This window comes from Streptomyces sp. AM6-12, from assembly GCF_044327085.1.
Lineage (GTDB): Bacteria > Actinomycetota > Actinomycetes > Streptomycetales > Streptomycetaceae > Streptomyces.
Genome location: NZ_JBIQWN010000001.1, coordinates 4748570 through 5661931 on the forward strand (window position 1 = coordinate 4748570; position 913362 = coordinate 5661931).

The 913362-nt window shown below is 72.1% G+C and carries 819 protein-coding genes, 10 tRNA genes, 1 other RNA gene, 12 pseudogenes and 3 riboswitches (2 of these 845 only partly in view); of the genes and pseudogenes, 457 read left to right on the forward strand and 385 right to left on the reverse strand.

Features of this window, described 5'->3' with window-relative positions; translation table 11 throughout:
* From ACE4Q9_RS21550 to ACE4Q9_RS21560, 3 genes are all read right to left on the reverse strand, one after another.
* Window positions 1–175, reverse strand: the 5' end (the start) of a protein-coding gene (locus ACE4Q9_RS21550) for a LacI family DNA-binding transcriptional regulator (protein ID WP_397985856.1). It extends 884 nt beyond the left edge of the window; only the first 175 of its 1059 coding nucleotides appear in the window; the start codon lies at window positions 173–175; its stop codon lies beyond the left edge, outside the window.
* 282 nt (window positions 176–457) lie between these two features.
* Window positions 458–703: a hypothetical protein gene (locus ACE4Q9_RS21555; RefSeq protein WP_397985857.1), complete on the reverse strand. Its 246-nt coding sequence runs from the start codon at window positions 701–703 to the stop codon at window positions 458–460.
* Window positions 704–731: 28 nt separating this feature from the next.
* Window positions 732–1664: a hypothetical protein gene (locus tag ACE4Q9_RS21560; protein WP_397985858.1), complete on the reverse strand. Its 933-nt coding sequence runs from the start codon at window positions 1662–1664 to the stop codon at window positions 732–734.
* Window positions 1665–1734: 70 nt separating this feature from the next.
* On the opposite strand from ACE4Q9_RS21560, the gene ACE4Q9_RS21565 reads away from it, so the two are divergent.
* The 3 genes from ACE4Q9_RS21565 to ACE4Q9_RS21575 all read left to right on the forward strand — a co-directional run bounded on the left by ACE4Q9_RS21565 (window position 1735) and on the right by ACE4Q9_RS21575 (window position 6015).
* Window positions 1735–2214, forward strand: a complete 480-nt coding sequence (locus ACE4Q9_RS21565) for a hypothetical protein (protein WP_397985859.1) — start codon at window positions 1735–1737, stop codon at window positions 2212–2214.
* Window positions 2215–2273: 59 nt separating this feature from the next.
* Complete coding sequence (locus ACE4Q9_RS21570; protein WP_397985860.1) at window positions 2274–4547, forward strand: ATP-dependent RecD-like DNA helicase; 2274 nt, start codon at window positions 2274–2276, stop codon at window positions 4545–4547.
* Between the two features lie 178 nt (window positions 4548–4725).
* Window positions 4726–6015 (forward strand): citrate synthase, encoded by a 1290-nt coding sequence (locus ACE4Q9_RS21575; RefSeq protein ID WP_397985861.1) that lies wholly within the window; start codon window positions 4726–4728, stop codon window positions 6013–6015.
* A 497-nt stretch (window positions 6016–6512) separates the two neighbouring features.
* Here the strand turns inward: ACE4Q9_RS21575 and ACE4Q9_RS21580 are convergent, their stop codons facing one another.
* The 3 genes from ACE4Q9_RS21580 to ACE4Q9_RS21590 form a co-directional block, all read right to left on the reverse strand.
* Window positions 6513–8792: a heavy metal translocating P-type ATPase gene (locus tag ACE4Q9_RS21580; protein WP_397985862.1), complete on the reverse strand. Its 2280-nt coding sequence runs from the start codon at window positions 8790–8792 to the stop codon at window positions 6513–6515.
* Between the two features lie 86 nt (window positions 8793–8878).
* Entirely contained in the window at window positions 8879–9118 is a 240-nt protein-coding gene (locus tag ACE4Q9_RS21585; protein ID WP_397985863.1) for a heavy-metal-associated domain-containing protein, read from the reverse strand.
* A gap of 87 nt (window positions 9119–9205) precedes the next feature.
* Window positions 9206–10159, reverse strand: coding sequence for a PrsW family glutamic-type intramembrane protease (locus ACE4Q9_RS21590; RefSeq protein WP_397985864.1), 954 nt, complete (start codon window positions 10157–10159; stop codon window positions 9206–9208).
* A 188-nt stretch (window positions 10160–10347) separates the two neighbouring features.
* Here ACE4Q9_RS21590 and ACE4Q9_RS21595 point away from each other — a divergent pair, with 188 nt between their 5' ends.
* The gene (locus ACE4Q9_RS21595; protein ID WP_397985865.1) at window positions 10348–11391 is read left to right on the forward strand and encodes a zinc-dependent alcohol dehydrogenase family protein; all 1044 of its coding nucleotides are present in this window, start codon (window positions 10348–10350) and stop codon (window positions 11389–11391) included.
* 22 nt (window positions 11392–11413) lie between these two features.
* Here ACE4Q9_RS21595 and ACE4Q9_RS21600 read toward each other — a convergent pair whose 3' ends face one another.
* Window positions 11414–11614, reverse strand: a complete 201-nt coding sequence (locus tag ACE4Q9_RS21600) for a helix-turn-helix transcriptional regulator (RefSeq protein WP_397985866.1) — start codon at window positions 11612–11614, stop codon at window positions 11414–11416.
* A gap of 351 nt (window positions 11615–11965) precedes the next feature.
* On the opposite strand from ACE4Q9_RS21600, the gene iolC reads away from it, so the two are divergent.
* From iolC to ACE4Q9_RS21640, 8 genes are all read left to right on the forward strand, one after another.
* Window positions 11966–12916: a 5-dehydro-2-deoxygluconokinase gene (iolC, locus tag ACE4Q9_RS21605; protein ID WP_397985867.1), complete on the forward strand. Its 951-nt coding sequence runs from the start codon at window positions 11966–11968 to the stop codon at window positions 12914–12916.
* A gap of 149 nt (window positions 12917–13065) precedes the next feature.
* On the forward strand, window positions 13066–13962 hold the full coding sequence (locus ACE4Q9_RS21610) for a deoxyribose-phosphate aldolase (protein ID WP_397987292.1): 897 nt from the start codon (window positions 13066–13068) through the stop codon (window positions 13960–13962).
* On the forward strand, window positions 13959–14783 hold the full coding sequence (gene iolB / locus ACE4Q9_RS21615) for a 5-deoxy-glucuronate isomerase (RefSeq protein WP_397985868.1): 825 nt from the start codon (window positions 13959–13961) through the stop codon (window positions 14781–14783). Before ACE4Q9_RS21610 ends, iolB begins: the two co-directional genes overlap by 4 nt.
* A complete protein-coding gene (gene iolD / locus ACE4Q9_RS21620; protein ID WP_397985869.1) occupies window positions 14780–16651 on the forward strand; it encodes a 3D-(3,5/4)-trihydroxycyclohexane-1,2-dione acylhydrolase (decyclizing) in 1872 nt (623 codons plus the stop codon). Before iolB ends, iolD begins: the two co-directional genes overlap by 4 nt.
* Before the next feature lie 17 nt (window positions 16652–16668).
* Complete coding sequence (gene mmsA, locus ACE4Q9_RS21625; protein ID WP_397985870.1) at window positions 16669–18171, forward strand: CoA-acylating methylmalonate-semialdehyde dehydrogenase; 1503 nt, start codon at window positions 16669–16671, stop codon at window positions 18169–18171.
* 398 nt (window positions 18172–18569) lie between these two features.
* Window positions 18570–19973 carry an APC family permease gene (locus tag ACE4Q9_RS21630; protein WP_397985871.1) on the forward strand — a complete coding sequence of 468 codons (1404 nt, stop codon included), beginning with the start codon at window positions 18570–18572 and terminating at the stop codon, window positions 19971–19973.
* A 167-nt stretch (window positions 19974–20140) separates the two neighbouring features.
* The gene (locus tag ACE4Q9_RS21635) at window positions 20141–22789 is read left to right on the forward strand and encodes an alpha/beta fold hydrolase (protein WP_397985872.1); all 2649 of its coding nucleotides are present in this window, start codon (window positions 20141–20143) and stop codon (window positions 22787–22789) included.
* Entirely contained in the window at window positions 22786–23637 is an 852-nt protein-coding gene (locus ACE4Q9_RS21640; protein WP_397985873.1) for an ABC transporter permease, read from the forward strand. The genes ACE4Q9_RS21635 and ACE4Q9_RS21640 overlap by 4 nt, the downstream gene beginning before the upstream one ends.
* 77 nt (window positions 23638–23714) lie before the next feature.
* Here the strand turns inward: ACE4Q9_RS21640 and ACE4Q9_RS21645 are convergent, their stop codons facing one another.
* Window positions 23715–24122 carry a rodlin gene (locus ACE4Q9_RS21645; RefSeq protein ID WP_397985874.1) on the reverse strand — a complete coding sequence of 136 codons (408 nt, stop codon included), beginning with the start codon at window positions 24120–24122 and terminating at the stop codon, window positions 23715–23717.
* A 208-nt stretch (window positions 24123–24330) separates the two neighbouring features.
* Window positions 24331–24741, reverse strand: a complete 411-nt coding sequence (locus ACE4Q9_RS21650; protein ID WP_397985875.1) for a rodlin — start codon at window positions 24739–24741, stop codon at window positions 24331–24333.
* Window positions 24742–24989: 248 nt separating this feature from the next.
* On the opposite strand from ACE4Q9_RS21650, the gene ACE4Q9_RS21655 reads away from it, so the two are divergent.
* The 10 genes and pseudogenes from ACE4Q9_RS21655 to ACE4Q9_RS21700 all read left to right on the forward strand — a co-directional run bounded on the left by ACE4Q9_RS21655 (window position 24990) and on the right by ACE4Q9_RS21700 (window position 31600).
* Window positions 24990–25400, forward strand: coding sequence for a rodlin (locus ACE4Q9_RS21655; RefSeq protein ID WP_397985876.1), 411 nt, complete (start codon window positions 24990–24992; stop codon window positions 25398–25400).
* Between the two features lie 285 nt (window positions 25401–25685).
* Window positions 25686–25913 (forward strand): chaplin, encoded by a 228-nt coding sequence (locus tag ACE4Q9_RS21660; RefSeq protein WP_397985877.1) that lies wholly within the window; start codon window positions 25686–25688, stop codon window positions 25911–25913.
* A gap of 131 nt (window positions 25914–26044) precedes the next feature.
* Window positions 26045–26818, forward strand: coding sequence for a chaplin family protein (locus tag ACE4Q9_RS21665; RefSeq protein WP_397985878.1), 774 nt, complete (start codon window positions 26045–26047; stop codon window positions 26816–26818).
* Between the two features lie 214 nt (window positions 26819–27032).
* Window positions 27033–27272 carry a chaplin gene (locus ACE4Q9_RS21670; protein ID WP_397985879.1) on the forward strand — a complete coding sequence of 80 codons (240 nt, stop codon included), beginning with the start codon at window positions 27033–27035 and terminating at the stop codon, window positions 27270–27272.
* A gap of 216 nt (window positions 27273–27488) precedes the next feature.
* Window positions 27489–28259 carry a hypothetical protein gene (locus ACE4Q9_RS21675; RefSeq protein WP_397985880.1) on the forward strand — a complete coding sequence of 257 codons (771 nt, stop codon included), beginning with the start codon at window positions 27489–27491 and terminating at the stop codon, window positions 28257–28259.
* A 127-nt stretch (window positions 28260–28386) separates the two neighbouring features.
* Window positions 28387–28677: a hypothetical protein gene (locus ACE4Q9_RS21680; protein WP_397985881.1), complete on the forward strand. Its 291-nt coding sequence runs from the start codon at window positions 28387–28389 to the stop codon at window positions 28675–28677.
* A 153-nt stretch (window positions 28678–28830) separates the two neighbouring features.
* Complete coding sequence (locus ACE4Q9_RS21685; protein WP_397985882.1) at window positions 28831–29322, forward strand: DUF5949 family protein; 492 nt, start codon at window positions 28831–28833, stop codon at window positions 29320–29322.
* A gap of 222 nt (window positions 29323–29544) precedes the next feature.
* Window positions 29545–30075 (forward strand): hypothetical protein, encoded by a 531-nt coding sequence (locus tag ACE4Q9_RS21690; protein ID WP_397985883.1) that lies wholly within the window; start codon window positions 29545–29547, stop codon window positions 30073–30075.
* Between the two features lie 105 nt (window positions 30076–30180).
* Window positions 30181–30588, forward strand: a pseudogene (locus tag ACE4Q9_RS21695) (tyrosinase cofactor); the annotation flags it as partial.
* A gap of 145 nt (window positions 30589–30733) precedes the next feature.
* Complete coding sequence (locus ACE4Q9_RS21700) at window positions 30734–31600, forward strand: tyrosinase family protein (RefSeq protein ID WP_397985884.1); 867 nt, start codon at window positions 30734–30736, stop codon at window positions 31598–31600.
* Between the two features lie 97 nt (window positions 31601–31697).
* Here the strand turns inward: ACE4Q9_RS21700 and ACE4Q9_RS21705 are convergent, their stop codons facing one another.
* The 6 genes from ACE4Q9_RS21705 to ACE4Q9_RS21730 form a co-directional block, all read right to left on the reverse strand.
* Complete coding sequence (locus tag ACE4Q9_RS21705; protein ID WP_397985885.1) at window positions 31698–31976, reverse strand: chaplin; 279 nt, start codon at window positions 31974–31976, stop codon at window positions 31698–31700.
* A gap of 119 nt (window positions 31977–32095) precedes the next feature.
* The gene (locus ACE4Q9_RS21710) at window positions 32096–33055 is read right to left on the reverse strand and encodes a D-2-hydroxyacid dehydrogenase family protein (RefSeq protein ID WP_397987293.1); all 960 of its coding nucleotides are present in this window, start codon (window positions 33053–33055) and stop codon (window positions 32096–32098) included.
* 81 nt (window positions 33056–33136) lie between these two features.
* The gene (locus tag ACE4Q9_RS21715; protein WP_397985886.1) at window positions 33137–33640 is read right to left on the reverse strand and encodes a GNAT family N-acetyltransferase; all 504 of its coding nucleotides are present in this window, start codon (window positions 33638–33640) and stop codon (window positions 33137–33139) included.
* Between the two features lie 33 nt (window positions 33641–33673).
* A complete protein-coding gene (locus ACE4Q9_RS21720) occupies window positions 33674–35605 on the reverse strand; it encodes a trypsin-like serine peptidase (protein WP_397985887.1) in 1932 nt (643 codons plus the stop codon).
* A 47-nt stretch (window positions 35606–35652) separates the two neighbouring features.
* Entirely contained in the window at window positions 35653–36519 is an 867-nt protein-coding gene (locus ACE4Q9_RS21725; protein WP_397985888.1) for a hypothetical protein, read from the reverse strand.
* 345 nt (window positions 36520–36864) lie between these two features.
* Window positions 36865–36937, reverse strand: a tRNA-Arg gene (locus tag ACE4Q9_RS21730).
* 274 nt (window positions 36938–37211) lie between these two features.
* On the opposite strand from ACE4Q9_RS21730, the gene ACE4Q9_RS21735 reads away from it, so the two are divergent.
* The 4 genes from ACE4Q9_RS21735 to ACE4Q9_RS21750 all read left to right on the forward strand — a co-directional run bounded on the left by ACE4Q9_RS21735 (window position 37212) and on the right by ACE4Q9_RS21750 (window position 43686).
* Window positions 37212–38834, forward strand: a complete 1623-nt coding sequence (locus ACE4Q9_RS21735) for a dynamin family protein (protein ID WP_397985889.1) — start codon at window positions 37212–37214, stop codon at window positions 38832–38834.
* A 3-nt stretch (window positions 38835–38837) separates the two neighbouring features.
* Window positions 38838–41261 (forward strand): YfjP family GTPase, encoded by a 2424-nt coding sequence (locus ACE4Q9_RS21740; protein WP_397985890.1) that lies wholly within the window; start codon window positions 38838–38840, stop codon window positions 41259–41261.
* A 332-nt stretch (window positions 41262–41593) separates the two neighbouring features.
* Entirely contained in the window at window positions 41594–42070 is a 477-nt protein-coding gene (locus tag ACE4Q9_RS21745; RefSeq protein WP_397985891.1) for a single-stranded DNA-binding protein, read from the forward strand.
* 215 nt (window positions 42071–42285) lie between these two features.
* On the forward strand, window positions 42286–43686 hold the full coding sequence (locus ACE4Q9_RS21750) for a TQXA domain-containing protein (RefSeq protein WP_397985892.1): 1401 nt from the start codon (window positions 42286–42288) through the stop codon (window positions 43684–43686).
* Window positions 43687–43707: 21 nt separating this feature from the next.
* Here ACE4Q9_RS21750 and ACE4Q9_RS21755 read toward each other — a convergent pair whose 3' ends face one another.
* Complete coding sequence (locus ACE4Q9_RS21755; RefSeq protein ID WP_397985893.1) at window positions 43708–44115, reverse strand: hypothetical protein; 408 nt, start codon at window positions 44113–44115, stop codon at window positions 43708–43710.
* A 470-nt stretch (window positions 44116–44585) separates the two neighbouring features.
* Here ACE4Q9_RS21755 and ettA point away from each other — a divergent pair, with 470 nt between their 5' ends.
* Genes ettA through ACE4Q9_RS21770 form a run of 3 tightly spaced genes read left to right on the forward strand, consistent with a single transcriptional unit; the run spans window position 44586 to window position 47368 of the window.
* Window positions 44586–46250 (forward strand): energy-dependent translational throttle protein EttA, encoded by a 1665-nt coding sequence (ettA, locus tag ACE4Q9_RS21760; RefSeq protein ID WP_397985894.1) that lies wholly within the window; start codon window positions 44586–44588, stop codon window positions 46248–46250.
* Between the two features lie 6 nt (window positions 46251–46256).
* The gene (locus tag ACE4Q9_RS21765) at window positions 46257–46679 is read left to right on the forward strand and encodes an acyl-CoA thioesterase (protein WP_397985895.1); all 423 of its coding nucleotides are present in this window, start codon (window positions 46257–46259) and stop codon (window positions 46677–46679) included.
* Entirely contained in the window at window positions 46676–47368 is a 693-nt protein-coding gene (locus tag ACE4Q9_RS21770; protein ID WP_397985896.1) for a hypothetical protein, read from the forward strand. The genes ACE4Q9_RS21765 and ACE4Q9_RS21770 overlap by 4 nt, the downstream gene beginning before the upstream one ends.
* A 24-nt stretch (window positions 47369–47392) precedes the next feature.
* On the opposite strand, the gene ACE4Q9_RS21775 is transcribed toward ACE4Q9_RS21770, so the two are convergent.
* Window positions 47393–47797, reverse strand: a complete 405-nt coding sequence (locus tag ACE4Q9_RS21775) for a globin (protein ID WP_397985897.1) — start codon at window positions 47795–47797, stop codon at window positions 47393–47395.
* A gap of 75 nt (window positions 47798–47872) precedes the next feature.
* Between ACE4Q9_RS21775 and ACE4Q9_RS21780 the strand changes: the two genes are divergently transcribed.
* Window positions 47873–48847, forward strand: a complete 975-nt coding sequence (locus ACE4Q9_RS21780; protein WP_397985898.1) for a methyltransferase domain-containing protein — start codon at window positions 47873–47875, stop codon at window positions 48845–48847.
* A gap of 18 nt (window positions 48848–48865) precedes the next feature.
* Here the strand turns inward: ACE4Q9_RS21780 and ACE4Q9_RS21785 are convergent, their stop codons facing one another.
* The 14 genes from ACE4Q9_RS21785 to ACE4Q9_RS21850 all read right to left on the reverse strand — a co-directional run bounded on the left by ACE4Q9_RS21785 (window position 48866) and on the right by ACE4Q9_RS21850 (window position 68641).
* Complete coding sequence (locus ACE4Q9_RS21785) at window positions 48866–50659, reverse strand: FHA domain-containing protein (RefSeq protein ID WP_397985899.1); 1794 nt, start codon at window positions 50657–50659, stop codon at window positions 48866–48868.
* A 60-nt stretch (window positions 50660–50719) separates the two neighbouring features.
* Entirely contained in the window at window positions 50720–52057 is a 1338-nt protein-coding gene (locus tag ACE4Q9_RS21790) for a VWA domain-containing protein (protein ID WP_397985900.1), read from the reverse strand.
* A 97-nt stretch (window positions 52058–52154) separates the two neighbouring features.
* Complete coding sequence (locus tag ACE4Q9_RS21795) at window positions 52155–53678, reverse strand: PP2C family serine/threonine-protein phosphatase (RefSeq protein ID WP_397985901.1); 1524 nt, start codon at window positions 53676–53678, stop codon at window positions 52155–52157.
* 3 nt (window positions 53679–53681) lie between these two features.
* Window positions 53682–56222: a tetratricopeptide repeat protein gene (locus tag ACE4Q9_RS21800; protein ID WP_397985902.1), complete on the reverse strand. Its 2541-nt coding sequence runs from the start codon at window positions 56220–56222 to the stop codon at window positions 53682–53684.
* A complete protein-coding gene (locus ACE4Q9_RS21805; RefSeq protein WP_397985903.1) occupies window positions 56219–57493 on the reverse strand; it encodes a hypothetical protein in 1275 nt (424 codons plus the stop codon). Before ACE4Q9_RS21805 ends, ACE4Q9_RS21800 begins: the two co-directional genes overlap by 4 nt.
* Window positions 57494–57533: 40 nt before the next feature.
* On the reverse strand, window positions 57534–58559 hold the full coding sequence (locus tag ACE4Q9_RS21810) for a glutamate ABC transporter substrate-binding protein (RefSeq protein ID WP_397985904.1): 1026 nt from the start codon (window positions 58557–58559) through the stop codon (window positions 57534–57536).
* A gap of 14 nt (window positions 58560–58573) precedes the next feature.
* Window positions 58574–60025 (reverse strand): hypothetical protein, encoded by a 1452-nt coding sequence (locus tag ACE4Q9_RS21815; protein ID WP_397985905.1) that lies wholly within the window; start codon window positions 60023–60025, stop codon window positions 58574–58576.
* 198 nt (window positions 60026–60223) lie between these two features.
* Complete coding sequence (locus tag ACE4Q9_RS21820) at window positions 60224–61210, reverse strand: N-acetylglucosamine kinase (RefSeq protein ID WP_397985906.1); 987 nt, start codon at window positions 61208–61210, stop codon at window positions 60224–60226.
* Entirely contained in the window at window positions 61201–62466 is a 1266-nt protein-coding gene (locus ACE4Q9_RS21825; protein WP_397985907.1) for a 6-phospho-beta-glucosidase, read from the reverse strand. Before ACE4Q9_RS21825 ends, ACE4Q9_RS21820 begins: the two co-directional genes overlap by 10 nt.
* Before the next feature lie 7 nt (window positions 62467–62473).
* Window positions 62474–63367 (reverse strand): carbohydrate ABC transporter permease, encoded by an 894-nt coding sequence (locus ACE4Q9_RS21830; protein ID WP_397985908.1) that lies wholly within the window; start codon window positions 63365–63367, stop codon window positions 62474–62476.
* A 2-nt stretch (window positions 63368–63369) separates the two neighbouring features.
* On the reverse strand, window positions 63370–64311 hold the full coding sequence (locus ACE4Q9_RS21835) for a carbohydrate ABC transporter permease (RefSeq protein WP_397985909.1): 942 nt from the start codon (window positions 64309–64311) through the stop codon (window positions 63370–63372).
* Between the two features lie 3 nt (window positions 64312–64314).
* Window positions 64315–65667, reverse strand: coding sequence for an ABC transporter substrate-binding protein (locus ACE4Q9_RS21840; protein WP_397985910.1), 1353 nt, complete (start codon window positions 65665–65667; stop codon window positions 64315–64317).
* A 111-nt stretch (window positions 65668–65778) separates the two neighbouring features.
* A complete protein-coding gene (locus ACE4Q9_RS21845; protein ID WP_397985911.1) occupies window positions 65779–66993 on the reverse strand; it encodes an ROK family protein in 1215 nt (404 codons plus the stop codon).
* 532 nt (window positions 66994–67525) lie between these two features.
* Window positions 67526–68641 carry a mechanosensitive ion channel family protein gene (locus tag ACE4Q9_RS21850; protein ID WP_397985912.1) on the reverse strand — a complete coding sequence of 372 codons (1116 nt, stop codon included), beginning with the start codon at window positions 68639–68641 and terminating at the stop codon, window positions 67526–67528.
* Between the two features lie 326 nt (window positions 68642–68967).
* Between ACE4Q9_RS21850 and ACE4Q9_RS21855 the strand changes: the two genes are divergently transcribed.
* Both ACE4Q9_RS21855 and ACE4Q9_RS21860 read left to right on the forward strand, forming a co-directional pair.
* Entirely contained in the window at window positions 68968–69504 is a 537-nt protein-coding gene (locus ACE4Q9_RS21855; RefSeq protein WP_365578184.1) for an HNH endonuclease, read from the forward strand.
* A 237-nt stretch (window positions 69505–69741) separates the two neighbouring features.
* Window positions 69742–69858: pseudogene (locus tag ACE4Q9_RS21860) on the forward strand (DUF397 domain-containing protein); the annotation flags it as partial.
* A gap of 51 nt (window positions 69859–69909) precedes the next feature.
* On the opposite strand, the gene ACE4Q9_RS21865 reads toward ACE4Q9_RS21860, so the two are convergent.
* The 3 genes from ACE4Q9_RS21865 to ACE4Q9_RS21875 are packed head-to-tail and all read right to left on the reverse strand — an operon-like array spanning window position 69910 to window position 72475.
* Window positions 69910–71235, reverse strand: a complete 1326-nt coding sequence (locus tag ACE4Q9_RS21865; protein WP_397987294.1) for an FtsX-like permease family protein — start codon at window positions 71233–71235, stop codon at window positions 69910–69912.
* A 2-nt stretch (window positions 71236–71237) separates the two neighbouring features.
* On the reverse strand, window positions 71238–71945 hold the full coding sequence (locus ACE4Q9_RS21870) for an ABC transporter ATP-binding protein (protein ID WP_397985913.1): 708 nt from the start codon (window positions 71943–71945) through the stop codon (window positions 71238–71240).
* A complete protein-coding gene (locus ACE4Q9_RS21875; protein WP_397985914.1) occupies window positions 71942–72475 on the reverse strand; it encodes a helix-turn-helix transcriptional regulator in 534 nt (177 codons plus the stop codon). The genes ACE4Q9_RS21870 and ACE4Q9_RS21875 overlap by 4 nt, the downstream gene beginning before the upstream one ends.
* A 154-nt stretch (window positions 72476–72629) precedes the next feature.
* Here ACE4Q9_RS21875 and ACE4Q9_RS21880 point away from each other — a divergent pair, with 154 nt between their 5' ends.
* Genes ACE4Q9_RS21880 through ACE4Q9_RS21890 form a run of 3 tightly spaced genes read left to right on the forward strand, consistent with a single transcriptional unit; the run spans window position 72630 to window position 75456 of the window.
* The gene (locus ACE4Q9_RS21880) at window positions 72630–72917 is read left to right on the forward strand and encodes a hypothetical protein (protein WP_397985915.1); all 288 of its coding nucleotides are present in this window, start codon (window positions 72630–72632) and stop codon (window positions 72915–72917) included.
* Window positions 72918–75116 (forward strand): 4-alpha-glucanotransferase, encoded by a 2199-nt coding sequence (malQ, locus tag ACE4Q9_RS21885; RefSeq protein ID WP_397985916.1) that lies wholly within the window; start codon window positions 72918–72920, stop codon window positions 75114–75116. It begins immediately after the preceding gene.
* A 58-nt stretch (window positions 75117–75174) separates the two neighbouring features.
* A complete protein-coding gene (locus ACE4Q9_RS21890) occupies window positions 75175–75456 on the forward strand; it encodes a hypothetical protein (protein WP_397985917.1) in 282 nt (93 codons plus the stop codon).
* A 274-nt stretch (window positions 75457–75730) separates the two neighbouring features.
* Here ACE4Q9_RS21890 and ACE4Q9_RS21895 read toward each other — a convergent pair whose 3' ends face one another.
* On the reverse strand, window positions 75731–76273 hold the full coding sequence (locus ACE4Q9_RS21895; protein WP_397985918.1) for a UTRA domain-containing protein: 543 nt from the start codon (window positions 76271–76273) through the stop codon (window positions 75731–75733).
* Window positions 76274–76513: 240 nt separating this feature from the next.
* On the opposite strand from ACE4Q9_RS21895, the gene ACE4Q9_RS21900 reads away from it, so the two are divergent.
* Window positions 76514–77434 carry a putative RNA methyltransferase gene (locus ACE4Q9_RS21900; RefSeq protein WP_397985919.1) on the forward strand — a complete coding sequence of 307 codons (921 nt, stop codon included), beginning with the start codon at window positions 76514–76516 and terminating at the stop codon, window positions 77432–77434.
* Here the strand turns inward: ACE4Q9_RS21900 and ACE4Q9_RS21905 are convergent.
* Complete coding sequence (locus ACE4Q9_RS21905; RefSeq protein WP_397985920.1) at window positions 77355–77825, reverse strand: DUF1203 domain-containing protein; 471 nt, start codon at window positions 77823–77825, stop codon at window positions 77355–77357. The genes ACE4Q9_RS21900 and ACE4Q9_RS21905 overlap by 80 nt on opposite strands.
* Before the next feature lie 112 nt (window positions 77826–77937).
* Between ACE4Q9_RS21905 and pepN (ACE4Q9_RS21910) the strand changes: the two genes are divergently transcribed.
* Window positions 77938–80508 (forward strand): aminopeptidase N, encoded by a 2571-nt coding sequence (gene pepN, locus ACE4Q9_RS21910; protein WP_397985921.1) that lies wholly within the window; start codon window positions 77938–77940, stop codon window positions 80506–80508.
* Between the two features lie 61 nt (window positions 80509–80569).
* Here the strand turns inward: pepN (ACE4Q9_RS21910) and ACE4Q9_RS21915 are convergent, their stop codons facing one another.
* Window positions 80570–81586, reverse strand: a complete 1017-nt coding sequence (locus tag ACE4Q9_RS21915) for an aspartate-semialdehyde dehydrogenase (RefSeq protein ID WP_397985922.1) — start codon at window positions 81584–81586, stop codon at window positions 80570–80572.
* A 504-nt stretch (window positions 81587–82090) separates the two neighbouring features.
* On the opposite strand from ACE4Q9_RS21915, the gene ACE4Q9_RS21920 reads away from it, so the two are divergent.
* Window positions 82091–83842, forward strand: a complete 1752-nt coding sequence (locus tag ACE4Q9_RS21920; RefSeq protein ID WP_397985923.1) for a TIGR03767 family metallophosphoesterase — start codon at window positions 82091–82093, stop codon at window positions 83840–83842.
* 102 nt (window positions 83843–83944) lie between these two features.
* Window positions 83945–85084 (forward strand): serine hydrolase domain-containing protein, encoded by a 1140-nt coding sequence (locus tag ACE4Q9_RS21925; protein ID WP_397985924.1) that lies wholly within the window; start codon window positions 83945–83947, stop codon window positions 85082–85084.
* Window positions 85085–85140: 56 nt separating this feature from the next.
* Here the strand turns inward: ACE4Q9_RS21925 and ACE4Q9_RS21930 are convergent, their stop codons facing one another.
* Both ACE4Q9_RS21930 and pepN (ACE4Q9_RS21935) read right to left on the reverse strand, forming a co-directional pair.
* Window positions 85141–86202 carry a hypothetical protein gene (locus ACE4Q9_RS21930; protein WP_397985925.1) on the reverse strand — a complete coding sequence of 354 codons (1062 nt, stop codon included), beginning with the start codon at window positions 86200–86202 and terminating at the stop codon, window positions 85141–85143.
* Between the two features lie 244 nt (window positions 86203–86446).
* A complete protein-coding gene (gene pepN / locus ACE4Q9_RS21935; protein ID WP_397985926.1) occupies window positions 86447–89017 on the reverse strand; it encodes an aminopeptidase N in 2571 nt (856 codons plus the stop codon).
* A gap of 139 nt (window positions 89018–89156) precedes the next feature.
* Between pepN (ACE4Q9_RS21935) and ACE4Q9_RS21940 the strand changes: the two genes are divergently transcribed.
* Entirely contained in the window at window positions 89157–89813 is a 657-nt protein-coding gene (locus ACE4Q9_RS21940) for a DsbA family protein (RefSeq protein ID WP_397985927.1), read from the forward strand.
* A 156-nt stretch (window positions 89814–89969) separates the two neighbouring features.
* On the opposite strand, the gene ACE4Q9_RS21945 is transcribed toward ACE4Q9_RS21940, so the two are convergent.
* Both ACE4Q9_RS21945 and ACE4Q9_RS21950 read right to left on the reverse strand, forming a co-directional pair.
* Window positions 89970–90992, reverse strand: coding sequence for a 2-hydroxyacid dehydrogenase (locus ACE4Q9_RS21945; protein WP_397985928.1), 1023 nt, complete (start codon window positions 90990–90992; stop codon window positions 89970–89972).
* A gap of 215 nt (window positions 90993–91207) precedes the next feature.
* Complete coding sequence (locus ACE4Q9_RS21950) at window positions 91208–91855, reverse strand: superoxide dismutase (RefSeq protein WP_397985929.1); 648 nt, start codon at window positions 91853–91855, stop codon at window positions 91208–91210.
* A 104-nt stretch (window positions 91856–91959) separates the two neighbouring features.
* On the opposite strand from ACE4Q9_RS21950, the gene ACE4Q9_RS21955 reads away from it, so the two are divergent.
* On the forward strand, window positions 91960–92469 hold the full coding sequence (locus ACE4Q9_RS21955) for a hypothetical protein (protein ID WP_397985930.1): 510 nt from the start codon (window positions 91960–91962) through the stop codon (window positions 92467–92469).
* A 48-nt stretch (window positions 92470–92517) separates the two neighbouring features.
* Here the strand turns inward: ACE4Q9_RS21955 and ACE4Q9_RS21960 are convergent, their stop codons facing one another.
* From ACE4Q9_RS21960 to ACE4Q9_RS21990, 7 genes are all read right to left on the reverse strand, one after another.
* A complete protein-coding gene (locus tag ACE4Q9_RS21960) occupies window positions 92518–93903 on the reverse strand; it encodes an amino acid permease (RefSeq protein WP_397985931.1) in 1386 nt (461 codons plus the stop codon).
* Window positions 93904–94024: 121 nt separating this feature from the next.
* Window positions 94025–94939 (reverse strand): TauD/TfdA dioxygenase family protein, encoded by a 915-nt coding sequence (locus tag ACE4Q9_RS21965; RefSeq protein ID WP_397985932.1) that lies wholly within the window; start codon window positions 94937–94939, stop codon window positions 94025–94027.
* Window positions 94940–95002: 63 nt separating this feature from the next.
* Window positions 95003–96340 (reverse strand): LLM class flavin-dependent oxidoreductase, encoded by a 1338-nt coding sequence (locus ACE4Q9_RS21970; RefSeq protein WP_397985933.1) that lies wholly within the window; start codon window positions 96338–96340, stop codon window positions 95003–95005.
* A complete protein-coding gene (locus ACE4Q9_RS21975; protein ID WP_397985934.1) occupies window positions 96337–97077 on the reverse strand; it encodes an ABC transporter ATP-binding protein in 741 nt (246 codons plus the stop codon). Before ACE4Q9_RS21975 ends, ACE4Q9_RS21970 begins: the two co-directional genes overlap by 4 nt.
* Window positions 97053–97901 carry an ABC transporter permease gene (locus ACE4Q9_RS21980; RefSeq protein ID WP_397985935.1) on the reverse strand — a complete coding sequence of 283 codons (849 nt, stop codon included), beginning with the start codon at window positions 97899–97901 and terminating at the stop codon, window positions 97053–97055. Before ACE4Q9_RS21980 ends, ACE4Q9_RS21975 begins: the two co-directional genes overlap by 25 nt.
* A complete protein-coding gene (locus ACE4Q9_RS21985; protein WP_397985936.1) occupies window positions 97898–98944 on the reverse strand; it encodes an ABC transporter substrate-binding protein in 1047 nt (348 codons plus the stop codon). Before ACE4Q9_RS21985 ends, ACE4Q9_RS21980 begins: the two co-directional genes overlap by 4 nt.
* Before the next feature lie 242 nt (window positions 98945–99186).
* Window positions 99187–100386 (reverse strand): ROK family protein, encoded by a 1200-nt coding sequence (locus ACE4Q9_RS21990; RefSeq protein WP_397985937.1) that lies wholly within the window; start codon window positions 100384–100386, stop codon window positions 99187–99189.
* A gap of 472 nt (window positions 100387–100858) precedes the next feature.
* Here ACE4Q9_RS21990 and ACE4Q9_RS21995 point away from each other — a divergent pair, with 472 nt between their 5' ends.
* Window positions 100859–101440: a biotin transporter BioY gene (locus ACE4Q9_RS21995; RefSeq protein WP_397985938.1), complete on the forward strand. Its 582-nt coding sequence runs from the start codon at window positions 100859–100861 to the stop codon at window positions 101438–101440.
* Between the two features lie 83 nt (window positions 101441–101523).
* Here ACE4Q9_RS21995 and ACE4Q9_RS22000 read toward each other — a convergent pair whose 3' ends face one another.
* Entirely contained in the window at window positions 101524–102945 is a 1422-nt protein-coding gene (locus ACE4Q9_RS22000; RefSeq protein WP_397985939.1) for an amino acid permease, read from the reverse strand.
* A gap of 315 nt (window positions 102946–103260) precedes the next feature.
* Between ACE4Q9_RS22000 and ACE4Q9_RS22005 the strand changes: the two genes are divergently transcribed.
* The 15 genes from ACE4Q9_RS22005 to ACE4Q9_RS22075 all read left to right on the forward strand — a co-directional run bounded on the left by ACE4Q9_RS22005 (window position 103261) and on the right by ACE4Q9_RS22075 (window position 119823).
* Window positions 103261–103746: a ribose-5-phosphate isomerase gene (locus ACE4Q9_RS22005; RefSeq protein ID WP_397985940.1), complete on the forward strand. Its 486-nt coding sequence runs from the start codon at window positions 103261–103263 to the stop codon at window positions 103744–103746.
* 172 nt (window positions 103747–103918) lie between these two features.
* Window positions 103919–104728 (forward strand): Fpg/Nei family DNA glycosylase, encoded by an 810-nt coding sequence (locus tag ACE4Q9_RS22010; protein WP_397985941.1) that lies wholly within the window; start codon window positions 103919–103921, stop codon window positions 104726–104728.
* A gap of 125 nt (window positions 104729–104853) precedes the next feature.
* Window positions 104854–106032, forward strand: coding sequence for a PP2C family protein-serine/threonine phosphatase (locus tag ACE4Q9_RS22015; protein WP_397985942.1), 1179 nt, complete (start codon window positions 104854–104856; stop codon window positions 106030–106032).
* A gap of 137 nt (window positions 106033–106169) precedes the next feature.
* Window positions 106170–106502 (forward strand): hypothetical protein, encoded by a 333-nt coding sequence (locus ACE4Q9_RS22020; RefSeq protein ID WP_397985943.1) that lies wholly within the window; start codon window positions 106170–106172, stop codon window positions 106500–106502.
* Window positions 106503–106544: 42 nt separating this feature from the next.
* Window positions 106545–106859: a pore-forming ESAT-6 family protein gene (locus ACE4Q9_RS22025; RefSeq protein WP_397985944.1), complete on the forward strand. Its 315-nt coding sequence runs from the start codon at window positions 106545–106547 to the stop codon at window positions 106857–106859.
* Between the two features lie 28 nt (window positions 106860–106887).
* Window positions 106888–107271, forward strand: coding sequence for a DUF6507 family protein (locus tag ACE4Q9_RS22030; protein ID WP_397985945.1), 384 nt, complete (start codon window positions 106888–106890; stop codon window positions 107269–107271).
* Window positions 107268–109841: a YwqJ-related putative deaminase gene (locus tag ACE4Q9_RS22035; RefSeq protein ID WP_397985946.1), complete on the forward strand. Its 2574-nt coding sequence runs from the start codon at window positions 107268–107270 to the stop codon at window positions 109839–109841. Before ACE4Q9_RS22030 ends, ACE4Q9_RS22035 begins: the two co-directional genes overlap by 4 nt.
* 28 nt (window positions 109842–109869) lie before the next feature.
* Window positions 109870–110346 carry an SUKH-3 domain-containing protein gene (locus ACE4Q9_RS22040; protein WP_397985947.1) on the forward strand — a complete coding sequence of 159 codons (477 nt, stop codon included), beginning with the start codon at window positions 109870–109872 and terminating at the stop codon, window positions 110344–110346.
* Window positions 110347–110359: 13 nt separating this feature from the next.
* Window positions 110360–110725 carry a YwqJ-related putative deaminase gene (locus ACE4Q9_RS22045; RefSeq protein ID WP_397987295.1) on the forward strand — a complete coding sequence of 122 codons (366 nt, stop codon included), beginning with the start codon at window positions 110360–110362 and terminating at the stop codon, window positions 110723–110725.
* 220 nt (window positions 110726–110945) lie between these two features.
* The gene (locus ACE4Q9_RS22050) at window positions 110946–111467 is read left to right on the forward strand and encodes an HD domain-containing protein (RefSeq protein ID WP_397985948.1); all 522 of its coding nucleotides are present in this window, start codon (window positions 110946–110948) and stop codon (window positions 111465–111467) included.
* A gap of 44 nt (window positions 111468–111511) precedes the next feature.
* Complete coding sequence (locus tag ACE4Q9_RS22055) at window positions 111512–111808, forward strand: hypothetical protein (protein ID WP_397985949.1); 297 nt, start codon at window positions 111512–111514, stop codon at window positions 111806–111808.
* A 13-nt stretch (window positions 111809–111821) separates the two neighbouring features.
* A complete protein-coding gene (eccD, locus tag ACE4Q9_RS22060) occupies window positions 111822–113177 on the forward strand; it encodes a type VII secretion integral membrane protein EccD (RefSeq protein ID WP_397985950.1) in 1356 nt (451 codons plus the stop codon).
* A gap of 25 nt (window positions 113178–113202) precedes the next feature.
* Entirely contained in the window at window positions 113203–114345 is a 1143-nt protein-coding gene (locus tag ACE4Q9_RS22065; RefSeq protein WP_397985951.1) for a MinD/ParA family protein, read from the forward strand.
* 47 nt (window positions 114346–114392) lie between these two features.
* Entirely contained in the window at window positions 114393–118370 is a 3978-nt protein-coding gene (gene eccCa / locus ACE4Q9_RS22070) for a type VII secretion protein EccCa (protein WP_397985952.1), read from the forward strand.
* Window positions 118371–118392: 22 nt separating this feature from the next.
* Entirely contained in the window at window positions 118393–119823 is a 1431-nt protein-coding gene (locus ACE4Q9_RS22075) for a DUF6177 family protein (protein WP_397985953.1), read from the forward strand.
* A gap of 81 nt (window positions 119824–119904) precedes the next feature.
* On the opposite strand, the gene ACE4Q9_RS22080 is transcribed toward ACE4Q9_RS22075, so the two are convergent.
* Window positions 119905–121092 (reverse strand): acyltransferase family protein, encoded by a 1188-nt coding sequence (locus tag ACE4Q9_RS22080; RefSeq protein WP_397985954.1) that lies wholly within the window; start codon window positions 121090–121092, stop codon window positions 119905–119907.
* Between the two features lie 461 nt (window positions 121093–121553).
* Here ACE4Q9_RS22080 and ACE4Q9_RS22085 point away from each other — a divergent pair, with 461 nt between their 5' ends.
* Window positions 121554–121748, forward strand: a complete 195-nt coding sequence (locus ACE4Q9_RS22085; protein WP_397985955.1) for a hypothetical protein — start codon at window positions 121554–121556, stop codon at window positions 121746–121748.
* A gap of 56 nt (window positions 121749–121804) precedes the next feature.
* On the opposite strand, the gene ACE4Q9_RS22090 is transcribed toward ACE4Q9_RS22085, so the two are convergent.
* The 3 genes from ACE4Q9_RS22090 to ACE4Q9_RS22100 form a co-directional block, all read right to left on the reverse strand.
* The gene (locus ACE4Q9_RS22090; RefSeq protein WP_397985956.1) at window positions 121805–122443 is read right to left on the reverse strand and encodes a TetR/AcrR family transcriptional regulator C-terminal ligand-binding domain-containing protein; all 639 of its coding nucleotides are present in this window, start codon (window positions 122441–122443) and stop codon (window positions 121805–121807) included.
* Window positions 122440–122826 (reverse strand): VOC family protein, encoded by a 387-nt coding sequence (locus ACE4Q9_RS22095; RefSeq protein ID WP_397985957.1) that lies wholly within the window; start codon window positions 122824–122826, stop codon window positions 122440–122442. The genes ACE4Q9_RS22090 and ACE4Q9_RS22095 overlap by 4 nt, the downstream gene beginning before the upstream one ends.
* Before the next feature lie 198 nt (window positions 122827–123024).
* A tRNA-Gly gene (locus ACE4Q9_RS22100) sits at window positions 123025–123098 on the reverse strand.
* 161 nt (window positions 123099–123259) lie between these two features.
* Between ACE4Q9_RS22100 and ACE4Q9_RS22105 the strand changes: the two genes are divergently transcribed.
* From ACE4Q9_RS22105 to clpX, 5 genes are all read left to right on the forward strand, one after another.
* Window positions 123260–123336, forward strand: a tRNA-Pro gene (locus ACE4Q9_RS22105).
* A gap of 211 nt (window positions 123337–123547) precedes the next feature.
* Complete coding sequence (tig, locus tag ACE4Q9_RS22110; protein WP_397985958.1) at window positions 123548–124918, forward strand: trigger factor; 1371 nt, start codon at window positions 123548–123550, stop codon at window positions 124916–124918.
* Between the two features lie 375 nt (window positions 124919–125293).
* On the forward strand, window positions 125294–125899 hold the full coding sequence (locus tag ACE4Q9_RS22115) for an ATP-dependent Clp protease proteolytic subunit (protein ID WP_397987296.1): 606 nt from the start codon (window positions 125294–125296) through the stop codon (window positions 125897–125899).
* 70 nt (window positions 125900–125969) lie between these two features.
* Window positions 125970–126635: an ATP-dependent Clp protease proteolytic subunit gene (locus ACE4Q9_RS22120; RefSeq protein ID WP_397985959.1), complete on the forward strand. Its 666-nt coding sequence runs from the start codon at window positions 125970–125972 to the stop codon at window positions 126633–126635.
* 169 nt (window positions 126636–126804) lie between these two features.
* Entirely contained in the window at window positions 126805–128091 is a 1287-nt protein-coding gene (gene clpX, locus ACE4Q9_RS22125; protein WP_093477665.1) for an ATP-dependent Clp protease ATP-binding subunit ClpX, read from the forward strand.
* Between the two features lie 116 nt (window positions 128092–128207).
* Here clpX and ACE4Q9_RS22130 read toward each other — a convergent pair whose 3' ends face one another.
* A complete protein-coding gene (locus tag ACE4Q9_RS22130; RefSeq protein ID WP_397985960.1) occupies window positions 128208–129254 on the reverse strand; it encodes a hypothetical protein in 1047 nt (348 codons plus the stop codon).
* Between the two features lie 137 nt (window positions 129255–129391).
* On the opposite strand from ACE4Q9_RS22130, the gene ACE4Q9_RS22135 reads away from it, so the two are divergent.
* The 11 genes from ACE4Q9_RS22135 (at window position 129392) to ACE4Q9_RS22185 (ending at window position 144801) form a co-directional block, all read left to right on the forward strand.
* Window positions 129392–132016 carry a valine--tRNA ligase gene (locus tag ACE4Q9_RS22135; RefSeq protein WP_397985961.1) on the forward strand — a complete coding sequence of 875 codons (2625 nt, stop codon included), beginning with the start codon at window positions 129392–129394 and terminating at the stop codon, window positions 132014–132016.
* Window positions 132017–132074: 58 nt separating this feature from the next.
* Window positions 132075–133619 carry a bifunctional folylpolyglutamate synthase/dihydrofolate synthase gene (locus ACE4Q9_RS22140; protein WP_397985962.1) on the forward strand — a complete coding sequence of 515 codons (1545 nt, stop codon included), beginning with the start codon at window positions 132075–132077 and terminating at the stop codon, window positions 133617–133619.
* Window positions 133620–133629: 10 nt separating this feature from the next.
* Complete coding sequence (locus tag ACE4Q9_RS22145) at window positions 133630–133983, forward strand: DUF4233 domain-containing protein (RefSeq protein ID WP_397985963.1); 354 nt, start codon at window positions 133630–133632, stop codon at window positions 133981–133983.
* A 66-nt stretch (window positions 133984–134049) separates the two neighbouring features.
* Window positions 134050–134463, forward strand: coding sequence for a nucleoside-diphosphate kinase (gene ndk / locus ACE4Q9_RS22150; protein ID WP_397985964.1), 414 nt, complete (start codon window positions 134050–134052; stop codon window positions 134461–134463).
* A 208-nt stretch (window positions 134464–134671) separates the two neighbouring features.
* Window positions 134672–135691, forward strand: coding sequence for a rod shape-determining protein (locus tag ACE4Q9_RS22155; protein WP_046421714.1), 1020 nt, complete (start codon window positions 134672–134674; stop codon window positions 135689–135691).
* 180 nt (window positions 135692–135871) lie between these two features.
* Window positions 135872–136882, forward strand: a complete 1011-nt coding sequence (mreC, locus tag ACE4Q9_RS22160; protein WP_397985965.1) for a rod shape-determining protein MreC — start codon at window positions 135872–135874, stop codon at window positions 136880–136882.
* Window positions 136883–136895: 13 nt separating this feature from the next.
* Window positions 136896–137573: a rod shape-determining protein MreD gene (mreD, locus tag ACE4Q9_RS22165; RefSeq protein ID WP_397985966.1), complete on the forward strand. Its 678-nt coding sequence runs from the start codon at window positions 136896–136898 to the stop codon at window positions 137571–137573.
* Between the two features lie 167 nt (window positions 137574–137740).
* A complete protein-coding gene (gene mrdA, locus ACE4Q9_RS22170) occupies window positions 137741–139999 on the forward strand; it encodes a penicillin-binding protein 2 (RefSeq protein WP_397985967.1) in 2259 nt (752 codons plus the stop codon).
* Complete coding sequence (rodA, locus tag ACE4Q9_RS22175; protein WP_397985968.1) at window positions 139996–141192, forward strand: rod shape-determining protein RodA; 1197 nt, start codon at window positions 139996–139998, stop codon at window positions 141190–141192. Before mrdA ends, rodA begins: the two co-directional genes overlap by 4 nt.
* A gap of 77 nt (window positions 141193–141269) precedes the next feature.
* Window positions 141270–142769 (forward strand): CHAD domain-containing protein, encoded by a 1500-nt coding sequence (locus ACE4Q9_RS22180; protein WP_397985969.1) that lies wholly within the window; start codon window positions 141270–141272, stop codon window positions 142767–142769.
* Window positions 142770–142839: 70 nt separating this feature from the next.
* Window positions 142840–144801, forward strand: coding sequence for a TIGR03960 family B12-binding radical SAM protein (locus ACE4Q9_RS22185; protein ID WP_397985970.1), 1962 nt, complete (start codon window positions 142840–142842; stop codon window positions 144799–144801).
* Between the two features lie 45 nt (window positions 144802–144846).
* On the opposite strand, the gene ACE4Q9_RS22190 is transcribed toward ACE4Q9_RS22185, so the two are convergent.
* On the reverse strand, window positions 144847–145788 hold the full coding sequence (locus ACE4Q9_RS22190) for a YhjD/YihY/BrkB family envelope integrity protein (RefSeq protein ID WP_397985971.1): 942 nt from the start codon (window positions 145786–145788) through the stop codon (window positions 144847–144849).
* A 196-nt stretch (window positions 145789–145984) separates the two neighbouring features.
* On the opposite strand from ACE4Q9_RS22190, the gene ACE4Q9_RS22195 reads away from it, so the two are divergent.
* From ACE4Q9_RS22195 to obgE, 7 genes are all read left to right on the forward strand, one after another.
* Window positions 145985–146761: a TIGR03936 family radical SAM-associated protein gene (locus ACE4Q9_RS22195; RefSeq protein ID WP_397985972.1), complete on the forward strand. Its 777-nt coding sequence runs from the start codon at window positions 145985–145987 to the stop codon at window positions 146759–146761.
* A gap of 263 nt (window positions 146762–147024) precedes the next feature.
* The gene (locus ACE4Q9_RS22200; protein ID WP_397985973.1) at window positions 147025–151488 is read left to right on the forward strand and encodes an Rne/Rng family ribonuclease; all 4464 of its coding nucleotides are present in this window, start codon (window positions 147025–147027) and stop codon (window positions 151486–151488) included.
* A gap of 119 nt (window positions 151489–151607) precedes the next feature.
* Window positions 151608–152360, forward strand: a complete 753-nt coding sequence (locus ACE4Q9_RS22205; protein ID WP_397985974.1) for a sugar phosphate nucleotidyltransferase — start codon at window positions 151608–151610, stop codon at window positions 152358–152360.
* On the forward strand, window positions 152348–153415 hold the full coding sequence (locus ACE4Q9_RS22210; protein WP_397985975.1) for an iron-containing alcohol dehydrogenase family protein: 1068 nt from the start codon (window positions 152348–152350) through the stop codon (window positions 153413–153415). The genes ACE4Q9_RS22205 and ACE4Q9_RS22210 overlap by 13 nt, the downstream gene beginning before the upstream one ends.
* 170 nt (window positions 153416–153585) lie before the next feature.
* Window positions 153586–153906: a 50S ribosomal protein L21 gene (rplU, locus tag ACE4Q9_RS22215; protein ID WP_009188585.1), complete on the forward strand. Its 321-nt coding sequence runs from the start codon at window positions 153586–153588 to the stop codon at window positions 153904–153906.
* Window positions 153907–153920: 14 nt separating this feature from the next.
* Window positions 153921–154175, forward strand: coding sequence for a 50S ribosomal protein L27 (rpmA, locus tag ACE4Q9_RS22220; RefSeq protein WP_030779398.1), 255 nt, complete (start codon window positions 153921–153923; stop codon window positions 154173–154175).
* Window positions 154176–154295: 120 nt separating this feature from the next.
* Window positions 154296–155741, forward strand: coding sequence for a GTPase ObgE (gene obgE / locus ACE4Q9_RS22225; protein WP_397985976.1), 1446 nt, complete (start codon window positions 154296–154298; stop codon window positions 155739–155741).
* Between the two features lie 106 nt (window positions 155742–155847).
* Here the strand turns inward: obgE and galU are convergent, their stop codons facing one another.
* Window positions 155848–156756 carry a UTP--glucose-1-phosphate uridylyltransferase GalU gene (galU, locus tag ACE4Q9_RS22230; RefSeq protein ID WP_397985977.1) on the reverse strand — a complete coding sequence of 303 codons (909 nt, stop codon included), beginning with the start codon at window positions 156754–156756 and terminating at the stop codon, window positions 155848–155850.
* 65 nt (window positions 156757–156821) lie between these two features.
* Window positions 156822–159041 carry a CDP-glycerol glycerophosphotransferase family protein gene (locus ACE4Q9_RS22235; RefSeq protein ID WP_397985978.1) on the reverse strand — a complete coding sequence of 740 codons (2220 nt, stop codon included), beginning with the start codon at window positions 159039–159041 and terminating at the stop codon, window positions 156822–156824.
* An 865-nt stretch (window positions 159042–159906) separates the two neighbouring features.
* On the opposite strand from ACE4Q9_RS22235, the gene proB reads away from it, so the two are divergent.
* The 5 genes from proB (at window position 159907) to ACE4Q9_RS22260 (ending at window position 164724) form a co-directional block, all read left to right on the forward strand.
* Window positions 159907–161013, forward strand: coding sequence for a glutamate 5-kinase (gene proB / locus ACE4Q9_RS22240; RefSeq protein WP_397987297.1), 1107 nt, complete (start codon window positions 159907–159909; stop codon window positions 161011–161013).
* A gap of 132 nt (window positions 161014–161145) precedes the next feature.
* Window positions 161146–161571, forward strand: a complete 426-nt coding sequence (locus tag ACE4Q9_RS22245) for a hypothetical protein (protein WP_397985979.1) — start codon at window positions 161146–161148, stop codon at window positions 161569–161571.
* A 93-nt stretch (window positions 161572–161664) separates the two neighbouring features.
* Window positions 161665–162951 (forward strand): glutamate-5-semialdehyde dehydrogenase, encoded by a 1287-nt coding sequence (locus tag ACE4Q9_RS22250; protein ID WP_397985980.1) that lies wholly within the window; start codon window positions 161665–161667, stop codon window positions 162949–162951.
* A gap of 58 nt (window positions 162952–163009) precedes the next feature.
* Entirely contained in the window at window positions 163010–163579 is a 570-nt protein-coding gene (locus ACE4Q9_RS22255; RefSeq protein WP_397985981.1) for a hypothetical protein, read from the forward strand.
* An 80-nt stretch (window positions 163580–163659) separates the two neighbouring features.
* Complete coding sequence (locus ACE4Q9_RS22260) at window positions 163660–164724, forward strand: hypothetical protein (RefSeq protein ID WP_397985982.1); 1065 nt, start codon at window positions 163660–163662, stop codon at window positions 164722–164724.
* A 6-nt stretch (window positions 164725–164730) separates the two neighbouring features.
* Here ACE4Q9_RS22260 and ACE4Q9_RS22265 read toward each other — a convergent pair whose 3' ends face one another.
* Window positions 164731–165810, reverse strand: coding sequence for a M48 family metallopeptidase (locus ACE4Q9_RS22265; protein WP_397985983.1), 1080 nt, complete (start codon window positions 165808–165810; stop codon window positions 164731–164733).
* A gap of 99 nt (window positions 165811–165909) precedes the next feature.
* On the opposite strand from ACE4Q9_RS22265, the gene ACE4Q9_RS22270 reads away from it, so the two are divergent.
* The 14 genes from ACE4Q9_RS22270 (at window position 165910) to ACE4Q9_RS22335 (ending at window position 179658) form a co-directional block, all read left to right on the forward strand.
* Entirely contained in the window at window positions 165910–166074 is a 165-nt protein-coding gene (locus ACE4Q9_RS22270; protein WP_397985984.1) for a hypothetical protein, read from the forward strand.
* A 131-nt stretch (window positions 166075–166205) separates the two neighbouring features.
* A complete protein-coding gene (locus ACE4Q9_RS22275; protein ID WP_366669998.1) occupies window positions 166206–166361 on the forward strand; it encodes a hypothetical protein in 156 nt (51 codons plus the stop codon).
* Between the two features lie 56 nt (window positions 166362–166417).
* Window positions 166418–167119 carry a nicotinate-nucleotide adenylyltransferase gene (nadD, locus tag ACE4Q9_RS22280; protein ID WP_397985985.1) on the forward strand — a complete coding sequence of 234 codons (702 nt, stop codon included), beginning with the start codon at window positions 166418–166420 and terminating at the stop codon, window positions 167117–167119.
* A 16-nt stretch (window positions 167120–167135) separates the two neighbouring features.
* On the forward strand, window positions 167136–168896 hold the full coding sequence (locus tag ACE4Q9_RS22285) for a LytR C-terminal domain-containing protein (RefSeq protein WP_397985986.1): 1761 nt from the start codon (window positions 167136–167138) through the stop codon (window positions 168894–168896).
* Window positions 168897–169016: 120 nt separating this feature from the next.
* Window positions 169017–169460, forward strand: a complete 444-nt coding sequence (gene rsfS / locus ACE4Q9_RS22290) for a ribosome silencing factor (RefSeq protein WP_397985987.1) — start codon at window positions 169017–169019, stop codon at window positions 169458–169460.
* Window positions 169460–170128, forward strand: coding sequence for a histidine phosphatase family protein (locus tag ACE4Q9_RS22295; protein WP_397985988.1), 669 nt, complete (start codon window positions 169460–169462; stop codon window positions 170126–170128). Before rsfS ends, ACE4Q9_RS22295 begins: the two co-directional genes overlap by 1 nt.
* A gap of 97 nt (window positions 170129–170225) precedes the next feature.
* Window positions 170226–170298: transfer RNA gene (locus ACE4Q9_RS22300), tRNA-Ala, on the forward strand.
* Between the two features lie 133 nt (window positions 170299–170431).
* Complete coding sequence (locus ACE4Q9_RS22305; RefSeq protein ID WP_037655034.1) at window positions 170432–170665, forward strand: hypothetical protein; 234 nt, start codon at window positions 170432–170434, stop codon at window positions 170663–170665.
* Window positions 170666–170790: 125 nt separating this feature from the next.
* Window positions 170791–170863, forward strand: a tRNA-Ala gene (locus ACE4Q9_RS22310).
* Between the two features lie 249 nt (window positions 170864–171112).
* Entirely contained in the window at window positions 171113–173986 is a 2874-nt protein-coding gene (gene leuS / locus ACE4Q9_RS22315) for a leucine--tRNA ligase (protein WP_397985989.1), read from the forward strand.
* A 128-nt stretch (window positions 173987–174114) separates the two neighbouring features.
* A complete protein-coding gene (locus tag ACE4Q9_RS22320; RefSeq protein ID WP_397985990.1) occupies window positions 174115–174771 on the forward strand; it encodes a hypothetical protein in 657 nt (218 codons plus the stop codon).
* 103 nt (window positions 174772–174874) lie between these two features.
* Window positions 174875–175720, forward strand: a complete 846-nt coding sequence (locus tag ACE4Q9_RS22325; protein ID WP_397985991.1) for a DegV family protein — start codon at window positions 174875–174877, stop codon at window positions 175718–175720.
* A gap of 228 nt (window positions 175721–175948) precedes the next feature.
* Window positions 175949–176926 carry a helix-hairpin-helix domain-containing protein gene (locus ACE4Q9_RS22330; RefSeq protein WP_397985992.1) on the forward strand — a complete coding sequence of 326 codons (978 nt, stop codon included), beginning with the start codon at window positions 175949–175951 and terminating at the stop codon, window positions 176924–176926.
* On the forward strand, window positions 176923–179658 hold the full coding sequence (locus ACE4Q9_RS22335; RefSeq protein ID WP_397985993.1) for a ComEC/Rec2 family competence protein: 2736 nt from the start codon (window positions 176923–176925) through the stop codon (window positions 179656–179658). Before ACE4Q9_RS22330 ends, ACE4Q9_RS22335 begins: the two co-directional genes overlap by 4 nt.
* On the opposite strand, the gene ACE4Q9_RS22340 is transcribed toward ACE4Q9_RS22335, so the two are convergent.
* Window positions 179655–180200, reverse strand: a complete 546-nt coding sequence (locus ACE4Q9_RS22340) for a DUF3761 domain-containing protein (RefSeq protein WP_397985994.1) — start codon at window positions 180198–180200, stop codon at window positions 179655–179657. The genes ACE4Q9_RS22335 and ACE4Q9_RS22340 overlap by 4 nt on opposite strands.
* Before the next feature lie 254 nt (window positions 180201–180454).
* Between ACE4Q9_RS22340 and ACE4Q9_RS22345 the strand changes: the two genes are divergently transcribed.
* From ACE4Q9_RS22345 to holA, 3 genes are all read left to right on the forward strand, one after another.
* Window positions 180455–181345, forward strand: coding sequence for a YceI family protein (locus ACE4Q9_RS22345; RefSeq protein ID WP_397987298.1), 891 nt, complete (start codon window positions 180455–180457; stop codon window positions 181343–181345).
* 41 nt (window positions 181346–181386) lie between these two features.
* Complete coding sequence (locus ACE4Q9_RS22350; protein ID WP_397985995.1) at window positions 181387–181632, forward strand: hypothetical protein; 246 nt, start codon at window positions 181387–181389, stop codon at window positions 181630–181632.
* Between the two features lie 63 nt (window positions 181633–181695).
* The gene (holA, locus tag ACE4Q9_RS22355) at window positions 181696–182685 is read left to right on the forward strand and encodes a DNA polymerase III subunit delta (RefSeq protein WP_397985996.1); all 990 of its coding nucleotides are present in this window, start codon (window positions 181696–181698) and stop codon (window positions 182683–182685) included.
* A gap of 248 nt (window positions 182686–182933) precedes the next feature.
* Here the strand turns inward: holA and rpsT are convergent, their stop codons facing one another.
* The gene (rpsT, locus tag ACE4Q9_RS22360; protein ID WP_397985997.1) at window positions 182934–183200 is read right to left on the reverse strand and encodes a 30S ribosomal protein S20; all 267 of its coding nucleotides are present in this window, start codon (window positions 183198–183200) and stop codon (window positions 182934–182936) included.
* A gap of 226 nt (window positions 183201–183426) precedes the next feature.
* Here rpsT and lepA point away from each other — a divergent pair, with 226 nt between their 5' ends.
* The 5 genes from lepA to ACE4Q9_RS22385 all read left to right on the forward strand — a co-directional run bounded on the left by lepA (window position 183427) and on the right by ACE4Q9_RS22385 (window position 191392).
* Entirely contained in the window at window positions 183427–185301 is a 1875-nt protein-coding gene (gene lepA / locus ACE4Q9_RS22365; protein ID WP_397985998.1) for a translation elongation factor 4, read from the forward strand.
* A gap of 290 nt (window positions 185302–185591) precedes the next feature.
* The gene (locus ACE4Q9_RS22370) at window positions 185592–187469 is read left to right on the forward strand and encodes an AMP-dependent synthetase/ligase (protein ID WP_397985999.1); all 1878 of its coding nucleotides are present in this window, start codon (window positions 185592–185594) and stop codon (window positions 187467–187469) included.
* A 149-nt stretch (window positions 187470–187618) separates the two neighbouring features.
* A complete protein-coding gene (locus tag ACE4Q9_RS22375; protein WP_397987299.1) occupies window positions 187619–189409 on the forward strand; it encodes a SpoIIE family protein phosphatase in 1791 nt (596 codons plus the stop codon).
* A gap of 72 nt (window positions 189410–189481) precedes the next feature.
* Window positions 189482–190714: a radical SAM family heme chaperone HemW gene (gene hemW, locus ACE4Q9_RS22380; RefSeq protein ID WP_397986000.1), complete on the forward strand. Its 1233-nt coding sequence runs from the start codon at window positions 189482–189484 to the stop codon at window positions 190712–190714.
* Between the two features lie 99 nt (window positions 190715–190813).
* Window positions 190814–191392, forward strand: coding sequence for a Uma2 family endonuclease (locus ACE4Q9_RS22385; RefSeq protein WP_397986001.1), 579 nt, complete (start codon window positions 190814–190816; stop codon window positions 191390–191392).
* Here the strand turns inward: ACE4Q9_RS22385 and ACE4Q9_RS22390 are convergent.
* Window positions 191370–192239: a DUF3097 domain-containing protein gene (locus ACE4Q9_RS22390; RefSeq protein WP_397986002.1), complete on the reverse strand. Its 870-nt coding sequence runs from the start codon at window positions 192237–192239 to the stop codon at window positions 191370–191372. The two genes, ACE4Q9_RS22385 and ACE4Q9_RS22390, sit on opposite strands and share 23 nt — an antisense overlap.
* A gap of 68 nt (window positions 192240–192307) precedes the next feature.
* Window positions 192308–193030, reverse strand: a complete 723-nt coding sequence (locus ACE4Q9_RS22395; RefSeq protein WP_397986003.1) for an MBL fold metallo-hydrolase — start codon at window positions 193028–193030, stop codon at window positions 192308–192310.
* Window positions 193031–193203: 173 nt separating this feature from the next.
* Here ACE4Q9_RS22395 and hrcA point away from each other — a divergent pair, with 173 nt between their 5' ends.
* From hrcA to ACE4Q9_RS22470, 15 genes are all read left to right on the forward strand, one after another.
* Complete coding sequence (gene hrcA, locus ACE4Q9_RS22400; protein WP_111582045.1) at window positions 193204–194220, forward strand: heat-inducible transcriptional repressor HrcA; 1017 nt, start codon at window positions 193204–193206, stop codon at window positions 194218–194220.
* Window positions 194221–195357, forward strand: a complete 1137-nt coding sequence (gene dnaJ, locus ACE4Q9_RS22405) for a molecular chaperone DnaJ (RefSeq protein ID WP_397986004.1) — start codon at window positions 194221–194223, stop codon at window positions 195355–195357. It abuts the gene before it with no gap.
* A 433-nt stretch (window positions 195358–195790) separates the two neighbouring features.
* Window positions 195791–196864, forward strand: coding sequence for a nitronate monooxygenase (locus ACE4Q9_RS22410; RefSeq protein ID WP_397986005.1), 1074 nt, complete (start codon window positions 195791–195793; stop codon window positions 196862–196864).
* Window positions 196861–197607, forward strand: coding sequence for a 16S rRNA (uracil(1498)-N(3))-methyltransferase (locus ACE4Q9_RS22415; protein ID WP_397986006.1), 747 nt, complete (start codon window positions 196861–196863; stop codon window positions 197605–197607). The genes ACE4Q9_RS22410 and ACE4Q9_RS22415 overlap by 4 nt, the downstream gene beginning before the upstream one ends.
* An 18-nt stretch (window positions 197608–197625) precedes the next feature.
* Window positions 197626–198018, forward strand: a complete 393-nt coding sequence (locus tag ACE4Q9_RS22420; RefSeq protein WP_397986007.1) for a VOC family protein — start codon at window positions 197626–197628, stop codon at window positions 198016–198018.
* A 135-nt stretch (window positions 198019–198153) separates the two neighbouring features.
* Window positions 198154–198678 carry a hypothetical protein gene (locus tag ACE4Q9_RS22425; protein WP_397986008.1) on the forward strand — a complete coding sequence of 175 codons (525 nt, stop codon included), beginning with the start codon at window positions 198154–198156 and terminating at the stop codon, window positions 198676–198678.
* Window positions 198679–198774: 96 nt separating this feature from the next.
* Complete coding sequence (locus ACE4Q9_RS22430; RefSeq protein ID WP_397987300.1) at window positions 198775–201933, forward strand: S41 family peptidase; 3159 nt, start codon at window positions 198775–198777, stop codon at window positions 201931–201933.
* 131 nt (window positions 201934–202064) lie between these two features.
* A complete protein-coding gene (locus ACE4Q9_RS22435) occupies window positions 202065–202418 on the forward strand; it encodes a histidine triad nucleotide-binding protein (protein WP_397986009.1) in 354 nt (117 codons plus the stop codon).
* Window positions 202419–202424: 6 nt separating this feature from the next.
* Window positions 202425–203330: a ribonuclease Z gene (locus ACE4Q9_RS22440; protein ID WP_397986010.1), complete on the forward strand. Its 906-nt coding sequence runs from the start codon at window positions 202425–202427 to the stop codon at window positions 203328–203330.
* 20 nt (window positions 203331–203350) lie between these two features.
* Entirely contained in the window at window positions 203351–204340 is a 990-nt protein-coding gene (locus ACE4Q9_RS22445; protein ID WP_397986011.1) for an adenosine deaminase, read from the forward strand.
* Between the two features lie 277 nt (window positions 204341–204617).
* Window positions 204618–205760 (forward strand): carbohydrate kinase family protein, encoded by a 1143-nt coding sequence (locus ACE4Q9_RS22450; protein WP_397986012.1) that lies wholly within the window; start codon window positions 204618–204620, stop codon window positions 205758–205760.
* 157 nt (window positions 205761–205917) lie between these two features.
* Window positions 205918–206994: a PhoH family protein gene (locus ACE4Q9_RS22455; RefSeq protein ID WP_397986013.1), complete on the forward strand. Its 1077-nt coding sequence runs from the start codon at window positions 205918–205920 to the stop codon at window positions 206992–206994.
* 12 nt (window positions 206995–207006) lie between these two features.
* Window positions 207007–207504: an rRNA maturation RNase YbeY gene (gene ybeY / locus ACE4Q9_RS22460; RefSeq protein ID WP_397986014.1), complete on the forward strand. Its 498-nt coding sequence runs from the start codon at window positions 207007–207009 to the stop codon at window positions 207502–207504.
* Window positions 207505–207512: 8 nt separating this feature from the next.
* Window positions 207513–208799: a hemolysin family protein gene (locus tag ACE4Q9_RS22465; RefSeq protein WP_397986015.1), complete on the forward strand. Its 1287-nt coding sequence runs from the start codon at window positions 207513–207515 to the stop codon at window positions 208797–208799.
* Entirely contained in the window at window positions 208796–209155 is a 360-nt protein-coding gene (locus tag ACE4Q9_RS22470) for an MmcQ/YjbR family DNA-binding protein (protein WP_397986016.1), read from the forward strand. Before ACE4Q9_RS22465 ends, ACE4Q9_RS22470 begins: the two co-directional genes overlap by 4 nt.
* 157 nt (window positions 209156–209312) lie before the next feature.
* On the opposite strand, the gene ACE4Q9_RS22475 is transcribed toward ACE4Q9_RS22470, so the two are convergent.
* Window positions 209313–210731, reverse strand: coding sequence for an MFS transporter (locus ACE4Q9_RS22475; RefSeq protein WP_397986017.1), 1419 nt, complete (start codon window positions 210729–210731; stop codon window positions 209313–209315).
* A gap of 155 nt (window positions 210732–210886) precedes the next feature.
* Here ACE4Q9_RS22475 and ACE4Q9_RS22480 point away from each other — a divergent pair, with 155 nt between their 5' ends.
* The 3 genes from ACE4Q9_RS22480 to era all read left to right on the forward strand — a co-directional run bounded on the left by ACE4Q9_RS22480 (window position 210887) and on the right by era (window position 213156).
* Window positions 210887–211708, forward strand: a complete 822-nt coding sequence (locus ACE4Q9_RS22480) for a helix-turn-helix transcriptional regulator (RefSeq protein ID WP_397986018.1) — start codon at window positions 210887–210889, stop codon at window positions 211706–211708.
* A 28-nt stretch (window positions 211709–211736) separates the two neighbouring features.
* Entirely contained in the window at window positions 211737–212090 is a 354-nt protein-coding gene (locus ACE4Q9_RS22485) for a cytidine deaminase (protein WP_397986019.1), read from the forward strand.
* A gap of 112 nt (window positions 212091–212202) precedes the next feature.
* On the forward strand, window positions 212203–213156 hold the full coding sequence (gene era / locus ACE4Q9_RS22490; protein ID WP_397986020.1) for a GTPase Era: 954 nt from the start codon (window positions 212203–212205) through the stop codon (window positions 213154–213156).
* A 76-nt stretch (window positions 213157–213232) separates the two neighbouring features.
* Here the strand turns inward: era and ACE4Q9_RS22495 are convergent, their stop codons facing one another.
* Together ACE4Q9_RS22495 and ACE4Q9_RS22500 are read right to left on the reverse strand one after the other, a co-directional pair.
* Window positions 213233–214486: an MFS transporter gene (locus ACE4Q9_RS22495; protein WP_397986021.1), complete on the reverse strand. Its 1254-nt coding sequence runs from the start codon at window positions 214484–214486 to the stop codon at window positions 213233–213235.
* Window positions 214483–215799: a GH1 family beta-glucosidase gene (locus ACE4Q9_RS22500; protein WP_397986022.1), complete on the reverse strand. Its 1317-nt coding sequence runs from the start codon at window positions 215797–215799 to the stop codon at window positions 214483–214485. The genes ACE4Q9_RS22495 and ACE4Q9_RS22500 overlap by 4 nt, the downstream gene beginning before the upstream one ends.
* Before the next feature lie 175 nt (window positions 215800–215974).
* On the opposite strand from ACE4Q9_RS22500, the gene ACE4Q9_RS22505 reads away from it, so the two are divergent.
* The gene (locus tag ACE4Q9_RS22505) at window positions 215975–216991 is read left to right on the forward strand and encodes a hypothetical protein (protein WP_397986023.1); all 1017 of its coding nucleotides are present in this window, start codon (window positions 215975–215977) and stop codon (window positions 216989–216991) included.
* Window positions 216992–217004: 13 nt separating this feature from the next.
* On the opposite strand, the gene ACE4Q9_RS22510 is transcribed toward ACE4Q9_RS22505, so the two are convergent.
* Window positions 217005–217271 (reverse strand): protealysin inhibitor emfourin, encoded by a 267-nt coding sequence (locus tag ACE4Q9_RS22510; RefSeq protein ID WP_397986024.1) that lies wholly within the window; start codon window positions 217269–217271, stop codon window positions 217005–217007.
* 52 nt (window positions 217272–217323) lie between these two features.
* Window positions 217324–218394 carry a M4 family metallopeptidase gene (locus ACE4Q9_RS22515; RefSeq protein ID WP_397986025.1) on the reverse strand — a complete coding sequence of 357 codons (1071 nt, stop codon included), beginning with the start codon at window positions 218392–218394 and terminating at the stop codon, window positions 217324–217326.
* Between the two features lie 371 nt (window positions 218395–218765).
* On the opposite strand from ACE4Q9_RS22515, the gene leuA reads away from it, so the two are divergent.
* From leuA to ACE4Q9_RS22530, 3 genes are all read left to right on the forward strand, one after another.
* Entirely contained in the window at window positions 218766–220487 is a 1722-nt protein-coding gene (gene leuA, locus ACE4Q9_RS22520) for a 2-isopropylmalate synthase (RefSeq protein ID WP_397986026.1), read from the forward strand.
* Between the two features lie 183 nt (window positions 220488–220670).
* Window positions 220671–221366: a TerB family tellurite resistance protein gene (locus tag ACE4Q9_RS22525; RefSeq protein ID WP_397986027.1), complete on the forward strand. Its 696-nt coding sequence runs from the start codon at window positions 220671–220673 to the stop codon at window positions 221364–221366.
* 111 nt (window positions 221367–221477) lie between these two features.
* On the forward strand, window positions 221478–222701 hold the full coding sequence (locus tag ACE4Q9_RS22530) for an exo-alpha-sialidase (protein WP_397986028.1): 1224 nt from the start codon (window positions 221478–221480) through the stop codon (window positions 222699–222701).
* Here the strand turns inward: ACE4Q9_RS22530 and ACE4Q9_RS22535 are convergent.
* Complete coding sequence (locus tag ACE4Q9_RS22535) at window positions 222668–223288, reverse strand: ScbR family autoregulator-binding transcription factor (protein WP_397986029.1); 621 nt, start codon at window positions 223286–223288, stop codon at window positions 222668–222670. The genes ACE4Q9_RS22530 and ACE4Q9_RS22535 overlap by 34 nt on opposite strands.
* Window positions 223289–223622: 334 nt before the next feature.
* Between ACE4Q9_RS22535 and ACE4Q9_RS22540 the strand changes: the two genes are divergently transcribed.
* Entirely contained in the window at window positions 223623–224330 is a 708-nt protein-coding gene (locus ACE4Q9_RS22540) for an HAD family hydrolase (protein ID WP_397986030.1), read from the forward strand.
* Between the two features lie 21 nt (window positions 224331–224351).
* On the opposite strand, the gene ACE4Q9_RS22545 is transcribed toward ACE4Q9_RS22540, so the two are convergent.
* The 10 genes from ACE4Q9_RS22545 to ACE4Q9_RS22590 form a co-directional block, all read right to left on the reverse strand.
* Window positions 224352–225278 carry a dihydrodipicolinate synthase family protein gene (locus ACE4Q9_RS22545; protein ID WP_397986031.1) on the reverse strand — a complete coding sequence of 309 codons (927 nt, stop codon included), beginning with the start codon at window positions 225276–225278 and terminating at the stop codon, window positions 224352–224354.
* Window positions 225275–226297, reverse strand: a complete 1023-nt coding sequence (locus ACE4Q9_RS22550; protein ID WP_397986032.1) for an oligopeptide/dipeptide ABC transporter ATP-binding protein — start codon at window positions 226295–226297, stop codon at window positions 225275–225277. Before ACE4Q9_RS22550 ends, ACE4Q9_RS22545 begins: the two co-directional genes overlap by 4 nt.
* Before the next feature lie 187 nt (window positions 226298–226484).
* Entirely contained in the window at window positions 226485–228443 is a 1959-nt protein-coding gene (locus ACE4Q9_RS22555) for a dipeptide/oligopeptide/nickel ABC transporter permease/ATP-binding protein (RefSeq protein WP_397986033.1), read from the reverse strand.
* Complete coding sequence (locus ACE4Q9_RS22560; protein WP_397986034.1) at window positions 228443–229399, reverse strand: ABC transporter permease; 957 nt, start codon at window positions 229397–229399, stop codon at window positions 228443–228445. The genes ACE4Q9_RS22555 and ACE4Q9_RS22560 overlap by 1 nt, the downstream gene beginning before the upstream one ends.
* Before the next feature lie 4 nt (window positions 229400–229403).
* A complete protein-coding gene (locus ACE4Q9_RS22565) occupies window positions 229404–231038 on the reverse strand; it encodes an ABC transporter substrate-binding protein (protein ID WP_397986035.1) in 1635 nt (544 codons plus the stop codon).
* Window positions 231039–231130: 92 nt separating this feature from the next.
* On the reverse strand, window positions 231131–231685 hold the full coding sequence (locus ACE4Q9_RS22570; RefSeq protein ID WP_397986036.1) for a hypothetical protein: 555 nt from the start codon (window positions 231683–231685) through the stop codon (window positions 231131–231133).
* Between the two features lie 358 nt (window positions 231686–232043).
* Complete coding sequence (locus ACE4Q9_RS22575) at window positions 232044–232523, reverse strand: hypothetical protein (protein WP_397986037.1); 480 nt, start codon at window positions 232521–232523, stop codon at window positions 232044–232046.
* A gap of 113 nt (window positions 232524–232636) precedes the next feature.
* On the reverse strand, window positions 232637–234571 hold the full coding sequence (locus ACE4Q9_RS22580; RefSeq protein WP_397986038.1) for an alpha/beta hydrolase: 1935 nt from the start codon (window positions 234569–234571) through the stop codon (window positions 232637–232639).
* A gap of 579 nt (window positions 234572–235150) precedes the next feature.
* Entirely contained in the window at window positions 235151–236296 is a 1146-nt protein-coding gene (locus ACE4Q9_RS22585; RefSeq protein ID WP_397986039.1) for an FAD-dependent oxidoreductase, read from the reverse strand.
* Window positions 236297–236411: 115 nt separating this feature from the next.
* Window positions 236412–237107 carry a TetR/AcrR family transcriptional regulator gene (locus tag ACE4Q9_RS22590; protein ID WP_397986040.1) on the reverse strand — a complete coding sequence of 232 codons (696 nt, stop codon included), beginning with the start codon at window positions 237105–237107 and terminating at the stop codon, window positions 236412–236414.
* A gap of 81 nt (window positions 237108–237188) precedes the next feature.
* On the opposite strand from ACE4Q9_RS22590, the gene recO reads away from it, so the two are divergent.
* A complete protein-coding gene (gene recO / locus ACE4Q9_RS22595; protein WP_397986041.1) occupies window positions 237189–237938 on the forward strand; it encodes a DNA repair protein RecO in 750 nt (249 codons plus the stop codon).
* 45 nt (window positions 237939–237983) lie between these two features.
* Entirely contained in the window at window positions 237984–238814 is an 831-nt protein-coding gene (locus ACE4Q9_RS22600; RefSeq protein ID WP_397986042.1) for an isoprenyl transferase, read from the forward strand.
* 9 nt (window positions 238815–238823) lie between these two features.
* Here ACE4Q9_RS22600 and ACE4Q9_RS22605 read toward each other — a convergent pair whose 3' ends face one another.
* From ACE4Q9_RS22605 to ACE4Q9_RS22620, 4 genes are all read right to left on the reverse strand, one after another.
* Window positions 238824–239240: a Fur family transcriptional regulator gene (locus tag ACE4Q9_RS22605; protein ID WP_111582087.1), complete on the reverse strand. Its 417-nt coding sequence runs from the start codon at window positions 239238–239240 to the stop codon at window positions 238824–238826.
* Between the two features lie 61 nt (window positions 239241–239301).
* On the reverse strand, window positions 239302–240204 hold the full coding sequence (locus ACE4Q9_RS22610) for a metal ABC transporter permease (RefSeq protein WP_397986043.1): 903 nt from the start codon (window positions 240202–240204) through the stop codon (window positions 239302–239304).
* Window positions 240204–240977, reverse strand: a complete 774-nt coding sequence (locus ACE4Q9_RS22615; protein WP_397986044.1) for a metal ABC transporter ATP-binding protein — start codon at window positions 240975–240977, stop codon at window positions 240204–240206. Before ACE4Q9_RS22615 ends, ACE4Q9_RS22610 begins: the two co-directional genes overlap by 1 nt.
* Before the next feature lie 11 nt (window positions 240978–240988).
* On the reverse strand, window positions 240989–241948 hold the full coding sequence (locus ACE4Q9_RS22620) for a metal ABC transporter substrate-binding protein (RefSeq protein ID WP_397986045.1): 960 nt from the start codon (window positions 241946–241948) through the stop codon (window positions 240989–240991).
* 172 nt (window positions 241949–242120) lie between these two features.
* Between ACE4Q9_RS22620 and ACE4Q9_RS22625 the strand changes: the two genes are divergently transcribed.
* On the forward strand, window positions 242121–243503 hold the full coding sequence (locus tag ACE4Q9_RS22625; protein ID WP_397986046.1) for a glycine--tRNA ligase: 1383 nt from the start codon (window positions 242121–242123) through the stop codon (window positions 243501–243503).
* A 102-nt stretch (window positions 243504–243605) separates the two neighbouring features.
* On the opposite strand, the gene ACE4Q9_RS22630 is transcribed toward ACE4Q9_RS22625, so the two are convergent.
* Window positions 243606–244652 carry a chitinase gene (locus ACE4Q9_RS22630; RefSeq protein ID WP_397986047.1) on the reverse strand — a complete coding sequence of 349 codons (1047 nt, stop codon included), beginning with the start codon at window positions 244650–244652 and terminating at the stop codon, window positions 243606–243608.
* Between the two features lie 187 nt (window positions 244653–244839).
* On the opposite strand from ACE4Q9_RS22630, the gene ACE4Q9_RS22635 reads away from it, so the two are divergent.
* Together ACE4Q9_RS22635 and ACE4Q9_RS22640 are read left to right on the forward strand one after the other, a co-directional pair.
* Entirely contained in the window at window positions 244840–245856 is a 1017-nt protein-coding gene (locus tag ACE4Q9_RS22635; protein WP_397986048.1) for an aldo/keto reductase, read from the forward strand.
* 25 nt (window positions 245857–245881) lie between these two features.
* Window positions 245882–246469 (forward strand): TetR/AcrR family transcriptional regulator, encoded by a 588-nt coding sequence (locus ACE4Q9_RS22640; protein WP_397986049.1) that lies wholly within the window; start codon window positions 245882–245884, stop codon window positions 246467–246469.
* A 45-nt stretch (window positions 246470–246514) separates the two neighbouring features.
* Here ACE4Q9_RS22640 and ACE4Q9_RS22645 read toward each other — a convergent pair whose 3' ends face one another.
* Window positions 246515–247033: a hypothetical protein gene (locus ACE4Q9_RS22645; RefSeq protein WP_397986050.1), complete on the reverse strand. Its 519-nt coding sequence runs from the start codon at window positions 247031–247033 to the stop codon at window positions 246515–246517.
* Window positions 247034–247231: 198 nt separating this feature from the next.
* On the reverse strand, window positions 247232–248662 hold the full coding sequence (locus tag ACE4Q9_RS22650; RefSeq protein WP_397986051.1) for an MFS transporter: 1431 nt from the start codon (window positions 248660–248662) through the stop codon (window positions 247232–247234).
* Between the two features lie 102 nt (window positions 248663–248764).
* Between ACE4Q9_RS22650 and ACE4Q9_RS22655 the strand changes: the two genes are divergently transcribed.
* The gene (locus ACE4Q9_RS22655) at window positions 248765–249658 is read left to right on the forward strand and encodes a helix-turn-helix transcriptional regulator (protein ID WP_397986052.1); all 894 of its coding nucleotides are present in this window, start codon (window positions 248765–248767) and stop codon (window positions 249656–249658) included.
* Between the two features lie 135 nt (window positions 249659–249793).
* Window positions 249794–251164 (forward strand): S8 family serine peptidase, encoded by a 1371-nt coding sequence (locus tag ACE4Q9_RS22660; protein WP_397986053.1) that lies wholly within the window; start codon window positions 249794–249796, stop codon window positions 251162–251164.
* A gap of 74 nt (window positions 251165–251238) precedes the next feature.
* Here the strand turns inward: ACE4Q9_RS22660 and ACE4Q9_RS22665 are convergent, their stop codons facing one another.
* Window positions 251239–252690 (reverse strand): MFS transporter, encoded by a 1452-nt coding sequence (locus ACE4Q9_RS22665; RefSeq protein ID WP_397986054.1) that lies wholly within the window; start codon window positions 252688–252690, stop codon window positions 251239–251241.
* 168 nt (window positions 252691–252858) lie between these two features.
* Between ACE4Q9_RS22665 and dusB the strand changes: the two genes are divergently transcribed.
* Window positions 252859–253989: a tRNA dihydrouridine synthase DusB gene (gene dusB / locus ACE4Q9_RS22670; RefSeq protein ID WP_397986055.1), complete on the forward strand. Its 1131-nt coding sequence runs from the start codon at window positions 252859–252861 to the stop codon at window positions 253987–253989.
* Window positions 253990–254552: 563 nt separating this feature from the next.
* Here dusB and ACE4Q9_RS22675 read toward each other — a convergent pair.
* Window positions 254553–256493: a glycogen debranching N-terminal domain-containing protein gene (locus ACE4Q9_RS22675; RefSeq protein ID WP_397986056.1), complete on the reverse strand. Its 1941-nt coding sequence runs from the start codon at window positions 256491–256493 to the stop codon at window positions 254553–254555.
* Between the two features lie 125 nt (window positions 256494–256618).
* Window positions 256619–257974 carry an MGH1-like glycoside hydrolase domain-containing protein gene (locus tag ACE4Q9_RS22680; RefSeq protein WP_397986057.1) on the reverse strand — a complete coding sequence of 452 codons (1356 nt, stop codon included), beginning with the start codon at window positions 257972–257974 and terminating at the stop codon, window positions 256619–256621.
* Window positions 257975–258108: 134 nt separating this feature from the next.
* Here ACE4Q9_RS22680 and ACE4Q9_RS22685 point away from each other — a divergent pair, with 134 nt between their 5' ends.
* From ACE4Q9_RS22685 to ACE4Q9_RS22710, 6 genes are all read left to right on the forward strand, one after another.
* Complete coding sequence (locus ACE4Q9_RS22685) at window positions 258109–259338, forward strand: ROK family protein (RefSeq protein ID WP_397986058.1); 1230 nt, start codon at window positions 258109–258111, stop codon at window positions 259336–259338.
* A 397-nt stretch (window positions 259339–259735) separates the two neighbouring features.
* On the forward strand, window positions 259736–262456 hold the full coding sequence (gene ppdK, locus ACE4Q9_RS22690) for a pyruvate, phosphate dikinase (protein WP_397986059.1): 2721 nt from the start codon (window positions 259736–259738) through the stop codon (window positions 262454–262456).
* Window positions 262457–262645: 189 nt separating this feature from the next.
* Window positions 262646–263605, forward strand: coding sequence for a prolyl aminopeptidase (gene pip / locus ACE4Q9_RS22695; protein ID WP_397986060.1), 960 nt, complete (start codon window positions 262646–262648; stop codon window positions 263603–263605).
* A gap of 85 nt (window positions 263606–263690) precedes the next feature.
* Window positions 263691–264947 carry an ABC transporter substrate-binding protein gene (locus tag ACE4Q9_RS22700; protein ID WP_397986061.1) on the forward strand — a complete coding sequence of 419 codons (1257 nt, stop codon included), beginning with the start codon at window positions 263691–263693 and terminating at the stop codon, window positions 264945–264947.
* Window positions 264944–265843, forward strand: coding sequence for a carbohydrate ABC transporter permease (locus ACE4Q9_RS22705; protein ID WP_397986062.1), 900 nt, complete (start codon window positions 264944–264946; stop codon window positions 265841–265843). Before ACE4Q9_RS22700 ends, ACE4Q9_RS22705 begins: the two co-directional genes overlap by 4 nt.
* 15 nt (window positions 265844–265858) lie before the next feature.
* The gene (locus ACE4Q9_RS22710; protein WP_397986063.1) at window positions 265859–266692 is read left to right on the forward strand and encodes a carbohydrate ABC transporter permease; all 834 of its coding nucleotides are present in this window, start codon (window positions 265859–265861) and stop codon (window positions 266690–266692) included.
* 16 nt (window positions 266693–266708) lie between these two features.
* Here ACE4Q9_RS22710 and ACE4Q9_RS22715 read toward each other — a convergent pair whose 3' ends face one another.
* The 4 genes from ACE4Q9_RS22715 to ACE4Q9_RS22730 form a co-directional block, all read right to left on the reverse strand.
* A complete protein-coding gene (locus tag ACE4Q9_RS22715; RefSeq protein ID WP_397986064.1) occupies window positions 266709–267386 on the reverse strand; it encodes a class F sortase in 678 nt (225 codons plus the stop codon).
* A gap of 135 nt (window positions 267387–267521) precedes the next feature.
* Window positions 267522–268070, reverse strand: coding sequence for a hypothetical protein (locus ACE4Q9_RS22720; RefSeq protein ID WP_397986065.1), 549 nt, complete (start codon window positions 268068–268070; stop codon window positions 267522–267524).
* A 366-nt stretch (window positions 268071–268436) separates the two neighbouring features.
* Complete coding sequence (locus ACE4Q9_RS22725; protein WP_397986066.1) at window positions 268437–269909, reverse strand: membrane-associated oxidoreductase; 1473 nt, start codon at window positions 269907–269909, stop codon at window positions 268437–268439.
* A gap of 2 nt (window positions 269910–269911) precedes the next feature.
* Window positions 269912–270613, reverse strand: a complete 702-nt coding sequence (locus tag ACE4Q9_RS22730) for a vancomycin high temperature exclusion protein (RefSeq protein ID WP_397986067.1) — start codon at window positions 270611–270613, stop codon at window positions 269912–269914.
* Between the two features lie 285 nt (window positions 270614–270898).
* Here ACE4Q9_RS22730 and ACE4Q9_RS22735 point away from each other — a divergent pair, with 285 nt between their 5' ends.
* The 4 genes from ACE4Q9_RS22735 to ACE4Q9_RS22750 all read left to right on the forward strand — a co-directional run bounded on the left by ACE4Q9_RS22735 (window position 270899) and on the right by ACE4Q9_RS22750 (window position 276793).
* Window positions 270899–272188: a deoxyguanosinetriphosphate triphosphohydrolase gene (locus ACE4Q9_RS22735; protein WP_397986068.1), complete on the forward strand. Its 1290-nt coding sequence runs from the start codon at window positions 270899–270901 to the stop codon at window positions 272186–272188.
* Between the two features lie 104 nt (window positions 272189–272292).
* Window positions 272293–273558: an NAD(P)/FAD-dependent oxidoreductase gene (locus tag ACE4Q9_RS22740; RefSeq protein ID WP_397986069.1), complete on the forward strand. Its 1266-nt coding sequence runs from the start codon at window positions 272293–272295 to the stop codon at window positions 273556–273558.
* 145 nt (window positions 273559–273703) lie between these two features.
* Window positions 273704–275611, forward strand: coding sequence for a DNA primase (gene dnaG / locus ACE4Q9_RS22745; RefSeq protein WP_397986070.1), 1908 nt, complete (start codon window positions 273704–273706; stop codon window positions 275609–275611).
* Between the two features lie 81 nt (window positions 275612–275692).
* Window positions 275693–276793, forward strand: coding sequence for an RNA polymerase sigma factor (locus ACE4Q9_RS22750; protein WP_397986071.1), 1101 nt, complete (start codon window positions 275693–275695; stop codon window positions 276791–276793).
* 35 nt (window positions 276794–276828) lie between these two features.
* Here the strand turns inward: ACE4Q9_RS22750 and ACE4Q9_RS22755 are convergent, their stop codons facing one another.
* The 4 genes from ACE4Q9_RS22755 to ACE4Q9_RS22770 form a co-directional block, all read right to left on the reverse strand.
* Window positions 276829–278757 carry an ABC transporter ATP-binding protein gene (locus ACE4Q9_RS22755; RefSeq protein ID WP_397986072.1) on the reverse strand — a complete coding sequence of 643 codons (1929 nt, stop codon included), beginning with the start codon at window positions 278755–278757 and terminating at the stop codon, window positions 276829–276831.
* Window positions 278757–280490, reverse strand: a complete 1734-nt coding sequence (locus tag ACE4Q9_RS22760; RefSeq protein WP_397986073.1) for an ABC transporter ATP-binding protein — start codon at window positions 280488–280490, stop codon at window positions 278757–278759. Before ACE4Q9_RS22760 ends, ACE4Q9_RS22755 begins: the two co-directional genes overlap by 1 nt.
* Window positions 280491–280669: 179 nt before the next feature.
* Window positions 280670–282118, reverse strand: a complete 1449-nt coding sequence (locus ACE4Q9_RS22765) for an FGGY-family carbohydrate kinase (RefSeq protein WP_397986074.1) — start codon at window positions 282116–282118, stop codon at window positions 280670–280672.
* 29 nt (window positions 282119–282147) lie between these two features.
* Window positions 282148–282453 carry a YtxH domain-containing protein gene (locus tag ACE4Q9_RS22770; RefSeq protein WP_397986075.1) on the reverse strand — a complete coding sequence of 102 codons (306 nt, stop codon included), beginning with the start codon at window positions 282451–282453 and terminating at the stop codon, window positions 282148–282150.
* A gap of 158 nt (window positions 282454–282611) precedes the next feature.
* Between ACE4Q9_RS22770 and ACE4Q9_RS22775 the strand changes: the two genes are divergently transcribed.
* The 6 genes from ACE4Q9_RS22775 (at window position 282612) to ACE4Q9_RS22800 (ending at window position 285508) form a co-directional block, all read left to right on the forward strand.
* A tRNA-Asn gene (locus ACE4Q9_RS22775) sits at window positions 282612–282684 on the forward strand.
* A gap of 6 nt (window positions 282685–282690) precedes the next feature.
* Window positions 282691–282763: transfer RNA gene (locus ACE4Q9_RS22780), tRNA-Asn, on the forward strand.
* 176 nt (window positions 282764–282939) lie between these two features.
* A tRNA-Ile gene (locus tag ACE4Q9_RS22785) sits at window positions 282940–283016 on the forward strand.
* Window positions 283017–283522: 506 nt separating this feature from the next.
* Window positions 283523–283843 carry a hypothetical protein gene (locus tag ACE4Q9_RS22790; RefSeq protein ID WP_397986076.1) on the forward strand — a complete coding sequence of 107 codons (321 nt, stop codon included), beginning with the start codon at window positions 283523–283525 and terminating at the stop codon, window positions 283841–283843.
* Window positions 283844–284174: 331 nt separating this feature from the next.
* Window positions 284175–284414 carry a DUF397 domain-containing protein gene (locus ACE4Q9_RS22795; protein WP_397986077.1) on the forward strand — a complete coding sequence of 80 codons (240 nt, stop codon included), beginning with the start codon at window positions 284175–284177 and terminating at the stop codon, window positions 284412–284414.
* Between the two features lie 110 nt (window positions 284415–284524).
* Window positions 284525–285508, forward strand: a complete 984-nt coding sequence (locus tag ACE4Q9_RS22800; protein ID WP_397986078.1) for a Scr1 family TA system antitoxin-like transcriptional regulator — start codon at window positions 284525–284527, stop codon at window positions 285506–285508.
* A gap of 55 nt (window positions 285509–285563) precedes the next feature.
* On the opposite strand, the gene ACE4Q9_RS22805 is transcribed toward ACE4Q9_RS22800, so the two are convergent.
* The 3 genes from ACE4Q9_RS22805 to ACE4Q9_RS22815 form a co-directional block, all read right to left on the reverse strand.
* Window positions 285564–286388 carry an SAM-dependent methyltransferase gene (locus ACE4Q9_RS22805; RefSeq protein WP_397986079.1) on the reverse strand — a complete coding sequence of 275 codons (825 nt, stop codon included), beginning with the start codon at window positions 286386–286388 and terminating at the stop codon, window positions 285564–285566.
* Between the two features lie 207 nt (window positions 286389–286595).
* Window positions 286596–287030 carry a hypothetical protein gene (locus ACE4Q9_RS22810; RefSeq protein ID WP_397986080.1) on the reverse strand — a complete coding sequence of 145 codons (435 nt, stop codon included), beginning with the start codon at window positions 287028–287030 and terminating at the stop codon, window positions 286596–286598.
* Between the two features lie 932 nt (window positions 287031–287962).
* A complete protein-coding gene (locus ACE4Q9_RS22815) occupies window positions 287963–288646 on the reverse strand; it encodes an ANTAR domain-containing response regulator (protein ID WP_397986081.1) in 684 nt (227 codons plus the stop codon).
* A 177-nt stretch (window positions 288647–288823) separates the two neighbouring features.
* On the opposite strand from ACE4Q9_RS22815, the pseudogene ACE4Q9_RS22820 reads away from it, so the two are divergent.
* Window positions 288824–289754 (forward strand): annotated as a pseudogene (locus tag ACE4Q9_RS22820) (anti-sigma factor RsbA family regulatory protein).
* Window positions 289755–289792: 38 nt separating this feature from the next.
* Here ACE4Q9_RS22820 and ACE4Q9_RS22825 read toward each other — a convergent pair.
* The gene (locus ACE4Q9_RS22825; protein ID WP_397987301.1) at window positions 289793–290629 is read right to left on the reverse strand and encodes an EamA family transporter; all 837 of its coding nucleotides are present in this window, start codon (window positions 290627–290629) and stop codon (window positions 289793–289795) included.
* A 101-nt stretch (window positions 290630–290730) separates the two neighbouring features.
* Here ACE4Q9_RS22825 and ACE4Q9_RS22830 point away from each other — a divergent pair, with 101 nt between their 5' ends.
* Window positions 290731–291570, forward strand: a complete 840-nt coding sequence (locus ACE4Q9_RS22830; protein ID WP_397986082.1) for a MurR/RpiR family transcriptional regulator — start codon at window positions 290731–290733, stop codon at window positions 291568–291570.
* Window positions 291571–291593: 23 nt separating this feature from the next.
* Here ACE4Q9_RS22830 and ACE4Q9_RS22835 read toward each other — a convergent pair whose 3' ends face one another.
* The 5 genes from ACE4Q9_RS22835 to ACE4Q9_RS22855 all read right to left on the reverse strand — a co-directional run bounded on the left by ACE4Q9_RS22835 (window position 291594) and on the right by ACE4Q9_RS22855 (window position 299942).
* On the reverse strand, window positions 291594–292631 hold the full coding sequence (locus ACE4Q9_RS22835; RefSeq protein WP_397986083.1) for a rod shape-determining protein: 1038 nt from the start codon (window positions 292629–292631) through the stop codon (window positions 291594–291596).
* Between the two features lie 139 nt (window positions 292632–292770).
* Complete coding sequence (locus tag ACE4Q9_RS22840) at window positions 292771–296592, reverse strand: SAV_2336 N-terminal domain-related protein (RefSeq protein ID WP_397986084.1); 3822 nt, start codon at window positions 296590–296592, stop codon at window positions 292771–292773.
* Window positions 296582–297616 carry an AAA family ATPase gene (locus ACE4Q9_RS22845; RefSeq protein WP_397986085.1) on the reverse strand — a complete coding sequence of 345 codons (1035 nt, stop codon included), beginning with the start codon at window positions 297614–297616 and terminating at the stop codon, window positions 296582–296584. The genes ACE4Q9_RS22840 and ACE4Q9_RS22845 overlap by 11 nt, the downstream gene beginning before the upstream one ends.
* A 35-nt stretch (window positions 297617–297651) precedes the next feature.
* Window positions 297652–299553: a trypsin-like peptidase domain-containing protein gene (locus tag ACE4Q9_RS22850; protein ID WP_397986086.1), complete on the reverse strand. Its 1902-nt coding sequence runs from the start codon at window positions 299551–299553 to the stop codon at window positions 297652–297654.
* Entirely contained in the window at window positions 299550–299942 is a 393-nt protein-coding gene (locus ACE4Q9_RS22855) for a CU044_2847 family protein (RefSeq protein WP_397986087.1), read from the reverse strand. Before ACE4Q9_RS22855 ends, ACE4Q9_RS22850 begins: the two co-directional genes overlap by 4 nt.
* A gap of 273 nt (window positions 299943–300215) precedes the next feature.
* On the opposite strand from ACE4Q9_RS22855, the gene ACE4Q9_RS22860 reads away from it, so the two are divergent.
* Window positions 300216–303908, forward strand: a complete 3693-nt coding sequence (locus ACE4Q9_RS22860) for a S8 family serine peptidase (RefSeq protein WP_397986088.1) — start codon at window positions 300216–300218, stop codon at window positions 303906–303908.
* Between the two features lie 17 nt (window positions 303909–303925).
* Here ACE4Q9_RS22860 and ACE4Q9_RS22865 read toward each other — a convergent pair whose 3' ends face one another.
* From ACE4Q9_RS22865 to ACE4Q9_RS22875, 3 genes are all read right to left on the reverse strand, one after another.
* Entirely contained in the window at window positions 303926–305350 is a 1425-nt protein-coding gene (locus tag ACE4Q9_RS22865) for a carboxyl transferase domain-containing protein (protein ID WP_397986089.1), read from the reverse strand.
* Window positions 305343–306806, reverse strand: coding sequence for an acyl-CoA synthetase (locus tag ACE4Q9_RS22870; RefSeq protein ID WP_397986090.1), 1464 nt, complete (start codon window positions 306804–306806; stop codon window positions 305343–305345). Before ACE4Q9_RS22870 ends, ACE4Q9_RS22865 begins: the two co-directional genes overlap by 8 nt.
* 147 nt (window positions 306807–306953) lie before the next feature.
* The gene (locus tag ACE4Q9_RS22875; protein WP_397986091.1) at window positions 306954–307979 is read right to left on the reverse strand and encodes a MerR family transcriptional regulator; all 1026 of its coding nucleotides are present in this window, start codon (window positions 307977–307979) and stop codon (window positions 306954–306956) included.
* A gap of 134 nt (window positions 307980–308113) precedes the next feature.
* Here ACE4Q9_RS22875 and ACE4Q9_RS22880 point away from each other — a divergent pair, with 134 nt between their 5' ends.
* Window positions 308114–309028 (forward strand): RimK family alpha-L-glutamate ligase, encoded by a 915-nt coding sequence (locus ACE4Q9_RS22880; protein WP_397986092.1) that lies wholly within the window; start codon window positions 308114–308116, stop codon window positions 309026–309028.
* Here the strand turns inward: ACE4Q9_RS22880 and ACE4Q9_RS22885 are convergent.
* From ACE4Q9_RS22885 to ACE4Q9_RS22900, 4 genes are all read right to left on the reverse strand, one after another.
* A complete protein-coding gene (locus tag ACE4Q9_RS22885) occupies window positions 308973–309554 on the reverse strand; it encodes a hypothetical protein (protein ID WP_397986093.1) in 582 nt (193 codons plus the stop codon). The genes ACE4Q9_RS22880 and ACE4Q9_RS22885 overlap by 56 nt on opposite strands.
* Window positions 309555–309603: 49 nt before the next feature.
* Window positions 309604–310824, reverse strand: a complete 1221-nt coding sequence (locus ACE4Q9_RS22890) for an MAB_1171c family putative transporter (RefSeq protein WP_397986094.1) — start codon at window positions 310822–310824, stop codon at window positions 309604–309606.
* Window positions 310821–311426 (reverse strand): toxin-antitoxin system, toxin component family protein, encoded by a 606-nt coding sequence (locus ACE4Q9_RS22895; RefSeq protein ID WP_397986095.1) that lies wholly within the window; start codon window positions 311424–311426, stop codon window positions 310821–310823. The genes ACE4Q9_RS22890 and ACE4Q9_RS22895 overlap by 4 nt, the downstream gene beginning before the upstream one ends.
* 126 nt (window positions 311427–311552) lie before the next feature.
* Window positions 311553–314498 (reverse strand): beta-galactosidase, encoded by a 2946-nt coding sequence (locus tag ACE4Q9_RS22900; RefSeq protein WP_397986096.1) that lies wholly within the window; start codon window positions 314496–314498, stop codon window positions 311553–311555.
* 74 nt (window positions 314499–314572) lie between these two features.
* Between ACE4Q9_RS22900 and ACE4Q9_RS22905 the strand changes: the two genes are divergently transcribed.
* The gene (locus ACE4Q9_RS22905) at window positions 314573–315031 is read left to right on the forward strand and encodes an RrF2 family transcriptional regulator (protein ID WP_397986097.1); all 459 of its coding nucleotides are present in this window, start codon (window positions 314573–314575) and stop codon (window positions 315029–315031) included.
* Window positions 315032–315076: 45 nt separating this feature from the next.
* Here ACE4Q9_RS22905 and ACE4Q9_RS22910 read toward each other — a convergent pair whose 3' ends face one another.
* Window positions 315077–316105, reverse strand: coding sequence for an Lrp/AsnC family transcriptional regulator (locus tag ACE4Q9_RS22910; RefSeq protein ID WP_397986098.1), 1029 nt, complete (start codon window positions 316103–316105; stop codon window positions 315077–315079).
* Between the two features lie 125 nt (window positions 316106–316230).
* Here ACE4Q9_RS22910 and ACE4Q9_RS22915 point away from each other — a divergent pair, with 125 nt between their 5' ends.
* Window positions 316231–317751: a DHA2 family efflux MFS transporter permease subunit gene (locus ACE4Q9_RS22915; RefSeq protein ID WP_397986099.1), complete on the forward strand. Its 1521-nt coding sequence runs from the start codon at window positions 316231–316233 to the stop codon at window positions 317749–317751.
* Window positions 317752–317803: 52 nt separating this feature from the next.
* On the opposite strand, the gene ACE4Q9_RS22920 is transcribed toward ACE4Q9_RS22915, so the two are convergent.
* The 3 genes from ACE4Q9_RS22920 to ACE4Q9_RS22930 all read right to left on the reverse strand — a co-directional run bounded on the left by ACE4Q9_RS22920 (window position 317804) and on the right by ACE4Q9_RS22930 (window position 319349).
* Window positions 317804–318097, reverse strand: coding sequence for a DUF6087 family protein (locus ACE4Q9_RS22920; RefSeq protein WP_397986100.1), 294 nt, complete (start codon window positions 318095–318097; stop codon window positions 317804–317806).
* 194 nt (window positions 318098–318291) lie between these two features.
* Complete coding sequence (locus ACE4Q9_RS22925) at window positions 318292–318525, reverse strand: DUF397 domain-containing protein (RefSeq protein ID WP_397986101.1); 234 nt, start codon at window positions 318523–318525, stop codon at window positions 318292–318294.
* Window positions 318522–319349: a helix-turn-helix domain-containing protein gene (locus ACE4Q9_RS22930; RefSeq protein WP_397986102.1), complete on the reverse strand. Its 828-nt coding sequence runs from the start codon at window positions 319347–319349 to the stop codon at window positions 318522–318524. The genes ACE4Q9_RS22925 and ACE4Q9_RS22930 overlap by 4 nt, the downstream gene beginning before the upstream one ends.
* A gap of 116 nt (window positions 319350–319465) precedes the next feature.
* Between ACE4Q9_RS22930 and ACE4Q9_RS22935 the strand changes: the two genes are divergently transcribed.
* The 3 genes from ACE4Q9_RS22935 to ACE4Q9_RS22945 all read left to right on the forward strand — a co-directional run bounded on the left by ACE4Q9_RS22935 (window position 319466) and on the right by ACE4Q9_RS22945 (window position 321942).
* Complete coding sequence (locus tag ACE4Q9_RS22935) at window positions 319466–319948, forward strand: ATP-binding protein (protein ID WP_397986103.1); 483 nt, start codon at window positions 319466–319468, stop codon at window positions 319946–319948.
* 37 nt (window positions 319949–319985) lie between these two features.
* Entirely contained in the window at window positions 319986–320648 is a 663-nt protein-coding gene (locus tag ACE4Q9_RS22940) for a hypothetical protein (protein WP_397986104.1), read from the forward strand.
* A 133-nt stretch (window positions 320649–320781) separates the two neighbouring features.
* Window positions 320782–321942 carry a serine hydrolase domain-containing protein gene (locus ACE4Q9_RS22945; protein WP_397986105.1) on the forward strand — a complete coding sequence of 387 codons (1161 nt, stop codon included), beginning with the start codon at window positions 320782–320784 and terminating at the stop codon, window positions 321940–321942.
* A gap of 55 nt (window positions 321943–321997) precedes the next feature.
* Here ACE4Q9_RS22945 and ACE4Q9_RS22950 read toward each other — a convergent pair whose 3' ends face one another.
* Window positions 321998–323023 (reverse strand): NADP-dependent oxidoreductase, encoded by a 1026-nt coding sequence (locus ACE4Q9_RS22950; RefSeq protein ID WP_397986106.1) that lies wholly within the window; start codon window positions 323021–323023, stop codon window positions 321998–322000.
* A 72-nt stretch (window positions 323024–323095) separates the two neighbouring features.
* Between ACE4Q9_RS22950 and ACE4Q9_RS22955 the strand changes: the two genes are divergently transcribed.
* The gene (locus tag ACE4Q9_RS22955; RefSeq protein ID WP_397986107.1) at window positions 323096–323530 is read left to right on the forward strand and encodes a MarR family winged helix-turn-helix transcriptional regulator; all 435 of its coding nucleotides are present in this window, start codon (window positions 323096–323098) and stop codon (window positions 323528–323530) included.
* A 10-nt stretch (window positions 323531–323540) separates the two neighbouring features.
* The gene (locus ACE4Q9_RS22960) at window positions 323541–324338 is read left to right on the forward strand and encodes an EI24 domain-containing protein (protein ID WP_397986108.1); all 798 of its coding nucleotides are present in this window, start codon (window positions 323541–323543) and stop codon (window positions 324336–324338) included.
* A 13-nt stretch (window positions 324339–324351) separates the two neighbouring features.
* Here ACE4Q9_RS22960 and ACE4Q9_RS22965 read toward each other — a convergent pair whose 3' ends face one another.
* The gene (locus tag ACE4Q9_RS22965) at window positions 324352–325344 is read right to left on the reverse strand and encodes a GlxA family transcriptional regulator (RefSeq protein ID WP_397986109.1); all 993 of its coding nucleotides are present in this window, start codon (window positions 325342–325344) and stop codon (window positions 324352–324354) included.
* Between the two features lie 164 nt (window positions 325345–325508).
* Here ACE4Q9_RS22965 and ACE4Q9_RS22970 point away from each other — a divergent pair, with 164 nt between their 5' ends.
* Window positions 325509–326099: a cysteine hydrolase family protein gene (locus ACE4Q9_RS22970; RefSeq protein ID WP_397986110.1), complete on the forward strand. Its 591-nt coding sequence runs from the start codon at window positions 325509–325511 to the stop codon at window positions 326097–326099.
* 24 nt (window positions 326100–326123) lie between these two features.
* Here the strand turns inward: ACE4Q9_RS22970 and ACE4Q9_RS22975 are convergent, their stop codons facing one another.
* Window positions 326124–327101 carry an aldose epimerase family protein gene (locus ACE4Q9_RS22975; RefSeq protein WP_397986111.1) on the reverse strand — a complete coding sequence of 326 codons (978 nt, stop codon included), beginning with the start codon at window positions 327099–327101 and terminating at the stop codon, window positions 326124–326126.
* Between the two features lie 45 nt (window positions 327102–327146).
* Here ACE4Q9_RS22975 and ACE4Q9_RS22980 point away from each other — a divergent pair, with 45 nt between their 5' ends.
* The gene (locus ACE4Q9_RS22980) at window positions 327147–327629 is read left to right on the forward strand and encodes an SRPBCC family protein (protein ID WP_397986112.1); all 483 of its coding nucleotides are present in this window, start codon (window positions 327147–327149) and stop codon (window positions 327627–327629) included.
* Here ACE4Q9_RS22980 and ACE4Q9_RS22985 read toward each other — a convergent pair.
* Window positions 327604–328488 (reverse strand): SGNH/GDSL hydrolase family protein, encoded by an 885-nt coding sequence (locus ACE4Q9_RS22985; protein ID WP_397986113.1) that lies wholly within the window; start codon window positions 328486–328488, stop codon window positions 327604–327606. The genes ACE4Q9_RS22980 and ACE4Q9_RS22985 overlap by 26 nt on opposite strands.
* Window positions 328489–328743: 255 nt before the next feature.
* Between ACE4Q9_RS22985 and ACE4Q9_RS22990 the strand changes: the two genes are divergently transcribed.
* Complete coding sequence (locus ACE4Q9_RS22990; RefSeq protein WP_397986114.1) at window positions 328744–329238, forward strand: DUF3145 domain-containing protein; 495 nt, start codon at window positions 328744–328746, stop codon at window positions 329236–329238.
* A gap of 87 nt (window positions 329239–329325) precedes the next feature.
* Here ACE4Q9_RS22990 and fabF read toward each other — a convergent pair whose 3' ends face one another.
* The 5 genes from fabF to fasR all read right to left on the reverse strand — a co-directional run bounded on the left by fabF (window position 329326) and on the right by fasR (window position 334303).
* Window positions 329326–330588, reverse strand: a complete 1263-nt coding sequence (gene fabF, locus ACE4Q9_RS22995; protein ID WP_397986115.1) for a beta-ketoacyl-ACP synthase II — start codon at window positions 330586–330588, stop codon at window positions 329326–329328.
* 113 nt (window positions 330589–330701) lie between these two features.
* On the reverse strand, window positions 330702–330950 hold the full coding sequence (locus ACE4Q9_RS23000; protein WP_397986116.1) for an acyl carrier protein: 249 nt from the start codon (window positions 330948–330950) through the stop codon (window positions 330702–330704).
* Between the two features lie 82 nt (window positions 330951–331032).
* Complete coding sequence (locus tag ACE4Q9_RS23005) at window positions 331033–332064, reverse strand: ketoacyl-ACP synthase III (protein WP_397986117.1); 1032 nt, start codon at window positions 332062–332064, stop codon at window positions 331033–331035.
* A gap of 17 nt (window positions 332065–332081) precedes the next feature.
* Window positions 332082–333008, reverse strand: coding sequence for an ACP S-malonyltransferase (locus ACE4Q9_RS23010; protein ID WP_397986118.1), 927 nt, complete (start codon window positions 333006–333008; stop codon window positions 332082–332084).
* 89 nt (window positions 333009–333097) lie between these two features.
* Window positions 333098–334303: a fatty acid biosynthesis transcriptional regulator FasR gene (fasR, locus tag ACE4Q9_RS23015; RefSeq protein WP_397986119.1), complete on the reverse strand. Its 1206-nt coding sequence runs from the start codon at window positions 334301–334303 to the stop codon at window positions 333098–333100.
* Window positions 334304–334396: 93 nt separating this feature from the next.
* Between fasR and ACE4Q9_RS23020 the strand changes: the two genes are divergently transcribed.
* Window positions 334397–335053: a pirin family protein gene (locus ACE4Q9_RS23020; protein ID WP_397986120.1), complete on the forward strand. Its 657-nt coding sequence runs from the start codon at window positions 334397–334399 to the stop codon at window positions 335051–335053.
* Between the two features lie 4 nt (window positions 335054–335057).
* On the opposite strand, the gene ACE4Q9_RS23025 is transcribed toward ACE4Q9_RS23020, so the two are convergent.
* The 3 genes from ACE4Q9_RS23025 to ACE4Q9_RS23035 all read right to left on the reverse strand — a co-directional run bounded on the left by ACE4Q9_RS23025 (window position 335058) and on the right by ACE4Q9_RS23035 (window position 338233).
* Window positions 335058–336824 (reverse strand): serine/threonine-protein kinase, encoded by a 1767-nt coding sequence (locus tag ACE4Q9_RS23025; RefSeq protein ID WP_397986121.1) that lies wholly within the window; start codon window positions 336822–336824, stop codon window positions 335058–335060.
* Between the two features lie 76 nt (window positions 336825–336900).
* Entirely contained in the window at window positions 336901–337728 is an 828-nt protein-coding gene (locus tag ACE4Q9_RS23030) for a serine hydrolase domain-containing protein (RefSeq protein ID WP_397986122.1), read from the reverse strand.
* A gap of 19 nt (window positions 337729–337747) precedes the next feature.
* Window positions 337748–338233, reverse strand: a complete 486-nt coding sequence (locus ACE4Q9_RS23035; RefSeq protein WP_397986123.1) for a GNAT family N-acetyltransferase — start codon at window positions 338231–338233, stop codon at window positions 337748–337750.
* Between the two features lie 96 nt (window positions 338234–338329).
* On the opposite strand from ACE4Q9_RS23035, the gene ACE4Q9_RS23040 reads away from it, so the two are divergent.
* Both ACE4Q9_RS23040 and ACE4Q9_RS23045 read left to right on the forward strand, forming a co-directional pair.
* Complete coding sequence (locus tag ACE4Q9_RS23040; RefSeq protein ID WP_397986124.1) at window positions 338330–338794, forward strand: MerR family transcriptional regulator; 465 nt, start codon at window positions 338330–338332, stop codon at window positions 338792–338794.
* On the forward strand, window positions 338791–339810 hold the full coding sequence (locus ACE4Q9_RS23045; protein WP_397986125.1) for an aldo/keto reductase: 1020 nt from the start codon (window positions 338791–338793) through the stop codon (window positions 339808–339810). Before ACE4Q9_RS23040 ends, ACE4Q9_RS23045 begins: the two co-directional genes overlap by 4 nt.
* Before the next feature lie 98 nt (window positions 339811–339908).
* On the opposite strand, the gene ACE4Q9_RS23050 is transcribed toward ACE4Q9_RS23045, so the two are convergent.
* From ACE4Q9_RS23050 to ACE4Q9_RS23060, 3 genes are all read right to left on the reverse strand, one after another.
* Window positions 339909–340748, reverse strand: a complete 840-nt coding sequence (locus ACE4Q9_RS23050; RefSeq protein ID WP_397986126.1) for a DUF4429 domain-containing protein — start codon at window positions 340746–340748, stop codon at window positions 339909–339911.
* A gap of 66 nt (window positions 340749–340814) precedes the next feature.
* Window positions 340815–342035, reverse strand: a complete 1221-nt coding sequence (locus tag ACE4Q9_RS23055; protein ID WP_397986127.1) for an alpha/beta hydrolase — start codon at window positions 342033–342035, stop codon at window positions 340815–340817.
* Window positions 342036–342219: 184 nt separating this feature from the next.
* Window positions 342220–342846: a TetR family transcriptional regulator gene (locus ACE4Q9_RS23060; protein ID WP_397986128.1), complete on the reverse strand. Its 627-nt coding sequence runs from the start codon at window positions 342844–342846 to the stop codon at window positions 342220–342222.
* Window positions 342847–343065: 219 nt separating this feature from the next.
* Between ACE4Q9_RS23060 and ACE4Q9_RS23065 the strand changes: the two genes are divergently transcribed.
* The gene (locus tag ACE4Q9_RS23065) at window positions 343066–344601 is read left to right on the forward strand and encodes an MFS transporter (protein ID WP_397987302.1); all 1536 of its coding nucleotides are present in this window, start codon (window positions 343066–343068) and stop codon (window positions 344599–344601) included.
* 372 nt (window positions 344602–344973) lie between these two features.
* Here the strand turns inward: ACE4Q9_RS23065 and aceE (ACE4Q9_RS23070) are convergent, their stop codons facing one another.
* A complete protein-coding gene (aceE, locus tag ACE4Q9_RS23070; RefSeq protein WP_397986129.1) occupies window positions 344974–347721 on the reverse strand; it encodes a pyruvate dehydrogenase (acetyl-transferring), homodimeric type in 2748 nt (915 codons plus the stop codon).
* 461 nt (window positions 347722–348182) lie between these two features.
* Between aceE (ACE4Q9_RS23070) and ACE4Q9_RS23075 the strand changes: the two genes are divergently transcribed.
* The 6 genes from ACE4Q9_RS23075 (at window position 348183) to ACE4Q9_RS23100 (ending at window position 352606) form a co-directional block, all read left to right on the forward strand.
* Window positions 348183–348620: a DUF3052 domain-containing protein gene (locus ACE4Q9_RS23075; RefSeq protein WP_397986130.1), complete on the forward strand. Its 438-nt coding sequence runs from the start codon at window positions 348183–348185 to the stop codon at window positions 348618–348620.
* Between the two features lie 121 nt (window positions 348621–348741).
* Window positions 348742–349200, forward strand: a complete 459-nt coding sequence (locus ACE4Q9_RS23080) for a peroxiredoxin (RefSeq protein WP_397986131.1) — start codon at window positions 348742–348744, stop codon at window positions 349198–349200.
* Window positions 349201–349338: 138 nt separating this feature from the next.
* The gene (locus tag ACE4Q9_RS23085; RefSeq protein ID WP_397986132.1) at window positions 349339–349914 is read left to right on the forward strand and encodes a calcium homeostasis/redox stress adaptation protein; all 576 of its coding nucleotides are present in this window, start codon (window positions 349339–349341) and stop codon (window positions 349912–349914) included.
* Window positions 349915–350008: 94 nt separating this feature from the next.
* Entirely contained in the window at window positions 350009–350587 is a 579-nt protein-coding gene (locus tag ACE4Q9_RS23090) for a TerD family protein (RefSeq protein ID WP_397986133.1), read from the forward strand.
* 63 nt (window positions 350588–350650) lie between these two features.
* On the forward strand, window positions 350651–351790 hold the full coding sequence (locus tag ACE4Q9_RS23095; protein WP_397986134.1) for a DUF475 domain-containing protein: 1140 nt from the start codon (window positions 350651–350653) through the stop codon (window positions 351788–351790).
* Window positions 351791–351880: 90 nt separating this feature from the next.
* The gene (locus tag ACE4Q9_RS23100; RefSeq protein WP_397986135.1) at window positions 351881–352606 is read left to right on the forward strand and encodes a Tellurium resistance; all 726 of its coding nucleotides are present in this window, start codon (window positions 351881–351883) and stop codon (window positions 352604–352606) included.
* 29 nt (window positions 352607–352635) lie between these two features.
* On the opposite strand, the gene ACE4Q9_RS23105 is transcribed toward ACE4Q9_RS23100, so the two are convergent.
* Window positions 352636–353397, reverse strand: coding sequence for a TerD family protein (locus ACE4Q9_RS23105; RefSeq protein WP_397986136.1), 762 nt, complete (start codon window positions 353395–353397; stop codon window positions 352636–352638).
* A 181-nt stretch (window positions 353398–353578) separates the two neighbouring features.
* Between ACE4Q9_RS23105 and ACE4Q9_RS23110 the strand changes: the two genes are divergently transcribed.
* Genes ACE4Q9_RS23110 through ACE4Q9_RS23120 form a run of 3 tightly spaced genes read left to right on the forward strand, consistent with a single transcriptional unit; the run spans window position 353579 to window position 358075 of the window.
* Window positions 353579–354745 (forward strand): HpcH/HpaI aldolase/citrate lyase family protein, encoded by a 1167-nt coding sequence (locus tag ACE4Q9_RS23110; protein WP_397986137.1) that lies wholly within the window; start codon window positions 353579–353581, stop codon window positions 354743–354745.
* Window positions 354746–354779: 34 nt separating this feature from the next.
* A complete protein-coding gene (locus tag ACE4Q9_RS23115) occupies window positions 354780–357269 on the forward strand; it encodes a phosphoribosyltransferase (protein WP_397986138.1) in 2490 nt (829 codons plus the stop codon).
* Window positions 357269–358075 carry an HAD family hydrolase gene (locus tag ACE4Q9_RS23120; protein WP_397986139.1) on the forward strand — a complete coding sequence of 269 codons (807 nt, stop codon included), beginning with the start codon at window positions 357269–357271 and terminating at the stop codon, window positions 358073–358075. The genes ACE4Q9_RS23115 and ACE4Q9_RS23120 overlap by 1 nt, the downstream gene beginning before the upstream one ends.
* Window positions 358076–358086: 11 nt before the next feature.
* On the opposite strand, the gene ACE4Q9_RS23125 is transcribed toward ACE4Q9_RS23120, so the two are convergent.
* Entirely contained in the window at window positions 358087–358296 is a 210-nt protein-coding gene (locus tag ACE4Q9_RS23125) for a zinc ribbon domain-containing protein (protein WP_397986140.1), read from the reverse strand.
* A 173-nt stretch (window positions 358297–358469) separates the two neighbouring features.
* Here ACE4Q9_RS23125 and ACE4Q9_RS23130 point away from each other — a divergent pair, with 173 nt between their 5' ends.
* The 3 genes from ACE4Q9_RS23130 (at window position 358470) to ACE4Q9_RS23140 (ending at window position 363369) form a co-directional block, all read left to right on the forward strand.
* Window positions 358470–360716, forward strand: coding sequence for a transglycosylase domain-containing protein (locus tag ACE4Q9_RS23130; protein WP_397986141.1), 2247 nt, complete (start codon window positions 358470–358472; stop codon window positions 360714–360716).
* Between the two features lie 49 nt (window positions 360717–360765).
* Entirely contained in the window at window positions 360766–362067 is a 1302-nt protein-coding gene (locus tag ACE4Q9_RS23135; RefSeq protein ID WP_397986142.1) for a hypothetical protein, read from the forward strand.
* Between the two features lie 186 nt (window positions 362068–362253).
* Window positions 362254–363369 (forward strand): amidase domain-containing protein, encoded by a 1116-nt coding sequence (locus ACE4Q9_RS23140; protein ID WP_397987303.1) that lies wholly within the window; start codon window positions 362254–362256, stop codon window positions 363367–363369.
* Here ACE4Q9_RS23140 and ACE4Q9_RS23145 read toward each other — a convergent pair.
* Entirely contained in the window at window positions 363357–363953 is a 597-nt protein-coding gene (locus ACE4Q9_RS23145; RefSeq protein ID WP_397986143.1) for a DUF4383 domain-containing protein, read from the reverse strand. The two genes, ACE4Q9_RS23140 and ACE4Q9_RS23145, sit on opposite strands and share 13 nt — an antisense overlap.
* Window positions 363954–364063: 110 nt before the next feature.
* The gene (locus tag ACE4Q9_RS23150; RefSeq protein ID WP_397986144.1) at window positions 364064–365467 is read right to left on the reverse strand and encodes a hypothetical protein; all 1404 of its coding nucleotides are present in this window, start codon (window positions 365465–365467) and stop codon (window positions 364064–364066) included.
* A gap of 272 nt (window positions 365468–365739) precedes the next feature.
* Here ACE4Q9_RS23150 and ACE4Q9_RS23155 point away from each other — a divergent pair, with 272 nt between their 5' ends.
* Entirely contained in the window at window positions 365740–367458 is a 1719-nt protein-coding gene (locus ACE4Q9_RS23155) for an IS200/IS605 family accessory protein TnpB-related protein (protein ID WP_397986145.1), read from the forward strand.
* Window positions 367449–367520 (forward strand) — tRNA-Val (locus tag ACE4Q9_RS23160). The genes ACE4Q9_RS23155 and ACE4Q9_RS23160 overlap by 10 nt, the downstream gene beginning before the upstream one ends.
* A gap of 101 nt (window positions 367521–367621) precedes the next feature.
* On the opposite strand, the pseudogene ACE4Q9_RS23165 reads toward ACE4Q9_RS23160, so the two are convergent.
* Window positions 367622–367874, reverse strand: a pseudogene (locus ACE4Q9_RS23165) (oxidoreductase); the annotation flags it as partial.
* Between the two features lie 23 nt (window positions 367875–367897).
* Between ACE4Q9_RS23165 and ACE4Q9_RS23170 the strand changes: the two are divergent.
* Window positions 367898–368246, forward strand: a pseudogene (locus tag ACE4Q9_RS23170) (MerR family transcriptional regulator).
* Between the two features lie 68 nt (window positions 368247–368314).
* Here ACE4Q9_RS23170 and ACE4Q9_RS23175 read toward each other — a convergent pair.
* Both ACE4Q9_RS23175 and helR read right to left on the reverse strand, forming a co-directional pair.
* Window positions 368315–368668 carry a hypothetical protein gene (locus ACE4Q9_RS23175; RefSeq protein WP_397986146.1) on the reverse strand — a complete coding sequence of 118 codons (354 nt, stop codon included), beginning with the start codon at window positions 368666–368668 and terminating at the stop codon, window positions 368315–368317.
* Window positions 368669–368719: 51 nt separating this feature from the next.
* Window positions 368720–370912 (reverse strand): RNA polymerase recycling motor ATPase HelR, encoded by a 2193-nt coding sequence (gene helR / locus ACE4Q9_RS23180; RefSeq protein WP_397986147.1) that lies wholly within the window; start codon window positions 370910–370912, stop codon window positions 368720–368722.
* A gap of 274 nt (window positions 370913–371186) precedes the next feature.
* Here helR and ACE4Q9_RS23185 point away from each other — a divergent pair, with 274 nt between their 5' ends.
* The 3 genes from ACE4Q9_RS23185 (at window position 371187) to ACE4Q9_RS23195 (ending at window position 372925) form a co-directional block, all read left to right on the forward strand.
* Entirely contained in the window at window positions 371187–371435 is a 249-nt protein-coding gene (locus tag ACE4Q9_RS23185; RefSeq protein ID WP_397986148.1) for a DUF2277 domain-containing protein, read from the forward strand.
* A gap of 239 nt (window positions 371436–371674) precedes the next feature.
* Complete coding sequence (locus ACE4Q9_RS23190) at window positions 371675–372133, forward strand: DoxX family protein (protein ID WP_397986149.1); 459 nt, start codon at window positions 371675–371677, stop codon at window positions 372131–372133.
* A gap of 168 nt (window positions 372134–372301) precedes the next feature.
* Entirely contained in the window at window positions 372302–372925 is a 624-nt protein-coding gene (locus tag ACE4Q9_RS23195) for a DedA family protein (RefSeq protein ID WP_397986150.1), read from the forward strand.
* Window positions 372926–373100: 175 nt separating this feature from the next.
* Here ACE4Q9_RS23195 and ACE4Q9_RS23200 read toward each other — a convergent pair whose 3' ends face one another.
* The gene (locus ACE4Q9_RS23200; RefSeq protein ID WP_397986151.1) at window positions 373101–373745 is read right to left on the reverse strand and encodes an HNH endonuclease family protein; all 645 of its coding nucleotides are present in this window, start codon (window positions 373743–373745) and stop codon (window positions 373101–373103) included.
* Between the two features lie 378 nt (window positions 373746–374123).
* Here ACE4Q9_RS23200 and ACE4Q9_RS23205 point away from each other — a divergent pair, with 378 nt between their 5' ends.
* Both ACE4Q9_RS23205 and ACE4Q9_RS23210 read left to right on the forward strand, forming a co-directional pair.
* A complete protein-coding gene (locus tag ACE4Q9_RS23205) occupies window positions 374124–374705 on the forward strand; it encodes a TMEM165/GDT1 family protein (protein WP_397986152.1) in 582 nt (193 codons plus the stop codon).
* Window positions 374706–374892: 187 nt separating this feature from the next.
* A complete protein-coding gene (locus ACE4Q9_RS23210) occupies window positions 374893–375567 on the forward strand; it encodes an HAD-IA family hydrolase (protein WP_397986153.1) in 675 nt (224 codons plus the stop codon).
* A 26-nt stretch (window positions 375568–375593) separates the two neighbouring features.
* Here ACE4Q9_RS23210 and ACE4Q9_RS23215 read toward each other — a convergent pair whose 3' ends face one another.
* Entirely contained in the window at window positions 375594–376280 is a 687-nt protein-coding gene (locus tag ACE4Q9_RS23215) for a peptidoglycan-binding protein (RefSeq protein WP_397986154.1), read from the reverse strand.
* Window positions 376281–376933: 653 nt separating this feature from the next.
* Here ACE4Q9_RS23215 and ACE4Q9_RS23220 point away from each other — a divergent pair.
* Window positions 376934–378994 carry a DHA2 family efflux MFS transporter permease subunit gene (locus ACE4Q9_RS23220; RefSeq protein ID WP_397986155.1) on the forward strand — a complete coding sequence of 687 codons (2061 nt, stop codon included), beginning with the start codon at window positions 376934–376936 and terminating at the stop codon, window positions 378992–378994.
* On the opposite strand, the gene ACE4Q9_RS23225 is transcribed toward ACE4Q9_RS23220, so the two are convergent.
* Window positions 378987–379484 carry a GNAT family N-acetyltransferase gene (locus ACE4Q9_RS23225; RefSeq protein WP_397986156.1) on the reverse strand — a complete coding sequence of 166 codons (498 nt, stop codon included), beginning with the start codon at window positions 379482–379484 and terminating at the stop codon, window positions 378987–378989. The two genes, ACE4Q9_RS23220 and ACE4Q9_RS23225, sit on opposite strands and share 8 nt — an antisense overlap.
* A 156-nt stretch (window positions 379485–379640) precedes the next feature.
* Between ACE4Q9_RS23225 and ACE4Q9_RS23230 the strand changes: the two genes are divergently transcribed.
* A complete protein-coding gene (locus ACE4Q9_RS23230) occupies window positions 379641–380231 on the forward strand; it encodes a hypothetical protein (protein WP_397986157.1) in 591 nt (196 codons plus the stop codon).
* A gap of 36 nt (window positions 380232–380267) precedes the next feature.
* Complete coding sequence (locus ACE4Q9_RS23235; RefSeq protein ID WP_397986158.1) at window positions 380268–381134, forward strand: hypothetical protein; 867 nt, start codon at window positions 380268–380270, stop codon at window positions 381132–381134.
* Window positions 381135–381156: 22 nt separating this feature from the next.
* On the opposite strand, the gene ACE4Q9_RS23240 is transcribed toward ACE4Q9_RS23235, so the two are convergent.
* Window positions 381157–381567, reverse strand: a complete 411-nt coding sequence (locus ACE4Q9_RS23240; RefSeq protein ID WP_397986159.1) for a DUF1992 domain-containing protein — start codon at window positions 381565–381567, stop codon at window positions 381157–381159.
* Between the two features lie 103 nt (window positions 381568–381670).
* Between ACE4Q9_RS23240 and ACE4Q9_RS23245 the strand changes: the two genes are divergently transcribed.
* Window positions 381671–382063 (forward strand): hypothetical protein, encoded by a 393-nt coding sequence (locus tag ACE4Q9_RS23245; RefSeq protein WP_397986160.1) that lies wholly within the window; start codon window positions 381671–381673, stop codon window positions 382061–382063.
* Window positions 382064–382072: 9 nt separating this feature from the next.
* Here the strand turns inward: ACE4Q9_RS23245 and ACE4Q9_RS23250 are convergent, their stop codons facing one another.
* The 3 genes from ACE4Q9_RS23250 to proP all read right to left on the reverse strand — a co-directional run bounded on the left by ACE4Q9_RS23250 (window position 382073) and on the right by proP (window position 385402).
* A complete protein-coding gene (locus ACE4Q9_RS23250; protein ID WP_397986161.1) occupies window positions 382073–382744 on the reverse strand; it encodes an O-methyltransferase in 672 nt (223 codons plus the stop codon).
* 115 nt (window positions 382745–382859) lie between these two features.
* Complete coding sequence (locus tag ACE4Q9_RS23255; RefSeq protein WP_397987304.1) at window positions 382860–383966, reverse strand: DUF2330 domain-containing protein; 1107 nt, start codon at window positions 383964–383966, stop codon at window positions 382860–382862.
* 86 nt (window positions 383967–384052) lie between these two features.
* Window positions 384053–385402, reverse strand: coding sequence for a glycine betaine/L-proline transporter ProP (gene proP, locus ACE4Q9_RS23260; protein ID WP_397987305.1), 1350 nt, complete (start codon window positions 385400–385402; stop codon window positions 384053–384055).
* 439 nt (window positions 385403–385841) lie between these two features.
* Here proP and ACE4Q9_RS23265 point away from each other — a divergent pair, with 439 nt between their 5' ends.
* Window positions 385842–387869 (forward strand): bifunctional glycosyltransferase 87/phosphatase PAP2 family protein, encoded by a 2028-nt coding sequence (locus tag ACE4Q9_RS23265; RefSeq protein WP_397986162.1) that lies wholly within the window; start codon window positions 385842–385844, stop codon window positions 387867–387869.
* A gap of 22 nt (window positions 387870–387891) precedes the next feature.
* Here the strand turns inward: ACE4Q9_RS23265 and ACE4Q9_RS23270 are convergent, their stop codons facing one another.
* The 7 genes from ACE4Q9_RS23270 to ACE4Q9_RS23300 form a co-directional block, all read right to left on the reverse strand.
* On the reverse strand, window positions 387892–388614 hold the full coding sequence (locus ACE4Q9_RS23270) for a YoaK family protein (RefSeq protein WP_397986163.1): 723 nt from the start codon (window positions 388612–388614) through the stop codon (window positions 387892–387894).
* Between the two features lie 143 nt (window positions 388615–388757).
* The gene (locus ACE4Q9_RS23275; RefSeq protein WP_397986164.1) at window positions 388758–389174 is read right to left on the reverse strand and encodes a transglycosylase SLT domain-containing protein; all 417 of its coding nucleotides are present in this window, start codon (window positions 389172–389174) and stop codon (window positions 388758–388760) included.
* 293 nt (window positions 389175–389467) lie between these two features.
* Window positions 389468–390328, reverse strand: coding sequence for an ECF transporter S component (locus ACE4Q9_RS23280; RefSeq protein WP_397986165.1), 861 nt, complete (start codon window positions 390326–390328; stop codon window positions 389468–389470).
* The gene (locus tag ACE4Q9_RS23285) at window positions 390325–392040 is read right to left on the reverse strand and encodes an ABC transporter ATP-binding protein (protein WP_397986166.1); all 1716 of its coding nucleotides are present in this window, start codon (window positions 392038–392040) and stop codon (window positions 390325–390327) included. The genes ACE4Q9_RS23280 and ACE4Q9_RS23285 overlap by 4 nt, the downstream gene beginning before the upstream one ends.
* Entirely contained in the window at window positions 392037–393050 is a 1014-nt protein-coding gene (locus tag ACE4Q9_RS23290; protein WP_397987306.1) for a CbiQ family ECF transporter T component, read from the reverse strand. The genes ACE4Q9_RS23285 and ACE4Q9_RS23290 overlap by 4 nt, the downstream gene beginning before the upstream one ends.
* A 257-nt stretch (window positions 393051–393307) precedes the next feature.
* Window positions 393308–393949 carry an SCO2322 family protein gene (locus ACE4Q9_RS23295; RefSeq protein WP_397986167.1) on the reverse strand — a complete coding sequence of 214 codons (642 nt, stop codon included), beginning with the start codon at window positions 393947–393949 and terminating at the stop codon, window positions 393308–393310.
* Window positions 393946–395157, reverse strand: a complete 1212-nt coding sequence (locus ACE4Q9_RS23300; RefSeq protein ID WP_397986168.1) for a prenyltransferase/squalene oxidase repeat-containing protein — start codon at window positions 395155–395157, stop codon at window positions 393946–393948. The genes ACE4Q9_RS23295 and ACE4Q9_RS23300 overlap by 4 nt, the downstream gene beginning before the upstream one ends.
* A gap of 341 nt (window positions 395158–395498) precedes the next feature.
* Here ACE4Q9_RS23300 and ACE4Q9_RS23305 point away from each other — a divergent pair, with 341 nt between their 5' ends.
* The 5 genes from ACE4Q9_RS23305 (at window position 395499) to ACE4Q9_RS23325 (ending at window position 400764) form a co-directional block, all read left to right on the forward strand.
* Complete coding sequence (locus ACE4Q9_RS23305; RefSeq protein ID WP_397986169.1) at window positions 395499–396170, forward strand: phosphotransferase; 672 nt, start codon at window positions 395499–395501, stop codon at window positions 396168–396170.
* A gap of 204 nt (window positions 396171–396374) precedes the next feature.
* Window positions 396375–396923 (forward strand): toxin, encoded by a 549-nt coding sequence (locus ACE4Q9_RS23310; protein ID WP_397987307.1) that lies wholly within the window; start codon window positions 396375–396377, stop codon window positions 396921–396923.
* Window positions 396920–398056 (forward strand): DUF6545 domain-containing protein, encoded by a 1137-nt coding sequence (locus tag ACE4Q9_RS23315; protein WP_397986170.1) that lies wholly within the window; start codon window positions 396920–396922, stop codon window positions 398054–398056. Before ACE4Q9_RS23310 ends, ACE4Q9_RS23315 begins: the two co-directional genes overlap by 4 nt.
* A 15-nt stretch (window positions 398057–398071) precedes the next feature.
* Window positions 398072–399247 carry an MAB_1171c family putative transporter gene (locus tag ACE4Q9_RS23320; RefSeq protein ID WP_397986171.1) on the forward strand — a complete coding sequence of 392 codons (1176 nt, stop codon included), beginning with the start codon at window positions 398072–398074 and terminating at the stop codon, window positions 399245–399247.
* 110 nt (window positions 399248–399357) lie between these two features.
* Entirely contained in the window at window positions 399358–400764 is a 1407-nt protein-coding gene (locus ACE4Q9_RS23325; protein ID WP_397986172.1) for an NAD(P)/FAD-dependent oxidoreductase, read from the forward strand.
* On the opposite strand, the pseudogene ACE4Q9_RS23330 reads toward ACE4Q9_RS23325, so the two are convergent.
* Together ACE4Q9_RS23330 and ACE4Q9_RS23335 are read right to left on the reverse strand one after the other, a co-directional pair.
* A pseudogene (locus ACE4Q9_RS23330) lies at window positions 400748–401169 on the reverse strand (nuclear transport factor 2 family protein). The gene ACE4Q9_RS23325 and the pseudogene ACE4Q9_RS23330 sit on opposite strands and share 17 nt — an antisense overlap.
* Window positions 401138–401788, reverse strand: coding sequence for a TetR family transcriptional regulator (locus tag ACE4Q9_RS23335; RefSeq protein WP_397986173.1), 651 nt, complete (start codon window positions 401786–401788; stop codon window positions 401138–401140). Before ACE4Q9_RS23335 ends, ACE4Q9_RS23330 begins: the two are co-directional and overlap by 32 nt.
* A gap of 220 nt (window positions 401789–402008) precedes the next feature.
* Here ACE4Q9_RS23335 and ACE4Q9_RS23340 point away from each other — a divergent pair, with 220 nt between their 5' ends.
* From ACE4Q9_RS23340 to ACE4Q9_RS23355, 4 genes are all read left to right on the forward strand, one after another.
* Window positions 402009–403445 (forward strand): glycosyltransferase family 4 protein, encoded by a 1437-nt coding sequence (locus tag ACE4Q9_RS23340; protein ID WP_397986174.1) that lies wholly within the window; start codon window positions 402009–402011, stop codon window positions 403443–403445.
* Window positions 403439–404185: a class I SAM-dependent methyltransferase gene (locus ACE4Q9_RS23345; RefSeq protein ID WP_397986175.1), complete on the forward strand. Its 747-nt coding sequence runs from the start codon at window positions 403439–403441 to the stop codon at window positions 404183–404185. The genes ACE4Q9_RS23340 and ACE4Q9_RS23345 overlap by 7 nt, the downstream gene beginning before the upstream one ends.
* Window positions 404182–405249 (forward strand): prenyltransferase, encoded by a 1068-nt coding sequence (locus ACE4Q9_RS23350; RefSeq protein ID WP_397986176.1) that lies wholly within the window; start codon window positions 404182–404184, stop codon window positions 405247–405249. Before ACE4Q9_RS23345 ends, ACE4Q9_RS23350 begins: the two co-directional genes overlap by 4 nt.
* A gap of 110 nt (window positions 405250–405359) precedes the next feature.
* Entirely contained in the window at window positions 405360–405947 is a 588-nt protein-coding gene (locus tag ACE4Q9_RS23355) for a hypothetical protein (RefSeq protein WP_397986177.1), read from the forward strand.
* A 98-nt stretch (window positions 405948–406045) separates the two neighbouring features.
* Here ACE4Q9_RS23355 and ACE4Q9_RS23360 read toward each other — a convergent pair whose 3' ends face one another.
* The 4 genes from ACE4Q9_RS23360 to ACE4Q9_RS23375 all read right to left on the reverse strand — a co-directional run bounded on the left by ACE4Q9_RS23360 (window position 406046) and on the right by ACE4Q9_RS23375 (window position 410335).
* Window positions 406046–406837, reverse strand: a complete 792-nt coding sequence (locus ACE4Q9_RS23360) for a hypothetical protein (protein ID WP_397986178.1) — start codon at window positions 406835–406837, stop codon at window positions 406046–406048.
* Window positions 406838–406919: 82 nt separating this feature from the next.
* Window positions 406920–407825 carry an N-acetylmuramoyl-L-alanine amidase gene (locus ACE4Q9_RS23365; protein WP_397986179.1) on the reverse strand — a complete coding sequence of 302 codons (906 nt, stop codon included), beginning with the start codon at window positions 407823–407825 and terminating at the stop codon, window positions 406920–406922.
* 22 nt (window positions 407826–407847) lie between these two features.
* Window positions 407848–408501 (reverse strand): class I SAM-dependent methyltransferase, encoded by a 654-nt coding sequence (locus tag ACE4Q9_RS23370; RefSeq protein WP_397987308.1) that lies wholly within the window; start codon window positions 408499–408501, stop codon window positions 407848–407850.
* 88 nt (window positions 408502–408589) lie between these two features.
* Complete coding sequence (locus tag ACE4Q9_RS23375) at window positions 408590–410335, reverse strand: MFS transporter (RefSeq protein WP_397986180.1); 1746 nt, start codon at window positions 410333–410335, stop codon at window positions 408590–408592.
* A 222-nt stretch (window positions 410336–410557) separates the two neighbouring features.
* On the opposite strand from ACE4Q9_RS23375, the gene ACE4Q9_RS23380 reads away from it, so the two are divergent.
* Window positions 410558–411988, forward strand: coding sequence for an MFS transporter (locus ACE4Q9_RS23380; protein WP_397986181.1), 1431 nt, complete (start codon window positions 410558–410560; stop codon window positions 411986–411988).
* A 204-nt stretch (window positions 411989–412192) separates the two neighbouring features.
* Here the strand turns inward: ACE4Q9_RS23380 and ACE4Q9_RS23385 are convergent, their stop codons facing one another.
* Genes ACE4Q9_RS23385 through ACE4Q9_RS23400 form a run of 4 tightly spaced genes read right to left on the reverse strand, consistent with a single transcriptional unit; the run spans window position 412193 to window position 415895 of the window.
* On the reverse strand, window positions 412193–412819 hold the full coding sequence (locus ACE4Q9_RS23385; RefSeq protein ID WP_397986182.1) for a response regulator: 627 nt from the start codon (window positions 412817–412819) through the stop codon (window positions 412193–412195).
* A 24-nt stretch (window positions 412820–412843) separates the two neighbouring features.
* The gene (locus ACE4Q9_RS23390) at window positions 412844–414139 is read right to left on the reverse strand and encodes a sensor histidine kinase (RefSeq protein ID WP_397986183.1); all 1296 of its coding nucleotides are present in this window, start codon (window positions 414137–414139) and stop codon (window positions 412844–412846) included.
* Between the two features lie 17 nt (window positions 414140–414156).
* Window positions 414157–414873: an ABC transporter permease gene (locus tag ACE4Q9_RS23395; protein WP_397986184.1), complete on the reverse strand. Its 717-nt coding sequence runs from the start codon at window positions 414871–414873 to the stop codon at window positions 414157–414159.
* The gene (locus ACE4Q9_RS23400) at window positions 414873–415895 is read right to left on the reverse strand and encodes an ATP-binding cassette domain-containing protein (protein ID WP_397986185.1); all 1023 of its coding nucleotides are present in this window, start codon (window positions 415893–415895) and stop codon (window positions 414873–414875) included. Before ACE4Q9_RS23400 ends, ACE4Q9_RS23395 begins: the two co-directional genes overlap by 1 nt.
* Window positions 415896–416082: 187 nt before the next feature.
* Here ACE4Q9_RS23400 and ACE4Q9_RS23405 point away from each other — a divergent pair, with 187 nt between their 5' ends.
* On the forward strand, window positions 416083–416943 hold the full coding sequence (locus ACE4Q9_RS23405) for a MaoC/PaaZ C-terminal domain-containing protein (RefSeq protein WP_397986186.1): 861 nt from the start codon (window positions 416083–416085) through the stop codon (window positions 416941–416943).
* Window positions 416944–417016: 73 nt separating this feature from the next.
* Here the strand turns inward: ACE4Q9_RS23405 and ACE4Q9_RS23410 are convergent, their stop codons facing one another.
* Together ACE4Q9_RS23410 and ACE4Q9_RS23415 are read right to left on the reverse strand one after the other, a co-directional pair.
* Window positions 417017–417175, reverse strand: a complete 159-nt coding sequence (locus tag ACE4Q9_RS23410) for a hypothetical protein (protein WP_397986187.1) — start codon at window positions 417173–417175, stop codon at window positions 417017–417019.
* 96 nt (window positions 417176–417271) lie between these two features.
* Window positions 417272–418573, reverse strand: coding sequence for a hypothetical protein (locus tag ACE4Q9_RS23415; protein ID WP_397986188.1), 1302 nt, complete (start codon window positions 418571–418573; stop codon window positions 417272–417274).
* Window positions 418574–418759: 186 nt separating this feature from the next.
* On the opposite strand from ACE4Q9_RS23415, the gene ACE4Q9_RS23420 reads away from it, so the two are divergent.
* Genes ACE4Q9_RS23420 through ACE4Q9_RS23430 form a run of 3 tightly spaced genes read left to right on the forward strand, consistent with a single transcriptional unit; the run spans window position 418760 to window position 421574 of the window.
* Window positions 418760–419599, forward strand: a complete 840-nt coding sequence (locus ACE4Q9_RS23420; protein WP_397986189.1) for a Nif3-like dinuclear metal center hexameric protein — start codon at window positions 418760–418762, stop codon at window positions 419597–419599.
* A gap of 13 nt (window positions 419600–419612) precedes the next feature.
* Window positions 419613–420356, forward strand: coding sequence for a zinc ribbon domain-containing protein (locus ACE4Q9_RS23425; protein WP_397987309.1), 744 nt, complete (start codon window positions 419613–419615; stop codon window positions 420354–420356).
* 12 nt (window positions 420357–420368) lie between these two features.
* Complete coding sequence (locus ACE4Q9_RS23430) at window positions 420369–421574, forward strand: bifunctional RNase H/acid phosphatase (RefSeq protein ID WP_397986190.1); 1206 nt, start codon at window positions 420369–420371, stop codon at window positions 421572–421574.
* Here ACE4Q9_RS23430 and eda read toward each other — a convergent pair.
* The 4 genes from eda to ACE4Q9_RS23450 all read right to left on the reverse strand — a co-directional run bounded on the left by eda (window position 421560) and on the right by ACE4Q9_RS23450 (window position 425602).
* Window positions 421560–422252, reverse strand: a complete 693-nt coding sequence (eda, locus tag ACE4Q9_RS23435) for a bifunctional 4-hydroxy-2-oxoglutarate aldolase/2-dehydro-3-deoxy-phosphogluconate aldolase (protein WP_397986191.1) — start codon at window positions 422250–422252, stop codon at window positions 421560–421562. The two genes, ACE4Q9_RS23430 and eda, sit on opposite strands and share 15 nt — an antisense overlap.
* 71 nt (window positions 422253–422323) lie before the next feature.
* Window positions 422324–423106 carry a peroxide stress protein YaaA gene (yaaA, locus tag ACE4Q9_RS23440; protein WP_397986192.1) on the reverse strand — a complete coding sequence of 261 codons (783 nt, stop codon included), beginning with the start codon at window positions 423104–423106 and terminating at the stop codon, window positions 422324–422326.
* A gap of 86 nt (window positions 423107–423192) precedes the next feature.
* Window positions 423193–423759: a hypothetical protein gene (locus ACE4Q9_RS23445; RefSeq protein ID WP_397986193.1), complete on the reverse strand. Its 567-nt coding sequence runs from the start codon at window positions 423757–423759 to the stop codon at window positions 423193–423195.
* A 208-nt stretch (window positions 423760–423967) separates the two neighbouring features.
* The gene (locus ACE4Q9_RS23450) at window positions 423968–425602 is read right to left on the reverse strand and encodes an FAD-dependent monooxygenase (RefSeq protein WP_397986194.1); all 1635 of its coding nucleotides are present in this window, start codon (window positions 425600–425602) and stop codon (window positions 423968–423970) included.
* A 47-nt stretch (window positions 425603–425649) separates the two neighbouring features.
* On the opposite strand from ACE4Q9_RS23450, the gene ACE4Q9_RS23455 reads away from it, so the two are divergent.
* From ACE4Q9_RS23455 to rnpB, 4 genes and pseudogenes are all read left to right on the forward strand, one after another.
* Window positions 425650–426306: a TetR/AcrR family transcriptional regulator gene (locus ACE4Q9_RS23455; protein ID WP_397986195.1), complete on the forward strand. Its 657-nt coding sequence runs from the start codon at window positions 425650–425652 to the stop codon at window positions 426304–426306.
* Between the two features lie 113 nt (window positions 426307–426419).
* Window positions 426420–427265 (forward strand): helix-turn-helix domain-containing protein, encoded by an 846-nt coding sequence (locus ACE4Q9_RS23460; protein WP_397986196.1) that lies wholly within the window; start codon window positions 426420–426422, stop codon window positions 427263–427265.
* Window positions 427266–427320: 55 nt separating this feature from the next.
* Window positions 427321–428067 (forward strand): annotated as a pseudogene (locus ACE4Q9_RS23465) (DMT family transporter); the annotation flags it as partial.
* Between the two features lie 115 nt (window positions 428068–428182).
* An RNA gene (rnpB, locus tag ACE4Q9_RS23470) (RNase P RNA component class A) lies at window positions 428183–428587 on the forward strand.
* Between the two features lie 90 nt (window positions 428588–428677).
* On the opposite strand, the gene ACE4Q9_RS23475 is transcribed toward rnpB, so the two are convergent.
* The 4 genes from ACE4Q9_RS23475 to ACE4Q9_RS23490 form a co-directional block, all read right to left on the reverse strand.
* Window positions 428678–429187, reverse strand: coding sequence for a hypothetical protein (locus tag ACE4Q9_RS23475; RefSeq protein WP_397986197.1), 510 nt, complete (start codon window positions 429185–429187; stop codon window positions 428678–428680).
* Between the two features lie 62 nt (window positions 429188–429249).
* Window positions 429250–429747, reverse strand: coding sequence for a hypothetical protein (locus ACE4Q9_RS23480; protein ID WP_397986198.1), 498 nt, complete (start codon window positions 429745–429747; stop codon window positions 429250–429252).
* A 29-nt stretch (window positions 429748–429776) separates the two neighbouring features.
* On the reverse strand, window positions 429777–431102 hold the full coding sequence (locus ACE4Q9_RS23485) for a hypothetical protein (RefSeq protein ID WP_397986199.1): 1326 nt from the start codon (window positions 431100–431102) through the stop codon (window positions 429777–429779).
* Window positions 431103–431169: 67 nt separating this feature from the next.
* Complete coding sequence (locus ACE4Q9_RS23490; protein WP_397986200.1) at window positions 431170–431574, reverse strand: hypothetical protein; 405 nt, start codon at window positions 431572–431574, stop codon at window positions 431170–431172.
* Window positions 431575–431869: 295 nt separating this feature from the next.
* On the opposite strand from ACE4Q9_RS23490, the gene ACE4Q9_RS23495 reads away from it, so the two are divergent.
* The 7 genes from ACE4Q9_RS23495 to ACE4Q9_RS23525 all read left to right on the forward strand — a co-directional run bounded on the left by ACE4Q9_RS23495 (window position 431870) and on the right by ACE4Q9_RS23525 (window position 436263).
* Entirely contained in the window at window positions 431870–432580 is a 711-nt protein-coding gene (locus ACE4Q9_RS23495) for an RNase A-like domain-containing protein (RefSeq protein WP_397986201.1), read from the forward strand.
* A 29-nt stretch (window positions 432581–432609) separates the two neighbouring features.
* The gene (locus ACE4Q9_RS23500) at window positions 432610–433167 is read left to right on the forward strand and encodes a hypothetical protein (RefSeq protein WP_397986202.1); all 558 of its coding nucleotides are present in this window, start codon (window positions 432610–432612) and stop codon (window positions 433165–433167) included.
* A gap of 13 nt (window positions 433168–433180) precedes the next feature.
* Window positions 433181–433342: a hypothetical protein gene (locus tag ACE4Q9_RS23505; protein ID WP_397987356.1), complete on the forward strand. Its 162-nt coding sequence runs from the start codon at window positions 433181–433183 to the stop codon at window positions 433340–433342.
* Window positions 433339–433827, forward strand: a complete 489-nt coding sequence (locus tag ACE4Q9_RS23510) for a hypothetical protein (protein ID WP_397986203.1) — start codon at window positions 433339–433341, stop codon at window positions 433825–433827. Before ACE4Q9_RS23505 ends, ACE4Q9_RS23510 begins: the two co-directional genes overlap by 4 nt.
* Window positions 433828–433879: 52 nt before the next feature.
* Complete coding sequence (locus ACE4Q9_RS23515; protein WP_397986204.1) at window positions 433880–434179, forward strand: RNase A-like domain-containing protein; 300 nt, start codon at window positions 433880–433882, stop codon at window positions 434177–434179.
* 36 nt (window positions 434180–434215) lie between these two features.
* Window positions 434216–434884 (forward strand): contact-dependent growth inhibition system immunity protein, encoded by a 669-nt coding sequence (locus ACE4Q9_RS23520; RefSeq protein WP_397986205.1) that lies wholly within the window; start codon window positions 434216–434218, stop codon window positions 434882–434884.
* 164 nt (window positions 434885–435048) lie between these two features.
* Window positions 435049–436263, forward strand: coding sequence for a beta-ketoacyl-[acyl-carrier-protein] synthase family protein (locus tag ACE4Q9_RS23525; protein WP_397986206.1), 1215 nt, complete (start codon window positions 435049–435051; stop codon window positions 436261–436263).
* 154 nt (window positions 436264–436417) lie between these two features.
* On the opposite strand, the gene ACE4Q9_RS23530 is transcribed toward ACE4Q9_RS23525, so the two are convergent.
* Complete coding sequence (locus tag ACE4Q9_RS23530) at window positions 436418–436762, reverse strand: MazG-like family protein (protein ID WP_397986207.1); 345 nt, start codon at window positions 436760–436762, stop codon at window positions 436418–436420.
* Window positions 436763–436814: 52 nt separating this feature from the next.
* The gene (locus ACE4Q9_RS23535; protein ID WP_397986208.1) at window positions 436815–437372 is read right to left on the reverse strand and encodes a DoxX family protein; all 558 of its coding nucleotides are present in this window, start codon (window positions 437370–437372) and stop codon (window positions 436815–436817) included.
* A 157-nt stretch (window positions 437373–437529) separates the two neighbouring features.
* Between ACE4Q9_RS23535 and ACE4Q9_RS23540 the strand changes: the two genes are divergently transcribed.
* The gene (locus tag ACE4Q9_RS23540) at window positions 437530–437856 is read left to right on the forward strand and encodes a nuclear transport factor 2 family protein (protein WP_397986209.1); all 327 of its coding nucleotides are present in this window, start codon (window positions 437530–437532) and stop codon (window positions 437854–437856) included.
* 119 nt (window positions 437857–437975) lie between these two features.
* Window positions 437976–439256 carry a D-alanyl-D-alanine carboxypeptidase family protein gene (locus tag ACE4Q9_RS23545; RefSeq protein ID WP_397986210.1) on the forward strand — a complete coding sequence of 427 codons (1281 nt, stop codon included), beginning with the start codon at window positions 437976–437978 and terminating at the stop codon, window positions 439254–439256.
* 114 nt (window positions 439257–439370) lie between these two features.
* Here the strand turns inward: ACE4Q9_RS23545 and ACE4Q9_RS23550 are convergent, their stop codons facing one another.
* On the reverse strand, window positions 439371–440129 hold the full coding sequence (locus ACE4Q9_RS23550; protein ID WP_397986211.1) for an SDR family oxidoreductase: 759 nt from the start codon (window positions 440127–440129) through the stop codon (window positions 439371–439373).
* A 140-nt stretch (window positions 440130–440269) separates the two neighbouring features.
* Here ACE4Q9_RS23550 and ACE4Q9_RS23555 point away from each other — a divergent pair, with 140 nt between their 5' ends.
* The 4 genes from ACE4Q9_RS23555 to ACE4Q9_RS23570 all read left to right on the forward strand — a co-directional run bounded on the left by ACE4Q9_RS23555 (window position 440270) and on the right by ACE4Q9_RS23570 (window position 444842).
* The gene (locus ACE4Q9_RS23555; RefSeq protein WP_397986212.1) at window positions 440270–441571 is read left to right on the forward strand and encodes a multidrug effflux MFS transporter; all 1302 of its coding nucleotides are present in this window, start codon (window positions 440270–440272) and stop codon (window positions 441569–441571) included.
* Window positions 441511–442692 carry a serine hydrolase domain-containing protein gene (locus tag ACE4Q9_RS23560; protein ID WP_397986213.1) on the forward strand — a complete coding sequence of 394 codons (1182 nt, stop codon included), beginning with the start codon at window positions 441511–441513 and terminating at the stop codon, window positions 442690–442692. The genes ACE4Q9_RS23555 and ACE4Q9_RS23560 overlap by 61 nt, the downstream gene beginning before the upstream one ends.
* Before the next feature lie 307 nt (window positions 442693–442999).
* The gene (locus ACE4Q9_RS23565) at window positions 443000–443992 is read left to right on the forward strand and encodes a small ribosomal subunit Rsm22 family protein (RefSeq protein WP_397986214.1); all 993 of its coding nucleotides are present in this window, start codon (window positions 443000–443002) and stop codon (window positions 443990–443992) included.
* Window positions 443993–444098: 106 nt separating this feature from the next.
* Window positions 444099–444842 (forward strand): bifunctional DNA primase/polymerase, encoded by a 744-nt coding sequence (locus ACE4Q9_RS23570; RefSeq protein ID WP_397986215.1) that lies wholly within the window; start codon window positions 444099–444101, stop codon window positions 444840–444842.
* Between the two features lie 10 nt (window positions 444843–444852).
* Here the strand turns inward: ACE4Q9_RS23570 and ACE4Q9_RS23575 are convergent, their stop codons facing one another.
* From ACE4Q9_RS23575 to efeO, 4 genes are read right to left on the reverse strand one after another with little or no spacing between them, the layout of a single operon-like run.
* Window positions 444853–445845, reverse strand: coding sequence for a hypothetical protein (locus tag ACE4Q9_RS23575; protein ID WP_397986216.1), 993 nt, complete (start codon window positions 445843–445845; stop codon window positions 444853–444855).
* Window positions 445805–446677, reverse strand: a complete 873-nt coding sequence (gene efeU / locus ACE4Q9_RS23580; RefSeq protein WP_397986217.1) for an iron uptake transporter permease EfeU — start codon at window positions 446675–446677, stop codon at window positions 445805–445807. Before efeU ends, ACE4Q9_RS23575 begins: the two co-directional genes overlap by 41 nt.
* Window positions 446678–446680: 3 nt before the next feature.
* Window positions 446681–447922, reverse strand: coding sequence for an iron uptake transporter deferrochelatase/peroxidase subunit (gene efeB / locus ACE4Q9_RS23585; protein ID WP_397986218.1), 1242 nt, complete (start codon window positions 447920–447922; stop codon window positions 446681–446683).
* A gap of 11 nt (window positions 447923–447933) precedes the next feature.
* The gene (gene efeO / locus ACE4Q9_RS23590) at window positions 447934–449070 is read right to left on the reverse strand and encodes an iron uptake system protein EfeO (protein ID WP_397986219.1); all 1137 of its coding nucleotides are present in this window, start codon (window positions 449068–449070) and stop codon (window positions 447934–447936) included.
* 373 nt (window positions 449071–449443) lie between these two features.
* Between efeO and ACE4Q9_RS23595 the strand changes: the two genes are divergently transcribed.
* Window positions 449444–450088, forward strand: coding sequence for a PhzF family phenazine biosynthesis protein (locus tag ACE4Q9_RS23595; RefSeq protein ID WP_397986220.1), 645 nt, complete (start codon window positions 449444–449446; stop codon window positions 450086–450088).
* 20 nt (window positions 450089–450108) lie between these two features.
* Here ACE4Q9_RS23595 and ACE4Q9_RS23600 read toward each other — a convergent pair whose 3' ends face one another.
* Both ACE4Q9_RS23600 and map read right to left on the reverse strand, forming a co-directional pair.
* Window positions 450109–450756, reverse strand: coding sequence for a heme oxygenase (biliverdin-producing) (locus ACE4Q9_RS23600; RefSeq protein WP_397986221.1), 648 nt, complete (start codon window positions 450754–450756; stop codon window positions 450109–450111).
* 144 nt (window positions 450757–450900) lie between these two features.
* Window positions 450901–451758 (reverse strand): type I methionyl aminopeptidase, encoded by an 858-nt coding sequence (gene map, locus ACE4Q9_RS23605; RefSeq protein WP_397986222.1) that lies wholly within the window; start codon window positions 451756–451758, stop codon window positions 450901–450903.
* A 63-nt stretch (window positions 451759–451821) separates the two neighbouring features.
* Here map and ACE4Q9_RS23610 point away from each other — a divergent pair, with 63 nt between their 5' ends.
* Entirely contained in the window at window positions 451822–452079 is a 258-nt protein-coding gene (locus tag ACE4Q9_RS23610; RefSeq protein WP_397986223.1) for a hypothetical protein, read from the forward strand.
* Here ACE4Q9_RS23610 and ACE4Q9_RS23615 read toward each other — a convergent pair whose 3' ends face one another.
* Complete coding sequence (locus ACE4Q9_RS23615; RefSeq protein ID WP_397986224.1) at window positions 452080–453357, reverse strand: MFS transporter; 1278 nt, start codon at window positions 453355–453357, stop codon at window positions 452080–452082.
* 435 nt (window positions 453358–453792) lie between these two features.
* On the opposite strand from ACE4Q9_RS23615, the gene npdG reads away from it, so the two are divergent.
* Entirely contained in the window at window positions 453793–454497 is a 705-nt protein-coding gene (gene npdG / locus ACE4Q9_RS23620; protein ID WP_397986225.1) for an NADPH-dependent F420 reductase, read from the forward strand.
* A gap of 51 nt (window positions 454498–454548) precedes the next feature.
* On the forward strand, window positions 454549–454788 hold the full coding sequence (locus ACE4Q9_RS23625; RefSeq protein WP_397987310.1) for a hypothetical protein: 240 nt from the start codon (window positions 454549–454551) through the stop codon (window positions 454786–454788).
* Here ACE4Q9_RS23625 and ACE4Q9_RS23630 read toward each other — a convergent pair.
* On the reverse strand, window positions 454778–455581 hold the full coding sequence (locus ACE4Q9_RS23630; protein ID WP_397986226.1) for a site-2 protease family protein: 804 nt from the start codon (window positions 455579–455581) through the stop codon (window positions 454778–454780). The two genes, ACE4Q9_RS23625 and ACE4Q9_RS23630, sit on opposite strands and share 11 nt — an antisense overlap.
* Window positions 455582–455739: 158 nt before the next feature.
* Here ACE4Q9_RS23630 and ACE4Q9_RS23635 point away from each other — a divergent pair, with 158 nt between their 5' ends.
* Both ACE4Q9_RS23635 and ACE4Q9_RS23640 read left to right on the forward strand, forming a co-directional pair.
* A complete protein-coding gene (locus tag ACE4Q9_RS23635; RefSeq protein WP_397986227.1) occupies window positions 455740–456183 on the forward strand; it encodes a DUF6578 domain-containing protein in 444 nt (147 codons plus the stop codon).
* Between the two features lie 128 nt (window positions 456184–456311).
* On the forward strand, window positions 456312–459893 hold the full coding sequence (locus tag ACE4Q9_RS23640; protein WP_397986228.1) for an AfsR/SARP family transcriptional regulator: 3582 nt from the start codon (window positions 456312–456314) through the stop codon (window positions 459891–459893).
* Window positions 459894–459907: 14 nt separating this feature from the next.
* On the opposite strand, the gene ACE4Q9_RS23645 is transcribed toward ACE4Q9_RS23640, so the two are convergent.
* A complete protein-coding gene (locus ACE4Q9_RS23645) occupies window positions 459908–460723 on the reverse strand; it encodes an ABC transporter permease (protein ID WP_397986229.1) in 816 nt (271 codons plus the stop codon).
* Window positions 460720–461745 carry an ATP-binding cassette domain-containing protein gene (locus ACE4Q9_RS23650; protein ID WP_397986230.1) on the reverse strand — a complete coding sequence of 342 codons (1026 nt, stop codon included), beginning with the start codon at window positions 461743–461745 and terminating at the stop codon, window positions 460720–460722. Before ACE4Q9_RS23650 ends, ACE4Q9_RS23645 begins: the two co-directional genes overlap by 4 nt.
* Window positions 461746–461848: 103 nt before the next feature.
* Between ACE4Q9_RS23650 and ACE4Q9_RS23655 the strand changes: the two genes are divergently transcribed.
* Window positions 461849–462727, forward strand: a complete 879-nt coding sequence (locus tag ACE4Q9_RS23655) for a class I SAM-dependent methyltransferase (RefSeq protein ID WP_397986231.1) — start codon at window positions 461849–461851, stop codon at window positions 462725–462727.
* Between the two features lie 36 nt (window positions 462728–462763).
* Here the strand turns inward: ACE4Q9_RS23655 and ACE4Q9_RS23660 are convergent, their stop codons facing one another.
* Window positions 462764–464155, reverse strand: a complete 1392-nt coding sequence (locus ACE4Q9_RS23660) for a HEAT repeat domain-containing protein (protein WP_397986232.1) — start codon at window positions 464153–464155, stop codon at window positions 462764–462766.
* A gap of 162 nt (window positions 464156–464317) precedes the next feature.
* Window positions 464318–465184: a 3-methyl-2-oxobutanoate hydroxymethyltransferase gene (panB, locus tag ACE4Q9_RS23665; RefSeq protein WP_397986233.1), complete on the reverse strand. Its 867-nt coding sequence runs from the start codon at window positions 465182–465184 to the stop codon at window positions 464318–464320.
* Window positions 465185–465412: 228 nt separating this feature from the next.
* On the opposite strand from panB, the gene ACE4Q9_RS23670 reads away from it, so the two are divergent.
* The 5 genes from ACE4Q9_RS23670 (at window position 465413) to ACE4Q9_RS23690 (ending at window position 470621) form a co-directional block, all read left to right on the forward strand.
* Window positions 465413–466999, forward strand: a complete 1587-nt coding sequence (locus ACE4Q9_RS23670) for an MFS transporter (protein WP_397986234.1) — start codon at window positions 465413–465415, stop codon at window positions 466997–466999.
* A gap of 124 nt (window positions 467000–467123) precedes the next feature.
* A complete protein-coding gene (locus ACE4Q9_RS23675) occupies window positions 467124–467759 on the forward strand; it encodes a TetR/AcrR family transcriptional regulator (protein WP_397986235.1) in 636 nt (211 codons plus the stop codon).
* Between the two features lie 179 nt (window positions 467760–467938).
* Complete coding sequence (locus ACE4Q9_RS23680; protein WP_397986236.1) at window positions 467939–468988, forward strand: endonuclease/exonuclease/phosphatase family protein; 1050 nt, start codon at window positions 467939–467941, stop codon at window positions 468986–468988.
* 104 nt (window positions 468989–469092) lie between these two features.
* Window positions 469093–470310: an MFS transporter gene (locus tag ACE4Q9_RS23685; RefSeq protein WP_397986237.1), complete on the forward strand. Its 1218-nt coding sequence runs from the start codon at window positions 469093–469095 to the stop codon at window positions 470308–470310.
* 62 nt (window positions 470311–470372) lie between these two features.
* A complete protein-coding gene (locus ACE4Q9_RS23690; protein ID WP_397986238.1) occupies window positions 470373–470621 on the forward strand; it encodes a hypothetical protein in 249 nt (82 codons plus the stop codon).
* A 22-nt stretch (window positions 470622–470643) separates the two neighbouring features.
* Here the strand turns inward: ACE4Q9_RS23690 and ACE4Q9_RS23695 are convergent, their stop codons facing one another.
* Both ACE4Q9_RS23695 and ACE4Q9_RS23700 read right to left on the reverse strand, forming a co-directional pair.
* The gene (locus ACE4Q9_RS23695; RefSeq protein ID WP_397986239.1) at window positions 470644–471081 is read right to left on the reverse strand and encodes an ATP-binding protein; all 438 of its coding nucleotides are present in this window, start codon (window positions 471079–471081) and stop codon (window positions 470644–470646) included.
* Complete coding sequence (locus tag ACE4Q9_RS23700) at window positions 471078–471302, reverse strand: hypothetical protein (RefSeq protein WP_397986240.1); 225 nt, start codon at window positions 471300–471302, stop codon at window positions 471078–471080. Before ACE4Q9_RS23700 ends, ACE4Q9_RS23695 begins: the two co-directional genes overlap by 4 nt.
* A 161-nt stretch (window positions 471303–471463) precedes the next feature.
* On the opposite strand from ACE4Q9_RS23700, the gene ACE4Q9_RS23705 reads away from it, so the two are divergent.
* From ACE4Q9_RS23705 to ACE4Q9_RS23725, 5 genes are all read left to right on the forward strand, one after another.
* Complete coding sequence (locus tag ACE4Q9_RS23705; RefSeq protein ID WP_397987311.1) at window positions 471464–472297, forward strand: helix-turn-helix domain-containing protein; 834 nt, start codon at window positions 471464–471466, stop codon at window positions 472295–472297.
* Entirely contained in the window at window positions 472269–472472 is a 204-nt protein-coding gene (locus ACE4Q9_RS23710; protein WP_397986241.1) for a DUF397 domain-containing protein, read from the forward strand. Before ACE4Q9_RS23705 ends, ACE4Q9_RS23710 begins: the two co-directional genes overlap by 29 nt.
* Complete coding sequence (locus ACE4Q9_RS23715; protein WP_397986242.1) at window positions 472472–472855, forward strand: hypothetical protein; 384 nt, start codon at window positions 472472–472474, stop codon at window positions 472853–472855. The genes ACE4Q9_RS23710 and ACE4Q9_RS23715 overlap by 1 nt, the downstream gene beginning before the upstream one ends.
* A gap of 74 nt (window positions 472856–472929) precedes the next feature.
* The gene (locus ACE4Q9_RS23720) at window positions 472930–473475 is read left to right on the forward strand and encodes a VanZ family protein (RefSeq protein ID WP_397986243.1); all 546 of its coding nucleotides are present in this window, start codon (window positions 472930–472932) and stop codon (window positions 473473–473475) included.
* Between the two features lie 335 nt (window positions 473476–473810).
* Window positions 473811–474221: a hypothetical protein gene (locus ACE4Q9_RS23725; RefSeq protein ID WP_397986244.1), complete on the forward strand. Its 411-nt coding sequence runs from the start codon at window positions 473811–473813 to the stop codon at window positions 474219–474221.
* Window positions 474222–474312: 91 nt separating this feature from the next.
* Here the strand turns inward: ACE4Q9_RS23725 and cutA are convergent, their stop codons facing one another.
* Both cutA and ACE4Q9_RS23735 read right to left on the reverse strand, forming a co-directional pair.
* Window positions 474313–474645 (reverse strand): divalent-cation tolerance protein CutA, encoded by a 333-nt coding sequence (gene cutA, locus ACE4Q9_RS23730; protein ID WP_397986245.1) that lies wholly within the window; start codon window positions 474643–474645, stop codon window positions 474313–474315.
* 42 nt (window positions 474646–474687) lie between these two features.
* Window positions 474688–475899, reverse strand: coding sequence for an epoxide hydrolase family protein (locus tag ACE4Q9_RS23735; RefSeq protein ID WP_397986246.1), 1212 nt, complete (start codon window positions 475897–475899; stop codon window positions 474688–474690).
* Window positions 475900–475954: 55 nt separating this feature from the next.
* On the opposite strand from ACE4Q9_RS23735, the gene ACE4Q9_RS23740 reads away from it, so the two are divergent.
* Window positions 475955–476170: a hypothetical protein gene (locus ACE4Q9_RS23740; RefSeq protein WP_397986247.1), complete on the forward strand. Its 216-nt coding sequence runs from the start codon at window positions 475955–475957 to the stop codon at window positions 476168–476170.
* 104 nt (window positions 476171–476274) lie between these two features.
* Here ACE4Q9_RS23740 and ACE4Q9_RS23745 read toward each other — a convergent pair whose 3' ends face one another.
* From ACE4Q9_RS23745 to ACE4Q9_RS23755, 3 genes are all read right to left on the reverse strand, one after another.
* Window positions 476275–478230: a protease pro-enzyme activation domain-containing protein gene (locus tag ACE4Q9_RS23745; protein ID WP_397986248.1), complete on the reverse strand. Its 1956-nt coding sequence runs from the start codon at window positions 478228–478230 to the stop codon at window positions 476275–476277.
* A gap of 235 nt (window positions 478231–478465) precedes the next feature.
* The gene (locus ACE4Q9_RS23750; protein WP_397986249.1) at window positions 478466–479113 is read right to left on the reverse strand and encodes a DUF305 domain-containing protein; all 648 of its coding nucleotides are present in this window, start codon (window positions 479111–479113) and stop codon (window positions 478466–478468) included.
* Window positions 479110–479814 carry a DUF3105 domain-containing protein gene (locus ACE4Q9_RS23755; RefSeq protein ID WP_397986250.1) on the reverse strand — a complete coding sequence of 235 codons (705 nt, stop codon included), beginning with the start codon at window positions 479812–479814 and terminating at the stop codon, window positions 479110–479112. Before ACE4Q9_RS23755 ends, ACE4Q9_RS23750 begins: the two co-directional genes overlap by 4 nt.
* 142 nt (window positions 479815–479956) lie before the next feature.
* Here ACE4Q9_RS23755 and ACE4Q9_RS23760 point away from each other — a divergent pair, with 142 nt between their 5' ends.
* The gene (locus ACE4Q9_RS23760; RefSeq protein ID WP_397986251.1) at window positions 479957–480409 is read left to right on the forward strand and encodes an RrF2 family transcriptional regulator; all 453 of its coding nucleotides are present in this window, start codon (window positions 479957–479959) and stop codon (window positions 480407–480409) included.
* Between the two features lie 59 nt (window positions 480410–480468).
* Here ACE4Q9_RS23760 and ACE4Q9_RS23765 read toward each other — a convergent pair whose 3' ends face one another.
* The gene (locus tag ACE4Q9_RS23765; protein ID WP_397986252.1) at window positions 480469–481650 is read right to left on the reverse strand and encodes a globin domain-containing protein; all 1182 of its coding nucleotides are present in this window, start codon (window positions 481648–481650) and stop codon (window positions 480469–480471) included.
* A gap of 268 nt (window positions 481651–481918) precedes the next feature.
* Here ACE4Q9_RS23765 and ACE4Q9_RS23770 point away from each other — a divergent pair, with 268 nt between their 5' ends.
* Window positions 481919–483280 (forward strand): glutamine synthetase family protein, encoded by a 1362-nt coding sequence (locus tag ACE4Q9_RS23770; protein WP_397986253.1) that lies wholly within the window; start codon window positions 481919–481921, stop codon window positions 483278–483280.
* Between the two features lie 75 nt (window positions 483281–483355).
* Here ACE4Q9_RS23770 and ACE4Q9_RS23775 read toward each other — a convergent pair whose 3' ends face one another.
* From ACE4Q9_RS23775 to ACE4Q9_RS23835, 13 genes are all read right to left on the reverse strand, one after another.
* The gene (locus ACE4Q9_RS23775) at window positions 483356–484624 is read right to left on the reverse strand and encodes a tyrosine-type recombinase/integrase (RefSeq protein WP_397986254.1); all 1269 of its coding nucleotides are present in this window, start codon (window positions 484622–484624) and stop codon (window positions 483356–483358) included.
* A gap of 77 nt (window positions 484625–484701) precedes the next feature.
* Window positions 484702–484941 carry a helix-turn-helix transcriptional regulator gene (locus ACE4Q9_RS23780; RefSeq protein ID WP_397987312.1) on the reverse strand — a complete coding sequence of 80 codons (240 nt, stop codon included), beginning with the start codon at window positions 484939–484941 and terminating at the stop codon, window positions 484702–484704.
* 455 nt (window positions 484942–485396) lie between these two features.
* The gene (locus ACE4Q9_RS23785) at window positions 485397–486875 is read right to left on the reverse strand and encodes an ATP-binding protein (protein ID WP_397986255.1); all 1479 of its coding nucleotides are present in this window, start codon (window positions 486873–486875) and stop codon (window positions 485397–485399) included.
* A 3-nt stretch (window positions 486876–486878) separates the two neighbouring features.
* The gene (locus ACE4Q9_RS23790; protein ID WP_397986256.1) at window positions 486879–487727 is read right to left on the reverse strand and encodes a bifunctional DNA primase/polymerase; all 849 of its coding nucleotides are present in this window, start codon (window positions 487725–487727) and stop codon (window positions 486879–486881) included.
* Window positions 487728–487815: 88 nt separating this feature from the next.
* Window positions 487816–488283 carry a hypothetical protein gene (locus ACE4Q9_RS23795; protein ID WP_397986257.1) on the reverse strand — a complete coding sequence of 156 codons (468 nt, stop codon included), beginning with the start codon at window positions 488281–488283 and terminating at the stop codon, window positions 487816–487818.
* A gap of 15 nt (window positions 488284–488298) precedes the next feature.
* The gene (locus tag ACE4Q9_RS23800) at window positions 488299–488493 is read right to left on the reverse strand and encodes a hypothetical protein (RefSeq protein WP_397986258.1); all 195 of its coding nucleotides are present in this window, start codon (window positions 488491–488493) and stop codon (window positions 488299–488301) included.
* The gene (locus ACE4Q9_RS23805; RefSeq protein WP_397986259.1) at window positions 488490–488765 is read right to left on the reverse strand and encodes a hypothetical protein; all 276 of its coding nucleotides are present in this window, start codon (window positions 488763–488765) and stop codon (window positions 488490–488492) included. Before ACE4Q9_RS23805 ends, ACE4Q9_RS23800 begins: the two co-directional genes overlap by 4 nt.
* Window positions 488766–488906: 141 nt before the next feature.
* Complete coding sequence (locus ACE4Q9_RS23810) at window positions 488907–491126, reverse strand: cell division protein FtsK (RefSeq protein ID WP_397986260.1); 2220 nt, start codon at window positions 491124–491126, stop codon at window positions 488907–488909.
* An 81-nt stretch (window positions 491127–491207) separates the two neighbouring features.
* Window positions 491208–491591: an RRQRL motif-containing zinc-binding protein gene (locus tag ACE4Q9_RS23815; RefSeq protein WP_397986261.1), complete on the reverse strand. Its 384-nt coding sequence runs from the start codon at window positions 491589–491591 to the stop codon at window positions 491208–491210.
* Window positions 491591–492241, reverse strand: coding sequence for a GGDEF domain-containing protein (locus ACE4Q9_RS23820; protein WP_397986262.1), 651 nt, complete (start codon window positions 492239–492241; stop codon window positions 491591–491593). Before ACE4Q9_RS23820 ends, ACE4Q9_RS23815 begins: the two co-directional genes overlap by 1 nt.
* A complete protein-coding gene (locus ACE4Q9_RS23825) occupies window positions 492238–493227 on the reverse strand; it encodes a DUF2637 domain-containing protein (protein WP_397986263.1) in 990 nt (329 codons plus the stop codon). The genes ACE4Q9_RS23820 and ACE4Q9_RS23825 overlap by 4 nt, the downstream gene beginning before the upstream one ends.
* The gene (locus tag ACE4Q9_RS23830) at window positions 493224–493577 is read right to left on the reverse strand and encodes a hypothetical protein (RefSeq protein WP_397986264.1); all 354 of its coding nucleotides are present in this window, start codon (window positions 493575–493577) and stop codon (window positions 493224–493226) included. The genes ACE4Q9_RS23825 and ACE4Q9_RS23830 overlap by 4 nt, the downstream gene beginning before the upstream one ends.
* Entirely contained in the window at window positions 493574–493843 is a 270-nt protein-coding gene (locus ACE4Q9_RS23835) for a DUF6284 family protein (RefSeq protein ID WP_397986265.1), read from the reverse strand. Before ACE4Q9_RS23835 ends, ACE4Q9_RS23830 begins: the two co-directional genes overlap by 4 nt.
* A gap of 709 nt (window positions 493844–494552) precedes the next feature.
* Between ACE4Q9_RS23835 and ACE4Q9_RS23840 the strand changes: the two genes are divergently transcribed.
* Together ACE4Q9_RS23840 and ACE4Q9_RS23845 are read left to right on the forward strand one after the other, a co-directional pair.
* On the forward strand, window positions 494553–495299 hold the full coding sequence (locus ACE4Q9_RS23840) for a helix-turn-helix domain-containing protein (protein ID WP_397986266.1): 747 nt from the start codon (window positions 494553–494555) through the stop codon (window positions 495297–495299).
* Complete coding sequence (locus ACE4Q9_RS23845) at window positions 495296–495766, forward strand: NUDIX domain-containing protein (RefSeq protein WP_397986267.1); 471 nt, start codon at window positions 495296–495298, stop codon at window positions 495764–495766. Before ACE4Q9_RS23840 ends, ACE4Q9_RS23845 begins: the two co-directional genes overlap by 4 nt.
* Here the strand turns inward: ACE4Q9_RS23845 and ACE4Q9_RS23850 are convergent.
* From ACE4Q9_RS23850 to ACE4Q9_RS23865, 4 genes are all read right to left on the reverse strand, one after another.
* Window positions 495759–496319, reverse strand: a complete 561-nt coding sequence (locus ACE4Q9_RS23850; RefSeq protein WP_397987313.1) for an HD domain-containing protein — start codon at window positions 496317–496319, stop codon at window positions 495759–495761. The genes ACE4Q9_RS23845 and ACE4Q9_RS23850 overlap by 8 nt on opposite strands.
* 4 nt (window positions 496320–496323) lie before the next feature.
* On the reverse strand, window positions 496324–496773 hold the full coding sequence (locus ACE4Q9_RS23855; RefSeq protein WP_397986268.1) for a GntR family transcriptional regulator: 450 nt from the start codon (window positions 496771–496773) through the stop codon (window positions 496324–496326).
* 127 nt (window positions 496774–496900) lie between these two features.
* Window positions 496901–498493: an ATP-binding protein gene (locus ACE4Q9_RS23860; protein WP_397986269.1), complete on the reverse strand. Its 1593-nt coding sequence runs from the start codon at window positions 498491–498493 to the stop codon at window positions 496901–496903.
* 392 nt (window positions 498494–498885) lie between these two features.
* Window positions 498886–500562 (reverse strand): HNH endonuclease, encoded by a 1677-nt coding sequence (locus tag ACE4Q9_RS23865; protein WP_397986270.1) that lies wholly within the window; start codon window positions 500560–500562, stop codon window positions 498886–498888.
* A gap of 186 nt (window positions 500563–500748) precedes the next feature.
* Here ACE4Q9_RS23865 and ACE4Q9_RS23870 point away from each other — a divergent pair.
* Window positions 500749–500835 (forward strand): annotated as a pseudogene (locus ACE4Q9_RS23870) (glutamine synthetase); the annotation flags it as partial.
* Between the two features lie 94 nt (window positions 500836–500929).
* A complete protein-coding gene (locus tag ACE4Q9_RS23875; protein WP_397986271.1) occupies window positions 500930–501559 on the forward strand; it encodes a hypothetical protein in 630 nt (209 codons plus the stop codon).
* Between the two features lie 18 nt (window positions 501560–501577).
* Here ACE4Q9_RS23875 and ACE4Q9_RS23880 read toward each other — a convergent pair whose 3' ends face one another.
* Window positions 501578–502426, reverse strand: a complete 849-nt coding sequence (locus ACE4Q9_RS23880; RefSeq protein WP_397986272.1) for an alkaline phosphatase family protein — start codon at window positions 502424–502426, stop codon at window positions 501578–501580.
* Window positions 502427–502590: 164 nt separating this feature from the next.
* Between ACE4Q9_RS23880 and ACE4Q9_RS23885 the strand changes: the two genes are divergently transcribed.
* Entirely contained in the window at window positions 502591–503499 is a 909-nt protein-coding gene (locus ACE4Q9_RS23885; protein ID WP_397986273.1) for a DUF72 domain-containing protein, read from the forward strand.
* Window positions 503500–503757: 258 nt separating this feature from the next.
* Window positions 503758–506763, forward strand: a complete 3006-nt coding sequence (locus ACE4Q9_RS23890; protein ID WP_397986274.1) for a bifunctional [glutamine synthetase] adenylyltransferase/[glutamine synthetase]-adenylyl-L-tyrosine phosphorylase — start codon at window positions 503758–503760, stop codon at window positions 506761–506763.
* Here the strand turns inward: ACE4Q9_RS23890 and ACE4Q9_RS23895 are convergent.
* Window positions 506745–507617 (reverse strand): phosphatase PAP2 family protein, encoded by an 873-nt coding sequence (locus ACE4Q9_RS23895; protein WP_397986275.1) that lies wholly within the window; start codon window positions 507615–507617, stop codon window positions 506745–506747. The two genes, ACE4Q9_RS23890 and ACE4Q9_RS23895, sit on opposite strands and share 19 nt — an antisense overlap.
* A 69-nt stretch (window positions 507618–507686) precedes the next feature.
* Window positions 507687–508721, reverse strand: coding sequence for a LacI family DNA-binding transcriptional regulator (locus ACE4Q9_RS23900; RefSeq protein ID WP_397986276.1), 1035 nt, complete (start codon window positions 508719–508721; stop codon window positions 507687–507689).
* Between the two features lie 324 nt (window positions 508722–509045).
* Between ACE4Q9_RS23900 and ACE4Q9_RS23905 the strand changes: the two genes are divergently transcribed.
* The 7 genes from ACE4Q9_RS23905 (at window position 509046) to ACE4Q9_RS23935 (ending at window position 521795) form a co-directional block, all read left to right on the forward strand.
* Window positions 509046–510317 (forward strand): extracellular solute-binding protein, encoded by a 1272-nt coding sequence (locus tag ACE4Q9_RS23905; protein WP_397986277.1) that lies wholly within the window; start codon window positions 509046–509048, stop codon window positions 510315–510317.
* Between the two features lie 96 nt (window positions 510318–510413).
* Entirely contained in the window at window positions 510414–511418 is a 1005-nt protein-coding gene (locus ACE4Q9_RS23910) for a carbohydrate ABC transporter permease (RefSeq protein WP_397986278.1), read from the forward strand.
* A gap of 19 nt (window positions 511419–511437) precedes the next feature.
* On the forward strand, window positions 511438–512343 hold the full coding sequence (locus ACE4Q9_RS23915; protein ID WP_397986279.1) for a sugar ABC transporter permease: 906 nt from the start codon (window positions 511438–511440) through the stop codon (window positions 512341–512343).
* Window positions 512344–512540: 197 nt separating this feature from the next.
* Complete coding sequence (locus ACE4Q9_RS23920) at window positions 512541–514280, forward strand: glycoside hydrolase family 13 protein (protein ID WP_397986280.1); 1740 nt, start codon at window positions 512541–512543, stop codon at window positions 514278–514280.
* A 135-nt stretch (window positions 514281–514415) separates the two neighbouring features.
* Entirely contained in the window at window positions 514416–515789 is a 1374-nt protein-coding gene (locus ACE4Q9_RS23925; RefSeq protein ID WP_397986281.1) for an alpha-amylase family protein, read from the forward strand.
* 194 nt (window positions 515790–515983) lie between these two features.
* On the forward strand, window positions 515984–521401 hold the full coding sequence (gene pulA, locus ACE4Q9_RS23930) for a pullulanase-type alpha-1,6-glucosidase (RefSeq protein WP_397986282.1): 5418 nt from the start codon (window positions 515984–515986) through the stop codon (window positions 521399–521401).
* A 31-nt stretch (window positions 521402–521432) separates the two neighbouring features.
* Window positions 521433–521795 carry a 5-carboxymethyl-2-hydroxymuconate Delta-isomerase gene (locus tag ACE4Q9_RS23935; RefSeq protein WP_397986283.1) on the forward strand — a complete coding sequence of 121 codons (363 nt, stop codon included), beginning with the start codon at window positions 521433–521435 and terminating at the stop codon, window positions 521793–521795.
* Window positions 521796–521802: 7 nt separating this feature from the next.
* On the opposite strand, the gene ACE4Q9_RS23940 is transcribed toward ACE4Q9_RS23935, so the two are convergent.
* From ACE4Q9_RS23940 to glnII, 11 genes are all read right to left on the reverse strand, one after another.
* Window positions 521803–522519 (reverse strand): TetR/AcrR family transcriptional regulator, encoded by a 717-nt coding sequence (locus tag ACE4Q9_RS23940; protein ID WP_397986284.1) that lies wholly within the window; start codon window positions 522517–522519, stop codon window positions 521803–521805.
* An 84-nt stretch (window positions 522520–522603) separates the two neighbouring features.
* The gene (locus ACE4Q9_RS23945) at window positions 522604–523653 is read right to left on the reverse strand and encodes a PDR/VanB family oxidoreductase (protein WP_397986285.1); all 1050 of its coding nucleotides are present in this window, start codon (window positions 523651–523653) and stop codon (window positions 522604–522606) included.
* Window positions 523653–524567 carry a metal-dependent hydrolase gene (locus ACE4Q9_RS23950; RefSeq protein ID WP_397986286.1) on the reverse strand — a complete coding sequence of 305 codons (915 nt, stop codon included), beginning with the start codon at window positions 524565–524567 and terminating at the stop codon, window positions 523653–523655. Before ACE4Q9_RS23950 ends, ACE4Q9_RS23945 begins: the two co-directional genes overlap by 1 nt.
* A gap of 89 nt (window positions 524568–524656) precedes the next feature.
* A complete protein-coding gene (locus ACE4Q9_RS23955) occupies window positions 524657–526582 on the reverse strand; it encodes a hypothetical protein (protein ID WP_397986287.1) in 1926 nt (641 codons plus the stop codon).
* 408 nt (window positions 526583–526990) lie between these two features.
* Window positions 526991–527497, reverse strand: a complete 507-nt coding sequence (locus ACE4Q9_RS23960) for a tetratricopeptide repeat protein (RefSeq protein WP_397986288.1) — start codon at window positions 527495–527497, stop codon at window positions 526991–526993.
* Window positions 527498–527558: 61 nt separating this feature from the next.
* Window positions 527559–528218 (reverse strand): LuxR C-terminal-related transcriptional regulator, encoded by a 660-nt coding sequence (locus ACE4Q9_RS23965; protein WP_397986289.1) that lies wholly within the window; start codon window positions 528216–528218, stop codon window positions 527559–527561.
* A complete protein-coding gene (locus ACE4Q9_RS23970) occupies window positions 528203–529462 on the reverse strand; it encodes a sensor histidine kinase (RefSeq protein ID WP_397986290.1) in 1260 nt (419 codons plus the stop codon). The genes ACE4Q9_RS23965 and ACE4Q9_RS23970 overlap by 16 nt, the downstream gene beginning before the upstream one ends.
* 103 nt (window positions 529463–529565) lie before the next feature.
* Entirely contained in the window at window positions 529566–530609 is a 1044-nt protein-coding gene (locus ACE4Q9_RS23975; protein WP_397986291.1) for an NAD-dependent epimerase/dehydratase family protein, read from the reverse strand.
* Between the two features lie 65 nt (window positions 530610–530674).
* Window positions 530675–531337, reverse strand: a complete 663-nt coding sequence (locus ACE4Q9_RS23980; protein ID WP_397986292.1) for a winged helix-turn-helix domain-containing protein — start codon at window positions 531335–531337, stop codon at window positions 530675–530677.
* Window positions 531338–531454: 117 nt separating this feature from the next.
* A complete protein-coding gene (locus ACE4Q9_RS23985) occupies window positions 531455–531577 on the reverse strand; it encodes a hypothetical protein (protein WP_397986293.1) in 123 nt (40 codons plus the stop codon).
* Between the two features lie 265 nt (window positions 531578–531842).
* Complete coding sequence (gene glnII / locus ACE4Q9_RS23990) at window positions 531843–532874, reverse strand: glutamine synthetase (RefSeq protein ID WP_397986294.1); 1032 nt, start codon at window positions 532872–532874, stop codon at window positions 531843–531845.
* 216 nt (window positions 532875–533090) lie between these two features.
* Here glnII and ACE4Q9_RS23995 point away from each other — a divergent pair, with 216 nt between their 5' ends.
* On the forward strand, window positions 533091–533948 hold the full coding sequence (locus tag ACE4Q9_RS23995) for an alpha/beta fold hydrolase (protein ID WP_397986295.1): 858 nt from the start codon (window positions 533091–533093) through the stop codon (window positions 533946–533948).
* A gap of 308 nt (window positions 533949–534256) precedes the next feature.
* On the opposite strand, the gene ACE4Q9_RS24000 is transcribed toward ACE4Q9_RS23995, so the two are convergent.
* Complete coding sequence (locus tag ACE4Q9_RS24000) at window positions 534257–534631, reverse strand: arsenate reductase family protein (RefSeq protein ID WP_397986296.1); 375 nt, start codon at window positions 534629–534631, stop codon at window positions 534257–534259.
* 164 nt (window positions 534632–534795) lie between these two features.
* Here ACE4Q9_RS24000 and ACE4Q9_RS24005 point away from each other — a divergent pair, with 164 nt between their 5' ends.
* Complete coding sequence (locus ACE4Q9_RS24005) at window positions 534796–535110, forward strand: hypothetical protein (RefSeq protein ID WP_397986297.1); 315 nt, start codon at window positions 534796–534798, stop codon at window positions 535108–535110.
* Window positions 535111–535179: 69 nt separating this feature from the next.
* Here the strand turns inward: ACE4Q9_RS24005 and ACE4Q9_RS24010 are convergent, their stop codons facing one another.
* From ACE4Q9_RS24010 to ACE4Q9_RS24020, 3 genes are all read right to left on the reverse strand, one after another.
* Complete coding sequence (locus ACE4Q9_RS24010) at window positions 535180–535764, reverse strand: hypothetical protein (protein WP_397986298.1); 585 nt, start codon at window positions 535762–535764, stop codon at window positions 535180–535182.
* A 62-nt stretch (window positions 535765–535826) separates the two neighbouring features.
* Window positions 535827–536750: a zinc metalloprotease HtpX gene (gene htpX / locus ACE4Q9_RS24015; protein ID WP_397986299.1), complete on the reverse strand. Its 924-nt coding sequence runs from the start codon at window positions 536748–536750 to the stop codon at window positions 535827–535829.
* A 125-nt stretch (window positions 536751–536875) separates the two neighbouring features.
* A complete protein-coding gene (locus tag ACE4Q9_RS24020; protein WP_397986300.1) occupies window positions 536876–537133 on the reverse strand; it encodes a hypothetical protein in 258 nt (85 codons plus the stop codon).
* A 346-nt stretch (window positions 537134–537479) separates the two neighbouring features.
* Between ACE4Q9_RS24020 and ACE4Q9_RS24025 the strand changes: the two genes are divergently transcribed.
* On the forward strand, window positions 537480–537731 hold the full coding sequence (locus ACE4Q9_RS24025) for a hypothetical protein (RefSeq protein WP_397986301.1): 252 nt from the start codon (window positions 537480–537482) through the stop codon (window positions 537729–537731).
* Between the two features lie 110 nt (window positions 537732–537841).
* Here ACE4Q9_RS24025 and glnA read toward each other — a convergent pair whose 3' ends face one another.
* Window positions 537842–539251, reverse strand: coding sequence for a type I glutamate--ammonia ligase (glnA, locus tag ACE4Q9_RS24030; protein ID WP_397986302.1), 1410 nt, complete (start codon window positions 539249–539251; stop codon window positions 537842–537844).
* 210 nt (window positions 539252–539461) lie between these two features.
* Between glnA and ACE4Q9_RS24035 the strand changes: the two genes are divergently transcribed.
* Window positions 539462–539929, forward strand: a complete 468-nt coding sequence (locus ACE4Q9_RS24035; protein WP_397986303.1) for an RDD family protein — start codon at window positions 539462–539464, stop codon at window positions 539927–539929.
* A gap of 92 nt (window positions 539930–540021) precedes the next feature.
* Here ACE4Q9_RS24035 and ACE4Q9_RS24040 read toward each other — a convergent pair whose 3' ends face one another.
* The 4 genes from ACE4Q9_RS24040 to lipB form a co-directional block, all read right to left on the reverse strand.
* Window positions 540022–540723, reverse strand: coding sequence for a DUF4191 domain-containing protein (locus tag ACE4Q9_RS24040; protein ID WP_397986304.1), 702 nt, complete (start codon window positions 540721–540723; stop codon window positions 540022–540024).
* Window positions 540724–540785: 62 nt separating this feature from the next.
* Window positions 540786–540983, reverse strand: a complete 198-nt coding sequence (locus ACE4Q9_RS24045; protein ID WP_397987314.1) for a hypothetical protein — start codon at window positions 540981–540983, stop codon at window positions 540786–540788.
* A 243-nt stretch (window positions 540984–541226) separates the two neighbouring features.
* Window positions 541227–542192 (reverse strand): lipoyl synthase, encoded by a 966-nt coding sequence (lipA, locus tag ACE4Q9_RS24050; RefSeq protein ID WP_397986305.1) that lies wholly within the window; start codon window positions 542190–542192, stop codon window positions 541227–541229.
* A gap of 117 nt (window positions 542193–542309) precedes the next feature.
* Window positions 542310–543107 (reverse strand): lipoyl(octanoyl) transferase LipB, encoded by a 798-nt coding sequence (lipB, locus tag ACE4Q9_RS24055; RefSeq protein WP_397986306.1) that lies wholly within the window; start codon window positions 543105–543107, stop codon window positions 542310–542312.
* A 232-nt stretch (window positions 543108–543339) separates the two neighbouring features.
* On the opposite strand from lipB, the gene ACE4Q9_RS24060 reads away from it, so the two are divergent.
* Window positions 543340–544794 carry a regulator gene (locus tag ACE4Q9_RS24060; RefSeq protein WP_397986307.1) on the forward strand — a complete coding sequence of 485 codons (1455 nt, stop codon included), beginning with the start codon at window positions 543340–543342 and terminating at the stop codon, window positions 544792–544794.
* 112 nt (window positions 544795–544906) lie between these two features.
* Here the strand turns inward: ACE4Q9_RS24060 and ACE4Q9_RS24065 are convergent, their stop codons facing one another.
* On the reverse strand, window positions 544907–546268 hold the full coding sequence (locus tag ACE4Q9_RS24065; protein WP_397986308.1) for an NAD(P)/FAD-dependent oxidoreductase: 1362 nt from the start codon (window positions 546266–546268) through the stop codon (window positions 544907–544909).
* Between the two features lie 279 nt (window positions 546269–546547).
* Between ACE4Q9_RS24065 and ACE4Q9_RS24070 the strand changes: the two genes are divergently transcribed.
* The gene (locus tag ACE4Q9_RS24070) at window positions 546548–547036 is read left to right on the forward strand and encodes a GNAT family N-acetyltransferase (RefSeq protein ID WP_397986309.1); all 489 of its coding nucleotides are present in this window, start codon (window positions 546548–546550) and stop codon (window positions 547034–547036) included.
* A 15-nt stretch (window positions 547037–547051) separates the two neighbouring features.
* Here the strand turns inward: ACE4Q9_RS24070 and ACE4Q9_RS24075 are convergent, their stop codons facing one another.
* Window positions 547052–548233: a MarP family serine protease gene (locus ACE4Q9_RS24075; RefSeq protein ID WP_397986310.1), complete on the reverse strand. Its 1182-nt coding sequence runs from the start codon at window positions 548231–548233 to the stop codon at window positions 547052–547054.
* A 244-nt stretch (window positions 548234–548477) separates the two neighbouring features.
* On the opposite strand from ACE4Q9_RS24075, the pseudogene ACE4Q9_RS24080 reads away from it, so the two are divergent.
* Window positions 548478–549233, forward strand: a pseudogene (locus ACE4Q9_RS24080) (peptidoglycan recognition protein); the annotation flags it as partial.
* Between the two features lie 220 nt (window positions 549234–549453).
* Here the strand turns inward: ACE4Q9_RS24080 and ACE4Q9_RS24085 are convergent.
* The 8 genes from ACE4Q9_RS24085 to ACE4Q9_RS24120 form a co-directional block, all read right to left on the reverse strand.
* Window positions 549454–549972: a DUF4240 domain-containing protein gene (locus ACE4Q9_RS24085; RefSeq protein ID WP_397986311.1), complete on the reverse strand. Its 519-nt coding sequence runs from the start codon at window positions 549970–549972 to the stop codon at window positions 549454–549456.
* Window positions 549973–550030: 58 nt separating this feature from the next.
* Window positions 550031–551008 (reverse strand): helix-turn-helix transcriptional regulator, encoded by a 978-nt coding sequence (locus ACE4Q9_RS24090; RefSeq protein ID WP_397986312.1) that lies wholly within the window; start codon window positions 551006–551008, stop codon window positions 550031–550033.
* 80 nt (window positions 551009–551088) lie between these two features.
* Complete coding sequence (gene aceE / locus ACE4Q9_RS24095) at window positions 551089–553800, reverse strand: pyruvate dehydrogenase (acetyl-transferring), homodimeric type (RefSeq protein WP_397986313.1); 2712 nt, start codon at window positions 553798–553800, stop codon at window positions 551089–551091.
* 288 nt (window positions 553801–554088) lie between these two features.
* The gene (locus tag ACE4Q9_RS24100; RefSeq protein WP_046421248.1) at window positions 554089–554712 is read right to left on the reverse strand and encodes a GntR family transcriptional regulator; all 624 of its coding nucleotides are present in this window, start codon (window positions 554710–554712) and stop codon (window positions 554089–554091) included.
* Window positions 554713–554905: 193 nt separating this feature from the next.
* Entirely contained in the window at window positions 554906–556717 is a 1812-nt protein-coding gene (gene sucB, locus ACE4Q9_RS24105) for a 2-oxoglutarate dehydrogenase, E2 component, dihydrolipoamide succinyltransferase (RefSeq protein WP_397986314.1), read from the reverse strand.
* 60 nt (window positions 556718–556777) lie between these two features.
* Window positions 556778–558166 (reverse strand): dihydrolipoyl dehydrogenase, encoded by a 1389-nt coding sequence (gene lpdA, locus ACE4Q9_RS24110; RefSeq protein WP_397986315.1) that lies wholly within the window; start codon window positions 558164–558166, stop codon window positions 556778–556780.
* A gap of 279 nt (window positions 558167–558445) precedes the next feature.
* On the reverse strand, window positions 558446–559981 hold the full coding sequence (locus ACE4Q9_RS24115; RefSeq protein WP_397986316.1) for a leucyl aminopeptidase: 1536 nt from the start codon (window positions 559979–559981) through the stop codon (window positions 558446–558448).
* Between the two features lie 267 nt (window positions 559982–560248).
* Window positions 560249–561043 (reverse strand): adenosylcobinamide-GDP ribazoletransferase, encoded by a 795-nt coding sequence (locus ACE4Q9_RS24120; RefSeq protein WP_397986317.1) that lies wholly within the window; start codon window positions 561041–561043, stop codon window positions 560249–560251.
* A gap of 91 nt (window positions 561044–561134) precedes the next feature.
* Between ACE4Q9_RS24120 and ACE4Q9_RS24125 the strand changes: the two genes are divergently transcribed.
* Complete coding sequence (locus ACE4Q9_RS24125) at window positions 561135–561902, forward strand: hypothetical protein (protein WP_397986318.1); 768 nt, start codon at window positions 561135–561137, stop codon at window positions 561900–561902.
* Here the strand turns inward: ACE4Q9_RS24125 and ACE4Q9_RS24130 are convergent.
* From ACE4Q9_RS24130 to cobT, 3 genes are read right to left on the reverse strand one after another with little or no spacing between them, the layout of a single operon-like run.
* Window positions 561839–562576, reverse strand: a complete 738-nt coding sequence (locus tag ACE4Q9_RS24130; RefSeq protein WP_397986319.1) for a hypothetical protein — start codon at window positions 562574–562576, stop codon at window positions 561839–561841. The genes ACE4Q9_RS24125 and ACE4Q9_RS24130 overlap by 64 nt on opposite strands.
* Window positions 562577–562600: 24 nt before the next feature.
* A complete protein-coding gene (locus ACE4Q9_RS24135; protein ID WP_397986320.1) occupies window positions 562601–564397 on the reverse strand; it encodes a phosphatidylglycerol lysyltransferase domain-containing protein in 1797 nt (598 codons plus the stop codon).
* A 42-nt stretch (window positions 564398–564439) separates the two neighbouring features.
* Window positions 564440–565570, reverse strand: coding sequence for a nicotinate-nucleotide--dimethylbenzimidazole phosphoribosyltransferase (cobT, locus tag ACE4Q9_RS24140; protein WP_397986321.1), 1131 nt, complete (start codon window positions 565568–565570; stop codon window positions 564440–564442).
* Window positions 565571–565706: 136 nt separating this feature from the next.
* Here cobT and ACE4Q9_RS24145 point away from each other — a divergent pair, with 136 nt between their 5' ends.
* Window positions 565707–566231, forward strand: coding sequence for a methyltransferase domain-containing protein (locus ACE4Q9_RS24145; protein WP_397986322.1), 525 nt, complete (start codon window positions 565707–565709; stop codon window positions 566229–566231).
* Window positions 566232–566254: 23 nt separating this feature from the next.
* Here ACE4Q9_RS24145 and ACE4Q9_RS24150 read toward each other — a convergent pair whose 3' ends face one another.
* Window positions 566255–567457: a bifunctional adenosylcobinamide kinase/adenosylcobinamide-phosphate guanylyltransferase gene (locus ACE4Q9_RS24150; RefSeq protein ID WP_397986323.1), complete on the reverse strand. Its 1203-nt coding sequence runs from the start codon at window positions 567455–567457 to the stop codon at window positions 566255–566257.
* A gap of 80 nt (window positions 567458–567537) precedes the next feature.
* Between ACE4Q9_RS24150 and ACE4Q9_RS24155 the strand changes: the two genes are divergently transcribed.
* Entirely contained in the window at window positions 567538–567750 is a 213-nt protein-coding gene (locus ACE4Q9_RS24155; RefSeq protein WP_285554065.1) for a hypothetical protein, read from the forward strand.
* A gap of 96 nt (window positions 567751–567846) precedes the next feature.
* Here ACE4Q9_RS24155 and ACE4Q9_RS24160 read toward each other — a convergent pair whose 3' ends face one another.
* The 3 genes from ACE4Q9_RS24160 to ACE4Q9_RS24170 form a co-directional block, all read right to left on the reverse strand.
* Entirely contained in the window at window positions 567847–568929 is a 1083-nt protein-coding gene (locus ACE4Q9_RS24160) for a S1C family serine protease (protein ID WP_397986324.1), read from the reverse strand.
* 118 nt (window positions 568930–569047) lie between these two features.
* Complete coding sequence (locus ACE4Q9_RS24165; RefSeq protein ID WP_397987315.1) at window positions 569048–569749, reverse strand: class I SAM-dependent methyltransferase; 702 nt, start codon at window positions 569747–569749, stop codon at window positions 569048–569050.
* Window positions 569750–569832: 83 nt separating this feature from the next.
* Entirely contained in the window at window positions 569833–570456 is a 624-nt protein-coding gene (locus ACE4Q9_RS24170; RefSeq protein ID WP_397986325.1) for a DUF3043 domain-containing protein, read from the reverse strand.
* A 245-nt stretch (window positions 570457–570701) separates the two neighbouring features.
* Between ACE4Q9_RS24170 and ACE4Q9_RS24175 the strand changes: the two genes are divergently transcribed.
* Both ACE4Q9_RS24175 and ACE4Q9_RS24180 read left to right on the forward strand, forming a co-directional pair.
* Window positions 570702–571493, forward strand: a complete 792-nt coding sequence (locus tag ACE4Q9_RS24175) for a PspA/IM30 family protein (RefSeq protein ID WP_397986326.1) — start codon at window positions 570702–570704, stop codon at window positions 571491–571493.
* 46 nt (window positions 571494–571539) lie between these two features.
* Window positions 571540–571818 carry a hypothetical protein gene (locus ACE4Q9_RS24180; protein ID WP_397986327.1) on the forward strand — a complete coding sequence of 93 codons (279 nt, stop codon included), beginning with the start codon at window positions 571540–571542 and terminating at the stop codon, window positions 571816–571818.
* Window positions 571819–571840: 22 nt separating this feature from the next.
* On the opposite strand, the gene ACE4Q9_RS24185 is transcribed toward ACE4Q9_RS24180, so the two are convergent.
* From ACE4Q9_RS24185 to nadA, 5 genes are all read right to left on the reverse strand, one after another.
* Window positions 571841–572686, reverse strand: a complete 846-nt coding sequence (locus ACE4Q9_RS24185; protein WP_397986328.1) for an LLM class flavin-dependent oxidoreductase — start codon at window positions 572684–572686, stop codon at window positions 571841–571843.
* Window positions 572687–572944: 258 nt separating this feature from the next.
* Entirely contained in the window at window positions 572945–576046 is a 3102-nt protein-coding gene (locus ACE4Q9_RS24190) for an efflux RND transporter permease subunit (RefSeq protein ID WP_397986329.1), read from the reverse strand.
* A 227-nt stretch (window positions 576047–576273) separates the two neighbouring features.
* Window positions 576274–576948: a response regulator gene (locus tag ACE4Q9_RS24195; RefSeq protein ID WP_397986330.1), complete on the reverse strand. Its 675-nt coding sequence runs from the start codon at window positions 576946–576948 to the stop codon at window positions 576274–576276.
* On the reverse strand, window positions 576945–578201 hold the full coding sequence (locus ACE4Q9_RS24200) for a sensor histidine kinase (RefSeq protein ID WP_397986331.1): 1257 nt from the start codon (window positions 578199–578201) through the stop codon (window positions 576945–576947). Before ACE4Q9_RS24200 ends, ACE4Q9_RS24195 begins: the two co-directional genes overlap by 4 nt.
* A 93-nt stretch (window positions 578202–578294) precedes the next feature.
* Entirely contained in the window at window positions 578295–579479 is a 1185-nt protein-coding gene (gene nadA, locus ACE4Q9_RS24205; RefSeq protein WP_397986332.1) for a quinolinate synthase NadA, read from the reverse strand.
* Between the two features lie 281 nt (window positions 579480–579760).
* On the opposite strand from nadA, the gene ACE4Q9_RS24210 reads away from it, so the two are divergent.
* The gene (locus ACE4Q9_RS24210; RefSeq protein ID WP_046421274.1) at window positions 579761–580117 is read left to right on the forward strand and encodes an iron-sulfur cluster assembly accessory protein; all 357 of its coding nucleotides are present in this window, start codon (window positions 579761–579763) and stop codon (window positions 580115–580117) included.
* Between the two features lie 136 nt (window positions 580118–580253).
* Here ACE4Q9_RS24210 and ACE4Q9_RS24215 read toward each other — a convergent pair whose 3' ends face one another.
* Together ACE4Q9_RS24215 and ACE4Q9_RS24220 are read right to left on the reverse strand one after the other, a co-directional pair.
* Window positions 580254–581639, reverse strand: a complete 1386-nt coding sequence (locus ACE4Q9_RS24215) for a hypothetical protein (protein ID WP_397986333.1) — start codon at window positions 581637–581639, stop codon at window positions 580254–580256.
* A gap of 121 nt (window positions 581640–581760) precedes the next feature.
* A complete protein-coding gene (locus ACE4Q9_RS24220; RefSeq protein ID WP_397986334.1) occupies window positions 581761–581997 on the reverse strand; it encodes a hypothetical protein in 237 nt (78 codons plus the stop codon).
* A 183-nt stretch (window positions 581998–582180) separates the two neighbouring features.
* On the opposite strand from ACE4Q9_RS24220, the gene ACE4Q9_RS24225 reads away from it, so the two are divergent.
* Window positions 582181–583155 (forward strand): carbohydrate kinase family protein, encoded by a 975-nt coding sequence (locus tag ACE4Q9_RS24225; protein WP_397986335.1) that lies wholly within the window; start codon window positions 582181–582183, stop codon window positions 583153–583155.
* A 9-nt stretch (window positions 583156–583164) separates the two neighbouring features.
* On the opposite strand, the gene ACE4Q9_RS24230 is transcribed toward ACE4Q9_RS24225, so the two are convergent.
* On the reverse strand, window positions 583165–584541 hold the full coding sequence (locus ACE4Q9_RS24230) for a cysteine desulfurase/sulfurtransferase TusA family protein (protein WP_397986336.1): 1377 nt from the start codon (window positions 584539–584541) through the stop codon (window positions 583165–583167).
* Between the two features lie 313 nt (window positions 584542–584854).
* Between ACE4Q9_RS24230 and coxB the strand changes: the two genes are divergently transcribed.
* From coxB to ACE4Q9_RS24250, 4 genes are all read left to right on the forward strand, one after another.
* Window positions 584855–585814 (forward strand): cytochrome c oxidase subunit II, encoded by a 960-nt coding sequence (coxB, locus tag ACE4Q9_RS24235; protein WP_397986337.1) that lies wholly within the window; start codon window positions 584855–584857, stop codon window positions 585812–585814.
* Window positions 585811–587544, forward strand: coding sequence for a cytochrome c oxidase subunit I (gene ctaD, locus ACE4Q9_RS24240; protein WP_397986338.1), 1734 nt, complete (start codon window positions 585811–585813; stop codon window positions 587542–587544). Before coxB ends, ctaD begins: the two co-directional genes overlap by 4 nt.
* Entirely contained in the window at window positions 587541–587939 is a 399-nt protein-coding gene (locus ACE4Q9_RS24245) for a cytochrome c oxidase subunit 4 (protein WP_046421283.1), read from the forward strand. Before ctaD ends, ACE4Q9_RS24245 begins: the two co-directional genes overlap by 4 nt.
* A gap of 160 nt (window positions 587940–588099) precedes the next feature.
* Window positions 588100–589359: an Ig-like domain-containing protein gene (locus tag ACE4Q9_RS24250; protein ID WP_397986339.1), complete on the forward strand. Its 1260-nt coding sequence runs from the start codon at window positions 588100–588102 to the stop codon at window positions 589357–589359.
* A gap of 56 nt (window positions 589360–589415) precedes the next feature.
* Here ACE4Q9_RS24250 and ACE4Q9_RS24255 read toward each other — a convergent pair whose 3' ends face one another.
* Window positions 589416–589817 carry a hypothetical protein gene (locus ACE4Q9_RS24255; protein WP_397986340.1) on the reverse strand — a complete coding sequence of 134 codons (402 nt, stop codon included), beginning with the start codon at window positions 589815–589817 and terminating at the stop codon, window positions 589416–589418.
* Window positions 589818–589974: 157 nt separating this feature from the next.
* Here ACE4Q9_RS24255 and ACE4Q9_RS24260 point away from each other — a divergent pair, with 157 nt between their 5' ends.
* The 6 genes from ACE4Q9_RS24260 to ACE4Q9_RS24285 all read left to right on the forward strand — a co-directional run bounded on the left by ACE4Q9_RS24260 (window position 589975) and on the right by ACE4Q9_RS24285 (window position 597064).
* Window positions 589975–590595 (forward strand): heme-copper oxidase subunit III, encoded by a 621-nt coding sequence (locus ACE4Q9_RS24260; protein WP_111582346.1) that lies wholly within the window; start codon window positions 589975–589977, stop codon window positions 590593–590595.
* A 63-nt stretch (window positions 590596–590658) separates the two neighbouring features.
* Window positions 590659–591471 carry a c-type cytochrome gene (locus ACE4Q9_RS24265; RefSeq protein WP_397986341.1) on the forward strand — a complete coding sequence of 271 codons (813 nt, stop codon included), beginning with the start codon at window positions 590659–590661 and terminating at the stop codon, window positions 591469–591471.
* A complete protein-coding gene (locus ACE4Q9_RS24270) occupies window positions 591468–592526 on the forward strand; it encodes a Rieske 2Fe-2S domain-containing protein (protein ID WP_397986342.1) in 1059 nt (352 codons plus the stop codon). The genes ACE4Q9_RS24265 and ACE4Q9_RS24270 overlap by 4 nt, the downstream gene beginning before the upstream one ends.
* Window positions 592523–594160, forward strand: a complete 1638-nt coding sequence (locus ACE4Q9_RS24275) for a cytochrome bc complex cytochrome b subunit (protein ID WP_397986343.1) — start codon at window positions 592523–592525, stop codon at window positions 594158–594160. The genes ACE4Q9_RS24270 and ACE4Q9_RS24275 overlap by 4 nt, the downstream gene beginning before the upstream one ends.
* Before the next feature lie 138 nt (window positions 594161–594298).
* Complete coding sequence (gene trpD, locus ACE4Q9_RS24280; protein WP_397986344.1) at window positions 594299–595363, forward strand: anthranilate phosphoribosyltransferase; 1065 nt, start codon at window positions 594299–594301, stop codon at window positions 595361–595363.
* 81 nt (window positions 595364–595444) lie between these two features.
* Window positions 595445–595561: riboswitch (SAM riboswitch) on the forward strand.
* Between the two features lie 162 nt (window positions 595562–595723).
* A complete protein-coding gene (locus ACE4Q9_RS24285) occupies window positions 595724–597064 on the forward strand; it encodes an aminotransferase class V-fold PLP-dependent enzyme (RefSeq protein WP_397986345.1) in 1341 nt (446 codons plus the stop codon).
* A 39-nt stretch (window positions 597065–597103) separates the two neighbouring features.
* Here the strand turns inward: ACE4Q9_RS24285 and ACE4Q9_RS24290 are convergent, their stop codons facing one another.
* Window positions 597104–597385, reverse strand: coding sequence for an Lrp/AsnC family transcriptional regulator (locus ACE4Q9_RS24290; RefSeq protein ID WP_037652980.1), 282 nt, complete (start codon window positions 597383–597385; stop codon window positions 597104–597106).
* Complete coding sequence (locus tag ACE4Q9_RS24295; protein WP_397986346.1) at window positions 597382–598119, reverse strand: rhomboid family intramembrane serine protease; 738 nt, start codon at window positions 598117–598119, stop codon at window positions 597382–597384. Before ACE4Q9_RS24295 ends, ACE4Q9_RS24290 begins: the two co-directional genes overlap by 4 nt.
* 148 nt (window positions 598120–598267) lie before the next feature.
* On the opposite strand from ACE4Q9_RS24295, the gene ACE4Q9_RS24300 reads away from it, so the two are divergent.
* The 5 genes from ACE4Q9_RS24300 to ACE4Q9_RS24320 all read left to right on the forward strand — a co-directional run bounded on the left by ACE4Q9_RS24300 (window position 598268) and on the right by ACE4Q9_RS24320 (window position 603657).
* Window positions 598268–598507, forward strand: a complete 240-nt coding sequence (locus ACE4Q9_RS24300; protein ID WP_397986347.1) for a hypothetical protein — start codon at window positions 598268–598270, stop codon at window positions 598505–598507.
* 52 nt (window positions 598508–598559) lie between these two features.
* Window positions 598560–599903: an NYN domain-containing protein gene (locus tag ACE4Q9_RS24305; RefSeq protein WP_397987316.1), complete on the forward strand. Its 1344-nt coding sequence runs from the start codon at window positions 598560–598562 to the stop codon at window positions 599901–599903.
* A gap of 211 nt (window positions 599904–600114) precedes the next feature.
* Window positions 600115–601149 (forward strand): NlpC/P60 family protein, encoded by a 1035-nt coding sequence (locus ACE4Q9_RS24310; RefSeq protein ID WP_397986348.1) that lies wholly within the window; start codon window positions 600115–600117, stop codon window positions 601147–601149.
* Window positions 601150–601392: 243 nt separating this feature from the next.
* Entirely contained in the window at window positions 601393–602439 is a 1047-nt protein-coding gene (locus tag ACE4Q9_RS24315) for an NlpC/P60 family protein (RefSeq protein ID WP_397986349.1), read from the forward strand.
* A 30-nt stretch (window positions 602440–602469) separates the two neighbouring features.
* Entirely contained in the window at window positions 602470–603657 is a 1188-nt protein-coding gene (locus tag ACE4Q9_RS24320) for a hypothetical protein (RefSeq protein WP_397986350.1), read from the forward strand.
* On the opposite strand, the gene ACE4Q9_RS24325 is transcribed toward ACE4Q9_RS24320, so the two are convergent.
* Window positions 603638–604867 (reverse strand): glycosyltransferase 87 family protein, encoded by a 1230-nt coding sequence (locus ACE4Q9_RS24325; RefSeq protein ID WP_397986351.1) that lies wholly within the window; start codon window positions 604865–604867, stop codon window positions 603638–603640. The genes ACE4Q9_RS24320 and ACE4Q9_RS24325 overlap by 20 nt on opposite strands.
* 131 nt (window positions 604868–604998) lie before the next feature.
* Between ACE4Q9_RS24325 and ACE4Q9_RS24330 the strand changes: the two genes are divergently transcribed.
* Window positions 604999–606141: a glycosyltransferase family 4 protein gene (locus ACE4Q9_RS24330; protein ID WP_397986352.1), complete on the forward strand. Its 1143-nt coding sequence runs from the start codon at window positions 604999–605001 to the stop codon at window positions 606139–606141.
* Between the two features lie 46 nt (window positions 606142–606187).
* Here the strand turns inward: ACE4Q9_RS24330 and ACE4Q9_RS24335 are convergent, their stop codons facing one another.
* On the reverse strand, window positions 606188–607984 hold the full coding sequence (locus tag ACE4Q9_RS24335; protein ID WP_397986353.1) for an AMP-dependent synthetase/ligase: 1797 nt from the start codon (window positions 607982–607984) through the stop codon (window positions 606188–606190).
* 298 nt (window positions 607985–608282) lie between these two features.
* On the opposite strand from ACE4Q9_RS24335, the gene ACE4Q9_RS24340 reads away from it, so the two are divergent.
* The 6 genes from ACE4Q9_RS24340 (at window position 608283) to ACE4Q9_RS24365 (ending at window position 613471) form a co-directional block, all read left to right on the forward strand.
* A complete protein-coding gene (locus ACE4Q9_RS24340) occupies window positions 608283–609080 on the forward strand; it encodes a metallophosphoesterase (protein WP_397986354.1) in 798 nt (265 codons plus the stop codon).
* A 112-nt stretch (window positions 609081–609192) separates the two neighbouring features.
* On the forward strand, window positions 609193–609630 hold the full coding sequence (locus ACE4Q9_RS24345; RefSeq protein ID WP_397986355.1) for an SRPBCC family protein: 438 nt from the start codon (window positions 609193–609195) through the stop codon (window positions 609628–609630).
* Window positions 609631–609752: 122 nt separating this feature from the next.
* Window positions 609753–610931, forward strand: coding sequence for an ArsA family ATPase (locus tag ACE4Q9_RS24350; protein ID WP_397986356.1), 1179 nt, complete (start codon window positions 609753–609755; stop codon window positions 610929–610931).
* 63 nt (window positions 610932–610994) lie between these two features.
* Window positions 610995–611489: a DUF5304 domain-containing protein gene (locus ACE4Q9_RS24355; RefSeq protein WP_397986357.1), complete on the forward strand. Its 495-nt coding sequence runs from the start codon at window positions 610995–610997 to the stop codon at window positions 611487–611489.
* A 67-nt stretch (window positions 611490–611556) separates the two neighbouring features.
* The gene (locus tag ACE4Q9_RS24360; protein WP_397986358.1) at window positions 611557–612510 is read left to right on the forward strand and encodes an ROK family glucokinase; all 954 of its coding nucleotides are present in this window, start codon (window positions 611557–611559) and stop codon (window positions 612508–612510) included.
* A gap of 184 nt (window positions 612511–612694) precedes the next feature.
* Window positions 612695–613471, forward strand: a complete 777-nt coding sequence (locus ACE4Q9_RS24365) for an endonuclease/exonuclease/phosphatase family protein (protein ID WP_397986359.1) — start codon at window positions 612695–612697, stop codon at window positions 613469–613471.
* Between the two features lie 104 nt (window positions 613472–613575).
* Here ACE4Q9_RS24365 and ACE4Q9_RS24370 read toward each other — a convergent pair whose 3' ends face one another.
* Both ACE4Q9_RS24370 and ACE4Q9_RS24375 read right to left on the reverse strand, forming a co-directional pair.
* Window positions 613576–614181 (reverse strand): hypothetical protein, encoded by a 606-nt coding sequence (locus tag ACE4Q9_RS24370; RefSeq protein ID WP_397986360.1) that lies wholly within the window; start codon window positions 614179–614181, stop codon window positions 613576–613578.
* Complete coding sequence (locus ACE4Q9_RS24375; protein WP_397986361.1) at window positions 614174–614953, reverse strand: alpha/beta hydrolase; 780 nt, start codon at window positions 614951–614953, stop codon at window positions 614174–614176. The genes ACE4Q9_RS24370 and ACE4Q9_RS24375 overlap by 8 nt, the downstream gene beginning before the upstream one ends.
* A 173-nt stretch (window positions 614954–615126) precedes the next feature.
* On the opposite strand from ACE4Q9_RS24375, the gene ACE4Q9_RS24380 reads away from it, so the two are divergent.
* From ACE4Q9_RS24380 to ACE4Q9_RS24395, 4 genes are all read left to right on the forward strand, one after another.
* Window positions 615127–615879 carry a lysophospholipid acyltransferase family protein gene (locus tag ACE4Q9_RS24380; RefSeq protein WP_397986362.1) on the forward strand — a complete coding sequence of 251 codons (753 nt, stop codon included), beginning with the start codon at window positions 615127–615129 and terminating at the stop codon, window positions 615877–615879.
* Window positions 615880–615908: 29 nt separating this feature from the next.
* The gene (macS, locus tag ACE4Q9_RS24385) at window positions 615909–617174 is read left to right on the forward strand and encodes a MacS family sensor histidine kinase (RefSeq protein ID WP_397986363.1); all 1266 of its coding nucleotides are present in this window, start codon (window positions 615909–615911) and stop codon (window positions 617172–617174) included.
* Window positions 617171–617848, forward strand: coding sequence for a response regulator (locus tag ACE4Q9_RS24390; RefSeq protein ID WP_397986364.1), 678 nt, complete (start codon window positions 617171–617173; stop codon window positions 617846–617848). The genes macS and ACE4Q9_RS24390 overlap by 4 nt, the downstream gene beginning before the upstream one ends.
* A gap of 145 nt (window positions 617849–617993) precedes the next feature.
* On the forward strand, window positions 617994–619022 hold the full coding sequence (locus tag ACE4Q9_RS24395; protein ID WP_397986365.1) for a 6-phosphofructokinase: 1029 nt from the start codon (window positions 617994–617996) through the stop codon (window positions 619020–619022).
* A 77-nt stretch (window positions 619023–619099) separates the two neighbouring features.
* On the opposite strand, the gene ACE4Q9_RS24400 is transcribed toward ACE4Q9_RS24395, so the two are convergent.
* A complete protein-coding gene (locus ACE4Q9_RS24400) occupies window positions 619100–620959 on the reverse strand; it encodes an anthranilate synthase family protein (RefSeq protein ID WP_397986366.1) in 1860 nt (619 codons plus the stop codon).
* A gap of 112 nt (window positions 620960–621071) precedes the next feature.
* Complete coding sequence (locus tag ACE4Q9_RS24405; protein WP_351876482.1) at window positions 621072–621128, reverse strand: trp operon leader peptide; 57 nt, start codon at window positions 621126–621128, stop codon at window positions 621072–621074.
* A 104-nt stretch (window positions 621129–621232) separates the two neighbouring features.
* Here ACE4Q9_RS24405 and ACE4Q9_RS24410 point away from each other — a divergent pair, with 104 nt between their 5' ends.
* Window positions 621233–622585 carry a class II 3-deoxy-7-phosphoheptulonate synthase gene (locus ACE4Q9_RS24410; RefSeq protein WP_397986367.1) on the forward strand — a complete coding sequence of 451 codons (1353 nt, stop codon included), beginning with the start codon at window positions 621233–621235 and terminating at the stop codon, window positions 622583–622585.
* Window positions 622586–622741: 156 nt separating this feature from the next.
* Window positions 622742–622969 (forward strand): bacterioferritin-associated ferredoxin, encoded by a 228-nt coding sequence (locus ACE4Q9_RS24415; RefSeq protein WP_397986368.1) that lies wholly within the window; start codon window positions 622742–622744, stop codon window positions 622967–622969.
* An 8-nt stretch (window positions 622970–622977) separates the two neighbouring features.
* Here the strand turns inward: ACE4Q9_RS24415 and bfr are convergent, their stop codons facing one another.
* Entirely contained in the window at window positions 622978–623487 is a 510-nt protein-coding gene (gene bfr / locus ACE4Q9_RS24420) for a bacterioferritin (protein ID WP_397986369.1), read from the reverse strand.
* 190 nt (window positions 623488–623677) lie between these two features.
* On the opposite strand from bfr, the gene ACE4Q9_RS24425 reads away from it, so the two are divergent.
* Window positions 623678–624310, forward strand: a complete 633-nt coding sequence (locus tag ACE4Q9_RS24425) for a sulfite oxidase-like oxidoreductase (protein WP_397986370.1) — start codon at window positions 623678–623680, stop codon at window positions 624308–624310.
* A gap of 150 nt (window positions 624311–624460) precedes the next feature.
* Here ACE4Q9_RS24425 and ACE4Q9_RS24430 read toward each other — a convergent pair whose 3' ends face one another.
* The 5 genes from ACE4Q9_RS24430 to thiO all read right to left on the reverse strand — a co-directional run bounded on the left by ACE4Q9_RS24430 (window position 624461) and on the right by thiO (window position 629779).
* Entirely contained in the window at window positions 624461–625351 is an 891-nt protein-coding gene (locus ACE4Q9_RS24430) for a deoxyribonuclease IV (protein ID WP_397986371.1), read from the reverse strand.
* An 83-nt stretch (window positions 625352–625434) separates the two neighbouring features.
* On the reverse strand, window positions 625435–627348 hold the full coding sequence (gene pknB, locus ACE4Q9_RS24435) for a Stk1 family PASTA domain-containing Ser/Thr kinase (protein ID WP_397986372.1): 1914 nt from the start codon (window positions 627346–627348) through the stop codon (window positions 625435–625437).
* Window positions 627349–627575: 227 nt separating this feature from the next.
* A complete protein-coding gene (locus tag ACE4Q9_RS24440) occupies window positions 627576–628370 on the reverse strand; it encodes a thiazole synthase (RefSeq protein WP_397986373.1) in 795 nt (264 codons plus the stop codon).
* Between the two features lie 3 nt (window positions 628371–628373).
* A complete protein-coding gene (gene thiS / locus ACE4Q9_RS24445) occupies window positions 628374–628595 on the reverse strand; it encodes a sulfur carrier protein ThiS (RefSeq protein ID WP_397986374.1) in 222 nt (73 codons plus the stop codon).
* On the reverse strand, window positions 628592–629779 hold the full coding sequence (thiO, locus tag ACE4Q9_RS24450) for a glycine oxidase ThiO (RefSeq protein WP_397986375.1): 1188 nt from the start codon (window positions 629777–629779) through the stop codon (window positions 628592–628594). Before thiO ends, thiS begins: the two co-directional genes overlap by 4 nt.
* Window positions 629777–629888: riboswitch (TPP riboswitch) on the reverse strand. Its footprint overlaps the gene before it by 3 nt.
* A 53-nt stretch (window positions 629889–629941) precedes the next feature.
* Here thiO and ACE4Q9_RS24455 point away from each other — a divergent pair.
* The 6 genes from ACE4Q9_RS24455 (at window position 629942) to ACE4Q9_RS24480 (ending at window position 634812) form a co-directional block, all read left to right on the forward strand.
* Window positions 629942–630292, forward strand: a complete 351-nt coding sequence (locus tag ACE4Q9_RS24455) for a hypothetical protein (RefSeq protein WP_397986376.1) — start codon at window positions 629942–629944, stop codon at window positions 630290–630292.
* Between the two features lie 32 nt (window positions 630293–630324).
* The gene (locus ACE4Q9_RS24460) at window positions 630325–631554 is read left to right on the forward strand and encodes an NAD(P)/FAD-dependent oxidoreductase (RefSeq protein ID WP_397986377.1); all 1230 of its coding nucleotides are present in this window, start codon (window positions 630325–630327) and stop codon (window positions 631552–631554) included.
* A 59-nt stretch (window positions 631555–631613) separates the two neighbouring features.
* Window positions 631614–631979, forward strand: a complete 366-nt coding sequence (locus ACE4Q9_RS24465; protein ID WP_392211190.1) for an Rv2175c family DNA-binding protein — start codon at window positions 631614–631616, stop codon at window positions 631977–631979.
* A 190-nt stretch (window positions 631980–632169) separates the two neighbouring features.
* The gene (thiE, locus tag ACE4Q9_RS24470) at window positions 632170–632817 is read left to right on the forward strand and encodes a thiamine phosphate synthase (protein ID WP_397986378.1); all 648 of its coding nucleotides are present in this window, start codon (window positions 632170–632172) and stop codon (window positions 632815–632817) included.
* Between the two features lie 109 nt (window positions 632818–632926).
* Window positions 632927–633850: a methylenetetrahydrofolate reductase [NAD(P)H] gene (gene metF / locus ACE4Q9_RS24475; protein ID WP_397986379.1), complete on the forward strand. Its 924-nt coding sequence runs from the start codon at window positions 632927–632929 to the stop codon at window positions 633848–633850.
* Window positions 633851–633906: 56 nt separating this feature from the next.
* Entirely contained in the window at window positions 633907–634812 is a 906-nt protein-coding gene (locus ACE4Q9_RS24480; protein WP_397986380.1) for a hypothetical protein, read from the forward strand.
* Window positions 634813–634960: 148 nt separating this feature from the next.
* Here ACE4Q9_RS24480 and ACE4Q9_RS24485 read toward each other — a convergent pair whose 3' ends face one another.
* The 5 genes from ACE4Q9_RS24485 to ACE4Q9_RS24505 form a co-directional block, all read right to left on the reverse strand.
* Window positions 634961–636466, reverse strand: coding sequence for a phytoene desaturase family protein (locus ACE4Q9_RS24485; protein ID WP_397986381.1), 1506 nt, complete (start codon window positions 636464–636466; stop codon window positions 634961–634963).
* A 58-nt stretch (window positions 636467–636524) separates the two neighbouring features.
* Window positions 636525–637127 carry a DUF4126 domain-containing protein gene (locus tag ACE4Q9_RS24490; RefSeq protein ID WP_397986382.1) on the reverse strand — a complete coding sequence of 201 codons (603 nt, stop codon included), beginning with the start codon at window positions 637125–637127 and terminating at the stop codon, window positions 636525–636527.
* A gap of 316 nt (window positions 637128–637443) precedes the next feature.
* Window positions 637444–638073 carry a TetR/AcrR family transcriptional regulator gene (locus ACE4Q9_RS24495; RefSeq protein ID WP_397986383.1) on the reverse strand — a complete coding sequence of 210 codons (630 nt, stop codon included), beginning with the start codon at window positions 638071–638073 and terminating at the stop codon, window positions 637444–637446.
* Window positions 638074–638120: 47 nt separating this feature from the next.
* Window positions 638121–640205, reverse strand: a complete 2085-nt coding sequence (locus ACE4Q9_RS24500; protein WP_397986384.1) for a YhgE/Pip family protein — start codon at window positions 640203–640205, stop codon at window positions 638121–638123.
* Window positions 640192–640944, reverse strand: coding sequence for an ATP-binding cassette domain-containing protein (locus tag ACE4Q9_RS24505; protein WP_397986385.1), 753 nt, complete (start codon window positions 640942–640944; stop codon window positions 640192–640194). Before ACE4Q9_RS24505 ends, ACE4Q9_RS24500 begins: the two co-directional genes overlap by 14 nt.
* A 163-nt stretch (window positions 640945–641107) precedes the next feature.
* On the opposite strand from ACE4Q9_RS24505, the gene ACE4Q9_RS24510 reads away from it, so the two are divergent.
* The 3 genes from ACE4Q9_RS24510 (at window position 641108) to ACE4Q9_RS24520 (ending at window position 643316) form a co-directional block, all read left to right on the forward strand.
* The gene (locus tag ACE4Q9_RS24510; RefSeq protein WP_397986386.1) at window positions 641108–641692 is read left to right on the forward strand and encodes an SAV_6107 family HEPN domain-containing protein; all 585 of its coding nucleotides are present in this window, start codon (window positions 641108–641110) and stop codon (window positions 641690–641692) included.
* Between the two features lie 135 nt (window positions 641693–641827).
* Window positions 641828–642655 (forward strand): class I SAM-dependent methyltransferase, encoded by an 828-nt coding sequence (locus ACE4Q9_RS24515; protein WP_397986387.1) that lies wholly within the window; start codon window positions 641828–641830, stop codon window positions 642653–642655.
* Between the two features lie 277 nt (window positions 642656–642932).
* Entirely contained in the window at window positions 642933–643316 is a 384-nt protein-coding gene (locus ACE4Q9_RS24520; RefSeq protein WP_397986388.1) for a DUF3040 domain-containing protein, read from the forward strand.
* 122 nt (window positions 643317–643438) lie between these two features.
* Here the strand turns inward: ACE4Q9_RS24520 and ACE4Q9_RS24525 are convergent, their stop codons facing one another.
* The 4 genes from ACE4Q9_RS24525 to ACE4Q9_RS24540 form a co-directional block, all read right to left on the reverse strand.
* A complete protein-coding gene (locus ACE4Q9_RS24525; RefSeq protein ID WP_397986389.1) occupies window positions 643439–645805 on the reverse strand; it encodes a DUF3488 and DUF4129 domain-containing transglutaminase family protein in 2367 nt (788 codons plus the stop codon).
* Window positions 645802–647160: a DUF58 domain-containing protein gene (locus ACE4Q9_RS24530; RefSeq protein WP_397986390.1), complete on the reverse strand. Its 1359-nt coding sequence runs from the start codon at window positions 647158–647160 to the stop codon at window positions 645802–645804. The genes ACE4Q9_RS24525 and ACE4Q9_RS24530 overlap by 4 nt, the downstream gene beginning before the upstream one ends.
* Window positions 647160–648200 (reverse strand): AAA family ATPase, encoded by a 1041-nt coding sequence (locus tag ACE4Q9_RS24535; RefSeq protein WP_397986391.1) that lies wholly within the window; start codon window positions 648198–648200, stop codon window positions 647160–647162. Before ACE4Q9_RS24535 ends, ACE4Q9_RS24530 begins: the two co-directional genes overlap by 1 nt.
* Window positions 648201–648471: 271 nt before the next feature.
* Window positions 648472–649020, reverse strand: a complete 549-nt coding sequence (locus ACE4Q9_RS24540) for a beta-class carbonic anhydrase (protein WP_397986392.1) — start codon at window positions 649018–649020, stop codon at window positions 648472–648474.
* A gap of 417 nt (window positions 649021–649437) precedes the next feature.
* Between ACE4Q9_RS24540 and rsmH the strand changes: the two genes are divergently transcribed.
* The 16 genes from rsmH (at window position 649438) to ACE4Q9_RS24620 (ending at window position 667176) form a co-directional block, all read left to right on the forward strand.
* Window positions 649438–650394: a 16S rRNA (cytosine(1402)-N(4))-methyltransferase RsmH gene (gene rsmH, locus ACE4Q9_RS24545; protein WP_397986393.1), complete on the forward strand. Its 957-nt coding sequence runs from the start codon at window positions 649438–649440 to the stop codon at window positions 650392–650394.
* A gap of 57 nt (window positions 650395–650451) precedes the next feature.
* The gene (locus ACE4Q9_RS24550) at window positions 650452–651003 is read left to right on the forward strand and encodes a septum formation initiator family protein (RefSeq protein WP_397986394.1); all 552 of its coding nucleotides are present in this window, start codon (window positions 650452–650454) and stop codon (window positions 651001–651003) included.
* A gap of 5 nt (window positions 651004–651008) precedes the next feature.
* A complete protein-coding gene (locus ACE4Q9_RS24555) occupies window positions 651009–652961 on the forward strand; it encodes a peptidoglycan D,D-transpeptidase FtsI family protein (RefSeq protein ID WP_397986395.1) in 1953 nt (650 codons plus the stop codon).
* A gap of 163 nt (window positions 652962–653124) precedes the next feature.
* The gene (locus ACE4Q9_RS24560; RefSeq protein ID WP_397986396.1) at window positions 653125–654645 is read left to right on the forward strand and encodes a UDP-N-acetylmuramoyl-L-alanyl-D-glutamate--2,6-diaminopimelate ligase; all 1521 of its coding nucleotides are present in this window, start codon (window positions 653125–653127) and stop codon (window positions 654643–654645) included.
* Between the two features lie 4 nt (window positions 654646–654649).
* Window positions 654650–656056 (forward strand): UDP-N-acetylmuramoyl-tripeptide--D-alanyl-D-alanine ligase, encoded by a 1407-nt coding sequence (gene murF, locus ACE4Q9_RS24565; RefSeq protein ID WP_397986397.1) that lies wholly within the window; start codon window positions 654650–654652, stop codon window positions 656054–656056.
* Window positions 656053–657126 (forward strand): phospho-N-acetylmuramoyl-pentapeptide-transferase, encoded by a 1074-nt coding sequence (gene mraY, locus ACE4Q9_RS24570; protein ID WP_397986398.1) that lies wholly within the window; start codon window positions 656053–656055, stop codon window positions 657124–657126. The genes murF and mraY overlap by 4 nt, the downstream gene beginning before the upstream one ends.
* Window positions 657108–658544: a UDP-N-acetylmuramoyl-L-alanine--D-glutamate ligase gene (gene murD / locus ACE4Q9_RS24575; RefSeq protein WP_397986399.1), complete on the forward strand. Its 1437-nt coding sequence runs from the start codon at window positions 657108–657110 to the stop codon at window positions 658542–658544. The genes mraY and murD overlap by 19 nt, the downstream gene beginning before the upstream one ends.
* 69 nt (window positions 658545–658613) lie before the next feature.
* On the forward strand, window positions 658614–659975 hold the full coding sequence (gene ftsW, locus ACE4Q9_RS24580) for a putative lipid II flippase FtsW (protein ID WP_397986400.1): 1362 nt from the start codon (window positions 658614–658616) through the stop codon (window positions 659973–659975).
* A gap of 6 nt (window positions 659976–659981) precedes the next feature.
* Complete coding sequence (gene murG, locus ACE4Q9_RS24585) at window positions 659982–661070, forward strand: undecaprenyldiphospho-muramoylpentapeptide beta-N-acetylglucosaminyltransferase (RefSeq protein ID WP_397986401.1); 1089 nt, start codon at window positions 659982–659984, stop codon at window positions 661068–661070.
* Between the two features lie 26 nt (window positions 661071–661096).
* Window positions 661097–661891 (forward strand): cell division protein FtsQ/DivIB, encoded by a 795-nt coding sequence (locus tag ACE4Q9_RS24590; protein ID WP_397986402.1) that lies wholly within the window; start codon window positions 661097–661099, stop codon window positions 661889–661891.
* A 279-nt stretch (window positions 661892–662170) separates the two neighbouring features.
* Entirely contained in the window at window positions 662171–663379 is a 1209-nt protein-coding gene (ftsZ, locus tag ACE4Q9_RS24595; RefSeq protein ID WP_397986403.1) for a cell division protein FtsZ, read from the forward strand.
* Window positions 663376–664104 carry a peptidoglycan editing factor PgeF gene (gene pgeF / locus ACE4Q9_RS24600; RefSeq protein WP_397986404.1) on the forward strand — a complete coding sequence of 243 codons (729 nt, stop codon included), beginning with the start codon at window positions 663376–663378 and terminating at the stop codon, window positions 664102–664104. Before ftsZ ends, pgeF begins: the two co-directional genes overlap by 4 nt.
* Before the next feature lie 6 nt (window positions 664105–664110).
* The gene (locus tag ACE4Q9_RS24605) at window positions 664111–664830 is read left to right on the forward strand and encodes a YggS family pyridoxal phosphate-dependent enzyme (RefSeq protein ID WP_397986405.1); all 720 of its coding nucleotides are present in this window, start codon (window positions 664111–664113) and stop codon (window positions 664828–664830) included.
* 127 nt (window positions 664831–664957) lie between these two features.
* Window positions 664958–665599: a cell division protein SepF gene (sepF, locus tag ACE4Q9_RS24610; RefSeq protein ID WP_037653104.1), complete on the forward strand. Its 642-nt coding sequence runs from the start codon at window positions 664958–664960 to the stop codon at window positions 665597–665599.
* Window positions 665600–665658: 59 nt separating this feature from the next.
* A complete protein-coding gene (locus tag ACE4Q9_RS24615; RefSeq protein WP_037653106.1) occupies window positions 665659–665949 on the forward strand; it encodes a YggT family protein in 291 nt (96 codons plus the stop codon).
* A 54-nt stretch (window positions 665950–666003) separates the two neighbouring features.
* Window positions 666004–667176 (forward strand): DivIVA domain-containing protein, encoded by a 1173-nt coding sequence (locus tag ACE4Q9_RS24620; protein ID WP_397986406.1) that lies wholly within the window; start codon window positions 666004–666006, stop codon window positions 667174–667176.
* A gap of 254 nt (window positions 667177–667430) precedes the next feature.
* Here the strand turns inward: ACE4Q9_RS24620 and ileS are convergent, their stop codons facing one another.
* On the reverse strand, window positions 667431–670574 hold the full coding sequence (gene ileS, locus ACE4Q9_RS24625; protein WP_397986407.1) for an isoleucine--tRNA ligase: 3144 nt from the start codon (window positions 670572–670574) through the stop codon (window positions 667431–667433).
* A gap of 588 nt (window positions 670575–671162) precedes the next feature.
* Here ileS and ACE4Q9_RS24630 point away from each other — a divergent pair.
* From ACE4Q9_RS24630 to ACE4Q9_RS24655, 6 genes are all read left to right on the forward strand, one after another.
* Window positions 671163–672326, forward strand: a complete 1164-nt coding sequence (locus ACE4Q9_RS24630; protein ID WP_397986408.1) for a TraR/DksA family transcriptional regulator — start codon at window positions 671163–671165, stop codon at window positions 672324–672326.
* A gap of 67 nt (window positions 672327–672393) precedes the next feature.
* On the forward strand, window positions 672394–672993 hold the full coding sequence (gene lspA, locus ACE4Q9_RS24635) for a signal peptidase II (protein ID WP_397986409.1): 600 nt from the start codon (window positions 672394–672396) through the stop codon (window positions 672991–672993).
* Window positions 672994–673077: 84 nt separating this feature from the next.
* Complete coding sequence (locus tag ACE4Q9_RS24640) at window positions 673078–674022, forward strand: RluA family pseudouridine synthase (protein ID WP_397986410.1); 945 nt, start codon at window positions 673078–673080, stop codon at window positions 674020–674022.
* Entirely contained in the window at window positions 674019–674480 is a 462-nt protein-coding gene (locus ACE4Q9_RS24645) for a GNAT family N-acetyltransferase (RefSeq protein ID WP_397986411.1), read from the forward strand. The genes ACE4Q9_RS24640 and ACE4Q9_RS24645 overlap by 4 nt, the downstream gene beginning before the upstream one ends.
* Before the next feature lie 197 nt (window positions 674481–674677).
* Window positions 674678–676264, forward strand: a complete 1587-nt coding sequence (locus tag ACE4Q9_RS24650) for a Na+/H+ antiporter (RefSeq protein WP_397986412.1) — start codon at window positions 674678–674680, stop codon at window positions 676262–676264.
* 118 nt (window positions 676265–676382) lie between these two features.
* A complete protein-coding gene (locus ACE4Q9_RS24655) occupies window positions 676383–677123 on the forward strand; it encodes an SDR family NAD(P)-dependent oxidoreductase (RefSeq protein WP_397986413.1) in 741 nt (246 codons plus the stop codon).
* A gap of 33 nt (window positions 677124–677156) precedes the next feature.
* On the opposite strand, the gene ACE4Q9_RS24660 is transcribed toward ACE4Q9_RS24655, so the two are convergent.
* Window positions 677157–678263 (reverse strand): mechanosensitive ion channel family protein, encoded by a 1107-nt coding sequence (locus ACE4Q9_RS24660; protein ID WP_397986414.1) that lies wholly within the window; start codon window positions 678261–678263, stop codon window positions 677157–677159.
* Between the two features lie 88 nt (window positions 678264–678351).
* On the opposite strand from ACE4Q9_RS24660, the gene ACE4Q9_RS24665 reads away from it, so the two are divergent.
* On the forward strand, window positions 678352–678930 hold the full coding sequence (locus ACE4Q9_RS24665; RefSeq protein ID WP_397986415.1) for a dienelactone hydrolase family protein: 579 nt from the start codon (window positions 678352–678354) through the stop codon (window positions 678928–678930).
* A 33-nt stretch (window positions 678931–678963) separates the two neighbouring features.
* Here ACE4Q9_RS24665 and ACE4Q9_RS24670 read toward each other — a convergent pair whose 3' ends face one another.
* The 4 genes from ACE4Q9_RS24670 to ACE4Q9_RS24685 all read right to left on the reverse strand — a co-directional run bounded on the left by ACE4Q9_RS24670 (window position 678964) and on the right by ACE4Q9_RS24685 (window position 683741).
* On the reverse strand, window positions 678964–680634 hold the full coding sequence (locus tag ACE4Q9_RS24670) for an alkaline phosphatase D family protein (RefSeq protein WP_397986416.1): 1671 nt from the start codon (window positions 680632–680634) through the stop codon (window positions 678964–678966).
* 130 nt (window positions 680635–680764) lie between these two features.
* Window positions 680765–681574: a DsbA family protein gene (locus ACE4Q9_RS24675; protein ID WP_397986417.1), complete on the reverse strand. Its 810-nt coding sequence runs from the start codon at window positions 681572–681574 to the stop codon at window positions 680765–680767.
* Between the two features lie 68 nt (window positions 681575–681642).
* Window positions 681643–682326, reverse strand: a complete 684-nt coding sequence (locus ACE4Q9_RS24680; protein WP_397986418.1) for a hypothetical protein — start codon at window positions 682324–682326, stop codon at window positions 681643–681645.
* 68 nt (window positions 682327–682394) lie between these two features.
* Complete coding sequence (locus ACE4Q9_RS24685; protein ID WP_397986419.1) at window positions 682395–683741, reverse strand: DUF2252 domain-containing protein; 1347 nt, start codon at window positions 683739–683741, stop codon at window positions 682395–682397.
* A 224-nt stretch (window positions 683742–683965) separates the two neighbouring features.
* Here ACE4Q9_RS24685 and dnaE point away from each other — a divergent pair, with 224 nt between their 5' ends.
* The gene (dnaE, locus tag ACE4Q9_RS24690) at window positions 683966–687505 is read left to right on the forward strand and encodes a DNA polymerase III subunit alpha (protein ID WP_397986420.1); all 3540 of its coding nucleotides are present in this window, start codon (window positions 683966–683968) and stop codon (window positions 687503–687505) included.
* 96 nt (window positions 687506–687601) lie between these two features.
* Here dnaE and ACE4Q9_RS24695 read toward each other — a convergent pair whose 3' ends face one another.
* Window positions 687602–687784 carry a hypothetical protein gene (locus tag ACE4Q9_RS24695; protein WP_397986421.1) on the reverse strand — a complete coding sequence of 61 codons (183 nt, stop codon included), beginning with the start codon at window positions 687782–687784 and terminating at the stop codon, window positions 687602–687604.
* 225 nt (window positions 687785–688009) lie between these two features.
* On the opposite strand from ACE4Q9_RS24695, the gene ACE4Q9_RS24700 reads away from it, so the two are divergent.
* From ACE4Q9_RS24700 to ACE4Q9_RS24715, 4 genes are all read left to right on the forward strand, one after another.
* Window positions 688010–689230 (forward strand): NYN domain-containing protein, encoded by a 1221-nt coding sequence (locus ACE4Q9_RS24700; RefSeq protein WP_397986422.1) that lies wholly within the window; start codon window positions 688010–688012, stop codon window positions 689228–689230.
* Between the two features lie 307 nt (window positions 689231–689537).
* On the forward strand, window positions 689538–690551 hold the full coding sequence (locus ACE4Q9_RS24705) for an ABC transporter ATP-binding protein (RefSeq protein WP_397986423.1): 1014 nt from the start codon (window positions 689538–689540) through the stop codon (window positions 690549–690551).
* A gap of 61 nt (window positions 690552–690612) precedes the next feature.
* On the forward strand, window positions 690613–691437 hold the full coding sequence (locus ACE4Q9_RS24710; RefSeq protein ID WP_397986424.1) for an ABC transporter permease: 825 nt from the start codon (window positions 690613–690615) through the stop codon (window positions 691435–691437).
* A gap of 34 nt (window positions 691438–691471) precedes the next feature.
* The gene (locus ACE4Q9_RS24715; RefSeq protein WP_397986425.1) at window positions 691472–692128 is read left to right on the forward strand and encodes an AAA family ATPase; all 657 of its coding nucleotides are present in this window, start codon (window positions 691472–691474) and stop codon (window positions 692126–692128) included.
* 292 nt (window positions 692129–692420) lie between these two features.
* Here ACE4Q9_RS24715 and ybaK read toward each other — a convergent pair whose 3' ends face one another.
* From ybaK to ACE4Q9_RS24735, 4 genes are all read right to left on the reverse strand, one after another.
* Window positions 692421–692921 carry a Cys-tRNA(Pro) deacylase gene (gene ybaK / locus ACE4Q9_RS24720; protein ID WP_397987317.1) on the reverse strand — a complete coding sequence of 167 codons (501 nt, stop codon included), beginning with the start codon at window positions 692919–692921 and terminating at the stop codon, window positions 692421–692423.
* A 12-nt stretch (window positions 692922–692933) separates the two neighbouring features.
* The gene (locus tag ACE4Q9_RS24725; RefSeq protein ID WP_397986426.1) at window positions 692934–693674 is read right to left on the reverse strand and encodes an LON peptidase substrate-binding domain-containing protein; all 741 of its coding nucleotides are present in this window, start codon (window positions 693672–693674) and stop codon (window positions 692934–692936) included.
* 11 nt (window positions 693675–693685) lie between these two features.
* Window positions 693686–694771, reverse strand: coding sequence for a hypothetical protein (locus tag ACE4Q9_RS24730; RefSeq protein WP_397986427.1), 1086 nt, complete (start codon window positions 694769–694771; stop codon window positions 693686–693688).
* Between the two features lie 225 nt (window positions 694772–694996).
* On the reverse strand, window positions 694997–696574 hold the full coding sequence (locus ACE4Q9_RS24735; RefSeq protein ID WP_397986428.1) for an oxidoreductase: 1578 nt from the start codon (window positions 696572–696574) through the stop codon (window positions 694997–694999).
* A gap of 195 nt (window positions 696575–696769) precedes the next feature.
* Between ACE4Q9_RS24735 and hisD the strand changes: the two genes are divergently transcribed.
* From hisD to ACE4Q9_RS24785, 10 genes and pseudogenes are all read left to right on the forward strand, one after another.
* Window positions 696770–698113, forward strand: coding sequence for a histidinol dehydrogenase (gene hisD, locus ACE4Q9_RS24740; RefSeq protein WP_397986429.1), 1344 nt, complete (start codon window positions 696770–696772; stop codon window positions 698111–698113).
* Window positions 698110–699222 carry a histidinol-phosphate transaminase gene (locus tag ACE4Q9_RS24745; RefSeq protein ID WP_397986430.1) on the forward strand — a complete coding sequence of 371 codons (1113 nt, stop codon included), beginning with the start codon at window positions 698110–698112 and terminating at the stop codon, window positions 699220–699222. Before hisD ends, ACE4Q9_RS24745 begins: the two co-directional genes overlap by 4 nt.
* The gene (hisB, locus tag ACE4Q9_RS24750) at window positions 699219–699812 is read left to right on the forward strand and encodes an imidazoleglycerol-phosphate dehydratase HisB (protein WP_397986431.1); all 594 of its coding nucleotides are present in this window, start codon (window positions 699219–699221) and stop codon (window positions 699810–699812) included. Before ACE4Q9_RS24745 ends, hisB begins: the two co-directional genes overlap by 4 nt.
* Window positions 699813–699815: 3 nt before the next feature.
* Window positions 699816–699980 (forward strand): hypothetical protein, encoded by a 165-nt coding sequence (locus ACE4Q9_RS24755; RefSeq protein WP_397986432.1) that lies wholly within the window; start codon window positions 699816–699818, stop codon window positions 699978–699980.
* Entirely contained in the window at window positions 699977–700621 is a 645-nt protein-coding gene (hisH, locus tag ACE4Q9_RS24760) for an imidazole glycerol phosphate synthase subunit HisH (RefSeq protein WP_397986433.1), read from the forward strand. Before ACE4Q9_RS24755 ends, hisH begins: the two co-directional genes overlap by 4 nt.
* Before the next feature lie 3 nt (window positions 700622–700624).
* Window positions 700625–701350 carry a bifunctional 1-(5-phosphoribosyl)-5-((5-phosphoribosylamino)methylideneamino)imidazole-4-carboxamide isomerase/phosphoribosylanthranilate isomerase PriA gene (gene priA / locus ACE4Q9_RS24765; RefSeq protein ID WP_397986434.1) on the forward strand — a complete coding sequence of 242 codons (726 nt, stop codon included), beginning with the start codon at window positions 700625–700627 and terminating at the stop codon, window positions 701348–701350.
* Window positions 701347–701742: a RidA family protein gene (locus tag ACE4Q9_RS24770; RefSeq protein ID WP_397986435.1), complete on the forward strand. Its 396-nt coding sequence runs from the start codon at window positions 701347–701349 to the stop codon at window positions 701740–701742. The genes priA and ACE4Q9_RS24770 overlap by 4 nt, the downstream gene beginning before the upstream one ends.
* Window positions 701743–701748: 6 nt before the next feature.
* The gene (hisF, locus tag ACE4Q9_RS24775) at window positions 701749–702504 is read left to right on the forward strand and encodes an imidazole glycerol phosphate synthase subunit HisF (RefSeq protein WP_397986436.1); all 756 of its coding nucleotides are present in this window, start codon (window positions 701749–701751) and stop codon (window positions 702502–702504) included.
* A 50-nt stretch (window positions 702505–702554) separates the two neighbouring features.
* Window positions 702555–702698 (forward strand): annotated as a pseudogene (locus tag ACE4Q9_RS24780) (transcriptional regulator); the annotation flags it as partial.
* 46 nt (window positions 702699–702744) lie between these two features.
* The gene (locus ACE4Q9_RS24785; RefSeq protein ID WP_397986437.1) at window positions 702745–703983 is read left to right on the forward strand and encodes an MFS transporter; all 1239 of its coding nucleotides are present in this window, start codon (window positions 702745–702747) and stop codon (window positions 703981–703983) included.
* A 19-nt stretch (window positions 703984–704002) separates the two neighbouring features.
* Here ACE4Q9_RS24785 and ACE4Q9_RS24790 read toward each other — a convergent pair whose 3' ends face one another.
* Together ACE4Q9_RS24790 and ACE4Q9_RS24795 are read right to left on the reverse strand one after the other, a co-directional pair.
* Complete coding sequence (locus ACE4Q9_RS24790; RefSeq protein WP_397986438.1) at window positions 704003–704401, reverse strand: VOC family protein; 399 nt, start codon at window positions 704399–704401, stop codon at window positions 704003–704005.
* A 15-nt stretch (window positions 704402–704416) separates the two neighbouring features.
* Window positions 704417–705052: a TIGR03085 family metal-binding protein gene (locus ACE4Q9_RS24795; RefSeq protein ID WP_397986439.1), complete on the reverse strand. Its 636-nt coding sequence runs from the start codon at window positions 705050–705052 to the stop codon at window positions 704417–704419.
* Window positions 705053–705134: 82 nt separating this feature from the next.
* Here ACE4Q9_RS24795 and hisI point away from each other — a divergent pair, with 82 nt between their 5' ends.
* Both hisI and ACE4Q9_RS24805 read left to right on the forward strand, forming a co-directional pair.
* Window positions 705135–705533: a phosphoribosyl-AMP cyclohydrolase gene (hisI, locus tag ACE4Q9_RS24800; protein WP_085564265.1), complete on the forward strand. Its 399-nt coding sequence runs from the start codon at window positions 705135–705137 to the stop codon at window positions 705531–705533.
* Between the two features lie 11 nt (window positions 705534–705544).
* On the forward strand, window positions 705545–707023 hold the full coding sequence (locus tag ACE4Q9_RS24805; RefSeq protein ID WP_397986440.1) for an anthranilate synthase component I: 1479 nt from the start codon (window positions 705545–705547) through the stop codon (window positions 707021–707023).
* On the opposite strand, the gene ACE4Q9_RS24810 is transcribed toward ACE4Q9_RS24805, so the two are convergent.
* A complete protein-coding gene (locus tag ACE4Q9_RS24810) occupies window positions 707020–707973 on the reverse strand; it encodes an IS481 family transposase (protein ID WP_397986441.1) in 954 nt (317 codons plus the stop codon). The two genes, ACE4Q9_RS24805 and ACE4Q9_RS24810, sit on opposite strands and share 4 nt — an antisense overlap.
* Window positions 707974–708165: 192 nt before the next feature.
* On the opposite strand from ACE4Q9_RS24810, the gene ACE4Q9_RS24815 reads away from it, so the two are divergent.
* The 9 genes from ACE4Q9_RS24815 (at window position 708166) to lgt (ending at window position 715324) form a co-directional block, all read left to right on the forward strand.
* Window positions 708166–708804 (forward strand): TIGR02234 family membrane protein, encoded by a 639-nt coding sequence (locus ACE4Q9_RS24815; RefSeq protein WP_397986442.1) that lies wholly within the window; start codon window positions 708166–708168, stop codon window positions 708802–708804.
* Between the two features lie 169 nt (window positions 708805–708973).
* Window positions 708974–709237: an HGxxPAAW family protein gene (locus tag ACE4Q9_RS24820; protein WP_397986443.1), complete on the forward strand. Its 264-nt coding sequence runs from the start codon at window positions 708974–708976 to the stop codon at window positions 709235–709237.
* Between the two features lie 318 nt (window positions 709238–709555).
* Window positions 709556–709948, forward strand: coding sequence for a DUF2752 domain-containing protein (locus ACE4Q9_RS24825; RefSeq protein WP_397987318.1), 393 nt, complete (start codon window positions 709556–709558; stop codon window positions 709946–709948).
* 145 nt (window positions 709949–710093) lie between these two features.
* Window positions 710094–710903, forward strand: coding sequence for an indole-3-glycerol phosphate synthase TrpC (trpC, locus tag ACE4Q9_RS24830; RefSeq protein ID WP_397986444.1), 810 nt, complete (start codon window positions 710094–710096; stop codon window positions 710901–710903).
* Between the two features lie 21 nt (window positions 710904–710924).
* Window positions 710925–711134: a tryptophan biosynthesis modulator TrpM gene (gene trpM, locus ACE4Q9_RS24835; RefSeq protein ID WP_397986445.1), complete on the forward strand. Its 210-nt coding sequence runs from the start codon at window positions 710925–710927 to the stop codon at window positions 711132–711134.
* A gap of 64 nt (window positions 711135–711198) precedes the next feature.
* On the forward strand, window positions 711199–712482 hold the full coding sequence (trpB, locus tag ACE4Q9_RS24840) for a tryptophan synthase subunit beta (RefSeq protein ID WP_397986446.1): 1284 nt from the start codon (window positions 711199–711201) through the stop codon (window positions 712480–712482).
* On the forward strand, window positions 712479–713297 hold the full coding sequence (gene trpA / locus ACE4Q9_RS24845) for a tryptophan synthase subunit alpha (protein ID WP_397986447.1): 819 nt from the start codon (window positions 712479–712481) through the stop codon (window positions 713295–713297). The genes trpB and trpA overlap by 4 nt, the downstream gene beginning before the upstream one ends.
* A gap of 146 nt (window positions 713298–713443) precedes the next feature.
* Entirely contained in the window at window positions 713444–714220 is a 777-nt protein-coding gene (locus ACE4Q9_RS24850; protein WP_397986448.1) for a DsbA family protein, read from the forward strand.
* Window positions 714221–714316: 96 nt separating this feature from the next.
* Window positions 714317–715324: a prolipoprotein diacylglyceryl transferase gene (lgt, locus tag ACE4Q9_RS24855; RefSeq protein ID WP_397986449.1), complete on the forward strand. Its 1008-nt coding sequence runs from the start codon at window positions 714317–714319 to the stop codon at window positions 715322–715324.
* A 79-nt stretch (window positions 715325–715403) separates the two neighbouring features.
* Here lgt and ACE4Q9_RS24860 read toward each other — a convergent pair whose 3' ends face one another.
* Genes ACE4Q9_RS24860 through ACE4Q9_RS24875 form a run of 4 tightly spaced genes read right to left on the reverse strand, consistent with a single transcriptional unit; the run spans window position 715404 to window position 720191 of the window.
* Complete coding sequence (locus ACE4Q9_RS24860) at window positions 715404–716732, reverse strand: CaiB/BaiF CoA transferase family protein (protein WP_397986450.1); 1329 nt, start codon at window positions 716730–716732, stop codon at window positions 715404–715406.
* Window positions 716729–717625: a ribokinase gene (gene rbsK, locus ACE4Q9_RS24865; RefSeq protein ID WP_397986451.1), complete on the reverse strand. Its 897-nt coding sequence runs from the start codon at window positions 717623–717625 to the stop codon at window positions 716729–716731. The genes ACE4Q9_RS24860 and rbsK overlap by 4 nt, the downstream gene beginning before the upstream one ends.
* Window positions 717622–718983, reverse strand: coding sequence for an ADP-ribosylglycohydrolase family protein (locus ACE4Q9_RS24870; protein ID WP_397986452.1), 1362 nt, complete (start codon window positions 718981–718983; stop codon window positions 717622–717624). Before ACE4Q9_RS24870 ends, rbsK begins: the two co-directional genes overlap by 4 nt.
* Window positions 718971–720191, reverse strand: a complete 1221-nt coding sequence (locus tag ACE4Q9_RS24875) for an ADP-ribosylglycohydrolase family protein (RefSeq protein WP_397986453.1) — start codon at window positions 720189–720191, stop codon at window positions 718971–718973. Before ACE4Q9_RS24875 ends, ACE4Q9_RS24870 begins: the two co-directional genes overlap by 13 nt.
* 675 nt (window positions 720192–720866) lie before the next feature.
* Here ACE4Q9_RS24875 and ACE4Q9_RS24880 point away from each other — a divergent pair.
* The 3 genes from ACE4Q9_RS24880 (at window position 720867) to ACE4Q9_RS24890 (ending at window position 728131) form a co-directional block, all read left to right on the forward strand.
* Window positions 720867–721598, forward strand: coding sequence for a VIT1/CCC1 transporter family protein (locus tag ACE4Q9_RS24880; RefSeq protein ID WP_397986454.1), 732 nt, complete (start codon window positions 720867–720869; stop codon window positions 721596–721598).
* A 565-nt stretch (window positions 721599–722163) separates the two neighbouring features.
* Entirely contained in the window at window positions 722164–726675 is a 4512-nt protein-coding gene (gltB, locus tag ACE4Q9_RS24885) for a glutamate synthase large subunit (protein ID WP_397987319.1), read from the forward strand.
* A complete protein-coding gene (locus ACE4Q9_RS24890) occupies window positions 726668–728131 on the forward strand; it encodes a glutamate synthase subunit beta (RefSeq protein ID WP_397986455.1) in 1464 nt (487 codons plus the stop codon). Before gltB ends, ACE4Q9_RS24890 begins: the two co-directional genes overlap by 8 nt.
* 163 nt (window positions 728132–728294) lie before the next feature.
* Here the strand turns inward: ACE4Q9_RS24890 and ACE4Q9_RS24895 are convergent, their stop codons facing one another.
* Window positions 728295–729161, reverse strand: a complete 867-nt coding sequence (locus ACE4Q9_RS24895; RefSeq protein ID WP_397986456.1) for a rhomboid family intramembrane serine protease — start codon at window positions 729159–729161, stop codon at window positions 728295–728297.
* Window positions 729162–729326: 165 nt separating this feature from the next.
* Between ACE4Q9_RS24895 and ACE4Q9_RS24900 the strand changes: the two genes are divergently transcribed.
* Window positions 729327–730052 carry a vWA domain-containing protein gene (locus ACE4Q9_RS24900; protein WP_397986457.1) on the forward strand — a complete coding sequence of 242 codons (726 nt, stop codon included), beginning with the start codon at window positions 729327–729329 and terminating at the stop codon, window positions 730050–730052.
* A 45-nt stretch (window positions 730053–730097) separates the two neighbouring features.
* Here the strand turns inward: ACE4Q9_RS24900 and ACE4Q9_RS24905 are convergent, their stop codons facing one another.
* Both ACE4Q9_RS24905 and ACE4Q9_RS24910 read right to left on the reverse strand, forming a co-directional pair.
* Complete coding sequence (locus ACE4Q9_RS24905; RefSeq protein WP_397986458.1) at window positions 730098–730979, reverse strand: hypothetical protein; 882 nt, start codon at window positions 730977–730979, stop codon at window positions 730098–730100.
* A gap of 132 nt (window positions 730980–731111) precedes the next feature.
* Window positions 731112–732869, reverse strand: a complete 1758-nt coding sequence (locus tag ACE4Q9_RS24910) for a beta-galactosidase family protein (protein WP_397986459.1) — start codon at window positions 732867–732869, stop codon at window positions 731112–731114.
* Between the two features lie 98 nt (window positions 732870–732967).
* Here ACE4Q9_RS24910 and ACE4Q9_RS24915 point away from each other — a divergent pair, with 98 nt between their 5' ends.
* From ACE4Q9_RS24915 to ACE4Q9_RS24930, 4 genes are all read left to right on the forward strand, one after another.
* A complete protein-coding gene (locus ACE4Q9_RS24915; protein WP_397986460.1) occupies window positions 732968–733858 on the forward strand; it encodes an AraC family transcriptional regulator in 891 nt (296 codons plus the stop codon).
* Between the two features lie 34 nt (window positions 733859–733892).
* Window positions 733893–734225 carry a chorismate mutase gene (locus ACE4Q9_RS24920; protein WP_397986461.1) on the forward strand — a complete coding sequence of 111 codons (333 nt, stop codon included), beginning with the start codon at window positions 733893–733895 and terminating at the stop codon, window positions 734223–734225.
* 122 nt (window positions 734226–734347) lie between these two features.
* Window positions 734348–736840 carry an aminopeptidase N gene (gene pepN / locus ACE4Q9_RS24925; RefSeq protein WP_397986462.1) on the forward strand — a complete coding sequence of 831 codons (2493 nt, stop codon included), beginning with the start codon at window positions 734348–734350 and terminating at the stop codon, window positions 736838–736840.
* 157 nt (window positions 736841–736997) lie between these two features.
* On the forward strand, window positions 736998–737834 hold the full coding sequence (locus ACE4Q9_RS24930) for an NAD(P)H-binding protein (RefSeq protein ID WP_397986463.1): 837 nt from the start codon (window positions 736998–737000) through the stop codon (window positions 737832–737834).
* A 696-nt stretch (window positions 737835–738530) separates the two neighbouring features.
* Here the strand turns inward: ACE4Q9_RS24930 and ACE4Q9_RS24935 are convergent.
* Window positions 738531–739079 carry a GNAT family N-acetyltransferase gene (locus ACE4Q9_RS24935; protein ID WP_397986464.1) on the reverse strand — a complete coding sequence of 183 codons (549 nt, stop codon included), beginning with the start codon at window positions 739077–739079 and terminating at the stop codon, window positions 738531–738533.
* 158 nt (window positions 739080–739237) lie between these two features.
* Between ACE4Q9_RS24935 and ACE4Q9_RS24940 the strand changes: the two genes are divergently transcribed.
* The 3 genes from ACE4Q9_RS24940 to pyk all read left to right on the forward strand — a co-directional run bounded on the left by ACE4Q9_RS24940 (window position 739238) and on the right by pyk (window position 743607).
* Window positions 739238–740596 (forward strand): pyridoxal phosphate-dependent decarboxylase family protein, encoded by a 1359-nt coding sequence (locus ACE4Q9_RS24940; RefSeq protein ID WP_397986465.1) that lies wholly within the window; start codon window positions 739238–739240, stop codon window positions 740594–740596.
* Window positions 740593–742044, forward strand: a complete 1452-nt coding sequence (locus ACE4Q9_RS24945) for a lysine N(6)-hydroxylase/L-ornithine N(5)-oxygenase family protein (protein WP_397986466.1) — start codon at window positions 740593–740595, stop codon at window positions 742042–742044. The genes ACE4Q9_RS24940 and ACE4Q9_RS24945 overlap by 4 nt, the downstream gene beginning before the upstream one ends.
* 126 nt (window positions 742045–742170) lie before the next feature.
* Window positions 742171–743607, forward strand: a complete 1437-nt coding sequence (gene pyk / locus ACE4Q9_RS24950; protein WP_397986467.1) for a pyruvate kinase — start codon at window positions 742171–742173, stop codon at window positions 743605–743607.
* 93 nt (window positions 743608–743700) lie between these two features.
* On the opposite strand, the gene ACE4Q9_RS24955 is transcribed toward pyk, so the two are convergent.
* Window positions 743701–743775: transfer RNA gene (locus ACE4Q9_RS24955), tRNA-Leu, on the reverse strand.
* 100 nt (window positions 743776–743875) lie between these two features.
* Between ACE4Q9_RS24955 and ACE4Q9_RS24960 the strand changes: the two genes are divergently transcribed.
* Window positions 743876–744532: an ANTAR domain-containing response regulator gene (locus tag ACE4Q9_RS24960; RefSeq protein ID WP_397986468.1), complete on the forward strand. Its 657-nt coding sequence runs from the start codon at window positions 743876–743878 to the stop codon at window positions 744530–744532.
* A 70-nt stretch (window positions 744533–744602) separates the two neighbouring features.
* On the opposite strand, the gene ACE4Q9_RS24965 is transcribed toward ACE4Q9_RS24960, so the two are convergent.
* The 7 genes from ACE4Q9_RS24965 to ACE4Q9_RS24995 form a co-directional block, all read right to left on the reverse strand.
* A complete protein-coding gene (locus ACE4Q9_RS24965; RefSeq protein WP_397986469.1) occupies window positions 744603–745319 on the reverse strand; it encodes an ABC transporter ATP-binding protein in 717 nt (238 codons plus the stop codon).
* Window positions 745316–746488: an ABC transporter ATP-binding protein gene (locus ACE4Q9_RS24970; protein ID WP_397986470.1), complete on the reverse strand. Its 1173-nt coding sequence runs from the start codon at window positions 746486–746488 to the stop codon at window positions 745316–745318. The genes ACE4Q9_RS24965 and ACE4Q9_RS24970 overlap by 4 nt, the downstream gene beginning before the upstream one ends.
* A gap of 6 nt (window positions 746489–746494) precedes the next feature.
* Window positions 746495–748267, reverse strand: a complete 1773-nt coding sequence (locus tag ACE4Q9_RS24975) for a branched-chain amino acid ABC transporter permease (protein WP_397986471.1) — start codon at window positions 748265–748267, stop codon at window positions 746495–746497.
* A gap of 5 nt (window positions 748268–748272) precedes the next feature.
* On the reverse strand, window positions 748273–749202 hold the full coding sequence (locus ACE4Q9_RS24980) for a branched-chain amino acid ABC transporter permease (protein WP_397986472.1): 930 nt from the start codon (window positions 749200–749202) through the stop codon (window positions 748273–748275).
* A gap of 108 nt (window positions 749203–749310) precedes the next feature.
* Window positions 749311–750534 carry a branched-chain amino acid ABC transporter substrate-binding protein gene (locus tag ACE4Q9_RS24985; RefSeq protein ID WP_397986473.1) on the reverse strand — a complete coding sequence of 408 codons (1224 nt, stop codon included), beginning with the start codon at window positions 750532–750534 and terminating at the stop codon, window positions 749311–749313.
* Between the two features lie 595 nt (window positions 750535–751129).
* Window positions 751130–751618, reverse strand: a complete 489-nt coding sequence (locus ACE4Q9_RS24990; RefSeq protein WP_397986474.1) for a hotdog fold thioesterase — start codon at window positions 751616–751618, stop codon at window positions 751130–751132.
* Between the two features lie 46 nt (window positions 751619–751664).
* Window positions 751665–753968 (reverse strand): FdhF/YdeP family oxidoreductase, encoded by a 2304-nt coding sequence (locus ACE4Q9_RS24995; RefSeq protein ID WP_397986475.1) that lies wholly within the window; start codon window positions 753966–753968, stop codon window positions 751665–751667.
* A gap of 1213 nt (window positions 753969–755181) precedes the next feature.
* Here ACE4Q9_RS24995 and polA point away from each other — a divergent pair.
* From polA to ACE4Q9_RS25010, 3 genes are all read left to right on the forward strand, one after another.
* Window positions 755182–757908, forward strand: a complete 2727-nt coding sequence (gene polA, locus ACE4Q9_RS25000; RefSeq protein WP_397986476.1) for a DNA polymerase I — start codon at window positions 755182–755184, stop codon at window positions 757906–757908.
* 217 nt (window positions 757909–758125) lie between these two features.
* Window positions 758126–758530, forward strand: a complete 405-nt coding sequence (locus tag ACE4Q9_RS25005; RefSeq protein ID WP_397986477.1) for a hypothetical protein — start codon at window positions 758126–758128, stop codon at window positions 758528–758530.
* 301 nt (window positions 758531–758831) lie between these two features.
* Window positions 758832–760607, forward strand: coding sequence for a lytic murein transglycosylase (locus ACE4Q9_RS25010; protein ID WP_397986478.1), 1776 nt, complete (start codon window positions 758832–758834; stop codon window positions 760605–760607).
* Between the two features lie 173 nt (window positions 760608–760780).
* Here the strand turns inward: ACE4Q9_RS25010 and hrpB are convergent, their stop codons facing one another.
* Together hrpB and ACE4Q9_RS25020 are read right to left on the reverse strand one after the other, a co-directional pair.
* Entirely contained in the window at window positions 760781–763288 is a 2508-nt protein-coding gene (gene hrpB / locus ACE4Q9_RS25015; protein ID WP_397986479.1) for an ATP-dependent helicase HrpB, read from the reverse strand.
* Between the two features lie 113 nt (window positions 763289–763401).
* Window positions 763402–764307, reverse strand: a complete 906-nt coding sequence (locus ACE4Q9_RS25020) for a class I SAM-dependent methyltransferase (RefSeq protein WP_397986480.1) — start codon at window positions 764305–764307, stop codon at window positions 763402–763404.
* A gap of 304 nt (window positions 764308–764611) precedes the next feature.
* Here ACE4Q9_RS25020 and rpsA point away from each other — a divergent pair, with 304 nt between their 5' ends.
* Window positions 764612–766102, forward strand: coding sequence for a 30S ribosomal protein S1 (gene rpsA / locus ACE4Q9_RS25025; protein WP_397986481.1), 1491 nt, complete (start codon window positions 764612–764614; stop codon window positions 766100–766102).
* Between the two features lie 99 nt (window positions 766103–766201).
* On the opposite strand, the gene ACE4Q9_RS25030 is transcribed toward rpsA, so the two are convergent.
* The gene (locus ACE4Q9_RS25030; protein ID WP_397986482.1) at window positions 766202–767164 is read right to left on the reverse strand and encodes a right-handed parallel beta-helix repeat-containing protein; all 963 of its coding nucleotides are present in this window, start codon (window positions 767162–767164) and stop codon (window positions 766202–766204) included.
* Window positions 767165–767382: 218 nt separating this feature from the next.
* Between ACE4Q9_RS25030 and ACE4Q9_RS25035 the strand changes: the two genes are divergently transcribed.
* The 3 genes from ACE4Q9_RS25035 to ACE4Q9_RS25045 all read left to right on the forward strand — a co-directional run bounded on the left by ACE4Q9_RS25035 (window position 767383) and on the right by ACE4Q9_RS25045 (window position 769448).
* A complete protein-coding gene (locus ACE4Q9_RS25035) occupies window positions 767383–768321 on the forward strand; it encodes a PAC2 family protein (RefSeq protein ID WP_397986483.1) in 939 nt (312 codons plus the stop codon).
* A gap of 70 nt (window positions 768322–768391) precedes the next feature.
* Window positions 768392–769018 (forward strand): dephospho-CoA kinase, encoded by a 627-nt coding sequence (gene coaE / locus ACE4Q9_RS25040; protein ID WP_397986484.1) that lies wholly within the window; start codon window positions 768392–768394, stop codon window positions 769016–769018.
* Between the two features lie 49 nt (window positions 769019–769067).
* Window positions 769068–769448, forward strand: a complete 381-nt coding sequence (locus ACE4Q9_RS25045; RefSeq protein ID WP_037653237.1) for a tetratricopeptide repeat protein — start codon at window positions 769068–769070, stop codon at window positions 769446–769448.
* A 48-nt stretch (window positions 769449–769496) separates the two neighbouring features.
* Here ACE4Q9_RS25045 and ACE4Q9_RS25050 read toward each other — a convergent pair whose 3' ends face one another.
* Complete coding sequence (locus tag ACE4Q9_RS25050; protein WP_397986485.1) at window positions 769497–769826, reverse strand: DUF6343 family protein; 330 nt, start codon at window positions 769824–769826, stop codon at window positions 769497–769499.
* A gap of 181 nt (window positions 769827–770007) precedes the next feature.
* Between ACE4Q9_RS25050 and ACE4Q9_RS25055 the strand changes: the two genes are divergently transcribed.
* Window positions 770008–770703: a class I SAM-dependent methyltransferase gene (locus tag ACE4Q9_RS25055; RefSeq protein ID WP_397986486.1), complete on the forward strand. Its 696-nt coding sequence runs from the start codon at window positions 770008–770010 to the stop codon at window positions 770701–770703.
* 250 nt (window positions 770704–770953) lie between these two features.
* Here ACE4Q9_RS25055 and ACE4Q9_RS25060 read toward each other — a convergent pair whose 3' ends face one another.
* A complete protein-coding gene (locus ACE4Q9_RS25060) occupies window positions 770954–771622 on the reverse strand; it encodes a S4 domain-containing protein (RefSeq protein ID WP_397986487.1) in 669 nt (222 codons plus the stop codon).
* A 233-nt stretch (window positions 771623–771855) separates the two neighbouring features.
* Between ACE4Q9_RS25060 and ACE4Q9_RS25065 the strand changes: the two genes are divergently transcribed.
* Complete coding sequence (locus ACE4Q9_RS25065; RefSeq protein ID WP_397986488.1) at window positions 771856–772557, forward strand: uracil-DNA glycosylase; 702 nt, start codon at window positions 771856–771858, stop codon at window positions 772555–772557.
* Between the two features lie 6 nt (window positions 772558–772563).
* Here ACE4Q9_RS25065 and ACE4Q9_RS25070 read toward each other — a convergent pair whose 3' ends face one another.
* Together ACE4Q9_RS25070 and ACE4Q9_RS25075 are read right to left on the reverse strand one after the other, a co-directional pair.
* Entirely contained in the window at window positions 772564–773016 is a 453-nt protein-coding gene (locus ACE4Q9_RS25070) for a GNAT family N-acetyltransferase (protein WP_397986489.1), read from the reverse strand.
* Window positions 773013–773192: a hypothetical protein gene (locus ACE4Q9_RS25075; protein ID WP_397986490.1), complete on the reverse strand. Its 180-nt coding sequence runs from the start codon at window positions 773190–773192 to the stop codon at window positions 773013–773015. The genes ACE4Q9_RS25070 and ACE4Q9_RS25075 overlap by 4 nt, the downstream gene beginning before the upstream one ends.
* 143 nt (window positions 773193–773335) lie before the next feature.
* On the opposite strand from ACE4Q9_RS25075, the gene ACE4Q9_RS25080 reads away from it, so the two are divergent.
* The 3 genes from ACE4Q9_RS25080 to ACE4Q9_RS25090 all read left to right on the forward strand — a co-directional run bounded on the left by ACE4Q9_RS25080 (window position 773336) and on the right by ACE4Q9_RS25090 (window position 775255).
* Window positions 773336–774193: a nucleotidyltransferase family protein gene (locus ACE4Q9_RS25080; protein WP_397986491.1), complete on the forward strand. Its 858-nt coding sequence runs from the start codon at window positions 773336–773338 to the stop codon at window positions 774191–774193.
* Between the two features lie 88 nt (window positions 774194–774281).
* The gene (locus ACE4Q9_RS25085; RefSeq protein ID WP_397986492.1) at window positions 774282–774926 is read left to right on the forward strand and encodes a DUF899 domain-containing protein; all 645 of its coding nucleotides are present in this window, start codon (window positions 774282–774284) and stop codon (window positions 774924–774926) included.
* A gap of 152 nt (window positions 774927–775078) precedes the next feature.
* Window positions 775079–775255: a hypothetical protein gene (locus ACE4Q9_RS25090; RefSeq protein ID WP_397986493.1), complete on the forward strand. Its 177-nt coding sequence runs from the start codon at window positions 775079–775081 to the stop codon at window positions 775253–775255.
* A 25-nt stretch (window positions 775256–775280) separates the two neighbouring features.
* Here the strand turns inward: ACE4Q9_RS25090 and ACE4Q9_RS25095 are convergent, their stop codons facing one another.
* Both ACE4Q9_RS25095 and ACE4Q9_RS25100 read right to left on the reverse strand, forming a co-directional pair.
* The gene (locus ACE4Q9_RS25095; protein WP_397987320.1) at window positions 775281–775673 is read right to left on the reverse strand and encodes a hypothetical protein; all 393 of its coding nucleotides are present in this window, start codon (window positions 775671–775673) and stop codon (window positions 775281–775283) included.
* A gap of 95 nt (window positions 775674–775768) precedes the next feature.
* A complete protein-coding gene (locus tag ACE4Q9_RS25100) occupies window positions 775769–776614 on the reverse strand; it encodes an ATP-binding protein (protein WP_397986494.1) in 846 nt (281 codons plus the stop codon).
* 226 nt (window positions 776615–776840) lie between these two features.
* Between ACE4Q9_RS25100 and ACE4Q9_RS25105 the strand changes: the two genes are divergently transcribed.
* The 3 genes from ACE4Q9_RS25105 (at window position 776841) to ACE4Q9_RS25115 (ending at window position 778868) form a co-directional block, all read left to right on the forward strand.
* Window positions 776841–777701 carry a helix-turn-helix domain-containing protein gene (locus tag ACE4Q9_RS25105; RefSeq protein WP_397986495.1) on the forward strand — a complete coding sequence of 287 codons (861 nt, stop codon included), beginning with the start codon at window positions 776841–776843 and terminating at the stop codon, window positions 777699–777701.
* Window positions 777702–777956 carry a DUF397 domain-containing protein gene (locus ACE4Q9_RS25110; protein ID WP_397986496.1) on the forward strand — a complete coding sequence of 85 codons (255 nt, stop codon included), beginning with the start codon at window positions 777702–777704 and terminating at the stop codon, window positions 777954–777956.
* Between the two features lie 102 nt (window positions 777957–778058).
* A complete protein-coding gene (locus tag ACE4Q9_RS25115; protein WP_397986497.1) occupies window positions 778059–778868 on the forward strand; it encodes an SAM-dependent methyltransferase in 810 nt (269 codons plus the stop codon).
* Between the two features lie 94 nt (window positions 778869–778962).
* Here the strand turns inward: ACE4Q9_RS25115 and ACE4Q9_RS25120 are convergent, their stop codons facing one another.
* Together ACE4Q9_RS25120 and ACE4Q9_RS25125 are read right to left on the reverse strand one after the other, a co-directional pair.
* A complete protein-coding gene (locus ACE4Q9_RS25120; RefSeq protein WP_397986498.1) occupies window positions 778963–780450 on the reverse strand; it encodes a glutamate synthase subunit beta in 1488 nt (495 codons plus the stop codon).
* 206 nt (window positions 780451–780656) lie between these two features.
* Window positions 780657–781355 (reverse strand): DUF2293 domain-containing protein, encoded by a 699-nt coding sequence (locus tag ACE4Q9_RS25125; RefSeq protein WP_397986499.1) that lies wholly within the window; start codon window positions 781353–781355, stop codon window positions 780657–780659.
* A 142-nt stretch (window positions 781356–781497) separates the two neighbouring features.
* On the opposite strand from ACE4Q9_RS25125, the gene ACE4Q9_RS25130 reads away from it, so the two are divergent.
* Complete coding sequence (locus ACE4Q9_RS25130) at window positions 781498–782130, forward strand: uridine kinase (RefSeq protein WP_397986500.1); 633 nt, start codon at window positions 781498–781500, stop codon at window positions 782128–782130.
* 110 nt (window positions 782131–782240) lie between these two features.
* Here the strand turns inward: ACE4Q9_RS25130 and ACE4Q9_RS25135 are convergent, their stop codons facing one another.
* Window positions 782241–783368 carry a magnesium and cobalt transport protein CorA gene (locus tag ACE4Q9_RS25135; RefSeq protein WP_397986501.1) on the reverse strand — a complete coding sequence of 376 codons (1128 nt, stop codon included), beginning with the start codon at window positions 783366–783368 and terminating at the stop codon, window positions 782241–782243.
* Between the two features lie 237 nt (window positions 783369–783605).
* Between ACE4Q9_RS25135 and ACE4Q9_RS25140 the strand changes: the two genes are divergently transcribed.
* The gene (locus tag ACE4Q9_RS25140; RefSeq protein WP_397986502.1) at window positions 783606–784400 is read left to right on the forward strand and encodes a methyltransferase domain-containing protein; all 795 of its coding nucleotides are present in this window, start codon (window positions 783606–783608) and stop codon (window positions 784398–784400) included.
* 114 nt (window positions 784401–784514) lie between these two features.
* Here ACE4Q9_RS25140 and ACE4Q9_RS25145 read toward each other — a convergent pair whose 3' ends face one another.
* The 4 genes from ACE4Q9_RS25145 to ACE4Q9_RS25160 form a co-directional block, all read right to left on the reverse strand.
* Window positions 784515–785474: a carbohydrate kinase family protein gene (locus ACE4Q9_RS25145; protein WP_397986503.1), complete on the reverse strand. Its 960-nt coding sequence runs from the start codon at window positions 785472–785474 to the stop codon at window positions 784515–784517.
* Window positions 785459–786367 (reverse strand): pseudouridine-5'-phosphate glycosidase, encoded by a 909-nt coding sequence (locus ACE4Q9_RS25150; protein WP_397986504.1) that lies wholly within the window; start codon window positions 786365–786367, stop codon window positions 785459–785461. The genes ACE4Q9_RS25145 and ACE4Q9_RS25150 overlap by 16 nt, the downstream gene beginning before the upstream one ends.
* Window positions 786368–786513: 146 nt before the next feature.
* The gene (locus ACE4Q9_RS25155; RefSeq protein ID WP_397986505.1) at window positions 786514–787068 is read right to left on the reverse strand and encodes a methylated-DNA--[protein]-cysteine S-methyltransferase; all 555 of its coding nucleotides are present in this window, start codon (window positions 787066–787068) and stop codon (window positions 786514–786516) included.
* Between the two features lie 157 nt (window positions 787069–787225).
* A complete protein-coding gene (locus ACE4Q9_RS25160) occupies window positions 787226–788101 on the reverse strand; it encodes a glycerophosphodiester phosphodiesterase (protein ID WP_397986506.1) in 876 nt (291 codons plus the stop codon).
* Between the two features lie 318 nt (window positions 788102–788419).
* On the opposite strand from ACE4Q9_RS25160, the gene ACE4Q9_RS25165 reads away from it, so the two are divergent.
* From ACE4Q9_RS25165 to ACE4Q9_RS25190, 6 genes and pseudogenes are all read left to right on the forward strand, one after another.
* Window positions 788420–789298: an MHYT domain-containing protein gene (locus ACE4Q9_RS25165; protein ID WP_397986507.1), complete on the forward strand. Its 879-nt coding sequence runs from the start codon at window positions 788420–788422 to the stop codon at window positions 789296–789298.
* Window positions 789299–789338: 40 nt separating this feature from the next.
* Window positions 789339–791486: an excinuclease ABC subunit UvrB gene (uvrB, locus tag ACE4Q9_RS25170; protein ID WP_397986508.1), complete on the forward strand. Its 2148-nt coding sequence runs from the start codon at window positions 789339–789341 to the stop codon at window positions 791484–791486.
* Between the two features lie 171 nt (window positions 791487–791657).
* Window positions 791658–792236 carry a TerD family protein gene (locus ACE4Q9_RS25175; RefSeq protein ID WP_397986509.1) on the forward strand — a complete coding sequence of 193 codons (579 nt, stop codon included), beginning with the start codon at window positions 791658–791660 and terminating at the stop codon, window positions 792234–792236.
* A gap of 53 nt (window positions 792237–792289) precedes the next feature.
* A pseudogene (locus ACE4Q9_RS25180) lies at window positions 792290–794160 on the forward strand (TerD family protein).
* 225 nt (window positions 794161–794385) lie between these two features.
* Complete coding sequence (locus ACE4Q9_RS25185; RefSeq protein ID WP_397986510.1) at window positions 794386–795390, forward strand: TerC family protein; 1005 nt, start codon at window positions 794386–794388, stop codon at window positions 795388–795390.
* A gap of 201 nt (window positions 795391–795591) precedes the next feature.
* Complete coding sequence (locus ACE4Q9_RS25190) at window positions 795592–796692, forward strand: calcium:proton antiporter (protein ID WP_397986511.1); 1101 nt, start codon at window positions 795592–795594, stop codon at window positions 796690–796692.
* On the opposite strand, the gene ACE4Q9_RS25195 is transcribed toward ACE4Q9_RS25190, so the two are convergent.
* Entirely contained in the window at window positions 796682–797998 is a 1317-nt protein-coding gene (locus ACE4Q9_RS25195; protein ID WP_397986512.1) for an MFS transporter, read from the reverse strand. The genes ACE4Q9_RS25190 and ACE4Q9_RS25195 overlap by 11 nt on opposite strands.
* 175 nt (window positions 797999–798173) lie before the next feature.
* On the opposite strand from ACE4Q9_RS25195, the gene aroQ reads away from it, so the two are divergent.
* A complete protein-coding gene (gene aroQ / locus ACE4Q9_RS25200; RefSeq protein ID WP_397986513.1) occupies window positions 798174–798647 on the forward strand; it encodes a type II 3-dehydroquinate dehydratase in 474 nt (157 codons plus the stop codon).
* Window positions 798648–798678: 31 nt separating this feature from the next.
* Here the strand turns inward: aroQ and ACE4Q9_RS25205 are convergent, their stop codons facing one another.
* The 5 genes from ACE4Q9_RS25205 to ACE4Q9_RS25225 all read right to left on the reverse strand — a co-directional run bounded on the left by ACE4Q9_RS25205 (window position 798679) and on the right by ACE4Q9_RS25225 (window position 803012).
* Window positions 798679–799431, reverse strand: a complete 753-nt coding sequence (locus ACE4Q9_RS25205) for an amino acid ABC transporter ATP-binding protein (RefSeq protein ID WP_397986514.1) — start codon at window positions 799429–799431, stop codon at window positions 798679–798681.
* Entirely contained in the window at window positions 799428–800339 is a 912-nt protein-coding gene (locus ACE4Q9_RS25210; protein WP_397986515.1) for an amino acid ABC transporter permease, read from the reverse strand. The genes ACE4Q9_RS25205 and ACE4Q9_RS25210 overlap by 4 nt, the downstream gene beginning before the upstream one ends.
* Window positions 800336–801220, reverse strand: a complete 885-nt coding sequence (locus ACE4Q9_RS25215; RefSeq protein ID WP_397986516.1) for an ABC transporter substrate-binding protein — start codon at window positions 801218–801220, stop codon at window positions 800336–800338. The genes ACE4Q9_RS25210 and ACE4Q9_RS25215 overlap by 4 nt, the downstream gene beginning before the upstream one ends.
* Before the next feature lie 329 nt (window positions 801221–801549).
* Entirely contained in the window at window positions 801550–802206 is a 657-nt protein-coding gene (locus ACE4Q9_RS25220; protein ID WP_397986517.1) for an MBL fold metallo-hydrolase, read from the reverse strand.
* A 119-nt stretch (window positions 802207–802325) separates the two neighbouring features.
* The gene (locus ACE4Q9_RS25225) at window positions 802326–803012 is read right to left on the reverse strand and encodes a maleylpyruvate isomerase family mycothiol-dependent enzyme (protein ID WP_397986518.1); all 687 of its coding nucleotides are present in this window, start codon (window positions 803010–803012) and stop codon (window positions 802326–802328) included.
* Between the two features lie 224 nt (window positions 803013–803236).
* On the opposite strand from ACE4Q9_RS25225, the gene uvrA reads away from it, so the two are divergent.
* Window positions 803237–806320 carry an excinuclease ABC subunit UvrA gene (gene uvrA / locus ACE4Q9_RS25230; RefSeq protein WP_397986519.1) on the forward strand — a complete coding sequence of 1028 codons (3084 nt, stop codon included), beginning with the start codon at window positions 803237–803239 and terminating at the stop codon, window positions 806318–806320.
* Between the two features lie 116 nt (window positions 806321–806436).
* Here the strand turns inward: uvrA and ACE4Q9_RS25235 are convergent, their stop codons facing one another.
* Both ACE4Q9_RS25235 and ACE4Q9_RS25240 read right to left on the reverse strand, forming a co-directional pair.
* Window positions 806437–807348 carry a carbohydrate kinase gene (locus tag ACE4Q9_RS25235; protein ID WP_397986520.1) on the reverse strand — a complete coding sequence of 304 codons (912 nt, stop codon included), beginning with the start codon at window positions 807346–807348 and terminating at the stop codon, window positions 806437–806439.
* Window positions 807345–808481 carry a LacI family DNA-binding transcriptional regulator gene (locus ACE4Q9_RS25240; protein ID WP_397986521.1) on the reverse strand — a complete coding sequence of 379 codons (1137 nt, stop codon included), beginning with the start codon at window positions 808479–808481 and terminating at the stop codon, window positions 807345–807347. Before ACE4Q9_RS25240 ends, ACE4Q9_RS25235 begins: the two co-directional genes overlap by 4 nt.
* Before the next feature lie 231 nt (window positions 808482–808712).
* Here ACE4Q9_RS25240 and ACE4Q9_RS25245 point away from each other — a divergent pair, with 231 nt between their 5' ends.
* The gene (locus ACE4Q9_RS25245; RefSeq protein ID WP_397986522.1) at window positions 808713–809138 is read left to right on the forward strand and encodes a Rieske (2Fe-2S) protein; all 426 of its coding nucleotides are present in this window, start codon (window positions 808713–808715) and stop codon (window positions 809136–809138) included.
* A 60-nt stretch (window positions 809139–809198) separates the two neighbouring features.
* Here the strand turns inward: ACE4Q9_RS25245 and ACE4Q9_RS25250 are convergent, their stop codons facing one another.
* Window positions 809199–810149 carry a hypothetical protein gene (locus ACE4Q9_RS25250; protein ID WP_397986523.1) on the reverse strand — a complete coding sequence of 317 codons (951 nt, stop codon included), beginning with the start codon at window positions 810147–810149 and terminating at the stop codon, window positions 809199–809201.
* A gap of 345 nt (window positions 810150–810494) precedes the next feature.
* Here ACE4Q9_RS25250 and uvrC point away from each other — a divergent pair, with 345 nt between their 5' ends.
* The 12 genes from uvrC to ACE4Q9_RS25310 all read left to right on the forward strand — a co-directional run bounded on the left by uvrC (window position 810495) and on the right by ACE4Q9_RS25310 (window position 823654).
* The gene (gene uvrC, locus ACE4Q9_RS25255; RefSeq protein WP_397986524.1) at window positions 810495–812921 is read left to right on the forward strand and encodes an excinuclease ABC subunit UvrC; all 2427 of its coding nucleotides are present in this window, start codon (window positions 810495–810497) and stop codon (window positions 812919–812921) included.
* A complete protein-coding gene (gene rapZ / locus ACE4Q9_RS25260) occupies window positions 812918–813946 on the forward strand; it encodes an RNase adapter RapZ (RefSeq protein WP_397986525.1) in 1029 nt (342 codons plus the stop codon). Before uvrC ends, rapZ begins: the two co-directional genes overlap by 4 nt.
* A complete protein-coding gene (gene yvcK, locus ACE4Q9_RS25265; RefSeq protein WP_397986526.1) occupies window positions 813943–815034 on the forward strand; it encodes a uridine diphosphate-N-acetylglucosamine-binding protein YvcK in 1092 nt (363 codons plus the stop codon). The genes rapZ and yvcK overlap by 4 nt, the downstream gene beginning before the upstream one ends.
* Window positions 815025–816014 (forward strand): DNA-binding protein WhiA, encoded by a 990-nt coding sequence (gene whiA, locus ACE4Q9_RS25270; RefSeq protein ID WP_145491577.1) that lies wholly within the window; start codon window positions 815025–815027, stop codon window positions 816012–816014. Before yvcK ends, whiA begins: the two co-directional genes overlap by 10 nt.
* A 520-nt stretch (window positions 816015–816534) precedes the next feature.
* A complete protein-coding gene (gene gap, locus ACE4Q9_RS25275; RefSeq protein WP_145491580.1) occupies window positions 816535–817542 on the forward strand; it encodes a type I glyceraldehyde-3-phosphate dehydrogenase in 1008 nt (335 codons plus the stop codon).
* A 146-nt stretch (window positions 817543–817688) separates the two neighbouring features.
* The gene (locus tag ACE4Q9_RS25280; RefSeq protein WP_397986527.1) at window positions 817689–818900 is read left to right on the forward strand and encodes a phosphoglycerate kinase; all 1212 of its coding nucleotides are present in this window, start codon (window positions 817689–817691) and stop codon (window positions 818898–818900) included.
* 6 nt (window positions 818901–818906) lie between these two features.
* Entirely contained in the window at window positions 818907–819683 is a 777-nt protein-coding gene (gene tpiA, locus ACE4Q9_RS25285) for a triose-phosphate isomerase (RefSeq protein ID WP_397986528.1), read from the forward strand.
* 125 nt (window positions 819684–819808) lie between these two features.
* Entirely contained in the window at window positions 819809–820039 is a 231-nt protein-coding gene (secG, locus tag ACE4Q9_RS25290) for a preprotein translocase subunit SecG (RefSeq protein ID WP_397987321.1), read from the forward strand.
* 210 nt (window positions 820040–820249) lie between these two features.
* The gene (locus ACE4Q9_RS25295; RefSeq protein ID WP_003957010.1) at window positions 820250–820585 is read left to right on the forward strand and encodes an RNA polymerase-binding protein RbpA; all 336 of its coding nucleotides are present in this window, start codon (window positions 820250–820252) and stop codon (window positions 820583–820585) included.
* A 154-nt stretch (window positions 820586–820739) separates the two neighbouring features.
* Window positions 820740–821078, forward strand: a complete 339-nt coding sequence (locus ACE4Q9_RS25300) for a hypothetical protein (protein WP_397986529.1) — start codon at window positions 820740–820742, stop codon at window positions 821076–821078.
* 52 nt (window positions 821079–821130) lie between these two features.
* On the forward strand, window positions 821131–822783 hold the full coding sequence (gene pgi, locus ACE4Q9_RS25305) for a glucose-6-phosphate isomerase (protein ID WP_397986530.1): 1653 nt from the start codon (window positions 821131–821133) through the stop codon (window positions 822781–822783).
* Between the two features lie 169 nt (window positions 822784–822952).
* On the forward strand, window positions 822953–823654 hold the full coding sequence (locus tag ACE4Q9_RS25310; RefSeq protein ID WP_397986531.1) for a hypothetical protein: 702 nt from the start codon (window positions 822953–822955) through the stop codon (window positions 823652–823654).
* Between the two features lie 73 nt (window positions 823655–823727).
* Here ACE4Q9_RS25310 and pgl read toward each other — a convergent pair whose 3' ends face one another.
* The 5 genes from pgl to tkt are packed head-to-tail and all read right to left on the reverse strand — an operon-like array spanning window position 823728 to window position 830368.
* The gene (pgl, locus tag ACE4Q9_RS25315) at window positions 823728–824510 is read right to left on the reverse strand and encodes a 6-phosphogluconolactonase (protein WP_397986532.1); all 783 of its coding nucleotides are present in this window, start codon (window positions 824508–824510) and stop codon (window positions 823728–823730) included.
* Window positions 824507–825592 carry a glucose-6-phosphate dehydrogenase assembly protein OpcA gene (gene opcA, locus ACE4Q9_RS25320; RefSeq protein ID WP_397986533.1) on the reverse strand — a complete coding sequence of 362 codons (1086 nt, stop codon included), beginning with the start codon at window positions 825590–825592 and terminating at the stop codon, window positions 824507–824509. The genes pgl and opcA overlap by 4 nt, the downstream gene beginning before the upstream one ends.
* The gene (gene zwf / locus ACE4Q9_RS25325; protein WP_397986534.1) at window positions 825589–827127 is read right to left on the reverse strand and encodes a glucose-6-phosphate dehydrogenase; all 1539 of its coding nucleotides are present in this window, start codon (window positions 827125–827127) and stop codon (window positions 825589–825591) included. The genes opcA and zwf overlap by 4 nt, the downstream gene beginning before the upstream one ends.
* A 1-nt stretch (window position 827128) precedes the next feature.
* Entirely contained in the window at window positions 827129–828247 is a 1119-nt protein-coding gene (gene tal / locus ACE4Q9_RS25330; protein WP_397986535.1) for a transaldolase, read from the reverse strand.
* Between the two features lie 33 nt (window positions 828248–828280).
* A complete protein-coding gene (gene tkt / locus ACE4Q9_RS25335; RefSeq protein WP_397986536.1) occupies window positions 828281–830368 on the reverse strand; it encodes a transketolase in 2088 nt (695 codons plus the stop codon).
* Between the two features lie 436 nt (window positions 830369–830804).
* Between tkt and ACE4Q9_RS25340 the strand changes: the two genes are divergently transcribed.
* The 3 genes from ACE4Q9_RS25340 (at window position 830805) to ACE4Q9_RS25350 (ending at window position 833015) form a co-directional block, all read left to right on the forward strand.
* Entirely contained in the window at window positions 830805–831761 is a 957-nt protein-coding gene (locus ACE4Q9_RS25340) for a heme o synthase (protein WP_397987322.1), read from the forward strand.
* Window positions 831762–831851: 90 nt separating this feature from the next.
* Entirely contained in the window at window positions 831852–832172 is a 321-nt protein-coding gene (locus ACE4Q9_RS25345) for a hypothetical protein (protein ID WP_397986537.1), read from the forward strand.
* 102 nt (window positions 832173–832274) lie between these two features.
* Complete coding sequence (locus ACE4Q9_RS25350; protein WP_397986538.1) at window positions 832275–833015, forward strand: nucleotidyltransferase; 741 nt, start codon at window positions 832275–832277, stop codon at window positions 833013–833015.
* Window positions 833016–833037: 22 nt separating this feature from the next.
* Here the strand turns inward: ACE4Q9_RS25350 and ACE4Q9_RS25355 are convergent, their stop codons facing one another.
* From ACE4Q9_RS25355 to ACE4Q9_RS25370, 4 genes are read right to left on the reverse strand one after another with little or no spacing between them, the layout of a single operon-like run.
* A complete protein-coding gene (locus ACE4Q9_RS25355) occupies window positions 833038–834048 on the reverse strand; it encodes a heme A synthase (protein ID WP_397986539.1) in 1011 nt (336 codons plus the stop codon).
* 58 nt (window positions 834049–834106) lie between these two features.
* Window positions 834107–834880, reverse strand: a complete 774-nt coding sequence (locus ACE4Q9_RS25360; RefSeq protein ID WP_397986540.1) for an ABC transporter permease — start codon at window positions 834878–834880, stop codon at window positions 834107–834109.
* Window positions 834877–835800: an ABC transporter ATP-binding protein gene (locus tag ACE4Q9_RS25365; RefSeq protein ID WP_397986541.1), complete on the reverse strand. Its 924-nt coding sequence runs from the start codon at window positions 835798–835800 to the stop codon at window positions 834877–834879. Before ACE4Q9_RS25365 ends, ACE4Q9_RS25360 begins: the two co-directional genes overlap by 4 nt.
* 30 nt (window positions 835801–835830) lie before the next feature.
* The gene (locus ACE4Q9_RS25370; RefSeq protein WP_397986542.1) at window positions 835831–836646 is read right to left on the reverse strand and encodes an aminoglycoside N(3)-acetyltransferase; all 816 of its coding nucleotides are present in this window, start codon (window positions 836644–836646) and stop codon (window positions 835831–835833) included.
* A gap of 182 nt (window positions 836647–836828) precedes the next feature.
* On the opposite strand from ACE4Q9_RS25370, the gene ACE4Q9_RS25375 reads away from it, so the two are divergent.
* The 11 genes from ACE4Q9_RS25375 (at window position 836829) to dapD (ending at window position 845461) form a co-directional block, all read left to right on the forward strand.
* Entirely contained in the window at window positions 836829–837563 is a 735-nt protein-coding gene (locus ACE4Q9_RS25375) for a helix-turn-helix transcriptional regulator (RefSeq protein ID WP_397986543.1), read from the forward strand.
* A complete protein-coding gene (gene sufB, locus ACE4Q9_RS25380; protein ID WP_355323241.1) occupies window positions 837560–838981 on the forward strand; it encodes a Fe-S cluster assembly protein SufB in 1422 nt (473 codons plus the stop codon). The genes ACE4Q9_RS25375 and sufB overlap by 4 nt, the downstream gene beginning before the upstream one ends.
* 57 nt (window positions 838982–839038) lie before the next feature.
* Window positions 839039–840223 carry a Fe-S cluster assembly protein SufD gene (sufD, locus tag ACE4Q9_RS25385; protein WP_397986544.1) on the forward strand — a complete coding sequence of 395 codons (1185 nt, stop codon included), beginning with the start codon at window positions 839039–839041 and terminating at the stop codon, window positions 840221–840223.
* A complete protein-coding gene (locus ACE4Q9_RS25390) occupies window positions 840220–840537 on the forward strand; it encodes a bifunctional 3-phenylpropionate/cinnamic acid dioxygenase ferredoxin subunit (RefSeq protein WP_397986545.1) in 318 nt (105 codons plus the stop codon). The genes sufD and ACE4Q9_RS25390 overlap by 4 nt, the downstream gene beginning before the upstream one ends.
* A 7-nt stretch (window positions 840538–840544) precedes the next feature.
* Window positions 840545–841309, forward strand: coding sequence for a Fe-S cluster assembly ATPase SufC (sufC, locus tag ACE4Q9_RS25395; RefSeq protein ID WP_128789526.1), 765 nt, complete (start codon window positions 840545–840547; stop codon window positions 841307–841309).
* Complete coding sequence (locus ACE4Q9_RS25400) at window positions 841306–842562, forward strand: cysteine desulfurase (RefSeq protein ID WP_397986546.1); 1257 nt, start codon at window positions 841306–841308, stop codon at window positions 842560–842562. The genes sufC and ACE4Q9_RS25400 overlap by 4 nt, the downstream gene beginning before the upstream one ends.
* Window positions 842563–842579: 17 nt before the next feature.
* Window positions 842580–843047, forward strand: coding sequence for a Fe-S cluster assembly sulfur transfer protein SufU (gene sufU / locus ACE4Q9_RS25405; RefSeq protein ID WP_037656711.1), 468 nt, complete (start codon window positions 842580–842582; stop codon window positions 843045–843047).
* Window positions 843044–843376, forward strand: coding sequence for a metal-sulfur cluster assembly factor (locus tag ACE4Q9_RS25410; RefSeq protein ID WP_037656710.1), 333 nt, complete (start codon window positions 843044–843046; stop codon window positions 843374–843376). Before sufU ends, ACE4Q9_RS25410 begins: the two co-directional genes overlap by 4 nt.
* 163 nt (window positions 843377–843539) lie before the next feature.
* On the forward strand, window positions 843540–843863 hold the full coding sequence (locus tag ACE4Q9_RS25415; protein WP_397986547.1) for a DMT family transporter: 324 nt from the start codon (window positions 843540–843542) through the stop codon (window positions 843861–843863).
* Window positions 843863–844393 carry a TetR/AcrR family transcriptional regulator gene (locus ACE4Q9_RS25420; protein WP_397986548.1) on the forward strand — a complete coding sequence of 177 codons (531 nt, stop codon included), beginning with the start codon at window positions 843863–843865 and terminating at the stop codon, window positions 844391–844393. The genes ACE4Q9_RS25415 and ACE4Q9_RS25420 overlap by 1 nt, the downstream gene beginning before the upstream one ends.
* Before the next feature lie 81 nt (window positions 844394–844474).
* Entirely contained in the window at window positions 844475–845461 is a 987-nt protein-coding gene (gene dapD / locus ACE4Q9_RS25425; protein WP_397986549.1) for a 2,3,4,5-tetrahydropyridine-2,6-dicarboxylate N-succinyltransferase, read from the forward strand.
* A 51-nt stretch (window positions 845462–845512) separates the two neighbouring features.
* Here dapD and ACE4Q9_RS25430 read toward each other — a convergent pair whose 3' ends face one another.
* Together ACE4Q9_RS25430 and dapA are read right to left on the reverse strand one after the other, a co-directional pair.
* On the reverse strand, window positions 845513–846019 hold the full coding sequence (locus ACE4Q9_RS25430) for a hypothetical protein (RefSeq protein ID WP_397986550.1): 507 nt from the start codon (window positions 846017–846019) through the stop codon (window positions 845513–845515).
* A gap of 34 nt (window positions 846020–846053) precedes the next feature.
* Entirely contained in the window at window positions 846054–846953 is a 900-nt protein-coding gene (gene dapA, locus ACE4Q9_RS25435) for a 4-hydroxy-tetrahydrodipicolinate synthase (protein WP_397986551.1), read from the reverse strand.
* A 168-nt stretch (window positions 846954–847121) separates the two neighbouring features.
* On the opposite strand from dapA, the gene ACE4Q9_RS25440 reads away from it, so the two are divergent.
* The 6 genes from ACE4Q9_RS25440 (at window position 847122) to ACE4Q9_RS25465 (ending at window position 850453) form a co-directional block, all read left to right on the forward strand.
* Window positions 847122–847262: a hypothetical protein gene (locus ACE4Q9_RS25440; protein WP_397986552.1), complete on the forward strand. Its 141-nt coding sequence runs from the start codon at window positions 847122–847124 to the stop codon at window positions 847260–847262.
* On the forward strand, window positions 847259–847954 hold the full coding sequence (locus tag ACE4Q9_RS25445) for a hypothetical protein (protein ID WP_397986553.1): 696 nt from the start codon (window positions 847259–847261) through the stop codon (window positions 847952–847954). Before ACE4Q9_RS25440 ends, ACE4Q9_RS25445 begins: the two co-directional genes overlap by 4 nt.
* Before the next feature lie 60 nt (window positions 847955–848014).
* On the forward strand, window positions 848015–848440 hold the full coding sequence (locus ACE4Q9_RS25450) for a phage holin family protein (protein ID WP_397987323.1): 426 nt from the start codon (window positions 848015–848017) through the stop codon (window positions 848438–848440).
* Window positions 848437–848985 carry a DUF3618 domain-containing protein gene (locus ACE4Q9_RS25455; protein ID WP_397986554.1) on the forward strand — a complete coding sequence of 183 codons (549 nt, stop codon included), beginning with the start codon at window positions 848437–848439 and terminating at the stop codon, window positions 848983–848985. The genes ACE4Q9_RS25450 and ACE4Q9_RS25455 overlap by 4 nt, the downstream gene beginning before the upstream one ends.
* A gap of 99 nt (window positions 848986–849084) precedes the next feature.
* A complete protein-coding gene (locus ACE4Q9_RS25460; protein ID WP_397986555.1) occupies window positions 849085–849705 on the forward strand; it encodes an ArsR/SmtB family transcription factor in 621 nt (206 codons plus the stop codon).
* A gap of 10 nt (window positions 849706–849715) precedes the next feature.
* On the forward strand, window positions 849716–850453 hold the full coding sequence (locus ACE4Q9_RS25465) for an SRPBCC domain-containing protein (RefSeq protein WP_397986556.1): 738 nt from the start codon (window positions 849716–849718) through the stop codon (window positions 850451–850453).
* 10 nt (window positions 850454–850463) lie between these two features.
* On the opposite strand, the gene ACE4Q9_RS25470 is transcribed toward ACE4Q9_RS25465, so the two are convergent.
* The gene (locus ACE4Q9_RS25470) at window positions 850464–852287 is read right to left on the reverse strand and encodes an endonuclease/exonuclease/phosphatase family protein (RefSeq protein ID WP_397986557.1); all 1824 of its coding nucleotides are present in this window, start codon (window positions 852285–852287) and stop codon (window positions 850464–850466) included.
* 265 nt (window positions 852288–852552) lie between these two features.
* On the opposite strand from ACE4Q9_RS25470, the gene ACE4Q9_RS25475 reads away from it, so the two are divergent.
* From ACE4Q9_RS25475 to ACE4Q9_RS25485, 3 genes are all read left to right on the forward strand, one after another.
* Complete coding sequence (locus ACE4Q9_RS25475) at window positions 852553–853977, forward strand: hypothetical protein (RefSeq protein ID WP_397986558.1); 1425 nt, start codon at window positions 852553–852555, stop codon at window positions 853975–853977.
* A gap of 418 nt (window positions 853978–854395) precedes the next feature.
* Complete coding sequence (locus tag ACE4Q9_RS25480; protein WP_397986559.1) at window positions 854396–855847, forward strand: alkaline phosphatase PhoX; 1452 nt, start codon at window positions 854396–854398, stop codon at window positions 855845–855847.
* 253 nt (window positions 855848–856100) lie between these two features.
* A complete protein-coding gene (locus tag ACE4Q9_RS25485) occupies window positions 856101–857681 on the forward strand; it encodes a TROVE domain-containing protein (RefSeq protein WP_397986560.1) in 1581 nt (526 codons plus the stop codon).
* Window positions 857682–857738: 57 nt separating this feature from the next.
* Here ACE4Q9_RS25485 and ACE4Q9_RS25490 read toward each other — a convergent pair whose 3' ends face one another.
* From ACE4Q9_RS25490 to ACE4Q9_RS25515, 6 genes are all read right to left on the reverse strand, one after another.
* Window positions 857739–858938, reverse strand: coding sequence for a TerD family protein (locus ACE4Q9_RS25490; protein WP_397986561.1), 1200 nt, complete (start codon window positions 858936–858938; stop codon window positions 857739–857741).
* A gap of 94 nt (window positions 858939–859032) precedes the next feature.
* Window positions 859033–860022, reverse strand: coding sequence for a zinc-dependent alcohol dehydrogenase family protein (locus ACE4Q9_RS25495; RefSeq protein WP_397986562.1), 990 nt, complete (start codon window positions 860020–860022; stop codon window positions 859033–859035).
* Window positions 860019–860843 carry a carbohydrate ABC transporter permease gene (locus tag ACE4Q9_RS25500; protein WP_397986563.1) on the reverse strand — a complete coding sequence of 275 codons (825 nt, stop codon included), beginning with the start codon at window positions 860841–860843 and terminating at the stop codon, window positions 860019–860021. The genes ACE4Q9_RS25495 and ACE4Q9_RS25500 overlap by 4 nt, the downstream gene beginning before the upstream one ends.
* Entirely contained in the window at window positions 860840–861775 is a 936-nt protein-coding gene (locus ACE4Q9_RS25505) for a carbohydrate ABC transporter permease (protein ID WP_397986564.1), read from the reverse strand. Before ACE4Q9_RS25505 ends, ACE4Q9_RS25500 begins: the two co-directional genes overlap by 4 nt.
* Window positions 861772–863142 (reverse strand): ABC transporter substrate-binding protein, encoded by a 1371-nt coding sequence (locus ACE4Q9_RS25510; RefSeq protein ID WP_397986565.1) that lies wholly within the window; start codon window positions 863140–863142, stop codon window positions 861772–861774. Before ACE4Q9_RS25510 ends, ACE4Q9_RS25505 begins: the two co-directional genes overlap by 4 nt.
* 80 nt (window positions 863143–863222) lie before the next feature.
* A complete protein-coding gene (locus ACE4Q9_RS25515) occupies window positions 863223–863990 on the reverse strand; it encodes a DeoR/GlpR family DNA-binding transcription regulator (protein WP_397987324.1) in 768 nt (255 codons plus the stop codon).
* Between the two features lie 487 nt (window positions 863991–864477).
* Between ACE4Q9_RS25515 and ACE4Q9_RS25520 the strand changes: the two genes are divergently transcribed.
* Window positions 864478–865641: a hypothetical protein gene (locus tag ACE4Q9_RS25520; protein ID WP_397987325.1), complete on the forward strand. Its 1164-nt coding sequence runs from the start codon at window positions 864478–864480 to the stop codon at window positions 865639–865641.
* A gap of 233 nt (window positions 865642–865874) precedes the next feature.
* The gene (locus ACE4Q9_RS25525; RefSeq protein ID WP_397986566.1) at window positions 865875–866672 is read left to right on the forward strand and encodes an HAD family acid phosphatase; all 798 of its coding nucleotides are present in this window, start codon (window positions 865875–865877) and stop codon (window positions 866670–866672) included.
* Window positions 866673–866736: 64 nt separating this feature from the next.
* On the opposite strand, the gene ACE4Q9_RS25530 is transcribed toward ACE4Q9_RS25525, so the two are convergent.
* From ACE4Q9_RS25530 to ACE4Q9_RS25540, 3 genes are all read right to left on the reverse strand, one after another.
* Entirely contained in the window at window positions 866737–868194 is a 1458-nt protein-coding gene (locus tag ACE4Q9_RS25530; RefSeq protein WP_397986567.1) for a peptidoglycan D,D-transpeptidase FtsI family protein, read from the reverse strand.
* Window positions 868195–868298: 104 nt separating this feature from the next.
* Window positions 868299–868769, reverse strand: a complete 471-nt coding sequence (locus ACE4Q9_RS25535) for a GNAT family N-acetyltransferase (protein WP_397986568.1) — start codon at window positions 868767–868769, stop codon at window positions 868299–868301.
* Between the two features lie 78 nt (window positions 868770–868847).
* Window positions 868848–869618, reverse strand: coding sequence for an IclR family transcriptional regulator (locus ACE4Q9_RS25540; protein WP_397986569.1), 771 nt, complete (start codon window positions 869616–869618; stop codon window positions 868848–868850).
* A gap of 132 nt (window positions 869619–869750) precedes the next feature.
* On the opposite strand from ACE4Q9_RS25540, the gene ACE4Q9_RS25545 reads away from it, so the two are divergent.
* The 3 genes from ACE4Q9_RS25545 (at window position 869751) to ACE4Q9_RS25555 (ending at window position 872214) form a co-directional block, all read left to right on the forward strand.
* Window positions 869751–870254 carry a GNAT family N-acetyltransferase gene (locus ACE4Q9_RS25545; protein WP_397986570.1) on the forward strand — a complete coding sequence of 168 codons (504 nt, stop codon included), beginning with the start codon at window positions 869751–869753 and terminating at the stop codon, window positions 870252–870254.
* A 75-nt stretch (window positions 870255–870329) separates the two neighbouring features.
* Window positions 870330–871049 carry a DsbA family oxidoreductase gene (locus ACE4Q9_RS25550; RefSeq protein WP_397986571.1) on the forward strand — a complete coding sequence of 240 codons (720 nt, stop codon included), beginning with the start codon at window positions 870330–870332 and terminating at the stop codon, window positions 871047–871049.
* A 112-nt stretch (window positions 871050–871161) separates the two neighbouring features.
* Complete coding sequence (locus tag ACE4Q9_RS25555) at window positions 871162–872214, forward strand: aminotransferase class V-fold PLP-dependent enzyme (protein WP_397986572.1); 1053 nt, start codon at window positions 871162–871164, stop codon at window positions 872212–872214.
* Window positions 872215–872285: 71 nt separating this feature from the next.
* Here the strand turns inward: ACE4Q9_RS25555 and thpD are convergent, their stop codons facing one another.
* The 6 genes and pseudogenes from thpD to ACE4Q9_RS25585 all read right to left on the reverse strand — a co-directional run bounded on the left by thpD (window position 872286) and on the right by ACE4Q9_RS25585 (window position 877439).
* Window positions 872286–873179 carry an ectoine hydroxylase gene (gene thpD / locus ACE4Q9_RS25560; protein ID WP_397986573.1) on the reverse strand — a complete coding sequence of 298 codons (894 nt, stop codon included), beginning with the start codon at window positions 873177–873179 and terminating at the stop codon, window positions 872286–872288.
* 6 nt (window positions 873180–873185) lie between these two features.
* Window positions 873186–873596, reverse strand: a complete 411-nt coding sequence (locus tag ACE4Q9_RS25565) for an ectoine synthase (RefSeq protein ID WP_397986574.1) — start codon at window positions 873594–873596, stop codon at window positions 873186–873188.
* 54 nt (window positions 873597–873650) lie between these two features.
* The gene (gene ectB / locus ACE4Q9_RS25570; RefSeq protein WP_397986575.1) at window positions 873651–874922 is read right to left on the reverse strand and encodes a diaminobutyrate--2-oxoglutarate transaminase; all 1272 of its coding nucleotides are present in this window, start codon (window positions 874920–874922) and stop codon (window positions 873651–873653) included.
* A 13-nt stretch (window positions 874923–874935) separates the two neighbouring features.
* Entirely contained in the window at window positions 874936–875454 is a 519-nt protein-coding gene (gene ectA / locus ACE4Q9_RS25575; protein ID WP_397986576.1) for a diaminobutyrate acetyltransferase, read from the reverse strand.
* 255 nt (window positions 875455–875709) lie between these two features.
* Window positions 875710–876263: pseudogene (locus tag ACE4Q9_RS25580) on the reverse strand (DinB family protein).
* A 75-nt stretch (window positions 876264–876338) separates the two neighbouring features.
* The gene (locus tag ACE4Q9_RS25585; protein ID WP_397986577.1) at window positions 876339–877439 is read right to left on the reverse strand and encodes a pyridoxal-phosphate-dependent aminotransferase family protein; all 1101 of its coding nucleotides are present in this window, start codon (window positions 877437–877439) and stop codon (window positions 876339–876341) included.
* A gap of 159 nt (window positions 877440–877598) precedes the next feature.
* On the opposite strand from ACE4Q9_RS25585, the gene ACE4Q9_RS25590 reads away from it, so the two are divergent.
* The 5 genes from ACE4Q9_RS25590 to ACE4Q9_RS25610 all read left to right on the forward strand — a co-directional run bounded on the left by ACE4Q9_RS25590 (window position 877599) and on the right by ACE4Q9_RS25610 (window position 882277).
* Window positions 877599–878441: a basic amino acid ABC transporter substrate-binding protein gene (locus ACE4Q9_RS25590; protein WP_397986578.1), complete on the forward strand. Its 843-nt coding sequence runs from the start codon at window positions 877599–877601 to the stop codon at window positions 878439–878441.
* A 4-nt stretch (window positions 878442–878445) separates the two neighbouring features.
* On the forward strand, window positions 878446–879279 hold the full coding sequence (locus ACE4Q9_RS25595) for an amino acid ABC transporter permease (RefSeq protein WP_397986579.1): 834 nt from the start codon (window positions 878446–878448) through the stop codon (window positions 879277–879279).
* The gene (locus ACE4Q9_RS25600; protein ID WP_397986580.1) at window positions 879276–880070 is read left to right on the forward strand and encodes an amino acid ABC transporter ATP-binding protein; all 795 of its coding nucleotides are present in this window, start codon (window positions 879276–879278) and stop codon (window positions 880068–880070) included. Before ACE4Q9_RS25595 ends, ACE4Q9_RS25600 begins: the two co-directional genes overlap by 4 nt.
* 17 nt (window positions 880071–880087) lie before the next feature.
* A complete protein-coding gene (locus tag ACE4Q9_RS25605) occupies window positions 880088–881179 on the forward strand; it encodes an amidohydrolase family protein (RefSeq protein ID WP_397986581.1) in 1092 nt (363 codons plus the stop codon).
* A gap of 159 nt (window positions 881180–881338) precedes the next feature.
* Window positions 881339–882277 carry an SCO1860 family LAETG-anchored protein gene (locus ACE4Q9_RS25610; protein ID WP_397986582.1) on the forward strand — a complete coding sequence of 313 codons (939 nt, stop codon included), beginning with the start codon at window positions 881339–881341 and terminating at the stop codon, window positions 882275–882277.
* 530 nt (window positions 882278–882807) lie between these two features.
* Here the strand turns inward: ACE4Q9_RS25610 and cobC are convergent.
* The 6 genes from cobC to cobM are packed head-to-tail and all read right to left on the reverse strand — an operon-like array spanning window position 882808 to window position 889152.
* Complete coding sequence (cobC, locus tag ACE4Q9_RS25615; RefSeq protein ID WP_397986583.1) at window positions 882808–883866, reverse strand: Rv2231c family pyridoxal phosphate-dependent protein CobC; 1059 nt, start codon at window positions 883864–883866, stop codon at window positions 882808–882810.
* The gene (locus ACE4Q9_RS25620; RefSeq protein ID WP_397986584.1) at window positions 883856–884770 is read right to left on the reverse strand and encodes a sirohydrochlorin chelatase; all 915 of its coding nucleotides are present in this window, start codon (window positions 884768–884770) and stop codon (window positions 883856–883858) included. The genes cobC and ACE4Q9_RS25620 overlap by 11 nt, the downstream gene beginning before the upstream one ends.
* Window positions 884767–885354, reverse strand: a complete 588-nt coding sequence (locus ACE4Q9_RS25625; protein ID WP_397986585.1) for a precorrin-8X methylmutase — start codon at window positions 885352–885354, stop codon at window positions 884767–884769. Before ACE4Q9_RS25625 ends, ACE4Q9_RS25620 begins: the two co-directional genes overlap by 4 nt.
* Window positions 885351–887054 carry a precorrin-3B C(17)-methyltransferase gene (gene cobJ / locus ACE4Q9_RS25630; RefSeq protein WP_397986586.1) on the reverse strand — a complete coding sequence of 568 codons (1704 nt, stop codon included), beginning with the start codon at window positions 887052–887054 and terminating at the stop codon, window positions 885351–885353. The genes ACE4Q9_RS25625 and cobJ overlap by 4 nt, the downstream gene beginning before the upstream one ends.
* Complete coding sequence (gene cbiE, locus ACE4Q9_RS25635) at window positions 887051–888289, reverse strand: precorrin-6y C5,15-methyltransferase (decarboxylating) subunit CbiE (RefSeq protein ID WP_397986587.1); 1239 nt, start codon at window positions 888287–888289, stop codon at window positions 887051–887053. Before cbiE ends, cobJ begins: the two co-directional genes overlap by 4 nt.
* On the reverse strand, window positions 888286–889152 hold the full coding sequence (cobM, locus tag ACE4Q9_RS25640; RefSeq protein WP_397987326.1) for a precorrin-4 C(11)-methyltransferase: 867 nt from the start codon (window positions 889150–889152) through the stop codon (window positions 888286–888288). The genes cbiE and cobM overlap by 4 nt, the downstream gene beginning before the upstream one ends.
* Before the next feature lie 143 nt (window positions 889153–889295).
* Between cobM and ACE4Q9_RS25645 the strand changes: the two genes are divergently transcribed.
* On the forward strand, window positions 889296–890027 hold the full coding sequence (locus ACE4Q9_RS25645; protein WP_397986588.1) for a ZIP family metal transporter: 732 nt from the start codon (window positions 889296–889298) through the stop codon (window positions 890025–890027).
* Window positions 890028–890050: 23 nt separating this feature from the next.
* Here the strand turns inward: ACE4Q9_RS25645 and cobI are convergent, their stop codons facing one another.
* The 10 genes from cobI to ACE4Q9_RS25695 all read right to left on the reverse strand — a co-directional run bounded on the left by cobI (window position 890051) and on the right by ACE4Q9_RS25695 (window position 903741).
* Complete coding sequence (gene cobI / locus ACE4Q9_RS25650; protein ID WP_397986589.1) at window positions 890051–890782, reverse strand: precorrin-2 C(20)-methyltransferase; 732 nt, start codon at window positions 890780–890782, stop codon at window positions 890051–890053.
* On the reverse strand, window positions 890779–892158 hold the full coding sequence (locus tag ACE4Q9_RS25655; protein ID WP_397987327.1) for a cobyrinate a,c-diamide synthase: 1380 nt from the start codon (window positions 892156–892158) through the stop codon (window positions 890779–890781). The genes cobI and ACE4Q9_RS25655 overlap by 4 nt, the downstream gene beginning before the upstream one ends.
* The gene (gene cobO, locus ACE4Q9_RS25660) at window positions 892155–892754 is read right to left on the reverse strand and encodes a cob(I)yrinic acid a,c-diamide adenosyltransferase (protein ID WP_397986590.1); all 600 of its coding nucleotides are present in this window, start codon (window positions 892752–892754) and stop codon (window positions 892155–892157) included. Before cobO ends, ACE4Q9_RS25655 begins: the two co-directional genes overlap by 4 nt.
* Entirely contained in the window at window positions 892754–894754 is a 2001-nt protein-coding gene (locus ACE4Q9_RS25665) for a putative cobaltochelatase (protein ID WP_397986591.1), read from the reverse strand. The genes cobO and ACE4Q9_RS25665 overlap by 1 nt, the downstream gene beginning before the upstream one ends.
* Window positions 894751–898407, reverse strand: a complete 3657-nt coding sequence (gene cobN, locus ACE4Q9_RS25670; RefSeq protein WP_397986592.1) for a cobaltochelatase subunit CobN — start codon at window positions 898405–898407, stop codon at window positions 894751–894753. Before cobN ends, ACE4Q9_RS25665 begins: the two co-directional genes overlap by 4 nt.
* On the reverse strand, window positions 898404–899912 hold the full coding sequence (locus tag ACE4Q9_RS25675) for a cobyric acid synthase (RefSeq protein WP_397986593.1): 1509 nt from the start codon (window positions 899910–899912) through the stop codon (window positions 898404–898406). Before ACE4Q9_RS25675 ends, cobN begins: the two co-directional genes overlap by 4 nt.
* Window positions 899909–900862, reverse strand: a complete 954-nt coding sequence (locus ACE4Q9_RS25680; protein WP_397986594.1) for a cobalamin biosynthesis protein — start codon at window positions 900860–900862, stop codon at window positions 899909–899911. Before ACE4Q9_RS25680 ends, ACE4Q9_RS25675 begins: the two co-directional genes overlap by 4 nt.
* 98 nt (window positions 900863–900960) lie before the next feature.
* A riboswitch (cobalamin riboswitch) is annotated at window positions 900961–901104 on the reverse strand.
* 205 nt (window positions 901105–901309) lie between these two features.
* Window positions 901310–901537, reverse strand: coding sequence for a hypothetical protein (locus tag ACE4Q9_RS25685; protein ID WP_397986595.1), 228 nt, complete (start codon window positions 901535–901537; stop codon window positions 901310–901312).
* A 31-nt stretch (window positions 901538–901568) separates the two neighbouring features.
* On the reverse strand, window positions 901569–902831 hold the full coding sequence (locus ACE4Q9_RS25690; protein WP_397986596.1) for an anion permease: 1263 nt from the start codon (window positions 902829–902831) through the stop codon (window positions 901569–901571).
* Window positions 902832–902985: 154 nt separating this feature from the next.
* Window positions 902986–903741: a lysozyme gene (locus ACE4Q9_RS25695; RefSeq protein WP_397986597.1), complete on the reverse strand. Its 756-nt coding sequence runs from the start codon at window positions 903739–903741 to the stop codon at window positions 902986–902988.
* A 195-nt stretch (window positions 903742–903936) separates the two neighbouring features.
* On the opposite strand from ACE4Q9_RS25695, the gene ACE4Q9_RS25700 reads away from it, so the two are divergent.
* From ACE4Q9_RS25700 to ACE4Q9_RS25710, 3 genes are all read left to right on the forward strand, one after another.
* Window positions 903937–904617 (forward strand): class II aldolase/adducin family protein, encoded by a 681-nt coding sequence (locus ACE4Q9_RS25700; protein WP_397986598.1) that lies wholly within the window; start codon window positions 903937–903939, stop codon window positions 904615–904617.
* A 153-nt stretch (window positions 904618–904770) separates the two neighbouring features.
* Window positions 904771–905898 carry an alpha/beta hydrolase gene (locus ACE4Q9_RS25705; RefSeq protein WP_397986599.1) on the forward strand — a complete coding sequence of 376 codons (1128 nt, stop codon included), beginning with the start codon at window positions 904771–904773 and terminating at the stop codon, window positions 905896–905898.
* A 425-nt stretch (window positions 905899–906323) separates the two neighbouring features.
* On the forward strand, window positions 906324–907703 hold the full coding sequence (locus tag ACE4Q9_RS25710) for a hypothetical protein (protein ID WP_397987328.1): 1380 nt from the start codon (window positions 906324–906326) through the stop codon (window positions 907701–907703).
* Between the two features lie 21 nt (window positions 907704–907724).
* On the opposite strand, the gene ACE4Q9_RS25715 is transcribed toward ACE4Q9_RS25710, so the two are convergent.
* A complete protein-coding gene (locus ACE4Q9_RS25715; RefSeq protein WP_397986600.1) occupies window positions 907725–908138 on the reverse strand; it encodes a VOC family protein in 414 nt (137 codons plus the stop codon).
* 223 nt (window positions 908139–908361) lie between these two features.
* Between ACE4Q9_RS25715 and ACE4Q9_RS25720 the strand changes: the two genes are divergently transcribed.
* The 3 genes from ACE4Q9_RS25720 to ACE4Q9_RS25730 all read left to right on the forward strand — a co-directional run bounded on the left by ACE4Q9_RS25720 (window position 908362) and on the right by ACE4Q9_RS25730 (window position 911438).
* Complete coding sequence (locus ACE4Q9_RS25720) at window positions 908362–909960, forward strand: ABC-F family ATP-binding cassette domain-containing protein (RefSeq protein ID WP_397986601.1); 1599 nt, start codon at window positions 908362–908364, stop codon at window positions 909958–909960.
* Between the two features lie 335 nt (window positions 909961–910295).
* Window positions 910296–910517, forward strand: a complete 222-nt coding sequence (locus ACE4Q9_RS25725) for a helix-turn-helix domain-containing protein (protein ID WP_004002281.1) — start codon at window positions 910296–910298, stop codon at window positions 910515–910517.
* Between the two features lie 117 nt (window positions 910518–910634).
* Complete coding sequence (locus tag ACE4Q9_RS25730; RefSeq protein ID WP_397986602.1) at window positions 910635–911438, forward strand: enoyl-CoA hydratase/isomerase family protein; 804 nt, start codon at window positions 910635–910637, stop codon at window positions 911436–911438.
* Window positions 911439–911454: 16 nt separating this feature from the next.
* Here ACE4Q9_RS25730 and ACE4Q9_RS25735 read toward each other — a convergent pair whose 3' ends face one another.
* Entirely contained in the window at window positions 911455–912165 is a 711-nt protein-coding gene (locus ACE4Q9_RS25735; protein WP_397986603.1) for a nucleopolyhedrovirus P10 family protein, read from the reverse strand.
* A gap of 87 nt (window positions 912166–912252) precedes the next feature.
* Between ACE4Q9_RS25735 and ACE4Q9_RS25740 the strand changes: the two genes are divergently transcribed.
* The 4 genes from ACE4Q9_RS25740 to ACE4Q9_RS25755 all read left to right on the forward strand — a co-directional run.
* The gene (locus ACE4Q9_RS25740) at window positions 912253–912726 is read left to right on the forward strand and encodes an Asp23/Gls24 family envelope stress response protein (protein WP_397986604.1); all 474 of its coding nucleotides are present in this window, start codon (window positions 912253–912255) and stop codon (window positions 912724–912726) included.
* A 77-nt stretch (window positions 912727–912803) separates the two neighbouring features.
* Entirely contained in the window at window positions 912804–912983 is a 180-nt protein-coding gene (locus tag ACE4Q9_RS25745; RefSeq protein ID WP_397986605.1) for a hypothetical protein, read from the forward strand.
* Window positions 912980–913354, forward strand: coding sequence for a hypothetical protein (locus tag ACE4Q9_RS25750; protein ID WP_397986606.1), 375 nt, complete (start codon window positions 912980–912982; stop codon window positions 913352–913354). Before ACE4Q9_RS25745 ends, ACE4Q9_RS25750 begins: the two co-directional genes overlap by 4 nt.
* Window positions 913351–913362, forward strand: partial view of a DUF6286 domain-containing protein gene (locus tag ACE4Q9_RS25755; RefSeq protein ID WP_397986607.1) — the start only. It continues 594 nt past the right edge of the window; the window shows 12 of its 606 coding nt (coding positions 1–12); the start codon lies at window positions 913351–913353; its stop codon lies off the right edge, out of view. Before ACE4Q9_RS25750 ends, ACE4Q9_RS25755 begins: the two co-directional genes overlap by 4 nt.

Sequence of the window (913362 nt, forward strand, 5' to 3'; positions counted from 1 at the left end):
TCTGATCGGTCCGCAGCGAACGCGCCACGGCGTTCGGCCGGTACCCCAGCGACTCCACGGCGGCCAGCACCCGGCTGCGCGCGTCCGCGCTGACCGACGGATGCGCGTTCAGCACCCGCGAAACCGTCGCGACGGACACGCCCGCCACCGCGGCCACATCCTTGATACTCGCCACCTCCGGCCCACCTCCTTGTGAACTCGTGACGCTTGGAATCGATTACATCGAGACGCGGAAACGATTGGAATCGATTACATGGGGGGTGGCAAGGGGGTGGGAGGTGGCCGAAACTCAATCGTTACCGGGCGGGAAAGTGCCGGACTGGTGGGCGGGTGGCCCCTGGTTATCGGTGATCGGCGCGCGCCGATCACCAGGGACGCGTGCCCGACGGGGCGCAGGCGTCGGTCGAACGGGTTGGCCGGCCCAACCCTCTTGCGCGGCGCCGGTCAGGCCCCGGGCTCATTCCTCCGCGAACAACTCGCCGGCTTCCGCCACGTGTACGGCCCGCTCGGCCCATGCCTTCAGTTGATCGAGGTCGGTGCAGGCTTCGATGCGTGCGCGGGCGGTGTCGGGGACGGGGATGCGGCGCCATTCGAGGAAGCTAAGGAGCGTCTCCCGCCAGCCCTCGATGCGCCCCTCTTCTCTGCCTTCCGCGCGTACCTGTTCAGCCAGGGGGTGGCGCCAGAAGTAGTGGATCTGTCCCACTGTGCCACCCCCTATTTCCGGTGCCGATTCACTCGCCGGTGAACAAGTCGCCCGCGTCCGCCGCGTGTACGGCCCGCTCGGCCCATGTCTCCAGTTGGCTTACGTCGGTGCAGGCTTCGATGCGTGCACGGACGGTGTCGGGGACGGGGATGCGGCGCCATTCCAGAAGGCGAAGGACCATCGCCTGGGATGTCTGGATGCGCCCCTCTTCCCTGCCTTCTTCTCGACCTTCTTCCCTGCCTTCTTCTCGACCTTCTTCCCTGCCTTCCGCGCGTACCTGTTCAGCCAGCGGATGGCGCCAGAAGTACTGGACGGTTGTCATCAAGTCCCTCCACATCTGCTTCGCTTGGGCGTTGGTCAGGCAGGAGTCGACGAACTGCGCGTAGACCGAGGCGGTGTCCGCGTCGATGGTCTTCAGGATGGCCACCAGGGATTCCAGTATGGCCGGGGCCTGGGGCCCCTGTCCGTGTGTCATCGCCGAGAGCACCGCGAGGGACGGGTCACGCTCGCCCCAGCGCTCGTCGGTGATCATCGGCACGTTGTCCGGCCCCAGCACCAGCGGCCGCACCGTCATGGAGTGCCAGTCCCGGAAGCCGAACCGGATGGGCCGCGACGCCCACTTCGCGGTCGTACTGCTCTGCGTGATCACGATCAGCACCGGCTCGCAGCGGTACTTCTCGTACAAGTAGGCGAGGTAATAAGGCCAACTGCCCCGCTTCCGGTCGTCCACCTTCCCCTGCGACTCCACCACCAGCAGATACGTGCCCTCGTCCGTCTCCGCCCGCATCAGCGTGTCCACTCGCCGTTCGACCGGTTCGATCTCGGTGAGGTCCACATTCAGCGCGGCGATCTCCCGCGGCTCCGGAAACGGCACGTGCAGTACCCGCTGCAACGCCTTGGTCAGCACCGCGGGATCCTTCTGAAAGATCCGGTGCAGTGCCTCGTGCGACGAGCCGACCATCGACCCTCCCTCCTGTCGTACGACGTGCTCAACGAGCCGGATCCCAAGAGGTTGCATATGCCAGGGGAAAATGATGTTCGACTTCGGAATCACCGGATACCGCCCCGAGTGGCTGGTCGGCCGGCGGGACGTGCGGCGGGAGCACGGAGAGCGGCTCGAAGGTCTTGTGGGGCGGCCGCTCACGAGAGTCTCGATGGTCTGGGACGTGGAGGACGACGAGTGGTTCCCCGACTGCCCGGTGCTCTTCGACTTCGACGGTGAGCAGGTCGAGATCAACCACTGGAAACTCGACGAGCTCGCCCTCACCTGGAACACCATCGACCCGGCCGGTCCGGTCCGCTGGCCGGGGTTCGATCTTCAGTGGCGGACGGAGCCGCTCCCCGAGCTGCGCCGGCTGCGGGGAGCGGTCCTGAAAGGGGTCGAACTGCCCGTGTGGCCGGGGCAGGACGTCGCTCAGGGGAACGTCGACGTCGGCTTCGTCTTCGAGACGGTCCGGGTGACGGTCTTCAACGCCATGGACGAGAACGGGCTCGGGTTCGGCGTTCGCTGACGACCGCGGGCCTGGCACCGCCCCCACCCCCTGTCACCCCCCACCGCTACCGTCGTCCCATGGCGCAACAGGCGGGGAACCACACCGGTGAGCGGCGGACGGCCGTGGTCGAAGGGGTGCTGGAGAGGATCACGTACGCCAATGAGGAGAACGGGTACACCGTTGCCCGGGTGGACACCGGCAGGGGCGGCGGGGAGCTGCTCACCGTCGTCGGGGCGCTCCTCGGGGCGCAGGTCGGGGAGTCCCTGCGGATGGAGGGGCGGTGGGGGAGCCATCCGCAGCACGGCAGGCAGTTCCAGGTGGAGAACTACAGCACCGTGCTCCCGGCGACCGTCCAGGGCATGCGGCGCTACCTCGGCTCCGGGCTCGTCAAGGGGATCGGGCCCGTCTTCGCCGACCGGATCACCCGGCACTTCGGCGTCGACACCCTCCGCGTCATCGAGGAGGAACCCGGGCGGCTGATCGAGGTGCCGGGACTCGGGCCCAAGCGGACCAAGAAGATCGCCGCGGCCTGGGAGGAGCAGAAGGCGATCAAGGAGGTCATGCTCTTCCTCCAGACCGTCGAGGTCTCCACCTCCATCGCCGTGCGGATCTACAAGAAGTACGGCGACCAGTCGATCGACGTCGTCAAGAAGAACCCGTACCGGCTCGCCGCCGATGTCTGGGGCATCGGGTTCCTCACCGCCGACAAGATCGCCCAGTCCGTCGGCATCCCCCACGACAGCCCCGAGCGCGTCAAGGCCGGTCTCCAGTACGCCCTCTCCCAGTCCGCCGACCAGGGCAACTGCTACCTGCCGGAGGAACGCCTCATCGCCGACGCGGTGAAGCTGCTCCAGGTCGACACCGGTCTCGTCATCGAGTGCCTCGGCGAGCTGGCACGGGAACCGGAGGAGGGCGGCGACCCCGGTGTCGTACGGGAGAAGGTGCCGGGACCCGACGGGGGCGAGCCCGTCACCGCCGTCTACCTCGTCCCCTTCCACCGCGCCGAACTGTCCCTGGCCGCCCAGCTCCTGCGCCTCCTGCGCACCGGCGAGGACCGCATGCCCGGCTTCCAGGACGTGGACTGGGGCAAGGCCCTCGGCTGGCTCCACCAGCGCACCGGCGCCGACCTCGCGCCCGAGCAGGAGGCCGCCGTCCGGCTCGCGCTCACGGAGAAGGTCGCCGTGCTCACCGGCGGCCCCGGCTGCGGCAAGTCCTTCACGGTCCGCTCCGTCGTGGAGCTGGCCCGCGCCCGGCGGGCCAAGGTGGTGCTCGCCGCGCCGACCGGCCGCGCCGCCAAGCGGCTCGCCGAGCTGACCGGCGCCGACGCGTCCACCGTGCACCGGCTGCTGGAGCTGAGGCCCGGCGGGGACGCGGCCTACGACCGGGAACGGCCCCTGGACGCCGACCTGGTGGTCGTGGACGAGGCGTCCATGCTGGACCTCCTCCTCGCCAACAAGCTGGTGAAGGCCGTACCGCCCGGAGCGCACCTCCTCTTCGTCGGGGACGTCGACCAGTTGCCCAGCGTCGGCGCCGGTGAGGTGCTGCGTGACCTGCTCGCCCCCGGCAGCCCGGTGCCCGCCGTCCGCCTCACCCGCGTCTTCAGGCAGGCCCAGCAGTCCGGAGTGGTCACCAACGCGCACCGGATCAACGCGGGTCGGCACCCCCTCACCGACGGGCTCAAGGACTTCTTCCTCTTCGTGGAGGACGACACGGAGGAGGCCGGGCGGCTCACCGTGGACGTGGCGGCGCGCCGGATTCCCGCCCGGTTCGGGCTCGATCCCCGGCGCGATGTGCAGGTGCTCGCGCCGATGCACCGGGGGCCGGCCGGCGCGGGGGCGCTCAACGGGCTGCTCCAGCAGGCCATCACGCCGGCCCGGCCCGATGTGCCGGAGAAGCGGTTCGGCGGGCGGGTCTTCCGGGTCGGCGACAAGGTGACCCAGATTCGCAACAATTACGAGAAGGGGAAGAACGGGGTCTTCAACGGCACCGTGGGTGTCGTCACCGCGCTCGATCCGGTCGACCAGCGGCTGACCGTCCTCACGGACGAGGACGAGGAGGTTCCGTATGAATACGACGAACTGGACGAACTGGCCCACGCGTACGCCGTGACCATCCACCGCTCGCAGGGAAGTGAATATCCCGCCGTGGTGATTCCCGTCACCACGGGAGCATGGATGATGTTGCAGCGGAACCTGCTCTACACGGCCGTGACGCGGGCCAAGAAGCTGGTCGTCCTGGTCGGTTCGCGCCGCGCGATCGGCCAGGCGGTGCGCACGGTGTCGGCCGGACGGCGGTGCACGGCCCTGGACTTCCGGCTCGTCGGCAAAAATGATCGATCAAATGAGTCGTGAAGGTCACAGAGCACTTCCAGAAGGCCCTTCGAGGGGGCAGGATGGGCAGGCTGACGGCACTGAGTGCCGTCAATAGGCCCAATGGTCGACCCCGAGTGCACTCTCCTGAGCCAAATGGGGGATGGTAGAGACAGTCAGGGCACCTCGAAGATGAGGCACTACGTCGGTGAGGGAAGACGTGAGCGACAACTCTGTAGTACTGCGGTACGGCGACGGCGAGTACACCTACCCGGTGGTCGACAGCACCGTCGGCGACAAGGGCTTCGACATCGGGAAGCTGCGCGCCCAGACCGGGCTGGTGACCCTCGACAGCGGGTACGGCAACACGGCCGCCTATAAATCCGCGATCACCTACCTCGACGGCGAGGCGGGCATCCTCCGCTACCGCGGCTATCCCATCGAGCAGCTGGCCGAGCGCTCCACCTTCCTCGAGGTGGCGTACCTGCTGATCAACGGCGAGCTGCCCACCGTCGACGAGCTGACCGCGTTCAAGGGCGAGATCACGCGGCACACCCTGCTGCACGAGGACGTCAAGAACTTCTACAAGGGCTTCCCGCGTGACGCCCACCCGATGGCCATGTTGTCCTCGGTCGTCTCGGCGCTGTCCACCTTCTACCAGGACAGCCACAACCCGTTCGACGAGAAGCAGCGCAACCTGTCCACGATCCGGCTGCTCGCCAAGCTGCCGACGATCGCGGCGTACGCGTACAAGAAGTCGATCGGCCACCCGTTCGTCTACCCGCGCAACGACCTCGGCTACGTCGAGAACTTCCTGCGCATGACCTTCTCGGTCCCCGCCGACGAGTACGAGCTGGACCCGGTCGTCGTCTCCGCGCTGGACAAGCTGCTGATCCTGCACGCCGACCACGAGCAGAACTGTTCGACCTCCACGGTCCGCCTCGTCGGCTCCTCGCAGGCCAACATGTTCGCGTCGATCTCGGCCGGCATCAACGCGCTGTGGGGTCCGCTGCACGGCGGCGCCAACCAGTCCGTCCTGGAGATGCTGGAGGGCATCCGCGACTCGGGCTCCGACGTCGACACCTTCATCCGCAAGGTGAAGAACAAGGAGGACGGCGTCCGTCTGATGGGCTTCGGCCACCGGGTCTACAAGAACTTCGACCCGCGCGCCAAGATCATCAAGGCCGCCGCGCACGACGTCCTGTCGGCTCTCGGCAAGTCCGACGAGCTGCTGGACATCGCGCTCAAGCTGGAGGAGCACGCGCTCTCCGACGACTACTTCGTCTCGCGCAGCCTCTACCCGAACGTGGACTTCTACACCGGTCTGATCTACCGGGCCATGGGCTTCCCGGCCGAGATGTTCACCGTGCTGTTCTCCCTCGGCCGCCTGCCGGGCTGGATCGCCCAGTGGACCGAGATGATCAAGGAGCCGGGTTCCCGCATCGGCCGCCCGCGCCAGATCTACACGGGCGTGGTCGAGCGCGACTTCGTGCCGGTCGAGGCGCGCTGAGCCCGATACGGGCATAAGAAGAAGGCGCCCTGAGCCGCCGGTCCCCCCACGGGCCGACGACCAGGGCGCCTTCCCATGTCCCGGTGCGGATTCCCCCCACGGGATCCGGGCCGGGCGCTCGGAGAGGACAGCGCCTGAATCGCTGTCGATTTGCGGTCTGCCGGGACAAGCACGCCGGGAGGGCCGCTCAAAGCTTCCCGGTGTACGTGCCCCGGCAACGCATCTCCGGGGACGTCCCCCAAGACATCCCCAGACGCCGGAACAGCGCCCCCCAAGACGCCGATCCGACATCGCCAACTTAGACCTTCGAACCCCTTCGATGGTTACGTTCACGGCACTGTGATCTGCGTCTCTTGCATATGTCCCTTTGATGCGCAAGAGCCCCGATCCGTGGATCGGGACCCGAGCGTAAGGATGATGCGCGAGCCTTGTGAAGAGTTTATGGGAGGCTCGCGTCCGTCTCTAGAGGGACTCCGGTACCGGCTTCGAGTGCTTTGTCACCGGAACCGGCGCAGCCGCAGGCTGTTGGTGACCACGAACACCGAGGAGAACGCCATCGCGGCGCCCGCGATCATCGGGTTCAGCAGCCCCGCGGCGGCCAGCGGCAGCGCGGCCACGTTGTAGCCGAACGCCCAGACGAGGTTGCCCTTGATGGTGGCCAGCGTGCGCCGGGACAGCCGGATCGCGTCGGCCGCCGTCCGCAGATCGCCGCGGACCAGCGTCAGGTCGCCCGCCTCGATCGCCGCGTCGGTGCCGGTGCCCATCGCCAGGCCCAGGTCGGCGGTGGCGAGGGCGGCCGCGTCGTTGACCCCGTCGCCGACCATGGCCACCACGCGGCCCTCGGCCTTCAGACGCCGTACGACGTCCACCTTGTCCTCGGGCAGCACCTCCGCGTACACCTGCCCCGCGTCGATGCCGACGGCCCTGGCGACCGACGCGGCGACCGTCCGGTTGTCCCCGGTGAGCAGCACCGGCGTCAGCCCGAGGGCGCGCAGCTCGCGGATCGCCTCCGCGCTGGTCTCCTTGATCGCGTCGGCGACCGCGAGGACCCCGCGGGCCCGTCCGTCCCAGCCCACCAGGACGGCCGTACGGCCCTCCCGCTCGGCCTCGGCGGCCGCGCGGGCCAGCTCCTCGGGAACCTCGTCGTACAGGCGGCCCACGGCCACCTCACGGCCGTCCACGCGCCCGCGCACGCCCCGACCCGGAACGTTCTCGAAGCGCTCGACCGCCGGGAGGGCGCCGACGCTCTCCTCGGCGCCGGCCGCGATGGCACGGGCGACCGGGTGCTCGGAGGCGTGTTCCAGGGCGCCGGCGAGGCGCAGCAGCTCCTTCTCGTCCTCGCCGTCGGCGGCGTACACCGCATGGAGAGTCATCCGGCCGGTGGTGACGGTGCCGGTCTTGTCCAGGACGACGGTGTCGACGCGCCGGGTGGACTCCAGCACCTCGGGGCCCTTGATCAGGATGCCGAGCTGGGCGCCGCGCCCGGTGCCGACCATCAGCGCGGTCGGCGTGGCCAGGCCCAGCGCGCAGGGGCAGGCGATGATCAGCACGGCGACGGCGGCGGTGAACGCGGAGACCGCGTCCCCGGTGACGCCGAGCCAGACCCCGAAGGTGGCGAGCGCGATCAGGATGACCACGGGCACGAACACCGCGGAGACCCGGTCGGCGAGCCGCTGCACCTCGGCCTTGCCGTTCTGCGCGTCCTCCACCAGCCGGGCCATCCGGGCGAGCTGGGTGTCGGCGCCGACGCGGGTGGCCTCGATCACCAGCCGGCCGCCCGCGTTGACCGTGGCGCCGGTGACCCGGTCGCCGGGGCCGACGTCCACCGGCACTGACTCGCCGGTCAGCATGGACGCGTCGACCGCGGAGACGCCCTCGACCACGGTGCCGTCGGTGGCGACCTTCTCGCCGGGCCGTACGACGAACCGGTCGCCGACCGCGAGCGAGGAGACCGGCACCCGCACCTCACGCCCGTCCCGCAGCACCGCCACGTCCTTCGCGCCCAGCTCCAGCAGCGCCTTCAGGGCGGCACCGGCGCGGCGCTTGGAGCGGGCCTCCAGGTAGCGGCCGAGCAGGATCAGCGCGATGACACCGGACGCGACCTCCAGATAGATCGTGGCGGCGCCGTCCGACCGGGAGACGGTGAGGCGGAACTCGTCGTGCATGCCGGTCATCCCGGCGCGGCCGAGGAACAGCGCCCACAGCGACCAGCCGAACGCGGCCAGCGTGCCGACCGAGACCAGGGTGTCCATGGTGGCCGCGCCGTGCCGGGCGTTGGTCCAGGCGGCGCGGTGGAAGGGCGCGCCGCCCCAGACGACGACGGGCGCGGCGAGGGTGAGGGAGAGCCACTGCCAGTTGTCGAACTGGAGGGCCGGGATCATCGCGAGCAGGACGACGGGCAGCGCGAGCAGCGCGGAGACGAGCAGCCGGTGGCGCAACGCGCCGAGTTCGGGGTCCCGCTCGGCGGACTCCGGGGCCGCGGCCTCGGGTCCGGGCCGCGGCGGGGCGGGCTCCTCGGCGGTGTACCCGGTCCTGACGACGGTGGCGATCAGGTCGGCGACCTCGACGCCCGCGCCGTAGCTGACCTTCGCCTTCTCGGTGGCGAAGTTGACGGTGGCGCTGACGCCGTCCATCCGGTTGAGCTTCTTCTCCACGCGTGCCGCGCAGGAGGCGCAGGTCATCCCGCCGATGAGCAGTTCGACCTCGGACGCCGTACCGGAGGACGCCGCGCCGGGGGGTATGGCGGTGTCCGCTTGCTCTGCGATGGTGCTGGTCATGTCCGGACTCCAGACATCGGACCGGACCGCGCGGAGCCAGTATCAGCTGGTCGGTGCGGCCGGTCGGGACTGTGGAAGGGCGGTGCTCAGGCCTTGCCGGCCAGCTCGAAGCCGGCCTCGTCCACGGCGGCGCGGACGGCCTCGTCGTCCAGCGGGGCGGCGGAGACGACGGTCACCTCGCCGCTCGACGCGACGGCCTTCACCGAGGTGACGCCGGGGAGCTGGGAAATCTCACCGGAGACGGATCCCTCGCAGTGTCCGCAGCTCATGCCGGTCACCGTGTAGACGGTGGTGACGGAGGCCGGGGTGTCGGTGTGGGCGCTCATGTCGTTCTCCTCGTCGTGGCGCATGGGGCCGGTGGGGTTCGCCGGTGGTGTTCCCGATGGTTTCCCCACCGTCCTCAGAGTATACCCCTAGGGGGTATTTCTCCAAGGGGGGTACGAGGGATTCCGCCGGGCGAGTGACAGCGCCCAGGCGAGCGCGGCCAGCGCGACGAGGGCCGGGCCCAGAGCGGAGACGAGGGTGAGCAGGTGCTGCTGGGCGGCGCTCGGCTGCGGCGGGTACCCCGGCGCGAACAATCCGCCCTCCACGCCCCGGCCGGTGAGCCGTACGACCAGCCAGGGCGCGAGGCCGCGCGCCGTGTCCGCCAGGGCGTGCAGCAGGGCGGCGCCCATGCAGGCGGCGACCACCGGCGGGGCGTACCGGAAGCGGCCGCCGGGGCGGCGCAGCGCCAGCAGCACACCGCCCGCGGCCGCGGTCCAGGCCCCCTGCCCGAGGGGCGCGAGCAGCCCGCGCACCAGTTCCGTCTCCAGCTGCCCCCAGGGGTCCGGGGCCCACAGGGCGGCGTCGAGGGCGTGCCCGGCGCTCTCCAGTGCTGCGAAGCCGACGCCGACGGCGGCACCCAGGATCAGCCCGGCCCGCATGCCGCGGACGGCCGACTGCCGGCGCAGCGCGAACACCAGCGCCCCCAGCTTGGCCGCCTCCTCGGCCAGGGCGACGGTCAGGTACCGGTTCAGGGAGGGGTGCGGCGCGGACGAGGCGGTGAGCGAGGCGCCGAGCACGCCGAGCGCCCCGCCCGCCAGGAAGCAGCCGAGGACCGCGCTGACCCCGAGGTCGCGGGCGCCCCGCTCGTAGGCCCACAGCACGAGGACCACCGGCACCAGGAAGGTGCCCAGCAGAGCGGGCGTCACGAGCGCCGCCGTGCTCCGGGTCGCGAGGGCCAGGCCCGTGGCCGGCCCCCACACCGCGAGCCCGCCGACCAGACAGCGCCGCCACAGGCCCGCGCCGATGCGGGGGTACGGGGGCGGGGGCTGCTGCGGACGGGGGATGCGGGCCCTGGGCGTGCCGGGCGGCGGGGGGTGGCTCACGTGGGTCGTCCCCTCGGGCTGGGGCAGGGGCGGGTCGCCGGGGCGGTGCGTCCAGCGACGCACCGGGCAAGTTCACGGACGAATCCCTCGCACCTTAGGCAGATGTCCCGAACCGTCGCCGTTCGGCTGCGCCGTCCGCGTGATGGTCCGTGGGTGGCGGCGCGCGCCGGCGTGAAAGGGTGGGCCGTATGCGAGCGGTGGTGTTCGAGGAGTTCGGGAAGCCGGCCGAGGTGCGGGAGGTGCCCGACCCGGCGCCCGCGGAGCACGGGGTCGTGGTGCGGGTGGAGGCGACCGGGCTGTGCCGCAGCGACTGGCACGGCTGGATGGGACACGACCCGGACATCGTGCTGCCGCATGTGCCCGGACACGAACTCGCCGGAGTGGTCGAGGCGGTGGGCAGCCGGGTGACCGGCCGGCGGCCCGGCGACCGGGTCACCGTGCCGTTCGTCTGCGCCTGCGGCACCTGCCCGGCCTGCGCGGCGGGCGAGCAGCAGGTGTGCGAGCGGCAGACCCAGCCCGGCTTCACCCACTGGGGCTCCTTCGCCGAGTACGTCGCCCTCGACCACGCCGACGTCAACCTCGTGGCGATCCCGGAGGGCATGGCGCCCGGTACCGCCGCCGGCCTCGGCTGCCGCTTCGCCACCGCCTTCCGCGCCGTGGTGCAGCAGGGACGGGCCGCGCCCGGCCAGTGGGTCGCGGTGCACGGCTGCGGCGGGCTGGGCCTGTCCGCGGTGATGATCGCGGCCGCGGCCGGGGCGCGGGTGGTCGCCGTGGACATCGCGCCCCAAGCGCTGGAGCTGGCCCGGACGTTCGGCGCGGCGCACTGCCTGGACGCGAGTACGGTACCCGACCCGGCCGCGGCGGTGCGCGAGCTGACCGGCGGCGGCGCCCACCTCTCCCTGGACGCCCTCGGCTCGCCCGCCACCTGCGCCGCCTCCGTGGGCTCCCTGCGCCGCCGCGGCCGGCACGTCCAGGTGGGACTGCTGCCCTCGGCCGACGGCACCCCCCCGGTGCCGATGGCCCGCGTGATCGCGCTGGAGCTGGAACTGCTCGGCAGCCACGGCATGGCCGCCCACACCTACCCCGGCATGCTGGAGCTGGTCCGCTCCGGCGCGCTGCGCCCGGACCTCCTGGTGACCTCCGCCATCCCGCTCGACGCGGCCCCGGCGGCCCTCGCCCGGATGGGCCGGGCGCCGGGGGCCGGGGTGACGGTCATCGAGCCGTGGTCGTGACCCCCTGGCGGACAGGGGTCGTTCAGTCGGCCCGGCGGCCGCGGTTGCTCGGCCGGGAGGCGACCCAGGCGCGCACGGTGTCCGCGTACCAGTAGGGCTTGCCGCCCTCCACCTGGTCCGGCGGGGGCAGCAGCCCGTGTTTGCGGTACGACCGCACGGTGTCCGGCTGCACCTTGATGTGCGCCGCGATCTCCTTGTACGACCAGAGCCTGCGGTCGGTCATGAGCTGCACCTCCCCGCGCGCACCGCGGGGGCGGCCGGGGACGGCCGTCGGGGGAACCGGGTGCTGCGCTGGCGATCATCAAGCCTGCGCCCGGACAACGACGCACCGTCACCAACGGTCAGCCCCTGTCGACCGGGTGTGACGCAGCGCCCGCGTAGGCGCGACATGTGTGACGGAAGAGGGGTATTTGTGACACGGCTGACGCAAAGCGGGGCGCGGATGCGCGCGTAGCCGGCCCCGGATCGGGGAACGAACCCGGCACTCCCCGTCGTCCGAATGTCCGGACAAAGTATTGACAGCGCTCCGCGGGCAGGAATAGAAAGCCGGGGGAGCCGGGACGAAGGGGAGCCGATGGCGTACGACCTGATCACCATGGGCCGGATCGGGGTGGACCTGTATCCGCTCCAGGCCGGGGTCCCGCTCGCGCAGGTGACGTCCTTCGGCAAATTCCTCGGTGGCTCGGCGACCAACGTCGCGGTGGCGGCGGCGCGGCTGGGGCGGACCGCCGCCGTGATCACCCGTACCGGTGACGATCCCTTCGGCGCCTACCTGCACGACGCGCTGCGCGCCCTCGGCGTCGACGACCGCTGGGTCACCTCCGTGCCCGGCCTCCCCACCCCCGTCACCTTCTGCGAGATCTTCCCGCCGGACGACTTCCCGCTGTACTTCTACCGGCAGCCCAAGGCCCCCGACCTGGAGATCGAGGCCGGCGAACTGAACCTCGACGCCATCGCCGCCGCCCGGATCTTCTGGATGACCGGCACCGGTCTCAGCGAGGAACCGAGTCGTACGGCCACGCTCGCCGCCCTCGCCCACCGGGACCGGGCCGGTATCACCGTCTTCGACCTGGACTGGCGGCCGATGTTCTGGCGCGACCCCGAGGCGGCCCGCCCCCGCTACGCCGAGGCGCTGCGGCACGCCACCGTCGCGGTCGGCAACCTGGACGAGGTGGAGATCGCCACCGGCACCCGCGAACCCCACGCCGCCGCACGGGCGTTGCTGGACACGGGGGTCCGGCTCGCCGTGGTGAAACAGGGGCCCAAGGGGGTGCTGGCCGTCAGCGCGGACGGCGCGGCGGTCGAGGTGCCCCCGCTGCCCGTCACCGTCCTCAACGGGCTCGGCGCCGGAGACGCGTTCGGCGGCTGGCTGTGCCACGGACTGCTGGCCGGCTGGGACCTGGAGACCACCCTGCGCGGCGCCAACGCGGCCGGCGCCATCGTCGCCTCCCGCCTGGAGTGCTCCACCGCGATGCCCACCCCGGCCGAGGTGGCCGCCGCCCTCGCCGCAGGAGCCGTGCGGTGAACGCGGACGGGCCGGCGGGACACACCGACGAAACGGGCCGAACCGACGACACGGGCCGCACCGGCGCCGCAGACCCGGCCGACGGCGTAAACGGCACCCGCACCCCTCCCCGCATCCCCACCCCCACTCACGCCCGCCCCCGACCCGTCATCGATACCGCCGGCCTGGCCCGCATCCGCGCCCAAAACCCCGAGGCCATCGCCGAGGCCGCCGCCCGGCGCCGGCGCCGTCCCCTGCTGGACGACACCGGCCGGCTGCTGATCGTCGCCGCCGACCACCCCGCCCGCGGCGCCCTCCGCGTCGGCGGCCGGGAATTCGCCATGGCCGACCGCGCCGACCTGCTCGGCCGCCTCTGCCTCGCGCTGTCACGGCCCGGCGTCGACGGCGTCCTCGGCACCGCCGACATCCTGGACGACCTGCTGCTGCTCGGCGCCCTGGACGGCAAGGTCGTCATGGGCTCGATGAACCGCGGCGGGCTGCGCGGCGCGCGCTTCGAACTGGACGACCGGTTCACCGGATACCGCCCCGAGGACATCGACCGCCTCGGCTTCGACGCGGGCAAGCTGCTGCTGCGCCTCGACTACACCGACCCCGGCTCCCTGACCACCCTGGAGTCCGCCGCCCGCGCCGTCGACGCCATGGCCGCACGCCGGCTCCCGGTCTTCGTGGAACCCTTCATCAGCCGCCGCACCCCCGAAGGCGCCCTCGTCAACGACCTCTCCGCCGGGGCCGTCACCCGCTCCCTCGCCATCGCCTCGGGCCTGGGCGGCAGTTCGGCCTACACCTGGCTGAAGGTCCCGGTGACCGAGGACCCCCGGGACATGGCCCGCGTCATGGCCGCCTCCACCCTCCCCGCCGTCCTGCTCGGCGGCGACACGGGCGACGCGCCCGCCGACCGCCGCGCCGCCCACGACAAGTGGCGCGCCGCGCTCCACCTGCCCACCGTGCGCGGCCTGGTGGCCGGCCGTTCGCTGCTGTACCCGGCGGACGGCGATGTGGCCGCCGCCGTCGACACCGCCACCGCACTGCTGCGAGGGGCCGTATGACCAGCACCGACCTGTACCTGCCGCGGGGCGCCACCGCGAGCGCCGAGTACGCCCTCGACATCGGCCCCGAGCGCGCCGGATGGACGTACGGGGCTCTGCGTATCGTCGAGTTGTCCCCGGACGGTAGCCATACGTTCACCACCGGGAACAGTGAGTGGATCGTGCTTCCGCTGGAAGGCGGATGTACCGTTCGAATCGAGGAAAGCGAGTTCCAACTCCTGGGTCGGGACAGCGTGTTCGCGGGGGCCTCCGACTTCGCGTACGCGCCCCGAGCGGCCCGGGTCCAGATCGCCTCCGGCGCGGGAGGCCGCTTCGCCCTGGCAGGAGCGAAGTGCGAGCGACGACTCCCCGCCCGCTACGGCCCCGCGCCGGAGGTCCCCGTCGAGCGGCGGGGCAGCGGCGTCTGCGCCCGCCAGGTGCGCAACTTCGCCGCCGCCGACGCGTTCGAGTGCGACCGGCTGATCGCCGTCGAGGTCCTCACCCCCGGTGGCAACTGGTCCTCGTACCCGCCGCACAAGCACGACGAGCACCGGCCGGGCGAGGAGTGCGAGCTGGAGGAGATCTACTACTTCGAGATCGAGGGGCCCGGCGGTCTCGGCTACCAGCGGGTGTTCCCCTCCCGGCCGGGCGGCGCCGATGTGCTCGCCGAGGTCCGCTCCGGCGACGCCGTCCTCGTCCCCGACGGCTGGCACGGCCCCTCCATCGCCCAGCCGGGACACGCCATGTACTACCTGAACGTCATGGCCGGGCCCGGCGAGAGCAGGGAGTGGCGGATCCGCTTCCACCCCGACCACACCGAGACCACCGGGGGCTACCGATGACGATCCGGCTCACCGTCGCCCAGGCGCTCGTCCGCTTCCTCTCGGCCCAGCACACCGAACGCGACGGCGGGCGGCGCCGGTTGATCGCCGCCACCTGGGGCATCTTCGGCCACGGGAACGTGGCGGGCATCGGGCAGGCACTGGTCGAGTACGCGGACGTGATGCCGTACCACCAGGGCCGCAACGAGCAGGCCATGGTGCACGCGGCCGTCGGCTACGCCCGCCAGTCGGGCCGCCTCGCCACCCACGCGGTGACGACCTCGATCGGCCCCGGCGCCACCAACCTCGTCACCGGCGCCGCCCTCGCCACCGTCAACCACCTCCCCGTCCTGCTGCTGCCCGGCGACGTCTTCGCCACCCGCCCCGCCGATCCGGTCCTCCAGCAGCTGGAGGTGCCGTACGCGGGCGACGTCTCGGTCAACGACACGCTGCGCCCGGTCTCCCGCTACTTCGACCGGATCACCCGCCCCGAGCAGCTCGTCCCGAGCGCGCTCGCGGCCATGCGGGTGCTCACCGACCCGGTGGAGACCGGCGCGGTCACCCTCGCCCTGCCGCAGGACGTGCAGGCGGAGGCGTACGACTGGCCCGAGGAGTTCTTCGCCGAGCGGGTGTGGACCGTACGACGGCCGGGCCCCGACCCCACCGAACTGGCCCGCGCCGCACGGGCCGTGCGGGTCGCGCGCCGCCCCCTCCTCGTCGTGGGCGGCGGGGTGCGCCACAGCCGCGCCGAAGCGGCCCTCGCCGCGTTCGCCGAGGCGACCGGCATCCCCGTCGCGTCCACCCAGGCGGGCAAGGGCGCGCTGCGGTACGACCATCCGCAGGACGTCGGCGGGATCGGCCACACCGGCACCGCGACCGCCGACGACCTGGCGCGCACCGCGGACCTGGTGATCGGCGTCGGCACCCGCTTCACCGACTTCACCACCGCCTCCGGCACCCTCTTCCAGCACCCGGACGTCCGCTTCCTGCACCTGAACATCGCGCCCCACGACGCCCACAAACTGGCCGCGCTGCCCCTGGTCGCCGACGCCCGCACCGGCCTGGAGGAGCTGAGCGAGGCGCTGGTGTCCCACAAGGCGGACGGCGCGTACGTGGACGAGTACACGGCGGGCAAGGAGCGCTGGGAGCGGCGGGTCGACGCCTGTTTCGCGAGCCCCGACCCGGCCGCGCGGCCGACCCAGGCGCAGGTCCTCGGCGCGCTCGCCGCCCTGGTGGACGAGTCGGACATCGTGATCAACGCGGCCGGTTCGCTCCCCGGCGAGCTGCACAAGCTGTGGCGGGCGCGCTCCCGCGACCAGTACCACGTGGAGTACGGCTACTCCTGCATGGGCTACGAGATCCCGGCCGCGCTCGGCGTGAAGCTGGCGGCGCCTCGGCGCAACGTCTGGGCGCTGGTCGGGGACGGCACGTATCTGATGATGCCGACCGAGCTCGTGACCGCCGTCCAGGAGGGCATCGCGATCAAGGTGCTGCTGGTGCAGAACCACGGGTACGCGTCCATCGGAGGGCTCTCGGCGGCGGTGGGCGGTGAGGGGTTCGGCACCGGCTACCGGTTCAGAACGGAGGAAGGGGCGTATACGGGCGCCCCGCTGCCCGTCGATCTCGCGGCCAACGCGGCCAGCCTGGGGATGCGGGTGCTGCGGGCGGGCAGTGCCGGGGAGCTGCGCGCGGCGCTCGCAAAGGCGCGGACCGCCGACACTGCCACATGTGTCTACGTCGAGACCGAAACGTCCGACACTGTGTCGGGCGCGCCCGGGGCACAGGCCTGGTGGGATGTTCCCGTGGCCGCGACCGCGACCCGGACACCCGCGGTCACGGCACGCGAGCAGTACGAACGGCACGTCTCGACCCGACGCCGCCATCTGTGAGTAAGGAGTCTCTGGGCATGACGAAGATCGTCAACCACTGGATCGGCGGGAAGACCGCCGAAGGCGCGTCGGGCACGTACGGGCCGGTCACCGACCCGGCGACCGGCGCGGTCACCACCAAGGTCGCGTTCGCCTCCGTGGAGGAGGTGGACGCCGCGGTCGCCGCCGCCAAGGACGCCTTCGCGACCTGGGGCCAGTCCTCGCTCGCGCAGCGCACCACCATCCTCTTCAAGTTCCGGGCGCTGCTGGACGCGCACCGCGACGAGATCGCCGAGCTGATCACCGCCGAGCACGGCAAGGTGCACTCCGACGCGCTCGGCGAGGTCGCCCGCGGCCTGGAGATCGTGGACCTGGCCTGCGGCATCAACGTGCAGCTCAAGGGCGAGCTGTCCACCCAGGTCGCGAGCCGCGTGGACGTGGCCTCGATCCGCCAGCCGCTCGGTGTGGTCGCGGGCATCACGCCGTTCAACTTCCCGGCGATGGTCCCGATGTGGATGTTCCCGATCGCCATCGCGACCGGCAACACCTTCGTGCTCAAGCCGAGCGAGAAGGACCCCTCGGCCTCCGTCCGCATCGCGGAGCTGCTGGCCGAGGCCGGCCTCCCGGACGGCGTGTTCAACGTGGTGCACGGTGACAAGGTGGCCGTGGACCGGCTCCTGGAGCACCCGGACGTGCAGGCCGTCTCGTTCGTCGGCTCCACCCCGATCGCCCGCTACATCCACGCCACCGCCTCCGCCCACGGCAAGCGCGTGCAGGCCCTGGGCGGCGCCAAGAACCACATGCTGGTGCTGCCGGACGCCGACCTGGACGCGGCGGCCGACGCGGCCGTCTCCGCGGCCTACGGCTCGGCCGGCGAGCGCTGCATGGCGATCTCCGCGGTCGTCGCGGTCGGTTCCATCGGCGACGAGCTGGTGGCGAAGATCCGCGAGCGCGCCGAGAAGATCAAGATCGGTCCGGGCAACGACCCGGCCTCCGAGATGGGCCCGCTGATCACCGCCGCCCACCGCGACAAGGTGGCCTCCTACGTCGCCGGCGCGGCCGCCGAGGGCGCCGAGGTGGTCCTGGACGGCACCGGCTTCACGGTCGAGGGGTACGAGGACGGCCACTGGATCGGCATCTCGCTGCTGGACAAGGTGCCGACGACCGCCAAGGCGTACCAGGACGAGATCTTCGGCCCGGTGCTGTGCGTGCTGCGCGTGGACACCTACGACGAGGGCGTGGCCCTCATGAACGCGTCGCCGTTCGGCAACGGCACCGCGATCTTCACGCGGGACGGCGGCGCCGCCCGCCGCTTCCAGCTGGAGGTCGAGGCCGGCATGGTCGGCGTGAACGTGCCGATCCCGGTGCCGGTGGGCTACCACTCCTTCGGCGGCTGGAAGGACTCGCTGTTCGGCGACCACCACATCTACGGCAACGACGGCACGCACTTCTACACCCGCGGCAAGGTGATCACCACCCGCTGGCCGGACCCGGCGGACGCCCCCGCCGGCGTCGACCTCGGGTTCCCGCGCAACCACTGAGCGTGACGTAGCACCGCCGCTGCCCCCTCGTCAGGCCGTCCGGATACCGGACGGCCTGACATTTTTTTGAAACGTCGGCTGCGGTTCCCGTTCATGTGGAGGAAACGGGTGACGAAGGGGTGGCCGGGAGATGTCCTTAGAAAGCAAGGTCAGATCGCGTACAGGCTTGATGGATGCACCTATAGAGCCTTGTTGCCTGTGAATCTGATCCCCAGCGGCACGTGCCCTCGGTGCGGATTCCGAAGGTAAACACCCATTGACGTGGTGGTTTTCGTCGGGGTTCCCTATGGGCGCCGGGAGCGGACGAAGACGACCGTACGACGACGATCCGCCGGAGGCGATAGCGCTCCCGAACCCCCCACCCTCACGCACGACACGAGTCGATCGGATTCCGCCGCATGACCGACACGCTCCGCCCTGTCGAGACCGGTCTCCTCTCCGAGGCCACGGACAGCCCCCAGAAGCTCAAGCGTTCCATCGGCGTGGTCGGCGGCACCCTGCTCACCCTCTCGTGCGTCACACCAGCCTCCACCCTGTTCGTGATCGTGCCGGACCTCTTCTCCAGCCTGGGCACGGCGACCGCGCTCTGCCTCGCCATCGGCGCGCTGCTCTGCATCCCGGTCGCCTTCTGCTACTCGGAGCTGGGCACCCTGATCCCCAGCGCGGGTGGCGAGTACGCCATCGTCTCCACCCTCGCGGGACGGCTGTCCGGCTGGCTGGCCTTCGTGATGTCGCTGCTCGTCGTGATGATCGTCCCTCCGGTCATCGCGATGGGCACCGCCGACTACCTCGCCCCGATCGTCCACCTCGACCCGTCCTGGACGGGCGCCGGCGTGATGATGGCGGCCACCCTCGCGGGCCTGCTCGACCTGCGCGCCAACGCCTGGATCACCGGCATCTTCCTGGTCCTGGAGGTCATCGCGGCCGGTGTCGTCGCCGTGCTGGGCTTCGCCCACTCCCACCGCGGCCTGGGCTCCCTCACCTCCTTCCAGATCGCCGGTGAGCACGCCCGCGTCAACCCGGTGACGGCCATGATGGTCCTCTCGGGGCTCGCCATCGCCCTCTTCGCCACCCAGGGCTTCTCCACCGCCGTCTACCTCTCCGAGGAACTGGAGAACCCGCGCCGCAACGTCGCCCGCACCGTCCTCGCGACGCTGGCCATCTCCAGCGTGGTCATCCTGGTGCCGGTCACCGCGATCACCCTGGGCGCGGGCAACCTCACCGCCCTGACCGGCGGCAACATCTCCAGCATGGTCATCGCCTGGAGCAACTCGGCCGTCGGCACCTTCGTCAGCCTCTGCGTCGCCCTCGCCATCATCAACGCGGGCATCGTGATGGTCATCCAGAACTCCCGCGTCCTGTTCGCCTCCGCACGTGACAAGGCGTGGCCCTCGCCGGTCAACAACGCCCTGTCCAAGCTCGGCCGGTTCGGCTCCCCCTGGGTCGCCACCCTGGTCGTGGGCGTCCCCGGCGCGTTTCTCTGCTTCGTCAACCTGGACACCCTCTACGGCGTGACCGGCGTCGCCGTCACCGCCCTCTACCTCCTGGTCGCCGTCGCCGCCCTGCTCGGCCGCCGCGGCCACCACGGCACCCGCAAGGCCTGGCGGATGCCGCTGTGGCCCGCCATGCCGGTCCTGCTGATCGCCGTCCTGGTCTACATCCTGGTCGAGCAGGAGGTCTCGTACCTGATCTGGACCGGCGGCATCACCCTCGTCGCCACCCTCTACTGGGCCTTCTACCTCCGCCCGCGCCAGGAGACCCGCTGGCTGGTGTCCCTCCCCGAGGACACCCTGGAGAGCTGAGCCCCCCGGCGCGCGGCCCCCGGTACCCCCCTCACCTCCGGTACCGGGGGCCGCGCCGTGCTACCACGGATGAAGTAGGGGACCGCCCCCGCTACTCCCCTGGGAGGGCCCCTGGTTCAGCCCAGGGGGGTCCGGCGGATGTCAGTGGCGGCCCGTACCGTTGAGGCATGGATCTTCGTGTGGCCCGGCTGCGAGGGCTGCTCAGCGGACCGCGGCGGCTGATGGCCGCCGCGGCCGCCGTCGTGGTGCTCGCCGGCGCCGGCACCTGGACGGCCGCCGCCTCCGGCGGACCACCACCCGTGCACCGCGCCGAGCGGATGATGGCCATGCCGGGCGGGGTGCGCCTGGACACCTCGTACTTCACCGCGGGCCCCGCCGGCCGCCGCCCCGCAGTCCTGCTGGCACACGGCTTCGGCGGCAGCAAAGACGACATGCGGCAGCAGGCCGAGGACCTCGCCCGCGACGGATACGCGGTCCTGACCTGGTCCGCCCGCGGCTTCGGCAGATCCACCGGCAAGATCGGGCTGAACGACCCGAAGGCCGAGGTCGCCGACGTCTCCCGGCTCATCGACTGGCTCGCCGAGCAGCCCCAGGTGCGGCTCGACAAGCCCGGCGACCCCCGCGTGGGCGTGGCCGGCGGCTCCTACGGCGGCGCGATCTCCCTGCTCGCCGCTGGCTACGACCGCCGGGTGGACGCCATCGCCCCGGCCCTGACCTACTGGAACCTCGCGGACGCCCTGTTCCCGAACGGCGTCTACAAGAAGCTGTGGGCCGGGGTCTTCTTCGGCGAGGGCGGCGGCTGCGCCCGCTTCGAACCCGCCCTGTGCCGGATGTACGAACGGGTCGCCACCTCCGGCACCCCGGACGCGGCCGCCCGCGCCCTGCTCCAGGAGCGCTCCCCGGCCGCCGTCGGCTCCCGTATCAAGGTGCCCACCCTGCTGGTCCAGGGCCAGACCGACTCGCTCTTCCCGCTCGGCCAGGCCGACGCCGCCGAGCACGCCATCAAGGCCAACGGCGCCCCCGTCGACGTCGACTGGGTCGCGGGCGGACACGACGGCGGCGACCTGGAGACCGGCCGCGTCCAGAACCGGGTGCGCGCCTGGTTCGACCGGTACCTGAAGGGCGACCGGGCAGCCGACACCGGCCCCGCCTTCCGGATCACCCGCACCGGCGGCGTCGACTCCACGGACGGCACCGCCCAGCTGCGCGGCGCGAGCGCGAGTGGCTATCCGGGCCTGCGCGCCGACCGGCACAGCGTCCCCCTGTCCGGCGGCCGGCAGCACTTCGCCAACCCGGCCGGCGCGAGCCCGCCCGCAGTCTCCGCGCTGCCCGGCCTCGGCGCCGGCGGCCTCGGGCAGCTCTCCGCGCTCGGCCTCGGCACCTCCCTCGACTTCCCCGGCCAGTACGCCCGCTTCGACTCCGCCCCGCTCACCCGCGCCCTCCGGATCACCGGCACCCCCACCGCCCGCATCCACGTGACCTCGACCAGCGGCGACGCCGTGCTGTTCGGCAAGGTCTACGACGTCGGCCCGGACGGCAAACACCCGGTGCTGCCCTCCCAGCTCGTCACCCCCCTGCGGGTGACCGGCGCCAAGAGCGGCAAGGACGTCACCGTCACCCTCCCGGCGATCGACCACGAGGTGCAGAAGGGCCACCGGCTCCGCCTGGTCCTCGCCGCCACCGACCTGGGCTACGCCTCACCGGTGGCCCCCGCCGCGTACACCGTCAGCCTCGAGAGCGCCCTCAGCGTTCCGACGGCACCCGCCGTGCGCACCGCCGCGGCCCCGCTGCCCGCGTGGGTGTGGTGGCTGCCGCTCGCGGGCGCCGGAGTGGCCGCCGCCCTGCTGCTGACCGCCCGCCGCCGTACGGCCGCCCCGGCGCCCGACCCCGCGCTGGCCGAGGTCCCGCTGGTCATCGAGGGCCTCGCCAAGCGGTACGCCGGATCCGCCGACCGGTACGCGGTGCGCGAGTTGTCCTTCCGCGTCGAGCGGGGCCAGGTGCTCGGTCTGCTCGGGCCCAACGGCGCGGGCAAGACCACCACCCTGCGCATGCTGATGGGCCTGATCACCCCGGACGAGGGCGAGATCCGCGTCTTCGGGCACGCCGTCCGGCCCGGCGCCCCGGTGCTCAGCCGGGTCGGCGCCTTCGTGGAGGGCGCGGGCTTCCTGCCGCACCTGTCGGGACGGGAGAACCTGGAGCTGTACTGGCGGGCCACCGGCCGCCCCGCCGGGGACGCCCACCTGGACGAAGCCCTGGAGATCGCCGGGCTCGGCGACGCGCTGGCCCGCGCGGTGCGCACCTACTCCCAGGGCATGCGCCAGCGCCTGGCCATCGCCCAGGCCATGCTCGGCCTGCCCGACCTGCTCATTCTGGACGAACCCACCAACGGCCTCGACCCGCCCCAGATACGCGAGATGCGCGAGGTGATGATCCGCTATGCCGCCGCCGGACGCACCGTGATCGTCTCCAGCCATCTCCTGTCCGAGGTCGAGCAGTCCTGCACCCACCTCGTCGTGATGGACCGCGGCCGGCTGATCCAGGCCGGTCCCGTGCGGGACATCGTCGGCTCCGGCGACACCCTGCTCGTCGGCACCGTGGGCCCGGTGGAGGAGCCGGTGGTGGAGAAGGTGGCCGCGCTGCCCGGCGTCGCCTCCGCCGTGCGCACCGACGACGGGCTGCTGGTCCGCCTGGCGGCGGGCGGCACCGCCGAGCGGCTCGTCGTGGAGCTGGTGCGGCTCTCGGTGCCGGTCGCCTCGGTCGGCCCGCACCGGCGCCTGGAGGACGCGTTCCTCACTCTGATCGGAGGTTCCGCATGAGCACGCTCACCGAGGTGGCCTCCGGTTACCGCACACGGGGCACCCTGCCGCTGCGCGTCGAGCTGGTCCGCCAGCTCAAGCGGCGCCGCACCCTGGTGATGGGCGCGCTCCTCGCCGTCCTGCCGTTCGTGCTGGTGATCGCCTTCGCCGTCGGCCACCCCTCGTCCCGCGGCGGCGAGGTCACCCTGATGGACACGGCCACCGCGTCCGGGGCCAACTTCGCCGCGGTCAGCCTGTTCGTCTCGGCCGGCTTCCTGCTGGTCGTGCCGGTCGCCCTGTTCTGCGGGGACACGGTGGCCTCGGAGGCCAACTGGTCCTCGCTGCGCTATCTGCTGGCCGCGCCCGTGCCCAGGGCCCGGCTGCTGTGGTCCAAGCTGGTGGTGGCGCTCGGGCTGAGTCTCGCCGCGATGGTGCTGCTGCCGCTCGTCGCCCTCGCCGTCGGCACCGCCGCCTACGGCTGGGGGCCGCTCCAGATACCCGCCGGCGGCGAGCTGGACGCCGGCACGGCCGTGCAGCGGCTGGTGGTGGCGGTGGCGTACGTCTTCGTGTCCCAGCTGGTCACCGCGGGGCTCGCGTTCTGGCTGTCGACCAAGACGGACGCCCCGCTCGGCGCAGTCGGCGGCGCGGTCGGGCTGACCATCGTCGGCAATGTCCTGGACGCGGTCACCGCGCTGGGCCACTGGCGCGACTTCCTGCCCGCGCACTGGCAGTTCGCCTGGGCCGACGCCCTCCAGCCGCACGCCGAGTGGTCCGGGATGCTCCAAGGCGCCGCGCTCTCGGTCGCCTGCGCCCTCGTGCTCTTCGCGCTGGCCTTCCGGGGCTTCGCCCGCAAGGACGTCGTCTCCTAGCCGGCGCCCGGTCCCTGCACGACGAAGCGGCGGGCCACCGGGGGAACCGGTGACCCGCCGCCGCGGGAGTCGGCTGCTCAGCTGCCGACGGCGCCGTTGCCCGAGAGGGCGGAGATGTCGTCCAGGATGTGCGACAGGGCCTCGTCGCCCTTCGCCTGCGTGGAGTTCTCCGTGCACTGCTGGGTCTGCGGCGAGGACAGGATCGGGATGTCCTGGACTCCGACGTTGACCAGCGCGACCAGCGACTGGGCGTCGATCTTCGCCGGCAGGCCGATGCAGGGCTTGTTGAGCGAGCCCTCGACCAGCGAGAGCTGCGGGCTCATGCTGCCGGCGGTGGCCGAGTTGCCGAAGGACGACGTGGCGCCGTTGCCGCTGAGCGACGTGGTGCCGTGGTCGTTGCCGATGGCGAGGGCCTGGGGGGCCGCCGCACCGGCGAGACCGGCGACGGAGGCGGCAACGGCCGCGGTTGCCCACAGCTTCTTCATGTTCGTTCCCTTTCGAAAGGCGGACTCCGGGGAGGAGCTGCGTGACCGTCAACTGCCCCGGCGGGGCCGTGGTTGCGGCGTTTGCCCCGTTTGGAGCAGTGTGGTCGGATGAATGGATGAACGCCCTCCGGGCGAACCGGCGCCCGGACAGCGAAACGGCGGGCCACCGGGGGAAATCCGGTGACCCGCCGCCGCGCGGAGCGACCGCTCAGCTGCCGGCGGCGCCGTTGCCGGACAGGGCGGAGATGTCGTCCAGGATGTGCGACAGGGCCTCGTCGCCCTTCGCCTGCGTGGAGTTCTCCGTGCACTGCTGGGTCTGCGGCGAGGACAGGATCGGGATGTCCTGAACGCCGACGTTGACCAGGCCCACCAGCGACTGGAGGTCCGCCTTGGCCGGCAGGCCGATGCAGGGCTTGTTGAACGAGCCCTGGATGAGCGCCATCTGCGGGCTCATGTTGCCGTAGGTGGCCGAGTTGCCGTACGTCTGCGCGGCGCCGTTGCCGCTGTAGGTCGTCGTACCGGTGTCGTTGCCGATGGCCAGGGCCGGTGCCGCGGCGGCGGCGGAGACACCGACGACGGAGGCGGCGACCGAGGCGGTGGCCAGAACCTTCTTGATCACTTGCTGTTCCCTTCTGAAGACACCCCGTCCACCGGAGCGATCTGGTTCAACGGGGCCGGGCGCTCACGGGTTGCCCACGTTCACTCCAATGGCGCACATTTCGCGGGTGCCGGCGAATGGTGCGGTGAATGCCGGTGAATACGGCCGGACGATCCGATCGGGTGACCACCCGCAACCAAACGGCGCCGGCCCGGTTGATGCGAGGGCAGGAACATGCGTCTTGGCGAAAGCCAGGGAAGGAAAGCGAAATGCTGAAGAAGGCAATGGCCGCGGCGGCGGTCGCCGCGTCTTTCATCGGTGCCTCTGCGGCGGCGGCCCCTCAGGCGCTTGCCATCGGCAACGACACGGGCACCACGTCGGCCAGCGGCAACGCCGCCCATGAGTCGTTCGGGAACGCGGTGACCCGCGGCAACCTGAGCCCGCAGGCCACCCTGGTGGGCGGCTCGCTCAACGACCTGTGCGTCGGCCTGCCGGTCAAGGCGGACGTCCAGTCGGTGCTCGCCCTGGTCAACGTCGGTGTCCAGGACATCCCCGTGCTGTCCTCGCAGCAGATCCAGCAGTGCGCCGAGAACTCGACGCAGGCCAAGGACGACGAGCCGCTCTCGCACGTCGCGGACGACCTCTCCGTCCTGGCGGGCAACGGCGCCGTCGGCAGCTGAGCAAGCCCCACCCCGAGTGCCGTCCGGGCGCCGCACCGTGTCTTCGGTGCGGCGCCCGGACGTTTTTGTCCTTCTTCCCGAAGAAGCACCTATCCGTTAATCGTCCAAGGTGTCAATTCTATGGGGGCGTTCGAGTGAATTAGGGGGCCGGGTACGTTCCAGAGTTTCTCGGGTTGTCTATCCCTCGTTCTAGAACCTGCCGGTCATGGTGCGAGCCGTTCAAGGCCGTGCTCGCTCGGTTTCGACCGCTCATAGGGGCATGACCGTCAGAGAAGGGAAAACTTTATGAAGAAGAGCGCTGCAGTCATCGCCGGCGCCCTCCTGGCGCTGGGCGGGGCCGCCCCCGCCTTCGCCGACGCCGGGGCCGAGGCCGCCGCCGCGAACTCCCCGGGCGTGCTCTCCGGCAACGTGATCCAGATCCCGGTGCACGTCCCGATCAACCTGTGCGGCGACTCCGTGGACGTCATCGGTCTGCTGAACCCCGCGTTCGGCAACACCTGCGCCAACGGCTGACGTTCGGTACCCACCGCACGCCAGCCCGCCGGCTGCGTTCTGGCCGGCCTCGGACCGTCGATCCCTAGATCCCTTGGCCCGGGGCCGGCCTTCCCACATCTTCGAGCAGTTCGAGCAGGAAGACTACGAGATTGCGACAGACCCTCAGCAAGGGCGCGGTCGTGGCCGCAGCTGCCGCGACCGGCGTGCTTTCGTTGTACGGCACCGCCGCGCTCGCCGACTCCAACACGCAGGCCGTGGCGCAGGGTTCACCAGGCGTGCTGTCCGGCAACAGCGTCCAGGTCCCGGTGCACGTCCCGGTCAACGTCTGCGGCAACTCCGTGGACGTGGCCGCGCTGCTGAACCCCGCGTTCGGCAACTCCTGTGCCAACGTCGGCCATTCGGCCACCTCGCACCCGTCCGGTTACGGCAACGACTCGTACGGCGACGACTCGTACGGCAAGCCGGACCCGACCCCGCCGGTCTCCTACGGCAAGCCGGACCCGACCCCGAAACCGACGCACACGACCTACGGCAGCGACGAGCCCACGCCGCCGCCTTCCTCCTACGGCAGTCCCGAGCCGACGCCGACGCCCACCTCGTACGGCAGTGACGAGCCGACGCCGACACCGACCTCGTACGGCAGTGACGAGCCGACGCCGACGCCCACCTCGTACGGCAGTGACGAGCCGACGCCGACGCCCACCTCGTACGGCAGCGACGAGCCCACTCCGACGCCGACGCCCACCTCCTACGGCAGCGACGAGCCGACCCCGCCCGGAGGGTACGGCAGCGACGAGCCGCCGACCCTGCCGCACACCGGTGGCAACGCCAAGGCCATGATCGCGACGTCGGCCGCCAGCGCCGCGCTGATCATGGCGGGCGCGGTGCTGTACCGCCGCGGCCGGACGGCCACCCGCCGCTGACTCGCCGGGTCCCGGACCAGAGCGTCCGGCACCCGCCGGCCAGGACCCCCGCGCGCAGCCGTGCGGGGGTTTCCGGCATGGGCGGCCACGCCCCCGCGAGGCGCCGTCCGGCGCACATCACCCCTTTGGCGGCACAACCCGAGCAGGCGCGACGCGTTGACACAACGCCGGGCATCCGCCCGGATGTTGTGTCTATTCCAAGGAGCACCTCTCCATGTCGCGTATCGCGAAGGGTCTGGTCCTGACCTCCGCCGCCGTCGCGGCCGTCGCCGGCGCCGCCGGTGTCGCCGCCGCCGACGCCGGCGCGGACGCTGTCGCCGCCAACTCGCCGGGCGTCATCTCGGGCAACGTCATCCAGGTCCCGATCCACGTCCCGGTCAACGTCTGCGGTGACAGCATCGACGTCATCGGCCTGCTGAACCCGGCGTTCGGCAACACCTGCGTCAACGGCTGACGTCCGGGGCGCACCCACCCCTCCGACCGGCCGTCCGCCCCGCGCATCCGTCGTGGGGGCGGGCGGCCGGTTCCCATGTCCGCCCCGCGCCGGATCCCCCGGACGGGGCACGGGCGGGCCCGGACGGTGCAGTTGGCGCGGTGAGCGGTTGCGGGGCATGCGGGGCCAACTGACGGTGGGCTGTGAACCCCGATGCCCATCCGGAAGGAACCCCCCATGCGCCCTCTGCCCGCACGGCGATTCGCGTCCACCGTCCTCAGCGCCGCCGTCATCGCCGCGATCACCGGCCCGGTCGCCGTCGCCGTCGACATGGCGCGAGACCGTGCCGACGTCCCCGCCTCCCAGTCCGCCCTGCCCGGCGCCGCGAAACTCCTCGCCCAGGTCAGGGCGCTGGACAAGGCCGGCGCCCTGCCCAAGCCGGTCGTCCAGCTGCTCGACCGCTCGCTGACGAAGGGCCGGCTGTCCGCTGCGGAGGCCAAGCGGCTCGGCGACGCGGCGAAGCAGGCCCTCGTACGGGCGGCGGCGGAGGGGACGCTCGGCGGGGCGCAGGCGCCGGGGGCGACGACGCCCGCGGCCCCACCGGCCGCCGCGACGCCCACGCCCGCCGCCGCGACGGCCGCGACGAAGCCCCAGGCGCCCGCCGCCCCGGCCCAGGCGACCCCCGCCACCCCGGCCGCCCCCGCCGCTCCTTCGGCGCCCGCCCCGGTCCCCTCGGGGTCCGAGTCCCAGTCGGCGCTGCCCAAGCCGTCCGCGTCCCCCGCCGCGCCGGGTCCGGCCCCGCAGGGGATGGCCCGCAGCGCGCCCGCCGCCCGTGACCTCCTCAGCGATGTGCTGGCCGCGGTGGACGGCCTGGTGCAGGCGGCCGTCTCCGACGTCAACCAGGTGGTCGCCACCGCCACCGCCCTGCTCGACAAGATCCTCGCCGCCATCCCCGGCCTGCCGACCCCCACGGCCACCCCGACGACGCTCCCGACCACGGCCGGCTGACCTCCGACCGGGCCCCGGACATCCGGCACCTTTCCGGCCGAGGCATGTTCATATGTCTTCTCGGCCACGGGGTTTCCGCCCCGCCGCGACGCTCGTTAGACACGTCGTTGCCGAAGAAAGGAACACGATGAAGTCCCTGAAGGCTGCCGCCGTCCTCGCCGGATCCGTCGCCCTCGCCGGCGTCGCCGCGCCCGCGTTCGCCTACAACGCGTCCGACCTGACGCCCTCCAGCCTCAACGGCGCCGTCGACCAGCTCGCCAGGGGCGACTACACCCTGCGGGACCTGATGCCGCTCCAGCACCAGTCGAACGCCCTCGACACCGAGGACAAGGACTCCGTGCTGCACACGGTCAAAGGGGCCACCACCGCGCTGAACCAGCACAGTCCGCTCCTCGGCGGCCTGCCCCTCCAGAGCTGACGCCCCCGGCGACCGGGGCCGGTACCGCATCCGCGGTGCCGGCCCCGCGCCGTTCGAGGCCGCTTCCCTCGTTCGTGTGGAGCCCTCCGGTCCACTGCTCCGGACGGGTGAGAAGCCGCCGGGCCGCCCCGGACGCGTCGATATGGTCGCGCGGTGACCTCAACCCCCACGGAACTGCGCCCCGCCGACCTCGGCACGCTGGTCGTGCTGCCCTGGAGCGGCGCGGCCCCCGACGGCACCGACATGCCCTACCTGCTGGCCTACTCCCTGGGGGACGCCGCGGGCGGCCCCCAGGTCACCGCCGCCGCGGTCGAGCAGCTGCTGGAGAGCAACGGGCTGCCGGTCGGCGGCGACCTGGTCGACGGCACCCACCGGCCGAGCCTCCCCATCAGCCTGCTGGTGGAGGCCGGGCAGGCCGTCGTCCGGATGCCGCGGCTGATCGCCCAGGCCCCCGCGCCGCCGGAGTGGCTCACCGCCGTCCGCGCCCGCGGCTTCGCCTACCTGGTCTTCACCACCCGCGCCTGGCCCGAGGGCGCGCCCGGCAGCATCGTGGAGCCGGCCGCGCTCGCCGCGTTCGCCGGCGCCCCGGAGACCCTGCACGCCGCCGCGCACGTCGTCCTGCCGGCCACCAGCCTGCGCGGCTGACGGCATGGCCGACGACCGGGGCCCTGGCATACGGCGGCGGTGCGGGCACCAGGCCGTCCCTCAGGCCCTACGCCAGGCCGTACATCAGGTCGTACGAACATGACCAGCCGACTATTACGGCAGCCGGGGGAATTGCGCGCCGACCCCCGTTCTCCGTCCCGGCCACGCCAGTTACGCGGTACGGACGCCGAACCCCCGTACCCGGAAAGGGCCGAACCCGATATGAAGCCGACCACCCGAGGAACCGTCGCCGCCGTGCTCACCGGCGTCGCGGCCACCGTGAGCGCGACCGCCCCCGCCGCCGCGGCCGGTGCGGTCCCGGTGCCCGTGCCGCTCCAGGGCGTCTCCCAGTCCCTCGGTACGCGGACGCCCGAGGCCACTCTGGAGGTGCCGCTGCTGACGCCGGGTGTGCCCGAGGGGCCGCGCTATGTCACCGGCCGGCTGCTCCCCGAGCCGATCCTGCCGCGGCTGCCGATCAGCGGGACGCTGCCCGGCGTCGACCTGCGGGCGCCGCTGCCCGGCGTCGACCTGCGGGCGCCGCTGCCGCGTCCGCTCGGCGACCGGCTCGGCCTCGACGCCCCCGCCGCCGATCTGCACACCGACGGGCCCGGCCTGAACCTGGGCGCCCCGCTGGGCGCGCCGGACCCGGACCGGTTCGGCCTGCCGGAGCTGCGCCTGCCCGAGGCGGGCCTCCTCGCCCCGGCCCTGCGCACCGTCGCCGGCGGCGAACTGGGCGCGGGCCCGGCCCGGTAACCCCAAGGGCTCCCTCACCAGCGCCGTTCGGCCGTACGCCCGGTGACCGGCCCCTTCCTCGTCCGTTAGCGGGTACGACAGCTGTCCCCGGACGAGGAGAGTGCGATGGTCGACGGCGACGACGCAGCGGCGGCGGGCGCAACAGAGCAGGTCAGAGCGGATGCGGCGGCCGGTCCAGGGCGGCGGCGGGTGATGCGGGGACTGCTGTCCTGCGTCGCCGCCGCCGCCCTCGCGCCGGTCGTCGCCGCGTCCCGGCCGGTGCCCCCGGCCGCCGGCGGTGACTCCTTCGACGAGACGTACCGGGGCCGGCGCATCCAGGGGGTCCGACTGGCGGACGCCGGACGGAGCACGGCCGACGACGCCTGGCGGATCACCGTCGACGGGCGCCCGCTGCATCTGATGCGGCGCGCCGACGGCACCTGGCTGAGCATGGTCGACCACTACACGTCGTACCGCACGCCCCGCGAGGCGGCGCGGGCCGCGGTGGACGAACTCGGCCCCGGCCAGCGGCTGAGCGTGCCGGCACCGGGCCCGCTGGACGGCGCCCTGCCCGACGGCGTCAAGGACATGCTGGGCCGCATGGGCATCACCGTGGACATGGGCGGCATGGGCGGCATGGACATGAGTGGCGCGGGCGGCATGGGGACGGGGGGCCGGCATGGCGTACGTGCGTAAGAACGTCAGCGCGCTCACCGCGAGCGAGCGGAAACGGTTCGTGGACGCCCTGCTGGAGATCAAGCGGCGCGGCGAGTACGACGAGTTCGTGCGCACCCACATCGCGTACTTCGCCGCCGACGGCGAGACCCAGCTGCGCGCCGCGCACATGGCGCCGTCCTTCCTGCCCTGGCACCGCCGGTTCGTGCTGGACCTGGAGAACGCGCTGCGCCGCGTCGACTCCTCGGTGACGGTGCCGTACTGGGACTGGACGCGGGACCGCACGGCGACCTCCGTGCCCTGGACCAAGGACCTGCTCGGCGGCAACGGCCGGCGCTCCGACCAGCAGGTGACGACCGGTCCGTTCGCCTACGCGACGGGCAACTGGACCATCACGGTGGGCGTCACCGACGGCCACTACCTCACCCGCGACCTCGGCCGCGCCGCCGCACCCATCCAACTGCCCACGCGGGACGACGTGAACTGGGCGCTGAACGACCCGGTCTACGACGTACGGCCCTGGGACTCCACCGTCACCCAGGGCTTCCGGAACAAGCTGGAGGGCTGGGGCACCGGCAGCGGCAGCGCCTCCTGGCACAACCACAACCGGGTGCACCGCTGGGTCGGCGGGGCGATGCTCGGCGCCGCGTCCGTCAACGACCCGGTGTTCTGGCTGCACCACGCCTACCTCGACATGCAGTGGGAACGCTGGCAGCGCGCGCACAGCAGCCACCGCTATCTGCCGGCCGAGCCGCCCGGCGCGGGGGACGCGCAGCACGGCCGGGTCGTCGCCCGGCACGAGAAGCTGCCGCCGTGGAACGTGACGCCGGACCAGCTGGAGGACATGAGCGGGGTCTACCGCTACGCGTGAGCCGGTGCCGGTGAGTCGGCGGGTTTGGATCGTTGGTGGACGCGAAGGGCCCCGGCGCTCGGAGGTGCCGGGGCCCTTCGCGATGTGCGCCTGAGCCTCAGTCGCCGTAGCTGCCGTGGCCCTGCGCGAGGGTGCCGCCCTGGTTGACGCAGGTGTTGCCGAAGGCCGGGTTCAGCAGGCCGATGACGTCCACGGTGTCGCCGCACACGTTCACCGGGATGTTGACCGGGACCTGGATCGCGTTGCCGGACAGCACGCCGGGCGAGCCGACGGCCGCACCCTGGGCGCCCGCGTCGGCCAGAGCCAGCCCGGCCCCACCGATCACCACGGCACCGGTGCCGAGGGCCACGGCGGCCGCCTTCGCGATGCGAGACATCACGTTCCTCCTGTCGCTCGGGAAAGGCGACGGCCGGTCCTGCCGTCGCACTTCACGTTCAACGCGGCCGTCCGACAGGGGTCACGGTGGTCAGCGGCGGATCACCCTTTCAACAGGGCTCAGGGCAGTCGTCGTACCGGAGAGCCCGCCAGGTACGCCTGGATGTCCTCCACCGCCTGGGTGAAGTACGTGCGGTAGTTGGCCGCGGAGACGTAGCCGAGGTGCGGGGTGGCGAGCAGGCGCGGGGCGGTGCGCATCGGGTGGCCGGCGGGCAGCGGCTCGATGTCGAAGACGTCGACGCCGGCGCCCGCGATCCGGCCCTCGTGCAGCGCGGCGAGCAGGGCGTCCTGGTCCACCACCGAGGCGCGGGAGGTGTTGATCAGGTACGCGCTCGGCTTCAGGAGGGCGAGTTCGGCGGCGCCGATCAGCCCGCGCGTGCGGTCGCCGCCGGGCACATGCACGGAGACGAAGTCGCTGCCGGCCAGCAACTCCTCCTTCGACGCGGCACGTTCGACCCCGTTCTCGGCCGCGCGCTCCTTGGTCAGCCGCGGGCTCCACGCGGCGACGCGCATGCCGAAGGCGAGCCCGACCCGCGCGACCTGGGCGCCGATCCGGCCGAGCCCGAGCACACCGAGCCGGGCGCCGTGCAGATCGGCGCCGACCGTGGACTGCCAGGGCCCGCCGGTGCGCAGCGCCGTGTTCTCCTCGACGATCCCGCGGGCGAGCCCGAGCAGCAGCGCCCAGGTCAGCTCCACCGGGGGAGTCCCGGAGCTCTGCGTCCCGCACACGGTGACGCCCCGCGCCTCGGCCGCGGCGTAGTCGATCACGGTGTTGCGCATCCCGGTCGCCACGATCAGCCGCAGCCGGGGCAGCCGGGCGAGCAACGAGCCGGGGAACGGGACGCGTTCGCGCAGGGTGACGACGATGTCGTACTCGGCGAGCGCTGCGGCGAGCGCGTCCTCGTCGGCCAGGTGCGTACGCAGCGATACGACCTCCACCGCGTCCCCGAGCACCGACCAGTCGGCCGACTCGGTGGCCACGCCCTGGTAGTCGTCCAGCACCGCACAGCGCAGTCGCACGCCGTTCTCCCCTCTCGAACCGAGCGCTCCGGGCATGCCGAGCGCTCCGGGCATCCCGAAGTATGGTCGGACCGGCAACCGCTAAGCCCCGGCCGCGAGCCGCTTCACGTACCGGTGCACGGGCACCGGCACCTGTCCCTGGTCGTGCGGGGCGTAGTCCTCGATCGGCCCCTCGTCGGTCCAGCCGTTGCGGTCGTAGAACCGCCGCGCGCGGGCGTTGCCCGGTACGACCGCCAGCCATGCCCGGCGGTGACCGGCGGCCGCCACCAGGCACTCCGCCTCACCCAGCAGCCGGGCCGCCACCCCGCTGCCTCTGTGCCGTTCGGAGACGTAAACCTGCTCGACCTCGTCCCCGACCACCATGACGAACCCGGCGACCTCGCCGTCGGCGACCGCGACCGTCGTATCGCACAGGCGGTGTGCGGCGCGTTCCGTGAAGGACTCGCGTGTCCGCACCGCGACCAGCGCCTCGGGAACGTTCCCCAGGTGCCCGTCGCACCAACCGCGGTACCAGATCTCCGCCACCGCCTCCGCGTCCTCGGGGCGGGCCGTACGCAATGCGACGTGCTGGGCGTCAACGGACATGGGCGCAGCCTAACAACGGCCCTGTACCGAGCGTTATTTCGGGGCGACGAGCATGTGCTCTGGGCCGAACGCCGCGCCGGTGTGCGTATACATGGTGGTCTCCCCGTCGGACCAGCGCACGACGAGGTCGTCGGGCCGGCCGTCGGCGTCGTAACTGCCGGCGGTCATGGCCGAGTCGTGGGACCAGACGCCGCCCGCGGCGGCCATCTTGACCTCCTTGCCCAGGCCCGCAGGCCCGGTCTCCTGGTACTGGGAGACCCCTCCGTCCGACCAGCGTACGAGGGTGTCCCACCGGTTTCCCCCGGTGAAGCCGCCCGCGGTGACCAGGGTGGCGTGCTTCCACAGGTCGCTGGGCTTCTGGAGCTGGTGTTCGGTGCCGAAGCCCTTGTCGCCGACCGCGGTGTAGTCGGTGAGTTCGCCGTCGCTCCAGCGCACCACGAGGTCGGACACGTATCCGGCGGTCCCGAAGCTGCCCCCGGCGATCTGGTCGGCGTTGGTCCAGACGGAACCGGGGTCCGCCAGCTTGATGCCGGCCGCGAGGCCCTTGGTGCCGACGTCGGGCAGGAGCCGCACCTCGCCGGACTTCCACACGGCCAGCAGGTCGGAGCCGGTGCCGCCGGAGAAGTCCCCGCCGGTCAGCGACTTGACGTCCTTCCACGTGCTGTCGGGCGCCGCCAGCCGGCGCTCGCCGGTGAAGCCGCCGGCGCCGTCGCCGGTGTAGAGGGTGACCTCACCGTCGGTCCAGACGACGATCAGGTCGCCCTTCCCGTCCCCGGTGTAGTCGCCCGAGGCCAGGAGTCTGGCGTGGGCCCAAGTGGCGCCGCTGCCCAGGGAGTAGGGCAGGGGCGGCTGGGTGTAGGGCGTGGTGCGGGGCTGGTAGGCGTCGGCCTTCGCCTCGTCGTACAGGCGGAAGAACCAGTCGCCGTGCATGGGGCTGTAGGTGAGCCAGTCGACGTCGGCGTCGTTGCCGCCTCCGTTGTAGCCGCCGACATTGCCGATGATGACGCCGGTGCCCTTCGACCAGTCGACCTCGGAGAACCAGGGACCGCCGGAGACGCCGCCCCACATGCCCCCGCATCTGGCCTGGATCTGGTAGAAGCCGGGCAGTGCCTCCGTCTGGGCCGGGCAGCGCACCGGGTGGTCCTCGGGATCGTGGCTGGACGGGTAGCCGACCATCGTGACCTTGTTGAGGTAACCGGGCGTGCGGCGCAGCGTGTTCGCGCCGACCACGTCCTGGGCCTGCCCGCCGTCCTGGGCCGGGGCGAGCCGGCCGAAGGAGAAGTCCAGGTCGGAGACCGGCTTCTTGGTGTTGTGCGCGTACCGGTTGTCCGTGTACCACCCGGTGACCCGGTAGAAGCCGAACGGCTGCTCGTCCAGCGGGCGTTCGGCGGTGTACATGGGCACGAAGACGGCATTGCCGCCGTCGCAGTGTCCGGCGGTCAGGACCAGGTTGTGCCCCGGACTGTCGACCACGCTCGCGGTGCACTTGTGGGCGCGCATCGTGTCGTCGGTCGGGTCCTCGGCGTAGCTGAAGATCGTGCCGACGGACTTCAGACCGGGGAAGTGCTCGGCCTGCGGCATGGCGGCCGCCACGCCGTTCGGCACCGCGCGGCGGGTCCGGGGGCTGCCGGTGCCGGGGGCTGTCGCCGTCGCCGTCGTGGACGCCGACGCGGGCTGGGCCGGGTCGGTGGCGGAGGCCATGCGCTCGGGGGTCCAGAACCGGGTGGCGGCGTCGTCCGTCCAGGTGCCGTCGCCGGGCGGGGTGGCGGCGGGCTTCCTGGCCGGTGCCGCGGGGCGGGGGGTGACGGAAGGCGCCGGTGCGGTGGCCGCGTGGGCGGACGGGGGCCTGGCGTCCTGCTCCTTGCCGTCCTGGGCGTGGGCGAGGCCCGCCGCTGCCGCCAGGAGCAGGGCGGTTCCGGCCGCGGGCACGGCGAGGCGGGATATTCGTCTGCGGGTGGTGTGCAAGGAACTCTCTCTGACGTGTGGAAGGGCTGTCCCGGAACGGGAGAAGCTCAGCCGGACGTGCGGGACCGGCGCCGGCGTACGGCGATCACGCCGCCCGCGACGAGGACGGCGGCCCCCGCCGACACGGCGCCGATGGCAGCCGGGGAAGGGCCGTGGGCGACGGGCTCGCCGGCCACCGTGACGTGCCGGGTGGTGGTCTGCTTCCCGTGGTGGCTTTTCACGGTCATGGGGTAGCGGCCGGGGGCCACATCGGGACGGACGCGACCCCGGCCCGCGTAGACCGTGCCGGGGTCGTCGCACTTGCAGCCGGGGTCGTCCGGGCTGCCGGTCCTGATGGTGACGGGGCCGGTGAAGACGGGTGAGGTGACGGTGAGGGAGGTCTCCTCCGGGTCGCCGCGGAGGTCGTTGAGGAGCACCTGGATGTCGCTGCCGGGGCGTACCCGCGCGGGCGTGGTGCCGCCGGGGAGCGCGCCGGCGGGGCCGATGACGAACCGGAAGACCTCCGCCGCGTCCTCGCCGATCACCTTCACGCGTGTGGTGGCGACGGTGCGGCCGTGACTGGTCGCCGTCACCGGATAGCTGCCGGCCCGCAGACCCTCCCGGATGCGCGGGCCGCCGTCGTCGGCCGGTTCCGTCGACTCCCGCGCCCCCTTCTTCGCGGGGACGAGCAGGGCGGGCTTCTGCAAGGCGGGGGAGGTGATCTCCACCCGGTCCCAGCCCGGAGGCATGCCCTCGATGCCGAACCAGAGCGACTCGCCGGGTGCGAGGAGCCGCTGGCCGGGGACGTAGTACTCCAGCCGCACGCCCGCCGTGCCCGGCCCCACCTCATCGGCCACCGCTCCCGCGGCCGCTCCCAGCACGGGCGCCGTGGCAAGACCGGCGACACCCAGCACCCGGACTGCGTTGCGGAACAACGATCCCCCTCCGATCAGCAACGGCCGGGCCGCTTCGACCACATCGTTCCGTCGACCGGGAAGAGGGGGTACGGGTGCCACCGGGTTGCTTCCCCGCCCACTCGACCGGCGCGGTACAGGCCCGTCACGCGGCCGGGGAATGCGGGTCGCCCTTCACCGACGGCGGCGCGCAGCGGGCCTTTTGCCGGGGAGGCCGGCACTGTGACCGGGGCGTCCGAGATCTCGATGGCGGCCATCCGCTGCCCGACGGCCAACGCTCATCGCCGAGCCCCGTCGGCGAGATCGCCAAGGACCCATGCCCGGACCGGAACGAAAAGCCCTCCCCTGAGGGAGGGCAACGGACGGCGCCCCCGGCAGGACTCGAACCTGCGGCCAAGCGCTTAGAAGGCGCCTGCTCTATCCGCTGAGCTACGGGGGCCTGGTGGCGCGTTCAAGGATAAAGCTCCCTGCTCGCCGACCCTGTCGCTTCGCCTCCGTGGCTCGATGTGGAGGTTCGGTGAAGCGGTCCTGATAATCGCAGGCAGGTACGAATCGTGCAGCGCTTTTGGCGTCCGACGCCGCCGGGTGTTGTGCACTCGTTATGCCTGGCCCGCGCCCATGTCCCAGTCGCCCCATCCGCCCTTTCTGTTCCGTCGGCGCGCAGACATGTCCATATGCTTCAGAATTCCCCTAAAATTGGGCATTCTTCACATGTGGTGACCTTGGACGTACGGCCTCAGCTGCTCGACACACTCTCCGCTCTGCGCGACCGTGTCGCCGCCGCACGCTTTCCGCTGCCCCTCGCCGGTGCCCCACGCGCGCGTGCCAACCGCGACGAACTCCTCGCCCAGCTGGACGACTACCTCATGCCCAGGCTACGGGCCCCCGAGGCGCCGCTGCTGGCCGTCGTCGGCGGGTCCACCGGCGCGGGGAAGTCGACCCTCGTCAACTCCCTCGTCGGGCGCCGGGTGAGCGAGGCGGGCGTGCTCAGGCCGACGACCCGCACACCGGTGCTGGTCTGCCATCCGGCGGATCACCACTGGTTCAGCGGCATGCGCGTCCTGCCCGACCTGGCGCGCGTCTGGATGCCGCACCACGCCTCCCGCGACGACGACCTGCTGCTCCCCGGCGAGCAACCCGGCGACCAGCCCGTGCGCGCCCTGCGCATCGAGACCGCCGACACCCTCCCGCGCGGCCTCGCCCTCCTCGACGCGCCCGACGTCGACTCCCTGGTCGCCGAGAACCGCGTCCTCGCCGCCGAACTGCTCTGCGCCGCCGACATCTGGGTCATGGTCACCAGCGCGGCCCGCTACGCCGACGCCGTCCCCTGGCACCTGCTGCGCACCGCCAAGGAGTACGACGCCACGCTCGTCACCGTCCTCGACCGCGTGCCCCACCAGGTCGTCTCCGAGGTCTCCCGGCAGTACGCCGCCCTGCTCACCAAGGCCGGCCTCGGCGACGTACCCCGCTTCACCGTGCCCGAGCTGCCCGAATCCGTCTGGAGCGCGGGCCTGCTGCCCGCCACCGCCGTCGCGGCCCTGCGCACCTGGCTCATCCAGCACGCCCAGGACCCCGGTGCCCGGCAGTACGCCATGGCCCGTACCGCCCACGGCCTCCTCGACTCGCTGCGCACCCGTATGCCCGAGCTGGCCGCCGCGGCCGCCGCCCAGTATGCGGCGGCGCTCCGGCTCACCACCGCCGTGGACGGCGCGTACGACAGGGAGCACGCGCGGCTGCGCCACCGTCTCCAGTCCGGTGCCGTACTCGCCGGGGGCGCCCTCAAGCGCTGGCGCGCCTTCCCGCTGGACTGCACCGCCGGTGAACTGCTCGACGCGCTCGTGGAGAGCCTCGGCGCGCTGCTGCTGTGCGCCGTCACCGCCGCCGACGAGCGGGTGGCCGAGGCCTGGCGCCGCGAACCCGCCGCACAGGCTCCGGGCCTCGCCGGGTGCGATCCCTCGCCGGAGAGCACGGAGCACCGTATCGGCCTCGCGGTCCGGCGCTGGCGGCGCGAGCTGGAGGAGTACGCCGAGGACGAGGTGCGGGAGCTGGACCGCAGTGTCGCACCCGACTCCGAGGCCGTGGCCGCCCTCGTCGCCACCGCCCTGCTGGGCGGCCGCCGGGCGCGCCACGCCGGCGAACGGCTCGCCGACCGGGTCGGTGCCCATGGCGCGCTGCGCCTGCGCGACCGTGCCGAACGGCTGCTCACCGAGCACGTGGACCGCGTCGTCCACCGCGAGCGCGAGCGCCGGCTCGCCCCGCTCGACGCCCTCGACATCCATCCCGAGCCCCAGGCCGAGCTCATCGCCGCCCTGTCCGTACTGCAGAAGGAGAGGTGACCGGTGGCCGCCGTCACTGACCAGGAGCACATGGACCACACCGATCGCGTCGAGGCCACGCCCATGGATCACGTCGAGAGCATCGATCCCGTGGATCACGGCGACAACGGCGACAACGGCGACCACGGTGACCACGCCGGTCGCAGCGGACACAGCGGCCGCAGTAGCCATGGCGGTGACAGCGGCCGCACGCGGGCGGACGCGCAGACCATCGACATCGTCAAGCAGGGGGAGAGGTCCCAGGTGGCCCAAGGAGTGAGAGAAGCCCAGGGGGGCCAGGGGGCGGAGGACGACGGGGGGGACGGAGACGGTACGACGGTCACCCCGGCCCCCGCCGCGGGGGACCGGGGCGAGGAGGGCGCGCCGATGCCGGGTGCGGGCGGGGTCGTAGCGGAGGACGGGGTACGGGAAGGCGGTGGCGACGGGCGGAAGGCCGTTCTGGGTCCGGCGGGAGAGCGGAAGGCCGCTCCGGGTCCGGCGAGAGAAGAGGGAAGCGGGGACGGCGAGCCCGGCGGCCCGGCGCGCGTCCCCCGAGCCAACCGCGCCCCCCGCACCTCCCGCGCCGAGCGCCCCCCGGCCCCCGCGCCGGCGGCCCCCGCGCCCGCCACTCCCGCGGCCCCCGCATCCGCCACTCCCGCCGCCCCCTCCGCGGCCCCCGAGCCCTCCCGCTCGGCCCGCTCCTCCGAGTCCGCCGACTCCTCCGGCGCCTGGGACGACGGCCTCATCGCCCGCCGCATCGCCGACGCCGCCGCGCTCGCCGCCCCCCTGGAGCCGGTCCCGGCCCGCGGCGGGGCCCGTACGATCGTCCCGCTCGCCTACGAAGGCCCCCTGCGCGCCCGCCTGGACGCCCTGCGGGAACTCGTCGGGCTCTCCCGGACGCGGCTGGACGGCCAGACCCTCGCCGAGGCGAGCCGGGTCCTGGACGAGGCCGCGGACCGGCGCAAGCTGTCCGGACGGCACACCGTCGTCGCGATCGCGGGCGCCACCGGCAGCGGCAAGTCGCAGTTGTTCAATTCACTCGCCGGAGTGGCCATCTCGGAGACGGGGGTACGGCGCCCGACCACCTCCTCGCCGATCGCGTGCAGTTGGAGCGACGGCGCCGCGGGCCTCATCGACCGGCTCGGCATTCCGGGCCGGCTGCGCCGCCGTCCGCTGCACCACCCGGAGTCGGAGGAGCAGTTGCGCGGGCTGGTCCTGATCGACCTGCCCGACCACGACTCCGCCGCCGTGCAGCACCGTGAACAGGTCGACCGGATCCTGAAGCTGGTGGACGCGGTGATCTGGGTGGTCGACCCGGAGAAGTACGCCGACGCCGTGCTGCACGAGCGCTATCTGCGGCCCATGGCCGGGCACGCCGAGGTCATGTTCATCGTCCTGAACCAGGTCGACCGGCTGCCCGGCGAGGCCGCCGACCAGGTCCTGGACGATCTGCGGCGGCTGCTGGACGAGGACGGCGTGGCGCTCGGCGAGCACGGGGAGCCCGGCGCCACCGTGCTCGCGCTGTCCGCGCTCACCGGCGAGGGCATCGGCGATCTGCGCGAGGCGCTCGGCGAGTTCGTGGCCGAGCGGGGCGCGGCGGCCCGCCGGGTCGCCGCCGACGTGGACGCGGCCGCGGCCGGACTGCGGCCCGTCTACGCCGCCGGACGCCGGGTCGGGCTCAGCGAGGAGGCGCGCGAGGAGTTCGCCGCGCGGCTGGCGGACGCGGTGGGCGCCACCGCGGCGGGCGAGGCCGCCGAACGCGCCTGGCTGCGCAACGCCAACCGGGCCTGCGGCACCCCCTGGCTGCGGCTGTGGCGCTGGTACCAGAGGCGCGGTACGGCACCGACCGGCCGCCACCAGGTGAACGCCCAGCCGGACGAGGAGGCGACGGCGCGACAGCGCGTGGAACAGGCGGTCCGTACGGTGGCCGACCGGGCCTCGGCCGGGCTGCCGGTGCCGTGGGCGCAGGCGGTGCGCGAGGCCGCCGTACGCGGTGCGCAGGGGCTGCCGGAGGCGCTGGACGAGCTGGCTGAGCGGGCCGGCGGACCTTCCGGGCGCCCGCCGCGGCCGGGCTGGTGGCCGGTGGCGGTGCTCGTCCAGGCGGCGATGACGCTGCTCCAGATCGCGGGCGGGCTGTGGCTGGCCGGGCAGATCGCCGGGGTGATGGCGCCCGATCTGGGGGTTCCGGTGCTGCTGATGGTGTGCGGGATCGTCGGCGGGCCGCTGGTGGAGTGGGGCTGCCGGATGGCCGCGCGGGGACCGGCCAGGCGCTACGGCCAGGACGCGGAACGGCGCCTGCGCGAGTCCGCCGCGAGCTGCGGCAGGGCGCGGGTGCTGGACCCCGTGGCGTCGGAGTTGCTGCGGTACGGGGAGGTGCGGGAGCAGTACGGGAGAGTGGTGCGGCCGGAGGCCGGGATGGAGGAGTCGGGGGTGTACCGGGTGAGTTGACGGGGTGCCGGGTGGGGCGGGGGCCGTACGCCGTGGGCGGGCGCTGTACGCCCTGGCAGGTTCCGACGCCGGCCGGTGCCGAACGCCGTGGGCCAGTGCCGTAGGCCGGTGCCGGACGCCTTGGATCGGTGCCGTGGGCCGGAGTGGATCGCCGGTGGTGCTCACTCGTGTGGGTGGCGGAGTTTTCCACAGGCGCGGGGGCCGTCCACAGCGCTCAGCGGGACCCGGCCGGCGCAGGCACTCTGAGGCCGTGGCAGACGCCGCCGTACGGGACGGACCCGTACGTCCGCCCGCCCGGCCGAGCGCGCCGGGCTGGGGAGGGGAGCGAGACGATGAACGAGACCGTGGTGTGTGTGGTGGGCAACGTGGCGACCGCGCCGGTGTACCGGGAGCTGGCGGCGGGGCCGTCGCTGCGGTTCCGGCTCGCGGCCACCGCGCGCTACTGGGACCGGGAGAAGAGCGCCTGGACGGACGGGCACACCAACTTCTTCACGGTGTGGGCCAACCGCCAGCTCGCCGCCAACGCGATGGCGTCGGTGGAGGTGGGGCAGCCGCTGGTCGTGCAGGGCCGGCTGAAGGTGCGGACGGACGGGCGCGAGGGACAGCAGCAGTGGGCGTCCGCGGACATCGACGCCACGGCCATCGGCCATGACCTCTCCCGCGGTACGGCGGTCTTCCGCCGCGCGGCCAAACCCGAGCCCCCCGCCGCGGCGAACCGGGCCGAGCCCGACTGGGCCACCCCGCGTCCACCGGACACCGGTGAGAGCACCGACGACCAACAGGCCGCGGAACCAGTCACAGTGACGTGAAGTCAGCCGTTCCCACGGGTTGATTTATCGATAAGTGCTGCTCAAAGGCGGTCCGGCGATAACGATTCCGGATCGGAAACGCCATCGGATCATCCGACCGGCCAGGGAGGCAGGGCCCGAGTCCATAGGATGCCGGGCGTGCCCCTCGGGGCCGCCGATTCTGCTGGTGGGACCCGTCCCCCACATCCAACGGGTCCTGCTCGAAGGGGAATTCTGTGCTTGCTGCGCTCTCTGGGTTCTGCCGGTCCACCGCCGTGTCCCGCCTGGCCGCCACCGCCGCGGTGTCCGGGCTCGTCGCGGCCGGTGTGCTGTCCGGCGCGGGTACGGCCGCGGCCGATGTGGCGCCGCAGACCGAGGGCGGTGCGAGCGCCACCCTGGACGGCCTGAAGACCTTCGGCGAGGCCGTGGTCCATGGGACCGGCGGTGACCAGCGCGTGTCGGCAGGGCTGTTCGAGATGTCGGTGGACGGCGGCGGCACCCTCCAGACCTACGGCGTCGACCTGCACAGTCCGGTGCAGCGCGACGCCCGCTACCAGGAGACGTCCTGGAGCGGCACCTCGCTGGGCACCAACCGGGACGCGGGGAAGATCCACTGGATCGTCCAGCACTCCTACCCCCAGGTCAACGACCTCGCCGCGCTCGCCCACCAGGCCGGCGTGCGGACCCTCACCGAGCAGGACGCGGCGGCCGGCACCCAGGTGGCCATCTGGCGCTACTCCGAGCACGCCAGGATCGACGCCGTGGCGCCGGAGGCCGAGAAGCTCGCCGACTACCTCCAGCGCAGCGCCCGCGGCAGCGCCGAGCCGGGCGCCTCGCTGACCCTGGACCCGCCCGCGGTCTCCGGCCGCCCCGGCAGCGTGGTCGGCCCGGTGACCGTGCACACCAACGCGGGCCCGGTCGCGGTGATACCGCCCGCGGACGCGGCCACCAGCGGGGTGCGGATCACCGACAAGACCGGCAAGGCGCTCACCACGGCGACGGACGGCAGCCGGCTCTACTTCCGGATCCCGCGGGACGCGGCGGCCGGCTCCGCCCAGCTGAGCGTGCAGGCGTCGACGACCGTCCCGGTGGGCCGCGCCCTCTCCTCCGACAGCCGCGGCCAGACCCAGATCCTGGCCGGCTCCAGCGAGTCCGCGGTCTCCGCGAGCGCGACGGCCGACTGGGCCGTGCACGGCGCGATACCGGCGGTGTCGGCCCGCAAGGACTGCGCCAAGGGCACCGTGGACATCACGGCCTCCGACACGGGCGACCAGCCCTTCACCTTCAGCCTGATGGGCACCGGGCACACCGTCCCGGCCGGCGCCACGCGCACCATCCCCGTCCCCCTCCAGGAGGACCAGGGCTACGACTTCACGATCACCGGCCCGAACGGCTTCACCCGCCGCTTCACCGGCGTCCTGGACTGCAAGATCCAGGGCACGATCGCCGCCAAGACCGCCGTGCAGACCGTCGGCGAGCCGACCCCCCTCACCACGCCCACCCCCGACGGCACCGACCTCGCCGCCACCGGCGGCTCCGCCCTCACCCCCCTGATAGCCGGCGCCGCGATCGGCCTGGTCGTCATCGGTGGCGCGGTGCTGGTCGTGCTGCGCAAGCGGGAACAGCCCGGCGAGTGACCCCGGCGCGCGGCGGACGGGTCAGCGGTCCGCCCGCCGGGCGCCCGGTGCCACCCCTCTGACCAGTACGCAGACGAGGACGGTGGCGGCCAGGCTCCCGAGCGTGACCATGGCCACCCCGATCACGAAGAGACCGGTGGAGTCGTCGGACCAGTCCCACCAGGCGGCGCTGGCCAGCCCGGCCGTCGTCCCGGCCACCGGTCCCACGACCTGCCGCCGCGAGGCCGCCCAGCAGACCGCCACCAGCAGCGTCAGCACCAGCCCGGCCACCTGCCACACGGCGTACGGCCCGCTCTCCGTACCGTCGGCCCGCACGTCCTTGTGCTGATCCCACCCCAGCCACCCGGCCCACAGCCCCGCCGCGACGACGCCCATCCCGAGCACCCGTACCGACTGCCCGGCCGCCTTCTTCCACAGTCCTTGACGCATCCCCCGAGCGTGACCCGGCCCACCCGGCCTCACCCAGAGCACGCGTACTCACCCCGCCCCGTACTTCTACTCACCCGCCCCCTGAGGAGCCCCCGGTCGCAGCCCCCCGAGCGAATGGTCCGCGGCCGGTCGGACCGGTCAGAGGAGGACCACCCGCGTCGGCCGCGAGAACCGGGTAGATGGCCCGCAGATCATCAGCCGGTTTCGCCATGTCGCCACTCCTGCCCGCAGCCAGAGCGTGGGGTCGGTGCCCCGCCCCACCTCAGGCCGGCACCATCCACGCGGATCGGCTGCGCGAGGCCCCACCGGTCCGGCCGAGCGATCGCGGGCCGTCCGCCGACGGGCCGCACCGCCCGCGAACCCCCAGGTCACAGCCCCCCACCCCGATGGGTTTCCGCCCAGGGGTGGCCGTACGGCAAGATGGGGTGTATCTGCCCACTGCCAGATTTCAAGTTGCCGGACGGTTTCTCTTGGCTGAGTTCATTTACACCATGCGCAAGGCGCGCAAAGCGCACGGCGACAAGGTGATCCTCGACGACGTCACCCTGAACTTCCTGCCGGGTGCCAAGATCGGCGTCGTCGGTCCGAACGGTGCCGGTAAGTCGACCGTGCTGAAGATCATGGCTGGGCTGGAGCAGCCGTCCAACGGCGACGCGTTCCTGTCGCCCGGCTACACCGTCGGCATCCTCCTCCAGGAGCCCCCGCTCGACGAGGACAAGACGGTCCTGGAGAACGTCCAGGACGGCGTCGCCGAGGTCAAGGGCAAGCTCGACCGGTTCAACGAGATCGCCGAGCAGATGGCGACCGACTACTCGGACGCGCTGCTGGAGGAGATGGGCAAGCTCCAGGAGGAGCTGGACCACGCCAACGCCTGGGACCTCGACGCCCAGCTGGAGCAGGCCATGGACGCGCTCGGCTGCCCTCCGGGCGACTGGCCGGTCGTCAACCTCTCCGGTGGTGAGAAGCGCCGCGTCGCGCTCTGCAAGCTCCTCCTGGAACAGCCCGACCTGCTGCTCCTCGACGAGCCCACCAACCACCTCGACGCCGAGTCGGTGAACTGGCTGGAGCAGCACCTGGCCAAGTACCCCGGCACCGTCGTGGCCGTCACCCACGACCGGTACTTCCTGGACAACGTCGCCGGCTGGATCTGCGAGGTCGACCGCGGCCGCCTGCACGGCTACGAGGGCAACTACTCCAAGTACCTGGAGACCAAGGCCGCCCGCCTCAAGGTCGAGGGCCAGAAGGACGCCAAGCGGCAGAAGCGCCTCAAGGACGAGCTGGAGTGGGTCCGCTCCAACGCCAAGGGCCGCCAGGCCAAGTCCAAGGCGCGCCTCGCCCGGTACGAGGAGATGGCCGCCGAGGCCGACAAGATGCGGAAGCTGGACTTCGAGGAGATCCAGATCCCGCCGGGCCCGCGCCTGGGCAACGTCGTGGTCGAGGTCGACAAGCTCAACAAGGCCTTCGGCGACAAGGTCCTGGTGGAGGACCTGTCCTTCACGCTGCCGCGCAACGGCATCGTCGGCGTCATCGGCCCGAACGGCGCCGGCAAGACCACGCTGTTCAAGATGATCCAGGGTCTGGAGACCCCCGACTCCGGCACCATCAAGGTCGGCGAGACCGTCAAGGTCTCCTACGTCGACCAGGGCCGCGCCAACATCGACCCGAAGAAGACGCTGTGGGAGGTCGTCTCCGACGGGCTCGACTACATCAACGTCGGCCAGGTCGAGATGCCCAGCCGCGCCTACGTCTCCGCCTTCGGCTTCAAGGGCCCCGACCAGCAGAAGCCGGCCGGCGTCCTGTCCGGCGGTGAGCGCAACCGGCTCAACCTGGCGCTCACCCTGAAGCAGGGCGGCAACCTGCTGCTCCTCGACGAGCCCACCAACGACCTCGACGTCGAGACCCTCTCCAGCCTGGAGAACGCGCTCCTGGAGTTCCCCGGCTGCGCCGTCGTCGTCTCCCACGACCGCTGGTTCCTCGACCGGGTCGCCACCCACATCCTCGCCTACGAGGGCGACTCCAAGTGGTTCTGGTTCGAGGGCAACTTCGAGTCGTACGAGAAGAACAAGGTCGAGCGCCTCGGCGCGGACGCCGCCCGTCCGCACCGGGCGACCTACAAGAAGCTGACGCGGGGCTGATCTGTCTTGCGCCACATCTACGCGTGCCCGCTGCGCTGGTCCGACATGGACGCCTACGGCCATGTCAACAACGCGGTCTTCATCCGCTACCTGGAAGAGGCCCGGATCAACTTCCTGTTCCGACCGGACAAGGAGTTCCAGCAGGGCTCCGTGGTGGCGCGCCACGAGATCGACTACAAGCGCCAGCTCGTCCACCGGCACCACCCGGTGGACATCGAGCTGTGGGTCACCGAGATCCGGGCCGCGTCCTTCACCATCGCCTACGAGGTGAAGGACGCGGACGCGGTGTACGTGCGGGCCACGACCGTCGTCGTACCGTTCGACTTCGAGGCGCAGCGGCCGCGCCGGATCACCGCGCAGGAGCGGGAGTTCCTCGGGCAGTACCTGGAGCAGACCGGAGCCGAAGAGGGCGAGGCCGTCGCCGCATGACGGTGCTGCACCTCGTGGACGAGACGGAGGCGGCGGACCTCGCCGCCTTCCTCGCCCGGCTGCTCCACTACGACCGCGGTGCCGCGGTGCGCCTCCAGGCGGCCGGCACCGCGCTCGCCGTCTTCGGCCGGCCGCCGTCCTTCGAGGTGCTCGCGGTGCGCGCGGTACGGCTCGCCAAGCCGTACGAGAACGGCCTTGCCGTCACCCTCGACGCCACCGTCTCCGCGGGCGAGCTGCTGGAGTCGGTGGACGAGCGGGCCGCCACCGCGGCCGTGCCGGGCACGGTCACCGGGCCGCCCTGGGCCGGTGTGCTGCCGCCGCGCGGCGGCTGGCGCCCCGAGCCGGGGTTGCCGGCGCCGGACGCGCTGCGGGCGACCGTCGCCGCGGCGGTCGGCGAATTCCGGTCGCGTACCGAGGAGTTGCCGCCCGAGGGGCGTACCCGCGCGGAGCTGGACCGGATCGGGCGGGAGATCTGGTCCCGCGAGATCGGGCACACCCGCCTGCCCGTGCGGGCCGTGCACGCGGCGCAGTCCCTGGGCTTCCTGCGGCCGGGCACTCGGGCGGCCGACACCGGGCTGCTGTCCTCCGGCGCGTGGCTGCGGCTGCGCACGCCGTACGGCTCGATCGCGGTACGGCGGGCGGGGACGCCCGGCTCCCTCGGGGCGCTCGGCGTCAGCGTGGGCGGCTGAGCCGACGGCCGCCCGAGGGCGGGCTCAGTCCGGGGTGTTGACCATCGACGCGGCGGCGTACGTCAGGTAGTTCCACAGCGTCCGCTCGTGCTCCTCGGACAGGCCCAGGTCGTCCACGGCCGCCCGCATGTGCCGCAGCCAGGCGTCGTGCGCCGCCCGGTCCACCGCGAAGGGGGCGTGCCGCATCCGCAGTCGGGGGTGGCCGCGGCGCTCGCTGTAGGTGGTGGGGCCGCCCCAGTACTGCATCAGGAAAAGCGTCAGGCGCTCCTCCGCCGGGCCCAGGTCCTCCTCCGGGTACATCGCCCGCAGCTCGGGGTCCCCGGCTACCCCCTCGTAGAAGCGGTGGACGAGCCGGCGGAAGGTGTCCTCCCCGCCGACCTGCTCGTAGAAGGTCTGCTCCTGAAGCGTGCCGCGCCGAATCTCATTCACCCGTCCATGGTCTCAGACCGGGCGGCCCAGGTCTCCAGGCCTAGGACCGTCCCCGCCGGTGCTTACCGTGGAGGTATGGGCGGTGACGACGCACGGACCGGGGAACTGGCCGCCGCCGCGCGGGCCGGGATGGTGCGGGAGATCGCGGCGGAGGGTGCCTTCGCGGCGGACCCGCGGTGGCGCGAGCCGTTCGAACAGGTGCCCAGGCATCTGTTCGTGCCGTACTACTTCGTCGCCGGGCCTCGCGGCTACGAGCGGCGCTGGGGCGAGAGCCCCGACCCGCGGGAGCGCGAGCGCTGGGTGCGCGGCGCCTACGCGGACGAGCCGCTGGCCACCCGGCTGCGCGACGGCGAGCTGCTCTCCTCCAGCAGCCAGCCCTCCCTGATGGCCCGGATGCTGGCCGCGCTGGACGTCGCGGACGGCGACCGGGTCCTGGAGGTGGGCGCCGGCACCGGATACAACGCGGCCCTGCTGGCGCACCGGCTCGGCGACGACCTCGTCACCAGCGTCGAGCTGGAGCCGGAGATCACCGAGGCCGCGCGGGCGCATCTGGCCGCGGCCGGGTACCGGCCGGTGGTCGTCACCGGGGACGGGGCGCGGGGGGTGCCCGAACGCGCCCCCTTCGACCGGATCATCGCGACCTGCGCGCTGCCCACGGTGCCGCGCGCCTGGCTCGCCCAGTGCCGCCCCGGCGCCCGCGTCCTGCTCCCGCTGGCGACCGGACTGCTCGCGCTCACCGTGCGGGACGCGGAGCACGCCGAGGGCCGATTCCTCGCCACGGCCGCGTACTTCGTGCCGCTGCGCGGTCAGGGCCGGGCGGAGCCGGCGCAGACCGGCTTCGCGGGGCTGCCACGCCGGGCCCGCGAGCAGGACACCTTCCGCTTCCTGCGGGCGCTGAGCGGCGGCACGCCGGACCCGCAGGAGGCGTACGCGCTGTGGCAGCGCGAGGAGGAGCCGGAGCGCGACCGGTACGGCGTCACGCTCGCCGGCGGTCGCGGCTGGGCCTGGCTGGACGACCCGGAGGGGCCGTACGCCTGGCCCCTCCCGTGACCGCTTTACCGCCGGGACTCAGCTGCGGCGGACGGTGATCGTCGTCCAGGCGCCCACGTGCACCCGGTCGCCGTCGCGCAGCGGAACCGGCACGAACGGCTGGATCGGCTCCTCCGACATGTTGACCGTGGTGCCGTTGGTCGAGTTCTGGTCGACCACCGCCCAGCTGCCGTCCGGCTGCTGCACCAGCATCGCGTGCTGGTGCGAGACGCCCGGATCCTCCGGCGGCACGGCCAGGTCGATGTCCGGGGTGTCGCCGGTGGAGTGCCGGCGGCGGCCGATCGTCACCTGGTCGCCGGTGAGGGTGCGCTGCTGCTCGGGGGAGTACGCGGGCAGGTTCAGGCCCGTGGCCTCGGGGCCGGAGCGCTGCATCATCGCCATGAAGTACTCGCGGTCCGGGCCGATGGTGGCGGTCCAGGTGGACTGCCCCGGCGCGTCCGGGAAGCCGGGGCCCGCGGGGGCCTTCTCGAAGCCCGGTCCCGAAGGGGCGCGGGTGCCACCGGGCTGGTGGGGGTAGCCGTAGCCGCTGCCCTGGCCGGGGCCGGAGGGGTCGGCGGACGACGGCGGGGAGATCACCCAGTCGTCGTCACCGCCGCCGAAGGAGGGGCCGCCGGAGGAGGGGCCGCCGGCCGGGGGACGGCCGGTCTCCTGCGGGAACGCGGGGGGCGCGGGCGGGCCGCCGGTCGACGGGAACGCCTGCGGGGCGCCACCGGGACCACTGGGGCCACCGGGACCCTGGCCGGGGCCACCGGGGCCCGCGGGACGGGAGGGGTCGCCGCCGAAGGGGCCCTGGCCGGGACCGCCGCCGAAGGGACCGCCGGCCGGAGCGCCGGGGCCCCGGTCGCCGAAGCCGGGCGGCGGGGGCGGGGACTGCGGGTTGCCGGGCTGGGGGTTGCCGGGCTGGGGGTAGCCGTAGCCGCCGCTTTGGCCGCCGGGACCCTGGCCGGGACCCGAGGGTCCGCCGGCCGGACCACCGGCGCCGGGACCCTGGCCCTGGCCCGGAGGGTTGCCGAAGGGGGAGGGGCGGCCGGCCGGGGCGCGGTCGCCGCCGAAGCCGGGCGGCGGGGGCGGGGCCTGGGTGCCACCGGGCTGGGGGTAGCCGTAGCCGCCGTTCTGGCCCTGGCCGCCGGGACCCTGGCCGGGACCCGAGGGGCCGCCGGCCGGACCGCCGGGGCCCCGGTCGCCGAAGCCGGGCGGCGGGGGCGGGGACTGCGGGTTGCCGGACTGCGGGTTGCCGGGCTGGGGGTAGCCGTAGCCGCCGCCGGGACCCTGGCCGGGGCCGGACGGTGCGCCGGGTGCGCCCTGGCCCGGAACCCGGCCGAAGGCGGGCGGGGCCGGCGGGCCGGGGGAGGTCGGCGGGCTCGGCGGGGTGCGGTCGAACGGGGTCGGGCCCGACGGCTCGCTGCCGAACGGCGGGATCGGCTCGGCGGGACGGTTCACCTGCGAGGGCCGCGAGCCCTGGTACTCGTACCCGTCACGGCCGCCGAACGGCGTGCTCGGCGGCTGGAAGTGCGGGCCGCCCGAGGGCCGCGGGGCCGCCGGGGTGTACGAGGTCGCGGTGTTGGTCAGGAAGTTCCACCGGCACTCCTCGCAGAAGGGCGCGCCGCCCTCGCGGGGCGTACGGCACTGCGGGCACAGCTCGGCCTCCCCGGACGCGGCCGGCGGGCGCCCGCCCTGCCGGTCGCCGCTCGGGGGCGGAAAGCCGTAACCGCCGGGCGGCGGGGGCGGAGGTACGGCACCGGCCATGCGGTGACCGCAGACCTCGCACCAGTCGTCGGAACCCGACTGGTGTCCGTTCGGGCAGGTCGGCATGTCGGTGCTTCCCCTTCTTCCTTTACGGGTCCAACTGGATCGCCAGGGACGCTTCCAGGGTCACTTCTTTACACGAACAGTCTTTGTGGACCGGGTCTCCAGAGTCATCTCGTCCGCCTCCGCGACCCTCGTCTTCAACCGCACAGTACCTGTCGCGGCGTCGACCACGTCCACCACCTTCGAAAGCAGTTTCGCAGTATCCGCGTTCCCCGAGGCACTCGCCAGCTGAACCGCCCGCCCCAGTTTGGCCGTTGCTCCGTCGAAATCGCCCGCTTTGCGCAGATCGAGCCCTTGTTTAATGACATGTGCCAGTTCGGCCTGGCCCGTGTAATGGGCGACCTGAGGGCTGATCGCGGTGGAGGCCGCCATGTCGTCGGTCCACACGGCCCGTACGAGGCCCTGCGCGCCGAGGCTCTGTGCCGTCCCGTCCGCTTGCGGGACCACCAACGACACCCGCGCGGCCAGCATTTCGCGGCCCAGGCCGGCCGGGGGGACCTCCACGCACAGGTGGTAGTCGCGGGACTCGTCGCCCCAGGAACCGGTCGGGTAGTCCCCGGCGCGTGGTCCGGCCTCGGCGCGGCGGCCGGTCAAGTCCTCGACGGCCGGGGCGACTTGCTTGAGGAAGCGGATGGCGGTGCCGACCGGCGTCCACACCCGCAGGGCGACGTCGGCGACCTCCTTGCCCATCGCCGTCTCCATCATCCGCGTGAAGTCGTCGGCGAGGCCGGCCGGGTCGGCGACGATGTCGGCGGTGCCGAGGAGCGCGGAGGCGATCCCTGTGACTTCTTTCACTTCCCAGTCGGTGCCCACGCCCCGCGCGTCACAGGTGAACCGCCCGGCGCAGGCGTCCAGGGCGGCGCGCAGCTCCTCGGGCGACTCGTGCTCGTTGCGCCCGTCGGTGAGCAGGATGCCGTGTCGCAGGGTGGCGTCCGCCGAGGACAGCAGCCGGTCGGCGAGGCGCAGCCAGGTGCCGATGGCCGTACCGCCGCCCGAGGTGAGGCGGCTCAGTGCCTGCTTGGCCGCCGCACGGGTGGCGGGGTCCGCGATCGCGAGGCGGCCGCCGCCGGGATAGACCTCGGTGGCCACATGGGTGCCGGCGATCACCGCGAAGTGGGTGCCGTCGCGCAGGGTGTCCACCGCGGCGGCCGTGGCGTCCCGCGCGTTGCGCATCTTCGTCGGCGGGTAGTCCATGGAACCCGAGCAGTCGACCATGATCGCCACGGCGGCGCAGGGCCGCCCCGCGGCGGCGACCGGGCCCAGGCCCCCGCCCAGCGTGCCGCCCCCCGTCGCCGTCACCGTGACGATGGCGTTGACCTCGCGGCCGCCCTCGGGCAGGTACTCGTTCTGGTACACGTCCACCGAGAACCGTGGCACGCTCGGTTTCGCGAAATTGGCCATACGAACTCAAATCCCCCTCCACCGCCCCGCTTACGCGCGGCGGTGCCGTGTACGGGCCGGTCCCCTCCGGCCCGTGGCCCCCGTGGCCCCCGTGGCCTCAGGCCGATCCTGCCCCCCGCGGTGGTGCCGGGAACGGCAGCACGGCCACTGTTACGTTGTCGTGGCCCCCGCCGTCCAGGGCGTGACCGACCAGGACGCGGGCGCTGTGCAGCGGCCGGACGGCGGCGTCCGCCGGGATCGTCTCGGCCATCTCCTGCGCCGTCTCGGCGTAGTTCCACAGCCCGTCCGTGCACACCACCACCACACCGGGCCGGTCCGGTGTGAACGACGCGGTGTGCGGGTCCAGTTCATAGGCGTCCGCGCCGAGCCAGCCGGTGATGGCGTGGGCGCGCTCGTCGGCGTACGCCTGGGCCTCGCTCATCAGTCCGGCGGCGACCATCTGCGCGGCCCAGGAGTCGTCCTCGGTCAGCCGGGCGGGCGGCGCGCTGCGGTCGTCCGGCACCCAGTAGGCGCGGCTGTCGCCGACCCAGCCGACCACCAGGAGCCCGGCGGCGACCACGGCGGAGACGATGGTGCAGGCCGGGGCGTTGTGGTGCGGGTCGTGCTCGCGGGCCGTGTCCGGGTCCCCGGCCAGCGCGTTGACGGCCTGCGCGGCGGCGACGATCGCCTCGTGCATGGCCGCCTGCGGGTGTGTGCCGCGCGGCAGGGCGGCGAGCAGGGTGTCGCCGGCCGCGCGCGCGGCGGCGGCCGACGCCTCGTCCGGGCGGGTCGCGGAGGAGACGCCGTCACAGACGACGGCGTGCGTGGCGGGGCTGCCGTCGGGCAGCGTGGTGTGGCCGAGGGCGAAGAAGTCCTCGTTGCGGTGGTGGCGCAGCCCGCGGTCGCTGACGGCGGCGGCCGGGCCCGACTCCCGCTCCATGTGGTCGCGTTCGCGGGGCTGGGCGTGCCCGCAGTTCTCGCAGTAGCCGTCGCTGTCCACGCGGCCGGCGCGGCAGGCGACACAGGTCGTGGCGGGCGGCGCGGGCTGCGGCTCGGGCGCGAGGGTCTCGTCCGCAGCGCGGGGGTCGGGGGCCTGCAAGGGGTACTCCTCGGGTTCCGCCGGGCGGTCGAAACGGACGCCGGACGCGGGCTGACCCGCGGGCGCCTCGGGCGCGCCGGGGTGCAGCGGGTGGCCGCCCGAGTCGGTGCCGGGCAGGTCGGTCGGCAGATGCGTCGTGGGGGAGGCGGAGTCGGAGCGGTGGGGCTCGGGGGCGGGCCACTCCACGTCGTCCCCGGCGGCCGGAGAACCGGGGCCCGGCGAACCGGGGTCAGCCGGACCGGAGTTTGGGGTGCCTGAGTTCTGGGCGCCGGGGGCGGAGGGGCCGGGGCCCGGAGCGCCGGGGGTGGGGGAGTGGGGCATGACGGAGGCCGGCGCGGCGGGGCCGGGCGTGGCGGGGGTGCCGGGGGCCGGAGGGGTGGGCGTCGCCGGCCCGGTCATGGGCAGCGTGGGGTGGTCCCGCGGCGGCGCGGGCACCACCGAGAGGTCGTGACCGCACGCACCGCAGAAGAGGTCGTCCGGTTCGACGGGCTCCGCGCAGCTCGGGCACGTGGCCGGTGCGGCCTGCTGGGGCATCTGCGACATCAACTACACCCACGTCCGGGGGCGGTAACGGTTGGCCCGTTCCACCAGTTCGATCCTCTCCTGGCCGCCGGGGGCCAGCTGGGCCAGCGCGCGGTAGGCGCGCTCCAGGCCGAAGCGCAGGCCCCGCTCGTCCAGTCCGCTGCCCAGCAGCATCCGCCCGCCGGCGGCCGGCCGGGCGGTGTCCTGGCCCCCGGAGAGTATCCAGTCCAGCGCACAACCGAGTACTTCGGCCGACAGCACCTCGCGCCGCGCCGGGTCGAGCCCGTACGCCTGGAGCGCCTCGACCTGCGCGGCGGCGGCGGTCAGGTCCTCCAGGAACGGTACGTCACCCGCGCCCGCGACGCGTCCTCTGAGCCGGGCCCGGACGGCGGCGATCCGGGCGGCCGTGTAGTGGATGGACGACTCCGGCACCGACTCCAGCGCCCGCACCGCGCCCTGCCGGTCCCCGGCGGCGAGCCGCACCCGCGCGAGCCCGAACGCGGCGCTCACATAGCTGGGATCGGTCGTCCACACCAGGTGGTAGTAGTCGGCCGCGTTGTCCAACTGGCCCAGCACCTCGGCGCAGGCGCCGAGCGCCAGCTTGGGCGCGGCCTCGCCGGGGAAGGCGTCGTAGACCGCGTCGAAGGCGAGCGCGGCCCCCTCGAAGTCGCCGGTGGCCAGCGCGGCCAGGCCCCGGTACCAGACCACCCGCCAGTCCTCGGGCCGCTCCTCGTCCAGCGCGGCGAGCCCGGTCGCGGCGCCGTAGTGGTCCCCGGTCTCCAGCCGCGCCCGCACCTGCCGCAGCCGCGTCTCCACGCTCTGCGCGGGCACCGCCGTCAGCGCCCCGAGCAGTTCCGCGGGCGCGGACGCCACGAGGCCCGCGAGGAACCCGGCGTTGGGATCGGCCGGGTCGACCAGGGGCACGGGCAGCGCGAGGGCCGTGGCGGCGATGTCGAGCGGCTTGACCAGGGCGGCCGGTGCCGCGGCGGCCGGAGCCGGGGTGGTCAGCTCCAGGGTGGTCGGTGCCGGGGTGCTCGCGGTAGGGGGACGGCCGTACCGACCGCCTCTCCGTGCCGGGATCGTCCGGGCCCCGAGGCGGGACACCTCCCCGTACAGGCGGGGGAACAACTCCGTGTCCGTGACCCGCACTTCGGGCCCGAACAGGGTCGACAGGGCGGGCCGCGCCCGGCCGCTGCGCAGCGCCACGACCTCCCGCAGCACCCCCGTCAGCTGCTCCGCCATCTCCCGCGCGGAGCCGAAGCGGCGGGCCGGGTCGGGGTCGGTGGCGCGCACCAGGAGCCGGTAGAAGGACTCGTAGCTGCGGAAGACGTCGACGGTCTCGGGGTCCGGCAGCGAGTCGGCGTAGACGTTCGTGTAGCCCTGGAAGTCGAAGGTCAGCACCGCGAGGGTGCGGCCCACGGTGTACAGGTCGCTCGCCACCGACGGGCCGGTCTCGGCGACCTCGGGGGCCTGGTAGCCGACCGTGCCGTAGATCGCGGACTCGTCGTCGTCCATGCGGCGCACCGCGCCCATGTCGATCAGCTTGAGCTGGTCCTCGGTCTGGATGGCGTTGTCGACCTTGAAGTCGCAGTACAGCAGGTTGCGGCTGTGCAGGTGGCCGAGCGCCTCCAGTGCCTCGATGCCGTACGCGCACGCCTGCTCCACCGGCAGCGGATCGCGCCTGCCCTCCGGGGTGCGGCGGGCGTTGGCGATCTCCTTGAGGGACTTGCCGCCCACGTACTCCATGACGATGTAGCCGTCGAGGGAGCCGGTGCGCTGGTCCAGGTGCTCCACGAAATTGTAGATCCGCACGATGTTGGCGTGCTCGATCTCCGCGAGGAAGCGCCGCTCGGAGATCGCGGCGGCCATCGCGTCCTGGTCCCCGGTGTCCAGCAGGCCCTTGAGCACCACCCAGCGGTCCGAGACGGCCCGGTCCACCGCCAGGTAGACCCAGCCCAGGCCGCCGTGCGCGAGGCAGCCCGCCACCTCGTACTGACCGTGCACGATGTCCCCGGCCTTCAGTTTGGGCACGAAGGAGTACGGGTGGCCGCACTTGGTGCAGAATCCCTCGGTGCGGCCCGGCCGGTCGCCGCGGGCCCGGCCGACCGGCGCCCCGCAGTCCGAGCGGGAGCAGAACCGTTTGCGTTCGGGCACCTCGGGGTTGTCCAGGACCATCGTCTGCGGGTCGGGCCGCGGCACCTGCGGGACGTCCACCAGGCCCGCGCCGAGCCGCCCGCGCCCTGAGGACCCCGACGCGGAGCCGGAGCTGCGCACCGACACCGAGCGGGCGGTGGCGGCGCCCCCCGACAGGGACCGCGAGAGCCGCCCGGACACCGAGCGCCGGGACCTGGACGACTGCGAGGAGGTGCGGGCGCTGCGGGCGCTGCCGGAACCCCGGCTGTCGGCGGCACCGCGCGTCACACCGGTGGGCGGCGAGCCGACCATCCCGGTCGCCGACACCACGGGCGCCAGTCCGCAGGTGCCGCAGTACAGCTCGCCGCCGCCGACGTCCTCGTACGACCCCTCGCAGCCCGGCCGCTGGCAGGCCCGCCCGGCCCCGCTCATCCCTGCTCCCCCTTGTGCTCCTCGGGCGCGCCCTCCAGCAGTTCGGCCGCCGCCCGCTGGTAGCGCAGCACCGCGCTCTCGGCCACCCGCAGGTCGCAGGGCGCGCTCCACAGCATCCGCCGGGCGGCGTCGTACCGCTCCACCAGGAACGGGTCCTCGGCCAGTCCGTGCCGGGCGACCTTCGCCTTGTAGGCGTCGAGCCGGCCGCGCAGTTCGGCGCGGACCGCGAGCGGCGCGGTGACCGCGGTCAACTGCTCGCGGGCGCGCAGCAGTTCGTCCTCGGCGCGCTGCTCCAGGGACTCCAGCAGCGGGGACAGCCGGTGCCACTGGGCGCTGCGCCGGTACTCGGCCGCCGTCGCCAGCTGCTCCTGGAGCACGGTCGGCGGACCGCTGACCACCGGCACCTCGGTGGCGGCGATCTTCGCCAGCACCTCGCCGCGCGCGGTGCGGGCCTCGGCGAGGGTGCGGTCCGCGCGCGAGAGGACGTCCCGCAGCCGGATCAGCCGGGTTTCCGCGTCCTGGCGCACGGTCAGCACCGCGTCGATCTCCCGGCGCACGTCCTCCAGGGCGCGCGCCTCGCGGTCGTACACCGTGGTGTCCGGGCGGCCGCCGCCGGGCGCGGAACTGCCCTTGGCCGGCACCCAGAAGGCGAGCGGGTCGCGGATCACGTCCGCGCGCAGCCGGGTCAGGGTGCGGGTGATCCGCTCCAGGTCGTCACCGGCCGGGTGCTCGCCGGGGCGCACGCCGACGGAGTGTGCGAGCTGCCGGGTGCGCTGCAACTCGGCGGCGAGGAGGTCGATCCGCGCGGGCAGCGCCGACCAGACCGCGTCGGCGGCGACGACCAGGTCCAGGCTGGTCGCGTACATCTCGTTCATCCGGTCCACCAGCTCGGCCAGCGAGAAGCTCTCGCTGAGCCTGCCGTTGCCGGGGCCGGCGACCGTCACGGAGGTGCCGCGCAGCAGCCCGGTCAGCTCGGCCAGGTCCTCCCGGCTGGACCAGCGGCGCCGGGCGCGGATCTCGCGGGCGCCGCGCAGCGCGGCCGTATACGCGTCGAAGTACGACCACAGCAGGGTGATCCGTGCCTCGGTGGCCTGCCAGCGCTCCTGTGTGACGCCGGACAGTTCGGCGCCCTCCAGGAGCCGGCGGCCCGCGTGGTCCTGGAGGGCGAGCAGCGAGGTCTCGATCGCCTCGTGCTCCTGGCCGAGCCGCGCCAGCGCACGGTCCACCTCGTCCCGGTCCATCACCGGCCCGGCGGGGTCCGTGACGCCCATCGATCACCTCTCGCTTGCTGTGTGTTCCGTCGGCCGTGGTTCAACTGGTGCGCAGATACCGCGGTGCGGGCGGCCTGGACGCCGAGGAGTCCTTTCCCAGTGTGGCCGACAGCCATGTGTCGTACGACGCCTGCCAGCCGCTCGCGCGGTAGGCGACCAGGACCCGGTTGACCCGGCGCACCAGATCGGAGGCGTCCTTCTTCATCGCCACTCCGTAGTACTCGGTCGTGAACGGCGCGCCCTTGAGTTCCACGGTCGGGTCCTGCGCGGCCTGGCTCGCGGCGAGGGCCCCGTCGGTGACCACCGCGTCCGCCTCGCCGAGCTGGAGCCGCACCAGGCAGTCGAGCTGGTTGGGCACGGTGGTGGAGATGTCGGTGGAGGCGGGCAAAGTCCCGTCCTTCTGGTCCGCGGCCAGCTTCGCGTACCCCGTCGAACCGGAGGCCGTGCACACCTTCTTGTGTGCCAGCGTGCCGTTGTACCCGGTGATCGGCGACGACTTGGGTGCGAGGACCTGCTGCCCGGTCTTGAAGTACGGCGCCGAGAAGGCCACTTGGCCGAGCCGCTCGCAGGTGATCGTCATCGTACGGACCACCATGTCCACGCGGCCGTCCTGGATCGCCGAGATGCGCTGGCTGGTCGGTATCGCCTTGAACTGCACCGCGTCCGGGTCGCCGAGGATGTCCCGGGCGATGCGGTGCACCAGGTCGATGTCGAAGCCCTCCAGCTGGGCGCCCTCGGTGTTCGGGTTGCGGTAGCCCCAGCGGTAGCTGTTCTGGTCGACGCCCACGATCAGCTTGCGCCGGGCCCCCTGGCGGGCCTTGATCGCGTCGATGGTCGGGCCGTCGGCGCCGGACGGGGCGAGGGTCTGCTGCTGCGCCTCGGAGTCCTGGCAGGAGCCGGCGCGCACCTGGCTGCCCTCGGCGAGCTGCTGTCCGGCCCGGTCCGGGGCGCGGTGGTGGTGCGCGGCCTGGGTGCACGGCAGCAGCAGGACGAAGGCCAGCGCCAAGGCGCACAGGAGCGCCATCGTGCCGACCCCGCCCCAGCCGCGCAGCCGGCTCGCGTCCATCGCCCCGCCCCTTCTCACCGGTACTCCGAAAGCCTGCGGCCGATCCCCGCGAGCGCGCCCGCCGCGCCGAGCACCGCCAGGGCGGCGGCGCCGGCGGGCAGCCCGGTCATGGCGTCCCGCCCGCGCGCGGCGGCCCGCTGGAACTCCGCCTGCTCATGGCCTATCGCGCGGGCCAGGTCGCTGTCGACACCGTCGAAGCACTCGCCGGTGGTGCCCCTGGCGCCGATCACCTTGTCCAGCGCCTGCTGGTAGTCGCCGTTCTCGTCCTCGGTGCGGGCCGCGGTGTGCCGCTGCTTCCACAGCGCCGCGCCGGCCTCGGCGGCCTTGACGGGGGCGGTGCCGCCGGAGTCGTCGGCGAACCGCTCCGCCCGGCCCAGTCCCTTGCCGAGCACGGCCATGTCCTTGTCGAAGTCGTAGTAGTACGTGTCGTACTGCTTGCCGCCGACCGTGATGGTCTCGGCGCCGCGCGCGACCAGGCTCAGGTTCTCGTTGCCCCGCGCCTTCAGCGAGGCGATGCGGGCGTCGTGCAGGACGGTCAGGGAGCGGATGCCGTGGTCGTACGAGCCGGTCAGCTCGGAGCGGGCGACGGTGTGGCCGACGGTGAGCCACAGCAGGGCGACGACGGTGGCGGAACTTGCTGCGACCAGGCCGCGGTTGAGGACGCGGTTGGTGCGCCGGTAGTCGCGGCGCTGCGCCCAGCCGAGGCCGGCCAGGGTGAGCACGCCGAGCGCGATGGCCGCCCAGGGGTATGGCGTCGCGTCCCCGTAGTCGGCGTCCAGACGCGCGTTCTCCTTGGTGTACAGGTCCTCGGCGGCCGGGAGCATCTGCGTCTGCATCTTCTCGTTCGCGTACCGCAGATACGCGCCGCCGACCGGGTAGCCCTGCCGGTTGTAGGTGCGGGCCCGCTCGACGAGGCCCTTGTACTCGGGCAGCAGCCGGTTCAGCCGGGCGACGGTGGTCTCGGAGGCGCTGCCCGGCTCGGCGTTGGCGGCGGCCGTGACCAGGCCGGAGGCGGCGGCGCTGATGTCCTTCTCGTACCGGTCGCGGGTGGCCGCCGGTTCCTGGCCGCCCGCGAGGAAGCCGCTGGAGGCCGCGGTGTTGGCGTCGGCCAGCGAGCGGTAGATGTCGGCGGCGCCGGAGCTGAGGGGCTGGCTGCGGTGCAGCACGTCGTCCGCGGCGGCGGCGCGCTCGCTGCTCTGCCAGGCGGTGACCGCGCCGAACGCCACGACCAGCAGGGCGAGTACGGCCCCGATGACGCGCAGCCGGCCCGGCTCGGTGGTCGCGGCGGCCCGCAGCCTCCCGGCGCCCTCGGCGAAGGCGGTCCGCCGCGAGTGCGGCCCCTGGGGCGGCTGGGGTGCGTGGGACGGCGCCGGGGACGGCCGACCGGGCTGGGCGGGGATGCCGGGGGCGGCGGGCACGGCGGGACCCGCGACCGGCGGTGCTGCGCTCTGCGGCGGGTGTGTCACTCGACCTCCCCCATGGTCATCCGTACGCAGCCAAGTATCGCCGCACGGAGTGACATTCCGCACCGGCCTTCACTGGATCTTGTGGATACCAGTGTGCGCTGCCCCTATACACGCCCGGGTCAGGTGTTCGGTTCCTCGGGGCGGGGCATGCGCCGGACCGTGCCACCACCCGCGGAAACCGTTTCTCCACAGGGGAGTTCAGAGCGCCTCCCAGTACCTCCGCGCCCGCTCCTGCGCCTCCGCCGGCGCCCCGAGCCGGTCCAGCCCGAGCAGGGCGGCGCCGAGCACCGGACGCGCGGTGACGACGCGCACGGCGGCCTTGGGGGCGCGGGCCGCCAGCCGGGCCCGGATGCCGTCGTCGAGCTGGCCGTGCCCGGCGGTCAGCACGCTGCCGCCGAGCAGCACCGGCACCGGTTCGTCCAGCAGTTCCAGGCGGGTGAGCGCCACCGTGGCCAGCACCGTCACCTCGTCCGCGAGCCGGTCCACGAGCGCGCGGGCCACCGGGTCGCCGCCGGCCGCCGTGGCGAACAGCACCGGCGCCAGCTCGCCCCGCCGCTCGGGCGCCAGGTGCTCCAGGTGCAGGGCCTCGATCAGCGCGTACATGGAGGGCAGCCCGAAGTGGGCGGGCAGGTCGCGGGCCAGCGCCGTCGCCTCGCCCCGTCCGTCCTCCGCCCGCGCCGCGCACCACAGCGCCTCCTCCGCGAGGCCCCAGCCGCCGCCCCAGTCACCGGAGATGCGGCCGATGGCCGGGAAGCGGGCGGTACGGCCGTCGGGCCGCATCCCCACGCAGTTGATGCCCGCCCCGCAGACCACCGCCACGCCCCGCGGCTCGGCGACGCCCGCGCGCAGGATCGCGAAGGTGTCGTTGCGCACCTCCGCCGTGCCGCCCCAGCCGCGCGCGTGCAGCGCGGTCGCCAACCGCTCCTCCTCCACGGGCAGATCGGCGTTGGCCAGACAGGCGGACACATGGGTGACGCGGTCCAGACCCGCGTCCGCCAGCGCCCGCGCCACCGGCTCGGCGAGCGCGTCGAAGGCCGCCGCCACCCCCACCGCCGGGGGCCGGAACCCGCCGCCGCGTGCCGTGGCCAGCACCTCGCCCGCGGCGCCGACCACGGCCACGTCGGTCTTGCTGTTGCCCGCGTCGATGGCGAGCACGCTCGCGGTTCCGGTCGAGGTCAGGCCCACGCGAGATGCTCCCGGTTGTGTGCGATCAGTCTGTCGGTCAGGGTCTCGGCGTAGTCGTACTGTCCGATCAGCGGGTGCGCGAGCAGGGCGCGGAAGACCCGGTCCCGGCCGCCGCGCAGCGCCGCCTGAAGGGCCAGCTCCTCGTACGCCGTCACGTTGACGATCAGCCCCGCGTACAGCGGGTCCACCTCCGGCACCGGCAGCGGCGCGGGACCGGCCGGGCCGACCGCCGCCTGCACCTCGATCACCGCGTCGTCGGCGAGGAACGGCAGCGTGCCCCTGTTCAGCGTGTTCACCACCTGGTACGGGCTGCCGCCCCCGCTGAGCAGCGCCGCCGCCAGGTCCACCGCGGCCTCCGAGTAGTACGCCCCGCCCCGCTTGGCGAGCAGCGCCGGCTTCTCGTCCAGGGCCGGATCGCCGTACATCGTCAGCAGCTCCCGCTCCATCCGCGCCACTTCCTCGGCCCGTGAGGGCTTGGTGCGCAGCTCCCGTACGACCTCGTCGTGGGCGTAGAAGTAGCGCAGGTAGTACGAGGGGACGACGCCGAGGCGGTCGAGGAGGGCGCGCGGCAGGCGCAGGTCGTCGGCGATGGCGTCGCCGTGCTCGGCGAGCAGCTTGGGCAGCACGTTCTCGCCCTCGGGCCCGCCGAGCCGCACCGCGGTCTCCCAGGTGAGGTGGTTGAGCCCCACGTGCGCGAGGTGCACGTCCCGCGGGGTCACCCCGAGGCGGTCGGCGAACTTGCGCTGGAGCCCGATCGCCACGTTGCACAGGCCGACGGCGCGGTGCCCGGCGTGCAGCAGGGCGCGGGTGACGACGCCGACCGGGTTGGTGAAGTCGATGATCCAGGCGCGCGAATTGCCGCGCCGGACCCGCTCGGCGATGTCGAGTACGACGGGTACGGTGCGCAGCGCCTTGGCGAGGCCGCCCGCGCCGGTGGTCTCCTGGCCGACGCAGCCGCACTCCAGCGGCCACGTCTCGTCCTGCTGCCGGGCCGCCTGCCCGCCGACGCGGAGCTGGAGCAGCACGGCGTCGGCGCCCTCGACGCCCGCGTCCAGGTCGGCGGTGGTCACGATCTTCCCGCCGTGCCCCTGTCTGGCGAAGATCCGCCGGGCCAGCCCGCCCACCAGCTCCAGGCGTTCGGCGTCCGGGTCCACCAGGACCAGTTCCGCGACGGGCAGGGTGTCCCTGAGCCGGGCGAAGCCGTCGATCAGTTCGGGGGTGTAGGTCGAGCCGCCGCCGACCACGGTGAGTTTCATACAGAGATCAACCCTTCACTCCGGTGAGCGTGACGCCTTCGACGAATGCCTTCTGGGCGAAGAAGAACACGACGATCACGGGGGCCATGACCAGGACCGTCGCGGCCATGGTGAGGTTCCAGTCGGTGTGATGCGCGCCCTTGAAGGACTCCAGGCCGTAACTCAGCGTCCAGGCACCGGGGTTCTCGGAGGCGTAGATCTGGGGCCCGAAGTAGTCGTTCCAGGCGCTGAAGAACTGGAAGAGGGCCACGGCGGCGATGCCGGGCCTGGCCATCGGCAGCACCACCCGGACGAGGGTGCGCAGTTCGCCGCAGCCGTCCACCCTGGCGGCGTCGACGTACTCGTCCGGGATCGTCGTCAGGAACTGGCGCAGCAGGAAGACGGAGAACGCGTCGCCGAACGCCATCGGGATGATCAGCGGCCACAACGTCCCGGACAGCCCCAGCTGTTTCGCCCAGAAGAGGTACATCGGGATGACGACGACCTGCGGGGGCAGCATCATCATCGAGATCACCAGCATCAGGGCGAGATTGCGGCCACGGAAGCGGAACTTGGCGAGCGCGTAGGCCACGGGGATCGAGGACACCACGGTCAGTACGGTGCCGAGGCCGGCGTAGAGCAGCGTGTTGCGCCACCAGGTGAGGAAGCCGGGCGTGTCGAAGACCGTGCGGTAGTTGCCCCATTGCCAGGTGTCCGGGATCAGGTCGCGGCTCAGTGCCTGGCTGTCGCTCATCAGCGAGGTCAGCAGCACGAACACGAAGGGCAGGACGAAGAAGAGGGCGGCGGCGACGCCGAGGGAGTGCACCGCGATCCACTGGAGCAGTTCCTTGCGCCGGGCGGTCCGCCGGGCGGGCGCGGACGCCGGCGCCGACTCGGTCGGCTCGGCGAGCACTTGGGCCATGGTCAGTCACCTGCCTGGATCAGGCCGCCCCGGCGCCGCATCAGAAGCGCGGTGAACGCCATGGACAGGGCGAAGAGTACGAGGGCGACGACGCACGCGGAGCCGTAGTCGAAGCGCTGGAAGCCGAGGTTGTAGACGAGCTGGGGCAGGGTGAGCGTGGACTTGTCCGGGTAGCCGGGCTCGAACTGGGCGCCGGCGCCCTGGATCACCCCGGAGGCGACCTTCCCCGCGACCAGCGGCTCCGTGTAGTACTGCATGGCCTGGATCACGCCGGTGACGACGGCGAACATCACGATGGGGGAGATGTTCGGCAGCGTCACGTACCGGAACCGCTGCCAAGCGGAGGCGCCGTCCAGCTCGGCCGCCTCGTACTGCTCCTTCGGCACGTCGAGCAGCGCGGCCATGAAGATCACCATCAGATCGCCGATGCCCCACAGCGCGAGCAGGGTCAGCGCCGGCTTCGACCAGCCGGGGTCGTCGAACCAGCCCGGCGCCGGGATGCCCGCCTTCTCCAGGAGCGAATTCACGGGCCCGGTACCGGGGTTGAGGAGGAACGCGAAGGCCATGGTGGCGGCGACCGGCGGGGCGAGGTAGGGCAGGTAGAACAGGGTGCGGAAGACGCCCGTACCCGTCTTGATCTTCGTGATGAGCATCCCGATGCCGAGCCCGAAGGCCACGCGCAGGGTCACCATCACCACGACCAGCCACAGGGTGTTGCGCAGCGCGGGCCAGAACAGCGGGTAGTGCCCGAAGACGTAGGCCCAGTTCTTCCCGCCGCTCCAGGTGGGCGGCCGGAAGCCGTCGTAGTGCATGAGGGAGAAGTAGACGGTGGAGATCAGCGGGTAGGCGAAGAACACCGCGAAGCCGATCAGCCAGGGCGACAGGAAGGCGAGCGTCCGCAGGGCCGACCGGCGGCGCTTGGCGGCGAGAGTGACCGTGCTCATCGGCTACTGCGCCTGCGCGATGTCCGTGTCGATCTGCGCGGCGGCCTTCCTCAGACCGGCCGACAGGTCCGTGACCCGGCCGCTCTCGTAGTCGTAGCCCAGCTGCTGGAGCGTCACCAGGTACTGGCCGCCGTTGGGGGAGGCCGGCGTGGTGGTGGAGTCGGGGTCGGCGGCGATGTCCAGGAAGGTCTTGAAGCGCGGATCGTATTTCAGCTTCGGGGACTTGAGGGCGGCGAGGGTGGACGGCACGTTGTGGATGTCGTTGGCGAAGCCGACCACGGCGTCCGTGTCCGTGCTGATGTACTTGACGAACTCCCAGGCGGCGTTCTGCTTGTGGCTGGTGGCGGCGATGCCGGTGACGGTGCCGGTGAGGTAGCCCTTGCCGTACTGGTCCTTCTGATCGTCCGGTACGGGCAGCGGGGCGACGCCTATCGCGAACGTGGGCTTGGCCTGCTCGGCCATCCCGAGCCGCCACTCGCCGTCCAGCTGCATCGCCACCTGCCCGGTGTGGAAGGGGTGTTCGGCGCCCCACTCGTCGCCGAGGGTGGCGCGGAACCTCTCCAGCTTCCGGAACCCTCCGAGTTCGTCCACCAGCCGCTTCTGGAGTGTGTAACCCTCCTTGAAAGCGGGGTCCTTGGCGACGTTCGACTTCCCGTCCTTGGTGAAGTACGTCGGCGAGAACTGGCCGAAGTAGTGCTCGGTGGTGGTCTCCCAGCCGTGGTAGTCGGGCATGAAGCCGAGCTGTTCGTACGAGTCCCCGTCCGGGATGGTCAGCTTCTTGGCATCGGCCTCGAACTCGCTCCAGGTCTTCGGGGGTTGCCCGATCCCAGCCTTCGCGAACGCCGTCTTGTTGTAGTACAGCCCGTACGCGTCCCCGAGCAGCGGCACGGTGCAGCGGTCGCCGTCGAACTGGGTGTACTCGTTCATCGCCTTCGGGAAGGTCCGCGCCGGATCGATGCCCGCCTTCCTCAGGAAGGGGTTGAGGTCGATCAGCGCGCCCGAGGAGCAGAACTTGCCCACGTTGTTCGTGGTGAAGGAGGAGATCACGTCCGGGGCGTCGCCGCCGCCCGCGCGCAGCGCCTGGTTGATCTTGTCATCGGTCATGTTGCCGACGATGTGCACATGGATGTTGGGGTGCGCCTTCTCGAACCCGGCGACCAGCGACTTGACCGCCGCGACCTCGTTCGGCGCGCTCCATGCGTGCCAGAAGTTGATCGTCGTGTCCTTGGTGGGGTCGTCCGTGGCGCCCGCCCCGGACTGCCCGGTGCAGCCGGCGGCCAGCAGCACGGCACAGGCGGCGAGGGCGGAGGCGGCGGTGCGGGTGGCTCTGGTGACTCCGGGTGCTGCGGTGGGCATGGCGGGATCTCCCAGGACGGTCGGGTCGGAGTGGGGAGGGCGCGGTGCGGGCGGTACTCGGGGGTGCGGCGGTGTGTTCTCGGGGCCGGGAGCTCGGGGCCCGGGGGCCGGTCAGCGGGAGGTGTCGAAGACCTCGTCGCGGGTGGTGGCGAGCGCGGCCTCCAGCGCGCCGCGCAGGACGGGGTGTTCGCGGATGCCGCCGAGGACGAGCCGGGGCCGGGCCGCCGCCAGCTCCTCCAGCTCGGCCTGGATCAGGGCGCGCAGCACCTCGCCGCCGGCGGTGAGGGCGGAGCCGCTGAGGACGACGAGTTCCGGGTCGAGGACCGAGACGAGGGCGGCGAGACCGGTGGCGAGTCGGGTCGCGTACGCCTGGAGCAGCTCCCGGTGCGGGCCGCCGCCCGCGTGATCGGCGGCGCGCGCCAGCAGCTCGCGCGCCGCCTCGGTGTACGGCCCCGGCGGCACGTCCGGGACGCCGAGTTCGCGGGCCAGCTTCGGCAGCTCCTGGGCGCCGGCCAGCTCCTGGTAGCCGCCGCTGTTGGCGCGGGTCACCTGGCGCACCAGGGGCGTGCCCGGCACCGGCAGGAACCCGACCTCGCCGGCGCCGCCGGTCCAGCCGCGGTGCAGCCGCCCGCCGAGGACGAGGGCGGCGCCGATGCCCTCCTCGTTCCACAGCAGCACGAAGTCGCCGTGGCCGCGGGCGGCGCCGAGGCGCTGTTCGGCGAGGGCGACGAGGTTGACGTCGTTCTCGTACTCGACCGGCATCGGCAGCGCGGCGGCCAGCTCGTCGAGCAGCGCGGGGGAGTGCCAGCCGGGCAGGTGCGAGGCGTAGCGCAGCCGGCCGGTGTTCGGGTCGAAGGCGCCGGGGGTGCCGATGACGACGCGGTGCAGCTCGCCGCGCGCGAGCCCGGCGGCCTTCACCGCGCCGTCGAGGGCGTCGGTGACCTGCCGTACGACGGGCTGCGCGGGCCTTCTGCCGGGGGTGGGCAGCTCGTACTCGCCGATCGTGCGGCCGGTGATGTCGGCGACGGCGGCGCGGATGCGGTCGGGGGCGACGTCGAGGCCGGCGGCGTAGGCGGCACCGGGGTTGACCGCGTAGAGCTGGGCGCTGGGCCCCGGCCGGCCCTCGCTGGTCCCGGTGACGCGGACCAGTCCCGCGGCCTCCAGACGGGCCAGCAACTGGGAGGCGGTGGGCTTGGACAGCCCGGTCAGATTCCCGATCCGGGTACGGGACAGCGGGCCGTGCTGCAGCAGCAGATCGAGTGCGGCCCGGTCGTTCATCGCACGCAGCACGCGCGGCGTCCCCGGCGTACCGGCCGCTCCTGCCATGGTTCCCGCCACCTGCCTCACTGTTAGGAAACTTTCCTATTGCGCCCGAACGTAAGCCCGCCGGGGAGGAGGCGTCAATACGCGGGAGCTGGGAGGCAACAGAGTCGTTACCTCGGGACCTCAGGCTCGGCGGAAGGGGCGGGTGTCGAGGGCGGGGTACGGCGCGGGGTGGACCTTGGTGTCGTCTTGGCGTTGCGGGGATGCCGGCGGCGGCGTAGGCGCGGAGTTTGGGACCGCTGTCGGTTTCGTAGTCGGTGCAGGTGACCTCGCCGACCAGGTCGATCATGTCGCTGGGGTACCAGCCCGGGTATCTCGCGTAATGGACCTTGTCCGCGCCGGTCGCCTCGCGGTTCAGGACGTAGATGTCGGGGCGAGCAGCGCGGCCGTGGCGCCGGTCCGGTCGGTGCACCGGTATCCGTTGCCCAAGGCGCAGCACCGCTGATGTCCATGGACAGAACGATGGGGCACCCCGAGCGCCGCCGCGCCGGGATGCCCCGCCTCTTCACTCGAACGAGTGTGCTGGACCGTTTCGCTACTTCCGCGGCGGAGCCGTCCGCTGGGTCGTGAGCGGGGTCGTCGCCATCGACTGCGGGGAGTCGGCGTTGGCGAAGGCGGAGGGGGCGGCCACCGCGGCCGTCGGGTCGGGGGTGTCCTCCACGTCCTCGAGCGCCGTCGCGCCGCCCACGATCCGGATGTGCGCCGCGTCGAACGCGCGCTTGATGCGCCAGCGCAGCTCACGCTCGACGGCGACGGACTTGCCCGGCATGGTCTTGGCGGAGACCCGGACCACCATGGAGTCGATGAGCACGGAGTCCAGGCCGAGGACCTCGATCGGGCCCCACAGCAGCTCGTTCCAGGGCTCCTCCTTGCTCGTCTTCTCGGCGACCTCGTCCAGCGTCGCCTTGACCTTGTCCAGGTCCTCACTGGCCCGCACGGTCACATCGACCCCGGCCGTCGCCCAGCCCTGGGACAGGTTGCCGATCCGCTTGACCTCGCCGTTGCGGACGTACCAGATCTCGCCCTCGGCGCCGCGCAGCTTCGTCACCCGCAGACCGACCTCGATGACCTCGCCGGTGGCCACGCCCGCGTCGATCACGTCGCCGACGCCGTACTGGTCCTCCAGGATCATGAACACGCCGGACAGGAAGTCCGTGACCAGGTTCCGCGCGCCGAAACCGATCGCGACACCGGCGACACCGGCGGACGCCAGCAGCGGCGCCAGGTTGATCTTGAAGGTGGACAGCACCATCAGCGCCGCCGTACCGAGGATCAGGAAGCTCGCGACCGAGCGCAGCACGGACCCGATCGCCGCCGACCGCTGCCGCCGCCGCTCCGCGTTGACCAGCAGCCCGCCGAGCGCGGTGCCGTCCACGGCCTGCGCCGTGCGGGCCATCCGCTCTATCAGCTTGGTGATCGCCCGCCGCACGATCGAGCGCAGCGCGACCGCCACCACGATGATCAGCAGGATCTGGAGCCCCATGGCGAGCCACGTCGACCAGTTCTGCTCGACCCAGCTCGCCGCGTTCGTCGCGCTCTCCTGCGCGTCCTGGAGCGTCGGCACCGCGGGAGCCGTACCGGACGGCGACGGCGACGGGGACGGGGACGGTGACGCACCGGCGGCCAGCAGAACCACGGGCAAGGACGACACGGCAGGTACCTCCAGGTGCTGCACGGTCCGTACCGGTGGGGCGGGCAGGGTCTGCGAAGGTCACGAAAAGATCACCGGACGGCCAGCACCACCACACTAACGGGGCAGTGTGCGTGCCCTGTGCGGATCCGCCAAGGAGGGTCGCAGGAGAGACACGGCTCACCCTGGCTTGAACAGGGCGTGATCGCGGGGATGTATCACCTGTGGTCGAAAACACTCCCAGCCCGTTACCGGGACATGGTGGCGCCACCACCAGGCATGAGGGGAGACTGGCCGCAGATCGTCCCGGCGCGAGCCACGCGCCGCCGACGCCCAAGGAGGCACCCGTGCCGCATGTCCTGGTCCTCAACGCGTCGTACGAGCCGCTCGGCGTCGTACCGCTCCGCCGCGCGCTCATCCTCGTCCTGGAGAACAAGGCCGTCTCCCTGGAGGAATCCGGCGCCTTCATGCACAGCGCGACCGTCACAGTCCCCGCACCCAGCGTGGTCCGGCTCAAGCGATTCGTCCGGGTCCCCTACCGAGGACCCGTCCCGCTCACCCGCCGTGCGCTGTTCGCACGGGACGGGGGCCGGTGCATGTACTGCGGTGGCGTCGCAACCAGCGTCGACCACGTCATCCCGCGCAGCCGCGGGGGCAAGCACGTCTGGGACAACGTGGTGGCGTCCTGCCGCCGCTGCAACCACGTGAAGGCCGACCGCCACCTCGTCGAACTGGGCTGGCGCCTGCGCCACAAACCGGCCCCGCCCACCGGTCTGGCCTGGCGCATCATCGGCACCGGCCACAGGGACCCGCGCTGGCTGCCCTACCTGCAACCGTACGGCGCGGACGACGCCATGGCCCGGATCGACGGCATCTCCGCCTGACCATCCGGGCCTCCGCGTCCCGCCCCCGGCCCCGCCCCTCGGACCGCGGGGCGCTCCGGCCTGCGCACAAGTCCGACAGCACGGTGTACGGCGCCTTCTTCGAGCGCACGGCCCGGCTCAGCCGCGCCCAGCGCGACTCGGCCCTGCTGATCGACACCATTCGCCAGGAGATGTAAGACATGCGCGAGTGGAGGTGCTGCTGTAACTGGACTTGACGAAGTCGAGGGGCAGTGCGTCGAAGTCGCCCTCAACGTCCCCGACGCCGTAGCCGTCCGTGACTCCAGGACCCCCGACGGGCCGCTGCTCCGTCTCGACCCCCGTGCCTGGACGGAGTTCACCGCGTCGCTCGGCTGAGCCCCCCCGCCCGGTCCCGGAAGCCCCCCGCGCCTCCGGGACCGTGCGGTCTCACGCGTACCGCAGCTCTCCCGGACGCGCCGAGCGGTGCAGGAGGGGGAGGGCGGTGGCGGCCGAGGCCAGGCAGCAGGTGTAGATCAGGGCCGGGACCAGCAGGGCGGCGTACGGGACGGTGACCGCCCCGCCGGTCAGCGTGGCGTACCAGGTGCCGATCGCGAGGCCGCCGGCGCCCGCGAGGACGAGCGCGGGCAGCAGCGGCAGCGCGGTCTCCAGGAGCAGGGCCCGGCCCAGCACCGCCCGCGGCACCCCGGCGGCGACCTGCGCGGCCAGCCCCCGGCGGCGGCTCGCCAGGGACTCCGCGGTGGACACGGCCAGGCCGCACAGGGTGATCGCCAGGGCGACGAGGACCGCCGCACCCGTCAGGTCGATGCCCGTGGTGTAGAAGGACATCGGCATGCCCAGCTGATGGTCCTCGCGCATCCGGTGCAGAGCGGCGAGGAGCGCCTGCCGCACGCCCGCGAAACCGGTGCCGGCCACCGTCACCAGCAGCAGCGCCGCATGGGTGCGGGCCGCGGCCCACGGGTCGTCGCGCAGCCGTTCCGCCGCGATCAGCGCGGCGGCCGTACGCGCCCGGCGTGCCACCACCCGCCCGGCGAGCCGCGCCGTGGCCCCGGCCAGCCACAGTGCCCCCGCGCCGACCGCCGCGAGCAGCGCGAACGCGGTCAGCGGCAGCCACCCGCGGGCACCGCCGAAGGCGGCGAGCGCCGACAGCGGCAGCAGGGCGAGCAGCACCGCCCACCCCCGCCCGCCGCGCGGCCGCGACCGGCGCACCCAGCCGAGCGGCGAGGCCACGAGGCGGCGCAGCGCCAGCAGCGCCACCGCCGTGCCCAGTACCGGCACCGCGAGGGCGATCAGCGCGAGGCCCGCCCAGGCCGCCGGTGCCGGGTCGCTCCACAGCCGTAGTACGACCGTCACGGCCGCGGCGGTGGCGAGCAGCGAGCCCAGCAGGCAGGCCGGGCCGGTCTCCAGCGCGGCGATCCCGCGCACCTGGGCCGGGGTGGCACCGGCCAGCCGCAGCCCGGCCAGCCGCCGGTCGCGGTGCACGGCGCCGATCCGGGCGCACTGCCCGAGGAAGCCCAGCACCGGGACGAGCAGGAGGAGCAGGGCCGTGACGACTCCGGCGCGCTCACCGGGCCGGTCCAGCAGGCCGCCGCCGACGGGTATGCGGTACTGCCCGTGCAGCGCACCCAGCGCGACCGCGGCCTGCGCGAAGGCCGTCGCCAGCGCGGCCCCCGCCGCGGTCAGGGCGGCCCGCCACCACTCCCGCCGGTCCGCGCCCCGGCCCAGCCGCCAGGCCAGCAGCGTCTGCGACCACACGCTCACGCCGCCACCTCCGCCGGGAGCACCAGGCCGTCGCTCAGCCGCACCTCGCGGTCCGCGTACGCCGCGACCTGCGCGTCGTGCGTGATCAGCAGGACCGCCGTACCCGCCGCGCGGGCCGTGCGCACCAGCGCCGTCATCACCTGCTCGCTCGCCAGCGAGTCCAGGGCGCCCGTCGGCTCGTCCGTGAAGACCACCTTCGGGCCGGTCACCAGCGCCCGCGCCAGCGCCACCCGCTGCGCCTGTCCGCCGCTGAGGCCGCCGGGCCGCAGCTCCGCCTGCTCCCGCACCCCGAACCGCTCCAGCCACTCGCCCGCCCGCCGCCGGGCCTCGGCGCGGGACACCCCGGCCAGCAGCAGCGGCAGCCCCACGTTGTCCACGGCCGTCAGCTCCGGGACCAGCTGTCCGAACTGGAAGACCACCCCGAACTCGGTGCGGCGCAGCTCGGTCAGCCGCCGCTCCGGCAGCCGGTCGAGCCGCTGGCCGGCGTACGTCACCGCGCCCCCGTCCGGTCGTACGATCCCCGCCAGCATGTGCAGCAGCGTGGACTTCCCGCTGCCGCTGGCCCCCGTCACGGCCAGGATCTCGCCCGCGGCCAGCGCGATCGAGGCGCCGCGCAGTGCCGGTGTCCTGCCGTGCGTCTTGACGAGATCCAGGCCCGCCAGCAAGGGCGCCGTGCCGCTCATCGTGTCCCCCCTGTGGTTCATGTCGGTGCGACCTCCGAGGTCAAAGTGGTCAGCCGGGCCCCCGTGGTGGTCATCCAGCGCAGGTCGGCGTCGAGGTGGTTCAGGGCGTAGTCCGCCGAGAGCACGGTCGCCAGGTCGGCGGCCGGGTCGGTCTTCACCGCCGTCAGCTCCCGCATCCGCGCCTTGTGCGCGGCCTGCTGGGCGCGCAGGTAGGCGGCCGGATCGCCGCCGGCCAGGATGGAGACGACGACCTTGGCGAAGATCTCGTTCGCCACGAACGGCGCGGGCGGGGCGATCTCACCGGCCCAGCGGGCCAGTTCCCGCCCACCGGCGGCCGTCGAGCGGTACAGCGTGCGCTCGGGACCGCCGTCCGCGTCCGTCCCCTCGATCTCCGCCAGACCGTCCCTGACCAGGCGTTGCAGCGTCGTGTAGACCTGCCCGTAGGCCAGCGGGCGAGCCCCTGGGAAGCGTTCGTCGTGGCGGCGTTTGAGGTCGTAGCCATGGCTCGGCCCCGCCTCCAGCAGGCCCAGGAGGATGTGCCGGGTGCTCATGGTGATCAGTATGCATCAGATACATGTACTGAATGAATAGTGAGTGCGACGGCGTTCACGGGGTAGGGCTGCGATGACCCCCCGAAGACCCGGACAGACGACCCGGCAGACCCGGACAGACGACCCCCCGAAGACCCAGACAAGGGAGGCCCCCGTGGCCGCACCGGCCCGCAGCCCGATCCCGGCCCAGTGGAAACACGGCCGGACCGGCGCCCCGCGCACACCCCTGGCGGAGACGTCCGCCGAGACCATCGAGTCGATCGAGTCCACCGAGACCGGCGAGATCAGGCTGTACGCGTTCAACGCGGAGGCCGCCGCCACCACGGCACCGCTCACCAGCGAGCCCCCGCTGCCCGCCGCCGAGCCCCTGACCAGCGAGCCCCCGCTCGCCGACACCAGCACCCTGACCAGCGAGTCGGACGCCTACGCGGCGGGGTCGTAGATGACCGGGGCGCGCACGGACGAGCTCTCCCGGCTCGCCGAGCTGCACGGGGTCGCCGTCTCCTACAGCCCCGCCCCCGACCGTACGGTCACCGTCCCCGCCTCCGCCGTCACCGCCGCGCTGCACGCCCTCGGCGTCGACGCGGCCACCCCCGAAGCGGTCCGCGCCGCGCTCGCCGACCGGGAACGCGCCCTGCGCGAACGCCTGCTGCCGCCGACCGTCGTCCACTGGGCCGGCGACCCCCACGACCCCGCCGCCCTCACCGCCCTGCCGCCCGGCACCCGCGTGCGCGTCGAGACGGAGCAGGGGGAGGAGCGGGAGGCGGAGGTGCCGGGTCAGGGCGACGTGGACCTGCCGGGGCCGGGTGACGCGGACGCACCGGGGCCGGGGCCGGAGGCCGGCGCGGGGCGCGGGCAGGAGCCGTACCCCGCGCGCGCGACCCTCGTCGCCGGGCTCCCGCTCGGCGTCCACCGGATCACCGCCCACGCCCCCGACGGCCGCACCGGCCACGCCCACCTCGTCGTCGCCCCCGACCGGCTGCCCGCGCCGCCCGGACGCTCGTACGGACTCCTCGTCCAGCTGTACTCGCTGCTCTCCCGCCGCTCCTGGGGCATGGGCGACCTCGGCGACCTCGCCGAGCTGGCGGGCTGGGCCGGCCGGGTCGCCGGAGCCGGGTTCGTGCAGGTCAACCCGTTGCACTCGGCGGTGCCCGGCGCGCCCACCGACCCCTCGCCGTACCGGCCGTCCTCCCGGCGCTTCCCCGACCCCGTGCACCTGCGCGTCGAGGACGTCCCCGAGTACGCGTACGCCGAGGACCGCGAGCGGCTCGCCGGGCTCCTGGAACGCGCCGCCCGGCTGCGCGCCGCCGTACTCGACAAGGGCGCCCTCATCGACCGCGACGCGGTGTGGGAACTCAAGCGCGAGGCACTGGAGACGGTCCTCGCCGTCCCCCTCGGCCCCGGCCGGCAAGCCGCGTACGACGCCTTCCGCGCCGCCCACGGACAGGCCCTCGACGACCACGCCACCTACTGCGCCCTCGCCGAGTCGTACGGCCCCGACTGGACCACCTGGCCCGGCGGCCTGCGCGACCCCCGCTCCGGGGCGACCGCCCGCGCCCGCGCCGAACACGCCGACCGCGTCGCGTTCCACACCCGCCTCGCCTGGCTCACCGACGGACAGCTGCGGGCCGCGCAGCGCGCCGCGCGGGAGGCCGGGATGCCGGTCGGGATCGTGCACGACCTCGCCGTCGGCGTGCATCCCACCGGCGCCGACGCCTGGGCCCAGCAGGACGTCTTCGCCGCCGGCATGACCGTCGGCGCGCCCCCGGACGCCTTCAACGCGCGCGGCCAGGACTGGGGCCTGCCGCCCTGGCGCCCCGACCGCCTGGCCGCCTGCGGCTACGCCCCCTACCGCGACCTCCTGCGCGCCCTGTTCCGCTATGCGGGCGCCCTGCGCATCGACCACGTCATGGGTCTGTTCCGGCTCTGGTGGGTCCCCGAGGGCAGCCCGCCGACCGAGGGCACGTACGTCCATTACGACGCCGAGGCCATGCTCGCCGTCCTCGCGCTGGAGGCCGGGCGCGCCGGGGCCGTCGTCATCGGCGAGGACCTCGGCACCGTGGCACCCGGCGTCCGCGAGACCTTGCAGCGGCGCGGCGTCCTCGGCACCTCCGTGCTCTGGTTCGAACGCGACTGGACCGGCGACGGCCGCCCGCTGCCCCCCGAACGCTGGCGCGCCGACTGCCTGGCCACCGCCACCACCCACGACCTGCCGCCCACCGCCGCCCGCCTCACCGGCGACCACGTCGAGCTGCGCGACCGGCTCGGGCTGCTCACCCGGCCCGCCGCCGAGGAACGCGCCGAGGCCGTCGCCGACGCCGCCGAGTGGCTCGCCCTGCTGGGCAGCCTCGGGCTGGTGGACAGTACGGCGACCGGGCCGCCCGGCACCGACGAGGAGGCGGAGGTGCGCGCCGTCCACCGGTTCCTGCTGCGCACCCCGGCCCGGCTGATCGGGGTCTGGCTGCCGGACGGGGTGGGCGACCGCCGCCCGCAGAATCTGCCGGGCACCTGGGACGAATACCCCAACTGGCGGTTGCCGGTCGCGGACCGCTCGGGCAGGGCGGTGCCGCTGGAGGAATTGACGTCCGCTCCGCGCCTGCGCGCGCTCCTGGAGGTGTTCGCCCAGCTCAGGGGAGGCTGAGGAGCCGCTACGGTACCCCGCGCGCGCGTCCTTCCGGGTGATTCGCTAACTTGAGATCGTGGACAAGAAGAACGCCCTGCGCGCCGGCACCCTGGGCGCCGGTACGACGCTGATGATGCTGCTCATGTCGTCCCCTGCGCTCGCGCTGATCCGCGACGACGGCGACGACCCCGGTCCGGGCCTCAGCGTCGTCCAGACGCTGGGTCTGTACGTCCTGCTCCCGCTGGTCATCTTCGGGATCATCGCCGGTCTGGTGATGGTGCTGGACAAGTCCCGCGCCAAGGGCAAGACCACCTCGTCCAACATCAACGTCAAGCCCGACGCCCAGGCCAAGGCCTGATCGCCGGAACAACGGTTTCCACGCCGGGGGCGCCTGTCCTCCCGTCGCTACGTGCGCGCCACGTACACGGGCGAGGTCGGCGCCCCCGGCGTTTTCGCTGGTGGGGGGCGGCGTCTACCCGGCGGCGCGGCCCCGGCCCAGGCCACCCGGACCCGCTGATCTTCGGGCCTTCCCCGAGTTCACCGAGCGGGGTCAGTCTGCGGTGAACTCGTAGTGCAGCTCGTAGAGGTGACCGGCCTTGACCATGACGGTGGCTTCTCGGTGGTGGGCACGGTCATCCGATCCGCATCTCGTAGCGCAGTCGCTGCCGGTGAGCCGGCATGACCATCAGGTCGACCTGGATGGGCCGGTCGTCGCCGTCGAAGGTGACCCTGTTCAGTTCGAGGACCGGCTCGTCCGGTGGGAGGCACAGGGTGTCGCGCTCCTCCGGGGCGGGCAGCCGGGCGGTCACGTCCTCCCGGACGCGCGCGCCGACGTGACCGAGACCGGCGAGAAGGGTCACGGCCCCGCCGCGGATCTTCCCCGTCCCGGCGAGAGGAGTTCCCCGCGCGATGTCGGCGGGGTAGTACGTGTCCGTCAACTCGCACGGTTCGCCGTCCAGTTCGATGACCCGACGCCGTACGACGACGACCTCTCCGGCGGCCACCCCGAGCAGGGCGGCGACGTCCCGAGGAGCGGGCACCTCCCCGGCCCGCACGATCCGCTGACTTCCCTTGCCCCCGCGCGCCGCGGCCTCGGCCGCCCACGCATCGGTCTGCCCCCGCTCCCGTGGTGTCAGGTACGGCATCGAGCTACTGACCCACGCGCTGTCGCTCAAGGTGTCCTCCAAGGCGCCCTCCGCTCACTCCCATCGCCGCCACCGTAGACGCCCCGCCACGGGCGGTCCCCACGCCGAGCCGACGTGTCTAGACTCCCGGCATGGCGTTTCTGAGCACTCCGCACCACTGCTTCCTCTGACCGGAGGTCGGTGAGGGCGGTGCCGTAGGGCATCGCCCTCCTCGGTGTGCCCGGCGGGTGTGAACCGCGGGCACCTTCCCCTCCCCCCGGCCCGCCAGGAGTGCCCATGCCGTATCCGCCTGCCCTCACGCCCTTCCTCGACCTGCTGCGCTGCCCCGCCTGCCGCGCGCCCCGACTCCGCCCCGCCCCCGGCGCCCTGCGCTGCCCGGCCGGGCACACCTTCGACATCGCCCGGCCCGGCTACGTCGGTCTCCTCACCGGCGCCCGCGCCACCAGCGGCGACGACGCGCCCATGGTCCGCGCCAGGGAACGCTTCCTGGCCACCGGCGCGTACGCGCCCCTGCGGCGGGCCGTGGCCCGGCTGGCCGCCGACGGTCGGCCGGAGCGGGCCACGGTCGTGGACGCGGGCTGCGGCACCGGCTACTACCTCGCCGGTGTCCTCGACCGGCTGCCCGGTGCCCGCGGCCTCGGCCTGGACTCCTCCGCCCGCGCCCTGCGCGCGGCGGCGCGGGTCCACGACCGGGCCGCCGCCGTGAGCTGGGACGTCTTCCGGCCGTTCCCGCTGGCCGACGGCGCCGCCGATGTCGTCCTGGACGTGTTCGCCCCGCGCAATCCGGCCGAGTTCCACCGGGTGCTGCGCCCGCGCGGCCGGCTGGTCGTCGTCCGCCCCACCCCCGCGCACCTCGCCGAACTGCGCGACCGGCTGCCCGGGATGGTCGCCGTCGACCCGGACAAGGAGCGGCGGCTGCACCGCGCGCTGGACCCCTTCTTCGAGGCCGCCGGCACCGAAGAGGTCGAGTACCGGCTGACTCTGCGCGCGGCACAGGCCCTCGATCTGGTCGCGATGACCCCGAGCGCCCGCCATGTGGAGCCCGTGGGGGCGGCCGGGTGGGTCACCGTCTCCGCTCTGGCCGGCGTCTACCGGCGCCGGGACCGGCCGGTCATGCCCGGCGGACCTCGTACAGGAAGCACCCGTACTCCACCGCCCGTACCTGGACGAACGACACCTCCGGGTCGCTGAGGGCCCGCGTGAGGGCCGACGGGAAGCCCTCGCTCACCAGTTCCCCACCGAGGATGTGCCCCTGTGCCGAGTAGCGGCGCAGGACGCGGTGGGCGTTGGTGAAGGGCAGTTCAGGGCCGGCCGGCCCGGAGCAGCCGTTCGCGTGGACGAAGACCGGCCCCCGCTCGTCGTACGCGCCGGGGCGGGCGCCGGTCTCCGCCGCCCAGCGGCGCAGCGGGGCGTACGAAACAAGGGCAATTCGCTCCCCGGGTGCGCTGCGGCGCAGACAGCAGCGCAGCGGGGCGCCGCCCTCCGGGTCGGGGTAGGGGGCCGCCGGGTCGCCCGCGTCGTCCTCGGTGAGCAGCGCGGCGAGAGTGCCGGCGGGAATGGGGCACACGGTGTAGGTCGTCATGAGTCCACCTTCCGGCGGCGCGGCCCACCTCACCGGCGGGAAACGGACATCGCGTTTCCGCCGGACGGCATGGAAGGATGGCGCAACCACACATAAACGAGGAGATGACCGCGTGCCTGGCACAAACCTGACTCGCGAAGAGGCGCAGCAGCGGGCTGAGCTGCTCAACGTTGACTCGTACGAGATCGATCTCGACCTCTCCGGCGCGCAGGAGGGCGGTACCTACCGGTCCGTGACCACGGTGCGCTTCGACGTCGCCCGCGGCGGGGCAAAGTCCTTCATCGACCTGGTCGCCCCGGCCGTCCACGAGGTCGTGCTCAACGGCGACCGGCTGGAGCCGGCCGAGGTGTTCGCGGACTCGCGGATCACGCTGCCGGGTCTGCTGGAGGGCCGTAACGTCCTGCGGGTCGTGGCCGACTGCGCGTACACCAACACCGGTGAGGGCCTGCACCGGTTCGTCGACCCGGTCGACGAGCAGGCCTACCTGTACACCCAGTTCGAGGTTCCGGACGCCCGCCGCGTCTTCGCCTCCTTCGAGCAGCCGGACCTGAAGGCCACCTTCCAGTTCACCGTGAACGCTCCCGAGGGCTGGACGGTCGTGTCGAACTCGCCGACGCCCGAGCCGGTCGACAACGTCTGGACGTTCGCGCCGACCCCGCGCATCTCGTCGTACATCACCGCGCTGATCGCCGGCCCGTACCACTCGGTGCACAGCGTCTACGAGAAGGACGGCCAGAGCGTGCCGCTCGGCATCTACTGCCGGCCCTCGCTCGCCGAGTTCCTCGACTCGGACGCGATCTTCGAGGTCACCCGGCAGGGCTTCGACTGGTTCCAGGAGAAGTTCGACTACGCGTACCCCTTCGAGAAGTACGACCAGCTGTTCGTGCCCGAGTTCAACGCGGGCGCCATGGAGAACGCCGGCGCGGTCACCATCCGCGACCAGTACGTCTTCCGGTCCAAGGTGACCGACGCGGCGTACGAGGTGCGGGCCGAGACGATCCTGCACGAGCTGGCCCACATGTGGTTCGGCGACCTGGTCACCATGGAGTGGTGGAACGACCTGTGGCTGAACGAGTCGTTCGCCACCTACACCTCCATCGCCTGCCAGGCCGCCGCCCCCGGCTCGCGCTGGCCGCACTCGTGGACCACGTTCGCCAACTCCATGAAGACCTGGGCGTACCGGCAGGACCAGCTGCCCTCCACGCACCCGATCATGGCGGACATCCGTGACCTGGACGACGTCCTCGTCAACTTCGACGGCATCACCTACGCCAAGGGCGCCTCCGTCCTCAAGCAGCTGGTGGCCTACGTCGGCGAGGACGAGTTCTTCAAGGGCGTGCAGGCGTACTTCAAGCGGCACGCGTTCGGCAACACGCGCCTGTCCGACCTGCTGGGCGCCCTGGAGGAGACCTCCGGCCGCGACCTGAAGACCTGGTCGAAGAAGTGGCTGGAGACCGCCGGGATCAACGTCCTGCGGCCCGAGGTCGAGACGGACGGGGACGGGGTCATCACCTCCTTCGCCGTACGCCAGGAGGCCCCCGCGCTGCCCGCCGGCGCCCAGGGCGAGCCGACCCTGCGCCCGCACCGCATCGCGATCGGCCTGTACGACCTCGACGCGGCCGGCAAGCTGGTGCGCACCGACCGGATCGAGCTGGACGTGGACGGCGAGCTGACCGCCGTACCGCAGCTGGCCGGCAGGACCCGCCCGGCCGTGATCCTGCTCAACGACGACGACCTGTCGTACGCCAAGGTCCGCCTGGACGAGCACTCCCTCGCCTTCGTCACCGAGCACCTCGGCGACTTCGAGGCGTCCCTGCCGCGCGCCCTGTGCTGGGCCTCGGCCTGGGACATGACGCGGGACGCCGAGCTGGCCACCCGCGACTACCTCTCGCTGGTGCTCTCCGGCATCGGCAAGGAGTCGGACATCGGCGTCGTGCAGTCGCTGCACCGCCAGGTGAAGCTGGCCCTCGACCTGTACGCCGACCCGGCCGCCCGCGAGTCCCTGCTCACCCGCTGGACCGACGCCACGCTCGCGCACCTGCGCAGCTCCGAGGCGGGCAGCGACCACCAGCTGGCCTGGGCGCGGGCCTTCGCGGCGACCGCGCGCACGCCCGAGCAGCTGGACCTCCTGGAGGCCCTGCTGGACGGCACCCAGACCATCGAGGGCCTGACCGTGGACACCGAGCTGCGCTGGGCGTTCGTTGAGCGCCTCGCCGCGGTCGGCCGGTACGACGAGGCGGAGATCGCCGGCGAGTACGAGCGGGACAAGACCGCCGCCGGTGAGCGGCACGCGGCCACCGCCCGCGCGGCCCGGCCGACCGAGGAGGCGAAGGCGGAGGCCTGGTCCTCGGTGGTCGACTCCGACAAGCTGCCGAACGCCGTGCAGGAGGCCGTGATCGGCGGCTTCGTGCAGACGGACCAGCGCGAGCTGCTGGCGCCGTACGCGGAGCGGTACTTCGAGATCGTCAAGGACGCCTGGGACTCCCGGTCGCACGAGATCGCCCAGCAGATCGCCATCGGTCTGTACCCGTCCCTCCAGGTCACCCCCGAGACCCTGGAGCGGACGGACGCCTGGCTGGCCTCGGCCGAGCCCTCCGCGGCCCTGCGCCGCCTGGTCTCCGAGTCCCGCGCGGGCATCGAGCGGGCGCTGCGGGCCCAGGCCGCGGACGGCGCCGCCCAGTAGCACCGGACACGGGGAAGGGGCGCCCGGCGAGCCGCCGGGCGCCCCTTCCCATGCCCCTGGGTCAGGCGGACAGCTCCGCCGCCACCAGCTCCGCGAGCTGCACCGCGTTCAGCGCGGCGCCCTTGCGGAGGTTGTCGTTGGAGACGAACAGCGCGAGGCCGTTGTCCACCGTCTCGTCACCGCGGATCCGGCCGACGTACGACGGGTCCTGGCCGGCCGCCTGGAGCGGGGTCGGGATGTCGGAGAGGGCGACGCCCGGAGCCTTCGCGAGCAGCTCGGTGGCGCGCTCCGGGGAGATCGGGCGGGCGAACCGGGCGTTGATCTGGAGGGAGTGGCCGGAGAAGACCGGGACGCGCACGCAGGTGCCGGAGACCTTCAGACCGGGAATCTCCAGGATCTTGCGGGACTCGTTGCGCAGCTTCTGCTCCTCGTCGGTCTCGTGCAGACCGTCGTCCACGATCGAGCCGGCCAGCGGGAGCACGTTGAAGGCGATGGGGCGCTTGTAGACCGCGGGCTCGGGGAAGTCCACCGCCGCGCCGTCGTGGGTGAGCTTGTCGGCCTCGGCGGCGACCTTCTGCACCTGGCCGTGCAGCTCCGCCACGCCCGCGAGCCCGGACCCGGACACCGCCTGGTACGTCGCGACGACCAGCGCCTCGAGCCCCGCCTCCTCGTGCAGCGGCTTGAGGACCGGCATCGCGGCCATGGTGGTGCAGTTCGGGTTGGCGATGATGCCCTTGGGGCGGTCGGCGATCGCGTGCGGGTTCACCTCGGCGACGACCAGCGGCACCTCGGGGTCCCGGCGCCACGCCGAGGAGTTGTCGATCACCACGGCGCCCTGCGAGGCGACCTTTTCGGCCAGTGCCCTGGAGGTCGCGCCGCCCGCGGAGAAGAGGACGATGTCGAGGCCGGAGTAGTCGGCGGCCGCCGCGTCCTCCACGGTCACGCCGTCCAGCACCGTCCCGGCCGAGCGGGCCGAGGCGAACAGGCGCAGCTGCGTGACCGGGAAGTCGCGCTCCGCGAGGATCCTGCGCATGACCGTGCCGACCTGACCGGTGGCTCCGACGATTCCGACCCTCACGACGACTCCCTCTGTCCGATTTCTGCCGTGCCCCAGGGATGACCGGGGCGTTTCCATGATGCGGCCGACCCCGGTCCACCTGTCCAATTCTTTGCGACATGTGCCCGAGGAGTGGGACACCGTCGGCCGCGGGGACGGTTCCGGGATCCCCGGCGTCCCCTCGGCCGCCCCTGCCCATACGGGTCGCGCTCATACGACGATGTGACGTATGCCTCTGCCGGTCGCGTGACGTGCGCCTCTGCCGACCGCCGTACGGGCCGCCCATGGACCCGGCCCTCGTACCCCGGCAATTGAACGGCAGGCGACCGGTCCCGGGCGGCGCGCGGACGAGTCGGTGGCCGGGCCGGGCGCCGCAGATCCACGTACGGTGATCGGCGCCGCGTGTTGCCGTGCCGTTCGCATGGATGCCATCCCCGTTGCCAAAAGTCCTTAGCAAGCGGGGCGTTCGCGTCCGTGACGGCCCGCGGCCACTGCCGACGCGTTCGCACTCGGGGAGATCGCACCATGTCGCGCCTACGCTCTGCCGCCGCCTCCGCCGCGGGGATCGACCGTCGTACCCTCCTCACCGCCGCCGGAGCGGTCTCGCTCGCCGCGGGCGTCGGCTGCGCCCTGCGCCCCACCGACAGCGAGGCCGCCACCACCGCCACCGGGCAGGTCCCGGTCGCCCGGTCCCGGCCGGCCACCGCCGCCGCGCTCGCCCCCTACAGCAAGGGCACCACCCTCGCCACCGTCTCCACCCCGCACGGCTCCGGCTACCGGCGCCTCGCCGACGGCCCCGGCTGGCCGCGCGTCATCCGCACCGAGCTGGCCAGGCCCAAGGTGGGCCGGGACAAGCGCCGCCGGGCCCTGGCCGCGTTCGTGCAGTTCACCGATCTGCACTTGCAGGACGTGCAGCACCCGCTGCGCCTGGAGTACCTGCGCGCCGCCCACCAGGACGTCTGGCGCCCGCACGAGGCGCTCACCGTGCCCGGCGCCGTCTCGCTGGTAGAGCGGGTCAACGCGCTGCGCGGCGCCCCCGTCACCGGCACCCCGCTCCAGTTCGTGATGACCACCGGCGACAACACCGACAACAACGCCCGCTCCGAGCTGGAGTGGTTCATGAAGGTGATGAGCGGCGGCCGGATCACCCCCAACACCGGCGACCCGAGACACTACGAGGGCGTGCAGAACAGCGGGCTGCCCCTGTACTGGCAGCCCGAGTCGACCGCCGGGGACGGCGACAAGGCGCTCGGCTTCCCGCACCTGGAGGGCTTCCTCGCCGCCGCGATCCGCGAGGTGCGCAGCCCCGGCCTGAACCTGCCCTGGTACTCCACCGTCGGCAACCACGACGCCCTCCCGCTCGGCCTGTACGGCGCCCACGGCGACCCCTACCTCGCCGAGGCCGCGATCGGCGGCAAGAAGCTGTTCAGCGTGAGCGCCGCCGACGCCAAGAAGCTCCAGGACTCCATCTGGAGCGGCAAGGACCCCAAGGGCACCGCCTACCGCGACTTCCTGAAGTCCCGTGCGAGCGGCATGCGTTCGGTCACGCCGGACGAGTCGCGCGCCCTGTACACCCCCGACGAGTACCTCAAGGCACACCTCGACCCGGCCTACCAGGGCCACGGTCCGGTGGGTCACGGCTACTCCTCGGCGAACGTCGACGCGGGCACCCAGTACTACGCCTTCCGGATCGCCGAGGACGTCATCGGCATCAGCCTGGACACCACCGACGCCGGCGGCCACTACCAGGGTTCCGTCGGCACCGCCCAGCTGAAGTGGCTGAACAAGACGCTTCAGGACAACAAGGACTCCTACGCCGTCGTCTTCAGCCACCACACCAGCGACTCGATGGTCAACACCCGCCCCGACCCGGCCCGCCCCGACGAGAAGCGGCACACCGGCGCCGAGCTGGTCACGCTGCTGTCCCGGCACGCCAACGTGCTGGCCTGGGTCAACGGACACAAGCACGAGAACGAGATCACCCCGCACCGCAACGGCGCGGGCCGCTCCTTCTGGGAGATCTCCACCGCCTCGCACATCGACCACCCGCACCTCGCCCGCATCATCGAACTGGTCGACAACAAGGACGGCACGATCTCCCTGTTCACCACCCTGATCGAGTCCGCCGCCCCGGCCCGCACCGACTTCACCGACCTCTCCCAGACCGGACTCGCCTCGCTCTACCGGGAGTTGGCCTTCAACGCCCCCGGCGCGAAGACGAACCTGGCGGGCGCCCTCGCCGACCGCAACACGGAACTGGTGCTCCAGAAGGGCTGACATCCGCCGCTCCACAAGGGCCGGTATCCGCGCCGGGCCGACGTCCGGGACAGGCCGTACGGGTATCGTCCCCCGACCACACACCACCGGTTGGGGGAAGCCATGCCGCTCCGCACGGCCCTGACGGGCGCCGCCCTGCTGCTGACGGCGGCTCTCGCGACGGCCTTCACGACCCCGGCGGCCCCGCCCCACGCCCCGGCCCACGCCGCGACCCTCGCCGCCGTCGAGGCGGCGGTGCGCTCGGGCGTCCCCGGCGCGACCGTCACCGTCCAGGACGCCCGCGGCACCTGGTCCGCCGCCGCCGGGACCGGCGACCTGCGCACCGGCAGGCCCCGTTCACCGGACGACCGTTACCGCGTCGGCAGCCTCACCAAGACCTTCGTCGCCACCGTCATGCTCCAGCTCGCGGCGGAGGGCCGGCTGTCCCTGGACGACACCGTGGACAGCTGGCTGCCGGGTCTCGTCGCGGGCCACGGGAACGACGGGCGCCGGATCACCCTGCGCCAGCTCCTCGATCACACCAGCGGCATCCCCAGTTACACCGCCGACCCGGACTTCCGCGCCCGGTACCTCACCGAGGAGGGCTTCCGGAAGCACCGCTACGACACGCTCACCCCGCGCCGGCTGGTGGCCGTCGCCCTGCGCCACGCGCCCGACTTCGCGCCGGGTGCCTCCTGGGGGTACTCCAACACCAACTACGTGATCGCCGGGATGGTCATCGAGAAGGCGACGGGACGGTCGTACGCCACCGAGACCACCCGCCGCCTCATCGACCCACTGCGGCTGACCGCGACCTCCGTACCGACTACGGAGGTCGATGTCCCGCGGCCCGCCGGCCGGGCCTACTCGACGTTCGGCGACGCGACGGGGGAGCCGTACGACGTCACGGAGCTCAACCCCTCCCTCGCCGCCGCCTCCGGCGCGATGATCTCCGACTCGGCCGACCTGGACCGCTTCTACGCCGCCCTGCTCGGCGGCCGGCTGCTGCCCCCGCGCGAACTGGCCGAGATGAAGACCACCGTGGCGGTCGACACCGCCCCGGACGTCCGCTACGGCCTCGGGCTCATGGACCGGAGACTGTCCTGCGGCGTCCACGTCTGGACCCACACCGGCGACATCCAGGGCTCCACCTCGGTCGCCGCCTCGACCCCCGACGGCCGCCACACGCTGGCACTGAACTTCAACGGCGACTGGGCGGGACACACGGACGCGATCCTGGAGGCCGAGTACTGCGGGCGCTGACCCCGCGCGTCTCCTGCCACAGACCGGTGGCCATCGCCAACCGGACGAGGTCCGAACTACCGGGGCAGGACCACCACATAGGCGGCGGGCTCGCGGTCGTCCGCCGCCATCAGGGCCGTACGGACCACCGCCGCCTGCTGCTCCATCGCGTCCCTGAGCTTCCTCGGGGTCAGGTGCACGACCGTGATGCCCAGCCGCTCCAGGTGCTCCCGCTTGCGGGCGTGGTGCGACCACTGCGCGTCCTCGTCCGCCCCGTCCTCCGCGTGCCCGTGCCGCGTCCGGGTGTCCAGCTCGACCGCGACGGCCTGGTCCGGCCAGTACGCGTCCAGGGCGCCGAGGTGGGGGCCGCCGGGCAGCCGCAGATCGACGTTCCACAGCGGGTCCGGCAGCCCGTACGCGCGGACCATCCGGTACAGCCGGCTCTCCGCGATCGCGCGGCCCTCCGCCACCAGCGAGTCCACCGCGTCCACCACATGCGGCAGACTCAGCAGCTTGGCGCGTGTCAACTCCCGTACGATGGCGGCCGGTTCGCAGTGTCCGCCGCGCACCGCCTCGGTCAGCAGCCGCCGCACCTCCGCCCCGTCCCGCAGCCCGGCCACCGCGTCCGCCAGCGCCCGCGGCACCGGCGCCACCGGCAGCCCGGTCACCGTGACGGGGGCCGGCAGGTCGGTGGTGCGCAGGACGCGGACGTAGCCGGTGGAGCGCAGCCGGCGCTGCCGGGGCACCAGCACGTCGATGTGCTCCAGGTCCGGCAGCGGCGTCTGTGCGAACCCGTGCAGGGCGAGCGCCGCGAGGCCGGTGAGCACCGCGCCGGGGTAGGGCGGACGGTGCGCGTGCCGCCCGGTCGGCTGCGCCGGGACGCCCGGCGCGGGCTCGCGGGCCGCGTACCGCAGGGCGCCGTGCAGCCGCTCCTCGTCCGTCGGCGGTCCGGGGTGCAGCAAGTAGACGTGCGGCAGCAGTTGGGACCAGGGCCCGCCCGGACGGCAGCGCCCGGACAGTTCGGCCGCGGTCACCCCGTGGGCGCGCAGCTGGGCCGTGGTCCGGACCCGCTGCTGGGGCTCGGCGAGCGGGCCGAGGGGACCGAGGGAGCGGGGGGAGAGCGGTGCATTGTGCGTCATGCCCTTCCGATGCCCACCCCTGATCCCCCCGGTAACCGCTGTTACACGGTCGTCGAGGAATGCGGACAAGGTGGTACTAAAGGTCAGGTGTTCGGATGCCGAGAGGACAACGAAAACCCCTGGTCCGCTCGGGTGCGGACCAGGGGTTACGGCCTCGCGCGTACGGGTCCCGTAACGGTTACCGGCCGCCAAAGCTCAGGCCAAAGGTCAGGTCAAACTCAGGCCGAAGCTCGGGGGCCGGGGTTCACCCGGCCTGCGCGTCGCACTCCTGCGCCCGCAGGGCCCGCGCCAGGTCGTCCCGCGCCTCCAGCACCAGCCGCCGCAGCGCCGGCGCCGCGTCCTCGTGCCCCGCGAGCCACGCGTCCGTCGCCGCCAGCGTCTCAGGCCGGTCCTGGTACGCCGGGAACAGCCCGCTGACGATGTCCATGCCGATCTGGATCGAACGCTCCCGCCAGACCCGGTCGATGGCCGCGAAGTACTTCGGCGCGTACGGCGCGGTCAGCTCCCGCTGGGACGGCTGGTCGAAGCCCGCGATCGTGGCCTCCACCAGCGCGTTCGACAGCGTGTCGGACTCCACCACCTGCGCCCACGCCTGCGCCTTGACCGCCGCCGACGGACGGGCCGCCAGGCACCGCACCTGGTGGCGCTTGCCGGACGCGGTGTCGTCGCGGGCCAGCTCGGCGGCGATCACGGACTCGTCGGCGGCGCCATGGGCGGCCAGCGGCTCCAGGAACGCCCAGCGCAGCTCCTGGTCCACCTCCAGGCCCTCGATCGACGCCGCGCCGTCCAGCAGCTCCTTCAGCAGTGCGAGGTCCGCTTCGGCCGAGGCCGTCGAGGCGAAGAAGCGCGCCCAGGCCAGCTGGTGCTCGCTGCCCGCCCCGGCCGCCCGCAGCTCCCGCAGCGCGCCCTCGGCGAGCAGCTCCGCGCCCGTCTTGCGCCAGTCGGGGGCGGCATAGCGGTCCAGCGCGGTGTGGGTCCACGCGTGCAGCATCTGGAGCACACCGATGTCCGACTCGCGGCTCGCGAACCGCAGCACCAGGGCGATGAAGTCACGGGCCGGCAGCAGCGCGTCCCGCGTCATGTTCCACAGTGCCGACCAGCACAGGGCGCGCGCCAGCGGGTCGGTCAGATCGCCCAGGTGCTCCCGGAGCGTGTCCAGCGAGGCCGCGTCGAAGCGGATCTTGCAGTAGGTGAGGTCGTCGTCGTTGACCAGCACCAGGTCCGGGGCCCCGGCACCGGCGAGCTCCGCCACGACCGTGCGCGGGCCCTGCACGTCCGTCTCCACCCGCGCGTACCGCTCAAGGGCGCCGTCCCCGGTCAGCCGGTACAGGCCCACCGCGATCCGGTGCGGGCGCAGCTCCGGGTGCGACGCGGCGGCCTCCTGGAGCACCGCCAGCTCGGCGACGCGGGAGTCCTCGACGAGCACCTGCGGGGTCAGCGCGTTCACCCCGGCCGTCTGGAGCCAGGACCGCGACCAGGCCGTCATGTCCCGGCCGCTGGTCTCGCCGAGCACCGACAGCAGGTCGCCCAGGCGGGTGTTGCCGTACGCGTGCCGCTTGAAGTAGCGGCGGGCGCCCTCCAGGAACGCGTCCTGCCCGACGTACGCCACCAGCTGCTTGAGCACCGAGGCGCCCTTGGCGTAGGTGATGCCGTCGAAGTTCAGCTTGGCGTCCTGGAGATCGCGGATGTCCGCGGTGATCGGGTGCGTGGACGGCAGCTGGTCCGCGCGGTACGCCCACGCCTTGCGGCGGTTGGCGAAGGTGATCCACGCGTCCTTGAAGCGGGTCGCGCCCACGTTGGCGAACGTGCCCATGAAGTCCGCGAAGGACTCCTTCAGCCACAGGTCGTCCCACCAGGCCATGGTGACCAGGTCGCCGAACCACATGTGCGCCATCTCGTGCAGGATCACATTGGCACGGGCCTCGTACGACGCCTGCGTCACCTTCCCGCGGAAGATGTACTCCTCGCGGAAGGTCACCAGACCCGGATTCTCCATCGCGCCCAGGTTGTACTCCGGCACGAACGCCTGGTCGTACTTGCCGAACGGGTACGGGTAGTCGAAGTTCTCGTGGAAGAAGTCCAGGCCCTGCTTGGTGACCAGGAAGACGTCGTCGGCGTCGAAGTGCGGCGCGAGCCCCTTGCGGCACATCGCGCCCAGCGGGATCTCCAGCGTCGTACCGTCCGCGAACGTGCGCGAGTAGGTGTCCGTCACATAGTGGTAGGGCCCCGCCACCACGCAGGTGATGTACGTCGAGATCGGCTTCGTCTCCGCGAACTTCCATACGCCGTCGGTGAGTTCACCGGCGCCGTTGCTCCACGCCGTCCAGCCCTCGGGCGCGCGCACCTCGAAGCGGAAGGGCGCCTTGAGGTCGGGCTGCTCGAAGTTGGCGAACACCCGCCGGGAGTCGGCCGGTTCGTACTGCGTGTAGAGGTAGACCTCGCCGTCCTCGGGGTCCACGAAGCGGTGCAGGCCCTCGCCGGTGCGGGAGTAGGCGCACCGGGCGTCGACCACCAGCTCGTTCTCCGCGGCCAGGTCCTCCAGCGTGATCCGGGCGCCGTCGAAGACCTCGCTCGGGTCCAGGTCCTTGCCGTTGAGCGACACCGCGGTCACACTCGGCGCGATCAGGTCGGCGAAACTGGACGCGCCCGGCTCGTTGCAGCGGAAGCGGATCGTGGTGACCGAGCGGAAGGTGCGCGGCTCGCCGTCCGCGTCGCCGACGGCCGAGCGGAGGTCCAGGGACACGTCGTATCCGTCGACGGACAGCAGCGCGGCCCGCTCACGGGCCTCCTCGCGGGAAAGGTTCTCACCGGGCACGGCGGCACTCCCTTGTGATCGCGTGATGGGGGCTGAACAGGACCGATCCTGCCATGTGCTCCTGACGGGAAGCACCGGGGAATGCGCTCCGCGAGGGCGTCGTTGATCCCTGAAGAATCACGTTCCGCTGAGGAGAGCCATGTCCGAGACCGCGTCCCCGTCCGGCAAGACCCCCGTCGACTTCTGGTTCGACCCGCTGTGCCCGTGGGCCTGGATGACCTCCCGCTGGGTCCTGGAGGTGGAGAAGCTCCGCGACATCGAGGTCCGCTGGCACGTCATGAGCCTCGCCGTCCTCAACGAGGACAAGCTGGACACGCTGCCCGAGGAGTACCGGGAGATGCTCGCCGTGCGCGCCTGGCAGGGCGTCCGGGTCGTCACCGCCGCCTGGCAGAAGCACGGCCAGGAGGTCGTCGGCCCGCTGTACACCGCGCTCGGCACCCGCATCCACAACAACGGCGAGGGCGCGACCCTGGAGGCCATCGCCGGTGCCCTCGCCGACGTCGGGCTGCCCGCCGAGCTGATCGACTACGCCGAGCAGGAGGACTTCGAGTTCGACGCCGAGCTGCGCGCCTCCCACAAGGAGGGCATCGACAAGGTCGGCCAGGAGGTCGGCACCCCGGTCATCGCCGTCCCCGGCGACAACGGCGAGCAGATCGCCTTCTTCGGCCCTGTCGTCACCCCCGCCCCCAAGGGCGAACAGGCCGCCCGCCTCTGGGACGGCACCCTGGCGGTCGCCTCGGTACCGGGCTTCTACGAGATCAAGCGGACGCGGACGCAGGGGCCCATCTTCGACTGACCTCCGCGGACGCAAAGAGCACGACATCAACCGGACACGGACCCGGGGACAGGCCGGATCACCTCCGCATGTGCGGAGAGCGCTGTCATGATCAACGAGGCAGGGCTTCGCGAGTCACACGCGTGAGGCCCTGCCTGTCGTACGCGGTCCCCTCGCTCACGTCAGACAGTGCGCCAGCGCCTCCCCCCGCACCCACCGCCCCACCTCCGCCGCCGCGATCCGCGCCCCCTTCTCCGCCACCGCCCGGCTCGCCCCGCCGACGTGCGGCGTCAGCAGCACCCGCTCCGGCACCGTCCGCAACCGCGAGTTCGCCGGCAGCGGCTCGTCGGCGTACGTGTCCAGCGCCGCCACCGCCACCCGCCCGTCCTCCAGCGCGTCGCACAGCGCCCCCTCGTCCAGCAGCGCCCCCCGCGCCGCGTTCACCACCACCGCCCCCGGCGGCAGCAGCGCCAGCTCCCGCGCCCCGATCAGCCCCCGCGTCTCCCCGGTGAGCCGGGCATGCAGGCTGATCACCCGCGAGCGCCGCAGCAACTCGTCCAGCGACGCCATCCGCAGCCCGTGCATCTCACCCCGCGCGTACGGGTCGTACACCATCACCCGCGCCCCGAGCGCCCCCAGCACCCGCGCCACCCGGCTGCCGACCGCGCCGTACCCGATGAGGCCGACGGGCAGGTCCTCCACCTCCAGGCCGCTGTGCTCGTACGTGTAGTACCTCGAACCGGCCCAACACCCCTGCCCGGCGAGGCGGTCATGGGCCTGCGGGATCCGCCGCAGGGCGGCGAGCAGCAGGCCGACGGTGAACTCGGCCGCCGCCGCGGCCTTGCGGCCCGGCGCGCAGCACACCCGGACCCCATGGGCGCGGGCCGCCGCGAGGTTGACGTTCACCGGGCGGCCCCGGCAGACCGCGACCAGCCGTAACTCCGGGCGGGCGGCGAGGACCCGCTCGGTGACCGGTGCCATCTGGGTGACGAGGACGTCTGCGCCGGCGAGGGCCGCGATCAGCTCGTCCTCCGCGCCGCTGGCCTCCTCCACCTCGGCCACCGTGCCGAACGGTTTCTGCGGCCAGCCGAGCGTCAACTCCCGCACATCGCAGTGGGCTTGCCTGGCCAGCGCGGCCGTGATCAGCGAGGGGAGCACGAAGCGGTCGCCGGCGGCCAGTACCCGCACACTGGAGGTCATCACAGGGACACAGGTTGTAATGATCGCCTGAGGGCGTCAATCCCTTTTCGTGTGTGGGGAAAGCGGGGAAACTCCGGACGCGCCCCGCACACGACGGAAGGCCCTCCGTGAGTCACGTCCTCACGGAGGGCCTCCCCTCATCCGCCTGCCGCCGTGAAGGGTGAGAAGACGATCACGAGGCAGGACGCTTCAGCGGCGCGCGGGACGCGCCGGGCTCACGGGGCCAGCAGCAGCGCGTTCGTGCGGGACGCGGCGGCCTCGTAACGGCGGGCCACGTCCTGCCAGTTGACGACCTGCCACATGGCCTCGATGAAGTCGACCTTCTGGTTCTTGTACTGGAGGTAGAAGGCGTGCTCCCAGGCGTCGAAGACCAGGATCGGCGTGGCGCCCTGGCCGACGTTGCCCTGGTGGTCGTAGACCTGCTCCACGATCAGCCGCCCGCTCAGCGGCTCGTACGCGAGGACGCCCCAGCCGGAGCCCTGCGTGGTGGCCGCGGCCTTGGTCAGCTGGGCCTTGAACCCGGCGAAGGACCCGAAGGACTCCTTGATCGCGTCGGCGAGGGTGCCCACGCCGTCGGCGGCCAGCGGCTCGCCTCCGCCCTCCTTCGGGCCGGTCATGTTCTGCCAGTAGATGCTGTGCAGAATGTGCCCGGACAGGTGGAAGGCCAGGTTCTTCTCCAGGCCGTTGATCGAGCCCCAGGACTCCTTGTCCCGCGCCTCGGCCAGCTGCTCCAGCGTGTCGTTGGCGCCCTTCACATAGGCCGCGTGGTGCTTGTCGTGGTGCAGCTCGATGATCTCGGGGCTGATCACGGGGGCCAGCGCGGAGTAGTCGTAGGGCAGCTCGGGCAGCGTGTAGACGGGCATGGGTGATCCCCTCCGGAACCTTATTGCAAACTCCTTGCAACTACACGCTAGCAACAACAGCGGCGGGGCGACAGGAAGACCCCCCGTGTCGCTACGATCTCGCGGTGCTCACTCCCGGCGCCCGCACCACGGTCCTCGACCTGCTGCCGGTGCTCGGCGGGGCCTTTCCCGCCGCCGCGCTGATCGGCGGCAGGGTGCGGGCGCGGGCCGCGTTCGAGCCCGGCGACCTCGGCAAGCTGCTGATCGAGGCCGACCGGTTCCGCGCGGGCCACCCCGTCCTCGACCGCGTCGACCAGGGCCGCCTCGCCCGCCGGGTCGACCTCGCGGACCCTCCCGCGGTGGTGAGGTTCCTCGTGGTCGAGGCGACCGACAAGGCCGCCCTCGCCGGCTTCGCGCCCGGCACCACGAACAAGTGGGAGGCCCTGACCTCCCTGGGCATCGACCGCTACGACGCCTTCGGCAACGGCATCAACGACCTCGATCTGCTGCGCCACGCCCGCCACGCGGTCCGGGTCGGCGGCCATCCGGCCCTGGACGGCATCGCCCAGGTCACCGTCGCCCCCGACCCTCAGGCCGTCGCCGCCGAGATCACCCGGCCTGCCGCGCGGCCGTAGCGGGCGTGCGCGTGCCGGCCGGCCGCAACTGTGTCGTGCGCGTGCGGGTCAGCGCCTGGCGCGCACCCGCTGCCAGGCGTAGCCCGCCGCCGCGAGGACGACCGTCATCGCGCCCGAGGAGTACAGCTGGACCCGGGTGTCGGGCTGCCGCGCCATCAGGACGAACACCGCGGCCATGCCCGCCAGCGCCACCCAGGTGAGGTAGGGGAACGCCCACATCCGCACCACCAGCTTCTCCGGCGCCTCGCGCTCGATGCGGCGGCGCAGCAGCAGCTGGGAGACGGCGATGAAGATCCAGACGACCAGGATCACCGCGCCGATCATGTTCAGCAGCCACGGGAAGACGTCGTCGGGCCGCCAGTAGCTCAGCAGCACGCAGAAGAAGCCGACCGCGCAGGAGGTGAGCACGCCGATCCGGGGCACCCCGCCGGACACCCTGGCCAGCACCTTCGGGCCCTGACCGCGCTGGACCAGCGAGTAGGCGATGCGCGAGGAGCCGTAGATGTTGGCGTTCATCGCGGACAGCAGGGCCACGAACACCACGACGTTCATGAGCTGGCCCGCACCCGGAATCCCGAGGTGGTCCAGGGTCGCCACGTAGGGGCCGCGTGCCACGACCTCCGGGTCGTCCCAGGGCACCAGGGTGACGACGACGGCCATGGAGCCGATGTAGAAGACCGCGATCCGCCACATCGCCGTCTTCACCGCGCGCGCCACGCCCCGCACCGGGTCCTCGGACTCCGCCGCCGCGATGGTGACCGTCTCCAGGCCGCCGTAGGCGAAGACCGAGGCGAGCAGGCCGATGACCAGGCCCTGGCCGCCGTGCGGCAGGAAGCGGTCGAGGTGGGCGGTGCCGGGGGAGTCGGTGCCGGGCAGCACCCCGGTGATGGCGAGCACGCCGAGCACCAGGAACAGCGAGATCGCGCCGACCTTGAGCGCGGCGAACCAGAACTCGAACTCGCCGAAGTTCTTCACGGCGGCCAGGTTCGTGCCCAGGAAGACCAGCATGAACAGGGCGACCCACACCCACTGCGGGCTGCCCGGCACCCAGCCCTGCGCGATCTTCGCCGCGCCGATGCCCTCCAGGCCGACCGCGGTGCACAGCAGCACCCAGAACGCCCACCCGGCCGCGAACCCGGCCCAGGGCCCGATCGCCCGTTCGGCGTGGGCGGAGAAGGAGCCGGAGGACGGGTAGGCGGCCGACATCTCGCCGAGCATCCGCATGACCAGCATCACCAGCAGCCCGGACAGGGCGTAGGCGATCACGATGGACGGGCCGGCCGCCGCGATGCCCGCGCCGGACCCGACGAACAGGCCCGCGCCGATCACCCCGCCGAGGGCGATCATCGACAGATGGCGCTGCTTGAGGCCGTGGGAGAGGGTGGGATCGTCCGCGAGACGTGGCGTGTCCGGGCGGGTGGTGCTGGGCGGCATGGGCGCGGCTCTCCCGATGCAATAGGCGGGTAAAAACCAACCCAGTCTGGGCGACCTGTCCGTTCACACGGAGCGGCCGCCCAGTATCCGGACACCCGGCATTCGGAGAGTGAGACTCCGGTTACGCCAGCGCGGCCGTGTCCGCGGGCGTGGCCACGGGCGTGTAGTGCGAGGCGTCGCCCTCGATGGAGTAGCTCTCCTTGCCCTCGACGCCGACCGGCACGTCACCGGCGACGGTCACCCGGTGCAGCCGGCGCGGCAGGCCGTCGTAGTTGTCGACTGCGTAGTGCTGGGTGATCCGGTTGTCGAACAGGACCAGCTCCCGCTCCGCCCAGCGGTGGCGCAGGATGTTCTCGGGCCGGGTCACGTACGCCTGGAGCAGGTCCAGGATCTTGCGGGACTCGCCGGTGGACAGGCCCACGATCCGCTGGGCGAACCCGCCGACGAACAGCCCGCGCTCCCCGGTCAGCGGGTGCACCCGGACCACCGGGTGGGCGGTGCGGTACGTGATCGAGGTGAACTGGGCGCGGTGGGCGGCCTTCTCCGCGTCGATCTCCTCGTCCGGCACGGCGTAGTCGTAGTCGTTGGTGTGCTCGGCCCACAGCGTGTCGGCGAAGCGGCGCAGCGGCTCGGGCAGGTCCCGGTAGGCGGCGGCCGCGTTGGCGATCAGGGTCTCGCCGCCGTACGGCGGGATGGTGATCGAGCGCAGGGTGCTGGCCTGGGGCGGGTTGAGGACGAAGGTGACGTCGGTGTGCCAGTGGTTGGCGCGGCCCCGCTCGCTGTCCACGGGCAGCACGTTCGGGGCACCCTCGACGGCGCCGACCGTCGGATGGGCGGTGGTGAGGGCACCGAAGTGCCGGGCGAAGGCCTGCTGGCCCGCGTCGTCCAGGCCGTCGGCGGCGAAGACCAGCGCCTTGTGGACGTTCAGCGCCTCGCGGATGCCGGTCACCTCCTCCTCGGTGAGCGGCCGGGTGGGGTCGACGCCCGAGACGCGGGCGCCGATGCGCGCGGTGACCTTGGTGATCTCCAGGGACATGGGGTGGTCCTTTCCGAAGGGGTGGTGCCGGGTCCGCAGGGGGGCCAGGCGAAGGCGGGGGAGTCAGGCGAAGGCGGGGGAGAGGTACTGGTTGGCGGGGCGCGGCAGGCCGTAGCGCTCGCGCAGGGTGCGCCGGGGGCCGTACTCCGTGCGGAACAGGCCGCGGGCGCGCAGGACCGGTACGACGTGGTCCACGAAGGCGTCCAGGCCCGAGGGCAGCACAGGCGGCATGATGTTGAAGCCGTCGGCCGCGCCGCGCGTGAACCAGGTCTCGATGCGGTCGGCGACCTGTTCGGGCGTCCCGGCGAAGGTCTGGTGCCCGCGCCCGCCGCCGAGCCGGCCGATCAGCTGCCGCACGGTGAGCCGCTCGCGCCGGGCCAGCTCCACCACGAGCGCGTAGCGGCTCCTGGCGCCCTCCACGGCGGACTCGGGCGGCAGATCGGCGGGCAGCCGCTTGTCCAGCTCCAGGGAGCCGGGCGCGAGTTGCAGCAGCCCCTCCAGGCGCCGCAGCCCGTGCTCGTACACGATGTGGTCCTCCAGGACCCGCTCGTTCGCCCGCGCCTCGGCCTCCGTCGAGCCCAGTACGGGCACGATGCCGGGCAGCACCTTGAGGTGTCCGGGGTCCCTCCCGGCCCGCCCGGTGAGGTCTTTGATGTCGGCGTAGAAGGACTGCGCGTCGGCGAGGGTCTGCTGCGCGGTGAACACCGCCTCCGCGTACCGCGCCGCGAACGCCTTGCCGTCCGCCGAGGAGCCCGCCTGCACCAGCAGCGGGTAACCCTGCGGGGAGCGCGGCACGTTGAGGGCGCCCGCGACCCGGAAGTACGGCCCCTCGTGCCGGGGCGGGTGGATCTTGTCGTCGTCGCCCCAGACGCCGGCCGCCTTGTCGGCGACGATCGTGTCGTCCTCCCAGCTGTCCCACAGCTTCAGCGCCACATCGAGGAACTCGGCGGCGCGCGCGTACCGTTCGGCGTGCGCGGGCTCGTGGTCGAGCCCGAAGTTGCGGGCCGCCTCGGCGCCCGCGGTGGTGACGATGTTCCAGCCCGCCCGGCCACCACTGACGATGTCCAGCGAGGCGAATCTGCGGGCCAGGTTGTAGGGGGAGTTGTAGGAGGTGGAGGCGGTGGCGATCAGGCCGATGTGCTCGGTGGCCGTCGCCAGCGCGGTCAGCAGGGTCAGCGGCTCCAGGGCGCCGGCCGGGCGCTGTCCGAGGTTGTTCCACAACTGGGGGCTGTCGGCGAGGAACAGGCTGTCGAAGGTGCCCCGTTCGGCGGTCTGCGCGAGCCGTATGTAGTGCCGCAGGTCGACGTGTGCGTACGGATCGCTCTCCGGGAGCCGCCAGGACGCCTCGTGGTGGCCGGTGCTCATCAGGAACGCGTTCAGGTGGAGCCGGCGGGTGGTCATCGGTGGTCCTCCGTGACACCGAGGGCGGCGAGCAGCCGCTCCCGGTACTCGCCCAGGACCGGCTCCCGGTAGGAGCGCGGGTGGGGACGGTCGATGGTCAGATCGAGGCCGATACGGCCCCGCTCCAGGACGAGGACCCGGTCGGCGAGCACGATCGCCTCGTCCACGTCATGGGTGACGAGCAGCACGGAGGGCCGGTGGCGCTCCCACAGCTCGCGCAGCAGCCGGTGCATCCGGATCCGGGTCAGCGCGTCCAGCGCCCCGAACGGCTCGTCGGCCAGCAGCAGTCCGGGCTCGCGCACCAGGGCCCGGGCGAGCGCGGCGCGCTGTGCCTCGCCGCCGGACAGCTCGCCCGGCCAGGCCCGCTCCCGCCCTTCGAGACCGACCTCCGCGAGGGCGGCCCGGCCGCGCTGTGCCGCGTCCTGCCCGTCCAGGCCCAGCAGCACGTTGTCCAGCACCCGGCGCCAGGGCAGCAGCCGGGAGTCCTGGAACACCACCGAGACCTGCCGGGGGGCCGCGACCTGCCCGGACCCGGCCACCCCGTGATCGAGCCCGGCGACGGCCCGCAGCAGGGTGGACTTCCCGGATCCCGAGTGCCCGAGCAGCGCCGTGAACTGTCCGGCGGGCAGTTCGAGATCGATGCCGTCGAGGATCGTCCGGTCCCCGAACGAGCGGTGCAGGGAGCGCAGTCGGACGGCGGTGGCGGGCCGGGTCAGCTGCTCAGTGTGCGGCGCCATGACAGCACCCTCCGTTCGATCAGACGGACCGCGCTGTCGGAGACCAGGCCGAAGACGCCGTAGATCAGCAGGCCGACGAGGATGGTGTCGGTACGGCCGTAGTTCTGCGCCTGGAACATCAGGTAGCCCAGTCCGCTGGTGGCGTTGATCTGCTCCAGGACCACCAGGCCCAGCCAGGAACCGGTCACCCCGAGCCGCAGCCCGACGAAGAAGCCGGGCAGCGCCCCCGGAATCACCACCTGCCGGACGAAGCCGAGCCTCGACAGGCCCTGCGCCTCGGCGAGTTCGACATAGCGGCTGTCGATGCCGGCCAGCGCGGCGTGTGTGTTGAGGTAGACCGGGATGTAGACGACGATCGCGATGATGGCGATCTTGAAGGTCTCCCCGATGCCCAGCCACAGGATGAACAGCGGGATCAGGCCGAGGGTCGGGATCGCCCGGTTGAGCTGCACGGTCCCGTCGATCAGCGCCTCCCCGGTGCGGCTGAGCCCGGACACCAGCGCCAGCAGCACCCCGGCGGTCAGCCCGATCGCGAAGCCGTAGGCGGCCCGGCGCAGCGAGGTGAGCACATCGGTGGGCAGCGTGCCGTCGGTCCACAGGTGACCGAGGGTGCGCAGCACCGTCCAGGGTGCCGGGATCGCGGCCGGGTCGAGCTGCCCGGCCGCCGAGGCGATCGCCCAGCCGGCCAGCACCAGCAGGGGTCCGGCCAGCCGGGCGGCGGGCAGCCGGCGACCGGGGGAGAGGCGGCGCCGCCGGCGGACCGGGGGCAGCTCCGCGGACGCGGCGGTGGGCGCGGCGGCCGTCGTGGTCGTCACGGCGGTCACCTCCGGTACTCCTCGGGTACGGCCCGCGCGGCGATCGCCTCGAAGCGGTGGTCGAACAGGTCCGACACATCGGTCTTCTTCACGAAGCCGCCCTCGGCGAGCAGATCGGCGGTCTCCTGCTCCCATTTGATCGCCTCGTCCCAACTGGGCGGGAAAAATGGCTTGTTGGCGAGCGCGGTGATGGACTTGGCCTGCGCCAGGGTCAGGTTCTGCGTCTTGACGTAGAACTCCTCGTTCCACTGGTTGGGATGCTCGTACTGCCACACCTGGCCCCTGGCCCACTGCGGGATGTACGCGGCGATCGCGGCGGCCTTCGCGGGGTCGTTCAGCGTGGCCTGCGGCGCCCAGAGCAGATTGAGCAGGTCGACCACGTCGGTGGTGACGGTGCGGGCGCCCTTCGCCGCGTACTGCTCGAGGTAGGCGGGCGCCTGGCTGTTGGCGAGCGGGGCCACGTCCACCTGGCCGGACTGCAGGGCGGTCAGGAACTGGTTGCTGGTCAGCGGCACCAGCCTGGCGTCGTCGTACGCGAGGCCCGCCTTCTTCAGGGCCCGCAGCAGCACCACGCCCTGCGCCTGCCCCTGCGAGAAGGCGAGCCGCTTGCCCTTGAAGTCGGCCACGGTGTGGATGTCGCTGCCGGGCCGGGTCGCGAACAGGTAGTTCGGCTTGCGGGTCAGCTCGATCGCCACGATCTTCGCCGCGAGGCCCTGGAACTGCGCCTGGATCGGCGGGATGCCCGCGTTGTCGGCGACGTCCAGGGACCTGGCGCGGAAGGCGTTGATGACATCGGGCCCGGCGCCGAGGTTCACCCAGTCGGACACGGTGAACGGCAGTGGCGGGAACTTCCCCAGTCTGAACTGGAGTTGCTCCACGCCCTGGTACGAGGTGATCTTCAGGCTGGTCCCGGCGGGGACCCTGGCCGCGAGGGGCCGGGTGGCGGCGGCGCCGCCGGTATCGGCGGTGGCCACGCCCTTGGCGCAGCCGTCGAGTCCGGCGACGGCGGCGGACGCGCCCAGCAGGGAGGTGAGGAAGAGGCGACGGTGCATGGCAGGTCTCCCGGAGAGAGCCGGTCGGCGAAAAAAACCGGCCAACGGAAACACAAAGAAACACGGAGAAACGCGGGGGAAATACGGAGAAGCCCTGGGAAATTCACGGCAACATGCGCTTCACGCACGGCAAAACGTCAGCAACAGAAGGCGTGACGACCGGATCGACAGCTCGTGAAGGGGCTCATGACCAGCATGTTCCAGGCCATGAGCGGCCCATGTCAACATTCCGAGTTTCTGAATTAAATACCCTCAGGTGAGGCGCCCAGCGGATCCCGGAACAATGCGTCGAGCAGCACGGAACCGCCCGCGACCGCCAGCACGGAATCGGGGAAACTCGTCGGCAGCACCGCCGCGGACCGGGAATTCCCGGCCGACTCCCGCAGCGCGTCGAGGCATTCCTCGAAGTGGATGACCCCCACCTCGGTGACCACGACCGTCTCCGGGTTGAGCACATCGAGCAGCAGCGCAGCCGCCCGTCCCGTCGCCCGTGCCCGCTCCACCAGCAGCCGCCGGGCCACCGCGTCCCCGCCCGCCGCCGCGGCCACCACGTGCATCGGGTTGGCCGAGTCGGTGACCCCGGCCGCCCGCGCCCTGCGGCACAACGTCCTTTCGCCCAGCTCCACCTGGAGGCATCCGGTACGCCCGCACGGGCACGGCTCGGTGCCGCCCGGCACCGGCAGATGCGCGATGGCACCGGCCGCGGACCGGGGGCCGTGGTGCACCTCGTCATGGGTGGCGAACGCGGCGTCGACCACATTGCCCACGAATAGATGCAGCACGCTCCGGCTGCCGCGGGCCCGCCCGAACAGCCGCTCCCCGTTCACCAGCGCCCGTGCGTGCCCGTCCACTTCGACCGGCAGACCGGTACGGGCGGCGAGCAGGTCCCGTACCGGCACCTCCCGCCAGCCCAGCAGCTCGTGCTCCACCACGGTGCCCGTCGCCCGGTCCACCCAGCCGCCGACGGCGACCCCGACCCCCAGCGGGCGGCGCCCCGGCGCTTGCGCGAGCAGCGCGGCGATCCCCTCGGCGGCCCGCGCCAGCACCCGCGCGGGATCGGTCCCTTCGTGCTTCAGCTCGCGCCGGGCCAGCACCCGGCCGCGCAGGTCCAGCAGCGCCACCGTGGTGTACGGCACCGCCACGTGCACCCCGCCCACCACGAACCGGGCGTCGTCCAGCTCCACCGGCACATGCGGCCGGCCCACCCCGCGCGAGCGGCGCGGTACCGGCGCCTCCCGGATCAGCCCGAGCCCGGCGAGCCGCGCACAGTGCTCGGTCACCGACGCGGGCGACAGGCCGGTCAGCCGCGCCACCGTACTGCGCGCCACCGGCCCGTGCTCCAGCACGGAGCGCAGCACGACGCTGGCACTGGTGCGCCGCCGGTCGCGGTCGGCGGCGCGCGGTACGGGGGAGACAAGGGTGGAGGCCGCGCTGCGGGGCATGGAGAACCGTCCTCGGGAGCCGGTGCGTCGGAAGACCGGAAAGGACGGGGCGGCGCCAGGAAGAAGCCCGCCCCTATCCCGGGCGGCGACAGGTGGCCGTGCCCTGCCGTCGCAGGTCGACGTAGCGACGCGACGTGAAATACCGGGCCTGGGCAACCATGCCGCCGAAGCTAGCAAAGCCCCCACCCCCTGCCCACCCCGCGCCCACCGACCGAGACGACCGGGGCCGGCACACCAGGGGCCACACCCTCTTTGGTGGATCCCTACAGACCCGCCGCCGACTCCCGGAGTCTGCCGGAGCACCCCACCTCAGTGACCACCGTCACGCCGTACCCGGTGTGAACCGTACTTTTGTACAGAGCCCACCAAGCTGCCGATCAACCCTTTGTCGAGCGCTGACGGTGATCGCGTTCGGGGCGCCGGTATAGCGTCGCGATGTTCCCACCTGTCCCCTTCTCCCCGCGGAGTCCCCATGAGCACCGCCACCGTCAGCGCCCGTCCGGGTGCCGTCCTCGCCGACCTGCTGCCCGCCTCCCGCGCCCGCGACGCCGCCCTCGTGCTCGGCGGTGCCGCGCTCACCGGGCTCGCCGCCCAGCTCTCGGTGCCCGTGCCCGGCTCCCCGGTGCCGGTGACCGGCCAGACCTTCGCCGCGCTGCTGGTGGGCACCGCCCTCGGCGCCCGCCGCGGCTTCCTCTCCCTCGCCCTGTACACGCTGGCCGGCATGGTCGGCGTGCCGTGGTTCGCGGAGGGCGACTCCGGCACCGGCGCGGTCTCCTTCGGCTACGTCCTCGGCATGCTGCTGGCCTCCGCCGTCGTGGGCGCCCTCGCCCGCCGCGGTGCCGACCGCTCCCCGCTGCGCACGGCGGGCACGATGATCCTCGGCTCCGCCGTCATCTACGCCGTCGGCGTGCCCTACCTGGCCCTGGCCGCCCACCTCTCCCTCGGCCAGGCGGTCGCCGCCGGCCTCGTCCCGTTCCTGATCGGCGACGCCCTCAAGGCCGCCCTCGCGATGGGGCTGCTGCCCACCGCGTGGAAGTTCGCGGGCAAGCGCTAGTCACCGACCGGCACACCACGACGGCCGCGGGGCCTGACGGAATCCGTCAGGCCCCGCGGCCGTCGTACGTCCCGAGCGGTGGGTCAGCCGATGGAGACCTTGTCCACCGCGGCCTCGGCGGCCGGGGCCGGACGGTCGCCCGTGACCCTCTGCTTGATGAAGGAGATCGCCACCACGATCGCCGCGACGAGCAGCGACAGCAGCACGGTCTCGCGGCCGTCGTGCGCGGTGTCGAACAGCATGTACACCAGGACCGCCACGATCACCGCGGCCGCCGCCCAGGTCAGGTACGGGTACAGCCACATCCGCACGACGAGCTTCTCCGGCGCCTCGCGCTGGATGATCCGGCGCATCCGCAGCTGCGAGAAGCAGATGACCAGCCACACGAACAGCGCCACCGCGCCGCTGGAGTTGACCAGGAAGAGGAAGACGGTGTCCGGGAACTCGTAGTTGAAGAAGACCGCCACGAAGCCGAAGACGACCGACGCGAGGATCGCCCACATCGGCACACCGCGCGAGGTGGTACGGGCGAACGCCTTCGGCGCGTCACCGCGCTGGCCCAGCGAGAAGGCCATGCGGGAGGCCGTGTAGAGGCCGGAGTTGAGACAGGACAGCACCGCGGTCAGCACGATGACGTTCATGATCTGGCCGGCGTGCGCGATGCCGAGGGAGTTCAGCGCGGCGACGTACGAGCCCTGCTTCACCAGCGACGCGTCGTTCCACGGCAGCAGCGTGACCACGACGAGGATCGAGCCCAGGTAGAAGACGCCGATACGCCAGATGATGCTGTTGGTGGCCTTGGTGACCGCGCGCTGCGGGTCCTCCGACTCGCCGGCGGCCAGGGTGGCGATCTCGCTGCCCATGAAGGAGAAGACGACCAGCAGCACACCGGTGAGGATCGCGCCCGGACCGTGTGGCAGGAACCCGCCGTGACTGGTGAGGTTCGCGAAGGACGCCTTGTCGGTGTGCGCGCCCGGCAGCACACCGAAGATCGCGAGCAGGCCGACGACGATGAACGCGCCGATCGCCACGACCTTGATGCCGGCGAACCAGAACTCGAACTCGCCGTAGGAACCGACGGAGACGAGGTTCGACGCGGTCAGCACCAGCATCACGATGAGCGCCCAGCCCCACTGCGGCACCGCCGGTACCCAGCCGGCCAGGATCTTCGCGCCCGCCGTTCCCTCGACGGCGAGCACGACGACCCAGAAGAACCAGTACAGCCAGCCGATGGAGAAACCGGCCCAGCGGCCGAGCGCGCGGTCGGCGTGCTCCGAGAAGGAGCCGGAGGACGGGTTGGCGGCGGACATCTCGCCCAGCATGCGCATCACGAGGACGACGAGGGTGCCGACGAGGGCGTAGGACAGCAGAATGCCCGGTCCGGCCGCGGCGATGCCGGAGCTGGAGCCGACGAACAGCCCGGCGCCGATCACACCACCGATGGCGATCATCGTCAGGTGCCGGTTCTTGAGGCCTGCTTGAAGTCCGGAACCAGGAGGGGTCATGGACGGATTCCTTTGCGCCTGTTGAGCGGGGGTTCCCGTACGGAAAACGGGGTGCCGTGTGGGGTCCGGTACGGGATTCGTACGAGCGGTGTACGAGTCGGTCCAGTGAATCCGAGGCGAACGAATTCGGGAACCTCTGAATCCGGATTGTTACTTGAGGTTCCCTTGAGGTTCTATGGTCCTGCTCACATTTGACGACGAAATCCGTAGGTCTCCCGGTGTCGCATGACTCACCCCCGGACGCCTTGACGGACGCCCTCCGGATGCCGTGGACCCCCGGCTGCTGCCCCGATTCCGGCGTGTCACACTCGTGTCATGCGCGTGTACCTCGGCTCCGACCATGCGGGCTTCGAACTCAAGAACCACCTCGTCGAGTGGCTCAAGGCGGCGGGGCACGAGCCCGTCGACTGCGGGCCGCACATCTACGACGCCCAGGACGACTACCCGCCCTTCTGCCTGCGCGCCGCCGAGCGCACGGCCGCCGACCCCGACGCCCTCGGCATCGTGATCGGCGGCTCCGGCAACGGGGAGCAGATCGCCGCGAACAAGGTGAAGGGTGTGCGCGCCGCGCTGGCGTGGAGCGAGGAGACGGCGTCGCTGGGCCGCCAGCACAACAACGCCAACGTGGTGGCCGTCGGCGCGCGCATGCACAGCACCGAGGAGGCGACCAAGTTCGTCGAGACGTTCCTCGCCACGCCGTTCTCCGGTGACGAGCGCCACATCCGCCGCATCGACATGCTGACCGCGTACGAGACCACGGGCGACCTCCCCCCGGTCCCCGCCCACCACCCCCAGCAGTAACCCTCCCTTCTCTTCCCCGCGCCCACCCCTCGCCGACCCGCTCGGCGACGGGTGGGCGCCGCGCGTAGGGGCGGGCGAGGCGCGCCTAGGCTGAGGGGGTGAGGGGCGCCCTCCGGCCGGGCGAGACGGACGGGTGGGCGGCACGGAAAAGGACAGGAAAGGACGGCCCGCCTTGCCGGAAGGGCACACGATTCACCGGTTGGCGCAGGACTACGCCGCCCGCTTCCAGGGCACCGCCCCCCGCGTCACCAGCCCCCAGGGCAAGTTCTCCGACGCCGCCGCCCTGCTGGACCGCGCCGAGCTGACCGCCACCGAGGCCCACGGCAAACACCTCTTCCTGCGCTTCCGGGACACCGACTGGGTCCACATCCACCTCGGCCTGTTCGGCAAGGTCGGCTTCGGCGACGCCCCCGCACCCCCGCCCACCGACACCGTCCGGCTCCGGCTCGCGAACGACCTGTCGTACGTCGATCTGCGCGGCCCCACCACCTGCGCCCTGATCACCGGGGACGAGAAGCGCGCCGTCCACTCCCGCCTCGGCCCCGACCCGCTCCGCGAGGACGCCGACCCGGCGGCCGCGTACCGGAAGATCAGCCGCAGCCGTACGACGATCGCCGCCCTGCTCATGGACCAGAAGATCGTGGCCGGCGTCGGCAACGTCTACCGCGCCGAAGTCCTCTTCCGCCACGGCATCGACCCCTACCGCGCGGGCCGCGACCTCACCCCCGCCGAGTGGGACGCCCTCTGGAGCGACCTCGTCGCCCTGATGCGCGAGGGCGTCCGCCACAACCGGATCGACACGGTACGACCGGAACACACCCCCGAGGCCATGGGCCGCCCGCCCCGCGTGGACGACCACGGCGGCGAGGTCTACGTCTACCGCCGCGCCACCCAGCCCTGCCACATCTGCGGCGACCACATCCGCACCGCCGGTCTCGCCGCCCGCAACCTCTTCTGGTGCCCCACCTGCCAGCAGCACTGACACTCCTTCGGGTGGGTTTACGGAATTCAGGTGCCTGAGCGAACCTGTGAACCCGCGCCCCGCACGGGGGACAAGCAGGACCTCCCGTGCCAAGCGGCCGGTGCGATGGATAGGGTCCCGAACTAATGGCAGCAGGACGAGACAGGCGCGCGAAGGCCGACACGCTCACGGCCCGGTGGAAGATGCAGTGGCACCGGGCCCGCGTCGGGCTGCGCAGAAGCGCCGTCGACTACTTCCGCGGCGACGGCCCCGACTGGATCGCCTTCGCCGGCCTGCTGCTCACCGTCCCGCTTTTCGCGGCCATGACCCTGTTCGACTCCGTGTGGTGCTCCCCGGCCCTGCTGGTCCTGCCGATCGTGGCCGGCGGGCTGCTGCTGCGCCCGGCCAGCCTGCTCGGCCTGTACGCGGCCGCGGCCACCGCGCTGATCGTGGAGTCGGTACGCCTGGGCCCGTACACCGAAGGCCCCTCCCGCGTCACACCGGGCGTCGTCTTGGTGGTGGCCGCCTGCGGCTTCTTCGGCCTGCTCACCGCCCAGTTCCGCAGCCGCGTCGGCGTGCCCTGGCGGCGCGGCGGCACCATGCTGTTCGACCTGCGCGAGCGGATCCGGGTGCAGTCCACCCTGCCCAAGCTGCCCCAGGGCTGGCACCACGAGATGGCGCTGCGCCCCGCCGGCGGCCAGTCCTTCTCGGGCGACTTCGTGGTGGCCGCCCGCACCAACGGCGGCCGCACCCTGGAGGTCGTCCTCACCGACGTCTCCGGCAAGGGCATGGACGCCGGCTCCCGCGCCCTGCTGCTGTCCGGCGCGTTCGGCGGACTGCTCGGCTCCCTGCCCCCGCACGCCTTCCTGCCCGCCGCCAACGGCTATCTGCTGCGCCAGGACTGGGAGGAGGGCTTCGCCACCTCCATCCACCTCGTCCTGGACCTCGACTCCGGGGACTACGAGCTGTACTCCGCGGGTCATCCGCCGGGCCTCCAGCTCAGCGCGGGCAGCGGCCGCTGGGAGGAGAAGTCCGCCGAGGGGCCGCTCCTCGGGGTCTACGACGGCGCCCACTTCGACTCCGTCAAGGGCTCGCTGCGCCCCGGCGACGTCCTGATGCTGTTCACCGACGGGCTGGTGGAGACCTCCGACCGGGACATCGTGGAAGGCATCGACCGCCTCACCGGCGAGGCCGACCGCTATGTCGCCGGCGGCTTCCACGGCGCCGCCTGGCACCTCATCGAGGCCGTCGCCAAGGACGTCAACGACGACCGGGCGCTGCTGCTGATCTGCCGGCAGACGCCGACCGGGCAGACGTCCCCCTGAGCCTTTGTCACGGAAGTTCGCTGATCCTGTGACAGCCCGCCCCCTGGGCTCGCCCCCCTCGGGTCCGGGAGTTCATAATCGGATGCGGTATGTGACAGGGCGGCGGGTGCCGTGGGAGTGCGTCCGGGGGAGGCGACATGAAGTTCGACATGGGTGCGCAGACGTTGTCGACGCTGATGCGTGAGTCGCGGGGGTCGAGTCAGGATCTGGGCACGCTGATCCGGCTGTTGGTGCAGGCGGCGGAGCCGTTGGAGGGGAAGTTCAACGGCGCGGGGCGTACGGCGTTCGATCAGTTCAAGGCGCGTGCGGACGGGATCACGAAGGAGTTGAACGGTTCGTTGTCGGCGATCCTGGGCGGTCAGTCGGGAATGGAGGGCGCGTTCGGCTCGGGTGATCAGGAGCAGGGCGAGAACGCGAGGGCGCAGATGGGTGCGGCCAATTTCGACGCGGCGCGGTTCTCGGGCCGCTGAGTTCTTCGGGATGTCCGGTTCGTTCACGGGGAGTGGTGTGTGATGGCGGGTTCTGGTGCGGATCGTCGGTCGTACGACACGGGTGCGTCGGCGGATGTGCAGGGGAATCTGGCGGGGGTGATCGCTCAGTTGGAGTCGGTGATCGCGGCGCGGGACAAGCAGGTGAAGAAGGCGATGGCGGACTTCACGGCGGATGGTGTGGCGGATGAGTACCACGGCAAGGAGCAGCGCTGGAACAGTGCGTCGCAGGAAGTGCGGAACATCATCCATCTGCTGAAGACGACGATGGAGAAGAACGACTCGACGGCGCATGCGACGCTGGCGAGGGCGAAGTCGGCGGTGGACAACATCGGTTGACCGGATGGCTGGTTCACGGGGGGTTGCTATGACGGGCTGGGATCTGCGTCCGCAGGGCATCGGTCAGGTGCTGTCGGTGACGGGGAAGACGGCGTCGAGTCTGGAGACGCAGGCGAAGGATTTCGGGGCGCATCTTCAGTCGGCGGCGTCGAGCGCGGGCACGATCTCCGCCGACGGCTCGGGCGGTTCGGGTGGTGGGGCGCCGGGTGGTCTGGTGGCGCTGGCGTTGTCGCAGTATGCGGAGCATGCCACGAGGGATCTGCAGTTCATCGCGGCGCGGGCGGGTAAGTCGTTGCGGGGTGCGGTGGATGCGACGACGGCCTATCTGGACGGGGACGAGGTGATGGCGGCGCGTGCGCAGCGGGAGGCGTCGGCGCCGGGTGTGCGGATGCCGGGGGTGGGCGGGGCGTGATCAGGCCGGAGGAGATTCCGGAGTTCACCGGTGATCTGGAGCAGTTGGAGAAGGATTACGCGGCGCTGAAAAAGGACGCGGGGCAGGTCCGTTCCACGGGTGCGGATGTGCACGCGCAGTTCCAGGGGCTGTCGGCGTATTACCGGGCTCCGGAGGCGGAGCAGTTGTTCGCGTCGACGAAGCCGGTGGCGGATCGTGCGGACGCGTTCGGGTCGGATCTGGAGACGGTGGCGTCGGCGCTGTCGGGGTACGCGGCGGAGATCCGGCCGCTGGTGGAGAAGCTGAGGCAGCTCAAGCACGATGCGCAGGCGTTCGTCGACTCGGTCGGGGGTGACGACGACTGGCAGTACGACGAGGACAAGGTCAGGAAGAACAACCAGCTCCGTGATGACGTCACGGCGGCGGTGGCGGCGTTCTGGGCGGCGGAGCGGACCTGCCACAACAAGATCACGGCGTTGTGGCACGGCACGCAGATGATCGCCGGTGACGGCAGCGGCAAGAAGAACATGTACGGCTACAGCGCGGCCGATCTCGAGGGCGCGAAGGGGTTGCCGTGGGGTGATCCGGTGGAGCAGAAGCACCACTGGTACGACGTCGGGCACTGGGTGAAGTCGTTCGTGTGGGACGGCCTGGTGGTGGACGGCATCTGGGGCACCGTCAAGGGCTTGGGCACCCTGGTCGGGGTGGATGGCTGGGATGCGATGAAGACGGCCTGGAAGGGGCTGGCGCAGCTGGCCACGGGGCTGGCGTTCATGAGCAATCCGGTGCTGGCGGCGGCGTTCTGGGCGACGCCGGACAGGTACATGCCGTCGTGGCTGCGTGAGTCGCGCAACACGATGAAGCAGACCGGCAAGGCGCTGCTGGCGTGGGACGAGTGGGGCAAGAACCCGGCCCGTGCGGCCGGTGCGGTCACGTTCAACGTTGTGACCGCGGTGTTCACCGATGGTGCGGGGGCGGCGGCCGAGGGCGCGGGAAAGGCGGGCGCGGTCGCGAAGGCGATCTCGTTCGCGGGCAAGGCCGGCAAGGTCATCGACCCGATGACGTATGTCATGAAGGGCGCGGGCGCCGGTCTGTCGAAGATCGGCGATATCGGCAAGGCCCTCAAGGGCGCCGGGAAGATCGACATCCCCAAGCTCCCCGACGACGCGATCACCCTGCCCCGCGGAACCGTCCACCTCCCCGACGGCACGGTCCGCCTCCCCGAGGGCGCATCACTCCCGAAGGGCGCGGTCCACCTCCCCGACGGTAACGTCCGGTTGCCGCACGACGCACCTTTGCACCCGGCGGGCACGGACCCCCTGCACACCCCCGAAGGCACGCCCCCGCTGTTCGCCGACGAACACGGCAACATCGTGGACCACAAGGGCGACGTCCTGATGCACCACGACGGCGGCCCCCCGGACATCACCCACCGACCCACCACCGGCTCGGACCTTCCCCACACCCCGTCCCCGGCCAGACAACCAGCCCTGACCGGCGCGGGCACCCACGGCGCGGAACAGGCCGGCGAACACATCAAACTCGGCGACAGCACCGGCCACGACCTCGGCGATCGCGTCCCGGCGAGCCCGGCGGTTCATGCAGGCGGTGACAGCATCCCGGCGGTTCATGCGAGTGACGACTTGCCAGGTGGTCGAGTTGGCGACGCCCACGGGAGCAGCGCCGGGGAACATTCACCGGACGGAAGCGGGCGCCACGTACCAAGCGGCACAGCTCATGATCATGGTTCGGAAATTTCCGCCCATCATCAGTCTGTGTCCGGCCATGCGGACCACGGGGACGCAGGCGGACACGAACACGGGCAGCACGAGGGCCACGGGGGCCACCATGATGGCGTCGTCAGTCCCTCTCATGAGCACCATGTAACTGACGTGGGCCACCACGGTGAGGTCGGCGGAGGCGGCTCCAGCGACTCTGGTTTCCCCGGCGCCCACTCTTCGGAGGTGCACCCGCAAGGCACTCCCCTGGAACCGCAACCGGACTGGCACGGGCAGAGCGCGGACAACATGCGGCACTACCGCCGCCCGGCCCTGGATCTTTCCCACTTGCCGCGGAACGAGCAGCTCGTCGTGCTCAAGGAAGAGTCGGCCGCGCTGGCGGACGACGCTCGCAACGCGCCCGGTGGAGCGGCAGAGCCTGGCACGAACCACCTTGATTCTGGCTGTGCGGGTAGTTTGCTGCACGACAATGTAGTGACGGCGCATAGCAGTACAACGAAGATGCACGGGCAGAAGCTGCCACATACGCATAAGGTATTGGCAGGTATACTGGAAAAGATTCAGAGTGATGCGGTGGCTTCCGGACGGAAGGCCGGGCTGGGGCACGGAAAGTGCGCCGAAATTTCCCTCATCAGTGACCGCCTGCATCAGTTGGACCCGACTGGGGAAAACATCCAGACCGTCTCCGAAGCGAGAAAACTGCTTGAGGGGGGCGTGATGCACACCCGTCAAATCGGTGATCTTGTCGACCGCAAGACCGGTGAGCTGGTACGACAACATGGAGAATTTCTGGCGCCCTGTGAAACATGCAAACACGTGCTGCCTCAACTGGGTATACACGTAGCTCACTGAAACTTTGGCTTGGAGAATGGATCGGCACATGACTTTGGAGCAGCCGACACAAGAAGTAGGCGACTGGCTCGTCGCAAACGGCTGGTTCCCTGGCCGTGACATCGGGGCAGAGGCCGACGAGCTGGCCGGAGTGCGTGTGCGGGACTCCGAGCGGCAAGGTGTGCCGCTGACTCCGGTCCAACCAGCTCTCCAGGTCATCCACGCATACGGCAAGCTCAGGCTTCCCCAGCCGAATACGCCGGGTATGGCATGGGTGATGGACCCGACCGTGGGCTATGACGGGGACGCCGCCGCCATCATGGAAGTGGCCGGAGGGCTCGGCACAGCGCTGTTTCCTGTGGGATATGAGGCCTCGGAGTCCGGAATTCTGCTGGTGGATGAGAAGGGCCGCTTCTTTCACCTCCACCACACAGGGGGATATTATCTGGGGGAGAATGAATTCGACGCATTTTCGCGATTCTTGAAGGGATTGCCGGATCCCGACGTGGAGGACTATTTTGTCTGATCAGTTCCCCGCCGTGGCCTCTTCGCTCCTGGTCAATGGGACGGTCCTGAGTCACACGAGCGTCATCGGATCCGGGCAACTCAATCTGCACCCCGCTGTTCGTGGCTTCGTTGAGTCGCTGTCTCAGGACGAACGGAGATCCTATACAGGGCGTTGTGCCGAGATGGCGCTGGTGTCGGACCAGTTCTGGCAGTTGGACGCCGAGCGGACAGACGGCCGGACCACCACGATGCGTGAGGCTGCCGCGCACTTCGAGGGCGCCGCGTTGATATCGCGCATGATTCGTGAACCGGGAAACCCGGACCACGGGAGGCCGACGGAACCCTGCCCCGTCTGTTCCGCGCTCCTCTCGGCACTGGGCATCCAGGTCATAGGGTAGGTCGAGCCCCTGACGGCTATGGAGTCGGTGTGGCCGACGCCCGTACCTGGCCCACCCGTACCGGAGGGCCTCCCCCGTGGGATGCCGCATACGCCTCGGCGCCCCGGGTATGCCGGTTCCGTGGAGGCCTCCCGGTTGCGTCCGCGAAACCGGTCGACCCGGCTGTGCCACCCGCGCGTTCGTGTTCTATCTTGCACGGGCAAAGTGAGGGGGACCCTGTATGCCGGACGACGGGCTGTCCGAAGCGCCGGGCATGACGCTCGCCGAGGTCGAGGCCGTCGCGCGCGCCGCGCACGCCGGACAGCGGGACAAGGCCGGACGCCCCTACACCGAGCATCTGCGGGCCGTCGCCGAGGGCGTACGGGCCCGCGGTGGCGGTGCCGAGCTGATCGCCGCCGCCTGGCTGCACGACGCGGTCGAGGACGGAGTGCTCGGCGAGGAATGGCTGGCGGCGGCCCCGCTCGCCCAGCGCACGAAGGACGTCGTACGGGCCGTGACCAAGCGGCCGGGCGAGGAGCTGCGGGCGTACGCGGAGCGGATCCTGGCCACGCCGGGCGCGCGGCTGGTCAAGGCGGCCGACCTCGCGCACAACGCCGACCCGCGCCGGCTGGCCGCCCTGGACGAGCCCACCGCGCGGCGGCTGACCGCGAAGTACGCCGCCATGCGCGAGTACCTCGGGCTCACCACCGAGGCCACCGCCGACGGCGCCGCGTCCGCCCCCACCACCACCGCCGCCGACTGACCGACCACCGACCGCAGAGAACACAGGCACGGGGGACCAACTCAATGGCACGGGACTACGACAGCCAACTGCTGGAGTCGGTGGCGGTGCGCCGACGCCGGCTGCGCGACGCCCTGCTGTTCGGCGCGCAGCGCGCCCGGCGCTCCACCGACGAACGGCTCGGCAAGGTGTTCGCGGGCATCGCCCTCGCGGCCGTCCTGTGCGCCGGCTGCGTCGGTTGGTCCTTCCTCCAGGCCACCCTGGCGAAGCAGAAGCAGCAGCAACAACAGCAGCAGCAACAGCTGTACGGCACCCCCTCCGCACCGCCGTCCTCAACCCCCTCGGCCCCCATTTCGCGATGATAGGTTCCGGTGAGTGGTGAGCACAGCAACGACGTCCCGGACCCAACTGAGCCGGGTCACGCTGGTCGGTGAACGCCGGCGGGCCGACCTCGTCCTGCCGTCGGACACCCCGATCGGCCAACTGCTGCCCGACATACTCCAGTTGCTCGACGACCGGGCCGCCGCCCGGCCCATGACCCGGCAACTGGTCACCTCCGACGGCTCGGTGCTGCCGCACGAGGCCACGCTGGCCTCGGCCGACGTGCCCGACGGCGCCGTGCTCCAGCTGGTGCGCGCCCACGCCGCGCCGCCCGCCCCGGTCGTGCACGACGTCACCGACCAGGTCGCCGACGACCTCGACCTGCGCGCCTGGCGCTGGCGGCCCGCCGCCCGCCGGGTCAGTGCCGGGGTGGCCAGCGTCCTGTTCGCCGTCGCCGCGGCCCTGCTGGCGCGGCGCGAGTTCGCGCTCGACTCCGTCGCCCTCGCGCTCGCCGCCGTCACCGTCGTCTTCCTGGCGACCGGCGCGCTCGTCGCCCGGATCGGCGCCGGCAACCGGGGGCTCGCCACCGCGCTGCTGTTCGCCGCCGGGGGACTCGGGGTGCTCGCGGCCTGGACCGCCGCCGACGCCCACGGCTGGTCGGGCCCCGCCCGGCTGGCCGGGGTCGCCGCCGCGTTGGTGCTCACCCTCGTGCTGCTCGCCTACTCCTCCCCGTTCGGCCGCGGCGCGCTCATCGGCGCGGGCGCGGGCGCCGGTATCACCCTGGTGTGGGAGGCGGCCGCCGCCGTACAGGACCGGCCGGACCGGCTCGGCGCGGTGATGGCCGTGTTCTCCGTCGTCCTGCTCGGACTGCTGCCCCGGCTCGCGCTGATGGCCTCCGGGCTCACCGGACTCGACGACCGGCGCTCCGCGGGCGCGTCGGTCAGCCGCCACCAGGTCGCCAACGCGCTCGCCGCGACCCACCGCGGGCTCGCGCTGGCCACCGTCGCCACCGTCGCCTCGGCCGCCGCCGGGGGCTGGCTGCTGACCGCGGCCGGGCGGCCGACCGTGTGGACGGCGACCCTCACCTCGCTCACCGCCGTCGTCCTGCTCTGCCGGGCCCGTGCCTTCCCGCTGGTCGCCGAGGTGGTGGCGCTGTTCGGCGCGGCCGCGCTGCTCGTCGTACGGCTCGCGGCGCAATGGGCGGCCCACGCGGGCGGGGCCGGCCCGCTGGTGCTGCTGTGCGCCGCCGGGGCGCTCCCGCTGCTGGCCCTCGTGGCCCAGCCGGCGGAGCATGTGCGGGTGCGGCTGCGGCGGATCGGGGACCTGATCGAGTCCGCCGGCCTGATCGGGCTTTTCCCGCTCGCCGTCGGCGCGTTCGGCATCTACGGGCAACTGCTCGACAAATTCTGAGGCCAGGGCGGGAGTGAAGGGCGACATGCCGAACGGGGACAACTGGCAGGGCGACGTGCTGCGCGAGCTGAGAGGCGGCACCCCGCAGCAGCCCGCACCCGGGCAGCCGGGACCGGGCGCCACGGCCCCGGCGCACAGCCGGCCACAGCAGCCGTACCACCCCCCGCAGCCGCACCACCCTCAGCACCAGCACCAGCAGCAGCCGCGCCCCCCGGCCCCACCGGGCGCCCCCGCCGCGCCGCGCATCACCCCCGACTCCCGGCCCGTGCTCGACAAACAGCTCGCGGCCACCGCGCTCAAGCCGCGCCGGGGCGAACCCTTCGGCACCCGCGCCCTGCGCGCCGTACGCCGTACCGTCTCCTCCTCCGCGGCCCGCGAGGTCGCCGGTGCCGCCGCGACCGCCGAGGTGCTCCAGCAGGCCGTCACCACCGGCCGCCAGATCGCGGTGACGTCCATCCGCGGCGGCTGCGGCAAGACGACCGTCACCGCGCTCCTCGGCACCACCTACGCCCACTACCGCCAGGACCCGGTGCTCGTCGTCGAGGCCGACCCGGCGCTCGGCACGCTGCCGCTCCGGCTCGGCGCCCAGGCGCTGCGCTGGACCACCGGCGACCTCGCCGCCCTGGTGGAACCCCAGATGTCGCTGCTCGACGTCACCGGCTACCTGGTCCAGCTCCCCGGCAACGCCTGGCTGCTGCCCGGCAGCCAGGGCCAGGTCGGCGCCATGCTCGACACCAGGGCGTACGAACGGGTCATGGTCTCGCTGCGCCGCTACTTCGGGGTGACCGTCGTCGACTGCGAGACCCTGCCCGCCGAGGTCGCCCGCACCGCGCTGGCCGCGGCACAGGCCCGCGTGCTCACCGTGCCCGCGACCCTGGAGGGCATCGCCAGCACCCGCGCCGTCCTGGAGTGGATGCGCAACCTGCCCCGGCACGTGCTCGCCTCCACCGTCGTCGTCCTCACCGAGACCGCCCCGCACCCCGGCCTCGACCTGCGCAAGGCCACCGAAGAACTGACCGCGGCCGGAGTCACCGTGGCGGCCCTGCCCTACGACCGCCATCTCGCGGCCGGCGGCACCATCCACACCGGGCTCCTCGCCCGCGCCACCCGCGACGCCGTCACCCGGCTCGCCGCCGAGGTCTTCCGGCTCTCCCAGAAACAGCGCTGACCGCCCGACAGGAAGGGACCGAGGAACCCGAGGACGAGGCAACGAAGATGAGCACCCGACTGATCCACCGCCCGGCGCGCACCACCCGGCCGCCGGCCCCGCCCGAGCCGCGCACCATAGAGGCGCCGCCCAACCTGCCCGAGGGCAAGGCCGGTTCGGTGCTGCACTCGCTGCTGCCCATCGCCGGCGTCATGTCGTCCGTCGTGATGATGACCGTCGTACGCAACAGCCAGTTCGCCGGGCTCGGCGCGATCATCCTCGTCGTCACCCTGACCGGCTCCCTCGCCATGGCCTTCTCGCAGCGCGGCAAGGCCCAGCGCACCCGCCGCACCCAGCGCGAGGCATACCTCGCCTACCTGGAGGAACTGCGCGAACAGCTGGCCGGCGAGGAACGCGAGCGGCGCGAGAGCGCCCAGGTGCTCGACCCGCCGCCGGACGCCCTCTACGACATCGTGCGCGACCCCGCCCGGCTGTGGGAACGGCGCCGCACGGACGGGGACTTCCTGCGGGTGCGGGTCGGCACCGGACAGATGCCGGTGCGCGATCTGAAGATCGCCCAGCAGGGTTCCTCCGTGCTCACCCCGCCCGACCGGTTCATGCTCAACGAGGCCTCCGCGCTGACCGCCCGCTTCGGCACCGGCTCCGAGCTGCCGCTCACCGTCCCGCTCGACCGCGTCGGCAACGTCAGCGTCATCGGCCCGCGCGAGGACACCCTGCGCGTCGCCCGCGCGCTGTTCCTCCAGACCGCCGCCGCCCACGCCCCGGACGACGTGGCCCTCGCCGTCGCGGCCCCCGGCGACCGGCTGGCCGACTGGGAGTGGGCCAAGTGGCTGCCGCACCTGCTGGACACCGAGCAGTACGACGGCCCGGTCGCCGCCCGCCGGATCGCGCCCTCGCTGCCCCAGCTCGCCCGGCAGCTCGGCGCCGAGCTGCGCCGCCGCGCCTCCTACGCGGCCGAGGTGCGCCGCGGCCTGTCCGGCAAGGACGCCCTCGCCATGACCTCCCGGCTCCTCGTCGTCGCCGACGCGCACGGCGAGGACGCCGTGGAGCTGCCGCCCCCCGACGACGCGGTCGGGCTGCGGGAGATGGGGGTCACCGTGCTGCACCTGCTCGACGAACGGGTGCGGGAACCGGGCAGCGTCGGGGTGCGGATCACCGTCGACGGGGCCCGCATCCTCATCGAGGACCTGCGCGCGGACGAGCCGGTCAGCTCCAGCGGCACGGTGGACGAGGCCGGCACCGCGCTCGCCGAGGGGCTGGCCCGGATGCTCGCCCCGCTGCGGCTGTCCGCGGAGTCCCTGGTCGACGCCCCGCTGACCGGCCCGGTCGACTTCGCGGAGCTGCTCGGCATCGAGGACGTCGCCCGGCTCGACCTGGACCGGCTGTGGGCGCCGCGCGGCGAACGCGCCTTCCTGCGCGTCCCGATCGGCGTCGGCGACGGCCACGAGCCCGTGCTCCTCGACCTCAAGGAGTCCTCCGAGCTGGGCATGGGCCCGCACGGACTGTGCGTCGGCGCCACCGGCTCCGGCAAGTCCGAGCTGCTGCGCACCCTCGTCCTCGCACTGGTCGCCACCCACCCGCCGGAGGACCTCGCGCTGGTCCTCGTCGACTACAAGGGCGGCGCCACCTTCGCTCCCTTCGCGGACCTCCCGCACGTGGCCGGTGTGATCACCAACCTGGAGAACCAGGCCGGCCTGGTCGAACGCGTCCACGCCTCGCTGGCCGGCGAGGTCAAGCGGCGCCAGCAGGTCCTCAAGGAGGCGGGCAACGTCGCGGACATCGGCCACTACGCCGCCCTGCGCGCCGAGCGCCGCCCCGACCTCGACCCGCTTCCCCACCTGTTCGTGGTGATCGACGAGTTCGGTGAACTGCTCACCGCCAAGCCGGACTTCATCGACCTGTTCCTGTCCATCGGCCGCATCGGCCGCTCCATCGGTGTCCACCTGCTGCTGTCCAGCCAGCGCATCGAGGGCGGCAAGCTCAAGGGCCTGGACACGTATCTGTCGTACCGGCTCGGCCTGCGCACCTTCTCCGCCGACGAGTCCCGTACCGTCCTCGACACCACGGACGCCTTCCACCTGCCGCCGCTGCCCGGCTTCGGTTACCTCAAGGTCGACACCAGCCACTACGAGCGGTTCAAGGCGGGCTACGTCTCCGGCGGCTACCGCGGCCCCGTCCAGCGGGAGACCGGGGACACCGGGCCGCTCGCCCTGGAGTACCCGGCGTACAACATCCTGGGCCAGGAGGAGGACACCGGGCCCGAGGAACCGCAGATGCGGCGCCGGGAGACCGGGCCGACCGAGATGGGCGTCATGGTCCGGCAGATCGAGGACTCCGGCGCCCCTGCCGTGCGCCAGATCTGGCTGCCCCCGCTGCCCGAGGCCATCGCCCTCGACCAGGTGGCGGGACCCGTCGAGGTGGGCGCCCGCGGCATGCAGCTGTCCCGGCGCCGGGGCCCGCTCCAGGTGCCGCTGGGCATCCTGGACGACCCGACCCGCCAGTGGCAGGGCCAGTGGTACCTGGACCTCACGGTGGCAGGCGGCCACGCGGCGGTCATCGGCGGCCCCCAGTCCGGCAAGACCACTCTGCTGCGCACCCTCGCCCTGTCCCTGGCGCTCACCCACACCCCGCAGGAGGTCGGCGTCTACGGCCTCGACCTGGTCGGCGGCGGCCTCCAGGCGCTGTCCGTCCTGCCCCACGTGGGCGGGGTCGCGGGCCGGGCCGACCGGGAGCGCTGCGCCCGCACCATCGACTCCGTGCGCGGCATGCTGGACCAGCGCGAGGAACTGTTCCGGCTGCACCACGTGGACTCCCTGGAACAGCTGCGGACCCTGCGCGCGGCCGGGCGCGTGCCCGAACTGGCCTCCACCGAGATCGTGCTGCTCATCGACGGCTTCGGCGCCCTGCGCGACGACTTCGAGGAACTCGACGACGCGGTCGGCGACATCCTCAAGCGCGGCAGCGGCTACGGCATCCACGTGGTCGCCGGCATGCTCCGCTGGAACGACGTGCGCATCGCCGCCCAGTCCCAGTTCGGCACCCGCGTGGAGCTGCGGCTGAACGACCCGGGCGAGTCCAGCATCGAGCGCAGGCTCGCCCAGACCCTCGCGCCCGAGGAGAAGGGCCGCGTCCTCACCGACGGCAAGCTCTTCGCCCAGGTCGCCCTGCCCCGCACCGACGGCATCGCCGACATCGCCGACCTCGGCGCGGTCCTGGAGCGCACGGCCCGTACGATCCGCGCCACCTGGACCGGCGAGACCGCCCAGCCGGTCCGGGTGCTGCCGCACCTCCTGGAGCCCCATCTGCTGCCCGGCCCGGTGGCCGAACCGCACCGGGTCCCGATCGGCCTGGACCAGACCCGGCTGGCGCCGGTCCTGCTCGACCTGTTCCGGCACGACCAGCACCTGCTGATCATGGGCGACAGCGAGTGCGGCAAGACCAACCTGCTCAAGGCCGTCGCCGGGGGCCTGATCGAGCGCTACGGCGAGGAGGAACTGGTCTTCGGCGTGATGGACCCGCGGCGCGGGCTGCGCGGCGCCATCCCGGAGGAGTACCGGGGCGGCTACGCCTACAACGCCAAGCTGAGCGCGGCCCTGTCCGCGGGCATCGCCACCGAACTGGAGAAGCGGATGCCCGACGAGAGCGCGGACGGCGCGGACCTGGAACCGGGCAGCTGGGGCTCGGGCCCCCGGATCGTGATCCTGGTCGACGACTACGACGTGCTCACCACCGCGGGCCAGCAGCCGCTCGCGCCCTTCCTGCCGTACATCCCCTCGGCCCAGGACATCGGGCTGCACTTCGTCCTCACCCGCCGGGTGGCCGGCGCCTCCCGCGGCCTGTACGAGCCGTTGCTGCAAAGCCTGCGCGAGTCCGGCGCCTCGGCGCTGGTGATGGCGGGCGACCGCGGCGAGGGGCAGCTGTTCCCCGGTGTGTACGCCGGCCAGCAGCCGCCCGGCCGGGGCGTCCTGGTCCGCAGGGGCGAACCGAACCGGCTGATCCAGACCGTGTACGCGGGCGACAGGTAGAACAGGCAGGGACGGGAAGACCATGACGAAGGACGTCGTCGCTCTCACCAGGAAGATGCCCGACCCGCTCAGCGTGCTCGCGGCCCTGCTCGCCGGCGGCCCGGACGTACTGGCCGGCGCGGCGGGGGACGGCGCGGTGGTGCGGCTCTGCGACCCCCAGGGCCGCCCCCTGGTCTCCGTCGAGGCACCTCTGCTGGTGCAGGTCAGGGGAGAGGCACGGCGGCTGCTCGGGGCGAGCGAGCCGGAGCCGCCGTACTGGTGGACGGAGGCCCGCGCCACCACCGGGGTCAAGCAGGCCGAGGAACTCGCCGGGACCTTCGCGGCCCGGATCGCCACCCTGGTCGGCGGCACCGCCTGGCCGAGGGAGGCGGCGCGCTCGCTGGCCGTGGTGAGGACGGACGGGATCCGCGCGGTGCCGGCCCCGGCCGCGGCGCAGCCCGCCGTGGACGTGCTCACCGACAAAGTCGCCGTGGTGATCCAGGACCGCCCGGTGGTCGCGATGACCGCCTGGCTCTCGGACGCCTTCCGGGCCGTCGCCGACGCCGGACTCGGCCTCCAGATCGTCACCCCCGCCGGTACCCGGCTCTCCCCGGCGGTCCGCAACAGCCTGCCGGGCTGGCCCTCGCGCTGGGTCGTGCAGGACGAGCGGGACGGCTACTACGACGGCCTGTCCGGAGCCGTACTGCACTGGCACGACGGCATGTTCGCGCCGGTCCCGTCCCCGGACCCGGAGGCGACCCCGGAGGACCCCCGCACTCCGATGGCGAAGGCGTTCGCCCCCGCGTCCGCGGACGACGGCGAACGCCAGCTGGCCGTGTCCTTCCGGGCCGTGCACCCGGCGGACGAACGGCTCGTGCTCGGCGGCGCCCTGGCGGCCGTATGGCGTGAACTGACCGGCGAGCCGCCGGCCGGCTGGGGCACCGAGGAGCCCGTCAACCTGCCGTGGTCGCCGCGGGCGCTGACGGACGTGGCGTACGAGCGGGCGCCCCGGCCGACCTGGCTGGTGGCCGTCGGCAGCCCCGAGCGACCCGCACTCGCGACGGTCCGGATCAGCCGGACCGAGGGCGGGGTGGAGGAGGACGTCACGCTGGCGTTCGGCTACGGGCCGGACGAGGAACTTCCGGCGGAGACCGCCGTGGTCCGGGCGGCCGAGGTCCTCGCCACCCGGCACGACCTCCAGTCGATGCTGGTCCAGGTCCGCCGGGCCCGCCGTGATCTGTCCGTGCCGCCGCGCTTCGAGGGGCCCGGCGTCCCCTACGCCTTCGTGCTCGGCGCCGACGAGGTGCGGGAGATGCCCGGCGACCGGGCCCGGCGCACCCCGCTGCCCCGGCAGCCGCGCGAGCTGGGCCCGAAGCGCCGCCCGGCGTTGTACTACCCCTTGCCGGGCAACCCCTCGGACCTGTCGGGATGGGCGGACTTCGACCGGCTGATGAGGCACCTCAAGGGCAGCTGAGGGGCCTCGTCGGCGCCCGGCATCGGGCGCCCGGCTTCGGCCTCGGCGGGTGGCTTCGGCGGGTGGCTTCGGCTCCCGCCCTCAGACGCCCGCCTTCACCGGCTCCCGCTCCTTGCCCTGCCGTTCGCGGGCCAGCTGCGTCGCGTCCTGGACGAAGGCCCACGCCATCCTGGGTTCCATGGCGAAGCGGAACACCCGCTGCACCGGCTTGGTGCACAGCACCGTGACGGTGGCCACCGCGAGGACGGTGACGACGGCCGAGCCGTAGTCGCCGTAGCGCAGGGCGATGTCGAAGCCGCCCAGGAAAAGCACGCTCTTGATCACGAAGCCGTGCAGCAGATAGCCGTACAGCGTGCCCGCGCCGAGCGCGGTGAACCAGGTACGGCGGCCCGGCACCCAGGCCAGGAAGCAGGCGGTGAGCAGCACGGCGCAGCCGAACATGGCCAGCGTCATCAGCGGCCCGATCCACCAGGGGGCGCCCAGTTCCTGCGCGGAGTCCTGCCGGTAGAACCAGTTGTCGTTCATGTGCGGCGCGGTCCACCAGCCGATGGCCAGCGCCGCCGCGAACACCGGCAGCGACAGGATCCGCATCCGCCGGGTGCGCATCAGCGCGAAGTGCTCCGGCTTCAGCAGCAGTCCGAGGACGAAACACGGCAGGAACTGGAGGATGCGGCCGAAGTCCAGGCTGTCGTCGACCCCCGGCGTGACCGAGCCGAGCATGGCGAGCCCGAGCGCGACCGGCAGCGGCCAGCGCACCAGCTTCCACAGGGGACTGGTCATCCGCCACACGAACAGCGCGAGCAGGAACCACGTCAGGTAGTACGGCGAGAACAGGTTGATCGGACCGTCCATGTGGCCCGCGTACCGCTTGAACAGCGAGTAGGCGAGCTGGAACAGCACATACGGCACGGCGACGCCGGTGACCAGGCGCTTCAACCGGTCCGGGCGCATGTCGAAACTGCGCGAGAAATAGCCGGAGATGACGATGAACGCCGGCATGTGGAAGGTGTAGACGACGTTGTACAGGTCTTCGAGGGCCCGGTTGTCGGTCTTCAGGGGGGACCAGGAGTGCCCGATCGCGACCAGCGCGATGGCCAGGTACTTGGCGTTGTCGAAGAACGGATCGCGTTCTTTGCCGGGTCTGACCGCCTTCGCCGGCTCCTCCTGCGGGCGCTGTGGGGCGCGCGGTCCGGGCACTCCGTCCGCCGGCGACTGTGCCGGGGGGAGTGGCCGTGGGTTCTGGCCGGGGGAGGAGGCGGCGTCAAACATCTCAGGCACCCTAGCGTCGTCGGCGGGATTCCGTAAAACCCCCCACGTCATTCCTCGTTATCGCCTTCGTATGCCCCGGGACTTTCCGAACTCGCCTCCCTGGTGCACGTGATGATGCACACACAGAGGTCCGCCGTTGGCCCCCGATGTCCAGATTCATCCCCAATAATTGGGGCATACCGCACCTCGGCTCTCGCAGGTTGTCATACGGGTGACAACAATTCGAATTACCTGCACACGAGATGTGTGGACATGGAAACGAACCGGCCCGATTTCGGCCGGAGTACCGTGCGGGCGTCCTTCGAATTGCAGTGCGGTGCGTCGCCCGCGCCGGGACGGCCGGTACGACATCCCGTCAGCGGCCGCATGGAGCAGGCCCGTTGGTGGCACGATGGTTCTGGCGGGGGTGCGGGCCGTATCCCCGGGCCGGGAGCGGGACCGACCGAGGGTTGTGATCAGTTGTGGCCATTTCGCTGTCCGTAGTGGTGCTGTTGGCGGTCATCCTGGTGGTGCTCATCAGGGGGAAGAGTCTCAAGACCGGACCGGCCCTGGTGGCCGTCCTCTTCGGCTTCTTCCTGGCCTCCAGCGGGATGGCGCCGTCCATCCAGCGGTTCCTGAACTCGATAGCGGACTCGATCTCCTCGATCAAGTTCTGACCGGCCGCCGCTCGTGACCGAGGCCGGCCGCCGCTCGTGACCGAGGCCGGCCGCCGCTAGTGGAACCGGTGCCGCTGCTCGGCCGGCTGCCGGCTGATGAACACGAGGCGGTCGAAGTCCACGGCCACCCCGCGCAGCAGCAGGTCCACCAGCGCGCGCGCCGCCGGCGCGTCGACGGGTGCCTCGCCGAACAGCTCCCGCCGGTACACCACCGAGGCGAGCAGATCCACGAGCAGCTCGGGGTCCACGTCCGGCCGCAGATCGCCGCGGCCGAGGGCCCGCCGGATCGCGACCGCGGCGGCCGCCCGGCCGGGCCGTACGAGGCTGTGCAGCAGGTACTCGTGCAGCTCGGGTTCGCCGGAGCAGTCGGCGATCAGTGGCGCGAGCACCCCGGCCGGCAGCCGCTCGTGCAGCACTTCGGCGAGCAGCCGCACGCTCTGGTGCAGATCGCAGCGCGTGCAGCCGTTGTCCGGGGCGGGCGGTACGACGAGGACCGAGGCGAGCGCGTCGATCACCAGGCGCTGCCGCTGGGGCCAGCGGCGGCGGACGGCGGCCTTGCTGGTGCCCGCGACGGCCGCCACCTTCTCCAGCGCGAGCCCTCCGTATCCGTCCTCGCGCAGCAGCCGTACGGTCGCCGCCAGCACCGCCGCGTCGATCGCCGGGTCCCTGGGGCGCCCGCCGGCCGCGGGGCTCATCCGGCGGCGTCCTCGGGGTACCAGCGCAGCTCCACGGTGTTTCCCTCGGGATCGCGCACATAGATCGACTCGGCGGAACCCCGCGCGCCCCACCGCGGCACGGGCCCCTCGATCACGTCGAAGGTGCCGGAGTCGACGACCTCCTGCCAGTCCAGCGGGTCCACCACCAGGCAGATGTGGTCGACGTTGGACTCGCCGCGGGGCCGCTCGAACAGATCGATGACGGTGGTGGGGCTGACCCGCACCGACGGAAACGACACCTCTCCGGCCCGCCACTCCTCGACTCGCTCCCCGGCGAGCCCCAACACCCCGGTGTAGAACGCCAGCGCCCGCTCGACGTCCGAGACGTTGAGCACCAGATGATCGAAGTCCTTGACCCGCATGATCTCTCCCCCTGCGTATCCGAGTTACGTTCCGAACCGGTCCGGAACGTAACTCACCCCGGACGGCTCCCGTAACGTCGAAGGTCTCGGAGCGGTGCTTACTGTGAGCGGGGGAGGAGGGGGCCCGCGTCGGCCGGCTGACGGCAAAGGCCCAGGTGGAGGGGGTAAATTCACCCTCTGACCTGGGCCTTCGCCGGATGGAGCGGGCGACGGGAATCGAACCCGCGTAGCTAGTTTGGAAGACTAGGGCTCTACCATTGAGCTACGCCCGCAGCGTTGCGCCGCAGGTCCGGGGACCGCGGCACTCAGGCATCGTAGCGGGTCGTCCGCCGCTTGGGCCAACACGTTCCGTCCGCGGACACCACGCGCCCCGCCTCGGGGAATGCGGCCGACGCGGACCGCCCGGCCATGTACCCTACGTGTCGCACACGAACGGGGTGTGGCGCAGCTTGGTAGCGCGTCCGCTTTGGGAGCGGAAGGCCGTGGGTTCAAATCCCGCCACCCCGACCACCGATCGGCCCTGCGGCCGACTACTGGCCGCGTTCCGCCGGCGGCGCCACGGAGATCGCCTTTTGGGGCGCCGAACGCCTGCGGTTACTATGCAAGCTGCACGCCCGTGTGCCCCGGCCCTCACGGCCTACGTACTCCTCCGGGCGGCGAATCCGCCGGACCTGTCTGGCTCCGGCAGAACCCAAGCAGTCAGCCACAAGGAGACCGAACCGTGAAGAGCGCCGTGGAGACCCTGAACCCGACCCGGGTTCGGCTCACTGTCGAGGTGCCCTTCGAGGAGCTCAAGGACAGCCTCGACGCGGCGTACAGCAAGATCAACCAGCAGGTCACGGTGAAGGGCTTCCGCAAGGGCAAGATCCCTGCCCGCGTCATCGACCAGCGGTTCGGCCGCGGTGCGGTCCTGGAGGAGGCGGTCAACGACGCGCTTCCGAAGTTCTACACCGAGGCGGTCAACGAGGCCGAGCTGAGCCCGCTGGGCCAGCCCGAGGTCGACATCACCGAGCTGAAGGACGGCGAGACGCTGAACTTCACCGCCGAGGTCGACGTCCGCCCGGCCCTCGAGATCCCGGACTACTCCGGCATCGAGGTCGAGGTCGACGCCATCGAGGTCACCGACGAGGACGTCGAGAAGTCGGTCGAGCAGCTGCGCGAGCGCTTCGCCTCCACCTCCCCGGTGGAGCGCGCCGCCGAGGACGGCGACGTCGTCACCATCGACCTGGAGGCCAAGGTCGACGGCGAGGTGCTGGAGGACGGCGTCGCGAACGGCGTCTCGTACACCATCGGCTCCGGTGAGCTACTGGACGGCATCGACGACGCCGTCAAGGGCCTGTCCGCCGGCGAGGAGAGCACCTTCACCTCCGAGCTGAAGGGCGGCTCCGCCGCGGGCAAGGAGGCCGAGGTCACCGTCAAGGTCACTCAGGTCGCCAAGCGTGAACTGCCGGAGCTGGACGACGACTTCGCGCAGCTCGCCTCCGAGTTCGACACCCTGGACGAGCTCAAGGCGGACAGCCGCAAGCGCCTCGCGAACATGAAGGAGTTCGACCAGGCCACGCAGGCCCAGGAGCGCGTCCTGGAGAAGCTCCTGGAGCTGGTCGAGGTCCCGGTCCCCGAGAAGCTGCTCGAGGACGAGGTCAACACCCGCAAGCACAACCTCGAGCACCACCAGCTCGGCCAGATGGGCCTGACCCTCGACAAGTACCTGGAGATCCAGGGCAAGACCGCCGAGGAGTTCGAGACCGAGACCCGTGAGGCCGCGGTCAAGGGCATCAAGACCCAGTTCGTCCTGGACGAGCTGGTCAAGAAGGAGCAGCTGAACGTCAACCAGGAGGAGCTCACCGAGCACCTCATGCGGCGTGCGGCCTCCTCCGGCATGTCCCCCGACCAGTTCGCCCAGGCCGTCGTCGAGGGCGGCCAGGTGCCGCTCCTGGTCGGCGAGGTCGCCCGCGGCAAGGCCCTGGCCGTCGTGGTCGAGGCCGCCACGGTCAAGGACACCAACGGCGAGATCGTGGACCTCGGCGACGACGAGGACGAGGCGACCGAGGCTCCCGAGGCCGAGGCCACCGAGGAGCCCACCGAGGCCTGAACCGCCTCACAGCACCTCTGAACCCCGCACGACGGGCCCCCGGGACTTCCCGGGGGCCCGTCGTCGTACCCCCCGCGGCCAAGCCGCTACAAGGGCACCTCGTCACCCGCACCCCGACGACGACCCTCACCCGCCCCCGATCCGCACTCCCCCCGATCCGCACCCGGCACCTCCTGATCCGCACCGGCCCCACCCGCGGAGCGCTACGCCCCCGGCGAACAGCCGCTACTCCGGGATTCCCCGAAGGTGCCCGAGCGTTAGGGTCCATGAGTACGGGGGCAGGGGAGTCTCCTGAAACTCCCGAACCCCCGGCAGGACGACGTGAGACGGCCCGGCGCCGTCGTGAGACGAGCAGGTGGATACGTGACGAATCTGATGCCCTCCGCCGCCGGCGAGCCCTCCATCGGTGGCGGCCTCGGCGACCAGGTCTACAACCGGCTGCTCGGCGAGCGGATCATCTTCCTCGGCCAGCAGGTCGACGACGACATCGCCAACAAGATCACCGCTCAGCTGCTGCTCCTCGCCGCTGACCCGGACAAGGACATCTACCTCTACATCAACAGCCCCGGTGGCTCGGTGACGGCCGGCATGGCGATCTACGACACCATGCAGTACATCCCGAACGACGTGGTCACCATCGCGATGGGCATGGCGGCCTCCATGGGCCAGTTCCTGCTCACCGGCGGCGCCGCGGGCAAGCGCTTCGCGCTGCCGCACGCGGACATCATGATGCACCAGGGTTCCGCGGGCCTCGGCGGTTCGGTCACGGACATCAAGATCCAGGCCGAGTACCTGCTGCGCACCAAGCGCCGCATGGCCGAGCTGACCGCGCTGCACTCCGGCCAGACCTTCGAGACGATCACCCGCGACGCCGACCGCGACCGCTGGTTCACCCCGGAAGAGGCCAAGGAGTACGGTCTCATTGACGAGATCATCACGAACGCCTCGGGTGTTCCGGGAGGCGGCGGCACCGGTGCCTGACCGGCCCGGCCACGCCACGCACCGCCACCACTCACGCCCCCCAGAACGCCACCAGGACGGTGAACATCCCATGAGCAACTTCCCCGGCGCGGCCAGCGGCCTGTACGAAGGGCCCCGGCCCGACGCCCGCTACGTGATCCCGCGCTTCGTCGAGCGCACCTCCCAGGGCGTCCGCGAGTACGACCCGTACGCGAAGCTCTTCGAGGAGCGCGTGATCTTCCTGGGCGTCCAGATCGACGACGCCTCCGCCAACGACGTCATGGCGCAGCTGCTGTGCCTGGAGTCGATGGACCCGGACCGGGACATCTCGATCTACATCAACAGCCCCGGCGGCGACATGACCGCCCTGACGGCGATCTACGACACGATGCAGTTCGTGAAGCCCGACATCCAGACGGTGTGCATGGGCCAGGCGGCCTCCGCCGCGGCCGTGCTGCTCGCCGCCGGCACTCCGGGCAAGCGCATGGCGCTGCCGAACTCCCGCGTGCTGATCCACCAGCCGGCCGGCTCCACCGGCCGCGGCCAGCTCTCCGACCTGGAGATCATCGCCAAGGAGTTCACCCGGATGCGCGAGCAGCTGGAGAACATGCTGGCCAAGCACTCGAACCAGCCGCTGGAGAAGATCCGCGAGGACATCGAGCGCGACAAGATCCTCACGGCCGAGGAGGCGCTGGAGTACGGCCTCGTCGACCAGATCATCTCCACCCGCAAGCTGAACAACGCCGAGGTCCGCTGACGCGGAGCGGCGCGCTCTCAAGCCCCCCACGGCAGGGCTCACGGCAAGTGAACCCTGCCAAGGGGGGCCCGAACATCGGGCCCGGCAAGGTACCGTCGGACATAAGGCAGCACCAGGAGCCGCTGGAACGCAGTGTCCAGGCGGCTCCCAGGCGAAGGGGAAGCACACCGTGGCACGCATCGGTGACGGCGGCGATCTGCTCAAGTGCTCGTTCTGCGGCAAGAGCCAGAAGCAGGTCAAGAAGCTCATCGCAGGGCCCGGTGTGTACATCTGCGACGAGTGCATCGATCTCTGCAACGAGATCATCGAGGAGGAGCTCGCCGAGACCAGCGAGGTGCGCTGGGAGGAGCTGCCCAAGCCCCGCGAGATCTACGAGTTCCTGGAGGGCTACGTGGTCGGCCAGGAGGCCGCCAAGAAGGCCCTGTCCGTCGCGGTGTACAACCACTACAAGCGGGTCCAGGCGGGCGAGAACGGCGGCGGGAGCGGCCGTGACGACGCCATCGAGCTGGCGAAGTCCAACATCCTGCTGCTGGGCCCCACGGGCTCCGGCAAGACCCTCCTCGCCCAGACCCTGGCCCGCATGCTGAACGTGCCGTTCGCCATCGCCGACGCGACCGCGCTGACCGAGGCGGGCTATGTCGGCGAGGACGTGGAGAACATCCTCCTCAAGCTCATCCAGGCCGCCGACTACGACGTCAAGAAGGCCGAGACGGGCATCATCTACATCGACGAGATCGACAAGGTGGCCCGCAAGAGCGAGAATCCGTCGATCACCCGCGACGTCAGCGGCGAGGGCGTGCAGCAGGCCCTGCTGAAGATCCTGGAGGGCACCACCGCCTCGGTCCCGCCGCAGGGCGGCCGCAAGCACCCGCACCAGGAGTTCATCCAGATCGACACGACGAACGTGCTGTTCATCGTGGGCGGTGCCTTCGCCGGTCTGGAGAAGATCATCGAGGCGCGCGCGGGCGCCAAGGGCATCGGCTTCGGCGCCACCATCCTCTCCAAGCGCGAGCTGGAGGCCAAGGACGTCTTCGAGGACGTCATGCCGGAGGACCTGGTCAAGTTCGGCATGATCCCCGAGTTCATCGGCCGGCTGCCGGTGATCACCTCGGTGCACAACCTGGACCGCGAGGCCCTGCTGAAGATCCTCGTCGAGCCGCGCAACGCGCTGGTCAAGCAGTACCAGCGCCTCTTCGAACTCGACGGCGTGGAGCTGGACTTCGAGCGTGAGGCCCTGGAGGCCATCGCCGACCAGGCCATCCTCCGCCAGACCGGCGCCCGCGGCCTGCGCGCCATCATGGAGGAAGTCCTCCAGGGCGTGATGTACGAGGTCCCGTCCCGCAAGGACGTCGCCCGCGTCGTCATCACCGCCGACGTGGTCCTCTCGAACGTCAACCCGACCCTGATCCCGCGTGACGCCCGCGGCCGGGGCTCGGGCGAGCAGAAGACGGCGTAACCAGCCGCCCGTACGACGCTGAAGGGGCCCCGGTCACCGGACCGGGGCCCCTTTCGCGCGCCTTGGGGGTGTTCGGCAGGCCGACAAGAAGCCAACAGGCTTGTCTGCCAGAGCGGTTACGCCTTGACCCGCACGTCGTTGCGCAGCTTCGCCGTCAGGTCCGCCGTGTCGTCCAGGGAGCCGGCCTGGCCCGAGGCGAGGGAGGCCACGCTGTAGTTCGTCACGAGCGCGACGGTGCTGTGGTCGCCCCAGATGCACACCGGCATCTTGAAGCTCTTGGGCATGCCGGCGTCCGAGGACGAGGAGTCGGTGCTGTCGATCTGCGCCATCTGGCACTTCATGACGCCGTTGGAGAACCCGGCCGGATGGACGGTCTCCGGGCTGCCGATCAGCTTGCCCGTGACGCCGGAGTCGCTCTGGTCCTTCGACGCCTCCGACTTGGCCTTGGCGAACATGGCGTCCACCACGCTCTCGGGGTCGTCGATGGTGCCGTACACCCCGCTGAGGGACAGGCCCTTCTTCGTCAGCCCGGTCCCGGACTCGTAACCGGCGCTGACCTCGGTGGGGTTCTTCACGCCCCACTTCTGGAAGTCCGACTTGTCGGAGTCGTCGAACCCGCCCGAGGTCCCGTCCGAGCCGTCCTGCTTGGTGTACGTCCCGTTGATCACCGAGCTCGGGGTGATCAGCTTGTGCGGACCGTCGTCCGCGACGCTGCCGCCACCGTCGCTGCCGCCACCGAGCAGGACGGCCACGCCCACCACGATCGCCGCCACGACCACGACCGAGCCGATGATCAGAGCGGCCTTCTTCTTGCCGCCGCCCGGCTGGGGCGGCTGCGGCATGCCGCCGTACGGCTGCTGCTGACCGTAAGGAGCCTGGCCGTAGGGCTGCTGGCCGTACGGGTTCTGCTGCGGGGGCGTCCCCGGCTGCTGGGGGTAGCCGTAGCCCGGCTGCGGCGGGGCCTGCTGCGGGTAGCCGTAACCGGGCTGCGGCGGCGCCTGGGGCGGGGCCTGCGGCGGCTGTCCGTACGGGCCGGCCGGGGGCTGCTGGCCGTACGGACCGGGCTGCGGCGGCTGTCCGTACGGGCCGGGCTGCCCCGGCGGGCCGTAGGGGCCCGGCTGCTGGGGTGGCTGGCCGTACGGGCCCGGCTGGTTGGTGCTCATCTCTGGGATCCCCCTAGGACGCTTATATGTCCCTGACATCCTGAACCAGCCCGCGAGGGCGCAGGGCACCGGGGGCCGCACCGTTACAGAACAAACGCGTTTCGGGACCCGCCCGTGACCCCTCTAAACTGACCCCCGTGACCGAGAACGCTCAGCAGCAGCCACCCGCGCCCGACCCCGAACTGCCGACCCAGTACGCGCCGGCCGATGTAGAGGGGCCGCTGTACGAGCGCTGGGTAGAGCGGGGCTACTTCGAGGCGGACGCGACGAGCGACAAGCCGCCGTACACCGTCGTCATCCCGCCGCCCAACGTCACCGGCTCCCTCCACCTGGGCCACGCCTTCGAGCACACGCTCATCGACGCCCTGACCCGCCGCAAGCGCATGCAGGGCTACGAGACCCTGTGGCAGCCCGGCATGGACCACGCCGGCATCGCCACCCAGAACGTGGTCGAGCGCGAGCTCGCCAAGGAGGGCAAGTCCCGCCACGACCTGGGCCGCGAGGCGTTCGTCGAGCGCGTCTGGAAGTGGAAGGGCGAGTCCGGTGGTCAGATCTCCGGCCAGATGCGCCGACTCGGCGACGGCGTCGCCTGGTCCCGCGAGCGCTTCACCATGGACGAGGGCCTCTCCCAGGCCGTCCAGACCATCTTCAAGCGGCTGTACGACGACGAGCTGATCTACCGCGCCGAGCGCATCATCAACTGGTGCCCGCGCTGTCTGACGGCCATCTCGGACATCGAGGTGGAGTACCAGGACGACGACGGCGAGCTGGTCTCCATGCGGTACGGCGACGGGGACGACTCGATCGTCGTCGCCACCACGCGCGCCGAGACGATGCTCGGCGACACCGCCGTCGCCGTCCACCCCGAGGACGAGCGCTACCGGCACCTCGTCGGCAAGCTCATCAAGCTCCCGCTGACCGACCGCTCCATCCCGGTCGTCGCCGACGCCCACGTCGACCCCGAGTTCGGCACCGGCGCCGTCAAGGTGACCCCGGCGCACGACCCGAACGACTTCGAGATCGGCCAGCGCCACGACCTGCCGTCCATCACCGTGATGGACGAACACGCCGTGATCACCGTCCACGGCCCCTTCCAGGGCATGGACCGCCTGGAGGCCCGCTCCGCCATCGTCGCCGCGCTGCGCGCCGAGGGCCGGATCGTCGCCGAGAAGCGGCCGTACGTCCACTCGGTCGGCCACTGCTCGCGCTGCAAGACCACCATCGAGCCGCGCCTGTCCATGCAGTGGTGGGTCAAGGTCGGCCCGCTCGCCAAGGCCGCGGGTGACGCGGTCCGCGAGGGCAAGGTCAAGATCCACCCGCAGGAGATGGAGAAGCGGTACTTCGACTGGGTCGACAACCTCCACGACTGGTGCATCTCGCGGCAGTTGTGGTGGGGCCACCGGATCCCGGTGTGGTACGGCCCCGAGGGCGAGGTCGTCTGCGTCGGCCCCGGCGAGCAGCCGCCCGCCGGCGAGGGCTGGCACCAGGACACCGACGTCCTCGACACCTGGTTCTCCTCCGGCCTGTGGCCCTTCTCCACCCTGGGCTGGCCGGAGCGGACCGAGTCGCTCGCGAAGTTCTACCCGAACTCCGTCCTGGTCACCGGCTACGACATCCTCTTCTTCTGGGTCGCCCGGATGATGATGTTCGGCCTGTACGCGATGGACGGCACCCCGCCGTTCCACACCATCGCCCTGCACGGCATGGTCCGCGACCAGTTCGGCAAGAAGATGTCGAAGTCCTTCGGCAACGCGGTCAACCCGCTGGACTGGATGGACAAGTACGGCAGCGACGCCCTGCGCTTCACGCTGGCCCGCGGCGCCAACCCCGGCGTCGACGTGCCGATCGGCGAGGACTGGGTCCAGGGCTCGCGCAACTTCGCCAACAAGATCTGGAACGCGACGCGCTTCGCGCTGATGAACGGCGCGACGGTCGAGGGCCCGCTGCCGGACGCCTCGAAGCTGTCCGCGACGGACCGCTGGATCCTCTCCCGGCTCAACTCGGTCGTGGCCGAAGTAAACGCGCTGTACGAGGACTTCCAGTTCGCCAAGCTGTCGGACGCCCTGTTCCACTTCGCGTGGGACGAGGTCTTCGACTGGTACGTCGAGCTGTCCAAGACCGTCTTCCAGGCGGGCGGCGAGCCGGCCGAGGTCTCCAAGCGGGTCCTCGGCGAGGTCCTGGACGTCACCCTGAAGCTGCTGCACCCGGTGGTCCCGTTCGTCACGGAGACGTTGTGGACGACGCTGACCGGCGGCGAGTCCATCGTCATCGCCGAGTGGCCGGCCGACAGCGGGTTCCGCGACGCGGCCGCCGAACAGGAGATCTCCGCGCTCCAGTCGGTGATCACCGAGGTCCGCCGCTTCCGCGCCGACCAGGGCCTCCAGCCGGGCCAGCGGGTCCCGGCCCGGCTCACCCTGGACGGCACGTCGCTCGCCCCGCACGAGGCGGCCATCCGCCAGCTGCTGCGCCTCCAGCCGGAGGGCGACTCCTTCACGGCGACGGCCACCCTGCCGATCGCCGGCGCCGAGGTCGCCCTCGACCTCTCCGGCACCATCGACGTGGCCGCCGAGCGCAAGCGCCTGGCGAAGGACCTGGCCGCCGCGCAGAAGGAACGCCAGCAGGCCGAGGCCAAGCTGGGCAACGAGGCCTTCCTGGCCAAGGCCCCGGACCACGTCGTGGAAAAGATCCGCACGCGGCTCACGAAGGCCGACGAGGACATTTCGCGGATCGAGAGCCAGCTGGCGAAGCTGCCGCAGGCGTAACGGCCCGTACGGCCCGAAGGCCCCGGTACCGGCAAGGTGCCGGGGCCTTCGGGCACCCATGTCAGCGGGGCTCCGTAGACTGATACCCGTGAGCGACCTCCCGCACGAGAACGACCGGCCCGACCCCCTCGACTCCTTCGAGGAGATCATCGAGGCCGAGACCGACCGCGACCCCGACCTCGCCGTCATCGAGGCCGGCAGCCGTACCCTCCGTACCCAGGGCGGCGCGCCGCAGGCCGACGTGCCCGCGCGGCCCGAGGACCCGGAGGTCGACAAGGCGCTGCGCGAGGTCGAGGCGGAGCTGGCGACCCGCTGGGGCGAGACCAAGCTGGAGCCCTCGGTCAGCAGGATCTCCGCGCTGATGGACGTCCTGGGCGACCCCCAGCGCTCGTACCCCTCGATCCACATCACGGGCACCAACGGCAAGACCTCCACCGCCCGCATGATCGAGTGCCTGCTCGGCGCCTTCGAACTGCGCACCGGCCGCTACACCAGCCCCCACGTGCAGTCCGTCACCGAGCGGATCAGCCTGGACGGCGCCCCGGTCTCCGCCGAGCGCTTCATCGAGACCTACCAGGACATCAAGCCGTACATCGAGATGGTGGACGCCGCCCAGGAGTACCGGCTGTCCTTCTTCGAGGTCCTCACCGGCATGGCCTACGCCGCCTTCGCGGACGCGCCGGTCGACGTGGCCGTCGTGGAGGTCGGCATGGGCGGCTCCTGGGACGCCACCAACGTGATCGACGGCGACGTCGCCGTCGTCACCCCGATCGGCCTGGACCACACCGACCGCCTCGGCGGCACCACCGGGGAGATCGCCTGCGAGAAGGCCGGCATCATCAAGCAGGGCGCCACCGTCATCCTGGCCCAGCAGCCCGTGGACGCCGCCCAGGTGCTGCTGAAGAAGGCCGTGGAGGTCGACGCCACCGTGGCCCGCGAGGGCCTGGAGTTCGGCGTCATGGCCCGCCAGGTCGCCGTCGGCGGACAGATGCTCACCCTGCGCGGCCTCGGCGGCGAGTACCCCGAGGTCTACCTCCCGCTGCACGGCGCCCACCAGGCGCACAACGCGGCCGTGGCGCTCGCCGCCGTGGAGGCGTTCTTCGGCGTCGGAGCCCAGCGCGCCGAACCGCTGGACATCGACACCGTCCGCAAGGCGTTCGCCGCCGTCTCCTCGCCGGGCCGCCTGGAGGTCGTACGGCGGTCTCCCACCGTCGTCCTGGACGCCGCGCACAACCCGGCCGGCGCCGAGGCCACCGCGGAGGCGGTGCGCGAGGCGTTCGACTTCACGCGGCTGATCGGCGTGGTCGGTGCGAGCGGCGACAAGAACGTGCGCGGGCTGCTGGAGGCTTTCGAGCCGATCTTCGCCGAGGTCGTCGTCACCCAGAACTCCAGCCACCGCGCCATGGACGCGGACGAACTGGCCGCCATCGCCGTCGAGGTATTCGGCGACGAGCGGGTCCAGGTCGAACCGCGGCTGCCCGACGCCCTGGAGGCCGCGATCACGCTGGCCGAGGAAGAGGGCGAGTTCGCGGGCGGCGGGGTGCTGGTCACCGGTTCCGTCATCACGGTCGGCGAGGCCCGGCTGCTGCTGGGCAAGGGCTGAGGAGTCCGACGTGCGTACGCTCTGTTCATCCACGCTGATCGGCGAGTTCTTCGTCATCGGCTTCGCCGGTCTGGTCGCCATGAAGGACCCGAGCCTGTCGGTCTCCACCGTCTGGCTGGTCAGCGGCATCGCCATGGTCCTGTGCGTGCTGCTGTGCGGCATGGTGACCCGCCCCGGCGGCGTCGCCCTCGGCTGGGCCCTCCAGATCGCTCTGATCGCCTCCGGCGTCTTCGTACCGACCATGTACTTCATGGGCGCGGTGTTCGCGGCCCTGTGGTGGGCCTCGGTGCACTTCGGCCGGAAGGTGGACGAGGCGAAGGCCCGGTTCGCCGCCACCGCCGAGCCCCCGGCTGACGCTGCGTAACGGGCGCACGGACACGCCCTGTAACCTCGTCCCACCGCACACGTCCCACGCGTAAGGAGTCCCCCCGTGAGCCAGCGCACCCTCGTCCTGCTCAAGCCCGACGCCGTCCGTCGCGGCCTGACCGGCGAGATCATCAGCCGTATCGAGCGCAAGGCCGGCTGGCAGATCACCGCGCTGGAACTGCGCACCCTGGACCAGGACACGCTGGAGCAGCACTACGGCGAGCACAAGGGCAAGCCCTTCTACGAGCCGCTGGTCGCGTTCATGTCCTCCGGTCCCGTCGTCGCCCTGATCGTCGAGGGCGAGCGGGTCATCGAGGGCGTGCGGCAGCTGGCCGGCCCGACCGACCCGATCGCCGCCCAGCCCGGCTCCATCCGCGGCGACTTCGGCGTCATCGTCCGGGAGAACCTGATCCACGCCTCCGACTCCGAGGAGTCCGCCGAGCGCGAGGTGAAGATCTTCTTCCCGGCGCGCGCGTGATACCGGCGATAGAGGGAACGAGCGCCCCCGAACGCCCGTCTCCACAAGCGGGGCGGCCCGCCATCTGGTGACAATGGCCAGGACCCTCGCGCAGTGTTCGTGCAGGCGCGTTTACGATAGAGGCCTTCACGTCACAGCACCCGCCTCGCCTTGCCTGACATGCCCTCAAAAGCTCAGGAAGGCCAGATGAATCCGGATGGGGAACTCAATGTCGTTCATCGGCCGTGACATGGCTGTCGACCTCGGGACCGCCAACACGCTGGTGTACGTCAGGGGTCGCGGAATCGTACTGAACGAGCCGTCCGTCGTCGCGATCAACACCAACACCGGTGGCATCCTGGCGGTCGGCGCCGAAGCGAAGAAGATGATCGGCCGGACGCCGGGGAACATCGTGGCGGTCCGGCCGCTGAAGGACGGCGTCATCGCCGACTTCGAGATCACCGAGCGGATGCTGCGCTACTTCATCCTGAAGATCCACAAGCGTCGCTATCTGGCCCGCCCGCGTGTCGTCGTCTGTGTGCCCTCGGGCATCACGGGCGTCGAGCGCCGCGCGGTGATCGAGGCCTCCACCCAGGCGGGCGCCCGCCAGGTGCACATCATCGAGGAGCCCATGGCCGCGGCCATCGGCTCCGGCCTGCCGGTCCACGAGGCCACGGGCAACATGGTGGTGGACATCGGCGGCGGCACCACGGAGGTCGCGGTCATCTCCCTCGGCGGCATCGTCACGGCCCAGTCCATCCGGGTGGCGGGCGACGAGCTGGACAACGCGATCATCCAGTACATCAAGAAGGAGTACAGCCTTCTCCTGGGTGAGCGCACCGCCGAGCAGATCAAGATCACCATCGGTTCCGCGTACGAACTCGACTCCGACGAACACACCGAAGTGCGCGGCCGGGACCTGGTGTCCGGGCTGCCCAAGACCGTCGTCATCTCGGCCGCCGAGGTCCGCAAGGCGATCGAGGAACCGGTCAACGCGATCGTGGACGCGGTCAAGACGACCCTCGACAAGTGCCCGCCGGAGCTGTCCGGCGACATCATGGACCGGGGCATCGTGCTGACCGGCGGCGGCGCCCTGCTGCGCGGCCTGGACGAGCGGCTGCGCCGCGAGACCGGCATGCCGATCCACATCGCCGAGGACCCGCTGGACAGCGTGGCGCTCGGCTCCGGCAAGTGCGTCGAGGAGTTCGAGGCGCTCCAGCAGGTTCTGGACGCCCAGCCGCGTCGATGACACGGCGCACCGATTCCGCCGTACGAGACGTTCTCCTCTCGTACGGCGGATCGTTGATATAGAGGCATAAGCTCCCCCAAAGCTCCCCCCAATGGGCGGCTTGGATTTGCGCCGCATCTTTCGCGCTTTTTCCGGGGGGTCCCACGAATTCCTACTTGAGGAAGGGCACGGCCGCCGCACGTGAGGGACACCAAAGAGAGCCGGCTGCTCCTGGTCCTGCTGATCGCCATCGCGTTCGCGTTGATCACCGTGGATATCCGAGGAGGCCGGAACTCCCCGGTCGACGGTGCCCGGCAGGTCGCGGCCACCGTGTTCGGCCCGGTGGAGGACGGTCTGTCCTCGGCGGTCGACCCGGTCGGCAACGCCGTCTCCGCGATCCGCGACTCGGGCTCCCGGCACAGCAGACTCGCCACGCTGGAGAAGGAGAACGCGGCCCTCAAGGCGAAACTCGGCAGCGACGACCGCGACCGCAGCCGGCTCAAGCAGCTCGACGGCATGCTGAAGCTCGCGGGCGAGGGCCAGTACGGCATCAAGGGCGCCCAGGTCATCGCCATAGGGTCGGCGCAGGGCTTCTCCTGGACCATCACCATCGACGTCGGCGCGAGCGACGGCATCAAGCGGGACATGACGGTCCTCAACGCCGACGGCCTGGTCGGCCGGGTCACCACGGTCGGGCCCGACACCTCCACGGTGCTGCTCGCCAACGACCCGGACTTCACCGTCGGCACCCGGATGGAGGGCACCGACGAACTCGGCTTCGCCTCCGGGCAGGGCGACCGCCCGCTGCGCGTTCAGCTCCTCAACGGCAAGGCCGAGGTGAAGAAGGGCGACCGCCTGGTCACCTTCGGCTCGGAGTCCGACAAGCCATTCGTGCCCGGCGTGCCGGTCGGCGTGGTCTCGCGTGTCGACCCCTCCGGCGGCGGCCTGACCCGCACCCTGTACGTCACCCCGTACGTCAGCTTCACCAAGCTGGACGTCGTCGGCGTGGTCGTCCAGGCGCCGAAGAAGGACCCGCGCGACGAGGTCCTGCCGGCCAAGCCCAAGCCGGTCCCGACGCCCACCGTGACGGTCACGGTGACCCCGTCCGCGGGCACCGGCTCGGGCGGCGGGCAGAGCGACCGGTCGCCGGGCGACCAGTCGTCGGGCGGCCCGTCCCCGTCCGACGAACCGCAGACCGACGAGCAGCCGTAGGAGCCCCATCCCCATGCGTGTCAACCGGATCCTGCTCTCCGTGCCGCTGGTCGTGGTCGCCCTGGTGATCCAGGTGAGCGTCCTCGCCCGGCTCCATCTGCCGGGCGCCGTCCCCGATCTGCTGCTGCTGACCGTCCTCGGTCTGGCCATGGTGTACGGCCATGTCGGGGGCGCCCTCGTCGGGTTCGCCGCCGGTCTGCTGGCCGACCTGGCCCCGCCCGCGGACCACGCGGCCGGCCGCTACGCCCTGGTGCTCTGCGTGACCGGCTACTTCGCCGGGCTGGTCAAGCCGGACCACGGCCGGCTGCGGTCGGCGACCGGCCCGATGGCCGTGGTCGTCGTCGCCGCGATCGGCTCCACGCTGCTGTACGCCGGGGTCGGCGCCCTGGTCGGCGACACCGCCGCCCGCCATGTCGGCCTGCCCGGCCTGCTCATCTCGGCCGCCCTGTACGACCTGCTGCTGGCCCCCTTCGTGGTCCCGGCGGTGATGTGGCTGGCCCGCCGCGGCGAGCACGACCCGCTGGCCGAGACCGCCACCAGCGCCAAGGCGGCCGACATCTCCTCCGGCTGGCTGTCCTCCGGTACCGGGCTGCGCATCGGCAGCCAGCGCGGCGGACTCGGCGCGCTCAAGGCCAAGGCCCGCACCCGCTCCGCGCGGGTCGGCCGGATCAAGGGGGTCAAGCGGCTGTGAACGCGCGTCAGGCCCCCGGTGAACCGGGGCGATTCACTCGAACGGGTCGGCTTTCGCGGAACGCGGGCTCACAGACTGATCGTTCATCATTCGTACGCGCGCGGTCCGGTCGCACACACGTGCCGCGCGTCCGGACGTCCGTGCGCTGAGAGGGGGAGCAGCCCGCAGTGACCAACATCCCCGAGACCGGCCGGACCCCACGGGTCCAGATCCGGCTCGTCGTGATCCAGATCCTCGTCCTCTCCCTGCTCGGCACGCTCGGCGGCCGGCTGTGGTACCTCCAGATCCGGGAGGGCGCCCAGTACCAGAAGGAGGCGTCGGGCAACCACGTCCAGCAGGTCGTCCAGCCCGCCGTGCGCGGCGAGATCCTGGACGCCCGCGGTGTGCCCCTCGCGGACAACGAGACGCGGCTGGTGGTCTCCGCCTCCCGCACCGACCTGCTGAAGCAGAAGGACGACGGCAAGGCGGTCCTGACCAAGCTGGCCGGGGTCCTCGGCATGCCGACCGAGGACGTCATGCAGAAGGTCCGCCTCTGCGACGCCAAGACCCCCCAGCCGTGCTGGAACGGATCGCCGTACCAGCCCATCCCGATCACCGACAAGGCCACGCCCCGCCAGGCCCTCCAGATCCGCGAGCGCTCCGAGGACTTCCCCGGCATCACCGCCGAGCCGGAGGCCGTGCGCCGCTACCCGGGCCCCGGCAAGTCCAACACCGCGCAGGTCCTCGGCTATCTCTCCCCGGTCACCGACGACGAGATCCAGAAGGCCAAGGACACCAGCTCGCCCTATCTGCGCTCGGACATGGTCGGCCGCTCGGGCCTGGAGCGGGAGTACGACAAGGAGCTGCGCGGCAAGGCCGGCGTCACCCGCTACGAGGTGGACAACCTCGGCCGCGTCATCGGCAAGGCCAAGTCGGACGCCGCCCAGCCCGGTTCGAACCTGGTCACCAGCATCGACTCCCGCGTCCAGCGCGTCGCCGAGTACGAACTGGACAAGGCGATGAAGGCCGCCCGCACCCAGTACGACTCCATCACCGGCGAGAACTACAAGGCCGACTCCGGCGCCGTCGTGGTCATGGAGGCCAAGACCGGCCGCATCGTCGCCATGGCCTCCGCGCCCACGTACGACCCGAACGCCTGGGTGGGCGGCATCTCCGCCAAGGACTACAAGGCCCTCACCGGCAAGGACTCCGACTACCCGCTGCTCAACCGGGCCATACAGGGTCAGGCCGCGCCTGGCTCGACCTTCAAGGTGGTCTCCACGGCCGCCGCCGTCCAGGCGGGATACGCGTGGAACGGCGGCTACCCGTGCACCAGCGACTACCGGGTGGGCAACCAGGTCTTCAAGAACTTCGAGGGCGAGAACTTCGGCGACATCTCGCTGGGCCGCGCCCTGGAAGTTTCCTGCGACACCGTCTTCTACGGCATCGCCGACAAGGAGTGGAAGAAGGACGGCGGCATCAACCCCAAGAAGGGGCAACCGAAGGACTACTTCTTCAAGACCGCCCACCAGTTCGGCCTCGGCAAGCCGACCGGCATCGACCTGCCGAACGAGGTGGGCGGCCGCGTCCCGGACCGCCAGTGGAAGCTGGACTACTGGAAGGCCAACAAGGACTCCTGGTGCAGGACCGGCAAGAAGGACGGCACGTACGTCGAGAAGATCGCCTACGAGAACTGCCTCGAAGGCGACAAGATGCGCGAGGGTGACGAGATCAACTACTCCATCGGCCAGGGCGACACCCTCGTCACGCCGATACAGGAGGCGATGATCTACGGCGCCGTCGCCAACGGCGGCACCGAGTACGTCCCGACCATCGGCAAGGCGATCATCAGCCCCGACGGCAAGACCGTCCAGGAGATCAAGCCCAAGGTTGAGCGCAAGCTGCCGGTCACCCAGGCCACCCTGAAGGGCATGGACGACGCCTTCGCGGGCGTCATCACCCGCGGTACGGCCGCCTGGAAGTTCAGCGGCTGGCCGCAGGACAAGATCCCGCTGCACGGCAAGACCGGTACGGCGGAGGTCTACGGCAAGCAGACCACCTCCTGGATGGCCACCTACTCCAAGGACTACACGGTGATCATGACGATCGCCCAGGCCGGTACGGGTTCCGGAGCCTCCGGTGAGGCCGTGCGCAACATCTACAGCGCGCTCTACGGCGTCCAGGGCGACGGCTCCATCGACACCAGGAAGGCGCTGCTGCCCCAGCCGCAGCAGACCCTGCCCAAGGTCCGCACGGACGGCACCATCGCCGCCCCGGCCGTCCCCAAGGACCCGGCGAAGGACACCGAGGCCGCCCAGAAGAACAACCCGAGCAACGGCGGCGACCAGCAGCCCGCCGGCACCGCACCACCCACGAACACGAACGGCAACAGCAACACCCGAAGGCGCCCGCGCCGCAAGCGGGGAAGCCGGAGGATGCCCTCATGACCGGCGTGAACAGCTTCTCCGTCTCCGGGTACGGACCCGCGCGGGCCGGCTGGACCAAGATCTTCGCCCGCGACTCGCTGACGCGGCGCCTGGACTGGCCGATACTGCTGGCCGCGCTCGCCCTGTCGCTGATCGGCTCGCTGCTGGTCTTCTCGGCGACCCGCAACCGCACCGAGATCAACCAGGGAGACCCGTACTTCTTCCTGGAGCGGCACCTGATGAACCTGGGCATCGGGTTCGCCCTGATGGTCGCCACCCTCTGGCTGGGCCACCGCGCCCTGCGCAACGCGGTGCCGATCCTCTACGGCGCCTCGGTCCTGCTCGCCCTGGTGGTGCTCACCCCGCTCGGCGCGACCATCAACGGCCAGCGGAACTGGATCGTGATCGGCGGCTTCTCCGTCCAGCCCGCCGAGTTCCTCAAGATCGCCATCATCCTCGGCATGGCGATGCTGCTGTCCGCGCGGGTGGACGCGGGCGACAAGCCGTTCCCGGACCACCGCACGGTGGCGCAGTCGCTCGGCCTGGCCGCCGTGCCCTGCATGATCCTGCTGCTGATGCCGGACCTCGGTTCGGTGCTGGCGATGGTGGCCATCATCCTGGGCGTGCTGCTCGCCTCCGGCTCCTCCAACCGCTGGGTGTTCGGGCTGCTCGCCGCCGGGGTGGTGGGCTGTATCGCCATCTGGCAGCTGCACATCCTGGACCAGTACCAGATCAACCGCTTCGCGGCCTTCGCCAACCCGGACCTCGACCCGGCCGGCGTCGGCTACAACACCAACCAGGCCCGCATCGCCATCGGCTCCGGCGGGCTGACCGGCGCCGGGCTGTTCCACGGCTCGCAGACCACCGGCCAGTTCGTGCCCGAGCAGCAGACCGACTTCGTCTTCACGGTCGCGGGCGAGGAACTGGGCTTCCTGGGCGCCGGTTTCATCATCTTCCTGATCGGCGTCATCATGTGGCGCGCCTGCCGGATCGCGCGGGACTCGACCGAGCTGTACGGCACCATCGTGGCCGCGGGGATCGTGGCCTGGTTCGCCTTCCAGTCGTTCGAGAACATCGGCATGACCCTCGGCATCATGCCGGTCACCGGTCTGCCGCTGCCGTTCGTGTCGTACGGCGGGTCATCGATGTTCGCGGTGTGGGTGGCCGTAGGGCTCCTGCAATCGATCAAGGTGCAGCGGCCGATGTCGGCGTAAGACTCACGACCCGGCAGAGGGCGTCCCCGCGGGGACGCCCTCTGCCGTAGCCACCCGGCGCGCACTAGATTCGGTTCATGGCGGAGACGAAACGCGAGATCGAGCGCAAGTACGCATCCGATGACAGCGGGCTGCCCGACCTGACCGGCGTCGGCGGGGTGGCGGCCGTCCTCGACAAGGGCCTGGTCGAACTCGACGCCACCTACTACGACACCGCCGACCAGCGCCTCGCCGCCGCCTCGCTCACCCTGCGCCGCCGCACCGGCGGCTCGGACGCCGGCTGGCACCTCAAGCTGCCGGTCGCCCCCGGCGTCCGCGACGAGATCCGGGCCCCCCTCTCCGACACCCTGCCCCAAGAACTCGCCGCCCTGGTCCGCTCACGGGTCCGGGAGGCGGAGCTGGTCCCGCTGGTCCGGCTGCGCTCCGCCCGCGACGTACGCCATCTGGTGGACGCGGACGGCACCCTGCTGGCCGAAGCGAGCGTGGACGCCGTGACCGCCGAGCGGCTCACCGCCCCAGGCGGCACCTCACAGTGGACCGAGATCGAGATCGAGCTGGCCGACGGGGGAGACCCCGCCTTCCTCGACCAGGTGGAGAAACGGCTGGCCAGGGCGGGCGTACGGCCGTCCGCCTCGCCCTCCAAACTGGCCCGCGCCCTCGAACACACCGGGGGCCTGCGCCGCCCGCCCGGCACCTCCGCCGAGCCGGTCACCGCGGGCGACCACGTCCTCGCCTACCTCCGCGCCCAGCGGGACGCCCTGGTCGCCCTCGACCCCGCCGTCCGCCTCGGCACCCCCGACACCGTGCACCGGATGCGGGTCGCCACCCGCCGCGCCCGCGCCACCCTGCGCACCTTCCGCACCGTCCTCGACCGCGCCGCGACCGAACCCCTCGCCGCCGAGCTGAAGTGGCTCGCGGGGGAACTGGGCGTGGACCGCGACCAGGAGGTGCTGGCCGAGCGGCTGACCACGGCCCTCGACGCCCTCCCGCCCGGCCTGGCCACCGGCCCCGCCCGCGAGCGCCTCGCGTCCTGGGCGCGGGCCGGAGGCGCCGGCGCCCACGCCCACCTCGCCGGCGTCCTGGACTCTCCCCGCCACCTCGCCCTGCTGAACACCCTGGACGCCCTGCTCGCGGACCCGCCGCTGCGCAAGGCCGCCGCGCGGAAACCCAAGAAGGCGCTCGGCAAGGCCGTACACAAGGACCTCGCGAAGCTCACCACCCTCGTGGAGCGGGCGCTGGCCCTGCCGCCCGGCACGGAGCGCGACCTCGCCCTGCACGAGGCCCGCAAGAAGGCCAAGCGCACCCGGTACGCCGCGGAGGCCGCCACCCCCGCCCTCGGCGCCCGTGCCCGGGGTCTCACCGCCGCCATGAAGTCCCTCACCACCCTCCTCGGCGACCACCAGGACAGCGTCATGGCCCGCCGCACCCTGCGCGAGCTGGCCGCGGTCGCCCACGCGGCGGGGGAGAGCGCGTTCCCCTACGGGGTGCTGTACGGCAGGGAGGAGGCACGGGCGGCGGCAGCGGAGGCCGAACTGCCGAAGCGGTGGCGGAAGGCCGCGGACCGCTCCTCGGGCTGACCGTTCGGAAGAGGTCCTCGGGCGGGTTACGCTGGATGGTCCCCCCTGTCAGCTCATGAAGGTTCGCGAGATGCCTGTCGAGTCGGTTTTCCCGCAGCTCGAAGCTCTGCTCCCGCACGTGCAGAAGCCGATCCAGTACGTAGGCGGAGAACTCAACTCCACCGTGAAGGACTGGGACGAGTGCGACGTCCGCTGGGCACTCATGTACCCGGACGCGTACGAGGTCGGTCTGCCCAACCAGGGCGTCATGATCCTCTACGAGGTGCTGAACGAACAGGACGGCGTCCTCGCCGAGCGCACGTACAGCGTGTGGCCGGACCTGGAGGCGCTGATGCGCGAGCACCGCGTCCCGCAGTTCACGGTGGACAGCCACCGCCCGGTGAAGGCGTTCGACGTGTTCGGTCTCAGCTTCTCCACGGAGCTGGGCTACACGAACATGCTCACCGCGCTCGATCTGACCGGCATTCCGCTGGAGTCCAAGGACCGCACCGAGGACGACCCGATCGTCCTGGCCGGCGGCCACGCGGCGTTCAACCCGGAGCCGATCGCCGACTTCATCGACGCGGCGGTCATCGGCGACGGCGAGCAGGCCGTGCTGGACATGACCCGGATCATCCGCGAGTGGAAGGCCGAGGGCCGCCCCGGCGGCCGCGAGGAGGTCCTCTTCCGGCTGGCCAGGACGGGCGGGGTGTACATCCCGGCGTTCTACGACGTCGAGTACCTTTCGGACGGCCGGATCGCCCGTGTGGTGCCGAACCGGTCGGGCGTGCCGTGGCGGGTCTCCAAGCACACCGTCATGGACCTGGACGAGTGGCCCTACCCCAAGCAGCCCCTCGTGCCGCTCGCCGAGACCGTCCACGAGCGCATGTCGGTGGAGATCTTCCGCGGCTGCACCCGCGGCTGCCGCTTCTGCCAGGCGGGCATGATCACCCGCCCGGTGCGCGAGCGCTCGATCACGGGCATCGGCGACATGGTGGAGCGCGGCCTGAACGCGACGGGCTTCGAGGAGGTCGGCCTCCTCTCCCTGTCCTCCGCGGACCACTCGGAGATCGGTGACATCGCCAAGGGGCTGGCGGACCGCTACACGGACGACAAGATCGGCCTGTCGCTGCCCTCCACCCGCGTGGACGCCTTCAACGTCGACCTGGCCAACGAGCTGACCCGCAACGGCCGCCGCTCCGGACTGACCTTCGCCCCCGAGGGCGGCTCCGAACGCATGCGCAAGGTCATCAACAAGATGGTCTCCGAGGACGACCTGATCCGTACGGTCGCCACGGCCTACGGCAACGGCTGGCGGCAGGTGAAGCTGTACTTCATGTGCGGCCTGCCCACGGAGACCGACGAGGACGTGCTCCAGATCGCCGACATGGCGACCCACGTCATCCAGAAGGGCCGCGAGGTCTCCGGGTCCAACGACATCCGCTGCACCGTCTCGATCGGCGGCTTCGTCCCCAAGCCCCACACCCCCTTCCAGTGGGCCCCGCAGCTGTCGGCGGAGGAGACGGACGCGCGCCTGGAGAAGCTGCGCGACAAGATCCGCGGCGACAAGAAGTACGGCCGTTCCATCGGCTTCCGCTACCACGACGGCAAGCCCGGCATCGTGGAGGGCCTGCTGTCCCGCGGCGACCGCCGGGTCGGCGACGTCATCCGCGCGGTCTACGAGGACGGCGGCCGCTTCGACGGCTGGCGCGAGCACTTCTCCTACGACCGCTGGATGGCCTGCGCCGACAAGGCCCTCGCCGCCCACGGCGTGGACGTCGACTGGTACACCACCCGCGAGCGCACCTACGAGGAGGTCCTCCCCTGGGACCACCTCGACTCCGGCCTGGACAAGGACTGGCTCTGGGAGGACTGGCAGGACGCCCTCGACGAGACCGAGGTCGAGGACTGCCGCTGGACCCCGTGCTTCGACTGCGGCGTCTGCCCGCAGATGGACACCCACATCCAGATCGGCCCGACGGGCAAGAAGCTGCTGCCACTGACGGTCAAGAACGCTGGTCCGGCGCCGGCGGCGAGCGGGCACACGCACTGAGGTGAGCGAGTGACGCTTGAGCCCCTTCCCGGAGCGGAAAGGGGCTCATCGCCGTTTCGGCCCGGACCGTGGTCGGTCCGTCGCCCCGCCCCGCAGGGAGCGCCAGCGGGAGCGGGTTCGGGTGACGACGTCGTTCCACTGGCGGCGGACCTCGTCGTCGGGGGTGCGTTCGCCGTGGGAGATGCGGGTCAGTTCGTCGCGGATCTCGCGGCCCACCACGGAGGCACCGACGATGCAGAGCATCACCGCGAACAGGGCCGAGATCATCGCGAAGACGGCGCCGACGACGCCGTAGCGCTGGGCCGAGGCGTTGAAGAGGTGGGGGAGGTAGAGGGTGGCGCCCACGGAGTAGGCCGCGATGGCCACGGCGCCGGTGACGCCGAAGGGGATCAGGTCCCGCCAGGCGATCCGGTGGGCGGACAGCAGCACGCCGGTCCAGACGAGGAAGACCGCGGTCACCGGCAGCTCGACCGCCACGCTCAGCAGATGCGCCCGGCTCTCGCTCGGCAGCGCCTGGATCAGGCCGCTCACCGCCATGTAGCAGGCGCCGGAGAGCAGCCAGCCCAGACCGTTGCGGGTGTTGCGCACGCTGAGGGACCTCAGCTCCCACGTCTGCTCGAACAGGCGTTGCAGGGCTCGGGTGAAGCTCAGCGCCGAGACCGCGAGGAACAGCACGCCGAGGACACTGACGTCCGCCTTCTCCTGCTCGGGCGCGAAAAGCGCGTCGACCGCCGCGGCGCCCTCGCCCGTCAGGCCGTACCGCGTGATCAACTGCCGCGCCACGTCGTACGACCCGACGCTGGTCAGCACCGCCGCGCCCAGGATCACCAGCGGCACCAGCGCGGTCAGGGCGCTGGAGGCGAGGGCCATGGAGCGGTCGAAGCCCGCGACCCGCTGGAAACGGCCCAGCACCCGCAGTGCGAACGCGGGACGCAGCCAGAAGGTGAGGGTCCTGAGCAGGCGCCGGCCACGGTTGTCAGCCGTCATACCCTCCGGGGCAGCGTTCAGAAGGGGCCGAAGGAGCAAAAGGGAGAGTAGTCGTCCGCGGCCGTCCCGCTCCCGGTCGACACGGCGGGAACCTCGGGGCGCCGCGGCACGTACTCTTGAGAGAAGTACGACCGCTCTCACGAAGGACAGGACACTGGGCAAGCGACAGCCCGAAGGCCCGCCGCCCGCACCCGCGGTGCAGCGCATCCGACTGCGCTACACCAAGCGCGGCCGCCTGAGGTTCACCAGCCACCGAGACTTCCAGCGCGCCTTCGAGCGTGCGCTGCGCCGCGCCGACGTGCCCATGGCGTACTCGGCCGGATTCACACCGCACCCGAAGGTGTCGTATGCCAATGCCGCACCCACCGGCACCGGCAGTGAGGCGGAGTACCTGGAGATCGCGCTCACCGCGCCGCGCGACCCCGGGAAACTGCGCGTCCTCCTCGACGAGTCGCTGCCCGCCGGGCTCGACATCGTCGACGCGGTCGAGGCGCACACCTCGGGTCTCGCCGACCGGCTGACGGCCTCCGTCTGGGAGCTCAGGCTCACCGGAGTCGATCCGGCCGACGCCGAGCGCGCGGTCGGGGCCTTCAACGGAGCCGGGTCCGTGGAGGTGCAGCGCATGACCAAGAACGGCGTGCGCACCTTCGACGCCCGCCCGGCCGTGGCGAGCCTTCAGGCGTACGGCGCACCGGCTGATGGGCCGACCGACCAGCCCTGTGCGATACTGCGGCTGGTTGTTCGGCACGTGACGCCTGCCGTACGACCCGACGACGTCCTGTCCGGTCTCCGCGCCGTGGCCGACCTGGCGCCGCCGGTCCCCGCAGCGGTGACCAGGCTGGCGCAGGGGCTGTTCGATGAAGAGACCGGCACGGTGACCGACCCGCTCGCGCCCGACCGCGAGGCGGCCAAGGCCTCCAGGGCCGTACCGGCCGCCGCCGCGACGGCGCGGGTGCCGGAAGGTCCCGCGTAGGGACGGACGCCGTAGCGCCGCCCTCGTACTCGGGAGCCACCTGGGTCGGGCAGCGCACCGACCAGAAGACTTTCGCCAGGCCGTACCGACAAGGCGTACGGAACCGGCGAGACAGGACACAGAGTGCTCCCGTGCGGCGCCCGCGCCCCGGACGGCGGCCATCGCGCATCGCGCGGGCCGCGGACGTCACCGGTGGACGGCCCCTTCGGGCCGGTGCCGGAACCAGGCGCGGCGCCCGGGAGCCTGACGGGAGACAAGCCCGCATGCTCGAGCCGACCGAACCCACCGAGGGTTCCGAACTGAACACACCGAGCGACACCCTGCCGCCGCGCAGGCGTCGCCGTGCCGCCTCCCGGCCCGCGGGTCCGCCCGTCGCCGCGGAGGCGCCCGCCGAGGTGACCGTCCCGGCCATACCGGCCGCGGAGGACGCCGAGGAGGCGGCGGAGACCGCCGCCGCTGCCCAGGCTCCCCAGACCGCCGCCCCGCAGGCGACCGAGGCGGCCGGGGAGGCCGCACCCGCGCGTCCGCGCCGCCGTGCCGCGCGCCGCGCCTCGGCGCCCGCCGGCGCACCCGCCGCCGCCGAGACCGTCGAGTCCGCGGAGACCGTCGCGCCGGCCGCAGCCGCCGAGGTCGCCGAGGGCGGCGAGGTCGTCGTCGGCGAGGAGGCCGCCCCGCGGCGCACCCGCCGCCGGGCCACCCGCAGCGTCACGACGCCGGGCGCGGAGGCCGAGGCCGCCGCGCAGACCCCGGCCGAGACCGAGGCGCCGGCCGTGACCGAGACCCCCGCAGAGACCGAGGCGCCCGCCGCGCGGCCGCGCCGCCGTACCAGCCGTCGTGCCGCCGCGCCCGCCGCCGAGACCGCCGTACCGGCCGCCGAGGAAGACCAGGCCCCGGCCGCCGACGCGGGGACGGCCGAGGAAGAGGCGCCTGCCGCGCGGCCGCGCCGCCGTGCCGCGCGCCGTGCGTCGGCGCCCGCAGGTGCGCCCGCCGCCGCCGAGGTCGCCGAGGCCGTCGAGCAGGCGGAGACCGTAGCACCGGCCGTCGCCGAGGTCGCCCGGCAGACGGAAGCCGTCGCTCAGGAGGCCGCCGAGGAGGCCGCGCCCGCCGGCCGTACCCGTCGCCGGGCCACCCGCCGCGCCACCGCGCCCGCCGGTGCGCCCGAAGCCGCCGAGGCCGTCGTCCGGGTCACCGCCGAGGACGCTCCCGAGGCCCCGCCGGCCGAGGAGGAGCCCCCGGCCGAGGCCGCCCCCGCCCGCCCCCGCCGTCGCGCCACCCGCCGCGCCACGGCACCCACCGGCGCGCCGAAGGCCGCCGAAGAGGCCCCGGCGACCGAGCAGGCCGAGCCCGCCGCCGAGGCGCCGGCCCCCGTTCCCGAGGCACCGGCCGCCGCCGAGGACACCGAGGACGCCGCCCCGCGGCGTACCCGCCGCCGCGCCACCCGCCGGGTCACCGCGCCCGAGAGCGCCCCCGCGGAGGCCGCGCACACCCCGGAGGTTCCCGTCACCACGCACACCACCGAGGCCGCGCCCGCCGCGCAGTCCGTGCCGGCCGCCGCCGAGGTGTCCGGGGCCGCCGAGAGCCCCGCACCGCGCCGGGCCCGGCGCCGGGCCGTGCGCCCCGCGTCCGGGTTCTCCGAGCCCGCGCGCTCGGCGGGGGGCGAGGAGGGCGCGCGCCGTCCCGCCCGTCCGGCCGTCGCCGTCTTCCAGGCGCCGGTGTTCGCCGAGCCGCGCTTCCAGACGCCGGAGCGGGCCGCCGCCGAAGCCGCCGCGGAGGCCGCCGAGCCGGTCGAGGCCGAGCAGCCCGCGGAGCCGCAGCGCGAGGAGTACACCGAGGAGCGCGCCGAGACCGGTTCGCGCCGTCGCCGTCGCCGCCGTGGCGAGCGCGCCGAGGAGGCCCCGGCCGCCCCGGTCGCCGTCGAGGACGAGGACGAGGACGAGGAGCCGGAGGGCGCCGAGGGCGAGGCCGAGGACGGCGAGGGCTACGAGGAGTCGTCCTCGCGCCGCCGTCGCCGCCGGGGCGGCCGTCGCCGCCGCCGCGGGGACGCCGCTGAGGGCGAGGGTGGCGAGGAGTCCGGGGAACTGGCCGCCGAGCAGGCCGCGCAGGACGCCGAGGACACCGCCGAGCAGGAGGAAGAGGACGCCGAGGAGGCGCACGGCGAGGAGCCCGCCGGTTCCAGCGCCGGCAGCCGTCGCCGTCGTCGCCGTCGCCGCCGCGCCGGGGAGAGCGCCGTGGACGGCGAGCCGTCCGCCGACGACCCGGAGCGTACGGTCGTCAAGGTCCGCGAGCCGCGCAAGCCGAGCGAGCCGTCCGACGAGGTGCAGTCCATCAAGGGCTCGACCCGTCTGGAGGCGAAGAAGCAGCGCCGCCGCGAGGGCCGTGAGCAGGGCCGCCGCCGCGTCCCGATCATCACCGAGGCCGAGTTCCTGGCCCGCCGTGAGGCCGTCGACCGCGTGATGGTCGTCCGCCAGCACGGTGAGCGCACGCAGATCGGCGTCCTCGAGGACAACGTGCTCGTGGAGCACTACGTCAACAAGGAGCAGTCGACGTCGTACGTCGGCAACGTCTACCTCGGCAAGGTGCAGAACGTACTGCCGTCGATGGAGGCCGCCTTCATCGACATCGGCAAGGGCCGCAACGCCGTGCTGTACGCCGGCGAGGTCAACTTCGGCGCGCTCGGCATGGGCAACGGCCCGCGGCGCATCGAGTCCGCCCTCAAGTCCGGTCAGTCGGTCCTGGTGCAGGTCACCAAGGACCCGATCGGACACAAGGGCGCGCGGCTGACCAGCCAGGTCTCCCTGCCGGGCCGCTACCTCGTGTACGTCCCCGAGGGCTCCATGACCGGCATCAGCCGCAAGCTGCCCGACACCGAGCGGGCCCGGCTGAAGACGATCCTCAAGAAGATCGTCCCCGAGGACGCGGGCGTCATCGTGCGCACCGCCGCCGAGGGCGCGAGCGAGGACGAGCTGCGCCGCGACGTCGAGCGGCTCCAGGCGCAGTGGGAGGACATCCAGAAGAAGGCCAAGAACGGCAACGCCCCGACGCTGCTGTACGGCGAGCCGGACATGACCGTCCGGGTCGTGCGCGACATCTTCAACGAGGACTTCTCCAAGGTCATCGTCAGCGGCGAGGACGCCTGGCAGACGATCCACGGGTACGTCTCGCACGTCGCCCCGGACCTCGCGGGCCGCCTGTCGAAGTGGACCTCCGAGGTCGACGTCTTCGCCACCTACCGGATCGACGAGCAGCTCGCCAAGGCGCTGGACCGCAAGGTCTGGCTGCCCAGCGGCGGTTCGCTGGTGATCGACCGGACCGAGGCGATGGTCGTCGTCGACGTCAACACCGGCAAGTTCACCGGCCAGGGCGGCAACCTGGAGGAGACGGTCACCAGGAACAACCTGGAGGCGGCCGAGGAGATCGTGCGCCAGCTGCGGCTGCGCGACCTCGGCGGCATCATCGTGATCGACTTCATCGACATGGTCCTGGAGTCCAACCGGGACCTGGTGCTGCGCCGCCTGCTGGAGTGCCTGGGCCGCGACCGTACGAAGCACCAGGTGGCCGAGGTGACCTCGCTGGGCCTGGTGCAGATGACCCGCAAGCGGGTCGGCCAGGGCCTGCTGGAGTCCTTCTCCGAGACCTGTGTGCACTGCAACGGCCGCGGTGTCATCGTGCACATGGAGCAGCCCGGCTCCGGCGGTGGCGGCGGCAAGCGCAAGAAGCGCGGCCGTGGCGGCGACGCGCAGGAGCAGCCGCACGAGCACGAGCACGTGCACGAGACCGCCGCGGTCGCGGTGGAGAGCGGCGAGGCCGTCGAGCCGGAGATCGAGACGGCCGCCGAGGTGGCTGCCGAGATCGCCGAGCCGGTCGCCCTCACGCCGCCGGAGTTCGCGCCGGACGAGGAGCTGTACAGCAGCGTCGCCGAGGCGGAGGCCGCGGCCGGCCGCGGCCGTACCCGCCGCCGGGCGAGCCGCCGCGCATCGGCCCCGGTCGGCGCGCCGAAGGCGGAGAAGTCCGCCCGGAAGGCCGGCCGGACGAAGGACGCCGAGGTCGCCGCCGAGGACGTCAGCGCCGGGGCCGCCGTGCCGACCGCGCAGGACGTCACCGCCGAGGAGGCCGCGGCCCGCCTGGTGCGGCCCGAGCCGGCCGCCGAGGCGCTGGCCGAGCCGGTGGCCGCCGAGGACCAGGTGGTCCCGGTGCCCGAGGCCGCCGAGGAGGCGCCCAAGGGCCGTACCCGCCGTCGGGCGACCCGGAAGGTGTCCGCACCGGCCGGTTCCCCCGCGGGTGCCGAGGCCGCCGTGGTGACCGTCGCCGAGACCGCGCCCGCGGCCCCGGTGGCGGAGCCCGCCGCCGAGGAGGCGCCGGCGCCCGCCGAGAGCGCCGCGCCGGCCCGTCCGCGCCGCCGCGCGGTGCGGCAGGCGGCCGCGCCGACCGCGTCGGAGGAGACGGCCGTCGTGGTCGTCCCCGCCGCCGAGGCCCCTGCTGCCGAGGCCCCCGCCGCGGAGGCTCCCGCCGAGGAGACCGCCGCCGAGGAGGCTCCGGCCAAGAAGACCGCCCGCAAGGCGGCCAAGAAGGCCACGGCGAAGAAGGCGGCCACCAAGAAGACGGCGGCGAAGAAGACCGCCGCCAAGAAGACCGCCGCGAAGAAGACGACGGCCAAGAAGGCAGCCGCCACGAAGAAGACGGCGGCCAAGAAGACCGCCGCGGCCCCGGAGTCGACCTCCGTCGACTGACCGGTCACGGCACGTCTGGGTGCGGTCCTGTCCGCGAGGAGAGGGCCGCACCCGCTTTTTCAGCGGGCCGGGGCACCGCGCCCTGTGCCCGCGCCCCTGAACCGAAGGAGAGAACCGCGATGATAGGCCTCGTGCTGGCGGCCGGCGCCGGACGGCGACTGCGCCCCTACACGGACACCCTGCCCAAGGCCCTGGTGCCGGTCGGCGCGGAGGAGGGGCCCGAGGCGGTCTCTGTCCTGGACCTGACCCTCGGCAATTTCGCCCGGATCGGTCTGACCGAGGTCGCGGTCATCGTCGGCTACCGCAAGGAGGCCGTCTACGCGCGCAAGGCCGAGTTCGAGGAGAAGTACGGCCTGAAGCTGACGCTCATCGACAACGACAAGGCCGAGGAGTGGAACAACGCCTACTCCCTGTGGTGCGGCCGGGACGCGCTCAAGGACGGCGTGATCCTCGCCAACGGCGACACCGTGCACCCGGTCTCCGTCGAGGAGACGCTGCTGGCCGCGCGCGGTGACGGCAAGAAGATCATCCTCGCGCTCGACACCGTGAAGTCCCTGGCGGACGAGGAGATGAAGGTCGTCGTCGACCCCGAGAGGGGGATGACGAGGATCACCAAGCTGATGGACCCGGCCGAGGCGACCGGCGAGTACATCGGCGTGACGCTGATCGAGGGCGACGCGGCCGGGGAACTGGCCGACGCCCTGCGCGCGACCTTCGAGCGCGACCCGCAGCTGTACTACGAGGACGGCTACCAGGAGCTCGTGAACCGCGGCTTCCGGATCGACGTGGCGCCCATCGGCGACGTCGACTGGGTCGAGATCGACAACCACGAGGACCTCGCCCGCGGGCGGGAGATCGCATGCCGGTACTGACCCGGCTGTTCCCCTCGCCGATCGTCATGGACATCCGCGCGGGTGCCCTCGACGATCTGGCGGGCGTGCTCGCCGACCAGCGCATCTCGGACTCCGGGCGGCTCGCCGTCGCCGTCAGCTGCGGCTACGGCGCCCAGCTGCGCGAACGGCTCGCGCCGGCGCTGCCCGCCGCCACCTGGTTCGAGGTGGGCGGCGGCACCCTGGACGAGGCGGTCGACCTGGCCGACCGGATGAAGTCCGGCGACTTCGACGCGGTCGTGGGCATCGGCGGCGGCAAGATCATCGACTGCGCCAAGTACTCCGCGGCGCGCATCGGCCTGCCCCTGGTCGTCGTACCGACGAACCTCTCGCACGACGGCATCTGCTCGCCCGTGTCCAACCTGGACAACGACGCCGGACGCGGCTCCTACGGAGTGCCCGCGCCCGTCGCCCTGTTCATCGACCTGGACGTGATCCGCGAGGCCCCGCTGCGCTTCGTGCGCTCCGGGATCGGCGACGCCCTGTCCAACATCTCCGCGGTCGCGGACTGGGAGCTGGACCACCGGGTCAACGGCGAGAAGATCGACGGTCTCGCCGCGGCCATGGCCCGCCAGGCCGGCGAGGCGGTGCTGCGGCACCCCGGCGGCTGCGGCGACGACGGGTTCCTCACCGTGCTGTCCGAGGGGCTGGTGCTCACCGGCATCGCCATGTCGATAGCCGGGCACACCCGGCCCTCCTCGGGCGCGTGCCATGAGATCAGTCACGCGCTGGACCTGCTCCACCCGCGCCGGGCCGCCGCGCACGGCGAACAGGTGGGCCTCGGCGCCGCCTTCGCCATGTACCTGCGCGGCGACCACGACGGCTCCCGGCTGATCGTGGAGGGCCTGCGCCGGCACGGGCTGCCCGTGCTGGCCGGGGAGATCGGCTTCAGCGACGAGGAGTTCGTCCGGGCCGTGGCCTTCGCGCCGGAGACCCGGCCGGGCCGCTACACCATCCTGGAGCACCTCGGCCTGTCCGCGGAGGGGATCGCGGAGGCGTACGCCGGGTACGCCGCCGCGGCCGGACGCCCAGTTTGACCCCTACGGCCCCGGCCCGTAACCTTGACCGTCGGCGTGTCATCGAGCCCGCCACATCCCCGTAAACCTGTTCCTCCCGGACGCTAGGCCGGCCGGGAGAGGTCGCCCATGCGTATGCCGGGCGGCTGGCCTGCGGGGGTGCCGTTTCTTCGAGCGAAAGAGAGATCCGCGTGTACGCCATCGTGCGCAGCGGTGGTCGCCAGCACAAGGTTGCTGTCGGCGACATCGTTGAGGTTGACAAGATTTCCACCGCCAAGGTTGGCGACACGGTCGAACTCTCGACCCTGCTCGTTGTCGACGGCGACGCTGTGACCAGCGACCCGTGGGTGCTGGCCGGCATCAAGGTCCAGGCCGAGGTCGTGGACCACCACAAGGGCCAGAAGATCGACATTCTGCGCTACAAGAACAAGACCGGCTACCGCCGTCGGCAGGGCCACCGCCAGCAGTACACGGCGATCAAGGTCACGTCGATCCCCACGGCTGCGAAGTAAGGGACTGAGAAGACATGGCACACAAGAAGGGCGCATCGTCCACCCGGAACGGTCGCGACTCCAATGCCCAGCGGCTCGGCGTGAAGCGCTTCGGCGGTCAGGTCGTCAACGCTGGTGAGATCCTGGTCCGCCAGCGCGGCACCCACTTCCACCCCGGCGCCGGCGTCGGCCGTGGCGGCGACGACACCCTGTTCGCCCTGCTGCCGGGCGCGGTGGAGTTCGGTACCCACCGTGGCCGCAAGGTCGTGAACATCGTTCCGGTCGCCTGAATCAGCTGATTCGGCACCGAGCGTTTCGCGAGGCGGACCTCACTTCCCGGTCGGGAAGGCGGGTCCGCCTTTCGCGTGTTAGTACCTAGACATACCCGTACTTTCTGGAGGCACTGAACCATGACCACCTTCGTGGACCGCGTCGAACTGCATGTCGCCGCGGGTAACGGAGGCCACGGCTGTGCCTCCGTCCACCGCGAGAAGTTCAAGCCGCTGGGCGGCCCGGACGGCGGTAACGGCGGGCGTGGCGGTGACGTCATCCTGACCGTGGAGCAGTCGGTCACCACGCTGCTCGACTACCACCACTCCCCGCACCGCAAGGCCACCAACGGCAAGCCCGGCGAGGGCGGCAACCGCTCCGGCAAGGACGGCGAGGACCTGATCCTGCCGGTCCCGGACGGCACCGTGGTGCTCGACAAGGCGGGCAACGTCCTCGCCGACCTGGTCGGGCAGGGAACGTCGTACGTCGCCGCCCAGGGCGGCCGCGGCGGGCTCGGCAACGCGGCGCTGGCCTCGGCCCGCCGCAAGGCGCCCGGCTTCGCGCTGCTCGGCGTGCCCGGAGACGTCCAGGACATCGTCCTGGAGCTGAAGACCGTCGCCGATGTGGCGCTGGTCGGCTATCCGAGCGCCGGCAAGTCCTCGCTGATCTCGGTGCTCAGCGCCGCCAAGCCGAAGATCGCGGACTACCCGTTCACCACCCTGGTGCCCAACCTCGGTGTGGTGACCGCCGGTTCGACCGTCTACACCATCGCCGACGTGCCGGGGCTGATTCCGGGCGCCAGCCAGGGCAAGGGTCTGGGCCTGGAGTTCCTGCGGCACGTGGAGCGGTGCAGCGTGTTGGTGCACGTCCTGGACACCGCGACCCTGGAGTCCGACCGCGACCCGCTCTCCGACCTCGACATCATCGAGGAGGAGCTGCGGCAGTACGGCGGCCTGGAGAACCGGCCCCGGATCGTCGTCCTGAACAAGGTCGACGTGCCCGACGGCAAGGACCTCGCCGAGATGGTCCGCCCCGACCTGGAGGCCCGCGGCTACCGCGTCTTCGAGGTGTCGGCCGTGGCCCACATCGGCCTGCGCGAGCTGTCCTTCGCCCTCGGCGACCTGGTCGGCAAGGCGCGTGCCGCCAAGCCGAGGGAAGAGGCCACGCGGATCGTCATCCGGCCCAAGGCCGTGGACGACGCCGGGTTCACCGTCACCCGTGAGGAGATCGGCGGGGAGCCGCTGTTCCGGGTGCGCGGCGAGAAGCCCGAACGCTGGGTGCGCCAGACCGACTTCAACAACGACGAGGCCGTCGGCTACCTCGCCGACCGGCTCAACCGCCTCGGTGTGGAGGAGCAGTTGATGAAGGCGGGCGCCCGCGGCGGCGACGGCGTCGCCATCGGCCCCGAGGAGAACGCGGTCGTCTTCGACTGGGAGCCGTCGGTCACGGCGGGCGCCGAGATGCTCGGCCGCCGCGGTGAGGACCACCGTTTCGAGGCACCCCGGCCCGCGGCCCAGCGCCGCCGGGACAGGGAGGCCGAACGGGACGAGGCCGGCCGGGAGTTCGACGACTTCGAGCCGTTTTAATCGGAGCCGATGACAAAGGGCGGGCCCGGAGGAGAAATCCTCCGGGCCCGCCCTTTGTTCATATCCGTTGTGCCGGGCGGCCTGCCGTGTCCGCCGTGCCGGGCGGTCAGTCCTCGGTCAGCTCCTGGCCGACGTAACCGCGCAGCCAGGTCCGGAACTCCGGGCCAAGGTCCTCGCGTTCGCATGCGAGTCTGACAATGGCACGCAGGTAGTCGCCGCGGTCGCCGGTGTCGTAGCGGCGGCCGCGGAAGACCACGCCGTGCACGGGGCCGCCGAGCTTCTCGTCGGCGGCGAGCTGCTGGAGGGCGTCGGTCAGCTGGATCTCGCCGCCGCGGCCGGGTTCCGTCTTGCGCAGGACGTCGAAGATCTCCGGTGCGAGCACGTAGCGGCCGATGATCGCGTAGTTCGACGGCGCCTCGGCCGGGTCGGGCTTCTCGACCAGGCCGGTGATCTTGACGACGTCGCCCTCGGCGGTGGCGTCCACGGCCGCGCAGCCGTAGAGGTGGATCTGCTCGGGCGCGACCTCCATGAGGGCGATGACGCTGCCGCCGTGCCGCTCCTGGATCTCGATCATGCGCTGGAGCAGGGGGTCGCGGGGGTCGATCAGGTCGTCGCCGAGCAGGACGGCGAAGGGCTCGTGGCCGACGTGCGGGGCGGCGCACAGCACGGCGTGGCCCAGGCCCCTGGGGTCGCCCTGGCGGACGTAGTGCATGGTCGCCAGGTCGCTGGACTCCTGCACCTTGGCCAGGCGGCTCGCGTCGCCCTTCTTCTGGAGGGCGGATTCCAGCTCGTAGTTGCGGTCGAAGTGGTCCTCCAGGGGACGCTTGTTACGACCGGTGATCATGAGGACGTCGTCGAGCCCCGCGGACACGGCCTCCTCGACCACGTACTGGATCGCGGGCTTGTCGACGACCGGAAGCATCTCCTTGGGAGTCGCCTTGGTCGCCGGCAGGAAGCGGGTACCGAGACCCGCCGCCGGTATGACCGCCTTGGTGATGGTGGGGCGGGAAGCCATCAGGTGTTCGTCTCTCTCGTTCTGCACGGCGGGCGCCGGTGCGGCCGGGTGCGGCCGCGGCCGGGTCAGGCGTCGATGAGGCCGTGCTCGCCGGTGGGCTGCCGCGGGATGCGGGCCTGGGTGAGGGCCCCCGGCGCGGGCGCGGGCGTCCGCTCGGCCAGCGGGATCACCGCGGGGGTGGGCTCCTGCTCGCCGAGGAACAGCCGGCGCACCACACGCTCGGCCGCGTTTCCGTCGTCGAACTGCACGAAGCGCTCACGGAACGCGGCGCGCAGCTCGGCGGCCCTGGCGTCGTTCCAGGCACCGGAGCGGAAGACCTCGATCAGCTGGTCCTCGTCGGTCGCGGTGGCACCCGGCGTCTCGCCCGGCTGGCCGGAGAGGATGTCGAAGTAGACACCGCGGGCTTTGCGGTAGACCTCCCAGTCGTCCGCGTAGGTGACGATCGGGCGGTCTAGGCACGCGTAGTCGAACATGATGGACGAGTAGTCCGTGATCAGCGCGTCGGCGGCCAGGCAGAGGTCCTCCACCACCGGGTACGTGGACACGTCCTTGATCAGACCGCGCTCCTGGAGGGCCTCCAGGCGGGGGTCGGCACCGTAGAAGTAGTGGGTGCGCACCAGGACGACGAAGTCCGGGCCGAGCTCGGAGCAGAAGCGCTCCAGGTCGATGCGGGGGACGTAGCCCTTCTGGTAGTCGCGCACGGTCGGGCAGTACAGGATGGCCTTCTTGCCGTCCTCGATGCCCAGCTCGCGGCGGATGCGCAGCACGTCGTCACCGTCGGTGCGGAAGTAGACGTCGTTGCGCGGGTAGCCGAACTCGATCGCCTCGAACGCGCAGGGGTAGACCCGCTCCCAGTTCTCCGTGGAGTGCTGGTTGGAGGTGAGGCTGAGGTCCCACTTGTCGGCCCGCTCCAGCATCTTGGCGAAGCTCATGTTCTTCGCCGCCGCCGGGTACTTCTGCTGGTCGATGCCCATCTGCTTCAGCGGGGTGCCGTGATGGGTCTGGAGGAAGACCTGCTCGGGGCGCTTGACGATGTTGTTCGGGAAGTTGACGTTGTTGACGAGGTACTTGGCGCGGGCCATGACCTCCCAGTAACGCGGCGAGTTGGCCACCACGTAGTCGACGCCCGCGGGGACCTTGTCCACCATGTCGCGGCGCACGATCCACACCCCGTGCACGTTCGGGGCGAGTTCCTTGGCCTTGTCGTAGATGGCCGCGGGGTTGCAGGCGACACCGCGGTTCCAGTAGGCCGCGTAGACCGCGAGGTTCTCGTCCACCGGGCGGCGCAGGTGCAGCCGGTACAGCCGGTCGTAGGCGGTCTTGCCGAGCTTGGTCTTGACCTTGGTGGCCCGCTGGATCACCTGGCGGCGGGTGTTGCCGGCGGCGGTCACCGCGGCGTACGCCGTGTAGGAGCCGCGCTCCAGCAACTGGAACCGGACGCCCTGGGAGCCCTCCGGCAGCACGAAGCCCTTGGGCTTGTAGCGCTTGTACGAGGCTGCCGCGAGCTTGAAGAACTCCGCGCGGTCCTTGGGGACGATGCGGTCCTCGCGGGCCAGCGTGAACAGGTAGTGGCTCGCCGCGCGCTCGAACAGCAGGGGGCGCACCGGCTCCGCCTCCGGGTGCTCGTCGAGGAACTCGAAAAGGCGGGCGTACTGCTGGAAGATGCCGAAGTGCTTGCGGCCGGGCGTGCGCATCGAGTTGCCCTGGCGGCGCTGGCGGTACTCGACGCAGACGTGGTCGGTGGCGGCGATGCGCTCCGCGGTCAGCATGGTCTTGTAGACCATGAGCGCGTCTTCGTAAATGCCGTCGGTGAAGATGAAGTTGTTGCCGACGTAGAACTCGCGGCGGTAGGCGCGGTTCCACACGACGGCGAACATGGTGAGGAAGTCGGGCCGTTCGAGGGCCGTGAAGACGTCCGTGCCCGCGCTCGCCAGGAGTTCACCGGCCGCGCTCGCCTGGACCCGGTTGTTCCAGTACGTGCGCACGTGGTTGAGCAGCAGGATGTCCGGATTGCCCGTGGCCTCCAGGCGGTCGGCGATCGCCTGGAGCGCGCCGTCGGCCAGGGTGTCGTCGCTGTCCAGGAAGAGGATGTACTCGCCGCGGGACTTCAGCGCCCCGGCGTCGCGCGCCTTTCCGATGCCCCGGTTCTCCTCGAAGTGCACGGGTATGACACGGCTGTCGAGGGCGGCGTATTCATCGAGTATCTTCCCGCACGAGTCGGGGGAGTGGTCGTCGATGGCGACGATCTCGAAATTCTCGAAGGACTGGGACAGAATGGAGTCCAAGCACGCGCGCAGATATCCCTGGACTTTGTAGACAGGGACGACAACGCTTATTTTCGGCGAAGCGTTTCCATTCGCTACGGGCATGCTTGGGGCTCCTGGACTGTCGGTCAGACTCTCAACCGCCTCCCGCTGCCGGTGCGGCGAGGGAGGCGAGAGGCACAAGGAGTGCGAGGTTAAGGGGCGTTTAACCCTACCCTAACGTGCGCTACCGGATGGTCTCACCGTACGACCGCGCGGGGCCCGGCGGCACGGGTGTGGCGTGACTCACGGGCGTGCGCGAAGGGGCTCCCGCATGGCCGGATCCGGTGCCGGGGCCGGACGGCGTCGGCGCGCGGGAGTGGCCACCCGGCCGGGTAAGAGTAGGTGAGCCCACGGTGAGAACGGCGCCTTCGGCGGAGCGAACCGGACGATCCGGTCAACTCGCCCCGCGCTGCGGTCGCCGGGTCCTGTGGTGCGGATGGTGTGTGCCCCGGACCATGGATTCGCGCCGGATGGGGTGGATTCGACACGGATCGGCACACCGCGCGCACACCCGGCGCGTACCCGAACGCCCGCCCGGCCCCGCGTGCGGCACCGCACGCGCCGGCTAGCGGTGGCAGAGGGGGCATGCGGAATTCCTTCGAGAGCCGGAAAAGAAGCCGGAAAGGGAAAAGCACCCCTCCCTTCTCGAATGGCGAACCCGTGAAGTGAAGGGCCGCGCGGACCCCGTTTTCCGCCGTTCCCCGGCGCAGCGCGGGCCCCGGCCCGGCGTCCGGAGGGCGAAACCGGAGCGCGCCGCAGGCCCCCGGTCGCGTACATTGCGCAGCACGAGGCCGGTACACGGGCGAGAGGGACGGCGGGCAAGGTGGCAAGCGCGAGGCAGGCCGTGGGCGCGGCTCGCAGGATCGTCGTCAAGGTGGGGTCCTCCTCCCTGACCAGCGCGGCGGGCGGCCTGGACGCCGACCGCGTGGACGCTCTGGTGGACGTCCTGGCCAAGAGCCGGGGCACCGGCGACCGGGAGGTCGTCCTCGTCTCCTCCGGAGCCATCGCCGCCGGGCTCGCGCCGCTCGGGCTGCGCCGCCGGCCCCGCGACCTCGCCCGGCAGCAGGCCGCCGCCAGTGTCGGGCAGGGGCTGCTGGTGGCCCGCTACACCGCCTCCTTCGCCCGCTACGGCATCCGCGTCGGCCAAGTCCTGCTCACCAGCGACGACATGAGCCGCCGCGCCCACCACCGCAACGCCTCGCGCACCCTGGACAAGCTGCTCGCGATGGGCGCCCTGCCGATCGTCAACGAGAACGACACCGTCGCCACCGACGAGATCCGCTTCGGCGACAACGACCGGCTCGCCGCCCTCGTCGCCCACCTCGTCCACGCCGACCTGCTCGTTCTCCTCTCCGACGTCGACGGCGTCTACGACGGGGACCCTGGCAGGCCCGGCACCTCCCGGATAGCGGAGGTCCGCGGCCCCGCGGACCTCGCGGGCGTCGAGATCGGCAGCGCGGGCAAGGCGGGCGTCGGCACCGGCGGCATGGTGACCAAGGTGGAGGCCGCCCGGATCGCCGCCGCCGCCGGCATCCCGGTGGTGCTGACCTCCACCGTGCACGCGGCGGACGCCCTCGCCGGCGGCGACACCGGCACGTACTTCCACCCCACCGGCAAGCGCTCCGCCGACCGGCTGCTCTGGCTCCAGCACGCCTCCACCCCGCAGGGCGCGCTCACCCTGGACGACGGCGCCGTGGAGGCGGTCGTCCGGGGCCGCAAGTCGCTGCTGCCCGCCGGGATCGCCGCCGTCGAGGGCGAGTTCAGCGCGGGCGACCCCGTGGAGCTGCGGGACGCCGCCGGCCGCGCGGTGGCACGGGGGCTCGTCAGCTTCGACGCCAAGGAGATCCCCCGCCTGATCGGGCGCTCGACCCACGAACTGGCGCGCGAACTGGGCCCGGCGTACGAACGCGAGGTCGTACACAGGGACGACCTGGTGCTCCTGCACGGGTGACACTCGTACAGCGGCGCGCACACGACGGCCTCCGGTGGGGGACGTTCCGTAAAACCGCCCCGCGAAGCCTTACGGCCTGCTCAACTTTGTGTGCGAGACATGTTTCCGAGCACTTGGGTGAAGGAGGCCGTCGTGAGACGAGTGCGCCCTGGGGGTACCACCCGAGGTGCCCTGACGAGCGTCGCGGCCGGGGACACCTACGCGGAACCCAGGGACCTGCCCCGGCTGTGGCACGTCACGCTCAGCGTGGCCGGCAAGAGTGTCCCCCTCACGGAGCTGCGCCGGTCCCTGGAACAGCTGGCTCACGACCACCCCTTCCTGCTGACCAGCAGATACGCGAGCGACCACGCCGAGATCCGGTACTGGGAAGAGGCCCGCGACCTGCATGACGCGGCCGCCGTCGCCCTGCGCCTGTGGGGCGAGCACCGGCTCAGCGCCGGGCTGCCCCCGTGGGAGATCGTCGGTCTGGAGGTCATCGACCGCGAGACGTACCACCAGCGCGTCGCGGAGGGGTACGGGCCGCCGCCCGCGACCCCCGTAGGGGTCCACCCCTTCTGATCCCCTACCGGAGCCTGTTCCCTTACCGGAGTTTCCGTCTCGGGGTGTGAAACGTGCGCGGAAGCCCTCCGCGCCGCGCACTACCCTTCCCCCATGACCACGCTCTCGCCGTACGACTCGATGTCCCCGGTCACCCAGGCCGCCTACCGGGCCAGGGCCGCCGCCGCCGACCTCGCGCCGCTGCCGCGCGCCGCGAAGGACGACGCGCTGCTGGCGATCGCCGACGCCCTGGAGGTACGCACCGGGGAGATCATCGAGGCCAACGCCGAGGACGTGGCCAGGGCCCGTGAGAACGGCACCAGCGAGGCCATCGTGGACCGGCTCACCCTCACCCCCGAGCGGGTCCGGGCCATCGCCGCCGACGTCCGCGACGTGGCGGGGCTGCCCGACCCGGTCGGCGAGGTGGTCCGCGGCTCCACCCTGCCCAACGGCATCGACCTGCGCCAGGTCCGCGTCCCGCTCGGCGTCGTCGGCATCGTCTACGAGGCCCGGCCCAATGTCACCGTGGACGCCGCCGCCCTCTGCCTGAAGTCCGGCAACGCCGTCCTGCTGCGCGGCTCCGCCTCCGCCTACGCCTCCAACACCGCCCTCGTCCGGGTGATCCGGGACGCGGTCGGCGGCGCCGGGCTGCCCGCCGACGCCGTACAGCTGGTGCCGGGGGAGGGCCGCGAGTCCGTGCGCGAGCTGATGCGCGCCCGCGGCCTGGTCGACGTCCTCATCCCGCGCGGCGGCGCCTCCCTGATCAGGACCGTGGTCAACGAGTCCACCGTCCCCGTCATCGAGACCGGCACCGGCAACTGCCACGTCTACGTCGACGCGCAGGCCGACATCGACATGGCGATCGACATCCTCGTCAACTCCAAGGCGCAGCGGGTCAGCGTGTGCAACGCGGCCGAGACGCTGCTGGTCCACCAGGACATCGCCGCCGAGTTCCTGCCGCGCGCCCTGGACGCCCTCGCCGAGGCCGGCGTCACCGTGCACGCCGACGAGCGGGTCATGGCCCACGCCAAGGGCTCCAGGGCCACCGTGGTCGAGGCGACCCCGGAGGACTGGGAGACCGAGTACCTGTCGTACGACATCGCCGCCGCCGTCGTGGACTCCCTCGACAAGGCCGTCGAGCACATCCGGCTGTGGACCTCCGGGCACACCGAGGCGATCGTCACCACCTCGCAGCAGGCCGCCCGCCGGTTCACCCAGTTGGTCGACTCGACCACGGTCGCCGTGAACGCCTCCACCCGGTTCACCGACGGCGGTCAGTTCGGCTTCGGCGCGGAGATCGGCATCTCCACCCAGAAGCTGCACGCCCGCGGCCCGATGGGCCTGCCGGAGCTGACCAGCACCAAGTACATCGTCACCGGCGACGGGCACGTCCGCCGCTGACCTCCGGCGGTGCCGGGCGTCTCGACAGGTGGATGAATTTCCATACCGTCTGCCCAAATTGATCCCCCAGGTCTACTCTGGACGCGTGCCGGAGGACGTGGGGGGCACGCCGTTCCCTGACGGCTGGGAGCCCGACGACGACCACGACCGCGGGGTGTCGGACGAAGAGTTCGCCTCCGTGGTCTTCGACGAGGACTTCGTACGGGCGGCCACGGTCCATGAGCCGACCGCCGTCGAACGCCTCCTCGCCGCCGCGGAGGCCAGAGCCGAGGCATCCGAGGCGGCCCGCCGCGCCCGCGCCCGCCGCGAGCGGTACGACGACGGTTACGCTGGCGCCGACCTCCGCGAGGACCCGGACGACGACTTCGATGACCTGGACGACGGCTACGCCCTCGGTGGGGGCCCCTTCGATGGTCACGGCAAGCAGGCCCGCTGGCACCGGCCGGTGGCCTGGGTGCTCGCCGCGGTGCTGGGCATCGGCATGGTCGCCCTCGCCTTCGCCGCGGTGTACCGGGGCGCCTCCTCGGGCACCCGCGACCAGCCGCCGTCCAGCACGACGGGCCAGAACCAGGCCCCGTCGGCGGCGCCCGTCCGCCCCGCGGTGTCGGCGGTGCCCCACCTGCCCTGAGCGGTCCGGGGTGAGGACTTGTCAGAAGTTGTGGTCGGGCGGGGCGTTTACCCGGCGCCCCGGAAACCCACTCTGAAAGTATGGGCGGGCCTTCAGACCCACCGGAGGGGACACCCGAGGGCGGCCCCGGAGGTGCGGAGGACGAATACCGATCCGTCGTCTTCGACGAGTCGTTCGTGCGCGCTGCCCGCCTCCAGGAGTACTCGGCCGAGGAGCGGATGGCCGACCACGCGCCCGCCGTGCGCCGCCGCCCGCTGCACCGGGGGCTCGTCCGCCAGGCGATGGTCCTGGTGCTGCTGATCGCCGTGGCCTTCGGCACGGCCGTCTACATGGGGGTGCGCCACCCCTACGACTCCGCCGAGGCCCCGCGGCCCGTGGAGGCCCTGCGGATGACGGTCATACCGCTCGCCCCGCAGGGCCGGGTGCCCGGCGGGGCGGACGCGGAGACGCTGTACGCGCACAGCCCCGCCGCACAGTTCGACATCGGCGCCGAGGGGGTGCCGCTGCCGGCCGCGCGGAGCACCGCGCACTTCTCCGACACCCAGGTCATGGCGGCGCTGACCACGGCCAAGGACTACATCGTCCGCTCCTCGCTCTACCCCGAGGTGCTCACCGGCCGCACGACGGCTCCCGCGCGGGCGCTGGTGGACTCCGACCAGCTCGCCCAGTTCGACCAGAGCTTCGACCACCCGGCGGCGGACGGCCGGCACGCCCCGACCGGCTGGGTGGTGCGCCTCGACCCGGCCCGCGACCGGCTGGCCGACGACCGGATCCGGGTCCGGGGCGCGCTGCGCATCACCGAGGCGGACCCGGCCGCCCTGGAGGTCAGCGCGGACCACACCTTCGTCTACGCCCTGCGCGCCGCCGGCACCGCGAGCGCCCCCGTCTCCCTGTTCACCGTCCGCCGCGCGCTGACCTTCCGGTTCACCCGCGACGACCTGCGCACCCGGCAGGTCCAGCTGACCACGGCCTATGTCGAGGCCGGCCCGCTGTCCTGCGCCGAGGACGCCACGTCCTACCTGCGCCCCCTCCTGGCGGGCCAGACCACGCGGCCCGGCGCCCCCGCGGGCACCGATCCGTACCGGACGGACAGCCCCGCCGCCCTGTGCGGCACGCTGTCCACGGGGGCTCAGCCCACGACGTGAGGGCGCCTACTCCGCCGCCGCGGCCGGGCCGCCCTTGGCCGGCGGGGGGCTCTTGAAGCCGTCGAAGCCGCGCTTGACCCGGCCGCCCAGGTCGCCCGCGCCGCCCGCCAGGTCGCTGACCAGCTTCATCAGCGGGTCCTTCGAGTCCTTGACGTCGCTCGCGTAGCTCGCCGCGGACTCCCGGAAGGAGTCGCTGACCTTGGCCTCCTTGTCGTCGTCGCGGCGCGGGTAGTGGCCGTCCATGATCCGCTGGTAGTCCCGCGAGCCGGCCCACTTCTTCAGCTCGGCGGCGCGCACGGTGGTGAACGGGTGCGAGCGGGGCAGCACATTCAAAATCTTCAGCACGGAGTCGCGCAGGTCGCCGCCGGAGTCGTACTCCTCGGCCTGCTCCAGGAACGCGTCCACGTTCATCTCGTGCAGGTGGTTGCCGCCCGCGATCTTCATCAGGCCGCGCATCGAGGCCTGTACGTCCTGGCCCACCAGCAGCCCGGCCCGGTCCGCGGACAGCTCGGACTTGCGGAACCACTCCCGCAGCGCCGTGACGATCGCCATGATCGCGAGGTTGCCCAGCGGGATCCAGGCGACTTTGACCGCGAGGTTCGTCAGGAACAGCAGGACGGTGCGGTACACCGAGTGCCCGGACAGCGCGTGTCCGACCTCGTGGCCGACGACCGCGCGCATCTCCTCCTCGTCCAGCAGCTCCACCAGGCCCGTGGAGATCACGATGATCGGCTCGTCCAGGCCGATGCACATCGCGTTCGGCTGCGGGTCCTGGGTGACGTACATCGGCGGGACCTTCGGCAGGTCCAGGATGTAGCAGGCATCCAGCAGCATGGCGTGCAGGTGACCGAACTGCCGTTCGGAAACGCGCATCGAGTCGGAGAGGAACAGCAGCCGCAGGCTCCGCTCCGGCAGCAGCCCGCTCAGTGCCTTGAACACCTGGTCGAAGCCGCTGAGCTTGCGCAGCGCCACCAGGGCGGACCGGTCGGCCGGATGCTCGTACGCCCGCGAGGAGATCCCCGGAAAGCGCGTCCGCTGCCTGCTGGGCACCCGCTCGTGCCCGCTTCGCCGATCGCCGTCGTGCATGTCTTCCCCCAAGTGCGTGTGAGTGCGGTGGCCCCCGAGGCGGGGTTCAGCCTAGGCGGAGATACCGTGGACGGGCAGACAGCCGAAGGAGTCCACGCCATGGAGCACCACCCCGCAGCCGCCCGGCTGACCGAGGCCGCAGCGAGCGCCGCCCAACAGCACGGCGGAGGCCCTCTGCTCCGCATCGTGCTGGTCGTGATGATCGTGGGCTGCGCGCTGACCGCCTGGTTCCTGCTGCGCGGCTACAAGCAGAAGGACGACTGACGGGCCGCCGGAGTTCCCCGCCCCGCCGCCCCCGCTTCCCAACGGCGGAGTCGGCGTGATCGCCGCGGAATGGCCCGCATACGATGAGCCGACGTCTTTATCCCGCCCACACGCGATAGGTCCTGTCGAAGATGATGCTCACCAGCGCCGCAGCCCCGCTGATCTCCCTCGCCGCCGAAGAGGGCGGTCACCACGACAGCCTGAACCCCGCCGTCACCGGCGGCGCCGCCTTCGTCATCCTGCTGCTCCTGCTGTGGATCACCACCCGCTTCAACCGCGACCGCTGAGCCGGGAGACCGGCCCCGGCCGGACGCCGGGAACCGGGCCGGTAGGGTCTGCACGCATGGGAGAGCAGGACATGCCTACCGGTCCGGCGCACGATGGCGCCGCCGACGCCGACATGGTCGACCAGCCGCAGTTCCGCCGGCACCGGCCGGGCCACGGCCCCGCCCGCTCCGGCAAGCGGCGCCTGGGCGTCATGGGCGGCACCTTCGACCCGATCCACCACGGGCACCTGGTGGCGGCCAGCGAGGTCGCCGCGCAGTTCCAGCTGGACGAGGTGGTGTTCGTACCCACCGGCCAGCCGTGGCAGAAGTCCCACCGCCAGGTCTCCCCGGCCGAGGACCGCTACCTCATGACGGTCATCGCCACCGCCGAGAACCCGCAGTTCTCCGTCAGCCGCATCGACATCGACCGCGGCGGCCCCACCTACACCGTGGACACCCTGCGCGACCTGCGCGCCCTCAACCCGGACACCGACCTTTTCTTCATCACCGGTGCCGACGCCCTCGCCCAGCTGCTGACCTGGCGCGACAGCGAGGAGCTGTTCTCCCTCGCGCACTTCATCGGCGTCACCCGGCCCGGCCACCACCTCAGCAACCCCGGACTGCCCGAGGGCGGCGTCTCGCTGGTCGAGGTCCCGGCGCTCGCCATCTCCTCCACAGACTGCCGTGCGAGAGTCGCCAAGGGCGACCCCATCTGGTACATGGTGCCGGACGGGGTCGTGCGCTATATCGACAAGCGCGAGCTGTACCGCGGCGAGTGAGCCGAGAGGGGCACCGGTGAACGACCGATACGACGCGGGGCCGTACGAGATCGTCGGTTACGACGAGTACGGACAGCCCGTCTACCGCCAGGTTCCGGCGCAGCAGGCTCCGGGCGGCTCCTACGACCCCTACGCCCAGCAGCAGGGATACGGCTACGACCCCTACGGCACCGGCACCCAGCAGCCCTACGGGTCATACGGCACCGGGCAGCAGCCGCAGGCCCCGTCGTCGTACCCCGCGGACGGCGGCTACCCCGGCCCCGATGGCTACGGCGGGTACGACCCCTACGGGACCCAGGCCCCGGCGCATCCGGGACACGGGGGGAATTCCGGGCACGACCCCTACGGGCAGACCGCGCACAGCGGGCAGCAGCCGCGCCTCGCCGAGCAGACCGCGCACATCCCCCAGCAGGTGGGACCCCAGGACGAGCCCCGGCACAACCCCTACGCGGAACTCGCGAGCGACGACGACGGGGACGAGGCGCACGCGGACGGCCAACCGGACTACCGCACCGAGCAGTTCGCGTTCGTCGAGGAGCCGGACGGCGACTCCGAGGACGTCATCGACTGGCTGAAGTTCACCGAGAACCGCACCGAGCGGCGCGAGGAGGCCCGCCGCCGCGCCCGCAGCCGGCTCGTCGCCCTCGGCGTCGTGCTCGCCCTCGTCGCGGTCGGCGGCGTCGGCTACCTCTGGTACGCCGGGAAGCTGCCCTTCCTGTCCTCCTCCGCAGCAGGCTCCGGCACGGCCACGGCGGTCGGCGCCCAGAAACGCGACGTGATCGTCGTCCACCTGCACGACACCGGCAAGGGCGGCACCTCCACCGTGCTGCTGGTCGACAACACCACCACCAAGCGGGGCACCACCGTCCTGCTGCCCAACTCCCTGGCGCTGACCGACGACGACGGCTCCACCACGACCCTCGCCAAGTCCGTGGACGACGACGGCTCCTCCGGCACCCGCGACCAGCTGGACACCGTCCTCGGCACCAGCATCCAGGGCACCTGGCGGCTGGACACGCCCTACCTCCAGAACCTGGTCGATCTCGTCGGCAACATCGACATGGACACCAACACCGACGTGCCTGACCCGGACGCCAAGAAGAAGGGCGCCGAGCCGCTCGTCAGCAAGGGCAGCGACCAGACCCTCAGCGGCAAGATGGCCGTCGCCTACGCCACCTACCGGGCCCCCGGCGAGTCGGAGGACGCCCAGCTGGAGCGGTTCGGGCAGGTCATGCAGGCCGTCCTGCGCAAGATCTCGACGGACCCCTCGGACGCCACGGTGACCGTGCAGAGCCTCGCGCAGATCCTCGACCCCTCGCTCACCGACAAGGACCTCGGGGTCTTCCTGGCCAAGCTCGCCGGTCTGGCCAAGGAGGGCGCCTACAAGACGGCGCTGCTGCCGGTGCAGCCCGACGGCACGCTCTCCGCGCGGACCAGCGACAGTGTGGTCAAGGACATCCTCGGCGGCACCGCCAAGAGCCCCGACGCCGGCAGCGCGGTCCGGGTCTCGGTGCAGAACGCCACCGGGGTCAAGGACGACACCGAGCAGGCCCGCGTGGTGCTCCTGAACGGCGGTTTCACCTTCCTGGAGGGCGGCAGCGGCGGCAGCCAGGCGACCTCCGAGGTCGTCTACCAGGACGCCTCGGACAAGCAGAACGCCACCGAGGTCGCCAAGACCCTCGGCCTGCCCGCGACCTCCGTCGCCAAGGGCTCGGTCTCCTCGGGCGCCGATGTCTCCGTGGTCCTGGGCAAGGACTACAAGCCGTCCGGCTCCTGAACACGTCCGCGCAGGGGCGCCCGGTCGCCGTGGCCTGGCGCCCCCCGGTAAACGCGTGGGGTGCCCCCGGCGGTCCGTGAGACCCTTGAGGTTCAGTGCCCGCCGACGGAAAGCCATGCAGTGACCGCCACCGATCGTTCCCTTGAGCTCATCAACGTCGCCGCCCAGGCGGCCGCGGACAAGCTCGCCCACGACGTCATCGCCTACGACGTCAGCGACGTCCTGTCGATCACGGACGCCTTCCTGCTCGCCTCCGCGCCGAACGACCGCCAGGTCAAGGCCATCGTGGACGAGATCGAGGAGCGCCTCCAGAAGGAGCTCGGCGCCAAGCCGGTGCGCCGCGAGGGCGATCGCGACGCCCGCTGGATCCTGCTCGACTACGTCGACATCGTGGTCCACGTCCAGCACAGCGAGGAGCGCGTCTTCTACGCCCTGGAGCGGCTGTGGAAGGACTGCCCCGAGCTGGAGCTGCCCGCCGACGCCAAGGCCACCCGCGGCAAGGGCGAGGAGCACGCCAAGCTCCAGGAGTCCGAGGCCGGCGGTGAGCCGGGCGGGGAGTGGTGATGAGCGCCACAGGTGAGGTGACCGACCGCAGGGACCGGGGCCGCCGCGTCATCCTGTGGCGGCACGGCCAGACCTCGTGGAACGTGGAGCGCCGCTTCCAGGGCAGCACCGATGTGCCGCTGACCGAGACCGGCGTCGGGCAGGCCCGCCGCGCCGCCCGGCTGCTGGCCTCCCTGCGCCCCGACGCGATCGTCTCCTCGGACCTCGCGCGGGCCGCGGACACGGCCGCCGAGCTGGCCGCCCTCACCGGCCTCGACGTCACCCGCGAGGAGGGCCTGCGCGAGACCTACGCGGGCGTCTGGCAGGGGCTGACGCACGAGGAGATCATCGCCCGCCACGGTGAGGAGTACGCCGCCTGGAAGCGCGGCGAGGCGGTCCGCCGCGGCGGGGGCGAACTGGAGACCGAGGTCGCCGACCGGGCCGCGCCCGTCGTCCTGCGGCATGTGGAGAAGCTGCCGGCGGACGGCACCCTGGTGGTCGTCAGTCACGGCGGCACCATCCGCACCACCATCGGCCGGCTGCTCGGCCTCCAGGCCCCGCACTGGGAGAGCCTCGGCGGCCTCTCCAACTGCTGCTGGTCCGTGCTGGGCGAGGGCGCGCGCGGTTGGCGCCTGCTGGAGCACAACGCGGGGACCCTGCCCGAGCCGGTCCTCGGCGACGACGACTGAGCCGGCGACGGCGTCCCACACCCCGGATTTCACTTTCCGGCAGGTCACAGGCTAAAGTTCTTCTTGTTCGCCCCGCCGAGCGGGAAGAACACAGCAAGGGGCTATAGCTCAGTTGGTAGAGCGCCTGCATGGCATGCAGGAGGTCAGGAGTTCAATTCTCCTTAGCTCCACAGGAGGAAGATCCCGTCCCCGTCAGGGGGCGGGATCTTCTGTTTGTGCTACTGAAGCGTCGCTGACCGTGTCGGTCCCCTCATGGCAGAATCGGACGGCCGGAAGGGGGCGCGGTCCGACGGGAGCTGATCGATGGGTGCACACAGGCGGAAGTGCGACTGGTGCGGCAGCGGTACGCCCATCGTGCGCGACATGGAGCCGGTCAACGCCGACTACCAGTACTGGTGCGAGGAATGCGCGCGGGCGCTGATCATAAAAGGCGACCCCATCGAGACGTACCGGGAGCTGGAGGGCGAGCCGATCTACGGGCGCCTCCTGGAGGAGCACTGCACCCTCAAGAGGTTCTACTCCTTCGTCGCCGCCTGAGTTGATCATCGTAAAAACGGACATTCGTGACCAAGTGGGCGCGAGGGAAACCGATTTGGCGCTCCGGCCCAGTGCCTGTAATGTTTACGACGTCGCCGGGGGAACCGGGCGGAGAAACAAAACAAGGGGCTATAGCTCAGTTGGTAGAGCGCCTGCATGGCATGCAGGAGGTCAGGAGTTCAATTCTCCTTAGCTCCACAGAAGTCGAGAGCGGATCATCCGGAAGGGTGGTCCGCTCTCGGCCTATTCGTGCCCTGTGTCCCCGCCCGATCGGTGCCTGCGGTACCCTAGGCGCCATGCGTGCCGTACGCCTTCTGCTTAGCGGGCCGCGCTGATCAGTCCCGACCCCGGTGTTTCTGTGAGGTCGGCATCGGCGCGGCGTCCCCTCCTGCGTGAGGGGATTTTTCATTTCTGCAGGCAGAGACGATCGATGGAGCTTTGAGGATCATGAGCGAGACGAACCCCGCTGCCGCCGCGACGGGCGCGGAAACCGCCCCGTACCGCTACACGGCCGCCATGGCCGCCGAGATCGAGGCACGCTGGCAGGACTTCTGGGACGCCGACGGCACCTATGCCGCCGCCAACCCGCAGGGCGACCTGGCGGGCGAGGACGCCGCCAAGCCCAAGAAGTTCATCATGGACATGTTCCCGTACCCCTCCGGTGCGGGCCTGCACGTCGGCCACCCGCTGGGCTACATCGCCACCGACGTCTACGCCCGGTTCCAGCGCATGACCGGCCACAACGTCCTGCACACCCTGGGCTTCGACGCCTTCGGCCTGCCCGCCGAGCAGTACGCGGTGCAGACCGGCACGCACCCGCGCGTGTCCACCGAGGCCAACATGGAGAACATGAAGGCCCAGCTGCGCCGGCTGGGCCTGGGCCACGACAAGCGCCGGTCCTTCGCCACGATCGACCCCGGGTACTACAAGTGGACCCAGTGGATCTTCCTGCAGATCTTCAACTCCTGGTACGACGACGAGGCCCGCAAGGCCCGACCGATCGCCGAGCTGATCGCCCAGTTCGAGACCGGTGAGCGCGCGATTCCGGGCACCACGCGCGGCTGGAACGAGCTGAACGCCGCCGAGCGTGCCGACGTCCTGGGCGAGTACCGCCTGGCCTACGCCTCCGACGCGCCGGTCAACTGGTGCCCCGGCCTGGGCACCGTGCTGGCCAACGAGGAGGTCACCGCCGACGGCCGCTCCGAGCGCGGCAACTTCCCGGTCTTCAAGTCCAAGCTGCGCCAGTGGAACATGCGCATCACCGCCTACGCGGACCGCCTGCTGGAGGACCTGGAGGAGCTGGACTGGCCCGAGGCCATCAAGCTCCAGCAGCGCAACTGGATCGGCCGCAGCGAGGGCGCCCGCGTCGACTTCCCCGTGGACGGCGAGCGGATCACGGTCTTCACCACCCGCCCGGACACCCTGTTCGGCGCGACCTACATGGTGCTGGCGCCCGAGCACCCCCTGGTCGACAAGTTCACCCCTGCGGCCTGGCCCGAGGGCACCCACCAGGCGTGGACCGGCGGCCACGCCACCCCCGCCGAGGCCGTCGCCGCCTACCGCGCGCAGGCCGCCGCCAAGTCAGACGTCGAGCGCCAGGCCGAGGCCAAGGACAAGACCGGCGTCTTCACCGGCGTGTACGCCACCAACCCGGTCAACGGCGAGCAGATCCCCGTTTTCATCGCCGACTACGTGCTGATGGGCTACGGCACCGGCGCGATCATGGCCGTCCCGGCGCACGACAGCCGTGACTTTGCCTTCGCGCGCGCCTTCGAGCTGCCGGTGCGCTGCGTGGTCGAGCCGACCGACGGCCGGGGCACCGACACCGCCGACTGGGACGACGCGTTCTCCTCGTACGACGCGAAGATCGTCAACTCGACCGGCGAGGGCGTCACCCTGGACGGCCTGGGCGTCACCGAGGCCAAGGCGCGCATCACCGAGTGGCTGGAGCGCAAGGGCATCGGCCGGGGCACCGTCAACTTCCGGCTGCGCGACTGGCTGTTCAGCCGCCAGCGCTACTGGGGCGAGCCCTTCCCGATCGTCTACGACGAGGACGGCATCGCCCACCCGCTGCCCGAGTCGATGCTGCCGCTGGAGCTGCCCGAGGTCGAGGACTACAGCCCGCGCACCTTCGACCCGGACGACGCGAACACCCAGCCCGAGACCCCCCTGTCGCGCAACGCGGAGTGGGTCAACGTCACCCTGGACCTGGGCGACGGACCGAAGAAGTACCGCCGCGAGACCAACACCATGCCCAACTGGGCCGGTTCCTGCTGGTACGAGTTCCGCTACCTGGACCCGCACAACGACCGGAAGATGGTCGACCCGGAGATCGAGCGCTACTGGATGGGCCCGGCCGAGGGCCGCCCGCACGGCGGTGTCGACCTGTACGTGGGCGGCGCCGAGCACGCCGTGCTGCACCTGCTGTACGCCCGCTTCTGGTCCAAGGTGCTGTTCGACCTGGGGCACGTCTCCTCCGCGGAGCCGTTCCATAAGCTGTTCAACCAGGGCATGATCCAGGCCTACGTCTACCGCGACAGCCGCGGCATCGCCGTGCCGGCCGCCGAGGTGGAGGAGCGCGACGGCGCGTACTACTACCAGGGCGAGAAGGTCAGCCGCCTGCTGGGCAAGATGGGCAAGTCCCTGAAGAACGCGGTGACCCCGGACGAGATCGCCGCCGAGTACGGCGCCGACACCCTGCGCCTGTACGAGATGGCCATGGGTCCGCTGGACGTCTCCCGCCCCTGGGACACCCGCGCGGTCGTCGGCCAGTTCCGGCTGCTGCAGCGGCTGTGGCGCAACATCGTGGACGAGAACACCGGCGAGGTCACCGTGGTCGACGCGGCGCCCGACGAGGACACGCTGCGCGCCCTGCACAAGGCGATCGACGGGGTGCGGCAGGACCTGGAGGGCCTGCGCTTCAACACCGCCATCGCCAAGGTCACCGAGCTGAACAACCACCTGACCAAGGCCGGCGTCACCCTGCCGCGTACGGTCGCCGAGCCGCTGGTGCTGATGATCGCCCCGCTGGCCCCGCACGTCGCCGAGGAGCTGTGGCGCCGCCTGGGCCACACCGACTCGGTCGTCCACCAGGACTTTCCGGTCGCCGACCCCGCCTACGTGGTGGACGAGACGGTGACCTGCGTCGTCCAGATCAAGGGCAAGGTCAAGGCCCGCCTGGAGGTGCCGCCGGGCATCTCCGAGGAGGAGCTGGAGAAGGTGGCGCTGGCCGACGAGAAGGTCGCCGCGGCGCTGGACGGCGCGAGCATCCGCAAGGTGATCGTGCGCGCGCCGAAGCTGGTGAACATCGTTCCGGCGTAATCGCGACGCCTCTCGGGGTACTCCCCTAAGGGCAGGTTCGGGGTTTTTCTGGAACCTCGGGCCTGCCCGCTGCGTTTACCGTTGAGGAGTGCCGCGACGCGTGGCGCACCGGCCCGAGGAGGAGCGTCGTGGAAGCAGTGATCATCGTCATCGCCCTGTTCTTCCTGGCCTTCGTCGCCCTGGGCGCGTACGCCACGGTCAAGGTGGTGGGCGCCGCCAAGCGCGGCGTGGACCGCACCATCGTCCAGGCCCGGCGCACCGTCGAGGACCACACGCTGCGCGCCAAGTCCTTCGCCCAGGTCGGTCCCGCAGCCGAGCTGGCCCAGCTGCGCCTGACCCTGCGCACCTCCATGCGCGCCACCCAGGACGCACTGCACGCGGGCGCGGCCGAGGACGAGTCGCTGAAGGAGTCCCTGGGCCTGTTCCAGCGCCTCAGCGCGCACGGACACGAGCTGGACGCCGACCTCAAGCGCCTGGAGGCCGAGCCCGACCGCGCCACGCTCGCGTACCGGCTGCCCGATCTGCGCGCCCGCACAGAGCGCATCACCCAGTCCGCCGACGCCCTGCGCTGGGCCGTCCGCGACCGCGCCCGCCGCTTCGCGGATGACGATCTCGGCACCCTGAGCGCCCAGATCGACATAGAGGCCGACGCCCTGCGCCACTGGACCCGGCCCGGCGCCACCGAGGAGCCGGCCCCGGAGCCCACGCCCCACTCCCTCACCCCGCCCACCCCGCGCCCGTCCTACCCCTGGCAGAAGGCTCCCCGCCCCGAGAGCACCACCTGACCTTCACCGGATCACCCGGGTTCCGGGCGTGAGGGGGCCGCCCCCGGGCACACGTCAGGGGCCGGGCTGCCGCGCGTGCGTCCCGGCGGGTAACCTCCAGCTCATGTCCCGCCATGTCGCCATCGTCACCGATTCCACGGCCTACTTGCCGCACCGGACGATGGAGCGGCACGGCATCACCGCGGTCCCGCTGACCGTCGTCCTTGGCGACCAGGCCCTCGAAGAGGGCACCGAGATCTCCACCCGCGCCCTCGCCCAGGCCCTGACCAAGCGGCGCCCCGTCACCACCTCGCGCCCCAGCCCCCAGGTGTTCGCCGAGACCTACCGCAGGGTCGCCGAGTCCGGTGCGCGCGGCATCGTCTCCCTGCACCTGTCCGGAGAACTGTCCGGCACCTACGACGCGGCCGTCCTCGCGGCCCGTGAGGCACCGGTGCCCGTGCGGGTGGTGGACACCGGGATGGTCGCGATGGCCCTCGGCTTCTGCGCCCTCGCCGCGGCCGAGACGGCGGAGGCGGGCGGCACCGTGGACGAGGCCGTCACCGCCGCCGAGAAGCGGGCCGCCGGCACCTCCGCCTACTTCTACGTCGACACCCTCGACTATCTGCGCCGCGGCGGCCGCATCGGCGCCGCCCAGGCCCTGCTCGGCTCCGCGCTCGCGGTCAAACCCCTGCTCCGGCTGGACGACGGCCGCATCGGACTGCTGGAGAAGGTCCGTACGGCCTCGAAGGCGATCGCCCGCCTGGAGGAACTCGCCGCCGAACGGGCCGGGGACGCGGAGGTCGACATCGCCGTCCACCATCTGGCCGCCCCCGAACGCGCCGCCGCGCTCGCCGACCGGCTGCGCGAACGAGTTCCGGGGCTGGGGGAGTTGCACGTCAGCGAGGTGGGAGCGGTGATCGGGGCGCACACCGGGCCGGGGCTGCTGGGGGCGGTGGTCTCGCCGCGGTGAGAACGGACGCCGCGGTGAGAACGGTCTGCGCGGTGCGGTGCGGCGGTCCGTGGTCGGGAATGCTCGACCGCGGTGGGGGTGTCGCCTGGGAGCGGTCGAGGTAGCGGTAGGGCCGGGGCCTCGGGGAAGGTCACCCACACGAGTGGCGGAGTTATCCACAACCCGCCTGGTTTCCCCGGAATTCGACCAAGATCATCGCGAAGTGCCGGGATGTCCGATCCTCCTCGCATGGCACTTCGATCACGTCCTCGCACCGTCACCCCGACCAGCGGCCCCGGCCGCGGCCCCGCCTCCGACGTCCGCGTGCGGCATCGCGCGAGCGAGCACCGGCGTATCCGGCACCGCGCGCACGCACCCGCGGAGGATCTGCGGCACCGGGCGGAACTCCTCTTCGGCGAACAGGCCGTGCAGCGGCGGGAGTCGGGGAAGGCCCCGCCGGACGCGAGCGCCCACGGACCGGTGCCGTCGCCGGAGCCTTCCGATGCCCCCGTTCCCGTGCCGTCGCCGGAGCCTGCCGATGCCACCGTTGCGGTGCCGTCGGACTGGCGGGAGCGGGCCGGGGCGGCACTGCGGGAGCGGCTGCCGGTGTGGTTGCAGTCGCGGTGCGGTGTGGAGTGGCGCGGGACCGTGGCGCTCGCGGTGCTGCTGGTGGTGGCCGCGCTGTTCGCCGTGCAGCACTTCTGGTCGGGCCGGCCCGAGGCGGTCAGCGCGCCCCAAGTGGTGCGTGCGCAGCCGACGTACGCGAAGACACCCGGCGCGGACCGGGCCGGCGCCGCGACTTTGGGCGGGGAGATCGTCGTGGACGTCGGCGGCAAGGTCCGCGCTCCGGGGGTCCGCCGCCTCCCCGCGGGCTCCCGCGTGGCCGACGCGTTGCGGGCGGCGGGCGGGGTGCGGCCGGGTGTGGACACCGACGGTCTCAACCGGGCCCGCTTCCTGGTCGACGGCGAGCAGGTGATCGTCGGCGAGCCGGCCGCCGTCGCCCCCGCCGGCACCGCGGCCCCGTCCGGCCCGGCCGCACCCGTCTCCCTCAACACGGCCACCGAGGAGCAGCTCGACACACTGCCGGGCGTCGGCCCGGTGCTGGCCCGGCACATCCTCGACTACCGCACCCGGCACGGCGGTTTCCGCTCGGTGGACGAACTCCGCCAGGTCAACGGCATCGGCGACCGCCGCTTCACCGACCTCCGCGACCTGGTACGGCCATGAGCGCCATGTCCGCCCACGACACCGGCCCCGAGCCCGTGCCCGAGCCGGGCCCCATGGACCTGCGCATGGTCCCGCCCGCACTCGCGGCCTGGGTCACGGCGGCGCTGACCCTGGACGCGCCGACGGGCTGGACCGTGTGGATCGCGGCCGTCTCCCTGCTCGGCGGGACGGTCCTGCTGAGCGCGAGCCGGGCGGGCCCGCGGCTGCCGGGCAGGCACCCGGCCTGGGCCCGCTCCTCGCTCGCCGCGGTGCTGCTGTGCGTCGCCGCGTCGGCCACGTCGTCCGGGCTGCACGGCGCGGACGTACGACGCGGTCCCGTCCCCGAACTGGCCCGCCGCTCCGCCACCGTCACCGCCGACATCGAGGTGACCGGCGACCCCTGGCTGAGCAGACCCCGTGTGCGCGGGGACCACACGGCTCCGGTGGCGGTGCTGATCCGGGCGGAGGTGAGACGGGTCGAGGAGAGCGACGGGAGGAGTACACGGACTCGGGCGCCGGTGCTGGTGGTGGTCGACGGGGATGTGGCGGGGCCCGAGGGGGCTGGACCGGCACAGGGGACTCCGGGCGGCCCTGGGCTGCCGGGCCGGGGGCGTAGGGCGGCCGGAGACGGGTCGGCAACGGCGGCCGAGGGTGCCGGGGTGCCGGCGGACGGGGTGGCGGCGTCGGCCGCGGGCTCCCGGGCACGTGCCGGACAAGCCGCCTGGCTTCGGCTGCTGCCGTCCACGCGGTTGCGGGTGGGCGGGCGGCTGGCACCCGCCCTTGCCGGGGGTGACCGGACGGCGGCCGTGCTCAGGGTGCGGGGGCTGCCGGGAGCGAGGATCGTCGCGGGGCCGAGCGGGGCACAGCGGTGGGCGGGCCGGCTGAGGGACGGCCTGCGGGCCGCGACCGATGGACTGCCCGAAGACGCGCGGGCGTTGCTGCCCGGCCTCGTCGTCGGGGACACCTCCCGGATCACGCCCGAGCTGGACGACGCCTTCAAGGCGACCGATCTGACCCACACCCTCGCGGTCTCCGGCAGCAATCTCACCGTGCTGCTCGCCCTGCTCATCGGCCCGCCAGGGCTGGCCCAGCTGACCGAGCGACGGGGCTTGGCCCCGCGCCTGGGGCTCTCCCTCCGGGCGACCGCCCTGCTCGCGGGGACGCTCACGCTGGCTTTCGTGATCGTGTGCCGGCCCGATCCCAGCGTGCTGCGGGCAGCCGCCTGCGGAGCGATCGCGCTGCTCGCCCTCGCCACGGGCCGCCGCAGATCCCTCGTCCCCGCCCTGGCCACAGCCGTACTGCTGCTGGTGCTGTACGACCCGTGGCTGTCCCGCGGCTACGGCTTCCTGCTCTCCGTGCTGGCCACCGGCGCCCTGCTGGTACTGGCTCCGGGCTGGAGCGAGGGGCTGCGGCGGCGCGGGGTGCCGCCGAGGCTCGCCGAGGCGCTGGGCGCGGCCGCCGCGGCGCAGGCGGTGTGCGCGCCGGTCGTGGCGGTGCTGTCGGCACGGGTGAGCCTGGTGGCGGTGCCCTGCAATCTGCTGGCCGAGGCGGCGGTGGCGCCCGCGACGGTGCTCGGGTTCGCCGCGCTGGCGACCGCACCGGTGGCGATGCCGCTGGCCAAGGCGCTCGCCTGGGGCGCGAGTTGGCCGGCCCGGTGGATCGCCGGAGTGGCGAGGGCCGGGGCCGCGCTGCCCGGCGCGGGAGTGGACTGGCCCGGCGGCTGGCCGGGGGCGCTGCTGCTCGCGGCGGTCACGGTGGCCGTCGTCCTGGCCGGGCGGCGGCTGGTGCGGCACCCATGGTGGTCCGGGCTGTTCGGGGCGCTGCTCCTGCTGGCGGTGGTGCGCCCCGCGCCGCTGACCCGCGTGGTGACGGGCTGGCCGCCGCCGGGCTGGCGGTACGCGATGTGCGATGTCGGGCAGGGCGACGCGACCGTGCTGGCGGCGGGCGCCGGAGCCGGGGTGGTCGTGGACGCCGGGCCCGATCCGGCGGCGGTGGACCGTTGTCTCCGGCAGCTGGGCATCACCCGCGTTCCCCTCCTCGTGCTGACCCATTTTCACGCCGACCATGTGGCGGGGCTGACCGGGGTGTTGCGGGGGCGGGAGGTGGCGGCGATCGAGACGACGGGGTTCGAGGAGCCGGGGCAGGAGGCGGAGTTCGTCAGGAAGGAGGCGGCCGGGCGGCACATCCCGGTCACCCGTGCCGTCGCGGGAGAGGAACGGCGCACCGGCCCGCTGTCCTGGCGGGTGCTGTGGCCACCGGCGGGCACCGGTCCGCCGACGGGTACCGGTCCGCCGACGGGCACCGGCCCGCCGGTGGGGATCGGTCCGTTCAGCGGACCCGGCCCGGTCGCCGCCCCCGAGTTCGACGGTCCGAACGACGCTAGCGTGGCCCTGCTGGTGCGCACGGGCGGGCTGCGGTTGCTGCTGCTCGGGGACCTCGAACCCCCGGACCAGCAGGCCCTGTTGAGGTACCCGGAGGCGGCGGGGCTGGCCGGGGTGGACGTACTGAAGGTGGCCCATCACGGATCGGCTTACCAAGACCCGGAGTTGATACGGCTCGTGGCTCCCCGCGTGGCACTCATCTCGTGCGGCACCGGAAACCCTTACGGGCATCCGGCCCCGTCGACGGTGGCCGCGCTGCGGGCCGGCGGCGCGCTGGTGCTGCGGACCGACAGGGACGGGGCGGTCGCGGTGGGCGGGGCCGAAGGTGCGGGCAGGGAGGTGAGGGTGTCGCGGGACGGCCCGTCCCGCTAGCGGTAGAAGACGGCCACGCCACCGTGGTGCGAGCAGGCGCCCTGGTGGTGGGCGGCATAGGAGTAGGTGCCGTCGTTGCACAGGGCGGTGGCGCCGTTGCCGGCGCTGGTAGAGCCTCCCGAGGAACTGGAGCCGGAGCCGCCGCCGCTCGACGAGCCACCGGAGGAGCCGCCAGACGAACCGCCGGAGGAGCCGCCCGACGAGCCTCCGCTGCTGCCGGAACCGGCGGCCGGGGCGTGTGCGGTGACGGTCACCTTCACCTTGACGGTCTTCGTCGCCGTGACCGTCGGCGCGGGCTCGGGTGACGCCGTCTCCGTGGCGGTGGCGGTCGCCGTGACAGTGGCGGCCGGCTGCACCTTGGCGGCCGTCGGCTTGGCGTCGGTCCCGTTGTCCTGGCCGCTCGCACCCGCTCCGATGCCGATGAAGAAGGCGAGTCCGATGGCGGGCAACACGTAGCGCTTGCGAGCCCACTTGGGAGCCGTGCGGGTGGGTGGCTGCGGTGGCTGCGGTGGCATGGCGTACGGCTGGTACGGGTTGCTCATGGGTCCCCCCAAGGTGCGTCGGAGGGATGACCGTAACTCCGTATGTGATGTTCATGTGAAGCTTCGGTGCGGAAGTCTCTTGTTCGTGACATCGCGAGGGTGATGCGAAACGGGCATGGGGCGATCAAAAGCGCTCAGTTGTGGCGCATGCGCTGGATTCCCTTGATGTGGGGCCGTGTTGCCTCGAAAGCCGCAACAGTGATCGAATGGATCTTCGGCAACAGAAGATGTCGAGATGTACAGGGGTGCAGTGGATGTTCGGCCGCTGGCTGGGTAACCGGACGAACGGGGCGCGACCGGCGAGCCCACTGGGGGCGGTTCGGATGCCGGCCGGTGCGGGGGTGATCGGCTGCCGGGTGCTCGACCCGGTCAACCAGCCCGTCACCGGGGCCGAGTTCACGGTCAGCGACACCATGGGGCGCAAGGTGGTGACCGGGGGGACGGACCCGTACGGGTCGTTCCTGGCGATCGTGCCGGCGGGGGAATACCGGCTCGCGGTGACGGCCGAGGGGTTCACGCCCTACCGGGCCACCGTGCTGGTCGGCGAGGACTCCTTCGCCTCGCTGGGCGATGTCACCCTCCAGGTCGCCCCGCCGCCGGAGCCGCCCGCGCCCGGCGAGTGGCAGCTCGACCCCGGCCACTCCTCGATCGGCTTCACCGCGCGGCACATCGGGCTGGCCCGGATCCACGGGCGGTTCAACTCCTTCGCGGGCGCGGTGCGGATCGCCGAGCGGATCGAGCGGTCGGCGGTGCACGTGGTGATCGACGCGGCGTCCATCGACACCGGGGTGCGGATGCGCGACGACCATCTGTGCTCGGGTGACTTCCTGGACGTACGGCGGTTTCCGACCCTGGAGTTCTACAGCGACCGGCTCACGCACCGGGGCGGCAGCCGGTGGACGGTCACCGGCGCGCTGTCACTGCACGGAGTGACCCGCACCGTGACGCTCGACACGGAGTACCTCGGGCTCGGCAACGGCATCGAGGGCGAGACGCGGGCCGCCTGCCGGGCCACCACCGAACTGCACCGGGACGACTTCACGGTCAGCTGGCAGTCGATGCTGGCGCGGGGGATCGCGGCGGTGGGGCCGAGCATCCGGGTCGATCTGGACGTACAGCTCGTGCCCCAGGGGCCCAGGGGCTGACCTGGCGCTTCGCTGCCGCGGGGGTGTCGGACAATGGCGGCGTGAGCGATGTGAGACATGTGCTGGTGCTGCCCGACCGGGACGCGGCCGAGGAGGCGGCGGAGGCGCTCGGGGAGCGGTTCGCCCTCGACGAGGAACCCCGGCTGCTCCGGGACGCGCTGGCCGGCGAGGACGACGCCGAGGACGCGCAGTGGCTGGTCGTGCTGGCCGACGAGGAGGAGCGGCTGGATCCGCAGGAGCTGGACGAGTTCGCGGGGGAGTGGGACGGGTGGCGCGAGGAGCCGTAGCCCGCCGGGGGCCGAGAGGCGTGAGCCGGGGCGTTGTCGGTGGGGCGTGGGATGCTTGGTGCGATGGCCAGGAAGACTGCGAATGACGATGTTCTCGCCCCGGTGACGCTTGCCGTGGGCCAGGAGGACCTGCTGCTGGACCGCGCCGTGCGGGAGGTGGTCGCCGCCGCGCGCGCCGCCGACGCCGACACGGATGTACGGGACCTGACCCCGGACCAGTTGCAGCCCGGCACGCTCGCCGAGCTGACCAGCCCGTCGCTGTTCGCCGAGCGCAAGGTCGTCGTCGTACGCAATGCGCAGGATCTGTCGGCCGACACCGTCAAGGACGTGAAGGCGTACCTCGGCTCGCCCGCCGAGGAGATCACGCTGGTGCTGCTGCACGCGGGCGGCGCCAAGGGCAAGGGCCTGCTGGACGCCGCGCGCAAGGCGGGGGCGCGGGAGGTGGCCTGCCCGAAGATGACCAAGCCGGCGGACCGGCTGGCGTTCGTGCGGGGGGAGTTCCGTACGGCGGGGCGGTCCGCTACGCCCGAGGCGTGCCAGGCGCTGTGCGACGCGATCGGGAGTGATCTGCGGGAGCTGGCGTCGGCGGTGGCGCAGTTGACCGCGGATGTCGAGGGGACGATCGACGAGGCCGTCGTCGGGCGGTACTACACCGGGCGGGCCGAGGCCTCCAGCTTCACGGTCGCGGACCGGGCGGTGGAGGGGCGTACGGCGGAGGCGCTGGAGGCGCTGCGGTGGTCGCTGTCGACGGGGGTGGCGCCGGTGATGATCACGAGCGCGTTGGCGCAGGGGGTGCGGGCGATCGGGAAGCTGTCGTCGGCGCGGGGCGGGCGGCCGGGAGATCTGGCGCGGGAGCTGGGGATGCCGCCGTGGAAGATCGACCGGGTACGGCAGCAGATGCGGGGGTGGACGCCGGACGGGGTCTCGGTGGCGATGCGGGCGATCGCGGAGGCGGACGCGGGGGTGAAGGGCGGGGGTGACGATCCCGAGTACGCCCTGGAAAAAGCCGTGGTCACCATCGCCCACGCGGCCCGCTCGCGCGGCCGGGGATAGCGACCAGCGGCCCCGGGGCTCCACCCCAGCCCCTCCGCAGCCGTTCCTCCCAGCCGCCCCCCAGACACGCCGAAAACCCCGCCCCCCACCCTGGGGAAGGGCAGGTGAGGCGGGGTTTTCGGGTCAGGATGCTGAAGCCTCACCCGCGTGGCGAACGCAGGCCGCGTGAGGCTTCGGGGCTGCCGGTCGGGAGCGGATGAGAGAGGGCCCGCTCTGGGTCTTTCCGGCGGTCAGATCAAAGGGGTCGTTCAGCCCTGGATGGACGCGACCTTGGAAGCAAGCGCCGACTTCTTGTTGGCGGCCTGGTTCTTGTGGATGACGCCCTTGGAGACGGCCTTGTCGAGCGCACGCGCGGCAGCGCGCTGGAGCTCGACGGCCTTGGCGGTGTCACCCGCGGCAGCGGCCTCACGGGCCTTGCGGATCGCGGTCTTCAGGGAGGACTTGACGGCCTTGTTGCGCAGCCGCGCCTTCTCGTTGGTCTTGATCCGCTTGATCTGGGACTTGATGTTCGCCACGAAGGAGCCTTTTCAGGTTCAGGCACGGGGCCGCACGGGTCCCGTACCGGTGATCCAAAATTTCTCTGATCGTGCCTCGGCCGAGAGGGCATGAGGCACAGCCATCTACAGTACCAGTGGCCCTGCGAGCGGCCCAAAACGCCCTTCGGTCCCTCCGCGTGGGACCATGGAGACTACGTATCGATCCGACCCGAGGCATAAGGCGCCTCAAGAGACAGGACCCTGCGTGCCCGCGACCCCTAACCACGTGCCCGAGCCGAGCCGTACCGCCCCGGCGCTGATCCGCAACTTCTGCATCATCGCGCACATCGACCACGGCAAGTCCACGCTCGCCGACCGGATGCTCCAGCTGACCGGCGTGGTCGAGCAGCGGCAGATGCGCGCTCAGTACCTCGACCGGATGGACATCGAGCGCGAGCGCGGCATCACGATCAAGTCCCAGGCGGTGCGTCTGCCCTGGGCCCCCACCGAGGGCCCCGACCAGGGCACCACGCACATCCTCAACATGATCGACACTCCGGGGCACGTCGACTTCACCTACGAGGTCTCGCGGTCGCTGGCCGCCTGCGAGGGCACCATCCTCCTCGTCGACGCCGCCCAGGGCATCGAGGCGCAGACCCTCGCCAACCTCTACCTGGCGATGGAGAACGACCTCAAGATCATCCCGGTGCTCAACAAGATCGACCTGCCGGCCGCCCAGCCGGAGAAGTTCGCCGAGGAACTGGCGAACCTGGTCGGCTGCGAGCCGGAGGACGTGCTCAAGGTCTCCGCCAAGACGGGTCTCGGCGTCGAGGCGCTGCTGGACAAGGTCGTCCAGGAGATCCCGGCCCCGGTCGGTGTCGCCGACGCCCCCGCCCGCGCGATGATCTTCGACTCGGTCTACGACTCCTACCGCGGTGTCGTGACGTACGTGCGTGTCATCGACGGCCAGCTCAACAAGCGCGAGCGCATCAAGATGATGTCGACCGGCGCCACCCACGAGCTGCTGGAGATCGGTGTCAGCTCGCCCGAGATGCTCCCGGCCGACGGCCTGGGCGTCGGCGAGGTGGGCTATCTGATCACCGGTGTGAAGGACGTCCGCCAGTCCAAGGTCGGTGACACCGTCACCAGCCAGCACAAGGGCGCCACCGAGGCCCTCGGCGGCTACAAGGACCCGAAGCCGATGGTGTTCTCGGGCCTGTACCCGCTGGACGGCTCCGACTACCCCGAGCTGCGCGAGGCCCTGGACAAGCTCCAGCTCAACGACGCCGCGCTGGTCTACGAGCCGGAGACCTCCGCCGCCCTCGGCTTCGGCTTCCGCGTCGGCTTCCTCGGCCTGCTGCACCTCGACGTGATCCGCGAGCGCCTGGAGCGCGAGTTCGGCCTCGACCTGATCGCCACCGCCCCGAACGTGGTCTACCGCGTGGTCATGGAGGACGGCAGCGAGCACACGGTGACCAACCCGAGCGAGTTCCCCGAGGGGAAGATCGACGAGGTCTACGAGCCGGTCGTACGGGCCACCATCCTCGCCCCCACCGAGTTCATCGGCGCGATCATGGAGCTGTGCCAGACCCGGCGCGGCACCCTGCTCGGCATGGACTACCTCTCCGAGGACCGCGTCGAGATCCGCTACACGCTGCCGCTCGCGGAGATCGTCTTCGACTTCTTCGACCAGCTGAAGTCCAAGACCCGCGGTTACGCCTCGCTCGACTACGAGCCCACCGGCGAGCAGTCCAGCAGCCTGGTCAAGGTCGACATCCTGCTGCACGGCGACAAGGTGGACGCCTTCTCGGCGATCACCCACAAGGACCAGGCCTACGCGTACGGCGTGCGGCTCGTCGCCAAGCTCAGGGAGCTGATCCCGCGGCAGAGCTTCGAGGTGCCGGTCCAGGCCGCCGTCGGCTCGCGGGTGATCGCCCGCGAGACCATCCGCGCCATCCGCAAGGACGTCCTCGCCAAGTGCTACGGCGGCGACATCTCCCGTAAGCGCAAGCTGCTGGAGAAGCAGAAGGAAGGCAAGAAGCGGATGAAGATGGTGGGTTCGGTGGAGGTTCCGCAGGAGGCCTTCATCGCGGTCCTCTCCAGCGATGACAGCGCGGGGTCGGCCAAGGGCAAGAAGTAACCGGGGGCATCGGACAGTAACCGAAGGTAACAAGCGGTTGCGTCCGTAAAACGGACACCAGGGGGCCCGTCGTGCGAAAGCGCGGCGGGCCTCCGCGCGCCCGTGCCGTCACTCCGCGTCGCCGACGCGGGGAAAGAGACAGGGTGAAGCCCCTTACGCAGCGGGCGGTCGCGCCTTACTCTGATGCCTGCTCGATAGTTACTCGCGAGTTAAACAACGCCCGAACCCCACCGTGAGTTAACCCAGCCGCACGAGTACCAGCCGCGCTGTCGCGGGCCCCGGAGGATGTCGTGAGCGACACACAGACCCAGATCGAGAACCGTCCGCCGTCCGTCGCGGCCCTCTTCCTTGAACGCGTGGCGGCGACACCGGACGCCGAGGCCTACCGCTACCCGGTGCCTCCCGCCGCCGGGCAGGGCCCGGACGACTGGAAGTCGCTGAGCTGGGCCCAGTCGGCCGACCGGGTGTACGCGATCGCGGCCGGACTCACCGAGCTGGGCATCGAGCCCGAGCAGCGCGTGGCGCTCGCCTGCTCCACCCGCGTCGAGTGGATCCTCGCCGACCTCGGCATCCTGTGCGCCGGCGGCGCCACCACCACGATCTACCCGCAGACCAACGCCGACGAGTCCGCGTTCATCCTCGCCGACTCCGAGAGCCGGGTGCTGATCGCCGAGAACGCGTCCCAGGTCGCCAAGGCGGCCGAGAAGCGCGCCGAACTGCCCGAGCTGACGAAGGTCGTCGTCATCGACCCGGCCGGCGTGCCGGAGGGCGACGACTGGGTGATCACCCTCGCCGAGCTGGAGAAGCGCGGCGCCGCCTACCTGGAGCAGCACCCGCAGCTGGTCAAGGAGCGGGTCGGCGCGATCACCAGGGACCAGCTCGCCACGCTGATCTACACCTCCGGCACCACCGGCCGCCCCAAGGGCGTGCGGCTGCCGCACGACAACTGGTCGTACATGGCCAAGGCCATCGCCTCGACCGGGCTGCTCGGCCCGGACGACGTGCAGTACCTGTGGCTGCCGCTCGCGCACGTCTTCGGCAAGGTGCTCACCTCCGGCCAGATCGAGATCGGGCACGTCACCGCCGTGGACGGCCGCGTCGACAAGATCATCGAGAACCTGCCGGTGGTGCGGCCGACGTACATGGCCGCCGTGCCGCGCATCTTCGAGAAGGTCTACAACGGCGTCGCGGCCAAGGCGCGGGAGGGCGGCGCGGCCAAGTACAAGATCTTCCAGTGGGCGGCCGAGATCGCCCGCGAGTACGCCAGGACCGAGCAGGACAACTTCCGGCACACCGGCAGCCGCTCCGTGCCCTTCGGCCTCGCCGCCCGGCACAAGGTCGCCGACACCCTCGTCTACGCCAAGATCCGCGAGGCGTTCGGCGGCCGGCTGCGCGCCTGTGTCTCCGGCTCCGCCGCGCTCGCGCCCGAGATCGGCTACTTCTTCGCCGGCGCCGGCATCCACATCCTGGAGGGCTACGGCCTCACCGAGTCCTCCGCCGCGTCCTTCGTGAACCCCGGCGAGGCCTACCGCACCGGCACGGTCGGCAAGCCGCTGCCCGGCACCGAGGTGCGCATCGCCGACGACGGCGAGATCCTGCTGCGCGGCCCCGGCATCATGCAGGGCTACCACAAGCTGCCCGACAAGACCGCCGAGGTGCTGGAGTCCGACGGCTGGTTCCACACCGGCGACATCGGCGAGCTCTCGCCCGACGGGTACCTGCGGATCACCGACCGCAAGAAGGACCTCATCAAGACCTCCGGCGGCAAGTACGTCGCGCCGGCCGAGGTGGAGGGCCAGTTCAAGGCGGTCTGCCCGTACGTCTCCAACATCCTCGTGCACGGCGCCGACCGGAACTACTGCACCGCGCTCATCGCCCTGGACGAGATCGCGCTCGCCGAGTGGGCGAAGGAGAACGGCCTCGGCGGCAGGCCGTACGCCGAGATCGTCGCGGCGCCGCAGACGGTCGAGATGGTCGACGGGTACGTCCAGCAGCTCAACGCCGGGCTCCAGCGCTGGCAGACGATCAAGAAGTTCCGGCTGCTGCCGCGTGATCTCGACGTGGAGCACGGCGAGATCACGCCGAGCCTGAAGCTGAAGCGGCCGGTGGTGGAACGGGAGTACAAGGGGCTGATCGACGAGATGTACGCCGGGACGCGGGAGAAGTAGCGCTCGCCCCCAGGGCGGCTTTTTGGCCACCAGCGCTCGAAAAGGTTCCCCTTTCGATGCCGTCCTAGCACGCTTCTCGGCCATGCGTGGCCACTTCGGTGACTTCACGCTTATGCGCGACCCCCGTCTGTCACCCTGGCCGCATGGACATGGCGGCCATACCCATGCAGCGGGAGACGGCGGGCCGGACGCGCGGGCACGCCGCGTTGCCCGGCAGCCCGCTCGCGCCGGGCACCGCGCGGGCCCTGGTGCGGGCCGCGCTGGCCGAGGCACCCGTGGCACCCCGGCTCGTCGACGACGCCACGGCGGTCGTCAGCGAGCTGGTCACCAACGCCGTGGTGCACGCGGGCACCGAGATATCCCTCGACTGGTGCCTGGAGGACGGCGGCACCTTCCTGGTCGAGGTCGGGGACCGGCACCCGGCCCGGCCACCGCGGGACGCGACCGCGGGCGAGCCGTCGTACGACACCCTGGAGTACGGCCGGGGGCTGCGCCTGGTCGGGGCGCTCGCCGAGTCCTGGGGGGTCACCTACCGCACCGGCGCCAAGTCGGTGTGGGCCAGGCTGCCACCGGGCGGCGGCGAACCCCCGGCCGGCGGCGGGGTGCGGGACGCGCTGGAGGTCGCCGAGGCGCTGGCCCCGCAGTCGCAGCGCACCCAGAGCGACCGGGACTGGCTCGGCCGGGGCGCGCTGTCCTTCCTCGCCGAGGCGTCCGACCTGCTCGCGGGCCAGCTGGACGAGAACCTGGTGACGGCCCTCACCGGCCAGCTGATCGTGCCCCGGCTCGCCGACTGGTGCGCGGTCTGGCTGGAGGACGAGGCGTCGGCGCGCGGCGGGTCGTACGACGGTCCGGCGCGCGTCTGGCACGCCAGTGAGAACCGCATCGAGGAGCTGCGCCACGCCCTGGAGAAGGAGCCGCCGCGGCCGGGGGACGGCTTTGGGCCCGCGCCCTACCCCTGGCCCGGCGACGCGCTGGGCGCCCACGGCGCAGACGGTACGGCGCTGGCGTACCGGCTGGTGGCGGGCGGGCGGCCGCTGGGCACGCTGGTCATCGGGCGGTGCGGGCTCGCCCGCTTCCCCGACGAGATCACCGGCCTGGTCGAGGACCTGGGCCGCCGGGTGGCCCTCGCCATCGGCGCGGCCCGGCAGTACGCCCGGCAGGCCACCATCAGCGCGGTCCTCCAGCGCGGACTGCTGCCCGGCGCGGTCGCCGAGATCCCCGGCATGAGCAGCGCGCTGGTCTACGAGCCCTGCGACCAGAGCGGCCCCAGCGGCGACTTCTACGACCTGTTCCCGGCGGGCGACGGCCGCTGGTGCTTCGCGATCGGCGACGTCCAGGGCAAGGGCCCGGAGGCGGCGGTCGTGATCGGCCTCGCCCGGCCCTGGCTGCGGCTGCTGGCCCGCGAGGGGTACCGGGTGGCCGACGTCCTCGACCGCCTCAACCAGCTCCTGCTGGACGACGCCATGGAGGCCGCCGACGCCGCGGCGCGCGCCCTGGTCGCCGCCGACGGCCGCGGGGAGGGCCCGCAGACCCGCTTCCTCTCCCTCCTGTACGGCGAGCTGATCCCGTACGACGGCGGGGTCCGCTGCACCCTCGCCTCCGCCGGGCACCCCCTGCCGCTGGTCCTCGGCCCCGACGGGGGCGTGCGCACCGCGGCCCGCCCGCAGACGCTGCTCGGAGTGGTCGAGGACGAGACCTACACCAGCGAGACCCTGGACCTCGGGCCCGGCGAGAGCCTGCTGTGCGTCACCGACGGAGTGACCGAGCGGCGCCGCGGCCCCCACCAGTTCGACGACGCCGACGGCCTCGCCACCGCCCTCGCCTCCTGCACCGGCCTCACCGCCGAGGAGATCGCGGAAAGGATCCGCCACCTGGTCCACACCTTCAGCGAGTCACCCCCGGACGACGACCTGGCCCTGCTGGTGCTCCAGGCGGAGTGAGGGGGCGCCCCGGCCGGGCCCGCCTCCCGGCTCGTCGCTCAGGACCGCGCGGCGGTGCTGGACAATAGGCGTATGCCTTCCGCACTCCCCGACGGTGAGCCCGTACCCGATGACGGTGCGCTGCCCGCGCACGCGCTCGACGGGGCGGGGGAGCGTCCGCTCGGTTTCTATCTGCACGTCCCGTACTGCGCGACCCGCTGCGGGTACTGCGACTTCAACACGTACACCGCGACCGAGCTGCGCGGCACCGGCGGGGTGCTGGCCTCCCGTGACAACTACGCCGAGACGCTCGTCGACGAGGTCCGGCTCGCCCGCAAGGTGCTCGGCGACGACCCCCGGCCGGTGCGCACGGTGTTCGTCGGCGGCGGTACGCCCACGCTGCTGGCGGCCGGCGATCTCGTACGGATGCTGGCGGCGATCCGCGACGAGTTCGGGCTCGCCCCGGACGCCGAGGTCACCACGGAGGCGAACCCCGAGTCGGTCGACCCGGCCTACCTCGCCACCCTCCGCGCAGGCGGTTTCAACCGGATCTCCTTCGGGATGCAGAGCGCGAAGCAGCATGTGCTGAAGATCCTCGACCGCACCCACACCCCCGGCCGCCCCGAGGCGTGCGTGTCGGAGGCCCGTGCGGCGGGCTTCGGGCATGTGAACCTCGACCTGATCTACGGCACTCCGGGCGAGAGCGACGACGACTGGCGGGCCTCCCTCGACGCGGCGATCGGCGCGGGCCCCGACCACGTCAGCGCGTACGCCCTCATCGTGGAGGAGGGCACGCAGCTCGCCCGCCGGATCCGCCGGGGCGAGGTCCCGATGACCGACGACGACGTGCACGCCGACCGCTATCTGATCGCCGAGGAGACCCTCTCCGCCGCCGGCTTCGACTGGTACGAGGTCTCCAACTGGGCCACCTCCGAGGCGGGCCGCTGCCTGCACAACGAGCTGTACTGGCGGGGCGCGGACTGGTGGGGCGCGGGCCCCGGCGCGCACTCCCATGTGGGCGGCGTGCGCTGGTGGAACGTGAAACACCCCGGCGCCTACGCTGCCGCGCTGGCCGGGGGCCGCTCGCCGGGCGCGGGTCGCGAGGTGCTGTCCGCGGAGGACCGCCGGGTCGAGCGCGTCCTCCTGGAACTCCGGCTCCGCGAGGGCGTCCCGCTCTCCCTGCTGAAGGAAACCGGCCTCGCCGCCTCCCGCCGCGCCCTCGCGGACGGTCTCTTCCAGCCCGCCCCCTACACCGAGGGCCGCGCCGCCCTCACCCTGCGGGGCCGGCTGCTGGCGGACGCGGTGGTACGGGACCTGGTGGACTGATCACCCCGGCGAGTGAATCGGTGCGGAACGCCGGTTCGGTCCTTAACCTGATTCCTAGGCTGCTGCCGAAAGGACGCAGCAGATGTGGAGGCCACGGAGATGACCGCTGTGGACGAGCGTGGACTGGCCGAGTGCTTCGACAAGTTCGAGCCTCCCGAGGGCGTCAAGGCTGAGCTTCTCCGGGGGGTAATCATGATGATGGCCAGCCCTGATCTGGTGCACAACCTGATCGCGCTGCACACCCAGCGGCAGATTCCCCTGGAACGGTGGTACCCGATCCAGACCCAGGACGTGGGCATCGCCGGCGAGGACAGCGTGCCCGTCCCGGATCTGGTCGTCGCGGCACCGGACGTACTGCCCGACTCGGGGCACCTGCTGCCGTCAGAGCTGGTCACGGCGGTGGTGGAGATCGTCTCCAAGTCAAGCGCCCACAACGACTACGTGGTCAAGCGTTCGATCTACGCGGCGGGAAGGATCTCCACCTACCTCGTCATCGACCCGATCATGGCGCAGTGCGTCCGGCTGACGAAACCGTCAGGGCAGGGGGAGGACGCCGACTACCTGAGCCAGGAGATCACCAAATTCGGGGATCCGGTCCGGCTGGAGGCCCTGGGGATCGAACTGGACACGAGCGAGTTCGGAACCCTCCCCAACGTCAGGCCCCACCGCTACCCGTGACGAAGTCGATCAGCTCCTCCACCCGGCCGAGCAGCTCCGGTTCCAGGTCCTTGTAGGAGTTCACCCGCTTCAGGATCGCCTGCCACACCGCGCCGGTGTTGTCCGCGGGCCAGCCCAGGGCGCGGCACACGCCCGTCTTCCAGTCCTGGCCGTGGGGCACCCGAGGCCATCCCGCGATCCCCAGCGACGCCGGTTTCACCGCTTCCCAGATGTCGATGTACGGATGGCCCACGACCAGCGCGTGTTCGCTGGTCACCGACCGGGCGATACGGAATTCCTTCGTGCCCGGCACCAGGTGGTCCACGAGGACGCCGAGGCGGGCGTCCGGACCGGGGGCGAAGTCGGCGACGATCGCGGGGAGGTCGTCCACACCCTCCAGGTACTCCACGACCACGCCCTCGATGCGCAGGTCGTCGCCCCAGACCTTCTCGACCAGCTCGGCGTCGTGCCGGCCCTCGACGTAGATGCGCCCGGCGCGGGCCACCCGGGCGCGGGCGCCGGGGACGGCGACGGAACCGGAGGCGGTGCGGGCGGGGCGCGCCGGGCCGGCGAAGGGTCGTACGAGCGTCACCACCCGGCCCTCCAGCAGGAAGCCGCGCGGCTCCAGCGGGAACACCCGGTGCTTGCCGAAGCGGTCCTCCAGCGTCACCGTGCCCGCCTCGCAGCGGATCACCGCCCCGCAGAACCCGGTACCGGGCTCCTCCACGACCAGCCCCGGCTCGGCGGGCACCTCCGGCACCGGCTGGGACTTCTTCCAGGGAGGGGTCAGGTCGGCGGAGTACCGGCGGGAGCGCGGGCCCGAAGGGCCCCCGTTGGAAGGGCGGTGGTGGGAGACGGGTGGGCGCATTCGGATGACGATAGGAGAAGCCGCGGGCGCGCGCTCACGACACGCCGGTAAGGCCGCGCGCGTGCGGCTCAGTTCACGCCGAACCGCGCGGCCAGCGCGTCCCGTTGGCGTCGTACGAACGCCGCGTCGACCACCGCCCCGTGACCGGGCACGTACAGCGCGTCCTCGCCGCCCAGCGCCAGCAGCCGGTCCAGCGCGTCCGGCCAGCGCGAGGGTACGGCGTCCGGGCCCGCCTGGGGCTCCCCGGACTCCTCCACCAGGTCCCCGCAGAACACCACCTCCGGCTCGCCCGGCACCAGAACCACCAGGTCATGAGCGGTATGGCCGGGGCCCACATTGGCCAGCAGCGCCTGGCGGCCACCGCCCAGCTCCAGGGTCCGCTCCCCGGAGACCAGGTGCCGCGGCGGCACCAGCGCCAGCGCCGCCTCCTCGGCCTCGTCCGCGGGCAGCCCGTGGCGGACCGCGTCGTACCGCAGCTCGTCCCGCCCGCGGCGGACCACCCCGTCCGCCCCCACCGCCGCGTACACCTCGGCCCCCGCGAACGCCGGAGTCCCGAAGACATGGTCGAAATGGACATGGGTCAGCGCGAGATGGGTCACACGTCCACCGGCGAGCACCTCGGCCGCGGACCGCAGCCGCGCCCCCTCCGCCAGGCTCGACCCGGCGTCCACCATCAGCGCCGTGTCCGCGCCCAGGACCAGCCCCGCCGTGCAGTCCCAGCCCGGCAGCCGGCACCGCCCCACCCCGGCGGTCAACCGCTCCCAGCCACCCTCTTCCCAAGTCACCGTCATACCGCGACGCTAGCCGCAGGAGCGGTCGCACGGGCACCGACCTTGCCCGGTGCGTACCCCACGGCCGTACACTGGGCCGGGGAACGCTGGCACTCGCATGCGAAGAGTGCCAAGACGGACACAAGAGGGACAGCCTCGCAAGTGAGGGGACGACGTGCTGGAGGTGCGCGCGAATGCTGAGTGAACGCAGGCTTCAGGTACTGCGCGCCATCGTCCAGGACTATGTCGGCACCGAGGAGCCCGTCGGGTCCAAGGCCCTGACCGAGCGGCACAACCTCGGTGTGTCCCCGGCGACCGTGCGCAATGACATGTCGGCCCTGGAGGACGAGGGGTACATCGCGCAGCCGCACACCAGCGCGGGGCGCATCCCCACCGACAAGGGCTACCGGCTGTTCGTCGACAAGCTCGCGGGCGTCAAGCCGATGACCGCGCCCGAGCGCCGCGCGATCCAGAACTTCCTCGACGGCGCCGTCGATCTCGACGACGTCGTGGCGCGTACGGTGCGGCTGCTCGCGCAGCTGACCCGGCAGGTCGCCGTCGTGCAGTACCCGTCCCTGACCCGGTCCACCGTGCGGCACGTGGAGCTGCTGGCGCTCGCCCCGGCGCGCGTGATGCTGGTGCTGATCACGGACACCGGCCGGGTCGAGCAGCGGATGGTCGACTGCCCGGCGCCGTTCGGCGAGGCGTCCCTCGCGGACCTGCGCGCGCGGCTCAACAGCCGGGTCGCCGGCCGCCGGTTCGCGGACGTGCCGAAGCTGGTCGAGGACCTGCCGGACGCCTTCGAACACGAGGATCGCGGTACGGTCTCCACGGTGCTCTCCACCCTTCTGGAGACACTGGTCGAGGAGAACGAGGAGCGGCTGATGATCGGCGGCACCGCCAATCTCACCCGCTTCGGACATGATTTCCCCCTCACGATCCGGCCCGTCCTGGAGGCCCTGGAGGAGCAGGTCGTGCTCCTCAAGCTCCTCGGCGAGGCGAAGGATCCGGGCATGACCGTGCGCATCGGGCACGAGATCGCCCACGAAGGACTCAACTCAACCTCCGTGGTGTCGGTGGGCTACGGTTCGGGCGGCGAGGCGGTTGCCAAGCTCGGCGTGGTCGGACCGACCCGCATGGACTATCCGGGAACGATGGGAGCGGTACGCGCAGTGGCACGGTACGTCGGACAGATCCTGGCGGAGTCGTAAGTGGCCACGGACTACTACGCCGTTCTCGGCGTGCGCCGCGACGCGTCGCAGGATGAGATCAAGAAGGCGTTCCGTCGGCTCGCGCGCGAGCTGCACCCGGACGTCAACCCCGATCCGAAGACCCAGGAGCGGTTCAAGGAGATCAACGCCGCTTACGAGGTGCTGTCGGACCCGCAGAAGAAGCAGGTCTACGACCTCGGCGGCGACCCCCTCTCGCAGTCCGGCGGCGCCGGCGCGGGCGGCTTCGGGGCCGGTGGCTTCGGCAACTTCTCCGACATCATGGACGCGTTCTTCGGCACGGCGTCGCAGCGCGGACCGCGCTCGCGCACCCGGCGCGGCCAGGACGCGATGATCCGGATCGAGGTCGAGCTGGACGAGGCGGCCTTCGGGACGACCAAGGACATCCAGGTCGACACCGCGGTCGTCTGCAACACCTGCAACGGCGAGGGCGCGGCTCCGGGCACGTCGGCGCAGACCTGCGACATGTGCCGCGGCCGCGGTGAGGTCTCGCAGGTCACCCGGTCCTTCCTGGGCCAGGTCATGACCTCGCGGCCGTGCCCCCAGTGCCAGGGCTTCGGGACCGTGGTGCCCACGCCGTGCCCGGAGTGCGCCGGTGACGGGCGGGTCCGCTCGCGGCGCACGCTGACCGTGAAGATCCCGGCCGGTGTCGACAACGGCACCCGGATCCAGCTCGCCGGCGAGGGCGAGGTCGGCCCCGGCGGCGGTCCGGCCGGTGACCTGTACGTGGAGATCCACGAGCTGCCGCACCCGCGCTTCCAGCGCCGCGGCGACGATCTGCACTGCACGGTGACGATCCCGATGACCGCGGCCGCCCTCGGCACCAAGGTGCCGCTGGAGACGCTGGACGGCATGGAGGAGATCGACATCCGGCCCGGCACCCAGTCCGGGCAGTCGATCCCGCTGCACAACCGGGGCGTCACGCATCTGCGGGGCGGCGGCCGGGGCGACCTGATCGTGCACGTCGAGGTGCAGACGCCGACGAAGCTCGATCCCGAGCAGGAGCGGCTGCTGCGCGAGCTGGCCAAGCTGCGCGGCGAGGAGCGCCCGCAGGGCCAGTTCCAGCCGGGTCAGCAGGGGCTGTTCTCGCGGCTGAAGGACGCGTTCAACGGCCGCTGAGCCTCCGGCCGTGCCAGGCCTGCCGTGGCGACCTCCGACCGGGGGCTGCCACGGCGCCTGGCCCGGCTTTTGACCGGGGGCTGTCGCGGCACCTCCGTCGCGGCTGTCGGCCGAGGCTGTCGCAACACCCCCGTCGCGGTTTCTGATCAGGGGTTGTCGCGGCGCCTGGCCCGGCTTCCGGCTGGGGGCTGTCGCGGCATCTCCGTCGCGGCTTCCGGTCGGGGCTGTCGCGACCACCTCCGTCGCGGTTTCTGACCGGGGGCTGTCATGGCGCCTGGCCCGGCTTCCGACTGGGCTGCCGCAGCACCCGTCACGGTCTCCGACCGAGGGCTGCCACGGGCACCCCGCACGGCCTCTGACCGGGCACGGAGTGGAATATGCCGATCCTGACGCCCGATTCGGACTTGTTCGGTGGACGTGACACCATGCGGGCATGTCCTCCGCACTGACCGATCTCCTCCGGCACCCGATCGTGCAGGCCCCCATGGCGGGCGGCGTCTCGGTGCCGGAGCTCGCCGCCGCCGTCTCCGAGGCCGGCGGGCTCGGGTTCCTGGCCGCCGGGTACAAGACGGCCGACGGTATGTACCAGGAGATCAAGCGGCTGCGGAGCCTCACCGACCGGCCCTTCGGCGTCAACGTCTTCATGCCGCAGCCCGAGTACGCGGAGAGCGGCGCGGTCGAGGTCTACGCCCATCAGCTCGCGGGTGAGGCCGCCTGGTACGAGACCGAGCTGGGCGACCCGGACCACGGCCGCGACGACGGCTACGACGCCAAGCTCGCCGTGCTCCTGGACGACCCGGTGCCGGTGGTCTCCTTCCACTTCGGGGTGCCGGACCGCCACGCGCTGGAACGGCTGCGGCGGGCCGGGACCGTCACGCTGGTCACCGCCACCACCGCCGAGGAGGCCGTCGCGGTGGAGCGGGCCGGAGCGGACGCGGTGATCGCGCAGGGCGTGGAGGCCGGCGGCCACCAGGGCACGCACCGGGACGTCCCGGAGAACGACGGCACCGGCCTCGGCCTGCTCTCCCTGATCACACAGGTCCGCGAGGCCGTGCACCTCCCCGTCGTCGCGGCCGGCGGCATCATGCGCGGCGCCCAGATCGCGGCCGTCCTCGCGGCGGGCGCGAGCGCGGCCCAGCTGGGCACCGCCTTCCTCGCCGCCCCCGAGTCCGGCGCCCCCGCCGTGCACAAGGAGGCGCTGACCAACCCCCTGTTCGTCCGCACCGAGCTGACCCGCGCGTTCACCGGCCGCCCCGCGCGCGGACTGGTCAACCGCTTCCTGCGCGAGCACGGCCCGTACGCGCCCGCCGCCTACCCGGAGGTCAACCACCTCACCTCGCCGCTGCGCAAGGCCGCCGCGAAGGCCGGGGACGCGCAGGGCATGGCGCTGTGGGCGGGCCAGGGCCACCGGCTGGCCAGGGAACTGCCCGCCGGACAGCTGGTGGAGGTGCTCGCCGCCGAACTCGCCGAGGCCCGGGCGGCGTTCGCCGCGGGAGGTGCCCGGTGACCGCGCCCGTCTTCGTCGTGCCGGACTTCACCGCGGACGGCGACCGCTACGTCCTGGACGGACCCGAGGGCCGGCACGCCGTCTCGGTCAAGCGCCTGGAGGCCGGTGAGGAGGTGGTCCTCACCGACGGCGCCGGGCGCTACGCGGTGTGCGAGGTGCTCGGCAGCGAGGGCAAGGACCGTCTCGTCGTACGGATGCCGGAGGTGTCCGAGGAGCCCGAGCCGCGGCCCCGGATCACGGTCGTACAGGCTCTGCCCAAGGGCGACCGGGGGGAGCTGGCCGTCGAGACGATGACCGAGGTCGGGGTCGACGCGATCGTGCCGTGGCAGGCCGCGCGCTGCATCACGCAGTGGCGGGGCGAGCGCGGTCTGAAGGCGCTCGGCAAGTGGCGGGCCACCGCGCGCGAGGCCGGCAAGCAGTCCCGCCGGGTCCGCTTCCCCCAGGTCGCCGAGGCGGCGACCACCAAGCAGGTCGCGGCACTTCTGGCCGCGGCCGACTTCGCCGGGGTGCTGCACTCCGACTTCGGGCACACCAGCGAGCCGCTGGCCACCGCCGAACTCCCCGCCGAGGGCGATATCGTGCTCGTCGTCGGGCCCGAAGGGGGCGTCTCCCGCGACGAGTTGGCGCTGTTCGAGGAGGCGGGCGCGCGGGCGTACGTCCTCGGGCCCAGCGTGTTGCGCACCTCCACCGCCGGCACCGCGGCCGCCGCCCTCCTCCTGGGGCGCACCGGCCGCTGGTCCTGAACCACGACCGGGGACACCATGGAACTCGCCCAAGTACGGCTGCTCGTCAGCGACTTCGCCGCCTGCTACCGCTTCTACGCCGACGTCCTCGGCCTGAAGCCGCAGTCCGGCGCGAGCGAGGGCCCCTACGAGAAGTTCAGCCCCCACACCGGGTCCGCCGGGATCGCCCTCCAGGACCGCGCCATGATGGCCGAGCTGCTGCCCGAACTCGCCGGCCCCGCCGACGGCCACCGCTCCCTGGTCGTCCTGCGCGTCGACGACCTCGACGCCTACTGCGCCGAGATCACCGCCCGCGGCGCCACCCTCCTCCAGCCCCCCACCCCGATGACCGACCGCATGCGCGTCGCGCACCTCAAGGACCCCGAGGGCAACCTGGTGGAGCTCCAGGAGTGGCTGCTGCTGCGGGGCTGAACCACCCCGGCGGGTACGCCGTTTCGAAGGAACCGGCACGCCGAACGGGTGAGTGCGCGGGCGGGCGCTTCCGTCCGTCCCCCTCGCGCTGGCACTCTGCCGTGCATGGGGGCATTCATGTGGATTCGGCCGCGTGTGGCCGTTCTCGCCGGGATCGTCGGTGTGGCCGCAGCCGGTGCCGTGGGCTGCCAGTCGGATGTGCTCGGGTCGGCCGGGGTCGCGTACACCACCGGGACGACGGCGACCGCGCGGCTGGAACAGGCGGACGTCCACGTCGGCTGGCTCACCTGCAGCGGCGACTCGCGCCCGGCCGCCGGGGCGACCGCGGCGCCGGGGCGCGGCGGTGTGGTCTCCGTCGACTGCCGGGGCGAGACCGGCGACCGGGAGCGGATCACCGTGAACGGCGAGGTCACCCGTGCCGTGGACGGAGCCTGCGTCCGGGGCGACCTGCGGGCCAGGGTCGAGGGGAGGCAGGTGTTCCACGTCAGCGGGCTCGGCGACTGCGCGACCGCGCCGGCCCCGGCGTACCGGCCGCCCACCTTCACCTACCGCCCGCCCAGCTACCCGCCCGTCGGCGCGCAGCCCGCCGTCACGGTCACCGTCACCCGCACCCTGTGGTGCCAGAGCGACCCCAACTGCCTGCCCGTGGCGGGCAAGTGATCGAAACGGGCCCCGCGGACGGCGGCCGCTGCGTAAGGTGACGGGGTGACTCAGGGCGCTTCGACAGGAACCTCCGGCTACCTCCGATTCCCGCACCTGCGCGGCGACTTGGTGACCTTCACCGCCGAGGACGACGTGTGGCTCGCCCCCCTCGACGGGGGCCGCGCCTGGCGGGCCAGTGCCGACAACATCCCGGTGAACCACCCCCGCATCTCGCCCGACGGCACCACCCTCGCCTGGACCTCCACCCGCGACGGCGCCCCCGAGGTGCACGTCGCGCCCCTCGACGGCGGACCCGCCAAACGCCTCACCTACTGGGGAAGTTGGCAGACGCGGGTGCTCGGCTGGACCCCCGAGGGCCATGTCCTCGCGCTGAGCACCACCGGCCAGCCCAGCCGGCGCCGCACCTGGGCCCGCGCCGTCCCCCTCGACGGCGGACCCGCCACCACCCTGCCGTACGGCCCCGTCGGCGATGTCGCCCACGGCCCGCACACCGTGCTGCTGTCCGCCCCGATGGGCCGCGAGGCCGCCTGGTGGAAGCGCTACCGCGGCGGCACCGCCGGCAAGCTGTGGATCGACCGGGACGGAAACGGGGAGTTCACCCGGCTGCACGAAGAACTCGACGGCAACATCGAGTACCCCTTCTGGGTCGGCGACCGCCTGGCCTTCCTCTCCGACCACGAGGGCACCGGCGCCCTCTACTCCTCCCGCGCCGACGCCTCCGACCTGCGCCGGCACACCCCCCTCGACACCTTCTACGCCCGGCACGCCGCCACCGACGGCACCCGCGTCGTCTACTCCAGCGCCGGCCGGCTCTGGCTCCTCGACGACCTCGACGGCGCCGCCCCGCGCGCACTGGACATCCGCCTCGGCGGCCCCCGCGTCGATCTCCAGCCCTTCCAGGTGGACGCCTCCCGCTGGTTCGGCCCGGCCGCCCCCGACCACACCGCCCGCGGCAGCGCCGTCGCCGTGCGCGGCACCGTCCACTGGGTCACCCACCGCTCCGGTCCGGTGCGCGCCCTCGCCGCCGAACCCGGCGTCCGCACCCGGCTGCCCCGCACCTTCCGCGCCGACGGCGAGGAGTGGGTGGTCTGGGTCACCGACGCCGAGGGCGAGGACGCCCTGGAGTTCGCCCCCGCCACCGGCCCCGCCCTCGGCGCCACCCCCCGCCGGCTCGCCGCCGGACGCCTCGGCCGGGTCCTGGAACTCGCCATGGCCCCCGACGGCAGCCGCGCCGCCGTCGCCGCCCACGACGGCCGGCTCCTGCTGGTCGAACGGGAGACCGGCGAGGTCCGCGAGGTCGACCACAGCGAGGACGGCGACGTCCGCGACCTCACCTTCTCGCCCGACTCCGCCTGGCTGGCCTGGACCCACCCCGGCCCCCGCCCGCTGAGCCAGCTGCGCCTCGCCCACACCACCGACCTGACCGTCAGCGAGGCCACCCCGCTGCGCTTCCAGGACCACGCGCCCGCCTTCACCCTCGACGGCAAGCACCTCGCCTTCCTCTCCAACCGCTCCTTCGACCCGGTCTACGACGAACACGCCTTCGACCTGGCCTTCGTGGGCGGCACCCGCCCCTACCTGATCACCCTCGCCGCGACCACCCCCTCCCCGTTCGGACCGCAGCGTCACGGCCGTCCGTTCGAGACCTCCGACAAGGGGGAGACCCCCGACAGCGAGGGTGTGCCCAGCACCCGGATCGACCTCGACGGGCTCGCCGACCGCATCGTGCCCTTCCCGGTCGAGTCCGCCCGCTACGGCCATCTGCGTGCCGCCAAGGACGGCGTGCTCTGGCTGCGCCACCCGCTGCACGGCGTCCTCGGCACCACCCGCGCCACCCCCGACGAGCCCTACCCGCACACCGAGCTGGAGCGCTACGACCTCGCCCAGCAGCGCCTGGAACACCTCGCCGCCGACGCCGACCACTTCGAGGTCAGCGGCGACGGCAAGCGGGTCCTGCTGTGGACCGACGGCAAGCTCAAGGTCGTACCCAGCGACCGCCGCGCCTCCGCCGACGAGGACAGCGACTGCCACATCACCGTCGACCTCGGCCGCATCCGGCAGACCGTCGACCCCGCCGCCGAGTGGCGGCAGATGTACGACGAGAACGGCCGCCTCATGCGGGACAACTTCTGGCGCCCCGACCTCGGCGGCGTCGACTGGGACGGCGTCCTCGACCGCTACCGCCCCCTCCTGGACCGCCTCGCCACCCACGACGACCTGGTGGACCTGCTGTGGGAGGTGCACGGCGAGCTCGGGACCTCGCACGCCTACGTCAGCCCCCGCGGCGGCTACGGCGACGGCCCCCGCCAGGGCCTGCTCGGCGCGGACATCTCCCGCCACGAGGACGGCAGCTGGCGCGTCGACCGCATCCTTCCGTCGGAGACCTCCGACCCCGAGGCGCGCAGCCCGCTCGCCGCGCCCGGCGTCGCCGTCCGCCCCCAGGACGCGATCCTCGCCGTCGCCGGCCACCCCGTCGACCCGCTGACCGGACCCGGCCCGCTGCTCACCGGCACGGCCGGCCGCCCCGTCGAACTCACCGTCTCGCCCGCGGCGGGCGGCGACCCCCGGCACGTCGTCGTCATCCCGCTCGCCGACGAGGAGCCCCTGCGCTACCACGCCTGGGTCGCGGACCGCCGCGCCCATGTCCACGAGCGATCCGGCGGCCGCCTCGGCTACCTCCACGTGCCCGACATGCAGGCCCCCGGCTGGGCCCAGATCCACCGCGACCTGCGCGTCGAGGTCGCCCGCGAGGGCCTGATCGTGGACGTCCGGGAGAACCGCGGCGGCCACACCTCCCAGCTCGTCGTGGAGATACTGGCCCGCCGCATCGTCGGCTGGGACCTCCCGCGCGGGGGCCGCGCGTTCAGCTACCCCATGTACGCCCCGCGCGGCCCCGTCGTCGCCGTCGCCAACGAGTTCTCCGGCTCCGACGGCGACATCGTCAACGCCGCCATCAAGGCCCTCGGTATCGGCCCCGTCGTCGGCACCCGCACCTGGGGCGGCGTCATCGGCATCGACAGCCGCTACCGCCTGGTCGACGGCACCCTGGTCACCCAGCCCAAGTACGCCATGTGGCTGGACGGCCCCGGCTGGACCGTGGAGAACCACGGCGTCGACCCGGACGTGGAGGTCGTACACACTCCCCAGGACTGGGCCGCCGGCCGCGACCCCCAACTGGACGAGGCGATCAGGCTGGCACTGGAGTCGCTGGAGTCCGTTCCCGCGAAGACCCCGCCCGCCTTGCCGACCTGAAAGGGGCGCGGGGCCGTGCCGATCCGCGGCCCCGCCGCGTGGATCGCGACCAGCCACGAACCACCCGCATCCGACCGACTACGATGATCCCCCCCGAACCCGACCTCCCGGCGAAAGCGAGCGCACGCGAAATGGCTGGAGAACCGCAGGACGACTGCCTGTTCTGCAAAATCGTCGCGGGCCACATCCCGGCCACCGTCGTCCGCGAGACGGAGACCACCGTCGCCTTCCGGGACATCAACCCCCAGGCCCCCACGCACGTCCTGGTGATCCCCAAGGCCCACTACCGGGACATCGCCACGCTCGCCGCCGGCGCCCCCGAGATCGCCGCGGACGTGCTGCGCGAGACCCAGGCCGTGGCCGACGAGGAGAAGCTCGACAGTTACCGCGTCGTCTTCAACACCGGCGCCGGCGCCGGCCAGACCGTCTGGCACGCCCACGGCCACGTGCTCGGCGGCCGCGGTCTTCAGTGGCCGCCTGGATAACCCGCCATGTCCGTCCGTGAACTCGTCGTCCTCGGCACCGCGAGCCAGGTCCCTACCCGGCACCGCAACCACAACGGCTACCTGCTGCGCTGGGACGGCGAGGGCATCCTGTTCGACCCCGGCGAGGGCACCCAGCGGCAGATGCTGCGCGCCGGGGTCGCCGCGCACGACCTGAACCGGCTCTGCGTCACCCACTTCCACGGCGATCACAGCCTCGGCCTCGCCGGGGTCATCCAGCGCATCAACCTGGACCGGGTGCCGCACCGGATCACCGCGCACTACCCGGCCTCCGGGCAGCGCTTCTTCGACCGGCTGCGGTACGCCACCGCCTACCGGGAGACCGTCGGCGTCACCGAGGTCCCGGTGACCGCCGACGGCACCCTCGCGGTGACCCCGTCGTACACCCTGGAGGCCCGCAGGCTCTCGCACCCGGTGGAGTCGTACGGGTACCGGCTGACCGAGCCCGACGGCCGCCGGATGCTGCCCGAGCGGCTCGCCGCGCACGGGATCGGGGGGCCGGACGTGGGCGTGCTCCAGCGCGAGGGACGGCTCGGGGACGTGACGCTGGCGGAGGTCAGCGAGGTGCGGCGCGGACAGCGGTTCGCGTTCGTCATGGACACCCGGCTCTGCGCGGGCGTGCACGCGCTGGCCGAGGGCTGCGACCTGCTGGTCATCGAGTCCACCTTCCTGGACGAGGACGAGGAACTGGCCGTGGAGCACGGCCACTTGACGGCCGGGCAGGCCGGAGCGGTCGCGCGGGACGCGGGGGTACGGCACCTCGTGCTCACCCACTTCAGCCAGCGGTACCCGGACCCGGCGGAGTTCGAGCGGCAGGCGCGGGCCGCGGGCTTCACGGGTGAGCTGACCGTGGCGTACGACCTCCAGCGAGTGCCGGTTCCGAAACGACGGTAAGTGCGCCGTACGATGCTTTGATGCCCCTCCCCAAAGCAGAACTGCACCTCCACATCGAAGGCACCCTGGAGCCGGAGCTGGCCTTCGAGCTGGCCGCCCGCAACGGCGTGAAGCTGCGCTACGCCGACACGGACGAGCTGCGCGAGGCGTACCGGTTCGAGGACCTCCAGTCCTTTCTGAACCTGTACTACGAGCTGATGACCGTCCTGCGGACCGAGCGGGACTTCGAGGACCTGGCCAACGCCTATCTGACCCGCGCCGCGGCGCAGGGCGTGCGGCACGCGGAGATCTTCTTCGACCCGCAGGCCCACCTCGCGCGGGGCCTGGACATGGGCACCGTCGTGGCGGGGCTGTGGCGGGCGCTCGGCCGCAGTGAGGAGAACCACGGCGTCTCCACCCGGCTCATCCTGTGCTTCCTGCGCGACGAGTCCGCCGACTCCGCGCTGGAGACCCTGGAGGCCGCGCGGCCGTACCTCGACCGGATCACCGGCATCGGCCTGGACTCCGCCGAGGTCGGGAACCCGCCGGTGAAGTTCCGCGAGGTGTACGAGACCGCCGCCGCGCTGGGGCTGCGCCGGGTGGCGCACGCCGGCGAGGAGGGGCCGCCGGAGTACATCTCCGAGTCCCTGGACCTGCTCGGCATCGAGCGCGTCGACCACGGGCTGCGCTGCATGGAGGACCCCGCCCTGGTGGAGCGGCTGGTGCGCGAGCGCATCCCGCTCACCCTGTGCCCGCTGTCCAACGTCCGGCTGCGCGCGGTGGACACCCTGGCCGACCACCCGCTGCCGGCCATGCTGGACGCGGGGCTGCTGTGCACGGTCAACTCCGACGACCCGGCCTACTTCGGCGGCTACGCCGAGGACAACTTCCAGGCGGTGCGCGAGAGTCTGGGGCTGACCGGGGAGCGGCTGCGCGAACTGGCCCGCAACTCCTTCCTCGCCTCCTTCCTGGAGGACGACGAGGAGCGCCGCGCCCGGTATCTGGCCGAGGTGGACGCGTACGTGTTCTGAGGGTGTCCGGACCCGGCCCCGGCATGGGCTATGATTGATCATGTCGAGGCCGCCGGAACTCCGGTAGCCAGGCAGTGCGTTGGTGGTCCAAGGAAAGACGCCCCGCTTCCTGCGGGGAGATGCAGGTGCAAGGCCTGCCCGGCGCTCCAGACAGAGCCCCGTCCCGCCGTGTGCGGGGTGGGGCTCTTTCGCTGTGCGCGCGGGCCCGCCCGTATGCCCGTGCGCGGCGCTCCCGGTGGTGCACACTGGCCAGATCCAGCACACCAGGGAGCGCACCGTGACCTCGTCGCACACCCTCATCGGAGAGGAACCCGAGCACCTCACCCCGGCGGGCCACCGCCAGGCCCAGGTCGATCCGCTCGCCGCGCTGCGCGCCCCCGGCGACCCGCCCTGGGACGTCTACCTCACGGGCACCGTCTTCCTCGACATCATCTTCACCGGCCTGGACTCCGCCCCCGTGCGCGGCACCGAGTCCTGGGCGCGCGGCATGGGCTCCAGCCCCGGCGGGGTCGCCAACATGGCCAGCGCGCTGGCCCGGCTCGGACTGCGCACCTCGCTCGCGGCGGCGTTCGGGGACGACCACTACGGGGAGTACTGCTGGGACGCCCTCGAACAGGGCGAGGGGATCGACCTCACGCCCTCCCGGACGGTGCCCGGCTGGCACTCGCCGGTCACCGTGTCCATGGCGTACGAGGGCGAGCGGACGATGGTCTCGCACGGGCACGAGCCGCCGCCCGAGGAACCGGCCCCCGACTGCCCGCCGCGCGCACGCGCCGCCGTCGCCTCCCTCACGCCGGGCCGCCGCGCCCCCTGGATCGCCCAGGCCGCGCGCGGCGGGGCCCGGATCTTCGCCGACGTGGGCTGGGACGACACCGGCGCCTGGGATCTCGCCGGGCTGCCCGACCTCGAACACTGCGAGGCGTTCCTGCCCAACGCGGAGGAGGCGAAGCGGTACACGGGCGCCGACTGCCCGCGGCTGGCCGCGCACGCGCTCACCGAGTACGTGCCGGTGGCGGTGGTGACGCTGGGCTCGGAGGGCGCGTACGCGGTGGACCGCCGTACCGGCGAGGCGGCGGAGGTCCCGGCGATCGCGGTGGAGGCGCTGGACCCCACGGGCGCGGGGGACGTCTTCGTGGCCGGCTTCGTCACCGGGTCGCTCGCGGGCTGGCCGCTGGCCGACCGGCTGGCCTTCGCGGGGCTCACGGCCGCGCTGTCGGTGCAGGAGTTCGGCGGGTCCCTGTCGGCGCCGGGCTGGTCGGAGATCGGCGCCTGGTGGCGGCGGGTCCAGTCGCTGCCGGCCCAGGACCCGATGGCGCTGGAGCGGTACGCCTTCCTCGACCGGCTGGTCCCGGAGGAGCTGGACCGGCCGTGGCCGCTGCGCCGGGCCGTGCCCACGATCGGCTTCCGGGGCCCCAGCTGACGGACGGGGGCGGGCCGGGGCGGGCGGGGCACGCCGTCCGGCCGGGGGAAAAGTCCTACAGGCTTCTGAGCCGTCCGGCGTACTCTGGACAGCGACGAGGCCGCCCTTGGTTGTGCGGTCGTGATCAGGAGGAAGCGCAAGGCCTTCGCGCCGGCCCATGACACAGACACCCACAGCTCACACCCCCGCGCAGGAGCAGGCGAGAGCACAGCTCACCGTCCCCGCCCAGCACCCCATGGTGACCGTTCTGGGTTCCGGCGACTCCCTCCTGCGCGTGATCGAGAGGGCCTTCCCGGCGGCCGACATCCATGTCCGGGGCAATGAGATCAGCACGGTCGGGGATCCGGTGGACGTCGCCCTGATCTCACGCGTGTTCGACGAGATGATGCTGGTGCTCCGCACCGGGCAGCCGATGACGGAGGACGCAGTGGAGCGCTCGATCGCCATGCTCAAGGCGAGCGACAACGGTACGGGCGAAGGCTCGGAGACCCCGGCCGAGGTGCTGACGCAGAACATCCTGTCCTCGCGCGGCCGCACCATCCGCCCCAAGACCCTCAACCAGAAGCGCTATGTCGACGCCATCGACAAGCACACGGTCGTCTTCGGCATCGGCCCCGCCGGCACCGGCAAGACCTACCTGGCCATGGCCAAGGCCGTCCAGGCCCTCCAGTCCAAGCAGGTCAACCGGATCATCCTGACCCGCCCCGCCGTCGAGGCCGGCGAGCGGCTGGGCTTCCTGCCCGGCACCCTCTACGAGAAGATCGACCCGTACCTGCGCCCGCTGTACGACGCGCTGCACGACATGCTCGACCCGGACTCCATCCCCAAGCTGATGGCCGCCGGAACCATCGAGGTCGCACCGCTGGCCTACATGCGCGGGCGTACGCTCAACGACGCGTTCATCATCCTGGACGAGGCCCAGAACACGAGCCCCGAGCAGATGAAGATGTTCCTCACCCGGCTCGGCTTCGACTCGAAGATCGTGATCACGGGCGATGTGACGCAGGTCGACCTGCCGAACGGGCAGAAGTCGGGTCTGCGCCAGGTCCAGGAGATCCTGGAGGGCGTCGAGGACGTGCACTTCTCCCGGCTGACGTCGCACGATGTCGTACGGCACAAGCTGGTGGGCCGTATTGTCGACGCGTACGAGAAGTACGACAGCAAGAACGGCACCGAGAACGGCTCCCACAAGGGCGGCCACCGACCGGGCGCCAAGGGCACCAAGGGGAAGTAGACCGGCACGAGCATGTCGATCGACGTCAACAACGAATCCGGCACCGAGGTCGACGAGCAGGCGATCCTCGACATCGCCCGCTATGCGCTCGCGCGGATGCGCATCCACCCGCTCTCCGAGCTCTCCGTGATCGTCGTGGACGAGGACGCCATGGAGCAGCTGCACATCCAGTGGATGGACCTGCCCGGGCCCACCGATGTCATGTCCTTCCCGATGGACGAGCTGCGTCCGCCGGGCAAGGACGACGACGAGCCCCCGCAGGGCCTGCTCGGCGACATCGTGCTGTGCCCGGAGGTCGCCGCCAAGCAGGGCGCCGAGGCCCCGACGCAGCACTCCATGGACGAGGAGCTCCAGCTGCTCACCGTCCACGGCGTGCTGCACCTGCTCGGCTACGACCACGAGGAGCCGGACGAGAAGGCCGAGATGTTCGGGCTACAGGCCGCCATCGTGGACGGCTGGCGGGCCGAGCGCGGCCTGACCGGGCCGTCTCCGGCGCCGACCGTCTCGTAAGCGGCCGGATGTCCCCGCAGATCGTGATCGGCGCGATCGCGCTGGTCGTCGTCGCCTGGCTCGCCGCCTGCGCGGAGGCGGGCCTCGCCCGTGTCTCCAGCTTCCGGGCCGAGGAGGCCGTGAAGTCCGGGCGGCGCGGCGGCGAGAAGCTGGCGCAGATCGCCGCCGACCCCACCCGCTACCTCAATGTGGCCCTGCTGGTCCGCGTCGCCTGCGAGATGGCGGCCGCGGCCCTGGTCACCTACGCCTGCCTGGAGGCCTTCCCGGTCACCTGGCAGGCGCTGCTGGTCGCCATCGCGGTGATGGTCCTGGTGTCGTACGTCGCCGTCGGGGTCTCCCCGCGCACCATCGGCCGCCAGCACCCGCTGAACACCGCGACCGTGGCCGCGTACGTCCTGGTGCCGCTGGCCCGGATCATGGGCCCGATCCCTTCGCTGCTGATCCTCATCGGCAACGCGCTCACCCCCGGCAAGGGCTTCCGGCGCGGCCCGTTCGCCTCCGAGGCGGAGCTGCGCGCGCTGGTCGACCTGGCCGAGAAGGAGTCGCTGATCGAGGACGAGGAGCGCCGTATGGTGCACTCCGTCTTCGAGCTGGGCGACACCCTGGTGCGCGAGGTGATGGTGCCGCGCACCGATCTGATCACCATCGAGCGCTTCAAGACCATCCGGCAGGCCCTCACCCTCGCCCTGCGCTCCGGGTTCTCCCGGATACCGGTCACCGGGGAGAGCGAGGACGACATCGTCGGGATCGTGTACCTCAAGGACCTGGTCCGCAAGACGCACATCAGCCGGGACGCGGAGAACGACCTGGTCTCCACCGCCATGCGCCCGGCGGTCTTCGTGCCCGACACCAAGAACGCGGGCGACCTGCTGCGCGAGATGCAGAAGGAGCGCAACCACGTCGCCGTCGTCATCGACGAGTACGGCGGCACCGCGGGCATCGTCACCATCGAGGACATCCTGGAGGAGATCGTCGGCGAGATCACCGACGAGTACGACCGCGAGCTGCCGCCCGTGGTGGACCTGGGCGGGGGCCGCTTCCGGGTCACCGCCCGCCTGGACATCACCGACCTCGGCGAGCTGTACGGCCTGGAGGAGTACGACGACGAGGACGTCGAGACCGTCGGCGGACTGCTCGCCAAGGCCCTCGGTCGCGTCCCCATCGCGGGCGCGTCCAGCGAGGTCGAACTCCCCGACGAGCGGCGGCTGAAGCTCACCGCGGAGTCCTCCGCCGGCCGCCGGAACAAGATCGTCACGGTGCTGGTCGAACCCACGGCCGAGGAGAAGCCCGAGTGACCCCGAAGGAGCTGCGCGCCTTCTGCCTGTCCTTCAACGCGGCCGTGGAGGACTTCCCGTTCGACCCGCGGACCTCGGTCTTCAAGGTGCTGGGCAAGATGTTCGCCCTGACGGACCTGGCCGCGCGGCCCCTGACGGTCAACCTCAAGTGCGACCCGGAGGACGCGGTACGGCTGCGCGCCGACCACGAGGGCCTGATCGTCCCCGGCTGGCACATGAACAAGCGGCACTGGAACACCGTCACCGCCGACGGCCCACTGCCGGACCGGCTGGTGCGCGAGCTGATCGAGGACTCGTACGACCTCGTCGTCGCGGGGCTGCCGAGGCCGGAACGGCTACGGCTCGACCGGCCCTGATTCCGGTGCCGTACCGGTCGGCCGCCGGGCGTGTGCCCATCCTCGCCGGCGTCGAGTGCGGGCATGTCGCGCCGTACCCACCGCCGGTCAACGGCGCGCGCGGCCGTGTGGTGCACACGGCCGCGCGAAGCGGGATCGTCCGGACGCCGGACTGAGGTCAGACCCTGGAGCGGCGCAGGCCCAGCCCGATCAGGAGGGCGGCGCCGAGCACGATCGCCGTGTCCAGGGCGATCACCGTGTGCACGCCGGTCAGCAGGGAGCCGGAGGTGGTGGCCAGCACGCCCAGCAGCGGGATGCCGACCGTGATGCCGACCTGCTGGGTGGAGGTCACCAGTCCTGTGGCCAGCCCCTGCTCCTCGTCCGGCACACCGGAGGTGACCGTCAGGCCGTACGAGATGATCGCGCCCAGGTGGCACATGCTGGCCAGGGCCACCGCCGCCGTGGCGAGCCACACCGACCAGCCGTGGGTGCCCAGCAGGAGCAGGCTCGCGGTCAGCGCGCCCTGGCCGGTCAGCGAGCCGACCAGGGTGCGGCGGGCGCCGAGGCGGCCGATGACCTTCGGGGCGAGGGTGCCGGCGACGACCGACAGCAGGCCCTGGAAGCCGAAGACCAGACCGGTCTCGAAGGCGGACAGGCCCAGGATCTCCTGGAGGTACAGGGTCAGCACGAAGACGATCGTGGACATCATCGAGAAGGTGACCAGACCGCCGATGTTGCCCCACGCCACCGTGCGGCGGCGCAGCATCGGCAGGGAGACCAGGGGCGCCGCGGAGCGGGACTCCACCAGCACGAACGCGGTCAGCAGGACCAGCCCCGCGGCCAGCGCGGCGATGACGTCGGCGCGGCCGAAGCCGTGGTCGGCGGCGGTGGACAGGGCGTAGATCAGGGACAGCAGTCCGGTGGTGACGGTGATGGCGCCGGGCACGTCCAGGCGCGGGCGGTCCGGGGTGCGCGACTCCGGCAGCAGGCCCGGCGCCAGCGGCAGCACGATCAGCGCGAACAGGGTCAGCAGGGCCATCGTGGAGCGCCAGCCGAAGGTGTCGGTGAGGGTGCCGCCCGCGACCATGCCGATGGTGAAGCCCAGCGACAGCAGGGTGCCGGAGATGCCGAGGGCGCGATCTCGGGCCGGCCCCTCCGGGAAGGTGGTGGTCAGCAGGGACATGCCGGTCGGTACGATCGCCGCCGCGCCGAGCCCCTGGAGGGCGCGCCCGGCGAGGAACGAGGCCGGGTCCCAGGCGAGGGTGGACAGCAGCGAGGCCGCGCCGAACAGGGCCAGGCCGGCCAGGAACAGTCTGCGGCGCCCGAACAGGTCGCCGGCGCGGCCGAACAGCAGCAGGAAGCCGCCGGAGGGCAGTGCGAACGCGGTGACGGCCCACTGGAGCGCGGACTGGCTCATGCCGAGGTCGCGGCCGAGGGCGGGCAGCGCCACGTTCAGCACGGAGAAGTCCAGCGCGACCATGAACTGGGCCGCGCACAGCACGAACAGGACGAGCTTGTCACGCGTCGACAGCCGGGGGAGGCCGGGCGCCGCGGTGACCGCTGCGGGGGAGGTCTGGGTGGTGGTGTCGATCGCCATGGAAAGAGCTTCGGGCGAACGGAATACGGGTGGGGAGTCGGAACTTATGGTGGTGGTGGCACCACCAGACACGAGGGACCGACGGGGGAGGACGGCACGTGCCCGCTGCTGAGGCGACGCGCAGTCATCGGCGTGACGAACTGCGGGAGTTCCTGATGAGCCGGCGCGCTCGGGTCAGTCCCGAGGAGGCCGGGCTGCCCGCCGGGGGCGGCAGGCGCCGTACGCCCGGACTGCGCCGGGAGGAGGTGGCCGTGCTCGCCGGGGTGGGCGCCTCCTGGTACCAGTGGCTGGAGCAGGGGCGGGAGATCTCCGTGTCCCCGCAGGTGCTGGACGCGGTCGCGCGGGTGCTGCGGCTCAGCGACGCCGAGCGGCGGCACCTGTATCTGCTGGCCGGGCTGAACCCGCCGGCGCCCCAGGTGGTGCCCGGCAGGACGGACATGTGCGACGGGCTGCGGCGGCTCATCGACACCTGGATGCCGTACCCGGCGCACATCATGGACCTCTACTACAACTGCGTGCAGTACAACGACGCGGCCGCGATCGTGCTCGGCATGCGCCCCGGCATCACCCAGAACTGCCTGATCGACTTCTTCACCGACCCGCTGTACCGCGAGCGCAGCCACAGCTGGGAGCGCAACGCGCGCACGGTCGTGGCGCAGTTCCGGGCCGCGTGCGCGGCGCGCCCCGACGACGAGGGCTTCCGGGAGGTGCTCGCCGAAGTGAGCGCCGCCAGCGAGGAGTTCACGGCTCTGTGGGCCGAGCGGGACATCGAGGACCAGGGGCAGGTGCGCAAGGAGCTGTCGCATCCGCTGGCGGGGCTGCTGGTGGTGGAGTCGACGGTGCTGAAGGTCCCCGCCCGACCCGACCTGATGATCGTGCTGCACACTCCGCTGGACGAGGCGAACACCGCGGAGAAGCTGGAGTGGCTGGCCTCCCCGGAGGGCCGGCGGGGCGCGATGTACCCCGTCGCGGGGTGAGCGCCGGGGGGCTTCGTATGCTCGGGGCATGACGGAGAGCAGCGCGCTTGACCCCGAGGACCGCAAGATCGTGACCCTGGCCCGTTCCGCGCGGGCCCGCAACCAGGTGCCCGAGGGCGCGGCCGTACGGGACGACACCGGGCGCACCTATGTCGCCGGGACGGTGGACCTGGCCTCGCTGAAGCTCAGCGCGCTGCGCACCGCCGTCGCCATGGCGGTGGCGTCCGGGGCGGCCTCGCTGGAGGCGGCCGCGGTGGTGAGCGACGCGGAGTCGGTGCCGGCCGAGGACCTGGCCGCGGTGGCCGACCTCGGGGGCGCGGACACGCCGGTGCTGCTCGCGGGGGCGGACGGCACGGTCCGTACGACCGTCACCGCGGGCTGACCGCCGCAAGGAGACGGGCGGCGCGGGTACGTTTCCGTGACGTACCGGCGACGGTGCGTCACCGTCGGTTCGCGGTACGGCGGGGGCTCCGGGATCAGGGACAATGAACGGCATGAGCGTTCGCACCCAGTCATCCGAGCAGCCGGCGGAAACCGTCCACCGCGCCGGCTTCGCCTGCTTCGTGGGCCGCCCCAACGCGGGCAAGTCCACCCTCACGAACGCTCTGGTCGGGCAGAAGGTGGCGATCACCTCGAACCGGCCGCAGACCACGCGGCACACGGTGCGGGGCATCGTGCACCGGCCGGACGCCCAGCTGATCCTGGTCGACACCCCCGGACTGCACAAGCCGCGCACCCTGCTGGGCGAGCGGCTGAACGACGTCGTGCGCACGACGTGGGCCGAGGTCGACGTGATCGGCTTCTGTCTGCCGGCCGACCAGAAGCTGGGGCCCGGCGACCGGTTCATCGCGAAGGAACTGGCCGGGATCAAGAAGACGCCCAAGGTCGCCGTCGTCACCAAGACCGACCTCGTGGACTCCAAGACCCTCGCCGAGCAGCTGATCGCCATCGACCAGCTCGGCAAGGAGCTGGGCTTCGAGTGGGCGGAGATCGTGCCGGTGTCGGCGGTCGGGGACAAGCAGGTGGAGCTGCTGGCCGACCTGCTGGTGCCGCTGCTGCCCGAGGGGCCCGCGCTCTACCCCGAGGGCGACCTCACGGACGAGCCCGAGCAGGTGATGGTCGCCGAGCTGATCCGCGAGGCGGCGCTGGAGGGCGTGCGGGACGAGCTGCCGCACTCCATCGCGGTGGTCGTGGAGGAGATGCTGCCGCGCGAGGACCGGCCGGCGGAGCGTCCGCTGCTCGACATCCACGCCAACGTCTACATCGAGCGGCCCAGCCAGAAGGGCATCATCATCGGCCCGAAGGGCAAGCGGCTCAAGGAAGTCGGCATCAAGTCCCGCAAGCAGATCGAGGCGCTGCTGGGCACGCCGGTCTTCCTGGACCTGCACGTCAAGGTGGCGAAGGACTGGCAGCGCGACCCGAAGCAGCTCCGCAAGCTCGGCTTCTGACGTTCTCCCACCCACCCGTCCGGAACGCCGGCCGGGTGGGTGCCGTCATACCCCGGCACGATCCGGACGAGAGGTCCTAGTCCACCCCCCTGATCCGCCCCACCAGCACCGCGCCCGCCAGCCCGATCGCCGCCGCGACCAGGTACAGCACCCGGTATCCGCCCAGGTACGTCACCAGGGGCGCGGCCAGGGCCGGAGCCGCGGCCTGGGGGAGGGCGTTGGCCACGTTGAGGACGCCCAGGTCCTTGCCCCGGTCCGGGGCGTGCGGCAGGACGTCCGTCATCAGGGCGAAGTCGACGGAGGTGAAGACGCCGAAGCCGACGCCGAGGACGGCCGCCGCCGTCACCGCGCCCGGCCAGGTCTGCCAGCCGGCCAGCGCCGCCGTCGCCACCGCCATCAGCACCCCCGACCAGACCACGAACGGCTTGCGGCGGCCCGCGCGGTCCGACCACACCCCGCCGGCCACCACCGTCGCCAGCAGGGTCACGCCGTTCACCGCCGTCAGGATGAGGACGCCCCGGCCGGGATCGGGGTAGTGGACGCGGTCGCGCAGGTAGTAGAGCAGGTACAGCAGCACCAGCGCGTTGCCGAGGTTGATCAGGAAGCGGGTCAGCCAGGCCCAGCCCAGGTCGGGATACCGGCGCGGGCTCAGCCGGAAGCCCGCCAGGAACCCCCGCCAGGACCACGGCGGCCGGTCCGCGCGCGGCAGGGGGATGTCGCGGAAGAGGAGAACGTACGGCAGGACGCCCGCCGCCGTGCACACCGCGCACGCCAGGTACCCGGCGCGGATGCCGCCCGCCGCCGTCGCCAGACCGGTGCCCGCGACCACGCCCAGGATCTGCGCCGCGCCCAACCAGCCTCCCACCGCGCCCCGTTGGCGCCTCGGCACCCGGTCCGGGACGGCCGCCGTCACCGCCGCGAAGGCCGCGTTCAGGGTGAACTGGACGAGACACCAGCCGAGCGCCATCGACCACGGCCCGCCCGCGCCCGCGAGCAGCAGCAGGGACAGCGCCCCGCCCGCCGCCCCGGCCACGATCCACGGCGTCCGGCGGCCCGCACGGGCGGTCGTACGGTCGGACAGGGCGCCGAAGACGGGGTTCGCGAGCAGGGAGACCACCGCGCCCGTGCCGGTCACCCAGGCCAGCAGGGCCTCCTTGGACATCCCGGTGCCGGGCGCGAGGTCCTTCGCCTGGGCGGCCAGCAGGATCTGGAGCGGCCCGAACCAGCCCGCCCAGATCGCCCCGTTGGCCAGCGAGAGGGCCGCCGTCCAGCCCCGGCCCACCGGCGCGGACGGCTCGGCGAGCGCGGCCGGCGGGCGGCCGGTGGTCATCTCTGCGCCCGCAGCACATCCCGGAACCAGTGGTACGACGCCTTCGGCACCCGCTTGAGCGTCCCGTAGTCCACGTGCACCAGACCGAAGCGCCGTGCATAGCCCTCGGCCCACTCGAAGTTGTCCAGCAGGGACCACACGAAGTAGCCGCGCACATCGATCCCGGCGCTCAACGCGGCGTGCAGGGCACGGAGATGGGCGTCCAGGTAGGCGATGCGGTCCTGGTCGTCGAGGCCCTCGTACGAGCAGCCGTTCTCCGTGATGACGACCGGCGGTAGCCGGTCGCCGTAGCGCTCGCGGAAGCCGCACAGCAGCTCGGTCAGCCCCTCGGGGACCACCGGCCAGCCGAAGTCGGTCCGCGGCCGACCCTCGATCTCCCGTACCGAGAAGGGGAGTTCAGCGGGTATGGGCACGCCGCCGGACTCCGTCTCCGTGCCCAGCGGGGCGCCCACCCGCGTCGGCGCGTAGTAGTTGACGCCGTACCAGTCCAGGGGTTCCGCGATCACCTCCAGGTCCGCCGGGAGGTCGGCCGCGGGCATCAGCTCGCCCAGTCCGTCCGGGTAGGCGCCCAGCAGTACCGGCTCCGCGAAGAGCCGGTTCAGCAGCGTGTCGTAGAAGTCCGCCGCCGCCACGTCGGCCGGATCGGCGGAGGCCGGCCAGGTCGGGCCGTGGGAGTTGGCGATTCCGATGTCGGCCGCGCCGGCCGCGCGCAGGGCCCGTACCGCGAGGCCGTGCGCGAGGAGCTGGTGGTGGGCGACCGGGAGGGCGTCGAACAGCAGCCGCAGGCCGGGGGCGTGCACGCCGAGGGCGTGGCCGAGCAGGGTGTGCTCGGCGGGCTCGTTGAGGGTGATCCACTTGCTGACCCGGTCGCCCAGGCGGGCGGCGACCACCGCCACATGGTCCGCGAACCGGGCCGCCGTGTCCCGCTCCAGCCAGTCCAGGGACGCGGGCAGATCCCAGTGGAAGAGGGTGGGCACCGGCCGGACGCCCGCCGCGCACAGCTCGTCCACCAGCCGGTCGTAGAAGTCCAGGCCGCCCGGCGAGCCGACGCGGGGCCAGGAGACGGAGAAGCGGTAGGCGTCCACGCCGAGGCCGGCGAGGAGCGCCACGTCCTCGGGGTAGCGGTGGTAGTGGTCGCAGGCCACCGCCGCCGTCGAGCCGTCCTTCACCCGGCCCGGCGCGGCGGTGAACACGTCCCACACGGAGGGCTCGCGCCGGTCGGCGGCGCCCTCGATCTGGTGCGCGGAGGTCGACACGCCCCACAGGAAGCCGGCCGGGAACCGGGGGAGCGGAGTGCCTGTGTCAGTCGCCATGACCGGATCATCCTTACCGCCGGTAACGAAGTCAACGCCCGTGCGCGGACCGGCAGCCGTGCGCCTGTGGACGGGTCAACGCCCGTGCGCCCAGCGGCTCAAGGGGTCGCCGGGTGTGGGCCGCATGGCCCAATTCACTGGCATTCGCCGCCCGGTCGTTCCGAAACTGAACCGCATGACAGTCCATCAGCTGACCACCAGGCCGCGCGCACGGCTGCTCACCGTGCTCGCGGCGTGTCTGTTCGTCCTGCTGGGCGGCGTGCCCGGCGCGCTCGCCGACACCCGCCGCGGCACGGCGTCCACCGACTGCATCTCCACCCCGGCCGAGTACAAGGCCGCCTGGGACGCCCGCCAGGTGCGCTGCGTGTCCCCGGCCCTGTTCGGCACCACCCACACCCGCGGCGACACCACCCTCTACCCGAGCGGCTTCTGGTACGCGTGGGCGGGCTCCGACACCAACCTGGAGCGCTACCTCCAGCTGCGCAGCCGGTACGGCGACCAGCCCCCGAAGACCGGCATCGGCGTGCTGTCCTTCGTCGGCTATCCGGGCCTCGACACCTGGGACACGCCGACCGATCTCGCCGTCTACACCCTGCCGTCCGGGGTCCGCGCCCAAGTCCCGGCGTTCGAGACCTGGTTCCGGCTGCTGGACGAGAAGTTCGGTCACACGGACGCCTATCCGCTCGCCGCCCAGCGGGACCTCGTGCTCGCCTACTCACGCCTCGGCCGCGGCGAGGACGTCGTCGGCGCCTTCCAGGACGTGACCGGGTGCAGGCGCGGCCGGCTCCTGGCGGGTGCGGCGCCCTCGGCGGCGATCGGGTGCCGCCGCGACTTCCTCGACGCGCTGGCCGCCGCCGGGCCCTCCCCGTACGACGGCGCCTCCACGCTGGACTGCTTCGCCAACTTCCAGTCCGGCTACACCGGCCCGCGCGACGCCGCCGCCCTGCGCGGCGTCCTGTACCAGTGCCAGGACGCCGGGTTCCTCAACACCGGGGTGGGCCTCGGCTACAACACGTACGCCAACCCGTTCGTGTGCGAGCCCGCCGACGAGCAGACCGTACGACAGCGGTACACCGGACGGGAGTTCATCCTGCCGAACGCGTCCTTCGGAGAGCTGCCGAGCCACGTCGACATCCCGCTGGACCTCGGCACCCCGAACCGGCGCGGCTTCCTCCAGCGGGGCTACTGCTGACGGAACACCCCGGCTAAGCGCCCTCCTTGAGGACGCGGGAGACCAACTCCCGCTGGTCCTCGGTCAGCCGGGGATCGGCCGCGTACACCGTGCGGCCGTCCACCGTGATCTCGTAACTGAACCCGTCCGGCACACCGGCCGGCGGGATGTCCTGGCCGGACGCGAGGACGCGTCCGGCCAGCGCCTCCCACTCCTCGGTGTCGGGCCGGCCCGAGGTGTCCACCTCGGCCCGGCGCTCGAAGCCCGCGAAACCGCCCGTGCGCGTCACCTGAATCCGCATGGGTCCAGTGTCGCAGCGCGCGGGCCGCCGTGGGAGGACTACCGGGTGCGCGCTAGCGCGTATGCACCCCGACCTGCTCCCACGCCTTCTGCACGGCCTCCAGCTCGTCGGCGCCGAACCGGTGGCGCGCCGCCTGAACGGTGAGTTTGGCGAAGTCGGCGAACTGGGCGTCCGACTTGAGATCGCCGCCGGTCAGCGCGTCGTACCAGACCTGTCCCGCCTTCTCCCAGGCGTGGCCGCCGAGGGCCTTGGCGGCCAGGTAGAAGGCGTGGTTGGGGATGCCGGAGTTGATGTGCACCCCGCCGTTGTCGCGGCCGGTGTGCACATAGTGCTCCATGGTCGCGGGCTGCGGGTCCTTGCCGAGGTTCGGGTCGTCGTACGCCGTGCCCGGAGCCTTCATCGAGCGCAGCGCGGTGCCGTGCACGCCCGGCGCTAGGAGGCCCGCGCCGATCAGCCAGTCGGCCTCGGCGGCGGTCTGGCCCAGCGTGTACTGCTTGATCAGCGAGCCGAAGACATCGGAGACCGACTCGTTGAGCGCGCCGGACTGGCCGAAGTACTCCAGGTTGGCGGTGTGCTGGGTGACGCCGTGGGTCAGCTCGTGGCCGATGACGTCGACCGGGATGGTGAAGTCGAGGAAGACCTTTCCGTCGCCGTCGCCGAACACCATCTGCTCGCCGTTCCAGAAGGCGTTGTCGTAGCCCTCACCGAAGTGCACGGTGGCGTTGAGCGGCATTCCGTTGCCGTCGATGGAGTGGCGGCCGTACACCTTCAGATACAGCTCGAAGGTGGCGCCGAGGCCGGCGTAGGCGCGGTTGACGGAGGCGTCGGAGCCGGGCTTCGAGCCCTCCTCGCGGACCTTGTCGCCGGGCAGGTCCTGGGAGTGGTGGGTGTCGTAGATGGTGCGGTGCGGCTGGTCGGCGGCGGCGCCCTCGGGCGGTGCGGCGGCGGTCGCACCGATCACGGTGGTCAGCCGGCGCCGGGTGCGCTGATAGGCGTCGTGTTCCAGGGAGCGGCGTGCGGGTGCCGACACATCCGGGTCCTGGGCCTGGGAGAGCTGGTCGAGGACGTGCGGCGGCACGATGGTGCAGAAGACGGGCCCGAGGGCCCCGTTCCTCGTCGTCATGCCACGACCATCGCACTGAGTGACGCCAAAGTCACTACTCGCAACCATGATTGGTGAAATACCGGGACAGGGGGCGCGACGGAGTGTGACGTTGTGCTACCGCGGCGCGCCCCCTGTGGGTCGCCCGTGCGGCACTCCTGTGGTCTATCGAACTTTTCGCCCTGTTTGTCCCACCGGTCCCGCATACTGGACCGCGCCCCCGCATCCTGAACCGCTCGGCTAGGCTGCGCTGCATCATGCGTTTCGTGCTGCTTCTTCTTAGCTGCCGCGGCGAGGGTCTGTAGTCGAGGCCGACTCCCTCCCCGCGGAGCTCGGCGTCGCGTCGTCGGCCGTCCACTCGGACATCCGGACCCCCTGAGGAGCCACGCACCATGGCCAACCGCCAGCAGCCCAGTTCCATGCCGATCCACAAGTACGGCCGTTACGACCAGGTGGACATCCCCGACCGCACCTGGCCCGACCAGCGGATCACCGCGGCCCCCCGCTGGCTCTCCACCGACCTGCGCGACGGCAACCAGGCCCTGATCGACCCGATGTCGCCCGAGCGCAAGCGCCGGATGTTCGACCAGTTGGTCAAGATGGGCTACAAGGAGATCGAGGTCGGCTTCCCCGCCTCCGGCCAGACCGACTTCGACTTCGTGCGCTCGATCATCGAGGAAGAGGGCGCGATCCCCGAGGACGTGACGATCTCCGTCCTGACCCAGGCCCGCGAGGACCTGATCGAGCGGACCGTGGAGTCCCTCAAGGGCGCGCGGCGCGCCACCGTCCACCTGTACAACGCCACCGCCCCGGTCTTCCGCCGGGTCGTCTTCCGCGGCTCCAGGGACGACATCAAGCAGATCGCCGTCGACGGCACCCGCCTGGTGATGGAGTACGCGGAGAAGCTGCTGGGCCCGGAGACCGAGTTCGGCTACCAGTACAGCCCGGAGATCTTCACCGACACCGAGCTGGACTTCGCGCTGGAGGTCTGCGAGGCGGTGATGGACGTCTACCAGCCGGGTCCGGGCCGCGAGATCATCCTCAACCTGCCCGCCACGGTGGAGCGTTCGACCCCCTCCACGCACGCGGACCGCTTCGAGTGGATGCACCGCAACCTGTCCCGCCGCGCGTACGTATGCCTGTCCGTGCACCCGCACAACGACCGCGGTACGGCGGTGGCGGCGGCCGAGCTGGCGCTGATGGCCGGCGCCGACCGTATCGAGGGCTGCCTGTTCGGGCAGGGCGAGCGCACCGGCAACGTCGACCTGGTCACCCTGGGCATGAACCTGTTCTCCCAGGGCGTCGACCCGCAGATCGACTTCTCCGACATCGACGAGATCCGCCGTACGTGGGAGTACTGCAACCAGATGGAGGTCCACCCGCGCCACCCGTACGTGGGCGACCTGGTCTACACGTCCTTCTCCGGCTCCCACCAGGACGCCATCAAGAAGGGGTTCGACGCCATGGAGGCCGACGCGCGGGCCAGGGGCGTCACGGTGGACGACCTGGAGTGGGCGGTGCCGTACCTGCCCATCGACCCCAAGGACGTCGGCCGCTCCTACGAGGCGGTCATCCGCGTCAACTCGCAGTCCGGCAAGGGCGGCGTCTCGTACGTCCTGAAGAACGACCACAAGCTGGACCTGCCGCGCCGGATGCAGATCGAGTTCTCGAAGATCATCCAGGCCAAGACGGACGCCGAGGGCGGCGAGATCACCCCGAAGGACATCTGGGCGGTCTTCCAGGACGAGTACCTGCCCAACGCCGCCAACCCCTGGGGCCGCATCCAGGTCAGGAACGGGCAGTCGACCACGGACAACGACGGCGTGGACACGCTCACCGTCGAGGCCACCGTGGACGGCGAGGACCGCGTGCTGACCGGCTCCGGCAACGGTCCGATCTCGGCCTTCTTCGACGCCCTCCAGGCCATCGGCATCGACGTACGCCTGCTGGACTACCAGGAGCACACGATGAGCGAGGGCGCCTCCGCGCAGGCCGCCTCCTACATCGAGTGCGCGATCGACGGCCAGGTCCTGTGGGGCATCGGCATCGACGCGAACACGACGCGTGCCTCGCTGAAGGCGGTCGTCTCCGCCGTCAACCGCGCCACCCGCTGACCCACCCCCACCGGGGGTTTCGAGGCTCCGGCTGCCGCACAGGGCGGCCGGAGCCTCGTCGATTCCCGGCCATGGGGCCGGACAGGTCACGGATCGGTCTCGTCCGGGGTACTGACTCCGTCGCGCGATGTGGCTAACATCACGCCAGCGCGGCGATGGTGCCGTGCTCTAGGGAGGTGCGACGTGCTGCCGGTAAGGGGACGAGACGACCGTGCCACCAGGGCCCTGCGCGTCCTGGGCACCCGCACCGCGTGGACACCCGTCGGCGACGGCGAGTTCTACTGCCCCGGCTGCGGGGGCGACCGCAACTACCAGCGGCTCACCGGACGCCGCCGGCTCACCCTGCTCGGGGTGCCGGTGCTGCCGCGCGGGTCCACCGGGCCCGTCGTGGAGTGCGCCGCCTGCGGCCGCCACTACGGCACCGACGTCCTGGACCACCCCACCACCCGCCGCTTCTCCGCGATGCTCCGCGACGGCGTGCACACCGTCGCCCTCGCCGTCCTCGCCGCGGGCGGCACCGGCTCCCGCGCGTCCCTGGAGACGGCCTGCGCCGCGGTCCGCGCGGGCGGCGTCGACGACTGCACCGAGGAGCAGCTCGCCGCCCTGGTCGACGCCCTGGCCGCCGACACCGGGCGACTCCTGGGCGAGCCCTGCGGGAGCGGTCTGACGATAGAGCTGCACGAGGCGCTGGACCCGCTCGCCCCGCACCTCGCCCCGGCCGGGCGTGAGGCCCTGCTCCTGAACGGCGCCCACATCGCCCTCGCCGACGGCCCCTACACCCCCGCCGAACGCGACGCCCTGACCACGGTCGGCGTGGCCCTGACGCTCCCGGCCGAGGACGTGACCCGGCTCCTGGAGGCGGCCCGCACCCCGTCCTGACCCCGACGCCGTCCACACCCCGTCCTGACCCTCGGCGGCCGTCCCGTCGGCTCCCGCTGATTAACTCGAACGGAGTAGTGGTGTGCGCCCGTACCGGGGCAGCATCAGGGCGTGACCCCGCCGCGCCGCACCGTACTCACCGGCCTCACCCTCCTCGCCGCCCTCGCGGCGGCCCCGCCCCCCGCCGCCGCGAGGCCCCTGGACTCCGCGCCGGGCTGCGCCTCCTCACGGCCGTACATCTCGGGGCAGGGCGGATACGCCGCCTACCGCATCCCCGCCGCGGTCCGCACCCCGCGCGGCACCGTGCTCGCCTTCGCCGAGGGCCGGCGCGACGGCCCCGGCGACAGCGGAGACATCGACGTGGTGGTGCGCCGCTCCACCGACGGCGGCTGCACCTGGGGCCCGCTCGCCGTGGTGGCCGCGGGCGACGGGAACACCCGCGGCAACCCGGCGCCCGTCATCGATCCGCACACCGGCGCCATCGTCCTCGTGACCTGCGGAAACGCCGGAGACGTGACCGAGGACCAGATCATGCGGGGCCAGGTCACGGCCGACCGGGGCCGCCGGGTCTATGTGCAGCGCAGCTCGGACGACGGCCGTACCTTCACCGCGCCCCGGGACATCACTGCCGAGGTGAAACGACCCGACTGGCGCTGGTACGCCACCGGCCCCGGTCACGCCGTCGCCCTCACCCGCGGCCCGCACGCCGGACGCCTCCTCGTGCCCGCCAACCACTCCACCACCCCGCCCAGGGGCTCCAAGGACACCGGCCGCGAGTCCCGGTACTACGCCGGCCACGCCCTCTACAGCGACGACGGCGGCCGCACCTGGCACCTCGGCTTCACCGCCACCGGCCCCAGCGGGGTGGTCAACGTCAACGAGACCAGCGCCACCCAACTCCCCGATGGACGCCTCTACTTCAGCGCCCGCGACCAGTACGGCAGCGCCCCCGGCAACCGCCTCGACACCTACTCCTCCGACGGCGGCGCCACCCTCGACCGCCCCTACGCCGCCCAGAGCACCCTGAAGGACGTACCCGTGGTCCAGGGCAGCGTGCTGCAACTCCGGGGCGCCCACGCCCCCTTGCTGTTCTCCGCGCCCTCCGTGCCCACCGCCCGCCGTGCCATGACCGTGTGGTCCAGCACCGACGCCGGCCGCACCTTCAGCCGCCTGACCACCCTGGACGACGGCCCGGCCGCCTACTCCGACCTGGTCCAGCTCGGCACCGGCACGGTCGGCGTGCTGTACGAGACGGGCTCCTACGACGGCCTGACGTTCCGCCGGCTCACCGGGATCGGCGCTCACTCGCCCGCCGGAGCGCCCGCCCACCGGTGAGTCGACGGATCGGCGCCGAGCGAGGGCAGGGTCAGCTGCCACCAGTCGGTGAGCCGGTCGGTGACGGTGGCCGCGCCCTCCAGCGCCTCGGTGAGTGAGCACAGCCCGAAGAACGCGCGCACCAGGGTCCGGGCGGTGGGTGCGGGGCGCACGTGTTTGGCCAGGTGGCCGGCGTGGCGCGCCTCGGCGAGCAGGCGGGTGGCGGCGGCGGTCCACAGCGCGAAGGGGTCGGGCAGGGGGGCGTCGATGGTGGCGCGCTCGGCCCACAGGCGTGCGCCCGCGCGCGTCACCGGATCCTCGGCGAGGGCGCGGGCGATGTCGTAGCTGAGCGCGACGAGCCGTTCGACCGGGGGGACGGCCGCGTCCGCGTAACGCGCGGTCAGCTGGGGCCAGGTGGCGAAGCGGTCCTGGACGACGGCGAGCGCGATGCCCTCCTTGCTGGCGTAGTGGAAGTAGACGGCGCCGCTGGTCCGGCCGGACCGGGCGCTTATGTCGTTGACGCTGGTGCCCGCGTATCCCTGTTCGGCGAAAAGCCGGGCGGCCGCTTCCAGAAGTGTTCTGCGGGTTGTCCTGGCCCGTTCCTGCAACGTTCCGCCTGCCCTCGCTCGGCATGTCCGACGGCCAAGAATGTAGTGCGCCCGCGTACGCCGGGAGCAAACAGGAATCACACTCGCGCGGTAATTACGTATTTCTTTCGAGGGCCAACGCGAGCGGGTGGTAAGGGGGGCGTTTCCTCCGGCCCATACACCCTGGGCGGCGCGGCAGTCCAGTCCCTCTATGGGGTTATTGCCTGATTTACGGGCACGAAAATATCGTAGTCGTCGCTATCTTTCCGTTTCCTGTGGAACGTCGGGAATGACGCGATTCGATGACGCGTGCGCCGCACGCCACCCCCTGTCCCTGCCACCCTAGGAGGCCACGGTGACCCCTCACATCCGCCCGCTGCTCGACTGGTCGCCCGAGGCCGTCGTTTTCGACTGCGACGGCACCCTGATGGACAGCGAACGCCATTGGGTGGAGGCCCGAAATCTGGCCTTCCGGGAATTCGGCCTCCAGGCGCCGCCCGGCTTCGCCGAGCGGGCCAAGGGAATGCACTACGAGGAGTGCGGCCGTCTGATGGCGGACTCGGTGCACAAACCCGAGCTGGCGGCCGGTCTGACCGGAGCGCTCCTCGACCACTTCCTGGAGCTGGTCACCGACGACCCGGTCACCATGCCGGGTGCCGTCCAGCTCGTGCGGACGCTGTCCGGCCGGGTGCCGCTGGCGGTGGCCAGCAACTGCCCGATGGTCGTGGTCGAGGGCAGCCTCGAACGGGCCGGGCTGCGCACCCACTTCCAGCACATCGTCGTCCCCGAGAGCGGAGGCTCCGTCCGGCCCAAACCCTGGCCGGACGTGTACCTCCTCGCGGCCCGCCTGTGCGGGGTGCCCCCGCTCGGGGCGCTCGCCGTCGAGGACTCGCTGACCGGGGTGGAGTCCGCCCACCGTGCCGGGCTGCGGGTGCTCGGGGTCGGCCCCCGCCCCGCCGGGGACGACGCGAAACGGGCCGACCTGTGGGTGCCGTCGCTGCGCGAACCGGAGGTGCTCACCTGGGCCCAGACCCGCGTCACCGGGGGACCGGAACCGGACTGAGGTGATCGGAGGCGCGGAGGGCTACAGCAGCCCCGCCGAGGCGAGGAACTTGGCGACCTTCTCCGTCTCCTCGCCCGACAGCGGCACCTGCGGCTCCGCGGTGACCGGGCAGTCGATCACGCCCCGCAGATGCAGGGCGGCCTTGAACGCGCCCAGCGCCGAGGAGCTGCCGCCCATCCGCGCCGGATCGCCCGCCCCGGTCAGCCCGAACAGCGCGCACAGCCGGTCCTGTTCGGCCCGTGCCCCCTCCCAGTCGCCCGCCCGGCACTGCCGGTAGAGCCGCACGTACCCGTGCGGATCGACATTGGCGAGTCCCGGCACCGCCCCGTCCGCCCCCAGCGCCAGCGCGGCGTCGGCGATCAGCTCGGAGCCGGTCAGCACGGCGAAGCCGGGGTGGGCGCGGGCCCCGGTGACCAGCTCCCGGAAGGCCGCAAGATCCCCGCTGGAGTCCTTGATCCCCGCCAGCACCCCGTCCCCGGCGAGCCCCAGCACCAGCTCGGGGGGCAGCTTGGTGTGCACGGCGACCGGGATGTCGTAGGCGATCACCGGCACCGGGCTCAGGGCCGCGATCCGTCGGTAGTGGTGGACGATCTCCGAGGGGTGGGTGCGGGCGTAGAACGGCGCGGTGACCACGACCGCCTCCGCGCCCGCCGCCGTCGCCGCGCGCACCTGGTCCAGGACCCTCGGGGTGGTCATGTCGATCACCCCGGCCAGCACCGGCAGTTGCCCGCCCACGTGCCCCGCGACCGCCTCCACCACCCGGCGCCGCTGGGCGTCCGTGAGGAAGGCCGTCTCCGAGGTCGAGCCGAGCACGAACAGCCCGTGCACCCCCGCGCCCACGAGGTGGTCCACCAGCCGCAGCAGCGAGGGCACATCGACCTCGCGCTCGGGCGTCAGGGGCGTGCAGACGGGCGGGACGACTCCGGTGAGCGGGGCGGGGAAGGTCATTCACGGCTCCTGCGGGTGAGGTCGCGGATCGACAGGTCCTCCTCCACAGGATGGTGACAGCGGTAGCGGTGCGCCGGGTGCGACGCGGCCGAGAAGTCCGGCATCACCTGTGCGCACACCGCGTCCGCCCGCCGGCACCGGGTACGGAAGGGGCAGCCGCTCGGCGGCCGGGTCGCCGACGGCACCGGGCCGGCCAGCGGGATCGGGTCGAGGGGGTGCAGCAGTCCGGGGGTGGCCGAGAACAGGGCGCGGGTGTACGGGTGCCGGGCCCGGTCGGTCACCCGGTCCGCCGGGGTCTCCTCCACGATCCGGCCCAGGTACATGGTGACCACCCGGTCGCTCATCCGCCGTACCGTCTGGATGTCGTGCGAGACGAACACCAGCGCGAGGCCGAGCCGGTCCTTCAGATCGAGCAGCAGATTGAGGATCTGCGCGCGCACCGAGACGTCCAGCGCGCTGGTCGGCTCGTCGGCGACCACCAGCGGCGGGTCCAGGGCGAGCGCGCGGGCGATGGCGACGCGCTGCCGCTGCCCGCCGGACAACTGCCCGGGCAGCGCGTCCGCGAGCCCCCGGTGCAGCCCGACCAGCCCCATCAACTCCCGCACCCGCTCCTCCCGTTGGCTCCGGGTGCCGCGCTCGTGCACGTCCAGCGGGTCGCGCAGGATGCGGCGCACGGTCAGCCGCCGGTTCAGGGCCGTGGCCGGGTCCTGGAAGATCATGCCGGTGCCCGCGCCGACCGCGGCCCGCCGCTCGGCGCCGGGCATCGCCCACAGGTCCCGCCCCCGGAACGCCACCGTCCCCGCGACCGGCCGCTCCACCCCGACCAGCACCTTCGCCAGCGTCGACTTCCCGCACCCCGACTCGCCGACGACGCCCACCGTCTCACCGGGCGCCACCACGAGATCGGCACCGGTCAGCGCGTACACCCGGTCGCGAGCGAACAGGCCCCCGCCGCGCGCCCGGTGCACCACGTGCGCCCCCCGCACCTCCACCAGCGGCGGTGCTGCCGTGCCGTTCACTGGACGGCCTCCCCGCTGCCGGGTGGGGCGGGGTGGCGGCGGGTGACCGTGTGCCGGGTGGGGTTGGTGCGGGCTGGGGTCTGTGCGCGGCGGGTTTCGGTCGGCGTGTGTGCTCCCTCTCGCGGGAACAGGACCTCGGTGTGTGCTCCGCGCCTCCGCCAGGGGGGTGCGGCTTTGGTCGCGACGTTCACTGGACGGCCTCCTCGCTGCCGGCCGGGGCGGGGTGGTGGCAGGCCGCCAGGTGAGCGGTGGTGCCTGCGAGGACCGGTGCCTGCGTGCGGCACACCTCGCTCGCCAGTGGGCACCGCCCGGCGAACCGGCAGCCCGGCGGGAAGTCGGCGGGGGCCGGTACGACGCCCCGGATCTGGGTCAGCCGCCGCTCGGCGGACTCCAGCGAGAGCACGCTGCCGAGCAGCCCGCGCGAGTAGTGGTGGGCCGGCGCCGCCACCAGCTCGGCGGTCACCCCGCTCTCCACGATCTGCCCGCCGTACATCACCACCACCCGGTCGGTGACGTCCGCGACCAGCGCCAGATCGTGCGAGACCAGGACCAGCGCGAAGCCCAGTTCCGCGCGCAGCCGCAGCAGCAGCTCCATCACCTGGGCCTGCACGGTGACGTCCAGCGCGGTCGTCGGCTCGTCGGCGACGATCAGGCCCGGATCGCGGGACAGGGCCATGGCGATCAGCACCCGCTGCCGCTGCCCGCCGGACAGCTCGTGCGGATAGCTGCGCAGGGTGCGTTCGGGATCGAGTCCGACCAGGGCCAGCAGCTCGGCCGGGCTACGGCGCCCACCGCGTCGTACCAGCTGTCCGAGCTGGGCGCGGATGGTCATGGCCGGGTTCAGCGAGGACAGGGCGTCCTGGTAGACCATGGCCATCTCGTGGCCGAGCAACTTCCGCCGGGCGCGCGCCGGTTCGGCGAGCAGATCCCGCCCCCGGAAGCGGACCTGGCCACGCACCCGCGCGCCGGGCGGCTGGAGCCCCATGACGGTGAGCGCGGTCAGCGACTTCCCGCACCCCGACTCGCCGACCAGGCCCAGCACCTCGCCGGGGTACACCTCGAAGCCGACCCCGGCGACGATGTCCACGCCCCGGTGCCGGCCGGGAAAGCCGATGGCCAGGTTCTCCACAGCGAGCACGGGCGGCCCGGTGCGGTCCGGGAGCGGCCGCGCGCGGGAGCGCAGCCTGCGGGCGGCCTCCGCGAGACCGGGCAGCGGCAGCACGTCACCCGGACTCACCTGTGCGCCGCTCTCCTCGGCCGCCTCGACCTCCCTGGGCGCCGGAGCGGCCCACGCGTCCGCGACGCCCTCGGAGAGGATGTTCAGCGACAGCACGGTCAGCAGGATCAGCAGCCCCGGAAAGACCGTCGCCCACCAGCCCCCGGTCAGCACCATGTTCTTGCCGTCCGCGATGACGCTGCCCCACGACGGGTCCGGGGGCCGCACCCCCGCCCCGATGAAGGACAGCGACGCCTCGAACACGATCGCCTCGGCGACCTGCACGGTGCAGAACACCAGCACCGGGGCGGCGCAGTTGACGGCCACGTGGCGCAGCACGATGTGCGGGGTGCGGGCGCCGATCACCCGTTCCGCCGTGACGTAGTCCTCGCCGTACTGGTCGAGCACGTTCGCCCGTACGACCCGTGCCACCGGCGGGGTGAACAGGAAGGCGATGGCGCAGATCAGTACGCCGATGCCGCCCCCGAACACCGCGACCAGTACGGCCGCGAGCGCGATCCCCGGAAACGCCATCACCACGTCCAGGCAGCGCATCAGCGTCTCGTCCACGGCCCTGCGCGAGGTCGCCGCCACCGCTCCGAGCACCGCCCCGGCGACCAGGGCGAGACCGGTGGCCCCCAGCCCGATCGCCAGCGACCACCGGGCGCCGTACATCAGCCGGCTGAGGATGTCCCGGCCCAGGCTGTCCTGCCCCATCCAGTGCGCGGCGGACGGATGCCCGGTGCCGCCCACCGGGTCCTGCTGGTCGAGCGGGTCGTCGGGGGCGAGCAGGGGCGCGAGAAGGGCGACGAGGACGACGAGGGCGAGGAAGCAGACGGCGAGCCTGGACAGCGGCGGCAGCCTCCGCCAGCCGGGCAGCCGCAGGCCGGGCCGGGACAGGCGCGCGGCGAGCTGCGCGCGGGTCGCCATCAGGCTGCCCGCAGCCGGGGGTTGACCAGCAGGTACAGGATGTCGATGACGAGGTTGACGACGACGAACCCGGTCGCCGTGGTCAGGACGACCCCCTGGACCACCGCGGGATCGCCGTTCTGTACGGCGTCGATCATCAGCTTTCCCATCCCCGGCAGCGAGAAGACCGTCTCGATCACGACGGCACCGCCCAGCAGATAGCCGACCCGCAGGCCGAGCACGGTCAGCGGGTTGACCAGGGCGTTCCTGAGAACGTTGCGGCCGACGACGACCCAGGGCGGCAGCCCGCCGCCGATCGCGGTGCGCACGTAGTCCTTGTCCAGCTCCTCCACCACCGAGGTGCGTACGATCCGGGTGAGCTGCGCGGCGACCGGCAGGGACAGCGCGACAGCGGGCAGCGCCATGGTCCGCAGCCAGCCGGTGACGGAGTCCACCGGGTTGATGTAGCCGCCGGTCGGGAACCAGCCCCGGTCCACGGCCAGATACTGGATCATCAGCAGCGCCAGCCAGAAGCCGGGCGCGGCGACGCCGACCAGCGAGAGCACCCGGATGGCCTGGTCCGGGAAGCGGTCCCGGTACACGGCGGCGGTCACCCCGCCCGCGAGCGCCAGCACGACCGCGAAGGCGAGTCCCAGAAAGGTGAGTTGGAGTGTGAGGGGCAGCGCGGTGGTGACCTGGTCGGCGACGGGCGCGCGGGTGAGCGCGCTGGTGCCGAGGTCGCCGTGCAGCAGGGCGCCGACGAAGTGGACGTAGCGCAGGGGCAGCGGGTCCAGCAGGCCGTTGCGCTCCCGGAACTCGTGCAGTTGCCGCGGGGTCGGGTTGGCGCCCTGGAAGAACGCGGAGGCCGGATCGACGTCCGAGAACCGCATCACCAGGAACACGAAGAGGACGATCCCCAGCAGCAGCGGTACCAGCAGGGCGATCCGGCGCAGCAGGACACGGACGGCGGCCGTCATCCGGTCAGACCCACTTGGCCTGGAGCAGGTTGATGCCCGGATACGGCTGCGCCCTTATCCCGGTGAGCAGGCGCGGGTCCCAGGCGGTCATCAGCTCGTTGTGGACGACCGGGTAGAGCACGGCCTGTTCGGCGACGACGTCGATGTAGTCCTGGACCATCGCCTTCTTCCGCCGGGGATCCGGCTCGCGGGTGGCGCGGTCCATGTCCTTGAAGAGTTGCCTGGCGACAGGGTGGCCGGCCCAGCGGGTGTACCCCATCCAGAGGTTCTGCGGACCGTAGTTGTAGTGCATGATCAGGTCGGCGTCGAGCCCGAACTGGTTCGGGTTGGAGGCCGCGGCGACCACCTGGTAGTCCTGCCGCTGGTCCATCTTGGTGAAGACGGCGGTGGTCTCCTGCGGCGCCAGGGTGGTGCGGACGCCGATCGCATCCCAGGACGCCTTGACGGTCGGCAGGCAGTCCACGATCCAACTGACGTTCACCGCGAGGACGTTGATGTGCAGACCGGTGACCCCGGCGGCCTTCAGCAGCGCCTTGGCCCGGTCCGGGTCGTAGTCGTACACGGTCCTGGCCCGCCGGTACGACGGGTTGCCCCGGTCGAGGAAGGAGGTGGCCGGCTGTCCGTGCCCCCTGAGCGCGACCCTGACCATCTTCTCCTTGTCGATGGCGTAGTGCAGGGCCTGGCGTACCCGCACGTCGTCGAAGGGCTTGTGCTGGGTGTCGAACATCAGGAACAGGTTGTTCATCCCGGCGCCGCCCGCGACCTTCAGCCCGCCCTGTTCGAGCCTGCCGATGTTGGCGTACGGGATGTTGTCCGCGATCTGCGCGCCCGCGTCGGTCCCGGAGATCCGCGCGACGCGGGAGGCGGCGTCCACGATCGTCAGCCAGTTCATCTTCCGGAACGCCGGCGGGCGGGGCCCGTTGTACGCGTCGAACGCCTCGAACGTCGTATTGGACTTCGGGTGGTGCGCGGTCTGCCGGTACGGTCCCGATCCCACCGCCAGCCCCTTGATCGCGTCGTCCCAGGCACCCGGCCGCTCGAACACGTGCTTGGGCATGATCTTGGCGAGGGTGAGCCGTGAGAGCCCGTCGGGGAAGGGGAACTTGAGCGCCAGCTCGACGGTGCCGGCGTCCACCTTCCGCACCCCCTTCAGCCAGCTCTCGAAGAAGCCCTTGGCGAGGGTCTGGGTCTTCGGGTCGAGGATCCGGTCGAACACGAAGACGACGTCATCGGCGGTGACGGGCTTCCCGTCGTGAAAGGTGGCGCCGGGCCGCAGCCGGAACCGCCAGGTGGTGGCGTTCGGATCCTCCGGCACCTCGGTGCCGAGCGCGGGGTACGGCACCCGAGTGATCGGATCGGTGTCCAACAGCCCCTCGTAGACATGGTTGTTGGCCGCCATCGAGAACGCCGACGCCGTCTGTGCCGGATCCCAGCTCCCGTCGTTGCCGTACCCGATCACAGCGGTGAGCGTCCGGTCCTTGCCGCGGCCGCCGCTCCCGGTGTCGTTCGTGGACTGCGGCCCGGCGGAACAGGCCCCGAGCACGGCCGGCAGCGCGGCGGCCACCCCGAACGCCCCGGCACCTCTGAGCAGCGCCCGCCGACCCGGCGCCGGCACATCACGGATCACGTCGTCGCGCACGGGTCCTCCAGCAAGGTCGGGGAGGCGGAAAGAGGTACGACGTCCTACGTCCGGTTCGATCAGCGTGACCATAAAAGCACCCATAGGGGCGGTCAAGGGGGCGCACATGGATGGGCTGGACCGTGTCTCTTCGGCGGGCTCACCTGGCCGCAGACGGTCATGCACGGCCGCCGGCCCTGGCCGTCACCGCGGGCCAGGCCGATGATGAACCTCACCTGAGGCCCGATGCGTCCATCCACATTGACTGCAAGAAGAAACAAGCCATCATAATGTGCGGTTACGCCAGCAGTCTCGTACCACTCCCATTCCACTCGCCGCTCGAAACCGTACCCGTGATCGATCGTAAGGTTCGTAACAGTTGGCGCGTCGACCCCCAGGGCCGCCCTCGCTTCCTGTGCACGCATGCCGAACCGGAGCGGCCCCACGCCCATCCAGGGGCGCAGATCCCAGCAAGGGCGTTCTAGCCGCCTCTCGTCGATCAAGAACGTGTGTTCTTCATGGTGAACGTCACGCCAAGCGGTGACCGTCGCGGTCCGGTAAGGATCCTGGCTCAACTCTCGATCCACAAACAGGGCTTCACTGACGACGTTGTCGCCGTCGCGTCCGCCGCCCATACTCAAACCCAGCCGGGGAATCTCCGGCGCCATGCCCTCGCCGGTGGAGCGCTACAACTCCATGGTCCCAAAATTCCTGCCACCGATGACCATCGTTTCCGTCGACGAAAGAAGCACTCCTGGCGCCCAGGGCTGCGGTAACGTCTCGTTCGCCCATTCCGAGGCGCAATGGGCCGACGGAATCCAGCGGAATGAACTTCCATGTCATCTTCGCTGTCAGGCCATCATGATTCATTTCCAGACTTTCCGAAGGGGTGCGCGGGTAAGTTTATTCTGCCCGCTGCTCCGCTGATCCGCCGCACTCTGAGACCAGTGCGCCGAGCACGTCGCCCAGGTTCCGGATTTACCGCTCCACCGCTTCCGCGGTGGCCGGGCGGCCGACGGGATGCTTCTACGGCCGCGCGCCGTCCGGGGAAATCGGGATGGTCGACGACCAGAAGGCGGAACGCACGTTGGGGCGAGGAATGGGGTAGTCGTAGTCGGGCCCGTTCGCAGGGGTGGTCGGGGCGGCCACCTTCGACGGTTCGGCGCACGGGGAATCCACCTCGAACGCGATCTGCCCGGCGTCGCCCACCACCAGAGAGATGCCGAATCCGTCGGCCGACTGGGCGAAGATGGCGGGAAATTCCTTACTCTTGTTCACGGACTTGATCCGGTATCCGCTCTTTTCCCAGAAGCGCTGGACGATCCCTAGAAAGTTCCCGCGCCGTTCCGCGGAGACGATGGTCATCACTGTGCGCGAGCGGGACACGTCGCACGTACCCGTGGACGTGCCGCTGTGAGTCCACCGCACCTCGGGCTTGATGGCGCCGAGAGTCGCGTCGAGCATCCCATCCGCACGTTCCGCCGCCTGCTGCATGGTGATGTTCATAGTCGGCTCTCGCCTTTCGTTCGAAAGCTGTTTCGCGGAGTCCTGTGCCGCAGCGCACCCGGTCAGCAGGACGGCGGCCGCTACAGCGACCGGAAGTGTCGTCCGTGCCTTCTTCATCGAGGTTTCTCCACCTGAATCTGGTCGGAATGCCCCGCCACGATAAGGGCGATGTTGTTCGCGGACTCTTTGTCTTTTTCCGGGTTGAAGTAGTTCGAGTGAGCCGGTGCCGGATCGTGGATCGAGGGCACCGGCCCGGGATCGACGTGGAAGCGGCGGGCACCGAAGTCCTTGCTCGCCGGGTCGGTTCCGAACCAGAGCTCGTCGGGGTCGGAGGTGCTGTGCCCGATGCCGTAGCCAACGTAGCCGCCCGCACCCGCACCGAGCGCGACATCTTTCATCTGGTCGACGACATTCTCGCCGGAAAGATGGCCCAGAAGCGCGCCCTCGACCGCGCCCATGTAGGAGCCCATCCCTATGCCGGCCGCCTCCCTGTGACTGGGAAGCATGGTCACGGGGTCATGGTCGGCCGCGCCGACGAAGACGTGATCCCTGCCGACGTTGAGATCCTCGGCCTTGTCCGCCCCTGTGCCGGGACTGCCCACGAGGATGATGTCGTCCGCTCCCGGAATGCCGCCATGGCGCTGTGCCGCCTGACCGACGGTGAGGGAGCCATAGGAGTGGCCGATGGCGGTGATGTGGGGGTCTTCATGGTCGTTCGTCGCCGAGATGCCGGCCATGAAGTGGTTGTAGGCGGTCGCGCCGACTCTCGCGTCGTGGGTAGACATGACGTCCGCGTTGTGCACGCCCTCCGAGGGTGAGACTTGCGGGGCGTCGTATCCCAGCCACACGATCGACGCGCTTGACGGGTTGTAGAACTGAGCGTCCCTGGCCGTATCCCGTGCTCGCTTGAGGTCGTTTCTTGCGAAATCGGTGTCGAGGGCTGTGCCAAGGCCCGGCACGTACGCCGAAACGTTCTTCGCCGTATCGGGGTTCCCGTAGCTGACAATGGCCCGTCCGTTCCCGGTGTCTCCGATTCCGAGCAGGTACATGGGCGGGAACTTCGGGTCCGGATGCTTCAGCTGGTCCTCAATCGCCTTCAGACCGTCCAGCATGATCTTGGACCTCTCGTCGTCTTTTCCTGAGAGCTTGCCGATGAGGAGGTCGATGTTTTCCCGTTTGGCCTGGTTCCGCGCTGCCGCCGGAATTCCGTCCAGGTTTCCGATCATGTCGGGGTAGACCGCTAGGTACTCCTCCCGCTGCTCCTGCGTGAGGTGGTCCCACCACTTTTTGCGATCGGCGGGCGACTTGTCGAGCGGGACGGCGTCCCTCAGCCGGTGCGCTTCGGCATCGCCCACGGCCTTGACGTCCGCCGCGGCGTCGGCCCAAGTCTTCGCGTCGACCTTGAGCCCAGGCCCTGCCTTGAGCTTGATGAGCACCTGCCTGTATCGCTCATCGATCTCCCCGGCCTCGCGGACGGCGCGGGCGATGCGGTCGGCTATGTCCTGCGCTTTGGCGAAGTTGGGGTTGACTCCGATCAGATGAGGCGCGGCGGGGCCGGTGCCCGGCACATAGTGCCCATGGACGTCCGGCGGGTACAGCCCTTTGTTGCTCGGCAGAAGTGTGCCGTCATTGCCCACGACCTTCCCGCCGGGCACCTCCTCCCCGGTGGTGTCGTTCTTGCCCTTCGGATAGGCGACGCTTCCGTCCTCGTTCACGGTGAACGACAAGGCGGCGGCATCGTCCAGGGCTGCTCTCAAATGCCTTTGCGGCGTGGACAGTTCCGCAGACAGCCCGTCCACGGCAGAGCGGATCAGCCCGGCCTCAGCGTGGATGTAGTGGTAGTTGTCGCTCAGTCGGTTCAGACGTCGGACAGCCGCGTCCGCGGACTGGCTCTCCTGCGTCTTCGACAAACGGCCGGCCATCTCCGCGTCCACGCGCTGGCCCGCGGAGTCGGCGTGCTGGGAGACCGTGGCCCAGCCGTCGGCCGCGTCATCCAATTCCGTCAGTTTCAGATCGCGCAGCTGCTGCCAGGTGAGTACCGAGGTCACCGACCGTTGCCCCCGCCCGCAACGTGAACAGCCCGAGCCTTTGCGGCCACGGCGACGTCCGTCTCGCCCATCTCGCGGGCAACGGCGCACAGTTTGGGTTCCAGAGACCTGCACTCGTCCCGTACCGCTTCCAGCCGCTTCTCCCAGGAGGTGAGCACGGTCTTCAACGCGTCCAGGCTGGCAAGGCCCGCTGCACCGGCTGAGACGCCGGTGTGGCTCGACTGCAGGCCCTTCTTCGTCGACTCGGTGCTGGTCTTGAGGTCGTCGGCGGTGTCTGCCGCCTTGCCCCACGGGCCGTTGGTGTGCCGCAGAGTGCCGGAGCCACCCTGAGGGGACCTTCCCTTCCCCTGAAATCATCTGGAAGGTGGTTGAGTTGCATGCGGGTGGAGTGCCGCTCGGCCGTCGCGGCCTTGATCTCTTCCCACTCGTCCCAAGCCACCGGCTGATTCCTCCCCTTTCATGCCCACGCCGCACTGGCCGAAGCCGGTGTGGCACGCAGACGTCACCCCACGGTCGGAACGCACCGTATCCGGTCGGTTCCCGCCAGGGACTGAGTACGCGTACTCATGTTCAGGGGCATTACGTGGTCACCGGGGCGGCGCTGAAGAAGGCGGTCATCTCGGCCAGGCCGTCCTCGCTGAACATCGTGTCCAGGTTGGCCGCGGATTCGGCGGCGGATGAGGCGCTGCGGGGGAAGAGGGCCGACTCGTAGGCGGTCAGGGCGGATTCGGTGTCGGGATGGGCGGCGATGGCCTCCGCGAGGGTCGCGCCGTCGTACATGGCCAGGTTGGCGCCCTCGCCGGCGAAGGGCGACATCAGGTGCGCGGCGTCGCCCAGCAGGGTCACTCCCGGCACCCGGTCCCAGCGGTGGCCGACGGGCAGGGCGTGGATGCGGCGCGGAGTGAGCGGACCGTCCGCGTCCGCGATCAGCCCCCGCAGGCCCTCGTCCCAGCCCTCGAAGCCCGCGAGGACCGCCGCCTTCGCCGCCGCGGTGTCGCCGAAGTCGATCGTGTCGAGCCAGCCCTCGTCCGCCTTCACCGCGGTGTACACGTGCAGGCTCCCGTCCGTCTCCCGGTGCGCCAGGAAGCCGCGGCCGGGGCCCGGGCACAGGAAGAACCCGCCGCCGATCAGCGCCGCGGCGCGCGGATGGCGGGTGTCGGCGTCCAGCAGGTCCGTCTCCACGAAGGACATGCCGGTGTACGCGGGCCGCGCGGACGAGACCAGCGGCCGGATCCGGGACCACGCGCCGTCCGCGCCGATCAGCAGGTCGGTGGTGACGGCCGAACCGTCGGCGAACGTCACCTCGTGCCGGCCCCCGCCCAGCCCCCGCGCTCCGGTCGCCTTGGCGCCCCAGCGGATCGTGCCGTCCGGCAGCGAGCCCAGCAGCAGGTCGCGCAGGTCGCCGCGGTCCACCTCCGGGCGGCCGCCCGCGCCGTCGTCCTCCCGCGAGACCCGCACGGTGCCGTCGGGGCCGACCAGCCGCATCGCCTGGCCGCCCGCGTGGACGAGGTTCCGGAACGCGTCGTGGAGACCGGCGGAGCGCAGCGCCCGCTGCCCGTTCTCCTCGTGGATGTCGAGCATGCCGCCCTGCGTACGGGCCGCCGCGGACGCCTCCGCCTCGAAGACCGCCGCCTCGATCCCGTGCACCCGCAGGACCCGCGCGGCCGTGAGACCGCCGAGCCCCGCGCCGATGATCGCGATGGGGACGTGGTTGCCGTGCGTCATGGGGCCTCCCAGCCGAGGGGTCTACCGAACGGCTCCACCGTAGCGAACGCGTTCGTTACGAACAAGTTCGTGCGACGGTGTGAGGAGGCGGAGGAGGGCGGCGGGGCCAGCCCGGTCAGTCCACCGGGGCGGGGACCGGGGTCCCTGTGATGCCGTTGACCAGCACGTCGAAGCTCCAGCGCATACGGTCCCGCACCGAGCCGCCGAGCAGCGCCGGCATGTGCGCCGCGATCGCCGGATGCGTCGTCCCGCTCACCGAGTGCAGGGCGCGGGCGAGGGCGTCCCAGTCGTCCGCGTGCGCCGGGTCCTGTGCCTGCGTCGCGTGCTCGGCGGCGGCCGCCGTGGCGTCCTGGAGCAGCTTGTCCACCCCCCAGGCGACCTGCTCGCGCGCGGCACCGCTGCGGGAGAGCAGGTCCAGGACCCGCTCCACCAGCCGCAGATAGTTCTCGCCGCTGGGCCGCGCCACGAGCGCCGAGCGCGCGAGCTGCGGGTGCGTGAACAGGACACGGGTGTACGACGCCAGGACGGCCCGAAGCCGTTCCCGCCAGTCCTCCCCGGCACCCCCGGCCGCCAGGTCGACCTCCCCGAGCAGCGCGTCCAGCACGGCCGCGTGCAGCTCGGCGGTGTTGGCCACGTACACGTACAGCGAGGCCGGGCCGGTGTCCAGCTCCTGTGCCAGCCGGCGCATGGTGACCTTCTCCAGCCCCTCGGCACGCATCAGCCGTACGGCGGTGTCCACGATGCCCTGCCGGGTCAGCGCGGGCTTCGCGGGCCGCTCCCGGCGGCTGACCGGCTCTCTTCTCGCTGTCATGGCGCGATCGTAACGAACACGTTCGTGCCGTACCGGGCCGGCGGCGGGGGGCGGTCGGCGCCATGGGCGAGAATGGACGGCATGAGTCTGTTCCGCGACGACGGCATCGTGCTGCGCACCCAGAAGCTGGGCGAGGCGGACCGGATCATCACCCTGCTCACCCGTGGTCACGGCCGGGTCCGGGCCGTGGCGCGCGGCGTGCGGCGCACCAAGTCGAAGTTCGGTGCCCGGCTGGAGCCCTTCTCCCATGTGGACGTGCAGTTCTTCGCGCGCGGCAGCGAACTGATCGGGCGCGGGCTGCCGCTGTGCACCCAGAGCGAGACGATCGCGCCGTACGGCGGCGGCATCGTGACCGACTACGCCCGCTACACCGCCGGTACGGCCATGCTGGAGACCGCCGAGCGGTTCACCGACCACGAGGGCGAACCGGCCGTACAGCAGTACCTGCTGCTGGTCGGCGCGCTGCGCACGCTGGCCCGCGGGGAGCACGCCCCGAACCTGGTGCTGGACGCGTTCCTGCTGCGCTCGCTCGCCGTCAACGGGTACGCGCCCAGCTTCGGCGACTGCGCGCGGTGCGGGATGCCGGGACCCAACCGGTTCTTCTCCGTCGCCTCCGGCGGTTCGGTGTGCGTCGACTGCCGGGTGCCCGGCAGCGTCGTACCGTCGCCGGGGACCCTGGTACTGCTGGGCGCCCTGCTTACGGGAGACTGGGAGACGGCGGACGCGTGCGAGGCGCGGTACGTCCGGGAGGGCAGTGGGCTGGTCTCCGCCTATCTGCACTGGCATCTGGAACGCGGGCTGCGGTCGCTGCGGTACGTGGAGAAGTCCTAGCCGGGCCGGGAGCCGGCCCGGGAATCGTAGAGGGAGTCGGAGCACATGGTGGTACGCGGGATCCTGGGGCGCCAGCGGCGCGAGTACACGGCGCCGGAGCCGCATCCCTCGGGGGCCCGGCCGCCGAAGCTCCCCGGTGAGCTGGTCCCGAACCACGTGGCGATCGTCATGGACGGCAACGGGCGGTGGGCCAAGGAGCGGGGGCTGCCGCGCACCGAGGGGCACAAGGTCGGCGCCGAGCAGGTGCTCGACGTACTCCAGGGCGCGATCGAGATGGGCGTGCGCAACATCTCGCTGTACGCCTTCTCCACCGAGAACTGGAAGCGCTCGCCCGACGAGGTGCGCTTCCTCATGAACTTCAATCGCGACTTCATCCGCAAGAGCCGGGACCAGCTCGACGGGCTGGGCGTACGGGTGCGCTGGGCCGGGCGGATGCCGCGGCTGTGGAAGTCGGTCGCCAAGGAGCTCCAGGTCGCGCAGGAGCAGACCAAGGACAACGACCGGCTGACGCTGTACTTCTGCATGAACTACGGCGGCCGGGCCGAACTCGCCGACGCGGCCAAGGCGTTGGCGGAGGACGTACGGGCCGGACGACTGGACCCGGCGAAGGTGTCCGAGAAGACGATCCAGAAGTACCTGTACTACCCGGACATGCCGGACGTCGACATGTTCCTGCGGCCCAGCGGGGAGCAGCGGACGTCCAACTACCTGCTCTGGCAGAGCGCTTACGCCGAGCTGGTCTTCCAGGACGTGCTGTGGCCGGACTTCGACCGGCGCGACCTGTGGCGGGCCTGCGTCGAATTCGCCTCCCGCGACCGGCGGTTCGGCGGCGCGATCCCGAACGAGGAACTGCTGGCCATGGAGGGCGACGGCTGAGCGCGTCCCTCAGCCGTTCCGCGTGGCGCACTCCGCGCACGTGCCGAAGATCTCCACGGTGTGCGCCACGTTGACGTACCCGTGCTCCGCCGCGATCGCCTCCGCCCACTTCTCCACCGCCGGACCCTCCACCTCCACCGCCTTGCCGCAGCCGCGGCAGACGAGGTGGTGGTGGTGTTCGCCGGTGGAGCAGCGGCGGTAGACGGATTCGCCCTCGGACGTGCGCAGCACGTCGACCTCGCCGGCGTCCGCGAGGGACTGGAGGGTGCGGTAGACGGTGGTGAGCCCGACGGAGTCGCCCTTGTGCTTGAGCATGTCGTGGAGCTCCTGCGCGCTGCGGAACTCGTCGACCTCGTCCAGCGCGGCCGCCACTGCTGCCCGCTGACGGGTCGCGCGGCCCTTCACGGGCGGTCCAGCGGTCGTCACTGCTGCCTCCTCACGTCTCACCCCTGACGCGGGCCATTGTGCCAGCCCGGCGCCCCGGCGGTCAGGCGCTGATCTCCTCCCCCGTGCCGCGCGCGGCCGGAATCACGCACTCCGCCGGTTCCCCGCCGGCCCCGGCCGCCGCGGCGGCGCGGGCGCGTCGGCGGGCCAGCGGGGCGGCCAGCGCGGTCAGCGCGACGAACGCGGCGATGGTGAGCAGGACGATCGTCGCGCCGGGCGGCACGTCCTGGTAGAACGACGCGATCGTGCCGCTGACGGTCACCGTGATGCCGAGCGCCACCGCGATCGCGAACGTGGCGGCGAAGCTGCGGGTGAGCTGCTGCGCCGCCGCCACCGGCACCACCATCAGCGCGGAGACCAGGAGCAGCCCGACGATGCGCATGGCGACCGTCACCGTCACCGCCGCCGTGACCGCCGTCAGCAGGTTCAGGGCGCGCACCGGCAGGCCCGTCACCCGCGCGAACTCCTCGTCCTGGCTCACCGCGAACAGCTGGCGGCGCAGGCCCAGCGTGACCAGCACCACGAACGCGGCCAGCAGGCAGATCGTCAGGACGTCGGACTGGGAGACCGTGGACAGGGACCCGAAGAGATAGGTGCCGAGGTTCGCGTTGGAGCCGGTGGGCGCCATGTTGATGAACATCACGCCGCCCGCCATACCGCCGTAGAACAGCATGGCCAGCGCGATGTCGCCGCGCGTCTTGCTGTACCAGCGGATCAGCTCCATCAGCAGGGCGCCGACGACGGAGACCGCCATCGCCATCCAGACCGGGGACGTGGACAGCAGGAAGCCGAGGCCGACGCCGGTCATGGCGACGTGCCCGATGCCGTCGCCCATCAGGGCCTGGCGGCGCTGGACCAGGTAGATGCCGATGGCGGGGGCGGTGATGCCGACCAGGACGGCGGCGAACAGGGCCCGCTGCATGAGGGCGTAGTGGAGGAAGTCCATCAGCTCAGCAATCCCGTGCGGATCGGTCCGGAACCCGCGGGGGCGTGCGGGTGTACGTGGTCGTGGCCGGGCAGCGCGTGCTGGCCGGTGGCTCTCGGCGGGGGCCCGTCGTGCACGACGCAGCCGTCGCGCAGGACGACCGCGCGGTCGATCAGCGGTTCCAGGGCGCCCAGTTCGTGCAGGACGAGCAGGACCGTCGTACCGGCCGCCACCTGCTCGCCGAGCGTCCGCGCGAGGATCTCCTGGCTGGCCAGGTCGACGCCGGCCATCGGCTCGTCCATGATCAGCAGTTCCGGGCGGGCGACGAGCGCGCGGGCGATCAGGACGCGCTGGTGCTGGCCCCCGGACAGGGCGTTCACCGAGTCCTTGGCGCGGTCCGCCATGCCGACATGCTCCAGGGCGGCGCGTACGGCGTCCCGGTCGTCCTTGCGGAAGAGGCCGAAGCGGGTGCGGGAGAGGCGGCCGGAGGAGACGATCTCGGTGACCGTCGCCGGGACCCCGCCCGCGGCCGTGGTGCGCTGGGGCACGTAGCCCACGCGGGCCCAGTCGCGGAAGGCGCGCCGGGGGGTGCCGAACAGCTCGACGGCCCCGCCGGCGACCGGCACCTGGCCGATGACCGTACGGATCGCCGTGGACTTGCCGGAGCCGTTGGCGCCGAGGAGGGCGACGACCTCGCCGCGCCGGACCGTGAGGTCGATGCCGCGCAGGACGGGGCGGGCGCCGAGGTCGGCCCGCACGCCGCGCAGGGATATGACAGGTTCGCCGGTTTCCATGGTGTCTCCCGTCACTTCGCGCCCAGCGCCTGCTGGAGCGCCTTGAGGTTGGCGTTCTGGACGGAGAAGTAGTCCGTGCCGCGGGACTTGTCCGTGATGCCCTCGATCGGGTCGAGGACGTCGGTCTGCAGGTGCGCGTCGGTGGCGATGGTCTTCGCGGTCTTGTCGCTGACGAGCGTCTCGTAGAAGACGGTCGAGACGTGGTCGGCCTTCGCCATGCGCTCCAGGTCGGTCACCCGCGCGACGCTCGGCTCGGAGTCCGGGTCGAGGCCGTTGATCGCCTCCTCGGTGAGGCCGTAGCGCTCGGCGAGGTAGCCGAAGGCGGCGTGGGTGGTGATGAAGACCTTGGACTCGGTGTGCGCGAGGCCGGTGCGGAAGCGCTGGTCCAGCTCGTTCAGCTGCTTGACCAGGGTCGCGGTGTTCTTCCGGTAGTCGGCCGCGTGCTTCGGGTCGGCCCTCTCCAGGGCCTTGCCGACGCCACGCGCGACCTGGGCGTAGCGCACCGGGTCGAGCCAGATGTGCGGGTCCTTGCCCGCGGACTCCTCGCCCTGGTGGGTGTCGTGCGCGGCCGCGTGCCCGCCGACCTCGTTGCCGTGCGACTCCAGGGTGGTCAGGGCGGCGGCGTCGATCTTCGTCTTCACCGAGGACTGGGCGACCGCGGCGTCCACGGAGGGCTGGAGGTCCCTGAGGTAGAGGACGGCGTCCGCGTCGTCGATCGCGACGATCTGCTTGGGGCTGATCTCCAGGTCGTGCGGCTCCTGGCCGGGTGTGGTGAGACTGGTGACGTGGACGTGGTCGCCGCCGATCCGCTCGGCGAGGAAGGACATCGGATAGAAGGACGCGATGACGTCGAGCCGGCCGTCGTGGGCCGCGGCCGTGCCGCTCCCGGAGCAGCCGGTGAGAGTGCCGAGGCCGAGGGCGGTGACGGCGGTCAGGGCGGCGGCGGGTATCAGGCGTCCACGTATGTTCATGACAGTCATTTTCAACAAAAATGGAAACCGTTGTCAACAATCGCTCGGGGGTGCCCGCGGGGTGCCCGTAGGCAGGGGCCGATTTGGTCGTGGGGGAGCCTGCGCCGGTAACCTGAAGCATTCGCTGGAAGCATCTCGCTTCAACGCCCGTCGTCGTAATGAAGAGAGCACCGTGGCCGCCGACAAGATCGACACCATCGTCAGCCTGAGCAAGCGCCGTGGCTTCGTTTTCCCGTGCAGTGAGATCTACGGCGGCCAGCGTGCCGCCTGGGACTACGGACCGCTGGGTGTCGAGCTCAAGGAGAACATCAAGCGCCAGTGGTGGCGCTACATGGTGACGTCCCGCGAGGACGTGGTCGGTATCGACTCGTCCGTCATCCTGGCCCCCGAGGTCTGGGTCGCGTCCGGCCACGTCGCCACCTTCACGGACCCGCTGACCGAGTGCACCGCGTGCCACAAGCGGTTCCGTGCCGACCACCTCGAAGAGGCCTACGAGGAGAAGAAGGGCCACGCCCCGGCGAACGGCCTGGCCGACATCAACTGCCCGAACTGCGGCAACAAGGGCCAGTTCACCGAGCCCAAGCAGTTCTCCGGCCTGCTGTCCACGCACCTCGGCCCGACCCAGGACTCCGGCTCGGTCGCCTACCTGCGCCCCGAGACGGCCCAGGGCATCTTCACCAACTTCGCCCAGGTGCAGACCACTTCGCGCCGCAAGCCGCCGTTCGGCATCGCCCAGATGGGCAAGTCGTTCCGCAACGAGATCACGCCGGGCAACTTCATCTTCCGCACCCGCGAGTTCGAGCAGATGGAGATGGAGTTCTTCGTCAAGCCGGGCGAGGACGAGCAGTGGCAGGAATACTGGATGGAGCAGCGCTGGAACTGGTACACGGGCCTCGGCCTGCGCACCGAGAACATGCGCTGGTACGAGCACCCGAAGGAGAAGCTCTCCCACTACTCGAAGCGGACCGCGGACATCGAGTACCGCTTCCAGTTCGGCGGCAGCGAGTGGGGCGAGCTGGAGGGCGTCGCCAACCGCACCGACTACGACCTCGGCGCGCACTCCAAGGCCTCCGGCCAGGACCTCTCCTACTTCGACCAGGAGGCCGGGGAGCGCTGGACGCCGTACGTCATCGAGCCGGCGGCGGGTGTCGGCCGCACCATGCTGGCCTTCCTGCTCGACGCGTACGTCGAGGACGAGGCGCCCAACGCCAAGGGCAAGATGGAGAAGCGCACGGTGCTGCGCCTCGACCACCGTCTCGCCCCGGTGAAGGTGGCCGTGCTGCCGCTGTCCCGCAACCCGGAGCTGTCGCCGAAGGCCAAGGGCCTCGCGCAGGCGCTGCGGCAGAACTGGAACATCGACTTCGACGACGCGGGCGCCATCGGCCGCCGCTACCGCCGCCAGGACGAGATCGGTACGCCGTTCTGTGTGACCGTCGACTTCGACACCCTCGAGGACAACGCGGTCACCGTGCGCGAGCGCGACACGATGAAGCAGGAGCGGGTCTCGCTCGACCAGATCGAGGGGTACCTGGCGCAGCGCCTGCTGGGCTGCTGACCCCGGCCGCCGTCACCGTCGCGGGGGCCCCGCCCTCGCCCGCGCCCACCCATCAGCCGCTCTCGCCGGCCGGTGGGTGGGCGCTTCCGTGCCGGCGCCGGCTCAACGCCCCTGCAGCGCCTTGACGTTGTCGCCGAAGGTCCAGTTCTTCGAGCCGTCCCAGTTGAGGGACCAGTCCATCAGGCCCTTCAGCGAGCTGCCGTAGTGCTGCCAGGCCTGGGCGACCAGGGACGGGGACATGTAGCCGCCGCCCGCGCCGGGCTGGGCGGGCAGCCCCGGAACCTGCTTGTCGTAGGGCACCCTGACGGTCGTACCCTGCACCACCAGGCCCTTGTTCAGGCAGTCGGTCTGGGCGGTGAAGCCCGCCACCGTGCCGGCCTCGTAGGAGTCGCCGGAGCAGCCGTACATGCTGCCGTTGTAGTACTGCATGTTCAGCCACCACAGGCGGCCGTTGTCCGCGTACTTCTTGATGATCGGCAGATACGCGCCCCAGATCGAGCCGTAGGTGACGCTGCCGCCGGTGACGTACGCCGTCTCCGGGGCCATCGTCAGCCCGAAGCCGGCCGGCATCTGCGCGAGGACGCCGTCGATGATGCGGACCAGGTTGGCCTGGGACGTGGACAGTTGGCCGATGTTCCCGCTGCCCGTCAGGCCGGTCTCGATGTCGATGTCGATGCCGTCGAAGTTGTACTTCTTCAGGATCGGTACGACGGTCGCGACGAACTTGTCCGCGACCGCGGTGGAGTTGCGGTCGATGCCGGCCGCCGCGCCCCCGATGGAGAGCAGGATCGTCTCGCCGGACGCCTTCGCCGCGCACATCTCCGCGGGCGTGGGCACCTTCACCCCGGTGTCCATGCCGTCCTCCCACAGCGCCGTGCCGTCGGAGCGGATCACCGGGAAGGCCGCGTCGAGGACGTCGTAACCGTGCGCGGGGATACGGGAGTCGGTGACCGGGGTCCAGCCGAAGGGCGGGTGGACCCCGTTGGCGGCGCCGTCCCAGTTCTCCCAGTAGCCCTGGAGCACCTTGCCCGCCGGGCGCGACTTCACCGCGCAGGTGTCGGCGGCCGAGGCGGGGTGCGCGGCGGGGAGCTGGGTGAGACAGGCGGTCGCGAGGGCGGCGGCGAGCAGGGACAGCGAGCGGCGGAGCATACGGGCCTCCTGGTGGGGTGCAGCGAGGTACCGGATGGGCGTGTCCTGTGCATGACCATGCTTTGGTCCAGACCTTTCGTCAAGAGGTCTGGACCAAGTCGCCGCCGGTGCGAGCGCGGCATCGCTGGATGACAAGTATGGAATGACAGATATTGAAATCTGTCAGCTGCCATGCCATGCTGGAGCCATGACGACGACACCCCACACCCGAAACCTCGGCACCACCGGCCCCCGCGTCTCCGCCCTCGGCCTCGGCTGCATGGGCATGTCCGCGCTGTACGGAGAGGCCGACCGCGCCGAGTCCATCGCGACCGTTCACGCCGCCCTGGAAGCGGGCGTGACCCTGCTCGACACCGGCGACTTCTATGCCATGGGGCACAACGAGATGCTGATCGGCGAGGCCCTGCGCACGGCGCCCGCCGCCCGGCGCGAACAGGCCCTGGTCAGTGTGAAGTTCGGCGCCCTGCGCGACCCGGAGGGCAACTGGAGCGGCTACGACGGCCGGCCCGCCGCCGTGAAGAACTTCGCCGCCTACTCCCTCCAGCGCCTCGGCGTCGACCACATCGACGTCTACCGGATCGCCCGCCTCGACCCGGACGTCCCGATCGAGGAGACCGTCGGCGCCATCGCCGAACTGATCGAGAAGGGGTACGTCCGCCACGTCGGCCTCAGCGAGGTCGGCGCCGAGACGATCCGCCGGGCCGCCGCCACCGCGCCCGTCTCCGACCTCCAGATCGAGTACTCGCTCATCTCGCGGGGCATCGAGCGGGAGATCCTGCCGACCACCCGGGAACTGGGCATCGGCATCACCGCGTACGGCGTCCTGTCCCGCGGCCTGATCTCCGGCCACTTCAGCCGTGACCGGCAGCTCTCCGCGGGCGACTTCCGCGCCCACTCGCCCCGCTTCCAGGGCGAGAACCTCCAGCACAACCTGAACCTGGTCGACGCCCTGCGGGAGATCGCCGAGCGCAAGGGCGCCACCGTGGCGCAGACCGCCATCGCCTGGGTGCTCTCCCGCGGCGAGGACATCGTGCCGCTGATCGGCGCCCGCACCCGCGAGCGGCTGGCCGAGTCGCTCGGCGCCCTGGAGGTGACCCTGGACGCGGCCGACCTGGCGGCCATCGAGGAGGCCGTGCCGGCGGACGCGGCGGCCGGCGACCGCTACCCGAGCGCGCAGATGGCACACCTGGACAGCGAGCGCTGATCCGGATGCCGGGTACGGTCTAGGCATGGCATCGACCAGCGAGATCCTGACCGCCGAGCGCATCCTGGAGGCGACCGAGGAGGTGCTGCGCCGGCACGGCCCGGCCAAGGCCACCGTGGTGGACGTGGCCCGCGCGCTCGGCGTCAGCCACGGCAGTGTCTACCGGCACTTCCGTACCAAGGCCGCGCTGCGCGAGGCGGTCACCAAGCGCTGGCTGGACCGGACCTCCCAAAAGCTCGCCGAGATCGCCGCCGCGCGCGAGCGGGACCCGGAGACCCGGCTGCGGGACTGGCTGGCCGCCCTGTTCGAGGCCAAGCGGCACAAGGCGGGCGACGACCCGGAGCTGTTCGCCACGTACACCGTGCTGACGGACGAGAACGGCGCGGTCGTCGGCGAGCACATAGCCGAGCTGACCGCGCAGCTGACGGAGATCATCGCGCAAGGGGCCGGGTCGGGCGCCTTCTCGGTGCCCGACCCGGCCGCCGCGGCCCGAGCCGTCTTCCACGCCACCGGCCGGTTCCACGATCCCTGTTATGCCAAGGAGTGGACCCTGCCCGGCGTCGGCGAGGAGTTCACGGCCGTCGTGGACCTGTTGGTGCGGGGTCTTCGCTGAGGACCGGCGTCAGCCGGCCTCGACCCGTCTGCCGACCTCGGGTCGTCAGCTGACCTTCACGCTGACCGGCGCGGACATGACCTTGCCGTCCTTGGTCACCACGCGCACCGTCTCGTTGCCCTTGGCGGTGAACGCCCGGCGGATGGTGAAGGTGCCGTTGTGGTTGACGACGGCCGTGGTCCGCAGCGTGGTCCACTTGCCGTTCGTCCGGTGCTGGAGGACCAGCACCGTGCCGGCCTTCACACCCTTGACGCGACCGGCGAAGGCCACGGCCTCGCCGTGCCGGACGGTCTTGTGGGCGGTCGAGAGGGTGATGGAGCCCGTCGCGGTCGTCGCCGCCGCGGCCTTCGGCATCGCCTTCTTGGTCGCCGAGCGCGTCGGCATCGGTTTCGGCTTCATCGTCGCCGTGCGCCTGGGCATCGGCTTCTTGGTCGTGGTCACCTTCGGGCTGGGGGTGCTGGTCGCGGCGAAGGCTCCGGCCGTACTGCCGGAGAGCAGCGCCACGGACAGTACACCGGCGCCCAGAGCACGGCCGTAGCGGTGGTGGCGGAGTACGGAGGTCATGGTTCTCTCCTGTCGCTCGATCGTTCGCTCGATCGGACGTCTCCCAGGCTGACCCGACTTCGCTCCGTCGGCCACTCGAAGCGCTGCGTAACCGAGCTCCAGGACCGGTGAAAGTGCAGGTCAGCGGCGTTATGGAGCAGTTTCCGCAACCCTTTGCCGGCCCTTGCCCCCGAGCCGCCGCCCGCGCCGAAGGCACCCTCAGCCCACCCTCCTCGGCAGCCGGACCCCCAGCACCCCCGTCAGCACGATCCCGGCCACCTGCGCGAGCAGCGTGACGATCAGCGCCTCCCGCATCCCCACCTGCGGCACGAGCGTGAGGAACAGCGTGCCCAGCGTCGCCACCCCGAGCGCCAGCCCCGACTGCTGCGTGGTGACCAGCACCCCACCGCCCACACCGGCCCGAGCCGCCGGCACCTCGGACAGCACCAGCCGCATCACATTGGGGAGTTGGAGCGCCTGACCGGCCCCGGCCACCGCCATCCCCGGCAGCAGCGCGGCCACACTCACCTGCGGCCAGTCCCGCCAGACGGCCGCCGCGATCAGCAGCACCCCGACGCCCTGCACGGCGGACCCGACGGGTATCACCCGCGTGCCGAACCGGCCCATCAGTCGGGGACCCGCGAGCGACACGAACAGGAACACCACGGCCATCGGCGCGAGCGCGAGCCCCGCCGGCACCGGGCCCAGTCGCGCGCCCTGCTGGAGGGCCAGCGCGATCACGAACATGAACCCGCTGAAGCCGACCGAGAACGGCACGATCAGCACCAGCCCGCGCCGCAGCGAGGCGAGCCGCAGCAGGCTCGGCGGCACCAGCGGGGTGCGCCCCGCCCGGTCCGCCCGCCGTTCCACCAGCCAGAACCCGGCCGCCGCGCACGGGAACGCGGCCAGCGACAGCCACGTCCACAGCGGCCAGCCCGCCGCCCGGCCCTCGGTGAGCGGCGCGAGCAGCGTCAGCAGGGACACCGCGAGCAGCGCGGTGCCGGGGCCGTCGACGGGTTCCGGGTGCTGCGAGCGGGTCTCGGGTACGAGCCGTACGGCCAGCACCAGGCCCACCGCGACCACCGGCACGTTGACGAGGAACACCGACCGCCAGCCGCTCCCGGCGATGTCGGCGGCGACCAGGACCCCGCCGAGCACCTGCCCGGCCACCATGGACAGCCCGGCCGTCGCGCCGTACAGGCTCATCGCCTTGGCGCGGCGCGCGCCCTGCGTGGCGGACTGGATGGTGGCGAGCACCTGCGGCAGCATCGCGGCGGCCGCCGCGCCCTGTGCCACCCGCGCGGCCACCAGGCTCCACGCGTCGGGCGCGAGTCCGCAGGCCAGCGAGGTCAGCCCGAAGGCCGCCATGCCGCCGAGGAACAGCCGGCGCCGCCCGAACAGGTCCCCGAGCCGCCCGCCGAGCACCAGCAGCACGGCGTAGGCGAGGCCGTAGCCCGCGACCACCAGCTCCAGCACGGCCTCGCCGGCGCCCAGATCGGTGCCCATGGTCGGCAGGGCGACGTTGACGATGAAGAAGTCGACCAGCGGCAGTGCCGCGGCCAGCAGAACGGTGAACAGTCCGGGACCGCCGAGCACGGGCGCTGCGGCGGCCGCCCGGCGGACGGCGTGGACGGTGACGGTCTCACTCATGGTATCGATCCTGCGGTGCGGCCCAGACGGGTACCAGAGTGTCCTCATCCTGGTACCAGGAGTACCTGGAAACAGGCTGACCGGCACGGCACCCTGGAGGGCATGGCCACGATGACGACCACCGCACCCCGGTCGGGCGACGCCGCGGGCGGCGCGGAGATCCGGCGGCACGAACTGGCCGCGTTCCTGCGCAACCGCCGCGAGCGCATCAGCCCCGAGGAGGTCGGTCTGCCGCGCGGTCCGCGCCGTCGTACGCCGGGGCTGCGCCGCGAGGAGGTGGCGCACCTGTCCGCGGTCGGCGTCACCTGGTACACGTGGCTCGAACAGGCCCGCCCCATCCAGGTCTCCGTGCAGGTCCTGGACGCCCTCGCGCGCACCCTGCGGCTCGACGCCAGCGAGCGCGCCCATCTGTTCCAGCTGGCCGGGGCCAACGACCCCATGCCGGCGGCGAGTTGTCCGAGCGTGACACCGGCGGTCCGGGAGATGCTGGACCGGCTCGGACCGATCCCGGCCGCGGTGCAGAACAGCCGGTACGACGTCGTCGCCTACAACCGCGCCTACGGGATGCTCCTGTGCGACATGGACGCGCTGCCGCCCGAGGACCGAAACTGCATGCTGCTCGCCTACTTCAACGAGGACTGGCGGTCCGCGGTCGTACACCTGGAGGAGACCCGGCGGCTGATGACCGCCCGGCTGCGCGCGGCCCTCGCCGGTCATCTCGGCGAGCCCGCCTGGAAGATGCTCCTCAAGCGGCTGAAGGAGTCGCCCGAGTTCCGGCGGAACTGGGAGCGGTACGAGGTGGCCGGCTACCGCTCCAAGACCAAGGAGTACCTCAACCCCCATGTGGGGCTCCTGACGGTGGAGCACACCGATCTGTGGCTGGCCCCCGAGACGGGCAGCCGGGTGGTGATGTACACGCCGGGCAACGAGGAGACGCGCGAGCGCCTGGAGCGGCTGCACCGGCTGGCGCAGGCGGTGCCCGCGCAGGGGAGTTGATCAACCCGCTGCGCGCGGGTGCGGTTTCGGTAAAGGATTCGAAATCTACAGATCAATAGGGTTGTCCTGTGCATGACTCGCCCGATGGGATGCGCGAGACCACTTCGGTCCACACCAGACCACTCAGGGGATTTCATGCACATATCCCGTTCCGGGCGAGGCATCGCGGCCGCCACCACGGGCGCTGCCGCTCTCGTCGCCGCCGCGCTGGCGACCGCCGCCCCCGTGGGTGTCGCCACCGCGGCCCCCGCCGCCGTGCCGCACACCTTCGCGGCCCCGGCCGTCGCCGGGCACACCCTCGCCCACGACGTGGCCAGCCCGATCTCCATCGCCCAGTGCCAGGCCAAGTGGCACATCAACTGCTACACCCCGCTCCAGTACCGCACCGCGTACAACCTGAACCCGCTGTACCGCAAGGGCGTTACGGGCAAGGGGCGCACGATCGTCATCGTCGACTCGTTCGGCTCCCCGACGATCCAGCACGACCTCGACGTGTACAGCAAGCAGTTCGGCATGCCGAGCGCCAAGGTCTCGGTCGTCAAGTGGGGCAAGGTGCCCCCCTTCGACCCGAAGAACGGCGACATGACGGGCTGGGCCGGGGAGACCACCCTGGACGTCGAGATGGCGCACGCCGTGGCGCCGGGCGCGAAGATCGTGCTGGTGGAGACCGGGGTCGCGGAGACCGAGGGCGTCACCGGTCTGCCGGAGATGATGAGCGCCGAGAAGTCGCTGATCGACCACGGGGTCGGCGATGTCATCACGCAGAGCTTCAGTGCGACCGAGAACACCTTCCCGGGCTTCGGGAAGGGCGACTTCTCCAGCATCCAGAACCTGCGGTACGCGTTCAAGGACGCGGCCCGCAAGCACGTGACCGTCCTCGGCTCCTCCGGCGACGACGGCCCCACCGGCGCCGTCCTGGACGGCTCGGCCGACTACAAGCAGCAGGTCAACTCCTGGCCGTCGTCGGACCCGTTGGTCACCTCGGTCGGCGGCACCCAGCTGCACCTGAACGAGCAGGGCCACCGCGTCCGCCCCGACAGCGTCTACAACGACCACGGCGCGGGCGGCGGCGGCATCTCCCACGTGTTCTCCCGGCCCGCCTTCCAGAACGGCGTGAAGAAGATCGTCGGCAACCACCGCGGCACCCCGGACATCTCGATGTCCGCCGCCGTCGACGGCGGTGCCTGGGTGTACTCCAGCTACGACCCGACGGCCGTCGGCTGGGACGTCTACGGCGGCACCAGCGAGTCCAGCCCGCTGTTCTCGGGCATCGTGGCGCTCGCCGACCAGGTCGCCGGACACCGCCTCGGCGACATCAACGGCGCGCTCTACAGCCTCGCCAAGCACAAGGGCACCGGCGTCGTGGACGTCAACGACGGCACGGACAACACGTACGGCGGCGTGACCGGCTACAAGGCCGTCAACGGCTACGACATGGCCACCGGCGTCGGCACGCTGGACGCGCCGAGCTTCGTCAAGTCGCTGGCGAAGGCCGCCCGCCGCTGAGGAAGCCAACCGAAACGTGAGGGAGCCGGTCCGGGTGCCGCACCCGGACCGGTTCCGTCGCCGTTCGCGCGGGCTCAGCCGCGGCTGCCGGCGCCGACCGCCTGGCGGATCTCCGCGGTCTCCAGCCGCTCCGCCGCGCGCTCGGCCGTACGCCGGGCCCAGCGTCCGCTGGTGAGCAGGCCCAGGGCGAGCACCGAGAGGCCGCAGGCGGTGAGGATCCACCAGCCGGGGCGGGCGGCGTCCACGAAGGTGGCGCGGTACGACGTCGCGCCGATGCCGGAGGCGAGGACCGCGCCGATCACCGCGACGCCGAGGGTGGAGCCGAGCTGCCGGCTGGTCGAGGCGACGGCGGCGGCGACCCCGGCCTGGGCGCGGGGCATGCCCGAGACCGCCGTGTTGGTGATCGGCGCGTTGACGAAGCCGAAGCCGATGCCGAACAGGACGTAGCCGAGGAACAGGGTGATGTCCGAGGTCTCGGCCTCGAACAGCGCGAACAGGATGCCGCTGATCGTCATCGCCGTACCGGCGATCAGCAGCGGCAGCCGGGGTCCGCGGGTGCCGACCAGCCGGCCGGACAACGGGGCGCACAGGAACGTCGGCGCGGCCATGGGGAGCATCCACAGACCCGCGTGCAGGGCGTCGAGGCCGCGCACGTTCTGCAGGTACAGCGTCGACATGAACAGGAAGCCGCCGAGCGCGGCGAAGGCACTGATCGCGATCACGGTCGCCCCGCTGAACGGCGCGGAGCGGAAGAAGCGCAGGTCGATGAGGGGTTCGTCACGCCGGGGCTCGTACCACAGCAGGGCGCCCAGGGCGACGAGGGCGATCGCGAAGTACGGCGCGACCGAGGCGAGGCCGGAGTCGGGCGCCTGGATGATCCCGTACGTCAGCGCGCCGAACAGGGCGATCACCAGCACCTGGCCCACCGGGTCGGGGCGGCGGCCCTTGGGGGCGCGGGACTCCGGGACGAAGCGCAGGGTGAGCAGCAGGGCCGCGAGGCCGATCGGGAGGTTGATCCAGAAGATCGCGCGCCAGCTCACGGACTGCACCAGCAGGCCGCCGACCAGCGGGCCGAGGGCCATGGATATGCCGACCACCGCGCCCCAGACGCCGATGGCGCGGGCGCGCTCGCGGGCGTCGGTGAAGGTGTTGGTGATGATCGACATGGCGACCGGGTTGAGCATCGAGCCGCCGACCGCCTGGACCATGCGGAAGACGACGAGCAGGGACAGGCTGGGGGCGAGCGAGCACAGCACCGAGCCGATGGTGAACACCACGAGGCCGGCCATGAAGACGCGCTTGCGGCCGATCCGGTCGGCGGTGGACCCGGCCAGCATCAGCAGCGAGGCCAGGACCAGGGTGTAGGCGTCGATGGTCCACTGCAGCCCGGAGGTGGTGGCGTGCAGATCGCGCTGCATCGAGGGCAGCGCGACATTCAGCACGGTGTTGTCCAGGCTCACGATCAGCAGGCTCATGCAGCAGATCGCGAGCACGAGCATGCGCCTGCGGTGACTCAACTCTGGCATGCGCGTCATCGTACGCCGATTTCAATAGTGCGTCTAACTAATGACTATTACACGGGCTCCGGCGAGCTCGGGCGCGGGCGGGGTCGTCCCGCACGCCGGCCGGTGAGGGACAATGGGTGCTTGCCCCGAGCTGTCCCTTCCGTTGTACATCCGTCCCGGAGCCGTCTGATGACCCACCCGCTCTCCATCGGCCCGCACACCGTGACCCCGCCCGTCGTGCTCGCACCCATGGCGGGGATCACGAACGCGCCCTTCCGCACGCTGTGCCGGGAGTTCAGCGGGGGCAAGGGCCTGTTCGTCAGCGAGATGATCACGACGCGGGCGCTGGTCGAGCGCAACGAGAAGACCATGCAGCTGATCAGGTTCGACGCGAGCGAGACACCGCGTTCGATCCAGCTGTACGGCGTGGACCCCGCGACCGTCGGCAAGGCCGTCCGCATGATCGCGGAGGAGGACCTGGCCGATCACATCGACCTGAACTTCGGCTGCCCCGTCCCCAAGGTGACCCGCAAGGGCGGCGGCTCGGCGCTGCCGTACAAGCGGAACCTGCTGCGGGCGATCCTGCGCGAGGCGGTGTCCGGGGCGGGGGACCTGCCCGTGACGATGAAGATGCGCAAGGGCATCGACGACGATCACATCACCTACCTCGACGCCGGGCGGATCGCGGTCGAGGAGGGCGTGACGGCGATCGCGCTGCACGGCCGTACGGCGGCGCAGCACTACGGCGGCACCGCCGACTGGTCCGCCATCGCGCGGCTGAAGGAGCATGTGCCGGAGATCCCGGTGCTCGGCAACGGGGACATCTGGTCGGCCGAGGACGCGCTGCGGATGGTCCGCGAGACCGGGTGCGACGGCGTGGTCGTGGGCCGCGGCTGCCTGGGCCGCCCCTGGCTGTTCGCCGACCTGGTCGCCGCGTTCGAGGGGCGCGCCGACTTCCACCGGCCCGCCCTGCGGGAGGTGGCCGACGTCATGGTCCGGCACGCCCGGCTGCTCGGCGAGTGGCTCGGCGACGAGTCCAAGGGCGTGATCGACTTCCGCAAGCACGTGGCCTGGTACCTGAAGGGCTTCGCGGTCGGCTCCGAGATGCGCAAGCGCCTCGCGATCACCTCCTCCCTCGCGGAACTCCGCGCCGGCCTCGACGAGCTCGACCTCTCCCAGCCCTGGCCCGCCGGCGCGGACGGCCCCCGCGGGCGCACCTCCGGCAACAACCGCGTGGTCCTGCCGGACGGCTGGCTGAAGGACCCGTACGACTGCGCGGGCGTGACCGAGGACGCCGAACTGGACACATCGGGCGGCTGACCCCTCCCGCGGGCCCCTCCTGACCGCGGCCCTCCGGGGGCACCCCCTTCCCTGCCCACCCGCCGGACGCCTCGCCGACCGGCCCGCCCCCACCCGCGGGCCGCCTCCCCGGCCGGCCTGTCCTCACCCGTCCGACGTCCCGGCGGGCGGCCCATCCCCGTCCTCCGACATGTCGGCGGCTGGCCTGTGCTCACCCGTGGGGCGCCTCGGCGGCTGGGCCGTCCCCACCCATCCGTTTGGTGTGTCGGCGACGGCTCGTCACCACCCGGCCGACACATCGGGCGGCTGGTCCTTTCCCGCCCATCCGACACCTCGGGCGCCCCTCCCCGGCCGACGGGTTCGGGGGCGAGGGCGGGCCGTTGGCTCGGCTTTTCGGCCGACGGTTTCGGGTGGTGGGTGGGCGAGGCGGGGTCCAGGGGCGGAGCCCCTGGCGGGGTGTGGGGCGGAGCCCCGCGACCACCGGCACCGGCCCGCGCCAGGAGTCGTACCGGCCCGCGCCGCGACCACCGGCACCGGCCCCCGACCACCGGCACCGGCCCGCGGCGGGAGCAGGACCCGTACCGCTACGCTCCGCCCACCGCCGTCAGCAGCGCCAGCGGCGCCGCCGCGGAGCGGGATTCGCGGGCGCAGGCGTGGGGGTAGGGAACCGGCTCCGGGTGGGTGGCGCGCGGATACCCGGCCAGCACCTCGGGGAGACGGTGGGCGGGGGAGTGCCCCGCCGCGTCGACCAGGGCGCCCGCCACCGCACGGGCCTCGTCGTGCAGGCCGTAGCGCGCCAGACCGAGCGCGATCAGCGCGTTGTCGTGCGGCCAGACGGAGCCGCGGTGCGGGGACAGGGGATGGTAGGCGGGCTGGCCGGAGGCGAGCGTGCGCACCCCCCAGCCGGAGAAGAAGTCGGGTTCCAGCAGCCGCCGGCCCACCACCTCGCCGTACTCCTTGTCCAGCAGACCGGTCCACAGCAGATGCCCCGCGTCGGAGGCAAGCGCGTCGATCCGGCGGCCCTCGCCGTCCAGCGCCAGCGCCGGGAAGGACGCCTCCCGCATCCAGAAGTCCCGCTGGAAGCGGTCGCGCAGATCGGCCGCCGCCTGCTCCAGCAGCGCCGCGTACGTCTCGTCGGCCCACACCGTCCGCGCCACCCACGCCGTGCGCCGCAGCGCGTCGTACGCGTAGCCCTGCGCGCCCGCCGCCATCACCGCCCCGCTCGGCCGGGTGCCGTCGGCAAAGCAGATCGCGCCGGGCGAGTCCTTCCAGTTCTGGTTGGCGAGACCGCCCTCGTCGGCGCGGTAGACGAGATAGCCGCGCGAGGTCAGCCCGCCGTGGTCCAGCATCCAGCCGACCGCGGCCCGCGCGTGCGGCTCCAGACGGCGGGCGGGCGCCGGGTCGCCGGTCTGCTCGGTGTACGCGCCGAGCAGCACGAGAAAGAGCGGGGTCGCGTCGACCGAGCCGTAGTACCGCGCGTACGGCACCTGCCCGAAGTGCGCCAGCTCCCCGTGCCGCACCTCGTGCACGATCTTCCCCGGCTCGGCGCCCCGCGTGCCCCTGGCGCCGGTCGCCTGGGTCGCGGCCAGCGCGAGGAGCGTCGCGGCGGCCGGGCGGGGGCGGTACGGGAGCGCGAACAGGGAGGTCAGCAGGGCGTCACGGGCGAGCAGCGTCAGGTACCAGGGCGCTCCGCCGGCCGGCACCCGCAGCTCCTCGCCGTCGGGCCCCGCGGCCGGGATCTGGAGCGCCGCGAGATCCGTGAGCCCCCGCGCACAGGCCGCCGCCAGCTCCGGCCAGCCGGTCGGGAAGGCCACGCTCTCCACGAACTCTGCCTCCGCGGAAGCGAGTTGGGCCGCCATGGCGGACGGGTCCCGCGGCACCCGGAGCGCACGCCGGTCGCCGTGCGGCCGCGCCATCACCCGCAGGACCAGCTCCCGCGTGCCGTGCGGGGGCAGGTCCAGCGCCCACACCAGACGGCGGGCGCCGGTCCCCGTCTCCTCCACCGCGTCCGGCGCCGGTTCGGCCGTGATCGTCGTACACGAGCGCCATTCCGCGCGCCGGTACGTGAACTCGATCCCGTCGTCCAGCACGGTCCGCGAGCGCAGGGCGCCCGCCTTGACGTACGTGCGGTGGTCGGGGCGCAGCTCGAACTGGTCGGCGAAGTCCACGTCCGCGGTGATCGCCAGCCGGATGGTCGTCGGCACCGGGCGATTGCTCGTCACCCGTACCGTCTCCACGAACGAGCCGTCGCCGACCGCCTGTTCACGGAAGAGCGTATGCGCGGGCGGCTCCGGACGCGCCCCGCGCGGTACGAGCACACAGCGCGCGGTGCCCCCGTCCGCCACCGGGGTGAGCACCTCGGGCACCGCGCCGTCCGCGGTGAGCTGCCAGCGGCTGAGATGCCGGGCGTCGCGCACGAACAACCCGTCCGGGGAGCCGCCGCCCCGGACCCCGCTGATGTCGCCCCGATCGCCCACGGCGGCGAACGTCGCCCCGTGCACGAGCAGATGATGCCGGTCGGTCATCCCCGGTCCCTTCCCTCGTCACTCCTGTCGAACGTGCCGGTGCCCGCGTGGGACACGCCTCGCGACGGGCGCTTGAGCTCTTTATGCAGGTCGCTTGGGACGTCCTTTATGCGGGGGGTGGCCCGTCAGGCGGGCCGGTCGTCAAGCCTGTGGTGCAGATCGAGCGCGAGCGCCGCGGTCCAGCCGAAGCCGGTCGCGCCGCACGCCTCGCCGGTGTACGGGTCGACGTACTCGGCGAAGCCGGTCGCCTCGGCCAGCGTGAGGAACGCCGCCCGCAGCGTGTCGGCCGCCGCCCGCTCGCCGTGCAGTCGCAGCCCCCGCTCCACCAGCCAAGCGGTGTTGAACCAGGCGGGGCCGCGCCAGTACCGGTGCGGATCGAACGCCTCGCCGAGCAGGTCGTAACTGGGCACGAGCCGGGTCACGCCGCCGAGCCCGAAGTGCGGGCCGGTCAGGGTACGCACCAGGGCGGTGACCAACTCACGCGGCAGCGTGGGGAGGAGGAGCGGGACCAGGCCCGACACGGCCCGTTCGGGGATCAGTTGGCCGCCGCGCACGTCCCGGCACAGGAACATCCCGGCCTCCGCGCTCCACAGCCGCTCCACCAGCGCCGACGTCAGCCGCTCGGCCCGCGCGTGCCGGGCGCCGGGACCGGCGCCCAACTCGGCGGCGATATGGGCGAGTGCGTGCTCGGAGGCGATGAGCAGGGCGTTGAAGGACGGGTCCTCCACCGCGAACTCCCCGTTCCCGTCCGCGTAGTGGTCGTCCCGGTACTCGACGGCCAGTCGTACGTACCGCCCGTAGTCCAGATCCGTCGGCCGGTCCTCGGGTGCGCCGTGGTCCAGGTCGGCCCGGCGGAAGGAGCGGGCCGGGGCCGGGGCGATCCGCGCGAGCGGCGCGTCCCAGCAGGGGCTGTTGTCCATCCCCTGCTCCCAGGGGTGGACGACGGACACCAGGCCGCCGCCGCCCAGGTCCCGGTGGCGCAGCAGATACCGGTGCCAGGCGGCCAGCCTCGGATAGACCCGCGCCAGGAAGCCGCGGGCGTGCGAGAGTCCGGGGTCGGAGCGGTGCACCAGCCAGGCCGCCAGCGCGTGCACCGGTGGCTGCACGATGCCGGACGTCTGTACCGTGCGCGGGGCGCCCGCCGCGCGTCCGGCGGTGGTGGAGCGCCAGAAGTCGGGGCCGGGGAAGTAGGCGTCGAGCGGGACGGAGGGGTTGAAGACGATGTGCGGCACGCGCCCGTCCGTCCACTGGGCGGCCAGCAGCGTCTCCAGCTCGCCCTGCGCGCGCAGCGGCGACAGGTGCCGCAGCCCGATCGCGATGAACGCCGAGTCCCAGGACCACTGGTGCGGATACAGGCTCCGGGAGGGGACCGTCGAGGCGCCCGTCCAGTTGGCGTCGAGCACCCGCGCGGCCCGCACCGGCAGGGTGTCCGGTGGCGCGTACGACAGTGCGTGGGCGGTGAGTTGGGCGGTGCGGTCCACTCGGGGCTCCCCCAAGACGACGACGTCCGGACGCACGGCCGACCGGGTTCGGCATCGGCCGCCGTAGAGTTACGTCTATTTAACACGCATAACCCACTATGTAATGCACGCTTGGGAAACACAAGGGGGTGCGCATGACCGGACGTCCGGGGAGGAACGGGATGAACTCCAGGAACGGCAGTCAGGCAGGCGCCGGGGATCTGCTCGAACTGGTGCGCAGCGGACGGGCCGTGACGCGGGGGGCGCTCCAGCAGGCGACCGGGCTCTCGCGGGCCACCGTCGGCCAGCGCCTGGACCGGCTGTTCCGGGCCGGCTGGCTGCGCGAGGGTGCCGGCGGGCCGGTCGACTCGCCGCTCGGCGGACGCCCCTCCATCACCCTGGAGTTCGACGGCTCCCACGCGGTGGTCCTCGCCGCCGACCTCGACACCCGGCACGCGCGCGCCGCCGTGCTCTCGCTGACCGGCGAGATCCTGGCCGAACACTCCGGCACCCTGGTGATCGAGGAAGGCCCGGAGTCGGTCCTCGGCGAACTCGGGCACTGGTTCGGCGAGTTGCTGGAGAAGGCCGGGGCGGGACCGGCCGAGGTGTGCGGCATCGGGCTCGCGGTGCCGGGGCCGGTGGACACCTCGACCGGCCGGGTGGTGCAGCCCCCGATGATGCCCGGCTGGGACGGCTACGACATAACGGGCCGCCTCTCCCGCGCCCTCACCGAACACACCGGCGCGCCGCCGGTCCCGGTCCTGGTGGACAACGACGCCAACCTCATGGCGTACGGCGAACAGCGCGCGGGCCATCCCGAGTGCGCGGCCTTCGTCCTGGTGAAGGTGTCCACCGGCATAGGCGCGGGCGTCGTGGTCGACGGCTCCATATACCGGGGGATCGACGGTGGCGCGGGCGACATCGGGCACATCCGGGTGGGCGCGGACGCGCTGTGCCGGTGCGGTTCACACGGCTGTCTCGCGGCCGTCGCGAGCGGGGGTGCCGTGGCCCGGCGGCTGGCGGCCTCCGGGGTGCCGGCCGCCTCCGGGTCGGACGTACGGGACCTGCTGGCGGCGGGGCACCCGGAGGCGGCGGCGCTGGCCCGCGAGGCGGGGCGCCGGGTCGGGGACGTGCTGGCGACCGTCGTCACGCTGCTCAATCCGGGCGTGCTGATGATCGCCGGAGATCTGGCCGGAACACCCTTCCTCACCGGCGTCCGGGAACTGCTCTACCAGCGGGCGCTGCCGCGCTCCACGGCCCACCTGGACGTGGTCACCTCCCGGCTGGGGGAGCGGGCCGCGCTCATCGGAGCGGGGGCGCTGGTGGTGGAACACCTGTATGCGCCGGAGCGGGTGGAGGAGCGGCTGCGGGCGCTGGGGGTGTGAGGACGCGCCGGAGCGGGGTCCGGATGGTGAAATCCGGGGCTCTGTGGCAGCGTGATTCTCGCCACCCTTGATAATGGCTGCGCTCATATGAGCGATTTGGGGGTGGCTGCACTTCTCCAAGGGGTGGCACTGGGTGCCACCCCTTGATCGTTCATCGATCGAACTCAATCGTGGCGAGAGGCGCTCAAGTGAGCAATGAGTCCACTCTTCCGGCGGGTTTGCCTTCAAGAAGTGAACATATAACGGCGTTGCGCCTTGCCAAGCTTTGACTTTCGATCCGCTGGCGGACGGGTGGTTACATGCACATGACCCGCAAGTGGACGTACCCATGTGCCTTCGATCTGGGTATGTTCCTGGCCGTCAGGGCAGCCACCGTGGCCTCAAGGAGTCGAGTCCCGTGTCGGAAAACAAAGCACCCCAGGTAGCGAAGTTCGTTTACGACTTCACCGAGGGGAACAAGGACCTCAAAGACCTCCTCGGTGGCAAGGGCGCGAACCTCGCCGAGATGACCAACCTCGGACTTCCGGTTCCTCCCGGTTTCACCATCACCACGGAGGCCTGCAAGAGCTACCTCGCGAACGGCGAGGAGCCGGCGGCACTGCGTGACGAGGTGAGCGCCCACCTCGACGCCCTCGAAGCCCGCATGGGCAAGAAGCTCGGCCAGGCGGACGACCCGCTGCTGGTGTCGGTGCGCTCGGGCGCCAAGTTCTCCATGCCCGGCATGATGGACACCGTCCTCAACATCGGTCTGTCGGACAAGTCGGTCCAGGGCCTGGCCAAGCAGGCCGGTGACGAGCGCTTCGCCTGGGACTCCTACCGCCGCCTCATCCAGATGTTCGGCAAGACCGTCCTCGGCGTCGACGGCGACCTCTTCGAGGAGGCCCTGGAGAAGGCCAAGGAGGCCAAGAAGGTCAAGGTCGACACCGACCTGGAGGCCGCCGACCTGAAGAAGCTGGTCACCGCCTTCAAGAAGATCGTCAAGAAGGAGGCGGGCCGGGAGTTCCCGCAGGACCCGCGGGAGCAGATGGACCTCGCCATCAAGGCCGTCTTCGAGTCCTGGAACGGTGACCGCGCCAAGCTGTACCGCCGCCAGGAGCGCATCCCGCACGACCTGGGCACGGCCGTCAACGTCTGCTCGATGGTCTTCGGCAACCTCGGCCCCGACTCCGGCACCGGCGTCGCCTTCACCCGCGACCCCGCCTCCGGCCACCAGGGCGTCTACGGCGACTACCTCCAGAACGCCCAGGGCGAGGACGTGGTGGCGGGCATCCGCAACACCGTTCCCCTGGCGGAGCTGGAGCAGATCGACAAGAAGTCGTACGACCAGCTGATGCAGATCATGGAGACGCTGGAGAACCACTACAAGGACCTCTGCGACATCGAGTTCACGATCGAGCGCGGTCAGCTGTGGATGCTCCAGACCCGTGTCGGCAAGCGCACCGCGGGCGCCGCGTTCCGCATCGCCACCCAGCTGGTCGACCAGGGCCTGATCGACGAGACCGAGGCGCTCCAGCGCGTCACCGGCGCCCAGCTGGCCCAGCTGATGTTCCCGCGCTTCGACGAGAAGGCGAAGGTCGAGCAGGTCGGGCGCGGCATCGCGGCGTCGCCGGGCGCGGCGGTCGGCAAGGCGGTCTTCGACTCGTACACCGCCGTCAAGTGGTCGCGCTCGGGCGAGAAGGTCATCCTGGTCCGCCGGGAGACCAACCCCGACGACCTGGACGGCATGATCGCGGCCGAGGGCATCCTGACCTCGCGCGGCGGCAAGACCTCCCACGCGGCCGTGGTCGCGCGCGGCATGGGCAAGACCTGTGTGTGCGGCGCGGAGGAGCTGGAGGTCGACACCAAGCGGCGCCGGATGACGGTCCCCGGCGGCCAGGTGGTCGAGGAGGGCGACGTCATTTCCATCGACGGCTCCACCGGCAAGGTCTACCTGGGCGAGGTCCCGGTGGTGCCGTCCCCGGTCGTGGAGTACTTCGAGGGCCGGATGCATCCGGGCGCCGACGACGCGGACGAACTGGTCGAGGCCGTGCACCGGATGATGGCCTTCGCCGACCGCAAGCGCCGGCTGCGGGTGCGGGCCAACGCGGACAACGCCGAGGACGCGCTGCGCGCCCGCCGCTTCGGCGCCCAGGGCATCGGCCTGTGCCGCACCGAGCACATGTTCCTCGGCGAGCGGCGCGAGATGGTCGAGAAGCTGATCCTCGCGGACACCGCGCGGGAGCGCGAGGCGGCCCTGTCCGAGCTGCTGCCGCTCCAGAAGAAGGACTTCGTCGAGCTGTTCGAGGCGATGGACGGCCTGCCGGTCACCATCCGCCTCCTCGACCCGCCGCTGCACGAGTTCCTGCCCGACATCACGGAACTCTCCGTGCGCGTGGCCCTCGCCGAGTCCCGGCAGGAGCCGCACGAGAACGACCTGCGCCTGCTCCAGGCCGTGCACCGCCTGCACGAGCAGAACCCCATGCTGGGCCTGCGCGGCGTGCGCCTCGGCCTGGTCATCCCCGGCCTGTTCGCGATGCAGGTCCGCGCGATCGCCGAGGCGGCGGCGGAGCGCAAGGCTGCGAAGGGCGACCCGCGCGCCGAGATCATGATCCCGCTGGTGGGCACGGTCCAGGAGCTGGAGATCGTCCGCGAGGAGGCCGACAAGGTCGTCGCGGAGGTCCAGGCGGCGACGGGCACGGAGCTGAAGCTGGCGATCGGCACGATGATCGAGCTGCCGCGCGCCGCGCTGACCGCCGGTCAGATCGCGGAGGCGGCGGAGTTCTTCTCCTTCGGCACTAACGACCTCACGCAGACGGTCTGGGGCTTCAGCCGGGACGACGTGGAGGCATCCTTCTTCACCGCCTACCTGGAGAAGGGCATCTTCGGTGTCTCCCCGTTCGAGACGATCGACAAGGACGGCGTGGGCTCCCTGGTGAAGGCCGCCGCGGAGGCCGGCCGGCGCACCCGCCCCGACCTCAAGCTCGGCGTGTGCGGCGAGCACGGCGGCGACCCCGAGTCGGTCCACTTCTTCCACGAGGCCGGCCTCGACTACGTCTCCTGCTCCCCGTTCCGCATCCCGGTCGCCCGCCTCGAAGCGGGCCGCGCGGCCACCCAGTCCACGGGCAGCGACCACCGCTGACCCCTCCGGCCCCACGAACCCCGGGCCCGCCGCCGGTCCCCGACCCTCACCCGACCGACGACGTCCCCGGCGCACGAAAGAGGCGGCACCCTGTGCGGGGGTGCCGCCTCTCGGCGTACCGTGTCCGCGGCGGTCCGGGCCGGGAAAATCGCGGGACTCGACCGCCGGCACTCCGTAGGCTCGGCGGTCATGGTTGATCTCTATCCTCCGACCTGTCCCTACGACAGCGGGTATCTCGATACCGGAGACGGCAACCGCGTCTACTACGAGCAGTACGGCAACCCCCGGGGCAAGCCCGCCCTCAACGTCCATGGCGGGCCGGGGTCCGGGGCGCCGCGGCGGCCGACGAGGGCCTGGGACCCCGAGCGGTACCGGGTCGTCCGCTTCGATCAGCGCAACTGCGGCCGCAGCACCCCGCACGCCAGTGATCCGGCGGCGGACATGCGTCTGAACACCACGCAGCACCTGATCGACGACATGGAGCGGTTGCGCGAACACCTCGGAATCGGGAGATGGTTGCTGAACGGTGGCTCCTGGGGTTCGACGCTCGCGCTCGCCTATGCGCAGCAGCACCCCGAGCGGGTCAGCGAGATGGTCATCCCGGCCGTTACGACGACCCGCCGCGCCGAGATCGACTGGCTCTACCGGGGTGCCGGGCGGTTCTACCCCGAGGCGTGGGACCGGTTCCGCGAGGGCGTCCCCGAGGGGGAGCGGGACGGCGACCTCCTGGCGGCCTACGCGCGGCTGATGGAGAACCCCGACCGGGCGATCCGGGAGAAGGCCGCGGCCGACTGGCTCGCCTGGGAGGACGCGGTCATCTCGAACGAGCCCAACGGCAGACCCGGCATGTACAGCGATCGCGAGGTCGACGCGCAGATCGCGTTCGTGCGGATCTGCGCCCACTTCTTCAGCAACGGCGCCTGGCTGGAAGAGGACCGACTGCTGCGCGACGCGCACAAGCTGGCCGGAATCCCGGCGGTGCTGGTCCACGGCCGGCACGACATGGGCAGCCCGGTGCAGACGGCGTGGGAGCTGGCGAAAGCCTGGCCGGGCGCGCGGCTCCACATCATCGAGGACTCCGGACACTCCGCGAGCGAGGCGATGCAGGAGACCGTCCGGGCGGCCATCGAGGAGTTCAAGAACCGGTGACACACCGCCGCAACACCCCTTTCGTAATCGCCCCGCATGGTTGATCGTTAGGCCGTGCGTTGAGGACGACGTCAGGGGGAAGTGGATGACGATCAGCCGCAGGACGCTGCTGGGTGCGGGTGCCGGGCTCGGGGTGGGTGTGCTGAGTGCCTGTGGGTCCAATACCGGGCGCGGGGGCGGGGGTTCCGGTGGGGTGCAGCTGGCGCAGTGGTATCACCAGTACGGCGAGGCCGGGACCGAGCAGGCGGTGAAGCGGTACGCGGCCGCCTACACCAAGGCGCACGTCACCGTGCAGTGGCGGCCCGGAAATTACGATCAGCAGACGGCCGCGGCCCTGCTCACCGATTCCGGGCCCGACGTGTTCGAGGTCAACGGGCCCTCGCTCGACCAGATCCAGGGCGGGCAGATCGAGGACCTCACCGCGTTGCTGGACGGGGTCAGGGACGACTTCAACCCGGCGGTGCTGGCGCCGAAGACGTATCAGGGGAAGGTCTACGGCATTCCGCAGACCATCGACACGCAGATGCTCTACTACCGCAAGAGCATGCTGCGCGACGCGGGCGTGCGGCCACCGCAGTCACTCGACGAACTCGTGGACGTGGCAGGGAAGTTGACCAGCAGGAAGGTCAAGGGGCTGTTTCTCGGCAATGACGGCGGCGCCGGGGTGCTCGGCGGAACGCCCCTGTACGCCGCGGGGCTCCGGCTGGTCACGGACGACGGGAAGGTCGGCTTCGACGACCCCGCGGCGGCCCGCACACTCGGAAAGCTGAGGGAGCTGTACGCCGCCAAGTCGCTGCTCCTCGGCGCGCCCACCGACTGGTCCGACCCCTCGGCCTTCCTCCAGGGGCTCACCGCGATGCAGTGGTCCGGGCTCTGGGCGCTGCCACAGGTACAGAAGGAACTCGGGGACGACTTCGGGGTGCTGCCGTTCCCGAAGGACGGAAGCCGAGGCAAGCCGACCGTTCCCGTGGGGGCGTACGGGGCCGCCGTCAGTGCGCGGAGCAAGCACAGGGAGGCGGCGGAAGAGTACGTGAAGTGGCTCTGGGTGGAACGGACCGACTACCAGGAGGACTTCGCGCTCGGATACGGGTTCCACATCCCGGCACGGATCTCGCTCGCGAAGAAGGCCGCCAAGCTGAGGACGGGCGCCGCCGCCGACGCCGTACGGTTCGCCACCGACCACGGGTACGCCCAGCCGCTGCTGTGGACCCCCGCCGCCCAGACCGCCTACCAGGACGCGCTCAGCCGGATCATCAAGGACGGCGCGAACCCGGAGAGCGAACTGCGGGGCGTCGTACGGAAGGTGGCCGCAGAACTCGACCGCGTCCAGCACACGTCGTGAGGCACCGGCGGGCCCTGTGGTTCTGGGTGTTCGTCGGGCCCTTCGCGGCCGGGCTCGCGCTGTTCACGTACATCCCGCTGCTGTGGAGCGTCGGCCTGAGCTTCTTCGACGCGCACAACACCGTGACACCCACGCACTTCGTCGGCCTGGACAACTACACCGCCATGCTGAGGGACGGCGCGTTCACCGGCAGCCTGCGCACCTTCCTCGTGTTCACCGCCTTCATCGTGCCCGTCACCTTCGCCCTCTCCCTGGCCCTCGCGCTGATGGTCAACCGGGTGCGGCGGGCGCGGGCGTTCTTCCGGTCGGTCTTCTTCCTGCCGGCCGCGTGCAGTTATGTGGTGGCCGCCCTGATCTGGAAGATGTCGATCTTCAACGGGGTGCGCTTCGGCCTCGCCAACACCGTGCTCGGCTGGTTCGGCACCGACCCCGTGGCCTGGTTGTCGACCACGCATCCGCCCTGGTACTGGCTGGTCATCGTGACCGTACGGCTGTGGCTCCAGGCCGGGTTCTACATGATCCTGTTCCTCGCCGGGCTCCAGCGGATCGATCCGGTGCTCTACGAGGCCGCCGACGTGGACGGGGCCCGGCCCGGCTGGACGGTGCTGCGCCACATCACCCTGCCCCAACTGCGCGCCACCTCCGTCGCGGTGCTGCTGCTGCTCGTCATCAACGCCTTCCAGGCCTTCGACGAGTTCTACAACCTGCTGTCGGACGCCCGGGGTTACCCGCCGTACGCCCGTCCGCCGCTCGTCTACCTCTACTACACCGCCCTCGGCCAGGGGCAGAACCTGGGGCTCGGCAGCGCGGGCGCGGTGATCCTCGCGCTGATCATCGCCATCGTCACGGTCGGGCAGGCGCGCTGGCTCAGACTCGGGCAAAGCGAGGGGCAGTGAGAAGGAGTGAGGACGATGGATGACGCTCTGGTCAGGGCCGGGCGGGCGCTGCGGGCCGTGCTGCTCGTGGTGCTCGCGCTGGTCTTCCTCATCCCCTTCTACCTGCTGGTGCGCAACGGGCTGTCCAGCGAGCGGGACATCACCTCGCCCGGATGGACCTTCTTCCCGGGCGAGCTGAGGTGGGGGAACGTACGGGAGCTGTTCGACGACCCCTCCGTGCCGTTCGCCCGCTCGCTGCTCAACTCCGCCCTGATCGCCGTCGCCACCACCCTCGGCACCCTGCTGCTCGCCTCCCTCGCCGGGTACGGCCTCGCCCGCATCCCCTACCGGCACGCGAACAAGGTGTTCTACGGCATCCTCGGCACCCTGCTGGTCCCGGCCGCCGTCACCTTCGTACCGACCTTCGTGCTGGTGTCCTCCCTCGGCTGGGTCTCCACGCTGCGCGGACTCATCGTGCCGACCCTGTTCTCGGCGTTCGCCTGCTTCGTCTTCCGGCAGTACTTCCTGGGGTTCCCGCGGGAGCTGGAGGACGCGGCCCAGGTCGACGGGCTCGGCTACTGGCGGACGTACTGGCTGGTGGTCGTGCCCAACGCGCGCCCGGTGTTCGCGGCGGTCGGCACCATCGTCTTCCTCGGCGCCTGGAACTCCTTCCTGTGGCCGCTGGTGATCGGGCAGGACCAGAGTGCCTGGACGGTCCAGGTGGCGCTGTCCTCCTTCACCACCGCCCAGGTGGTGCGCCTGCACGAGCTGTTCGTCGCGGCGGCCGTCTCGATCCTGCCGCTGCTGGTGGTGTTCCTGTGCTTCCAGCGGTGGATCGTGGCGGGGGTGGAGCGGTCGGGCATCGACTGAGGCCCGTGGCGGCGGCTCAGCGGCTGCCGGTCAGATGGGCGAAGACGACGACGTTGCCCTGGTAGCCGGTGGTCTTCGAGTAGCCGCCGCCGCAGGTGATCACACGCAGCTCCGGGCGGCGGGCGGCGCCGTAGACCTTCTGGTCGGGGAAGTCGCTGGCGGCGTAGACCTCGACGGCGTCCACGGTGAACTCGGCCACCGTGCCGTCCCGGCGGTCCACCTCGATCCGGGCGCCCCGCTTGAGCGCACCCAGGTTGTAGAAGACGGCCGGGCCCTCCGTGTTGTCCACGTGCCCGGCGACGATCGCGGTCCCCGTCTCACCGGGCATGGTCCCGGCCTCGTACCAGCCGGCCAGGTTCTTGTTCCGCGCGGGCGGCACGTCCAGGCTGCCGGAGGCGGTGAGGGCGAGGCCCATCAGCGGGGCGTTCACGCGGATGGCCGGGATGCGGATGCGCAGCGGCGGCGACGGCGGCAGGGAGGGCGCCGTCAGCCGCTCCTCGCCGGGATCGGGGCGGCCCTCGGCGGCCGCCGGCTGCGGGGGAGTGTGCGACTGGCCGCCCAGCAGCCAGACCCCCGAGGCGAGGGCCACGGCGGTGACCGCGGCTATCGCGGTGTCCCCGAGCCGGCGCGTCCGGCGCCCGCGGACCCTCCGGATGCCACGGGTACGGCTTCCGGTCGGACGTGTGCTGCGCATACGAACCCCTCTCCCGGGAGCGGACCCCCGAACTGGACCTGGGGCGGACCCCCTCCCCCTCCGGGCCGCGAGGGGCATCGGACCCGGAGGGGGTGGGACGTGCGGTACCGGCGGACGGACAGCGGAGGGTGTCCGTCAGATCCCGTCGCCTCTCGCCCGGCGATGCAGGAGCCAGGTACCGCCCGCGGCGGCGACGGCCAGCGCCGTCACACCCGCCGCGGTCTGCACGGGGTCGGGACCGAGCGCGCCGCCGACCCCCGTCTTCACACTTCCCCGCGGCTGCACCTGCTCGTGCGCCGCGGCGAGGGCCACCACCAGGTCGCCCGTCACCTGTCCGCTGCCCTCCGCGCATTTCGCGACGATCTCGTACGTCCCCGGCTGCGCGCTCGGCGGCACCTGGAACTGGCCGATCGCCTCGCCCTGGTGCGTGGTGGGCGCCAGCGTGAAGACGCCGGCGCCGACCGCGCCCGCGTCCCCCGTCGCGCCGCCCTTGTCCCCGCAGGCGGCGGTGTTGACCGTGACCTGTCCGCCGGGGATCGCGGTGGACGGGTACACCTCCAGGCTGCCGGTGGGAGCGCGCAAGGGGCGCGCGGCCGTGGCTCCGCCGTAGGCGGGCGCGGCGGCGAGCGCCGCCGTGCCCACGGCGAGCGCGGTACCGGTCAGCAGACGGGCGGTGCGTCGCATGGTGCTCCCCAGAGCTTGTCCGACTGGTGTGTCCCCTGCCCTTCCGAGGTAAAGGGCTCGCGCCGTGATCCGCTTGCCGAGAGATCGCCCGGACTGCGGTGAACGGGTGGCGGGCCCGGCGGCCATACGGCTGAGGCGCGGGGGTGTCGGGGCAGGTCAGGGACAATGTGCCGGGCAGCACGAGAAGAAAGTACGAAGAACACACGAATGGAGCGACGAGGGCCGCGGAACGGGTGACGGGGCGTCATCCGGGCACGGGGGAGGGCCCCTCCGGGCCGGTGCCGACGGCTGGACCACGGAGCACGGGGCCGGTCCCCGGAGCCGGGCTGGACGATCTCCGTACCGCAGCCATCAACTCCAGGGCGGCTATTGCCGGTTCAGCGAACGGGTGACGCCCGCCGCGATCGTCGTCGCCAGCACCCAGCCCAGGGCGATCAGCACGTACGACAGCCACTGGAAGCCGCCGCGCGGGGCGTACGCGCCTTCCTGGCCGAAGTCGATGATCGGCAGGAGCAGGTCGAGGGTGTAGAACAGCGGGTTGAAGGCGGGGGCCTCGGAGGGCTTGAGGGCGGGCGGGTGGTGCAGGGCGAAGACGAGGGTGCCCGTGCACAGGAGCAGCAGCAGCCAGAACGCGGCGCGCATCGGGCGGAAGCCGTAGCCGACGGCGGCGTCCTGGAGATAGCCCCACAGGCGGGCGTACCCCGGCAGGGTGCGGCGGTGGCGGCGGAGCTTGGCGAGCTGCACGGTACGGGCGGCCGCGTCGTCGCCCACCGCCCGGTAGGCGGCGGTCAACTGCTCGTAGGGCTGCGGGAGATAGCCGCCGTCCGGTTCGCGCTCCAGCAGCGGCAGGCGCTGCCCGGCGGGCAGGTGCGGGGCCAGCACCCGGTAGGCGAGACCGTCGAGCTGGACCTGCTCGGGCCAGACCTCCGGCGGCACGTGCAGCAGGTCCAGCTGGGCGCGGCGCAGATTGACGGTGCCCTCGATCGGCGCGGCCTCCCGGAGCCACAGCTCGCCGATGACGCCGCTGCTGGCACGCAGGGCATGGCCGCCGGGGTTCGACAACCGGGCGTAGGCCAGGTTGAGTTGACGGGGGATGCGGGCGCCGCCCAGGTTCACCCGGCCCCGTGCGCGCAGCCGCATCGCGTGCAGGTCGGTGCCGACGGACAGGACCTCGGCGTGCAGCGCGGTGCCGCCCGGAGTGTCGAGCACCGCGTCGTCGAGGCGCACCTGACCGCCGACGACGGCCCCGTTCAGCCGTACCTCGCCGTACGCCACCAGCCGCCGGGCCCATACGTCCGTGGCCACCTCGGCGTGGTTGAGCTGGAGCACGGGCTCCTCGGGCTCCTCGTCCGGCGTCCCGAACCGCGCCCCGTTGACGAACAGCGCCCCGGCCAGCCTGGCGCCCTGGAGCCTTACCGGGCCCGAGAAACGGCAGCAGGTGAGCCGTACGACCCCCTCGGAGCGCAGCGCGCCCGCCCTCAGGCCGGGCAGTACCGAGTCGCTGAGGGCGAGGGCGACGATCCGCGCCCCGTACAGGTCGGGCGCCTGCTCGAAGTGGCAGTGGCGCAGCCGGACGGCGTGCGCGACGGTGCCGTACTTCAGGTCCAGCATCCCGGTGATCCGCGCGCCGCGTACCTTCAGCCCGGCCGTACGGCCCTCCCGCACCGGCCCGGCCAGCAGTAACTCCCGCAGGAACTCCGCCCGTACGGTGCGTTCGGGCCCCCAGTCGGCGCCGTGCGCGGGATCGTCGTCCTCGCCCTCCCGGAAGTCGACCCCCTCGCCGAGCGGGAAGGCGTCCAGGACCCGGCGTTCGGCGGGCGTCAGCTCGGTTGCGTCCATGTTCAGCCGTTCCCCCGCCGCGCCGAACTCCCAGTTTCCGCAAGCGCGTTCGTGACCCCGTGGTCCCGCGGGCCCAGGAAGGTCGGGTCCGGGTGGAAGACCGCGTCCAGCGCCGCCTTGCCCGCCGCGAACACCTCGCGCGTGCCGCCGTAGTACCAGGTGGCGTCGTGCGGTTCGTCGACCCCGACGCCGTACGAGTCGACGCCCGCCGCCTCGCACAGCGCGACCGCCCGCCGGATGTGGAAGCCCTGGCTGACCAGCAGGGCCCGGTCCACGCCGAAGATCTTCCTGGCCCGGACGCAGGAGTCCCAGGTGTCGAACCCGGCGTAGTCCCGGACGATCCGGCCGGCCGGCACGCCGTGCCGGATCAGATAGGTGCGCATGGCGTCCGGCTCGTCGTAGTCCTCGCGGCTGTTGTCGCCGGTGACCAGGACGGCCCTGACCCGGCCCGCGCGGTACAGCGCCGCCGTCGCGTCCAGACGGCGCGCGAGGTACGGCGACGGCGCCCCGTTCCACAGCCCGGCCCCGAACACCACCGCGACCGGTGCGGGCGGCGCGTCCGCGACCGTGCGCAGCCGGTCCGCCGTGGACGTGAACAGCCAGGCCCCCGGCAGCAGCGCCAGCACGCACGCCGCCATCACCGCCTGCACCAGGCGCCGCTGCCCCGTGCGGGTGCGCGGCAGCCGCGGTCGTCGGATCCTCATGCGGTCCCCCTCGGTACGAAGCCCCCTGGTACGAAGCTCCCTGGTACGAGCCTCCTGGTACGAAGCCCCCTGGTACGAGCCTCCTGGTACGAAGCCCCCTGCCCGGCCCCGGTTCCGGCCCCGGTGGACCGGCCCCGATCAAGGAGGACGCCACCGGCACGCATCCGGTTCGCCTCCCCGTGCGATGCGTCCGCCCGGCCGCCGGGCCGCCGGATTCCCGCATCCGCCATACGACTGGGCCACCCGGCACCCCCGATCGTCACCCCGTGCGTCTACTGTCGAATCATGGAAGGCAGCGCACCCCCCGGCCCCAGCGGCCCCGACCCCTACGGCCCCGCGGACCTGGAGCGCTTCGCGCCCGAGCCCGACAAACGCCCCGGCCGCACCGCCTTCCAGCGCGACCGCGCCCGCGTCCTGCACTCCGCCGCGCTGCGCCGCCTCGCCGGCAAGACCCAGGTCGTCACGCCGGGCAGCCACAGCCAGGTCTGGGACGCCAGCCCCCGCACCCGGCTCACCCACTCCCTGGAGTGCGCCCAGGTCGGCCGGGAACTCGGCGCGGCCCTCGGCTGCGACCCCGACCTCGTGGAGGCCGCCTGCCTCTCCCACGACCTGGGCCATCCGCCCTTCGGGCACAACGGCGAACAGGCGCTCAACGCGTTCGCGGACGACTGCGGCGGCTTCGAGGGCAACGCCCAGTCCCTGCGGCTGCTCACCCGCATCGAGCCCAAGCGGTTCACCGAGAAGGGCTCCGTCGGCCTCAACCTCACCCGCGCCGCCCTCGACGCCGCCACCAAGTACCCCTGGCCGCGCGGCGCCCACCCCACCGATCCCGCCTCGGGGAAGTTCGGCGTGTACGAGGACGACCGCCCGGTCTTCGACTGGGTCAGGGCCGGCGCCCCCGGCACCCGCACCTGCTTCGAGGCCCAGGTCATGGACTGGTCCGACGACGTGGCCTACTCGGTGCACGACGTCGAGGACGGCCTGCACGCCGGCCACATCGACCCCAACTGCCTGCACGCCGAGCCCGAACGGCAGGCCGTGTTCGAGGTGGCCATCGGCCGCTACGCCCCCGCCGGCACCGATCCGGCCGAACTCGCCGCCGCCCTCGACCGCCTCCAGGACGCCGAGTGGTGGCCGCACGGCTACGACGGCACCGCGGTCGCCCAGGCCCGCCTGAAGGACGCCACCAGTCAGCTCATCGGACGGTTCTGCCTGGCCGCCGAGACCGCCACCCGCGCCGCCTACGGAAACGGCCGGCTCACCCGCTACGACGCGCGTCTCGTCGTACCCCGCGAGACCCGGATGGAGTGCGCGGTGCTCAAGGCGGTCGCCGACCGGTACGTGATGCAGCGCGCCGAGCAGGAGCGGCTGCGGGCCGATCAGCGGGTGATCGTGGCGGAGCTGGCCGAGGCGCTCACCGTCCGCGCGCCGGACGGCCTGGATCCGCAGTTTCGGGCCCTGTTCGACGGGGCATCCGACGACCACGCGCGCAAGCGGGTGATCGTCGACCAGATCGCATCCCTCACCGACGCCTCCGCGCTCTCGCTGCACGCGAGACTGACCGGGCACATGTGAGAGGAACGTGACACCCGTGGCCTGATCGGGTCACTCCCCCTTCCGGCTGCCCCCCGTGTGCGGGACGCTCGCGGGTGGCGGCACCCTTACGAGGAGGCAGACAAGTGGTCGACGCGGATCAGACATTCGTCATCGTCGGAGGCGGCCTCGCCGGCGCGAAGGCGGCGGAGACGCTCCGCGCGGAGGGCTTCACCGGCAGGGTGATACTGATCTGCGACGAACGCGACCACCCGTACGAGCGACCCCCGCTCTCCAAGGGCTTCCTGCTCGGCAAGGCCGAGCGCGACAGCGTCTTCGTGCACGAGCCCGCCTGGTACGCGCGCAACGACATCGAGCTGCACCTCGGCCAGACCGTCGACCACATCGACCGACCGGCCAAGACCGTGCGCTACGGCGACGACGGCACTCTCGTCCGCTACGACAAGCTGCTGCTCGTCACCGGCGCCGAGCCCCGCCGCCTGGACATCCCCGGCACCGGCCTCGCGGGCGTCCACCATCTGCGCCGGCTCGCGCACGCCGAGCGGCTCAAGGGCGTGCTGGCCGCCCTCGGCCGGGACAACGGGCACCTGGTGATCGCCGGCGCCGGGTGGATCGGCCTGGAGGTCGCGGCGGCGGCGCGCGAGTACGGCGCGGAGGTCACCGTGATCGAGCCGGAGCCGACCCCGCTGGCCGCCGCGCTCGGACCCGAGCTGGGCAATGTCTTCGCCCAGCTGCACAGCGGGCACGGCGTGCGCTTCCACTTCGGGCGTCGGCTCACCGAGATCATCGGCCAGGACGGCATGGTCCTCGCGGTGCGCACCGACGACGGCGAGGAGCACCCGGCGCACGACGTCCTCGCGGCGATCGGCGCGGTGCCGCGGGTCGCGCTCGCGGAGGCCGCGGGACTGGAGATCGCCGACCGGGCGCACGGAGGCGGGATCGTGGTGGACGAGCGGCTGCGCACGTCCGACCCCGACATCTACGCCGCCGGTGACGTCGCCGCGTTCCCGCTGGAGCTGTTCGGCACCCGCGTCCGCGTCGAGCACTGGGCCAACGCGCTCAACGGGGGCCCGGCCGCGGCACGCTCCATGCTCGGGCAGGACGCGGTGTACGACCGGGTGCCGTACTTCTTCACCGACCAGTACGACCTGGGGATGGAGTACAGCGGCTGGGCGCCGCCGGGGTCGTACGACCAGGTGGTCATCCGCGGCGACATGGGCAAGCGGGAGTTCATCGCGTTCTGGGTGCGCGAGGGGCGGGTGCTCGCGGGGATGAACGTGAATGTGTGGAACGTCACGGAACACATCCAGCGGCTGATCCGCTCCCGGTCGCGGGTGGACACGGACGCGCTGGCGGATCCGCACGTGCCGTTGGAGCGGCTGGCCGTCTGAGGCGGGTGACGCGTCCACCGCGGGGCTGCCGGGGGCCGTCGGCGCGGGGCCGCCGCGCCGGCACCGACCCGTCGCGCGACGGCCCGCGCCCCCTCGGTGCGCCACGTGCCCCTGCCGTGTCCGTCCGCCACCGTAGAATTCACGCGTGGCAGGACGGATCAACGACGAGGACGTGAAGGCGGTACGGGACGCGGTCCCGATCGACGCCGTGGTCTCCGAGTACCTCCAGCTGCGCAACGCGGGCGGCGGGAACCTCAAGGGCCTGTGCCCCTTCCATGACGAGAAGTCGCCGTCCTTCCAGGTCAGCCCCGCCAAGGGCCTCTTCCACTGCTTCGGCTGCCAGGAGGGCGGCGACACCATCACCTTCGTGATGAAGGTGGACCACCTCTCCTTCTCGGAGGCGGTGGAACGGCTCGCCGGGCAGGCCGGGATCACGCTGCGGTACGAGGAGGGCGGGTACAACCCGGCCCACCAGCGCGGCGAGCGCATCCGGCTGGTCGAGGCGCACAAGCTCGCCGCGCAGTGGTACGCCGAGCAGCTGGCGAACAGCCCCGAGGCGGAGACCGGCCGGGTCTTCCTCGCCGAGCGCGGCTTCGACCAGGACGCGGCGGTGCACTTCGGCGTCGGCTACAGCCCCCAGGGCTGGGACCACCTCACCCGCTATCTGCGCGGCAAGGGCTTCAGCGACAAGGAGCTGGTCCTCTCAGGGCTCTCCCAGGACGGCCGGCGCGGGCCCATCGACCGCTTCCGGGGCCGGCTGATGTGGCCGATCCGGGACATCGGCGGCGAGGTCGTCGGCTTCGGCGCCCGCAAGCTGTACGAGTCCGACAACGGGCCCAAGTACCTCAACACCCCCGAGACCGCGATCTACAAGAAGTCCCAGGTCCTGTACGGCATCGACCTGGCGAAGAAGGAGATCGCGAAGTCCAGCCGGGCGGTCGTGGTCGAGGGCTACACCGACGTCATGGCCTGCCATCTCGCCGGGGTGAAGACGGCCATCGCGACCTGCGGCACGGCCTTCGGCGGCGAGCACATCAAGATCCTGCGCCGGCTGCTCATGGACAACGGCTCGGCACGGGTGATCTTCACCTTCGACGGCGACGCGGCCGGGCAGAAGGCGGCGCTGCGGGCGTTCGAGGACGACCAGAAGTTCGCCGCCGAGACGTACATCGCCATCGCCCCGGACGGCATGGACCCCTGCGAGCTGCGGCTCGCCAAGGGGGACGACGCGGTCGTCGACCTGACCGAACCCCGCACCCCGCTGTTCGAGTTCGCGCTGCGGCAGATCGTCGGCCGGTACGACCTGGACACCTCGGGGGGCCGCGCCGCCGCCCTGGACGAGGCCGCGCCGATCGTGGCCCGCATCAAGAACAGCGGCGCGCAGCACGAGGTCGCGGTCGAACTCGCCGGTCTGCTCGGCATCCTGGACACGCAGTTCGTGGTGCGCCGGGTGGCCCAGCTGGCCCGCTGGGCGCGGGACCGGGGCGGCCGGGGCCCGCAGCAGGAACGCCCGCGCGGCGGCGAGCAGCAGTGGGCGGCGGCCCCGCGCGGCGCGAACTCCGGGGCCGCCCTCACCCTGCGCAACCCGGTCTACGCCGCCGAACGCGAGCTGCTCAAACTCGCCCTCCAGCGGCCCGAGTTGGTCTCCCCGGCCTTCGACGCGTACGGGGTGGACGAGTTCACCGCGCCGCCGTACGCCGCGGTGCGCCAGACCATCGCGGAGGCGGGCGGCGCGGAGCTCGGCGTGAGCGACCCGCAGGAGTACCTGGTCCGGGTCCGCGAGGCGGCGCCGGACGACACCGTGCGCGCCCTGGTCACCGAGCTGGCCGTCGAACCGATCCTGCGCCGCACCGTGGACGAGATCTACGCCGGCACCGTGCTGGTCCAGATCCGCCGCCGCGCGGTCGAACGCCGCATCCGCGACATCGAGTTCCAGATGACCCGCCTGTCCACCGGCGGCGACCCGAGCCAACTGGCCGCCGTCCAGAACGAGATGTGGATCCTCCAGCAGTACGACCAGTCCCTGCGCGAACGCGGCGCGGCGGCGCTCTAGACCCGCCCCCGGTGGGCCGCCGTCAGCAGCGGGTCACGGACCGGACGCAAAAAGTCACCGCACACCCCTCGTGGCGGCGATGTGTCTTCCTCCACACTGTTGGGGGTGCCGAGTCCGGCGTACATCCTGGAGGTCGCCCTCGTGCAGACCCAGACCCTCACCCCTGCCCCCAGCGGCACCGGTCCCGTCGCGGACGAGCCGGACGCGGAGCCGGACGTTCTCGTGGCGGTGCCACCACAGGGGAGTGCCGCACGGCACCCGGAGACCGGCGGGCCGTCCGCCGATCTGTTCCGGCAATACCTGCGTGAGATCGGCCGCATCCCGCTGCTGACCGCCGCCGAGGAGGTCGAGCTGGCCCGCCGGGTGGAGGCCGGGCTGTTCGCGGAGGAGAAGCTGAGTAACACCCCCTATCTGGACGGGGAGTTGGCGCACGACCTGGACCGCCTGGTGGTCATGGGACGCGTGGCCAAGCGCAGGCTGATCGAGGCCAATCTGCGGCTCGTCGTCTCCGTCGCCAAGCGGTACGTCGGCCGCGGCCTCACCATGCTCGACCTCGTACAGGAGGGCAACCTCGGGCTGATCCGCGCCGTGGAGAAGTTCGACTACGCGCGCGGCTACAAGTTCTCCACGTACGCCACCTGGTGGATCCGCCAGGCCATGTCCCGCGCCCTCGCCGACCAGGCCCGCACCATCCGCGTCCCGGTCCATGTCGTGGAGCTGATCAACCGGGTCGTACGCGTGCAGCGCCGCATGCTCCAGGAGCGGGGGTACGAGCCGACGCCCGAGGAGGTCGCCGCCCATCTCGACCTCCCGCCCGAGCGGGTCGGCGAGGTGCTGCGGCTCGCCCAGGAACCCGTCTCGCTGCACGCCCCCGTCGGCGAGGAGGACGATGTGGCGCTCGGCGACCTCATCGAGGACGGCGACGCCGCGAGCCCCGTGGAGTCCGCCGCGTTCCTGCTGCTCAAGCAGCACCTGGATGCCGTGCTGTCCACGCTGGGCGAGCGCGAGCGCAAGGTCGTACAGCTGCGCTACGGCCTCCTCGACGGCCGCCCCCGCACCCTGGAGGAGATCGGCCGCCTCTTCGGCGTCACCCGTGAACGGATACGCCAGATCGAGTCCAAGACCCTCAACAAGCTCAGGGACCACGCGTACGCGGACCAGTTGAGGGGCTACCTGGACTGAGCACGGGGGCCACCCGCGGGCGGCCCCCGTCCCGCCTAGTCCACCTCGGCCACCGCCTGCGCGAACTGCGCCTTGTACAGGCGGGCGTACGCTCCGTCCGCCGCCAACAGCTCGGCGTGCGCGCCCTGTTCGACGATGGAGCCGTTCTCCATGACGAGGATCGTGTCCGCGTCCCGGATGGTCGACAAGCGGTGCGCGATCACGAACGACGTACGCCCGGCGGCGAGTTTGGCCATGCCCTTCTGGATCAGCACCTCGGTCCGCGTGTCCACGGAACTCGTCGCCTCGTCCAGCACCAGGATCACCGGGTCGGACAGGAACGCCCGCGCGATGGTGATGAGCTGCTTCTCACCGGCGCTCACCCCCGTGCCCTCGTCGTCGATCACGGTGTCGTACCCCTCGGGCAGCGTCCGGATGAACCGGTCGGCGTGCGCGGCCCGCGCGGCCTCCTCGATCTCGCCCCGCGTGACCTCCCGCGAGGCGCCGTACGCGATGTTCTCCGCGATGGTGCCGCCGAACAGCCAGGTGTCCTGGAGCACCATGCCGATCCCGGACCGCAGCTCGTCGCGGGTCATCTTGCGCACGTCCACCCCGTCCAGGGTGATCCGTCCGCCGGAGACGTCGTAGAACCGCATCAGCAGATTGACCAGCGTGGTCTTGCCCGCGCCCGTGGGGCCGACGATGGCGACCGTGTGGCCGGGCTCCACCGTGAGCGAGAGGTCCTCGATCAGCGGCTTCTCCGGGTCGTACCGGAAGGACACATGCTCCAGCCGCACCCGCCCGCGCAGCTCCGCGGGGCGTTCGCCCGGCACCGGGTCCGCCTCCTGCTCCTCCGCGTCCAGGAGTTCGAAGACCCGCTCGGCCGAGGCCACACCGGACTGCACCAGGTTCGCCATGGAGGCCACCTGCGTCAGCGGCATGGAGAACTGCCGCGAGTACTGGATGAACGCCTGCACATCGCCGATGGACAGCGCGCCGGACGCGACCCGCAGCCCGCCGACCACCGCGACCAGCACATAGTTCAGGTTCGACACGAACATCATCAGCGGCTGCATCACACCGCTGTTGAACTGCGCCTTGAACGCGGCCTCGTACAGCGCCTCGTTCTGCTCGGCGAACTGCTGTGCCGACTCTTCCTGCCGCCCGAACACCTTCACCAGCGTGTGCCCGGTGTACATCTCCTCCACATGGGCGTTGAGCTTGCCCGTGGAGCGCCACTGCTGCACGAAGTGCGGCTGCGAACGCTTGCCGACCCGTGTGGCCACGAAGAACGACAGCGGCACCGTGACCAGCGCGACCAGCGCGAGGATCCAGGAGACCCAGAACATCATCGCCAGCACACCGACGATGGTCAGCACCGAGTTGATCAGCTGGCCCATCGACTGCTGGAGCGTCTGCCCGATGTTGTCGATGTCGTTGGTCGCCCGCGAGAGCACCTCACCGCGCTGGCGCTGGTCGAAGTACGACAGCGGCAGCCGCGACAGCTTCGCCTGCACGGACTCGCGCAGCCGGTACATCGTGCGGTTCACCGACCGGTTGACCAGCCGCGTCGCCACGGCCATCAGCAGCCCGGCGACCGTGAAGGTGACGAGCGCGAGCAGCAGTACGTCGCCGACCGCGCCGAAGTCGATGCCCTTGCCCGGCGTGAAGTCGGTGCTCTGGAGCATGTCCGCGATGGCGCCCTTGCCGTGCGCCCGCATCTGCGCCAGCACCTGCGCCTTGGTGGCCCCCGCGGGCATCTGCCGACCGATGATGCCGGAGAAGACCAGGTCGGTGGCGCGGCCGAGGATCTTCGGGCCGATCACGCTGAGGGCCACGCTGACCACCACGCAGCCCAGCAGGCCGTACACGGTGAGCCGTTCGGGCTTGAACTGGGAGATCAGGCGTTTGCCCGACCCCTTGAAGTCCATCGACCGCTGGTCGGGGCCGCCCCCGGCCATCATGCGTCCCATGGGCCCGGACATCAGGCGGCCTCCGCTTCCGTCAGCTGGGAGAGCACGATCTCCCGGTAGGTGTCGTTGCCCGCCATCAGCTCCTGGTGCCGGCCGGAGCCGACCACCCGGCCCTCGTCGAGGACGATGATCCGGTCGGCGTCCCGGATGGTCGCCACCCGCTGGGCGACGATGACGACGGTCGCCTCGGCGGTCTCCTCGGCCAGCGCGGCGCGCAGGGCCGCGTCGGTGGCGTAGTCGAGCGCGGAGAAGGAGTCGTCGAACAGGTAGATCTCCGGCCGCTGCACGAGCGTGCGCGCGATCGCGAGCCGCTGGCGCTGACCGCCCGACACATTGGTGCCGCCCTGGGCGATCGGCGCGTCCAGGCCGCCCTCCAGCCTGCTCACGAACTCCTTGGCCTGCGCCACCTCCAGCGCGTGCCACAGCTCCTCGTCGGTGGCGTCCGGATTGCCGTAGCGCAGGTTCGTGGCGACGGTGCCCGCGAAGAGGTACGGCTTCTGCGGCACGAGTCCGACCGTCCGTGCCACCAGCGCCGGATCGACCTCGCGGACGTCCACGCCGTTCACCAGGACCTCGCCCTCGGTGGCGTCGAACAGCCGCGGGACCAGCCCGAGCAGGGTCGACTTGCCGCTGCCGGTGGACCCGATCACGGCCGTGGTCTCGCCGGGCCGGGCCTCCAGCTGGACCGCGCGCAGCACCGGCTCCTCGGCACCCGGATAGCGGAAGCCGGCCGCGCGAAGCTCCAGATGCCCGTGCCGGCGCAGCTCGGTGACCGGCGCGAGCGGTGGCAGCACGCTGGAGTCCGTCTCCAGGACCTCCTGGACGCGCTCGGCGCACACCTCGGCGCGCGGCACCATCATGAACATGAAGGTGGCCATCATCACGGACATCACGATCTGCATCAGATAGGCGAGGAACGCCGTCAGGTCGCCGATCTGCATCCCGCCGCTGTCGATGCGGTGCGCGCCGAACCACACCACCGCGATGGAGGACACGTTCACCACGGTCATCACCATCGGGAACATCAGCGACAGCAGCCGCCCGGTGGCCAGTTGCATCTCGGTCAGCTCGCCGTTGACCCGGCCGAAGCGGGCCTGCTCGTACTCGTCGCGGACGAAGGCGCGGATGACCCGGTTGCCGGTGATCTGCTCGCGCAGCACCCGGTTCACCTTGTCCAGGCGGGTCTGCATGGTGCGGAACAGCGGCCGCAGCTTGCGCACGATCAGGGTCACGCAGATGGCCAGCACCGGCACGACCGCGATCAGCACCCCGGACAGCGGCACGTCCAGGCCGAGCGCCAGCACGATGCCGCCGACGCACATGATGGGCGCCGACACCATCAGCGTGAACGTCATCAGGATCAGCATCTGGATCTGCTGGACGTCGTTCGTCGTCCGCGTGATGAGCGAGGGCGCGCCGAAGTGACCCACCTCACGGGCGGAGAAGGACTGCACCCGGTCGAACACGGCGCCGCGCACGTCCCGGCCGAGCGCCGAGGCGGTACGGGCGCCCAGGTAGACGGCGCCGATGTTGCACACGACCTGCACCAGCGAGATGCCGATCATCAGGGCCCCGAAGGACAGGATGTAACCCGTGTCCCCCTTCACGACGCCGTTGTCGATGATGTGGGCGTTCAGGGTGGGCAGGTACAGGGTGGCGCAGGTCTGCAGGAACTGGAGCAGGACCTGAAGGGTTATGGGTTTCTTGTAGGGCCTGAGATAGGTCCGTAGAAGTCGTATGAGCACGCTACGTCTCTCGGAGTGGGCGGCAGGGGCAGGTCGGTCTGCCCTTGCCCCCTATCGTCCGACACTCCACCCGCGTTACCTCAACTGATTAACCCGGCAGCGGATTCTCGTACGGCCTTATGGGTGCCAGGTGTTGCGGGATGGTTTGAGGCGTTTCGCTCCACTCGGTTCCGTGCCGCCTAGTGGAACGCGGCCGGGTGCGTCTGCTCCCGCACCGCCGTGAACTGCTGCCGCACCGCCTGCCCGGCGGCCAGTTCCTCGCCCGGCTCCAGGACCTGCGCCGCCGCGCCCTGCCAGGCCGGCGGGGTACGCGGGTCCAGCGTGCCCCGCGAGACGCCGAGCGCCCAGGCCGCCTGCCGGGCCGCGCCGATCGCCGTGTAGTCCGCGGGCTGCGGTACGACGACCTGCGCGCCGAACAGCGAGGGCGCCGCGGCCTGCACGGCGGGCAGCTCGGCGGCCGGGCCGAGCAGGAAGATCCGCCGCACCTCCACGCCCCGCCCGCGCAGCACGTCCAGGGCGTCGGCGAGCCCGCACAGCATGCCCTCGAACGCGGCCCGCGCCAGGTGCTCCGGCTTCATCGACTCGCGCCGCAGCCCGGTCAGGGTGCCCGCCGCGTGCGGCAGGTTCGGGGTGCGCTCGCCCTCCAGGTAGGGGAGGAGGACGAGGCCGTGGGCGCCCGGTGTGGACTTCATCGCCAACTCGGAGAGGCTGCCCAGGTCGGGCAGGCCGAGTAGTTCGGCGGTGCCGCGCAGGGTGCGCACGGCGTTCAGGGTGGTGACGACCGGCAGGTGCATGCCGGTGGCGTCGGCGAGCGAGGTGATCATCCCGGACTGGTCGGCCAGCGCCTGCGGGTGCACGGCCATCACCGAGCCGGAGGCGCCGAGGGAGACCACCGCGTCCCCGAGCCCGATCCCGAGCCCGAACGCGGCCGCCATGGTCTCCCCGGTGCCGGCCGAGATCAGCAGCCCCTCCGGGGTCGTACCGGCCGCCTCGGCGGGGCCGATCACCTCCGGCAGCATCGCCTGGTGGCCGAGCGCCAGCTCGACCAGGTCGGGGCGGTAGGTGCCGGTGGCCGCGGACCAGTACCCGGTGCCGGAGGCCCCGCCGCGATCGGTGGTGCGCCGGGCCGGGCGGCCGAGCAGCTGCCAGACCAGCCAGTCGTGGGCCTGGAGCAGGGCGGCGGTGCGCTGGGCGCTCTCGGGTTCGCTGCGGGCGAGCCAGCGCAGCTTGGTGACCGGCTGCGCGGCGCCCGGCACACAGCCGACGGCCTGCGCCCAGGCCTCGCGGGAGCCGAGGGCGTCCACGAGGTCGGCGGCGGCGACCTGCGCGCGCCGGTCACCACCGACGAGGGCCGGGCGCACGGTGTTGCCCTGGGCGTCCAGGGGGATCAGCGCGTGCTGCTGGGCGGAGACGCCGATGGCCTGGACCCCCTCCAGCAGACCCCCGCCGGCGGCCTCCCCGAGGGAGAGCAGCCAGGCCTGGGGGTCCACGTCGCTCGGGCGGGTCCCCTCCGGCGCATCGACCGGATGGGGGGCGTACCCCTGCCTGAGCACGGCACCGGTGTCCGTGTCGCAGACGACGATGCGGGTGAAATCAGGTGAGCTGTCCAGACCGGCGACTATCCCCATGCGGAGAATATTGCCGTATGCGCGAGGCGCTAGGTGTTGCTGGTGCCCCAGTCGTCGCCCGCCGAGCCGCCCGACGTGCGGTCCCGCAGCGAGCGCACCCGCTGGGCCACGGACGACGGCACATGGTCGCCGACCTTGTCGGAGACGGTGTGGACGGCCTTGCCGGCGTACGTGCGGCCCTGTTGGGCGGCGGTTTCGGCGGTGTTGCGGACGGCCGGGTTCTGGGCGAACTGACGAGCGGACTTCTTGATCTGCTCGTAGCGCTCGCGTCCGGCCCGAGTGCCGAGTACGTAACCGAGGGCCAGTCCGGCGATGAACGTGAGCCGGTAGCGCATGGCTGCCACCCTTCCCGTGCGTAGGTCTGTGGTGCGACGCGGTGCCCGAGGGTACCGATTGGCGGAGCACCCCCCTGCTTGCGCTAATGTATGTGTCGCAGCGAGCGACCGCCCCCCGGCGAATACCCAGGGAGGGGCGTTCGATGCGAACGAGGCGATCCTCCGTAGCTCAATTGGCAGAGCAGCCGGCTGTTAACCGGCAGGTTACTGGTTCGAGTCCAGTCGGGGGAGCTTCGGTCCTCCGTAGCTCAATTGGCAGAGCAGCCGGCTGTTAACCGGCAGGTTACTGGTTCGAGTCCAGTCGGGGGAGCACGCTGAACGAGGGCCCCTCAGGGGTCCTTTTTCATGTCCGCGGGAACCGCCGCGCCTGCACGGATGTCCTCAAGGTCGTGAGCAGCGCGGAAGCCGACCATCCGAAGCAGGAGATCGTATGAGCGGCTATGCTGCGGCAGACGGCGCGCACACTTGTACGCGACACGCCGCTATGGGGCGGTAGCTCAGCCGGTTAGAGCAGCGGACTCATAATCCGTCGGCCGTGGGTTCGAGTCCCACCCGCCCCACCAGCGCACGCCTAGGGCCTGCGGAAAACCTCTCTCCTCGTTCTGCTCCAGGCCGGGGGGAGGCGGCTCGGTCGAGCGTGGTCGTGCGGTGGGCGCGGGGAACGGGGCCGGGGCACTCCTTGACGAGTCGTGCGGCGAAGCGACGTAGAGGTCTCGTGCGCCGGTCCTCCTCGTGCATGGCCCGTTCATCCCGGAGTGACCGCCGTCACAGGCGATGGCTGCCGCCCCTGCCGGTGAGCCGTTCGCTTCGGCCCGAGCGATCCGCGGAGGGCTCGATGTTTTTGGTGGCGGGCTCCGTAGGTACGCGGAGCGTCAGTCACCGGTTGCTTCGACGGGGCGTATCCGGTCCAGCCGAGGTACCGCCGAACCGTCGCCGTTGGGCTCGGCGCACGCCGCCGCCCTGTGTGGTGCCGATCAGCCGGAGAGACCGGTCCGTCCCGCTGGACTCCGAGGACCCGAACGCCGTCGAGGGCCTCCAGTCGACCCCAGGGGACACTGACGCTGCCGGTGTGGCCGAGGCGGGCGTCGACGCGCTTGATGACGTACTCGGCGACCGTCATCCGGCGTCCGCGGCTCTTGCGGGGGGATACGCGGTGTCGCGCCGGTCGTCCACAGGTCCTGGGCCGGGCCTTCTGCGCCTGGAGCTGTTTCCTCCGGGCGGCGATCTGCTGTGCCTGGTAGGCGATTTCCGGGTGGACGCCGGGCATCCGCTGGCCGTGGACGCCGAAGAGGCGGCGCAGAGCCAGTCGGCGGCTGAGTCCGGCGGTGCCCGCCGGTACCCCGACCTGACGCGGCATGAGGACCGGTCCTCATCATCGGCACCGAGATGATGTGCAGCAGCGAGCGCCGCGAGCTGACCACGGCGACTGCGGGTCCGGCGTCGGACCGGACGAACGACACGGCCACCGCGCGGCCGGCCAAGGACCGCAGACGATCGAATTTTTCCGATGGTGTTATCAGATTCCGATCGGAGGCGTGCAGGGGTGGAGTGGTAATCACTCGATCAGGGAGTGGTGTTGTTCGATTTCCGGGGTGGATGATTCAACTCGCCCGCTCTGAGAATCCCGTACGGGATTTCCTGGAAGCGCGACCAGGGGGTTTCTCAATAAGTATGACAATCGGGAGAGTGGGCATGGAATCGGACAACGGAGGTAGGCGATCATGAGCCAGTACTTCAATGGCATGCAGGCGGACCTGATTCAGGCGACCGGAAGCTGGCAGAAGGCTCGAGTCAGTCAGGGTGCCGGTGCCTGCGTCGAGATGAGGAAGCTGAACGACGGTCAGGTAGCCGTGCGCAACAGCCGTTTCCCGGACGGCCCGGCCTTGGTCTTCACCGCGCTGGAGGTCGAGGCGCTCCTGTCCGGGGTCAAGGGCGGCGAATTCGACCACATGGCGATTTGAGACGTAGATTAAACGCCCTTCTCCAGCGGCGTGGCGTGACCGCAGTGCCCCCTTTGTGTGATGCTTGACCCGACCATTCGGGTGATTCGAGTTTTGCCCAAGGGGGCCTTGTGGCCGTGGAAGACCGTGTAGTTCAGTTCGGGCGAGCGGCAGCCGACCCGCCGGGTTCCTGGGGCGTGCCCGCTCTGCTGCTGGGCGCGGAGATGAAGATCGAGCGCGGCAGCCTGACGCAACGCCAGGTATTGCAGAAGGCCAGGATCAAGGTATCGGCGTCGGTCTACAGCCGGATCGAGAACGGCGAGACGCGGATCGACAAGCCCGCTGTGGTCGAAGCCCTGCTGGATGCACTCGGAGTCCGCCCCGGACCGCGGCGGCGGGACCTTCTCCGACTCGCCCATGATGCCTCCGCGGAGGGCTGGGCCAGCACAGTCCGCGCCCGCGCCGGCGCCGCGTACCGCGAGGCCGTGTCGGACTCGATGCTCCGCCTCACGAGCCTGGAGGAATGGGCCGAGCGGCAGATCGTCATCGACACCAATGTGATCTCGGGAGTGCTCCAGACTCCCAGGTACCGCGAGGTGGTCACGGCCAAGACGTTGCTGGCCGGCCAGCGCAGACTGGCCGATCGGATCATCGATGTCCGTCGCCGGCGTGCTGAGCGGTTCGAGGTCAGCCAGCCGAGGTCCACCTTCTTCATTCGTTGCGGCGCCCTTTACGCCGACTTCGGCGAGACCGAGATGATGATCGAGCAGCTGACGGCCTTGCTGCGCTATGTGGACGACGAGAAGTCTCCGGTCGCCATCCGTGTCATCGAGGCGGTGAACCCGCTCGCGATCCAGGTCACGGCCTTGATTCGGCTCAGCTTCGCGAAGGGCTCGTTCGCCGCGCCTGATGTCATCTACACCGAGGCCGGCGCGCGTGCCGAGTTTCACCGCGGCCCGCTCGCCGGTGAGGAAGCCGACTCGGACTATCTCGATTACCAGGATCTCAGTGACGGGGTCATCAAACAGGCCCCCGGACTGGTGGAAAGCCGCAAGCTGATCGTCGACGCGCTTGAGTGGCACCGCGACCGTCTCCGATCCCGCTCAAGCGCATGACGGTATGGATGTCCCTCCCCGGAGACGGATACGAGAGGCATCCGTTCCCGCGGATTCAGTCGACCGTGGCCAAGCCTCCGTACTCGATCCACTCCTGTGTCTGCTGACGGCGGACCAGGTCGGTGTCCGGCCGCCAGTCGGTGACGTCGCGCAAGCCGAACTCCTCCTCGATACGCAGACGGGGAACGGTGAAGAAGTCGTTCACCTCGGCCCTCGTCCGTACGCGACCCCAACGGTCGCCGGTCCGCTCCCGCATCAGCTCCGTCACTTCGTCGCGGATTCGGGCGTCCTCGCTCACGAGCTGGCAGATCACCACGACGCTGCCGGGCGCGAGCAGGCGTACCGTGTCCTCGATCATCCTGCGCGGATTGCCCAGGCTGTCGTCGGGGATGCAGTGCAGTACAGAGACGAACAGGGCTGCCACCGGCTGGCCGAAATCGATGATCTGCGCGGCGTCGGCCGCGATCTTACGGGTCTCCCGCATATCCGATGGCAGGATGAGGACGTTCTGGTTCTCTTCCAGGAACGCGCGGCCATAGCCGAGGACCATCGGGTCGTTGTCGACGTAGACCACTCGGCAGCCCGGATCGACACTCTGTGCGACTTGGTGCACGTTGCTCTGGGTGGGAAGGCCGGACCCGTGGTCGATGAACTGCCTGATGCCGTAGTGGCTGGCGATGTGCCGCACGACGCGTACGAGGAAGGCCCTGTTGTTGACCGCGAGCTCCCGAGTGCTGGGCGCGGTCGTCAGTAGTTGATCACAGGCGCTCCTGTCGGACGGGTAGTTATAGTGCCCGCCTAGGAGATAGTCGTACATTCGCGCCGCACTGGGTGTGTGCATGTCAATCTGATCTTGTGAATCGGCTGTTCCGTCGTTCACGTCGTCCCCTACGTTCGCCGAAAGCTCCTGCCAGCACGCAATTGTGATGGCCGGGGATGCGTTGGATTGCAGGATTCTCGGTTGAAACTACCCGCACGGGTGAACGTGTAACACGGCATGCCAAAGCCGTGGCGCACTTGCGCCGGGGGCGCTCGGGTGCACCACGCGGAAGGCGGCGTTCGAGGGGCGGGAGTGGCGGGCGGCTCCTTACCGGCTGTGGCCGAGGCCGGTCAGCATCCTGCGGGCGGCCTGGATCTGCATGTGCAGTTCGGGCTCGTCCAGGCCCATGAGGGCCGCTGCGGCTTTGGCGTCCATGCCGAGTTCCTCGCATAAGAGCACGGCATCGGCGGGCTGGTCGGGGAGAGTGCGGTGCAGGCCGTCGGCTCGGCGGTCGCGCACCTCGGTTCGGGCCGCCGTGACCGAGTCGCGGAGCGCTCGCCAGGTGAGGGCGAGCGGGTTTTCGCGGAGCATCAGCGTGTCCCAGCTCAGTTCGGCCTTGCGCAGGACCTCCGCCACGACCGACATGGCCAGCTTGCTGTCGCCCAGCCGGGCGCTGGCGTACATCTCGTAGCCGGACCGGTGGAGTTGAACGAACGCTGTGTAGCCGGCGAGGCCCATCGAGGGCCTGCGTGAACTGGGCATCGTGCCTCCCGTGCAGCGTCGAGCCGTGGGTATGCGAAAAGCAATCACGCTTTGGAGGGCGCAAAGGGCGCGGAGCGCGGTGAACGCCTCTGGCGGGGAACGGGGTTCAGCCGATTTCCCGGTGCACCGGCCCGGCGTCGAGCGCATGGGCCGGGGAGAGTTCAGAGGGGCGGGTTCAAACGCCTGCTCTGCTCAGGTGAGTGTGAACGGCGTGTGCAGGAAGCCGAGTTGAGCCAGGACGGGGGTGGCGCGCAGGTGGCGAAATCCCGTGGAGGTGCTGCCGCCCCTGCTAGCGTGGGAAGCCACCTGGGGCGGGCTCGCCTGCTTCAGGGAGGGTCGGTCATGCATGGATGCGCCTCGTCTTCCGTGATCGACCCGCTCGCCCCGCCCGATGTCCTACCACCGGGTGGGGCAACCCGCTCATGGGGAAGGGCCATTGAGCAGAACCGTACAGCTTCCTGGGTCCCGCATAGGGCCGTCGAACGCCTGCGCAATCCCCCGGTTAATAGCGGTCGAGTACGGTCAATTTTGTGCTGGGGTTCGAAAAACTCGACTCCGAACCCGGCCGCGAAGTGCCCCGGCAGCGCGACCCCGTACGCCGGAGCCCCGGCCCGCCGGGCCACCGTGTGCCACTACCCGTCACTGCCGTCCGCGCGCGCAGCCAGTGATTGCCGGCCACGACGTGCTTCCGCGGCACGGAGGACACTCGGCGTCACGGCGCGCGGAGGTCACGGCGTGGATCCGTGGCCGCCGCGGGGCTTGAAGTCCCCCTCCCGTGGGCACGGACCTCCTACCGATGTCGGCAGAGGGAGGCGTCATGGACCGTCGGATCCGGGTACGTGTCAGCCGGCGGCCCGTCGCGCCGCGGGAGCAGGAGATCGATCGCAGGACGCCGTCGGGGCGCGTGCTGCCGTACTGAAGTCGCCCGCGCCTCAGGGGGCGTGGTGGGCCGCGGCCGTGCGCAGGGCACGGCGCAGAGGTTCCGGTGGGGGCGGGCCGTCGGGGGTCGCGCTCGCGGTGATGGCGGCGGCGATGCGGTGGAGCTTGGTGTTGGAGTGCTGGGAGGCCTCGCGCAGGATCTCCCATGCCTGGTCCGGGGTGCAGCCGTGGGCCGCCATCAGGACGCCGCGGGCCTGGTCGATCACCGGGCGGGAATCCAGGGCGTGCCGCAGCTGCGCTATCTCCAGGCGCAGCAGGTCCAGTTGCTCGGCGCGTTCGCGGGCGACCGCGGAGGCGGTGCGGACCGCGGGGTCGGGCGCGGCGGCCGCACCGGTGCGCAGCGGGTTCCGTGTGTCCAGGCCGACCAGTTCCAGGACGCGCCGCGGCTGGCCCCGCCAACCGCGGGTGGTGACCCGTACGCCGTGCCGCCGGCCGTACTCGCTCAGCAGGTCGAGGCAGGCGAGCCCCGTCGTGTCCAGGAAGGACACCCCGGCCAGGTCCACTTCGACCGCGGTGATGTCCGGCGGCAGGGCGGCCAGGGCGTCGCCGAGGGTGTCGGTGCCGCCGTGGACCAGTTCGCCGCGGGCCGTCAGCAGGGCGCGCCGGCCTTCCAGGCAGGCGTCGATCACCAGCGCGTCCAGTCCCGCGGTGTGGGCTGCGGGTCCCGCTGAGGTCATGTCTCCCCTCCCGCTCGCTCCAAGGGCGCCACGCGATCGCCTGCCCTGCGTGCGCGCGGCTACACCCCCTGTGGTCGGGAGAACGGCCGGAACCGCGCGCGGGAATCGGGCCGTATGGCTCGTGCCGCCGAGGGAAGGCGCGGGCGTGGTCCACGCTGCCGGGAAGCGAGGTGTCTCATGAGCGGCGAGCCCTTCGCGCACCCCGCGCTCTTCTACAGCGACCGGCGCGCCTACCTCGACGGCACCGTCCCCTTCGTCCGCGCCGCGCTGGCGCCGGCGAGCCGGTCGCCGTCGCCGTACCGGGGGAGAAGCGGGCGCTGATCCGGGACGCGCTGGGCGCGGAGCGGGAAGGGGTGCGCTTCCTCGACATGCGGGAGGCGGGGCGCAACCCCGGCCGGATCATCCCCGGTGTGCTGCGCGCCTTCGCCGATGCCCAGCCGCCCGGACGGCGCACCCGGATCATCGGCGAGCCGGTCCGGGCGGGGCGCGGCCCGGCCGAGTACCCCGCCTGCGTGCGGCACGAGGCGCTGATCGACGCGGCGTTCCGGGGGCGGGAGGTCACCATCCTGTGCCCGTACGACACCGCCGCGCCGGACCCGCGGGCGCTGGCCGACGCCCGGACCACCCGTCCCGTCGTCATCGAGGGCGCCGAGGAGCGGCCCAGCGCGGACTACGACCCGGAGGGCGCCGTCGCCCGCCACAACGTCCCGCTGCCGCCCGCCCCGGCCGCCGGTCCCGGTGTGCTGCACGTGTGGTTCGACGCGGAGCGGCTGTCCGCCGTGCGGCACCGGGCCGCGGAGCAGGGCGCGGCGCTCGGGCTGCGCGGGGAGGCGCTGGAGAACCTCACGCTGATCACCGCCGAGCTGATCACCAACAGCGTGCTGCACGGCGGGGGTTCGGGCACGCTGACCGTGTGGGCGCGGGGCGGCCAGGTGCTGTGCGAGGTGCGCGACGCGGGCCGGCTGACCGGTCCGCTGGCCGGCCACCGCCCCGCCGCCCCCGGCCGGCGCGGCGGCCGGGGCCTGCTCCTGGTCAGCCTGGTGGCCGGCCTTGTGCGCACGCACACGGGCCAGCCGGTACGACGATCCGCTGCCACATCGACGGATGACGGCCGGGGCGGCGTTCGGATCACCCCGCCTCAGCGGCCTAGCGGATGAGCCCGATCCCCGTCAGCACCACCGCCCCCGCCACCAGCCGCAGCCGTCCGAACGGCTCCCGGAACAGCAGGGTCGCGATGACCGCGGCGACCAGGATGCCGGTCTCGCGCAGGGCGGCCACCGCGGCGACCTCGCCGTGTGCCTGGGCCCAGACCACCAGGCCGTACGCCGTCATGGACAGCACCCCGCCCAGCAGCCCGGTGCCGAGGACCGGGCGCACCTGGGCGAGCAGCCCGCCGCGGCGCCGGGCCAGCGCGATGGCGGGCATGATCGGCCCCTGGAGCAGAAAGAGCCAGGCGGTGTAGGCGAGGGCGTCGGGCGAGTGCCGTACCCCCACGCTGTCGACCAGGGTGTACGACGCGATGATCGTGCCCGAGCCGAGCGCGGCGCCGAGGGCGGGAAGCTGGGCGCGCCGGATGCGGCCGGAGGCGAGGGCCAGGGCGGCGAGGCCCCCGGAGACCAGCAGCACCCCCGCCCCCTGGAGCGCGGTGAGCGCCCCGCCGAGCAGGGTCACCGAGGCGATGGCCACGAGCAGCGGGGCGACGCCGCGGGCCAGCGGGTACATCTGCCCGAAGTCGCCCAGCTCGTAGGCGCGCAGCAGGAACAGCTGCGAGGTGACCTGGAGCGCGGCCGAGGCCGCGAGGAACGGCCAGGCGCCCGCCGGGGGCAGCGGGGTGAGACAGACCAGGACGGCCGCGCACCCGGTGCAGGCCACGCTGATCAGCGTGAATCCGATGAGCTTGTCCGGTATCCGGTGGGCGATCGAGTTCCAGACGGCGTGCAGCACCGCGGCCGTGAGGACGGCGGCGAGCACGGGCGCGGACATGGTTCCTGGCATGGCGGAGCGACTCCTGGCGGGGAGGGGGAGCGGGCGGGGACGGGGGTCGGGGGCGGTTGTGGAATGGAATTCCACGGTACGCTAAGGCCATGGAACGAAATTCCGCCAGCCTCTCCGCCCGGATCCGGGCCCGGCTGCCCGAGCTGCGCGAGACCGAGGCGCGCGTGGCGCGGGTGGTGCTCGATCAGGGCGCCGCGCTGGTCCACCTCAGCGTCAGCGATGTGGCCGCGCTGGCCGGCACCGCGTCCTCCACCGTCGTACGCACCTGCCAGCGGCTCGGCTTCCGGGGGTTCCAGGAGCTGAAGCTGGAGGCCGCGCGGCAGGCGCCCGAACCGCCCCCGCCGCCGGTGGACGAGCCCGCCGCGCACGCGCTCGCCGCCACGCTGGGCGCCTCCCGCGACGCCCTGGACGGACTCGCCGCGACCCTCGACCCCGGCGCGCTCACCGCCGCGGCCGAGGCCCTGCACGCCGCGTCGCGCGTCGTCGTGGTCGGCGCGGGGCTCTCCGGCGCGGTCGCCCTCGACGCCGCCTACCGGCTGCGCGCCCTCGGCTGCCAGGTCGACGCACCGCCCGACCCCCTCACCGCCCAGCTCGCCGCCGCCCAACTCCCGCCGGACGGCGTCTGTTTCGCCATCAGCCACACCGGGGCCACCCGCACCACCGTCGACGCCGCGCGCCGCGCCCGGCGGGCCGGGGCCACCGTGGTCACGCTCACCAGCTACGCCCGCTCACCGCTGAGCGAGACCAGCGGACCGGTGCTCGTGGCCGGCGGCCAGGACCTCGTCTTCGGCCTGGAGACCTCCGCCAGCCGGATCGCCCACCTCGCCGCCGTGGACGCCCTCACCCACCTCCTGATGGGCCTGCGCCCCGAGACCGCGCGCCGCCGGCTCGACCTGTCGGCGGACATCACGGCCGACCACGCCTACTGAACGCCCGCCCCGAGCCGGGGAGTTCACGCGGCCAGCGGGTCCAGGACCAGTGGTTCGATCCGGCCCTCCAGCATCTCGCCGAGCCCGCGGGCCGCGCACACGTCCGGGCGCTCGGCGATGAACACCGGCATCCCGGTGGCCTCGCGCACCATCTGGTCGAGGCCGGGCAGCAGCGCCGAACCGCCCACCATGATGATCCCGCGGTCGGCGAGATCGGCCACCAGGTCCGGCGGGCACTCGCGCAGCACCTTGCCGATGCCGTCCAGGACGGCCGTCAGCGGGGCCTGGATCGCCTCCCGCACCGCCGAGGTCTCCACCCGCACGGTGCGCGGCAGCCCGGTGGCCACGTCCCGGCCGTTGATCTCGGTCTGCGGCGGGCCCTGCGGGGTCAGCCCGTTGCCGGACAGGGCCAGTTGCAGCGGCCGTACCGACTGGCTCGGCAGCAGCAGCTCGTGCGCGTGCCGCAGATACTGCACGACCGCGTGGTCCACGGCCTCCCCGCCCACCGGAATCCGCTCGGCCGTCACGATCGAGCCCAGCGACAGCACCGCGACTTGGGTGGCCGCCGCCCCGCACACCATGATCATGGTGGCCTCGGGCCGCTCCACCGGCAGCCCGCAGCCCACCGCCGCCGCGATCAGCGTGTCCACCAGCTCCACCCGGCGCGCGCCGAGTCCGAGCAGCGTCTCGACCGTCGCTCGCTGGGCCAGCGGATCGGCGTCGTGCGGGGTGCACGCGGCCGCCCGCAGCCGGGGCTTTCGGCGCAGCGCCCGGCGCATCTTGTCGCCCATCAGATGCCGCAGCATCCGCTGCGCCATGTCGATGTCCACCACCGTGCCGCCGGAAATGGGCCGTACGACCCGGATGTAGTCGGGGGTGCGGCCGGTCATCTGCTCCGCGAAGTCGCCCACCGCGATCAGCGAACCGGACCGCACGTTCACGGCCGCGACCGAGGGCTGGTCCACGACGAGGCCCGCGCCCTTCACATACACCCGCGTACGGGCCGCGCCCAGATCGACGGCGAAGTGACAGCGGCGCAACTGCTCCAGGCTGACGGACACGGCAGCTCCTCCGAGCGCGGGGCGAATTCCTTACTCTCCGTATCCTGCGCGGCGCCCACGGCGGCCCGCCTTTTGTGGGGGGCCGGGCGGGGCGCCGCCGAACGGGCGTTAGTCACCGGCCCCCCGGAGTGTCGCCGGGTCAGCCGGCGCGCACCGCCTCCAGGAGGGGCTCGAGCGAGGAGACGACCGCCACCCCGCCGGCCTCCCGCAGCAGCCGCCGCCCGGAGGCGGAGGCCGCGAACCCGATGAAGGGCAGGCCGAGCCGCTGGGCCGCCGTCAGCTCGGCCACCGAGGAACCGAGCAGCACGGCCCGCCCGGCCGGCCGGCCGAGATGGGCCAGGGCCCGCAGCAGGGTGCCGGGGTCCGGCGTCAGCAGACCCAGGCACTCGCGCCGCCCGTGCACCCCCGCGAGCGGCAGCTTGTACGCCTCCACGCCCCGCTGCACCGCACGGGAACTCACGTCCGACACCACGCTGACCCGCCGCCCGGACGCGTGCAGCGCCCGCACCAGCGCGAGCGAGCGGTGCGTCATCGGCGCGTCCGGTACGGCGGCCAGTTCCAGTTCCTCCAGCCGGTCCCGCAGCACCGGCCCGAGCCGGTCGTGGGCGAAGGCGCGCAGCAGATCCAGCGGATGCGGGAACGCCTCCAGGCCCGCCGCCCCCGCGACCGTCGGCAGCGGCCGCCCCCCCAACGCGTCCTCGGGGCCGCGGTGTTCGGCCACGACGTGCAGCAGATCGAGTACGGCCGCGCGCGCGGACGCCGCCGTGAACAGCCGGGTGAGCGGCCCGTCGAAGCCGAACAGCACGCACTCGGCCCCGGTGAGCAGCGCCTCGGGGGGCGGGGCGGCGGCGGGCGCGGGGCCGGTGGCCCGGTCCGCGTGCAGCCGCACGGTGTACGACACGGTGAGCCCCGGCACCGGCCAGTCCCGGACCCCGCCGTTGACGGCGCGTTCGGCCGCGTTCGCCCGGCGGGCCGGGTGCCGCCCGGTGATCCGGGCCGCCGCGTCCCGCAGATGGTCGAGCAGCCGGGCGGCGACGCCGGGGATACCGGCCCGGACGAAGGCGACGGGGTCGGTCACCTGCCAGGTCAGCTCCGCCACCGCGCCGAACACGGCCTTCCCGGAACTGGGCAGCGACAGCGGGTGCCGGGCGTGCTGCACGGTGAGGTCGACCGTGTAGTAGGTCTCCGGGCGGGGGGTGTACGGGTGGATCGGGTCGAACAGGGCGAGCGTGCCGTCCGGACTCGTGTGCACGATGGCCGTACGCCCCGGCGTGGGCACACCCAGCGCACGCAGGTCGCGGGTGATGAACGGCCCCCGTAGCAGCTCGCGTTCGGGGCGTTCGGCGGTGAGCGGGCAGTACCAGGCCGCGGGGGGCGCTTCCGGGGCGTCGTCGCGGTAGAGCGGCTCGAAGGGCGGGGCGTCCCCCGCGGCGGAGCTGGCGGCGAACTCGTCGTACAGCGCGGGCGGTACCAGCACGTCGACGCCGGTGACCGTCCGCGGCGGCCGGACGGACGGCGCCCCGAACACCACCCGCAGCCAGGTCGGCTCGGACAGACCGGCCAGCGCGAGGGGGAGTTCGCGCAGGACGGCGACGAGGACCGGCAGCAGGTAGGCGTACGGATCGGTGCGCACCCAGTAGCCGTCCGCGCGGGCCTCCACCCGGAACCGCTCGGGGGACAGCGAGCGGGAGAAGACCTCGTGCACGGCGGCTTCGAGGGTGATGCGGGCCTCCGGACGCCCGGTGAGGTCACCGGTGGTGAAGAGGACCTGGGTGCTGCCCCAGAGGGAGACGAGGAGGTCCGAGAGCGCCGCCATGGTCCGCTCCCGGCTCCCTGGGACGACGGGCGCGGCCTCCAGGCAGGTCAGCACCGGCCCGTCCGGGGAGAGGACCACGGACCGGGCGTCCAGCTCGCCGCGCGGGCCTTCCTGGGCGTGCAGGGCTTGGGCCGCCTCGCGCAGCCCGCGCCGCAGGACGCGCACCTCGTCGGTGTGCGGCCGGTACGAGGCGTCGGCCAGATGCTCGTGCAGCGTCCGTCCCGCCACGAACTCCCTCACCAGGTACGGCCTTCCCTCGGCGAAGCCGTGGTCGAGGACCCGCGCGATCCCGGGATGCCGCACCTTCGCGAGGTCCCGGCAGAGCTGCTCGAAGGGCTCCTGGTACTCGCCCCGCACATACCGGCACACGACGACCGGCGCGCCCCCGTTCCATGTGTCCTCGGCGACCCAACCCCCGCGCCCGGCCGCCGACTTCCGCACCAGCCGGTACCGGCCGGCCAGCAGCCGCTCACCGCCCGCAGGCGCCAGCCTCCGTACGCTCTCCTCGCTGAGCGTGGCGACCGGCTGCCGCTCCACCGGCGTCGGCGCGCCCCCCGGAGACGGCACCACCGCGCGGAACCCGCCTGGCGCCCGCCCCGCCAGGTCGTCGACGAACTCACCCATCCGCCGCAGGAGTTCGACCGTGCGGTTGCGTTCGGTCCGGGGCAGCCCGAGCAGCAGCAGCTCCCGCACCCCCTCCCGGAACGAGTACGACCCCGCCGGTGCCCCCGGCAGCGCGACGAGCATGCCGCTGAGCACCACCTCGGCCAGATGCCGGGGCCGCGGCTCGGGCTCCACCGCCGCCTGCACCAGCCGCATCACCGGCAGATCGGCTCGCCCCACCGCGAGATGCCCGGCCAGCTGGAACGCCTCCGGGGACGCCGTCGCCCGGAACCGCAGCACCAACTCCTCGGCGGACAGCCGGCCGACGTCCGTACGGTCCTCCGCGTCGGCCGGCAGCGGACGCGTCAACCGGGCCGCCGCCGCGGGGAACCGGGTGCCGCCGGGCGCGCCGATCAGCCCGGCCCAGTTCGCCAGCCAGCGCGGCTCCGGCTCCAGCACCGGCAGGACCACCGCGTCCGCCGCGCCGTCCGGCTCCGTCCCGCAGTCCGGCTCCGGCGCGTCGTACGGCGTGAAGGTGAGCGCGGCCGAGGGCGCCGCCGGGTGCGGGGCCGTGAGCCGGCCGGGCGCGGCGGGCAACGCCGTGTCCCGCCACAGGTGTTCGGGCAGCGGCTGTACGACGGCCAGCGGCATCCGGCGCGCCCAGCGGTGCAGGGTGGCGTACCACAGGGTGCCGGCGGGGCCCTGCCGCCACTGCGGGCCCATGCAGTCGCTGATCAGCAGGGTGACGGTACGGCCGTCGGCGGACGGCTGCCCGTCCGGGCCGCGTACCGTGCCGTCGGCACCGGCGCGGTACAGGGTGACCGTGCGGAAGGCGCCCGACTGGGCCAGCGCGGTGTGCAGTTCCTGGATCAGGGGCCGCCAGAGGGGCATCGTCGGACCCGCGTCGTACACCAGGTTCAGGCTCAGCCAGCGCTCGCGGGCGGGGCGCAGCACCGGGAGCCAGTGGTCGGGATCGGCGCCCAGCCGGGCGATGCGGTCGGCGGTCGCCAGCTCGTCCAGCTCCCGGCCCGTGGGCGCGTCCACCCGGCGCCGCAGGGGGCGCACAGCGCGCTGGAGGGCGAGCGGGTGGCGCAGCATCGGGGGCGCGGGGGCCATCAGGGCGGTGTGGGGCGCGCGCTTTGCGGAGGGGGCGGGGGAGGGCAGGTGCAGGGGGACGCGGGCGGGGGTGTCGGGGGCGGGGCGCGGCGGGCGAGGCTCCCCTTCGGGCGGCCGGGGCGCGCGGGCGGGGTCGGGCGCCGGCCCCGGCTCCGTGGCCGTGGGGTCGTCGCCGCCCGCGCCTTCGGGGTCCCCGGCGTCCTCGGGGTCCCCGCTGCCGGCGGTTCCGGTGTTCCCGGTGGGTCCGGTGCCCGTCGTGCCCTTCGGCGCCATGTGACCTGCCAGCCACAGCAGTTCGGCCAGTTCGCGCGCTGTCGGGGGCGCGCCCTGGCCCGCCTCGGCCAGTACGGCGGCGAGCCGGGCCAGGGCGTCCGGGGCGTCCGGGCAGCCCGGGGCGTCCGGGGCGCCCCGCGGGTCAGAAGACATCGGTCTGCGTGCCCTGTCCCAGGTGGGGCATCAGCCGCTCGGCCAGCTGGTCCAGGGACCCGGTGTCCAGGTCGCTGGTGCGGGCCAGGTAGATCGCGTTGAGGAGCTGGTCGGTGGCCAGGTCCCCGGCGCTGGTGCGGTCCAGGAAGCGGCCGATCAACTCCCGCGCGTAGGAGTCCGGTTCGCCCAGGTGGGCGCGGACGATGTCGGCGAGGTGCCGGTCGTCCGGCCGGCGCAGGTGGAGCGTGACGCAGCGGCGCAGGAAGGCGGGCGGGAACTCGCGCTCGCCGTTGCTGGTGAGGACGACGAACGGGAAGGCACGGCAGCGGACCTGGCCGCGCACCACCGGCACCGGTTCGCCGGTGCCGTCGGCCGGGACCCACGCGGTGCCGTCCGGGGCGAGCCGGGCGGCGCGCACCAGCTCGGGGATCTGGTACTGGCCCTCCTCCAGCACGTTCAGCAGGTCGTTGGGCAGGTCGAGGTCGCTCTTGTCGATCTCGTCGATGAGCAGCGCGCGGGGGCGGGCGTAGGGCAGCAGGGCGGTGCCGAGCGGGCCGAGCCGCAGATGGTGCTCGATCCCCGACTCGTCCGGCGTCCCGGGCCCGCTCTCCTGGTGCGCGGCCCGCTGCCGGGCCGCGTACAGCCGGGACAGGGGGTCGTAGCTGTAGAGCCCGTCGTGCAGCGTGCTGCGGCTGGTGATGTTCCAGCGCAGCACCGGACCGAGCCGCAGCTCGCGCGCGACGGCGTACGCCAGGGAGGACTTGCCGGTGCCGGGCGGGCCGGTGACCAGCAGCGGGCGGCGCAGGTACAGGGCCGCGTTGACCAGTTGCACCGTCTCCTCGGTGGCGCGGTACGTCTCGGCGCGGTGCACCCGGTCGGGGGAGACGGCCGCGCGGTCGGCGGCCGCGTCCGGCGGATCCAGCACCGGGCCGCCGTCGAAGTCGCGCCAGGGCGGCGGCGGGGGCAGTCGCGTGATGCCGTCGTGCGGCGCGCTCGTACCGGTGTAGACGGGCCACAGGGGCATGGCTTCTTCTTCTCCGTGGTGGGGGGCGGGGGCGGTCAGTCGACGGGGGAGCGCAGGCCGGCGGCGGGCTCGGGGAAGCAGCGGGGGTCGTCCCAGAGCAGCTGGAGATCGCGGGCCCAGTGCCGGTCGGGTTCGTCGGCGGCGTCCGCGGTCACCCGTAACGAGAGGATGTGGCGCGGGAGCTCGGCGGGCGGGACCCCGGCGACGGCGGCGGTGAGCTGGTCCAGGAAGGCGGTGCCGGGGCAGGGCGCGGGGGCTTCGGGGCGGGGCGGCGCGGTGGTCGCGGTGCCGGCGGCGGCCGTGTCGCGGGGGCCGCTCCGGGCCGGGCGCGGGTCCTCGTACCCGCCCGGACCGCCGCCCGCCGCCCGCGTGTGCGACGGCTCGCCGTGTGCCCCGGCCGGGCAGCCCGTACGGGACCACAGCAGGACGGGGACCGGGACGGTGAGGCCGATCTCGAAGTGCTCGCGGGCCGCCGCGGGCGGGACCGCGAACCCGGCGAGTCCCGCGTCGCCGTCCCACAGCCGCTTGCGCAGGCTGGGCGGCCGCTCCTGGCTGCCGCACTCCACCCGGTGCACCCGCACCGGGCGCCCGGCGTCCAGCTTCTGCCACTTCCTGCGGAGCTGGTGCCGCAGCCGGTTGCTGCGGTGCCGCGCCCGGTCGGTCACCACGAGGGGGTAGGCGCAGCCCAGCGGCGTGCTGTCGTCCGCGCCGCACTCCCAGTGCGCCACCGCCTCGTTGAGCCACTCGCGCGGCAGCACGAAGGTCACCAACTCCTCGGCGTCGGGGTCGAGATGGGCGACGGCCTCGTCGATGCGGCGCTGGACGTACGACCGTACGCCGGAGCGCGGCAGCCGGCGCGCGCCCACCGGGCGGCGCTGCCCGTCGCGGTACGCCGACACCTCCACGGTCACCTGGTCGGGCCCGGCGCCGCTGTGGTCGATCTCCACGACGACCGGCGCCCAGCGCGGGGACACCTGCGCGGCCTCGGTGAGCGGTGCGGCCTCGATGAGCGGTGCGGACCCGGTGAGCGGCGCGGCCTCGGTGGCCTGGGCGGCCCTGGTGACCGGTGCCGTCGCCGGTCCCGCGCCCACCACGTCCCCGGCGCCCACCACGTCCCGCAGCCGGCCCGCGAACCGGTCCACCGCCGCCGGATCGGGCACCTCCCACTGCACATAGGCGGCGGCCGCCCCGAGCGTCGGGAACCCGCCCTCGGGCAGCGGCGGCCCGAAGGCGCCCACCGCGTCCACGTACAGCCGGTTGGGATCGCACGCGCGGGCGTCCGGCAGGCGCCGCAGCAGTCCGTACAACTCCCGCAGCACGTCCGCCCGGTGGCCCGGCGTGGGCACCAGCTCGCCCAGCTCGGGCCAGTACCGGGCCAGTACGTCCAGCGGCAGCATCCGGCCCTTGCGCACCTGCGGTGCCTCGGCGGCCGAGGTGACCATGCCGACCACCCGGCCGTCCGGCAGGGTCGCCGCCGCCCCGCTGAACCCGGCCTCGATCGGCTGTCCGTGCCCCTGCCAGGCCACCAGCTCCAGCCATTCGCCCGCGATCAACTGGCCGGAGACGGCCCGGTATTCGGCGAGCGTGCCCTCGTCGTAGCCGACCGGGAAGCCGTAGGCGAGCAGCCGGGGGTGCGGCTCGGTGTACGCGGCGCCGGGCGGTGCGAAACCGGCCGGGGCGAGGGGGACCTCGCGGTCGAGTTCGAGCACGGCCACGTCGCCGGGGTCGGTGGGGCCGCCCGCCCAGCCGCCGTGCGCGACGATCGACGCGGTGACCTCGCCCAGCTCCCTGGCGTGCGGGAAGACCACCGTCACCGCGTCCCGGCCGCTGGAACGGACGACATGGGCGCAGGTGAGCACCCGGCGGGCGGTGACCAGGAAGCCGGCGCCCACCTCATGGCCGCAGTGGATCCGGGCATGCCAGGCGGCGCTGTTCATGGGCGCTCGGCGGACTCCGGTGCGGCGCTGACCTGACCCGGCACGGCGGGCTGCGCGCCGCCCGGCGAACTCCCCGGTGACCAGTGGAGCTTGACGACCAACTGGCCCTCCGCGGACCCCTTGGCGATGATCGCACCGGCCTCCGCGGACATCTTCACGCCGAACTCGATCTCCACCGAGTCGGGCCGCAGGCTGCCGTCCCGGAAGACCCGCAGCGCGGCCTCCGCCGCCGCCCGCACGCCGTCCAGCGCGCCCTCGAAGGTCTGTGCCGCGCGCACCATTTCGTCGCCGCGCGAGACCAGCCGGGTGCCGGGTCGGGGGGTGGCACCGGCCCCCTCGACCACGACGAGCGCGCCGTCCTCGGTCCTGAACTCCACCAGCTGGTCCATGCCGCCGCTCGCTCCCCCTCGTCGCAGACCTCTGAGCAGCCACCATGGTACGGACGGGCCTTCAGCGGTCCCACTCATTACGCCCGAGCGGGTCAATCGGCACGGCGTGGCGAGAATCCGCCACCGCGACAACCCGCCACGCCCGGCCCCCTGTGCGCTCCCGGTGCGCGCACCACACTCGTGCCCACCCGTGAAGCATGTACACGACAGTTTCGGAGGGGCCGTTCCGGGCGCACGGTCCGGACGGGGAAAAGCACGCGGAAGAGGGCGCGGATGACCAGAGGACCAGCCGGACGCCTGACGAGAGGACCGGCCGGACGCCTGGCCGGAGGGCCGGCCGGACGCCGGGCGGCGCTGCTGTCGGCGGGGCTCGCGCTGGCCGCGCTGCCGGTACCCGGAGCGGTCGCCGCGGCGGGGACGGGCCCGGCACCGGTGGACGTGGCGGTGCGGCGCTCCGGGCCCGGCCCCGCCCCGGCGACCGTCACCCTGGTCACCGGCGACCAGGTGACCGTCACCGGCCTCGGGCACGGCAGGAAGACCGTCACCGTACGGCGTCCGCGCGGCGCCACCGGGGCCGTGCGCACGCGGACGAGCAACGGCGAGCTGACCGTCGTACCGGACGAGGCGCTGCCGTACCTGCGCTCCGGGAGGCTGGACGAGCGGCTGTTCGACGTGAGCGCGCTGATCCGCGAGGACCTCACCGACGCCCGCACCAAAGCCCTTCCGCTGATCGTCGGTTACGGCAAGGGCACCCGTGTCCCCGCCACCGCCCCGGCCGGCACCTCCCGCACCCGGAGCCTGCCCAGCCTGCGCGGTGCGGCCGTCGAGGCGGGCCGGGGGACCGCGTTCTGGCGGTCGTTCACCCGCGGAGACGGCATCGACAAGGTGTGGCTGGACGGGCGGGTCGAGGCCGACATGGCCGAGAGCAACGCCCAGATCGGCACCCGGAGCGCGTGGGACGCCGGGCTGACCGGCAAGGGCGTCACCGTCGCCGTCCTCGACTCCGGCGCCGACCTGACCCACCCCGATCTGGCGGGCAGGATCAGCCGGTCCGAGAGCTTCGTCGACGGCGAGGAGGTCGCCGACCGTGACGGCCACGGCACCCATGTCACCTCCACCGTCGGCGGCAGCGGCGCCGCCTCGGGCGGCAAGGAGAAGGGCGTGGCGCCGGACGCGACCCTCGCCGTCGGCAAGGTGCTCGACGACGCGGGCTCCGGCAGCGAGTCGCAGATCATCGCCGGGATGGAGTGGGCCGCGCGGGACGTGCACGCCCGGATCGTCTCGATGAGCCTCGGCTCCAGCGAACCGGGTGACGGCACCGACCCGATGTCCCAGGCTCTCGACAGCCTCTCCCAGGAGACCGGCGCGCTGTTCGTGGTCGCCGCAGGGAACACCGGCGCCCCCTCCTCCATCAGCTCGCCCGGCGCCGCCGACGCGGCCCTGACCGTGGGCGCGGTCGACTCCGCGGACCAGCCGGCCTCCTTCACCAGCGAGGGCCCCCGCACGGGCGACGACGCCCTCAAGCCCGACCTGTCCGCCCCCGGCGTGGACATCCTCGCCGCCCGCTCCCAACTCACCGACGGCAGCGGCTACTACACCACCATGAGCGGTACGTCGATGGCGACGCCGCACGTCGCCGGGGTGGCCGCACTGCTCGCGCAGGAGCATCCCGACTGGACCGGCACCCAGTTGAAGGACGCGCTGATGTCCTCCTCGAAGCAACTCGGCGTCTCCGCCTACACGGTGGGCGCCGGACGGGTGAGCGTGCCGGACGCCGTACGGGCCACGGTGACCGCCACCGGCAGCGCCGACCTCGGCTTCTACCGCTGGCCCTACCCCGCGGACAAGCCGGTCACCCGTACCCTCACCTACACCAACTCCTCCGACAGCGCCGTCCACTTGACCCTCTCGGTGCAGGGCGCCCCGGCCGGCGTCGCCACCCTCGCCGACTCCTCCCTCACCGTCCCCGCGCACGGCACCGCGACCACCACCGTCACCGGCGACGGCTCCAGGGCGCCGGTCGGCACCACCAGCGGGCAGATCACGGCCACCGACGACACCGGCACGGTGTGCGCGCACACGGTGTTCGGGCTGGTCAAGGAGGACGAGCGGTACACCCTCACGGTCCATGTCAGGGACCGCTCGGGCACCCCCACGGCCGCCGACCTCACCGTGCAGCGACTCGCCCGCGACGCGGACCCCGAGTCGGACCACGTCGACGCCTCCGGAACCCTCAAGCTCCGCCTCAAGCCGGGGGCTTACGCCCTCACTTCCTTCCTCGACGTGCGCGGCAGCCACGGCGCCGACTCGCTCGGCCTCGGCTTCCTCTCCGCACCCGAGGTCACCCTCGACCACGACAGTGACATCACCCTCGACGGAACCCGGCTGCGCGAGGTCAAGGTGGCCGTCCCCCGGCGCACCGAGACCCACCAGCTCCTCATGGAGTACGACCGCTCCGCGAACGGCGCCGACCTGTCCGGCGCGGTCCAGGTGCCCCTCGCCTACGACAGCGTCTTCGCCGCCCCCACCCCCGAGGTCACCCAGGGCACCTTCGAGTACCGCACGGTATGGCGGCTCGCGAAGCCCCAGCTGGAGGTCAGGGGCATCGGGGAGGCGACCGTCCAGCCGGGCGGCACCCTGACCGCCGGACGGCGGAGACTGCCGCTGGTGGACGTCGGCGACGGGCCCGTGCCCGCCTCCGCCTCCGGCAAGGCGGTGCTGGCACACCTCGCCCCCGGCGCGGACCCGCCGGCCCTCGCGCGGGCCGCCCAGGACGCGGGCGCCAAGGCGCTGTTCGTCACGGACGACGCGCCGGGCCGGCTGCTGGACTGGTGGGGCAACGACGACGACACCGACCGCCCGCTGCTGATCGCCACGGTGAACCAGGCGGACGCGGCACGGCTGCGGGCGCACCCGACCGCCGACATGACCGGCACCCCCGACTCCCCTTACGTGTACGACCTCTGCGCGGGCCACACCGGCTCGATCCCCGACCGCGACCTCACCTACCACCCCGCACCCCGCCAACTCGCCGCCCTGCACGTCACGTTCCACGCGGCGCGGCCGACGAGCGGCGGCGAGTTCCGCTACTCCGTCACCGGCACCTTCCCCGTCGGCATCGGCTTCCAGGAGAACATCGACCTGCCCGCCATGCGCACGGACTACGTCTCCACCGGCCCCGGCCAGTTGTGGACCGAATCCGTCACGATCGGCACGGGCACCCTGGAGGAGCGCGGCGGACCGGTCCACTACCAGGGCGGCAGCAGGCCCCGGCTCCACTGGTTCCAGCCGGTGTGGCACCCCTGGCTCGGCACCGGGCTCGGCTGGGGCGAGCAGCGCACCGGGAACCAGATCCAGCTGAACACGCCCGGCTGGGGCGACTCGGGCCCCGACCACACCGGGTTCGGCGATGTGTGGGGCGACAGCGGCATGACCCAGACCACGTCCGTCTACCAGGACGGCACCCTCGCGGACAGCGAGACCGGCTCGTCCGCCTTCGTCTGGGACGCACCGGCCGACCAGCACACGTACCGGGTCGTGACCGACACCGCCCTCGACGCGGAGCGCTGGAAACCCGCGACGCGGGGACACACCGAGTGGACCTTCCGCTCGGCCCGGACACCGGACGACCACGCGACGACACTGCCGCTGATCAACCTCTCCTACGGCGTGCCCACCGACCTCGCCGGCACGGTGCCCGCCGGGCGGCGGCTGCCGGTGACCCTGGGCGCGAGCTACATGGCGGGCGCCACCGGGACGGGCACGCTCGGCGGGGGCCGGCTGGAGGTGTCGTACGACGAGGGCACGAGCTGGCGGCAGGTGCGGCTGACGGGGGCCGGGGCGTCGTGGCACGGCACGCTGACGGTGCCGTCGGGTGCGGCGTCCGTCTCACTGCGGGCGTCGGCGCGGGACGACCGGGGCGGGTCGGTGTCGGAGGAGATCATCGAGGCGGTGGGGGTGAGGTAGGTGAAAAGGGGCGCCCCTCAGGGGGCGCCGCCCGCGCCGGTGCTGCCGACGATGCCCCGGACGACCCCCAGCTCCACCAGGTCCTGCGGGCGGATGCGGAGCTGGTCGGCGGTGTGCTCGATCTCCGCTTCCGGGCGTTTGAGGATGGCCGCGGCCAGTTCCGGGGCGATCACGGAGAAGTAACTGTCCGGTGTGGCCCAGGTGTTGCCCGGCGCGGCCAGGGCGAGGGCGCCGCCGGAGCCGCCCTCGCCGATCACCAGCGTGGTCAGGGGCACCCGCGCCCCGGCCACCGCCCCGAACACCTCGGCGATGGCCGCGCCGGCGCCCTGCCGCTCGGCCTGAGCGTCGTTCGCGGCCCCGGGGGTGTCCACCAGCGTCAGCACCGGCACCCCGAGCCGGTCCGCCAGCCGGATCAGCCGCGCCGCCGTCCGGTACCCGGCGGGCCGCGTCCCCACCCCGGTCTGCGCGGCGAACGCGACGGTACGACCCTGGTGCTCGCCGAACCCGCAGAGGATGCCGTCGGGGTCGGTACCGCCGCACCGGTCGCCGCCCAGATGCACGCGGCTGGTGAAGTAGGCGTCCAAGTAGGCGCCCGCGCGGGGGCGTTCGGGTGAGCGGGCGCGCTGGACGGCGGCCCAGCCGGTGGCGGGGAGGCCGGCCGGGGCGAGAGCCGCCGGGACGGCCGCGGGCAGGGGGTGCTCGGTGGGGGTGGGCGCGGGTGGAGGCTGATCGGCGGGGGCGGGCGCGGTCGGGGCCCGGCTCGTCCCCGACAGCAGCCGCAGCCACATCCCCAGGACCTCCCTGAGTTCCTCCGGCCGTACGACCGCGTCCGCCGCGCCCGCCGCCACCTGGGCCTCGGCCGTGTAGGCGGTGGGGTCGGCGCCGGCCGGGCGGACACGCGAGCCGGCGAAACCCACCTGGGCGCCGGGGAGGGCCAGGATCACATCCGCGCCGGCGCCCAGGGTGGCCCAGCCGCCGCCTGTGGTGGGGTCGCGCAGGACCGCGATCTGGGGCAGCCCCGCCGCACGGGTGAGCGCCGACTGCCGGACGACTCGCTGGAGTTGGGTCAGCGCGACCATGCCCTCCTGCATCCGGCTGCCCCCGGTCGCGATCAACGGCACGACCGGCAGCCGGTGTGCACGGGCGTGCGCGTACGCCCCCTCCAGCCGGTCCCCGGTGCGCTCGCCCAGGGAGCCGCCGAGGAAGCCGAACTCGAAGGCGATCAGCACGGCGCGGGTGCCCCCGACGGTCGCGGTGCCGCAGACGACGGACTCCTCCTCGCCGGTGCGTTCGGCGGCACGGGCGCGCGAGGCGTCGTACCCCTGCCAGGCGAGCGGGCCGTCCGGCCTGGACTCCCGCGCGGGGGGAGGGAGTTCGGCGAAGGTGCCGTCGTCCGTGACGAGGGCCAGCACCTCGCGCGCGGTGCGCCGCTGCTCAGGCATCGGCGGCGGTGCCGGCGTCGGTCAGGGCCCGCTTCATGATCTTCCCCATGTCGTTGCGGGGCAGGACGTGCAGGTAGCGGACGACGCGGGGGCGCTTGTGCGGGGCGAGCCGGCGGGCGACATGGTCCGCCAACTCCTCGGCGCTGGGCGGGCTTTCCGGGTCGGCCGGGACGATCCAGGCGACGATCCGTTCGCCCAGGTCCGGGTCCGGCTCCCCGGTGACCGCCGCCTCCCGGACGGCCGGGTGTTCCAGGAGCGCGTTCTCGATCTCGCCCGCCCCGATCTTGTAGCCGCCGCTCTTGATGAGGTCGGTGGCCTTGCGGCCGACGATCCGCACATACCCGTCCGGCTCGCGCACGGCCATGTCACCGGTACGGAACCAGCCGTCGGCGGTGAACGCGGCGGCGGTGGCGTCGGGCCGGTTCAGGTACTCGGTGAACAGGTTGGGCCCGCGGACCTGGATCTCCCCGACGGTCTCCCCGTCCCGGTCGCCGATCTCCCTCCCGTCCTCCTCCACGAGCCGCAGTTCGACGCCGGGCAGCGGCACCCCGACCGTCCCCGGCCGCGGCTCCCCGTCCGCGCGGACGCTGGTGTTCATCAGCGTCTCCGTCATGCCGTACCGCTCGATGACCCGGCGACCGGTGGCCGCGGCGATCCGCTCGTGGTCGTGCACCGGCAGCGCGGCCGAGCCGGAGACCAGCAGCCGGGCCCCGCCGAGCGCCTTGGCCAGCTCGGGGTCGCCGGGGAGGGCCTCGGCGATGCGGTGGTACATCGTCGGCACGCCGAACAGCATGGTCGCGCCGCCGGCCAGCGCGCGGGTCACGCCCTCGGTGGAGAACCTCCCCAGATGCCGCACCGAGCCGCCGCGGCGCAGCGGGCCGAGGACGCCGAGCACGAGCCCGTGCACATGGAACAGCGGCAGCCCGTGCACCAGCTCGTCGGCCTCCGTCCACCGCCAGGCGTCGGCGAGCGCGTCGAGGGTGGCGGCGAGGGCCCGGCGGGGGAGTACGGCGCCCTTGGGCGGGCCGGTGGTGCCGGAGGTGTACACGACGAGGGCGGGGGCCTCGTCGGGGAGTTCGGGGTGCGGGGCGTCCGCGCGGGCGCCGGCGTCGACGTCGATGCGCTCCAAGCCGGCCAGCACTCGCGGGAGTTGGGTACCCGGAGCGGCGAGGACGAGGGAGGGGGCGCTGTCGGAGACGATATGGGCCAGCTCCTTCTCCCCGGACTTGGGGTTGAGCGGCACGGCGGCGGCACCGGCGAGCAGCACGCCGACGACGGCGACCACGGTCTCCAGCTCGGGCGTCGCCCACACGGCCACCCGGCCGCCCCGGGGGACGCGCCGGGCCACCGCGCCGGCGGCGTCCGCGAGACCGCCGTACGTCAGCGAACGCTCACCGAACCGCACCGCGGACCGCTCCCGCGGCCCACCGACCAGACCAGGAAAAAGCGAGGACACCCACGCACCCCTTCACTCTCGCGACCGTTCAGCCCCTTCCTACACCAGGATCGACCGGGGGACGACCGTGCCTGGGTGAGGTGAGGGGGGAGCGGGCGCGGGGGTGGAGCTGTCCCTGGGGCCGCCTCCCAGCCGACCGTGGGCGAGTCAGGCCGCCAGGACGGACACGTCCGCGACGACGCACGTCACGTTGTCGGGCGCCCCCGCCCCCCGCGCCGCCGCGACCAGCTCCTCCGGCCCCGAGGCCGACGCCAGCAGTTCCCTGATCCGGGCATCGGGTACCGCCTCCGTCAGCCCGTCGGAGCACAGCAGGTACCGGTCCCCCGGCAGCGGCTCGTGGAGGCGCAGGTCCGGGACGACCTCCGCGCCGCCGGTCAGCGCCTTGGACAGCAGCAGATCCCGCGGTGAGACCCGGTGGTCCTGCGTGATCCGGTACAGCTCGCCACCGCGCAGCAGATACGCCCGCGAGTCCCCGATGTGCGCGAGCGCCAGCCGGGACCCGGTCCACAGCAGCGCCGTGAGCGTGGTGCCGTTCGTCCCGCCCGCCAGTTCCGCCACCGCCGCCCCCGCCGACCGCACCGCGTCCTCCAGCGCCCCGAGTACGCCCAGTTCGCCCAGCTCCCCGTCCACGGGCACCGACGGCGCCTCGTCCAGGTACCGCAGCGCCCCCACCGCCGCCCCGCTCGCCGCCAGCCCCGCGGGCCCGAACCCGTCGGCGACCGCGAGCAGCCTGCGGCCCGCGTAGAGGGTGTCCTGGTTGGAGGGGCGTACCAGCCCCCGGTCGGTGAGCGCGGCGTGCCGCAGTTCCAGCGTCATGGTGGGTTCCCTTTCCGGTGCGTCGGTCGTGCCGGTCAGCTGGTCGACGAGAAACGCCGCGAGGTCCCGCCGTACCGCCGTCTCCGCCTCGACCCGCGCCCAGTACGCGCCGATCTCCCGCGCGGCCTCGTCCGGTTCCAGGTCGCACACGGCGCGTATCCCGGCGAGCGGCATCCCGAGCCGCCGCAGCCAGGCCACGAGCCGGGCCCGCCCCAACTGCCCGACGGTGTAGTACCGGTAGCCCGTCTCGGGGTCGACCCGGTGGGGCCGCAGCAGCGCCAGCTCGTCGTACAGCCGGAGCGCCTTCGGTGACAGCCGGCTCAGCCGGGCGAACGCCCCGATCGTCAGCGGTTCCATCGCGCCCCCGTCTCTCGTCCTCCGCCACCGATGCTGGGGCTTCACCAAAGGTGAAGGTCAAATGCCCTGCCCCGGTTCCGGGCCGCTTGTTAGCCTCGCGGGTGTTCGAATGCCGTACGACAGGGAGTCCCGCCGTGCCCCGCATCGCCCTCGCCACCTACGACCCCGGCGCCGCTCCGAGCCGGGACGCGGACCTGCCGGTGCTGGTGCGGGCGCTGAACGAGGCCGGCGCGCGGGCCGACGCCCCCTACTGGGACGACCCCGACATCGACTGGTCCGCGTACGACCTCGTCGTCATCCGCTCCACCTGGGACTACAGCTGGCGCGCGGCGGAGTTCACGGCCTGGCTGGACCGGGTTTCCCGGACGACCCGGATCGCCAACCCCGCCGAGGTCATCCGCTGGAACCTCGACAAGCGCTACCTGGGCGAGCTGGCCGCCGCCGGCGTCCCCACCGCCCCCACGCGCTACATCGCCCCAGGTCAGGACGTTTCCGGCCTGCCCACGGACCACGAGTACGTCATCAAGCCGACCTCCGGCGCGGGCGCCCGCTTCGCCGCCCGCTACACGCCCGCCGAGCACGAGACGGCCGTACGGCACCTCACGCGGATGCACGCCGAGGGGTTCACCGCGATGGTGCAGCCCTACCTGAAGGGCATCGACACCACCGGCGAACGCGCCCTCCAGTTCTTCGGGGGCCGTCTGCTGCACGCGAGCCGCAAGGGCGCCGTCCTCTCACCCGGCACCCCGTACGACGCCGACAAGGTCGCCCACCCCGGCCTCACCCCCTGGCAGCCGACGGACGCTGAACTCGCCGTGGCCGAGAAGGCGTTGGCGGCCGTACCCGCCGCGTCCGCGCCCCTCCTCTATGCCCGTGTGGACCTCGCCGACGGCCCGGACGGCGCTCCCCGCCTGATGGAACTCGAACTGGTCGAGCCGAACCTCTTCCTCTTCCTGCACCCCGAGTCCCTGCCCCGCACGGTGGCGGCGATCCTCAGCGCGGGCTCCGGGGACCGACCCGCGCGGTGCGCTGGAGCAGGCCCCAGGTGAACTCGGCGACCATCTCGTGGGGCACACCCTCCCGGTCGGGCGCGGTGAAGGCGAGGCCCCAGCGGGTGGGCGCGGTGCCCTCCAGGGGGCGGGCCGGGGGGAAGGCGCGGGCGAGTTCGTCCACGGTGCAGGACCAGGGGGTGAGGTCTTCCAGGGTGCGCAGGCCGGGGGGTGTGGCGCCGGGTGCCCGTACGAGCCATTCGTTCCATACGGCGCCGTCGGGGCCCACGAGCACCTCGAACCGCAGGTCGGGCCACAGGGGCAGCGCCCACCGGCGGGACTCGCAGTCGACGTCCCCGAGCCTGCGGGGCTCGGCGCTCTCGGGTTCCCCGAGGACCGACCGGTACCGCGCGGCGGCCCCCCGCGCCCTGGGCGACCGGACCATCGCCTGCCACCGCTTGTTGGCCTCCCGCATCTGCGCGACGGACACGCCCAGCGTCCTCCGGGCCTCGTCCACGAGTCCCGGATTGTGATCGGCCATACGCCGCAGCAACACCAACTGGAAATCAAGAGCCACGGCATCCATGGTGCCCTGGGGTCCCCAAGCGGCACGACTGCCCGCGGCTACGGTCCCCTCACTCCGGAACCCTGACCCCCCGAGCCGGTGTCGCCGTCGCGAGCGCCCGCACCGTCGCCACCGCCTTCGGCCGCCGCAGTGCCGAAGAGATGGACGCGATGTCCCGCAGCAGCGAGGCGGGCGCGGAGCCGCCGGCCGTCCCCCCGCCGCTGCCGTTCTCGATCGCGTCCAGCACCCCCACCGCCGCCGACAAGGCCCGCGCCCGCGCCGCGGGATGCCCCAGCGCGCGCGCCGCCGCGTACGCCCGTTCCGTCAGCTCCGGGTCCACATGCCGGGCGAGCGGCAGCAGGGCGTCGCGGATGTACGTCTCGCGGCGGGTCAGCCGGAGTTCCGCCGGGGCGCGCAGCGAGAACCGCGGGCCCGCTCCGGTCGCCGAACGCAGCACCCGGTACAGCGGCCCCAGCCGGTGATGCGCCAGCCGGACCCGGTACCGCTCGTGCAGGGCCTGCCCGGCGTGCGGGAGGATGAAGCCCGCCGCCAGCAGGATCGCGGAGAGCGAGGCCACCGGCGGAGCCAGGTTCGTGCTGAGCCAGTCCGGGTCCCGGCCGAGCCAGCGCGCGGCCACCGCCGTCACCTTCGCCGCGTCGTACAGCAGGCTCAGCGCGTACCCGCCGCCCAGCAGCCGCAGCCCCCACCGCAGCCACGCGTCCAGCCCCCGATCCCGTGCCCAGTTCCAGATCAGCCGGGCACTGAGCGCGCAGGCGACGGTGTGGGCCAGCAGATAGAGCAGGATCTCCTCGCGCATGAAGGGCGTACGGGCGTAGTACGTGTCGAGGTCCCGCACCCGCTCCACCGGCACGTCGGCGAGCGCGAACAGCACCCACAGCGCGGCGATCACCACCGCGTACCCGGAGACGATCCACCGTGTCGCCCGCCGGGTGACGGCGGACCGCTCGGGCAGACCGTTGCGCCAGGTGACGATGAACAGCAGCCCCGCCCCGGAGTTCGCGGCGATCAGCGAGTAGCACAGCGGTGCCGCGAAGTTGGGCACCCCGGTGAGCACGTTCATCCGGTGGATCACCGACGGCATGCAGCACACGAACACCGTGCTGGCGAAGAGCAGCACCCCGCCGACCGCGCGCAGCAGGGGGTCGCGCCACAGCCGGATGATCGTGGGCAGCTTCAGCAGCAGCGCGGCGGTCAGCAGCGCCGCCGGGATCCAGAGGGAGATGTACAGCCGGCCGAGCAGCGCTGAAGGGTCCAGCGCCAGCGTGCTCACCGCGCCGCTCCGCCCCGCCCGCGATAGCCGAGCGCCCGCTGCAAGGGGTCGGGCGGCGCGTCCCCGGACCCGCCGGGCCGGGTCCGGAACAGCGTGGCGAGCCGGTGCCCGAAGTCGTCCGCCTCGGCCTCGTCCGCCTCGCGGGACCCGTTGCGCGCGGCCACCGTGAGCGCCCTGTCCGGCCAGCCGGGGGCGTCCGCGAAGGCCCGCGCCGCCGCGTCGCCGGCCAGGTGGTGGTGCCGGTGCCCGGCGTGCAGATGCCACAACTCATGGCCGAGAATCACCAGTTGCTGCACGTCCTCGGCCCGGTCCTCCACGATGACCAGGTCGAAGTCGGCGAACTCCACCCACAGTCCGGTCACTTCGATCTCGTCCGGGAAACGTTCGAACCGCAGCTCAAGCGGTCGGCCGCCGCGCAGCGCGCTCATCTCCTCGCACAGCGCCCGGCACAACCCCCGTACATCGGAGGGTGCTTCGGGCCGGGCGCGGACCGCCGAGGCGAGCTCGCCGGCGAGGGAGCGCATGGCCGTGCCGGAGCCGCCGGAGCGTCGCAGTCGTGCGGTCAGCCGTGCCGCCCGCCCTCGCGCGCCCGCGATACCCATCCGTCCCCTTTCCCGCGTCCGCCGCTACCGCCCGCACCCCCCGCTGCTCACGGCCGCCGGCCGCCGCGGTTCCGTCGAGCGTACGTGCCGGGACCCGCCCACGTCACGCGATCCCGGAGGCGTGGTTCAAGACACAACCAACCCGCCGACCGCCTTCCCGAGCAGGGTCAGCCGGACCTCTCCGGGCCCCGACAGGGTCGTGAACTCGGACAGCACCGCGAGCGCCAGCGTGTTCTCGCCCCGCGTGCGCAGCACCCCGTTCGGCAGCACGAACGTGTGCTGCGGGCCCACGTCGTTGATGTACTGCCCCATGTTCCAGCCGTTGAGGAAGATCTGGGCCCGGTACGCCCGGTACGGATCGTCCTGGAGCGTCAGCCCGATCGACGCGTCCACGTCGCCGGGCACGGCCAGCCGGAAGGCCGTCCGGTACCAGGTCACTCCCTGATACCGCTCGGCGCGCGGGAGGTCCACGGTGTCCCAGTCCCCGTCCGCGAACCCCGGCAGATGCCAGCCCGAACGCTCCCCGTGCAGCCCGCCGTTGTTCAGCGGCCCCCGCACCGGGTCGGGGCGGCCCTCGCCCTGGATGCGCCAGCGCACCTTCGGCGAGGCGCCCTTGAAGACCGCGGCGGTGAGGCCCCGCGCGGCCTTGTGGGTGTCGTCCGACCTGCCGTCCTGGTCGTGCTGCATCCGCCGGACGAGGACGGACAGCACATGCCGACCGGGCGAGCGCAGCGCGTCGCGCACCGGGAAGGAGGCCGTGTCCGACCAGGTGCCCTTGCGGATCGTGGTGGCGTCCGGCACCGGCATCCGGTGCGTGCCCAGCGGCTCGCCGTCCAGCCACGCCATCAACAGCCCCTGGGTGCCGCTGCTGTAGCCGAGCGCGATCCCGGAGATGTCCGTGGAGTCGTCGAAGACGCCCCGGTACCAGACGTCCCCGTAGTGGAACCCGTAGTCGTCCGCGAACAGCACCGGCTGGCCCTCAGGGACGGCCGTGCTGCTGTACGACGTCTTCTTGTCCGCCACCTTCCACGTGGAGTCGTCGTAGCTCGGGCCCACTTCGGGGTTCTCCCGGCGCATCCGCCAGGTGCCGAGCGCGGGCAGCCGGACCTCCGGCACCGCGGGCAGCATCCGGGTGGTCATCAGGCTGCCGGACATCGTCACGCGGGTGGCGAGCCTGCGCCCGTTCCACACCAGGGTGGAGATGCCGCGCGGCCCCCACACCTCCACGCTCGTCGGATCGGTGATGTCACCGGTCAAGTGGACTTCCGAGCCGCGCAGTTCCACGTGGCGCAGCAGCTGGGGGCCGTACACCAGCAGGGACCCGGACGGGGTGTCGTACGGGAACAGCCGTACGGAGGTGGCGTCGTCGGCGAAGAGGAGGAGCAACGGGGTGTCCGTGTCGCCCTTCTCCACCAGCACGCGGATCAGTCCGCTCTGCCCGAGCGGTGCGTTGACGTGCAGGCCCGTGTCGTCCACCCCCCACGCGGCCTCCGGGTCCAGCCGCATGACGTCCGGGTCGGTGTCGCAGTGCAGCACCAGCTCGGCCATCTCGCCCTTGCGTCCGGTGAACACGGCGACGTCCTGCCGCCCGGCGGTCAGGCACATGGTCGGCTGCACCGTCGCGTACTTCAGCTTCCGCTTGCCCAGGGACAGACCGGTGGCCAGCAGCTTGGCGTCCCTGCCGGGCACGGTGATCCGCAAGTCGCCCTCGGCGGTGGGCAGGTCCGCCGTCACCGCCTCGCTGCCGTCGTTCCGGGCGACGTACACATGGGCGCCGGTGTCCGGGTTGGTCAGGTGGTAGACCTTCAGCCCCTTGGCACGCACCTCCGCCGCGCGGTCCAGCTTGGCGAAGTCGGGGACGCGCTGGAGCAGATGCCCGAGCTGGTGCATCGGGGCGATCTTCGCGGTGACGTTGCGGGCCTCGTCGATCGCGGCGCCGTAGTCGTACGACGTGTAGACGACCGGCGCGGGCAGCCAGCCCCAGGAGGTGCCGCCGAAGGTCATGTAGACGTTGTGCAGGGTGATGCCGTTGGCGAGGTTGGTCAGGTAGAAGCGGCGCTCGTAGGCGGCGTCGCGGGTGCGGCGGGCCTCGGCGTACCCCTTGCCGCCGTAGAAGGAACCGCCCCACGGGTCGAACCAGCCACCGCCGAACTCGGGCACGAATCCGGGCGTGGTGGGCGAGGCGCTGGCACCGCCCTTGGCCCCGCCGGGCCCGAACGTCCCCCAGTCCGGCGGGGTCTGGGACGGCGAGGGGTACCCGTCGAAGCCGTACAGCCAACCGCCGCGCTCACCACCGGTGTCGAAGGAGCCAGGGGTCCAATACCCGTTGCGTCCCTTGTCGTTGTGGAACAGCGGTACGTCGATGCCGTCGGCGCGCACCTTCTTGTACAGGTGGGACATGTAGGCGCGGCTGTCCGCCGAGCCCACCCGGGCGTCGAACTCGTTCTCGATCTGGTAGAGCAGCACGGTGCCCTTGCCCTGGGTGAACAGGTGCTCGCGGGCGATCCGGTTCACCCGCGTCAGCCACTCGTCCACGTGCGCGAGGTACGCCGGATCGGCCGAACGCGCCCGCCCCTTGGCCGCGGTGAGCCAGCCGGGGAAACCGCCGCCGTCCACCTCGGCGTTGATGTACGGGCCGGGGCGCAGGATGACGTAGAGCCCGGTCTCGGCGGCCGTGCGCAGGAACAGGCCCAGGTCGCGGACGCCGGAGAAGTCGTACCTGCCCGGAGCGGGGGAGTGGTAGTTCCAGGCGACGTAGACGCTCACGGCGTTGTAGCCGTGCGCGCGCATCTTCTGGAGCACGTCCCGCCACAGCGACGGGCTCGGCAGCCGGAAGGGGTGCAGTTCGCCCGACCACACGACCAGCCGTCTGCCGTCCACCAGCAGGGAGTAGCGGTCGTACCCGATGGTGTGGTGCTCGCCGTCCGCGCGCGGCGGGGCGGGCACCGGACCGGTCGGCACGCTGCGGGCCGCGTACGCCGAGGGCGCCCCGGTCCCGCCGCTGCCGCCGAGGGCGAGACCGAGCGCGGCCGAGCCGGTGAGGGCACTGAAGGTACGTCTGCTGAGCGCCAAGGTGGATCCTCCCGGCGATCTTACGGGGCGCGGGTGCGGCCATTCTCCACGCGCGGACGACCCACAATGGACCCATGAGGATCTCGGCACGGGCGGATTACGCGGTACGGGCGGTACTGGAGCTGGCCGTACGGCAGGGTAACGGGCCGGTGAAAGCAGAGGAAATCGCGGCCGCCCAGGGGATCCCGCACAAGTTCCTCGAGGGCATCCTCGGCGATCTGCGGCGCGCCGGGATCGTGGACAGCCGGCGCGGCGGGGGCGGCGGCTACCGGCTCGCCCGCGAGGCCCCGGCGATCACCGTGGCCGACGTCATCCGGGGCGTGGACGGCCCGATCGTCTCGGTCCGCGGCGAACGCCCGACGGGCCTCACCTACACCGGCACGGCCGAACCCCTGCTCCCCCTCTGGATCGCCCTGCGCGCGGGCGTCCGCCGCATCCTGGAGGGCGTGACGATCGGGGACCTGGCCGCGGGCGGCCTGCCGGACCCGGTCAGCGCCCTGGCGGCGGAACCGGCGGCATGGGAGAACCCGTAGGGGGAGAGGGCCTCGTGCCCCGCGCTCGTGCCCCGAGGGGGGCGGTCATGACCCCTTCGCGCCCTGGCCCTTGGGGCGGACGTACGGCCGCGGGGCCGGGGTGAGGCGTCCCCCGGTGATGAGGGAACCGGCCTGTTTCAAGCCGCGCACGCGGATGCTCACCTCGTAGCCGCCGATGTCCGGGATCGACGCGATCTGCCGGGTCAGGAAGCGGTAGAGGTCGTCGGTGTCCCGGCAGATGACGATGGCCATGATGTTGTCCGGCCCGCTGATGGCACCGGCGAAGGCGATCTGGTCGTGCCGGGCGATCTCCTCGCCGACCGCCTCCAGACGGTGCGGCGGGACCCGGAGCCAGAGCGTGGCGTGCAGCGGGTGCCCGAGCAGTTCGGAGAGCAGGTCCACCTCGTAGGAGAGGGTGCCGGACTCCTCCAGTGCCGCCAGCCGGCGCAGGAGGCGGCCCTTGCTCCAGCCCGTCTCCGCGGCCAGCCGGGCATGGGTGGCACGGCCGTCCTCGGCGAGCGCGGCGAGCAGCGGCCCGTCCTCGTCCGTGACCGCGTGGTACGGCCCGGACGGCGGCGCGGCACCGGCGGTCAGCAGGGCCTGCTGCTCCGCCGTCAGCCGGCCGCCGTAGCCGTTCCACTCGGCGGACAGCCCGGTGCCGAAGTCGTGCAGGATCATGTCGATGTGCAGGTTCAGCACGGCCGAGGTGCGGGGCAGCTCCTTCAGGAGGACGGTGTCCCCGGAGTCGCCCGCCGAGGAGCGCAGCAGGCAGATGATCTCCGAGCCACCCGAGGCGAGCCGGACGAAGGACACCTCGGGGCGGCGCACCAGGGCCTCGGCCAGCGCCCCCACCCGGTCGGGCCGGCAGGCGATCCGGGCGACCCACTCGACCTGCCCGTACGAGGCGGGCGCGACCCGTCCGTGGACGCGGACCACACCGCTGCGCACCAGCGCCTGGTAGCGACGGGCGACGGTCTGCTCCGAGGCACCCACGGCCTCCGCGATCCGGGCGAAGGGGGCGCGCGCCGAGCATTGCAGGGCTCGGATGATCTGTCGGTCCAGCGCGTCGGGCATGAGCCGATCGTCCCATGAACGGCGGCGGTGTGGAGGTTTTGGACCGAGCCAGGGGGCTGGTTTGGAGCACGGTCCGGCGGTCGCCGAGGGTGATGGGCGTACCGAAGGAAAGGACGCGTGTTCCCATGCGTAAGTGGCTGCCCCTCCTGGCGGTCTGTCTCGGCTCGTTCATGCTGTTGATCGACGTCACCATCGTGAATGTCGCCCTCCCCGACATGTCCCTCGCCCTGCACAGCACGTTCGCCTCGCTGCAATGGGTGATCGACGCCTACGCCCTGGCCCTCGCCGTGGTGCTGCTCGGCGTGGGAGCGCTGGCGGACCTGACCGGGCACCGGCGCGTCTACCTGGGCGGCCTCGTGGCCTTCGCGCTTGCGTCCGCGGTGTGCGGCGCGGCACCGAATCCGGGCACGCTGATCACGGCCCGTGCCGTGCAGGGCCTGGGCGGCGCCGCGATGTTCGCGACCGCCTTCCCGCTCCTGAACGCCTCCTACCAGGGGCGCGACCGGGGCACCGCCTACGGCGTGTGGGGCGCGGTCTCCGGCGCCGCCGCGGCGGTCGGCCCCGTCCTCGGCGGTCTGCTCACCGAGGCCGCCGACTGGCGGTGGATCTTCTACGTCAACATCCCGATCAGCGTGGCCGCGGTCTGGCTCGCGGCCAAGGCACTCGCCGCGGACCGGCCCACGCCGGGGCGCCGGCCCGACTGGACGGGAACCGTCCTGTTCACGGTGGCCGCCTCGGCGCTCGTCCTGGCGGTGATCAGCGCGCAGGAGCACGGCTGGACCTCCGGGGCGGTCCTGGGCCTGTTCGCCCTCGCCGTCGTCGCCTTCCTCGTGTTCCTCGTCGTCCAGGCCCGCTCGCGGCACGCGATGCTCGACCTGTCCCTGTTCCGCAGCCGCTCGTTCACCGGGATCATGATCGCGTCGCTGACGGTGAACGTCGCGGCGTTCGCGATGCTCGCCTACACGTCGATCTGGCTCCAGTCCCTGCTCGGCCTGACCCCGCTGGAGGCGGGGCTGACCGGACTGCCGCTGTCCGGCGCCTCGTTCTGCACCTCGCTGGTCGTCGGCCGTTTCCTGCACGGCGTCCGCCCGCAGCTGCTGATAGGCGGGGGCATGGTGCTGATCGGTGCCGGTGCCCTGGCCGAGACCCTGCTGATCGGCGCGGGCTCCGACTGGACGGCACTGATCGTCGGCTACGCGGTGATCGGCGTCGGGGTCGGCGCCACGCTGCCCACGCTGGGCTCCTCGGCGACCGCGGCGGTGGGCTGGCAGCGCGCGGGCATGGCCGCGGGCGCGACCAACAGCGCACGTCAGCTGGGCCACGCCATCGGCATCGCCGTCCTCGGCAGTGTCTTCGCGTCCTCCTCGGCCGCGTGGCTCACCGACCACCGGGTCCGGGGCGCCGCCGCCCTCGGCCGGGCCCTCTCCGGGGGCGGCGCGGGCCACGTCCTGGCCGCGTCCCCGGCCGCGGGCCGCGCGCAACTGGCCGACGCGTTGCACGGCGCCGCGGCGCACGCCCTGCGGGCCGGCTTCACCGTCGCCGGAGCCGTGGGCCTTCTCGCCGGCGTCCTGGCCCTGATCCTGATGCGCCCCGAGCGGGTCGCCCCGGCGGTGGAGGAACAGCCACCGGTCCCCGCCCACGCCTGACCGACCTTCTTCCAGGCGGCCGCCGGGACGGGAGTGTTCCGCGCGGAGGCGATCAGGGCGTCGGAGGCTTCCGATGCCTGCCGGTTCCGGGGCCGAGCTTCGGCGACGCCTCCGGAGCGGCGGCAGCCTCGGCGCGGGGAAACAGCATGAGCCGTGCTTCCGCGAGGTTCGCCGCGAAGCCGTGCGCCTCCCACAGATGGCCGTTCCACCGCTGGATCGCACGGGGCGCATCGGGGTTCAGATGCGATGCCCTCGGGCCGTCGCCGGTCACAAGGGGTACGACACGGAGCTGCCCGATCCTCGCGTCCCGACGCTCGGCCCACTGGGCGAGCGGTTCGTCGTCCATGCCCGGAGCGTAGTGGGTCCGACCTGCCGGTCTGGCAGCGGGAGACGGACGCGGACATCTTCGAACGCATCGAGGGGACCGTCTGATTCTCAGGAGCGACGACGCCCCCGTCCGGGCCGATCCGGGCGGGGACGCCTTGTCGCAGGTCATAGCGTCGCGTTGGCTGTTCCCGGCGGCGGCCTCCCGCCTGCGCGCTAGCCGTGGGCGCCTGCGTAGGCGACGAACGCGGACCAGGTGGTGGGGGTGAGGGCGAGCTGGGGGCCCTGTTTGGCTTTGGAGTCGCGGATGTGGATGGTGGCGGGGGTGGTGGCGACTTCGACGCAGTTGTCGCCGGACGCGCTGCTGTAGCTGGACTTGCACCAGTTCAGGGCGACTTCCACGCAGTCGCCGTCGCCGCTGCTGCTGTAACTGCTCTTGAACCAGATCATGGGTTCCCTCGCATCCGCTGCAACAGGCTCCGTGAGTATTCCGGGGAGAGAGCCTGCGAACGCATCCTGGCATACCGTTGGTGAAGGATGCTGATCTCCTTCGCGTCCGATACGAGGATCCCGCCACGCTGCCCTTCGCAGTAGGCGAACCACTTGTGCTTCGGGGTCTCCAGCAATTGCATGGGACCGGCGAGACCGGCGTGTGATGCGCAGGCAGTCGGCATGATCTGGATCTCGACGTTCCGTAGCTCGCTGACCTCCAGGATGTGGTCGATGACTTCCCGGGTGACGTCCGGCCCGCCCGTGCCCCGATGGAAGACATGCTCCTCCAAGATGAAGTTGAACGCCGTGTTCGGCCGCTCCCACAGCAACTGCTGGCGCTTGGCGCGGGCAAGCCACTGCTCTTCGATCTGGCTGTCGCTCAGCGGCGGAAGCTGCTCGGTGAACAACACCCGTGCATACCGCTCCGTTTGCAACAGCCCTGGCACCATCCTGGACTCGTACGTGTAGAGCGTGATGGCCACTTGCTCCAGCATTGCCCAGCGGCGGAACCAGGAGGCCAGTCCGGGCTCGCGCTCAAGGTGCTCGGCGGCCCTTCGGAAGGCGCCGGTGCTGCCGAGTGCCGCCTCCGCCGCCTCGATGAAGTCGGGGTCGGGCATACGCCTGCCCAACTCGATCGAGGCGATCGTGTGCTTGGAGTACCCCACAAGTTCCCCAAGTTCCTCCCGCGTGAGCCCGTGATACTCGCGCAGCGCTTGAAGCACCGCTCCGAACGTGCGCAGACTTACCGACGACTCCGGCTCACCGCCGCTTCCCGTAGCCATGACACAGATCGTCACGCCCCGTCATCAGTACTGTCCAGCCCGTAACCACGTACGCCCCCGCAGCGTACGCGCGTCACCTCTGGTGAACCCCCCTCCCCGCGCCCCACATTGGGCGCATGACAGCACTCCCGGTCATCACCCCCACGCTCGTCCAACGCCTCAGCTCGACCCCCCGCGGCGCACGCCTCGCGCGGCGGCTCGCCGTGGCGCAGTTGGGTGCCTGGGGGTTCGCCTACGGCAGTGAGACCACCGAGGCCGTCGCCCTCGTCGTCGCCGAACTCGCCGCGAACGCCGTCACCCACGGCCGTGTGCCGGGCCGGGACTTCGAGCTGCGGCTCGCCCGGAACGCGGACGGTATCCGGATCGAGGTGAGCGACACCCGGTCGGAGTGTCAGCCGCCCAGCCCCGGCAACGTGCCCCCGTCCTCTGCGCTCGTCGAGTCCGGGCGCGGGCTGCTGCTCGTGGACGCGGTGGCCCGGCGCTGGGAGGTGGTGGACCGGGAGCCGCCGCCGGGCAAGACCGTGCGGGCCGTCGTCGCCGTACCGGCATCTTTCGAGAACGTTTTCGATCCCGCACCAAACATTCACAGCGGTGCCTAGGAACGTGACGCGCGTCGACCCTAGTCTTCCGGGCGTCATGGACTACTGCCTCCCGTGCCGACGGCACCTCAACGGCGCCCTGGTCTGCCCGGGGTGCGGAACACCGGCCGACCGGATACCCGGTCCGGCGCGGGTGGGGCCGGAGAACGGGGAGCCCGAACAGGGGACGGGGGGAGAGCCCCGGGAGCCCGGAGGGGGCCGGGCGGAGCGGCGGAGTCGTAAGGCCGCCGCCCACCGCCGCAAGCGTCGCCGTACCGCCCTCCTCGCCGTCGGCTTCGCGCTCGCGGCCGGCGGCCTCGGCCTCGCCGAACTCGGCACCGACGCGCCGTTGCCCTTCACCGGCGGCGGCACGGCCACCGTCAAGGACACCTCGGCCGGCGACAGTTCCGGTCCTTCGGCTCGTACGACCGCTCCGCCGCAGGTCAGCGACGTCTCGGCGACCTCCGGCCCGACGGCCTCCGCGAGCGGGTCCCCGTCGGCGGGGTCCAGTGCCTCCGCCTCCCCCTCCGCCACCAGCAGTACGGCGACGGCGCCACCCTCCGCCACCACCGCCCCCGGTTCGCCCGTCACCGCCCCCACCACCCCGGCCACGACACCGCCGACCGCCTCACCTCCCACCACCGCCCCCGCGACCTCCCCGCCGCCCCCGGCACCGTCCCCGACCCGCACCTGTGACCGCTTCCTGTGGTGGTGCACCTGATCAAGCCCTCATCGGCGTCAGGGCCGCCGGAATTGCGCCTCTCCCGTGCCATCGGCCGTTCGGGGCATCGATGACACCGAAGGGACGTCACGGCGGTTGAGTCGTTACAGGGACAGGTTCAGAAGGAGTGCGGATGACGCAGAACAACGCCGTGCACGGCACGGTCGCCGAGGGTTTCGAGGCGGTCGGGGAGGAATTCGCCGCGTTAGTCGCGGCCGAACGGGACGACTACGAGGGCCAGTTGTGCGCCTATGTGCGCGGGCGGTGCGTGGTGGACCTGTGGGCGGGGCCGAGCGGGACGGGCGAGGCGCTGTACGGCGTGTTCTCGGCCACCAAGGGCGCGGCCCACCTGGTCGCGGCGCTGCTGGTGCAGGACGGCACGCTGGAGCTGAGCCGCAAAGTCACTTACTACTGGCCGGAGTTCGCCGCCGAGGGCAAGGGCGAGCTGACCCTCAGGGACCTGCTCGCGCACCGGGCCGGACTGGTCGGCACGGACGCCGGGTTCACCCGTGCCGAGCTGGCGGACGACCGTGTGGTCGCCGAACACCTTGCCGACCAGCGGCCGTTCTGGCGACCGGGGGCCGCGTTCGGCTATCACGCGCTGGTGATCGGCGCGCTGACGGGCGAGGTGGTGCGCCGGGCGACCGGCCGGACGATCCAGGACCTGTACGAGGACCGGGTCCGCGTCCCCTACGGGCTGGACTTCCACCTGGGCCTGCCGACCACCGCCGAACCCCGCTTCCGCGGCCCACAGCCGCTGCTTCCCACCCCGGAACAGCGGGCGCTCATCGACGCCTCGCCGCGCGGCCCGCACACCTTGGAGGCGATCGCCTTCAACCGGCACGGCGCCGAACCGACCGTCCTGGAGCGGCTGTACGAGGACCCGCTGATCCGCGCCAAGGGCCCCGCCTCGGCGGGCGGCATCGCCTCGGCGCGGGGGCTCGCGCGGATGTACGCGGCGATGATCGGGGAGGTCGACGGCAAGGCGCCGCTGCTGAAGGCGGACACGATCGCGGAGTTCGGCCGGATCCACTCCGCCGGCTACGACCTGGTGACCCGCGACCACCGGTCCTTCGGCCTCGGCTTCCAGGCCACCGCCGACCTCTGGCACCCCGTCCTGGGCGCCGGCTCCGTGGGCCACAGCGGCGCCAACGGCACCCAGGCGTTCGCCGACCCGCACGCCGGCCTGGCGTACGGGTACACCCGGCGCCGCTTCACCTTCCCCTACGGGGCGGCGCCGGAGAACGACCGGCTGGTGCGGGCGGTGCACCGGGCGGCGACGGCAACCGGGTGACCACCGTTGCGGGCGGGGACGCGCATCCCCGCCCAGCGGTCCGAAACACTGAGGGCTACGGCTTGACGACCATCTTCCCGGTGTTGTCGCCCCGCAGCAGCCCCAGGAACGCCTCCAGGGTGTTCTCGATGCCCTCCACCACGGTCTCCCGGTACTTCAGCCGTCCCGAGGCCACCCACGGCCCGACCTCCCGCACGAACTGCGGCTGGAGATCGCGGTGGTCGTTGACGAGGAAGCCCTCGATCCGGCCCCGCGTCTGGATCAGCCGCGCCAGGTTGCGCGGTCCGGGCGCGGGCTCGGTGTCGTTGTAGACCGAGATCATGCCGCAGACGGCGATCCGGCCGCCCTGTCGCAGCGAGCCGATCGCCGCCTCCAGGTGGTCCCCGCCGACGTTGTCGAAGTACACGTCGATCCCGTCGGGCGCGGCCTCGCGCAGCTGCTCCGACACCGGGCCGTTCTTGTAATTGAACGCCGCGTCGAAGCCGTACTCCTCCACCAGCAGCCGCACCTTCTCGTCCGAGCCGGCCGAGCCGATGACCCGCGAGGCGCCCTTGAGCTTCGCGATCTGCCCCACCTGGCTGCCCACGGCCCCCGCGGCGCCGGACACGAACACGATGTCGCCCTCCTTGAAGGAGGCGGTGCGCAGCAGGCCCGCGTACGCGGTCAGGCCGGTCATGCCGAGCACCCCGAGGTACGCCGACAGCGGGGCGGCCTCCGGGTCGACCTTCACGGCGTGCCCCGCGTCCATCACGGCGTACTCGCGCCAGCCGAGGAAGTGCAGCACGTGGTCGCCGGGGGCGATCCCCTCGGCGCGGGACTCGATCACCTCGCCGACCGCGCCGCCCTGCATGACCTTGCCCAGCTCGAACGGCTCGACGTACGACTTGGCGGCACTCATCCGGCCCCGCATGTACGGGTCCACGGAGAGGTACGTGTTCCGTACCAGGATCTGGCCCTCGCCCGGCGTCGGGACGGGCGTCTCCACGAGCGCGAAGTCCTCCGGCTTCGGCCAGCCGACGGGGCGGCTGAGCAGGTGCCATTCGTGGTTGATGTTCGTCGTCATCGCGGTGGTGCCTTTCATTTATTTCACTACCTGAAACAATGGTTAGGCTGAATATTTCAGATTGTCAAGTAAACGGGTAGGCTGGGGGGTATGGCACCACCGCATCCCCGCCGTCCGGACCAGCTCACCCTGGACGTCGTCGAACTGATCGCCGAGGTCGTGGCGCGCTATCACGCGGACTACGACGAGGCGGCGGCCGAGCACGCCCTGACCGGTGCGCAGGCCAAGCTCCTCAGTCTGCTGTCCCTCGGGCCGCTGCCCATGCGCAAGCTCGCACAGAAGCTCAAGTGCGAGCCGTCGAACGTGACGGGGATCGTGGACCGCCTGGAGGCGCGGGGCCTCGCCGAGCGCCGCCCGGACCCCGCCGACCGCCGCGTCAAGATGGCGGCGGCCACGGAGGAGGGCCTGCGGGTGGCCCGCGAACTGCGGGAGGGGCTGCACTTCGCGCGCGAGCCGCTGGCGGGACTGTCGGCGCAGGAGCGGGGGACGCTGCGGGATCTGCTGCGGCGGGTGCTCGACGCGTAAGGTTTCCGCCATGCGTGATCTGGGGGCGGGATTCAAGTACCTGGTCGAGGGCCAGCGGTGGATGGCGCGGCACGGCCGGCAGTACGGTCTCGCCCTGCTGCCGGGCCTGATAGCACTGGTCCTCTACGTGGCCGCGCTGATCGCGCTGGCGATATGGGGCGACGACGCGGTGACTGGGGCCACGCCCTTCGCGGACCACTGGCCGGGCCCCTGGGGCACGCTGTTCCGGGGCTTCCTCACGGCGGTGCTGTTCGCGCTGGGGCTGCTGCTGGCGGTGCTCACCTTCACCGCGGTGACGCTGATCATCGGACAGCCGTTCTACGACAACCTCTCGGAGCGGGTGGACGCCTCCCGGTCGCCCGACGGTACGGCCCCCCGGTCCGCGCTCCCCTTCTGGCGCGAGCTGTGGCTGTCGGCCCGCGACAGCGTCCGCGTCCTGGTCCGGGCGGCGGTGTGGGGCGTCCTGCTGTTCGCGCTCGGCCTGCTGCCGGTCGTCGGCCAGACGGTGATACCGGTGCTGGGCTTCTTCGTGACCGGCTTCTTCCTCGCGGAGGAGCTGTCCTCGATCCCCTTGCAGCGCCGGGGCCTCGACCTGCGCGCCCGCCTCGCCCTCCTGCGCTCCCGCCGCCTCCTGGTCTGGGGCTACGGCACCCCGCTCGGCCTCGCCTTCCTCGTCCCCTTCGTCGCCGTCTTCCTGATGCCCGGCGCGGTGGCCGGCGCGACCCTGCTGGCGCGGGACCTGCTGGACGAGGAGCCCGGCCCGGCGGAATCCGAGCCCGCCTTCCCCGCGCGGGCCACGGACGGCTGACCGCGCCAGGGTCTCAGCCGGGCGTCGTGCGGAAGCGGCGGCGGTATTCCGTCGGCGTGGTGTCCAGCCTGCGGCGGAAGGCCCGGACGAGGGTGTCGGGGGTGCCGAACCCGCAGGCGGCGGCGATGCGTTCGAGGGTGGCGTCGGTGGACTCCAGCTCGTTGCGGGCGCGTTCGACGCGGACCGACTCGATGTAGGCGTGCGGGGTCGTGCCCAGCTCGTTCTTGAAGATCCGGGTGAGCTGCCGGTCGCTGATGTGGGCGTACCCGGCGAGCCGGCCGACCGTGAGGGGCTCGGCGAGGTGGCGCAGGATGTAGTGGCGCAGGTCCTCGATCCGCCGGGTCGTGGACGGCTGCTCCAGCGGGACGCTGAACTGGCTCTGCCCGCCGGGCCGTTTCAGGTACATCACCAGGTGCCGGGCGACCCGCAGCGCGACGGCCTCGCCGAGGTCGTCCGCGATCAGCGCGAGGGACAGGTCGAGGCAGGCGCTGATGCCGGCGCCGGTCCACACCTCGCCCTGCCGGATGAAGATCGGGTCGGCGTCGACCCGGACGGCCGGGTGGTCGGCGGCGAGCTGCGGCGCGGTCGACCAGTGCGTGGTGGCCCGCTTGCCGTCGAGGAGCCCGGCGGCCGCGAGGATGTGCGCCCCGACGCAGACCGAGGCGATCCGCCGGGCCCGCGGGGCGAGCGCCCGCACCCGCCGTACGACCACCGGATCCACCGCCGGCCGCAGCCGGCCGCCGCCGTCGGCCTCGACCGCGCCCGGCACGATCACGGTGTCGATGCTCCGGGCCGCCAGCGCGTCGAAGGTGACATCGGGCAGCACCCGCACCCCGGCGGCCGTGACGACGGGGTCCGGGGTCCCGGCCGCGAGGAGGACCTCGTACGCCGCGGCCTCCTCCGCCTCCCGCCGGGCGAGATGGAAGACCTCCGGCGGCCCCGTGACATCGAGCAGGTCGACCTGGTCGAAGAGGACGATCACGATCAGCCGGTCGACGGTGTGCACAGACCCCCCTGGCGGTGGAACGCGGCGATGTCCGCTTGTGCCGCGTCGGTTTCTGCATGTTAGACGTCATTGCCGACGTGGGGGGGAGCGCCATAGCGTCGAGGGCACCGGCCGCCGCATCGGTGCGCCGCTCCCGACTCCCGACCGCACGAGGTGGTTCTGCCATGCCCCGAACGACGCTGCGTCAGCTGAACGGCTTCGACGACACACCCCCGAAGCTCGCCGGCGCCACGCTGGTCCTGATCGACTACCAGAACACCTACACCACCGGCGTGATGGAGCTGGACGGCTGGCGTGCCGCCCTCGACGCGGCGGCCCGGCTGCTGGAGCGCGCCCGCCGGGAAGGCACCCCGGTCATCCACGTCGTCAACGACGGCGGCGAGGGCACCCCCTACGACATCCGCGCCGAGATCGGCCGGATCCACCCGAGCGTCGCCCCGGCCGACGGCGAGCCCGTCGTCGTCAAGCAGGCGCCCGACGCCTTCCACGGCACCGGACTGGGCCGGCTGGTGGACGAGGCCGGCCGCGGCGACCTGGTCATCGCCGGCTTCATGACCCACATGTGCGTCGCCTTCACCGCCCAGGGCGCCTTCCTGCGCGGCAACCGCCCCACCGTGGTCGCCGACGCCTGCGCCACCCGCGCGCTGCCGGTCACCGGCGGGGAACTGGACGCCCCCGCGGTCCACCTCGGCGCCCTGGCCACCGTCGCCGACCTGTACGGCGTCGTCGTACCCGCACCGGAGTCCCTGGCCTGACCGCATCAGGCCGGGCCGGCGGGTTCAGCGCACGGAGAAGGCGTACACCGTCTCGGAGCGGTACACCTCGCCGGGGCGCAGCACTGTGGACGGGAAGGACGGGTGGTTCGGGGAGTCCGGGAAGTGCTGGGTCTCCAGGGCGATCCCGTCGCCGGGGGCGAAGGGCGCGGGGAGGTGGTCGCCGGTGTAGAGCTGGAGGCCGGGCTCGGTGGTGGAGACCGTGAGGGTGCGGCCGGAGGAGGGGTCGTGCAGCTCGGCGACCTCCTCGGGGGCGGCCGTGACTCCCTTGTCGAGCACGAAGTTGTGGTCGTACCCCGTGCCCACCTTGCGGGCCTCGCGGAAGTCGAAGCGCGAGCCGGTCACGTCGCGCAGCTCGCCCGTCGGGATCAGCTCCCCGGTGACCGGCGTCAACCGGGAGGCGGCGAGCCGCAGTTCGTGCCCGGCGGCCGAACCGGTCCCGGCGCCCGCGAGGTTGAAGTAGCCGTGGCTGGTGAGCGCGACCACCGTCGGCGCGTCCGTCGTCGCCTCGTACGCGCTCCGCAGCGCACCGGAAGCGTCCAGCGTGTAGGTCACCGCCACGTCGAGCCGGCCGGGGAAGCCCTCCTCGCCGTGCGGGCTCACCCGCGCCAGCCGCACCCCGTACTCGACCTCCGTCGCCTCCCACACCCGCTTGTCGAACCCGCGCGCACCCCCGTGCAGCAGATGCGGCCCCTCGTTCGGCTCCAGGGCGTACACCGCGTCGTCCAGCGCGAACCGCGCCCCCGCGAGCCGGTTGGCGTACCGCCCGACCAGCGCGCCCAGGTACGGCTCCGGATGCGCGAGGTAGCCGTCGAGGCCGGGGAACCCGAGCACCACGTCCGCCGTCCGGCCCGCCCGGTCCGGCACCTCGACGGACCGTACGATCCCGCCGTACGTCAGGATCTCCACCCGCGTGCCGCCCCGCTCCAGCGTCCAGCGGTGGACCTCGGTGCCGTCGGGAAGTGTGCCGAAGAGTTCGCTCATGCCAAAACCCTAGGTGACCGCCCCGGACCTCTGTAGCGTGCGGTCATGCGACCCGTCACCGTGTCGACCCAGGTTCCCTGCCCGCCCGCACAGGTCCACGACTTCCTCGATGTGCTGGCCCACCACGAGCGGTTCACCGACCACTACCTGACCGACTGGCGCTACAGCGGCCCGAGCCGCGGCTTCGGCGCCCGCGCCACCGTCACCGCCGCCCTGGGCGGCACCAGGACAGACGTCGGCATCGAGGTCATCAACTCCCGCCCGCCGCACCGCATCGTCGAGCACAACGTCAGCGCCGCCGGCCGCCGCCAGGCCCACGGCATATACACCATCGCCCCGCTCCCGGACGGCGGCAGCCGCGTCTCCTTCACCTACACCTGGCTGTGCGCCCCGCTGCCCGAACGCCTGCTGGCCCCCGTCGTCCGCGCCACGATGCGCCGCGCCAACCGGACGGCCATGCGCCGCCTGGCCGCCGAACTGGCCCGGTACCGGGAGGCGGACGCTACGCCACCGGCCCGGCGGCCGTGACCGTCCGGTACGCGATCGCCGCCAGCCGGGCCTGGCCGTCCTTGCTGGGGTGGAACCAGTCCCACTGGCTGAGCTGGCCGGTGCCGAAGCGGTAGTCGTACACCGCGTCGCCGTCGAAGCGGCAGCGGCGGTCGGCGGCGCAGACCTCCTTCAGCACCTTGTTGTAGGCGACCACCCGGTCCGCCACCTGGTCGCGCCGGTGCTCGGCCGCCGCGCCCAGGTCGTCGGCGTCGCCCAGCATCGAGGGGCAGATGCCGAGCTTCCACACCTCCTTGCCCAGCGGGTTGCCCCGGCCCTGCTCCCAGAGCCGCTTCAGGTTCGGCACGCTCGCCACGTACACCTGTGTCCTGGGCGCGGTCGCGCGCAGGGTGCGCAGGGCCTCCTCGAAGTCGGCGCGGAAACCGGCGACCGAGGTCATCGCCCTCGTGGAGGAGCGGCAGGCGTCGTTCGCGCCCACCATCACGGTGACCAGTTCCGGGTCGCGACTCGCCGCGTCCGCCATCTGCTGCGAAAGATCCGCCATCCGGGCGCCCGTCATCGCGTAGTTCCAGCTGTGCGCGGCAGCGCCCCGCGCACCGAGCAGCCGTACCGCCAGACTGTCCACCTGGGCGTCGCTGCCCGTAGCCCAGGACACCTCGGGGCAGTCCGACAGCACGGTGCACGCGTCGAAGCCACGGGTGATGGAGTCGCCGACCGCGGCGATCGAGTCCGGATTACGGTTCCACAGCGGCGCCTTCGCGGCCCTGGCCCCGGTGTCCCGAGCCGCGGTCGAGCCCCCGGTGTCGCACCCGGCGACGCCCAGCACGGTGGCCGCCGCCACGGCCAGGGCGAGCCGCGCCCGGTGGCTTCGCTTCCGCATCCCTGGTGTTCTCCTCGCTCGAAGTGGGTGCTTTCCCCCATAACAACGTGCGAGGGTTCCCGGTGGCCGGGCCGCTGGAACGAACGGGGCCCGTACAAGCGTCCCACTGGGTGAATGGTGAAGGATTCCTGGTACCGGGACCGACGGTACGTCACTCTCCTTGCCCCGCCGCAAGGTAGCCTCGCCATCAGCGCGGCCGTCGTGCCACTGCCGCCAGCAAGCCAGCAAGATGTCCCGCTCTGCCCGGAGGTTCCGGTGACGACACGTGGAGTTCTATACGTGCACTCCGCGCCGCGCGCGCTGTGCCCGCACGTCGAGTGGGCCATCGCGGGGGTGCTCGGCACGCGCGTCAACCTGGACTGGATCCGGCAGCCCGCGGCCCCCGGCACCTGGCGCTCGGAGTTCTCCTGGCAGGGCCGGCCCGGCACCGCCTCCAAGCTCGCCTCCGCGCTGCGCGGCTGGCACCTGCTGCGCTTCGAGGTCACCTCGGAGCCCTGCGCCACAGCCGAGGGCGAGCGCTACAGCTGCACCCCCGACCTGGGCATCTTCCACGCCGTCACCGGCATCCACGGCGACATCCTCATCCCCGAGGACCGGCTGCGCGCCGCCCTCACCCGCTCCCAGCGCGAGGAGACCGACCTGGAGGCCGAGATCGCCAAGCTGCTCGGCAAGCCGTGGGACGACGAACTGGAGCCGTTCCGCTACGCGGGCGAGGGCGCGCCGGTGCGGTGGCTGCATCAGGTGGTCTGAGTACGACCCGGTGGTCCATGGACGCGGGAAGGGCCCCCACCAGCCGGTGGGGGCCCTTCCGTGTGCGTACTCGGAGCTGCGTACGTACTAGATCGTGCGGAACGCCAGCACCACGTTGTGCCCGCCGAACCCGAACGAGTCGTTCAGCGCGGCGATCCGGCCCTCCGGCAGCTGCCGCGCCTCGCCGATCACGATGTCCGCGTTGACCTCGGCGTCGAGGTCCTTCACGTTGATCGTCGGCGGTGCCGTGCGGTTCACCAGCGCCAGGATCGACGCGACGGTCTCGATACCGCCGGCGCCGCCGAGCAGGTGACCGGTCATGGACTTCGTGGCGGAGATGGCCATGTGCTCGACATCGTCGCCGAACACCTTCCACAGCGCCTTGATCTCGGCGACATCGCCCTGCGGGGTGGACGTGGCGTGCGCGTTGACGTGCACGACCTCGGCCGGCTTCAGATCCGTGTTGTCCAGCAGGTTCTGGAGCGCCTGCGCGATGCCGTTGCCCGAGGGCTCCGGCTGCGTGATGTGGTGGCTGTCGGCGGAGATGCCCTGGCCGACCGCCTCCACATAGATCCGGGCGCCGCGGGCCTTCGCGTGCTCCTCGGACTCCAGGATGATCACACCGGCGCCCTCGCCCAGCACGAAGCCGTCGCGGCCCGCGTCGAAGGGCCGGGAGGCGCCCGCCGGGTCGTCGTTGTTCTTGGACATCGCCATCATGTTGCCGAACGCGGCGATGGGCAGCGGGTGGATCGCGGCCTCGGTGCCACCGGCGATGACCACGTCCGCACGCCCGGTGCGGATCATCTCGACCGCGTACCCGATGGCCTCCGCGCCCGAGGCGCAGGCCGACACAGGGGTGTGCACGCCGGCGCGCGCGCCCAGGTCGATACCGACGTTGGCCGCCGGGGAGTTGGGCATGAGCATCGGCACGGTGTGCGGGGAGACGCGGCGCACGCCCTTCTCCCGCAGCACGTCGTACTGGTCGAGGAGCGTGGTCACGCCGCCGATGCCGGAGGCGATGACCGCGCCGAGACGGTCGGGGTTGACGGAGGTGTCCTCGCCGGCCCTGGCGGTGAAGCCGGCGTCCTTCCATGCCTCGCGCGCGGCGATCAGCGCGAACTGCGCCGAGCGGTCGAGCTTGCGGGCCTGCGGCCGGGGAAGGATCTCACCCGGCTCGACGGCGATCCGGGCGGCGATGCGGACCGGCAGGTCCGCCGCCCAGTCTTCTTCCAGGAGGCGGGCACCGGGCGTGCCGGCGACCAGGGCCTCCCAGAACGAGGCTGCGTCGCCACCCAGCGGTGTGGTTGCGCCGATACCGGTGACGACCACGGTGCGATTGGTCGGGCTCACGGGAATTCTTTCTCCAACGGATGCGGGAATCTACGGCGCCACCGCCGGGTGGCGGGGCCTTGCAGCCCGGCGGCCTCGCGGCCTGCCGGACCAGAGGGCCTCAAGCCAGTGGCTCAGGCCTGGTGCTTGAGGATGTAGTCGGTCGCGTCGCCGACGGTCTTGAGGTTCTTGACGTCCTCGTCCGGGATCTTCACGTCGAAGCGCTCCTCGGCGGCGACGACGACCTCGACCATGGACAGCGAGTCGACGTCCAGGTCGTCGGTGAAGGACTTGTCCAGCTCGACGTCCTCGACCGGGATACCGGCGATCTCGTTCACGATTTCGGCGAGACCCTCGACGATCTCTTCCTTGGTGGCGGCCATGTCAGGCGCTCCTTCTTCGATAATCCAGACGGGTTGGTGGCATTTGTCCCCCCACCGGATCGCATGATCCGGCACGGAGTGCCTAGGGGAGGGTAACGACCGTGGCGGCGTAGACGAGACCCGCCCCGAATCCGATGAGGAGCGCGGTGTCGCCGCTCTTGGCCTCCCCGGTCGCCAGGAGCCGCTCCATGGCGAGCGGGATCGAGGCGGCCGAGGTGTTGCCGGTGGTGCGGATGTCACGGGCGACCGTGACATGCTCCGGCAGCTTGAGGGTCTTCACCATCGAGTCGATGATCCGCACATTGGCCTGGTGCGGGATGAAGACGTCCAGCTCGTCCGAGGTGATCCCGGCCGCGTCCAGCGCCTGCTGGGCGACCTTCGCCATCTCGAACACGGCCCAGCGGAAGACCGCCTGGCCCTCCTGCGTGATCGCGGGGAACTTGATGTTTCCCTCGCTGTCCAGCGGAAGCTCGTTGACATCGCCGACGTGGAAGCGGTTCCACGAGACGGTCTGCTTGATGATCTCGGACTTGTCGCCCTCGGAGCCCCACACGGTCGGGCCGATGGCCGGCTCCTCGGAGGGGCCCACCACGACCGCGCCGGCGCCGTCGCCGAACAGGAAGGCCGTGGCCCGGTCCTCCAGGTCGGTCAGGTCGCTGAGCCGCTCCACGCCGATCACCACGACGTACTCGGCGGAACCCTCCACGACCATGCCCTTGGCCAGGGTCAGGCCGTAGCCGAAGCCCGCGCAGCCGGCCGAGATGTCGAAGGCGGCCGCCTTGTCGGTGCCGAGCTGGTCGGCGATCGAGGTGGCGATGGCCGGGGTCTGGGCGAAGTGCGACACCGTCGAGACGACGACCGCGCCGACCTGCGAGGCGTCGATACCGGCGCCGGCGATCGCCTTGCCGGCCGCCTCGACCGACATCGCGGCCACCGTCTCCTCGGGGCCCGCCCAGTGCCGGGTCTCGATGCCGGAGCGGGAGCGGATCCACTCGTCGGAGGAGTCGATCTTCTCCAGGATCACCTCGTTGGGCACCACACGGGTCGGGCGGTAGCCGCCGACGCCGAGGATGCGCGCGTACGGGGCGCCCTTGCTGGGCTTGATCTTCGCCATCTACGGCTCCTTAGGCGTCAGGCGTCGACGTGCTCGGTGATGAGCGCACGGGCCGCGTCGAGGTCGTCGGGGGTCTTCAGGGCCAGCGTCTTGACGCCGGGCAGCGCCCGCTTGGCCAGTCCGGTGAGCGTGCCGCCGGGGCACACCTCGATGAGCGCGGTGACGCCCAGCTCCTTGAACGTCTCCATGCACAGGTCCCAGCGCACCGGGTTGGCCACCTGGCCGACCAGGCGCTCCAGCACCTCGGCGCCGGAGGCGACGGTCCGGCCGTCCTTGTTGGAGACGTAAGCGATCTTGGGGTCGGCGGGCGCGAGCTCGGCGGCGGCCCGGGCCAGCGCCTCGACCGCGGGAGCCATGTGCCGGGTGTGGAAGGCGCCGGCCACCTTCAGCGGGACGACCTTGCGCACGCCCTCGGGCTTGTCCTCGTTCAGCGCGGCCAGCTGCTCCAGCGTGCCCGCCGCGACGATCTGCCCCGCGCCGTTGACGTTCGCGGGCGTCAGGCCCAGCTTCTCCAGGTGCGCGACCGAGGTCTCCGGGTCGCCGCCGAGCAGCGCCGACATGCCGGTCTCGGTGATCGCGGCGGCCTCCGCCATGGCGAGGCCGCGGGTGCGGACCAGCTTCAGGGCCGCGGCGTCCGGCAGCACGCCCGCGAAGGCGGCCGCGGTGATCTCGCCGACGCTGTGCCCGGCCACCGCGCCCGGCGCGATCTCCGACATGGCACCGAGTGCCGAGGCGGACAGGATTCCGGCGGCGACCAACAGCGGCTGGGCCACGGCGGTGTCCCGGATCGCGTCGGCGTCGGCCTGGGTCCCGTAGTGCACCAGGTCGAGGCCGATGGCGTCCGACCAGGCGGCGACACGGTCGGCGGCACCGGGGAGTTCGAGCCAGGGGGTCAGGAAGCCGGGCGTCTGGGCGCCCTGGCCGGGAGCGACGAGTACGAGCACTCTCACACTCTCTCTTGGGTACGGGCACGGCCGCCCGTGGGGACAGGGACGAAGAACATGAAGGGCTTTTGTTGACCTCCGACAAAACCCTATGCCTGGGGGTCACCGTCGGCCAGGCGCCCCAGGATCAGCGCGATCCGCAGCGTGAACGCGGATCGTACATCCGAAGGCGACCACCCGGTGACGTCTGTCACACGTCGGAGCCGGTAGCGCACGGTGTTCGGGTGAACGAACAGCATCCGGGCCGCGCCCTCCAGGCTGCTCGCCTGCTCCAGGTAGACACTCAGGGTCTCCAGGAGCGCCGATCCGGCCTCTCCCAGCGGTCTGTAGATCTCCTCCACCAACTGCTCACGGGCGCTCGGATCGCCCGCGATCGCGCGCTCCGGCAGCAGATCGTCCGCCAGCACGGGCCGGGGCGCGTCCTGCCACGCCGTGCACGCCTTCAGCCCCGCCGCGGCGGCCTGCGCGGACCGGGTGGCGGCCAGCAGGTCCGGTACGACGGGACCGGCGACCACCGGACCGGCCGCGTACGGCCCGATCAGCGACTTCGCCACCGCGAGCGGATTGTTGCTGCCGCCCGCGATCACCACCAGGCGGTCCCCGAGGACGCCGGTGAGCACCTGGAGCTTGGCGTGCCGCGCGGCCCGCCGGATCGCCTCCACGGTCAGCTCGCTGTCCCCGTCCGGTGCGGTGCCGAGGACGACGCACACATGCTCCGGCGAGTTCCAGCCCAGCGCCGCGGCCCGGCTGACCGCGCCCTCGTCGGCCTCGCCGCTGAGCACGGCGTTGACCACCAGCGACTCCAGGCGCGCGTCCCAGGCACCGCGTGCCTCGGCGGCCTGGGCGTACACCTGGGCGGTGGCGAAGGCGATCTCCCGCGCGTACACCAACAGCGCCTCGCGCAGCACCCGCTCGTCACCCGGCGCGGCCACCTCGTCGATGGCGCTCTCCATGACCTCGATGGTGGTGCGCACCATCTCCACGGTCTGCCGCAGCGTGATCGCCCGCGTCAGCTCGCGCGGCGCGGTCCCGAAGACGTCCGTGGAGATCGCCTGCGGGGTGTCCGGGTGCCGGAACCACTCGGTGAACGCCGCGATGCCCGCCTGGGCGACCAGCCCGATCCAGGACCGGTTCTCCGGGGGCATGGCCCGGTACCACGGCAGGGTCTCGTCCATCCGCGCGATGGCCTGGGCGGCGAGACTCCCGGAGGACTTCTCCAGCCGTTTCAGGGTCGCGGCGTGGGTATGGGCGGCGGATGCCGCGGGGTCACCAGGGTGCGATTCGGGTTCGGGCACGGGGACAAGGGTGCCTTATCCGGACGGGACCATGCGTCGGCGGGTCGGCGACCCGGCGCCCGCGCGCACCGGGCGCGGGGCTACGGTGGGCTCGTGATCGACGTACGGCGCGCCGCCGAGCGCTATCCGGGCGGGGACCCGGCGGCCGGGATCGAGACCCGCCACGCCTTCTCCTTCGGCCCGCACTACGACCCCGGAAATGTGCGCTTCGGCCCGCTGATCGCCTGCAACGAGGAACGGCTCGCGCCCGGCGCCGGATTCGGTGAACACCCGCACAGCCACACCGAGATCGTCACCTGGGTGATCGAGGGCGAGCTGACCCACCGCGACTCCGCGGGCCACGAGCGCACCGTGCGCCCCGGCGACGTCCAGCACCTCAGCGCGGCGGCGGGCGTCCGCCACGTCGAACGCAACGACGCCCGGGGCCCGTTGGTCTTCCTCCAGATGTGGCTGGCGCCGCGGGAGCCGGGCGGCGAACCGTCGTACGACATCGTGCCGGGCATCGCCGACGCCACCCCCTACGCGGTCCCGGCGGCGGGCGCGCTGCTGCATGTGCGCCGGCTGGGCGCGGGGGAGCGGACGGCCGTGCCCGACGCGCCGTACCTGTACGTCCATGTCGTGCGCGGCGGGGTGCGGCTGGACGGCGTGGAGCTGGGCGCGGGGGACGCGGCCCGGATCACCGGCGCGCGGGACCTGGCGGCGGTGGCGGTGGCCCCGGCGGAGCTGCTGGTGTGGGAGATGTCCGGCTGACGGCTCAGCCCTCGTCGCCGCTCGCGGGCTCCGCGTTGCGCCAGACGGTCAGGTCGACCGTGATGTAGTCACTCGGGCTGTCACGGCCGGCCCTACCGCGGTAGGTGACCAGGCCGATGTGGCCGGAGACCGTGTGCACACAGATCTGCGAGCCCGCGCTGAGCTGGGACAGGTGGATGTTGTCGGCGTACCGGGTCACCTTGCGGCAGGTGGCCAGGGAGCCGTGCTCGGCGTTGTCGAGCAGGACCACCTTGTCGCCGGCGGTGCCCACGACGGGCGTCTGGTCGTCGGAGTAGTACGGGTCGTCGTCGTAGTAGAAGTCGGCATCCTTGCCGAAGCTTGCGTTGGAGGTGTTCTGCTCGTCCACCGGCTTCGGCGGCGAGTCGGCGAACCGTACCCAGTAGCCCTTGGGGATGTTGATGCCCTTGAAGCTGACCGGCTTGGGGTCGGGGCGGTGCTTGCCGGACGCGCTGGAGGAGGTGCGCGAGGAGCCGTCGTCCGAGGTGTCGCCGAGGTGGCTGAGCACCGAGACGCAGCCCGCGCCCCACAGCAGGGCGACCGTTATGGCGGCGCCGACGGCGATCTTCCGCCCGACGCTCCGCTTCGGCTTGGGCGGCTGCCAGGCGTAGGGCTGGACGTACGGGGGGTACGGCCGCGGTGGCGCCGGGTGCTGGTACAGCGGGCCGTGCGGCGGCTGCGCCGGGAGCGGGACGGCCGGGCCCGCGGTCGCGGTGGGGGCGGCGTGGACCGGCGTCCCCTGGGCGGGGCCCGGCGGCACCGGTGCCGGTGCGGGGGCGTCGAGCCGGGTCACGGGTGCGGTGGGCGGCACGGTGGCCGGTGCGGCCGTCGGAGCCGCCGCGAGCGCGGCCGAGGCGGAGGCCCGCTGGGTGATCTGCGCGGTGAGCGCCTTCGGCAGCCAGGAACCGGACTGCCGCAGCGGCGCCGGCGACGCCTCCTGGCAGAGCGCGACCACCTCGGCGGGGGTCGGCCGTGCGGCCGGGTCCTTCGCCAGACACCGTGCCACGAAGGCCAGTTCGGCGGGCAGCCCGGCGAGGTCCGGCTCCTCGTGCACGATCCGGTACAGCACCGCGTGCGAGGGACCGTCGCCGTACGCGCCCTGGCCGCGCGCCGCGAACACCGCGGTCTGGCCGAGCGCGAACACGTCCGAGGCGGGCGTGACGGGCCGCCCGGCCGCCTGCTCCGGCGACATGAAGGCCGGGGTGCCGACCGCGATGCCGGTGCCGGTCAGCGCGGTGGCGTCGGCGGCGCGGGCGATGCCGAAGTCGATCACGCGGGGGCCGTCCGCGGCCAGCAGCACATTGGACGGCTTCAGATCCCGGTGCACGATGCCCGCGCCATGGATCACCGACAGCGCCTCGGCCGTCCCCGCGAGCAGCAGCAGGATCGACGGCAGCGGCAGCGGGCCGTGCTCGGCGACCGCCGAGGCCAGCGCGGGCCCGGCGACATAGGCGGTGGCCAGCCAGGGCCGGGCGCCCTCGGTGTCGTAGTCGATGACGGGCGCGGTGTACAGGCCCTGCACCCGCTGCGCCGCCCGCACCTCCTGCCGGAACCGGCGCCGGAACTCCGCGTCCTCGCTCAGCTCCGGCCGGACCGTCTTCAGCGCGATCGGATGCCCGCCCGGCGTGTACGACAGGTACACCGTGCCCATGCCGCCCGAACCGAGCCGGGCGGCGAGCCGGTAGCCCGCCACCGTCCGAGGATCACCGCTGTCCAACGGCCGAAGCCCGCCGTCGGTCCCAAGCCCGCTCATCACTTCCCCCGATGCCCACTGCACGTCTGCCGCCGGTGAATCTCCCGGCGCACGGGGGAGGTTATCGGACCGCCGGTCAGCGCATGCCGCGCGTCTCGGCCAGCACCGCGTCGGTGAGGACCGGCCACGCCTCGACGGCCCAGGGGCCGAAGGCGCGGTCGGCCAGGGCGGTGCAGGCGAGGCCCGCGTCCGGGTCGATCCAGAGGAAGGTGCCGGCCTGCCCGAAGTGGCCGAAGGTGCGCGGGGAGGAGGAACTCCCGGTCCAGTGCGGGGACTTGCCGTCGCGGATCTCGAAGCCGAGGCCCCAGTCGTTCGGGTTCTGGTGGCCGTAACCCGGCAACACCCCCTTCGTGCCGGGGAATTGGACGGCCATCGCCTCCGCGACCGTACGCGGGTCCAGCAGCCGGGGCGCCTGCACCTCGGCCGCGAACCGCAGCAGGTCCGCCACCGTCGAGACGCCGTCCTTCGCCGGGGAGCCGGCGAGCGAGGTGGACGTCATCCCCAGCGGGTCCAGCACCGCCTGCCGCGCGTAGTCCGCGAACGGGATGTCCGTCGCCTTGGCGATGTGGTCGCCGAGCTGCTCGAACCCGGCGTTGGAGTACAGCCGCCGCTCTCCGGGCGGCGCCATCACCCGGTGCTCGTCGAAGGCGAGTCCCGAGGTGTGTGCCAGCAGATGCCGCACCGTCGCGCCGGGCGGGCCGGCCGGCTCGTCCAGCTCGATCGCCCCCTCCTCGTACGCCACCAGGGCCGCGTAGGCGGCCAGCGGCTTGGTGACCGAGGCGAGGGGGAAGCGGTGGGCGAGGGGACCATGCGTCCCGAGCACGGTCCCGTCGGCTCGGACGACACCCGCGGCCGCGGTGGGCACGGGCCAGTTCTCGATCGACGCCAGGCTGTTCAACGACATGCCGCCGAGCCTATGCGGCTCACAGCACGAGCCGCATCGACGGGTCGGGATCGCGGGTGAAGCCCAGCGACTCGTACAGCGGCCGGGCGTCCGGCGAGGTGGTGAGCAGGACATGACCGGCGCCCCGCTCCCGGAACCAGCCCAGCAGCTCGTCCATGCACGCCCGCGCGTAGCCCCGGCGCCGGGCGTCCGGGTCGGTGGCCACGCTGAAGACGTAGCCGACCCGGCCCCGCGGATCGAGGGGGGTGCCGACGCGGTAGTCCACGGTGCCCGCCGCCAGCGCGGCCAGCGCGCCCGGCCGGTCCGGGGACTCGACGACGAACGCCGCGAAGTCACCGCCGTCGCCGTCGCCGCCCGCCAGCCGCTCGCGCAGCAGCGGCAGGGACTCGGCCTGCCAGCCCGTCTGTCCGGTGAAGCCCGGCCGGTCCAGCGAGTCGATCATGACCTGGCGCAGGCGCAGTACTTCGGCGGCATCCTCGGGCGCGGCCCGGCGTGCGAGACTCATGCCGCGCAGGCTATCCACCGGCCCGGCGCCCGGTCCCGCGGATTTCTTACCGGCTCGGCTTGCTTGGAGCACACTCCAACGTCATAGCGTTGAGGCATGACGGTGATGCAGACCACGCCTGCGACGCTTGAGGACTCCCACCCCGCCGACATCTGCTCCGCCCGGCCCCCGAGCCACCCGCGCCCGGACGGCCAGGACCGCTACACGATCAGCGAGGTCGTCGCCTGCACCGGCCTGACCGCGCACACGCTGCGCTGGTACGAACGGATCGGCCTGATGCCGCACGTCGACCGCTCGCACACCGGTCAGCGCCGCTACACCAACCGCGACCTGGACTGGCTGGACCTGGTGACCAAGCTGCGGCTGACCGGCATGCCGGTGGCGGACATGGTGAGGTACGCGGAGCTGGTGCGCGAGGGGGCCGGGACCTACCGGGAGCGGCAGGAACTGCTGGAGCAGACCCGCCGGGACGTGCTCGGCCGGATCGCGGAGCTGCGGGACACGCTCGCCGTGCTCGACCGCAAGATCGACTTTTACGCCAACGAGGGGAACAAACGATGACCGACACCAGGATTCCCACCGCCCGCCTGGGAGCACAGGGACCCGAGGTCGGTGTGCAGGGACTCGGCTGCATGGGCATGAGCTTCGCCTACGGCCCCACCGACGCCGACCAGGCGCGCGCCGCCCTGGACCGCGCCCTGGAGCTGGGCGTGACCCTCTACGACACCGCCGACGCGTACGGCGCCGGCGAGAACGAGCGGTTCCTCGCCCCGTTCTTCCGGGCCCACCGCGACCAGGTGGTGATCGCCACCAAGTTCGCCCTGTCCATCCCGGAGGACGACCCGACCAAGCGGATCATCCGCAACGACCCCCCGTACATCCGCGCGGCCGTCGAGGCCAGCCTCCAGCGGCTCGGCGTGGACGTGATCGACCTCTACTACATGCACCGCCGCGATGTGAACGTGCCCATCGAGGAGAGCGTCGGCACGATGGCGGAGCTGGTGCGCGAGGGCAAGGTCAAGCACCTGGGCCTCAGCGAGGTCACCGCCGAGGAGCTGCGCGCCGCGCACGCCGTGCACCCGATCGCGGCCGTGCAGTCGGAGTGGTCCCTGTTCAGCCGGGACATCGAGGCGCACGTCGTGCCCGCCGCGCGGGAGCTGGGCGTCGCCCTGGTGCCGTACTCGCCGCTCGGCCGGGGCTTCCTCACGGGCGCGTTCGCCGACGCGGCCAAGGACCTGACGGCCGACGACTTCCGCCGTCAGCAGCCCCGCTTCACCGGTGACAACGCCGCCGCCAACGCGGCCCTCCTGGAGCCGCTGCGCGCCATCGCCGCCGCCCATGACGCCACCCCGGCGCAGATCGCCCTGGCCTGGGTGCAGCAGCGTGCCGCGGTCGACTCCCTCCCGGTGATCCCCATTCCGGGCACCCGCAAGGCGAGCCGGGTGGAGGAGAACGTGGCCGCGACCCGCATCACCCTGACCGAGGACGAACTCGACCGGCTGGAGCCGATCGCGGGCAAGGTGGCGGGCGACCGGTACGCCGACATGACGTTCACATCGGCGGGCAGGGAGGCATAGGACGGCCCCGGAGGGGGGCGCGGAAAACCGCCCGGTCAACCGCACCGGACCCGCGCCCCGACGACGTCGCCGGAACCCCGCCGGACCCGGCGAACGCCTCAGAGCTCGGCCAGCAACTCGGCCTTCTTTCCGGCGAATTCCTCGTCGGTCACCAGCCCGGCCTGGTGCAGCTCCCCGAGATGCCTGATCCGCTCGGCGATGTCCGCGGGGTCGCGGCGGCACTGCGACACCGCGGGCACCGGCCGGCGCGCGCGTACGGCCGCGAGCACCGCCGCGGCGAACGGCAGCGACTCGTGCACCGGGCCGTAGCCCAGCCCGAACACCACCGCCGCCGGGTCCTGGTCGGGTTCCGGCACCGGCTCCGTGCCCGCGGCGCGCAGCCGCAGGAACCCCTCCAGGGCCTCCGGCGAGCGCCACTCCACCCCGCTGAGGTCGGCGACCGCGTAACTCTGGTCGCCGGCCTTCCACTTGGCCGTGGACGCGCCCGTCCAGGACCAGCGGAACTGCACGGACGTCCCGTCGAACGTCGCCTTGCCGTCGTACGCCTTGAACTGGAGCGGTGCCGCGGGCGCGGCCACCAGATACCGGTCGGCCGGCCCCGACTCCGTCAGCCGCGCCGCCAGTTCCCCGGCGCAGGACGCCGCCTGGGTCTCCCGCTCGGCCGGCACGACCAGCCGGTACGGGTCGGAACCTTCCTTCAGCTGCCCGTCCGCCGCGTCCATGAGTGGATCCGCGCCCGCTCGGGGCACCAGCCGCAGGACGAGGGTGCCGCGCTTGCCCGGCGCGAGCGTGACCTCTTCCAGCGCGGACAGCGGAATCCGCCGCTCTCCGAGCGCCTGGAACAGCTTCGGTGCTCGAATCCCCCGTTCGTAGCGGATGAGCACGGAGTCGGACTCGAACTCCCAGACGGCATGAAAACCCGCCAGTACGTCACCCATGCGGCTCATCGTATGCGGCCCGTCCTCCTCCGTCGCCACCTTCGCGGACCGCACTTCCTGCTGTTTCTACGCGCGTTGGGCCGTCGTAGCGGCGGGCAGACCGGAGCGGCACCCGTCACTTCCGTCGGCGCACGTCACCGCGGAGTACGCGCCGGTGCCGATGTCGGCGAGGTTGCGCAGGCTGTCCGTGCCCGGTGTGAAGTACCCGGCGTGGCCCTGCGCGTCCCGCGCGGACAGCACCCGTGCGCCGAAGCCGGCGGCGACCGGATCGGCGCCGTGCCCGAGCCCGCCCAGCTCCAGGTACGGCACGTCCTGGATCCAGTCGGTGGTGTCCCGCATGGCCCACACCCGCGCGGTGGTGCCCAGGTCGGCGGCCTTGGAGGTGCGCATGCCGGGGCTGGCGGCCACCGCTATGTCGGCGACCCGTGCGGGCATGTCGTGCGCGGCGACCCCGCACAGCACGGAGCCGTAGCTGTGGCAGAACAGCGACACCGGGGACCGGCCGGGCAGGGCCCGCAGCAGTGCGTTCAGCCGCAGGGAGCCCTCCGCCGCGCGCGCCCCGGTGGCCGCGTCCACGCCGAGGCCGTCGGGCGAGGTGTAGTCGGCCCAGGCGATCACGGCCGTACGCGTCTTCGGGGCCGCGGTGCGCTCCGCCGCGTACAGCGCCTTGGCCATGCCGACCGGGGCGGTGTAGGGGCGGTTGGTCTTCTGGAAGGTGAGCAGATCGGTGTCGACGCCGGGGACGACGACCGAGATCCGCTGCGCCGTGGTCAGGTTCCCGAACACCTCGGCGATGCGGCCGGTGCCCGCCGGGTCGAAGGACAGGATCTGGCGGCCGGGGGTCAGCAGCGACTCGTAGCGGTGCATACGGCGGCCCGCGTCCTGCTGGCCGGCCGTGCTGAGCCGGTTGTCGTGCATCCGTTCGCGCTCGACGTCGCGCTGCTGCTCCAGTGCGATGTGGTTCGCCTGGTAGCGCAGGGCGACCGGCGCGCCGTTCATGTTGCCCACCGCGAGCGGGTAGCGGTGGGCGAGGCGGGCGCGGTCCTGTGCGGAGAGCGAGACGAAGAAGCGGGTGAGTCGCGCGGGGCCGGCCTCGGGGTCCGGCAGCCGCTGTCCGCGCAGGGTGCCGTGCGTCCATTCGTCGAGCGACGCCTGGAGCGCGCCCGACTCGCGGTGGGTGTGCAGGGCGGTCCAGCCGGTGGTGGCGAGCATCACGAACACGACGGCCAGCGCCAGCATCGCGCGCCAGACGTTGAGTTGCGGGGAGGAGGGGTCGAAGGAAGTCACTGGGAGGACACACTAGGAGAACGAGACGGTCTCGCGGTAACCCAGTGACCGGGATCACGTTTCGGCGGAGATCGAACACGCGGAGAACGATCTTTTCGGCCTGTCCCGGTCGATCTGCCGAACACCCCATCCGCGGTCCCCCCGCAGGCACTTCGGTCGATCTTCCGACGTGGAGCCAACGGCCTCAGCTGGTGCGCCAGTTCCCCTGGAGGGCCGAACTCACCTGATCGAGGTAGGCGGCGGTAAGTGATCTGACGGCCTCCAGGCTGAAGTCCCGGCCCAGGCACCACTGCCGTTCCGTGACCCGAATCACCCCGCCGAACACCGCCACCGCGAGCCGCGGCCGGGGGTCCGTGTCCACGTCCACACCCTCCCGTTCGGCCAGCAGCCGGGCGAGCGACTCCTCGACGGCGGTCGAGCGGCGCAGATGGGCGGCGAGCAGCGCGGGCGTCGACTCGATCGTCCGGTACATGCGCAGATACAGCTCCATCGGCACGGTGGACTCGACGGTCTCCCGGATCGGCTCCCAGTCCTGGAGGACGGCCTGCCGCAGCGCCTCCATCGGCGCCTCGTGCGGCGGCCGGGCGCGCAGGGCGGACAGGAAGAGGGCCTCCGTCATCTCCTGCACGGCGAAGGCCGCGTCCTCCTTGCCCGCGAAATAGCGGAAGAAAGTGCGCTGCGAGACCTCGCAGGCCGCGGCGATCTCGTCCACCGTCGTGCGCTCGTACCCCTGGGTGGTGAACAGTTCGAGAGCGGCCCGCAGCAGCGACTCCCGAGTACGCCGCTTCTTGCGTTCGCGCAGCGTCTCCATGGCCTCTCCACGGCCCCTTTCCGGACGTCCGGCCTGATCGGAGCGGATCGGCCGTGGACCGACAGTCTGCCCTGTCAGTCACCGACTTATGAAATTGTTTGTCAACTGTCAGTGGCTGTCACTAGTCTCGAACGCATGACTGGTCAGACCACCATCGACGCGACGGGGCCGGGCGACGGAGCCCCGTCGGCCCCGGCGGAGCGGGCCGCGCCCACCGGGATGCGCGGCCACCCGTGGCTCACCCTGATCACCGTGGCCGTAGGGGTCATGATGGTGGCCCTGGACGGCACCATCGTGGCCATCGCCAACCCGGCCATCCGCGACCACCTGCACGCGACCTTCGCCGACGTGCAGTGGATCACCAACGCCTACTTCCTCGCCCTCGCGGTCACCCTGATCACCGCGGGCAAGCTCGGTGACCGCTTCGGGCACCGGCAGACCTTCCTCATCGGCGTGACCGGCTTCGCCGCCGCCTCCGGCGCGATCGGGCTGTCCCACAGCATCGCCGCGGTCATCACCTTCCGCGTCTTCCAGGGCCTGTTCGGCGCGCTGCTGATGCCGGCCGCGCTCGGCCTGCTGCGGGCCACGTTTCCGGCCGAGAAGCTCAACATGGCCATCGGCATCTGGGGCATGGTGATCGGCGCGTCCACCGCGGGCGGCCCGATCCTCGGCGGCGTGCTCGTGCAGCACGTCAACTGGCAGTCGGTGTTCTTCATCAATGTGCCGGTCGGCGCGATCGCCCTGGTGCTCGGCCTGCTGATCCTGCTCGACCACCGCGCGCACAACGCCCCGCGCTCCTTCGACGTGCTCGGCATCGCCCTGCTGTCCGGCGCGATGTTCTGCCTCGTCTGGGCCCTCATCAAGGCGCCGGGCTGGGGCTGGGGCGACGGCAGGACCTGGGGATTCATCGCCGCCTCGGTCCTCCTCTTCGCGTTCTTCGCATTCTGGGAGACCAGGGTCGCCGAACCGCTCATCCCGCTCGGCCTGTTCCGCTCCGTGCCGCTGTCGGCCGGTGTGGTCCTGATGGTCCTGATGGCCATCGCCTTCATGGGCGGCCTGTTCTTCGTGACCTTCTACCTCCAGAACGTGCACGGGATGTCCCCGGTCGACGCGGGCCTGCACCTGCTGCCGCTCACCGGCATGATGATCGTCGCCTCGCCGCTCGCCGGCGCCGCAATCACCAAGCTCGGCCCGCGCATCCCGCTGGCTGGCGGCATGGCCGCGACCGCGATCGCCATGTACGGCATGTCCACGCTCAAGGCCGGTACCGGCAGCGGCGTGATGTCGATCTGGTTCGCCCTCCTCGGCCTCGGCCTCGCGCCGGTCATGGTCGGCGCGACCGAGGTCATCGTGGGCAACGCGCCCATGGAGCTGTCCGGTGTCGCCGGTGGTCTCCAGCAGGCCGCCATGCAGATCGGCGGCAGCCTCGGTACGGCGGTGCTCGGCGCGGTGATGGCGTCCAAGGTCGACAGCGCGCTGCCGGGCAACTGGTCCCACGCGGGGCTGCCGCCGCTGACGCCGGCGCAGCTGGACCAGGCGTCGGAGGCGGTGCAGGCCGGTGTGGCGCCGGTGCAGAAGGGAATACCGGCGCCGGTCGCCGCCAAGATCACTTCCGTGGCGCACGACACGTTCATCTCCGGGATGAGCCTCGCGTGCCTGGTGGCCGCGGGCGTCGCCGTGGTCGCGGTCCTGGTCGCCCTGCTCACCAAGCGCGGCGACAACGCGGAGGCGGGGGCGGGCGTGGGTCATATCTGACCCGCGGTCGCCCGGCCGGGTGATGTGAGGGGCGTTCGCTGGCGTGGCGCGGCCGGGGCGGGACAGAGTTTCCACCGGCAGCCGGGTTTGCAGACGCGCACGGCAGGAGGGGGGCGGTGCGCGTCTGCGAACCGCCGAGGGGGCCGCCGGTGGGGTGCGGGTTTGTGTGCCGGCTGCGGGTGCGCCGTGGCCGGTCGCGCAGTTCCCCGCGCCCTTCAGGGCGCTTTGGCTGCGGGCAGTCGTGCCGCTGGGGCGATGGGGGTCCCCCCGCGCGAGCGGCTGGGGGTCCCCCCGGGGGAGGCACCCGGCAAGCGCCGGTACGCGATCCGACGCCCGGGCCGCCGCAGCCCACCCGCGCCCCCTACGGCAGCGTCACGCGTCGCCCCCGGCCACACCAGGATGCGCCGCGGCAACGTCCAGCACCTGATACCGGTCGATCGCCTGCTTCAGCACCGAGCGATCCACCCGCCCGGCCCGCGCCAGCTCCGTGAGCACCGCCACCACGATCGACTGCGCGTCGATGTGGAAGAAGCGCCGCGCCGCCCCCCGCGTGTCCGCGAAGCCGAACCCGTCGGCGCCGAGCGACTGGTAGGGACCGGGCACCCAGCGCGCGATCTGGTCCGGCACCGACCGCATCCAGTCCGACACGGCCACGAACGGCCCATCCGAGCCGCTGAGCTTGCGCGTCACGTACGGCACCAGCTGCTCCTCCTCCGGGTGCAGCAGGTTGTGCTGCTCGCAGGCCACCGCCTCCCGCCGCAGCTCGTTCCAGGACGTCGCGGACCACACCGAGGCCCGTACGTTCCAGTCCTCCGCGAGGATCCGCTGCGCCTCGAGCGCCCACGGCACCGCGACACCGGAAGCCATGATCTGCGCCGGAACCGCCCCGCCGGGGCCGTCGGACAGCTTGTGGATGCCCTTGACGATGCCCTCGACATCCACTCCGGCCGGCTCCGCGGGGTGCTGGATGGGCTCGTTGTAGACGGTGAGGTAGTAGAAGACGTCCTCGCCGTGCGGGTGCTCCGCCGAGCTGCCGTACATCCGCCGCAGCCCGTCCTGGACGATGTGCGCGATCTCGTAGGCGTACGCCGGGTCGTACGCGACGCACGCCGGGTTCGTGGAGGCCAGCAACTGCGAGTGCCCGTCGGCGTGTTGCAGACCCTCGCCGGTGAGCGTCGTACGACCCGCCGTCGCGCCCAGGACGAACCCGCGCGCGAGCTGGTCGGCCATCTGCCAGAACTGGTCACCGGTGCGCTGGAACCCGAACATCGAGTAGAAGACGTACACCGGGATGAGCGGTTCGCCGTGCGTCGCGTACGCGGACCCCGCCGCGATCAACGAGGCCGTGCACCCCGCCTCGGAGATGCCGTCGTGCAGCATCTGGCCCGTCGGCGACTCCTTGTAGGCGAGGAGCAGTTCCCGGTCCACCGACTCGTACTGCTGCCCCAGCGGGTTGTAGATCTTCGCGCTCGGGAAGAAGGAGTCCATGCCGAACGTGCGGTACTCGTCCGGCGCGATCAGTACGAAGCGCCGCCCGATCTCCTTGTCCCGCATGAGGTCCTTGAGCAGCCGCACAAAGGCCATCGTGGTCGCGATGGACTGCTGACCGGTGCCCTTCTTCACGGTCGCGTACGCCTTGTCGTCCGGCAGCGCGAGCGCCTTGGAGCGCACGACGCGCGTGGGGACGTATCCGCCGAGGCCCTTGCGGCGGTCGTGCATGTACTGGATCTCCTCCGAGTTCCGCCCCGGGTGGTAGTAAGGCGGCAGACCGGACTCCAGCTCCCGGTCGGAGATCGGCAGGTGCAGCCGGTCCCGGAAGCGCTTCAGGTCGTCGACCGTCAGCTTCTTCATCTGGTGCGTGGCGTTGCGGCCCTCGAAGTTCGGGCCCAGCGTCCAGCCCTTGATCGTCTTGGCCAGGATGACCGTCGGCTGGCCCTTGTGCTCCTTGGCCGCCTTGAACGCCGCGAAGATCTTGCGGTGGTCGTGTCCGCCGCGCCCCAGGTGCAGGATCTGGTCGTCGGTCAGGTTCTCGACCATCGCGCGCAGCCGGTGGTCGTCGCCGAAGAAGTGCTGCCGGATGTACGCGCCGGACTCGGTGGCGTACGTCTGGAACTGCCCGTCCGGGGTCATGTTCATTTTGTTGACCAGGACGCCGTCCCGGTCCTGCGCCAGCAGCGGGTCCCAGGAGCGGTCCCAGATCAGCTTGATCACATTCCACCCGGCGCCCCGGAAGACCGACTCCAGCTCCTGGATGACCTTCCCGTTGCCGCGCACCGGGCCGTCCAGGCGCTGGAGGTTGCAGTTGACCACGAAGGTCAGGTTGTCCAGGCCCTCGCGGGCCGCGAGGGTGAGCTGGCCGAGCGACTCCGGCTCGTCCATCTCGCCGTCGCCCAGGAACGCCCACACATGCGACTTGGAGGTGTCCGCGATGCCGCGCGCCTCCATGTAGCGGTTCATCCGCGCCTGGTAGATCGCGCCCAGCGGGCCGAGGCCCATGGAGACCGTCGGGAACTCCCAGAAGTCCGGCATGGAGCGCGGGTGCGGGTAGCTGGACAGTCCGTTCGGGTACGCCGACTTCTCCTGGCGGAAGCCGTCCAGCTGGTTCTCGGTGAGCCGGTCCAGCAGGTAGGCGCGGGCGTAGATGCCGGGGGAGGCGTGGCCCTGGAAGAAGACCTGGTCGCCGCCGTCGCCCTCGTCCTTGCCGCGGAAGAAGTGGTTGAAGCCGACGTCGTAGAGGGACGCCGAGGAGGCGAAGGTGGCGATGTGGCCGCCCACGCCGATACCGGGCCGCTGGGCGCGCGAGACCATCACGGCCGCGTTCCAGCGGGTCGCGTTCAGGATCCTGCGCTCGATCTCCTCGTTGCCCGGGAAGAACGGCTCGCTCTTGGTCGGGATCGTGTTGACGTAGTCCGTGCTGCGCATCTCGGGCACGGCCACGCGCTTCTCACGGGCCCGCTCGATCAGCCGCAGCATGAGATAGCGGGCCCGCTCCCGGCCGCGCTCGTCCACGACGGCGTCGAGGGAGTCGAGCCACTCCTGGGTCTCTTCGGGATCGAAGTCAGGAACCTGACTCGGAAGGCCGCCAATGATGATCGGGGTGCGATCGGATCCGGAAGCCACGCTGTTCCTTACCTGTCGGAGGGGCGGTTGTCGCTGCTCGTGCCCTACTGCTCGTCGGCACTGCCGCTCATGCCTACTGCCAGTGCCCGCGCCGTTCCCCATCGTGTACCGCGGGAGGGCGTCCGTCATCTCCACCGTCGCCACCCCGCGTACCGCCGGAGCACACCGCCGGTCAAAACGCAACGATACGCCCGAGGTGTGACGCGCTTGGCAAAGTTGTTCGATGGTTCCGGCGGCGGGGGATTCCGCTGAGGGCAAACCGGGCACATGCGGGTGATGTGGGTGGCGCGGAATCGAGATACGGTGCCAGGAGTTGCCACGACACGGCCGGTATCGTCACCGTTTCGGCGGTCAGGACGGCCGGGTACTTGCGCTATCCGCCCCGCCCGTGTGGACTACGGCCAATGCTTCGCGCACGCGCGTGGCTGAGATATTCACCAGACATGATCAGGAGGCAACCCGTGAGCGCGACCGCGGACCACGCGGAGGAGCGGACGAACCCTGCCGCCAGGCTGGGGTTCCAGCCCGGACAGGTGGTCCAGGAGATCGGCTACGACGAGGACGTCGACCAGGAACTCCGCCAGGCCATCGAGGACGCCATCGAGGGCGACCTGATGGACGAGGAATACGACGACGTGGCCGACGCCGTCGTGCTCTGGTTCCGTGACGACGACGGCGACCTGACAGATGCGCTGGTGGATGCCACCACGTACATCGAAGAGGGCGGCGCGATCCTGCTCCTCACGCCGAAGACCGGCCGTTCGGGATACGTCGAGCCGAGCGACATCTCGGAAGCCGCGACGACGGCCGGCCTGACCGCCGCCAAGAGCGTCAGCGTCGGCAAGGACTGGAGCGGCAGCCGGCTGGCCACGCCGAAGGCGGCCAAGTCGAAGCGGTGACCGCGACCGGACGGGCCGGATCTCGCCCCGGCCCGTCCGGAACCCAGGTGATCGCTGCGTAGGGTGGACCCGAGCGTTTGCTGTGCTCTCACCCGAACAGCCCACCGAAGGGAAGCACGACATGGCGATCCAGGTCGGCGACAAGGCACCCGACTTCGAGCTCAAGGACAACCACGGCCGCACCGTGCGGCTCGCCGATTTCCGCGGCGAGAAGAACGCGGTCCTGCTCTTCTACCCCTTCGCCTTCACCGGCGTGTGCACCGGCGAGCTGTGCGAGCTGCGCGACAACCTGCCGAAGTTCGCCGACCGCGACACGCAGCTGCTCGCCGTCTCGAACGACTCCATCCACAGCCTGCGCGTCTTCGCCGAGCAGGAGGGCCTGGAATACCCGCTGCTCAGCGACTTCTGGCCGCATGGCAACGTCTCGCGCGAGTACGGCGTCTTCGACGAGGACAAGGGCTGCGCGGTGCGGGGCACCTTCATCATCGACAAGGAAGGCGTCGTGCGCTGGACCGTGGTGAACGGGCTGCCGGACGCGCGCGACCTGAACGAGTACGTGAAGGCGCTCGACACCCTCTAGTCGGCCGGTCGGCCGAACCTGGGAACCTTCGGGTCCAGGGTCTGCGGGGGGCGGGAACTCGTCACTAGGATCGGCTCGTTGATCCCATATCCGAAGCACGACGGGGCTCCCCGCCCCTCGACACCACATGGAGGACTCGTGGGAGTCAGCCTCAGCAAGGGCGGCAACGTCTCGCTGACCAAGGAGGCCCCGGGCCTGACCGCCGTCATCGTCGGACTCGGCTGGGACGTGCGCACCACGACCGGTACGGACTTCGACCTCGACGCGAGCGCGCTGCTGCTGAACACCTCCGGCAAGGTCATCAGCGACCAGCACTTCGTCTTCTTCAACAACCTCAAGAGCCCCGACGGCTCCGTGGAGCACACCGGCGACAACATCACCGGTGAGGGCGAGGGCGACGACGAGCAGATCAAGATCAACCTCGCCGCCGTCCCCGCCGACGTCGACAAGATCGTGTTCCCGGTGTCGATCTACGACGCCGAGAACCGCCAGCAGTCCTTCGGCCAGGTGCGCAACGCGTTCATCCGTGTCGTCAACCAGGCCGGCGAGACCGAGATCGCCCGCTACGACCTCAGCGAGGACGCCTCCACCGAGACCGCCATGGTCTTCGGCGAGCTGTACCGCAACGGCGCGGAGTGGAAGTTCCGCGCCATCGGCCAGGGCTACGCGTCCGGGCTGCGCGGCATCGCCCAGGACTTCGGCGTCAACGTCTGACGTACGGCTGGCACACCGTCCGGCGCCGCGCCGTTTACGGCCGGCGCCGGACGCGCAGGAAACAGGAAGCACCGTCAGGGGAGGACCAGCAAACATGGGCGTGACGCTCGCCAAGGGGGGCAATGTCTCCCTCTCCAAGGCCGCACCGAACCTCACCAACGTCATGATCGGACTCGGCTGGGACGCGCGCTCCACCACCGGCGCCCCCTTCGACCTCGACGCCAGCGCGCTGCTGTGCGGCGCCAACAACAGGGTGATGGGCGACGAGTGGTTCGTCTTCTACAACCAGCTCAAGAGCCCGGACGGTTCCGTCGAGCACACCGGGGACAACCTCACGGGTGAGGGCGAGGGCGACGACGAGTCGATCCTGGTGGACCTCGCCAAGGTGCCCCCGCAGTGCGAGAAGATCATCTTCCCGGTCTCCATCCATATGGCCGATGAGCGCGGCCAGACCTTCGGACAGGTCTCCAACGCGTTCATCCGGGTGGTCAACCAGTCGGACGGTCAAGAACTCGCCCGGTACGACCTCAGCGAGGACGCCTCCACCGAAACCGCCATGATCTTCGGCGAGCTGTACCGCTACCAGGGCGAATGGAAGTTCCGGGCGGTCGGTCAGGGGTACGCGTCGGGGCTGCGCGGCATCGCTCTAGACTTTGGGGTCAACGTTTCGTAAAGCCGTGCTCGGCGCGGGGGAGACCCTCAGGGGAGGCGCCCCCACAACACGATGGGGTAACCAGTGCTACTGAAAACCTTCGGCTGGTCGTTCGCGGTCACCGCGATCGGCTTGGTGGCCGCCGTCTTCTACGGGGGGTGGGAGGCCTTCGGGGTGGTGGCGATCCTCGCCGTCCTGGAGATCTCGCTGTCCTTCGACAACGCGGTGGTCAACGCCGGAATCCTGAAGAAGATGAGCGCCTTCTGGCAGAAGATCTTCCTCACGGTCGGCGTCCTCATCGCCGTCTTCGGTATGCGGCTGGTCTTCCCCGTCGTCATCGTGGCCATCACCGCCAAGCTCAACCCGGTCGACGCGGTGCACCTCGCCTTCGCCGACAAGGACCGCTACCAGCAGCTGGTCACCGACGCCCACCCGGCGATCGCGGCCTTCGGCGGCATGTTCCTGCTGATGATCTTCCTGGACTTCATCTTCGAGGACCGGGACATCAAGTGGCTCCAGTGGATCGAGCGGCCGCTCGCCAAGCTCGGCAAGGTCGACATGCTGTCGGTCTGCATCGCCCTGATCGTCCTGCTGGTCACCTCCTTCACCTTCGCCACCCACGCCCACCAGCACGGCGGCGCGCACGTCGACAAGGCGCAGACGGTCCTGATCTCCGGCATCGCCGGCCTGATCACGTACATGATCGTCGGCGGTCTCTCCGGGTTCTTCGAGGACCGCCTCGAAGAAGAGGAGGAGCGCGAGCACGAGGCGGAGGAAGAGGCCGCCCGCTCGGGCAAGCAGAAATCGGCCGTGCTGCTGGCCGGCCAGGCCGCGTTCTTCATGTTCCTCTACCTGGAGGTCCTGGACGCGTCCTTCTCCTTCGACGGCGTGATCGGCGCCTTCGCCATCACCAACGACATCGTGATGATGGCCCTCGGCCTCGGCATCGGCGCGATGTACGTCCGTTCGCTCACCGTCTACCTGGTCCGCCAGGGCACCCTGGACGACTACGTCTACCTGGAGCACGGCGCCCACTACGCGATCGGCGCCCTGGCCATCATCCTCATGGTCACCATCCAGCACGAGATCAACGAGGTGATCACCGGCCTCGTCGGCGTCGTCCTGATCGCCCTGTCCTTCTGGTCCTCCGTACGGCGCAACCGGGCCCTCGCGGCGGCCGAAGGCGGCAGCGGGGAGAAGGCCGAGGTCCCCTCCGGGGTGTGACACCCTGATCCATGAGGAACGCTCTGTTCGGGGCGGCGGGCACGGCCGGCCGCCCCGGACGCATGAGGGACGACGACCTGGGGGCGGGACATGGGCTTCTTCGACGGACTGCTGGGCGCTCGCGCGGTCGACTTCGACTCCGGCAACGCGACCAACGCCATCGAGCTCACCAAGCGGCGGCAGTCGGCGTCCCTCACCAAACAGGGCGCGGCCACCGGCCATCTGCGCGTCAACCTCACCTGGCGGATGCGCACCTCCGACTTCGACGCCCAGCGCCCCAGCCTGCTGCGGCACCCCCTCAAGGCCCTGAAGCCGCCGGAGATCCAGGGCCACGGGCAGAGCATGGTCGACGTCGACCTCGACCTGGGCTGCCTGTACGAACTGACCGACGGCACCAAGGGCGTCGTACAGCCGCTCGGCGACTACCTGGGCGACATCAACGCGGCGCCGTACATCAAGATCAGCGGTGACGACCGGTTCGGCTCGGGCTCCGGCGAGACGATGTACATCAACCTCGACCACCGCGAGTCCATCAAACGGATCCTGGTCTTCGTCTACATCTACGACCAGACCCCTGCGTTCGACCGCACGCACGCCATCGTCACCCTCTACCCCAGCAGCGGCCCCCGTCTGGAGATCAGCCTGGACGAACGGCACCCCCAGGCCCGCTCCTGCGCCGTCCTGCTGATCGAGAACGTCAAGGGCGAGCTGATGGTCCGCCGCGAGGTCAAGTTCGTCTACGGCTTCCAGGCCGAACTGGACCGGCTGTACGGATGGGGGCTCCAGTGGGGCCGGGGTTACAAGACGAAGGTCTGAAATCCACGAGGTGCCGCCGCCCCCGGTTGCTACCGCCCGATGAACTGCGGGCCCTGCGGCGGCAGCCGGAAGTCCGGGTCCGGGGCGAACGGCGCGGGCGCGGGCCGCGGGTAGCCGTACGCCGGTGCCGGGGCCGGCGGGGGAAAGCCGTAGGCCGGCTGCGGTGGCACCGCCGACGTCGGCTGCTCCGGGGGCAGCGGCTGGGAGGCCGTGACGCCCTCGTCCGCCGCCGGCTGCTCCGGCTCCTCCGACTCGTCCACCGAGATGCCGAAATCCGTGGCGAGGCCCTTGAGGCCGTTGGAATAGCCCTCGCCCAGCGCCCGGAACTTCCAGCCCTCCCCGCGGCGGTACAGCTCGCCGCAGATCATCGCCGTCTCCGCACCGGTCTCCGGCTTGATCTCGAACACCGCCCACGGCTCACCGTCGGCGACGGCCGCGTCGTACAGCGTGATGCTCAGATTCGGCACCTGGTCGAAGGTGACCCCGTCCGCGGACGCCACCAGCAGGATCCGTCCGATCTCCGGCTCGACCCCCGCCAGCTCCGACTGGATCGTGTCGGTCAGCCCCTCGGCGACCCGCTTCTTGCCCAGCCGCCACACCTTCCCCGACGGATGCCGGGGCTGGTTGTAGAACACGAAGTCCTCGTCCGAGCGCACACGGCCGTCCGGGCCCAGCAGCAGCGCCGAGGCGTCCACGTCCGGGACCGACGTCCCCGGTGACCAGCGCAGCACGGCGCGCACCGTGGTGGCCTCCAGCGGGACGTTCGACCCTTTCAGCATCGCGTGCGTCATGCCCGTCATCCTGCCCTCTCGGCCCTGGCCACGACAATGCGGGGGGTGCCGGCGGCCGACACAGTGGAGTTACCGGAAATTCACGCCAGGAGGGAACCCCGGACAGGCCGCCCTACGTACTATTACCGGCCACCCTTTACCGAATCCTCAATCTCTGGCCCGCATCTCTTGGGGGAGTCCTATGCGTCATTTCGGGCACATCGCCCCCGAGGCCCGGCAGCGCCTCTTCCACCGGGAGCCGTGCGCGTTCACCGCCGGCTCCCCGGCCGGACTGCTCGCCGCCGCCCTCGGCGCCACGCTGTACAGCCCGGCCACCCGGCCGCGGCTCGCCGACGACGTCCTCAAGCAGGCGGGCAACGGCGTGGTCTCCATGGTGCTGTGCCTGGAGGATTCCATAGGCGACGCGGACGTCGTGGCCGGCGAGGAGAACCTGGTCCGGCAGTTCGCCGAGCTCGACTCCCGGCCGGGCGCGGAGCCCCCGCTGCTGTTCATCCGGGTGCGCACGCCCGAGCAGATCCCCGACCTGGTACGCCGCCTCGGCCCGTCCGTGCGGCTGCTGTCCGGATTCGTGCTGCCCAAGTTCACCGGGGAGCGCGGACTGCCCTTCCTGGAGGCCCTGACCGCCGCCGAGGCCGACGCCGGGCGCCGGCTGTTCGCCATGCCGGTCCTGGAGTCCCCGGAGCTGCTCTACCGCGAGTCGCGCGTGGAGACCCTGGAGGGCATCTTCCGCGCCGTCGACAAGTACCGCGACCGCGTCCTCGCGCTGCGCCTCGGCGTCACCGACTTCTGCTCCTCCTACGGCCTGCGCCGCGCCCCCGACATGACCGCGTACGACGTCCAGGTCGTCGCGTCCGTCATCGCCGACGTGGTGAACATGCTGGGCCGCGCCGACGGCAGCGGGTTCACGGTCACCGGGCCCGTGTGGGAGTACTTCCGCCTCTCCGAGCGCATGTTCAAGCCCCAGCTGCGGCAGAGCCCCTTCCTGGAGGTGCAGGCCGCCGGGCTGCGCGCGAAGCTGCTGGAGCACGCCATGGACGGGCTGCTGCGGGAGATCTCCCTGGACCAGGCCAACGGCCTGCTCGGCAAGACCTGCATCCACCCCTCCCACGTCCTGCCCGTGCACGCGCTCTCCGTGGTCAGCCACGAGGAATACAGCGACGCCCAGGACATCCTGCGGCCGGAACGCGGCGGCGGGGGCGTCCTCAGGTCCGCCTACACGAACAAGATGAACGAGGTGAAACCCCACCGCGCCTGGGCCGAGCGCATCCTGCTGCGCGCCGAGGTGTTCGGCGTCGCGCGTGAAGACGTCAACTTCGTGGAACTGCTCGCCGCCGGAATACCCGACTGACCACCTCTGTCCGAGGAAACACAGCAAGGAACGCATGAACAACGCAGTGAACGACGGGGTCTGGTCCGGCAGCTGGGTCGCCGAGCGACTCGGGGTCGGACTGGAGGGCACCGACGGCCGAAGCGGCGCGGACCTGCGGGCCATGCTGGGCCTCGCCCTGCGCCGCAACCCCAAGCGGGCCCATCTGCTGGTCTCCCACGTGCTCGGCAAGCACGTCCCGCAGACACCCTCGGTGGTGTACGGCCATGGGGTGCGGCTCGGCCGGCGGGTGCACGCGCTGCTGGGCCCGGCCGAGGCGGCCCGCGCGGTCGTCCTCGGGTACGCGGAGACCGCGACGGGACTCGGGCACGCGGTGGCCGACGGGCTCGGCACGGCGCCGTACCTGCACTCCACCCGGCGGCCGGTCGCCGGGGTGGCCCCCGCGGGCGGGTTCGAGGAGTCGCACTCCCACGCCACCTCGCATCTGCTGCTGCCGTCGGATCCGGGACTGCTGGCCGGGGACGGGCCGCTGGTGCTGGTGGACGACGAGTTCTCCACCGGGAACACGGTGCTGAACACGATCCGCGATCTGCACGCCCGGTACCCGCGGCGGCGGTACGTGGTGGTCGCGCTGGTGGACATGCGCTCGGCGCGGGACGTCCGGCGGCTGGAGGGGTTCGCGAAGGAGCTCGGGGCGCGGGTGGATCTCGTGTCCGCCGCGTCCGGGGTGGTGACGCTGCCCGAGGACGTGCTGGAGAAGGGGCAGGCGCTGGTCGCGCGGTACGAGAGCGGGAGCGGGCCGGACGCGCCCGCCCGCGCGGCGCGGCCGCGGCATGTCCCGCCCCGCGCCGCTGGGAGAGTGGACCTGCACTGGCCGGCCGGCCTTCCCGACGGGGGCCGGCACGGGTTCACCCCCGCCCACCGGGCCCGCCTCGAAGCCGCCCTCCCCGCGATGGCCGGCCGAATATCCGGCGCCCTCCCCGCCGGCGCCGGGAAGATCCTGGTCCTCGGCTTCGAGGAGCTGATGTACGCCCCTCTCCGGCTCGCCGGTGAGCTGGAGCGGGTGCTGGACGGCGAGGTGCGGTTCTCCACCACCACACGGTCGCCGGTGCTCGCGGTGGACGATCCGGGGTACGCGATCCGCAGCCGTATCGTCTTCCCGGCGCACGACGAGCCGGCCGACGGACCCGGAGAGCGCTACGCCTACAACGTCGCGGGCGGCGGTTTCGACGCCGTCGTCGCCGTGGTCGACTCGGCTGGCGACACCCCCGCGCTGCACGCCCCGGACGGCCTGCTCGCGCGGCTCGCCGAGCAGGTGCCGCACGTACTGCTCGCCGTCGTCCCCTCCTTCGTCCCCGAGCCCCCGCACGCTCCCGAAAGGCCGGCCATGCTGCCCGAGCCCCTCCGCGGCCCCGCGTTCTCCTCGTACCCGCCCGACGAGGTCGGCTGGCTGCTCCAGGACCTCTCCGACGTCACCCTGGAGGCGCCGACCGAGGAGCGCGAGGAGGCCGTCCAGCGCGGCGGGGCGCACTACGCCGAGTCGCTGCCCGTGGAGTACCAGCCCAGCGCGCGGTACCAGGAGCTGTTCCACACGGCCCTCGCCGCCTCGGCCGCCCGGATCGCCCGCGCCGTCGGCGTGGTCACCGACACGGTCCTCACCGAGCGGTCGCCGCGCCCCGTGCTGGTGTCGCTGGCCCGCGCCGGGACCCCGGTCGGCGTGCTGATGCGCCGCTGGGCACGGTTCCGGCACGGCCTCGAACTGCCGCACTACGCCGTGTCGATCGTGCGCGGCCGGGGCATCGACGCCAACGCGCTGCGCTGGCTCGCCGCCCATCACGACCCGCGCGACGTGGTGTTCGTGGACGGCTGGACCGGCAAGGGCGCCATCACCCGCGAACTCGCCAAGGCCGTCGAGGAGTTCGAGCGGAAGGAAGGCATCGGCGGGTTCGACCCGGAGATCGCCGTCCTCGCCGACCCCGGCTCCTGCGTGCGCACCTACGGCACCCGCGAGGACTTCCTCATCCCCTCCGCCTGCCTCAACTCGACCGTCTCCGGGCTGATCTCCCGCACGGTGCTGCGCGCCGACCTGGTCGGTCCCGACGACTTCCACGGCGCGAAGTTCTACCGCGAACTCGCCGGCGACGACGTCTCGGTGGCCTTCCTCGACGCCGTCGAGGCGCGCTTCGCCGAGGTCGCCGACAGCGTGGCGGAGGAGGTCAAGGAGCTGCTGGCCGAGGACCGCACCCCGACCTGGGCGGGCTGGCGGGCCGTCGAGCGGATCAGCGAGGAGTACGGCATCCACGACGTGAACCTCGTCAAGCCGGGCGTCGGCGAGACCACGCGGGTGCTGCTGCGCCGCGTGCCCTGGAGAATCCTCGCCCACAAGGACGCGGGCGCCGACCTGGACCACGTCCGGCTGCTCGCACAGCAGCGCGGGGTGCCGGTCGAGGAGGTGGACGGACTGCCGTACAGCTGCGTCGGGCTGATCCACCCCCGGTACACGCGCGGGGCGACCGGCGCCGACGGAAAGGCGGTGAACGTCTGATGCCGGTGCTGGTGGCGAGCGACCTCGACCGTACGCTGATCTACTCCTCGGCGGCCCTCGCGCTGACCATGCCGGACGCCCGCGCGCCCCGGCTGCTGTGCGTGGAGGTGCACGAGAGCAGACCGCTGTCGTACATGACCGAGACGGCGGCGCGGCTGCTGACCGACCTCGGGGACGCGGCCGTGTTCGTGCCGACCACGACCCGCACCCGCAAGCAGTACCAGCGCATCAACCTGCCGGGACCGCCGCCCGCGTTCGCGATCTGCGCCAACGGCGGCCAGCTGCTGGTCGACGGCGTCACCGACCACGACTGGCACGCACTGGTGCTGGCCCGGCTCGCCGACGAGTGCGCGCCGCTGGCCGAGGTCCAGGAGCAGCTGACGCGCACCGCCGACCCGGTGTGGCTGCGCAAGCAGCGGGTCGCCGAGGACCTGTTCGCCTACCTCGTGGTCGAGCGCGAGCTGCTGCCGGAAGGCTGGGTGAAGGAACTGGCGGCCTGGGCGGAGGGCCGCGGCTGGACGGTCTCGCTCCAGGGCCGCAAGCTCTACGCCGTCCCCAAGCCGCTCACCAAGAGCGCCGCCGTCCGGGAGGTGGCCCGCCGCACGGGCGCGGAGCTGATCCTGGCCGCCGGCGACTCCCTGCTCGACGCCGACCTGCTGCTGGCCGCGGACCGGGGCTGGCGCCCCGGCCACGGCGAACTGGCCGACACCGGCTGGCTGGCCCCGCGGATCAGCGCGCTGCCCGAGCACGGGGTCCTGGCGGGGGAGCGGATCCTACGGGAGTTCTTGCGGGGAGTCAGGCGGTAGCGCCTCGGCGGCTACCCGCAGCAACCCCCGCCGCAGCACCCTCCGCCACCGGACGCCGGAGCCGGTGAGCCGCCGCTGCCGCCCACCGCCACCGCGGACAGCAGCTTCACCGTGTCCGTGTGCCCGGCCGGGCACGTCGCCGGCGCCGAGGACTCCGACATCGGCCGACTCAGTTCGAATGTGTCGCCGCAGCTCCGGCAGCGGTACTCATAGCGAGGCATGAGCACAGCGTAACGGCGGAGGCGCAGAAGCGCGGCCTCAATGTTTTATGAGTGTTTGGATACAGCAGGTACTCGTGCGGAGGAATCGAAAACTTCGCTGATAACTTGTGAACGGCCGTTGCGAGGACGCTCAGCTCACCGCGCGAGCAAGAGCGAGTGCGGAGGGGAGACGCATGGTGACCGGTGCGTCGCAAGGGGAGGGCCGATCCGGCCGGGGAGAGCAGCCGCTCGACGCCGACCAGACCCTCCATCTGAGAGTGGACGCTCTCAGAGCCGACGAGACGATGCAGCTGCGCGTGCCCGCGCCGCCCGAGCCGTCACCCGGCGGCGGGCGGGCTGAGCGCAGGCGCAGCGCGCGCCCCTCCGCGCGGGAGCGCGCCGGCAGCGTGACCGCCCGAATACTGGGCCCGCTCGCGCCACTGACGAGCCGGCTCGCCCCGTACCTGCGCCCTCTCGCGCCCTACGCGCGCCGCCTCAAGCCCGCCTACCCCCGCCCCGGCCGCACCGGCTGGCGGCGCTGGATGCCCTCCTGGCGGCAGTGGCTCGGCGGCACCCTCGCCTCCTTCGGCCTGCTCAGCGCCTTCCTGGTGACCGCGTACGCGCTCACCGGCATACCGAGCGACCTGAACTCGTACGCCACCCAGCAGGACAACGTCTACTTCTGGTCCGACGGCACCCCGATGGCCCGTACGGGGTGGGTGCAGCGGCAGGCGATGCCCTTGAAGGACATTCCCCCGGACGTCCGCTGGGCGGTGCTCGCGGCGGAGAACGAGACCTTCTACTCCGACCCCGGAATTTCCGTGAAGGGCATCAGCCGGGCCCTGTTCCGCACCGTGGGCGAGGGCGACACCCAGGGCGGCTCCACCATTACCCAGCAGTACGTGAAGAACGTCTATCTGAACCAGAACCAGACGGTCAGCCGTAAGTTCACCGAGGCGATGATCTCGCTCAAGCTCGACAACAAGATGAGCAAGGACAAGATCCTCGAGGGCTATCTCAACACCAGCTGGTTCGGCCGCGGTACCTACGGCATCCAGCGCGCCTCCCAGGCCTACTACGGCAAGGACGTCAGCAAGCTCAACGTGTCCGAGGCGGCCATGCTCGCCGGACTCCTCAAGGGCGCGGGCCTGTACGACCCCACCCTGAGCAAGGCCAACCACCAGCGGGCCGTGGCGCGCTGGTCCTGGATCCTCGACCGCATGGTCAAGATCCACAAGCTGACGCCGGCCCAGCGCGCCCAGTACAAGACGTTTCCCGAGCCGCTGAAGACCAACCCGCTCTACAACACCGGCGAGCAGAGCGACTACCTGGTGGAGCTGGCCTCCCAGTACGCCAAGAAGGCCGCGCACCTGACCGACCAGCAGTTCGACCTCGGCGGCTACCAGATCTACACCACCTTCGACCGCAAGCGGGAGAAGGCACTCACCGACGCCGTCACCAAGGCCCGCAAGCAGGCCAAGCGAGACGACCCCGACACCGCGAAGGACGGCCACTACGGGGCCGCCTCCGTCTCCACCGACGGCCGGATCCTCGCCGTCTACGGCGGCCCCGACCACCGCACCCAGGGCTACAACGAGTCCAACGCGACCACCGTCCCGGCCGGCACCGCCTTCCTGCCCTTCGTCTACGCCGCCGGGCTCGAACACGGCGTCCACAAGACCCGCGGCGGACCCGCCACCCCGGTCACCCCCGACACCGTCTACGACGGCGACGACGCCGTCCCCGTCACCACCCCCGAGGGCCCCTACTGGGACCGCAGCGGCAAGAAGGTCGCCGCGCACAACGACGGCAACAAGTCGTACGGCCGGATCACCCTGCGCGAGGCCCTCGCAAAATCGGTGAACACCCCGTTCATGCAGCTCGGCATGGACACCGGCCTCGGCGAGGTCCGCCAGACCGCCCAGGCCTCCGGGCTGCTGTCCGCCAGCATCGGCCCCCAGGTACCGGCCCTCTCGCTCGGCAGCTCCACGCCCAGCGCCATCCGGATGGCCAGCGGATACGCCACCTTCGCCGCCGACGGCACCCACACGGAGCCGTACTCGGTGCGCCGTATCACCCGCAACGGCGCCGCCGTCGCCCTGGCCACCCCGCGCCCCGCCCGCGCGGTCGGCGCCCAGGTCGCCGGGGACGTCGAGCAGGCGCTCACCGACTCCTTCCGCGCTGCCCACCCGGACGTCACCACCCCGGACGTGGCGGGCAAGGCCGGCACCGCCGACCAGGGCACCACCGACGAAGGCGCCGCGGGCCAGAACACCGCAGCCTGGTACGCCGGGACGGCCGGCTCCGTGTCCACGGCGGTCGTCGTCTACCGCATGGACCTGGCCAAGTCCCTGGAACCGCTGCCCCTGAAGGGCCTAGCGGGCGCCACGCCGGACACCGTGCCCTACGCCCTCTGGTCGGCCGCCATGGGCCTGGACTGAGCGTCCCGGGCCCCGAAAATCCCTCGCCCACACGGAGATTGAGCCGCGCATGTCTCGCAAGAAGCCACAGACGGGCCGGGGCCGGCGTCGCGCCCCCGGCCGCCGCCGCGTCCCCGCCGCCACCCGTCCGCAGATCTTCACCCTCGCCGCCTTCCTCGTCGTGGCCTCGCTGGTGGCCGGCTACCTCGCGCTGAGCCGCCCCGACGACACCACGCCCACCGCCGCCTCCGGCAAGGGCGGCCAGAGCGCCGCCCCCAAGCCCTCCGCGTCCGCCAAGTGGGACGGCAAGACCCACGTCCTCGGCGACGGCTCCACCTCCTACACCGGTCCGCAGAAGGGCACGCTGAAGCCCGTACCGCTCAAGCCCGGTGAGAAGCCGCCCCAGTTCGTCGTCTTCTCCTGGGACGGCGCCCTGGAGGGCGACGACCATCTCTTCTCGCACTACCGGGAGATGGCCAAGGAGTACAACGCCCACATGACCTTCTTCCTCACCGGCATCTACCTGCTGCCCAAGAGCAAGAAGGACCTCTACCACGGCCCGATGCACCAGCCCGGCGACGCCGCCATCGACTACCCGACCGACGAACACATCCGCACCACCCTGGAACAGCTCCGCCTCGCCTACGAGCAGGGCAACGACATCGGCACCCACTTCAACGGCCACTTCTGCGGCGCCAAGGGCGGCGGCGACTGGAGCGTCCAGCAGTGGAAGAGCGAGATCGACCAGTTCTACTCCTTCGTGGAGAACTGGAAGACCAACACCGGCTACACCGACATCCCGCCGCTGCCCTTCGACTTCAAGCAGGAGGTCACCGGCGGCCGCGCGCCCTGCCTGGAGGGCCAGCCCAACCTGCTGAAGGCCATCAAGAGTTACGGCTGGCGCTACGACGCCAGCTCGCCGGGCGACTTCCAGATATGGCCCGCCAAGAAGAACGGCGTCTGGGACTTCCCGCTCCAGATGCTCCCGTACGAGAACGGCAAGTTCCAGGGCCTGTCGATGGACTTCAACTTCCTCTACAACCAGTCCAACGGCGAGACCGACGGCGACCCGGCCAAGTACCCGCAGTGGCAGCAGGAGACGGTCGACTCCTACATGGCCGGCTTCAACCGCGTCTACTACGGCAGCCGCGCACCGCTGTTCATCGGCAACCACTTCGAGCACTGGAACGGCAGCATCTACATGAAGGCCATCGACCAGATCATCCCGAAGATCTGCACCAAAAAGGGCGTCAAGTGCGTGTCCTTCAAGGAGCTCGCCGACTGGATGGACGTCCAGAAGCCCTCGACGCTGGCCGCCCTGCGCAGCCTCGACCCCGCCCAGTCCCCGGACTGGTCCACGGTCGTCAAATGACATGAACGCAGGCCAGGTTCCACTTGTGCAACCCCCTTCACACACGCCCCGGAGGCCATGCGAAGATGCCCCATCCCGGTAGGTGTACCGGCATAGAGGGGAACATCATTGAAGTCGAGAAGACTCAGCCGTAAGGGGCGTCGCACCACCATCGTCGGGGCCTCCGCCGCCGCCGTCGTCGCCGGTGTGGCGCTCATACCCAACTGGAGCGCGGGCGCGGCGGTCACCAACGACCCCACCGTGGACGCCGCCACCAAGGCGACCTTCCAGAAGCTCGCCGACGCGGTCTTCACCGACCGCACCCAGGCCCTGGTGGACGGCTCCACCGGCGGCCGCACCCAGCACACCAAGGGCTTCCACGGCTCCGTCCGCCTCTCCGGCGGCCAGAGCCGCGAGCAGTCCTTCGCCCTCGGCCAGCTGCGCGCCCGCAAGGACCGCCTCGCCGAGCTGGGCGAGAAGTACAGCGCCGGCAAGACCACGGTGACGCTCGACGCCACCGAGGTGCACGGCCACAGCGCCAAGGTCGCCGTCACCGAGACCACGTCGCTGACCTACAAGCCCGGCACCACCCCGGCCAAGGGCCCCAAGACCACCGGCTTCCAGGCCCACCACGAGCTGACCTTCCAGGCCGGCCGCGACGGCGACTGGCAGCTCACGGGCATCAAGGACACCGACGACGGCTACCTCGCCGTCAACCAGGTCGCCACGCCCGCCGCGCCCAAGGACGACAAGCCCGCCGCCTCGTCCGACGACGGCCCGCCCACCGCGCCCCGCGCGGCCACCAGCTACCCGGCGCCGGCGAACCCCAAGAAGCTCACCGGGGGCGCCTACGACTACAAGGCGATGGTCGCCTACGCGCAGAAGTACTGGAACCACTACAACACCGCGTACCCGAACTACAACAACGAGGGCGCCGGCGGCGACTGCACCAACTTCGTCAGCCAGGTGCTGAAGGCGGGCGGCTGGAAGCACGTCCCCGGCTACACCGACGACTACACCAAGTGGTTCGGCACCGCCGACATCCAGTCCGACTCCTTCGTCGGCGTCAACGAGTTCTCCTGGTTCGCGCTGTCCTCCAAGCGCGTCACCCCGCTCGCCAACGTGTACCAGGCGGACATCGGTGACGTGATCCAGATGGACTTCAACCGGGACGGGTCCAAGGACCACTCCATGGTCGTCACCTACCGGGACAGCTCCGGCGTCCCCTACGTGACGTACCACTCCACCAACACCTACAACAGGTCGGTGGCCAGCCTCGTCGCGTCCTACCCGACGGCGTACTACTACGCCTACAGGACCTGACCCCGCCGGTCCTGCCGCCCCGGTCCTTCCCGCATCTCAGGCGTACCGTGCGCGTCCCGCGCCCCGCGCGTCCCCTGCGGGGAGGCCTCGGGGTGGCGGGCCCGCCAGTACGGATTGTCGTGCGGCAGGGCGTGACCGACCCGCCCGTACATCCCGAAGGTCATCAGCAGCAGCCCCACCACGAAGCTGAACAGCACGTTCTGGATCCGGAACGCCAGGAAGTTGTTCGGGGTGTCCAGCAGGGCCAGGAACAGGAACCCGTTCAGCAGGAACAGGATGCCCAGCACCATGTTCAGGGTGGACGCGAAGTTCCCCCCGATCACCATGCCGACCAGCAGCAGCGCGCCGATGCAGATCGACAGCACGCTCAGGGTGCCGTTCGTGTTCAGCCCGGCCACGGTCGCGCCGCCGATGTCGAAGAACCCGATGTGGTTGATCAGGCCCAGGATCCCGAAGACGACGAGGAACGCGCCGATCAGCCCCGCGCCGATCCGGTACACCAGGTTCAGCCGGTGATCGGTCGGCAGATGCTGATCGAACCGGATCCGCTGCTTTTCCTGCGTGTGCGCTGCGTGTGCGGCCATCTCGGCCTCCCTCGGGCGCTGGCGGCGGCCGTCCATCCCAGAACGTGGCTCCAACAAATATCCGCCCGAACCGGGTCACCCGGCAACATAACGGCCCACCGCCGCCGCCCTCAGCGCGCGGCGCCGCCGCGATCCTCCCGGATCCGCGCCACCACCTGCGCCACCGACTGCCGCACCGCCTCCGTCTCCGTCAGGAAGTGCCAGTAGTCCGGATGCGGACCGCCCTGAAGACCCGCGACCGCCCGCTCCAGCCGGGCCACCGCCTCGTCCAGCGGCCGGGCATGGCGCGGATCCGGCGCGGCCCGCCCCGCCATCGCCAGCCGCTGCGCGTCCCGGATCGCGAACCGGGTCCGCTCGGTCTCCGCCTGCGGATCCTTCTGCACGGCATTCAGCCTGGCCAGCCGGTCACCGGCCGCAGAGACCGCGTCATCGGTCGCGTTCAGCAGCGCGCGCACCGTCGACAGCAGCGAGGTGGCGTCCGCCCAGCGCTGAGCGTCCCGCGCGGCCCGCGCCTCGTCCAGCTTCCGCTCGGCCTGCCGTACGTTCTCCACCGCCTGCGCCGGCACCTGCTGGAGGTCCTGCCAGCACGCCGCGGCGAACCGCCGCCGCAGCTCGCTGAGGACCGGGTCCACCTGCCCGGCGCGCGTGGTCAGCGCCTGCGCGCGGGTGCGCAGCGAGACCAGCCGGTGATCGATCTCGGCAGCCTTCCCGGGCAGCGCCTCGGCCTGCGCCCGGATCGCCCCGGCCTCCCGCTGCACCCGCTCGGCGCGCTCCAGCGTCTGCTGCACGCCGTGCCGGCCCGCGCCCTCGTTCAGCCTGGTCAGCTCGGGCGCCAGCGCGGCCAGCCGCCCGGCGAGGTCATCGGCGCGCAGCCCCTGCTCGCGGACACCGTCCAGTGCGTTGCTCGCGGCCAGCAGCGCCTGGCGGGCCCGCTCCACGGCGGGCGCGACGCGGGCGAGCAGGGTCTCGGCCGAGCCCAGCAGCGGGCCGAGCGAGCTGCCGAACCGGTCCAACTCCTGCTTGACCCGCACCAGTTCGTCCCGCGCCGCCGTCAGCTCGGTGCGCGCCCGCGCCGCAGCGCCGGCGTCCAGGTCGGCGCGGTCCAGGTCATGGGCGTCGACCGCCTGGATGTACCGCTGGCTGACCTCGTCGATCCGCCGGCCCAGCCCCTCGAAGTCGGCGGCGGCGCGGCGGGCGGCGGGCGAGTCGTCCACGGCCGTGATGGTCTCGATCGAGATCCGCAGGTCCCGCTGGGCGGTGTCCAGTTCGTAGAACGCGGCCGCCGCGGCGTCCTTCGCCTCCTGCGCCTGCGCCCGCTGACTCTCCGCCCGCCCGCCGAACCAGCGCCGGGTGCCACCGCCCGCGAACGCGGCGGGCAGCGCCAGCGCGACGAGCACCGGCAGGCTCATCAGGGCGAGGGCGTCACGCAGACCCGCGCCCGCCCCGTGCCGGGTCCGCGGGCCGGACGACGGCGGGTACGACTGTGTCACTGGCGTGCCCGGTCTCGCCGTCACATCCCTCTCCCGTGCTGTGATCCGCCCTGGGGTGCCATTCTCCCACCCCGTACAGACGAACACACGGGCCCGTCAGTTCACCGTGTGCACGGTGGCCTTCATGCGGGCGGAGCCGGCGCTCGCACGGTGCCGAGCGAGCGGTTCCTGTGACACGCGCGGGGCGCAGTCTGCCCGCGGAAGAATGCGGGACACGTGTTCCTCGGTCGAATGAGTGACTCTTTGCGCAGGGCGTCGTTGAAGCCGGTGAGTGGCTTTCCGGGGACGGCGAGGGGGTGGGTGAGGTGCGGAAACTGGCGGCGCCGTTCGTCGTACCCGGCCCCACCGCCGTAACGATCCGGACGCGCCTGCGGGTGTCCACCGGGGACGCCTCGGTGCTGACGGAAGTGGGCACCTTTCTCGGTTCTGTGGCGTCCGGGGACATCGCGGGGCGGTCGCGGCAGGGGCTTGACCACGACGGCGCCTCCTGGGCGGCGCGAAAGCGGGCGTTGACGCAGGTGGCGTCGGCGCGGTGGGCCGGCAGCATCACCAGGACGACGCATGATCAGTGGGCGCTGGCCAGACGCGGTCAGGCCGACCAGCGGGCGTGGCTGCGGGGGCAGATCGCACAGATCGAGGCGCGGCTGGCCCGGCCACTGGGCGCGAAGGCCGACAAGCGGGCCGGGCTGGTGCGCGGCTATGCCACCCGGACCGAATGGCACGCCAAATCGCGTCGTCTCCGGGTGCTCCGGGACCGGTCCGCCGCACTGGAGGCGGACTGGCACGCCGGACGGGTGCGGGTGGTGCGCGGTGGCAAGCGGCTCGCCCTGCTGCGGCACCATCTGGCGGCGGAAGGGATGAGTCCTCGGGAGTGGGCGGCACGCTGGCAAGCGGCGCGGATGTTCCTGTCGGCCGACGGGGAGTCCGGCAAGCGCTGCGGGAACGAGACCATCCGCGTCACCGGCAGCGGAGAGGTCTCGCTCAGGCTCCCGGCCGCGTTGGCCCACCTGGCCAACGCGCCACACGGCCGGTATGTGCTCGACGCAGCCGTGGCCTTCACCCACCGCGCGGACGAATGGCAGGACCGGATCGCCGCGAACCGGGCGGTGGCGTACCGCATCCACCACGATCCTGTGCGGGGCCGCTGGTACGTGACCGCCTCATGGCAGCGCGTGGCGGCCCCGGTGCTGCCTCTGCGAGCTGCCCTGGTACGGGGTGTCGTGGGCGTGGACATGAACGACGACCACCTTGCCGCCTGGAGCCTCGACACGCAGGGCAATCCGGTCGGCGAGCCCCGGAGGTTCCGCTATGACTTGTCGGGCACCGCATCGCACCGGGACGCTCAGATCCGGCATGCCCTGACCCGGCTGCTGCACCACACCCGGCGGTGCGGTGCCATGGCGATCGCCGTCGAAGACCTCCACTTCAGGGAGAGCACGAGCCGCGAACAGGGCGGTGTGGGCAAGCGGTTCCGGCACTTGATCTCCCGTTTTCCGACCGCACGTCTCCGAGCCCGTCTCGTGTCGATGGCGGCGGAGCAGAACGTGGCGATCGTGGCCGTCGACCCTGCCTATACCTCGCGCTGGGGCGCCCAGCACTGGCAGCGGCCGCTGACCACCGCCACTCGTGAGACCACCCGCCACGACGCTGCGGCGGTGGCGATCGGACGGCGCGCCCTCGGGTATGCGATCCGGCGACGGCCGGCACCGCCCCCGTACGACCGGAGAGATCGTGCGGGGCATCGGACCGTCCAGGCCGGGCCGAGCCCCCGTGGGCGTGAGGGACCCCGCCCTCGCCTTCCCGGACCACGGACTGGATCCGTGCCGCCCGGAGGCGTCGCGAAAGCGGGCGACCAGCGTGCCCCGGACCGCTGCGGGCACGCGGCCGAGCGAGGAGTGCAGTGGCATGAGAGCGCTCCTCCACTCGGTCCTCGGGGCTTCTGCCCCCGCCCGGAACACGGTTTGCAGCACGGGCCTGAGGGCCGTGTAGGCTGTCGACCTGTTCCGGGTGCGTAGCTCAGTGGTAGAGCGCCTGCCTTACAAGCAGGATGTCGGCGGTTCGAAACCGTCCGCGCCCACCGAGGAGGAGCCCCCGGCCGCATATGGCTGGGGGCTTCTTGGGTTGGTGCGCCGGTGTGCGGTGCCGGGGAGGGCACGGTCGGCGGGGCGCGGGGCGGGTTCAGCGTGTGACCGGGGTGGTGCCGGTCGCCGCGAGGGACAGGTCCCTCAGCCGTGCCGCCGCGCCGGGGCCGATGGCGTAGGCGCGGACGCCGCCGTCGTCCATGGGCGTGCCGAGGGCGGAGACGGGCGTGACGTCGCGGTCCTCCAGGTAGAGCCCGCCGCGGTCCGCCCAGGAGGGGAGAGGTGGCGGCCCGCGGGCCGGTGGCGGCGCCCTGGGAGGGCGTCTTGAAGCCGGCGCCGACCACGCTGCCGGCGAACAGGGCGTTGGCGGTTCTTGGCCGGCGTGCACGCGCTGCGCTGCTACGAGCGGGAGGGGCTGCTGGTCGGACCGGTCCAGCGCACCGCGGGCGGCCGGCGGCGGTACACCACCGCCGAGGTCCACTGGCTGCTGATCTGCGTCCGGCATGCCGCTGGTCGACCTCAGACGGTTCGCCGAGCTGGTACGGCACGGTCCGGGCAACGAGGCGGAGCGGCTGCGGCTCCTCGACGCGCATCAGCGGCGCGTCGAGGCGCAGATCCAGGCGCTGGAGGAGTGCCGCTCGGTCATCTCCTTGAAGGTCGGCGTCTACGCGGAACACCCTGCCCGCGGCGAGGCCGGCGGGCTCTGGGACCCGACGGTCTGAGACAAGGACGGCATGGCCGCGTCCCGTCCGCCCGCCGGTGCCGCCGCCGGCGTCCCGGCCCGTGACGGCTAGGAATCTGCGGGGTCTCCGGACGCCCCTTCCCCGTGGACGTGCTTCAGCCGGCTGCGTGCCTGCACGCGCTGTTCGGTCGCGACCTCCGCCCAGAAGCGGTGGGTGCTGACGAACACCGCGAGTTCGTGTTCGCGGCGGCGGAGCTTCTCCACCTCGGCCTGTTCGTCGGCCGTCCAGCCCGGCGACGCGGGGCGTTCCACCTTGCGCCAGCCGTTGTCGTCGCTGAAGCCGTCGGCCGGCTCGACCGACCAGGGCAGCCGCCTGAGCAGGGCCGACAGCTCGGCCCTGACCTGGTGCAGCTCCTCCTGGCCGGCGAGGAGGTCACTGGGGAATTCATAGGTCGTAGCCACACAGCAATGCTACGCCTGTTCGATTTACGGGCGCGAGAATGATCGGCGAGTTCATCCGAACGGGTGTTCATGAGCGGGGGAGGCGGCCCCGGAGTCCGGGGTCGTGAGGATGATCAGCTGCTGGGTCGCCCTGGTCATCGCCACATAGCGGTCCACCGCGCCCGCCACGCCCTCCCCGAAGCGCTCCGGGTCGACCAGCACGACCAGATCGAACTCCAGGCCCTTGGACAGGGCGGGGGACAGGGAGCGGACGCGCGGGCTGGACGGGCGGAAGGCCGGGGCGCCGATGACGCAGGCGGTGCCTTCGGGATGGGCGGCGAGCCAATCGTCGAGGACCGCGGTCAGACCGGCCGCCGGGCCCCGGCGCACCGGCAGTCCGTTGCCGCGGATCGACATCGGCACATTGGCGTCCGGCAGCGCGGCCCGTACGACCGGCTCCGCCTCCGCCATGATCTCCTTCGGCGTACGGTAGTTGACGGCCAGAGAGGCCAACTCGACCCGCCCGAAGCCGACTCGGGCGAGCCGCTCCTGCCAGGACTCGGTGAACCCGTGCCGTGCCTGGGCGCGGTCGCCGACGATGGTGAAGCTGCGCGACGGGCACCGCGAGAGCAGCATCTGCCATTCCGCGTCGGTGAGTTCCTGCGCCTCGTCCACCACGATGTGCGCGAACGGACCGGCGAGCGCGTCCGGTTCGGCGGTGGGCAGCACCGTCTCGTCGATCAGGGCGTCCCGCAGGTCCTGCCCGTGCAGCATCGTCACCGCGCCCTCGCCGTCGTGGTCGGCCGCGAGCATGTTGTCGATGACGCCGGCCATGCGCGCGTGTTCGGCAGCCACCGCCGCCTTGCGCCGGCGCTCGCGCACCGCCGCCTCCGGGTCACCGAGCCGCTGCCGGGCCGCGTCCAGGAACGGCAGGTCGGACACCGTCCACGCCTGCGCGTCCGCGCGCCGCAGCAGTCGTACCTCCTCGGGGGTGAGCCACGGGGCGCACAGCCGCAGATACGCCGGTACCGACCACAGGTCGCCGACCAGGTCGGCCGCCTCCAGCAGGGGCCAGGAGCGGTCGAAGGCGGTGCGCAGCTCCCGGTCGGCCGCCAGCGACCTGCGCAGGAGCTCGGCGGGGGCGCCGCCCTCCTGCTGGTCGGCCAGGATGGTGAGGAGTTCGTCCCAGACCTGTGCGCGGGCCTCGTTGTGCGGGGTGCCGGGCTCGGCCGAGTCGAACGCCGACTCCCAGTCCGCGGCGGTCAGTTCGAGGTCGCCCCAGGGGGTGGTGACCGTCAGCGGCTCGGTGGGCGGCTCCTCGTAGAACCGTACGGCCCGCTCGATCGCCCCCACCAGCCGCGCGGACGACTTCAGCCGGGCCACCTCCGGGTCGGGCTCGGCGCGCGCGGTCGCGCCCTCGGCGACGAGGTCCCGCAGCACGCAGGTCTGCACGCCCTCCTCGCCGAGGCTCGGCAGCACGTCGGAGACGTACGCCAGGTACGGCCGGTGCGGGCCGACGAACAGCACCCCGCCGCGCCGGTGGCCGAGGCGCGGGTCGGAGTAGAGGAGGTAGGCGGAGCGGTGCAGGGCGACGACCGTCTTGCCGGTGCCGGGGCCGCCGTCCACGACGAGGGCGCCGCGCGAGCCGGCCCGGATGATGGCGTCCTGGTCGGCCTGGATGGTGCCGAGCACATCGCGCATCCGCGGTGAACGGGTGCCGCCCAGGCTCGCGATGAACGCCGACTGGTCGTCCAGCGCGGCATGTCCTTCCAGCGCGTCCGGGGCGAACACCTCGTCCCAGTAGTCGCGGATACGGCCGTCCGCCCAGCGGTACCTGCGACGGCTCGCCAGACCCATCGGGTTGCCGTGGGTGGCGCCGAAGAAGGGCTCGGCGGCCGGGGAACGCCAGTCCAGCAGCAGCCGGCGGCCGGTGTGGTCGGTCAGGCCGAGCCGCCCGACGTAGACCGGCTCGCCGGGGTCGTCGGCACTCACCATCCGGCCGAGGCACAGGTCGAGGCCGAAGCGGCGCAGGGCGCGCAGGCGGGCGGTCAGCCGGTGCACCTCGGCGTCCCGGTCCAGAGCCTGCCGGCCCAGGCCGCCGGGGGCCCGGCGCTCCTGGTCCAGCTGGCCGGAGACGTCGGCGATCGTCCGCTCCAGGCACCGCGCGATCGCCGCGAAGTGGTCGTCGTCGGTGGCGATCAGCTCGGGAGCGGCCTTGGCGGAGAGGCGGTCGGGGAGATCGAAGGCGCTGGTGGCGGTGGGCACGGGGAGGCTCCGGTTCGAGGGGGGAGAGGGAGGGGGCGAGGGAGGGCGTTGTCTTGCAGGTGGCGGTGGCGGTCGGCTCCCCGTTTCGGTGGCTTTGGGGTCGGACGCGTGATTCTGCGGCATCAGGGGGGCCTTGCCGCAAGGCCCCCCATGCGCTATACGTTGAGAGTGGCAAGGAGTCCGGTGACGTCCTTGCCTTTCCTTTTGCCTCCTGCGGCATTCCCGGCTTCCCGCACCCCTCTCGCCGCCCCCGTTCCGGCGCGAGACTGAAGGCATGTGCCGGAGTATCAAGACGCTGCGTCCGCCCGTGCTGCCCGGTGCGGCCACGGAGGACGACATCCACGCCGCCGCGCTTCAGTACGTGCGCAAGGTCTCGGGCTTTCGGGCCCCCGCCGCCCACAACCGCGAGGTCTTCGACGCCGCCGTGGCCGCCGTGGCCCGCGCCACGGCCGAACTGCTCGGTGACCTGGAGGTGCGCGGGCACGCGCCACGCGCTGCCACGGAAGCGGGGGAACGTCCGTGACCACGCGTTTCCAGGGCCAGTTTCGGTCATATTTTCGGGCGCCCGCGCGGAGACGCATACGGCCCTACATGCTGTCGGGTCAGGGGTAGGTCACCCAGCAGAAGCGGAACGTTGGCCAGAACTTGAACTTGCAAGCAATGGTTAGGGACCCCTAACCTGTACCCCTCATTCGGTACCGCCGCCCCCACCGGCCCGCCCGTCCCCGGCGTGCCGCCCGACACCGAGAGGGTCAACTCCCCATGCCTTCCGCTCGCTTCAACTCCGCGCAGCCCTATGTCCTCGGGCTGTTCCGCATCGTCGTCGGCCTGCTGTTCACCGCGCACGGCGCCGCCTCGCTGTTCGGCGTCTTCGGCGGCGCCATGGGCACCCACGGCGGCACCATCGCCACCGGCACCTGGCCCGGCTGGTACGCGGCCGTGATCCAGCTGGTCGCCGGCGCCCTGGTGCTCATCGGTCTCGGCACCCGCGGCGCCGCGCTGATCGCCTCCGGCTCGATGGCCTTCGCGTACTTCGACATCCACCAGCAGCAGGCCCTGCTGCCCATCCAGAACGGCGGTGAGCCCGCGGTCATGTTCTGCTGGGCCTTCCTCCTGCTGGTCTTCACCGGTTCCGGCGCCTTCGGTCTCGACCGGTTCTTCGTCCGGCGCGCGGCGGCGCAGGGCGAGCGCGTCCCGGAGCAGGCCCCGATAGCCGCCTGACCGGGCAACCCCACGCCCCTGCGGCGGCGCCCCCACGGCGCCCCTCCCCGGCCGGTCCGGGGAGGGGCGCCGTCCCGTTCGAGCGGTTCTGTAGCCCCCCGCGCACCTCCTGTCACACCCCCGGCGTACGCTGTACGGCTGTCATCGGGGGAAGTAACAGGAGAAGACGTGTTCGAGAGTGTGGGGTCGCTGGCGGCCGGACCCTGGATCTATGCCGTGGTGTCCCTGTCCGTGCTGCTCGACGTGTTCCTGCCGGTGCTGCCGAGCGGTGTGCTCGTCATCACGGCGGGCACGGCGGCGGCCGCCGGCTCGGGCGCGGCGACGGCGGCGACCGGCCGGGTCCCGCACGGGGTGCCGGATCTGCTGGCCCTGGTCCTCCTGGCGGCGGCGGCCTCGCTCCTCGGCGACCTGGTGGCCTACCGGCTGGCCTGGCGCGGCGGGGCGCGCCTCGACCGCGCGATAGCCCGTTCCCGGCGGCTGACCACCGCGCAGGAACGTCTCGGCGGTGCCCTCGCCCGCGGTGGCGGCGCGCTCGTCGTCCTCGCCCGCTTCGCGCCCGCCGGGCGCTCGGTCGTCTCCTTCTGCGCCGGCGCCGCCCACCGCAGGGCCCGCGACTTCCTCCCCTGGTCCGCCCTCGCCGGTCTGTCCTGGGCCGCCTACAGCGTGGCCCTCGGCTACTTCGGCGCCCGCTGGCTCGGCGCCACCTGGCTGGCGACCGGCGTCTCCCTGGCCGCGCTGTTCGGGGCGGGCGCGGCGGCGGGGTTCCTGATGCGCAGGCAGCCGGTGTCCTGAGGCGGGGCGCGGCAGCCGGTGTCCTGGGGTCGGGCGCGGCAGCCGGCCTCCCGAGGCCGGGGCGCGATGCCGTAGTGGCCGTACGGCCGTACCGCGATGCCGTAGCGGCCGTGCGGCCGTGTGGCGAAGGCCCGGCCGGAGTCGACCGGCCGGGCCCCCTGTGCGGTGCGCCGGGTCAGCAGCCCGCGAGGTCGTTCTGGAGCGCGGTCTTCTCCGCCGGGTCGACGGACAGGTTGTAGTAGTACTTCACCTGCACCCAGGCGCGGACGTACGTGCAGTCGTACGCGGTGCGGGGCGGGATCCAGGTGGCCGGGTCCTGGTCGCCCTTGGACTGGTTGACGTTGTCGGTGACGGCGAGGAGCTGGGGGCGGGTGACGTCGTTGGCGAACGCCTGCCGCTGGGCCGTGGTCCACTTGCTCGCCCCGGAGTCCCATGCCTCGGCCAGCGGCACGAGATGGTCGATGTCCACGTCGGAGGCGGAGGTCCAGGTCGCGCCGTCGTACGGCGAGTACCAGCTGCCACTGGTGGCGGTGCAGGCGGAGTTGGTGACGACGTTCGTGCCGTCCCGCTTGAGGATCCACTCGCGGGTGTTGCAGGTGCCCTCGATGGTGATCCACGTCGGGAACTTGTCGCGGCTGTAGCCGGTGCGGTCCTCGGCGGCGACGGTCAGCTGGGAGAGGTAGCCGCGGGCGGTGGACGCGGCGACGGGCGTCGGCAGGGCCGCGGAGGCGGTGGGGGAGTTGAACAGCGCGGCGGTGGCGACCATGCCGGTGAGGCCGGCGAGTACGCTGAGGCGTTGACGCGCGTAGAACTTGGGCATTGCTGAACTCCCTTGTGGGGGTGGGGTGTTGGGTCACGAGTCAGGGAATGCTCGCGACGTGGAGTTACCGGAGGGTGAGCACCCGGTAAGAAGTTAGTGACGTGTGCATGTCAACGCAAGGTTGAGGGATGGACTTTGCCGTCCCGTATCATGGGGGGCGCAGAAGGGGAGTAGCTCTTCGCCGGACCGTCGACATACTGCTCAGCGAGCCTGAGCCGGCGCCCGGAGGCGGACCCTCGGTTCCGCCCAGCGAGACCTTCGGCAAGCAGTGCACGCCCGCGCGACCAGGCGCGGGCGCCGAGTGTGCTGCCGTGCCGAGGTGTCGTCGCAAGGACGGAGCGCACTCTCGGCGGGGTGGCCCCGACCGATTGAGGACCCTTGATCAGCATCACCGTGACGGCGCTCGTCTTCGGCGTCATCTTCCTCGCCGAACTGCCGGACAAGACCGCGCTCGCCGGCCTCGTCCTCGGCACCCGGTACCGCGCCGGCTATGTCTTCGCGGGCGTCGCGGCGGCCTTCCTGGTGCACGTCGTGCTCGCGGTGGCCGCGGGCAGCGTGCTCACCCTGCTGCCCCAGCGGCTCGTGCACGCCATCACCGGTCTCCTCTTCCTCGGCGGCGCCGCCATGCTGCTGTTCGGCAAGGGCGAGGAGGAAGAGGAGATCAAGAAGCCCGCCGACCAGTCCTTCTGGCGGGTCGCGGGGACGGGCTTCATGCTCATCCTGGTCGCCGAGTTCGGCGATCTCACCCAGATCATGACCGCCAACCTCGCCGCCCGCTACGACGACCCGATCTCCGTCGGCCTCGGCGCGGTGCTCGGTCTGTGGGCCGTCGCCGGTCTCGGCATCGTGGGCGGGAAGGCCCTGATGAAGAAGGTTCCGCTGCGGCTGATCACGCGGATCGCGGCGCTGCTGATGCTGGGCCTCGGCGTCTGGAGCCTGTACGAGGCGGTCGCGGGCTGAGCCCGGTGCCCGCGCTCCGGGCTGAACGCCGGGTGAATCGTCGCGGGGGTGGTGGCGGGAACGCCACCGGGTTTTGTACCGTAGAAAAACAAAGTGGCTCCCGCCCGTTTTCCCTGACCGGCGGGCGGGGCCGCCTTGTCCCTCCCGCCGCTTCGTGCGGGGCCTCTCGTTCTTGGAGCCACTGCCGATGACGGCCACCCCCGCCCCCGCCCCCACCGTCCTCGATGCCGGCGCCCTGCTGCTCGACATGGACGGCACCCTCGTCAACTCGGATGCCGTGGTCGAGCGCGTCTGGCGGCGCTGGGCGGGGCGGCACGGGCTGGACGGCGACGCGGTGATGAAGGTCGTCCACGGCCGCCAGGGCCACGCCACGATGGCCACGCTGCTGCCCCAGCGGCCCATGGAGCAGAACCTCGCCGAGAACGCGCGGATGCTCGCCGAGGAGACCGCCGACATGGACGGCGTGGTCGAGATCGCCGGTGCCTCCGTCTTCCTCGCCGCGCTGCGTGACCTGCCGCACGCCCTGGTGACCTCGGCGGACGTCGGCCTGTCCACCGCGCGGATGAACGCCGCCGGGCTGCCGCTGCCCGCGGTCCGGGTCACCGCCGAGTCGGTCGGCGCGAGCAAGCCGGACCCCGAGGGCTTCCTCAAGGGCGCGGCCGAGCTGGGCGTCGCCCCGGCCGAGTGCGTGGTCTTCGAGGACTCCGGCGCGGGCATCGCGGCGGGCCGGGCCGCGGGGATGACCGTGGTGGGCGTCGGGCCCCGCGCGGCCGCCCACGGTCCCGATGTCGTCGTGCCCGACCTGACGCGGGTGCGGGTGGCGGCCCTGCCGGGCGGCGGTATCCGGCTGCACATCGGCTGACGGCCGGGCGGCCGCGCCTGCCGGTCCTACGGCTCGGAGGTCTCCGCCTCCAGGCTCGCCCGCGTGCGCGGCCCGTACACGCCCAGGGGGTCGCCCTGGATGCCGCGGGCCAGCTGATAGGTGCTGACGGCGTTCTCCACGGGGCGTGTGTAGACGCCGTCCAGGTCACCGTCGTACAGGTTCAACTGCCCGAGGCGCGCCTCCAGTTCGGCGACCTGCGGGCCGGAGTCCCCGCGTTCCAGCACCGCCGCGCCCGCCGGGGTGCCCGGTGCGGAGGCGGTGGGAGAGGGGGTCCGGGACGGCGTCCGGCTCGGGGTCGGTGCCGGCGGCGGCGCGGACGACCGGGGCGGGCCGGCCGGGGGGCTCGGCGGGGCCGGGGGGAGTGAGCGCGCTGCCGAGCGGGACGGCGCGGAGGTGTCGTGCGCCGAGGGGGCGGTGGTGGCCGGCGGCGGCACGTCCGGGACGCTCTGCCTGACCTCCGGGGCCGCGTCGTCGCGGGACGGCGTGTGGTACGAGAACAGCGCGAGCCCGGCCGCCGCGAGGACGGCGACCCCCGCGCCCGCGGCGGCGGCCACCGCGGTACGGCGGAACCGGCGCCGCGGGCCCGGCTCCTCGGGGGTGCCGACGGCGAGTGCGTCAGGGGCCTCCGGTGCGCGGGGTGCCTCGGGTGTGCCGGGCGCCTCTGCGAAGGGCCGTACGCCGGCCCCGGCCACGGGACGCGGCGGCACCGTGGTCCCGACGGGCGGGGACTCAAGGGGCGGGCGCTCCGCGCCACCCCCGGAACCCACCGGCTCCACAGGCCCTGTCGGTCCCGCCGGCCCTGTCGGTCCCACCGGATCTGCCGGTCCCGCCGTTCTTGTCGGTTCCACCAGGCCTGTCGGCTCCACCGGTCCTGTCGGTCCTACTGGATCCGCCGGTCCCACCGGCCCTGTCGGTCCCGCCGGATCTGCCGGTCCCGCCGTTCTTGTCGGTTCCACCAGGCCTGTCGGCTCCACAGGCCCCGTCGGTCTCACCGGCCCCGCCGGTCCCATCCCCTCCACCGGCCCCACGTCCACGTACGGCCGTATCCGCAGCGGGTCGAAGTCCTCCGCCGCTGCCGCCTGTGCCGTACGGGTCCGGTGCAGTGCCTCGGCCGTGCGCACGGCGCAGTCGCAGGACGGGCCGCCCGCCGCGTCCCTCGGTGTGCCGCACTCCGGGCAGACCGTGCCCCTCTCCCCGGTCACGTTCGTCCCCTCCCCTGGACCCCCCGAAGCCACACAGGGTATGCCCATCGCCTCCACATCCGCAGGACTCGACAGGCCATAAACGGTGACTCCGCCCAGGATGGAAGAGGCGCATCCCAGCTCCGAGCCACCGGGAGGTCTCCATGGCCTTGGACACGCACGGTGCGGCGAAGGACGTGAGCGGGGAGGAACACGTGGCGCGCGGCGTGTTCGTCTCGATCGGGGCGCTGCTCCTCGGGCTGCTGCTCGCCGCGCTCGACCAGACCATCGTGTCGACCGCGCTGCCGACCATCGTCAGCGACCTCGGCGGCCTCGAACACCTGTCCTGGGTGGTCACCGCCTATCTGCTGGCCTCGACCGCCGCGACCCCGCTGTGGGGAAAGCTCGGCGACCAGTACGGCCGCAAGAAGCTGTTCCAGACCGCCATCGTGATCTTCCTGGTCGGCTCGGCGCTGTGCGGCATGGCGCGGAACATGCCCCAGCTGATCGGCTTCCGGGCGCTCCAGGGTCTGGGCGGCGGCGGGCTGATGGTGCTGTCGATGGCGATCGTCGGCGACATCGTGCCGCCCCGCGACCGGGGCCGCTACCAGGGCCTGTTCGGCGCCGTGTTCGGCGCGACCAGCGTGCTCGGACCGCTGCTGGGCGGCCTGTTCACCGAGCATCTGAGCTGGCGCTGGGTGTTCTACGTCAACCTGCCCATCGGCGTCGTGGCGCTCGCCGTGATCGCCGCCGCCCTGCACGTACCGGTCCGCAGCGCCCGCCACGTCATCGACTACCTCGGCACCCTCCTGATCGCCTCCGTCGCCACCTGCCTGGTCCTGGTGGCCTCCCTCGGCGGCACCACCTGGGCCTGGGGCTCCCCGCAGATCATCGCCCTCGCGGTGGCCGGGGTGCTGCTCGCGGTGGCGTTCGTGGCCGTGGAGCGCCGGGCCGCCGAACCGGTGCTCCCGCTCGGGCTGTTCGGCATCCGCACCTTCAGCCTCGCCGCCGTCATCAGCTTCATCGTCGGCTTCGCCATGTTCGGCGCGATGACCTACCTGCCGACCTTCCTCCAGGTCGTGCACGGGGTCTCCCCGACCGTGTCCGGGGTGTACATGCTGCCGATGGTCTTCGGGCTGCTGCTGTCCTCCACGGTCTCCGGGCAGATCGTCAGCCGCACCGGCCGCTGGAAGGTCTTCCCGGTCGCCGGCACCGCCGTCACCGCCATCGGCCTGCTCCTGCTGCACCGCCTGGACCAGACCAGCTCCACCGCCGAGATGAGCACCTACTTCTTCGTCTTCGGCCTCGGTCTCGGCCTGGTCATGCAGGTCCTGGTGCTGATCGTGCAGAACGCCGTCTCGTACGAGGACCTGGGCGTCGCCACCTCCGGGGCCACCTTCTTCCGCTCCATCGGGGCCTCCTTCGGCGTCGCGATCTTCGGCACGGTCTTCGCCAGCCGCCTCGCCGACAAGCTCGCCGCCGCCTTCGCGGGCGTCCAGCTGCCGCCCGGCGTCAGCGCGGACACCCTCAAGGCCGACCCGCGCGGCATCGCGGGCCTGCCGCCCGCCCTGCGCCCCGCCGCGCTGGGCGCCTACGCCTCGTCCATCACCGACGTCTTCCTCTACGCCGCCCCCGTCGCCCTCCTCGGCTTCCTGCTGGCCTGGCTGCTGAAGGAGGACCCGCTGCGAGGCTCGGTCACCGCGCCGGACGTCTCCGAGACCCTCCCGCCCAACCCGGTCCAGCGCTCCTCCTACGAGGAGGTGTGCCGCGCCCTGTCGGTGCTCGGCACCCGCGAGGGGCGCCGCGAGATCTACCGGGACATCACCGAGCGGGCCGGGTACGACCTGCTGCCCGCGGCCAGTTGGCTGCTGCTGCGCATCCGCCGCAACGGCTCCGTGGAACCGGGCGTGCTGGCCGAGCGCAGCCCCGTCCCGCTGGAGGCCGTCCTCGATGCGGCCCGCCAGGTGGAGGAGCGGCGGCTGGCCGAACGGCGGGGCCTGGACCTGTACTTGACCGCCACCGGACGGGAGGCCGCGGAACGGCTCGCCGTGGCCCGCGAGGAGTCGCTCGCCGAACTGCTCGGCGACTGGTGGCAGCCGGGCCGCTCGACCGACCTGGTGAAACTGGTGCGGGAACTGTCCTCGGAACTGTGCGGCGCCGAACGCGAACGCCCGCACACCGCCTCCGCCCACCCGCACAACGCGCCTGAGCCGAGGATCAGTTGACGAGTTCCTTGCGGAACCAGTGCTCGGCGTACGGGCTGGAGTTGTGCGGTTCGGTCTCGGTGTAGCCGAGGCGGGCGTACAGAGCGCGGGCCTCGACGAGGTCGCCGCGGGTGTCGAGGACGATGCGGCGGGCGCCGAGCGCGCGGGCCGCGTCCTCGGCGGCGGCCACCAGGAGTGCCGCCCCGCCCTTGCCGCGCAGGCCCTCCGCCACGAACACGCGGGTCAGTTCGGCGGTTTGGGGATCGAGGAGCCGGACGCCCGCGCTGCCGGCCGGTTTCCCGTCGTACCACCCCACCAGCAACCGCCCGTCCGGCGGCGCGAGGTCGGCGCCCGTGGCGGCCGCGATCCCCCGCTCCAGCTCCGCCGGGTCGGTGCGGTGGCCCTCGTACAGCAGGTACCAGCGGTCGCTGACCTCCGTGTAGTACGCCCGCCACAGCGCGGCGGCGACCGGGGAGCCGGGCGCCTCGGCGGTGATCGTCCACGTCGTCATGCGGGTCATTGTGCGGCGCGCGAGCGGATCGGTCCGAGCGGTTTTCCGGGCCCGGCCCCCGGTGAGCGTCGTGTGCCGTTTGTGGGCGGGCTTCCGGGAGACCCGGTAAGGGGACCGGTCGGCCGGGCCGGTCCGCGATCCGAGCGGAAGGCAACCATGTCCACTGGCTTGATCATCTTGTTGGTCGTGATCGTGGCGCTCGTGGTCGTCGCCGCGCTGGTCACGATGCTGATCGGCCGTCGCAGCGGCGCCGGACCCGGTCTGAAGCGGCGGTTCGGCCCCGAGTACGACCGGACCGTGGCCGCCCACGACGGGGACACGCGGGCCGCGGAACGCGAGCTGAACGAGCGCCTCGAACGCCACGGCGACCTGCGCGAGCGGCCCCTCGCCCCGGAGGAGCGGGAGCGGTACGCGGCCCGCTGGACGAGCGTCCAGGAACACTTCGTGGAGTCCCCGCGGCAGGCGGTGGCCGAGGCCGACCGGCTGCTCGGGGAGGTCGCCCACGTACGCGGCTACCCCGACGGCGGACGGTACGAGGAGCAGCTGGCCGCGCTGTCCGTGCACCACGCCGAGCACATCGACGGCTACCGCCGGGTCCACCGGATGGCACGGGCCGGGGCCGGTGCCGCGCCGGGCGCCGGGACCGAGGAGATGCGCGCCGCCCTGGTCAGGGCGCACGAGCTGTTCGACGACCTGACCGGCGCCGTAAGCGGCGCATCGGCGTCCGGCCGCCACCGCGCGGCCTGACCGAAGCAGCCCATGAGCGAAGAAGGGACGAACACCATGCCGGACAGGGGAAACGGCCCCGGTGACGAGCGGTACCCCACCAGCCGCTACGCCCGGCCGCCGGACGATGAGTGGGTACCGGAGGCCGAGCAGCGGGAGGAACACGGCACGGAGGGGCTGCGGCCCGGTACCGAGGGAATGGGCACGCCGGGCCGCGATCCGGGCGCGCTCGGCCGCGAGCCGGGGCGTGGGCCGGGGATGCCGGCCGGGCGTGAGACGGGAACGCCGACCGGGCGGGAACCGGGTATGGCCGGGCGCGAGCCGGGTGCGGCCGGGCGGGAACCAGGTTCGACCGGACTCGGCTCGGGCACGGCCGGGCGTGACCCGGACGCGGCCGGGCGTGACCGGTCCATGACGGCGCGCGGGGAGAGCGACCTGGGGACGTCCGCGCCCGCCCCGGACATGGCGCGGATGCCGGACGACGGGCTCGGCGCGCCCTCGCCCGGAGACGTCAGCGCACGCGAGGCGGCCACCACCGAGGGCAGTGCGCCGGACGCCTGGCCGATGTCGACGGGCACCGGGACGGGAGCCGGGACGGATGCGCGGTCCGCGGGCGGGGACTCGGGGCCGGGAGCCGCCGCCCCGCTGCTGCCGCGCGAGGAGACCGAGCGCTGGGAGGAGCGGATGCGGCAGGTCGCGGCCGGGTTCGTGGACCGGCCCAGGACGGCCGTGGAGGAGGCCGACCGGGCGCTGGAGGAGATCGCCGCACGGTTCGGCGAGGCCGTGACCCGGCGCCGCCGCAGCCTGCGCATGTCCTGGGAAGACAGCGCGGACCGGGGCACGGCGAACGAGACCGACACCGAACAACTGCGGCTGGCGCTGCGCGACTACCGCGACCTGGCGGAACGCCTGCTGCACGGCTAGGGCCCCGGCCCCGGCCGTCGGGTCAGGGGCCGGGTCGTCTGAGCCGCCGCCATTCGCGGACGACGTCCTCCACGTCGTACGGCTTCTTGCCCAGTGGGGGGCCCGGCGGCGGCTTGAACATCATGTCGCGGATCTTGACGTTGACGTCCTCGATGATCTTCCGGGCCATCCGTTCCGAGGGCGCCGCGTACGCCGCCGTCAGCGCGTCCTCGGCCTCCTTGCGCAGGGCCAGCGCGGGCGGCAGCACCGCGAGGCCCTCGCGCGCCATCTTCCGCTTGACCCACCACAGTTCGTCGTAGCCGGACTCGACCTCCGCGGGCAGCGGCTCGCCCACGCCCGGCAGCCGCTCGAACTCGCCGCGCGCCTGTGCGTCCTGGATCTGCTTGTCGACCCAGGACTCGAACGGGACGCCGGGTGGCTTTCGCTCGGTCATGACCTCATTGTGCCGGACGGGGCCCGGCCGGGCGTCTTATCATGCGGCGGCGGCGCGCAGGGCAACCGCCCGTCGCGCAACGAGGTTTCAGGGGGGAACGCAGGTGCTCGAACTCACCATGGTCGCCGTCTCCGCGGCCGACGCGGGGGCCACGGCCGGCATGACGACGGCCCAGGCGCCGAGCGCGCCCGGCGCGGTGCTGCGGGTCGGCCGGGACGCCGCCGGGTGCCGGCTGGTCACCCCCGAGGACTGGCTGTTCGTCTCCCGCGCGCACCTGGAGTTCCGCTGCGGAGCCGACGGCACCTGGGAGCTGACCTGGCTGCGCGGCTCCCAGCCCGAACCGGCGTCCGAGGTGCGGCTGACGGCCGGGGGAAGCGCTTGGCCCCTGAACCCCGGCGCCACCGTGCCGCTGCCGCGCGGGGGCTCCGGCGAGATCGTCGTCCAGGACCGCGGCGGGCCGCGCAGCGTGAACGTCGGCTTCTACCACGAGGTCTGAGCGCCGGGGTCAGCCCACCACGCGGGCGAGCGCGAAGCCGTCGTAGCCCTTGCTGCCGACCGTCTGGATGGCCGTGCCGCTGAGCCTCGGGTGGGAGGAGATCAGCTCGATGGCCGTACGGGTGCCGATGATCTCCGGGTCGGTGGTGTCCGGGTCGGCGACGCGGCCCTCACGCACCACGTTGTCCAGGATGATCAGGCTGCCCGTACGCGTCAGGCGCAGCGCCCACTGCACGTAGTGCGGGTTGTTGGCCTTGTCCGCGTCGATGAAGACCAGGTCGAAGGGGGCCGGGTTCTCGTCGGCCAGTTTCGGCAGCGACTCCAGGGCCGGGCCCACCCGCACCTCGGCGATCCGGTCCAGGCCGGCGCGCGCGATGTTGCGGGTGGCCACCTCGGCGTGCCGGGCGCTGTACTCCAGGGTGACCAGCCTGCCGTCCTCGGGCAGCGCGCGGGCCAGCCAGATGGTGCTGTAGCCGCCGAGCGTGCCGATCTCCAGGACGGTGCGCGCGCCCTGCACCTGGGCGAGCAGCTGGAGCAGCTTGCCCTGGGCCGCGGTGACCCCGATGGGCGGCAGCCCGGCGGCGTCGTTCTCCCGCAGGGCCGCCCGCAGCGCCTCGTCGTCGGGCGAGAGGTTGCTGATGAAGTAGTCGTCGACGTCGTCCCAGAGCTGCTGCCCGCTCATGTGCCTGCTGCCTTTCCCGAGTGCCTGCCGAGGCCGCCGGCCCGCTGCCGTCATCCGATCATCTCAGTTGCCGCGCGAGGACGGGGAGAGGATCGGCCAGGAGTCCGGGCAGGGATCAGGCCGGGGGCGGCGGAGGGGAGACGGGCGGCGGGGGAGGCACGGGACGACGTGCGTGCCGTACGGCCATGACGGCGCCGGCCGCGGCCGCGAGGAGCACGGCGAGGACGCCGGCCGTGAGCAGCCAGGCGGGGACGCCGGCGACGCGGTCCAGCTCGTCGTCGTAGCTCACCTGCTGGACGGGGGTGTCGGTGGCGGCCCGGCGCAGTTCGTGGTCGCCGGAGATGCGGGCGGGCCGTGGGAACCGCTGGGTGAGCGCGGTCAGGTACGGCGTGCCGCGGGCGAGGGTGCCGAGGGCACCGCCGGGGGCGGTGAGGCGGCCGGCGTAGACCGTGCGCGGGGGCGGTCCGCCGATCGCGGTGGCCGGTTCCATGCGGTGCGCGGCGAGGACGTAGAGGCCGAGCGACTGGGGGGTGGTTGCCAGCCGGGACAGGCGCATCGGGTAGACGGCGCGGTCGGCGGCGAAGGTGAGATGCAGCGGGTCCAGGGCGCCGCGCAGGGCCGTGCCCGCGGTGTCGGGGGCGAGGCGGACGGCGACGTACTCCCAGTGTTCGGCCACGTACGGCGCCAGGGCCGTCTTCAGCCGGGCGGGGAGCGGGAAGCCGTTCGCACGCAGCCAGGTGGCCAGAGCGGCCGGGTCGGTGGCGGTCAGCCGCGCCACGTCGAAGGGGCCGAGGCGCTGGCGGCCGACGACGCCCACGGCAGGCTGCGCGGGGGCCGGGGCGGCCGCGGCGCCGTCCGTGTGCTCGTCGAAGGGCCATTCGCCGTCGCGCGGCCAGAAGTGGTGCCGGGTGCGGTGCACCGGGGCGATGGCCCGCGCCAGCTGGCCGAAGACGGCGGGGTCGGCGAGGCGGACGGTGGCGCGGTGCGGGACGGGCATGATCCAGGCGGCGTCGCGGGCGTCGCCGGTGACGGTCAGGCGCATCACGATCTGCTCCTGGCGGCCGTCCCAGCGCAGGACGGACTGCTCGTCCGACACGGCGAGCTGCTGGGCGGGACCGACGACCATGGCACCGCAGCCGCAAGCCCAGGCGGGGGAGATCAGCCAGGTGAGCTGGATGCCGAGGAGAGTGAGTACGACCGAGAGTGTTCGTGCGGCCCGGATCCCGCGCGTGGGGTTCCGGTTCCGGAGGGGGACGCCGCGCCCCCTACGGCGAACCCCGCACCCTTGCGGCGAACTCCCTGCCGCGCTTACCGGCTCTCCACCGCCGGCGCGGAACCCGGCAGCGGGCGGCCCGCCGACTCCGACATCCGCCACACCGCGAACCCGCCGACGACCGCCGCGGCCATCATGTAGTACGCGGGCATCATCATGTTCCCCGTCGCCCCGATCAGGGCCGTCACCACCAGCGGCGTCGTCCCGCCGAACAGCGACACGGACACGTTGAACCCGATGGACAGCGACCCGTACCGCACCCGCGTCGGGAACAGCGCGGGCAGCGCCGCCGGCATGGCCGCCGTGAAGCAGACCAGCAGCAGACCCAGCGCGCCCATGCCCAGCGCCACCGCGAGCAGGCTGCCCTGGCGGATCAGCAGCAGCGCGGGGACGGACAGGAACAGGAAGCCCGCACACCCCGCCGCGATCACCGGCCGGCGCCCGACCCGGTCGGTCAGCGCCCCGGCGAACGGCTGGACGATCATCATCAGCGCCATCACGCCGAGCACCACGAGCAGGCCGTGCGTCTCGTCGTACTTCAGTTCACTGGTGAGGTAGCTCGGCATGTACGACAGCAGCATGTAGTCGGTGACGTTGAAGACCAGCACCAGGCCCATGCACAGCAGCAGCGCCTTCCACTGGCCCGCCACCATCTCCCGCAGCGGCACCTTCGGCCGGGACGCCTCCGCCTTCTCGACCTCCGCCGCGAACGCCGGGGTCTCCTCCAGGCGCATCCGCAGGTACAGGCCGATGAGACCCATCGGACCGGCGATCAGGAACGGGACGCGCCAGCCCCAGGAGAGCAGGTCGGCCGAGGACAGCAGCGCCGTCATCAGCGTCACCAGACCCGCGCCGCCGATGTAGCCCGCGAGCGTGCCGAACTCCAGCCAGCTGCCGAAGAAGCCGCGCTTCTTGTCGGGGGCGTACTCCGCGATGAAGGTCGAGGCACCGGCGTACTCGCCGCCGGTGGAGAAGCCCTGCACCAGCCGCGCGGCGAGCAGCAGCAGCGGCGCGCCCACGCCGATCGAGGCGTACGACGGGATCAGACCGATCGCGAAGGTGCCCGCCGCCATCATGATCATGGTGACCGCGAGGACCTTCTGCCGGCCCACCCGGTCGCCCAGCGGGCCGAAGACCATGCCGCCGAGCGGGCGCACCAGGAACGCCGCCGCGAAGGCGCCGAACGTCGACAGCAGCTGGGCCGTCGGGTTGCCGGACGGGAAGAAGACCTTGCCGAGGGTGACCGCGATGTAGCTGTAGACACCGAAGTCGAACCATTCCATCGCGTTGCCGAGCGCGGCCGCCTTCACGGCGCGCTTGACGAGCGCGGGATCGGTGACGGTGACGTCGCGGGCGGCCGAGGGCGCGGCCCCGCGGGCCTTCATCTGGGGGGTGACGGCTGTGACGGTCGCCAAAACGGGGCTCGCCTGCCTTTCGACGGGGACAGAGACGCGGCCCCGGGCGGCATCGGCGTGAACACCGGACGTGCGAAGGGCCGAAAATCGACCATAGGCGCTGATTGCGGCCTTACGGGGCGTACGCGGATGCGTGCATAGGGCAGCTAAAGGGCGTGTCAACAGGCAACTCCGTCCGCTCGCGACCCGTCGGCCCGCGCCCCCGTTGTGATCCTTCTCGCGCTCCCGCGGCGCAACGGGGGCCCGCGTGCTGTCGTCATCGGGACAAAAGGGGAGCGGGTGTCAGGTGAACCAGGGGTTGCCTCTTTCCGCTTCCGGGGGGTCTGCGAGCCTCGTAGGGTTGCGTAGGGATGACCCGGCGTGAACGACGCACAGCCGGGACGGAAACGGGGCGGGAGGCCGACGAGGCGTGGCGAACGTGGAACACGGCGCGGGACCTGGGGACGGCTTCGGTCCGGCGGATGCCGGGGGGCGGCTGCGCGCCGCACGGTTCGCGCTGTGGGCGGTGGCCGCCCTCCTCGCCGTCCGGCAGCTGACCGCCGTCCTCACCACCCCGAGCGGCAAACGCCTGACAGACCTGGAGACCTGGGTCGGCCCGAACGGCGTCCTGCACGTCAAGGGCTCCCTCTACGACTCCACGCAGTTCACCGGCACCCCCCTCGCCGGGCTCGTGCTCAAGCCGCTCACCCGCGCCGCGGAGGCCGCCCTCGGCTGGAGCTGGACCTTCGCCAGCCTGCTGCTGGTGGTCGCGCTCGGCGTGGTCGCCGCCCGTGCGCTGCCCCAGCCGGTGAGCCGGCGCACCTCCCTGCTGGCCACGCCGGTCGCGATCAGCCTGCTCATGCTGTCGCTGCCGGTGCGCAACGCGCTCTGGCTCGGCCAGACCAGCATCATCCCGGTCCTGCTGGTGCTGCTCGGCTGCTTCACCGTCCGGGGGCAGCGGGCGAGCGGGCTGTGCCTGGGCCTCGCCGCCGCCCTCCAGCCCACCGTGCTCCTGTTCGTGCCGCTGCTGTGGTGCACCGGCCGCCGCCGGGCCGCCCTCACCGGCGCCGGCACCTTCGCCGGGCTGACCGCGCTCGCCTGGGCCGCGTTGCCGCACGACTCGGCCACCTACTGGCTGCGCCACCCGGCCGGCGTGGGCCTCGGCGGCAAGGCCGACGCCCTCGGCAACCAGTCCCTGCACGGCGCCCTGCTCCGCCTCGGCCTCAGCGGCCCGCTGGAGATCACCCTCTTCCTGCTGCTCGGCGCGGCCGTCTCCGTACTCGCGCTGCGCCGCGCGGTCCGCTACGCGCACGACGGGCAGCTGCTGCTCGCCGTGGCGATCACCGGCTGCGCCGCGGTGGCCGTCTCGCCCACCACCTGGCAGCACCAGCTGCTGTGGCTGCTGCTCGCGGTGGTCGGCCGGGTCGGCCGCCGGGCCTCGGACCGCACCGTGTGGCCGGTCGCGGTGGTGCTGGTGACGACCCTGCCGGCGAAGATGATGCTGCCGAACACCCCGGCGCTGTACGCCCTGCGCGACGACCTGGTGCTGGTCGCGGCGCTGGCCGCCGCCGTCGCCGTACCGTTCCTGTCCCGGACCTCGCCGTACTACCGGGAGCCCGTCCCCACCGAGTACGCCCCCGCGGTTCCCGCCCGCTTCCGGCACATCCCGCTGCTGCCCTTCCTGCGCCGGGTCCTCACCCGCCCCAACCTGCTGCTGGAGCTGCTGCTGATCCGGGTCGTGTACGCCGCGTACGCGCAGGTCCGGCTGGCCGCGGGCGCGAGCGGGGACGACCGGGGGCGGGCGATCGCCGAACACCACGGGCGGATCGTGGTGCACATCGAGCGGTTCCTGCACATAGACATCGAGCACTGGCTCAACCACACGGTCGCCGGGATCGGCTGGCTGCGGGACTTCTTCGACTTCTACTACGAGTCCTTCCACTTCGTGCTGCCGCTCACGGTCCTCGCGGTGCTGTACTGGCGCCGCCCCGTCGACTACCGCTGGGCCCGCACCTCCCTCGGTTTCGCCACCTTCCTCGCCCTGATCGGCTTCTGGCTGTTCCCGCTGGCCCCGCCGCGCCTGATGCCGGGCCTCGGCTTCATCGACACCGTGCACGGCGCGCAGGACCTCGCCCACCCGGACTACGGCGCGATGACGGCCCTCACCAACCAGTACGCGGCGATGCCGTCCCTGCACTTCGGCTGGTCCCTGTGGTGCGGCGTGGTCATCGCCGTCCTCGCTCCCAAGTGGTGGATGAAGGCACTCGGCCTGCTCCACCCCTTCTTCACCGTCTGCGCCATCCTCGCCACCGCCAACCACTGGGTGCTCGACGCGGCCGGCGGCGCCGTGGTGGTCACCGCGGGCTTCGCCCTGTCGTACGTGGTCCAGGGGCCGCGGGCGGCGAGGAGCGCGGCCCGCGCCGAGGCCGGGCTGATGGAACCGGTGCCGGTGAAATAGCGGGCGCGTCGGCCGAGCGCCGTCACTCCTCGCCGGAGGCGGACACCGCGAGCGCCGCCGAGCCGACGGCCGCGATCAGCAGCGGGAGGCCCAGGCCGTGGTGGAGCACCAGCCACGCGCCGAGGAACGCGCCGCCGAGCATCGCGGCCACCGAGGCGGTACGGCGCGGGGAGCGGTGCCCGGTGCCGTCGCCGAGGCGGGAGTCGGCGGCCAGGCCGGTCAGGGTCATCGTCAGCACCGTGGTCGTCAGGTCGGGGACCCCGAGCTTGCGGACCGTCGCGTTGCGCACGCCCATCGCGAAGGCGGTCAGCGCGATGAGGGCGTAGACCGTGCCGGTGCGGCCCGGCCAGACGATGGCGACCGCCGCCGACAGCCCCACCAGGACCGCCTCGGCCGCGAGCGTCAGCCGCGCCCAGCGGCGCCGGGACCCGCCTCCGTAGCGGGCCGCCACCCGGCCGCCCACCACCGCGCCGATCAGGAAGCAGCACAGCGAGGTCGCCGTGCGCGGCACCGAGAACCCGGCCGCCCCGGCCGCCGCGAAGCCCAGCACCACCACGTTGCCGGTCATGTTCGCGGTGAAGACCCGGCCGAGGCCGAGGTAGCTGACGGCGTCGATCAGACCGCTCACCACGGTCAGCGCGATCAGCACGAGCACCAGCCGCAGCCCGCGCGCCTCCGGGTCCGGAGCGGGGGACGCCGCGGGTCCGGGGGCGGGCGGCGCCGGGGGTGTCGGTGGTGTCGTCACGGTTCCTCCGGTTCGCCGGGCGGACAGGGCCGGGGACCACTTCACCACGGGCCGGCCGGCGATGCCCGGACATGCGGAAAGCACCCTCGCCGAGCGGGGCGGCGGGGGTGCTTTCCGGTGTCCTGGCTGCGGCGCGGGCCGGCTCAGTACCAGTGGTTGGCCTGCCAGAAGGCCCAGGCCTTGGCGGGGCTGCCGTAGCGGGAGTTCATGTAGTCCAGGCCCCACTTGATCTGGGTGGCCGGGTTGGTCTTCCAGTCGGCACCCGCGGACGCCATCTTCGAACCCGGCAGCGCCTGGACCAGGCCGTAGGCGCCGGAGGAGGCGTTGGTGGCGGTCGGGTTCCAGCCGCTCTCGCGCTGGACGATCTGGCTGAACGCGTTGAACTGCGCGGCGTCCGGGATCATCTTGTGCGCGATCGCCTGCGCCGAGGAGGCCGAGGCCGGGGCGGCGGCCTGGGCGGGCGCCGCGGACAGCGCCATGCCGGCGGTGGCGGCGGCCACGGCGGCGACGGTGAGGGCCTTCTTCGGGGAAGCGATGCGACGGATGACGGAGACGGACACGGAGCACCTCTTGCGTCGGGGACGGGGAGAGCCGGCGTGAGCCTCGGGGGGCTCGTGGTGCCTGGCGACGCCGACCAGATAAGCAGCCCGGAAATCCGTCCGCAATCACCCCTTTTACTAGTTGTGGCCGGATGGAGGGGGAATGAGCATTCTGTGGCGCAGCTCTCAACCCGCAGGTCAGAGAGGGTGTGGAGCGGAACGTAACGGACAAATGCCGCTACGGTCCTGCTTCGTAGGTGAGCTGCGTCATGTGGGCTGCTTCACCGGCCCGCTCACCGCGTGGGTACGGCCCCTCACGCACCGGGACCGTCGAAGGTGACCGGCGTCTCGAACGCGGCCCGCCGGGTGGCCCGGCGCAGCGCGCGCAGCACCGCCGGGCCGAGCGCGCAGGTCAGCACCACCGTGCACAGGGCCCGGCCCAGGTCCCAGCCCAGGGAGGTGGCCAGGCAGTAGGCGACGAAGCGGGCCAGGTTGGCGGCGACCGAGGCGCCCGGATGGAAGGAGATGCCCGAGGCGGTGGCGCCCATGAAGGGCCAGCCGGCCAGGTTCATCACCGTGCCGTACGCGAGGGAGGCGAGGAAGCCATACCCGGCCAGGAGCAGCAGTTCGGCCCGGCCGCGCAGCCGCACCGGGCCCGGCAGCAGGCCCGCGCCCATCGCGAACCAGCCCATCGACAGCATCTGGAACGGCAGCCAGGGGCCGACACCGCCGGTCAGCAGCGCGGAGGCGAACATCGTCACCGAGCCCAGCGCGAAGCCGAAGCCGGGGCCGAGGACCCGGCCGCTGAGCACCAGCAGGAAGAACATCGGCTCGATCCCGGCGGTGCCCGCGCCGATCGGGCGCAGCGCGGCACCGGTGGCGGCGAGCACGCCCAGCATCGCCACCGCCTTCGGGCCGAGGTCCGACTCCGAGATGGTGGCCGCGACCACCGCGACGAGCAGGATCAGCAGACCCGCGAACAGCCAGGGGGCGTCCTCGGCGTGGGCGCTGAGCTGGGAGGCGGGCGGCGCGAGGAAGGGCCAGCCGAAGGCGGCCACGCCGACGGCGGTGACGAGGGCGAGCGCGGCGACGGAGCGGGGGCCGAGGCGGACGGCGCGGACGCGGGGGGCGACGGGCGCGGGGGCGGTGGCCGGTGCCGGCGGGGGCTGGGTCATCCCAGGGCCTCCCGGACCTGGGAGACGGTCAGCCATCGCTGGGGGGCGAGGATCTTGGTCACCTGCGGGGCGAAGGAGGGGGAGGACACGACGGTCTCCGCCGTCGGGCCGTCCGCGATCACCTCGCCCTCGGCCAGCAGCACCACCCGGTGGGCGATCTCCGCGGCCAGCTCCACGTCGTGCGTGGCCAGGACGAGCGCGTGCCCCTCGGCGGCGAGTTCGCGCAGCGCGGTGACCAGGCGGGCCTTCGCGGCGTAGTCCAGGCCGCGGGTCGGCTCGTCCAGGAGGAGCAGGGGCGGGCGGGCGGCCAGGACCACGGCCAGCGCGAGGGCGAGGCACTGGCCCTCGGAGAGGTCGCGGGGGTGGGTGTCGTCGGCGATGCCCGGCAGGAGCCGGTCCAGGAGGGTGCGGCAGGTGCCGGGGGAGGCGCCGGCGTCCTGGTCGGCGGCGGTGCACTCCGCCGCCACGGTGTCGGCGTAGAGGAGGTCCCGCGGTTCTTGGGGGACCAGACCGACGTGGCGGATCAGGTCGCGGGGCGGGGTGCGGTGGGGGGTACGGCCGCCGACGGTCACCGTGCCGGCGGTGGGTTCGAGGAGGCCGACGAAGGTGTTGAGGAGGGTGGATTTGCCGGCGCCGTTGCGGCCCATCAGGGCGATGGTCTCGCCGGGGGTGACGGTGATGTCGATGTCGCGGAGGGCGGTGCGGGTGGCGCGGCGGACGGTGAGGCCGTGGGCGGTGGCGGCGGGGCCGGCGTGGGTTTCGGTGGTGGTCTTGGTACGGCGTCGGAAGAGGCGGCCGGTGGTGCTGGTGGCCGGGGGTGGGGTGGTTTGCCCGTGCTCGCGGGGGGCCGTTGCGCCCACCCTCCCCGTCGCTCCAGCTGCACCATTGCCCGCGGTGAGGGCGAGGCGTTCCCGCAGGTCGCCGGCCTTGCGGCGGGCGTCGCGCACGGTCAGGGGCAGCGGGGACCAGCCGGCCAGGCGGCCCAGGGCGACGACCGGGGGGTGGACCGGGGAGATGGACATGATGTCCGCGGGGGTGCCGGTGACGGGGGGTGCGCCGGGGGTGGGGAGGAGGACGACGCGGTCGGCGTAGTGGATGACGCGTTCCAGGCGGTGCTCGGCCATGAGGACGGTCGTGCCGAGGTCGTGCACGAGGCGCTGGAGGACCGCGAGGACCTCCTCCGCCGCGGCGGGGTCCAGCGCGGAGGTCGGTTCGTCGAGGACGAGGACCTGGGGGTGCGGGGTGAGCACCGAGCCGATGGCGACGCGCTGGCGCTGACCGCCGGAGAGGGTCGCGATGGGCCGGTCCCGCAGCCCGGCGAGGCCCAGCAGGTCGAGGGTCTCCTCGACGCGGCGGCGCATCACCTCGGGAGCGAGGCCCAACGACTCCATGCCGTAGGCGAGTTCGTCCTCGACGGTGTCGGTGACGAAGTGCGCGAGCGGGTCCTGGCCCACCGTGCCGACGACATCGGCGAGTTCACGGGGCTTGTGGGTGCGGGTGTCCCGGCCGGCCACGGTCACCCGGCCGCTCAGGGTGCCGCCGGTGAAGTGCGGGACGAGTCCGCTGACCGCGCCGAGCACGGTGGACTTGCCGACCCCGGACGGGCCGACGAGCAGCACCAGTTCGCCCTCCGGCACCTCGAAGTCGACGTCGCGCACGGTGGGCTCGGCGGCACCGTCGTACGTGACGCCGACCTGCTCGAAGCGGATCACGAGTGCTCCCTCGGGACGACGAAGGCGGGCAGCAGGGCGAGGAGGACCGAGGCGGCCGGCCACAGGGGCAGGGCGGGGGCGGTCAGCGGGACCACGCCGGGGTGCAGGGCCTCGGGAGCGCGGGCCGAGGCGAGGGTCAGCAGCGCGGCCACGGCGACGCCGGAACCGGTGACCAGCCAGGCGCGGGCGCCCCAGGGGTCGGGACGGTACCGGGTGCGCAGCGAGCGGCGGCCGCCCAGGCGCAGCCCGGCGAGGGCGGCGACGATCCCGGCGAGCAGCAGCGGGGCGCCGTAGCCGCCGCCCTCGGCGGTGAGCAGCCCGTACGTGCCCGCGCAGACGCCGAGCAGACCGCCGAGGGTGAGGGCGGCGGTCGTACGGCGCACCCGTGCGGGGACGTCGGCGGTGCGGCCGTACCCGCGGGCCTCCATGGCGGCGGCGAGGGCGACGGAGCGTTCCAACGCGCCCTCCAGGACCGGGAGTCCGACCTGGAGCAGGCCCCGCACGCCCCGGTCCGGGCGGCCGCGCAGCCGGCGGGCGGCGCGCAGCCGCTGGACGTCGGCGATCAGGTGCGGCGCGAAGGTGAGGGCGACGACGACGGCGACGCCGGTCTCGTACAGGGCGCCGGGCAGGGACTTCAGCAGGCGGGACGGGCTGGCGAGGGCGTTCGCGGCGCCGACGCAGATCAGCAGGGTGGCCAGCTTCAGCCCGTCGTACGCCGCGAAGACCAGCGCCTCCGCGGTGACCTCGCCGCCGAGCCGGATGCCCTGCGCCCAGTGCGGGAGGGGTATCTCCGGGAGGGTGAGCAGCACATGGGTGCCGGGGATCGGGGAGCCGAGGGCCACCGCGAAGGCCAGGCGGATGAGCAGCACGGCGAACGCGAGCTTGGCGAACGCGGAGTAGGAGCGGGCCCAGGGGGCGGGGGAGCGGTGCGTCGCCACGACGTACGCCGACGCGGCGATGAGCAGGGCGAGGAGGAGGGGATTGGTGGTACGGGTCGCCGCCGTCCCCATCGCTATCGCCCAGAGCCACCAGGCACCGGGATGCACGGTGCTCCGGCGCCGCTGCTGTCCGGGGGCCGGGTCGCTGACCGGCGCTTGCCGGGTGGGCGCGGCGAGGGAAGCCCCGTGAGGGGCGCGGGGAACTGCGCGACCAGCCGCGGACGGCCCGCGGCCGGGTACGGCGGACGGGGCAGGACGGCCCCCGCCCCGGACACCCTCCCGCCCACCAGAAACCACGCGATCCGCCCCCACCGGCCCCTCCCACGGAGTCATACGCGGCGCCGGCGGAACTGCCACACCGCCGCCCCCGCCAGGAGGACGACGACACCGGCACCGATCGGCAGGCCCAGCGACGGGCCACTGGACGAAGGGGAGGGCTTCTCGGAGGCGGCCGAGCCTGCGGAGCCGACCTGCTCACCGCACCCCTTCCGGGGATACCCGGCGATCGCGCACAGCAAGGCGTTCGTGTCGTACCGCAGCGGCTTCGCCGCCGCGGCCAGGGCCTGAGCCGCGGAGGCCGAGGGCGCGACCCGTGCGCACGCGGTGCGGCGGGCCGGCGGGGTCTCGCCCGCCGGCGCGTCCGCCGGGACGCCGAAGTCGATGACCAGCGCCACCCGCTTCGTGCCCGGCTTCGCCGCCGTCCCCGCACAGATGGTGCCGAAGTCCGCCGTACCGCGCGGCTTGCTCGCGTCGCCCGAGTCCGCGCTCACGGAGAAGCGGAACCCCTCCACGGCGCCGTCCTCGGGCCGGGCGAGCGAGGGGCCCTGGGTGGCGTACGTCCAGTGGTCGCCGGAGCGTTCCCAGAACGACCAGTAGCGGTACCCCGTGGCCGCCGCCTGTCCCGCGCCCGCGCCGAGCAGCAGGGCGAACGCGGCCAGCAGCACCGGCACGGCACGGCGGACGGCCCTCACGGCTGCCGCTTCTTGCGGGTGCTGAGCAGGAACCCGATGCCGATGCCCGCGACGAGGCAGATGCCGACGCTCCACCAGACCCCGGCGTGCGAGGTGCCGTCGGACGCCTTGGCCGGCTTCTCGGCCGCATCCTTCATCGCCGGGGCCGGGCCGAGGGCGTTGAGGGCGGTCACGAGGCTGGTGCCGCCGAAGTCGCCGGGCTGGGCGCCGACCGCGTGCGCGGCCAGGATGAGCTGGGCGTACGCTGCCGGCCCGGTCTGCGCCGCCCAGGGGCCGGCGTGCTTCTCCAGGTAGGCGTACGCCTTCTTCGCCGCCGCGGTGCGCCCGTCCGCGGCGAGGGCGACGACGGTGTCCGCGGTGTTGCCGTAGTCCGGCTGGTCGGTGGCGCCGGGCAGCACGGACATGAGGTGGCCGGTCTTGGCGACCGCGGAGGCGAGGTACGCGCCGCCGTTGTCGGCGACCCGGGCCGGGGTCGGGTGGCCGCCCTTGGCGCAGCCGTCCGCGGCGGGGGCCCTGCCGGTCTCGGCGACGAAGCCCTTGCCGAGCGCGGCGGTCACCCCGGCCGCGGTGGCGTCGGCGTTGGCGGCCAGCTTGCCCTTCTTGTCCGGCTGGTAGGCCAGCGCACCGCCGCCGTCCTGGTCGCAGGGGATGGACCAGGAAGCCAGCGCGTCGTACGGGGACTTGCCGGACTTCCGCACGGCCGCCGGGTCGGCGCCGGTCGCGGTCAGCGCGCCGACGACGACGGAGGTGGAGTTGGCGTCGCTGGGGCTGCCGGGGTTGTAGCCCCAGCCGCCGTCCTTGTTCTGCACGGACTTCAGCCAGTCGACGGCCTTGGTGACGGCGGCGTCGTGGCCGCCGGTCGCGTGCAGCGCCTGCACCGCGGCGGCCGTGCTGTTGGTGTCCACCACGGTCTTGGCGTCGCACGCCCTGGCGGGGGCGGCGCGGAACGCGGCGAAGGAGCCGTTCGCGCACTGCTGGCCGGTGAGCCAGTCGACGGCGGCGGTGGCCGGCCGGTAGCCGAGGGTGCGCTGGGCGACGAGGGTGAGCGACTGGCGCCACACACCGTCGTAGGTGGGGTCCGACGTGCCGTAGAGACCGGCGGGGACCGATGCCTTGGGGGAAGGGGACGGGCCGGCGGCCACGGCGGGTGCGGCGGCTGCCAGCACGCCTATGGCGGCGAGAGCCGCGGCGGTGCGGCGGACGTTCATGATCGGCGGGTGCCTCTCCCTGCGGGGAGCCGGGCAGCGCACGGGAGGGCCCCGGGCGGCTCGGCTCCGTGTACCTCGACGGTGCCGTGCGCGGCGAGCGGCCGACGCACACGAGCCGGTCACGTCCGCTGCGGGGCATTCCGGCTCACCGGCCTGGGGCCGGTTCACGGATCGGGGTCTCCCCGCTTCGAGCGAAGTCGAGAAGTGGGAAGGGTCAGCGCCGGAATTGCACCGGCTTCCCCCCGTACGGGTGTGATGACGACCCCGCCACTTTACCGGCAGCCCCACCGGCGCCGGGGAGGGCCCGTGAGCACACCGTGACGGTGATTAGGGTCACGGCCATGACAACACCGGGAAAGCTCCTCGGCTCGGGCCGCACGGCCGACGTCTACGCGATCGACGCCGCTTGGGTGCTGCGCCGTGACCGCGAGGGCTTCGGGGACGCGGCGGCCGAGGCGGCCGTGATGACGTACGTACGACGGCACGGCTATCCGGCGCCCCGCGTCCGCCCCGCCGGCTCGCGCGCCGATCTGGTCCTGGAGCGGCTGTCCGGCCCGACCCTGCTCGCCGCCCTCGTCGACGGCCGGGTGGGCGCGGCCGAGGCGGGCGCGCTGCTCGCCGGGCTGCTGCGGCGGCTGCACGCCCTGCCCGGCCGGGACGCGGCGGACCCCGGCGCGCGGGTGCTGCACCTGGACCTGCACCCCGACAACGTGATGCTCACTCCGGACGGGCCCCGCGTCATCGACTGGTCCAACGCCGAGGACGGCCGCCCGGACCTGGACTGGGGCATGTCCGCGGTGATCCTCGCCCAGGTCGCCGTCGGCCCCACCGGCCTCGCCGGACCGGCCCGCGCGCTGCTCGCCGCCCTGCTCGCCGACCCCTCCCCGCTCACCGGGGAGGGGCTCGCCGAGGCGCTGCGGCGCCGGGCCGGGAACCCGACGATGAGCGCGCGGGAGACGGAATCGCTGGTCGAGGCCGGGGAGTTGGTGCGGAGCGTGGCTCAACTGGCCTGAGGGCACCTGCGGGTTGGCTGAAAGTGCCGGTGGCACGCGGGGGCACGCAGTGGCGGTTTCGGCCAGGGGGCGGGGTGGGCGGTGTCCCGTTGGCGAGGTACATCGCATTTGTGCCGACCGGGCCGTGCGGGTGAAGCTGGCCCGAGCGGCGCGGAGTTGGCATATTGCGCTCAGACGTGACCGCTCGCAGCCTCCGGGGGAATGGTGCGGACAACCAGGAAGATGCGCCGGTTCGCCAACGAGCTGATCGACCCCCTGCGCGTGCCGATCCCCGCCGACCCCGGCGATCTGCTGGACGCCCTGGTGGAGTCCGCGATCCGCTGGCGCGGTCGCCCCATCGTCGTCCACCAGGCGAACTTCCCGCCGCAGACCGCCGCGACCGGGCTGTGGATCGAGCGCGGCGGCCGCGACGACATCGTCATCGAGGCCGACGCCCCGCCCTGGATGAAGCTCGTGATCCTGGGCCACGAGCTGTGGCACATGGCCGACGACGACCCCGCCCACCGCGCCGCGCACACCGGGGGCGTCCCCGCGCCCGCCGGCGCCGGCGAGGCGGTGGCGACCGCCGCCCGCACCCGCTTCCTGGAGGCCGCGGAGCAGCGCGCGGACCTGTTCGGCATGCTGATCGGGGACCGGCTGCGGCCCTGGCTGAAAGCGTCCCCCGACTCCGTGTACGCAGCACACACCTCCGGCCACGACGACCTCGCCGGACGCATCGGCGCGGCCCTCAACTACCGCGGTGCCCGAAGGTGAGCGACCTGATCAACTACGCCAGCTGCGGGCTGCTCTGGCTCGGCCTGCTGGCCAAGGCCCCCGATCTGGCCCGCCGCTGGCGGGACCCGTTCCTGCTCACCCTCAGCGGTGTGCTGGCCCTGGCCTCGCTGTGCTTCCTGCTCGGCGCCCCCGGCACGGTCGGGTTCGTCAACGGCACCAGCGGCGTGCCCAACCTGGCCGCCCCGCTGACGTACGGCACCGTCACCGCGTACGGCGCCGCCTCCCTCGCGCTCGTCCTGCGCTGGCGCGGTGGCCCCGGCACCGGCCGCGCGATCCGCCGCTGGACCCTCGGCTACTCCGCCGTACTCGCGGGCATCGCCGCCCTGTTCCTGCTCGGCGACGCGAGCGTGGAACGCCGTACGGACTTCGACACGTACTACGCCACCACGCCGTACATCGCCGAGATGATCGTCCTGTACCTCGGCGCGCACCTGACCGCCGTCTTCGTCACCGCGTGCCGGTCCCTGTCCTGGGCCCGGCGGTTGCGCGGCTCGCTGCGCGCGGGCCTGGTGCTGATGGGCGTCGGCAATCTCGTCGGCGGCGGCTACAGCGTGGCCAAACTCCTCGCCGTCGCCGCCCGCTGGTGCGGCCGGGACTGGTCCGCGCTCGGTACGACGCTCCCGGCGGCCTGTGCCGGACTCGGGGCCGCGGTCACCGTCGTCGGCATCGTCATCCCGCTGTTCGCCCCCTTCCTGGCCCTGCGGGCGCGCTGCTGGCGGGCGTACGCGCGGCTCGGCCCGCTGGAGCGGGCGCTGACCGGGCTGCTGACCCGCGAGAGCCTGCGCGCGCCGCGCCCGCTGTGGCCCTCCGCGACCCGCTGGCTGACCTGGCGGCAGAGCTCCATCTACAACGGGCTGCACCATCTGGGGGGCCACCTCGACGCGGGGCTGTTCCGGCAGACGTACGCCGACCGGTCGCGGGGCGGCGCGGACCCGCAGCAGGCGGAGGCCGCCGCGTGGGCCGCGGCCATCGCCGCCGCCGTCCGGGCGCTGCACGAGGAACGGGACGACGCGGTCGTACCGCTCACCGGCCGGCCCGACCTCCCGGCGCTGCTGCGCATCTCCGACGCCCTCGCCGAGGGCACCGGCGACCGCGCCCTGGCCGTCTGCTGAAGGGGCCGTCGCACCATGAGCCTGATCGTGTACACGGTGGCGAGCCTGTTCACCGCGACCGCCCTGCTGATCTTCCGCCGCCCCCGGCTCGCCCTGCGGGACCCGCTGACCGCCTCCACCTGTGTGTCGATCTTCCTCGGCGGGCTCTGCTTCTTCTGCTCCGCCCCCGTCACCCTGGGCGCGGTCAACCACCTCACCCACGTCCCCAACTTCGGCGCCCCGATGACCTACAGCGTCATCTCCGCCTACAGCGCCTCCCTGCTGATCCTGCTGATCAACTGGCGCGGCGGCCCCGCCGAGCGGGTACGGCGCCAGGTGGTGCGGGTCGCCACCGTGTACAGCCTGGTGATCACCGCCGTCATCACGCTGTTCGCGCTCGCCCACGCGCCCGTCGAACGGCTGCGGGACCTCGACACCTACTACGCGAACACGCCGTACATGCGCGAGATGATCGTGCTCTATCTCCTCGGGCACGGCGCCTGCGCGGTGATCACCATCTATGTGTGCCTGCGCTGGTCCCGTGAGGTGACCGGCATCCTGCGGATGGGGCTGCGGCTCATCATGGCGGGCCTGGCCGTGGACGTGCTCGGCTTCGAGTGCGCCAAGTCGACGGCGGTTGTGGCCCGTTGGGCGGGCTGCGATCTGGACCGGCTGTCCACCGGGCTGGCCCCGCGCGCCGCCGCGCTGGGCGCCCTGCTGTGCGCGGCGGGCTTCGTGCTGCCCCGGCTGCTGCCCGCGGCTCTCGCCCAGTGGCACAGCATCTGGGACTACCGGGCGCTCGGCCCCCTGTGGGCGGAGCTGCGGAACGTGCCGACCGCGCCCAAACCCGCGCCCCCGCGCTGGCAGTTGCCGCGCGGCCGGCTGTACTACCGCGAGCTGCGCATCCTCGACGCGCTGCTCGCCCTCCAGTCCCGCTGCGACGGCCGGGTGCGCGAGACGGCGTACCGGCAGGCCCGCGGCCAGGGCAGCCCGCCGGGCGAGGCGCACTTCATCGCGGCGGCCGCCATGGTCGTGGACGCCGCGCGCCAGGCGGGACGGCCGCGGCCCCCGCAGGACCCGGAGCCGGGCTCGCGGCTGCACACCGCGCTGTTCTCCGACACCGGCGAACTGGTGCGGCTGGCACGGGCGTTGGCCGGGTCGCCGGTCGTCAGGGCGGCGCGGGAGGGCGCGGCACGCACCGCCCGCAGCTGAGGGAGCGGACCCGAGGCGCGTGCCCGCCCCGAGCGGGCGCGCGCACGGATGTCCATGCGCACGTGTCACCGGACGTCCCGCCGGACGTCCCAGCAGAGGAATGGGGAACCGTGAACGCACGAAAAGCCGTTGTCATCGGGGCCGGACCGGCCGGTCTGCTCGCCGCCGCGGCGCTCGCGCCCACCGTGGCCGAGGTCGTCGTACTCGACCACGACGAGCTGCCCGAGGGCCCCGAGCACCGCAGGGGGGTGCCCCAGTCCCGGCACGCCCATCTGCTGATGCCCGGCGGCCTGGCGGTCATGGAGGAGCTGCTGCCGGGGGCGGACCTGCAAGGGCGGCTGGTGGCGGCCGGGGCCAGACAGACGGCGCTCAGCTCGGACCTGTTGACCCTCGCCCCGGTCGGCTGGTTCCGGCGCTGGCGGCACCGCACCTTCGTCACCATGACCGCGAGCAGACCGCTGCTGGAGTGGGGCGTGCGCCGGGCGGTGCTGGACACCAACCCCAACGTCACCGTGCGCCGCGGCCGGGTGAGCGGGCTGCGCGGCAGCGCCCGCCGGGTGACCGGCGTACGGCTGGCCGGGACCGACGGCACCGCGCCCGAGGACCTGGACGCCGACTGGGTGGTGGACGCGAGCGGCCGGGGCACCCGGCTGCTGCCCTGGCTCGACGTCCTGGGCGTGCACGGCATCCCCGAGCGGCACGTCGACAGCGGCCTCGCCAACGCCACCCGCGTCTACCGCACCCCGCCCGGCGCCCCCGACTGGCCGATGACCCTGGTGCAGGCCGACCCCTGGAGCGGGCAGCCCGGACGCAGCGGCATGATCGTGCCGATCGAGGACGGCCAGTGGATGGTGAGTCTCGGCGGGATGCGGGGCAGCGAGCCCCCGAAGGACCCGGACGCCTTCGTCGCGTACGCGCTGGATCTGCCGAGCCCCCTGGTGGGCCGGCTGATCGAGGCCGCCGAGCCGCTCGGCCCGGTGCACGTCAGCCGCAGCACCAGCAACTCCCGCCGGTACCTGGAGAAGGCGCGCCTGTGGCCGGAGCGGCTGGTCGCGATCGGGGACGCGGCGGCCACCTTCAACCCGATCTACGGGCAGGGCATGTCGGCCGCCGCGTTCGGCGCCCGCGCCCTCGCGCGGGCGGTGCGGGAGCACGGCGTCGAGGCGCCGGGGCTGGCCCGGCGGGTGCAGCGGGCGGTGGCCCGCGCGGCACAGGGGGCGTGGACGGCGGCCGTCAGCACCGATGTCCTGTATCCGGGGGTGGAGGGCGGCCGCGCCACGCCGGTGGACCGGCTGACCGCCGCCTACTCCCGGCGGCTGAACCGCGCGGCCACCGGCTCCTACGCCGCGGCCGCCGCCCTCTGGGACGTCACCACCCTCGGCGCCCCGCCCGGCCGCCTCTTCCGCCCCGACGCCCTCCTGCACGCCCTCACCGGGCCGCCGCTGCCCGCCCTCGCGGGCCCGCCGCTGACCCCCGCCGAGCGGGAGTTCCTGGCCGGGCTCACACCCTGGGCGTAGGCCCGCCGAAGGGCAGGTGGAGCACTCGGGAGGCGAGCAGCCAGCGGCCGTCGACGCGGCGGAACCGGTGCTCGTAGTGCCCCACCTGGACCGGCGGCCCGGCGGGCACCAGGCCGCCGGCGTGGCCGTCGACGCGGTGGGTGGAGAAGTACGACACCGCCGTCGCCGTCTGGGCGGAAGCGACCGTGACCAGGACGCTGGACATCAGCCGGCGGGAGAGCCGGCCGGCGGGCCGGGCGCCGAAGTACTCCCCGAGCGCGGCCCGGCCCCGCACCGCCCGCCCGTCTCCCGGCGGGGGCCACTCCCAGCTGCCGTCCTCGGTGAACAGCTCGGCCACCGTGGCCGTTCACCGAGGTCGAGGCGGTGGACGAACTTACCGGGGCCGCCGCCCTGCGGACCGGTCACGGCCGCCCGCCGGTGCGGGCAGGTCGATCAGGCGGCAGGCGGTCTCGATGTCGATCCTCACCTGGGCGATCGAGGCCCGGCCGGAGAGCCAGGTGATCAGGGCCGAGTGCCAGGTGTGCTCGATGACCCGGACGGCGGAGAGCTGCTCCGGGGTCGGGTCGCCGGCCAGGCCCATCGCGTCCAGGATGATCGCCGTGGTCTGCCGGGAGACCTGGTCCACCTCGGGGCTGACACCGCGGTCCGCGAAGGTCAGCGCGCGGACCATCGCGTCGGCCAGGTGCGGCTCGCGCTGGAGCGCCCGGAAGGCCCGCATCAGGGTCTCGGCGACCCGCTCGGCGGCGGTGTCCCCGGCGGGCGGCCGGCGGCGCAGGGTGCCGTGCATCCGCTCCAGCTGGTCCTGCATGGTGGCCACCAGCAGGTGCACCTTGGACGGGAAGTAGCGGTACAGCGTGCCCAGGGCCACCTGGGAGGACTCGGCCACCTCGCGCATCTGCACCGCGTCGAAGCCGCCCCGCCCCGCCAGCCGTGCGCTCGCCTGGAGGATCCGGCGGCGGCGGGCCTCCTGACGCTCCGTGAGGGCCGGCGGGGGAGTGCGCGACGTACTGGCTTCCGCAGGCATGGGTCCCGTTCCGTGACAATCGGTGAGGGCGTCGGCAGGGCACGTGATCGGACGGCACGGCAGGGCCGCGCGTCGTGGCGCGAATCACCTGATCCACCGCTCACAGCACCCCTACCTGCCGGTAGATTCAGAGGCTCTTGAACGATCAAGTCTGAAACTTGTTCTAGATTAGCGTCCCGTCGTAGTCTCGCGGGACAGTGCAGGCAGAAGGGGGCACAGAGTGACCGCCGAGGCCCGGCAAGCGGGTGCCCGTGAGGACTTCGCCGCCGACGGGGAGCGACCGCTCGACATCGCGCTCCTCACCTACAAAGGGAACCCGTTCTGCGGCGGGCAGGGCGTCTACGTACGGCACCTCTCGCGCGAACTGGCCCGCCTCGGACACCGCGTCGAGGTCATCGGCTCCCAGCCCTACCCCGTGCTCGACGAGGGCTACCCCGCGCTCACCCTGACCGAGCTGCCGAGCCTCGACCTCTACCGCCAGCCCGACCCCTTCCGCACCCCCGGCCGCGACGAGTACCGGGACTGGATCGACGCCCTCGAAGTGGGCACGATGTGGACCGGCGGCTTCCCCGAGCCGCTCACCTTCTCGCTGCGCGCCCGCCGGATGCTGCGGGCCCGGCGCGGCGACTTCGACGTCGTGCACGACAACCAGACCCTCGGCTACGGCCTCCTCGGCGACATCGGCGCGCCAATGGTCACCACCATCCACCACCCCATCACCGTGGACCGGCAGCTGGAACTGGACGCGGCCGACGGCTGGCAGCGCCGGTACTCGGTGCGCCGCTGGTACGCCTTCACCCGCATGCAGAAGCGGGTCGCGCGCCGGCTGCCCTCGGTGCTCACCGTCTCCGGCACCTCCCGGCAGGAGATCGTGGACCACCTCGGGGTGCGGCAGGACCGCATCCACGTGGTGCACATCGGCGCCGACACCGACCTGTTCGCGCCGGACCCCGCGGTGCCCGAGGTGCCGGGGCGGATCGTCACCACCTCCAGCGCCGATGTGCCGCTCAAGGGGCTGGTGTTCCTCGTGGAGGCGCTGGCCAAGGTGCGCACCGAGCACCCGGCCGCGCACCTCGTCGTCGTCGGCAAGCGCCCCGCCGAGGGACCGGTCGCCCAGACGATCGAACGGTACGGCCTGGACGGCGCCGTCGAGTTCGTCAAGGGCATCTCGGACGCCGAACTGGTCGACCTGATCCGCTCCGCCGAGGTCGCCTGCGTGCCCTCGCTGTACGAGGGGTTCTCGCTGCCCGCCGCGGAGGCCATGGCCACCGGGACACCGCTGCTCGCCACGACCGGCGGCGCCATCCCCGACGTCGCGGGCCGCGACGGCGAGACCTGCCTCGCGGTGCCGCCCGGCGACGCGGGGGCGCTGGCCGCCGGGCTCGGCCGGCTGCTGGGCGACGCCGGGCTGCGCGCCCGGCTCGGCGCGGCGGGCCGCGAGCGGGTCCTGGCCAACTTCACCTGGGCCCGCGCGGCACAGGGCACGGTGGAGCGGTACCGGGAGGCCATCGCCCGCTCCTCGGGCGCCGCCACCGCGGCCCCCCGCCGCCCGGCGCCCCGGACACCCGGCCGCCCCCCGGCCGCTCCCGTCGCCGCCGTCTCCACGGCCTCCCCGAGTGACACCAGCGTCTATCCCGAAAGCAGGGCCACGTGCTGACCGTCGACTTCTCCCGGTTCCCCATCGCTCCGGGAGACCGCGTCCTGGACCTCGGCTGCGGAGCCGGCCGGCACGCGTTCGAGTGCTACCGGCGCGGCGCCCGAGTCGTGGCCCTCGACCAGAACGCGGAGGAGATCCGCGAGGTCACCAAGTGGTTCGCGGCGATGGAGGAGGCCGGCGAGGCCCCCGAGGGCGCCACCGCGACCGCGCTGGAGGGCGACGCGCTGGCGCTGCCCTTCCCGGACGACTCCTTCGACGTGGTGATCATCTCCGAGGTGATGGAGCACATCCCCGACGACAAGGGCGTCCTCGCCGAGATGGTGCGCGTGCTGCGCCCCGGCGGCCGGATCGCGATCACCGTGCCCCGCTACGGCCCCGAGAAGGTCTGCTGGGCGCTGTCCGACGCTTACCACGAGGTCGAGGGCGGCCACATCCGCATCTACAAGGCGGACGAACTGGTGGCCAGGGTCCGCGAGGCCGGCCTGAAGCCGTACGGCAGCCACCACGCGCACGCCCTGCACGCCCCCTACTGGTGGCTGAAGTGCGCCTTCGGCGTCGACAACGACGAGGCGCTGCCGGTGCGCGCGTACCACAAGCTCCTGGTCTGGGACATCATGAAGAAGCCGCTGGCCACCCGGCTCGCCGAGCGGGCGCTCAACCCCGTGATGGGCAAGAGCTTCGTGGTCTACGCGACCAAGCCCCACCTGCCCCGGCTCGCCGAGGAGGCGGCCGCCCAGTGACCACCCCCCGGACAGAACACCTCGTCCTGCCCGGAGTCCTCACCGCGGAGCAGGCCGCCGCGACCGTACGCGGCATCCTCGCCGTGCAGCGGGAGGACGGCGCGATCCCGTGGTTCCGGGGTCACCACCTGGACCCGTGGGACCACACCGAGGCCGCGATGGCCCTGGACGCGGCCGGTGAGCACGAGGCCGCCGAGCGTGCCTACCTGTGGCTCGCCCGGCACCAGAACGAGGACGGCTCCTGGTACGCGGCCTACGCGGACGGCGCCCACGACGAGGTCACCGACCGCGCCCGCGAGTCCAACTTCGTGGCGTACCCGGCCGTCGGCGTCTGGCACCACTACCTGTCCACGGGCGACGACACGTTCCTGGACCGCATGTGGCCCTGCGTCTACGCGGCCATGGAGTGGGTGCTCGGACTCCAGCAGCCCGGCGGGCAGATCGGCTGGCGGCGCGAGGACGACGGGACGCCCACCGCGGACGCCCTGCTCACCGGCAGCTCCTCCGTCCACCACGCGCTGCGCTGCGCGCTCGCCATCGCCGAGCAGCGCGAAGAGGCCCAGCCCGACTGGGAGTTGGCGGCCGGCGCGCTGCGGCACGCGATCCGCAGGCACTCGGAGCGGTTCCTGGACAAGGACCGCTACTCGATGGACTGGTACTACCCGGTCCTCGGCGGCGCCCTGACCGGCGCGGAGGCCGGGGCACGGATAGCCGCGTCCTGGGACCGGTTCGTCGTACCGGGCCTCGGGGTGCGCTGTGTGGTGCCCAATCCCTGGGTGACCGGCGGCGAGTCCTGCGAACTGGCGCTCGCGCTGTGGGCGGTGGGGGAGTCGGACCGGGCCCTGGAGATCCTGAAGTCCGTCCAGCACCTGCGGGACGCCGAGTCCGGCCTGTACTGGACGGGTTACGTCTTCGACGACGACGCGATATGGCCGCGCGAACTGACCACCTGGACCGCCGGTTCCCTGCTGCTCGCGGTCGCCGCGCTCGGCGGACACGAGGCCACCTGCGCGGTCTTCGGCGGCGCGCACCTCCCGGCGGGCCTGGACCCGGACTGCTGCTGAGCCGACCCGGGGCGTTCCCCCGGCGTGTCCCCCGAGTGGCGTAACCGCGTGGGCGGAGTAACGGTGGAGAAGGAAGCTCCCCACTCGGAAAGACACGTCGGGAGGACCTCGTGCCTGTACCGATACGGCGTCTGTGCGTGGCGCTGACTCTGTGCTGCGCCCTGGTGGCCGGTGTGACGGCCTGCGGAAACAGCAGCGCCGGCGCCCGCCACGACAGCAAGGCGAACGTCACCGCCGCGGCCCTGGACCAGCCCGCGGCCGCGCCAAGCCCCACCACCTCCGCCGAGAAACAGCGGTTCGCGAAGACCAGGTTCGTGGCGAACGCGGGCCTCGCGGCCGGTGCCACCTACGAGTGGATCTACAAGCCGTGGAAGGCGGGCAAGTTCAAGAAGGGTGCCCACGGGCGCAAGCTGGCCCTGGTGAAGGCCGGTGTCGCCGGTCTGTTCACCTACAACCGGCTGAAGGCCGCCGAGCGCAACGCCAAGGGCGACCCGCTGCTCTCCAAGGCCCTCGCACCGCTGAGCAAGAGCATCGAGAACCTGAAGGACCTGCCGGCCAAGCTGCGTCACGGTGACACCGGCGCGGCCGGCGACTTCACCAACGTCATCAACCACGTGAAGGACGCCGGGAAGAGTGCGGGCGCTCCGGTCCAGAACAAGGTGCCGTCGGCGGCCCAGCTCCGCAGCGGCGGCCAGTGAGCACCCCTGACTGGTCATCAACTCACAGCTGCAAGGCGGCTGTACGGCAACGGCCCCCCGCCCGCAAGGGCGAGGGGCCGTACGCCTGGTGGTGCTGTTCAGCCGCGCTGGATGCCCGAGGTGTCCTGGAGCACGCCGCGACGGCCGTCCTGGGTCTGCGCGACCAGCGCGGCACCGCGCTGCTCGACCGCCAAGTACCAGGTGCCCGGCGCCAGTTCGGCGATCGGGGTGGGCGAGCCGTCCTCCGCGAACAGCGGACGGGTTACCGGCACCGCGAACCAGAACGGCGAGAAGTCCCCCGGAGCGGCCTGCTGCGGCGCGGCACCCTGCGCGGGCGCCGCCTGCTGCTGACCGTACGGCTGGCCCTGCTGCGGCTGGGCGCCGTACGGCTGCTGCGGGGCACCCGGATAGCCGTAACCGGCGGTCGGCTGGGCGCCGTAGGGCGACGGGGCGACCGGCTTGGGGGCCGGGAGCAGCGCGCCCTGGAGCGCCGGGACCAGCGGGGTGGCGATGGCCGCGCCCGCGAGGACCAGCGCGGCGATGAACCCGAGCACGAGCCCGGCGCCCGCGCTGATGTGGTCCGGCACGTCCACCAGCGTCCAGAACAGGGTCCACGCGGAAAGGATCGTGAAGCCCGTGCCCACCATGCCCAGATCCAGGCCCAGTACCTTGCGCTGCTGCGGCATGCAGCGGTTGAGCACGATCAGCGCGGCACCGATGACGGCCCCCATGTACGTGCCGAGGCCCGTCCCGAGGTTGTCCCACACGCTCTGGCTGCCCGAGTATCCGGCGGCCGAGTAGGAGTAGAGATCGAGGAACGACGCGATGAACAGCAACACCGCTGCTCCGATCACCACGCCGTCGCCTCTAGTGAGGGAGCGGATGTTCACTTCAGGTCCTTCGTGAGTCGTCTCGTCGTCGGTAGACACTACCGCCCGCAAGATCCGGCTGTCCGGCCGGTCACGGCCCCGGTCAGGACTCGCGCAGGAAACTCACGATTCCCTCAGACAACCCCTGCGCGGCCTTCTGCCGCCAGGAGCCGCTGGTCAGCAGCGCCGCGTCCTGGGCATCGCGCATGTTGCCGCACTCGACGAACACCTTGGGAACCGTTGACAGATTGAGACCGCCGAGGTCGGTGCGGGTATCGAGCGCGGTGCCGTGGCCGATGTAGTTGGACGGCGGCTCACCGGTCACCCGGCGGAAGTCCGCCGCGACGCGCTCGCCCAGCTCGCGCGAGGGCCCGGTGATCGGCCGGGTGTCGGCGGCGCCCGCGTGCACGGTGCCCGGCAGGATCACATGGAAGCCCCGGTCGCCCGCCGGCGCCCCGTCGGCGTGGATCGAGATGGCCGCGTCCGCGTGCGCCTCGTTGCCGATCCGCGCCCGCTCGTCCACGCACGGCCCCCAGTCCGGGCCCTTCTCGTCATGGGTCAGCCGCACGGTGGCCCCCTGCCGCTCCAGCAACGCGCGCAGCCGGTGCGCCACATCGAGCGTGAACCGGGCCTCCGGGTACCCGTCGTTCGTGGACGTGCCGGTGGTGTCGCACTCCTTGCGGCCGTTGCCGACGTCCACCTGGCGGTTGATCTCGGCCGGGTGCCGGAAGTTGCCGGTGTTGTGCCCCGGATCGATGACGACGACCTTGCCCGCGAGCGGGGCGGCGGCCTTGCCGTCGGCGCGGGCGGAGGCGGCGGCGGACGGCGAGGTACGCGCGGCCGGTGTCGCCGGGGCCCCGTCATCCGCCGGACCCCCGTCACCCACCACCTCGTACACGCCCCACCCGATCAGCCCCCCGGCCAGCAACGCGGCGAGCGTGACGACAAGCGGCCCCCGCCGGGAACGGCGCGGCTGCGGGGGTTCGGACTGCGGACCGGTGTAGGACACGTCAGCGACTCTAACCGGGACCTCAGATCCCCGCCCCCGTGCGCCGCAGCACCCGCAGCGAACCCGTGACCGCCACCTCGGTGAACGCTCCGGAGCCGAGGGCGCGCAGGTACACCCGGTAGGGGGCCTGGCCGGTGAACTCGTCCTCGGGCTCCGGGAACACGTCGTGGATGACGAGCAGCCCGCCCTCGGCGAGGTGCGGGGCCCAGCCCTCGTAGTCGGCGTTGGCGTGCTCGTCGGTGTGGCCGCCGTCGATGAACACGAACCCCAGCGGGCTGCCCCACACGGCCGCGACCTGCGGCGACCGCCCGACCAGCGCGATCACGTGCTCTTCGAGACCCGCCCGGAACAGCGTGCGCCGGAAGGCGGGCAGCGTGTCCATCAGGCCGACCTCGGGGTCCACGGTCTCCGGGTCGTGGTAGTCCCAGCCCGGCTGCTGCTCCTCACTGCCCCGGTGGTGGTCCACGGTCAGCGCGGTCACCCCCGCCGCCCGTGCCGCGTCGGCCACCAGCAGGGTCGACCGCCCGCAGTACGTCCCCACCTCCAGCAGGGGCAGCCCCAGCGCCCCCGCCTCCACCGCCGCCGCGTACAGCGCCAGCCCCTCGTCCACGGGCATGAACCCCTTGGCCGCCTCGAACGCGGCGAGAATCTCGGGCTGGGGGGCGAGGACCGGCATGGGCGCCCTTTCGGTCGTACGGCAGCGTGCGCGCCCCATGCTGCCGTACACCTCTTCAACAGGGGCCAGGGGGGCGCCCCTCAAGGCGCTACAGGCTCACCGTCTCACCCGGCAGGGCCAGGTCCACCTCGACCGCCCCCTCCTCCCCGGAGTGCGTCGCGGCCGAAGCGAGCGGCCCGTGCCCGAACGCCCTCGCGGCGAGGACGTACGCCCCCTGCGCCGGCACCACCAGCTCGTACCGGCCGTCCTCGTCGGAGACGGCCGTCCCCGCCTGCCGGCCCCGCCGGTCGATCAGCGTCACCTTGGCACGGGCGACCGGGACACCGCTCGCGTCCAGAACCCGCCCGCGGAACCCCCGCAGCACTTCCTCCGCCGCCTCCAGCACGGCGTCGTCCTCCGCGCTGCCGGCCCGCAGCCGCAGCTCCCGCACCGGGCGGCCCGCCCTCGGCAGGAACAGGGCGAGCACCAGGCCCGCCGCCACCGCACCCGTCGCGATGAGGAAGGACACCCGGAACCCGTGCATGGTCGGGATCGCCACACCCCCCACGGTGTGCGCCGTGTTGGCGAGGACCATCCCGACGACGGCGCTCGACACCGACGTACCGATGGACCGCATCAGCGTGTTGAGCCCGTTCGCCGCGCCCGTCTCCGACGCCGGCACCGCACCGACGATCAGGGCGGGCAGCGAGGAGTACGCGAGTCCGATGCCCGCGCCGAGGATCACGGACGTGAGGATCGTCTCCCAGGGCGCCTGCATCAGGCCGAGCCCGCCGCCGTAGCCGAGCGCGATGATCAGCAGGCCGATGATGAGCGTGGTCCTGGGGCCGTAGCGGGCGGACAGGCGGGCGTACACCGGCGCGGTGAACATCATGGTCAGGCCCAGCGGCGCCACGCACAGACCGGCGACGACCATCGACTGGCCGAGCCCGTAGCCCGTGGCCCGCGGGAGCTGGAGCAGCTGGGGCAGGACGAGCGAGACGACGTAGAACGCGACGCCGACCATGATCGACGCCAGGTTGGTGAAGAGGACCGCGGGACGCGCGGTGGTGCGCAGGTCGACCAGCGGCGCCTTGGCGCGCAGCTCGTACAGGCCCCACAGCAGCAGCACGGCGACGGCCGCGGCGAACAGGCCGAGGGTGGTCGCCGAGGACCAGCCCCAGTCGCTGCCCTTGGTGATGGGCAGCAGGAGCAGCACCAGACCGGCGGACAGACCGAGCGCGCCGGGCAGGTCGAAGGAGCCCGCCGCACGCATCGGGGACTCGGGGACGGTCAGCAGGGTGAGGGCGATGGCGAGGACGCCGAGGCCGGCGGCGCCGTAGAACAGCGCGTGCCAGTCCGTGTGCTGGGCGACCAGCGCGGCGGCGGGCAGGGCGAGGCCACCGCCCACGCCTATGGAGGAGCTCATCAGGGCCATGGCGGAGCCGAGGCGTTCGCGCGGCAGCATGTCCCGCATCAGGCCGATGCCGAGGGGGATCGCGCCCATCGCGAAGCCCTGGAGGGTACGGCCGGCGATCATGACGAGCAGCTGGCTGGTGAGCGCGCTGACCAGCGCGCCGATCACCATCACGGCGAGGCTGGCGATCAGCATGCGCCGCTTGCCGTACAGGTCGCCGAGCCGGCCCATGATCGGGGTGGCGACGGCGCCGGACAGCAGGGTCGAGGTGAGCACCCAGTTGGCGTTGCTGGGCGCGGTGTGCAGCAGTTGCGGCAGGTCTTTGATGACCGGCACGAGCAGGGTCTGCATCACCGCGACCACGATGCCCGCGAACGCGAGCACAGGGACGACGGCCCCGCTCGCCTCGCGCCGCGGTTCGTCGGTCGTCGTGTGGGTCATTGAGTGCGGCCTCCCGTAGACATAAGTGCGGGGTAAACCTCGTATGCACAGGCAACTATTCCGTTGCTTCGGGCCTCTAATGATTATTTGACCATCCTATGGGTTTCTGAATACCCGTCAGCCAACAGGATGGGATCGGGACGGGCCGGGGGACGTAGTCCGCGCGGGGTAGGGCCCCCTGGTCCGAAATGCCGATGCAAGGACCGCAACCGGCCTGGGACCATGACATCCATGCTGGAGACCGCCGACACCCCGCCCCTCATATCCCGACGTACGACACACCCGACCTGGCTGGTGGTGGCCCTGGCCTGCGCCGGGCAGTTCCTGGTGGTACTGGACGTCTCCGTGGTGAACGTCGCACTGCCCTCCATGCGCACCGACCTCGGCCTCAGCGCGCCCGGCCTGCAATGGGTGGTGAACGCGTACGCGATCGCCTTCGCCGGGTTCATGCTCCTCGGCGGCCGGGCCGGCGACCTGTACGGCCGCAAGCGGATGTTCCTCGTCGGTCTCGGCCTGTTCACCCTGGCCTCGCTGGGCGGCGGCCTCGCCCAGGAGGGCTGGCAACTGCTGCTCGCCCGCGCGGTGCAGGGGCTCGGCGCGGCCGTTCTCGCGCCCTCCACGCTCACCCTGCTGACCGCCGCCGTCCCGGAGGGCGCCGCCCGCGCGCGGGCCATCGCCACCTGGGCCGCGGTCGGCGCGGGCGGCGGCGCGGCGGGCGGACTCGTCGGCGGTGTCCTGGTCGACGTGCTGTCCTGGCGGTGGGTGCTGCTGATCAACGTGCCGGTCGGCGCGGTCGTCCTGGCCGGCTCGCTGCGCTGGCTGGTGGAGAGCCGCGCCGGGGACGGCCGCCGCCTCGACCTGCCCGGCGCGCTGCTGGTCACCGGAGGACTGGGCGCGCTGGCGTACGGCATCTCGCGCACCGAGGAGAAGGGCTGGACCGCTCCGGCCAGCCTGCTGCCGCTGGCCGCGGGGGTGCTGCTGCTCGCCCTGTTCCTGCTGGCCGAGGCGCGCACACCGGCCCCGCTGATGTCGCTCGGACTGCTGCGCAGGCGCCCGGTGGCCTCGGCGAACGCGGCGATGCTGGTGTCCGGCTCGGCGATGTTCTGCATGTGGTACTTCATGACGCTGTACGCGCAGAACGTGCTCGGCTACTCCCCGCTGGAGGCGGGCGCCGCGCTGGTGCCCAGCTCGCTGGCCGTGATCATCGGCTCCAAGGTGGCGCCGCGGCTGATGCGCACGGCGGGGCCGCGCGGCGTGGCGGTGGTGGGCACGCTGATCGCCGCGGGCGGGTTCGCCTGGCAGTCCACGATGAGCGCGCACGAGGCGTACGTCACCGCGATCATGGGCCCCGGCATCCTGATGATGCTGGGCGCCGGTCTGGCGATGACCCCGCTGGCGGCCCTCGCGACATCGGGGGCGGCGCACCACGAGGCCGGGGTGGTCTCGGGGCTCATCAACACCTCGCGCACGATGGGCGGTTCGCTCGGCCTCGCGGTGATGTCCACCATCGCCGCCACCGGCACGGGCACCGGCACCGGCCCGCAGGCCCTGACCGACGGCTACGCACTGGCCTTCCGCGCCTCCACGGCGGTCCTGCTGGGCGGCGCACTGCTGATGCTGCTGTGGCTGCCACGCCACCTGCCGCAGAAGTGACCACGCCCGACGGCCACCCCCACCGCCGCTCCGGCGACCGCCCTGGCCACCGGGCCTGCGGCTGCCCTGGCCGCCGGGTTCGTGGCTGTCTCCGCCGCCGCTCCGGCGACCGCCCTGGTCACCGGCCTGGCGATCGTCCTGGCCGCCGGTCTTCTGCGTCCGCCGGCCCCGCCGCCGGGTCGGCCGGCGCTCCCGGTGCCGGTCTCACAGCCACCCCTGCTGACGAGCCTCCCGTACCGCCTCCGTGCGGTTGCGGGTGCCGGTCTTGCCGATGGCCGAGGAGAGGTAGTTGCGCACGGTGGACTCGGACAGGTGCAGCCGGCCCGCGACATCGGCGACGGTCGCCCCGTCCACGGACGCGTTCAGCACCTCGCGCTCGCGCGGGGTGAGCGGGCTCGGCCCGGCGCTGAGCGCGGCCGTCGCCAGCGCCGGATCGACCACGGTCTCCCCGGCCAGCACCCGCCGGATCGCCGCCGCCAGCTCCTCCACCGGCCCGTCCTTGACCAGGAACCCGGCCGCCCCGGCCTCCAGGGCCCGCCGCAGATACCCCGGCCGCCCGAAGGTCGTCAGGATCAGCACCCGGCACCCCGGCGCCCGCGTCCGCAGCTCCTCCGCCGCGTCCAGCCCGCTCATTCCGGGCATCTCGATGTCCAGCAGCGCCACATCCGGCTCGTGCCGGAGCACCTCGGCCACGATGGCGTCCCCCGCGGCCACCTGCGCCACGACCTCGATGTCCGCCTCCATCCCGAGCAGCAGGGCGAGTGCGCCGCGCATCATGCCCTGGTCCTCGGCGAGCAGAACCCGGATCGCCTCCCGAGATGTCCCGTCCATGGGCTCAGCCTACGGCCGCCCCGCTCAGCCCGCGTCGGGCGGCCGCGCCCCCACCGAGGCGAGTTCCTCGTCGGCCAGCGGGAGTTCCGCCGCCACCGCGAAACCGCCGCGGGGAGCCGGGCCGGCCGTGAGGGAGCCGCCCGCGGCGGCCAGGCGTTCGGTGAGGCCCGTGAGGCCGGTGCCGCCGATGCCCTGCGCGGGGCGGCTCACCGGGGTGCCGGAGCCGTCGTCGGTGACCGTCAGCCGGACGCGTTCCGCGGCATTGGTCACGGCGATCTCGCAGCGGCTCGCGTCGCTGTGCCGGATCACATTGGTGACCGCCTCGCGGACCACCCAGCCCAGCAAAGCCTCCGTCCGCGGTTCGAGGGGGGTGCCGGACTGGCGGAAGACCGGCTCGACGCTCGCCGCCAGCAGGGCCGAGCGCGCCCGGACCAGCTCCGTCGCCAGGCTGCCCTCGCGGTAGCCGGTGACCGCCTCGCGGATCTCGGTCAGCGCCTGCCGGCCCACCGACTCGATGTCCGCGATCTGGCCCAGCGCCGCGTCCAGGTCGCGCGGCGCCAGCCGCCGGGCCGCCTCCGACTTCACCACGATCACCGACAGGGTGTGCCCGAGCAGGTCGTGCAGGTCGCGGGAGAAGCGCAGCCGCTCCTTCTCCACCGCGCGCCGGGCCAGTTCCTCCCGGGCGGCGCGCAACTCACGTACCGCCTCGGACAGTCCGAGGATCGCGGCGGTCACCATGGTGGACAGGAAGGTGGCGTACCCGACGTTCGTCGCGTCCGACCAGCCGCCGCGCACCCCGGAGAGCGCGGCCGCGTAGACCGCCAGCAGGATGGCCGAGCGGCCCAGCCACGGGCCGCGCAGGGCGGCGCCCGCGGCCAGGCCCAGCAGCGGGAAGAACGCCAGCCAGTTGCCGCCGTAGCCGACCGCCAGGCCCGTGGTCAGCAGGGCCATCAGCAGCAGCGCCACCCGTGTGCGCGGCTCCTCGCGCTTGGCCCGGTCGAAGGAGCGGAACGTGATGTAGACGTACAGGGAGTTGAAGACGAACAGGCCAAGCCCGCCGATCAGCGGGTTCGGGGTCTTCCCCTGGAGCAGGTTGGAGAAGGCGCCCATCCCCAGCAGCAGCCAGGGCAGCAGCGCGAAGCCGGTGGGCGGCGGTCCGGGATCGCTGACGGACGGTGCCTCACCCCGTTTCCGGGCGGCGCACGTGTCGGCCTTGAACCGCTCGTTCTCCGCCTTCCAGCGGTCCAGTTGCGCCTTCCACTCCAGCCGCGCCGCCTGCCAGGCCCGCACCTGGCACCGTATCTTCCGCCACGCCGACATCTCTTCGTTCCCCCTGGTCAGACGGTTCCCGCCGCACGGCGGTACGACAGCACGGCGTACGATCCGAAGACCAGCAGCCAGCCTGTCAGCACGATGATCGCACCGGCACCGGGGGCATGCCCCTCGGCGACCGCGCCGCCCAGCTCGGCGAACCGGTTGCCGGGCGTGTACGCCGAGACCGACCGCAGCCAGCCGGGGAACAGGCTGGTCGGGAACCACAGCCCGCCCACCACGGCCAGGCCCAGGTTGCACGCCATGTTGGCCACGCCCGTGGCGGGGCCGGTCAGCCGGTAGCCGTTGCCGAGGCCCAGCAGCGTGAACGGCACCGAGCCCAGCCACAGCAGCAGCGCGATCGCCGTCCACTGCCACCCCGCGAGCCGCACGCCGTCGACCAGTCCGCCCGCCGCCAGCACGGCGACGATGGCGGGCAGCACGGTCACCACCCCGGTCAGCGTCCGCCCCGCCACCACCTCGCGCGGGGTCATCGGCGTCACCCGCAGCTGCCGCAGCCAGCCCACCGCACGGTCCTCGGCGACCGCGCCACCGGTGTTCAGGGCGGAGCCGACGGCGCCGTACGCGGCCATGCCGACCATTGACGCGGTCCGCCAAGTGCCGCTGTTCTGACCGAGGTTGGTGAACAGCAGGTACATCATGACGGGCATCGCGATCCCGCCGATCACGAATCCCGTGTCGCGCAGGGTGCGGCGGATCTCCAGCCGGACGTAGGTGAGCATCACAGGGCCTTCGCGGTGAGTGTGCCCGCGGGTGCGGGTGCGGGTGCGGGTGCGGGTGCGGGTGCGGATGCGTCGTGGTCGGTCGCGCGGTCGCCCGTGCCGCTGGGGTGGTGTCCCGAGGCCGTCGGCGAAGTGAGCGCCAGGAACGCGTCGTCCAGCGACGCCGGAGCCACCTCCAGGCGCCGGATCGCGCCCAGTCCGGCCAGCGCGATCACCGTCGCGTCGGAGTCGTCCGTGCGCAGCCGCACCCGGTCGCCGGCCACCTCCAGCGAGCGGACGCCGGGCAGCAGGGCGAGGTCGTCCGGGGCCCGGCCCCCGAGGTCCACGGAGACCAGGCTGCCGCCCGCGGCCCGCCGCAGCTCCTCGCCGGTGCCGTCCGCCACGATCCGCCCCCGGTCCATGACCACGATCCGGTCGGCGAAGGCGTCCGCCTCCTCCAGATAGTGGGTGGAGAACAGCACGGTGTGCCCACGCCGGGCGTACCCCCGCATCGACTCCCAGAACGCGTGCCGCGCCTCCACGTCCAGCGCCGCCGTCGGCTCGTCCAGGACCAGCAGCGAGGGATCGCCGGCCAGCGCCACCGCGAACCGCACCCGCTGCACCTGCCCGCCGGACAGCCGGTCCACCCGGCGTCCGGCCAGCGCGGCGATCCCGGCCAGCTCCAGGGCCCGCGCCACCGGCATCGGCGCCGGATAGCGCGAGGCCACGAAGCCGACCAGCTCGGCCACCGTGATCCGGGGCACCGGCCGGGCGTCCTGGAGCATCGCGCCCACCCGGCCGGCCCGCACCGCGCGCTCCGGCCCGGTCCCGAACAGCTCCACCCGGCCGGCGTCCGGCGGGTACAGGCCCAGCAGCATCCCGATGGTGGTCGACTTGCCGGCGCCGTTGCGGCCCAGCAGGGCCACGGTCTCGCCGTGCCCGATCCTCAGGTCCACCCCGTCCACGGCGCGCACGGACCCGAACGTGCGGACCGCCCCCGTGAAGGACACGGCGGTGGCGGTGTCCTCGTCCCTCTGTGTCATGCCTGCGACGATAGGGGCCGGGCTCACCGCACCGGTAGACGCGCTTGTACCGACCCGGGCAGGACAAATGTCACGGGTGCAGTGAACTGACGTCTCGTCAGGTGGCTTCGCAACCGCGGAGGGCCTGGCTGTACAAAGGGGCGGCGGGCTGAAACGCCTTCCAGCCCGAGGACCTCTCAGGAGCCCCATGCCCATCGACGCAGCCAAGGCCCTCGCCGCCGCGCCCCGCTCGGCCGAGATCGCCTGGAGTGCCAAGGACGTCCAGCTCTACCACCTGGGCATCGGCGCGGGCCGCCCCGCCACCGACCCCGGCGAGCTGCGCTACACGCTGGAGGACCGGCTGCGGGTGCTGCCGAGCTTCGCCACCGTCGCGGGCGCGGGCGAGCCCGGTGTGACCGGCGGGCTGTCCATGCCGGGCGTGGACGTCGATCTGGCCAGGGTGCTGCACGGCGGGCAGGCCCTGCGCGTGCACCGGCCCATCCCGGTCGAGGGCCGCGCCACGGCCACCTCCCGCATCACGGCCGTGTATGACAAGGGCACGGCCGCCGTGCTGGTGCTGCGCACCGAAGTGGCCGACGCAGAGGGCCCGTTGTGGACGGATGACGCGCGGATCTTCGTGCGCGGCGAGGGCGGCTGGGGCGGCGACCGGGGCCCCTCGGTCCGGCTGCCGGAACCGGGCGGCGAGCCGGACCGTACCGTCGAGCGCCCGACGCGTCCCGACCAGGCCCTCCTCTACCGCCTCTCCGGCGACCTCAACCCCTTGCACGCCGACCCCGAGTTCGCGAGGCTCGCCGGGTTCGACCGGCCCGTCCTGCACGGGCTGTGCACCTACGGCATGACGCTCAAGGCCGTGGTCGACACCCTCCTCGACGGCGACGTGGGCCGGGTGCGCTCGTACACCGCCCGGTTCGCGGGCGTCGTCTTTCCGGGCGAGACCCTGCGCATCCGCGCCTGGCGCGGGGAAGCGGGCCGGCTGCGGGTCGCCGTCACCGCCGCCGAACGGGACGACGCGCCCGTGCTCGCGGACACCGTCGTGGCGCACTCCTGAACCGGTGCCGACACGACAGCCGACACGACAGGAGGGGGCACCCGCCGGGTGCCCCCTCCTGTCCTCGCTACCTTCAGGCAGCCGCCTCGGTGGTCTCCTCGGCGGTCTTACGGTGCCGGCCGTGCGGAGACGTGTCGGTCTCCGTGGCCGCGACCGGGCCGCGGTGCCGGCCGTGGCCGGCGTTCTCCAGAGAGTCGGCAGACAGCTGCTGCGTCGTGCTGGTGTCGCTCATCGGACGTATTCACCCCGTCAACATCATCTTTCGTACAGCCGGAGGAGTGTAACCGGCACACCACGGGCCGAATCCAGGCGCACACGCCAACCGGCACTAGTTCGTTACAAGACGTCCCAGAGGCGCCTGCGCCAAGGGCACCGCACGCGGCGGCGCCGGCTCCGCGGAGCCCGGATCGGCCGCCTCGGCGATCTCCTCGCCGGGCGCCCCGCAGGCCGTGCCGGCCTCACGCGCACCGCGTTCCGTGCCGGCCTCACGCGCACCGCGGTCCGGGGCGGCCCCGCCCGCGCCGGTCCCGCCCGTACCGCAGACCGTGCCGGTCCCGCCCGTACCGCCGGCCGTGCCGCCCCCGCCCCCCGCCTCCGTGCGCGGCTCGGCCGCCGGTGCCCGCAGCTCGGCCACCCCGCACGGTGTCTCGCGGGTGGAGTACGGCAGCCGCAGCACCCCTTCCGCGGTCCACAGCCCCGACCCGGCCAACCAGCCCTTGGGCGCGGCGACATGCCGTACCCGCCGCTCGGCCGGCCGCCAGACGCCCACCCAGGTGCCCACCGGACCCTCGATGCGCAGCGCCACCCCGCAGCTCTCCGGCTCCAGCACCTGCCCCGGCTGGATCGCGAACGGCACCGCCGTGCACTCCGGCAGCCGCAGCGAGGTGGGGAAGCGCACCGGCAGCGTCGAGCCGAGGACGCCCCAGCCCAGCCGCGCCCGGCCCGGCGAGGGGGCGTCGGAGGAGATCAGCAGCAGCCCGCTGTCCGGGTCGGCCATGAGCAGTCGGTCGTCGCTGCCCGGCGTGATCTGGAGCAGCGGCGTCACCTCGCCCCGCTCCAGGTCCACCACGACCGTCTTGACGCAGCCCTCCAGCTCCCGGTCCAGCGCCAGCAGCCGCCCGGCACGGTCCAGCCAGACCCCGCCCGAACAGCGCCCCGGCACCTCCACCAGCCGTTCGGGCCCGCCCGGTCCGCCGGCCACCTGCCACACCGCGCTGCCGCGGGGGCCGACCGTGACGGCGTACGCCCGCGCGCCACCCGGCGCCGGGGGCAGCAGCCCGAGCCGGACACCGGGCCCGGCGCACTCCATGGCACCCAGCGGCAGCTCCCCGGTGCCGGGCCCGGTCGGGTACAGCAGCGCGAAGAGGTGCCGTACCCCCGCCCGCCGGTGGATGAGGACCCGCCCGTCGGCCAGCGGCTGGAGCTCGGTGCCGGGCTCCTCGGGCTGGTTGCCGGGCAGCGGCACCGCGTACGGCTCAGGGCCGTCCAGCGTCCAGCGCTCCGGGAACCAGGAGTCACCGTTCCGCGCGAGCCGCGCGGCGTACGCGCCGTCCGCCGTGAGCACGCAACCGCGCTCCGGGGAGCGGTCGTCCGTACCGGCGGACGGGGAATCGATGGCACAGACCGTCATCGTTCGGTCACCTCCGGCGACGAAGCTAGTTTTGAACGCACGGCCGTGCGGGGGGCCGACCCCCGCTTCACACATACGGGTGGCGCAGAAGCGATTCCTCTGAGGAAGCGGGCATGACTGTGCTGCGGGCGGCCGGGCGGGGCGGACGCGGTACGCCCCCGCCGAACAGCCAGGTAGCCTTTTCCCGTGCCCCGTCTGTCTGAAGTCATCGCCGCGCTGGAGAACCTGTGGCCCGCCGAGCGGGCCGAGTCCTGGGACGCGGTCGGCACGGTCGTGGGCGACCCCGACCAGGAGGTCACCCGGGTCCTGTTCGCCGTCGACCCCGTCCAGGAGATCGTCGACGAGGCCGTGCGGCTCGGCGCCGACCTGCTGGTCACCCACCACCCGCTCTACCTGCGCGGCACCACCACGGTCACGGCCGCGCACTTCAAGGGCCGGGTCGTGCACACCCTGATCAAGAACGACATCGCGCTGCACGTCGCCCACACCAACGCCGACACCGCCGATCCGGGCGTCTCCGACGCCCTCGCGGGCGCGCTCGACGTCCGTGTCGTACGGCCCCTCGTGCCGGACCCCACCGATCCGAACGGGCGGCGGGGCCTCGGCCGGGTATGCGAACTCGACCATCCGCTCACCCTGCGGGAACTGGCCGCACGCGCCGCCGAACGGTTGCCCGCCACCGCGCAGGGCATCCGGGTGGCCGGCGACCCCGAGGCCGTCATCCGCACCCTCGCGGTCAGCGGCGGCTCCGGCGACAGCCTCTTCGACCAGGTGCGCGCGGCCGGTGCGGACGCCTTCCTCACCGCCGACCTGCGCCACCACCCGGCCTCCGAGGCCGTCGCCCAGTCCCCGCTCGCGCTGCTCGACGCGGCGCACTGGGCCACCGAGTGGCCCTGGTGCGAACAGGCCGCAGGCCAGCTCGACGAGATCTCCGACCGTCACGGCTGGGACCTGCGGGTCCATGTCTCCAAGACGGTCACCGACCCCTGGACCGCCCACGCGGCGTCCTCCGTCACCACTAGTTAATGGGAGCCCCCAACTGAACGCCGCGCCCGCCGACCAGATCCGTCTCCTCGACGTCCAGGCCCTCGACGTCCGCTTGCAGCAGCTCGCGCACAAGCGGAGGTCGCTGCCCGAGCACGCCGAGATCGAGACGCTGAACAAGGACCTCACCCAGCTGCGCGACCTGCTCGTGGCCGCGCAGACCGAGGAGAGCGACACCGCCCGCGAGCAGACCAAGGCCGAGCAGGACGTCGACCAGGTGCGCCAGCGCGCCACCCGCGACCAGCAGCGCCTGGACTCCGGCGCGGTCAGCTCGCCGAAGGACCTGGCCAACCTCCAGCACGAGATCGCCTCGCTCGCCAAGCGGCAGGGCGACCTGGAGGACGTCGTCCTGGAGGTCATGGAGCGCCGCGAGTCCGCGCAGGAGCGGGTGCAGGAGCTGACCGAGCGGGTCGCCTCCGTCCAGTCGAAGATCGACGACGCGACCGGCCGCCGGGACGCCGCGTGCGAGGAGATCGACCGTGAGGCCGCGTCCGTCACCAAGGAGCGCGAGGTCGTCGCGGCCTCCGTCCCGGCGGACCTGCTCAAGCTGTACGACAAGCTGCGCGAGCAGCAGGGCGGCATCGGCGCGGCCAAGCTGTACGCCCGCACCTGCCAGGGCTGCCGCCAGGAGCTGGCCATCACCGAGCTGAACGAGGTCCGCTCGGCCGCCCCCGACACCGTGCTGCGCTGCGAGAACTGCCGCCGGATCCTGGTGCGTACGGCCGAGTCCGGGCTGTAGGGGGCTTACGGCGTGCGGGAGTTCATCGTCGAGGCGGACGGCGGCTCACGGGGCAATCCCGGCCCCGCGGGCTACGGCGCGGTGGTCCGCGACGCGGCGACGGGCCAGACGCTGCTGGAGGCGGCCGAGTACATCGGCGTCGCCACCAACAACGTCGCCGAGTACCGCGGTCTGCTGGTCGGCCTGCGCGCCGCCCACACCCTGGACCCCGCCGCCACCGTCCGCGTCCGCATGGACTCCAAGCTGGTCGTCGAGCAGATGGCCGGCCGCTGGAAGATCAAACACCCCTCGCTGAAGCCATTGGCGACGGAGGCCCGGAACGTCTTCCCGCCGGACCGCGTGACGTACGAGTGGATCCCCCGCGCCGAGAACGGACACGCCGACCGCCTGGCCAACGAGGCGATGGACGCGGGGGCACGGGGGGAGCAACGGAGCGCGGGGGAGTCGACGGCGGAGCTGGAGGCTGGTACGGCTGCTACGGCCGCCGCAGCGGCACCTCACAGCGAGCAGCGCCCTGAAGCCCCCGGCCGGCAGCACCTCCGTGGCTCAGGCCCGGAGCAGCACGCCCGTGGCTGGTCCGCCGCCCCCGACCTCGGCGACCCCGCCACCCTCGTCCTCCTCCGGCACGGCGAAACCCCCCTGACCCCCCAAAAGCGCTTCTCGGGCAGCGGCGGCACCAACCCGCCCCTGTCCGACGCCGGCCGCGAACAGGCCCACCGCGTCGCCGCAGCCCTGGCGAGCCGCGGCACCGTCCAGGCCATCCTCGCCTCCCCCCTCGCCCGTACCCGCGAGACCGCCGAGATCGTCGCCGCCCGCCTCAACCTGGACGTCGTCCTCGAAGACGGCCTGCGGGAGACGGACTTCGGCGCCTGGGAGGGCCTGACCTTCGGCGAGGTCCGCGACCGCTACCCGGACGACCTGAACGCCTGGCTCGCCGACCCCGCCGCCCGCCCCACGGGCGGCGGCGAGAGCTTCGCCGAGGTCGCCGCCCGCATCGCCGTCACGAAGGACGAGCTGGTCACCGCCCACGCGGGCCGCACCGTCCTGCTCGTCACCCATGTCACCCCGATCAAGACCCTCGTCCGCCTCGCCCTCGGCGCCCCGCCCGAGTCCCTGTTCCGCATGGAACTCTCGGCCGCCTCACTGTCCGCCGTGGCGTACTACGCCGACGGCAACGCAAGCGTCCGCCTCTTCAACGACACCTCACACCTGCGCTGACGCCGGCCCCCGCAGCCCCGCCGCCGCCCGCGCGAGCGTCTCGATCCGCGCCCAGTCCCCGGCCGCCACCGCGTCCGCCGGCACCATCCAACTCCCGCCCACACAGCCGACGTTGGGCAGGGTCAGATACTCCGCCGCGTTCGCGGGCCCGATCCCGCCGGTCGGACAGAACCGCGCCTGCGGCAACGGCCCGGCCAGCGACCGCAGATACGCCGTACCCCCCGCCGCCTGCGCCGGGAAGAACTTCATCTCCCGCACCCCGCGCTCCAGCAGCGCCACCACCTCCGACGCCGTCGACACCCCCGGCAGGAACGGCACCCCGCACCCCCGCATCGCCGCCAGCAGCCCCTCCGTCCAGCCGGGACTGACGAGGAACCGCGCCCCGGCCGCGACGGACGCCGCCACCTGCCCCGGCGTGATCACCGTCCCCGCCCCGACCACGGCCTCGGGCACCTGCTCCGCGATCGCCCGGATCCCCTCCAGCGCGTCAGGCGTACGGAGCGTCACCTCGACCGCCCGCAACCCCCCGCGCACCAGCGCCCGCGCGAGCGGTACGGCGGCGGAGACGTCCGGGAGCACGAGCACCGGTACGACGGGCGCGAGACCGAGCACGGAGTCGACCGGCGACGGCGACGGCGATGGCGGCGGCGGCAACGGCATGGGCTCGGGCGGGATCATGCCCTCATCGTCCCGAGCCGCCACACCCTCCGCAATCACCGTTGCGCACAGCGCAACGCTCCCTGCGGCCCCTAGTGGATCTCCTCCACCAGCACATCCAGCCCCCACGGCCGCCCCGCCCGCTCCGGGGCCTGTGCCTCCACCTCGTAACCCAATTCCCGCAGAGCGTCCACCAGTTCGGCGGGGTCGCGCGGCAGGGCGCCGTCCGACAGCAGGGACCGTACGATCCGCCCCTTCGTCGCCTTGTTGAAGTGGCTGATGACCTTGCGGGTCGGCGCGTGCAGCACCCGTACCGTCGCCGTCCGCCCCGCGACCTCGCCCTTCGGCTTCCACGCCGCCGCGTACGCGGCCGAGCGCAGGTCCAGCACCAGCCCGTCCCCGGCCGCCTCCGGCAGCACCTCGGCCATCGGCGCCCGCCAGTGCCCGGCCAGTGCGCCGAGCCCCGGCAGCTTCAGCCCCATCGAGCAGCGGTAGGAGGGGATGCGGTCGGTCACCCGGACCGCGCCCCACAGCCCGGAGAACACCAGCAGCGAGCGCGCCGCCCGCCGCTTCGCCGCCGCGTCCAGGGAGGCCAGGCCGAGGGCGTCGTACAGGACACCGGTGTAGATCTCCCCGGCGGGGCGGGCGCCGGCCGTGCGCAGGGCCGCGTTCTTGGCGACCTCGCCGCGCAGCCCCTCGCTGAGCCCCAGCACCTCGCGCGCCTTCTCCTCGTCGCCCGCGCACAGCCCGACCAGCTCCCCGAGCACGGCCTCGCGCGCGCCGGTCAGCCCCGGCAGGGACAACGACTCCAGCCGCAGCGGGGCGCCCTTGCCCGAGTCGGCCTTACCTTCCGAGGGCGGCAGCAGGACCAGCAACACGTACTCCTTCTCTTGCGCTCAGCCGCCAGCGTACGGGGTGCCACCCGCGCCCCGCGCCTCCCTCGGCCCGGCGAACTTCCTGTTCACGCCGGTGTGAGCGTCCTCACGAGCGCCGTGGGTTCGTCGGTGTACAGCCGTACCACCCGTACGTCCTTCCGTCGTCCGAGCAGCGTCACGTACTCGACGGGAGCAGCGAGTTCGACGGTCACCGATGTCTGCGCCCCGACGGGCAGATCGAGTTCACCCTCCGCCCGTTCGTGCGTCGTCCGGGTCTCCCGCCGTACGGAGCTGATCGCGTCCAGCGGTATCCGCACGTCCACGTGCACCCCGTACCGCACCCGCAGGGCGTCCCCGGTCAGCACGTGCGGCCGCACGACACCGGCCGCGTGCAGGCCGAGGACGAGCAGCACGGTGTAGACGTCCAGCACCAGCATGACGTCGTGCGCGAGGGGCCAGTCGCGCAGCATCACGGACACCCCGATCGTCTCGACCACGCAGACGAACGCGAGCCCCAGCAGCGTCGCCCCCTGTCCACGCGCGTACCCGAACTCCCGCCCGCCTTCCACCCCTTGACGACGCCGCCCCACCCACAGCGCGAGACTCCCGAGCACCCGCGCCTCGTGCAGCACCAGCCGTTGCACGCCCCTCATGCGTCCTCCCCTCCGGCGCGCGCGTTCCCCGGACCGCGCCCCGATGCCGATCAGTACGAGGACCTCCCGGCCCCCGGCGGCCATGGGGAAGTCCTCGATCTGCCCCAACACGCAGCATATACAGCTCAGTTGGGGCGAGTCCGGCCCCTCGGTGAGCAGCACGACCAGACGTCATGGGACCTGTGCGGACGTTGACGCGGCGCCAAGGTCAAGCGGTCGTCACGGCCGTTCCGACCCAGCGTTCCAGGGCCTCGGTGAGTCCGGCGTCCTCGGTGTCGTCCTCCGCGCACCTCTTCGCGTCCTCCGCGCCCCCTTTCTCGCCCTCCGTGCCCGCCGCCCAGCCCACGAAGCCGTCCGGGCGGACGAGGAGGGCCGCGAGGGCGGGCTTGGCCGGGCAGGTGGCGGTGAGGAAGGTCAGGCGGTCGCCGTAGGGGGCGGCCAGGGCGCGCAGGGCGGGGCGGCCGGTGAGGTCGAGGAGGAGGGGGCGGCCGGTGTGCAGGTGCTCGCCCAGGCGGGTGCCGTCGGACAGCTCCAGGTCGGGGGCGCTCGCGCCGGTCAGTGGGTGGCTGCCGGGCAGGTCGTAGCGCTGCCAGACGCCGGAGACGCGATTGACCAGGTACGTCGTGCCGGAGGTGCTGCCCGCCAGATCGGCGACCACCCGGCGCAGGGCGCGAGCGCCCCGGTCCGGGCGCATCAGCGCGATCTGGGCGCGGGTCCAGTCGAGCACCCAGGCGCCGAGCGGGTGCCGTTCGGCGGTGTAGGTGTCCAGCAGCGACTCGGGCGCCCGGCCCCGGACGACGGCGGCGAGCTTCCAGCCGAGGTTCAATGCGTCCCCGAGACCGAGGTTCAGGCCCTGACCGCCGAACGGCGAGTGTACATGCGCCGCGTCGCCCGCGAGCAGCACCCGCCCCTTGCGGTACTCGGTGGCCTGCCGGGCGTTGTCGGTGAACCGGGTCGCCGTGCGCACCCCGGTGACGGTCACCTCCGGCACTCCCGACACCCGGCGCAGGTTCGCCTGCAACTCCTCGGCGGTGACGGGCGCGTACCGGTCGGCCGGCGGGCTGTCGAACTCGACGGTGAGCACCCGGCCGGGGAACGGCCCGTGCACATACGTCCCCGCGTCCGTCGTGTGCCAGCCCGGCTTCAGCCGCTCGGCGCCGGTCAGTTCGACCACCGCCTGGTAGCCGGTGATCTCCGGGTCCGTACCCGGAAACGCGAACCCGGCCAGCTTGCGCACCGTGCTCCGGCCGCCGTCGCACCCCACCAGCCAGCCTGCCCGCACGGTCTCCCCGCGGAGATGTACGGCGACCCCGTCCGCGTCCGCCGTGAAGCCGGTCAGCTCCACGCCCCGGCGCACCTCCACCCCGAGCCGGCCGGCCCAGCGGCCCAGGGCCCGCTCCAACTCGGCCTGCGGCAGCACGAGTCCGGGACCGGCAGCGGGATCGGCGTCCGCCCACTCGGGGCCGGAGGAGTCGAACCGGTCGGGGTCCAGCATTATCCCGGCGAAGTGCCCGGCGGTCCTGGGCGGCTGCGTCGCCGTACCACCGCCGCCCTCGCCTTCCCTGTCGCTCTCGCCCTTCGCGCCGGCCTGGAACGCCCGGAGCCCTTCCAGCACCGCCTCCCGTGCCGCCGCCAGCTCGGGCAGCAGTCCCCGCCGGTTCAGGGCGACCACGCTCGGGTGGTTGATCCAGCTCGCCTTGATGGTCTCGTCCACCTCGGCCAGCCGCTCCACCACCAACACCCGTGCGGCCCCGCCGAGCCGCAGCTCTCCGGCGAGAAAGAGCCCCACGGGGCCGGCTCCGGCCACCACCACGTCGTACTCCGTGCCCTGTGTCGTCGTCATGCGCCGCACTATAGTCACTCAAAGTTTTTATCTGCTATAGTTTTTTCGTGAACGATGAGCTGGGTACCGGATCGGATCCCGGACCAGATGCCGAGAGTGCGCTCCCGCTGCGGGAGCGCAAGAAGCGCGCGATGCGCCGCCGGATCTCCGACATCGCGACGGAACTGTTCGGGGAGCGCGGGTTCGACGCGGTGACGGTCGCCGAGGTGGCCCGCGTGGCGGGAGTCTCCGCCATGACCGTCTTCAACTACTTCCCGCGCAAAGAGGACCTGTTCCTCGACCGGATCCCCGAGGCCGCCGACCTCCTGGCCACCGCCGTACGCGAACGCGCCCCGGACGAAACCCCGTTGAGCGCGCTGCGCCGCCTGGCCCTCCGACTCCTGGACGAACGGCATCCGTTGAGCGCCGTCGGGGAGGATTACGTCCCGTTCTGGCGCATCGTGACCGGCTCCACGGCCCTGCGCGCCCGCGCCCGCGAGGGCGTCGAGGAGGTGGAGGCGGCCCTCGTGGTGGCCCTCGCCGACGCCGGAACGCCCGACCCGGACCTCCTCGCGGCTCTCACGGTCGCCGCGTACCGCACCGTCTTCCTCACCACCGCCCGCCGCCTCCTCGCCGGCGATCCGCTGCCGCGGGTGGCCGAGGACCACCGGGCGCGCCTGGAATCCGCGTTCGCCGCGCTGGAGCGGGCGGAGCTCGACGGCTGACGCCGCCGGAGGGGGCACGGGCTCGGCGTCGCCGGTCCGCGTGGAAGGAAGCGGGACCCGTCGGGCGTTCCCGATGGCGGGCGGCGCGACCGCCGTACGACGAGGGGGCGCCCATGACCGAGACAGTGACCGCATCCGGACCCGAGCGGGCCCTGTGGCGGCGGACCAGACTCGGCCGCGGGGGGCCGCCGCTCGACCTGCTCACCGCGAGCTTCCGGCGGCACACCTACGCCCCGCACGCCCACGACGAGTACACGATCGGCGTCTGCGTCGGCGGGTACGAGGTGATCGACTACCGGGGCGGCCACATCCGCACCGGCGCCGGGACGATCGTCGTACTGGACCCCGGTGAGATGCACACCGGCGGACCCGGCAACGCCACCGACGGCTACGCCTACCGCGCGCTGTACGCCGAGCCGTCCCTGCTGGGGGAGGGCACCACCGGGGGCGCCCCGCACTTCCCCGAACCCTTGCTGGACGACCCCGAGCTGGCCCTGGCCCTGGCCCGCGCGCACACCGGACTCGGCGCCTGCCCGGACCCACTGGAGGCCGAGTCCCGGTTTCCCTGGCTGCTCACCGCGCTCGCCCGGCGGCACTCCACCGCCCGGCCGGTGCCCGACCGCGTCCCCGGCGCGGCCGGCATCGCGCGCACGGTCCGCGACCGGCTCGCCGACGAGCTGACCGCCCCGCCGTCGCTCGCCTCGCTCGCCGCCGACCTGGGCCTGTCCCGGTACCAGCTGCTGCGGGCCTTCCGTACGGCGACGGGCATCCCCCCGTACGCCTGGCTCGCCCAGTACCGCGTGGGCAGGGCGCGGACGCTGCTGGCGGCGGGGCTGCGGCCGGCGGAGGTGGCGGGGCTCGTCGGCTTCGCGGACCAGGCGCATCTGACCCGCTGGTTCCGCCGGGTGCTCGGGGTGACCCCGGCGGCGTACCGCAACAGCGTTCAAGACACCCGGTGAGGAAGTGGCCGAGACTCGCCGCATGACTGCACGTGGCTGGTTCCTGTTCTCCCTGATGGGAGTGGTCTGGGGCATCCCCTATCTGCTGATCAAGGTCGCGGTGGCCGAGGTGTCCCCGCCCGTCCTGGTGTTCACCCGCTGCGCGCTGGGCGCGGCCCTGCTGCTGCCGTTCGCGCTGCGCCAGGGCGGCCTGCCCCGCACCGTCCGCACCCACTGGCGGCCCATGCTGGCCTTCGCGGTCCTGGAGATCGTCGTCCCCTGGTTCACCCTCACCGACGCCGAACGGCACCTGTCCAGCTCCACGTCCGGCCTGCTCATCGCGGGGGTGCCGATCGTGGGCCTGCTCGCGGCCCGCCTCCTCGGCACCGCGGAGCACCTCGGCGCCCGGCGACTGACCGGCCTCACACTGGGTCTCGCCGGGGTGGCGGTCCTGGCCCTGCCCCACCTCACCGGCGGCGACGCCCGCTCCCTCGCCGAGGTCCTGCTCACCGTCGTCGGCTACGCCACGGCACCCCTGATAGCCGCCCGCCACCTAGGGGACGTCCCCTCTCTGCACCTGACCGCCCCCTGCCTCACCCTGGCCGCCCTCGTCTACGCCCCCGCCGCCGCCCTCACCCATCCGACCGCCCTGCCCTCCCCGCAGGCCCTGGCCGCACTCGCCGCGCTGGGCGTGCTCTGCACCGCCCTCGCCTTCGTGGCCTTCCTGGAGCTGATCAAGGAGGCGGGCCCCGCCCGCGCCACCGTCATCACCTACGTGAACCCGGCGGTGGCGGTGGCCGCGGGCGCCGCCGTCCTGCACGAGCCCCTGACCCTGACCGTGCTCCTGGCCTTCGCGTGCATCCTGGCGGGCTCGGTGCTGGCGACGGCGGCCGGTCCGCGGCGGCGCGTACGACCGGTACCATGGTCGGCACGGCAGACGAGCCGGGCGGACGGCCGCGTGGAGTCCCCCTAGGGGGCTTCCCGAGGAACGTCCGGGCTCCACAGGGCAGGGTGATGGCTAACGGCCACCCGGGGTGACCCGCGGGACAGTGCCACAGAAAGCAAACCGCCCGGTGCTCAGGCACTGGGTAAGGGTGAAACGGTGGTGTAAGAGACCACCAGTGCCCAGGGCGACCTGGGCAGCTAGGTAAACCCCACCCGGAGCAAGGTCAAAAGGAGCGCCGTCACAAGCGCTCTGCGCGGACGTTCGAGGGCTGCCCGCCCGAGTCCGCGGGTAGACCGCACGAGGCCGGCGGCAACGCCGGCCCTAGATGGATGGCCGTCGCTCCGGGGCCCGCGAGGACCCCGGAGAACAGAACCCGGCGTACAGCCCGACTCGTCTGCCGCCACCTGCGGCTTTTCCTGGGGAAGGGCCTCTGCGCAGCGCGGTGTGGTGGATTCGCCCCGGCGATGGCCGCTGCTGCCGGGGGCGATCACAGTTTGAACAGGACCCCGCGCCAGGTCCACCCCGCGCCGAGGACTGCCTCCTCCAGGGGCGTCTTCAGCTCCGCGGAATCGAAGAGGAACTCTTCCGTCTTCTGCAGACGGCCGTCGGCCCCCCGCTCGACCGTCCAGCGCCGGGAAACCGTCTTCACCTGCCCGCGGGACTGCTCTGCCGGCAGCGCCAACCTGGGCGTACTTCCGATCCAGGTGACTTCCCACTCCCGGTCGAGAGCGCGGACTTCGCGGCTCTCCGGGACCAGGCGCATCCTGATCTGAAGGGTCCGGCTCACCTGGGTGCGGGCGAAGAAGGTGTGCCAGGCCGGATCCCGGATACGCCACTCCGCGACCAGATCGGCCCCCTCAGCGGCGCCATCGCGCACAACATAGGGCGTGTCCGGCCCGCTGACTTCGAGCAACGCCGCCCGGACCTCCTCGACGGATTGCGGCGCGACGCCCCCTTTCGGACGCTTGGTGCCGGTGAATATGTCGAAAAAGCCCATCAAAGTACCGCCTGTGTACGTCTAGTTACTCGACGCGAGATCTCCGGTCGCGGTGGGACACGCTATGACACTGCCCCGGTGTCCGGGCGGACCGTCCGAACGAATTCCTGGAAATCCGGCAGAACGGTGTCGTGCTGTGCCGCTGTGGTGGTCAGGTAAGTCCGGATCACCGCACGCTTGCGCGGGTCGTCGGCATCCAGCATGGCCAAGTAGACTTGGGACTGGACCAGATCACGGCGCACACCGCCGACGACGGCCGAGAACGTCAGCCTCTGTGTCAGCGCGGGCGCGGCCTCGGAGCCGACCTCGTGTCGGCTCACCACCACCACCGATTCGGCGACTGTGTGCAAGCGCCGCACCGACTCATCCGCGAGTTCCGGCAACCCCACCGTGTCAGCAGGGAACTCGCCGTCGATGGTGATGTTCGCGGTGAAACCGGCGTCAGGCTCCGGATGAAGCGCGACAAAGGCAGCCTCGGAGGCGCCGACCTCGTCCGGAGGGGCCGGCCGCCAACCGTCGGGCAGGCGGAATTCGATCGGTACCGGCAGGGTCGAGGCCATGAGGGTCGTTCCTTCCACAAAGTGGTTCGTCAGAGCAAACTGGTGAAGTCGTCCTTGAGTGAGCTCGCGGCATCGCCGACGGCGTCGACCGCGCCTCCCACGGCATCGGCCGCATCGCCGGCGGCGGCGCTCACCTTGTGCGGGTCGACGGTGAACTCCGCGCCCACGGCGCCGCCGAGTCCGAGCGCGACGCCCACCTTGGCACCGATATGGAACTTACCGTCGTCTCCCTTGCCGAAGGTCACCCCGGCCTCCGCGCCCGCACCGGCCCATCCCTCGGCCGTGGCGCCGGCGCCGATACCCGCGACCTCGCCTCCCCCGGCGGCACCGGCCTTCGCCCCGGCGAACGCCTTCGCTTTGGCATTGAGGCCGTCGAGACCCGCCCCGGCACCGGCCTGGGCTTCGGCGCCGTCGAAGCCGGTCCCTCGCACGTAGGCGCCGCCGAGATACCCGTACTCGGCTCGCCCTTCCACCAGGGCCCGCGCTCCCGCGGACGCCTCGACGGTTCCGGAGATGCCCTTGTCCGTCATGGCGCCGGACGCCGACGCCCTGGCCCCCACCTCAAGGTCGCCAACCGTGGAGAGCTCCAGGTCGCCGTCGGACAGTGTTCCTTTCCCGGTCAGGTGCTCAAGGTCGGCGAACACCTTGGCCGAGCCTTCCTTTCCGTACTTGGGACCACTGGCGGAGGCGCCGGCGCTGGGCCCCGTCGCCGTGCCCTTGCCGTGCCACTGCCATCCGTCGGTCTTCGTGTGGGCCTTGTCCTCGGGCGGCTCCTCGGCCTTGTACTTGCCGAGGTCACCCTGCGCCTTGCCGTTGAAGCCGTTGAGGGTGCCGTCCGTGACGTCGGTATCGACCACCACGGTCTGGAGAGCGAACTCGACGTCGTTGTCGGCGTAGCCCACGTCCTTCACGCGCTGGTCGATGAGCGCCTGCCAGGAGGCTACGGACGTACGGACACTGTGCTGGTAGTCGGGGTCGTGCGCCAGTGCCTGACGGTCCCCCGGGCTGAGCTTCCCGGTGTCGTACGAGACCACTCCCTGGTCCGACACCCTCATCCCCGCGGCGATCGCGTCGTCCCGGGCCGACTCCAGCTTTTTGCGCAGGTCCACGAACTGGGTGTGCGCATCGCGGAGGAGCGAGGCGATCGCCTTGGCCTCGACCTGGGCCTTCTGGAACTCCTTGAGAGTGATGCCGAGGCGCTTCTGGGCGGCATCCCCACTGAACCCCGTCCACGACGGACCGAGGGTGATGCCATGCACGTTCTTCCCGTACGCCGTCTCCTGCTTGTGGAACTCCTTCGCCATCACGTCCCAACGGTCGGCGGCCGTGGTGAGCGTGGACAGGTCGGTTGTCATGATCTCGTGGTACGTCGGCATGGGTCCCCGTTGAGTGCGATGGCGTACGAGTCGAAGCAGGAAGAGATCAGTTCTGCGGCGGCTGTGAGTACTGGTCGAGTACCGACGGCTCGCGCACTCCTGCGGCGACATCGACATCCGTGCCTTGCAAGGTGGTGTTGGCGGCCCGCAGTGCCCCCTTGTCCGCCGACAACAGGTTCATGAGGTCCTGGACCTGCTCGCCCCACGTCTTGTGCGCCTTCTGAACGGCTCCGGACGTCAGCCAACCGTGCCCGTCCTTCGCCCCGAACGCCTTGACCACGGCGCCCGTTTCGTGGTCCGTCATGGCCCCCGCCTTTTGGGTGCCCGGCTCGATGTCATGCTCGATCGCATGCGCCGCGGCTTGCTTCTCGGCAGGCGTCGACGTCAGCCCCGACTGACCGCTGGAGGAACCGCCCCCGCTTCCCGGATCGGCCAGATGGTTCAGTCGCATGCCGACCGGCTGGGCAGCCGTGTTTCCGGTTATGTGCCGCTCTCCTGCTGCACCAGCCACGAAGCCTTTGCCCCCGTCCGCATCTCCTTAGCGTGCACCTGCCAGGGTAACGGCCCGTCAACTGCCTCAGGGCGACGGGTACCGATCTGTGACAAGCCCATCGCACTGACCAACTAAGACAGCGGGCCAGGCGGGGGGTCCCAGGACGGGACCGGAGGGCGGTTGGCCCCACGGACACAACGCGTGACGACGAAACCCGCCAGCACTTCTGGCACTGCACAACTCACGACCTTTCATGGGCAAGGGCGTGGTGACGGACATCTCGATCGGCATCGTCCTGGACATCGACGAGGGCGCCATGAACGACGCCGTCACCGCCTACGACAACCGCGTCAACCGCCAGGCCCGGCGCATCGAGGACCTGATGGCGGCGCTGGACGAGGCGTACACCAGTGCGCCGAGCTTCAACGCCGAAACGGCGAGGGCCGAGGCGTTCGGTGCGCGCGCCCTGACGGAATTCAAGGGGGACCCGCTCTACACGGTTCCCGGCGACGACGAGTCCCACCACCGTTTCCCCGTCGATCTCGCGAATCAGGAAGGTATTTCGGGCTCGCACGTCATAGACAAACATGTGGGCAAGACGGACGCCCAGCTGGAGCAGCGGCTTCGGGATCAGGCGCGCCTCTATCCGGATGGAGTGGTGAGGCCGATCGCCGTATCGACATTCACGGATCTGAACAACGCGCAGCGGTTCACTCAGGCCGTACTCGACGACCCGGACAACCAGAAGAAGATCGAGAAATGGCTCAACAACAATAAACCGAACAAGGGTAACAGGACCGTCGGCCTCGATTTTGGTCAGCCCACAGGGCGAACCTGGTCCCGGGGAGATTCCCAGCCCCATGACTCCGATAAGGTACAGGTGACGTTGCGGTATCGCGCCGGAGGCCACCCGCCCTATGTCGTACTCACCTCGACACCCAGCGACGATCTCCCGAACTCATGAACGAATTTATAGCGGAATGGTGAATTATCGTGGTTGACGCTGCGTCGTGGGAGTCCGCCCTCTTCGACCTGTACGGGGGCGGCTGGACCTTCGCACGGGTGGGACCGAGACAGCACGAGGACTGGCGGCGGGACGTGGCGGCGGTGATGGCCCTCAAAGTCGCCGACCCGCGTGGTTGGAAGTCGGTCAACTATGCGCCGGAGATCAACGAGGACCGAAGCGGCATCGGAGCTCCCTTCGTGCTGTGGTCCCCCGAGCAACTGGGGGAAAGCCTCTATGAAATCGGCAGAAGGCCGGCCTCCCAGCTCCTGGTGGCACTCAAGGGAGAATTCTTCCAAGTGGCCGGTATTCGCGATTTCGAAAGCCGCAAGGAAAGCTTGTTCAAGAGTTCCGAGGAAATCCTCTCCAGGTTCGACTCGAACTCTCTCTTCTTCACCAATGCAGCAGATGCCCGCGAGAATCCAGATGCCGATCTACTGAACCCGGACACCGAGTGGTCCTGTCTCTCCGTGTACACCACGGACTGCGGAGTCGTCGTAGTGTCCGACACCGAGGTAGCGGCTTTCTGGGCATTCTGGGAAGACTGAAAGGAAATCCGAGATGCGCACCCGATCCGCCACCTACCCCGACCGCGACACCGCCCAATGGGCCACCCAGCAGGTCGTCACCGCCAATGAGCAGTTCATCCACCGCTGGCTCGCTGTACGTGGTCTATACGTCTATGCCGAGTCTGCCGTGAGCGCACACGGGGAGGAACTATGACGGAAAGCAGGGCAGGTCTGCCCGCCTGTGCGCGAGGGCGCTTCGACGAACGCCAGTCCTTCGCCGCGCTCGCCGCCCGTGGGGAACCGGACTGGCACGTCACGGTGATGAACGCGATCCAGGGAAATCCCGTACTTCGGCAGGTCGATTCCGGGGAATTGCGTGACAGCCTCCTGGAGATCTCCCCGGCCCAGGCCATGGAACTGGCCGGGCTGATTTTGGTCGGATCTCTTCTGTACGGCCCTCATCCGTCCCTTCGCGTACCGGACGCGGAACGTGACACCTGTCTGCGAGAAGTCCTGGGGACAGTGGGGGAGGGCGCGCGTTTCTTCACCAACCACGGGCACGCGGAAGAAGGTGCGGAGGCCGACTTCCTGGCCTCGTCGTTCCACGCCGATGTCCTCGCGGGCCTCACCATCGACATCTGTCTCATCGGGGTGTCGGACGAGAACGTCCTGGTGCTCTGGCGTTTCGAGGACGACTGAACCGCTCGCGATAATCCGACCGCCGCCCACAGCCCCCAGGAGAGGACCGACGGTGCGCACCCGATCCGCCACCTACCCCGACCGCGACACCGCCCAATGGGCCACCCAGCAGGTCGTCACCGCCAATGAGCAGCTCATCCACCGCTGGCTCGCGCAGTCCACGCGGGCACGGTTGAGCATCGAGGCGGCCTGGCCCGCGCGGGAGGAGCCGGTCGGGCGGGTGTTGTTGCAGGCGATGATGCTGGCCGGCCGGGAGCCCGTCGAGGTGCGGGCCGCCCGGGTGGTCCTCAGACGGGACCCCGCACGCCCGCACGGCTTCACCGCGCACTCCACGTTCCCGATCTATCTCTAGACCCGTCGACCCGTAGACCCGTAGAGGCTGACCACCGTGCCCCTGAGCCCCCTCGAACACGACCGCCGCTACGGCGAACTCGACCAGGTCATGCGCGCCTACCTCGGGCAACCCGCGGACGACACCCCGGAACAGCCCGGCCCGGCCCTGACCGCCTACCTCCGGCACACCTGGCACACCCGCCCGTGGGCCCTCGCCGCCGCCGAACGGCAGTTGCGGGAGTACGCCGACAACCCGCCGGGACGACTCCGGCTGCGGCTCGGCGAGTTCTACGCCATCCCCGATGTCGGCCTGCCCCAGGGCGAGATCCAGTCCTGGCTGCGCTGCCTCGCCGACCACATCAAGCACAGCATTGAGACGGGAGAGGTGCCTCCGCCCGCGGTCCCGGCCACGCACTGGGAGTGGCACGCCCGTTTCCCGGAGCTGGGGCAGTTCCTCGGGGGATGGTTCTCCCAGGACATGCCGGACGAGTTCGACGACCATCACGCCGCCGTCGAGGACTACCGCGACTCCACCGACCGCCACGTCGTGGCCCGCCTCGTCGGGGAGTTGCAGGAATTGCTCGCGCTGGGCCTGGACGAGTCCGACTACGCCCTAGCCGTCGCGGAGCTCGGCATGGAGATCGATCCCCCCGCCCCCTACTCACCCAGCGGCTGGCTGGCGGTCGTCGCCGCGCAGCTCGCTGTGCCGGACGGCCGGAGCTGAGCGAGCGTGCGCTCCCACTCACGGGATCGCATTGTTGGAACGAGACAATCTCGCACTTCCAAATCGGTCGGCTCCTGGCCTGATCTTCATTGTGAACGCTGGCATGATCTCCGTGAGGGCAAGCCAGGTGCTCTGTAGCATCTGGACAATTCAAGGAGGCGTGTGTGACCCGTAACGGTCGTGTGCTGGTGACGGGTGTCGGTGCGGTGACGCCGGTGGGAGCCGACGCGCCGTCATCGTGGTCGGCGCTACTGGACGGAAAGTCGGGGGTGCGCTTCCTGGAGGAGGAGTGGGCCGCGGACCTGCCCGTGCACGTGGCGGCCGGGCTCACGGTGGACCCTGCCGCCCTCCTCCCGAGGACCGAGGCAAGGAAGCTGGACCGCGGTGAGCAGATCGCCATCCTCAGCACGCGCGAGGCATGGCAGGACGCCGGTACTCCGGAGGTCGAACCGGAACGACTCGCCGTCGTCATCGGTACCGGGACCGGTGGTGTCCTCACCACGCTCGGGCAGGACGATATCTTCGAACGCGCCGGAATCCGGCGGCTGTCGCCGTTCGCGGTCCCCATGCTGATGCCCAATGGACCGGCCGCCTGGGTGAGTATGGACCTGGGCGCGAAGGGAGGCGCCAGGACTGCGGTGAGTGCCTGCGCGTCCGGCGCGGAGGCGCTCGCCATGGGGCAGGACCTGATCCGCAGCGGGCGGGCGGACGTGGTCGTCGCAGGTGGGGTGGAGGCATGCCTGCACCCCTTCACCATCGCGGCGTTCGCCCAGATGAAGGCATTGTCGACGCAGTCCATGGACCCGGAGGCCGTGTCCCGCCCGTTCGACGTCAAGCGGTCCGGGTTCGTCATGGGCGAGGGCGCGGGGATGATGGTGCTCGAACGTGCCGAGTTCGCGCGAGCCCGTGGAGCACGTGCCTATGGCACGCTGGCCGGCAGCGCCGTGAGTTCGAGCGCGAACCACATCACGGCCTCCGATGCGGAAGGCCAGGCCTTCGCCATGGAACTGGCACTGCGTGACGCCGGCCTGGGCCCGCAGGACATCGGGGTCGTGCATGCCCACGCCACGTCGACGGAGTCCGGTGACCTGGCGGAGGCCGAGGCGATCACTCGGGTCATCGGCAGCGACGCCGCGGTGACGGCCACGAAGTCGATGACCGGTCACATGATGGGCGCGTCCGGGACGATCGGCGCCATGGCCGCTCTGTTCGCGCTCAGGGACGGCACGATGCCGGCCACGCGCAATCTTGACGAACTCGACCCGCGCGTGGAACTGGACGTGGTGCGCGGTGAGCGGCGCACCGGTCAGTGGTCTGCCGCGCTGGCCAACTCGTTCGGCTTCGGCGGACACAACGTCAGTCTCGTCTTCAACAAGTGACGAGAGCTTGACCGCACGCCGGGCAGCACCGCCGATCCGCCGGTCCGGCGCGGGTGCCCGGCCGTCCGAGGGTTTGATCCTGCCGGCGAAGTGTGCGAAGTGCGAAGTGCGCGTGCTCGGATGCGGCCCTGAGGGTGGCCAACCGGACAAGAGGCTACGCCGACGGCTTCAGCGGTCGCTCCCGCACCCCCCTCAGATGCCGTTCGAACACCTCGCCCGCGTCCGGGGTCAGTGTCCGCAGAGCGACCAGGGCGGTGATGACGACGTCGCACAGTTCCGCCTGGACGTCGTCCCAGGTGTGGGTGACGCCCTTACGGGGGTTCTGGCCGGTCGCGCCGATCACCGCCTCCGCGACCTCACCGGCCTCCTCCGACAGCTTGAGGATGCGCAACAGCAGGCCCTCCCGGCCCGGTTGGGGCGTCTGCGTGGCCTCCAGACGGGAGAAGAGTTCGTCGATGGCGGGCCAGAGGGCAAGGGGAGCGGGATGCTGGTCGGTCATGCGGGGCAGCCTGCCACGGGCGGGCGTCCGGCACGCCGTAAGAGCGCGCGGCTCACTCCTCCGCGAACTCCTCGAACAGCGTCTCCTGCCGGCCCTCCCGCTTCGCCCGTACCCGCCTCGTCCGTGCCCCCACCACCGCCGCCGTGCCCGCCGCCGTCGCCGCGAGGGCGGCGGGGACCATCCAGCCGCGGTTGAAGATGTTGCCGAGCGCGTGGTCCAGGGAGAGCCGGCCCGGACCGGTGATCGCGAGGCCGATCGCGGCCAGGCCCAGGGTCGCCGCGTACTCGTAGCCGCCCTCCTGGGCGAAGAAGCCGTTGGGCGCGTGCACCGCCGCCGCCCCCGCCATCGCGCCCGCGGCCGCCGCGCCCGCCGCCGGGGTGGCCAGGCCCAGCGCGAGGAGCGTGCCGCCGCCGGTCTCCGCGAGGCCCGCCGCCGTGGCGCTCACCTTGCCGGGGGCGTAGCCGACGGACTCCATGAACTGGCCGGTGCCCTCCAGGCCATGGCCGCCGAACCAACCGAACAGCTTCTGCGTGCCGTGCGCCGCCAACACCCCGCCCGCGCCCAGCCGGAGCAGCAGCAGGCCCAGATCACGTCGGTCGTAACAGGTCATGGTGACTCCCAAGCCGGGGCGACAGAGACAGAGAGGCGGAGAAGGTCGTACGACGAAACCTCTCCTGTGTTACCACCGCCACACCGGTCACACCATCGGACGCGTCCAAGCGTGCGTTCCGGTGGCGGGGCCGGGGGCCCGGTGTGAGCCTGGCGCCATGACGATTCAGCCAGCCAAACTCAGCGATCCGGTCGTCCGGGCCTTCGTCAGTGCCGTGAACGCCCATGATCGCGAGGGCTTCCTGGCCCTGCTCGCGCCCGGCGCGACCATGTCCGACGACGGCAGCGACCGCGATCTCGCCGACTGGATCGACCGGGAGATCTTCTCGTCCCACGGCCATATCGACGTCGACAACGAGTCCCGCGGTGGCCGCGCCCTGGTCGCCCGCTACCGCAACGACACCTGGGGCGAGATGAAGACCCGGTGGAGCTTCACCGTCGACGAGGACGGCCGGATCTCGCGGTTCGAAACCGGCCAGGCGTGAAGCCGCTCACGTTGGCTACGTCACGTTAACCGGTCAGATTTTCATAACGTGGCAAATTCCCTAGCCGTCATCCCCCTTCGCTGCCGAATCCGCTGCTCGGCGCGGTGTACCGTCCCGGAGTGCGCGAATCCTCCCGGCTCAGCCGGCGTGCCGTCCTCGGGCTGACGGCCGCCGCCCTCCCCCTGCCCGCCGCCGCCCTTCCCCTGTCCGCGGCCACCCCGGCCCACGCCGCGTCCGGCGTCACCGCCATCGGCGGCGAACGGCTGGCCCGCGCCGGGCTCCAGGCGGAGGGCGCCACCGGGGTGCCCACGAAGCTGCTCACGGCCCGCGCCTGGCTGGTCGCCGACGGCACGACCGGTGAGGTGCTCGCCTCCTTCAACGCCCATCAGCGCCTCGCGCCCGCGTCCACGCTGAAGATGCTGTTCGCGGACACCGTGCTGAAGAAGTTCGACCGCACCGAGAAGTACACGGTCAAGGACTCCGACATCTCCGACGTCCCGGCCGGCTCCAGCCTCGTCGGGATCAAGGCGGGCATCACCTACACCGTCGAGCAGCTGTGGCAGGGCGTGTTCCTGCGCTCCGGCAACGACGCCGTGCACGTCCTCGCGCACATGAACGGCGGCATCGCCAAGACCGTCGCCGAGATGCAGGCCAGGGCGCGGGACCTCCAGGCCCTCGACACCCATGTGGTCAGCCCCGACGGCTTCGACCACCCCGGCCAGCTCTCCTCGGCGTACGACCTGACCCTCTTCGCCCGGCACGGGCTGAAGGACCCCGACTTCCGGGGCTACTGCGGCACCCGCACCGCGAACTTCCCGGCCGGCGGCAAGAAGACCTTCCAGATCCAGAACACCGACCGCCTGCTGACCGGGGCGTGGGGTCTGAAGACGTACGACGGCCTGATCGGCGTGAAGAACGGTTACACCAGCCACGCCGGCAACACCTTCACCGGCGCCGCCACCCGCGACGGCCGCACCCTGCTGGTCACGGTCATGCACCCGGCCACCGGCAGCAACGCCGTCTACGAGCAGACCGCCGCCCTCCTCGACTGGGGCTTCACGCACGGCCGTACGGCCCGGCCGGTGGGCACGCTGGTCGAGCCGCTCAGCGAGGGCGGCGCGACCGCGTCCCCGGCGCCCGGACACGCGGGCGGGCAGACGGCCGGCGGGACGGGCGCACCGGCCAAGGGTTTCTCCGCCGGACGCCTCGTGGAGGGCGCGGCGGGCACCGCGGTCCTGCTCGCAGCGGCCGGCGGCTTCCTGCTGCGGCGCCGCCGCCAGTCCCGCGCGGCCCGGGACGCGGCCGGCACCGGCAGGCCCCCCGCGCCCCGCTCGGCGGAGCCGGACCTCCAGGAGCCGCCGGCCCCCACCGACCAGCCGGGCGGCCGGCACCGGCGCTGACGCCGTCCGGCGGTCGCCTACCAGCGGTCGCCCCCCGGCGGCCGTCCCGCCTCGGTGAGACGGCCGGTGGAATTTTGGTGGCACGAATGTTCGTGCCGGGGGCGGGAGCCGGGGTCAGCCGCGGCCGATGTACGGCATCGCCGTCGCCAGCACCGTCGCGAACTGCACATTCGCCTCCAGCGGCAGCTCCGCCATGTGTCGTACGGTGCGCGCCACTTCGGCCACGTCCATCATCGGCTCGGGCGCCGTCTCGCCGTTCGCCTGGAGCACGCCGGTGCTCATCCGCCGTGTCATCTCGGTCGCCGCGTTGCCGATGTCGATCTGCCCGACCGCGATCCGGTACGGACGCCCGTCCAGGGAGAGGGACTTGGTGAGGCCGGTCAGCGCGTGCTTGGTCGCGGTGTAGGCGACCGAGTGCGGGCGGGGCGCGTGCGCGGAGATCGAGCCGTTGTTGATGATCCGGCCGCCCTGCGGGTTCTGCTCCTTCATCGTCCGGTACGCCGCCTGCGCGCACAGGAACGCCCCGTTGAGGTTGGTGTCCACCACGTGCCGCCAGGCGTCGTAGGGGAGTTCCTCGACCGGGACCCCGCCGGGCCCGAACGTGCCCGCGTTGTTGAACAGCAGATCCAGCCGGCCGAACCGGTGCACGGCCGCCTCGAACAACGCCGCCACGTCCTCGGGTTGGGACACGTCGGTGCGTACGGCGATCGAGGGCGCCGCGGGCGCGAGCGCCGCCGTCTCCTCGAGCGTCTCGACGTGCCGCCCGGCCAGCGCCACCGACCAGCCGGTGCGCAGCAGCTCCACGGCGACGGCCCGGCCGATCCCGGAACCGGCGCCGGTCACCACCGCGATCTTCGATTGGGTGTCAGTCATGCCACGGAGCGTAGGCGTCCACTTCGTCGTCCGTATGTTCCTCGGCAGTTCGTCCGAGCTGGGAACATGGGAGGCGCGCTTCAGTGGAAGTTTCAAGCAAGGTGTCCCGGCCGGGACGCCTCGACCCAGGGAGGGGACTCATGCCCGAGCACGCGGCGGCACCGACACCGCGGACGGAAGATCCGGAGACCGCCACCGCGTCCCCCGCCGCCCGCCGTACCGGCCTCCTCGTCACCTTCGTCCTCGGCGGCCTCACCGCGACGCCCCCGCTCGCCATGGACATGTACCTCCCCTCGCTGCCGGAGGTCACCCGCTCCCTGCACGCGCCCGCCGCCACCGTGCAACTCACCCTCACCGCCTGCCTGCTGGGCATGGCCCTCGGACAACTGGTCGTCGGCCCGATGAGCGACCGCTGGGGCCGGCGCCGCCCGCTGCTGACCGGGCTCGCCGTGAACCTCGTCGCGACCGCCCTGTGCGCCCTCGCCCCGAACGTCGAGACGCTGGTCGCCTTCCGGCTGGTCCAGGGTCTCGCGGGCGCGGCCGGCATCGTCATCGCGCGGGCCGTCGTACGCGACCTGTACGACGGTGTCGCCATGGCCCGCTTCTTCTCCACTCTGATGCTGATCTCCGGGGTCGCGCCGGTCGTCGCGCCGCTGATCGGCGGGCAGATCCTGCGGGTGACCGACTGGCGCGGGGTGTTCCTGGTGCTCACCGTGATCGGGGCGCTGCTCGGTGCGCTGGTCTGGCTGAGGCTGCCCGAGACCCTGCCGCCGGCGGACCGGCACGGCGGGGGAGTGGGGCACGCCCTGCGCTCGATGCGCGCGCTCCTCGCCGACCTGCCCTTCACCGGCTACATGCTGGCCGGCGGCTTCGCCTTCGCCGCGCTGTTCGCCTACATATCGGCGTCCCCGTTCGTGATCCAGGAAATTTACGGCGCCTCCCCGCAGACCTTCAGCCTGCTGTTCGGCCTCAACTCGGTCGGTCTGGTGGTCGCCGGGCAGATCAACGGCAAGGTGCTGGTCGGCCGGGTCAGCCTGGACAAGGTGCTGGCCGCCGGGCTCACGGTGATCACGCTCGCCGCGACCGCGCTGCTGCTGATGTCCACCGGCGTGTTCGGCGAGGTGGGGCTCGCGCCCATCGCCGCCGCGCTGTTCGTGCTGATGTCCGCGATGGGCCTGACCATGCCCAACGCCCAGACCCTCGCCCTGCTGCGCACCAAGCACGCCGCCGGATCGGCATCCGCGTTGCTCGGCACCTCCTCCTTCCTCGTCGGCGCGGTCGCCTCGCCGCTCGTCGGGATCGCCGGGGAGCGCACCGCCGTCCCGATGGCCGTCGTCCAACTGGCGGCCGCACTGGTCGCGGGGGCCTGCTTCGTGGGAATGTGCCGTCCCTGGAACACGCGGGAGCACATCCGTGCGGGGTCGGAAGGAGACCAGAGCTGAGCGCACCGAGACTGCGCGCCGACACACCGGAGCGGGCCGGGCTGGACCCCGCAGCGCTGGCACACCTGGTGGGCGAGGTGCACGCCCGCACCGCCGGGCCGCGCCCCTGGGCACCCGGCGCGGTCGTGGTGGCCGGACGCGGACCCGTGATCGCCGTGGCCGAGGCGGCGGGCTGGGCGGTCCGCTACTCCTCCTACGACCCCCGCACCGACAGCGGCGTCGAACTGCGGCCCGCGGACCGGGTGCCGGCCACCGTCGACACCCCCTTCGACCTGGCCTCCCTGACCAAGCTGTTCACCTCGGTCGCGGCGGTGCAGCAGATCGAGCGCGGCACCGTGGGCATGGACACCCCGGTGGGCCACTACCTGCCGGAGTTCCGGACCCTCGCGGAACACCGGGTGACCGTACGGCAGTTGCTCACCCACACCTCCGGGTTGCGCCCCGAACTCCCGCTGTACGACTGCCCGGACCGCGCCGCCCGCCTGACGATGCTGCGCGCCGAGGCGCCGTCGGGGCCGCCCGGCACGTACCGCTACTCGGACCTGAACATGCTGCTCCTCCAGTTCGTCCTGGAGCGCGTCACCGGCCGCACCCTGGACGTCCTGGTGCGCAACGGCATCACCCGCCCGCTCGGCATGACCGCCACCGGGTTCGGGCCCTGTCCGGGCGCCGCGGCCACCGAGGACCAGTGGCGGCCGTGGGCCAAGGCCGACCGGGGGATGCTGCGGGGCGTCGTCCACGACGAGAACGCGTGGGCCGTCGGCGGCATCGCGGGGCACGCCGGCCTCTTCTCCACCGGGCGGGACCTCGCCGTCTTCTGCCGCGCCCTGCTGGCCGGCGGCTCCTACGGCCCCGCCCGCATCCTCGCCCCCGATTTCACCGACCTCCTCCTCGCCCCGCCCGGCCTCGGCTTCGCCCTCGACCAGCCCTGGTTCATGGGCGCCCTCGCCGGCCACGGCGCCGCCGGACACACCGGCTTCACCGGCACCTCCCTGGTCCTCGACCGGGCGACGGACACCTTCCTGGTCCTCCTCGCGAACACGGTCCACCCACGCCGCCGCCCGCCGGACGGCACCCCGAGGGCGACACTCGGGACGTGGCTGGCACGGGCGGTGGTGTGAGGGGGCGGGCGACAGGGGTCCGGGCGGGGGCCGAGGCTGATCTGTCGCTCCCGCCGCGCGGAGGGTCGGGCTCGGGCCGGGGCTGGTCGGCCGTCCCCGCTGCGTGGGCCGTCGGCCGGGTCGGGGGCGGTCCGGCGCTTCCGCCGCGCGGAGGATCGGCCGGGTCGGGGCTGGTCGGCCGTCCCGCCGCGCGGATTGTCAGCCGGAGCGGGATCGGGCTGACGCTGGTCGGTCGTCCCTGCCGCGCGGGCCGTCGGCCGGGTCGGGGCCGGTCCGCTGCTCCCGGCGCGCGCCATAGAATCTCCAGGTGACCGCCCCCGTACCACCGGCCGACGTCCTCCGCCGGAGCCTCGCCGAGATGCTCGACGGGCTCCCGCCCAGCCAGGCCGCCGGAGCCGTCGAACGGCTGATCGCCACCTACCGCGGCGACACCCCGACCCACGCGCCGATCCTCCGCGACCGCGCCGACGTCGCCGCCTATGCCGCCTACCGGATGCCGGCCACCTTCCAGGCCGTGCGCTCGGCCCTCGCGGCGTTCGCCGACGCCGTTCCCGGCTGGGTGCCCGGCAGCCATGTGGACGTCGGTGGCGGCACCGGCGCCGCGACCTGGGCGGTGACCGACACCTGGGCCGGCACCCGCCCGGTCACCGTCCTCGACTGGGCCGAGCCCGCGCTCGCCCTCGGCCGGGAGCTGGCCGCCGCCAACCCCGCCCTGGCCCAAGCCCGCTGGCAGCGCGCCCGCATCGGCGCCGCGCTCGCCCTGGACCCCACCGACCTGCTCACGGTGTCGTACGTCCTGAACGAGCTGGCCGAGTCCGACCGCACCGCGCTCGTGGACGCCGCCGCGGCCGCAGCGCAGACCGTGGTGATCGTGGAGGCCGGCACGCCCGCCGGGTACGCGCGGGTCATCGAGGCCCGCGACCGGCTGATCCGCGCCGGGTTCCGCGTCGCCGCGCCCTGCCCGCACAGCGCCGCCTGCCCGATCGCGCCCGGCGCCGACTGGTGCCACTTCTCCGCCCGCGTCCCCCGCTCTTCCCTGCACCGCAGGGTCAAGGGCGGCTCCCTGGCCTACGAGGACGAGAAGTTCTCCTACGTCGCCGCCACCCGCCTGCCCGCCGGGCCCGCCCCCGCCCGCGTCGTCCGCCGCCCCCAGATCCGCAAGGGCCAGGTGCTCCTGGACCTGTGCGAGGCGGACGAGCGACTGAGCCGTACGACGATCACCAAACGCCACGGCGACCTGTACAAGTCGGCCCGCGACACGGACTGGGGCGCGGCCTGGCCCCCGGAATCGGCGCTGTGAGGTACGTCTCGTCCGATTCCCCCCGTATCCACCTGCCGCCCCCCGAAGCGCACGAAGGTGGGACCATGAGGCATGCTGTCCGCACACCAGCGAGGCGAGGGGATTGATGAGCGGGACGTTCGGCGGCCACAGCGGCCGGCAGGGCAAACTCTCCCAGTGGCTGCGCGGACGGCGCCCCAAGGAGGACGCCGCCGGCGACGGCGGCCGTGAGGCCCTGCTGCTCGCCGCCGCCGAGGCGGGCCTGCCGCTCGCGCCCGCCGCGTACCCGGCGCCCGGCTACCGCTGTTCCTGCGACCGCGTGGGCTGTCCCACCCCGGCCCGGCACCCCGTGTCGTTCGCCTGGCAGACGCAGTCCACGATCGACCGCCCGCAGATCGAGCGCTGGGCCCGGCACCAGCCGCAGGCCAACTTCATCACCGCGACCGGCATGGTCCACGACGTCCTGGACGTGCCCCTGGAGGCCGGCCGGGAGGCGCTGGAGCGGCTGCTCGCCGAGGGCGTCGAGGTGGGGCCGGTCGCCGAGAGCGACGACGGCCGGATGCTGTTCTTCACCCTCACCCGCGGCACCCCCGAGGACGAGGACGAGTGGTGGCCCTGTGAACTGGATTGCCACCCCGAGACCATGGCCGAGCACCCCGGCCTGCGCTGGCACTGCCGGGGCTCCTACGTCCTCGTACCCCCTGCCCGCCTGCCCGGCGACGACGGCCAGCAGGTCCGCTGGGTGCGCGGCCCCGAGCATCCGCTGCCCGAGCCCCTGACCCTGCTGGAATCCCTCACCGACGCCTGCGCCCGGCACGCCGCGGGGGAGTCCGCCTCCCACCTCGACCGGCCCTGGCCACTGCGCAACTGACCGGGCGGGGCTACTCGCCCTTCGCCCCCGTCACACCGTTCACCTTCGCCACGATCGACACCTTCCCCTTGCCCGCCGGGTCCAGCGCGGCCTGCCCGGCCACCGACTCCAGCGTGAGGGACTGGTGGATCTCACCCGTGGTGAGGGCCTGCACGGCCTTGCTGGGCGTCGGCACCGAGGTGTTGGCGGCGGCGGTCTGCTTCTCGTAGTGGTGCGTGCTGAAGAAGACCAGCGCGCCGCCGTCCGCCGTGCGCAGCGCGAGCGGGGCGTAGTCGCCATGGGTCAGCGGCTGGTCGATGTACTGGCGCACGAGACCCGGCTTGCGGGCCTGGGTCCGCCGATAAGCGCGCAACTCGCTGGTGTTCGGCCCGTCGGCGAACGTGGTGCCGCCCTTCTTCAGGTAGTCGGCGTACGAGCGGCTCAACTCATCGGGCTGGACGGCCAGTTGAGTCGAGGACACCGGCACCGCCTCGCCCCACCCGTCCTTGTCCTTGGCGAACTCCGGTACGGCGCCGGGCGCGGCCAGCGTCAGATACGCCACCCGCCACCGCTCGCCCAGATCCGCCCGCGTGAACACCAGCAGCCAGCGGTAGTCACCGCCCTTGTTGGCCCGCGCGTCCGCGAGGAACCAGCGGGGCCAGCCCGCCTTCTCGGGGATCGTGATCTGCACGTCCGACAGCTTCAGCGGGACGTGACCCGCGTTGCCGGACGGGCTGGCGACGTGCCCCGCCTTCAGCCGGGCGGCGTCGATGTCGGCGAACGGACCGGTGACATAGGGCGCGTCCAGCGAACGGTCGTACGCCTTGTCGGCCTTGTTGTACGCCTCGGTGAACGCGGCCACCGCCTTCGCGGCCTCGGTCCGGGTGGCGCCGGGCAGCACCACCCGCTCCCCGTGCACCACCACGCACCCGCTCGCCGTGCAGGACAACGCGGTCAGCGCCGCCGCGAGCAGTGCGTTCCGGTCACGCCGGCGAAGCCGTCGAGGGCTGCGTTCCCTGGTCATCGGGCTCCTTCACCTTCCCCTTCCCGGAGGCGAACCCTACCGGGGCGAGGAACGCCGTGAGCACCGGGACCAAGTACAGGGCCCAGACCGTGACCTGGACGACCGTCGGGTCCGGCTGGAAGTTGAACACGCCCTTCAGCAGCGTGCCGTACCAGCTGTCCGGCTCGACGGTGTCGCTGATGTCGAAGGCCAGGTGGGTGAGTCCGGGGAGCCAGCCGGCCTCCTGGAGGTCGTGGAAGCCGTACGCCAGCACGCCCGCCGCGACCACGACCAGCATCCCGCCGGTCCAGGTGAAGAACTTCGCCAGGTTGATGCGCAGCGCGCCCCGGTAGAACAGCCAGCCCAGCAGTACCGCGGTGGCGAGGCCGAGGGCGACGCCGATCAGCGGGCGCGGGGTGCCGTCGCCGGCCGCGTGCACCGAGGCCCACACGAACAGCGCGGTCTCCAGGCCCTCCCGGCCGACCGCGAGGAACGCCGTGGCGACCAGCGCGCCGGTGCCCATCGCGAGTGCCGCGTCCAGCTTGGCGCCCAGCTCGGACTTCAGGTGCCGGGCGGTGCGCCGCATCCAGAACACCATCCAGGTCACCAGGCCCACGGCGAGGACCGACAGCGAGCCGCCGAGCGCCTCCTGCGCCTGGAACGTCATCTCCTGGGAGCCGAATTCGAGCGCGCAGCCGAAGCCCAACGCCAGCGCGACCGCGACGGCGATGCCGGTCCAGATCGGCCGCAGGGCGTCCCGGCGGCCGGTCTTGACCAGGTAGGCGACCAGGATGCAGACGACGAGCGACGCCTCCAGGCCCTCCCGCAGGCCGATCAGGTAGTTGGAGAACACGGGCTACGCCTCCTTGGAGAACAGTGAACGGCCCCACCAGTCGCCGGCGTCCCGGACGCCCGGCGGGATGGCGAAGACCGCCGAACCCACGTGCTGGATGTACTCGTTGAGGGCGTCGTGCGCCGCCAGCCTGCGCTGGAGCGGGATGAAGCCGTGGCGCACATCGCGCTGGTAGGCGAGGAAGAACAGGCCCGCGTCCAGCCGGCCGAGGCCGTCGGTGCCGTCGGTGAAGGAGTAGCCGCGGCGCAGGATGGTGATCCCGCCGTTGGCGTCCGGGTGCGCGAGCCGTACGTGCGCGGTGGGCTTCATGGCCTTCAGGAAGGGCTCGTCGTGCTCGCCCGCCTTGCCGGCCGGCGCGCCCTCGCGCTTGTCCCGCCCGAACACGTCCTCCTGTTCCTGGAGCGACGTGCGGTCCCAGGTCTCGATGTTCATCCGGATGCGCCGGGTGACCAGGTACGAGCCGCCGGTCATCCAGTCCGGGCCGTCCTTGTCGCCGACCCACACGTGCTTGTCCAGCCGGTCGGTCTCGGTGCCCGCGATGTTGCGGGTGCCGTCCTTGAAGCCGAACAGGTTGCGCGGGGTCTGCGCGTCCGGGGTGGTCGAGGAGGTCTTGCCGAAGCCGAGCTGGGACCAGCGCACGGCGACCTTGCCGAAGCCGATGCGGGCGAGGTTGCGGATGGCGTGCACGGCGACCTGGGGGTCGTCCGCGCAGGCCTGGACGCACAGATCGCCGCCGGTGCGGGTCCTGTCCACGTTGTCGCCGGGGAACGCGGGCAGGTCGACGAGGGCCGCGGGCCGTTCGCTGCGCAGCCCGAACTTGTCGAACAGGGAGGGGCCGAAGCCGATGGTCAGGGTCAGCCGGCACGGGGTGAGGTCCAGCGCCTCGCCGGTGTCGTCCGGCGGGGCCTCGGGGAGCCCGCCGTAGGCGCCCGCGCCGACCGGCTTGCCCGCGGTCATCCGCCGGGCCGCCGCCGTCCAGTCCTTCAGCAACCGGACGAACTCCTCGCGGTCGTCGGTCTGCACGTCGAACGCGGCGAAGTGCAGCCGGTCCTGCACGGGCGTCGCGATGCCCGCCTGGTGGGCGCCGTGGAACTCCACCGCGCCGCCGGCCGCCTCCGCAGTCCCCGCCCCCGCGTTGGTCAGCGCGACCGCGCCCCCGGCCGCCACGGCCCCGAGCGCGATCCCGGCCCCGCCCCAGCCGATCAGCGCCCGGCGAGAGGGACGGCTCTCCTCGATCTCGGTCATCCGCCCGGCCCTTACTTGACGACCGCGGCGGCGAGCTTGGACAGCGGCTCGGCGAGCGCGTTCACCGCGTCCGACAGCTCCTTGCGCTGGGCCTCGGTGACCTTGTCGTATGAGACGAAGCCGTACGACGTCTGCTGCGAGCGGTAGCCGTCCAGCACCTTGTCCAGCGCGGCGAACTGCTTGTCCAGCTCCTTGGCGAGCGCCGGGGCGTTCTTCGCGGCGACCGGCTTGAGCAGTTCGTACGACTTCTGCGCGCCCTCGACGTTGCCCTCGAAGTCGGCCAGGTCGGTGTGCGCGTAGCGGTCCTCCTCGCCGGTGACCTTGCCGGTGGCGACCTCGTCCAGCAGCTCCTTGGCGCCGTTGGCCATGGACGTCGGGGTGATCTCGGCCTTGCCGACCCGCCGCTGCCAGTCCTCCAGGTCGCTCACGAGCTGGTCGGCGAGGGTCTTCTCCTCGGCGCCGATCTTGTTGTCGGCCCACAGCGCCTTCTCCAGGCGGTGCCAGCCGGTCCACTTCTGGCCCTTCTCCAGGCCGTCGGCGCGGGTGTCGGTCTTCGGGTCGATGTCACCGAAGGACTCCGCGACCGGCTCGGTGCGCTCCCAGCCCAGGCGCGAGGGGGCGTACGCCTTCCTGGCGGCGTCGAGGTCGCCCGCCTTGATGGCGTCGGCGAACTTCCGCGCGAGCGGCACGGTGGCGTCGGCCTGGTCCTGGACGTACTGCCGGTACGCGGCGACCGCCTGGTCCAGCTTGGGATCGCGCCGGGCCGCCGCCGAACCACCGGTGACGGTGAGCTTCTGCCGGACGCCGTGGCCCTTCATACCGGGGCGGCAGGCGATCTCGTACGATCCCGCCTTCACCTCGGCGGTCAGCGTGTACTTGGTGCCGGGGCCGATGTTCTCCTTCTCCGAGACGATCCGGTCGTCCGGGAAGAGGATCTCCACCTCGGTGGCCCGCGAGCCCTTGTTCTCTATCTTCAGGGTGACCTGGCCGGCCGGGACCGAGGTGGCGGAGGTGTCGCACGCCGAGTCCGCGGCGGTGACCCGGATGGCGTCGCCGCCCCCGGCCTCGCTCTTGGCGGTGCAGGCCGAAAGTGCGGTCAGGGCGGCCGCGGTGGCGGCGGCGATGACGGTCGGACGGACGGCACGCATACGGACTCCCTGACGATCCAGTGTGGTGAGGCTGCCCTAACTTACCTGACCCTTACCCTCCTCATACCCCCGGGTGACGTGATCCGGCTCTCAGGGCGCGCGCCTCGGGTCGAAGGCGACACCGGTGCCGCGGGGGTGGGCGAACACCTTCACCGGGTGCTCGTACACCCCGGACAGCGGCCGCTCGGCGAAGACTTCGGCCGGTCGCCCCTCGGATCATGCGGCACGACCACCTCGGCGAGGCGCGGGGGCGTGCGCGGGTGACGCCCTGACCGGACTGCCCCATGAGTCCGCCGCTCTCCCCGCCCGGCCCCCGGCCGGCGGCGCCCCCGGCCGGACGCGCGCGTGGGGCGGGCGGTGTTTCAATGCGCGTGTGACTGACTACGACGTACTGCGCGTCTTCTGCGCACCGCACGGCGGCTACGGCAATGAACTCGGCGTCGTCCGCGACGGCTCCAGGCTGCCCGGGCGCGCCGACCGGCAGGCGCTCGCCGGCAAACTCGGGTTCAGTGAGACCGTGTTCGTGGACGACCCCGAGCGCGGCGTGATCGACATCTACACGCCCTCCTCCCGGCTGCCGTTCGCCGGATACCCGTGCGTCGGCGCCGCCTGGCTGCTGGACGTGCCCGAACTCGTCGTACCCGCCGGTGCGGTGGGCGCCCGACAGGACGGCGAGTTCTGCTGGATCGAGGCCCGCCCGGAGTGGCCCGAGCCGCGCACCCTGCGCCAGTACGCCACGCCGGCGGAGGTCGACGCGCTCCAAGTACCCGCACCCGGCGAGTGGTTGTACGCGTGGGCGTGGGAGGACGAGGCGGCCGGGCGGATCAGGGCGCGCGGCTTTCCCGGTCGCGGCGACGGCATCGAGGAGGACGAGGCCACGGGCGCGGCCGCGATCCAGCTCACCGCCCGACTGGGCCGCGCCCTCAACATCACCCAGGGCAAGGGCTCCCAGCTCCTCACCGCGCCGCAGCCGGCGGGCTGGGTGGAACTGGGTGGCCGGGTCTTCCTGGAGCGCTGACCCGGCCGCGGGCCGCGGGGTCAGGCGGAGAGCGCGAACTCCTCGCCCAGCGCCCGGAAGACGGCCGTGTTCAGGGCGAACGCCCGCTTGCACTCGGCCACGACGCGCTGCTTCTCCAGGTCGTCCGCCGGTATCCGGTCCAGCAGCTCCCGGTACTCGCGCTTGAACGCGGCCGGATTGGCGAGCTCCTCGAAGACGTAGAAGCGCACGCCGTCGCCCTTGCGGGCGAAGCCCCAGGTCTTCTCCGCCCGGTCGCGGATGATCTGACCGCCCGACAGGTCGCCCAGGTAACGGGTGTAGTGGTGGGCGACGTAACCGCCGGGCCACCGCGCGGCGCACTCCCGTACCCGGTCGGCGTACTCGCGCGTCGCGGGCAGGGCGCTCAGGCCCGCCCGCCAGTCCGGGCCCCGCAGATGCGCCATGTCCTGCTCCAGGGCGGCCAGCCGCAGCAGTTCCGGCCGGATGAACGGACCCGCCACCGGGTCCCCGGCCAGCCGCCCGGCCGCGCTCTCCAGCGCCTCGTACACGAACCACAGCTGTTCGGTGTAGCGGGCGTAGGCGTCCACACCGAGCCGGCCGCCGAGCAGATCGCTCATGAACGCCGAGGTTTCCGCCTCCGTGTGCTGTTCGTGGGACGCGGTGCGGATGAGGCGCGAGAAGGAGTCCATGACCCACATCCTCTAAGGTAAGCCTTACCTAAGTCAATGACCTTGCCGACTTCGCGTCGGCACCTTTGCCGACACCGTGTCGGTAAAATCGTACAAGAGAAAACCCGCCCTCGCAGGGGCGGGTTTCCGTCGGCGAGTGCCGGCTCAGGGCAGCGTCAGGATCTCCGCGCCGTCGTCCGTGACCACCAGGGTGTGCTCGAACTGCGCGGTCCGCTTGCGGTCCTTCGTCACGACCGTCCAGCCGTCGTCCCACATGTCGTACTCGTGCGTGCCCAGCGTCAGCATCGGCTCGATGGTGAAGGTCATGCCCGGCCGCATCACCGTGGTCGCGTGCGGGCTGTCGTAGTGCGGGATGATCAGCCCGGAGTGGAACGACGAGTTGATGCCGTGCCCGGTGAAGTCCCGCACCACGCCGTAGCCGAACCGCTTGGCGTACGACTCGATGACCCGGCCGATGATGTTGATCTGCCGGCCCGGCTTGACGGCCCTGATCGCCCGGTCGAGGGCCTCGCGGGTGCGCTCCACCAGCAGCCGCGACTCCTCGTCCACGTCCCCGACCAGGTACGTGGCGTTGTTGTCGCCGTGCACCCCGCCGATGTAGGCGGTCACGTCCAGGTTGACGATGTCGCCGTCCCTGAGGACCGTCGAGTCCGGGATGCCGTGGCAGATGACCTCGTTGACCGAGGTGCACAGGGACTTGGGGAAGCCGCGGTAGCCGAGCGTGGACGGGTAGGCGCCGTGGTCGCACATGTACTCATGGGCCACCTTGTCCAGCTGGTCCGTGGTGACGCCGGGCGCGATGATCTTCGCGGCCTCCTCCATCGCCCGCGCGGCGATCCGCCCGGCGACCCGCATCGCCTCGACGGTCTCCGGGGTCTGCACCTCGGGCCCGGTGTACGGCGCCGGCGCGGGCTTGCCGACGTACTCGGGGCGACGGATGTTCCCCGGAACGGAACGGATGGGGGACTGTTCCCCCGGTACGAGCAGCGACTGGCCAGACATGTCAGGGAGTCTATCCACGCGGACATGGGGGAACATGTCGGTGGTCGGCGAGAGGAGCGGTCCATGGCCCTGTTCAAGAAGCGCACGGTGGGCAAGCCGGGCGAGTGGTACTACTGCCTGGAGCACAAGAAGGTCGAGGAAGGGCCCGACTGCCCGGGCAAGGACCGGTTCGGGCCGTACGCCTCCCCCGAGGAGGCCCGGCACGCGATGGAGCTGGCGGCCGAGCGCAATCTGGAGTGGGAGAACGACCCGCGGTGGCACGACGCCTCCAAGTCGGACTCCGGCGACCCCGGGGGCTCCGGAGGCTCGGGCGGGAAGTGATCAGGCCCTCGCGGCGGCGGCCCCGGCGCGGCGCTCCCGCATCCGCACCGCGTGCTGGTTCGTCCGCGCGTCATAGGCCATGAGGCCCGGCAGGCACAGCGCGAGCAGCCCCACCACGCCCGCGCAGGCCAGACCGCCGCACGCGATGGACGTGCGCAGCCCCGTCCACGCGGCGAGGCCGCCCGCGCGTACCTGGCCCAGCTGAGGACCCACGGAGTAGGACAGCAGTTCGATCCCGGCGAGCCGGCCGCGCAGCTCGTCGGGGATCGTCTGGTTCCACATGGCGGACCGGAAGATGCCGCTGACCATGTCGAACCCGCCGCCGATGGCGAGCAGGAGCAGCACCAGCCAGACGTTCCGGGTCAGCCCCACCGCCGCGATCGACAGGCCCCAGCCGGCCGCCGCCAGCACCACCATCAGGCCGTGCCGGTGCACCCGCGAGGCCCAGCCGCTGACCAGGCTCACCAGCAGCGACCCCGCCGGGATGCTCGCGTACATCAGCCCGAGCGCCCAGTCTGCGCCCAGCTCGTCGGCGAGGAACGGCAGCACCGCGAGCGGCATCGCCAGGGTCATCGCCGCGATGTCCACGACGTACGTGCCGAGGAGTTCCTTGCGGCGCCATGCGTACCGGGCGCCCTCCGCGATCGCCCGCAGCGACGGCTTCGCGGCCTCGTGGGCGGCGGGGGAGACCGCGATCCGCGCGAGATACGCCAGCGAGACGGCGAAGGTCAGCACATCGGCGGCGTACGCCCAGGCCAGGCCCGCGTAAGCCACGACCACGCCCGCGAGTGCCGGGCCGGCGACGCCGCCCATCGTCCAGCGCAGCGAGTTCAGCGAGGCCGCGGCGGGCAGGTCGTCATGGGCGACGATCCTCGGCCACAGCGACTCCAGGGCGGGGCGCTGCACCGCGCCGAGCCCGGAGGAGAGCGCGGCGACGGCGTACAGCGGCCAGCCGGCGGGGCTCGGCAGCAGGGCGTTGAGCAGCAGCACCGCGCTGAGCAGGCCCTGGCCGGCCTCCGTCCATATGATCAGGCCCCGCTTCTCCAGCGCGTCGGCGAGCGCACCGCCGTACAGACCGCACACGATCAACGGCAGCAGCTCCACCGCGCCGATCGCCCCGACGGCCGCCGTGGAGTGCGTGAGGTCCTTCAGCTGGACGGGCAGCGCGACGAGGGTCAGGAAACTGCCGAAGTTGCTGATCAGCCCGGACTTCCACAGCCGTCGGAAGTCAGCGGAAGCCCGCCAGGGAGCGAGATCGGGAAGCAGCGCGGAGGTCATCCTGAGCATGTTCGGACGAGGGGACCACCAGAGCAACCGCTTTTCCCCGCAAGTACCCGCCGCCCATGCTCGGCCACGCCTTGCCCGTCCCCGTCTCCGTCCGCCCCGTCTCGGGTCGCACCCCGGCCTTCCCGCCGGCGCCCCGCCCATCCTCGTCCGCGCCCGGTCTTCCCGGTCACACCTGCCCCTCCCCGCCGGCGCCTCGCCCACCCTCGCCCGCACCCGGATCTCCCCGGCCGCTCCCGCCCTTTCCGGTCGCGCGCCGCCCTCTCCGCTCCCGCCCTTTCCGGTCGCGCGCCGCTCTCTCCGCTCCCGCCCTTTCCGGTCGCGCGCCGATCTCCCGGCTCCCGTCCCGTCCCGGTCGCGCGCCGGTCTCCCCGGCCGCGCCCCGGGCTTCGCGGCCGCGGGCCGTGTCCGGCGACGTAGAGTCGCCCCATGACCTCTACCGACAGCGCACAGAAGGCCCCCGCCAAGGACCCCTGGGATCTGCCCGATGTCTCCGGGTACGTCGTCGGCGTGCTCGGCGGTACCGGACCGCAGGGCAAGGGCCTCGCCTACCGGCTCGCCAGGGCCGGCCAGAAGGTGATCATCGGCTCCCGGTCCGCCGACCGCGCCCGTGCCGCCGCGGACGAACTCGGGCACGGTGTCGAGGGCGCCGACAATGCCGAGGCCGCGCGCCGCAGCGACATCGTGATCGTCGCCGTACCGTGGGACGGGCACGGCGACACGCTGAAGTCGCTCGCCGCCGACCTTGCCGGCAAGCTCGTCGTGGACTGCGTCAACCCGCTCGGCTTCGACAAGAAGGGTGCCTACGCGCTCAAGCCCGAGGAGGGCAGCGCCGCCGAGCAGGCCGCCGCCCTGCTCCCGGACTCGCGGGTCACCGCCGCCTTCCACCACCTGTCCGCCGTCCTGCTCCAGGACCCGGAGATCGAGCAGATCGACACCGACGTCATGGTGCTCGGCGAGGAGCGCGCCGACGTGGAGATCGTCCAGGCGCTGGCCGGCCGCATCCCCGGCATGCGCGGCATCTTCGCCGGCCGGCTGCGCAACGCCCACCAGGTCGAGTCCCTGGTCGCCAACCTGATCTCGGTCAACCGCCGCTACAAGGCGCACGCGGGGCTCCGGCTCACCGACGTGTGAGCCGTTCGTCCGGCACGCGCGGGCCGACCTTCCTATGAGCCGGCCATGGCCATGGGGGACACTGTTCGCCGTAGCAGTGTCCCCCGACAGGAGCCATCCGTCATGCCCCGCATCGCCCTCTACACCCTCGTCGTCTGCGTCCTCTCGCTGGCCGCGGCCGTGGTCTCCTTCGTGCAGGGCAGCTGGCTGGGGATCGTCTGGGTGCTGCTGGCGGGCCTGTCGTCCAACATGACCTGGTACTACGTCAAGCGTGCCCGAGCCGCCGCGCGCCAGGAGCCGGTCACGAACTGACCGTGCACACCTCCGGGGTGCCGCTCCAGAAGCGGTAGAGCCAGTACCCGCAGTCCGAGTAGGCCGTCTCCACCCCGAGCCCGCGCAGGATGTCGTCGATCAGGCCGAAGAACGCGCTGTTCAGCGACGGGATCCACAGCAGCGCGAACACGATCAGCAGCCCGAACATGGGGAACGCCTCCACCTGCCGCTTCACGCCGTACGGCAGCCAGGGCTCCAGTACGCCGTACCCGTCCAGTCCCGGTACCGGCAGGAGGTTCAGCAGCGCCGCCGTCACCTGGAGCAGCGCGAGGAACGCCAGCGCGAAGCGGAAGGTCATCGGCACCCCGTCGAGCGCGTGCAGCCAGAACGGCGCGGTGCACACCGCCGCGAACAGCGCGTTCGTCAGCGGGCCCGCCGCCGAGATCAGGCTCAGCCGCAGACGGCCCCGGATCCGGCCGCGCTCGATGAACACCGCGCCGCCCGGCAGACCGATCCCGCCCATGATCACGAACAGCACCGGCAGCACGATGCTCAGCAGCGCGTGCGTGTACTTCAGCGGGTTCAGCGTGAGATAGCCCTTCGCGCCGATCGTGATGTCGCCGCTGTGCAGGGCGGTGCGCGCGTGCGCGTATTCGTGCAGGCACAGGGAGACGACCCAGGCGGCGGTCACGAACAGGAACACCGCGATACCCGGCCGCGCCGCGTACCCGGTCCAGGTGGCCCAGCCGGCCACGGCGGCGACGGCCAGGATCCCGATGAACACCGGGCTGATCCCGCGGTCGCCGGGACGTCGGGTGGTGGCGGTGGTCATGGGCGGCTCCTGAGCTGGGGGGACGGATGTACGCCCGACCGTACGGGCGGTGGGTGGACGGGCGGTGGACAGGTGGGCGGATCGGGTCGGCGGGGCGGTCCCGGCCGACACGCGGAAAACGTCTCGCACGCGCCGTCCGGTTCCTGGAGAGTGGGTGAATGCCACGGAAGAGGGTGTTCTGCGCGGACTGGCAGCTGGGCTGCCGCGGGGAACCGTTCGCGGTGGGCGACGAGGTGACCTGGGCGCTGGTCCCCTACGGCGCGCAGGACCGGCGCAGCGGTGTGGGTCACGGCGCCGAGGCACGGGTGGAGAACCACGGCGGGCCCGACGAGCGGTCCGCGGGCCGGGTCCGCGCGATCGAACTCGTGCAGCGGGATCACACTCCTCACCCCGCCGCTCCCGAGCCGGGGCTGGTCCCCCGTCCCGCGGGGTGCCGCCTGGACCCGGTTGCCGGGTCCGTGACAATGGAGTCCGCCGACACCTGCCCGAGGTGGTTCGAGGAGACCACCCCAGGCGCGGCGGACGGCCCGGTCCGCATCCGTCGTACCGTGGGCGTCCTCGTCACCCTGGACATCACCGGGAGCGCCCGCCGCGCCCGATGACCCCCGCCGGAAGCGGACGCCGCATCCGGTGACCCCGCCGGGAGCGCCCGCCGCCCCGGTGACCCCGCCGGATGCGCCGATCGCCTCCGGTGACCACCCCCTGACCGCTTCCCGAGCCTCCGGAGACAATGGACCCCGTGCGCTATCGCCTTCTCGGCCCCACCCAGGCGCTCCGCCCCGACGGTACGGCCGTCCCGGTCGGCGGAGCCCGGCTGCGTGCGCTGCTCACCGTGCTGGCGCTGCGGGCCGGGCGGACCGTGCCGGTGGGCGTGCTGGTGGACGAGGTGTGGGGCGGGGAACCGCCCGCCGACGCCGCCGGCGCGCTCCAGGCGCTCGTGGGCCGGCTGCGGCGCGCGCTCGGCGCGGAAGCCGTGGCCTCCGCCGACGGCGGGTACCGGCTCGTCGCCACCGCCGACGACATCGACCTCACCCGCTTCGACCGGCTGACCGGCGACGGCCTCGCCGCCCTCGCCGAGGGCGACCCCGCCAAGGCCGCCGGACTGCTGGACGACGCCCTCGCCCTGTGGCACGGCCAGGCCCTCGCCGACCTGCCCGACCGCACCGCCGAGGCCGCCCGCTGGGAGACGCGCCGCCTCGACGCCCAGCGCGCCCGGCACGCCGCGGCCCTCGCCCTCGGGCAGGCCGAGAGCGCCCTGCCGGAACTGACCGCCCTGTGCGACGCCCATCCCCTGGACGAACCCCTCCAGGCGCTGCGGCTGCGGGCCCTGCGCGATCTCGGCCGCCCGGCCCAGGCACTCGCCGGGTACGAGGACGTACGACGCCTCCTCGCCGACCGCCTCGGCTCCGATCCGGGCGCCGAACTGCGCGCCCTGCACGCGGAGTTGCTGGGGGCGGACGGCGGGTCCGGACGCGATCCGGGTGCGGCGCGCGGCGGTTGGAGCGGTCGGCGTGACGGGTCCGGCGCCCGCGACGGCACCGGCGCGCCGACCGGCGGCCGGCCCGGTGATGTCGTCCGGGATCTCCACCCCGGCCCACGTACCCCCACCCACCGGCACCACACGCCCGATCAGTTCCACACGCCCGGCCGGCATCACGCCCCCGACCGGCACCACACGCCCGAGCGCCATCCCACCCCCGGCCGGCATCACACGCCCGACCAGTTCCACGTGCCCGACGGGTCCCGGACGCCCGACACGGCCCCCGCCCCGCTCCACCCGCCCGCCCGCTCCCACGCCCCCGGCGGGCCCGCCCAGGGCAACCTCCCCGCCCGCCTCACCTCCTTCGTCGGCCGCGAAGCCGACCTCGCGGCCCTGGGCGGCGACCTCGCGACCGCCCGCCTCGTGACCCTGCTCGGGCCCGGCGGCGCGGGCAAGACCCGGCTCTCCCAGGAGGCCGCGGCGGCGGTACGGCACTCCGTGCGCGACGGGGTGTGGCTCGCCGAACTCGCCCCCGTGGACGACCCGGAGGCCGTACCCCAGGCCGTCCTCACCGCGATCGGCGCCCGCGAGACCGTGCTGCACGGCGCCGGTGCCGAGTCCATGCGGGCGGTGGTCGACGGGCACGAACCGCTGGACCGGCTGGTGGAGCACTGCGCCCGGCGCCGGATGCTGATCATCCTCGACAACTGCGAGCATGTCATCGACGCCGCCGCCCGGCTCGCCGAACGGCTGCTGGCCCGCTGCCCCGAGCTGACCGTCCTCGCCACCAGCCGCGAACCCCTCGGCGTGCCGGGGGAGTTGGTGCGCCCGGTGGAGCCGCTGCCGGAACCCGTCGCACTGCGGCTGTTCGCCGAACGCGGCGCGGCGGCCCGGCCCGGCTTCCGGGTCGCGGACGATCCGGCGGCGTGCGCCGAGATCTGCCGCCGCCTCGACGGACTGCCCCTCGCCATCGAACTGGCGGCGGCCCGGCTGCGGATGCTGACGCCCCGCCAGATCGCCGACCGTCTCGACGACCGGTTCCGGCTGCTCACCTCCGGCAGCCGCACCGTGCTGCCCCGCCAGCAGACCCTGCGCGCCGTCGTGGACTGGTCCTGGGACCTGCTGGACGCCGGCGAACGCGAGGTGCTCGCCCGGCTGTCCGTCTTCGCGGGCGGCTGCGACCTGGCCGCCGCCGAGGCCGTGTGCGGGCCCGCCGCCCTGGACGCCGTCGGCTCCCTGGTCGACAAGTCCCTGGTGGTGGCCGCCCCTTCGGCCGACGGCACCATGCGCTACCGGCTCCTGGAGACCGTCGCCGAGTACGCCGCCGAGCGGCTCGCGGAGAACGGTCACCGCGCCGGGGCCGAGCGCGCCCACCTGACGTACTACCGCGAACTCGCCCGCACCACCGACCCGTTGCTGCGCGGCCCCCGGCAGCGCGCCGCGATCGAACGCTTCCAGCTGGAGTACGAGAACCTGCGCACCGCCCTGCGGCACGCCGTCGCCGCGCGCGACGAGCAGGAGGGGCTGTGCCTGGTGCTGTCCCTGCTGTGGTTCTGGCAGATGCGGGACCAGCGCCTGGAGACCCGCACCTGGTGCCGTGAGGTGATGGCGCTCGGACCGGACCCCTTCACCGAACCGCTGCGCCGCGCCGAGCCGGTGTGGCAGCGCTGCACCGAGACCCCGCCGCCCTACACCGGCGAAGTCCTCGAAGAGGCCCGGCGCGGTGTCCACCTCGCCCATATCGCTTGCATGGACACCGAGTTGGACGCCTGGCAGACCCCCGAGGCGCAGGCCAAGCTGCGCCTCGTCGCCCAGGTCTACGAGCCGGGGCTGCCGCAGACCTGCTGGTCGCCCGGCATGGTGTGGTTCTTCGCCGTGATGCTCACGGGAGGGGCGGAGCGGATCCGGACGATCGCCGACGCCAACGTGGAGACCTGCCGCAGCGCCCCCGGCTTCGAGTGGGAGCTGGCCGGTGCCCTCCAGATGCGCGCCAACTTCCTCGCCAACCGCACCGCCTGGGCCGGTGACGCCACCCGTGACGCCGACGAGGCGCTCGCCATCTACCGCCGCCTCGGCGACGACTGGGGCACCGCCGAGGCGCTGTCCGCACGCGGCGAGGCCCATGAGCGCAAGGGCCTGTACGACGCGGCCGCCGCCGACTACCGGGCGGCCATCGAGCACGCCGAAAGCCTCGGCGCCCGCGCCCAGACCGCCGTGCTCGGCGCCCGCCTCGGCAGTGTCCTCATGGAGTCGGGCGAGCAGGAGGAGGGCGAGCGGATGCTGCGGGAGGTCGTGGAGAGCCAGCACGCCATGCACACCGAGGCGATGCCCGCCGCCCGGCTCTTCCTGGCCTGCTGGCTGGGCCTGACCGGGCGCACCGCGGAGGCGCGCGAACAACTCCAGCTGCTGCGTGAGGAGTTCAGGATCTCCAACTTCGTCGTCTTCGACGCGCTGCTGCTCTGCCAGGAGGCCTGGGTGGACGCGATGGACGACTGCGACGCGGAGGCGCTGGAAAAGATCCGCGCGGCACTCGGGCACGCGACCGACCCGCTCGCCGAGGCCGTCATCCCCCAACTGTCCTCCACCGCCCTCACCGTGGGCGCCATGGCGCTCGCCCGCACCGACTCCGGGGCCCGCGCCGCCGACGCCGCCCGGATGCTGGCGGCCGCCGACCAGTTGCTGCCCGCCGGCCATGTCCTCTCCGGTGTGGAGCGCCGGGGCCGCGCCATCACCGAGGGCCGGATCCGGGAGGCGCTGGACGAGGAGTCGTACGAGCGGGCGTACGCCGAAGGCGGCGGCCTCTCCCTCGCGGAGGCCACCGCCCTGCTGTGAGACCGGCGTGAACGTCAGCTCTTGGTACGGAACTTGTGGATCGCGACCGGTGCCATCACCGCGGTGATCGCCACCGACCAGCCCACGGTCACCCACAGATCGTGCGTCACCGGGCCGCCGGTCATCAGGCCGCGGGCCGCGTCGGCGAGCGTGGACAGCGGGTTGTAGTCGGTGAAGGCCCGGAGCCAGCCCGGCATCGACGAGGTCGGCGCGAAGATCGAGGAGCCGAACTGGAGCGGGAACAGCACCAGGAAGCCGACGCCCTGCACGGACTGCGCGCTCTTGAGGATCACGCCGAGGGTGAGGAACACCCACATGATCGAGGAGGCGAACAGCGCCGACAGACCCACGGTCGCGAACAGCCCCGGCCAGCTGGTGATGTGGAAACCGACCAGCACGGCGACGACCATCAAGATGGCGGTCGCGAACAGCATCCGGCCCAGCTCGACCGCGATCTTCGCGAACAGCACCGAGCCGCGCCCGATCGGCAGCGACCGGAACCGGTCCATCACACCACTGTTGAAGTCCTGGCTGAAGCCGGTGCCGACGCCCTGGGACAGGGTCATGCTCATCATCGCCAGCATGCCCGGAATGACGTACTGGACGTATCTCTCCTGGCCGCCGCCGAGCGCCTGCCCGATCGAGCCGCCGAAGACGTACACGAACAGCAGCGTGAAGACGATCGGCATCAGCAGCGCGTCGAACATCGACTCCGGGTCCTGCCGGATCCACAGCAGGTTGCGCCGGATGAGCGCGCCGGTGTGCCGCAGGTGCCCGCGCAGCGGGATGCGGACGTCGTCGGCGGTGGCGGGAGACGGATAGGCGCTCATACGGCGACCTCCTGGCGGGCGTCGGCGGGCTCGGTGTCCTGGGCGTCGCCGGCGCGGTGGCCGGTAAGCGAGAGGAACACCTCGTCCAGGCTGGGCAGTTCGGTGGTGATGGAGGAGAGGGTGATGCCGCGCGCGGTGACCGCGCCGACCACCGCGGTCAGCTGCTCGTCGCTGAGGATCGGCACCAGCAGGGTGCCGGTCTCACCGTCGACGGTGGTGGCGGCGAGGCCGGTGATGCCCAGCTCGTCCAGCATCGAGGCGAGCGGGCGCAGTTCCAGCGGGTCCGCCGGGCGCACGCGCAGGGTACGGCCGCCGACCCGTGCCTTCAGCTCCTCGATGCCGCCGGTCGCGATCACCTTGCCGCGGTCCACCACGGTCAGCTCCGAGGCGAGCTGCTCGGCCTCCTCCATGTACTGGGTGGTGAGCAGCACGGTCACGCCTTCGCCCACCATCGCCTGGACCTCCTCCCACACCTCGTTGCGGGTGCGGGGGTCGAGGCCGGTCGTCGGCTCGTCCAGGTACAGCACGGCCGGGCGGCCGATCATCGAGGCGGCGAGGTCCAGCCGGCGGCGCATACCGCCGGAGTAGGTGCTCGCCGGGCGCTTGGCGGCCTCCGTCAGGGAGAACCGCTCCAGCAGCTCGTCGGCGCGGCTGCGGGCGTCCTTGCGGGACAGGTCCAGCAGCCGGCCGATCATGTACAGGTTCTCCCAGCCGGGGAGCTTCTCGTCCACGGAGGCGTACTGGCCGGTCAGACCTATCACCTTCCGCAGCTGCCGGGGCTGCCGCAGCACGTCGTACCCGGCCACCGTCGCCTGCCCGGCGTCCGGGGTGATCAGGGTCGACAGGATCCGCACCAGCGTGGTCTTGCCGGCGCCGTTCGGCCCGAGCACGCCCATCACGGTGCCCTCGCGCACGTCCAGGTCGACGCCGTCCAGCGCCTTGGTCTCGCCGTAGTGCTTGACCAGTCCCCGCACCGTCACGGCGTTGCGTCCGCCGCCGGGGTTCTCATCGATTCGCGTCATGCCCCCGACAGTGCCAGGCCCCACCGACAAACCGCCGACAGCGAGCCGACAGGGCGCCGACAGCCCCGCACGGGGCGGTGGCGGGTGGTGTTGAATCGGCCGCATGAGCGAGAACGAGCGCGCGGCGAGCCGTACGGCGGTGCTGGTCTGCCAGGGGCGGGCGGCCGCCGACGGCAGGGCGGCGGTGGGCCGGTTCGCCGATCCGGTGGCGGTACGGCTGCTGCGGGCCGGGGAGCGGGCGCCGGTGGACGAGGTGCGCGCGGGCGCCCCGCCGCGGGGCCGGCAGGCGCGCATGGCGTACGAGGGCGTGCGGGCGTGCGCGGAGGTGGTGGTGGCGCGGACGGTCGCGATCGACGAGGCGCTGCGCGCCCATCCGGCCGGCCAGCTGGTGATCCTGGGCGCCGGTCTCGACACCCGTGCGTGGCGGCTGCCGGAGCTGGCGCGGACGGATGTCTGGGAGGTCGACCATCCGGCCTCCCAGCGGGACAAACGCGCCCGCCTCACGGAGGCGGGCCCCGGCCTGCCGGCCACCGCCCGGTCCGTACGGTTCACCCCCGTCGACTTCGCCGCCGGTGATCTCGGCGCCGCGCTGGCCGCCGCCGGACACGACCCCTCGGCGCCGACGACCTGGCTGTGGGAGGGCGTCGTCCCCTACCTGACCCGCGACCAGGTGCGCGCCACCCTGACCGCCCTCACCGCCCGGACGGCCCCCGGCAGCGCCCTCGTCGTCAACTACCAGACCCCGTCCCTGAAGGTCGCCGCGGGCCGCCTGCTGGCCCGGCTGCTCGGCGACTCCGTCACCGCGGGCGAGCCCTGGCGCTCCCTGTGGCAGCCGGCGCGGATGGCCGTCCTGCTCGGCGCGTACGGCCTGCGCGTGACCTCCGACGACGACCTCCTCGCCGTCGCCCGCTCCCTGGGCACCCCGTCCCGGAGCCGAACGTCCCTGGCCTCGGGCCGTGTTGCCGTGGCGGAGCGCCGCTGAGGCGGGCGGTTCCGGCAGCGGCCCGCGGCGCTCTCCTCAGCTTCCGCCGGGCCGGTTGCGGAACCGGTAGTGCCAGTGCGCGGACACCCGGTGGTCCTCCTCGAAGCCGGGCCCGAGCGGACCCACCCGCTCGTACGCCGCGTCGGTGCGCGGGTCGTCCCGCACGGCGAGGGCGCAGGCAGCCTCCAGGCGCAGGCTCTGGTCCTCCTCGTCCAGCAGGGCGACGAGCGCCTCCATGACCGCGGCCGTCCGGTCGCGGGAGCCGGCCAGGGAGGCGGCGGCCCGGACCCGGACGGCGGGATCGGGGTCCCGGAGCAGGGCGAGCAGGCTCTCCCGGACCGCCGCCGGGTCGGGGGAGCGGCCGAGGACCTCGGCGACGACGTGCCGGACCCCGGCGTCGGAGTCGCGCGCCAGACCGAGCAGGACGGTCCCGGCGGGCCCGGTCGGCGGCAGGCAGTACGGCACCACGCGGCGCACCCGCGGATCGGGATGGTCGGCATGGCGCAGCCCGATGGCCTCCTGGCCGGGATGGTCGGCGTCCGTGTAGACCTCCAGGACGGCGGCGAGCACCTCGCCGTCCGGCTCGTCCCGTGCCCACCGGGCCAGGAAGTCGGCGTCTTTCGCGGTGTCCGGACGGCCGACGTGGGCCGCCAGGAAGCGCCGGAACCGCAGGACATCGGCGAGCAGCCGGCGGTGGACGGGGTCGGGGTGCCGGCGCAGGGCCGCCAGCTCCGACCAGTCCCGCGGGTTCCTGCGGCAGGCGAGGGCGTGCCGCGCGGCGGACCAGTTGGCGTCGAGCGGGTCCGGGTACGGCACGGCGCGCGCCACCAGCTCGGCCACCGGCGGCAGGACGCCGAACTCCCGCTCCAGATCGCTGAGTACACCGCTGTGGCCCGCCCGGACGGTGAGCCCGCCGAGCGTCAGCTCCTCGATGTCCGTGTACTCCTCCTCGACCATTCGCCGGGTGACCGGGCCCAAGTCCCCTGTGCGGCGGCGCAGTTCCGCGGCGGCGCCCGTCTCGTGCCAGTGCCGGGCGAGATCGAGCAGCCGCTGCCGCTCGCTCCCGGCGATCCGCAGCCGCGGGTCCGTGCCGAGCGTGGCGCCGACCAGTGCCGGGGAACCGAGGTCGACGGCCCGCAGGAGCGGTGTCGTCCCGTCCGGCAGGACGACGTCCGGGTCGGCGCCGCCGTCCGTCAGCGCCCCGGCGCTCGCGTGGTCGAATCCGCGCACGGCGGCACAGAGCAGCGGAAGTCCGTCGGGTCCCGGCGTATGCGGATCGGCGCCGTCGGCCAGGCAGTCCGCCACCGCGCGGGCGTCCCCGGCCAGCACCGCCGCCACCAGGCGGCCGTTCACGTCGGCCGCCGTCAGACTGCCGTTCCCGTCGTCCGGTTCGCGCGGCTCGTCCGGCGCATGGCGCGGTGCGGTCATCTTCCCCCCAGGTGATCCACCGGACATCGCAGCGGGCATCCCCCCGGACATCCACCGGGCCTCACGGTATCCGGCACGGGGGCAGCCCCGCCGACGGGGGACGATCGACGGGGCTGCCGGGTGGTGCCGCGGTGGTCCGGGGCCGGGCCGCTCAGGGCACGGTCAGTGGACGGAGTGCTCCTCCGCGGGGAAGGAACCGCCGACCACGTCCTGGGCGAAGGACTTCGCCGCGGTGCCCATCACGTCGCGCAGGTCGGCGTACTTCTTGACGAACTTGGGCACGCGCCCGGAGGTCAGGCCCAGCATGTCCGTCCACACCAGGACCTGCGCGTCGGTGTCGGGACCGGCGCCGATGCCGACCGTGGGGATCTGGAGCGAGCGCGTCACCTCGGCGGCGAGCTCGGCCGGGACCAGTTCGAGCACGACCGCGAACGCGCCCGCGTCCTGGACCGCCTTGGCGTCCTGGAGCAGCCGCGCGGCCGCCTCCTCGCCGCGCCCCTGGACGCGGTAGCCCATCGCGTTGACGGACTGCGGGGTCAGCCCGATGTGGGCCATGACCGGGATGCCGGCCTCGACCAGCAGCCGGATCTGTTCGTGCGAGCGCTGGCCGCCCTCCAGCTTGACCGCGCCGACCCCGGCCTCCTTCACCAGCCGGGTGGCCGAGCGCAGCGCCTGCACCGCGCCCTCCTGGTACGTGCCGAAGGGCAGGTCGGCGACGATCAGGGCGCGGCTGGTGCCCCGGACGACCGCCGACGAGAGCACCGTCATCTCGTCCAGGGTGACGGGCACCGTCGTGTCGTAGCCGAGGTGGCAGTTGCCCGCCGAGTCGCCGACCAGCAGGACCGGGATGCCGGCCTCGTCGAAGACGGACGCGGTCATCGCGTCGTAGGCGGTGAGCATGGGCCACTTCTCGCCGCGTTCCTTGGCGAGGGCGATGTCGCGGACCGTGATGCGGCGCGTGCCCTTCCCCCCGTACAGCGTCTTGCTGCCGTCGGAGGGCTTGTTCTGGGCAGCCGGAAGCTGCGTCATGGCAACGGCTCCTTCAAGTCATCTCGAGGCGCCCTGACGGCGTCCCCGGATCGCTCCCATGGTGGCACCTCGTGCCATCCAGGGCCAGAGGGGGTCCTGTGATCCTCCTCGGCGCCGAACCCGTCCCTCCGTTTCCGGGCAATGTCAATCCCCCGAACGGGTAAGTTATCGGCAAAGAGATTCCGATACGAGACGGTTCCGTATCGGAATCCCTCTACGCTCGAACACATGACAACTTCCGTCCCTGCCTCTCGCATACCCGAGGCGGTGCACCGCCGCCGTTGGGCGATCCTCGGCGTGTTGATGTTGAGCCTGCTCATCGTGGTGCTCGACAACTCGATCCTGAACGTCGCCATCAAGACCATCTCCACCCCGGCCCCCGTCGGCCTGGGCGCCACGCAGAGCCAGATCGAGTGGGCGATCAACGCGTACACCCTCGTCTTCGCGGGCCTGCTGTTCACCTCCGGTCTGATCGGTGACCGGCTCGGCCGCAAGAAGGTGCTGCTGGGCGGCATCGCCGTCTTCGGCATCGGCTCCGCCCTCGCCGCCGAGTCCGGCTCGCCGGGCCAGCTGATCGCCTACCGCGCGCTGATGGCCCTCGGTGCCGCGTTCGTCATGCCGGCCACGCTCGCCGTCCTGATGAACGTCTTCGAGCGCGAGGAGCAGCCGAAGGCCATCGGCATCTGGGCCGGCGGCGTCGGCCTCGCCATCGCCATCGGCCCGATCACCGGCGGCGCCCTCCTCGACCACTTCTGGTGGGGCTCGGTCTTCTTCGTCAACGTGCCGATCGTGATCATCGCGCTGGTGCTGATGATCTGGCTCGTGCCCGACTCCCGCGACCCGAACCCCGGCCGCCTCGACCCGGTCGGCGTCGTCCTGTCCGTCGTCGGCCTCGTCCTGCTGGTCTACGGCATCATCAAGGGCGGCCAGCTGGCGGACTTCACCGACCCGACCGTGCTCGCCACGATCGGCGCGGGCATCGTCGTACTCGCCGCGTTCGTGGTGTTCGAGAAGCGCAGCGACCACCCGTCGCTGGACGTGACCTACTTCAAGAACAAGGTGTTCTCCAGCGCCATGGCCGCCATCGCGCTGGTCTTCTTCGCGCTGATGGGCGTCACCTTCTTCTCGGTCTTCTACACCCAGAGCGTGCGGGGCTACTCGCCGCTCCAGTCCGGCCTGCTGATGCTGCCGCTGGCCGCCGCGCAGATGATCTTCGCACCGCGCGCCCGCCTGGTGGTCCAGCGGTTCGGCAACAAGGCCACGACGACCGCCGGCCTGGTGGTGATCGCCGGCACCCTGGCCACCTTCGCCACCTTCGACGCCGACACGCCGATCTGGCTGCTGGAGGTCGTCTTCTTCCTGATGGGCACCGGCATGGCGCACATCATGACGCCGACCTCCGTCGTCATCATGCAGGCGCTGCCGCGCGAGAAGGCCGGCTCCGCCTCCGCGCTGAGCAACACCTTCCGCCAGGTCGGCGGCGCCCTCGGCATCGCCGTCCTCGGCTCGGTGCTCGCCACCGCCTACCGCAACGGCATCGAGGACAAGCTCACCGTGCTGCCCGCCGCCCTGCGCGGCAAGGCCGGCGACTCCATCGAGGCCACCCTCGGCATCGCCGACAAGCTCGGCCCGCGGGGCAGGCTCCTGGTCGGCCCGGCCGACGACGCGTTCCTGCACGCCATGCACGTCACCGCCTTCTGGGGCGCGGGCGTGGCGCTGGTCGGCGCCGTGATCACGGCCCTGTACCTGCCGGGCAAGGCGCGGCCGGACGAGCAGGAGAACGAAGGACAGGAACTGGTCGCCGCGATGGACTGACGTCATGGACCCGGGGGCCGGCCGATGAGCCGGCCCGGCATCCATGAACGGCTGACAGCGGCTCCACGGGGGAGGGAGGCGGCTGCGGGACAATTCCCGCAGCACAGTGAGAGGACGGATTGACGTGAGCCTTGCCGACAACCGGTCCTGCCCGGCCGGACCCGCTCGGGGCCGGCCCCGCAGCGAGGCCGTGGAACAGGCCATCCTGGAGGGCGTGATGCAGCTCCTGGAGGACGGCGTACCCCTCGCCGAACTCTCCATCGAGCGCATCGCCCGCACCGCCGGGGTCGGCAAGGCCACCATCTACCGCCGGTGGAGCGGCAAGGAGGAACTGTTCGTCGACGTGCTGCGCACCGCCGAACCCCCCGACCCGGAACTCCCCGGCACCTCCATGCGGGACGATCTGATCGTCATCCTGGAGTCCCTGCGCCAGCGCGGCCTGGTCAGCCGCTCCTCGGCGATCCTGCACAACGTGTACGTGCAGATGAAGTCCAGCCCCCGCATCTGGGCCGCCTACCACGCGGGCGTCATCGCCCCCCGGCGCGTCCTCATGCTCGACGTGCTGCGGCGCGGCCAGCGCGACGGGGAACTGCGCGCCGACATCGACCTCGACCTGGCCAACGACATGTTCGTCGGCGCCATGCTGGTGCGCACCGTCATGCGCCCCGACGGGGACCTGCCCGAGGACCTGGCGGCACGCATCGTGGACACCACCCTGCAGGGCCTACGGCCCGTCAGCTCCACAGTCTCGTCGCACTGATGTGCATGTTCTGTCACAGACCGCGCGCGGCGCACCGCTGACCGGAACTCCCCGTGCCACCCGTTCGTCATCGTCTTCCGTACGGCCGTCATGTGACGGCGAGAACGGAGCCGATCATCCCCTAGGGTCGGAGTGACGGGGGGCGAACGGTGTGCACGGCGGGCAGTGAGGCAGGCGGCATGGCGCAGCAGGCATACATGACGGAGACGGCGGACGGCGGCTCGGGGCCCGAGCGACCTGGATCCCGGCTCCGACGCCTGCTGCACCGGGTGCTCGCCCCCTGGCGCAACGATCCAGGCATCTGGCGCCGGGGCGCCGTCCTCGCCGCGCTCGCGCTGCTGCTCGCCCTCGTGATGCTGCTGCACGCGCACGTGCCCAACACCGTGGGCAACCTCGGCAGCCTCACCGAGACGTTCCTGCCCTGGCTGGGCGTGTTCGTCCCGCTCCTGCTGCTGCTCGGCCTGTGGCGCAAGTCGGCGATCACCCTCATCGCCGTACTCCTCCCGGCGATCGTCTGGCTCAACCTCTTCGGCGGGCTGCTCACCGACAAGGCGAGCGGCGGCGGCGACCTGATGGTGGCCACGCACAACGTCAACGCCGACAACCCCGACCCGGTCGGCACCGCCCGCGCCGTGGCCGGCTCCGGCGCCGACGTCCTCGCGCTGGAGGAGATCCCCGCGTCCAAGGTGCCGGTCTACGAGCGGGCGCTCGCCTCGACGTACAAGTACCACGCGATCGAGGGCACGGTCGGGCTGTGGAGCAAGTACCCGATGACCGGCGTACGGGCCGTGGACATCAAGCTCGGCTGGAAGCGGGCGATGCGGGCGACCGTGACCACGCCCGAGGGTCCGGTCGCGGTGTACGTCGCCCACATGCCCTCGGTACGGGTGAAGCTGAAGGCCGGCTTCACCGCGCGGCAGCGGGACACCAGCGCCACCGCGCTCGGCGAGGCCGTGGCCGACGAGACGCTGAGCCGGGTCATCCTCCTCGGCGACCTCAACGGCACGATGAACGACCGCTCGCTCAACGGCGTCACCTCCCAGCTGCGCTCCACCCAGGGTGCGGCGGGCAGCGGCTTCGGCTTCAGCTGGCCGGCGGCGTTCCCGATGGCGCGGATCGACCAGATCATGGTCAAGGGCGTCGAGCCGGAGAGCAGCTGGACCCTGCCGCGCACAGGCAGCGACCACCTCCCGGTGGCGGCCCGTGTGAGCCTGGACACGCCCTCGTAACCTGCCGGAATAGCGGGCCTGAGAGAGTTTGTTCCGTACCTGAACATTGCAACGTCCCCGGTACGACGCTCTCCCCTACGCTCCCGAAAGGCACAGGCCCCTCCATGCCCCTGGCCCTGCTCGCGCTGGCCGTCGGCGCCTTCGGTATCGGCACCACCGAATTCGTGATGATGGGACTGCTCCCCGACGTCGCGTCCGACCTGCACATCTCCATACCCTCGGCCGGGCACCTGGTCTCGGCGTACGCGCTGGGCGTCGTCATCGGCGCCCCGCTGCTGGCCGCCGTCACCGCCCGCATGTCCCGACGTACCGTCCTGATCGCCCTCATGGTCCTGTTCGTCGCGGGCAACGCGCTCTCGGCGTTCGCCCCCGGCAACGGCTCCCTGCTCGCCGCGCGCTTCCTCAGCGGGCTGCCGCACGGGGCGTTCTTCGGGGTGGGCGCGGTGGTGGCGACCGGCATGGTCCCGCCGGAGCGCAAGGCGCGCTCGGTCTCCCTGATGTTCCTCGGCCTGACGGTCGCCAACATCGCGGGCGTCCCGGCGGCGACGCTGATGGGCCAGCACCTGGGCTGGCGGGCCACCTTCCTCGGCGTGAGCGCGATCGGCCTCGCCGCCATCGCCGCCCTGGCCCTGCTGATCCCGCACGACCACACCCACGCCTGTGCGACCGGCCTGCGCGGCGAACTGGCCGCGCTGCGCTCCCTGCCGGTGTGGCTGGCGCTGGGCACGACGGTGGCGGGTTTCGGCGCCCTGTTCGCGGCGTACAGCTACGTGACGCCGATGCTGACGGACGCGGCGGGCTACGCCGAGACGAACGTGACCCTCCTGCTCGCCCTGTTCGGCGTCGGCGCGACCGCCGGCAACCTGCTGGGCGGCCGGCTCGCCGACCACTCCCTGCGGGGCACCCTGTTCGGCGGCCTGATCTCCCTCGCGGTGGTGCTGGCGCTGTTCCCGCTGCTGATGCGGGCGGAGTGGAGCGCGGCGGTGGCGGTCACCCTGCTGGGCATGGCCGCGTTCATCACCGGCTCCCCGCTCCAGCTGATGGTGATGGAGAAGGCCGCGGCCGCCCCCTCCCTCGCCTCCTCCGCCAATCAGGCCGCGTTCAACCTGGCCAACGCGGGCGGCGCGTGGGTGGGCGGCATCGCCCTGGCCGCGGGCTTCGGTACGACCTCCCCGGCGCTCGCGGGCGCGGCGCTCGCGGTACTGGGGCTGGCCGTGGCGGGCGCGGCGTACGCGGTGGACCGCCGCCGCGCACTTCCCTCGACGGGCCGAATCGTCACTTCATCACATGTTCTGGAGGACTCGGAGGCGCTGCACCCCTGATCCTCCGCGACCGGCGCTCTCCGTGCGAGGATGCGGCTACGCCGCCGACCGCGAGGTGCGCCATGCCGGAAAAGCCCGCCCCCTCCTGGAAACCCACGGACCGCGACCTCGCCCGCCTGATCCGGCGGGCCGAGCGTGAACTGGCCGCCGACCCGGCCGCCCCGGAACTCGCCGAGCGCGTGCGCCGACGGCACGACCCGGACCACGAACACCGGTCCCGCTCCGACAGGTCCGCGATCCTCGGCGCCCTGGCCGGCCTCCTCCTGCTTCTCATCTCCCTCATCGGCACGGCCATCGCGCACTACCGGTAGCGCTCTGACCGTCGCCCCGGCCCTACGGCACCCCGCCGAGCCCGGCCACCGCTCCGTCCCGGCCGTCCTCACCGTCACGCCCGCCGGGGCCGGCCGGCTCCCGCTCCCGGACCACCTCGCACCAGACCGTCTTGCCGCCCGGCCCGCGCTCCACCCCCCACCTGTGCGCCAGCGCGGACACCAGGACGAGACCCCGCCCGCCCTCCGCCGTCTCCGCGGCCGAGAGGACGGCGGGCGTTCCGCGAGGGTCCGGGTCGGTCACCTCGATGCGGGTACGGCCGGGACCGCCCGCCCGAACGACGCTCACGCACACCGGAGTTCCGTCCCCGACGTGCTCGATGACGTTCGTCAGCAGCTCCGTCGCGCACAGGCGGACGTCGTAGTCGTACCCCCGGAGCCGGTGACGCAGTTCCGGCACGGCCTTCGGCGTCGCCGGGATGCGCAGTTCGACGGCCCTCATCCCTCACCCGCCGCCTTCTTCAGCACACCGGCGAGCGCCCGCGCCGTGGCCATGTTGCAGTTCCCGAGCGTGACGAGCCCGGCGGACTCCCCGTACCGGGCCGCGAAGCTCGGCAGATGAACGCTGAGGGAGGGCAACTTGATGCCGTGCAGGGCGAGGGCGGCGCGGAGTTCTTCTACGCAGAGGGTGACGTCGTAGGGCGTGGGGGAGGGGTCCGACATGGGTGGTCTGCTTTCTGTGCGTTGTGTGACGAACACCTCACAGAGTGTCGTTTGACTCGCTACCGTGGAAGACGTTTCGCGTCCACGACGTGAACAGCGGAATCAGCACGGTGAGTTACGGCGGTGAGCGCGTGGCACGACGCAAGGACATCGACGGCTCGATGAGCGTCCCGACCTTCTACGGCAAGGAGCTGCGGTGGAAGCGGGAGGCGGCGGGGCTGTCGCTGGAGGCGTTTCTCAAGGGCAGTTACTTCGGCAAGACCTACCTCAGCGACATCGAACACGGGCACCGCAGGATGCCGCTGGAACTGGCGCAGCACGCGGATCAGGTGCTGGGGACGGACGGCTTCTTCGAGCGGAACTGCGAGAACGTACAGAAGGCCAAGAGGTCTGGGCACGCCGCGTACTTCGAAAAAGTTCTGGAGGCGGAGAAGTTCGCCCTGACCATCGAGGAGTGGTGCCCGATCCTCATCCCTGGGCTGCTCCAGACGCCCGCCTACGCACGGGCCGTCATTCTGGCGGAGTTTCCGCTGTCCCTTGAGGAGGAGGTGGCGGTGAAGGTCAACGGACGGATGGCGCGAGCCGAACTCTTCGAGGTGGACCACCGGGTCCCCGAATACTGGGCGATCCTGCACGAGTCGCTGATCACGGACCCACTCCTGCCGTTCCCGGCGATGGCCGAACAGCTGGACCGTATCGTCGAGCTGACCGAGCGGCGGCGGATCACTCCGCAGCTCCTTCTGCGGAAGGTTGGCACGCACCCGCTCATGATCGGCTCAGCGAAGATCATGACGTTTCCCGATGCGCCGCCGCTGTTCTATACGGAGGCGCTGCACAGCGGCGACACCATCGATGATCCGGCCATCGTGAAGGAGTACCGCAGGTCGTACGATCGCCTCAGGGCCGTCGCGCTGTCTCCGGAGGCGTCCCTCGACCTGATCAAAGCCGCGGCAGAGGATTACCGAAATGGCAAGCAACCGGATCGACTTGAGTGACGCGCTCTGGCTCAAGAGCAGCTACAGCAACGGGGGTGGTGGCGACTGCGTCGAGGTTGCCGACAACGTGCCCGGCCTCGTCCCCGTCCGCGACTCCAAGGTGCCCGGCGGTCCCGCCCTCCTCCTCCCCGCCACCGCCTGGGCCCCCTTCGTCGCGTCGCTGAAGTCGGAGTAGTGGGGGGCTACGAAGGGGCCTACCGCGCCTGGCTGTCGGGTCTGCACCGCGCGCTGGACTACCCCGATCCCGAGAACCCGCCCTCCTGGACACGGGAGGTGTTCGAAGGGAACGGAGAGGTCCCGGCAGAGCGCTTCGCGGTGCTGGCGTTCGACCGCAGGCTGAAGGACATCACCGAGGCGTTCACCGAGGTGGCCGCGGCGGCGCGCGCCCACACCGGCATCGACGTACCCGCGGGCTTCTGCACCGAGGAGCCGTCCGACGATTTCCCCATCGGCGTGACCTCCTTCGAGGGCTGGGCGATCTGGTCCGCCGAGCCCCCGGAGGTCTACGTCGAGGTCGCCGAGGCCATCCAGAGCCACCTGGTGGACCGGCACCGCTAGGTCTGGCCCCTCTGCCCGGTCCACCGCATCGGTACCCACCCCAAGCTGTCGTCGGGGCGCCGCCCCGTGTGGTGGTGCACTCCCGGCGACCACGCGGCTGCCCCCATCCCCTGACCGGACATCGCGCACCCCTCGCCCAAGGAACCGTCTGGGCGGCCGCCGCACTCGAGGCGCGGGCACGCGACGCCGTTCCGAGGCTGTCCCGCGTTCTGCTCGCGCTGTGTCTCGCGATCGTCTTCGCCGCCACGCTGCTGCCCACCCAGCCCCTGGACAGCGGCGGCCCCCGCTCCATCTCGTGGATGCCGGGCGAGGGCCTGTGGGACGACGGCTTGTCCTCCACGGGCGCGATGGAACACGAGATGGTCCTGCGCCTCCAGTTGGCCAACGCGCTGATGTTCGTCCCGCTCGGCATCCTGCTGCTGTTCTCCACCCGGCGCCCCCACCTCGCCCGGACCACCGCCGTCTGCCTGGCCCTGAGCGTCTCGATCGAGGCGGCGCAGTACGCGATGAACGCCGGCCGCACGGTCGACGTGGACGACGTCCCAGCGGGTTCCCGGACCCGGAACCTGGGACCGGTGGCACGGAGTTCTACTCCTGGCGCAAGATCGCCGATTGGCTGACCGGTCTCGGCGGCGACGTACCCGAGACGCCCCCCGGCCTCCGCGTCGCCGATCTGGCTCTGCGCCTGGCCGACGCCCTCGAAGAGGCCGACGTACCTCCGGGCACGCTGCGTGCCCTGGGGCTGCCTGTCGCCTGAGCCCCGCCCGGTACTCGCCCCCGTACGCGTCCCTCCCGGCGACCCCCGGAGGATTCGGCATGGTTTCGTAAAGCCGTCGGGCGGGACCCAACCCGACCCGCCTCCCCATCCCTCTCAAGGACCAGCGAGGCGCAATCGGGCGCTTTCGCAATGAAGCGGGTCTCGCCGGACGCCGGGGGGCCCAGGGGAGGGAAGCGTATGAACGGGACGAAGAGGGCGCGGGGCGTTCGCGCGGCCGTGATCGGCGCACTGGGGCTCGCCTCGGTGACGCTGGCCGCCGTACCGGCGTTCGCCAAGGGCGACGTGGAGATCACGGCGCCGCGCACGGCGCACGTCGGCAAGGCGTTCACGATCAAGGCGGACGGTGACGACGACAGCGCCGGCTTCCTGCACCAGCTGTGCCTTCAGGAGCGCAGCGGCAAGCAGGCGTGGCACCAGGAGACGTGCAGCGCCGCGGTCGAGGAGGGCGCCCGCGTCACCGCCCACGGCTCCGCCGCCCACCGCGGCGACCTGCAATTCCGCGCGGTTCTCTACGGCCTGAAGAACAAGCACGACCACCACCCCACCCGCCTGCACACCTCCACCGTGGCCACGGTCCACATCCGCTGACCCCGCCCGCACGGCGGCGGGCGCTCACGTCGCGGTGGCGCCGCCGCCGCGCGCATCCGGGGGCCGGGTGACGCGTCCACGACGTGCCGCGTCACCCGGCCGCCCCCGTCGAGGACTCCTCGGCCACCCACCTCAGATACGCCTCCGACCCCCCGGTCACCGGCAGCGTGATCCACTCCGGCACCTCGTAGCCGTGCCGTTCGGCGACCCAGGCCTCCAGCTCCGGCAGCCGGTCCGCGGTCGTCTTGTACGAGATCCGCCACTCCCGCGCCGTCTCCACCGCGCCCTGCCACCGGTACACCGCCGTGAACGGCGCATCGATATGGGCGCAGGCCGCCAGCCGGTTCTCCACGGCGCCGCGCGCGAGCGCCTTCGCCCGCTCCTCCTCGTCCACGGTCGTCTGCGCGATCACGATCCCGGTCATGCAACTGCCTCTCCGCGTCGGGGGATACGACCCTATCCATCCTCAGGACGAGAGTTCCTCACGCACGACGCGCAGGTCACGGAAGAACGCCCGGATGTCGTCGGCAAGCAGCTCCGGCTGCTCCATCGCCGCGAAGTGGCCGCCCCTGTCGAACTCCGTCCAGCGGACGATGTTGTTCGTGCGCTCGGCGACATGGCGCAGCGCGATGAAGTTCTCCCGCGGGAAGGAGGCGAACGCGGTCGGGGTCGGGGAGGGCTCCGGCGGGCGGCCCCAGTAGCCGGCGTGGGCGCGCTCGTAGTAGAGGCGGGCGGAGGAGGCGGAGGTGTTGGTCAGCCAGTACAGCATCACGTTCGTCAGCAGGTGATCACGGTCGACGGCGTCCTCCGGGCGGTCGGTGGAGTCCGTCCACTCCTTGAACTTCTCCGCGATCCACGCGAGTTGCCCGATGGGCGAGTCGGAGAGCCCGTAGGCGAGGGTGTGCGGACGGGTCGACTGGATGTCGGCGTAGCCCTGCTGCTCGCGGCTCCAGGCCCGCATCCGCTCCCAGGACGCTCGGGTGCGTTCCTGTTCCGCCGGGGTGAGCGCGGCGAGTTCCTCCGGCGTCGGCTCGGCCGTGGCGCCCGCGCCGGGGATCAGGTTCAGATGGACGCCGATGACGTGGTCCGGGCGGATACGGCCCAGCTCGCGGGAGATCGCCGCGCCCCAGTCGCCGCCCTGGGCGCCGTAACGGTCGTACTCCAGGCGGCGCATCAGCTCGGCGAGCGCGGCCGCGACCCGGCGGTACTCCCAGCCCTTCTCACGGGTGGGGCCGGAGAGACCGAAGCCGGGGATGCTCGGCAGGACCAGGTGGAAGGCGTCCGCCGGGTCGGCGCCGTGGGCGCGGGGGTCGGTGAGCGGGCCGGCGATCCGCTCGAACTCGGCGAGGGAACCGGGCCAGCCGTGCGTGATGATCAGCGGTGTGGCGTCCGGTTCCGGGGAGCGGATGTGCGCGAAGTGAAGGCGGGCGCCGTCGACCGTGGTCGTGAACTGCGGCCACCGGTTCAGCCGGGCCTCCGCCGCCCGCCAGTCGTACACGTGCCGCCAGTAGTGCGCCAGTTCGCGCAGATAGCCGCCGGGCACGCCGTACTCCCAGCCGGCGCCCGGCAGTTCGTCCGGCCAGCGGGCGTGGTCCAGCCGGCGCCTCAGGTCCTCCAGGTCGGCGTCCGGGATCGCGATGCGGAACGGTCGGATGCTGTCCTGCGATGCGGTGGTCATGGAGGTGCAGCCTAGGCGCACGGGTCAGGCGAGCCCGGCCGATCCGCGAGGCAGCATGCGCACCAGAACCGCCGAAGCCGTCGGACGGCATGGCGCGCCCTGGGGCTGGTTCCTGGCCTGGGCCAGTCCCGGCGCGTGTGCCGCGCTGGGACTGGCCGCCCTGCTGTCCGTCGGCGTGATCCTGCTCGCGGTGGCGGCGGTGACCGCCGTCCTCCTGCTCGCCGTTTCCTTCCTTCTCTTCTTCCTGCTCGACCGCCGTCGCGGGCACTGACCGGCCGGTCCTTCCGGCGATACAGGCAACGCGAAGGGGACGTGCGGCCAATGCAGGCCGCACGTCCCCTTCTTGCGGAGCTCAGTTCAGCTCGGCGGAGCCGTTCAGTGCTTCTTGCTGTCGCTCTTGGCGTACGACGCGACGTAGCCGTCCGCCGGGGAGCCGACGCCCGTCACGTCGTCGTAGCCCTTGGTCGCGGACAGGGAGCTGTCCTTGCCCAGGGTGCGGACGGAGTAGAGCAGGCCGCCGGTGGCGTCGATGCCGTTGGCGTAGTCCACGCGGACGACACCCAGGCCGTGGCCCGTGGGGTTGTCCGTGACGTCGTGGTAGACGCCCTTCTTGCCGAACTTCGCGTAGATCGACGGGTTGGCGAAACCGATCGACTTGCCGCCGCGCGCCTGCTCGGCGAGGGCCTGGACCGCCGCGATGGTCGGCGCGGCCAGCGAGGTGCCGCCGATGCGGTACTCGCTGTACTGCTGCGACCCGTCGGGGAAGGTCTGCGTCTGGCCCACCAGGAACCCGGTGTTCGGGTCGGCGATGGCCGCGATGTCCGGGACGACGCGGTTGCCGGAGGCGTTGTTCGCCTTGGCGAGCGCGTCCGGGACGACGCCCTTCTGGTAGTACGGCTCGGCGACCGTGCTGCTGGTGCCGCCGCCCGCACCCGAGGTGAAGGCGCCGGGGAAGTTGACCCAGCTCTTGCCGTCGGCCGACAGGCTGGACTTCGTGGTGCCCCAGCCGGTCTCCCACAGGTACTTGTCGCCCTTGCCGACCGCGAGGGAGGTGCCGCCGACGGCGGTCACCCAGGCGGAGTTGGCCGGGGTGTCGACCTGCTTGGTGCCGGTGTTGGCGACCTGGTCGCCGTCGTCACCGGAGGAGAAGTAGAAGCCGATGCCCTGCACCGCGCCCAGCTGGAAGACCTGGTCGTAGGCGGCCGCGAGGTCCGGCGTCTGGTTGGCCTCGACGTCGCCCCACGAGTTGGAGACGATGTCGGCCAGGTGGTTGTCGACCACCTTGCTCAGCGAGTCGAGCAGATCGTCGTCGTAGCAGGAGGCCGCACCGACGTAGGTGACGTCGGCGTCCGGCGCGACCGCGTGCACGGCCTCGACATCCAGGGTCTCCTCGCCGTACCAGCCCGACGCCTTGCACTCGGTGGTCCGGGTGAAGTTGGCCGGCAGCGACTGGTGCAGCTGACCGGTCTTCCACGCCTTGTCGCCGTTCTTCGCCGCGTACGTGCCGGCGTCGTAGGCGATGGTCGGCGAGGCGTAGGCGTCGGTGATGGCGACGCGGACGCCCTTGCCGGTGTACTTGCCGGCGCCGTAGACCGAGCGCAGCTGCTTGCCGGTGTAACCCTTGACGGCGTACGGCAGCTTGGTGCCGTACGCGTCCGGCAGCGTGCTCGCGGTCTTCGAGCCGTAGTACGACGAGAACGGACCGGCGTTCTTGAACACCGCGTCCGGGGGCGGCAGCGTGTCGTCGTGGTCCGCCTTGTGCGGGGCGCTGTCCAGACCGGTGACGGTCAGCACGGTGCTCTGGAGGGCCGCCGGGACGGAGGCCGCCTGCACGGGGGCGCGGTAAGTCTTCGAGCCCTTGACGTAGTTGTGCAGCTGGGTGCCGAACGCCTTCTCGGCGGAGGCCACGTCACCGGAGACGGCGACGTAGTGCTGCGTGACCTCGGTGACCTTCAGACCGGCCGACGTCAGCCAGGACTTGACGGCGGCGACCTGGGCCTTGGTGGCGCCGTAGCGGGCCTGGGCCTGCTTGGCCGACAGGTACTTGCCGTAGGACGGCGAGCTGGGGTCCGACACGGCCTTGGCGTAGGCCGCGAGGCCCGCCGCGTTCCGGCCGGCCAGGTAGACGCGGGCCTTGAGCTGGGCACCATTGCTGGTGGCGCCCTTGTCCGCCTTGGCCGTGGCCCACAGCGGCTTGGTGCCCTTGAGGGCGTTACGGGCGGGGCTGTCCGCGGCGTGGGCCGCGGGTATGCCCAGCGCCAGCGCACCGGCGATCATGGGCAGCGCGGCTGCCATGCTCACGGCGCGCGTCTTGGCGCTCTTGGATCTCATAGAACCCCCTGCGATGCGTTGCGCATGCACGTAGTAGGTAGGTACACGCGGCTCCGCGCCGGCCGGCGGCGGTGGTGAACAGCCGGCGAATGGATCACACGATGGGGGCAACTCTGACCGATGATCCGTTCATGCCAGGTAAACGGGACGGAAAGAGAGGCTCAAGTAACCGTCACCTGGGGGGATTTGGGCAGTTTTTCCTTACGGCTGTGTTACGAAAGGAGTTGTTCCCTGGTCAGGGAAGCGGTTCGGCTCCGCGCTCCTTGAGCATCCCGGCCATCACCTGGAGCTCCGACTGCTGCGCGTCCACCATCCCCTGGGCCAGCCGTTTCTCCACGCCCACCGTGCACTTGGCCACGCAGCCCTCCGCCATGTGGATGCCGCCCTTGTGATGGTTCGTCATCAGCTGGAGGTAGAAGATCTCGGCCTGCTTCCCGTTCAGGGTCGCGAGCTTCCGCATCTGCGTGTTGGTGGCCATACCGGGCATCAGCGAGCCGTCCTTGGCGGTGACCATGCCGCCCATGCCCATCCAGGTCATCGGCGGGTCCGCGGACACCTTCGGCAGCCCCCACAGATCCAGCCAGCCGAGCAGCATCCCGCGCTGGTTGGCCTGCGTCTGCGCGATGTCGTAGGCGAGCCGCCGTACGTCCTCGTTCTTCGTGTGGTCGCGGATGATGTACGACATCTCGACGGCCTGCTGGTGGTGCACGGCCATGTCCCGCGCGAAGCCCGCGTCCGCCGAGTCCGCGCTCGGGACCCGCAGCACCGCCTTGCCGTCGCCCGAGCCGGAGCCCGCGTCGGCGACCGCGTACGTGACGGCACCGGCGGCGACGAGCACCGCCGCCGCGGCCCCCGCCGCCCAGCCGATGGCGCGCCGGCTCACTTCATCACCCCACCGGTGCACGAGGCGCCCGGCTCGGGCGTCTGCGGTCCCTGCACGAACTCCGCGAAGAACTTGTCCACTTCGGGGTCCTTGGCGCTCTTGACCGCCACCTGGTGGCCCCACGCCGACAGCATCAGCGGCGCCGCCTGGTTCTCGTAGGGGCTCATCAGCGAGTACGGCGTCTTCTTCACCTTTTCCGCGAGCGCCGCCACATCGGCCTTGGGCGCCTTGGCGGTGTACGTCACCCACACCGCGCCGTGCTCCAGCGAGTGCACCGCGTTCTCGTCGTGCAGCTGCTGCGTGTAGACGTCACCGTTGCAATCGGCCCACACCGGGTTGTGGTTGCCGCCGACCGGCGGGTGCATCGGGTACGACACCGGGGTCGTCACGTGCGTCCGCGACAGCGTGCCCTGCCAGGTGCGCACGCCGTCCTTCCCGGTGGTGAAGTGCCCGGAGTCCCCGGAGCTCTTGCTGCTCACATCGCCGCTGTTCTTGCCGTCGCCGCCGCTCGCCGCCGTGTCCTTCTTGCCGGACCCGTTGTCCATGAGCACGACACCGCCCACCACGAGCCCGGCGACGACCACCACGGACGCGGCGACGACGAGCGCCCGGTTCCGGCGCGCCCGCGAACGCTCCGCGCGCCGCATCTCCTCGATGCGCGCCTTGCGCGCCGCGCTGTTGCTGTTGTTGGCGGAACCCATGAGGCGATGTCCTTCTGGGGAAAGGGGGCGGACAGGGGGTGGAGCCCGCTGATCGTAATGGGGGAGTGGGGAAGTGCCGTAGAGCGAGCACGGCCAAAGGGTTAAATTTGCACCTGGGATGCGTATTATTTACGCTCGCGCCATGAGGCTGCTGCGGTCCACCGACCTCGCCCTGCGCATCCTGATGCGCCTCGCCGTGTCCACCGACGACACGCCCGCGACCCGCAAGGTCGCCGAGGACATGGGCGTGCCCTACACGCACGCCGCGAAGGTCGTCGCCGAACTCCAGCACCAGGGCCTGCTCGACGCCCGCCGGGGGCGCGGCGGCGGCCTGGCGCTCACCGAACGCGGCCGTACCGCCTCCGTCGGCGCGGTCGTGCGCGCCTTCGAGAGCGGCGACGAGGTGGTGGAGTGCGAGGGCGCCACCCCCTGCCCGCTGCGCTCGGACTGCCGGCTGCGCGGCGTCCTGCGTCAGGCCCAAGAAGCGTTCTACGCGTTCCTGGACCCGATCACCCTGGACCAGCTGATCACGGACCCCACCGGCCCGGTGCTGCTGGGCATCTCCCTGCGCCCTCCCGGAACCCCGCTCTCCTGAACGGCACGCGGGGCCGCTCACCGGAAACCCGGCGGGCGGCCCTTTTCCCTTGTGAACCGTCAGGCGGCGAGCCACAGGTCGGGCCCGAAGACCTCGTAGTGGATGTCGGCCGGCGCCACGCCCTTCTCGATCAGCCGGGCGCGCACGGCCCGCATGAACGGCAGCGGTCCGCACAGGTAGGCGCGGGTGCCGGGCGCGATGTCGATCCCGGACAGGTCGACCAGTCCGGTGCGGCTGCCGGGCTCGGCGTCGCGCTCGTAGAAGAAGTGGACGGCCGAGTCCGCGAGCTTGTCCGCGTACGCCCGGTGGTCGCCGCGCAGGGCGTGGTCCGCGGGGGAGCGGTCGCCGTGCACCACGGTGACCGGGGCGCCGTACCCGTCGTCGGCGAGCGAGGCCAGCATGGCGACCATCGGGGTCACCCCGATGCCGGCGGAGGCGAGCAGCAGGGGGCGCCCGTCGGCACCGTCGAGCACCAGGTCGCCGTACGGCTCCGAGAGCTGGAGGACGTCACCCACCCGTACGTGCGCGTGCAGGTGGGTCGAGACCTCGCCGCCGGGGGTCGTACCGCCGTGCACCCGCTTGACGCTGAACTGCCGTACGTCCTCGCCGAGTGCCCCGGACAGGCTGTACTGCCGTATCTGCCGTGCCCCGTCGGCGAGCTTCACCCCTACGGAGACGTACTGCCCGGCGCGGAAGCCACGCACGGGGGATCCGTCGAGGGGCCGGACCCGGAAGGAGACGACGTCCGGCGTCTCCTCCTCGCGCTCCACGACCTCCCACTCCCGGAACTCCCGGCTGCCGCTCTCCTCGTACAGCCGCTTCTCGATGGCGACGAGGGCGTTGGCCATCAGCCAGTAGACCTCGCTCCAGGCGGCGGCGACCTCGGGGGTCACGGCCTCGCCGAGGATCTCCACGACGGCGGCGAGGAGGTGCTCGTGCACGACCGGGTACTGCTCCGGTACGACGCCCAGCGAGGCGTGCTTGTGGGCGATGCGGCCGAGCATCGCGTCCGGCCGCTGGTCCGGGTGCTCGATCAGGTACCCGGCGAACGCGGCGATGGAGCCCGCGAGGGCCGACTTCTGGGCGCCGGAGGCCTGGTTGCCGCGGTTGAACAGGTCCCGCAGCAGCTCGGGGTGGGCCTCGAACAGCCGGGCGTAGAAGCGCTCGGCGATCTGCTCGATGGCGCCCCCCACGACGGGGAGGGTGGCGCGGACGGCGGCGGCGGACTTCTCGGACAACATCGCGGGCTCCTTGCGGTCTCGGCTGAATCGAACGCTATTTAAATTTGCATCTACGGTGCAAATTTAAGAGACGTGTCCTGCCTCACGTCCCCGCCCCGCCCGGCCGTTACGGATGCCGCCGCCGACAGGCAAGATGGGCGGCAGGGCAGTACACCTGCCGTAGGAGAGGCGTTCAGTAGGTGGACGTCGGGGCGATCAAGGTCCGCAACACGGATGAAACGGTGTTGTGGTGGGATGCTCCTGACCAGCAAGGATGGGGAATCGGAAGATGGACAAGCAGCAGGAGTTCGTGCTCCGCACCCTGGAGGAGCGCGACATCCGGTTCGTACGCCTGTGGTTCACGGACGTGCTGGGCTTCCTCAAGTCGGTCGCCGTGGCCCCCGCCGAGCTGGAACAGGCCTTCGACGAGGGCATCGGCTTCGACGGCTCCGCCATCGAGGGCTTCGCCCGCGTCTACGAGTCCGACATGATCGCCAAGCCGGACCCGTCCACCTTCCAGATGCTGCCGTGGCGCGCGGAGACCCCCGGCACGGCCCGGATGTTCTGCGACATCCTGATGCCGGACGGGTCCCCGTCCTTCGCCGACCCGCGCTACGTCCTCAAGCGTGCCCTGGCCCGCACCTCCGACCTGGGCTTCACCTTCTACACCCACCCGGAGATCGAGTTCTTCCTGCTGAAGGACCGCCCGCTGGACGGCTCCCGCCCGACGCCGGCCGACAACTCGGGCTACTTCGACCACACGCCGACCAGCGTCGGCATGGACTTCCGCCGCCAGGCGATCACGATGCTGGAGTCGATGGGCATCTCGGTGGAGTTCTCCCACCACGAGGGCGCGCCGGGCCAGCAGGAGATCGACCTGCGCTACGCCGACGCCCTCTCGACCGCCGACAACATCATGACCTTCCGCCTGGTCATGAAGCAGGTCGCGCTGGAGCAGGGCGTCCAGGCCACCTTCATGCCGAAGCCGTTCTCCGAGCACCCCGGCAGCGGCATGCACACCCACCTCTCCCTGTTCGAGGGCGACCGCAACGCGTTCTACGAGTCCGGCGCCGAGTACCAGCTCTCCAAGGTGGGCCGCTCCTTCATCGCGGGCCTGCTCAAGCACGCCGCGGAGGCGTCCGCGGTCACCAACCAGTGGGTCAACTCCTACAAGCGCATCTGGGGCGGCTCCGAGCGCACGGCGGGGGCGGGCGGCGAGGCCCCCTCGTACATCTGCTGGGGCCACAACAACCGCAGCGCCCTGGTCCGCGTCCCGATGTACAAGCCCGGCAAGACCGGCTCGGCCCGCGTCGAGGTCCGCTCCCTGGACTCCGGCGCCAACCCCTATCTGGCCTACGCCGTCCTCCTCGCCGCGGGCCTGAAGGGCATCGAGGAGGGCTACGAGCTGCCGCCGGGCGCCGAGGACGACGTCTGGGCCCTCTCGGACGCCGAGCGCCGCGCGATGGGCATCGAACCCCTCCCGCAGAACCTCGGCGAGGCCCTGACCCTGATGGAACGCAGCGACCTGGTCGCCGAGACCCTGGGCGAGCACGTCTTCGACTTCTTCCTGCGCAACAAGCGCTCGGAGTGGGAGGAGTACCGCTCCGAGGTCACGGCGTTCGAGCTGAGGAAGAACCTGCCGGTGCTGTAGGGGCAGGTCAGGGCTGGTTTGCAGCCGATTCAGCAGGTGGGGCCGACGGTCGTGGACCGTCGGCCCCATGGTCTTTCACTGGCCCTGGGCCGTCTCGGGGCCGTCTGCCGCCGGATCGGTGCCCTCGTACAGGCCGTCCACAGCCTTCCGGGCCCGAGCGTCGCTGCTCGGCATGAGGTGCGTGTAGACCCGGAGCGTGAATCCCGGATCGTTGTGTCCGAGGTAGTGACTCAGCGCCTTGATGTTCTCGCCGGCGTCCAGCAGGACCGAGGCGTAGAAGTGCCTGAGAGCGTGCATGCCGTGTTCGCGGGCAGCTTGGTGACGCTCTCCCGGCTTCGGCGCGGGGATCACCTCAGCAGCTACGAGAGCAGGCTTCCACGCGCGGTCGTTGAAGTCGGTGCGCCGCACCGCGCCCGCGCCGTCAAGGCGGGTGAACAGCAGTCGCTTCGTGACAGGCGGACCGTCCACCCGGAGCCACGGCAGGGTGATCGCCGCCGGGGGGAACGCCTCCATGTGCTGCTTGAGAACGTGCGCCACGCGATCCGGCAAGGGAACGTCGCGGATCTTGTTGCGTTTCGGCGGGCCGAACACTAGACCGCCTTTCGTCACCTTCACCTGATTCCCGATATGCAGCCACCCTGAGTCGAAGCCGATTGCATCGACGGGCAAACCGAAGATTTCCCCTTGCCGCAGTCCGCATCCGCCTCCGAGGTCAACCGTCGCGCGGTATCGCTCCGGGAGTGCCGCTCGTACGGCGAAGACGCGCTCTACCGCCCACGGCACAACGCGACCAGCACCCGCAGCGGGCGGACGCACCGATTGCGCGCGGCACGGGTTCTTCGACAGGTGACCGTCGTCCACGGCCGCGTTGAGGACCGTCGACACGTTGTTGTAGATCACGCGCCGGTACGACGACGCAGGGACAGCCCGTTCCAGTTCGCTGAGCCAGTCCCGGATGTGTTCCGGTTTGAACGAGCCGAGCGGTCGCGGCCCCAAGTAGGGAATCGCATGGCCGCGAATCGCGGACTCCACCGACTCTCGCGTGGTCACGTCGGTGGTCTGGGTGCTCAGCCACTTCTCGGCGTACTGCCGAAACGTCACTCGGCTCGCGGCAGGGTCCACATACTGGCCCCGAGACATGTCTGCCTCGATGTGGGCGAGCCACTGATCGGCCAGTCGCTTCTGTCCGTCGGAGAATGACTTGCTCTTCTCGGTTCCGTCCGGGCCGATATAGCGGGCGCGGTAGCGCATCCCGGTGCCGTAGCGGTCCGTGCGTATACGGCGGGGCTTGCCGGCGGCGCCGGGTTCAGTTTTGTACCACCGGTCTTGGATGTGGCCTGCCATCAGGCAGTAGTCCTCTCTCGACACAGCAGGGAGAGCCGCGTGGGCGGCTCTCCCTGCTGTGTGGGTGGGGTGTTGGCTTACGCGGCGGCGTCCGCGGCTTTGCGTTGGGTGACGTAGGCGCGCACGTCGGCGGGGTCGTAGCGCACGTACTTGCCGATACGGAAGCCGGGCGGGCCGACGCGCTTCTTGCGCCACTGGTAGACGGTTTCTTTGGGCACCTCGAAGATCTCGGCGATGTCGTCGGGGGTGAGGTAGCGATCGGGCAGACCGCCGCGGAGAATGGCGCGGGGGTCCGGCCGATCAAGTGCGGTGTCGATGAGACGCCTCCGTACGCGATTTGTCGGGAGTCCGCGTGGTGTCCGAGGCGCGGATTTCTGCGTCATTGCGTCAGGCACGTCATTTGCGGTTCTGACCTGCGGTTATGCGGTGACGCGGGCAGCTCGGGGCGTGTCACAGGGCGGGGCGGGGTTCTGTCATCCGTGACGCGGGTGACGCGGGATGACGCAGGTTTGGCTGTCTGCGTCACCGCTATGGCCGCTGGTCAGGGACCGGTTTCGGGTGGCTGGTGACGTGGGTGACGCAGGGTCTCTTCTCTTAGGAAAAAGAGAAGGGGTGGTGTCTGTGGGGGTGCGGTGCGGCTCAGGACTGAAGTAAGGAGCCGCTTTGCGGCGCGTCCTCTGGCGGCGGCAAGCCGCCGGAACAGCAAGAGGAGCACCGCCCGGGCGGGGGGTGCTCCTCTTGCTTGTTCGGCTCGGCTCCGTGGTGGCGCGGGTCAGAACGCCGCTTCCTGCTCGTGCGGGAGCGTGAGCGGGGTGCCGCGGGTCATTTCGATGTAGCGGGCGGCGCTGGTGCGGCCCCAGTCGACGAGGACGCCGCGTGCGGCGAGGGTCGGTTGGAGGCGCTTGAGCCGGTCGGAGAGGACTTTGCCGGTGGTGGGCCAGCCCTTGGGCAGGGGACGGCACTCTTCGCCGCTGTAGAGGCTGGTGAGGCAGTGCAGCCACTCCGATGACGTCATGCGGACTTCCGCGCCCGCGTCGAGTCCGGCCGCGTGCTTGAGGACCGTCTGGGCGAGGAGGTCTCCTTCGATGACGTCGTCGTTGAGGTCGTCGAGGCTGGCCCGGTAGGCGCTGAGCGAGCCGAAGCCGGTAGCCGCGTCGAGCTGCGCGCACAGGTGGGCGAAGTCGGCCATCCGCAGATCGGTCGGGGTTTCCGCCTGCGCGGCCCGCACCTTCACTGTCAGGTCCAGCAGGGAGCCGAGAACGACGGGGAGGATGTCCGCGTACTCCCTCCACAGCTCTGCCTCGGTCCGCCGCACTTGGGGCCGCACGAGACGGAGCGGGAGGAGGCGTTCGGCGAGGTCGGGCCGGATGACGCCGACGTCGATGCCGGTGAGGAGCATGGGGCGCCGGTAGCGGGAGCGGACGACGTCCCCGTCGGTGAAGAGGGCGCGCTTGATGCTCTCGGCGCCGGTGACGATGCAGCACATGAGGTCGGAGAGGTCCGGGGGCAGGTGGGAGAGGTTGTCTAGGGCGGTGACCCAGCCGGCGGCGACGGCCGTGATCATGTTCTCCTCGTCCTTTGGGGCCCGGCGCAGGTCGCCGCTCATCCCTTCGATGATCCGCACGAGCATCCGGCCGCCGGTGGACTTGCCCGCCCCTTGGGGGCCGGTGAGGAAGGGGGCGGGGACGGGCACGGAGGGCTCCAGGCAGCCGATCAGCCAGGCGATGGCCATGCACTCGGTCTCGGCGCTGGCGAAGTTGCACAGGCGCAGCAGGAGATCGATGCCCTTGCCGTTGGTGTCCTGGACGGGCAGGGGGAGTTCGCCGGTGAGCTGGGTGCGCCGCCAGCAGACTTCCTGCGGGTCGGGGGTGAGGACGGTCCAGCCGGTGGGGTGGATGCGGACGGACTTGCCGTCGTCGCGGCCCAAGTCGAGCCAGGTCGCACCGTCGAACCCGGGAGCGACGCGGATGTGGGTGGGCTGTACGTCCTCGGTCAGGGCGAGTGCTTCGATCAAGTCCAACGCCTCCTTGAGCGCGGTGCCGTTGAACACGCCGATGTCGTCCCTGTACAGACCGACCATGAGTTCCTGCCGGTGGCTGCCGGTCGTTCCCTGGGAGCGGATCGGGCGGGCAACAGGGTGGCCGTTGCGCTGCGCGTATACGGTGCCGTCGATGGTGCGGAAGTACCGGAAGTGCTCTTGCGCGTAGTCGGTGATGATCTGGCGGGCCGGAGTCTTCTCGTCCTCGGACACGACTCACATCCCCAGTGCGGTGCGGGCGTTTGTCCATGCGTCGGCGCAGTGCCGCGGGGATTCGCCCTTGGCCTGGGCAGCGCTGAACAGTCGCGTCATGTGGGCCTTGGTGAGGCAGCCGCACCGGCCGTGCGTGGACAGCACGGCAAGGAACGTCCGGTACACGGTCGTGTGCACCGCGCTGGAAGCGTCGGTGATGCGCTGCTCAGCCATGGCGATACCGCGGTCCAGATAGGCAGGGGTGCGGTGCCGGCACTCCCCGCCCCCAAGCCGCGCGGGCACGCTTACGCCGTGCGGCGCGGGCCGGGCGGCGGCAGGTTCCCTCATGGCCAACGCCCGGACGACGTCCGGCAGGGCGGCCATGGTGCCGGTGCCGGGACCGAGCCATCGGGCGTAGGACATGGACGATTTGATGTCGACGCCGGGGCGGACCGCGTTGTGCGACGGCATGGCGCCGCGGTAGATCCAGTGCTCACCGCGTGTCGTCTGTACGGTCCGGGTGGCAGGCAGGGTCTCGCGGGCCCATGCGATGGCCGCGGCGTCGTCCAGGTCTACGACAGTCAGGCCGGCGGCGCCGGGGTGGTAGGCGGCGCAGACGGCTCGGCGCCATGCGGTCGTCCAGGGCGGGGAGGTGAGGACGGTCGGGTCGGTGGTGGCGGCGGCCCATGCGTGGCAGACGCCGGGGCACTGGCACGGCCCGGCGGTCTTCATGTTCGGCCGGCCACCGCACGCGTTGTTCGCGCACTGGTAGCAGTTGCCGAACGGCGCCTTGCCTGCACGCAGGGGCAGCACGGGGAGACCGGCGGTGGCCAAGCTAAGTGCCACTCGCCGTAGGGGGGTCTGTTGGGTCATGCTGGGAGACCTCCAACAGGTCGGTTCTCGGCAGGTTGGACAAGGGCGGCCCCGGACTTTGGCGAGACGGGGGCCGCCCTTGGCGTAGCTAGCTGTGGAAGTGGTTGCGCTTGATGACGGCCTTGCGGATGTTGACCGTGGTCCCGCCCCGGTGGCCGCTCGCGCTGAACACCTGTACGGCGATCCAGCCTCCGAAGATCACGGCGGCCAGGATGATGAGCTGGGTGATGAGCGCGGTGAGCGCGGCGATGAACGTGGTGAGCAGCAGCAGTCCGCCGCACACGGCAAGGAACCCGATGCCTCCGAGGGCGACGTTGACGGCCGCGCGGGAGACGAGCGGCTTGGCCGCGGCGGGTTCGGGCTGCACGGGGTTGAGGGCGTAGCCGGTGATGACCCGTCCGTCCGGCAGGACGATGGACGCGACCCCCGGAACCTGCCTCGTTTGCACGGGCACGACCGGCAGGGCGGGTGCGGGGGTGATCGGGGTGGGGGTGTGGACGTGTACGGCCGTCGTCTCGTGCCCGGCGGCCCGGCGGTGGGTGATGGGTTCGTTCACGGCCGGTGCCTCCCTTCACTTGCCGAGGGCGGACAGGGCATCGGCGGATGCCTGCACCAGGTTGTGGATCGGCTCGTAGGCGCCGGTTCCTGCGACGAAGAATCCGAACAGGAACAGCACCAGGGCGGAGCCGCCCCCGGCGGACTTCGTCCGTACGGCGAGGGCGGACGCGGCGCCGAAGAGCAGCACAGCAGAGATGTTGAGAATCATCGGGTGCCTTCCGGGCGAGGGGTGTCGGTGCCGGCGCGGTAGATGCGGGCCCAGCGGTTATAGAGCCAGCGGCCGGCGCGGATGCGTTTGCCGGTGGCGTGGCAGCGGCGGCAGTCTTTGCCGCGCTTCAACCGGCCCTTGCGGTCGTGCTTGAGCGCGTGGCCCATGCCACGGCAGCGGCGGCAGTCACCGAACGGCGAGGCCGCACACAGCCCGACGTAACCGAACGTGACGGCTATCAGGCAGGCGATAGCGGCCAGGATGGGGGTCATCAGGGGCCCTCCGGGCGGGTTTTCAGGGGTTTCCGCAGGTGGGGTGCTATCCGCTAGATCACAGGTGAGACCCCGGATGGGGTGCTAGCGGGGGTGCTACCGGTAGCAGGCATGCCTGCTACCGGTAGCAGCGGTTCGGACCTATGCAGCGCCCGGCTTCTCGCTACGCTCCGCAATCGCCTTGAGGAGGTCGGCGCGGGTGATGCCGCGCCGGGTGGTGCGGGTGCCGTCGTCCGTCGTGCCCGCCACGTCCCGCGTCTTAATGCCGTGCGGCTTGAGCGCGCTGGTGACGTTCTCGCCCTTCCACCCGGCGTAGACGTCCGGGCGGAGTTCGGCGAGGCGCGCGGCGATCCGCTCGTTCCACACCCGCTCCTCCTTCTCCGCGACGACCGCGGCAACGTCGGCGAGCAGGTCATACGCCGGGCCGGTGACCGTCTCGGGTGCCTCGCCGAGGGCGTAGCCGGACAGCAGTCCGGCCTTCTCGCGGACGGTGCGGGCGCGGGCGGCGATGGTTTCGGCGCCGGGCGCGTCCACGAACGTGGCTGACACGATCCGGGCGTCGGAGCCTTCGCCGACGAAGTAGTGCAGTCCCTTGTCACCCCACGCGAACATGGTCGCGCGTACGCCGCGCTTGTACGACGAGGTGCCGAGCACCATGTCGTTTTCGGTCTGGCCCATGACCTTCAGGCACCAGCGGGCGCCCGCGTTCGCGCTGATCCCGGTGGGCAGGGACTTCGCGTCGGGCCGCTGGGTGGCCAGCAGCAACACGATGCCGGTGGCCGGCCCGCGCTTGACCAGGTCGGTGGCGATCTCCTCGAACTCCTTGCCGTAGTCGGGGTGCTCGAACAGCACCTGGCACTCATCCACCCCGATCACGATGGGGTGCAGGCCAAGGGACCGCTTGGAGGCAAGCTCGCTGGTTACCTTCGACTCCGGGCAGATGTCCCGCGGCAGGGAACGGATCACCTTCGTGCGGCGGCGCAGTTCCTCGCGCATGGCCCGGAAGTCGGCCAGCACGTATTGAAGGGTCTCGTCTTCCTCGCCGACGCCGTGCCGGTGGGAGACCTTCTCCCCAACCGGGTCCAGGTCGCCGGTGCCCTTCATGTCGTAGGAGTGGATCTCCGCCCGCGGGTCGAGCGCCGCGATGAGGAGCAGCAGCCTGAGCAGGAACGTCTTGCCCATGCGCGGGATCGCGCCGATAACTCCGGCGATGAACATCAGGGTGACGTCGACCCAGCGTCCGCGCTGGTCGGTGCCGTAGGGAACGGGCTTGAACAGGTCCACGGTGCCCGACTTCAGCAGCGGCCAGAGGGGCTTGCGCGCGCTCTTGAGGTCCTGGTCCCCGACCCACAGCACGAGACGGCCGGTGTGCTCATCCGGTACTGCTTCGGGCCACACACAGCCCAGAGGGCGGCGCAGACCGGACGCGAGACGGTCACGACGCTCGATCACGTCCGTGACGGTCACCCCGTAGGGCAGGTCGCCTTCCGCGCGCCATCCGGGCCCGTCCCGGGTGATCGGCGCGGTGAACGCGAACCCGTCCCGCCCCTTGGCCTGCGCCTGGTTGATCGCGGGAATCCCCAGCGCTCCCAGCGCACGCAGCACGATGTCACCGGTGAGCTTGGGTGCGTCGGGCAGTTCCACAGCCTTGTGGATGAGCGGCGCATCCGCTTTCCGACCGGCCGACCCGAGCGCCAGCACGACCACGCCGGCCGACACGGCTTGCAGCCAGTCCGGGGCGAGCACGTAGATGGCCAGCGCCGACCCAACACCGACGAACAGGGCCAGCACGGCAACCAGGGTGCGCAGCCGAACGCGGCCGTCACGCTGGCGGGACAGCTTCAGGTACTCGGCCGCGTCCTCGCGGCGCACCGCGGCGAGGCGGACGGGTTCGCCTTCACGGTCGGCAACCCACCGCATCGTGCCGGCCACGAACCGCGCGGTGCCGGTCGGCGCCTGGAGGGCGAGCCGCGCGGCGTAGACCGGGGCGCGCAGGGCGTGATATCCGGCGGTGTGGGCGTAGTGGCGGGCCACCCACCCGGACGCGGTCTTCAGCTCGGGAACCGAGCGCAGCCAGAGCGGGACGACCGCGCGGCGCTTGGCTGTGGCGAGCCGACCGAGGTAGCCGGGACCGGTCGCCTTCAGGGTCGGCGAGTCGACCAACACCGGCGTACTCGGGTCGGCCGACTCGATGCCAGACCCGACGGGGCCGGAGTCGCCCGACCGGTCCGGGCCGGGGTCGGCCGACTCGGCGCGGGCCGACCGTGCCTTGTCGAGGTCGACCACGTCCCCGCCGGAGTCGGCGGCAAGCTCGGCTTCCAATCGGTTGAAGAGTTCGTTGTCGTCGTCGGGGTGCTTCACTGAAGTTGTCCTTCGCTCATGAGGGATGAGGGGCCCGGTCGCTGCTTTGGTCGGTCGTGACCGGGCCCCGCATGGAAGCGGTCAGGCGGCGCACTGTTCCTCGGGGTAGGCGCACAGGACGCACATCCCGAGCGACGTCGGGATGCAGTAGCCGTAGGTGATCCGGCAGTTCGGGCAGGTGCGGCGGGCCAGCATCGCCAGCGCGAGCGCACCCCACTTACGGGACGTCATCGGGCGGACCAGCTTGGCGCGGTCGACGCGATAGAGGAACGCCACCTGCACCCCCGCCTTCCGGCCGCGGTGCGTGCGCATAATCTGCGCGGCCACCTCTTGCCCGCCGGGGCGCAACCCACAGGCGCGCAGTTGGCGGCGGGTGGCGTAGCCCTCCGGGGCGAAGTGCCACGGGTATGTGGGTATCCCGAACCGGGCCCCGGCAGGGTCAAAGCACTTGGTGTAGGCGGACATCAGACCGCCACCCCCACCCTGGGCCCATCCGTGCGGGCGCCGGTGCGGCCGGAGCGGCGCCCGGCGATCGTGGCGAACAGCCGTCCCAGCCCTGCCCGGCGGGTGCCGGAGCGGACTTGCTTGGCCGCGTACATCGCCTCATCCGCCCGCCGCAGCAGCTCGGACAGGTTGTCGGCGGGGAAGTCCGCGGCCCGCACCCAGCCCAGCGAGACCGTGGTGTGCACAGCGGGGTCGTGGCCGTCGACCGGGCGGGCCAGCACGCCATGCAGCAGGGTCAGCATGTCGGCGGCGGTGCCGTGGGCATCGATGAGCACGGCGGCGAACTCATCGCCCCCCAGACGCCCGGCGATACCGGACCGGCCCGCGTGGTGGGCGAGCCGGTCAGCGGTCGCCTTCAGCAGCGCATCACCCGCGGCGTGCCCGTGGGTGTCGTTGATCTGCTTGAACTTGTCAACGTCGGCGAGGACAACGACCGCCCGCGGATCCTTCAACAGGGCGGTCGCGCGGCGGGTGAACCCGTCGCGAGTGACCAGACCCGTCAACGGGTCCAGGCGCGCGGTGCTCAGGCAGCGGTGCAGCCACCGCACATGAACCACCCACCCCGCCACCAGCGGCAGCACGGCTAACAGGTGCGTGGCCAGCGTGCTCATGCCGCCACCCCCTCAGCCTCAGCCGGAACGACGTCCGCCGGACGCAGGGAACGAGCCTCCGAGCGTTCGGCGAGCAGGACGTCACGCACCTGCCGTGCCGGCGCCGACCCGCACCGCAGCGCCTTCCGCAGCGCTTCGGCGTTGACCGCGTCATCCGTCCAGTCCGCTGTGACCTTGCGGGCTTCAGTCAGCAGTTCGGCGGCGGTGCGCTGCACTGTGGCGGCCTCGGCCTTGGCCGGCCGCTTGCGCGACGGACGAGGCATTGCTGGCTCCGGCGGCTCGGGCGCCTGCACCGGCTCAGGGTCGATTTCCGCCGGCATCGGGGCGGCGGGGGCGAGTTCGCCCATGCGGAGCATCACGCGCTCACGCCGTGGCGTCTTCCTGCGCCAGCTGCGGCCGTATCGTTCGTGCAGGTCAGCACGGACCAGCAGCCGCTCACGCTCGCACGCCAGCGCCGCACTGTAGGAGGTGACCTCCCACAAGGTCATGCGCCGCCACAGCGCGAACGTCGACAGCGGCGCCAGCAGCCACCGGGAGAACCGGATCTTCTCCATACGCCGGCCGGTCGCAGCCCCGATCCGCACGGCGTAGATGTGCGCGCCGATCTCGGAGAACACCACCCACAACAGCGGCATCGTCCCGTGCGCGACCTTCGCCCACACCCCAGCACCGGCGGCGACGTTCAGCCCGCACGTGACCAGGGTGAGCACCCAGGGCACGAACCGCACCCACGCCAACGCCATGTCCATACGGATCAACAGCAGGTTGGCCACCGTGAACACCGGGATCGCGGTATCGATGCCGACCGGCAGCATCCACGGCTCACCGAAACCCCACCGCACCGCGGCCAACGACACCGCGTCGAAGGAAGAGATCAGACCGAGCGCGCCGACGCCGGCCGCGGCCAGCGCACCGACACCGGCGAGCCCCACCTCGGGGCGGGTGAGCGGCGGCACCGCCGCGCGTTCCACAGGCTGCGACGTCACTGTGCACCCCCCGCCCCGGTGACCGCCGTGTCGTCGGCGAGCGAGGCGGCGAAGGCGGTCAACTCGATGCACGCGCCGCCGTACACGCCGGACCCCTTCAGGACCGCGGTGCGGCCATCGCTCTGGGTGTGGAAGTCGACCGTGGCGGGCTCGATGCCCAGCGCACGGCGCCAGGACTCGAACGCGGCGAAGCTGTCGCACGACGACTCGTGCAGCGACAGACGCAGCATCTCCGGGTACAGGGGCGAGACGTCCACGTTCGGCGCGATCAGGTGCGGAAAATCGACCGCAAGCAAGCGCAGCACCCGCAGCGGAACAGCCAGCTCATCCAGGGTCAGACCCTCGTTCATGCCGCACCGCCGGGAAGGCTCACACCGGCCGTCTGGTTGATCACGGCGACGCGGGCGGCCAGCGCCCGGCGGCGGGCCCGGCGAATACGCCGCATGTCGAACTCGGTCGGGACCCGGTCGAGGGTCATGATCTGTGCGTCCAACAGGTCGACGTCCGCCAGGATCACGGGCATCTCCCGGTCGATCCCGTCCAGCTCAGCGTTCGTCGGCTCCATGAAGTCGGCGAACGCCGTGACAGCGTCCTGGAGTGTGACAACGTGGTTCATGGGTCGTGGTTCCTTTCACGGAGGGACGGCCCGAACAGAGCCCCCGGAGTTGCACCTCCGGGGGCTCACGCCGTTGAAGTCGGAGTGTTCCGGCTCCCCACCACCCCGCCCGTACAGCCGGCGCAGACAGCGCGGCCGGACGGGCGAGGGAGGCAACCGGCGCGGCGATAGCCACCGCGAGAGGGCAGAAGGTGACCGGTGTCCGCCGCACCCGAACGGTGCGAGGGACCGGGGATGGAGCGGCGCCGCCGTGCCGGTCGATCACGGCCGCGCCCAACGCTTTCGTCTGGTCACAGTCACTCCTTCAGGGCGATGAACAGGGGTTTTGCACTGCAAGGGGGACCTTGTCCCCACTCTCCGGCCGTTGCTCGCGGTCACCGGGCCACCTCGCCAGTACGGGCCGAAGCCCTGTTCCACCTGGCCTTTAGCGGGATTGCAGCGTCCCCGCCCTGTGCATTCGTGCAGGTCAAGCTGCACGACTCCGCACGTGCCGCATGGACGACATGCGATACATGCTGAGCATGTACTTCAAAGTGCCGCGCTTCGATCCGGGTGTCAAGCCCTTCGCCGGATGCGGGCGGTCGCCCTGATGTGCTTTCAGCTTGCGGTAGGGGTGTGGGACGAAGTGACCACGTCCCTGGACGACTTGGGACGTCCTGGATACGGTCCTGTACGACGAATGCGTCCCTAGACGTCCTTGGGAGGTGGGGTGGCGAACGAACGGCTCAGGTCGGCCATGCTGACCAAGGGGCTCAGTACCGATGACCTGGCGGAACACTGTGGCGTCGACCCGAAGACCGCTGAGCGTTGGGTGACCAGCGGTCGGGCGCCATACCGCCGGCACAGGCTCAAGGTAGCCGCCTATCTACGCGAAGATGAGGGCTACCTATGGCCCGACGGCCTGCCCGATGGGCAGCGAAAAGACGCGGCCGATGCTGAAGTCCTCAAGGTTTATCCTCACCGAAGCTACGTTCCGCCAGACCTGTGGTTGCAGCTCTTCGGGCGCGCTGAGAGGGAGATCGGTGTACTGGTGCACGCAGGCGTCTTTCTCGCCGAGAACCCTCGGTGGCTTCAGTTGCTCAGAATGAAAGCCACAAGTGGTGTTCGTGCTCGCATCCTTCTCGGCGATCCGGATAGTCCAGAGATTGCACGAAGAGGTGAAGAGGAAGAGATCGGCGAAGGTGTCGCCTACAAGGTGCGCGAAGTGATGAAACTCTATCGCCCCTTATATGGTGTGGATGGCATTGAGTTCCGCCTGCACCGGTCCACTCTTCACAACTCGCTCTACAGGGCTGATGATGAGTGGCTGGTCAACACGCAGGTGTACGGCGTGAGTGCGCCGTACACGCCTGTTCTCCATCTGCGCAAAGTTGCCGGGGCCCAATTGGCGTCCACCTATGCACAGAGTTTCGAAAAAGTGTGGATCGAAAGTATTCCGATTGAAAGGAAACCATGAGCCGTAAAGACTATTTCAATGACCCTGCGGCGCCAGTAGCCACGCGTATCGTGTCGGCGGTTACTGCGTTTGTCCAGGATGAGCGCGGATTTCTCCTGATGGAGCGGCGCTCCGATAATGGGCGATGGGGGATGCCGGGCGGTGTGCAGGAGATCGGGGAGAGCATTAGTCAGACCGTAGTCCGGGAGGTAGCTGAGGAGACCGGGATTACTGTCGAGGTGATCGGACTCGTCGGCATTTTTACGGATCCCGGTCATGTCATTGAATTCTCAGACGGTGAGGTGCGGCAAGAGTTTTCCCTCTGCTTTCGCGCTCGACCCGTCGCTGGTGAAATCTCGGTAAGTTCCGAGTCTTTCGAGGTTCGCTGGGTCGACCCTAAAGAACTCGATGCACTGGAAATGTCACCTACGACTCGCCGACGCATTTCGGAAGGACTGAAAGGACTGCCGCAGCCCGTTATTAGCTAGTCCTGGCTTCAGTCACAGCCGCCATACGGGTGCGGACGCGCTGCACCATTCTGAGCAGTTCTGGTCGAGCCGCTGATACGGCCCGGAAGACGACGTGCTCGGAGCCATACCGTTCTAGGACCTCTTTAAGGCGGTCCGAAGGATCGACGGGATGCCCATCTGGGCTGCTACTCAAGTCACAGTAGGTGATGACATCTACAAGAGACTGTGGGACAGGCGTGAACTCGTTTAGGGCGTCCGACAAACCCAATTCGGCCGCCTCCCAGGGTGATGACGTGTGCAGCGCGACAAGAGCGCAAAGGCGAGGATCAGCGCCAATGCTTTGGAGATATCGGCCGCCATCAATCATGTGTTGGCCGGTGTGCTTGGCCGTCTCGGCGTACCCCACGTCGTGGGCGATGGCTGACGCTGCCATAAGATCGAAGTCGTCCCCGAGGATGGGCCGCAGACTTCGTGCCTGCTTATATACCTGTTGGGAGTGAGCCCAGCGCCTAGGGAGGCAGTCTGCCAATAGGCCCTTTGCCAGGTCATACGCCCAGCGGGTCAGACTCATAATTTCACCCTTCTTCGGCCCGTGTTCGTACAACCCTTCCCACTCCTTGCCGTGACTCCACCCGCCCGTCCGCCTCCAAGGCGGCGAGTGCACGCCGCACGGTGCCTCGTGACACGCCGTAAGCCGTGGCCAACGCCGGTTCCGACGGCATCTTTTCGCCGGCCGGCAGACGCCCGTCCTGCATCTGTGCCAACAGATCGTCACGCACGAGTTTGTAGGGAGCTTGATGAGCCTGGTCACCCACTACGCGACGACCCAGACCAGCAAGGGACTCGATGACGCCCTCACTCTCCAGGGACGCCAGCGCTCGCCTGACCGTGGTGCGTGCGATACCGAACTCAGCAGAGAGGGCCGCTTCTGACGGCATCCTGTCGGTGATGGTTCCGCTCTGGATGCGCTGCCTCAAAGCCTCAGCAACCTGCAAGTAGGTCCCACGCGGACTGGCGTCTTTCACTTAGTCCCCTCTGCCTGTTCTTCGCCGCTTTGTTCCAACATCCGTAGCTTGGCTCGTTCTACCGTGTCATGTACCAGCGTACGGGCCGGTCCGACCTTCGATTTGCTGGCTGGCCGGGATGGGAGGGTCAGCGCCCGTAACGGCTTCCCACGAACGCATCGATGTCGAGTACAGCGCGACGGATTGCCCGTAGGTCCTGCGTCGGCACGTCGACAAACTGCGGCTCGTCTTCGTCTGCATCTCCGATAGGCAGAATCCCCTGTGGCGCATACCGCGTCTGCATCAGGTCGACATATGCTCCGTAATCAATTACGTATACGTCGTAGCGCTCTCCGGGCTCGTCCTGGGCAGAGTAACCACGCCGAACCACGTGCAGAACTCGCGCATCGAAAAGCGCCAAGAGTAGCGGATCGTTGGCTTGCTTCTGATTGACAAGAAAACCGCGAGCGCGACGTTCCCGGATCACCTTATCAATAATCCAATTGAGCAGCCTTGAGGCTTCTTCCCGACTACGAAGCGCCGCCTCTTTATCGGACTGGAACCAGCTTCTCCCTGCTGCACGCACGTCATGGACGGATATTTTTTGCATTGCCGCCCTAACGGCAGCTTTGGAAGCGATGTTGAGTGCGTCTCGGGGAACGCCTTCTGCCGCGCGCACCAATTCGTCAAAAGATCGAGTGTCTGTGAAGCCGATCCGTACGATACTTTGAGGGTTATTAAGTGGCGTACTAGCTAGCGGCGAATTCGGGGCTCCTCCGAACGTCAGATGATTGAAGAAAAGACTCTTGAAGAATTCTCGCGACCTTTCTTTGTTCTCCTCAAAGACCATGAACTCATCAAGACTTACATTCGCCGCAATATCGGCACCCAGTTCCAGCCCGATGACGTGCCCAGATGGCAGTGCTGCCCGGAAGTTCGTCTGCTGCTCGATTGCAGCCACCTTGACAGTGAGTCCTCCGAGAGGAAGCATGCAGCGCACAAGGAACTCGCCTAGGTGCGGTTGAATGTCCGCTGGAACGCTGCTCCACTCATCGAGCAAGAGCCAGAGTCTACGCCCGCCGAGTGAATCGAAGAGCGCCCGCAGCGCGCGGGCGATATCGCTAAAGTTTAGCGATATGCTCTCAGTTCCCCGTCGAGTTTCTTTAGTGAGCTTCCTCGTACCCCCTCCGGATTCTCCCGAGATGTTAGCTTCCGGAGCTTTAATGCCTATCTTAACGGCAAATGAGGCTTTATCTGAGTTAGTCTTCTCACCTTCCTTGGACACCTCCACCTCACCTGAAAGTCGCACGGCGGAAATGGAGTCCAATAGCTCATCGAGCTTCATGACGAGGGATGCGTTCTCGATTAGCTCATCGTCTTCGAGAGCTTCACTCATCAAGGCATCGTGGAATTGATTGAGCAGGTCTACGAGCAGGCGAGATGCCCGTTCAGTCGGCTTTATTTCTTCGCCGAGAAATAGCCCCTCGGGTGATCCGACAGTGCGGAGATCTAGGTAGATGGGAATATCTCCCTGCTGCTTCACCTCTGTCTCCAGATAGCGAAGGGCGTGAGTCTTCCCTGTTCCTCGCCTGCCGTACACCACTTGGTGATCTACCGACTCAAGGACAACGGCAACACCTGAGTCGACAAAGGTGTCCCTGAGTTGTTCCGTCTGGCGGGACTCTGCCCGCTTCGGAACCTGGTTGAGTGCGCGATTCATCGCCGAGAGACCACTAGCCATGCATGGATGCTAAGCCTTCAACGCGTCACTGTCAGTGCCAAGTTGCTGGCGGATCGCTGTCCCTGTTGGTGAGGTCGATGTGGCGGCAAGCTGATTGCCTGACGTCCAGCCGCATCCGCTGCTGCCATCTGCGGATCGAGGTCGTCTAGATCGCTCCACACGGGGCGGACGTTCTGTCACCCGCGGGCACGACACAGGCTCGTCGTACCCAGAGGGCACAACGAGGGCACAACGGCCCCGGACCGATCCCACGACAACCAACGCCACCAAACGTCATTTGGCCTGGTCAGTAATGTGACTTGACATTCTTCCCCTGCTCATGCCCAAAGAGGCGGCACCCCCGCACGAGGTGTGCCCCGCCCCTTGGTGCCCAGGGGCGGCCCCGTCGACAACTAGCGAAGTGCCCCTACATGCAGCTTCTTCGCGGTGGCGGCGAGGATGCGTCGAAGCTTTTCCCTGTTGACACCATAGGTCTTGAGCGCGTGGCAGTTGGGGCACAAGGCGATCATGTTCCAGGGAACGTCGGGTCCGTCCTTGGCCAGGTCTAGTACGTGATCTACCTGCAAGATCGGGGCGCCGGCTGTCGTGAGTTCCTTGGGGTGGCCGGCACACTGGGGGCTCTCGCAGTTGCCCTTGCTGCGGCGAATGACAGCCGCCCTGGCGCTGGGGTCACGGACAAAGCGATCCGCTAGTGAGGGCTTCCTGAGGCGTCCTCGCCGCTCCGCGTTGGCTTCCGCGGTCTGCGTCAGACGCCTGTAGGCATCCTCGTCACTCTCGGAGTCGTCACGCTCCTTCGGGTCTACGTCGCGTGGTCCGTATGAGTCCGTGTCGTCGTACAGAGTGCCCGTGTCAGCATCAAGAGCTTCGAGAACTTCCGCAGGCCACGTCTCGCGCTCCGGGGAGGGGACGGGAGCCAGAATCCAGTGGAACTGGCGTCGCCACTTTTTGTCTGCTCCGATGCCCCATCGCAGCCGGCGTTGGACGATGACAGCCCAGGTCTCGAAGCTGAACTGGCCTTGGTATGGCTTGTGCCAGTAGCGGAGAGGGCGTCCCGCGGCCTGGGCTTCGGCCATGAGTTCGTTGCCGTCGATGATCTTTTGGTCGCCCGAGAGTCCGTCTCCCACGTAGGCGATCCAGTTCGTGTCCGGGATGCGGCTGTCGTTGTAGGGCCCCTTCTCGTCGGAGAAGGCGCTCAGGATGCCGTCGGCCAGACAGCCGATCCCTGCCATCTTTTGGCCGCCGTAGGCGCGCCAGATGGCGTCGCGATCCTTGAAACTCTCGCCTAGTTGGGGGCGTAGCGCGTCGGCCCATCGGCCGGCGAGTAGTTCGTGCAGCCCGAAGTCTCTTAGCAGGTCGGGGGCCAGCGGGTAGAAGTAGCGCAGGATGAGGCCAGCTGCGGCAGAGGCTGCGGCTTCGGGGTGGGATTGCAGTAGCGCGTAGTCGTCTTCGCGGAGGCCGCCGGCTGGGTCGACCTGGTCCAAGGACTCCGCGGTGGGGCGCCGGTCACGGCTGGTGAGAGTGAGGTCTTCTGCGCGGTCCAGGATCCACAAGTCGTCACGTACAAGGGCCCAAAACGGGTACCTCGTTCCGTCCATGCCGTCCTCGACCTGGGCGTACTTCTCCATTAGCGGCGCTACAGCGTCACGGGTGGCTGACCAGAGCTGCATGCGTGGGGCAGCGGCCACTGCCTGTCCGATCGCCCATAGGAGGAGCACGGGTCGGTGCAGCGCTGTGCCGGTCGCACGTCGTGCTGGTCGGAGGTCTCCCACGCGTCGGTGGAAGGTTTTGGGCAGCTCCACGACAGTGAAGCCTTCGCGCCGCAGCCACGCTACGGCGGCCTTTAGGCCGCCGCTGAATCCTGGCGTTGAAGGCTTGAGTGCTTCGCCGAAGTCGTACTTGTGAGCAACGCCGGCTATGGCCTTCGAGTCGTAGTGTCGCCCCTCGTGAACGAGTAGATAGGTTGCAGCCGCGTGGAAGCCGTAGGTGGCGCGGAACGCGTCCACCCCAAGTCGATCGTGCTCGTCAATCGCTCGCAGGATTCCTGCGCGTGTGATCTCAGATGGGGCCATGAGGGGACACGGTAGATCAAGGTACTGACAACGAGATCCCCTGCCCTCAGGCTGCGGGGCTGGGCCGTCCCTGGGCCGTCGAAGGGCGGCCCAGGGTGACCAATAGCGACCAACGACGGCCATCCGATCCCCGTTCCAACGCAGCGCCGACGCCGATCGCATGAGGTCGCTCCGGGCCGACGTCACTTCCTGCGCAACAAGCGCCAGGAGTGGGAGGAGTACCGCAGCGAGGTCACGGCGTTCGAGCTGCGGAAGAATCTGCCGGTGCTGTAGCCGTCCCCCGGGGCCGTCGTCCGGAAACGACCGGCCCCGCACCCTCCCCCTGCGAGAATCGGGCGCACGCTTATGCGATCTCGGGGGAGCGGCGTTGAAGGACGCGACGGAACTGATCAAGGCACTCACCGGGCTGGCCTGGCCGCTCATGGCGGGGGTCGCGCTCTGGCGCCTGTTCCCCCTGATCAAGGAGATGGTCCGCTCCCGCGGCTTCACGATCAGGGTGGGCGAGGCCGAGCTGTCGGTGCAGGAGGTCTCGGAGAACCTGATCCGGACCACCGCCGACCTCCAGGGCCGGCTGGCCTCCGTGCGCGCGCCGGCCGCCACGCGCACCCTCGACTCCGTCCTCTGGGTGGACGACCGCCCGGAGAACAACGCCACCGAGGTGGCCCAACTCCGCTCCCTCGGCGTCGACGTCGTCCTGGCGAAGTCGACGGACGAGGCCCTGCGCGCGCTGGCCCGCCCGCACCGCCCCTTCGACGCCGTCATCTCGGACCTGAGCCGCAGGGAAGGGGCCCGCACCAACCGCACCGCCGGCCTCGACCTGATCCGCGAACTGCGCGACCGGGACGAGGCGATCCCGGTCTTCGTCTACGCCACCGCCCGCGCCCTCTCCCTGCGCGCGGAGATCACCGACGCCGGCGGCACAGGGGTGGCCGGCTCCGCCACCGAACTCTTCCAACTCCTGCGCGACGTGGGAGAGTTCCCGGCCCAGCGCACCTGAGCCGGGAACTCCCGCCCGTCAGGAGGACGCCCAGATCCCGCTGATGTCCTTCGCTGAGGCGGCGTTGCCCGCGTGCGCGCTCAGCCCCTGGCTGTCCTCCAGGGTGCGCAGCACGTCGTAGTGGTCGTACGTGACGGAACTCGACGACCCCGCGACCACCGGCTGCCCGTACAGCAGGGTCGGAATCCGGTTCCCGCTCCTGGAGTCGTCCTCGTCGAAGGTGACGACGAGCAGACTGTTGTGCGTCTTGGCCCAACTGGCATACCCGCCGAGGTTGTTCTTCAGCCACGTGTCCCCCGTGGCCACCGAGCAGTCGTGCATGTCACTGCACAGGTTCGGCGTCACGAACGACACCTGCGGCAGCGTCGAATAGTCCGCCGGGAACTGCGCGAACGTCTTCGCACTCGACGTGGGCACATTGCTGAACCCGAACCACGGATTGTGCTTGCGCGCGTACTTCCCGCTGCTGCACACGGTCGATCCCTGGCTGGGCAGCGACTCGTTGTAACTCGCCCAACCGCGCCCGGCCGCGATCAACTCGGACGCCAGGTTCGGCGCCGACGAGAACCCCGGCGTGTAACAGCTGTCGTCCGTGATGCCCTGGGTCGCCCCGGAGAACAGGGCGAAGTAGTTCGGCTGGCTGGGATGCGTGATGGCGTACGACTGCGACAGGTAAGCCCCGCCGGTCTTCAGCGAGTTGATGTACGGCGCGCTGGAGGACCCGATGACCTGGCTGTCGGCGTGGTTCTCGAACACCACGACCACCACGTGATCCGGACGGGGCACACCACTCGCGGCCTGCGCGGTCTCACCGCCGAGTCCGGCCCACAGGCCGGTCGCGGCGACGAGGGAAGCCACGGACGCCATGGCGGTACGGGTACGGCGGAACGGGGAACTGCCGGACACAACGACCTCCCGGAGAAGCGGGGTTGATGGACCAGTCGAGCATGCACACGCCAAAATGCTCCTTCCTGGCACCGCCCGGCCCCCCGCGATGAAAACCCAGTGAACTACTGGGTACCCCCGCTCCCATGGCGAACATCCTCATCGGCACCTGCGGCTGGACCGACCGCGCCCTCCTGACCAGCGGCTGGTACCCGCCCGGCCACCGCGACACCGAGGGCCGCCTGCGCCACTACGCCACCCGCTTCCCCGTGGTCGAGGTGGACTCCCCGTACTACGCCCTGCCGACCGCCCGCACCACCACCCACTGGGCCGAGCGCACCCCCGACGGCTTCCGCTTCGACGTCAAGGCCCACGCCCTCCTCACCGGCCACCCCACCCGTCCCTCCGCCCTCCCCCCGGACCTGCGCGGCCGCCCCCGCGACGACGCCCTCCTGACCGAGGTGTGGACCCGCTACGCCGAGGCCCTGACCCCCCTGCGCACCGCCGGCCGCCTCGGCACCCTCCTCTTCCAGTACCCGCCCTCCCTCACCCCCGGCCCCGCCGCCGAGTCCTTCATCCGCGCGGCCCGCGAACGCGCCCGCGACTGGCCCTTCGCCGTGGAGTTCCGCAACCCCGCCTGGTGGCACAGCCCCCGCACGCTCCCCTTCCTCACCGACCTGAACGCCACCGCCGTATCCGTGGACGCCCCCACCCTCCCCCCGACCCCCCTCGTCACCACCCCCCACCTCTCCCTGATCCGCTTCCACGGCCACAGCCCCCACTGGGGCACCGGCACCAAGGAGGACCGTTTCCGCCACACCTACACCCCCGACGAACTGGCCGGATGGCTACCCCAGGTCCACCACCTGGCCACCCACACCGACGAACTCCACCTCCTCTTCAACAACTGCTGCGGCGACGCGGCCGTCAAGGCGGCGGAGGCGATGCAGACGACCCTCCTCACCACGACGCTGCCGCACCCGCGCACGGCGGGGAGGGGACGTGCCGGGTGGTGTCCGCCCGCAGCGGCCGGCGAAAACCCCCCGCACCCCTGAACCCGCAGACCGCCGGACCGAGGACGGACACCACCCGGCGCGGCACCGACGCACCGCCTCCCCAAGGCGCGACACAAGCCACGACGGCGCTGAGCAGGCCGCCGCAGGCACCACGTCGGCACCGAGGGCGCCGCAGGCACCCACCCCCCCCGAGCCCCAGGCACCCCCCGAGCCCACCCCCACCCGACCCGGCACAGCCCGCCGCAGGCGACTACGCTCCCCTCCAGGACCAGATCCACCCCGAGGGGAGCCCCGAACATGACGCCGGGCCGCAGAAGCAGCACCTTCACGCGCCTGCTCCGACACGGCTTCACCGACGCCACCGCCGCCGAACGCCTCCTCGACACCCCCGAACTCGCCCACGTCCGCGACGACCCCTTCCTCCTCGAAGCCCTGGGCGCCACCGCCGACCCCGACCTCGCCCTGCACGGTCTCGTCCGCCTCCTGGAAGCCCAGCCCGCCCCGGACTCCCACCGCGAACTCCTCGACACCCTCATCGCGGCCAAACCCCTGCGCGACCGCCTCCTGGGCGTCCTCGGCGCCTCCACCGCCCTCGCCGACCACCTCGCCCGCCACCCCACCGACTGGCAGGCCCTGGTCACCTACGAACCCCAGGACCTCCACCCCGGCGTCACCGAATTCGAACGCGGCCTGGCGGACGCCACCGACCCCGTCACCCTCCGCGTCGCCTACCGCCGCTGCCTGCTGTCCATCGCCGCCCGCGACGTCTGCGGCACCACGGACGTCGCCGAGACCGCCGCCGAACTGGCCGACCTCGCCACCGCCACCCTCCGCGCCGCCCTGGCCATGGCGCGGGCCGCCGCCCCCGAGGACGCCGCCGCCTGCCGCCTCGCCGTGATCGGCATGGGCAAGTGCGGCGGCCACGAACTGAACTACGTCTCCGACGTGGACGTGATCTTCGTAGCGGAAGCCACCGAGGGCACCGACGAGACCAAGGCCCTGCGCGCGGCCACCAGCCTCGCCTCGCACCTGATGCGGATCTGCTCCGAGACCACCGTCGAGGGCTCCATCTGGCCGGTGGACGCCAACCTCCGTCCCGAGGGCCGCAACGGCCCCCTCGTCCGCACCCTCTCCTCCCACCTCGCCTACTACCAACGCTGGGCGAAGACCTGGGAGTTCCAGGCCCTCCTCAAGGCCCGCCCGGTGGCCGGCGACGAGAACCTGGGCCAGGAATACCTGGCCGCGCTGCACCCCCTGGTCTGGCAGGCCGCCGACCGCGACAACTTCGTCGCGGACGTCCAGAAGATGCGCCGCCGCGTCGTCGACAACATCCCCGCCGCCGAAGTCGACCGCGAACTGAAGCTCGGCCCCGGCGGTTTGCGGGACGTCGAATTCGCCGTACAGCTCCTCCAGTTGGTCCACGGCCGCACCGATCCCACCCTGCGCAGCGGCAGCACCCTGGCCGCCCTGGACGCGCTCGCCGCCGGCGGCTACGTGGGCCGCGAGGACGCCGCCCGCCTGGACGAGGCGTACCGCTTCCTGCGCGCGATGGAGCACCGCATCCAGCTCTACCGCCTGCGCCGCACCCACCTCGTCCCCACCGCCGAGGAGGACCTGCGCCGCCTGGGCCGCTCCCTCGGCCTGCGCGCCGACCCCGTCACCGAGCTGAACCGCGAGTGGAAGCGGCACGCCGGTGTCGTACGACGGCTGCACGAGAAGCTGTTCTACCGCCCGCTCCTGGACGCCGTCGCCCAGCTCGCCCCCGGCGAGGCCCGGCTGCGGCCCGAGGCCGCCCGCGAACGCCTGGTCGCCCTCGGCTACGCCGACCCCGCCGCGGCCCTGCGCCACCTGGAGGCCCTCGCCTCGGGCGTCACCCGCAAGGCCGCGATCCAGCGCACCCTGCTGCCCGTACTCCTGGGCTGGTTCGCGGACTCCGCCGACCCGGACGCCGGTCTGCTGAACTTCCGCAAGGTCTCCGACGCCCTCGGCAAGACCCCCTGGTACCTGCGCCTGCTGCGCGACGAGGGCGCCGCCGCCGAGAACCTGGCCCGCGTGCTGTCGGCGGGCCGGCTGGCCCCCGACCTCCTGATGCGGGCCCCCGAAGCGGTCGCCCTGCTCGGCGACGGGGACGGCGCGGCGAGCGGCCTGGCCCCCCGCGGGCGCGCCGCGCTCGAACAGGAGATCCTGGCCGCCGTCGGCCGGGCGGAGAACAGCGAGCAGGGCGTGACCGCCGCCCGCGGCGTCCGCCGCCGCGAACTCTTCCGCACCGCCGCCGCAGACATCATCGCCTCCTACGGCACCGACGCCACCCCCGTCCAGGCCGACCAGGGCGCCCTGGTGGACCTCGTCGGCGGTGCCGTCTCCGACCTCACCGCCGCCACCCTCGCGGGCACGCTGCGCGCGGTGGTCCGGGCCGGCTGGGGCGACACGCTGCCCACCCGGTTCGCGATCATCGGCATGGGCCGGTTCGGCGGCCACGAACTGGGCTACGGCTCCGACGCCGACGTGCTGTTCGTCCACGAGCCGCAGGAGGGCGTGGACGAGCACGAGGCCACCGCCGCCGCGAACAAGGTCGTCGCCGAGATGCGCCGGCTGCTCCAGCTCCCCAGCGCCGACCCACCGCTGCTGATCGACGCCGACCTGCGCCCGGAGGGCAAGTCGGGCCCGCTGGTGCGCACGCTGAAGTCGTACGCGGCGTACTACCGCCGCTGGTCCCTGGTCTGGGAGTCCCAGGCGCTGCTGCGCGCCGAGCCGTTCGCGGGCGACGCCGACCTGGGCCGCCGCTTCGTGGAGCTGATCGACCCGCTGCGCTACCCGGCGTGCGGCCTGACCGACGACTCCGTGCGCGAGATCCGCCGGCTGAAGGCCCGCATGGAGTCGGAACGGCTGCCCCGCGGCGCCGACCCCCGGCTGCACACCAAGCTGGGCCCCGGCGGCCTCTCGGACGTGGAGTGGACGGTCCAGCTGCTCCAGCTGCGGCACGCTCACGAGATCCCCGGACTGCGCACCACCCGCACCCGCGCGGCGCTGGCGGCGGCGCGGGAGGCGGGCCTGCTGGGCGAGGAGGAGGCGGCCACCCTGGACGAGGCGTGGGTGCTGGCCACTCGGGTGCGCAACGCGGTGATGCTGGTGCGCGGCCGGGCGGGCGACACCTTCCCCACCCAGCCCCGCGAGCTGGCCGCGGTGGGCCGCTACCTGGGCTACGGCGAGGGCCACGCCGGCGACATGCTGGACGCCTACGGCCGTACGACCCGCAAGGCACGCGTGGTCATGGAGGAACTCTTCTACGACGACGAGGCGTAACCGGGCCGGCGGGCCGCGCCCTCACGCGTCCCCCGGGGCAGGGCGTACGGCACCGCTCCGTACCACAGGCGCGCCACCCCGAAACCGAACGAGAGGCAGACCGCGCCCCCCACCGCGTCCAGCCAGAAGTGGTTGGCGGTGGAGACGATGACCAGCAGCGTGGCCAGCGGATACAGCAGCCCCAGCACCCGCACCCAGGGCACCGACGCCAGCGCGAAGATCGTCAGCCCGCACCACAAAGACCAGCCGATGTGCATGGACGGCATCGCCGCGTACTGGTTGGACATGTGCTTGAGGTCCCCGGAGGCCATCGAGCCCCAGGTGTGGTGCACCATCACCGTGTCCACGAACCCCCCGCCCCGCATCAGGCGGGGCGGGGCGAGCGGGAACAGGTAGTAGCCCACCAACGCGCCCCCCGTGGTGGCGAACAGCGCGAGGCGCGCGGCCGCGTACCGGCCCGGATGCCACCGGTAGAGCCACACCAGGACGCCGAGCGTCATGACGAAGTGCAGGGTGGCGTAGTAGTAGTTCATGCCGATGATCAGCCAAGTCACCGCGTTCACCGCGTGGTTGACGGACCGCTCGACGTCGATGCCCAGCGCGTGCTCCGTGCGCCAGATCCAGTCCGCGTTGCGCAGCGCCTCGGCCTTCTGCTCGGGCACTGCGTTGCGGATCAGCGAGTACGTCCAGTAACTCACCGCGATCAGCAGGATCTCGAACCAGAGCCGGGGTCTGCGCGGGCGCCGCAGCCTGCCCAGCACACCGCGCGCCCCGCTGCCGTCCCTGCCCGTGCCGGCCCGCGGTCCGGCCGCCTCTTCGCGACCTTCCCACTGCGTCACGGTCGAGTCACTCATAGGCATCAAGTCTGCCAGAAAACGGCTTCAGTGCCCGATCATCCCAAAGTCGGGTCCGCCGCGCACGTTCTACGACGTACGCAGGAGATGCGGCGCCGACGCCGTCGAGCCACGCACCACCAGCTCCGGCATGAACACGAACTCGCTGTGCGGCGCGGGCGTACCGCCGATCTCCTCAAGCAGCGTGCGCACCGCCGCCTGCCCCATCGCCGGGACCGGCTTGCGGACCGTGGTGAGCGGCGGATCGGTGAACGCGATCAGCGGGGAGTCGTCGAACCCGACCACGGACACGTCCCGCGGGACGTCCAGACCCCGCTGCCGAGCGGCCCGTATGGCGCCGAGGGCCATCATGTCGCTGGCGCAGACCACCGCGGTGCAGTCCCGGTCGATCAGCGCCGTCGCGGCCGCCTGACCGCCCTCCAGGGTGTACAGCGAGTGCTGCACCAGCTCGGTCTCCACCATCTCGGCGCCGAGTCCCAACTGGTCCTGCATCGCCCGCAGGAAGCCCTCGATCTTGCGCTGCACGGGCACGAACCGCTTCGGCCCGAGCGCGAGCCCGATCCGGGTGTGGCCGAGCGAGGCGAGGTGGGTCACCGCGAGCGTCATCGCGGCGCGGTCGTCGGGGGAGATGAACGGCGCCTGCACCCGCGGCGAGAACCCGTCCACCAGCACGAACGGCACGCCCCGCGCCCGCAGCCGCTCGTAGCGCTGCATATCGGCGGTGGTGTCGGCGTGCAGCCCGGAGACGTAGATGATGCCCGCGACCCCGCGGTCCACCAGCATCTCGGTCAGCTCGTCCTCGGTGGAGCCGCCCGGCGTCTGGGTGGCGAGCACCGGGGTGTAGCCCTGGCGGGTCAGCGCCTGCCCGATGACCTGCGCCAGGGCGGGGAATATCGGGTTCTCCAGCTCCGGCGTGATCAGCCCCACCAGACCCTCGCTGCGCTGGCGCAGGCGCACCGGCCGCTCGTAGCCGAGCACGTCGAGTGCGGCGAGCACGGACTGGCGGGTGGTGGCGGCGACGCCCGGCTTCCCGTTGAGGACCCGGCTGACGGTCGCTTCGCTCACCCCCGCCTGCGCTGCGATGTCGGCAAGCCGTGTGGTCACGCCACTGGACTGTACCGGGCGTCTCCCGCCTTGCACACCGCTCGGACGCCGGGCACGCCCGGTCGAACGACCCCCTGCGGGTTGCTGCCTCATCGCGCTCCCTCGAGTTCGTCTGTGTGCGTCGGTGGCAAGAGCTTGCAGAGTCTTGCACACGTTGTCGCAGCCCGCTGAGCGGTAACGACAGGGTAACCATCGGGTTCACTTGCACTTTTTTTCTGCAAGGTCTTTCGCAACGCTTACAACGCTGTTACGTTCCCTGTCGCCCGGCAGCCTCCTCCATCGGCGCAGTCGGCATCACTCGGGCTTAACCCTCAAGGAGAACTCATGCGGCGTGGCATAGCGGCCTCCGCCCTGGTGGCGTCCCTCGCCCTCGCGGCGACGGCCTGCGGCGGCGGAAGCGGCGACAGCAAGTCGGACGGGCCGGTCACCATCACCTGGTGGGACACCTCCAACGCCACGAACGAGGCACCGACGTACAAGGCCCTCGTCCAGAAGTTCGAAGCCGCGAACAAGGACATCAAGGTCAAGTACGTCAACGTCCCCTTCGACCAGGCGCAGAACAAGTTCGACACCGCCGCGGGTGCCTCCGGCGCCCCGGACGTGCTGCGCTCCGAGGTCGGCTGGACCCCCGCCTTCGCCAAGAAGGGCTACTTCCTGCCGCTGGACGGCACCGAGGCCCTCGCCGACAAGGCCAAGTTCGAGCCGAACCTGGTCAAGCAGGCGCAGTACGAGGGCAAGACCTACGGCGTGCCGCTGGTCACCGACACCCTGGCCCTGGTCTACAACAAGGCCCTGTTCAAGAAGGCCGGCATCACCACGCCGCCGAAGACCTGGGACGAGCTGAAGTCCGACGCCGCCAAGATCAAGGACAAGACCGGCGCCGACGGCTACTGGGGTTCCACGCAGGGCTACTACGGCCAGCCGTTCCTGTACGGCGAGGGCACCGACACCGTCGACGTGAACGCCAAGAAGGTCACCATCGACACGCCGGCCGCCAAGAAGGCCTTCGGCACCTGGCTGAGCCTGTTCTCCGGCAAGGGCCTGCACAAGGCCGACACCACCCCGGACGCCTACGCCCACATCATGGACGCGTTCTCAGGCGGCAAGGTCGCCGCGATCATCCAGGGCCCCTGGGAGAACACGAACATCTACAAGGGCAGCGCCTTCAAGGACAAGACCAACCTGGGCGTCGCGGTCGTCCCGGCCGGCTCCACCGGCAAGGCGGAGGCCCCGACCGGCGGCCACAACCTCTCGGTCTACGCCGGCTCCGACAAGGCGCACCAGGCGGCGGCCCTGAAGTTCATCAACTTCATGACGTCGGCCTCCTCCCAGGAGACCATCGCGCTGAAGAACGCCACCCTGCCGACCCGTATGGACGCCTACACCGCCAAGGTGACGGCCGATCCGGGCACCGCCGGCTTCCAGCGCGTGCTCTCCGCCGCCCAGCCCCGCCCGTCGCTGCCCGAGTACGGCTCCCTGTGGGCGCCGCTCGACACCGAGCTGCCGAAGATCGCCAGCGGCAAGGAGTCGCTGGACACGGGTCTGAGCAACGCCGACATCGCGATCGGCAAGCTGGTCCCCGACTTCGCCAAGTAAGCCCGGACGGCCGCCGGCTGCCTCACCCACGAGGAGGCAGCCGGCGGTCCCCGCCCCGTGCCCGGCCATCCTTGAACCATCTGAAGGTGTCGAACCATGACAGTCGCCATCGACCGCGCGACCGGCAAGAGCCGCGGTGACCGCGCGCCTCGGCCAGGGCTGGGGCAGCGCATCAGGAACAGCCTCCAGAAATACTGGTACGCCTACGCGATGATCGCCCCGGTGGTCATCGTGCTCGCCGTGCTCGTCGGCTATCCGCTCGTGCGGGGCTTCTACCTCACCCTGACCGACGCCAACAGCCTCAACTCGGCGCGCACCATCGGCGTCAACCACATCGCCGCGACCTACAAGTTCGTCGGGCTGGACAACTACAAGAACATCCTGTGGGGCCCGCTGTCCTACGACCGCTTCTGGTCCCACATGATCTGGACGATCGTGTGGACGGTCGCCTGCGTGACCCTGCACTACACCTTCGGCCTCGGCCTCGCACTGATGCTGAACCAGAAGCTGCGCGGACGCACCGTCTACCGGGTGCTGCTCGTCCTGCCGTGGGCCGTGCCCACCTTCGTCACCGTCTTCTCCTGGCGGATCATGCTCTCCGACTCCGGAGTGCTCAACCAGCTCCTGCACGCGCTGCACCTGCCGCAGCCGCAGTGGCTGGAGGACACCTTCTGGCAGCGCTTCGCCGCGATCATGGTCAACACCTGGTGCGGTGTGCCGTTCATGATGCTCTCGCTGCTCGGCGGCCTCCAGTCCATCGACACCGCCCTGTACGAGGCGGCGCGGATGGACGGCGCCAACGCCTGGCAGCGCTTCCGGCACGTCACCCTGCCCGGCCTGCGCTCGGTCAGCTCCACGGTGGTGCTGCTCGGCGTCATCTGGACCTTCAACCAGTTCGCCATCATCTTCCTGCTGTTCGGCCCGACCAGTGCCCCGGACGCCCAGATCCTCGTCACCTGGGCCTACTACCTGGGCTTCGGCCAGCAGCCGCGCGACTTCGCCCAGTCCGCCGCCTACGGCGTACTGCTGCTGTCGATCGTCACCGTCTTCACCTCCTTCTACTTCCGCTGGCTGAAGCGCAATGACCAGCTCGCCGTCTGACGCCGCAGGAGCCGCCGCCATGAGCACCACCACCCTCGCAAAGCCGGCCGACGCACCGGCCCCCGCCGCGAAGCCCGCCCGCCAGGGCCGCCGACCGGGCGAGCGCGGCCCCCTCGGCACCGTCCTGCTGCACGCCGGCCTCATGGCCGCGAGCCTCATCGCGCTGGCGCCCGTGGCCTGGCTGGTCTACCTCTCGCTCGGGCCGGACAAGAACGACTACCTGCACCCCGGCGGCATCGCCGGGAAGATGAGCTTCTCCAACTACGGCTTCGTGCTCCAGCACACCGAGTTCTTCAGCTGGTTCAAGTCCACGATGATCGTGGCCCTCGGCACCACCGTGGTCGGTGTGCTGCTCGCCGCGACCACCGGCTACGCCGTCTCCCGGATGCGCTTCCCCGGCCACAAGCAGCTGATGTGGGTCCTGCTGCTCACGCAGGCGTTCCCGATCGCCGTCCTGATCGTGCCGATGTACCAGATCTTCAGCGACCTGGGTCTCATCGACTCCTACTGGGCGCTGATCCTCGTCAACTGCACCACCGCGGTGCCGTACAGCGCCTGGCTGCTCAAGGGCTACTTCGACACGATCCCGATCGAGATCGACGAGGCGGGCCGGGTGGACGGCCTCACCCCGTTCGGCACCTTCTTCCGGCTGATCCTGCCGCTGGCCCGGCCGGGCCTGGCCGTCGCCGCGTTCTACAACTTCATCACCGCGGTCGCCGAGGTGGCCTTCGCGACCACCTTCATGCTGGACGACTCCAAGTACACCTTCGCCGTCGGCCTCCAGACCTTCGTCAGCGAGCACGACGCCGAGTGGAACTACATGGCCGCCACCGCGGTGCTGATCGCGATACCCGTCTCGGTGTTCTTCTACCTGGTGCAGAAGAACCTCGTCACCGGTCTCACCTCCGGCGGCACCAAGGGCTGAGGCGCCCGCACCACCCGAGGCTCCCGCGCGCCTGACCGCGCGGGTAGGCGGCCGCGGTGTCCCTCCGACCCCGCTGACATCGCGGCCGCCTCGCACCCCGTTCCCCCGGCCCGCCTCCGCCGCCGTACCCGCAGGGGCCCTGGCCGCCCGTGCGCCCCACGCGCCATGACCCGATTTCCGTCACCACCAAGGAAGCCATGAGCCAGCAGCACACTGCCGCCCCGGCCACCGACTCCGCCACCGCCACCGTCACGGGCCACCTCCGCGACTGGTGGCGGGAGGCGGTCATCTACCAGGTCTACCCGCGCAGTTTCGCCGACAGCAACGGCGACGGCATGGGCGACCTGGAGGGTGTACGCTCCCGCCTGCCGTACCTGCGCGACCTCGGCGTCGACGCGGTGTGGCTCAGTCCCTTCTACGCCTCCCCGCAGGCCGACGCCGGCTACGACGTGGCCGACTACCGCGCGGTCGACCCGATGTTCGGCACCCTGCTGGACGCGGACGCGCTGATCCGCGAGGCCCACGGGCTCGGCCTGCGCATCATCGTGGACCTGGTGCCCAACCACTCCTCCGACCAGCACGAGTGGTTCAGGCGCGCCCTCGCCGAGGGCCCCGGCTCCCCGCTGCGGGAGCGCTACCACTTCCGCCCCGGCAAGGGCACGGACGGCGAACTGCCCCCCAACGACTGGGAGTCCATCTTCGGCGGCCCGGCCTGGACCCGTGTCACCGAGCCCGACGGGACGCCCGGCGAGTGGTACCTGCACCTGTTCGCGCCCGAGCAGCCCGACCTCAACTGGGAACACCCGGCGGTCGGCGACGAGTTCCGCTCCATCCTGCGCTTCTGGCTGGACATGGGCGTGGACGGCTTCCGCATCGACGTGGCCCACGGCCTGGTCAAGGCCGAGGGGCTGCCCGACCTCGGCGCGGGCGAGCAGCTGAAGCTGCTGGGCAACGATGTCATGCCGTTCTTCGACCAGGACGGCGTGCACGCCATCTACCGGCAGTGGCGGACCATCCTCGACGAGTACGCCAATAAAATGGGGCCCGAAGGGCCTTCGTCAGAAGGGCGGCGGTGGGAGACGGGTGGGCGGATCTTCGTCGCCGAGGCGTGGACGCCGACCGTCGAGCGCACCGCCAACTACGTCCGCCCGGACGAACTGCACCAGGCGTTCAACTTCCAGTACCTGTCGACGGCCTGGGACGCGTCGGAGCTGCGCGCTGTCATCGACTCCACGCTGGCGGCGATGCGCCCGGTCGGCGCCCCGGCCACCTGGGTGCTGTCCAACCACGACGTCACCCGGCACGCCACCCGCTTCGCCAACCCGCCGGGCCTCGGCACCCAGATCCGCACCGCCGGTGACCGCGAACTCGGCCTGCGCCGGGCCCGTGCCGCCACCCTGCTGATGCTGGCGCTGCCCGGCTCGGCCTACCTCTACCAGGGCGAGGAGCTGGGCCTGCCGGACGTCGTGGACCTGCCCGACGAGGTGCGCCAGGACCCCGCGTACTTCCGCGGCGCGGGCCAGGACGGCTTCCGCGACGGCTGCCGGGTGCCGATCCCGTGGACCCGCACGGGGTCGTCGTACGGCTTCGGCGACGGCGGCAGCTGGCTCCCGCAGCCGGAGAACTGGGGCGAGTTGAGCGTCGAGGCGCAGACGGGGACGGCCGGCTCCACCCTGGAGCTGTACCGCGCCGCCCTCGCCGCCCGCCGCGCCCAGCCCGACCTGGGCGCCGGGGACACCCTGGAGTGGCTGCGCGCCCCCGAGGGCGTCCTGGCCTTCCGCCGGGGCGAGTTCGTGTGCGTCGCCAACACCACGGGTGAGTCGGTGACCACCCCGGCGTACGGCCGGGTGCTGCTGGCGAGCGGTGAGGTGGCCGAGACCGGCGGCGAGGCGAAGGTGGCCGCCGACACCACCGTGTGGTGGACCGCGGCGGTCTGACGCCCCGTGTGAAATTTCTTGCATCAACTTCTCTGCGGCCCGCTGCCTTTTCCGGCAGCGGGCCCTTAACATCTGCGTCACCGCAAGGTTTCTGAAACTTTGCAGCAAGTACCTTCAGCGACGAAGGAACCCCACATGGTACGCAAGACCCTCTCGGGGGTGGTCGCCCTCGCGGCCGCCGCCCTTGTCATGAACCCGACGAATGCCGTGGCCTCCCCACCCGGCACCAAAGACGTCACCGCCGTCCTGTTCGAGTGGAACTACGCCTCGGTGGCCCGCGAGTGCACCAGCACACTGGGCCCCGCGGGCTACGGCTACGTGCAGGTCTCGCCGCCCGAGGAGCACATACAGGGCTCCCAGTGGTGGACCTCGTACCAGCCCGTGTCGTACAAGATCGCGGGCCGGCTCGGCGACCGGACCACCTTCAAGAACATGATCTCCACCTGCCACGCGGCCGGCGTGAAGGTCGTGGTGGACACGGTCATCAACCACATGACGGCCGGCAGCGGCACCGGCACCGGCGGTACGCAGTACACCAAGTACGACTACCCCGGCCTGTACTCGGACTCCGACTTCCACACCTGCCGGACGCAGGTCGACAACTACCAGGACCGCTCGAACGTCCAGAACTGCGAACTCGTCGGCCTGGCCGACCTGGACACCGGCTCCGAGCACGTCCGCGCGACGATCGCCGGGTACATGAACGACCTGCTCTCCCTCGGCGCCGACGGCTTCCGCATCGACGCGGCCAAGCACATCGCCGCCGCCGACCTGGCGGACATCAAGAGCCGGCTGGCCAACCCGAGCGTCTACTGGAAGCAGGAGGTCATCTACGGCGCGGGCGAGGCCGTCCAGCCCACCGAGTACACGGGCAACGGCGACGTCCAGGAGTTCCGCTACGCCTACGACCTCAAGCGCGTCTTCAACAGCGAGAAGCTCGCCTACCTGAACAACTTCGGCGAGGGCTGGGGCTACCTGCCCAGCAACGTGGCCGGTGTCTTCGTGGACAACCACGACACCGAGCGCAACGGCGCCACCCTGAACTACAAGGACGGCGCCAACTACACGCTCGCCAACGTCTTCATGCTGGCCTGGCCCTACGGCGCCCCGGACATCAACTCCGGCTACGAGTGGAGCGACGCCGACGCGGGGCCGCCCAACAACGGGCAGGTCAACGCCTGCTGGCAGGACGGCTGGAAGTGCCAGCACGCCTGGCCGGAGATCAAGTCCATGGTCGCCTTCCGCAACACCACCCACGGGCAGGCGGTCTCCAACTGGTGGGACGACGGCGACAACCTGATCGCCTTCGGCCGCGGCGACAAGGGTTACGTGGTCATCAACCACGAGGGCACGACGGCCGATCGCTCCTTCCAGACCTCGCTGCCCGCCGGCACCTACTGCGACGTGCAGAACAACACCACGGTGACGGTCAACAGCACCGGCTGGTTCACCGCCTCGGTCGCCCCGAACACCGCGCTGGCGATCTACGCCGGCAAGTCCTCCTGCTGAACCGGGGGCCGGCCCGCACCACACCCCCCCATGGCGGTGCGGGCCGCGGTAGTTGAAATTCCTTACCGACTGTTTCAGGACTCTTGCTGCAACCCTTTCGCGAGGGGTACGGTCGCGCGGGCGCCCGGCATCGAGGCCGAGCCGCGGCGTGGGGTCGGACCCGATCGAGCCGCCATCGCAAGGAGTTCTTGCCTGTGATACCGAGATGGCCGACGCCCCTACGGCGTCGCACCACCCACCGCAGGAGAGCCGCGGCCCTCGCCGTCGCCGCGCTCACGGCCGCACTCGTGCAGCCACTGGCCGCGCCCGCCGCGCAGGCCGCCACCCCGCCCCCGCCCCCGTCGGACACGGCCCTCGCGGCCCAGCCGGCCCGGCACGGCGACACCCATGAGCAGTTCTACTTCCTCATGCCGGACCGGTTCGCCAACGGCGACAAGGCCAACGACCAAGGCGGGCTCACCGGTTCGCGCATGACGACCGGGTACGACCCCACCGACGAGGGCTTCTTCCAGGGCGGCGACCTCAAGGGCGTCATCCGGAAGCTGGACTACATCAAGGGCCTCGGCACCACCGCCCTGTGGCTGGCACCCGTCTTCAAGAACATCCCGGTGCAGGGCACGGGCGCCAACGCCTCGGCGGGCTACCACGGTTACTGGATCACCGACTTCACCCGTGTCGACCCGCACTTCGGCACCAACCAGGACCTGAAGGACCTCATCTCCAAGGCCCACGCCAAGGGCATGAAGGTCTTCTTCGACGTCATCACCAACCACACCGCCGACGTGGTGACCGACAAGGAGAACTCCTCCGACTACCGCACCAAGGGCGCCTACCCGTACCTCACCAAGGACGGCAGGCCCTTCGACGACGCCGACTACGCGGACGGCACCAAGAAGTTCCCGGCCGTCTCCGCCGCCTCCTTCCCGTACACCCCGCAGGTCACCAGCGAGTCCAAGGTCCCGGCCTGGCTCAACGACCCGACGATGTACCACAACCGGGGCGACTCCACCTTCGCCGGCGAGTCCGGCACCTACGGTGACTTCGACGGCCTGGACGACCTGTGGACCGAGCGTCCCGAGGTCGTGCACGGCATGGAGCGGATCTACGAGCGGTGGGTGAAGGACTTCGCCGTCGACGGGTTCCGCATCGACACCGCCAAGAACGTCGACCTGCCCTTCTGGACCCAGTGGGCCACCGCACTCGACCGTTACGCGGCGGCGCACGGCCGGAAGAACTTCTTCCTGTTCGGCGAGACCTACGACACCGACACCTCGGTCACCGCCCCGTACGTCACCCAGGGCCGCCTCGACGCCACCCTCGACTTCCCCTTCCAGCAAGCCGCCCGCGGCTACGCCTCCCAGGGCGCGAGCGCGCGGAAGCTGGCGGGTGTCCTCGGCGACGACTACAAGTACACGACCGACCGGGCCAACGCGTACGAGCAGGTCACCTTCCTCGGCAACCACGACATGGGCCGCATCGGGTACTTCCTCAAGCAGGACAACCCGCACGCCACGGACGCCGAACTGCTGAAGAAGGACGAGCTGGCCAACGAGGTGATGTTCCTCAGCCGCGGCAACCCGGTCGTCTACTACGGCGACGAACAGGGCTTCACCGGCAGCGGCGGCGACAAGGAAGCCCGCCAGACCATGTTCGCCTCCAAGGTGCCCGCCTACCTCGCCGACGACGAGATCGGCACCGACCGCACCCACGCCAGCGACTCCTACGACACGAAGGCGCCGCTGTACCGGCAGATCGCCGGCCTCTCCGCGCTGCGCAAGGCCAACCCGGCCCTGACCGACGGCGCCCAGAGCGAGCGGTACGCGGCCGACGGCGCCGGGATCTACGCCTTCACCCGCACCGACGCCGGCAGCGGCCAGGAGTACATCGTCGCGTTCAACAACGCGGGCGAGGCCAGGACGGCCACCTTCGCCACCGGTTCGGCCGGGATGTCGTACCGGGGCGTCTACGGCGCGACCGGCAGCGTCAGCTCCGACGGCGACCGCCAGGTCACCGTGACCGTCCCGGCCGAGTCCGCCGTCGTCTACAAGGCGTCCGGTCCGCTCGACGAGCCGGCCACCAGGCCGACCCTCACCCTGCACGCCCCGGCCGCCGGCGCCACCGGCACGGTGACCGTCGGCGCCGACGTCGATGGTGGCCAGCTGAACCGGGTGGTCTTCGCCGCCCAGGTCGGCGACGCCCCGTGGCAGGTCCTCGGCTCCGCCGACCACGCGCCCTACCAGGTCACCCAGACCCTGAGCGGCAAGGTTTCGGCCGGCACCGCGCTGCGCTACAAGGCCGTCGTGATCGACAGCGCCGGACACACCGCGAGCGCCACGGCACAGAGCGCCACCGGCGCCGTACCCCCGCCCGCCCCGCCCACCGCCTCCTCACGCGACTACGTGATCGTCCACTACCAGCGCACCGACGGCGACTACGCCGACTGGAACCTGTACGCCTGGGGCGACATCGCCGACGGCGAGGCCACCACCTGGCCGGCCGGGCACCCCTTCACCGGCCGGGACGCCTGGGGCGCCTTCGCCTACGTCAAGGTCAAGCCGGGCGCCTCGAACGTGGGCTTCCTGGTCGTGGACAAGAACGGGAACAAGGACGGCGACGCCGACCGGAGCATCGACGTCACCAGGACGGGTGAGGTCTGGGTCCAGCAGGGCAAGGACGGCGTCCAGACCCAGCGGCCGTCGTCGTACCCCGCGCCGGACACCACCAAGGCGGTCATCCACTACCACCGCGCCGACGGCGTCTACGACGGCTGGGGCCTGCACGTCTGGACGGGCGCCGCGAACCCCACCGACTGGTCGGCCCCGCTGAAGCCGGTGAAGACTGATGCCTATGGCGCCGTCTTCGAGGTCCCGCTCGCCGCGGGTGCCAGCAGCCTCAGCTACATCATCCACAAGGGCGACGAGAAGGACCTCGCCGCCGACCAGTCCCTGGACCTCAAGACCGACGGCTACGAGGTGTGGCTGTTGAACGGCCAGGACAAGCACCTGCTCCCGCAGCCCGCGGGCAGCGCCGCCGCCCTCGACCTGACCACCTCCAAGGCGGTCTGGATCGATGCGGACACCGTCGCCTGGGACGGCGCCGACGGTGCCGCCTCCACCCAGCTCGTCTACTCCCACGACGGCTCCATCGCTGCCAAGGACGGGACCCTCACCAGCGACGACGAGCGCTGGCTGCGGCTGGAGAAGACCACCCTCACGGACGCCCAGAAGGCCAGGTTCCCCTACCTGAAGGACTACACGGCCTGGTCCGTGGACCCGCGGGACCGCGGCCGGGTGCGCGAGGCGCTCACCGGTCAGCTGGTCGCCTCCCAGCGCGCCGCCGACGGCGCCGTGCTCGCCGCGACCGGCGTGCAGATCGCCGGCGTCCTGGACGACCTGTACCCGGCCGCCACCAAGGCCCGGCTCGGCCCGGTCTTCCACGGCGGCAAGCCGACCCTGTCCGTATGGGCGCCGACCGCCCAGAGCGTCGGTCTGGAGATCGACGGCCAGGTCAGGCCCATGCACCGCGACGACACCACCGGCGTCTGGTCGCTCACCGGACCCGCCTCCTGGAAGGGCAAGACCTACCGGTACGTGGTCCGGGTGTGGGCGCCCAGCGTCCGCCGGATGGTCACCAACAAGGTCACCGACCCCTACTCGGTCGCCCTCACCGCGAACTCCGGGCGCAGCGTCGTCGCCGATCTGGACGACAAGTCCCTCGCCCCGGGCGGCTGGTCCACCCTACGCAAGCCCAAGGCCGTACCGCTGAAGGAGGCGCAGATCCAGGAGCTGCACGTGCGGGACTTCTCGGTCGCGGACAAGACCGTCCCGGCGAAGGACCGGGGCACCTACCTCGCCTTCACGGACAAGGACAGCGACGGCTCCCGGCACCTCAGGGAACTGGCGAAGTCCGGGACGTCGTACGTGCACCTGCTGCCCGTCTTCGACTTCGCCACCGTGCCCGAGAAGAAGGCCGACCAGCAGAGCCCCCGCTGCGACCTCGCCGCCTACCCGGCCGACTCCGACCAGCAGCAGGCGTGCGTGGCCGCGAGCGCCGCGAAGGACGCCTACAACTGGGGCTACGACCCGTACCACTTCACCGTCCCCGAGGGCTCCTACGCCACCGACCCGGACGGCACCGCGCGCACCCGGCAGTTCCGGCAGATGGTGCAGGGGCTCAACCAGGACGGCCTGCGGGTCGTGATGGACGTCGTCTACAACCACACCTCGGCCAGCGGCCAGGCGGACACCTCCGTCCTGGACAAGATCGTGCCCGGCTACTACCAGCGGCTGCTCGCCGACGGCTCGGTGGCGAACTCCACCTGCTGCTCCAACACCGCGCCCGAGAACGCGATGATGGGCAAGCTGGTCGTGGACTCGATCGTCACCTGGGCCAAGGAGTACAAGGTCGACGGGTTCCGCTTCGACCTCATGGGCCACCACCCGAAGGCCAACATCCTCGCCGTCCGCAAGGCCCTCGACGCGCTCACCCTGAAGAAGGACGGCGTCGACGGCAAGAAGATCATCCTGTACGGCGAGGGCTGGAACTTCGGCGAGGTCGCCGACGACGCCCGCTTCGTGCAGGCCACCCAGGCGAACATGGCCGGCACCGGCATCGCCACCTTCTCCGACCGGGCCCGCGACGCGGTGCGCGGCGGAAGCCCCTTCGACGCCGACCCCGGCGTCCAGGGCTTCGCCTCCGGCCTCTACACCGACCCCAACGGCTCGGCCGCGAACGGCACTCCGGCCGAGCAGAAGGCCCGGCTGCTGCACTACCAGGACCTGATCAAGGTCGGGCTGACCGGCAACCTCGCCAAGTACCGCTTCACCGACACCGACGGCAAGGAGGTCACCGGCGCCGGGATCGACTACAACGGCTCGCCCGCCGGATACGCGGACGCGCCCGGCGACGCCCTCGCCTACGTCGACGCCCACGACAACGAGACCCTGTTCGACGCCCTCGCCTACAAGCTGCCCAAGGACACGTCCGCGGCGGACCGGGCCCGGATGCAGGTCCTCGCGATGGCCGCCGCCACCCTCTCCCAGGGGCCGTCCCTGTCGCAGGCGGGCACCGATCTGCTGCGCTCGAAGTCGCTGGACCGCAACTCCTTCGACAGCGGCGACTGGTTCAACGCCATCCACTGGAACTGCGCCGACGGCAACGGCTTCGGCCGGGGCCTGCCCATGGCCTCCGGCAACCAGGACAAATGGCCTTACGCCAAACCGCTGCTGACCTCCGTCAAGGTCGGCTGCCCGCAGATCGAGGGCAGTTCGGCCGCCTACCAGGACCTGCTGAAGATCCGTACGACCGAGAAGGCGTTCTCGCTCGGCACGGCGGGCCAGGTGCAGAGCGAGCTGTCCTTCCCGCTGTCCGGCACGGACGAGACACCGGGCGTGATCACGATGAAGCTCGGCGACCTGGTCGTGGTCTTCAACGCCACCCCGGGGACCCAGAAGCAGACGGTCTCCGCGCTGGCCGGGACCTCCTACCGGCTGCACCCGGTGCAGGCGTCCGGCGCGGACCCGGTGGTGAAGACCTCCTCCTACGCGGCCGGCTCGGGCACCTTCACCGTCCCGGCGCGGACCGTGGCGGTCTTCAGCCGGGCGGCGCAGTAGGGTCGGGCCGTCCCCCGGAACAGGAGTGCTCATGCCGCAGATCACCGTCGACCACACCCACGTCTGGAAGGAGCCCGCGCAGGCCGGCGACTTCGTCCGGGAACTGCACGAGGCGGTCGTCCGGATCGCGGCGGCGAAGCCCGAGGCCTGCAAGACGGTGCTCCGCGACGGGTTCGCGGTGTACGGGTACGAGGGGACCGGGGAGCAGCGGCACGCCATCGTGCACGTGACGATCGGTCTCCTCGCCGGCCGCACCGAGGAGACGAAGGCGAGGCTCACGGAGACCGTGCTTGAGCTGCTGGAGCGGCATGTAAGCCCCGAGGACGGGGGCACCCTGCACGCCTCGGCCGAGGTCCGCGACCTCGACCCTTCGTACCGGAAGTCCGACCGGTGACCGACCGCTAGGAGCCGAGCGAGACCAGCCGGCCGACGAGCTCCGCGAAGGGGCCGTCGGCCGGTTCGTTCTCCAGCATGGCGCGCAGCACGTCCGCCATGCCCTCGTCCCGTGCCGCGCTCACCGCGACCAGGGCGGCGAAGTTGTGCACCAGCTGGAGCTCCAGCTCCTCGCGCGGGATGCGGCGGCCGTCCAGCCAGATCAGCGCCGTGGACTCGGCGAGCGAGATCCAGGAGCGGATGACCAGCTCCAGCCGCGGGGGCGCCTCGGCGATCCCCAGATGGGAGAGCATCTGGTCGTACGCTGCCTGCCGCACGTCCTCGATCAGCGCGTTGGTGGCCGAGACGTGCTCCTTCTCGCGGGAGCCGGTCGCGGACACGGCCGGGCCGCCGCGCATCAGGGCCGAGAAACCGGGGCCGTACTCCTCCACATGGGCGAAGAAGCGGTGCATCACATGCAGCAGCCGCTCGCCCAGCGGCCCCTCGTACGGCTCGGTGAAGCGGGCCTTCAGCTCCTGGGAGGCGCGCCGCAACGCGGCCTCGTACAAGCTGAGTTTGCCCGGAAAGTAGTGGTACACCAGCGGCCGCGAGATGCCCGCGGCCGCCGCTATGTCGTCGATGGACACCTCGTCGGGCGAGCGGCGGCTGAACAGGTCGAGAGCGACGCCGATCAGCTGCTGCCGTCGCTCCTCGACACCCATCCTGCGGCGCACCCCGGTACTCATACGAACACCTTACCGAGCGGATCCGGCCGCCAACGGTCCGGACCCGAACCGGTGTTCACATCGATGGGTCAGGGCATCGGTGCGTCACAGATCGAGCACGAGGCGTTCGCCGCGGGCCCGCGACACACAGATCAGCATCGAGTCGGCACGCTCCGCGTCCGTGAGCAGCTCGTCCCGGTGCTCCACCTCGCCCTCCAGCACCCGCTGCTGGCAGGTCCCGCAGAACCCCTGTTCACAGGAGTAGACGGTGCCCGGCAGCTCCCGGCGCACGGCGGCCAGCACCGTGGAGCCGGCCGGCACGCGCACCGTGCGCCCGCTGCGCCGCAGTTCCACCTCGAACGCGGTGTCCCCGTCCGCCGGGGCGCGCGGCGCGAACCGCTCCAGATGCAGCGCGGCCCCCTCCGGCACCCGCTCCGCCACCGCCTCCATCAGCCCCTCGGGACCGCAGCAGTACACCGCTGTGCCCGGCGCCACCCGCGCGAACAGCGCGTCCAGGTCAGGCCGCCCGTCCTCGTCCTGTGCGACGAGCGTGAGCCGGTCCCCGGCCAGCTCACGCACCTCCTCGAGGAAGGGCATCGAGGCCCGCGTCCGCCCGCAGTACAGCAGCCGCCACGCGGCACCCTCCGGCAGCGCCCGCAGCATCGGCAGCACCGGGGTGATGCCGATCCCGCCGGCGACGAAGACGTACGACTCGGCCCCGACCAGCGGGAACCGGTTGCGCGGCCCGCGCACCTCCAGCTCCATCCCCTCGGCCAGCTGCTCGTGCACCTCCCGCGAACCGCCCCGCCCGTTGGCCACCAGCCGGGTGGCGACCGTGTACGAGGAGGTGTCCTCCGGGTCCCCGCACAGCGAGTACTGCCGCACCAGCCCGGAGGGCAGCACCAGGTCCAGATGCGCCCCCGGCGTCCAGCGCGGCAACTCCGCGCCCTCCAGGCGGAGTCGTACGACGCCGTCGGCGATCGTCTCGTGCGCGGTGAGCAGCAGCCTGAGGGCCCGCGAGCGCGGCCGGCCGGAGATCGGCGTCTCCAGCGCGGGCATCGGCCACAGCGGCGAGACCTGGACGCGGCGGCGCAGCGCGCTCCGGGTGATCAGGGCGGCGCCCGCGACCAAGGCGACCGTACGCAGCTTGGGCATCAGGCGGCACCCTTCGCGGAGTGCTCCGCCCGCTCGGCGGCGAGCGCCGCGGGGGAGGCGGCCAGATACGCGACGGCCTGGGCGGTGGAGAACTCGTGGGAGGGGTGGTAGTCCCGGCCGAGGTAGCGCGGGATGGACCGCAGCATGGCGCCGGTACTGGGCAGCAGGCCCGCGCGACCGCGGTCGTAGAAGTCCTTGAAGGACGCCCTGGGGTCGGTCAGCGTCGGGTCGTTGGCCAGGAAGAAGCGCACCCCGCGCTGCCACAGGAACAGCAGGGCGGAGAACGCGCTCGCCCAGGTGCGGGCCCGCCGCCGGTAGCTGCCGTCCAGGTGCGTGAACAGGTCGAAGGCGACCGAGCGGTGCTCGACCTCCTCCGCGCCGTGCCAGCGCAGCAGGTCCAGCATGGTGGGGTCGGCGCCCCGCCGGTCGAGTTCTGCCGCGCCGAGCACCCAGTCGCCGAGGAACGCGGTGTAGTGCTCGATGGCCGCGATCAGCGCCACCCGCTCCAGCAGCCACCAGCGGCGCGCCCGGCCCGGCGGCAGGGTGCGGTCGCCGAGCAGCTTCTCGAAGAACCAGTCGACCTGCGCGGTGTACGGCGTCGGGTCCAGGCCCTGCTCCCGCAGGTGCGGCAGCACCTCGTCATGGGACTGGGAGTGCATCGCCTCCTGCCCGATGAACCCGATGACGTCCTCGCGCAGCCGCTCGTCCGTGATCAGCGGCAGCGCCTGCTTGTACACGTGCACGAACCAGCGCTCGCCGGCGGGCAGCAGCAGGTGCAGCACGTTGATGGTGTGCGTGGTGAACGGATCGCCGGGCACCCAGTGCAGCGGCGTGTCCTCCCACGAGAAGGACACGTTGCGGGCCTTGAGCGCGATGCGCTCGGACTCCACCGGCCGGGCCTGCTTATAAGACATGGCGTCAATGTACTGACGGGTAGACGCCCTGAGAAGGGTTACGGCACCGGTTGTTTACGGCGGTGTCAGCAGCGCCCCGCCCACGGGTCCTAGTGCAGCCCCTCGATCGCCCGGCCGCCCGCCAGCGTGCCCTTCAGCTGGGCCTGCGCCCCCTGGGCGGCCTTGGCGACCAGCAGCGAGCCCGGCGCGGACGCGGTGATCCCGCCGCTCGCGTGGATCGCCACCGTGTCCGGGGAGCCCGCGGCCAGCAGGTACCAGTGCCCGCCGCGGGACTTCCACAGCACCCCGGCCAGCACATGCGGATCGCGCGGACCGCACGCCGCGGTGCCGGTGCCCTTCGCGGTGACCGCGCCGTAGCGGGAGCCGGGGACGCGGAACTGGGCCAGCGCGGCGGCGCCGTCCCCGCGCCAGGTCTCGGCACGGGTGCAGGCCCACTGACCGGCCCCGCTGCCGTCGGGCAGCGGCTGCTTTGCGAAGTCCCAGGCGTTGACGCTGCGCACGCCCGAGGAGCGCTCGGTGGCCAGCGAGCAGGCGAACGGCGCCCACGCCTGGAGCCCTTCGGTGGTCGCGGCCTCGCCGGTGGCGCCGGGGCGGCCCGCGGTGAGGCGGGCCGGGACCAGCTCACCGAGGTCGGTGGCGAGCTGGGTGCCGGACCCGCCGGTCACCTGGAGCACGGTCCAGGAGGTGCAGTTGCCGGTGGCCAGGGCGGGGCTGGTCAGCGGGGCGGTGACGCCGCCGTGGACCGCGAGCGGGGCGGGCGCGGCGGCCGGCTTCATCAGGTCGCGGGTGGCCGCCTTCTTCACCCAGGGGGCCAGCAGGTACTGCACATTGCCGTCGGCGCGGCCGAGGACCAGGGCGCTCGCCTCGGCACCGGTCGCGCCGTCCACCCGCGCGAAGTCCAGGGCGGCGCCCTGGGTGCCGTCGGCCGGTTCGGCGTAGCGGGCGATGCGCAGGCCGTCGTAGAGGATCACCACACGGGCGGCGTCGACCTGGCCCGCGTACAGCAGTTGGGGCGGGCCCGCCGGGCCACCGGTCTGGGTGCCGGGGGTGGCCGAGACCCGGACGTTCTGACCCGGCCGGGCCCAGACCGCGAGGGCGCGGCGCAGCAGGTCCTTGTCGCCGGTGAGCGGCCCGCGCGCGGGCCACGCCGAGAAGTCGGTACGGGCCGCGGTGTGCCAGGCGGTGGGGGAGACGCGGGTCAGCTTCGCCGGGTCGAGGGCGGCCTGGGCGGCCGGGTTCTCGGCGTAGGCGGGGGCGGCGGCGCCGTCCGGGCCCCAGCCGGAGTGCGGCAGCCCGAGCAGCGCCCCGCACACCGCGAGGGCGGCGGCGGCGCCGAGGGCGGCCCTGGTGTGCTGGCGGCGGCGGAGCAGATCGGTGGGCCGGGCCTGGAGGGTGCAGGGGTCGAACTCGGGCGAGGACAGCAGGCCCGGCTGGGCGGGCACGCTGTTCGCCATGGCGAGCGCGCCGCCCGGATCGTCCACCCCGGCGGCCTCCAGGATCTCGCGGATGTCGTCGTCGGACAGCCGGTCCAGGCCGCGCAGCACATAGGCGGCGCGGGCCGGTGCGGACAGCTTGGACAGCCGTTGGTCCAGGGCGAGTTCGTCGGCGCCGCCCGAGCGCGGGAGCAGCCGCAGGCCCCAGACGCGGGGGAGCGGCTGGGGCAGGGCCCGGCGGGGGCGGGCGGCGGCGAGGGCGGCGCGCAGGACGCGCTCGCGCAGATAGGCGTAGCCGGGGTCGTCCGGGCGGGCCGCGGGCTCCGCGGGGCCCCGGCGGGCGGGGGTACGGCCCGCGGGCTGCGCCGGGATCCGGTCGGCCTGCTTGCCCCGGGGCAGGGCGCGCTGGGTGAGGGCGTGTGCGGTCAGCACCCGGCGTCCGCGGCCGGGGCCCGGTGGCAAGACCAGATAGGCGAGCCGGACCAGTCGTGGGTAGTGCTCGACGAGCGTGGCTTCGGCCTGCTCGACGTCGGCCGGTCCGGAGGCGGGTGCGTGACGCTGGGCTACATCCTGTGACTGCACGTCCGGGAAAACGAGCGAGTCCTTGGTTGGTCACCGTCAAGCGCCCCGCCGATGCGTCCGGGGCGGCGGGTCCGGGCCGGTTCCAGGCCGGGTCCGGGCCGGTTCGGGACGCGGGGCCGACACGTCCGGGCGGCCGGAAACGGTGCGTCCGGGCTCTCCGGTTCAGCGCGTCCAGGCCCTCCGCTTCGGTGAGTTCAGGGGGCCGGGCACGGCGCGGGCACGGGTTCGGTGCGCGACGCGTTGCTGCCGTCTGCCGTCTGCCGTCTGCCGTCTGCCGTCTGCCGTCTGCGGGTTGCCGTCCGTCGCCTGGCGGCTGCCTCCGGAGCCGGTGCGTGCGCGGCTCCGCGCCGGTACGACATGCTGACGCGGCCGGACACCGGCGTGCGCGCGGCCCTGGAGCCGGCCCTTTCAGGTCTCCGGAGCGACCAACGCGCGCGCGTAGTTGGTCATCGACCGCTGGTAGCGCGGCAGATGGGCGGCCAGCGCCTCCAGCACCAGGGACAGGCCCTCGCGGTCGCGGCCGAGGCTGGACAGGCACAGCGCGAGACAGGCGCGCACCGCGTCGTCCAACTCGTCGCTCGGGCCGTCCAGTTCGGGAGTGAGGAGCTCGACGCCCTCCTCCGGTTGCCCGATGTTGCGCAGCGAACTCGCCAGCTGGATCCGCGCCCGCCGCCCCCGGTAGCCGTCGAGACCGCGCGCCAGCGCCTCCCGGTACAGCGGCACGGCACGGTCCGGGTGCCCGGTCGAGTCGAAGGCGCAGGCCCGCTCGAAGGGACCCCGCGCGCTGTCCTCGGGCAGTGCGGCGACGAGGCCGTCGATCAGGGCGCGGAACTCCGCCGCCCGCTCCTCGGGGTACTCGCCGCGCTCGAAGGCGGCCCACGCGGCGTCCACCCGGTCGTCCCAGTCCTGGTTCACCGCGTCAGCCTCGCACACATGTACCCCCGAGGTCACCCGGAATCGAGCCGGCGGCCGGTCCTCAGCAGGACCCTCCGTCGAGATACGCCAGCACCGCGAGCACGCGCCGGTTGTCGTCGTCGGACACCTCCAGACCGAGCTTGCCGAAGATGTTGGAGGTGTGCTTGGCCACCGCCCGCTCGGTGACGACCAGTTGGGCGGCGATGCCCGCGTTGGACCGGCCCTGGGCCATCAGCTCCAGCACCTCCCGCTCGCGCGGGGTGAGCCGGTCCAGCGGCCGGTCCCCGGCCGGGCCGCCGCGGGCCAGCAACTGCTGGATGACCTGCGGGTCCATCGCCGTACCACCCGCCGCGACCCGCCGTACGGCGTCCACGAACTGCTCCGCGTCGAACACCCGGTCCTTGAGCAGGTACCCGATCCCGCCCTCGCCGTCCGCGAGCAGTTCGCGCGCGTACAGCTGCTCCACGTGCTGGGACAGGACCAGCACCGGCAGCCCCGGCCGGGCGCGCCGGGCGGCCAGGGCGCACTGGAGGCCCTCGTCGGTGTGCGTGGGCGGCAGCCGTACGTCGACCACCGCCACGTCCGGCCGCGACTCGGCCAGTGCCCGCGTCAGTTCGGGGCCCGACTCGACGGCCGCCGCGATCTCGAAGTCGTAGGCCTGAAGCAGCCGGACCAGCCCGTCGCGCAGCAGGAAGAGGTCCTCGGCTAGGACAACACGCACGGAATCTCCATGGTCACCATGGTGGGGCCGCCCGCGGGGGAGCTGACGGCCAGGACGCCGTCGAATGTACCGAGCCGCTTCTCGACCCCGGCGAGCCCGGAGCCGGCGCCCACCGCGGCGCCGCCCCTGCCGTTGTCGGTGACTGTGATCCGCAGCCGGCCGTCGGTGTGGTGCAGATCCACCCATATCCGGTCGGCGCCCGCGTGCTTGGCCGCGTTGGTGAGCAGCTCGCTGACCGCGAAGTAGGCGGCCGACTCCACCGGCGGGTCGGCGCGGCCCGGCAGCTCCACCGTGACCTCGGCGGGCAGCGGCAGCCGCAGTGCCAACGCCCGCACCGCGTCGCCCAGTCCGCGTTCGGCGAGGACCGGCGGATGGATGCCGCGGACCAGGTCGCGCAGCTCCTCCAGGGCGTCCGCGGAGTTGCGGCGGGCCTGCGTGAGCAGTTGCCGGGCCTGCGCCGGGTCCTTGTCGAGCAGCATCTCGATGGTGCCGAGGTCCATGCCCATGGCGACGAGGCGGGCCTGGGCGCCGTCGTGCAGGTCCCGCTCGATGCGGCGCAGTTCGGCGGCGGAGGTGTCCACCGCGTCCCGCCGTGTCTCGGTCAGCACCCGGACCCGCTCGACGAGTTCGCCCTCGCCGTTGCCCAGCACCGCCCGGACGAGCCGGAAGTGCGCGGTCAGCAGGCCCGGCGTGAACCGCAGGGCGACCCGCAGGATCACGAGGGCCAGCAGGCCCGCGACGATGGCCCCGCCCTCCCCGCTGACCGGGACGAACGCGTACCAGTAGGTGCCCCCCTGGGCATACGCCCGCCACAGCCCGAAGGGCAGCATCAGCCCCTCGACGGGGTAGAACAGCAGCACGGCCGGGAGCAGCGCGGTGAAGAAGCCCGCCGTCATGTCCACCGGCAGCCAGCGCACGTCCCGCCAGGTCTGGGGGTCGCCCAGCATCGTGAAGGCGCGGGTCCACGGGTTGGTGCCGCGCGGTATCGGCCGGTACACCGCGCGGATGGGCACCCCGCACCACTCGGCCGCCAGCCTGCGGCGCACGTCCGCCAGCGCCCTGACTCCGGTCAGCACGAGGGGAGTCGTGAGCAGTCCGATGCCGAGCGGGATGAAGGCGAGGGAGAGCAGGGTCAGCACCAGGAACGCTATGCCGAAGGGCAGCGTGATGAGGGCCAGCACCAGTCCCCGCACGGCGGCGAGCAGAGACTGCCGGGCCCGGTCACGCATGGTGTCGCTGTTCATACGGCGAGTCTGGCCGACCCGCGGGGCACGGGTCACTGGTCCGGGCCCCCCTCTTCGGGTGGGGCTAGGTGCACCCCCACTCGGGGTGCTGCCGGGTACTCCCTCAGCCTGCGCGGCCGTCACCTGGGAAAGCGGCGTCGACGACGCCGTCCCGCAGCGCGGCCAGCACCTTCGCCTCCGCCTCCGGCGCGACGCCGACCGTGGGACGGCCGGACCGCCGGGGCGGGGTGCCGCCGATGCCGGTCAGCCAGCGCCAGGTGTCCACGACGGTCGCCGTCACCGGCCGGCAGACCAGCCCGGTGGCGAGCGCCCGCGACACATCGCAGCCGTGGACGGCGTCGTGCATCTCACCGCCCGGCGGCACCCACACCGGCAGCTCGGTCCACGGCTCGATCCCTGCGTCCAGAACCGTCTGCGGGTCGGCCCAGCACAGCTCGGCGTCCGCACCGGTGGCCGCGAGGCAGGCGTCGAGGAACGCGCCCATGGTGGTGTGACCGGGCGGGCTCACCAGGTCGTAGGGGCCGCTCAACTCCCGCTCCAGGGCGCCGAGCAGCCAGTCCGCGAGGTCGCGGACGTCGATGTACTGGAGCGGCAGGTCGCGCGGGCCGGGCGCGAGGACGGGGCCCCCGCGGGCGATCCGGTTCAGCCACCAGGGCAGCCGGCCCACGTTCTCGTACGGCCCGAGGATCAGCCCCGCCCGCACCAGCAGCGAGCCGTCCGCGCCGAAGGACTCCAGCGCGGCCAGCTCACCACCCCGCTTGTCCTGGGCGTACTCGCGCTGCTCCGCGTCCGCCGCCGCGCCCTCGACCAGCGCGGCGCCCTCCCTGGCCCCGGCCGGCCAGGGCCAGGCGTACACCGAGCAGCTGGAGATGTACGCGTACCGACCGGCGCGGCCCCGCAGCAGGCGTGCCGTGTCCCGCACCGCGCGCGGGGCCGCCGACCAGGTGTCCACCACCGCGTCCCAGTCGCCCTCGGCGAGCGCGTCCAGTCCGCCCGGCGCGGTGCGGTCACCGGTCAACGCCGCTGCTCCGGGCGGGGGTTGGTGGCTGCCCCGGTTGAAGACGGTCACCTCCCAGCCGCGCCCCACGGCGGCCTCGGCCACGGCGCGTCCCACAAACTCCGTTCCGCCCAGCACCAGAAGTCTCATACCGGGCAGCCTGCCCGGTCAGGCGGTGGGCGGTGCGGGACTACGCCGAAGGCGGAAACGGCGGTTCAACGGCCGGTCGGCGGAATGTACTTGTAGCCGACCCGGCGCACGGTCTGGATGGTCCGGCGGTGCTCGGCGCCCAGCTTGCGGCGCAGCCGGGCGATGTGGACGTCGACCGTGCGGCCGTCGCCGACATGGCCGTACCCCCACACCGTGGTGACCAGCTGGTCGCGGGTGTGCACCCGGTGCGGATGCGCCACCAGGTGGGCGAGCAGCTCGAACTCCAGGTAGGTCAGGTCGAGTTCGCGGCCCTCGATGAAGGCGGTGCGGCGCCCGGCGTCGATCCGCACCAGCGGTTCGGAGGCCGTCTGGACCGCTGCGCCCGCCCGGCCGGTACGGTCGGCGCCCGGCTGCCCCACGCGCCCGGCCTGTTCTGCCTGTCCCGCCTGTCCCGTCTGGTCCGGGACCGCGACCGGCAGGAACGGCGGCTGCTGGTCGGCGGGGACCAGCACCAGGTAGCCGACCATCGGCGGGCGGCCGGGCAGGACGGGCAGGGTGTGCTGCGGGGCGGGCAGCCAGGTGGCGCCCGGCGGCAGGAAGTCCGCCACATCGACCACCTCGTCCCGGTCGACGGCGCGCAGCCGGTGCCGGGCGGGGGCGTTCAGTGGGGTCGCGGAGGGGGCGGGAGAGACGGCGGAGACGGGGGAGACGGAACGAGTGGTCGCCATGAGAGGTCAGCTCTTTCGCGCGAGAGGTTCGTCGGGAGGGACGGCGGCCGCGATTCGTGGTCGGGGCGCGCCGGGACGTACGTCGTTCCGCGCTGGCCGAAGGCCGGGGTTACGGCTTCACAGGGCCCGCGCGGTGATCGCGCGACAACACACCCGGTCGAAGTCGTGATGCTGGCGGGAGGGCCAGAAGGGCTCGAGGTCGTGACGACCCGTCGCGGTGATCTTCTGGAAGCTGGCCATGCGCCCATTGAAGCAGAGGCGCGCGCCGGGCACGAGAGTCCTCTCACAGCTTGGACGTGCCATTGGCGTGAAGTCTGCGTTGCGAGGGCTTCGGGGGCCGCAGTCAAGCGCCTGATCAGCGAGTTGTGGGTGTGGAGACGGCTGAATCGGTGTCTCAGAATGCGGACAGAGGGGCACCCGATGAGGCGCACCCCGGACACACGTCAGGGGCGCCCGCCGCGAACGGCGAGCGCCCTTGAGGGTCCCGAGGGTGTTCCGGGGTGGCTCAGACTTGGCCGGCCTTCTCCAGCGCCGTGCAGCAGGTGTCCACGATCAGGCGGGTCACCAGGTAGGGGTCGACGTTGGCGTTCGGGCGGCGGTCCTCGATGTAGCCCTTGCCGTCCACCTCGACCTGCCACGGGATGCGCACCGAGGCACCGCGGTCGGAGACGCCGTAGGTGTACTCGTCCCACGGGGCGGTCTCGTGCAGACCGGTCAGCCGCTCGTCGATGCCGGCGCCGTAGTTCTTGACGTGGTCCAGCGGCTTGGAGCCCTCGCCGAGCGCCTCGCACGCGGTGATGATCGCGTCGTAGCGCTCGCGCATCGCCTTTGTGGAGAAGTTGGTGTGCGCGCCCGCGCCGTTCCAGTCGCCCTTGACCGGCTTGGGGTCGAGGGTCGCGGAGATCTTGAAGTCCTCGGCGGTGCGGTACAGCAGCCAGCGGGCCACCCACAGCTGGTCGGAGACCTCCAGCGGGGCGAGCGGGCCGACCTGGAACTCCCACTGGCCCGGCATGACCTCGGCGTTGATGCCGGAGATGCCGAGACCGGCCTTCAGGCAGTTGTCGAGGTGCGCCTCGACGACCTCACGGCCGAAGATCTCGTCGGCGCCGACACCGCAGTAGTAGCCGCCCTGGGGAGCCGGGAAGCCGCCCTCGGGGAAGCCCAGCGGGCGGGCGCCGTCGAAGAAGGTGTACTCCTGCTCGATGCCGAAGACCGGCTCCTGCGGGGCGAACCGGGCGGCGACCTCGGCCAGTTCGGCACGGGTGTTGGAGGCGTGCGGCGTCATGTCCGTGTTCAGGACCTCGCACAGCACCAGCATGTCGTCGCCGCCGCGGATCGGGTCCGGGCAGGTGAAGACCGGCTTGAGCACGCGGTCCGAGGCGTGGCCCTCGGCCTGGTTGGTGGAGGAGCCGTCGAAGCCCCACAGCGGCAGCGCGTCGAGACCGGCCGGAGTGCCCGCGATGATTTTCGTCTTGGAACGGAGCTTGGCCGTCGGCGTGGTGCCGTCGATCCAGATGTACTCGGCCTTGAAGGTCACGGGGGACACATCCTTCGGGGTGGTTCGGACGCACTCGCGGGTGCCGTGCGGCGCCGTGCGCCGTCTCTCGATCTGCCCGGAAGCCTGCCCATAGGCCGTTTCCCGGCCATTGCCCTGGTGTGAACCCAGTGTTACCTGGGGGTTTTGTGCCCCGGATCACGTAGGGGCCCGGCCGGTAGGGTGAGGTGGACCGACGAGACAGCAGGGGGCCGTCCGGTGACCGGTTACGACAGCGATGCCTTCCGGCGCGCGTACGACGGGCTCCTGGCGCGGTGGCCCGCCGACCGCGAGGCGCTCACCGTCCCCACCCCCTGCGGCGCGACCCGTGTCCATGTCTGCGGCCCGCGCGACGCGCCCCCGCTGCTCCTGCTGCCGGGCGGCGGCGGAGCCACCTCCCTGTCCTGGTACGCCCAGGCCGCCGGCCTCGCCCGTACGCGCCGGGTGTACGCCCCCGACATCATCGGCGCCCCCGGCCTGAGCACCCCCGCTCCCGGCCGGCACCCCCGGACGCTCACCGACCTGACCGGCTGGCTGGACGCGCTCCTTGGCGGCCTCGGCATCGACCGCGCCGACCTCGGCGGGCACTCGTACGGCGCCTGGATCGCGCTGTCGTACACCCTGCACGCCCCCGGCCGGGTCCGCCGCCTGTTCCTGCTGGACCCGACCGAGTGCTTCACCGGATACCGGCCGGGGTATCTGCTGCGCGCCCTGCCGATGCTGCTGCGGCCCACGCCCGGCCGGGTCCGCGCCTTCCTGGAGTGGGAGACCGGGGGAGCGGCGGCCCGGACCCCCGAGTGGCTGCGGTTGCAGGAGGCCGGTGCCGGGTTCCCGGCCGCGAGACCGGTGACCCGCCCGCGCCCGGACGCACGGGCGCTGCGCGCGCTCGACGTGCCGGTGCTGCTGCTCGCGGCCGGGGCCGGCAAGGTGCACGACCCGAGCCGGGTCACGGCGGCGGCCGAGGCGCTGCTGCCGCGCGTCACGACCGCCGTGCTGCCGGGCGTCTCCCACCACGCCCTGCCCCAGGCGGCCCCGGCGGAGCTGACCGACCGGTTGACCGGCTTCCTGACGGGCTGAACCCCACGCACCGCCCCCCGGGTTTCGCCGCTACCCGGCTCGCGCCCGTCGTCCGGCTCGCGCCCGTCACCCGGCTCGCGCCCGCTGTCCGGCTCGCGCTTGTCGTCCGGCTCGCGTCCGCTGTCCGTCTCACGTCCGTCGTCCGTCTCGGGCCCGCTGTCCGGCTTGCGCCCGTCGTCCGTCTCGCGCCCGTCACCCGGCTTGCGCCCGTCGTCCGTCTCGCGCCCGTCACCCGTCACCCGTCTCGCGCCCGCTGTCCGGCTCGCGCCCGCCCCCGGCCCGCGCTGCCGCCCCCGTACGACGCCCCGTCAGCCGGACGCGGAGTCGTGGGCGATGGCCTCCCGCACCGCCTCCTCCGTGCGGGCCACCACCGCCGTGCCGTCGTCCGCCGTGATGATGGGCCGCTGGATCAGCTTCGGGTGGCCGGCCAGTGCCCGGATCCACCGCTGGCGGGAACTCTCGTCCCGTGGCCAGTCCTTGAGTCCCAGGTCCTTCGCGGCCGCCTCCTGGGTCCGGGTGATGTCCCACGGCTCCAGGCCGAGCCGCCCGAGTACGGCCTTGATCTCGTCCTCGCTCGGCACGTCCTCCAGATAGCGCCGCACGGTGTAGCCGACGCCCTCGGCTTCGAGCAGGCTGATCGCGCTGCGGCACTTCGAACAGGCCGGATTGATCCAGATCTCCATGTCTCCACGGTACGCGAGAACCCGTGCGCCACCCCTGTACCGACAGCCCCCAAAGCCCTTGTGGCCAGGGCCTTTTGTCAGTGGTCGGCCGTAGAATAGAAGCAGTGTTCGAGGGTGCCGCCGGGCTCGCCGGCCGGCGCCCTGATCGCGTCTGGAGGATGCCCGTGCCCGCTGCCGCTCTCAAGCCGAAGCCGTCGCCGACCCAGTCCACCACCCGGCACCCCGTGCTGTTCGACTCGCCGTACGAGCCCGCCGTGAAGCGCCCCCTGCCGGCCGGCCGCCCCCGCGAGTGGTACGTCGCGCACAACCGGCGCCTGAAGGCCATGCGCCTGGCCATCGCCCTGCTCGACTCCGGCGTCTACCTGCCGGACCAGGCGCACGACGACACCATCCGGGGCACCGCCGAGACGATCGGCATGCGCCCGCCGTCCGACACCACGTGCCGCATGGTGCGGGCGCTGATGCGCTACAGCCGCTGATCCCCCGCGGCGCCGGGCATGTCCCCCGCGGGACCGCCCGGCGCCGCCGGCCCGGCTCGGCCGGGGCGCTCACAGACCGGGGGCGCCCCACACCGGGAACCAGCGGGACAGGTCCTGCTCGATCCGCAGGTCGTCGGCGAGTACGGACTTCACCTGGAGCTCCAGCGCGTTGTCCCGGCGCTCGCCGCCCCCGGCCAGCGGGGCGAAGGGGTAGAAGGTGCCCCGTTTGTAGAGGTAGACGAGCGCGAGCGCGCGTCCCGAGTCGTCGGCGAAGCCGGCCAGCGAGCACAGCAGCTGCGGGCCGAAGCCGTTGCTCTCCAGGGAGCTGTTCACCGCGTGCAGATCGTTGACGAGCTGCGGCAGCTGGTCGGGGGAGCGGCGGGAGACCAGCCACGAGTAGCCGTAGTCGTCCTGGCGCAGCTCCACCGGCGTCCCGGCGCGCTCCGCGTCCGCGTCCAGCAGCGCCTGCACCTCCCGGTGGGTCTGCTCGAAGGCCGCGCCCTCCACGGTGGCGAAGCACACCGCTCCCCGCCCGGTCGGGGCGAAGCCCATCGCCGCCTGGAGCGTGATGGCGGCGGAGGGCAGTGCGAACAGCTGGTCGAGATCGGGGGCCACGGGCTTGGTGCGCCCCAGCAGGATGTCCAGCAGGCCCAACGCTCAGCCCGCCTTCCGCGACAGCGCCATGTTGTCCGTTCCGTTGTTCTCCGGGGTCCCGCTCATGCCCGGTCGGCCTCCCCCGGTACGGTCTCGCCCAGCTCCGCCGAGATCCGGCCCAGCTGGTCCAGCCGCTGCTGGAGCGTCGGGTGGGTGGAGAAGAACCGCTCGATGCCCGGCTCCTTGCCGGTCGCCGGGGTGAAGTAGAAGGCGTTGAACGCCTGGGCCGTACGCAGGTCCTTGGTCGGGATGCGCGCGATGTCCCCGGTGACCTTGGTGAGCGCCGAGGCCAGTGCCGAGGGACGCCCGGTCAGCTGCGCGGCCGCGCGGTCGGCGGCCAGCTCCCGGTACCGCGACAACGCCCGGATCAGCAGGAAGCTGATCGCGTACACGGCCGCCGAGACGCCCATCACGCCCGCGAAGACGACGGCGGTGTTCTGGTCCCTGCGGCCCCCGCCGAAAATCTGCGAGTAGAAGGCGAAGCGCACCAGCAGGCCCGCGACCACGCCGAGGAAGGAGGCGATGGTGATCACGGCGACGTCCTTGTGCGCCACGTGCGACAGCTCGTGCGCGAGGACGCCCTCCAGCTCGCCGGGCTCCAGGCGGCGCAGCAGCCCGGTGGTCACGCAGACCACGGCGTGATCGGCGTTGCGTCCCGTGGCGAACGCGTTCGGCATGTCCATCTCGGACACGGCGACCGTCGGCTTCGGCATGTCCGCGATCGCGCACAGCCGGTCCACCACCGCGTGCAGCTCCGGGTACTCCTCCCGCTCCACGACCCGCCCGTGCATGGCGAACATCGCGATCCGGTCGGAGAACCAGAACTGGGCCACGAACATCGCGCCCATCAGGACCACGACCAGCAACCAGGACTTCAGCAGCACGAGCAGCGCGGCGATGAACGCCACGTACAGCAGTCCGAGCAGGAACATCGTGACCGTCATCCGCACGGTCAGTCGCCGGTCGGTCCTCAAGCGGCTCCGCATCTTGCATCACCCCGCAGTCAGGCACCTTCGTCCCGCTGTCCAGTGTGCACCTGCCGCACGGCGTGGGGAGGGGGCCGGACGGCCCGCTCACCCGACCGACGGCTTCCGTGACTCCTCGTGATCGGTCAGTAGCCGTTCCGTATCTGAGCGTAACCCAGCAGCACGATCACCGCGGCCACGCAGCCCAGGACCACCGCGGTGGACATCCAGGAGGAGCGGCGGGGCCGCACGGGCTCCGGGTCGGCGCGGAAGGGGGCCGGGTCCGGAGGGTTCTCCTTCCAGCGGGCGGTGAGCATCCGGGCGCGGGCGGAAGGCTCCTTGTGCGGGGCGGAGTCCGCCCAGCGAAGATCGAACTCCCGTTGCCAGTCGTCCTCTTCAGACATTCCCCGTTCAACCTCTCTCGTCCGGACAGCTGCGGGGAGCATGATCCCGTCGGCCCCCCGGAAATAGGAAGCCTGAACGGTACGAAAGGTTGCACGGGGCTCCTGAGCAGCCCGTTTACGCCCGATTCGCGTCCGGATGCCGGGTGCTGATCCGGCCGCTAGCATTTTCAGCAGAGCCGCGCCGCAGGGTGCGCCGGACGTGCGCCATCCCCGCCGACCAGGGGAACGTCAGCCCTGCTTCCTGAACACAGGCGGCACCACCCACGACCGTGTCCCGCCGAAGGCGCGGGTGCGGCCATCTTCCGGTGCCGGAACGGCGCCGGGGGAATGGAAGGAGGGCAGTTCGATGAATGCACAGCGTGCGAGGCGTCTCGCCGCGGTGTCCGCCGTCGGCGTGCTGCTGGCGGGCGGGGCCACCGTGGCCACCGCGAGCACCGCGTCGGCGTCGACCCAGACCCACGTCACCACCAACCGCGGCTGCTACGGCCGTAACTGCTTCGGCTTCAACCGGGGCTTCAACCGTGGCGGCTTCTTCGGCTTCAACAACGGCTTCGGCTACGGCTACAACTCGCCCGTGGTGGTGGTCGTGGTGCCCTGACGCACCCACGCCGTGACACACGTGCCGTGACACACGCACCGGGGCCGCCTCCCTGCGGGAGGCGGCCCCGGTGCTGCGCCGGGTCGGTCGCACGTGGTGCGACGGCTCGGTCACACGTCGAAGTACAGCTCGAACTCGTGCGGGTGCGGGCGCAGCTGGAGGGGGGCGATTTCCTGGGTGCGCTTGAGGTCGATCCACGTCTCGATCAGGTCGGACGTGAAGACGTCGCCCTGGAGGAGGAACTCGTGGTCGGCCTCCAGGCGGTCGAGGACGGCGCCGAGGGAGGTCGGGACCTGCGCGACGTTGGCGTGCTCCTCGGGAGCCAGCTCGTAGAGGTCCTTGTCGATCGGCTCGGCCGGCTCGATCTTGTTCTTGATGCCGTCCAGGCCCGCGAGGAGCAGCGCCGAGAAGGCGAGGTACGGGTTGCCGGAGGAGTCGGGCGCGCGGAACTCGACGCGCTTGGCCTTCGGGTTGGAGCCGGTGATCGGGATGCGCATCGCGGCGGAGCGGTTGCGCTGCGAGTACACCAGGTTGATCGGCGCCTCGAAGCCGGGCACCAGGCGGTGGTACGAGTTCACCGTCGGGTTGGTGAAGGCGAGCAGCGAGGGGGCGTGCTTGAGGATGCCGCCGATGTAGTAACGGGCGGTGTCCGACAGGCCCGCGTACCCGGCCTCGTCGTAGAACAGCGGGTCGCCGTTGCTCCACAGCGACTGGTGGACGTGCATGCCCGAACCGTTGTCACCGAAGATCGGCTTCGGCATGAAGGTCGCGGTCTTGCCGTTGCGCCAGGCCACGTTCTTCACGATGTACTTGAACAGCTGGAGGTCGTCGGCGGCGGCCAGCAGCGTGTTGAACTTGTAGTTGATCTCCGCCTGGCCGGCCGTGCCCACCTCGTGGTGCTGGCGTTCCACCTTCAGGCCGGACTTCTCCAGCTCCAGGGAGATCTCGGCGCGCAGGTCGGCGAAGTGGTCCACCGGCGCGACCGGGAAGTAGCCGCCCTTGTAGCGGACCTTGTAGCCGCGGTTGTTCTCCACCGCACCGGTGTTCCAGGCGCCCGCCTCGGAGTCGATGTGGTAGAAGGACTCGTTCGCGCTGGTCTGGAAGCGCACCGAGTCGAACACGTAGAACTCGGCCTCGGGGCCGAAGTACGCGGTGTCCGCGATGCCGGTCGAGGCGAGGTACGCCTCGGCCTTGCGGGCCACGTTGCGCGGGTCGCGGGAGTACTGCTCGCCCGTGATCGGGTCGTGGATGAAGAAGTTGACGTTGAGCGTCTTGTCCCGGCGGAACGAGTCGACCCGAGCCGTGGACAGGTCGGCCCGCAGCGCCATGTCGGACTCGTGGATGGCCTGGAAGCCGCGGATCGAGGATCCGTCGAAGGCCAGCTCCTCGTCCGGGTCGAACGCCTCGGCGGGCACGGTGAAGTGCTGCATGATGCCCGGCAGGTCGCAGAACCGGACGTCGATGAACTTGACGTCCTCGTCCGCGATGAACTTCTTGGCCTCGTCGGCGTTCTGGAACATCCAGCTCCTCCTACTCCCGGCCGTCCGCGCCGGGGTGGTAGATCGTTCGTGCGGCCAGTGCGGTGGCACACGCTCGTCCCGACCCTAGGGACGGGTGATTTCTCCGGCGTGACCCGATTGTTTCGCTGAAGTTAACCGGGCACTCGTCCACCGTAGCTCCGGGACACCCCGGCGTCCCCCGGTCATATGGGGACGCAGTACCGTGGTCGGGTGGACAACAGGCAGGCACTCGGATCGTGGCTCTCCGGCCCTCGCGCGGCCATGGAAGACGCCGGCGCGGACTTCGGTTACCGGGGGGAACAGCTGGGGCTGCCCGAGGAGGGTCCGGGCTCGCTGGCCCGGCCGGGCAGGCGGCTCGGGGCCATCGCGGTCGACTGGGCGCTGTGCCTGCTGATCGCATACAGCCTGATCACGCATGGCTACGACCAGGGCACCGGCAACTGGGCCCTCGGCGTCTTCTTCGTCATGAGCGCCCTGCTGGTCGGCACCATCGGCTTCACTCCGGGCAAGCGCCTGTTCGGCATCCGGGTCGTGGCCCTGGGGACCGGCACCGTCAACCCGCTGCGCTCCCTGCTGCGCACCGTCCTGCTGTGCCTCGCCATCCCCGCCCTGGTCTGGGACCGCGACGGCCGCGGCCTGCACGACCGGCTGGCGAAGACGGTCGAGGTCCGGGTCTGACCCGTAGGGGCCGGGAACGAGGAGTACGACGAGGGGGGCGCCCGGTGTCACACCGGGCGCCCCCCTCGTCTTAACGCGTCGCGCAGCGCGGCCTAGCGGCCGCTCTTGCCGCCCTTCGGCATCCGCATGCCCCTGGGCATCGGACCCTTCGGTACCGGCATGTTGCTCATCAGGTCGCCGAGCGCGCGCAGCCGGTCGTTGGTGGTGGTCACCTGGGGGCCGGTGAGCACGCGCGGGAGCTTCAGCATGGTGGTGCGCAGCTTCTTCAGCTCGACCTGGCCATCGCCGTTGCCCACGATGATGTCGTGCACCGGCACATCGGCGACGATGCGGTTCATCTTCTTCTTCTCGGCGGCCAGCAGGCTCTTGACCCGGTTCGGGTTGCCCTCGGCGACCAGTACGATGCCGGCCTTGCCGACCGCGCGGTGCACCACGTCCTGGCTGCGGTTCATCGCCACCGCGGGGGTGGTGGTCCAGCCCCGGCCGACGTTGTCCAGCACCGCCGCCGCGGCGCCCGGCTGGCCCTCCATCTGGCCGAAGGCGGCCCGCTCGGCCCGGCGGCCGAACACGACCGCCGCCCCCAGCAGGCCCACCAGCAGACCGAAGATGCCCAGGTAGACCGGGTGGCCCAGCAAGAAGCCGATCACGAGGAACACCGCGAGCGTGCCGAGCCCGACGGCCGAGAGCACAAGGCCGATCTTGGAGTCGACCTTGCGGGTCATCTTGTACGTGAGGGCGATCTGCTTCAGTCGCCCGGCATTCGCGGCGTCCGCCGCGGTTTCCTTCCTCGCCATGGCACGAAGTCTACGTGGCGCCGGGAGCGCGGACGACGGCAGTGCCCGCGGGGGCGGCGGGGCTACGAGCCGTCCGCGGACCGCTCGTAGAAGCGCTGCGCCTCCACCCGGTCCCTGGCCCGGCGGCGGTCCTCCAGGACCGAGGTCCAGGCGTTACGGCGGGCGGTGCGCTGGCCGCCGCTCATCAGCAGCGACTCGACGGCGCGGAGGGCGTCGGTGAGGGAGGGGATGGCGGTGGCGCGTACCGGCGGGGCCTGCATGGTCGAGATACCCCCTGCGAGCGGGTGGTGTACGAGGCGTGATTCGAGGGTCACTGATTGGTGTTACCAGGGCGTGTCCGAGCGGTCAAACACCGATGAAACGTTGATACGGCGGCCGCAAACCCTGACGCGGCCCTGACGGGTGCCCTCATCAGCGAGGACGGTCAGGACCGCGTCGAACCGGCCGCTACTGGCCGGTAATTACTTGTGCGCGAATTCACACACGATGAGGACGGATGGCGCTCACACGGCCTGGCTCGCGACGTAGCTGCCGCGCTTCTCGATCGCCATCTGGTACAGGCGACCGGCGCGGTACGAGGAGCGCACCAGCGGGCCGGACATCACCCCGGAGAAGCCCAGCTCCTCGGCCTCCTCCTTCAGCTCCACGAACTCCTGCGGCTTCACCCAGCGCTCGACCGGGTGGTGGCGCACGGAGGGGCGCAGGTACTGCGTGATGGTGATCAGCTCGCAGCCGGCCTCGTGCAGCTGCCTCAGCGCCTCGCTGACCTCCTCGCGGGTCTCGCCCATGCCGAGGATCAGGTTGGACTTGGTGACCAGGCCGAAGTCGCGGGCGTCGGTGATGACCTTCAGGGAGCGCTCGTAACGGAAGCCGGGGCGGATCCGCTTGAAGATCCGGGGCACCGTCTCGACGTTGTGCGCGAAGACCTCGGGGCGGGACTCGAAGACCTCGGCCAGCTGCTCGGGGACCGCGTTGAAGTCCGGGGCGAGCAGTTCGACCTTCGTGCGGCCCTCCGCGCGCTCGGCGGTCTGCCGGTGGATCTGGCGCACGGTCTCGGCGTACAGCCAGGCGCCGCCGTCCGGCAGGTCGTCGCGGGCGACACCGGTGATGGTGGCGTAGTTGAGGTCCATCGTGACCACCGACTCGCCCACCCGGCGGGGCTCGTCGCGGTCCAGGGCCTCGGGCTTGCCCGTGTCGATCTGGCAGAAGTCACAGCGCCGGGTGCACTGGTCGCCGCCGATGAGGAAGGTGGCCTCGCGGTCCTCCCAGCACTCGTAGATGTTCGGGCAGCCGGCTTCCTGGCAGACCGTGTGCAGGCCCTCGCTCTTCACGAGGCTCTGCATCTTGGTGTACTCGGGGCCCATTTTCGCCCGCGTCTTGATCCACTCGGGCTTGCGCTCGATGGGGGTCTGGCTGTTGCGGACCTCCAGGCGCAGCAATTTGCGTCCGTCGGGTGCGACTGCGGACACGACCGGCTCCCTCAGCTTTGATTCTTCGGCGTCCCCCAGGGTACGCCCGTGTTCTGCACGCCCTGGCGCCGAGCTCAACCTCACGACCGCAGGGCGCATTCCCGCGCGGGGGTTCCGTCAGGCCGACGCCTTCTCGACCGGCCGCGGCCTGAGGTCGGCGTTCTCCAGGACGTCCCGCAGATGCTTTTCGGCCACCGGCACGACCTCCTCCACCGTGACGTCCCGGCCCAGCTCGCCGGCCAGGGAGGCCACGCCCGCGTCGCGGATGCCGCACGGGATGATCCGGTCGAACCACTTCATGTCGGGGCAGACGTTGAACGAGAAGCCGTGCATGGTGACGCCCTTGGCGACGCGGATGCCGATCTGGGCGATCTTGCGGTCCTCGCGGCGCTGGCCGGCGTTGGAGGGCGCGTACTCCGGGCCGTTGAGCCGGGGGTCGAACTCCTCGTCGGTCAGCCGGGGGTCGAAGTCCAGGGAGAGGTCGCCGAGTGCGGGCCGCTGTTCGACCGGGTCGCCGAGCACCCACACACCGCTGCGCCCCTCGACGCGGGTGGTCTCCAGGCCGAACTCCGCGCAGGTGCGGATCAGGGCCTCCTCCAGGCGCCGTACGTGCGCCACCACGTCCACCGGGCGCGGGAGCTTCTGGATCGGATAGCCCACCAGCTGGCCGGGGCCGTGCCAGGTGATCTTGCCGCCGCGGTCCACGTCGATCACCGGGGTGCCGTCCAGCGGCCGCTCGCTGTCCTCGGTGCGCCGGCCCGCCGTGTAGACCGGGGGGTGCTCCAGGAGCAGCACGGTGTCCGGGATCTCGTCGGCGAACCGGGCGGCGTGCACCCGGCGCTGCTCGTCCCATGCCTCCTGGTAGTCGACGGCCTCCGCGCCGAACCCCATACGGACGAACCGCAATTCACTCACGGCAAGCGCCTCCCTAGCGATGTCAGGCACGTCACGCGCCCACGCCACTGTACGTCCGTCCGTGGGACGTCAGCCCTGCGGGCAATCCTCACACGATCGGATGAATGAAAGCTGAAGTATCCGAGCGGGTGCTCACTCTCCGCTACATTCGCGCCGTTCATGAGGCCAAAAGGGCTGCTCACAGGCAATCCCGGCACGTAACGAGGCCCGGAGGCAGGAGACCGCACCACCGATGACGGACCGACCCGCGCAGCGCACCCCCAACCGTCAGCTCGCCGCGCTCATCGCAGAGGCGGGGTTCTCCAACGCGGGTCTGGCCCGGCGCGTCGACCAGCTCGGCCTCGAACACGGGCTGGATCTCAGATACGACAAGACCTCCGTCACCCGCTGGCTGCGCGGCCAGCAGCCGAGGGGTACGACGCCCGCGCTGATCGCCGAGGTGTTCACCCGCCGGCTCGGACGCCGGCTCTCCGCCCAGGACCTCGGCCTGGACGCGTGCGCGCCGGTGTACGCCGGGTTGGAGTTCGCGGCCACCCCGGAGGAGGCCGTGGACATCGTCAGCGGGCTGTGGCGCAAGGACTCCGGCAGCCACGCCGAGCTGCGCAAGATCGCGTTCACCCCGGCGGGGCTCGTGGTGCCCAGCCGGGACTGGCTGATCGGCAAACCCGACGACCGGGTGGCCAGGGAGCCGGCACCCCGGGTGCCCGCGCAGGGCCGGCCGGGCGTGCCCCGGCCCCCGGCCGCCCGGCCCCGGACGCGCGGGCCCCTGGAGCGGGTCCCCGGACACCGGGTCGGCGCGGGCGACATCGCCGCGCTGCGCTCGGTGGGCGAGCTGTTCCGCACCCTGGACGACCGCTTTGGCGGCGGACACGCGCGGCAGGCGCTGGTGCGGTACCTGGAGCACGAGTGCGAGCCGATGCTGCGCGGCAGCTACGACGAGCACACCGGGCGCCGGCTGTTCTCGGCGGCCGCGGACCTGACCCGGCTGGCGGGCTGGACGTCGTACGACATCGCGGCGCACGGGCTGGCCCAGCGGTACTTCGTGCAGGCGCTGCGGCTCGCGCAGGCGGCGGGCGACCGGCCGTACGGCTCCTTCGTGCTGGTCACCATGAGCAGGCAGGCGGTGTACCTCGGGCACGGCCGGGAGGCGGTGCAGCTCGCGCGGGTCGCCCAGCAGGGGATCGCCACCGGGGGGCCGCCGGCCGTGCAGTCGCTGCTGCACGCGGCGGAGGCGCGGGCGCACGGTGTGCTGGGGGAGGTGCGGGCGTGCACGGCCGCGCTGGTGCGGGCCGAGCGGGCGCTGGAGGCGGCCCGGCCGGGGGACGAAGTGCCGTACTGGGCGCGGTTCTTCGACGAGGCGCAGCTCGCGGACGAGCTGGGGCACTGCCACCGGGACCTCCAGCAGTTCCGGGCCGCCGCGCAACACGCGGAGCGCTCCCTCCAGTTGCGCGCGCCCGCGTACGCCCGCAGCCGGCTGTTCTGCCGGGTCGTCCTCGCCACGGCCCGCCTCGGCCTCGGCGAACTCGACCAGGCGTGCGCGCTGGCCGCCGAGGCCGCGGTCCAGGCGGCGGACATGCGCAGCGCGCGGGCCATCGAGTACATCCGCGACTTCGAACGCCGCCTGGAGCCCTACAAGGACGCGGCCCCGGCCCGGACTTACCACGAGAAGGTGGCGGCCCTGAACTGAGGCCGGCGGGACCTGGACCGGAGTTGGCCCGCCGGGCCGGCCCCGGCCGTCCGCCGGGGCCGGGAGCCGAGTCGAAACCCCGCCGCGACGGCGCCCGGCACCGGCGGAGGTGTCAGGCGGCCCTCGGCATCGTCGGGGCCGGGTCGGCGCTGTGCAGGGAACCCGTGGCGCCGAGGTCCGAGAGGATGGACCGGGCGGCGCGGTGGGCGGAGTGCAGGGCGCCCTGGAGGGTGCTGGTGCCGCGGTGGTCGCCGCAGACGTACAGGCCGGCGAGGAGGCGCACCGGGCGGCGGAGGTCGTGCGGGGGGCGCATGACCGGGACCGCCTCCGGGGTGTGGTGCACGGCCAGCGTCTCCCAGCGGCGCGTGGAGGTGCCGTAGAGGCGGGAGAGGTGGATGCGGACCGCGGTGTCCACCCCCTCCGGCGGGGTGCCCAGCACCGTCGAGGAGATCAGCACCCGGCCGACCGGCGCCCGGCTCGGGTCGACGTTGCTGAGCACCGACGTGTGCGCCACCGGCCCGCCCCGGTCCGCGTCCAGCAGCAGCGAGGCGCCGGTGGAGAACGCCGCCGCCGGCTCGTCCGTCGTGTGGTGGACCACCGTCACCGGATGGAACCGGGGCACCCTGAGCCCCGGCAGCAGCTCCGCCGCCGAGCGCGCGTCGGTCGCCAGCAGCACCGCACGGCAGCGGATCTCCCCGTGCTCCGCCGTGGTCACCGACGTGGTGGACACCGACGTGGCCCGCACCCCGGTGTGCACGGTGCCCGGCGGCAGTGCCCGCGCCAGCAGCTCCGGCAGCATGTCCGCGCCGCCCTCCGGCACGCACAGCCGCCCGCCCGCGAACGCCCGCAGCGCCAGGTCGGCGCACCTGCTGGACGTCGTCAGCTCCGGGTCGCACAGCAGCGCGGCGAGCAGCGGCCGCAGGAACCCCTCGACCGTGCGGGCCGGCACCCCGCGGGCCGCGAGGGCCTGCGCGGCGGGCAGCTCCGGGCGGGCGAGAAGCCGCTCGACCGGCATCGTGGCGATCCGGTTCAGCGCCGCGCCCAGCCGCGCCTGGTCCATCGCGCCGCCCACCGGGGCGCCCCTGCCGGGCGGCGCCGCCGCGCCCCTGGGGGCGCTCGCCAGGGCGCGCACCGCATGGAGTGCGCCCCTCGCGCTTCCCCCGCTCGCCGGCGCGCCCGCCCGGTGGGTGCGCCCGTCGCGGTGCAGCAGCACGCCCGGCGCGAAGCACCGCAGGACCAGGGAGTCCAGCCCCGGCGTCAGCCGGAGCTCGGGATACGCGGTGGACAGCAGCTGTCCGATACGGTCGAGCCGGAAACCGTCGACCTTCTCCGTCGACATGCGGCCGCCGACGCACGAGGCGGCCTCCAGGACTGCGGTCGTTACTCCTGCGCTGGTGAGCCGGTGGGCCGCCGAGAGACCGGCGATGCCGGCTCCCACGATGACGACGTCCACCTGGTTCGCGGGCTCAAGCACGAGGCCCCTCCTGTGGTTGCGCTGAGCGGTCGGTGGAGACGTTGTGCCCCCAACCGGCTTCAGGGATACGCGAGTTCGCGTCGAGTATCAGGGCCGTGATCGGTCGTAAGGAGTCGCGCATCGACAGGGCACGGTCGCATGGAGGTCGCATACGGTCACATCCGTTCCGTGCGCCGCACGGCGCCCTCGCGCGCCACGACGAAGCGCCCGCGCGCGCCCGGAGCGCGGGGCACGGAAACCCGCTGGGTCCCCCGCACCGCCCCGCTTAAGGTGGCCCCCATGCCCGAGCCGCACATACGCCCCGCCACGCCCGCCGACGAGGAACCCCTCGCCCGCCTCGAACGGGACACCTGGTCCACCCTGCACGCGGTGATGCCCCGCCCCGAGCCGCCGTACCCGCCGGTCTTCGACGAGCGCCACCACCCCGGCGACTTCCTCCTCGCCGAGCTGGACGGCCGCGTCGCCGGCTACGTCCGCCTCGCCCAGACGATCCCGCTCCCCGCCCACGCACACGTCCTCACGATCCAGGGGTTCGTGGTCGCCGAGGGGGCCCGCGGCCGGGGCCTGGGGCGAGCGCTGATCCGGGCCGCCGTCACCGAGGCCCGCGCGCGCGGTGCCCGCCGCCTCACCCTGCGCGTGCTCGGCCACAACACCCCGGCCAGGAAGCTCTACGAGGCCGAGGGCTTCGCCGTCGAGGGCGTGCTGCCGGGCGAGTTCCTCCTCGACGGCGCCTACGTCGACGACATCTGCATGGGCCGCGCCCTGTGACAGGGCACCGCCCGCTCAGCCCACCAGCGCGCCCGTGTCCACCGCCGCCGTCGCCGTCGCCGCCCGCCGGGCGTCCGACGCCACCTCGGAGGCCGTCAGCACGTACCCCGTCTCGGCGTCCGAGGTGGAGCGGGCGAACACCACCCCGAACACCCGCCCGTCCGTCGTCAGCAGCGGCCCGCCGGAGTTGCCCGGCCGGACCGTGGAGCGGATCGAGTAGATCTCGCGGGTGACCGCGCCGTCGCTGTAGATGTTCTGCCCGGTCGCCCGCACCAGGTTCCCCACGGTCGCCGCCTGGAGGTTCAGGCCGCCGTCCTGCGGATAGCCCGCCACCACCGCCGAGTCCCCGCGCGAGGCCCCGGTGTCGAAGCGCAGCACCGGCGCGTCGAGCCCCGGCACGTACAGCACCGCCACATCCCGGTCGGGATCGAACAGCACCACCCGCGCCGGGTACACCGGGCCGACCCCTCCCACCCGCACGCTCGGCCGGGCGATGCCCGCCACCACGTGCGCGTTGGTCATCACCCGCCCCGGCGCGTACACGAACCCGCTGCCCTCCCGGCCCTCGCTGCCCGAGACCCCCTCGATCTTGACGGTGCTCGCCTTGGCGGCGTTCGTCGCGGCCACCGTCACGCTGTCCCCAGTGGGGCGTGGCACCTGCGCCGTCGACTCGTTCTCGAACGGGTTGAAGACCTGCGGGAAGCCCGCGTCCGTCAGCGCCGAGGTGGCCCGCGAGAACCAGGCGGGCGTGGTGTCCGGCATCGTCCGCTGCACGGCGCCGAGCAGCGAGGAGTCCCGGATCGCCGTGGTCAGGGCCGGCGAGGGGGCCGCGCTGAGCACGCTCGCCGCCACCCAGGCCACGATCAGCACCGCGACCGCGTTGGCCGCCGCGCCCCCGACGCCGTCCATCACGCGCAGCGGTCCCCGGTCCAGGCCGCCGCGCAGCCGCAGCGCGAGCCGGCCCGCCAGCTCATGGCCGACCGCGGCGGGCACCAGCACGGTCAGCACCGCGAGCACCGTCGCGGTCGCCGTGCCCCGCTCCACCTGGCCGGTCACCCACGGCAGCGCCCATACGCCGACGATCGCGCCGCCGACGAACCCGGCCAGCGAGACGCACCCGGCCACCAGGCCGCGCCGGTAACCGGACGCGGCGTACAGGAGGATCACCAGCACCAGCAGCAGATCGAGGAGGTCCACGGAGCCGCCTTTCTCTTGGGACCCCGCACACGGGCGGGTCGGGCCCGCTGAAGGGTCACAGGTACATGATCGGGCGCCGACGGCGAACCGGCCACGTGTGCCGCTACCCACAGAAACGCCCCGGACCGGGACGTTGGTTCCGCCAGGTGGCACAGCGCACATCGCGGGCGGGGGCGGCTGGCTCGAGAGTGGGGCCATGTCCGTCGTCCGAAGGGCCAGGAGGATCGTCCCCGGCCCGCTGCTGGTGCTGCTGGGCTCCCTGCCCGGACTGCTGGCCGTCCTCGCGCTCGCCCTGTACGCGCGCGGCGCCGGGCGGGCCGCCCTGATCCCGCCCGACCGGCCCGCCGCGCTGGACCTGCGCTCCGCCGCGCCGGGGACCGGGGGCGCCCACCTCGCCGGACGGCCCCTGATCGTGCCGCGCTCCGCCTGGCTGGACCGCGCCACCGGGCACGCCCAGCCGCCGCCGCGTTACGACGACAGGGTGATCGCCGTCTTCGTGCACCACACCGACTCGCCCAACGGCTACCGGTGCGCGGACACCCCCGAGATCATCCGCCGCCTGTACGCCGGTCAGACCGGCGCCCGGCGGTGGGACGACATCGGCTACAACTTCCTCGTCGACCGCTGCGGCACGATCTACGAGGGCCGCGCGGGCGGCGTCGACCGGGCCGTCACCGGCGCCCACGCGCAGGGCTTCAACCACCGCACCGCCGGGATCGCCGCGATCGGCACCTTCACTGCGGGGGTGCCGGTGCCGCGGGCCATGACCGACGCCATCACGGCCCTCGCCGCCTGGAAACTGGGTCTGGCCGACATCGACCCGCGCGCGCGGGTACGGCTGGTCTCCAGCAACGGGCACAGCCGCTTCCGCGCGGGCACCGCGGTCACACTGCCCGCCATCGCCGGTCACAACGACGGGTTCATGACCAACTGCCCCGGCGCCGCCCTCGCCGCCCGGCTGCCCGAGATCAGGGAGACGGCGGCCCGCCTCCAGGGTCGCACCCGCCTCCAGCACCGGACTCCTACGCCGACCCGACCCGTCACGCACGCGCCGGGCACGCCCGCACTCATCACCCCATCACCGGGCACGCGCCCGCCCGCCACGCACCAGCCGAACGCACCCACCACGCCCCCGCCCACGCCCTCGCCCACCGCGCATCCACGCGCCACCACGCACCCGCCGAGCCGCCGCCCCGCCCCGGCGTCGTCCCGGCCGTCCCTCAGCCCCTGAAGCGTTCCCAGAGTCTCGGGTAGCGCCGGGCGAGCAGCGCGTCGTCCTCCAGGTCGAGCGGCGTGCCCGCCGGTTCCGCGGGGGCCGGCGGGAGGCCGAGGTCGGCGGCCACGGTGCCGGTGAGCTGCTCGTACGCCTCGTCGGCCGCGTACCCCAGCTCCTCGGCGTCGCCGTCGACCTCTTCGTCGAAGTCGCCCAGCAGCCCGGCCAGCGCGTCCGGGTCGTGCAGGGCGCCCTCGAAGACCTCCCGGCCCTGGCCGATCAGCCAGCACCGGAAGAAATCGAACGCGTCGTCGCCGGCGCCGTCCAGGAGCACCGAGGCGGCGCCCCACAGGTCCCAGCGGTAGGCCCGGTTGTAGCGGGCCTCGAAGTGACGGGCGAAGTCCAGGACCTGCTCCGGGTCCAGCTGGGTGAGCCGGTCCACCAGCAGCTCTGCCTGGTCCTCGGGATCGCCCCCGGCGGCCTCGCGCGTGCTGTCGACCAGCTCCCAGAACTCCGTCTCGTCCATCACCGCTCCAGCATCGGGCCTGCGCCGGTGGGGCGCACGCGGGAGTACGACGGCCGCGTCACCCCGCGCCGTACAGCTCCGCGAGCCGCGCCGCGTCCCGTGCGAACCGCTCCCGCAGGCTCCCCGGCGCCAGCACCTCCACCTCGGGCCCGAGGCCGATCAGCTGGTCGTACGCCACCTCCTCCGACTCCACCGGCAGCGTCACCGCCACCCACCCCGACCCGTCCGGCTCCCCGGCACCGGCCAGCCCCTCCCGCGCGGCCGCCGCGCCGACGGCGTCCGGCAGCCGGCGCACCCCCTCGGGGGAGAGCCGTACGACGGCCTCGGCGCGCAGCAGCGAGCGCGCGAACCGCTCGGCCTGGGCGGCCCAGTAACCGGGGAGGTCGAAGTCCTCGTCGCGCCGGAAGCGGAGGTCCGCCGCGTCCACGGCGGCGAACCGGTCGACGCGGTAGGTGCGGAAGGCCCCCGCGTCCGGCACCCGCGCGCACAGGTACCAGGCGCCCGCCTTCAGCACCAGCCCGTACGGCTCCAGCAGCCGCTCCACCTCGCCGTCCCCGCGCCGGTACCGGGCCGTGACGCACCGGTCGTCCCACACCGCCTCGGCGAGCGCGGGCAGCAGCGCGGGCGTCCCGGGCGCGCGGAACCAGGCGGGCGCGTCCAGGTGGAAGCGCTGGGCCGCGGTGCGGGGGGCGTCCTGGAGGGAGGGCAGCAGCGCCGCCGCCACCTTCAGCCGGGCCGCCGACGCCGCGTCCGCCAGCCCCATCTCCCGCAGCGCCCCCGGCACCCCGCTGAGGAACAGCGCCTCCGCCTCGCCGCGCGCCAGCCCCGTCAGCCGGGTCCGGTACCCGCCGACCAGCCGGTACCCGCCCGCGCGCCCCCGGTCCGCGTACACCGGCACACCCGCCTCCGACAGCGCCTGCGCGTCCCGCATCACCGTCCGCTCCGACACCTCCAGCTCCCGCGCCAGCTCGCCGGCGGTCATACAGGACCGCGCCTGGAGGAGGAGCACCATCTTGATGAGCCGGGCCGCACGCATGGGCCCATGATGCCGGGGGCCACTGACAGAGAAGGGGTACGGCAGCCTGCCGTACCCCTTCTCCCGACCCGCCGCGGTGCTTACAGGCCGTACTTCTCGCGAGCCTCCTTCACCGCCGTCGCCTTGACCTCGCCGCGCTTGGCGAGCTGGGCGAGGGCGGCGACCACGATGGACTCGGCGTCCACGCCGAAGTGGCGGCGGGCGGCCGGACGGGTGTCCGAGATGCCGAAGCCGTCGGTGCCGAGCGAGGACCAGTCCTGCTCGACCCACTGCGCGATCTGGTCCGGGACCTGGCGCATGTAGTCGGAGACCGCGAGGACCGGGCCCTCGGCGCCCTGGAGCGCCTGGCGGACGAACGGCACGCGCTCCTCGCCGCGCAGCAGGGCCGCGTCGGCCTCCAGCGCGTCGCGGCGCAGCTCGGTCCAGGACGTCGCCGACCAGACGTCGGCCGCGATGCCCCACTCCTCGGCCAGCAGGCGCTGCGCGTCCAGCGCCCAGTGGATCGCCGTACCGGAACCCAGCAGCTGGATGCGCGGGGCGTTCGCCGGGACCGTCACGCCCGCGGACTCCGCGGTGTTGAAGCGGTACAGGCCCTTGACGATGCCCTCGTCGACGCCGGGGACACCGGGCTTCGCGGGCTGCGGCAGCGGCTCGTTGTAGACGGTGAGGTAGTAGAAGACGTTCTGGTCCTCGCCCGGCTTGGCCTCGCCGTACATCCGGCGCAGACCCTCGCGGACGATCACCGCGATCTCGTAGGCGAACGCGGGGTCGTACGACAGCGCGGCCGGGTTGGTCGCGGCGATCACCGGCGAGTGGCCGTCGGCGTGCTGGAGGCCCTCGCCGGTCAGCGTCGTACGGCCGGCCGTCGCGCCGACGAGGAAGCCGCGGCCGAGCTGATCGCCGAGCTGCCACATCTGGTCGGCGGTGCGCTGCCAGCCGAACATCGAGTAGAAGATGTAGAACGGGATCATCGCCTCGCCGTGCGTCGCGTACGCGGTGGACGCGGCGATGAAGTCGGCCATCGAACCGGCCTCGGTGATCCCCTCGTTGAGGATCTGGCCGTTCTTGGCCTCCTTGTAGTACATCAGCTGGTCGCGGTCGACCGGCTCGTACGTCTGGCCCTTGGGGGAGTAGATCCCGAGCGACGGGAACAGCGACTCCATGCCGAAGGTGCGCGCCTCGTCCGGGACGATCGGCACCCACCGCTTGCCCGTCTCCTTGTCGCGGACCAGGTCCTTGACGAGGCGGACGAAGGCCATCGTGGTCGCCACGTTCTGCGCGCCGGAGCCCTTGTCGAAGGAGGCGAACGCCTTCTCGGCCGGGGCGGGCAGCGGGGCCAGCGGGTGCGTACGACGGGCCGGGGCCGGGCCGCCGAGGGCCGCGCGGCGCTCCTGGAGGTAGCGGACCTCGGGGGAGTCGGCGCCGGGGTGGCCGTAAGGCACCACGCCGTCCACGAAGTCGCTGTCCTTGATCGGCAGGCCGAGCAGGTCCCGCATCGTCTTGAACTCGTCCACCGTCAGCTTCTTCATCTGGTGGTTGGCGTTCTTCGACGCGAAGCCGTCGCCCAGGGTGTGGCCCTTGACCGTCTGGGCCAGGATCACGGTCGGCGCGCCCTCGTGCTCGACGGCCGCCTTGTACGCGGCGTACACCTTGCTCGCCTCGTGACCGCCGCGCGAGAGGTGGAAGCACTCCAGGATCTTGTCGTCGCTGAGCAGCTTCGCCATCTCGGCCAGCGCCGGGTCGGCGCCGAAGAAGTCCTGGCGGATGTAGGCGGCGTCGCGGGTCTGGTACGTCTGGACCTGCGCGTCCGGCACCTGGCGCAGCCGGCGGACCAGCGCGCCCGTGGTGTCGAGCGCGAACAGCTCGTCCCAGGCGGTGCCCCACAGCGTCTTGACGACGTTCCAGCCGGCGCCGCGGAACTGGGCCTCCAGCTCCTGCACGATCTTGAAGTTGGCGCGGACCGGGCCGTCCAGGCGCTGGAGGTTGCAGTTGATGACGAAGGTCAGGTTGTCCAGACCCTCGCGGGAGGCGAGCGCCAGGGCCGCCGTGGACTCCGGCTCGTCCATCTCGCCGTCGCCGAGGAACGCCCATACGTGCGAGGCCGAGACGTCCTTGATGCCGCGGTTGGTGAGGTAGCGGTTGAAGCGCGCCTGGTAGATCGCCGACAGTGGGCCGAGGCCCATGGAGACGGTCGGGAACTCCCACAGCCAGGGCAGCCGGCGCGGGTGCGGGTACGAGGGCAGACCGTCGCCGCCCGCCTCCTGGCGGAAGTTGTCCAGCTGCGCCTCGCTCAGGCGGCCGTCCAGGAAGGCGCGGGCGTAGATGCCGGGGGAGGCGTGGCCCTGGATGTACAGCTGGTCGCCGGACCCGGCGGCTTCCCCGGTGTCCTTGCCCTTGAAGAAGTGGTTGAAGCCGGTCTCGTACAGCCAGGCCGCGGAGGCGAAGGTGGCGATGTGGCCGCCGACGCCGTGCTTGCTGCCGCGGGTGACCATCGCGGCCGCGTTCCAGCGGTTCCAGGCGGTGATCCGGGCCTCCATCTCCGGGTCGCCGGGCAGAGCCGGCTCCGCGGAGGTGGGGATGGTGTTGACGTAGTCCGTCTCCAGCAGTTTCGGCAGCGCGATGCCGCCCGCCTCGGCGCGCTCCAGCGTGCGCCGCATCAGGTACGCGGCGCGATGCGGGCCTGCCTCCCTGGCCACGGCGTCCAGGGAGGCCCGCCATTCGGCGGTCTCCTCGGGGTCGCGGTCCGGGAGCTGGTCGAGCTCGCTCGGCTGGATGGCGTGGGGGTCGGTCATGTCGCCGCCTTCCTCAGTCGAAGGGGGTTCCCTCATCGGTAAGGGTTCGGGGGTGCCCTTGGTCTTTGGCAGGACAGGGCAGGCGGACCTCGGGTGGAAGTCCGTCGGTGACTGTAACCCCCTGATCGATGATCGATCAAAGGGTTGAGCGGCAAAACCTCTCGATTCCAAGAAAGTCGGCACCCGGTGCCTTGGAACCGGGCACCCGGTGCCGACTTTGATCAGGGAATTCGCAGGTGAGCGGGGGTGTGCTCGGGTGCGTCGCGTCAGTCGGGCATCAGGCGGGCGTCAGGCGCGCGGGGCGCAGCCGAGCACGTGCGCCTTCACCAGCTCCGCGATCCGCGGGTCCCGGCGCTTGAACGCCTGCACCAGTTCCTCGTGCTCCTCCGCGTACGACTGCTGCACGGTGCCCAGCCAGCGGATCGACAGGGCGGTGAAGACCTCGATGCCGAGGCCCTCCCAGGTGTGCAGCAGCACCGAGTTGTCGGCGGCGCGCACGAGTTCGCGGTGGAAGCCGACGGTGTGCCGCACCTGCGCGGTGCCGTCGGCGGCCCGGTCGGCCTCGTACAGGGCCAGCACATGGGGTTCCAGGGCCGAGCAGTCGGTGGACAGGCGGTCGGCGGCCAGCTCGGCCGCGATGGCCTCCAGGCCGGCCCGGACGGGGTAGCTCTCCTCCAGGTCGGCCGCCGTCAGATTGCGGACCCGGACGCCCTTGTTCGGCGCGGACTCGATCAGCCGCAGCGTCTCCAGCTCCCGCAGCGCCTCGCGCACCGGGGTCTGGCTGACCTCCAGCTCGGTGGCGATACGGCGCTCCACGATGCGCTCGCCCGGCTGCCAGCGCCCGCTGACGATCCCCTCCACGATGTGCTCGCGGATCTGTTCGCGCAGCGAGTGGACTACGGGCGCGGTCATGAGGGCTCCTCCCGGGGGGCTGACCTTTAGACAATACGGCGGGTTCGGTCGGCGGGAGCGTGTACGGAGGGCGCTTCAGTGCAGGTGAGACGAGGCTTACACGGCAGGCATGACGACAAACACGAACACCCCGCCCGGAAGGTTCCGGACGGGGTGTCGTACCGCTTGATCAGGCCAAAAGCCCCGATCGGGGTCAGAGGCCGAGCTCGACCTCGAACTCGCCCGCCTCCAGGATCGCCTTGACCGCCGTCAGGTAGCGGGCCGCGTCGGCGCCGTCCACCAGGCGGTGGTCGTAGGAGAGGGTCAGGTAGGTCATGTCGCGGACGCCGATGACCGTGCCCTCCTCGGTCTCGATGACGGCCGGACGCTTGACCGTGGCACCGATGCCGAGGATCGCGACCTGGCCCGGCGGCACGATGATCGTGTCGAACAGGGCACCGCGCGAACCGGTGTTGGAGATGGTGAAGGTCGCGCCGGACAGCTCGTCCGGGGTGATCTTGTTGGCACGGACCTTGCCGGCCAGCTCCGCCGTGGCCTTGGCGATGCCCGCGATGTTGAGGTCGCCGGCGTGCTTGATGACCGGGGTCATCAGGCCCTTCTCCGAGTCCACCGCGATACCGACGTTCTCGGTGTCGAAGTAGGTGATCGTGCCCTCGGCCTCGTTGATCTTGGCGTTGATGACCGGGTGGGCCTTCAGCGCCTGCGCGGCGGCCTTGACGAAGAACGGCATCGGGGAGAGCTTGACGCCCTCGCGCGCCGCGAAGGAGTCCTTCGCCAGGGCGCGCAGCCGCATCAGGCGCGTCACGTCGACCTCGACGACCGAGGAAAGCTGGGCCTGCTCGTGCAGCGCCTTGACCATGTTGTCGCCGATGACCTTGCGGATGCGGGGCATCTTGACGGTCTGGCCGCGCAGCGGGGAGACCTCCAGCGCCGGGGCCTTCTTGGCGGCCGGGGCGGCGGGGGCGGCCGCGGCGGCCGGAGCCGGAGCGGCGGCGGGCGCCTTCGCGGCCTCGGCGGCGGCGATGACGTCCTGCTTGCGGATACGGCCGCCGACGCCGGTGCCCTTGACGGTGGCCAGGTCGACGCCGTTCTCGGCGGCGAGCTTGCGCACCAGCGGGGTCACGTACGCGCCCTCGTCCGTCGCCTGGGTGGCGGTCGGGGAGGTCGGCGCGGTGGCCGGGGTGACCGGAGCCGGGGCGGGGGCCGGAGCCGGGGCCGGAGCGGCGGGCTGCGCCGGGGCGGCGGGAGCCGGAGCCGGGGCGGCGGCCGGGGCAGCCGGAGCGGGAGCCGGGGTGGGCTCGGCGGCCGGAGCCGGAGCCGGAGCCGGGGCGGCGGCGGGAGCCGGGGCGGCCGGGGCCGGGGCGGCGGCCGGAGCCGCGCCCGGCGCGCCGATGACGGCGAGCTTGGCGCCGACCTCGGCGGTCTCGTCCTCGCCGACCACGATCTCCAGCAGCACGCCGGAGGCGGGCGCCGGGATCTCGGTGTCGACCTTGTCCGTGGAGACCTCGAGCAGCGGCTCGTCGGCCTCGACGGAGTCGCCGACCGACTTCAGCCAGCGGGTGACGGTGCCCTCGGTGACGGACTCGCCGAGCGCGGGCAGGACCACGTCGGTGCCCTCGGCGCCACCGGCGGGGGCGGCGGCCTCGGCGGCCGGGGCGGGAGCGGCAGGGGCCTCGGCGGCCGGCGCCGGAGTGGCGGCGGCCTCCTCGGCGGCCGGAGCCGGGGCGGGCTCGGCCGCGGGGGCCGGGGCAGCCGCGGGGGCGCCGCTGCCGTCGTCGATCAGGGCCAGCTCGGCACCGACCTCGACGGTCTCGTCCTCGGCGACCTTGATGGACGCCAGGACGCCGGAGACGGGCGAGGGGATCTCGGTGTCGACCTTGTCGGTCGAGACCTCGAGCAGCGGCTCGTCGGCCTCGACGCGCTCACCCTCGGCCTTCAGCCAACGGGTGACGGTGCCCTCGGTGACGCTCTCACCGAGCGCCGGAAGGGTTACGGAAACCGCCATGGTTTCGGTTGCTCCTTACGAATTGCGGAAGTCTGTGTCGTCGCGCCCGTGACCGAGGGCTCAGTCGTGGGAGTGCAGCGGCTTGCCGGCCAGGGCCAGGTGGGCCTCGCCCATCGCCTCGTTCTGCGTCGGGTGGGCGTGGATGAGCTGGGCCACCTCGGCCGGCAGCGCCTCCCAGTTGTAGATCAGCTGGGCCTCGCCGACCTGCTCGCCCATGCGGTCGCCGACCATGTGGACGCCGACCACGGCACCGTCCTTCACCTGGACGAGCTTGATCTCGCCCGAGGTGTTAAGGATCTTGCTCTTGCCGTTGCCCGCCAGGTTGTACTTCAGAGCGACGACCTTGTCCGCGCCGTAGATCTCCTTGGCCTTGGCCTCGGTGATGCCGACGGAGGCGACCTCCGGGTGGCAGTACGTCACCCGCGGGACACCGTCGTAGTCGATCGGGACGACCTTCAGACCGGCCAGACGCTCCGCCACCAGGATGCCCTCGGCGAAGCCGACGTGCGCGAGCTGGAGGGTCGGGACCAGGTCGCCGACGGCGGAGATGGTCGGGACGTTGGTCCGCATGTACTCGTCGACCAGGACGTAGCCACGGTCCATGGCGACACCCTGCTCCTCGTAGCCGAGGCCCTGGGAGACCGGGCCGCGGCCGACGGCGACGAGGAGGACCTCGGCCTCGAACTCCTTGCCGTCGGCGAGGGTGACCTTGACGCCGTCCTGGGTGTACTCGGCCTTCTGGAAGAAGGTGCCGAGGTTGAACTTGATGCCGCGCTTGCGGAAGGCGCGCTCCAGCAGCTTCGAGGAGTTCTCGTCCTCGACCGGCACGAGGTGCTTGAGGCCCTCGATCACGGTCACGTCGGAGCCGAAGGACTTCCACGCGGAGGCGAACTCGACGCCGATGACACCGCCGCCGAGGATGATCGCGGACTTGGGCACGCGGTCCAGGACGAGGGCGTGGTCGGAGGAGATGATCCGGTTGCCGTCGATCTCCAGGCCCGGCAGCGACTTCGGCACGGAGCCGGTCGCCAGCAGGACGTGGCGGCCCTGGATGCGCTGACCGTTCACATCGACGGAGGTGGGGGAGGACAGCCGGCCCTCGCCCTCGATGTACGTCACCTTGCGGGAGGCGATCAGACCCTGGAGGCCCTTGTACAGGCCGGCGATCACGCCGTCCTTGTACTTGTGCACGGCCGGTACGTCGATGCCCTCGAAGGTGGCCTTGACGCCGAACTGCTCGCTCTCGCGGGCCTGGTCGGCGATCTCGCCCGCGTGCAGCAGGGCCTTGGTGGGGATGCAGCCCCGGTGCAGGCAGGTGCCGCCGACCTTGTCCTTCTCGATCAGGGCGACGTCCAGGCCCAGCTGCGCCCCGCGCAGGGCCGCGGCGTAACCACCGCTACCACCGCCGAGGATCACTAGGTCGAAAACGGTGCTGGCGTCGTTCGCCACGTCACGTCCTCCATGCATGTGCGCCTTGCGCCGATCTCCGATGACCGGCGGGCGGCTGGTGTCCGGCCGCTTGATGCTTCGGCCCTTCGGTGGGGGCCCTGTCCTGCCGGGCTCCATCTTTGCACTTGTTGGAGGCGGACGAGACGCCGGGCTGGTGTGTGAGACGTCCCACTACCGGCGCCTCAAGCGCCCCCCAGGGGCGCGGGGAACTGCGTGAGCAGCCACCCACGCCCCTGAGGACGCGCTACGGGGCACCCGGCCCGAGCCGGTGGGCGGGCGTCAGCCCAGCTCACCCTCGGCCGTCAGCTCCACGAGGCGGACCAGCGTCCGCACCGCCGTGCCGGTGCCGCCCTTCGGCGTGTACCCGAAGGGGCCGCCCTCGTTGAAGGCGGGGCCCGCGATGTCGAGGTGCGCCCAGGGGATGCCCTCGCCCACGAACTCGCGCAGGAAGAGGCCGGCCAGCAGCCCGCCGCCCCACCGCTCGCCGACGTTGGTCATGTCGGCGACCTGGGACTCCAGGCCCTTGGCCAGGTGCTCCGGCATCGGCATCGGCCACGCCGGCTCGCCGGTCTCCTCCGCGGCCTCGTACACCGTGGTGCGGAACGCGTCGTCGTTGGCGATGACACCCAGCGTCCGGCTGCCCAGCGCCACCATCATCGCGCCGGTCAGCGTCGCGACGTCCACGATCGCGTCCGGCTCCTCCTGCGACGCCGCCCACAGCGCGTCGGCCAGCACCAGCCGGCCCTCGGCGTCGGTGTTGAGCACCTCCACCGTCTTGCCGCTGTACATGCGCAGCACGTCACCCGGACGCACCGCCGAGCCGGACGGCATGTTCTCGGCCAGCGCCAGCCAGCCGGTGACGTTCGCCTCCAGGCCGAGCCGGGCCGCGGCGACGACGGCCGCGAACACGGCGGCGGCACCGGCCATGTCGCACTTCATCGTCTCGTTGTGACCGGCCGGCTTCAGCGAGATGCCGCCCGAGTCGTAGGTGATGCCCTTGCCGACGAAGGCGAGGCTCCGCTCGGCCTTGGGGTGCGTGTACGCGATCTTGACCAGGCGGGGGGCCGCGGCCGAACCGCCGCCGACGCCGAGGATGCCGCCGTAGCCGCCCTTGACCAGCGCCTTCTCGTCGAGCACCTGCACCTTGAGGCCGTGCTCCTTGGCCGCGGTCTGCACGATGCCCGCGAAGACCTCGGGGGTGAGGTCGTTCGGCGGGGTGTTGACCAGGTCGCGGGCGCGGTTCAGCTCCTCGCCGACCGCGACGGCGCGGGCGAGGGCACCCTTGTGGGCGGCGTCGCGCGGCTTGCCGCCGAGCAGCACGGCCTCGCCCAGCGGGGCCTTGCCGTTCTTCGCGCGGGCGCCCTTGGCCTTGGCGTTGTCCTCCTTGTAGACGTCGAAGGAGTACGCGCCGAGGAGCGCGCCCTCGCCGATCGCCTCCAGCGCGCCGGGGCCGTCCACGGGCAGCGCGAAAGCGGCCTTCCTCGCGCCGGCGAGCGTCCGCGCCGCCGTACCCGCGGCCTTGCGCAGCGCCTCGGCGTCGAAGCCGTCCTCGGTGCCGGGCTCCGCGCCCAGGCCCACCGCCACCACGAGCGGGGCCTTGAAGCCCGCGGGGGCGGGCAGCTTCGTCAGCTCGCCCTCGGCACCCGAGGCGCCGAGGGTCTCCAGGACGCCGGCCAGCCTGCCGTCGTACGCCTTGTCCACGGCCTCGGCGCCCGGCGCGACGACGGGGCCCTTGGCGCCCTTGGCGACACCGATCACGATCGCGTCGGCCCGCAGGCCGGGCGCCGCGGCGGTGCTGAGAGTCAAAGCAGTCACGGTGGTGAATTCTCGCTTCCGGTGTGAAGTTGCGGTGGGGTGGGTCGACCGGGCCCGACAGCCGACCCTGGGTCCAGGTCCGGGGGCAGGTGGCAACCGGGGTCCCCGCCTGGTGGGCGAACACCCGGGACGAGGGTACGCTCGCGCCCGCCCGCGCTCATGCCCGCGGTGTTCACCCGTACGTGGCGCGGCGGCCACCGCCCCCCGGCGGGACGCATCTTTCGTGGCCAAGTGCCGCTCCACGCACGGGAGTTGACTCCCGGTTCGTCAGCGGCCGAAGGCCAGCACCACCAGGGACGCCGTCGCGGCCGTCTCCGCGAGCGCGCCGAACACGTCCCCGGTCACCCCGCCGAAGCGGCGCAGGCAGCGGCGCAGCAGGAGTTCGGCCGCGGCGAGCGCGAACAGCACGGCGACCGCGGCGCGCAGCGCGCCGTACGGGCCCCACTCCGAGCCCCAGAAGGCGGCGCCCGCCGCGCACAGCGCGGTGACGGCGAGCGCGCCCGGCACCGGCACCACCCCGGCGACGGCCGCCCCGAGCCCCTCGGGCCGCGCGGCCGGCACCCCGGTGCGGGCGGCCAGGGTGAGCGCGAGCCGGGCGGTCACCGCGGAGATCACCGCCGCCGCGGCGCCGCGCGCCCACGAGTCGCCGTACGACTGCGCCAGCACCGCCACCTGGGCCAGTAGCGCGAGAACCAGGGTGAGCACCCCGAACGGGCCGATGTCCGAGCGCTTCATGATGCGCAGCGCCTCCTCGGCCGGCTTGCCGCTGCCCAGCCCGTCGGCGGTGTCGGCGAGCCCGTCCAGGTGCAGCCCGCGGGTGAGGACGGCGGGTACGGCGACCGAGCCGACGGCGGCGAGCAGCGGGCCCGCGCCCAGCAGGAGCAGGAGCAGCCCGAGGGCGGCCGCGAGGGCGCCGGCGACCAGGCCCACGAGGACGGCGGCGAGCATGCCCCCGCGCGCGGCACCCCGGTCCCAGCGGCGCACCCGTACGGGCAGCACGGTGAGCGTGCCGAAGGCGAACCGGAGGCCGTCGAGGGCGGTGGGCGGCGAGGACGTGCGCATCGGCGCAGGCTACCGGGCGACCGGGGGCCCGCCGCGGGCTACCCGCGACCGGGGCCCGCCGCGGGCCGGGCGCCGGGGATAAAGTGCGCACATGGGGCACTGGTGGATGCGGAACATCATCGAACCGGGCAAGCTTCCGCTGCTGCTCGCCCTCGCCGCCTTCCTGCTGACGTTCGTCGTCACACGGGTGATCACCCGTCTGATCCGGGCCGGCAAGGGTCCGTTCCGCAATGTCAGCGCGGGCGGGCTGCACATCCACCACGTGGTCCCCGGAGTGGTGCTCACCGTCGTCGGCGGCTTCGGCGCGGTCGCCAGCGACCGGCACGGCACCGGCGGGGCGCTCGCCGCCGTGGTGTTCGGGATCGGCGCGGGCCTCGTCCTGGACGAGTTCGCGCTGATCCTGCACCTGAACGACGTCTACTGGAGCGAGGAGGGCCGCAAGAGCGTCGAGGCCGTCGTGCTCACCGCCGCCCTGGTGGGGCTGCTGCTCTCCGGATTCGCGCCGTTCGGCGTCAACGACCTGAGCCAGGAGGAACTCGCCGACCGCGGCACCGTCATCGCCAATATCGCCGCCAACTTCCTGCTCTCCCTGGTCGCCCTGAGCAAGGGCAAGATCCGCACCGCGGTGTTCGGCGCGATCGTGCCCCTGGTCGCGCTGGTCGGCGCGCTCCGGCTGGCCCGCCCCGACTCCTTCTGGGCCCGCCGCTTCTACAGCCGCCGCCCCCGCGCCCGCGCGCGGGCCACCCTGCGCGCCTACCGCCACGACCGCCGCTGGACCCCCCGCAGCCGCGCCCTTCAGGACTGGATCGGCGGCAGGCCCGACCCCGGCCCGGCCCGGTTGCCCGACGGCCGCCGCTGAAGCAGACGCTGGGGGTGGTGCCGTACCGCCACCGCCAGGCAGAGCGAGCCCACCGCCATCAGCGCGGCCAGATGCTCCTTGCCCGCCAGGTTCTCCTTGGCCAGCACCTCCGCGACCATCGCGACGGTCACCGCGGCCGCCGTGGCGTACGCCCCGTGCCGCCAGGCCACGAACACCGCGAGACCCACCACGGCGGCCGACGGACCGGTGTCCACCACCTGCGCGTCCGTCCAGGGCAGCCCGAAGGGGGCGTGCGCGCCGAGGGTGATGCCCAGGCGCGCGTACAGGGTCCCGGCGAGGGTGGCGAGATACGCGATGCCGAGCGCCCGCCGCCAGCCCAGGCACAGCTCGGCGATCCCGAACACCAGCAGGACCTGCGCCAGCGCCCCCCACACCGGCAGGTCGAGGGCGGGCACGAACAGCGACAGGGGAGTGCGCAGCAGGCTCAGCCACAGCGGGTCCTCGGCCCGGACCGCGCCGAGGCCCTGCACCAGCCGGAAACCCCACGGCCGGTTCTGCGCGAACTGGAGCAGCGCGGTCAGGAGCACCGCCACCGCGGTCATCGGCAGCGCGGTCACCGGCATCGCCCACGGGCGCGGACCGCGCAGGGCTGCGCGCACGGTGCCGTACAGCGGCCCCCACTCGGCACGGGCCCAGCGGGCGAGCGATCCCATACGACATTCCCTACCTCGGTACGGTCAGCGGCGCGCGCCGAGCCGTCCTCGGTGCAGCCACCCGGGCAGTCCCGGCACTTCCAGGAAGCCCTCCGCGCGGGCCGAGGCGAGGCCGATGCGCGGCAGGTCCGCGCTTTTCTCGAAGCACAGGAACCGCGGCTCCCAGATGGGCCGGTACTTGGCGTTGGCGCGGTACAGCGACTCGATCTGCCACCAGCGGGAGAAGAAGCTGAGCAGCGAGCGCCACAGCCGCAGCACCGGTCCGGCGCCGAGCCGCGCCCCGCGTTCGAAGACCGAGCGGAACATCGCGAAGTTCAGCGACACCTGTGTGATCCCGATCTCCCCGGCGCGCCGCAGCAGTTCGATGACCATGAACTCCATCAGCCCGTTCTCGGCGTCGCGGTCGCGCCGCATCAGGTCCAGTGAGAGCCCGCCGGGACCCCACGGCACGAAGGACAGCAGCGCGCGCGGCCGGCCCTCGGCGTCCGTGCACTCCAGCATCACGCACCGGCCGTCCCGCGGGTCCCCGAGCCGCCCCAGCGCCATGCTGAACCCGCGCTCGGTCGCCCCGTCCCGCCAGTCGTCCGCGCGCTGCACCAGCAGCGCCATCTCGGCCGCCGGGATGTCCTCGTGGCGCCGCACGCGCACCTGGTACCCGGCCCGCCGCACCCGGTTGTACGCCTGCCGTACCGTGCGCATGGCCCGCCCCTCCAGGGTGAAGTCGGCGACCTCCACGATCGCCTCGTCCCCGAGCTCCAGCGCGTCCAGGCCGTGCCGGTGGTAGACGGTGCCCGCCTCCTCGCTCGCCCCCATCACCGCCGGGATCCAGCCGTGCGCCCGCGCCTCCTCCAGCCACGGCACGATCGCGCCGGGCCAGGCCTCCGGGTCGCCGAGCGGGTCCCCGGAGGCGAGGCTCACCCCGCCGATCACGCGGTAGGCGACGGCCGCCTTGCCGGTCGGCGACCAGATGACGCTCTTCTCCCGGCGCAGCGCGAAGTAGCCGAGCGAGTCCCGCTCGCCGTGCCGGTCCAGCAGCTCCCGCAGCCGCTTCTCGTCGTCCGCGGTGAGCGGGTCGACGGCGCGCCGGGAGCGGAAGGCGGCGTAGAACACGGCGAGGACCAGGGCCGTGCTGAGCACGTTGACGGTGACGTCGGCCCAGGTGGGCGGGGCGATGCCGGGGAAGTGGCGCTCGTCGGCGGAGACCGAGATCAGGCGCAGGGTGCCGTAGTGCCAGCGCTCCCAGAACGTCGAACGGGCCGCGTCCGGCGCCTGGTTGGTGACCGTCACCAGCAGCCCGGCCAGCAGGCTGGCGGCCAGCCCGCCGCCGACGGCGACGGTGGCCGCGAGCCGGGGGTTGGCGCGGTCGCCCTTCGCGTAGAACTCCCGCCGCCCCACCAGCAGCGCCCCGACGAACGCGGCCGTCAGCACCAGCGACACCCAGTTCTGCGCGTACCGGTGGATCTCCGGGAACGCCATGGCGAACGCGAACAGCGCGAGGAAGACGCCGCTGAGCACGAGGTTGAGGATCCAGGCCGCGCGCTTGCGGCGCCGCATCGTGATCGCCAGGAACGCGGTGAACACACCGGAGGCGAAGCCGGCGGTCAGCAGGTACGGGGTGAAGAAGTCGTCCTGGTTGTGCCGGCGCACGTCCTGGTACAGCGAGACCCACACCGCGCTGAGGAAGTTGACGAACGCGATGACCCGCAGATACCAGACGGCGAAGGCGGCGGCCCTGGAGGCCACCCCGCCCGACCGCCGCCCGACCTCACCTCCCCGCCCCGCCTCGACCCGCGACGGAACGGCAATCCGGGCATCTCCCATGGTGATGGATCATATGGGGGTTGCCCGAACGAACAGCGCTTATCAGCCGTTTGGGCCGGCTGTTTCCCGTCGGGGCCACCCCTGCGCGGTCTCCGGTCCTTCCCCGGTCTCCGGTTCCTTCTCGGTCTCCGGGCGTTCCGGCATCTGTGCGGCCAGTGCCGCCGCGGCCTGGACCAGGGGGAGGGCCAGCAGTCCGCCCAGGCCCTCGCCGGCCTTCACGCCCTGCCGGAGCAGCGGCTCCAGGGCCATCCGGTCCAGCGCCTTCGTCTGCCCCGGCTCCCCGCTGTCGTGCGCCGCCAGCCACCAGTCCGGCGCCCGGAACGCGACCCGCTGCGCCACCAGCGCGCACGCCGCGCCCACCACGCCGTCCAGGATCACCGGCAGCTTGCGCACCGCGCACTGGAGCAGGAACCCGGTCATCGCCGCGAGGTCCGCGCCGCCGACCGTCGCCAGCAGCTCCGCCTGGTCGCCGAGTACCGGCCGCGCCCGCCGCAGCGCGTCACGGATCGCCGCGCACTTGCGCATCCAGGCGAGGTCGTCGATCGCGACGCCGCCCCGCCCGGTCACCACCGACGCGTCGGTCCCGCACAGCGCCGCGATCAGCACCGCGGCCACGGTGGTGCCGCCCACGCTGAGGTCGCCGAGCACCACCAGGTCCGTACCCGAGTCGGCCTCCTCGTCGGCCACCGCGATACCGGCCCGCAGCGCGGCGTCCGCCTCCTCCTCGGTGAGCGCGTCCTCGATGTCGATACGACCGCTGCCGCGCCGCACCCGGTACCGCCCGACCTCCTCGGGGAAGTCGGCCGGATCGCAGTCCACGGCCATGTCCACGACCCGGACCGGCACCTGGAGCCGGCGCGCCAGCACCGCGGCGGGGCTCACGCCCTCCAGCACGTCCCGCACCAGCTCCCGCGTGCCGCCCGCGGGCCGCGCGGAGACGTCCCGCGCGGCGATGCCGTGGTCGCCGGCGAAGAGGATCAGCCGCGGCCGTTCGACGGTCCGCACCGGTACCGCGCCCTGCGCGGCGGCCAGCCACTCGCCCAGCTCGTCGAGCCGCCCCAGCGCCCCGGGCGGCACGATCTGGCGCTCCCGCCGGGCCTCGGCGTCACGGCGCACGCCCCCGTCCGGGCGCTCGATCAGATCGGTGAAGTCGTCCAGATCAATCCTGCTCATTCGCCGAACAGTACCGCCACCGGGCGAACGCTTCCGCGCCACATCGCCACCACGACCCGGCGATGTCGTTGCGTCCAAGATCGGCATCCCATACGTTCCGTTTTGCAGCGAAATGTCGCACAGGGAGCCGCCGTCCATGCCGCCCTCGCACCGCACACTGGAGCCTGACCTCCAACAAGGCTTCTACGAACACCAGTTGGCCCGGATCCGGCACCACCTCACCGCCCGCGCGCTGTCACGGCTCCCCGAACCGGAGAGCTGGCTGGACGTGGGCACGGGGGAGGGCCGCTTCCCCGAGGCGGCGAAGCGGTTCTTCCCCTACACGAGCTTCGACGGCGTCGACCCCACCGACCGGGTGGAGCGGGCGCTGGCGGAGGGCCGGGTGGAGGAGGCGTACCGGGGCGGCCTGCCGGACGTGGCGCCCCGCCTGCACTCCCGCTACGACGTGGTGAGCCTCCTCGGGCCGCCGACCGACCCGGCCGACCTCCGCTGCGCGTACCTGGTCCTGCGGCCCGGCGGCCACATCGTCCTGGGCGCGGGCTGGTCACCGACCGCCGCGGAGATCCCGCCTCGCACGCTGCTGACCGGCATTCACCGGATCCCGTTCCTCTCCCACCACAGAATCGTGGCCCGCAAGCCCACTGCGCCAGAACTGCCGTAACGACCCCCGCGCAGGGCACCTCCTCACCCCCGCAACACCACCGCCTGCCCCGCCACCACCAGCAGCACTTCCTCGCATTCCCCCGCGAACGCCGCGTTCAGCCGCCCCAGTTCGTCCCGGTAGCGCCGCCCCGACGCCGTCGCCGGCACGATCCCCGAGCCCACCTCGTTCGACACGGCCACCACCGTCCGCCGCGTACACCGCACCGCCTGTGTCAACTCCCGCACCCGCTCCCGCAGCGCCTTCTCACCCCCGCCCGCCCACTCCGCGTCGTCCCACGCCCCCACCGCGTCCATCGCGTCCGTCAGCCACAGCGACAGGCAGTCGATCAGCACCGGCGGCCCGTCCTCCGCGAGCACCGGCACCAGATCCGTCGTCTCGGACGTACGCCACGACCCCGGCCGCCGCTCCCGGTGCGTCGCCACCCGCGCCGCCCACTCCGTGTCCCCGCCCCGCGTCCCGCCCGTCGCCACGTACAGCACCTCGGGGAAGGACTCCAGCCGCCGCTCCGCCTCGACCGACTTCCCGGAGCGTGCCCCGCCGAGCACCAGCACCCGGCGCGGCACGTCCGGTACGTCCTCGTACGCGCCGACCACCAGCGTCGTACCGTCGGGCACCGCCCGCGCCCCCGCCGCCGCGAGCCGCCGCCGCAGCTCACGGCCGGGCGGCACATCGTGGTCGAGATGGACCGCGAGCACATCCGTCGTCGGCCCGAGCGAACCGACCGCCCGCAGCCGGGCCAGCGCGTCGGGCCGGCCCACGACGTCCGCGAGGACCATGTGGTACGACTCCGCCGTCGCCGCCTCCAGACCCGCCGGCGCCCCGCCCGGCGGCAGATACAGCAGCCGCTGTCCGTCCGGACCGGTCACCGCGTACCCCGTGCCGCCCGCGTCCATCGCCGCCGCCCGCACCCGATGCCCCGTCAGCAGCGTCAGCTCCCGCCCGTCCGGCACCCGCACCGGATGCGGCAGCCCGGCCGGCACCTCCACCGGCGGCCCGTCGTGCGGGTGGGACAGCAGCACCTGGCGCACCCCGCCGAGCGAGTGCCCGGCCCGCGCCGCCGCGAAGGCCGCGCCCGGCGTGAGGTCGAGCAGCAGCACGCCGTCCACCAGCAGCGCGGTGGCCGCCCGCGCGTCGGGACCCAGCGCCGTCGCGCAGGCGGCACAGGGGCAGTCGGGGCGGGGCAGGCCGGCGGGGGCGCCGGTACCGAGCAGAGTCACTTCCACGGAACGATTTTCGCCTGTCCGATCGGGTATTGCGCTTCCGTCTACTCTTCCAGCAGGTGTCGGATCACTAGGAGGCCCACATGACGGCATGGACGTGGCGGTTCGAGAAGGCCGACGGCACGGAGGTCCAGCCGGCCGTCCAGCCCGAGGAGTTCAGCACTCAGGGGGACGCCGAGTCCTGGGTGGGGGAGCACTGGCGGGCGCTGCTGGAGGGCGGCGCGGACCAGGTGCGGCTGTTCGAGGAGACCACCGAGATCTACGGCCCGATGAGCCTGCACGCCGACGCCTCCTGACTCGCGGTGAGGAGGGGTGCGCCCCGGGGCCCGGGGGCACCTGGACGGCCGTACCCCCGACGCCGTACTCCGGAAGGCCGTACCCCTCCTCACCCCTCACTGCTCGCCCAGCGTCACCTGCGCCGTCCGCCGCGCCCCGTCGCGCAGGTACGTCACCGTCGTCCGCTGGCCCGGCTTGTCCGCGGCCAGGGCCTCCTGGAGCGAGGTGATGGTGGTGATGGGCTGGTCGCCGACCCTGGTGATGATGTCGCCGGTGCGCAGCCCCGCCCGCGCCGCGGGGCCCCCGCTGTGGACGCTCGCGAGGGCGACCCCGGCCGGCTGGAGGCGGTCGTCCACCACGGTCCGCCCGGTGATGCCGAGCGCGGCCCGGCCCGAATCCACGACCCGGCCCTCGCGCACGATCTGACCGGCGATGGTCCGCGCCATGGACGCCGGGATGGCGAAGCCGATCCCGGCCGCCGCGCTGCCCAGGTTAGGGTCGGCCGCGGCCAGCGTCGGGATGCCGACGACCTGCCCGTCCAGGTTGACCAGGGCGCCGCCGCTGTTGCCCGGATTGATGGCCGCCGAGGTCTGCACCATGTTGGCGATGGTGGCGCCCGTGCCGCCGCCGCCGCTGCCCTCGCTGACGGTCCGTCCGGTCGCCGAGACGATCCCCTGGGTGACGCTGGACGACAGTCCGAGCGGCGAGCCCATCGCCAGCACGATCTGGCCGACCTCCACCTTCTCGGAGTCCCCGAACACCGCGGGCTTCAGCCCGTCCGGCACCCGGTCCAGCTTGATCACGGCGAGGTCCTGCTGGGGGTAGGAGTAGACCAGGCTCGCGGTGAGCGGCTCCTCGTTGCCCGCCGTGGTCACCCGGAAGGTCTTCTCGTCGCCGACCACGTGCGCGTTGGTGACGATGTGCCCCCGGTCGTCGTACACGATCCCGGAGCCCAGATCACGGCTCGCCTCGATCTGCACCACCGAGGGCAGCACCTGCCTGATCACCCGCTGGTACGCGCTCTGGAGATCGCCCGCCGCCATCGGCACGGCCACCGGGCTCGCCGTCGCCGCGTCCGGCCGCCCCGCGCTCGGGACGCCGGGGCCCTCGCAGCCCGCGGTGAGCACCGCGCAGCACAGCAGGACGACGGCCGTCAGGAGGCGGCGTGTGAAGGGGGTGCGGGGAGCGGAAGCGGCCATGTACCGAGTCTGGCCGCGCGCCGATCGGCGGGCCCGCCGTGTTGCCCCGATCGGGCTTTGGGCCGTACGCCCACGGGATGGTCGCCCCGATCGGGCTCGGCGCCGTACGCCCCCGGATTCAGCCCCGTACTCCGCACAGATGCAGCAGCGCCGCGACGCCCCGGTAGGGGTCCGTGCGGCCCGCCCGCTCCTCGGCCGCGAGCAGCGTCTCCAGGTCGTACGGCAGCGGCGCGTCGTCCGCCGCCAGGTCCGTGAAGACCCGCACGCCGTACCAGGCGTGCAGCGGGGCGGCGATGCCGGCGAGGGTGGCGGTCAGCTCGGACAGCCGGTCGGCCCGCACGTTGAGGCCGAGGCGGTTGGTGTAGGCGGTGGTGTCGAAGGCGGCCAGCGCGCCCGCCGCGTCACCGGCGAGACCGGGCCGCATGGCGAGCGCGTCGCCGTTGCGCACCAGCAGCGAGAGCAGCCCGCCCGGCGCCAGCACCCGCGCGAGACCCGCCACCAGGGGATCGGGCTCGGCGACGTACATCAGCACGCCGTGGCAGAGCACCAGGTCGAAGCTGCCGGGCAGGAAGTGCACCCCGGTGTCCCGTGCGTCGCCCTGTACCAGACGCACCCGCTCCCGGATGCCCACCGGCTCCCGGTCCAGCGCCTCGCGCGCCGCCGCGACCATCACCGGGTCCTGCTCGACCCCGGTCACCTGATGGCCCAGGCGGGCCAGGCGCAGGGCCTGGGTGCCCTGCCCGATCCCCACGTCGAGCACCCGCAGCCGCTGCCCGACCGGGAACCGCCCGGCTATCTGCTCGTCGAGCTGCCGCGCCACCAGTTCCTGGCGTACGACATTCCGGAGCCCGCCCACCTTGTCCAGCCAGGAGTGCGCCGCACCCCCGGTGAAAGCGTCTGCGCTCAGGGCCGCTCTCCGCGCTTGACCTGCGGCTTCGGCAGCCGGAGCCGGCGCATCTGGAGCGAGCGCATCAGCGCGTAGGCCACCGCGCCGCGCGTGTTGCCGTCCGGGAAGCGCTCCTTGAGCCGCTTCTTCAGCCGCAGACCGCTGACGGCGGCGTCCACCACGATCAGGACGATCACCAGGGCCCACAGCAGCAGCGCGATGTTCTGGATCGAGGGCACCCGCACCACGCTGAGCACGAGGATCACGATCGCCAGCGGCAGGAAGAACTCCGCCACGTTGAACCGCGAGTCCACCCAGTCACGGGCGAACCTGCGGACCGGGCCCTTGTCGCGGGCCGGCAGATAACGCTCGTCACCGCTGGCCAGCGCCTCGCGCTGCTTCTGGAGCGCGAGGCGGCGCTCCTCGCGCTGGCGCTTGGTGGCGTCCTTGCGCGTCGTCGGGGTATTGGCGACGCTGCGGCGCTGGGACTGGGCCTCACTGCGCTTGGGCGTGGGCCTGCCCTTGGGGGCCTGGGGGTCACGGGGCTGCTTGGAGAAGTTCACCGGCTTGTCGGCCTGGGACTTCTCTTCCTTGGCACGGCTACGGAACACAAAGACCAAGGGTAAGGGCATCCGGGGCATGGACCGCCGCCCGGCCGGGAACGATCCGGCAACGCCGCGCGTCTGTACGACGCAGAGGGGGCGTTCTCACGGGTCGAGGTGAGGGGCGGCCTCCTCCCTGCGCCGGAGCGGTACTCTCCGCAGTCGTTCTCGGGGATGAGCGCATCACGCCCCGGACAGTGCGGTAATGGAGGCAGGGCCCGTACTGTGGGTCTTGTCGCAGGATCGGTGAGCTGGAGTCCGTCAGAAGGGGGCGCGCGAAGCCCATGAGCGGTGTCATGAAGCGTATGGGGATGATCTTCCGCGCGAAAGCGAACAAGGCCCTTGACCGGGCCGAGGACCCGCGCGAGACCCTCGATTACTCGTACCAGAAGCAGCTGGAGCTGCTCCAGAAGGTGCGCCGCGGGGTCGCCGACGTGGCGACCAGCCGCAAGCGCCTGGAGCTCCAGCTCAACCAGCTCCAGCAGCAGTCCGGGAAGCTGGAGGACCAGGGCCGCAAGGCGCTCGCGCTGGGCCGCGAGGATCTGGCCCGCGAGGCGCTGTCCCGGCGCGCCGCGCTCCAGCAGCAGGTGACCGACCTGGAGACCCAGCACGCCACCCTCCAAGGCGAGGAGGAGAAGCTCACCCTGGCGGCCCAGCGCCTCCAGGCCAAGGTGGACGCCTTCCGTACGAAGAAGGAGACCATCAAGGCCACCTACACCGCCGCCCAGGCCCAGACCCGCATCGGCGAGGCGTTCACCGGCATCTCCGAGGAGATGGGCGACGTCGGTCTCGCGATCCAGCGGGCCGAGGACAAGACGCAGCAGCTCCAGGCGCGCGCCGGCGCGATCGACGAGCTGCTCGCCTCCGGCGCCCTGGACGACCCGAGCGGCATGGCCAAGGACGACATCGCGGCCGAGCTGGACCGGCTCTCCGGTGGTAGTGATGTAGAGCTGGAGCTTCAGCGCATGAAGGCCGAGCTGGCCGGAGGCAGCCAGCAGCAGGCCATCGAGGGCGGTGCCGGACAGGGGCAGCCCCAGCAGCAGCCGCAGGACACCCCGCGCTTCGACAAGCAGTAGCAAGCGGTGGCGGGGTGCCGCCGGGAGACGAGCCGAGGAGGCCGACGTGATCGTACGGATCATGGGGGAGGGCCAGGTCAGGCTGGACGACTCCCACTTCGCCGAGCTGAACAGGCTGGACGACGAACTGCTGGCCGAGACGGAGAGCGGTGACGAGGAGGGCTTCCGGCGCACGCTGGGCGCCCTCCTCGCCGCGGTCCGCCGCCTCGGCACCCCCCTCGCGGACGACGAACTCCAGCCCTCCGACCTGATCCTCCCCTCCCCGGACGCCTCCCTCCCCGAGGTCCGCGCCCTGCTCGGCGAAGACGGCCTGATCCCTGACTGAACCGGGCCCCGACGGGGCCCCGTTACAGGACGTCGGCGAGGCGGTCCACCTGGTCCGGGTCGAGGCCGTGGCAGTAGAGCATGACCTCGTCGGCACCGAGGTCCGCGAAGCCGGCGATCGCCTCGCGGATCCCGGCCGGCGTGGTGAGCATCCCGGCCGTCATCCGGTCGGCCATGCCGGTGAACGCGTAGTACGCGTGCATGGCGGCTCGGGCGTCGTCGACCACCTCCGCGGGGCCGAGCGCGACGTTGACCTGCGCGACGATGCGCGGTTCGCCGGTGCGGCCGTACTCCTCCCAGAACCTGCGGGCGGTGTCGAACAGGCCGCCCGCCCAGGAGGGCGCCGCGGCGGCGAGGAAGCCGTCACCCCAACGCCCGACGCGTTCGATCGCGGCGGGCTTGAAGCCGCCGAAAAGCACCTCGGGGCCGCCGGGCCGGGCGGGCGCGGGACCGATCGGACCGACGCCGTCTCCGTACGGCTCGCCGGACCACAGGCGGCGCATGACCGCCATCTGCTCGTCGAGGCGCCGGCCTCGGGTGCGCTTGTCGACGCCCGCGGCCTGATGGTCGTCGTCCCGGCCGCCGACGCCCAGACCGAGGACCAGGCGGCCTCCGGTCATCCGGTCCAGGGTGGCGGTCTGCTTGGCGAGGAGGGCGGTGTCGCGCAGGGGAGCGAGCAGCACCTCGGTCTGGACGCGGACGCGGGAGGTGGCACCCGCGAGGACGGCGAGCGCGACCAGGGGTTCGGGGTTGTCGTAGACAAGCCGGTCGAGCAGGCCGAGCGTGCTGAACGGCCCGTCGTCGGCGCGCTGCGCCCAGGTGAGCAGGGTGGCGGGGTCGGCGATGGGCAGGCCGATACCGACGTTCATGGCGGAGACCTCCGAAGGGAAGGGTCGACAAAAACTGCTGCCGCCCCTCCGGCACCTCGGCGAGGTGGGACGTGCCCGCTCTGCGGCGTGCTTCCGGGGAACGTCTCGTGAAGTGATCTCACCTTAGGGCGACGCCGTTCGGCGGGACAAGCGGATTCCGGCCGGCCGGAACGCGAGGCGACCGGCTCCGCAAGCCGGAGAAAGCCCGCAGGGGCACCTCCACGACTCGGAGATGCCCCTCTTGGGATGCGGACCCTGTCAGACGCGGGCCAGGTCCGGTTCGGCCGGGGTCGGCGGCTGGTGCTTGGCCGACTTCTTCTTCGCGCGGCGTTCCTTGCGGAGCTCCAGCATCGCGTAGAGGGTCGGCACCAGCAGGAGCGTCAGCAGCGTGGACGTGATCAGGCCGCCGATCACCACGACCGCCAGCGGCTGGGCGATGAAGCCGCCCTCGCCCGTGACGCCCAGGGCCATCGGCAGCAGCGCGAAGATCGTGGCCAGGGCCGTCATCAGGATGGGACGCAGCCGGTGCCGGCCACCCTCGATCACGGCCTCGACCACGCCGTACCCCTGAGCCCGGTACTGGTTGATCAGGTCGATCAGCACGATCGCGTTCGTCACCACGATGCCGATCAGCATCAGCATGCCGATCATCGCCGGGACACCCATCGGCGTCCCCGTGACGACCAGCAGCCCGAGCGCGCCCGTCGCCGCGAACGGGATGGACACCAGCAGGATCAGCGGCTGGGCCAGCGAGCGGAACGTCGCGACCAGCAGCATGAAGACGATCGCGATCGCGGCCAGCATCGCGAGGCCGAGGTTCTTGAAGGCGTCGTTCTGGTCGGACGTCACCCCGCCGATCTGCGCCTCGGCACCCGCCGGCAGCTTCAGGGCCTTGATCTTCGACTGGAGCCGGGTGCTGACCGCACCCGTGTTGTCCCCGGTCGGCTTCGCCGTGATCGTCGCGGCCCGCTGGCCGTCGATCCGGGTCAGCGAGACCGGCCCGTCCACCAGCTTCACCGTGGCGATGTCCCCGAGCCTGACCGGCCCGAGCCGCAGGTTCTTCAGCTGCGCCACCGTCGTCGCGGGCTTGGCCGACTTGATGACGACGTCGCGCTCGGTGTCGTCGAGCGTCGCCTTCGCCGCCGTCGTACCGCGCACCGCCTGCGCCACCGCCGCGCCGAGCTTCTGGTTGTCGAAACCGGCCGCGGCCGCCTTGGCGTTGGCCGTCACGGAGATCCGCGGCACGCTGGTGGACAGGTCGCTGGTGACGTCGGTGACGCCGTCCAGACCGGCCACCGTGGAGCGGACCTGCTCGGCCGCCGTACGCAGGGCCGCCGGGTCCGCGGACTTCACCACGACGCTGAGGTTCTGGCTGCCGAAGCCGTCACCGGCCGACACCGTGGTCGTCCCGATGCCCTTGAGGTCCTTCAGCCCGCTCTCCAGGTGCCGCTGCACACTGTCGTACGACTTCGAGTCCTTCAGCATCACCTGGTACGACGCCTGGTTGGTGTCCGTGCCGCCGCCGAAGGCCGCCATGAAGCCGGAGGAACCGACGGTGACCTGGTAGTCCTTGACGCCCTCGGTGGAGGCGAGGAGCTTCTCCACCCGCTTCGCCTGCGCGTCGGTCGCCGCCAGGCTGGTGCCGGGCTTCAGCTCCTGCTTGATCGTGATGACCTCCTGCTCGCCCTGGTCGAAGAAGTTCGTCTTGAGCAGTCCGGACATGCCGAACGTGACGACCAGGACGACGATCGCGATCAGCACACTGGTGAGACGGCGGCGCGTCGCGAACCGCAGCACCGGCACATAGGCGCGCTGCAGACGGCTGTTGCTCTCCCTCTCCTCGGCCTTGCGGCGGGCCTGAGCCGCGTCCTCGGGGGTGCCCTTGGGGGCGCGCAGGAACCAGTAGGACAGGACGGGTACGACGGTCAGCGAGACCAGCAGCGAGGCCAGCAGGGCCGCCGTGACCGTGATGCTGAAGGAGCCGAACAGCGCGCCCACCATGCCGCCGACCAGGCCGATCGGCAGGAACACCGCGACCGTGGTGAGGGTGGAGGAGGTGACCGCGCCGGCCACCTCGCGCACCGCCTCGATGATCGCCGACCGGCGCTCCTCGCCGTAGCCCAGGTGCCGCTTGATGTTCTCCAGGACCACGATCGAGTCGTCCACCACCCGGCCGATGGCGATGGTCAGCGCGCCGAGCGTGAGCATGTTCAGGGACAGGCCGCCGACCCACAGCACGATCAGCGCGAGGACGACGGACAGCGGGATGGAGACCGCGGTGACCAGCGTCGAGCGCAGCGACGCCAGGAAGAGGAGGATGACCAGCACCGCGAAGAGGAGGCCGAGCGCGCCCTCGGTGGTCAGGCCCTTGATGGACTTGGAGACGGCCGGACCCTGATCGCTGACGACGGTCAGCTTCGCGCCGGTGCCGAGCTGCGCGCGCAGTCCGGGCAGCTTGTCCTTGACCGCCTTGGAGATGGTCACGGCGCTGCCGTCGTGGTCCATGGTCACGTTGACGGCGAGGCTGGGCCTGCCGTCGGTGCGGGTGAGGGAGTCGGCCGGGGCCGGCTGCTCCTTGACGGTGGCCACATCACCGAGGCGTACGGCCTTGTGGGCGCCCGCGCCGGTGACGGGCAGGTCCCTGAGCTGCGCCAGCGTGGTGAAGCCGCCGCCGACCTGGACGGTGCGGTTGGCGCCGTTCTCGTCGAAGGAGCCGGCCGGGACGCTCGCGCCGCCCGCCTGGAGCGCCTGGGCGAGGGCGGCGGGGGTGAGGCCGTCCCGCGCCAGCTCGGCGTTGTCGGGGGTGACGGTGACCTGGAGGTCGCGGACGCCGGTGACCTGGACGCGGCCGACGCCGTCGATGTCCTTCAGCGCCGGTACGACCGTCTTGTCGAGCTGGTCGGCGAGCGCCTGCTGGTCCTTGTCGGAGGTGGCGGCGAGCACCACGGTCGGCATGTCGTCGGTGGAACCGGAGATCACCTGCGGATCGACCCCGGCCGGCAGCTGGTTGCGGGCCCGGTTCACGGCCTGCTGCACATCGGCGACGATCTGCTTGGTGTCGTTGCCGTAGTCGAAGGACGCCATGATCACGGCGTTGCCCTCGCCCGCGGTGGAGGTGACCGAGGTGACGCCGTCGACGCCCTGGAGGCCGTCCTCGATCGGCTCGACGACCTGCTTCTCGACCGCGTCGGGCGCGGCGCCCTGGTACGGCGCGATCACCGACACCATGGGCAGGTCGATGGTAGGCAGCAGCTGCTGTTTGATCTGGGGTATCGCGATCGCGCCGAAGACCAGGGCGACGATCGAGACCAGGCCGATGAGGGCCCGCTGGGCGAGGCTGAATCTGGACAGCCAGGACATGGGTGTGGGTCTCTCTTCTGTGAGCGGCAGAAGCGCTTCCGTTCACGGAGGACACAAAGGAAGCGGCAGGACAGCGAGGGCGGGACGCCGGTGGGCGTCCACCCCACCACCACCCTCGGCCATCGGGGAGACCCGGCCCGTAGGCCGCAGGTCCCGTTTCCTTACCCCGCTCCTACTCCGCGCGCAGTACTGGAGGGTGGAGACGCACGGCGGTACGCGGGTGGAGATCAGTCCACCCGCGGCCGGACCAGCCCGGACTCGTACGCGATGACCACGAGCTGTGCCCGGTCGCGGGCGCCGAGCTTGGCCATGGCCCGGTTGACGTGCGTCTTCACCGTCAGCGGGCTGACCGCGAGGCGTTCGGCGATCTCGTCGTTGGAGTGCCCGCCGGCGACCTGGACGAGGACCTCGCGCTCGCGGACGGTGAGCGTGCCGAGCCGCTCGGAGCCGGCGGGCGCGTGGCCGTCGTCGCCCTGGGCGAGGAAGCGGGCGATCAGACCCTTGGTGGCGGCCGGGGAGAGCAGGGCGTCGCCGGCCGCGGCGATCCGGATGGCGCTCAGCAGTTCCTCGGGTTCGCTGCCCTTGCCGAGGAAGCCGGAGGCGCCGGCGCGCAGCGACTGGACGACGTAGTCGTCCACCTCGAAGGTGGTCAGGATGACCACGTGGACGTGCGCCAGCTCGGCGTCCTCGCTGATCAGGCGGGTGGCGGCGAGTCCGTCGGTGCCGGGCATGCGGATGTCCATGAGGACGACGTCGGGGCGCCGCTCCCTGGCCAGCAGGACCGCCTGTGCGCCGTCGGACGCCTCGCCCACCACCTCCATGTCCGGCTCGGAGTCGACCAGCACCCGGAACGCGCTGCGCAGCAGGGCCTGGTCGTCGGCGAGCAGGACACGGATGGTCATACGGGCTCCCCCGGTGCCGTCGTACGGCCGTCGATGCGGGTGTCGGTGGTGCTGACCGGCAGGATCGCATGGACGCGGAAGCCGCCGCCGTAGCGGGGGCCGGTGGTGAGGGTGCCGCCGAGGGCGCTGACGCGCTCGCGCATGCCGAGGAGTCCGTGCCCCCCACCGGACTCGGGGGCGCGTTCGGGGTTTCCGGCATGGCTGCCGGTGCCGTCGTCCACGACCATGATCTCGATGTCTCCTCCCACGCGTACGACGCTCACCTCGGCGCGCGCGCCCGCGCCCGCGTGTTTGCGGACGTTGGTCAGCGCCTCCTGGACGATCCGGTAGGCCGCGAGGTCCACGGCCGCCGGGAGCCGGATGCCCTGGTCGGCACGGGCTACCTGCACGGGCAGCCCGGCGCTGCGGAAGGTGCCGGCCAACTCGTCGAGGAGGCTGAGGCCGGGGGCGGGTTCGGTGGGGGCCTCCGGGTCGCCGGACTGGCGCAGCAGACCGACGGTGGCGCGCAGCTCGTTGAGCGCGCTGCGGCTGGCCTCGCGGACGTGGGCGAGGGCCTCCTTGGCCTGGTCGGGGCGCTTGTCCATGACGTGCGCGGCGACGCCGGCCTGCACATTGACCAGGGCGATGTGGTGGGCGACGACGTCGTGCAGGTCGCGGGCGATGCGCAGGCGCTCCTCGGCGACCCTGCGACGGGCCTCCTCCTCCCGCGTGCGCTCGGCGCGTTCGGCGCGTTCCCGGATGGCCCGCACCACGGCTCTACGACTGCGGACCGCGTCCCCCGCGGTGGCACCGATGCCGGTCCAGGCGAGGACGCCCAGGTTCTCCTGCGCGTACCAGGGCAGCGGGCCGGCGAGCATCGCGGCGCCGGTCAGCACGGTCATGGTGAGCAGGCCGACGCGGAAGGTGGTGGTGCGGTCGGTGGTGGCGGCGACGGTGAAGAGGGCGACGACGGCGGACATCGTGACGGGCGCACGCGGATCCCCGGTGACGCACTCCACGACGGAGAGGGTGCCGGTGAGGGCGAGCACGGTACGGGGGGCACGCCGCCGGAAGACGAGCGCGACGGCGGCGAGCAGCATGAGCAGCAGACTGAGAGCGGCGGGCGCCCGGACCCCCCAGCTGATGCCGTCACCATCCTGCGGAGCGGCGAAGGACCCGGCGACCATACAGACGAGAACGGCCGCGGCGAGCGCCGCGTCGAGCGCGAGCGGATGCGCCTTGAGCTCGCAACGAGCGCGTTCGAGAGTGCCCACGAGAGGAACAGTACGACGCCCCAACGTGGGGGCCGGTACGAACGACGACGCCCCGCCCCCGAGACCAGGGGCAGGGCGTCGTACCGTCCGCGGCTACGGCAGTGCCAGCATCCGTTCCAGCGCCAGCTTCGCGAAGGATTCCGTCTCCTTGTCGACCTGGATCTGGTTGACCAGGTTGCCCTCGGCGAGGGATTCCAGGGTCCAGACCAGGTGGGGAAGGTCGATGCGGTTCATGGTGGAGCAGAAGCAGACCGTGCGGTCGAGGAAGACGATCTCCTTGCCCTCGGGGGCGAAGCGGTTGGCGAGGCGCCGGACCAGGTTCAGCTCCGTGCCGATCGCCCACTTGGAGCCGGCGGGGGCCGCCTCCAGCGCCTTGATGATGTACTCGGTCGAGCCGACGTAGTCCGCCGCGGCCACGACCTCGTGCTTGCACTCCGGGTGGACCAGCACGTTCACGCCGGGGATGCGGGCGCGCACATCGTTGACCGAGTCGAGGCTGAAGCGGCCGTGCACCGAGCAGTGGCCGCGCCAAAGGATCATCTTCGCGGCGCGCAGCTCGTCCGCCGTCAGGCCGCCGTTCGGCTTGTGCGGGTTGTAGACGACGCAGTCCTGAAGGGACATGCCCATGTCCCGCACCGCGGTGTTGCGGCCGAGGTGCTGGTCGGGCAGGAAGAGGACCTTCTCACCCTGCTCGAACGCCCAGTCCAGCGCCCGCTTGGCGTTGGAGGACGTGCAGATGGTGCCGCCGTGCTTGCCGGTGAACGCCTTGATGTCGGCCGAGGAGTTCATGTACGACACCGGGACGACCTGCTCGGCTATCCCGGCCTCGGTCAGCACGTCCCAGCACTCCGCGACCTGCTCCGCCGTCGCCATGTCGGCCATGGAGCAGCCGGCCGCCAGGTCGGGCAGGACGACCTTCTGGTCGTCGGAGGTGAGGATGTCCGCCGACTCGGCCATGAAGTGCACACCGCAGAACACGATGTACTCGGCCTCCGGGCGCGCGGCCGCGTCGCGGGCCAGCTTGAAGGAGTCGCCCGTGACATCGGCGAACTGGATCACCTCGTCACGCTGGTAGTGGTGACCGAGCACGAACACCTTGTCGCCGAGCTTCTCCTTGGCGGCGCGGGCGCGCTCGACCAGGGCGGGGTCGGACGGCGAGGGCAGATCGCCGGGGCACTCGACACCCCGCTCACTCTTGGGATCGGCCTCGCGGCCGAGCAGCAACAGGGCGAGCGGAGTCGGCTGGACGTCGAGCTCCGGGGTCTGGGCGGTGGTCACGGCACGCACCCTTTCTATTTCTCGTCTATCTGACGTTATCTATCATAAACGCTTCACGTCAGTTTGACGATGGCCATAGTGTCCATGTGACGTGAATCCCGGCCCGCCGTACGGGTCACGGATCCCCCCACGGGACGCTGTGCGCCTTCGCGCGCGTATGCGAGCATGAAGGGGCAGAAAGCAAAATCGCGACCACGTGACGCCCGGCCCGGAATGAATCCGCGGAAGCGCCGGTTGCACTCGTCGGCAAGCAGTCTCCGTACAACCCGGGAGAGATGTAGATGTCCGTATCGGACGAGACCACAACCGTCAGCGACGGCATCATCCTGACCGACGCCGCCGCGGCCAAGGTCAAGGCCCTGCTCGACCAGGAAGGCCGTGACGACCTCGCGCTGCGCGTCGCCGTTCAGCCCGGCGGCTGCTCCGGTCTGCGGTACCAGCTGTTCTTCGACGAGCGCTCGCTCGACGGCGACGTGGAGAAGGACTTCGGCGGGGTCAAGGTCGTCACCGACCGCATGAGCGCCCCGTACCTGGGCGGCGCCACCGTCGACTTCGTGGACACGATCGAGAAGCAGGGCTTCACGATCGACAACCCGAACGCGACCGGCTCCTGCGCCTGCGGTGACTCCTTCAGCTGAGCCGTCGCTCACGCGGAGAGAGCAGGAACAGAAGACATGAGGCGGCGAGCCCCCGTGAGCGGGCTCGCCGCCTTCGTCGTACGCGTGAGTGCTGCGCGCTCGGTACCGGGGCCCGGCGGGTCGGAGACCGCGGCTCTCAGGAGGACGACGAGGGCCGCAGCGCGCCCGGCTTGGCCTGCGGGATCCGCGCGCCGTCCGCGCCGGCCACCGTCCGGCCGTCCACCGGCGCCTTCAGGCGCACGGTCCGGGTGAACTCCTTGGCGATCAGCGGGCAGATCCTGCCCTCCTGCCGGTGCTCGGTGACCGTGACCGTCACCCGGTCGGCGCTCTCCCGTGCCGTCGCCGTGTAGTCGGCGCACAGACCGCCGTAGAAGCCCACGGTGAGGTTCCGGCCGGCGGCCATGTAGCCGGTGATCTTGACGGGGTGCTCGGGAGCCGCCGTCGGGGACGCCGAGGACGAGGCCAGGTAGCGGGGGTCGATCGCCGGGTACGACACCGTCCCCGACCCCCGCGTCCCGAAGAGCCAGGACGGCACCAGGGTCGGCCGGCCGGCGACCGGGTGCGCGGCCAGTCCGAACACCGCCTTGTCCACCGCGACCGTGGCCCCGGACGCCGGGGACGCCGACTGGCACGGCCCCTCCAGCCGCGTCGCGAACCGCGCCGGACCCGGACAGCCGCCGGGCCCCATCCGGTGGTCGCCCTTCGGCGCCGCGTTCATCAGCGCGAGGGTCCGCTCCGCGTCCAGGACGGGGTACGACGCCCCCTTCACCGGCGTCGACAGCAGGCCATGGCCGCCGACCACCTCGCCCTGCCTGCTGATCGTCAGCCCCGTCGCCCAGCCGGTGGTGGGCAGCCCGCTCACCACCGGGTCGGCGGTCACCACCCGCTGCTTGCCCATCACCTGGCTCGCGTCGGTCCGCGCGCCGTCCAGCCCGGCCGCCCGCAGCACGGGCGCCGCCGCCTTCTCGGCCGCCGCCACGCTCACCGGCGCCCCGGTCGGACCCACCGGTCCGGGCGCGCACAGGGGGCCCTTCCCGCAGTCGTCGGTCCCCGGCGCGTACCGGCTGAAGGTCCAGCTGCCCGGCGCGTCCCGGTTCACCTGGAGACTCGGCCCCGAGCCGTCCTTGCCGCCGATCCGCCAGCCGTACCCCTCGGCCACCGGCGTCCCGCTCACCCCGAGCGCCCTCGCCAGCCGGACCACCTGCTCCTCCCGGACCCCCGCCCCCGCGCCGTACACCGGCGCCGAGCCGGGCCCCTTCGGCAGCGCGCCGGACGCGGTGTAGTGGGCGCCGTAGGGATCCGAGAGGTCGTCCACGGCGAGCGGCGGGGGAGCGCTGGAGTCCGCCGCGGCCGGGGTCGTACGACCGCTCGGGGCATCGCTCGCCGCTACGTACGCGCCACCGCCCCCGACCAGCAGGACGGCGGCCGCGACGGAGAGGATGACGGCACGCGGGCGCCGCCGCCCGGACCGCGCCGCCTCTTGTTCGTCCCGTGCCTCGGTCTCAGGTCGCTCCGTGTTCACCGCATCGCTCCTCGCCGGTCCGTGTCCCGCGTGCCCCGCGTGAGGGGACGACGGTGGGACGAGGGAGGGGAGCGGGAGGTTCCCGCGCTTACGCCGTACGGGTGAGCGGGACCGCTCGGGGTCAGTCGCCGTAGTCGGACATGCCGTCGAGCAGCCGGACGGAGCGCTGCGACACGGAGACCTTGTGGATGCGGGACGGCGACACCGGCCGGGACGCGGTGCGTGCGGGCGCCGGCCAGCGCTTGGCCATCCGGGCGCAGTCGCCGCGCAGGGTGTCGAGGCCGCCTTCGAGATCACCGGGAGCGGGGGAGACGGGAGTGCCGGAGCCGGCGGACGAGGAGCCCTTGAGGTTCGTCATGAGGGCACCGTAGGCACGGTCGAGGTCGCGAAGAAAGATCTACTATCGGGTAGTTTCGTCAACTACAGCGCCCGCTCCTTACCGGGTAGCGTGAACTGTCATCGAAGCCCTCTGTCTCTCACCGCCGCCCTTCCCACGAGCGCTCTCGCGCGCACCTTCTTATTCCGCAGGAGAATCCCCGTCGTGCGCATCGCAGTCACCGGCTCCATCGCCACCGACCACCTCATGACCTTCCCCGGCCGGTTCGCCGACCAGCTCGTCGCGGACCAGCTGCACACGGTTTCGCTCTCCTTCCTCGTCGACAACCTCGACGTGCGCCGCGGCGGTGTCGCCGCGAACATCGCCTTCGGCATGGGCCAGCTCGGCACCCGGCCGATCCTGGTGGGCGCGGCCGGCTTCGACTTCGACGAGTACCGGGCCTGGCTCGACCGGCACGGCGTCGACACCGAGTCGGTGCGCATCTCCGACACCCTGCACACCGCGCGCTTCGTGTGCACCACCGACGCCGACCACAACCAGATCGGCTCCTTCTACACGGGCGCGATGAGCGAGGCCCGGCTGATCGAGCTCAAGACGGTCGCCGACCGGGTGGGCGGCCTCGACCTGGTGCTGATCGGCGCCGACGACCCCGAGGCGATGCTCCGCCACACGGAGGAGTGCCGGTCCCGTTCGATCCCGTTCGCCGCCGACTTCTCGCAGCAGATCGCCCGCATGGAGGGCGAGGAGATCCGGATACTGCTGGAGGGCGCGACGTACCTGTTCTCGAACGAGTACGAGAAGGGCCTCATCCAGACCAAGACCGGCCTCACCGACGAGGAGATCCTCGCGAAGGTCGGCCACCGGGTGACCACGCTCGGCTCGCGGGGCGTGCGCATCGAGCAGGCCGGCGCGGACCCGATCGAGGTCGGCTGCGCGGAGGAGGAGCGCAAGGCCGACCCCACCGGTGTCGGCGACGCCTTCCGCGCCGGGTTCCTGTCGGGCCTCGCCTGGGGCGTCTCGCTGGAGCGCGCCGCCCAGGTGGGCTGCATGCTCGCAACGCTGGTCATCGAGACCGTGGGCACGCAGGAGTACCAGCTGCGCCGGGGCCACTTCATGGAGCGGTTCGTGAAGGCGTACGGCGACGAGGCGGGCGACGAGGTCCGTCAGCACCTGCGCTGACGACGCCGTTCAGCTGAGCCGGCGGACCAGGTACGCCGTACCTTCCTCCGCCGGTTCCTCGCCCGCGTACTCCTGTCCCCTCATCTCGCACCACGCCGGGATGTCCAGGCGGGCCGCCTCGTCGTCCGAGAGGACGCGGACGGTGCCGCCCACGGGGACGCCGGGGAACACCCTGGCCAGCTCGATGACCGGGATGGGGCAGCGCTTGCCGAGGGCGTCCACGACCAGGACGCCCGGCTCGGCGACCGTGACCGGTGCGGGCGCGCCCAGGTTGTCGCGTACCCCGGCGACCACACCCGGCAGCACGGCCAGGAAGCGCTCCACGTCCTCCGCCGCCGTGCCCGGCGGCAGCGACACGCGGACGTTGCCCTCGCTGAGGACGCCCATGGCCTTCAGGACGTGGCTCGGGGTCAGGGTGCCGCTGGTGCAGGAGGAGCCGGACGAGACGGCGAAGCCCTCGCGGTCCAGCTCGTGCAGCAAGGTCTCCCCGTCGACATAGAGACACGAGAAGGTGACGATCCCCGGCAGCCGCCGCTCCGGGTCGCCCACCACCTCCACGTCCGGCACCAGCCGCGGCACCCGCGCCCGGATCCGCTCCGTCAGCTCCCGCAGCCGTACCGCCTCCCGCGCCGCCTCGGCCCGTACGGCGCGCAGGGACGCGACCGCCGCCACGACGGCCGGGATGTTCTCGAATCCGGGCGCGCGCCCCGACTCCCGCTCGTCCGCCGGGCCTTGGGCGGCGAACCGCACCCCCTTGCGCACGACGAGCAGTCCGACCCCCGAGGGGCCGCCCCACTTGTGCGCGCTGGCCGCGAGCAGCGACCAGCCGCCCCCGACCGGCCCCCACCCCAGTGACTGCGCCGCGTCCACCAGCAGCGGCACCCCGGCCGCCCGGCAGACCTCGGCCACCTCGGCCACCGGCTGGGCGGTCCCCACCTCGTGGTTGGCCGACTGGAGCACGGCGAGCGCGGTGTCGGCGCGCAGCGCGTCCGTGTAGCCCGAGGGGGAGACGGCGCCCGTCCGGTGCACCGGCACCCGGCTCACCGACCCGCCCTCCGCCTCGAACAGGTCCGCCGAATGGAGGACAGAGGAGTGTTCGACCGCTGACACGATCAGGTGGCGTCCCACCCGCCGCCTTCCGGCCAACGCCCCCGCGACGCCCGTATGTACGGCCCGTGTCCCCGAGGAGGTGAAGACCAGTTCGTCCGCCCGGCACCCGACCGCTTCCGCCGCCGCCTCCCGCGCCGCGTCCAGCAGCATCCGCGCCTTGCGCCCCTCCCGGTACAGCCGCGCGGGGTCCGCCCACCCGTCGTCGAGGGCGGCCAACAGGGCCTGACGGGCGACAGGATGGAGGGGAGCGGCGGAAGCCGCGTCGAAGTAGGCCACAGTCCAACGTTAAAGCGCTGGTGAGCCGACCTCACCCAGGGGGCACGGGGCGGTGTCCGCCGGTGGCTCCGCCGCGCGGCGACCCACCCGCGCCCACCCCCCAAACCCCCACAACCCGAGCTATTGGGCGCCCATCCACACCCCAACTGAGTGAGGCGCGACGCGTATGCCCCCCTCCCCGCGAACCCCCGGAGGGCGTCGGCTAGGGTTTGGTCCGCATAAACATCCAAACCCCTGCCCGACGCAGGGCGGCGACCGACCAGCGAGAAGGCCGCAGCCGACCGCGCGGGCGAGACTCTCGGGAAGGCGCTACGTGAGTCCCAACGGCTCCGACCGCTCGCCGCGGCGCCCGATGCGGCGGAAGCTGCTGCAGGCACTGACCGCGGGCCTGGTCCTGGCGACCGCAACCGGTTGCACATACAAGGACTTCCCCCGCCTTGGCATGCCCACCCCGACCACGGAAGAGGCTCCGCGGATCCTCTCCCTGTGGCAGGGATCCTGGGCTGCCGCGCTCGCCGTCGGCGTGCTGGTGTGGGGCCTGATCCTGTGGAGCGCCATGTTCCACCGGCGCAGCCGCACCAAGGTCGAGGTACCTCCGCAGACCCGGTACAACATGCCGATCGAGGCCCTGTACACGGTGGTCCCGATCATCATCATCTCGGTGCTGTTCTACTTCACGGCACGGGACGAGACGAAGCTCATGAGCCTCGACAAGAAGCCGGACGTCACGGTCAACGTGGTCGGCTTCCAGTGGAGCTGGGGCTTCAACTACATCGAGAACGTCCCCGGTGTCTCGGGCGACGCGAAGACGGACACCAACCTGTCCGCGATCCCCGACCGGTTCAAGGCCGCCTTCCCGGCGCACGCCGGCGGCGTCTACGACGTCGGCACCCCGGGCACGCGCAACCCGCAGACCGGCAACCCTGGTCCGACGCTCTGGCTCCCCAAGGGCAAGACGGTCCGCTTCGTCCTGACCTCGCGTGACGTCATCCACTCCTTCTGGGTGGTGCCGTTCCTCATGAAGCAGGACGTCATTCCGGGCCACACCAATGCCTTCCAGGTGACCCCCAACAAGGAGGGCACCTTCCTCGGCAAGTGCGCCGAGCTCTGCGGCGTCGACCACTCCCGGATGCTGTTCAACGTGAAGGTCGTCTCCCCGGCGGCGTACGAGCAGCACCTCAAGGACCTCGCCAAGAAGGGGCAGACCGGTTACATTCCCGCCGGCATCGCGCAGACGAGCCACGAGAAGAACCGGGAGACGAACAACCTGTGAGCATCCTCAACGAACCCCAGGGTGCCGCGGCCGCTGAAGGCTCGTACGTGGACGAGCAGCCGGTTCGGCGCAAGCAGCCCGGCAGTTCCGCGGTGAAGTGGCTGACGACCACCGACCACAAGACGATCGGGACGATGTACCTCGTCACGTCGTTCGCGTTCTTCCTGATCGGCGGCGTCATGGCGCTGCTCATGCGCGCCGAGCTGGCCCGTCCGGGCCTTCAGATCATGACGAACGAGCAGTTCAACCAGGCGTTCACGATGCACGGCACGATCATGCTGCTGATGTTCGCGACGCCGCTGTTCGCGGGTTTCGCGAACTGGATCATGCCGCTCCAGATCGGCGCGCCCGACGTGGCGTTCCCGCGGCTGAACATGTTCGCCTACTGGCTGTACCTGTTCGGCTCGACGATCGCGGTGGGTGGCTTCCTCACCCCCGAGGGCGCGGCCGACTTCGGCTGGTTCGCCTACTCCCCGCTGTCGGACGCGGTCCGCTCGCCGGGCGCCGGCGCCGACATGTGGATCATGGGTCTGGCCCTGTCCGGCTTCGGTACCATCCTCGGCTCGGTCAACTTCATCACCACGATCATCTGCATGCGCGCGCCCGGCATGACGATGTTCCGCATGCCGATCTTCGTGTGGAACGTGCTGCTGACCGGTGTGCTGGTCCTGCTGGCCTTCCCGGTGCTGGCCGCCGCGCTGTTCGCCCTGGAGGCGGACCGCAAATTCGGTGCGCATGTGTTCGACGCGGCAAATGGCGGCGCGTTGCTGTGGCAACACCTCTTCTGGTTCTTCGGCCACCCAGAGGTGTACATCATCGCCCTGCCGTTCTTCGGCATCATCTCCGAGATCATCCCGGTCTTCTCCCGCAAGCCGATGTTCGGCTACATGGGCCTGATCGCGGCGACCATCTCCATCGCCGGTCTGTCCGTGACCGTGTGGGCGCACCACATGTACGTCACCGGCGGTGTGCTGCTGCCGTTCTTCTCCTTCATGACCTTCCTGATCGCGGTACCGACCGGTGTGAAGTTCTTCAACTGGATCGGCACCATGTGGAAGGGCTCGCTGTCCTTCGAGACGCCGATGCTCTGGGCGACCGGCTTCCTGATCACCTTCACGTTCGGTGGTCTGACCGGTGTCATCCTGGCCGCGCCGCCGCTGGACTTCCACGTCTCGGACTCGTACTTCGTGGTGGCCCACTTCCACTACGTGGTCTTCGGTACGGTCGTGTTCGCCATGTTCGCCGGCTTCCACTTCTGGTGGCCGAAGTTCACCGGCAAGATGCTGGACGAACGCCTCGGCAAGATCACCTTCTGGACGCTGTTCATCGGCTTCCACACCACCTTCCTCGTCCAGCACTGGCTGGGCGCCGAGGGCATGCCGCGCCGGTACGCCGACTACCTGGCCGCCGACGGCTTCACCGCGCTGAACACGGTCTCCACGATCGGTTCGTTCGTGCTCGGCCTGTCGATCCTGCCGTTCCTCTACAACGTCTGGAAGACGGCCAAGTACGGCAAGCCGGTCAACGTGGACGACCCGTGGGGCTACGGCCGCTCGCTGGAGTGGGCGACCTCCTGCCCGCCGCCGCGGCACAACTTCACCACCCTGCCGCGGATCCGCAGTGAATCCCCGGCGTTCGACCTGCACCACCCCGAGATCGCCGCGCTCGAGCAGCTCGAGTACGCCGGTCACGCGCCTGCCGTCGCGGACAGCAAGGAGGCCGGCAAGTGAAGATCCAGGGCCGGATGTTCATCTGGCTGAGCTTCTTCATCCTGATCATGGCCGTCGTGTACGGCGTGTGGTCGAAGGAGCCGGCCGGTACCACGGCACTCTTCCTGGCCTTCGGCCTGTCGATCATGATCGGCTTCTACCTGGGCTTCACCGCCCGCCGGGTGGACGCCGGTGCGCAGGACGACAAGGAGGCCGATGTCGCGGACGACGCGGGCGAGCTGGGCTTCTTCAGCCCGCACAGCTGGCAGCCGCTCATGCTGGGCTTCGGCGGTGCGATCGCGTTCCTCAGCATCGCGGTCGGCTGGTGGCTGATCTACTTCTCCGCGCCGTTCATCGTGATCGGTCTGTTCGGCTGGGTGTTCGAGTACTACCACGGTGAGAACCGCACCCAGTAGGACATCGAGTTCCACTCCGGGAGCCCGGACCCCCCGTCAGGAGGGTCCGGGCTCCCGGCTTTTCGGCGTCCGGATGGGCGTCCCTCGGATGCGGGAGTGTCGTTCCCTCGTATGGGTTACCTACCGCGCCAATAGGGTCTCCATCTCATAGCGTGATCGTATGAACCACATTCCGCGGACCCGTACCGTCGTCAGCTGTGCCGTGCTGGTGACCGCCCTGGGCGCGGGCAGCACCGCCTGCGGTTCGCACGGCGATCCCCTGTCCGCCACGCCGTACGACGCGGCGGGCCTGATCTCCTTCAACGCGCCCACCGAGACGGGCAAGCGGGCCGACCCGGACAAGCCCCTGGAGGTCACCGTCAAGGACGAGGGGCGCATCACCGACGTGACCGCCCAGGACTCCACAGGGCGCTACGTGGCGGGCGAACTCACCGCCGACGGCAGTCGCTGGCACAGCACCTCCCCGCTGGCCGCGAGCGCCCACTACACGGTCACGGTGAGCACCGAGGACGAGGACGGGGCGCCCGGCCGCAAGGTCCTCAGCTTCGACACCACCCAGCCCACCGCCAAGAAGCAGCTGGGCGTCACCTTCGGGCCGGACACGGGCCAGTACGGCGTCGGGCAGATCATCACCGCCCAACTCGGCCAGGAGGTCAAGGACAAGGCGCAGCGGGCCGTCGTGGAGCGCGGCCTGCGGGTGGACTCCGTGCCCGCCGTGCCCGGCTCCTGGTACTGGGTGAGCGACAAGGAACTCCACTACCGGCCCAAGGACTACTGGCCCGCCCACGCCACGATCCTGGTGCACAGCAACCTGGACGGCGTGAAGATCGGCGACCGGCTGTGGGGCGGCAAGTCGAAGCCGGTCAAGCTCACCACGGGCGACCGGATCGAGGCCCTCACGGACGCCTCCGCGCACGAGATGACGGTGCTCAAGAACGGTGCTGTGATCAACAGCATCCCGGTCACCACCGGCAAGCCCGGCTACGAGACCCGCAACGGCGTCAAGGTGGTCCTGGAGAAGCAGTACTTCGTACGCATGCGCGGCATCACCGTCGGCATCGCCGAGGGCAGCCGGGACAACTACGACCTGCCCGTGTACTACGCCACCCGGGTGACCTGGTCCGGCGAGTACGTGCACGCGGCGCCCTGGTCGGTCGGCTCACAGGGGTACGCCAATGTCAGCCACGGCTGCACCGGCATGAGTACGTCCAACGCGCGCTGGTTCTTCGACACCATCCATCCGGGGGACATCGTCCGGGTCGTCAACTCCAACGGCCGGCCGATGGAACCCTTCGGCAACGGCTTCGGCGACTGGAACGTCACCTGGAAGAAGTGGCGCACGGGCTCCGCCCTGACCGGCACCCAGACCAACGGCCAGTCCTCCGCGGACACGGTCCGCCTCCAGCCAGCGGCCGTGTGAGCAGCGCCCCGACGGGGCGCGGGACCGTGCCGGCGCACGGCCCGCGCCCCCTCGCGCTAGGCGCTCACCAGCCTCTTGCGCCGCAGCAGCGCGGCCAGCGAGGCGGCGAACTCCACCGGGTCCACCGGCAGGGTCACCGCGGCGTCCGCGCGGCTCCAGGTGGCCAGCCAGGCGTCCTGGGGCCGCCCGATGAGCAGCAGCACGGGCGGGCACTGGAAGACCTCGTCCTTGATCTGCCGGCACATCCCCATGCCGCCCATCGGGACGGCCTCGCCGTCGAACACGCAGGCATCGATGCCCCCGCGGTCCAGTTCGCGCAGCACCGCCGCGGGCGTGGCGCACTCCACGAACTCCACCGGGGGCACGTCCGGGGCGGGGCGCCGCCCGGTGGCCAGCCGTACTTGCTCGCGGGTGTTGGAGTCGTCGCTGTAGACCAGCACGGTGGCGGTCGGCTGCATTGTTCCTCCGGGTCGACGTCGGCGTCGTACGGACAGGACGGACGGGGCCGTTTGGGCGGATGTTACTCCCATGAACACCACGTCAACACCGCTTCGGAGGGCAGCAACACTCCGAACGGCACCCCCCGGAGTGAGGGCGAGATAAGCGACCGACATAATGTCGGTCGTGGCGACAGCAACGACAGTAGAAACCGGGCACGCGCACCCGTCGGTCAACCGGCCGAACCTCACCAGCGTCGGAACCATCATCTGGCTGAGTTCCGAGCTGATGTTCTTCGCGGCCCTCTTCGCGATGTACTTCACCCTCCGGTCGGTGACCGGACCGGCTCACTGGAAGCACATGGCTTCAAGCCTCAATGTGCCTTTCTCCGCGACGAACACCACGATCCTGGTGCTCTCGTCGCTCACCTGTCAGCTCGGCGTGTTCGCGGCCGAGCGGGGCGACGTGAAGAAGCTCCGTGGCTGGTTCATCCTCACCTTCATCATGGGTGCGATCTTCATCGGCGGTCAGATCTACGAGTACACGAGCCTGGTGAAGGAGGACGGCCTCTCGCTCTCCTCCGACCCGTACGGCTCGGTGTTCTACCTGACCACCGGCTTCCATGGCCTGCATGTGACGGGCGGTCTCATCGCCTTCCTGCTGGTCCTCGGCCGCACCTACATGGCCAAGAGGTTCACCCACGAGCAGGCGACGGCCGCCATCGTCGTGTCCTACTACTGGCACTTCGTCGATGTCGTCTGGATCGGCCTCTTCGCCACGATCTATTTGATCAAGTAGCCGGGACCGCTCCCGCTAAGTCCAGAAGCACCGACGCAGAAGATCCTGACACCGGGGTAATCCGTGAAAAAGCTCTCCGCACGACGACGCCATCCGCTGGCGGCGGTCGTCGTCCTACTCCTCGCGCTGGCGGCCACGGGGGGGCTGTACACCGCGTTCGCGCCCGCGGGCAAGGCGCAGGCCGACGCAGGCTCCCAGTCCCTGACCATCAAGGAGGGTAGGAAGCTCTTCGAGGTCGGCTGCGCCAGCTGCCACGGCACCGGTGGGCAGGGCTCCTCCGACGGTCCGAGCCTGGTCGGCGTGGGCGCCGCGGCCGTCGACTTCCAGGTCGGTACCGGCCGTATGCCGGCCGCGACCTCGCAGGGCGCCCAGGTCCCGCGCAAGAAGACCGTGTACACCCAGACCCAGATCGACCAGCTCGCCGCGTACGTCGCGTCGCTGGGCGCCGGTCCGGTGGTGCCGACCAAGCAGCAGTACGGTCCGGACGGCGCGGACATCGCCAAGGGTGGCGAACTGTTCCGCACCAACTGCGCGCAGTGCCACAACTTCACCGGCAAGGGCGGTGCCCTCACCGAGGGCAAGTTCGCGCCCACGCTGGAGGGTGTCGACCCGAAGCACATCTACGAGGCCATGCAGACCGGCCCGCAGAACATGCCGTCCTTCCCGGACACCACGATGTCCTCCCAGAACAAGAAGGACATCATCGCGTACCTGCACGCGATCGACAGCAGCGAGACGACGAACCCGGGCGGTCTGGAGCTGGGCGGCATCGGGCCGGTCAGTGAGGGCCTGTTCGCCTGGATCTTCGGTCTCGGCGCGCTGATCGCCGTCGCCGTCTGGGTCGCCGCTCGGACCGCAAAGGCCAAGAAGTCATGAGTAGCCAAGACATTCCAGAAGAGAACCTGCCCGCTGAGCAGGACCACGCGCGCGGCGCGGTAGGGATCGCGGACGAGGAGAACCCGTTCGCCGATCCGGGGCTGCCGCCCCACGAGCACCGCATCCAGGACATCGACGAGCGGGCCGCCAGGCGGTCCGAGCGTATGGTCGCCCTGCTGTTCACGATCTCGATGCTGGCCACCGTCGGCTTCATCGTCTCGTACGTGACGATCCCGCACGACAAGAACATCTTCGTCTTCCCGATCGGTCACATCAGCGCGCTGAACTTCGCGCTGGGCCTGACCCTCGGCGTGGCGCTGTTCTGCATCGGCGCGGGCGCGGTCCACTGGGCCCGCACCCTGATGTCCGACGTCGAGGTCGCCGACGAGCGGCACGCGATCGCGGCCCCCGAGGAGGTCCGGGCGAAGGTCCACGCGGACTTCCGCCAGGGCGCCAAGGAGTCGGCGCTCGGCCGCCGCAAGCTGATCCGCAACACGATGTTCGGCGCGCTGGCCCTGGTGCCGCTCTCCGGCGTCATGCTGCTGCGCGACCTCGGTCCGCTGCCCGGTACCTCGCTGCGGCACACCCTGTGGGCCAAGGGCAAGCGTCTGGTCAACATGAACACCAACCAGCCGCTGCGCCCCGAGGACATCGCCGTCGGCTCGCTCACCTTCGCCAAGCCGGACGGCCTGGAGGAGACGGACGAGGAGTTCCAGAACGAGCTGGCCAAGGCCGCCCTGATGATCGTCCGGCTCCAGCCGGACAACATCAAGGACAAGCGCGAGCTCGACTGGTCGCACGAGGGCGTCGTCGCGTTCTCCAAGATCTGCACGCACGTCGGCTGCCCGATCTCGCTGTACGAGCAGCAGACGCACCACGTGCTGTGCCCGTGCCACCAGTCCACCTTCGACCTCTCCGACGGCGCCCGAGTGATCTTCGGCCCCGCCGGCCACGCCCTGCCGCAGCTGCGCATCGGTGTGGACAGTGAGGGTTACCTCCAGGCGCTCGGCGACTTCGAGGAGCCCGTCGGTCCTGCATTCTGGGAGCGCGGATGAGTACTACAGCGAACGAGACCTCCCGCGCGCGCGGGAAGGCACCGGCCGGCGAGCGGATCGCCGACTGGGCCGACGGCCGGCTGGGGATCTACTCCCTGGCCAAGGCCAACATGCGCAAGATCTTCCCCGACCACTGGTCGTTCATGTTGGGCGAAGTGTGCATGTACAGCTTCATCATCATCATCCTGACGGGTGTCTATCTGACGCTGTTCTTCCACCCGTCGATGAACGAGGTCGTGTACCACGGCAGCTATGTCCCGCTCCAGGGGCAGATGATGTCGGAGGCCTTCAACTCGACCCTGCACATCTCCTTCGACGTGCGCGGTGGTCTGCTGGTCCGGCAGATCCACCACTGGGCCGCGCTGATCTTCCTCGCCGGCATGTTCGTGCACATGATGCGCGTGTTCTTCACCGGCGCGTTCCGCAAGCCGCGTGAGATCAACTGGCTGTTCGGCTTCCTGCTGTTCGTCCTCGGCATGTTCACCGGTTTCACCGGTTACTCGCTCCCGGACGACCTGCTCTCCGGCACCGGTGTGCGCTTCACCGAGGGTGCGATCCTGTCCATGCCGATCGTCGGCACGTACATCTCGTACTTCCTCTTCGGCGGTCAGTTCCCCGGCCACGACTTCGTCGCCCGGTTCTACTCGATCCACATCCTGCTGCTGCCGGGCATCATGCTCGGCCTGATGGTGGCGCACCTGATCCTGGTCTTCTACCACAAGCACACGCAGTTCGCGGGTCCGGGCAAGACCAACAACAACGTCGTCGGCATGCCGCTGCTGCCGGTCTACATGGCCAAGGCCGGAGGCTTCTTCTTCCTGGTCTTCGGTGTCATCGCGGCCATCGCCGCGGTCGCGCAGATCAACCCGATCTGGGCCATGGGCCCCTACCGTCCGGACCAGGTGTCCACCGGCGCCCAGCCCGACTGGTACATGGGCTTCGCCGAGGGTCTGATCCGCTTCATGCCGGGCTGGGAGATCAACTTCTGGGGCCACACCCTGGTCCTGGGCGTCTTCATCCCGCTGGTGCTGTTCGGCGTGGTGCTGGGCGCGATGGCGGTCTACCCGTTCATCGAGTCCTGGATCACCGGCGACAAGAGCGAGCACCACATCCTGGACCGCCCGCGCAACGCCCCGACCCGTACCGGTCTCGGTGTCGCCTGGGTGACGATGTACATGATCACGCTGGTCGGTGGTGGCAACGACCTGTGGGCCACCCACTTCCACCTGTCGATCAACTCCGTGACCTGGTTCGTCCGGATCTTCTTCTTCGTCGGCCCGGTCATCGCGTTCATCGCCACCAAGCGGATCTGCCTCGGCCTCCAGCGCCGCGACCGCGACAAGGTGCTGCACGGCCGCGAGACCGGCATCATCAAGCGGCTGCCGCACGGTGAGTTCATCGAGGTGCACGAGCCGCTCAGCCAGGAGCAGCTGCACACGCTCACCACGCACACGCAGTACGCCCCGGCCGAGATCGGCCCCGCGGTCGACGAGAACGGTGTCGAGCGCAAGGTGAAGGCGTCCGAGAAGCTCCGGGTGAAGCTGTCCAACGCCTACTACGGCGAGGACAACCAGATCCCGAAGCCGACCTCCGAGGAGTACAAGGAGATCACGAGCGGCCACGGCCACCACTGATCCCCGCGTCGCCACGCCACAGAGGGGCCCCGTCCGCGAGCCGGACGGGGCCCTTCGCCGTGCCGGGGGCTCGATAGGGTGGGTATGGGTTTCCCCCGCTGAGCACCACCGAGTACGACTTTTCCCGAGGAGCGGCTGATGAGCGCTGTGACCCCCGCTGGAGGCGACACCGCGGCGGGCCGCTCCTGGCCCGCCCTGCTGAACGGCCTGCTGACCGGCCAGAACCTGTCCGCGGACGACACCGCCTGGGCGATGGACCTGATCATGCGGGGCGAGGCGACCGACGCCCAGATCGCCGGCTTCATGGTCGCGCTGCGCGCCAAGGGCGAGACCGTCGAGGAGATCTCCGGTCTCGTGCGCACCATGTACGCGCACGCGAACGTGATCGAGGTGCCCGGCCCGGCCGTGGACATCGTCGGCACCGGCGGCGACGGCGCCAAGACGGTGAACATCTCCACCATGTCCTCGATCGTGGTCGCGGGCACCGGCGCCAAGGTCGTCAAGCACGGCAACCGCGCCGCCTCCTCCGCCTCCGGCTCCTCCGACGTCCTGGAGAAGCTGGGCGTCAACCTCCAGCTGACCCCGAAGCGGGTCGCCGAGGTCGCCGAGGAGGCCGGGATCACCATCTGCTTCGCGGTGAAGTTCCACCCCTCGCTGCGTCATGTCGCCGCCGCACGCGGCCAGTTGGGCATCCGTACGACCTTCAATGTGCTCGGTCCGCTGACCAACCCGGCGAACGTGCGCGCCCAGGCGGTGGGCGTCGCCGACCCGCGGATGGCACCCGTGGTGGCCGGGGTCTTCGCCGAGCGCGGCAACTCCGCGCTGGTCTTCCGCGGTGACGACGGGCTGGACGAGCTGACCGTCACCGGCACCTCGCGGGTGTGGGTGGTGCGTGACGGCAAGGTCACCGAGGAGGTCTTCGACCCGCGGGACGCCGGCATCGAGCCGGTCCCGCTGGAGGCCCTGCGCGGCGCGGACGCGGCGTACAACGCGGGGGTCGCCCGCCGGGTGCTGGACGGCGAGCGGGGCGCCGTACGGGATGCCGTACTGCTGAACTCGGCCGCCGCCCTGACGGCCCTGGAGCCGACCGACGCGCCGCTCACCGAGCAGCTGCGGGCCGGGATGGCGAAGGCCGCGCACTCCATCGACTCGGGCGCGGCGAAGCGGACGCTGGAGCGCTGGGTGGCCGCCAGCAACGCCTGACCGCGCCATCCGATGGTTGATCGTCCCGCGATTCGGACACGGGTTGCGGGGCATCGATCTTTTCGCGTACGTTCCCTGTCAGGTCATGAGTGACAGTCATGAGGCCCCGGCCGACTGTCCGGCAACCCTCCGTCCGTGGCGGGGTGCCCCGGGTGAGGACCAGGTCGTAGGCAGCGAGGTCTACGGCAAGCGCGGACCCCTCGGGCGCTCTCGGTAGCGCCGGGCCAGGGGTCCTGGTCGGTCGAGGGAGCCTCCCGTGAGCAAGCGAATGCGTTAGGGCCGCCGAGCCCCGCCTCCGCGCACCCCTTTCACCTTTCTTCCGTACGCCCCCTGCGGCGTGCGTTCTCACGGGAGTTCCCCATGTCTGTCTCCACCGTTGCCGCCGCCCCGTCGATCTGCACCCCGCTGCCCGTTCTGGGCCGTGATGTCACCGTTCCGCTCGTCACCGGCGGCACCATCACCTACGCGGCCCTCGACTACGCGGCCAGCGCCCCCGCCCTCCAGCGCGTCTGGGACGACGTCGCCGCCTACGCGCCGTACTACGGCAGCGTCCACCGGGGCGCCGGGTACCTCTCCCAGTTCTCCACCGACCTGTTCGAGAAGGCCCGCCGGACGGTCGCGGAGTTCCTCGGCTGCCGCGCCGGCGACCAGGTGGTCTTCACCCGCTCGACCACCGACTCCCTGAACCTGCTGGCCCGCGCGGTCCCGGCCGACTGCCGGGTCTTCGTCTTCGAGACCGAGCACCACGCCTCGCTGCTGCCCTGGCGGGACGACCGGGTCACCTACCTGGACGCGCCGCGCAGCCCGCGGCAGGCCGTGCAGACGCTGGAGCGGGCCCTCGCCGACCGCGACCCGTACGGGCCGGCCCTGGTCTGCGTCACCGGCGCCTCCAACGTCACCGGCGAGCTGTGGCCGGTGCGCGAGCTGGCCGCCGCCGCGCACGCCCACGGCGCCCGGATCGTCCTGGACGCCGCCCAGCTGGCCCCCCACCACCCGGTCTCCCTCGCCGACCTGGACGTCGACTGGGTCGCCTTCTCCGGGCACAAGCTGTACGCCCCCTTCGGCGCGGGCGTGCTGGCCGGGCGTGCCGACTGGCTGCGGGCCGCCGAGCCGTACCTCGCGGGCGGGGGCGCCAGCCGCAGCGTCGCCCGGCGCGCGGACGGGGGAGTGGAGGTGGAGTGGCACGAGAGCGCCGCCCGGCACGAGGCGGGCTCCCCGAACGTCATCGGCGCCTACGCCATCGCCTCCGCCTGCACGGCCCTCACCGAGGCCGGCTGGGACGCGCTGGTCGCCCGCGAGCAGTACCTGATCGACCGGGTGCGCTCGGGCCTCGCGGGGATTCCGCAGGTCAGGGTCCTGTCCCTGTTCGGGGACGACGCCCCGCGGGTCGGCGTGCTCTCCTTCGTGGTGGACGGCTGGAACAGCTCCCACTTCGCGGCCGCGCTCTCCGCCGAGTACGGCATCGGCGTCCGCGACGGCCTCTTCTGCGCCCACCCGCTGCTGCGCACCCTGCTCGGCACGGCCCCCGAGTCCCCGGCGGAGTGCGGCGCCCCCTCCCTGAACGCCATCCGCGTGAGCTTCGGCGCGGGCACCCCGGACGAGCATGTGGACCGCTTCGTCACGGCCGTACGACAGCTGGTGACCGAGGGCGCGAAGTGGACGTACCGGACGGAGGAGGGACGCTGCGTGCCGGTGGCGTAAAAGGCTGAACGGGCTGGTGGGGCGGCTTTCGGCGGACGGTCAGGAGTCCAGGCCGATCGCGAACGCCGCCTCCAGGTCGTGCTGCGAGTACGTACGGAACGCCACATGCGTGTCCGTCGCCTCCACGCCCGGGATCTTGCTGATCCGGCCGGGAATCACATCGGCCAGGTCCTCGTGTTCCCGCACCCGCACCATGGCGATCAGGTCGTACGTGCCGGTGACGGAGAAGACCTCGCTCACCGACTCCAGCGAGGCGATCTGCTCCGCGATCTCGGGGATCCGGTCCACGCTGGTCTTGATGAGGACGATCGCGGTGATCACGGCTGGTTCTCTCCCTCGGGGGCCGGTTCGGGTGCGCATTTCACTCTAGCCCCACGGCCGTACCGCACCCACGCGTAGACGAACCCGGCCCCGAACCCCACCAGGTGCGCCAGATACGCCACCCCCGGCCCCTGCACCGAGCGCCCGGCAGCCAGCCACTGGAGCGTCACCCAGAACGGCAGCACGACCCATGCGGGAAAGCGCAGCGGCAGGAAGAAGAGGAACGGCAGGAGACTGGTGACACGGGCCCGCGGGAACAGGAAGAGAAACGCCCCGAGCACCGCCGAGATCGCCCCCGACGCGCCCACCAGCGACTGCTCCGAGGTGTCGTTGGCGACCGCGTACCCCAGCAGCGCCAGATAGCCGCAGCCGACGTAGAAGAGGGTGAACTCCACCCGGCCCATCCGCTCCTCGGTCAGCACGCCGAAGACGAGGAGGAAGAGCATGTTGCCGAGCAGATGCACCCAGTTGCCGTGCACGAACAGCGCTGTGACCGGGGTCAGCGCGTGCGCCCAGGGTCCCGCGAACAACTCGGCCGGGACCACCCCCCAGTGCCGGAAGTACACCCGCTGCGCGTCCTGGAGCACGTACCCGGTGCCGTATCCGGGGACGATCCCGGAGGCCGGGCCCAGTACGAAGATCAGGCAGCACAGGGCGATCAGGCCGTACGTCATCGGCGCGTCCCGGAGTGTCCTGAAGGTCCTGCCGCCCGCCGCGCTCCACTCGCTGATCATGAACACAGAGCATGACGTAACCGGACGCAAGCTGACAGACCGCCTCGCCGCCGCGAACGGACGGGCGGCGACAGGCCGCCAGGCCGTAGGGTTACGAGCCACACGCGTCGGCCCGCCGGCGCGCTCCGACCGACCCGGGAAGGGCACGATGACGGTTCCCCAGCCGACCGCCACGACGCGATGGCGCTGCACCCTGTGCGGCAACCTCACCCGCTTCGACGTCACGCGCTCCTCGAAGGTCGTGGAGTACGTCCACCTCGACCTCGCGGGCGAGCCGACGGTGGAGGAGCGCGAGGTGGTCGATGAGACCATCGATTCGGTGCGCTGCCGCTGGTGCAACGCGGTGGACCAGGTGGAACTCGTGGACAGGCCGGGCAGCGGCTCCTGACGGGGCCGGGCGCGGAGAGGCATATTTTCGGCAAGGTAGTGGGGTGTGACGGATTATGGAGAGCGCGAGCGGGGGGCCGGGCGACGGCACCGCCGAGGTGCTTGACCGTCCGCTGCCCGACGGGGTGCGCCGCAGGGTCGTCGCGATCGTCTCGGAGTGCTTCGGCAAGCTGACCGTGGCCGAACTGCCCGCACAGCTGCGGCAGTACGCCCGGTTCGCCCCGAATCGCCGCGCGAAGTTCGCGGGGAACGCGATGGCCGCGGCGCTGGAGACCGACACGCTGTTCCGGCAGCGGATCGGCGAGAAGTTCCGCGCCGCGCAGCCGGAGCTGGCCGGCGCCCTGGAGGCCGGCTCGGTGCCCGCGGCCGCCGACCCGCTCGATGTGGCGGCGGCGGCCTGTGTGCTGCGCCCGGCGGGCTGGGTGAAGCTGGTCACCGCGGCCGGCGAGGAGGCCCAGCGCGCCGACGCCGAGCGGGCCGACGAGGAGAGCCGCGCCGAACTGGAGCGGCTGCGCGCCGAACTGGACCGCGCCCGTGAACAGACCAGGACCGAGACCGAGCGGCTGCGCACGGAGCTGGAGTCGGCCAGACGGGACCTGGAGTCGCTGAACCGCAAGCTGCGCTCCGCGCAGAGCGATGTGCGCCGCGGTGAGGCCGCGCTGCGCAAGGCGCAGGGCGAGATGGACGCCGTACGCGCCGAGGCGGGCGCTCGGGTGTCGGCCGCGGAGAGCGAGTCCCGGCGGCTCAAGACGCGGCTCGGCGAGGCGGAGGCGGCCCTGGAGGCCACCCGCAGAGCCGCCCGCGAGGGCCGCAGCGTGGAGGACATGCGGGTGCGGCTGCTGCTGGACACCCTGCTGGACGCCACCCAGGGCCTGCGGCGCGAGCTGGCGCTGCCGCCGGTGTCCGTGCGGCCGGCCGAGACGGTCGACGCGGTGGAGCCGGGCCGGATGACACCGAAGGACATCGCGGCGCGCGCCCTGTCCGAGCACGACCCGGCGATCCTCGACCAGTTGCTCGCGCTGCCGCAGGCGCATCTGGTCGTCGACGGCTACAACGTGACCAAGACCGGCTATCCGCAGATGCCGCTGGAGAAGCAGCGGCTGCGGCTGCTGGGCCAGTTGTCCGCGCTCGCCGCGCAGACCGGCGCCGAGGTGACCTGCGTCTTCGACGGCGCCGAGCTGGCCGCGCCGGTGCTGCTCGCGCCGCCGCGCGGAGTGCGGGTGCTGTTCTCCAAGCCGGGGGTCACGGCCGACGAGCTGATCCGCCAGCTGGTGCGCGCGGAGCCGCCGGGCCGCCCGGTCATCGTCGCCTCCACCGACCGCGAGGTGGCCGACGGCGTGGCGCGGGCCGGTGCCCGCCCCGTGGCCTCTGCGGTACTTCTGAAGCGACTGTCCTGAAGGCCCAACGGGCATACGCAATGCCCGAATTGGCCAGCCCGTCACGCAACGTAGGGTCAAGCGGCCCTCACTGCTTGTGGCTTGTGTGCAAAGAATGCATTGCGTGACGGGAATTTTTGCCGTGAGGATTTGAATGATCACAACATGGTCACTAGGGTCGGGGCTCGAACCTCCGAACGGGTGAACACTCACAAGAAGGAGTTCGTCCTCCGTGGCGTCCCACCGTCGACCCAAACAGCAGAGCCGTGCACGCGTGACCGTGCTGACCACCGCAGCCGCCGCAGCGGTCGTGCTCAGCGCGAACGCCGCGAACGCCGCGCCGAGCGAGAAGCTCAGCAAGGACCAGGTCAAGTCCAAGGTCGACAAGCTGTACGAGCAGGCCGAGCAGGCCACCGAGAAGTACAACGGCGCCAAGGAGAAGCAGCAGCAGCTCCAGAAGGAGATCTCCACCATCCAGGACAACGTCGCGCGGGGTCAGGAAGACCTCAACAAGCTGCGCGACGGCCTGGGTTCGCTGGCCACGGCCCAGTACCGCTCCGGCGGTATCGACCCCTCGGTCCAGCTGTTCCTCTCCTCCAACCCGGACGACTTCCTCGACAAGGCGTCCACCCTCGACCAGCTGAGCAGCCAGCAGGTCGACGCACTGCGCAAGATCCAGGCCAAGCAGCGCGAGCTGGCCCAGGAGCGCTCCGAGGCCACCGAGAAGCTCAAGGACCTCGCGGACACCCGCACCGAACTGGGCGACAAGAAGAAGGAAGTCCAGGCCAAGCTCGCCGCGGCCCAGAAGATCCTCAACAGCCTCACCGCCAAGGAGAAGGCCGACCTCGCCGCCCAGCAGCAGCGCGCCGACCGCTCCTCCAGCGAGCGCGTGAACCTCGGCGACGCCCCGCCCGCCTCCGGCAGGGCCGCGGCCGCCTTCGCCGCCGCCCAGGGCGAGCTGGGCAAGCCGTACGTCTACGGCGCCACCGGCCCCTCCTCCTTCGACTGCTCGGGTCTGACCTCCTACGCCTACGCGCAGGCCGGCGTCTCCATCCCGCGCACCTCCGAGGAACAGGCCAACATCGGCACCCGGATCTACAACCAGAGCGACCTCAAGGTCGGCGACCTGGTGTTCTTCTACGGCGACATCCACCACGTCGGCCTGTACGCGGGCAACGGCCAGGTGCTGCACGCTCCGCACACCGGTGCCGTGGTGCGCTACGAGGCGATGTCCGACATGCCCTTCCAGTTCGGCGTCCGGGTTTAAACCCCCGACGCTCCCGGAGGCGGTCGTCCGATCGGGCGAATCCACGGGACGGAAACTGACTCCACGCCCCGCCGTTGACCTGCGTCAGCGGCGGGGCGTCACTCTTTGTCGCCGCCGCGGTCTTTGGCCGCGGCCCTTCCGCACGGCTACTGTCTGCCGCGTTTCCCCGGCGCCGGGGCCTCCCCGTCCCCAGGCGCCGGGGAACGCCGTCCGTGTCAGCCAGTGGAAGGGGTTCGGCAACCCGTGGGGTCCCATCGCCGCCTTGCACCGTCCGGTCAGCACCGCGCACCGGCCGGATTCGACCGGGGTGCCGCAGCAGCCCTGTGCGCACTGTCGGCCGCCGCCGCGGCCCTCGGCGCGGTACCGGCGCACGCCGCGCCGCACCCCGACGCCCGCGCCGAGGTGGACCGGCTCTACACCCAGGCCGAGCAGGCGACCCAGGAATACGACCAGGCGCAGGAACGCACGGACGCGCTGCGCCGCGAGGTCCGCGACGCCCAGGACCGCGTCGCCCGCCGCCAGCAGGACGTCAACGCGCTGCGCGAGGAGCTGGGTTCGCTGGCCGGGGCGCAGTACCGCTCGGGCGGTATCGACCCGGCCGTCGCGCTGCTGTTCTCCGACGACCCGGACGACTACCTCGACAAGGCCGCCACCCTCGACCGGATCAGCGCCCAGGAGGCGGGCCGGCTGCGGGAGTTGCGCTCCGCGCTGCGCGAGCTGGACCAGGAGCGGGCGGAGGCGGCCACCGAACTCGACGCGCTGGACCGCAGCCGCCGGGCGGTCGCCGCGCACAAGCGGACGGTGGAGGGCAAGCTCGCGCGGGCCCGGCAACTGCTGAACTCGCTGTCCGCGGCCGACCGCGCCGCCTACGACCGGGCCTCCCGCTCGGCCGGCCCCGACCGCCTCGACCTGCCCGCCCTGACCGGCGCGGCCGGCGCCCCCGGCGCGCGCGCCGCAGCCGCCCTGGCCGCCGCCCGCTCCGCGCTCGGCCGCCCCTATGTGTGGGGCGCCAACGGGCCCTCCGGCTTCGACTGTTCGGGCCTGATGCAGTGGGCGTACGCGCACGCCGGCATCCAGCTGCCGCGCACCTCCCAGGAGCAGCGGTACGCCGGGCGGCGCGTCCCGCTCTCCCAGGCCCGCCCCGGCGACCTGGTGGTCTACCGCTCCGACGCCAGCCATGTCGCCATGTACGTCGGCCACGGCCAGGTCATCCACGCGCCGCATCCAGGGGCGGCGGTGCGCTACGACCCGGTGGGGATGATGCCGATCTCCTCGGTGACCCGGCCCTGACGCCCGCGCGGCGCGCCGTACGATCGTGTGATGGCCGGTGGCAGGCGGGTGAGAAGCGTCGGGGCGATGGCCCTGTGTCTGCTGCTGTCCCTGGCCGGGTGCGGCGGGCGGTCGGCGGCCGACTCCGCGAAGGCCGAGGTACAGCACCTCCTCGACCTGCGCTCGGCGGCGCTGCTGCGGCACGACGCGGAGGCGTACGGCGCGACGGGTGCCAGTGCCGAGTACACCAGGCTGCGCGCCCTGCCGCTGGCCTCCTGGGCCTACCGGGTCACCACCCTGCGCCGCACCCCCGCGGGGGCCACCGCCGACGCCGACCTCAGCTACCGGGTCGCCGGGTACGACCGGGCCCCCGTCGACACCCGGCGCACCCTCACCCTGGCCCGCACCACCTCCGGCACCTGGTACGTCACCGCGGACCGGCCGGCCGGGACGTCCGGGCAGCAGCTGTGGGACCAGGGCACCGTGACCGCCGTACCCGGCGCGCACAGCCTGGTGCTCGGCACCGGGCAGCCGGCGGCCGACCTGCGGACGTACGCCAGGATGGCCGACGAGGCGGTCCCGGCGGTGACCAGGGAGTGGGGCACCGACTGGACGCGCCGGGTGGTCGTCCTGGTCCCCAAGTCCCTGACGGGCATGGCGGGTCTGCTCGGCTCGCCCGCCGCGAACTACCGGGGGATCGCCGCCGTGACCACCGGGGAGGCGGGCGGCGCGGGACAGACGCCGGCCGACCGGGTGGTGATCAACCCGGACGCCTACGCGGTCCTCGGCGCGATGGGCAAGCAGGTCGTCCTCACCCACGAGACCACCCACGTGGCCACCCGCGCCCACACCACCGCGGCCACTCCGCTCTGGCTCTCCGAGGGCTACGCCGACTGGATCGGCTACCTGGGCACCGACCGCACCCCGGCCCAGGCCGCCCCCGAACTGGCCCGCGCCGTCGGCGCCGGCCAGGTCCCCGCGGCGCTCCCCACCGACAAGGACTTCGGCTTCACCAGCGACCCCACCGAGCTGGCCCGCGCCTACGAGGGCGGCTGGCTGGCCTGCCGCATGATCGCCGACCAGTGGGGACCGGACCGCCTGACCGCCTTCTACCGCGCCGTCGGCACCCACCCCACCGGCCCCACCGCCCTCACCACCGCCCTCCACCGAATCCTCGGCCTGACCCCGGCCTCCTTCACGACCCGCTGGCAGAAGTACGTCAGGAGCGAGCTGCGCTGAGTTCCGGCTCGGCGGGTTCGCCGGTGACGGGCCTGTCGCGGGAGACGGTCGTACGCCACAGGCGGTGGGCCGCCAGCAGGGTGGCGGTGGTCAGCAGGGCGTTGCGGAGGAGCATCAGGGTGATGCCGTACCAGTCGCTCGCCACCACGTGGACGAAGCCGATGGGGAATTCCAGGACGGTCAGGAAGGAGGAGGCCAGGATCAGCAGGGCGGGTGCGGTCATGCGGCTCGCGCGGTGGGTGAGGCAGACGGCGGCCAGGCCGATCAGCCAGACCAGGTACTGGGGGCTGATCACGCGGCTGGTGACGGTGAACAGGAGGACGGCGGTCAGCGCCGCGTCCGCCAGGGTGTGCGGGGGGAAGCGGCGGGCCCGCAGCCGCCACAGCAGCAGCCAGCCGAAGGCGCCCACGCTCAGCGCCAGCGCCGCCGCGCTCACCTCCGGCACGTACGGGCCCAGGAACTCGAGCGAGCCGTAGTTCAGCAGCACCTGCCCGCTCCAGCCGAAGTGCCGGGCCACATGGAAGACCAGGGCGCCCAGCGACTCCACCTCCGTGCCCCGCTCCCGCTGGAAGGTCAGGAAGGCGAACGCGCCCGGCATCGTCGCCGTGAACACCGCCGCGAGCACCGCCCCGGTCACCGCCGCCGACGCCCAGGCCCGGCGCCGCACCGCCCCGGCCAGCAGCAGCGCCGGCCACACCTTCAGCAGCGCCCCGAAGGCGGCCAGCGCGCCCATCACCCGCGGATGCCGGACCCCCGCGAGCAGCGCGGCCACGGCCACCGCGGTCACCATCACGTCGTAGCGCGCGTACACCGTCGGCCCGAGCAGCGGGACGCCCGCCACCCACACCCAGGCTCCGCTCCGCGACCGGCCGGGGTGCCGGGCCGACCGCAGCAGCAGCACCAGCACCGCCAGGTCGGCGCAGCACGCCAGCGCGAAGAAGGCGTGCGGGTAGGAGAGGAACGGCAACAGCGCGGGCGCGAGGATCGGCAGCGCGGCGGCGGGTGGGTACTGCCAGGTGACGTCGTCCAGCGGGAAGGTGCCCTGGCGCAGCACCTCGTACCAGTTGTGGTAGATCACCGAGACGTCCGTGGTGACGTCCGGGCCGGGCAGGACGTACACCCCGAGGACAAAGAGCAGCAACACCACACGGGTGACGCACCAGGTCGCGAGCAGGTACGCCGGCGAGCGCCGGACGTCCTTGGTCTCCACGTCTTCCCCTGCCGTTCGATTCCGGTCCGAGTCCCGTGCCGAGGGACCATGATGTCCCGACCACCCCGGACCGTGCCAACGCACCGGCCGCCGCCCGGCGCCGGACGGCAGATTCGGTAGGGTCGGCGGCGATGCACAAGACCCTGATCGTGACCAACGACTTCCCGCCCCGGCCGGGCGGCATCCAAGCCTTCCTGCACAACATGGCGCTGCGCCTGGACCCCGGCCGGCTGGTCGTCTACGCCTCCACCTGGAAGCGCGGCCGCGAGGGGATCGAGGCGACGGCCGCCTTCGACGCCGAGCAGCCCTTCACCGTCGTACGCGACCGTACGACCATGCTGCTGCCGACCCCCGGCGCGACCCGGCGCGCGGCCGGGCTGCTGCGCGAGCACGGCTGCACCTCGGTGTGGTTCGGGGCCGCGGCACCGCTCGGGCTGATGGCGCCCGCGCTGCGCCGGGCCGGTGCCGAACGCCTGGTGGCCACCACCCACGGGCACGAGGCCGGCTGGGCCCAGCTGCCCGCCGCCCGGCAGCTGCTGCGCCGGATCGGCGAGGCCACGGACACGATCACCTACCTGGGCGAGTACACCCGCTCCCGGATCGCCGGCGCGCTCACCCCCGAGGCGGCCGCGCGGATGGTGCAACTGCCGCCCGGCGTCGACGAGAAGACCTTCCACCCGGCCTCCGGCGGCGACGAGGTGCGCGCCCGGCTCGGCCTCACCGACCGCCCGGTCGTCGTCTGCGTCTCCCGGCTGGTGCCGCGCAAGGGCCAGGACACGCTGATCCGGGCCATGCCCCGGATCCTCGCCGCCGAGCCGGACGCCGTGCTGCTGATCGTCGGCGGCGGCCCCTACGAGCAGGACCTGCGCCGGCTCGCCCGCGAGACCGGCGTCGCCGCCTCGGTCCGCTTCACCGGCGCCGTCCCCTGGTCAGAGCTGCCCGCCCACTACGGCGCGGGCGACGTCTTCGCCATGCCCTGCCGCACCCGCCGCGGCGGCCTCGACGTCGAGGGCCTCGGCATCGTCTACCTGGAGGCGTCCGCGACCGGCCTGCCGGTCATCGCGGGCGACTCCGGCGGCGCGCCGGACGCGGTCCTCGACGGGGAGACGGGCTGGGTGGTGCGCGGCGGCGACGCGCTCGACACCGCCGACCGCGTCGTCGCACTGCTCGGCGACCCCGCACTGCGCCGCCGGATGGGGGAGCGGGGCCGCCGGTGGGTGGAGGAGAAGTGGCGCTGGGACCTGCTGGCGGAGCGGCTGAAGGACCTTCTGTGAAGGCCGCCTTGCGACTGACGCACCGTCAGTCGCAAGGCACGGCGGGCTACTTGGCGTAGATCGCCTCGATGTCGTCGGCGTAGTCCTTCGCCACCACGTTCCGCTTGAGCTTCAGCGACGGGGTGAGGTGGCCCGAGTCCTCCGTGAACTGGGCCGCGAGGATGCGGAACTTGCGCACCGACTCGGCCTTGGACACCGCCGCGTTGCCGTCGTTCACCGCGTCCTGGATCGCCGCGTTCAGGTCCGGGTCGTCGCGCAGGGACGACGCCGTGGAACCCGCCGGCTTGCCGTGCTCCGCGGCCCAGCGCGCCAGGAACTCCTCGTCCAGCGTGATCAGCGCGCCGACGAACGGCCGCCCGTCGCCGACCACCATGCACTCCGCGACCAGCGCGTGCGCGCGGATACGGTCCTCGATCACCGCCGGGGCGACGTTCTTGCCGCCCGCCGTGACGATGATCTCCTTCTTGCGGCCGGTGATCCGCAGATACCCGTCCTCGTCCAGGGTGCCGATGTCCCCGGTGTGGAACCAGCCGTCGGCCAGCGCCTCCGCCGTGGCGCCCGGGTTGTTCCAGTACTCCTTGAACAGGTGCTCGCCGTGCAGCAGCACCTCGCCGTCGTCCGCGATCCGCACCACGGAGCCGGGCAGCGGCTGCCCCACCGTGCCGATCTTCTGCCGGTCCCACGGGTTGAACGCGGTCGCCGCGCAGGACTCGGTGAGGCCGTACCCCTCCAGCACCGTGAAGCCGATGCCCCGGAAGAAGTGGCCGAGCCGCTCGCCCAGCGGGGCGCCGCCGGAGATGGCGTACTCGCCCCGGCCGCCGAGCACCGCGCGCAGCTTGCCGTAGACCAGCTTGTCGAAGACCTTGTGCTTGATCTTCAGCCCCAGCGACGGTCCCGACGCGGTGTCCTGGGCCCTGCTGTAGGCGATCGCCGTGTCGGCCGCCTTGTCGAAGACGGCACCCTTGCCGTCCGCCTGCGCCTTGGCGCGCGCGGAGTTGTAGACCTTCTCGAAGACACGCGGCACACCGAGGATCAACGTCGGCCGGAACGCGGCCAGTTCGTCGGTGAGGTGCTTGATGTCCGGGACGCAGCCGAGCTTGATGGGCGCCATCATCGGCGCGATCTGCACCAGCCGGCCGAAGACATGGGCGAGCGGCAGAAAGAGCAGCACCGAGCACTCGCCGGTGCGGAACAGCGGACGCAGCCGCTCCACGATGTTGCCGCACTCGGCGAAGAAGCTGCGGTGGGTGAGCACACAGCCCTTGGGGCGGCCGGTGGTGCCGCTGGTGTAGACGATGGTGGCCGGGTCGTCGGCGCAGGCGAGCGAGGACCGCTCGTCCACCGTCTCCTGCGACACGTCCTGCCCGAGCCGCTCCAGCTCCTCCACGGCGCCGGCCTCGATCTGCCAGACGTGCTTCAGCGCGGGCAGCGTCTCGCGTACGGCCTCCACCGCGGCCGCGTGCGCGTCCAGCTCCACGACGCAGGCGGTCGCGCCCGAGTCGGAGAGGATCCACTGCACCTGCTCGGGCGAGCTGGTCTCGTACACCGGCACGGTCACCGCGCCCGCGCTCCAGATGGCGAAGTCGAGGAGCGTCCACTCGTAGCGCGTCCGGGACATCAGGCCCACGCGGTCGCCCGGCTGCACCCCGGCGGCGATGAGCCCCTTGGCCGCGGCGTGCACCTCGGCCAGGAACTGCCGGGCCGTCACGTCCTGCCACACCCCGCCGGACTTGCGGGCGATCACGGCGACGTCGGGATGCTGCGCGGCGTTTCTGCGGACGATGTCGGTCAGGTTTCCGTCCGCAGGGACCTCGTACAAGGCCGGAAGGCTGAACTCGCGCAAGACTGCTGCTCCTCATAGGGCGCCGGCGCCACGACGTTGTGTGCTGCGACGGTGCGGTCCAAGGCTCGGGCTGGTGCTCGGGGCTACCGGTGGCTGAAACCCAGAGCACGACTGGACTGCCCGGACGTTACCCGTCGGTATGCGGTTCCCGACAGGGGGTCCCGGCCAGATGTTCGCTGCGTCACACGCGATGGCGTTCCTTCGCGCACAGTAGTCCACGGCCTTCGCGACGGGCGAGTAACCGCAGGCCACGACCGGGACTGTTCACCTGCGGCACACACGCCTACGCTTGATCGCCATGGCATCCACACCCCCTCGAAGCAGCCGGCACCGCGTCCACGTGGTCAGCGATGTGCACGGCAACGCACGGGACCTGGCGCGGGCCGGCGAGGGTGCCGATGCCCTGATCTGCCTGGGTGACCTGGTGCTGTTCCTCGACTACGCCGACCACTCGCGCGGCATCTTCCCCGACCTGTTCGGCGAGGAGAACGCCGACCGCATCGTGGAGTTGCGCACCGCCCGGCGCTTCGAGGAGGCCCGCGCGTTCGGCGCCGGGCTGTGGGGCGGGATCGAGGGCGACCGGTTCACGGCCATCGAGAAGGCGGTGCGCAAGCAGTACGCCGAACTCTTCGCCGCGTTCCCCACTCCGACGTACGCCACCTACGGCAATGTCGACATGCCGCAGCTGTGGCCGGAATACGCCCGTCCCGGTACCACCGTGCTCGACGCGCAGCGGGTGGAGATCGGCGGCTGGACGTTCGGCTTCGTCGGCGGGGGACTGCGCACGCCCATGCGGACGCCGTACGAGATCTCCGACGAGGAGTACGCCGCGAAGATCGAGGCGGTGGGCGAGGTGGACGTGCTGTGCACCCACATCCCGCCGGAGGTGCCGGAGCTGGTGTACGACACCGTCGCGCGCCGCTTCGAGCGGGGGAGCCGGGCGCTGCTGGACGCCATCCGGCGCACCCGGCCCCGGTACGCGCTGTTCGGGCACGTCCACCAGCCGCTGGCGCGCAGGATGCGGATCGGGGCGACGGAGTGCGTGAACGTGGGGCACTTCGCGAGCCGCGGAAGGCCGTGGGCGCTGGAGTGGTGACGGGGCGGGGGCCGGGGGGAGGCGGCCGCACGGTAGCCTTCACGCTGCACAGACGTGCGCAGGTCGCGCACGGCAAGAGTCTCTTCGGTCCGCATCTGGAGGAGCCACGGCGATGGCGGAACACACCAGTTCGAGCATCACGATCGGGGCGGCTCCGGCCGACGTCATGGCGGTGATCGCCGACTTCGAGCGCTACCCGGACTGGACCGGCGAGGTGAAGGAGGCGGAGGTCCTCAAGACCGACGAGCGGGGGCGTGCCGAGCAGGTACGGCTCGTCATGGACGCCGGTGCGATCAAGGACGACCAGACGCTGGCGTACACCTGGGCCGGCGACAACGAGGTCTCCTGGACGCTGGTCAAGTCCCAGATGCTGCGCTCGCTCGACGGGTCCTACCTGCTGCGGCCGGCGGGAACGGGCGGCACGGAGGTCACGTACCGGCTCACCGTCGACGTCAAGATCCCCATGCTCGGCATGATCAAGCGCAAGGCGGAGAAGGTCATCATCGACCGCGCCCTGGCCGGCCTGAAGAAGCGCGTCGAATCCCCCTGACCACCCTTCGCCCGCCTCCCACCCGACTCGCTCGGCCGGGAGGCGGGACCACAGGGAGCCGCCGGCCACCCCGGACCCTCGCCGCCGCACCCCGCACGGAGTGTCCGTTACCGTTCGGACCTATGCGGACCATCCTGATCACGGGGCCCGGTGGCGGTGGGCGGACGACCGTCGGCGCCGCCACCGCGCTGCGCGCCGCCCGTGAGGGCAGCCGGACCTTGTTGCTGAGCGCGGAGCGCGCGGACACCCCCGGCACGGTACTGGGGGTGCCCACCGGGGCCCGGCCCGTCGAGGTCGCGCCCCGGCTCACCGCCTGGCGCCCCGACGCCGCCGCCGGCTTCCGCGAGGACCTCGCCGAGTTCCAGCGCCGCGCCACCGGCGTCCTCGACCTGCTCGGCGCCTCCCGCCTGGACGCCGAGGAGGTCACCCCGCTGCCCGGCGCCGAGGAGCTGACGTTCCTGCGCGCACTGCGCGACGCCGCGCTCTCCGAGGAGTACGACCTCCTCGTCGTCGACCTGCCACCCCTTCCGCAGGCCCTCGCCCTGCTCTCCCTCCCCGAGGAACTGCGCCGCTACCTGCGCCGCCTGCTGCCTCCCGAGCGCCAGGCCGCCCGCGCCCTGCGCCCGGTGCTCGGCCGCCTCGCCGGCGTCCCCATGCCCGCCGACTGGCTGTACGAGACGGCCGGCCGCTGGGACGTGGAGCTGGCCGCTGTGGAGGCCGTACTCACCGACCGCGACACCGCCGTACGCCTCGTCGCCGAACCCGGCCCCGCCGCCGTGGACGCCCTGCGCACCGCCCGCCTCGGTCTCGCCCTGCGCGGCCTGCGCACCGAGGCCCTCGTCGCCAACCGCGTCCTGCCCGACACCACCCCGGACACCTGGCTCGCCGCCCTGGCCGCCCAGCAGCGCAAGGCGCTCAGGGAATGGGAGGACGACGCGGAGTGCGCCGTGCGCCCCGTGCCACACCTCGGCCGCGACCCGCACGGCCCGGACGACCTCGCCGCCCTCGCCGTACCCGCCGTCGCCGACGCGGCCGGCCCCGTCGAGTGGCCCGTCGCCGACCGGATCGCCGAGGACGGGGTGCTGGTCTGGCACATCCCGCTGCCCGGCGCCATACGGGAGGAACTCGACCTCATCCGGCGCGGCGACGAACTCGTGATCACCGCGAGCTCCTTCCGGCGGATCGTCTCCCTGCCCTCCGCCCTGCGCCGCTGCACCGTCTCCGGGGCCGGACTGCGCGAGGGCGAGCTGCGGGTGCGCTTCGCCCCCGATCCCGGCCTGTGGCCCGCCGCCGCACGGTGAACGGCCCCCTCCCGTTCGGGTACCGTCGTAGGCGTAAGGGCGTACCGCAGTCAGGAGTCCGCCATGAGCGATGAGCGCCCCGCCGAGCCGCACGAGGAGCCGCGGGTGAGCGACGCCGACGCCTGGGCCACGGCCTGCGCCGAGGACCTGGAGGCCGAGAAGGCCCGCCGCCGCACCAGCTACGGCCCGCCCCCCGGCTCCGCCGCCGAAGAACTGAAGAAGCTCGTGGACACGGTGGCCGACAAGCTGTCCGGCCTCCAGTCCCCCCTCGGCACCCTCGCCGGGCCCGCCGCCCAGCAGATGGTCAAGCAGGTCGTCCAGCAGGCGAAGGCCGCCGTCGAGCCCGTCATCGAGCGCAACCCCGGCGTCTTCGACCACCTCGCCGCCGCCGGGAGCGAACTGCTCGCCGCCTACCGCTCGGCCGTCCAGTCCCAGGAGCGCCGCTGGACCTCCGGCCCGTCCGGCGTCGCCGACGAGTGGCGGGGGGAGCGAGGCGACGGCGAGGGGCGCGACCGGGGCGAGGGCACCGGCTCGGGAGAGCGCATCGACCTGGACTGAAGCCCTCGTCCGCAAGGGCCTCGGGTACGGTTGGCCGTAGCGGGGCTCGACCGAAACTGAGGGATTCATGGGACTCACCATCGGCGTCGACATCGGCGGCACGAAGATCGCGGCCGGCGTGGTCGACGAGGAAGGCAACATCCTCTCGACCTTCAAGGTGCCGACCCCCACCACGCCCGAGGCCATCGTGGACGCCATCGCCTCCGCGGTGGAGGGCGCGCGTGCCGGGCACGAGATCGTCGGCGTGGGCATCGGTGCGGCCGGTTACGTCAACCGGCAGCGCTCCACCGTCTACTTCGCGCCCAACATCGACTGGCGCAACGAGCCGCTCAAGGAAAAGGTCGAGGCCCGCACCGGCCTCCCCGTCGTGGTCGAGAACGACGCCAACGCCGCCGCCTGGGGCGAGTACAAGTTCGGCGCAGGCAAGGGCCACCGCAACGTCATCTGCATCACCCTCGGCACCGGCCTCGGCGGCGGCATCATCATCGGCAACAAGCTGCGCCGCGGACACTTCGGCGTGGCCGCCGAGTTCGGTCACATCCGGATGGTCCCGGACGGCCTGCTGTGCGGCTGCGGCTCGCAGGGCTGCTGGGAGCAGTACGCCTCCGGGCGCGCCCTGGTCCGCTACGCCAAGCAGCGCGCCAACGCCACCCCCGAGCACGCGGAGCTGCTGCTCTCGCTCGGCGACGGCACCCCGGACGGCATCGAGGGCAAGCACATCTCCATGGCCGCCCGGCAGGGCGACCCGGTCGCCGTCGACTCCTACCGCGAGCTGGCCCGCTGGGCCGGCGCCGGCCTCGCCGACCTGGCCTCCCTCTTCGACCCGTCCGCCTTCATCGTCGGCGGTGGCCTCTCCGACGAGGGCGAGCTGGTCCTCGACCCGATCCGCAAGTCGTACAAGCGGTGGCTGGTCGGCGGGAACTGGCGTCCCGTCGCCGACGTGATCGCGGCGCAGCTCGGCAACAAGGCGGGCATGGTCGGCGCGGCGGACCTGGCCCGCGAGCCCGACCCGATCATGTAAGCGGGACGCGAACAGCTCGGGGCGCGAGGTTCGTGTGCGGCTGCCCGTCCAGCGTGGCTCGTCGCGCAGTTCCCCGCGCCCCTTCGGCCGGCACGACCTGCTTGAAGCAGCCGTTGGCCTTGGTGCAGGCGGACAGGCCGTACTGGGTCGCCCGCTCCCGACAGCGCGGCGTACATTGATCCACATGGCGCCGCTCCCCAACTCCCACACCGAGCCCGATGGTTCAGCCGTTCTCCGCGTCCTGAGCTACAACATCCGCTCGCTGCGCGACGACACCGACGCCCTCGTCCGGGTGATCACCGCCTGCGCCCCCGACCTGGTCCTCCTCCAGGAAGCGCCCCGGTTCTTCCGCTGGCGCAAGAAGCTCGCTCGGCTGGCCGGCGCCTGCGGTCTGGTCGTCCTCACCGGCGGCGGCACCAGCGCGGGACCCGCGATCCTGTGCTCGCTGCGCGCCACCGTGGAGCGCACCGAGGACGTCCTGCTGCCCCTCACCCCCGGCCTGCACCGGCGCGGTCTGGCCACCGCGGTGGTCCGCTTCGGCGGTGCCCGGCTCGGCGTGATCAGCTGCCACCTCAGCCTCGACGCAAGCGAGCGCTACGCCCAGGGCGGTCTGCTTCTCGACCGGCTCGACGGACTCGGTGTGGAGCACGCGCTCGTGGGCGGCGATCTGAACGAGGGCCCCGACGGCCGCACCTTCCACCTGCTCGCCGGCGCCCTCCAGGACTGCCGGACGGTGGCCCCCTGGGGCGGCGAGGAGACCTGGACGCATAGCGCGCCGGGGCGTCGTATCGACGCGGTGTTCGCCACCAAGGGCATCGAGGTCCTCGGCTGCGGGGTCCCCGAGGACCAGCCGGGCGTCACCCGCGCCGACCTGGCCGCCGCCACGGACCACCGCCCGGTCCTGGCCGCCCTGCGCGTCCCGGCCACCGGGACGGAAGCCGCCCCCGGCCAGAGCCGCTAGACCACGGCCCCGCCGGTCTCGGGGCGACCGACCGGACCACGGCCCCGCCCGGCCCCGAGGCCGGCGCCCGTCCCGAGGCCGCCGTCCAGACCACAGGTTGCCGGCTAGACCACGGCCCCCCGGCCCGGATCGTCGTCGTCGTCCTCGTCCGTCCGCATCCGCGCCACCAGTGTCGCGAAGCCGCCGAGGAAGCCGCCGATGCCGGCGGTCGTCAGCCACCAGGTCATGTCCCAGCCGAGCAGCACCGCCAGCAGCAGCAGGACCGGCCCGCCGATCACGCCCAGCCAGGCGAACCTCGACGTGGTGTCGCCGGTGTCCAGCGGCGGCGGCTCGGGCGGCACGAAGTGGCCCTCGTCGTCCTCGTCGAAGTCGTCCTCGGACGGCTCCGGCGGGTGGTGGTCGCGGGGGCCGACGCCGGGCGCGAAGGAGACGGAGCTGCCCAGCGGAGGCCGGGCGGGCCGCGGCTCCTCCTGCTTGCCGCCGCCCTCGTCCGCCGCCGCGTCCTGCTCCAGCTTCTCCAGCAGCGCGTCCTTCTCCAGCAGCGCGAGGTCCTCCACCGGCTTGAAGGGCCTGCTGCCCGGCGGGTCCGGCGGCTCCTCGCCGTACCCGGCCACGATGGCCCGCCAGGCGGCGTCCTCGTCGAAGCGCAGCCCGTTCTCCTCCGGCTCCCGGTCCTCGCGGCCCTCGGGACCCGGGTCGTGCTCAGCCAACTGCGGCCGTCCCTTCCTTGCCCGGAATCGGTGCGAGCCGGCCGATGAAACCGAGGCTCTCCTCGAAGATCCGGTCCGCGTCCACATCCAACGTCGCGACGTGGTAGCTGTGTTCCAGCACGATCTCCCGGACGTCCGCGGACGAGATCCGGCTCAGTACCCGCGCCGAGTCGACGGCCGGTACGACATGGTCCTGGGCGCTGCGCAGCAGCAGCAACGGCTGGGCGATCCGGGGCAGCTCGCCGTCCAGCCGGCGCAGGAACCGGCGCAGCGAGTGCGCCGCGTGCAGCGGCACCCGGTCGTACCCCGTCTCCGTCACCCCGCCCTTGGCGATGTCGCTGGCGATGCCCCGGGTGGAGCGCACCAGGTGCCGGGCCACGGGCAGGGCGTACGCCGACAGTCCGTGGACCTTGTTCGCGGGGTTGACGACGACCACGCCGCTGATCCGCTCGCCGTGCAGGGCGGCCAGCCGCAGCGCGAGGGCGCCGCCCATCGACAGGCCCGCGACGAACACCCGGGAGCAGCGCTCGGACAGCAGCCGCAGCTCGCGGTCCACCTCCGCGTACCAGTCCTGCCAGCCGGTGAGCTGCATGTCCTGCCAGCGCGTGCCGTGTCCCGGCAGCAGCGGCAGCGACACCGTCAGGCCGTGCGCGGCGTGGTGTTCGGCCCAGGGACGCAGCGACTGCGGGGAGCCGGTGAAGCCGTGACAGAAGAGGACGCCCACCTCGCCGCCGGAGTGGCGGTACGGCTCGGCTCCAGGGAGAACCGGCACCTTCGACGCTCCTGTTCCTGGGGAAGGGCCCCGCCGCCGTCCGGCCGGGGCGTGGAGAACACGCGGATGTGCTTCACCGTACGCGACCGCACGGACACCGACCAGGGCCGTCGGGTGCTTTGACGGTGCAGCGGGTTATGGTCTGTCCGACGGAAACGGGAGGCACACGGGTGATGTACGGCACGATGAAGGTCGCCATCGGAGGGCCGCTGAAGCTCGCCTTCAGGCCCTGGGTGGAGGGGCTGGAGAACATTCCGGCCGAGGGCCCGGCGATCCTGGCCAGCAATCACCTGTCCTTCTCGGACTCCTTCTTCCTGCCGACGATGCTGGACCGCAAGGTCACCTTCATCGCGAAGGCCGAGTACTTCACCACGCCCGGTGTGAAGGGCCGGCTCACCGCCGCGTTCTTCAAGGGCGTCGGCCAGCTCCCGGTGGACCGCTCGGGGGCGCGCGGCGCCGGTGAGGCCGCGGTCAAGAGCGGTATCGAGGTGCTGGAGCGCGGCGAGCTGTTCGGCATCTACCCGGAGGGCACCCGCTCGCCCGACGGCCGGCTCTACCGGGGCAAGCCCGGCGGTCTCGCCCGCGTGGCGCTCGCGACCGGTGCCCCGGTGATCCCGGTGGCGATGATCGACACCGAGAAGATCCAGCCGCCCGGCAAGGTGATGCCGAAGCTGATGCGGCCCGGCATCCGCATCGGCAAGCCCCTCGACTTCAGCCGCTACCAGGGCATGGAGCACGACCGCTTCGTGCTGCGGGCGCTGACCGACGAGGTCATGTACGAGATCATGAAGCTCTCCGGCCAGGAGTACGTCGACATGTACGCGACCGCCGCCAAGCGGCAGATCGCGGAGGCGGCGAAGGCGGCCAAGGAAGCGGAGAAGGCGGAGAAGGAAGCGGAGAAGGCGAAGGACGCGGAGAGCAAGTAACCGCGGCGGGCTTACGGGGGGCACGGGGGATGGCCGGGCGCGAGCGTGTGCTGAGGATGTCGGTGGAGTTGCCGCTGTGGCGGGCGCTGGCCGGCTACCGCGTGCTGACCATGCTGTACGCGCTCGGCCTGTGCGTCACCTCGTACGAGCACTTCACCCGTCCGTGGATCGCGGTCGGCTACGACGCCGTCCTCGCCGTCTGGACCCTCGCCACCCTGCCCCGGGTGCGCGGCGCGGCCGACTGCACCAGGGGTTTCCTCGCCGCCGACCTGACCATCGGCCTCGCCGGCGTCCTGCTCACCGCCTTCGCCGACAGCCACCAGCGGATCGCGGGCGGCCCCACCCTGCCGACGATATGGACCGGCGGCGCGGTCCTCGCCTTCGCCGTCAAGGGCGGCTGGCGCTGGGCCGCCGTCGCCTCCACCGCGGTGGCCGCCGCCAACCTGGTCGAGCGCGGCCAGTTCGCGCGGGACACCGTGCACAGCCTGATCCTCGTCTGGGTGGCCTCCATCGGCATCGGCTACGTGGTGGAGGTGGCCCGCGCCTCCGAGCGCACCCTCGCCCGCGCCCTGGAGATCGAGGCCGCCACCCGTGAGCGGGAGCGGCTGGCGCGGGACATCCATGACAGCGTGCTCCAGGTGCTGGCGATGGTGAAGCGGCGCGGCACCGCACTCGGCGGCGAGGCGGCCGAGCTGGGCCGGCTGGCCGGGGAGCAGGAGGTGGCCCTGCGCGCCCTGGTCTCCGGGGGCCTGCTGCCGGCTGCCCGGGCCGCCACGACCGTGCCGACCGCCCCGTCCGCCCGGACCGCTTCGACCGCCGAGGACGGCGTCGTACCCGTCGCCTGGGCGGCGGGAGCGGCGGACGACGACGGACCGGTCGATCTGCGCACGCTCCTCGCCCCGTTCGCCCGCGACGGGGTGAGCCTGGCCGAGCCCGGCGCCCCGGTGCCGCTGCCCCCGGCCGCCGCCCGCGAGCTGACCGCGGCCGTCGGCGCCGCCCTGGACAATGTGTACAGGCACGCCGGCGAGGGGGCGCGGGCCTGGATCCTGGTCGAGGACGAGCCGGAGGACATCCTCGTCACCGTCCGGGACGACGGGCCCGGCATCCCCGAGGGCCGGCTCGCCGAGGCGGAGGGCGAGGGGCGGCTCGGCGTCGCCCAGTCCATCCGGGGCAGACTGCGCGACCTCGGCGGCAGCGCCGAGCTGATCTCGGTGCCCGGCCAGGGCACGGAGGTCGAACTGAAGGTACCGAAGGGCGCCCTCGCGGCGCGGGGGAAGAAGGCGGAGCGGCGATGACACAGCGGCGGGACCCGATCAAGGTCATGGTGGTGGACGACCACCCCATGTGGCGCGACGCGGTCGCCCGAGACCTGGCCGAGTCCGGCTTCGAGTTGGTCGCCACCGCGGGCGACGGCGACCAGGCCGTGCGCCGCGCCAAGGCCGCCGCCCCCGATGTGCTGGTCCTGGACCTCAACCTGCCCGCCAGACCCGGCGTCCAGGTGTGCAAGGAACTCGTCGCGCACAACCCGGCGTTGCGCGTCCTGGTGCTGTCCGCGAGCGGGGAGCACGCCGATGTCCTGGAGGCGGTGAAGTCCGGCGCGACCGGCTACCTGCTGAAGTCGGCGTCCACCGCCGAACTGCTGGACGCGGTGCGCCGCACGGCCGTCGGCGACGCGGTGTTCACGCCGGGCCTCGCCGGCCTCGTCCTCGGCGAGTACCGGCGGCTGGCCGCCGAACCGGCGCCCGCGCCCGACGCCGGACGGCCGGGCGCGCCCCGGCTGACCGAGCGGGAGACGGAGGTGCTGCGGCTGGTCGCCAAGGGCCTGAGCTACAAGCAGATCGCCGAACGCCTCGTCATCTCCCACCGCACCGTGCAGAACCACGTCCAGAACACCCTCGGCAAGCTCCAACTCCACAACCGCGTCGAGCTGGTGAGGTACGCGATCGAACGCGGCCTCGACGAGGAGTAGCGCCCGGCTCCGGCGGTCGTGCCGCGGCCGTGCTCCCGGTTCCCGCCGCAATCCCCCCGATTCACCCGTACCGCCTCTCCCGATGTGACACGCATCACCATTAGCGTGACGAAGCGTCAGGCACTGCGGGTGAAGGGACATTTCCATGCGGGTCGGAGTACTGACCGGAGGCGGCGACTGCCCCGGACTCAACGCCGTCATCCGAGGCATCGTGCGCAAAGGCGTGCAGGAGTACGACTATCAGTTCGTCGGTTTCCGGGATGGCTGGCGGGGCCCCCTCGAAGGCCGCGCCGTCCCCCTCGACATCCCCGCCGTGCGCGGCATCCTGCCCCGCGGCGGCACCATCCTCGGCTCCTCCAGGACCAACCCCCTCAAGATCGAGGACGGCATCCGCCGGATCAAGGACAACCTCGCCAAGCAGGAGGTCGAGGCCCTGATCGCGATCGGCGGCGAGGACACCCTCGGCGTCGCCGCGCGACTGTCCGGCGAGTACGGCGTGCCCTGCGTCGGCGTGCCCAAGACCATCGACAACGACCTGTCCGCCACCGACTACACCTTCGGCTTCGACACCGCCGTCAACATCGCCACCGAGGCCATCGACCGGCTGCACACCACCGCCGAGTCCCATATGCGGGTCCTGGTCTGCGAGGTGATGGGCCGGCACGCCGGCTGGATCGCCCTGCACTCGGGCCTCGCCGGCGGCGCCAACGTCATCCTCATCCCCGAGCAGCGCTTCGACCTGGACCAGGTGTGCGCCTGGATCACCTCGCGCTTCAAGGCGTCGTACGCCCCGATCGTGGTGGTCGCCGAGGGTGCCATGCCCAAGGACGGCGAGCTGGTGCTCAAGGACCAGTCGCTGGACTCCTTCGGGCATGTGCGGCTCTCCGGGGTCGGCGAGTGGCTGGCCAAGGAGATCGAGAAGCGCACCGGCAAGGAGGCCCGCACCACCGTCCTCGGGCACATCCAGCGCGGCGGCACCCCCAGCGCCTTCGACCGCTGGCTCGCCACCCGCTTCGGACTGCACGCCGTGGACTGCGTCCGCGACGGCGACTTCGGCAAGATGGTCGCCCTGCGCGGCACCAACGTCGTCCGCGTGCCCCTCGCCGAGGCGACCGCCAAGCTGAAGACCGTGGACCCGAAGCTGTACGAGGAGGTCGGGGTGTTCTTCGGCTGAGAGCAGCAGCGGACACCCCGGGCTGTGGGCCGCGACCCGGCCCACAGCCCCCGGCCCGCGACCACCGGCCGACCGCCTCAGTACGCGCTCGCGCCGCGCAGCCGTCCCATCAACTCCCCGACGATCCCCACCCCGTCGAGCGTCAGCACCGACTCCGGGTGGAACTGCACCCCCGCGAAACCGGGCCCCCGTACGGCATGCACCTCGCCGCCCGCCGACCGGCTCACCTCGATCCCGTGCGCCGCCAGCTCCCGCGCCGCCTCCTCGTCGCAGCGGGCGGTGAAGCTGTTGTAGAAACCGACCGTCTCGCGGCGCCCGAACAGCTCGATCTCCGTCTGCGCCCCCTGGTACGGCACCTCCTTGCGGACGATGTCCAACCCCAGCTCCGCGGCGAGCAGTTCATGGCCCAGGCACACGCCCAGCACCCCCTGCCGGTGCTCCCGCACGACGGTCCGGGTCAGCTCCCGCAGGAAGCGCATCTTCGGATCGGTGAGGTCGCCGGGGTCGCCGGGACCGGGGCCCAGCACCACCGGGCCCTCGTGCGCGAGCACCGCGGCCCGCAGCCCCGGCTCGTCGTAGCGCCGTACCGTCACCGCCAGGCCGGTCGAGCGCAGCAGATGGGCCAGCATCGCGGTGAAGGTGTCCTCGCCGTCGACCACCAGAGCATGCCCGCGCGCCTCGGCGGACGGCTGCCGCATCCGCAGCCAGAACGGGGCGAGCCGGGCCCGCCGCCCGTCCAGCGCGGCCCGCACCCGCGGGTCGTCGGCCAGCCGGGGCAGCTCCCGCTCCGCGCGCGGCCGGCCGGGCCGCACCCCGAGCGCCGCCAGCACGCCCGCCGCCTTCGCATGGGTCTCGGCGACCTCGCCCGCCGGCTCCGAGCCGCGCACCAGCGTGGCCCCGACCGGCACCCGCAGCCGCCCGTCCGCGCCGATGTCGGCGGTGCGGATCAGGATGGGGGAGTCCAGCGTCTGCGCGCCGCCCGCGTCCCGCCCGAGCAGGGCCAGCGCACCCGCGTAGTAGCCGCGCCCGCCGACCTCGTGCCGCTCGATCACCCGGCACGCGTTCTGCACCGGCGACCCGGTGACCGTCGCCGCGAACATGGTCTCCCGCAGCACCTCGCGGGCGTCCAGGGAGGACCTGCCGCGCAGCTCGTACTCGGTGTGCGCGAGGTGCGCCATCTCCTTCAGCCGCGGTCCGACGACGACCCCGCCCATGTCGCCGACGGTGCACATCATCTTCAGCTCCTCGTCGACCACCATCGACAGCTCCTCGATCTCCTTGCCGTCGGCGAGGAAGCCCAGCAGGTGCTCCGGCGTCGGCCCCCCGGCGGGATAGCGGTAGGTGCCGCTGATCGGGTTCATCACGACCGTCCCGCCGGACATCCGCACATGCACCTCGGGGCTGGCGCCGACCAGGGTGCGGTCCCCGGTGTGCACCACGAAGGTCCAGTACGCCCCGCGCTCGCCCTCCAGCAGCCGCCGGAACAGCGCCAGCGCGTCCGCCCGGCCGAAGTCCGGGATCCGCCCCTCGTACGTCCGCCGGATCACGAAGTTCGCGCCCTCGCCCCCGCCGATCTCCCGCTCCAGCACCCGCCCGACGATCCCGGCGTACTCCTCGTCGCCGACGTCGAAACCGCCGCCCTCGACCCGCACCGCGTGCGCCGGGAGCCGCCGCAGCGCCTCGTCCAGCGGGATCTCGTACGACTCCTCCGGCGTCAGCACCAGCAGCGGGGTGCCGTCGTCACGGACGTCGAAGCCGCGCTCGCGGATCTGCCGGAACGGCACCAGGGCGAGGCCCTCGTCCGGCAGCTCGGCGAGCCGGTCCCGGCCGCCGACCGGGCCGATCAGCACCTCCACCGGGTGCTCGGTACGGCCCGGCAGACGGCGGCGCAGCAGCGCGAAGGGGCGGGGGTCGGACAGCAGGTCCATGAGGTCCACGGGTCGGGCTCCTACTCGATCAGGTGAGGAATCGGCTGAAGGAGAGGAACGACCGCGGAAACGCCGAAGGCCGCCCCTCGGGCGGCCTTCGCGAAGTCTGGGTGCGCGCGAATCAGTGGGCCGCCGAAGAAGCGGTCCACCACCAGTTCTGGTTGGAAAGCGCGAACATGCGGGAGACCCTACCGCACCGCGGACCGTCCACGACTCAGTCACCGCGTCTCACTTTCCGGGCGACTCGTGGAGCAGGGGATACGACCCCGTAATGTGTACAAGGTGACCGTGAACGCTAAGTCCAGCGCGAGCGCTGGCAACACCTGGCGAGACCTGCCCGCGGCGCAGCAGCCCGAGTACCCCGACACCGAGGCTCTGCGCGAAGTCGTCGCGGAGCTGGAGTCGTATCCGCCGCTCGTCTTCGCGGGCGAGTGCGACCAGCTGCGTGCCCGGATGGCGGCCGTCGCCAAGGGAGAGGCGTTCCTCCTCCAGGGCGGCGACTGCGCCGAGGCGTTCGACGCGGTGTCCGCCGACCAGATCCGGCAGAAGCTCAAGACGCTGCTCCAGATGGGCGCCGTCCTCACCTACGCGGCCTCCGTGCCCGTGGTGAAGGTCGGCCGGATCGCCGGCCAGTACTCCAAGCCGCGCTCCAAGCCGACCGAGACCCGCGACGGGGTGACGCTGCCGACCTACCGGGGCGACTCCGTCAACGGCTTCGAGTTCACCGAGGCCGCCCGCATCCCGGACCCCGAGCGGCTGAAGCGGATGTACCACGCCTCGGCGTCCACGCTGAACCTGGTGCGCGCCTTCACCACCGGCGGCTACGCCGACCTGCGCCAGGTGCACGCCTGGAACCAGGACTTCGTGAAGACCTCCCCCTCCGGCCAGCGCTACGAGCAGCTCGCGCGGGAGATCGACGACGCGCTGAACTTCATGCGGGCCTGCGGCACCGACCCGGAGGAGTTCAAGACCGTCGAGTTCTTCTCCTCGCACGAGGCGCTGCTGCTGGACTACGAGTCGGCCCTGACCCGTGTCGACTCCCGCACCGGCAAGCTGTACGACGTCTCCGCGCACATGGTGTGGATCGGTGAGCGCACCCGCCAGCTGGACCACGCGCACATCGAGTTCGCCTCCAGGATCCGCAACCCGATCGGCATCAAGCTCGGCCCGAGCACCACGGCCGAGGAGGCGCTGAAGTACATCGACCGCCTCGACCCCGAGCGGGAGCCGGGCCGGCTGACCTTCATCGTCCGCATGGGCGCCGACAAGATCCGCGACCGGCTGCCCGAGCTGGTCGAGAAAGTCACGGCGTCCGGCGCCACGGTGGCTTGGGTGACCGACCCGATGCACGGCAACACCTTCGAGGCGGCCTCCGGGCACAAGACCCGCCGCTTCGACGACGTGCTCGACGAGGTCAAGGGCTTCTTCGAGGTGCACAAGGGCCTCGGCACCCATCCGGGCGGCATCCACGTGGAGCTGACCGGCGACGACGTCACCGAGTGCGTGGGCGGCGGCGACGAGATCTTCGTGGACGACCTGCACCAGCGCTACGAGACGGCCTGCGACCCGCGGCTCAACCGCAGCCAGTCCCTGGACCTGGCGTTCCTGGTCGCGGAGATGTACCGGGACCAGTAGGCGACCCGGTTCGCCGACGGTGCCGCTGGGGCGCGGATCACATGCGATCCGCGCCCCTCGGTCTTTTGCGGTCGCGAAGCGACGGGTAAGGTTAGGTTTGCCTCACCGGGAACGGGGTGGCAGAGCTACGGCGACCCCGTCGGGAGGTGAGTCCGCGTGTACGTGTGCAGCTGCTTCGGCATCACCGAGGCCCAGGTCCGGCAGCACGCGGAGGACGGCGCCGGCACCCCGCGCCAGATCGCCTCCGCCTGCAAGGCGGGCACGGACTGCGGCCGCTGCGTACGGCGCATCCAGGCGCTGCTCGGCCGGGGCGCCTGCCCCCGCCGCGAACTGATCGAACAGCGCTCCCCGGCGACCCTCGACCGGCTGGACGACGCCGCCTAGGCGCGCCGCTAGAAGCTACCGGTGCCCGGCCCCGAGGGGTCCGGCTGGTTCTGCTCGATCAGCGTCGAGATGTAGAGCGCCTCGCCCAGCTTGTCCACCAGCTCCAGCTGGGTGTCCAGGTAGTCGATGTGGTGCTCCTCGTCGGCCAGGATCGCCTCGAAGATGTTCGCGGACGTGATGTCGTCCTTGTCGCGCATGATCTGCACGCCCCGGCGCAGCCGGTCGATCGCCTCGACCTCGATCTGCCGGTCGGCCCGGAACATCTCGGTCACCGTCTGCCCCACCTCGATGTGGGAGAGCCGCTGGTAGTTCGGCAGCCCGTCGAGCAGCAGGATGCGGTCGGTCAGGAGCTCCGCGTGCCGCATCTCGTCGAACGACTCGCGCCGGGTGTACTCCGCGAGCTTGGACCACCCCCGGTGATCCTGGATCTTGGAGTGCAGGAAGTACTGGTTGATCGCCGTCAGCTCGGCGGTCAACTGCTCGTTGAGCAGTTCGATGACGTCGGGGTCGCCCTGCATCGCAGCGGCTCCTTCCACACGGATGTCTCCCGCACGGATATCGGGGGAGGGTGTGGGCCGCATGATTGCACCGGACGCGAAGATCGTCCAGTAAGTGCGTACTTAGTAAATGTGCTGGGGTTTGATGGTATTTGCCCGATTCGGAGGGGGGCGGTCAAGGGCACTGCCCGAGGTCTGTCAGGATGGTTACATGGGTCATCCGGTGGAGCGAGAGTCTGGAGCGGCGGCAGGGTCCGGGCTTCCGCCGGGGCAGCGACTCCAGCGCGGCTGGCCGGTCACGCACTACGGGCCCGTGCCCAAGTTCCGGCCCGAGCGCTGGGACTTCCGGGTCTTCGGCGCCACCGCCGACGGCGACAAGCACGGTTGGAGCCACGAGGAGTTCACGGCCCTGCCGTACGCCACCGTGGTGGCCGATCTGCACTGCGTGACCAAGTTCAGCATGCTCGGCGCGGAGTGGGGCGGGGTGCCCGCCGCCGCGATCGTGGAGCTGGCCCCGCCGGCCCCGGAGGTCACCCATGTGATGGTCTGGGCGGAGTACGGCTTCAGCTCCAACCTGCGCCTCGCGGACTTCCTCTCGGAGAGCACCCTCTTCGCCACCCACAAGGACGGCGAACTGCTGACCGCCGAGCACGGCTTCCCGGTCCGCCTGATCGTGCCCCATCTGTACGCCTGGAAGGGGCCCAAGTGGGTGCGGGGCGTGGAGTACATGACGGCCGACCGGCGCGGCTTCTGGGAGGAGCGCGGGTACCACAACGTGGGCGACCCGTGGAAGGAACAGCGCTACTCGTACCAGGAGGAACCGGGGGAGGGGCCGGAGCTGTGACGGCCCGGCCGCCGACCCCCGAGGTCCGTGGGCCGATGGCCCCTGAGGTCCGTGGACCGGTGGCCCCTGAGGTCCGTGGGCCGGTGGCCCCTGGGGTCCGTGGGCCGGTGGCCCCCGAGGCCCGCCGACCGGTGGCCCCGGAGACTCGCGTCAGCCGTCCCTGAGGCGCTTGAGCCGGGCCACGTCCGCCGCGTGGCCCTCCTTGCCGCCCGGAGTCTCGATGACCAGCGGGACGCCCGCGGTCGCCGGGTGGCCCATCAGGGCGCGGAAGGGCTCCTCGCCGATGTGCCCGGAGCCGATGTTCTCGTGCCGGTCCTTGTGCGCGCCCACCACGTCCTTGGAGTCGTTGGCGTGGATCAGCTTGAGCCGTCCCTCGCCGACGGTGTCCACCAGCAGATCGAGGGTCTGGCGCATGCCCGCCGGGCCGGTCAGATCGTGCCCGGCGGCGAAGATGTGGCAGGTGTCCAGGCAGACGCCCAGCTTGGGGTGGGCGTCCAGCGCCTCGAAGTACGGTCCGAAGTCCCAGGTCCGCGAGCACAGCGAGGCGCCCTGGCCCGCCGTTGACTCCAGCAGCAGGAACGGGTCGTCGTCCTGGGTCAGCTCGTCCAGCAGCGGCAGCAGGTGCTCCCGCACCTGCTTCAGGGCCACCTCGCGGGCCCGGCCGCCGGTCGCGCTGCCGGTGTGCACCACCACGCCGAGCGCGCCGATCTCCCGGCCACGCCGCAGCGAGTGCCGCAGCGACTCGACCGACTTCTCCACCGTCGCCTCGGTGTGCGAGCCGAAGTTGATCAGGTAGGGGGCGTGCACATACGCCGGGATCGACTCCTCGGCGCAGGCGGCGCGGAACGCCTCGTCCTGCTTCGGGTTCCCGGCCGGGGTGGCCCAGCCGCGCGGGTTGGCCACGAAGACCTGGACGGTCTCCGCCTTCAGCTCACGGGCGTACGACAGGCCCACGGAGTGCAGGCCGCCGGCCACCGGGACATGGCCGCCGACGGGATTGCGGGGGAGGGACCGGGGGAGGGACGAGGAAACGGGACTCACCTGTTCAGGGTGTCATGTCCGCGGGGTGGCCCGGACCGGCACCGGGCGTGAACCCGCTCACCGGTCCTGCCGCCCGCGAGGACTCACCTGATGGTGATCGTGATCGTGGACCCCTTGGGCGCCGTCCTGCCGCCCTTGACGGACTGTTTCTTGACGGTGTCGCCGAACAGCCCGAGGAGCCCGCGGTCCTCGCTGACCTTGAACCCGGCGCCCTCCAGGGCCTGGTGGGCGTCGTCCACGCTGTCGCCGGTCACGTCCGGGACCTCGATCATCTGCGGGCCCTTGGACAGGGTGAGCGTCACCGTGTCGCCCGTGGCGGCCTGCTTGCCGTCGCCGGGGCTCTGCCGGGCCACCTTGCCCTTGTCGTACTCGGAGTTGACCTGCTCGCTCGCGATCTTCACCTTGAGCCCGGCGTCCGTGAGCTCCTGCCGGGCGTCGGCCGGGTCGTCGCCGGTGACGTCGGGCACGTCGACCGGGCTGCCCTTGCTGACGGTCAGCGCGATCGCGGAGCCCGCGTGCCGCTCGGTGCCCGCGGCGGGGGTCGTGGAGATGACGGCGCCCTGGTCGATGTCGTCGCTGAAGCTGCGGGTGACCATGCCCGGTTCGAGGCCGGCCGCCTTCAGCTTCTGCCGGGCCTTGGCGAGCGGCAGGTTGGCCAGGTCCGGCACCTTGACCGTCTCCGGGCCGAGCGAGACGGTCAGCGTCACCGCGTCGTGGTCCCGGATCCGGGCTCCGGCCGCGGGATCGGTGCTGATCACGGTGCCGCGCTCGACGGTGTCGTCGTAGGCCCGCTTCACCTTCCCGACCTCCAGACCGGCGTCCTTGAGCCGGTCCCGCGCCTGCGCCTCCGTCTTCGTCAGCAGCGGGGGGACCTTGGTGAACTGGCCGGAGCTGATGTACCAGATCCCGGTGCCGGCGCCGAGCACCAGGAGCACGGCGACGGCGAGGGTGAGCACGAGCCGCCGGGACCGGCGCGGGGCCGGTACGGGCGCGGCCTGGAAACGGGTGGTGCGGCTGACGCCGTCGCCGCCGTCCCCGTCGACGGAGAGCGGCGCGGGCACGGTCAGCGCGCGCGGGATCACGCTCGTACGGTTCTCCGCGTTCTCGTGCTCCACCGTCCTCGCCTGCGGCGGCACGGTGTCCAGCTGCTCCTCGGTCAGCGCGGCGCGGGCCTCGCGGGCCTCGGCGAGCAGCGCGACCGCGTCGTACGGGCGCAGCTCGGGGGTGCGGGCGGTGGCCGAGGCGACCAGCTCGTCCAGTCGCGGCGCGAGCCCCGGCACCAGTGCGGAGGGCGGCGGGACGTCCTCGTTGATGTGCCGGTAGAGCACCTGCGCGGGGGAGTCGCCGGAGTGCGGCTTGGCGCCGGTCAGCATCTCGTACAGGACGACACCGCAGGCGTACACGTCGACGCGGGGGTCGGCGGTGCCCTGATCGATCTGCTCGGGGGCGAGGTAGGCGACGGTGCCGAGCACGGAGCCGGTCGTACTGGTCACGGTGTCGACGGAGCGGACCAGGCCGAAGTCGGCGACCTTGACCCGGCCGTCGTCGCCTATCAGCACGTTCTCGGGCTTCATGTCCCGGTGCACGAAACCGGCCCGGTGGGCGGCGCCGAGCGCGGCGAGCACCGGCTCCAGGATGTCCAGCGCGGCACGCGGTCGCAGGGCGCCGCGCTCGCGCAGCACGTCACGGAGGGTGCAGCCGGCGACGTACTCCATCGCCATGTACACGTACGACCCGTCGGTGCCCTGGTCGTAGACCTGCACCACGTTCGGGTGGTCGAGCCGGGCCGCGGACTTGGCCTCGCGGATGAACCGCTCCACGAAGACGCCGTCCGCCGCCAGCGCGGGATGCATCACCTTCAGCGCGAGCACCCGGTCCAGGCGCGTGTCCAGCGCCCGGTACACGGTCGCCATCCCGCCGGCCGCGATCCGCGCGTCCACGCGATACCGACCGTCGAGCACGTGCCCGACGAGGGCGTCCTGAAGGGTCATGTCCACACGGCGAGTCTACGAGCCCCCGACCCCACCCCCGCCCCGCCGCCCTCTCCCACCTGCCCACTGAAGCCCACCTGTGACGCTTCTTACGCAGGCACGCCACATTCCACCGGAGCCTGCGGCCGCCCGACCCCCCCGGAATCCACCCCGCGACCGAACAGCCACCGACGTCGACCGCCCCCCAACGGGGCGCCATCGCCGTCGGCGGCGGTCCGTCCAGCCCTCGGAGGTCAGAACGCCGGGCGCTCGGGGTCCAACGCGGCCAGACCCTCCGTAGGAGACGACGCCTCGGCCCAGTACCGCCGAGGTATCCGCCCCGCCAGCCGCGCCAGCCGCCCCCCGGTCACCGCGTGCCGCATCGCCGCCGCCATCACCTCCGGCTCCCGTGCCCGCGTCACCGCCGACGCCAGCATCACCCCCGCACACCCCAGCTCCATCGCCAGCGCCACATCCGACGCCGTCCCCGCCCCCGCGTCCAGGATCACCGGCACCCCCGCCCGCTCCACGATCAGCTGGAAGTTGTGCGGGTTGCGGATCCCGAGCCCCGACCCGATCGGCGACCCCAGCGGCATCACCGCCGCACACCCCACGTCCTCCAGCTTCCGCGCGAGCACGGGATCGTCGTTGGTGTACGGCAGCACCGTGAACCCGTCGTCCACCAGCGTCTCCGCCGCCTCCAGCAGCTCCACCGGATCCGGCAGCAGCGTCCGCTCGTCGGCGATGACCTCCAGCTTCACCAGCGACGTGCCGAGCGCCTCCCGCGCGAGCCGCGCCGTGAGCACGGCCTCCCCGGCGGTGAAGCACCCCGCCGTGTTCGGCAGCACCCGGATGCCGAGCTTGTCCAGCACGGACAGTACCGAGCCGTGCACGGACGGATCGACCCGCCGCATCGCGACCGTCGTCAGCTCCGTCCCGGACGCCACCAGCGCCCGCTCCAGCACGTCGAGGCTGGGCGCCCCGCCCGTCCCCATGATCAACCGCGACCCGAAGGCCGCATCCCCGATGACAAGGCGATCGTCGGTCACCGCTCAGCCCCCCTGCACCGCGGTCAGCACCTCGACCCGGTCGCCCTCGGCGAGCGCCGTCCCGGCCCACCGCGTGCGCGGTACGACGGTCTCGTTGACGGCGGCCGCCACCCCGGCGGGGGCCCGCACGAGGGACCGTACGACCGCGTCGAGCGCGGTCCCCGGCGCGACCTGACGCCGCTGCCCGTTGACGGAGATGGTGATGGTGGACGACACGGCGCTCATGCGGTCTGCTCCAGCTGCTGCGTGCGCGGGGCGGCGAAGCGCTCCGGCGTGAACGGACGGGCTTCCTCGGGCAGCGGGCCGCCGGCCAGCAACTGCCCCATCACATCCCCGGTGACGGGCGTGAGCAGCACCCCGTTGCGATGGTGCCCGGTGGCCAGCAGCAGCCCGGCGAGGCCGGACGGCCCGAGCAGCGGCGCGTTGTCCGGGGAGCCGGGCCGCAGCCCCGCCCGCGTCTCGGTGAGCGGCAGCTCGGTGATGCCCGGCACCAGCTCGTGCGCGTCGCGCAGCAGCTCGTACACCCCGCCCGCGGTGACCGTCGTGTCCCAGCCCTGTTCCTCGCTGGTGGCGCCGACGACCAGCTCGCCGTTCTCCCGCGGCACCAGGTACAGCTGCCCGCCCCGGACCACGGCCTGCACCGTGCGGCTGAGGAAGGGCGCGTACCGCTTCGGCACCGCGAGACGCAGCACCTGCCCCTTCACCGGCCGCACCGGCGGCAGCACCTCCCGCGGCACCCCCGCGAGTCGCCCGCTGAGGCTGCCGCCCGCGAGCACCACCTGCCCGGCGGTGAGCGCCGTACCGTCCGCCGTGGTCACCCCGACGGCCCGGTCCCGTACGACGTCCAGCCGCTCGGCCCACACCCGGTGGAACACCACCCCGGCCCGCTCGCACGCGGTCACCAGCGCCGCGGCCAGCCGGCGCGGATCGATCTGGTGGTCGCCGTCGACCCGCAGCCCGCCGCGCACGCCCGGCGCCAGCATCGGCTCCAGGCGGCGGCACTCCTGCCCCGGCAGCCACTGCGCGTCGAGGCCGCAGCGCTGCTGGAGGGCGTGCAGTTCCCGCAGATGGGCACGGTCGTCGGCGTCCAGCGCGACCGCGAGGGTGCCGCAGCGCCGGTAGCCGAGGTCCCGGCCGCTCGCCTCGGTCAGCTCGGCCACGAAGCCGGGGTAGCGGCGCGCCGACTCCAGATTGAGGGCGAGCAGCGTCTCCTCGCCGTAGTGCAGTTCGGTGACCGCGGCCAGCATCCCGGCCGCGACCTGCGCGGCCCCGCCGCCGGGCACCGGGTCCACCACGGCCGTGGCGAGCCCGCGGCACGCCGCGCGCCAGGCCGTCACCAGGCCGATGATCCCGCCCCCGACGACGAGGACGTCGGAGGTTCCCGAGGTATCGGGCGTACGTGTGGACATGGGCGTCCAGCCCCTCCCTTCGCCGGCATGACCCGGATCAGGTTCGTACGGTCGGAGGCCGCCAGCCTCCCTCTCAGCCCGGTGCGTCCGGGCTCCCGCGAGTGCTTGTACGGTGGCCACCCTAGCCCGCCCCCCTCGTCACCCGTAAGGGAGCCCTCGCCCATGGCCCCGTCGCTCGACGGCCTGATCCTCGCCCCCGTCGCCGACCAGTCCGCAGGTCAGGTGGGTACCCGCACCCGCTTCGCCTACCACGAGCGGGACGGTGCGGTCTGGGCCGAGTACCGGGGCGGCGACATCGTCCACGGCCATCTGGTCGGCACCCGCGCGGGCGACCGGCTGGACTTCCGGTACGTGCAGCTGCGCACCGACGGCAGCACGGCCTCGGGCCATTGCGTCTCCACGGTCGTGGAGCTGCCCGACGGCCGGGTGCGCCTGGAGGAGACCTGGGAGTGGGAGTCCGGACCGGGCTCCGGCACGAGCGTCGTGGAACAGCTCACCGCGCACGCCCGCTGACTGACTGATCGTCATCTGTCTATGGTGATCGGGTGAGCGAGCAGACAGCCCGGCAGGGCACGGCAGGGACGCGGCGCGTGGTCGTCGTGGGCGCGGGCATGGCCGGGGTGCAGACCGCGGTCGCGCTGCGGGAACGGGGTTTCACGGGCGAGGTGACCGTCATCGGCGCCGAACCGCACCAGCCGTACGACCGGCCGCCGCTGTCCAAGGCCGTGCTGCTCGGCAAGGCCGAGGGCTCCGCGTTCGACCTCGACTTCGACGCGCTCGGCGTCGGCCTCCGGCTCGGCTGCGAGGTCCTCGGCGCCCGCCCCGCCGACCGTGAACTGGACACCGAGGCGGGCCCGGTGGCGTACGACGTGCTGGTGCTGGCCACCGGCGCCGAGCCGGTCACCCTGCCCGGCAGCGAGGGCGTCCCCGGCGTGCATCTGCTGCGCACCCTGGACGACGCCGAACGGCTGCGGCCCGTGCTCGCCCGGCAGCACGACATCGTGGTGGTCGGCGCCGGCTGGATCGGCGCCGAGTTCGCCACGGCCGCCCGCGAGGCCGGTTGCGCGGTGACCGTCGTCGAGGCCGCCGACCGGCCGCTCGCCGAGGTGCTGCCCGCCGAGGTCGCCGCCCCCATGGCCGGCTGGTACGCCGACAGCGGGGCCGAACTGCGCACCGGCGCACGGGTGGAGCGCGTCGAGCCCGGCGCGGTGGTGCTCGCCGACGGCACCCGGCTGCCCGCGGGCGCGGTCGTCGTCGGCATCGGCGCCCGCCCCGCCACCGGCTGGCTGGCCGGCTCGGGCATCGAGCTGGGCGCGTTCGGCGAGGTCGTCACCGACGCCCGGCTGCGCGCTTCCGCGCCCGATGTGTACGCCGTCGGCGACTGCGCGTCCTTCCCCTCGGCCCGCTACGGCGAACGCCTCCTCGTGCACCACTGGGACAACGCCCTCCAGGGCCCGCGCACCGTCGCCGCCGGCATCCTCGGCGAGAGCGCCGTCTACGACCCGGTGCCGTACTTCTGGTCCGAGCAGTTCGGCCGCTTCGTGCAGTACGCGGGGCACCATGCCACCGCCGACCATCTGGTCTGGCGCGGCGATCCCGCGGGTCCCGCCTGGACGGTGTGCTGGCTGCGCGAGGGGCGCCTGGTCGCCCTGCTGGCGGTGGGCCGCCCGCGCGACCTCGCCCAGGGCCGCAAGCTGATCGAGGCCGGCCGCCTCCTGGACGCCCGGGCACTGGCGGACCCGAGCCGGCCGCTGAAGGACGCCACGGCCGACTGAGCCCCCACCAGGCCTCCGGCGCAAAGCGCCGGACCCGGCCGAGCGCCTACCCTGTACCCGTGACCGAGATTGACACGAAGATCGACGCTCTCGTCCCCGCCTGGCTCACCCTCCCCGACATCGCCGAACAGCTCGGCGTCGAGGTGACGCGGGTGCGGCAGCTGGTCAAGGACGGCCAGCTCATCGCCGTACGCCGGGGTGAGAACCGCGCGCTGCACGTCCCCGCCGCCTTCATCGACGGGGACAAGGTCGTCAAGGGCCTGTCCGGGACCCTGACGCTCCTGCGGGACGACGGCTTCACGGTCGAAGAGATGATCGAATGGCTTTTCACCCCCGACCCGACCCTGCCCGGCACCCCGGCGCAGGCTCTCAGTGAGAACCGCGGCACGGAGGTGAAGCGCCGCGCCCAGGCGCTCGCCGTCTGAGCCCGACCATGTGAAGGCCGTCCGAGCCCGACCGCGTGAGGGCCGTCCGAGCCCGATCGTCTGCGGGCCGTCCCTGCCCGATCGCCTCAGGGCCGTCCCAGCCCGACCGCCGAGGGATGGCGTACGACGCCCCGCGCGCCGTACGCCACCGCCCGCCCAGCACCGCACACCGACTCCGGGGGACCCACGCATGCCCGACACCGCCCGCGCCGAGCTCGCCGACGCCCGGCTCTACCTGTGCACGGACGCCCGCAGGCGCCAGGGCGACCTGCCCGAGTTCCTGGACGCGGTGCTGGCCGGCGGTGTCGACATCGTGCAGTTGCGCGACAAGGGCATGGAGGCCGCCGAGGAACTGGCCTGCCTGGAGGTCTTCGCCGAGGCCTGCGCCCGGCACGGCCGGCTCCTCGCGGTCAACGACCGGGCCGACGTCGCCCACGCCGCCGGCGCCGATGTGCTCCACCTCGGCCAGGGCGACCTGCCGGTCCCCGCGGCCCGCGCGATCCTCGGCGACGACGTGCTGATCGGCCGCTCCACCCACACCGAGGACGAGGCCGCCGCGGCCGCCGTCCAGGAGGGCGTGGACTACTTCTGCACCGGGCCCTGCTGGCCCACCCCCACCAAGCCGGGCCGCCCCGCACCGGGCCTGGACCTGGTCCGGTACACGGCCGCGCTCGGCACCGAGCGCCCCTGGTTCGCCATCGGCGGCATCGATCTCGGCAATCTGGACGAGGTCCTGGCGGCCGGGGCCCGCCGGGTGGTCGTGGTGCGCGCGCTCACCGAGGCGGACGATCCGGGCGCCGCGGCGGCCGAGTTCGCCCGGCGGCTGCGGAAGGCCTGAGGGGCCAGGCCTCGGGGCTCCGTCCCAAGGGGTGGACGGCAAGCCGACAATTCCGGCAAATTCCCGGAGCGCGGTTGGGGGACCGGCGTCCCCTGGCTAACCTGCGGGTATGGCCCTCGGAACCGCATCCACCAGGACTGATCGCGCGCGCACCGTGCGTGACATGCTCGCCGGCGGCAAGACCACGTACTCCTTCGAGTTCTCGGCGCCGAAGACCCCCAAGGGCGAGCGGAGCCTGTGGACCGCGCTGCGCAGGGTCGAGGCGGTCGCCCCCGACTTCGTCTCGGTGACCTACGGCGCCGGCGGCTCGACCCGCGCGGGCACCGTCCGGGAGACGCAGCAGATCGTCGCCGACACCACGCTCACCCCGGTCGCCCACCTCACCGCGGTCGACCACTCCATCGCCGAACTGCGCAACATCATCGGCCAGTACGCGGACGCCGGGATCCGGAACATGCTCGCCGTGCGCGGCGACCCGCCCGGCGACCCCATGGGCGAGTGGGTGGCACACCCCAGGGGCCTGACCTACGCGGCCGAACTGGTGCGCCTCATCAAGGAGTCGGGCGACTTCTGCGTGGGCGTCGCCGCCTTCCCGGAGATGCACCCCCGCTCCACGGACTGGGACACCGACGTCGCCCACTTCGTGGACAAGTGCCGCGCGGGCGCCGACTACGCCATCACCCAGATGTTCTTCCAGCCGGAGTCCTATCTGCGGCTGCGCGACCGGGTGGCGGAGGCGGGCTGCGACACCCCGGTCATCCCGGAGATCCTGCCGGTCACGAGCGTGCGGATGCTGGAGCGGCTGCCCAAGCTCAGCAACGCTCAGTTCCCGGACGCCCTGAAAGAGCGGATCCTCGCGGCGAAGGACGATCCGGCGGCTGTACGCTCGATCGGGATCGACTTCGCCACGGAGTTCTGCGCGCGACTGCTGTCCGAAGGCGTGCCCGGACTGCACTTCATCACGCTCAACAGCTCCACGGCGACCCTGGAGATCTACGAGAACCTGGGCCTGCACCACCCCCCGCAGGCCTAGACCTGCCGCACCGTGTTACGACACACTGCGTAACGGCCACTGGGAGAGGGGCGTACATGGGCTGGACGGTCCTCTACATCGCATTCGGCGGCGTCGCGCTGTGGTTGCTCGGCGAGGTGCTGCTGCAGTACAAGGCGCGCCTGCGCTGGCGGCTGCTCGCCTTCGCCGGCTTCCTCGGGGTGGTGGCCGGCGTCATGATGCCGTCCGTCCTCGTCATCGGGGCGGGCGCGATCGCCTTCGCCGTCGGCCAGACCCTCGTGACGCTCTCCTTCCGCCGCGGTTTCGCGGCGGGTTGGGCGGTCCGGCGCCCCGGCGCCGACGCCGTGGCGTCCGGCGGCAGCAAGCGCCGGCGCGGCCGCGGCGACCGCAACGCCCAGGCCACGCAGGCCCCGACGCCCGCTCCCACCAGCACGGACGAGGACCCGGCCCCCGGTCAGGATGCCTACGCCCAGGACGGCTCCGTCCCGAACGCGTACGACGACTACGACCGCGACGACGTCTTCACCCCGGCGCGCCCCCCGGCCGCCGACGCCGGCTCCGTCTACGAGCCGCAGCCCCTGCCCGACGACACCGGCAACTACGGTGTCTACGGCGACACCGCCACCCACGCCGCCCCCCAGCAGGATCCGTCCTACGACTACTCCGGCTACGCACAGCAACAGGGGTACGGCTACGAGACCGCCCCCCAGCAGGGCTACGCCAACTACTCCGACCCCTACATCGGCAGCCAGCCCTACGCCGGCACCGGCTACGACCCCGGCTACGCCCAGCAGGGCTACCCCCAGGACCCCTACGCCACCGGCGGCTACGGGGAGACCCCGGCCGGCGGGGTGTGGGTGCCGCAGCAGCGCACCGACGAGGGCCAGGGCGGCGAACCCCCGCAGGAGCAGCCGTACCCCCACCAGGGCCACGGCCAGCAGCAGCCGGGCGCCGGGTACGACGGGCAGCAGTACCGCTACTGAGACGACGCGAGCCGGGCGGGTCGGCGCCGGAGCGGGTCTCGGGCGAGCCGGCCGGAGCGGGGCCCCCGGTTCACCGGCCTCGGCTCACCGGCCCCGGCTTACGGGCCCCCGCTCACTGACCCTGGCCCACCGGCCCCGGCTCACGGGGTCACTGCGAGCCCCGGAAGTCCGGCCCCTCCACGATCAGCCCGGCCACCAGCGCGCCCGACATGCCCGCGTGCGGCAGCCCGCCGCCGGGATGGGACCAGCCGCCGACGGTGAACAGGCCCGATATGGCCGTGGCGTTGGCCGGGTGCAGCACGCCCCGCGGCGCGGCCAGGACCGGCGGCGGGACCGCGCCTCCGGTGGCGCCCGTCTCCCGCGCGGTGTCCAGGGGAGTGCGTACCTCGCGCCACAGGATCCGCTCCCGCAGGCAGGGCACGGCACGCTCGGCCGCGGTGATCATGCGCTCGGCGAACGCGTCGGCGACACCCGGCGCACCCCAGTCGTACCGCGTCGCCGCGGGGACCGTCGCCGTCAGCACCATCGACTCGTGCCCGTCGTCGGGGCGCAGCGCCGGGTCGTCGGGCCGGTCGACGCGGACCGTCGGCAGGTTTGGCGGGGTGCCGTGCCGGAACAGGACGAGTTCGCCCTCGGTGTCGGCCGAGTGCACCACCGTGCGGTGCGTGGCGCCGGGCTCGCGGGCGCCGCGCAGGGCCAGGCAGACCACCATCCGCCCCGGGAACCGGTCCTCGGGCTCCGGCGCGACCGCCCCCGGTCCGTACGGCGCGCCCTCCACCAGGCCGCCCAGCCGCCAGGGCTCCGCCCCGACCACGAGGTCGGCATCGGCATGCGTCCCGTCGGCCAGCTCGACCCCGGCCGCCCGGCCGTCCTTGTGCAGGACGCGGGTGATCTCGGCGCCGAAGACGAACTCCACCCGCCGGGCCAGGCACCGCTCGTACACCGCGCGCGCCAACTCCCGTATCCCGCCGCGCACATACCAGGTGCCGAAGGCGTGCTCCATGTACGGCAGCACGGCCGCGCTCGCCGGGGCGGTGGCCGGGTCGACGCCGTAGGCCAGGGCATATCCGGCGAGCAGCGCCGAGAGCCGGGGGTCGCGCAGCTCCCAGGCGCCGATCTCGGCCAGGGTGCCCGCCCGCCGGGTGCGCAGCAGCCGCTTGTGCGGGACCGCCGGATAGGGCTCCTTCCCGGTCAGCACCCGCCAGTCGGGCCACAGGGGCTCCTCCAGCAGCGGCCGGCGGGTGCGGTCCCAGGCCTCGCGGGCCCGCACCAGGAAGTCGCCCCAGCGGCCGCCCGCGCCGCCGCCCAGCGCTTCGTCCAGCGCGGCGACGACGCCCGCGCGCGAGGCGTTCGGCAGGGCGGCCTCGGTGCCGTCCGCGAAGAGGTGCCGCGCAGACGGGTCGACCTGGACCAGCTCGACGCGATCCTCCAGCGGCTCCTTGCCGGTCTTGACGAACAGGTCGCGGTAGACGGCGGGCAGCGTCAGCAGCCCCGGACCCGTGTCGAAGCCGAATCCGTCCCGCTCGAAGCGGCGCAGGGCACCGCCGTAGGTGTCCGTGCGCTCGTACACCACCACCCGGTGGCCCGCGACGGCCAGCCGGGCGGCGGCCGCCATCGCGCCCATACCGGCGCCCATCACCGCGATCCGTGCCATGTCTGCGACTCTAGCGACCACCACTGACAATCCGGCCGCCGGGCGGGGTCCGGGTAGCTCAGGGCACCCGCGAGGCCAGCCGGCGCTCCTCCCGGCGCTGGGCGCGGCGGCGCAGGAAGCGCCGGATGCGGGAGACGAGGAAGAACAGCGCGGCCAGCCCCGCGGCCAGCAGCACCGCCGCGATGACCGCCGCGGCCCCCGGATGGAAGATCGCGAAGGAGACCAGCGCGCCGACGCCCAGGTCCTCGCCGATGCTCAGCGCGATGTTGCTGAACGGCTCCGGCGAGGCGTTGACCGCCATCCGCGTCCCGGCCTTGACCGAGTGGCTGGCCAGCGCCGTCGCACCGCCGATCAGCGCGGCCGTCACCTCGGAGTACGAGCCGCTGTGCCCGGCGAGCAGCGCGCCCACCCAGGCGCCCGCGGCGGGCCGGATCACGGTGTGCACGCAGTCCCACACCGAGTCGACGTAGGGGACCTTGTCCGCGGCCGCCTCGCACAGGAACAGCACGCCCGCGATGATCAGCACCTCGGGCCGCTGGAGGGCCGGGGGCACGTCGTCGCTCACCCCGGTCACGCCGAACAGGCCGAGCAGCAGCACCACCGCGTAGGCGTTGATGCCGCTGGCCCAGCCGCTGGTGAAGACGAGCGGGAGTACGGACACGCAGGAGATCGTAGCGAGGGCCGGGGGCGGTCGTCCCGGGCAGGTACGCGCAGGTCTGAGTATCCGTACCTAGGTCACCGGATGAGTAGGCGCACGGATGGGCCGGCGGGGGCCGGTAGGGGAGAGTGGATCTCGGCAAGGGGGCGCGGCCCGGAACCGCCGGCACGGGGCGGCGGAACGGCGCCCGCCGCCTGGCCACGACCCAGGGGGAACACGGGGGCACGGGGGAGAGGTACGGGGGAGCGCGAAGGCGCCGGTCCGGAAGCGGACCGGCGCCTTTCGCCTGCCGTGCGGCGGTGTGCCGTCGCCCGGTGGCTCAGACCCTCCCGCTGACCCGGCCCTGGAGCAGCCGGGACAGGGCCGCGTGCACATCGTCCAGGGAGCGCTGCGGCTGGAAGGACTTCCAGTCCAGCGCGGCCACCAGGACCATGCCGACCAGGGCCGCCGCGGTGAGCTGGACGTCGATCTCCTCGCTGAACTCGCCGCCCGCCACCCCCTCGCGCAGCACGCCCTCGACCACGGCGACGGCCTCCTGGCGCACCACCATCAGCGTGGACTGCCAGGCCCGGTTGGTGCGCCACAGCTCGGCCACGTACAGCTGGGTGAAGGCCGGGTAGCGGTCGATGAAGACCAGGCCGGCGCGGACCATCGCGTCCAGCGCGTCCACCCTGCTGCCGCCCTCGTGCGCGGTCTGCTCCGCGGCCTCCTTCAGGGACGCGGCGAGCAGGCTGACCCCGTGCCGCAGCAGCTCCTCGAAGAGGACCGACTTGCTCGCGAAGTTGTAGTAGACGGTGCCTTTGGCCACTCCCGCCCGCTCGGCGATCTCGTCCACGGTGGTCGCGGAGAAGCCCTGCTCGGCGATGAGGGTGACGGCCGCCTCGTAGAGCTTCTGCCGGGTCGCCTCCCGGCGCGTGCTGCCGCCGGACCTGGCGCTGCTGCTTTCCATGGCACCGATTCTCACAGGTGCCGGGCCCTGCCGGGCCGGGCCGGGGCTCACAGGCTCAGCTCCGGGTGCAGCCGGTCCAGCGTCCACACCTGTCGCTTGCGGGCCGCGAGCGCGGTCAGCGCGAGGGCGCCCACGGTGAACGCGGTCAGCACCGCACACGCCTGCCACACCGGGCCCAGCCCGCCGCCCGTGATCAGCCGGCGCAGCGCCCCCACGACGTAACTCATCGGCAGATACGGGTGGATGGTGTTGAAGAAGCCGGGGCTGGTCTGCACCGGATAGGTGCCGCCCGCCGAGGTCAGCTGGAGCATCAGCAGGGCGAGGACCAGGATCCGGCCGGCCGCGCCGAAGCGGGCGTTGAGCCACTGCACGATCGCCGCGAAGCACGCGGCGACCAGGAACAGGAAGCCGATGGTGCCGCCCGCCCGCAGCATCTGGAGTCCGATCCCCCAGTGCAGTACGGCCATCAGCGCGCTCACCTGGAGCACGCCCACCGCGACCACCGGCAGCCAGCCCGCGAGCGCGATCCGCCACGCCGGGGAACCGGCCGCCAGGGCACGCCGGTTGAGCGGCGCGATCAGCATGTAGGCCACCATCGCGCCCACCCACAGGGACAGCGGGATGAAGTACGGGGCGAAACCGGTGCCGTAGTTGGGTGCCTTGTGCAGGTCGTGGGAGGCGAGCTGGACCGGGTCGGCCATGACGCCGGTGCGCCGGTCGCGGTCGTGCTTGTCGTAGTCGGGGATCTTCCTGGCGCCGTCGTGCAGCCCGCCGGCGAGCTTCCCGGAGCCGTCGGACAGCTTGTACAAGCCGCCGTCGAGGGTCTGGGCGCCGGTCTCGGCGGTGCCGATTCCCGCGTCCAGGGTGGTCGCGCCGGTGTCGGCGGTGGTGAGGCCGGTGTGCAGTTTCTTGGCCCCCTGAGCGACCTTCTGCGCGCCGTCGTTCAGTTTGTCGATCTTCTTGACGGCGTCGTGGACGTCCTCGGAGAGGTGGGGCGCGGCCTTCTGGAGGGCGGTCGCCTGCTTCTGGAGGGTGCCCAGGTTGTCCCGCATGGTCGTCAGGTCGCCGTTCTGGTCGGCGATCAGCGTCTCGAGGTCGTCGGCGACGCCGACCACGTCCTCGGCGGCCTGCTTCGCCTTCTTGAGCTGCGGGCAGGCCGGGTCGGGGACGGTGGCGGTCTCGCAGCGCTCCTTGTAGAGGTCCGCGAGGACGGTGGCGGACAGATGCGCGGCCTTCGCGGCCAGGGGCGCGTTCTTCACCAGGGTGCCGAGGTTGTCCTGGACGGTTTTGGCCGAGTCGGCGACCAGGCCCGCGGTGTCCCCGATGGTCTTCTCGTTGTCCTTGAGGAAGGGGCCGGCCTGGGCGTAGACGCCGTCGACCTTGTCGGCGAGTGCCTGGGTGCCGTCGGCGACCTGCTGGGAGCCCTGCTGGAGGTCGCCGGAGCCGGTGTCCAGCTTCTTGATGCCCTTGGCGAGCTTTCCGCTGCCGCTCTTGGCGTCCGCCAGTCCGTCGGCGAGGTCCTTGGAGCCCTTCGCGGCCTTCCCGAGGCCGGTGTTCAGCTTGTCGGCGCCCTTGGCGGCGGTGACCGTCTTGTCGTGGATGTCGGAGAACGAGATGAAGATCTTGTCCAGGAAGGACCGCGACGCCTTGCTGGAGGCAGCCGAGCGCACCTCGTTGAAGACCGTGCGGGATATCTGCCCGACGATGTAGTTGTTCGCGTCGTTGCTGCGCACCTGGAGGGCGCCGGTCTCCGGGTCGGCGCCGGAGCTGGAGGCGATGCGCGCGCTGAAGTCGCTCGGCATGGTGAGCGACAGGTAGTACGTGCCGTTCTCCACGCCCTTTCGGGCCTCGGCGTCGCTCACCTCGTGCCAGTCGAAGGTCTTGCTGTCACGCAGCCCGGACACCAGGTCGTCGCCCGCGCTGATCTTCTTGCCGCCCGCGGTGGCGCCCTTGTCGTCGTTGACCAGCGCCACGGGGATGCGGTCCAGGCGGCCGTACGGGTCCCAGAAGGACCACAGGTACAGGCCGCCGTAGAGCAGCGGCAGCACGAGCAGGGCGACGAGGGCGGCGCGCGGCAGCCTGCCGCGTCCGAAGCGCCGCAGTTCGAGGGCGGCCAGCCTAGGCGAGCGCATCGGCGTCCTCCTCGGTGCGACCCGCGGCGTCCCGGTCGGCGGCGTCCTCGTCCGTCCGGCTCGTGGACACGGCGGCGCAGCCCTCGGGGGCGGTACGGCACACCGCGAGGACCGTCGTGCCCGCGCCCGCCAGGGAGCGCAGGAGGTCCCACACGTCGGCGCGTTCGGCCTCCGAGAGCTTGGTGTCGAGGTCGTCCACGCCCAGCAGCCGGGGCCGGCCGATGAGGGCCAGGGCGATGGACAGGCGCAGCTCCTGCACCCGTTCCAGGTCCCGTACGGCCGTACGGGAGCCCTTGGGCAGCGACTCCAGGTCGAGCCCGGCCGCGGCGAGCGCCGCGTCCACGCGCAGCCGTGCCTTGTGCGAGCGCCCGGCCCGCGGGTGCAGCAGCTCGCGCAGGGAATCGCCGAACCGCTGCTGGAGCAGGGCGCGTTCGCGCAGGTGCTCGCCGACGGTCAGGGCGGGTTCCAGGTCCGTCACCCCGGCCACGTTGGCGAGCGTGCTGACGCGGCGCACGGCCGCCAGGTGTCTCGGGAGTGTGGATCCGCCGACGGTGGCTACTCCCTCGGTGGGCTTCATCCGTCCGGTGAGCGCGAGCAGCAGACACGTACGGCCGGAGCCGGACGGTCCCTCGATCGCGGTCAGCGAGCCGGGTTCCGCGTCGAGGGTGATGCCGCGAAAGGCCCACCCCCGCGGCCCCCTGAGCCCGAGGTGCTCGGCCGTGACGTGCGCGCCGTCCACAAGCCCCCCTGCGGTTCGATATTTTGAACTGACTGGTCAGTACAAAACTATGCCCCGCCTTCGCCTGAAGCAAAAGCCCAGGTCGGATCGGATTGTCAGTGGCATACCTCACGATGGGTACATACGGCACCCGTGCCGTCACCCAGACGACAGGAGGTTCGTCATGGCCCACTCGTCCGCAGCCGCCGCACCCCGGCGCCGCGCCCTCGGCCCTGCCCCCTCACTGACCCGCGCCGTCCCCTCCGCGACCGGCCCGGCGAGCGATGTGCACCCCGTGCTCCGGCAGGCCGCGGCCCCGCCCGCCGCCCTCGACCTGCTCGCCCAGGCCCGCGCCGGCCTGGCCGAGGCCACCGCCCTGGACGTGCCGAACGAGCGCTATGCGACGGCCCACCTCGCCGCCCTGCGCACCGCCGCCGCCGTGCTCGCCGCCCGCGGCCGCCCCGAGACCTCCCCGCGCCGCCGCGCCCGGATCCGCAGTGCCTGGGAGGTCCTGCCCGAGATCGCCCCCGAACTGACCGAGTGGAGTGCCCTGTTCGCCTCCGGCGCCGCCCGCCGGGCCCGCGCCGAGGCCGGCATCCAGGGCGCCGCGAGCCGCCGGGACGCGGACGACCTGGTACGGGACGCGGCGATGTTCCTGCGCCTCGTGGAGCGGATGCTCGCCCTCCAGCCGGTCCTGCCCCGGCCCCGCCCGGACGCCGGGGAGGCGGCCGGTCCGGGAGGCCGCGGTGACCTACCGGATGCGGGCTGACCACGGGTGGTGCGCCCGGCGTCCGCCGAGCGAGACGGACACGGCCGCCGCGCCCGCGATGACCAGGCGGAGCGCCGGAGGCAATAGGGTGGAGACGCCTGAAAGACGTCCAGCCCTGCCGAGGAGCCAACTGCCGTGTCGGACCCGATGCGCCCGCCCGTCTCCCCTCACCACCCGCATACGGCCCCGCTGCGCTCCGACCGCTCCGGCACCCGCGCCTCGCTGCGCACCGCCGTGGTCTCGGAGGTCCTCCAGGACGCCCTCGACCGGCGGGTCAAGGCGACGGGACGGGACGCGCTGGACGTCCTCGACACCGGCGGCGGCAGCGGCAACTTCGCCGTGCCGCTCGCGCGGGCCGGCCACCGGGTCACCGTGGTCGACCCCAGCCCGAACGCGCTGTTCGCGCTGGAGCGCCGCGCCGCCGAGGCCGGCGTCGCCGACCGGGTCAGGGGCGTCCAGGGCGACGCCCACGGCCTGTTCGACGTGGTCGAGCGCGGCGGCTACGACGCGGTGCTGTGCCACGGCGTCCTGGAGTACGTGGACGACCCGGCCGAGGGCGTGCACAACGCGGTCGCGGCCCTGCGCCCCGAAGGCGTGCTCAGCCTGCTGGCCGCGGGCCTCGGCGGCGCCGTGCTCGCCCGCGCCCTCGCCGGCCACTTCACCGACGCCCGGCAGGCCCTCCAGGATCCCGACGGCCGCTGGGGCCCCGGCGACCCGATGCCGCGCCGCTTCACCGCCGACCAGCTGACCGCACTGGTCGAGGGCGCGGGCCTGCGGGTCGGCGCGGTGCACGGCGTGCGGGTCTTCGCCGACCTGGTGCCCGGCGTCCTGGTGGACACCGAGCCCGCCGCGCTGGACGCGCTGCTGCGGCTGGAGGCGGCGGCGGCCGAGCTGCCCGCGTTCCACTCCGTGGCCACCCAGCTGCACGTGCTCGGCGAGACGCCGGGTGCCGCGGAGGTCTGAGTCACCGGGCCGACCCGCCGCTGATCAGGGCATCGACGGCGGATGGAGTACAGCACAATCCCCCCGATCGAGGGGTTTGCGCCGTATGATCGAGGTACACCACCCGGCATGACGGGTCGGCCGCCGGGGAATGGAAGCATCGGCGAGTCGGGACGACCATGGCGGGCCCCGGCTGGTCAGTTGGCGCAGAGGGGCGGGTTTCACGGGGGCGATTCCCTGCCTATCCTGAAGGGACCCCCCGGGTCGCCCCCGGCGACCGCACGATGAGGAGGACTCCGTGCCGCTCTCGGAGCACGAGCAGCGCATGCTCGAGCAAATGGAGCGAGCGCTGTACGCCGAAGATCCCAAGTTCGCGTCAGCGCTTGAGGGAAGCGGGCTGCGTACGTACACCCGGCGGCGGGTCTACCAGGCGGTCGCGGGCTTCCTCGTCGGTATCGCGCTCCTCATGGCCGGAATGGTCGCCCAGCTGATCTGGGTCAGCGTTGTCGGTTTCCTCGTCATGCTCGGCTGCGCGGTGCTCGCGGTCACGGGCTGGCGCAAGGCGCCCAAGCCGGGGGAACAACCCGCGGGTGCCGTACGGCGCCCGCTGCGGCCCAAGCGGTCCATGATGGATCGCATCGAGGAGCGGTGGCAGAGACGGCGCGACGAACAGGGACGGTAACGCTCCGCTGGTCCGGCCGGGCGTACCCGAGCTTTCTTGAGGGGTGACCACCAGTACCGGTGGTCACCCCTCAGGCGTTGTCGCGGCCCGTGCCGCCGCCCCCGCGTCAGCCGCCGCGGCGGCTAACGCTCCGAGGAACGCGGCCGGCGTACGAGCGGTCGGGCCGCCGTCGCCCGCGCGCGCAGCGCCGACCAGCGGGACGCGACCGCCCACAGCACCCGGACCGCCGAGCGCGGCAGGAAGCGGGCCCGCAGGCGCGTCCCGCGGGAGGCCGTGCCGTAGAGGGCCGCCGTGGCCCGGCGTACGTCGTCGGCCACCCCTGGAGCGGAGCGGGGCCGGGGGGCGTACAGGACCTGTTCCAGGGCGGTGGCGACGCGGTGTACGGCGTCGCCCGCCGGGCCGTCGAGACGGCCCAGGCGGATGATCCGGTCGGCCGCGCTCCTCGGCGTCAGCGACTCGTCCGGGACGATGCCCAGGTCCCAGGCGCTGTCCGTCAGCTCCTGCCACGCGGCCGGCGTCCGCGCCGCCGCCCCCTCGTCGGTGCGGGCGTGCCCCCCGAGCCGTACGGACCGCAGCCGGACCCGCCACAGCAGCGGCGCGAACGGAACGGCCAGCAGCACCAGCACGGCCAGCGCGGTCAGCGCGAACCACCACGGGCCCGCCCCGCCGCCGCCCCGGGCCGGGACCGCCGCCGCCGACGGCGTGCCGCACATCCCCGGCTCGTGCGCGCAGTTCGCGCCGGCCGACGGAGCCGCCGAGGGCTGCGAGGAGCCGTTCTCGGACGGCAGCGACTGGTCGGGCTGCGAGGTGCCGGGCGTGACCGACTGGGTGTACGACGGCACCACGCCCCGCGTCGGCGTCGGCTCGAACCGTGTCCAGCCCACGCCCTGGAAGTACAGCTCGGGCCAGGCGTGCGCGTCCTTCAGGGTCACCGCCACCGAACCGTCCGCCTGCGGGGTGCCGGGCGCGAAGCCCACCGCGACCCGCGCCGGGATGCCGAGGGTGCGGGCCATCGCCGCCATGGCGAAGGAGAAGTGGACGCAGAAGCCCTGCTTCTTCTCCAGGAAGTTCGCGATCGCGTCGGGACCGGTGCCGACCGCCACCTGGGTGTCGTACTGGAAGCCGCCGTCGGTGGAGAACCAGTCCTGGAGGCGGACGGCCTCCTCGTAGTGGTTCCTCGCGCCCGCCGTGACCTGGCGGGCGGTCCGCGCCACCACCTTCGGCAGCGTGTCCGGCACCTTGGTGTACGCGCGCCGCAGCGCGGCCGGCGGCTCGGGCGCCGACGCCAGCTGCGCCGCGGTCGGCCGCACGTCCAGGCTGGTCACGTCGTACGTCTTGCCGCGCGTGGTCTGGCCGTGGTCACCCACCAGGGTCATGCCGACCGGTTCGTAGCGCCAGCTGCCGCCGATCTGCACCTTGCTCGGCGGGTAGGGCATCGGCAGCCAGTCCTGGGCGTACCAGTCCGCCGTCTGGACCGTGGTCCGCAGGGTGTCCCGCCGGACGTCCGGGCTCAGCCCGGCCGGCGCCGGGAACGTGTCCGGCACACCCACGATGCGCCGCTGGGCCGGCTTCCAGGTGGTGCCGTCGAAGTCGTCCAGGGAGACGATGCGCAGATACAGGTCCGAGAGGTCGGCGGAGCTGGTGCGCACGGACAGCGCCGTGCGGTCGTCGGTGGTGTTCAGGCTGTCGCGCAGCGAGACCAGCGGGTTGACCGCCGAGATGGTGCCGCCGCGGCCGGGGCCCGTACCCATCCCGGCGCCCTCCCCGGCCAGCAGGCCGCCCTGCATCGCGGGCAGCGCGAGCGGCACCAGCAGGGCCACCCCGAGGGCGACCGCGCCGATCCGCCGCCCGGTGCGCACCGGCGCGAGGGCACCCCCGTCCGGGTCCCGGGGCGTGGCACTGAAGACCCGGCCCCACTGGGCGAGCCGGTCCCGGCCCTCGGCGAGCAGCAGCATCAGATAGCCGCCCGCCGCCACCAGGAACCACAGCCAGTCCGCTCCACCGCGGGACAGCCCGGCGGCCACCGAGTACAGCGCGAGCAGCGGCAGCCCGGCCGGCGCCGCGCTCCGGAAGGTCACCGCGAGGGTGTCCACCAGCAGGCCGATCAGCAGCGCGCCCCCGATCAGCATCAGCCGGATGCCGTCGGTGAGCGGTGCCGGTATCGCGTACTGGCTGACGTCCTGCGTGCCCTGCCGCAGCAGGTCGGTGAGGTAGACGAAGGTGTCCGGGCCGGGGATCACTCCGGCGATCGCGTGGCCACGGGCGAAGACCAGGGTGATCAGCAGCAGTGTGGCCACCGCCTGCACCACCACGGTCAGCGGCCGTCCGAGCGGCACCCGCCGGGCCGCCGCGCCCACGCCGCTCTGCACGGCCACCAGCGGCACCAGCTCCAGCAGCCAGGACGGTCCGTTCACCAGCGGCAGCAGTGCGCAGGAGGCCATCAGGGTGGCCGCCGCCGCACACAGCGCCAGCCGCGCCCGCCCGCTCATGCCCGCGCCTCCCGCGCCACCGCGGCCAGACCCGAGCGCTCGCGGTCCGCCTGCTGCCACAGCTCGTCCAAGGCGGCGCCGCGCGGCACCGCGCACGCCGTCCAGCCCGCGTCGCGCAGCAGCCGCAGCCGCTCCGCGTGCGGGTCGCCGGGAGGCGGGGGCTCGCTGGGGTCGCGGGTCCAGGCGGCCGGGTCCAGCACGAAGGCGACGGCGCCACCGCCGCGCCGGCCCATGCCGGCGACCGTGGTGGCCTGTTCCTCGTCCAGGTCGCCGAGGAAGGCGATCAGCAGGCCCTCGCCGCCGCGCAGCGCCTCGTGGGCCCGCGAGAAGTCCTCGCCGCTGGAGTGGCCGATCACCGCGAGGGTGTCCAGGATCAGCCCGGCCGCCTCCGCGGCGTCCTGGCCGCCGCCCGCGAAGCCCTCGGCGCTCTCGCCGGGCACGGCGCTGCCGGTGTCCGTCAGCAGCCGTACCGAGAAGCCCCGTTCGAGCAAGTGAACCAGCGCGGAGGCGGCGCCGGAGACGGCCCATTCGAACGCCGAGTCGGGGCCCGCGCCCTCGTAGGCACCGCCCCGGGTGTCCAGCAGGACGGTGCAACGGGCGCGCCGGGGCTGTTCCTCGCGGCGCACCATCAGCTCGCCGTAGCGCGCGGTGGACCGCCAGTGCACGCGGCGCAGATCGTCGCCGTACCGGTAGCCGCGCGGGATCATGTCGTCCTCGCCGGCCAGGGCGGGTGCGCGCCGGTGCCCCTCGCCGTAGCCCCTGGCCTCGCCGGCGAACCGGGCCGGGGCCAGCGGGACCACGCGGGGGATGACGGTGAGGGTGTCGGACTCCGCGAAGGAGCGGGTCAGTTCGCACATCCCGAAGGGGTCGGTGAGTCGCAGCTGGAGCGGGCCGAGGGGGTAGCGGCCGCGCAGGTCCGAGCGGACCCGGTAGGACACCTCGCGCCGGCCGCCCGGCTCCACCCGGTCCAGCACGAACCGGGGCCGGGGCCCGAGCACGTACGGCACCCGGTCCTGGAGCATCAGCAGGCCGGTGGGCAGCCGGGAGACGTTGTCCATCCGCAGCCGGACGCGGGCCTCGCCGCCGGCCGGGACGCGCGCGGGGTCGAGCGTCCGGGTGCCGGTCACCCGGTGGCGGGTGCGGCAGAGCACGGTCGCGCAGGTCAGCGGGAGCACGGCCAGCAGCAGGCCGACCCGCAGCAGTTCGCTTTGGCCCAGAACATAGGCGCAGATCGCGGCGGCGATCCCGGCCGCCAGGAAGGAGCGGCCGCGGGTGGTCAGACCGGCCAGCGCGGTGCGGAATCCGCCCGCCTCCCCGCGCTCGTCCGCCGCCCGCTCCCACCCCGCGGCGCTCATCACAGGCCCCGCGGGGGCTGCTGGGGATAGGCCGGCACGCCGCGGCCGATGCCGTCGAGTCCACCGCGCGGGCCCGGAGCCGCGGGCACCGGGGTGTGCCGGAGGATCTCCTGCACCACCTGCTCGGCGCCGCGGCGGTTGAGCTGGGCCTGGGCGGTGGGCAGCAGCCGGTGCGCGAGGACGGCCACGGCGAGTTCCTGCACGTCGTCCGGCAGCGCGTACTCCCGGCCGGCGAGGGCGGCGGACGCCTTCGCCGCGCGCAGCAGATGCAGGGTGGCGCGCGGCGAGGCACCGAGTCTGAGGTCGGGGTGGGCACGGGTGGCGGCGACCAGCTCCACCGCGTACCGCCGCACCGTTTCGGCGACGTGCACCCCGCGCACCGCGTCGATCAGCTTCACGATCTCGTCCGCGTGCGCCACCGGCTGGAGGTCGTCCAGCGGGTTGGCCCCGCCGTGTACGTCCAGCATCCGCAGCTCGGCCTCCGCGCTCGGGTAGCCGACGGAGACGCGGGCCATGAAGCGGTCGCGCTGGGCCTCGGGCAGCGGGTAGGTGCCCTCCATCTCGACCGGGTTCTGGGTGGCCACCACCATGAAGGGGGCGGGCAGTTCATAGGTCTGCCCGTCGATGGTGACCTGGCGCTCCTCCATGGACTCCAGCAGCGCCGACTGGGTCTTGGGCGAGGCGCGGTTGATCTCGTCGCCGATCACGATCTGCGCGAAGACCGCGCCCGGCTTGAACTCGAAGTCGCGGCGCTGCTGGTCCCAGATGGAGACACCGGTGATGTCCGAGGGCAGCAGGTCGGGCGTGAACTGGATGCGCTGCACCGAGCAGTCGATGGACCGCGCCAGCGCCTTGGCGAGCATCGTCTTGCCCACGCCGGGGACGTCCTCGATCAGCAAATGGCCCTCGGCGAGCAGCACGGTCAGCGCGAGCCGTACGACCTCGGGCTTGCCCTCGATCACGTCCTCGACCGAACCGCGCACCCGCTCCACCGTGGCGCTCAGCTCGCTGAGGCTCCCTCGACCGTCATAGGTCGTCACCCGGCCCTCCTCGGCCCGTTCTCCGCCGGGCCGGCGCGCTTGATCGCGGCCGGCCCACCCCGAAACACGGACACCACGCGGAAATGGTTCCGCGCGATGTCGCACTCCGCATTCTCGCTGCCGTTACCGATTCGTGTCACCGCCTGTGGACAACTGCCCGCACGATGTCGGTCGGAGGGGCCTTTCGGTCAGGCTTTCGATGCGTTTCGGTGGGGAGCGCCTCGGGGCGGCAGCCGGAACGGGGGGTGCCCCGGAGCGGGCCGGGCGCCGGTCAGGCCGGGTCGACCTCGCGCAGCGCGCCCGTGCGCACGTCGAAGACGAAGCCGCGCACGTCCTCCGTGCTCAGCAGGAACGGCGAGGTGCGCACCCGCTGCATCGACTGCCGGACGTCCTGGTCGACGTCCCGGAACGCCTCCACCGCCCACGCCGGGCGCTGGCCGACCTCCATCTCCAGGTCGTGCCGGAACTCCTCGGTGATGGTCTCCATGCCACAGCCGGTGTGGTGGATGAGGACGACACTGCGGGTGCCCAGCGCCCGCTGGCTGATGGTCAGGGAGCGGATCACGTCGTCGGTGACGACCCCGCCCGCGTTGCGGATGGTGTGACAGTCACCCAGCTCCAGGCCCAGGGCGGCGTGCAGGTCGAGACGGGCGTCCATGCACGCCACGACGGCGACCTTGAGCACGGGACGGGCGTCCATGCCGGGATCGGTGAATTCGGCGGCGTACCGCTGGTTGGCCTCCACCAGGCGGTCGGTCACAGAGCCGCCACCGGTTATGGCGCCTTCGGATCCAGTGGGAATTGCTGCGGAAGTCGACATACTCATGACGTTACTGGTCACCCGCGGACGGTACCCGCCGTGAGAGCGGACAAAGAACGTCATCGTGGCTTGTTGTGAGCTACCCCATACGGACGACAAACCGGGGCCGGAAGGGTGAATATGTTCGAAAGACGGCGTCCGCGCGGAGGCGGTGCGCGACGCGCAGGCCGGTTGATTGACCGTGAGACACCGTGGACTAAAGTGACGCGAAGCGGGAGGCGTGGCTCTCCCTGCTGGTGAAACCACGGAGACCCGGCACCCGCCCGGACCCGTCTCCCCGCGTGCGCGGCGCGTACGTACGGCTCGGCCTCCTCCCGCTCCCGGTCGGCTGACGCTTCCGGCGCCGGCCGTCCCCCTGTTCACGAGCTGGCGGGGGCCCGCGGTGCGCACGGCGCCTCGCCGGAATGAGAGGCCCCCTTGAGCCAGAGTCGACACGTCCCGGTGATGCTCCAGCGGTGCCTGGATCTGCTGGCGCCCGCCCTGGAGCGACCGGGAGCGGTGGTCGTCGACTGCACCCTCGGTCTCGGCGGGCACAGCGAGGCGCTGCTGACCCGGTTCTCCGAGGCCCGGCTGATCGGCCTCGACCGGGACAAGGAGGCGCTGCGCCTGTCCGGGGAGCGCCTCGCGCCCTTCGGCGAGCGGGCCACCCTGGTGCACGCCGTCTACGACGAGCTGCCCGACGTCCTCGACCGGCTGGGCGTCCCGCGCGTCCAAGGCGTCCTGTTCGACCTCGGCGTCTCCTCCATGCAGCTCGACGAGGCCGACCGCGGCTTCGCCTACGCCCAGGACGCGCCGCTCGACATGCGCATGGACCAGACGACCGGCATGAGCGCCGCCGAGGTCCTCAACACCTATCCGCCGGGCGAACTGGTGCGCATCCTGCGTGCCTACGGCGAGGAGAAGCAGGCCAAGCGGATCGTCGGGGCGATCGTGCGCGAGCGCGAGAAGGAGCCGTTCAGCAACAGCGCCCGCCTGGTCGAGCTGATCCGCGACGCCCTGCCGCAGGCCGCCAAGCGCACCGGCGGCAACCCGGCCAAGCGCACCTTCCAGGCGCTGCGCATCGAGGTCAACGGCGAGCTGTCGGTCCTGGAGCGGGCGATCCCGGCCGCCGTGCGGGCCCTCGCCGTCGGCGGGCGGGTCGCCGTGCTGTCGTACCACTCGCTGGAGGACCGGCTGGTCAAACAGGTGTTCGCGGCGGGGGCGGCGAACACCGCGCCGCCCGGACTGCCGGTGGTGCCCGAGCGCTACCAGCCGCGGCTCAAGCTGCTCACCCGCGGTGCCGAACTTCCCACCGAGGAGGAGGTCGCCGAGAACCGCAGGGCCGCCCCCGCCAGGCTGCGGGGTGCCGAACGCATCAGGGAGGACGCCGAGTGAGCCGGACGGGTGGGCTGGTCCGCGGGACCTCGGTCCTCGGAACTCACTGGGGGAGCGGTGGCTAGGAAACCCGAACTGAAGGGGCGGGCCGCCCGGCTCGCCCGGCTCTTTCCGGCCGGCCGCGCCAAGGCCGCCCGCACTCCCTTCGTCCTCCTCGTCGTGCTGCTCCTCGGCGGCGGCCTCATCGGGCTGCTGGTGCTGAACTCCGCTCTGAGCGAGGGCTCCTTCAAACTCGCCGACCTCCAGAAGCGGACCCAGAACCTCACCGACGAGGAACAGGCCCTCCAGCGGGACATCGACGCCTACTCGTCCCCCGACGCCTTGCAGCGCCGGGCCCGTGAACTCGGCATGGTCCCCGGCGGCGACCCCGCCTTCCTCGACCCGAACGGCACGGTCAAGGGCGTACCCGGCGCGGCCTCCCCCGAGGCGGCCGTCTACGACGGTCCGCCCGCCCCCGAGTCCCTGACGCTCACCCCGCCGCCCGGCCTCACGGCCACCGGGACACCGAGCCCCGCACCGCCTCAGAACGACACCCCCGCGGTCCCCGCTCTCACCGCCCCGACCGCCCTCGCCCCCCAGTCCGCTCCCACCCCGACCCCCGGCAGGTGACGGAAGTGTCCGACAGGGAACCCCCGCGCCGCCGCGTGCCCCGCCCCGCGAAGCCGCCCCGGCCGCAGGGCGCCGGCCGCCTGCGGCAAGGACCCGGCGCCCGCCCCGCCCGGCGCCCGAGCGCGGGCCGGGTGCCCGCCCAGCGCCCGCTGCGGCTCGGCAGCCCCCGGCCCCGGCTGCGCCTGATCGGCCTCGCCCTCGGTCTGGTGCTGCTCACCTTCGTGGTGCGGCTGCTCCAGGTGCAGGCCGTGGAGGCGAGCGCGTACGCCGCGAAGGCCGAGGTGAACCGGTACGTCGTCCACACGCTGGCCGCCGAGCGCGGCGGAATCACCGACCGCAACGGCGTGGCCCTCGCCGTCAGCGAGGACGCCTACGACATCACGGCCGACCCGACGATGTTCAGCGCCAAGCAGCTGAAGATCAGTGACGGTCCCGAGCGGGCCGCCGCCCTGCTCGCGCCGATCCTCGGGCAGGACCAGGCCACGCTGGTGAAGAAGCTGCGGCCCGCCGACAAGAACTCCCGCTACACCCGGCTCGCCACCCGGCAGACCCCCCAGGTCTGGAAACAGATCAAGGACCTGAAGGCGGCCCTCGCCCAGAAGGCCGGCGCCGTCAACGTGCTCGCCGGGGTCTTCGCCGACCCCAGCAGCCAGCGCGTGTACCCCAACGGCGACCTCGCCGCCCCGATACTGGGCTGGGTGAACGCCGACGGCAAGGGCGGCGGCGGCATCGAACGGATGCTGGAGAAGCAGCTCGCGGGCAAGAACGGCAAGATCCGCTACGCCCAGTCCGGCGGCCGCGAGGTGCCCACCGCAGGCTCCGCCGAGACCCCCGCGGTGCCCGGTTCCGACGTCGAGCTGACCATCGACCGCGACATCCAGTGGGCGGCCCAGGAGGCCATCACCCAGCAGGTGAAGAAGTCCAGGGCCGACCGCGGCTACGTCGTCGTCCAGGACACCCGCACCGGCCAGATCCTCGCCATGGCCGACGCGCCGGGGTTCGACCCCAACGACCTCTCCAAGGCGAACCCGGACGCCCTGGGCAACGCGGCCGTCCAGGACGCCTACGAGCCCGGCTCCACCGCCAAGGTGATGTCCATGGCGGCCGTCCTCCAGGAGAACGCGGCGACCCCGCTCACCCACGTCGTCGTACCCAACCGGCTGCACCGCGGCGACCGGCTGTTCCAGGACGACGTCGACCACGCCACCTGGGACCTCACGCTCAACGGGGTGCTCGCCAAGTCCAGCAACATCGGCACCATCCTCGCCACCGGCCAGCTCGGCAAGACCCAGCCGCAGGCCAACCAGGTCCTCTACTCCTACCTGCGCAAGTTCGGCATCGGCAGCTACACCGGGCTGAACTTCCCCGGCGAGACGCCCGGCATCCTCGCGCCGCCGCAGAAGTGGTCCACCTCGCAGCAGTACACGATCCCCTTCGGCCAGGGCTTCTCCATCAACGCCCTCCAGGCCGCCTCCGTCTACTCGACCATCGCCAACGACGGCGTCCGCATCCAGCCGACCCTGATCCGCGGCACCAAGGGACCCGACGGGCGGTTCACCCCGGCCGCGAAGCCCAAGGAGACCAGGGTCGTCAGCGCGAAGACCGCCAGGTCGGTCGCCGAGATGCTGGAGTCCGTGGTCGACGACGAACAGGGCACCGGCATCTCCGCCCGCATCCCCGGCTACAACGTCGCCGGCAAGACCGGCACCGCCAACCGAGTGGATCCGGCCACCGGCAGATACCGCGGCTACACCTCGTCCTTCGCCGGGTTCGCCCCCGCCGACAAGCCCCGCATCACCGTCTACTGCGCCATCCAGAACGCCACCTCCGGTGGCTACTTCGGCGGCCAGATCTGCGGGCCCATCTACAAGAAGGTCATGGAGTTCGCCCTGAAGACCCTCCAGGTCCCGCCCACCGGCGCGCCGCCCGCGAACCTGCCGGTCGACTACAAGCCCTGACCAGCACCGAAAGCACAGGAATCAGCCAGTGACGACGATCACCCCAGGACCCGGGAACCACGCGGGCCCCGAGCCCTCGCTTCGCTCCGAGGCGGGTACGCCCGGTACGCTCACCGCCGTGCCACACGCTGATCAGTCCCAAACCACCCAGAAGGGCGCTTCCGTGACATATCCGGGACCGCCGCGACCGGTCCACGTCTCCGCCACACCCCTCGCGGAGCTGGCCGATCAGCTGGGTGCCGCCGCCCCGGACGCCACCGCCGAGATCACCGGGATCACCCACGACTCGCGCGCCGTCCGCCCCGGCGACCTGTACGCCGCCCTGCCGGGCGCCCGCCTGCACGGCGCCGACTTCGTCACCCAGGCCGCCGGCCTCGGCGCGACCGCCGTACTCACCGACCCGGCCGGCGCCGAGCGCGCCGCCGCGACCGGCCTGCCGGTCCTGGTGGTGCCCGACCCGCGCGCCCGGATGGGCGAACTGGCCGCCACCATCTACGGCCGGCCGGGCCGCGACCTGCTCCAGATCGGCATCACCGGCACCTCCGGCAAGACCACCACGGCCTACCTGGTCGAGGGCGGCCTCAAGAGCGCGAGGGCCACCGGTCTCATCGGCACCGTCGAGACGCGGATCGGCGACGAGCGCATCAAGTCCGAGCGCACCACCCCCGAAGCCACCGACCTCCAGGCCCTGTTCGCCGTCATGCGCGAACGCGGCACCGAGGCGGTCGCCATGGAGGTCTCCAGCCACGCCCTGGTCCTCGGCCGGGTCGACGGCTGCGTCTTCGACATCGCGGTCTTCACCAACCTCAGCCCGGAACATATGGAGTTCCACTCCGACATGGAGGACTACTTCCGGGCCAAGGCGCAACTCTTCACGCCGAAACGCAGCAAACTCGGCGTCGTCAACGCGGACGACGAGTACGGCCGCCGCCTCGCCGCCGAGGCCACCGTCCCCGTCGTCACCTACTCCGCCGAGGGCCACCCCGACGCCGACTGGCGCGCCGAGCACGTCCAGGTCGGCCCGCTGGACTCGACGTTCACGGTCCTCGGCCCGGACGGCGAGCGGGTGCAGGCCAGGTCGCCGCTGGCCGGACCCTTCAACGTGGCCAACACCCTCGCCGCCATCGTCGCCCTCGCCGCGGCCGGCCTCGACCCGCAGGCCGCCGCCGACGGCATCGCCGCCGTTCCGGGCGTTCCCGGCCGCCTGGAGCGGGTCGACGCCGGGCAGCCCTACCTCGCGGTCGTGGACTACGCCCACAAGACCGACGCGGTCGAGTCGGTGCTCAAGGCGCTGCGCAAGGTCACCAAGGGCCGGTTGCACATCGTCCTGGGCTGCGGCGGCGACCGCGACCAGACCAAGCGCGCCCCGATGGGCGCCGCCGCGGCCCGGCTCGCCGACACGGCCGTACTGACGTCGGACAACCCCCGCTCCGAGGACCCGCTCGCGATCCTCGCGACCATGCTCCAGGGCGCGGCGTCCGTGCCCGCGCACGAGCGTGGCGAGGTGCTCCTCTTCGAGGAGCGGGCCGCCGCCATCGCCGCCGCCGTGGGCCGCGCCCAGGCAGGCGACACCGTGCTGGTCGCGGGCAAGGGCCACGAGCAGGGCCAGGACATCGCCGGTGTGGTCCGTCCCTTCGACGACCGCCAGGTGCTTCGCGAAGCTATCCAGAAGACCCAGGGATGAACTTGTGATCGCCCTCTCCCTCGCCGAGATCGCAGCTGTCGTCGGCGGGCAGACGCACGACATACCGGATCCGTCCGTCCAGGTCACCGGACCGGTCGTCCGGGACTCCCGCGAGGTGGTGCCCGGCAGCCTGTTCGCCGCCTTCGTCGGCGAGCGCGTGGACGGCCACGACTTCGCACCACAGGTCGTCGAGGCGGGCGCGGTCGCCGTACTGGCGTCGCGCCCGGTCGGTGTGCCCGCGATCGTGGTCGAGGACGTCCAGAACGCCCTCGGTGCCCTCGCCCGGCACGTCGTCGGCAAGCTCGGCGCGACCCTCGTCGCCCTGACCGGCTCGGCGGGCAAGACCAGCACCAAGGACCTCATCGCCCAGGTGCTGAGCGACAAGGCGCCCACGGTGTTCACGCCGGGTTCGTTCAACAACGAGATCGGGCTGCCGCTGACCGCCCTCACCGCGACCGAGGAAACCCGGTTCCTGGTCCTGGAGATGGGCGCTCGGGGCATCGGCCACATCCGCTACCTCACCGGCCTCACCCCGCCGCGAATCGGTGTCGTCCTCAACGTCGGCACCGCCCACATCGGCGAGTTCGGCGGACGCGAGCAGATCGCGCAGGCCAAGGGCGAGATCATCGAGGGACTGCCCGAGGACGGCGCGGCGGTCCTCAACGCCGACGACCCGCTGGTGCGCGCCATGGCACCGCGAACCAAGGCGAAGGTGGTCCTTTTCGGAGAGTCGGCCGAAGCGGACGTACGTGCCGAGAATGTACGACTCACGGACACCGGACAGCCTTCCTTCAGGCTTCACACACCCTCCGGTGCAGCCGATGTGACCATGCGCCTGTACGGTGAGCATCACGTGTCGAACGCGCTCGCCGCGGCCGCCGTCGCCCATGAGCTGGGCATGTCCGCGGAAGAGATCGCCACCGCGCTCTCCGGGGCGGGCTCCCTCTCCCGCTGGCGCATGGAGGTCACCGAGCGCCCGGACGGCGTGACCATCGTCAACGACGCCTACAACGCCAACCCCGAGTCCGTGCGGGCCGCCCTGAGGGCACTCGCGGCCATGGGCAAGGGGCGGCGCACCTGGGCGGTGCTCGGCAAGATGGCCGAGCTGGGGGACGAGGCGCTCGCCGAGCACGACGCCGTCGGACGGCTCGCCGTCCGGCTCAACGTCAGCAAGCTCGTCGCCGTCGGGGGGATTGAGGCCTCCTGGCTGCAACTGGGCGCATATAACGAGGGTTCGTGGGGTGAGGAGTCGGTGCACGTGTCCGACGCACAGGCGGCGATCGACCTGTTGCGCAGCGAGCTGCGACCGGGGGACGTCGTCCTCGTGAAGGCGTCCCGTTCGGTGGGGCTCGAAGGTGTCGCCGCGGCGCTGCTGGAGACCGGTGCCGAGGGTGAGGTTGCCGCCCGATGATGAACCAGATCCTGTTCTCGGGTGTCATTGGCCTCTTCCTCACCCTGGTCGGCACCCCGCTGCTGATCAAACTGCTGGCCCGCAAGGGCTACGGCCAGTTCATCCGTGACGACGGCCCGCGCGAGCACCTCAGCAAGCGCGGTACGCCGACCATGGGTGGTATCGCCTTCATCCTGGCGACGGTCGCCGCGTACTTCCTGTCCAAGGTGATCAGCGGCAAGCCGCCGACGTTCTCCGGTCTGCTGGTGCTCGGCCTGATGGTCGGCATGGGCCTGGTCGGCTTCCTGGACGACTACATCAAGATCGTCAAGCGGCGTTCGCTGGGCCTGCGGGCCAAGGCGAAGATGGCCGGCCAGCTGATCGTCGGCATCGCCTTCGCCGTACTGGCGCTGATGTTCCCCGACGCCCGCGGCAACACCCCGGCCTCCACCAAGCTGTCGTTCATCACCGACTTCGGCTGGTCGATCGGCCCGGTGCTGTTCGTCATCTGGGCGCTGTTCATGATCCTCGCGATGTCGAACGGCGTGAACCTGACCGACGGTCTGGACGGCCTCGCCACCGGCGCCTCCGTCCTCGTCTTCGGCGCCTACACGTTCATCGGCGTGTGGCAGTACCAGGAGTCCTGCGCCAACGCGCAGACCCTGACCAACCCGGCCGCCTGCTACGAGGTGCGCGACCCGCTCGACCTCGCCGTGGTCGCCTCCGCGCTGATGGGCGCCTGCCTGGGCTTCCTGTGGTGGAACACCTCGCCGGCGAAGATCTTCATGGGCGACACCGGCTCGCTCGCCCTCGGCGGTGTCCTCACCGGCCTGGCCATCCTCTCCCGCACGGAGCTGCTGGTGGCCATCATGGGCGGCCTGTTCGTCCTCATCACCATGTCGGTCGTCATCCAGGTCGGTTCCTTCCGGCTCACCGGGAAGCGCGTCTTCCGGATGGCGCCACTCCAGCACCACTTCGAACTCAAGGGCTGGTCCGAGGTCCTGGTCGTGGTCCGCTTCTGGATCATCCAGGGCATCTGCGTGATCGTCGGACTCGGCCTCTTCTACGCGGGATGGGCAGCGGAAAAATGACCACCGGCTCGGCGCCCTTCGACGTGCAGGGCAAGCACGTCACCGTCGCGGGACTCGGCGTCTCCGGCATCCCGGCGGCCAGGACCCTGCACGCGCGCGGCGCGATCGTCACGGTCGTCAACGAAGGCGACGACGCCCGCGCCCGCGAGCAGGCCGAAGGGCTCCGGGCGCTCGGCATCACCGTGCGCCTGGGCGACGGGGCGACCCTCCCGGAGGGCACCGAGCTGATCGTCACCACCCCCGGCTGGCAGCCCGGCAAGCCGCTGTTCCAGGCGGCCGGCGAGGCGGGCGTGCCGGTCTGGGGCGACGTGGAGCTGGCCTGGCGGCTACGGGGACCCGACGCGGCCCCCTGGCTGGCCGTCACCGGCACCAACGGCAAGACCACCACCGTGCGGATGCTCGCCTCCATCCTGGAGGCGGCCGGGCTGCGCACGGCGGCCGTCGGCAACATCGGGGTCTCGCTGCTGGACGCCGTCCTGGGCGAGGAGACGTACGACGTCCTCGCCGTGGAGCTGTCCAGCTACCAGCTGCACTGGGCGCCCTCGCTGCGCGCCCACTCCGCCGCCGTCCTCAACCTCGCCCCCGACCACCTCGACTGGCACGGCTCCATGGCGGCGTACGCCGCGGACAAGGGCCGTATCTACGAGGGCAACCAGGTCGCCTGCGTCTACAACGTGGCCGACAAGGCCACCGAGGACCTGGTGCGCGAGGCCGACGTCGAAGAGGGCTGCCGGGCCGTCGGGTTCACCCTCGGCACCCCGGGACCCTCCCAACTCGGCGTCGTGGACGGCATCCTGGTCGACCGCGCCTTCGTCGAGAACCGGCAGAAGAACGCGCAGGAACTGGCCGAGGTCTCCGACGTCCGGCCGCCGGCCCCGCACAACATCGCCAACGCCCTCGCGGCGGCGGCCCTCGCGCGCGCCTTCGGGGTGCCCGCCCAGGCCGTACGGGACGGACTGCGCGCCTTCCGGCCGGACGCCCACCGCATCGAGCACGTCGCCGACATCGACGGCGTGGCCTACGTGGACGACTCCAAGGCGACCAACACCCATGCCGCACAGGCGTCGTTGGCGGCGTACGAGTCGATCGTCTGGATCGCGGGCGGCCTCGCCAAGGGGGCGACCTTCGACGAACTGGTCGCCGCCTCGGCCAAACACCTGCGCGCCGTCGTCCTGATCGGCGCCGACCGGGCCCTGATCCGCGAGGCCCTTGCGCGACACGCCCCGGAAGTACCCGTGGTCGACCTCGACCGGACCGACACTGGGGCGATGCTCCAGGCGGTGACGGAGGCCAGGCGGCTCGCGGTCGCCGGCGACACGGTGCTTCTCGCTCCGGCCTGCGCCTCCATGGACATGTTCACCAACTACAACCAGCGCGGTGACGCGTTCGCGACGGCGGTCGGCGAACTCCGCGCCTGATCCCGGCCGCCCGCCGGGTGGATCCCAGGGAGGGACGCGTGGGGCGGCCGACGTCCAGTGGAGGCGCCGATGCCCAGTAGCCGTACCGGAAAGCCCCCCGTGCAGCGGGCCTCCCGGCGGCCCGTCCTGTCCAGGTCCGTGCGCGAGAACCCGGTACAGCGGTTCGTCACGCGTGCCCGGCGGGCCTGGGACCGGCCGCTGACCGCCTATTACCTGATCGTCGGCGGCAGCCTCCTGATCACGGTGCTCGGCCTGGTGATGGTCTACTCGGCCTCCCAGGTCACCGCGCTCCAGATGTCGCTGCCGGGCTCGTACTTCTTCCGCAAGCAGCTGCTGGCCGCCGTGATCGGGGGCATCCTGCTGTTCGCGGCCTCCCGGATGCCGCTGAAGCTGCACCGGGCGCTGGCCTATCCGATCCTGGCCGGTGCCGTCTTCATGATGGCCCTGGTTCAGGTCCCCGGGATAGGGATGTCGGTCAACGGCAACCAGAACTGGATCTCCCTGGGCGGCTCCTTCCAGATCCAGCCCAGCGAGTTCGGCAAGCTCGCCCTGGTGCTGTGGGGCGCCGACCTGATCGCCCGCAAGCAGGAGCGCAAGCTGCTCACCCAGTGGAAGCACATGCTGGTGCCGCTGGTGCCGGTCGCCTTCCTGCTGCTCGGACTGATCATGCTGGGCGGCGACATGGGCACCGCGATCATTCTCACAGCGATCCTGTTCGGACTGCTGTGGCTCGCGGGCGCCCCGACCCGGCTGTTCTCGGGCGTCCTGTCGGTCGCGGTGGTGATCGGGGTGATCCTCATCGAGACCAGCCCCAACCGGATGGCCCGCCTCGCCTGCATCGGCGCCACCGAACCGCGGGCCCGCGGCGCCGACTGCTGGCAGGCCGTACACGGCATCTACGCGCTCGCCTCCGGCGGACTCTTCGGCTCCGGCCTCGGCGCGAGTGTGGAAAAATGGGGTCAACTGCCGGAAGCGCACACCGACTTCATCTTCGCGGTCACCGGTGAGGAACTGGGCCTGGCGGGGACACTGTCGGTGCTCGCCCTGTTCGCGGCTCTAGGCTATGCGGGTATCCGCGTGGCCGGACGCACGAAAGACCCCTTCGTGAGGTACGCCGCGGGAGGCGTGACCACCTGGATCATCGCTCAGGCGGTGATCAACATCGGTGCGGTGCTCGGCCTGCTGCCGATCGCCGGTGTCCCGCTCCCGCTGTTCTCCTACGGAGGATCCGCCCTGCTGCCGACCATGTTCGCCATCGGGCTGCTGATCGCGTTCGCGCGCGACGACCCCGCTGCGCGGACGGCGCTTGCGCTGCGGCAACCTCGCTTTGGTAGAAAGCGGGCGGGAGGCCCCGGTGCGGATCGGGGGCCTCGGAGATGGAACACGATGCGACGGCGTGCCTCGGCGGCGCGTTCGTCCGGAGAGCGGTGAATTTCGGTGCATGTCGTACTCGCCGGTGGGGGGACCGCCGGCCACATCGAGCCCGCGCTCGCCCTCGCGGACGCCCTGCGCAGGCAGGACCCGAGCGTGGGGATCACGGCCCTGGGCACGGAGCGCGGCCTGGAGACCCGGCTCGTCCCGGAGCGCGGCTACGAGCTGGCGCTGATCCCGGCGGTGCCGCTGCCGCGCAAGCCCACCCCCGAGCTGATCACCGTTCCGGGCCGGCTGCGCGGCACCATCAAGGCCGCCGAGCAGATCCTCGAACGCACCAAGGCGGACGCCGTGGCCGGCTTCGGCGGTTACGTCGCGCTGCCCGCCTACCTCGCCGCCAAGCGGCTCGGCGTGCCCATCGTGATCCACGAGGCCAACGCCCGCCCCGGCCTGGCCAACAAGATCGGATCCCGGTACGCGGCACAGGTCGCCGTCTCCACGCCGGACAGCAAGCTGCGCGGCGCCCGCTACATCGGCATCCCGCTGCGCCGCTCCATCGCCACGCTGGACCGCGCCGCCGTGCGCCCCGAGGCCCGGCACCGCTTCGGCCTCGACCCCAACCTGCCCACGCTGCTGGTCTCCGGCGGCTCGCAGGGCGCGCGCCGGCTCAACGAGGTCGTCCAGCAGGTCGCCCCGTGGCTCCAGCAGGCCGGCATCCAGATCCTGCACGCGGTCGGCCCGAAGAACGAACTGCCGCATGTCCAGCAGATGCCGGGGATGCCCCCCTACATCCCGGTAAGTTACCTGGACCGGATGGACCTCGCGTACGCCGCGGCCGACATGATGCTCTGCCGCGCGGGCGCGATGACCGTCGCCGAACTCTCCGCCGTCGGACTGCCGGCCGCCTACGTACCGCTGCCCATCGGCAACGGCGAACAGCGGCTGAACGCCCAGCCGGTGGTCAAGGCGGGCGGCGGACTCCTCGTGGACGACGCGGAACTGACGCCCGAGTGGGTACAGAACAACGTGCTGCCCGTGCTCGCCGACCCGCACCGGCTCTACGAGATGTCCCGCGCCGCAAGCGAGTTCGGCCGCCGGGACGCCGACGACCTCCTCGTCGGCATGGTGTACGAGGCCATCGCCTCGCGCCGTTAGGACCGTATGACGAAAGGGTAGTGGGCGTGGCCGGACCAGCGACTCGTGAACGTGGGGAACGCCAGCAGGAGTCGTCCGGCCCGCCGCTCGCCCGAACGATAAGGCGACTACGACTTCGTACGATCGTCATCCTGGCCCTGGCCGTGGTGCTCGTAACGGCCGGTTCCCTCTGGGTGTTGTACGGCTCCTCGTGGCTGCGCGTCGAGCGCGTCCCGGTCTCCGGTACGCGGGTGCTGACGCCCGCCGAGGTGCGTGCCGCCGCCGCCGTACCGGTGGGGGCGCCCTTGGTGTCGGTCGACACCGACGCCATCGCGGCCCGAACCCGTCGCAAACTGCCACGCATTGACACGATCGACGTGTCCCGTTCCTGGCCGCACGGCATCGAGCTGAAGGTGACCGAGCGGACCGCGGTCCTCCTGGTCCGAAAGGGCGGGGACTTCATCGAAGTCGACCACAAGGGCGTCCGGTTCGCCACCGTCGCCCAGGCACCCGAGGGCATCCCGCTGCTGCGGATGTCCGTGTCCGCCTCGGGCTCGGCCGCCGCGAGCCTGCGGCGCTTCGGCACCGACCGGCTGACCCGCGAGGCGGTCCTGGTCGCCGGCGAACTGCCGGGCCCCGTCCGCCGCCTCACCGGCACCGTCGAGGTCCACTCCTACGACGACATCCGGCTGGAGTTGACCGACGGCCGCGTCGTGGCCTGGGGAAGCGCGGAGAACGGCCGCGCCAAGGCACGGACCCTCACGGCACTCATGAAAGCAGCTTCCGGCGCACGCCACTTCGACGTCAGCGTCCCCACCGCCCCTGCGTCATCGGCGAGTTGACGCGCATCAGTGCAGGCCAGCACCCTGGTTGGGCACGGCTATGGCTGATCACATAGGGTGAAAAGAAAAACGGGAGGTTCGGCGTGTTCGTTGAACGGGCGCCACTTGTCGACTTAGTGTCCTGTTCAGAAGACTCCAGGGAACAGACACACTGGTAACCCTAAACTTCAGGCTTAGGGTTCGGGTCGGCGCTACGGACCGTCCCATTCGGCATCTGTCGTCACGGCGCGGGCAACCGCCCGGCGGCGACGACGTAATTCGAGGCGAGAGGCCTTCGACGTGGCAGCACCGCAGAACTACCTCGCAGTCATCAAGGTCATCGGTGTCGGCGGCGGTGGTGTCAATGCCATCAACCGGATGATCGAGGTCGGTCTCAAGGGTGTCGAGTTCATCGCCATCAACACCGACGCGCAGGCGCTGTTGATGAGCGACGCCGACGTCAAGCTGGACGTCGGCAGGGAACTCACCCGCGGACTCGGCGCCGGCGCCAACCCGGCCGTCGGCCGCAAGGCCGCCGAGGACCACCGCGAGGAGATCGAGGAGGTCCTCAAGGGGGCCGACATGGTCTTCGTGACCGCCGGTGAAGGCGGCGGCACCGGCACCGGCGGCGCACCCGTCGTGGCCAACATCGCGCGCTCGCTGGGCGCCCTCACCATCGGCGTGGTCACGCGCCCGTTCACCTTCGAGGGACGGCGCCGCGCGAACCAGGCCGAGGACGGCATCGCCGAGCTGCGCGAAGAGGTCGACACCCTCATCGTCATCCCGAACGACCGGCTGCTGTCCATCTCGGACCGCCAGGTCTCGGTCCTGGACGCCTTCAAGTCCGCCGACCAGGTCCTGCTCTCCGGTGTCCAGGGCATCACCGACCTCATCACCACTCCGGGCCTGATCAACCTGGACTTCGCCGACGTGAAGTCGGTCATGTCCGAGGCCGGTTCGGCCCTCATGGGCATCGGCTCCGCCCGCGGCGACGACCGCGCGGTGGCCGCCGCCGAGATGGCGATCTCCTCGCCGCTCCTGGAGGCGTCCATCGACGGCGCCCGCGGCGTGCTGCTCTCCATCTCCGGCGGCTCCGACCTCGGCCTCTTCGAGATCAACGAGGCGGCCCAACTGGTCAGCGAGGCCGCTCACCCCGAGGCCAACATCATCTTCGGCGCGGTCATCGACGACGCCCTCGGCGACGAGGTCCGCGTCACCGTGATCGCGGCCGGCTTCGACGGCGGCCAGCCGCCCGCCCGCCGGGAGAGCGCCCTGGGCTCGGCGTCCCCTTCGACCCCCGCCCGCCGCGAGGAGCCCGCGCCGGTACGGCAGTCCGAGAGCCGTCCGTCCTTCGGCTCGCTCGGCAGCGTCAAGCCGAAGGAGGAGCCGGAGCCGGCCCCCGAGCCGGCGGCCGACATCCCGGTCGCCCCGCCGATCACCCCGGCGCCGCGCCCCGCCTACTCGGACAGCGCGGCCGAGGAACTGGACGTCCCGGACTTCCTGAAGTGATAGGACAGCGCGAGAGCGTGAGCGGCGCGCACTTCGCCTTCACCGACCGGTGGGGCGGGGTGAGCGCCGCTCCGTATGAGGAGCTGAACCTCGGCGGCGCGGTCGGCGACACGCCCGAGGCGGTCCGGACCAACCGGGGACTCGCCGCCAGCGCACTCGACCTGGACCCCACCCGCGTGGTGTGGATGAACCAGGTGCACGGCGCCGAGGTGGCCGTGGTGGACGAGCCCTGGGGCACCCGGCCCGTGCCGGAGGTCGACGCCCTCGTCACCGCACGGCGCGGACTCGCCCTCGCCGTACTCACCGCCGACTGCGTGCCGGTGCTGCTCGCCGACCCCGTCACCGGGATCGCCGCCGCGGCCCACGCGGGCCGGCCCGGCATGGTCAAGGGGGTCGTCCCCGCCGCCGTACGGGCCATGGTCGAACTCGGCGCCGCACCCGAGCGGATCGTCGCCCGCACCGGACCGGCCGTCTGCGGCCGGTGCTACGAGGTGCCGGAGACCATGCGGACCGAGGTGGCGGCGGTGGAGCCGACGGCGCACGCTGAAACCAGCTGGGGCACACCGGCGGTCGACGTGAGCGCCGGAGTGCACGCGCAGCTCGACCGGCTCGGGGTGTGCGACCGGGCGCATTCGCCGGTGTGCACGCTGGAGTCGGGGGACCACTTCTCCTACCGCCGAGACCGCACCACCGGGCGGCTCGCGGCCTATGTCTGGCTGGACTGATGGGGCATGACGGACCGTAAGACCGAACTCGCCGGAAATCTGGCGCATGTGGAGCAGCGCATCGCCCGCGCCTGCGCGACCGCGGGCCGGCGGCGGGAGGAGGTGACCCTGATCGTGGTCACCAAGACCTACCCGGCGAGCGATGTGCGGATCCTGTCGGAGCTCGGTGTGCGCCATGTCGCCGAGAACCGCGACCAGGATGCCGCACCGAAGGCGGCGGCTTGTGCGGATCTGCCCCTGGAATGGCACTTCGTAGGCCAGTTGCAGACCAACAAGGTGCGTTCCGTGGTCGGTTACGCCGATGTCGTGCAGTCGATCGACCGCGCGCGGCTCGTCACCGCGCTGTCCAAGGAGGCGGTGCGCGCCGGGCGCGAGGTGGGGTGCCTGATCCAGGTCGCGCTCGACGCCGGTGCCGACGGCCGGGGCGAACGCGGGGGTGTAGCCCCCGAAGGAATCGAAGAGTTGGCCGACCTCGTCGCCGGCTCGCCGGAACTGCGGCTCGACGGTCTGATGACGGTCGCTCCGCTCACCGGGGAGTACGCGGGGCGCGAACAGGCGGCGTTCGAGCGCCTCATGGATTTGTCGACCCACCTGCGCCGAGTCCATCCGGCTGCAACCATGGTGTCGGCAGGGATGAGTGCGGACTTCGAGCAGGCCGTGGCGGCCGGGGCGACACATGTGCGCGTCGGCACTGCGGTACTCGGTGTCCGTCCCCGGCTCGGGTAACGTCGCCAGGAAGTCGGACCACAGCAGAAAATATGGTCAGTGTTCGCGAAACGGACACAACGACCGCGTGGATCGCGGGCACTTGGCAGTCGTCAGCCGATCCACCACAGAGCGGAGGACTCAGAGCATGGCCGGCGCGATGCGCAAGATGGCGGTCTACCTCGGCCTCGTGGAGGACGATGGGTACGACGGCCGCGGATTCGACCCCGATGACGATTTCGAGCCCGAGTTGGACCCGGAGCCCGAGCGCGACCACCGACGGCACGAGCCGTTGCATCAACCGCATGATGCACATCAGCCCCAAAGGGATGAATCGGTGCGAGTGGTGCAGCCTCCGGCGCCTCGCGAACCGGTCTCCAGAGCGGCTTCGCTACCCGCGGAATCGGGTCGCCCGGCGCGGATCGCGCCCGTGGCGTCCATCACACAAGAACGTCAGTCCCTGGAGAAGAACGCGCCGGTGATCATGCCCAAGGTCGTGTCGGAACGAGAGCCTTACCGGATCACCACATTGCACCCGCGGACCTACAACGAGGCCCGTACCATCGGGGAACACTTCCGTGAGGGCACCCCGGTGATCATGAATCTGACTGAGATGGATGACACAGACGCGAAGCGACTTGTCGACTTTGCTGCCGGTTTGGTGTTTGGTCTTCACGGCAGTATTGAGCGGGTGACGCAGAAGGTGTTCCTGTTGTCTCCTGCTAACGTCGATGTCACGGCGGAGGACAAGGCCCGCATCGCAGAGGGCGGGTTCTTCAACCAGAGCTGAGACGCAGACCGGACCGCAGTACGCAAGAGCTCGGAACAGGGGAGAGGGAAACACAGGCCATGGGCGTGTTCGCGCAGGTGATCTACATCGCGCTGATGGTGTTTCTCGTCGTGCTCATCTTCCGGCTGGTCATGGACTACGTCTTCCAGTTCGCCCGCTCGTGGCAACCCGGCAAGGCGATGGTGGTCGTACTGGAGGCCACCTACACTGTCACCGATCCACCGCTGAAGCTTCTGCGGCGGTTCATTCCGCCGCTGCGTCTCGGGGGCGTGGCGCTCGACCTGTCCTTCTTCGTACTGATGATCATCGTCTACATTCTCATCGCCATCGTGCAGAACTTCGTGAGATGAGCGTGTGGACGATCCGGTCTTGCCGACTGCCGATGACTACGTTGAGGTGAAGAGATGCCGTTGACCCCCGAGGACGTGCGGAACAAGCAGTTCACGACCGTCCGCCTCCGAGAAGGCTATGACGAGGACGAGGTCGATGCCTTCCTCGATGAGGTCGAAGCCGAACTGACCCGCCTGCTCCGGGAGAACGAGGACCTGCGCGCGAAGCTGGCCGCCGCCACGCGGGCCGCGGCGCAGAACCAGCAGAACTCCCGGAAGCCTCCTGAGCAGGAACAGCAGCAACAGCAGGGCATGCGAGGTCCCGGCGCTCCGGTACCCGCCGGCATATCGGGCCCGCCGCAGCAGCAGATGGGTGGCCCCATGGGTGGCCCGCCCCAGCTGCCGAGCGGTGCCCCGCAGCTGCCCGCCGGTCCCAGTGGGCAGGGTGGTCCGCAGGGTCCCGGCCCGATGGGCCAGGGTCCGATGGGACAGGGCCCCATGGGCCAGGGCTCGATGGGCCAGGGCTCGATGGGTCAGGGCCCGATGGGCGGTCAGCCGCCCATGCAGCAGCAGATGGGTGGCCCCATGGGCGGTCCGATGGGTGGCCCGATGGGCGGTCCCATGGGCGGTCCCGGGCAGGGCCCCGGCGGCGACAGCGCCGCCCGTGTCCTCTCGCTGGCCCAGCAGACCGCCGACCAGGCGATCGCCGAGGCCCGCTCCGAGGCCAACAAGATCGTCGGCGAGGCCCGCAGCCGCGCCGAGGGTCTGGAGCGTGACGCCCGTGCCAAGGCCGACGCCCTGGAGCGGGACGCGCAGGAGAAGCACCGCGTCGCGATGGGCTCCCTGGAGTCCGCTCGCGCCACGCTGGAGCGCAAGGTCGAGGACCTGCGCGGCTTCGAACGCGAGTACCGCACGCGCCTGAAGTCGTACCTGGAGTCGCAGCTGCGCCAGTTGGAGACCCAGGCCGACGACTCGCTGGCCCCGCCGCGCACCCCGGCCGCCGCGTCCCTGCCGCCGTCCCCGGCGCCTTCCATGGCTCCGGCCGGCGCGAGCGCCCCGTCCTACGGCGGCAACCAGTCGATGGGTGGCTCGCCCTCCCAGTCGTCCGGCCCGTCCTACGGCGGTCAGCAGCAGATGACGCCCGCCATGACCCAGCCGATGGCTCCGGTCCGCCCCCAGGGCCCGTCCCCGATGGGCCAGGCCCCCTCGCCGATGCGCGGTTTCCTGATCGACGAGGACGACAACTGAGCGCCGGCGACGGTGAGTAGTGCGCCATAGGCGTCGGCAACGCTGAGAACGCGGCCCTGGACTCCGGTCCGGGGCCGCGTTCTTGTGTGCGATGCTCTTTCGAACTGTGTGTGCGGCGCTCTTCCAAACGGGGCGTGCCGAAGCTTTCAGAGGCGCGGGGAACCGCGCACGGCAAGAGTTGCGAGCCGCACGCATCAAGAGGGCCCGCCCTCCGCATCGGAGAGCGGGCCCTTCGCGCAAGTAGCTACCGGCGCTTACGCCTTGCGCAGCCGGAACACCAGGCTGAGCCCCTCGTCGGTGAAGGCATCGCCGTAGCTGTCGTCGGCCTCGCCCTGGGCGAAGTCCGTCGCCAGAACCTCCTCCGCGATCAGCCCGGCGTGTTCGGTCAGCGCCGCGATCACCGCCGGGTCCGAGGACGTCCAGCGCAGCGCGATCCGGTCCGCCACATCCAGGCCGCTGTTCTTGCGCGCCTCCTGGATCAGCCGGATCGCGTCACGCGCGAGCCCCGCCTGCCGCAGCTCCTCCGTGATCTCCAGGTCCAGCGCCACCGTCGCACCGGAGTCGGACGCCACCGACCAGCCCTCGCGCGGCGTCTCGGTGATGATCACCTCGTCCGGCGCCAGTGTGATCGTCTCACCATCGACCTGAACCGACGCCGTGCCCTGCCGCAGCGCCAGCGACAGCGCGGCGGCATCGGCGGCCGCGATCGCCTTGGCCACGTCCTGCACCCGCTTGCCGAACCGCTTGCCCAGCGCACGGAAGTTGGCCTTGGCGGTGGTGTCCACCAGGGAGCCGCCGACCTCGGACAGCGACGCCAGCGAGGAGACGTTCAGCTCCTCCGTGATCTGCGCGTGCAGTTCGCCCTCCAGGGTCTCGAAACCGCTTGCCGCGATCAGCGCACGGGACAGCGGCTGACGCGTCTTGACGCCCGACTCGGCGCGCGTGGCCCGGCCCAGCTCCACGAGCCGGCGCACCAGCACCATCTGCTTCGACAGCTCCGGGTCGATCGAACCGAGGTCCGGCTCCGGCCACGACGTCAGGTGCACCGACTCCGGCGCGCCCGGCGTGACCGGCACGATCAGGTCCTGCCACACCCGCTCGGTGATGAACGGCGTGATCGGGGCCATCAGCCGGGTGACCGTCTCCAGCACCTCGTGCAGCGTGCGCAGCGCGGCCTTGTCGCCCTGCCAGAAGCGGCGGCGCGAACGGCGGACGTACCAGTTGGACAGGTCGTCGACGAACGCGGACAGCAGCTTGCCGGCGCGCTGGGTGTCGTACCCCTCCAGCGCCTGCGTCACCTGGTCGGCGAGCGCGTGCAGTTCGGACAGCAGCCAGCGGTCCAGCAGCGGGCGCTCGGCCGGGGCCGGGTCGGCCGCGCTCGGCGCCCAGTCCGAGGTGCGCGCGTACAGCGCCTGGAAGGCGACCGTGTTCCAGTACGTCAGCAGCGTCTTGCGGACGACCTCCTGGATGGTGCCGTGGCCCACCCGGCGGGCCGCCCAGGGGGAGCCGCCCGCCGCCATGAACCAGCGCACCGCGTCCGCGCCGTGCTGGTCCATCAGCGGGATCGGCTGGAGGATGTTGCCCAGGTGCTTGGACATCTTGCGGCCGTCCTCGGCCAGGATGTGGCCGAGGCACACGACGTTCTCGTACGACGACTTGTCGAACACCAGGGTGCCGACGGCCATCAGCGTGTAGAACCAGCCGCGGGTCTGGTCGATCGCCTCGGAGATGAACTGGGCCGGGTAGCGGCTCTCGAACAGCTCCTTGTTCTTGTACGGGTAGCCCCACTGCGCGAACGGCATCGAACCGGAGTCGTACCAGGCGTCGATGACCTCCGGCACGCGCGCGGCCGTCCTGCCGCAGCCCTCGTGCGGGCAGGCGAAGGTGACCGCGTCGATGTACGGGCGGTGCGGGTCGAGGTCCGACTGGTCGGTGCCGGACAGCTCGGACAGCTCCGCGCGGGAGCCGACGCAGGTGAGGTGGTCGTCCTCGCAGCGCCAGATCGGCAGCGGGGTGCCCCAGTAGCGGTTGCGGGACAGCGCCCAGTCGATGTTGTTGTTCAGCCAGTCGCCGAAGCGGCCGTGCTTGACCGTCTCCGGGAACCAGTTGGTCTTCTCGTTCTCCTGGATCAGACGGTCCTTGATGGCCGTCGTCCGGATGTACCAGGAGGGCTGCGCGTAGTAGAGCAGCGCGGTGTGGCAGCGCCAGCAGTGCGGGTAGCTGTGCTCGTACGGCAGGTGCCGGAACAGCAGGCCGCGCTGCTTGAGGTCCTCGGTGAGCTGTTCGTCGGCCTTCTTGAAGAAGACGCCGCCGACCAGCGGCACGTCCTCCTCGAAGGTGCCGTCGGGGCGCACCGGGTTGACGACGGGCAGTCCGTAGGAGCGGCAGACCTTGAGGTCGTCCTCGCCGAAGGCGGGGGACTGGTGGACCAGGCCGGTGCCGTCCTCGGTGGTCACGTAGTCGGCGTTGACCACGTAGTGGGCCGGCTCCGGGAACTCGACCAGCTCGAAGGGGCGCTGGTAGGTCCAGCGCTCCATCTCGGCGCCGGTGAAGGTCTGCCCGGTGGGCTCCCAGCCCTCGCCGAGCGCCTTGGCGAGCAGCGGCTCGGCGACGACGACCTTCTCCTCGTCGTTCGCGGCGACGACGTAGGTGACTTCCGGGTGGGCGGCGACCGCCGTGTTGGAGACCAGGGTCCAGGGGGTCGTCGTCCACACCAGGAGCGCGGCCTCGCCGGCGAGCGGGCCGGAGGTGAGCGGGAAGCGGACGTACACCGAGGGGTCGACGACCGTCTCGTAGCCCTGCGCCAGCTCGTGGTCGGACAGGCCGGTGCCGCAGCGCGGGCACCAGGGGGCGACGCGGTGGTCCTGGACCAGCAGGCCCTTGCCGAAGATCTCCTTCAGCGACCACCAGACCGACTCCACGTACTCCGGATCCATGGTCCGGTAGGCGTCGTCCAGGTCGACCCAGTAGCCCATGCGGGTCGTCAGCTCGGCGAAGGCGTCGGTGTGCCGGGTCACGGACGCGCGGCACTTGTCGTTGAACTCCGCGATGCCGTACGCCTCGATGTCCTGCTTGCCGGAGAAGCCCAGCTCCTTCTCCACGGCCAGCTCCACGGGCAGGCCGTGGCAGTCCCAGCCGGCCTTGCGGGCCACGTGATAGCCGCGCATGGTGCGGAAGCGCGGGAAGACGTCCTTGAAGACGCGCGCCTCGATGTGGTGGGCGCCGGGCATGCCGTTGGCGGTGGGCGGCCCCTCGTAGAACACCCATTCGGGGCGGCCCTCGGACTGCTCCAGGGTCTTGGCGAAGATCTTCTGCTCACGCCAGAAGTCGAGCACGGCGTGCTCAAGCGCGGGCAGGTCGACCTGTGCGGGCACCTGGCGGTACGTCGGCGCTGTCATCTGCGAGCATCCTCCAACGGACTTGCTGCCTTCCGTCGGAGGGACGAGAGCTTCGATTCCTACGCCGTGTGCGGCGCGCTCCCGCGGTACCACCCTCCTTGGCCCGCCGCGGCCCCGGCCGCGGGTGAGCCCCCTCATTGGGTTCGCGAAACCGGTTCTACTGGCCTGGCCCTGCGGCTGCGGCTTTCTTCCGGCGGCTCCGGGGTGATCTTCACGTCGCGCTCGCCCCCGGGCTTCCACCGTCCCCGGGTCGCTCTGGGCTGCGTACGCCGCTACTCGTCCCCATCCACGCTTCTCGCTGCGCCCAGTGTACGGCGCCCCGCGGACAGCGGCCGACCGCTTTTCGGGGCGGTGGCCGCGATGGGCCCGGCGGGGGTGCCGGGTGCCCCGAATGGCGAGGGCGGCCGGGGTGATGCCCGGCGCGGCGGATTACCCCGCGGGGAGCGGGGCACAACGGATGCAGGCCCGTCGCGCGGGGGTGCGGGCGGGCGAATCGGGCGGTGTGCCCCGTTGCCGCGGGAGGCAAGTCGATTTATCGTCCCAGCACGATTCGCGAGCAACATCACCCTATGTGAAGGGGCCGCGGCCATGGTGCCGAGAAAGAGCGCGAAGAAGGCCGTGGCCGGGAAGACGGATACCGAGACAACCGCTGCCGACAAGGCCGCTGCCAGGACGGCGGCGGTGCGGAAGGGCGCGGCCGAGGAGGGGGAAGGGAAGGCGGTGGCCACCGAGGCCGCGGCCGGGAAGGGAGCCGCCGTGAAGCCGGTCCTGGAGCAGACGGGCGGGGCCGAGGAGGCCGCCGCCCACCCGGTGGCGAGGAAGACGGCCGCCAAGAAGACGCCGGCGAAGAAGGCGGCGGCAGGGAAGGCTAAGGCGGCCGACGAGGCTACGGCGGCCGAGAAGACCGCGGCGGCGGAGAAGACCGCGGAGGCCGGGAAGACCACCGTGGCCGGGAAGACCACGGCGGCCGCCCGGAAGTCCTCAGCGGCCGGGAAGACGCGGCCCAGGAAGGCTGCGGCGAAGAAGCCGGCCGCCAAGAAGACCGCGGCCGGGGACTCGGCGGCCGGGGAGGCGACGGACAGGGAAGAGGCGGCTGAGGAGGCGACGGCCGAGGGAGCGGCTACCAAGGCAACGGCGGCCAGGGGTGGCGCCGCGGCGGGGACCTCCGCCAGGAAGGCCGCGAAGACCGCGGCCCACAAGGCGGAGCCGGAGGACAAGAGCACGGCCAAGAAGGCGGGCGCGGCGCGGGCCGCGAAGCAGACGGGAGCCACCAAGGTGGTTGCGAAGAAGACTCCTGGCACGGTCACGGCGGAGGACACCGCCGTTCCCAAGGCGCGCCTCGCCGCGGCGGAGCCCGGCGAGCTGGCGGTGCGCCCCGGCGAGGACCCCTGGACCTCGCAGGAGGTCGCCGAGGCGCGCGCGGAGCTCCAGTCCGAGATGGAGCGGCTGCGGCGGGAGATCAGCTCGTCCGAGGAGTCCCTCGTCGGCCTGATGCGCGACTCCGGGGACGGCGCGGGCGACGACCAGGCCGACACCGGGACCAAGAACATCACCCGCGAGCACGAGCTGGCGCTGGCCGCCAACGCCCGCGAGATGCTCACCCAGACCGAGCGCGCGATCGAGCGGCTGGACGCGGGCACCTACGGTCTGTGCGAGAACTGCGGCAACCCCATCGGCAAGGCCCGGATGCAGGCCTTCCCGCGGGCCACCCTGTGCGTGGAGTGCAAGCAGAAGCAGGAACGCCGCTCCTGAGCGTGTGGGGCCGCCGGAGCGTGCCGTAGTCTCGTCCTCAGTCAGGTACCTAGGTCGAGGGACGCACGTGGCAGAGGCGGAGCGCATCATCAATACGCCGGACACCCCGGAGGACGGCGCACATCAGGCCCCGGAGCAGGCCCCGGAGCAGTCGGCGGCACAGGCGCCGCAGCGGACCGGCCGTGGCCGCCGTATCGCCGTGCTGTTCGCCGTGGCCGCGTTCGCCTACGCGCTCGACCTGATCAGCAAGACGCTGGTGGTGGCCAAGCTGGAGGGCCACGCGCCGATCAAGCTCGTCGGGGACCTGCTGGAACTGAACGCCATCCGCAATCCGGGCGCCGCCTTCGGCTTCGGCGCTGCCTTCACCGTGATCTTCACGGTGATCGCGGCCGCGGTGATCGTGGTGATCATGCGCCTGGCCCGCAAGCTCTACAGCTTCCCCTGGGCCATCGCGCTCGGCCTGCTGCTCGGCGGCGCGCTCGGCAACCTCACCGACCGGATCTTCCGCGCGCCGGGGGTCTTCGAGGGCCAGGTCGTGGACTTCATCGCGCCCAAGGGCTTCGCGATCTTCAACCTCGCCGACTCGGCGATCGTGTGCGGTGGCATCCTGATCGTGCTGCTGTCCTTCCGCGGCCTGGACCCGGACGGCACGGTCCACAAGGACTGACGGCACGGCCCCCGGCGGACCGGCCGGGGCCGGTTTTCCACAGGCTCGGTCGGGGGCGCCCCGCCGGTCCGGCATACTCGACGGGTGAGCACGATTCCCGAGATCCGTACCCTGCCCGTGCCCGACGGCCTGGAGGGCGAGCGCGTCGACGCCGCCATCTCCCGCATGTTCGGCTTCTCCCGCACGAAGGCGGCCGAGCTGGCCGCGTCCGGCAAGGTGCAGGTCGACGGCGCGGTCGTCGGCAAGTCCGAGCGGGTGCGCGGCGGCGCCTGGCTGGAGGTCGAGATGCCGGGGGCGCCCGCGCCGGTGCAGGTGGTCGCGGAGCCCGTCGAGGGCATGGAGATCGTGCACGACGACGATGACGTGGTCGTGATCGTCAAGCCGGTCGGCGTGGCCGCGCACCCCTCTCCGGGCTGGACCGGACCGACCGTCATCGGCGGTCTCGCCGCCGCCGGGTACCGGATCTCCACCTCCGGCGCCGCCGAGCGCCAGGGCATCGTGCACCGCCTGGACGTGGGCACCTCCGGCCTGATGGTGGTCGCCAAGTCGGAGTACGCGTACACCTCGCTCAAGCGCCAGTTCAAGGAGCGCACGGTCGACAAGCGCTACCACACCCTGGTCCAGGGCCACCCGGACCCGACGAGCGGCACCATCGACGCCCCGATCGGCCGCCACCCCAGCCATGACTACAAGTGGGCGGTCACCGCCGACGGCAAGCCCTCGGTGACGCATTACGACCTCATCGAGGCCTTCCGCGCCGCTTCCCTACTGGACGTGAAGCTGGAGACCGGCCGCACCCACCAGATCCGCGTCCACATGGCCGCCCACCGCCACCCGTGCGTCGGCGACCTCACCTATGGCGCCGATCCCACCCTGGCCAAGCGGCTGCGCATCACCCGCCAGTGGCTGCACGCCGTGCGCCTCGGCTTCGAGCATCCGGGTGACGGCCGCTGGGTGGAGTTCGCCTCCGACTACCCCGAGGACCTCCAGCAGGCCCTCGACCAGGTCCGCGAGGAGACCTACGGATGACCCGCACCGTCCGCGTCGCCGAGGGCCCCGCCGACCTGGAGGCGTGCTTCGCGGTCCGCAAGGAGGTCTTCGTCCGCGAACAGGGCGTGGACGAGACCATCGAGTACGACGCGTACGACGCCGTCGCCGTGCATGTGCTGGCCCTGGGCGCGGACGGTGCCCCGCTGGGCACCGGTCGGCTGCTGACCGGCGAGGCGGCCGTCGCCAAGACCGGCGCGGACGCCTCCGTCGGCTCCCTCGGACGGCTCGCCGTCTCCCGTGAGGCGCGCGGGCTCGGCATCGGCGCCGCCCTGGTACGGGCCATCGAGGACGCGGCCCGCGCGCGGGGCCTGACCGCGGTGGACCTGCACGCGCAGACGCGGGCGCTGGGCTTCTACGAGCGGCTCGGCTACGCCGCCTACGGACCGGAGTTCCCGGACGCCGGCATACCCCACCGGGCGATGCGCCGCGCCCTGTGACGGCCGGTCCGTGACAGCCGCCATGTACGGCCGGTCTGTGACAGCCGTCCTGTGACGGTCGACCTGTGGCGGCCGGCGAACGAGCCGGTGAACCGGGTGCGGCGGCACCCCCGAGGCGATGCGCACAGACGGCCGGGTGCCGGGCGGCATGGCAGGCTTGAAGCCTCGCCCGCCCTGTCGACCCCGGAGCGCCGGCCTTGGATCAGTTGGCTCTGTTGTTCGCCCTGCTGCTCGGGGCCCTGGTGAGCGTCCCGGTGGGCGACCGCCTCGGGGTGCCGGCCCCGGTGCTGATGACGCTGTTCGGCGGGGTCCTCGCGGTGGCCGACTTCGTGCCCAACGTGAACATCCCGCCCGAGCTGATCCTGCCGGGGCTGCTCCCGCCGCTGCTGTACGCGGCCGTACGGCGCACCTCCTGGCGGCAGTTCGCGACCAACCGGCGCCCGATCCTGACCCTGGCCGTCGCCCTGGTGTTCGTGACCATGGTGTGCGTCGCCGTCGTGGCCCACGCGATCGTGCCCGGCCTCTCGATCGCCGCCGCCGTGGCGCTGGGCGCCCTGATCGCCCCGCCCGATCCGGTCGCCGCGACCAGCGTCGCCGGACAACTCGGGTTGCCGCGCCGCCTGGTGTCGATCCTGGAGGGCGAGGGGCTGTTCAACGACGTCACGGCCATCGTGCTCTACCACGTGGCCATCGCCGCCGCGGTGAGCGGCATGTTCTCGCCCTGGCGGGCCGGTCTGGCGCTGGTGCTGTCCGCCGTGGTCGCGGTGGCCGTGGGGCTGCTGCTCGGCTGGGGCGCGAACCGGGTGATGGACCTGCTGGGGGACCCGACGCTCCAGATCGGCCTGACCCTGCTGGTGCCGTACGCCTCCTATGTGCTCGCGGAGAAGCTCCAGGGCTCCGGTGTGCTCGCCGTGCTCACCACGGCCCTCTACCTCTCCGAGTACGCCACCGGCGCCGACGACGTGATGACCCGGCTGGCCGGACACACCTTCTGGGACATCATCGACACCCTCGTCACGGGCGTCGCCTTCGGGCTGATCGGCCTGGAACTGCACAACGCCATCCGCACGGCCAGCGGACGGTGGGGTGAACTGCTCGGCTGGGCGGCTGCCGTCGCCGGCGTGGTGATCGTCGTACGACTGCTGTGGCTGCTGCCGGCGACCTGGCTGACCAAACGGCTGCACGCCCGGCGCGACGTGGACGAGGAGATCCCGGCGAGCTGGCGGGAGACGGTCGTGATGTGGTGGTCCGGGATGCGCGGGGTGGCCTCGGTCGCGCTGGCGCTGGCCATCCCGCTGAAGACCGACGCCGGGGGCCCCTTCCCGGACCGGGACGAGATCGTCTTCATCGCCTTCGGGGTGATCGTCGCCACCCTGGTGCTCCAGGGGCTGACCCTGCCGTGGCTGGTCAGGCGGCTGCGGGTGCGGGCCGATGCCGAGCGGGAGAAGGAGTACGAGAAGGAGCTCGCGGTGCGCGCGGCGAAGGCGGCCAAGCGGCGGCTGCGGGAGATCGAGCAGGTGGAGGAGCTGCCCGAGGAACTGTCCGAGCAGATGCTGCGCCAAGCCTTCGACATCGGCATCCGGATCAGCCCCGACATGGGCGAGGAGGAGCGCCGCGAGGCACAGCACCAGCGGGCCAAGCGGCTGAAGCGGATCCGGCGCATCCAGGGCGAGATGCTCAGCGCGGCCCGGCACGAGGTGCTCGCCGCGCGCAGCGAACCGGGGATGGACCCGGAGATCGTGGACCGGGTCCTGCGCCACCTCGATGTGCGCAGCCTGCGCTAGGTGTGCGTGCTGTCCGGGCAGGCTGGTGACGCGGCTGGCCGTGTATTTCCGGTCATATAAATATGGGGAGGCTGTGGATAAGCGGAAGCCGTCCGCCGGGGACTTCTACTCTCGGATCATGACTCGCAACATCGTGATCAGTGGTGGCGGCACGGGCATCGGCCTCGCGACGGCACGGGCCTTCGCCGCGGACGGGGACCGGGTGCTGCTCCTCGGGCGGCGCGCGGAGGTGCTGGAGAAGGCCGGGGTGCCGGGGGCGGTCACCCACGCGGCCGACCTCACCGAGCCCGCCGACGTGCGGGAGGTCGCCCGCCTCGTGGCCCGTGAGTTCGGCACCGTCGACGTGCTCGTGCACAGTGCCGGGGGCTCCGGCGGCCTGGAGGCCCCGGCCGGGAGCGAGGACCCCCTGGACCGGGTGGCCCATGCCTGGACCACCGCCTTCAGACTCAACACCCTGACCGCGGCGCTGCTCACCGAGGCCCTTCAGGAGCGGCTCGCCGAGCCCGGCGGGCGGGTGCTCTTTCTCAGCTCCATCGCCGCCTACCGGGGCTCGGGCACCGGCGCCTACGCGGCCTCCAAGGCCGCGCTGCATCCGTACGCCCATGATCTGGCCCGCCGGCTGGGCCACCGGGGCATCACGGTGAACGTGGTGGCGCCCGGCTACGTCGAGGACACCGGCTTCTTCGGCGACGGCCTGCCCGAGGAGCGGCGCGCACAGCTCATCGCCGAGACCTCCACCGGCCGGCCCGGCGAACCGGGCGATGTGGCCGCCACCCTGCACTGGCTGGCCTCGCCCGCCGCCGGGCACATCACCTCCCAGATCATCCAGGTCAACGGAGGCGCGGAACGCGGACTCTGAGCGGAACCGGCCCGGCCGGCGGCCCCGCCCCGCTCAGCCCCGGCCGGTGCGCGGGAACTCGTACGCCTTGCGCAGGGAGTGGCGGTCCGGGGAGGGGATGCGGTAGGGCGGCAGCACCGCGTCCGCGGTGTTGACGCGGGGCAGCGCGTAGGGGTGCTCCGCGGACAGCCAGCTGATCATCTGCTCGCGGACCGTGACCCGCACCGTCCATATGTCGTCGGCGTCCTTCGCGGTCACCAGCGCGCGCACCTCGATGGTGTTGGGGGTGGAGTCGGTGACCACCAGGTTGGAGGCGCGGCCGTCCCAGGCCGGGCACTGGCGCAGGATGTCGCGCAGCTTCTCGCGCATCGCCTCCAGCGGAGCGCTGTGGTCGAGCTGCCAGAACACTATCCCGGTCATCTGCGGGGTGCCCCGCGACCAGTTCTCGAAGGGTTTGGAGGTGAAGTACGACACCGGCATGGTGATCCGGCGCTCGTCCCAGGTCCGTACCGTCAGGAAGGTCAGGGTGATCTCCTCGATCGTGCCCCACTCGCCGTCCACGACGACCGTGTCGCCGATGCGGACCATGTCCCCGAAGGCGATCTGGAGCCCGGCGAACAGGTTCGACAGCGTCGACTGCGCGGCGACGCCGGCCACGATGCCGAGGACACCGGCCGAGGCCAGCAGGGAGGCGCCCGCCGCGCGCATCGCCGGGAAGGTCAGCAGCATCGCGGCCACCGCGACCACCCCGACGATCGCCGCGACCACCCGCATGATCAGCGTGACCTGGGTGCGCACCCGGCGCACCCGCGCCGCGTCGTGATGGGCGCGCGCGTAGCGGCTGTACGTGGTCTCCACCACGGCCCCCGCGATCCGGATCACCAGCCAGGCCGCGGCCCCGATCAGCACCAGGGTCAGGGTCCGCCCGATGCCGACCCGGTGCTCCTCCAGCAGCTCCGCCTGGTCGTAGGAGCCTCGGAGCAGGGCGGCGCACAGAACGAGCTGGTACGGGACGCGGGCACGCCGCAGCCGACCCCACAGGGGGGTCTCGGGGTGGCGTTCGTCCGCCTTGCGCAGCAGTACGTCCGTGGCCCAGCCGATGAGGACGGTCAGGAACACGGACGCGCCGACCACGACGACAGGTCGCAGTACGGTCTCCATGCCTTGGAACGTAACCGGCTACGGCGATCGTGAACCTGTGACTTGTCCCGCTCCGGGGCCGGGCGCCCGCGGCTGGCACCATGGGCTCATGAACATCATGCTCTTTCACTCGTCCTACGGGCTCCGGCCCGCGGTGCGCGATGCCGCCGACCGGCTGCGCACGGCCGGTCACGAGGTGTGGACGCCGGACCTCTTCGAGGGCCGGACTTTCGACACCGTCGAGGAGGGCATGGAGTTCGGTGACGGAATCGGCAAGGACGAGCTGCTGAAGCGGGCCGTGCTGGCGGCGGCGCCGTACTCGGAGCGGGGACTGGTCTACGCCGGGTTCTCGCTCGGCGCCTCCGTGGCGCAGACCCTGGCGCTCGGCGACGACAAGGCGCGCGGGCTGCTGCTTGTGCACGGCACCTCGGACATCGCCCCGAACGCGTACGTGGACGAGCTGCCGGTGCAGCTGCACGTGGCCGAGCCGGACCCGTTCGAGACGGACGACTGGCTCAGCGCCTGGTACCTGCGGATGGGCCGGGCGGGCGCCGACGTGGAGGTCTACCGGTACGCCGGGGCCGGGCACCTGTACACCGATCCCGGCCTGCCGGACTACGACGCACAGGCCGCCGAGGCGACCTGGCGCGTGGCGCTCGGGTTCCTCGACGGCCTGCGGAGCGCCTAGGCTCCGCGACTCCGGCAAGATCCGGGAGAGGCCCTATACCGGGTCGTAGGTCCGCTCGACCTTCTGGGTTCCGGTGCGGGTGCGGTACGAGCGCTCCCAGGTGGCGGTGGCGTTCGGGTCAGTGCGGTCGGACAGGACGTAGTAGTCCATCTGGGCGCGGTCGGCGGTGATGTCGAGGACGCCGAAGCCGTGCCGGTCGGTGTCCACCCAGTGCACGTGCCGGTTGGCGGCCTCGATGAGCGGCGCGGCGACCGTGGAGACCACGCCCTCGGGGACCTTGACGATGTCGTCGAGGTTGTCGGAGGTCACCGAGGTGATGACGAACTCGGTGGCGGCCGACTCCGACAGCGGGTAGGTGCCCGCGTCCACCGGCACGTCGTTGGCCCAGGACATGTGGATGTCGCCGGTCAGGAAGACGGTGTTGCCGATGTTGTTCGACGTCAGGTGGTCGAGGAGTTCCCGGCGGTCGTGGGTGTAGCCGTCCCACTGGTCGGTGTTGACGCCTATGCCGCCCTGCGGCAGGTCGAGCAGCTGGGCGAGCGGCCTGAGCAGGTCGGCGGTGAGCGAGCCGATGACGAACGGCGCGATCATCACCGAGTTGCCGACCAGACGCCACGTGGTGTCGGACGCCTTCAGGCCCGCCTTCAGCCAGTCGAGCTGGGCCCGGCCGGTGATGGTGCGGTTCGCGTCGTCCACCGAGCCGCTGGTGCCGGACACCTGCTGGGAGCGGAAGGAACGCAGGTCCAGCAGGGACAGGTCGGCGAGCTTGCCGAAGCGCAGCCGCCGGTAGGTGGTGCCCTCGATCGCCGGGCGCACCGGCATCCACTCGAAGTAGGCCTGCTTGGCGGCGGCCTTGCGGGCGGTCCAGGTGCCCTCGGCGCCCTCGGTGTGGTTGACCGCGCCGCCCGACCACGCGTTGTCGGCGAACTCGTGGTCGTCCCAGATCGCGATGACCGGCGCTTTCAGGTGCAGGGCCTGGAGGTCGGGGTCGGTCTTGTACTTGCCGTGCCGGGTGCGGTAGTCGGCGAGCGTGATGATCTCGTTGGTGGGGGCGTGCTGCCGGATCACCTTGCCGCGGGCCGCGTACTCGCCGGACTTGTACTCGTAGATGTAGTCGCCGAGGTGCAGCCAGGCGTCGAGGTCGTTGCGCGTGGCGAGGTGGCGGTACGAGGAGAAGTAACCCGCCTCCCAGTTGGCGCAGGTGACCACGCCGAAACGGAGCCCGGCGACGTCCGCGGTGGCGGCCGGGGCGGTGCGGGTGCGGGCGACGGGGGAGTCGGTGCCGCCGCAGGAGAAACGGAACCAGTAGTCGGTGGCCGGCCGGAGGCCGCGGATGTCGGCCTTCACGGTGTGGTCCGAGGCGGCCGTCGCGGTGGCGGAGCCCCGGCTGACGACCTGGGTGAGCGCCTTGTCGGTGGCGACGACCCAACTGACCACGGTGTCCGGGCCGATGCCCGAGCCGGGGGTGGCGTCCGGGGTCGGGGTGATGCGGGTCCACAGCAGGATGCCGTCGGGCAGCGGGTCGCCGGAGGCCACGCCGTGCAGGAAGGCGGGTGCCTGGGCGGCGGCGCGGGCCGGCAGGGCGGCGGCGAGCGGCCCGGCCAGCACGGCGGTCGCCGCCGCGGCCTTGACGACCGTACGGCGGCTGGGGGGAAGGGAGTCGGGGCCCTTGGAGGCCGACAGTGAACTGTTTTGACTGGTCACGGCCAATGAGGTTACCCGCCGGTATAACCAAAAGGGCGGACGAACAGGGAATGTTCGCCCGCCCTTCACCGAGCCGTCGGTTTCCGAAAGGGTGCCGGCACCCCGGAGTTCGACGGCCCGGAGGGAGCCGTCAGCTCTTGAGGGCCGCGTCGATGATCTTGTTGAAGTCGGCCACCGTCGTGATCATGTTGCCGCCGTTGAGCTGCTTGCCGTTCATGACGAAGCCCGGAGTGCCCGTCACGCCGTCCTTGTTGTCGTCGAACTGCTTCGACATGGCCATCGCCCAGGCGTCGTAGGTGCCCTTCTTGACGGCGTTCTGGAACGTGGTGTTGTTCTTCAGCGCCGGGACGGTGTCGGCGATCTTGATGAGGTAGCTGTCGTCCTTGAACTTGTCGTCGTTCTCGTCCGGGTGCCACTTCGTGGAGTACAGCGCGGACTTGTAGTCCAGGAACGCCTCGGGGCTGACGTTCAGCGCGGCGCCGAGCGCGCTCAGCGCGTTCTTGGAGCCTTCGCCGTTGTCGTGGGCGTCCAGGAAGGTGGCGCCCACGTACTGGTACTTGAACTTGCCGTCCTCGATGTCCTTGTGCAGCGTCGGGCCGACCGTCTGCTCGAACTGGGCGCACACGGGGCAGCGCGGGTCCTCGTACATCTTGAGGGTCTTCTTGGCGCTCGCCTTGCCGATGACGACCGTGGTGCCGTTGGTGCCCTCGGTGTGGGCGGGCGCGACGACCTTGGCCGTCTTCATCTTCTCCCAGTGGCTGGGCTTGTTCGCCTGGATGACGAGGTAGCTGACGCCGAACACGACGCCCAGCGCGACAACGAGGCCGCCGGCCACGAGCGCCTGCCGCCTGGCCTTGGCGCGCTTGGCCTGGCGCTCGCGCTCCTGGCGCAGCCGCTCCCGGGCCGCCGTCTTCGCCGCCTGGCTGTTCCGCTTGCTCATGTGGGTGTTCTCCCTGGGGGGTCGCGCACCTGACGTGCGCGGGATACGGGTGGGGTGCTCCAGGTCGCTCACCAGGCGGTGAGCGGGGCGGAGCACGGCGGTCCACGCCGTTTCTGGGAGTGTGCGAGCAGCCGGTCGCGGACGGCGGCCGGGCGCCGGGCCGGGCGGGGCGGGCGGCCCTCCGGCAGGAGCCGTACGGTGACCGCGGCCACCGCGAGGAGCAGCGGCCGGAAGGAGGCGGCGGCCACCGCGCGCAGCAGCTGCACCAGGGCCCGCTCGCCCCGGCGCAGCCAGGCGGCGGCCAGCAGGCTCACGCCGATGTGCGCGGCGAGCAGCAGCCAGGCGGTGGCCGGGGAGGCGTGCGCCAGCACACCGGCGGCCTGGCCGCGGCTCACCTGGGCCAGCGGGGTGCCCACCGCGCCGCCGTGGCACAGCAGGTCGAAGCCGAAGGCGTGCAGGGGACCGGCGACCGGGCCGCCCGCCGGGCCGTAGCAGGTCCGCTGACCGGTGGTGAACACCGTGTCGGCGGTCAGTTCCAGCGGCACCAGCAGGGCCGCGATCCGGCCGAAGCCGCGCTCGCGGCCCGCCAGCGCGTACGCGCCGGCGAAGACGCCGGCGGCGACCGCGGCCACGGTCTCGGCCGGCAGCGGCGTCCGGGACAGCAGCACGTGCGACGCGGTGCCGAGGGTCACGACGAAGGCCGTGAACAGCACCGCGCGTACGGCTCTGAGATAGGTCCCGGATATGTCCATAGCGAGAGCAGAGTCTGTCACGAACCGGAGTAAGGGACCCCTAAAGGGGGCCTGTGAGTACCCGCACGCTACCGCCTCGGCGAGGCGTCCTGAAGCCCCGGAATCCGGCCGTTGCGGAACAGGTCCACGAAGATGTGGTGGTCCGCGCGGGCGCGGGCGCCGTAGGTGTGGGCGAAGTCCACCAGCAGGGGCGCGAAGCCCTCCTCGTCGGCCGCGATCGCCGCGTCGATGGCCCGCTCGGTGGAGAAGGGCACCAGGGACTCGCCGGAGGTGTCGTCCGCCGCCGCGTGCATGGTGGCCGTGGCCCGGCCCAGGTCGGCCACGACCAGGGCGATCTCCTCCGGGTCGTCGAGCTCGCTCCAGTCCAGGTCCACGGCGTACGGCGAGATCTCGGCGACCAGCTGGCCGGCGCCGTCCAGCTCGGTCCAGCCCAGCCACGGGTCGGCGTGCGCCTGGAGGGCGCGCTGGGAGATCACCGTGCGGTGGCCCTCGTGCTGGAAGTACCCGGCGATGGCCGGGTCCGTGATGTGCCGGGAGACGGCCGGGGTCTGGGCCTGCTTGATGTAGATCACGACGTCGTTCTCCAGCGCGTCGCTGTGGCCCTCCAGGAGGATGTTGTACGACGGCAGCCCGGCCGAGCCGATGCCGACGCCCCGGCGGCCCACGACGTCCTTGACCCGGTAGGAGTCGGGGCGGGCCAGGGAGGAGTCGGGCAGCGTCTCCAGATAGCCGTCGAAGGCCGCGAGGATCTTGTAGCGGTCGGCCGCGTCCAGCTCGACCGTGCCGGGGCCCGATGCGAACCGGCGTTCGAAGTCGCGGATCTCGGTCATCGACTCCAGCAGCTCGAACCGGGTCAGCGAGCGGGCCGCGCGCAGCGCGCCGAGCAGCGGGCCCTCCGCGGTGTCCAGGGTGAACGGCGGCACCTCGTCGCTCTTTGCGCCGGTGGCCAGGGCGTGGATCCGCTCCCGGTAGGCGGCCGCGTAGACCGTCACCAGCTCGCTGATCTGGTCGTCGCTGAGCGCCTTGGCGTACCCGAGGAGCGCGATCGAGGCGGCGAAGCGCTTCAGGTCCCAGGTGAAGGGGCCGACGTACGCCTCGTCGAAGTCGTTGACGTTGAACACCAGGCGGCCGTACGAGTCCATGTACGTGCCGAAGTTCTCCGCGTGCAGATCGCCGTGGATCCACACGCGCGAGGTGCGGTCGTCCAGGTAGGGGCCGCCCCGCCGCTCGGCGTCGATGTCGTGGTAGAAGAGGCACGCCGTGCCCCGGTAGAAGGCGAAGGCCGAGGCCGCCATCTTCCGGAACTTCAACCGGAACGCGGCCGGGTCGGCGGCCAGGAGCCTGCCGAAGGCGGTGTCGAACACGGCGAGGATCTCCTCGCCGCGCTGCTCGGCGCCGGGCTGAGAAACCGACATCGCGGGATGCCTCCTGGTGCGGGAGTGGTGCGTCACTGTGCGTCCGTGGATACGACAGCGCTTTCGCCGTCTCCAACGGGCGACGCCGTGCGGGAGTGCCCGGTTCCCGCCCGACCGTACGCGGGGATCCGCCCCGGCTGTCAGTGGCAGGGCATAGGATTCGACGCTGTCCCCCAGAGTGTCCGCCCGCCCGTCGCCTGACGTTCTCCGTTGGAGGCCGAACCGTGTCAAAGCCGCCGTTCACGCACCTGCACGTCCACACCCAGTACTCGCTGCTGGACGGTGCCGCGCGGCTGAAGGACATGTTCAACGCCTGCAATGAAATGGGCATGACGCACATCGCCATGTCCGACCACGGCAACCTCCACGGCGCGTACGACTTCTTCCACTCCGCGCAGAAGGCCGGGATCACCCCGATCATCGGGATCGAGGCCTATGTCGCCCCCGAGTCCCGGCGCAACAAGCGCAAGATCCAGTGGGGCCAGCCGCACCAGAAGCGCGACGACGTGTCCGGTTCCGGTGGTTACACCCACAAGACGATGTGGGCGGTGAACAGGACCGGTCTGCACAACCTCTTCCGGCTCTCCTCCGACGCGTACGCCGAGGGCTGGCTCCAGAAGTGGCCCCGGATGGACAAGGAGACCATCTCCCAGTGGTCCGAGGGCATCGTCGCCTCCACCGGCTGCCCCTCCGGCGAGGTGCAGACCCGGCTGCGCCTCGGCCACTTCGACGAGGCGCTCAAGGCCGCCAGTGAGTACCAGGACATCTTCGGCAAGGACAAGTACTTCCTGGAGCTGATGGACCACGGCATCGACATCGAGCACCGGGTCCGCGACGGCCTCCTGGAGATCGGCAAGAAGCTCGGCATCCCCCCGCTGGTCACCAACGACTCGCACTACACGTACGCCCATGAGGCGACCGCTCACGACGCGCTGCTGTGCATCCAGACCGGCAAGAACCTCTCCGACCCCGACCGCTTCAAGTTCGACGGCACCGGCTACTACCTGAAGTCCACGGACGAGATGTACGCCATCGACTCCTCGGACGCCTGGCAGCAGGGCTGCGCCAACACGCTCCTCGTGGCCGAGATGGTGGACACCACCGGCATGTTCGAGAAGCGCGACCTGATGCCGAAGTTCGACATCCCCGAGGGCTACACCGAGGTCACCTGGTTCAAGGAGGAGGTCCGCCGCGGCATGGAGCGCCGCTTCCCCGGCGGCATCCCCGAGGACCGCCAGAAGCAGGCGGACTACGAGATGGACGTCATCATCTCGATGGGCTTCCCCGGCTACTTCCTCGTGGTCGCCGACTTCATCATGTGGGCCAAGAACAACGGCATCGCGGTCGGCCCCGGCCGAGGCTCCGCGGCCGGTTCGATCGTGGCGTACGCCATGGGCATCACCGACCTCGACCCGATCCCGCACGGCCTGATCTTCGAGCGCTTCCTCAACCCCGAGCGCATCTCGATGCCCGATGTCGACATCGACTTCGACGAGCGCCGGCGCGCCGAGGTGATCCGGTACGTCACCGAGAAGTACGGCGCCGACAAGGTCGCCCAGATCGGCACCTACGGCACCATCAAGGCCAAGAACGCGATCAAGGACTCGGCGCGTGTGCTGGGCTACCCGTACGCGATGGGCGACCGCATCACCAAGGCCATGCCCGCCGACGTCCTCGGCAAGGGCATCCCGCTGTCCGGCATCACCGACCCCAGCCACCCCCGTTACTCCGAGGCGGGCGAGGTCCGGGCGATGTACGAGAACGAACCGGACGTGAAGAAGGTCATCGACACCGCCCGCGGTGTGGAGGGCCTGGTCCGGCAGATGGGTGTGCACGCGGCCGGCGTGATCATGTCCAGCGAGACCATCACCGACCACGTCCCGGTCTGGGTCAGGCACACCGACGGCGTGACCATCACGCAGTGGGACTACCCGAGCTGCGAGTCGCTCGGCCTGCTGAAGATGGACTTCCTGGGCCTGCGCAACCTCACGATCATGGACGACGCGGTCAAGATGGTGAAGGCCAACAAGGGCCTCGACATCGACCTGCTGTCCCTGCCGCTGGACGACCCCAAGACCTTCGAGCTGCTCCAGCGCGGCGACACCCTCGGCGTCTTCCAGTTCGACGGCGGCCCCATGCGCTCGCTGCTGCGGCTGATGAAGCCCGACAACTTCGAGGACATCTCCGCCGTGTCGGCCCTGTACCGGCCGGGCCCGATGGGCATGAACTCCCACACGAACTACGCGCTGCGCAAGAACGGGCAGCAGGAGATCACGCCAATCCACCCCGAGCTGGAGGAGCCGCTCAAGGAGGTCCTGGACGTCACCTACGGCCTGATCGTCTACCAGGAGCAGGTGCAGAAGGCCGCCCAGATCATCGCCGGTTACTCGCTCGGCGAGGCCGACATCCTGCGCCGTGTGATGGGCAAGAAGAAGCCCGAGGAACTGGCGAAGAACTTCACCATCTTCCAGGCCGGCGCCCGCAGGAACGGCTACAGCGACGAGGCCATCCAGGCGCTGTGGGACGTGCTGGTCCCGTTCGCCGGCTACGCGTTCAACAAGGCGCACTCGGCCGCGTACGGTCTGGTGTCGTACTGGACCGCCTACCTCAAGGCCAACCACCCCGCCGAGTACATGGCCGGGCTGCTGACCTCGGTCAAGGACGACAAGGACAAGTCGGCGGTGTACCTCAACGAGTGCCGCCGCATGGGCATCCGGGTGCTCCCGCCGAACGTCAACGAGTCCGAGGCCAACTTCGCCGCCCAGGGCGACGACGTGATCCTCTTCGGCCTCTCCGCGGTGCGCAACGTCGGCACCAACGTGGTCGAGTCGATCATCAAGTGCCGCAAGGCCAAGGGGAAGTACGCCTCCTTCCCCGACTACCTCGACAAGGTCGAGGCGGTCGTCTGCAACAAGCGCACCACCGAATCGCTGATCAAGGCCGGCGCGTTCGACACCATGGGCCACACCCGCAAGGGCCTCACGGCACAGTACGAGCCGATGATCGACAACGTGGTGGCGGTCAAGCGCAAGGAGGCCGAGGGCCAGTTCGACCTCTTCGGCGGCATGGGCGACGACAGTGCCGACGAGCCCGGCTTCGGCCTCGACGTGCAGTTCACCGACGAGGAGTGGGACAAGACCTATCTGCTCGCCCAGGAGCGGGAGATGCTCGGTCTGTACGTCTCCGACCACCCGCTGTTCGGCCTCGAACACGTGCTGTCCGACAAGGCCGACGCGGGCATCTCCCAGCTCACCGGCGGTGAGCACGCGGACGGCGCGGTGGTCACCATCGGCGGCATCATCTCCGGCCTCCAGCGCAAGATGACCAAGCAGGGCAACGCCTGGGCGATCGCCACCGTCGAGGACCTCGCGGGCTCCATCGAGTGCATGTTCTTCCCGGCCACCTACCAGCTGGTGTCGACCCAACTCGTCGAGGACGCCGTGGTGTTCGTCAAGGGCCGCCTCGACAAGCGCGAGGACGTGCCCCGGCTCGTGGCCATGGAGCTGATGGTCCCGGACCTGTCCAACGCGGGCGCCAACGCGCCGGTGGTCCTCACCATCCCGGCGACGCGGGTCACCCCGCCCATGGTCAGCCGCCTCGGCGAGATCCTCAGTCACCACAAGGGCGACAGCGAGGTGCGGATCAAGCTCCAGGGGCCGCGCAAGACCACGGTGCTGCGCCTGGACCGGCACCGGGTCAAGCCCGACCCGGCGCTGTTCGGCGATCTGAAGGTGCTGCTCGGCCCGTCCTGCCTCGCGGGCTGAGCCGGCTCCCGGGGGCGCGGGGCCGAAGCCGCGAGAGGGGCGCACCCGTGAGCGGGTGCGCCCCTCTTTTCTCACGCAACAGGCGTCAATCGCCCTTTAGTTGTGGCCGAAGCTCTTCTGCCTCTTGCCACGCCCGGTATCACCGGAACTGCCCTGGATGTGTGTCACCGGGGACTCATGGGACTCCGCGGTGTGCTGCGCCTGCTCGTGCGCCGGAGCGGTGTGCTGCGCGGCGCGGTTCTGCGAGCCACCCTGCTTGCGGTTCTTGTTCTTGGCCATGGTGATCTGCCTCCTGCGGGGGATCTAGGGGCCAGGGCCGGATTCAGATTCACATAAGCTGACATCAATCGCATGTCGGACAATTACCCTGTGTGACAGGGTAGGTTGGCGGGTAACAGCCGCAAACGCCACGCCGAAGATCGAGTTCGGGCCGTTAACCCCCGCGCGGTCGGGCAGACTCGAAGGAAGTCCGAAGCAAAACCTCCCGGGAAGAGGGTGAGTCGCGTGGACCGCTGCATCGTCCTGGTGGACGCCGGGTATCTGCTGGGCGCCGCCGCCAGCCTCCTCGCGGGCGAGCCCTCGCGGTCCCGGATCACCGTCGACCACCCCGCGCTGATCCAGGCGCTGCGCGAGCGCGCGGAGTCCGACACCGAGCGCCCCCTGCTGCGCATCTACTGGTTCGACGGCGCCCCCGACCGGGTTCCGCAGCCCGAGCACCGCAGACTGCGCGTGATGCCCCGCGTCACCGTCCGGCTCGGCGCCCTCACCCGCAGCGACGGGCGCTGGGCGCAGAAGGGCGTGGACGCCGCCATGCACGCCGAGCTGACCGAGCTGGCCCGCAACCGGGCCTGTTCCGACGTCGTCCTGGTCACCGGCGACGGTGATCTGCTGCCGGGCATGATGGCGGCCAAGGAGCACGGCGTCGCCGTACACCTGTGGGCCGTGCAGGCCGCCGACGGGGACTACAACCAGTCCGAGGACCTGGTCGCCGAGGCCGACGAGCGGCGCGTCCTGGACCGGGCGTGGATCACGCAGGCGATCCGGGCCAAGGAGCTGACCGGTGTGTGCGCGCCGCCGCCCGTGCCGCGGCCCGAGATCGCCGCGATCCTCTCCGCGCCGCTGCCCGAGTCCGCGCTCGCCGCGGCCGCCGAGCGCCCCGCCGAGCAGGAGACGCGGCCGACCGGCGGCGCCGCCGAGAACGGCAGCCAGGAGCGGGTGCCGGTGACCAAGGGTGTCCCCACCCCCAAGGACCTCGCCGCGCTGCGCGCCGCCGGCACCGTCCAGACAGCCCAGCAACCGGCCACCGCGACCCTGCGCTGGTCCTCCGACAAGGGCTGGGTGGACCGGCCGGGCACGGTGACCGAACCGGCCGAGGCCGCCGCCATGCCGACCCTCGCCCAGCTCACTACGGCCGAGCAGCGCTGGGCAGACCGCGAGGAGGACATCACCACCGTCGGCGGCGATCCGTACGAGGTCGGGCAGGTCTTCGCCCGCCGCTGGATCTCCCGGCTCGGCGACCAGAGTCACCTCCAGCGGCTGTCCCAGATGTACCCGCGCATCCCGCACCGCATCGACGGGGAGCTGCTGCGCTACGCCGCCCGCTTCGGGCTGCTCGCGCACAAGGACGACCAGATCGACGAGCACGACCGTTACGCCATCCGGGCGGGCTTCTGGCGCGAGTTCGACATCCCGGCCGCGGCGGAACACGCGAACGCGGGGGAGTGAGACGGCGCCGGACGCGGAGGACCGGCGCGGCGGAGACGAGGCCGGGGGTCGCGATCGGCGTGCGGCCAGGTGAGGGCGAGGCCGGGGCTCGTCATCGGCGTTGCGTCCGGGGTGGGGCGGGGGCCTGGTCGGTTCCGGCGGCTTCCCGCAGGCCGGTGGGACTGGGCGAGGCGGGGCGTGCGGCCGGGAGCGGGCCGGACGGGGCCGGCCCGAGGCCCGGACGGGGGCACACCGGCTTCCGGCCCGGTACTGGTTCGGGCGGCCCCAAGGGTGGGTAAAGGGGGCGGACCCCGTACCCTCTCCCCTTGTGAGTACGCGTGTGGGGCAGGCACTTCGGCAGGACGAGGTCGTCCGCGTACGCGGGCTCGCCAAGACCTACCCGGCCGTCAAGGGCCGCCGCGGCGCACCCGGCACCCCCGAGGTGCGGGCCACCGACGCCCTGGAGCTGACGGTACGGCGCGGCGAGATCTTCGGGCTGCTCGGCCCCAACGGCGCCGGCAAGTCCACCCTCGTACGACAGCTCACCGGGCTGCTGCGCCCCGACACCGGCAGCGTCGAGATCCTCGGCCACGACATCGTGCGCCACCCCGAGCGGGCCGCCCGCCTCCTCGCCTACCTGGGTCAGGAGTCCACCGCCCTGGACGAGCTGACCGTCTCCCTCGCCGCCGAGACCACCGGTCGCCTGCGCGGCCTGGACGCGCAGGCGGCGCGGGCCGAGCGGGACGCCGTGCTGGAGGAGCTGGGGCTCACCCCGATCGCCGGGCGGCCGCTGAAGAAGCTGTCCGGCGGGCAGCGCCGGCTCGCCACCTTCGCCGCCGCACTCGTCGGCGAGCGCCCACTGCTGGTCCTGGACGAGCCGACCACCGGCATGGACCCGGTGGCCCGGCGCGCGGTCTGGGCGGCCGTGGACCGGCGGCGCGCCGAACGCGGCACCACCGTCCTGCTCGTCACCCACAACGTCATCGAGGCCGAGACCGTGCTCGACCGGGTCGCCGTGCTCGACCGGGGCCGGGTCATCGCCTGCGACACCCCCGCCGGGCTGAAGGAACGCGTCGCGGGCGAGGTCCGGGTGGAACTGGTGTGGCGGGAGCGGGCGCCGCTGGAGGTGCCCGAGGTCGCCGTGCTGCGCGAGCGCGCGGTCGAGTCCGGCCGGCGCTGGACGCTGCGGCTCGCCCCCGAGGAGGCCCGCGCCGCCGTCGCCACGGTGACCGGCGGCGCCGCCTTCGCCGCCCTGGACGACTTCACCCTGGCCACGCCCAGCCTGGAGGACGTCTACCTGGCCCTCGGCGGGGCCGCCCGGCAGGGGCTGGTGAAGGCATGAGCGCACGGGCCGTACACAGCAAGGCCGGTACGGCTGCCGCAGGGAAGAGGAGCAGCTCGTCGTGAGTGTCGTACCCGCGCAGGTTCTGCCCGACGGGGCCCGGACCGCCGTACCGGAGGCGGGGCCGGTCGCGGCCGAGCTCGCCCCCGCGGCGCGGCTGTGGCCGTCGCTGACGGCCGTGTACCGGGCGCAGCTGTCCCGTGCGCGGGTGGCGCGGATCCCGCTGCTGTTCGTGGCGACCTTCCAGTCCATCGGCATCACCGTGATGATGCGCGGTGTCGTCGACAACGGCTTCGAGGCGCGGTCCGTGGTGGCCGGCGCCTCCGTGCTGGTCGTCGCGTTCGTCGCGCTCAACCTGCTGGCCCAGTACTTCGGGCAGCTGCGGGCCGGCGGCGGCCTCGACCACTACGCCACGCTGCCGGTGCCGCCCGCCGCGGTGGTGCTGGGCACGGCGGCCGCGTACGCCTCCTTCACCGTGCCCGGCACGCTGGTGACCGCCGTCTTCGGCTGTGTGCTGTTCGGCCTGCCGCTGGCCAACCTGTGGGTGCTGCTGGCCGTCGTGCCGCTCGCCGGGGCCGCGCTGTCCGGGCTCGGCGCGGCGCTGGGCCTGCTCGCGCCCCGCCCCGAACTGGCCACGCTGCTCGGGCAGCTCGGCATGTCGGCGGCGCTGCTGCTCGGGGTGCTGCCGGCCGACCGGATGCCGGAGGTCATCCGGCTGGCGCGGGATCTGCTGCCCTCCACCTACGGCGTGGAGGCGTACGCCCGTACGTTCGGCGCGCATCCGGACTGGGCCGTCGTCCTCGCTGACCTGGGGGTGTGCGCGGGGGTCGGGGTGGTCTCGCTGGCCGCGGCCGCGTGGGCGTACCGACGGGCCGCCGTCCGGTGACGCGGCGCACAGGCCGACCTGGCACGATGGCAGGGTGACCGCACCGCTGAACCCGCCCCCGCCCCCGCACGACCACTCCGCGCACCAGATCTGGCAGGCGCCGCCCGCCGGGGCGCCGATGGCGGGTGCCCCCGAAGAGGACGGCCCCGGAATGAAGACCGAAGCGCGCGAGGGCGCCGTGATCGCCGTGCTGACGGCGGTGTGCGGGGCGCTGCTCGGGCTGCTGTGGTGGCGGCTGGCACCCCATGTGCCGCTGGTCGGGGACCAGTCGGGCAACACCTGGGTGGTCTATCTCAAGGACAGTGAGGGTGAGCAGGCGGTCGGCGTGGACGGCACGTTCACCCTGCTTGCGCTCGCGTTCGGCGCGATGAGCGGGCTCGCGGCCTTCCTGTGGCGCAGGCGGGGCGGCGTACCGCTGGTCGTCGGGCTGGCGCTCGGCGCACTGCTCGGCTCCCTGCTGGCCTGGCGGCTCGGGGTGTGGCTCGGCCCCACGTCCGACGTCATCGCCCACGCCCGTGCGGTCGGCAAGGGGGTCACCTTCCCGGCGCCGCTGCGGCTGGGCGCGAAGGCCGCGCTGCTGTCCTGGCCGTTCGCCGCGGTGCTGGTCCACCTGGGGCTCACCGCGCTGTTCGGCCCCCGCGATCCCGAGCCGCAGCAGCCGGGCGAGGCACCGCTCACGCCCGCCCCGTAGGCGCGGCGCACCGCTCGCGGCGGGGGCCCGGCGGGGCGGGGGCCCAACCCGGCGGGGGCCCGGCTCGGCAGTGGCTTGACGCTCGACGGGGCCCGGCTGCCAGGGGCCCGGCTCGGCGCTCGAAAGGGGCCGGCCGGGGCTCGGCGCTCGGCAGGGGCTCAGCCCGGCTCCCTCGCCCCCGCTCCCGCAGCCCCGCGCTCGGTTCCGTAGCCTGGCCCCGCAGCCCTGCTCCGTGCCCGGCCCCGCAGCCCCGCCCGCGCTCGCCCCCTCAGTCCCGCCCGCGCTCGGCCCCTCAGCCCCGTCCGATCGGTGCCGACACCGCTCCCGTCAGCTCCGCCAGGACGCCGGGGGCCAGCTCCACCTCCAGGCCCCGGCGACCCGCCGACACACAGATCGTGGCGTGACCGAGGGCCGAGTCGTCCAGGACGGTGGGGAGCTTCTTGCGCTGGCCGAGCGGGGAGATGCCGCCGCGGACGTAGCCGGTGGTTCGCTCGGCCAGGGCCGGATCGGCCATGGCGGCGCGCTTGCCGCCGACCGCCGAGGCCAGGGCCTTCAGGTCGAGGGTGCCGGCGACCGGGACCACGCCGACGACGAGGCTGCCGTCCACCTCGGCCACCAGGGTCTTGAAGACCCGGTCGGGGGAGACGCCCATCGCTTCCGCGGCCTCCTCGCCGTAGGAGGGGTGGGCGGGGTCGTGCTCGTAGGCGTGGACCGTGAACTCGACGCCCGCCGCGCTCAGCGCGACCGTCGCCGGGGTCCCCCCGGGCTGCTGCTTCTTCGACTTCTTCGCCATGACGGTGCGCACTCAGTTCAGACTGGTCGGCGTCCGCGTCAGCTCGGACGCGGGCAGCGACGGCAGGTTACGGATGATGGCGGTCTCGCCGCGCAGGATCCTCAGCTCGTCCCGCAGCCGGGAGGCGGTGTCCGGCGCCTGGAGCAGCCGCTGCTTGGTCGGCGTGTCGTGCATCATCGCGGCCGCTACCAGGTACGACACCACGCTCGGGTCGTCCGGCAGCTCCGCGCTCGTGGCCAGCGACCGCTCCCGCGCCCCCGCCAGCCGCTTCTGGTACTGCCGAAAGGCCCGCAGCACGCCCTCCGCGAGCGCCCCCGCCCCGTCGCCCGGCTCCTCCGCCAGCTCCTCCAGCTCGGCCGTCAGATAGGGCCCCGAGGCGTCCACGGACAGCAGCCGCACCCGCGTCGTGCCGGTCGCGAGCACCTCGAAGGTGCCGCCGGTGCGCTCCCGGATGGTCGCCGCGTCCGCGATGCAGCCCACCTGGTGGAAGGACGTGAGCGGGTCCGGGCCGAAGCCCGCGGCCGGCCCGCGCTCGGGCTCCGCCGTGGGGTCGGGCATGCCGGGGGCGCTGGGCGCCACCTCGTACCCGTCGCGGATGGCCACGACGGCGAACCGGCGCGGCTCCTCCTCGGGGGTCTTCAGCAGCTCGCGCATCATGGCGCGATACCGCTCCTCGAAGACGCTCAGCGGGAGCACGAGTCCGGGGAAGAGGACCGTGTTCAGCGGGAAGAGGGGCAGACGGACGGTGGTCACGGCGCCCCAGCCTAATGGTCCGCGGCGCGGTGGTGTCCGCGGTGTCCCGGCAGCACGTCCCCGGCGGCCGGCAGCAGCCCGGCCGCGGCGGGCGTCCCGCCGCCCGACAGCACGTGCTCGCGCAGCCGCAGGAAGTGGCCGAGCGGGTCGTCCGAGAACCGGTCCCAGGGGGCGGAGGTCACATAGGGGCCGATCAGCCGCACCAAAGTGCGCGCGTCCTGACCGCGGTCCAGACGCAGCAGCACGTAGAGCAGTTTGTTGCGCACCGGGGCGGCCCACGGGTCGGCCGCCGCGAACCGCGCCGACAGGGCGAGGGCGCGGTCGGCCGCCGCGTCCAGCCGCTCGCGGGTGACGCCGGGCCCGCCGCCCTCGATCAGATAGCCGTAGGCGGCCCACGCGGGCAGCGCCTGCACCAGCGAGTCCGCCGGGACGTCCTGCGCGGCCAGCTCGGCGAAGTCGAAGCACGCGTGGTGCGCGGCGCTCGGCACGTGCGGGGCGTCCCCGAAGCGGATGCAGCAGAACGCGCCCAGATAGCGCAGCGCGGCCACATGGCAGCCGAAGTGGTGCGGGTCGCGGCGCAGCGCCGCCTCCCACAGCTCCTCGAAGTAGCGGTGCCCGGCCAGCGAGCCGCGCGCGTGGTCCAGCGCGATCCGCCAGGGCACCGGGTCCCGGTCGTCGGCCCGTGCGGCGGCCGTGATCAGCGGGCTGACCTCGCGCAGCAGTTCGGCGCGGGCCGGCGAGGACCACACCCGGTCCACCGCGAGCTGGGCCGCGACCAGCAGGGCGCCGGGGTCGTCCGGCTCGGCCGCCCGCCAGTCCTCGAACCACTCGGAGCGCAGCCGGGCGAACGCGGCCAGCCGCCGGGCGTACCCGTCGTGGTTCTCCCACTCGGCCGCGGCGCGGGTGCCGGCCAGCAGTTCGGCCGCGGCCCGGTACTCGCCTTGCCCGGCGGCGACCAGCGCGGGCGAGAGCCGGTCGTCGGGCGCGTCGAGCACGGCCTCGTCCCCGGAGGCGATCCCTGAGGCCGGGCGCGCGGAAGGTCGGGACATCCAGGAGCGGCGGAGGAACGAGGGCAGCGGAACCATGGTGCGGACCATTGAAAGTCCGCAGGTCGCGGCTGCGCCAGAGGCTTGGGGGAAGTCGTGGAAGGTTGTACGGCCGAGGGTCAAGGACCGGCAAAGGGCGACTGTTCGACTTTTGTGCGGCCGTGACGGTCATGGGTGCCCTCTGCGCGCATGCCCGCACATGCCCGCACATGAACCGCGCGCCGGCTGCCGCTGCCCCGTTGCCGCGCCGGCTGCCGCTGCCGCTGCCGCGGGGCGTCAGCTGCGCCGCAGCAGCCGGGTCGCCCCCGCCGCCACCGTCGTCGCCAGTACCCAGCCCAGCAGGACCATCGCGGCCGACAGCCACTGCCAGAGACCGCGCAACTGCCACTCGCCGACCTGGCCGAGGTCGATCACCGGCAGCAGCAGGTCCAGGGTGAACAGGGCCGGGCTCCAGTAGGGTCGCTCGTCGTGGTTGGCCGGGAGATGCGCGGCGTGCGAGAAGGCGAGGGTGCCGGCCGCCCAGAGCACCGCCATCCACACCGCGGCACGGCCGGGCCGGTAGCCGTACGCGACCGCCAGGTCCTGGGCGTAGCCCCAGAGCTTGCCCGCCAGCGGCAGCGTCTCCCGGCGCCTGCGTTGCTTGGCCAGCAGCACCTCGCGGGCGTCCTCGTCCTCCCCGGCCTCCCGCAGCACCGAGGCGAGGCGTTCGTACGGCTCCGGGGCGTACTCGGCGGTGGCCGCGGCGATCCAGTCCAGACGCCGGTTCAGCGGGAACGGGCCCTGCGGCACCAGGTTCTCGTAGGCGAAGCCGCCCATGTGCAGCCGCCCGGCGCCCGGCCAGGCGCCCGCGCGGTCCACCAGGTTCATGATCTGCGCCCCGGACAGCACCACCTTGCCGCGCTGCGGACCGTCCCCGAGGAAGCGCAGCTCGGGCGCGTGCACCCGGCGCAGCGACAGCTCCTGGTCGTCGGTGAGGGTGAACCGGGCCCGCTCCAGGTCCACCGCGTCCCCGAACCGCCCGTCGTCCAGCCGCAGCCCGCCCTGGCACTCGAACCGCTGGATCCGGGTCCCGCGCGCCGGTGTGGTCCCGCTGAGCAGCGGGTTCCCCACCCCGGCCGGGGTCAGGTACAGGGTGCGCTCCACGCTGAGCTGCGGCGCGTTCAGGGCGAGCCTGGAGTACGGGTTGGACAGGCGCGCGCCGCGCAGGCTGAGCGAGACGCCGATCTGGGCGCCGCGCAGCCGCAGCTCGCCGTGCGACTCCAGCAGCTCCGCCTGGAAGTCCTGGCCGACGTTGAGGCCGTCCGCGGAGATCGAGCGCCCGCTGCGGTCCCGGTACACGATCGACTGGTTGAGCAGCAGGTCGGTGCCGATGTGCGCGTCGGTCAGCCGTACCCCGTTCTGGAACCGGCAGCGCGGCAGATGCAGATCGCCCTCGGTGTGCAGCCGGGCCGCCTCCAGACGCGGCACCGAGCAGTTCACCAGCCGCAGCGTGCTGAACCGCGCCTCCGGCACCAGCACCTGCTCGTCGAAGCGGCAGTCGCGCAGCTCGACGTACGGCCGCACGGTGCCGCCCGCCACGTCCAGGGTGCCCGTGACGCGCACCCCGGCGAGCTTGAGCGCCGACACCCGCCCGGCCAGCGCCGGCGGCCCGTCCAGCAGCAGCCAGGCGATGATGCGCGCCCGCACGGACCGCTCGGGCCCCCAGGGATGCCCGCCGTGCGGATCGTCGACCACGGTGTCGCCGCTGCTCAGGTCGTACACACTGCCGTTGCGGAAGGCCTGCCACATGCCCGCCTCGGCCGCGGTCAGGTCGTCCGGCAGGTCCCCGGCGACGAAGCCGGTCCCCTCGGTCACCGCTGTTCCTTCTTTCTCCACTGTCCGGGTGGTTCGTCCCGCGGTTGATGCCCGCTGAGTGACGCACGGAACACCCGTGGTGAAGGGGATCTTCCGAGTTCCGGCCAGCGTCTGTACCAGACATTGCCCCACGGCCTGTATCAGCCACTGATACGTGCGGACGACTACGGACGGCGGTCTGAGAGAATTGGAACCGTGATTTCCCGAATCGATCTGCGCGGCGACGTCCTCCCCGAGGGCCCCGCCCTGCGTGACCTGCTGCCCCGAGCCGACTTCGACGTTCAGGCCGCCCTGGAGAAGGTGCGTCCGATCTGCGAGGACGTGCATCATCGCGGCGACGCGGCACTGATCGACTTCGCGGAGAAGTTCGACGGGGTACGGCTGGAATCCGTCCGTGTCCCGGCCCAGGCGCTCGCCGACGCCCTGGCCGGCCTCGACCCGGACGTGCGCGCCGCCCTGGAGGAGTCCATCCGGCGCGCCCGCCTGGTGCACCGCGCGCAGCGCCGCACCGCCCACACCACCCAGGTCGTCCCCGGCGGCGCGGTGACCGAGAAGTGGGTTCCGGTCGAGCGCGTCGGGCTGTACGCGCCGGGCGGCCGCTCGGTCTACCCCTCCTCGGTGATCATGAACGCGGTCCCGGCGCAGGAGGCCGGCGTCGAGTCCATCGCGCTCGCCTCGCCGCCGCAGGCCCCCGCTTTCGAGAATGATCCGGCCGGGGGCCTGCCGCACCCGACGATCCTGGCCGCCTGCGCGCTGCTCGGCGTGGACGAGGTGTACGCGGCCGGCGGCGCCACCGCCGTCGCGATGTTCGCCTACGGCACCGAGTCCTGCCCGCCCGCCACCATGGTCACCGGCCCCGGCAACATCTGGGTGGCCGCGGCCAAGCGCTACTTCACCGGCCGGATCGGCATCGACACCGAGGCCGGACCCACCGAGATCGCGATCCTCGCCGACGACACCGCCGACCCGGTGCACGTGGCCGCCGACCTGATCAGCCAGGCCGAGCACGACCCGCTCGCGGCCGCCGTCCTCGTCACCGACTCACCCGACCTCGCGGACGCGGTGGAGAAGGAGCTGGAGCCGCAGGTCGCGGCCACCAAGCACACCGACGACCGGATCCGCCCGGCCCTCGCGGGCCGGCAGTCCGCGATCGTCCTGGTGGACGGCGTCGAGGAGGGCCTGAAGGTGGTCGACGCGTACGGCGCCGAGCACCTGGAGATCCAGACCGCCGACGCCGCCGCCGTCGCCGACCGGGTGCGCAACGCGGGCGCGATCTTCATCGGCCCCTGGGCCCCCGTCTCCCTCGGCGACTACGCGGCCGGGTCCAACCACGTCCTGCCCACCGGCGGCTGCGCCTGCCACTCCTCGGGCCTGTCCGTGCAGTCCTTCCTGCGCGGCATCCACATCGTCGACTACTCCAGGGACGCGCTCGCCGAGGTGGCGCACCACGTGGTGACGCTGGCGGAGGCGGAGGACCTGCCGGCACACGGCGCGGCCATCAAGGCGAGGTTCGGCTGGAAGGTACCGGAGAGCAAGTGAGCGACGTAAGGATCGACGACCTTCCCATCCGGGACGAGCTGCGCGGCAAGTCCCCTTACGGCGCGCCCCAGTTGGACGTCCCCGTCCGCCTGAACACGAACGAGAACCCGTACCCGCTGCCCGAGCCGCTGGTCGAGCGGATCGCCGAGCGGGTCCGGGAAGCCGCCCGCGACCTGAACCGCTACCCCGACCGGGACGCGGTCCAGCTGCGCACCGAGCTGGCCAAGTACCTCAGCGACACCGGCGGGTTCCCGCTGACCCTGGCGAACGTCTGGGCGGCCAACGGCTCCAACGAGGTCATCCAGCAGCTGCTCCAGACCTTCGGCGGCCCCGGCCGCAGCGCGATCGGCTTCGAGCCGTCGTACTCGATGCACGCGCTCATCGCGCGCGGCACCGGCACCGGCTGGATCTCCGGTCCCCGGGGCGAGGACTTCACGATCGACCCGGCCGCCGCCGAGCGCGCCATCGCCGAGCACAAGCCGGACGTCGTCTTCCTCACCACCCCCAACAACCCCACCGGCAACGCGATCCCGCCCGAGACGGTGCGCGCGCTGTACGAGGCGGCGCAGGCGGCCAAGCCGTCGATGGTGGTCGTGGACGAGGCGTACGTCGAGTTCAGCCACGGCGACTCGCTGCTGCCGCTGCTCGACGGCCGCCCGCACCTGGTGATCTCGCGCACCATGTCCAAGGCGTTCGGCGCGGCGGGCCTGCGCCTCGGCTACCTCGCGGCCGACCCGGCCGTGGTGGACGCCGTCCAGCTGGTCCGGCTGCCGTACCACCTGTCGGCGATCACCCAGGCGACCGCGCTGGCCGCCCTGGAGCACACCGGCACCCTGCTCGGCTACGTCGAGCAGCTGAAGTCCGAGCGGGACCGGCTGGTCGCCGAGCTGCGCGCGATCGGCTACGACGTGATCGAGTCCGACGCCAACTTCGTGCAGTTCGGCCGCTTCGCCGATGCCCACGAGGCCTGGCGGAAGATCCTCGACCGGGGCGTCCTGGTCCGGGACAACGGCGTACCGGGATGGCTGCGGGTCTCGGCCGGCACCCCCGCTGAGAACGACGCGTTCCTCGACGCCGCACGTGAAGTCAAGAAGGAGCTTGAGGCATGAGCCGCGTAGGGCGCGTCGAGCGCACCACCAAGGAGACCTCGGTCCTGGTCGAGATAGACCTCGACGGCACCGGGCGGACCGACATCGCCACCGGCGTCGGCTTCTACGACCACATGCTCGACCAGCTCGGCCGGCACGGTCTGTTCAACCTGACCGTGAAGACCGACGGCGATCTGCACATCGACTCCCACCACACCATCGAGGACACCGCCCTCGCGCTCGGCGCCGCCTTCAAGCAGGCGCTCGGCGACAAGGTGGGCATCTACCGCTTCGGCAACTGCACGGTCCCGCTGGACGAGTCCCTCGCCCAGGTCACCGTCGACCTCTCCGGCCGCCCCTACCTCGTGCACACCGAGCCCGAGCGCATGGCGCCGATGATCGGCGAGTACGACACCACGATGACCCGGCACATCCTGGAGTCCTTCGTGGCCCAGGCGCAGATCGCGCTGCACGTTCACGTACCGTACGGACGTAACGCCCACCACATCGTGGAGTGCCAGTTCAAGGCGCTCGCCAGGGCGCTGCGCTACGCCTCCGAGCGCGACCCGCGCGCGGCCGGCATCCTCCCGTCGACGAAGGGCGCGCTGTAACCCATGACCGGTCTGTCGACCCTGCTGATCGTCGTCGGCCTCTTCCTGGTCGGCGGCATCATCTCCTTCGCCAAGCAGAAGATGCCCACCAGCCTGATCGTGCTGCTCTCCCTCGCGGCCGGGCTGTGCCTGGTCGCCGGCGTCATGCGGCTGGAGGTGTGGAATTGAGCGCGACCGCCAAGAAGGTCGTCGTCTTCGACTACGGCTTCGGCAACGTCCGCTCGGCCGAGCGCGCCCTGGCGCGGGTCGGCGCCGACGTGGAGATCACCCGTGACTTCGACGCGGCGATGAACGCGGACGGCCTGCTGGTGCCGGGCGTCGGCGCCTTCGCCGCCTGCATGCGGGGCCTGCTCGACGCCCGCGGCGACTGGGTCATCGACCGCCGGCTGTCCGGCGGGCGCCCGGTGATGGGCATCTGCGTCGGCATGCAGATCCTGTTCTCGCGCGGCATCGAGCACGGCGTGCAGGCCGAGGGCCTGGAGGAATGGCCCGGCACCGTCGGCCCCCTGGAGGCCGACGTCGTGCCGCACATGGGCTGGAACACCGTGGCCGCCCCGGCCGACTCCGAGCTGTTCGCCGGCCTGGACGCCGACGCCCGCTTCTACTTCGTGCACTCCTACGCCGTCCACGACTGGACGCAGGAGACCCACAACCCGGTGATCGCCGCCCCCAAGGTCACCTGGGCCACCCACGGCAAGCCCTTCGTCGCCGCGGTGGAGAACGGCGCCCTGTGGGCCACCCAGTTCCACCCCGAGAAGTCCGGCGACGCCGGCGCCCAGCTCCTCACCAACTGGATCGGAACCCTGTAGACCATGGCCAAGCTCGAACTCCTCCCCGCCGTCGACGTCCGCGACGGCCAGGCCGTACGCCTCGTCCACGGCGAGTCCGGGACCGAGACCTCCTACGGCTCCCCGCTGGAGGCCGCCCTCGCCTGGCAGCGGTCCGGCGCCGAGTGGCTGCACCTGGTCGACCTGGACGCGGCCTTCGGCACCGGTGACAACCGGGCGCTGATCGCCGAGGTGGCGGGGGCCATGGACATCAAGGTGGAGCTGTCCGGCGGCATCCGCGACGACGACACCCTCGCCGCCGCCCTCGCCACCGGCTGCACCCGCGTCAACCTCGGCACCGCCGCCCTGGAGAGCCCCGAGTGGGTCGCCAAGGTGATCGCCGAGCACGGCGACAGGATCGCGGTCGGCCTGGACGTGCGCGGCACCACCCTGCGCGGCCGCGGCTGGACCCGCGACGGCGGCGACCTCTACGAGACGCTGGACCGCCTGAACAAGGAGGGCTGCGCGCGCTACGTCGTCACCGACATCGCCAAGGACGGCACCCTCCAGGGCCCCAACCTGGAACTGCTGCGCAATGTGTGCGCGGCCACCGACCGGCCGGTCGTCGCCTCCGGCGGCGTCTCCTCCCTGGACGACCTGCGCGCCATCGCCGAACTGGTGCCCCTCGGTGTGGAGGGCTCCATCGTCGGGAAGGCCCTCTACGCGAAGGCGTTCACCCTGGAAGAGGCCTTGGAGGCTGTGGCGTCATGACATCGGATGCCGTACGGCGGGTGCAGAGCGGAAGTTCCTGGGAAGAGAGTTTCGGTTTCGCACGCGCCGTCGCGGCGGGGGACCGCGTGTCGGTGGGCGGCACCACGCCCTTCCGGGGCACGGTCCTGTACGGCGAGGGCGATCCGTACGAGCAGACCAGGGTCGCCTTCGGCAACGCCCTGGAGGCGCTCAAGGAGTTCGGGCTCGGCGTCGAGTCCGTGGTCCGCACCCGTATGTACCTGAGCCATGTGCGCGACGTCGACGAGGCGGGCCGGGCCCACAAGGACCTGTTCGACTCCGTGCGCCCCGCCTCCACCCTGCTGGTGGTCGCGGGCTTCGTGGACCCGCGCATCCTGGTCGAAGTAGAGCTTGAAGCATTCAGAGGAGCCTGAGCAGTCATGACCCTGGCGGTCCGAGTCATCCCCTGCCTGGACGTGGACAACGGCCGGGTCGTCAAGGGCGTCAACTTCCAGAACCTGCGCGACGCGGGCGACCCCGTCGAGATGGCCAAGGTGTACGACGCCGAGGGCGCCGACGAGCTGACGTTCCTGGACATCACCGCGTCCTCCGGCGACCGGGAGACGACGTACGACGTGGTGCGCCGCACCGCCGAGCAGGTGTTCATCCCGCTCACCGTCGGCGGCGGCGTGCGCACCGCGGAGGACGTGGACAAACTGCTGCGGGCGGGCGCCGACAAGGTCGGCGTGAACACCGCGGCGATCGCCCGGCCCGAGCTGATCCGCGAGATCGCCGAGCGGTTCGGCCGCCAGGTGCTGGTCCTGTCGGTGGACGCCCGGCGCACCGGGTCCGGGTCCTTCGAGGTGACCACGCACGGCGGCCGACGGGGCACCGGCATCGACGCCGTCGAGTGGGCGCACCGGGCCGCCGAGCTGGGCGCGGGCGAGATCCTGCTGAACTCGATGGACGCCGACGGCACCAAGGACGGCTACGACCTGGAGATGATCGCCGCCGTCCGCAAGCACGTCTCCGTGCCGGTCATCGCCTCCGGCGGCGCGGGCGCGCTGTCCCACTTCCCGCCGGCCATCACCGCCGGCGCGGACGCGGTCCTCGCGGCCTCCGTCTTCCACTTCGGCGACCTGCGGATCGGCGAGGTGAAGGAGACGCTGCGGGGGGCGGGCCACCCGGTGCGCTGACCCGAGGTCTCCCGGGCCCCGGCGGGCGAAGGCGCCGCCGGGGCCCTTTCGCGGGCCTTACCGAGCTGCGGTTGCGGGTGTACGACCTCGTCCGCGCGTACCAGGAGTGAGGCCAGGTGGCCGTCGCGGCGGGAGACACCGAGGGCCGCGAGAACGTGGCCGTGCATACGTACGGCTTCCCGTTCCGCGTGTGACCGCCTGTGCCCCCTTCCGTGCCTGCCTGAGAGGACTAGAACCGGCATGACGGCCACCGTCGTACCTCCGGCCCCCGTACAAGCCCACCGGGACCCCAATGTGCGGCGGTGGCTGGGTGCCTATACGTGTTCCATGCTCGGGGACAGCGTGTACTACCTGGCGCTGTCCTGGGCGGCCGTACGGGCCGGGACCGCGGCGCAGGCCGGGCTGGTGATGTCGGCGAGCGCGCTGCCCCGCGCCGTGCTGATGCTCGGCGGGGGAGTGATCGCCGACCGGCTGGGGCCCCGGCGGGTCGTCATCGGCAGCGACGCCCTGCGCTGCGCCACCGTCCTCGCGGTGGCCGCCCTGCTGTACCTCACCAGCCCCGGACTGTGGCCCCTCGCCCTGCTCGCGCTGGTCTTCGGCACCGTGGACGCCGTGTTCGTGCCCGCCGTCGGCGCCCTGCCCGCCCGCGTCACCGGCAAGGACCAGCTGGCCCGCGTCCAGGGCATGCGCGGCCTGGCCATCCGCTTCGCGAGCGTCGTCGGCGCCCCGCTCGCCGGCCTCGCCGTGGCCGCCGGCGGCGCCCCCGCGGCCTTCGCCCTGGCCGGAGCACTGATCGCCGTGTCCGTGCCCCTGCTGCTCTGGGTACGGATACGGGAGCTGCCGGGCGACCGTGCGGAGGGCCCCCGCGCCACCGCGCGGGCCGACCTCGCGGCCGGGCTGCGCCACATCCGCGGCCACCGCGTCCTCGCCCCGCTGATGCTCGCCATCGCCCTCGGCGACCTGGGTTTCGTCGGCCCGCTCAACGTCGGCCTGACCCTGCTCGCGGATCACCGCGGCTGGGGCGCCTCCGGGATGGGCTGGGTGCTCGCCGGGTTCGGCGTCGGAGCCGGCGTCGCCTCGCTGCTGCTCGCCCTCCGGGGACGGCTGCCGCGCGCCGGACTCCTCGTCGGCGTCACCGTCATCGCCGGGTCCGCGGCCATCGGCGCCCTCGCCTACGCGCCCGGCCTCTGGGCGGCCGTCGGCACCGCCCTGCTCGTCGGCCTGCTGACCGGGCTCAGCGGCGCGCTGTGCGGCGCCCTGCTCCAGACCCAGGCCGAACCCGCCTACCTCGGCCGGGTCACCGCCGTCTCCAGCCTGATCAGCCTCGGCCTCACCCCGCTGAGCATGCCCCTCGCCGCCGCCGCGATCGGAGCCTTCGGGCTCGGCCCCGTCTACCTGGTCAGCGCCTTCGTGTGCGCCCTCGGCGGGGTCGTCGCCCTCGTCGTACCGGCCCTGCGCCGCGCCGAACTGCCCGGCTGAGGCTCATACCCCCCGGCATTCATCCCTTCGGCTGAACCAGCTGCACGAGATTGCCGCACGTGTCGTCGAACACCGCCGCCAGCACCGGCCCCTGCTCCCGCGGACCGTGCGGGAAGCGGACCCCCAGGCCGCTCAGCCGCCGGTGCTCGGCCGCGAGGTCGTCCACGGAGAAGACGATGCAGGGGATGCCCGCCTCGTACAGCGCGCGCCGGTAGGACTCGGCGATCGGTCCCTGGCCCGGCTCCAGGAGGAGCTGGAGGTCCGGCTGCGCACCCTCGGGCGCGCCGACCGTGACGAACGGCGTGCCGTCCCCGAGGTCCATGTGGGTGCGCGTCTCGAAGCCGAGGACATCCGTGTAGAAGGCGTGCGCCCGCGCCACGTCGTCCACATACACCCCGGTCATCGCGACCTTGATCACGGGCGGCCTCCCTGGTCAGAACCCCAGCTGCTTGGAGGAGTGCAGCTTGTCGATCGCGTCCGCCTCGCCCTCCACCTCGACCCGCGCCGCCCGGTCCCGGCCGAACGCGAACAGCAGCAGCTCCGACGGCTCCCCGGTTGCCGTGACCACCGGAGCGCCCTTGTGCGCCACCACCGTCTGCCCGTCCGGCCGGCGCAGTACCAGCCCCGTCGGCACCCCGCGCCCCAGCAGCCGCGCCGTGCGCTCCAGGCGTGACCACAGCGCGTCCTGGAACACCGGATCCAGCTCCCGCGCGCTCCACTCCGGCTGCGCCCGGCGCACGTCCTCGGTGTGCACGTAGAACTCCACCGTGTTCGCGGCCTCGTCCACCTGCTTGACCTGGAACGGCGAGAACCGCGGCGGCCCCGTACGGATCAGCTGGATCAGCTCCTCGTACGGCTTCGCGGTGTACTCCGCCATCACCTTCTCCAGGCGCGGCGCGAGCTGCTTGATCAGCGCGCCGCCGGCCGCGTCCGGGCGGCGCTCGCGCACGATCACATGCGCGGCCAGGTCACGGGTGCGCCAGCCCTCGCACAGGGTCGGCGCGTCCGGGCCCACGGTTTCCAAGAGGTCGGCGAACAGGAGCCGTTCACGCTTGGCGAAGGTCGACATGGGGTCAGCCTACGACCAGCCACCGGTCCGCGCAGTGGACACCCGCCCGGCACTGTCAGTGGCGCGCGGCACAATGGCACCCATGACCAGTACGCCCGGAACCCCCCGGCCCAGCAGCCTCGACCCGGAGATCGCCGCCCGCCTCAAGCGCAGCGCCGACGGCCTCCTGCCCGCCATCGCCCAGCAGCACGACACCGGAGAGGTGCTCATGCTCGGCTGGATGGACGACGAGGCGCTGCACCGGACCCTGACCACCGGCCGCTGCACCTACTGGTCGCGCAGCCGCCAGGAGTACTGGGTCAAGGGCGACACCTCCGGCCACGTCCAGTGGGTGAAGTCGGTCGCGCTGGACTGCGACGCCGACACCGTGCTGGTCCAGGTCGACCAGGAGGGCGCCGCCTGCCACACCGGCGCGCGCACCTGCTTCGACGAGGACGTACTGCTCAAGGACGCCGGTCTGCCGTCCGGCGCGGACCAGTGAGGCCCGCCGCCATGGACCTGGAGACCTTCCGCAAGCTCGCCGCCGACCGGCGCGTCATCCCCGTCACCCGCAAGCTCCTCGCCGACGGCGACACCCCCGTCGCCCTCTACCGCAAGCTGGCCGGCGAACGCCCCGGCACCTTCCTGCTGGAGTCCGCGGAGAACGGCCGCTCCTGGTCCCGCTACTCCTTCGTGGGCGTCCGCAGCGCCGCCACCCTCACCGCCCGCGACGGCCAGGCCCACTGGCTCGGCAGCCCGCCCGTGGGCGTCCCCGTCGACGGCGACCCCCTCAAGGCCCTGCGCGCCACCCTCCAGGCCCTGCACACCCCGCACACCGAGGGCCTGCCCCCCTTCACCGGCGGCATGGTCGGCTACCTCGGCTACGACATCGTGCGCCGCCTGGAGAAGATCGGCCCCGGTGAGCGCGACGACCTGAAGCTGCCCGAGCTGACCATGCTCCTGACCAGCGACCTCGCCGTGATGGACCACTGGGAGGGCTCGGTCCTGCTGATCGCCAACGCGATCAACCACAACGACCTGGACACCGGCGTGGACGAGGCGTACCACGACGCGGTGGCCCGCCTCGACGCCATGGAGGCCGACCTCAGCCGCGCGGTGGCCCAGCCCCCCGCCGTGCTGCCGCCCTCCGAGCTGCCCGAGTACACCGCACTGTGGGGCGGCCCCGACTTCCGGCGCGCCGTGGAGGACGTCAAGGAGCGCATCCGCGCGGGCGAGGCCTTCCAGGTCGTCCCCTCGCAGCGCTTCGAGACGCCGTGCACGGCCAGTGCCCTGGACGTGTACCGGGTGCTGCGGGCCACCAACCCGTCGCCGTACATGTACCTGTTCCGCTTCGACGGGTTCGACGTCGTCGGCTCGTCCCCCGAGGCGCTGGTCAAGGTCGAGGACGGCCGGGCCATGGTCCACCCCATCGCCGGCACCCGGCACCGCGGCGCCACCCCGCAGGAGGACCAGGCGCTCGCCGACGAGCTGCTCGCCGACCCCAAGGAGCGCGCCGAACACCTCATGCTGGTCGACCTCGGGCGCAACGACCTCGGGCGGGTCTGCGAGCCCGGCTCGGTCGAGGTGGTCGACTTCATGTCCATCGAGCGCTACTCGCACGTGATGCACATCGTCTCCACCGTCACCGGGCGGGTCGCCGGCGGCCGCACCGCCTTCGACGTGCTCACCGCCTGCTTCCCGGCCGGCACCCTCTCCGGCGCCCCCAAGCCCCGCGCCATGCAGATCATCGACGAACTCGAACCGTCCCGGCGCGGGCTGTACGGCGGCTGCGTCGGCTACCTGGACTTCGCCGGGGACTCGGACACCGCGATCGCCATCCGCACCGCCCTGCTGCGCGACGGCACGGCCTACGTGCAGGCCGGAGCGGGCATCGTCGCCGACTCCGACCCGGTCGCCGAGGACCAGGAGTGCCGCAACAAGGCCGCGGCGGTGCTGCGGGCGGTGCACACCGCCAACCGGCTCGGCCGCTAGGTGTATTGACCCGTGAGGTTGGGGACGCGGCTGGCGGGTGGTTGGCCCTTCAGCGCGGTGTGTCCGCGGTGGTGATTGTAGGTGTGCAGCCAGGCGGGGAACGCGTCGCGTCGTTCGGTCTCCGTGCGGTAGGGACGGGCGTAGGCCCACTCGTCGAGCAGGGTGCGGTTGAAGCGTTCGACCTTGCCGTTGGTCTGGGGCCGGTAGGGCCGGGTGCGCTTGTGGGCGATCCCGGCCGCTGCCAGCGCATCTCGCCAGTTGCGTGAGCGGTAGCAGGAGCCGTTGTCGGTCAGCACCCGCTCGACCGTGATCCCGTACTCGGTGAAGAAGGCGTGGGCCCGTTGCCAGAAGCCGGTGGCGGTCTCCTTCTTCTCGTCGGTGAGGATCTCGCTGTAGGCCAGGCGGGAGTGGTCGTCGACGGCAGTGTGCAGGTAGCTGTAGCCGGCGCCGGATCGGGTCTTGCGGCCTGCGGCCCGGCCGAGGACCTTGTGCCCGCCGCCGTCAGGGATGTTGCCGAGCTTCTTGATGTCGACATGCACCAGCTCGCCGGGCCTGTCGCGTTCATAGCGGCGTATGACACGGCCGGTGGCCCGGTCCAGGTTGGCGAGGCGGGCCAGGCCGTAACGGGTCAGCACGCGGTGCACGGTCGAGGGCACCAGCCGCAGCAGGTGTGCGATGCGGGCCGGCCCCCAGCGGCGCAGAAGCCGGACCTTGATGATCCGGCGCTCGGTGCGGGCCGGGGTCCGGCGCGGGCTGGCGTGCGGGCGGGAAGACCGGTCGCACATCCCGGCCTCGCCGAACTGCCGGTAGCGGTCGGCCCAGCGCTGGGCCGTGGTCGGCGAGACCTGGAAGCGTTCGGCGGCTGCTCTGAGGGGCCAGTTGTCCTCGACCACGCAGCGGGCCAGACGAAGACGTCCGGTCTCGGTCAGGGGTGCATTACGGTGGGGCACGAGGGCCTTTCTGTTGCTGGTGCAGATGTCGCAATCCACACCAGGCCAGAAGGCCCTCACCCATTTCAAGATCGCTCAGCCGTGAGCCCCGTCACCGTCCACAACCTCCCGAGACAGAACAGCTAGGGCGCGCCGCACGGAAGCGTGTCTCACGGAACCCCGGATGACGGTTCGGCGGGGGTTCAGGCGATAGTGGAGTACGTGACTGCTGTTCCTCACCCCCGTTCCGAAGCCGCCGCGCCCGCCCGGACCGGCCGCCGCAGCCTCGCCATGGCCCTCCTGTTCGGCGCGCTCGGCGCGGCCGTGGCGCTGCTCGCCAGCCGGCAGCGCTGGGCGGAGGGCACCGCGTCGGTGGCCGGCGGCGCGTTCCCGCTCACCGCGAAGGGCAGCGAGGTCACGGGAGTGCCCGCGGCCCTCGCCATAGTGGGCCTCGCCGCGCTCGTCGCCGTCTTCGCCGTCCGCCGGGCCGGCCGCTTCCTCGTCGCCGCTCTGCTCGCGCTGTCCGGCGCGGGCATCATGGCCGCCGCCCTGTTCTCCGCCTCCGACAGCAGCGCGCTGGACGAGAAGGCCGCCCAGGCCAGCGGCGACACCACCGCCACGGTCGCGGCGCTGAGCCACACCGGCTGGCCCTACGTGGCGGCCGTCGGCGGCCTGCTGATCCTGCTCGCGGGCCTGCTCGCGCTCCGCTTCGGCAGCGGCTGGCCCGCCATGTCCGGACGCTACGAGCGCGGCACCGACCGCCCGCGCAAGGCGGCCAGGCCGGTCGACCCGGAGCGGCCCGAGGAGATCTGGAAGGCCCTGGACCGGGGCGAGGACCCCACCGGCGCCTGACCCGGCGCGGATGTGGCGAACCAGACGCCCACCCCCGCGTCCGGCGCGCATACGCGTACGGGACAATGGACGGCGAGCGTCCGGCTCGGACAGTGACGGGCGGGCTCGGCGCCGTACGACACGTACGTCGCTCTCCTGGGACACGTACACAGCAACGAGGAGCACAGACATGGCGGGCAGCAGCCACGGCCACGGTCACACCCCGGCCGCCTGGACCGGTGTCATCATTTCCTTCATCGGCTTCCTGGTCACCGGCGCCTTCATGGTGATGGCCAACACCATCGGCTTCTGGGTCGGCATGGCGCTCATCATCGGTGGCGCCCTCGTCGGCGGCATCATGAAGGCCATGGGTCTCGGCGCCAGCGCCAAGCCGCTCAAGATGGTCGGCGGTGCCCCCGTCGCCGCGCGCGAGCCGGTCGCGGTGGAGAGCTGAGCCGCCGAGCACGGCACCTCTTCTTCGAGGGCGGCCCGGAGTCCCTGACGGACCCGGACCGCCCTTTCGCCTCCCAGGGGCACGGGACGGCGTCCCAGGAGCACGGGACACGGCTCTCCCGCGCGCCCGGCCGCCGCGTCGGCGAGAATGCCTGACGTGACCGCCGCCAACCGACCGGCCCCGCCCGCCGCGCCCCCCGCCCCCGCCCGGACCGACCCCCACCCGGCCACAACAGGCGCCCCGAGCACCCCGCTCCGCCTCTGGCCCGGCCTTCCAGCCCACCCCTGGCCCGGCCACGCCGCCGCCCCGCCCGCCCCCCTGCGGCGGCGCCTCGCCACCCCCGCCGGTGTGCTCGCGGCGGTCGCCGGTGCCTTCGCCTACGTCGGGATCGTCGACCCGAACCATCCGGGCCACTACCCGGTCTGCCCCCTCTACCGGTTCACCGGCCTGTACTGCCCCGGCTGCGGCGGACTGCGCAGCGCGCACGCGTTCGTGCACGGGGACCTGGTGGCGGCGCTGCACGACAACGCGCCCGCCGTGGCCGGCTACTTCCTCTTCGCGGTGCTGTGGGTGGTCTGGGTCGTACGGGCGTGGCGCGGCCGGCCCGCACGGCTCGCCCTCGGCAATGCCCAGCTGTGGGTCCTCGGCGGCCTGCTGCTGGTGTTCACCGTGGTCCGCAACCTGCCCTTCGGCGCCTGGCTGCACCCCTGACCTGCGGCGCCCGTGTCCAAGGAGTGAAACCGGCGTCCACCGGATGCGAGGCCCCGGCCCTGCTCCGGATACCATCGAGTGACCACGGGTTTCCACCACCTGAAGGAACCCGAAGGAACGAACCGTCTGAAAGGGGGCCGCTCGCGTGAGTGTGCTCGACGAGATCATCGACGGAGTCCGTGCCGACCTCGCGGAGCGGCAGGCACGCGTCAGCCTCGACGAGCTCAAGGAGCGCGCGGCCAAAGCACCCGCCGCCAAGGACGGGGTGGCCGCGCTCAAGGGCGACGGCGTCAAGGTGATCTGCGAGGTCAAGCGGTCCAGCCCCTCCAAGGGCGCGCTGGCCGCGATCGCCGACCCGGCCGGACTCGCCGCGGACTACGAGGCGGGCGGCGCCGCCGTCATCTCCGTCCTCACCGAGCAGCGCCGCTTCGGCGGCTCCCTCGCCGACCTGGAGGCCGTCCGCGCCCGCGTGGACATCCCGGTGCTGCGCAAGGACTTCATCGTCACCTCGTACCAGCTGTGGGAGGCCCGCGCGTACGGCGCCGACCTCGCCCTGCTGATCGTGGCCGCCCTGGAGCAGCCGGCCCTGGAGTCCCTGATCGAGCGCGCCGTCTCCATCGGCCTCACCCCGCTGGTCGAGGTGCACGACGAGGACGAGGCCGAGCGCGCCGTGGCCGCGGGCGCCCGGATCATCGGTGTCAACGCGCGCAACCTCAAGACCCTGGAGGTCGACCGCGGCACCTTCGAGCGGGTCGCCCCGGAGATCCCCGAGGGCATCGTCAAGGTCGCCGAGTCCGGCGTGCGCGGGCCGCACGACCTGATCGCCTACGCCAACGCCGGCGCCGACGCCGTCCTGGTGGGCGAGTCCCTGGTCACCGGCCGCGACCCGCGGACCGCCGTCTCCGACATGGTCGCCGCCGGCGAGCACCCGGCGCTGCGGCACGGCCGCGACTGATCCCCCACTAGGCTGCCCCCGATGACTGCGACGACCACCGTGGACCGCTATGCGCGCCTCGCCCGCGGCTGCCGCCCCCGCGGCTGCCGCGCCCCCGCGCGCCGCGTCCACGGCCGCCGGGTCCGCTACGTCATCGGCGACGAACCGGGGCAAGTGAACGGCATGCGATGGCCCCGCGCCCCCAAGGGGCGCGGGGAACTGCGCGACCGGCCACCGACGGTCGGCAGCTGACAGTCGATCCGCCGCCCCACGGCGAACAGTGTCTTTTCACACGCACTCACCGTGAGGTACCGGCATGCCCAGCAACTACTTCTTTCCCGACCCGGAGGGTCAGGTGCCCAGCTCCGAGGGCTACTTCGGAGCGTTCGGCGGCAAGTTCATCCCGGAGGCCCTCGTCGCCGCCGTGGACGAGGTCGCCGTCGAGTACGACAAGGCCAAGCAGGACCCCGAGTTCGCCCGTGAACTCGACGACCTGATGGTCAACTACACCGGCCGCCCCTCGGCCCTCACCGAGGTGCCCCGGTTCGCCGGACACGCCGGTGGCGCACGGGTGTTCCTCAAGCGTGAGGACCTGAACCACACCGGCTCGCACAAGATCAACAACGTGCTCGGCCAGTCGCTGCTCACCAAGCGCATGGGCAAGACCCGCGTCATCGCCGAGACCGGCGCGGGCCAGCACGGCGTCGCCACCGCCACCGCCTGCGCGCTGTTCGGCCTCGACTGCACCATCTACATGGGCGAGATCGACACCGAGCGCCAGGCCCTGAACGTGGCCCGGATGCGCATGCTCGGCGCCGAGGTGGTCGCCGTGAAGTCCGGCAGCCGCACCCTCAAGGACGCCATCAACGAGGCGTTCCGGGACTGGGTCGCCAACGTCGACCGCACCCACTACCTGTTCGGCACCGTCGCGGGCCCCCACCCCTTCCCGGCCATGGTCCGCGACTTCCACCGGGTCATCGGCGTCGAGGCCCGCCGCCAGATCCTGGAGCGCGCCGGACGCCTGCCCGACGCGGCCGTCGCCTGCGTCGGCGGCGGCTCCAACGCCATCGGCCTCTTCCACGCCTTCGTGCCCGACGCCGGCGTCCGCCTCATCGGCTGCGAGCCGGCCGGCCACGGCCTCGGCACCGGCGAGCACGCGGCGACCCTGACCGCGGGCGAGCCCGGCATCCTGCACGGCTCCCGCTCCTACGTCCTCCAGGACGAGGAGGGCCAGATCACCGAGCCGTACTCGATCTCGGCCGGGCTGGACTACCCCGGCATCGGGCCCGAGCACGCCTACCTCAAGGACTCGGGCCGCGGCGAGTACCGCGCGGTCACCGACGACGCCGCCATGCAGGCCCTGCGCCTGCTCTCGCGCACCGAGGGCATCATCCCGGCCATCGAGAGCGCCCACGCCCTCGCGGGCGCCCTGGACGTCGGCAGGGAACTGGGCGCCGACGGGCTGATCGTCGTCAACCTCTCCGGTCGCGGCGACAAGGACATGGACACCGCGGCCCGCTACTTCGGGCTGTACGACACCGACGCCGAGGTGGCCGCGGACGCCGCCGCCACCGCCGAGATCGAGGGGGACGCCAAGTGAGCGGGAACATCCAGCTGTTGACGGACACCCTCGCCGCCGCCAGGGCCGAGGGCCGGGCCGCGCTGATCGCCTACCTGCCGGCCGGGTTCCCGACCGTGGACGGTGGCATCGAGGCGATCAAGAACGTGTTCGACGGCGGCGCCGACGTGGTCGAGGTGGGTCTGCCGCACAGCGACCCGGTGCTGGACGGCCCGGTCATCCAGACCGCCGACGACATCGCCCTGCGCGGCGGCGTCAAGATCGCGGACGTGATGCGCACGGTGCGCGAGGCGCACGCGGCCACCGGCAAGCCCGTGCTCGTGATGACGTACTGGAACCCCATCGACCGCTACGGCGTCGAGCGGTTCACCGCCGAGCTGGCCGAGGCGGGCGGCGCGGGCTGCATCCTGCCCGACCTGCCGGTGCAGGAGTCGGCGCTGTGGCGGGAGCACGCCGACAAGCACGGCCTCGCCACCGTCTTCGTGGTGGCGCCGAGCAGCAAGGACGCGCGGCTCGCCGAGATCACCGCGGCGGGCAGCGGCTTCGTCTACGCCGCCTCGCTCATGGGCGTCACCGGCACCCGTGAGTCCGTCGGCGCACAGGCCCAGGACCTGGTGCAGCGCACCCGCGTCAGCCGCCCCGAGCTGCCCGTCTGCGTCGGCCTCGGCGTCTCCAACGCGGTCCAGGCCGCGGAGGTCGCCACCTTCGCCGACGGTGTGATCGTCGGTTCGGCCTTCGTCAAGCGGATGCTGGACGCCCCGGACCACGCGTCCGGCCTGGCGGCGGTGCGCGAGCTGGCCGGGGACCTGGCGAAGGGCGTGCGCGGCCAGGCGTGACCACGGGGCGCCGCCGGTCGTGACCGAGGGGTGCCACCGGTCGTCCCGGCGCGGTCCGCCGTCATGTATCGGGCATTCCGGTCACTCGAACGGGTGGACCTCGGGCCGGGGAGGCGCGCTGCGCCTCCCCGGTTCGTTCTGGGGGTGTGAGCGAGAAGAACCGTGACGGAAAGCGGACCGCCCGGCAGCGGCTGGCGGTCGAGCGCGAGAAGCAGAAGTCCGCGGAGAAGCGGCGGCGGGCGCTGATCGTGGGCGCCAGCGTCGCCTGCGTGCTGGCCCTCGCGGCGGTGATCGGCGTGATCGCCGCGAACGCGGGCAAGAACAAGGCGAGCGGCAGCGCGGGCCCGGTCGTGGCGCCCTCCGGGGCGCAGGGCAAGGACAGCCTCGCGATCCCGGTCGGCAAGGACGGCGCGAAGTCGACGCTCACGATCTGGGAGGACTTCCGCTGCCCCGCCTGCCAGGCATTCGAGACGGCGTACCGGCCGACGCTCCATGAGCTGGTCGACGCGGGCAAGCTCCGCATCGAGTACCACCTGGTCCGGCTGATCGACGGCAATCTCGGCGGCACCGGCTCGCTGCGCGCGGCCAACGCGGCGGCCTGCGCCCAGGACGCCGGGAAGTTCCGCGACTACCACGACACGCTCTACTCGAACCAGCCCAAGGAGACCGACGACGCCTTCGCCGACGACGCCAAGCTGACCACGCTGGCGGGCAAGGTCGGCGGCCTGGACACCCCGGCGTTCCGCAAGTGCGTGGACGCGGGGACGCACGACAGCTGGGTGAACCGCTCGCAGAAGGCGTTCCAGAGCGGCAACTTCAGCGGCACGCCCACGGTGCTGCTCGGCGGCAAGAACATCTACCAGGACCAGACGATGTCCCCGGCCAAGCTGAAGCAGCTGGTGGAGTCGGCGGACCGGGGATAGGGGGGCGCGGGCAGGCGAATCTCATGTCCCTGTTATGGACCCGTAGCCAGGCGGCTTGGTGCCGCCGGGGCCCGGCACGGTAGCGTCGGACTTGCCATGGAACTTGCCTACATTCCCAGCCCGTCCCGCGGGGTGCTGTACCTCGGCCCCATTCCGCTGCGCGGCTACGCCTTCTGCATCATCATCGGCGTCTTCATCGCCGTCTGGCTCGGCAACCGGCGCTGGGTCGCCCGTGGCGGCCAGTCCGGCACGGTCGCCGACATCGCGGTGTGGGCCGTCCCGTTCGGCCTGGTCGGCGGCCGGCTCTACCACGTGATCACGGACTACGAGCTGTACTTCAGCCCCGGCCGTGACTGGGTGGACGCGTTCAAGGTGTGGCAGGGCGGCCTGGGCATCTGGGGCGCGATCGCGCTCGGGGCGCTGGGCGCGTGGATCGGGGCGCGGCGCCGGGGCATCCCGATGCCCGCGTACGCCGACGCGGTGGCGCCCGGTATCGCCCTCGCGCAGGCCATGGGGCGCTGGGGCAACTGGTTCAACCAGGAGTTGTACGGCAGGGAGACCCACCTGCCCTGGGCGCTGCACATCACGTCCTCCGAGGGCGGCCGGGTGCCGGGCTACTACCACCCGACCTTCCTCTACGAGTCCCTGTGGTGCATCGGCGTCGCCTTCCTGGTGATGTGGGCCGACCGCCGCTTCACGCTGGGCCATGGCCGGGCGTTCGCTCTGTATGTCGCGGCGTACTGCGTGGGCCGCGGCTGGATCGAGTACATGCGGGTGGACGACGCACACCACATCCTCGGCCTCCGCCTCAATGACTGGACGGCGCTGATCGTCTTCCTGCTGGCGGTCACCTACATGATCCTCTCGGCCCGCCTGCGTCCGGGCCGCGAGGAGACCGTGGAGCCGCTCGCTTCCGACGGCCCGGCGGAGGACTCGGAGCCGCGTGCCTCCGGCGGTTCGGCCGAGGGTACGCAGCCGCTCGCCTCCGGCGGTTCGGCGGAGGGAGCAAAGCCGGACACCGAGGCCGAGAGGCCCGCTGGGGAGCCGGCGGACGAGCCGAAGGCGGCCGCCGAGGAAGCCGAGTCGGCGACGAAGAAGACCTGACGAACGGTTCGTACGATGCCGAGGGGCGCCCGGAGATCTCCGGGCGCCCCCCGCGCGTGTGGCCGGCAGGCCCCCGGGGTCACAGGGCGCCCTCCGTGCGCAGGGCGGCGATATCGGCCGGGGCGAGGCCCAGCTCGGTGAGGACCGCGTCGGTGTCCGCGCCGTGCGGCCGGCCCGTCCAGCGGATCGCGCCGGGCGTGGCGGACAGCCGGAACAGCACGTTCTGGAGGCGCAGCGGACCCAGCTCCGGGTCCGGCACGGTCGTCACCGTGTTCAGCGCCTGGTACTGGGGGTCCTCGAACACGTCCCGCACATCCTGCACCGGCGCCACCGCCGCCTCCGCCTTCTCGAACGCCGCGAGGACCTCCGTACGGGTGCGGGCGGCGACCCAGGAGCCGACCGCCGCGTCCAGCACCTCCGCGTGCGCGGCCCGCTGCGTGCCCGTCGCGAACCAGGGCTCCTCGATCAGGTCCGGCCGCCCCACCAGCCGCATCACCCGCTCCGCCACCGACTGCGCGGACGTGGAGACGGCCACCCAGGTGCCGTCGGCGGTGCGGTACGTGTTGCGCGGGGCGTTGTTCGCGGACCGGTTGCCGGTGCGTTCCTGGACGTAGCCGAGCTGGTCGTACCAGGTGAGGTGCGGGCCGAGCACCGACAGGATCGGCTCGATGATCGCCATGTCCACGACCTGCCCGGTGCCGGTGCGGTCCCGCGCGGCCAGCGCCGTGAGCACGGCGTAGGCGGTGATGAGGCCCGCGATGGAGTCGGCGAGCCCGAAGGGCGGCAGCGTCGGCGGCCCGTCCGGCTCCCCGGTGAGCGCGGCGAAACCGCTCAGCGCCTCGGCGAGGGTGCCGAATCCGGGCCGGTGGGCGTACGGCCCGAACTGCCCGAACGCGGTGACCCGCGCGAGCACGAGGCGCGGGTTGGCCGCGGACAGCTCCGCCCAGCCCAGGTCCCACTTCTCCAGCGTGCCGGGGCGGAAGTTCTCGATCACGACGTCGGCGGTGGCAGCGAGCCGCAGCAGGATCGCGCGACCGCCCGGCCGGGACAGGTCCAGGGTGATCGCCCGCTTGTTGCGGCCGAGCACCTTCCACCACAGGCCGACCCCGTCCTTCGCCGGACCGTGTCCCCGGCAGGGGTCGGGGCGCCCCGGATGCTCGACCTTGATCACCTCGGCGCCGAAGTCGCCGAGCAGCGTCGCGGCCATGGGCCCGGCGAAGAGGGTCGCCAGGTCCAGCACCCGCAGCCCCCCCAGCGCCGCGGCAGGCGCCTGCGCACCCCCGCGCGCTCGACCACTCGTCCCCGCGCCGGGCCCTCCGCCCGTGCCCCCGCGCGCTCGACCACTCGTCCCCGCGCCGGGCCCTCCGCCCGTGCCCCCGCGCGCCCCTCCGCCCGTGTCCCCGCTCATGCGGTGAACCGGGTGTCGATCTCCGGGCGGTACGGCATGGACGCGGACGCCCCGGCCCGCTCCACCGAGAGGGACGCCGCGGCGGCCGCCCAGGACAGGGCCTCCCGTACGGGTTTCTCCTCGGCGAGGGCCACCGCGAGCGCCCCGGTGAAGGTGTCGCCCGCGCCCGTGCTGTCCACGGCCTCGACCCGCGGTGCGGGCACCACCAGCGGCTCGGGGGCGTCCCGCGAGGCGTACAGACAGCCGGTCGCGCCCAGGGTGACCACCGCGCGCGGCACCAGGTCCAGCAGCGCGGTGGCGGCCTCGCGCGGGTCGGTGCGGCCGGTGAGGGTGATCGCCTCGTACTCGTTGGGCACCAACAGGTCGGTGGCGGCGAGGAGTTCGGGCGGCAGCGGCTGGACGGGGGAGGGGGTGAGGATCGTCCGCACCCCGTGCCGGTGGGCGGCCGCCGCGCCCGCGACCACCGCGGCCAGCGGGATCTCCAGCTGGAGCAGCAGGGTGTCGGCGGTGGCGATCAGCCCCTCGTCGCCCGGCGAGAGGTGGTCGACGGTGCCGTTGGCGCCCGGAATGACGACGATGGAGTTGCCGCCCTCGTCGTCCACCACGATGTGCGCGGTGCCGGAGGGACCCTCGACCGTGCGCAGGAAGTCGGTGTCCACGCCGGAGTGTTCGAGGGTCTCCCGCAGCCGGGCCCCGGCCGCGTCGTTGCCCACCGCGCCGATCATCGAGACGGTGGCACCGGCCCGCGCGGCGGCGATCGCCTGGCCCGCGCCCTTGCCGCCGGGGATCGTGCGGAACTCCCGGCCGGTCACGGTCTCGCCGCGCCGCGGGGCCCTGGCGACGAAGGTGACGAGGTCCATGTTGGTGCTGCCGAGGACGGCGATATGGGTCATGGGCGGTTCGCCTCCAGGTGGGTGAGGTGGGCGAGGGTGTCGAAGCCGGTGCCGTCGAAGTCGGCGACGGCGGTGGCGAGCCGGTTCTTCAGCGGGGCCCGCCAGTGCTCGGGGAGCGCGGCGGGGGAGCCCGCGAGGAGCCCGGCGACGCTGCCCGCGCTCGCGCCGGCCGAGCCGGTGACCAGGCCGCCCGCCACCGCCCGCCGGACCGAGCCGGTGAAGTCGCCGTCCGAGTGGGTGAGCGCGGCGGCCAGCAGGGCGGTGTTGGGCAGGGCGTGCATCCAGTGGTGGGCGGGGAAGTGGCGGGCGTGGAGTTCGTCCACCACGGTGTCGAAGTCCGCCCGTGACGCGGCCAGTTGAACCGCGTGGTCGACGGCGTGGGCCAGCCGGGAGCGGTGCGGGACGACCGAGCGGCCCACCCGCAGGCAGGTGTGCACGTCATGGTCGCCGGTGGCGGCCGCGGCGAGGGTGGCGGCGGTGAACATGGCCGCGTAGACGCCGTTGGCCGTGTGGGTCAACACCGCGTCGCGGTACGCCTGGTCGGCCGCGGCGGCGGGATCGCCCGGATTGGTCCAGCCGTGGACGTCGGCGCGGACCAGGGCGCCGGTCCACTCCCGGAAGGGGTTGCGGTACCGGGCGGTGTGCGGGGGTTCCACGCCGGTGAGGAGGTTGCGGTAGGCGAGGCGTTCGGCGCTGGAGGTCCGGCCGGGCGGCAGCTCCTCCAGCCACAGCCGGGCGACGTCCGTGGTGCTGAAGCCCTTCCCGTGCCGCTGGAGCAGCAGCAGGCCGAGCAGCGGGTGGTCGAGGTCGCCGGCCGCGGGCATGCCGTCGATGTTCTCGGCGAGCGAGGTGGCGGCGGGGCGGCGGTCCCACGGGTACACGTCGAGCAGTTCCGCGGGCACGCCCCGTGCGGTGAAGTAGCCGGAGAGCGGCCAGTTCCCGGCCGCCCGGCCGAGGGCGCGTACCGCCTCCAGGGGGAGCTTCCCGACCGGCCTGCCCAGCAGACAGCCGATGGCCCGGCCCAGCCAGGACGCCTCGTACGCGAGCGGTCCCGGCGTGCCGGAGAGCTGCGCGGTGGGCCAGTCGGGGCAGGCGGCCCGGATCGCGGACAGCTCGGTCGGCTCGTCGTCGGCCAACCGGCTGGGCAGGTCGGCGAGTTCGTCCAGCAGATCCTCGGCGAGCAGTCGCAGATAGCGGGAGACGCGGTGCGCGGAGGCGCCCGCGCGCTCCGGTGCGTCCGGGCCGCCCGCCGCGCGCCAGCGCTCCTCGATCCGGGACGGCTCACGGCCGTCGAGCCGGGCCTGGCGCAGCTCGTGGCCGAGCAGGTCCTCGGGCTGTACCCAGGTCAGGCGGAGCACGGCGCGCCTCCCCGGTCGGAAGGGAACGCGTCGCTCATGTCCGGCGCGCCGCCCAGCGCGGTGAAGGCCAGCTCACGGGCGTGGTGCCGGGCGCGGTCGAGGGCGAAGACCTCGCGGGCTACCTGGGCGACGGTGCGGGCCGGCTGCCACAGGTCCAGGCGGCTCGCCTCCGCGACCGTCTTCGCCCACTCCTGCGGCACCGGCGAGCCGAGCGCGCCCGCGAGGGCACCGGCCATGGCGGCGATCGAGCCGCAGCCCCGCCCGTAGTTGACCGAACCGAGCACCGCGTGCCGGTAGTCGCCGCCCGAGACCACCAACATGCCCAGCGCGATGGGCAGTTCCTCGATGGAGTGCAGTCGCGAGGGGCGGTCGGCGCCGAGCGAGGGGGACCGGTGGTCCGGGCCGGACGAGTCGTACGGCTCGACCGCCGCCCGCAGCGGACCGAGCGCCGATACGAAGTCGTCGTATCCGTAGGCCACTTCGCAGACCTTCTCGATCGCCTCGCGGGTGCCGTCCTTGGCCAGGGTGAGGCAGGCGGTCACCACCGAGTCCGGCGTCGCGTCCGGTGCGGTGGCGGCGGCGACGGCCGCGGCGAGGACACCGGCCGCCTCCCGGCCGTACGACGACTGGTGGGCAGCGGCGATGTCCAGCGCCTCGGCGTACGCGGCGCGCGGGTCGGCCGCGTTGACCAGGCCGACGGGGGCCAAGTACATCGCCGCACCGCGGTCGGCGAGGGTGCCGACGCCCGCCTCCCGCGGGTCCGCGTGGCCGTGGGCGAGCCGGGCCACCAGCCACTTCTCGGCGAGGGAGTGGCGGTGCGGCGGCAGTGCCGCCCCCTCCGGCCCGGGGATCCAGTTGGGGTTGGCCATCAGGTCGGGCACCAGGTGCTCGGCGAGCGCGTAGGCGTCGAGGTGGTCACGGACGCGGTCGTAGACCCGGACCAGGGCGTGGGTCAGCAGGGTGCCGTCGCCAACGTGGCCGTCGCCCCTGTGGTACGGCGCGGGCGGGCGGGCGGTGTGCCGGGCGTCGCCGTGCCAGGGGCCGACGATGCCGTGCACGGGGCCGCCGTGGCGCTCGGTGATCTGGTCGGGGGAGTAGCCCTCGACCGGCCCGCCGAGGGCGTCGCCGACGGCCGCGCCGACGAGGGCGCCGGAGATCCGTTCGTCCAGATCGGGCTGTCCGGTGCCTTTGGGTTGCTTGGGCGTCATGCCCGAATCATCCTCCCGGCCGGGCCGGTTGCCCGGCTTCCAGGAGTCCGGCGAGTTCCGCCGAGTGGGTGTCGGCCAGGCCGGACGGAGCGTGGCCGGGCAGCACCCGACAGGCGTCCCCGCCGGGTCTGTGGGATCAGGGCGGCGCCGTAGCCGTGGACGTGCTCCGGGATCTGGGGTTCGAGGGGGCGAGGGCGAAGGCGGGCGCGCCGTCCGCGCCGGTGAGGGTGGGGGAGACGGTCGTCGCCCTGGCGCGGGGCCGCGCCCCCGTCGCCGTCCTGGGGTGCAGCGGACGCTGAACTCCGCCGGCGCGGCCGCGCCTCCGGGGTCGCCGGGGTGGGCGCGGCGAGGGCTCAGGCGACGGCGGACGGGCGAGGTCGATGGCGGACGGGCGAGGGTGATGGCGGCGCGCATACCACGGTCACGGCCGAGGTCGCCGAGGGTGTCGTCGGCGCCGGCCTCGGGGTAATGGCCGGCCCGGGCAGCGCGCTCCCGTCTGCGCCATCGGCGAAGCTGCTCAGCCGGCCCCACGGAAGCGAAGGAAGCGTAAAGCCGCAGGTTAGCCGAGCCTTTCCTTGCTGGCGACCCGATCGGGAACGACGTAGATTTCGTGGTGTCGAAAAGTAGAACTCGTCCAAAGTTAGCTTTGGCTAAGCTAAATCGGGGAAGAAGATCATGGCCCTCATCGAAACCGAGGCCGCGCTGCACGAGGCGCACCGCGACAACCACACGCACCGCGATGTCAACGGCGGCTGGCTGCGCCCCGCCGTCTTCGGCGCGATGGACGGCCTGGTCTCCAACCTCGCCCTGATGACCGGCGTGGCCGGTGGCTCCGTCGGCCACCAGACCATCGTCATCACCGGCCTCGCGGGCCTCGCCGCCGGCGCATTCTCCATGGCCGCCGGCGAGTACACCTCCGTCGCCTCCCAGCGCGACCTGGTCGAGGCCGAGCTGGACGTGGAGCGCCGCGAACTGCGCCGGCACCCCCAGGACGAGGAGGACGAGCTGGCGGCGCTGTACGTGGCGCGGGGCGTGGCCCCCGACCTGGCCCGCGAAGTGGCCCGGCAGCTGTCCAAGGACCCCGAGCAGGCCCTGGAGATACACGCCCGCGAGGAGCTGGGCATCGATCCGGGCGACCTGCCCTCCCCGCTGGTCGCGGCCGTCTCCTCCTTCGGCTCCTTCGCCCTCGGCGCACTGCTGCCCCTGCTGCCGTACCTGCTCGGCGCGACCGACCTGTGGCCCGCCCTGCTGCTCGCGCTCATCGGGCTCTTCGGCTGTGGCGCCGTGGTGGCCAAGGTGACCGCGCGCAGCTGGTGGTTCAGCGGTCTGCGGCAGCTCGCGCTGGGTGGCGCGGCCGCCGGTGTGACGTACGCCCTGGGGACCCTGTTCGGAACGGCCGTAGGATAAGGCGCGACCCGTACTTATACGGGATGACGAATAAGTAGCCGTTACCCGTTGGTTTCGGATGCATGACCGCGGGGCATGAGCCGTAAGCGCCGTGGGCAATGACGCCTGCCGCACCCCCTGCGGGGCGGGCCGACGAAGACCCCCCTGCTCCCCCCGGACCGATGGACACCGATCCGACCGATGGTGTCGCAGCGGTCCACCCACACGCGTTCGCCGCCACCGCGGCGGCCGGCCCGCCCCGTGCGGCACCCCGGTCGCCGCGCCATGCGGCACCGGCCGTTTCGTGCGGTACCCGGCCGCCCCGCGCGGCTCCCGGACACCCGGCCATGAACCCCCGCGGTGTCCGCATGATGAAACGGAGTATCCGCTTCCCGAGAACCGGGCCATCATGTAACCTGCACGAAATTTCGCCATCTCCGCAGAGGGCCAACGTCGTCCCTCGGCACACGCCACATGCCACATGACGACGACGGGAGAGCCGATGCGTACGCCGCGCCAGCCGTCCCAGCATTCCGAGAACGGCCAGAACTGGTCGTTCATGGATGCTCGCCCTGCTGCGCAGGGTATGTACGACCCCCGCAACGAACACGACGCCTGCGGCGTCGGTTTCGTCGCCACTCTCACCGGCGAGGCCTCCCACACCCTGGTCGAGCAGGCGCTGACCGTGCTGCGCAATCTGGAGCACCGCGGCGCCACCGGCTCCGAGCCGGACTCGGGCGACGGTGCGGGCCTGCTCTCGCAGGTGCCGGACGCCTTCTTCCGCGAGGTGGCCGGATTCGAGCTGCCCGCCGCCGGTTCCTACGCCGCCGGTATCGCCTTCCTGCCCCCGGAAGGCACCGAGGACGCCGCGGCGGCCATCGACGCCATCGCCGCCGAGGAGGGCCTGACCGTCCTCGGCTGGCGCGAGGTGCCGGTCGCCCCCGAGCTGCTGGGCGCCACCGCCCGCTCCACCATGCCGGTCTTCCGGCAGATCTTCGTGACCGACGGGGCCAGCGAGGGCATCGCCCTGGACCGCAAGGCGTTCGTGCTGCGCAAGCGCGCCGAGCGCGAGGCGGGCGTCTACTTCCCCTCGCTGTCCGCGCGCACCATCGTCTACAAGGGCATGCTGACCACCGGCCAGCTGGAGCCCTTCTTCCCGGACCTGTCCGACCGCCGCTTCGCCTCCGCGATCGCGCTGGTGCACTCCCGGTTCTCCACGAACACCTTCCCGTCGTGGCCGCTGGCGCACCCGTACCGCTTCGTCGCCCACAACGGCGAGATCAACACCGTCCAGGGCAACCGCAACTGGATGCGCGCCCGCGAGTCCCGGCTGGCCACCGACCTGTTCGGCCCCGCGGAGAAGCTGGACCGCCTCTTCCCGGTGTGCACTCCGGGCGCCTCCGACTCCGCCTCCTTCGACGAGGTCCTGGAGCTGCTGCACCTCGGCGGCCGTTCGCTGCCGCACGCCGTGCTGATGATGATCCCGGAGGCCTGGGAGAACCACGCCACCATGGACCCGGCCCGGCGCGCCTTCTACGGCTACCACGCCACCATGATGGAGCCCTGGGACGGTCCCGCCTGCGTCACCTTCACCGACGGCACCCAGGTCGGCGCCGTACTCGACCGCAACGGCCTGCGCCCCGGCCGCTACTGGGTCACCGACGACGGCCTGGTCGTCCTCGGCTCCGAGGTCGGCGTCCTGGACATCGACCCCGCACGGGTCGTCCGCAAGGGCCGCCTCCAGCCCGGCCGGATGTTCCTCGTGGACACCGCCGAGCACCGCATCATCGAGGACGACGAGGTCAAGTCCGCCCTCGCCGGCGCCGAGCCGTACGCCGAGTGGCTGGAGGCCGGCGAGATCGAGCTGGGCGACCTGCCCGAGCGCGAGCACATCGTGCACACCCACGCCTCGGTCACCCGCCGCCAGCAGACCTTCGGCTACACCGAGGAGGAACTGCGCGTCCTCCTCGCCCCGATGGCCCGCACCGGCGCCGAGCCGATCGGCTCCATGGGCACCGACTCCCCGATCGCGGCCCTGTCCGAGCGCCCCCGGCTGCTGTTCGACTACTTCACCCAGCTGTTCGCCCAGGTCACCAACCCGCCGCTGGACGCCATCCGCGAGGAACTGGTCACCTCCCTGCGCAGCGCGCTGGGCCCGCAGGGCAACCTGCTGGAGCCGACCGCCGCCTCCTGCCGGTCCGTCCTGCTGCCCTTCCCGGTGATCGACAACGACGAGCTGGCCAAGCTCATCCACATCAACGCCGACGGCGACATGCCCGGCTTCAAGGCCGTGACCCTCTCCGGTCTGTTCCGGGTGAGCGGCGGCGGCGAGTCGCTGGCCGCCCGCATAGCGGAGATCTGCGCCGAGGCCGACGCGGCCATCGAGAACGGCGCCCGCCTGATCGTCCTCTCCGACCGGCACTCCGACGCCGAGCACGCGCCGATCCCCTCGCTGCTGCTCACCGCGGCCGTCCACCACCACCTCATCCGCACCAAGCAGCGCACCCACGTGGGCCTGCTGGTCGAGGCTGGCGACGTCCGCGAGGTCCACCACGTCGCCCTGCTGATCGGGTACGGCGCCGCCGCCGTCAACCCTTACCTCGCCATGGAGTCGGTGGAGGACCTGCTGCGCGCGGGCACCTTCCTCCAGGGCATCGAGCCCGAGAAGGCCATCAAGAACCTGATCTACGCCCTCGGCAAGGGCGTCCTGAAGGTCATGTCCAAGATGGGCATCTCCACCGTCGCCTCCTACCGCGGCGCCCAGGTCTTCGAGGCCGTCGGCCTGGACGAGGCCTTCGTGGAGAAGTACTTCAACGGCACCGCCACCAAGATCGGCGGCGTCGGCATCGACGTCATCGCCGCCGAGGTCGCCGCCCGCCACGCCAAGGCCTACCCGGCCTCCGGCATCGCCCCGGCGCACCGCGCCCTGGACATCGGCGGCGAGTACCAGTGGCGCCGCGAGGGCGAGCCGCACCTCTTCGACCCGGAGACCGTCTTCCGCCTCCAGCACTCCACGCGCACCGGCCGCTTCGACATCTTCAAGAAGTACACCTCGCGGGTGAACGAGCAGTCCGAGCGCCTGATGACGCTGCGCGGCCTGTTCGGCTTCACCTCGGACCGGGCGCCGATCCCGGTCGAGGAGGTCGAGCCGGTCAGCGAGATCGTCAAGCGGTTCTCGACCGGCGCGATGTCGTACGGCTCCATCTCCAAGGAGGCGCACGAGACCCTCGCCATCGCCATGAACCAGCTCGGCGGCAAGTCCAACACCGGTGAGGGCGGCGAGGACCCGGAGCGCCTGTACGACCCCGCGCGCCGCTCGGCGATCAAGCAGGTCGCCTCCGGCCGCTTCGGCGTCACCTCCGAGTACCTGGTCAACGCGGACGACATCCAGATCAAGATGGCCCAGGGCGCCAAGCCCGGCGAGGGCGGCCAGCTGCCCGGCCACAAGGTCTACCCCTGGGTCGCCAAGACCCGGCACTCGACGCCGGGCGTGGGCCTGATCTCCCCGCCGCCGCATCACGACATCTACTCCATCGAGGATCTGGCCCAGCTGATCCACGACCTCAAGAACGCCAACCCCCGCGCCCGGATCCACGTCAAGCTGGTCTCCGAGGTCGGCGTCGGCACCGTCGCGGCCGGGGTGTCCAAGGCGCACGCGGACGTCGTGCTGATCTCCGGTCACGACGGCGGCACCGGCGCCTCCCCGCTGACCTCGCTGAAGCACGCGGGCGGCCCCTGGGAGCTGGGCCTCGCCGAGACCCAGCAGACGCTGCTGCTCAACGGGCTGCGCGACCGGATCGTCGTACAGACCGACGGTCAGCTCAAGACCGGCCGCGATGTGGTCATCGCCGCGCTGCTGGGCGCCGAGGAGTTCGGTTTCGCGACCGCGCCGCTCGTCGTCTCCGGCTGCGTCATGATGCGCGTGTGCCACCTGGACACCTGTCCGGTCGGCATCGCCACCCAGAACCCGGTGCTGCGCGAGCGCTTCGCCGGCAAGGCCGAGCACATCGTGAACTTCTTCCGGTTCATCGCCGAGGAGGTCCGCGAGCTCCTCGCCGAGCTGGGCTTCCGCTCCATCGAGGAGGCCGTCGGCCACGCCGAGGTGCTGGACGTGCGGCGCGCCGTCGACCACTGGAAGGCGCAGGGCCTGGACCTGGAACCGCTGTTCCACGTGCCGGACCTGCCCGAGGGCGCCGCCCGCCACCGGCTGACCGCCCAGGACCACGGCCTGGAGAAGGCCCTGGACAACGAGCTGATCAAGCTCGCCGCCGACGCCCTTGCCGCGGACGACGCGACCGAGGCGCAGCCGGTGCGCGCCCAGGTCGCCATCCGCAACATCAACCGCACGGTCGGCACCATGCTGGGCCACGAGGTGACCCGGAAGTTCGGCGGCGCGGGCCTGCCCGAGGACACCATCGACATCACCTTCACCGGTTCCGCGGGCCAGTCCTTCGGCGCCTTCCTGCCGCGCGGCATCACGCTGCGCCTGGAGGGCGACGCCAACGACTACGTGGGCAAGGGCCTGTCCGGTGGCCGGATCATCGTCCGCCCGGACCGTGCCGCCGACCACCTCGCCGAGTACTCGACGATCGCGGGCAACACCATCGGCTACGGCGCCACCGGCGGCGAGCTGTTCCTGCGCGGTCGTACCGGCGAGCGGTTCTGTGTGCGCAACTCCGGCGCGCTGGTCGTCTCCGAGGGCGTGGGCGACCACGGCTGCGAGTACATGACCGGCGGTCACGCGGTCGTCCTCGGCCCGACCGGCCGCAACTTCGCGGCGGGCATGTCCGGTGGCATCGCCTACGTCGTCGACCTCGACCCCGACAACGTCAACGCGGGCAACGCGGACGCCGTCCAGGAGCCGGACGAGTCGGACAAGGCGTGGCTGCACGACGTGGTGCGCCGGCACGCCGAGGAGACCGGCTCGACCGTCGCCGCGAAGCTGCTCGCCGACTGGGACGCGGCCGCGGCCCGGTTCAGCAAGATCATCCCCCGCACGTACCAGGCAGTGCTCGCCGCCAAGGACGCCGCCGAGCGAGCCGGTCTCTCCGAGACCGAGATCACCGAGAAGATGATGGAGGCGGCGACCAATGGCTGATCCGAAGGGCTTCCTCAACCACGGCCGCGAGGTCGCCAGGACCCGTCCCGTCGGTGAGCGCGTCAAGGACTGGAACGAGGTCTACGTCCCCGGCTCCCTGCTGCCGATCATCGGCAAGCAGGCCGGCCGGTGCATGGACTGCGGCATCCCGTTCTGCCACAACGGCTGTCCGCTCGGGAACCTGATCCCCGAGTGGAACGACTACGCCTACCGCGAGGACTGGGCCGCCGCCTACGAGCGGCTGCACGCCACCAACAACTTCCCGGAGTTCACCGGGCGGCTGTGCCCGGCGCCGTGCGAGTCGGCGTGCGTGCTCGGCATCAACCAGCAGCCGGTCACCATCAAGAACGTCGAGGTCTCCATCATCGACAAGGCGTGGGACGGCGGGCACGTCGTGCCGCGCATCCCCGAGCGCCTGTCCGGCAAGACGGTCGCGGTGATCGGCTCGGGCCCCGCCGGCCTGGCCGCCGCCCAGCAGCTGACCCGCGCGGGACACACGGTCGCCGTCTACGAGCGCGCGGACCGCATCGGCGGCCTGCTGCGGTACGGCATCCCCGAGTTCAAGATGGAGAAGCGGCACATCAACCGCCGTATCGAGCAGATGCGCGCGGAGGGCACCCGCTTCCGCACCGGCGTCGAGATCGGCCGCGACCTGAACGCGCGGGACCTGAAGAAGCGCTACGACGCGATCGTGATCGCCGCCGGCTCCACCACCGCCCGTGACCTCCCCGTCCCCGGACGGGAGCTGAAGGGCATCTACCAGGCGATGGAGTACCTGCCCCTGGCCAACAAGGTCCAGGAGGGCGACTACGTGACCCCGCCCGTGTCGGCCGAGGGCAAGCACGTCGTCGTGATCGGCGGCGGTGACACCGGCGCGGACTGCGTGGGCACCGCGCACCGGCAGGGCGCGGCCTCGGTCACCCAGCTGGAGATCATGCCCCGCCCGAACGACGAGCGGCACCCGACCGGGCAGCCCTGGCCCACCTTCCCGATCCTCTACAAGGTCACCTCGGCCCACGAGGAGGGCGGCGAGCGGCTCTACTCCGTCTCCACCACCCACTTCGAGGGCGACGAGGACGGCAATGTGCAGTGGCTGCACTTGGCCGAGGTCGCCTTCGTGGACGGCAAGCTCACCCAGAAGCCGGGCACCGAGCGCCGCATCCCGGCCCAGCTGGTCACCCTGGCGATGGGTTTCACCGGCACCGACCGGGAGAACGGCCTGGTGGAGCAGTTTGGTCTAGACCTCGATGAGCGGGGTAACATCGCCCGCGACGCCGACTTCCAGACCAATGTGCCGGGGGTGTTCGTCGCCGGTGACGCCGGCCGCGGGCAGTCCCTGATCGTCTGGGCGATCGCGGAGGGCCGCTCGGCCGCCCGCGGCGTCGACCGCTACCTGACCGGGGCCAGCGACCTGCCGGCCCCGATCCGCCCGACCGACCGCGCGCTCGCGGTCTGACGGCACCCCTGGAACGTCCCGCACAAAGGCGTGCGGAACACCAACGGCGCCTGCCCACCTGTCCCCGACCGGACGACCGGGCAGGCGCCGTTGACTTTTCCCCGGCGCTGTCCGGCGCGCTGTCCGGCGCGATCCCGCCGTGTGCTGTTCCGCCGCCCCGGAATCAGGCGGTCAGCGAGGCCGCCTTCAGCCAGGCGAGCGCGAGCAGCAGGGCGAGCAGGGCCACGCACACCCCCGCCTGCACCAGGGCGCGCCGCCTGTCGCGGGGCGCGTAGGCGAAGGCCAGCGTCACCACGGCGCCCGCGAGCAGCCCGCCGAGGTGGCCCTGCCAGGAGGTCAGCCCCGCCGAGATCACCAGCCACAGCAGCAGGCCCGCCATGTACCGGTTGACCTCGCGCATGTCATGGCCGAGGCGGCGGCCCATGACCCAGTAGGCGGCGCCCAGACCGAAGATCGCACCGGAGGCGCCGACCGTGTACGACTCCGGGACCAGCAGCAGCTCCAGCACCGAACCGCCGAGCGCCGACAGCAGGTACAGGGCGAGGTAGCGCACGCGGCCCAGCTGAATCTCCACGACCCGGCCGATGTTCCACAGCGCCACCATGTTGAACAGGACGTGCGTGATCCCGAACGTCCCCTCGCCGGGCGTCAGATGCAGGAACGCGCCGGTCAGCAGCCGGTACCACTCCCCGTGCGCGACCCCCTCCGGCACATAGCCGGCGGGCGTGGTGCCGAGCATCGCGAAGCGGAACTCGAACGCCGGCCGGGCCAGCTCCACCACATACGCCACCACGTTCAGCCCGACCAGCACATACGTCAGCAGCGGCACCGCGGTGACGCGGCCCCCGAACACGGTCCGCGCCCGCCGGACCGACCGGGCACCCTCCCGCACGCACTCTGGACACTGATGCCCGACGGACGCCGCCCGCATGCAGGACGGGCAGATGAAACGGCCGCAGCGGGTGCAGCGGACGTACGACTCCACCCGCGGATGACGGAAACAGGTGGTCACGACGGACTCGGCGGCCACGGGCCGGCTCCTCGGAAGGGGAAGAAAGACAAGGGGGAGGGGCGGGGGGAAGCACAGCGAGCCGGTGGGGCGGCAGCGATCAAAATAGCGAACCGGTGGGAGGGGCGCGACGCCCGGTGCGCGTGATCCCGTAGGCTCGGCTCCTCGGAACGGCCGGAGGGGGCCATGGCCGCGATCAGCCTGCGCAAGGTGGAGGAGACCGCGCCCGCGCTCGTCGGCGCCTACCGCTCGGCCGGGGTCAGCCTGCGCAAACACGGCCTGGACGGGCTGCGGGCCGCCGTCTACCTCGTCCTCGACTACTCCGGCTCCATGCGGCCGTACTACCAGGACGGCAGCGTCCAGGCGCTCGCCGACCGGGTGCTGGGGCTGTCCGCGCACCTGGACGACGACGGCCGGGTGCCGGTGGTGTTCTTCTCCACCGGCATCGACGCCGTCACCGACATACCCCTCGCCCGGCACGCGGGCAGCGTCGAGCGGATCGTCACCGGGCTCGGCCACATGGGCAAGACCAGCTACCACCTGGCGATGGACGCCGTCATCGACCACTACTTGGACGGCGGCGCCACCGACCCCGCCCTGGTCGTCTTCCAGACCGACGGCGGCCCCATCAACAAGCTCGCCGCGGAACGCTACCTCTGCAAGTCCGCCAAGCTGCCCCTGTTCTGGCAGTTCATCGGCTTCGGCGACCCGCACGGCAAGCAGTTCGACTTCCTGCGGAGACTGGACGAACTCCCGGTGCCCGGCAAGCGGATCGTGGACAACGCCGGCTTCTTCCACGCGGGCGAGGACCCCCGGCGTCTGACCGACACCGAGCTGTACGACCGTCTCGTCGGCGAGTTCCCCTCCTGGCTGTCGGCCGCCCGCGCCGCCGGCATCGTCCGCCCCGCCTGAACCGGCGGGCGCGCGGCGCACCGGCCCCGCTCGGCCCCCGGACGCTCAGGTGTCGCACTCCAGCACCGCCCCGCACAACCCGCACCGCGCCCGCACCCGCCCCCGCACCGGCACCCTGATCCGCTGGTGGCAGGTCGGGCAGGGGAAGGTGACGTGGAGGCGGCCCGCGGGGTCGGAGCCGAAGGAGTAGGGGACGCCCGCGGGAGCCGGCGCGGCCTGGCGGCGGTCGTGGGCATAGCGGTGGCGGCCGGCCCAGCCGGCGCCGGTCAGCGGGGGCTGCCGGGTGTCCTGCCGGGCGCGGGCCAGGCCCTTGGTGTACGCGGTGTACGCCTGCGGGCTGGTGAACCGGACCGAGGGGTCCTCGCCGAACAGCAGGGACCGCTTGGCCAGCACATAGCCGAACTCCTCCGGGGTGAGGTAGCCCAGCTTCTGCGAGGAGAGCGCGTCCTCGCGGTAGGCGTCCAGCAGGAGCCAACCCGCGCCCAGGTACGTCGTCACCGTGTCCGTGAGGATCTCGTTCGCCGCCGTCGTGGGGAAGGCGAGGTCCAGGCGGTGCAGATAGACGTGCGCCACCTCGTGCGCGAGCGCCGCGCCGATGTCCCGGCGGTGGGTGCGGAAACGGTCGTTCAGCTCCACGAAGTACTCGGGGCCCGCCGCCAGTTCGACGTTCGCCGCATGGGTCATCTCCCGGAAGCCGACGATCAGCCGCGCGTCCGGCAGCCGGAAGTGCCGCACCAGCTCGCGGGCCACCCGCTGCGCCCCCAGATGCAGGTCGTCGGTGTCGCAGAACGCCACGTCCGCGGGGGCCACACTGGCCGAGAACGTCCGCACGGTCGTCGGCGACAGCCGCCGATACAGCGCGGTGATCGCCGCCCGCACCGTCTCCAGATGCGGGAATCCGTGCTCCACCGGTCCGCCGTTCGCCACGCCGGCACCCCCAGACGCCCCGACAGTCCGATGAGCCCTCGCGACCCCGCGCCCGAGCCCGCACCGCTCCTCCAGGGTAGGCGCCCCGCCGCCCGCCGCCACCGCCCACGACACCCGGCGGCAGCCTCTGCCTCACACCGGCAGCAGCCGCGGCGCCACCCCGTCCCCCTCCGTGTCCTCCAGCTCCAGCACCCACACCTCGTTCGCCCCCGCCCGCAGCACCGGACCGGGAACGTACAGCGACCGCTGGGGCCCCGCCGACCAGTAGCGGCCCAGGCAGAAGCCGTTGATCCACACGAAACCGCGCGTCAGGCCCGGCAGTTCCAGCCGGGCGTCCCCGGCCGTCCCGGGCACCGTGGCCGTGCCCCGGTACAGTCCCCGTCCCCCCGCGGCGGGCGGCGCGCCGAACGGCACCGCGGACACGCCGTCCCCGAACGCGTCCAGGTCCAGCCCGCGGGCCCGCACCCCGTGCAGGTACTGCCGCTCGTGCAGCACGCCCCCGGTGATCCCCTTCGCCTCGCCCAGGAGCGGCCCGTAGTTCACCCGGCCGAGGGACTCCACCCACAGCTCCACCCGCGCCGGACCCGCGACGGGCTCCTTCAGCCGGGGTTCCGCCTCGGTGAGCACCCCGGCCCGCACCCCGTCGACGTACACCACGGCCAGATCCCGCAGCCCCCGCACGGTCAGCGGGTACGGCTCGCGCGGTCCGGGCACGTCCACCTCGTAGCGGACCAGGCCCCGCGTGACGCCCAGGTCCTCGAACGTGGGCGCCTGGGGCCGTGCCGTCTCCTCGCCGCCCAGGGCGGCGAGAACGGCGTCCATAGGCGCCCATCCGGTGAGCGAAACCCCGACCGGGGAGGACAATCGCGCGGGCTGAGGCGGGAGTTCCGGCAAGGGGCCCTCCCGGTAGCGCGCCAGCACCTCCCTCAAGCGCCGGAACTTCTCGGTGGGGCGGCCGTATTCGTCCACCGGGGCGTCGTAGTCGTAGGAGGTCACATCCGGCTGGAGCACGCCCTCGTGCAGCTCGCCGCCCCGGTTCGCGCCCGCCCAGCCGCCGAAGCTGGTGCCGCCGTGCGCCATGTAGAGGTTCACCGAGGCACCGCACTCCAGGATCTCCCGCAGCGCCCCGGCGGCCTCCTCCGGGTCTCGCGCGGCGGGCGTCCCGGACCAGTGGTCGAACCAGCCGCACCAGAACTCCATGCACATCAGCGGACCCGAGGGGCGGTGGCGGCGCAGCGCGGCGAACGCCTCGCGCGCGCGGGAGCCGAAATTCGCCGTGGCGAGCGCGCCGGGCACGGACCCGCCGGTCAGCATGTGGTCCTCGGGGCCGTCGGAGGTGCACAGCGGCACCGTGACGCCCCCGGCGCGCAACAGGGCGGCCAGTCGGGCGAGGTAGCCCGCGTCGGAGCCGTAACTGCCGTACTCGTTCTCCACCTGCACCAGGACCACCGGGCCGCCGCGGTCGGCCTGCCGGGGCACGATCTCGGGCAGCAGCCGGCCGAACCAGTCGCGGACCCGGCTCAGATACCGCTCGTCCCGTGTGCGCACCCGCCGCCCCAGCTCTCCGGTCAGCCAGGCCGGCAGACCGCCGTTCTCCCACTCGGCGCAGATGTAGGGGCCGGGCCGCACGATCGCCCACAGGCCCGCCGCGCGCGCCGCGTCCAGGAAACGGCCCACCGCCGCCACGTCCCGGTGGCGCCCCGGAGCCGGCTCGTGCAGATTCCACGGCACATAGGTCTCCACGCAGTTCAGGCCCATCGCCCGCAGCATCGCGAGGCGGTGTCCCCACTGCTCCTCGTGCACCCGGAAGTAGTGCAGCGCGCCGGACAGCAGCCGCACCGGCCGCCCGTCCAGCAGGAAGTCCCGCTCGCCCACGGTGAACTCGCTCATACCGCCAAGGCTCACCCCTTCCGGTGCACCGCGCCATGGACGAAGATCGGCACCACTTGGACAAAAACCGGCCGCCGCCGACGCCGGGAGGAGCAGCGGTGTACCAGACCTGGATGCGGTTCTTCAGCCCCGGCCCCGCCCACCACCGCCTCGGCCTGGTCTGCCTCGGCGTCGGACTCCAGCACGGCGCGCTGCCCACCGTCGGCCCGCGCACCCTCGACCACCACGTGGCCGTCGTGATCAGCTCCGGCGGCGGCTGGTACGCCGGCGCCGACGGCCGCCGTACGACCGTCACCACGCCCGCGCTGCTCTGGCTAACCCCCGGCGTGCCCCACCACTACGCACCCGGTCCGGACACCGGCTGGGACGAGGGCTTCGTGGACTTCGCCGGACCCGCCACCGCCACCTACACCGAGCTGGGCTACATCGAGCCCGAACGGCCCGTCGTGGCCCTCTCCGACGCCGTGGGACCCCGCGCGGTGATCGCCCGCATCGCCCGCGCCGCCCGCCGCGGCAACCCCCTCCTGGAGGTGGAGACCGGCGCCGCCGTGCACGAACTCCTCGTCGCCCTGCGCCGCGCCCGCGCCGACCTCGCCCCCGACGGCGTCCAGGTCCTCGAAGCCCTCGCGCGGGACGCCTGCGCCCCGCTCAGCGTCGCCGACCACGCCGCCCGGCACGGCATGACCACCGCCGAACTGCGCGGCGCGGTCCGCCGGGCGGCCGGCTGCACCCCCAAGGACTACCTGCTCGGCATCCGGCTCGGCCGCGCCAAGGAACTCCTCGCCGGCACCGAACTGCCCGTCGCCGCCGTCGCCCGCCGCGTCGGCTACGACGATCCCGCCTACTTCTCCCGTCTGTTCACCCGCCGCGTCGGCCTCGCCCCGGCCCGCTTCCGCGCCCAGCAGGGCCGCAGCGTCCCCGGCGGCTGGAGCGACCGCGTCCCGGACCCGGACGACCCCCCGGTGATCCACCCCTCGGACACCGCATGAGCCAACCCCCGCCGACCACATAGGGTGGGCGTCCATGACCACCAGCAACACCGGCACGGGTGACGTGGACTTCGCGGTCCGCCAGGAACTGGAGCGGCTGCGCGACAGCATCGACAACATCGACGCGGCCGTCGTCCACATGCTCGCCGAACGCTTCAAGGCCACCCAGCAGGTCGGCAGGCTCAAGGCCGTGCACCAGCTGCCGCCCGCCGACCCGGCCCGCGAGGCCCGCCAGATCGACCGGCTGCGCCGGCTCGCCGAGAACGCCAAGCTCGATCCCGCGTTCGCCGAGAAGTTCCTCAACTTCATCATCGCCGAGGTGATCAGGCACCACGAGCGCATCGCCGAGGACACCAACGGGAACTGAATCCGGAACCCGGAGACCGGACACCGAATCCCGAACAAGGGGAAGAAAAGGGCGGGTCGGATAATAGGCGTGTAACGCTCCTGCGCTGTGCGCTGTCAGTCCCATCAGGCAGCATGGCATCCATGTCCGTACTCACGCGCGACGAAGCGCAGCTCCGAGCTCAGCTCCTCGACGTCCACCGCTACACGGTCGAACTGGACCTCACCACCGGGGACGAGACCTTCGGCTCCCGTACCGTGATCCGGTTCACCACGCGGTCCGACGGGGACACGTTCCTCGAGGTGAAGCCCGCCGAGCTGCGCTCCGTGACCCTGGACGGACAGCCCCTGGGCCCGGACGCGCTGCGCGAGGACCGGCTGCTGCTGAAGGGCCTCACCGCGGGCGAGCACGAGCTGCGCGCCGAGGCGGCCATGCGCTACTCGCGCACCGGCGAGGGCATGCACCGCTTCACCGACCCGGTCGACGGCGAGACGTACGTCTACACGCAGCTGGCGATGGACGACGTCCAGCGGGTCTTCCCCGCCTTCGACCAGCCCGACCTGAAGGCCGTCTTCGAGGTCTCGGTCAAGGCGCCCGAGGAGTGGACCGTGCTCGCCAACGGCGTCACCGAGCGCGGCGCCGACGGCATCTGGCGGGCCGCCCCCACCCCGCCGATCTCCACCTACCTGGTCGCCGTCGCCGCCGGCCCCTGGCACTCGGTGCGCACCGAGCACCGCGGGCTGCCCTTCGGCATCCACTGCCGCCGCTCGCTCGCGCCCCACCTCGACGCCGACGCCGAGGAGATCTTCGAGGTCACGCGCGCGTGCTTCGACCGCTACCACGAGAAGTTCGAGGAGCCGTACCCCTTCGACTCCTACGACCAGGCGTTCGTCCCCGAGTTCAACGCGGGAGCCATGGAGAATCCGGGCCTGGTCACCTTCCGCGACGAGTTCGTCTACCGCTCCGCCGTCACCGACACGGAGCGCCAGCTGCGCGCCATGGTCATCTCGCACGAGATGGCCCACATGTGGTTCGGCGACCTCGTCACGCTCAAGTGGTGGGACGACATCTGGCTGAACGAGTCCTTCGCCGAGTACATGGGCTACCAGACCACCGCCGAGGCCACCCGCTTCACCGACCCCTGGACCGAGTTCGGCATCACCCGCAAGGCGTGGGGGTATGAAGCGGACCAGCGCCCCACCACCCACCCGGTCGCCCCCGAGGGCGTGGACGACGCCGCCACCGCCCTGCTCAACTTCGACGGCATCTCGTACGCCAAGGGCGCCTCCGCACTGCGCCAACTGGCGGCCTGGCTGGGCGAGAAGGACTTCCTCGCGGGCATCAACACCCACTTCGCCCGGCACCGCTTCGGCAACGCGACCCTCGCCGACTTCCTCGACTCCCTGGCCTCCGTCACCAAACGCGACGTGCGCGCCTGGGCCGACAGCTGGCTGCGCACCACCGGCGTCGACACCCTCACCCCCGTGATCGAGACCGCCGACGGCGCCTGCACGCTGGCCGTCGACCACCGGGGCAGCCGCCCGCACCGCATCGTCGCGGGGCTGTACGACCACGACGTCGCCGACGAGGACCGGCTGATCCTGCGCGAGCGCCTCGAACTCGACGTCCCGCAGGACACCCCGCGCCCCATCGGCAAGCGCCCCGCACTCCTCCTGCTCAACGACGGCGACCTCACCTACGCCAAGGTCCGCTTCGACGCCGAGTCCTTCGCGTCGGTCCGCAGCAGCCTGTCCGGGCTGCCCGACCCGCTCACCCGCGCGATCGTGTGGAACTCCCTGCGGGACGCGGTGCGCGACGGTGAACTCGCGCCCGCCGCCTACCTGGAGATCGCCCGCGCCCATCTGCCGCGCGAGACCGACCTCGCCGTCGCACAGGGCGTGCTCGACTTCGCGCGCGGCCAGCTCGCCGACCAGTACCTGCCGGCCGGGGAGCGCCCGGCCGCGCTCGCCACCCTCACCGCCCTCTGCCGCGACCTGCTGCGCCGCACCGAGGACGGCGACCACCCGGGCCTGCGGCTGATCGCCGTCCGCCACCTGATCGGCGTGGCCGCCCACCCGGACACCATCGCCGCCTGGCTCGCCGACGGCACCGTGCCCGGCGGCCCCGAACTCGACCCCGACCTGCGCTGGCGCATCCTCGCCCGGCTCGCCGTACTCGGCGCCACCGACGAGGCCGCCATCGCCGCCGAACTGGCCCGCGACCCGAGCGCCACCGGCCAGGAGGGCGCCGCCCGCTGCCGCGCCGCGCTGCCCGAGCCGGAGGCCAAGCGCGCGGCCTGGGCCGCGATGTTCGACGGCGACGAGCTGTCCAACTACCTTTTCACGGCCACGGCCCACGGCTTCTGGCAGCCCGAACAGGCCGACCTGGTACGGGAGTACGTGCCGCGCTTCTACGAGGAGTCGGTCCCCCTCGCCGCCCGCCGCGGCCACGCCATCGCCGCCTCCGCCGGCCGCTGGTGCTTCCCGGCCCACGCCGTGGACGCCGAGCACCTGCGCCTGGGCGAGGCATGCCTGGACCGCGACGACCTCACCCCGTCCCTGCGCCGCGCCCTGGCCGACCGCCTGGACGACCTGGGCCGCGCGCTGCGGGCCCGCGAGGGCGGGGCACGGCAGTAGACCCGACGAAGCCGGGCGCCGCCGACCCGTCATGACCGTGCGGCGCCCGGTCCGGTAATGACGTGTGGCGCCGGCCCGTTATGACCGTGCGTCGCCCGGCACCGCCCCCCTAGGCTCGGGGCACCGACATGATCGAGCGAGCCGGGAGGCAACCATCGTGATCGCAGTGACCGGCGCGACCGGAAACGTGGGCCGCGCCCTGGTGGACCGACTCCTCGCCGCGGGCCGGCCGGTACGCGCGCTGACCCGTGACCCGGCGCGGGCCGCGCTGCCCGAGCGGGCCGAGGTGGTGCGGTTCCGGCCCGAGGTACCCGCGGCCCTGTTCGACGGGGTGACCGGAGTCTTCCTCTACGCGCAGGCCGTCACCGAACCTTTGCTGGCGGCGGCGCGCGCGGCCGGGGTCCGCCACGCCGTCCTGCTCTCCAGCGGCATCGTCCAGGAGGGCGCCGACGAGACCCACCCCATCCACGTCCTGCACGCCACCGCCGAGCGGCTGATCCGCGACAGCGGCCTCGCCTGGACGTTCCTGCGGCCCAACGCGTTCGCCACCAACGCCCTCCAATGGGCACCCCAGATCCGCGCCGGGAACACCGTCCGGGGCGTCTACGCGGACGCGGTCACCGCGCCGATCCACGAGGACGACATCGCCGCCGTCGCCGAGCGCGTGTTCCTGGACGACGGCCACGAGGGCGCCGTACACCGCCTGACCGGGCCGGAGGCGGTCACCAACGCCGGCCAGGTCGCGGCGATCGGCGCGGCCGTCGGCCGGGAACTGACCTTCGTGGAGGCCGACCCCCGCACGGCGGGCGCCGAGCTGTTCCCGTACCTGGACCCGCACATGCTCGCCCGCCTCCTCGAAACCTTCGAGGCCACCATCGGCGTGCCCCCGGAGATCACCGGCACGGTCGAGCGGATCACGGGCACCCCGGCCCGCACCTTCGCCCACTGGGCACGGGACCACGCCCCGGACTTCGTCGCCGACTCCGCGGCCTAGGGGCGGCTTCGGGGCGCGGATTCAGCTGACTCGGGACGCGGATTCAGGGACGCGGATTCCGGGACGTGGATTCAGGGGCCCGGTGCTCGGCGGCGTGCGAGCCCGCCGGGCACCCTCGCCCCGGCCGACTCCAGCCCCGGCTGGGGGCGCGGCCCCGACTCTGGCTTCAGGCGCGGCCCCCACTCTGGCTCCGGTCCCGATTCCAGCCCCGGTTGCGGCTCCGGGCGCGGCCCCCGCTCCGGCTGCGGGCGCGGCCCCGGCTCCGACCCCGGTTCCCGCCCTGGCTCTGGCTGCGGGCGCGGCCCCGGTTCCGACCCCGACTCCAGCCCCGACTCCGACTCCGACTCCGGCTGCGGGCGCGACTCCGGTTCCGGTTCTGGCTCCGGCTGCGGGCGCGACCCCGGTTCCGACCCCGGTTCCGGGCGCGGCCTCGACCCCGATTCCGGCCCCGGCTCCGGGACCTCGGCTCCGACTCCGACTCCGGCTGCGGGCGCGGCCCCGGTTCCGGCTGCTACCCCGACTCCGACCCCGGCTCCAGCCCCTGCTCCGGGCGCGGCCCCGACTCCAGCCCCGGCCCTGGCTCCGACCCCGGCTCCGGCCCTGGCTCTGGCTGCGGGCGGGGCCCCGGTTCCGCCCCGGGTTCCGGCCCCTGCTCCGGGCGCGGCTCCAGCCCCGCCCCCCGCCCCGGCTCCGGGCTCAAGAGCCCCCGTTCCGACGCCGCAGCACCGCCCGTCGCGCTTCTCCCTCCCGCGGGCCCGGTCGCCGGTTCGCGGCGCCCGGTCCGGGGGCCGGGGTGATGTCGAAGCCGAGCCGCTCCAGGAAGCGTTCACTGGGGCGCCAGCCGGGCGGGACCGTCGCCGTCACCAGGGGGGCGTTCCCGGCCCGTGCCAGCAGGGAGCGGGCCAGGGTGTGGCCGAGGCCCCGGCCGCGGGCCCAGGGGGCCAGCAGGAACAGGCCGACGGCCACCGCGCCCGGCTCCGGATGGTCGCGCACCGCGTCCACGACGCCCGCGACCACCCCGTCCCGCTCCAGCACCAGCAGCACCTTGGCGTCGGGGTGCGCGCCCTCGGGCAGGGCGTAGCACAGGCTCTGCACATCGCCCGGCGCCGACGGCAGCCCGGTGGCCGCCAGGAAATAGTCCTCGCACTCCTCGAACAGCCGGATCAGCGGCGCCTCGTCCGCCGGGCCGAGTTCACGCACCAGCACCCGTTCGCCGGGCACGTCGAGCATCCACGCGTCCACCATCCGGCCGACGGTAGTGCTGCCGGGCACCGGCTCCAACAAGTTTTCCCCGTACGGCAGTACCCACGTACGGGTCCCGCTCGTTGGAGAAAGGGGACCCACGCCCCTCTTCCCGTACCACCCGGCGCGCCCCGAGCAGCCCCGAGAGCGGAGGCAAGCCCATGCCGACCCAGCCCCTCGCCTCGGGCCCGCACGGCCCGGACGCCCTCCGCCCGCTCCTCGGCACCGTGCTGGACGCGCTGGCGGAAGGCCGCGAGGCGCGCGGCGGACCGCTGCCCGCGGGCGGACCCGAGGCCACCGCCCGGCGGGTCGCCGACGCGCTCGGGGACGTACTGCCGTACGAGGGCGACCCGGACGGCCTGCGCGCTCTCGTACGACTCCTCGCCGAGGGCGCCGCCGACCCCGCCGACCCGCTGTGCGCCGGCCATCTGCACTGCCCGCCCCTCGCCGTGGCCACCGCGGCCGACCTCGCGGTCAGCGCCCTCAACCCCTCCCTCGACTCCTGGGACCAGGCCCCCGGCGCCACCGCCCTGGAAGCCCTCGTCGCGCGGGACCTCGCGCGCGCCGCCGGACTGGCCGACGCCCTGGTCACCACCGGCGGCACCGAGTCCAACCAACTCGCCCTGCTGCTCGCCCGCGAGGCCGGCCACGGCAGCGTCCGGCTCGTCTGCGGCGCCGCCGCCCACCACTCGCTGGCCCGCGCCGCCTGGCTGCTCGGACTGCCCGACCCGGTGATCGTCCCGGCCCCCGGCGGCACCCTCGACCCGGCCGCCCTCGACGCCGCCCTCACCGCGCTCCCCGGCCCCCTGCTGGTCGCCGCCACCGCCGGCACCACCGACGCCGGGCTCATCGACCCGCTGCCCGAGATCGCCGCCCTGTGCGCGGCCCACGGCGCCCGGTTGCACATCGACGCCGCCTACGGGGGCGGACTGCTGTTCAGCGACCGGCACCGCGCCCGGCTCGCCGGACTCGACGCCGCCCACACCGTCACCCTCGACCTGCACAAACTCGGCTGGCAACCGGTCGCCGCCGGCCTGCTCGCCATCGCCGACCCGGCCGACCTCTCCGTACTCCACCACCGCGCCGACTATCTGAACGCCGACGACGACACCGAGGCCGGCCACCCCGACCTGCTCGGCCGCTCCCTGCGCACCACCCGCCGCCCCGACATCCTCAAGGCCGCGGTCACCCTGCGCACCCTCGGCCGCCGCGGCCTCGGCGCCCTGGTCGACCACGTCTGCGACCTGGCCCAGGAGTTCGCCGCGCTCATCCGGGCCCACCCTGGTTTCGAGCTGTACGACACCCCCGTCATCAGCACCGTCCTGTTCCGCCCCGCCGAGGCCACCGACGCCGCCGTGGCCGGCGTCCGCCGGGAGCTGCTGCACGAAGGCCGGGCCGTCCTCGGCCGCGCCCGGCTCGACGGCCGCCTCTGGCTCAAGGCCACCCTCCTCAACCCCCACACCCGGCCGGACGACCTCGCCCACCTGTTGAAACTCGTCGAAGGAAGCACCCCCAGATGACCCCCCACCCGGCTCCGCAGACGGCCGCCCGCACCTCCCTGCTGCCGCGCCGCGACCCCGACGCCCCCCGCGACCTGGTCGGCATCGGCATCGGCCCCTGCAACCTCTCCCTCGCCGCCCTCGCCCATCCGCTGCCCGAACTCGACGCCGTCTTCTACGAACAGCGGCCCGGCTTCAGCTGGCACCCCGGCCTGCTCATCGAGGGCTCCACCATCCAGGTGCCCTTCCTCGCCGACCTGGTGAGCCTCGCCGACCCCACCAGCCCCTGGAGCTTCCTCAACTACCTCAGAACCCGCGAGCGGCTGTTCCCCTTCTACTTCGCCGAGCGCTTCCACATCGAGCGCGCCGAGTACGACGCCTACTGCCGCTGGGTCACCGAGGGCCTGCCGGGTCTGCGCTTCGGCCACCAGGTCGACGCCGTCCGCTGGAACCCCGAACGCGGCCTGTTCGAGGTCGACTTCACCCAGCTGGACGCCGACGGCGAGGCCGACGCCCTCGGCCGCGCCTACACCCGCAACCTCGTCCTCGGCGTCGGCACCGTCCCCCATGTGCCGGCCCCCCTCAAGCCCATGGTGGACGCCGAGGGACTGCCCGTCTGCCATGCCGCCGACTACCTCGACCACCGTGAGGAGCTGCTGGCCGCCGGGCACATCACCGTGGTGGGCTCCGGGCAGTCCGGCGCCGAGATCTTCCTCGACCTGCTGCGCCGCCGCCCGGCCGGCGGGGAGCGGCTGCACTGGATCGGCCGCAGCCCCGCGTTCTCGCCGATGGAGTACTCCAAGCTCGGCCTGGAGCACTTCACCCCCGACTACACCTGCTACTTCCACGCCCTCGCCGAACCCGTCCGCGACCGGCTGGTCGATGCCCAGTGGCAGCTGCACAAGGCCGTCGACGCCGGCACCCTCGCCGCCATCCACGACGAGCTGTACCGGCGCACCGTGGACGGCGGCTGGCCCGACGCCGTCCTCACCCCCGGCGTGCGCGTGCGCACCGCGGGCCGGATCGCCAGCAACAAGATCGAACTCCATCTGGAACACCTGGAGGAGGGCAGCCGCTCCCGGCTCGCCACCGACGCCGTCGTCCTCGCCACCGGCTACCAGCAGCGGCCCCTCGGCCGGCTGCTCGCCGGGCTCGACCCCTATATGCGCCGCGACGCCGCCGAGCGCCCGCGCATCGACGCGGACTTCCGCCTGGTCCTCGACCCCTCGGTCAAGGGCTCCGTCTACGTCCAGAACGCCGAACTGCACACCCACGGCGTCGGCGCCCCCGACCTGGGTCTCGCCGCCTGGCGCGGCGCCACCATCCTCAACTCGCTCACCGGAAAGGAGTCGTACCCCCTTCCGGCCCGTACGGCCTTCACCACCTTCGGGCTGCGCGAACCGCATTCCGCCGTTCCCCAGGCCCGGCACTCCGCCCAGCGGCTCACCCCGCTCGTCGAAGAACGGTGAGCGAATTCGCTCATAGGAGCGGCTGCCTGCACAATTCAACACTTGTCAATAAGGCTTCACCTGAAGGTTGTTGAGTGGTCATGCCGCCCGGAATCTCTACCGACGGGTAAGCCCTAGGCTCGAACCATGCGCCGAGCAAAGATCGTTTGTACATTGGGGCCCGCCACCGACTCGTACGACCAGATCAAGGCACTGGTCGGGGCCGGAATGGACGTAGCCCGCCTCAACCTCAGCCACGGCACCCGCGCCGAACACGAGGAGCGTTACCAGCGCGTGCGCAAGGCTGCCGACGAAACCGGCCGCAGTGTCGGAATCCTCGCCGACCTTCAAGGTCCGAAGATCCGACTCGGCCGGTTCGCCGAAGGACCGGTACTGCTTGAACGCGGTGATGAATTCACCATCACCGTCGAAGAGGGCGTAGAGGGGGACCGCCACCGGTGCGGCACCACGTACGCGGGGCTCGCCGGAGACGTCGCCCCCGGTGAGCGCGTCCTGGTGGACGACGGCCGGGTCTGCCTGGAGGTCACCGCCGTCGACGGCCCTCGCGTGCGCACCCGCGTGGTCGAGGGCGGCATGGTCTCCGACCACAAGGGCCTCAACCTGCCCGGTGTCGCCGTCTCCGTGCCCGCCCTGTCCGAGAAGGACGAGGAGGACCTGCGCTGGGCGCTGCACACCGGCGTCGACATCATCGCCCTGTCCTTCGTGCGCAGCGGCAACGACATCCGGGTGGTGCACCGCATCATGGCCGAGGAGGGCCGCCGCCTCCCGGTGATCGCCAAGATCGAGAAGCCGCAGGCGGTCGCCAACCTGGACGACATCGTGGCCGCCTTCGACGGACTGATGGTCGCGCGCGGCGACCTCGGGGTGGAAATGCCCCTGGAGCAGGTGCCGATCGTCCAGAAGCGCGCCATCAAGCTCGCCCGGCGCAACGCCAAGCCGGTCATCGTCGCCACCCAGATGCTCGACTCCATGGTCGACAACTCCCGGCCCACCCGCGCCGAGGCCTCCGACGTGGCCAACGCGGTCCTCGACGGCACGGACGCGGTGATGCTCTCCGGCGAGACCAGTGTCGGCAAGTACCCGGTGGAGACCGTACGCACCATGGCGAAGATCGTCACGGCGGCCGAGGAGGACATGCTGGCCAAGGGGCTGCCGACGCTGACCGAGCGGAACAAGCCGCGCACCCAGGGCGGCGCGGTCGCCCGCGCGGCCGCCGAGATGGGCGACTTCCTCGGCGCCAAGTTCCTGGTGGCCTTCACCCAGTCCGGGGACACCGCCCGCCGGCTCTCCCGCTACCGCCCGCCGATCCCGCTGCTCGCCTTCACCCCCGAGCCGGCCACCCGCTCCCAGCTCAGCCTCACCTGGGGCGCCGAGACCTTCCTCGGCCCGCACGTGGACTCCACGGACGCCATGGTCGACCAGGTGGACGAGCTGCTGCTGCGGTACGGCCGCTGCGAGAAGGGCGACCTCGTGGTGATCACGGCCGGCTCCCCGCCCGGAGTCTCCGGTTCCACCAACATGGTCCGCGTCCACCGCATCGGCGAGAACGACCCGGAGGCGTAGCGGTCCGGCACACGGAAAGGGCCCCTTTGCCGAAGGGGCCCGCACAAACCTGTGAATCAAGAAAACCGGTGACCTTGGAAAACAAGGAAAAAGTGCCCCGGGTCGGACTCGAACCGACACTGTACGGGTTTTGAATCCGTTGCCTGCTGCCAATTGGGCTACCGGGGCTCGCAGAATCCAAGGTTTCCCCCGACCCTCCGCGCGTCCACCATACCGTAGCTAGGTAGGCTCTTGTCAGCAGTACCCCTGCACCGAACGAGGAGCCCCCGTGACCGCCGAGTCGCCCCAGCCCGTAGACGCGCCCGACGACGACAAGTCGCACGTGCCTCCGCTGACGACCCGTGTCGTCATCGCCGAGGACGAGGCCCTGATCCGGCTCGACCTCAAGGAGATGCTGGAGGAGGAGGGCTACACCGTCGTCGGTGAGGCCGGCGACGGCGAGCAGGCGGTCGAGCTGGCCCGCGAGCACCGGCCGGACCTGGTCATCCTGGACGTGAAGATGCCCAAGCTGGACGGCATCTCCGCGGCCGAGAGGATCGCCGAGGAGTCCATCGCCCCGGTCCTGATGCTCACCGCCTTCTCCCAGCGCGACCTGGTCGAGCGGGCGCGGGACGCCGGTGCGATGGCGTACCTGGTCAAGCCGTTCAGCAAGAGCGACGTGGTGCCGGCGATCGAGATGGCCGTCTCCCGCTTCACCGAGCTGAAGCAGCTGGAGCAGGAGGTCGCCGACCTCACCCTGCGCCTGGAGACCCGCAAGCTGGTCGACCGCGCCAAGTCCATCCTCCAGACCGAGTACGGCCTGACCGAGCCGGCCGCCTTCCGCTGGATCCAGAAGACCTCCATGGACCGCCGCATGTCGATGCAGCAGGTCGCCGAGGCCGTGATCACGGACAACGAGGAGAAGAAGGCCGCGAAGAAGGGCTGAGTCCCGCGGTACGGCGATGCCCGCGTCCCCCTCGCCGGGGGGGCGCGGGCATCGCCGTACGCGCAGGGCGTCAGTCCTCGCCCAGATACGCCTTGCGGACCGACTCGTCGTGCAGCAGGTCCTGTCCGGTGCCGGACAGCACGATCGAGCCGACCTCCATCACATGGCCCTGGTCGGCGAGCGAGAGCGCCGCCTGGGCGTTCTGCTCGACCAGCAGGATGGTGGTGCCCTGGGACTTCAGCTCGGCGATCGTCGCCAGGATCTTCTGCATCATGATCGGGGACAGGCCCATGGACGGCTCGTCCAGCATCAGCAGCTTCGGCCTGGACATCAGCGCCCTGCCCATGGCCAGCATCTGCTGCTCGCCGCCCGAGAGGGTGCCCGCGGCCTGCTTGCGCCGCTCGCCCAGGATCGGGAAGAGGTCGTAGGCGCGCTGGACGTCCCGCTCGATGCCGTCCTTGTCCTTGCGCAGGAAGGCGCCGAGCTGGAGGTTCTCCGCGATGGTCAGGCGCGGGAAGATGTGCCGGCCCTCGGGGGAGTGGGCGAGCCCCAGGGCGACGATCTTGTGCGCCGGGACGCCGGTGAGCGGCTTGCCGTCGAACAGGATCCTGCCGCCGACCGGCTTGAGCAGCCCGGACAGGGTGCGCAGGGTGGTCGTCTTGCCGGCGCCGTTGGTGCCGATGAGGGTCACGACCTGGCCGGCCTCGACGCTGAACGAGATGCCCTTGACGGCCTCGATCTTGCCGTAGGCGACCCTGAGGTCCTCGACCTCCAGCAGTGCGGTCACTGGGTCTCTCCCTCTGTGCTGTCGGCGGCCCCCGCCGCCCCACCCTCGACGGCCCCGGACCCCGCCGCCTCGCCCTCGGCCGTCTGGCCTGCGGCGGTCCCGGCCCCGGCCGTCTTGCCCCCGGCCGTTTTGCCTGCGGCGGCTGCGGCCTCGGCCGTCTTGCCCTCGGCCGTCTGGCCTGCGGCGGTCCCGGCCTCGGCGTTCTCGGTGCCGGCCGTCTGGCCTGCGGCGGTCCCGGCCTCGGCCTTCTCAGTGCCGGCCGTCTGGTTTGCGGCGGTCTCGGCCCCGGCGGGCTCGGCCCCGGCGGTCCCGGCCCCGGCGGTCCCAGCCCCGGTCGTGCCGGCCGGGGCCGCTCCGGCCTCCGCCGCCTCGATCTCCGCGGCCTCCGCGGCGCCCGGATCGCCCTCGAAGGGCTCGCCCAGGTAGGCGGCGATGACCCGCTCGTCGGCCTGGACGACCTCGGAGGTGCCCTCGATCAGCTTCTCGCCCTGCACGAGCACGGCGACGCGGTCGCACAGGTTGAAGATGAACCGCATGTCGTGCTCGATGACGAGGACGGCGATGCCCATGTCCCGGATGGCGAAGACCAGTTCCTCGGTGGCGCGGGTCTCCTGCGGGTTCATGCCCGCCGTCGGCTCGTCCAGGAGGAGCAGGCCCGGCTCGCTGGCCAGCGCCCGCGCGATCTCCAGCTTGCGCTGCTCGCCGTAGGGCAGATTGCGTGCCAGGTGCTCGCGCTTGCCGGCCAGATCGACGAACTCCAGGAGCTCCAGGGCCCGCGCCTCGGACTCGCGTTCGGCCTTGCGGAAGCCGGGGCCGCGCAGCAGCGCCGACCACAGGCCCTCCCTGGTCCGCGTGTGGCGGCCCACGAGGACGTTCTCCAGCACGGTCATGTTGGCGAAGAGGCGGATGTTCTGGAAGGTACGGGCGATGCCCGCCTGCGTCACCAGGTGCGGCTTGGGCGGCAGCACCTTGCCCTGGTAGGCGACGGTGCCCTCGGTCGGGACGTACAGACCGGTGAGGCAGTTGAAGAAGGTGGTCTTGCCGGCGCCGTTCGGCCCGATCAGGCCGACGATCTCGCCGCTGTTCACCGTGAAGTCCACGGACCGTACGGCGGTCAGACCGCCGAACCGCATGGTCACGTCACGGGCTTCGAGTACAGGTGTCGTCATGGTTCCTTACGCCCCTGCCTTGGTGACGGCCGCGTCCTCGGACAGCGTCGTCTGTGCCGGTACGTCGAGCTGGCCGGTCTCGTGGAACTCCAGCCTGCGGCGCCGGTCGGCGATGATGCCCTCCGGCCTGAACCGCATGAGCAGGATCAGCGCGACACCGAAGGTGAGCAGCTCGTAGTTCTGCATGAACTGGAGCTTCTCCGGGATGAGGTACAGCAGGCTGGCGCCGAGCAGCGGGCCGCTGACGGTGCCCATGCCACCGAGGACGACGGCGGCCAGCAGGAAGGCCGAGTTGGGCGGCGCGGCCCCGGCGAACTGGTACGGCTGCGGGTTGACGCTGTAGTTCACGTGCGCCATCACGGTGCCGGCCAGGCCCGCCAGGGAGGCGCCGAGCGCGAAGGCGATCAGCTTGGCCCGGAAGCCGTTGATGCCCATGGCGGTCGCGGCGGTCTCGTCCTCGCGGATGGCGATCCAGGAGCGGCCGATACGGGAGTCGGCGGCGCGGGTGAAGACGAGCACCACGATGGCCGTGATGATCAGCATCAGGAACAGGTAGTTGGCGAACCGGCCGAGGGTGAACGAGCCGAGGGTGTGGGCGTCGCCCAGGTTGAACCCGAAGAGTTTGATGTCGGGGATCTGGGTGATGCCGTTGGGGCCGCGGGTGATGTTCGGACCGGAGTCGCCGTCCAGGTTGTTCACGGCGATGCGGAAGATCTCTCCGAAGCCAAGCGTCACGATGGCCAGGTAGTCACCGCGCAGCCGCAGGGTCGGCGCGCCGATCAGGACGCCGAAGACCAGCGAGGCGGCCATGCCGGTGAGGGCGGCGGCCCAGAAGGGGAACTGCACGTGGATGGGGGAGTACTCGGAGCCGGAGACCAGCGCGGCCGCGTAGGCGCCGACGCCGAGGAAGGCGACGTAGCCGAGGTCGAGCAGTCCGGTGAGGCCGACGACGATGTTCAGGCCGAGCGCGACGGTGGCGAAGATGAGGATGTTCACGCCGATGTTGGCGTTGTGGTCGTCGCTCTGGGTGAACGGGAAGATCACGGCGGCCACGAACGCCAGGCAGGCCGCGAAGCCCTTGTGGCGGGTGGACATGGTCGCGTACCGGTCGAGGAGCCCGGCGTGCACCAGGCCCCAGGCGGCGAACGCGCAGACCAGCAGGAAGCCGATGAAGGTCTCGCTGTCGTCGTCGTTGATGCCGATGCCGTAGGTGAAGACCACCAGGCCGAGGGCGGTGCCGACGGTGACGACGGCCCGCTCGGCGAGCGGCGACAGGATGCCGGGGCGGGGCTGTTCGGGCTTGGTCAGGTAGCCCTTGAGGCCGGTGCCCGGAGCCGGGTGGGGCAGGGCGAGCGCGCCGAGGACACAGAGCGCGGAGGCCACCATCGCGACGTACGCGCCGGGATCGAGGTTGACCAGGCCGCCGAGGTCGACGGCGATCGCGATGCCGGTGAACCAGCAGACGGTGAACGCGGACAGGCTGGTGAGCAGCACCGGGCTGGTGGCGCCCGACGGGTTGAGCCAGCCGAGGCCCTTGACCCGCCACACGGCGAGCACGTGCAGCAGGGTGAGCGCGGCGGCGACCAGGGCCAGGATCTGGAGGCCGGCGGGGTAGCCGTAGATGGTCAGGTTGCCGGGGAAGTCGGGCGTCCAGGTCCAGCTCATGAAGGCGCTGGCGATGGTGCCGGCGGCGCCGGCGGCGATGAGCGGCCGGGCCACCGCGGGCGGGAGCGGCAGGGGGCCGCGCGCTGCCGGGGTCTGGAGGGTGGTGTCGGTCATGGTGCTCACGCCCTGTCCGCGACGCGTTCGCCGAGCAGGCCCTGTGGCCTGATGAGGAGTACGAGGATGAGGAGGACGAAGGCCCACACCGGCGCCCAGCCCTGGCCGCCGAGCTGGTGCATACCGGGGATGTTGGCGATGTAGGCGGTGGCCATGGCTTCGGCGAGGCCGAGGACGAGACCGCCGAGCATGGCGCCGTAGATGTTGCCGATGCCGCCGAGGACGGCCGCGGTGAACGCCTTGAGGCCGGCGAGGAAGCCCATCTGGTAGTCGACGGCGCCGTACTTGAGGCCGTACGCCGTGCCCGCGACCGCCGCGAACAGGCCGCCGATGGCGAACGCGATCACGATGATGCGGTTGGTGTCGATGCCCATCAGCTGGGCGGTGTCCGGGTCCTGCGCCGTGGCCTGCATGGCGCGGCCGGTGCGCGAGAGCCGGACGAAGAAGGCGAGGACCGCCATGCACAGCGGGGCGGCGATGATCAGGAAGAGGTCGCCGCTCTGCACGGTGATCGAGCCCAGGTGGTAGGGCCCGAACGGCAGCTGCGGGAAGACGCGGGCGGACTTGGCGTTCGGGTACAGGTTGAAGACGAGCTGCTGGAGCGCGAGCGAGAGACCGATGGCCGTGATGAGCGGTGCCAGGCGTGGCGCGCCGCGCAGTGGCCGGTAGGCGAAGCGTTCGGCGCCGACGGCGATGAGTACGGCGACCAGGGCGCCGCCGACGAGCATCGCCGGCAGGGCTATCCACATGGATATGCCGTGCGGCAGGACGAGATACACCGTGAGGGCGCCGAAGCCTCCCGTCATGAAGATCTCGCCGTGAGCGAAGTTGATGAGCTGGACGATGCCGTACACCATCGTGTACCCGATGGCGATCAGGCCGTACATCGAGCCGAGGAACAGCCCGTTGGCCAGCTGCTGCGGCAGGGTGTTCACCGCATGGCCTCCATGTGGTGGGGAGAGTCAAGAGGGCGGTAGAAGGCGGGCCGCGCGGTGACGGTGGTCAGCGCCGCGCGGCCCTGGTGTCGCGGTGTGTGCCGCGGGCTACTTGGGGTTGGCGACGCCGCTCTTGACGGCCTTCCACGCGCCGTTGACGACCTGGTAGACGGTCAGCTGCTTGTTCGTGGTGTCACCGAACTCGTCGAAGGAGATCTTGCCGGAGATGCCCTCGAAGGAGTTGTGCTGCACGGCGTCGACGACCTTGGCGCGGGCGTCGTCCGGGATCTTGCCGTCCTTCACGACCTGGCCGACGGCCTTGATGATCGCGGTGGTGGCGTCGTAGGAGTACGAGCCGTAGGTGCCGTAGTCACCGGGGTACTTCTTGGCCTTGTAGGTGGCCACGAAGTCCTTGGCGGCGGGCAGGGTGTCGACCGGGACGCCGATGGAGGTCGCGAGGTCGCCCTCGGCTGCCTTGCCGGCGGTCTGGATGTAGGTCGGGGTGAACATGCCGTCGCCGCCGAACAGCGGGATCTTGGCGCCGGCGTCCTTGAGCTGCTTGGTCAGCACCTGGGACTCGTCGTACTGGCCACCGTAGTACAGGATGTCGGCGCCGGAGCTCTTGATCTTGGTGACGAGGGTGGAGAAGTCGCGGTCGCCCACGCTGACGTGGTCGGTGCCGATGACCTTGCCGCCCTGCTTGGCGAACTGCTCCTTGAAGATCTTGGTGAGGCCGGCGCCGTAGGTCTGCTTGTCGTCGACGACGAACGCCTTCTTCTTGTGCAGCCCGTTGAAGGCGTAGTCCGCCGCGAACGCGCCCTGGAGGGCGTCGGTGGTCGCGGTGCGGAAGTAGGTCTTGAACGGACGGACCTTCTTGGTCTGCCAGTTCTTGCCCTGCGTCAGCTCGGGGGAGGTGTTGGACGGCGAGATCTCCACCAGGTTGGCGGTGTCCAGGACCTGCTGCATCTGGGTGGCCACACCGGAGTTGAGCGGGCCGACCACACCGAGGACGTCCTTCTCGGCGACCAGCTGGGTGGCGTTCTGCTGGCCGGTGGCCGGGATCGCCTTGTCGTCCAGGGCCTTGACCTTGAAGGTCACGCCGGGCACGGTCTTGTTCTTGTTCGCGTCGTCGACCGCTATCTGCGCGCCGTACTGGATGCCGAGGCCGGTCGCGGAGTTCTGGCCGGTCAGCGGCGCGTCCACGCCGATGGTGACCGTCACGTTGCCGCTGTCGCCGCCCTTGCTGTCGTTGTTGCGGGAGCCGCAGGCGGTGAGAGTCAGAGCCCCGGTCGTCAGAACGGAGGCGAGAATCACCAGAGAACGCTGTCGCACAATCGATCCTTTCCGCAGGCATGGGCGGTCCCTGGAACGGGACGGCGTGGAGCCGCGTTGGTACCGAACTCCCGTTGGAGCGGTGACTGGCCGTGACTCTAAGCCCGCTATGGAGACCTGGGCAGCGCCGTGGGCTTCCTTGTGACTTTCTTGTTATGACGGCGTGGACGGGAAAGTTCCGCCGGGGATACTCTCGGCCGGTTTGGCGGAATTTCCCCGAGGTCCACATTTTGAGAATGCGCACTTCCGGTTGGCCCTCGCGCCGAGGTCGCGGCCCGGCGGGCCCCGCGCTCCCAGGGCGCCCGGCGAAGATCACCCGCAGGTCCGGCCCCGCAGCGGAGTCGGAAGGGGCTTATTGCGTGCGCGTTACGCAGCGTTACGCCGGAAAATAAAGGTGCGGTGTACAGCAATTTCGGGCGGCCGGGCGCTGGTATATCCACCCCCGTCTCGCGGGCCGTCAAGGGGTCATCTCGGCCGGACGCGATAATTCCACTTTTCCGTATGCGGGATGACGTCGGTATGACGCGGTATCGGAGACAAAAAGGCCCGGTCGCACCCCTTTTGGGAAGTGGACCGGGCTTTTGCTGAGGAACCGTCAGACCGCCGCGGGCGCCTGTTCGCCGTTTCGCACGCCGAGGTCGCGGAGCATGCAGGTCAGCCGCGCGCTGCACACCCGGCGGCCCTGCTCGTCGCTGATCACGACCTCGTACGTCGCCGTCGACCGGCCCCGGTGCACGGGCGTGGCCACACCGGTCACCAGACCCGAGCGGACCCCCCGGTGATGCGTGCAGTTGAGGTCCACGCCGACGGCGACCTTGGTGCTGCCGCCGTGCAGCATCGCGCCGACCGAGCCCAGCGTCTCCGCGAGCACCGCCGAGGCGCCGCCGTGCAGCAGGCCGTACGGCTGTGTGTTGCCCTCCACCGGCATCGTCCCGACGACCTTGTCGGCGGACGCCTCCAGGATCTGCACGCCCATCCGCGTGCCGAGGTCGCCGGCCGAGAACAGGGCGGGCAGGTCCACGCCGAGCGCCGCGTACTCCTCGATGACCTCCTGCGGGAATCGCACCTGCTGCTGCTCGCCCATGGGCCGGCTCCGTTCGTCGTACACCTGTCTTAACCTGAGCGGACGCTCAGTCGGTCGCCGATTGTTCCAGACGGCCTTCCACGTGCGCCTCCAGGCGTACGATCACCGACTTGCTGGCCGGCGTGTTGCTGGTGTCGGCCGTCGCGTCCAGCGGTACCAGCACGTTGGTCTCCGGGTAGTAGGCGGCCGCGCAGCCGCGGGCCGTCGGGTAGAGCACCACCCGGAAACCGGGCGCCCGCCGCTCCACGCCGTCCCGCCACTCGCTCACCAGATCCACGTACGCTCCCTCGGCGAACCCGAGCGCCCGCGCGTCCTCGGCGTTCACCAGCACCACCCGGCGGCCGCCCGTGATGCCGCGGTAGCGGTCGTCCAGGCCGTAGATCGTGGTGTTGTACTGGTCGTGCGAGCGCAGCGTCTGCAACAGCAGCCGCCCCGCGGGCAGTTCGGGGTACTCCACCGGCGCCGCGGTGAAGTTCGCCTTGCCGGTGGCGGTCGGGAAGCGGCGCTCGTCGCGCGGCGCGTGCGGCAGCGCGAAACCGCCGGGCCGGGCCACCCGCGCGTTGAAGTCCGCGAACCCCGGCACCACCCGCGCGATGCGGTCGCGGACGGCCGCGTAGTCCTTCTCGAACTCCTCCCACGGCACGACGCTGCGCTCCCCGAGCACCGCGCGCGCCATCCGGCACACGATCGCCGGCTCGGACAGCAGCCGCGCGCTCGCGGGCGCCAGCCGGCCGCGCGAGGCGTGCACCATGCCCATGGAGTCCTCGACGGTCACGAACTGCTCGCCGCTCGCCTGCACATCGCGCTCGGTGCGGCCCAGGGTGGGCAGGATCAGCGCCCGTGCGCCGGTGACCGTGTGCGAGCGGTTCAGCTTGGTCGACACATGCACGGTCAGGCGCGCCCGCCGCATCGCCGCCTCGGTCACCTCGGTGTCGGGGGACGCGGAGACGAAGTTGCCGCCCATGGCGAAGAACACCTTCGCCTCGCCGTCGCGCAGCGCGCGGATCGCCCGTACGACGTCGAAGCCGTGCTCCCGCGGGGGCGCGAACCCGAACTCCCGCTCCAGCGCGTCCAGGAAGGCGGGCGCGGGCCGCTCGAAGATGCCCATCGTGCGGTCGCCCTGCACGTTCGAATGGCCGCGCACCGGGCACACGCCCGCGCCCGGCCGGCCGATGTTGCCGCGCAGCAGCAGGAAGTTGACGACCTCGCGGATGGTCGGCACGGAGTGCTTGTGCTGGGTCAGGCCCATCGCCCAGCACACGATGGTCCGCTCGGAGGCGAGCACCAGCTCCAGCGCCCGCTCGATCTCCGCGCGGCCCAGACCGGTCGCGGCCAGCGTCTGCTCCCAGTCGGCGGACCGCGCGGTCTTGGCGAACTCCTCGAATCCATGCGTGTGTTCCCGCACGAACTCCTCGTCGACCGCGCCCTCCGTCTCCAGGATCAGCTTGTTCAGGAGACGGAAGAGTGCCTGGTCGCCGCCGATGCGGATCTGGAGGAACAGATCGGTGAGGGCGGCGCCCTTGAGCATGCCCTGCGGGGTCTGCGGGTTCTTGAACCGCTCCAGGCCGGCCTCGGGCAGCGGGTTGACGCTGATGATCTTCGCGCCGTTCGCCTTGGCCTTCTCCAGCGCGGACAGCATCCGGGGGTGGTTCGTGCCCGGGTTCTGGCCCGCCACGATGATCAGATCGGCCTGGTACAGGTCCTCCAGGAGGACGCTGCCCTTGCCGATGCCGATGGTCTCCGTGAGCGCCGAGCCGGACGACTCGTGGCACATGTTGGAACAGTCCGGCAGGTTGTTCGTGCCCAGCTCGCGCGCGAACAGCTGGTACAGGAACGCCGCCTCGTTGCTGGTGCGGCCCGAGGTGTAGAAGACGGCCTCGTCCGGGGAGGCGAGCGCGGCGATCTCCTCGGCGATGATGCCGAAGGCGCGCTCCCAGGTGACCGGCTCGTAATGCGCCGCCCCCTCGGGGAGGTACATGGGATGGGTGAGCCGGCCCTGCTGGCCCAGCCAGTACCCGCTTCTGGTCGCCAGGTCGGCGACGGAGTGCGCGGCGAAGAACTCCGGGGTGACCCGGCGCAGGGTGGCCTCCTCGGCCACCGCCTTCGCGCCGTTCTCGCAGAACTCCGCGGTGTGCCGGTGCTCCGGCTCCGGCCAGGCGCAGCCGGGGCAGTCGAAGCCGTCCTTCTGGTTCACCCGCAGCAGCGTCAGCGCGGTGCGCTTGACCCCCATCTGCCGCTGCGCGATCCGCAGGGTGTGCCCGATGGCCGGCAACCCCGCCGCCGCGTGCTTCGGCTCCGCGACCCGCGGCGCGTCCTGCACCGGATCACCCTTCGGCGGCTTCGTCGCCATCGCACGCTCCCCTTCGACTGCGTCCACCACGTACGGGCCCGATCCTCCCACGGGCCACTGACATCGGGAACGGCCGGTTCCAGGGGGCGACGAGGGGTGGGCCGACGGGAAGGGCGGGGCAGTTCCAGTGGGAGTGACGGGGGGGCGATGGGGCTGCGGTGGCGGGGCCGGCGGGGAGGGGGACGGTGGGGCTGCGGTGGCGGGGCCGGTGGGGAGGGCGGTCGGTGGTGTCGGTGGTCGGCTTGCCCGGAGGGGTCCGAGGGCGGTCCGCCGCGACGGCGCCGCCTGCGTCCCGCTCGCCGCGGCTTCCGTTGCCTGAGGCTGCCCGGCGCGGGTGGGTTCTCCGCCGGGGGCGATCAGTACGGGTTGGCGTTCCCCGGCATGGCCGAGGGCCGGTCGGCTTCGCGTTCGGTGGGGGCGGCGATGACCGGGGTACGGTCCGACGCGGCAGCGAGTGAGGGGCGACGGCGCCCCGCCGCGACGGCGGTGACCGGAGGCACAGGCTCGACGTCGCCCGTCCGCTCTGCCCGGCGAGCCGCCCTGGGGCCCTGCGGGGGCGCGCTCGCTACGGCCTTCCACGAGGTTGCATCCGGTGAAGGTCTGCCCGCCGTCGCCTCCTGTCCGCCCGGTGGCCTTCCGCCGTCGCCCCTCTGCCCAGGCGCCCCCACAGCGCTGGCCGGCAGGACCCGACGAGGCTTGCCCGCTGTCGTGCCACTGGTCGGCCGACGGCCTCCGTCTATTCACTGCGAGGCGATCAAGCGCGAGGACGCCGACCGGCTGGCTTGGCCGGGGCTCTTCTCCGCCGCGAGGACGTCCTGCCGCGACGCGGCATCCGGCGAGGGGCTGCCCGCTGTGGTGCCCCGGCCCGCCCGGTGGCCCCCGGCCGTCGCCCCCGCGCCCGGCCTACCCTCCGCGGCGCCGGCCGAGGGGACCCGGCGAGGGGGCTACCCGCCGTCGGCCCCCTCTCCGCCGGGTGGTCTTCGGTGGGGCTCTTGGCCGCCGGGTGGTCTTCCGTGGAGTCCTTGGCTGCCCGGTTGCCCTCCGTGGGGCCCTGGGCCGCCCGGTTGCCCTCCGTCGTCGTCGCCCGGCCCGGCGGCCCCCGCCGGAGGCGACCCGTAGATGCCGGAAAAGCGGGTCCCGTCGTCTTCGGCGGTCCGGTCGCCGGAGGCACGCGCGGTCCGGAGTGTCAGTGGGGCGTGGCAGGATCGGTGGCGTGGCAGAGACAGCATCGAAGAAGACCGACAAGACCCCTGGCGGCGACCGTCCCCGGCTGATGCTCATGGACGGGCACTCGCTGGCCTACCGCGCGTTCTTCGCGCTGCCCGCGGAGAACTTCACCACCGCGACGGGCCAGCCGACGAACGCGATCTACGGTTTCGCGTCGATGCTGGCCAACACCCTGCGTGACGAGGCGCCCACCCACTTCGCCGTGGCCTTCGACGTCTCCCGCAAGACCTGGCGCTCCGAGCGCTTCACCGAGTACAAGGCGAACCGCTCCAAGAGCCCCGACGAGTTCAAGGGCCAGGTCGAGCTGATCGGCGAACTCCTGGACGCGATGCACGCGCCGCGCTTCGCCGTCGAGGGCTTCGAGGCCGACGACATCATCGCCACCCTCGCCACCCAGGCCGAGGCCGAGGGCTTCGACGTACTGATCGTCACCGGCGACCGCGACTCCTTCCAGCTGGTCAGCGAGCACACCACCGTGCTCTACCCGACCAAGGGCGTCTCTGAGCTGACCCGGTTCACCCCGGAGAAGGTTTTCGAGAAGTACGGCTTGACGCCCGCCCAGTACCCCGACTTCGCCGCCCTGCGCGGCGACCCGTCCGACAACCTCCCCGGCATCCCCGGCGTCGGCGAGAAGACCGCCGCGAAGTGGATCAACCAGTTCGGCTCCTTCGCCGAGCTGGTCGAGCGCGCCGAGGAGGTCAAGGGCAAGGCGGGCCAGAACCTCCGCGACCACCTGGAGTCGGTGAAGCTCAACCGCGTCCTCACCGAGCTGGAGCGCGGGGTCGAGCTGCCGAAGTCGGTCACCGACCTGGAGCGCGCGCCGTACGACCGCAAGGGCGTCGCGATGATCCTGGACACCCTGGAGATCCGCAACCCGTCCCTGCGCGAGCGCCTCTTCGCCGTCGACCCCGGCGCCGAGGAGGCCGACACCGCCCCGGTCACCGCCGAGGGCGTCGAGATCGACGGCACCGTCCTGCGCACCGGCGAGCTTGCCCCCTGGCTCGCCGAACACGGCACGCGGCCCCTGGGCGTCGCCACCGTCGGCACCTGGGCGCTGGGCACCGGCTCGGTCGCCGAGGTCGCCCTGGCGGCGGCCGGGGGAGCGGCCGCCTGGTTCGACCCCGCTGAACTGGACGAGGCCGACGAGAACGCGTTCGCGGCCTGGCTGGCGGACGCCGAGCGCCCCAAGGTGTTCCACGACGCCAAGGGCGCCATGCGCGTCTTCGCCGAGCACGGCTGGCGCATCGACGGCGTGCGCATGGACACCGCGCTCGCCGCCTACCTGGTCAAGCCTGGCCGGCGCTCCTTCGACCTGGACGCGCTGTCCCTGGAGTACCTGCACCGCGAGCTGGCCCCCGCCGCCGCGGCCGACGGCCAGCTGGCCTTCGGCACGGACGAGGCCGCCGAGGCCGAGGCCCTGATGATCCAGGCCCGCGCCGTCCTGGACCTCGGCGAGGCGTTCGAAGGCCGCCTGGAGGAGGTCGGCGCCGCCGATCTGCTGCGCGACATGGAGCTGCCCACCTCCGCCCTGCTCGCCCGCATGGAGCGGCACGGCATCGCCGCGGACCGCGCGCACCTGGACGCGATGGAGCAGATGTTCGCCGGTGCGGTGCAGCAGGCCGTGAAGGAGGCGCACGCGGCCGCGGGCCACGAGTTCAACCTGGGCTCGCCCAAGCAGCTCCAGGAGGTCCTCTTCGGCGAGCTGGCCCTGCCCAAGACCAAGAGGACCAAGACCGGCTACACCACGGACGCCGACGCCCTGGCCTGGCTCGCCACCCAGACGGACAACGAGCTGCCGGTGATCATGCTCCGCCACCGCGAGCAGGCCAAGCTCCGCGTCACCGTGGAGGGCCTGGTCAAGACCATCGCGGGCGACGGCCGTATCCACACCACCTTCAACCAGACGGTGGCCGCGACCGGCCGGCTGTCCTCCACGGACCCGAACCTCCAGAACATCCCGGTGCGCACCGACGAGGGCCGGGCGATCCGCCGCGGCTTCGTCGTCGGCGAGGGCTTCGAGTCCCTGATGACCGCCGACTACAGCCAGATCGAGCTGCGCGTGATGGCGCACCTCTCCGAGGACGAGGGCCTGATCACGGCGTTCACCTCCGGCGAGGACCTGCACACCACGGCCGCCGCCCAGGTCTTCGGCGTCGAGCCGGCCGCGGTGGACGCGGAGATGCGCCGCAAGATCAAGGCGATGTCGTACGGCCTGGCGTACGGCCTGTCCGCGTTCGGCCTCTCCCAGCAGCTGAACATCGAGGCGGCGGAGTCCCGCGCCCTGATGGACGCGTACTTCGAGCGCTTCGGCGGCGTCCGCGACTATCTGCGCCGCGCCGTGGACGAGGCCCGCGCCACGGGCTACACGGCGACCGTCTTCGGCCGCCGCCGCTATCTGCCCGACCTCAACAGCGACAACCGCCAGCGCCGCGAGGCCGCCGAGCGGATGGCCCTCAACGCGCCCATCCAGGGCACGGCGGCGGACATCGTCAAGATCGCCATGCTCAAGGTGGACTCCGCCCTGCGGGCCGCGGACCTGAAGTCCCGGATGCTCCTCCAGGTGCACGACGAAATCGTCCTGGAGATCGCCCCCGGCGAGCGCGCCCGCGTCGAGGAACTCGTCCGCCACGAGATGTCCAACGCCGTGACCCTCAAGGCACCCCTGGACGTCTCGGTCGGCGTCGGCCCGGACTGGGAGTCGGCGGCGCACTAGCCCGCCGCGCCCCGCCCCGCCGCGCCCGGTACGCACCTGTGAGGGGGTGCCGTATTTCCGACGGAATACAGCACCCCCTCCGGCCTGCGGCGCACGCAACCCGGAATCCCCCATTCCGCGCCGGCACCACAAAGACGGCTCAACCCCCGGCGGGACCGTCACTCACGTGGCCCCCGCCAAAACGCCCCCCGCCCTCCGCAGCCGCAACACTGCGGGCATGGGTATACGCATGCTTCACCGCCGGACGCCCGAGGCAGTCAGCCGGGTCTGGGCGGACACCGCCTCGGCGCAGGCACTGCCCGCCTCGCCGGTCCCGGCCCTCGCGGCCGACGCAAGCACCGCCCGCATCCCCGCCGACCCCGCCACGGCCCTGCGCAGGGCCGCCAGGAACGCCCGGCGCGGGCTCAGGGACCGCGCCGCCCGGACCGGCACCGCCGCACTGGCCGGCCGGGCCCCGGACTGGCGCCAGTGGGCCGACCTGGCCCGCGGCTATCTCGCGCTCACGCTCACCCTGGTGCCGAAGTCCCGCCCCCGCCCCACCCTCACGGTCTTCGTCGCCCCCCTCGCCGAACGCCCGGCCGGCCGGAACCCCCGCGACCCCGGACCGCGCGCCGCCTTCTGACGGCAGGCATCCCCCTCCCCCCAACTCAAGAGCGGGCCAGTGCCGCCGCCCTGGCGGAACGCCGGGCGCGCCCACCTCGACGGCAGGTGGCCAACCGGTGAAAACCGGGCACGAACGGGTGCCCCCGCAAAGCAAGTTGTCGTAGGGTCGCCAGCGGCGCCGTGCCGGGCGCACGGGCCGACACCCATCGAATGGGGGAAAGGGCGGCACAGGGGCAACCGGAACGCCGGGTCGTACGTCAGACCGGGCGGGACACACACGTGGATACGGACGCAGGACGTCCTTGGGAGGGGTTCACTCTATGGCGGCGCATTTCGGCAGGCGGCTGCGCAAGGGGGCGGCGACCACCGCCGTGGCCGCGGCAGCGGTCGCGGCTCTGTCCGCGTCCCAGGCTCCGGGAGCGACCGGCGAGGACCACGGCAGACAGGCGACGGCCGGCGCCTCCGCCCCCGTACCGGACCCCGCGGGCGGCGACGCCACGGGCAACTCGCCGTACTACACGGACCTGCCGCCCCTGAACAGCCCCAACCCCAGCCCCTCGCCGAGCGCCGGCCCTCCCGTCGTCCAGGGCGCGGGCGAGGCCGGCATACCCGCGACGGTCCTCGACGCGTACAAGAAGGCCGAGGCGGAGCTGCGCACCTCCAAGCCCGGCTGCAACCTGCCCTGGCAACTCCTCGCCGCCATCGGCAAGGTGGAGTCCGGCCAGGCGCGCGGCGGCGAGGTCGACGCCGCCGGCACCACGCTGCGACCGATCCTCGGACCGGTCCTCGACGGCAACGGCTTCGCGCTCATCAAGGACACCGACCACGGCGCGTACGACGGCAACGCCCAGTACGACCAGGCCGTCGGGCCCATGCAGTTCATCCCGTCCACCTGGGCCTGGGCCGGCCGCGACGGCAACGGCGACGGCAAGAAGGACCCCAACAACATCTACGACGCCGCCCTCGCCGCCGGCCACTACCTGTGCCGCGGCGACCGCGACCTGTCCCAAGAGGCCGACCTGCACAGCGCGATCCTCGGCTACAACGACTCGCAGGACTATCTGAACACCGTCCTGTCGTGGATGGAGTACTACAGCAAGGGCACCTACTCCGTGCCCGACGGCACCGGGCCCGCGCCCAGCCACCGCAGCGACGACGACACCCCGCGCACGACGCCGCCGGTCCCCGCGAACCCGCACCGGGGCGAGCCCGGCTCGAAGGACCAGGGCAAGCCGGGTTCGAAGGACCAGGGCGGCCGGCCGGGCCCCTCGCCCACCGGCCCCGGTGGCGGCCAGGACGGCGGCGACCCGGCCCCGCGCCCGCCGGGGACGCCCGCCCCGCCCACCCCCACCGACACGGTGGACCACCTGGAAGACGCGACCACGGCCACCACCAAGCTCACCGCGATGGCCGGGCACGCCTTCACGGGGACGATCAGCGCCCGCGCCGAGACCGAGTCCGGCGCCCCGGTGGCCAAGGTCAGGATCCGGTTCACCGTCTCCGCGGGCTCCGACGCCACCTTCGACGGCGAGGACGTGGCCACGGTCACCACCGACGCCAAGGGGGTCGCCAAGGCCCCGGTGCTCACGGCGGGCGAGAAGACCGGCGACTTCAAGGTCACCGCCACCGTCGTGGGCCGCTCGGTCAAGGGCGTGGGCTACCAGGCGACCGTCACCGAACGCGCCGCCGACAAGCTGACCGCCGCCACCGCCGGTGACACCACGCTGACCTGCACGCCGGGCGGTGAGTTCGCCGACCAGGTCCAGGTGAAGGCGACGTACAAGGGCGCCGTCGCGGACAAGGTCGCGGCCACCGCCACCCTGGTCAAGTCCGCCACCGACGCCACCGAGAACGACAAGGGCCCCTACTTCAAGGACGCCACCGGCAAGGCCGTACGCACCCTCACCGGTCTGAAGACCGACGCCAAGGGCCAATTGACGCTGCCGAAGCTGTACGCGGACGACACCACCGGCACGTTCCTGCTGCGCATCACCACGCCCGGCGGCGGCACCCTCACCGTCCAGCTGACGGTGGCCGCCGACGGCACCGCCACGACGAGCCCGTCCCCGTCCCCGAGCGCATCCGCCACCTCCTGACCCGACCGGACACGACGGCGCCCTCCCCGCTCCCCGCGGGGAGGGCGCCGCAGTCGGTCCTGACGCTCCGTCAAACCTCGCCAGTAGGCCGCCCGACCCATGGGCGGGCCCCGCTGGCCCGACCGTACGTCGTCCTGGAGACCATGCCCGCCGAGGCGACGGTCCGCGGCCGGTCAGCGTCTGAGCCGCGCGTTGGTGTGCCGGGTGGGCTCGGCCGCCGCCGGATCCTCCGGCCACGGGTGCTTCGGATAACGGCCGCGCAGCTCGGCCCGCACGGCCTTGTAGCCGTCCCGCCAGAACGACGCCAGGTCGGCCGTGACGGCGGCCGGCCGCCCCGCGGGGGAGAGCAGATGCACGAGCAGCGGCACGCCCGCCACGGACGGCGTCTCCCGCAGCCCGAACATCTCCTGGAGCTTGACCGCGAGCACCGGCCGCTCGGGATCCCGGTAGTCGATCCGGATCCTGGACCCGCTCGGCACGGTCAGCCGCTCGGGCGCCAGCTCGTCCAGGCGTACGGCCTCCCCGCTCGCCCAGGGCAGCAGCCGCGCCAGCGCCTGCCCGGCGTCGATCCGCGCGAGGTCCGCCCGCCGCCGGGCCCGGCCCAGCTCCGGCTCCAGCCACCGCTCCGCCGCCGCGAGCAGCGCCTCGTCCGACACGTCCGGCCACGGCTCCCCGAGCCGCGCGCGCAGGAACGCCAGCCGCTCCCGCAGCACCTCCGCGTCCGGCGTCCACCGCAGCAGCCCCGGTCCCTCCTGCCGCAGCCCTTCGAGCAGCGCCGCACGCACCAGCTCCGGCGCGGCGTCCCTCAAGGGCCGCACCGCCAGCTCGATCGCCCCGAGCCGCTCGACCCGCCGGGCCACGACATCGCCGTCCGCCCAGCGCACCTCGTCCCGCTCGTCCAGCGCCGCGCCCGCCGCCGCCCGCGCCACCTCCTCGGACACGGCGGCCCCGAGCCGCACCCGCGCATGCCCCTTGCCGCCCGGCCGGTCGGCCACGGCCACGACGATCCACGGCGCCCCGCGCAGCGCCGACCCCTCCGCCGGCTCGGCCCGCGTCCCGGACACCATGAGGTACGACCCACCGTCCAGCTTCCCGACCCGCTCGGGGAACGCCAGCGCGGCGACCAGCCCGGCGAGGCCCTCTTCCCCGGCGCCCGCCTGTGGCCGGCCGGCCTCCGCGGGTGCGCGGGAAGAATCCGTCACGGCGGACCGCAGCCGCCGCACCTCCGCGGCCCAGCGCGCCGCATAGCCGTCACCCCCGCGCCGGGCGGAGCGCAACGCCCCGGCGAGATCGTCGCCGTACTCCCGCGGCGCCTCCTCCGAGAGCAGCGCGACCACCTCCGCCCCCGCCCCGGACGTGTCCAGCAGCGCCCGCCCCAGCCGCGGGTGCAGCCCGAGCCGGGAGAGCCGTACGCCGCGCTCCGTCGGGCGCCCGGCGGAGTCCACCGCGCCCACCGCCGCCAGCGCGGAGCGCGCCGCCGCCATCGCCCCGCCCGGCGGCGGATCCAGCAGCGCGAGATCCGAGGCGTCGGGATCGCCCCAGCAGGCCGCCTGAAGGGCGAACGACGTCAGATCGGCCACCTTGATCTCCGGCGCCGGAAACGCCGGCAGCCGGCCGTCCTCGGCCTCCGCCCAGCACCGGTACACCGCACCCGGCGCCTCCCGCCCGGCCCGCCCCGCCCGCTGCCGCCCGGCCGCGCGCGACGCCCGTACCGTCGTCAGCCCGCTGAGCCCGCGCGCGTGATCCACCCGAGGCTCGCGGGCCAGCCCCGAGTCCACCACCACCCGCACACCGGGCACGGTCAGCGAGGACTCCGCGACCGACGTCGTCAGCACCACCCGCCGCCGCTCACCGGGCGACAGCACCGCCTCCTGGACGCCCGCCGGCGCCCGCCCGTGCACCTGGAGCACCTCGATGCCTCCCAGGTCGCCCAGCTGACCCGCCACCCGCCCGATCTCGCCGACTCCGGGCAGGAAACACAGCACGTCACCGTCCCGCTCGCCCAGCGCCCGCCGCACCACCGACGCCACATGCGCGAGCAGCGCGGGATCCACCCGCATCCCGTGCGGCGGCCGCACCGGGCGCGCGGGCGGCGCCCACACCACCTCCACGGGATGCGCGGTCCCCGCCGCCTCCACCACCGGCGCTCCGCCCAGCAGCCGCGCCCACCCCTCGGCGTCCGTGGTCGCCGACGCGGCCACCAGCCGCAGTTCCGGCCGCAGCGCCTGCCGTACGTCCCACAGGAAGGCCGCCACCGTGTCGGCGTCCAGATGCCGCTCATGGCACTCGTCGAGCACCACGACGTCCACCCCGGCCAGCTCCTGATCCCGCTGGAGCCGCTGGAGCAGCACCCCCGTGGTCACGACCTCCACCCGCGTGCGCCGCCCCACGGCCCGCTCCCCGCGCACCGTGAAGCCCACGCTCTCGCCGGGCCGTTCACCCAGCAGCCACGCCATCCGGCGCGCCGCCGCACGGGCCGCGATCCGCCGCGGCTCGGCCACCACGACCCGCCGCGCGGGCCCGTCCCCGACCAGCCCCGCCAGCACCAGCGGCACCAGCGTGGTCTTGCCGGTGCCGGGCGGCGCCACCAGGACGGCGGTGCCGCCGGCCGCGAGCGCGTCGGTCAGGGCGGGCAGGGCGGAGCGCACGGGCAGCGCGTCCAGGGCGTCGTAACGGATCACGCTCTTAAGTGTCGTACGGCCTTCAAACCCGCCCGGCGTCCCCGTCCGGGCGAACTCGTCTCCGGCTCCCCGCCGGGGCGGACCGGCCCCCGCCTCACCCGATCGTGGACGTTTCAGTCCCGCTCGCACACGAAGACGGCCGTCCCCGGGATCAGGCTGCCCCGCAGCGGGGACCAGCCGCCCCACTCCGAGCTGTTCCAGGCCGGCCACTCCGGCTCCACCAGGTCCACCAGCCGGAACCCGGCGGACACGATGTCGCGCACCCGGTCGCCCAGCGTCCTGTGGTGCTCCACGTAGACCGCCCGGCCCCGCTCGTCCTGCTCGACATAGGGCGTGCGGTCGAAGTAGGAGGCGGACACCGACAGGCCCTCGGGACCCGGCTCGTCCGGGAACGCCCAGCGGATCGGATGGGTCACCGAGAAGACGAACCGGCCGCCGGGCCGCAGCACCCGCCGCACCTCGCGCAGCACCAGGCGCGGATCGGCGACGAACGGCAGCGCGCCGTACGCCGAGCACGCCAGGTCGAAGGAGCCGTCCGCGAAGGGCAGCGCGCAGGCGTCCGCGCACACCAGCGGAAACGATCCACCGATGCGCAGCGCGTGCTGGAGCTGGCGGTGCGAGAGGTCCAGGGCCACCGGACGGGCGCCCTGGGCGGCCAGCCAGCGCGCACACTGCGCCGCACCCGCGCCGATCTCCAGCGCGTCCTTGCCCTTCAGCTCCTCCGGCGGGCCGAGCAGCTCGGCCTCCACCTCGTCCAGCCCCTCCGGCCCCCACACGAAGCGGTCGTCGCCGAGGAAGGTGCCGTGCTCGACCTGGTACTCGTCCGCGTTGCGGTCCCACCAGCCCCGGTTGGCCCGGCTGCTCTCCGTGACATCGGCCTCACGACGGGTGGCTTCGGGCTCGAACCCCTCGGGCTCGGGCCGTTCGGACTCTTGGATGATCGGCTCCCTCGTCGTAATCTTCCGTCCCGACCACCGGACGGCGGTACGCCGCCCACGGGGGTCACACAGCCCTGCCACGCGGCCATGCGGGACATTTCCTGCCGGGTATACGGCGATCCGCCCCCGGTGTCCGCCTTCGCGCATTGACCCTGTCCGGCTGCCCCCGTATGCTACAAGTTGCGCTGCGGGCCTGCGCGCCTCAGACGTAGCAGGCTGCGCTCGCATCTGTATGTATGTCCCCTCGGTTCTCGAGGCGCCACCGGGCACCCGGTGTCCTGAAAAGGTGGCGCTTCCTTGGCTGTCCGGCTTCTGCAGAGCGAAACAGGCTCCCGGCGTAAGCAGTACCTACGACTTCAATGTCCGTACCGGAGCCCTTTCCCACATGACGAGCAGCACCGAGACCACCGCCACCACCCCGCAGGTAGCGGTCAACGACATCGGTAACGAGGAAGCTTTCCTCGCCGCGATCGACGAGACGATCAAGTACTTCAACGACGGCGACATCGTCGACGGCGTCATCGTGAAGGTCGACCGGGACGAGGTCCTGCTCGACATCGGTTACAAGACCGAAGGTGTCATCCCGAGCCGCGAGCTCTCGATCAAGCACGACGTCGACCCGAACGAGGTCGTGGCCGTCGGCGACGAGATCGAGGCCCTTGTCCTCCAGAAGGAGGACAAGGAAGGCCGCCTGATCCTCTCGAAGAAGCGCGCCCAGTACGAGCGTGCCTGGGGCACCATCGAGAAGATCAAGGAAGAGGACGGCATCGTCACCGGTACCGTCATCGAGGTCGTCAAGGGTGGTCTCATCCTCGACATCGGCCTCCGTGGCTTCCTGCCGGCCTCCCTGGTCGAGATGCGTCGCGTCCGCGACCTCCAGCCGTACGTCGGCAAGGAGCTCGAGGCCAAGATCATCGAGCTGGACAAGAACCGCAACAACGTGGTCCTGTCCCGCCGTGCCTGGCTGGAGCAGACCCAGTCCGAGGTCCGCCAGACGTTCCTCACGACCCTGCAGAAGGGTCAGGTCCGCTCCGGTGTGGTCTCCTCGATCGTCAACTTCGGTGCCTTCGTGGACCTGGGTGGCGTCGACGGTCTGGTCCACGTCTCCGAGCTGTCCTGGAAGCACATCGACCACCCGTCCGAGGTTGTCGAGGTCGGCCAGGAAGTCACCGTCGAGGTCCTCGACGTCGACATGGACCGCGAGCGCGTCTCCCTGTCGCTGAAGGCGACCCAGGAAGACCCGTGGCAGCAGTTCGCCCGCACCCACCAGATCGGCCAGGTCGTGCCCGGCAAGGTCACGAAGCTGGTTCCGTTCGGTGCGTTCGTCCGCGTGGACGAGGGCATCGAGGGTCTGGTCCACATCTCCGAGCTGGCCGAGCGCCACGTGGAGATCCCGGAGCAGGTCGTCCAGGTCAACGACGAGATCTTCGTCAAGGTCATCGACATCGACCTCGAGCGCCGTCGCATCAGCCTCTCGCTGAAGCAGGCCAACGAGTCCTTCGGCGCCGACCCGGCCGCCGTCGAGTTCGACCCGACCCTGTACGGCATGGCCGCGTCCTACGACGACCAGGGCAACTACATCTACCCCGAGGGCTTCGACCCCGAGACCAACGACTGGCTCGAGGGCTACGAGAAGCAGCGCGAGGAGTGGGAGCGCCAGTACGCCGAGGCGCAGTCCCGCTTCGAGCAGCACCAGCAGCAGGTCATCAAGTCCCGCGAGGCCGACGCCGCTGCCGCGGCCGAGGGCGGCGAGGCTGCGGCTCCGGCCGCGACCGGTGGCTCGTACTCCTCCGAGGGTGCGGACACCTCCGGCGCCCTGGCGTCGGACGAGGCCCTGGCTGCCCTGCGCGAGAAGCTGGCCGGCGGCCAGAACTGAACGCAGGCCGTTGAGGCTTAGCAGGTAGCTGCTGAGGGGCCCCACCTTTCGAGGTGGGGCCCCTCAGGGTTTCCGGGCCCGGTAGACGGGGTGCCCTCGTCAGGGCGTCACCCCGATATTCGTCAGGCCCTTGCCGCCCTTCACCGTGTTCGAGGTGTAGACCGTCGTCGTGCAGTCGGTGGCGTTGTCGGTGACGTCGATGGCCAGCTGGGTGGGGCCCGTGGCGCCGGTCAGGGTCGACCGGTTGTTCTTGAAGACCGTGCCGCAGCCCCAGCCGGGTTGCTGGGTGTGGGTCTGGTAGCCGTCGTTGCTGGTGTGGCTGCCGGTGTTGTCCTGGACCAGGACGCCGTTGCCCTTCACATCGACCCAGGAGTCGTCGTAGTTGGCGCCCGTCAGACCGCTGCCGTCGAAGGTGTTGCCGACGATCCGTGTGCCGGTCGTGCCCTCCTTGACGTCGACGTTCTCGCCGCCCACGTCGGGGCCGATGGTGTTGCCGAGGATCTGGACCCGGTCGCTGTGGTCGGACAGCGTGCCGGCGGTGCCGACGTAGACGCCCTCGCCCATGCCGTCGCCGTCGTTCCCGGTGTCGTAGATCTTCGAGTTCCTGATCACGCCGTCCGTGCTGGAATCGCGGAAGTGCACGCCCTCCATGGCCAGGCCGTGCACCGTGACGCCGTCCACGATCACGCCCTTGGCCGCGTCGATCATGATGCCCTTCTGGCCGCCGGTCACGGTCAGCCCGCTGACCGTCCAGTAGGAGGCACCGTTCAGGTGCAGCCCGTAGCCGCCGCTCGCGGTGAGGACGGCCTTGGCGGAGCCGGTGAGGGTGATGCGCTCGGACGCCGTGGCCGGCGTGGTCGCGTTGAAGTTGCCCTTGTAGGTGCCGTCCGCGAGATGGATCGTGGCGCCGGGCCGCGCGCCGGCCAGCGCGGTCTTCAGCTGGGCCGCGGTCGTCACCTCGACCATCGAGGCGGCCGTGGCCGGGCCGGGGGCGGCGAGGAGCAGACCACCGGTGACGGCGGCCGTGGCGAGCAGGGAGGTGAGCGGCATGGATATGCGCATGGGGGGTGCCTTCCTGTTCCGGGGCGATCTCCTACGCACGAGCCCCGATCTCATACGTGAATCGTGGCCGACACGGTGAACAGCGCACCGTGAAGGTACGGACCAGGTGACGGCCCGTCAAGACGGCCTGCGGGAGATCGCTGATCAGCGACCGGCGGCGGGAATGCCCCCGTTCAAGGGCGCGTTGTAGCCATGGAACAGGAGGAGGAGCGGTCACAGTGCTTGATCCGCAGGGTTTGTACGCATGGGAGCCGAAGGGCCTGGCCGTGGTCGACATGGCGCTCGCCCAGGAATCGGCCGGCCTTGTCATGCTCTACCACTTCGACGGATACATCGACGCGGGCGACACCGGCGACCTCATTGTCGACCGGCTGCTCGACTCACTGCCCCACCAGGTCGTCGCCCGGTTCGACCACGACCGGCTCGTGGACTACCGGGCCCGCCGGCCTCTGCTCACCTTCAAGCGCGACCGCTGGACCGACTACGAGACCCCGGCGATCGAGGTCCATCTCGTCCAGGACACCACCGGCGCCCCCTTCCTGCTGCTCTCCGGACCCGAGCCGGACGTGGAGTGGGAGCGCTTCGCCACGGCGGTACGGCAGATCGCCGACCGGCTCGGCGTCCGCCTGTCCGTGAACTTCAGCGGCCTGCCCATGGGCGTCCCGCACACCCGCCCCGTCGGCCTCACCCCGCACGGCAACCGCGCCGACCTGGTCCCCGGCCACACCAGCCCCTTCGAAGAGGCGCAGGTGCCCGGCAGCGTGGAGCAGCTGGTGGAGTACCGGCTCATGCAGGCGGGTCATGACGTCCTGGGCGTCGCCGCGCACGTCCCGCACTACATCGCGCGCTCCCCTTACCCGGACGCCGCGCTGACCGTCCTGGAGGCCATCACCGCCGCCACCGGCCTGGTCCTGCCCGGCATCGCGCACTCCCTGCGCACGGACGCGCGGCGCACCCAGACCGAGATCGACCGGCAGATCCAGGAGGGCGACGAGGAGCTGACCGCCCTCGTCCAGGGCCTTGAGCACCAGTACGACGCGGCGGCGGGCGCCGAGACGCGGGGCAACATGCTCGCCGAGCCGGTGGAGATCCCGTCCGCCGACGAGATCGGGCGCGAGTTCGAACGATTCCTGGCGGAGCGCGAGGGCGAGGCCTGAGCCCCGAGCCGCCGCCGCTGTCCGGGCTCCGGCCCTGCCACTGTCGGTGGCAGGGCCTAAGCTTCCGCTCATGCTGAAAGTTGGCCTGACCGGCGGGATCGGCGCCGGCAAGAGCGAGGTGTCGCGGCTGCTCGTGGAGCACGGAGCCGTGCTGATCGACGCGGACCGCATCGCGCGCGAGGTGGTGGCGCCCGGTACCCCCGGTCTCGCCGCGGTGGTCGAGGCGTTCGGCCAGGACATCCTCGCCGGGGACGGCAGCCTGGACCGGCCCCGCCTCGGCTCGATCGTCTTCGCCGACCCGGACAGGCTCGCGGTCCTCAACTCGATCGTGCACCCCCTGGTCGGCGCCCGCTCCCGCGAGCTGGAGGAGGCCGCGGCCCCCGACGCCGTGGTGGTCCATGACGTGCCCCTGCTCACCGAGAGCGGCCTGGCGCCGTTGTACGACCTCGTGATCGTGGTGGACGCGAGCCCCGAGACCCAGCTCGACCGGCTGATACGGCTGCGCGGAATGACCGGGGAGGACGCCCGCGCCCGCATGGCCGCCCAGGCCACCCGCGAGCAGCGGCGCGCGATCGCGGACATCGTGATCGACAACGACGTCCCCCTGGACGCGCTGCGCAAGCGGGTCGACGCGGTCTGGGACGACCTGGTGCGCCGGGCCCGCGGCACCTCCGCCGCGGACCGGCCCGCGGAATAGCGGCCCGGCGAGGGGCGTTGAACTCCGGGAACGAGGGAAGGACTCAGCAGTGCCCGAGACCAGCGGTTCCCCCGGACCCACTCCGGAGACGCATGTCATCGACTTCCGTGCCGCCGAGCAGTTGCTCCACGCGCGGGATCCGCGGGGCGCGGTGAAGCTGCTCGACGGAGTCATCGCCGCGCATCCCGAGAACACCGCGGCCCGGCTGCTGCGCGCCCGTGCCTTCTTCGCCGCCGCGCAACTGCGGCCCGCCGAGCTGGAGTTCACCATCGTCCTGGAGCGCGAGCCGGACAACGCGTTCGCGCATTTCGCCCTGGCTCGCACCTATGAGCGGCAGGGCCGCGCCGACCAGGCCAAGCGCCACTTCCGGCTGGCCGCGGCGCTGGATCCGAACCCGGAGTATCTGAAGGCGGCGCGGTTCGACGGCTGAGGCCGGGTGGCCGGACAGCCGACCTCGCGGTCGGAGGGCTGACGTCCTTCAGGGGTGCCGGTGGCGTGGGGGCCGGGGGTAGGAGGGTCCGCGCCGCGGCAGCCGGGGAGCGCGGCGCCCGTCGTCGTCCACCGGTTGGTACGGCGGCACGTCCCGGCCGGGCTGGTAGTGCGGGCCCTGCCGGATGTGCCGGACGATCATGGCCAGGTCGACGGTGACGATCAGCAACAGCACCCCGCAGGCGACGGCCCAGCCGGGGCGTCCGACGAGCGCGAACACCGCCGTGCCGAAGGCCGTCCAGATCAGCCCCCACACGCACAGCCACAACCGCGCCCGCAGAGCACTGCGCGCGGTCGCCGGTTCACTGCCTGTACGCATCGGGCCACCACTCCTCCTTGCAACGTACTCTCCGGGGCGGCGGGGCGCACTCACGGCGAGTGCCGGTCCCGTCAGCTCCCGCTCGGCGGGCCCATCAGCTCTCGTTCGGCGGTGGATCGCTCGAACGGGTGAACTGTGGCCGAACGGGAACGGGAGGGCGGGGGCGGCCCGTTCTCCGGGCATGACGGTCGAGATGCGTGAGGGATACGAGGGCACAGGCACCGGTGCGATCACCCCGGACGGCTGCGCCGTGGAGGTCTACACCCGCCTGCCGGTCGGGCCGGAGCCGGACATCATCGCCGCCGCGGTGCCGGCCGGGGCGCACATCCTGGAACTCGGCAGCGGGGCCGGCCGGATGACCCGCCCCCTGCTGGAGCGCGGCTTCACGGTCACCGCGGTGGACGAATCCGCCGACATGCTGGCCCAGGTCCACGGAACACGCACCATATGCGCCCCGATCGAGGAACTGCACCTGGGCGGCGAGAAGTTCGACGTGGTGCTGCTCGCCTCGTTCCTGGTCCACGCCGGCGACGAGGAGGTGCGCCGGGGCCTGCTGCGCACCTGCGCCCGTCATGTGGCCGACGGCGGCTGCGTACTCATCCAGCGGGAGGGCGCCGATTACCACACAAACGTGCCGAGAGAGCGGGCCGACCCGGCAGGCTTCACGGTGCGCGTCGCCTCGGTGACCCCGGTCGGCGACGGAGTGGACTCCGTCCACGTCGAGTACGACTTCCCGGACGGCACCTGGACCCAGACGTTCCTCGCCCGGCCCTTGACGAAGGAACAGTTCGAGTCGGCGCTGACGGAGGCGGGGCTGGAGGTGGACAAGTATCTGACGGAGGACGGGACATGGGTACGGGCCGTGCGGACTCGGTAGGCGTCGGGGACGCGTTGGGTGCTCGGGGGACGCGGTGGGCGCGACGGGCGTGACTCGGAGGCCGGGGGATGTAGCGGGTCCGGTGTGCGCGATGCGGAGGCCGGGGGATGCGGCGGGTCCGGCGTGCATGATTCGGAGGCCGGGGGATGTGGTCGGCTCGGTGGGCGCGATGTGGACGCCGGGGGGCGTGGTGGTCCGGTGTGTGCGATGGATGGGAAACAGACGCCGGGGGGGCGTCCGGCGATCCGCGTCACCGCTCGCGGGGCCGTCCCTCCCGCCCGCTCATGCCGCTGCTGAATCCCGGCGGCATGAGGCCGCGCAGCCGCTCCAAGTCCCGGCGGTCACGCTTGGTGGGCCGGCCGGCGCCCCGGTCGCGGATACCGACGGGGGCGACGGCCTCGCGGGGCGGCGGGGGAGGGGAGTTGTCGATGTAGCACTGCACGGCCACGGGCGCTCCGACTCGCTTGCGGATGAGGCGCTTGACGACCACGATCCGCTCCCGGCCCTCGTTCCGCAGGCGGATCTCGTCGCCGACCCGCACCGCGTAGGCCGGCTTCACGCGCTCACCGTTCACATGCACATGCCCACCACGGCAGGCGGCGGCACCCTGGGAACGCGTCTTGACCAGCCGTACGGCCCAGATCCAGCTGTCGATCCGGACCGTGCCACCGCTGCCGGGACCCGCGGCCTCGGCGGCGGCGACCGCGGCGGCGACTTTGGGATCGACCGTGGGGTCTGCCGCGGGCTTCGCCTCGGTGTCCTCCGCGGGCTTCGCCTCGGGGGCGAACTTGGGCTGAGCCGCGGAGTCCGCCGGCCCGCCGGCCGGGGCGCCGGAGTCCTCGGTGCCTCCGGCAGGTCCCGCCCCGGCCGGCTCGCCGGTGCCCCGGTGCACGTTCTCGTCAGCATCCTCCAAAGCCATGCCCCGACCCTAACTCCACGGGCCGGGCGACCTGGACAGAATTTCCGGGGGCGGTCGAAGGCTCATGGGGGAGCGGGCGCCGTCCGGGGAGCGGGTGCCGTCCGGGATGGGCCGGCCTCCGGGATGGGCCGCTGTCCTGGAGAGGGTGCCGTCCGGAGGGAGGGTGCGCGGAGGCCGGGATGCGGGGCCGGTCGCCGGCATGGGCGGCGGCGCCCTGGGCATACGGTGATCCTATGGACGACAGCAGCCCCCTTGCCCGGCTGGACCGGCGGGTCACGGGCTGCCGGGCCTGCCCCCGGCTGGTGGAGTGGCGCGAGGAAGTGGCGCGGACCAAGCGCGCCGCCTTCGCGGACTGGACGTACTGGGGCCGCCCGGTGCCCGGCTTCGGACCCGCCGACGCCCGGCTCCTGATCATCGGCCTGGCCCCGGCCGCGCACGGAGGCAATCGCACCGGCCGCATGTTCACCGGCGACCGCTCCGGCGATGTGCTGTATCAGGCGCTGTACGACCTCGGGCTCGCCAGCCGGCCCACCTCGGTCCGCATCGACGACGGCCTGGAGCTGTACGGGGTCCGGGTCACCTCACCCGTACACTGCGCGCCGCCTGCCAACAAGCCGACGCCCGGCGAGCGCGACACCTGCCGCCCCTGGCTGGTCCAGGAGCTGAAGCTGCTGCGTCCGACGCTGCGGGCAGCGGTGGTGCTCGGGGCCTTCGGCTGGCAGGCGGCGCTGCCCGCGTTCACCGAGGCCGGCTGGACGGTGCCCCGCCCCCGCCCGGCCTTCACCCACGGCACCCGCGTCGCGCTCGACGGCCTGGACCTGTTCGGCTGCTTCCACGTCAGCCAGCGCAACACCTTCACCGGCAAGCTCACCCCGGCGATGCTGCGCGAGGTACTGGGCACGGCGGCACGAACGGCCGGGCTACCGGTGTCCTGAACCGGTTCAGGGCCGCCAGACGTACCGCACATCCGGTTCCCGCTCCTCGTTGTCGCTGCCGTCCGTGGACTCGGCGACGAGGAAACCGTGGCGTTCGTAGAAGCGGTGGGCGGGCTTGTTGACCTGGAAGGTCCACAGGGTCAGCCCCTGCGGGCTGCGCTCCTTGGCCAGCGCGACGAACCGGTCCCCGAGCCCCAGCCCCCGCCGGTCCGGCTCCAGATACAGCTGGGACAGCAGCTGTCCGTCGAGCACCATCACCCCGATGATCCGCTCTCCGTCCTCCTCCGCCACCCAGGTCTCCCGCAACGGCACGACGACGTCCCGGAAGTAGTCGCGGACGTCGTCGTCGGTGTGCGGCCGGACGACCGTGGGCAGCGCGGCGGCGAAGGAGCGCAGCCAGACATCGGCGGCGGCCCGCGCGTCGGCGGCCCGCGCCCGCCGGAGGACGACACCGGTCATCGTCGTACCCCTTCGTTTTCCCGGCCCCGCGCTTCGGCCTGCGCGTCGTCCGGCACCACCGCCGTGAACTCCAGGAACTGCTCGGCCTGGCGCACCGGATCGCCCGGTCCGACGATCTCACCGGGTGAGTAGGCGGGCGGTGGAAGAAGAGCGGGGACGGTGACGCGCTGGATCACGGAGCTGCTCCTACGACGGTCAGCGGACAATCTCCCGATCATCGGCCTTCGACGGATGCGCGCGCACCCCATTTTCCCGGCGCGGCAGGGGACATGGGGAAGCCCGCGAGCGCACCCGGCGGACCATGACACAGACTGGCCCCATGCCTCCTCCCGACCCGGACACCCGTCCCGGAGCAGCCGGCCCCCTCCCCGGCGGCCCCGGACCCGACCGCGTCCCCGACTCCGACTCCGGCTTCCTCTCCGACACCGCCGACCGGCTGGCCGCGCTTCCCACCGTCCGCGCGGTGGCCCTCGGCGGCTCCCGCGCCCAGGGCACCCACCGCCCGGACAGTGACTGGGACCTCGCGGTCTACTACCGCGGCCCCTTCGCCCCCGCCGACCTGTGCGCCCTCGGCTGGCCCGGCGAGATCGGCGAACTCGGCGGCTGGGGCGGCGGCGTCTTCAACGGCGGCGCCTGGCTGACCATCGACGGACGCCGCGTCGATGTGCACTACCGCGACCTGGATGTCGTGGAACACGAGCTGGCCGAGGCGGAACAGGGACGGTTCCGGGTGGAGCCGCTGCTGTTCCACCTCGTCGGCATCCCCACCTACCTGATCGTCGCCGAGCTCGCCCTCAACCAGGTCCTTCGCGGCGAGCTGCCCCGCCCGGCCGGCTACCCCGAGCGGCTGCGTCGTACCGCCGCCGAGCGCTGGGGCGGCACCGCCCGCGCGACCCTGGACTACGCCAAGGCCAACCACGCGCCCCACGGCCGCCTCACCGAGACGGCGGGTGCCCTCGCCGCCGCCGCTGCCCAGGCGGCCCACGCGGTCCTCGCGGCCCGCGGCGAGTGGGTCACCAACGAGAAACGGCTGCTGGAGCGGGCCGGACTACGGGAGTTCGACGAGGTGACGGGCCGGCTGGGGGCCACCCCCGACGCCCTGGTCACGGCCGTCACCAGGGCCGAGGAGATCATCGCCGGGGCACTGAGTACGACTTGGCGAACAGCGCCGTCGTAAACCCACCGGAGAAAATCCCCGCCTGGGCGATGAGTTCCGCCACCGCCGCCGGTCACCACCACGAACCGACCGTCGGACAGGAGGGCCCATGTCGCTACCGGAGATCGTCTCGCGCGAGCAATGGCGCGCCGCGCGGGAGGAGTTGCGGCACCGGGAGGAGGCGGTCAGACGGGCGCGCGAGGCTCTCGGCGCCGAGCGGCGGCGGCTGCCCATGGTCGAGGTCGACCCGGAGTACCTCTTCGAGGGCGGCGACGGCAAGGCCACCCTCCTCGACCTCTTCGAGGGGCGCTCCCAACTCGTCGTCCACCACTTCATGTTCGCCCCCGAGTGGACGACCGGCTGCCCGTGCTGCGCCGCCTTCCTTGACCAGGTCGGCCACCTCGCCCATCTGCGCGCCCGCGACACCTCGTTCGCGGCCGTCTCGCGGGCGCCGTTCACCCGCATCCTGCCGTTCAAGGCGCGGATGGGCTGGGCGGTGCCCTGGTACTCCTCGTCTACGGGCGACTTCGCCGAGGACTTCGGGGCCACCGTGCGGGACGGCGGAGAACCGGTCGAGCGGCCGGGCCTGAGCTGCTTCCTGCGCGAGCGCGACCGGGTCTTCCACACCTACTCGGTGTACGACGCGGACCTGGACGGACTCGGAACCACCACCGCCCTCCTCGACCTGACTGCCCTCGGCCGCCACCCCGCGGGGAGCGAGGCGCTGCGCCTGCACGACGAGTACGAGTTCTGACACGCACAGCACGCTGCGTGTCGATAAGTGACCGAATCGTCACGATCCCTGCCGGATTCGTGTCAGGCATGTCTCAGTCGGGTCACCGGGCGAAGCGTTCGGCCCCCACGAAGCGTTCATTCAAGCAGGACGACGCTTTGTGGAGGTACGCGATGGTGAACGGGAGAACGGTGCTCGAACGCTTTCCCGCCGGGGGCCCGCGCGGATCCTGGCCCGCCGAGGAGTTCGCGCACGCGCGGCGTCTGGAGGGCCTGCCCGCGGAGGTCGTCATGGACCTCGCGACGGACGCGTTCCTGGTGATCGTGCGGGGGAGCGAAACGGTCAAGTGAGCCGCGCGCGGCGATGACGACGCGCTTACGCGGTGACGGTGCGCGACCAGTCCGGAGCCGTGCCCGTCGCCCGGCACAGCGCCAGGTAGAGGGGGATCGGCGGGGTGTACGGCGCCGTACACCCCGGACGGTGGACCAGCCGGGCGGCGCCCCTGACCAGGGCACCCGGAGCGTACTGAGCGGGCTCCGGCCATGGCAGGGCGTAGTCGGAGTCCGAGGGGACGAGCCACCACCAGTGGGCGTCGTCGGCGTACACACATCCCAGCCGCGGCAGCCGCGACACGACGAGCGGCCCGAGCCGGTCGGGCACCCCCACGGCATCGCAGCCGAGCGGCACCGTCATGCCCTCCGGCACCTGGAGCCGGTTGAGCGGCTCCGAGGCGGGGCGGCGGCGCTGTAGTCGTACCAGGGTGTCCATTCCGATCGCCCGCTCGAACCCCGCGGCCTCCAGGCGGACGTCGAGGCGCCTGCCGGAACCCCGGACGCCGTGTCGCCCCCGGCCCGCCGCGCCGGTCACGGCCGCTCCCGCAGACGCTGCTCGGGGGCCCGGTGCGGTCGGCGCTCCGGCACGCCGTACCGCTCCTGCGCCCCGTGCCACCGGTGGTCCGGGGTCCGCCGCGGGGGCCGGCCGGACGCCTCGTGCGGAGGATGCTGCGCCGGTACCCGGAGCGCGGGCTGCTCCAGCGCGTCCCCGACTCGGTCGGTACCCATTTCACCGTCCATACCGTGGTCCAAGCCGTGGTCCGTGCCAGGGGCCCTGTGGTGCTCCATGCCGTGGTCCTCGGTCTGTTCGTCGCCGTCGGAGCCGTCCGGCCGGTCCGGTTTGGGGCGGGCCGCACCCCAGCCCAGGTCGGCGCGCGGCCCGGTGGAACCCGGAGGCACCTCGTCCCGCGCCAGCTCGGCCCAGACCAGCAGTCCGGAGCCGTGCTCCTGCGCGCTCCAGGACCGGCACAGCGCCTCGACGAGGAGCAACCCCCTCCCGTGCTCCTCGTCGGGGCGCTGCGGGGACGGGTGGGGCTCGCCGGGGGCGCAGCCCTCGTCGCGTACGGCGATGCGCACCAGGCCGTCCCGGTCATGCAGCTCGCACACGACCCGCTCGCTGGCGGTGTGCACGATCGCGTTGGTCACCAGCTCCGATATGACCAGAGCCGCGCTGTCACAGGTGTCCGCGCACACCGACCAGCCGGTCAGCCGGGCCTGCGCCAGGCGCCGGGCCCGGGCGACGGAACCCGGATGCGCGGCCAGCTCGAAGCGGAACCGGCGCTCGACGGCGGCGCCCCGAGGGACCGCAGCCGTCGCGGCGCCGTGACCGGGGCGGTCCCCGGCGGCTTCTGTTCCTGAAGGCGCGGACGGAATCACGCCTGCCACTATCGCCCCGCCGCGGACACTTGGCAAGGGTCACTCTGAAAAATACAGAGTGCGCTGTGACTCGGTCAGGCGCCGTGGCACACTGCTCGCAACAGCACGTCGAGCGGCGCCAATTGGGTCCATCGGGGGTCCGACCCGATCTCCGAGTGAGTCTTCGAACGGCGCCGCAGGGCTGTCAGGGTTCCTTCGGAAGAAGGCTTTCGGTGGAGGTGGGAGCGTGAGCGAACCGCGGTCCGCGCCGACGGTGGGTCAGGTGGTCCTCGGGCGGCGCCTGCTGGACCTGCGGGAACGCGCCGGGCTCAAGCGTGAGGACGCCGCGCGGGTTCTGCGCGTCGCCCCCGCGACCGTCCGCCGTATGGAGATGGCCGAGGTCGCCCTCAAGATTCCCTACCTCCAGCTGCTGCTGAAGGCCTACGGCGTCCCCGACGAGGAGGCCGAGGCCTTCGTCCAGTTGGCCGAGGAGGCCAACCGCCCCGGCTGGTGGCAGCGTTTCCACGACATCCTGCCGAACTGGTTCTCCATGTACGTCAGCCTGGAGGGCGCCGCGAGCCTCATCCGCTCCTACGAGCCGCACTTCGTCCCCGGACTGCTCCAGACCGAGGACTACGCGCGCGGAGTGCTCAGATCCGGGGCGATCGGCCAGACCAGCCCGGACGACATCGAGCGCCATGTCGCGCTGCGCATGCGCCGCCAGGAACTCCTCCGGCGCCCCGACGCGCCCCGGTTCTGGGCCGTGATGGACGAGACCGCCCTGCGCCGCCCGGTCGGCGGCCCCGAGGTGATGCGCGCCCAGTTCGAACGGCTCATCGAGGCCGCGAGCCTGCCGAACGTGACGCTCCAGGTCGTCCCGTTCGAGAACGGCCCGCATCCGGGGACGTACGGGCCCTTCGTGCTGTTCCGATTCGCCATGTCAGAACTGCCGGACATGGTCTACAGCGAGTACCTGACCGGCGCGGTCTACCTCGACGCGCGCGCCGAGGTGGCGACCCACCTCGAGGTCATGGACCGCATGGCGGCGCAGGCCGCCACGGCGCAACGCACGAAAGAGATCCTCCAGGATCTCTGCAAGGAGCTGTGAATGAAACGCATCGAGCCGCGTTCCCGCGTCTACAACGGCATGCCCGCACGGGAGCTGGGCAGCGAGGGCTGGCACAAGCCCTGGAGCGGCGGCAACGGCGGCAACTGCCTGGAGGCGATGAAACTGGCCGACGGCCGCATCGCCGTACGCCAGTCCACGGATCCCGACGGACCGGCCCTGATCTATACCACGGACGAGATGACCGCCTTCATAGAGGGAGCCAAGGCGGGGGAGGCCGACTTCCTGCTTTCCTGACACGTGTCGCTTGTGTTGTTACTTGCTCGACTTCTGCTCCTGACAACAGGCTTGACCAACAGGCTCAACCGACCATCACCACAGACGCTTACGGAGTGCCGCATGAGCGGGCAGGACCCGACGGCCATCGAGATCGACACCAGCAAGCCGCATCCCGCACGGATGTACGACTGGTACCTCGGGGGCAAGGACAACTACCCCGTCGACGAGGAAATGGGCCGCCAGATGCTGGCGCTCGAACCTCGCGTGCCGGTCATGGCACGGGTCAACCGCGCCTTCATGCACCGCGCCACGAGGTGGCTGGCAAAGCAGGGCGTACGGCAGTTCCTGGACATCGGCACCGGCATACCGACCGAGCCGAACCTGCACCAGGTCGCCCAGGAGGTCGCGCCCGACGCCCGTGTCGTCTACTGTGACAACGACCCGATCGTGCTCGCCCACGCGGCCGCCCTGCTGCGCAGCACGCCCCAGGGTGCCACCGAGTACCTCCAGGCCGATGTGCGCGACCCGGACGCGATCATCGCCGGCGCCCGCGAGGTCCTCGATCTGAAGCAGCCGGTCGCCCTCTCCCTGATCGCCCTGCTGCACTTCATCACGGACGCGGACGGCGCGCACGAACTCGTCCGCCGGCTGCTGTCCGAACTGCCCTCCGGCAGCTACCTGATGATGACCCACGCCACCGCCGACTTCACCCCGGAGGAGTCCGCCACCGCCACCGACAAACTCAAGAGCGCCGGCATCACCATCGCCCTGCGCTCCCGCGCGGAGTTCACCCGCTTCTTCGACGGCCTCGAACTCGTCGAGCCCGGCGTCGAGATCGTCCACAAGTGGCACCCGGAGCTCGGCGAGCCGGTGCCGGGTCAGGACGACGGGGTGATTCCCGGATACGGTGCGGTGGCTCGTAAGCCGTAAGCCGTAAGCCGTAAGCGGGGGTGTGCGAGCCGGGGGGCGTAAGCCCTGGTCGGTGAGTGCGGCGGGTGCCCACGGGCGGGCAGGCGCCCCCGGCTCACACCCGCATCGGCTTGTCTCCGGGCGAGATCGGTGCGGGCAGCTGCGAACTGCCCGTCAGATACCGGTCGACGGCCGCCGCCACCGCCCGCCCCTCCGCGATCGCCCACACGATCAAGGACTGCCCGCGCGCCGCGTCCCCGGCTGCGAACACCCCCGGAACGTTGGTGGCGAAACCGACGTCACGGGCGATCGTGCCCCGCGCGTCGAGCGCCAGCCCCAACTGCTCGACCAGCCCGTCCTCCCGGTCCGGCCCCGAGAACCCCAGCGCGAGCAGCACCAGATCCGCCGGGATCGTCCGCTCGGTCCCCGGCACCGGCTGTCGCCGCTCGTCCACCTCCACCAGTTCGAGCGCCCGCACATGCCCGCCCTCGTCCCCGGTGAAACGCAGCGTCGACGCCGCGAACAACCGCGCGTCCGCGTCCGCCGCAGGCGCCGTCCGCAGCTCCGCCGCCTCCTCGTGCGCGGGCGACAGCCGGTAGACCTTCGGATACGTCGGCCACGGCTCCGCGTACTCGTCGCGCTCCGCCCCCAGCTGCGCGTAGATGTCCAGCTGGGTCACCGACGCGGCGCCCTCCCGCACCGCCGTGCCCAGACAGTCCGCCCCGGTGTCCCCGCCGCCGACGATCACCACATGCCGCCCCGCCGCCGACAACGGCGAAACCTTTAGATCCCCCTCGCCCACCCGGTTGGAAAGCGGCAGATACCGCATCGCCTGATGTATCCCCTCCAACTCCCGGCCCGGCACCGGAAGTTCCCGCCACGCCGTGGCGCCCGTGGCGAGCACCACCGCGTCGTACCGTGTCCGCAGCTCCGCCGCGTCGACGTCCCGGCCCACCGACACCGATGCGCGAAACCTCGTCCCCTCCGCCCGCATCTGCTCCAGGCGCCGCTCCAGATGCCGCTTCTCCATCTTGAACGAGGGGATGCCGTACCGCATCAGCCCACCGATCCGGTCGTCCCTCTCGTACACCGCGACCGTGTGCCCGGCCCGCGTCAACTGCTGCGCGGCCGCGAGCCCGGTGGGCCCGGAGCCGATGACGGCGACCGTCTTCCCCGACAGCCGCTCCGGCGGCCACGCCGGCACGAACCCCTCTTCCCAGGCCCGGTCGGCGATCGCGCACTCGACGTTCTTGATGGTGACGGCCGGCTGGTTGATCGCCAGCACACACCCCGCCTCACAGGGCGCCGGACACAGCCGCCCGGTGAACTCGGGGAAGTTGTTCGTCGCGTGCAGCCGGTCGCTCGCCGCCCGCCAGTCCTCGCGGGCCACCAGGTCGTTCCACTCGGGGATGAGATTGCCCAGCGGACAGGCGTCATGGCAGAAGGGGACCCCGCAGTCCATGCACCGGTCCGCCTGCTTGCTGATGATCGGCAGCAGCGCCCCCGGCACATACACCTCGTCCCAGTCCCGCACCCGCTCCCCGGCGGGCCGCCGCGCCCACTCCTGACGCGGCGTGGTCATGAACCCCTTGGGATCGGCCATGATCATCTTCCTCGCCTGGGCACCCCGCACCGGCCGCCCGACCGGCCATACGCCACCGGACGGCACATGTCGGCACTCTTCCGGCCACGATACGACTGCGGGGAGGGCGGCGCAGGGCGGCCGACGGGGTGCGGACGGGGCCGGTGGGCATCGCAGCCCTAGCCAAGGTCACCTTCTGTAGCCGGGGGTGCCGCCTCCCCGGCGCCTCAGCCCACGCCCGCTTCCCCGCCCCCCTGCCACGCCCGCAGCACTCCCTCCACGACGGGGGTGATCCGGCGCCGGGCCTCGTACCGTGGCACCCCGCTCATCAGCAGCTGGTCGTACGGCGTGTCCCCATGCCGTACGCCCGCCACGACCGCCGAGATCACCGCGCCCTCGGACAGCGCCCGCCCCGCCGCACTGCGCCCCACCCGTCCGCTGCCCCGCACGGAGGCATGCGCCGCGATCGCCCGCGCCCGCTCCGCCGGGCAGCCCGGGAACAGCCGGAGTATCTCCGCCGCGAACGCCGCCGCGAACCGCTCGTCCTCCACCCCCCTGCGCCGCGCGTCCCGCGCCCGCCGCCGGCGCCGGGCCTCCGCGTCCGCCAGGCACCGCTCCTCGGCCCGCGCCAGCGCCGCCTCCTCCACGAGCACACCTTGCCGCTCGTAACGGCCCTTGCGCCGGTTGAACCGCACCACCACCGCCGACAACGCGCTCTCCTCCCGCGACCTGCGAGTGAGCGCCGTGTCACCGCGCGGCAGCAGAACCAGGTGCCCGAGATCCGCGCAGCCCAGGCAGCGAGGAGCGCCGTCCTCCAGCACCAGTAGCGACAGCGGCCCACGCCGGCAGGCGGAACAGCGCTGGTGCTTGATGGGCTGAATGACGACAAGCCCGCGCGAGGGGCGGGGAGTTGAAGGGGTCTCCATGCTTGTTTCTTTCCCCCGTTTCGGTGCGCTGGCTTTCCTCGAGACGGACCGGCCGTTCAACCTGGTCCTCATTAATCCATTCCACGGCATAGGGCCCCTCGCCCCCACCCGCCCCCCTTCCCGCACCCGGCATCATGGCCCCGTGCGACTCGAAGCGATCACCTGGGAACGGCTCGCCGGACTGCTCGCCGACCGGCTTGCCGGGTCGGTGCCGGCCGACGGTGGCGCGTGGCTGCGCGTCGCCTTCGACGGGGCCCCGGCCGCCCGCCCCGGAGACCTGGCTGAGCGGGTCGGTGAGGCGCTCCGGGTGCGCGGCCGGCCTTCGCTGGTGGTCGGAGCGGAGGGCTTTCTGCGCCCCGCCTCACTGCGCCTGGAGCACGGACGGCGCGACGCGGAGTCGTACTACGGCGGCTGGTACGACACAGGCGCCCTGTGGCGCGAGGTGTTCGGCCCGCTCGACCCCGGCGGCAGCGGGCGCGTCCTGCCCGACCTGTGGGACCCGGACACCGACCGCGCCACCCGCAGCCCGTACATCCAACTCCCTCCCGGTGGCGTCCTGTTGCTCCACGGCCCCCTTCTGCTGCGCCACTGGTTCCCGTTCGACCTGACCGTCCACGTCCTCCTGTCCCCGGCCGCTCTGCGCCGCCGTACTCCCGAAACCGATCACTGGACGCTCCCCGCCTTCGCGCGCTACGAGACGGAGACCGACCCGGCCACCACGGCGGACGTCCTCGTCCGCGCCGACGATCCACGCCACCCCGCCTGGCGCGGCTGACCTCCGGCGATCGCCGCACCGGAACGGCCGCGTCGCCCGCACGGTCCGTGCCGGACCATCGGCACCCGCCCGTCGCCCCGTGTGCCGCCGGTCAGGGCGGTCGTCGCGGCTCAGAGCCAGCCGTTGCGGCGGAACCCCCGGTACAGCGCCAGGCACGCCGCCGCCATCACCCCCATGGCCAGCGGATAGCCGAACCGCCAGTGCAGCTCCGGCATGTGGTCGAAGTTCATGCCGTACAACCCGCACACCATGGTCGGTACGGCGATCACGGCCGCCCATGCCGTGATCTTCCGCATGTCCTCGTTCTGCGCGACCGTCACCTGCGCGAGGTGTGCCTGGAGGATGGAGTTGAGCAGTTCGTCGAAGGCGGCTATCTGCTCCGTGGCGCGGGTCAGGTGGTCGAGCACATCCCGGAAGTACGCCTGTATGTCGGGGGCGACCACCCGCAGGGGTCGGGTGGCCAGGTTCTCCACGGGGCGGGCCAGCGGCATCACCGCCCGCTTCAGCTCCAGCAGTTCACGCTTCATCTGGTAGATGCGCCCCGGATCGAGCCGCGCACCCCCTTCCGAGAACACCTCCGTCTCCACCTGGTCGATGTCGGCCTGCACCGCGTCCGTCACACTGAGATAGCCGTCGACCACATGGTCCGCCAGTGCGTGCAGCACCGCCGCCGGGCCCTTGGAGAGCTGGTGCGGGTGTGCCTCCAGCTCCTCGCGCAGCGGCCCGAGCGAGCCGTGCCGGCCGTGCCGCACCGTGATGACGAAGTCCTCGCCGACGAAGGCCATGATCTCGCCGGTGTTCACCACCTCGCTGGTCGCGGTCAGCCGTTCGTGCTCCACGTAGCAGACGGTCTTGAACACCGCGAACAGGGTGTTGCCGTACTGCTCCAGCTTCGGCCGCTGATGAGCCTCGACCGCGTCCTCCACCGCCAGCGGATGCAGGTCGAACAGCTCGGCGACGCCCGCGAACTCGCGGTCCGTCGGCTCGTGCAACCCCAGCCAGACGAAGCCCTCGCCGGTCTTGCGGACCATCCGCACGGCTTCCAGTAGATCGGTGCACTGCGGTACCCGTATGCCGTCCTGGTACGTCACGCAGTTGACCACGGAGGAGCCCAGCGGCGAGCGGGCGGGATGGCTCAGGTCCACGCGCGGCCGCCGCCGGGTCAGCTGAGCGACCTTGCGCAGGCCGCCGGCCGTGCCCAGCTTCGTGACCTTCCGCAGATTCCCTGCCATGGACATCTGGGTCTCCTCGTGTGGATCTCCCCCTGCGACGCTTTCGCGCCCTGGCTCGAAAGTGTGCCAGTCCTGGGCAAAGAGCGGGCAAGCCTGTGGGAACACGGAGTTCCGCTTTGTTCCCGCCTGTGGAAAACCCCCGCCCTCCTCCGCCGAACCGTCCGTGCGCCCCCGCGGAGCCGGCCCCTCGTGCCAGTGGAGCCGACCGCCCGGACCCGCCAGTCACCTGCGATGATGCCCGTCATGACAGCATCCGACGGGTATCTCCTGGACAACCGGCAGCGCGAGGCGGGGGAGCGCTTCGACGCGTTCGCCACCCTGTTCGACCCCACGACCTTCCGGCACATCGAGGCCCTCGGTATCGAGCCGGGCTGGCGCTGCTGGGAGGTCGGGGCAGGCGGCACCTCCGTGGTGTCGTGGCTCGCACGGAAGGTGGGGCCGGACGGCGCGGTCGTCGCCACCGACATCGACACCTCGCGGCTGGCCCCCGTGGACCGCCCGCCGGTGGAGATCCGCACCCACGACGTGGGCGCCGAGGAGCCGCCGGAGGAGAGATTCGACCTGGTCCACGCCCGGCTCGTCCTCGTCCATGTCCCGGACCGCGCACGCGCGTTGAGGTCCATGATCCAGGCGCTGAAGCCCGGCGGCCGGCTGCTGATCGAGGACGCCGACCCCGCCCTCCAGCCGCTCACCTGCCCCGACGAGTACGGCCCCGAGCAGCGGCTCGCCAACCGGCTCCGCCAGGGCTTCCGCACTCTGCTCGCCGAACGGGGCGCCGACCTCTCCTACGGCCGCCGGCTGCCGCGCCTGCTCCGGGAGGCCGGACTGCGCGACGTCGAGGCCGACGGCTTCTTCCCCATGGCGTCGCCCGCCTGCACCGCCCTGGAAGCCGCGACGGTGCGCCAGATCCGCGGCCGCCTCCTCGACGCGGGCCTGGCCACCGACGAGGAGATCGACCAGCACCTCGCCAACGTCGAGACCGGCGACATGGACCTGACCACGGCACCGATGATCTCGGCGTGGGGCCGCAAGGCGTAGCCCGCCCCTCGACGCGGCGCACGGCTTCTCTCGCGCGGCCAACCCGCCCGTACCCGGCTCGACCGGCATCGGCGCAACCGCCTCGCCCGACGGTTCTGTCGGCCACCCCGCCCCTCAGCCGCTCCGCGCCACGCCGTCCCCGGCCACCCGCCCCGGACGTGGCGGTCTGCCGCCGATCCGGGCCACCGCCCGCGCGCCCGCCCGGCACCCCCGCGCCGCCGCCTCTGCCGGGTCCGCGCCCGCGAGGAGGGCGGCGAGGAAGGCGCCGGTGAAGGCGTCGCCGGCACCCGTGGTGTCCCGCGCGCTCGCCGGTACGGCCGGGACGCGCACCGGCGCGCTCCCGGAGCAGGCCACCAGCGCCCCATCCGCCCCCGCCGTGACCACCACCAGCGGGGCGACGCGGCTCAACTCCGCCGCCGCGTCGGCCGGTTCCGTCAGCCCCGTCAGCAGGCAGGCCTCGTCGCGGCTGGGCAGCAGCGCGTCCAGCCCCTTGGTGAAGGCGAGGAACCGGTCGGCCCCCAGCTCCAGCAGGAAGCCGGCCGACGCCGGATCCATGCTGACCGGCACGCCCCGCGCGCGTGCGGCATCGAGCGCGGTCCGCGCGAGCGCCCGGCTCGACTCGGTGAAGAGTAGATAACCCGACAAGTGCAGCCAGCCGACCCCGTCGAGCAACGCGTCCGACCAGTCCACGGGCTCCAGCCGCAACGACGCCCCGCTGTCCGTCAGGAACGTACGTTCGGCCGCCGCGCCCGCGTCGACCAGGCACACCACCGTCCCGGTCGCCGCCCGCGGGTCGGTCACCAGCAGCGGTCGCACCCCGGCCGCGACCAGCTCCCGCTCGTGCCACTCCGCCGCGTCCGCGCCCACCCGGCCGAGCAGCCGTACGTCCGCACAGCCCGAATGAGCCGCCCAGCAGGCCACGTTGGCACCCGCGCCACCCGGTACCGTCCGGATCACCGCGGCGGTGTCCGTGCCGGTCGCGAGCGGCCCCCGGTGCCGGACGACCACGTCCGTGACGACGTCCCCGACGACCAGGAGCGCTCCCGTACGGCTCTCGGTCACCCCCGCGCCCACGCCGTGGCGATCCGCGCCCCGAGCCGTACATTGCCGCGCACCGCCGCCAGGTTGGCGCGCAGCGACGCACCATCCGTGTGCCGCACGAGGTAGTCGAGGAGGAACGGCGTCACCGCCTGACCGGTGACGCCCTGCTCCGCACAGGCGGCGAGCGCCTCGTCGAGCACACGCGCGTGCAGCTGGGGGTCGAGCTGTTCCGCCTCCGGCACCGGGTTGGCGACGATCAGCGCCGACTCGGGCCCGCCCAGCGCGTCCTGGGCCCGCATCACCTGCGCGGCCTCCTCGGGGTCGTTCAGCGTCCAGTCGACCGGATACCCCGAGTCGGAGAGGTAGAAGCCGGGGAACCGGTCCGTGCCGTACCCGGCGACGGGCACGCCCAGCGTCTCCAGCCGTTGCAGGGTCGCGGGCACGTCCAGGATCGACTTCACGCCCGCGCACACCACAGTGATTCCGGTCCGTGCCAGCAGCCCCAGGTCGGCCGACTCGTCCTGGGTCACCGTCCACTCCCGGTGCACTCCGCCCAGCCCACCGGTGGCGAAGACCCGGATGCCCGCCAGCGCGGCCAGCCGCGCGGTCGCCGACACGGTGGTCGCCCCGCTCGCCCGCGTCGCCACGGCGAACGGCAGATCGCGATGGCCCAGCTTGCGGATGCCGCCGTCCTCGGCGACCCGCTCCAGCTGTGCCTTGTCCAGGCCGATCAGCGGGCGCCCGTCGAGCACGGCGACGGTCGCCGGGACCACGCCCTCGGCGCGTACCGCGTCCTCCAGTTCCAGTGCCACCCGTAGATTGCGCGGGCGCGGCAGACCATGGGCGATGATCGTGGACTCCAGGGCCACCACCGGCCGCCGTGCCTCGATCGCCTCCCGGACCTCTTCCGACACCACCAGCACCATGTGGCCGCCTCCTGTCCGCCGGTCCCTGCCGCTATCCCTGGCGGGCACCGGCCACGGCTAAACCCGCAGGGGCCCGGCGGCGCACCCGAAGCGGCCACACCTGGCCGAACGGCTACCGGCCCTGGCCGGATCCGGCGGGCGCCCGCTCAGAACAGCGGCTCGGGCAGCACCCCTTCCAGGGCGAGCAACTGCCGCTTGGTCTCCAGCCCGCCTCCGAACCCCCCGATTCCGCCGTCGCGCTCGACCACCCGGTGGCACGGCACGATCACCGGCAGCGGATTGGCGCCCATCGCCGCGCCCACCGCCTGCGCCCCGCCGGGCTGCCCGACCCGGCCGGCGAGATCGCCGTACCCCACCACGCTGCCGTACGGCACCCCGGCCGCCAGCTCCCGCAGCACCTGCCGGTTGAACCCGGAGATCAGCGACCAGTCCAGCGGCAGCTCGAAGTCCTGCCGCTCACCCGCGAAGTAGGCCCGCAGCTGACGTATCGCCTCGGCCAGCACCGGCGCCTGCGGATCCGCCACGGGCGCGCTGCCGAACCGCGCCGCCAGCCGCTCCAGCGCCCGCTCGCGCACCGCGTCGGTGGCGTGGAAGACCACGTTGACCAGTCCGTTCCTGGTCGCCGCCAGCATCAGCGGGCCGATGTCGGCCTCGACGACGGTCCACACCACCCGCTGCTCGTCCTGCCCATGGCTGTCCATGCGCCCACAGTACGACCCACCACTGACAACGCCCGCCACCCCCGGCTCGGCCCGCCCCCGGGGCCCCCGCGCCCCCCGATCCGGCCCGCCTGCCCCGCGACGCCCGCGCCCGCCGCCCGGCCCCGCACCGGCATCCCGCCCACGGCCGCGGCTCGGCTCACTTCGGGTCCAGCGCCGCCCGCACCACGTCCGCCTTGCTGCTGATGATCCCGTCGACGCCGTACCCGGCGACCTTGCGGGCGGTGGCCTTGTCGTCCACCGTCCAGGCGTACACCCCGAGCGGCCGGCCGTGCGGCCCGCGGACGCCGTGCACCGCCGACACGTACGACTTGGTGAGTGACCCGTACGACGGATTGATCAGGTCGGCGAAGCGCGCGTACTGCTTCAGCTGGGAGACCGGGGGCGCCCCGAGGTAAGCCGTGGTCAGCGCGGGCTTGAGCTCGTGCACGGTCCGCACGCTGTCCGCGCTGAAGCTCTGCACGACGAGCCGCTTCAGATGGCCGCGGTCCAGCCAGCCCTCGTTGCCGAGGACCTTCAGGATCTGCTGCTCGATGCCCGGATACAGCTCCGGGTTCTTGACCTCCAGGAGCAGGTTCTCGTGGTTGCGCTCGACGCGACGCATGTACTGCTCCAGCGTCGGCACGCGCGTGCCCGCGAAGGCGGGGGAGAACCAGCTTCCCGCGTCCAGCCGGGCGATCTCGGCGGCGGTGAAGTCCTTCACCTTCCACGGCGCCCGGCCGGGGAAGACCTTCTCGGCGTTCGTGGTGCGCTTCAGAGTGTCGTCGTGGATGACCACCAGCCGGCCGTCCTTGGTCCGCTGGACGTCGTTCTCGACCCACGTGGAGCCCAGCCGCGCCGCCTCGTCGATCGAGGGCAGCGTGTTCTCGGGAGCGTAGGCGGGGGCACCCCGGTGGGCGATCACCAAGGGCGGCCGGACGCCCGCCTTGGCGTCGGAGGTGAGGCCCACCAGGGCCACCGCGGACAACACCGCCAGGACCACGGCGGCCATCGCGGCGACCAGGCGCATGTGCATGCTTACTCCTCGCGTCGAGCGGAAACCCACAGCACCGGACCGACGACCCATGGCACGGGCCGGCAACCGACAGCACCAGAGTGACAGCAGAGCGGCAACGGTACGCGCCTGCACGAAGGTCACATATGGCAGTAAGACGCCGCCTGGCGCTCACCGGTGTCTCACAAGTGGGGCAAGGCCGTGTTTCTTTGTCGGAAAGTCGTTCGACCAGTCCGGTGGCAGTCATACTCTCAGCGACACCCCGGCCGCCCGCGCGGTCCTGGTACGGCGCGTATTTTCGGGGTTTCCGGGACGGACGAGGGCGAAGGGCAGCCGCGGATGCAGGGCACGGTCGACGGTTTCGGCTACGGGGCCGTCACCCCGTTGGTGGCCTTTCTGATGGCCTGCCTCGGCGGCGCCCTCGGGCTGCGCTGCATCACCCGGTCCCTGCTGGTCACACACTCGCGACGACCGGCCTGGCTGGCCCTCGGCGCCGCCGCGCTCGGCTGCGGCACCTGGACCATGCACTTCGTCGCCATGATGGGCTTCAGCATCGAAGGGGCCCCCGTCCACTACGACGAGCCGGTCACCTACGCCAGCCTCGGGCTCGCCGTCGTCATGGTCGGCGTGGGTGTCTTCATCGTCGGCTACCGGGGCGCCACCGGGGCGCCCCTCTTCACCGGTGGCACCGTCACCGGGCTGGGCCTCGCCTCGATGCACTACCTCGGCATGGCCGGGATGCGCTTCCACGGCAGCTTCGCCTACAGCACCCCCACCGTCGTCGCCTCCGTCGCCATCGCGGTCGCCGCCGTCACCGCAGCCCTGTGGGCCGCCGGACGCGCCCGCGGTCTGCTGCCCAGCGTGGGGGCGAGCCTTCTGATGGGCCTTGCCGTCAGCGGCATGCACTACACGGCCATGGCCGCCCTCTCCGTCCACCTCGACGGCACCGCCGAGTCCACCGCCGACACACCGGACGCTTCCGCTCTCGTCCCCATGCTGCTCGGCCCCCTCGTCCTCCTGGTCCTCGCCGGTGTCGTCGTGATCCTCGACCCGATGCTGGTCCTGCGCCGCCCCGAGCAGGCACCCGCCCTGTCCGCGCCTGGTGTCCCTGCGACCTCCCTCACCCCGCCCACCGGCCCCCGCCGCGCCTCTCACCTGCACCGACACCCCGACAGGGGGCCCGTACGGCAGGGCGCCCGCACCCCGCAGAACCGCTGACCGGGCCCCGTTGTCAGTGGGGGGTCGTACGGTTGATGACATGCGGCCCGTTTCCCACATCGAACGCTCGGTGGCGCCCATCGAGGTCGTCAGTTCCTACCAGCCCAGCGGCGACCAGCCGACGGCCATCGCCGAGCTGGCCAAGCGCATCAAGGCCGGCGAGAAGGACGTCGTCCTGCTGGGCGCGACCGGCACCGGCAAGTCCGCCACCACTGCGTGGATGATCGAGAAGCTCCAGCGCCCCACCCTCGTGATGGCGCCGAACAAGACCCTGGCCGCCCAGCTGGCCAACGAGTTCCGCGAGCTCCTCCCGAACAACGCGGTCGAGTACTTCGTCTCGTACTACGACTACTACCAGCCCGAGGCGTACGTCCCTCAGTCGGACACCTACATCGAGAAGGACTCCTCGATCAACGAGGAGGTAGAGCGGCTGCGCCACTCGGCGACCAACTCGCTGCTCACCCGCCGCGACGTCGTCGTGGTCGCCTCCGTGTCCTGTATCTACGGCCTGGGCACCCCGCAGGAGTACGTGGACCGCATGGTCCCCCTCAGAGTGGGTGACGAGGTCGACCGGGACGAGCTGCTGCGCCGCTTCGTCGACATCCAGTACACGCGGAACGACCTGGCCTTCACCCGCGGCACCTTCCGCGTCCGCGGCGACACCATCGAGATCTTCCCGGTCTACGAGGAGCTCGCCGTCCGCATCGAGATGTTCGGCGACGAGATCGAGGCGCTGTCCACGCTCCACCCGCTCACCGGCGAGATCATCAGCGAGGACCAGCAGCTCTACGTCTTCCCGGCCTCCCACTACGTCGCCGGCCCCGAACGCATGGAGCGGGCCGTCAACGACATCGAGAAGGAGCTGGTCGAGCGCCTGGCCGAGCTGGAGAAGCAGGGCAAGCTCCTGGAGGCCCAGCGGCTGCGGATGCGCACCACCTACGACATCGAGATGCTCCGCCAGATCGGCACCTGCTCCGGCGTGGAGAACTACTCGATGCACTTCGACGGCCGCTCGCCCGGTTCCCCGCCCAACACCCTGCTCGACTACTTCCCGGACGACTTCCTGCTCGTCATCGACGAGTCGCACGTCACCGTCCCGCAGATCGGCGCGATGTACGAGGGCGACGCCTCCCGCAAGCGCACCCTCGTGGAGCACGGCTTCCGCCTGCCCTCCGCCCTGGACAACCGGCCCCTGAAGTGGGAAGAGTTCCAGGAGCGCATCGGCCAGACCGTCTATCTGTCGGCCACTCCGGGCAACTACGAGCTGTCGCGCTCCGACGGCGTCGTCGAGCAGATCATCCGCCCGACCGGCCTGGTCGACCCCGAGGTCGTCGTCAAGCCCACCGAGGGCCAGATCGACGACTTGGTGCACGAGATCCGCAAGCGCACCGACAACGACGAGCGCGTCCTGGTCACCACGCTCACCAAGAAGATGGCCGAGGACCTCACCGACTACTTCCTGGAACTGGGCATCCAGGTGCGCTACCTGCACAGCGACGTCGACACCCTGCGCCGCGTGGAGCTGCTGCGCGAACTGCGCGCCGGTGAGTACGACGTCCTGGTCGGCATCAACCTGCTGCGCGAGGGCCTCGACCTGCCCGAGGTCTCCCTGGTGGCGATCCTCGACGCCGACAAGGAGGGCTTCCTGCGCTCCGGCACCTCGCTGATCCAGACCATCGGCCGCGCGGCGCGCAATGTCTCCGGCCAGGTCCATATGTACGCCGACAAGATCACCCCGGCGATGGAGCGGGCCATCGACGAGACCAACCGCCGCCGTGAGAAGCAGATCGCCTACAACAAGGCGAACGGCATCGACCCGCAGCCGCTGCGCAAGAAGATCAACGACATCGTCGCGCAGATCGCCCGCGAGGAGGTCGACACCGAGCAGCTCCTCGGCAGCGGCTACCGCAAGTCGAAGGACGGCAAGGGAGCCAAGGCCCCCGTGCCCGCGCTGAGCGACAAGGCGGCCAAGGGCGGCAAGGCGGCCAAGGGTGCGAAGGGCAAGGCCGCGGCCGCGGTGCCCACGGACCGTCCGGCGGCCGAACTCGCCGAACAGATCGAGGAGATGACCGAGCGCATGCGCGCCGCCGCCGCGGAGCTCCAGTTCGAGATCGCGGCCCGGCTGCGCGACGAGGTCTCCGAGATGAAGAAGGAGCTGCGCCAGATGCGGGAGGCGGGCATCGCCTGATCCGGGACACACACCGTCCGGACATGCCGCCGGACCTCGGCATACACGCGGAGTGTTGCAACACCGACACAAAGCGCGGGCCGGGGCTCGGCGGTGTCGGTGCCCCTGCGTAGGGTTCTGATCAGCCGTGCGATGCGCGGCAACAGGGGACCTTCGAGAGGGGATTCAGCCGTGTCCGTCAACTTGACCAAGGGTCAGGCCATCAGCCTGGAGAAGAACGACGGGGGCACCCTCACCGCGGTCCGTATGGGGCTGGGCTGGCAGGCGGCCAAGCGCCGGGGCCTGTTCGGCTCGCGCACCAAGGAGATCGACCTGGACGCCTCCGCGGTGCTTTTCGCCGAGAAGCAGCCGGTCGACGTCGTCTTCTTCCGGCACCTGGTGAGCGACGACGGATCGGTGCGCCACACCGGCGACAACCTGGTGGGCGGCGCCGGTCAGGGCGGTGACGACGAGGCGATCCTCGTTGACCTCCAGCGCGTCCCCGTCCACATCGACCAGATCGTCTTCACCGTGAACTCCTTCACGGGCCAGACGTTCCAGGAGGTGGAGAACGCTTCCTGCCGTCTGGTGGACGAGTCCAACGGCCAGGAACTCGCCCGCTACACGCTGGCCGGCGGCGGCGAGTACACCGCCCAGATCATGGCCAAGGTGCACCGGGCGGGCTCGGGCTGGACGATGACCGCACTCGGTACGGCCGCCAACGGGCGCACCTTCCAGGACCTGATGCCGGCGATCCTGCCGCACCTGTAGACGCGGGCCCGGCGGGCGGGGCCTTACGACAACACGGCACGGGGGCGACGGGGATGACGGCCGAGCTGGTGCGGGGGCAGAACCATCCGCTGTCCCGGGTCCGGCTGGAGATCCGGATCCGGGCCGGAGCCCCGGTCCTGGCCGGGGTCACGCTCGCCGACGAGAACGGCACGGTGCACGGCCCCCAGAGGGTCGCCCACCCTGGCGCCCCCGCACTCCCCGGCATCGAGGTCCCCCGGCGGGCCGCCGCCGAACACCGCCTGGCCGTGGACCTGTCAGCCGTGCCGGAGGCCGTCCACCGGGTCGGCGTCTTCCTCGCCCTGCCCACCGGGACCACGGGCCCGCACCGCTTCGGCGCCGTCCCCGCCCCGCACACCGCGGTGCACGGCCCCGACGGCACCGAGATCGCCCGCTACACCATCACCGGCCTGGACACCGAGGCGGCCGTCGTCGCCCTGGAGCTGTACCGCAGACAGGGCGCGTGGAAGATCCGCGCGATGGGCCAGGGATACGCCGACGGCCTTCCGGCCCTCCTCGCCGACCACGGCCTGCCCGAGCCCGACACGCTCGCCACCGTCATACACGGAACGACGACTTCCGGCCCCGCGGCCGCGTACGACCATCACACGCACCGCGCGGACGACGCGGGCCGCGGCAGCCCCTACGACCCGCCGGAGCCAGAGGACGCACCTGCCGCCGACGGGCCGGTCGACTACGCGCATCCCCGCCGCACACGGCACACCGCCCCGCCCCCGCCCCGTCCGGTGGCCTCCCCGGCCGCCGAAGGACAGCCCGCCCCGCCGGTCGCGGGCGACGCCGTGGGCTGGTCGATGCAGGAGCGGCTGTACAACCAGGTCTGGGGCATGTTCGAGGACCTGGCGCGCACCACGGCCGCGTACCGCAGCGCCGTCGAATTCGCCGACACCCGTCTGGAGAAGGAACTCGACCAGGCCCTCGCCGACCCGCGCGCCCGCCTCGGCGACGGGAACGCGGCCGCGCGCGAGGCGGCCCGGACCCGCCGGACCAACTGGCCGATCGGGCGCGCGCCGCCCTCGACCGCGACCTCGCCCAGCTGACCGCGGAATCCGAGGTGGTGGAACCGGCGCTCCCGCCCGCCTACGCCCGCTGGGACAGCCCCGTCTGGCACGGCTACCGTGTGCCCACCGAGCCGCCGATGGCGCTTCGGCTCGGTGAACTGCATCTGCCCGAGAGCCTGCCGTTGCGCATCCCGCTGCTGGTCAGGCTGCCGCTGGAACACGGTCTGTGGATCGACAGCGGGGCCGCGGACATGCCCGGACATTCCTTCACGGCCTCGGACGCGCCGCGGTGGTCGGCCATGGAGGCGGCGGTGACGCTCGCGGCGCGACTGCTCGCCGCGCATCCGGCGGGAGAGTTCGCCGTACGGGTCATCGACCCGGCCGGCGCGGGCGCACGTGCGCTGTGGCCGCTGACCGGCGCCGGAGTACTCGCGGCGCCGCCCGCGACCGGGGCGGCGGGCGTCAAGGAGGTGCTGGAACGGCTCACCCGACGGGTCGATCTGGTGCGGATGGCGACGCGAGGCGGCGTGGCCGCGTCGCTGCCGGACGATGTGGACACCGCGCAGCAGCTGCTGATCGTCAACGACTTCCCGCACGGCTTCGACGACCGGTCCGTCACGCGGCTGCGCTACCTGGCGGACGAGGGCCCGGCCGTCGGCGTACACCTTCTGCTGGTGGCGGACCGCACGGACGCCGCCGCCTACGGCCCCCTGCCGGACCCGCTGTGGCGCTCGCTGATGCGCCTCACGCCCGTCCCCGACGAGCACTTCGCCGACCCCTGGGTGGGTCATGCCTGGACCTTCGAGCCCGCGCTCGCGCCAGCCGGCAGCCGGATCGTGGAGCAGGTGCTCGGCGTGGTCGCCGCCGATCGGACCAAGTACAGGTAAAGGCGATCCGAGCTGGGGATTTGATCTTTTCTTTGCGTTCTTCTTTACCAATGCTTGGCCATTGGGGTACTGTTTTCCGTGCGGAGGGGAGTACTCCCTGACTGCGGCGCACCCGTCAGTACGGACCGGTTCCGGTCCCGGGGCGTCGGCCCCCGTGCGGGTGGAAGAGACCTCCGGCAGTGACAACGCATATGTGCTTGCCATCTCGAAATGCCGGAGGTTGCCGTGGAAGTTTCGATGACCCTGTGGGTCCTGACCATCGTGGGCCTTGCCGCCCTGATCGGCTTCGACTTCCTCGTCGGGCGCAAGCCCCATGAGGTCTCGATCAAGGAAGCGGGCATCTGGACCGTCGTCTGGATCGTTCTGGCCGGTCTCTTCGGCCTCGGCCTTCTCGTCTTCGGCGGCGGACAGCCGGCCGGAGAGTTCTTCGCGGGCTACATCACCGAGAAGTCGCTGAGCGTCGACAACCTCTTCATCTTCGTGCTGATCATGACGAAGTTCGCGGTTCCCGCCCTCTATCAACGGCGCGTCCTGCTCATCGGCGTCCTCATAGCCCTGGTGCTGCGAGCGGTGTTCATCGCCGCCGGAGCCGCGATCGTCACCAGCTTCTCCTGGGTGTTCTACCTCTTCGGCGCCTTCCTCATATGGACCGCCTGGAAGCTCGTCCAGGAAGCCCGCGCCGACGACGAGAGCGAGGAGGAGTTCGAGGAGAACCGGCTGCTGAAGGCCGCGGAGCGCAGGTTCGGCGTCGCCGACCGGTACCACGGCACCAAGCTGTGGATCCGGCAGAACGGCAAGCGGATCATGACCCCGATGCTGGTCGTGATGCTCGCCATCGGCACCACCGACATCCTGTTCGCCCTGGACTCGATCCCCGCCATCTTCGGCCTGACCCAGGACCCGTACATCGTCTTCACCGCCAACGCCTTCGCGCTGATGGGCCTGCGCCAGCTGTACTTCCTCCTCGGCGGCCTGCTGAAGAAGCTGGTCCACCTCTCGTACGGCCTGTCGGTCATCCTCGGCTTCATCGGCGTGAAGCTCGTGCTGCACGCCCTGCACGAGTCGGGCGTCCCGGTACCCGAGATCAGCATCCCGGTCTCGCTCGGCGTGATCTGCGGCGTCCTGGTCATCACCACGGTCACCAGCCTCATGGCCTCCAGGAAGCAGGCGGCCGCAGATGCGGGCGCCGACACGGAAGGCGCCGAGAAGAAGGAGTCCGTGGACATCTGACGGTCGGCTCGCACGGCTGGCTCGCACGGCTCGTAAGGGCCGCCACCCACGGAGGGGCCTCCGCTCGCGGAGGCCCCTCCGCCGGACACGATCGGACACGCGGCACCCGGCCCGAGCCGATGCCGGGCGCTGCGAAGAAGGGACGGAAGCATCCGGAACGGACAGAATGCGAACCATGTGGCTCTCTGCGACCATCGCGGCATGATCACTTGGCTGCGATCGCTCGCCCGGCGATGGACGATCCCCGTGCCGGTGCTCGCGGTCGTCCTGCTGATCCTCACCTGGCACCGAACCATGCCCGGCCCGGTCATCGCCCTGGTGACAGTGGTGCTCGCCGGCTCCGTCCTCGCGGCGGTGCACCACGCCGAAGTGATCGCCCACCGCATCGGCGAACCCCTCGGTTCCCTGGTCCTGGCCATCGCCGTCACGGTCATCGAGGTGGCGCTGATCGTCACGCTGATGGCCGACGGCGGCGACAAGAGCTCCACCCTGGCCAGGGACACCGTCTTCGCCGCCGTGATGATCACCTGCAACGGCATCGTCGGCATCTGCCTGCTCGCCGCCTCGCTCCGGCACCGCACCGCGGTCTTCAACCCCGAGGGGTCCGGCGCCGCGCTCGCGACGGTCGCGACCCTGGCCACGCTGAGCCTGGTGCTGCCGACCTTCACCACCAGCAAGCCGGGGCCGGAGTTCTCCACGCTCCAGCTGACCTTCGCCGCGCTGTCCTCGCTGATCCTCTACGGCCTGTTCGTGACCACCCAGACAGTGCGGCACCGGGACTACTTCCTGCCCATCACCCGGCAGGGCGAGGTCATCAGCAGCGAGGACCATGCCAGCCCCCCGTCCAGGCGCACCGCCCTGATCAGCCTCGCCATGCTCGCCCTGGCACTGATCGGCGTGGTCGGCCTGGCCAAGGGCGTGTCGCCCGCCATCGAGACGGGCGTGGCGGCGGCGGGCCTGCGCCAGGCCGTCGTCGGTGTGATCATCGCCCTGCTCGTGCTCCTCCCGGAGACCATCGCCGCGTTGCGCGCCGCGCGCCGGGACCGTGTGCAGACCAGCCTCAACCTCGCGCTCGGCTCTGCGATGGCCAGCATCGGACTGACCATCCCGGCCGTGGCGCTGGCCTCCATCTGGCTGCCCGGACCGCTCGTCCTCGGCCTCGACCCCGTCCATATGCTGCTGCTCGCGCTGACGGTGGTGGTCGCCTCGCTGACCGTGGTGCCGGGCCGGGCCACCCCCTTGCAGGGCGGAGTCCACCTGGTGCTGTTCGCGGCCTACCTGGAGCTGGCGATCAACCCCTGACCGGGCCGGCCACCGTCTCCACCGCCGGTACGGGCGCCGGGTTCGTCTCCGGCAGCAGCGCGAAGCACCCCAGGCTGAGCAGCGCCATACCGGTCAGATAGCCGCCCACGCCCCAGGGAACGCGTCCGCCGCCCTGCGCGAGCGCCGTGGCCACGATGGGGGTGAGCGCGCCGCCGAACACCCCGCCGAGGTTGTAACCCACCGCGGCGCCCGTGCAGCGCACCCGCGCGTCGAAGAGCTCCGGCAGATAGGCGGAGACCACCGCGAACACGGTGACGAAGGCGAGCAGGGCGCCCAGCATCCCGAGGAACATCAGCAGCGGCTCGCCGCTCGCCAGCAGCGAGACCATGGGCAGCATCCACAGCGCGCAGGCCGCGCATCCGGTCACGCACATCGGCCGGCGCCCGTAGCGGTCGCCCAGCATCGCCGCGGCGGGGATGAGCGGGGCCTGCACGAGCACCGCCGCCATGACACAGGTCAGCATGACACTCCGGCTCACCTCCAGCCGTTCCGTCGCGTACGACAGCGACCAGGTGGTCACCGCGTAGAACACCGCGTACCCGGCGGACAGCGCCCCCGCGGCCAGCAGCACCGGCCGTCTGTGATGCCGTACGACCTCCATGAGGGGCACGCGCGGGTGGTCGTCGATCTCCAGGAACCGGGGGCTCTCGGCGAGCGACGAACGCAGCCACAGCCCGGCCAGCGCGGGCACGGCGGCCGACCAGAACGGCACCCGCCAGCCCCACTGCGCGAACTGCGCTTCGGAGAGCCCGGAGGACAGTGCCAGCATCACCCCGTTGGCGAGCATGAAGCCGATCGCGGGCCCCAGTTGCGGAATGCTGGACCACAGGGCGCGCCGTCCGGCGGGGGCGTGCTCGACGGTGAGCAGGACGGCCCCACCCCACTCGCCGCCGAGCCCGAGCCCTTGCAGGAACCGCAGCATCAGGAGCAGCACGGGCGCGGCCATGCCGATCGAGGCGTACGAGGGCACACAGCCCACCGCGATCGTCGAGGCGCTGGTGAGCAGCAGTGAGGCGATGAGCACCGGGCGGCGCCCGCGCCGGTCCCCGAGGTGCCCGAACAGCACCGAGCCCAGCGGTCTGGCCACGAAACCCACGCCGAAGGTCGCGAACGCCGCGAGCGTCCCGGTGGCCGGCGAGAACGAGGGGAAGAACAGCGGCCCGAGGACCAGTGCCGCCGCGGTCCCGTAGGCGTAGAAGTCGTAGAACTCGACCGCGCTACCGGCGAGGGAGGCGGCGGCGAGGCGCGGCAGAGAGACCCTGGTGACAGGGCGTACGTCGTACATGGCGTTTCAACTACCCGCTGTGATCGTGGGTTACGGGGGCGTACAGGGGTGACCGCGTGGTCGAAGCGCGCGACCGGGGCGAGTGGGGCACGGAGTCGGAGCGCGCGCCGGAGCCGTGATAGACCGGGGACGAGCGGCGGTCGCCGACGCACCGCCCGGAACGACCGGAGGAACCGTGCCCCGCACCCTGGCCAACGCCCCGATCATGATCCTCAACGGGCCGAACCTGAACCTGCTGGGCCAGCGCCAGCCGGAGATCTACGGCAAGGAGACCCTCGCCGACGTCGAGGCCCTGTGCGCCAAGGCGGCGGCCGCGCACGGAGGCACGATCGACTTCCGGCAGTCCAACCACGAGGGCGAACTGGTGGACTGGATCCACGAGGCACGCCTGGGCCACTGCGGGATCGTCGTCAACCCCGGCGCCTACTCCCACACTTCGGTGGCGATCCTGGACGCGCTCAACACCTGCGACGGCATGCCTGTCATCGAGGTGCACATCTCCAACATCCACCGGCGCGAGTCGTTCCGGCACCACTCGTACGTCTCCCTGCGCGCCGACGGCGTGATCGCGGGCTGCGGCGTGCAGGGCTACGCGTTCGGCGTCGAGCGCGTCGTGACCCTCCTGGGCGCGGCGCGGGCCGACGCATAGCCCCGCGCCCAGGAGGCGCCCCGCGGCGGCCCTACAGGCGGCCCGCGTCGACGATCCGCCGCAAGAAACGCCGGGTGCGTTCCTGCCGCGGGTCCCCGAACACCTGCTCCGCGGTGCCACGTTCGAGGACGACGCCGCCGTCCAGGAAGCACACCTGGTCGGCGACGTCCCGCGCGAAGCCCATCTCATGGGTGGCCAGCACCATGGTCATGCCCTCGGCCTTCAGCCCCCGGACCACCTCCAGCACTTCGCCGACCAGTTCGGGGTCGAGCGCGGCCGTGATCTCGTCCAGCAGCAACAGCCGGGGCCGCACGGCGAGGGCCCGTACGATCGCCACGCGCTGCTGCTGGCCGCCGCTGAGCCGGTCCGGGTAGGCGTCCGCCTTGCCGGCCAGCCCGAGACGCTCCAGCAGCCCCCTGGCCCGCTCCTCGGCCTCGGCGCGACCGACGCCGTGCACCCGGCGCGGGGCGAGCGTGATGTTGTCCAGCACGGTCATGTGCGGGAAGAGGTTGTACGCCTGGAAGACCACGCCGATCCTGCGCCGCACCGCGTCCTGGTCGGTCCGCGGATCGGTGATCTCCTCGCCGTCCAGCCAGATCGCGCCGTCGTCGATCTCCTCCAGGAGGTTGGCGCACCGCAGCAGCGTCGACTTCCCGGACCCGGAGGCGCCGATCAGCGCGGTCACCGTGTGCGGAGCGACCTCCAGGTCGACGTCCCGCAGGACCACCGAGCCGCCGAAGGTCTTGCGGACCGACTCCATGCGCAGCACGGACGCGTCGCTCATAGGGATCCCCCCTGTTCCCGCCGCCGGTCCAGCCGGGCCGTCACCCAGTCCGTGAAGCGGGTCATCGGAATGGTCAGCGCCACGAACACGAGGCCCGCCACGATGTACGGCGTGTAGTTCAGGCTGCGGCCCACGATGATGTCGGCCGCCCGTACGGCGTCCACCGCGCCGCCGATCGACACCAGACCGGTGTCCTTCTGGAGCGACACCAGGTCGTTGAGCAGCGGCGGCACCTGCCGGCGCACGGCCTGCGGAAGCACCACGTAGCGCAGGGCCTGGCGGTTGGTCAGGCCCAGGGAGCGGGCGGCCGCGCGCTGGGAGGGGTGGATCGACTCGATGCCGGCCCGGAACACCTCGGCGACGTACGCCGAGTACGTCAGCGTCAGCGCCGTACCGCCGAGCAGTACCGGATCGACCGTGACGCCCTGGAGCCGCAGCGCGGGCACGCCCAGGACCACGATCATCAGATTGATGATCAGCGGCAGTCCGCGGAAGAAGTCGGTGTACGCCGCCGCCAGCACGCGCAGGGGGAAGAACACCGGGCCGCGCAGGGTCCGCGCGATCGCGATCAGCATGCCGAGGACCAGGACGGCGATGCCGCAGATCACCAGCAGGCGGACGTTCAGCCACAGTCCTTCGAGGACCTTGGGCAGCGCCTCGCGCGCGTACTGGGCGCTGAAGAACGTCTCCTTGGTGCGCGGCCAGCCCGGCGCGTCGACCACGACCAGGTAGAGCACGGCGGCGGTGACCAGGGTGGACAGCGCCGCGACGGCCGTCGCGCGGCGGGCCCGTGCCCGCTTGTGGCGTTCGCGCTCCAGCCGTCGCTCGGAGGGCACGTAATCGTCGCCGGGCATGCCGTCCTCGTCGTCGGCCCCTTCCCGCGCGGACTCGCCCTCGGTGACGGTCACTTGAGCACCGGGGCGCCGACGGCGTCGGACAGCCACTGCTGGTCGAGCCGCGCCAGCGTGCCGTTCTTGCGCAGGGCGTCCACGGCGCGGCTCACGCACGGAGTCAGCGCGCTGCCCTTGTCGAGCACCAGGCCGAACTGCTCGGGCGTGCCGCCCTGGTTCTCGAACTGACCGACGATCCTGGCGTCCGTCACCTCGGCCGAGGTGATGTAGAACGCCGTCGGCAGATCGGTGACGACGGCGTCGACCTGACCGTTCTTCAGAGCCGACTTGGCCTGGTCGTTCTTGGCGTAGACGGCGGGATCCTGCTTCGGCTTCACCACGTCGGTGATGTAGTCGAGGCTGGTGGTGCCCACCTGGGCGCCCAGTTTGAGGTCGCGCAGGTCCGCGATGCTCGTCGCCTTCGCGGCCTTGCCGCCCTTGAGCGCGATGACGGCCTGGCGCACGTCGTAATAGCCGGAGGAGAAGTCGACGGCCTTTTTGCGTTCGGCGCTGATCGAAACCTGGTTGATGTCGAAGTCGAAGGTCTTCACACCGGGCGCGAACGCCTTGTTGAAGGGCACGCTCTGCCAGACCACCGCGTCCTTGCCGTATCCGAGCTGCCGGGCCACCGCGTAGGCGACCGCGGACTCGAAGCCCTTGCCGTTGGCGGGCTTGTCGTCCTGGAACCAGGGCTCGTACGCGGGTTCGTCCGTCGCGATGGTCAGCCTTCCGGACGTCTTCGTGGCCAGCTTGCCCTTGGCGCAGCTCGTGCCGGACGAACCGGCGCCGGTGGCCGGTGACTTCGCCTCGGGCTGCGGGGCGCAGCCGGCGGCGGTGGCGAGCAGGGCGAGGGTGGCGGCCGCTACCGCGCGGCGCACTGTGCGAGGGGCGAGGTGCATGGCGGGAGAGTGGCAGTGAACTCGGTCTTTGTCGAGGTCACGACCATTTTTGTCCGTATAGTGGGAGCGGGTGTTGCGGCTGTGTGAACGCGGGCCCGGACGGCCGCGCACGGGCCCTGGCCGGGCCGCCGGGCCAGGGTGGGGTGGGCAGACCGGCGGCCCCCGCCACTCGGGAGCCGTCAACCCGAGCGGGGATGCCACCAGTTGACCGCGCCCCACCGGCTCTGGGGGAGCGTGCGCGTGTGCCTGGCGCGTGCGAAACGTTCACACGGGGTGCGGGACGGCGTCCGTGCCGGGCGTACGGCACGCCCCTTATGAGCGGCCGGGGTTCACCACCCGCGCGCGTGCCACTCCGGCAGATGCGGGCGCTCGGCGCCGAGCGTGGTGTCGTCGCCGTGTCCCGGATAGACCCAGGTCTCGTCCGGCAGCGCGTCGAAGATCTTCGTCTCCACGTCGTGGATCAGACTGGCGAACGCCTCCGGGTCCTTGCGCGTGTTGCCGACGCCGCCTGGGAAGAGGCAGTCGCCGGTGAAGACGTGCGGATGGCCGTGCGGGTCGTCGTAGACCAGCGCGATGGAGCCCGGTGTGTGCCCCACGAGGTGGCGCGCGGTGAGTTCCACCTGTCCCACCCGGATGACGTCGCCGTCGTCCACGAGCACGTCGGTGGGCACCGGGATGCCGGGCGCGTCCTCGCGGCCGGCGTACGTGCGCGCGCCCGTCGCGGCCACGACCTCGGCGAGCGCCTGCCAGTGGTCGCCGTGCTGGTGGGTGGTGACGACGGACGCGATGCCGTCGTCACCGATCATTCCCAGGAGCGTCCGCGGCTCGTTCGCGGCATCGATCAGAAGCTGCTCGTCGGTGGCCCGGCAGCGCAGCAGATAAGCGTTGTTGTCCATCGGCCCGACCGCGATCTTCGTGATCATCAGGTCCTTGAGCTCGTGCACATCCGCCGGCCCGCCGACCCTGACCTCGCCCGTGTACGTCATGACGATCAGCCTATGCCGTCCGGGCGGGGAGCGACGCCTCACCGACGATCGAGCGCTGTCCCGCCCGCCACTTCCGTCTCGGCGCCCGCGACCGCTCCGCCGCGCCACGCGTTCGAAACCTACAGCGGCGGGAGCTTCGGCAGGTCACCGCCGTCCGTCGTCAGGGCGGAACCGTCGCGGCGGCCGGCGAGCCAGCCGACCACGTCGGCCGGGGTGCCCGAGACGGTGATCTCGGGCTTGTCCGCGGGCCTGCCCGTGGTCCACGCGTGCGTGCCGTCCGTGACGCGGGTCGCGGGGACGTCGGGATTACCGGAGAAGCGCCGGGCCAGGAAGTCGGTCTCGCGCTCCAGGAACTCGGCGGGCAGGTCCTCCAGCTCGTACCCGATCCCGAGGTCCACATGGTGCAGCTCCACCTCGCCCCACCGGCGGAACGGCACCCGCGCCGCGTCGTCGGTGACCCCGTTGCGCAGTTCCACCGTGCGCGTCCAGTCCGCGGGCGCGTCCCCCGCCGTCCGGAACCGGTCCGCCGTCTCGCGCAGGTCGGCGAGCTGGGTCTCCAGGGGGCGCGCGGCGCCGCTGTCGATGTCCGCGTCCCGCGCCTCGGCGCTCGCGTACATGGGGCGGCCCTCGAGGACGTTCACGAGCGCGTCCGCGTTGCGGGCGAGGTGGGCGAGGACATGACCGCGGCTCCAGCCGGGAAGCCGTGACGGCTCGGCGAGTGAGGCGTTGTCCAGTTGTGCGACCGCGTTGAGCAGCCGCTCGGTCGCGTCACGTACACATGCCAGGTCATGAGCGTGATCAATCATGGGTCCGACCCTAGCCGCGCCACACGTTCGGGTGAAGCTGGCAAAGCTCGCCCGTTATTCGAATGCGCGTGCTATATGGTCGAAGGTGGCGTCGGGCATGCTGGAAGGCCGGGGATTGTTATGCAACCGGGCAATCCGACCGGCGTTGTCAGTGGCTCCCCCTAGTGTGAAGAAGCACGGGGGCTTCGCCCCTGTCACTTCTCCCAAGAAAGGTGCGGACCGGCGTGGCCGACCGTCTCATCGTCCGTGGCGCGCGCGAGCACAACTTGAAGAATGTCTCGCTCGACCTGCCTCGTGACTCGCTCATCGTCTTCACGGGTCTGTCCGGGTCGGGCAAGTCCTCCCTGGCCTTCGACACGATCTTCGCCGAGGGCCAGCGGCGCTACGTGGAGTCGCTTTCCTCGTACGCACGGCAGTTCCTCGGACAGATGGACAAGCCGGACGTCGACTTCATCGAGGGCCTGTCCCCGGCGGTCTCCATCGACCAGAAGTCGACCTCGCGCAACCCCCGCTCGACCGTCGGCACCATCACCGAGGTCTACGACTACCTGCGGCTGCTGTTCGCGCGCATCGGCAAGCCGCACTGCCCCGAGTGCGGCCGCCCGATCTCGCGCCAGTCGCCGCAGGCCATCGTGGACAAGGTCCTGGAGCTGCCGGAGGGGAGCCGCTTCCAGGTGCTCTCGCCGCTGGTGCGCGAGCGCAAGGGAGAGTTCGTCGACCTCTTCTCCGACCTCCAGACCAAGGGCTACTCCCGCGCGCGCGTGGACGGCAAGACCATCCAGCTGTCCGAACCGCCGATCCTGAAGAAGCAGGAGAAGCACACCATCGAGGTGGTCGTCGACCGCCTCACGGTGAAGGACTCCGCCAAGCGCCGCCTCACCGACTCCGTGGAGACCGCCCTCGGCCTGTCCGGCGGCATGGTCGTGCTCGACTTCGTGGACCTCCCCGAGGACGACCCCGAGCGCGAGCGCATGTACTCGGAGCACCTGTACTGCCCGTACGACGACCTGTCGTTCGAGGAGCTGGAGCCGCGCTCCTTCTCCTTCAACTCGCCCTTCGGCGCATGCCCCGAGTGCACCGGCATCGGCACCCGCATGGAGGTCGACCCCGAGCTGATCGTCCCGGACCCCGACAAGTCCCTGGACGAAGGCGCCATCCACCCCTGGTCGCACGGACACACCAAGGACTACTTCGGCCGCCTGATCGGCGCTCTCGCGGACGCGCTCGGCTTCCGTACGGACATCCCGTTCGCGGGCCTGCCGCAGCGCGCCAAGAAGGCCCTGCTCAATGGCCACAAGACCCAGATCGAGGTGCGCTACCGCAACCGGTACGGCCGCGAGCGGGTCTACACCACGCCCTTCGAGGGCGCTGTGCCCTTCGTCAAGCGCCGGCACAGCGAGGCCGAGAGCGACGCCAGCCGCGAGCGCTTCGAGGGCTACATGCGCGAGGTGCCCTGCCCCTCCTGCGAGGGCACCCGCCTCAAGCCGATCGTCCTCGCCGTCACCATCATGGGGAAGTCGATCGCCGAGGTCTCGGCGATGTCCATCAGCGACTGTGCGGACTTCCTGCGCGAGCTGAAGCTGAGCGCCCGCGACAAGAAGATCGCCGAACGCGTGCTGAAGGAGGTCAACGAGCGACTGCGCTTCCTGGTCGACGTCGGCCTGGACTACCTCTCGCTCAACCGCGCGGCCGGCACCCTCTCCGGCGGCGAGGCCCAGCGCATCCGCCTGGCCACCCAGATCGGCTCCGGCCTGGTCGGCGTTCTGTACGTGCTGGACGAACCCTCCATCGGTCTGCACCAGCGCGACAACCACCGGCTGATCGAGACCCTGGTCCGGCTGCGCGACATGGGCAACACCCTCATCGTCGTGGAGCATGACGAGGACACCATCAAGGTCGCCGACTGGGTGGTGGACATCGGCCCCGGCGCCGGTGAGCACGGCGGCAAGGTGGTGCACAGCGGCTCCCTGAAGGAACTGCTCACTAACACCGAGTCGCAAACCGGCGCCTACCTCTCCGGCCGCAAGGCCATCCCGCTCCCGGACGTCCGGCGCCCCCGCGACCCCTCCCGCCAGCTCACCGTGCACGGCGCCCGCGAGAACAACCTCCAGGACATCGACGTGTCCTTCCCGCTGGGCGTGTTCACGGCCGTCACGGGCGTCTCCGGATCCGGCAAGTCCACGCTGGTCAACGACATCCTGTACACCCACCTGGCGCGCGAGCTGAACGGCGCGCGCACCGTCCCCGGCCGCCACACGCGCGTGGCGGGCGACGACCTGGTGGACAAGGTCGTCCATGTCGACCAGTCGCCGATCGGCCGCACCCCGCGGTCCAACCCGGCGACCTACACCGGCGTCTTCGATCACGTCCGCCGCCTGTTCGCCGAGACCACCGAGGCCAAGGTCCGCGGCTACCTGCCCGGCCGCTTCTCCTTCAACGTCAAGGGCGGCCGCTGCGAGAACTGCGCGGGCGACGGCACCATCAAGATCGAGATGAACTTCCTCCCGGACGTCTACGTCCCGTGCGAGGTCTGCCACGGCGCCCGGTACAACCGGGAGACCCTGGAGGTCCACTACAAGGGCAAGTCCATCGCCGAAGTGCTGAACATGCCGATCGAGGAAGCCATGCACTTCTTCGAGGCGGTCCCGGCGATCTCCCGCCACCTGAAGACGCTGCACGACGTCGGCCTCGGCTACGTCCGGCTCGGGCAGTCCGCCACCACGCTCTCCGGCGGCGAGGCCCAGCGCGTCAAGCTCGCCAGCGAGTTGCAGAAGCGCTCCACCGGGCGCACGGTCTACGTCCTTGACGAGCCGACCACCGGTCTGCACTTCGAGGACATCAGCAAGCTGCTGAAGGTGCTCGGCGGCCTGGTCGACAAGGGCAACACGGTCATCGTCATCGAGCACAACCTCGACGTGATCAAGACCGCCGACTGGCTCGTGGACATGGGCCCCGAGGGCGGCGCCGGCGGTGGCCTGGTGGTCGCCGAGGGCACACCCGAGGAGGTCGCCGCGGTCCCGGCCAGCCACACCGGCAAGTTCCTGCGCGAGATCCTCGGCGCCGACCGGGTCAGCGACGCGGAGACCGTGAAGGCGCCGCGCGCGACCAGGAAGACGGCCGCCACCAGGAAGACCGCCGCGGCCGGGACGGCGGCGAAGAAGACGGTGACGGCCAAGGCCAACAACACGGCGACCAAGAAGGCCACCCCGGCCACGAAGAAGACGGCTGCGACGAAGACCGTTGCGGCGAAGACGGCCGCGAAGAAGGCGACGCCCGCGAAGAAGACGACGCGGGCGAGCAAAGCCTGACATCCGGTCAAAAGTACGGCGCCCCGCGGGAACTCCCCGCGGGGCGCCGTTCGTTCTACCACCAGCCGCATGAACCGCGGCCGCTCCTTGACAAGAGCAGACAGCGAGCGGACGGCTCACACATCACCCAGCTCGTCCGCGTACGGCGGCTCCGCCCCCGCCCGTGAACAGGTGATCGCCGCCGCACGCGCCGCGAAGCGCAGCAGCCGCGCCCAGCCCTCCGTCCCGAGGGCGGCCAGCGCCTCCCGTGACAGCGCGTCCAGGGCGGACAGACCATGCAGCAGCGCCGCGTTCACCGTGTCACCGGCGCCGATGGTGTCCACGACATCGACCTTCTCACCGGGCACGGAACACTCCCCGCCGTCCCGCGTGTACACGGTCAGACCCTCGCCGCCCCGCGTCACCACCACGGCCGACGGTCCCTCGGTCAGCCACTCGCGCGGTGACCCGCCCAGCCACGCCGCGTCCTCCGCGGACACCTTCAGCAGCGTCACCGAGGGCAGCCAGCCCGCGAAACGCGCCCGGTAGGCATCCGCGTCCGGGATCAGCCCCGCCCGGATGTTCGGGTCGAGCGCGGTGAACAGCCCCTGCCCGGCCGCCCCGCGCATCAGCTCCTCATAGGCGCTCGCCCCAGGTTCCAGGACGAGCGACAGGGTGCCGAAGGACACCGCGCGGGTGCCCGCGGGGAGCGCGGCGGGCGCGGTGAAGAGACGGTCGGCGGTGCCCTCCACATGGAAGGAGTACGACGCCGAACCGCCGTCGTCGATCGTGGCCACCGCGAGGGTCGTCGGCTCCGGCCCGCGTTGGACACCCGACACCTCGACGCCGGCCCGCCGCAGCCCGTCGAGCAGCGCCTCGCCGAAGGCGTCGTACGACATACGGGAGCAGAAGGCGGTGGGGGAGCCGAGCCGGCCGAGGGCCAGGGCGGTGTTGTACGGGCCGCCTCCGGGCGCCGGTTTCAGGGCCGCGAGGGCACCGGGGCCCTGCGGTACCAGGTCGATCAGTGCCTCACCGGCGACGACGATCACGAGGCGGTTCCCTTCTCGGACGGGGGCTCGGGCGGGATTTCGGACAGGACGGACGACGCGGCCGGCGCGGCTGCCGCGGGCCGCTCGGGCTCCTCCGGGCAGCCGCAGGAGGCGCGGTGCACGAACGCGCAGGGCAGCCGCACGGTGCGGGACGGCCGGTCCGGCTCGGCCAGGCGTTCCAGGAGCAGCCGTACGGCGCGGGCGCCCAGCTCCCGGCTGGGCTGGGCGACGGCGGTGAGCCGGGGCGAGAAGAGGTCGGCCCAGGGGAAGTCGTCGAAACAGCACAGGGCGATGTCGCCGGGCACGGACCGACCGCGTCGCCGCAGGGCGCGCAGGGCGCCGAGGGTCATCGCGTTGTTGGCGGTGACGAGCGCGGTGGGCGGATCGGGGAGGGCGAGCAGAGCGGCGGTGGCCCGCTCGGCACCGGCGGACTCGGAGTTGCCGGACACCACAAGGCGGTCGTCGTACGCCAGGCCCGCGGCGGCGAGGCCGTCCAGGTAGCCCGTGATGCGCTCACGGGTCGTGCTGAGCCCCGGCAACCCGGCGATCAGACCGACCCGGCGATGCCCCAGCCCGGCGAGATGGGCGACGAGGCGGGCCGTCGGCGCGGCGCTTTCCGCACAGACCTGATCGAAGAACGGGGTGGCCGCGGCCGCGGTGTCCGGCGCGCCGCCAGGCCCGGTCGGGTCGATCAGCCGGTCCAGGAACACGGTCGGCACGGCATGGCGGCCGAGGTAGTCGACCAGCTCGCCCGGCCGCGCGGACGGGGCGACGATCATGCCGTCCACCCGGCGCTCGTGGAGAAGCTGCGCGACCTTGCGCTCATGAAGGGGGTCGTCGTGCGGGTCGGCCAGGAGCAGCCCGTAGCCGGACTCCAGGGCCGCGGTCTCGACGCCTTGGAGGATCTCGGTGAAGTACGGATTGCTGACCGCCGACACCGCGAGCCCGATGGAACGGGTGCGCGCGGTCACCAAGGAGCGGGCCAGGGTATTGGGCGTGTAGCCGAGCTCGTCCACGGCGTCCAGGACGGCCCGGCGAGTGCCGGGCGATACCGGGCGCGTGCCGTTGAGGACGTGGGAGACGGTCGCCACGGAGACTCCGGCGCTCCGCGCGACGTCCGCCATGGTGGCCATCGTTCCCCCTCTCGCCGCCCGCCGGACGGGCGCCCTCGGGCCGGAAGGTACCCCACCGGCCGCCCCCGCGTAAACGCTTGCGCAAGCGTTTACGCGCCCGCTCTCGTCCTACGGGACGCGCTTCCCCGGGCCTGTCTTCCTCTGTCCGCGCGCACCCCACCCCGGCCCACGGGGGCACAACCGCACCCCGGTATCGTCGCCGTGTACACCCCTTGACCAGTGGAGTCCGAGATGCCCACGCGTCCTTCCGCGAGCCGTCGTACCGTCCTTCGAGGGGCCGCCGTGGTCCCGGTCGCCGGGCTCGGCCTGGCCGCGTGCTCCGCACCGGGGAACGACGGCTCGGCCGCCACCCCGACCGCTCCGGTCGACCTCGGTGCCGAGAGCGAGGTCGCCAAGGGCGGTGCCAAGCTCTACAAGGACCACAACGTGGTGGTCAGCCGGGACAAGAGCGGCACGCTGAAGGCGTACAGCACGGTCTGTACGCACGCCGGGTGCCCGATCAACAAGCTCCAGGGGACGACCCTGATCTGCCCCTGCCACGGCAGCGAGTTCGACGCCGTGACCGGCAAGGTGGTCCAGTCGCCCGCCACCGAGCCGCTGACGGAGCTGTCGGTGAAGACGCAGAACGGCAGGATCGTCGCCGGTCCGGCCGCCTGATCCCCCGCCCGCGCCGCCGGCTCCAGCGGTCGGACCGGCCGGCGGGCGGCGCGGCCCCGTTCACCGGGGCCAGTCCCAGGCGATGCCCACGATGCCCGGCCTGATGCGCGGCTCGACCACATGCACGCAGTGGTGTGGCCCCGTTACGAAGAGTTCCTGCCGGGCGCTGCGCGGGACCTTTGGAGAGTACTGCGTGAAGCGCCGGCAGCGCAGGGGCAGCGCGGCCGGGTCGAAGCGCACCTGGAGCGCGTACTGGCCGCCGGGCGCGTCGAACCGGTGCAGGTACTCGTGAGCGGCACCGGCGGTGCCGTCCTCGACGGCGTACCGGAAGAGGAAGATGTCGCCGGCGCGCAGCCGGGTGTCAAAGAGCAGTTCGGCCACCAGCACACCGGCGTCCTGGTCCCGGCGGACGCGGCCCGTGCGGCAGTTCTCCAGGGCCCGCACCCTCATCTCGTGCGGAGCACAGCCGGGGTCGCCCTGGTGGACGACCAGGAAGCGGTCGACGCCGTCGCGGTGCGCGCGCACGATGTGATGGGCCTCGCGCACTGCCAGCTCGCGCCCGGCGCCGATCCGGACGCACTCGTGATGGCCCAGGGTGTGCAGCCCGCTGTCGGCCGGCCGGTCCAGCTCGGTCCGTAGCCGGTCCAGTACGCCCGCGGCCTCGACCAGGGAGCGGTACGAGCGGCCCGCCGGGGCCTCGGCCTCGCCGCACCGGCCGGACTCGGCGAGCAGCCGGATCAGGGACTCGTCCGGCAGCTGGAGGATCTCCTCCAGGGCGCGGACGGCCCGCAGTGACTCCGGGCGCTGCGGGCGGCGGGCGCCCTGCTGCCAGTAACTCAGGCTGGTCACACCGACTTTGACGCCGTGGCGCGAGAGGTGGTGCTGGACGCGCTGGAGCGGCAGGCCGCGCGCGGCGATCGCGGCGCGCAGGGCCACGTGGAAGGGGCCGCCCCGCAGGGCCGTGTCCAGTTCCCCGGTGGGGAGGTCAGCGTGCTCTAGGGCATGCCGCATGCCGAGGGGCCTTTCTGTCGGTGTCACGACGGCTGGTCGGACCGTCCGCGCGGGTGTGCGGGGCCACCCCCGTGGCGCCGTGGACGCCCCTGGCTGCGCGCGCCGCGCCCCTTCCTGCGCGTGCCGGCCCCGAGTTCCCCCGCATTGAAGCGTGTTGACCAGAACCCGACAACACCTTGAGGTCGTACGCCCCGTACTAGTGGCCGGACCGCGTCCCTCACCGCCCGCCCGGCACCGGCGGGCCGGACCTCCGCGGGTCCGCGCGGGTGCCGCCGGACGAGCCGCGTGGCCGGGGTTATCCACAGGCCCGACGCGGTGTCGGTGCTCGCCAGTAGGGTGTGAGACATGGCCGATCCCTCCAGCTACCGCCCCAGGCCGGGTGAGATCCCGGACACCCCCGGGGTGTACAGGTTCCGTGACGAGCACCGCCGGGTGATCTACGTCGGAAAGGCGAAAAGCCTGCGCCAGCGCCTGGCGAACTACTTCCAGGACCTGGCGAACCTGCACCCGCGCACCCGGACGATGGTGACCACCGCCGCGTCCGTGGAGTGGACGGTGGTGTCCACCGAGGTCGAGGCACTGCAACTGGAGTACTCCTGGATCAAGGAGTTCGACCCCCGGTTCAACGTCAAGTACCGCGACGACAAGAGCTACCCGTACCTCGCGGTGACGATGAACGAGGAGTTCCCGCGAGTCCAGGTGATGCGCGGTCACAAGAAGAAGGGCGTGCGGTACTTCGGGCCGTACGGACACGCGTGGGCCATCCGGGACACCGTCGATCTGCTGCTGCGGGTCTTCCCGGTGCGCACCTGCTCGGCAGGCGTGTTCAAGAACGCCGCCCGCACCGGCCGCCCCTGCCTGCTCGGCTACATCGGCAAGTGCTCCGCCCCCTGCGTCGGCCGGATCAGCCCCGAGGACCACCGGGACCTGGCCGACGAGTTCTGCGACTTCATGGCCGGCCGCACCGGCACCTACCTCCGCCGCCTGGAGAAGCAGATGATGGAGGCGGCCGAGGACATGGAGTACGAGCGGGCCGCCCGGCTGCGCGACGACATCGGGGCCCTGAAGAAGGCCATGGAAAAGAGCGCGGTCGTGCTCGCCGACGCGACCGACGCCGACCTCATCGCGGTCGCCGAGGACGAACTGGAAGCGGCCGTGCAGATCTTCCATGTGCGCGGCGGCCGGGTGCGCGGCCAGCGCGGCTGGGTGACCGACAAGGTCGAGGAGATCACCACCGGCGCCCTGGTCGAACACGCCCTCCAGCAGCTGTACGGCGAGGAGACCGGCGACGCCGTGCCCAAGGAGGTGCTGGTCCCGGCGCTGCCCGAGCCGGTCGAGCCGGTCCAGGAGTGGCTGACCGGCCGCCGCGGGTCGAACGTATCGTTGCGCATCCCGCAGCGCGGCGACAAGAAGGCGCTCATGGAGACCGTGCAGCGCAACGCCCAGCAGGCGCTCGCGCTGCACAAGACCAAGCGCGCCTCCGACCTCACCACCCGTTCGCGCGCCCTAGAGGAGATCGCCGACGCCCTCGACCTGGACAGCGCCCCGCTCCGCATCGAGTGCTACGACATCTCGCACCTCCAGGGGGACGACGTGGTCGCCTCCATGGTCGTGTTCGAGGACGGCCTCCAGCGCAAGGGCGAGTACCGCCGCTTCCAGATCAAGGGCTTCGCCGGCCAGGACGACGTCCGCTCCATGCACGAGGTGATCACCCGCCGCTTCAAGCGGTACCTCGCGGAGAAGGAGCGGACGGGGGAGTGGGCCGACGGCGAGGAGCCGGGCACCGACGGCGGCAGCGTGCTCACGGGCGAGGGGGCCGCGCCTGCCCAGACCGGGACCCCACGGGCGGACGAGGAAGCCACGCCCGGGAACGCCGGGGCCCCGCTCACGGACGAGAGGCCCGCGCCTGCCGATGCCGGTCCCGCGCCCACCGACACCGTGCCCGCGCCGCCCCCTGCCGGCACGGACTCCGGCACTCCCGCCGCCCCGGATTCCGGCGCCCGCGCCGGCGCGGATGCCCCCGCCCCCGCCGCCCCCCTGTCCGCCGCCCCGGCGTCCGGCGTGCCCGCCACCCCGGAACCCCCCCGGCCTGACCCGGAATCCGTCCCCCTCACCACCACCGAGCCCGACACTCTCGACGATCCCCTCGATGGCCCCCTCAACGGCTCCCTCAAGGACGACGACGGGCGGCCCCGGAAGTTCGCCTACCCGCCCCAACTGGTCGTGGTCGACGGTGGTCAGCCGCAGGTCGCGGCGGCCCGGCGGGCGCTGGACGAACTGGGGATCGACGACATCGCGGTGTGTGGACTGGCCAAGCGGCTGGAGGAGGTCTGGCTGCCCGGCGAGGACGACCCCGTGGTGCTGCCCCGCACCAGCGAGGGCCTGTATCTGCTCCAGCGCGTCCGGGACGAGGCGCACCGGTTCGCGATCACCTACCAGCGCACCAAGCGCGCCAAGCGCTTCCGCGCCGGCCCCCTGGACGACGTCCCCGGCCTCGGCGAGACCAGGAAACAGGCGCTCATCAAGCATTTCGGCTCGGTGAAGCGGCTGCGGTCCGCCACAATCGAACAGATCCAGGAAGTGCCCGGGATAGGCCGCAAGACGGCCGAGACCATCGCCGCGGCCCTCGCCCAGGCGGCCCCGGCCGCACCCGCCGTGAACACGGCGACCGGAGAGATCATGGAAGACGAGGAACCCGAGACGACGGCGGGTCCCTCGGGGGAGCCCGTGACCGCGGGCCCCCCGGACGAACGACGGGGGCAGGAGACATGACCGAGCACGACGCACAGCCCGCACAGCGCCGAGATCAGGCCCACGCGGATCCGGGCGAGGAAACCGCCCCGCGGCCCGCCGGCCAGGAGACCGGCCCGGACACGGGCGATGACAACGGAGCACAGGTGAGTACGGGCGGCGAGGCAGCCGGGGTCCCCGAAGCGGCGATCCCGGAGCTGGTGATCATCTCCGGCATGTCCGGAGCGGGCCGCTCGACGGCCGCGAAGTGTCTGGAGGACCTCGGCTGGTTCGTCGTGGACAACCTGCCGCCGGCCCTCATCCCGACCATGGTCGAACTGGGCGCCCGCTCCCAGGGGAACGTGGCGCGGATCGCGGTGGTGGTGGACGTCCGCGGCCGGCGCTTCTTCGACAATCTGCGCGAGTCCCTGGCGGACCTGGAGGCCAAGCACGTCACCCGGCGGATCGTCTTCCTGGAGTCCTCGGACGAGGCCCTGGTGCGCCGCTTCGAGTCGGTGCGCCGCCCGCACCCGCTCCAGGGCGACGGCCGCATCGTGGACGGCATCGCCGCCGAGCGCGAGCTGCTGCGCGAACTGCGCGGCGACGCCGACCTGGTGATCGACACCTCCAGCCTCAACGTGCACGAACTGCGCGCCAAGATGGACGCCCAGTTCGCCGGCGAAGAGGAGCCCGAGCTGCGGGCCACCGTGATGTCCTTCGGCTTCAAGTACGGCCTCCCGGTCGACGCCGATCTCGTCGCGGACATGCGGTTCCTGCCCAACCCGCACTGGGTCCCGGAGCTGCGCCCCTTCACGGGTCTCAACGAGGAGGTCGCCGCCTATGTCTTCAACCAGCCCGGCGCCAAGGAGTTCCTGGACCGCTACGCCGAGCTGCTGCGGCTGATCGCGGCCGGCTACCGCCGTGAGGGCAAGCGCTATGTGACCATCGCGATCGGCTGTACCGGGGGCAAGCACCGCTCGGTCGCGATGTCGGAGAAACTCGCCGCGCGCCTCGCGGCCGAGGGTGTGGAAACGGTGGTCGTACACCGGGACATGGGACGGGAATGACGGAACGTACACCGCGGCTGGGCCGGCTGCGCCGGATGGTGCCCGAGGCGCGCTCCGGCCGCGCGGGCGAGACCCGCGCCGGCCGCCCGGCCGAGGCGCGCGGGGGCCGCCCCCGCCGCAGGGGCGCACAGCCCAAGGTCGTCGCGCTCGGCGGCGGCATGGGCCTGTCCGCCTCGCTCACCGCGCTGCGCCGGATCACCGGCGATCTCACCGCTGTCGTCACCGTGGCCGACGACGGCGGCTCCAGCGGACGGCTGCGGGACGAGCTGGGCGTGCTGCCGCCCGGCGATCTGCGCAAGGCGCTGGCCGCGCTGTGCGGGGACGACGACTGGGGCCAGACCTGGTCCCGCGTCATCCAGCACCGCTTCCAGTCCCAGGGCGACCTGCACGACCACGCGGTGGGCAATCTGCTGATCGTCGCCCTGTGGGAGCAGCTCGGCGACCACGTCCAGGCGCTGGACCTGGTCGGCAAGCTGCTCGGCGCGCACGGACGGGTGCTGCCCATGTCCGCAGTGCCGCTGGAGCTCCAGGCCCTGGTCAAGGGGCACGATCCGGAGCAACCGGAGGCCGTGGACACCGTGCGCGGGCAGGCGACCGTGGCGCTGACGCCCGGCGAGGTGCAGTCCGTGCATCTGGTGCCGAACGACCCGCCGGCCGTCCCGGAGGCTCTCGCGGCGGTCCTGGACGCCGACTGGGTGGTGCTCGGCCCCGGCTCCTGGTTCTCCTCGGTGATCCCGCATCTGCTGGTGCCCGAACTGCTGGACGCCCTGACCGAGACGAAGGCCCGCAAGGTCCTCTCGCTGAACCTCGCGCCGCAGCCGGGCGAAACCGACGGCTTCTCCCCGCAGCGTCATTTGGAGGTTTTGGGGCGACACGCCCCTAAACTCGCCCTGGACGTGGTGCTGGCCGACGAGGCCGCCGTGCCCGACCGCGACTCGCTCACCGAGGCCGCCAAGCGGCTGGGAGCCGCGGTCGAGCTGGCCCCGGTGGCCCGGACCGACGGAACACCCCGGCACGACCCGGAGCTGTTGGCCGCCGCGTACGACCGTATTTTTCGGATGCATGGAAGGATCGGCCCATGGCGATGACGGCAGCGGTGAAGGACGAGATCTCCCGGCTCCCCGTCACCCGGACCTGCTGCAGGAAGGCGGAGGTCTCCGCCATTCTGCGGTTCGCCGGCGGCCTGCATCTGGTGAGCGGGCGCATCGTGATCGAGGCGGAGCTGGACACGGCGATGGCGGCCCGCCGCCTCAAACGGGACATCCTGGAGATCTTCGGGCACAGCTCGGAGCTGATCGTGATGGCGCCCGGCGGACTGCGCCGCGGCTCGCGCTACGTCGTCCGGGTCGTCGCGGGCGGGGACCAGCTCGCCCGGCAGACCGGCCTGGTCGACGGCCGCGGCCGGCCGATCCGCGGACTGCCCCCGCAGGTGGTCTCGGGGGCCACCTGCGACGCGGAGGCGGCCTGGCGCGGGGCGTTCCTCGCGCACGGCTCGCTGACCGAGCCCGGCCGTTCCTCCTCCCTGGAGGTGACCTGCCCGGGCCCCGAGGCCGCCCTCGCGCTGGTCGGCGCCGCCCGCCGGCTGTCGATCGCCGCCAAGGCGCGGGAGGTGCGCGGGGTGGACCGTGTGGTCGTCCGGGACGGTGACGCGATCGGCGCCCTGTTGACCCGGCTCGGCGCGCACGAGTCGGTGCTGGCCTGGGAGGAGCGCCGGATGCGCCGCGAGGTGCGGGCCACGGCCAACCGGCTCGCCAACTTCGACGACGCGAACCTGCGGCGCTCGGCCCGCGCGGCGGTGGCCGCGGGGGCGCGGGTGCAGCGCGCGCTGGAGATCCTCGGCGAGGAGGTGCCCGAGCACCTCGCGGCGGCCGGGCGGCTGCGCATGGAGCACAAGCAGGCCTCGCTGGAGGAGCTGGGCGCGCTCGCCGACCCGCCGCTGACGAAGGACGCCGTCGCGGGCCGGATCCGCCGGCTGCTGGCCATGGCCGACAAGCGCGCCTCGGACCTGGGCATTCCGGGCACGGAGGCGAACCTGTCGGAGGAGCTTGCGGACAACCTGGTCGGCTGAGCCGCCGCACGCCGCACGCCGCACGCCGCACGCCGCACGCCGCACGCCGCACGCCGCACGCCGCACGCCGCACGCCGCACGCCGCACGCCGCACGCCGCACGCCGCACGCCGCACGCCGCAGCCGACACACCGACACGCCGGTGCCGACCCTCGTCCGAGGGGTTCGGCACCGGCTTTCGTATGCCCTCCCGCGGTGCGTCGGAGGAGGGCATACCACAGGTGAGCGGAAGCCTCATCAACGGTGCGGATCCGGGGTAGTGAACAGGTGAGCCGACCCGCTCACGAACGAGTGACATCGACGTCAATAAGGGGCGACATTCGGTAGCAAAAACGGGTGAATCGACTGCCGATCCGAGAGGGTCCGTACCTCTACTGCCAGGTACGAAACGCCTGCCCATGTATGCGCCATCTCGATGTCACCGAGGGGCCCTCAGAGAGGTAGGGTCGGTGGTGGTCGGGGACATCCCAAACAGAGCTCGCCGGCTCGCGTGGTCGGCGTACCAACGAGGAGATCGGTTCGTGACGATCCGCGTAGGCATCAACGGCTTCGGCCGCATCGGCCGTAACTACTTCCGCGCACTGCTGGAGCAGGGTGCGGACATCGAGGTTGTGGCTGTCAACGACCTGGGTGACACGGCCACCACGGCCCACCTGCTCAAGTACGACACGATCCTGGGCCGCCTCAAGCAGGAGGTCTCCCACACCGCCGACACGATCACCGTCGACGGCCACACCATCAAGGTGCTGTCCGAGCGCAACCCGGCCGACATCCCGTGGGGCGAGCTGGGCGTCGACATCGTCATCGAGTCGACCGGCATCTTCACCAAGCGCGAGGACGCCGCCAAGCACCTGGCCGGCGGCGCCAAGAAGGTCCTCATCTCGGCTCCGGCCAAGGACGAGGACATCACCATCGTGATGGGCGTCAACCAGGACAAGTACGACGCGGCCAACCACCACGTCATCTCGAACGCGTCCTGCACCACCAACTGTGTGGCCCCGATGGCGAAGGTCCTGGACGAGAACTTCGGCATCGTCAAGGGTCTGATGACCACGGTGCACGCGTACACCAACGACCAGCGCATCCTGGACTTCCCGCACAAGGACCTGCGCCGCGCCCGCGCCGCCGCCGAGAACATCATCCCGACCACCACCGGTGCCGCCAAGGCCACCGCCCTGGTCCTGCCGCAGCTCAAGGGCAAGCTGGACGGCCTCGCCATGCGCGTCCCGGTCCCCACCGGCTCCGTCACCGACCTGGTGGTCGAGCTCAGCCGCGAGGTCACCAAGGAAGAGGTCAACGCCGCCTTCCAGAAGGCCGCCGAAGGCGAGCTGAAGGGCCTCCTCGACTACACCGAGGACCCGATCGTCTCCTCGGACATCGTCAACGCCCCGGCGTCCTGCACCTTCGACTCCTCCCTGACCATGGTCCAGGAGGGCAAGAACGTGAAGGTCATCGGCTGGTACGACAACGAGTGGGGCTACTCCAACCGCCTCGTGGACCTCACGGTCTTCGTCGGCAACCAGCTCTGAAGCGCCGAAGACCGCAGCAGCACGACCGTGACATGAGAGCAGGGCTCGGCCAGCGCACCGTCGCGCTGACCGGGCCCTGTCTCGCGCATGGAGCACGTCCTCATACGATCAAGGTGCACCACGAGCCCTCCTCAGGAGTCCACTCAATGAAGACGATCGACGAACTTCTCGCCGACGGCGTAAGCGGCAAGCGGGTCTTCGTCCGCGCCGACCTCAACGTGCCGCTGGCCGACGGGACGATCACCGACGACGGCCGCATCCGCGCCGTGCTGCCCACCGTCAAGGCCCTCGCGGACGCGGGCGCCAAGGTGATCGTCGCCTCGCACCTGGGCCGCCCCAAGGGCGCCCCGGACCCCGCCTTCTCGCTGCTGCCCGCCGCAGAGCGCCTCGGTGAACTGCTCGGCGCCCCGGTCGCCTTCGCCCAGGACACGGTCGGCCCCGCCGCCCACGACGCCGTCGACGGCCTTCAGCCCGGCCAGGTCGCCGTCGTCGAGAACCTGCGTTTCAACCCCGGCGAGACCGCCAAGGACGACGCCGAGCGCGGCGAGTTCGCGGACCGGCTGGCCGCCCTCGCCGATGTCTACGTCGGCGACGGCTTCGGCGCCGTGCACCGCAAGCACGCCTCCGTGTACGACCTCCCGGCCCGGCTGCCGCACTACGCCGGCTACCTCATCGCCACCGAGGTCGGCGTCCTGAAGAAGCTCACCGAGGACGTCAAGCGCCCCTACGTGGTCGCGCTCGGCGGCGCCAAGGTCTCCGACAAGCTCGCCGTCATCGACCAGCTGCTCGGCAAGGCCGACCGGCTGCTCATCGGCGGCGGCATGGCCTACACCTTCCTCAAGGCCAAGGGCTACGAGGTCGGCATCTCCCTCCTCCAGGAGGACCAGATCCCGGCCGTCACCGAGTACATGGAGCGCGCCGAGAAGCTCGGTGTGGAGCTGCTGCTCCCGGTCGACGTCCTGATCTCCCGCGAGTTCCCGGACCTGAAGACCAAGGCGCCGAGCCAGTACGACACCGTCGACGCGGACAAGATCCCCGCCGACCAGGAGGGCCTGGACATCGGCCCGAAGACGCGGGCGCTGTACGCGTCGAAGCTCGCCGACGCCGAGACCGTGTTCTGGAACGGTCCCATGGGCGTCTTCGAGCACCCCGACTACGCCGAGGGCACCAAGGCGGTCGCCCAGGCACTCGTAGACTCGAACGGTTTCACCGTCGTCGGCGGCGGTGACTCCGCCGCGGCCGTGCGCACGCTCGGCTTCGACGAGAACGCATTCGGCCACATCTCGACCGGCGGCGGCGCCTCCCTCGAATACCTCGAGGGCAAGACGCTTCCCGGTCTCGCCGCACTGGAGGACTGACCCCGTATGACCACCCGCACGCCGCTGATGGCGGGCAACTGGAAGATGAACCTCAACCACCTCGAGGCCATCGCCCACGTCCAGAAGCTCGCCTTCGCCCTGGCCGACAAGGACTACGAGGCCGTCGAGGTCGCCGTCCTGCCGCCCTTCACCGACCTGCGCTCCGTACAGACCCTGGTCGACGGCGACAAGCTCAAGATCAAGTACGGCGCCCAGGACATCTCGCAGCACGACTCCGGTGCCTACACCGGCGAGATCTCCGGCCCGATGCTGGCCAAGCTGAAGTGCACCTACGTGGTCATCGGCCACTCCGAGCGCCGCCAGTACCACAACGAGACCGACGACATCGTCAACGCCAAGGTCAAGGCCGCCTACAAGCACGGCCTGACCCCGATCCTGTGCGTCGGCGAGGAGCTGGACGTCCGCGAGGCGGGCAACCACGTCAACCACACCCTCGCCCAGGTCGAGGGCGGCCTGAAGGACCTCCCGGCCGAGCAGGCCGAGACGATCGTGATCGCCTACGAGCCCGTGTGGGCCATCGGCACCGGCAAGGTCTGCGGCGCCGACGACGCACAGGAGGTCTGCGCCGCCATCCGCGCCAAGGTCGCCGAGCTGTACACCCAGGAGGTGGCCGACAAGGTCCGCATCCAGTACGGCGGCTCCGTGAAGTCGGGCAATGTCGCCGAGATCATGGCCAAGGCCGACATCGACGGCGCCCTGGTCGGCGGCGCCTCGCTGGACACCGACGAGTTCGTCAAGATCGTGCGTTTCCGCGATCAGTGACGGGGCGGCGAGGCTGCCCGTGAGTAGGCGGTAGCCGCGATACGTCGTACTCTTGCGGGGGCACGGCCCAGGTGCTGTGCCCCCGTCGTCCATCCGAATCCGAGGAAGTTGGTCCAGCCGTGGTTTTGGGGTTCTCGATCGCCCTGATCGTCTTCAGCCTGCTGCTGATGCTGCTGGTGCTGATGCACAAGGGAAAGGGCGGCGGCCTCTCCGACATGTTCGGTGGCGGCATGCAGTCCTCCGTCGGCGGCTCCTCGGTCGCCGAGCGCAACCTCGACCGGATCACCGTCGTGGTCGGCGTGCTGTGGCTCGCGTGCATCGTGGTCCTCGGCATCCTGATGAAGACGAACAGCTGATCCCGGCCTTCCAGGCACACACATTCCGTACGTTGAGCCCCATGTCCGGCACGCGCTCCCGAGCGCGGCCTATCATGGGGCTTGCGTCTGGGTGCGGGGGCGGTAACTCCCATCACTGGACGCGCGTTGGGCCTTACGTAGACTGAGGCGCTCGCAGCGAAGCGGTACGCCGACTCGCTTCGCGGCACCATCACGCAGGGAGTTACGACCGTGGCAAGTGGCAACGCGATCCGGGGAAGCCGGGTCGGGGCGGGGCCGATGGGCGAGGCCGAGCGCGGCGAGTCCGCACCGCGGCTGCGCATCTCCTTCTGGTGCTCCAACGGGCACGAGACCCAGCCGAGCTTCGCCAGCGACGCACAGGTCCCCGACACCTGGGACTGCCCGCGCTGTGGCTTTCCGGCCGGACAGGACCGGGACAACCCGCCGGACCCGCCGCGCACCGAGCCGTACAAGACGCACCTCGCGTATGTACGGGAGCGGCGCAGCGACGCGGACGGCGAGGCGATCCTCGCCGAGGCACTCGCCAAACTGCGCGGCGAGATCTAGACGTTGAGGCCCGGCCGGGCACCCTCGGGTGTCCGGCCGGAGCCGTATCCGCCGCCCGCGTCCGACCGATTGTCAGTGGCACCCTCTACGGTTCTTGTGAAGGCGACGAGAGCGAGGGGGAGTTGTGACGACGGTGACGGCGGGGGAGTCGAGGGTGCCCGCGTGGCGCGGGACTTCCGGACGGCGGTGGCACGCCGCCGTGCCCGCCACCGCGCTGCTGCCCGCCCTGGTCGCCGCCCTGCGTGCTGTCCTGCGCGCCGGTACGGCGCGGACCGCGGCGCTCCTCGTCACGGGCTCCGCGCCCGGCCTGCCCCAGTGGAGTGCCACCGGCACCACCCCGATGCGGCAGCGCGGCCCCTCCGGCCGGGCCGGCTCCGCCTCCCGCACTCCGGGTGCCGCCCGCTCCGTCCGAGCGCTGATACCCGTCGGCGGAACGGACGCACCCGTTGCCGCGCCCGAGGACGGCGCCGTGGCGGCCCGCGTCCCCAGGTGATCAATTAGGTTGGAACCTCTGGGACAGTCACGAAAGAAGGCGGAAGTCGGAAATGAACGCAGACGGCCGTACCAGGCTCAACCAGACGCCCGAGTGGACCGCTCTCGCCAAGCACAAGGAGGAGCTGGCCGGCACCCATCTGAGGGAGCTGTTCGCCGCCGACCCCGACCGCGGCACCGGGTACACGCTGCGGGTCGGCGACCTCCACATCGACTACGGCAAGCACCTGATCACCGGCGAGACGCTGCGGCTGCTGCGCGAGCTGGCCGCGGCGAGGGACGTGTTCGGGCTGCGGGACGCCATGTTCCGCGGCGAGAAGATCAACGTCACGGAGGACCGGGCGGTGCTGCACACCGCGCTGCGCGCGCCGCGGGACGCGGTGATCGAGGTGGACGGCGAGAACGTGGTGCCCAAGGTGCACGCCGTCCTCGACAAGATGAGCGACTTCGCGGAGCGGGTGCGCTCGGGCGCCTGGACCGGGCACACCGGCAAGCGCATTCGCAATGTCGTCAACATCGGTATCGGCGGCTCCGACCTCGGGCCCGCGATGGCGTACGAGGCGCTGCGCAGCTTCGCCGACCGGGACCTGACCGTCCGCTTCGTGTCGAACGTGGACGGCGCCGACCTGCACGAGGCCACCCGCGACCTGGACCCGGCCGAAACGCTGTTCATCATCGCCTCCAAGACCTTCACCACCATCGAGACGATCACCAACGCCACCTCCGCGCGCACCTGGCTGCTGACCGCGCTCGGCGACGACGCCGCGGTCGCCCGGCACTTCGTGGCGCTGTCCACCAACGCGGAGAAGGTGACCGAGTTCGGCATCGACCCCGACAACATGTTCGAGTTCTGGGACTGGGTCGGCGGCCGCTACTCGTACGACTCCGCGATCGGCCTCTCCCTGATGATCGCCATCGGCCCGGACCGGTTCCGGGAGATGCTGGACGGCTTCCGGCTGATGGACGAGCACTTCCGCACCGCGCCCGCCGAGGCCAACGCCCCGCTGCTGCTGGGCCTGCTGGGCATCTGGTACGGCAACTTCCACGACGCCCAGTCGCACGCCGTACTGCCGTACAGCCACTACCTGTCCAAGTTCACCGCCTACCTCCAGCAGCTCGACATGGAGTCCAACGGCAAGTCGGTGGACCGGCACGGACGCCGGGTGGAGTGGCAGACGGGTCCCGTGGTCTGGGGCACGCCGGGCACCAACGGGCAGCACGCGTACTACCAGTTGATCCACCAGGGCACCAAGCTCATCCCCGCCGACTTCATCGGCTTCGCCGAGCCGGTGGCCGAGCTGAGCGGTGAACTCAAGGCGCAGCACGACCTGTTGATGGCCAACTTCTTCGCCCAGACCCAGGCGCTGGCCTTCGGCAAGAGTGCCGAGGAGGTCCGCGCGGAGGGCGTGCCCGAGGAACTGGTGCCGCACAAGACCTTCCAGGGCAACCGGCCCACCACCACCATCCTGGCGAGGGCACTCACCCCGTCCGTGCTGGGCCAGCTGATCGCGCTGTACGAGCACAAGGTGTTCGTGCAGGGCGCGGTGTGGGACATCGACTCCTTCGACCAGTGGGGCGTGGAGCTGGGCAAGGTCCTCGCCAAGCGCGTCGAACCCGCCCTCACCGAAGGCGCGGAGGTGCCCGGCCTCGACCCCTCGACCAAGGCGCTGGTCGCCACATACCGGGAGCTGCGCGGCCGTAGCTGACCGGCGGCGGGGAGCGCGGGACATCGGGCGGTGCGCCGTCCGGTGTCCCGTACACTCCCGATGATCATGAACGACACTACGTGGGGGAGCGGCAGTGGCACGGGGGTACCGAGCGCCGGGCGACCGGCGTGACCGCAATTATCTGAAGGCCCATCATGCGGCACGGGCGGTGTTCCACCCCGCCTGGATACCGGAGCCGCTCGACCCGGACGTCGAACAGCTCAAGCGGTTCCGGGTGGCCGCGGGCACGGTCGCCGCCGTCGGCGTCTACACCTTCGTGGAACACCACTTCGCGGTCCGGGAGATGCTGGAGAACCTGCTGGTCGCCTGCGGTGTCCTGCTGGTGATCGCCCCGCTGACGGTCGGGGTGATGCTGTGGATCTGGCGGAAGGGCGGCCCGCTGCGCGCCCTGCGTCCGGCGCTGCTGCGGGCCCTGGGACTGCTGCTCATCTTCGTGGCCTCGGCCGTCGCGACCCTGCTGCTGATCCAGAATCAAAGTGCGCTCAGCTCGACGGTGATGTTGCTGCCGGGCCTGCTGTCCATATGGCTGGTCTGGTTCGTCGGCGCCGGGGCCCTGCGGGTCACCGGGAACTTCTTCGGGACGGCGGCCGTGCACCGCGCTCTGCCGCCCCTGCTCGCCATCGTCACCACCTGGCTGATGGCCCTGCCCGACCTGTTCACCGGCGATCTGCACGGCCTCGGGCTCACCCTCGGCATCGTGTTCATCCTCGGCGCCCCGGTGACGGTCACCGGTATCGCGCTGTACGAACTGGCCGTACTGAAGCGGAGGTTCGGCATACGTCTGACGGACCATCCGTCACTGCACCACGGCCGGACACCGTACGCCCCCCGGTACGCGTACGGCCGCTGAGCCCGGCTACGGGTGACGGCGGGGGCCGTCGGCCCCCGCCGTCACCTCTCCTTCGGCTAGCTGCCGCCGGGCGTCACGGGGACGCCGGCGGATACAGCGAGCGCGGCAGCTGGGAGGCCGCGGCCGAGTCCAGCAGCCACAGGGTGCGGGCCCGGCCGCGGGCGCCCGCGGCCGGGGCCTGGATCTCGCCCGCGCCGGACAGGGCGATGGCCGCCGCCTCCGCCTTGTCCTCGCCCGCCGCGAGCAGCCAGACCTCACGGGCCGAGCGGATCGCGGGCAGGGTGAGCGAGATCCGGGTCGGCGGCGGCTTGGGCGCGCCGTGCACGCCCACCACCGCCCGCTCGGTCTCCCGGACGGCCGGCAGCTCCGGAAAGAGCGAAGCCACATGGGTGTCCGGGCCGACGCCCAGCATCAGCACGTCGAAGGTGGGCACCGAGCCGTGGTTCTCCGGCCCGGCCGCCTTCGCCAGCTCCGCCGCGTACGCCTCGGCCGCCGCCTCGACGTCCGTGCCGTACGGCCCGTCGGAGGCGGGCATGGCGTGCACCCGCGCCGGGTCCAGCGGGACGGAGTCCAGCAGGGCCGCGCGTGCCTGGGTGACATTGCGCTCCGGATCGCCCTCGGGCAGATACCGCTCGTCGCCCCACCACAGGTCGAGACGGGTCCAGTCGATGGCGTCCCGTGCCGGGGCCGCGGCCAGGGCGGCCAGCAGGCCGTTGCCGTTGCGGCCGCCGGCGAGGACCACGGACGCGGTGCCACGGGAGGCCTGCGCGTCCACGATCTTCGTGATCAGGCGGGCCGCGGCGGCCTGGGCCATCAGTTCCTTGTCGCGGTGGACGACCAGCTGGGGGGTGCTCACTTCGCCGTCGCCTTCCTGGAGGGTGCCTTCTTCGCGGTCCTGGACGCCGCCTTCTTCGCGGGCGCCTTGGCCGCCTCCTCGACGGGCGCCGGCTCGGCGACCCCGGCTCCCTCGCCGGCAGTCCCGGCGGGCGCCTCGTCGGCCCCCTGCTCCGGAACCGTGTGCAGCCGGTCCACCCCGTACCGCAGCGCCGACGCGTAGGTGTCGTCCGGGTCCAGCCGGCGCAGCTCCTCCGCGATCAGCTCGGCGGTGTCGCGCCGCTTGAGCGCCACCGCACGTCCCGGCTGGCCCTTGATGGAGAGCGTGGCCAGCGAGCCGTCCGCGCGGTCCAGGGTGATCGGGCCGCAGGTGGTCTCCATGCGGACGCCGGTCAGGCCGGGTCCCGCGGACGGGGAGCGCCGTACCGGCACGTTCAGCCGGTCCGCGAGCCACATCGCCAGCAACTCGCAGCTCGGATTGAACTCCTCGCCCTCCACCTCGACCGCCCGCACCTCGCAGGTGACCTGGTCCAGGGCGGCCGCAAGCATCGAGCGCCAGGGCGTGATCCGGGTCCAGGACAGATCGGTGTCGCCGGGGGTGTAGGCGTCGGCGCGGGCCGCGAGTTCCCGTACCGGCTCCTCGGCGGCGTAGGTGTCGGTGACCCTGCGCTGCGCCAGCGCGCCGAGCGGGTCCTTGGCCGGGTCCAGCGGGGCGTTCACCGGCCACCACACGACCACCGGGGCGTCCGGCAGCAGCAGCGGCAGCACGACCGAGTCGGCGTGCTGGGACACCTCGCCGTACAGCCGCAGCATGACCGTCTCGCCGGTGCCCGCGTCCGCGCCCACCCGCACCTCGGCGTCGAGGCGCGAGGCGGTGCGGTCGCGCGGGGTGCGGGAGATCCGCTTGATGACGACCAGCGTGCGCGAGGGATGCTCCAGCGAGGCGTCGTCGGCGGCCTTCAGCGCGTCGTACGCGTTCTCCTCGTCGGTGACGATGACGAGGGTCAGGACCATGCCGACGGCGGGGGTGCCGATGGCCCGGCGCCCCCGCACGAGCGCCTTGTTGATCTCGCCGGCGGTGGTGTCGGTCAGGTCTATCTTCATGGCCTGCGCCAGCTCCGTCCGTCTCGTGCGAGCATCTCGTCCGCCTCGGCGGGGCCCCAGGTGCCCGACTGGTACTGCGCGGGCCTGCCGTGCTTGTCCCAGTACTGCTCGATCGGGTCGAGGATCTTCCAGGACAGCTCGACCTCCTCCGTGCGCGGGAAGAGGTTGGCGTCGCCGAGCAGCACGTCCAGGATGAGCCGCTCGTACGCCTCCGGGCTGGACTCCGTGAACGACTCGCCGTAGGCGAAGTCCATGGACACGTCCCGGATCTCCATCGACGTGCCCGGCACCTTGGAACCGAAGCGGACCGTGATGCCCTCGTCGGGCTGGACACGGATGACGATCGCGTTCTGTCCCAGCTCCTCCGTCGCCGTGTGGTCGAAGGGGGAGTGCGGGGCCCGCTGGAAGACGACGGCGATCTCCGTCACCCGGCGGCCGAGCCGCTTGCCGGTACGCAGATAGAACGGGACGCCCGCCCAGCGCCGGTTGTCGATGCCCACCTTGATCGCCGCGTACGTGTCGGTCTTCGACTTCGGGTCGATGCCGTCCTCTTCGAGGTAGCCGATGACCTTCTCGCCGCCCTGCCAGCCCGCCGCGTACTGTCCGCGCACGGTGCCCTTGCCCAGGTCCTTCGGCAGCCGTACGGCGCCGAGCACCTTGGTCTTCTCCGCGGCCAGCGCCTGCGCGTCGAAGGAGGCGGGCTCCTCCATCGCGGTCAGCGCGAGCAGCTGGAGCAGGTGGTTCTGGATGACGTCACGGGCGGCGCCGATGCCGTCGTAGTAGCCGGCCCGGCCGCCGATGCCGATGTCCTCGGCCATGGTGATCTGCACATGGTCCACGAAGGACCGGTTCCAGATCGGCTCGAACATCGTGTTGGCGAAGCGCAGCGCCAGGATGTTCTGGACGGTCTCCTTGCCGAGGTAGTGGTCGATCCGGAAGACCTGGTCCGGGGCGAACACCTCGTGCACGATGGCGTTCAGTTCCTCGGCCGACTTCAGATCGTGCCCGAACGGCTTCTCGATGACCGCGCGCCGCCAGGAACCGCCGGACTGGTCGGCCAGTCCGTGCTTCTTCAGCTGCTGGATGACCACCGGGAAGGAGCGCGGCGGCACCGACAGGTAGAAGGCGAAGTTGCCGCCCGTACCCTGCGCCTTGTCCAGCTCCTCGATGGTGGAGCGCAGCCGCTCGAACGCCTCGTCGTCGTCGAAGGTGCCCTGCACGAAGCGCATCCCCTGGATGAGCTGCTGCCAGACCTCCTCGCGGAACGGTGTACGGGCGTGCGCCTTGACGGCGTCGTGGACCTCCTGCGCGAAGTCCTCGTTCGCCCACTCGCGGCGGGCGAAGCCCACCAGCGAGAAGCCCGGCGGCAGCAGACCCCGGTTGGCGAGGTCGTACACCGCGGGCATCAGCTTCTTGCGCGACAGGTCGCCCGTGACCCCGAAGATGACCAGACCCGACGGCCCCGCGATGCGCGGGAGCCGTCGGTCGGCCGGGTCACGGAGCGGGTTCGCTCCGGATCCCGAAACGGGTGACAAGTCAGCCCTCCGAAGGAGCGAGGCGCTCGAGCTCCGCCTGGGTGGACTTCAGCAGGTCGTTCCAGGACGTCTCGAACTTGTCGACGCCCTCGTCCTCCAGCACCTGTACGACCTCGTCGTACGAGATGCCGATCTTCTCCAGCGCGTCCAGGTCGGCGCGGGCCTCGGCGTAGGTGCCGGTGATCGCGTCGCCGCGGATCTCGCCGTGGTCGTCGGTGGCCTCCAGGGTGGCCTCCGGCATGGTGTTGACCGTGTTCGGCGCGACCAGTTCCTCGACGTACATGGTGTCCTTGTACGCCGGGTCCTTCACACCCGTGGAGGCCCACAGCGGACGCTGCTTGTGGGCGCCCGCGTTCTCCAGCGCGTTCCAGCGGTCGGAGGAGAAGACCTCCTCGTACGCCTGGTAGGCGAGGCGCGCGTTGGCCACGCCGGCCTTGCCGCGCAGCGCCTTGGCCTCGTCGGTGCCCATCTCGTCGATGCGGCGGTCGATCTCGGTGTCCACCCGGGACACGAAGAAGGACGCCACCGAGCGGATCTTCGACAGGTCCAGGCCGCGCTCCCTGGCCTTCTCCAGGCCGGAGAGGTACGCGTCCATGACCAGGCGGTAGCGCTCCAGGGAGAAGATCAGCGTGACGTTGACGCTGATGCCCAGGCCGATGACCTCGGTGATCGCCTGCAGACCCGCCTGGGTGGCCGGGATCTTGATCAGGGTGTTGGGGCGGTCCACCAGCCAGGCCAGCTGCTTGGCCTCGGCGACGGTCGCCTTGGTGTTGTGCGCGAGACGGGGGTCCACCTCGATGGAGACCCGGCCGTCCTGGCCGTCCGTGGCGTCGAAGACCGGGCGCAGGATGTCGGCGGCGTCGCGGACGTCCGCCGTGGTGATCATGCGGATGGCCTCTTCGACGGAGACCTTGCGGGCGGCGAGGTCGGAGACCTGCTGGTCGTAGCCGTCGCCCTGCGAGATCGCCTTCTGGAAGATCGTCGGGTTCGTGGTGACGCCCACGACGTGCTGCTGGTCGATCAGCTCGGCGAGGTTGCCGGACGTGATCCGCTTGCGCGACAGGTCGTCCAGCCAGACCGCGACGCCTTCGTCGGAAAGGCGCTTGAGTGCGTCTGTCATGGAATTACATCTCCTACGTGTCGTATACGGGCGTCAGCGCTGGGCGGCGGCGATGGATTCCCGGGCCTTCGCGGCCACGTTCTCCGCGGTGAAGCCGAACTCCTGGAAGAGGACCTTGGCGTCGGCGGACGCACCGAAGTGCTCCAGCGAAACGATGCGGCCGGCGTCCCCGACATACTTGTGCCAGGTCAGCCCGATCCCCGCCTCCACGGCGACACGGGCCTTCACGGACGGCGGCAGCACGGAGTCCCGGTACCCCTGCTCCTGCTGCTCGAACCACTCGACCGACGGCATGGACACGACCCGCGTCGGAACGCCGTCGGCCTGGAGCCGCTCACGCGCCTCGACGGCCACGTGCACCTCGGAACCGGTGGCGATCAGGATGACCTCGGGCTCGCCGCCCTCCGCCTCGAACAGGACGTAACCGCCCTTCGCCGCGTCCTCGTTGGGCTCGTACGTCGGCACGCCCTGGCGGGTCAGCGCGAAGCCGTGCGGCTGGCCCTTGCCGTACTCCTTGGTGTAGCGCTTGAGGACCTCGCGCCAGGCGATCGCGGTCTCGTTGGCGTCCGCCGGGCGCACGATGTTCAGGCCCGGAATGGCGCGCAGCGAGGCCAGGTGCTCGACCGGCTGGTGGGTGGGGCCGTCCTCGCCGAGACCGATGGAGTCGTGCGTCCACACGTACGTCACCGGCAGGTGCATCAGGGCCGACAGGCGCACGGCGTTGCGCATGTAGTCGGAGAAGACGAGGAAGGTGCCGCCGTAGACACGGGTGTTGCCGTGCAGCGTGATGCCGTTGAGCTCGGCGCCCATGGAGTGCTCGCGGATGCCGAAGTGGATCGTACGGCCGTACGGGTCGGCCTCCGGCAGCGGGTTGCCCTCGGGCAGGAAGGAGCTGGCCTTGTCGATCGTGGTGTTGTTCGAGCCGGCGAGGTCGGCGGAGCCACCCCACAGCTCCGGGATCACCGGGCCGAGCGCCTGGAGCACCTTGCCGGAGGCGGCACGCGTGGCGACCGACTTGCCGGGCTCGAAGACCGGGATCTTCTCCTCCCAGCCGGTGGGCAGCTCGCCCTTGGCGATGCGGTCGAACTCGGCGGCGCGCTCGGGGTTGTCGTCCCGCCACACCTGGAGCGCCTTCTCCCACTCGGCCTTCGCGCGGGCGCCGCGCTCCAGGGCCTTGCGGGTGTGCGCGATCACGTCGTCCTCGACGGCGAAGGACTTCTCGGGGTCGAAGCCGAGGACGCGCTTGGTGGCCGCGACCTCGTCCGCGCCGAGCGCCGAGCCGTGCGCGGCCTCGGTGTTCTGGGCGTTCGGGGCGGGCCAGGCGATGATCGAGCGCATCGCGATGAAGGAGGGCCGGTCGGTGACCTGCTTGGCCTCCTGGATCGCGGCGAAGATCGCCGCCGGGTCCAGGTCGCCGTCCGCCTTCGGCTCCACGCGCTGCACATGCCAGCCGTAGGCCTCGTAGCGCTTGACGGTGTCCTCGGAGACGGCCGTCTCGGTGTCGCCCTCGATCGAGATGTGGTTGTCGTCCCACAGCAGGATCAGGTTGCCGAGCTTCTGGTGGCCGGCCAGCGAGGACGCCTCGGCGGAGATGCCCTCCTGGAGGCAGCCGTCACCGGCGATGCAGTAGATGAAGTGGTCGAACGGCGACTCGCCCTGAGGGGCCTCCGGGTCGAACAGACCGCGCTCGTAGCGGGCGGCCATCGCCATGCCCACCGCGTTGGCCACACCCTGGCCCAGCGGGCCCGTGGTGGTCTCGACGCCCTTGGTGTGCCCGTACTCCGGGTGGCCCGGAGTCTTCGAGCCCCAGGTGCGGAAGGACTCCAGGTCCGCCAGCTCCAGGCCGAAGCCGGCCAGGTAGAGCTGGGTGTAGAGGGTCAGGGAGGAGTGGCCGGCGGACAGCACGAAGCGGTCGCGCCCCACCCACTCCGGGTCGGCCGGGTCGTGCCGCATCACCTTCTGGAAGAGGGTGTAGGCGGCGGGGGCCAGGCTCATCGCCGTACCGGGATGGCCGTTGCCGACCTTCTGTACGGCGTCGGCGGCCAGGACTCGGGCGGTGTCCACGGCCCGCTGGTCCAGGTCGGTCCACTCAAGGTCTGTGGTGGTCGGCTTGGTGCTCACCCTGGGTCAGGGCTCCTCTCCACATGTCGTTCGCCGGTCCTGGGGCACGCGCCCACCCGGCCGCCGGCGTGCTTCTGCCCGCCGGACGTTGTCGAGCCTACCCTCGTAAGGACGTGCGTTTTCGCGGGTGTTTCCAGACTGCCGGGCATCGACGGGATCCGCCTCCCGACTGGGCGAGACGGCATTTGGCACATGAATAAAGGGGTGCTCATCTGACCGCTCAAAAGAGTGGTGGGGGGCCTCTTTTGGGATCTCTGATAAAGGGGCGTTCCGGGAAGCCGGCCGGACCTCCCGCGGGAGCCCGTCCGTGTGACCGCCAACACGACCCCACCCCCGCGAAGGCCGGGGTATGGGCAACGTCTAAAGTGGCGTGGTACGCGCGAGCCCTTATGAAGACCTCATCCGGGGGAGGCTCGCTGGGATGTCTCTGTCAGGGGTGTGCGTGACGGCCGTCGAATCCCGTCCAGCTGCCGTGCTCGGTGGTACGAACCCGAGCCCGGCCCACCGGCCGTTCGGGGCCCGTGTCAAGGCATTCGTGGCGCTGACCAAGCCGCGGATCATCGAGCTGCTGCTCATCACCACCGTGCCGGTGATGTTCCTGGCGCAGCAGGGTGTGCCCGACCTGAAGCTGGTGCTGCTGACCTGCCTCGGCGGCTACCTCTCCGCGGGCGGCGCCAACGCGCTGAACATGTACATCGACCGCGACATCGACGCCGTCATGGACCGCACCTCGCAGCGGCCGCTGGTGACCGGCATGGTCAGCCCGCGCGAGTGCCTGGCCTTCGGGATCGCGCTCGGGGTCGTCTCCACGCTGCTGTTCGGGCTCACCGTCAACTGGCTCAGCGCCTGGCTGTCGCTGGGTGCCCTGCTGTTCTACGTCGTCGTCTACACGATGATCCTCAAGCGCCGCACCGCGCAGAACATCGTGTGGGGCGGCATCGCGGGCTGTCTGCCGGTGCTGATCGGCTGGTCCGCGGTCACGGACTCGATGTCCTGGGCGCCGATCATCCTCTTCCTGGTGATGTTCTTCTGGACGCCGCCGCACTACTGGCCGCTGTCCATGAAGGTCAAGGACGACTACGCGCGCGCCGGAGTGCCGATGCTCCCGGTGATCGCCTCCAACAAGGTGGTGGCCCGGCAGATCGTCATCTACAGCTGGGTGATGGTCGCCGTCTCGCTGCTGCTCACCCCGCTGGGGTACACGGGCTGGTTCTACACCGTCGTGGCCCTCGCGGCCGGCGGCTTCTGGCTGTGGGAGGCGCACGGGCTCCAGAACCGGGCGAAGGCCGAGGTCACCGGCGCGAAGCTCAAGGAGATGCGGCTGTTCCACTGGTCGATCACCTATGTGTCGATCCTCTTCGTCGCCGTCGCGGTGGACCCGTTCCTGCGCTGACGCACCTCTTTCTCCGGCGGGAGGGGCGCGTGGTCAAGGCCACGCACCCCTCCCGTCGCCGTTTGATCTACTCGTCGGTAGCATCCAGGCATGGCAGACACGCAGCAGGTTGACGCGAAGGCCGAGCGCACGGTGGCCCGGCTCGCCCGGAGGATCAGCGCCTTCTCCAAGGCCCACGGCGGCGCGGAGGGGCAGGTGGCGTACATCGGTGAGCGCGGGGCGCGGATCGTGCTCGTCGGCGAGGACGGCGGCTGGGGCGATGTGGTGGCCCCCTCCTACGCGATCGCCGAACAGGCGGTGGCGAAGGCCGGAATCACCGTGCACGAGGCGTTTGACGGCGAGTTCGCGGCGAAGGTGACGACCGGGCCGTACGAGTGGAAGCGGATGGCGGGGATCCAGCTCGGGGGCTGATCCCCGAGCCGGCCACGGGAGCGCCGCGGTGTGCGCCGGCGTGGCGGAGCCGTATGCCGAATACCGCCCCGCGCGCCTCGGGGGAGCGCCACACTGGGCGGCATGCGGACGGAAGCCCTGATCGAATGCTTTCTCGACGCCCTCACACCGTTGCGCCCTCGTGCCGTCTGGGCGCACGGTTCGCTCGCCGGCGGTGACTACCAGGAGGGCCGCAGCGATCTCGATCTGATCGCGGTGCTTCCGGCGCCGCCGGGTCCGAAGACCGTACGACAGGTCGTATCCCTGCACCGGCGGCTGCGCCGGGAGCCGCTCGCCGCGAAGCTGCACTGCGGCTATCTCGCCCCGGCCGGCCTCGACGATCCGGGCCGGGCGCATCTCACCTGGGCACACGGCCATGTGCTGCGCCGCCCGGTCACCCCCGTCACCCGGCGAGAGCTGCACGCCTTCGGCCGGGTGCTGCACGGGGAGGCACCGGCGGGTCTCTTACCGCCGGTTCCGGATCAAACCCTGCGCGCGTTCGTCGTGGCGGACCAGCGGGACTTCTGGCGGCCCGCCGTGGACAGGGCCCGGCTGTGGCGTCAGGACATCTGGGTCGACCTCGGGCTGCTGACCTTCGCCCGGGCGACCGTGACCCTGCGCGAGGGACGGCTGATCTCCAAGCGGGAGGCCCTGGCCGAGCTGCCGGACCTCGGCGCGCCCGCCGAGGTCGTCGAGGACATCACCCGCAGGCGGTACGAGGACCCGGCTCCGGGGGGTGACGCCACCTGGCTCACCCGGCGCGCCGCGCTGACCCGGGCCTACCTGGGCCCGGCGATCGACGCGCTGGTCGCCGGGTACGGCTGAGCGCGGCCGGGTGAGGGGTGCGTCAGGCGTTCGTGGGAACCGTGGCCCCGGACGCCGGTTCGGGGAGACTCGGCTCCGCCCCCGGGCGCTCGCGCAGCGCCAGCAGGACCCGCAGGACGCCGATCCACACCAGGCAGGAGCCGAGCATGTGGACGCCGACCAGCAGCTCGGGCAGGTGCGTGAAGTACTGGACGTAGCCGATGACGCCCTGGGCCAGCAGGATCAGGAACAGCTCCCGAGTGCGGGCCAGCGGGCCGTGCGGGGCGTCGACGGCCTTGAGGATGAACCACAGGGCGAACGTCAGCGTCACCACGATCCACGCGAGCACCGCGTGCAGCTTGGCCACCGTCTCCCAGTCGATCGGGATGCGCTGCACATCGCTGGAGTCGCCCGCGTGCGGGCCCGCACCGGTGACCACGGTGCCGACCGCGATGAGCAGCACGGCCGCGACCACCAGGAACCACACCAGCTGCACCACGGCCTTGCCGACCAGCGGCCGGGGGGCCGCGTCGCCCTCGCGGGTGCGCTGCCACATCACCAGGGCGACCGTGATCAGCGCGGTCGCCAGCAGGAAGTGCGCGGCGACGGTGTACGGGTTGAGGCCGACCAGCACCACGACGCCGCCGAGCACCGCGTTGCCCATCACCAGCCAGAACTGCGCCCAGCCGAGCCGGGTCAGGCTGCGCCGGCGCGGCTTCTCGGAGCGGGCGGCGACGATCGCCCAGCCGACCGCCGCGCACAGCACGTAGGTCAGCATGCGATTGCCGAACTCGATGGCGCTGTGATAGCTCAGCGCCTGCGTCGGCGTCAGCGAGCCGTCGGTGCACTCGGGCCAGGTCGGGCAGCCGAGGCCCGAGCTGGTCAGCCGCACGGCACCGCCGGTGACGACGATGACCACCGACATCACGAGCGCGGCGAGAGCCGCCCGCTGCACGGTCCCCGGTTTCGGGGTCCAGCGGTCGGCGATGAAGGCGAGCGGATTACGCAGGGCCGCTACGGCGTCGGCGCGGTTCAGCTTTGGCACGCCCACCATCGTAGGCCGCCGCTTGTGCACGCTTTCACGAGGGTCCCGTCCGGCGCCGTGCCGTCGCTCACTCCCAGCGGAAGAACTTCCCCGCCGCCGCGAGCCCCACGACCGCCCACACCGCGAGGATCCCGAGGTCCCCCCAGGGCATCCCGGCGCCGTGCTGGAGCACGTCCCGCAGGCCGCCGGAGAGCGCGGAGATGGGCAGCCGACCGAGGATGTGCCGGCCGGCCGCGCCGAACTTGTCCAGCGGCACGATGACCCCGCCGCCGACGAGCAGCAGCAGGAACACCAGGTTGGCCGCGGCCAGCGTCGCCTCCGCCTTCAGGGTGCCGGCCATCAGCAGCCCGAGCCCGGAGAAGGCGGCGGTGCCGAGGATCAGCAGCAGGAGTACGGCGGCGGGGTTGCCGTGCGGGGACCAGCCGAGCGCCAGGGCGACCACCGTCAGCAGGATCACCTGGAGCACCTCGGTGACCAGCACGGACGCCGTCTTCGCGGTCATCAGGGCCCAGCGCGGCAGCGGCGAGGCGGCGAGCCGCTTGAGCACGCCGTAGCGGCGCTCGAAGCCGGTGGCGATGGCCTGCCCGGTGAACGCGGTCGACATCACGGCGAGGGCGAGGATGCCCGGCGCGAGGAAGTCGACGGCCTTGCCCTTACCGGTGTCCACGATGTCCACGGAGCTGAACAGCACCAGCAGCAGGGTGGGGATGACGACCGTCAGCAGCAGCTGCTCGCCGTTGCGCAGCAGCATCTTCGTCTCCAGGGCCGCCTGCGCCGCGATCATGCGGGGCAGCGGCGCGGCCCCCGGCTTGGGCGCGTACGTACCCGGCGCGGTGGTCATGAGCGCAGCTCCTTGCCGGTCAGTTCGAGAAAGACGTCTTCCAGGGTGTGCCGTTCGACCGAGATGCGGTCCGGCATCACCCCGTGCTGGGCGCACCAGGAGGTCACGGTGGCCAGCAGCTGCGGGTCGATCCTGCCGGCGACCCGGTAGGCGCCCGGGGTCAGCTCGGCGGCCGTGCAGCCGTCCGGGAGCGCCTTGAGCAGGGAGCCGACGTCGAGGCCGGGGCGGCCGGTGAAGCGCAGGGTGTTCTCGGCGCCGCCCTTGCACAGCTCCTCAGGGGAGCCCTGGGCGATGACCTTGCCGCCGTCGATGATCGCGACGTCGTCGGCGAGTTGTTCGGCCTCGTCCATGTGGTGCGTGGTGAGGATGACCGAGACGCCGTCGGCGCGCAGGTCCTTCACCAGGTCCCAGGTGGCCCGGCGGGCCTGCGGGTCGAGGCCGGCGGTCGGCTCGTCGAGGAAGACCAGTTCCGGGCGGCCGACGACGGCCATGGCGAGCGCGAGGCGCTGCTGCTGGCCGCCGGAGAGCCGGCGGTAGGAGGTGCGGCCGCAGCTGCCGAGGCCGAGCCGTTCGATCAGGGCGGGCACGTCCAGCGGGTGGGCGTGCAGCTTGGCGACATGGCGCAGCATCTCGTCCGCGCGGGCGCCGGAGTACACGCCGCCGGACTGGAGCATCACGCCGATCCGGGGCCGCAGCTCGGCCGACTGCCGCACGGGGTCGAGGCCCAGGACGCGCACCGTGCCGGAATCCGGCTTCCGGTACCCCTCGCAGGTCTCGACCGTCGTCGTCTTGCCGGCGCCGTTGGGCCCGAGGACGGCGGTCACGGCCGCTCCGGCCTCCAGGTCGAGGCCGTCGACCGCGGTCTTCGTGCCGTACCGCTTCACCAGGGCCCGGACCTGGACGACAGGCTCACTTCGCATGGACCCGAGTCTAGGGAGAGCGCTCGCCGATCAGTCGCGGGGGTGCGGGAAGCCGCGCGCGGGGGACCGGCGGGCCCTCAGCCACTCCTCGGCGTAGGCCACGGCGTCCGCCACCGGGAACAGCCGGGCGTCGGCGGCGCCCACCTCGCCCCGTACGACGGGACGCGCCCGCTCGAAGTCGCGGCCCAGTTCCCCGAACGGCTCGGAGGTGATCGACACCTCGGTCACCGTCTCCCAGCCGCCGCCCGGCGCGGGCCGGCCGACCCGGACGAGCGGGCCGGGCACGCGGTATTCGGCCAGGTGGAAGGCGGTGCAGGCGTCGTAGCCCGCGCCGAGCAGCAGGACGCGGGCGCCCAGTTCCTCAGGCCGGGCCAGCGGGCTTCGCTCGCCGAGCCGGCAGTCGGGGGCGTGGCCCTCGGTGATCTCCCGCGCGCGCGGGCCGACCGCCGCGAAGGAGGTCTGCGGGTGCGCGCTGCGCAGGGCGCCGGGCCAGGTCCGCACGGTCTCCGGGATCACCCCGACGCCGCGGGTGGGGGTGGTGCGGGGGTCGTACGGCGGCATGGTGGCCCGGATCCGGTCCCACCACTGCTCGGGCACCGGCGGGTTCCCCCACAGGGCCGGGTCGGAGAGGTCGGCGGACTGGGCGGGGACGACCAGGGTGCCGTGGGGACCGAGGGCGTCGAGGAGGCCCTGGACGACCGCCACGGCCCCGCCATTCACCCATCCGAGGGAATTCAGGGACGAATGTACGAGGAGGGTCTCGCCGGGGGTGGCGCCGAGCAGCCGCAGCCCGGCGGCGATGCCGTCCCGCGTGACAAGAGGCCCGGTGGGAGGGGGTGTGGCCATGGCCGGGGAGTCTTCCGGAGGGGCGGCTGAGGTGCCACCGGATTCTTCGGCGGCCGGGCTGCGGATGATCGATCAGAGATCATTTCCGCAGGTCAGATTAGGTAGACCTAAGTGATGCAGGGCACCGTCGATGATCCGCACGGCGCTTGTCAGGCCCGGATGAATTACGCAACAATGGCGTTGTGAAAAACGTCGACGAGGCTCGGGAGGCCCTCACGGGGGCCCCGCAGGAGGAACTCGCGACCGGTGAGCGCTCCACGCGCAACCGCGTCGTGCGATCCATCCTGGACCACGGGCCCTCGACCGTCGCCGAACTCGCGGGCCGGCTGGGCCTGACCCAGGCGGCCGTCCGGCGCCATCTGGACGCGCTGGCCGCGGACGACGTGGTGGAGGCCCGGGAACAGCGGGTGTACGGCACGCGCACGCGCGGCCGCCCCGCCAAGGTCTTCGTGCTCACCGACTGCGGCCGCGACGCCTTCGACCAGTCGTACGACAAGCTGGCCGCGGACGCGCTGCGCTGGATCGCCGAGCACGAGGGCGGGGCCGACGCGGTCTCCGCCTTCGCCCGCGCCCGGATCGCCGCCCAGGCGAGGGCGTACCGCCGGGCGGTGGAGAGCGCGAGCCCCGACAAGCGTGCGGAAGCACTGGCCAAGGCCCTGAGCGCGGACGGGTACGCTGCTACGGCGCGCAGCGCACCGGTCGGCGAGCAGCTCTGCCAGCACCACTGCCCGGTCGCCCATGTCGCGGAGCAGTACCCGCAGCTGTGCGAGGCGGAGACGGAGATCTTCGCCGAGCTGCTGGGTACCCACGTCCAGCGACTGGCGACCATCGCGCACGGCGACGGCGTCTGCACGACGTTCATTCCCAAGATTTCCACTGACGCACCTGCAAGCACGGCCGGGAGGAACCCCGCATGACTCTCCCCACGGAGACTGCCCACCCTGAGCTCGAGGGCCTGGGCAAGTACGAATACGGCTGGGCCGACTCCGACGTGGCCGGTGCCTCCGCCCGGCGCGGACTGAACGAGGACGTCGTCCGCGACATCTCCGGCAAGAAGTCGGAGCCGGAGTGGATGACCAAGCTGCGCCTCAAGGGCCTGAAGCTTTTCGAGAAGAAGCCCATGCCGAACTGGGGTTCCGACCTCTCGGGCATCGACTTCGACAACATCAAGTACTTCGTGCGGTCCACGGAGAAGCAGGCGGAGTCCTGGGAGGACCTGCCCGAGGACATCAAGAACACCTACGACAAGCTGGGCATCCCCGAGGCCGAGAAGCAGCGCCTGGTCGCCGGCGTGGCCGCCCAGTACGAGTCGGAGGTCGTCTACCACCAGATCCGCGAGGACCTGGAGGAGCAGGGCGTCATCTTCCTGGACACCGACACCGCGCTCAAGGAGCACCCGGAACTCTTCAAGGAGTACTTCGGCACGGTCATCCCGGCCGGTGACAACAAGTTCGCCGCGCTGAACACCGCCGTGTGGTCCGGCGGCTCCTTCATCTACGTGCCGAAGGGCGTGCACGTGGAGATCCCGCTCCAGGCCTACTTCCGTATCAACACGGAGAACATGGGCCAGTTCGAGCGGACCCTGATCATCGTCGACGAGGGTGCCTACGTGCACTACGTCGAGGGCTGCACCGCGCCGATCTACAAGTCGGACTCGCTGCACAGCGCCGTGGTTGAGATCATCGTCAAGAAGAACGCCCGCTGCCGCTACACGACCATCCAGAACTGGTCGAACAACGTCTACAACCTGGTCACCAAGCGCGCCGTGGCGTACGAGGGCGCGACCATGGAGTGGATCGACGGCAACATCGGCTCCAAGGTGACGATGAAGTACCCGGCCGTCTACCTGATGGGCGAGCACGCCAAGGGCGAGACCCTCTCCATCGCCTTCGCGGGCGAGGGCCAGCACCAGGACGCCGGCTCCAAGATGGTCCACATGGCGCCGAACACCTCGTCCAACATCGTCTCGAAGTCCGTGGCGCGCGGCGGCGGCCGCACCTCGTACCGCGGTCTGGTCGAGATCGGCGAGGGCGCCCACGGCTCCAAGTCGAACGTGCTGTGCGACGCGCTGCTGGTGGACACCATCTCCCGCTCCGACACGTACCCGTACGTCGACGTCCGCGAGGACGACGTGTCCATGGGCCACGAGGCGACCGTCTCCAAGGTCTCCGAGGACCAGCTGTTCTACCTGATGAGCCGCGGTCTGACCGAGTTCGAGGCGATGGCGATGATCGTGCGCGGCTTCGTCGAGCCGATCGCCAAGGAGCTGCCCATGGAGTACGCGCTGGAACTCAACCGGCTGATCGAGCTCCAGATGGAGGGCGCGGTCGGCTGACCGCCCACCGCCCCACCATCACGCCACTGACCTGAGAAAGCGAGCAATACGACAGCCATGGCTGAGGCTCAGAACATCCCCGTGGGCGCGACCACCACGGGCTCGATCGCGGTCGCCGCGGAGTCGACCGTCGCCACACGCATGAGCGTCCCCCCGTCCTTCGACGTCGCGGACTTCCCCGTCCCGCACGGCCGCGAGGAGGAGTGGCGGTTCACCCCGCTGGAGCGCCTGCGCGGGCTGCACGACGGCACCGCCGTCGCCACCGGTGACGGCGTGAAGGTCGACGTGCAGGCCCCCGAGGGCGTCGTCGTCGAGACCGTGGGCCGCGACGACGCGCGCCTCGGCCGGGCCGGCACCCCCGTGGACCGGATCGCCGCCCAGGCGTACTCCGCCTTCGAGCAGGCCTCGGTCGTGACCGTGCCCAAGGAGACCGTGCTCACCGAGCCGGTCCGCATCGCCGTGCACGGCCAGGGCGGCACCGCCTTCGCCCACCAGGTGATCGAGCTGGGCGCCTTCGCCGAGGCCGTGGTCGTCATCGACCACACCGGTGACGCGGTGCTCGCGGCCAACGTCGAATTCGTGCTGGGCGACGGCGCCAAGCTGACCGTCGTCTCCGTCCAGGACTGGGACGACAAGGCCGTCCACACCGCCCAGCACAACGCGCTGATCGGCCGGGACGCGTCCTTCAAGTCGGTCGTCGTCACCTTCGGCGGCGACCTCGTACGACTGCACCCGCGCGTCTCCTACGCGGGCCCCGGCGGCGAGGCCGAGCTGTACGGCCTGTACTTCACCGACGCGGGCCAGCACCAGGAGCACCGCCTGCTGGTCACCCACAACACCCCGCACTGCAAGTCGAACGTCGTCTACAAGGGCGCGCTCCAGGGCGACGACGCGCACGCGGTCTGGATCGGCGACGTGCTCATCGAGGCCAAGGCCGAGGGCACCGACACCTACGAGATGAACCGCAACCTGGTCCTCACCGACGGCGCCCGCGTCGACTCGGTGCCGAACCTGGAGATCGAGACCGGTGAGATCGTCGGCGCCGGTCACGCCTCCGCCACCGGCCGCTTCGACGACGAGCAGCTGTTCTACCTGATGGCCCGCGGCATCCCCGAGCAGGACGCCCGCCGTCTGGTGGTCCGGGGCTTCTTCGCCGAACTCGTCCAGCAGATCGGCGTCGCCGACATCGAGGAGCGCCTGCTCGTCAGGATCGAGCAGGAGCTGGAGGCCTCGGTCGCATGAGTTTCGTACGCGCCTGTGGGCTGAGCGAGCTGACGGAGGGCACCCCCAAACGGGTGGAACTCGACGGCACGCCGGTCTCGGTCGTCCGCACCGAGGGGGAGGTGTTCGCGATCTACGACATCTGCTCCCACGCGAACGTCTCGCTCTCCGAGGGCGAGGTGGAGGACTGCCAGATCGAGTGCTGGCTGCACGGCTCCGCGTTCGACCTGCGCACCGGCAAGCCGTCCGGCCTCCCCGCGACGCGCCCCGTCCCCGTATACCCCGTAAAGATCGAAGGTGACGACGTGCTCGTCTCCCTCACCCAGGAGTCCTGAGGCATCCATGGCAACGCTTGAAATCCGAGACCTGCACGTCACCGTCGAGGCCGACAACGCCACGAAGGAGATCCTCAAGGGCGTCGACCTGACCGTGAAGCAGGGCGAGACGCACGCCATCATGGGCCCCAACGGCTCCGGCAAGTCGACCCTCGCCTACTCGCTGGCCGGTCACCCCAAGTACACGATCACCGAGGGCACCGTGCTGCTCGACGGCGAGGACGTCCTGGAGATGTCCGTCGACGAGCGCGCCCGCGCCGGCCTGTTCCTGGCCATGCAGTACCCGGTCGAGGTCCCCGGCGTCTCGGTCTCCAACTTCCTGCGCACCTCCGCCACCGCCGTGCGCGGCGAGGCCCCGAAGCTGCGCACCTGGGTGAAGGAGGTCAAGGAGGCCATGGAGCGTCTCCACATGGACCCCGCCTTCGCCGAGCGCAACGTCAACGAGGGCTTCTCCGGCGGCGAGAAGAAGCGCCACGAGATCCTCCAGCTCGAACTGCTCAAGCCGAAGATGGCGATCCTGGACGAGACCGACTCGGGTCTGGACGTCGACGCGCTGCGCATCGTCTCCGAGGGCGTCAACCGCGTCCGCGAGACGGGCGAGGTCGGCACCCTGCTGATCACGCACTACACGCGCATCCTGCGCTACATCAAGCCCGACCACGTGCACGTGTTCGCCGCCGGCCGCATCGTCGAGTCCGGCGGCCCGGAGCTCGCGGACAAGCTGGAGAACGAGGGCTACGAGGCATACGTGAAGGGTGGCGCATCCGCGTGACACAGCTGCCGGGCCTCCTCGACACCGAGGCGATCCGCAAGGACTTCCCCGTCCTGGACCGTGTCGTCCACGACGGCAAGAAGCTCGTGTACCTGGACAACGCGGCGACCAGCCAGAAGCCGCGCCAGGTACTGGACGCCCTCAACGAGTACTACGAGCGTTACAACGCCAACGTCCACCGTGGCGTGCACGTCCTCGCCGAGGAGGCCACGGCACTCTACGAGGGCGCGCGCGACAAGGTGGCGGAGTTCGTCAACGCCCCGAGCCGTGACGAGGTGATCTTCACCAAGAACGCCTCCGAGTCCCTCAACCTCGTGGCCAACATGCTGGGCTGGGCCGACGAGCCCTACCGGGTCGACCACGAGACCGAGATCGTCATCACGGAGATGGAGCACCACTCCAACATCGTGCCGTGGCAGCTGCTGGCGCAGCGCACCGGCGCGAAGCTGAAGTGGTTCGGCCTGAGCGACGACGGCCGCCTGGACCTGTCGAACATCGACGAGATCATCACCGAGAAGACGAAGATCGTCTCCTTCGTGCTGGTCTCCAACATCCTGGGCACCGTCAACCCGGTCGAGGCGATAGTGCGCCGCGCCCAGGAGGTCGGCGCGCTGGTGTGCGTCGACGCCTCCCAGGCCGCGCCGCACATGCCACTGGACGTCCAGGCCCTCGGCGCCGACTTCGTGGCCTTCACCGGCCACAAGATGTGCGGCCCGACCGGCATCGGCGTGCTGTGGGGCCGCCAGGAGCTGTTGGAGGACCTGCCGCCGTTCCTGGGCGGCGGCGAGATGATCGAGACCGTCTCGATGCACTCCTCGACGTACGCCCCGGCGCCGCACAAGTTCGAGGCGGGCACGCCCCCGATCGCGCAGGCCGTCGGTCTGGGCGCGGCGATCGACTACCTCCAGTCGATCGGCATGGAGAAGATCCTCGCGCACGAGCACGCCCTCACCCAGTACGCGGTGGAGCGCCTGGCCCAGGTCCCCGATCTGCGGATCATCGGCCCGACCACGGCCGAGGACCGGGGCGCCGCGATCTCCTTCACCCTGGGCGACATCCACCCGCACGACGTGGGTCAGGTGCTGGACGAGCAGGGCATCGCGGTCCGCGTGGGCCACCACTGCGCCCGCCCGGTCTGCCTGCGCTACGGAATTCCCGCGACCACGCGAGCGTCGTTCTATCTGTACTCCACGCCGGCCGAGATCGATGCTCTGGTCGACGGCCTGGAGCACGTACGGAACTTCTTCGGCTGAGAGGCGTGTCGAAAACCGTGAAGCTGGACTCCATGTACCAGGAAGTCATCCTGGACCACTACAAGAACCCGCACGGGCGTGGTCTCCGGGATGGCGACGCCGAGGTGCACCATGTGAACCCGACGTGCGGCGACGAGATCACCCTCCGCGTGAAGTACGACGGCACGAAGATCGCGGACGTCTCGTACGAGGGCCAGGGCTGCTCCATCAGCCAGGCCTCGGCCTCCGTACTGAACGAACTCCTCGTCGGCAAGGACCTGCCCGACGCGCAGAAGATCCAGGAGACCTTCCTGGAGCTGATGCAGTCCAAGGGCAAGATCGAGCCGGACGACGCGATGGAGGAGGTGCTGGAGGACGCGGTCGCGTTCGCCGGTGTCTCCAAGTACCCCGCGCGGGTCAAGTGCGCCCTCCTGAGCTGGATGGCGTGGAAGGACGCGACGGCCCAGGCGCTGGGTGGCGCCGAAGCCGAAAGGAAGACCGCATGAGCGACACCGTCGAGATGAAGCCGGCCTCGGAGGAGGAACTCCGCGAGGCCCTGATGGACGTGGTCGACCCCGAGCTGGGCATCGACGTCGTCAACCTCGGCCTGATCTACGGCATCCACGTGGACGACTCCAACGTGGCCACCGTGGACATGACCCTGACCTCCGCGGCCTGCCCGCTGACGGACGTCATCGAGGACCAGGCCAAGTCCGCCACGGACGGCATCGTCAACGAGCTCCGGATCAACTGGGTCTGGATGCCGCCGTGGGGCCCGGACAAGATCACCGACGAGGGCCGCGAGCAGCTGCGCGCACTGGGCTTCAACGTCTGACCCTGTCCGGTACAGGGCTTGCGCGAAGGGCCATGGCAGGAATGCCGTGGCCCTTTTCGCATGCTCTGGGGCAGCGCCCCCCGTCGTCGGCCGCCTGGTGTTCGCCGCCTCGTCACACAGTCGTTATGTACGGCCGTACACAGCCATATGTACACTCGTACGCATGGGATATCTGATGCTCGCCGGTGCCATAGCCGCCGAGGTGGCCGCCACGACGGCGATGAAGTACAGCCACGGATTCAGCAGGCTCGGACCCTCGCTGGTGACGGCGCTGGGGTACCTGGTGTCCTTCATGCTGCTGGCGCAGACGCTGAAGACGGTGCAGATCGGTACGGCGTACGCGATCTGGTCCGGAGTCGGGACCGCGGCCATCGCCGTGCTCGGGCTGCTGCTGTTCGGGGAGGGGCTCAGCGCGGTGAAGGTCGCCGGGATCCTGCTGATCATCGGGGGAGTGGTGGTGCTGAACCTCGGCGGGGCGAGCCACTGATGGGGCGGCGTTACGACCCCGACCGGCGGCAGCGGATCATCGACGCGGCGCTCCGGGTGGCCGGACGGGACGGGCTCGCCGGGCTGAGCCATCGCACCGTCGCCGCGGAGGCGGATGTGCCGCTCGGCTCCACCACGTACCACTTCGCCACCCTCGACGATCTGCTGGTGGCCGCCCTGTGCCAGTCGAACGAGGGGTTCGCCGCGGTGCTCGACGGCAGCGGGGTGCTGGACGACGCCGACCTCGCGGCCGGGCTCGCCCGCGCCCTCGGCGACTGGCTGAACGGCGATCGCCCCGGCGTGGAACTGGAGTACGAGCTGTACCTCGCCGCCCTGCGCCGCCCGGCCCTGCGGCCCGTCGCCGCCCAGTGGACCGAGGAGACGGCCGCGCGCCTGTCCGCCCGCGTCGACGCGGTGACGGCACGGGCGCTGCTCGCCCTGATGGACGGGATCTGCCTCCAGGTGCTGCTGACGGGCGGGTCGTACGACGAGGGGGGCGCGCGGGAGGCGCTCCGGCGGGTGATCGGCTGAACACGGCCCGGCGGGGCGAAGCCGACCGGCACGTGAGACACGGTTCGCCCCCGCACCCCGTGCCACGTTAGGTTTTGTCCCATGACCGACACTGCTTCCCGTACCACCGGTGCCGTCGCCGCCGGCCTCGCCACGATCGCCTCCGACGGCACCGTCCTCGACACCTGGTTCCCCGCGCCCGAGCTGGTCGCGGAGCCCGGCCCGGCCGGCACCGAGCGGTTGTCCGCGGAGCGCGCCGCGGAGCTGCTGGGCGGCGGCGCGACCGCGGCGACCGGCCCGGACGCCCGCCGGGGCGTCGAGGTGGTCGCGGTCCGTACGGTCATCGCCTCGCTGGACGAGAAGCCGCTGGACGCGCACGACACCTACCTGCGCCTGCACCTGCTCTCGCACCGCCTGGTCAAGCCGCACGGCCTGAGCCTGGACGGCATCTTCGGCCACCTCGCCAACGTCGCCTGGACCTCGCTCGGCCCGGTCGCCGTGGACGACATCGAGAAGGTGCGGCTGAACGCCCGCGCCGAGGGCCTGCACCTCCAGGTCACCTCGATCGACAAGTTCCCCCGCATGACGGACTACGTGGCCCCCAAGGGCGTGCGGATTGCCGACGCCGACCGCGTGCGTCTGGGCGCGCACCTGGCCGAGGGCACCACCGTGATGCACGAGGGCTTCGTCAACTTCAACGCCGGCACGCTCGGCACCTCGATGGTCGAGGGCCGCATCTCCGCCGGTGTCGTCATCGGCGACGGCTCGGACATCGGTGGCGGCGCCTCCACCATGGGCACCCTGTCCGGCGGCGGCAATGTGATCATCTCCATCGGCGAGCGCTGCCTGATCGGCGCCGAGGCGGGCGTCGGCATCGCCCTCGGCGACGAGTGCGTGGTCGAGGCCGGTCTGTACGTCACCGCCGGTACCCGCGTCACCATGCCCGACGGCCAGATCGTCAAGGCCCGCGACCTGAGCGGTGCCTCGCACATCCTCTTCCGCCGCAACTCGGTGACCGGCACCGTCGAGGCCCGCCCGAACAACGCGGTCTGGGGCGGCCTGAACGACATCCTGCACAGCCACAACTGACCTGCCCGTACGTCCCGAGCGCCCCTCACCCCCGCGGTGCGGGGCGCTCGGTCATGCGGGGGACAGGCCGGTCGCGAACTCCGTCAGTGCCGTGAAGTCGCGCTCGCGCAGGCCGATGCGGGGGTTCACATGGTGCAGCAGGGCCGGGGCCGGGTGGTGGTCGGCCACGAACACCGCGTCCTCGGTGCTCTGTTCGTCGTCCACCCAGGCGAACGGCCGGCCCGCGGCGTACGCCACGATCGCCTCCGTCTTCCAGTGCACCCCGTCGGGCCGGTACGCGAACAGGCCCGTACCGAAGTCGACGTACGGCAGTTCGGGCAGGCCGAGGGCGGGGGCGATCCAGTGGTTGGCCTCGGCCATCCAGGTCGTCGCCCAGCACAGCTCGTAGCCGAGGGCCAGCAGCGCCGGGCCGTGGGCCGGGTTCAGCCAGACCCGCAGGGGGCGGCGGGCGGCCAGGGGGACATGGATCGTCGTATACCCCTCGGGCGGGTGCTCCCGCTCGGCCGCGTACGGGTTCAGCGGACCGTCGACGTCCAGGAACAGCAAGGGGCGGCTCACGGGGACACGGTACGGCAGGCGGGGGGAGCGCGGATCAGGATTCGGTCAGTTCTTCGAGCCGCGCGAGCAGTTCGGCCGTCACCTGTGGGGAGGGGGGCAGCAGCGGGGCGCGGACCGGGCCCGCGGGCAGGCCGAGCCGGGACAGGAGGGCCTTGGCGGTGACCGTTCCGGGCAGGCCCGCGGACATCATCGCTTCGATCAACGGCATTGCTCTGAGCTGGAGTTGCCGTGCCCGCGCGGTGTCGGCCGCGTCGAAGGCGTCGAGGACGGCGCGGATGGGGCGCGGGGCGGCGTTGGCGACGGTGCTGATACACCCGGCCGCGCCGACGGCGTAGAGGGCGAGGTTGTGTTCGTCGCAGCCCGCGTAATAGGCCAAGTCCGTTCGCGCCAGCACCTTCTGGGCGCCGAGGAAGTCGTAGGAGCAGTCCTTGACGCCGACGATCCGGGGGTGGTCGGCGAGGCGGAGGATCGTCTCCGGGGCGATGCGGGTACCGGTGCGGCCCGGGATGTCGTAGAGCAGGACCGGCAGTCCGCTCGCGTCGGCGATGGTGCGGAAGTGGGCGGCGACGGCGTCCTGCGGCGGCCTGCTGTAGTAGGGCGGCACGACCAGGACGGCGTCGGCGCCCGCCTTCTCTGCCGCGAGGGCCAGTTCGGCGGTGTGCCGGGTGTCGGCGGTGCCGATGCCCGCGATCAGCGGGACCCGCGCGCCGACCGCCTCCCGTACGGCCGTGATCAGTTCCGCCTTCTCGGTGTCGCTGGTGGTCGGCGACTCGCCCGTGGTGCCGCTGAGGACCAGCCCCTCGCAGCCCTCCGCCACCAGATGCCTGGCCAGTTCCTGCGCTCCGGCCCGGTCCAGCGCGCCCTCCTCCGTGAACGGGGTGATCATCGCGCAGAGGACGCGGCCGAAGGAGGAGCGGCTGTGTGTGATCGTCATACCCGTTAGTGTCGGCAGGTCATCTGCTTAGCTCTACTTAATTTTTCTTCAAAATATCAGTAAGTTTGCTTACAGGTTCGAGTGTGGCGCAAGGTCGTGTGTCCAACTCGGCCGTTCATGGGTCACTATGGGCGAAGGGTCATCACCGACGTCAGCCATGGAGGCACCATGAAGCTCGGCAAGGCACTGGCCACCGGGGTCGCCGAGGAGCGGCCGCGGATCCATGAGGAAGAGACCCGGCAGCCCGTGGCGGACGCCCGTCCCGCACCGGCCGAGCCGGCCCGCGAAGAGGTTCCGGCCGGCCGATGAGACTGCGGCTCCCGGCGGAACGCCCCACGGAGCCGCCGACCGGCTACAAGATCGCCCACCCGGTGCTGTCCCAGGACGGCACTCGGGCGGGGTTCACCGGGGTGTCGCTCGGTGGTGCGCTTCCGTACCGGGTTCTCGACCAGGCGTCCTGCGTCTACGGCCGCAGGCACCGCCCGCCCGCGCGCCTGTGCGACTGCGGTTTCCACTGCGTCCACGACCGCGCCGCCGCCGACGCCCTGCGCTGCTCCGCCGAGCACCGCACCGCGCTGCTGCTCGAAGTCTCCGTGCTCGGCGCCTACATCCGCTTCGAGCGCGGATTCCGCTACGCCCGCCAGCGGGTGCGCACCGCCACCGCGGGCCCCTGCGCCTGCGGTGCCACCGCGGTCCTGCTGGCCGACGCCGGCTGGGGCCGGCCCGGCTGGCGCGCCCTGGCCCCCGGCTGCGCGGGCTGTGCACGCGGCCGTACGTCCGTCACCCTCGCGCAGTTCGCCCGGCTCGCCGGGGAGGGCCTGCGGGTGCGGGCGGACGGCGGCGTCCCGGCCGGGGACGTCGTCGGACCGGTGCCGGGCGCCGGGATGGGGGTGCCCGAACTGGTCGCCGAGGCAGCGCTGTTGCAGGCCCGGCTCGACTGGTTCCAGTCCCAGCTCGCGCGGCTCGGCGACCGCGGGACCGGGGGAGCCGAGCAGGGCTGACGCTCCCCGGCCCTGGGTACCCGGATGTTCCGTACAGGAAGGAGGCGGGACACCGTGACCATGACCTCGCACACGCGACCGCTCACGCGCCCCGCGGTCGACGGACACCCCTCCACGGGGGAACTCGTCAATCGCGCCACCGAGCAGCTCTCCCAGCTGCTGCGGCAGGAGGTCGCCCTCGCCAAGGCGGAACTGGCCCAGAAGGGCAAGCGCGCCGGACGCGGCGGCGGCATGCTGGGCGCCGCGGGCGCTCTCGGCTACGTCGGACTGATCGTGCTGGCCGGCGCGGCCACCGCCGCCCTCGCCCTGGTGCTGCCCCTGTGGGCGTCGGCGCTGATCGTCGCGGCCCTGCTGTTCGCCGCGGCCGCCGTCCTGGCCGTCACCGGACGCGCCCAGCTGCGCCGCGCCGGTTCGCCCATGCCCGAGGAGACCCTGGGCAGTGTCCGGGCCGATGTCGACGTGATCAAGGAAAGGGCACATCGATGACCCACAGGACCCCGCACGGTTCGGGCGCCAAGGGCCCCGACGAGCTGCGCGAGCAGATCGCGCAGACCAGGAACCAACTCGGCGACACCGTGGCCCAGTTGGTGGGCCGCGCCGATGTGAAGGGCCGCGCGCGGGCGCGGGCCGCCGATCTGAAGGACAAGGCCGGCGCCATGACCGTGCAGCTGCGCTCCAGCGCCTCCCAGGCCGGGCACGGCGCCCAGGGCCGGGCCGCGCACGCGGCGCACGCCGTGAAGGGGCGGGCCGCGCAGGCGGGCCACGCGGTGCAGGGGACGGCCGCGCGCACCGGACACACCCTGCAGAGCCGCGCCGGCCGGCACGACGGCCAGCCTCTGCGCGATCGCGCGCTGGAGGCTGGGCACCGCGTCCAGGACAAGGCCGCCGTGGCCCAGCGGCAGCTCGCGCCGCCCGCCCGCAAGGCTGCCGAGGGCCTGCGCGGGATGCCGCGGCCGGTGCTGATGGCGGGCGCCGCCGGGGCGATCGCCCTGATCGCGGCCGGGATGCTCAGGCGTCGGCGCGGCTGCTGACCGACCCGGCCTCCGGAGGGCTTCCGGCACCTGGCTCACCCTCTCACCGAAAACTCCGTCCGTCTGGACAAAAAAAGTTTTCGGTGGGAGGGTGGGCGCATGCTGGATGTGACCGTGATCGAGGACCCCGAGGCCGCGGCCGTGTCGCTGGACCCCGTCCGGGCCCGGCTGCTCGCCGAACTGGCCGCCGGACCCGCGTCGGCCGCGATGCTGGCCGGCAAGGTCGGACTGCCCCGGCAGAAGGTGAACTACCACCTCAAGACGCTGGAGCGGCACGGACTGGTCGAGCTGGCCGGGGAGCGCCGCAAGGGCAATGTCACCGAGCGGCTGATGCGCGCGAGCGCCGCGTCGTACGTCATCTCGCCCGCCGCCCTGCCCGCCGTGCAGCCGGACCCGGACCGCTTCCGGGACCAGCTGTCCGCGCGCTGGCTGCTGGCGCTCGGCGCCCGCCTGGTCCGCGATGTCGGCGCGCTGATCAACGGCGCGGCCAGGGCCCGCAAGCCGCTGGCGACGTACGCCCTGGACGGCGGGGTGCGGTTCGCCTCCGCCGCCGACCGCGCCGCCTTCGTACAGGAGCTGACGGCGGGTGTCGCCGCCCTGATCCGCAAGTACGACGCCCCGGACGCCGAGGGCGGCCGGGACCACCGGATCGTCGTCGCCCTGCACCCCGCGGTCAAGGACCGGCCCGCCGCCCTGGAACCCGCACCGGAAGCCGATTAGGAGCCCCGCCATGAGCAAGGAATTCGAGATCGTCCGCGAGTTCGAGGTCGACGTCCCGCCGGAGCGGGTGTGGGCGGCGGTCACCACCGGGACCGCGGGCTATCTGTGGCCGATGGACCCGCCCGAGCCGCGCGAGGGCGGCCGGGGACCGTTCGGCTCGACCGTCGTGGTCTGGGAGCCGCCCCACCGCTACGTCAACCGCAGCGAGGACGTGGGCATGCCCACGCAGTCGCTCAACCAGCTCGACCACACCATCGAACCCCGCGACGAGGGCCGCGGCGCCTACGTGCGCTACGTCCACAGCGGGATCTTCACCGACGACTGGGACACCCAGTACGACGGCGCGAACAAGCACACCGACTTCTATCTGCACACCCTGCGCGAGTACCTGACGCACTTCGCGCCCGCCCCGGTCGCCTTCGCGCAGGCGGCCGGGCCCGCCTCCTCGGCCGTACCTGAGGCGCTCGGCGCGGCGGCCCGCGCCCTCGGGCTGCCGGACGACGCGGCCGCGGGGACGAAGGTCCAGGTCGGCGGACCCGGCGGGCGGACCCTGGACGCCGTAGTCGACTACCGGACACCGGAGTTCATCGGGCTGCGCACCGGCAGCACCCTCGTCCGTCTCTTCGGCCGGGGCCGCTGGGGCGCGCCGCTCGGCGTCAGCGTGCACGACTTCGCGCCGGACGCCGATGCCGGGGCGACCGGGGCCGCCTGGCAGGACTGGCTGAACGGGGTGTTCAGCCAGTCCTGAACCCCCGGGGTCAGGGGCGGAAGCGCAGTACCTGCGGGTCGTGGTCGCTGATCTGGTCGTTGAACTCCGAGTTGATGTGCACGCTGTCGTACTGGAACTCGTCGCGGCGCACCGACGGGCTGATCAGGATCTGGTCCAGGACCTGCGAGTTGCCCTCGTAGTCGTAGGTGTAACGCTCGCTCCTGGGCAGCGACTTGATCGCCGACCACAGCTCGCCGTCACCTTCGAGGATCTTCGCGGTGCCGGAGAACTCGAAGTCGTTCATGTCGCCGAGGGCGAGCACGTTCGCGTTCTTCTGGATCTTCAGGATGTCCTTGACGAACGCGTTGACCTCCTGCGCCTGCGCGTGGCGCTGGGTCTCCGAGCTGCGCGTGACCGGCTGGTACTGCGCGGTCAGGCTCTGGTCGCCGCCCTTGGAGATCAGATGGTTGGCGATCACGAAGACGGTCTTGCCCTGGAAGACGAACTGGCCGACCAGCGGCTTGCGGCTGTCCTGCCAGGCGGAGCTGGCCGGGTCGATCCGGCCCGGCGAGGCGGTCAGCTGGGCCTTGCCGTGCTCCTTGACGACGCCGACCGCGGTGGTGGAGTCGCCGCCCGCGCGGTCCACGAAGGACACCCGCTCGGGGTTGAACAGGAACACCTGGCGGATGTTGCCACCCGGCTCGCCGCCGTCCTTGTCGTTGACCGGGTTGATGGAGCGCCAGTCGTACTTCGGACCGCCCGCCGCGACGATCGCGTCGATCAGCTTGTTCACGGTGACGCTCGCGTCGACCGTGCCGTCGTCCGTGGCGCCGTTGTCGTCCTGGATCTCCTCCAGGGACACGATGTCGGGGGACTGGAGGTTGTGCACGATGGCGGCGGCGTGCTGGTCGAACGTCTTGTCCGACGGGTCGAGGTTCTCGACGTTGTACGTCGCGACCGCGAGCTGCCTGGCGGTCTGCTTCTTCGTGGTCTCGCGCTGGAGCCCGCCGCTCTCGAGCGTCCCGAGCCGGCCGGCGACCAGGGTGTAGCCGCCGTACTGGTTGAAGTCCAGCGGGCCGGTGGTGGTGCCGGTCAGGGTGTCGCCGACGTTCGCCTTCGGGAAGTCGGCGGTGGTGCCCAGCGACTGGATCTGGAGACGGCCGGTGTTCTGCGAGTCGTAGGACCCGTAGACCGTGCCGCCGCGGCTGTCGCGGTGCTCGTACGGCTTCACCGTGACCCACAGCTCGCTGTACGGGTCGGTGGCGGTGACCACGCGGGCGTTGTTCACCTGGACGTTCATGCCCTCGAGGGACTCGTAGTAGTCCAGGGCGTACTTCTTGGGCTGGAGCGGCAGGTTGTTGATCGAGCCGCCGTCGGCGGGGTCGCCCTGCGGCGTGTACCGGCTCGGCACCGACCGCGCGTCGATGACGACCGGCGCCGGGACGGCGTTGCCGGTGGAGACGGTGGTGACGGTCGGCTTGGTGATCTCCGTGACGGACTGCTCACCGGAGGCGGCACCGCCGGGGACGTACTCGGAGACCGTGCCGGTCACCGTCACCGAGTCGCCGACCGCGACCTTCGGCGCCGAGCTGGTGTAGACGAATATGCCCTCGCTGGTGGCGGGGTTGTCGTCGGGCGTCGCGTCCTGGAACCAGAAGCCCTTGGACGAGCCGTAGGCGCGCGTGGCCGTGACGATGCCCGGCACGTCCGAAACCTTCTGCCCGGCGTACGGCGACAGGCGGGTGGTGCCCTGGATGTCGTGGATGCGCACCGCGTCGGCGTGCGCGGGAGAGGTGAGGACGACGGCCGACGCGGCGGAGCAGACGGCGGCGACGGTGAGCGCGGCGAGACGCGCGGTGGACCTGCTCGGCAAGGGATCCCTCCGGGGATGTTACGGGGCGCCGGGACGAGGTGGTTCGGGTGCGTGTGGAGGCTGTCGCCCTCCGTGACACGAACAGGGCCGGGTGAACGATCGTTCCCCCGACTTCTACGCGCGTCAATCTCCAGCCTGCGGACGGGACTTGTCAAGGTTTCGGCCATGTACCGGGGTTGACGGGAAGATGAACCGGGCGGCATGGGGCCAAACCCGTCTAGGCTGAGGGGCTGAGCACGTTTCACGGTCCGAGGAGATCCAGCCGATGTCAGACAGCTCCCCCCTGCCGCCCGTACGGCTGCACTCCGAAGCGGAGCTGGCGCACGCCGCGCTGTCGACGCCCCTGCTCTCGCGTGCGGCCCGGCTCGCCCGCTGGGCCGGGCCCGGCACCCGGGTGGACGCGGGCGGCAGCCTCGTCGAGGAACAGCTCCCCGCCGCCGCCGAGCAGCTCGGACTGACCGGCGACGACGCGGCCGCCTACGCCGCCGAGGCCTGGCGGGTGGCGCTGGACTCCGGCCTGGTCGAGATCGCCGACGAGGAACGCGGGACGGTCCGGGCGGGCGAGGCGCTGGCCCTGCTCACCGGCTCGCCGCAGGAGATCCTCACGGTGTGGCTCGCCGCGCTGGAGACCGTGCTGGCGGACGCGAGCGTGCCCGATCTGGACGATCTGGTGGACGCGCTGGACGAGGGCGGCGAGATCGATTTCGCGTCACTCGACTGGGACCCCGAGGCCGAGGCCGAGTTCCTGGACGGGGTGCTCGGCAACCTCTACCTCCTGACGGTGAGTGAGGACGGTGCCGGGGAGGGGCCGGTCCCGCTGCCCGCCCTCGCCGCGTCGATGATCGTGCCGGACGGCATGGGCGAGCCCACCGACGACGTCCTGGAGCAGGTCTCCGACGCGATGATGCGCCTGGACGACCAGTTCCGGACGCTGGAGCCGGTCGGTCTGGTCGAGTACCGGCCGGTGGACGAGGCGCTGATGGCCGACGCCGACGAGGAACCGGCCGCGCCGGTGGAGGAGGCCGACGTCTCCCGCTACGGCATGGTGCGCCTCACCCCGCTCGGCGCCTACGGGCTGCGGGCACGGCTGATGGAGGCCGGTTTCGAGGCCCCGGTGGTCGGCGAACTCGCCGACAAAGGGGCGGACGTGCTGCTCGACGGCACCGCCGCGTTCGGTGCCTCGGCCGCTCTCGCCGAGACGGAGCTGTGGCTGAACCGGCGCGAACCCCTGTCCGCCGCACGGGAGTTGCTGGCCGCGGCGCGGGGCACCGACGCCGGGGGGCCGCTGCGCCGGCTGCGCTGTCAGCAGGCGCTGTCCCTGGCCGGCGGGGAGGCGGAGCCCGCGCTGCGGGAGGTGCTGGACGATCCCGAACTCGGCGGCCTCGCACGGGTGTGGCTGAGCGAGCGGGGCGCGGCCGATGTGCCCGCGCCCTCCCAGGACCTGGTGTTCTGGCTGACCATCGACACCGTCGCCGCCCAACTGGCCGCCGAGGGCAACTCCGAGGAGCTCCAGGCCCTGGTGGAGGGGCTTGCCGAGCAGCACAGCGGGTTCTTCGCGGCCGCGTGGCGGGTGGAGCACCCGGCGACGGCCGAGGTGCTGGAGGCGATGGGACGGCTGCATCCGGACAAGAAGGTGGCCAAGCAGGCCCGCAAGGCGGCGTTCAAGGCGCGGTCGCAGCAGGGGGGTTGAGCGGCGGGGCGGGATGACCCGCGCGGGGGTGAGGTGGCCGGGCCGTAGCGGGGTGAGCGCGGCCCGGTGGCAGTGGCGGGCGGGGCGGCTCTGGCGGGTCGGGTGGCCGTGCGGGGCCGAGCGCCGTCGGCCGCCGGTGGGGTGGCTGGGCGTCGTCGCGGTGGAGGGTGGGGACGGCCGGGCCGCTGTGCGGTAGCAGCCGTAGGTGCTCCGTGTGGCGGATCCGTGGCGCGAGCCGTGTCGGTGCGTCGGTCCGGCGCGGTGCTTGGTTCGTCCTTGGGGTGGTGTATACGGTTTCTTGAACATGGGTGGCTGTGGTGGCCCCGCGTTCAACTGCCGTTCAGACACCGCCGGGAGCGTGTGCGCCGAACGAGGTCCGCCGCCCTCCACGGCACACCCATCCGTCACAGGAGACACCATGTCGCTCACCCGCAGGGACTTCGCCAGAACCTCCGCGATCACCGGTGCCGGGATCGCCCTGGCGGGCAGCGCCGGTGTGCTCGCCACCGCGCCGAACGCCCTCGCGTCCACGGAGACCGACACCGCGCCGGCCCACGGACACGGCCACGGCGATGGTCATCCCGCCGTCGGCTACGGCCCCCTGAAGTCCGACCCCGAGGGCATCCTCGCGCTGCCCGCCGGCTTCAGCTACCAGATCATCACCTACAGCGGCAGGACCCGCCTGGAGTCGGGCGAGTTCACGCCGTCCAACCACGACGGCACCTCCACCTTCGAGGGTCCCCGCGGCACCACCCTCCTCGTCAACAACCACGAGCTGGCGGGCCCGCGTGCCAAGTGGACCTACCCGGTGCCGCTCACCGAGGGCCTGGTGTACGACCCCGCCGCGGCCGGCGGCTGCACGGTGGTCGAGGTGCGCCGCGACCACGTCGCCGAGTGGGTCGGCATCGCCGGCACCTCCACCAACTGCGCGGGCGGCAACACCCCCTGGGGCACCTGGCTGACATGCGAGGAGACCGAGGACAAGGCCGGCCAGAACGGCATGACCAAGGACCACGGCTACGTCTTCGAGGTGGACCCGGCCGACCGCCGGGCCAACCGCGCCCCCAAGCCGGTCAAGGCGCTGGGCCGGTACGCCCACGAGGCCGTCGTGGTCGACCCCAGGCGCGGCCACCTCTTCCTCACCGAGGACGCCGCGGGCCCCAACGGCCTGCTCTACCGCTGGACCCCGCCGGCCGGGTTCCGCCACGGGCGCGGCAGGCTGCGCACTCTCGCCGACGACGCGGGCGTGCTCCAGGCCTTCAAGTGCTTCGACTCCGGCGGCCGGTTCGTGGACGACCTCTCCCGCGCCACGAGGACCGGCACGGTCTACGGCGTCGACTGGGTGGACGTGCCCGACCGCGACGCCCGGCAGGTCTCCACCCGCAAGCAGTTCGGCGAGGGCCAGGTCACCCGCGCCCGCGAGCTGGAGGGCATGTGGTGGGGTGACGGCGGCGTCTACGTCGTCTCCTCCTTCGCCCGCGCGGAGAGCCCCCTCCAGCACGACGGCCAGGTCTGGTTCTACGACCCCCGGCGCCGGACCCTCACCCTCAAGGTGCTGCTCGGCGTGAACCCGGATCCGGGCGAGGACGGCGCGTTCGACGGCCCGGACAACATCACCGTCTCGCCGTACGGCGGGCTGGTCATCGCCGAGGACGGCGAGGGCGTCCAGCATCTGTTCGGCGCCACCGACAGCGGCCGCACCTACCCGATTGCGCGCAACGAGCTGAACATCGGCACCGAACAGGAGCCGGAGTACAGCGAGTTCACCGGCGTCACCTTCTCTCCCGACGGGCGGACCCTGTACGCCAACATCCAGACGCCGGGCATCATGCTCGCCATCACCGGGCCCTGGAAGCGGCAGAAGAAGTAGGGCCCGCAGGGGGGCGTTTAATTCCCTCGCCCGACCCGCGGCCGTCCGCCTAGAGTGCTGCCTGTCCAGGTGCGACAGGCAGGACCTACTTCCTTTCTTCGAGGTGGAGGCCGCGGGTTCGACTCCCGCCATCGGCACTCGGTGCCGGGTAGCTCAGTGGCAGAGCGCCAGCCGTCGGTTCAGCCGCCCTTGATCTCTGGACACCGCACTTCTTTCACGCACCCGAGGGTGTCGGAATTCGGGGGAATTCACCATGGCGCGATTCAACACGCGTGCCGTCAAGGCGCAGCCGCGCTCCGCGGTGACCACGACCGGCCGCACCCTGCGCACCCACGAGGGCGCCGGCGGCCGCGAGCGCGACGAGCGTTCGGAACTCTTCCTCCTCGCCGTCTCCCATCTCGTCTCGCAGGACACCTTCTACGAGTCCGGCGAGGACCGCGACGACCGCTTCGCCCGGCTCGTGCGCGACCTCGCCGTGCGCGACCCCGAGTGGACCGCCGGACTGCTGCGCTGGCTGCGCGGCGAGGGCAACATGCGTACGGCGTCCATCGTGGGCGCCGCCGAGTACGTGCACGCGCGGCTGACCGCGGGCGCGACCGGCGGACCCACCGGCCGGCAGGTCGTGGACCACGTACTGCAACGGTCCGACGAGCCGGGCGAGTTGCTCGCCTACTGGGTGTCGCGGTACGGCCGCGCCGTGCCCAAGCCCGTCAAGCGGGGGATCGCGGACGCCGTGCGACGGCTGTACCACCCCAAGGCGCTGCTGAAGTACGACACCGCGTCCAAGGGCTACCGCTTCGGCGACATCCTCAACCTCGTGCACGCCTCGCCGGACCCGGACAAGCCGTGGCAGGGCGGGCTGTTCCGGTACGCGCTCGACCGGCGGCACCACCCGGAGACGGCCGTGCCGCCGGCCGCGCTGCCCATGCTCACCGCCCGCCGTGAGCTGATGGCGCTGCCGGTCGCCGAGCGGCGGGCGGTCGTCACCTCACCGGGCGGCGCCGAGCGGCTCGCGGCGGCCGGGATCACCTGGGAGGCGCTGGCCGGCTGGCTCCAGGGCCCGCTGGACAAGGCGGCCTGGGAAGCGGTGATCCCGTCCATGGGCGCGATGGCGCTCGTGCGCAACCTCCGCAACTTCGACGAGGCGGGGGTGTCCGACTCCGTGGCCGAGCGGGTCGCGGCCCGGATCAGTGACCCCGAAGAGGTGGCGCGCTCGCGGCAGTTCCCCTTCCGCTACCTCGCCGCGTACCAGCACGCGCCCTCGCTGCGGTGGGCGTATCCGCTGGAGCGGGCGCTCGGCCACTCGCTGGCGAACGTGCCCGTGCTGCCGGGGCGCACGCTCGTCCTGGTCGACCGGTCCGGGTCCATGTTCTGGGCGGCGTCCAGGACCGGCTCCCGGCTGACCCGCGCCGACGCGGCGGCGGTCTTCGGTACGGCACTGGCGGTGCGGGCGGCGTCCGCGGACCTGGTCGAGTTCGGGTCGACGAGCGCGCAGGTCGGCTTCCGGCGCGGGGAGTCCGTGCTCAGGGTCCTGGAGCGGTTCGGGGATCTCGGGGGCACGGACACCACCGGGGCGATCCGGCGGCACTACCGCGGCCACGACCGGGTGGTGATCGTCACCGACGAGCAGTACGCCGGGGACCGCCACGGCGAGCCGGCGGACCAGATCCCGGCGGACGTGCCGGTCTACACCTGGAACCTGGAGGGCTACCGCGCCGGTCACGGGCCCTCCGGCTCCGCCCACCGGCACACCTTCGGCGGCCTGTCGGACTCCGCCTTCCGGATGATCCCGCTGCTGGAGGCGGCGCGGGACGCGCGCTGGCCCTGGCAGTAGCGGCCCGGAGGGGCGCGGGGAGCCGCGCGAGCGGCCCCGGCGCCCCCGCGCCCGGCGTCAGAGGGCCTTCGCCGCCGGGTCCACCATGTTGCGGACCGTCCGCGCCTTCACGAAGTCGCCGATCGCGGTCATCTCCCACTCGCCCGAGAACTGCCGGACCAGCTTGGCCATCATCACGCCGGTCTGGGGTTCGGCCTGGGTGAGGTCGAAGCGGACCAGTTCCTCCTCCGTCGCGGCGTCCACCAGGCGGCAGTACGCCTTGGCGACGTCGGTGAACTTCTGGCCGGTGAAGGAGTTGACGGTGAAGACGAGTCCGGTGACCTCCTGGGGGATGCGGCCGAGGTCGACCACGATCACTTCGTCGTCGCCCGCGCCCTCACCCGTGAGGTTGTCGCCGGAGTGCTTGATTGCGCCCTTGAGGATGGTGAGCTTGCCGAAGTAGCAGCTGTCGATGTGGTTGCGCTGCGGGCCGTAGGCGATGACGGAGGCGTCGAGGTCGATGTCGCCGCCGCGGAACGCCGGCTCCCAGCCGAGGCCCATCCGCACCTGGGAGAGCAGCGGCCGGCCGCCCTTGACCAGTGACACCGTCTGGTTCTTCTGGAGGCTGACCCGGCCCTTGTCCAGGTTGATCTTCCCCGCGCCCGGAGCCGGGGCCTCAGCCGGGGTAGCGGCCGGCGGCGCGGCGGGCATCGGCGGGGCCACCGAGGGCGCCACCGGCGGCGGGGGAGCCACCGGCTGCTGCGGCGCCGCCGGAGCCGCCGCCGGTTCCTCCACCGTCACACCGAAGTCCGTCGCGATGCCCGCGAGCCCGTTCGCGTACCCCTGGCCGACCGCGCGGGCCTTCCACTGGCCGCCGCGGCGGTAGATCTCCACGACCACGAGCGCGGTCTCGGCGCCGAGCTGCGGCGGGGTGAACGCGGCCAGCACCGCGCCGCCGTCCGCGTCGCGGATCGTGGCCGTCGGCTCGATGCCCTGGAAGGTCTGGCCGGCCGCGTCCGGGCTGGCCGTGACCACGATCTTCTCGATGTCCGGCGGCACGGCCGCGGTGTCGACCGTGATCGCGTCGGGCGCGCTCCCGCCGCCGGACCGGTAGGCCACACCCGGTCCGGACGGCTGGTTGTAGAAGATGAAGTCGTCGTCCGAGCGCACCTTGCCGTCGCCCGTGAGCAGCAGGCCCGAGACGTCCAGCCGCACCGGAGCGGCCACGTCCACCGTGATGCGCGCGGCGGAGAGCGGAACGTTCGAGCCAGGGGTCATAGCTGTCATGTGGGGGGTAACGAACGAAACCGCTTTACCGTTCCCTTACCACCGGCATCACCCGTCGCTCAGGGACACCTGCACGGCACGACCGTCACGGCACGACGACGATCTTCCGCCCCACCCCCGCCGCGAACTGCTCCAGCGCCTGCGGGTACCGCTCCAGCGGGAGCCGGTCGCTGATGAAGACGTCCGGGTCGAGGACGCCGCCCGCGAAGAGTTCCGCCGCCCGCTCGTAGCTGTGCAGCACCGCCATCGAACCGGTGATGGTGATCTCCTGGTTGTAGATGCGGTACGGGTCGATCTGCACGCGGGTGGCGTAGTCTGCGACCCCGAACTGGAGGAACGTCCCCGCCTTCGCCACCCGGCCCAGACCGTCCTGGATCGCCGCCGCGTTGCCCGTCGCGTCCACCACCACGTCCCAGCCGCCCGGCCGGTCGAGTTCGTCCGCGCCGGCCGCCGCGCCCGAGACGCCGAGCAGCCGGGCCGTGTCCAGGCGGGCCGGGTTCAGGTCCACCATGTCCACGCTGGCCGCGCCGGTGCGCTTGGCCAGCTCCAGCATCATCAGGCCCATGGTCCCGGAGCCGTAGATCAGGACGTGGGCGCCGAGCCGGGAGCGCAGCACGTCGTAGCCGCGCACCGCGCAGGACAGCGGTTCGATCAGGGCCGCGTCCTCGGTGCGTACGTGCTCGGGCAGCTTGACGCAGTTGGCGACGGGGGCGACGGCGTACTGTGCCGCCCCGCCGGCCGTGGTCACGCCGATCGCGGCCCAGCGTTCGCACAGGTTGTTGTGGCCGCTGCGGCAGTAGCGGCACTCGTAGCAGTACAGGGACGGGTCGACGGCCACCCGGTCGCCGGCCGTCACCTCGGTGACCTGAGCGCCGGTGGCGACCACCGTGCCGGCGAACTCATGGCCCGGCACGATCGGCAGCTTCGGCGCGAACTCGCCCTGGAGGATGTGCAGATCGGTACCGCACAGCCCGCACGCGGCGACCTCGACGACGACCTCGCGGGGGCCCGGCGCCGGGTCGGGGACCTCGGTGACGACGGCACGGCCCACGGACTCGATGACGGCGGCCTTCATTTCACGGCTCCCAACGACAGGCCCTGGACCAGCTTGTCCTGGGCGGCGAACCCCGCGGCGAGCACCGGCAGGGAGATGACGAGCGACGCGGCGCACACCTTGGCCAGGAACAGGCCCTGGCTGGTGATGAAGCCGGTCAGGAAGACGGGCGCGGTCTCGGCGACCACGCCGGTGAGCACACGGGCGAACAGCAGCTCGTTCCAGCTGAAGATGAAGCAGATCAGCGCCGTCGCCGCGATGCCGGGCACCGCGATGGGGGCGACGACGCGGGCGAGGATCGTCGGCAGCCGGGCGCCGTCCACCCGCGCCGCCTCGATGACCGCGACCGGCACCTCGGCGAGGAAGGACTGCATCATCCACACCGCGATCGGCAGGTTCATCGCGGTGTAGAGGACGACCAGCAGCCAGATGTTGTCGAGCGTCCCGGTGTCCTTGGCGAACAGGTAGATCGGCAGCAGTCCCGCGACGGCCGGGAGCATCTTCGTGGACAGGAAGAAGAACAGCACGTCCGTCCACTTGCGCACCGGCCGGATCGACAGCGCGTAGGCGGCGGGCAGCGCGAGCAGCAGCACGCACAGCGTGGACACCACCGATGCCACACTGGAGTTGATCAGCGCGGGCCAGGGGCTCGCCCCGCCGCCGACGCCGAAGAACTCGCGGTAGCCGTCCAGGGTGAGGGCGGCGCCGAAGGACGGCGGGTTGGTCGCCGCGTCCTGCTCGGAGTGGAAGGACGTCAGCGCCATCCAGGCGATGGGCAGGAAGAACACGATGCCGGCCAGCCAGGCCACGAGGCCCAGACCGTGGCGCTTCAGAGCGGTCATGAGCGGGCCACCTCCTCACGGAACAGGGACGAGACCACGCGCAGCGCGAAGGTCGCGATGACGAGGGAGCCGATGACGACCAGGACGCCCGCGGCCGAGGCGAGGCCGTTCTCGTGCGCCTGGTAGAAGCTCTGGTAGACGGTGTACGGCAGGTTCGCCGTGCCGAGGCCCCCGGAGGTGATGGTGAACACCGCGTCGAAGTTCTGCACGATGTAGATCGAGCCGAGCAGCGCGCCCAGTTCGAGGTAGCGGCGCAGGTGGGGCAGGGTGAGATGGCGGAAGATCTGCCAGTCGCCGGCGCCGTCCACCCGAGCCGCCTCGATCTGCTCGCGGTCCCGGCTCTGCAGCCCGGCCAGCAGGATCAGCATCATGAACGGCGTCCACTGCCACACCAGGGACGCCTCCACCGCGAGCAGCGGGGTGCGCGAGATCCAGTCCGGCTGGGGGCCGCCCACGTAGTGCAGCAGCCCGTTGAGCAGGCCGTACTCGGGGTTGTAGAGCACGTGTTTCCACAGCAGCGCGGCGGCCACCGGGACCACCAGGAAGGGCGCGATCAGCAGGGTGCGGACGACGCCCCGGCCGGGGAAGCGCCGGTCCAGGAGCAGGGCGAGGAGCAGTCCCAGCACCAGGCTGGCCAGCACCACGGCCACCGTGAGCAGCACGGTCGTCCACACCGAGTGGCGCAGATCCGCGTCGGTGAGCACCTGGCGGTAGTTGGCGAGGCCGGTGAAGCGGCGGGCCTTGGGGTAGAGGGCGTTCCAGTCGAAGAACGAGATCACCAGCGTGGCCACGAACGGCAGTTGAGTGACCGCGATCATGAAGACGAGGGCGGGGAGCAGCGGGGCCCGGGTGGCCCAGGCGCGCAGCCGGGCCGGGGGCCGTCGCAGCGGCCGGGCGGGGGCGGCCGCGTAGGGGGCGGTGGTGGTGGTCATCGTCCCTCGTACTCCTTGGCGATCTTCTCGGCGAGCTGCTGGGACTTCTTCAGGGCCGTGCCGACGGACTGGCGTCCGGCGATGGCCGCGCTGATCTCCTGGGAGACCCTGGTGCCGAGGTCGGTGAACTCGGGGATGTCGACGAACTGGATGCCGGGCGCGGGCCGCGGCTGCACGCCGGGGTCGTTCGGGCGGCTGCTCTCGATGGCCTTGCGGGTCATCTCCTGGAAGGCGGCGGCCGATTGCCGGTAGTCGGGGTTCTCGTACGTCGAGGCCCGTTTGCCCGCGGGCACGTCCGGCCAGCCGCTGGTCTCGCCGACCAGCTGTTCGTACTCCTTGCCCGACGCCCAGGAGACGAACTTCCATGCCTTGTCGGGGTTGTGGGAGGCGTGCTGGATGCCCCAGGCCCAGGTGTAGAGCCAGCCGGAGGACGCGGTCCGCTCGACGGGGGCGGGGGCGTAGCCGAGCTTGCCCTTCACCGGGGAACCCTTCGCCTCCAGGGAGCCGGCCGCGGAGGTGGCGTCGTACCACATGGCGACCTTGCCCTGCGTCATGTCGTTCAGGCACTCCGCGAACCCGGACTGGGCGGCCCCGGACTCGCCGTGCGAGCGGACCAGGCCGACGTAGAACTTCGTCGCCTTCTCGAAGGCGGGCGAGTCCAGCCGGGCCTTCCAGTCCTTGTCGAACCAGGTGCCGCCGAAGGTGTTCACGACCGTGGTCAGCGGTGCCGCCATCTCGCCCCAGCCGGGCAGCCCGCGCAGGCAGATGCCCCGCATGCCGGGCCTCGCGCCGTCCACCTTCGCGGCGAGGTCGGCCACCTGCTGCCAGGTGGGGTGGGCGGGCATGGTCAGGCCCTTCGCCGCGAACACGTCCTTGCGGTACATCAGGAAGGACGACTCGCCGTAGAAGGGCTGCCCGTAGAGCTTGCCGTCGTCGCCGGTGAGGGACTGGCGCATCGGCGCGAGGATGTCCTTCTCGTCGTACGCCGGGTCCTTCGCCACGTAGGCGTCCATCGGGCGCAGCCAGCCGTTGCGGGCGTAGATCGGGATCTCGTAGTTGGAGAGGGTGGCGACGTCGTACTGGCCCGCCTGGTTGGCGAAGTCCTGGCTGATCTTGTCGCGCACGTCGTTCTCCGGCAGCACGGTGAAGTTCACCTTGATGCCGGTCTCCTTGGTGAAGTGCGAGGCGGTGAGCTTCTGGAGCTCCACCATCTGGGGGTTGTTGACCATCAGTACGTTGATCGAGTCGCCGCCGGATCCGCCGCCGCCCGCGCCGACCCAGCAGCCGGACAGCAGGGGGGTGAGCAGCGTCCCTGCGGTGGCCAGGACGAGCACGGCTCGTGGCCTCCGTCGGCTCGGGGTGCGCATGGATCACTCCTGGATGTATAGGGAGATAAGGGGTGTTCGGTGGGCGGGGCATGCCCATGGGGGGACGGGGTTCGGGGATCTCAGACCCGGATGACCTGCGGGCCCAGCAGGGCGTAGCGATGGGCCTCGGCCGCGGGGAGCAGGGTGCTGGTCACGATCGCCTCCAGCGCGCCGACGTCCGCGAACCGGCAGAAGCTCGCCGCGCCGAACTTGGTGTGCACGCCCGCGAACACGGTGCGCCGCGCCGCCCGCAGCGCCCGCGCCTTGACCTCGCCGACCGCCGGATCGGGTGTGGTCAGGCCGTGTTCGCGGGAGATGCCGTTGGCACCCACATAGGCGAGGTCGAGGACGAAGCCGGACAGCATCGTCGTCGTCCAGTGGTCCACGGTGGCCAGCGTGCCGGCCCGCACCCGGCCGCCGAGGAGCAGAACCTGGATGTGGTCCGTCCCGGCGAGGGCGCCCGCGACCGGCAGGGACGCGGTGACCACGGTCAGCGGCCGGTCCCTGGGCAGGGCCTCGGCGATGAGCTGCGGGGTGAAGCCCTCGTCGACGAAGACGGTCTCGGCGTCGCCCAGCAACTCGGCCGCCGCGGCGGCGATCCGCCGCTTCTCGGGCACCTGGCTGGTGGCCCGGAAGGCCAGCGTGGTCTCGAAGCCGGCGCTCTCCACCGGGTAGGCCCCGCCATGGGTGCGGCGGATCAGCCCGTGGTCCTCCAGAGCGCGCAGATCGCGCCGGACGGTCTCCTTGGCCACGCCCAGCCGGGCGGCGAGCGCGGTGACATCGACCGCACCGGTGGCCCGCGCGGCCCGCACGATCTCGCGCCGGCGTTCCTCCGCCGTTCCGGTCATCTCGTCACCCGCCTCCCCGCGGAACTGCCCGTTCGGGCCCATGGGGGAAGTTGTACCGCCGGTCCGCCGCTCTGACCAGGCTTGTTGCCCGGCCGATGCTGCCCGCTTGGGCCCGTTTGCCGGGCGCGGTGTCCGCCGCGGACCTGCGCGGCGGCGCGGGACGGAGGGGAAACGGGCGGCCCGCGTGCCCGGATGCGGCGGCGTACGGGCCCGTTCGGCGCCCGCACGCCCGTATCGGCACGGGGCGGTACGGCTGCGGTACGGCGCGGTGCGGTGCCGTGTGGCTCGGTACGGCGTGGCACGGTTCCCTGCTGTCGCGTGCGGCCCAGGGGCGGCCGGACCGGCGGCTCGGTGACGAAGCGGCCACCCAGCAGCCGGTCGGCGGGGCGGTGTTCCCCGTCCTTGACCCTCCCCCGCGGGGCCCCTAGCGTGAGGCCGTTCATGAATATGGACGACGGTCACAAGAATGTGCGCTGGAGGAGTCCTGGTGAAGGCCGCCGCGTTCGTCTACCCCTGGGACGTCAACGGGGACCCCGACGCCCCCGCCCGCATCGTCGGGCTCGGCGTCGAGCAGGTGACCCTCGCCGCCGCCTACCACTCCACCCGCGCCCTGACCCCGCGCCACCCCCGCCACCGCATCGTCACCGCCGAGCACGCGGCCGTCCTCTACCCGCCGGGCGACCGCTGGACCGGCCGCGCGCTGCGCCCCCGCCCGGCCGGCCGCTGGGCCCCCGGCGACGCCCACGGCGAGGCCGCACGGGCGCTCGCCGCCGCCGGTCTCGCCGTCCACACCTGGGTCGTCCTCGCGCACAACTCCCGCCTGGGCGCGGACCATCCGGACACCTCCGTCGTCAACGCCTACGGCGACCGTTACCCCTGGGCGCCCTGCATCGCCCAGGAGGCCACCCGCGCCTATCTCACCGACCTCGCCGCCGAGGCCGCCGTACGCCCCGGCGCGCGGGGCTCCGAGCTGGAGTCCCTCGGCTGGTACGGACTGCCGCACCTGCACGCCCACGACAAGATCTCCGGCGTGCCCCTGGGCGAGGCCGGGGAGTACCTGATGTCCCTGTGCTTCTGCCCCTCCTGCCGCACGGGCTACGGCGAACACGGCCTGGACGCCGGTGAGCTGGCCTCGGCCGTGCGGGCCGCGCTGGAGCCGCTGTGGCGGGGCGCGGCGGCCGCCCGCGGCCTGCCGATGGTGGCGGAACTGCTCGGCGAGGAGCGGGCCGCCGCCGTCCGGGCCTGGCGGGGCACGGCCGCCCGCACCCTCCAGGAGCGGGCCGTGGCCGCCGTACGCGCCGCCGCGCCCGCCGGGTTCCAGGTCCTGGTGCACGCCGACCCCGTCCCCGAGCACTGCGGGGCGAACGCGGGCGTCGATCCCGCCCACATCCTCTCCGTGGCCGACGGCGTCGTGGTCCCCTGCACCGCGGGCACGGACCTCCTCGCGCCCTTCGCCGCGCACGCGGGCGAACGGCATGTGCTGGCCGCCAACTTCACCGTGGTCTCCGGGATGGGCGGCAGCCCCCGCACCCTCGCGGCGGACGCGGCCCGCGCACGGTCGGCCGGAGCCACCGAACTGCGCATGTATCACGCCGGGTTGGCCTCGGACGGGGACCTCACGGCGGTGCGCGAGGCGCTGGCGGCGCGCTGAAGGAGCCGCCCGACCGGACCAGGGGCGCAGGTCGTCGTGGCGCGGCCGGGTGGCGGTCGGCCCGAGATGTCCCGGTCCGCGCCCCGGAACCCGGCGTTCCGGGGCGGCGCTCGGGCATGGCTGGAAAAAGGTGTCCGTATCGATCGGGTAACAGGCCTCGCGGTACCGCTAGTTATGCGCGTAGACAATCCGTGACCTGGTCAATCACTCTAGCCACCAGATCCGGAGAACCCATGCGGAAGTCCCTCAGAGCGGCCGCCGCCGGCGCCGCCTGTGTCGTCGCCGGCGCCGCCCTGTACGGCGCGGGCGCGGCCACGGCCGGTCAGTCGACGGCCAACTCCACGCACGAGCCCTACAACATCGGGCTCCTGACGAAGGACATCGACACCTACTACGGCACCACCGTCGACAGTGACGGCGTCTACCAGGCGTCGCCGACCAGCCCGTACGCCAAGGACCTGGCACGGATCGACGCGGACGCCAGGAAGTACATCGACCGGGCCGCCCGTACCGCGCGTGCGCACCACCAGAAGCCCGCCGTCATGTTCGACATCGACGACACGCTGCTGCTGAGCCTCGACTACGAGAAGCGCAACAACTACGGCTATAACTCGGCCACCTGGAACGCCTACGTCAACCAGGCCAACCGGCCCGCCGTCTTCGGCAGCCCCGAGCTGGTGCGGTACGCCGCGGCCAAGGGCGTCACGGTCTTCTACAACTCCGGTCTCACCGAGGCCCAGCGCGCCGCCGCGGTCACCAACCTGAAGAAGGTCGGCGCCGACGTCGACCTGGACGCCGCGCACATGTTCCTCAAGGACGCGGCCAACCCGCCGGCCTACCTGAAGGACTGCGCCACGCCGGGCACCTGGACATGCACGACCGTCCAGTACAAGGCCGGTACCCGCGAGCACATCGAGAAGGACCTCGGCTACCGGATCATCGCCGACTTCGGCGACCAGTACTCGGACCTGGACGGCGGCTACTCCGGCCGTACGTACAAGCTGCCGAACCCCACGTACTTCGTCGGCTGAGGTCTCCCGGACCTCCGTCGGAGGCCGGCGCACCGGTGCCCGCCCGGCACCGGTGCGCCCGCGCTCACTTCTTCAGCGCCGCCGCCATCATCGCCCGCGCCACCGGCGCCGCCAGCCCGTTGCCGCTGACCTCCGAGCGCGCCGCGTCCGACTGCTCGACCATCACCGCGACGGCGACCTCCTTGCCGGTGCTGTCGGACTTGCCGAACGAGGTGAACCAGGCGTACGGCGTCTTGCTGTTGTTCTCGCCGTGCTGCGCGGTGCCGGTCTTGCCGCCGACGGTCACCCCGTCGATCAGCGCGTTGGTGCCGGTGCCGTCCTTGACCACCGTCTCCATGGCGGACTGGAGCTGGGCCGCGGTCCGGGCGCTGATGATGCGCTTGGAGCCGGTGTCGGCGTCGTAGTCGTGCACCACGTCGCCGCCGCTGTCCACGGTCCGGGACACCATGTGCGGCGAGGGCAGCTCGCCGCCGTTGGCGATGGCCGCGGAGACCATGGCCATCTGGAGCGGGGTCGCGGTGACGTTGTACTGCCCGATGCCGGTCAGCCCGGTCGAGGACGCGTTCATGTCCTTCGGGTACACGCTCGTGTAGGCGCGCACCGGCACGTCCTGGTGGTCGTCGTTGAAGCCGTACTTCTCCGCCATCGCCCGCACCTTGTCCTGGCCGAGGTCGACGGCCATCTTGGCGAAGACGTTGTTGCAGGAGTACTGGAGCGCGGCCCGGATCGGTGCGTTGCGGCACGGCGCCGAGCGGTTCTCGTTGTGCATGTCGGTCACCGTGCCCGGCAGCCGGTACGGGTCGGGGCTGTCGGTGGGCTCGTCCACGCTCTTGTACAGCCCGCTCTCCAGCGCGGCCGAGGCCACGACCAGCTTGAACGTCGAGCCGGGCGGCAGCGGCTGGCGCAGCGCGCGGTTGGTCAGCGGCTTGTCCGGGTCCGCGTTCAGCTGCTTCCAGGCGCCGCCGGCGGTGTTCGCGTCGGTGAGGGCCGAGGGGTCGTACGACGGTGTCGAGACCGCGGCCAGGATTCGGCCGGTCTTCGGGTCGATGGCGACGGCCCCGCCCTTCTTGCCGCCGAGCGCCTCATAGGCGGCCTTCTGCACCGCCGGGTCGATGGTGGTGATCACGTCGCCGGGGTCGGCGCGCTCACCGGTGAGGGTGTCCATCACCGTCTTCAGGCCCGGATCCGTGCCGTTGAGCAGATCCGCGTAGATGCCCTCCAGCTGGGTGGGCGCGTACGCCTGCGAGGCGTAGCCGGTCACCGCCGCGTACAGCTTGCCGTCCTTGTACGTGCGCTTGTAGGCGAGGTCGCCTCCCTTGGTCCGGGCCGAGCCGGTGATGGCGTTTCCGGCCACGATGATGTTCCCGAGCGGCCGCGAGTACGTCTCGATCGCGTTGCGCCGGTTGTTCGTGTCGTCCGCGAGTGCCTTGCCGTCGTAGAACTGCACCCAGGTCGCCCTGGCCAGCAGGGCGATCACGAGCAGCAGTGTGAAGACGGAGGCTCGCCTGATCGTCTTGTTCATCCCGTTCATCCCGCACGGAAGACGACCGGGAAGGGCCCGAACGTTCCCCGGCGGCCGTATTTCTCATGTCCCGTTCATCCCGAGCACCCCCGTTCATCCCGTTCTCACGCGTCCAGGACCAGCACGATCTCCTCGATCTCCTCGCCCCGGCCGTTGGCGAAGCCCCGTGCCCGGACGGACTCGCGAAACCCGCACTTGGCCAGGACCCGCAGCGAGGCGGCGTTGTCGGCCGCCGCCCGCGCGTAGAGCGGCCGCTCGGGGACCTCGGCGAGCAGGGCGCGCAGCGCGGCCGTCGCCACGCCCCGGCCCCAGTAGGCGCGGTCGATCCAGTACGTCACCTCGCGCTCGCCGGGCTCCCCGTAGACCGCCGCGCTGCCGGCCACCCGCCCGTCGGCCACCACCGTGCGCAGGACGTCGCAGGACGCGCGGATCCGTTTGAACCGGGCCTCGAAGGCGTGCCGGTCGGCCGGGTCCGGGGGGCCGAACGCGGCCATCCGCAGGGCCACCGGGTCGGTCATGTGCCGGAAGAACAGCGGCAGGTCCTCGTCGCGAACGGTCCGCAGCGCGATCTCCATGGTGCCCGAGACTACGACGGTACGACCGCCACGCCTGGGCCCGCCGCGCCCGGCCCGCCGTCCGGGCGCGTCCCGCGCTCAGAGCCTGCGCGTGGCCAGGGCCAGCCGGTCGCGGGCCTCGAACAGCGCGTCCCTGATCGCCTGTTCACGGGCGGGGGTCAGCCGGGCCACCGGCACCGAGCAGCTCACGGCGTCGCGGGCGGGGGTGCGGTACGGGAGCGCGACGCCGAAGCAGCGCAGCCCCACCGTGTTCTCCTCGCGGTCGACGGCGAAGCCCTGCTCCCGCACCCGGCGCAGCTCCTCGATCAGCCGCTCCCGGTCGGTGACGGTGTGCTCGGTGAGCGCGGGCAGCTCCGGTGGCAGCAGCGCGCGCACCTGTTCGTCGGGGTACGTGGCGAGGATCGCCTTGCCGAGGGAGGTGGAGTGGGCGGGGAGGCGGCGCCCGACGCGGGTGAAGGGGCGCAGGTAGTGCTGGGAGGGGCGGGTGGCCAGGTAGACCACGCTGGTGCCGTCGAGCCGGGCCAGGTGGATGGTCTCGGTGGTGTCCTCGGCCAGCCGGTCCAGGGCCGGCCGGGCGGCGGCCACCACCTCGTCGCCGTCGATGTAGGAGGTGCCCACGAGCAGCGCCCGCACCCCGATGCCGTACCGCGTGCCCGTCGCGTCCGTCTCCACCCAGCCCAGCTCGACCAGCGTGCGCAGCAGCATGTACAGGCTGGACTTGGGGTAGCCGACGGCCTCCTGCACGGCGGCGAGGGAGTGCAGGCCGGGGCGGCCGGCGAAGTACTCGAGGAGTTCGACCGTCCGTACCGCGGACTTGACCTGCGCCCCGCCCGCGTCGCCTGCCGTCATCGCCCTTGACCCCTCCGCTTCGACGAGGACCGAGATCCGTCGCCTCCGAGCCAGAACGTCCAGCCTCGCAGACGGCGTTCAGTGTAAAGAACCCCCGGGAACCACCGACACGCGTACGGCGTCCCCCGCCCCATGACCAGCGAACCCGGAAGCACCCTGGAGATCCGCCCCGCGCTGCCCGCCGAGGCCGAGGCCATCACCGCGCTGCACCTGCGCGCGCGTTCCACGTACTACCCGGACGGCGTCCCGCGGGCGGACTTCGACTGGAGCGAGGCGTGGCGGGGGTCCGTCGAGCGGCCCGACGGGCGGGTGCTGTGCGCCGTCCGGGAGGGACGGTTGGTCGGGGTCGCCTCCTTCCGGACACCCGAGGGAGCGGACGCGGGCACGGTCAAGCTGTTCCAGTTCCACGTCGACCCGGACCACTGGCGGGGCGGCATCGGTACGGTGCTGCACGCGGCCTGCGTGGGGGAGTGGCGGGCGGCCGGGCGGCGTACGGCGGTGCTCGACGTGCACGTGGACAACCTGCGGGCCCAGGGCTTCTACGCCCGGCTCGGCTGGGTGCCGGACCCGGTGAACCCGCCCGCCGAAGGGGACCACCACCTGTTTCTGCGCTACACCGTGCCCTCCGGGGAATGACCCGCGACATTTGAATGTTCACGTACCCGGCGGAGATCGCCTCCGTACCCGTACGACCTGGAAAGAGCCGAAGACATGCGCGTCGAGATCTGGAGCGACATCGCCTGCCCCTGGTGCTACGTGGGCAAGGCCCGCTTCGAGAAGGCGCTCGCCGCCTTCCCGCACCGGGAGGACGTCGAGGTGGTGCACCGCTCCTTCGAGCTGGACCCCGGCCGCGCCAAGGGCGATGTCGAGTCCGTGCTCACCATGCTGACCAGGAAGTACGGAATGAGCGAGGCGCAGGCCGAGGCCGGGGAGGACAACCTCGGCGCCCAGGCCGCCGCCGAGGGCCTGGACTACCGCACCCGGGGCCGCGACCACGGCAACACCTTCGACATGCACCGTCTGCTGCACCTGGCCAAGGACCGCGGCCGGCAGGACGCGCTGCTCCAGGTCCTGTACCGGGCCAACTTCGCCGAGGAGCGGTCCGTCTTCGCCGAGGGCGACGAGCGGCTGGTCGAGCTGGCCACCGAGGCCGGGCTCGACGCGGCCGAGGCCCGCGCGGTGCTCGCCGACCCGTGGGCGTACGCCGACGCCGTGCGCGAGGACGAGCGCGAGGCCGCCGAGCTGGGCGCGAACGGCGTCCCCTTCTTCGTGCTCGACCGGAAGTACGGCGTCTCCGGCGCCCAGCCCGCCGAGGTCTTCACCCAGGCACTCAGCCAGGCCTGGGGCGAGCGCGCTCCGCTGAAGCTGGTCGATCAGGGCGACGCCGCGGCCTGCGGGCCGGACGGATGCGCGGTGCCGCCGAAGGGCTGACCGGGCGGGGTGTAGGAAACCCCAGCTCGGCGCGGTCGTATAAGCAGTCCTTGGCCCGTCCCCGTAGAAAGACGCGATGGACGGGGAACTTCCCGAGCCGCACAGTGGGCTCATGGAGACCTTCGAGAGCCTCGTCCGCGCCGAGTTCCGCCCGGAGAACACCTACCTGAACACCGCGACCAGCGGCCTGCTCCCGGCCCGTACCCTCGCCGCGCTCCAGGAGGCGATGGCGATCCGGGCCGCGGGCCGCCCGCTGGACCCGCTGTTCGAGGACGTCGAGCGCGCCCGCGCCGCCTTCGCCCGCCTGGCCGGCGTCCCGGTGAGCCGGGTGGCGGCCGGTCCCTCGGTCGCGGCGCAGACCGGCCTGATCGCGGCCTCCCTGCCCGCGGGCGCCGAAGTCCTCACCGCCGAGGACGACTTCACCTCCGTGGTGAACCCCTTCCACGTGCGCGGCGACCTCAAGGTGCGCGCCGTACCGCTGGAGCGGCTCGCCGAGTCCGTGCGCCCCGGCACCGCGCTGGTCGCGGTCAGCGCCGCGCAGTCCGCCGACGGCCGGATCGCCGACCTGCCCGCCCTGCGCGCCGCGGCCCGCGCCCACGGCGCGCGCACCTACGTCGACTTCTCCCAGGCCGCCGGCTGGCTGCCCGTCGAGGCGGACGGCTACGACTACACCGTCACCACCACCTTCAAGTGGCTGCTCGGCCCGCACGGCGCCGCCTTCCTCGTCGTCCCCGAGGACCTCGGCGGGCTGACCCCGCTGCTCGCGGGCTGGGTCGCGGCCGAGAACCCCTGGGACAGCTGCTACGGCCCGGTCGCCGAACTCGCCCGGTCCGCCCGCCGGTTCGACGTCAGCCCCGGCCTGTTCACCTACAGCGGGGTGTACTCCTCGCTCACCCTGATCGAGGAGCTGGGCGTGGCCGCCGTCCACGCGCACGACCTGGCGCTCGCCGACCGCTTCAGGGAAGGACTCGCCCGGCTGGGGCACGAGCCGCTGCCCGCGCCCGGCTCGGCGATCGTCTCCGTGCCCGGACTCGGCGCGAGGCAGGCCGGGTTGAGCCGCGCCGGCATCCAGGTGTCCGACCGCGCCGGCAATCTGCGCGCGTCCTTCCACCTGTACAACACGGCGGCGGACGTGGACCGGCTGCTCGACGCGCTGGCCGGATAGGCCCCTCGGGACATGACCGGGCCGGGCCTCCCGTCCCACACGTGAAGGCCCGGCCCGGTGGTCGGGAGCGCCTACCGCACCGGGGTGAAGTCGCGCGCGCCGATGAACTCCGGCCGGCGCACCGGCGCGGCGAACGGCTCCACCGCCGTGTTCTCCACGCTGTTGAACACGATGAAGACGTTGCTGCGCGGGAACGGCGTGATGTTGTCGCCGGAGCCGTGCATGCAGTTGCAGTCGAACCAGGTGGCCGAGCCCGGCTTGCCGGTGAACAGCTTGATGCCGTACTCGCCGGCCAGCTCCGTGAGCGCCTCGTCGGACGGGGTGCCCGCGTCCTGCATCTGGAGCGACTTCTTGTAGTTGTCCTTGGGCGTCTCGCCGGCGCAGCCCAGGAACGTCTTGTGCGACCCCGGCATGATCATCAGGCCGCCGTTGGTGTCGTAGTTCTCGGTCAGCGCGATCGAGACGGACACCGTGCGCATGTTCGGCAGACCGTCCTCGGCGTGCCAGGTCTCGAAGTCCGAGTGCCAGTAGAAGCCGCTCGCGCCGAAGCCCGGCTTGACGTTGATCCGCGACTGGTGGACGTACACGTCCGAGCCGAGGATCTGGCGGGCCCGGCCGACCACGCGCTCGTCGCGCACCAGGCCCGCGAACACCTCGCTGATCCGGTGCACCTCGAAGACCGAGCGGATCTCCTGGGACGACGGCTCCACGATGGAGCGCTCGTCGAAGCGGATCGCCGGGTCGGTGACCAGCCGGTCCAGCTCCTGCCGGTAGACCTCGACCTCGTCGGGCCCGATCAGCTGGTCGACGGCGAGGAAGCCGTCACGCTCGTACGACTGGAGCTCGGCCGCCGCGATCGGCCCCGGAGTGTCCGGGGAGCCCCACAGGACGGGGTCCTGGCGGGGGACGGTCACCTCGGTGGCGCCGCGGGTCGGGTAGAGGTCCTTCACGGTGGCGGTGGTCATGATTCCTCACACCTCCTCGGGCTCGGGCTCGGTGAGCAGCGGGTAGACGCCGTTCTCGTCGTGGTCCTCCCGCCCGGTCACGGGCGGGTTGAACACGCAGACGCAGTGGAAGTCCTCCTTGACACGCAGCGTGTGCCGCTCGTGCCCGTCCAGGAGGTACATGGTGCCGGGCGTGATGGTGTACGTCTTCCCGGTCTCGCGGTCGGTCAGCTCGGCCTCGCCCTTGGTGCAGACGACGGCCTCGATGTGGTTCGCGTACCACATGTGCGTCTCGGTCCCCGCGTACAGGATGGTCTCGTGCACGGAGAAGCCGACCCGCTCCTTGGCCAGGACGATGCGCTTGCTCTCCCAGGTGCCCGACTTCGACTTGACGTGCCGGTCGGTGCCTTCGATGTCCTTGAACGATCGGACGATCACGGTGGTGCTTCCTCCTGGTCGGACGTTGCGGTCAGACGATGTGGTTCAGGTGGTTCAGGCGGTTTCCCGCACGGCGCGGGCGAGCATGCTCAGACCCTCGTCCAGCTCGTCGGGGGTGATGGTCAGGGCCGGCAGCAGCTTGACGACCTCGCTCTGCGGTCCCGAGGTCTCGATGAGCAGCCCCAGCTCGAAGGCCCGCCGCGCGATGCGCCCGGCGCGGTCCTTGTCGTGGAACTCCATGCCCCACACCAGCCCGCGCCCGCGGTACTCCTTGACGTCGGCGAGGTTCTCCTCGGTGATGGAGATCAGCGCCTGCTCGACCTGCTCGCCGCGGGTGCGGGTCTGCTTCTCCATGGCCGAGCCGTCGGTCCAGTAGGTCTCCAGGGCCGCGGCGGCGGTGACGAACGCGGGGTTGTTGCCGCGGAAGGTGCCGTTGTGCTCGCCGGGCTCCCAGACGTCCAGCTCCGGCTTGAACAGGCACAGCGACATCGGCAGGCCGTAGCCGCTGATGGACTTCGACACGGTGACGATGTCCGGGGTGATCCCGGACTCCTCGAAGGAGAAGAAGGCGCCGGTACGGCCGCAGCCCATCTGGATGTCGTCGACGATCAGCAGCATGTCCTGCCGCTCGCACAGTTCCTTGAGCGCGCGCAGCCACTCGGGCCGGGCCACGTTGATGCCGCCCTCGCCCTGCACGGTCTCCACGATCACCGCGGCGGGCTTGTTCAGACCGGAGCCCTGGTCCTCCAGCAGCCGCTCGAACCACAGGAAGTCCGGGACGGTCCCGTCGAAGTAGTTGTCGAACGGCATCGGGGTGCCGTGCACCAGCGGGACGCCGGCGCCGGCCCGCTTGAAGGCGTTGCCGGTCACCGCGAGCGAGCCCAGGGACATGCCGTGGAAGGCGTTGGTGAAGGACACGATGGCCTCGCGGCCCTTCACCTTCCGGGCCAGCTTCAGCGCCGACTCCACGGCGTTGGTGCCGGTCGGGCCCGGGAACATGACCTTGTACGGCAGGTCGCGCGGGCGCAGCACCAGGTCCTGGAAGGTCTGGAGGAACGAGCGCTTGGCCGTGGTCGACATGTCCAGGCCGTGGGTGACCCCGTCCCGCGACAGATAGTCGATCAGCGCCCGTTTGAGCACCGGGTTGTTGTGGCCGTAGTTGAGGGATCCGGCACCGGCGAAGAAGTCGAGGTAGGCATGGCCGTCCTCGTCGTACATCCGGCTGCCCTGCGCGCGGTCGAACACGGTGGGCCAGCCGCGGCAGTAGCTGCGCACCTCGGACTCAAGGGTCTCGAAGACGCTGAGGTCGGGCTGGGTGATGGTCACGGTGATGCGCTCCTCAGTGGGCGGGGGAATCGGTCAACGGGCCGATGCGGTAAAGGACTTCACTGTCGTGCGGGCCGTCCGGGAACAGCTCGGCGGGGAACAGCACCTCGCGGGTGAGGTGCGCGCCGTGCCGCTCGGCGAACGAGGTGAACAGCCGCTCGGAGGCGGTGTTGCCGGGCGTGATGGTGGTCTCGACGCCGGTGACCCCGCGCTCGGCGGCGAGCCGCGCGGTCAATCCGTCCAGCAGGGCGGCGGCGATGCCGTGACCTCGGTACGCGGAGTCCACGGCGACCTGCCAGACGAGCAGGGTGTCCGGGCGGTCCGGCCGCACGTAGCCGGTGACGAAACCGACGGGCGTGCCGTCCGCACCACGCGCCACCGCCGAGGTGCCGGCGAAGTCCCGGCACCACAGCAGGTAGCTGTAGGACGAGTTGAGGTCGAGCTTTCCGGAGTCTTTGGCGAGGCGCCAGAGCGCGGCGCCGTCGGCTGTCGCCGGTCGGTCTATGAGTAGGTCTGCGGGTGCGGCAGTCATGCGGCACGAATTTAGCGAGGTGAATTAAGAAATGCACGGCCGTGACTGAGGCATAATTCGACGCGTGGTACAAGATGCCCGAATTGCCCCACGGCAAAGTGGGGCAAACTATCCGTCCTGTGGAGTGTGTCACACACTTGAAACCGTCGGAAACCTCCCGGAAAACTGCCCCGTTTAGCCCCGCAAAAAGCGGGCAGAAGACTATGGGAAGCTGCCGTCCGGTAAATTGGCGGGAATTGTGGAACTAAATTGAATTCAGGCTCCGGTGACGCCGTCGATTCGTTCACGGAGAATGTCCGCGTGTCCGTTGTGGCGGGCGTACTCCTCGACGAGGTGGATCAGCACCCACCGCACACTGACCTCCGCCCCGGCCATCGGCCCGTCGGCGATCCGTCCGGTGGCCTCCAGCGGCCGCCCGGCGCACAGCTCGCGGCCGCGCGCGATCTCCCGGTGCCAGACGGCCAGCGCCTCGTCCAGCCCGCGCGCCGGATCGAGGGCGTACCCCGACTCCTCCGCGAACACCGGCGGCACGTCCAGCCCGGCCAGCACCCGCTGGAACCAGGTCCGCTCGACCTCCGCGAGGTGTTGCACCAGGCCCGGCAGGGTCAGCTCCGAGGGCTCGGCCGAGGCGGTCCGCGCCTGCCCGTCGGACAGGCCGCGGCACTTCAGCTCCAGCGTGGCCCGGTGGAAGTCCAGCCAGCTCTCCAGCATGGGGCGCTCGGCGCCGGTCAGCAGGGGACCGGGCGGCCGTCGGGCAGGGCCGGGGGCCGCGCGGCGGGTGCGGGGTGCGGGGTGTGATCGGTGGTCATGGGGGCAGCATGGCAGCCGGGTACGACAACGGCCCGCGCCTCGGGGCGCGGGCCGTCGCCGGGACCTGGTGGCGGTCAGCGCCAGGGCTGCTCCGCGGCCCGGCGCGCGGCGGCCGGGTCCACCGGGGCGCCCTGTGCGGCGAGGGCCGTGCCCAGGGCGGCCAGCGCGGCCTGGACGGCGGACTCGGTGGCGTCGGGGCCGTAGTGGTTGACCCGGATCATCTCCTTGGCCAGGGCGCCGCCGCCCGCGGCCAGCGGGAGCGCCGGATCGGCGGCCAGCGCGGCGGCGACCAGAGCGGAGGCCGTCAGCGACGGCGGGACGCGCAGGGTGGTGGCGACCGGGGCGGCGTCCGCGGCGTCGTGCACGTACGGCTCCAGGCCGCCGCCGAGGGCCAGGGCGCCCGCCCGCGTCGCCTCGGCCGCACGCCGGTGGCGGGCCATCACCGCGTCCGGACCGGCCTCCTCAATCCGCTCCAGACAGGCGTCCAGCGCCAGCATCTCCAGCTGCGCCGGGGCGTGCGGCAGCGCCTTGCGGCCGGCGTCCAGCCAGCGCTCCTTCCAGTCCAGCAGCGAGAGGTAGGAGCGGCGCGGCGCGTTCGGGTTGGCCGCCATCCGGGCCCAGGCCCGCTCGCTCACCGAGATCGCCGACACGCCCGCCGGGCCGCCCATCGCCTTCTGCGCGCCGATCACGCACAGGTCCACGCCCCACGCGTCCGGCAGCACCGGCTCCGCGCCCACCGAGGCGACCGCGTCCAGATAGAACAGCGCGCCCTGCTCCCGTACCGCCGCGCCGATCTCCGCGACCGGGTTGGTGTTGCCGGTCGCCGCCTCCGCGTGCACCAGCGAGACGAAGTCGATCTCCGGGTGCTCGGCGAACGCGGCACGGATCTGCTCCGCCCGCACCGCCGTGTGGAAGGGGACCGCGATGTCGTACACGGTCGCGCCCGTGTCCCGCAGCCAGTCGCCGAAGGTCTGCCCGTAGGGGCCGGTGATCACGTTCAGCGCCACCGTGCCCGGACCGGCGGCGGCGCGGATCGCGCCCTCCAGCGGCAGCAGCGCCTCGCCCTGGGTGATCAGCACGTCCTGCCGGGTGTCCAGCAGCCGGGCCACCCGGTCCTCGATGGCGGCGAAGCGCCGCGCGGTCAGCGGGGGCAGGTCGAGGAGGGGGTGCGTCACGGCGGTGCTCTCTCTTCGTCGGGCGGTTCGCGGGGGTCGCAGCGGTCTGCTCCCCCCGATCTTAGGTCCAGGCCCCCCAGGGCCATGGGTTTGGTTTGAGATACCCAAACATTTCCTTATAATCGGAACCTATCCTTCCCCCCTCAGGAGACTTCCCCCATGAAAACGCCCCTCGGACGCCGGACCCGCCTGCTGGCCGCCACCACCGCGACCGCGGGCCTCGTGCTCGTCGTGGCGGGCTGCTCCTCCGGCGGCTCGGGGAGCGGGCAGACCGTGGCGGGCGGTGTCCACCTGGCCAAGGCCGGTCAGCTCACCACCTGCACCCACCTGCCCTACCCGCCGTTCCAGTCGGTGGTCGGCGGCAAGGTGCAGGGCTTCGACGTCTCCCTGATCGACCTCGTCGCCAAGGACCTCGGCGTCAAGCAGCAGATCGTGGACACGCCGTTCGAGAACTTCAAGACCGGCGCCTTCCTGAACTCCGGCCAGTGCGACGTGGCCGCCGCCGGTATGACCATCACCGCCGAGCGCGCGAAGAACGTCGACTTCTCCGACCCGTACTTCGAGGCCACCCAGGCCGTGCTGGTCGCCAAGAACAGCGGCATCGACTCGCTGGCCGGCGCCAAGGGCAAGAAGATCGGCGCCCAGGCGCAGACCACCGGCGAGGACTTCGCCAAGAAGAAGGGCCTCGACCCGGTCTCCTTCGCCTCCTCCGACGCGGTCCTCAACGGTCTGCGCACCGGTCAGGTCCAGGCCGTCGTCATCGACTACCCGGTGGTCCAGGGCTGGCTGAAGGACAAGGCCAACGCCGACAAGTTCAAGGTCGTCGACAACCTGAAGACCGGCGAGCAGTACGGCTTCACGGTCAAGAAGGGCAACAAGCCCCTGCTGAACGCCATCAACAAGGCCCTCAAGGACGCCAAGGCGGACGGCACCTACAAGAAGATCTACGAGAAGTGGATCGGCCCGTACGACCCCTCCGTCGCCTCCCCGGCCGGTTCCTGACCCCATGGCCGACACGGACACCGGCATCCAGCCGAAGCGCACGGGGCTGACGCGCACGCAGAAGCGCAGGCTCTCGCGCGGCGCCCAGTACGTCCTCCTCGCCGCCGCGGTGATCGCCTTCGCGCTCACCGCGGACTGGGGGCGGCTCCAGAACCAGTTCGCACAGCCCGGCATCGCCAAGCAGCTGTTCCCCGACCTCATCACGGTCGCCCTGAAGAACACCGTGCTGTACACGCTGTCCGGGTTCGTCGTCGGCCTGGCCCTCGCCATGGTCCTCGCCCTGATGCGACTGTCCTCCGTGGGCCCCTACCGCTGGCTCGCCGGCATCTACATCGAGATCTTCCGCGGCCTGCCCGCGCTGCTGATCTTCATCTTCGTCGGCGTCGGCGTGCCGCTGGCCTTCCCGACCGTTCAGTATCCGGGCGGCACCTACGGCAAGGTCGCCGTCGCGCTCGGCCTGGTCTCCGCCGCCTACATGGCCGAGACCATCCGCGCCGGCATCCAGGCCGTGCCCAAGGGGCAGACGGAGGCGGCCCGTTCGCTCGGGTTCTCGCCCGCGCGCGCCATGGTCTCGATCATCCTGCCGCAGGCTTTCCGCATCATCCTGCCGCCGCTGACCAACGAACTCGTCCAGCTGTTCAAGGACTCCTCGCTGGTGCTGTTCCTCGGGGTCACCCTGGAGCAGCGCGAACTGTCCAAGTTCGGCAACGACCTGGCCAGCCAGACCGCCAACTCCACGCCGATCCTGGTCGCGGGCCTGTGCTATCTGCTGATCACGATCCCGCTCGGCCTCGTCGTGCGCCGCATGGAGCGCAAGGCCCTCAAGGAGACCAGGTGACCACCCCCGAGATCCGCGTCCAGGGGCTGCACAAGTCCTTCGGCGACAACCACGTGCTGCGCGGCATCGACCTGGAGATCGGCCAGGGCGAGGTCGTCTGTGTCATCGGCCCGTCCGGCTCCGGCAAGTCCACGCTGCTGCGCTGCGTGAACCTGCTGGAGGAGCCCACCGAGGGGCAGGTCTTCGTCGGCGGCACCGAGGTCACCGACCCGGACGTCGACATCGACGCCGTCCGCCGCCGGATCGGCATGGTCTTCCAGCAGTTCAACCTCTTCCCGCACCTCAGCGTCACCGAGAACCTCACCCTGCCGCAGCGCCGGGTGCTGGGCCGGGACAAGGCGACGGCCGCGCGCGTGGCCGCCGAGAACCTGGCCCGCGTGGGCCTCGCGGAGAAGGCCGACGCCCACCCCTCCGCGCTCTCCGGCGGTCAGCAGCAGCGCGTGGCCATCGCCCGCGCGCTCGCCATGGGCCCCGAGGTGATGCTGTTCGACGAGCCGACCTCGGCGCTCGACCCCGAGCTGGTCGGCGACGTGCTCGCGGTGATGCGGTCCCTCGCGCGGGACGGCATGACGATGATGGTCGTCACCCACGAGATGAGCTTCGCGCGCGAGGTCGCCGACCGGGTCGTCTTCATGGACGGCGGGGTGATCGTGGAGGACGGGCGCCCCGAGCAGGTCATCGGCGCCCCGCGGCACGAGCGCACCCGGCACTTCCTCTCCCGCCTCCTCGACCCGGCGATGGCCGAGGTGGAGGAGGACCTTCCGGAGGCGGGGGGAACCGGGCGGGTGTAGCCCTCTAAGGTGCCGGTATGAGCGATCAGCCGGTGCTGCATGTGAAGGGCAGGGTCCTCGTGACGCCCGAGGACGTACGCGACGAGCTGTGGGTGGTCGGCGGCCGGGTGTCGTACGACCGCCCTGCCGGGGCCCGCGACATCCGGACCGTCGAGGGCTGGGCGCTGCCCGGCCTGGTCGACGCCCACTGCCATGTGGGCCTGGACGCGCACGGCCCGGTCGACGCGGAGACCGCCGAGAAGCAGGCGCTCACCGACCGGGAGGCGGGCACCCTGTTGATCCGGGACGCGGGCTCGCCCTCCGACACCCGCTGGATCGACGACCGCGCCGATCTGCCGAAGATCATCCGGGCCGGCCGGCACATCGCCCGCACCCGCCGCTACATCCGCAACTACGCCTGGGAGATCGAGCCGGACGACCTCGTCGCCTACGTCGCCCAAGAGGCCCGGCGCGGCGACGGCTGGGTCAAGCTGGTCGGCGACTGGATCGACCGCGAGGTGGGCGATCTCTCCCCCTGCTGGCCCCGCGGGGCGATCGAGGCCGCGATCGCCGAGGCCCACCGCCTGGGTGCCCGCGTCACCGCGCACTGCTTCGCCGAGAACTCCCTGCGCGACCTGGTCGAGGCGGGCATCGACTGCATCGAGCACGCCACCGGCCTCACCGAGGACCTGATCCCGCTGTTCGCCGAGCGGGGCGTCGCCATCGTCCCCACCCTCGTCAACATCGCCACCTTCCCGCAGCTCGCGGCCGGTGGCGAGGGCAAGTTCCCCGCCTGGTCGGCCCATATGCGCCGGCTGCACGAGCGGCGCTACGACACCGTGCGCGCCGCGTACGACGCCGGGATCCCGGTGTTCGTCGGCACCGACGCCGGCGGTTCGCTGCCGCACGGCCTGGTCGCGGCGGAGGTCGCCGAGCTGGTCACCGCGGGCATCCCGGCCGTCGAGGCGCTCGCGGCGACCAGCTGGTCCGCGCGCGCCTGGCTCGGGCGGCCCGGCCTGGCGGAGGGCGCGCCCGCGGACCTCGTGGTGTACGACAGGGACCCGCGGGCCGACGTGGGAGTGCTGGCGGCACCGCGGCGGGTGGTGCTGAACGGGGCGGTGGTGGAGTAGCGGCGGCGGCCACGGGAGGGAACGCGTGTGCATGGTGATTCGAAGAAGTGTGCGGAATTTCCACGTTTGAGTGAAGTGACCGAGGTTTGCTGACCGTTCACCCACACTGACGACAAGGTTGACGGGTCCCAAGCAATTCAAGTGGGGGGTCCCACCGCCTTGAACAGCACCAACTTCCGTATGCCCGTGCGCCGTCTGGCCGCCGCGGCGACCGTCACCGCGCTGGCCACCGCGCCCGCCGTCCTGGGCGCGGGCGCGGCGCACGCGACCGAGAACCCCGGCCGCGCCACCGCCTCCGTCCTGCACACCGGGCTCGACGTGTCCCTGCTCGACAAGTCCATCGACGTGCCGCTCGTTGTCTCCCTCAACGAGGTCGAGGCACCCCGGAGCGCCGACCGGACCGCCCTGTCCGCCCGGCTCGACGGGGTGGCGGGGGGCGACCCGTTCACCGTCCTCAGCGCGGACGTGGCGCAGTCCCGTGCCACCGTCACCGCCCGGCGCGCCGAGGGCTCCGTCCGCCTCGTGCACGCCAAGCTGCACGTCCCCGGCCTGCCCCTGCTGTCCCTGATCGAGGTGGACACCGTCACCGCGCAGGCCACCTGCGAGGTGGGCAAGATGCCCAGCGCCGACGCGAAGATCCTCGGCACGGTCACCGTCCTCGGCCGCCGGATCACGGTCACCGCCGGCGGCCCGACCGAGGTCAAGGTGCCCGGCGTCGGCGAGGTCCGCCTCGACCTCGCGCAGCACAGCACCACCTCCCGTACGGCGGCGGCGACCGCGCTGCGACTGAAGGTGTCCGTCAACCCGTTGAAGCTGAACGTCGCGGACGTCGAGGGCACGGTCACGCTGGCCAAGGCGACCTGCGAGTCCCCGATGGCCCCGCCCGCCAAGCCCCCGACGCAGCGCCACGATCCCGGTTCCGGCACCACGTCCGACGCCGCCCCGGTCTCCGACGTGAAACCACAGGGCGGCGCCTCGGACACCCACCTCGCGGAGACGGGCGGCAACCCGGCGACGCCGTACATCGCGGGCGGCGCGGTGGCGCTGCTGGCGGCGGGCGGAGGCGCGGTGCTGCTGGCCCGCCGCCGCAGGAGCTGACCGACGGCAGGGGGAGGGGCGGGGCGGGACCGGAGAGGCGGGGGAGCCTCGCCGGTCCCGTCCGGCGTTCGCCGTCGCGCATCCGCGCCCCGCGTCCACTGTCGCGCCTCCGGCGTCCGGCGTCCGGCGTCCGGCGTCCCCGTTCCCCGTTCCCCGTCCGCCGATGCGTGGCCGCCGTCGCGTGTCCGGCGTCCGCGTACCGCGTCTGCCGTCGTGCGTTCGCCGTCCTGAGCCTGCTACCCCGTTCGCCGACGTGTGTCTGCCGTCGCACATCTGCTGTCCAGCGCCCGCGTCCCGCGTTCGCCGTCCCGCGTGCGCTGTCGCGCGCCTGCTGTCCGGCGTCCGGCGTCGTGTCTCCGGCGTCCGCGTCCGGCGGCCGCTATCGCACGTTCGCCGCCCTGCGTCTGCCGTCTCGCATCCCGCATCCTCGCTCCCACCTCCGCCGACGTGTCCCGCATCCGCCCTCCCACCTCCGCCGACGCGCGTGCTTCGGCGCGGACTTGGCGCCCCCGTGACCGGAGCGGGTCCCGTCAGGCGAGGGCCGCCGACAGGGCGGTCAGGAAGGCGTCCGTCGTGGGGCGGTCGCGGACGGCGAGGCGTATCCAGTCGGGCCCGAGACCGGGGAAGGTGTCCCCGCGGCGCACGGCGTAGCCGAGCTCGCGCAGCCGGCGCCGTACGGTGGCCGCCGCCGGGACGCGGGCCAGCACGAAGGAGCCCTCGGCCGGTCCCGTGACCCGCACCCCGCGGGGCGCCAGCGCGGACAGGCCGGCGACCAGGTGTGCCCGGTCGCCGGCGAGGCGGTGCGCCGCGTGCCCCGCCTCCGCCAGGGCACGCGGCGACACGCACGCCTCGGCGGCGGCCAGCGCCGGGGTGGACACCGGCCACAGCGGCTGGGCCCGCTCCAGCCCGGCGACGATCTCGGGCTCGGCCAGCACATAGCCGATGCGCAGACCCGCGAGCCCCCAGGTCTTGGTGAGGCTGCGCAGCACCACGAGACCGGGCACGTCGGTCCGCCCGGCCAGCGCCTCCCGCTCGCCCGGCACCGCGTCCATGAACGCCTCGTCCACCACCAGCACCCGTCCGGGCCGGGCGAGCCGGGCGATCACCGCGGCCGGGTGCAGGACCGACGTCGGGTTGGTCGGATTGCCGATCACCACCAGGTCGGCCCGCTCCGGCACCAGCGCCGTATCCAGCCGGAAGCCGTCCTCGGGCCGCAGCAGCACCCGCTCCACCGTGTGCCCGGCGTCCCGCAGCGCCGCCTCCGGCTCGGTGAACTGCGGATGCACGACGACCGGTTGGCGGACTTTGAGGGCGCGGGCGAGCAGCACGAACGCCTCCGCCGCGCCCGCCGTCAGCAGCACCCGCGACACCGGCAGCCCGTGCCGCGCCGCCACCGCCGCCCGCGCGGTCCGCCCGTCCGGGTAGGCCGCGAGGGAGGTCAGGGAGGCGGCGATCCGGTCCCGCAGCCACGGCGGGGGCGTGTCCGCCCGCACGTTGACGGCGAGGTCGACCAGCGCCGCGCCGTCGTCCCGTACCTCGGCGTCCCCGTGATGGCGCAGGTCGAAGCCCAGGGAGTTCTCAGTGGGCATGGCTGTGCGGGTGCCCGTCGTGGTGGTGCCCGTGCCCATGGCCGTGGTCGTCGTCGTCCGGGTGGAAGTGCGGCTGCTGCGGCAGGCCCACCTTGTCCTCGAAGCCCGGCAGCGCGATCCGGTACACGCAGGAGTCGCAGTTCATCCGCAGATCACCCTGGACCGCCTCCTCGTACCGTTCGAGCACCAGGTCGAGCAACTCGGGCTCGGGACCGATGACATCGGCCGAGGACACGGCGGTCTCCGGGTGCGCGGCGGCCCACTCCTCGGTCTGCCGCCGCACCCGGTCCGGCAGGATCCCGGTGAACAGGAAGTAGGGGAGCACGACGATCCTCCGCGCCCCCAGCGCCGCGCAGCGGTCCAGCCCGCTCGGCACGTCCGGCGCGGCGAGGGACACGAACGCCGTCTCCACCCCGGCGTACCCCCGGCCCTCCCACAGCAGCCGGGCCGCCTTGAACACCTCCGCGTTGGCGTCCGGGTCCGTGGAGCCGCGGCCGACCAGCAGCACGGTCACCTCGGCGCGGTCCTGGTCGCCGATCGCCTCGTCCAGGCGCCGTTCCAGCACGTCCAGCAGCGCCGGGTGCGGGCCCAGCGGGCGGCCGTAGGTGTACGAGATGCCCGGGTGCCGCTCCTTCTCACGGGCCAGCGCGGCCGGGATGTCGCCCTTGGCGTGCCCGGCGGACACCAGCATCAGCGGCACGGCCGCGAACCGGCGTACGCCCCGCTCCACCAGCTCGGCCACCGCGTCGCCGAGCGGCGGCGGGGACAGCTCGATGAAGCCGCCCGCGACGGGCAGGTCGGGACGTCGGCGCCCCAGCTCCCGCACGAAGGCGCGGAACGCCTCGGCTCCGGCGTCGTCACGGGTGCCATGGCCGGCGATGAGCAGGGCGGGCGGGGTGTTCACAGAGTCTCCTCGGACGGAATCGGTTGGTACAGCAGGGCGTTGAGCGCGGCGGCCGCGACCGCCGAGCCGCCCTTCTCGGACACGTTGCTCACGGCGGGCAGCCCGCTTTCGCGCAGCGCGGCCTTGGACTCGGCCGCGCCGACGAAGCCGACGGGCAGGCCGATGACGAGCGCCGGGTCGGCGCCCAGGGTCAGCAGCTCCTCCAGGGCGGTCGGCGCACAGCCGATCACCCACAGGGCGCCGGGACCGACCTCCTCGTAGGCGAGCCGGATCGCATGCGCCGAACGGGTAAGGCCGGGACCGGACTTGGCGTCCTTCAGCCGGCACACGGTCCGGCGCCGGGTGATGCCGGCGGCGACCATCTCCACGTCCACCACGACCGGCGCCCCGGCGTGCAGCGCGGCATGCGCCGGCACCAGGTCGGCCTCCGCCAGGACGAGGTCGCTCGCGTACTCCAGGTCGGCGGCGGAGTGGATGACCCGCTCCACCACCGCGCGGGTCAGCGGCGGGAGGTGGGAGGTGTCCAGGCGGGCGCGCAGCCGCCGGAAGGACTCCTGCTCGATGGGGTGCACGATCCGGTTCACCGGGCCTCCTCAGTCTCCCGCGGCTGCCCGCTCTGCCAGCGGTAGCCGCGCGGGGTCACCATGCGCCCGGCGACGGTCCGGGTCGCGGTGTTGCCCACGGTGACGACCGTCATCATGTCCACGCTCGCCGGATCGAGCCCGGCGAGCGTGGTGACCCGGCTCGACCCGTCCGGCCGTGAGGCGTTGCGTACGACACCCACGGGCGTCGCCGGCGCGCGGTGCTCGGCGAGGATGCCCAGCGCCTTCGGCAGCTGCCAGTCGCGGCCCCGCGAGCGGGGGTTGTAGAAGGTGACCACGAGGTCCGCCTCGGCCGCCGCCCGCACCCGCCGCTCGATGACCTCCCACGGCGTGTGCAGGTCCGAGAGGCTGATGGAGACATGGTCGTGGCCCAGCGGCGCGCCCAGGATCGCGGCGGCGGCCAGCGCGGCCGTCACTCCGGGCACCCCGATCACGTCGATGTCGTCGGACGCCTCGGCCAGCGCGGGCGAGGCCATGGCGTACACGCCCGCGTCCCCGCTGCCGATCAGCGCGACCGCGTGCCCCCGCCGGGCCTGTTCCACCGCGGTGCGGGCCCGCTCCTCCTCGGCGCCGAGCCCGGACTCCAGCACGCGGGTGCCGGGCCGCAGCAGATCGCGGATCTGGTCCACGTACTGGTCGAGCCCGACCAGCACCGACGCCCGGCGCAGCTCGGCCGTCGCGCGCGGGGTGAGCAGATCGCGGGCGCCGGGTCCGAGCCCGATCACCGCGAGCCGCCCGCGCCCCGGCCGGCGCACCACGGCACAGGTCGCCATCGCCGGAGAGGCGCCCGACTTCCGCTTGGGGACGAGGAGTTCACCGCCGCCGAGCAGCGCGGCCGCCTCGGCGACCGACGGGGTGCCGACGGCCGCGAGCGGCGCGGCGGAGGGGTTGGGCACCTCGACGGCGGCCAGCTCACCGGCGGAGTACGTCACCACGGGCACGCCCAGCCGCTCGGCCGCCCCCAGGATGCCCGGCTCCTCGGACTTGGCGTCCACGGTGGCGAGTTCTGCGACGGACCGCGGGGACAGCCCCGCCTCCCGCAGCGTCTCCTCGACCAGCCCGAGCACCTCGTCCACCGGCGCGCCCCTGGACGCGCCGACCCCGACGACGAGGGACGGCGGCCGCAACAGCACCTCGCGCTCGGCGGGTTCGACGTCCCGGTCGGTGAGCCGGATCGTGTACGACCCCCGCGGCGCGACCGGCAGCGGCGGCAGCGGCCACGCCGACTCCTGTACGAGCGCGACCGGTTCACCGTCCAGCAGGGCGCGGGACACGGCGGCCACCGCGCCCTCGCAGGGCAGGCCGAGCGTGTCGAGGCCGGCCAGCCCGACGGCGTCCGTGGCGGTGGTCACCACCGGCTCGGCGCCCAGCAACCCGCCGACCTCGCGCGCGAGTTCGTTGGCGCCGCCGCCGTGCCCGCCGAGCAGCGACACCGCGAACCGGCCGCCCTCGTCCACACAGACCACACCGGGGTCGGCCGTCTTGCCGGCGAGCAGCGGCGCGAGCAGTCGTACCGTCGCGCCCGTCGCCAGGAAGCACACCAGCTGCTCGCACTCGGCGAACGCGGTCCGTACCGCCTCCCCGGCCGGTCCCTCGTACACCCGCGTACGGTCCGGCCAGGCCGCGGCCAGCCGGTCCCGTGCCGCCGCCCCCGCCGCGGTGGCGGAAATCAGGCCGATCACTGGTCAACTCCTTCTACGATTGCGGGGGTTCTGACGCCCCAGAGCAGAAACACCGGGTTGGTCGCCGCGAGCCGGGTCACGTCCCCCGGCAGCGGGGCGAGCCGCGCGGACTGGAGCAGCACGCCGTCGCAGCCGAAGCCGGCGCCGGTCAGCGCCTCGCGGGCCGCGGGCACCCGGTCCAGGGCGGCCATGGCCACCACCACGGTCCGGCGCGCACGCCGCGCGCACGCCCGGACCACGGCGGGCAGCTCGGCGCCCCCGCCGCCGATGAACACGGCGTCCGGGTCGTCGGCCAGGGCGGCCAGCGCCTCGGGCGCCCTGCCGTGCACGACGTCCACCTCCACGTCGTGGGCGCGCGCGTTCTCCCGGATCCGGGCCACCCCGTCCGCGGCCTTCTCGACCGCGACCACGGCCGCACCGAGCCGCGCGCACTCCACCGCGACCGACCCGGACCCGGCGCCGACGTCCCACACCAGATCCCCGAGCCGGGGCCCGAGCCGGGCCAGCGCGAGCGCGCGCACCTCGAACTTGGTGATCATGGAATCGCGGTGGGCGAACCCGGCCTCCGGCAGCGCCCACCCGGCAGGACCCGCGGGCACCCCGGCGATGGTGCGCAGGGGGCCCGGCGCCGAGGGCTCCGCCAGGCACAGCACCACGCTCACCGCCGTACCCCACTCCCGCGCCGCCGCCTGCGCGGGCGTCACCCGCTCCACGCGTTCGCGCTCCGGGTCGCCCAGCGCGCAGGCCACCACCAGGGTCCGGTCCCGCCCGGCCAGCGCGGCGCCCAGCTCGGCCGGGCCCGCGCCCGGACCCGTGAGGACCGCGACCTTCGGATGCGCGCGGCAGACGTTCGCCGCCGTGCGCAGGTCCCTGCCGTGCGCGCTGACCACCACCGCGTCGTCCCAGGGCAGCCCGAGCCGGGCGAACGCGGCGGCCACCGAGGAGACCCCGGCCCGCACCGACAGCAGCTCGGGCCCGAAGCGCTCGCCGAGTGCCCGGACGATCCCGAAGAATCCGGGGTCCCCGGAGGCCAGCACAAGGACCGGCAGCTCCTCGGCGACATATCCGGCGATGGTGTCCAGGGCGGCCGCCAGCGGCCCGAGCACGACCCGCTCCGCCCCGGCGGGCAGCCGTACCGCGTCCAGATGCCGCCGCCCGCCGACGACGAGCGCCGCGCCGTCCGCCACGTCCCCGGGAAGCGGCGCCCCGGTCCCCGTACCGACGACGGTGATCACCTGCCCGCCCCCCGCTCGCGCAGCTCCCGCCGCGCCTGCGGGTCGGCCTTGCGGAAGCCGTGGAAGTGACCGGGGTGGTACAGGTGCGAGCGGGTGCCCCGCGCGGCCAGCGCGGGCCCGATCAGGAACAGCGTGTGCTTCCAGAGCTTGTGCTCCTTGACCGTCTCCTCCAGCGTGCCGATCGTGCACCGCACGACCAGCTCCTGAGGCCAGGTCGCCTGGTAGGCGACGATCACCGGCGTGGACGTCGGGTAGCCGCCCTCCAGCAGCTCCCGCACCAGCTGACCACTGCGCGCCGCCGACAGGAACACCGCCATCGTGGTGCCGTGCCGGGCGAACTCGCGCACCTCCTCGCCGGGCGGCATCGGCGTCTTGCCGCCGCCGAGCCGGGTCAGCACGACGGACTGCGCGACCTCGGGGATCGTCAGCTCGCGCCCGGCCAGGGCGGCCACCGCGGAGAACGCCGACACGCCGGGCACCACTTCGGTGGCGATGCCCAGCTCCGCGCACCGGTCCAGCTGCTCCTGGGTGCCGCCCCACAGCGCCGGATCGCCGGAGTGGATCCGCGCCACCTTCAGGCCCTCGGCGTGCGCCCGCGCGTAGACCGCGACGACCTGCTCCAGGGACATGGCCGCCGAGTCCAGCACCTCCGCGTCGGCGCGCGCGTGCTCCAGCACCTCCGCCTGCACCAGGCTCGCCGCCCAGATCACCACGTCCGCCTCGGCGATCGCCCGCGCGGCCCGGAAGGTCAGCAGATCGGCGGCGCCGGGGCCCGCTCCGACGAACGTCACCTTGCCGAGGGGCGCCCCGGCGGGCGCCTCCGTGCGGGCCTCGGCCGCCGGATCTGCGGAAGCGTCGGCCATCGGATCTGCGGAAGCGTCGGCCATCGGAAAAGTCCTCTCGTACGGAAAGCACACGGCACTAGCGGGGTGAAATGTCAGAATGCGAGGCGATATGCGAGGTGCCCGATGTGCGCGAAGGCGCCTTCATCGGATAGCAAGTGCCTATGGCGGTCTTCGTCGCGCTCGGCGCGTTCCTGATGACGCTGGCCGGCGGCTGGACGGCTCAGCGAGTGACCGACCGTCGGCATCTCGTCCTGGGACTCGCCGGCGGTCTGATGCTGGGCGTGGTCGGCCTCGACCTGCTGCCGGAGGCGCTGCGCGCCGCCGACCGCGAGATCTTCGGCGTCCCCGCGGCCCTGCTGCTGTTCGTGACCGGCTTCCTCCTGGCCCACCTCGTGGAACGCACCCTCGCCGCGCGCCAGGCCGCCCACGGCGGGGACGAGCACGACCACCACCGGGTGCCCGAGGTGGGCCTCACGGCGGCCGGCGCCATGGTGGGCCACAGCGTCATGGACGGCGTCGCGATCGGCGCCGCCTTCCAGGTCGGCGGCGGCATGGGCACGGCCGTCGCGCTCGCCGTGATCGCCCACGACTTCGCCGACGGCTTCAACACCTTCACCATCACCAGCCTGTACGGCAACGCCCGCCGCCGCGCCATCGGCATGCTGGTCGCGGACGCCTGCGCCCCCCTGGTCGGCGCGCTGTCGACCGTCTTCTTCCACATCCCCGAACCGGTGCTCGGCGGCTATCTCGGCCTCTTCGGCGGCGTCCTGCTCTACCTCGCCGCCGCCGAGATCCTGCCCGAGGCCCACCACGAGCACCCCGCCCGCTCCACCCTGCTGTGCACGGTTGCCGGAGCCGCGTTCATCTGGCTGGTGGTCGGCATCTCCGGCTGACCGGGCCGGCCGCCGGACACCGCTCACAGCTTCCCGCCCCGCCCGCCGTCCCGCCGCGGCGGCGCGATCAGCGTCGACAGATACGGCAGCGGCGAACCGTCCAGCTCCGCCGCGGGCCGCACCGACTCCTCCGGCAGCCCCAGCGCCGAACCCCACACCGCGTCGTCGAGCCGCCCGGCCCGCGCCAGCGCCCCGGCGACCTCGGCGGCCTGCCGCCCGAACTTGTACGCCACGACGGTCCCCGGACCGGCCAGCGCCTCCTCCAGCACCGCCGCGCCCGCCGTCACCGGCACCAGCGTCAGCGGCTCGGTGCCCTCGGTCAGCACGGCACCGGAACGCGCCGCGAGATCCTGCATGGCGGTGATCCCCGGCACGGTCTCCACGACGACGCCCGGCACCAGCTCCGCGATGGTCTGCGCGAGATACGTGAACGTCGAGTACACGTTCGGGTCCCCGATGGTGGCGAACGCGACCGAGCCGTGCCGCCCCAGCAGCTCCGCGACCCGCGCGCCCGCCGCGTCCCAGGCGGCCTCCCGGCGCGCCCGGTCGCTCCGCTCGTTCAGCGCGAACACCACGCGGACGATCTTCTCCCCGGACACGTAGTGCGCCACGGTCGCCTCGGCCCGCCCGCGCTCCCCGCTGTCCATCACGGGTACGACGACCACCTCGGCCGCCCGCAGCGCGTTGACCCCCTTCACGGTCACCAGCTCCGGGTCTCCGGGACCGACCCCGACACCGATCAGCCTGCTGCTCATGACGTCCGGCACCTCTCCACGAACCGACGGGCCACACCGGGCTCGGACGCCCAGTGCGTGTGCAGATAACTCGCGTGCACGCCCCGCTGTACAAAACCCTCGACCCGCCGCTGCCGGCCCCGGATCCCCCAGGCGGGCACGGCACCGGCCCCCGGCTCCACCACGGTGCGGTGGAACTCGTGCCCCCGCATCCGCGTCCCGGCGGCGGCCAGCGCGCTGTCCCCGACGGCCACGGCGTCCCGGTACCCGAGCGTGAGCCGCTCCGCCATCCGCGCGGTGGCGTCCAGCACGCCGCACATCGGACGGCCGTCCAACTCCCGGCACAGATAGAGCAGTCCGGCACACTCGGCCGCGATCGGCGCCCCGGCCGCGGCGAGTTCGGCGACGGCCTTGCGCAACGGCTCATTGCCGGACAACTCGGCCGCGTACACCTCGGGAAACCCGCCACCGATGACCAACCCGGCGGTTCCGTCCGGCAGTTCCTCGTCACGCAACGGATCGAAGGTGACGACCTCGGCTCCGGCGGCGGTGAGCAGCTCGGCGTGCTCGGCGTAGGAGAAGGTGAAGGCGGGACCTCCGGCTACGGCGATTCCGGGCCTGGGCCTTCCAGCCGGCCGAGACAGGTGGTCGTGGGTGGGCAAGGCGGGGGTCCAGGGGGCGGGATCGCCCGGGACGGGCCCCGCGGTGCGTGCCAGCCGCTCCAGTGCGGGCAGGTCGCAGCCGCGGGACACCAACGCCGCCATCTCCGAAACCGCTTCCACCGCAAGCGCCCGCCGCTCGGCCACCGGCACCAGCCCCAGATGCCGCGACGGCGTCTCCACCGGCCGCGCCCGGCGCAGCGCGCCCAGCACCGGCACCCCCACGGAGTCCAGCGCCTCCCGCAGCAACTCCTCGTGCCGCCCGGACCCCACCTTGTTCAGGATCACGCCCCCGACCCGCACCCCCGGATCCCAGGACACGAACCCGTGCACCAGTGCCGCCACCGACCGCGACTGCGCGGACGCGTCCACCACCAGCACCACCGGCGCCCCCAGCAGCTTCGCCACGTGCGCGGTGGACGCCAGCTCACCCTCCCCGGCCGCACCGTCGTACAGCCCCATCACGCCCTCGACCACGGCGAGGTCACACCCCCGCGCCCCGTGCAGGAACAGCGGCGCGACCAGCTCCGGCCCGCACAGGTACGCGTCCAGGTTCCGCCCCGTCCGCCCGGTCGCCAGCGCGTGGTATCCGGGGTCGATGTAGTCCGGCCCGACCTTGTGCGGGGACACGGCGAGCCCCCGCGCGGCGAACGCGGCCATCAGTCCCGTGGCCACGGTGGTCTTGCCGCTGCCCGACGAGGGCGCGGCGATGACCAGCCGGGGCACCGACGGTGTCACCACTCGATGCCCTTCTGCCCCTTCTGCCCCGCATCCATGGGGTGCTTGACCTTCGACATGTCGGTCACCAGATCCGCGAAGTCCACGAGCGCGGCCGGCGCGTTCCGCCCGGTGATCACCACATGCTGGGTACCGGGCCGGTCGCGCAGCACCTGAACGACCTCCTCGGTGTCCACCCACCCCCAGTGCATCGGGTACGCGAACTCGTCCAGCACGTAGAACCGGTACGTCTCGGCCGCCAGGTCCCGCTTGACCTGCTCCCAGCCCTCCCGCGCCTTCTCCTCGTTGTCCAGCTGCGCGTCCCGCTGCACCCAGGACCAGCCCTCGCCCATCTTGTGCCAGTCCACGCGCCCGCCCTCGCCAGAGGCCCCGAGCACCCGCAGCGCGTTCTCCTCGCCGACCTTCCACTTCGCCGACTTGACGAACTGGAACACCCCGATGGGCCACCCCTGGTTCCAGGCCCGCAGCGCCAGCCCGAACGCGGCGGTCGACTTCCCCTTGCCGACGCCCGTGTGCACCACGACCAGCGGCCGGTTACGACGCTGACGGGTCGTCAGGCCGTCGTCCGGCACGACACTCGGCTGTCCCTGCGGCACTACGCGGCCCTCCTCGACGTCCCCTGCACATCCCGCACCAACCCGGCGATCGCGTCCGCCCGCAATTCGTCCAACGTGACCGCCGTACCCGCGAGTTCACCCGCGAGCTGCCCGGCGAGCCCGAGCCGCACCGGCCCCGACTCGCAGTCCACGACCACCGAGGCGACCTGCTCGGCCGCGAACAGCCGCGCCGCCCGCCCGGCCAGCGCGACCGGCTCCGGACCACCCGTGGCCCGGCCGTCCGTGACGACGACCAGCAGCGCCCGCCGCGCCGGATCCCGCAGCCGCTCCACCCGCAGCACCTCGTGCGCCTTGAGCAGCCCGGCCGCGAGCGGGGTACGACCCCCCGTGGGCAGCGATTGGAGCCGTACGGCCGCCGCGTCCACCGAGGACGTCGGGGGCAGCGCCACGTCCGCGCCCGAGCCCCGGAAGGTCACCAGACCCACCTTGTCCCGCCGCTGATACGCGTCGAGCAGCAGCGACAGCACGGCGCCCTTCACCGCGCCCATCCGCTGCCGGGCCGCCATCGACCCCGAGGCGTCCACGACGAACAGCACGAGATTGGATTCGTTCCCCTCCCGCACGGCTTGCCTGAGGTCGTCCCGGCGGATCACCAGCCCCGGCCCGCCGCGCCCCCGCGCCCGCTGGTGCGGCGCCGCCGCGTGCACGGTCGCCGCCAGGTGCAGCTTCGTCAGGGCGCCCTGCGGCCGCCGCGCTCCCGTGGTCCGTCCGTGCTCGGTCCGCGCCCGCGAACGCCGCCCGGCCGCACCCTCCCCGATGCCGGGCACGCTGAGCACCTTCGTCCGGAACGGCTCGGCCGCCCGCACCGGGGACTGCTCACCCGCACCGGCACCGGCGGGCCGTGACTCCCCGCCCTCACCGGCCTCGGGCCGCGCGGCGGTGTCCCCGCCGCCCTCGGGACCGGACTCGGGCGCCGGCCGCCCGCCGCCACCGGGACCGTCGGGATCGTCGTCGCCGTCCCCGTCCTGGCCGGCGGACCGCTCCAGCGTCTCGTCGAGCTTGTCCTCGTCGAGCCCGGGGGCGTCGAAGGGCGCACGACGCCGACGATGAGGCAAGGCCAGCAGCGCGGCCTGGCGCACATCCTCGGCGAGCACGTCGGTCCGCCCCGCCCACGCCGCCAGCGCGGTCGCCGTGCGCGCCATCACGATGTCGGCGCGCATGCCGTCCACCTCGAAGGCCGCGCAGGTCGCCGCGATCTGCCGCAGCGCCGCGTCACCCAGGCGTACCCGCGGCAACAACTCCCGTGCTGCGACGATCCGTTGCCGTACGGCGGCCTCCTCACCGGTCCAGCGCGCGGCGAAGGCGGCGGGGTCGTCGTCGTACGCGAGCCGCCGTCGTACGACCTCCACCCGCTGGTCCGGCTCCCGAGAGGCGGCGACCTCCACGGTCAGCCCGAACCGGTCGAGCAGTTGCGGCCGCAGCTCGCCCTCCTCCGGGTTCATGGTCCCGACGAGCAGGAACTTCGAGGCGTGCCGCACGGAGACGCCCTCGCGCTCCACGTACGAGGCGCCCATCGCCGCCGCGTCCAGCAGCAGGTCGACCAGGTGGTCGTGAAGGAGGTTGACCTCGTCCACGTACAGGATCCCGCGGTGCGCGTCGGCCAGCAGCCCCGGCTCGAACGCCTTCACGCCCTCCGCGAGCGCCCGCTCGATGTCCAGCGCGCCGACCAGCCGGTCCTCCGACGCGCCGACGGGCAACTCGACCATCCGCGCGGCCCGTTCCACACCGGGCCCCGCTTCGTGCGGCCCGTCCGGGCACCCCGGATCCGGCGCCGCCGGATCACAGGAGAACCGACATCCGGGCACCACGGCCACCTCGGGCAGCAGCGCGGACAGGGCCCGTACCGCCGTCGACTTCGCGGTGCCCTTCTCGCCCCGCACCAGCACCCCGCCGACCGCCGGTGACACCGCGTTCAGCAGCAGCGCGAGCCGCAGATCGTCCTGGCCGACAACGGCCGTGAAAGGAAAGGGAATCGTCACTGGTCGTCGCCCTCCAAGTCGCCTTCCAGCTCCAGATAGGTGGCGCGCAGCCGCTCCAGCGTGTCCGCGTCCGGCTCGGCCCACAGGCCCCGGTCCGCCGCCTCCAGAAGCCGTTCCGTGACGCCGCGCAGCGCCCACGGGTTGGACTTCTTCATGAAATCCCGGTTCTGCGGGTCGAAGACGTACTCGGCGGACAGCTTCTCGTACATCCAGTCGTCGACCACGCCCGCCGTGGCGTCGTACCCGAACAGGTAGTCCACGGTCGCCGCCATCTCGAAGGCGCCCTTGTACCCGTGCCTGCGCATCGCGGCCATCCAGCGCGGGTTGACCACCCGTGCCCGGAAGACGCGGTGCGTCTCCTCGCCCAAGGTGCGCGTCTTCACCTGGTCCGGGACCGCCGAATCACCCACGTACGCCTCGGGGTTGGCGCCGGTCAGGTGCCGCACCATGGCCACCATGCCGCCGTGGTACTGGAAGTAGTCGTCGGCGTCGACCAGATCGTGCTCCCTGGTGTCGACGTTCTTCGCCGCCACCGCGATCCGCCTGAACGCCGTCTCCATGTCCCCGCGCGCCGCCCGCCCGTCCAGGCCCCTGCCGTACGCGTAGCCGCCCCACACCGCGTACACCTCGGCGAGGTCCGCGTCCGAGCGCCAGTTCCGCGCGTCGATCAGCGGCAGCAGGCCCGCGCCGTACGCGCCCGGCTTGGAGCCGAAGATGCGGGCCGTGGCCCGGCGTCGGTCGCCGTGCCCGGCGCTGTCCTCGTCCACGTGCGCCCGTACGTAGTTGGCCTCGGCCGGCTCGTCCAGCTCGGCCACCGCGCGCACCGCGTCGTCGATCAGCCCGACCACGTGCGGGAACGCGTCCCGGAAGAAGCCGGAGATGCGGACCGTGACGTCGATGCGCGGGCGCCCCAGCTCGGCCGGGGGGATCACCTCGAAGCCGGTCACCCGGCGCGAGGCGTCGTCCCAGACCGGACGGCAGCCCAGCAGCGCCAGGATCTCGGCGATGTCGTCGCCCTGGGTGCGCATCGCGGACGTGCCCCATACCGTCAGGCCCACGGACTTCGGGTACGCGCCGGTGTCGGCCAGATACCGCTGCACCAGCGAGTCCGCGAGCGACTGCCCGACCTCCCAGCTCAGCCGGGACGGGATCGCCTTGGGATCGACGGAGTAGAAGTTGCGGCCGGTCGGCAGGACGTTCACCAGGCCGCGGGTCGGCGAACCGGACGGGCCCGCCGGGACGTAACCGCCGTCCAGCGCCCGCAGGATGTGTCCGATCTCGTCCGTGGTGCGCGCGAGCCGGGGCACGACCTCGTCGCAGGCGAACTCCAGCACGGCCACCGCGTCCGGGAGTTCGACACCGCCGAGCACGTCCCGTACGACGCCCCGCACCGCCTCGCGCGCCCAGACCCGCGCCTCCATGCCCTCCGCGATCCGCCGGCACAGCTGCTCCAGCAGGTCGATCGCGTCGGCGGCCGTTCGCGCCGGCCCCGCCACCAGGTCCGTCAGCTCCACCGGTACCTTCACGGGCGCGCCCGGCCCGGCCAGCAACTCCTTCTCCACCAGCCCGAAATGTTCGGCGAGAGCGGCCCGCAGGCCGGGCAGCGCGTTCGCCCGGCCGCCCCACACCTGAGAGGCGCGCAGCACGGCGAGGACGAGGTTGACGCGGGGCTCGCCGACCGGGCCGCCGCCGAGGATGTGCAGCCCGTCGCGGATCTGCACGTCCTTGATCTCGCACAGATAGCCGTCGATGTGCATCACGAACTCGTCGAACGCCTCGTCGTCCGGCTGCTCGTCCACATGCAGGTCGTGGTGGAGCTCGGCGGCCTTGACCAGGGTCCAGATCTGGGCGCGGACGGCCGGCGCCTTCGCCGGGTCGAGGTCGGAGACGAGCGCGTACTCGTCCAGCAGCTGTTCCAGCTTGGCGAGGTCGCCGTAGGTGTCGGCGCGGGCCATCGGCGGCACCAGGTGGTCCACCACGGTGGCGTGCCCGCGCCGCTTGGCCTGGGTGCCCTCGCCGGGGTCGTTGACGATGAACGGGTAGATCAGCGGGAGTTCGCCGAGCACCGCGTCCGGCGCGCAGCCGCGGGACAGGCCGAGGCCTTTGCCCGGCAGCCACTCCATGGTGCCGTGCTTGCCCATGTGCACGATCGCGTCCGCGCCGAAGCTGTGCTCCAGCCAGCGGTAGGCCGCCAGGTAGTGGTGGGAGGGCGGCATGTCGGGGTCGTGGTAGATCGCGATCGGGTTCTCGCCGAAACCGCGCGGCGGCTGGATCATCACGACCACGTTGCCGAACTGAAGGGAGGCGAGCACGATGTCGTCGCCGTCCACGTACAGGTTGCCCGGCGGCTCGCCCCACGCCTCGGTCATGGCCTCCCGCAGCTCGGGGTCGAGCCTCTCGAACCAGGCCCGGTAGTCGGCCAGCGGCACCCGCGCGGGCGCGGCGGCCAGCTGCTCCTCGGTCAGCCACTCCACGTCGTGCCCGCCGGCCTCGATCAGCCGGTGGATCAACTCGTCGCCGCCGGACGGGTATGCGGTGAGCGAGTACCCGGCGTCCCGCAGCGCGTCCAGCACCCGGACCGCCGACGCGGGCGTGTCCAGGCCGACCGCGTTGCCGACCCGGGAGTGCTTGGTCGGGTACGCGGTGAAGACGAGGGCGACGCGCTTCTCGGCGTTCGGCTTGTACCCGAGGCGTGCGTGGCGCGCGGCGATCCCGGCGACCCGCGCGGCCCGCTCGGGGTCGGCGACGTACACCGGGACCTCGTCGGGGCCCTGCTCCTTGAAGGAGAACGGCACGGTGATCAGCCGGCCGTCGAACTCCGGGATGGCGACCTGCATCGCCGCGTCCATGGGGGAGAGCGCGGCGTCCGAGGCGTCCCACGCGGCGCGCGAGGAGGTGAGGCACAGCCCTTGCAGCACAGGGATGTTGAGATCCGCGAGGGCGCCGATGTCCCAGGCCTCCTCGTCGCCGCCCGCCGACGCCTCGGAGGCGTGGGTGCCGCCGGCCGCGAGCACGGTGGCCACCAGCGCGTCGGCCCGGCCCAGCAGCTCGTACAGCCCGGCGTCGGCGCCGCGCAGCGAACCGCAGTACACCGGGAGGGCGTTGGCGCCCTGAGCCTCGATCGCCGTGCACAGGGTGTCCACGAAGGCGGTGTTGCCGCTGAGTTCATGGGCCCGGTAGAACAGCACGCCCACCGTCGGGCGGCCGTCCTGGACTTCGTAGGCGCCGTGGACGCCGTACTCCGGCATCCGGCGCGGCTCCTCGAAGCCCTCGCCGGTCAGCAGCACGGTGTCGGACAGGAACCGGGACAGCTCCCGCAGATTGTCCGGGCCGCCCTCGACCAGGTAGCGCAGCGCCTCCGCGACCACCCCGGCGGGCACGGTCGACTCGGCCATCAGCTCCGCGTCCGGCACCGTCTCGCCGCCCAGCAGCACCGCCGGGACACCGGACGCCTTCAGCACGGCCAGCCCGTCCTCCCAGGCGCGCTTGCCGCCGAGGAGCCGTACGACGGCGAGGTCGGCGCCGGCCAGCAGCCGCGGCAGCTCCCCGGCGACGTCGACGCGGGTGGGGTTGCCGATCAGATAGCCGGCGCCACACGCCCGTGCCGCCAGCAGATCGGTGTCGGCGGTGGACAACAACAACACTGTGCTCATGCGGGCGCTCCCGGTGGGATGAAGGGCAGTCCTTGCGGCGCGCCGGACTCGATGAGCCGCCACAGCGCGTCCGTGTCCGCGTGCTGTTCGATCAGGTCGCCGAGCCGGTCGAGCTGCTCCTCGCGCAGCGCGGCGAAGGAGGTGTCCGGCGCGGGCACGAAGCGGCGGCCCGCGGCGGCGGCCACCTCGCGCAGGAAGGCCCGGCGGAAGCCGTCCGACTCCAGTGCGCCGTGCCAGTGGGTGCCCCAGGTGGTGCCCACCCGGCAGCCGTCCAGGAAGGCTTCGCCGCCGTCGACCCGGGCGACGCCGTGGTGGATCTCGTAGCCCTCGACCGGTTCGCCGAGGGCCTGCCCACGGGGGCGGGCGAGGGTCTTCTCGCGGGCGAAGCGCACCCGCACGGGCAGCAGTCCGAGTCCGGTGACCGCGCCGGCCCGCGACTCGACCTCGTCCTCGATGTGCTCGCCGAGGATCTGGAAGCCGCCGCAGATGCCGAGCACGGGCCGGTGTTCGGCGGCCCTGCGGGCGAGCGCGTCGGCGAGGCCGCGCTCGCGCAGCCACCGCAGCGCCCGGACCGTGCCGCGGGTGCCGGGGACGACGGCCAGATCGGCGTCGGCCAGTTCCTCCGGGCGGTCCACGAAGCGCACCACGACGCCGGGTTCGGCGGCCAGCGCGTCCACGTCCGTGAAGTTGGACATCAGCGGGATCGCGCAGACGGCGACGCGCAGCACGTCCGCGCCGAGCGGGGGAGCGACGGCCGACTCGCGCACCGCGCCCCGCAGCGAGACGCGCAGGCCGTCCTCCTCGTCGATGCCGAGACCGTGTTGGAACGGCAGCACGCCGTACGCCGGGCGCCCGGTGAGGCCCTTGAGCATGTCGAGGCCCGGTTCCAGCAGCGAGACATCGCCGCGGAACTTGTTCACCAGGAACCCCGCGACCAGCTCCTGGTCCTCGGGCGAGAGCAGGGCGACGGTGCCGAAGAAGGAGGCGAAGACGCCGCCGCGGTCGATGTCGCCGACGACGAGCACGGGCAGCCGGGCGCCGCGCGCGATGCCCATGTTGACGATGTCGGTGCGGCGCAGATTGATCTCGGCCGGGCTGCCCGCGCCCTCGCAGATCACCGCGTCGTACTGTCCGCGCAGCTCGGCCAGGCAGTCCAGCACGGTGCCCAGGAGCCGCTGCTGGCGGCCGCCGTGGTAGCCGCGCGCGCTCAGCTCGCCCACCGGCTTGCCCAGCAGCACCACCTGACTGCTCTGTTCGCCGCCCGGCTTGAGCAGCACCGGGTTCATCAGCGCGGTCGGTTCGATCCGGCAGGCCTGGGCCTGCATGGCCTGGGCGCGCCCGATCTCGGCGCCCTCGCGGGTGACGAAGGAGTTCAGGGACATGTTCTGCGCCTTGAACGGCGCGACCTTCACGCCCTGGCGCACCAGCCACCGGCAGATCCCGGCCGTCACGACGCTCTTGCCGGCGTCGGAGGTGGTGCCGGCGACGAGGAGACCACCGTTCACTTCCCGCGTCCCTTCAGTCCGTTGACGAGGTGGCGCGCGGCGAGTGTGGCGCCGAGCGCGAGCAGGCCGACGCGGCGGGAGAGCCGTACCGCCCGCTCGATGTCGGGGATCCGGACGGCCCGTCCGGTGACGCCGTTGAGCACGGGACGGTGCTCGGTCCGGCCGCCGTAGGAGAGGGTGCCGCCCAGGCGCACGCCGAGGGCGCCCGCGAAACTGGCCTCCACGGGACCGGCGTTGGGGCTCGGATGCCGGCGGGCGTCCGCGCGCCAGGCCCGTACGGCGCCGCGCGGATCGGGTCCGGCCGCCGCGGCGAGTACGGCGGTCAGCCGGGCCCCCGGCCAGCCGGCCACGTCGTCCAGGCGCGCGGACGCCCAGCCGAAGCGGCGGTACCTGGCGGACTTGTGACCCACCATCGCGTCCAGGGTGTTGACGGCCCGGAAGCCGAGCAGCCCCGGCACCCCGGCGGCCGCACCCCACACCAGGGCGCCCACGACCGCGTCGGAGGTGTTCTCGGCGACCGACTCGACCACGGCCCGGGCGATCCCGTCGGCGTCCAGCGCCTGCGGGTCCCGGCCGCACAGGTGCGGCAGCCGCGCGCGGGCCGCCTCGACGTCCCCGGCCGCGAGGGCGCGGCCGATCGCCCGCGCCTCGCGGGCGAGGGAGGTGCCGCCGACGACGGACCAGGCGGCCGCGGCGGTCAGGGCGACGGCGGCGGTGGGGGAGGGGCGGGCGACGCGTGCGGCCAGCGCTCCGAGCGCGACGGCGCCACCGGCGCACACGGTGGTGTGCAGGGCGCCCCAGCCGCGGTGGTCGTGCCACAACGCGCCTTCCACGGCGGCGGCCGCACGCCCGAACGCGGCGACCGGATGCCCGCGGCGGGGATCGCCGAGGAGGAGGTCGCCGAGGAGTCCGGCGGCGGCGCCGTACGCGTAACTGCGATCGGCGGCCATCGGCTCAGCCGGCCGTGGGCACCGCGACAGTGGTCCTGGTACTGGTCGTTCGGCAGCCGAGCATGGCGATGTGTCCTCACTCAGGGTGTCCGCGCCCTGGTTCGACGTGATCCGGCGGCGAGAGTTCCTGGCTCTCCGGGGGTTCTTCCCCGGTGACAGTGGCGGGACCGCGCCGGATTCGCACCGGCTTCCTCTCCTGCTGCCGTAGATGGCGTGGGCAGTCCACCATGCGCCCGGAACGGCCGTCAACTTGCCGTTGACCTGCGGGAGTGTGCAGATCCCCACACCTCGCGGGGTGGCCGGGCATGCCGGAGGCTCCCCTGCCGCGGGTCGCGGAGGGGAGCCTCGGGGACTGCCGGGGCGGCGCGGGCCGTGCCGCCTTCGAGGTCAGGGCCCTTTCGGGATCAGGGCCCTCTCGGTGTCAGGATGCTGCGGGGCCCTGACGGCTCAGGACTTGGAGACGATCAGGAGGATGCCGTACGCCACCGCCGCCGCGCAGGCCGCGAAGCAGACGTAGGCGCCGGTGACGGCGAGCGTGGCCGAGCCGCCCTCGGCCGCGGCCTTCTCGCGCCGGGCCAGGCCGTTGATGCCGAGGGTGAACAGGACCACCAGGCCCACCGTGAAGGCGAGGCTGACGCCGAAGACGGAGCCGATGGCCGCCCAGTCGATCTTCATGGGGTTGCTTCCTTGGTGAACGGGCTGGGGGTCAGACGGTGGCGGCCGGCGGGACGGCGGAGGCCGTCTGCTCGACGGCCGGGACCGGCGCGGGGGCGGGGATGGTGGCCGTCAGGTCGTCGGCGATCGCGCCCGTGGGCGGCGGGGTCACCGCGGCGATGGCGGTGGTCACCACGCCGGACGGCTCCGCGGCCGGCTCGGCGACCACGTTGGTGTGGTCGATGACCTCGCGCCGGGACAGCTTGTAGATCCAGGCGCTCGCGGCGACCAGGAAGACGGCGACCGCGGCGGTGCCCCCGTCACCGAGTTCGGTGACGGCCTCGGCGCCCGCGCCGACCAGCGCGGCGGCCGGCAGGGTGAGCACCCAGGCGACGGTCATCCGGGTCGCGGTGGACCAGCGGACCACACCGCCCTTGCGGCCGAGGCCCGCACCCATCACCGCGCCGGAGACGACGTGGGTGGTGGAGAGGGAGAAGCCGAGGTGGGAGGAGGCCAGGATGGCGGTCGCGGCGCTGGTCTGCGCGGCGAAGCCCTGACGGGGCTCCAGATCGGTCAGGCCCGTGCCCATGGTGCGGATGATGCGCCAGCCGCCGATGTAGGTGCCGAGCGCGATGGCCAGGCCCGCGGAGAGGATCACCCAGGTGGGAGGGTTGGAGCCGGGGGCGATGGCACCGCCCGCGATCAGCGCCAGGGTGATGACGCCCATCGTCTTCTGCGCGTCGTTGGTGCCGTGCGCGAGGGAGACCAGCGCGGCCGAGGCGACCTGGCCGGCGCGGAAGCCCTTGCGGGTGGCCTCGCCCCCGGACTTGCCGCCGGCGGCGTAGGAGAACCGGGTCGCCACCAGCGCGGCGACACCGGCCACGACCGGCGCGGCGACCGCGGGCAGCAGCACCTTGGTGACCAGCACGCCGCCGTGCACGGCGCCGAATCCGGCGGAGGCGACGGCCGCGCCGATCAGACCGCCCATCAGCGCGTGCGAGGAGCTGGAGGGCAGGCCCACCAGCCAGGTCAGCAGGTTCCAGAGGATCGCGCCGACCAGGGCGGCGAAGATGACCTCGGGACGGATGCCGCTCTCGTCGACGAGACCCTTGGAGATCGTGTTGGCGACCTCCACGGAGAGGAAGGCGCCCACCAGGTTGAGGGTGGCGGACATGGCTACCGCGAGCTTCGGCTTCATCGCGCCTGTGGAGATGGTGGTGGCCATCGCGTTCGCGGTGTCGTGGAAACCGTTCGTGAAATCAAACGCGAGTGCGGTAACCACCACAATCGCGAGGATCAGCGAGAAGCTTTCCATTTACCCAGGCAATCGTTCGAGGTCGTTGTCCGGATGAACGTAGGCAACCTGGGTGAACGGAAGATGAACTGGGGCGGGCACGGGAGTGTCCGCATCGGGCGGGTGAGGCTCCGCTTCCCCTCCCCGAACCGGGCGTGCCCGTGTGCCCCTTGGGCTACCAGTCCGCGGCGAAGGTCCGCAGCCCGCTGGAGCTGCCGTTGAAGAGATTCTGGTCACCCGGCAGCCGGCCCGCGGTGGCGTACTGCCAGAAGGTCCAGGACTGCCAGCCGCCCGGCAGCCTGCCCGGCCCCGAGGAGCCGTGACGGGCGATCCACAGGGGGTGGCGGGAGGCGAAGGCGTGGCTGTCGCCGGTGCACTGCTTCCACCAGTGGGCTGTGGTGTAGATCACGGGACGGCGGCCGGTCTCGCGGACCATCTCGTCGCTGAACGACCAGATCCAGGACTTCATGCGCTTCCAGCCCAGCCTGTAGCAGGGGTGCTTCGCGCTGTACGGGTTGTACTCGATGTCCAGTGCGGGCGGCAGCGTCCAGCCGTCCGGCTGCCAGTCGCCGCCGTGCGCCACGAAGTACTTGGCCTGCCGGGCGCCGGAGGACCTGTCGGGCAGCGCGAAGTGGTAGGCGCCGCGGATCAGTCCGGCGTCGCGCGCACCGTCGTACTGCTGGTGGAAGTAGGGGTTCTGGTAGCCAGTGGACTCGGTCGCCTTGACGTAGACGAAGCGCGCCCCGCCGGACCGGGCGGCCGGCCAGTCCACGTTCCGCTGGTGGGACGACACGTCGTGCCCCTTGGGCAGGCTCGCGATCCGGCCCGAGGGACCGGCCGCGGCGGCGGTGGCGCAGGTCAGGGCGAGTGTCGCCGCGGTGGCCGCGAGGGCACCGGCGCGGCGGCGGAGGTGGATGCGGTCACGGGCCATGTGCCAACTCCCCGGGGGTGACGGACGACCGGATCGCCCGGCGGGCAGGAGGGCTCATTCAAGGGCCGCTGATCGTTGAATCTGGGGAGATTCTTAGCGTTTGGCCTGATATGCACCCTTTTGGGGGTGCGGAACCGCGGGCGGAAATGCGGCGACCGGCCTCCTGGTGTACAAGTGGCTGGCAGGATCGCGGACATGACCTCCAAGCTGCGGGAGACGGGCGGAGAAGTGCGCGGGGAAGCGGCCAGGCGGTGGGCGGAGCTGGTGGCGACGGCACGGCGGAGCGTCGCCGGCGGGCTGGTCGTCGGCACCTCCGGCAATGTCTCCGTGCGCGTCGGGGACGTGGTGCTGGTCACCCCCTCGGGTATGCCTTACGACCGGCTCACCCCGGACGACATCACCGGCGTGGACCTCACCGGCCGTCAGGTGCTCGGCACGCTGGTGCCGACCAGCGAGCTGCCCATGCACCTCGCCGTCTACCGCACCACCGGCGCACAGGCGGTCGTCCACACCCACGCCGTGCACGCCACCGCGGTCTCCACGCTGGTGCCCGAGCTGCCGCTGGTCCACTACATGGCCGCCGCCCTCGGCGGTCCCGTACGCGTGGCGCCCTACGCCGCCTACGGCACCGACGCGTTGGCCGCGCACATGCTCCAGGCCCTCGACGGCCGCTCCGGCTGCCTTCTCCAGAACCACGGCACCCTCACCTACGGCGCCACCCTCGACCAGGCGTACGACCGCACCGCCCAGCTGGAGTGGATGTGCCGCCTCTGGCTGACCGCCTCCTCGGTGCCGGGTCTGACCCCGTCTCTGCTGACGGAGGCACAACTCGCCGAAGTCGGGGAACGCCTGAAGGGATACGGCCAACGGAGGTGACCCGTGTCCCACAGCTCCCCGAGCGGCGCCCCGCTCAGCTCTCCGCTCCGCGACCTGACCTCGGCCCTGCACCTTTCATCCCGGTATCTCCCCCCGTCACTCCACTCCGCCTCTCCACTGGCCGGGCACCGGGCCCCCCGTGACACTGGTGGCGTGCGCCCCCTCAAAGCGACCGCCGCCGCGGTCACCGCCGTCGTGGCCGCCGGCCTGGCATCCGTGGCCGCCGGGCGGCTCGCCAGCGATGTCGCGCTGAAGGTGTCCGGCAGCCGGCCGCTGCCCACCGAACCGCGGCTCACCGTGCACGGCACCGCGGCCGGCCAGATCACGCTCACCCGCGACCTGGCCTCGCTGCGCCCCGGCACCTACGGCCTCGCGGGCGACGGTTCGCACGCGGTCGTGGGACCCGTCCTGCGGGCGGCGGTGCACACCGCCGACACCGTCGTACGCCGCCTGGACGGCGTGACGCACGGCACCCTCGCACCCGGCGACCAGGTGTGGCTCACCCCCAACCTGTACGTCGGCAACCCGCGCACCGCGCTCGGCCTCGACCACGCCGACGTGGACGTGCCCGGCGAACTCGGCGCGCTGCCCGCCTGGTTCCTGCCCGGCGACCGGGACACCTGGGTGATCGCCGTGCACGGCCTGGGCACCACCCGCGAGCACACCATGAACGTGATGGGCTTCCTGCACGGCCGCCGCCTGCCGGTGCTGGCCCTCGCCTACCGCGGCGACCTCGGCGCGCCCCGCCCCGCCGACGGCCTGCACCACCTCGGCGAGAGCGAGTGGCGCGACGTGGACGCGGCGATCCGCTACGCCGTGCGCTACGGCGCCCGCCGCGTCGTCCTCCTCGGCTGGTCCACCGGCGCCACCATGGCGCTGCGCGCCGCCGAGCACTCCGCCGTGCGCGACCGCGTCGCCGGGCTGATCCTCGACTCGCCGGTGCTCAGCTGGGAGGCCACACTGCGCGCCCTCGCCCGCGCCCGGCACACCCCCGCCCCGCTGCTGCCGCTCGCGGTCCGCGCCGCCCAGGGCCGCGCGGGGCTGCACGCCGACCGGGTCGCCGAGATCACCGACCCCGAGCGGCTCGCCGTGCCGACGCTGATCGTCCACGGCCCCGGCGACCGGGTCGCTCCCTGGGAGTTCTCCCGGCTGCTCGCCGCCCGCCGCCCCGACCGGGTCGCCCTGCACACCGTGCCGGACGCCCCGCACGCGGCGATGTGGAACCCGGACCCCAAGGCGTACGAGGAACGGTTGCGGCGCTTCCTGACGCCGCTGATGTGACGCCGCTGGTGTGACGCCGCGTGACCCGACGCGACCCGATGCGGTGACCTTGTCGCCGTGACCTGACGCGGCCTGATGCGACCCCGCCGATGTGACGGCGTACGCCGGGGCGCACCGGGCGCGCGGCGAACGGCCGGGGTCCTTCCGGTTGCGACCATGCGGTTGGCCGAAAGCCGCCGGTCCACCCCCTGCGGAAGCCGGTGCGCCGCCCCGCTCCGTCGCCCGCCATGACATTCCGTTTGGGTTTTCGGACCGTCAACCGGAAGACTGCCCCTGTGACGTCCCGTATCCCGCGCGACTCCAGGCTCCGACTCGTCCGACCTCGACCCCTGGCCGCCGCCCCCAGAGCTGTGAACCAGCGGCGCCCGCGCCGCGCCGCACCCCGGCCGCCGGAGGGCACCCCCGCCGCCGCCGAGCTGGCGAAAATGGCCCGCACCCAGCTGGCCGGCGCGGTCCGCGTCGCCCGCTGGGCGGACAACGCCCTGGGCCCCGGCCGTGACGCCGCCACCGCAGACGGCAAGGCCACCCTCTCCGCCGCCACCGCCGACCGTGCCGCCGCCGACCTCGGGCTCACCCCCGAGCAGGTCCGCGCCGACTGGGACACCGCACGCCTGGCCGGACTGGTCGAGGTGCACGGCGACAGCGCGCGCCCCGGCTGGCGGCTGCGCGCCTGGGACCGGGACGACAGCGCCGTGCTGCGCGGCTGGGTCGCCCTCTTCGACGCCTGGTCGCTCGCCCTGCCCGAACCCGCGGGGCACGAGCCGGCCGCCGTCGCGGAGGCCGTCTCCGCCATGCCGCAGGTGCTCTCCTTCCTCCAGCTGTCCGCCGGACCCGTCCCGGTCGAGCAGCTGCTCGACCTGCTCCAGCAGCGGGTCATCGAACTGCGCACCGAACGCTGCGAGGTCTCCTACGAGCCCGGCACCGAGCCCCCCACCGGGCCCACCGGGTCCACCGGAACCCCGGACACCGCGCCCGCCGCCGAGCCCGCCGGAACCCCGGTCGCCCCGGCTGCCTCCGCTCCCGCCGGAACCCCGGTGGCCCCGCCCGCCGCCGTAGGGCCCGCCAAGGTCCCGGACGCCCCGACCGCCTCCCTCGCGCCGCTCCTCGACTGGGCGCTCGCGGCCCTCGCCAGCGTCGGCGCCCTCACCTGCGGCGCCGGCCAGGCCACCCTCACCCCGCTGGGCAGCTGGGCGGTGTGGGTCAAGCTGGAGCAGATCTGCGTGGCCGCGCAGAGCCCGGCCGGCAACATCGAGCAGTCCGCCGAGGACATGCTGCGCGGCTGCGCCCAGCTGCGCCCCAACGCGGCCCGCGCCGAGTACCGCGCCTGGCTCGCCGCCCGCACCGTCGGCAGCGCCGTCGCCGAACTGATCGACGCCGCCCGCGGCGAGGACGCCCTGCTGCGCGGGCTGGCCTTCGAGGCGCTGCGCGTGGTCGGCGCCCCCGCCGAGCCCGAGGTGCGCGCGGTCGTCGACGAGCCGACGCTGCGGCCGTACGCCCTGCTCTGGCTGGCCGAGCACGACGGCCTCGACCCGGAGGACGCCCACGAGGTGCTCACCCGCGAGGAGGCCACCTGGCTCTGGGTGGACACCGCCGCGGCCGTCGCCGACCACGGCGAGGCACCGATGCTGGTCCGGCACCTTGAGTCCGCGGTGCAGCCCACGGTGCCCCGGCTGCTCGACGAGGTCCGCGCCGTCGGCCACCCGCGCACCGTGCAGGTCCTGGTGGCCCTCGCCGCCGCCCACCCGGACCCGGCCCTCGCCAAGGCCGTGCGCCGGGCCGCGTTCCAGGTGCACACCGGCGGCTGAGGAACCCGCGCCGGAGGCGGCTCAGACGCCCAGCTCCGGCGCGTACGTCCCGAAGTTCCAGATGTTGCCCTCGACGTCCCGCGCCAGGTACTCCCGCGAGCCGTAGTCCTGGTCCGTCGGGGGCATCAGGATCTCCACGCCGTGCGCCGCGGCCCGCCGGTGATGGGCGTCCACGTCGTCCACCACGACGTAGACCCCGGCGGGCCCCGCGTCCCGCATCGCCGCGTCGAACGGGCCGCCGCGGCCCCTGGAGGCGATCATCACCGCGCCGTTGCCCTGGAGCAGCTCGGCGTGCAGCACCGTGCCGTCGGCCGCCTCGTACACGGTCAGCTCGGTGAAGCCGAGGCCCTCCGTGAGCTGCCGGATCGCCGCCTTCGCGTCCGTGTACAGCAGCGTGGGGCAGATGCCCGGCCGCCCCCCACCCATCGACGCCATACGGATCACTCCTCCCGGAACTCCGGACTCCCGGATCCACCGGAGAGTTCTCCCCCCTCCGCCGTCCGGGGATGCGGCCCCGGGGCCCCCGAGGCCCGCGCACGGGAAAACGGCTTGCACGGCCCCGTTAGACTTCTCCCATGGCCATTCTCCTCGCGCATTAGACGGCGGGAACGTCCTCAGCCGCCCACCCGCCAACCTCTGTACGCCCAGGAGTCTGTCCGTGATCTCCGCCACCGGAATCGAGCTGCGCGCCGGCGCCCGCATCCTCATCGAGAACGCCACCTTCCGGGTGGCCAAGGGCGACCGCATCGGCCTCGTCGGCCGTAACGGCGCAGGCAAGACCACCCTCACCAAGTGCCTGGCCGGCGAGGGCATGCCCGCGGCCGGCACCATCACCCGCTCCGGCGAGGTCGGCTACCTCCCGCAGGACCCCCGCACCGGCGACCTGGACGTCCTCGCCCGCGACCGCATCCTGTCCGCCCGCGGCCTGGACGTGCTGCTGCGCAAGATGCGCGAGAACGAGGAGCGGATCGCCAACGGCAAGGGCGCCACCCGCGACAAGGCGATGAAGCAGTACGAGCGCCAGGAGACGGAGTTCCTCACCAAGGGTGGGTACGCCGCCGAGGCCGAGGCCGCCACCATCGCCGCCGCGCTGAACCTGCCCGACCGGGTGCTCGGCCAGCCGCTGCACACCCTCTCCGGCGGTCAGCGCCGCCGTATCGAGCTGGCCCGGATCCTGTTCTCGGACGCGGACACCCTGCTCCTGGACGAGCCCACCAACCACCTCGACGCCGACTCGATCGCCTGGCTGCGGGACTACCTGAAGACCTACCGCGGCGGCTTCATCGTGATCTCCCACGACGTCGACCTGGTCGAGACGGTCGTCAACAAGGTGTTCTACCTGGACGCCAACCGCTCGAACATCGACGTCTACAACATGGGCTGGAAGCTCTACCAGCAGCAGCGCGAGGCCGACGAGAAGCGCCGCAAGCGCGAGCGGGCCAACGCCGAGAAGAAGGCCGCCGCCCTGAACGCGCAGGCCGACAAGATGCGGGCCAAGGCCACCAAGACCGTCGCCGCGCAGAACATGGCCCGCCGCGCCGACAAGCTGCTCTCGGGTCTGGAGGCGGTCCGTCAGTCCGACAAGGTCGCCAAGCTCCGCTTCCCCGAGCCCGCGCCCTGCGGCAAGACCCCGCTGATGGCCGAGGGCCTGTCGAAGTCGTACGGCTCGCTGGAGATCTTCACCGACGTCGACCTCGCCATCGACAAGGGCTCGCGGGTCGTCATCCTCGGTCTGAACGGCGCGGGCAAGACGACCCTGCTGCGCCTGCTCGGCGGCGTCGAGCAGCCCGACACCGGCAAGGTCGTCCCCGGTCACGGACTCAAGCTCGGCTACTACGCCCAGGAGCACGAGACCCTCGACCCCGAGCGCACCGTCCTGGAGAACATGCGCTCGGCCGCCCCGGACATGGACCTGGTCGAGGTCCGCAAGGTGCTCGGCTCCTTCCTGTTCTCCGGCGACGACGTGGACAAGCCCGCGGGCGTCCTGTCCGGCGGCGAGAAGACCCGGCTCGCGCTCGCGACCCTGGTGGTCTCCTCCGCCAACGTCCTGCTGCTGGACGAGCCGACCAACAACCTCGACCCGGCCAGCCGCGAGGAGATCCTCGGCGCGCTGCGCACCTACAAGGGCGCGGTCGTCCTCGTCACCCACGACGAGGGCGCGGTGGAGGCGCTCCAGCCCGAGCGGATCATCCTGCTGCCCGACGGCGTCGAGGACCTGTGGGGCTCCGACTACGCGGACCTCGTCGCCCTGGCATGACCGGCGGTCCGATCCGCTGAGTATGGATCATTCGGCCGAGCCGTGATCCGCCATCTGTGTGAGATCTCCTCATACCAGGGTGTGTCGTACACCGATTTCCCGGCCGATCCCTTGTCCAGCAAGGGGTCGGCCGTGGCGCGTCTCTGACCTGGCACTTCGCGAACCCACCCGTTCGGCCCTGTCGACGGCGACCGCTGGAATCTGGCATTCCGCTTGTGCGGATCGGCTCCTGTCGTCACAACGATGTCCCACCGACCTTGCCGAATGGGTGGCCATCGGGCCCCGGAGGGGTGATCATGAGGGGACCAGAGCGCACTTCCCATGAGGAGGCACGGGTGGCCGAGACTCTGAAGAAGGGCAGCCGGGTGACCGGCGCCGCGCGCGACAAGCTCGCGGCAGACCTGAAGAAGAAGTACGACTCCGGTGCGAGCATCCGGGCACTGGCCGAGGAGACCGGCCGCTCGTATGGCTTCGTGCACCGGATGCTCAGCGAGTCGGGCGTCACGCTGCGAGGGCGTGGCGGAGCGACCCGGGGCAAGAAGGCCGCATCGTCCTGACTCCGGGCGGCCCATCGGCTTCGATGGTGGCCACCCGGTCGGCGATCCGACCGGCCGGGTGGTTACTGTGCAGTCACTTAGCTCTGCTTCGCTGACCGCACCCATCGGAGGCGCCCCATGGCCACGCCCGACCAGGACCTCGCTCCTGTACTCGACAAGGACGGCGTACGGCTCACCGTCGACGACGCGCTCGCCACGGTGACGCTGACGAACCCGGCCAAGCGCAACGCGCAGAGCCCCGCCCTGTGGCGGGCGCTCGCCGAGGCCGGGCGGCTGCTGCCGGGCTCCGTCCGTGTCGTGGTGCTGCGCGGCGAGGGCAAGTCCTTCTCCGCGGGGCTGGACCGGCAGATGTTCACCCCGGAGGGGATTCCGGGCGAGCCGACCTTCACCGATATCGCGCGCCGTGACGACGCCGGGCTCGACGCGACCATCGCCGAATTCCAGGAGGCGTTCACCTGGTGGCGACGCAATGACATCGTGTCCGTCGCCGCCGTCCAAGGGCATGCCATCGGTGCCGGCTTCCAGCTGGCGCTCGCCTGCGATCTGCGGGTCGTCGCCGACGATGTGCAGTTCGCGATGCGCGAGACCAGCCTCGGCATCGTTCCCGACCTGGCCGGCACGCACCCGCTGGTCGGCCTGGTCGGGTATGCCCGCGCGCTGGAGATCTGCGTGACCGGGCGGTTCGTCGGCGCGCAGGAGTCGGTGGCCTCGGGCCTGGCCAACCTGGCCGTCCCGGCGGACCAGCTTGACGGCGCCGTACGCGACCTGACCGCCGCGCTGCTGGCCGCGCCGCGGGACGCCGTGGTCGAGACCAAGGCCCTGCTCAGCGGTGCGGCCGGCCGTTCGTACGACGAACAGCGCGCTGCCGAGCGCGCGGCCCAGGCTCGCCGGCTGCGGGACCTGGCCGGCACCGGCGAATAGGCAGCCGCGGCGGGCCCTATCCCACCGTCGTGACCAGGACGGCCACCGTCGGCCTGTCCTCCAGTGCGTTCCGTACGGCCGCGCGTACCCGCCGGGCCACCTCAACGGTCCGGTGGGTCGCGTCGGTGGCTAGGTCCACCCGCACATGGCGGTGGGCCAGCGCGGCCGCGCCGTCCGTCCGCTCCTCGACGTGCACCGCCCGCCCCGGCCCGGTCAGCCGTACCACTCCCGGCACCGCGAGGGCCGCCTCGGCCGCGCGCACCTCGGACAGCGTCGCCGCCTCCCGTGCCGCCGGCGGCCGCGGCGGCCGCACCTCCACGAGCCGCCCGTCCGGCTCCAGCAGATCCGTGATCCGCAGATCCACCTCCGTCACCACCAGGCCGAGGCGTTCGGCCGCCGCCGTCGCGAGCAGCTTCCGCAGCCGCGCGGCGGTCTCCGGCAGCGGGTCGGCAAAGCCCGCCGTGCAGTCGGCCGTCACCCGGAGGGAGCCCGGCGGCAGCGCGCTCGGCGGGGCCGGTACGACGGGCTCGGTGGCCCGCGAGGGATCGGCGAGCCCGATCCGCAGCGCGCCCAGGCGCACACCGGGCATGCCGTCCGCCGCCGCCCGGCCCAGGGCCGCGCGCGCCGCGTCCTCCGCGATCCAGGCGCCGTCCTCCGGCCCGCCCAGCGGCAGCAGCCTGCCGAGCCCCGCATGGTCCCGTACGACCTTGGTCCACCCGTCCGTCATTCCTCCAGCCTGCCGCATTCCCAGCGCGCAGTCGCGCAACCTTGCTTACGGTGGTCGAAGGACGACGACCGAAAGGGACGTACGGCGATGACCGACATGACGACGACCCCCGAAGGCGGCGGCGAGCCGCACACGTCGACCCGGAAGGCCGTCCGGCGCGGTGGCGGGGACGCGGCCACCCGCGGCCGGACCACCATCGCGGACGGCGTGGTCGAGAAGATCGCCGGACTGGCCGCACGGGACGTGATCGGCGTGTACGCGATGGGCGGCGGCTTCGCCCGCACCCTCGGCGCCGTGCGCGACCGGGTGCCCGGCGGTTCCAAGTCGGTGACCCGCGGCGTGAAGGCCGAGGTCGGCGAGGTGCAGGCCGCCCTCGACCTGGAGATCGTGGTGGACTACGGCGTCTCCATCCGCGAGGTCGCCGGCGCGGTGCGCGAGAACGTGGTCGCCGCGGTCGAGCGGATGACCGGACTGGAGGTCGTCGAGGTCAACATCGCGGTCAGCGACGTCAAGCTGCCCGACGAGGAGGATGAGGACGAGCCGGAGCCCCGCATCCACTGACCGGGCACGCCCGGGCCTCGTGCACCTGACGGACTGCCTCGTGCACCTGACGAACCTGACGGACTGAGGAGCGATGCATGAGCATGGCCATGGTCGGCTTGATCGCCGGAATGGCGCTGGGGTTCGCCGGGTACTTCGGCGGATTCGGCGCGTTTTTGCTGGTGGCGGCGTTGGGCGCCGTCGGCTTCGTGGTCGGCCGGTTCGCGGAGGGCGATCTGGACCTCGGCGACTTCTTCCGCGGCCGCGACCGGCGGTGAGCGCCGTGACCACCGGGACCGACGCGGTACGGCAGCCACCGGCCCGGGTGCCGCCCGCGGAACGGGGCGCCACCCGGATCGCCGACCGGGTGGTGGCGAAGGTCGCCGCGCAGGCCGCCCGCGAGGCGGTGGGCCCGCCGCCCGCCGACGCCGGGCCGCCGCACGCCACGGTGGCCGTCCACCACGACACCGCCCGCGTCCGCGTCGACCTCGAACTCGGTTACCCCTGCGACATCGCCGCCCGCTGCGCCGCCGTGCGCCGTCAAGTGGCCGAGCGGGTGGGCGCGTTGGTGAACGTGACGGTCACCGAGGTCGTCGTCGGCGTCGAGCGGCTGCACCCGTCGGCGGCCGCGGCCGGGAGGATCCGATGAGCTCGGCA

Coding starts and splice junctions, on each gene's coding strand:
- ACE4Q9_RS25245 (WP_397986522.1), top strand. CDS start 808,713: ATGCCCACGCGTCCTTCCGCGAGCCGTCGTACCGTCCTTCGAGGGGCC.
- ACE4Q9_RS24120 (WP_397986317.1), bottom strand. CDS start 561,043: ATGCGCACGTCCTCGCCGCCCACCGCCCTCGACGGCCTCCGGTTCGCC.
- ACE4Q9_RS22860 (WP_397986088.1), top strand. CDS start 300,216: ATGACCAGAGGACCAGCCGGACGCCTGACGAGAGGACCGGCCGGACGC.
- ACE4Q9_RS22660 (WP_397986053.1), top strand. CDS start 249,794: ATGCACATATCCCGTTCCGGGCGAGGCATCGCGGCCGCCACCACGGGC.
- ACE4Q9_RS23940 (WP_397986284.1), bottom strand. CDS start 522,519: ATGAGTACCGGGGTGCGCCGCAGGATGGGTGTCGAGGAGCGACGGCAG.
- ACE4Q9_RS22875 (WP_397986091.1), bottom strand. CDS start 307,979: ATGGAACCGCTGACGATCGGGGCGTTCGCCCGGCTGAGCCGGCTGTCA.
- ACE4Q9_RS21640 (WP_397985873.1), top strand. CDS start 22,786: ATGAGCACGCTCACCGAGGTGGCCTCCGGTTACCGCACACGGGGCACC.
- ACE4Q9_RS22375 (WP_397987299.1), top strand. CDS start 187,619: ATGGCGGCCATACCCATGCAGCGGGAGACGGCGGGCCGGACGCGCGGG.
- ACE4Q9_RS25710 (WP_397987328.1), top strand. CDS start 906,324: ATGGCCCGCACCCAGCTGGCCGGCGCGGTCCGCGTCGCCCGCTGGGCG.
- ybaK (WP_397987317.1), bottom strand. CDS start 692,921: ATGGCGAAGAAGTCGAAGAAGCAGCAGCCCGGGGGGACCCCGGCGACG.
- ACE4Q9_RS25475 (WP_397986558.1), top strand. CDS start 852,553: ATGTCAGACAGCTCCCCCCTGCCGCCCGTACGGCTGCACTCCGAAGCG.
- ACE4Q9_RS23670 (WP_397986234.1), top strand. CDS start 465,413: ATGACAACTTCCGTCCCTGCCTCTCGCATACCCGAGGCGGTGCACCGC.
- ACE4Q9_RS25060 (WP_397986487.1), bottom strand. CDS start 771,622: ATGGCTTTGGAGGATGCTGACGAGAACGTGCACCGGGGCACCGGCGAG.
- ACE4Q9_RS23550 (WP_397986211.1), bottom strand. CDS start 440,129: ATGACTGACACCCAATCGAAGATCGCGGTGGTGACCGGCGCCGGTTCC.
- whiA (WP_145491577.1), top strand. CDS start 815,025: ATGGCGATGACGGCAGCGGTGAAGGACGAGATCTCCCGGCTCCCCGTC.
- ACE4Q9_RS23575 (WP_397986216.1), bottom strand. CDS start 445,845: ATGACCAGGGAACGCAGCCCTCGACGGCTTCGCCGGCGTGACCGGAAC.
- ACE4Q9_RS24025 (WP_397986301.1), top strand. CDS start 537,480: ATGAATGCACAGCGTGCGAGGCGTCTCGCCGCGGTGTCCGCCGTCGGC.
- cobN (WP_397986592.1), bottom strand. CDS start 898,407: ATGAGCACAGTGTTGTTGTTGTCCACCGCCGACACCGATCTGCTGGCG.
- ACE4Q9_RS24390 (WP_397986364.1), top strand. CDS start 617,171: ATGACACAGCGGCGGGACCCGATCAAGGTCATGGTGGTGGACGACCAC.
- ACE4Q9_RS24175 (WP_397986326.1), top strand. CDS start 570,702: ATGAGCGGTGTCATGAAGCGTATGGGGATGATCTTCCGCGCGAAAGCG.
- ACE4Q9_RS22395 (WP_397986003.1), bottom strand. CDS start 193,030: ATGACGGTGACTTGGGAAGAGGGTGGCTGGGAGCGGTTGACCGCCGGG.
- glnA (WP_397986302.1), bottom strand. CDS start 539,251: ATGTTCCAGAACGCCGACGAGGCCAAGAAGTTCATCGCGGACGAGGAC.
- ACE4Q9_RS25155 (WP_397986505.1), bottom strand. CDS start 787,068: ATGGACAGCCATGGGCAGGACGAGCAGCGGGTGGTGTGGACCGTCGTC.
- ACE4Q9_RS22975 (WP_397986111.1), bottom strand. CDS start 327,101: ATGAGCGAACTCTTCGGCACACTTCCCGACGGCACCGAGGTCCACCGC.
- ACE4Q9_RS24060 (WP_397986307.1), top strand. CDS start 543,340: ATGACGGACCGACCCGCGCAGCGCACCCCCAACCGTCAGCTCGCCGCG.
- ACE4Q9_RS25545 (WP_397986570.1), top strand. CDS start 869,751: ATGACCAGCGAACCCGGAAGCACCCTGGAGATCCGCCCCGCGCTGCCC.
- ACE4Q9_RS23090 (WP_397986133.1), top strand. CDS start 350,009: ATGGGCGTGACGCTCGCCAAGGGGGGCAATGTCTCCCTCTCCAAGGCC.
- ACE4Q9_RS22845 (WP_397986085.1), bottom strand. CDS start 297,616: ATGCCCCTGTGGCCCGTCTACACCGGTACGAGCGCGCCGCACGACGGC.
- rodA (WP_397985968.1), top strand. CDS start 139,996: ATGACCGGCGTGAACAGCTTCTCCGTCTCCGGGTACGGACCCGCGCGG.
- ACE4Q9_RS22685 (WP_397986058.1), top strand. CDS start 258,109: ATGACCGGACGTCCGGGGAGGAACGGGATGAACTCCAGGAACGGCAGT.
- ACE4Q9_RS21960 (WP_397985931.1), bottom strand. CDS start 93,903: ATGCCGCCCAGCACCACCCGCCCGGACACGCCACGTCTCGCGGACGAT.
- ACE4Q9_RS22200 (WP_397985973.1), top strand. CDS start 147,025: ATGCTCGAGCCGACCGAACCCACCGAGGGTTCCGAACTGAACACACCG.
- ACE4Q9_RS23200 (WP_397986151.1), bottom strand. CDS start 373,745: ATGCCCAAGTTCTACGCGCGTCAACGCCTCAGCGTACTCGCCGGCCTC.
- ACE4Q9_RS25490 (WP_397986561.1), bottom strand. CDS start 858,938: ATGACCCCTGGCTCGAACGTTCCGCTCTCCGCCGCGCGCATCACGGTG.
- ACE4Q9_RS21870 (WP_397985913.1), bottom strand. CDS start 71,945: ATGAACCACAGGGGGGACACGATGAGCGGCACGGCGCCCTTGCTGGCG.
- ACE4Q9_RS23390 (WP_397986183.1), bottom strand. CDS start 414,139: ATGTCGGCGTGGCGGAAGATACGGTGCCAGGTGCGGGCCTGGCAGGCG.
- ACE4Q9_RS22665 (WP_397986054.1), bottom strand. CDS start 252,690: ATGCCAGAGTTGAGTCACCGCAGGCGCATGCTCGTGCTCGCGATCTGC.
- ACE4Q9_RS22840 (WP_397986084.1), bottom strand. CDS start 296,592: ATGTCTTCTGACCCGCGGGGCGCCCCGGACGCCCCGGGCTGCCCGGAC.
- ACE4Q9_RS25700 (WP_397986598.1), top strand. CDS start 903,937: ATGACCTCCAAGCTGCGGGAGACGGGCGGAGAAGTGCGCGGGGAAGCG.
- ACE4Q9_RS22655 (WP_397986052.1), top strand. CDS start 248,765: ATGGCCACGATGACGACCACCGCACCCCGGTCGGGCGACGCCGCGGGC.
- lgt (WP_397986449.1), top strand. CDS start 714,317: ATGGAACTTGCCTACATTCCCAGCCCGTCCCGCGGGGTGCTGTACCTC.
- ACE4Q9_RS24785 (WP_397986437.1), top strand. CDS start 702,745: ATGACGGCCACCGTCGTACCTCCGGCCCCCGTACAAGCCCACCGGGAC.
- ACE4Q9_RS22080 (WP_397985954.1), bottom strand. CDS start 121,092: ATGTTTGACGCCGCCTCCTCCCCCGGCCAGAACCCACGGCCACTCCCC.
- ACE4Q9_RS24995 (WP_397986475.1), bottom strand. CDS start 753,968: ATGGCGACGAAGCCGCCGAAGGGTGATCCGGTGCAGGACGCGCCGCGG.
- ACE4Q9_RS22640 (WP_397986049.1), top strand. CDS start 245,882: ATGGCATCGACCAGCGAGATCCTGACCGCCGAGCGCATCCTGGAGGCG.
- ACE4Q9_RS23385 (WP_397986182.1), bottom strand. CDS start 412,819: ATGGACGGGACATCTCGGGAGGCGATCCGGGTTCTGCTCGCCGAGGAC.
- ACE4Q9_RS25595 (WP_397986579.1), top strand. CDS start 878,446: ATGGCCGACACGGACACCGGCATCCAGCCGAAGCGCACGGGGCTGACG.
- ACE4Q9_RS25345 (WP_397986537.1), top strand. CDS start 831,852: ATGGCAGACACGCAGCAGGTTGACGCGAAGGCCGAGCGCACGGTGGCC.
- ACE4Q9_RS23495 (WP_397986201.1), top strand. CDS start 431,870: ATGGGCAAGGGCGTGGTGACGGACATCTCGATCGGCATCGTCCTGGAC.
- ACE4Q9_RS23805 (WP_397986259.1), bottom strand. CDS start 488,765: ATGACCCCCATCCTGGCCGCTATCGCCTGCCTGATAGCCGTCACGTTC.
- ACE4Q9_RS24000 (WP_397986296.1), bottom strand. CDS start 534,631: ATGGAGATCTGGATCAATCCGGCCTGTTCGAAGTGCCGCAGCGCGATC.
- ACE4Q9_RS21745 (WP_397985891.1), top strand. CDS start 41,594: ATGAACGAGACCGTGGTGTGTGTGGTGGGCAACGTGGCGACCGCGCCG.
- ACE4Q9_RS23815 (WP_397986261.1), bottom strand. CDS start 491,591: ATGTCCGCCTACACCAAGTGCTTTGACCCTGCCGGGGCCCGGTTCGGG.
- ACE4Q9_RS22025 (WP_397985944.1), top strand. CDS start 106,545: ATGGCGGGTTCTGGTGCGGATCGTCGGTCGTACGACACGGGTGCGTCG.
- ACE4Q9_RS22440 (WP_397986010.1), top strand. CDS start 202,425: ATGTCCGTCCGTGAACTCGTCGTCCTCGGCACCGCGAGCCAGGTCCCT.
- ACE4Q9_RS24680 (WP_397986418.1), bottom strand. CDS start 682,326: ATGGACATATCCGGGACCTATCTCAGAGCCGTACGCGCGGTGCTGTTC.
- ACE4Q9_RS24330 (WP_397986352.1), top strand. CDS start 604,999: ATGCACAAGACCCTGATCGTGACCAACGACTTCCCGCCCCGGCCGGGC.
- ACE4Q9_RS21990 (WP_397985937.1), bottom strand. CDS start 100,386: ATGCCCCGCAGCGCGGCCTCCACCCTTGTCTCCCCCGTACCGCGCGCC.
- ACE4Q9_RS21780 (WP_397985898.1), top strand. CDS start 47,873: ATGGGCGGTGACGACGCACGGACCGGGGAACTGGCCGCCGCCGCGCGG.
- ACE4Q9_RS25440 (WP_397986552.1), top strand. CDS start 847,122: ATGAAGCTCGGCAAGGCACTGGCCACCGGGGTCGCCGAGGAGCGGCCG.
- ACE4Q9_RS23705 (WP_397987311.1), top strand. CDS start 471,464: ATGAGCGTCCCGACCTTCTACGGCAAGGAGCTGCGGTGGAAGCGGGAG.
- ACE4Q9_RS23945 (WP_397986285.1), bottom strand. CDS start 523,653: ATGCCCAAGCTGCGTACGGTCGCCTTGGTCGCGGGCGCCGCCCTGATC.
- eda (WP_397986191.1), bottom strand. CDS start 422,252: ATGATCCCGCCCGAGCCCATGCCGTTGCCGCCGCCGCCATCGCCGTCG.
- ACE4Q9_RS24275 (WP_397986343.1), top strand. CDS start 592,523: ATGAGTACTACAGCGAACGAGACCTCCCGCGCGCGCGGGAAGGCACCG.
- ACE4Q9_RS25010 (WP_397986478.1), top strand. CDS start 758,832: ATGGCGGCGCATTTCGGCAGGCGGCTGCGCAAGGGGGCGGCGACCACC.
- ACE4Q9_RS22500 (WP_397986022.1), bottom strand. CDS start 215,799: ATGGCGACTGACACAGGCACTCCGCTCCCCCGGTTCCCGGCCGGCTTC.
- ACE4Q9_RS25550 (WP_397986571.1), top strand. CDS start 870,330: ATGCGCGTCGAGATCTGGAGCGACATCGCCTGCCCCTGGTGCTACGTG.
- ACE4Q9_RS21985 (WP_397985936.1), bottom strand. CDS start 98,944: ATGCACCGTCGCCTCTTCCTCACCTCCCTGCTGGGCGCGTCCGCCGCC.
- bfr (WP_397986369.1), bottom strand. CDS start 623,487: ATGCAGGGCGACCCCGACGTCATCGAACTGCTCAACGAGCAGTTGACC.
- ACE4Q9_RS22120 (WP_397985959.1), top strand. CDS start 125,970: ATGAGCAACTTCCCCGGCGCGGCCAGCGGCCTGTACGAAGGGCCCCGG.
- ACE4Q9_RS21630 (WP_397985871.1), top strand. CDS start 18,570: ATGACCGACACGCTCCGCCCTGTCGAGACCGGTCTCCTCTCCGAGGCC.
- ACE4Q9_RS22140 (WP_397985962.1), top strand. CDS start 132,075: ATGTCAGCGGGGCTCCGTAGACTGATACCCGTGAGCGACCTCCCGCAC.
- efeB (WP_397986218.1), bottom strand. CDS start 447,922: ATGACCGAGATCGAGGAGAGCCGTCCCTCTCGCCGGGCGCTGATCGGC.
- ACE4Q9_RS23305 (WP_397986169.1), top strand. CDS start 395,499: ATGACAACACCGGGAAAGCTCCTCGGCTCGGGCCGCACGGCCGACGTC.
- ACE4Q9_RS21995 (WP_397985938.1), top strand. CDS start 100,859: ATGAGCACCGCCACCGTCAGCGCCCGTCCGGGTGCCGTCCTCGCCGAC.
- ACE4Q9_RS23695 (WP_397986239.1), bottom strand. CDS start 471,081: ATGAGGGCCGTCGAACTGCGCATCCCGGCGACGCCGAAGGCCGTGCCG.
- ACE4Q9_RS23400 (WP_397986185.1), bottom strand. CDS start 415,895: ATGACACAGAGGGACGAGGACACCGCCACCGCCGTGTCCTTCACGGGG.
- ACE4Q9_RS23480 (WP_397986198.1), bottom strand. CDS start 429,747: ATGGCCTCGACCCTGCCGGTACCGATCGAATTCCGCCTGCCCGACGGT.
- ACE4Q9_RS23290 (WP_397987306.1), bottom strand. CDS start 393,050: ATGGGGACGGCGGCGACCCGTACCACCAATCCCCTCCTCCTCGCCCTG.
- ACE4Q9_RS23890 (WP_397986274.1), top strand. CDS start 503,758: ATGACGCCGGGCCGCAGAAGCAGCACCTTCACGCGCCTGCTCCGACAC.
- ACE4Q9_RS25220 (WP_397986517.1), bottom strand. CDS start 802,206: ATGACGTACACGGGCGAGGTCAGGGTCGGCGGGCCGGCGGATGTGCAC.
- hisI (WP_085564265.1), top strand. CDS start 705,135: ATGACCAGTACGCCCGGAACCCCCCGGCCCAGCAGCCTCGACCCGGAG.
- iolC (WP_397985867.1), top strand. CDS start 11,966: ATGGCGTACGACCTGATCACCATGGGCCGGATCGGGGTGGACCTGTAT.
- ACE4Q9_RS24875 (WP_397986453.1), bottom strand. CDS start 720,191: ATGACGCCCAAGCAACCCAAAGGCACCGGACAGCCCGATCTGGACGAA.
- ACE4Q9_RS21645 (WP_397985874.1), bottom strand. CDS start 24,122: ATGAAGAAGCTGTGGGCAACCGCGGCCGTTGCCGCCTCCGTCGCCGGT.
- ACE4Q9_RS23145 (WP_397986143.1), bottom strand. CDS start 363,953: ATGGCCGCACACGCAGCGCACACGCAGGAAAAGCAGCGGATCCGGTTC.
- ACE4Q9_RS25370 (WP_397986542.1), bottom strand. CDS start 836,646: ATGGCCACACCCCCTCCCACCGGGCCTCTTGTCACGCGGGACGGCATC.
- ACE4Q9_RS24685 (WP_397986419.1), bottom strand. CDS start 683,741: ATGTCGGTTTCTCAGCCCGGCGCCGAGCAGCGCGGCGAGGAGATCCTC.
- ACE4Q9_RS25050 (WP_397986485.1), bottom strand. CDS start 769,826: ATGCGTACAGGCAGTGAACCGGCGACCGCGCGCAGTGCTCTGCGGGCG.
- ileS (WP_397986407.1), bottom strand. CDS start 670,574: ATGACAGCGCCGACGTACCGCCAGGTGCCCGCACAGGTCGACCTGCCC.
- ACE4Q9_RS25065 (WP_397986488.1), top strand. CDS start 771,856: ATGGACGACAGCAGCCCCCTTGCCCGGCTGGACCGGCGGGTCACGGGC.
- ACE4Q9_RS23655 (WP_397986231.1), top strand. CDS start 461,849: ATGAGCGAGAACGAGCGCGCGGCGAGCCGTACGGCGGTGCTGGTCTGC.
- ACE4Q9_RS22260 (WP_397985982.1), top strand. CDS start 163,660: ATGGGCGGGCCTTCAGACCCACCGGAGGGGACACCCGAGGGCGGCCCC.
- ACE4Q9_RS23980 (WP_397986292.1), bottom strand. CDS start 531,337: ATGGCGACCACTCGTTCCGTCTCCCCCGTCTCCGCCGTCTCTCCCGCC.
- gltB (WP_397987319.1), top strand. CDS start 722,164: ATGTACGACCCCCGCAACGAACACGACGCCTGCGGCGTCGGTTTCGTC.
- ACE4Q9_RS23610 (WP_397986223.1), top strand. CDS start 451,822: ATGGCCCTGTTCAAGAAGCGCACGGTGGGCAAGCCGGGCGAGTGGTAC.
- ACE4Q9_RS23030 (WP_397986122.1), bottom strand. CDS start 337,728: ATGTCGTTGAACAGCCTGGCGTCGATCGAGAACTGGCCCGTGCCCACC.
- ACE4Q9_RS24615 (WP_037653106.1), top strand. CDS start 665,659: ATGGGCGTGTTCGCGCAGGTGATCTACATCGCGCTGATGGTGTTTCTC.
- ACE4Q9_RS22560 (WP_397986034.1), bottom strand. CDS start 229,399: ATGACGGCCGCCGTCCGTGTCCTGCTGCGCCGGATCGCCCTGCTGGTA.
- ACE4Q9_RS21965 (WP_397985932.1), bottom strand. CDS start 94,939: ATGTCCCTGGAGATCACCAAGGTCACCGCGCGCATCGGCGCCCGCGTC.
- ACE4Q9_RS23220 (WP_397986155.1), top strand. CDS start 376,934: ATGGCCTTGGACACGCACGGTGCGGCGAAGGACGTGAGCGGGGAGGAA.
- ACE4Q9_RS24975 (WP_397986471.1), bottom strand. CDS start 748,267: ATGACCGACACCACCCTCCAGACCCCGGCAGCGCGCGGCCCCCTGCCG.
- ACE4Q9_RS25090 (WP_397986493.1), top strand. CDS start 775,079: ATGGTGAACGGGAGAACGGTGCTCGAACGCTTTCCCGCCGGGGGCCCG.
- cobI (WP_397986589.1), bottom strand. CDS start 890,782: ATGAGCAGCAGGCTGATCGGTGTCGGGGTCGGTCCCGGAGACCCGGAG.
- ACE4Q9_RS25240 (WP_397986521.1), bottom strand. CDS start 808,481: ATGGCCACCATGGCGGACGTCGCGCGGAGCGCCGGAGTCTCCGTGGCG.
- ACE4Q9_RS22645 (WP_397986050.1), bottom strand. CDS start 247,033: ATGACCTCCGTACTCCGCCACCACCGCTACGGCCGTGCTCTGGGCGCC.
- ACE4Q9_RS24820 (WP_397986443.1), top strand. CDS start 708,974: ATGGCGGGCAGCAGCCACGGCCACGGTCACACCCCGGCCGCCTGGACC.
- ACE4Q9_RS25730 (WP_397986602.1), top strand. CDS start 910,635: ATGGCCACGCCCGACCAGGACCTCGCTCCTGTACTCGACAAGGACGGC.
- ACE4Q9_RS25690 (WP_397986596.1), bottom strand. CDS start 902,831: ATGGAAAGCTTCTCGCTGATCCTCGCGATTGTGGTGGTTACCGCACTC.
- ACE4Q9_RS22295 (WP_397985988.1), top strand. CDS start 169,460: ATGAGCGCCACAGGTGAGGTGACCGACCGCAGGGACCGGGGCCGCCGC.
- ACE4Q9_RS24220 (WP_397986334.1), bottom strand. CDS start 581,997: ATGACGAACCTCAAGGGCTCCTCGTCCGCCGGCTCCGGCACTCCCGTC.
- ACE4Q9_RS25365 (WP_397986541.1), bottom strand. CDS start 835,800: ATGCGAAGTGAGCCTGTCGTCCAGGTCCGGGCCCTGGTGAAGCGGTAC.
- eccCa (WP_397985952.1), top strand. CDS start 114,393: ATGAGCACCCGACTGATCCACCGCCCGGCGCGCACCACCCGGCCGCCG.
- ACE4Q9_RS25645 (WP_397986588.1), top strand. CDS start 889,296: ATGGCGGTCTTCGTCGCGCTCGGCGCGTTCCTGATGACGCTGGCCGGC.
- ACE4Q9_RS24365 (WP_397986359.1), top strand. CDS start 612,695: ATGGCGCCGCTCCCCAACTCCCACACCGAGCCCGATGGTTCAGCCGTT.
- ACE4Q9_RS24525 (WP_397986389.1), bottom strand. CDS start 645,805: ATGAGCGGGCGGGCGCGGCTGGCGCTGTGTGCGGCGGCGGCCACCCTG.
- thiO (WP_397986375.1), bottom strand. CDS start 629,779: ATGTCCACACGTACGCCCGATACCTCGGGAACCTCCGACGTCCTCGTC.
- ACE4Q9_RS22725 (WP_397986066.1), bottom strand. CDS start 269,909: ATGGACGCAACCGAGCTGACGCCCGCCGAACGCCGGGTCCTGGACGCC.
- ACE4Q9_RS24540 (WP_397986392.1), bottom strand. CDS start 649,020: ATGTCGACTTCCGCAGCAATTCCCACTGGATCCGAAGGCGCCATAACC.
- ACE4Q9_RS24935 (WP_397986464.1), bottom strand. CDS start 739,079: ATGGTGGACGCGTGGATGCTCGACGTGCCCGGCGAACGGGTGCTGGTG.
- ACE4Q9_RS24345 (WP_397986355.1), top strand. CDS start 609,193: ATGGCGGAACACACCAGTTCGAGCATCACGATCGGGGCGGCTCCGGCC.
- map (WP_397986222.1), bottom strand. CDS start 451,758: ATGTCTGGCCAGTCGCTGCTCGTACCGGGGGAACAGTCCCCCATCCGT.
- ACE4Q9_RS24500 (WP_397986384.1), bottom strand. CDS start 640,205: ATGCGCTCGCCTAGGCTGGCCGCCCTCGAACTGCGGCGCTTCGGACGC.
- ACE4Q9_RS21790 (WP_397985900.1), bottom strand. CDS start 52,057: ATGGCCAATTTCGCGAAACCGAGCGTGCCACGGTTCTCGGTGGACGTG.
- ACE4Q9_RS22610 (WP_397986043.1), bottom strand. CDS start 240,204: ATGGACTTCCTCCACTACGCCCTCATGCAGCGGGCCCTGTTCGCCGCC.
- ACE4Q9_RS21875 (WP_397985914.1), bottom strand. CDS start 72,475: ATGAGCACCCGGCACATCCTCCTGGGCCTGCTGGAGGCGGGGCCGAGC.
- ACE4Q9_RS22270 (WP_397985984.1), top strand. CDS start 165,910: ATGGAGCACCACCCCGCAGCCGCCCGGCTGACCGAGGCCGCAGCGAGC.
- ACE4Q9_RS23640 (WP_397986228.1), top strand. CDS start 456,312: ATGGACCCCGTGCGCTATCGCCTTCTCGGCCCCACCCAGGCGCTCCGC.
- ACE4Q9_RS23885 (WP_397986273.1), top strand. CDS start 502,591: ATGGCGAACATCCTCATCGGCACCTGCGGCTGGACCGACCGCGCCCTC.
- ACE4Q9_RS25360 (WP_397986540.1), bottom strand. CDS start 834,880: ATGACCACCGCGCCGGGTACGTACGCGCCCAAGCCGGGGGCCGCGCCG.
- ACE4Q9_RS23740 (WP_397986247.1), top strand. CDS start 475,955: ATGCGCACCAGAACCGCCGAAGCCGTCGGACGGCATGGCGCGCCCTGG.
- ACE4Q9_RS22940 (WP_397986104.1), top strand. CDS start 319,986: ATGGACTACTGCCTCCCGTGCCGACGGCACCTCAACGGCGCCCTGGTC.
- ACE4Q9_RS21810 (WP_397985904.1), bottom strand. CDS start 58,559: ATGGACGCGAGCCGGCTGCGCGGCTGGGGCGGGGTCGGCACGATGGCG.
- ACE4Q9_RS24100 (WP_046421248.1), bottom strand. CDS start 554,712: ATGACCGCGCCCGTAGTCCACTCGCTGCGCGAACAGATCCGCGAGCAC.
- ACE4Q9_RS23125 (WP_397986140.1), bottom strand. CDS start 358,296: ATGCCTCGCTATGAGTACCGCTGCCGGAGCTGCGGCGACACATTCGAA.
- ACE4Q9_RS23185 (WP_397986148.1), top strand. CDS start 371,187: ATGTGCCGGAGTATCAAGACGCTGCGTCCGCCCGTGCTGCCCGGTGCG.
- ACE4Q9_RS21585 (WP_397985863.1), bottom strand. CDS start 9,118: ATGAGCGCCCACACCGACACCCCGGCCTCCGTCACCACCGTCTACACG.
- ACE4Q9_RS22130 (WP_397985960.1), bottom strand. CDS start 129,254: ATGAGCACCAACCAGCCGGGCCCGTACGGCCAGCCACCCCAGCAGCCG.
- cutA (WP_397986245.1), bottom strand. CDS start 474,645: ATGACCGGGATCGTGATCGCGCAGACGACCGTGGACGAGGAGGAGCGG.
- ACE4Q9_RS22735 (WP_397986068.1), top strand. CDS start 270,899: ATGGAAGGCAGCGCACCCCCCGGCCCCAGCGGCCCCGACCCCTACGGC.
- ACE4Q9_RS25390 (WP_397986545.1), top strand. CDS start 840,220: ATGAGTTTCGTACGCGCCTGTGGGCTGAGCGAGCTGACGGAGGGCACC.
- holA (WP_397985996.1), top strand. CDS start 181,696: ATGGCCAGGAAGACTGCGAATGACGATGTTCTCGCCCCGGTGACGCTT.
- ACE4Q9_RS23635 (WP_397986227.1), top strand. CDS start 455,740: ATGCCACGGAAGAGGGTGTTCTGCGCGGACTGGCAGCTGGGCTGCCGC.
- ACE4Q9_RS25480 (WP_397986559.1), top strand. CDS start 854,396: ATGTCGCTCACCCGCAGGGACTTCGCCAGAACCTCCGCGATCACCGGT.
- ACE4Q9_RS21600 (WP_397985866.1), bottom strand. CDS start 11,614: ATGACCGACCGCAGGCTCTGGTCGTACAAGGAGATCGCGGCGCACATC.
- ACE4Q9_RS23320 (WP_397986171.1), top strand. CDS start 398,072: ATGAGCCTGATCGTGTACACGGTGGCGAGCCTGTTCACCGCGACCGCC.
- ACE4Q9_RS21755 (WP_397985893.1), bottom strand. CDS start 44,115: ATGCGTCAAGGACTGTGGAAGAAGGCGGCCGGGCAGTCGGTACGGGTG.
- ACE4Q9_RS23735 (WP_397986246.1), bottom strand. CDS start 475,899: ATGACCACCGCATCGCAGGACAGCATCCGACCGTTCCGCATCGCGATC.
- ACE4Q9_RS22005 (WP_397985940.1), top strand. CDS start 103,261: ATGCGCGTGTACCTCGGCTCCGACCATGCGGGCTTCGAACTCAAGAAC.
- ACE4Q9_RS24880 (WP_397986454.1), top strand. CDS start 720,867: ATGGCCCTCATCGAAACCGAGGCCGCGCTGCACGAGGCGCACCGCGAC.
- ACE4Q9_RS24970 (WP_397986470.1), bottom strand. CDS start 746,488: ATGACGACACCTGTACTCGAAGCCCGTGACGTGACCATGCGGTTCGGC.
- ACE4Q9_RS22495 (WP_397986021.1), bottom strand. CDS start 214,486: ATGACCACCGGCCGCCCGCCGGCCGCGCTCGCCGAGCCGTCCGCGCCG.
- yvcK (WP_397986526.1), top strand. CDS start 813,943: ATGACGGAACGTACACCGCGGCTGGGCCGGCTGCGCCGGATGGTGCCC.
- ACE4Q9_RS23375 (WP_397986180.1), bottom strand. CDS start 410,335: ATGACCCACACGACGACCGACGAACCGCGGCGCGAGGCGAGCGGGGCC.
- ACE4Q9_RS22480 (WP_397986018.1), top strand. CDS start 210,887: ATGAGCCGGCGCGCTCGGGTCAGTCCCGAGGAGGCCGGGCTGCCCGCC.
- dapD (WP_397986549.1), top strand. CDS start 844,475: ATGACCGACACTGCTTCCCGTACCACCGGTGCCGTCGCCGCCGGCCTC.
- ACE4Q9_RS23645 (WP_397986229.1), bottom strand. CDS start 460,723: ATGAGCGCCTATCCGTCTCCCGCCACCGCCGACGACGTCCGCATCCCG.
- ACE4Q9_RS25695 (WP_397986597.1), bottom strand. CDS start 903,741: ATGGCCCGTGACCGCATCCACCTCCGCCGCCGCGCCGGTGCCCTCGCG.
- ACE4Q9_RS23130 (WP_397986141.1), top strand. CDS start 358,470: ATGGTGACCGGTGCGTCGCAAGGGGAGGGCCGATCCGGCCGGGGAGAG.
- ACE4Q9_RS23865 (WP_397986270.1), bottom strand. CDS start 500,562: ATGGCCCCATCTGAGATCACACGCGCAGGAATCCTGCGAGCGATTGAC.
- ACE4Q9_RS22675 (WP_397986056.1), bottom strand. CDS start 256,493: ATGACCGACCGGCATCATCTGCTCGTGCACGGGGCGACGTTCGCCGCC.
- mraY (WP_397986398.1), top strand. CDS start 656,053: ATGATGAACCAGATCCTGTTCTCGGGTGTCATTGGCCTCTTCCTCACC.
- ACE4Q9_RS23690 (WP_397986238.1), top strand. CDS start 470,373: ATGCCGGAAAAGCCCGCCCCCTCCTGGAAACCCACGGACCGCGACCTC.
- ACE4Q9_RS25735 (WP_397986603.1), bottom strand. CDS start 912,165: ATGACGGACGGGTGGACCAAGGTCGTACGGGACCATGCGGGGCTCGGC.
- ACE4Q9_RS25135 (WP_397986501.1), bottom strand. CDS start 783,368: ATGTCCATGGCAGGGAATCTGCGGAAGGTCACGAAGCTGGGCACGGCC.
- ACE4Q9_RS22920 (WP_397986100.1), bottom strand. CDS start 318,097: ATGGACGACGAACCGCTCGCCCAGTGGGCCGAGCGTCGGGACGCGAGG.
- ACE4Q9_RS23910 (WP_397986278.1), top strand. CDS start 510,414: ATGACAGTCGCCATCGACCGCGCGACCGGCAAGAGCCGCGGTGACCGC.
- ACE4Q9_RS22180 (WP_397985969.1), top strand. CDS start 141,270: ATGGCGGAGACGAAACGCGAGATCGAGCGCAAGTACGCATCCGATGAC.
- ACE4Q9_RS22155 (WP_046421714.1), top strand. CDS start 134,672: ATGTCGTTCATCGGCCGTGACATGGCTGTCGACCTCGGGACCGCCAAC.
- ACE4Q9_RS25715 (WP_397986600.1), bottom strand. CDS start 908,138: ATGGCGTCGATGGGTGGGGGGCGGCCGGGCATCTGCCCCACGCTGCTG.
- ACE4Q9_RS24510 (WP_397986386.1), top strand. CDS start 641,108: ATGGCCCACTCGTCCGCAGCCGCCGCACCCCGGCGCCGCGCCCTCGGC.
- aceE (WP_397986313.1), bottom strand. CDS start 553,800: ATGACCGACCCCCACGCCATCCAGCCGAGCGAGCTCGACCAGCTCCCG.
- ACE4Q9_RS22115 (WP_397987296.1), top strand. CDS start 125,294: ATGCCCTCCGCCGCCGGCGAGCCCTCCATCGGTGGCGGCCTCGGCGAC.
- ACE4Q9_RS23845 (WP_397986267.1), top strand. CDS start 495,296: ATGAGCCGTAAAGACTATTTCAATGACCCTGCGGCGCCAGTAGCCACG.
- ACE4Q9_RS22850 (WP_397986086.1), bottom strand. CDS start 299,553: ATGAACAGCGCCGCCTGGCATGCCCGGATCCACTGCGGCCATGAGGTG.
- ACE4Q9_RS24805 (WP_397986440.1), top strand. CDS start 705,545: ATGGACCTGGAGACCTTCCGCAAGCTCGCCGCCGACCGGCGCGTCATC.
- ACE4Q9_RS23800 (WP_397986258.1), bottom strand. CDS start 488,493: ATGATTCTCAACATCTCTGCTGTGCTGCTCTTCGGCGCCGCGTCCGCC.
- ACE4Q9_RS24085 (WP_397986311.1), bottom strand. CDS start 549,972: ATGGACGAGACGGAGTTCTGGGAGCTGGTCGACAGCACGCGCGAGGCC.
- ACE4Q9_RS23505 (WP_397987356.1), top strand. CDS start 433,181: ATGCGCACCCGATCCGCCACCTACCCCGACCGCGACACCGCCCAATGG.
- ACE4Q9_RS25420 (WP_397986548.1), top strand. CDS start 843,863: ATGGGGCGGCGTTACGACCCCGACCGGCGGCAGCGGATCATCGACGCG.
- ACE4Q9_RS23490 (WP_397986200.1), bottom strand. CDS start 431,574: ATGCGACTGAACCATCTGGCCGATCCGGGAAGCGGGGGCGGTTCCTCC.
- ACE4Q9_RS23920 (WP_397986280.1), top strand. CDS start 512,541: ATGAGCCAGCAGCACACTGCCGCCCCGGCCACCGACTCCGCCACCGCC.
- ACE4Q9_RS22275 (WP_366669998.1), top strand. CDS start 166,206: ATGATGCTCACCAGCGCCGCAGCCCCGCTGATCTCCCTCGCCGCCGAA.
- ACE4Q9_RS22700 (WP_397986061.1), top strand. CDS start 263,691: ATGACGATCAGCCGCAGGACGCTGCTGGGTGCGGGTGCCGGGCTCGGG.
- ACE4Q9_RS23950 (WP_397986286.1), bottom strand. CDS start 524,567: ATGTCTTATAAGCAGGCCCGGCCGGTGGAGTCCGAGCGCATCGCGCTC.
- ACE4Q9_RS22795 (WP_397986077.1), top strand. CDS start 284,175: ATGAGCCAGTACTTCAATGGCATGCAGGCGGACCTGATTCAGGCGACC.
- ACE4Q9_RS22930 (WP_397986102.1), bottom strand. CDS start 319,349: ATGGCTACGGGAAGCGGCGGTGAGCCGGAGTCGTCGGTAAGTCTGCGC.
- ACE4Q9_RS24890 (WP_397986455.1), top strand. CDS start 726,668: ATGGCTGATCCGAAGGGCTTCCTCAACCACGGCCGCGAGGTCGCCAGG.
- ACE4Q9_RS24020 (WP_397986300.1), bottom strand. CDS start 537,133: ATGTCTGAAGAGGACGACTGGCAACGGGAGTTCGATCTTCGCTGGGCG.
- ACE4Q9_RS24300 (WP_397986347.1), top strand. CDS start 598,268: ATGACGGTTCCCCAGCCGACCGCCACGACGCGATGGCGCTGCACCCTG.
- ACE4Q9_RS23555 (WP_397986212.1), top strand. CDS start 440,270: ATGCCCGAGCACGCGGCGGCACCGACACCGCGGACGGAAGATCCGGAG.
- ACE4Q9_RS24605 (WP_397986405.1), top strand. CDS start 664,111: ATGACGGACCGTAAGACCGAACTCGCCGGAAATCTGGCGCATGTGGAG.
- ACE4Q9_RS21920 (WP_397985923.1), top strand. CDS start 82,091: ATGTCGCGCCTACGCTCTGCCGCCGCCTCCGCCGCGGGGATCGACCGT.
- uvrB (WP_397986508.1), top strand. CDS start 789,339: ATGCGGCCCGTTTCCCACATCGAACGCTCGGTGGCGCCCATCGAGGTC.
- ACE4Q9_RS23540 (WP_397986209.1), top strand. CDS start 437,530: ATGACGATTCAGCCAGCCAAACTCAGCGATCCGGTCGTCCGGGCCTTC.
- ACE4Q9_RS23300 (WP_397986168.1), bottom strand. CDS start 395,157: ATGAACGTCCGCCGCACCGCCGCGGCTCTCGCCGCCATAGGCGTGCTG.
- metF (WP_397986379.1), top strand. CDS start 632,927: ATGGCCCTCGGAACCGCATCCACCAGGACTGATCGCGCGCGCACCGTG.
- ACE4Q9_RS23685 (WP_397986237.1), top strand. CDS start 469,093: ATGCCCCTGGCCCTGCTCGCGCTGGCCGTCGGCGCCTTCGGTATCGGC.
- ACE4Q9_RS21660 (WP_397985877.1), top strand. CDS start 25,686: ATGAAGAAGAGCGCTGCAGTCATCGCCGGCGCCCTCCTGGCGCTGGGC.
- ACE4Q9_RS25160 (WP_397986506.1), bottom strand. CDS start 788,101: ATGCACATGCGCCTGGTCGCCGCGATGGCCGCCGTGGTCCTGGCGGTG.
- ACE4Q9_RS24130 (WP_397986319.1), bottom strand. CDS start 562,576: ATGGGATCGCTCGCCCGCTGGGCCCGTGCCGAGTGGGGGCCGCTGTAC.
- ACE4Q9_RS23405 (WP_397986186.1), top strand. CDS start 416,083: ATGCCCATCGACGCAGCCAAGGCCCTCGCCGCCGCGCCCCGCTCGGCC.
- ACE4Q9_RS25525 (WP_397986566.1), top strand. CDS start 865,875: ATGCGGAAGTCCCTCAGAGCGGCCGCCGCCGGCGCCGCCTGTGTCGTC.
- ACE4Q9_RS22635 (WP_397986048.1), top strand. CDS start 244,840: ATGACGACGACACCCCACACCCGAAACCTCGGCACCACCGGCCCCCGC.
- ACE4Q9_RS22475 (WP_397986017.1), bottom strand. CDS start 210,731: ATGGCGATCGACACCACCACCCAGACCTCCCCCGCAGCGGTCACCGCG.
- ACE4Q9_RS22335 (WP_397985993.1), top strand. CDS start 176,923: ATGAGCGCCATGTCCGCCCACGACACCGGCCCCGAGCCCGTGCCCGAG.
- ACE4Q9_RS25500 (WP_397986563.1), bottom strand. CDS start 860,843: ATGACCGCTCTGAAGCGCCACGGTCTGGGCCTCGTGGCCTGGCTGGCC.
- ACE4Q9_RS24530 (WP_397986390.1), bottom strand. CDS start 647,160: ATGAGCGCCGCGGGGTGGGAGCGGGCGGCGGACGAGCGCGGGGAGGCG.
- ACE4Q9_RS22095 (WP_397985957.1), bottom strand. CDS start 122,826: ATGCGGGTCAAGGACTTCGATCATCTGGTGCTCAACGTCTCGGACGTC.
- ACE4Q9_RS22505 (WP_397986023.1), top strand. CDS start 215,975: ATGACAGTCCATCAGCTGACCACCAGGCCGCGCGCACGGCTGCTCACC.
- dusB (WP_397986055.1), top strand. CDS start 252,859: ATGACCCACCCGCTCTCCATCGGCCCGCACACCGTGACCCCGCCCGTC.
- ACE4Q9_RS22445 (WP_397986011.1), top strand. CDS start 203,351: ATGCCCCTCCCCAAAGCAGAACTGCACCTCCACATCGAAGGCACCCTG.
- ACE4Q9_RS23975 (WP_397986291.1), bottom strand. CDS start 530,609: ATGAGACTTCTGGTGCTGGGCGGAACGGAGTTTGTGGGACGCGCCGTG.
- ACE4Q9_RS24340 (WP_397986354.1), top strand. CDS start 608,283: ATGGCATCCACACCCCCTCGAAGCAGCCGGCACCGCGTCCACGTGGTC.
- ACE4Q9_RS23190 (WP_397986149.1), top strand. CDS start 371,675: ATGCCTTCCGCTCGCTTCAACTCCGCGCAGCCCTATGTCCTCGGGCTG.
- pepN (WP_397986462.1), top strand. CDS start 734,348: ATGTCCGTACTCACGCGCGACGAAGCGCAGCTCCGAGCTCAGCTCCTC.
- ACE4Q9_RS21930 (WP_397985925.1), bottom strand. CDS start 86,202: ATGACGCACAATGCACCGCTCTCCCCCCGCTCCCTCGGTCCCCTCGGC.
- ACE4Q9_RS23115 (WP_397986138.1), top strand. CDS start 354,780: ATGAACAACGCAGTGAACGACGGGGTCTGGTCCGGCAGCTGGGTCGCC.
- cobM (WP_397987326.1), bottom strand. CDS start 889,152: ATGGCCGACGCTTCCGCAGATCCGGCGGCCGAGGCCCGCACGGAGGCG.
- ACE4Q9_RS25530 (WP_397986567.1), bottom strand. CDS start 868,194: ATGAACAAGACGATCAGGCGAGCCTCCGTCTTCACACTGCTGCTCGTG.
- ACE4Q9_RS22570 (WP_397986036.1), bottom strand. CDS start 231,685: ATGGCGCCGGAGATTCCCCGGCTGGGTTTGAGTATGGGCGGCGGACGC.
- ACE4Q9_RS23530 (WP_397986207.1), bottom strand. CDS start 436,762: ATGACCGACCAGCATCCCGCTCCCCTTGCCCTCTGGCCCGCCATCGAC.
- ACE4Q9_RS23615 (WP_397986224.1), bottom strand. CDS start 453,357: ATGACCTCCGCGCTGCTTCCCGATCTCGCTCCCTGGCGGGCTTCCGCT.
- ACE4Q9_RS22770 (WP_397986075.1), bottom strand. CDS start 282,453: ATGCGCTACCGGCTCACGTTCATCGCCGGACTGGCCCTCGGTTACGTA.
- trpB (WP_397986446.1), top strand. CDS start 711,199: ATGCCCAGCAACTACTTCTTTCCCGACCCGGAGGGTCAGGTGCCCAGC.
- ectA (WP_397986576.1), bottom strand. CDS start 875,454: ATGACTGCCGCACCCGCAGACCTACTCATAGACCGACCGGCGACAGCC.
- ACE4Q9_RS23445 (WP_397986193.1), bottom strand. CDS start 423,759: ATGAGGGGCGTGCAACGGCTGGTGCTGCACGAGGCGCGGGTGCTCGGG.
- ACE4Q9_RS21680 (WP_397985881.1), top strand. CDS start 28,387: ATGAAGTCCCTGAAGGCTGCCGCCGTCCTCGCCGGATCCGTCGCCCTC.
- ACE4Q9_RS24260 (WP_111582346.1), top strand. CDS start 589,975: ATGTCGGTCGTGGCGACAGCAACGACAGTAGAAACCGGGCACGCGCAC.
- ACE4Q9_RS23120 (WP_397986139.1), top strand. CDS start 357,269: ATGCCGGTGCTGGTGGCGAGCGACCTCGACCGTACGCTGATCTACTCC.
- thiE (WP_397986378.1), top strand. CDS start 632,170: ATGCCCGACACCGCCCGCGCCGAGCTCGCCGACGCCCGGCTCTACCTG.
- ACE4Q9_RS24695 (WP_397986421.1), bottom strand. CDS start 687,784: ATGGCCAAGAACAAGAACCGCAAGCAGGGTGGCTCGCAGAACCGCGCC.
- ACE4Q9_RS23660 (WP_397986232.1), bottom strand. CDS start 464,155: ATGACCGCACCGCGCCATGCGCCGGACGAGCCGCGCGAACCGGACGAC.
- ACE4Q9_RS23915 (WP_397986279.1), top strand. CDS start 511,438: ATGAGCACCACCACCCTCGCAAAGCCGGCCGACGCACCGGCCCCCGCC.
- ACE4Q9_RS22980 (WP_397986112.1), top strand. CDS start 327,147: ATGCGACCCGTCACCGTGTCGACCCAGGTTCCCTGCCCGCCCGCACAG.
- ACE4Q9_RS23820 (WP_397986262.1), bottom strand. CDS start 492,241: ATGAGCACGCTGGCCACGCACCTGTTAGCCGTGCTGCCGCTGGTGGCG.
- ACE4Q9_RS23280 (WP_397986165.1), bottom strand. CDS start 390,328: ATGACCCAGCCCCCGCCGGCACCGGCCACCGCCCCCGCGCCCGTCGCC.
- ACE4Q9_RS23100 (WP_397986135.1), top strand. CDS start 351,881: ATGGGCTTCTTCGACGGACTGCTGGGCGCTCGCGCGGTCGACTTCGAC.
- ACE4Q9_RS22830 (WP_397986082.1), top strand. CDS start 290,731: ATGGAACGAAATTCCGCCAGCCTCTCCGCCCGGATCCGGGCCCGGCTG.
- ACE4Q9_RS22030 (WP_397985945.1), top strand. CDS start 106,888: ATGACGGGCTGGGATCTGCGTCCGCAGGGCATCGGTCAGGTGCTGTCG.
- ACE4Q9_RS24455 (WP_397986376.1), top strand. CDS start 629,942: ATGGCCCCGTCGCTCGACGGCCTGATCCTCGCCCCCGTCGCCGACCAG.
- ACE4Q9_RS24270 (WP_397986342.1), top strand. CDS start 591,468: ATGAGTAGCCAAGACATTCCAGAAGAGAACCTGCCCGCTGAGCAGGAC.
- ACE4Q9_RS25150 (WP_397986504.1), bottom strand. CDS start 786,367: ATGGTGCTGGTGGTGTCGGAAGAGGTCCGGGAGGCGATCGAGGCACGG.
- ACE4Q9_RS23395 (WP_397986184.1), bottom strand. CDS start 414,873: ATGCTCACCTACGTCCGGCTGGAGATCCGCCGCACCCTGCGCGACACG.
- ACE4Q9_RS21560 (WP_397985858.1), bottom strand. CDS start 1,664: ATGGTCGGCTCGTCGCACGAGGCACTGCACCGGATCTTTCAGAAGGAT.
- rbsK (WP_397986451.1), bottom strand. CDS start 717,625: ATGACCCATATCGCCGTCCTCGGCAGCACCAACATGGACCTCGTCACC.
- npdG (WP_397986225.1), top strand. CDS start 453,793: ATGACCTCTACCGACAGCGCACAGAAGGCCCCCGCCAAGGACCCCTGG.
- ACE4Q9_RS25120 (WP_397986498.1), bottom strand. CDS start 780,450: ATGGCCGATCCCAAGGGGTTCATGACCACGCCGCGTCAGGAGTGGGCG.
- ACE4Q9_RS21835 (WP_397985909.1), bottom strand. CDS start 64,311: ATGAGCACGGTCACTCTCGCCGCCAAGCGCCGCCGGTCGGCCCTGCGG.
- ACE4Q9_RS24630 (WP_397986408.1), top strand. CDS start 671,163: ATGGTGCCGAGAAAGAGCGCGAAGAAGGCCGTGGCCGGGAAGACGGAT.
- ACE4Q9_RS24755 (WP_397986432.1), top strand. CDS start 699,816: ATGACCGGTCTGTCGACCCTGCTGATCGTCGTCGGCCTCTTCCTGGTC.
- hemW (WP_397986000.1), top strand. CDS start 189,482: ATGCCTTCCGCACTCCCCGACGGTGAGCCCGTACCCGATGACGGTGCG.
- ACE4Q9_RS23045 (WP_397986125.1), top strand. CDS start 338,791: ATGACCGACACCAGGATTCCCACCGCCCGCCTGGGAGCACAGGGACCC.
- ACE4Q9_RS23250 (WP_397986161.1), bottom strand. CDS start 382,744: ATGAGCGGGCAGCAGCTCTGGGACGACGTCGACGACTACTTCATCAGC.
- ACE4Q9_RS24990 (WP_397986474.1), bottom strand. CDS start 751,618: ATGGGCGAGCAGCAGCAGGTGCGATTCCCGCAGGAGGTCATCGAGGAG.
- ACE4Q9_RS21635 (WP_397985872.1), top strand. CDS start 20,141: ATGGATCTTCGTGTGGCCCGGCTGCGAGGGCTGCTCAGCGGACCGCGG.
- ACE4Q9_RS22710 (WP_397986063.1), top strand. CDS start 265,859: ATGGATGACGCTCTGGTCAGGGCCGGGCGGGCGCTGCGGGCCGTGCTG.
- ACE4Q9_RS21705 (WP_397985885.1), bottom strand. CDS start 31,976: ATGTCTCGCATCGCGAAGGCGGCCGCCGTGGCCCTCGGCACCGGTGCC.
- cobC (WP_397986583.1), bottom strand. CDS start 883,866: ATGCCCACTGAGAACTCCCTGGGCTTCGACCTGCGCCATCACGGGGAC.
- ACE4Q9_RS24360 (WP_397986358.1), top strand. CDS start 611,557: ATGGGACTCACCATCGGCGTCGACATCGGCGGCACGAAGATCGCGGCC.
- ACE4Q9_RS23925 (WP_397986281.1), top strand. CDS start 514,416: ATGGTACGCAAGACCCTCTCGGGGGTGGTCGCCCTCGCGGCCGCCGCC.
- ACE4Q9_RS24210 (WP_046421274.1), top strand. CDS start 579,761: ATGTCCGTATCGGACGAGACCACAACCGTCAGCGACGGCATCATCCTG.
- ACE4Q9_RS23080 (WP_397986131.1), top strand. CDS start 348,742: ATGGCGATCCAGGTCGGCGACAAGGCACCCGACTTCGAGCTCAAGGAC.
- ACE4Q9_RS25680 (WP_397986594.1), bottom strand. CDS start 900,862: ATGGCCGCCGATCGCAGTTACGCGTACGGCGCCGCCGCCGGACTCCTC.
- ACE4Q9_RS22555 (WP_397986033.1), bottom strand. CDS start 228,443: ATGGCGACCCGCGCGCAGCTCGCCGCGCGCCTGTCCCGGCCCGGCCTG.
- ACE4Q9_RS23630 (WP_397986226.1), bottom strand. CDS start 455,581: ATGACCACCGCCACCACCCGACGTCCCGGCGACCGCGGGATCAGCCCG.
- ACE4Q9_RS22955 (WP_397986107.1), top strand. CDS start 323,096: ATGGCACCACCGCATCCCCGCCGTCCGGACCAGCTCACCCTGGACGTC.
- ACE4Q9_RS21595 (WP_397985865.1), top strand. CDS start 10,348: ATGCGAGCGGTGGTGTTCGAGGAGTTCGGGAAGCCGGCCGAGGTGCGG.
- mmsA (WP_397985870.1), top strand. CDS start 16,669: ATGACGAAGATCGTCAACCACTGGATCGGCGGGAAGACCGCCGAAGGC.
- ACE4Q9_RS22015 (WP_397985942.1), top strand. CDS start 104,854: ATGGCAGCAGGACGAGACAGGCGCGCGAAGGCCGACACGCTCACGGCC.
- ACE4Q9_RS22935 (WP_397986103.1), top strand. CDS start 319,466: ATGACAGCACTCCCGGTCATCACCCCCACGCTCGTCCAACGCCTCAGC.
- ACE4Q9_RS24320 (WP_397986350.1), top strand. CDS start 602,470: ATGGCCGGTGGCAGGCGGGTGAGAAGCGTCGGGGCGATGGCCCTGTGT.
- sufB (WP_355323241.1), top strand. CDS start 837,560: ATGACTCTCCCCACGGAGACTGCCCACCCTGAGCTCGAGGGCCTGGGC.
- ACE4Q9_RS25115 (WP_397986497.1), top strand. CDS start 778,059: ATGAGCGGGCAGGACCCGACGGCCATCGAGATCGACACCAGCAAGCCG.
- ACE4Q9_RS25590 (WP_397986578.1), top strand. CDS start 877,599: ATGAAAACGCCCCTCGGACGCCGGACCCGCCTGCTGGCCGCCACCACC.
- ACE4Q9_RS21905 (WP_397985920.1), bottom strand. CDS start 77,825: ATGACGACCTACACCGTGTGCCCCATTCCCGCCGGCACTCTCGCCGCG.
- ACE4Q9_RS23135 (WP_397986142.1), top strand. CDS start 360,766: ATGTCTCGCAAGAAGCCACAGACGGGCCGGGGCCGGCGTCGCGCCCCC.
- thpD (WP_397986573.1), bottom strand. CDS start 873,179: ATGACCACCGCCACCGTGAAGGACCTCTACCCGACCCGCGGCGCCACC.
- ACE4Q9_RS22210 (WP_397985975.1), top strand. CDS start 152,348: ATGCCGGTACTGACCCGGCTGTTCCCCTCGCCGATCGTCATGGACATC.
- ACE4Q9_RS23700 (WP_397986240.1), bottom strand. CDS start 471,302: ATGTCGGACCCCTCCCCCACGCCCTACGACGTCACCCTCTGCGTAGAA.
- ACE4Q9_RS25205 (WP_397986514.1), bottom strand. CDS start 799,431: ATGAGCGACGCGTCCGTGCTGCGCATGGAGTCGGTCCGCAAGACCTTC.
- ACE4Q9_RS23050 (WP_397986126.1), bottom strand. CDS start 340,748: ATGGGTGACGTACTGGCGGGTTTTCATGCCGTCTGGGAGTTCGAGTCC.
- ACE4Q9_RS22435 (WP_397986009.1), top strand. CDS start 202,065: ATGGCTGGAGAACCGCAGGACGACTGCCTGTTCTGCAAAATCGTCGCG.
- ACE4Q9_RS22950 (WP_397986106.1), bottom strand. CDS start 323,023: ATGAAAGGCACCACCGCGATGACGACGAACATCAACCACGAATGGCAC.
- ACE4Q9_RS25460 (WP_397986555.1), top strand. CDS start 849,085: ATGCTGGATGTGACCGTGATCGAGGACCCCGAGGCCGCGGCCGTGTCG.
- ACE4Q9_RS23650 (WP_397986230.1), bottom strand. CDS start 461,745: ATGACGCGAATCGATGAGAACCCCGGCGGCGGACGCAACGCCGTGACG.
- galU (WP_397985977.1), bottom strand. CDS start 156,756: ATGGCTTCCCGCCCCACCATCACCAAGGCGGTCATACCGGCGGCGGGT.
- ACE4Q9_RS21945 (WP_397985928.1), bottom strand. CDS start 90,992: ATGACCTCCAGTGTGCGGGTACTGGCCGCCGGCGACCGCTTCGTGCTC.
- uvrC (WP_397986524.1), top strand. CDS start 810,495: ATGGCCGATCCCTCCAGCTACCGCCCCAGGCCGGGTGAGATCCCGGAC.
- ACE4Q9_RS23775 (WP_397986254.1), bottom strand. CDS start 484,624: ATGGCAGGCCACATCCAAGACCGGTGGTACAAAACTGAACCCGGCGCC.
- ACE4Q9_RS23060 (WP_397986128.1), bottom strand. CDS start 342,846: ATGGAGACGCTGCGCGAACGCAAGAAGCGGCGTACTCGGGAGTCGCTG.
- coaE (WP_397986484.1), top strand. CDS start 768,392: ATGCTGAAAGTTGGCCTGACCGGCGGGATCGGCGCCGGCAAGAGCGAG.
- ACE4Q9_RS22390 (WP_397986002.1), bottom strand. CDS start 192,239: ATGCGCCCACCCGTCTCCCACCACCGCCCTTCCAACGGGGGCCCTTCG.
- ACE4Q9_RS24900 (WP_397986457.1), top strand. CDS start 729,327: ATGGCCGCGATCAGCCTGCGCAAGGTGGAGGAGACCGCGCCCGCGCTC.
- ACE4Q9_RS22065 (WP_397985951.1), top strand. CDS start 113,203: ATGCCGAACGGGGACAACTGGCAGGGCGACGTGCTGCGCGAGCTGAGA.
- ACE4Q9_RS22925 (WP_397986101.1), bottom strand. CDS start 318,525: ATGATCTGGTTCAAGAGCAGTTACAGCAGCAGCGGCGACGGCGACTGC.
- ACE4Q9_RS22815 (WP_397986081.1), bottom strand. CDS start 288,646: ATGACCTCAGCGGGACCCGCAGCCCACACCGCGGGACTGGACGCGCTG.
- recO (WP_397986041.1), top strand. CDS start 237,189: ATGAGTCTGTTCCGCGACGACGGCATCGTGCTGCGCACCCAGAAGCTG.
- ACE4Q9_RS25125 (WP_397986499.1), bottom strand. CDS start 781,355: ATGGAGACCCCTTCAACTCCCCGCCCCTCGCGCGGGCTTGTCGTCATT.
- ACE4Q9_RS22720 (WP_397986065.1), bottom strand. CDS start 268,070: ATGCGACGCACCGCCCGTCTGCTGACCGGTACCGCGCTCGCCGTGGGC.
- ACE4Q9_RS22545 (WP_397986031.1), bottom strand. CDS start 225,278: ATGACCTTCCCCGCCCCGCTCACCGGAGTCGTCCCGCCCGTCTGCACG.
- ACE4Q9_RS25485 (WP_397986560.1), top strand. CDS start 856,101: ATGGCGCGATTCAACACGCGTGCCGTCAAGGCGCAGCCGCGCTCCGCG.
- panB (WP_397986233.1), bottom strand. CDS start 465,184: ATGACGCAGCTTCCGGCTGCCCAGAACAAGCCCTCCGACGGCAGCAAG.
- ACE4Q9_RS25095 (WP_397987320.1), bottom strand. CDS start 775,673: ATGGACACCCTGGTACGACTACAGCGCCGCCGCCCCGCCTCGGAGCCG.
- ACE4Q9_RS21845 (WP_397985911.1), bottom strand. CDS start 66,993: ATGGCAGGAGCGGCCGGTACGCCGGGGACGCCGCGCGTGCTGCGTGCG.
- ACE4Q9_RS24090 (WP_397986312.1), bottom strand. CDS start 551,008: ATGCGTGCGGCCCGGCTCATCAAGATGGTGCTCCTCCTCCAGGCGCGG.
- ACE4Q9_RS25465 (WP_397986556.1), top strand. CDS start 849,716: ATGAGCAAGGAATTCGAGATCGTCCGCGAGTTCGAGGTCGACGTCCCG.
- ACE4Q9_RS24940 (WP_397986465.1), top strand. CDS start 739,238: ATGCCGACCCAGCCCCTCGCCTCGGGCCCGCACGGCCCGGACGCCCTC.
- pgi (WP_397986530.1), top strand. CDS start 821,131: ATGAACGCAGACGGCCGTACCAGGCTCAACCAGACGCCCGAGTGGACC.
- ACE4Q9_RS22755 (WP_397986072.1), bottom strand. CDS start 278,757: ATGTCCGGGCCCATGGGACGCATGATGGCCGGGGGCGGCCCCGACCAG.
- ACE4Q9_RS24295 (WP_397986346.1), bottom strand. CDS start 598,119: ATGATCAGCGAGTGGAGCGCGGCGGGCGGCAGGACCTTCAGGACACTC.
- sufC (WP_128789526.1), top strand. CDS start 840,545: ATGGCAACGCTTGAAATCCGAGACCTGCACGTCACCGTCGAGGCCGAC.
- ACE4Q9_RS24665 (WP_397986415.1), top strand. CDS start 678,352: ATGAACATCATGCTCTTTCACTCGTCCTACGGGCTCCGGCCCGCGGTG.
- thiS (WP_397986374.1), bottom strand. CDS start 628,595: ATGAGCGCCGTGTCGTCCACCATCACCATCTCCGTCAACGGGCAGCGG.
- ACE4Q9_RS23895 (WP_397986275.1), bottom strand. CDS start 507,617: ATGAGTGACTCGACCGTGACGCAGTGGGAAGGTCGCGAAGAGGCGGCC.
- ACE4Q9_RS24645 (WP_397986411.1), top strand. CDS start 674,019: ATGACCCGCACCGTCCGCGTCGCCGAGGGCCCCGCCGACCTGGAGGCG.
- ACE4Q9_RS22385 (WP_397986001.1), top strand. CDS start 190,814: ATGACCGCTGTGGACGAGCGTGGACTGGCCGAGTGCTTCGACAAGTTC.
- ACE4Q9_RS21805 (WP_397985903.1), bottom strand. CDS start 57,493: ATGGGCGTCACGGACCCCGCCGGGCCGGTGATGGACCGGGACGAGGTG.
- ACE4Q9_RS22960 (WP_397986108.1), top strand. CDS start 323,541: ATGCGTGATCTGGGGGCGGGATTCAAGTACCTGGTCGAGGGCCAGCGG.
- ACE4Q9_RS25215 (WP_397986516.1), bottom strand. CDS start 801,220: ATGCACCTCGCCCCTCGCACAGTGCGCCGCGCGGTAGCGGCCGCCACC.
- ACE4Q9_RS23760 (WP_397986251.1), top strand. CDS start 479,957: ATGAGGCTGCTGCGGTCCACCGACCTCGCCCTGCGCATCCTGATGCGC.
- leuA (WP_397986026.1), top strand. CDS start 218,766: ATGGCCAACCGCCAGCAGCCCAGTTCCATGCCGATCCACAAGTACGGC.
- ACE4Q9_RS23850 (WP_397987313.1), bottom strand. CDS start 496,319: ATGAGTCTGACCCGCTGGGCGTATGACCTGGCAAAGGGCCTATTGGCA.
- ACE4Q9_RS23410 (WP_397986187.1), bottom strand. CDS start 417,175: ATGAGCGACACCAGCACGACGCAGCAGCTGTCTGCCGACTCTCTGGAG.
- ACE4Q9_RS24250 (WP_397986339.1), top strand. CDS start 588,100: ATGAACCACATTCCGCGGACCCGTACCGTCGTCAGCTGTGCCGTGCTG.
- ACE4Q9_RS22410 (WP_397986005.1), top strand. CDS start 195,791: ATGTCCTCCGCACTGACCGATCTCCTCCGGCACCCGATCGTGCAGGCC.
- tpiA (WP_397986528.1), top strand. CDS start 818,907: ATGACCACCCGCACGCCGCTGATGGCGGGCAACTGGAAGATGAACCTC.
- ACE4Q9_RS23725 (WP_397986244.1), top strand. CDS start 473,811: ATGAACGGGACGAAGAGGGCGCGGGGCGTTCGCGCGGCCGTGATCGGC.
- ACE4Q9_RS23935 (WP_397986283.1), top strand. CDS start 521,433: ATGCCGCAGATCACCGTCGACCACACCCACGTCTGGAAGGAGCCCGCG.
- ACE4Q9_RS21800 (WP_397985902.1), bottom strand. CDS start 56,222: ATGAGCGGGGCCGGGCGGGCCTGCCAGCGGCCGGGCTGCGAGGGGTCG.
- ACE4Q9_RS24655 (WP_397986413.1), top strand. CDS start 676,383: ATGACTCGCAACATCGTGATCAGTGGTGGCGGCACGGGCATCGGCCTC.
- ACE4Q9_RS22650 (WP_397986051.1), bottom strand. CDS start 248,662: ATGAGTGAGACCGTCACCGTCCACGCCGTCCGCCGGGCGGCCGCCGCA.
- ACE4Q9_RS21670 (WP_397985879.1), top strand. CDS start 27,033: ATGTCGCGTATCGCGAAGGGTCTGGTCCTGACCTCCGCCGCCGTCGCG.
- ACE4Q9_RS23225 (WP_397986156.1), bottom strand. CDS start 379,484: ATGACGACGTGGACGATCACCGCCGAGGCGCCCGGCTCCCCGGTCGCC.
- ACE4Q9_RS23830 (WP_397986264.1), bottom strand. CDS start 493,577: ATGAACGAGGGTCTGACCCTGGATGAGCTGGCTGTTCCGCTGCGGGTG.
- ACE4Q9_RS22090 (WP_397985956.1), bottom strand. CDS start 122,443: ATGAGCCCCGCGGCCGGCGGGCGCCCCAGGGACCCGGCGATCGACGCG.
- ACE4Q9_RS22730 (WP_397986067.1), bottom strand. CDS start 270,613: ATGAGGATCCGACGACCGCGGCTGCCGCGCACCCGCACGGGGCAGCGG.
- ACE4Q9_RS25350 (WP_397986538.1), top strand. CDS start 832,275: ATGCGGACGGAAGCCCTGATCGAATGCTTTCTCGACGCCCTCACACCG.
- ACE4Q9_RS25555 (WP_397986572.1), top strand. CDS start 871,162: ATGGAGACCTTCGAGAGCCTCGTCCGCGCCGAGTTCCGCCCGGAGAAC.
- ACE4Q9_RS22510 (WP_397986024.1), bottom strand. CDS start 217,271: ATGCGGATTCAGGTGACGCGCACGGGCGGTTTCGCGGGCTTCGAGCGC.
- ACE4Q9_RS25080 (WP_397986491.1), top strand. CDS start 773,336: ATGCCTCCTCCCGACCCGGACACCCGTCCCGGAGCAGCCGGCCCCCTC.
- ACE4Q9_RS23770 (WP_397986253.1), top strand. CDS start 481,919: ATGGACAAGCAGCAGGAGTTCGTGCTCCGCACCCTGGAGGAGCGCGAC.
- ACE4Q9_RS23110 (WP_397986137.1), top strand. CDS start 353,579: ATGCGTCATTTCGGGCACATCGCCCCCGAGGCCCGGCAGCGCCTCTTC.
- nadD (WP_397985985.1), top strand. CDS start 166,418: ATGGGAGAGCAGGACATGCCTACCGGTCCGGCGCACGATGGCGCCGCC.
- ACE4Q9_RS21700 (WP_397985884.1), top strand. CDS start 30,734: ATGGCGTACGTGCGTAAGAACGTCAGCGCGCTCACCGCGAGCGAGCGG.
- ACE4Q9_RS23570 (WP_397986215.1), top strand. CDS start 444,099: ATGAGCGGGACGTTCGGCGGCCACAGCGGCCGGCAGGGCAAACTCTCC.
- ACE4Q9_RS23460 (WP_397986196.1), top strand. CDS start 426,420: ATGACCGAGACAGTGACCGCATCCGGACCCGAGCGGGCCCTGTGGCGG.
- ACE4Q9_RS21975 (WP_397985934.1), bottom strand. CDS start 97,077: ATGGCGCCGCACACTGAGCAGCTGACCCGGCCCGCCACCGCCGTCCGA.
- ACE4Q9_RS23005 (WP_397986117.1), bottom strand. CDS start 332,064: ATGGCGAAGATCAAGCCCAGCAAGGGCGCCCCGTACGCGCGCATCCTC.
- ACE4Q9_RS22945 (WP_397986105.1), top strand. CDS start 320,782: ATGACGCAGAACAACGCCGTGCACGGCACGGTCGCCGAGGGTTTCGAG.
- ACE4Q9_RS22325 (WP_397985991.1), top strand. CDS start 174,875: ATGTCCCGCCATGTCGCCATCGTCACCGATTCCACGGCCTACTTGCCG.
- ACE4Q9_RS23040 (WP_397986124.1), top strand. CDS start 338,330: ATGACGGTGATGCAGACCACGCCTGCGACGCTTGAGGACTCCCACCCC.
- leuS (WP_397985989.1), top strand. CDS start 171,113: ATGAGCGAGACGAACCCCGCTGCCGCCGCGACGGGCGCGGAAACCGCC.
- ACE4Q9_RS21570 (WP_397985860.1), top strand. CDS start 2,274: ATGGCGCAACAGGCGGGGAACCACACCGGTGAGCGGCGGACGGCCGTG.
- rpsA (WP_397986481.1), top strand. CDS start 764,612: ATGACGAGCAGCACCGAGACCACCGCCACCACCCCGCAGGTAGCGGTC.
- ACE4Q9_RS24135 (WP_397986320.1), bottom strand. CDS start 564,397: ATGGGAGATGCCCGGATTGCCGTTCCGTCGCGGGTCGAGGCGGGGCGG.
- ACE4Q9_RS22970 (WP_397986110.1), top strand. CDS start 325,509: ATGCCCCGAACGACGCTGCGTCAGCTGAACGGCTTCGACGACACACCC.
- ACE4Q9_RS25280 (WP_397986527.1), top strand. CDS start 817,689: ATGAAGACGATCGACGAACTTCTCGCCGACGGCGTAAGCGGCAAGCGG.
- trpD (WP_397986344.1), top strand. CDS start 594,299: ATGAGCGCTGTGACCCCCGCTGGAGGCGACACCGCGGCGGGCCGCTCC.
- ACE4Q9_RS22000 (WP_397985939.1), bottom strand. CDS start 102,945: ATGACCCCTCCTGGTTCCGGACTTCAAGCAGGCCTCAAGAACCGGCAC.
- obgE (WP_397985976.1), top strand. CDS start 154,296: ATGACCACCTTCGTGGACCGCGTCGAACTGCATGTCGCCGCGGGTAAC.
- ACE4Q9_RS23710 (WP_397986241.1), top strand. CDS start 472,269: ATGGCAAGCAACCGGATCGACTTGAGTGACGCGCTCTGGCTCAAGAGC.
- ACE4Q9_RS23880 (WP_397986272.1), bottom strand. CDS start 502,426: ATGGCGTCCGTGGCTTCCCTCGTCGCCGCGACCGGCCTGTGGGCCGGA.
- ACE4Q9_RS25055 (WP_397986486.1), top strand. CDS start 770,008: ATGACGGTCGAGATGCGTGAGGGATACGAGGGCACAGGCACCGGTGCG.
- ACE4Q9_RS24675 (WP_397986417.1), bottom strand. CDS start 681,574: ATGAGCAAGCGGAACAGCCAGGCGGCGAAGACGGCGGCCCGGGAGCGG.
- ACE4Q9_RS25355 (WP_397986539.1), bottom strand. CDS start 834,048: ATGGTGGGCGTGCCAAAGCTGAACCGCGCCGACGCCGTAGCGGCCCTG.
- ACE4Q9_RS23475 (WP_397986197.1), bottom strand. CDS start 429,187: ATGGGCTTTTTCGACATATTCACCGGCACCAAGCGTCCGAAAGGGGGC.
- rpmA (WP_030779398.1), top strand. CDS start 153,921: ATGGCACACAAGAAGGGCGCATCGTCCACCCGGAACGGTCGCGACTCC.
- ACE4Q9_RS24480 (WP_397986380.1), top strand. CDS start 633,907: ATGGGCTGGACGGTCCTCTACATCGCATTCGGCGGCGTCGCGCTGTGG.
- ACE4Q9_RS23380 (WP_397986181.1), top strand. CDS start 410,558: ATGACATCCATGCTGGAGACCGCCGACACCCCGCCCCTCATATCCCGA.
- ACE4Q9_RS24350 (WP_397986356.1), top strand. CDS start 609,753: ATGCGGACCATCCTGATCACGGGGCCCGGTGGCGGTGGGCGGACGACC.
- ACE4Q9_RS23745 (WP_397986248.1), bottom strand. CDS start 478,230: ATGAGATCCAAGAGCGCCAAGACGCGCGCCGTGAGCATGGCAGCCGCG.
- ACE4Q9_RS21715 (WP_397985886.1), bottom strand. CDS start 33,640: ATGTCCGTTGACGCCCAGCACGTCGCATTGCGTACGGCCCGCCCCGAG.
- ACE4Q9_RS24910 (WP_397986459.1), bottom strand. CDS start 732,869: ATGAGCGAGTTCACCGTGGGCGAGCGGGACTTCCTGCTGGACGGGCGG.
- ACE4Q9_RS25250 (WP_397986523.1), bottom strand. CDS start 810,149: ATGCGGCATGCCCTAGAGCACGCTGACCTCCCCACCGGGGAACTGGAC.
- era (WP_397986020.1), top strand. CDS start 212,203: ATGAGCGTTCGCACCCAGTCATCCGAGCAGCCGGCGGAAACCGTCCAC.
- hisF (WP_397986436.1), top strand. CDS start 701,749: ATGACCCTGGCGGTCCGAGTCATCCCCTGCCTGGACGTGGACAACGGC.
- ACE4Q9_RS24185 (WP_397986328.1), bottom strand. CDS start 572,686: ATGAACGTCGGTATCGGCCTGCCCATCGCCGACCCCGCCACCCTGCTC.
- ACE4Q9_RS22515 (WP_397986025.1), bottom strand. CDS start 218,394: ATGACGACGAGGAACGGGGCCCTCGGGCCCGTCTTCTGCACCATCGTG.
- ACE4Q9_RS22250 (WP_397985980.1), top strand. CDS start 161,665: ATGACCACGCTCTCGCCGTACGACTCGATGTCCCCGGTCACCCAGGCC.
- ACE4Q9_RS22825 (WP_397987301.1), bottom strand. CDS start 290,629: ATGTCCGCGCCCGTGCTCGCCGCCGTCCTCACGGCCGCGGTGCTGCAC.
- proP (WP_397987305.1), bottom strand. CDS start 385,402: ATGAAGGCCCGCGGGGCCGCGCCCTCGGCCGCCCGCGACGTCACCGTC.
- ACE4Q9_RS22040 (WP_397985947.1), top strand. CDS start 109,870: ATGACTTTGGAGCAGCCGACACAAGAAGTAGGCGACTGGCTCGTCGCA.
- iolB (WP_397985868.1), top strand. CDS start 13,959: ATGACCAGCACCGACCTGTACCTGCCGCGGGGCGCCACCGCGAGCGCC.
- ACE4Q9_RS24045 (WP_397987314.1), bottom strand. CDS start 540,983: ATGCAGGCCCCGCCGGTACGCGCCACCGCCATCCCCTCCCTCACCGAC.
- ACE4Q9_RS23065 (WP_397987302.1), top strand. CDS start 343,066: ATGCGCGGCCACCCGTGGCTCACCCTGATCACCGTGGCCGTAGGGGTC.
- trpM (WP_397986445.1), top strand. CDS start 710,925: ATGACTGCGACGACCACCGTGGACCGCTATGCGCGCCTCGCCCGCGGC.
- ACE4Q9_RS22585 (WP_397986039.1), bottom strand. CDS start 236,296: ATGACGCACGGCAACCACGTCCCCATCGCGATCATCGGCGCGGGGCTC.
- ACE4Q9_RS23600 (WP_397986221.1), bottom strand. CDS start 450,756: ATGGACTCCTTCTCGCGCCTCATCCGCACCGCGTCCCACGAACAGCAC.
- ACE4Q9_RS25140 (WP_397986502.1), top strand. CDS start 783,606: ATGACAGCATCCGACGGGTATCTCCTGGACAACCGGCAGCGCGAGGCG.
- iolD (WP_397985869.1), top strand. CDS start 14,780: ATGACGATCCGGCTCACCGTCGCCCAGGCGCTCGTCCGCTTCCTCTCG.
- ACE4Q9_RS24255 (WP_397986340.1), bottom strand. CDS start 589,817: ATGCAGCCGACCGCCACCGTGCTGGTCTACAGCGACGACTCCAACACC.
- ACE4Q9_RS25445 (WP_397986553.1), top strand. CDS start 847,259: ATGAGACTGCGGCTCCCGGCGGAACGCCCCACGGAGCCGCCGACCGGC.
- ACE4Q9_RS25410 (WP_037656710.1), top strand. CDS start 843,044: ATGAGCGACACCGTCGAGATGAAGCCGGCCTCGGAGGAGGAACTCCGC.
- ACE4Q9_RS24425 (WP_397986370.1), top strand. CDS start 623,678: ATGGGTCATCCGGTGGAGCGAGAGTCTGGAGCGGCGGCAGGGTCCGGG.
- pyk (WP_397986467.1), top strand. CDS start 742,171: ATGCGCCGAGCAAAGATCGTTTGTACATTGGGGCCCGCCACCGACTCG.
- ACE4Q9_RS22340 (WP_397985994.1), bottom strand. CDS start 180,200: ATGAGCAACCCGTACCAGCCGTACGCCATGCCACCGCAGCCACCGCAG.
- ACE4Q9_RS25165 (WP_397986507.1), top strand. CDS start 788,420: ATGCAGGGCACGGTCGACGGTTTCGGCTACGGGGCCGTCACCCCGTTG.
- dapA (WP_397986551.1), bottom strand. CDS start 846,953: ATGACGATCACACACAGCCGCTCCTCCTTCGGCCGCGTCCTCTGCGCG.
- ACE4Q9_RS23415 (WP_397986188.1), bottom strand. CDS start 418,573: ATGACGGTCTGTGCCATCGATTCCCCGTCCGCCGGTACGGACGACCGC.
- ACE4Q9_RS22910 (WP_397986098.1), bottom strand. CDS start 316,105: ATGCCCGACGCGCTGGACCGACAGATCATCCGAGCCCTGCAATGCTCG.
- ACE4Q9_RS22985 (WP_397986113.1), bottom strand. CDS start 328,488: ATGCGGAAGCGAAGCCACCGGGCGCGGCTCGCCCTGGCCGTGGCGGCG.
- ACE4Q9_RS24355 (WP_397986357.1), top strand. CDS start 610,995: ATGAGCGATGAGCGCCCCGCCGAGCCGCACGAGGAGCCGCGGGTGAGC.
- ACE4Q9_RS22600 (WP_397986042.1), top strand. CDS start 237,984: ATGGTGGTACGCGGGATCCTGGGGCGCCAGCGGCGCGAGTACACGGCG.
- ACE4Q9_RS25415 (WP_397986547.1), top strand. CDS start 843,540: ATGGGATATCTGATGCTCGCCGGTGCCATAGCCGCCGAGGTGGCCGCC.
- ACE4Q9_RS22615 (WP_397986044.1), bottom strand. CDS start 240,977: ATGGAAACCGGCGAACCTGTCATATCCCTGCGCGGCGTGCGGGCCGAC.
- ACE4Q9_RS22885 (WP_397986093.1), bottom strand. CDS start 309,554: ATGGATGCCGTGGCTCTTGATTTCCAGTTGGTGTTGCTGCGGCGTATG.
- ACE4Q9_RS25225 (WP_397986518.1), bottom strand. CDS start 803,012: ATGATTGATCACGCTCATGACCTGGCATGTGTACGTGACGCGACCGAG.
- ACE4Q9_RS23970 (WP_397986290.1), bottom strand. CDS start 529,462: ATGAACAGCGACACCATGCGTGACCGGGCCCGGCAGTCTCTGCTCGCC.
- ACE4Q9_RS21690 (WP_397985883.1), top strand. CDS start 29,545: ATGAAGCCGACCACCCGAGGAACCGTCGCCGCCGTGCTCACCGGCGTC.
- ACE4Q9_RS22485 (WP_397986019.1), top strand. CDS start 211,737: ATGACGGAGAGCAGCGCGCTTGACCCCGAGGACCGCAAGATCGTGACC.
- tal (WP_397986535.1), bottom strand. CDS start 828,247: ATGACAGACGCACTCAAGCGCCTTTCCGACGAAGGCGTCGCGGTCTGG.
- ACE4Q9_RS23625 (WP_397987310.1), top strand. CDS start 454,549: ATGGGGGACACTGTTCGCCGTAGCAGTGTCCCCCGACAGGAGCCATCC.
- malQ (WP_397985916.1), top strand. CDS start 72,918: ATGACCGGGGCGCGCACGGACGAGCTCTCCCGGCTCGCCGAGCTGCAC.
- mreD (WP_397985966.1), top strand. CDS start 136,896: ATGCGTGTCAACCGGATCCTGCTCTCCGTGCCGCTGGTCGTGGTCGCC.
- priA (WP_397986434.1), top strand. CDS start 700,625: ATGGCCAAGCTCGAACTCCTCCCCGCCGTCGACGTCCGCGACGGCCAG.
- ybeY (WP_397986014.1), top strand. CDS start 207,007: ATGTCGATCGACGTCAACAACGAATCCGGCACCGAGGTCGACGAGCAG.
- ACE4Q9_RS24160 (WP_397986324.1), bottom strand. CDS start 568,929: ATGGCCGCTTCCGCTCCCCGCACCCCCTTCACACGCCGCCTCCTGACG.
- ACE4Q9_RS24660 (WP_397986414.1), bottom strand. CDS start 678,263: ATGGAGACCGTACTGCGACCTGTCGTCGTGGTCGGCGCGTCCGTGTTC.
- ACE4Q9_RS23765 (WP_397986252.1), bottom strand. CDS start 481,650: ATGTTGTCCGAGAAGTCCGCCGCCGCCGTCCGCGCCACCCTCCCCGTC.
- ACE4Q9_RS21655 (WP_397985876.1), top strand. CDS start 24,990: ATGCTGAAGAAGGCAATGGCCGCGGCGGCGGTCGCCGCGTCTTTCATC.
- ACE4Q9_RS22855 (WP_397986087.1), bottom strand. CDS start 299,942: ATGGACCAGCTGGTGGAGTTCAGGACCGAGGACGGCGCGCTCGTCGTG.
- ACE4Q9_RS23680 (WP_397986236.1), top strand. CDS start 467,939: ATGGCGCAGCAGGCATACATGACGGAGACGGCGGACGGCGGCTCGGGG.
- ACE4Q9_RS25505 (WP_397986564.1), bottom strand. CDS start 861,775: ATGACCACCACCACCGCCCCCTACGCGGCCGCCCCCGCCCGGCCGCTG.
- ACE4Q9_RS24620 (WP_397986406.1), top strand. CDS start 666,004: ATGCCGTTGACCCCCGAGGACGTGCGGAACAAGCAGTTCACGACCGTC.
- ACE4Q9_RS23105 (WP_397986136.1), bottom strand. CDS start 353,397: ATGACGCACGCGATGCTGAAAGGGTCGAACGTCCCGCTGGAGGCCACC.
- ACE4Q9_RS24395 (WP_397986365.1), top strand. CDS start 617,994: ATGCGGGTCGGAGTACTGACCGGAGGCGGCGACTGCCCCGGACTCAAC.
- ACE4Q9_RS24195 (WP_397986330.1), bottom strand. CDS start 576,948: ATGACCATCCGTGTCCTGCTCGCCGACGACCAGGCCCTGCTGCGCAGC.
- ACE4Q9_RS22575 (WP_397986037.1), bottom strand. CDS start 232,523: ATGAACATCACCATGCAGCAGGCGGCGGAACGTGCGGATGGGATGCTC.
- ACE4Q9_RS22455 (WP_397986013.1), top strand. CDS start 205,918: ATGACACAGACACCCACAGCTCACACCCCCGCGCAGGAGCAGGCGAGA.
- ACE4Q9_RS22305 (WP_037655034.1), top strand. CDS start 170,432: ATGGGTGCACACAGGCGGAAGTGCGACTGGTGCGGCAGCGGTACGCCC.
- ACE4Q9_RS25070 (WP_397986489.1), bottom strand. CDS start 773,016: ATGACCGGTGTCGTCCTCCGGCGGGCGCGGGCCGCCGACGCGCGGGCC.
- ACE4Q9_RS23485 (WP_397986199.1), bottom strand. CDS start 431,102: ATGACAACCGACCTGTCCACGCTCACCACGGCCGCCGACCGTTGGGAC.
- ACE4Q9_RS23985 (WP_397986293.1), bottom strand. CDS start 531,577: ATGGCCAGCTTCCAGAAGATCACCGCGACGGGTCGTCACGACCTCGAG.
- rapZ (WP_397986525.1), top strand. CDS start 812,918: ATGACCGAGCACGACGCACAGCCCGCACAGCGCCGAGATCAGGCCCAC.
- ACE4Q9_RS24170 (WP_397986325.1), bottom strand. CDS start 570,456: ATGCCCCGGATGCCCTTACCCTTGGTCTTTGTGTTCCGTAGCCGTGCC.
- ACE4Q9_RS24125 (WP_397986318.1), top strand. CDS start 561,135: ATGGGGCACTGGTGGATGCGGAACATCATCGAACCGGGCAAGCTTCCG.
- ACE4Q9_RS22420 (WP_397986007.1), top strand. CDS start 197,626: ATGGAACTCGCCCAAGTACGGCTGCTCGTCAGCGACTTCGCCGCCTGC.
- ACE4Q9_RS21580 (WP_397985862.1), bottom strand. CDS start 8,792: ATGACCAGCACCATCGCAGAGCAAGCGGACACCGCCATACCCCCCGGC.
- ACE4Q9_RS24485 (WP_397986381.1), bottom strand. CDS start 636,466: ATGGCACGGATCGCGGTGATGGGCGCCGGTATGGGCGCGATGGCGGCC.
- ACE4Q9_RS25540 (WP_397986569.1), bottom strand. CDS start 869,618: ATGACGGCAGGCGACGCGGGCGGGGCGCAGGTCAAGTCCGCGGTACGG.
- sufD (WP_397986544.1), top strand. CDS start 839,039: ATGGCTGAGGCTCAGAACATCCCCGTGGGCGCGACCACCACGGGCTCG.
- ACE4Q9_RS22330 (WP_397985992.1), top strand. CDS start 175,949: ATGGCACTTCGATCACGTCCTCGCACCGTCACCCCGACCAGCGGCCCC.
- ACE4Q9_RS21825 (WP_397985907.1), bottom strand. CDS start 62,466: ATGAAACTCACCGTGGTCGGCGGCGGCTCGACCTACACCCCCGAACTG.
- ACE4Q9_RS21675 (WP_397985880.1), top strand. CDS start 27,489: ATGCGCCCTCTGCCCGCACGGCGATTCGCGTCCACCGTCCTCAGCGCC.
- ACE4Q9_RS21770 (WP_397985896.1), top strand. CDS start 46,676: ATGACGGTGCTGCACCTCGTGGACGAGACGGAGGCGGCGGACCTCGCC.
- ACE4Q9_RS21795 (WP_397985901.1), bottom strand. CDS start 53,678: ATGTCGCAGATGCCCCAGCAGGCCGCACCGGCCACGTGCCCGAGCTGC.
- ACE4Q9_RS23790 (WP_397986256.1), bottom strand. CDS start 487,727: ATGACCCAACAGACCCCCCTACGGCGAGTGGCACTTAGCTTGGCCACC.
- ACE4Q9_RS25510 (WP_397986565.1), bottom strand. CDS start 863,142: ATGCGCACCCCGAGCCGACGGAGGCCACGAGCCGTGCTCGTCCTGGCC.
- ACE4Q9_RS22715 (WP_397986064.1), bottom strand. CDS start 267,386: ATGCGCAGCACACGTCCGACCGGAAGCCGTACCCGTGGCATCCGGAGG.
- efeO (WP_397986219.1), bottom strand. CDS start 449,070: ATGCGTGCCGTCCGTCCGACCGTCATCGCCGCCGCCACCGCGGCCGCC.
- ACE4Q9_RS24495 (WP_397986383.1), bottom strand. CDS start 638,073: ATGGAAAGCAGCAGCGCCAGGTCCGGCGGCAGCACGCGCCGGGAGGCG.
- ACE4Q9_RS25030 (WP_397986482.1), bottom strand. CDS start 767,164: ATGCGCATATCCATGCCGCTCACCTCCCTGCTCGCCACGGCCGCCGTC.
- ACE4Q9_RS24145 (WP_397986322.1), top strand. CDS start 565,707: ATGCCGCCCTCGCACCGCACACTGGAGCCTGACCTCCAACAAGGCTTC.
- ACE4Q9_RS22810 (WP_397986080.1), bottom strand. CDS start 287,030: ATGCCCAGTTCACGCAGGCCCTCGATGGGCCTCGCCGGCTACACAGCG.
- ACE4Q9_RS24920 (WP_397986461.1), top strand. CDS start 733,893: ATGACCACCAGCAACACCGGCACGGGTGACGTGGACTTCGCGGTCCGC.
- ACE4Q9_RS22915 (WP_397986099.1), top strand. CDS start 316,231: ATGCGTAAGTGGCTGCCCCTCCTGGCGGTCTGTCTCGGCTCGTTCATG.
- ACE4Q9_RS25740 (WP_397986604.1), top strand. CDS start 912,253: ATGACCGACATGACGACGACCCCCGAAGGCGGCGGCGAGCCGCACACG.
- ACE4Q9_RS23860 (WP_397986269.1), bottom strand. CDS start 498,493: ATGGCTAGTGGTCTCTCGGCGATGAATCGCGCACTCAACCAGGTTCCG.
- ACE4Q9_RS23240 (WP_397986159.1), bottom strand. CDS start 381,567: ATGACCGAGCGAAAGCCACCCGGCGTCCCGTTCGAGTCCTGGGTCGAC.
- ACE4Q9_RS24040 (WP_397986304.1), bottom strand. CDS start 540,723: ATGGCGAGGAAGGAAACCGCGGCGGACGCCGCGAATGCCGGGCGACTG.
- ACE4Q9_RS25535 (WP_397986568.1), bottom strand. CDS start 868,769: ATGGAGATCGCGCTGCGGACCGTTCGCGACGAGGACCTGCCGCTGTTC.
- cobT (WP_397986321.1), bottom strand. CDS start 565,570: ATGAGCAGGATTGATCTGGACGACTTCACCGATCTGATCGAGCGCCCG.
- htpX (WP_397986299.1), bottom strand. CDS start 536,750: ATGCGGAGCCGCTTGAGGACCGACCGGCGACTGACCGTGCGGATGACG.
- ACE4Q9_RS22895 (WP_397986095.1), bottom strand. CDS start 311,426: ATGGGTATCGCGGGCGCGCGAGGGCGGGCGGCACGGCTGACCGCACGA.
- ACE4Q9_RS25515 (WP_397987324.1), bottom strand. CDS start 863,990: ATGACCGGAACGGCGGAGGAACGCCGGCGCGAGATCGTGCGGGCCGCG.
- ACE4Q9_RS22630 (WP_397986047.1), bottom strand. CDS start 244,652: ATGCTCCGCCGCTCGCTGTCCCTGCTCGCCGCCGCCCTCGCGACCGCC.
- ACE4Q9_RS24795 (WP_397986439.1), bottom strand. CDS start 705,052: ATGTCGACCTTCGCCAAGCGTGAACGGCTCCTGTTCGCCGACCTCTTG.
- ACE4Q9_RS23835 (WP_397986265.1), bottom strand. CDS start 493,843: ATGAACCACGTTGTCACACTCCAGGACGCTGTCACGGCGTTCGCCGAC.
- ACE4Q9_RS22265 (WP_397985983.1), bottom strand. CDS start 165,810: ATGCACGACGGCGATCGGCGAAGCGGGCACGAGCGGGTGCCCAGCAGG.
- ACE4Q9_RS23000 (WP_397986116.1), bottom strand. CDS start 330,950: ATGGCCGCCACCAAGGAAGAGATCGTCGAGGGTCTCGCCGAAATCGTG.
- ACE4Q9_RS21840 (WP_397985910.1), bottom strand. CDS start 65,667: ATGCCCACCGCAGCACCCGGAGTCACCAGAGCCACCCGCACCGCCGCC.
- ACE4Q9_RS21940 (WP_397985927.1), top strand. CDS start 89,157: ATGTCCGAGACCGCGTCCCCGTCCGGCAAGACCCCCGTCGACTTCTGG.
- ACE4Q9_RS23450 (WP_397986194.1), bottom strand. CDS start 425,602: ATGACGACGACACAGGGCACGGAGTACGACGTGGTGGTGGCCGGAGCC.
- ACE4Q9_RS21785 (WP_397985899.1), bottom strand. CDS start 50,659: ATGCCGACCTGCCCGAACGGACACCAGTCGGGTTCCGACGACTGGTGC.
- ACE4Q9_RS23510 (WP_397986203.1), top strand. CDS start 433,339: ATGACGGAAAGCAGGGCAGGTCTGCCCGCCTGTGCGCGAGGGCGCTTC.
- ACE4Q9_RS22205 (WP_397985974.1), top strand. CDS start 151,608: ATGATAGGCCTCGTGCTGGCGGCCGGCGCCGGACGGCGACTGCGCCCC.
- ACE4Q9_RS23535 (WP_397986208.1), bottom strand. CDS start 437,372: ATGACCTGTTACGACCGACGTGATCTGGGCCTGCTGCTGCTCCGGCTG.
- murD (WP_397986399.1), top strand. CDS start 657,108: ATGGGCAGCGGAAAAATGACCACCGGCTCGGCGCCCTTCGACGTGCAG.
- ACE4Q9_RS23335 (WP_397986173.1), bottom strand. CDS start 401,788: ATGCCTGCGGAAGCCAGTACGTCGCGCACTCCCCCGCCGGCCCTCACG.
- ACE4Q9_RS22185 (WP_397985970.1), top strand. CDS start 142,840: ATGCCTGTCGAGTCGGTTTTCCCGCAGCTCGAAGCTCTGCTCCCGCAC.
- ACE4Q9_RS25085 (WP_397986492.1), top strand. CDS start 774,282: ATGTCGCTACCGGAGATCGTCTCGCGCGAGCAATGGCGCGCCGCGCGG.
- ACE4Q9_RS24155 (WP_285554065.1), top strand. CDS start 567,538: ATGACGGCATGGACGTGGCGGTTCGAGAAGGCCGACGGCACGGAGGTC.
- ACE4Q9_RS24190 (WP_397986329.1), bottom strand. CDS start 576,046: ATGTCCTGGCTGTCCAGATTCAGCCTCGCCCAGCGGGCCCTCATCGGC.
- ACE4Q9_RS23755 (WP_397986250.1), bottom strand. CDS start 479,814: ATGGGTTCCGCCAACAACAGCAACAGCGCGGCGCGCAAGGCGCGCATC.
- ACE4Q9_RS22905 (WP_397986097.1), top strand. CDS start 314,573: ATGAGGATCTCGGCACGGGCGGATTACGCGGTACGGGCGGTACTGGAG.
- ACE4Q9_RS23210 (WP_397986153.1), top strand. CDS start 374,893: ATGACGGCCACCCCCGCCCCCGCCCCCACCGTCCTCGATGCCGGCGCC.
- sucB (WP_397986314.1), bottom strand. CDS start 556,717: ATGGCGGTTTCCGTAACCCTTCCGGCGCTCGGTGAGAGCGTCACCGAG.
- ACE4Q9_RS25455 (WP_397986554.1), top strand. CDS start 848,437: ATGACCCACAGGACCCCGCACGGTTCGGGCGCCAAGGGCCCCGACGAG.
- ACE4Q9_RS25195 (WP_397986512.1), bottom strand. CDS start 797,998: ATGTACGACGTACGCCCTGTCACCAGGGTCTCTCTGCCGCGCCTCGCC.
- ACE4Q9_RS24380 (WP_397986362.1), top strand. CDS start 615,127: ATGTACGGCACGATGAAGGTCGCCATCGGAGGGCCGCTGAAGCTCGCC.
- pip (WP_397986060.1), top strand. CDS start 262,646: ATGGTTGATCTCTATCCTCCGACCTGTCCCTACGACAGCGGGTATCTC.
- ACE4Q9_RS25495 (WP_397986562.1), bottom strand. CDS start 860,022: ATGAAGGCCGCCGTCATCGAGTCCGTGGGCCGTGCCGTCGTCACCGAG.
- ACE4Q9_RS22765 (WP_397986074.1), bottom strand. CDS start 282,118: ATGGGGATAGTCGCCGGTCTGGACAGCTCACCTGATTTCACCCGCATC.
- ACE4Q9_RS24770 (WP_397986435.1), top strand. CDS start 701,347: ATGACATCGGATGCCGTACGGCGGGTGCAGAGCGGAAGTTCCTGGGAA.
- ACE4Q9_RS22020 (WP_397985943.1), top strand. CDS start 106,170: ATGAAGTTCGACATGGGTGCGCAGACGTTGTCGACGCTGATGCGTGAG.
- ACE4Q9_RS21950 (WP_397985929.1), bottom strand. CDS start 91,855: ATGCCCGTCTACACGCTGCCCGAGCTGCCCTACGACTACTCCGCGCTG.
- ftsW (WP_397986400.1), top strand. CDS start 658,614: ATGCCCAGTAGCCGTACCGGAAAGCCCCCCGTGCAGCGGGCCTCCCGG.
- ACE4Q9_RS25450 (WP_397987323.1), top strand. CDS start 848,015: ATGACCTCGCACACGCGACCGCTCACGCGCCCCGCGGTCGACGGACAC.
- ACE4Q9_RS22345 (WP_397987298.1), top strand. CDS start 180,455: ATGTTCGGCCGCTGGCTGGGTAACCGGACGAACGGGGCGCGACCGGCG.
- ACE4Q9_RS25605 (WP_397986581.1), top strand. CDS start 880,088: ATGAGCGATCAGCCGGTGCTGCATGTGAAGGGCAGGGTCCTCGTGACG.
- ACE4Q9_RS23905 (WP_397986277.1), top strand. CDS start 509,046: ATGCGGCGTGGCATAGCGGCCTCCGCCCTGGTGGCGTCCCTCGCCCTC.
- ACE4Q9_RS24070 (WP_397986309.1), top strand. CDS start 546,548: ATGCCCGAGCCGCACATACGCCCCGCCACGCCCGCCGACGAGGAACCC.
- ACE4Q9_RS21925 (WP_397985924.1), top strand. CDS start 83,945: ATGCCGCTCCGCACGGCCCTGACGGGCGCCGCCCTGCTGCTGACGGCG.
- ACE4Q9_RS21970 (WP_397985933.1), bottom strand. CDS start 96,340: ATGACCACCCGCCGGCTCCACCTGAACGCGTTCCTGATGAGCACCGGC.
- ACE4Q9_RS22620 (WP_397986045.1), bottom strand. CDS start 241,948: ATGAACATACGTGGACGCCTGATACCCGCCGCCGCCCTGACCGCCGTC.
- ACE4Q9_RS23035 (WP_397986123.1), bottom strand. CDS start 338,233: ATGAGTCTCGCACGCCGGGCCGCGCCCGAGGATGCCGCCGAAGTACTG.
- ACE4Q9_RS23025 (WP_397986121.1), bottom strand. CDS start 336,824: ATGAGCGGGCTTGGGACCGACGGCGGGCTTCGGCCGTTGGACAGCGGT.
- ACE4Q9_RS24860 (WP_397986450.1), bottom strand. CDS start 716,732: ATGAGCGGGGACACGGGCGGAGGGGCGCGCGGGGGCACGGGCGGAGGG.
- hisB (WP_397986431.1), top strand. CDS start 699,219: ATGAGCCGCGTAGGGCGCGTCGAGCGCACCACCAAGGAGACCTCGGTC.
- ACE4Q9_RS24945 (WP_397986466.1), top strand. CDS start 740,593: ATGACCCCCCACCCGGCTCCGCAGACGGCCGCCCGCACCTCCCTGCTG.
- ACE4Q9_RS25005 (WP_397986477.1), top strand. CDS start 758,126: ATGGGTATACGCATGCTTCACCGCCGGACGCCCGAGGCAGTCAGCCGG.
- macS (WP_397986363.1), top strand. CDS start 615,909: ATGGCCGGGCGCGAGCGTGTGCTGAGGATGTCGGTGGAGTTGCCGCTG.
- ACE4Q9_RS23230 (WP_397986157.1), top strand. CDS start 379,641: ATGTCCACTGGCTTGATCATCTTGTTGGTCGTGATCGTGGCGCTCGTG.
- ACE4Q9_RS25685 (WP_397986595.1), bottom strand. CDS start 901,537: ATGAAGATCGACTGGGCGGCCATCGGCTCCGTCTTCGGCGTCAGCCTC.
- ACE4Q9_RS22465 (WP_397986015.1), top strand. CDS start 207,513: ATGTCCCCGCAGATCGTGATCGGCGCGATCGCGCTGGTCGTCGTCGCC.
- ACE4Q9_RS21830 (WP_397985908.1), bottom strand. CDS start 63,367: ATGGCCCAAGTGCTCGCCGAGCCGACCGAGTCGGCGCCGGCGTCCGCG.
- ACE4Q9_RS21565 (WP_397985859.1), top strand. CDS start 1,735: ATGATGTTCGACTTCGGAATCACCGGATACCGCCCCGAGTGGCTGGTC.
- ACE4Q9_RS23370 (WP_397987308.1), bottom strand. CDS start 408,501: ATGCCGGTCCTCGCCCCCCAGCCCGAGATTCTCGCCGCGTTCGAGGCG.
- ACE4Q9_RS24730 (WP_397986427.1), bottom strand. CDS start 694,771: ATGGTCCGCACCATGGTTCCGCTGCCCTCGTTCCTCCGCCGCTCCTGG.
- hrcA (WP_111582045.1), top strand. CDS start 193,204: ATGCTGAGTGAACGCAGGCTTCAGGTACTGCGCGCCATCGTCCAGGAC.
- ACE4Q9_RS22590 (WP_397986040.1), bottom strand. CDS start 237,107: ATGACAGCGAGAAGAGAGCCGGTCAGCCGCCGGGAGCGGCCCGCGAAG.
- ACE4Q9_RS22190 (WP_397985971.1), bottom strand. CDS start 145,788: ATGACGGCTGACAACCGTGGCCGGCGCCTGCTCAGGACCCTCACCTTC.
- ACE4Q9_RS22050 (WP_397985948.1), top strand. CDS start 110,946: ATGCCGGACGACGGGCTGTCCGAAGCGCCGGGCATGACGCTCGCCGAG.
- ACE4Q9_RS22055 (WP_397985949.1), top strand. CDS start 111,512: ATGGCACGGGACTACGACAGCCAACTGCTGGAGTCGGTGGCGGTGCGC.
- ACE4Q9_RS24285 (WP_397986345.1), top strand. CDS start 595,724: ATGTCTGTCTCCACCGTTGCCGCCGCCCCGTCGATCTGCACCCCGCTG.
- sepF (WP_037653104.1), top strand. CDS start 664,958: ATGGCCGGCGCGATGCGCAAGATGGCGGTCTACCTCGGCCTCGTGGAG.
- ACE4Q9_RS25745 (WP_397986605.1), top strand. CDS start 912,804: ATGAGCATGGCCATGGTCGGCTTGATCGCCGGAATGGCGCTGGGGTTC.
- opcA (WP_397986533.1), bottom strand. CDS start 825,592: ATGAAGATAGACCTGACCGACACCACCGCCGGCGAGATCAACAAGGCG.
- ACE4Q9_RS22075 (WP_397985953.1), top strand. CDS start 118,393: ATGACGAAGGACGTCGTCGCTCTCACCAGGAAGATGCCCGACCCGCTC.
- ACE4Q9_RS22865 (WP_397986089.1), bottom strand. CDS start 305,350: ATGCCTGAGCAGCGGCGCACCGCGCGCGAGGTGCTGGCCCTCGTCACG.
- ACE4Q9_RS25110 (WP_397986496.1), top strand. CDS start 777,702: ATGAAACGCATCGAGCCGCGTTCCCGCGTCTACAACGGCATGCCCGCA.
- ACE4Q9_RS25190 (WP_397986511.1), top strand. CDS start 795,592: ATGATCACTTGGCTGCGATCGCTCGCCCGGCGATGGACGATCCCCGTG.
- ACE4Q9_RS23235 (WP_397986158.1), top strand. CDS start 380,268: ATGCCGGACAGGGGAAACGGCCCCGGTGACGAGCGGTACCCCACCAGC.